Origin of the sequence: Amycolatopsis sp. WAC 04182, assembly GCF_003947465.1 — a bacterium.
In the GTDB taxonomy this organism is placed as follows: domain Bacteria; phylum Actinomycetota; class Actinomycetes; order Mycobacteriales; family Pseudonocardiaceae; genus Amycolatopsis.
Genome location: NZ_QHJJ01000002.1, coordinates 626,544 through 1,412,733 on the forward strand (window position 1 = coordinate 626,544; position 786,190 = coordinate 1,412,733).

Sequence of the window (786,190 nt, forward strand, 5' to 3'; positions counted from 1 at the left end):
CGGGAGCCTCCGCCAGCAACTCCGCCACGACGGGCCCGAGTTCGGCGGGTGACCACCGGGAACCCTTGTCCCGCACCGCGCCGTGCCGCCAGCCCTGCGCGATCGAGACGCGTCCGCCGTCGACCTCGAACACCCGGCCGGTGACCCCGGATGACTCCTCGCTGCCGAGCCACACCACCAGCGGCGACACGTTTTCCGGTGCCATCGCGTCGAAACCGTCCTCCGGTGCGGCCATGTCGTCGGCGAAGGCCACCTCGGTCATCCGGGTGCGGGCGGCCGGGGCGATCGCGTTCACGGTGACGCCGTAGCGCGCGAATTCGGTGGCGGCGACCAGCGTGAGCCCCAGGATCCCGGACTTCGCGGCCGCGTAGTTCCCCTGTCCGACACTGCCGAGCAGACCCGCGCCCGAGCTGGTGTTGATCACCCGCGCGGCCCGCGTCCGCCCCGCCTTCGCCTCGGCTCGCCAGTACTCGGCGGCGTGCCGCGTCGGCGCGAAATGGCCCTTCAGATGGACGCGGATGACCGCGTCCCATTCGTCTTCGCCGAGGTTGACCAGCATCCGGTCGCGCAGGAAACCCGCGTTGTTGACCAGGACGTCCAGCCCGCCGAAGCTCTCGACGGCCGTCCGCACCAGCGCGGCGGCGCCGTCCCACGAGGCGATGTCGTCGGTGTTCGCCACCGCCTTGCCGCCGAGCGCCTCGATCTCGTCGGCGACGTCCTGCGCGGGCCCGGCCGATCCTCCGCTTCCGTCGATCCCGGCGCCGAGGTCGTTCACCACCACCCGCGCGCCCTCGGCGGCGAACGCGAGCGCGTGCGCCCGTCCGATGCCACGACCGGCTCCGGTCACCACCACGATCCGGCCGTCGGCGATCCCGCTCACACCGGCTCCTTTCGTTCTTTCACCAGGGAATTGGAGGCGGCGAGGAAGGCAGGCACCTCTCCCCCGCCGTGCACGGTCAGGCAGGCGCCGCTGACGTAGGAAGCCAGCGAGGACGCCAGGAACACCGCGCAGGAACCGATCTCGTCCGGGTCGGCCAACCGTCCTAACGGGACGGTCGCGCCCACCGCCGCGATACCCGCCTCGTCGCCGTAGTGCAGATGCGAGTGCTCCGTCCGCACCATGCCGACGTCGAGCCCGTTGACCCGCACCTTCGGCGCCCACTCGACGGCGAGCGACGCGGTCAGGTTGTCGAGTCCCGCTTTCGCCGCGCCGTAGGACGCCGTCCCCGGCGACGGTCTCGTCGCGCTGACGCTGCTGATGTTCACGATGACGCCGCCGCTTTCCTGGCGCTGCATGATCGCGTTCGCCGCGCGGGCGACGGTCAACGGCGCCAGCAGGTTCAGCGCGACGATCTTTTCGTGGAACCGCGGCGACGCGTTCGCCGCCTCGGCGTACGGCGCGCCGCCCGCGTTGTTGACCACGACGTCGAGCCTGCCGTGCCGCCGGACGACCTCTTCGACGAGCGCGTCGACCTCTTTCGGGTCGCGGACGTCGCAGGAGATGAACGTCGACGCCTTGTCCCCGGCGCAGACCGGCCGCTCGGGCTCGGTGCGGGCACAGGTGACGACTTGGGCGCCCGCACGCAGAAAAGTCCTGGTGACACCGGCGCCGACGCCGCGGACACCGCCGGTCACCAGCACCACGGCGCCGTCGAGCCGGAGTTCGAGTGCCATGCCGGGCCTCCTTCACGTCGCTGTACCCGGGCCGGACGTCCTGCTAACGTACCAAGCAAGTGCTAGGTTTGGTAGCTGAGAAGGGTGCACGATGACCGTTTCCACCCACTCACCGGAGCCCGGCATCGCCGTGGTCACGGTCGACGCGCCCCCGGTGAACGCGCTGAGCGTGAAGGGCTGGTTCGCCCTCGCCTCCGCCGTCACCGACGCCGGGCGCGATCCGGCGACCCACGTGGTGGTGCTGCGCGCGGAGGGCCGCGGGTTCAACGCCGGGGTCGACATCAAGGAGATCCAGCGCGACCCGGGGTACGGCGCGCTGATCGGCGCGAACGAGGGCTGCGCGGCGGCGTTCTCCGCCGTCTACGACTGCGCCGTCCCGGTGATCGCCGCGGTGCAGGGCTTCTGTCTCGGTGGCGGGGTCGGCCTGGTCGGCAACGCGGACGTGGTGATCGCCAGCGAGGACGCGACCTTCGGGCTTCCGGAGGTCGATCGCGGCGCGCTCGGGGCGGCGACCCATCTCTCGCGGCTGGTCCCCCAGCATCTGATGCGCGCCTTGTACTACACGGCTTCGACGATCACCGCGGATCAGCTGCACCACCACGGTTCGGTCTACGCCGTGGTCTCGCGGGAGGAACTCGACGAGACCGCGCTCGGTGTCGCCCGGCAGATCGCGGCGAAGGACACCCGCGTGATCCGCGCCGCGAAACAGGCCATCAACGGCATCGACGTCCAGCCCGTGCACCGCAGCTACCGCTTCGAGCAGGGTTTCACCTTCGAACTCAACCTGGCGGGCGTCTCAGACGGCGCGCGTCAGGAGTTCTTGGACGGTAAGGGGAAGTGATGGCCGACAAGCGGATGACGCCGGACGAGATCGCCGCCGAACTGCGGGACGGCATGACGATCGGGATCGGCGGCTGGGGCTCGCGGCGCAAGCCCATGGCGCTGGTGCGCGCGATCCTGCGGTCGCCGGTGAAGGATCTCACCGTGGTCTCCTACGGTGGTCCGGACGTCGGGCTGCTGGCCTCGGCGGGCAAGATCAAGCATCTCGTCTTCGGCTTCGTCACGCTGGACTCGATCCCCTACGACCCGTGGTTCTCCCGGGCGCGGGAAGCCGGGTCGATCAGCGTCACGGAGTACGACGAAGGGGTGTTCGGGACCGGCCTTTCCGCTGCCGCGCAACGGCTTCCGTTCCTGCCGACGCGCGCGGGCCTCGGCTCCGGCGTCATGGACCTGAACCCGTCGCTGCGCACCGTCCGCTCGCCGTACGACGACGCCGAAGAGCTGCTGGCCGTGCCCGCGCTGAAGCTCGACGCGGCCTTCGTCCACCTCAACCGCGCCGACGCCCGGGGCAACGCGCAGTATCTCGGACCCGATCCGTACTTCGACGAACTGTTCGCCCTCGCCGCCGAAAAGTGTTACGTGTCCACGGAAAAGATCGTGGACACGGCTGAACTCGCCGAAGCGGGCCCGGTGCAGAGCCTGCTGCTGAGCCGGATGCTCGTCACCGGGGTGGCCGAAACACCGAACGGCGCGCATTTCACCACCGCCGTCCCGGACTACGGACGCGACGAACGTTTCCAGCGTCACTACGCCGAAGCGGCCAAAGATCTCGACGCGTGGCCGAAGTTCGTCGACAGGTTCCTGTCCGGGGACGAGGCACAGTACCAAAAGGCCGTCGCCGAATTCGGGGAGTCCGCATGAGTGACATCAGTCGTGCCGAAGTGGCCGTCGTGGCCTGCGCCGAATTGTTCCGCGGTGACGGCGAGATCGTGGTGAGCCCCATGGGTTTCATCCCGTCGCTGGGCGCCCGGCTCGCCAGGCTGACGTTCGAGCCGGACATCCTGCTGTCCGACGGCGAGGCGTACCTGATGACGCCCGACGCCGTCGTCGAAGGCTGGCAACCGTTCCGCAAGGTCCTCGACACCGTGGTCCCGCGCGGAAAACGGCATGTGGTGATGGGCGCCAACCAGATCGACGGCGAGGGCAACCAGAACATCTCGGCGATCGGCGACCATTCGCGCCCCAGGAAACAACTTCTCGGTCTACGCGGCGGGCCGGGCAACACGGCCAACCACCGCACGAGCTACTGGGTTCCTCGGCACGGCAAGCGGGTTTTCGTCGATCAGGTCGACGTCGTGTCCGGTGTCGGTTACGCCAGGGCACGCGAGGCGGGGCTGCGGCACCACGACGTCCACCGCGTCGTCACCAACCTCGGCGTCCTGGACTTCGGCGGCGAAGACCACGCGCCGAGGCTGCTTTCCGTGCATCCGGGGGTTTCCGTCGATGAGGTCGTCGAGGCGACGTCGTTTCCGCTGATCACCGAGGGGGTCACCGAGTCCCGGCTGCCGACGGAGTCCGAACTGCTCCTGATCCGCACCAGCCTGGATCCGAAGTCCTTGCGGGACAAGGAAGTCCCGTCGTGAAGACCGCGCTGACCGAACTCGCCGGGATCCGGCACCCGATCGTGCAGACCGGGATGGGCTGGGTCGCCGGACCGCGGCTGGTTTCCGCGACGGCGGAAGCGGGCGGCCTCGGCATCCTCGCCTCCGCCACGATGACCTATGACGAACTCGCGGCCGCCATCAAGGAGGTCAAGAGCCGCACGTCTCAGCCGTTCGGCGTCAACCTCCGCGCGGACGCCGAAGACGCCGCGCGCCGGGTCGAGCTGCTCATCACCGAGGAAGTCCGCGTCGCGTCCTTCGCGCTCGCGCCGAAGAAGGACATGATCGCGCGGCTCAAGGACAACGGCGTCCTCGTCGTCCCTTCGGTCGGTGCGGCCCGGCACGCGGAGAAGGTCGCGGGCTGGGGTGCCGACGCGGTCATCGTGCAGGGCGGCGAGGGCGGTGGGCACACCGGTGGGGTCGCGACGACGCTGTTGCTGCCCTCGGTGCTCGACGCGGTCGACATCCCGGTGGTCGCGGCCGGCGGCTTCTTCGACGGCCGGGGGCTGGCCGCCGCGCTCGCCTACGGGGCGGCAGGCGTCGCCATGGGCACCCGGTTCCTCCTGACGAGGGAAAGCACCGTCCCGGACGAGATCAAGCAGGCGTACCTCGCCCGGGACCTCAACGGCACCGTCGTCACCCGGAAGGTGGACGGGATGCCGCATCGCGTGCTCCGCACGGAACTGGTGGACGCGCTCGAATCCGCCGGTCCGGTGAGCGGCCTCGCCCGCGCCGCCCGCAACGCCGCGAAGTTCCGGAAACTGACCGGTCTGTCGTGGCGCTCGCTGGCCACCGAGGGGCTGCGGATGAAACGCGGCGGCGACCGGACGTGGTCGCAGGTCCTGATGGCCGCCAACACGCCGATGCTGTTGCGCGCCGGGCTGGTCGAGGGCGATCGGAGCGCCGGGGTGCTGGCGTCCGGGCAGGTCGTCGGCCTGCTCGGCGACCTGCCCGCGGTCGGCGACCTGATCGAGACGATCGTCGCCGACGCCACCGGCATCCTGCGGCGGCTGGCCTCGGAGTGAGGGTCCGGGCACGCTGTGCTTGACTTCGGCCATGATCTCGGAGAGTCGTTGTCCGGTCGAGGACGGTGAGCTGTACGTCCGCAGCACCGGCGAAGGGCCGCTTCTGCTCCTGATCGCGGGCGGGCTGGGCTCGGCGGACACCTTCCGGGCGATGACGAAGCTGCTCGCGGACGACTACACCGTCGTCACCTACGACCGGCGCGGGCACTTCCGCAGCACGGACACCAGCACCGGTCCGGTCAGCGTGCCGAAGCAGGCCGACGACGCCCACGCGGTGCTCCAGCACGTCGGGGGCGCCCCCGCGAGCGTGTTCGGCACCAGCGCGGGCGCCATGATCGGCCTCGACCTCGTCGCCCGTTACCCGGACGCGGCGACGGTGCTGGTCGCGCACGAACCGCCGGCCATCCAGCTGCTGCCCGACGCGCTCGGCTGGCTCGACGAGGCCAACGCCCAGGTCCGGCTCGCGCAGGCGGGTGACCTGATGGGGGCGTTCAAACGGTTCACCGACGGTATCGCCGGCGCCGCGCTGCCCGAACTGCGCGCGATCCGGCTGCCGAACGAGGAGGACTGGAAGCGGTTGTTCGGCCGCGAGCTGGCCGAGATCCTCGACTACCTTCCCGATCTGCGGGCCCTGCGACGGAGCAGGACCGAGATCGTCCCCGTCGCGGGTGTCGGCAGCCGAGGGCACTACCACTACCAGCCCGCGAAGATCCTCGCGCTCGAACTGGGGCTACCGTTCACGGAGGTGCCGGGCGCGCATCTGGCGCCGCAGCGGAACCCCGCCCAGTTCACCGAAGCGCTGCGGGATCTGCTCGAAGGCTGAGTCACGGCATCAGCGGCAGTTTCCCGACCAGCTTGTCGATCCGGTTGCGCGGGCCGACGATGCCGATGGCGCAGAAGTCCATCTCTTCAGTCGGGATCTCCTTCATCGTCGCGAGGAAATCGGTGTAGACCCGGATCTGCTGGGCGACGGCGGGCATGTCGGCGACGTGACAGCCCGGCGAGGCCGCGGCCTTGGTCCGGATCGCCCGGAGCTGCGCGGCGTCGGCCGCCAGTACCGAGCAGCCGATCCACGGCAGGCCCGAATAGTGCTCGCCGTTCGCGTCGACCGCTTCGTCCCCCAGGAGCCCGGTCACCGACTTCGCCGTGGCGACGGCGGTGCAGACGGCCGCGTTCGCCGCCCGGCCGGGCGGCAGCTCGCTGTTGACCACGATGACCCATTTCAACCGGGCCTGGCGGGTGGACGCGGCGAGGTCGATCTCCTCGGGGGCGAATCCGATGGCCGTACCGTACTCGGACATTCAGCTGATCTCCTGCTCACTTCAACGGATGAACAAGGCCAAGCTAGGAGGACATACGAGTACAGTCCACCGTGTTCGTACTTAATACGGCGAGAGGGCTCGGATGGCGCGATTGGACGAACTTGATAAGGCGATCCTGGCGCAATTGCAGTCGGACGCACGGAAGACCAACCGCGAAGTGGCCGCCGCGGTGGGCGTTTCGCCGACCACCGCGCTGGACCGCACCCGCGGGCTGCGGGAGCGGGGCGTGATCCGCGGCGCCCTGCTGGACGTGGACCTGCCGTCGATCGGCCGCGGGGTGCAGGCGCTCATCGCGGTGCGGGTGCGCCCGCCCTCACGGCGCAACATCGAAGGCTTCCGGAACTGGGTCAACGCGCTGCCCGACCTCGTCGGGCTCTACGTGACCACCGGGACCGAGGACTTCATCCTGCATGTCGCCGTGCCCGACAACGACAGCCTCTACGCCTTCGTGATCGACAAGCTGACCGAACGCCCCGAGGTCGCCGACGTGCGCACCTCCATGGTGTTCGAGCACAGCCGCCGCACGCGGATCACACCGGTGGACAGGTAGGCACTCAAAGCCTGTTGGCGGAGCTGCGACGTGCGCCGCGAAGGGGACCCAACGCGTGAACCCGCCCCGGCCGAAGGCCCCGCTATCGCGGTGGCAGGGCGCCTTTCCGCCGACGTGACAGGTTCGACCAGGTCACGCCCTGCCGACGCGATCGCGGACGCGGGTTCACCACGAGACACTCAGAGCCCGCGGATGACGCGGGCCGGGTTGCCCGCCGCGAACACCTTCGACGGCAGGTCACGCGTGACGACGCTGCCCGCACCCACCACCACGTCGTCCCCGATGGTCACTCCGGCGCACACGATGACGCCACCGCCGAACCAGACGTTGTCCCCGATGGTGATCGGCGCGGCCGACTCCCAGCGCTGCCGCCGCAGTTCGTGGTCCTCCATCGGATGCAGCGCGGTCAGCAGCTGGCAGCGCGGGCCGATCGAGCAGTCCGAGCCGATCTTGATCGGCGCGCAGTCGAGCAGGATGGCGTCGTAGTTGAGGAAACTGTTGGCGCCGATCTCGATCAGATAGCCGTAGTCGCACTGGAACCGCGGCATGATCCAGGAGCCCTCGCTGAGCTTTCCCAGCAGTTCGCGCAGAATCGTGTCCCGCTCACCGGTCTCCTCGGCGCCCGTGCCGTTGAACCGGTCGACGAGTGCCTGCGCGCGCCTGCGGTCCGCGACCAGTTCGGGGTCGTTGTCCCGGTACAGCTCGCCGCGCAGCATGCGGTCCTTGTGCTCACCCATGCCGCCAACCTACCGAAAAGCGTCCTGCCGGCGAGCCTCCCGAGGGAAGCCGCCGACAGGACGGGGTGAATGCTTGCGGAGCGTTCTTCAGTTGTGTCGATCGGTTTCCGGGTAGGGCCGGCCCGGCGGATGGGTGAGGTGTAGGGGGGACCCGCCGGGCCGGAGTATCTTCCTTTCTCTTCGCAGGTTCCTGCTTCCGCTTCAGGGCGTCATTCGCGGCACTTGCGGCCTTCGTTGACGCACTCGACGAGGCGATCCATGATCCGGTCGGACATCACGTTCGCGAAGTCGTCGTGGTCGGAGAAGGGATTGTGATCCTCCTCCGGGAAAGAGTCCACTTTGTACTGTCCGGCGACCTGGATCTGCCGCGGGATCTCGTAGGTCAGCGAGATGGTGAGCTCCGGGACCGCGGTCAGGCCGTTCCCGCATTCGCCGTTCTCGTCGGGGTACTTGATGTGGTCTCGATGGTTCTCGCTGTCGATGTTGTCGCCGTCGAGACAGCTCGGGAACGTGTGCACCCGCTTGACGTCACTGCCTTCGGGGCAGATCGGGTACTGCTTGATGAGCCTGTTCTCGAAGCCGGTGCAGGTCCAACTCTCCCGCGCGTTGGCGGGACCGTTCGTGGAGACCTTCGCGTCACCGTAAAGGATCCGGAGGAACTTCGGCATCTCCTTCACCTTCTCCCGGGCGTTGCCCTTGAAGGTGATGTCGACGACCGCGGGACGCTGGATCTCCCCGTCGTTGCCGGCGAGTTCGTTGTCCGCGTTCGGTTCGTCCAACTGAGCCTCGTCCTGCTGGTTCTGGTTCTGCTGGTTCTGGTCCTGCTGGTTCTGGTCGTTCCGTTGCCGGTTCCGGTCGCCCTGCCGCCGCTCTTGGCCCTGTTGCTCTTCGGCTTCCTCCGCGGTGTCGATCCGCACCACCGGCCAGAAGTACGTCGACTCGTCGCCGTTGCGGCAGGTGGTGCCGGCGCCCAGCAGGCTGTCGTTGTCCGAATCCGCGTTCGTGGAAAGGTTTCCGACGTAATCGTGCAGATGCTGGGCGCCGTTGCGGACACCCGGCTGCGCGATGAAGTTGTCGGGATTGAAATGCCCGTTCTCGTTCCGGCCGCAGTCGACGGTGAACGAACCGGTGGAGGCGTTCCGGCCCGGCTCCGGCTTGTCGACGTTCGGCCGGACCTGGGTGATGTCCACGAACTGCGACTTGTCCACCTCGTCCGCGGCGGCGCGTTCGGGGTCGCCGGTCGTGGTGGACACCACCAGACCACCGACCGCGATCGACAAGCCCAGCAACGCGGTCGCGATCTTGGTCCTGCGGGCGATCCGATGGCGCCCTTGATTTCGTGCCATTAGCTGCTCACCTCATTCTTTTCCGGGCACGCCGATCACTCGCACCCGGGCATGAGCCACGCATTTGTCGAATACGCCGATTACCGCATTCGTGGCGAACCCTTCTGTTCGCCCGCCGATTCAGATCCGGCTACTGGGGAATACGGCTTCAGCCGGAGGGCGGTTCAAAACGCGACCCGGCCGTTATCTTTCCGTTATAAGACTACCGGCGCACGATGGCCAGCACGGTGCCGTCCCGCTTGTGCACTTCGAAGCGTTCGATGTCGGCCTTCTGCAACGCCGTCGAACCGGTGATGACGAGCGGAGCCGGGGAACCGGGCACGCCGTACCCCTTGGCCGGCACGCTCCAGTTGTTGACGACGTAGGCCTCTCCGCCGTGGGAGTAGGCGAAAAGCTGGCAGGTCATCGGGCCGACGAGGCCGCGCAGTTCGAGTTCGACGGCGCTGCCCCACTCCTTCTCCTGCACCGTGACCTCGGCGGCGACCGCGTTGCCCGCCTCGGACCAGCCGAACGGGGCGGCGCCGCCGTCCGGGCCCGTCTCGCGTTCCCGCGACGACGACGGAGGCGGCACCACCGAGGTGACGACCGTGGGCGCGGCCTGCGTCATGACCGGCTCACGGTCAGTGAGCGAAAGAACGGTGAGCGGTCCGCCGACGACGAGCACGAGCACGGCGGCGGCCGTCGCGAGCCGGACGACCTTGCGGCGACGGCCCGCCTTGGCCGCGTCCGCGAGCAGCATCCGCAGCACTCGCGGGCCCGGCCCCTTCACGGGCGGGTCCGGCCAGCTCTTCTTGACCATGTCGAGAATGTCGGGCAGGTGGTACATCTCCACCAGCTCGACCTGACACTCGGGGCATTCCAGCAGATGTGCTTCGAACCGGGCGTGATCCTCCTCGCCGAGGACGCCGAGCACGTAGGCGGCGATGTCCGTGTGGACAGCTCCGGACACCTCGCTCACCCCCGCTCCTGCAACGCCCTGCGCAACGCGCGCACGGCGTGGTGGATCCGCGATTTCACCGTACCCGGCGGGACCCCTAGCGTCGCCGCGACCTCGTTCACGGTGCGGTCACGAAGATAGGTCTGCTGAACGGCCTCACGTTGTTCCGGGGAAAGATTGCGCAGGGCCTCGTAAACGATCATGGCCGCGAGCGTCTTCTCCGATTCGTCCGGCACTCCGATCGAATCCGACTCCAGTTCCTCCACCTCTTGAGGGCGGGCGCTCCGGCTCCGCCAGCCGTCGATGACGATGCGCCTGGCCACGGTGAACAGCCAGGCGCGCAGCATTTCCGGCTGCCGGTCGAGTTTGCCGGCGTTGCGCCATGCCTTGATGAGCGTCTCCTGGACCACGTCCTCGGCCCACTGGCGATCGTGGCCGGTCAGCTTCAGCACGAACGCCATCAGACTCGAGCCGAACTCCTGGTACAACGCCCTGACGAGGTCGTCATGCCCGTTCGACGCGGGTTCATGATCGACCATTGGCTGCAGTATCCGAGAGTGGCGTCCCACGCGGCACATCTTTGTGGGCCCGGGGGCGATAAGTCCAGTACCAAAACCGGCCGGGCCCGGTTCGCCGAGCACGGGAAAGTTTTTTGAACCGTTTCCCGCTCGTGACCGTATCCACTACCGAAGACCCCGACCCGGCGCTGTCCCCCGCATCGCCGAATCCACTGTGGATCATGACTGTCCATAGTGGACCTGAACCTGCCTGCACACCATCTCCCCGCGGCGATGGCGTTCTCCTCTGCCCCGACAGGAGGATTTCCGTGAACCCCGTGTCACGCTCGGTCATACCTCTGACGCTCACCTTGGCCGCGGTCGCGCTGACCTCGGCCTGCACCACCGGTACCGCGGGACCGAACGGCGCTCCCGGCGCGGCCTCCACCGCCGGTACCGGGCAGATCCCGGGAATGCCCGACCCCGGGGCCGAACCGGCTCCCGGTGTCACGGCGGCGATCCTGTTCGACCTCGGGCCGATCGTCACCGACACCAATGGCTTCACGCTTTACCGCTACGACAAGGACTCGGTCAGCCCGCCCAAATCGAATTGCGCCGAAACCTGTGCGCGGACCTGGATTCCCGCCAAGGCCGGCGGCGATCTCGTGGTCACCGGGATCGATCGTGCCCTGGTCGGCAGCGTGACCAGGGAAGACGGCACCGAGCAGGTCACGCTCGCGGGCTGGCCGCTCTACCGCAACGCCGACGACGCGATGCCCGGCAACACCGGCGGGCAAGGCGTTGACGACGCGTGGTTCCCCGCCAAACCGGACGGCACGAAAGTGCTGCTCACCGCGGACACCTGGCAGGCCGATGACCTCGGCATCTGACCTCCCCAGACCCGTCCGCCCGCTGCTCGTCCTGCTGATCGCGGCCGTGGTGAGCCTGTTCGGCCCGGCGGGCGACGCGCACGCCCAAGAACTCTCCGCGGCGGACAAGAACCTGATCGTCAACGTCAAACTGGCCGGACTGTGGGAAATGCCCGCCGGGATGTGGGCGCAGGAACGCGGGAAGAGCCGGCGGACCCGCGAAGTCGGCCGGACGCTGATGATCGACCACGGCAGGCTCGACACCGCGACGCACGCCATCGCCGACCGGTTCGGCATCGCCCTGCCGTCCGAGCCCTCGGATCAGCAGTCCGCGTGGCTCGGCGAGATGAAGGCCGCCCGGGACGACAGCGAGTTCGACCGGATCTTCGCCAACCGGCTCCGGTACGCGCACGGGATCCTGTTCCCCGTCATCGCCCAGGTCAGGGCCGCTACCCGCAACGACGTCGTCCGCGACTACGCCACCACGGCCAACCAGGCGGTGCTGCGGCATATGACCCTGCTGGAGAGCACCGGCGTCGTCGACCAGTCGCTGATGCCGGAAGCCCCGGTGCCGCAGTCGAATTCGGCCAACGCCGCGATGGACGTCGGCTTCGGCGACCTCGCGCTCGGCCTGCTGCTCGCGGTGGTGCTCGGCGGGGGGCTGTTCGTGGCCGTCCGGGCCCTGCGCAGCAAGAACACGCGGGCCCGCAACCGCGCGGCCGCCGCCGAACCGGATCCGGTTCCCAGTGCCCCAGGAGAGATCAATGTATGACCAGTGGTCCGAGGTGGTGATCGTGCTGACCCAGAAATCGGACACCGACCCCGGTATCAAGGGCATGGCGCAGACCTCAGCCCGGATCTCGTACGGCTTCATGTGCCTCACCCTGTGCTGGGGCGTGTTCACCGCGACCGGCTGGATCAAGTCGCTGACCGGGCGGAAGGCCTTGCGCAACTCGCATATGGTGCTCGGCATCCTGACGCTGTCGTTCGGCGTCGTGCACGCGATGTCGTTCCTGTTCCTGCCCGACGGTTTCACCCTGGCGCAGGTCACGATCCCGCTCCTGCCGGGCACCCTGGCGCGGCACGAACTCGGCGTCATCGGGCTCGAAGTGATGATCGCGGTCGCGCTGACCGGCGGGATCAGCCGGTTCAGCTCCTACCGGCGCTTTCTGTGGATCCACCGGCTCGCCTATCCGGCGGTCGCGATCACCGCGTTGCACGCGTTCTTCGGCGCCATGGCCAACGGGCATCTGGGCCTGCTGTGGTTCGGCGGGATCACGCTGCTGGTCCCCGCGGTGCTGCTGACCGCGCTGCGGTTCACGCCGACCCGGTACCTGGAACGGCTGGGCCTGGTCGAAGAACTGGTCTGACGACTTGGAGAACGAACAATGATCTTCGGAAGCATCCGGCGCGGCACCCGCGTCAGCGTCGACAACGAGCGGTGCGAGATCTTCGGCTTCTGCGAGATGGAGGCGCCGTCCACGTTCAAGATCGGGCCGGACGGCAAGCTCCGCATCCGCCGGATGGTCGACCGGGACGGGCTGGACCAGGCCATTTCCGCCGCCCGGCTCTGCCCGAAACAAGCCATCAGAGTCAAGGGAGAAGGAGCGTACGACGATGAGTGACGGAGATCGGATCGTCATCGTCGGCGCGGGCGTCGCCGGCCTCCGCTCGGCGGAACGGTTGCGGGAACTCGGGTTCGACGGCGAGATCGTGCTGGTCGGCGACGAGCCGCGGAAGCCGTACCACCGGCCGATGGTGTCGAAGGAACTCATCACCGGCGGGGTGAAACCGGTGGCCGCGAGCCTGGAGCCCTACGTCGATCTGGACGTCCACTGGCGCCTCGGCACCCGTGCGACCTGGCTCGACAGCAAGGAGCGCACCGTCCACCTGCCGGGTGGCGAATCCCTGTGGTACGACGGGTTGATCATCGCGACCGGCGTCTACCCCCGCCATCTTCCCGGATCGCCGCGCCACGACCCGCGGGTCCGCGTGCTGCGCACGGTGGAGGATTCACTGGCCGTCCGGCGGGCTTTGGGGAACAGCAACAAATCCGTCGTGGTGATCGGCAGCGGCCTGATCGGGAACGAGTTCGCCGCTTCGATGCGGTACATGGGCCGGGACGTCACGCTCATCGGCCACGCGAAGGCGCCTTTGCACCGCTTCGGGGAGCGGATCGCGTCGGCGCTCACCAAGGAACATCAGCACCATCGCGCCAAGCTCGCGATGAACACCGAGGTGCGGAACTGGATCAGCACCAAGGAGACGGTCGGGCTGCACCTGACCAACAACCAGTTCCTGGTGGCCAGTTGCGTGGTGCTCTCGATCGGCAGCGTGCCGGCCGTGGACTGGCTGCGCGGCTCGGAACTGACCATCGACGACGGCGTGCTGTGCGAATCGACCCTCTTCGCCGCCGGGGCGGAAGACGTCGTGGTCGCCGGCGACGTCGCGAAATGGCCGAACCTGCGGATCGACGAGACCCCGCGACGGGTCGAGCACTGGATGAACGGCGTCGAATCCGGGCGCGCGGCGGCGGAAAGCCTGATGCTGGGCCGGGACAACGCACGGCCGTACACGCCGCTCCCCCGCGCCTGGTCGTCCCTGTACGACGCGCGGTTGCAGACCGTCGGAATGCCTTCGCTGGGCAAGGACACGATCGAACTCTCCGACGGGGTCACCGGTTTCGTCCGCGACGGCAGGCTGATCGGCGCGGCGGGCTGGGACCGGCCGAAGGCGATGATCCACTGGACGGCCGAACTCGACCGGCGGCTGCCGGTGCCCGAGCCGGTGTTCCCCGCTCCCGCGGCTCCTTCGCTGACGACGCCGATCGGGGAGGACATCCTGGCCCCGTTCGAGCGAGACTTCCTGTCCGAAACCCCGACCGAGGCCGTTCCCGCGCCGGAAAGGATGCCCTGGGCTCGCGTTCCCGCCGGGTGACCCGGGATCGCGAACGGACCGGGGCCGCGCGCGGCGGCCGCGGTCCCCTCAGGTGGCGGTGGGTTGCCGGGCCTCCGCACCCACCGCCACCCCCTGGGGACGCCGGGAGGTACCGGGACCGACGGTGATTCGGGCTCCGCCGGGTACCGCCCTCCGGGCTCCCCGCTTCCGGTCGGGGCCCTTCCAGGCCTGACTCACCTGGGAGGGCCCCGATCCATGCGGTGGACACGGGCTCCCTCCCGCATCGCCTACGGGAAGACCCCTCGCGTCGAGCCACCCACGGCGGAACGCGTTGCGAAAGTGGCTTTCGCAACGTTGAAGGTTGCGAAAGTGGCTTTCGCAACACCGCTTTCCCGCGTGATCAGAAGCGCAACTCGCGTGTCCGGAAGCGCAACTCGCGTGCTTGGAGGCGCAACTCGCGCAGGCGGTCTCTCATCACGCGAGTTGCGTGTCTGATCACGCGAGTTGCGTCTTCAAGCACGCGAGATCCGGCTACTTACGAGGAAGGCGCCTTCACCACCTCGGTGTCCTCCGGCCCGACGACGCGCCCGTCCGAAGCCCGGATCTCCAGCTCCCGCAACGGAAGCCCGCCGTCGCGGTCCACCAGTTCCGACCGCGGCTCCCCCTCGGCGAAGAAGTGCGCCTCCCCCCATTGCCGCAGTGCGACGATCACCGGGAACAGGTCACGCCCCTTCGGCGTCAGGACGTACTCGCTGTACGTGCTCCCGTCCGAAGCCGGGACCAGGTCGAGCACGCCGTGTCCCACGAGCGCCCGCAGCCGCGCGGACAGGATGTTCTTCGCGACGCCGAGGCTGCGCTGGAACTCCCCGAAGCGGCGGACGCCGTCGAAGGCGTCGCGCACGATCAGGAGTGACCACCAGTCGCCGATCGTGTCGACCGAGCGCGCCACCGGGCACGAAGCTTCGTCGAACGTCGTCCGCTTCACCATGGTTGCATCTTACAACCGCAGTGCTCTACCGTCCCAGTGGTAGCAACTTGAAACCATCTGGAGGGTCAGTGCACCGCGGTGTCGTCCTGTTGTTCGCCGTGGCCGCCGGGACGGCCGTCGCCACGATCTACTTCGCCCAGCCGTTGCTCGTCACGATGGGCGCCGACCTCGGCATCGCCACGTCGACCGTCGGCGGCATCGTCACGCTCACCCAGCTCGGCTACGGTCTCGGCCTGTTCCTGCTGGTCCCGCTCGGTGACCTGCTCGACCGGCGGCGGCTCGTCACCGGCCAGCTGGTCCTGCTGGCGATCGCCGAACTCGTCGCCGCGACCGCCGCGAACGGTGTGGTGCTGTTCGCCGGGATGGCGGCGATCGGCGTGCTCGCGGTCGTCACGCAACTCCTGGTCGCGTTCGCCGCGTCGCTGGCGGAGCCCGCCGAACGCGGGCGCGTGGTCGGCCTCGTGACGACCGGCGTCGTCCTCGGGATCCTGCTCGCGCGCACGGTGTCCGGCACGCTGGCCGATCTCGCCGGCTGGCGCGCGGTGTACGTCGTGTCCGCGGGCGTGACCGTGCTGATCGCGATCGTGCTGTATCGCATTCTTCCCGCCACAACTGGGGGAACGACCATGAACTACGGGCGGCTGCTGCGTTCCACGTGGTCGCTTTTCGTCGAGGAGCCCGTCTTCCGGACGCGCGGCACGCTCGCGCTGCTGATCTTCGCCGCGTTCGGCACCTTGTGGAGTTCGGTCGCCTTGCCGCTCAGCGAGGACGGCCTGTCGCATACCGCCATCGGCGCGTTCGGGCTGGCCGGGGCCGCGGGCGCGCTGGCGGCGGCACCCGCCGGACGGCTCGCCGATCGCGGCCGCGCGCGATGGACGACCGGCCTGGCGCTGGGCCTGCTCGTCCTTTCCTGGATACCGCTGGGTTTCACCCGCTCGTCACTGTGGGCGCTGGCGGCGGGCGCGATCCTGCTCGACCTCGCCGTCCAGGCCGTGCACGTCACGAGCCAGACCCTGATCTACCCGTTGCGGCCGGACGCCGGCAGCAGGCTGATCGGCGGGTACATGATCTTCTACTCGGTCGGCAGCGGCCTGGGCGCCATCGGCTCGACCGCTGTCTACGCCGTCGCGGGCTGGACCGGCGTTTGCCTGCTGGGCGCGGGTTTCAGCGCATTGGCACTCGGCGTGTGGAGCGTCAAAGGCGCTCGATGATCGTGACGTTCGCCGTCCCGCCGCCCTCGCACATCGTCTGCAACCCGTAGCGCCCGCCCCGCCGCTCGAGTTCGTGAAGCAGCGTCGCGAACAGCTTCGTGCCGGTCGCCCCGATCGGATGACCGAGCGCGATCCCGCCGCCGTTGACGTTGACCCGGTCCGGATCGGCGCCCGTCTCCTCGATCCACGCCAGGACGACACTCGCGAACGCCTCGTTGACCTCGAACAGGTCGATGTCGTCGATGCTCAGCCCGGTCTTGCGCAGCGCGTGCGCGGTCGCCGGGATGGGCCCGGTCAGCATCCACACCGGATCGGCCGCCCGCACGGAAAGGTGATGGATCCTGGCGCGCGGGGTCAGGCCGTGTTCCTCGACGAACTTCTCCGACGCGATGAGTGTCGCGCTGGCGCCGTCCGAAATCTGGCTGGCCACGGCCGCGGTGATACGGGAACCCTCGCTCAGCGGTTTCAGCCCGGCCATCCGTTCCAAACTGGTGTCGCGCCTGGGCCCCTCGTCCAGGGCGGCACCGGCGAACGGCGCGGTCTCGGCGGCGAACCGGCCTTCGTCGATGGCCGCGATCGCCCGCTGATGACTGCGGAAGGCGTACTCCTCCATCGCCTCACGGGTCAGGTCCCAGTGTTCGGCGATCATGTCGGCACTGCGGAACTGCGAGACCTCGACACTGCCGTACCGCTCCTGCCAGCCCTTCGAGCCGGAGAAGGGATCATCGAAGCCGTACTCGCGCCCGGCCAGCATCGCCGCGCTGATCGGGATGGCGCTCATGTTCTGCACGCCGCCGGCGAGGACGAGGTCCATCGTGCCGGACAGCACCGCCTGCGCGGCGAAGTGCACCGCCTGCTGGCTCGAACCGCACTGCCGGTCGATCGTCACACCCGGCACGTGGTGCCCGAAGCCCGCCGCGAGCCACGCGGTGCGCGCGATGTTCCCGGACTGCGGCCCGAGCGTGTCGCAACAGCCGAGGATGACGTCGTCGACCAGGTCGGCATCGACCCTCGCGCGTTCGACGACGGCCTGGATCACATGGGCGCCGAGGTCGGCGGAGTGGACACCACTGAGCGCTCCCCCGCGTTTGCCGACGGGGGTCCGGACCGCGTCCAGGACATAAGCTTCAGCCACGCCGCCTCCTCTTGGTCGCGATACCGTCCAGCAGGATCCCGAGGTATTGCTGCGCGACGTCGTCCGCGCTCAGCGTGCCGCCGGGGTTGTACCAGCGCACCGCCACCCAGACGGTGTCGCGGATGAACCGGTAGGTCAGTTCGACGTCGAGGTCCTCGCGGAACACGCCCGCCGCGATGCCGTCGGTGAGGATCCCGTTCCACAGCTTGCGGAATTCGGTGTTGCGATCGTTGAGGTAGTCGAACCGCGGCAACTGCATCAGATGCTTCGCCTCGGACTGGTAGATCGCCACCTCGGCGGGCCGCCGGTGAATGGATTCGAACGACGCCACGACGACGGCCTCGAGTGTTTCCCTCGGGCCTTTCCCTTCCGCGACGATCTCGGCGTACGCACCGAAGAGTTCGTCGAGGAATCCGGTGAGGATCTCGTCGGCCATCGACTCCTTCGAGTCGAAATGGTGGTACAGGCTGCCGGAAAGGATGCCCGCCGCGTCCGCGATGTCCCGCACGGTGGTGGAGACGTAACCGCGCTCGGCGAACAGCTTCGCCGCCAGGGCGAGCAGTTCGGCGCGGCGGGACCCTGGACTGGCTTTCATCGGAACCTCACGCATGCTGGGAACTCACGGACACGACCTCGCCGGTGAGGTACGACGAGTACTCACTGGCGAGGAACACCATCACATTCGCCACTTCCCAGGGTTCCGCCGCCCTCCCCGACACCTCGCGCGCGGTGAGCTCGGTGAGCAGTTCCTCGCTGGTCACCTTGGCCAGGAACGGATGCATCGCCAGGCTCGGCGCGACGGCGTTGACCCGGATGCCGTGTTCGGCGACGTCGACGGCCGCGCATCGGGTGAGCGCCATGACTCCCGCCTTCGCGGCCGCGTAGTGGGCCTGCCCGGCCTGCGCGCGCCACCCGATCACCGACGCGTTGTTGACGATGACCCCGCCGTCGCCTTGCGCGATGAACCGGTTCACCGCGGCCCTCGTCGCACGGAAAGTGCCGTTGAGGGTCACGTCGATGACCCGCGCCCATTCCTCGTCGGCCATGTCCACAAGGGACTTGGTGCCGCCGAGCCCGGCATTGTTGATGAGCACGTCGACCCGGCCGTAGTGCTCGGCGGCTCCGTCGATGAGCGCTCGCACTTGATCCTCTTGTGTGACGTCACAGGGGATCGCGTGGACGTCGCCGAGTTCGGCCGCCTTCTCGCCGAGGCGCCGCTCGTGCCAGTCGCTGATCACGACGCGGGCGCCTTCCTCCAGCGCGCGTTTCGCCACCGCGGAACCGATCCCGGTGCCGGCCGCCGCCGTCACCACGACCACCTTGTCCCGCAGGAGGTTCGCCCCCTCGGGGTACTTCGGCACCGGGATCACGGTCGCACCTCCCTTGGCAGGCCGAGCACTCGCTCGGCGATGACGTTGCGCTGGATTTCGTTGGAGCCGCCGTAGATCGTGTCGGCCCGGGTGAACAGGTAGAGCCGTTGCCAGGGGTCGAGACCGTCTTCCGCGAGCATGCCGCGCGCGCCGCGAACCAGCATCGCCAGCTCACCCAGGTCGCGGTGCCAGTTCGCCCAGACCAGTTTGGACACTTCGGCCACACCCGGCGAAGAGTCACCGAGAGTGCGGATCGCCTGTGCCCGCATGACCTCCAAGCCGACCCAGGCGCGGTCGATCCGTTCGGCGATCACCGGATCGTCCGGCGCGATCCTGGTCAGTTCTTCGAGTTCCCGGCGGAAGCCGACCTGCTGCCCGAGCGTCGCGACCCCGCGCTCGAACGCGAGCGTGCCCATGGCCACCCGCCAGCCGTCGCCGGGTTCACCGACGACGAGATCCTTCGCCGTGCGGGCACCGTCGAAGAAGACTTCGTTGAACTCGGAAGTCCCGGTGAGTTGCCGGATCGGCCGGACCTCCACCCCGGGCTGCCGCATCGGGACGAGCAAATAGGACAGTCCTTTGTGGCGTTTCGAACCGGGTTCGGTGCGGGCGAGCACGAAACACCAGTCGGCCACATGCGCGAGCGACGTCCACACCTTCTGGCCGTTCAGCACCCACTCGTCGCCTTCAAGGGTCGCTGTGGTCGACACGGCGGCGAGGTCGGATCCGGCGCCGGGTTCGGAGTACCCCTGGCACCACAGTTCCTCGACGGCCACGATCGGTGGCAGAAAGCGCTTCTGTTGCTCCGGCGTGCCGAACGCGATGAGGGTCGGGCCGAGGAGTTCCTGCGCCAGGTGACTGACTCTCGCCGGCGCGCCCGCTCGCGCGTACTCCTCGTGGAAGACGACCTGCTGTTCCAGCGTCGCGCCCTGGCCGCCGTGCTCGACCGGCCAGCCGACGCAGGTCCAGCCCGCCGCGGCGAGCCGCCGTTCCCACTCCACGCGTTCGTCGAAGGCTTCGTGTTCCCGGCCGGGACCGCCCAAACCGCGCAGTTCCGGCGGCAGATTGTCCGCCAGCCAGGTGCGCACACGGTCACGGAAACCGTCCTGAGCCACGCCTGCCTCCTCTAGCCAAACCAGAGCCTGCTGCGTAGGCTACCCTACCAAGCACTTGCTAGGGAGGCTCGATGTCCGAAGGGACCATCCCGGCGGCGCTCGACAGGGCCGCGGAGCGCTTCGCCGCGCGGGAAGCGCTGGTCGACGGCGAAGTCCGGCTCACCTACGCCGAACTCGCCCGACGGGTGCGCCAGGCGGCGCGGTTCTTCGAGGGCCACGCACGCGTCGCGATCTGCTCCCCCAACACCTGGCACTGGGTCGTCGCCGGGCTCGGCGCGCTGTACGCCGGAGCGACGCTGATCCCGGTCAACACCCGCTTCACCGCCCGCGAGACCATCGACGTCCTCGAGCGCGCGAAGGTGTCCGCCCTGGCGATCACCGGCACGTTCCTCGGCACGGATCGGCTGGCGGAGCTCGGCTCTTCCCGCCCCGGCACCGTCTTGCGCATCCCTGTCGAAGGCGCCGAAGAGCCCGCCGACGGCGTCACGGAATGGGCGACCCTCGCCGGTCTCGACAGCGATTTCGTCAGTCCCGCGAAACCGGACGACGTCAGCGACATCCTCTTCACCTCCGGGACCACCGGCCGCAGCAAGGGCGCGATGAGCAGCCACCGGCAGGCGCTGAGTGTCGCCGACGCCTGGGGCGAGTGCGGTGGCCTGACCGAGGAAGACCGCTACCTGGTCATCAACCCGTTCTTCCACAGCTTCGGTTACAAGGCGGGGATCCTCGCGGCCATCCTGCGCGGTGCGACGATCCTGCCGCAGCGCACCTTCGACGTCCGGGAAACCCTGCGCATCGTCGAATCCGAGCGGATCACGGTACTTCCCGGCGCGCCGACGATCTATCAGGTCCTGCTGGACGCGCCCGAACGCGGGAACCACGACCTTTCCAGCCTCCGGCTCGCCGTCACCGGCGCCGCCACCGTGCCGGTCGCCTTGGTGGAGCGGATGCGGACAGAGCTGGGTTTCGACACCGTGCTCACCGCGTACGGCCTGACGGAAGCCGTGGTGGCCACAATGTCGCGCCCCGAGGACGACGCCGAACTGGTCGCGAACTTCTCGGGCCGTGCGACGGCGGGTTTCGAGGTGAAACTCGGCGAGCACGACGAAGTCCTGCTGCGCGGGCCGAACGTGATGCTCGGCTATCTCGATGACCCGGAAGCCACGGCGGAAGCCATCGACGCCGACGGCTGGTTGCACACCGGCGATGTCGGCGTGCTCAACGAGCGCGGCTACCTGCGGATCGTCGACCGGATCAAGGACATGTACGTCTGCAAGGGATTCAACGTGTACCCGGCCGAGATCGAGCAGGCGCTCGGCTGGCTGGACGGCGTGGCGGAATCCGCGGTGATCGGTGTGCCCGACGCGGTGTACGGCGAGGCGGGCAAGGCCTACATCCGGCTTCGCCCCGGCGCCAGACTGTCCACTGAGGACGTCCTGGCGCACTGCAAGAGCAATCTGGCCAACTACAAGATCCCTCGATTTGTCGACTTCGTGGCGGAGCTTCCGCGGAATCTGTCGGGGAAGGTGCTGAAACGCGTGTTGCGGGAGGAGAACGGATGACCGTCGAGTACGAGCGACGCGGGCCGGTGGCCGTCGTCACGATGAACCGGCCGGAGTACCGGAACGCGCAGAACTCGGCGATGACCTACGCGCTCGACGCGGCGTTCACCCGCGCCGTCGACGATCCCGAGGTCAAAGTGATCGTGCTGGCAGGCGCCGGGAAGCATTTCTCCGCCGGGCACGACATCGGGACGCCGGAGCGCGATGTGGACGTCTCCTTCGAGCGCAAGGCGGTCCTGTGGTGGGACCACGTCGGCGCCGAGGGCGGCGATCAGCGGTTCGCCCGTGAATCCGAGGTCTACCTCGGTATGTGCCGCAGGTGGCGCGAGATCCCGAAGCCGACCATCGCGAGCGTGCAGGGCGCGTGCATCGCGGGCGCGCTGATGCTGGCGTGGGTCTGCGACATGATCGTCGCCTCCGACGACGCGTTCTTCGCCGATCCCGTGGTGCGTATGGGAATTCCCGGTGTCGAGTACTTCGCGCACCCCTGGGTCCTCGGTCCGCGCGCGGCCAAGGAAGTGCTGTTCACCGGTGAGCGCTTCACGGCGCAGCAGGCCAAGGAATGGGGCATGCTGAACCGTGTCGTCCCGCGCGCCGCCCTCGAAACCGAGACGATGGCGCTGGCGGAGAAGATCGCGGTGATGCCGCGGATGGGGCTCGCGCTCGCCAAGAAGGCCGTGAACCAGGCGGAGGACCTGATGGGTCTCCGGTCCGGAATGGACTCCGTGTTCGGGCTGCACCACTTCGCGCATGCGCACAACGCCGAGGTTTCCGGTGGTGACTCGCTGGGCGGGCAGGACGCGCGCTCGATGCGGGACGCGAGTTCGCGATGAACCTGGACCTGGACGAGCAGACACTCGCCTTCCGTGACGAAGCCCGCGCCTGGCTGGCCGCGAACGTTCCCGCCGAGCCGCTGAAGTCGTTCGACACCGCCGAAGGATTCGCGCAGCACCGAGAGTGGGAAGCGAAGCTGGCCGACGCCCGATGGTCCGTCGTTTCATGGCCGCGCGAGTCCGGCGGGCGGGACGCGAGCCTCCTGGAGTGGGTGCTGTTCGAGGAGGAGTACTACGCGGCGGGAGCGCCGTTGCGGGTCAATCAGAACGGCATCTTCATGCTCGCGCCGACACTGTTCTCCCATGGCACGGAAGAGCAGCAGCGCCGCATCCTGCCGAAGATGGCGCGCTCCGAAGAGGTCTGGGCTCAGGCGTGGTCGGAACCCGAGGCGGGCAGCGACATCGCGGCGCTGCGGAGCACCGCGGCCCGCTGTGACGGCGGCTGGCGGGTCAGTGGGCAGAAGACGTGGAGCTCGCGGGCGACGTTCGCCGATCGCGCGTTCGGCCTGTTCCGCAGTGACCCGGACTCGGTGCGGCACAAGGGACTCACCTATCTGATGGTGGATCTGCGGGCCGAGGGCGTCACCGTCCGGCCGATCCCCCAGCTGGACGGCGAACCGGGGTTCGCCGAGATCTTCTTCGACGACGTCTTCGTCCCCGACGAAGACGTGATCGGCGCGCCGGGCGAGGGCTGGCGGGTCGCGATGACAACGGCGAACAACGAACGCGGCCTGTCCTTGCGCAGCCCCGGCCGGTTCCTCGCCGCGGCCGATCGGCTGGTCTCGCTCTGGCACGACGCCGGTCGGCCGGCGCACACCGCGGACCGGGTCGCCGACGCGTGGATCGGCGCGCGGGCCTATCAGCTGTACACCTTGGGCACGGTCACCCGCCTCGTGGACGGCGCCGAGCTCGGCCCGGAATCGAGTGTCAACAAGCTGTTCTGGTCTCACCTCGACGTCGCCTTGCACGAAACCGCGCTCGACATCCTCGGCCCGGACGCCGAACTGCGGGGCGGCTGGAGCGACGGCTGGCTGTTCTCCCTGGCCGGGCCGATCTACGGAGGGACCGACCAGATCCAGCGGTCCATCGTCGCCGAACGGCTGCTCGGCCTGCCGAAGGGGGCTCGATGAGGTTCGCACTCTCCGGCGAGCAGGAGCAGTTCTCCCGCAGCCTGCACGATCTTCTGTCCGGTGTGGACACCGACTCGGCCAACCGCTCCTGGGCGTCGGGCGATCCCGGGCCCGGCCTCAAGATCTGGCGGCGGCTGGCGGAGCTCGGCGTCACCGCGCTGTCGGTCCCCGAGAAGTACGACGGTCTCGGCGCGACGCCGGTGGATCTGGCCGTCGGCTTCGAACGGCTCGGCTATCACTGCGTTCCCGGGCCGTGGACCGACACCGTGGCCGTCCTGCCGTCCTTGCTCGACGACGAACTGCTGACGTCGGTCGCGTCCGGCGAGACGCTGGCGTCGGTGACTTTCGCGCCGCATGTGCCGTATGCCTTGGATTCCGACGTCGCGGACGCGCGGCTCGCCGTCGAGAACGGCAGGCTGCGCGCGTTCACCCCCGGCTCGCTTTTGTCCTCTGTGGACGGATCACGCCGGTTGTTCCCGCCCGTGGCCGGGGACGATCTCGGCACGGCGCTCGACGCGGCGCGCGCATTCGAACTGGGTTGTCTGGCCACAGCGGCACACCTCCTCGGCGCGGGACGATGGCTGCTCGACACGTCGGTCGCGTACGCCGCGCAGCGCAAGCAGTACGGCCGTGAGATCGGCGGGTACCAAGCGGTCAAACACCTGCTCGCCGATGTCGCGACCGGGCTCGCGCTGGCCGAACCGCTGTTGTTCGGCGCGGCCGTCACCCTGGACCGGCGCGACATCTCGGCAGCGAAGGTGGCGTGCGGCGATGCCGCGCATCTCGCCGCCCGGACCGGGCTGCAGGTGCACGGCGCGATCGGCTACACCGCGGAACACGCGCTCGGCCTGCGGCTGACCCGGGTCCGCGCGCTGGTCGGCGCCTGGGGGACGCCGCGGTTCCACCGAGAGCGGGTGCTGGCATGACGTTCACCGCAGAGCAGGACGCGCTGCGCGAAAGCGTGCGGAAACTGTTGGACCGGGAAGCGGATCCCTGGCCCGAACTGTGCGAGCAGATCGGTGTGGCGGCGTTGGCCGTTCCCGAACGGTTCGGCGGGCTCGGCGCCGGGACGGCGGAACTGCAGGTGGTCGCCGAAGAACTGGGCAGGGTCCTCGCCGACGTCCCGTTCCTCGGCTCGGCCGTGCTCGCCGTGCACGCCGTCCTGGCCACGGGCAACGACGAGGCTTGCGAACGCCTGCTCCCCCGGCTCGCCGAAGGTGTCGTCGGCGCGGTGGCCTGGACCGATGCCGATGGTTCCTGGAGCGAGCCTGCCTGCCGCGTCGTCGACTCCGCGGTGGAGGGCGAGGCGCACTACGTCCTCCACGGTGACGAGGCCGAGATCCTGCTGGTCGTGGCCGACGGCTCGCTGTACGAAGTCACCGACGCGCGGCGAGAGCGGACTCCGGCGATGGACGAAACCCGTCGGCTCGCTCGCTTGAGCTTCGAGGGTGCGCCCGCCCGGCAGATCGGCCCGGTCGACCTCGGCGCGCTGCGCGACGTCGCCTGCGCCGTCCTGGCCGCGGAACAGGCCGGGGCCGCGGCGCGGGCGTTGGAACTGACGGTGGAATACAGCAAGCAGCGGCACCAGTTCGGCAGGCCGATCGGCGGATTCCAGGCGTTGAAGCACCGGATGGCGGATCTCCACGTCCTGGTGGAGACCGCGCGCTCGGCGGCCTACGCGGCTCCGGAGTCGAGCAGGCTGGCCGCGGTGGCCAAGGTGCATTGCTCGGAGGCGCTGGCGACGGTGGCGGGTGAGATGATCCAGCTGCATGGCGGGATCGCGATCACCTGGGAGCATCCGGCGCACCGGTATTTCAAGCGGGCACATGGTGCGGCGCACCTGTTCGGCTCGCCCTCCGATCACCTCGGACGGGTGCGGCCACCCTTATCGTGAACCGGTGGAGTGCGCGATCTGTGCCAAGCACCGTGGCGAAGGCCCGCTGGTGGGGCCGGTCGTCTGGGCTGACGAGACGGTCGTCGTGTCGCATCGGCCAGGAGACTTCCCCGGGTATCTGTTCGTCGAGACCCGGCGACATGTGGCGGCGCTGGACGAGCTGACCTCGGACGAGGTCTCGGCGGTTTCGCGGGCGGCCTGGTGCGTGGCCCGGGGCCTGCGCGCGGAACTGGCTCCGGAGCACGTGTTCTCCGCCATCGCCGGCCGGAGTGTCGCGCATTTCCACCAGCACGTTTTCGTACGGCATCAGGAAACACCCGAGGAATTCGGGTGGCTGGACGGCTCTTCGTGGACGGGCGCGCCGGTCGTCGACATCGCGATGCTCTGCCGCCGCCTGGCGGGCTACTTCTGATCCAGGAACCGGGTGATGGCGCGGACGCGGTCACCGTCGAGGGTGAGGACCATCAGTCCGGCCGGTGTCTCACCGTGACGACAGACGAAGGCCGGCTGATTGTTGGCCCGCATCGGGGTCATGGTGAAACCCTCCACGGGAACGGCCATGGTGACGCGGAGGAAGCCCGCGATCGCTTCGAGACCGTGGTACTCGTGCGGTGCCGGCGGCATGGCGAGCCAGGCGTCGTCGGTGAGCAGGCTCAGGACGCCGTCGAGGTCGCCCGCGGTGAACGCGTCGGCGAATCGCCTGGTCAGCTCGCGTTCGCCGGGTGACGGCCGGTGCCCGGCGCTGTCGCGATGCTTGTCGAGGGAGGCGCGGGCGCGCTGAAGGATGCCCTTGACCGCCGTCTCGGTGGTGCCGAGCATGCTCGCGACCTCAGCGGCGGAGAAGCACAGGACGTCCCGCAGGACGAGCGCGGCGGCTTGTCTCGGCGGGAGGAGCTGGAGTCCGGTGATGAAGGCAAGTTCGACCGCCTCCCTGGTGCTGTAGCGCGCTTCGGGGCCGGGCTCGACGGCGGCGAGTTCGTCCGGATACGGCTGTAGCCAGGTCACTTCACCGCGGCGGCTCGGCTCAGGCGGGTCGAACGGCGGCACCGGCTCGGGCGGACGACGGCGGCCCGCGTCCCTCAGGGCGTTGAGGCAGCGGTTGGTGGCGATGCGGTACAGCCACGTGCGAAGCGACGAGCGGCCCTCGAAGCCGTCGAGGCCCTTCCAAGCGGCGAGGAGCGTCTCCTGGACGACGTCCTCGGCGTCGGTGAGGGAGCCGAGGATCCGGTAACAGTGCAGGTGGAGCTCATGCCGGTAGGTGTCGGCAAGCTCGCGGAACACCTGCTCGTCCGTGCCCATGAGCCGATCGTGTCACTTTCGCGGCGCACCGTTCCGTTCGGGGCGGGGTTGGTGTCTGACGGAGTGAAGATCGACGAAAGGAACCATCATGACTAGTCCCGCCTTGGATGTCGCGCTCTCCTACCACCGCGCGTGGACAGGCAAGGACTTCGAGAAGGCGATGACCTTCGTCGCCGACGACATCGTCTGCCACACACCCGGCGGGCGGCTTTCCGGCGCGGCGGCGTTTCGCGGATTCATGGGCCCGTTCACCGAGATCCTGACCGGCTCGAACCTGCTTTCGGCGTTCGGGGACGAGACGACCGCGTTGCTGATGTACGACACGGCGACCCTGCCGGTGGCGAGCGCGCCCGGGGCGGAGCTGCTGACGGTGCGCGAGGGGAAGATCGTGGAGCTGCGGATCGTGTTCGACCGGGCGCCGTTCGATGCGGCGCGGGAGGCTGCCGCGAAGGCTTAGAGACACCTCGTCGCCGCAGTCAGCTCGGTGGCGTGGGGATCTGGGCCGCGCACGCTCCGGGGCGCGTACCAGTCGCCGCACTGGTGGAAAGGCCGCTCGCGGCGGCGTGGGCAAGACCAGGCTCGCCATCGAGGCCGCGTCGAAGCTCCGGATGGGCGACGGCGCCTGGCTCGTCGAGCTGGCGGGCCTGGACAAGGTCGAGTGCCCGACGTGCCCGCCCTAGGATCTCGTCGCCGTCGGCCGGAACGCTGTCACAGTCGCTGGCCGATGCCTTGCGGGACAAGGAGACCCCGCTCGTCCTGGACAACTGTGAACAGGGCGCGTTGGTGCGCTACCCGTTGCGTGTCCGGGTAGTCGCGGGCGTGTCTGCGCTGTTCAGAAGGGTGGGGTGTCGTCCTCGGGTTGGGGTCGTGGAGTGGTTCGGGGGTGGTGGTGTAGGTGTGGCCGGTGGGGGTGGTGATGGTCATGCCGCCGTTGCCGGTGGGTTGGGTGGTCCAGCCGGGTTCTTCTTTGAGGAGGTTGTGGATTGTGCAGGCGGCGTGGCAGTTGTGGTGGTCGGTGTTGCCGTGGCGGGCCCAGGTGGTGATGTGGTCGATTTCGGAGAATTCGGCCGGGCGGTGGCAGCCGGGGTGGGTGCATTCGCGGTCGCGGGCTTTGATGAGGCGGGCGAGTGAGGCGGGGGATCGGTAGGTGCCGGGGCTGGCTTCCAGGAGCTGCCCGGTGGCGGGGTCGGTGATCAGCCGGGACCAGGTGGAGGCGGGGTCGGCGGCGATCTCGCGGGCGAGCCAGCCGGGAACGGGGCCGTAGCCGGCGAGGGTGGCGGGGTCTTCGCGGACACCGGCCAGGGTCAGCAAGTCGACATAGACATGGACGTGTGCCCGCGGTGTCCCGTGCCCGTCTTCGGCGAGCAGCCGTTCGGCGAAAATGTCCGCCCGGTGCTGATCCAATGTCCGGGACATGTCGGCCTTGCGGCGTTTCTTGGCCGCGTGGCTCAGCGACGCGTAGATCGAACTCGCGACTTCGGCGGGCAGCCAACCGGACAGCTTCGACATGGTCTCGTCCTCGTGTTCCAGCGAGACATGCCGTAACGCGCGTTTGGCCGCGGCGCGCTCCCGGTAGCCGTCGGGATCGAACTTCTGTACCGCGTGATCCACCGACTTCCGGATCGCCCCCGGATCACGCCCGGCGAGACGTTTCGCCATCCACGCGTCCACCTGTGCGGCGACGTCGTCGGAGACCTCGCGGGTCAGCTGGGACACCTTCGACGCCTTGTACAGGTCGATGTCACCGGTTTCCAGTGCTGCCAGCGTGTTCGGCAACCGCGCCACCAGCGCGCACGAGGTTTCGACCAGCAGGTACGCCTGATTGCGGGAGACCGAGAAGGCCAGCGCGACCTCCTCGGTCACCGATCTTCGCGAACCACCCACCCCAGCGAACCCCGCTATCGAACGCACCTGACGCCCCTGCGCACGACGAAGCACAACCTCCTCGCCATAAGCGGCATCCAGAAGACGAGCAGCTTTCGGGTTAAAAGCAAAAGAAGTGGTCATGACCAAGATCATACTCGAACAGGAGTTCGACCGCCACGAATGGAGCGGCGACCGGGCAAGAAACATCCGGAATTGTCTATCGCCGCTGAGCGAAGGCCGTCCGGAGCCGGACGCTCACTACCCACCGAGCCTGAACGGGCCACTCACGACCCCAAGGTAGGGCCAACCCCCGCACCAACCCACCGGCGCACCGCATTCACCCCGCCCCCGCCCCGAACCAGACTCACAACGGTGACCGCAAACCTCCGCACAGGCAGCGATTTCGCCCGTCTGTCCCGCCGCATCAGCGACGCGGGCCTCCTCGACCGCCGTCCCGGCTACTACGTCTTCCGCATCGGCCTGGTCGCCACCCTCTTCGTCTCCGGCTGGATCGCCTTCTTCGCGATCGGGGATTCCTGGTGGCAGCTGGGGATCGCCGTCTTCCAGGCGGTGATGTTCGGCCAGATCGCGTTGCTGTCGCACGATCTCGCGCACCGGCAGGTGTTCCGCACCCGCCGTCCGAGCGAGATCGCCGGCCGGATCGCGGGGAATCTCGGTGTCGGCATGAGTTACGGCTGGTGGATGGACAAGCACACCCGTCACCACGCCAACCCGAACCACGAGGACCTCGACCCCGACGTCGATCCGGACATCCTCGTGTGGTCGAAGGATCAGGCGCGGGCCAGCAAGGGTCTCCCCCGGTTCATCGGCCGCTACCAGGCGTTCCTGTTCTTCCCGCTGCTCACCCTCGAAGGCCTGAACCTGCACTTCTCCGGTATCCGCGCGGTTTTGAAGCCGGGCCTCCGGGCCCGCTGGCTCGAAGCGGCGTTGCTGCTGACGCATTTCGTGCTCTACTTCAGCGCGCTGCTCGTGGTCCTCTCCCCCGGCAAGGCGCTCGTCTTCTTCATCGTCCACAAAGCACTGTGGGGTGTCTACATGGGATCGATCTTCGCGCCCAACCACAAGGGGATGCCGATCCTGTCCGGCGACACCGAACTCGACTTCCTGCGCAAGCAGGTGCTCACGTCACGCAACGTCCGCGGCGGCAGGTTCGTCGACGTCGCGCTCGGCGGGCTCAACTACCAGATCGAGCACCATCTGTTCCCGAGTATGCCGTCGCCGCATCTTCGCCGCGCCCGGCCCATCGTCCAAGGATACTGCGCGGAAATCGGCGTCCCGTATCACGAGACGGGTCTCCTCGAGTCGTACGCACTCGCGTTGCGGAGCCTGCACGAAGCGGGTGAGCCGATCCGACTTTCGTCGGGTTCACCGGCTGGGACGCCTGCCGGACGCCGTTGACACTCCAGATACGGCTTCTTACTTTCAGTGCATGTCGCCCCCGAAGATCTTCCCCGGCGCCACCCTGCATCCAGAACCGTTCCCGCGGGCCCTGCGCGCGGCGATCACGGCCAGCGGGCTCCCGCTCGACCGGATCCGCCATCGTCTCGAACTCCGCGGCGTCTCCATCAGTGTGCCGACGCTGAGCCATTGGCAGTCCGGCAGACGGAGACCGGAACGCCCGGAATCGCTCCGGGCGCTCGCCGAACTCGAACAACTGTTGTCGTTGCCGCCGTTGGCCTTGCGCTCCTTGCTCGGCCCGCCCCGGCCACGCGGACGGAAAAGCTCGGTCCCGGCACAGCGCCGGGACCGAGCCGCTTCCGAGGGAACCTACCCGACGTAGAGCGTGCGGTTCGGGCTGCCAGTGCCGGGGTTGGTGACCTTCCCCGGCGTCGAAGCGCTGATCAGTGCCTGAGCGACCTGCGCCGCGGTGGCGCCGGTGTGCGACGAAAGGTAGAGCGCCGCGGCGCCCGCCACGTGCGGCGCGGCGAACGACGTGCCGTTACCGGTGTAGGTCGCGGTGTCGTTGTCCTTCCAGGCCGAGGTGATCGAGACGCCCGGCGCGAACAGGTCGACCACGGAACCGTAGTTGGAGAAGGAAGCGCGGCGGTCGGTGCGGTCCGCCGCGGCGACCGTCAAAGCTTCGGTGACCCGTGCGGGCGAAGTGTTGGCGGCGTTCACGTTGGAATTACCCGCTGCGATCGTCCAGGTGATCCCCGCCTTGATGGAGTTCCGCACCGCGGTGTCCAGCGCGGTCGACGCGCCACCGCCGAGGCTGGCGTTGGCCACGGCAGGCTTCTTGGCGTTCTTGGTGATCCAGTCGACGCCCGAGATCACGCCCGCGGTCGTGCCGCTTCCGTCGGAGCCGAGAACGCGCACCGGATACAGCGAAGCACCCTTGGCGACACCGTATTTCGCACCGGCGATCGTGCCCGCGACATGCGTGCCGTGACCATAGCCGTCGTCCGCGTTCGTGTCATTGTCGACGAAATCGTATCCCTGTTTCACCCGACCGCCGAAATCGCTGTGCGTGGCGCGGATTCCGGTGTCGAGAACGTAAACGTTCACATTCGACGCGGTGGCCGGGTAAGTGTACTTGTTGTCGAGCGGAAGATTGCGCTGATCGATGCGGTCGAGTCCCCACGACGGCGGATTCGTCTGCGTCGCCTCGGCGCGCAGCACCTTGTTCTGCTCCACGAAGGCGACCGCCGGGTCGGCCGCGAGACGCTTGGCCTGCCGCTCCCCCAGCGCCACCGAGAAACCGCTGACGCCCTGCGTGTACTGCCGTCCGATGGCGCCGCCGAACTTGCTTGCCAGCGAAGGCTTGTCGGCGGTGGAGCCGTCCTTGAGCACGACGATGTAGCTGTCGGCGATGGTTCCCTCCGCGCCGGCGCCGACGATCGCGCCCTCGGCCGCCTGGGCCGGCGTCACGCCTGCCAAGACCGTGACGACGGCGGCGGCCAACCCGATTCCGGTCAGTCTGCGAGAATTCACGTTGCTGTCCCCATTCCTTGGTGAGCTTCCGCGTAAAACGCTAAGCGGAAGCCGAAGGAAAGGACAGCTTTACATTTTTTCGTTTATCCAGTTATACGCTTTAAAGCCAATCGTCGGGACGCGGCCAGGGCATGAGCGCGGCGAGCGCGTCCGTCACCGGTTCGGTCACCGTGTACCGCCCGCGATGGAACAGCAGCGGCCGATCGTCGGACGGTTCCCCGAGCGCGGTGACCCTGCCGACGACGACGTAGTGGTCACCCGCCTCGTGCACGGCTTCGAGCGTGCAGTCGATCCACGTCAGAGCCCCCGTCAGCAGAGGGGATCCGGACGGGGCGGGGGTCCAGTCGACCGACGCGAACTTGTCCGCGCCCCGCGCGCCGAACACGGCGCTGACGTCCTGCTGGTCCTCGGCGAGCACGTTGACGGCGAACCGGCCGGACTCGGCGAGCACCGCCCACGTCCGGGAAGTCTTGGCAGGACAGAAGAGCACCAGCGGCGGATCCAGGGAAAGCGCCGCGAACGACTGGCACGCGAAGCCCACCGGCGCCGTGCCGTCGTGCCCGGTCACCACGGCGACGCCGGTGCAGAAGTGCCCGAGCACCGTGCGGAACCGCGCCGGATCGATGTCCGCGCCGAGGTCCGTCACCGGGGTCACGACTGCCCCGGCGGCCTGGCGCCGACTGAAAAGTCGTGTCCCCACAAGGAAACCGCCGTACTCTCTCGGGCGATCCAGCTCTCGTCGTCCACTTGACGTCCCTCGCAGCCGTATTCGACGTCGAAGCCGCCGGGGGTCTTCATGTAGAACGAGAGCATCAGATCGTTGACGTGCCGCCCGAGGGTCGCCGACATCGGCACCTTCCGGCGGATGGCCCGGTCGAGGCAGAGGCCGACGTCGTCGGTGTTCTCCACTTCGACCATGAGGTGCACGATGCCGCTGGGAGTCGGCATCGGGAGGAACGCGAGACTGTGGTGCCGCGGGTTGCAGCCGAAGAACCGCAGCCACGCCGGAGCGCCGTCGGCGGGCCTGCCGACCATCTGCGGCGGCAGTTTCATCGAGTCCCGCAACCGGAATCCGAGCACGTCACGGTAGAACCGCAAAGAAGCGTCATCGTCGTGTGTGGACAGTACGACGTGCCCGAGCCCTTGCTCACCGGTGACGAACTTGTGGCCGTACGGGCTCACCACACGACGGTGCTGCAACGCGACACCGTGGAACACTTCGAGCGTGTTGCCGGACGGGTCCTCAAAGGACACCAGGCCGTCGACCCGGCGATCGGCCAGCTGATCCGGCGTGCCTTCCTCGTACGGCACCGAGTGCGCGTCGAGCGAAGCCCGGATCTCGTCGAGTTCGCCGGCGTTGGCGACCTCCCAGCCCGCCACGGCGAGCCGGTCGTGCTCACCGGGGAAGATCACGAGCCGCGCCGGGAAATCGTCCATGCGCAGGTAGAGCGCTTCCGGGTTCGTGCCGGAGCCCTCGACCATGCCGAGGACCTTCAGCCCGTATTCGCGCCACGCGGCCATGTCGGTGGCTTCGATGCGGAGGTAGGCGAGCGAGCGGATACCCATCAGGAGGCTCCCAGGAAGTCGAGTGCCAGCCGGTTGAACTCGTCGAACTTCTCCAGCTGCGCCCAGTGGCCACAGCCGCCGAACACGTGCAGCTGGGCACGCGGGATCGTCTTGAGCGCGAGCAGGGCGCCGTCGAGCGGGTTGACCCGGTCTTCCCTGCCCCAGATGAGCAGCACGCGTTGGCGCAGGCGATGCGCCTCACGCCACAGCATGCCCTCTTCGTAGGTGTCGGGCTGGGCGAACGACTTGCCCATCGCCTTCATCGCCGCCAGTGACTCCGGCGCGCTCGCGGCGGCGAACCGCTCGTCGATCAGTTCGTCGGTGATCAGCGACTGGTCGTGCACCATGATGCGCAGGAAGGCTTCGAGTTTCTCGCGGCTCGGGCCCGGCGGGGCGCTGAACCGGCCCAGGTTCTTGATGCCCTCGGTCGGATCGGGCGCGAACAGGTTCACGCTCAGGCCGCCCGGTCCCATCAGGACGAGACGGCCGGCGCGTTTCGGATGGTTGAGCGCGAGCCGCACGGAAGTCCCGCCGCCGAGCGAGTTGCCGACGAAATGCGCCCGCTCGATGCCGAGTTCGTCCATGAGCCCGACCACGGCGTCCGCGCTGTGCCGGAAGTACTGCGGATGCTCGGTCGGCTTGTCCGACCGGCCGAAGCCGGGCTGGTCGATCGCCAGCGTCCGGTAGTTCTTGCCGAACACCGGCAGATTGCGCCCGAAGTTGCTCCACGCCGACGCGCCGGGACCGCCGCCGTGCAGCAGGATCACCGTCTCGGAATGTTCCGCGCCCGCCTCGTGGTAGTGCAGCTTGAGTCCATCTTGGACGGTGACGTACTTGCCTTCGGTCATCAGACCATCGCATTCTCGACGGGCAGCCCGAAGGCGCCGGTTCCGAACATGACGTAGGCGCGCTCGGCGTCGTTCGCCGCGTGCACCCGGCCGGCGTGGGCGTCGCGCCAGAACCGCTGGATCGGGGTTCCGGCCTGCAAGGCGCGGCCACCGGAGTTCTCGAAGAGCCGGTCGATCGCGAAGATCGCGCGTTCGGTGCCGCGGACCTGGTCACGGCGCACCCGCAGCCGGGTGGGGAACGGCAGCTTCTCCCCCTTGCACGCCAGCTGGTACAGCTCGTCGATGTTGTGCGTCAGCTGGAGCCAGGCCGCGTCGATCTCGCTCGCCGCCTCGGCGATCCGCACCTTGGCGAACGGGTCCTCTTTGGACTGTTCACCGGCGTACGCGGCGCGGACGCGCTTGCCCTGATACTCGACGTGCGCGTCGTAGGCGCCTTGCGCCATCCCGATGATCGGCGCGGTGATCGTGCTCGGATGCACCGAGCCGTAGGGAAGTTTGTACAGCGGCCCGGGGTTGATCTCCTGTCCGGGCGTCTTGCACTTCGACGTCGCGATGAAGCTCAGCGCGCGGTGCTTCGGCACGAAGACGTTGTTCACGATGATGTCGTTGGAGCCGGTGCCGCGCAGGCCCACGGTGTCCCAGACGTCCTCGATCGTGTAGTCGGAGATCGGCACCAGATAGGTGCAGAAGTCGACCGGCTTGCCGTCCTTGAACACCGGCCCGCCCAGCAGCACCCAGGTCGCGTGGTCGCAGCCGGAGGAGAAACTCCAGCGCCCGCTGAGCCGGTAACCGCCGTCGACGACGTCCGCCTTGCCCATCGGCGCGTACGACGACGAGATCCGGACGTCGCTGTCGTCACCCCAGACGTCCTGCTGCGCCTGCGCCTCGAACAGGCCGAGGTGCCACGGGTGGACGCCGAGGATGGAGGCGACCCAGCCGGTGGACCCGCACGCGCTCGCGACGAGTTTGACCGCGGTGTAGAAGCTCACCGGGTCGGCTTCGAGGCCACCGAACGTCTTCGGCTGCAGCAGTTTGAAGAACCCGGTCTCCTGCAGGGATTTGACGGACTCTTCGGGAACGCGCCTGGCGTCCTCCGCCTCCTGCGCCCGCTCCCGCAGGACCGGCAGCAGCTCCCGGATCCCCGCGATCACGTCCTGCGCGGCGTGCTCGCTCATATGCGTTCCCTCTCTCGTTCTCGGTGAACCGGGTCCAAGACTAGAACACGTTCTCGTTTTTGTCGACCGATCCCCGGTCGAGGGCACTGTGCAGTCCGGCACGCCGCCCGGAAAACACGCAGTCGGCCAGCGACAGACCGCTCACATAGGACCTAGAACAGATTCCCACCGCGGTCCTACCGGCCGCGTACAGCCCGCGGATCGGGGCGCCGGCGGCGGACCGCACCGCCCCGGTCTCCTCGTCCACGACCAGGCCGCCCAGCGTCAGCATCGGGCACGGATAGCCGAGATTCGGCTTGATCGAGACGTCGATCAGCGAATACGGCGCCCGATCCAGCGGCCGTGCGAACTCCGCGGGCTTGCCCGTCGGATCCGCGCCGGACCGCGCCGCCTCGACACTGGCCGCCAGCCCGCCGGGGTCGACTCCGGCCTTGCGCGCGACCTCGTCGAGCGAACCGGCGACGACCCGTTGCCGCAGCAGGTACCGCACCTGAAGTCCTTGGAACCACTGGCTTTGCCCGCGCGCGTCCCGCTGGACCTCCCGGACGATGGCGTCGTCGACCAGCAGCCAGCCACGCCCCTCGTGCCCGGTGATCATGCGTTCACCGACGGCCGCGCCGTACCGGGATTCGTCGATGATCCGGCCACCCGTCTTGTCCACGAGGAGACCCCCGAGGAACGCCGACGGCGGAGTGATGAACCGCCAGGCGGAGATCCGCCCGAGCTCCGCGGTGGCCCCGCCCGCTTCGACCCCCATCCGGATGCCGGAGCCGTCGTCGGCCGACGTCCCGAGCGCCAGCCCGCCGCGATACGCGGGCGCATGCTCGCGCACCATCTCGCGGTTCGCGATGAACCCACCGGCCGCGAGCACGACCCCGCGAGAGGCGGAAATCCGCAGCTCACGGCCATAGCGACGCTCGATCCGCTCCGCGCGCCGGTGCAGCGACTTCCGCATCGACGGAACGTAGATCCCCGGTTTCGCGGCATACGCCGACAGCCTCCGGTGCGCGGCCCGCACGCGAGCGGGAGCGTCCCGCAGGGTGGACACGACGACACCGGTCACGGTCCCGTCGGCGTCCACGATCAGGTTCCGCGCGGCGGTCTGCGGCAACACCTGGATCCCACGGCTGCGGACGGCTTCCATCAGGCGTTTCATCAGCAGTTTTCCCGACGTGCCGGGACCCTTGACGCGATGCCCGCGCGGCGCGGGCTTGGCGGCGTCACGAAAACCGCCCGCCGCCTCGCTGCCCGAGTAGTACAGATAGTGCTTGTCACTCGGGTATGACGTCTTGTACGGGCACAGACTGCCCTCGAAGGGCACGCCGTTGCCTTCCAGCCAGGAGATCATCTCCGTACTGCCCGCGCAGAAACGCCGCAGGGTCTCCTCGGAGACGACGTCACCGACCTCCAGCCGCAGGTAGTCGTACATCGCGTCGACACTGTCGTCGACGCCCGCGTCCCGCTGCTGCGCCGTCCCGCCGCCGGCGTAGACGACACCACCACTGACCGCGCTCGCGCCACCACCGGAGAACCGGTCCAGCACGAGCACCCGGGCACCGGCATCGGCGGCCTCGATCGCCGCACAGGCACCGGCCGCACCGAAACCCACGATCACCACATCCGCGACGAGGGAGTCCATGACCCCACCCTAGAACTAGAACACGTTCTCGTCTATGGTGACTGGAGCAGCGCGGATGCTGCTACATGCTTCCTACAACGTGTTTCAGGTGAGGGGCGTATGGAGTACGACGTGATCGTGGTCGGCAGTGGTGCCGCCGGGATGACCGCCGCACTGTCCGCAGCCCACCGGGGACTCGAGGTCCTGGTCGTGGAGAAGGCCGCCCACTTCGGCGGCTCGACGGCCCGCTCCGGCGGCGGCGTCTGGATTCCCGGCAACCACGCGCTGCGGGCGGCCGGGATCGAGGAACCCCCGGAGCGGGCGCGCGAGTACCTCGAAGCGATCGTCGGTGACGTCGTCCCCGCCGAACTCCGGTCGGCCTTCCTCGACCGCGGCCCCGAGGTCCTGTCCTTCGTCTGCGACAAGACACCGTTGCGCTTCCGCTGGGTCCGTGGCTACTCGGACTACCACCCGGAAGCCCCCGGCGGACGGCCGGGCGGACGCTCGGTCGAGCCGGCCGCGCTCGACGGCAACCTCCTCGGACCGGAGCTGGCGAACCTGGAGCCGCCGTACAGCGCTCCCCCGCTCGGCGCCCCGATCACCCAGGCGGACTACCGGTGGCTGAGCCTGCTCGCCCGGCATCCCCGCGGCATCCTCCGCGTGCTGAGTCTCGGCGGCCGCTGGCTCACGGGCCGGATCCGCCGTCAGCGGCTGCTTTCCATGGGGCAAGCGCTTGCGGCCGGCCTGCGTGAAGGTCTGCGCCGGGCGGATGTCCCCGTCTGGCTGAACACACCGCTGGTGGACCTCGAGAGCGAAGGCGACCGCGTGACCGGCGTCGTCGTCCGCCACGAGGGTGAGGACAAGCTGATCCGCGCGCGGCTCGGCGTCGTCCTCGGCGCGGGCGGGTTCGAGCGCAACGAAGAGATGCGGGTCAAGTACCAGCGCGCGCCCATCGGTACGGAGTGGACCGTCGGCGCCGCGGCCAACACCGGCGACGCCATCGACGCCGGGCTCAAACTCGGCGCGGCCGTCGACCTGATGGACGACGCCTGGTGGGGCCCGTCCATCCCGCTGACCGGCGGACCTTGGTTCGCGCTCGCCGAGCGGTCTCGGCCGGGCTGCCTGATGGTCAACGCACGCGGCGAACGCTTCGTCAACGAGTCGGCGCCCTACGTCGAGGCCGTGCACGCGATGTACGGCGAGGGTGACGGCCCCGGCGCGAACATCCCGACCTGGCTGGTGTTCGACCAGCGCAACCGCAACCGGTACATGTTCACCGGCCTCGGCCCGCGCCAGCCGCTGCCCGGCCGCTGGTTCAAAGCGGGCATCGCGGTCAAAGCGAGCACGATCGCGAAACTCGCCGAGCGGATCGAGGTCCCGGCCGACGCGCTGGAGGCCACCGTGCGGCGGTTCAACGGCTTCGCGAAAAGCGGCGTGGACGAGGACTTCCACCGCGGGCGCAGCGCGTACGACCACTACTACGGCGACCCGCGGAACAAACCCAACCCGAGCCTGGGCCCGCTGGACGTCGCGCCGTACTACGCGGTGAAGATCGTGCCCGGCGACCTGGGTACCAAGGGCGGTTTGCGGATCGACCCGCACGCGCGTGTCCTGCGCGAGGACGGGTCGGTGATCGACGGACTTTACGCGGCGGGCAACACGAGCGCGGCGGTGATGGGCCGCACCTACGCCGGCCCCGGCGCGACGATCGGCCCGGCGATGGTGTTCGGCTACCTTGCGGCCGAGCATCTCGCGCAGCAAGATCACACCAAAGCGGGAGGCAGCCGATGACGACGGAATCCGTACGGCAGATCGACGCGGGCGCGCCCCCTTCGCGGTTCGCGCGCGGCTGGCACTGTCTCGGCCTGGCCGAGCCGTTCCGCGACGGGAAGCCGCACGCCATCACGGCGTTCGGGACGAAACTGGTGGTCTTCGCCGATTCGTCCGGCAAGCTGAACGTGCTCGACGGGTACTGCCGCCACATGGGCGGCGACCTCACCCAGGGCGAGGTCAAGGGCGACGAGATCGCCTGCCCGTTCCACGACTGGCGCTGGAACGGCAACGGCAAATGCGTGTCGATCCCCTACGCCAAACGGGTTCCGCTGCGGGCGCGGACGAAGTCGTGGATCGTGCTGGAGGAGAACAAGCAACTGTTCGTCTGGCACGACCCGGAGGGCAACCCGCCGCCCGAGGACGTCGTCATCCCGCGGATCGAAGGCGTGTTCAACGGCGAGTGGAGCAACTGGACCTGGGACTCGGTGCTCATCGAGGGCTCCAACTGCCGCGAGATCATCGACAACATGGTCGACATGGCGCACTTCTTCTACATCCACTACGCCTTCCCGACCTACTTCAAGAACGTGTTCGAGGGACATGTCGCCACGCAGTACCTGAACACGAAGGGCCGCCCGGACAAGGGAATGGCGTCGAACTACGGCGGCGAGGAGAACCTGCTGCGGTCGGAGGCGTCGTACTTCGGGCCCTCGTACATGATCAACACGCTGCTCAACACGTACCAGGGTTTCGAGATCGAGAACGTGCTGATCAACTGCCACTACCCGGTCACCGAGAACTCGTTCGTGCTGCAGTGGGGCGTGAGCGTGAAGAAGTTCGAGGGCGTCTCGGACGAGCACGCGGACAAGATCGCCGGGAAGTTCGCCAAGGGCATCGGCGTCGGCTTCCTTCAGGACGTGGAGATCTGGCGCAACAAGACGCGGATCGACAACCCGTTGCTGTGCGAAGAGGACGGGCCGGTCTACCAGCTGCGCCGCTGGTACGACCAGTTCTATGTGGACGCCGCCGACGTCACCGAGGACATGACGCGCCGCTTCGAGTTCGAAGTGGACACCAGCCGCGCCAACGAGGTCTGGGCGGCGGAGGTGGCCGACAACCTGGCGCGGCAGCAGGCGGAAGAGGCCGGGGTGTGAAGCCCGAGACCGTCGAATTCCTCACCGCCGGGCTTCGGCCGCTGAGCTGCCGCGCGTGCGGGACCTGCGTGCTGGTCAAGAAGAACAGCGTCCAGCACACCAGCATCCAGTGGACGACCGACGCGTCCCGGAGCTGCCCGGTGTTCGCCGAACAGAAGGCTTCCGGCGCACAGACGGCGTTGCTCGACACCTGCGGCAATCTCAGCGAAAGCATCGACGCCGCGTTGAAGGACGGCCTGCTGGAGGTGCCCGAATGAGCGGTCCCGTCACCGTGACCGTGGCCGAGGTGATCACCGAGACGGCCGACGCGCGGTCGATCGTGTTCGAGATCCCGGCCGAGCACGCTTCGGTTTTCGCTTACGCCCCAGGGCAGTTCCTCACCGTCCGCGTCCCGAGCGAACGGACCGGCTCGGTGGCCCGCTGCTACTCGCTCTCCAGTGCGCCGCACGAAGGCCGGGTGCAGGTCACCGTCAAACGCACCGCCGACGGCTACGGGTCGAACTGGCTGTGCGACAACCTCCAGGCCGGTCAGGAGGTCCAGGTCCTGCCGCCGGCCGGGGTGTTCAGCCCCGCGTCGCTCGACGAGGACTTCCTCCTGCTCGCGGGCGGCAGCGGTATCACGCCGGTGATGTCGATCCTCAAGTCCGCGCTGGAGCACGGCACCGGCAAAGTGGTGCTGCTGTACGCCAATCGCGACGAACGTTCGGTGATCTTCGCGCGGGAGCTGGCGGACCTCGCCGCCCGGTACCAGGACCGGTTGGTCGTCGTGCACTGGCTGGAGAGCCTGCAAGGACTGCCGACGGAAGCGCATCTGCGCGCCCTGGTGGCGCCGTACGCCACGCACGAAGCGTTCATCTGCGGACCCGGCCCGTTCATGGACGCCGCGCGCACGGTGCTCAAGGAGCTCGGGCTGCCGCGCAAGCGGATCCACCTGGAGCGGTTTCTTTCCCTGGGCGGGAACCCGTTCGAGGTGGCCGAGCCCGTCGCCGTCGAAGAGGCCGAGACCCCGGCGTCGGTCGACGTCACCCTCGACGGGGAGACGAAGAAGCTCGCTTGGCCGCGCCGGACGAAACTGCTGGACCTGTTGCTGGAAAAGGGTTTCGACGCGCCGTACTCGTGCCGCGAGGGCCAGTGCAGCGCGTGCGCCTGCCGAGTCACCTCCGGTGAGGTGAAGATGCTGAACAACGAGGTCCTCGACGGCGACGACATCGCCGAAGGCATCGTGCTGGCGTGCCAGTCCTTGCCGCTGACCGACGAGGTCACCGTCACCTACGAGTAGGAGATACCGGTGGTTTCTCCAGGCAAGCCGCAGAGGCGAGGTCCGCTTCGCGCCCTCCGGCTTCCAACCAGACGACACACGCGAGTTCGCCCTCCAATCACGCGAGTTCCGCCTTCGATCACGCGAGTTACGCCCTGCCCCGAACAAACCCACAGCACCGTAGGAGTCCCTGTGCCCATCGATCCCTCGGTCGCGATCGGCGCCGACCTCGGCGAGGTGAGCTTCGCCTGGACCGCGTCGGACGTGCAGCTCTACCACCTGGCGCTGGGCGCGGGCGCGGACCCGACGAGCCCGCGCGAACTGCGCTACACCTACGAGGACGGCCTCCAGGTGCTGCCGACCTTCGCCACCGTGGCGGCGAACCTGCGTGTGTTCGAACCGCCCGCGGTCTCGTTCCCCGGCGTCGAGGTCGACCTCGGGAAAGTGTTGCACGGCAAGCAGGAGGTGATCGCGCACCGGCCGATCCCCACGTCGGGGAAGGCCGTGGCGCGCACGCGGATCGTCGACGTCTTCGACAAGGGCAAGGCGGCCGTGATCGTGAACGAGACGGTCGCCACCGACTCGGATGGCACTCCATTGTGGACGTTGCGGTCGAGTATCTTCGCCCGTGGAGAAGGGGGTTTCGGCGGCGAACGCGGCCCGTCCGACCGCGTCGAACTGCCGTCGCGGGAGCCGGACGCGGTCATCGACACCCCGACCTTGCCGCAGCAGGCGCTGCTCTACCGGCTCTGCGGGGACCGCAACCCCCTGCACGCCGATCCCGCGTTCGCCGCGGCGGCCGGGTTCGACAAGCCGATCCTGCACGGCCTGTGCACCTACGGCGTCATCGCGAAGGCCGTCACCGACGAATTCCTCGACGGCGACACCGCCCGTGTCGCGTCGTTCTCGGCCAAGTTCGCCGGCGTCGTCTTCCCCGGCGAGCCGCTGCGGACCCGGGTCTGGCGCGAGCCGGCCGGGCTGGTGATCACCACCTCGGCACCGGACCGGGACGAGGCGCCCGTCCTTTCCGACACTTTCTTGACCACGACAGACTGAATCCTCGTTCCCGCAGGTAGCGGCTCTGGCTAGACTCGGGCAGGTGCGCCCCTTGATCTCGGACCCGTATGCCGAACTCGGCCGGGACTACGCGCGATCGAGACGCCCGGATCCCCGCATCGCGGCCGCCGTCACCGCCGCTCTCGGCGACGCGCGCTCGGTGGTCAACGTCGGGGCCGGAGCCGGTTCCTACGAGCCGGAAGACCGCGACGTGGTGGCCGTCGAGCCGTCGCGGCGGATGATCGCGCAGCGTCCGTCCACCGCGGCCCCGGCCGTGCAGGCGTGCGCGGAAGGGCTGCCCTTCCCCGACCGTGCCTTCGATGCCGCCCTGGCGGTGCTGACCGTGCACCACTGGACGGACGTGGCCGCCGGGCTGGCCGAACTGCGGCGCGTGTCCCGCCGCCAGGTGATCGTGACCTGGGATCAGGCGGTGTTCGCGCGGTTCTGGCTGGTGCGGGACTACCTGCCCGAGATCGCCGAACACGAAAGCAGGCTGGCCTGTCTCGACCGGGTCGTCGAGGAACTGACCGAGGCCGGGCAGACGCCTTCGGTGGCTCCGCTGCCGGTGCCGTCGGACTGCGTCGACGGGTTCCTCGGCGCGTATTGGCGCAGGCCCGAGGCCTACCTGTCCGAGCGCGTGCGCGCGGGGATGTCCGGTGTGGCACTGCTGGACCAGAACGTCGTCGCGACGGCGGTCGAGCGGCTGCGCGCCGATCTCGCGGACGGGCACTGGCACCGGCATCACGTCGGCCTGCTCGGCCGGACGGAACTCGACCTGGGGTACCGGCTCGTCACCACGTGATTCAGCTAGGTGATTCAGTACACAGTGGACGCCTCCCGCGGCGTGGACGGCGGTCGACCCCGGGCGGCGGGGCATGGTATTCATGGCTTTCGTGACGGCAGGGGACGGGAGCGGCATGACGGCGGAGTACTTCGTGGTCCGTGGCCAGGTGGAGAAGGGCGATCAGCGGGGCAGGGAACTGGGCTTCCCGACCGCCAACATCGCGCTGCGCGACCAGGACGGCCAAGTCGGCGACGGAGTGTGGGCGGGCTGGGCCGAACGCGCCGACGGCACCCGGATCGCGGCGGCGGTGTCGGTCGGCAGGCGGCTGACCTACTACGGCGCGGACGGCTACCGGCTCGTCGAGGCGCATCTGCTGGACTTCAGCGGTGACCTCTACGGCGAGGTGCTGACCGTCTGGCTGGGCCACCACCTGCGCGAGCAGGAGGCGTACCCGTCGTCGGAGGCGCTGATCGTCGCGCTGAACAAGGACATCGCCAACGCCGCGAAGTGGGCCGCGGACAATCCGGCCGAGGGCCTGCCGGACGTGGGCACCGCCGAGGCGGGCGTCGTGCGCCGCGTCCCCCGCTCCTGAGCTGAAGGGGACTTTCACCGCGTAAGACGCAGTGAAAGCTCCCTTCACCGCGTGAGATGAGGGGAAAGTCCCCTTCAGCCGCTAGACGGCCGCGCCCAGCAGCATGTAGCCCATCCCCAGCCCCATGATCACCCGGCACACCCGCCGCGACAGCTGACCGGACTCCCCGGCACCCCGCGCCGCGAGCACCCCGGCGCGCACGGCGTCCGCCGCGAAATACGCGGCCACGGCACCGAAGATCAGCGAAAGCCACAGCGCCGAAGTGCCGCCGGGACCCGACATCACCAGCCACGGCCCGTGGGTGACGTCGTTGTGCGGCATGAACGTCACCATGAACAGCATCGCGGTGGCGGAGACGGCGTGGTGCCCGCACGAGGCGTGCCCGGACCGCCGCCCCTTCCACCACGAGACGGCGAACCAGCCCGCGGTCAGCGCCAGCATCGCCTGCCAGCCCGCCGCCGGGATCGGGCCGCCGATCGGGGACAGCATCGCGACCATGGCGACGACGAGCAGCAGTTCGGCCAGGTCGCCGTTGCGGACCGCCGCGCCCTGCCTGCCGTAGTCCAACCTGACGAGTCTCAGCACGCAGGGCAGGACGAGCGCGGCGAACACCGCGGTCAGGGTCCACGCGACGACGATTGGTCCAGACATGGCACCTCCCGGCCGGTAACCCTTTCACCGTGGCAGGTACCGCTCTAGTACACCATCGGGCATTGAGGTGATGTCAGCCCGCGGTCAGGACCAGTCCGCTCGTAGGTACGCCGGTGCCGGCGGTCACCAGCACCCGCGAAGCGCCGTCGACCTGGTTGACGGCGCTGCCCCGGAGCTGCCGGACACCCTCGGCGATCCCGTTCATCCCGTGGATGTAGGCCTCCCCCAGCTGCCCGCCGTGCGGGTTGAGCGGGAGCTTCCCGTCGAGTTCCAGGGTTCCGCCGCCGATGAAGTCCTTGGCTTCGCCCTTCCCACAGAAGCCGAGTTCTTCCAGCTGCATCAGGACATAAGGGGTGAAGTGGTCGTACAGCACGGCGAGGTCCATGTCGCCGGGCCCCAGCCCGGACTGCTCCCACAGCTGCCGTCCCACGACACCCATTTCGGGCAGCGCCGGGAGATCGTCGCGGTAGTAGCTGGTCATCACGTACTGGTCCGGCCCGCTCCCCTGCGCGGCCGCCGCGATCACGGCCGGCCGGTGCGGCAGGTCACGCGCCCGCTCGGCGCTGACGATCACCAGGGCGATCCCGCCGTCGCTCTCCTGGCAGCAGTCGAGCAGGTGCAACGGCTCGGCGACCCAGCGGGAGGCCTGATGATCTTCGAGCGTGATCGGCTTACCGTAGAACCACGCTTGGGGGTTGGTCGCCGCGCGGGCACGGTCGACGACGGCCACCCGGCCGAAGTCCTCGCTGGTCGCACCGTACTCGTGCATGTACCGCCGGGCGAGCATGGCGACGGTCGCGGCCGGCGTCGCGATCCCCATCGGGTAATGGAACGCGTTGTCGACGCCGGACGAGTTCACCTGCCCCGCCGCGGCCGAGGACACCTGCCCGAACCGCATCCCCGACCGTTCGTTGAACGCCCGGTACGCGACGACGACGTCCGCGACCCCGGTCGCGACGGCCATCGCGGCCTGCTGCACGGTCGCGGCCGCGGCCCCGCCGCCGTAGTGGATCCGGCTGAAGAACTTGAGCTCCGGGATGCCCAGTTCCCGCGCGACGGCGATCTCGCTGTTGCCGTCCATGGTGAACGACACCAGACCGTCCACATCGGATGGTGAGAGGCCGGCGTCCTTCAGCGCGCTCGACACCGCTTCCGCAGCCAGCCGGAGCTCGCTGCGCCCGGAATCCTTCGAGAACTCCGTGGCACCGATCCCGGCGATGGCCGCCCGTCCGGACAGGGTCATCACTCGCCTCCCAGCGTCAGCGCCACGGTGCCCACCACGTGCTCACCGAGACTGTCCACACCGGACACCGAGACCACCACGTCGTCGCCGTCCCGTTCCGTGACCCGTCCGGTGAAGGTCAGCGTGTCGTAGGCGTAACAGGGCACGCCGAGCCGGATCTTGATCGACCGCACGAACGCCTCCGGCCCCGCCCAGTCGGTGACGAACCGCTGCACCAGACCGGTGTCGGTGAGGATGTTGAGAAAGATGTCCTTGGACCCGCGCCGCACGGCGGCGTCGCGGTCGTGGTGGACGTCCTGGAAATCCCGGGTCGCCAGCGCGGTGCTCACCACGAACGTCGGGGTGGCCTCGATCGTCAGCGGCGGCAGCTCGGTGCCGACCGAACAGTCCTTCATCGCGCGACCCTCCAAGCGGGCAACGTCAGTTCCTCGTCGATCTTCACGAAGGCGGCCTCCACCGGGAGTCCGATGTGGACAGCCTCGGGATCGGCGTCGAGCAGCTCGCCCATCACCCGGACGCCTTCCTCCAGTTCGACGAGCGCGACCACGAACGGCAGCTCCTTGCCGGGGACCTTCGGATGGTGGTGCACCACGTAGCTGTAGACCGTGCCCCGTCCGCACGCGACGACGTAGTCCGGCTTCGCGTCGAGGTCGCCGTCCGGGGGCATCGGGCCGGGCGGATGCCGCAGGGTCTCGCCCCACCGCTGGATCCGCAGTTCCCCGTCACGCAGGCCCGCCCAGAAGAACTCGGTGTCCTTGCTGATCACCGGCCGCAGCACCGGGGCGGCCGCCTTGGCGGGCTCGGCGCCCGGCGGGCGGAACTTCAGCACCCGGAACACCATGTCCGCGACGGCCTCGTCACCGACGTACCAGGTGGTCTTCGTCGTCACGAACCAGCCTTCACCCAGCGCGGTGCGCTTCGGCCCGACGACACTTTCGAGTTTCGCGGTCGCTTCGACCCGCTCGCCGTGGCGGAGGTAGCGGAAGTAGTTCTGCTCGGAGTTCGTCGCGACGACCGAGGTGAACCCGGCTTCGTCGAGCACCTCCATCATCGCGCCGAGCGGATCGTCCGACGCCCTCGTCCAGTGCAGCCCGCCCATCGTCCACACCTGCGCCATCGCGGGCGGTGCGACAAGTCCCTTGTGGACACTCTTGGCGGCGAACTCCTCGTCGACGTACACGGGATTGCGGTCGCCGATGGCTTCGACCCAGTTGTTCACCATCGCCTGGTTGACCGCGTCGCGCGCGGCCCTCGGCGCGGATTCCCCGCGCGCGGCGATGCGTTCGGCGGCTTCCTGGATGCTCATCGCGGCACCCTCGGCAGTCCGAGCCCGGCGGTGGCGATCAGCTCGCGCTGGATCTCGTTGACGCCGCCGCCGAAGGTCAGCACCAGATTGCGTTTGGCCACCACGTCCAGCCACAGCGCCAGTTCCGCGGTTTCGGCGTCGGCCTGATCACCGTGTCGCGCCACGATCTCCTCCAGTCTCCTGGCCAGCCGCTGGATACGTTCGGAACCGAAGATCTTGGTGGCCGACGCGTCGGCCACCGCCACCGGCCCGGTCGCCGACGACGCGGCGACCTGCCAGTTCAGCAGTTCGTTGACCCGGGCGGTCGCCAACGTTTCCGCGAGTACGGCCCGGACGTCGGGCAGTTGGAGCAACGGCGTGCCGTCCGGCGCCTTCCTGGACGCCGCCCAGTCGCGGACGCGGTCGTGGAGACCGCCGATCCGCCCGGCGGGGCCGAGCATGACGCGTTCGTGGTTCAGCTGGGTGGTGATCAGCCGCCAGCCCTCGTTCTCCTTGCCCACCAGCATGTTCGCGGGGACGCGGACATCCGAGTAGTAGGTGGCGTTCACGTGGTGCGCGCCGTCGCAGGTGATGATCGGCGTCCACGAATAGCCCGGATCGCGGGTGTCCATGATGAGGATCGAGATTCCCTTGTGCTTCGGCGCGTCCGGCGCGGTCCGGACGGCCAGCCAGATGTAGTCGGCGTCGTGCCCACCCGTGGTGAAGATCTTCTGGCCATTGACGACGTACTCGTCCCCTTCGCGCACCGCTGTCGTGCGCAGCGCGGCGAGGTCCGTTCCCGCGTCGGGCTCGGTGTAGCCGATGGCGAAATGCACTTCACCGGCGAGGATCTTGGGCAGGAACAGGGATTTCTGTTCCTCGGTGCCGTAGGCCTGCAACGTGGGCCCGACGGTCTGCAAGGTCACCGACGGCAGCTGGACGTCGGCGCGGGCGGCCTCGTCGACGAAGAGGTGCTGCTCGATCTCGCCGAAACCCCGGCCGCCGTACTGTTCGGGCCAGCCGACGCCGAGCCGGCCGTCGCGGCCCATCCGCCGCACGATCTCGCGGTACACCGGGCCGTGCCGTTCCCGCAGCATCGCGCGCCGCTCGTCGGCACTCACGAGCCCGGCGAAGTACTTTCGCAGTTCGGAGCGCAACTCGTGTTGCGCCGCGGTCAGTTCGATCAGCATCGGTTCACCCCGCCACCAGTTCGCCCAGGCCGGCCAGCCGATGAGCGGCGCCGCCGAGCGTTCGTCCCAGATCCTTGACCGCCGACGAGAACCGGTGCAGTGGATACGTTTCGTCCACGCCGATCCCGCCGTGCAGGTGATGGCAGACGGCCAGCGCCGCGGGCGCCTCCTCCGCCAGCCAGTACGCCGCGATGTCGAGCTCCGCCTCGGCGTCGAGCCCCGCCGCGAGCCGCCAGACCGCCGACCGCGCGGCCAGCTGGACCGTCCGCGAGGCGACGTAGACGTCCGCGATCTGTTGCGCCACCGCCTGGAACGCCGCCAGGGGCCGCCCGAACTGCTCGCGTTCCCCGACGTGCTTGGTGGTCAGCGCGAGCGCGCCGGCGAGCAGCCCGTCGCCGAACGCCACGGCGCCCGCGAGCGCGAACCGGTGCAGCGTCGCGATCGACTCGCCGGGGCCGTGCCCGTTGAGGAGATCGGCGTCGGTGACGGTCACCGAATCGAGCGTCATCGTGTAGTCCGGTGTGCCGGAAGAGGTTCTCGTCGGCGTCAGCGTCACGCCGTCCGCGCGGGGATCGACCAGGAAGACGCCGGTGCCGCCCGGCAGCGAGGCGGGCGTCAGGATCCGGGTCGCCTCCGCCGCGAACGGCACGCCGATCTTGACGCCGCTCAGGCGCCAGTCCCCCGCCGATTCCGCGACGGTCGCGGGCCGGGTGGTGAACGGCGTGGAAGGCTCGTGCAGCGCGGCGGTGAGCACGGCTTCGCCCGCGGCGACCGGCGGAAGCAGCGCCGCGCGCTGATCCGGGCCACCGAGCGCGGTCACCGGCAGGACTCCGAACGCCAGCGACGCCAGCGCTGGCGTCGGCGAGGCGACGCGCCCGAGTTCGGTCAGCACCAAGGCGACTTCGGCGACGCCGAGCCCGTCACCGCCGAGCTCGGCGGGCAGCGCCAGCGCGAGCAGACCGGCGTCGGCGAGCGCGCGCCACGTTTCGCCGGGCTCACGCTCCTTGCCGAGGACACGCGCGGCCAGCGCGGTGACCTCGGTCTGCGTCTCGTCGAACTGGAAGTCCACACTGGCTCCTCACCGGGGCGAACGGGCACAATATTGAAACCTGTTCTAGTCTTAACCGGAAGGAGGCGTGACGGCAAGGGGTGAGGATCTAGGAGGTGGCTTTGAGCAGTTCCGCGAGCGCGTCGGGAAAGTGGTCGGCGAGCGGCCACAGGTCACCGGTGAGTTCGCGGGCGCCGAGCAGGCCGACGTCGACCCTGCCCGCGTTGGACAGCACGGTGACGTTGAGCCCGGCGCCGTGGAACACCGGGCCGAGCGGGTGGAGCCCGGTGATCCGGCAGCCCAGCAGGTACAGCGGCATCGGCGGCCCCGGCACGTTGGAGACCACCAGGTTGTGCACCACCGGATGCCGTTCGGCCAGGCGCAGCGCGGAATACGCGCGCACGGCGAGGCCGAACATGGTCGCCGCCGAGAACTGCGCCCAGTCCTGGAGCATGTCCGCGTCGATGGTGTGGTGGTGGTCCTTGGACAGCCGGTTGGATTCCGCGAGCATGAACAGCCGCGCGGCGGGATCGTCGAGATGGGTCGGCAACGACGCGAAGAACGCCGAGACCTTGTTGCTGCCGTGCTCGCGTTCGGTCCGGCCGTGCACCGACACCGGCACGGTCGCCACCAGCGGATCCTCCGGCAGTTCGCCCCGGTCTCGCAGGAACTGCCGCAGCGCGCCGGAAACCACGGCGAGGACGACGTCGTTGACGGTCACCCCGAAGGCGTCCTTGACCTGCTTGACGTCGTCGAGGTCGAGAGAGGCGTAGGCGACGCTGCGGTGCGCGGTGATCGTCCCGTTGAACGACGTGCGCGGCGCGGTGAACGGAACCGGCATTCCCTTGCCCTGCAAAGCTTTCCCCAGCCATCGCGGCACGAGTTCGAGCAGGTCGGGCAGCAGCTTCACCAGCTCGACCGGCCGTTTCGCGAACGACGTCAGCCCCGCGCCGAGCAGCGCCCGCCTGCCGGGAACCCGCGCGTTGGCGCGTTCGTCCGTCGCGATCTCCGGCGGCGGGGCGTCCGGATCGAGGCCGGCGAGGTAACCGATCAGGCTGGCGCCACCGACCCCGTCGACGCTGGCGTGGTGCATCTTCAGCAGGACCGCGATCCCGCCGTCGGCCAAGCCTTCGATGACGTACAACTGCCAGAGCGGCTGCGCGCGGTCCAGTCGTTGTCCCGCGATGTGGGCGGCGAGTTCGGCCAGTTCCCGGCGGTCCCCGGGGGCAGGTACGCCGATCCGGTGAACGTGGGCCTCCAGGTCGAAGTCCTCGTCCTCGACCCAGACCGGATGCGCCAGATTCCAGAGTGGATTGTGCAGTTTGCGCCGGAACGCCGGGATCAGCTCGACCCGTTCGGCCAGTTTCGCCTTGAAGCGGTCGAAATCGTAGCCGCCGGGCATGGTCGAACCGTCCAAGGTGAGCAGCCCGCATATGTGCAGGACCTGGGCCGGTGTCTCCAGATAGAGGAAACTCGCGTCCAGACCGCTCAATCTCTGCATGACAAGCACCTTAAGTGAACTTTGCAACCCGTTCTAGGCGGTCACCCGGCGGTAGGATCGGAGCCCATGCACCCGAGTTTCGTCGTCCGTCAGGCACTCCAGCTCGCGCTCACCGCGAACGCGCTGAAGCCGCCGCGAGGTGCGCGTACAGCGATTCCGGCGTTCTTCGCGGGCTGGCTCACCGGGGAACTCGCGCCGCATCTGCTCGCGCTCACCGCGGCCGACGCGGCGGCGCATGTCGCCCGGCACCGAGGCGGGTCGAGCAAGGCCGGGCTCGCCCTCGCGGCGGCGTCCGCGGCCGGGCTCGGAACCCTGATCGCGCAGTCCCAGCGGGCCCGCGACGAGATCGAGACGGCGCTCACCGAAGGCATCGGCAAGGCCTATACCGACGAACTCGAGCACCCGCCGAGCCCGACCGACCTCGCGACCCCGTGGGGCCAGCTGGCCATGCCGTTCCGCATGCGCGATCCCGATGTCCGGCGGACCCGCAACATCGCGTACGCGCCGGGCGGGAAACGGTTCCTGCTCGACGTCTACGCCCCGCGTGAACCGGTCACCGGCGCGCCGATCCTGCTGCAGGTGCACGGGGGCGCCTGGGTGATCGGCAACAAGGACCAGCAGGGCCTGCCGCTGATGCTGCACATGGCCAAACGCGGCTGGATCTGCATCGCGATCAACTACCCGCTCTCCCCCGCGGCCCGCTGGCCCGCGCATATCGTCGCGGCGAAACGCGCGCTGGCCTGGATCCGGGACAACGCCGAGTCCTACGGCGGCGACCCGTCGTTCGTCGCCGTCACCGGCGGCTCCGCGGGCGGGCATCTCGCCGCATTGCTGGCCCTGACCGCGAACGACCCGGCGTTGCAGCCCGGCTTCACCGAAGCCGACACGAGCGTCCAGGCGTGCGCCCCGCACTACGGCGTGTACGACTTCGCCGCGACCAGCGGACGCCGTTCCAGTCAGACCCGGCTGAAAACGCTGATCGCCCGGCACGTCTTCGAGGCCGACCGGGATCCGGTGAACTTCCTCGACGACTACATCGCGGCTTCACCGCTGGACCGGATCACCGAGGACGCGCCGCCGTTCTTCGTCATCCACGGCGTCCACGACTCGCTGGTGCCGGTGGGCGAGGCCCGCGAATTCGTGCGGCGCCTGCGGGACAAGTCCCAGCGGGAGGTCGCGTACGCGGAGATCTCCGGCGCGCAGCACGCCTTCGACGTCTTCCCCTCGATCCGCAGCGCCCACGTCGTCCGCGGGGTGGAACGGTTCCTGGAGTGGAGTTATCGCACCTGGCGGCGCGGGGCCGCAGGTCCGTGAAGGCCTCCTTGAGGGACTCTGGGTCCCTCAAGGAGGCCTTCACGTACTTCAAGCGACCAAGGCACCGGAAGGCGCCGATCAGGGCGGGTAGATCACGTCCGTCGGGCGCGCGGAGGACGGGCCGTCGACCCGCCAGCCCTCGCCGTCGCGTACGAAGCGGTACCACCGTTCGTCCCGGCCGTAGCGCAGCTGCAGGTCGCCTTGGGTGATCCGGTTCCGCCAGGTCTTCGGCGTTCCCGGCAGCCCCGATTCGGCGAGGTCCGCCCTGGCCTGCGCGAGCGGCGCCTGCCCGGGCCGCCAGGGCTCCCGCACCACCGCCATCCCACCCCGGCCCGCTTCGCGCCAGGCCTGTGCCCAGACGGCCAGATCCCGCTCCGGGACTCCCGCGGCCTCGGCGAGTTCGGCGACCACCTGCGGGTCGCTCGCCGCCGCACGACGCGCGAGGTCTTCCTCGAACGACAGCTCCGCCTCGCGCTCGGGACCCATGACCAGCAGTTCCCAGGCCCTCGCGGCGGCGTCGGCCGCCAGTTCGACGAACATCTCACCGCTCCAGCCGGTGCGGTGCGGCGGGTCGAGGTCGAGGACCGCGGGCGGCCCGACCGTGCCCGGGACGGCAGGCCGCGGCGGGAGCGCGGCGATCCGCCGGGTGTACGCGCGTTTCGGGTCCACTCCGGGCGCGGCGGGTGCACGCACCCGTTTGCCCGGCGCGCTCGCGGGGGCGCGGCGGGACCGCAGTTCCGCGAGCACGGCCTCCCTCGGCCTGCCGCGCAGCAGGAACAGCACGAACGGATCGGCGTCGACCTCGTCCGCGACCAGGTAGTACACCGCGGCGACGTGCTTGCACGGGTTCGCGCTGTCGGGACACGAGCACTTCGGGCGCAGATCTCCGGGACCCGGCAGCAGATCCGCGCCCGCGGCCCGTGCGTCTTCGGCCAGCTCACCGGGCAGCTCACCGTCGAGGAGGGCGGCGACGTGCCCGAGCCGGGAGCCGACCATCCCGAGCAGGCTCTCCCACTGCGGTCCGGTGAACGCCCGCATGTGGATGGTCACCCGGTACGGCACCGCCCGACTGCCCTGTACCCAGGCCGTCACCTCGCCCTCGCCGACCGCGAGCTTGCTGACGGTGCCCTTGCGCGCGTACGTCCGTCCGCGCGGCAACCGGTTCGGATCGAGTTTGGCGCGTTCCTCCAGGGCCTCGACCCACGCCTTGCCCCACCACGTGTTGCCGAAGGTGCGCCGTTTCCGTCCTGTCGCGCCGGGCATCAGGGCTCCCCGAGCCGGACGAGGTCGGCGAGTTCGTCGTCGGACAGTTCGGTGATCCAGTTCTCGCCCGCGCCGATGACCGCGTCGGCCAGCCCGCGTTTGGTCTCCAGCACCTTGGCGATGCGCTCCTCGAGCGTGCCCTCGGCGATCAGCCGGTGCACCTGGACCGGCCGGTCCTGCCCGATCCGGTACGCGCGGTCGGTGGCCTGGTCCTCGACCGCCGGGTTCCACCAGCGGTCGTAGTGGATCACGTGGGTGGCCTTGGTCAGGTTGAGCCCGACCCCGCCCGCCTTGAGCGAGAGCAGGAACACCGGAACCTCGCCCGCCTGGAACCGGGCGACCATGTCCTCCCGGGCCTGGGGCGTGCTCGACCCTGACAGCAGCATCGTCGGCAGCCCGCGTTCGGCCAGGCGTTTCTCCAGCAGGCGGCACAGCTGGACGTACTGGCTGAACACGAGCACGCTGTCGCCCTCGTCGAGGATGACGTCGAGCAGTTCCTCGAACGCGGCCAGCTTGCCGGACCGGCCGTGCAGCACGCCGGGTTCCTTGAGGTACTGCGCCGGGTGGTTGCAGATCTGCTTGAGCTCGGTGAGCAGTTTGAGCACCTGCCCGCGCCGCGCCACCCCGTCCAGCTCGCGGATCATCGCGAGATTCTCGCGGACCACGGCTTCGTACAGCGTCGTCTGCTCGGCGGTGAGCGGGACGAACCGGTCGGTCTCGGTCTTGCGCGGCAGCTCGGGGGCGATGTCCGGGTCGGTCTTCTTGCGGCGCAACAGGAACGGGCGCACGGTCGTGGCGAGACGCTCGGTGGCGGCGACGTCACGGTCGCGCTCGATCGGGCGGGCGACCTTGCGGCGGAACCCGTCGAGCGAGCCGAGCAGCCCCGGCGTCGTCCAGTCCACAATGGACCAGAGTTCGGTGAGCCGGTTCTCCATCGGGGTCCCGGTCAGCGCGACCTTCGCCGCGGCCGGGATCTTCCGCAGCTCCTTGGCGGTGACCGAAAGCGGATTCTTGACGTGCTGCGCCTCGTCGGCGGCGATCATCCCCCAGTCCACTTCGGACAGTGTTTCTCGATCCCGGCGGAGGACGCCGTACGTGGCGAGCACGACCTCGTCCGGCGCGACCTCGTCGAGATGCCGTCCGCCACCGTGGAACCGGCGTACCGGGATGTCCGGCGCGAACCGGGCGAACTCCCGTTCCCAGTTGCCCAGCAACGACGTCGGGCACAGGACGAGCGTGGGCCCCTCGCCGAGGGGGCGGCGATGCAGGTGCAGGGAGATGAGCTGGATCGTCTTGCCGAGCCCCATGTCGTCGGCGAGGCAGGCACCGAGACCGAGCCCGGTCATCGTCGCCAGCCAAGCCAGGCCCGCCTTCTGATAGGGCCGCAGGGTGGCCTTCAGGTCCGCTGGCTGCTCGATCGGTTCCGCGGCGCTTTCCCGGATTCGCTGGAGCAGCCCCGTCAGCGCCGACGGCGCGGTGAACTCGACCTTTTCACCGTCCAGCTCCAATTCGCCGGTGAGCGCCGCGGCCAGCGCCTCGGCCCCGGACAGCTTCTTCGCGCGGTGAGCACGCACCTTGGCGAGCAGGCGCGCGTCGACCTTGACCCATTTGCCCCGCAGCCGCACCAGCGGCCGCTTCGCCTCCGCGAGCGCGGTGACCTCGGCGTCGGTGAGGTCTTCGTCGCCGAGGCTCAGCCGCCAGCGGAACTGGAGCAGGCTCTTGAGCGTGAACTCGGGCCCGGTGACGCTGCCCGGGGCCTGCGTCGCGCTCGCCTTCGCCTTGAGTTCGCCCGCGAAGAGGTCCTTCGGCCACTGCACCTCGATGCCGGCGCCGCCCAGCGCCGCGTCCCCGTGGGTCAGCAGGTCGACGACCTCGTCGTACTCCAGCGTGAGCCCGGTCGGCGCGGCCGACTGGAGCATGCGGCCGAGCGGCGCCCATGCCCTGGCGCCCCGGCGGAGACCGAGCAGCAACTGCGTCTCGACCTGGTCGCCCATCCGTTCCAGTACCGCTTCGGGCGCGTCCCACAGCGTCGCCGCCTCGACGATCAGGCTCGGGTCGGCGGCGCTCCGTACGGCGAGGACGGCGGCGAACGTGGGCTCTTCTTCGGGGTTCTCGGGCTCGTGCACCTCCATGCGCAGGACGAGATGCGCGCCCTGGGCCTGCCGGGCGCTCAGCTCGGCCAGCCACGCGGCACCGTCCGGGCCGACCAGCGTCGGCTGGGCCGCGGCGAACGCCGGACCGCCCGCCGCGACGCTCGCGGCCGGCGTGCGGACCAGCACGTCCGCCGTGGCGTCCCAGAGCGCGCGGATCAACGACTCCGGCGAATGCAGCCGGATCCGCTTCAGGCCGGACAACGGCAGCGCGTGCGCCTCGGGAGGCAGCGCGGCGGCGAGCCCGCGCAGCATCTCCTCGTCGGCGACGTCCAGCGGCCCGACCCGCCACGAATCCACCCCGCCGGGTGAGGCCGCGGGCAGCAGCCTGCCGCGGGCGATGAGGTTCACCCCGGCTTCGGCGACGGCCGACCACGCGGCGATGGCCGGGCTCAGGTCGCCGTCCGCGGTGAGCAGCCGCGGAATCGCGCGTGACAACGGGACGAGTGCCGCGTCGACCTTCGTGCGCCGGAAGACCTTCCCCACCGGCAGCACGAGTTCGATCGCGGTGTCACCCGCTACGCCGTCTCCCCAGAGCGCCAGCACACCGTCCCGCGGGGGATCCGAGGGGACGAAGGTGGCCTGGGTTCCTGTGCCGAACTCCACGACCCGCACGTTAGAGCACGGGACCGACAGCTGTCGGGCGCCGGTGCCATGAAAGGTCCTTTCCTTGCCAATTTTGCGAGGAAGGGACCTTTCATGGCACGCCGGAGTGCCGTGACAGGAACTTTCAGGACCGAGGCAGCCCCAGCAACCGCTCGGCCGTCAGCGACAGCAGCACCTGCGTCGTGCCGCCCGCGATACTGAGGCACCGGGTCAGCAGGAACTCGTGCTGCGCGCGGTCACCGGCGACGAGCGCGTGCTCCCCCAAAGCTTCCAGCGCGAAGTCCGCCACCTCCTGCCGATGCCGCACACCCAGCAGTTTGCGCACACTCGACTCGGCGCCCGGATCCTGGCCGTCGAGCCGCCGCAGCGTCGCCCGCAGGTCCAGCATCGAACACGCGCTTCCGTCGGCGATCAGCGCGCCCAGCCGGTCGAGGTCGGCGTCGTCGCCCAAGGTGGCGAGCAGATTCTCGACGCCCTCCCCCACCGCCGACCCGCTCCCGAGGGCCACGCGCTCGTTCGCCAGCGTCGTCCGCGCGAGCCGCCAGCCGCCGTCGACCTCCCCGACCACCATCTCGTCCGGGACGAAGACGTCGTCGAGGAAGACCTCGTTGAAGACGGCGTCGCCGGTGATCTCGCGCAGCGGGCGCGTGCTGATCCCGTCCGCGGTCATGTCGACGAGGAAGTAGGTGATCCCCTGGTGTTTCGGCGCGTCCGGATCGGTGCGTGCCAGGCAGATCGCCCAATCGGCTTCGCGCGCGAGCGAGGTCCACACCTTCTGTCCGTTCAGCAGCCATCCGCCGTCGGCGCGCCGGGCCGTCGTGCGGAGCGACGCGAGATCGGAGCCGGCCTCGGGTTCGCTGAACAATTGGCACCAGGTGATCTCGCCCCGCAGCGTGGGCGCGGCGAACCGTTCGCGCTGGTCCTCCGAGCCGTGTTCCAGCAGGGTCGGGATCGCCCAGGCGCCGATCACCAGGTCGGGACGGCGGATGTGCGCGTCGGCGAGGGCCGCGTCGATCCGCAGTTGCTCGGCCGCGCCGGCGCCCCTGCCGTACGGCGCGGGCCAATGCGGGGCCAGCAGTCCCGAATCGGCCAGCGCGACGCGCTGCGCGGGCTCGGGCAAGGCGGCGATTTCGCTTACCAGGCCACGGAGTCCGGTGTCTTCGCCGACGTCGACGCTCAACGTCCGGCGGTCGCCGCGCAGGGCGAGTTCGGCGGCGCGACGGCGCCAGCGAGCGGAACCACCGAGCCACTGACGCAGTGCGACGGCACGGCGCAGATAGAAGTGCGCGTCATGCTCCCAGGTGAAGCCGATACCGCCGAGGACCTGGATGCAGTCCTTCGCGTTGGCCACGGCCGCGTCGAGTGCGTAGGCCGCCCCGGTCGCGGCCGCGAGGGCGTGCTGCGCCGGGTCTTCGGCCGCTCTGGCCGCGTCCCACGCGAGCGCGTCGGTGGCTTCGGCCCGGCACAGCATTTCCGCGCACAGATGCTTGATCGCCTGGAACGACCCGATGGGGCGGCCGAACTGTTCCCGCAGCTTCGCGTAGTCGACGGCGGTCCGAAGACACCATCGTGCGATCCCCGCGGCTTCCGCGGCGCCGAGTGTGGCGGCGTAGGAATCCACTGGCAGCGCCTCGAAAACCGCTTCGGCCCGCACCTTCGTGCACCGGACCCGGCCGACCGGCCGGGAGACGTCGAACGGCTCGCACTCCTCGATGTCCATTCCGGACGCGCCGGGCGGAATGAGCGCGGAGACGTCGCCGTCGGAGACCAGCGTCCACGCCGACGGGTGAACGTCGAGAGCCGGGCCCGACTGTCCTTCGACCGCCGAATCCGCGATCCGGAAACCGCCGCCGAGTACTACCGCCAGCCGTTCGGTCCCGTCCGCGAGACCCGGCAGGATCTCCTTGGCCGGCCGAGGATCCGTCCCGAGCAGCGCGCCGCCCAACACGGTCCCGAGGACCGGTCCGGGCACGAGCGCTTCGGCCGCTTCGGCGAGCCCCGCGGCCAGATCGGCCAGTGTGCCGCCGGCCCCGCCGACGTCTTCGGGAATCGCCACGCCGAACAGGCCGAGTTCCGCCAGCCCTGGTGGCGGCTCGGTGATCCGGCCCTTTCGGACGGCGTCGACGGGACGGGCGGCGGCCGCCCAAGCCCGGATCGACGCGGCCAGCGCCGCCTGTTCCTCGGTGAGCGCGATCGACACGGGTGAGACCTCCTGCTCGGACCTACCCGCGAGTGTAGAACGTGTTACAGTTTCTTGCCCAGTGGGTCACGTCTTGAACAGTTCGTCCGCTTAGGTACGCTACGTGAGGAAAGTGGAACAAGTTCCGACGAAGGGGGACGTGGCGATGCCAGGGAAGGCCAAGGCACCCACGAGCGCGAAAGCGCGAAGCGGCAATGGTCTCTCCGCGCTGGGCGGCGAGGAACTCGGCTCCGCGGCACAACGCGACCGGCGGCGCCGCATCATCGACGCGACCCTCACCCTCGCCGCGAAGGGCGGGTACGACGCGGTCCAGATGCGGGCGGTCGCCGAGAAGGCGGACGTCGCGCTCGGCACGCTGTACCGCTACTTCCCCTCGAAGATCCACCTGCTGGTTTCCGGGCTGGCCAGGGAATTCGAACGCGCGCAGGAGAAACTCGACCGCGCGGCGATCCCCGGCGAAACCCCGAGCGAGCGGCTGATGTTCGTCCTCGGCCGCAACACCCGGCTGATGCAGAGGGACCCGCACCTGACCGAGGCCATGGTCCGCGCGTTCATGTTCGCCGACACGACCGCCGCCGCCGAGGTCGAGCAGGTCGGGCGGCTGATGGAGAACATGTTCGCCAAGGCCATGGGCATCGAGGACCCGACCGAGGCCGACCGCGACATCTTCCACGTCATCGCCGACGTCTGGATGGCGAACCTGGTCGCCTGGGTGACGCGGCGCGCGTCGGCGGCCGACGTCGCGAACCGGCTGGAACTGTCGGTGCACCTGCTGCTGGACAAGAACGTCTGACGCGGCGCTTCCCCGTGCGATGAAGGGGCCTTTCATAGCAAATTTTGCTATGAAAGGCCCCTTCATCGCAGCGCCGACGGGCGTCAGGCGGTCAGCTTCGGCAGCACGTCCCGCCCGAAGGTCTCGATGAACTCGTCCTGGTTCCGGCCCACGTTGTGGATGTAGATCCGGTTGAACCCGGCGTCGACGTACTTCTGCAGCGCCGCGCGGTGCACGTCCGGGTCGGACGAGACGACCATGCGGCCCTCGAAGTCCTCACGCCGCACCAGTTTCGCCATCTGCGCGAAATCGAACGGCGAGCGGATGTCGGCCTTCGGGAACTTCATGCCGCCGTTGGGCCACTGGTCGAGCGCGTTGGCCCATGCCGTCTCGTCGTCCTCGGCCCACGACAGGTGCACCTGCAGCAGCTTCGGCATCGAGTCCGGGTCCTTGCCCGCCTTCCGTGCGCCGGTGCCGAAGTTGTCGAGGATCCCCGCCAGCTTCTCGATCGACGCGCCCGGCGTGATCAGCCCGTCTGCGAGTTCACCGGTCTTGCGTGAGGTGTACGGGCCCGCCGACGCGATGTAGATCGGCGGTGGCTCGTCCGGCAGCGTCCAGAGCCGGGTGGTGTGCAGTTTGAAGAACTCGCCGCTGTGCTTGACGTCCTTGCCGGTGAACAGCTTCCGGATGACCTCGAGCGCCTCGAACATCCGCCGTACGCGCTCGGGCGCTTCGGGCCAGTAACCGCCGATGATGTGCTCGTTGAGCGCTTCGCCGGAGCCGATGCCGAGCCAGGTCCGACCCGGGTAGGTCGCCTCCAGCGTCGCCGCGGCCTGCGCGACCATCGACGGGTGCAGCCGGAACGACGGGCAGGTCACGCCCGGCCCGAGGTCGCCGGTGGTGTTCTCCGCCAACGACGCGAGCACGCTCCACACGAACGACGCTTCACCCTGTTGAGGGACCCACGGCTGGAAGTGGTCGGCGGCCATCTGGCCGGAGAATCCGTGCTGTTCGGCCAGCGCCGCCAGCCGGATCGACTCACGCGGCGAGAACTGCTCCAGTGCCGCGGCCAAGCCGATTTGAACCTCAGTCACGCCTGCTGCCCCTTTCGAAAGCTTTCGGCGACCTTCGCGAACTGGTCGAGTCGTTCCAGTGTCGCCGCTTCGGGCTCGGTCGGCAGGAAGAGCGTCGCCTCGTCGACGCCGCCCTCGGCCAGCCTGCCCAGCGCGTCCTCTTCCGGCGTGGCGCCGAAGGCCGAGAACCGGATGTCGCTACGGCCCTGGTCCGCCAGCCACTGACGCGCCCGGCGAAGCTCCTCCGGCGGGGTGTGGGCGTGCGGCAGCCAGCCGTCGCCGTACTTGGCGATCCGCTCCATCGCCTTCTGCCCCGCGCCGCCGATGTAGATGGGCGGATGCGGCTTCTGCACCGGTTTCGGCCACGCGAAGATCGGGTCGAAGTCGATGTGCTCGCCGTGGAACTCGGCCTCGTCCTTCGTCCAGATCTCCTTCAGTGCCGCGAGTTGCTCGTCGACGAGCGCGCCCCGGGTGCGCGGATCGGTGCCGTGATTGCGCATTTCCTCCCGGTTCCACCCGACGCCGACGCCGAAGACGAACCGGCCTCGCGAGACCAGGTCCAGCGAAGCGACCTCTTTCGCCGTGTGGATGACGTCGCGCTGCTGCAGCAACGCGACGCCCGTACCCAGCTTCAGGTTCGAAGTCGCCCCGGCGGCCGCCGTCAGCGCGACGAACGGGTCCAAGGTCCGGTAATAGATCCGCGGCAGCTCGCCACCGCCCGGATACGGCGTTTCCCGGCTGACCGGGATATGCGAATGCTCCGCGATGTGGAGCGAGCTGAACCCGCGCTCTTCGACGGCCGCGGCGAGGACGTCCGGCCTGATGCCCTCATCGGTGATGAAGGTGGCGATTCCGATCTCCATGTTCAGCAACTACCCGGACACGCGCCGCGATATTCCCGGCCGCTAGACGTTGCGGCGGTACTGGCCCCCCACTTCGAAGAACGCCTCGGTGATCTGGCCGAGCGAGCACACCCGCGCCGCGTCCATCAGGACACCGAACAGGTTGCCGCCCCGGGTCGCGGCCTCGCGCAGCGTCTTGAGCGCGACCTGCGCCTCGGCGTGGTGCCGGCGCTGGAAATCCTCGAGCCGCTCCAGCTGCGAACGCTTTTCGTCCTCGGTCGCCCGCGCGAGTTCGACCTCGACGTCGTTCTCGCCGCCGTTCGGGTTGCGGAAGGTGTTGACGCCGATGATCGGCAGCGTGCCGTCGTGCTTCTGGCGTTCGTAGAGGATCGACTCGTCCTGGATCTTGCCGCGCTGGTAGCCGGTCTCCATCGCGCCCAGGACGCCGCCGCGCTCGGAGATCCGGTCGAACTCCAGCAACACGGCCTCTTCAACCAGATCGGTCAGCTCGTCGATGATGAACGAGCCCTGCAACGGGTTCTCGTTCTTCGACAGGCCCCATTCCTTGTTGATGATCATCTGGATGGCCATCGCGCGCCGCACCGAGCTTTCCGACGGCGTGGTGATCGCCTCGTCGAAAGCGTTGGTGTGCAAGGAGTTCGCGTTGTCATACAGCGCGCACAGCGCCTGCAGCGTGGTGCGGATGTCGTTGAAGCTCATCTCCTGCGCGTGCAGCGAACGGCCGGAGGTCTGCACGTGGTACTTGAGCTTCTGCGAGCGCTCGTTGGCGCCGTAGCGCTCCCGCATCGCGACCGCCCAGATCCGGCGCGCGACCCGGCCCAGCACCGAGTACTCGGCGTCCATGCCGTTGGAGAAGAAGAACGACAGGTTCGGGGCGAAGTCGTCGATGTCCATCCCGCGCGCGAGGTAGCTCTCGACGTAGGTGAAACCGTTCGACAGGGTGAACGCCAGCTGCGAGATCGGGTTCGCCCCGGCCTCGGCGATGTGATAGCCGGAGATCGACACCGAGTAGAAGTTCCGGACGCCGTGCTCGATGAACCATTCCTGGATGTCGGCCATCATGCGCAGGCTGAACTCGGTGGAGAAGATGCAGGTGTTCTGTCCCTGGTCCTCCTTGAGGATGTCCGCCTGCACGGTGCCGCGGACGTTGCGCAGCGCCCATTCGCGCAGTTCGGCGGCCTCGGCTTCGGACGGCTCGCGGCCGTGTTCGGCCTTGAACGCCGCCATCCGCTGGTCGATAGCGGTGTTGAGGAAGAACGCGAGGATCGTCGGCGCCGGCCCGTTGATCGTCATCGACACCGAGGTGCTGGGCGACGTCAGATCGAAGCCGTCGTAGAGCACCTCCATGTCCTCCAGCGTCGCGATGGAGACACCCGAGGTGCCGACCTTGCCGTAGATGTCCGGGCGGGTGTGCGGGTCGTGCCCGTACAGCGTCACGGAGTCGAAGGCGGTCGACAGACGCTTCGCCTCGGAGTCGGCCGAAAGGAGCTTGAACCGCTTGTTGGTCCGGAACGGGTCGCCCTCGCCGGCGAACATCCGCGCCGGGTCCTCGCCCTCGCGCTTGAACGGGAAAACCCCGGCGGTGTAAGGGAAGTACCCGGGAAGGTGCTCACGGCGCAGGAAGGACAGCAGCTCGCCGGATTCGGTGTAGCGCGGCAGCGCCACGCGCGGGATCCGGTTGCCGGAGAGCGTGTCGCGCCAGAGCTGGGTGCGCAGTTCCTTGTCGCGGATCTTCACGACCAGCTCGTCGGCGCGGTAGGACTCGGCGAGTTCCTGGAACCGGGCCAGCAGATTCGCCGACTCACCGTCCACATCGGACTCGGCGGCGGCGAGCAGGCCGTCGAGCGCGTCGGTGCTCGCGTCGACGGCGGCCAGCGCCTCCTTGGCGGCGGCGAGGTGCTCGCGTTTGCGCAGCGCGGCGACCTGCTGCTCGGTCTTGGCGTGGTAACCCCGGACGGTCTCGGAGATCTCCGCGAGATAGCGCGTCCGGTTGGCTGGGATGATCGTGCTGGCGTCGGTGGACACCTTGCCCTCAACCTTCGGGAGCACGCCGGCCGAGACGGTCAGGCCCCGTTCGGCGAGGGTGTCGCGCAAGTGCTGGTAGAGCGCGGTGACGCCGTCGTCGTTGAACTTCGCGGCGCTGGTGCCGTAGACCGGCATGTCCTCGGGCGAGGAGCTGAACGCCTCGCGGTTGCGCACCAGCTGGCGTGCGACGTCACGGCGGGCGTCTTCGGCGCCGCGGCGCTCGAACTTGTTGATCGCCACCGCGTCGGCGAAGTCGAGCATGTCGATCTTCTCCAGCTGCGACGCCGCGCCGAATTCCGGCGTCATGACGTACAGCGACTGGTCCACGTAGTCGACGATGCCGGCGTCACCCTGGCCGATACCGGGCGTCTCGACGATCACGAGGTCGAACCCGGCGGCCTTGCAGGCGAGGATGGACTCGGAGAGCCCGGTGGGGATCTCGCCGCTGGTGGTCCGCGTGGCGAGCGAGCGGAAGTAGACCGGGCTGCCGTCGAGGCAGTTCATCCGGATGCGGTCGCCGAGCAGCGCTCCCCCGCCCTTGCGGCGCGACGGGTCGACGGCGAGCACGGCGATGCGGAGCTTGTCCTCCTGGTCCAGCCGGAACCGGCGGATCAGTTCGTCGGTGAGCGACGACTTGCCGGAACCACCCGTCCCGGTGATGCCCAGGACCGGCACCGTCCGCGACTTGGCGGCTTCGGTGATCTTGGCGAGCGCGTCCTGCGGCAGCGCCTCGCGCTGAAGCTGCGTGATGACCCGGGACAGCGCGGGGATGTCACCCGACAGCAGTTTGTCCAGCGAGCCGGGCGACTGCGCGGACAGGTCCGTGTCGCAGGCCTTGATCATCAGGTTGATCATGCCGGGGAGGCCCATCTCGTAGCCGTCCTCCGGCGAGAAGATCCGCGCCACGCCCCGCGAGTGCAGCAGGTCGATCTCCTCGCGGACGATGACCCCGCCGCCGCCGCCGAACACCTTGATATGCCCCGCGCCGCGCTCGTTGAGCAGCTCGACCAGGTAGCTGAAGTACTCGACGTGCCCGCCCTGGTAGGCACTGATGGCCACGCCCTGGACGTCCTCGGCGATGGCCGCGGTGGCGACCTCGTCGACCGACCGGTTGTGCCCGAGGTGCACGACCTCCGCGCCCTGTGATTGCAGGATGCGCCGCATGATGTTGATGGACGCGTCGTGCCCGTCGAAGAGGCTCGACGCCGTCACGAAACGAACGGGGTTCACGGGCCGGTGCAGGTCGCTGCTCATCCCTCCAAAATACTTGGACTTCCTACTGTTTTAAACCCACCTACTCGCGTGATGGCGCTCTCACTCGTCCTTGACAGGTCGACGCACACCAGTATATTCAACCTTAGGGTTAAACAACCGATTGATTGAGCAGCGATGACCACTGATCAGCTCAGCGCCACGTTCGCCGCATTGGCGGACCCCACCCGGCGGGCGATCCTCGCCCGGCTGGCCACCGGCGAGGCCAGCGTCAACGAGCTGGCCGAACCCTTTCCGGTCAGCCTCCAAGCCATCTCCAAACATCTCAAGGTCCTCGAGCGCGCGGGCTTGATCAGCCGGAGCCGGACCGCGCAATGGCGGCCCTGCCGGCTGGAGGCCGCCCCGCTCGGCGACGTCTCCGAATGGGTCGAGCGGTACCGGCGCTTCTGGGAAGGCGGTTTCGACCGCATGGAAGAACACCTGGCGGAACTGAGGAAAGGCGAACGAAATGACTGAGACCGTCACCCTGCCGGAAGTCGTCTCGGCGGGCGAATGGCAGATCGCCCGAGACGCGTTGCTGGCCAAGGAAAAGGACCTCACCCGCGCGGCGGACGCGATCGCCGCCGAGCGGCGACGGCTGCCGATGGTCCGCTTCGACAGCACCTACGAGTTCGACGGGCCCCAGGGCCGGGTCACCCTCCTCGACCTGTTCGAGGGACGGCGGCAGCTGATCGTCTACCACTTCATGCTCGCCCCCGGACAGAAGGCGGGCTGCCCCGGCTGCTCGATGCTCGTGGACAACATCGGCCACCTCGCGCACCTGCACGCCCGCGACACCACGCTGTATGTGGTCGCTCCGGCGACACTGCCCGAAATCGAGCGGTACAAGGAGCGGATGGGCTGGACCGTCCCGTGGGTCTCGACCGTCGGTGACTTCAACCCGGACTGCGGCATCGACGGCGGGTTCGGCATCAGCGTCTTCCTGCGCGACGGCGACGACGTCTTCCGGACGTACTTCACCACCGGCCGCGGCGGGGACCAGCTGGTGGGGACGCTGCGATACCTGGACCTGACCCCGCTCGGGCGGCAGGAGGCCTGGGAGGAGTCCGGCCGCGGGACCGACGGCCCCGGGCACTGGTGGAAGCGGCACGACGAGTACTGATTCCGGAAGTCCGTGAAGGCCTCCCTGCCTACCCCCTGACGGTCAGGGCCCCGGCAAAGTCGCACGAACGCCGGCGGTGCCGTTCTTGATGATCCGAACTGGACATCCGGCGGGGCAGCTGCCAGCGGGTCCGAACGGGCAATGTCCGCAAAGGACACCAGAGGACGGATCGGTGTCCTTACGGTTTCGGACAGGGGTCGTGAGTGGTAAAGACGGTTCTAACCGCCCTTGCCACTCACGAGACGTGACCCACCAGACCCGCCGCATTTGCTCGCCCCGTAGTACGTGATGGCCCCCTTCCTGTACCTAGGCGCAAGGAAGGGGTCCTTCATGTACTGGGGGAAGCTGTGAAGGTCGAGTTTCCTCGGCTGAGCCGAGGGAAGGGGGCCTTCACGCGCGACCGCTGTGACTGCTGGGCCTGGTGGTGCTGAGGCTGAGGTGACGATCGCGTAGTCCGTGAAGGCCTCCTTCCCTACCTTCAGGGTAGGCAAGGAGGCCTTCACGGAACTTTTCGCGGAGCATGTCGAGAACCCCGCGACCGCTCCGACCCTTCGGTGTCCGGCGCCCGGAAAGCGGGCGCCACACCGGAGGGATCAAGCCATGCGCAAGCTCGTCTACGCCGTCCACACCTCGCTCGACGGCCGCATCGAAGGCCCGAACGGCGAGTTCGACTGGGCCGAGATGGGCCCCGAACTGTCCGGCCACTCCAAGGAGCTGGCCGACCGCTCCGACACCTTCGCCTACGGGCGACGGGTCTGGGACATGATGTCGGCGTACTGGCCGGAGGCCGAGACGGTCTCGGATCACCCGCACGACCTGGAGTACGCCCCGATCTGGCGCGAGACGCCGAAGATCGTGTTCTCCCGGACGCTGGACAAGGCCGGCTGGAACACCGAAGTGATCGGCGGTGACCTCGCCGGGCGGGTCACCGAACTCAAGCGCGAGCCCGGCAAGGACGTGCTGCTGATGGGCGGGGCCGAACTGGCCACCGCGCTCGCCGACCACGGCCTGATCGACGAGTTCCACGTCGTCGTGCACCCGGTGGTGCTCGGCGGCGGCAAGCAGGTGTTCGGGGGCGGAGTGCGCACGGACCTGCGGCTGACCGGCACCCGGACGATGGACGGGCGCGCGGTCCTGCTGACCTACGAAAAGAAGTGAATCCCTGGGCGGCAGCCCCTACGCTACCGCCGTCAGGTTCACCTCGCGTTGCTCGCGCGCAAGGCGATCCACTGCCGCATCGCGTACTCGACCAGCGTGATCAGCGTCTGCTTCGTCGACTCCCGCTCCCGGGCGTCACAACGGACGATCGGGATGTTGGGGTCGATCGACAGCGCTTCCCGCACGTCGTTGATGTCGTGCTCGAGGATGCCGTCGAAGGTGTTCACCCCGACGATATAGGGCAGGCCCCGGTCCTCGAAGAAGTCGATCGGCGCGAACGAGTCGGCCAGCCGCCGCGTGTCGGCCAGCACCACGGCGCCGATCGCGCCGCGGACGAGGTCGTCCCACATGAACCAGAACCGCTGCTGCCCGGGCGTGCCGAACAGGTAGAGGATCAGGTCCGCGTCCAGGGAGACCCGGCCGAAGTCCATCGCGACCGTGGTGGTCGATTTGTTGGGCGTCTGGTCGAGGTTGTCGATCCCCCGACTGGCGTCCGTCATCATCGCCTCGGTGGTGAGCGGGACGATCTCCGACACCGAACCGACGAAGGTCGTCTTACCCGCACCGAATCCACCCGCCACGACGATCTTCGCGGATGTCATGGTCGGGGGCGCGGTTTCCCGCGGTGCCTTAAAGCCGACGGAGTCCACTCAAAACCCTTTCCATCAACACCAGATGTGCCTCGGCGCCGTCATTGCCCGAAATCGTCTTGTGCACGCTGACCAGTCCCGCGTCCGCCGCGTCGCTGATCAGCACGCGTGCCACACCCAGCGGCACGCGCAGGGTCGCCGCGATCTCGGCGACCGAACGCGGGGTGCGGCACTCCTCGATGATCGAAACGCACTCGATCTGGTCCGCGGCGCTCGCGGGGAGGCTACCCGCGGCGACGTGGTCCTTGGTGGAGATGAGGGTCTCCAGCTCGAGAGCGTAGTTCGCCTTCGTCCGGCCCCCGGTGAGGGCATAGGGACGGACGATCGCCGTCTCTTCGAGCGGCGACGGCGCCTGCTCGAAGACGGCGGGCATGATGAACTCGCCGCTGGGCGGGCCCGGGTCGAAAAGACCACCTGGTCTCGGCCCGACGGCGCCTGCGCCGCTGTCGGGTGGAGAAGCAAGTGAGGTCACGCGGTCTCCTTGATCGGTCGGCTGCGGGACTGCCGATTCCCCGGTGGCGTGTGCTCCGCCCGCCTGGGAATCCTGAGGGTGCTTGTTCTTCTTGCGCTTCCGACGACCACGTCCCGAATCCAGGGTGAAGCCGTTCAGGACGTCGGCGAAGGTGCCGTCGTCCCGTGAACCGGCAGCATGGCCTGCCCCCGCGTGCGGAGGCTGGTGTTCACCCGTCCCCGGCGGTTCGCCGAAGGATCCGGACCCGGTGCTCATCGGGACATCATCCCACCGGTTCGCCGATCAGCGACCCACCGGCGCCCTGCAATTGCGCGCGAAGTTCCGGCGTGAGGATCTGGCCGACGCGATCGACGAGCATCGTCATCTCGTAGGCGACCTGTCCGATGTCGCAGTTGGGGGCGGCGAGGATGGCGAGGCAGGACCCGTCGCTGATGGACATCAGCACCATGATGCCGAGTTCCATCTCGACCACGGTCTCGTTGACCGCGCCCGCCTCGAAGCACCGCGCGGCGCCCTGGGTCAGGCTCACCAGGCCGGACGCGACGGCGGCCAGCTGGTCGGCCCGGTCCAGCGGGAGCCTGCTGGACGCGGTGAGCAGCAGGCCGTCAGCCGACACCACCACCGCGTGCGCCACTCCGGGTACCCGCTCGGCGAAGTCGTTCACCAGCCACCCGAACTGGTTCTGCTGGGGCTGGGCGGGGTTCGGCGAGGTCATTCACCCTCCAGGGTTTCGTGGTTGGCTTCGGTCGCCTGGGCCGTGCGGTGCCGTCCGCGCTGGATGCCCTGCTGGAAACTGCTCAGGCGACCGCGCACGTCGTGCGCGTCTCGCTGTGGTCGGGGGGTGACCGTCCCGGCGGGCGGTCCCGCGCTGCCCGGGAGCAGTTGCTCCCCGCGGCGGCGCCTGGGTAATCCTGCCGAAGTCATCCGCGAGGGCACGGACTGGGACACCGCTTGGGCCGCTTTCCAGCCTTCGTCGGAGCCGAAGTTCCAGGCGTCCGTCTGCTCGGTGGCGGCGACCGGTTCCGGTTCCGGGCTCGCTGCCTGCGGTTTCCTGCTCGGCAGCGCGGCGGGCGGGGCCGCCGGACGCTCGGCCGTCTCCGCTGTCTTCGCTGTCTTCGCGGACTCGGGAGCCTTCGACGGCTCGGGCGCCGCTGCCTGCTCGGTGGCCGTGGCCTTGTCCGTGGACCCAGCCTTCTCGGGCTTCGCGTCCGGCTGGGCGGTGGCGGGAGTGGCCTTGTCCGCCGCCTCCTTGCGTCCCCGTTTGACGCCCTGCTGGAAACTGCTCAGCCTGCCGCGCACGTTCGCCGGGTCGCGGACCGGCAGCTCCGACTTGGCGGCGGGTTCGGCGGCCGGGACCGACGACGCCGCGCTGCCCGGCAGGAGCTGCTCGCCCTTGCGGCGACGTGGCAACCCGGCCTCGGTGAACGTCGACGGAGCGTTCTGGGAGACCTCCTGCACCGTGCGGAAGGCCTTGTCGCTGGCGAAATCCCAGGTGCGGGCCTCCTGCTCGGCGGTCGGAGCGGGCTCGGCCGCCTTCTTCTCTTCGGGTTCCTTCGTCCCCGGCTTCTCCTTCTTGGCCGCGGGTTCGGCCGCGGACTTTTCCGGAGCGGGCGCGGGCGAACGGAACCACGCCGACAGCATCTCGTCGAAGATCGGCGTCGTCTCGGACGCGGTGGGCGGCGGTGCGGCCGCCGGGGCGGGCGGTGTGGCCGCCTGGCTCCACCATTCGCTCAGCGTGGTCCCGGCGGTGGTGTTCTTGGCCTCGAACAGTTCCTTGCCGCTGGGCAGATCGCCTTCCGGCTGGGCGGGCTTCTCCGCTTCCTCGGCGACCGGTTCGGGCTCGGCGGCGGGTTCCGGTTCGGGACGGCGGGGTTCCGGCGCGGGCGGCGTCGTCTCGTCCCGGGGAATCGGGCTGAACAGCGCCGTTCCCGAAATCTCCAGATCGGACGGGGGCCGCGAATCCTGGGGACCGTGCCCGTTGACGCCGGGCTTGGTGTGGCCGGCCAGGTCGTTCGCCGACGGCCACCGCTCCCCGCCCTGTGTGGGCACGCTCGGCATCGCGGGGCGGGAACCGTTCGTGGGCCGCTGACGGCGGGGCAGGCCGCCCGGCTGCTGCGGCGGCAGCGGCGCGAGGCGCTGCGTGATCGGGCCGGTGGCGGGGCCGGGGTCTCCGCCGGGCGGGACCATCACCAGGTCCGCCGGGACCGAGACGGTGGCGCGCACACCGACGATGTCCTTGCCGCCGTGCAGCGAGACACCGATGCGGTGCCTGCTGGCCAGCCGCCCGACCACGAACAGGCCCATCCGGCGCGAAGTGGTGAGGTCGACGTTGGGTGCCTCGGTGAGCCGGGCGTTGGCCTCGGCGACCTCGGCCTCGTTCATGCCGATGCCCTTGTCGAGGATGTCGATGCCGAACGAGCCGTCTTCGACCAGCCTGGTCGCGACCGTCACCTGGGTTTCCGGGGCGGAGAAGGCCGTGGCGTTGTCCAGCAGTTCGGCGATCAGGCGCATCAGATCGTTGGCCGCGTACCCGACCAGCCGCACCGGCGGCGGGTTCTGCACGGTGACCCGCTGGTACTGCTCGATCTCGGACACCGCCGCGCGCACCACGTCGGTGGCGGAGACCGGCTGCCCGGAGCGCCTTCCCGGCTCGGCGCCGGAGAGGACCATCAGGTTCTCGTTGTTGCGGCGCATGCGGGTGGCGAGGTGGTCCAGCTGGAACAGCGTGGCGAGCTGGTCGGCGTCCTCTTCGTCGCGCTCCAGCCGTTCGATCAGCTGCAGCTGCCGCTGCACGAGGCTCTGGCTGCGGCGGGAGAGGTTGACGAACACGTTGCTGTAGCCGGTCCGCATCGAGGCCTGCTCGGTGGCCAGGCGCAGTGCCTGGTGGTGCACCTTGTCGAAGGCCCTGGCGACCTCGCCGATCTCGTCGTCGCCGCCCACCGGGACCGGCCGCACGTCGGTGCCCTGCGAACGCCCCTCCTGGATGTTGCGGACCGCGTCGGGCAGTTGCTTCTCGGCGACGTCGAGGGCGCTGGCGCGCAACACCTTCAGCGAGCGCAGCAGCTGGCGCGTGATGAGGAAGACGACGGCGACGGCGAGCACCATCGCGCCGAACAGCAGGACCGCGAGCAGGCCCGCGCCGCTGCTGGCGTCGTCGACCAGTTCGGCCGACACCGCGCTCGTCTCGGCACCGAATTTGTTCGCGACCTCGCCGACCTTGCCGATCACCACGGTCGAGGCGTCGGTCCAACCCTGCGCGGACAGCGAGCGGAAGGCTTGCGCGGACGGGGTCCCCTGTTCGCCGAGGGCGGTTTTCGCGAGCCTGTCACGGTTTTCCATCGCCTGGTCGGTGACGGCGGCGCTGAACTCCTGGCGCTGCTGTTCCGAAGCGGCGGCACGGAAGTCGGTGAGGCGGTCGGCCAGCCGGAGTTCGGCGGTGCGCACCTGGTCGAGCTCGCTCGGCGCGAGACTCGACCGGGCGATGCCGAACGAGATCAGGGCCTGGCTCAACGACAGCTGTTCCTTCATCACGGCGAGGTCGTGCAAGGCCGTGGGGGTGCCGCCGAGGACGTCCTGGCCGGCGCCGGCCGCGAGCGCGGTGTCGAGGGCGAGCAGCGCGGTGGTGACGTCGGTGTACTCACCGATCGCCTGCACGGGGTCGAGCTGCCCGGAGGAGGCCCGCTGCCGGATGTCGGGCAGCCGGTCGAGCTGGGCGGCGGCCGCTTCCCGTGCCTGACGGAGCGACGGCTCGTTCTCCACCGCCCGGGTGGCGGCGGCGCCGTACAGAGGGATGGCGGTGTCGACGTCGGCACGGGCCGAGGCGAGCTCGAGGGTCCCGCCGACGGTGCCGGCGGTCAGCCCCGCGGCGGACTGGGTGCGTTCGCGGCCGAGGCCGTCGGCGAGGGTGCGGATCTGCCCGCTCAGCGCGACGAGCCGGTCCAGCCGCTGGTAGCCGTCGGACCGGCCGACCTGGCCGGCGATGGTGGCGATGCCCAGTGCGAGCGCGATGAGGATCGGCACCAGCGTCACGGCCGACAGCTTCACCGGCAGGCTCCAGTCCCGCCAGCGCACGAGCGTGCGCCAGCCGGTGGCCCACCGAGATGGCCGGGGAGTGCGTCCCAGCAGCTCCCCGACAGGCACTTGGCCTTCTCCTGCAACGGTCACGTAGGTGACTCCCTGTCCGGCGTCCTGGCACGGTCTGAGGCGGCCGTTCCCGCGAGGTACCTGCCTGCGGGGAACTCGGCCCCGGTCTGCCCGCGTGATCGATCGCGACGTGAGGGACCCCGGCCGGCGATCCGGGTGTACGGAGTGTCCCTGGGTACACCGGTCCGCTTCGGGAGGTCTTGCACCTGCACGTGCAGGTCGCAACCTGCGAAGTGCATGGTCGTCGAGATCAACTTTTCTTTGCCAATCGGTCACTGCGGGTCAGCCGGGCCAAAGAATCGTACACCAATCCGGGTGCCGTCAATTCTGTTCAGTACACGGGTGCTGACCAGCGAAAAGCGTACGCCCGAACGATCTACGGGGCCCGAAAACCGCCCGCGTGTCACAAACGAGGGAATTCCGGTTACGGCTTGCGCGGATACACAGGGTGCCCTAATCACCCGATCAGCCTACGTACGGTAGCCGCGTCGCCCGGTCGAACTACTTTCCGTGCCCCCAACGGGTGGGTCAAGCCCAAATATGTGCCCGATGTTGTGGCCTTGCCACCCACGCCGGTTCGATGTCGCCCGACATGGTGATTTCTTTCGAGGCTCCCGGTGAATCGGGGGATCTTCCCCGGTCCGGGATGGCGGGCACGGTATCGGAACCCGTCGTGCCCCGGTAGCGAAACTACGATCTGTCACCAAAACGAGGGACAGAGCGTGGTCATTGTCCATCGTTTGCCGCAGTGGGCCGTTCGGGCGACGACCGCGCGTGACAACTCGCCTCACTATGACGAGTGAGAAAGCCGGTTCATTCCGGCCGAAACGGTTTTCCGAAACACTAATACGAGGTAAAACCGAATACCGGCTCACGCCTTCGCGGAACCGGGGTCGCCTATTCAGAGCGGGTGAAGCCGTAGTTAGTATGTGCGCTCCCCGTACCGCGCCACGGATGCAAGCCCCGGAGGAACCCATGCCCGACGTCGCGCGTCCTTACGCGGCGAGCAACGCCCTGGAGGACACCGGGCAGATGCCCGCGCTGTTCGTCCGCGAGCGCCGGCCCGCTCCCCCGCCGCCGCGCGCCAGCGGCCCGGACTTCGACCGGATCCAGCACGGCAAGGAGTTCGTCGCGCTGCGCAAGACCTTCCGCCGGTTCGTGTTCCCGATGAGCCTGCTGTTCTTCACCTGGTACATGACGTTCGTGCTGCTGGCGGCCTACGCGCACGACTTCATGAGCAGGAAGGTGTGGGGCGAGGTCAACGTCGGCATGCTGCTCGGGCTCGGCCAGTTCGCCAGCACGATCCTGATCACGATCGCCTACCTGAAGTTCGCGAACAAGCGGCTCGACCCGAAGGTCGAGGCGCTGCGGGCCTCCGTCGGGGCGGGTGAGCGATGAGCATCCCCGACAACGACCCGGTGCTGAACATCGCGGTGTTCGCGCTCTTCGTCGCGATCACCCTGTACGTGGTGTACCGCGTCAGCACGCGCAACTCGTCCACTTCGGACTACTACGCGGCCGGAAGCGCCTTCACCGGGCGGCAGAACGGCATCGCACTTTCGGGTGACTTCCTCTCGGCCGCGTCGTTCCTCGGTATCGCCGGGGCGATCGCGATCCACGGCTACGACGGCTTCCTGTACTCGATCGGGTTCCTCGTCGCGTGGATGGTCGACCTGCTGCTGATCGCGGAGCTGCTGCGCAACACCGGCCGCTTCACCATGGGCGACGTGCTGAGCTTCCGGATGAAGCAGCGCCCGGTCCGTGCCGCGGCCGCGACGTCGACGCTGGTGATCTCCTTCTTCTACATGCTCGCGCAGATGGCGGGCGCCGGCGGCCTGGTGGCGCTGCTGCTCGACATCCACGGCGGTATCGGCCAGGCGCTGGTGATCGGCGTCGTCGGTGTCGTCATGGTGCTGTACGTGCTGGTCGGCGGGATGAAGGGCACCACATGGGTGCAGATCATCAAGGCGACCATCCTGCTGCTGACCGGCGCGCTGATCACCGTGTTCCTGTTCGGCAAGTTCGGTTTCAGCTTCTCGAACCTGCTTTCGGCCGCCGCCGACAACAGCCCGCTCGGTGACGAACTGCTGCAGCCCGGCGGTTCGTACGGCAAGAGCGAGGTCACGAAGCTCGACTTCGTCTCACTCGCACTGGCGCTGGTCCTCGGCGCCGCGGCGCTCCCGCACGTGCTGATGCGCTTCTACACGGTGCCGAACTCGCGCGAGGCGCGGCGCTCGGTGGTCTGGGCGACCGCCTGCATGACCCTCTTCTACCTCTGCACGCTGGTCATCGGCTTCGGCGCGGCCGCGCTGGTCGGCCCGGAGGCGATCAAGAACGCGCCCGGCGGGGAGAACTCGGCGGCGCCGCTGCTCGCGCTGAACATCGGCGGCACCGTCCTGCTCGGCGTCGTCTCGGCCGTGGCCTTCGCGACCATCCTCGCCGTCGTCGCCGGGCTGACGATCACCGCTTCGGCGTCCTTCGCGCACGACGTGTACGCGAACATCTTCAAGCGTGGCAAGGCGGAACCGGCCGCCGAAGTCCGGGTCGCCCGGCTGACCGCGGTCGCCGTCGGGGCGTTCGCGATCGTGGGCGGCATCCTGGCGAACGGGCAGAACATCGCGTTCCTGGTGGCGCTGGCGTTCGCCGTCGCGGCGTCGGCGAACCTCTCGACGCTGCTGTACTCGCTGTTCTGGAAACGCTTCAACACCACCGGCACGCTGTGGGGCATCTACGGCGGTCTGATCGCGAGCCTGGTGCTCGTGTTCTTCTCGCCGGTGATGTCCGGGGCGGCGGACTCGATCATCAAGAGCGTCGACTTCCACTGGTTCCCGCTGAAGAACCCGGGCCTGGTGTCGATCCCGTTCTCGTTCCTGTGCGGGTTCGTGGGCACCTTCGTCGGCCGCTCGAAGGCCGACCCGGTCAAGCACGCCGAGATGGAGGTGCGGTCCCTCACCGGGATCGGCTCCTGACGCGCGCGCCATGAAAGGTCCTTTCCTGGCAAATTTTGCCAGGAAAGGACCTTTCATGGCGTTCGGAGACCGTCCAGCACGATCGTGAGAAGCCGCTTCGTGTCCTCTTCCGAAGCCTTGCTCGCGGCCGAACCCAGGCCGTGCCCGAGCCGCAGGATGTCGACGCCCGCGACGTCGGGCCGGAGCACACCCTCGTCCTGAGCCGCCTTCACGATCGTGTCGGCCGCGGCCCGCAGGCGCGACTGGCACCAGGCGAAGACTTCGGAGCCCGCGTCGACGGACGCCTTCAGTGTCATCGCGAGCCCGTGCTTCTCGACCACGTAGATGACGTGCGTGGCCAGCCATGTCTCGAGCGCCTTGCCCGGCGGCAATTCGTCGAGCAGGTCGTACGCCTGCTGCGCCAGCCCGTCGATCTCGTCGCGGTAGACGGCCTCGATCAGTTTGTCGCGCGTCGGGAAGTGCCGGTACAACGTGCCCGCGCCGACACCGGCGCGTTTGGCGATGTCGTCGGCGGGCACGTCCACGCCGTCGGCGGTGAACGCCTCCTTCGCCACGGCCACGATGCGCTCGTAGTTGCGCCGCGCGTCCGCGCGCATGGGGCGGGCCGGATCGGCCGTGACCATCTGCACCTCCTCGGGCGACGAAAACGGAGACGTTCTCCGAATTCCCTTGCGTAAGCGGAGAGCGTCTCCATATCATCGCTCACGACCTCAAGTGGAGAGTCTCTCCGCTTCATCTCGTTACGTCTTCGGAGTATTCCTTGACCGAGCGAACCCTGCGTGCCGAGCCTAGGCCCGAAACGGCCGGGGCCCCGCCACCTCCCCACCGGCTGGTCCTCCCGATCATCCTGACCTGCCAGCTCATGCTCATCCTCGACGCGACGGTGATGAACGTCGCGCTCCCCCGCATCCAGTCCGAACTCGGCTTCACCGACACCGGCCTGTCCTGGGTGATGACCGCGTACAGCCTGGTCTTCGGCGGCTTGCTGCTCCTCGGCGGCCGGGCGGGCGACTTGTTCGGCCGCCGCCGGACATTCGTCGTCGGCACGGCCGTGTTCACCGCCGCCTCCCTGCTCGGCGGCCTGGCCGGTTCGGCGGAACTGCTGATCGCCGCCCGGGTCGCGCAGGGCGTCGGCGCCGCGCTCGCCGGGCCGAGCACGCTGGCACTGATCACCAGCACGTTCACCGAGGCCAAGGCCCGAGTGCGCGCGCTGGCGTTGTTCTCGGCGATGTCCAGCAGCGGTTTCGCGATCGGCCTGCTGCTCGGCGGGCTGCTCACCGAATGGATCTCGTGGCGCGCGGCGCTGTACATCAACGTCCCGTTCGGGCTCGCGATCGTGCTGCTCACCTCGCGGTATGTCGCCGATCCTCCACGACGGCGCGCCCGGCTCGACCTCCCCGGCGCGTTCACCGGCACCCTCGGCGTCGGCTCGCTCGTGTTCGCCTTCACCCACGCCGCTTCGCACGGCTGGGGCGACACGATCACCCTCGGCAGCCTCGCCGCCGGCCTGGCGCTGCTCGCCGCGTTCGTCACCATCGAGACGAGGGTGCGCGAACCGCTGATCCCCCTGCGCCTGTTCGCCGAACGCGACCGCGCCGCGGCCTACGTCAACTTCTTCCTCGGGCCGATGGCGATGATGTCGATGTTCTTCTTCCTGACCCAGTTCCTGCAGGACATCGCGGGTTTCGCCGCGCTGGAGACCGGCTTCGCGTTCCTGCCGATGGCGGTCTGCATGTTCCTGCTGAGCAGGCTGATCCCGAAGCTGCTCCCCCGGTTCGGGCCGAAACCGCTCGCGCTGACCGGGACCGCGCTGATGACCGGTGGGGTCGTCTGGCTGACCACGCTCACCACGGACAGCGGTTACTTCTCACATCTGCTCGGGCCGATGCTGCTGATGGGCGTGGGCGCGGGCCTGGCGTTCTCCCCGCTCAGCGTGATCATCATGGCGACGGTGCCCACCGACGACGCGGGTGCCGCGGGCGGCGCGCTGCAGACGTTGCAGCAGGTCGGGGCGACACTGGGGCTCGCGATCCTGATCACCGTGTTCGGCGCGGCGACGCGGACCCCGTCGGGAAGCCCAGCGGAGACCACGGTCGCCGGGATGACCGCGGCCTTCACCGCCGCGGCCGTCGTGACAGCGGTGTCCTTCCTGGTGGCGCTTACGTTCCGGCGGAGGGCTTAGACGGTGTCCGGCAAGTCTGTTCGCGGTCTCCGCGCCCAGGCGGCCCCTGACGGCACGGGCGGATGCGGCCGAGTACGACCCGGTACGAGGCCGACCCGCCCGCACCGCCAGGAACCACCTGGATCACGAAGCCCATCGAACGGGCTTACCGGACACCGCCTAAAGCTTGACGCCCGCCTGGACCTTGTGCGTGACCTTGCGCTCCATCACGAACGAGAAGAACGGGATGCAGCCGGCGATCAGCACGAGGAGGGTGCCCTTCATCGACCAGCGGGCCTTGATCGCGAGGTCGACCGCGAGCAGCAGATAGACCAGGTAGAGCCCACCGTGGACCATGGGGATCATCTTCACGAACTGGGGAAGTTCCACACGGAAGACGTACTGCAGCAGCATTTCGACGACCAGCCCGAGCAGGGCCACACCGGTGGCGTACGCCGCGACGCGGAACCGGATCAGCGGTCCGCCCAACGAGACCGGGCGGGCCGGGGCGGCGTCGTCAGTTCGGGTGGTCATAGGGTCTCGAACCTCTCTGGGGACTACTGGTCGCGGGCGTTGAGTTCGCGCAGGTACCTGTTGTACGCGGCGAGCTCGTCGTCCTCGGGGGGCGGTGGCGCCGGGGCACGCCGCTGCCGGGGCGCGGGCACCTCGGGGACGGCGGTCTCGGCCACCGTTTCCTGGGCGTCGGCCTCGGCGGCGCGACGGCGGAGCTTGCGGATCCGCCAGAACATGAAGGCGGGGAACAGCCCGAACAGCGGCCACTGCAGGACGTAGCCGAGGTTCTGGAACGTCCCGCTGGCCGAGGAGAACCGCTCCCACTGCCACCACGCGAGCCCGCAGCACAGCGCCAGGCTCACCAGGCAGACGCCGGCGATGCCGAGGCGGCGCAGGGTGACGGACGAAGCGGGCACATATCGACGCTAGCACTGGGGGCGTGGTGAAACATCGCCGACCTGGGCGCTCGGGACCTTGGTCCTACCTCCGGCCTCGTGAGTGGTAAGGACGGTTCTGCACCGACTGGGGCAACCAACTACAGTCGGCAGAGCGTCTACCAGCGAGGATACGGCCATGAGCGCACCAGCACCGAGGAAGCGGCGGAGGTTCAAGAAGCAGACCAGTGAGCGGCCGCCCGTCGTCCCGTTCGATCCCGTGGACGACGCGGCGGTCTGCTACTCGCGCGAGTCGCACTACACGGACGAGAGCACGTCCAACGTGGTCCAGCGCGACACCACGCACCGGTGGACGTCCGCCTACGACATTCCGGTAGTGGCGACCGTCGAGGACTTGCACGTGTCCGGCGACCTGGAACCGCATAAGCGGGCGGGGCTCAAGCAGTGGCTGTCCGACGCGCCACCGCAACCGTGGAAGACGCTCGTGGTGTCGAAGCTTGACCGGCTGGTACGGAACGTCATGGACGCCCTGAACTTGCTGGAGTGGCTGCGCGCACGCGGTAAGCGCTTGATCGCTATCGCCGAGGGCATCGATTCCAGTAATTCAATGGCGGAATTCATGATCACGCTGATTGCGGCATTTGCCCGCATGGAGCGTGAACGGATGCGCGAGCGGTTCCGCTCCGCGAAAGCGTCCCTGAAAGAACAGGGCCGGTGGAGCGGCGAGAGTCACCTGTACGGCACGATGCCGGTTGAATTGCCGGGCGGCGGTGGCTGGATTCTCGGTTTGGACCCGTACGCGGTCAAGATCCTGCATTCCCTATCCACACTCGTGCGGGCGGAAAAGAAGGGGCTCGCCGACCTGTGCAAGTGGCTGACAGAAAACAAAGTCGTCACCCCGCGAGACAGGCAAGCACAGTTGACGGCGGAACGGCGGGGAGAGGATCCCGCAACCATCGAACTCAAGGGCTATAAATGGCAGAGCGGCACATTGGCTGCCTTGCTGGTGAATCCGGAGCTTGTCGAACTCGGCATTTTCGAGCCAGCCGAACAGGCAGAGATAGCCGCAGTGCTGGACGAGAAATCGCGCCGCAAGGAACGCGGCAGCAACCGGCCGTACCCGTTCTCCGGTGTTCTGGTGTGCCCGGAGTGCTTTGAGCCGTTGTGGCACCGTATCGCGGGCGACACGCGGACCCGCGCGAACGGGACCCAGGTCAGCTATGAGTACCGGTACTGGCGGTGCCCGACGGCCAAACACGGCCCGTCCATCCGCGCGGAAGACGTGGAACCGTTCGCCGAGAAGTCTTTCTACGTGCTCTTTTCCATGGTTCCAGTCCGCGAACGCATCGTGATGCCGCCGAGCAATCACGCTAACGAAATCGCGAAGCTGGAACGGGAACATGCGCGGCTTATGTCGCGGGTAGCGCGAGCAGTGTCGACGAGTGACCGACAGCAGATCATGGAAGACGGAAACAAGATCCTCAAAGATATCGACACGCTTCGGGCGTTGCCGATTGATCCCGGGGGCGTGCAATGGGTCCCGACTGACCGGACTTGGCGGGAAGAACTGGAAACGCTGACGCCGGAAGAACGGCGCATTCGATGGCTTGACCTAGGTTTCGCGTTCGCGGCACAGAAACGACCCGATGGAAAACTAGTGATGGGGTGGCTTCTGCCGGAAGGATGGCAGGACGCCATGCCGGAACTAGCCGAATTCAAAGACAAGTACATCACTGAAAACGGAATCATCGATATCACGAACCTGGTCAGTTAGCTGCACTGCCCTGACAACAACGTTTAGCCGCCGGAACCGGCGGGTAGGCAACTGGCGGTAGCTGCCTGGTTTCAGCCCAAGAGACCGGGCGGCTACCGCCTTTCTCGTAGATCACGTGCATGGCCGGTATCCAATCACGAGATGACCTTGCCCGAGTTGCTGCCTGAGTGTCAGTTCGCCGAGTTGCGGACCGGGCGCGGCGGTGGGGGTGTCGTCCAAGATGGAGCCGAACGTCAGGTGGCACGCGTCCACGACGCTGGTGACGTTGTCCGGCTCGAACCGCACAGCGCTACCGGGAAGCGACAGGCGCGTGACGTAGTCGCGGGGGTTGGTGACCTCGGCGGCCAGCGCCAGGAACGCCCCCGGACAGTCCACAGCCCGCCGCGCAGTGGCGAACGCGTCCGCCGCCTGCGGGCTGAAATGAAAACAAAAGTCGGCGGCGGCACTGGTCCCGGATGCCGCCGCCTGTCGGCCGCCCGTGGCCTGATCGGACAGCCTGACGACCAAGTTCCACACCAGTGCGTTCGGAGTGCGCGGCAGAATCCGCGCGACCGCTTCCGCGTGCGCCGCGTTCAGTTCGTCCTGTGTCTGGCGGGTCTCTTCGGCCGCGTGCACGGCCAGCATGACCGAACCGGCCGTCACCATGGCCAGCCCGAGGGCCAGAGTCCCGAGCGTCTGCCAACGGCGGGTGCGGAGTCTCAGGTGGACGGCGGCGACCATCGCGGCGGCGAACAGGATCACCCCGGCGATCACGACCCACCACCACGGGTCCACATAGGTCAGCAGCCACACCGCGACCACGAGCAGCGGCACCGTCAGCCGCCACGCCAGCGGCACGCCGCGCCCGAGCAGCAGCATGACGACCATGCCGCCGACACCGCCGAACAACCAGGGCCACATCTGCCAGCCCGACAACCACCACGCCGCCAGCGCCAAGAACAGCGCCAGCCCGAGCGCCGGATATCTGACGCCCCGTTCAACGGCAGCGCGCCGCCGCTCACGAGCGGCGGCGCGTTCGCCTGCCTCTGCCATCCGATCGAACAATGATCCTCCACCCATCTAGTCAGGATGCGCCCGGATCACCCGGGACGCCACCTATCAGTGCTGGTCACCGCGCTGCGGGCGGGTGAGGGCGTCGTACACGGCGGTGATCCGCTCCGCCAGCTCCGCGAAGTCGGCACCCTCGACCAGCACCCACGCCGCACCCTCTGGCGTCGTCTTGAGCATCACGCGCCCCACGTCGGGCCGATGACCCGCCGTCGACCGTGCGGAGCCGTCTACGGCCCTCTCAGCGCTCCGGGCGGTGGTGCCCTGTCCGCAGTCGCGGGCTGAGTCCGCGTCTGGCTGGTCCGCGTTCTGCGGGCCGTCGGCGTGGTCACCGTCCGGTGTGTTCGGTCGGCCGCCTGCGGTGCCGTGTCCGTCCTCGGATTCGTCGGCGTCTTGGTCATGGTCGCTGCCTTTCGAGCGGGTGTCTGCGGTCGCTGGTCGGGGGGAGCGGGGGAAGGCCCTGGACGTGGTGCCGATTCCCCTGGTTTCGGGCGGTTTACGGGTCTTCGGTGGTGGCATTCCCCCGCCTCCCCCCGGGGTGTTCTCCCTGGTCAACCGAGGGATCTTGGGTGGGGGAGGCTAGGGGGAGAACTCCCCCGGTCCCTGGTGCTTCCCCCGTTGCCTCCCCGCTTGCCTGTCGGCGGGCGGCGGCCACGTCGTCGGCGTGGACGTACATGAGGCCGCGCACCTTGCGGAGCCGTTGCCCGTGATCGGTCAGCACTGCTTTCAGGTCGGCGAACGCCCACGGTTCGTACTCGTCCGCGTTGTACTCGGCAAGGCGGGTGAGCACGGTCTGTGTCCGCACCCGCTGTTCGTCGCCGAGCACGTGCGCGATGTCGGCGAGGTGATCCACCGGAGCCGCCTCAATCTCGATTCGCTCCGCTGTCTCCACCGACCGCCCGGCGTCCTCAATGGCCGCCATGGCACGGGCGATGACCGGTGTCACGTCGTCGGCCCCGTCCTCGAACGGGACGTAGAACGTCCGCACCAACTCGAAAACCTCATCGGTGATGCCGACCGCGACACAGGTTCCCCGGTCGGTGTTGATCCGCAGTTCGGTCGCACGGACACCGGCCGCGTACCGGCCCGAACCCAACAGCCCGTCATTGGCCACCTGATCGGCCACGGAGAACGCCACGCCGCAAGAGATGTTGCGCGTGATCTCTCGGGGAATGCTGTCCTTGGTGGGCGACTGCGTGGCCAACAGAAGAACGACGCCGTACTTCCGGCCACGTTTGATCAGCCGCACCGCCAGCTCCGCCGCCCGCTTCCCGAACTTGGGGTGCTGGAACAGTTCGTGACACTCATCGATCGCACACACCAGCGGGTGCAAGCCCAACGCGCGCTTGTCGGCAAGCTTGCGCGACACCTTCGGCGGCCGCCCGGGTTGTTCGCCGAGGACCTTGCCGCGTCGCTCCATTTCGGTCAGCAAGTCCGCCAGTGCTTGCGTCGCCGCCTCGGCCACGCTGTCGTCCATCCCCATCCGGTAGCGGGACAACCGAGGCTCGAACGGAGCGAAGTCCGGAGACTCGCCCATCACGAACACCCACAATTCGGCGGTCGGGTCCAGTGCCGCGCCGAGCATGAGCGTGCGCAGCGCCGAGGATTTCCCTTGCCCGGGGCGGCCTCCGATCAGCCAGTTGACCCCGAGCAACGGCGCGTTGATGACCAGCCCGCGTTGCGAAAGTCCGAACGGGACACCCTCGAAAAGGTCGACCTGTCCATCGTGGACCAGGGGCCAGTCGCCGGCGCCGCGGCCACCGAGAACGCCCTTGTCCGCGACCCACAGATCTAGGATTCCGTCCTCGGATCCCTTGGTGGGCCACGTTTCCAAAGCGGCGCGTCCGAGGTTCGCCGCCAACCTGGATCGGCGCGCGGCCACCATGTCGGCCGTGACACCCATCGGCAACCTGATCTGAGCGAACGTGCCGTCACCGTCCTTGCGGGCGGCCACCGTGTACACGAGTTCCCCGCCGTCGCGGTAGAACTTGTCCAGCGGCGCGATACCGAGATGCGCGAGTGCGCGGGAGATCATCCGTTCGTCAATCCACGAATCCGCGTCGTCACGGTCCGGCTGCACGAGCCACCCCGCGCCCGGAGTCCGGTCACGTCCCTCGAACGCCGCCGCGACCACCAGCACCAACGGCAACGCCCACAACACCACCGGCCCGAGGAACACCAGCACCGACCATGCCGCGTCGAGTCCGGTGTAGACCTCGGCGAGCCATGTCCACATGTCCGCCCGTTCCATGAACGCGGCCACCGCCCACAACACTGCCACCACCGGCGCGGCCACCCGCACCGTGATCACGAACCGCCGGACGGCGATACCGAGTTTCGCCCACCGGGCCGTCGCGTCCGAACGGATCAGCTCCTGTGCGGCGCGGCGTGCTTCGGCGTCGCCTGCCAGCCGTGCCCGCCGAGCGTCCGCCCGCAGGTCGGCATACGTGGCCCACTGCCAGAATTTCAGCAGCCACCGCCACATGCCGCGCGCCACGAACCAGATCAGCCGCACCACATCGCGCGGAGCCTGCCGCGCCCGGTAGGCGGCCAGCGACCGCGCCCGCACCATCGGCGCGGACTGCCACACCCGACGCAGCCACCGGCCGACACAGCGGCGCACCGTCCGCCGACGTGGCTGCGGCAACGTGTCGTCCACCAACTCGCCGTCAAGGATCGGCCCGACGTGTTCGACGGCGCGTGACCCGGCACGTTCCAGATCACTGGTCATGGCGCACCCCCTCGGCCACCTCGGCCGCCAGCGCGGCGGCCAGCCGGGACGACAGGCCACGCGAACACCCGGTGGCTTCCCGCACCCATGCCGGAGTGATCTCCACCTCCGCCGACCACGCCGCCCGCGCGTCGGCGAGATAGTCGGCGAACAGCTTCCGCCGCTCCGGCCGCGCCACCTCGGCCGTGGTCACGGTCGCGGCCGGTTCGTCCACGGCGGGTTCATGAACCTGCGTGCGGTTCATGGACGTGGAGACGGCGACGTGAACCGCGTCGGTGAGCTTGTCCCGCAGGTCGGTGACCGCCTCGGCGGCCACGAACACCACCACCGGGGGCACCGAGTGCAGCACCACCCCCGCAGGCGACCCGGCCGCCCACGATGACCACGTGTTCATGACATACGTCGCAGCCAGCGTGAGCCACTTCGCCGCACGCACCCACCGTCCCGTGTGGACCTGGTACCGCGCGGCGATCTGTTCGGCCCGCAGGATGGACAGCAGGACCAGGCACACCGTCGGGTCCAGCAGCCACGCCGTCAGCCACGGCAGCGAACCCACCTCGGCGCCAGCGGCGGCGAACCACTGAACGTTCGCCGTCGTGAACGCCAACCCGAGCATGATCCCGGACCAGCACAACCGGTCCACCTGACGGCGGACACGCTCCACCCGCCACGCGACCACGTCCGGGTGGGACTGCCAGCGCCGAACCTCGGCAGCGTCGGCCGCGTCCCGCGCCAACCGATCAGCGTTCGTGGTCATCGGCGACCACCACCCCGACGCCGCGTCGTACCGGTGTCCAGCGTGGTAACCGTCAGCGCCCGAGTCAGGACATGCGCCGCGATCAAGTCCGGCACCGCCAGCACCACCAACAGCAGCAGCGGACTACCCGGATGCGTGATCACCAGCCACTGAACGCCCACGAACGCGGCACCCGTGAACAGCACCCGCCCGGCAAGCGACACCACCCGAGCGCTAGCCCGTGCCGCGTCAGCCGCCGCACGAGCCTTGCGGGCACTGGCCCGCCAGACCGTGAACAGCAACACCAGGACACCAGCCCCGGCCAGAATCTGCGTCGTCGACAGAGAGACAGTCATCGTGCCTCACCACCCCGACGACGCACCCACACCGGAAACAGACCGCGTCGGTCCGTGTCCGGCAACGCGCCCCACACCCCGACCGTGTTCGCACCGGCCGTGCGCAAGTCGAGTTCCAAACACTCATCAACCACCGGGCATCCCGCGCACATCCGTGCCGCCGTCGCCCTGTCCGTCTCCCCCTCCGGGAAGTCACTCCGGTCGAACGCCCACAAACACAGGCCGTCCCTGGACACCACATCGGACAGCACGTCATCCGGCACAGCGGACAACCGGTCAAGCTGAGCAGCCATCTCCGTGTACTCGTCGTCAGTCATCGCGCACCGCCGCCAAGCACACGCCGCAACTCAGCAGCAGGAACAACCAGCCGGGAACGGCGACGCACCGCCCGCAGCGTGCCGACACGGATAGCGCGGCATATCTCGGACTCACCGACACCGAGAACCTGCGCAGCCTGACGGATCGAAAGAAACGCCGGAGAACCGGCGCTTCGCCTTGCGTTACTCATGATTGTTGATTCCTTACTCTTGGCTGCGACTCGCGGAATTGCGAGCCGCTGCCATCAAGTAAGGCGCCGACGTGGCATATCAACTACACTGACCTGAGAATAAGCTATTCTGAGCATGAATAGTCGCAGGTCAGAAACGGGTGACATGAACCTAGTATTCTGAAAAAGAATGCTAAGGTGGAAGTAGATTCTACGGCAGGATATTGCTCACGGGGTGCGCTTGACCTCGGCAAGTAGGTCGCGGAAGTCGCGGCCCGCTTCGTTGCCGTACGTGGCTAGCTCGTCTTCCAGTTCAGTCGAGACCATCAGCAGCGACGGCCGACTCTGGCGGTTGTTCTGGAGAGCCTGGATGCCTAGTTCGGCTGCTTCCTCGACATCACCACGCCTTGCGGCTATCACTGCAAGCGTCAACTCCGCTTCGGCAATGCGCATAGGAGACAGTTGAACTCCCTCAGGGTTGACGCCGCGCCGAATGACTTCCTCCGCGTTGCGCTGCGCAAGTTGGTCCTCGCCAACAATGCGGTAGGTGTCCATTGCGTAGAAGTCCCACTTATCAGGATCGACCACGAAATGATTGTCCGGCCTATCAGGGAAAGGAAGCCGGTCCAATAGGGCGCTACCCTTATCCAGTGCTTGGCGAACCTCTTCGGGCTTACCCATGCGCGCATAGGCTTTCGCCTGCTGCCCGTACAACTGGACCGCGACGGAGTGAGAGGGCGCCTCCAAAACCCCGGCTTCGGCGGCCGGAATCACGGCACGGTAATTGCCTGCCGTCAGGTGGAACCATGCGAGCATTTCGTGTGCCCATCCCACGATTCCCTGATCTCCGGCTTCTTTGCCCAACTCCATGGCCATGCGGCGTGTCGCCTCTGCGGCCCGAGCATCTCCCGTGTCGTACTCCAGGCAGCCGACAAGCAAGGCCAGTGTCCCAGCTTTGCTAAGCACGTCGCGATGCTGCGCAAGTGTTAGCCGATTTTCTAACAACTGAGTCATCTTGCCGAGCCACTCTTTACCCGCAACCATTAGCTCGCGGGCATCCGCATGCGGGTAATCGCAGCACAATTGCTCCACGGTGATACTAAGTGCGTCAATGGTTGAAGAGTCGATCGCCGATGCGCGCACGCGTCGTAATAGTTCGAGCGTGTCCATCCCCGTGTTGACAATTAAGAGTTCGTCACGGTCCCCGGGTGCGATTAGTTTGCTGGATTCTGCGCCAGGGGACGACGCAGCCCGAGGAACCACTAGCCGACTCTGTCCCGGGAAATCGAACCAGAGAAGATGTTGTGGCAGGTGCAGAATCTTTGCCCAGTTTCGAAGGTTTTTGAGGTTATACTCAGGCGGCCCATTTTCCTGCTTGCTTACTTGAGCCTGATTAAGTCCTAGCCAGCGCCCTAGCAACTCCTGATTGAGCGCCTTGCCGAATAGTTGCAGGTGGCGTGGATGATTCCGATAGGCTTTGAAGACTTTTCCAATGTGATGACTTGCGAAAGCCGCGCGGAACTCATCAGTCTCGAAGAATTCATTTCGCAACTGCGCAGGGGGTGTCCTGAGCTGGTCGCGCTGCTCCCTTAGGCACTTGCTGCACATTCGGGCCGTGTTGTCGGCAGCGAGCCGGGTCCCGCATTCCGGGCAGCTCCGTGAACCACCGGGTGTAGTCATGCGGTCCCCCTTGCCAAAGGTTCAAGCCGATCAACCTCTGACCAGCGTACCTAGCGACTTGGGTCACCACCACCGAGTGAAGGTCACACCCCTGCGAATGCCGCTCCGACCTGCGGATATGTCAGATCCAGCATGTGGCATGTCTGAGTTGATATAGACCCGGGCGTCGCGTCCCGTGACCGTAGGCCGAGCACCCCCTGCGGGGTCACAGGACCGGCTTCAATCGACCGACGGGTGACATGGACGACATGATTGTCACGGCATTGCTTTCTTCTGGCGTGGCCCGAGTCACGCGCGGAATGACCGCCTCAATCGCGCTCGTAGACGAAATACTGTCCATTGAGCACATCGATTCGGAAACAACCCTCTCGGTCGGCGAAGTCGAGTTTCACCGCAGCAAGCTTGGACCATTTCCCAACCATCAGTTGAGGATTAGCGTTCGCCCTTCTATCGGCCTGGCGGCGTTGAACTACACAGATCATGACGATGAACAAATGCCTATCGCGAACTCATTCAATCCTAGGCGCCCCCTGCCTAATGAGAACCTCATCTTCAATGGTTCAATCGGATCAGTATTCCCGCGATCGGCAGCAATTTCTATCGTCGACGCGCGTGGCGCGTTGATCGAATGGCTCGAAACAAGAAAACGCCCTACCTGCATTCAATGGCGGCCATACGACCAATACTAAATAACCTGCTACGGGAGCAGTCGTGAGCGACGAACTACGCCCGGGACATTTCGCCGGACTGTACATTAGCTGGCATCGAAGCCAGCACGACGGCTTAGACCACGCCGTGACGGATGAAGAAGTGAAACGCGGGCTTGATGTCGGGTCACGTGGGCAATATGAGTCGTTATGCGGGCATCTGCTTCTGGTTACATCGATGCTAGTTCCGCGCGGAACACCCTGCCGCAGGTGTCACGCATTCTTAAGAGCACGCGCAACCCTTCCGACAATTGAGCAGCGGATGCGACGCCCGGCGCGTCACCGAAAATCTTCAAATCATATCCCAATTCCCAGGTCTCCCGCTGGACGCCATCACGCCTTGAAGAGGAAAAAATGACTGCGCCACTACTCTTTGCCCGTCCTCGTCCTGGCAGCATGGGGGAATCGCGACGGCTAGTGCACCTATTTGGCGTTCTTCCCGAAGGTGTGCAACCTGAACGGATGGCCGCGTTATGCGGGGAAGAATTTGGGCCCGGAGTACTTCAATTGCTTGAGGCCCCGTGCGGCATGCCGTGCTTCGCATGCCTACAACTCACTACCGATAAGACACTCGGGGATGATTCCCCTCAGATTACCGCCTAGAAGTGAAGGTTGCTGACTCTCTCATGTTCAACTTCCCTTTTTCTGCGATCAGCCTGTGGCTACTTGGATTTATGTATTTCAGTCAGCATGCCTACGAACGCCTGTCGGAGTCGATGCCATGGCAATGGTTTCAGGGGCACACCAAAGGGCGAGCCATTGTCTTGTCGGTAGCCATTGGTATCGGCTGGCCCGCCGTCGTCATACTCAAGCAGTTCGAGGGGGTGCCTTTCGTCATGAAGGCTGCCGATTTCGTGACTCGTCCGTCTTTCAAGAGGTCGCAAGGTAATGGCGATGCCACAGGTAAATAGTGGACCTGAAACGTATTCCCCTATCGATCTGCCGGATATTGACAATGGGCGGCGTGTACCTCTTGGGATAATGATTTCGCGAGTCCGCCTCTGGCGCCGCTGGTCTCAGAATGAGGTTGCTCTTAAGGCGGACATGAGGCCGCAGACCATAAGTGAGATCGAGTTGGGCAAGAGAATGCCAAAGAGCGTTCCGAAGATCATGAAATTGGCGGACGCTCTGGAGATGCCGCGTGAGCAACTATTCAAATGGATAGTGAACGAGTTCGAATATCAAGATGCGCGGAGCGCTAAACGTCGTGAACAATGAAGCAGTAGCGGGTTTCCCGCGACGGTACGATGATGCACTGCGTGTCGCAAGGGAGAAAAGGCCGGAACTAAACGCCACTCTTAGTGAGTGGCTTGAGTTTCACAAGTACGTTGCCGAACTGTTTGCCGCTGTAGCCGAGTCTGATCCGTGGAACGCGCGCCGATGTCATTTTATCCGAGAGCGGCAAATTGCGTATGCGGACCATATTGCGAAAACAATCTCGGAACTGCCTGACGGTGAGGATCCACGGGTCGCATGGGAGCTGCGAAACACATAGGCCGCGCATATCCACTTTCATGCTTCCGTTAAAGTCACCGCTCCTGCCCTAGTCACGCGCGGGAACTAGCGGAATCCAAGGTGGGGAGCGGCGGTTCACGATCCAGGCTGCGATGAACCACCTGCGGTGAGCATGAGTGCCAGAGTCGAGCCGCCCACCCTTGAGGCGCGTAGGGGTGGGCGGCTCCTCGTACGTGAGGCCGCATCCGGCCTCAGGCGGTACAGTGTTGTTGGTTGACTCAGACGATGCCTAACCGTCCTTACCACTCACGAGCGGGCGGCAACGGCCTTCGCGTAGTCGTCCGCCAGCCCGAAGACCTTCTGCGCGTACTCGGTCGAGTTGTTGTACGACAGGATCCCCTGCCACCACCCCGAGGCGGCCGACATGTCCCGGTTGTTCACGCACAGGTAGCGCGCCGCGGCCAGCGTCGCGTCGTCGATCTGCTGCGGGTCGCCGAGGCCGTCGCGGTTGCCGTCGGCGGCGTACCGGCGCCAGGTGCTGGGGATGAACTGCATCGGGCCGACCGCGCGGTCGACGGCCGCGTCGCCGTCGAACTGGCCGCCGTCGGTGTCGCCGATCGCCTTCACGCCGGGCGATCCGTCGAGCGGGACGCCGATGATCGGCTTCGACGGCCGTCCGTCCTGGCCGAGGACGGCGCCGCCGTACTGGCCGTGGTTCGACTCGATCCGGCCGATGCCCGCCAGGGTCGCCCACGAGATCTTGCAGTTCGGCTGCATCTGGCGCATCGCCAGTTCGGCGTTGCCGTACGCGAGCAGTGCCCTGGCCGGGATGCCGGTGGCCTGCGCCGCCCGCTCGGTCCAAGCGGCCAGCGGGTCCTTGCCCGGCTTCGGCTGCGCCTGCTGAGGCGCGGTCTGCTGGGTGGCGCCGCCCGCGACGGTGGCGTTGACCGGGGCGACCGAACCGGGTTTGACGTCCGCCGCCTTGACCTGCAGGGCGGGGATCTCCATCGTCGTGGGGCTCGCGACCGGGGCGGACGCCTTGGTCACCAGCCAGATCCCGCCGCCGGCGAGGCCGAGCACGGCGAGCACGATCACGAGCCTGCCGAAGACGGCGGCGCCCACCCCGCGGCGTGGCGGAGCGGGCGTGGCCGGGTCGGCGACGAGCTCGTCGTTTTCCGGGGTGGTGCGCACGAAGCGGGTCCTCCAGCGTGGGCGGCGATCACGACCGATGCTCGAACAACGAGCCCGCGCAGGTTAGCGTTACGCGCTGGTCGAGATCGCCCCTGCCACGCCGGTTCACCCGCGCGTGCGAGAAGTTCTCATCAGGCGGACTTCTGCTGCCTCGCCAGCCGCGCCACGCACCAGGCCGGGGCGCTGCCGCGGCGGAGGTGCTGCAAAACGGTCATCGGGCCGAGACGGCGGCTCAGATCGGACGGGGCGAGCCCGGCCGCGCGGTAGTCGAGCGCACGCTGGTCGAGCGGGCTGATGCCGGCGTCCCACCAGGCCTCGGCCTCGGCGACGCCGCCGACCATCTGCCACCAGCCGGCGGCCGCGACGAGCAGGTCCTGCGGGACCTCCGGGAGACGACGGCGCATCGCGTCGAGGTAGCCGGGGTCGGCGGCCTCGACCGGCGCCCAGCGCGCCTGACCGGACTGCTGACGCTGGCCGGGGATTCCGGGAGCCTGTCGCGGCACATCGGCCAGCCACGCCGACGCGATGCGGTCGGCCTCCTGCTCCTCGGGGGTCTGCTCGCGCTCGGCGGCCCACTGCCGGATCAACGCATCGACTCCGGGATCTCCGGTCATCCCTGCCTCCTCATGATTCCCCGACTGACAAGTCCTGACTTACTTGCCCGGCTGAAAGTTCCGCTGCCCTGGGGCTTGCACCTGCGGAAACTCCTCGCCCAGGAGGCCGCTCCGGCGCCTGGAGGACCAACCGATCACGCAATGTGAGCACCGTAGGGGCGCGGAGGTCTTTTCCGCCAGAGCTTCCAGGGCACGAATTCGTCGACCAGCGGGTTTTCGGGGGCAATCCACCCGGATGGTCGAGTCATTCGACCGAAATCCGAAGCGGGTGACTCTGCGTGATAACAGCAGGTGGCTGCGCACGGTGATCACCGGCGCCACCAGGGGCACCGGTGATCGACGCGAGGGATCAGGAGAAGAGGCTCCGGACGAACGTGACGATGGCTTCGGCACCGGACCGGAGCCAGCCGAGCGCGGTGTGGACGGCGTCGGCGGATTGCGTCGGCCTGCTGATCAGAAAGAAGAGCACGAGCGCGACGACGGCGATGACAACGAATTTCTTCAAGCCGGGCGACATGGCTCCATCCCATCACACCGTAGTGTCCAGACGATGACTCCGCGCGCACTGCGGACTTTGTCACCACTTTAAGGAGAATCGGGCCCTGTTGCCCACCCGGATTTCCTCGAGGGAGCGATCGATGAGCGAAAACGTTCTCGTCCACCGGGACGGCCCGGTGACGACGGTCACGCTGAACCGCCCCGAGTCGCGCAACGCCGTGGACGGACCGACCGCGAGCGCCCTGGCGGACGCGTTCCGCGCGTTCGACTCCGACGAGGAGGCCGCGGTCGCCGTCCTCACCGGTTCGGGTGACGCCTTCTGCGCCGGAGCCGATCTGAAGGCCGTCGGCACCGGCCGCACCAACTCGCTCAGCCCGGCGGGCGACGGGCCGATGGGCCCGTCGCGGATGGCCCTGTCGAAGCCGGTGATCGCCGCGGTCCGCGGGCACGCCGTCGCGGGCGGTCTGGAACTGGCGCTGTGGTGCGATCTCCGGGTCGCCGACAGCACGGCCGTCTTCGGCGTGTTCTGCCGCCGCTGGGGGGTGCCGCTGATCGACGGCGGCACGGTGCGCCTCCCCCGGCTGATCGGGCATTCGCGGGCGATGGACCTGATCCTCACCGGCAGGCCGGTCGAGGCCGACGAGGCGCTCGCGATCGGGCTTGCGAACCGGGTCGTGCCGGACGGCGAGGCCCTGGCGGCCGCGCAAGCGCTGGCGCGCGAACTGGCCGCGTTCCCCCAGGCGTGTCTGCGGGCGGATCGCAAATCCGCGTACGGCCAGTACGGGCTCACCGAAGACGAGGCGATGCGCGCCGAGTTCTCGAACGCGCTGATCGGCGGCGGGCTCGCCGAGGAGGCCGTCGCGGGCGCGAGCCGGTTCAGTGACGGCGCGGGGCGTCACGGCAGTTTCGAGGGTGATCGGTCCTAAGGTCTGTCGGATGACAGAAACCGGAGTCGCGCTCAGACCGGTGTACGAAGACGACCTGCCGATGCTCGAAGCACTGACGAACGATCCGCGGGCCGCTGGCACGTTCGAGTGGCACGGCTGGCACGACCCGCACTTCCTGCGCCGCCGCTGGGCCGAGACCGGCATGCTCGCGGCGGACAACGGGATGCTGATGATCGAGCTCGACGGGCAGCGGCTCGGTTTCGTCTCCTGGCACAAGACCAGGACGGGCTCGACGTCGTACTGCTGGAACGCCGGGCTCGTGCTCATCCCCGAGGCACGCGGCCACGGCTACGGGACCGAAGCCCAGCGGCTACTGGTCCGCTATCTCTTCGCGCATACGCAGATGAACCGGGTCGAAGCGTCGACCGAGGCGGGCAACCTCGCCGAGCAGCGCTCCCTGACGAAGGCGGGTTTCACCCGGGAGGGTGTGCTGCGCGGTTACGGGTTCCGGGACGGGGCCTGGCGCGACCACATCCTCTATTCGATGCTGCGGTCCGATCTCAACGTGGGCTGAAAGCGTCCTTCACCGCGTGCGATGCGGTGAAGGACGCTTTCGCTGCGTCTCATGCGGGGAAAGTCCCCTTCAGCTCACGCGATCGCCCCGGCGGCCCGGAGCCGTTCGATCCCGGCGGCGTCCACGCCGAGTCCGGCGAGGACCTCGGCGGTGTCGCCGCCCTTGGGCCTCGGCGGTTCCGGCGTCTCGGCAGGCGTGCGGTCGAACCGCGGCGCCGGCGCGGGCTGCAGCATGCCGCCGACGTCGACGAACGTCTTGCGCGCGACGTTGTGCGGATGCGACGGCGCCTCCTTCGGGGAAAGCACCGCCGTCAGGCACGCGTCGGTGCCTTCGGCCTTCGCGACCAGTTCGTCCCGGGTGTGCTTCGCGACGGCTTCGGCGACGATCTTGCGCAGCTTCGGCCACTCGTTCTTGTCGACGTGGACCGGGGTCTCCTCGGGGTCGAGCCCGAGCACCTTCACCAGGTCGCCCCAGAACCGCATCTCGATCGCGCCGATGGCGACGTATTTGCCGTCGGCGGTCTCGTAGGTGTCGTAGAACGGCGCGCCGCCGTCGAGCATGTTCTCGCCGCGTCCACCGGACCACAGCCCGGAATCCAGCAGCCCGTGCAGGCTGGTGGTCAGCAGCGCCGCACCGTCCACCATGGACGCGTCGACCACCTGTCCCTTGCCGGACGTCTGGCGTTCGAACAGCGCCGCCAGCACGCCCATCGCGAGGAGGAGGCCCCCGCCGCCGAAGTCACCGACGAGGTTGAGCGGGACCACCGGCCGCTGCCCGGCGTGCCCGATGGGTTCGAGCGCGCCGGAGATGCCGATGTAGTTGATGTCGTGCCCGGCGACGGTCGCCAGCGGGCCGTCCTGGCCGTAGCCGGTCATCCGGCCGTAGACCAGCCGCGGATTGCGGGCGTGGACCTGTTCCGGCCCGATGCCCATCCGCTCGGCGACGCCGGGGCGGAAGCCCTCGATGAGCACGTCGGCGTCGTCGGCGAGTTTCAGCACCAGTTCGACCCCCTCGGGGGTCTTGGTGTTGATCCCGATCGACCGCCTGCCGCGCGCGAGCGGATCGTTCGGGAAGCCGATGACGTCGTTGCCCGGTGTCGCCCGGTCGATCCGGACGACCTCCGCGCCGAGATCGGCGAGGATCGTGCAGGCGAACGGCGCCGGGGCGAGCCCGGCCAGTTCGACGACCTTGAGCCCGCTGAGCGGGCCGGCCTTTTTCGCCACGTTCTTCCTTCCTACGCCAACGGTTTCTCTACAGCGTGCGAGAGATGATTTCCTTCATGATCTCGCTGGTACCGCCGAAGATGCGGGAGATCCGGATGTCCGCCCACGCGCGCGCGATCGGGTACTCGGTCATGTAGCCGTAGCCGCCGAAGAGCTGCAGGCAGTCGTCGACGACCTTGTTGACCCGCTCGGTGGTCCACAGCTTCGCCATCGCCGCGCCCTGCACGTCGAGTTCCTTGCGCAGGTGCCGTTCGATGCACTGGTCGAGGAACGCGCGGGACACCGCGGCCTCGGTCGCGGCCTCGGCGAGCTTGAACTTCGTGTTCTGGAAGTTGTAGACCGGGCGGCCGAAGGCCTGGCGGTCCTTGGTGTAGGCGATGGTCTGGTCGATCGCGGCCTCCATCCCGGCGACCGCGGTGACCGCGATGATCAGCCGTTCCTGCGGAAGCTGCTGCATCAGCTGGATGAAGCCGAGGCCTTCCTGGGCGCCGAGGAGGTTGGCGACGGGGACGCGGACGTCGTCGAAGTTCAGCTCCGCGGTGTCCTGCCCCTTGAGGCCGATCTTGTCGAGGACGCGGCCGCGGCTGAAGCCGGGCGTGTCGGTTTCGACGGCGATCAGCGAGACACCCTGCGCGCCTGCCTCCGGGTCGGTCTTCACCGCGACCACGACGAGATCGGCGTGGAAACCGTTGGTGATGAACGTCTTCGCACCGTTGATCACGTAGTGGTCGCCGTCGCGCACCGCGCGGGTCTTGATGTTCTGCAGGTCAGAACCGGTGCCGGGTTCGGTCATCGCGACCGCGCCGACCATCTCGCCCGAAGCGAACTTCGGCAGCCACGCCTTCTTCTGCTCTTCGTTCGCGTACTCGAGGATGTAGTGCGCGACGATTCCATTGTGGACGGTGACGCCCCACGCGCTGTCACCGGACCGGGCCTGCTCTTCGTAGAGCACGGCCTCGTGGGCGAACGTGCCGCCGCCACCGCCGTACTCCTCCGGGATGGACAGGGCCAGCAGGCCGACCTCGCCCGCCTTCGTCCACAGCTCGCGGTCGACCTTCTTCTCGGCCGCCCAGCGCTCCTGGTTCGGCACGAGTTCCTTCTGACAGAAGGTCCGGGCGAGGTCCCGGAGGTCTTCGAGCTCCGTCGTGCTCCACGAACTCTTCTGGATCTGCAAGGGCACGGCCAACGCCTCCTGATCGGACCTGGAAAACATGACGCTTAGGATGTAAGTTCCATTCGGAATGTACATCCGTACCGAGCTGCACGTAAAGGGGGCCGGATCCGGTGAGTGTGCTCGGCAGGACCCACCGCACCCAGGCCGAGCGGCGCGAGCAGACCCGCACCGCGCTGCTCGACGCCACCATCGACTGCCTGGTCGACCTCGGCTACGCGCGCACCTCGGTCCAGGAGATCTGTGCCCGCGCCGGCGTTTCGAAGGGCGCCGTGCAGCATCACTTCTCCGCGAAGGCCGAACTCATGGCGGCCGCCGTCGAACATCTGACGGAGAAGCTGCGGGGACGCCTGGCGGCGTCGATCACGGCGCTCCCCGGCGGCTCGTCGGGGGTCGCGGCGGCGATCGACCTGCTGTGGGAGGGCTACTCGGGCACGCTGTCCACGGCCGCCACGGAACTCTGGGTCGCGGCGCGCACCGACCCCGAACTCCGCGAAGCGATCCGCCCGGTCGACAAGGCTTTGGGCCGCTCGACACTGGAGCACGTCACCGCGGTCGCCGGGGATCTGCCGAAGGAACGCGCGGAGATCCTCTTCTGGCTGACCGTGAACCTCACGCGCGGGCTGGCGCTGGACGCCGAACTCGGTGGCGACCCGAAGCGACGGCGGCAATTGCTCGACGAATGGAAACGCGTCGCGGTGATGTTGTACGAGGACACCTCCGCCTAGCACGCGCGAAAGCACCTGACCAGAGCACAGCTGACACTTATCCCGTCGGCCGATCCGTGGTGGAATTCCTTGCTGGACAACAGAACCGGCGGAGGAGTCGACCATGAACGCGCCGCAGCAGCAGCCGTACCAACCGACTGGCCCGTTCGGCGCAGGGCAGCCCGCGCGACCGCCGTCGGATCTGCGGCTCCCCCGCCTTTTCGCCGCGATGATGGGGGTTTTCGCCGGCCTGCTGGTCCTTATCGCGACTTTTCTCCCGCAATCGACGTACGAGCAGGTTTCCGACGGCAAGACCGTGTCGAAATTCGCCGAGACCGGCTGGACGCGGACCTTCGACATCGAACCGTCGGCGGAGGAGAAGGAGTTCTACGACAAGACGCATGTCGCCCGCTACGGCATTCCGCTGTCGGCCGCCGCGTTGACCCTGTTCGCCGGGGCCGCGGTGGGTTTCGCCGCGTACCAGCGCACTTCGGGCTCGCCCGCCGCGACGACGTCGAGAACGCTGCTCATCGCGGGCGGGGCGGGAACCGCGGCCGGTGTCTGGATGCTCGGTATGGACATCTCGGCGAGCCTGAGCTTCGGACAGGACACGGGCCGGTTCGTCTCGCGTTATGGGACCGGGAGCGGATTCTGGATCCTGCTCGCCGGCGGGCTCGTGGCGTTGCTCACGATCGGGCTGGCGGTGGTGGCGAACCGGCGTGAACCGGCGCCGCCTCCTCAGGCCCCTTACCCGGCCACCTACCCGCCTTACGCTCCCGGCATCCCTCAGCAGCAGTATCCGCAGGCCCACGAGCCGCCGTCGCCCCCGACGCCGCCCGCGGGATCCGCGTTGCAGCAGCAGGACATCCTGCGCCCGTCCCCGGACAATCCGCCCCGACCCGGTAATATGTGAAACTGATTCATATCCGCGCTGGACAGTCTCCATACCGGCGGTATGCTGTACTCGTCGGTAACACCTGGGCTCTGCGTGGCGCCTTCCGGCTCCGCGCGGCATGGAACGGAGACGGCATGACGAGCACGACACCGGCGAGTGCGGGCCAGCACACCGAAGGACCGTCCACCATCGGAGGCGTTCCCGGCGCCCCCGCCATGGCGAAGGCGGAACGACTCGTGCGCCGGGTCGTGGGCGGGGCGGACTCGGCGCCGGTCCAGATGCGCGCGCCCTTCACCGGGCAGCCGATCGCGACCCTCCCCCAGGCCACCGACGCTGACGTCCGCGTGGTGTTCGACCAGGCGCGAGAGGCTCAGCGCGCGTGGGCCGAGCGGCCGGTCGAAGACCGCCAGCGCATCCTGATCCGCCTGCACGACCTGGTGCTGAAGCGGCAGGAGGAGGCGCTTGACCTCGTGCAGATCGAGGCGGGCAAGGCGCGGATGGACGCTTTCGACGAGGTCAGCGCCACCGCGCTCGTGGCCGCCTACTACGGCAAGCACAGCGCGAAGTTCCTGTCGCCGCGCCGCGCCGCCGGGCTGATCCCGGTGCTGACGAAGGTCGGCGAGATCCGGCACCCCAAGGGTGTCGTCGGGATCATCTCGCCGTGGAACTACCCCCTCGCGCTGACCGCGATGGACGTCCTGCCCGCGCTCGCGGCGGGGAACGCCGTCGTGCAGAAGCCGGACAACCAGACCGCGCTCTCGGCGCTGTGGCTGCAGGAGGTCGCCGAGGAAGCCGGGCTGCCCGCCGGTGTCTGGCAGATCGTGCTCGGCCGCGGCTCGCAGATCGGCGACGCACTCGTCGAGGAATCGGACTACCTGTGCTTCACCGGGTCCACGCCCACAGGTAAGGGTCTCGCCGCGAAGGTGGCGGAGCGGCTGACGAGCTACTCACTCGAACTCGGCGGCAAGAACCCGATGATCGTGCTGCCCGACGCGGACATCGCCAAGACCGCGACCGGTGCGGTGACCGCGTGCTTCTCCTCCGCCGGGCAGCTGTGCGTCTCGGTCGAACGCATCTACGTCCACGAGTCGATCCGCGAGGAGTTCACGCGCGCCTTCGTCGCCAAGACCGCCGCGCTGCGGCTCGGCGGCGCCCTGGACTACCAGGCGCAGATGGGCTCCCTGACCTCCGAGGCCCAGCTGGAGACGGTGTCGGCCCACGTCGAGGACGCCCGGTCGAAGGGCGCGAAAGTGCTCACCGGCGGCAAGGCCCGGCCCGATCTCGGCCCGCTGTTCTACGAGCCGACCGTGCTCACCGATGTCACCGAGGACGTCAAGCTGTTCGCCGAGGAGACCTTCGGGCCGGTCGTGTCGATCTACGGCTACACCGACGTCACCGACGCGATCGAGCGCGCCAACGACACGAAGTTCGGCCTGAACGCGAGCGTGTGGTCGCGTAACGGCCGCGCGGGCTGGGAGGTCGCGGCGCGGCTGAAGGCCGGAACCGTCAACGTCAACGAAGGCTTCGCGGCGACCTTCGGGACCGTCGGCCTGCCGATGGGCGGCATGAAGGAGTCCGGCGTCGGTCGGCGAAACGGTGCCGAAGGCCTGCTCAAGTACACCGAGGCCCAGGCGATCGCCTTGCAGCGCGGAATGCCGCTGCGCCCCGGCCGCGGAATCCCGCCGAAGCTCTGGGTGCGGGCCCTGAGCACGAGCCTGAAAGCGCTCCGCCGCCTCCCGCGCCGCTGACCCCGCATTTCGTCCTCTGAATGCGGTAGTTGCGCGTGCAAGGACCGCATTCAGAGGACTGAACTCGGCTAGGGAGAGGTCGGAGCGGCCAGCAGGCCCCGGTCGTAGGCGATCGCGACCGCCTCGGCCCGGCGGCTCGCGCCGAGTTTCGCCATCACGCGCGAAAGGTGGACGCTCACCGTCTTCTCGCTGATGTAGAGCTCTTCGCCGACCTGCCGGTTGGTCCGGCCGAGCGCGACGCGCTCCAGCACGTCGCGTTCGCGGTCGGTGAGCGGATCGACGACGTCACGACGCGGCGCCGCGACTTCGCCGGGAAGCTCGACGCGCGCCCGGTGACTGAGCTCCCGGACGGCTTCGCGCAGCGGGCAGGCGCCCAGCCGATCGGCCACCGCGTGCGCGGCCAGCAGCTCCGACGCGGCGAGCGCGGTGTCGCCGTCCGAAGCCAGCAGCGATTTCGCGTGCTGCAGGCGGCACATGGCCTGCTCGTACTCCGCGCCGTACCCGAAGGCCTCGACCGCCTTCGCCCACAGCGCCGGGTCTCCCGCGCCGCGCAGGCAACTGCCGAGCGCCTCCAGCCGGGCGAGCCACGCCAGCGCCTCAGGCCCCAGCGACACCGAACGCGGGATGCCGTGTTCGGCGCAGTGGCGGCCGTGCGCGAGCAGCTTCTCGCCCGATTCCACCGCGGCCTCGGCCGTCGCCAGATCACCGCGGATCCGCGCTTCGGCGGCCTGGGCGACGGCCGCCGTGAGTCCGTGCACGCTGATCCGGATCCCGCCGAGCACCGCGGGTTCGACCTCTTCGAGCCAGTCGATCAGGTCACGCGCCTGACGCACGGCGCCGGCATGGTCTCCCCGCCACGACGCGAGCTGGATCGCGGCGTCACCCGACGCGAGCGCGATCGAGTAGTCCGCGCTCCAGTGCTGCCGGAGGCTGGGGAGGATCTTGTCCGCGTCCGCGAACCGGCCCCTGCCGACGACGAACTGCGCCCAGATGCTCAGGAACCGCCCGGCGACGACACTCGAAACACCCCGGCCCGCGCGGCCTGCGTCGTCGTCTTCCGGCCAATCCCCGCTGACATACCGCAGTGTGAGGTGTTTGGTCCGCAGCTCGATGCCGAACGAGCTCCAGGTCAGGCCGGTCTCCTTGGCCCGCTTGATGCCCTTGGCGTAGTACTTCAGCGCGGAATGGATCTCGGCCCGGTCGTCGTAGCTCAGCCCGAGGAAGTGCAGAGCCCGTAGCTCGCCGTTGAGCGCGCCGGAATCCCTGGCCTTCCGCTCGGCCTCGCGCAGCCGCTCCCGCGCCTCCTCGACGTCGCCCGCCGAATCGGCCAGCGTCCCGAGCGAGACCAGCGCCGCCGCCTCCGCCCCGCCCGCGCCGACGGCCCTGGCGTCGGCGACCGCGGCCAGTGCGCACTGCAGCGCCTCGTCGTGCCGGTCGATCAGCCGCAGGATCCCGGCGCGGGTGGCGAGCACCCAGGCTCGCGCGGCACTCGCCTCGGTGTGCTCGACCAGCTTCCAAGCCTTGTCGATCGCCTCGACGACCTCGTCGATCGTGCCGTCGACCGAAAGCAGCGCCTCGGCGTGCCGTCGCCAGACCTTGGCGGCCCGCTCGTTGCCGGTGTCCGGGCCGAGTGCCTCGGTCGCGGACCGCGAATAGGCGACCGCGCGCTCCGGCTCCCCCGACGTGCTCGCGAAATACGACGCCTCGTGCAGGAGGCGGAGCTCGTCGACGTCCGACGGCCGGTCCGCCGCGGGCACGGCGTCCCAAATGGACAGTGCCTGCTCGACGTGCCGCAGCGCCGAACCGGGCGCGCCCAGCTTCTCCGCCTCGTCCATCGCGCGCAGCAACGCGGCCAGCGCGGTGACGAAATCCTTGCTCTCCATGCTGTGGTGCGCGAGCCGCGCGTCCTGGCCACGGCCTTGTGTGCGGTTGCGGATGCGTGCCGCGTACGCCGCGTGCATGCGCACCCGCTCCCCCGGCAACAGGTCGCCGTAGACCGCTTCCTGCAGCAACGCGTGGCGGAAGGTGTAGAAACCGTTCTCGATCACCAGTACGTGATGCTGCACGGCCTCGCGCAGCGCCTCGTCGAGTTCGAGTTCGTCCAGCCCGGAGATCTCGGCGAGCGCGGCGTGCGCCACCGCGTCCTTCGCGACCGAGACCACGCGCAGCACCCGGCGCGTGACCTGGGAAAGCTGTTCCACCCTGGCTAGGAGCACTTCGGCCAGCCCGGCGGGGAGCTCACGGCAGTCCTTCGCGGACGCGAGCAGCTCCTCGACGAAGAACGGATTGCCCTCGGACCGGGAGACGATGTCGGCGATCAGGTCCTGGCCGATCGGCTCGTCGGCCAGCGCCTCGACGAACGCGCGCGCGTCCTCGGCGCCGAACGGCTTGACCTCGACGCGTTCGACGGCGCCCAGCCGCACCACCTCGGACAGCACCGCCCGGAGCGGATGCCGCCGGTGGACGTCCTCCTCGCGATAGCTCGCCACCACCAGCAGCCGCTGGGTGCGCAGCCGCGTCAGCAGGAAGGACAGCAGGTTCCGGGTGGAGCCGTCGGCCCAGTGCAGGTCCTCCAGCAGGATCACCACGGGCCGGCGCTGCGCGATGACGGTCAGCACCCCCAGTACCGCGTCGAACAGCTGGAGCTGGCCGAGGTCCTGTTCGGGACCGAGCCGTTGCGTCGACACCCGTTCGCTCGCGGTGAGCTGACCGTCTTCGATGGCGGGGTAGTCCTCCGCCTGCTGCATCTGCGGGAGCAGCCTGCCCAGCGCCGGCCGGGCCCGGACCGCGGCGGTGACCGCGGGATCGGACGTCGTCGCCAGCGGCGCCAGCGCCTCGGCGAACGGAAGATAAGGAAGACCGCCCTCATGGACGTCGATACAGCGCCCGGTGAGCACCAGGGCGCCCGCGCCCGCGGCGTACTCGCCGAGCGCGGTCAGGAGACGGGTCTTGCCGACGCCGGCGTCACCGGAGAGCAGCACCGCGCCGGCCTCGCCCCGTTCTGCACGGGCGAAGGCGGCGCGGAGCTGCCGCATCTCCTGTGTGCGGGCGACGATCGGGATTCCGGAGCCAAGACGGGGCACGAGGTGCATTCTTGCCTACCGGGCCGACAACTTCGCCTGGGTTTTCGCCGAGAGCTTCATCGCACTCGACCTCTACCGGGTGATCTCGCCGCTACGGGCGGGCGCCTGCCGGGCCTCGCGGCGTTCCTGGGCGGGCACCCGGACCTCGGCGCGGTGCGCGCGGATCCGCCTGCCTGCCCGGCGGGCCCGGTCGACCCATACGCTGCGGCCCGCTCGCTGGAGCTCTTCGCGGCGGTACTCGACCTCGGCCAGTACCCCGGTGAGCAGAGCGTCGTTCGTGTTCATCTTTTCCCCTTAGGAACTCACTACCTGGTTTGGTAGTGATGAGATTCGTCCTGAGGGGTGCCTCGCGGCATCGGGTGATCACCTACACCCGGACGTGATTCGACCCCTTACGCCGGCCCATCCCCTGCTCGGGGGGCGTAAGGGGTCGAGTTCAGCGGCTCTAGTCGTGAGCGGGGCCACTCGTGCGCACGGCGCCGAGCAGCCCGCGCCAAGCCTGCGGCGAGAGGCGGAAGGCACCTCCCTCGGGGTCCTTGGAGTCGCGCAGCGCGGCACCGGAACCGGTGAAGGCGACCTCGACGCAGTCGTTGCCGCCCCCGCTGTGGCTGCTCTTGAACCACCGGGCCTGGGAAAGATCATCGTTGGGCGTCATGCTCCCCACTCCTTACTTCGTTTCCAGGGACTTCTCCGGAAGGGCCGCCTGTTCGGCGAACCTTCCGGCGGCCTCGGCGATCACCTCGACCGAGTCGTCCGGCTTCAACGCGGCGGCACGCAGATGGTCGAACATCAACGCGTATCGCCGGACGTCCGGGGGTTCCTCCAGGTAGAGCCCGCTGGAGGTGCTGTCGACGTAGACCACGTCGGTGTCGGCCAGTTCGGGGAAGCCCATGATGAGGAACGGACCCTCCATCCCGGGATGGGCCCCCGCGCCGAACGGCACGATCTGGACGGTCACGTTCGGCTGCGCCGCCATCGTGACCATCCGGTACAGCTGCTCCGCCATGACCTCGGGGCCGTCGACCACGCGATGCAGGACCGCTTCGTCGATGACGGCCCAGTACTCCGGGGGCGAGGGGTCGGTCAGCAGTTCCTGCCGCGCCATCCTCGCCGCCACCCGGCGCCTGATCTCGGCGTCCTCGGCGTCGGGCCGCATCGCCCTGATCACGGCCCTGGCGTATCGCTCGGTCTGCAACAGGCCCGGCACCAGCAGCGCCTGGAAGGCCCGCAGCGAACTCGCGTCCGCCTCCAACCCGACGAAGGTGCCGGTGAACACCTCGTTATACGCGTGCCACCAGCCGCGTTTGCGGGCTTCCCTGGCCAGCTGGACGAGCGCTTCCTGCTCGTCGCCCGCGATGCCGTACAGCTCGAGCATGTCGCGCGCGTCGCGCGGGGTGACGCCGACGTGTCCCGTCTCGATCCGGCTGACCTTCGACGCCGAGCATTCGAGCTTCTCGCTCACCTCGTCGATCGTGAGGTCGGCCGCCTCGCGCAACCGCCTCAACTCGCTCGCCAGCCGCCGGCGGCGCACGGTGGGTCCCTGACCCCTCGTCATCACGGCACCTCCACAAGCTGTCCGAGCACCAACGATCGCGACACGGCGAGGAGAACAGTGTTCAGCAACCTCGCACGAAGCACATCTAACCAGCCCGAGACACATTCGGTGAGATGGTCACACGACCATTTTCCGCCATGCCTCGATTTTCATCCTGCAATTTGCAGATTGCCGTTGTAGGTTGAGCATTGTGCAACGCGGTACGCCCGCCTTCACCGGCGGCAGCGGATCCGCTCGCGGCACGGGCGCGGGGCCGCGAGCTGCACCGATGGGCTTTCGGAAGGATACCCGTCGAAGCCGGATTCACCCCCGGTGCAGGGCCGGAGCCGTCCCCCGATCGGTTCCGGCCCTCCCTTTATGCCCGCACCCCATCGGTAATACTCTGGCTCCAGATGTTAATGCGTTTCGCCATTCCCTCTAAAGGGTGGACAAGACGCCATCAGCGATGCGGAACGTCACCGTTCACACCACCCGCAGAAGACCTTCCTGCACCACGGTGGCGATATGTGTTCCGTCCGCGGCGAAGAACCGGCCGGTCGCCAGCCCCCGCGCCCCCGACGCGGTCGGAGACGCGCTGTCGTAGAGGAACCACTCGTCGGCCCGGAACGGGCGGTGGAACCAGAGCGCGTGGTCGAGGCTCGCGCCGAGCACCTTGTCGAGATCCCAGTAGACGCCGTGGCGTGCGAGGACCGAGTCCAGAAGCGTCATGTCGGAGGCGTAGGTCAGCACGCAGACGTGCAGCAGCTGCTGGTCTGGGAGCTTGCCGTCGGCGCGCATCCAGACCTGGTTCCTGGCGGGCCGATCGCCCGACTTCCTGGTCACCCACGGCGGATCGTTGACGTAGCGCAGGTCGATCGGGCGCGGCCGGTCGAGATGGCCCATGAAGTAGCCCTCGGCCCGCTCCTGCAGCGTCGGGAGCGACTCGGGATCGGGGACGTCCGGCATGGTCTCGGCGTGTTCGATGCCGCCTTCGTCCTTCTGGAACGAGGCGGACAGGGAGAAGATCGCCTTGCCGTGCTGGATGCCCACGACACGGCGGGTGGTGAACGAGCGGCCGTCGCGGATGCGGTCGACCTCGTAGACGATCGGGACGCTCGGGTCGCCGCCGCGGATGAAGTACGCGTGCAGCGAGTGGACCTTCCGCTCCTCGGGGACCGTGCGGCCGGCGGCGACCAGCGCCTGCCCAGCGACCTGTCCGCCGAACACCCGCACCGGCGAATGGGCGGGCGAGACGCCGCGGAAGATGTTCTCCTCGATCTTCTCCAAGTCCAGCAGCGCGACCAGCCGGTCGAGCACGGGCTGACCGCCCACCCCGCCGGCGTTGTCGAAACCGGCCGCGGCTTCCCTGGCCATCTCAGTCATGTCCTGAACTTTAGGCCGTGCGGGTGCCCCGGGCCCGGGTGAGGCGGGACGTTTGTCGCGAAGGCCACCCTTCGGGACACCTGGGACGCTCGGGGCACGCCTACTGACGGGCTGAAGGGGCCCTTCGCCGCATGGCACGCGACGAAAGCTCCCTTCGTCTCGCGAGATGCGGGGAAAGTCCCCATCGCCCACCCCGAAGTCCGTGAAGGCCTCCTTCCCTACTCTGACGGTAGGGAAGGAGGCCTTCACGGACTTTCGCGTACTTCAGCCGACGTCAGGCGTGGTCGTCTTCGCCGAGGCGGTGCACCCGGATGAGGTTGGTCGAACCGACGGTCCCGGGCGGGGAGCCGGCCACGATGACCACCAGGTCACCCTTGGCGTACTTGCCCATTTCGAGCATCGCGTGGTCGACCTGCTGGATCATCTGGTCGGTGGAGCCGACCTTCGGCACGATCCGCGTCGTGGTGCCCCAGGTCATCGCGAGCTGGCTGCGGACGCTCTCCTCCGGCGTGAACGCCAGCAGCGGCAGCCGCGTGTGCAGCCGCGCGAGCCGCCGGACGGTGTCACCGGACTGGGTGAAGGCGACCAGGGCCTTCGCGTTCAGCCGCTCGCCGATGTCCCGCGCCGCGTAGGAGATGACGCCGCGCTTGGTACGCGGGACGTGCGACAGCGGCGGCACGACCGGCGAGTCGGTCTCGACGGCTTCGATGATCCGGCCCATGGTCTTGACCACGTCGATGGCGTAGCGGCCGACACTGGTCTCACCCGAGAGCATGAGCGCGTCCGCGCCGTCGAGCACCGCGTTGGCGACGTCCGAGGCCTCGGCGCGGGTCGGGCGAGAGCTGTTGATCATCGACTCGAGCATCTGCGTCGCGACGATGACCGGCTTCGCGTTCTCGCGGGCGATCTGGATGGTGCGCTTCTGCACCAGCGGGACCTGCTCCAGCGGAAGCTCCACGCCGAGGTCACCGCGGGCGATCATCACGGCGTCGAAGGCCAGCACGATGGCTTCGAGGTTGTAGACCGCTTCGGGCTTCTCGATCTTCGCGACGACCGGGAGGCGTCCCTTGCCGACGCGGTCCATCACCTGGTGGACCAGGTCGATGTCGGCGGGCGAGCGGACGAACGAGAGCGCGATGAAGTCCACGCCGAGTTCGAGCGCGAACTCGAGGTCTTCGATGTCCTTTTCGGACAGCGCCGGCACGGAGACGTCCATGCCCGGCAGGGAGACGCCCTTGTTGTTGCTGACGGGGCCGCCTTCGGTGACCTCGCAGACGACGTCCGGGCCCTCGACCTGCTTGACCACGAGGCCGACCTTGCCGTCGTCCACGAGGAGACGGTCGCCGGGCTTCGCGTCGTCGGCGAGTCCTTTGTAGGTGGTCGAGACGCGGTCGTGCGTGCCCGCGACGTCCTCGACGGTGATCCGCACGATGTCGCCGTTGTGCCACTCGACCGGCCCGCCCGCGAAGGTGCCGAGACGGATCTTCGGCCCCTGGAGGTCGGCGAGGATGCCCACCGCGCGGCCCGATTCGGCGGCGGCGGTGCGGATGAGGTCGTAGACCTGCTTGTGGTCGCTGTGCGTCCCGTGGCTGAAGTTCATCCTCGCGACGTCCATCCCGGCGTCGACGAGTTGCCGCATCTTCTCCGGCGTAGCGGTCGCGGGGCCAAGGGTACAAACGATCTTCGCGCGTCGGCTCACGTTCGCACAGCGTAGTCCCTCATCGCGGATACGTCTGTACCGATACCGAAAGTTCAAGAAAAGTGTCAGTTGACCTGGGCGAGGGGGCAACCGCCGATCAGGGTTCGGTGGTTATCGTCGCGGCTTCTCGCTCGGCCCGACCCGGTCCCGCGCCCACTCGTTGAACGCGCGGACCTGCCGCCACGCCTTACGCACCCGGTCGAGCGTGCCCCGTTCGTGCAGGACGTCGTCCGGCTCCCAGCCGCGGACGGCGTACACGGAGCGATACTTCAGCAGGTCGATGCGGGGATGGTCCTCGGTGAAGCCGCGCGGCTTCGATTTGAGCCTGTCCCCCTTGATCTCCCAGCCGGCCTTCTCCAGCTTCGTGAGGATCTTGGCCAGCTCGGCGCCGCGCAGTTCGGTGTCGACGGCCTTGCGGAAGCGGGCGAGCTGATCGGACTCGAAGTGGAAGCAGCCGCCGCCGACGCGAAGCCCGGCCGGGCCGACCTCGACGTAGTACGCGCCGCCGCCGCGGCCCTGTTCGATCACCGCGCCGCAGTGGGTCTTGTACGGCGTCTTGTCCTTGGCGAACCGGACGTCGCGGTACGGGCGGAAGACCTTGCCCTCGCCGAAACCGTCACCGAACTCCGGGACCAGTTCGGCGAGCAGCGCCTCCATCGGCGCGCGGACGTCGGCCTTGTAGGTGGCGAGGTTCGCGTCCCAATAGGACTTGGAGTTGTCCGCCTCGAGACCGTCGTAGAAGTCGATGGCGTACTCGCCGAAACCCTCGAAACCCATGCGGTGACGTTAATCCCCGCCACCGACAGAAGCGCGTGAAGGGGGCCTTCACGCGCTTCGTCGGAAACAGGCTTACTTGGCCAGAGCGGTGATCAGCTCGCCGTCGGCGGTGTCACCGGACAGCTCCCAGAAGAAGGCGCCGCCGAGACCCTGGTCCTTGGCGTAGGTGACCTTGCCGCCGATGGTCGCGGGGGTGTCGTAGCTCCACCAGTCGCTGCCGCATTTGGCATAGGCGGTGCCCGCGACGGTGCCGGTGGCCGGGCAGGTGTTCTTCAGGACCTTGTAGTCCTGGATGCCCGGCTCGGTGCCCGCCGCCGGTCCGGTCGCGGTGCCGCCCGGGGCCTCCTGGGTGACGCCGGTCCAGCCGCGACCGTAGAAACCGATGCCCAGCAGCAGTTTGTTCGCCGGGACACCCTTGCTCTTCAGCTTCTGGATCGCGGCGTCGGAGTGGAAGCCGGCGGTCGGGATGCCCTCGTAGCCGGTCAGCGGCGAATGCGGGGCGGTCGGGCCCTGCGCGGCCCAGGCGCCGAAGTAGTCGTAGGTCATGACGTTGTACCAGTCGAAGTACTGCGACGCGCCGCCGTAGTCCGCCGCGTCGATCTTGCCGCCGTCGGTACCGTCCGCGGTGATCGCGGCGGTGACCAGCTTCGAGCCGAATTTCTCCCGCAGGGCCTGCGCGAGGTTCTTGATCGCGGCCGGACCGCTGGTGTCACAGGAGAGCCCGCAGGCGTTCGGGTACTCCCAGTCGATGTCGATACCGTCGAAGACGCCGGCCCAGCGCGGGTCGTTGACCAGGTTGTAGCAGGACTCCGCGAACTTGGCGGGATCCTTCGCCGCCTCGCCGAAGCCACCGGACCAGGTCCAGCCGCCGAAGGACCACAGCACCTTCAGGTTCGGGTACTTGGCCTTGAGTTTCTTCAGCTGGTTGAAGTTCCCGCGCAGCGCGCCGTTGTCCCAGCTGTCGGCGACACCGTCCACACTGCCCGCGGCGTCGTAGAACTTGCTGGTCGCCGCCTCCGCGTCACCGATCGCGCAGCCACCGTTCGTCACGTTGCCGAACGAATAGTTGATATGCGTCAGCTTGCTCGCCGAACCCGACGTGTCGATGTTCTTCACGTGGTAGTTGCGCTGGTAAACGCCCCATTCGGCGAAGTACCCGAGCACCTTGCCGACCGAGGCCTCCGATGCTTCCGGTGCGGCTGCCGCCTGCTGCGCCGGTGCGGCGACGGCCAGCGCGCCGAGCGCGACGGCCGCGGCACCCGCGATCGCGGTGAACCTGGTCAAACGGGACATGCGTGCTCCCTTCACGGTCACCAGCGGTGACGAGAGGACTGCGGCGGGACACGCACAAGTTAAGTGGACTAGACCACACCGTCAATGGTTCAGACCAAGACTTTCGGATGGACATTTTCGAACATTCTTCGAGGTGAATATGCCGAAGGCTTCGCTGAGCTGGTCAAAGCCTCTTCAGTCGAGCTGTCCGGCCACAGAGGAACGAAGACAGTCAGTGAATCGGTAACGGCTCGAAAGCGACGCCGCGGTCCGCCGCGCGAGGCCGTCCGCCTCCAGCTCGCGCGGGTGCTGGGTCAGCACCGGTGCGGCCCTCCCGTTGGCATGCACCGAAAAGTAAGCGGTTGTCCCGGGCGATCCGGGGTGGTTGCCTTGCCGGACCGGAAGATCAGCGCCGCTGGGAGGACCCTACGTGACCGAGACGCCGACGTTGTACGAATGGGCGGGCGGGCTGACGGCCCTGCGACGGCTGACCACCGTCTTCTACGGCCACGTGCTGAAGGATCCGTTGCTGGAACCGGTCTTCCGCGACATGGATCCCGGCCACCCCGAGCACGTCGCGGTCTGGCTCGCCGAGGTCTTCGGCGGCCCGGAGACCTACAGCAGCGACCACGGCGGCCATCGGCACATGGTCGGGCGGCATCTCGGCCGCGCCATCACCGAAGAGCAGCGCCGCCGCTGGGTGAACCTGCTCTTCGACGCCGCCGACGAGGCCGGGCTGCCCGCCGATCCCGAGTTCCGCTCGGCGTTCGCCGCGTATGTCGAATGGGGCAGCAGGCTCGCGGTGATGTTCTCGCAACCTGGTCGCGAGGTGACCGTTCCCGAGCCCATGCCGAAATGGGGCTGGGGCAACCGGCCGCCCTGGCAGCCGCCGTCGGACTGAGGGCGTTCATAGTGGGGCGGTCGTGAAAGGAGGCCGCCGTGATCCGGGTGGACGGCCGGACCCTGCGCTGCGCGGACGTCGTGACCGCCGCGAGCACCGAGGGTCCGCTGGGCATTGACGTCTCGATCGCCGCGCTGCGCGGCGCGGAAAGCGCGTGGAAACTCGCCGAAGAGCTGAGCACGCGCCGCATCGTCTACGGCCGCACCACCGGCGTCGGCGCCAACAAGGAGGACCCGGTCGGCGAAGGCGAGTCGCCGGATCACGGGCTGCGGCTGCTGCGCAGTCACGCGGGCGGCAGCGGCGACGTCATGTCCCCCGGCCAGACCAGGGCGATGATGCTGATCCGGCTCAACCAGCTGCTGGCCGGGCGCTCGGGACTCAGCCCCGAACTGATCGGGGCGCTGGCCGCCGCCGTGCGGACCGGGGCGCTGCCACTGGTGCACCGGCTGGGCGCGATCGGCACCGGCGACCTCGCGCCGCTCGCGGAGACCGCGCTCGCCCTCACCGGCGAACGGCCGTGGCTGGCAGGCGGTGTGCCTCCGGTGCCCGTGCGGGCCGGTGACGCGCTCGCGTTCATGAGCAGCAACGCCGCGACGCTGGCCGAAGCGACCCTCGCGGCGATGCGGCTCGACACGCTGACGCGGGCGAGTCACGCTGTCGCGGCACTGACCTACATCGCGCTCGACGGGAATCCGGAGGCGTACGCGACTCCCGTCCACGAGGCGCGTCCGCACGCCGGACAGGTCGCGTGCGCGGCGGAGATGCGGCGGCTGCTCGGGATGGAGGGCACGCCCAAACCCGGCAGGCGGATCCAGGATCCGTTCGGGCTCCGCGCGTTCCCGCAGGTGCAGGGGCCCGCGCTGGACGCGATCCACTACCTGCGCGACGTGCTCGCGGTGGAGATCAACGCCAGCACCGAGAACCCGATGATCTCGACGGTGCACCAGGACGCCTACCACCACGCGCATTTCCACACCGCGTACGTCTCGACCGCGCTCGACCAGGTGCGCGCGACCGTCCATCAGGTCGCCGAGCTGTCGGTGGCCCGGCTGGGCGATCTGGTGGAGCCGGAGTTCACCGGGCTGCGGCCGTTCCTCGCGGCGGGGCCGTCGGGCAGTTCGGGCGTGATGATCCTGGAGTACGTCGCCCACGACGCGCTCACCGAACTGCGCCAGGCCGCGCTCCCGGCGACGCTCGGCACCGCCGTCGTCTCACGCGGGATCGAGGACCACGCGAGCTTCTCCACCCAGGCCGCGCGGGCGGCGACCGCGGCCGGGTCGGCGTACCAGCAGGTGCTGGCGTGCGAGCTGGTCGCGGCCGTGCGGGCACTGCGGATGCGCAAGGCCGATCTCGTGTCCCTGCCCGCGCGGGACGCCTACGAAGCCGCCGCGGCGGTCCTCGACCCCAGCGTCGAGGACCGGCCGCTCACCGAGGACATCGCCCGGGCCGTGTCGCTTTTGGACACCCTGGCGCTCGTCTGACCGCCCGCGGTCAGCAGCAGCAACCCCGCCGGGCGAGGGAATGGAGCCGGGCGCTCGTGACCGGCTCGGGCCGGTTCGCGGCGGCCTCGACGGCGTCGAGCATCCGACGCCGCTCCGCCCTGCCGAGGACCCGGCCGCGGGTGATCACCGTGTCGATCTTCGCGATGTTGCGGATGTCGGCGGCCGGGTTCGCGTCCAGCAGCACGAGATCCGCCTCCTTCCCCACCGTCACCGTGCCCGACGTCGCTTCCCTGCCCAGGAACCTCGCCGCGTCACCCGTGACGGTCTTCAACGCCTGCACCGGCGAAAGCCCGGCCTCGACCAGGAAGGCGAGTTCCTCGTGCAGCCCGCTGCCGGGGAAGGTGTACGGGTTGAGGCAGTCGGTGCCGCCGATGAGCCCGACGCCCGCTTCGTGCGCGACGCCGACCAGCCGCAGCGTCTCCTGGTGGTAGCGCTCCTGCAGGGCGATGTCCGACGGGGTCCGGGGCGCCAACCGTTCGATGCCCTTGGCCCAGCTCTCGCGCATGTCGGCGGGCACGTATTTCAGCCGCGGGTCGCGCTGGTGGGTTTCGGCGGGCTGCGTGACCACCCGGTTGATCGTCAGTGTCGGCGAATGCCAGGTGCCGTTGCGCCGCAACCTGCCGAAGTAGGCCTGCGCCCTGCCGCGGTCGTACGTGGTGACCGATTCGAACTCCAGCCGCCGCGCCAGGTCGAAGAAGGCACGCGGCGCCTCGGGGTCGTAAGGCGTCGCCGTCAACCTGTCGAGGATCTCGTCGCGCCGGGACGAGCAGTGGACCGACACCCCGAAGAAATGCTCGAGGCTGTGCTGGCCGAGGTCGCTCACTTCGAGGTGGGACAGCTTGTACGGCCAGTGCCCGGAGAACCGGATGCCCTGGGTGCGGGCTTCGTCCGCGAGCGCGCGCAGAGCGTCGGGGCCGAGGTAGGAGTACGTCTTGACGAATTCGGCGCCCGCCGCCTTCTCCGCGCGGACGACGGCCCGCGCTTCGGCCGCCGTCGACACCTGGAGCACCGGCGGCGCCAGCAGCGTCACCGGCCCGTCGACGATCCCGCTCGCCAGCACCATGCGCGGGCCGAGCAGCTCACCGCGTTCGATCTTGCCCTTCGTCTCGCGGTTCTCCGCGTACCCCCACATCTCGCGGACGCCCGTGACACCGTGGATCAGGTGCAGGGGCGGGACGACCTCTTCGAGATCCGCACCGTGGGAGTGCATGTCCCACAGTCCCGGAACGAGGTACTTGCCGCGGCCGTCGATCACCCGCGCGCCGCCGGTTTCCGGGACGTCGGCGGAGCCGCCCACCCAGGCGATCCGGTCACCGGCGAGCACGACCGAAACGCCGGGCCGCGGAGCCGAACCCGTGCCGTCGATCAGCGTGACGTCGGCGATGACGACGATCTCGCCCATGACGGCGGTGGCCGTGCCGGGCAGCAGCCCGGCGAACGCCACCCCGGTCCCGCCGGCGGCGAGCCACCTCAGGAACTCGCGCCTACTGGATCCCGCACCCGCCATGAGAACCGCCGTCCCTTTCACCTGGATCCCCAGAGGGCCGATTCAACTTGTCGCGACGGCGGCGCCGCAAGAAAAGGAAGGCCCCTTACCTGAACACAGCACAAAGTAAGGGGCCTTCTCCTGAAACAGGGCTCAGCCGAAGAAGACCTCGGCCTCTTCGTACCGCTCGACCGGGACGGTCTTCAGCTCGGCGGTCGCCTCGGAGAGCTTGACGCGGACGATGTCCGTGCCGCGCAGCGCCACCATCACGCCGAAGTCACCGTCGGCAACGGCGTCGACCGCGTTGAGCCCGAACCGGGTGGCGAGCACGCGGTCGTACGCCGTCGGGGTGCCGCCGCGCTGGACGTGCCCGAGCACGACCGCGCGGGACTCCTTGCCGGTGCGGGCGGCGATCTCGTCGGCCAGCCAGGTGCCGATGCCGCCGAGCCGGACGTGCCCGAAGGCGTCCTTCTCCCCGGTCAGCAGCTTCTCCTCGCCGCCCTCGGGCAGCGCGCCCTCGGCGACCACGATGATCGGCGCGTACTCCTTCTCGAACCGGCGCTCGACCCACGAGACGACCTGGTCGACGCTGAAGTGCCGCTCCGGCACCAGGATCACGCTCGCGCCGCCGGCGAGCCCGGAGTGCAGCGCGATCCAGCCCGCGTGCCTGCCCATGACCTCGACGACCAGCGCCCGGTGGTGCGACTCGGCCGTGGTGTGCAGCCGGTCGATGGCCTCGGTGGCGATCGAGACGGCCGTGTCGAAGCCGAAGGTGTAGTCGGTGGCGCCGAGGTCGTTGTCGATCGTCTTGGGCACCCCGACGACGCCGACACCGTCGTCCGTGAGCCGCTTCGCGACGCCGAGGGTGTCTTCGCCGCCGATCGCGATCAGCGCGTCGACCTGCTGCTCGGCGAGCACGGCCTTGATCTTGTCGACGCCGCCGTCGACCTTGTACGGGTTGGTCCGCGACGAACGCAGGATCGTGCCGCCGCGGGTCAGGATGTCCTCGACGTCGTTCAGGCCGAGCGGGCGGCTGTCCCCGGTGAGGGGACCGTTCCAGCCGTTGCGGAACCCGACGATGTCCCAGCCGTGCACCTCGATGCCCTTGCGCACCACAGCGCGGATCACCGCGTTGAGCCCCGGGCAGTCGCCACCGCCGGTCAGCACACCGACACGCATGAGAAGCCTCCGTCTTGTGTTCCGTAGAGATGACAGTCACATGTCCCGCCGCCAGCGTAGCGGGAGTTCTCTGGATCGGTGCAGGGCGGACCACCTCGGGAATCGGTCCACGCCCGGGATGTGCTAGCTTGGCCCCGTGCAGCGCTATTTCTGGTTTACGAAGCCGGCCCCGGGTGGGCACGGCCGCGTGAACCTGCGCTGACGTCCACCCCGAGCCGGAATCACACCGGCTCGGCGAGTTCCCGCGGGTCGGTATCCCTTTCGAAAGGAACCAGACCCGCGATGTCTCCCTCCGCTGACACCCTGATCGCCCTCGACGGGCACCGCACGGCGGCCATCAACCCGCTGCTGTCGCCCGCGATGCTGCGGCACGAACATCCGATGACGGCGGAAATCGCCGATACCGTCCTAGCCGGGCGGGCCTCGGCCGTCGACATCCTCGACGGCCGGGACGACCGGCTCCTCGTCGTCGTCGGGCCCTGCTCGGTGCACGACGCGGACGCCGCGCTCGACTACGCCCGCCGCCTCGCCGCCAAGGCCGAAGAACACCGCCGTGACCTGCACATCGTCATGCGGGTCTACTTCGAGAAGCCGCGGACCACGCTCGGCTGGAAGGGCCTCATCAACGACCCCGGGCTCGACGGGACGTACGAGGTCAACCACGGCCTCCGGATGGCGCGCAAACTGCTGCTGGACATCTCCGCGCTCGGCCTGCCGGTGGGCTGCGAATTCCTCGACCCGATCACCCCGCAGTTCATCTCCGACACCGTGACCTGGGGTTCCATCGGCGCGCGGACCGCGGCGAGCCAGGTGCACCGGCAGCTGTGCAGCGCGCTGTCGATGCCGGTCGGGATCAAGAACTCGACCGAGGGCGACGTCCAGGTCGCCGTCGACGCCACCCGCGCGGCCGGCGCCAGCCACGTCTTCGCGGGTATCAACCCCGACGGGCTCGCGGCGCTGATCACCACGGCCGGCAACGAGGACTGCCACGTGATCCTGCGCGGCAGCTCCGCCGGCCCGAACTACGACCCCGTGACGGTGGCCGACACGCTCGCACGGCTGGCGAAGTCGGGGCTGCCGGAACGCGTGATCATCGACGCGAGCCACGGCAACAGCGCGAAGGACCACGTGCGGCAGGCTTCGGTCGTCCGCGAACTCGCGGAGCGGATCGGTGCCGGTGAGCGGGGCATCGCGGGGCTGATGCTGGAAAGCTTCCTGGTGGAAGGGCGGCAGGACCTGACGCTGGGCTCGGCCGCTTCGCTCACGTACGGGCAGTCGATCACGGACGCGTGCCTCGGGTGGGAGACGACGGCGGAACTGCTGGACACGCTGGCGGAGGCGGTGGCCTCGCGGCGCTGAGTGCCCTCGGGAACGCTAGGAACGGTCCTTTCCTGGCAAATTTCGCAAGTAAAGGACCGTTCATTGCACGGCACGGGGGGTGGAGGGCTCGCGTCTTAAGCCGCGAAGGGCGCGTCAGGCCGACGCCGTGAAGGACTCTCGCCTGCCGCCAGGGCATGTGACCAGTGGCTGTGAAGGACTCCTTGAGGGACTCTGGGTCCCTCAAGGAGTCCTTCACGGCCAGAACCGTCAACTTCAGCCACGGCAGTCCCACCAGCCACAACGGCCGCGCGTGAAGGCCCCCTTCCCTCGGCTGAGCCGAGGGTCCCTGCAAAGTCACCTAACCGCTGGTGGGGTGGGTGGCGATTCGGGTTCTGATGACGGGTGGGGGCTCGTCACAGCGGCCGACACCTTCTCGCCTGTCCACAGGGACACTTTCCAGGTAACAGTGCCCGATTCGGGCGTTTTGCGAAGGGGTCGTGAGTGGCAATGATCGTTAGAACGATCATTACCACTCACGACCCCCCTCGAGAACCGTACATCTAGCCATCAATCGGACATTTAGCCGCTCGAAAGTGTCCCTTGTGGACACCCGGGGGCTTGACGCGTGCCTCGAGTAACTCACGACCCTGAACCGAACAGCGGTTATGCGACTTTGCCGGGACCCTGCGGCTGAGCCGAGGGAAGGGGCCTTCACGTAAGGGCCTACCGGTGCCAGTAGGACTCGATGATCTGCCACCGCTGGTAGTTGTGCCGCGCGTCCGCCAGCGCGTCGTGCTGGTCGTCCGGCGCCGCGGGGAGCTTCGGCTTGCCCGCGTCCTCCCAGCGTTGCCGCAGGTCACGCGTGAACCGCGGCAGCTGACGCGGCAGCGCGGGCATCGGCCCCCACAGCTGCGCCAGCGCGACGTGGTCGTAGGCGGCGAACCAGGCCCACAGTTCGATCCCGCCGGGCGGCTTGCCGAAGAACTCGAGCAGATCCGTGCGGATCTTCTCGCGGCTGCGCCACGCCGGGTCGGCGGGCGACGGGAGTTTCGGGAGCACGTTGTCGCGCACCCAGGGGCCGGCCTTGCCGGGATCGAAATCGGTCGAGACCGCGTAGAACTCGCGTCCTCTTTCGTCCACGACACCGATCGACACCAGATCGATGGTCACGCCGTCCTCAATGAATTCGGTGTCGTAGAAAAAGCGCACCGGAGAACCCTAGTGGGGCGTCAGCCGACCTTGGTGTCCGGGATACGGGCGACGTCCTGGGCGGACGGCTGCGCGGGCACCTTGGGGCGGAGCCCCGCCTCTTCGGCGGCGAGCAGTTCCTTCGCCTTGGCGGCGTAGATGTCGACGTACTCCTGGCCGGACAGCTCCATGAGCGCGTACATGATCTCGTCGGTGATGGACCGCTCGATGAAGCGGTCGCCGGCGAGGCCTTCGTAGCGCGAGAAGTCGAGCGGCTTGCCGAAGCGGATCTCGAGGCGGCGCGGCCACCACATCTTCGAGCCGATCGGGTTGACCTTGTCGGTGCCGATCATGGCAACCGGGACGACGACGCCGCCGGACTCGAGCGCGATCCGCGCGACGCCGGTCTTGCCCTTGTACAGGCGGCCGTCCGGGGAGCGGGTGCCTTCGGGGTAGATGCCGAGGAGGTGACCCTCGCGGACCAGCCGGGTCGCGGTGTCGAGCGCGGCCTGCGCGGCGTTGCCGCCGGAGCGGTCGATCGGGAACTGGCCGACGCCGGTGAAGAACCACTTCTTCAGCAGACCTTTGAAGCCTTTTTCGGTGAAGTACTCCGATTTGGCCGGGAAGGTCACCTTGCGCTTGACGCGCAGCGGCATGAAGAAGGAGTCCGCGACCGCGAGGTGGTTGCCCGCGAGGATCGCGCCGCCGTCGTCGGGGATGTTCTCCGCGCCGACGACTTTGGTGGGCCACAGCGCCTTGAGCAGTGGCCCGATAAACACGTGTTTCATGAGCCAGTACAGCACTGCGAAAACTCCTCCTAGCAGCTCAACCCCTGCGCCCGATGGTCAAGACTACGAATCGCGCACCCCGGGCACAACGAAGTCCACCCGGTTACCCGCACCCAGCGACGGATCTCACATCCGATCCGGCCTCATTCCGCCGGTGGCCGGGGGCCCACAAGCCGCTCCGGTCGTGCGAACATAGTAGACCTACCCAGCTCTCACGGAAGGCGATCGCATGGCCGTCCTCGCCGGCGCGGAACCGTTCGCTCACACCGGTTCGACCGAAGCAGGGTTCCTGCTGTGCCACGGATTCACCGGCACTCCCGCGAGCATGCGGCCCTGGGGAGACCATCTGGCCGAAGCCGGTTACACGGTGCGCTGCCCGCTGCTTCCCGGGCACGGCACCCGGTGGCAGGACATGAACCGGACAGGCTGGGAGGACTGGTACGGCGCGGTCCGTGAAGAGCTGCTGGCCCTCTTCGCGACCTGCGAAACGGTGTTCGTCGCCGGGATGTCGATGGGCGGGACGCTGACGCTGCGGCTCGCCGAGGAGTTCGGCGACCGGATCGCCGGCATCGTGCTGGTGAACCCGTCGGTCCTGACGCTGCGCTGGGACGCCAAGCTGCTGCCCGTCCTGTCGAGGATCCTGCCGTCGGTGCCGGGCGTGGCGAACGACATCGCGAAGCCCGGCGAGACGGAGCTGGCCTATTCGCGGACGCCCGTGCGCGCCGCGGCGAGCCTGGCGAAGCTGTGGAAGCTCACCCGCGCGGATCTGGGCAAGGTGACCCAGCCGGTGCTCCTGCTCCATTCGGCCGTCGACCACATCGTGGAGCCGGTCAACTCCCAGGTGATCCTCGACGGGATCGGCAGCGAGGACGTGACCGAGGTGGTGCTGGAGAACAGCTTCCACGTCGCCACGCAAGACCACGACGCGGGCCTGATCTTCACGCGTACGGTGGACTTCGCCCGGTCCGTGCGCCGGGCGGGACAGGTGGACGCCGGATGAGCAGAGGCAAGGACGGGCCGGAGGACGTCGACGCGACGTTCGCCGAGATCGTGGCCGACCTCCGTGCGGAGGGCGTCGGCCTTTTCCCGGACGAGGAACTGGAGAAACCGGCGGAAAAGCCCGCCGAGAAGACCCCGCGGCCCGAGCAGCCGGACGCCGAACCCGAACCGGGCTGGCGCGGGGGCGGCACCAGCTGGGACAAGACCCTCTTCGAGGACGACCCGGCCGGGCCGGGCGACGACGAGGGCCATTTCGTGCCGCCCGAGCCGCCTCCCCTGCCGCGTCCGCGCAAGGGCGCGTTCATCGTCCTGCTGTTCTTCGTGCTCGGCCTGCTGCTCCTGATCGCGCCCAACCTGATCGGCATGGGCACGCGGCTCGGCACCCCGCTCGGCATCCTCGCCCTCGCGACCGCGATCGCCCTGCTCCTGCTGCGGGTGCGCCAGGGGCCGCCGCCCGGCGCGGATCCGAACAACGGCGCCCAGGTCTGATCTGCCGGACAATTCGGAAGATGAAGATCGACTTCACTCCCTCGCGCCGGTCGACGGTCGGCGCGGAATGGGAACTCGCCCTCGTCGACCGGCGGACCGGTGAGCTCTCGTCGGTCGCGGAAGAGGTGCTCGACGCCGTCCGTCCCGGCGGCGAGGAGGAGCACCCGAAGATCAAGCAGGAGCTGCTGCTCAACACCATCGAGGTGATCAGCGGGATCTGCGACACGATCGCCGAGGTCAAAGCCGATCTGAACGACTCGCTGGACGTCGTGCACTCGGTGCTCGACCCGCTGGGCGTCGAACTGTTCTCGGCCGGGTCGCATCCGTTCTCGACGTGGTACCAGCAGAAGGTCACCGACAAGGAGCGCTACGCCAAGCTCATCGACCGCACCCAGTGGTGGGGACGGCAGATGCTGATCTACGGCGTCCACGTGCACGTCGGCGTCGACCACCGCGACAAGGCCCTGCCGATCCTGGACGCGCTGCTCAAGTACGCGCCGCATCTGCAAGCGCTTTCGGCGTCTTCGCCGTATTGGGGCGCCGAGGACACCGGGTACGCGTCGAACCGCGCGCTGATGTTCCAGCAGCTGCCGACGGCCGGGCTGCCGTTCCAGTTCCGGAAGTGGACGGAGCTGGAGAGCTACGTCGACGACATGTTCACCACGGGCGTGATCGACCACTTCTCCGAGATCCGCTGGGACATCCGGCCCGCGCCGCATTTCGGGACGATCGAAATGCGGGTGTGCGACGGGTTGCCGACGCTGGAGGAGGTCGGCGCGATCTCGGCGCTGACCCAATGCCTGGTCGACGACTTCAGCGCACGCCTCGACGACGGCGAGATCCTGCCGACGCTGCCGCCGTGGCACGTCCAGGAGAACAAGTGGCGCGCGGCGCGCTACGGCGTCGACGCGATCGTCATCCTCGACGCGGCGGGCAACGAGCGCCTGGTCACCGACGACACCTACGACCTGCTGAACCGGCTGGAACCGGTCGCCCGGCGCCTGGACTGCGCCGACGAACTGCGGTCGGTGGAGACGATCCTGACCTGCGGGCCCAGCTACCTGCGCCAGCGCGCGGTGGCGAAGCAGTACAACGGCAGCCTCCGCGCCGTCGTCGCTTCGCTCATCGCGGAGATGCGGGCCGGGAAGATCGCGCGCCCTTAGCCGAGGTGCCCCCAAAGGGTGCCGGGGCCGAAGGTCGAAGCGCCCAGTGCCTCGACGCGGGACCGCAGCTCTCGATCGGCGGTCACCACGACGACGTGGTCGTCCGGACCGGCCGCCCGGGCCTCCCGTGCGACGGCCACGATCCGGGAGTCCCCGTCGGACTCGGCGTCCACGACCTCGACCCCGGGTACCGGCGCGACTCCCCGCGCCTTGCCCTCGACGACCAGCACGATCTTCGGCCACCACGACCACTCGCCGCCGCCGGGGAGCGCCGGATCGGCGAGCCCGGTTCCGGCCAGGGCCGCGAGCTTGTCGCGCAACCGTTCCGCGGCGCCACGCCGGTCGCGCCACCAGCCGTCCGGCCGCGACCCGACGACGTTCGCGCCGTCGACCACCAGTACCAGCCTGCGATCCAAGTGTTCCCTCAATCCCGGCCACGCCGCCGCGAAATCCCGGTGCAGCCGGAAGTCCGCGACCTCGGCCGCCCGGACCCACCGCAGTTCGGCGCTCTCCGCGCTCGTCACCCTGGCCGAAAGCGGGCCGATCGGCGCGGCCAGGACCGTGGTGTAGCGCCAGTTCCCGTGGTCGACGTGCGCCGCCGCCAGTGCGCGGACCCGGCCGGGCGGGATGTCGGCCTCCTCCAGTGCCTCGCGGGTGGCCGCCTCACGCGGGCTCTCCCCCGCCTCGACGGCGCCCCCTGGCAGCGCCCAGGTGCGTCCATGATGGACCCACCAGGCCCGCCGCTGCAGCAGGACACCGCGCGCGGGATCGGACAGCAGCAGCCCGGCGGCGCCGTTCAGGCCCCAGTGAAGATGCCCGAAGTCGCATTTCACGAAGCCGTTGCCGTCTTGCCGGGTCACGGCTTCAGCCTGTCACACCGACCTCGGCGCCGGGAGCCTTCGCCGCGTCGACGGCGAGCGCGGCGGCGCCGACGATCGCCGAATCGTCGCCGTGGTGCGCGGCCCGGATCCGTGCCAGCGGGCGGTGCCCGGCGCCGGTGATCTTGTCCGCGTAGCGTTCGCGTGCCTCGTCGAGGAACAGCGGTGCCGATTCGGACACCCCGCCGCCGATCACGATGATCTCGGGATCGAAGACGTCGGCGACCAGTGCCAGTCCCTCGGCCAGCCACTTCGCCAGCTCGGTCATCGCGCGCTGGGCGATCGGGTCTCCGTCGCGGGCGGCACCGGCGACCCGGCGTCCGGTGACCGAGCCGGGGTCTCCCCTGGTCTCGCGCGCGAGCACGGTCGAGCGGCCGGGATGGCGCGCGAGCAGTTCCACCGCCGTCGCGGCCAGCGCCGTCCCGCTGCAGTACCGCTCCCAGCAGCCGTACTTCCCGCACGGGCAGGGCCTGCCGCCGGGGACGACGGTCAGGTGCCCGAGTTCCGGTGCGACGCCGTACGCGCCCCGGTAGATCTTGCCGTCGAGCAGCAGTCCCGCGCCGATCCCGGTGCCGAGCGCGATCAGCGCGGCGACATGAGCGCCGCGGGCGGCCCCGAAGCGGTACTCGCCGACCGCGGCGGCGTTCACGTCGTGTTCCAGGGTCACCGGCAGGCCGACCCGCTTTTCGATGCGCTCGGCGACCGGCGCGGCACGCCAGGACAGATGCGGCGCGAACATCACCGTCCGCCGGTCCTTCGCGACGAACCCGGCGACCGCGAGGCCGACGCCGGAGACGTCGTGCCGGTTGCGGAGGTCTTCGACGACGCCTGCGATGGCGTCTTCGAGCGCGTCCTCACCGCTGGGCGTCCCGACCCTGGCCGTGTCCATCAGCGAGCCGTGCTCGTCCACGACGCCGGCGCGCACACTCGTGCCCCCGACGTCCACCCCTACCGTCAGCAACTCAGTTCTCCCGGTCCGGCTGCCAAGCGTCGCGCCTGGTCACCGTGATGTGCTGGACCCGCGAAGCTCCCACCGGCGCATCTTCCCGCGCGGGCTCCTTCCGCGCAGGCTGGAACCCCGGCATGTGCACGCCCGCCTCGGGTTCCCACCGATCGGCGAGCACCGCCCGCAGCAGCGCGACGAGCTGAGCGGCCTGCTCCATCAGGCGCGCCACGAACTCGGGCCGCTCCCCGCGGACCAGCCCGACGACCGCGCAGAGCGGGCACCACCCGCCGGAATCGTGGTCGGTGCACCCGTGCCCGGCGGAGATCACTCCCTCCAGCCACGGCGCGGCGTGCTCGACGACCAGCTCGACCAGCAGGCGGATCTCCTCGACCAGGTCGAGCGGCGCCGATCCGGTGTTCTCGTTGTTCTCGCTCACCCGGGTCCCCGGTTCCCGGCCAGGCTCACGACCAGGCCGTGCGCGTCGGATTCCGCACCGGTGATCCGGCACGGGCGCAACATCTCCGGCAGCGCGATCAGCCGCCGGAAACCGTCCACGGTGACGGCGAGATCATCGTCCACTCTGGCCAGGTCCACTTCGGAGTCACGGTGCAGCGGCACCGCGATCCGCAGCTCGTAGCCGCTGTCCGATTCGGACACCCGCAAGAGCGGGGTGACACCCTTATCGTTGCCCGCCAAGGGATCCAAACCTTGGTAGAGCTCGTACGCGATTTCCTGAAGCGCCTCGAGCCCCACCGGCTCGACCGCGCGATGCTCGACGGGCTTCACCTGCTCCGGCCCGAAGCCCGCGTCGGCGAGCTCGGCGAGGACGGTGTTCTGCTGCGCGCGCCGGGTCCGCATCCACGAGGCCGCCGCGCCACGCCAGAACCCGGGCGCGGGCATCAGCCGGTTGACGATCAGGCCGTCGACCAGGATTCCGCGCAGGGCAAGGGAACTGAGGGTCCGGCGGGCTTCCGCGACGACGACGCGTTCCGGGGTCAGCACGAGCCGCACGGTCGTGGTGGCCGGATCGGTCAGCAGGGTGCGCAGCGACTCCAGATGCGCCCCGAGGCGCCGCACCGCGGCCGCCGTCCGCCGCGCGCCCGGTTTGAACATCCTGGACAGATAGCCGGAGACGGCTTCGGGCAAAGCCAGCAGGCGCAGCGTTTCCGCGGTCGGTCCACAGTCGACGACGACCGTCTCCCAGGGACCGTGCTCGGCGAGGCGCTGGACCTCGGTGAGGGCGAGGAGTTCGTCGACGCCGGGCACCACCGTGAGTTCTTCGGCGTCGAGCGAGTCGAGGCCCACTCCCGCGAGCGCGGCCTGCAATTCCTGCCGGAGTTCGCGCCAGGTGCTGTCGACGAGACCGCGGGTGTCGATCTGGGCGGCGTGTAAAAGCGTGTCCACTTCGGACGGTTCGCCGCCGAGGGCGCGGCCGAAGGCGTCACCGAGGGAATGCGCCGGGTCGGTCGAGACCACGAGCGTCTTCCTGCCCCGCCCGGCCAGTGCCGCCGCCGTCGCCGCGGCCAGCGTGGTCTTGCCGACACCCCCCTTGCCGGTGAACAGCAGGATCCGCATGCCTACCCTTCGACTCAGGATGCTTCAGCGCGCTTCTTGAGCTCCTTGAGCGCGGTGTCCATGACCATCTTCTCGGCCTTGCGGCGCAGCAGCCCGATCATCGGCAGCGCCAGCTCGACGGACAGCGTATACGTGACCTTGGTGCGGCCGGCGCCCAGCGCTTCGAGGGCGTAGCGGCCGTTCTGGGCCTTCTGCATCTGCCCCTTGACCAGGTGCCAGCTGACTCCGTGGCCGTCGGCGTCCCAGTCGTATTCGAGGGTGTAGACGTCCTTGATGGGCCCGGCGTCGAGGGTGAGTTTCACCTGCTTGGCGCGGCCGTTGTCATCCTCGGCGAGAACCTCGGTCTCCCGGACGGCCTTGGCCCATTCCGGGTACGCGGGGAAGTCGGCGATGACGGCCATGACCCGCGCGGGCTCGGCGTCGACCTCGATGGACTGCGTGGACTGCTCGGCCATGGTCCAAACTGTAGCCGCAGCCGAGGGTCACCAGCGCAGCACGTACGGCTGTGCCGTCTCTTTGAAGTGACCGACGTTACGGCATTCGGTCCTGCCGAGCCTCGTCCGCGGCGTCAGCGGCTGGTGGACGTGCCCGAAGACCGACCACCGCGGCCGCTGCTCGCGGATGAGCTCCACCAGCGCCGCCGACCCGATCTCGGACCGCCGCGCGATCACGTCGTAGGTCAGCTCCGGGATGGCGGGTGGGATGTGGCTGCACAGGACGTCCACGTTCTCCAGCCCGGCGACCGCGACGTCGTACTCCTCGCGGGTGCGCAGGTACGGCCGCCAGAAGCCGTTGCGGCGCGGGACCACGTTCGGCGGGAGCAGCGCGCCGCCGATGAACCCGAAGCGCAGCCCACCGAACTCGGCGACCTCGCCGTCGAGGACGGTGATGCCGTCGCCGGCGAACTCTGGCCACAGCGACGGGTCGTCGACGTTGCCGGGGGTCGCGAACGTCGGCGCGGTCAAAGCGCCGAACAGGACGGCGTACTGGTCCTGGATCGCCTCGCCGACCGCGGCGGCGGGATCGGCCAAAGTGGCCCACAACGATCGCGAGAAGGCAACGGTCTCATCACGAGTGCCCTCACGCCGCAGCCGCGCGAACTCGCCGACCTTCTCGGCGCCGAACAGCGCGCCCATGATGCCCTTGTCGTGCTCGCGGTAGTCGACGAAGTCCAGCAGGTCGCCCAGCACGATCAGCGCGTCGGCGCCGTCGCCCGCGCGTTTGAGCGCGTCGGCGTTGCCGTGCACGTCCGACACCACGTGAACCCGCATGCTCTCCCCTACTCGGCCCGGGGACCGACCCCGGGCTCGCGCCCGTCCTCGAGGACCTCTTTGAGCCCGAGCGCGATCGCCTTGGCGGCACGGGCCCTGCGATCGAACTCCCGCCGCAGGTCACGGGCCTGGAGCACGAGAGGCTCCCCGTCCGGACCGGCGGGAGTGGCACGCAGGAAGTAGTGCAGCAAAGTGCCGTCGAGCACCGGCTCGAGCCAGACCTCCATGGTACCGATCAAGGCACCGCGCACGGTCCAGCGCAGTCCTTGGTCGCCACGGTCGGTGTAGACCTCCAGGACGAGGTCCGGCCAGTAACGTGACCAAGATCGCGGATCGGCGAAAGCGGCGGCCACGGTGGAGGGCGGGACCACGAGGAAGGTCTCGTCGACGATGTCGAGAGCTGGCGGCGCCTGGTTCACAGCGGCAGAATGTCATGCCCTGGGTATGGCCGATTCGTCAGCATGGTCTTAAGGTGCACGGCACGCTAAGTTGACTGGCGGGTAACACCGGTCACACCACTTGCACGCGAACACGGAGGTTCCTCGTGCGCGAATACAGCGCCCCCGCCGCCAATCCGGTGACCGACGACGAGAATCTCGCCGACGTCGTCTGGGCGAACGCGGAGCGGTTCTCCGATGTCGTGAGTTTCCGCCGCCAGGTCGACGGTACCTGGTTGGACGTCACCGCCAAAGACTTCGCCGCCCAGGTTCTGGCCGTGGCCAAGGGAATGGCCGCGGCGGGCATCGCTCCGGGCGACCGGGTCGGGCTCATGTCCAAGACCCGCTACGAATGGACCCTGATCGACTTCGCGATCTGGGCCGCCGGCGCGGTCACCGTCCCGATCTACGACACGTCCTCGGCCGAGCAGGTCCACTGGATCCTCTCGGACTCGGCCGCGAAGGCCGTGTTCGTCGAGACCGACGACCACGTCGCGACCCTCGAATCCGTCAAGGGCCGCCTCGACACCCTCGAGCACACCTGGCAGATCGAGGCGGGCGCCGTCGACCGGCTCACCGAGCAGGGCGCCGCGCTGAGCGACGACGACCTGCACGAGCGCCGGCGCACGGTGAAGGCAGGCGACCTGGCCACGATCGTGTACACCTCGGGCACGACCGGCCGCCCCAAGGGCGTCGAGCTGACCCACCGGAACCTCCTCGCCGAGATCCGCGCCGACATCGCCGCGTTCCCGCAGCTGATGGAGCAGGGCAACTCGCTGCTGGTGTTCCTGCCGCTCGCGCACGTCCTCGCCCGCGCCATCGCGGTGACCGCGCTGAGCGCGCGGGTGACCCTCGGGCACACCTCGGACGTCAAGAACCTCGTCGCCGACCTCGGCACCTTCCGGCCGACGTTCGTCGTCGCCGTGCCGCGCGTGTTCGAGAAGGTCTACAACGGCGCGAAGCAGAAGGCGCACGGTGACGGCAAGGGCAAGATCTTCGACGCCGCCGAAGCCACCGCCGTCGCGTACAGCCAGGCCCAGGACACCGGCGGCGCCGGGCTGGGCCTCAAGATCAAGCACGCGCTGTTCGACAAGCTGGTGTTCAGCAAGCTGCGCGCGGCCCTCGGCGGCCGGTGCGTGGCCGCGGTGTCCGGCGGTGCCCCGCTCGGCGTGCGGCTCGCGCACTTCTTCCGCGGCATCGGGGTCCCGGTGTTCGAGGGCTACGGCCTGACCGAGACGTCCGCCGCGGCCTGCGTCGGCACCCAGGACGGATTCCGCGTCGGCACCGTGGGCCGCCCGGTCGCCGGCACCTCGGTGCGGATCGCCGAAGACGGCGAGATCCTGCTGAAGGGCGACGTCGTCTTCGGCGGCTACTTCAACAACGCCGAAGCGACCGCGGAAGCGCTCGAGGACGGCTGGTTCCACACCGGCGACCTCGGCGAGCTGGACCGCGACGGGTTCCTCAAGATCACCGGGCGCAAGAAGGAGATCATCGTGACCGCGGGCGGCAAGAACGTCGCCCCGTCCGGGCTCGAGGACACCATCAAGGCCAGCCCGCTGGTCAGCCAGGCGATGGTCGTCGGCGACCAGCGGCCGTTCATCGGCGCGCTGATCACCATCGACGAGGAGTACTTCCCGTCGTGGAAGTCGCAGCACGGCAAGCCCGCCGACGCCTCCGTGTCCGACCTGGCCGACGACGCCGAGCTGCGCGCCGAGATCCAGCAGGCCGTGGATCAGGCCAACAGCGCGGTGTCGCAGGCCGAGGCGATCAAGAAGTTCACGATCCTCTCGAACGACTTCACCGAGGCGGGCGGGGAGATCACGCCGAGCCTGAAGCTGAAGCGCAACATCGTGAACAAGAACTACGCGACCGACATCGAGGCCCTGTACAAGAAGTAGCTCGTGAGTACATGAAGGCCCCCTTCCTTGCGCCTAGGTACAGGAAGGGGGCCTTCCTGTACTGCGGCAGTGCCGTGGTGGGCGATCCGGCGCTGAGGCGACGTCGCGAAAGCCACTTTCGGGACATCAGACGTCGCGAAAGTGGCTTTCGCGACACGCTCCCGGCTGCACGACCACCTGCGGAGCGCCACCGCCGGCCCAACTGTCCACAAGGCCTCTCCCCGAGAAAGGGATACCCGGCCGGCCGTTTGATCATCCTTTGTGGACACGGCGAGGGCGGCAGCCCACGCGGTCAGCCGGCTAAACGCGAATGGTCGCGTCCCACTCGATGTGGTGCCGGTACAGCCAGTTCCGGTCCCGGTCGGACGTCGTCCCCGACGACACCGCCGCGCTGCCGGCCACCAGTTCCTCCACCCGCGCCCGCCGCAGTCGCTCGTAGGCCGCGAAAGCCGTTGGGGCGTCGGGAAGATCCCGCAGGCACTGGGCCAGGACGACGCTGTCCTCCAGCGCCATCGACGCCCCCTGCCCAGCGGCGGGAGAGGCCGCGTGCGCCGCGTCGCCCACGAGGACCATCGACTCGGTGAACCACACCGGCGTCGACGGGACGTCGTAGGAATGCCCGCCGAAGACTTCGTCCCCTGTGGACTGGATGATTTCCGCGGCAGGCAACGGTTCCCCGTCGAAGGCGGCGAAAGCGGCCGAGCACCATTCGGCCGGCGTCAGGCCGGAGCGCACACCTTCGGCCGTGGGAAGCCGCGCGAACCAGTACGTCACGCCGTCGGGCGTGCTCGTGTAGCCGAAGAAGGCGTGCAGGCTCTGAATCATCCGATAGAGGGACGGTGCCTGCGGGATGCTCGTGTCGGTCGTGTAGCCGTAGACGACGTCGAGGCCCGTCGAGCGCGGAGGCGGGCAGTCCGGGTCGATGATGGTCCGGACGACCGACCGCAGCCCGTCGGCGCCGATCAGGATGTCCCCCTCGGCGACGGACCCGTCCTCGAAGCGAGCGACTCCCGGCGATGCGGAAACCAGCCGTTTCCCGCGTTCGAAGGTGATCCCGCGTGAGATCGCTTCCTCTTGCAGCGCATGGTAAAGCGCCGCTCGCGTCATCGTGCGAGGCCCGGCGAGACCGTCGATGTCGAACGACCGCCGTTCGACGGTCCGCCCGTCCGGGGTCACGAGTTCCAGCCCCACCGCGCCGAAGGAGTTGTCGATCACCGGTGCCTCGGCGCCGATCGCGCGCAGGGCGTCCATGCCGTTGTGCATGATCGTCAGGAACGCGCCCGCGTCCTCGCCGCCGGACGGGTGCGCCTCGTGGAGGCTCGCTTCGATCCCGGCCCGCCGCAACGCCATCGCGGTCACCGTGCCCGAGACGCCGCCGCCGATGATCACAGCCTTCACCGCTGACCCCCTGTCGTGTCGCCGTCACCCGACCGTACCGGGAAACGGCGACACGACAGAGCGGTCAGCGGGGGTCACGCGCCGCCGCTGGCGACGATGTCGCCGTTGACCCCCTTGGGGAAGAACCCGCCTTCCTTCACCGGGCCGGGGTTCAGGTAGACGACGTTCAGCACCCGGTCGGCGCCGCGGCCGAAGCAGATGCCGTTGTTGTCGGCCGGCACGATGTTGGCCTGGTTGCCGAGCAGGATGCCCTGGTCGTCCTCGCCGGGGCCGTCGAGGGCGTCGCGGGCGTTGGAGATCTTGGCCGCCGCGTCACCGAGGCCCCGGTCGAACAGCGAGGTCCGGATGGTGGCGGCGTGGTAGGCCTCGGCGGCCAGGATGCCCGCGGCCGCGTCCAGGAACGTCTTGTTGGTGATCAGCGGCGCGGCGCCCTTGTAGGCCGTCACGCCGACGTCCTCGAACAGGAACGCCGCCAGCAGGAAGTTCTTCTCGTTGGCGAACGGGTCGAACTGCTGGTACTCGCTGATCAGCCCGGCCGCGCGGGCGGCGGCGGTGAAGCTGTCCTTGAGGTCGATCTCGGGCCGCGACACCGCGGCCTCGCCCAGCGCGCCGCGCAGGAACTTGACGTGCGCGACCTCGTCGCCCGCGATCTCCTTCGCGAACTGGTGCAGCGTCTTGTCGTGGAACATCACCTTCTTGCCGCCGACGACGCCACCCTGGGCGCCGACGCCGCCGGTGAGATCGTCCGGCAGCCCGCGGCCGTGGACGGCGAAGGAGTAGAACTCGGCTTCGAGGTACTCCAGGTTGAGCGCGAAGTTGAGCACGGCGGCGTCGCTGGGAGCTTCGGCGGCCTCACCGGCGGCAGCGGCCTCACCCGTCGCCGACGCGGACGAAGTGGCCTGAACCCCGAGATAGGTCGCGCCGACCACACCGAGCCCCGCCGCGCCCGCGGCCTTCAGGAACCGGCGGCGATCCGTGCGGTTCTCGGCGCTGCGCGAGATCAGGGTACGAACGAAGGGCTTTCCGAACACGAGTGGTTCCTCTCGTCTTTGCGGTGCACACCCACCCACTCGGACGTTCGGAACCACTCGTGGCCCGGATTGGAGAAGATCTCGGAATTATTTCTTCGTCGCCGCGGCAAGGCGGACGCAGACGGCGAGGCCGCGGATGGCCTCTTCGACTTCGGCCAGCTCAGGGTACGTCGGCGCGATGCGGATGACGGCGTCCTCGGGGTCGTCGCCGTACGGGTGGGTCGCGCCGGCCGGGGTCAGGGCGATGCCCGCCTCCTTGGCCAGCCGCACGACCTCCTTGGCGGTCCCGGACGGCACGGTCAGCGAGATGAAGTACCCGCCGGCCGGCTTGGTCCAGGACGCGAGGCCCGATTCGCCGAGTTCCTTGGTCAGGATCTCGTCGACGGCCGCGAACTTCGGCCCGATGAGCTCGGCGTGCTTGCGCATGTGCTCGCGGACGCCGTCCTCGTCGCGCAGGAACTGCGCGTGGCGGAGCTGGTTGACCTTGTCCGGGCCGATGGTCCGCTTGCCGATGAGGCCGGTCCACCAGGCCAGGTTCGCCTCGGAGGCGCCGAAGAAGCCGACGCCGCCACCCGCGTAGGTGACCTTCGAGGTGGAGCCGAAGACGAACACGCGGTCGGCGTTGCCCGCCTCGGTGGCCAGCGCGAGCAGGTCCGCCAGGTGCGCCTCTTCGTCGGTGAGGTGGTGCACGGCGTAGGCGTTGTCCCAGAAGATCCGGAAGTCCGGGGCGGCCGTGACCATCGTCGCCAGGCGGCGCACGGTGTCGTCGCTGTAGGTGACGCCGGTCGGGTTGCTGTACTTCGGCACGCACCAGATGCCCTTGATCGCGGCGTCCTCGGCGACGAGACGCTCGACGAAGCCCATGTCCGGGCCGGTTTCGGTCAGCGGCACCTGGATCAGCTCGATCCCGAAGCGCTCCGCCAGCGCGAAGTGACGGTCGTAGCCCGGCACGGGGCACAGGAACTTGACGCTCGGCTCGTCGGCCCAGCGGCGCTCGGCGCCGGGGAGCTTGCTGAGGAAGGCCTGCACGATCGAGTCGTGCATGAGCTCCAGGCTGGAGTTGCCCGCGGCGAGCAGCTGCTCGGCCGGGACCTGCAGCGGCCCGGCGAAGATGCGGCGGAGCTCGGGCAGGCCCTTGAGGCCGCCGTAGTTGCGGACGTCCGTGCCGTCTTCGGCCTTGCGCACGTCTCCGGGGAGGGCGAGCAGCCCGTCGGCGAGGTCCAGCTGGCGAGGGGACGGCTTGCCGCGGGTGATGTCCAGGGAGAGGCCACGGTCGACGAGGGCCGCGTAGTCGCGGCGGGCGCTCTCGACATCGACAGGTGCAGTGGTCATGCCTAACGCTAAACCCGGGGGCGTTCCGGTGTGAGACGAGGGTGGTCCTAGACCGGCGCGCACAAGATCCGATAACGGTTCCGGCGTGTTTTTCAGCATTCGTAACGAGTCCGAATCCCCTAGTGGCGCGTCCGTTGTTTCCCGCATTCTCGGTACCACGAGGAAAAGGGGAGTAAAATGGGAGCGAAGAACCTGGCCGCGGTGACGCTGATGGCAGCGGGCGCGCTGGCCGCGTGCGCGGTACCCCATCAGGGAACGGCGGCTCCGGCCGTCGCGGTGGTCGCTCCGCCGACCACGATCGTGCTCCAGGCACCTGCGGTCGCGGCCCCACCTCAGACGGTTTATGTCGCACCGCCGGAGACACGGACGGTCCATCCCGCACCGGCGGTTCCGGTGGCGCAAACGGTGATCGCCTACTACGCCGCGCTCAACGGGCGCGATTTCCTCACCGCGTGGAATCTCGGCGGGCGACGACTGGCGAAAGGCGGCGCTTATGCTTCCTACGTCAAGGGATTCGCGACGACTTCCTGGGCAGACCTCACCGTGACGGGCGTGAGCGGGAACACCGTGCACGTCCATCTTTCGGCTCGCCAGACCGACGGTTCGCTGCGTGCTTTTTCCGGTTCCTACACCGTTTCCGGCGGCGCGATCACCGGCGCGAACATGAAACGTGTCTCGTGATCACAGCGGAGTCAGCTGGGAGATCTTCCACCGGCCGTCGACGCGGTGCGCGGTGACCGAGAGCTGGGAGACCGTCGACTGCGGTGCGCCTCCCCCGGCGGTCATCGTCTGCTGGTCGAGGAACAGCAGCACTTCGGCCTCGTCCCCGCGCAAGGACCGGACGCCGAGCGACCGGACCGTCGTCGTCCGCACGAGCTTCTGGTCCTCGGCTCGTTTGCGGGCCGACGCGAACTGGTCCCGGTACTGGCCGGTCGCCTCGCCGGTCAGCACGTCGGCCGCGGCCCGCTCGGTGCGCGCGAGGTTGCTGTAGTCGTAGGAGAAGACGGCCTTCACCCCGGCGCCGACCTGGTCCGCGACCTCGGCCGTGGCGGCCTGGTCCACCAGCGCCGCGTTGCCGTCCGAGCCCAGCGAAGACGCTTCGAGCCCGAACCACACCGCGCAGCCGGTCGCCAGTGCGATGATCGCGATCAGGATCCGCGGGACGCGCCCGGTCATGATCCGGCCGCCTGTACCGCGCTGACCTTCCAGCCACCCTCGACGCGCTGGTAATCCACGGTCAGCCTGCTCACCTTGGGCGCGGCCGAGCCGCCGCCGGTGCTGACCCGCACGTCCAGCACGGCCATCAGCCGCGCCGTCCCGGCGGCGGCGTCGAGTTCGGTGACCGCGGCCTGCTTGAGCTCGGCGGTGGCGACGGTCTTGCTCGCGGTCGCCCGGTCGATCTGGATCTGCCGGTCGCCGGTGAGATCCTTGCCGAGCCGTCCCGTGGTGACGCCGAGCCAGCGGTCGACGTCCTGGGCGCCGCTGCGGTAGTCGATCGTGTTGAGCACTTCGAGCTGGCCGGACGCGGCGGCCAGGACGGCCTCGCGTTCCCGGCCCCTCGCCAGGCCGTCGTCCCGGGCGGCGCTCCACCACGACCAGCCGAACCACGCGGCCGCGAGGACCGCCAGCGCGGCGACGACGGAGAGGGCACGGGTGAGCACTACTTGCCGCCCAGCAACGCGCCGAGTCCACCGGGCGCGGATCCGGTGAGCAGGCTCAGCACACCCGGCAGCTGAGCGGATTCCGCCGCCTGCGGGGTCTGCTTCGGCCGCTCGGGAACCGCCGGCGGTTTCCCGGCGTACGGCGCGTTCTGCGAGCCTCGTACGCCGGTGGGGCTTCCCGGCGGCTCGGCGCAGTACGCCTGGGTGTTCACCGGCGCCTCGGTGGTGTCGTTGGCGGGACGCTGTTTCGTGCCCTCGTAGCCCTTGGTGCACGAGACCGGGTCGAAGAAGTTGAACACCACACCCAGGTGACCGGTGCCGTCCGGCGAGGTCGAGCGCGAGAACGCCGAGATGATCGGGTACGCGACAAGCAGTTCCTCGATCGCGTCGGTGCGGGCGGAGGTGATCTGGGCGGTCGTGAGCGTGTTCGCGAACAGCACCCCGAGGTCGGTCCCGGAGACCGCGAGCACGTCGCTGATCTGGCGGCTCAGCTTCGGAGCCTCGTCGATCACGCGCCGCAGGTCCGGGTCGGACGTCTTCAGCTGCGCGGCGATCGTCTTGAGCCCGCTGGAGAACTGGGTGATGTTGTCCGCCTGCCGTCGCTGCGTGTCCAGGACCGTCCGCGAGTTGGCGAGCAGGCCCTGGGTGTCGGGCAGGTACTGGGTCGCGGTCGCGGTGAGGGAACCGGTGCTGTTCAGCAGCTGCCGCAGATCCGGGCCCGCGTTCGCGAAGGCCTCGTAGGTCTCGTCGACGACGGTCTTCAACGATTCCGGTTTCACACTCGACACCAGTTTGTCCAAATTGGACAGCACGGTGTCCGGCGCCAGCGGGATCGAGGTCTTGTCCCGTTTGATGACCGATCCCTCGGCCAGGTACGGCCCGTTTTCGTGCATGGGCAGCAGATCGACGTACTGCTCCCCCACCGCCGACCGGTTCGCGACCGCGGCCTTGGTGTCCGCGGGGATCTTCGGCGCCCCCGAATCGATGTCGAGGCCGAGGTCGATGCCGTGTTCGGTGAGCGTCATCGACGCGACCTTGCCCACCGCGACACCGCGGTAGGAGACCTCGGCGTTGACGAAGATCCCGCCGGAGTCCACGAGCTGCGCGGTGACGAGGTAGCCGCGGGTGCCGAAGAGCCGGTCGAGTCCGGCGTACTTGCCGCCCGCGTAGACGACCGAAACCACCGCGATGACGACGAACGCCGCCAGCTGGATCCTGGTCTTGCGCGTGATCATCGGCCACCTCCGAGCAGCGGCCCGAGGATCCCGCCGAGCACGCCGCCCAGCACATCCCCTTGGGGCGTTTGGGGAGCCTGAGGGAGATCACCGGCGGGCAGCGGTAGCACCGGCGGCGCGGCACCGTTGTTGAACGGGATCGCGCCGGGGGTGCCCGTGCCCTGGGTACCGGGCAACTGGATGATCGGCTGCGACGAGTTGTTCATGTTCTCCAGGAACGTGTCCAGGTTCAGGTCGATCTTGGCTTCCACGTTCGCGTAGTCGCCCTTGATCACGTTGCCCGCGTAGTCCGGGAACGGGTACGTGAGCAGGATCCGCAGCGCCGTCGGCAGGTCCTGGCCCGCCTCGGTCAGCTTCTGCAACGTCGGCTGCAATGCGCGGAGGTTCGCGACCAGCGTGTCCTTGCTCGCCTTGATGGTCTCGGTCGCGACCCCGGACAGCGTGTTCAGCGACTGCAGCATGCCGACCAGCTGATCCCGTTGCTCGGTCACCACCTTGAGCCCCGGCGAGAGGTTGTCGAGCGCGTTCGTGAGGTTCTGCGTCTGGCCGACGAGGGTCTTGGACAGCTTGTCGAGGCCGTCGATGGCGCGCAGGATCTCGCCCTTGTGCCCGTCCAGTTCGGTGGCCAGTTTGTCCACTTGGGACAGCAGCGAGCGGACCTCGGCCTCGTTGCCGGTGAGCGCTTCGTTGAGTTCGTGGCTGATCTTCTGGATCTGCTCGACGCCGCCGCCGTTGAGCAGCAGGGAAAGCGCGCCGAGGACCTCTTCGACCTCGGGGTTGCGGTTCGTGCGGTCCAGCGGGATCTTCGCGCCCTCGGCGAGCGCTCCTTCGGGCTTCTCGGGGGCGTGCAGGTCGACGAACTTCTCCCCCAGCAGACTCGACTGCCGCAGCTCGGCACGAGCGTTCGCGGGCAGCGCGATGTCGCCGTTGACGACCATGCTCACCCACGCCGATCGTGTGTCCGCCGCGAGGTCGATCTTCTCGACTCGCCCGACCGGGACGTCGTTGACCTTCACGCTCGCCTGCGGCACCAGGTCGAGCACGTCGGAGAACTGTGCGGAGAGCCGGTACGGGTGGTCGCCGAGATCCGCGCCACCCGGCAAGGGCGTGTTGTACAGCCCCGAAAAACCGCCGTCACTGCAGCCGGCCAGTACGAGGACGCCCGCCATCACTCCCGCAATCTTCTGCCGTTGCCGCCTCATTTCGGGAGCCCCTTCGTCATGACGTCGACGAGCGGGAGCGGCAGCGGTGGCAGTTCGCCGCTCTGCAACGAGGCCAGCACCTGCGGGACCGACGGGAGTTTCAGCGTGCCGTCGAGGACCGGCGCGAGCTGTTTGCAGATATTGCCCAGCGCGTCCGGGATCGGTTTCGGCGTGCTCGCGCTGATCAGGCGGCACACGGTCAGGATCGGCGGATGCGTCAGCTCGTTCAGGTTGTCCCGCACCGCGATCGTGCCGGACGCCGCGTCGTAGGAGTTGATGAAGTTGGTGGCCCCGGTCGGCGCGATGTCGATCACCTCGGCGAGCGAGGCCCGCTGGTCCACGAGCACCTTCGTCAGCCCGGCCAGTTTGTCCACATTGGACGAGAGGAGATCCTTGTTCTCCGCGACGAACTTCTCGACGTCGCCCATCGCCGTCGCCAGGGAGTTCAGCGCGGCGCCCACGTCGGCGGAATCCGCGGCAAGGAAGCCGCTGACGTCCGCGGCCCGGCGGTAGAACTCGTTGAGCTGCTTGTCGCTTTCGGCCAGCGCGCCGGTGAAGGAGTTCAGGTTCTGCACCGTGGTGAACAGGTCGCCTTTGGAGCTGTCCAGCGTCTTGGCCAGTTCGGACAGCCGCGTCACCGTGGTGTTGAGGTTCTTGCCGTTGCCGTCGAGGTTCGCGGCCGCGGTGTCGAGCACGTCGGACAGCGCGCCGTTCTTGTTGGCGCCGTTGGGTCCCAGGCTGGTCGAGAGCTTGTCGAGACTTGTGTAGAGGTCGTCGAGTTCGGCCGGCGTCGCCGTCTTCTCCTTGGCGATCACCGTGTCCGACGCAATTTCGGGGCCGCTCTCGTACGCCGGGGTCAGCTGGACGTACCGGTCGCTGACCAGGCTCGGCGCGACGACGACGGCGCCCGCGTCGGCCGGGATCGGTGTGTCGCCGTCGATCCGCATGTCGACCCGGACCGCCTCACCCTGCGGCGTGACGCCGGTGATCTCCCCGACCTTCACCCCGAGCACCCGGACCGACGAACCCGCGTAGAGCCCGACCGTCTTCCCGAAGTAGGCGCTGATCCGCGTCCCGCCGGGTTCTTTGAACACCAGCCACAGTCCCGCGGTCAGGAGCAGCACGAGGACGCAGGCGGACGCGACCCAGTGGTAAAGCGTGCGTGCCTGAGTGCTCATCGTCCGCCCACCCCCTGGTTCGGTGCCGCGATCGGCGGGGTGCAGCCCTCCGGGTTCACCTGGAACGCGCCCGCGATGATCGTCGGCGGCAGCAGCCCGCACAGGTATCCCTCGAACCAGCGCCCGTTGCCGGTCGCGTTGGCGCCGACGCGGGCGAACGGCGCCATCAGCGCGAGACTGCGGCTGAGGTTGTCCTGGTTGCGCTGCAGGATGTCGGTGACCTTGCCGAGTTTCTCCAGTGTCGGCCTCAGCTGCTGCCGGTTGTCGGCGACGAGACCGGACAGCTGCGCCGAGACCTGTTGCGTGCCCTTGAGCAAGGTGCTGATCGCGTCCTTCCGGTTCTGCAGTTCGGCGAGCAGGAGATTGCCGTCGTCGAGGATCCGTTTCAGCTGGGCGTTGCGGTCGGACAGCGTCTTGGACACCTTGCTCGTGTTGGCCAGCAACGTCTTCAGGTCACCGTCGCGTGAGGACACCGTCTTGGACAAGGAGGACAGGCCGCTCAGCGCGTCCTTGAGGTACTGCGGGCTGTCCTTGAGCGCATCGGAAAGGACGGTGAAACTCGACGCCAGCTGCGCGGTGTCGATCTCGCCGACCGTGCCCGACAGCTCCTGGAACGCGTCCTGCAGCTCGAACGGCGTCCGCGTGCGGTCGAGCCCGATGGTGGTGTTCGGGTCCTGGTTCCCTTTGCCCTTCGGCGTGAGCGCGAGGAACTTCTCGCCGAGCAGCGTCTTGATCTCGATCGACGCGGCGGTCGCGTCGCCGACCCGGACGTCCTTGACCCGGAACTTCACCAGCACCTTCCTGCCCGCCAGCTCCACCGAGCTGACCTGGCCGACCTTGACGCCGGCGACCTGCACCTCGTTGTCCGGCGCCAGCCCGGCGGACTCGCCGAAGTACGCGGAGTACGTCGTCCCGCTGCCGAACAACGGGATCCGGTCGGAGAAGTACGTCGTCGCCGTGATCAGCACGATCAGGATGAGCGTCACACCGCCGACCGCGGCCTGGTTGCGTTCCTTGAGCGGCTTCACGGCCCGCACCTCTCCGGTCGCTGCGTGCCGGGCAGCGGCGTGATCGGCAGTTCGATGTTGAGCGACTTGATGCCGATGCTGCCGGAGATCCCGCACAGGTAGTAGTTGAACCAGCTGCCGTAGCTCAGCGTCCTGGTGAACTTCTGCAGGTTGCCCGGCAGCACCTGCAGGAGATGGTCGAGCAGCTGTTCCGAATCGCCGAGGTTCTGCGACAGCGCGCCGAGCTGCGCGACGTCGTCCTTGAGCGCGGGCCGCGCGTCGGCGAGCAGGCCGGTCGTGGCGACGGTGAGGTCGCCCAGCGCCTTGACCGCCTCCCCGATCGGCTGCCGCTGCTCGGCGAGCCCAGTGACCAGCCGCTGGGTCTGGTCGATCAGCTCGCCCAGCTCCGGCGACCGTTTCTCGACCGTGCCGAGCACGGCGTTGAGGTTCGCGATGACGTCACCGATGATCTTGTCCTTGCCCGCGATGGCCGACGTGACCGACGCGGTGTGCGCGAGCAGGCTGGTGATCGTGCCGCCCTCGCCTTGGAAGACCTGGATGATCTCGTAGGACAGTTTGTTGACGTCCTCGGGGTTCAGCGCGCGGAAGAGCGGTTTGAACCCGTTGAACAGCACGGTCAGGTTCAGCGCCGGTTTGGTGCGCTCGGGCGGGATGACCCCGCCGCGCGGCAACGACTTCTCGTCGCCGATGTCCGTGCCGAGCGAGAGATACCGCTGGCCGACCAGGTTGCGGTACTTGATCGTCGCGGTGACCGACGCGGGCAGCCGGTGCGAAGTCTGGACGTCGAAATGGACCTGGGCGAAGTTCTTCTCGCCCTCTTCCACCTCGATCTTGCCGACCTGGCCGACCTTCACGCCGACGATGCGGACGTCGTCGCCCTCCTTGAGCCCGGACGCGTCGGTGAACTTGGCCGTGTAGCCGGAGGTGTCGCCGAAGTTGGTGTTCGCGATGGTGGCGCCGAGGACCGCGGTGAGCAGCACGGTCACCACTGCGAAGACGAGGATCTTGACCAGATCCGGGACGAAGGACCTCATCGGGCTGCCCTCCCGCCTCGTGGGCTGAAGGACGCTTTCACCGCATCGGACGCGATGAAAGCTCCCTTCACCGCGTCACATGCGGTGAAGGGCCCCTTCAGCCCGGCCTCGCTCCGGGGGGTCGCCGCACCCACCACGGGCGTGTCGCGAAAGCCACTTTCGGGACACCTGACGTCCCGAAAGTGGCTTTCGCGACATACCCGAAGCGCGGCCTTCGCGGCCCCGGAACCCGAGTTCGGCACGGTCCTCATCGCAGCTCCACCTCCACCCCGCGGTACAGCGGCCCCACCAGCAGACTCCCCCAGTTCGGCACCTGATCCGGCGTCGTGCCCATGGCGGGCGACACGAGCAGGTCGATCAGCCGCTGTTCGTCCGGCGTGTTCACCACCGAACCCCCCGCGCTCCCACCGGAAGGCAGGGTGCCGTCGGGATCGCGCGGCGGCGCGGGCTTCGAGGACCCGTCGTCGATGGCGCCGTCCGGCGGGTACTGCGGCCAGCGGCCCGGCGGCGGCACCTCGGGGTAGCACCGCGGGCCGCGTTTGTCGTTGTACTTCGGCTCGTCGACACCGGGCAGGTACTTGCCCCGGCTCGGCGTGAACTCGATCGTCACCCGGCTGACCTCGGGATGCGCGGTGCCCTTGCCGAACGCGAGCTCCGCGCGCGGCACCGATCCGGCGAGCTGTTTGAGCAGGCACGGGTACTCCGGCGCGTACTTCGCGAGGACGTCCAAAGTGGGCTGCAGGTTGGTGGTGAGCCGGATCAGGTTGTCCTGGTTCACTTTCAGGAAGCTCGTCAGGTCGATCGAGGCCGCGGTCACCGTCGAGTACACGTCGGCGAGCCCGCGCTGGCTCTCGACCAAGGTCTTGCTCGTGGTGGTCAGATCCGCAAGCGCGGCCAGCAGATCCGGCGCGGCCTTGTCGTAGATGGCGGCGGCGTCGGCCAGACCGGTGATGTCGGCCTTGAGATCGGGCAGCGACGGGTTCACCTTGCCGAGGTAGTCCGAAAGCCCCGCCAGCGTCGAGCCGAGCTGTTTGCCCTGACCGTCCAAAGCGGACGCGACGGCGTTGAGCGTGCTGGCCATCTTCTCCGGCTGGACGGCCTGCAGCAACGGCATCACGTTGCCGAGCACGGTTTCCAGCTCGATCGCGCTGCTGCTGCGGTCCTGCGGGATGACGTCGCCCTCGGCGATGTGCCGTTCCGGCTTCTCCGGGATCTGCAGAGCGACATACCGTTCGCCGAACAGCGTCTTCGGCAGCAGCCGCGCGGACACGTTGGACGGGATGACCGACGTCTTGTCCGGCTGCAGCGCCAGCTCCATCGTCGCGCGATCGCCGTGCGCCTGGATCGCCCGGACCTCGCCGACGACCATTCCGCGCACCTTGACGTCCGCGCCCTCGCGCATCTGGTTGCCGATGCGGTCGGTCTCCAGGTTCACCAGGGTCACCGTGGTGAAGGCCTTCTGGTAGAAGGCGATGGTGGTGACGAAGAACAGCACGACCACCACGAGGAAGACCAGGCCCAGCACCTGATGCCGGAGCCGCCGCAGCAGAATCCGCCTGTTCACCCGGAAATCCTCACCGTCGTCGTGGCGCCCCAGATCGCGAGGCTGAGGAAGAAGTCGAGGACCGAGATCAGCACGATCGACGTCCGCACCGCGCGGCCGACCGCCACACCGACCCCGGCGGGCCCGCCGCTGGCGGTGTAGCCGTAGTAGCAATGCGACAGGATCACGAGCACGCTGAAGATGATCACCTTGAGGAACGACCAGAGCACGTCCTCGGGCGGCAGGAACAGCGTGAAGTAATGATCGTAGGTGCCCGCGGACTGGCCGTAGAGCCAGATGGTGATCTGCCGCGAGGCGAGATACGACGAAAGCAGGCCGACGGCGTAGAGCGGGATGACCGCGGTGACGCCGGCGATCACCCGTGTCGTCACCAGATACGGCAGGCTCGGCACGCCCATCACTTCGAGCGCGTCGATCTCCTCGGAGATCTTCATCGCGCCGAGTTGCGCGGTGAACCCGCAGCCGACGGTGGCCGAGAGCGCGAGCCCCGCCGAAAGCGGCGCGACCTCGCGGGTGTTGAAGTAGGCCGAGATGAACCCGGTGAGCGCGGCGGTGCCGAGCTGGTTCAGCGCGGAGTAGCCCTGCAGGCCGACGATGAGACCGGTGAACAGCGTCATCCCGATCATCACGCCGAGCGTCCCGCCGATCACCGCGAGCGCGCCGGTGCCGAAGCTGACCTCGGTCAGCAGGCGGAAGATCTCGCGGCCGTAGCGCCGGATCGTGCGCGGCGTCCAGGCCAGCGCGCGGAAGTAGAACGACAGCTGGCCGCCGAAGCCTTCCAGCATCGCGCCGGGACGCGCGATGATTTCGAGCGTCCGGTCCGAAACAGCGGGTTCGCCTGCCATGTCACATCGCCTTCGGCGGGACGATCCGCAGGTAGATCGCGGTCAGCACGACGTTGATCAGGAACAGCAGCAGGAACGTGATGACCACGGCCTGGTTCACCGCGTCGCCGACGCCCTTCGGCCCGCCCGCCGGGTTCAGCCCGCGGAACGCCGCGACCACGCCGGCGACGAAACCGTAGAGGAGCGCCTTGATCTCGCTGATCCACAGATCCGGCACCTGGGCGAGCGCGTTGAAGCTGGCGAGGTACGCACCGGGGGTGCCGCCCTGCATGACGACATTGAAGAAGTAGCCCCCGAGCACCCCGACGACGCTGACCAAACCGTTCAGCAGCACGGAAACCACGATCGCGGCGAGTACGCGGGGCACGATCAGGCGCTGGATCGGGTTGACCCCGAGGACTTCCATCGCGTCGATCTCTTCGCGGATCTTGCGGGCGCCGATGTCGGCGCAGACCGCGCTGCCGCCCGCGCCCGCCACCAGCAGCGCGGTGATCAGCGGGCTCGCCTGCTGCACGATCGCGAGCGCGCTGGCCGCGCCGGTGAACGACTGCGCGCCGATCTGCTGCGTCAGCGAGCCCAGCTGCAGGGCGATGACGGCGCCGAACGGGATCGCCACCAGCGCCGTCGGCAGGATGGTGACGCTGGCGAAGAACCAGCACTGCTGGATCCATTCGCGGAACTGGAACGGACGTTTGAAGATCGCGCGCAGGACTTCCCACGACAGGGTCGCGAGCCTGCCGACCTGTGTGAGCGCACCCGTACCGGGGACGGACACCGTCGCTCCCACAGAACCTCCCAGTCGCCTGCCCCGAGTCTTACTCCACCTGTCAACGCCCCATTGCGTTAGCGGTGTTCACTTTGCTCTCGGCACCTCCACGCTAGAACTTGAGTGCGTGCGTGGCCGTGGCACCGCCATCGGCGACGAACTCCGCGCCCGTGCTGTACGAACTTTCGTCACTGGCCAGGAACAGGACGAGTTTCGCGATGTCCTCCGGCTGCCCGACACGGCCCAAGGCGACCTTCTTGCCCACCCACGACATGTCGACTTTCTGCCCACCGGCGGCGGCCGCGACCATCGGGGTGTCGATCGCGCCGGGATGGACCGAATTGACCCGGATGTTCTTCGCGCCGAGTTCGAGCGCGGCGACCTTGGTCATCCCGCGGATCGCGAACTTGCTCGCGGTGTAGGCGACGAGGAACGGCATCCCGGCGAGCCCTTCGACTGAGGACACGTTGACGATGGAGCCGCCTCCGGCCCCGGTCATCGGTTCAACGACCGACCGCATCCCGAGAAACGCCCCGATCTGGTTGACCCGGATGACGCGTTCGTAGTCGGCGAGCGTGGTCTTGCCCAGTTCCGAGAAGTGCAGGATGCCCGCGTTGTTGACGAGTACCGTCGGCGGGCCGAACTCCGAGACGGTGCGCTCGATCGCGGCGTCCCATTCGGCCTCGTCGCCGACGTCGAGATGCTGGTAGACGGCGGATTCACCGAGCTCCGCGGCGAGTTTCTTGCCGTCGAGGTCGTTGATGTCGGCGATCACCACGCGCGCGCCCTCGGCGACGAACAGCCGCGCGGCCGCCTCGCCCTGCCCGCGGGCGCCGCCGGTGATCAGCGCTACCTTGCCGTCGAGCCTGCCCACTACATCATCTCCTCGGTCATGGCAGTGACATGATCTCGGACGCGGAGAACATGCGTTCCGGGTCTCGGTCGGCGAAATAGCCGCCCACGTTGGTCACGAGTTCCTCGCTGCTCCACGTGCCGTTGACGGTGTCGAAGCGCTGTTCCACCGACGGCGGCCGCATGAGCGCGACCATCCCGCCGTAGACGAGGAACACCTGGCCGTTGATCCGGTCGGCCTCGGGCGAGCAGAGGAAGGACACGAACGGCGCGACGTGGTCGACCGAAAGCGGGTCGACGCCGTCGGGCGCCTCGGCCCCGAAGACGGCTTCGGTCATCGCGGTACGAGCGCGCGGGCAGATCGCGTTGGCGCGGACGCCGTAGCGAGAGAGCCCGCGCGCGGTGGACACGGTGAGCGCGGCGATGCCCGCCTTGGCCGCACCGTAGTTCGGCTGGCCGGGGGCGCCGAGCAGGAACGACTCCGACGCGGTGTTGACCACCCTGCCGTACACCGGCGCGCCGTCCACTTTGGACTTGTCGCGCCAGTACGCCCCGGCGTTGCGGGAAAGCAGGAAGTGCCCGCGCAGATGGACACCGAGTACGGTGTCCCATTCCTCGTCGGACATCGAAAAGAGCATCCGGTCGCGCAGCACACCCGCGTTGTTGACCACGACGTGCAGGCCGCCGAAGTGGTCGACGGCGGCGGTGAGCAGGGCGTCCGCGGTCGAGGACTCAGACACGTCACCGGTGACCGCGACGGCCTTGCCGCCCTCGGCCTCGATCTCGTCAGCCACCACCTGCGCCGCGGCCGACACATCGTTGACCACCACCGAGGCTCCCGCCGCGGCCAGCGCCAGTGCCTCCGCCCGGCCGAGTCCCGCACCGGCTCCGGTGACGATGGCCGTCTTGCCGTCCAAGCTCACTCAAGGCCTCCTTGCCTCTCCGGACACACTAGAATCTGTTCTCGCAGCATGCAAGCCCCAAATAAACGGTGCTAACCACGGATGAGCAGGGCGTTTTTCGGGCAGCTCGCCACAGCTTGAGTAACACGTTCTACCTGATTCTGCGGAACTTCGGCCGACGCGAGGACCAGCTCCTCGTCGTCGTCGAGATCGAAGACCTCGGGCGCGAAGCCGACACAGATCGCGTTCGCCTCACAGAGCGAGCGATCGACGTCGATCTCCATATTCCCTCCTCGCCGCCATACCTGGTACAACTAGAACAGGTTCTACCTTACCGCCGCGAGCGGCCATGGCACCAGTAACGAGCACCGACGGCAGAGGTGACGGATGCGGATCGACTACACGCCGGAGCAGCGGGCACTGGCGGGCGAACTCCGGGAGTACTTCGCCGGGCTGATGACCCCGGAACGCCGCGAAGCCCTGGCCGGCGACGGCGGCGAGTATGGCGACGGCCTGGTGTACAAGGAAATCGTGCGGGACCTCGGCAGCTCGGGCTGGCTCGCGATCGGCTGGCCCCGCGAGTACGGCGGGCAGGCCCGGCCGATGCTCGACCAGCTCGTCTTCACCGACGAGGCGGCCGCGGCGGGAGTGCCCGTCCCGTTCCTCACGGTGAACACCGTCGGGCCGACCATCATGCGCTACGGCACCGAAGAACAGAAGGCGTTCTACCTGCCGAAGATCGCCGCCGGCGAGCTGCACTTCGCGATCGGCTACTCCGAGCCGGGCGCGGGCACCGACCTGGCGTCGCTGCGCACCCGCGCGGTCCGCGACGGGGACGACTACGTCATCAACGGCCAGAAGATGTGGACGAGCCTGATCGAGTACGCCGACTATGTCTGGCTGGCCGCCCGCACCGACCCCGACGCCCGGCGGCACAAGGGCCTGAGCATGCTGATCGTGCCGACCTCGGCCCCCGGCTTCTCGTGGACGAAGGTGCACACGGTCGCCGGGCCCGGAACGAGCGCGACCTACTACGACGACGTGCGCGTGCCGGTGACGTCCCGGGTCGCCGGGGAGAACGAGGGCTGGCCGCTCATCACGAACCAGCTCAACCACGAACGCGTCGCGCTGACCTCGGCCGCCCCGATCCAGACGTCGCTGCGCGAGGTGCGGAGCTGGGCACAGACCACGAAACTGCCCGACGGCTCCCGCGTCATCGACCAGCCGTGGGTACGGCTGCACCTGGCGCGGATCCACACCCACGCCGAGTACCTGAAGCTGCGGAACTGGCGGATCGCCTGGGCGGCCACGAGCAGCGAACTCGGCCCGGCGGAGGCGTCGGCGACGAAGGTCTTCGGCACGGAGTTCGCGACCGAGGCGTACCGGCTGATGATGGAGATCCTCGGCGCGGGCGCCGTCGTCCGCGAGGGCTCCCCCGGCGCCCAGTTGCGCGGCCGGATAGAACGGCTGCACCGCTCTTCGCTGATCCTCACCTTCGGCGGCGGGACCAACGAGATCCAGCGGGACATGATCGCCGCGACCGCCCTCGGCCTGCCCGTCACGCGCTAGGAGACATCGATGGACTTCACGCTCACCGAAGCGCAGCAGGATCTCGCTTCGCTCACGCGCCGGATCCTGACGGACAAGGTCACCCCCGACGTGCTGGGGCCACACGGTTCCGGCGGCTTCGACGCTCCACTGTGGACTTCGCTGGCGCAGGCCGGAGTGCTCGACGCCGCGCTGCCGCAGTCTGTCGGCGGTGGCGGGTTCGGGCTGCTGGAGCAGTGTTCCGTGCTGGCCGAGATCGGCCGCGCGGTCGCGCCCGTGCCCTATCTGACCTCAGTGGTCATGGGGGCCGCGGCGGTCGCGGAGTTCGGCGACGGCAGGCTGGCCGAGCGCTGGGTCGTCCCGGTCCTGCGCGGTGACCACGTCCTCGCGGTGGCGCTGCCGGACTACGGCGTGCCGTGCGGGTTCACCGCCGAGCCCGACGGCGACGGCTGGCGGCTGACCGGTGCCCAGACCGCGGTGGCGTCCGGCGCTTTCGCGCACGGATTCCTCGTCGAAGCCGCCATCGACGGCGGCCGCCAGGTGTTCCTGCTCGACCGGGACGTCGTGACGGTCTCGCCGCAGCGGACCGTCGACCACGCCGACGCGGCACTCGTCGAGCTGTCCGGCGCGAAGGCCGACACGTCCTTGGGCGACATCGGCGAATGGCTGCGGTTACGGGGCACGGTCGGCGTCTGCGCGCAGCAGCTCGGCGTGGTCGAACGGGCGCTGGAACTGACCGCGGCGTACGCGCGGGAGCGCAAGCAGTTCGGCCATCTCATCGGGAGTTTCCAGGCGGTGCGGCAGCGGCTCGCCGACGCCTACGTCGACGTCGAAGCCGTCCGGCTGACGTTGTGGCAGGCCGCCTGGCGGCTCAGCGAAGGGCTTCCGGCGGCCGAAGAGGTCGCGACGGCGAAGTTCTGGACGGCCGAAGCCGGGCATCGCGTCGCGCATACCGCCGTGCACGTCCACGGCGGGGTCGGCATCGACGTCGACCACACGCTGCATCGCTACTTCGTCGCGGCGAAACGGCTCGAGTTCACCCTGGGCGGGGCGACCGCGCAGCTGCGGGGACTCGGCGACCTGCTGGCCGCGGACCCGGCATGACCCCCACGGTCACGGAACTCCTGCTCGCGCGGGCGGAGGACCGCTCGACCGGCCTGCTCTTCGAAGACCGGCAATGGACCTGGGCCGAACACGTCCGGGCCTGCGCCGGGTACGCGGGCGCGCTCGCCGGGATCCTGCGGCCCGGCGGGCACTTCGGACTGCTGGCGGACAACGTTCCCGAATTCTCGTTCCTGCTCGGTGGCGCGGCGCTCTCGGGACACGTGCTGGTCGGCCTGAACCCCACGCGGCGGGGTGCGGCGCTGGCCCGCGACGTCGCCTTGGCCGACTGCGAGGTGGTGTTCGCCGAGGACAAGTACCTTCCGCTGCTGGACGACGCCGGTGTGCCGGTGCTGTCGCTGAGCGAACTGGAGCCGGCACAGAAGACTGCCGACCCCGTGGCCGCGAAGCCGGAAGACCTGCTCATGCTGATCTTCACCTCCGGCACCAGCGGTGACCCGAAGGCCGTCCGGTGCACGCACGGCAAGATCGCCTACCCCGGCGAGATGCTGGCCACCCGGTTCGGTCTGTCCACTGAGGACATCGTGTACGTGTCGATGCCGATGTTCCACTCCAACGCCATCATGGCGGGCTGGTCGGCCGGGCTCGCCGCGGGCGCGGGGATCGCGGTGCGGCGGCGGTTCTCGGCCTCCGGTTTCCTGCCGGACATCCGGAAGTTCGGGGCGACCTACGCCAACTACGTCGGCAAGCCGCTGTCCTATGTGCTCACCACCCCTGAGCGGGACGACGACGCCGACAACCCGCTGAAGCTGGTCTACGGCAACGAAGGCGCGGAAGCCGACCTCGCCGCCTTCGGCAAGCGCTTCGGTTGCCACGTGGTCGACGCGTTCGGTTCGACCGAGGGCGGAGTGAACTTCGGAAGGGACGCCACCACCCCGGCCGGTTCACTCGGCAGGCTGCTCGACGGCGTCGCCGTCCTCGACCCGGAGACGGGGAAACCCTGTCCCCCGGCGAAGTTCGACGAAGGCGGGAAGCTGCTCAACGCCGCCGAGGCGGTCGGCGAACTGGTCAACACCGGTGGTCCCGGCTTCTTCGCCGGTTACTACGGCGACCCGGCGGCCGAGGCCGAGCGGATGCGCGACGGGATGTACCACACCGGCGACCTGGCCTACCTCGACGCGGACGGCTACTGCTACTTCGCGGGACGGCTCGGCGACTGGCTGCGCGTCGACGGCGAGAACCTCGGCACCGCCCCGATCGAGCGCGCGCTCCTACGGCATCCCGCCGTCCGCGAGGCCGCCGTGTACGGGGTGCCGGATCCGCGGGTGGGCGACCAGGTGATGGCCGCACTGGTCTGCCGGTCGCCGATCGACGCCGGCGAGCTCGCCGCTTTCGTCGCCGCGCAAGGTGATCTGGGACCGAAGCAGTGGCCCCGGTTCGTGCGGGTGATCGAGGAACTGCCGCGGACCGCGACGCACAAGGTACTCAAGCGGGAACTGGCGGCCGACGGGACCTCGGGAGCCTGGGAGGTGCGGTACCGGGACTAGGCCGTGTCCTGTAAGTCTGTTCGATGGGCTTCGTGATCCAGGCGGCTCCTGGCGGTGCGGGCGGGCCGGCCTCGTACCGGGTCGTACTCGGCCGAGCCCGCCCGTGCCGCAGGGGCCGCCTGGGCGCGGAGACCGCGAACATGACTTGCAGGACACGGCCTAGGCGCGCTTGGCCACGCGGCCGAGCCGGAAACCCAAGGCCATCCGCGAGGTGGTGCCGAACCGGCCGTGCAGCTCGGACACGATCGTGCGCACGGTCCTGCTGCTCAGACCCAAGCGGTTGGCGACCTGATGGTCCGTGGCTCCCTCCACCAGCAGGTCCGCGACCTGCAACTGCCGTCCCTGGAGGCAGGCGTTCCGTCCGGACTCGCCGCCGAGCGGTCGCGACTCCGACCAGAGGACCTCGAAGAACTGACCGCAGGGACCGACGAGCGGAGGGCGCAGCACCAGCACACCCGCGTGCAGGCTCGCCTCGTCGAGCGGCACGACCGCGTACCGGGCGTCGAAGACCAGCATGTGCCGCAAGGCCCCGCCGTACACCCTGATTTCGGTCTGCCTGTCCTTTTCTCGGTGCCGCACCAAATCACCGCCCGCCAGCCGCGAGTCGACCACCAGCCGCCTGCGTCCCGGACTGAACAGCATCGACTCCAGCAGCGCCGGGTCGCAGGAACCCACCCTGCCGCCGTCGGAAAGAATTCCGGACACGAGTTTGGTGGTTTCACAAAACCGGTCGATACGCCTGAGCGTATCGCAGCGTCCGGACAGGACCTCCACGAATTCCAGTTGCCGAGTCAATTGGCCGACGGCCAGTCGGTTGTAGATCATCTGAGCATCATCACCGGCCCATCCGAATAGCCCATCCGACATCCCAGCGACCCATTCTCAAGAGCACCCGGATGCCGCGACAGGGCCATCCGGGGGATGCGATGACCACAATCGGGGATTATTTGATGGAAGCCGCTTCGGTGGGCCGATCAGCGGACAACTGACTCTCGACGAGCCGCCGGTACAGCGGACAGGACGCGGTGAGCTCGCCGTGCGTGCCGCTGCCGGCGACCTTGCCCCCGTCGAGCACCAGTATCCGATCGGCCCGGCGGACGGTGGCCAGCCGGTGCGCGATGATCAGCAGCGCGCATTCCCGTCCGGCCCGCTCCAGCGCCGTGGTCAGCGCGGTTTCGGTGATCTGGTCGAGGTGCGCACTCGGCTCGTCGAGAAGCAGCAGGTCGGGCCGGGTGAGCAGGGCACGGGCGATGGCGACCCGTTGCCGCTCGCCGCCGGAGAGCATGTTCCCGCGTTCACCGACCTGGGTGTCCAGCCCGTCGGGCAGACCGGCGACGAACTCGGCAAGGTCGACCATCTCCACCACCCGCGTGACTTCCTCCGCGTCGGCGTCCGGTGCCGCGTACACGAGATTTTCTCGCAGCGTGCCCTGCAGGATGGGCACGTTCTGGTCGACCAGCGCCAGCCGGGAACGGCAGTCGGAAAGTGACATTCCGGTAAGGTCGACGCCATTCAGCAGCACGGCACCGGAAAAGGGCTGATAAAAATTCTCGGCCAGCGAGAAAACTGTCGACTTTCCCGCTCCCGACTTTCCGACCATCGCCACGATCGTATGCGGTTCGACCCGGAACGAAACGCCGTCCAGCACCGTCCTTTTCCCGTAGGAGAATCGGACATCGCGAAATTCCAGCACCGGCGCGGACCGCCTGGGGAGTATCGGCGAGTGCGTCACCGTATCGCTTTCGACGGGCAAGAGAGAGGCCTCGTGCACCCTCTGCAGCGCGCCCATGCCGCGCTGGACGAGGCCGATTCCCTGAAGCAGGGAGATGAGCGGCACCACCAGATAGGTCGCGTACAGCAGAAACGCCACCAGCGCGCCCAGCGAGGTCGCGTTCGCCGCCACCCGCGCCCCGCCGACGAGCAGCACCAGCAGCAGCGAGCCGCGGATGGCCAGCTCGACGGCCGGGGTCATCACCGAGGTGAGCTTGGCCGCCTGCACCCCCGCGGCGAAGGCCGACTCAGCCCGCTCGCCGATCCGCCGCTCCTCCCGCGGTTCGGCCCGGTTGGCGCGCACCATCCGGATCGCGCCCAGCGCGCGTTCGAGATCCGCGGTCATCTCGCCGACGCCGCGCTGCGTCCGCTCGCCCGCGGTGCGGAGCCTGCCGAGCAACGCGACCACCACGACGGCGGCGACCGACACGGTCGCCGCCACCAGGCCGAACAGCACCGGGTCGAGCAGCAGCATCAGCACCGCCGTGCCGAGTCCGGTCAACCCGCCCGCGACGAGCTGGACTGACGCGGTCGACACCACGTCGCGCAGCACTGTGGTGTCGACACTGAGCCGGGACATCAGGTCGCCGAGCCGATGATCCTCGTAGGCGGGCATCCGCAGCCGCAGCAGGCGCGCGATCAGCCGTCTGCGCACGCTGAGCACCACCCGTTCACCCGACCGCTCCAGCATGAACAAGCCGAGCCCGTCCACGGCGGCCTGGACGAGGAAGAGCCCGGCTATACCCGCGATGAACCACCAGGAGAGCGGCCGCGTGCCCACCGAGTCGATCCCGTGCCGGACCAGCAACGGCTGGAGCATCCCCAGTCCGGACGCCGACACGGTGAGCACGATGGCCAGCGTCAGCACCCCACGGTGGCCCGCTGTCAGCCGCAGCAGTTCCCGGAAGCCCGCCCGATCGCTCATCGGGCCCGATCCGGCGGCCCGACCGCGACGAGCCGCGCGAAATACCCGGCGGAGACCCCTTCGCCGACGGGCTGCCCGTCCACCTCGACCCAGGCGTGCGCACCGAACGGCGGCCTTGCCCGGACGCCGACGCACCACGTCGGCCAAGTACCGCGCAGCCTGCACAGCAGCGTGACGGCCAGCGACCTGGGCAGGCAGCCTTTCGGGCCGAGGCAGGCCAGGCTGACCGCGAGCACCGCCTCCCTCGCGGCCTCCGCCTGCTCGGGGGTGGCGGGCCGGGCGCCCCGGCGGAGTACGCCGAAGACCGTCCGGATCCGGTGTGGCGGCAGCATCGCGATCAGCCTGGCCGCGGCGACCGCGAGCCGCGCGGTGAGCCGCCGCGCGAACGGCAGTGACCGTGGCCTGGCCAGGGCGCTCGGGGTGGTCACGGCGTCACCAGGCCCGCCGCGCGCAGCCCCTCCACCAGCGCGGTCACGTCCTGCTCGGCACGCTCACGCGAGACGTCGTACTCCTCGATGAGCGCGCCGGCCGCCTCTTCGCTGTCACCGCCTTCGAGCAGCGTCCGCACGACGATCCGGCCACTCGGGTTGAGCTGGAAATACCGGCCCTTGCGCTCGTCGAGCAGCACGGACCCATAGTCGGTGTCCACAATGGACACGTTGGGGCGGAAGGCGAGACTCATTTCTCCTCCAGGGAGGGCAAGGGCTTCGAGAGCGTGCGCAGCCAGACCTCGCAGCCGATGGTCGGATACAGGATGCCGTCGCGAAGCTCCGGCGTTTCGGGCCGCGATGCCAAGGCGCTCAACCGATTCCGGTCGACAAGGCCGAGTTCGGCAAGCCGCGAGTCCGCCCACAGTTCGCGCAGGTCGCCGCGGCTGGCCCGCAGCCCCGCCGCGGCGTCCATCGACGCCTGTGCCTTGCTGGTGCGGGCCAGGCATTCGCCGGGGACCAAGCCGCGCATGGCTTCGGTGAGCACCGGCTTGTACGCCCACGGCGTCACACGGTCGTCCGGCCTGATCGACAGGCAGGCCTCGATCACCCGGTCGTCGAGGAAGGGCGACTGGATCGGCAACCCGGCCCGCGCGCTCATCTGCTCCCATTGCCGGATGATCCGCGTGCAGGACAGGATCTGCTCCAGGTCCGCGTGCTCGCCCCGCGTCTCACCGAGCGGCTCCGCGGTCAACGCCGCGTCGCGGATCGCCACGCTCGCCAGCTCTTCCGCCTCCGGTGTCGCCCAGTCGAACAACCGGGGCGGCGTGCTCCAGCCCAGCGCGGCGGTCACCGGTGCGGTCTTCGCCGCACGGACGTCGGCCGCGGCGTCCGAGAGCCACCGGCGGTACGAACGGGAATCGCCGAGCGCGCGGGCCATGCCACCGAGCGGCCAGGTGAACAACGCGCGGAAACCCCGTAGCGCGCCCAGCGCGAACAACGGGCGACGCCGCAGAATCGAGTGATAGTGCGCTTCGGAGCACCAAGCGACGTGATCGCCGCCGATACCGGTCAGCCGGACCCGGCTGCCCTTGGCCGCCAGCGGCGCCAGATCGCTGAGCAGCCTGGCCCGGTCCATCATCCCGATGGTCGGCTCGTCGAGCGGATCGTCGATTTCGAGCAGGCCCGCATAGACCAGCGGAGACGCGGCGACGTCCCACACCACATGCTCGACGTCGGGCAGATGCGCCGCCGCGCGCTTCGCCCAGGAGAGGTCGTCGTCGGCCGGGTCCAGTCCCGGCCAAGTGCTCGCCACGATCTTCGCGTCGCCGCGGGCGGCGAGGAAGGTCACCGAGGTCGAATCCAGGCCACCGGAAAGGTCGCAGGCGACCACGCCACCGGCGGCCGTGCGCGCGTCCACCGCGGCGGTGAGCGCTTCCCGCACCAGCGGCACGCCTTCCGCGAGCGAGCGTTCCGGGCGCGGCGGATCCCACCACCGCACCGTGCGGGCGGCGAGGCCGTCCGGCGCCAGCATCAGCGCGCTGCCCGGCTCCACCCCGTGCACCCCGCGCCACATCGGCTTGTGCAGCAACGGATGCGGGACCGGGAACAGCAGCCGGACCGCGAGCATCCGCTCGTCGATGTCCGCGCCCGCCGCGTGGGCGAGGATGTCCGCGCGGTCGGCCGCGACCACCACGCCGCCGATCCTGGTGTGATGGACCAGCCGCAGCCCGGACGCGGTGCCCTGCACCCGGCAGTGCCCGTCCACCGAGGCCACCAGGTGGAAGCTGCCCGGCAGTTTCGCCGCCAGCGCGTCGAGCCCGCCCGGATCGCGCAGCCGCGCGGCCGCGATGGTCAGCTCCTTCTCGGTGACCGGGCAGCAGCCGATCACCGCCAGCCTGGTCCGCCCCGCCGAGGCCACGACGATCCCGTCATCCGGCCACCGGCCGGTCAGCCACGGCCGCCCCGACGCGTGGGCGAGCGTCCGGGACCCAGGTGCGTGCAACCGCGGGGCCACGGCGAGGGTGGCTTCGTGGTCGGGAAAGACCGCGAAGTACTCCTCGCCGTGACCCAGCGTGTCAACGATTCGACTCATCGACGCAGACGGTCAGCGCGTTCAGTTCTTGCTGAAGATCAGCCGGTCGTTGCCGTGCCTGGCGAGCAGGCCGGTGACCTCTTCGAACTCGCCGGCCTCGATCAGCATGGGGGTCTCGTATTCCTTCATGGCACTCACCTTTCGTCGGAATTTCCTTCGGTCCGGGCGTGCACGCGCCATCACCGAACGTAACAAGGGGTTCGCCGGTTCTACAGCGAACGAAGCTTCCGGAACAGGCAACTGCCACAAGCGGCATTCGAGCTGCGAAGTCAGCGAAACCCCATGGTCCGCCGGGATCGATCCCAGGGTCGGCACCGGTGATCTTCCCGATGTCCCGGCACCGGCCCGCTGCCTACGTTCGGTGCCATGAAACGAACTCCGCGCCGGATCGGCGTACTCGCCACCGCGCTCGCGCTCCCCGCCGTCCTCCTCGCGCCGTCCGCGTCGGCGGCGCCCGTCCGGTTGAGCCTTCCCGCGCCGACAGGTCCGTACGCCGTCGGCAGTACCGACCTCCATCTGATCGACCACTCCCGCCAGGACCCCTGGGTTCCCGGCGTGACAAGGGAATTGATGGTCACCGTGCGGTACCCGGCTTTGCCGAGCGGAAAGCCGAAAGCGCCGTACATGGCGCCGGGTGTCGCGAAAGTGGTGGCCGAAGGCGACGCCGTCAAGCTGGGCATGTCGGCGGAGCAACTCGACTACCGCTTCCCCACCCACACCCGGACCGGCGCGCCCGCGGTCGGCGGCAAGCGGCCCGTCGTGCTGTATTCGCCCGGCGGTACCTTGTCGCGTTCGCACGGCACCACACACCAGGAACAGCTCGCGAGCGAGGGTTACGTCGTCGTGGCCATCGACCACACCCACGAAGCGGAAGCGGTGGAGTTCCCCGATGGGCGCGTCGCGAAGAAAGCCCTGCCGCCATCAAGTATCGAGGTGTCGAAGCGCGTGATCGAGACCCGCGTCCGGGACACCAGGTTCGTCCTCGACTCGCTCGGCCTGAGCCAGGCCGGCATGTTCGGCCACTCCGCCGGCGGATTCACCGCGGGCGAGACCATGGTGACCGATCGGCGCGTCGTCGCCGGGGCGAACCTGGACGGCAGCATGGCCCACTCGCAATCGCAGCGGATCTTCGGCCGTGTCGCCGACGAGGGACTGGACCGGCCGTTCCTGCTGATGAGCGCCGGCAATCACAGCGCCGCGTCGGACGCGTCCTGGCAGGAGTTCCTCCGCAACCAGCGCGGCTGGACCCGCGAGGTGCGGCTGCCGGACGGCGAGCATTTCAGCTTCACCGACTACCAGTCGCTGTTGCCGCAGCTGGGTAACGCCCCGGCCGCGTTCGTCGGCACCGTCGATCCGGCGCGGAGCGTCGCCACGCAGCGCGCTCAGCTCTCGGCGTTCTTCGGCAAGACGCTGCGTCACCGAAGCAGCGACGTGACCAAGGTGTCCTTGAGCCAGGCTTCGTAGTCGTCGTGACTCCACCCGGCCTCGGCGACGAGGCTGGTGTGGACGCCGGCGCTCATCAAGGCCACGGCGATGTCCGCGGCCCTGGGCACCACAGCACGCCCGCTTTCGCGAACGCGGCCGACGACCATCTCGACGCCGAGCCGGTTACGCCGGGCGCCTTCCGCCTGTGTCGCGGCGATGTCCGGATCGACGGCGGCACCGGAGCCCAGCATCGTGACGATGTCGCCACAGCGTTCCCGGACCTGGCGGGCGACCGTGGCCAGCAGGCCGAGCAACGCGACCGGATCCTCGGTCCGCTGCGCCTCGGCGACGAGGTCGGGGATCCCGGCCTCGTCGTCGAGGAGATCGACGAGACCGCCGAGGACACCGGCCTTCGAGCCGAAGTGGGCGTAGATGGTCTGCGGGGACACCCCCGCTTCCTGGGCGATGAGGCGGATCGGTGTCCGCGCGTAGCCGCGCTCGGCGAAGAGGCCGCGGGCCGCCGTCAGGATCGTGCGCAGCGTCAGCGCCTCACGACGGTCGCGCAACCGGACGATGCCGGGAAGATCCGCGGGCATGTATGCTCCTCGAAAGTTGGAACGTTGTTCTAACCAATGGATCGATGTTCTGAAAGGATAGCGATGACCACCGAGGAGATCATCACCGCGCTGGAACGCGCCTGGAACGCGGGCGACGGCGAGGCGTGGGCCGCGAACTTCGCCGAGGACGCGGATTTCGTCGACGTCGTCGGCCGGATCCAGCGCGGCCGCGCGACGATCGCGCGCGAGAGCCAGAACATCTTCGACACCATCTACCGGGGCAGCACGCTGCGGATCCGCCAGGTGTCGAGCCGTCCGCTCGGGGGCGGGTTCGATCTCGTGCACACCGCGACCACGCTCACCATCCCCGCCGGTCCGCTGGCCGGGGAAGCGCGGGCGGTGCAGACGAAACTGGTCCGCGACGGGCGGATCGTCGCGTTCCACAACACGATCCGGGGCGAGATCGCGGCGTTCACCGGCCACGACGCGGACCTCGCGGCCCGCTCGCCCCAGGAGTGGGATTCCTGACCGGCGCCGTTACCGGCAGACTCACGCTGTGACGCGACTGAGGAAGCATTGGCTCTGGCCGCTCGTGATCAGCGTGCTCGCGCTCGGCGCCTTCGCCGGGCTCGGCCTGCTGACCCGGGCGGTGCTCGGCTCGCGAGGCAACCGAGCGCTGGCGGCCACCGGCGAGTTCGGCGTGTGGTCGATGCTGATCGGGGCGTCGGCGGTGCTGTTCGCGTTCCTGTTCGCGCATTCGGTCCCTCTGACGGCCTGGCGCCGTCTGGCCGGTGTCTCGCTGTGGAAACCGGCGGTGGCCTACGGGATCTTCGCGGTGGTCCTGTTCGCGTTCCAGTGGCGGACCGGCTCACCGATCGGGAACCTCAAGCCCACGACCGCGATCGGGGTGTCGCGGACCCTGCTCGCCCTCGGCCTGATCGCGGCGGCGCCCGCGGTCTTGGGCCTGTGGCTCAACCACACCCGGTTGCGCCGGATCTCGCGGGTGTTCGACGGCGAGAGCCGGGCGCAGGCTTCCGACGTGCTCGGCGAACTCCTCGACTGCAAGCGCGCCAACGGGACCTGTCTCACGGTGCTGGCGCTCATCGTGTCCACCGCGGTCGTCGACGCCGGCGCCCAGCGCCGGGCGTTCCTGGCCACAGGCACGCCGAAAGAGGCCTTTCCGCCGGAAAGCGTGCTCCTCTACGGCGCGCTGTTCACCGCGATCGCGCTCCTGCTCTACGTGCCGGTGTTCCTCGCGTGGAAGACCCGGTGCCTGCGGCTGGTCGACGAGATCTACCCGCTGCCGCCCGACGCGCGGCCCGGCGAGGACTGGGTCGCCGGACGCGCTCGCCTGACCCAGCTGCTCGGCACCGACACCACGGTGGGCAAGACCGTCACGGCGGCGTTCGGCATCCTCGCGCCGCTCGCGGTGAGCGTGCTCGCCGTGGTGCTCCCGGGCCTCAAGTAGGGGCGTTGATCGGCCGCAGCCGTCGCGGTCCTGTGTCGGGCCGGGACGGCGGCGGGCCCAGCACGATCCGCGCGTTGGCCACGAAGGCGCCGTCCGGCGAGGCCAGGATCGGGTCGAGCGTCATCGAGCGGACCTCGGGGTTGTCCTCGGCGAGCGCCGCGACGCGCAGCACGATGTCCTGGAGCGCCGCCAGATCCGCCGGTTCGTCGCCGCGGTATCCGGTCAGCAGCGGCGAAGTCCTCGGTTCGCGCAGCAGCGTGGCGGCGTCGACGTCGGTGAGCGGGACCGCGCGGTAGGCCCTGTCCCCCAGCAGCGTGCTGACCAGCCCGGAGAGACCGAACGACACGAGCGTGCCGAACGACGGATCGTCCTGCAGCCCGACCACGCACGAAATCCCCTTGGGCGCCATCCGCTGGACGTACACCTCGTCGTCCTGGGAGATCTCGCGCAGATCGGCGTACGCCCGGCGCACTCCGTCCACAGAGGACAGATCGAGCCGCACGCCCGCGAGGTCCGGCCTGCCGCGCAGCCGTTCGTCGACGGCCTTGAGGGTGACCGGGAAACCCAGCTCCTCGGCCGACTTCACCGCCTCGTCCGCGGACGACGCGACCCGGAACGGGACGACGTCGATGCCGTAGCAGCCCAGGAACCGGACCACGTCGTCGTCGGAGAGCAGCGTCGTCTTGCCTTCCTCGGCCGCCAGCAGTTCGCTGACGATCACCTGCGCCTGCTCGGCGTGCAGGCCAGCGGGCCGCACCAGGTTCCCCTGCGGGCGCTGCCGCCAAGCCGCGTAGCGGACGACTCGCGCGAGCGCGTTCACCGCGCGTTCCGGGCTGGGGTACGACGGGACCGAACCCCGCGTCGGCACGCCGTCCTCGGACAGCACGGCCAGTTCGTCCGGCACCCCCTCGACGGCGAGGAAGGTCGACACGATCGGCTTGTTCTTGTCCATCTCGACGACGGCCTCCCGCAGCGCGCGGGCGTAGGCCGTGCCCGGGATCGCGAGCGGCGGCACGAAGACCACGACGAGCGCGTCGGTCTCCGGGGAGTTGAGTGCTTCGCGCACGGCGGCGGCGAATTCCTCCGGGCTCGCCTGCGGCCCGACGTCGACCGGGTCCGCGGTCAGCCGGAGGCCGTGCGCCCGCGCGGTGTCGGCGGCGAGCAGCCCGATGGCACTGGAGTTGCCCACGATGGCGACCCGCGGCCCGGCGGGCAGCGGCTGGTGGGCGAAGACCAGCGCGGTGTCGAAGAGCTGCGCGAGCGTGTCGACGCGGACGACGCCCGCCTGCTCGAACAGGGCCTGGACGCTGGACTCGTCGACCTCCGCCGACGTCGCGGCGAGCTGCGGACGGACCGCGTGCCTGCCGGATTTCACCGCCACCACCGGTTTCGTCCGCGCCAGCCGGCGCGCGAGCCGCGCGAACTTGCGCGGGTTGCCGAACGATTCCAGGTACAGCAGGACGAGGTCGGTCGCCGGATCGGTCTCCCAGTACTGGAGCAGGTCGTTGCCGGAGACGTCGGCCCGGTTCCCCGCCGAGACGAACGTCGACAGCCCGAGACCACGCGCCTCGGCGTCGGCGAGGATCGCGGTGCCCAGCGCGCCGGACTGGCAGAAGAACCCGGTGCGGCCGCGCGCGGGCAGGCGGGGCGCCAGGGTGGCGTTGAGCCGGACCGAGGCGTCGGTGTTGAGCACGCCCAGCGCGTTCGGGCCGACGACCCGCATCCCGTGCGCCCTGGCCTCCCCGACCAGCCTCAGCTCGGCGTGCAGCCCGTGCGGACCGGCCTCGGCGAACCCGCCCGAGACGATCAGGAGGGTCTTGACCCCCTTGGCCAGCGCACCGTCCAAAACGGACTCGACGGCCTCGGCGGGCACGGCCACCAGCGCGAGATCGACGTCCTCGGGAATGTCCACGACGGACGGATAGGCGCGGACACCGCGGACGGACTTGTGCTCGGGGTTGACCGGGTAGACGGTGCCGGCGAAATCGGCGCTGAGGAGGTTGGTGAGGGCGACGTAGCCGATCTTCGTCGGATCGGTGGACGCGCCGATCACCGCGACCGACTTCGGGTGCAGCAGGTTGTGCACACTGCGCGCCTCGGCGGCCTGCTCCCGGGACCGGGCGACCGCGAGCGACTCCTCGGTCGGGTCGATGTCGAATTCCAGGTGCAGCACGCCTTCTTCGATCTCGCGGCTGACCTGGTAGCCCGCGTCACGGAACACACGGACCATCGCGGCGTTCTCGGCGAGCACCTCGGCGACGAAGCGGCGAAGCCCGGATTCCGAGGCGGCGGCGGCCAGATGCTCCAGCAGGATCGACCCGAGCCCGCGGCCCTGGTGGGCGTCGTCGACGACGAACGCGACCTCGGCCGACGGCCCGTGTTCGAGCCGTTCGTACCGGCCGACCGCGACGATGTCGTCACCGAGCAGCGCGACGAAGGCGACCCTGTCGTGGTGGTCGACGACGGAGAACCGTTCGAGGTCCCGCTGCGGGATCCGCGGATAGGCGCCGAAGTACCGGAAATACCGGGTGCGTTCGGACAGCCTGCCGTGGAAGGCGACGAGCCCGTCGGCGTCGCTGGGGATCACCGGGCGGAGGTGCACCGTGCCGCCGTCGGAGAGCAGGACGTCGGCCTCCCACTCGCGCGGGAAGTCGTAGGGATCGCGTTTCGTGTCCTCACTGGCCATGTCAGTCCCTCGGATCGTCCGGATCGAGGCCGTGCAGCGGGAAGATCGCGCGGCGGGTGTCACGGATGGCGATGTCGACCGGCTCGTCCTCTCCGTCTCCCCACGGGACGAACGCGGTCTCGCGGCCGTCGGACATGCCTGCCGGGATCTCGGCCTTCGGCGCCGCCCTGGAGATCGACGCGACCCAGTTCGGCGGCAACGACGTCGCCGGGTCGACGTCGCGGCCGAGCACGGTGGCGAGCAGATGGGTCCAGGAGCGCGGCACCACGCGGATCAGCTGGTAGCCACCGCCGCCCACGACGAGCCAGCGGCCACCTGCGTGCGCTTCGGACAGTTCACGCAGCCGCCGGTAGATGGCGCGATGCCCGTCGACCGACAGCGAGAGATCCGCCAGCGGGTCTTCCTCGTGCGAGTCGACGCCGCACTGGGTGACGAGGATCTGCGGCCGGAACTGCTCCAGCAGCGACGGCACCACCGCCTCGAACGCGCGCAGCCAGCCGCCGTCGCGGGTGCCGGGCGGCAGCGGGAGGTTGACCGCGGTGCCCTCGGCCCCGCCCTTGCCGATCTCCCCCGAGTAGCCCGTGCCCGGCCACAATGTGAAGGGGTGCTGGTGCAGGGAAACGGTCAGCACCCGGGGGTCGTCGTAGAACGCCGTCTGCACGCCGTCGCCGTGGTGCACGTCGGTGTCGACGTAGGCGACGCGGTCGAAACCGTGGTCGAGCAGCCACGAGATCGCCACCGAACAGTCGTTGTAGACGCAGAAACCGGACGCCTTGCCCGGCATCGCGTGGTGCAGCCCGCCGGCGATGTTGACCGCCCGGGTCGCCTCGCCCTCCGCGATCTTCCGCGCGGCCAGCAGCGTCGAGCCCACGACCAGCGCGGAAGCCTCGTGCATCCCGGTGAACACCGGGTTGTCCTCGGTGCCGAGCCCGTGCGCGAAGTCGGCACCGGTCATCGGCGCCTGCCGGACGGCCTCGATGTACTCGGCGAGGTGCACGCGGCGCAGCTCGTCTTCGCCCGCCGGGCCGGGGACGAGCAGGTCGACCCCGTCCAGCACGCCGAGTTCGGTGGCGAGCCGGATCGTCAGTTCGAGCCGCACCGGGTTGAACGGATGCTCGCCGCCGAGGTCGTAGCCCAGCAGCGAGGAGTCCCATACGACGGCCGGTGCTCGCATGGTCCGAACTCTAGTGCCCCGCGCCGGAAGGTGCGTCGTTCCGGACGCCCGCGGGTCAGCCGGGCAGATCCCCGGTGGCCACCGGGCGCTCCGGATCGCGGGACCAATGCGACCACGAACCCGCGTACAACGCCGCGGGCTCCGGGTGACCGGCGACCTCGAGCGCGAGCACGACGGACGAGGCGGTGACGCCCGATCCACAGTAGACACCGACCGGGGTCTCCGGGGCCACGCCGAGACCTTCGAACCGCTCGGCCAGCTCCGAGGCGTCGCGCCAGCGCCCGTCCTCCCCGAGATGCCCGGAGAAGGGCGCGTTGACCGCGCCGGGGATGTGCCCGGCGCGCGGGTCGATCGGCTCGGTCTCCCCCGCGTACCTCGGCCTCGCCCGCGCGTCGAAGAGCAAGCCCTCCCTGGCGAGCGTGGCCGCCTCGTCCGCGTCCAGCACCGGCATGCCACCGGGCTTCACGACGATGTCCCCCTCCTCGGGCGAAGGGACCTCGGCGGTGACCGGACGCTCCTCTTCGGTCCAGGCCGCGAACCCGCCGTCCAGCACGGCGACCTCGGCGTGCCCGGCCCAGCGCAGCAGCCACCACGCCCTGGCCGCGACCGAACCGTCGGCGTCGTCGTAGACCACGACCGGGTGACCGGCTCGGACCCCGGCCGCCCGGAGATGCCGCTGCAGCGTCTCCGGTTCGGGCAGCGGATGACGGCCGCCGTCACCCGGCTCCCCCGCGAGCGCCGTGTCGAGATCGACGTACACCGCGCCCGGGAGATGTGCCTCACGGTAGGAATCGGCGCCCGGCGGGCCGGTGAGCCGCCAGCGGACGTCGAGCACTACGGAGCGTGCCGATTCCGGCCCGGAGAGCCGCTCGGCGAGTTCGCTGGTGGTGATCATGGGGCGCATGGGTCCATCTTTCCGCCCCGCGCGCCTCCCTGCCCAGCTTGGGGGACTTTTCCCGCCTCGGTGCTTGTTCTCCCCACGCCTGCGTCGCTGTCAGTGCCAGCGACTACGATGAGCAACGCGGACGAAGGGGACAGCGTGAACGATCTCATCGACACCACAGAGATGTACTTGCGTACCATCTACGAGCTCGAAGAAGAAGGTGTCGTCCCGCTGCGGGCCCGGATCGCGGAGCGGCTGCAGCAGAGCGGCCCGACCGTGAGCCAGACCGTCGCCAGGATGGAGCGCGACGGACTGGTCGTGGTCGCGGACGACAGGCATCTGCAGCTGACCGAGCACGGTCGCGAACTCGCCATCGCGGTCATGCGCAAGCACCGGCTGGCCGAGCGCCTCCTGGTCGACGTCATCGGCCTGGAGTGGGAGCACGTCCACAACGAGGCCTGCCGCTGGGAACACGTGATGAGCGAGGCCGTCGAGCGCAAGCTGGTCAAGCTGCTCGACCACCCCACCACGTCTCCCTACGGCAACCCGATCCCGGGGCTCGACAAGCTCGGCGACGGCGAGCCCGCTCCGCCCGCCGAAGCCGACCTCGTGCGGCTCGACGAGTTCGCCCGCATGGGTGGCGGCGAGGTCGAGATCCGCCGGATCGCCGAGCACGTCCAGCTGGACGAGACGCTGATGACGGAGCTCAAGTCGGTCGGCATCGTGCCCGGCAGCCGGGTCAAGGTCGGCAAGACCGCGCCCGGCGGCACCATCGAGGTCACCGGCGGGAGCAACACCGCGCAGGTGCCCGTGTCAGCGCTGCACGCCGTGCTGGCGCAGGCCAGGTGAGCGCCGCGTCCGACGCCGCGGAGACCTTCCAGGCCCTCCACGGCCGGGCTCCGTCCGGGGTCTGGTCCGCGCCGGGCCGGGTGAACCTGATCGGTGAGCACACCGACTACAACGACGGTTTCGTGCTGCCGTTCGCCCTCCCGCACCGGCTCGCCGCCGCGGCGACGCCGCGCGAGGACGGTGTGCTGACCGTGGCCACCCTCGGCTCGGACGGCAGGGTCCAGGAGTCCGGCCCGCTGACCGTCGCCGACCTGCGGCCCGGCTCGGTCGAGGGGTGGGCCGCGTACCCGGCTGGGGTCGCGTGGGTGCTGCGCGACCAGGGCCTCGGCGGCGGCGCGGACGTGGCGATCGCGGGGAACGTGCCGTCGGGGGCGGGCTTGTCCTCCTCCCACGCGCTCGAATGCGCCGTCGCGCTCGCCCTGCTGGGGCTGGCGGGTACCACTCCGGGCACCGGCGGGGGTTCGCCGAGCCTGCACGAAGTGGCCCGTTGGGTGCAGCGTTCGGAGAACGACTTCGTCGGGGCGCCGACCGGCCTGCTCGACCAGACCGCTTCCCTGTGCTGCACGGAATCGAACGTGCTCTTCCTCGACGTCCGCTCCGGCGAGATGGAACAGGTGCCGTTCCCGCTGGAGGAATCCGGCGTCCGGATCCTGATCATGGACACCCGCACGAAGCATTCGCACGCCGAAGGCGGCTACGGCGAACGCCGCCGGGGCTGCGAGCGCGCCGCGGAACTGCTCGAAGTGAAGGCGCTGAGGGACATCGGCGTCGACGGGCTGGACGCCGCGCTCGAGAAGCTGCCGGAAGAACTCGTGCCGCTGGTACGCCACGTGGTGACGGAGAACCAGCGCGTCCTCGACACCGTGGACCTGCTGCGGGCGGGCCGCATCACCGAGATCGGTCCTCATCTGGACGCCTCGCATGCGAGCATGCGCGACGACTACCGGATCTCCACCCGTGAACTCGACCTCGCCGTCGATTCGGCCCGCGAAGCCGGGGCGCTCGGCGCGCGGATGACCGGCGGCGGTTTCGGCGGTTCGGCGATCGCACTGGTCCGCGAGTCCGATGTGGACACCGTCGGGCGAGCGGTGAAGGCCGCGTACGAAGCGGCGGATCTGCGCCACCCCAGGCTGTTCACCGCGGTGCCGTCGCGCGGCGCCGGCCGCGACGAGCTCTAGGCGCGAATCGGCCCCGCGGCGTGATTCGCGTGTCCGGGCACGGGACACGCGTGCTGGGACACGGAACTCCACCCGCACCCCGGGGCACGGCCGGTGCCCGGGGGCGAGGACACTGGGCCACGACCGCATCCGCAGCAGAAAGGCGCGAACGTGACCGACGAACCGACCAAGACCCTGAAGCTGATGGTGACGGGCGGAGCCGGTTATGTGGGCAGCGTCTGCGCGGCCCGCCTCATCGAGGCCGGGCACGACGTCACCGTGGTCGACGACCTCTCCACCGGGCACGCCGACGCGGTGCACCCGGACGCCACCTTCGTCGAGGGCGACGCCGCCGAGGTCGCTCGGCGACTGCTCGGCGACGGCTTCGACGGTGTCCTCCACTTCGCCGCCAAGTCGCTGGTCGGCGAGTCGATGACGGATCCGGCGAAGTACTGGGAAGGCAACGTCCTGACCTCGCTCCGCCTGCTCGAAGCGATGCGCGACCACGGCACGAAGCGGCTGGTGTTCTCCTCCACCGCGGCCACCTACGGCGAGCCCGAGTCCTCCCCCATCCCGGAGACGGCGCCGACGCAGCCGACCAACACCTACGGCGCGACGAAGCTGGCCATCGACCACGCGATCACCTCGTTCTCGCGCGCCCACGGCATCGCCGCCGTCAGCCTGCGCTACTTCAACGTCGCCGGCGCCTACGGCTCCTTCGGCGAGCGTCACACCACCGAAACCCATCTGATCCCCCTCGTGCTCCAGGTCGCCACCGGGGACCGCGAGCGGATCCAGATCTTCGGTGACGACTACCCGACCGCGGACGGCACCGCCATCCGCGACTACATCCACGTGGTCGACCTCGCCGACGCGCACCAGCTGGCCCTGCGTCACGCGGCCGAGGGCGAACACCGCATCTACAACCTCGGCAGCGGCACCGGTTTCTCGGTGCTCGAGGTGATCGAGGCGTGCCGCCGCACCACCGGCCACGAGATCCCCGCCGTGGTCGCTCCGCGCCGGGCAGGCGACCCGTCGGTGCTGGTGGCCTCCAGCGAGCGGGCCGGTGACGAACTCGGCTGGAAGCCCGAGCGCACCGACCTCGACGGGATCGTCGCCGACGCCTGGGCGTTCACGCGGTCCCGCCAGAACGCCTGAGGCCGATCTCGGGCGTTCCTTCGGCTCGCTGCCGCAGGACCACCCGGGCCACTTCGGACGGCTCCACCATCGTTTCCAGCGCCCTGGTCAGCAACTTCGTCAGCCCGTGTTCGGGGTCGGTTTCGCGAGCCCTGACCAGGGCGATCCCGGCGGTCGCCAGGTCGCCGCGGGCGTAGGCGGCGTGTGCCTTCAGCGCCAGCGCCTCGGCGGCTTCCGGTGCCGGAAGTTCCCTGGCCAGCGTGAGCCAGAGCTCCTCCGCCGTGCGGGCGAGTGGTGAATCCGCGGGAGCGGCGGTGAGCATGCAGGCACCGCGGACTTCGACCAGGGAAAGGGCCCAGGCCAGCCGGACGGCCTGGTCGTCGGTGATCGTCCGGTCGCCGGCGTCGGCGCGGGCGAGCGCGGCGTTCACCTCGGCGATAGCGGCCTGGACGAGATCTCCGCCTCGCCAGGGCGGCTCGGCCAACCTGGTCAGGAGATCGGCGCGCCGGGCGAGCGTCTCCGGCGCGACGGGATCGAAAAGGCGCTCGACCTCTTCCCGGCTCGCGTGCGTGACCTGCCCGGCGCCGGTGACGACCGCGGCGGCCACCGAGTCGCGCGGGTCCGGCAGGAGACCGCCGCAGGTCCTTTCCCGGTAGCAGCCCCAGCGCACGTCGGCGGCGATACGCGGCGCCCACACCGCATGCTTCAGCGAGATGCCGTACTCGGTCAGCGAAGCCTCCAGGCGTCGGATGAACCGGCGTCGCGGGGGCCGTCCCGCCTTGTTCGCGGCACCACCGCCGACCACCGCCACGGTGGCGCCGGTGTGGGCGGTCACGGCGAGCCTGACCGCCAGGTCACGCGCCTGGTCGAGTTCCAGGCCCGGCGGTGGCAGGTCCACGCGCATGACGAGGCCCTGCTGCTTGCGTCCCGGGCCGCGCAGGCCGAAGACGACGACGGAGTCCTCGGGGTGGAAGCCGAGGAGGTACGGGATCGCGGCGAGCAGGTCCGCCGGATCCGTCAGATCGACCTTGGTCCTGCCGGTCGGAGTGGATGTGGTCATTCCCCCACCCTGCGGCGGGAATGGGGCCGCCGGGTGGGGGCACGACATATCTGTGGACAGCCGGGACCGTTGTGGACAACCGCCGCGGGACCGAGCGCGGGACGCCGATCCTGTCGGTGGGGTGGTCTACTGTGCCGGTCCCGCGGGGTCAGCCGCAGTGTTCGAACGGGCTCTCGTAGGCGTTCGAGCCGACCGAGCCACCCCACTTGACGCAGGTCGCGGCGGCCGTCTTCTTCACCGGTCCGGCGTAGTAGGTGAAGCTGCCGGAATCGGTCACCCGAGCCGAACCCTGGACTTCGAGGAACGCCGACACCGGCGAAGCGGTGCCGAGCGAAACCGCCTTCAGCGTGGTGACGCAGTTGGCCTTGGTCGACGCGTTGTAGAGCAGGTACGCGGTACCGGAACCGTTCGCGAGCCCCTGCGAGTCGACGACCGAGAATCCGCTGCCGCACACCTCGGTGGCGTCGTACGGGTTGCCGCCACACGAGTTCTTGCTGGTGAAGTTGGTGTGGCCGTAGTACGGCACCGCGACCCCGTGCAGCACCGCCTTCTGCGCCACCCCGTTGAGCCGCTGTTCGAAGTGCAGGTGGGGGCCGGTCACCCCGCCGGTCGCCCCGGCCGTGCCGATCTGCTTGCCGAGGCTGACGGCCTGGCCGACCGAGACGGACTGGGTCGACAGGTGGGCGTACCGGGTACGCCAGCCGCCGCCGTGGTCGATCTCGACCCAGCGCCCGTAGCTCGTGCTGCCTTCGTTGGCGACCCGGGTGACGGTGCCGCCCGCCGACGCCAGCACCGGCATCCCGGTGATCCCCGACTTCTGGAAGTCGACCGAGTTCGCCGGGCTGTGCCCGCTGAACGTCGCCGCCGTGACCGTGACGCCGCATTTGAACGGGACCTGGAAGTTCGGGGCGGCCGACGCCTGCGTCGTACCGGCGAGGGTCAAGCCGAGCGCGGGGATGACGGCGGCCGCGGCGAGCACTGCGAAACGGCGCAACCTGGACATGGAGACCTCCATCAGGTGGGGAAGCCGGACGGCCGGAAGCAAAGCCGGGGGAAATACATTTTCCGTACAAGCCCGAGGTCGGGTCGGGGTTTTCCGGCAGCCGCGCGCCCGCATCGCGTGTCGCGAAAGCCACTTTCGGGACATCAGGTGTCGCGAAAGTGGCTTTCGCGACGCCTGCGAGGCCGTCGGTCAGGCGGGGCACACGGCAATGCCGTGCGTGTTCGTGTCGTCCGGGGTTTGGTTACCCACTGGATTCTGGCTGGGGTCGATGGCCGCGGCGTGACGTAGCGAAGGCCTCCTTCCCTACCGCCAGAGCAGGGAAGGAGGCCTTCGCGGAAGCAGGCTCGCTCAGCCGAAAGCGGCTCGCAGCGCGGGCTTGCCGCCCGCCACCGGCAGCACCAGCGAAGTGCGGTTCAGCTCGACCGAGACACCGGCGCCCGGCTTGGGCCGGAGCGTGTAGTCGTGGTCGCTGGAGGCCACCAGGAACTCGATCTTGTGCCCGGCCGCGAGCAGGTAGTCCTTCGCGACCAGTTCCACCTCGACCTTGTAGTTCTCGCCAGGGGTGATCGGGTCGGTGCGGGCGGGGTCGCGCCGGTTCTGCGGGTCGGTCCAGCCGCGGGTGATCACCTTCGCGGTCCCATCCGGAGCGCGGTCGAGGAGCACCGCGGTCACGTTCGCGGCCGGCTTGTCGAAGGACAGCGACAGGTCGGTCTTCACCGTTCCGGAAAGCCGAACGGGCTGCTTCGCCGCGGTGGTCGAGTACAGCAGCCGGTTGCCCGACGAGGTCGCGGCCGCGAGCTGTTCGATCGTCTTGCTCGCGTCGTCCGCCAGCGTCTCGACGGCGGCCTTGCCCGGAACGGGGTTGCGCGTGTCGAGCTTGCCCTTCGAAGAACCGCCGGGCCACGGGTAGAGCTTGACGTCCTGGGTGCCGGGCAGCGGCCACTCCGGCTCGTCCACCCACGACTTGTCCTCACGCTGGATGGTGGCCTTCGGCTCGCGCTCGATGCCGTTGTCCACGTCGTAGAGATAGTGCGACATCCACTTGTTCAGCGTGGTGAGCCAGACGTCGCGGCGGAGGCTGTACGGGTCGGCGTGCCCGGCCTGGTGCAGCCAGATCTTGTGCTCGACACCGCGCGCCTTGAGCATCTCGTACCAGCGGGTGCCCTGGTCGGTCTTGACGTTCCAGTCGCCGAAGCCGTGCACCACGAGCACCGAGGCCCGCACCTTGTTCACGTCGTTGCGGTAGTTCCGCGCGTCCCAGAAGGGGCTGTAGTCACCGGTCACGCGGTCCTGGTCGACCGCGATGCCGTCGATCAGCGGACGGCAGACGGCACGATCCTGTCGCGTGTGGACGTAGTCCGCGAGCACGTCCGCGTCCTCGCCCTGGAACCCGCCCGCCGCGACGACGGCGCCGTCGTTGCGGTAGTAGTCGTACCAGCTGGAGATCGCCGCGATCGGGACGATCGTCTCCAGTCCCTCGACGCCCGTGCTGGCCACGGCGTTGGGCAGCGTCCCGTTGTAGGACACGCCCATCATGCCGGTCTTGCCGGTGCTCCAGTCCGCGACCGCGGCCTTGCCCGCCGCGTCCCGTGCCGTCGCGCGGCCGTTCAGCCAGTCCACAATGGACTTCGCACCGATGGTCTCGTTGACGTCGCCGCTGCTCGGGCAGCCGGTGGACTGGCCGCTGCCGAGCGACTCCCCGTACACCACGGCGAAACCGCGGGCGGTGAAGTAGTCCTGGTAGCGCCAGCTGATCGGCGCCGGGTTCGGGCCGACGGTCTTCGTCGCGATCCGCGGGCCCGCCGGGGCGCGCTTCGCGCCGGGCACGTACAGCTCGACGTCGACGTTGTGGTTCGCGACGTCGTTGCCGCCCGCGTAGTACGGGCTGGCCTGGTAGACGACCGGGACCTTCATGCCCTGCTGCGTCGCGCGGGGCCGCACCACTTCCGCGTGCACGAGGTCGTCCTTGCCGTCACGGTCGCTGTCGACCGGCGCGGTGACCCAGACGTTCTCCCGGATGACGTCCGCCGGGTCGAACACGGGCTGGGCTTGGCCGTCCTTGAAGACCGGAGCCGGCGGCGCGTCGGCCTGGGCGGGCAACGCCGTCGCCGGAAGGACCAGGACGGCGGTGAACAGGGCAGCGAGCCTGGCGACTCTCACAGGACCCCCAATGGCGGGCGGGAAGGACCCAGCTGAGGTTTCCGGCCACCCGAACAGGTGTCAAGAGACTAACGTCGGAGGCATGCCGAGCACCTTGGAAGCACCGATCGTCGCCGTCACCGTCTACCCGCACCATGCCCGGATCACCAGGCGGGCTTCGGCTGCCCTCGACGGTGAAACGCGCTTCGCCTTCGCGGGCCTGCCGTGGAACCTGGACACCGACTCGGTCCGCGTCACCGGTTCCGGCCCGGCGGTCATCGCCGGGGTCGACGTCGCCGTCGAACGCCATCCCGCGCCCGCGGACGCCTCCCTGCGCGCGCTGACCGAGCAGCGGCACGCCGATCAGGCGGTGGTCGACGAGGTCGCGGACGCCGTCGCCGCGGAGACGGCGAAGGTCGATCTGCTGACCGGGCTGGCGACACGCAGCGGCAAGAGTTTCGCGAAGGCGCTCGCGGAGGGTATGGCGGAACCGCCCAGGGTCGCCGAAGTCACCGACGCGCTCGGCACGCAATTGGCCGAGGCGCTCGGGAAGCGCCGCGAACTCGGCATCCGCCTCGCCCGGCTCCGTGACGACCTCAAGGCGCTAGACCGCGAGATCGAGGCGAAACAGGGAACGTCCGAAGTGGACAGCGCGACGGTCACGGTCGAGCTGGAGAGCCGGGAGGACGGCGCGGAAATCGGCCTCGAACTGTCCTATGTGGTCGCGAACGCGAGCTGGGAGCCGGGCTACGACGTGCGCGTCCGCGGCGAGGACGTCTCGGTGACCTGGTACGGGCGGATCACCCAGCACACCGGCGAGGACTGGCCCGAATGCGAGCTGGCCCTCTCCACCGCGCGGCCGGCGAACACCGTGGAGGTGCCGGAACTCGATCCGTGGTTCCTTGACCGCGTGCGGGAGTACAAGCCGTCGATGGCTCGCATGCCGTACGGCAGCGCGTCGCCCGCGGGCGGCGGGATCCCGGAGTCGGTGGGCATGCCTGCTCCCGCCGCGCCCGCGATGGCGGCGCGGACCGCGTCCGTCGAACAGGGCACCACCGCGGTCACCTACCGGCCCGGCCGCCCGGTGGCGGTCCCCTCGGGAGCGCAGGGCCACCGCACGACGCTCGCGCAGCTGGAGCTGACCGCGAAACTGGGTTACGTCACCGCTCCGGTGGTGTCGCCGGAGGCGTTCCTGCGGGCGGCCGTGGTCAACACTTCGGAGCACACGCTGCGGCCGGGCAAGGCGTCGGTGTTCCACGAGACCGAGTTCGTCGGCACCACCCGGCTGGACGTCTGGGCGCCGGGTGAGGAACTCGAACTCGCCCTCGGCGTGGACGACCGGATCCGGGTCGAGCGGGAACTCGCGCACCGTACGGCGAGCAAGGCCACGCTGTCCGGGGTCCGCAAGCGGGAAGCCGCCTACACCACGACGATCGTCAACCACAGCCCACGCGAAGCGGTCGTGACCGTGCTGGACCAGGCGCCGGTCTCCCGGGACGACGCGATCACCGTCCGCGACGTGCGCACCGTGCCGGAGCCGGTGGAGCGGACCGAGCTGGGCGAGTACACCTGGCGGCTGACGCTCGCTCCGGGCGCGAAGAGCGTCGTGACGCTCGGATACCGGGTGGACGTCGCGAAGGGCGTCGAGCTGGCCGGCTGGCGGGAGTAGCCGAAGGGCCTACAACAGGCCACGCCTTCGTGCGGCGACGACGGCGTCGCGGCGGTGATTGACGCCGAGCTTCCGGTAGATGCCGCGAAGGTGGGTCTTGACCGTGTTCACCGAGACGTAGAGCGAATCGGCGATCTGCTCCGCGGTGCGCATGGACGGCAGCTCGGTGAGCAGTTCGAGCTCGCGTGAGGTCAGGGGGTCGACCGGTGCCCCCGGCCGGGCCGGTAACGCCTGCAGCACGGCGCTCGCGAACTCTTCGGTGCGCCCGAACCGTCCGGCGCCGCGCACGAGGAGCTCCCGGATGTCCTGTCCGGCGTCGTGGAACGGCCGCAGCGCCTGCAGGGGTGCCGCGAGGTCGAGCGCGTGGCCGACGGCGGTGTGCGCCCGGTTCTGTTCACCGGCCTGGTCGGCGAGAACCGCTTCCAGGAGCCAGCTTTCGATCAGGGTGTGCGCCACCAGCGTCCTGGTCTGCCGCTCGATGACCGGTCGCAGCCGTCGCCGCGCGGCGCCCGGCCTGCCGCGATGCAGGTGCACGAGGGTGCTCAGCAGCGCGTGCTCCGCGTAGGGCGCGAGCAGGTGCCGGTGCCGTTCCATCACGTCCATCGCCCAAGTGGGCTCTCCGACGCGAAGGGCCAGCCGTTGTTCGATCGGGGCGGTGCAGGCGACCAGCCACGGCGCGACCGGTTCGCCGGCGAGCCGTTTGCGGTGGCTCCGCAACGTTTCGACGACCGCGTGCGGATCGGCCGCGAGGCCGAATTCGACGGCGGCGCTGAGCGTCACCGTCAGCATTTCCACGGCCGGGTCCACGACGGCGGGTGAAAGCCGCGAAGCGAGCGCGGAGAACCGCCGGGCGCTCTCCTGGTCCAGCCGTTGGTAAGCCGCCAGGCCGAGAACGGTGTAGAGGAAGGCGGTCCGCGGAGTCTCGGTCCAGCCGTGGGACCGGGCCAGTTCGAGGGCGGCACCGGTGTGCACGGCCAGCCCGGCGAGATCACCCTGGACACAGGCGATCCCCGCGAGATGGATTTCGCAGTGGAGGCTGACGGCGTCGCGGCGCTCCAGGGTGGCCATCCGCAGCGCGCGTTCCAGATCCTCGGTGGCGCCCGGGACGTCGCCCAGCCACAAGGCGGCGGTCCCCCGCGTGGCCAGCGCCAGCAGGTCGAGGTCGGCGTCGCCGGTGTCACCCGCGCTCGTGGCGCGGAGTTCGGCGAGCGCCTCGTCCAGCTGCCCGCCGTATCGCGCGCGGTAGGCGACGGCCACGGCGTTCAACGCGCGCAACCGTCCGGAGCGCAGCGGCTGGGCCGAAGTGTCGATCCGGCCGAGGTACCGGTCCGCCGCGACGAGGTCGTGGTCGTCGAGGGACGCGATGGCGGCGACGAGCGCGACCTGCGGCCGGGCCAGGATATGTTCCGGCAACGCGCCGAGCAGCCTGTGCAGCCGCGGCCCGTGTCCTTTGAGGACGATCCGCAGCCCGAATCGCTGGACGTACCGGGTGATCAGCTCCTCGTCCTGCGCCGCGACACTGTGCTCGAAGGCCGTGAGCACGTCCCCGGAGTCCGTGAACCATTCTGCCGCCAGACGGTGGAGCCTGCGATAGGCCCGAGGATGGCGTCGGCTCAGCTCCGCGCGCAGGTACTCGCGCAGCAAAGGATGACAGCGGTAGCGACCTTCTTCACCGCCGTGCTGAGTGATCAGCGCGTTGGTGCGGGTGAGCGTGTACAGGATCTGGCCGGCGTGCTCCTGTCCGGTCAGCCGGGTGGCCAGCCCGTCGGTGATGTCGGGACACACCGACACGCTCAGCAGGAACTCGCGGACATAGGTGGGCTGCGGGCCGACGATCTCCCCGGACAGGTACTCGGCCAGCAGGCGGTCGTCGCCGGTGAAGGCGCGGATGGCCCCACCGGCGTCCGGTGCGGAGTCCAGCGCGAGCGTGAGGAACCGCAGTCCCGCCGCCCAGCCTTCCGTTCGTTCCCTGACCCGGTCCAGATCCGCCTTGGACAGCGCGAGGTTCTTCCTGGCGAGCAGCTGCCCCGTCTCCTCCTCGGTGAAGTTCAGCTGGTGCGCCGTGATCTCCCGCAGCCTGCCTTCGAGGCGGATCTGGGGCAGGATCAGCGGCGGCGGGAACCGGGTCGCGATGACGACCCGTACTCCGGACGGCAGATAGCGCAGGAGCAGGTTCACGTTCTTGACCGCGTCCGGCTCGGACAGCTCGTGCGCGTTGTCCAGCACCAGGATCACCGGCCGCCGAAGCCGCGCGCACGCGTCGACGAACGCGCCGACACCTTCGTGCGCGGAGGCGTCCCGCGCCAGTGCCGGTCCGGGGATCGCGCCGCGGTGCAACGCCTGGAGGATCGACGACCACCAGGAGAAGACCTTGTTGTCGTTGGCGTCCAAGGAAACCCAGGCCAGGTGTTCACCACCGGGATGATGGCGCGCCCGGCGCCGGAACCAGCTGCCGAGCAGCACGGTCTTCCCGGACCCGGCGGGCGCGTTGAGCAAGGTGACGCTGGGGACTTCGCCCGACGTCGCCTGATCGAGGACGTCCAGCAGCCGGTCCCGTTCGAGCACGTCGGCCGCGGGTGGCGGCGGCGCGAGTTTCGGCGCCGGTACCGCGACCGCTTCCACGTCGTGGATCTCCGGTGCCGTGCCCTCGACGCGGGTCATCGGCCGGCGCATGACATCGCCGCGCTGGAGAGAACATGCCAGGCGAAACCCAGAACGCGGGATGTCCCGCTGAAAACGAGGCCGATACCGGAAAGTACCGCTTCCCCCGATGACCGGCTTCCTGGTTGCGCCGAAAGGACCAGCACGAAGGTCAGTGCTGTCAGAACGAGTTTGGCTCTGGACCGACCACGCGGCTCAGTGCTCACCGATTGTCTCCCTTCGATTCCCCAGACGAGTGAGGGGACCGATCTTGCTCACCCCATGCGACGGTCACCTCCTCCTTGGCGGGTGAGACGAGTCACCACTGGTCGCGAAGAGTGGTCACCGAGGGGCTTTTCTCGCGTTGGGTGACGGAATCGAGGCGCCGTTTTCACCCTCTGAGAACGAAGAAGCCCGCGCGGCGGCGGCGCATTCTGGAGATCGCGGATCGAGAAGCCCGACTCTGTCCCAGGGCTCCGGCGGTGAGACCGCCGCGCGAGCGTTGTCCGTCGCCGGAGGGAACCGGTGGCGGGCAACGCGATTCTTGTGCCGGAACACCCTCTGACGGGAAGTACGGAATGACGGAATCGCTCACGGTCCTCCCGCTCGCGATCACCATGATGGCCGGGCCGCAATTCGTGTCGGCGCTGATCCTGATCACGACGGCGCGCGCGGTGCCGACCTCGCTCGCGTTCGTCGCGGGGGTGGGCACGGCCGTGACGGCGGGAACCGCGCTCACGACGTGGCTGGCCGGATTCCTGCCGCCCGATCCCCTGCTCTCCGGCTCGGACGGCTCCGTCTACACGCTGATCCAGTACGGGCTGGTCGCGCTTCTCCTGGGAATGGCGATCTGGAACTGGACGCACCGCGAGACCGCGGAACCGCCGAAATGGCTGAGAACGCTCATGTCGGCGGGGCCGCGGCGAGGATTCCGTACCGGATTCCTGCTCATCGCGTTCTTCCCTTCGGACGTCATCGTGATGTGCGTCGTCGGGCTCGACCTCGGCCGCGGCGGGGCGGGGTTCAGCGCGGCGATCCCGTTCCTCCTGACCACCACGCTGATCGCCGCCCTGCCGCTCTTGGCCTACCTCCTCTTCCGGCGGCGCGCCGCCCGGCTCATGCCCGCCGTCCGCGACTGGACGAACGACCACGGCTGGTTGCTGAACATCGTGGCGTGCCTCTTCTTCGTCGTGCTCATCCTGTTCTGACCCCGCCGGGGCGAACCCACCAGTGCGGTGACCCAGCTGCGCCCCGGGTCGTCGACCAGCACGGCCAGCGCCAGCAAGGTCGCCGGAACCGACAGCAACGTCCCGAGCGGTCCGAGCACCCAGGCCCAGAACACCAGCGCCACGAACGTCGCCGTCGCGGACAGGCCGACCGCGTTGCCGACATACCGCGGCTGGATCAGTGACTGCAGCACGAAATTGATCACGATGTAGACCACCACCACCGCCAGCATCGTCCGCCAGCCGCCGTCGAGGAGCGCGAGCGTGGCGGGCGGACCGAGGCCGAGCAGGAAACCGATCGTCGGGATGTAGTTGGTCACGAACGAAAGCAGACCCCACAACGCCGCGAGCGGAACTCCCAGCAAGACCAGGGCGAGGACGTCGATCGCCGCGACGATGAGCCCGAAGACCGTGGTCACCGCCAGGTACACCCGGACGCGACGGCCGAAGTCACGCAGTGCTTCGGCCGTCCGTACCCGTTCTCCCGCGATCCCGGCGATCCGGCCGTCGATGTCCGCCGTTTCCGCGCTGAGGAACAGCAACAGTCCCAGCAGGAAGACCAGGCTCGTGGTGACACCGGTCAGATCGGCGAGCAGGGAACCGGCGTAGGAAACCAGCTTGCCGGGATCGAGTGCCTGGAAGATGTCGCGCAACTGGCCCGGCCCGGCACCGAATTTCGCCAGCACTCCGGCGATTTCTTCGTACAGAGCCATGATCCGGTCGCCGTAGCGCGGCAGCAGCTGGCCGAGCTGGGCGATCGAAACGATCATCGCGAAGCAGAAGGCGATGAGGATCCCGTAAACGAACACCACGAGCGCCGCCGTCGCCGCCCAGCGCGGGAAGCCGAAGCGCCGCAGCCTGCCATGCGCGGGACTGAGCGTGATCACGATGACGAGCGCCAGCAACGTCGGCGCCGCCAGCCACGCGACCGCTTTGATCCCCGCGATGGCGACCACGATCGCGGCCGCGCCGAGCAGGACGACGAGCGCCCGCGGTGTCCGGGTCGCAGGCCGGTCGATCACCATGACTCGCGGTTCGGGACCGCGTCGCCATGGACGACGACCGCCCAGATGACCGTCACGCACAAGGCGATCACGAGCATCGACCACAGCGGATGAGCCGAGAGGAACACCAGATGGGTCACCGCGTTACCGGCCGCGAAGAGCACCGCGACCACCCTCGCCCAGATGGCTCCCGAGATGAGGAAGACACCGGAGACCGCCACCAGCGTGCCGCCCACCAGATGGGCCCACGCCCAGCCGGTCACGTCCAGGACGAGCGAGTATTCCGGGCCCGAGATGTAGTAGTCGCCCCGCACCAGTGCCACGATCCCGGCGATGACGTCGAACGCGCCGAGGATCAGCATGATCACGCTGGCGAAGACGATCCATCCGGCCCAGACCGGCCGTATCCCGGACCGGTCGGCGAGATCGGCGCCGGCACTCCACTGCCTGCTCATTTCGTCCCCGTTCCCGGCGCGTCGGCGGCGTGGAGTTCCGGTTCCAGCACGAAGCTTTCCCGCAGGGCTCCCTCCTGTTCGGGAGTCAGGTTCGTGAAGATCAGCTCCGGCGCTTCCTCACCGCCGAAGGCATCTCGCACCTTTTCGATGACCGCGCCCGAAGTGAGCAGGAACAGCGCCGACGTGCCCTCGGTGACCTCTCCCCTGATCTTCTTGATCAGGTCGTCGTCGATGCCGTAGTCCGAAGTGAGGCCGCCGAAGGCGCCCGCCGCGGCACCGAGCGCCGCGCCGAGCAGCGGCACCAGGAAGATCAGGCCGAACAGCAACCCCCAGAACGCGCCGCTCAGCGCGCCACGGCCGGCCAGGTTGCGCAGCTGCCGGAGCTTCGGTTTGGAGGCGCCGACCGGCCACGACACCGTCGCGGCGTCGTGTACCGAGATGAGCTGGTTCTTCGCCAGGCTCCGTACCGTCTCCACCGCGCGATCCGCGCCTTCGGCCGAGCGGAACGTCCAGATGGTCAACGTGTCCACGGCTCACCGTCCCTTCTGAAAAATGGGTGATCTGACGGTGGCCATCGGACAGCGGCGACCGGGGTGCGCACATCACCTGAGGCGGATGAGCGCCGGGACTTCGCCCTGGCCGGGAAGTCACCCGGCCAGGGTGACGCCCGGCTTCCCGGGAGCGGACGAGGGTGAGCGAAAACCCCCTTCCGGCAAGGAGCCGCCCGTGAACCACCACCAACCGCCGATCGCCGACCACGGGCTGATCGGCGATCTCCAGACCGCCGCGCTGGTGAGCACCGGCGGCGCGATCGACTGGTTCTGCTGCCCTCGGTTCGATTCCCCGAGCGTGTTCGGCGCGCTCCTGGATCCCCGCGGTGGCCACTGCCGGATCCGGCCCGTCCGGGAGCCGTACACGTCGCGTCAGTTCTATTTCCCCGGTACCGCCGTGCTGATCACCCGGTTCATGACCAGGCTGGGTACCGGCGAGGTCATCGATTTCATGCGCCCGGTGACCGGCGGGCGCACCGACGGCGGCCACCGGCTGATCCGGTTGGTCCGCTGCGTGCGCGGGACCGTCGAGTTCGCCATGGAGGTCGTCCCGCGCTTCGACTACGCGCGCAGTCCGCACACCACCACCGTCACCGAAGACGGCGTGCTGTTCGACAGCGAAGACTCCGCCCTGACCCTGCACGCGGTCCGGGAACCCGGCGATCCGCCACCGCTGCACGCCCATGTCATCGAAGGCGGCGTCTACGGCTCGGTCCTGCTGAAAACCGGGCAGGCCAGGGGTTTCGCGCTCGAGTCGGACGGCGGGGAGCCGCGCGCGATCCGGGTCGCCGAGATCGAGCAGGCCTTCGACGACACCGTCCGCTTCTGGCGGGACTGGCTGAACCATTCGACCTACCGGGGGCGCTGGCGGGAGATGGTCGACCGGTCCGCGATCACCCTCAAACTACTGACCTACGCGCCGACCGGGGCGATGGTCGCCGCGCCGACCACGAGCCTGCCGGAACAGATCGGCGGCGAACGGAACTGGGACTACCGCTACGCCTGGGTGCGGGACGCGTCCTTGTCGGTCTCGTCCTTGCTCGCTCTGGGGTTCACGGACGAAGCGGTCGCGTTCGCCCGCTGGCTCCGGGAGCGCCACCTGTGCGGCGACGGACGGCTGAAGATCATGTACCGCGTCGACGGGTCGTCGGATCTGCTGGAGGAATCCCTGGCGCACTGGTCCGGGTATCGCGGCTCGGTGCCGGTACGGATCGGCAATTCCGCGTCCGACCAGCTCCAGCTCGACGTCTACGGCGAACTGCTCGACACCGTGTACCAGGCGGACAAACGGGGCGCGGAGGTCGGGCACGAAGGCTGGAAGGCGCTCACCGATCTGCTCGATTGGCTCGCCGCGAACTGGGATCAGCCGGATGACGGCATCTGGGAGACGAGGGAAGGAAAGGCCGACTTCACCTACGGCAGGCTCATGAGCTGGGTCGCCTTCGATCGCGGTGTCCGCCTCGCGACGGCGCACGGGCTGCCCTGCGCGCTCGATTCCTGGCGGGACGAACGCGACCGGGTCTACGACCAGATCTGGGAGTACGGCTGGAGTTCGCTCAAGCAGGCCTTCGTCCAGCGATACGGCTCGGTCTCCCTCGACGCGTCGCTGCTCCGCATGGCCGACGTCGGGTTCATCACCCCGCACGATCCGAGCTGGCTGGCGACCCTGGCGGGTATCGAGAACGAGCTGGTGACCGACAGCCTCGTCTACCGTTACGACCCGAGCGCCTCACCTGACGGCCTGCGCGGGGACGAGGGCACCTTCTCGCTGTGCACGTTCGGCTACGTCACCGCGCTCGCCCGTGCCGGGTATCCGGAGAAGGCGCGGCTGGTGTTCGAAAAGATGCTGACGTACGCCAACCACGTCGGCCTGTACGCCGAAGAGATCGGCCCGAACGGCGAGCAGCTCGGCAACTTCCCGCAGGCTTTCACCCACCTCGGGCTCATCGACGCCGCGCTCACGCTCGACAGGGCCATCGGCTGAGCCGTACGCGCGAAGGGCCGTTCCCGAGCTCGGGAACGGCCCTTCGGCGGTTCAGCCCTGCGAGATGTACGCCTCCAGCTGTTCCTGGCTCTTCTCCAGCTGCTCCATCCGGGTCTTCACGACGTCGCCGATGCTCACGATCCCGGCGAGCCTGCCGTCCACCACGACCGGGACGTGCCGGATGCGGCGTTCGGTCATCAAGACCGAAAGCTGATCGACCGAGTCCTCGGGGGTGCAGCTCGCGACCATCTTCGTCATGATCGCGGACACCGATCCGTCGAGCAGCTGGGGCCCGCGCTCGTTGAGCCGGCGCACCACGTCCCGTTCGGAGACGATGCCGACGATGGCGCCTTCGGCGTCCACGACCACCAGCGCGCCGACGTTGTGCTCCGCCAGTCTCTCGAGCAGTTCGGTGACGTTCGTCTCCGGCGAGACGGTCGCGACGGCCGCCCCCTTGGTCCGCAACAGATCGGAAATCCGCATACGCGCTCCTCCCGGAAGGGTGACCTGAGTCACTCCAGGTTATGGCTTCACCGCCGTGCGCGAAAGTCCGGAGAGTCCGGTTCGATCCCGAGCCTGGTCGCGAGCGCGTCGTACGCCTGGATGATCCCGGTGCCGTACGGGTCGTCGCCGAGCGCGTCGAGTGTGCCCCGCCCGAGTGCCCACTGGGCCTTCGCGGACTCGTGATCACCGAGTTTGCGGTAGTCCTCGGCCAGGTTCAGGTGCAGCGACGGGTAGAAACCGCGCACGGCCAGCGTCGCGTGGTACTCCTTGGCGCGTTCGTCGGTGAGCGAATCGGCCGCCTCGAGCGCGCGCAGATCCCAGGCGAGTTCGTCGGCCGGGTCGTCGCGGACGTCGGCCATGTAGTGCGCGAGCGCGCACCGGTGCAGCGGATCGCCGTCCTCGCCGATCCGTTCCCACAGCGCCGCGAACTTCTCGCGCGCGCCGGCCCGGTCACCGGAGATGTGCAGCTGGAGGCCGGTGTTGATCTCGGCCATCACGTCGTCGATCATGTGACGTCCGAGGCCGGGGCCGCCCAGGTGTTGCACGCCGACGTCGTCTTCCCGGAGAAGCCGGCCTTCGCCCATTTCAGCTGGTTGCGACGACTGCCGTGGGTGTCGCTGTCGTCGGCGCGGCCGTAGTCGTCGAGGGCGGCGTTGGCCAGCGACCTGCTGATCGAGCCACGACCGGCGGCCGCCGCGAGGGCGAGCGCGCCGAAGCAGTTCGCCTGCAGTTCGATGCGGCGGACCAGTTCCTTGTCGGCGGGCGAGTTCTCCTCCGGCGACGACATCTTCTCCGTGGCCGCCGACAGGATCCCGCTGGAGCGCTGGACGTGATGCCCGTACTCGTGGGCCATCGTCGCGAGGTGACGGGACCGTTCGAGGCCCGCGTCGCCCAGCATCCACTGGGTCGGCGCGTAGATCGTGGTGTCGCCACCGCAGTAGTAGGCGACGGCCTCGTTCTCGCCCGGTGCCTTCCCGCAGGCGCTGGTCTCGGGCAGCGTCACCTGCACGGTCACCGTCAGCGCCGGTTCGTTCGCCTGGTCCAAGGCGGGTTTCCAGGCTTCGGCCAGACACGACACGAACGTCTTGTAGTACGTCTCCAGTTTGGCGGGCTCGCGGCTGATCGCGGGCAGACGGCAGGTGACGGCGCCGAGCGCGACCCCGTCCGCCAGCAGCGGGTTCGTCTCGAGTTCCCGCACCTCCTTGGGCGCGGGCTTCGCCTTCCCGGCCGGCGCCTTGGCCCCTTCCGAGGTGTACACGCCGGGCACCGGGAGGGCCCGGCCGTCGACCGTCCGCGGTCCGCCCGCCATCGCCATCCCGGTGGCGGTCAGCGCGGCGACGATGAGCAGACCGACCACGGCGTTCCCGGCGTTACGCGGGTTCTCCGGCCGAGACGGCGAAGGCGCGAACGGTCTGGATACCTCGTCGGTGCCGGTCATGGTGTCCCCCAAAAGTGCGAGTCCACAGCATACGGAGCAGAAGCGGGTCAGGCGAAGAACGGGCACCTGGTGGCGCGAGGGCCGCGGCCCCGGCGAGACTGTGGGTATGAGTGACGAGGACCCGTACCTGTGGCTGGAAGACGTGACCGGCGAAGAAGCGCTGGACTGGGTGCGAGCCCGCAACGCCGAGGCTCTGGCGGAACTGACAGGCGGCGAGCGGTTCGGCGGGATCCGTGACGAGGTCCGCGAGGTCCTCGACGCCGACGACCGGATCCCGTACATCCGTCGCCGCGGCGAATACCTGTACAACTTCTGGCAGGACTCGGCCAACCCCCGGGGCCTGTGGCGCCGCACCACCCTGGAGCAGTACCGGCTCGACACACCGGAGTGGGAACTGCTTCTCGACGTCGACGCCCTGGCCGAGGCCGAAGGCGAGAACTGGGTGTGGCAGGGCGCGGCCGTGCTCCGCCCGGGTTACGACCGCGCGCTGATCGAACTGTCGAGGGGCGGCGCTGACGCCACGGTCGTCCGCGAGTTCGACCTCGGCGAGCGCCGTTTCGCCGAAGACGGGTTCTTCGTGCCCGAGGCCAAGACCAGGATCGGCTGGATCGACCGCGACCGCGTCTACGTCGGCACCGATTTCGGTCCGGGGACGCTGACCGATTCGGGCTATCCGAGGCTGGCGAAGGAATGGCGGCGCGGCACCCCGCTCGAAGAGGCGACGGTGGTCTTCGAGGGCAAGGCGGACGACGTCTCGGTGTCGGCCCACCACGACCCGACCGAAGGCTGGGAGCGTGACTTCGTCTACCGGTCGATCGACTTCTACCGCACGGAAAGGTACGTCCGGACGGCCGTCGGCCTCGACCGCATCGAGGTCCCCGAAGACGCGCAGACGTCCTCGCACCGCGAGTGGCTGCTGATCCGGCTTCGCTCGGACTGGACCGTCGAAGGCACGACGTATCCCTCCGGCGCTCTGCTCGCCTGCGGGTTCGACGCGTTCATGGCGGGCGAACGCACTTTCACGACCCTGTTCACACCGGACGCGCACACGTCGCTGGAGTACTGGGTGTGGACGCACAACCACCTGCTGCTCTCGACCCTGTCCGACGTCCGCACGGAACTGCGCGTGCTCACGCCGTCCGACGGCTGGACCTCCCGGCCACTCGCCGGCGCCCCGGAACTGGGCACCGCGCAGATCACCGGCACCGACCCCGACGTCAGCGACGAGTACCTGCTCGATTCCAGCGGCTACACCCAGCCGTCGACGTTGAGCTACGGGCACGTCGGGGGTGAGGTCGAGGTCCTCAAGCGAGCTCCCGCGTTCTTCGACAGCGAGGGCATGACGGTCTCGCAGTACTTCGCGACCTCCGAAGACGGCACGAAGATCCCGTACTTCGTCGTACGCCCCTCCGACGCTGAAGGCGGGCCGACGCTGCTGACCGGCTACGGCGGCTTCGAGGTCTCACTGACCCCCGGCTACAGCGGCATCATCGGCCGCGGCTGGCTCTCGCGCGGCGGCACTTACGTCGTCGCGAACATCCGCGGCGGCGGCGAATACGGGCCCGACTGGCACACCTCGGTGACGAAAGCCAAGCGGTACAAGGTGTACGAGGACTTCTCCGCTGTAGCCGCCGATCTCGTCGAGCGCGGCATCAGCGAACCCGCGCGCCTCGGCATCCAGGGCGGCAGCAACGGCGGGCTGCTGATGGGAGTCATGCTGACGCGCTATCCGCACCTGTTCGGCGCGATCGTGAGCCAGGTGCCGCTGCTGGACATGAAGCGGTACCACAAGCTCCTGGCGGGCGCGTCGTGGATGGCCGAGTACGGCGACCCCGACGACCGGCGCGAATGGGATTTCATCGGGAAGTACTCGCCGTACCAGAACGTCCACGCCGGACGCGAGTACCCGCCGGTCCTGTTCGTCACCTCCACCAGGGACGACCGCGTGCATCCCGCGCACGCCCGCAAGATGGTCGCCCGGATGCTGGAGCAAGGGCACGACGTGCGGTACCACGAGAACATCGAGGGCGGGCACGGTGCGGCGGCCGACAACGAGCAACTGGCGTTCAAATGGGCGCTGATGCTCGAATTCCTGTGGGAGAAGCTCGCCTGACCCGCCGGGAAGGGGACTTTCCGGCGCGAAAGTCCCCTTCCCGAGCTCACTCCGCCACTTTCGCCAGCACCACCCCTCCGACGATCAGCGCCATCGCGGCGAACCGGCCGAAGCTGAGCGGGTCCTTGTGGATCACGACGCCGAACACGATCGCGCCCACCGCCCCGATGCCGGTGAAGACGGCGTACGCGGTTCCGACCGGGAGCGAGTTCATCGCCTTCGACAGCAGGTAGACCGCGGCGACGCCGAGCACGAAGCACAGCACGGTCGGCCAGAACCGGGTGAAGTTCTCCGTCGGCTTGATGCTCTGCGACCAGGCGACCTCGACGACTCCCGCCAGCAGCAGGATTCCCCAGCCCATCAGGCTTCCTTTCCGGCCGAAGCCAGCTTTTCGGCGCCGAGGAGCGCCTGTTCCCGCGACGCGATCCGCTCGGGGTCACGCGGGCTCAGCCGCGGGTCGACCAGGGCGTTCGTCAGTTCGGAGTTCAAGAACGTGACGTCGTGGACGTCGTAGTGCCCGGCGAAGAAGTCGCGCAGGTAGCGCTCGTGGTGGTCGACCGGCTCGCGCGGCGTGCCCGGCAGGTAGGTACCGCCACGCGCTCCCACGACCACGAAAGCCTTGCCCGCCAAGGACATCTTCGGAAACGTGACCTGGTCGATCCACAGCTTGAGCGTCGCGGGGATCGAGAAGTTGTACATCGGCGCCCCGATCAGCACGACGTCGGCGGCGAGCAATTCGGCCAGCAGCGGCTCGATGACCGCCCAGGCCTCGCGCTGCTCCGGCGTCTTCACCACCGAGGCGTAGCCGGCCGGGTCGGTGATCCCGGCCTGGAGGAGGGCGTCGCAGATCTCGGTCCAAGCCTGGCCGATCGGCGGCACCGGATCGGCGGCGACGTCGCGGTAGGTGTAGCCGGCGCCCGGGTTCGCGGCACGCCAGACCTCGGCGAACCGAGCACTCAGCTCGCGGGAGAACGACGCGCTGCGGGCACTGGAGTCGAGGTGGAGAAGGTGGCTCATCGGGACCTCCCGGACCAGGAAGTGGACACGGCATCCACTTGCTTCGCCGGGTACAAGTGGACGCCGCGTCCGGATATTCCCTAGGCTGCGGACATGCCGACGGAAGATCTGCTCGCGAACGGCCCGGGACGGGAACGCTCGGACGCCGCCCGCAACCGAGCGAAGATCCTGAAGGCCGCCGAAGAGCTCTTCGCGGCACGTCCGGCAGCCGACGTCACCATGGAGGACATCGCCCAAGCGGCCGGAGTCGGCCGCGCGACGCTCTACCGCCGCTATCCGGACCGCTCGGCGATCGCCGTCGCCCTGCTGGACGAGCACGAGCGGGAACTACAGGAGCGGCTGCTCACCGGCCCTCCCCCGCTGGGCCCCGGCGCGCCGCCCGCCGAACGGCTGGCCGCGTTCTACGCGGCGATGATCGGGCTGCTCGCCCGGCACGCCCATCTCGTCCTCGGTACCGAGGTCGGGCATTCGCGGTTCACCAGTGGGCCGTACAGGCTGTGGCGGACCCACGTCCGCCATCTCGCCGAACAGGCGAAAGCGAAGGATCCGGACGCGCTCGCGGACATCCTGCTGGCGCCGCTCGCCGCGGACGTCTTCCTCCACCAAACGGGCGAACTCGGCCTGAGCGCGGACCGAATCACCGACGCCCTGGCCGAGCAGGCCCGGCGAGCGCTCGCCTGATCAGCCGGCGAGGCCGTCGAGGACGAGCTTCATCACGGCCCGCCAGTGCTCACGCTGCGCGGCACGCTCTTCCGGGCCGGCGAGCCGCTCCTGATGGAAGACCACGACCGTCTTGCCCGGCCCGGCCGGCCTGAGCCCCACCTGCACCGTGCTCTCGTGATCCCAGTCCTTCGGACGCCAGGTGAGGCGGATCTTCTCCTGTTCGCGGTAGCCGCGAACCTCGCCGACGGTGCCCTCGGCCGTCTCGTACGGCGCGCCCTTCTCCGGCTCCAGCCGCACGTCGCCCAGCCAGGCCGCCAGGCCTGGACCCGAGAGGTACTCCCAAACCTGCTCCAGCGGATACGCCACCGTCTTGGACACGCCGATCTCCCAGCCCGCGTCCTTCGTCTTGCCGACCATCACGCCTCCGCCGTAACCGTCTTACCTGGTTTCCGAAACCGACTATAGTGGTTACATGACTCCGGGAACAAGACTGCTCGTCGACGCCCTGGGTGAGCGGTACCGGTTCGATCCGGGCAGCCTCAGCCTCGAACTCATGCTGACCGGCGGCCCTGGCCCGTACGAGCGCTACGAAATCGCGCACACTCCGTCCGCCCTCGCCGAGTGGTTCACCGGCTCCCGGCTGGCGCTGACCGCTCCCCTGACCGACGTCCGGATCCGGCCCGCCGAACTCACCGCGCTCAAAGAACTCCGGGACGCCCTCTATCGCGTCGCACCCGCCCTCGCCCGTGGCGAAACGCCGTCGGACGACGACGTCGCCCTGCTGAACGGCGGGACCGCGGAGACCCCGAGGCCGCTCGTCGACCCGAAGACACGACGGCTCGCCTGGGCGCCGCCCGTCACCGGGAAACAACTCCTCGGCGCCGTCGCCCGCGACGCCATCGGCCTCGTCGCGGGCGAGCGATCCGGCCGCGTCCGCGAATGTTCCGCCGACGACTGCTATCTGCTGTTCTTCGACACCTCCCGTTCGGGCAACCGTCGCTGGTGCTCGATGGAGCGCTGCGGCAACCGCGCCAAGATCCGGGCCTACCGGGCCCGCACCGAAACCGCGTGATCGCTAGGATTCCCCGCGATGCAGGGTGAGACGAAACTGGAACAGCGCGTCGTCGAGACGGCGGAAAAGCTGCTGGCCAAACGGAAATCGGTGACCGCGCTCGACATCCTGAGCGGAATCGGCTGGCTGCCGGAGAGCATGCTCAAAAGCTGGCAGCAGGGGCGGATCCCCGATCTGTCCACGGCCTTGCCGGTGAGCGCCGAGAAACTGGAGTTCGTTCTCGGCGCGCTTCACCGATGGACGAGGGAAAAGGCCCTCGAAAGCTCGGAGATCGAACATGTCGGCGCGACCCGCGACCGGGCGGTCCTCCGGGTGACTTCGGGCGAGCTGGCCGGTCTCGAACCGCTGTTCCGGACGCAGTGGCTCATGCCGGGACTGTCCGAAGCCAAACGTGCGCAAGTGCTCGCCCGGCAACAGAAGGCACCGGACCTCGTCGTCTCCGTGGCGTTGAAGGACTGGACGTGCGCCGACTGCGGCGGCACCGGCGATCTCCTGTTCATGGAGAACGAAAAGCCGCACTGCCTCGACTGCGCCGACCTCGGTCACCTGGTCTTCCTGCCCGCCGGCGACACCGCCCTGACCCGCCGGGCGAAGAAGGCGAGCCGGCTTTCCGCCGTGGTCGTCCGCTTCAACAGGTCACGGAAGCGCAGTGAGCGGCAAGGGCTCCTGGTCGAGGAAGCGGCACTGCGCAGCGCCGAGGACCAATGCCTCGCCGACGAGGACGTCCGGGAACGGCGCCGCGGCCGGGATCGCGAACGCCGCGCGCACGAGGACGTCGAGTTCACCGCCCGGTTCCACACCGCGATCACGGAGATGTTCCCCGGCTGCCCGCCGGAGCGGGCGCGCGCCATCGCCGAACACGCCGGCCGGCGAGGCAGTGGGCGGGTGGGCCGCTCGGCCGCCGGGCGGGAACTGGCCGAACGAGCGGTGTTCCTGGCCGTCGTCGCCTCGATCCGGCATCTGGACACCGAGTACGACGACCTCCTCATGGCGGGCGTGGAACGACAGACCGCCCGCGACCGCATCCGCACCACCATCGACGCGGTGCTCGAACGCTGGCGTTCCTGACCGCTGTCACGTTCCGGGCGCGGGCGTCACAACAATCCCTGACCACGAGCCCACTCGCCGAACTCGGCACCGGTGCAAGGCAATCGCATGCCTGTGTCCCGAACGGAGTCGATGAGGTTCCCAGCGGCGACCTCGGTCAACTTCCCAACCCGGCAGGCTCGCGCCAGAAGCCAGATCGTTCCGTGAACATCCAGACCGTACCGCCTGGCCACCCGGATCGCGGCCTGATCATCGGTTATCGCCGTACAGTCCTCCAGTTCCGCGACCGCGAAAACGCTCGCCTCGCCCCGGTCCCGTCCCGCTCGCCCGCCCCGATCCTTTCCGCCCACTTCACGAAACATTCGAGTTCGCGGATCGTGTCGAGCCGATGCACTCTGATCCATTCGAGTGCCAAAGCGTCCTGCAGGGCGGGATGAGCCGCCGAGCCAAGGCGCAGTTCCTCGATGACCACGTAGGTAGTACGACATTCATCGGAGATCAGCAGGTCCCGAAGGACGTCCAGCCGATCGGCGCGTGCGAAGTGGTTCAAGCACATCGCGTCGAGAACCAGCGGACGAGAAGCGGTCACGAGCCGCTACCCGTTTCGACCTCCGGCAGATCCTCGATCTTGACCTCTCCGTGCATGAGCTCGACGGCTCTCGCAGGCGTGACGAAGTGCTGCCGCAACGCCTCCATCACCGCGTGGGCGTAACTGGGAGGAACCCGTACCCCCTCGAGGTCGGGCTGCGGAACCCATCCGACGGCATCCCTGAGCTCCGCCCTCGTCGGTGCGTCGGAGAACCACTTCGTCACTCGGTCTCCGTCGAGCAGACCGACGTGGCCCGCCTGCCGCACGGTGAGCGACCACGACGTGCGGAAGACCGCGGACAGCTTGATCAGTTCACCACGCAGATCACTCTTCGCTACTTGCTCCAGCACTCCGGACGGGAGCAGGAACTCCGCCGCGAACGCGTCGATGACGCGTTCCCTGTCTTCACGAGAAGTCGATACGCCGAGATCGGTCGAGTACTCGTCCCCCAGCACCAAGTGCCCCAACTCATGAGCGGCGGTCGCCCGCCGCCTGCCAGGGTCGGCCAGCCTGCTGACCACGGACACGCCGAAATCCCCGTCCATCAGCGACGCCCCGTCGCCGGGGAGGTCCGACACCAGGACGTACTGCCCTGCTCGTTCGCACTCCGCCATCAGTGTCCGGATCGGCTCTTGCCTGAGACCATGCCTGTTCCTGAGCCACAACGCGGCCTCACGGGCACCCTGTGGGTCTGTGACGGTTCTGTCGTACACCGCCGCCTTGCCCGGCTTGAGGAGGCCGAGGGCGATGACTTGACGAAGATCATCCAGCCAAGCCATCAACTTGGCCTCCAGCCGGTAGGAATCCCTGGAGAGAGCGCTGTCCGTGTCATCGACAAGGCTGGTCCGCCGCGACAGCACGGCCGGCTGCTCGCGAAGGAAGTGCCCCATGGGCACCTTCAGCGCGGCAGCCAGCTTCGCCAGCTCGAGTGCGTCGATCTGGCGTCCCCCGGACTCGATCTTGGCGATCTTCGTGCGCTCCAAACCGACAGCGCTCGCCAAACCGGCTTGCGACATGCCGGCCGCCAACCGGCTCTCCCGGACGCGCTCGCCCACATCAGTCCATTCCACCTGACCAGTGTGGTGCGATTTTCGCACATTCGTCAAGTCGGAGACCTGCCACCTGCGAATCTGTCCCGAACCGATTGCCCTGGCCGCTGTCACATTCCGGGCACGGGCCTCGTCCAGGGTGCATGTTCACCGCATATCTCACCCTGGCCATCGTGACGATCTTGATCAAGGCCGGGATCGCCGCCGCCGACTTCGCGCGGATCCCGTTCGTTCTCAAGAACTCCGCCGAGGTCAACGTGCCCCAGTCCTGGATCCCGCCGCTGGCCTCGCTGAAGGCCGCGGGCGCGGCCGGGCTGCTGCTCGGCCTGCTCGGGATCCCCCTCATCGGGACCGCGGCGGCCGTCGGGCTCGTGCTGTTCTACCTCGGCGCCGTCATCACCCACGTGCGGGCCCGCGTTCTCTACAACATCGCCTTCCCCGCCGGTTTCTTCGCACTGGCGGTGGCGACCCTCGTCCTCGATCTCGCTCAGGCCAGGTAGGGACCGAAGTGTTCGCCGACGACGTCCGCGACCGCCTCGGCGTCTTCCGAACCGTCGACCCGCAGCACCCGGATGCCGAGTTCCTTCGCGGTACGAACGGCGTCCTCGGCGACCAGCCGATCACGCTCGATCCGGTTGCGCTGCGCGCGGTCGGGATCGCTGACCCGGTGCGCCACCGCGGCGGCCCGGGACAGCACGCGGAGCTGGTGCTCACGGAAGCCGTCGGTGGGCACCATCACGATCATCCGCCGGGGTGAATCCAGCAGCGGCGCGACCAGGTCCGGACGCAACCCCCAGCCCTCGGCGAGGATCGGGCGCCCGGAGACCAGCGCGCGCAGATCGTCCAGCGCCCATGCGAACCGCAGCGGAAAACCGGCGATCGTGTCGGTGGCCATCCGTTCGGGAGTGGTGTCCACCCAGACGGTCTCCGGGTCGGGATCGGCGGCGGGCAGTCCATTGAGGACGCGGTGAGCGACGCGACGATCCTGATGGGCGCGAGCGTCGTGGAAGTCGTAGTGGTAGACGGTGATGCCGTGGCGGCGCGCCAGCAGCCGGGAAACGGTGGACTTTCCCGCCCACTGGCCGCCGCAGATCCAGAGCGCTTGGCCGAGGGTGCCGAACGGGTCGTTGATTCCGCTGTCGTTGGTCACCGCGGCTCCTTGACGTCGACAGCGATCAGGGTTCCCTTCGTGAGTAGAACAAGCCTCGAAGGCACTTGCTCGCGAACGTCCCTGATCCGCTGGGTGATCCGGACACGCTCATTCACCCCTCCGGCCAAGTCGACCCGGAGCAATGACCCGCCCTCGTCGGCGATCGCGAACCCTCCGTCCACGGACGCGACCGAGGGGACGAACCGCCGGTCATGCTGAACCCTCCACCGCTCGGCGCCGTCCGACGGGTCGACCACCGTGTAACCACCACGCCGCTCGGCCAGCCACAGCAAACCTCCACACAGGTCCACGGCTCTGGGCATGAGATCGCGCTCGGCACGGACCACTGTCTCGGCTTTCGTCTCGGACAGGGTGATGCGTACGACCAAGCGATCACCGCACCGCACAAGGAATCCACCGTCGTCTTCCGCTCGAAACGCCGGACCGATGTCCGGCCCGACCAGTGGCTCCGGCAAGGACCACGCGGCGAGTTCCCGGCCGTCACCCCGATCGATCAAACGCACGGATTCGTGCCCCGGCTTCCCGACAAGAAACCCGGCCTCGGTCGCGGCAGGCAAGACGGTGCTGCCGTGTTCCCCCGCCTGCCAGCGCACAGCACCGGTGCGCAGGTCCAAAGCGGACAGTGACGTATAGCCGCGCCAGCCGCCCACCAGCACGAGTCCTTCGTCCACCACGACGTGACCGGGGAGCGAGCCCGGCTCCGCCTGCCAGACGGCTTCGCCGGTTTCGACGTCCAGGCAGAGAAGCCTGCTGATGGTCTGCGGGATCACCAGGCAATACGGCCCGTCGATCACGACGGCATACGGCCAAGTCCCCACCGGGACATCCCAGCGCACTGACCCGTCGGCAGGCTCGAAGCCGACCAATCGAGTGCTCCGCTCGTGCACGACGATATGACGCGCGGTGACCGCCATCGCGGACGGCGAGCCGGCTTGGTGCAGCGGCCGTTCCCAGCAGACCTTGAACACGAGACCAGTTCAGCAGCGGACCAGCCACCGCGCAACCAGGTCAGCCGGCCCCTGCTTCGGTGAACGACATCGGTCGTCCACCGAAGCAGGCATCACGATCAGCTGCAGCCGGAGGTGGCGCCGCATCCTTCGCAGGCGTAGCAAGAACCGGCGGGACGCATCTTGGTGCCGCAGGTCATGCAGAGCGGCGCGTCGGAGGCGGTGCCGAGGTTCAATTCGACCAGTTCCGCCGTCGAATGCGCCACCTTGGCCGGTTCCGCGGTCGAAGAGTCCACAGTGGACCGAAGGGCGTCGAGATCGACGTTCTCCGGGTCGGCGGCGGGTGCCGTGCCGTAGTTCGCCTCGACCTGCGCGGACCGTTCGTCGGCGGTGAAGATGCCGAGCTGCGAACGCTTTTCGTACGGCAGGTAGTCCAGCGCGAGCCTGCGGAACAGGTAGTCCATGACGCTGGTGGCGATGCGGATGTCCGGGTCGTCGGTCATGCCGGCGGGCTCGAAGCGCAGGTTGGAGAACTTCGAAACGTAGAACTCCAGCGGGATCCCGTGCTGCAGGCCGACGGAGATCGACATCGAGAACGCGTCCATCACGCCCGAGAGGGTCGATCCCTGCTTGCCGAGCTTCACGAAGATCTCGCCGAGGCCGTCGTCCGGGTACGAACCGGCGTGCAGGTAGCCCTCGGCGCCGCCGACGGTGAACGACACCGTCTGGCTCGGGCGCTTCTTCGGCAGGCGCTTGCGGACCGGCCGGTACTCGACGACCTTTTCGGCCTCGGGCTCGGCCTTCTCCTTCTTGCCGGTGGACAGCGGCTGGCCGACCTTGCAGTTGTCGCGGTAGATCGCGAGCGCCTTGAGGCCGTACTTCCAGCCCTGGAAGTAGATCTCCTCGACCTCTTCGACGGTCGCCGACTCCGGCATGTTGACCGTCTTGGAGATCGCGCCGGACAGGAACGGCTGCACCGCGGCCATCATCCGGACGTGCCCCATCGGTGCGATCGACCGCTCACCCACCGCGCAGTCGAACACCTCGTAGTGCTCCTGGCGCAGACCGGGAGCGTCGACGACGTGGCCGTGCTGGGCGATGTACTCGACGATCGCCTCGATCTGCTCGCCCTGGTAGCCGAGCGCGGCCAGGGCGCGCGGGACGGTCTGGTTGACGATCTGCATCGAACCGCCGCCGACCAGCTTTTTGAATTTGACCAGCGAGAAGTCCGGCTCGATGCCGGTCGTGTCGCAGTCCATCATGAAGCCGATGGTGCCGGTGGGAGCGAGCACCGAGGCCTGCGCGTTGCGCCAGCCGCCGGCCTCGCCCAGCTCGATGCCGCGCTTCCATTCCTGGGTCGCGAGCGCGCGGACCGCGGCGTCGTTCGAGTGGTAGGTCCGCACGAGTTCGTTGGCGGCGGCGTGCTTGCGCATGACCCGCTGGTGCGCCTCGGCGTTGCGAGCGTAACCCTCGTACGGCCCGACGACCGCGGCGAGTTCGGCGGAACGCCGGTACGAAACACCGGTCATCAGCGACGTGATCGCGGCGGCGAGCGCGCGGCCGCCGTCGGAGTCGTACGCGTGCCCGAGCGCCATCAGCAAGGCGCCGAGGTTCGCGTAGCCGATGCCCAGCTGGCGGAACTTACGGGTGGTGTCGCCGATCGCCTCGGTCGGGAAGTCGGCGAAGCAGATCGAGATGTCCATCGCGGTGATGACCAGCTCGACGGCCTTCGCGAACAGCGGCGCGTCGAACCCGCCGTCCTCGGTGGCGAACTTGAGCAGGTTCAGCGAGGCGAGGTTGCAGCTGGAGTTGTCCAGGTGCATGTACTCCGAGCACGGGTTGGACGCGGTGATCCGGCCCGATTCGGGGCAGGTGTGCCAGTCGTTGATCGTGTCGTCGTACTGCAGGCCGGGGTCGGCGCATTCCCAGGCGGCTTGCGCGATCGTGCGGAACAGCTTCTTGGCGTCGACCCGGTCGATGACCTCACCGGTCGTCCGGGACCGCAGGCCGAAGTCGCCCTCGGTCTCGACGGCCTGCATGAACTCGTCGGAGACGCGGACCGAGTTGTTCGCGTTCTGGTACTGGACGGACGCGATGTCCGAGCCGGAGAGGTCCATGTCGAACCCGGCGTCGCGGAGGACCTTGATCTTCTCCTCTTCGCGGGCCTTGGTCTGCACGAACTCCTCGACGTCCGGGTGGTCGACGTCGAGCACGACCATCTTCGCCGCGCGCCGGGTGGCGCCGCCGGACTTGATGGTGCCCGCGGAGGCGTCGGCGCCGCGCATGAAGGAGACCGGGCCGGACGCGGTGCCGCCGGAGGACAGCAGCTCACGCGAGGAACGGATACGGGAGAGGTTCAGGCCGGCGCCGGAGCCGCCCTTGAAGATCAGGCCTTCTTCGCGGTACCAGTTGAGGATCGACTCCATGGTGTCGTCGACCGCCAGGATGAAACACGCCGAGACCTGCTGCTTCGACGTCGTGCCGACGTTGAACCACACCGGCGAGTTGAAGCTGAACACCTGGTGCAGCAGCATCCAGGTCAGCTCGTGTTCGAAGACCTCGGCGTCGGCGGGGCTCGCGAAGTAGCCGTGTTCGCGACCGGCGTTCACGTAGGAGTGGACGACGCGGTCGATCAGCTGCTTGAGGCTCTGCTCGCGCTGGGGTGTGCCGACGGCGCCGCGGAAGTACTTGCTGGTGACGATGTTCGTCGCGTTGACCGACCAGAAGCCGGGGAACTCGACACCTCGTTGCTCGAAGTTGACCGTACCGTCGCGCCAGTTCGTCATCACGACGTCCCGGTTCTCCCAGGTGACCTGGTCGTACGGGTGGACGCCCTCGGTGGTGAAGACACGCCGCACGGTGAGCCCGCCGGGCTGTTTCTTCTTCCCGCTCGTCCGCGTTGTGGCCGGGTTACCTGTTCCCACGGTCTCGGTCATGGGTCTTTCCCTCACTCCCACGCGGGAGGCGGCATCAGCCGTCTTTCGCGTCTTGATCGCTCTCGTCCGGTGTGGCAGCCATGGCCTCACGAAGGTCCGAGATCTCCTTCTCGAAGTCCTCGACCGAGGAGAAGGAGCGGTAGACACTGGCGAACCGGAGATAGGCGACGCCGTCGAGTTCGCGCAGGGGGCCCAGGATCGCCAGGCCGACCTCGTGACTCGGGATCTCCGCCAGCCCTGCCGACCGGATCGATTCCTCGACCCGCTGCGCGAGCTGCTGCAGCGCGTCGTCGTCGACCGGCCTGCCCTGACAGGCGCGGCGCACCCCCCGGACCACCTTGTCCCGGCTGAACTGCTCGGTGACCCCGGATCGTTTGACGACGGCGAGCACCATCGTCTCCGAAGTGGTGAAGCGCCGGCCGCAAGCGGCGCACGAGCGCCTCCGCCGGATCGCCTGACCCTCATCCACCTCTCGGGAGTCGACGACCCGAGAGTCCGCATGCCGGCAGAACGGGCACCTCATCCGCCGATCACCTTCCCCTCCGCGCCGGCCCCGAAGGGACGCCCGTCCCGTCGCCACGCAACGACGAAAAGATCGACATGTGGATCGATCTGTGGACATCCGGTGGGTGAACACCGGCCAGCTGTGGACAACTGGTACCGAGTCTACCCCAAGCTATGGACCAACTACAGCCATGTAACTACTACATATAGCGGTGGAGACTAGAACGCAGGTGGGACACACGCAAGCTCAACGACCGGGCCGGTCAGACACGAATGAGGAGCTCACCCACGAGGGGTGAGAACGACATCAGGATCACCTCCCGCCTTCCGCGACCTCGGTCGCGACCGGCACCGTGAGCGGCAATCCGGGGACGAGAACGGCGTCTTCCAGGGAGTTGAGCTCCTTGATCTTGGCGACGACCGCGCCAGTGTCACTTCCTGGCGCGAAACGCGCCGCGAGATCGGACAGAGTCTCCCCCGCGGAAACGGACACCGTCGTGGTCCGTTCGGGCACCGCGGCGCCGGGAACACCGGCCAAGAACAGACCCAATCCGGTGATGACCCCGGCGACGAGCAAGGCCATCCCGACGAGCGACGGCCACCTGAGCGGGAGCCGCCGCGGCGCCGGGCACGCCGGGGAGCCGGTGGCGACACCGGGGCGGCGGCCCGCCACGACCCGCGCCCTGGTCGGCGGGCGCAAGGGCTCGGCACGCCCGCCCCGCACCACCCGCACGGGCCGGGTCACCCCTGCCGGAACGGACCTGGGGGAACTGGGCCGCACCAGTCCTCGATCGGCCAGAATCGACATCGGAACCTCCTCGCAACTCCTGCTGCGCTCGCGCCGGGCCGGGACCCGGCGATCAAGATCGAACAGGCGTTCTATCGAACGCCCGTGCGAATGTGTACCACCTCCCACCGACAAAAATCGAGCGACACGGCGTGTCCATCGAACAGATGTTTGAAATCGTCGTCCCGGCGGGCTAACGTCGTTGACCAGGGCGTCTGCTGTGCGGACGCCGCCGGTGCCGTGGGCGGGAAGATCGTCCGCCACCGGCGAAGACACGCGAAGTCGGTCCGGGCGACCGGACGTACTGGGAGGCGACGCAGAGATGAAGGAGCGATACGGTGGCTAAGGAGAGCAAGGCGGGGAACGCGCCTAGGCGCTCGGGCAAGGTGCGCGCCTTGCCCGAGGTCTACGAGGTGGACGAGACCCTGACCGTGCGACAGCAGCAGGTGCTCGACGTGATCAAACTGTGGGTGAGCCGGTTCGGCTACCCGCCGAGTGTGCGTGAGATCGGCGAGGCGGTCGGGCTGACCTCCACTTCGTCGGTGTCGCACCAGTTGCAGGCCCTGCAGCGCAAGGGTTATCTGCGACGCGACCCGAACCGCCCGCGTGCGGTGGGGGTGCTCGCCACGACGGACGACAACCCGATGGGCATCGACGTCGAGCAGCCCCAGTCGGCCGCGAAGGCCGCGTACGTGCCGCTCGTCGGCCGGATCGCCGCCGGTGGGCCGGTCCTGGCGGAGCAGGCGATCGAAGACGTCTTCCCGCTGCCGAGGGAGATCGTCGGCGAGGGTGAGCTCTTCCTGCTCAGCGTCACCGGTGACTCGATGGTCGACGCCGCCATCACCGATGGCGACTGGGTCGTCGTGCGCCAGCAGCCCACGGCCGATCCGGGCGAGATCGTGGCGGCGATGATCGACGGCGAGGCGACGGTCAAGACGTTCAAGCGCAAGGACGGCCACATCTGGCTGATGCCGCACAACGAGGCGTACGAGCCCATCCCGGGTGACGACGCCACGATCCTCGGCAAGGTCGTCGCCGTTCTTCGCAGGCTGTAGTCCGGAGCCGGAGCACGCCGGGATCCCGGGTCACCCGACCCGGGTCAGACTCGGCAAGCTTCGGCAGACCCTTCGCTTCCCGGTCAGGCTCGCCGCTTGCGCAGCCTGCCGACCAGGAGAAGGCCGCCGATCACGACGACCGCGGCGATCCCGACCTGCACGTAAGGGAAGTCGGACCCCTGGCCAGAGCCACCGGCCGCGGAGGTCCCGCCCGACGTGCTGCCCTCGGACTTCGCCGCGTCCACGGCGAGTGCGGCCGCGCCCTTCACCGCACGGATCTGCTCACCGACGCCCTCCCCGCCGGACAGCAGCGTCCCGTCCGGGTCGAAGGCGATCGCCTCGCCCTGCTTCTCGTTCGGCAGGGGCACACGCACAGGTTCGCGTTGCAGAGCGCTCTTCAGGTCTCCGTCGGTGACGGCGTAGAGGTAGGCATCCGTGTAGGTGCGCAACGCGACCACCGAGCCGTCGGCCATCGAGGCCGCGCCGGTCACCGTCATCGAGCCGATCGACCCGACCGGTCCGCCCGGCGTCGAAGTCTCCTTGATCTGCAGCGACCCGACGCTCTCTAGCGGAGTCGGGCCGGGGCTGGCGAGCGGCCCTGTCGGCCGGTACACCTTCGCGTCGCCGAAGACGTCCTTGGTGATCAGGTACGGCGTGCCCGAGCGATCCATGATCAGCGCTTCGACGTCGTGCTGCCCGTCGGGATAGGTGAGCCGGTGGAGCGTGGCCTTGCCCTGGGGGGTCAGCGAGATCAGCGCGACGGTGTCCCGCCGTTTGCGGTTGTCGCCGGTGTCGGAAAGCCAGAAGGTGCCGTCGGCGGTGCGGGCGAGATCCTCGGGGTCGTACGGGTCCGTCGCGGCCGAGATGACCTTCTGGACCTTGCAGTCGCGGCCGAGGACGAAGACCTGCGTCTTGGTTCCGCCGTCGTTGAGGGCGTACAGGTGCTCGCCGTCGGAGACCAGGCCGGAGAGTTCGCTGAGCCGGGAGTCGCTGTTCTTGCACACCGGCTGCGGCGCCGGGACCTCCTGCGCCAGGGCGGGAGCCGTCCCGCCGATGAACGCCGCCAGCACGACCGCGGTCGCGACAATCCCCCGCACATCCACCTCCGTACCGTGGAACCCCTGAAGCCCCACACTACGGAGACGTCCGGGGCGGCGCGCAGTTCGGTGCGGATGCCGAGATGAGGCGGAATGTCGCGAAGGCCACTTTCAGCCACCAACGTCTCGTGAGTGGTGAGGACGGTTCTTTAGAGGGGTAGGGCAAACGTGGCGTAGGGGCCCTTCGTGGGCTTCCGTCGTCCGTCGAGGGTGTCGCGAAAGCCACTTTCGGGACATCAGGCGTCGCGAAAGTGGCTTTCGCGCCACGGGCACCGGCGGCGAGGTGGCCAGCGCCGGTGAGTGGCCGGGGCGAAGGCTCCCTTCACCGCATCAGACGCAGCGAAGGGAGCCTTCACACCACCACCGACCACGACTCGTGAGTGGTGAGGACGGTTCTAACCCGAAACGCCACTCACGACCACCCCGACCCAGGCCTCACCGCCGCGCTAGCTCGCCCCTGCAGTACATGAAGGCCCCCTTCCTTGCGTCAGGCGCAAGGAAGGGGGCCTTCATGTACTGGGGAAGGTGTGAAGGTCGAGTTTCCTCGGCTGAGCCGAGGGAAGGGGTCCTTCACGCGCGACCGCTGTGACTGCTGGGCCTGGTGGTGTTGCTGCGGCTGAGGTGGCGACCACCTGGCCGCCACATTCAGTAGGTACCTAAGACACCGTTGGCCCTAACCGTCCTCACCACTCACGAGCCCGAACACCTACTTCACGTACTTGCTTACAGAGCCGAGTTCGTCTGGAAGTCGCTCAGCGCCGCGGCCAGTTCGGGCCTGCCGCGGACGACCAGGCGCGTTCCGGTCTCGACGTGCTCTTCCTCCAGCACCTCGCCGTCGGCGTGGGCACGGGAGACGAGCTCGCCCCGCGAATACGGGATCAGCACCTCGACCACGATTTCGGGCCTCGGCAGCCGCTCCGCGATCACCTCGGCCAGCTCCGTGATCCCGGTGCCGGTCCGCGCCGACACCTGCACCGAACCGGCCAGCTGGTGCCGCAACCGGGCCAGCGACACCTCGTCGGCGGCGTCGGCCTTGTTGATCACCAGCAGCTCCGGCGGGAGCGGCTCGGAACGGCGCTTCGTGATCTCGGCGAGCACTTCGCGTACCGCGTTGACCTGCTCTTCCGGCGTCGGGTCGGCACCGTCGACGACGTGGACCAGCAGGTCGGCACTGGCCGCCTCCTCCAGCGTCGAGCGGAACGCGTCCACCAGCTGGTGCGGCAGGTGCCGGACGAAACCGACGGTGTCGGTCAGCGTGTAGGTGCGGCCGTCGGAGGTCTGCGCCCGCCGGGTCGTCGGATCCAGCGTGGCGAACAGCGCGTCCTCGACCAGCACCCCGGCGCCGGTCAGCGCGTTGAGCAGGCTCGACTTGCCGGCGTTGGTGTAGCCGACGATCGCGACGCTCGGCACCTCGTTGGCCACCCGCCGACCGCGTTTGGTCTCGCGGATGGTGTCCATCGCGGCGATCTCGCGGCGCAGCTTCGACACGCGTTTGCTGATCCGCCGCCGGTCGGTTTCGAGCTTCGTCTCACCGGGACCACGCAGACCCACGCCACCGTTGGCGCCGCCCGCCCGGCCACCGGCCTGCCGGGACAGCGCCGCACCCCACCCGCGAAGCCGCGGGATCAGGTACTGCAGCTGGGCCAGCTCGACCTGCGCCTTGCCCTCCTTGGAGCGGGCGTGCTGCGCGAAGATGTCGAGGATCAGGGCGGTGCGGTCGATGACCTTCACCTTGACCTTCTCCTCCAGCTGGCGCAGCTGGCCGGGTGAGAGCTCACCGTCGCAGATCACCGTGTCGGCACCGGTGGCCGCCACGATCTCGCGCAGTTCCTTGACCTTGCCCGAGCCGATGTAGGTGGCGGGATCCGGGCGGATCCGCCGCTGCACCAGGCCTTCCAGCACCTCGGAGCCCGCCGTTTCGGCGAGCCGGGCGAGTTCGGCGAGCGAGGCCTCGGACTGGAGGGCGCTGCCCTCGGTCCACACACCGACCAGAACGACGCGCTCCAGGCGCAACTGCCGGTATTCGACCTCGGTGACATCCGCGAGTTCGGTGGACAGGCCCGCTACCCGGCGGAGCGAGGCGCGGTCCTCGAGCTCCAGTTCGCCGGTCGATGGGTCCATGTCGTCGTTCAGATCGTTGTGTGTCAGTTCCGTCATCGTGCCTCCATGGTCCCACGTTTCGGCGGCGGGACCGAATTCATTACCTGCTGGGATACTTCGACAGGTAGATGGCCGTGCGTTTCGCGTCCGGGTCGACCGGCCGCGAGATGAAGTCGTCGACGAGCTCCATCAGCCTTGTTTCGAACTCGGCGATCTGCTCGTCCGGTACCTGGACGACCATGCGCGTCTGCTGCACCTCGTCGAATCCCACGTCGGCGATCTCGGCCAGGTAGGCCTCGAAGATCGCCTGATCGATCCCCCTGTCGTGGGAATCAAGATGCCAGGACAACCCGGTCGAGCGATACGGAATTTCTTTCGCGCCGCGCGTGCCGCGTCTCGGCGGGAGCGCTTCGAGGAAGCCGGTGTCGACGAGCTTGCGCACGTGGTGCAGCGTCGTCGCGGGGTCGCGATCGAGCCGTTCGGCGAGTTCCTTGTTGGTCAGCGCCTCCGAGTACGTCAACCGGATGATGCGCAGCCTTATTCCGGAGGCCATGGCGGCGATCTCGGCCTCGGTGGCGGCACGTCGTGGAGTGGGCACGGGGACAGCCTAGAGCCGAAAGTGATTGACAGTTTCCAATCACTCACGCCAAGGTGGCGTCGTGCGCAGAGACTCCCTCTTCTTCCACGCCGACTTCCGGCGGCTCTGGGCCGGTGACACGGCCAGCCAGCTGGGCGCTTTCGCCGGCCACACGGTGATTCCCCTGCTCGCGGCCACCGTGCTGGCCGCGACGCCGTTCCAGATGGGACTGCTGACCGCGGCCGAGACCATCGCGTTCCTGATCATCGGGCTGCCGGCCGGGGTGTGGGTGGACCGCATGCGGCGGCGGGCGCTGATGCTGCGGGCCGACTTCGTCCGCGCCGCGCTGCTGCTCACCATTCCGCTCGCCTGGTGGACAGGCGTGCTGTCGCTGACGCAGCTGATCGTGGTCGCCACGCTCGTCGGCGTCGCGACGGTGTTCTTCGACGTCGCCTACCAGTCGTATCTGCCGTCGCTGGTCGGCCGGGAGCATCTGCTCGAAGGCAACGCGAAACTGCAGGCCAGCCAGTCGGTCGCGTTCCTGACCGGACCGGGTATCGGCGGCGGGCTCGTGCAGCTGGCGGGCGCGGCCAACGCCGTGCTGATGACCGGGGTGGGCTTCCTGACCTCCGCGCTGTGCCTGCTGCGGATCCGCACCGTCGAAGAGGTTCCCGAGCGGCAGGCCGACGCGAAGCTGCTCCCCCAGATCGTCGAAGGACTGCGGTTCGTGTTCACCGACGCGGCCCTGCGCTCGATCGTCGCCTGCACCGCGACGGCCAACCTGGCCAACGGCGCCTTCACCACAGTGCAGATCCTGTTCCTGAACCGGGAACTCGGCCTGTCACCGGCGATCGTCGGCGTCGTACTGGCGACCGGTGGCGTTGGCGGGATCATCGGGGCGATCCTGGCCGGGCGCATCACCCGGCGGATCGGGCAGGCCCGCTCGATCTGGTTCGTCCCCCTGCTGACCTGGCCGTTCCAGTTGCTGCTCCCGCTCGCCGCGCCGGGCTGGCGGATCGTGCTGTTCCCCGCGGCGCTGGCGATCGCGGGGTTCGGGATCATCGTCTACAACGTCGCGCAGGTGTCCTACCGGCAGGCCGTCTGCCCGGACCGGCTGCTCGGCCGCATGAACGCCAGCGTGCGCTTCGTGGTGTGGGGCATGCTGCCGCTGGGCGGGCTGGTCGGCGGTGTGCTGGGTGAGGCGATCGGGATCCGGGGAACGCTGTGGTTCGCCGCGGTCGGCGAGGCGGCCGCGGTGTTGTGGGTGGTCTTCTCGCCGATCCGGAAGCTTCGTGATCTGCCGCGCGAACCGCTCCCGGTGGGCTAGACGAGCCCCGCCCACCAGGTTTCGTCGAGTTCGCCGCGCGCGACGATCTCCGCCGGTCCGGTCAGGGTGGACCCACCGCGGCGTACCTCGACCACCACACGACCGCCGGGGATGTCGACGGTCGCCTCACCGGTGTCGGTTCCGGCGAGGTGCAGCGCGGCGGCGACCGCGGCGACCGTGCCGGTGCCGCAGGATCGCGTCTCGCCGACGCCGCGTTCGTGGACGCGCATCTTCAGCGCGTTGTCGCCCAGCAGGTTGATGAACTCGAGGTTCACGCCCTCCGGGAACACGTCGGAGTCGAAGTCGGGCTGGTCGCGCAGGTCGAGCACGTCGACGTCGTCCTCGACGACCGACACCAGGTGCGGGTTGCCGACGTTCACCGCGACCCCGGAGAACGGCTGCCCCGCGACCACGGTGACCGAAGTACCGGTGATCGTCGCCGGCCCCATCTGCACGGTCACCGATCCGTCCGCGTGCATCTGGACCGGCCGGTCCCCGGCGCGGGTGCCGATGACGAAGTCGCGCTCGGTCACGAGTCCGGAATCGACCAGGTGGCGGACGAAGACGCGGACGCCGTTGCCGCACATCTCCGCGATGGACCCGTCGGCGTTGCGGTAGTCCATGAACCATTCGCCGCCGGACTCGACACCCAATGCGGCCGAGCGCACGATCCGGAGCACACCGTCGGCGCCGAGACCACGCTGGCGGTCGCACAGCGCCGCCACGCGCGCTTCGGTCAGCTCGAGGCGGCCGTCGGGGTCGGGAAGCAGCACGAAATCGTTCTGTGTGCCGTGTCCCTTAAGGAATTCGATGCCGCCCATGGCCGCAAGATTACTGGGCCGTCACTTCGAGGACGCGCTCGGCCAGCCGCTCCGAACCGCCGTCGAACCACTGGATGCGTTTGTCCCGCCGGAACCAGGAACGTTGCCTTCGCACGAACCTGCGGGTGGCTTGCGCGGTGGCCTCGGACGCGGCTTGGAAGTCGCCGTCGCCGTCGAGCGCGGCGATCACCTGCTGGTAGCCCAGCGCCCTCGATGCGGTGAGCCCGTCGCGGAGTCCTTGACCCAGCAACGTCCGGACCTCGTCGACGAGTCCCGCTTCGAACATGAGCTCCACGCGGCGGTCGACGCGGGCGTCGAGTTCGGCCGGTTCGCGGTCGATGCCGATCAACACCGTGTCGTAGCGCGCGGGTCCCGGTTGCGGCAGGTTCGCCGAGAACGGTTCGCCGGTGATCTCGATGACCTCCAGCGCGCGCACGATCCGGCGGCTGTTGGTCGGCAGGATGACCGTGGCGGCCACGGGATCGAGTTCGGTGAGCCGGGCGTGCATCGCGGCGACACCGATCTCGTCGGCTTCGGCGGTCAGGCGGGCGCGCACGTCCGGATCGGTGCCCGGGAACTTGAGGTCGTCGAGCACGGCTTGGACGTAGAGACCCGATCCGCCGGTGAGGATCGGCACGCGGCCGGCGGCGAGGAGTTCTTCGACGCGCTGACGTGCGTCGCGCTGGTACGCGGCGACGGACGCCGTCTCGGTGACGTCGAGGACGTCCAGCAGGTGATGCGGCACGCCTCGCCGTTCTTCGAGGGTCGCCTTGGCCGTCCCGATGTCCATCCCGCGATACAGCTGCAACGCGTCCGCGTTGACCACCTCACCCCCGAGGGTGAGGGCCAGCTCGACCGCCAGGGCGGTCTTCCCGGTCGCCGTGGGCCCGACGACCGCGACCGGCCGGATCACGCGTGCTCCCAGACCGCGACGTGGTAGCCGACGCCGAACGGCGCGGCGGAGTAGAGGACCTCGGCGGTCCAGTCGCCGTCCGCCGCCAGTCCGGCGAGGACCTGCCAGGGCGCGCGGCCGCCCGCCCCGAGTTCGGCGGCCAGGGCCGGATCGACCGCGGCCAGCGCGCTCGTGTCGGCCTTGGCCAGCGCGTCGCGGATCCCGGCGTCGAAATCCCCCGCGCGCTCGTCCTCGCCGCCGGGGGAACGCGGGCCGTGCCGGCTCGAACCGTCGCCGAGGACGAGTATCGCGGCGGGTTCTCCCAGCGCGCGGGCGAACTGTTCGCACTGGTCGGAGGGGGTGGCGGGGTCGACGAGGTGGACTCGGACGGACGACGCGCCGCCTTGTTCACGCAGCCAGCCGGCCACGAGCGCGGGCAACGGCAGCTCCGTTTCGGGCGCTGTCACCCGGCTGAGTGAGACTCCGAGGTCGACGCCGAATCCACGGAAGGAGCCGCTCGCGTGTTCCGGCACCTCGGGCGCCCCCACGGCCGCGCCGACGACGACCCACTCCGGCGAAACGCTGGTCAAGCGCCTCGCGGCGGTGAGGCAGGCTTCGCGCAGCTCGGCGCACTCGTCCGCCGCTCCGGCGGCGAGTTCGGGGATGAGCAGCGGGGGTTGCGGGAGCACGGCGACACGGCGGATCACGGCCGCCGACGTTACCTTCCCCGCCCACGGGGACCCGCAACCGACCGACACCGAGGGTCCTCCGGAAGTAGGATCACTGCCCTCTGGTGGTTCATCCGGTTCCACGGTGGACGCTGAGCTGCTTGAATGCCGCAAGGGGTTGATGCCCCCGAAGCAAGACGGCAACGCATTACCCGGCCCCGCCGCTAGGCGGGGCGCCCGCGCCAGCGGGCGTACAGGCGATAAGGAGCCTGCGATGGCCCAGGAGAACACGTCCACCGGTACCCCGGCACCGCACCCGGTACCGCACGCGCTCGGTGGCGGGCACCCCGCACCCCCCGTGCCGCCCGCCGAGCCCAGCCCGTCCGCTTGGGGCAGGGTCGACGACGAAGGAACGGTCTACGTCACCACACCCGACGGCGAGCGCGCGGTCGGTGTCTGGCAGGCCGGGAGCCCGGACGAGGGTCTGCTCCACTACGCGCGCCGCTTCGACGACCTGCGCACCGAGGTCGAGCTGCTGGAAACCCGCCTGGAGTCCGGCGCGGGCGATCCGAAGCACGCGCTGGCGACGGCCACGCAGCTGCGTGACGGCCTCGCCGAAGCCGCCGTCGTCGGCGACATCGCCGCGCTGAGCGGCCGCATCGAACAGGTCATCTCCCACGCCGAGAAGGCGCTGGCCTCGGCCAAGCAGGAACGTGAGGAAGCCCGCGCGGCCGCCGTCGTCCGCAAGCAGGCCCTCGCCGACGAGGCCGAGAAACTCGCCGCCGAGTCGACCCAGTGGAAGGCCGCCGGCGACCGGCTGCGCGCCATCCTGGACGAGTGGAAGACCGTCAAGGGTGTCGACCGCAAGACCGACGACGAGCTGTGGAAGCGGTTCTCCAAGGCCCGCGAGGCGTTCAACCGGCGCCGCGGCTCGCATTTCGCCGAGCTCGACAAGCAGCGCGCGGGCGCCAAGCACCGCAAGGAAGAGCTGATCGCCGAGGCCGAGGCGCTCTCGGAGTCCGAGGACTGGGGCGAGACGGCGGGTCGCTACAAGGACCTGATGACCGAGTGGAAGGCCGCCGGCCGCGCCCCCAAGGACAGCGACGAGGCGCTCTGGCAGCGGTTCCGCGCCGCGCAGGACAAGTTCTTCGCCCGGCGGTCCGCGGTGTTCTCCGAGCGGGACGCGGAGTTCGCGACCAACGCGCAGCAGAAGGAAGAGCTGCTCGTCGAGGCCGAGAAGATCGACCCCGCCGCGAACCTCGAGGCGGCGAAGCAGCACATGCGGCGCATCCAGGACCAGTGGGACGAGATCGGCAAGGTCCCGCGCGAGCGCATCCGCGAGCTGGACGGGCGGCTGAAGGCCGTGCAGGACGCGATCAAGGCGGCCGAGGACAGCAAGTGGCGCCGGACCGACCCGGAGGCGCAGGCCAGGGCGGCGCAGTTCCGCGAGCGGGTCGAGCAGTTCGAGTCGCAGGCGGCGAAGGCCCGTGCGGCGGGCGACGAGCGGCGCGCGAAGAAGGCGGACGAGCAGGCCGCTCAGTGGCGTGAGTGGCTCGAGGCGGCGGAAGCGGCCATCGCGGACCGGTAGGCTCAATGCGCGTGAAGGCCCCCTTCCCTCGGCTGATGGAATCAGGCATGCGCGCGCCGGCGCGTCCGTTGAGGGCGGCGGTGGGGGCATGGATGGAGGAAGGGGGCCTTCACGCGCTTCACTCCACTGTGGAGGGACAGATCGCTCGTTCGCGCGTATTCGGGCGCTCTCCGCGCCCAACCGTGGTCGACTTCGATCATGAACCAGACACTGATTCCCCCAGTACGCCGGGCGTTCGCCGCCCTGGCGATCAGTTGTGCTCTGGTGGCCGGGCTCGCCCCGGCCGCGGCGGCGACCGGTTCCCCGGCACCGCTCCCCGCCTCCTCCGAAGCCGGCAAGAAGAAGGTCAAGCTCGACGCCTCGCTCAGCAAGAAACAGGCCAAGGTCAACGAAAAGGTCACCCTCAAAGGGACGCTGAAGGCTGAGGAAGGCGCCCGGTCCGACGGCACGGACAGCCTCGAAGCGATCATCGTGCAGCAGCTTCAAGGGAGTGTCTGGGTGAACATCGCCGACACGACCTGCCGGCCCAACTCGACGTTCTCCTTGAAGCTGAGTTTCTCCTTCAGCGCGGTGATCACGCTGCGGGCCTACCACCCGGAAACGACGCTTTACGCGAGCGCGTACACGTCCAGCAACCTCACCTTGCGGGTCGGCTAGCTGCGGGAGAAGGCGGCACGCATCCAGTAGACGGCCAGCGCGACGGTGGCGATCCAGGCGACGATCAGCCCGAAGCCCGGACCGCCACCGGCCGCGCCGGTCGCGTTCGAGGACTGCTGGGACCAGATCGCGAGCATGCCGTCGACGGAGGCGAACCAGCCGCCCGCGGCGCAGACCCAGGCCAGCCACCAGCGCCGGGTCACCAGCGTGACGGCGGAGACGAACACCCCGACCCCGGTGGAGGTGGCGGCGAACAGCTGCGGGATCCCGCCGCCCTTGCCGAGCAGCACCTCCCAGCCGGCGTACTCGCCGACCCAGGGCAGCAGCTGCGCGACCAGCAGCACGAACACCAGCACCGCGATGGAGAACCCGCGCCTGCCCAGTTCGATCGTCTTGGCCGCGCGTTCGCCGACTTCGTCGATCTCGGCGGCGAGCTCGTCGATCTTCGGTTCGGTCACAGTGCACACCCGCTCACCGGTTCCGGCGTGACGGCCGGGGCACCGAAGCCCGGCAGGCCCAGCGTCACGCCGTTGGTCTTCGGCCGGAGCCCGGCCTCGGAGTTGTCGCCCGCCTTGGTGCGGCGGTGCGACAGCAGGTCGCCGTCGGCGACGAGATGGTGCGGAGCGCCGTAGGTCACCACGGTCTCGACGACGTCACCGGGCCGCACCGAGCGCTCCACGAGCGGTCCCGTCGGCGTGAAGTGGACGAGCCTGCCGTCCCGCGCGCGGCCGCTCATGCGCTGCGTCTCGGTGTCCTTGCGGCCTTCGCCGGAGGCCACCAGCAGCTCGACCCGCCGCCCGACGATCTTCTTGTTCTCTTCCCAGGAGATGTCGTTCTGCAGCTTCACGAGCCGTTCGTAGCGCTCCTGCACGACCTCCTTCGGCAGCTGCCCGTCCATCTCGGCGGCGGGCGTGCCCGGCCGGATCGAGTACTGGAAGGTGAACGCGCTGGAGAACCGCGCCTGCGCGACGACGTCGAGCGTCGCCTGGAAGTCTTCCTCGGTCTCGCCGGGGAAGCCGACGATGATGTCGGTGGTGATCGCGGCGTCGGGCATCGATTCGCGCACGCGATCGAGGATCTTGAGGTAGCGCGCGGAACGGTAGGACCGCTTCATCTCGCGCAGCACCTTGTCCGAGCCGGACTGCAGCGGCATGTGGAGCTGGTGGCACACGTTCGGCGTCTCGGCCATCGCGTCGATGACGTCCTCGGTGAACGCCGCCGGATGCGGCGAGGTGAACCGGACGCGCTCGAGCCCGTCCACCGAACCGCAGGCGCGCAGCAGCTTCCCGAAGGCGAGCCGGTCGCCGAACTCGACGCCGTAGGAGTTCACGTTCTGGCCCAGCAGGGTCACTTCCAGCACGCCTTCGGCGACGAGCGCCTCGACCTCGGCGAGGATCTCGCCGGGGCGGCGGTCGCGTTCCTTGCCGCGCAGCGCCGGGACGATGCAGAAGGTGCAGGTGTTGTTGCAGCCGACCGAAATCGACACCCAGCCCGCGTACGCCGAATCGCGCTTCGCCGGGAGCGTCGAAGGGAAGGTCTCGAGCGATTCGAGGATCTCGACCTCGGCCTCGGCGTTGTGCCGCGCGCGCTCCAGCAGCGTCGGCAGCGAACCGATGTTGTGCGTGCCGAAGACGACGTCGACCCAGGGCGCGCGCTTGACGATCTCGCCGCGGTCCTTCTGGGCGAGGCAGCCGCCGACGGCGATCTGCATGTCCGGCTTCGCCGTCTTCTGCGGCCGCAGATGGCCGAGGGTGCCGTACAGCTTGTTGTCCGCGTTCTCCCGCACCGCGCAGGTGTTGAACACGATCAGGTCGGGTGTGGCCTCGCCGTCACCCGGAACGTAGCCGGCGTCCTCGAGCTGCCCGGCAAGACGTTCGGAGTCATGCACGTTCATCTGGCAGCCGAAGGTGCGGATCTGGTAAGTGCGCGCGCTCATCTCGCCTTCGAGGGTACGCGGGCGGGGTTCCATGGCACGATCGACCCTCATGAGGAGACCAGGGGTGCTGACGGTGGTGATCGCCGTGGTCTGTGCCCTGGTCGCCGGGTGCGGGCCCGATCTGTCCGGGACGAAGGTGCGGATCGCGGCGGGGCTCAACGGCGGCGTCTACGACAAACTGGCCGAGGCGCTGGCCGACGCGTGGGCCGCGCAACTGGACACCACGCGGCCCGTGATCCAGGAGACCCAGGGTTCGCCGGACAACATCGGCCGGGTGCGCGCGGGGAAGGCCGACGTCGCGTTCGTGGCCGCCGACGTGGCCGCCGACGACACCGCCGGGCTGGCCGCGCTGGCCCGCGTGCACGACGACTACCTGCACGTCATCGTCCGCGCCGACTCGGCGATCAAGTCGTTCGCGCAGTTGCGCGGGCACAAGGTCGCGATCGGTTCGCCGGATTCGGGTGTCGAGTTCCTGTCGAAGCAGCTGCTGAAGGCGGCGGGGCTGACCGGCGCGATCGACCGGCGCAATCTCGGCCTCCCCGAGGCCCTGCCCGCGCTGGAGAACCGGCAGATCGACGCGGTCATCTGGTCGGGTGGTCTCCCGACGCCGTCGATCACCGAGAAGGTGCACACGGTCGGCCTGCGGCTGCTCGACATCACCGATCTCGCGGACGCCCTGCGGGCCACCAGCCCGGTGTACCGGACGGCGACCATCCCGGTGACGGCCTACAACCTGCCGTCACCGGTGACCACGCTCGTGCTGCCGAACTTCCTGGTGGTGCCCACGTCGATGCGCGACGACGTCGCCGAGGCGCTCGTTCGCGGGCTGTTCGACGCGCGGGACCAGCTGGTCAAGGCGGCGGGCGCGGCGTTGTCGATCGACATCCATCCCGCCATCGAGACCTCTCCCCTGCCGCTGCATCCCGGCGCGCTGCGCTACTTCCGGTCGCTCAAGGACTGACGACCGGCAGGGTCACGGTCACTTCGAGGCCGCCGCCTTCGGGTGAACCGAGCCGCAGCGAACCGTCCGAGCGGGCCAGGATCTCGGTGACGATCGCCAGGCCGAGGCCGGATCCGGGCACGTTCTGATGCGCGGTGCTGCGCCAGAACCGGTCCGCGGCGCGGTCCAGCTCGTCTTCGCGCAGGCCGGGCCCGTGGTCGCGGACGGCGATGTCGACCTTCCCGTCCGCGGTGGTGACGTCCACCCGCACCTCGGTCCCCGGCTCGGTGAACTTGAGCGCGTTGTCCAGCAGCGCGTCGAGGACCACTTCGAGGCCGCGTGCGGGGGTGAGCACCCGCAGCCCGCCGCCCAGCCCGGTCGCCACCAGCGTGATGTCGCGCGCCGCGCCGACCACGGTCCAGTCGGCGACCCGGGCGCCCACCATCTCGTCGAGGCCGACCGGCACGAGTTCGCCGCCCGAGGCCTCGGCGCGGGCCAGCGAGAGGAGTTCGTCGAGGATCTGGTTGAGCCGTCGCGCGTCGACCACGGCGGCTTCGAGGTCGGCCGCGGCGAGGTCGTCGTCGACGTGGCCGTCGAGGTTGCCGAGCCGGATCTTCAACGCGGTCAACGGGTTCCGCAGCTGGTGGGAGGCGTCGGCGACGAACGCGCGCTGCGCCGACAACGCCTCGTCGACGCTGGCGGCCATCCGGTCGAAGGACCGTTCGAGCTGCCGCAGTTCCGGCGGCCCGCCGGTCTCCCCCACCCGTTTGACCTCGCGGCCGCTGACCACGGAGGCGACCAGTTCGCCGGTGGCGTCGTCGAGCCGCCGGACCGGGCGCAGGATCCAGCGCACCACCGGTACCGCGACCAGCAGCGCGAGCCCGAACGCCAGCACCGCGCCCGCCGCGATGAGCAGCCACCACCACAGCAGTTCGGTGCGGGCCTTGTCCGTCGAGGACACGGTGATCACCGCGCCCCGCACCTCGCCGTCGATGAGGATCGGCTCGGCCAGCACCAGCGGCTCGGTGTTCCACGGCATCAGCAGCTGGCCGGGCTCCGAACGCCGTCCCGCCAGCGCGTGCTGCAGATGGGAGGCGATGACGGGGTCCTTCAGGTCGATCCCGGGCGTCTCGCCCGGCCCCCTGGCGACGGATTCGCCGTCCTGGTCGACGATCGCCACCGGCACCCCGTAGACCTCGGTGTAGCGGCTGAGTTCGTCCTCGATCAGGTCCGGCCGGTTCTCCACCAGCGGGCGCTGGGCCAGCGACGCGAACCGGGAGGTGTCGGTGAGGCGGTCGAGGAAGAGGTCGAGCTGCACACTGGCCGCCACGCTGAGCGCGAGCGGGATGCCGAGGCCGAACACGAGCGCCGCGACCAGCGTCAGCACGATCGCCTGGAGGCGGACGCGCACCGGCTCAGCCCTCTTCGGCCGGACCGTAGGCGCCGCCGAGGCGGTACCCGACGCCGCGGACGGTCTCGATCAGCGCGGGCCTGCCCAGTTTGGTCCGCAGGGTGGCGACGTGGACGTCGAGCGACCGGCTCTCCGCGGGACCGCGATGCCCCCAGACCTCGTTCAGCACGTGATCACGGGCGCAGACCGCGCCGCGGGCGGTGACCACCAGCGCGAGCACCTGGAACTCCTTGCGGGACAACGAAACCGGCTGTCCGTCGACCTGCACCTCATGGCGCCCGATATCGACCGAGACATCACCCGCGCGGATGACGCCCGGCGGTTCGGGCGCGGCGGGCCGTTCCCCGCGGCGACGGCGCACGGCCTCGACGCGGGCGACCAGTTCGTCGACGTCGTAAGGCTTGACCAGATAGTCGTCGGCGCCGGACCGGAGCCCCTGGATCCGGTCGTCGACCTCGCCCCGCGCCGAAACGACGATCACCGCGACGTCGCTGACCGCGCGGATCCGGCGGCACAGGACTATCCCGTCGATGTCGGGGAGCCCGAGATCGAGCAGCACGACGTCGACCTCGTGCACCAGATCCAGCACCCCGGCGCCGGAGGCGAGGCGTTTGATCGTCAGGCCGCGCCGGGTCAGCGCGGGCGTAAGGGCACCCGCGACCCGGTCGTCGTCCTCCACCAGCAGTACCCGCACCCGTGTTTTCCCTTTCACGCCGTCACCGCCACCGCGACGACTTGAAGAACGACTCTATGGGGTGAGTCACCTCTCGCGCTGCCCGTACCGCTGGGCCGGTTGGCCCTGTGAGGGACCCACTGCACGCGGTAATGGTCACGATGCGTCACAGATCTGCTGTGACCCCGGTTACGGGACACCCCCGCCTTGTCTAGGCTGATCAGCGCCGGACGGCGGCGGATCGGGCCGTCCGGTGGCTTGAGAACGATACGGACTTGAAACCCTAAGTATTGGTCAAGCCGTCTTTACAAGCGGTCCGACGGGAGTAGGTTTCCGCCATCGCGTGGTGCCTGACCCCGCAGTCCCCTGCAAACGAACGCTCCTGGAGGCCAGATGACCGCGGAGGTGGCGGCGCCGATGATCAAGGCGGCCGCCGTGAACAAGTACTTCGGCGACCTGCACGTGCTCAAGGAGATCAACCTCGAGGTGCCGCGCGGGCAGGTCGTGGTCGTGCTCGGGCCGTCCGGGTCTGGCAAGTCGACGCTGTGCCGGGCGATCAACCGGCTGGAACCCATCAACTCCGGTGAGATCGCGGTGGACGGTGTTCCGCTGCCCGCCGAAGGAAAGGCGCTGGCCGCGCTGCGCGCCGACGTCGGCATGGTGTTCCAGTCGTTCAACCTGTTCGCGCACAAGACGATCCTCGAGAACGTCATGCTCGCGCCGATGAAGGTCCGCAAGGTCAACACGGCCGAGGCCCGCAAGACCGCGATGGACCTGCTCGAACGCGTCGGCATCGCCAACCAGGCCGGCAAGTACCCGGCGCAGCTTTCCGGCGGGCAGCAGCAGCGGGTGGCGATCGCCCGCGCGCTGGCCATGCGCCCCAAGGTGATGCTGTTCGACGAGCCGACCTCGGCGCTGGACCCGGAGATGGTCCAGGAGGTCCTCGACGTGATGACCACGCTCGCCAAGGACGGGATGACGATGCTCGTCGTCACCCACGAGATGGGCTTCGCGCGGCGCGCGGCGAACCGGGTGGTGTTCATGTCCGACGGCGAGATCGTCGAGGACTCCACCCCGGACGAGTTCTTCACCAAGCCGAAGACGGATCGCGCCAAGGATTTCCTCGGCAAGATCCTGACCCACTGAGGTCTTCCCCGCCGGCCGGTATCGGCTGGACAAGATTCGGAAGGAAACTGAGAACAATGCGGTTGAACCGAGTTCTGCGAATGAGCGCGGCCGTCGTGGCGGCCGGTCTCGCCCTCTCCGCCTGTGGCGGCGGCGGGTCGGACGCCGGCAGCGGCTCCAGCGGCGCCAAGAACGTGGTGGCGAAGGCCAAGAGCGACAAGAAGCTCGTCATCGGCATCAAGTTCGACCAGCCCGGTCTCGGCCAGAAGCAGGCCGACGGCACGTACGCCGGTTTCGACGTCGACGTGGCGAAGTACATCGCCAAGGAGCTCGGCGTCGAAGAGTCGGGGATCACGTGGAAGGAAGCGCAGTCCGCGCAGCGTGAGGACCTGATCAAGAAGGGTGAGGTCGACTTCATCGTCGCCACCTACTCGATCACCGACAAGCGCAAGAACGAGGTCTCCTTCGCGGGCCCGTACTTCATCGCCCACCAGGACCTCCTGGTGCGCGCGGACTCCACCGACATCACCGGCCCGGAGTCGCTGACCGGCAACAAGAAGCTCTGCTCGGTCAAGGGTTCGACCCCGGCGCAGAACGTCAAGGAGAAGTACGCCAAGGAAGTTCAGCTCGAAGAGCGCGGCAAGTACACCGACTGCGTCACCTCGCTGCTGAACAAGACCGTCGACGCGATGACCACCGACGACGTCATCCTGGGTGGCTACGCCGCGCAGCAGCCCGGCAAGCTGAAGCTGGTCGGCAAGGGCTTCACCGACGAGAAGTACGGTGTCGGCCTGAAGAAGGACGACGCCGAGAGCATCACCGCGATCAACAACGCGATCAAGAAGATGCAGCAGGACGGCGCGTGGAAGGCCGCTCTGGAGAAGAACGTCGGCCCGTCGGGCTACAAGATCCCCGAGCCCCCGGCCATCTCCTGACACCCGGCTCGCTGAGCCGCTGAACCAAAGGAATCGAACGGTGCGCCGTGTACCGCGGCGCACCGTTCCCATACCGAGGCTGGGTTGAGCACCTTGTTCGATTTCCTCGACAATCCCAATTACGACTTGCTCGGCGCCTTCTGGATGACGATCAAGCTCACCTTCTTCTCCGCGATCGGTTCCCTGATCTGGGGCACCATCCTGGTGGGGATGCGGGTGAGCCCCGTTCCGATCATGCGGGCGTTCGGCACCGCCTACGTCAACATCTTCCGGAACACCCCGCTGACGGTGATCATCGTCTTCACGTCGCTGGGACTGTCCTCCACACTGGGACTCAACCTGGCCTCGTCGGAGTCGACGACGTCGTTGGAGGACAACGCCTTCCGGCTCGCGATCCTCGGCTTCGTCGCCTACACCGCCACGTTCGTCTGTGAATCGCTGCGGTCGGGTATCAACACCGTCCCGGTCGGCCAGGCGGAAGCGGCCCGCGCGCTGGGGCTCGGCTTCGTCCAGGTGCTGACCCTGATCGTGCTGCCGCAGGCGTTCCGGTCGGTGATCGCACCGCTGGCGAACGTCATGATCGCGCTGCTGAAGAACACCACGGTCGCCTCGATCATCGGTGTCGCCGAGGCGTCGCTGCTGATGTCGGACATGATCGAGAACGAGTCCGACTCGCTGCTCCTGGTCTTCCTGGTCTTCGCCGTCGGTTTCGTCGTCCTGGTCCTCCCCCTCGGCCTGCTGCTGGGCTGGGTCGCCAAGAAGGTCGAGGTCAAGCGATGAGCGCGCAGACCGTCCTCTATGACATCCCCGGGCCGAAGGCGCGGGCACGGAACTGGCTCTACAGCGTCCTTTTCTTCCTCGTCCTGGCGTTGGTGCTCTATTACATCTACGTGGGCTTCGACGAGAAGAACCAGTGGGCCGGCGCACTGTGGGAGCCCTTCCTCAACGGCTCCACCTGGACCGAGTTCATCGTGCCCGGTCTGCTCAACACCCTGAAGGCCGCCGCGCTGTCGATCGTGATCGCGCTGCCGATCGGTGCGCTGCTGGGCATCGGCCGGTTGTCGGACCACAAGTGGATCCGGGTCCCGGTCGGCGCGGTCGTCGAGTTCTTCCGGGCGATCCCGGTGCTGCTGCTGATGGTCTTCGCCGCGGCGTTCTACGCGTTCTACACCGACATCGACGCCGAGATCCGCCCGCTGTTCGCCGCGGTGACGGGTCTGGTGCTCTACAACGGCTCGGTCATGGCCGAGGTGTTCCGTGCGGGCATCCTTTCGCTGCCCAAGGGCCAGGGTGAGGCCGCGTCCGCGCTGGGCATGCGCAAGACCCAGATCATGATGACCGTCCTGCTGCCGCAGGCGGTCACCCTGATGCTGCCCGCGCTGGTGAGCCAGCTGGTGGTCATCCTCAAGGACACCGCGCTGGCCGGTCAGCTGACCATCGGCTTCAACGAGCTGATCCGCAGTACCGGGCCGCTCACCGGTCTCTACGGCAACACGATCCCGACGCTGATCATCGTCGCGATCATCTTCATCGTGCTGAACCTGCTCCTGAGCTGGTTCGCGTCGTGGCTGGAGAACAAGCTGGCGCGGCGGAAGAAGGCTCCCAAGGGGGCCAAGCCGGTGCACGACGCACCCGCGTCCGTCGTCGATGCCACCGACTTCAACACCGGTCGGTCGCTGTAGCTCCGTAAGTACATGAAGGCCCCCTTCCTTGCGCCTACGTACAGGAAGGGGGCCTTCATGTATTTCGGGATAGGCCTCTTGGTCCTGTCGGGACGGTGACCTCGTCGGCTAACGTCGGCCGTATGGCGGACCAGGCCGCGACGCTGCTCGAAGCGCTGCCGGACCTGGCGGGCAGGTCGGTCCTGGTCGTCGGGTGCGGTGATGGCCGCTATCCCCGCCTGCTCCGAAGCAAGGGCGCTCGCCGCGTCGTCGGCGTCGACGCGGATCAGACGCTGATCGCGGCCGCGCAACGCGAAGAGGAACGCGACCCCGTCGGGATCTCCTACGAGGTCCACCAGTTCGCCCGGCTGCCCGTGATGGGTGCCTTCGACATCGTCCTGGCTTTCCTGGACTCTTCCGACCCTCTCGGCCGCGTCGCCGCGAGCCTGGTGACGGGCGGACTGCTCGTGGCCGTCGCCACGAACGGCATCGGCCTGGAAGAAGCGTTGCGGGACAACGGTTTCCAGGACATCGTCCTGCGCCGCCACGAAAGCGGCGACGTGCACAGCGCCCGCAAGATGGGCTGAGTCGCGCACCCTGGTGTCGAGCCAGGCTGGCCGGGGCTATGAATCCCGGCCGGTCGCCGGACCGTGCGCGTCTGGCGGTATGGGACACACGGACCCCACACCGCCGCACCGGTACGACGGAACAGGTTTCCCCGCCGTGCCGGGGCGTAGCGCGTGTGGGAGTCGAACCCACGTCACCGGGGTGAAAACCCGGTATCCCTTCCGCTGGACCAACGCGCCTTGGCCTGGAACACAGTCCGGCGCGCACCGCACACCGGACTGCTTCGTTCCAGAAATCAGGGTTCACCAAAGGAAAAGCCGCCCGGTTCGGTTTCCCGAGGGGCGGCTCCACGTACGCGACGTCCTGCTAGGACGACGGCGGGGAGCCGTGTTTCTCTTCCATACCAAGGGCCATGGCGTAACAAGGTCGCGTCATGTGTCCTCCTTGGTCGGTGTGCGGGTAAGTGTGCGACAGGCGAGTGAGCCGGGGCAACCGATTAAAGAGCCGTGACGTCGCCACGTGCGTCCCATCTGCACCAGCAGCCACACCAGCTGCGCGTGAAGGCCCCCTTCCCTCGGCTCAGCCGAGGAAACTCGACCTTCACACCTTCCCCAGTACATGAAGGCCCCCTTCCTTGCGCCTGGCGCAAGGAAGGGGCCTTCATGTACTTCAGGCGGGCGAAGGAGCGCCGGTACCGAGCCGGTCGGGTCTACTTGTCCCGCCGGAACAGCTTGTTCCCCAGCCACACGATGGGGTCGTACTTCCGGTCCGCGACGCGTTCCTTCATCGGGATCAGCGCGTTGTCGGTGATGTGGATGCCCTCCGGGCACACGTCCGAGCAGCACTTGGTGATGTTGCAGTACCCGAGCCCGTGCTCCTCCTGCGCCTCGTCACGCCGGTCGGCGACGTCGAGGGGGTGCATTTCGAGTTCGGCGATCCGCATCAGGTACCGGGGCCCGGCGAAGGCCTCCTTGTTCTCCTCGTGGTCGCGCACCACGTGGCAGGTGTTCTGGCACAGGAAGCACTCGATGCACTTGCGGAACTCCTGCGAGCGCTCGACGTCCACCTGCTGCATCCGGTACTCCCCCGGCTTGAGGTCCGGGGGCGGCGTGAACGACGGGATCTCGCGGGCCTTGGTGTAGTTGAACGACACATCGGTCACCAGGTCGCGGATCACCGGGAACGTCCGCATCGGGGTCACGGTGATGACCTCGTCCTCGGTGAAGGTCGACATCCGCGTCATGCACAGCAGCCGCGGTTTGCCGTTGATCTCCGCCGAGCACGAACCGCATTTGCCCGCCTTGCAGTTCCACCGCACCGCCAGATCCGAGGCCTGGGTGGCCTGCAACCGGTGGATGATGTCGAGGACGACCTCGCCCTCGTTGACCTCGACGCTGTAGTCCTTCAGCTCACCGGAGTCGGCGTCGCCGCGCCACACCCGGAAACTCGCCTTGTAGCTCATGCCGGGCTCCCGGGGTGCGAGGCCAGTTCTTCGTCGGTGTAGTACTTCCCCAGCTCGGAGAGTTCGAACAGTTCCAGCAGATCCTGCCGCAGCGGGATCTGCTCCTTGACCTCGATGCCGACTTCCGGCACCACCGGGTTGTCGCCCGGCGTGGCCGAGCAGACCAGGAGTTTGTTGCGCCACTGGGCGTCCATGCCCGGATGGTCGTCGCGGGTGTGCCCGCCCCGGCTCTCGGTCCGCAGCAGCGCGGCGCGCGCCACGCATTCGCTGACCATCAGCATGTTCCGCAGGTCGACGGCGAGATGCCAGCCGGGGTTGAACTGCCGGTGCCCTTCGACGGTGACCCGCTTGATCCGCTCGCGCAGTTCCCCGAGCTTCTCCAGCGCCCGCTCGATCTCCTCCGATTTCCGGATGATGCCGACGAGGTCGTTCATCGACTGCTGCAGTTCGGTGTGCAGGCTGTACGGGTTCTCCTCGACGCCGTCACCCGGCGGGTCGAACGGCGCGAGCGCCATCGCCGCGGCGGCGTCCACATCGGACTGACTGACCTTGGGGCGGTCCTTCAGGTCCGACACGTAGGACGCGGCACCGAGTCCCGCGCGGCGGCCGAAGACCAGCAGATCGGACAGCGAGTTGCCGCCGAGCCGGTTCGAACCGTGCATCCCGCCCGAGCACTCGCCCGCGGCGAACAGCCCGGGCACGCTCGACGAGGCGGTGTCCGGGTCGACCTCGATCCCGCCCATCACGTAATGACAGGTGGGGCCGACCTCCATCGGCTCCTTCGTGATGTCGACGTCGGCGAGTTCCTTGAACTGGTGGTACATCGACGGCAGCCGTTTGCGGATCTCCTCCGCGGGCAGCCTGCTGGCGATGTCGAGGAAGACCCCGCCATGCGGCGACCCCCGCCCCTCCTTGACCTCGGTGTTGATCGCGCGCGCGACCTCGTCCCGCGGCAGCAGGTCCGGGGTGCGGCGGTTCTTCTCCTGGTCGGTGTACCAGCGGTCGGCTTCTTCCTCGCTGTCCGCGTACTGCCCTTTGAACACGTCAGGGACGTAGGAGAACATGAACCGCTTGTCGTCGGTGTTCTTGAGGACCCCGCCGTCACCACGGACGCCTTCGGTGACCAGGATCCCCTTCACGCTCGGCGGCCAGACCATGCCGGTCGGGTGGAACTGGACGAACTCCATGTTGATGAGCGTCGCCCCGGCCCGCAGCGCCAGCGCGTGCCCGTCACCGGTGTACTCCCACGAGTTCGAGGTGACCTTGAACGATTTCCCGATGCCGCCGGTGGCCAGCACCACCGCCGGCGCCTCGAACAGGATGAACCGGCCGCTCTCGCGCCAGTACCCGAAGGCGCCCGAGATCCGGCCGTCGTCGGTCAGCAGTTCCGTGATCGTGCATTCGGCGAAGACCTTGATCCTCGCCTCGTAATCGCCGGTCTCCTTGAAGTCCTCTTGTTGCAGCGAAACGATTTTCTGCTGCATCGTGCGGATCAGTTCGAGCCCGGTGCGGTCGCCGACGTGCGCCAGCCGCGGGTACGTGTGCCCGCCGAAGTTGCGCTGGCTGATCCGGCCGTCGGCGGTGCGGTCGAACAGCGCGCCGTAGGTCTCCAGTTCCCAGACCCGGTCCGGCGCCTCCTTGGCGTGGAGTTCGGCCATCCGCCAGTTGTTGAGGAACTTCCCGCCGCGCATGGTGTCGCGGAAGTGCACCTGCCAGTTGTCGTTCGAGTTCGCGTTGCCCATCGACGCCGCGCAGCCGCCTTCGGCCATCACCGTATGCGCCTTGCCGAAGAGCGATTTGCACACCACCGCGACGCTGAAGCCGCGTTCGCGGGCTTCGATGACCGCGCGGAGACCGGCACCGCCGGCACCGATCACCACCACGTCGTAGTTGAGCCGTTCGACCTCGGTCATGAAAAGAGCCACCTCAAAGCTTGTCGCCGGGGACGGGAGATTCCCGCGCCGCTAGTTGATGAACCGCAGATCCGAAATGGCGCCGCTCGCCACGAGCATCACGTAGAGGTCGGTCAGCACCAGCGTGCCGAGCGTCGTCCACGCCAGCGCCATGTGGCGGGTGTTGAGCTTCGTGATCTGCGTCCAGATCCAGTAGCGGACCGGATGTTTCGAGAAGTGCTTGAGCCTGCCGCCGGTCACGTGACGGCACGAGTGGCACGACAACGTGTACGCCCACAACAGGATCACGTTGCCGGTCAGCACGATGTTGCCGAGCCCGAAACCGAATCCGCCGGTCTTGCCGTGGAAGGCGGTGATCGCGTCGTAGGTGTTGACCAGCGAGACGACCACGGCGACGTAGAAGAAGTAGCGGTGGGCGTTCTGGATGATCAGCGGCAGCCGCGTCTCACCGGTGTACTTCGCGTGCGGTTCGGCGACCGCGCAGGCGGGCGGTGAGAACCAGACCGCGCGGTAGTACGCCTTGCGGTAGTAGTAGCAGGTCAGCCGGAAGCCCAGCAGGAACGGCAGGACGAGGAAGCCGAGCGGGATGAAGCCCGGCAGTTCGCCGATCCAGGCCCCGAAATGCCGGGAGCCTTCGACGCAGGATTCCGAGACGCAGGGCGAATAGAACGGCGTCAGGTAGTGGTATTCGGGCACCCAATAGGCGGTGCGCACGAAGGACCTGATCGTCGCGTAGATGATGAAGGCGGAGAGGCCGAGGACGGTCAGCAGCGGGGACAGCCACCACCGGTCGGTGCGCAGCGTTTTTTCGGCGATCCGGGCCCGCGACGGTGCGCGGACCCCCGTACCCCGTCCGGCCTCGTTGCCGGCGGGGGCGCTCACCGCTGGTCGCGCTTGTAGCCGCCGACGCCTTCGTCATCGGCGCCCTGCCAGAGCGCCGGGTCGTAGGGCGTGTCGGGAACTTGGACCCGGTCGGCGGCCTTCGCCTGGGCGGGCACCGCGTTCGGGGTCGTGTCGAGGTCGGTCGCGTCGATGTCGAGGCGCTCGACGTCGTTCGCCAGGCGCCGTACCGCCGAGGCGTCGCCGTATCGGGACCGCAGCGCGCCGACGCACTGCCTCAACTGACCGATGGCTCGCCGAAGCTCGGCGATCTCTGTGGTGGACATCGGTACCTCCCGATGGTCGGTTCGGTTGGCCGCTTGAGCCTTCGAAGGCCAGCGATTCCTCGCCGTCTCGACTCTGCCGCGCGTTGTGCAATGTGACAAGTAGCACAGTGGAACCTAGTGACGTGACGGAGGTCACGCGAGTCGATCTTCTGTATCGATTTTGATCCGGGCTTTCCCCTGGGTTACTGTGGCCACTGTCACGACCCAGCGACGTCAGCGTTGCCGTCCCGCGGACCACCACGACCAGTGATCCGGAGCCGGACAATGAGCACCGCCCCGAACGTCCACCCCATCATCGCCGAAGTCACCGAACGCATCGCCGCCCGCAGCGCCGAAACCCGCGCCGCGCATCTCGAGCGCGTCGCCGCCTCCCACGAAGAAGGACCGATGCGGCGCGGCCTCGACTGCAGCAACCTCGCCCACGGCTTCGCCGCGATGGAAGGTGTCGACAAAGCGGCACTGCGCGCCGTGCGGGCGCCGGGCGTCGCGATCGTCTCGTCCTACAACGACATGCTTTCGGCGCACCAGCCGATGCAGGAGTACCCCGCGATGCTCAAGGGCTCGGTCCGCCAGGCGGGCGGGGTGGCGCAGTTCGCCGGTGGCGTGCCCGCGATGTGCGACGGCGTCACCCAGGGCCGTCCCGGGATGGAGCTGTCGCTGTTCAGCCGCGAGGTGATCGCGATGTCGACCGCGATCGCGCTCTCCCACGACATGTTCGACGCGGCGCTGCTGCTCGGCGTCTGCGACAAGATCGTTCCCGGACTGCTGATCGGGGCACTGTCCTTCGGGCATCTCCCGACGATCCTGGTGCCCGCCGGGCCGATGAACTCCGGCCTGCCGAACAAGGAGAAGGCGCGCGTGCGCCAGCTCTACGCCGAGGGCAAGGCGACCCGCGAAGACCTGCTGGACGCCGAAGCGGCTTCGTACCACTCGGCGGGAACGTGCACCTTCTACGGCACGGCCAACTCCAACCAGATGGTCGTCGAGGTGATGGGCCTGCACCTGCCGGGCGCCAGCTTCGTGCAGCCGAACTCGCCGCTGCGGAGGGCACTCACCGAAGAGGCCGGACGCCGCGTGGTGAAGCTTTCGCGCGGCGAGGAGTACACGCCGATCTCGCGCGTGATCGACGAGAAGGCCGTCGTCAACGGTGTCATCGCGCTGCTCGCCACGGGCGGATCGACCAACCACACGATGCACCTCGTCGCGATCGCCGCGGCCGCGGGCATCCAGCTGACCTGGGACGACTTCTCCGCTCTGTCGTCGGTGATCCCCCTGCTGGCGCGCGTGTACCCGAACGGCAGCGCCGACATCAACCACTTCCACGCCGCCGGAGGCATCCAGTTCCTGGTCGGCACCCTGCTCGACGCGGGCCTGCTGCACGAGGACGTCTTGACCGTCGCCGGGCAGGGCCTGCACCGCTACCGGCAGGAGCCGATCCTGTCCGAGGGCGAGCTCGTCTGGCGTGACGTCCCGACGCGCAGCCTCGACGAGGACGTGCTGCGTCCCGTGTGGCGGCCGTTCGCCGCCGACGGCGGGCTGCGGATGGTCGCGGGCAACCTCGGCCGCGCGGTGATCAAGGTGTCGGCGGTGGCGCCGGAGCACCGGATCGTCCAGGCCCCGGCGCGGGTGTTCACCGACCAGAAGTCCTTCAAGGACGCTTTCGAGGCGGGCGAGCTGGACCGCGACGTCGTCGTGGTCATCCGGCAGCAGGGCCCGCAGGCCAACGGGATGCCGGAGCTGCACGGCCTCACCCCGGCGCTGGGTGTGCTGATGGACCGCGGGCACCAGGTGGCGTTGCTCACCGACGGCCGGATGTCTGGCGCGTCCGGGAAGATCCCGGCCGCGATCCAGGTGACCCCGGAAGCCGCCGCGGGCGGCCCGATCGCGCGGATCGCCGACGGCGACGTCGTCCGCCTCGACGCCAGGGCCGGGACGCTCGACGTCCTCGTGGGTGACGAAGAACTCGCCCGCCGTGAACTGGTGGACTCCCCGCCTTCGGAGGCATCCTGGACCGGCACCGGCCGGGAGCTGTTCGCGGCGCTGCGCCGCGCGGTCGGCCCCGCCGATCAGGGCGCGAGCGTGTTCGGACCGCTCACGCCGGAACACTTCGGCGCTCCGGCGCACACGTTGACCCCTGTGGAGGTAACCCAGTGACCACCGGCGCCGACCTGCTCGGCCTGTCCCCCGTGATGCCCGTCGTCGTGCTCGACGACGCCGACGACGCCGTGCCCACCGCGCGGGCCCTGCTCGCGGGCGGGATCGGCGTGATCGAGCTGACCCTGCGCACCCCGGCGGCACTCGCCTCCATCGAGCGGATCGCCGCGGAGGTCCCGGAGATCGTCATCGGCGCCGGGACCGTCACCGCGCCCGAGCACGCGAAGCAGGCGGCCGCCGCCGGCGCGAAGTTCCTGGTGACCCCGGGCTGCACGGACGCCGTGCTGGATGCCGCGTTCGAGACCGGGCTCCCGTTCCTGCCGGGCGCGAGCACGGTGTCCGAGGCGATGCGGCTGGCCGAACGCGGGCTGACCGCGCTGAAGTTCTTCCCCGCCGAGGCCAGCGGCGGCGTGGCGTACCTGAAGTCGATCGGCGGGCCGCTGCCCGGGCTGAAGTTCTGCCCGACCGGCGGGATCACCGTGAAGACCGCGCCGGACTATCTCGCACTGTCCAATGTGGGCTGCATCGGCGGTTCGTGGCTGACGCCGAAGGACGCCTTGGCGGCCAAGGACTTCGGGAAGATCGAAGCGTTCGCGGCGGAGGCTTCGAAGCTCTGATCCGCGTTGTGAGGGCCACTCGTGCGACGGGTGGCCCTCACTGTTCTCAGAGCGGCAGCTGGTACTGGATGAAGCCCCGGTTGACCGCGACCTGGTCGTACAGGCGGCGCGCGGTGGCGTTGGATTCCTTGGTGTGCCAGTAGACCCGGGCGCAATCGCGGTCGCGCGCCCAGCCCGCGACGGCCTCGATCAACGCCCGCGCGACCCCCTTGCCCCGGGCTTCCGGCGCCGTGAACAGGTCTTGCAGGTAACAGACGTCGGTGAGCGCGGAAGTACTGGGATGCACCAGGAAATGCGTGATCCCGACGAGCTCGCCTCCCACATGGGCACCGAGCGCGTGCATCCGTTCCCCTGCCTGGAATTCGCGCCAGGCTCGGTCGTAGACCTCTTGGGGCGCAACACGTTCGTAGAAGGCGATGTACGCGCGGAACAGGTGTTCCCAGGCTTCGCGGTCTTCGGGCTCCAGTGGAGCGATGGTGATCATGTGGTCCTCTCAGTGATCACCCGAGCCTAGGGTTTCGCCACTGTGTCGCGAGTGGCCACTCACGCGGTAAACCGAGCTGCCACTCGCCGGTGGTGCGGCTTGGCGGGAAGGACGTTGCGAAAGTGGCTTTCGCAACAACTTCCCGCGTGCTCGCCGCCGGGCATCGTCTGCGGTGGCTCAGCTGACGGCTTGCTTCACCAGCGCGGCGATGCGTTCCTCCACCTCGGGGGTGACACCGGTCAGCGCGAAGGCCGTCGCCCACATCGCGCCGTCGTCCAGCCGAGCGGCGTCGTTGAAGCCGAGCGTCGCGTACCGCGTCTTGAACTTGGCAGCGGGTTGGAAGAAGCAGACGAGCTTTCCGTCCAGCGCGTAGGCTGGCTGGCCGTACCAGAGTTTCGGCGCGAGCATCGGGGCGTTCGCCTTCACGACGGCGTGGACCAGCTCGGCCAGCGCCCGGTCCTCGTCGGACATCTCGGCGATCTTCGCGACCACGTCCTGCTCGGCCGCCGCCGCTTTGTCGGCGGCCGAACCGCGGCGAGCCGCCTTCTTCATGTCCTGGGCGTGTTCCTTCATCGCGGCCTTCTCTTCGGCCGTGAATCCTTCGTACGTGGTGGTCATGGCGTTTTCTCCTAGGTATGCGGCGAGCGGGGGCATCCGGTAGTGGCACATCAGGACTGGGCGGCGAGAGCCGAGGTCTCCCAGACGAACCCGTCGAGGTCGGTGAAGGGTGCGGAGCCGCAGATCGCGATGCGGTGCGAACCGGTGCCCTCAGGGGACACGCCGGCGTCCTTGGCCAGGGCCTTGCGCTTGTACAGCGCCAGCTTCACGGGGCTCGAGCCGGATTCGAACTCGACGTACACGCGGCCGAAGCTCTTGCCCACGGCGAGGCCGTGCTCGACGTAGAACTTCTTGCTCGCGGCCACGTCGGCGACGCCCAGCAGCAACACGATGGCGTCGAACTCGCGGGCCGCCGGTCCGGTGTTCTTCTTCGCCGAGGTCGCGATCTTCCAGATCGCGCCGTCCGGGGCCTGCACGGTTCCGCCGTAACCCCACATCGACTTCGCGGCGGGCTTGATCACGGTCGCCCCGGCGGCGACGGCGGCGTCGATGAGCGCGTCGGCGTTGGCGGGCTGGGAAACCGTGAGGGACAAGGTGTAGCCGCGGAAGCCGGTGGACGGCTCCTGCGAAGCCCGCAGACGCAGCTCGGAGCCGAGCCCGAAGGCGGTGGTGTAGAAGCGTTCGGCGGCCTCGGTGTCGGCCACTTCGAGGGTGATGGCGTCGATGAAGTTCATGCCGGTAACGCTATTTCCGGGCGGGCCTCCGGCGCTTCTCGATTCCTGATCGGTCGTATCGGCGCTGGTCAGATGTGGTTCGTGAGTGACATTTCGGGCTCTGACCGTCCTCACCATTCACGAGAGTGACCCACCAGGCCACCGCCGCACTCGCTCGCCCCTGCAAGGTGTGAAGGTCGAGTTTCCTCGGCTGAGCCGAGGGAAGGGGGCCTTCACGGCGCCTGCGACCCACTGGCCGCCACCTTCAGTAGGTACCTAAGACCCGAAACGCCATTCACGACCGCCAGAACGCACAACACCGGCCGGCGGGCAAGCGGGGCCCGCACGGCCGGTGAGCGGCTCGGATGAGGAAGGTCAGTCGAGGGTGGCGTCGTCCAGCAGCGCCGACTCGGCGCCGAACTCGCGGAGTTCGTCGCGGATCACGGTGTAGGCCAGCCCCTGGGGATAGCCCTTGCGGGCGAGGAAGCCCAGCAGGCGGCGGATCGCCGTCTGCTCGTCGACGTTGCCCAAGGAGCGCATGCGCTTCCGTACCAGCTCTCGGGCGCGCTGCTCCTCTGCCTCTCGGTCCACCTCTTCGGCGGCCTGGACGGCGATATCCCCATCGATTCCTTTACGTTTGAGTTCGGCTACGAGGGCGTTCCGTCCCAGGCCCATGTTGGCATGGCGGGAACGAACCCACATCTCGGCGAACTCGGCGTCGTTGATGAGCCCTGCCTGGTCCAGCTTACCGAGCAGGGTCTCCGTCGTCTCCTCGTCGAAGCCCTTGCGCTTGAGGGCCTGACGCAGTTCCTCCGTGGAACGCGGGCGCGCGGCCAGGAGATCGAAGCAGATCTCCTTGGCCTTCTTCCTCCGCTCGTCCGGCGGCAGCTCCGCCGGATCCACTTTGGGCGCACGCATTCAGCTCTCACTCCAGTCGAAACGATCGATCGGCGGCTTCAACCCCTGGCGGGCTCCGGAACTCAGAAGTCGACCGGCGCGGGGGCGGCTTCGGCGTCGACGACGGCACCGATACCGAGCTTCTCCTTGATGCGCTTCTCGATCTCGTTGGCGATGTCCGGGTTCTCGAGCAGGAACTTGCGCGCGTTCTCCTTGCCCTGGCCCAGCTGGTCGCCCTCGTAGGTGTACCAGGCGCCGGACTTGCGCAGGATGCCCTGGTCGACACCCATGTCGATCAGCGAACCCTCGCGGGAGATGCCCTTCCCGTACAGGATGTCGAACTCGGCCTGCTTGAAGGGCGGCGCGACCTTGTTCTTCACGACCTTGACCCGGGTGCGGTTGCCGACGGGCTCGCCGCCGTCCTTCAGCGTCTCGATCCGGCGGACGTCCAGGCGGACCGACGCGTAGAACTTCAGCGCCTTACCACCGGTCGTGGTCTCCGGGGAGCCGAACATGACGCCGATCTTCTCGCGCAGCTGGTTGATGAAGATCGCGGTGGTGCCGGAATTGCTCATCGCACCGGTCATCTTCCGCAGCGCCTGGCTCATCAACCGGGCCTGGAGACCGACATGGCTGTCCCCCATCTCGCCCTCGATCTCGGCACGCGGCACGAGCGCGGCGACCGAGTCGATGACCAGGATGTCGAGCGCGCCGGAGCGGATCAGCATGTCCGCGATCTCGAGCGCCTGCTCACCGGTGTCCGGCTGGGAGACCAGCAGCGCGTCGGTGTCGACGCCGAGCTTCTGGGCGTAATCCGGGTCCAGCGCGTGCTCCGCGTCGATGAACGCGGCGATGCCGCCGTTCCGCTGCGCGTTGGCGACCGCGTGCAGCGCGACGGTGGTCTTACCGGAGGACTCCGGACCGTAGACCTCGATGACCCGGCCACGGGGCAGTCCACCGATCCCGAGCGCGACGTCGAGCGCGATGGCCCCGGTCGGGATGACCTCGATCGGCACACGGCCCTCTTCGCCCAGTCGCATGACCGAGCCCTTGCCGTACTGCTTGTCGATCTGGGCGAGGGCCAGTTCGAGCGCCTTGTCCTTGTCGGGTGCTGCTGGTGCCATGGAGTCCACCTCGTTGGTTGAGCCGGTAGGGCTTGTTTCAGTTCTGAGCTGTCGGGTCCGACGCTACGGGCGACCACCGACAATTCCAGGCCTCGCGCCCAAGCTGTGGATCGCTGACCCCGTTGTGGACAACACCCTAGACGAACGTGTGTTCGAGGCCGTGACCGACACGCCGTCGCGCTAGTGTTCTTGCCCCTTTGCCGAGGTCAACGTCGCTCCGGCGGGATCTCGAAGGCGTCGCAGACCGCTCGCCAGACGTCTTTGGCCGAGATTCCCGCGTCGAGGGCCTGTTCGACGGTCCGGCCCCCGAGTTCACCGAAGGAGTGATCCCTGGAGAGGGTTTCCGCACGTCCGGGGCCGAATTCATCGGCCATCAGCCGCCGGAAGACCGTGATACGCATCGGTCGGAGTCTAGCCCGGCGCCCGGCTGAAACGCGTGAAGGCCCCCTTCCCTCGGCTGAGCCGAGGGAAGGGGGCCTTCACGCGGAAACAGGGCCTATTCGCCCGGCTGGACGCTCTTTTCGAAGTAGTCGGCCAGCTCGCCCGGCGTCGGGTTCTGGCCTTCGGCCGGGACCTGGTAGATGAAGCCGACCAGCGGCCGGTCGGTCACGGTGAACACCAGCACGGCGGCGTTCCGCCCGGCGGCCGAGGAGTACTGGCCGTCCAGAGCGTTGCCCGCCCACTTGGCCTCGGTGCGGTCCCCGCCTGCCGCTTTGAGCAGTCCGTCGGTGTAGGCCTTGAGCTTGTCCGCGGAATCGCTCTGAAGGTAGGTCACCTGGGTCCCGGCGCGCCCCGGGGCAGAGCAGGTCGACGTCACGCCGAGATCCTCCGCCGGTTTCGCCGGCCCGTTGCCCATGCCGGGTTTGCAGTCGCCGGTGTCGGCGATCTTCCCGGCGAGCTGGCGCAGGCAGCCGGTGAGGCCCTTGTCGTCGGCCGCGCCGGGCACCTTGCATTCGTCGGCCGTGTAGGTCTCCACCGGGGAGGACGTCAGGAAGTACGTGAGCCCGGCGGCGAGCAGCACGACGACGGCCACGATGGCGCCGATGACGAGCGGCTTCTTCTTGCTCGCGGGCGCCTTGTCACCGGCGGTCTGGCCGGCCAGCGAGTACGTCGGGAAATTCGTCGGCGCGGGCTGCTGCACCTGCTGCGGGCCGCTGTTCGGGTAACCCGACTGGGGGAAACCACCGGACTGGCCGGGGCCGCCGCCCGAATACCCCGGGATCGACGCGACCTGCTGCGGCGGCGGCGCGTACGGGCCCGAAGCACCGGGCCCGACCTGATGCGCGCCGGTTCCCGCGGCGACCTGCCCTTCGACGCCCTGCGTACGCGAGCTGATGCCGTCGGAAGCGACGTGCTGGGCGCCGAGCGCGACCGCGGTCTCGGGCTGGTCCAGGCTGCCGGGGACGACGCCGAGCTTCTCCGCGATCAGGCTGCCGACCAGCGGGAGACGGCTCGAACCGCCGACGAGGTAGATACCGGCGAGCCGGTCCGGGGTCATCCCGGCCGAGCGCACCACCCGCGACATCAGCTCGACACTGCGCAGCATCGACGGCCGCACCAGCGCTTCGAGTTCCCCTCGCGTGACGAGGACGTCCTCGAACGGCTCCGGCATCGGGACCTCGGTCTGCGGGTGCCGCGAGAGGGCTTCCTTCGCCGCCTTCACGTCCTCCTGCAGCGCGCGCCGCGTACGACGGTCCGGAGTGGACTCCGGCCGCAGGACCCGCTGCCAGCGCTGGGGATCCTTGTGCGAGACCTCGCGGCCGACGTGCACCAGCAGCGCCTGGTCGACGTCGAGGCCACCGAGGTCGGGAAGGCCGTCTTCGGCGACGACGGTGAAGCCGCCGTTCGGGGTCGCGCCGACGATCGCGACGTCGAAGGTGCCGGCGCCGAGGTCGTACACGGCGAGCGCCTGACCGGGCGCGAGCGTCTTGCCGGGGAACGACGCGAAATGCGCGGCCGCGGCGACCGGCTCGGGGACGAGCACCAGGTTGCCGCCCATCCCGGCGAGCCGGGCGGCGGACAGCAGCACGTTGCGGCGGGTCGGGCCCCATTGCGCGGGGTGGGTGAGCCGGACCTCGTCGGGCAGGTCCCCGCCGAGCTGGCGGGTGGTCTCGTCGAGGACGCGGCGCAGGATCGCGGCCAGCACCTCGCTGACCGGGATGACGTCGGTGCCCAGCAGGAGCGTCTGCTCGTCGATGCGGCGTTTGGGGTTGGGCTCGAAGCGGGTCGGGTCGAGGCGGGCGCGGCGCTCGGCGTCGCGGCCGACCATGATCGTGCCCTCCTCGGTGGCGAACACCGCGGACGGCATGTTGGCCGAACCGTCGACCTCGACCACGCGCGGGGGCCTCCCGTGCGCCGAAAGGACGGCCACGGTGTTGGACGTCCCGAGGTCCACCGACAGGATCCGCACAGCTCATACCCCTTCACAGACGAACGGCGACCGCCCCAGTACCGATCCGGCCGCGCTGGCGGTGATGCTCCCATGAGCGAGGTCACCGCACGTGCGGAACCCGCCGAACTCGTCCCCGACCGGGTGCCTCGTCACAGGGCAGTGTGTCTGTTGGTGAACCCGCATCCGCGATCGACGTCGGCAGGGCGCAGCCTGGTCATCGTGGTGAAGCTGATCTCCTCGGGCGCCCTGCCACCGCGATAGCGGGGCCTTCGGCCGGGGCGGGTTCACGCGTTCGGTCCTGGTGGCAGGCCCGTCTCAGCTCCGCCGACCAGCCCTCGGAGCGAAACTGTCGGTGGTCCGGCGCAGTATGGAGGGCGTGGCACACGTACTCGACCTCTTCTCCCTCGCGACCAGGGACTGGTTCACCGGGGCCTTCGCCGCGCCCACCCGCGCGCAGGAAGGGGCCTGGCGTGCCGCGCACGCGGGGGAACACGCGCTGGTCGTGGCCCCCACGGGATCGGGCAAGACGTTGTCGGCCTTCCTCTGGGCGCTGGACAGGCTGTCGGTCGAGCCGCCGCCGTCCGAGCCTCGGAAACGCTGCCGCGTCCTCTACGTCTCTCCGCTGAAGGCGCTGGCGGTCGACGTCCAGCGCAACCTGCGGGCACCACTGGCGGGGATCTCGCAGGCGTCGCGGCGGCTCGGGCTGCCGGTCCCGGACATCGGCGTCGGCATGCGGACGGGCGACACCACCGCCGCCGAGCGCCGCTCGTTCGGCAAGACACCGCCGGACGTGCTGGTCACCACGCCGGAGTCGCTGTTCCTGATCCTCACCTCCTCCGCCCGCGATTCGCTGCGCGGCGTGGAGACGGTGATCATCGACGAGGTGCACGCGGTCGCGGGCGGCAAACGCGGCGCGCATCTCGCCTTGTCGCTGGAGCGGCTCGACGCCCTCTTGGAGAAGCCCGCCCAGCGGATCGGGCTGTCGGCGACCGTCCGGCCGATCGACGAGGTCGCCTCGTTCCTGGCGGGCGGCAGGCCGGTCACCGTCGTCCAGCCGAAGCTCGCGAAGACGATCGAGGTCCGCGTCGAGGTCCCGGTCGAGGACATGGCCGATCTCGACGGTCCTCGGGGGCCGAAGCAGAACGAAGACCTCGACGCGGGCCTCGCCCGGCTCCCCGGCTCGCTGGAGGACATCGACGGCGCGCCGCGGCGGCCGTCGATCTGGCCCGCGGTGGAGGAGCGCGTCCTCGAACTGATCCAGGCGCATCGGTCGACGATCGTGTTCGCCAACTCGCGGCGGCTCACCGAGCGGATGACGGCCCGGCTCAACGAACTCGTCGCGGAGCAGGCCGAGCTGGAGCCGGATCAGCGGTATCCGGCCGAGGCGATCGGCCAGTCCGGGCTCACCACCGGAGCGGCGCCGGTGATCGCGCGGGCGCACCACGGCTCGATGTCGCGCGAGCAGCGCACCCATGTGGAGGAGGAGCTCAAGTCCGGGCGGCTGGCGTGCGTCGTCGCGACGTCCTCCTTGGAGCTGGGCATCGACATGGGCGCCGTCGATCTCGTCGTGCAGATCGAGGCGCCGCCGACGGTCGCTTCGGGGCTGCAGCGGGTCGGCCGGGCCGGGCACCAGGTCGGCGCGGTGTCGAGCGGGGTGATGTTCCCGAAGTTCCGGGGCGACCTCGTCTCCTGCGCGGTGGTCGCGGAACGGATGGCGTCCGGGGCGATCGAGGCGGTGCGGTACCCGCGCAACCCGCTGGACGTGCTCGCGCAGCAGGTCGTGGCGATGGTGGCGCTCGAATCGTGGACCGTCGACGAGCTGGCCGCCCTCGCCCGCCGCGCGGCGCCGTTCGCGTCCCTGCCGGACGACGCGCTGCTGGCCGTGCTCGACATGCTCGCGGGCCGGTATCCCAGTGAGGAGTTCGGCGAGCTGCGCGCCCGGATCACCTGGGACCGGGTCACCGGCGAACTGCACGGCCGTCCGGGGTCGCAGCGGCTGGCGGTGACCTCGGGCGGCACGATCCCCGATCGCGGCCTGTTCACCGTGATGACGCCGGGTTCCGACGGCAAACCCGGGTCGCGCGTGGGCGAGCTCGACGAGGAGATGGTCTACGAGTCCCGCGTCGGGGACACGATCCTGCTCGGCACCTCCTCCTGGCGGGTCACCGACATCACCCACGACCGCGTGATCGTGGTCCCCGCGCCGGGCGAGCCCGCCCGGATGCCGTTCTGGAAGGGCGACGCCCCCGGCCGCCCGCTGGAACTGGGGCGGGCGCTGGGCGCGTTCGTCCGCGAACTGTCCACTTCGGAGCCGTCGGCGGCCAGGGAACGCGCCGCCGTCGCCGGGCTGGACGAGTACGCCTGCGACAACCTGCTGGCGTACCTGGAAGAGCAGAAGTCGGCCACACGGCATGTGCCCAACGACAAAACCGTGCTGCTGGAACGGTTTCGCGACGAGCTGGGTGACTGGCGGGTCATCCTGCATTCGCCGTTCGGCGCGCAGGTCAACGCGCCGTGGGCGCTCGCGATCGCGGCCCGCCTGCGGGAGAACCGCGGGGTCGACGCCCAGGTCGCGCATTCCGACGACGGCATCGTGCTGCGGCTGCCCGAGGCGCTGGACATGGACGGCGCCGAGGTCACCATCGGCGTCGAGGACGTCCTGCTCGATCCGGAGGAGGTCGAGCAGCTGATCGTCGCCGAGGTCGGCGGCTCGGCGCTGTTCGCCGCGCGGTTCCGGGAATGCGCGGCACGGTCGCTGCTGCTCCCCCGCCGGGATCCGCGCCGCCGCACCCCGCTGTGGCAGCAGCGGCAGCGCGCGTCCCAGCTGCTTTCGGTCGCGGCCAAGTACGAGCGGTTCCCTGTGGTGCTGGAGGCGATGCGGGAAGTCCTGCAGGACGTGTACGACGTCGGCGGGCTGCGCGAGCTGATGTCCGACGTCCGGTCGCGCAAGGTCAAGCTGGTCGAGGTCGAGACACCGTCGGCGTCGCCGTTCGCGCGCAGCCTGCTCTTCGGTTACGTCGGGATGTTCCTGTACGAGACCGACGCCCCGCTCGCGGAACGGCGCGCGGCCGCGCTGGCGCTGGATTCGACGCTGCTGGCCGAATTGCTCGGCACCGAGGCGATCCGGGAGTTGCTGGACGCCGAGGTCGTCGCCGAAGTCGAGCGCTCCCTGCAACGCCTCGATCCGGACAGGCACGCCCGCAACGCCGAAGACGCCGCGGATCTGTTGCGGTTCCTCGGCGATCTCTCGATCGAGGAGGCCGCCGCGCGCGGCATCCAGCGGGAATGGCTGGAGGAACTGGAGGCCGCGCGGCGGGTGATCCGGGTCCGCATCGGCGGCGGTGAACGCTTCATCGCCATCGAGGACGCCGGCCGGGTACGGGACGCGCTGGGCACCGCTCTGCCGGTCGGGGTACCGGAGGCGTTCACCGAACCGGTCGAAGATCCCGTCGGCGACCTGTTGTCGCGCTATTCGCGCAGCCGCGGCCCGTTCAGCGCCCGGCAGGCGGCCGAGCGGTTCGGCCTCGGGACGGCCGTGGTCACCGGCGTCCTGGACAGGCTGACCGCGCAGGGCAGGCTGGTCCGGGGCGAGCTGAGCCCCGTCGGGCATCCGGAGACCCACGGCGTCGGGATGGAGTACTGCGACGCTTCGGTGCTGCGCAGGCTCCGGAGGGCGTCGCTGGCCCGGCTGCGGGCCGAGGTCGAACCGGTCGAACCGGCCGCGCTGGGGCGGTTCCTGCCGTCGTGGCACGGCATCGGCGCGCGTGTGCGGTCGGCGCCGACGGCCGACGACGTGCTGTCCGTGGTCGAGCAACTGGCCGGTGCCCCGCTCCCGGCGAGCGCGGTCGAATCGCTGATCCTGCCGAGCAGACTGCCCGGCTACACCCCGTCGCTGCTGGACGAACTCACCACGGCGGGCGAGGTCACCTGGTGCGGCTGCGGTTCCCTGTCCGGCGGGGACGGCTGGCTGGCGCTCGCGCCCACGGACGTCGCCGATCTGCTGTTGCCGGATCTCGACGACGATCTGCCCTCCGGCCCGCTCCACGAAGCCATTCTGTCCACTTTGGAGGGTGGGGCGCAGTTCTTCCGCCAGCTCGTGGACCGGGCGTCGCCGTTGGTCGAAACCCCGCCCAACGACGGTGAAGTCGTCGCCGCGCTGTGGGATCTCGTGTGGGCAGGTCTGGTCACCGGGGACACGCTGGGGCCGCTGCGGGCGCAGGTCTCCGGTTCCGGCGCTGCGCACAAGCCACGGCGGCAGGCTCCTCGCGGCCGGTACGCGCGGCTCCGGGCCGGCCGTCCGGCGATGCCTTCGCGCACCGGGCCGCCGACGGTCGCCGGGCGCTGGGCACTGACCCCGGGACGTGAAGCGGATCCGACCAGGCGCGCGCTGGCGCGGACGGAGGCCTTCCTGGAACGGCACGGCGTCCTCACCCGCGGCGCCCTCGACACCGAGCGCGTGACGGGCGGTTTTTCGGGGATCTACAAGGTTTTGCGCGGCATGGAGGACTCGGGGCAGGTCGTCCGGGGGTATGTGGTCGAGGGGCTCGGCGCGGCGCAATTCGCGGCGAAGGGCGCCGTCGACAGGCTGCGCGCGCAGTCCGGGAACCAGCGCACCACCGCGGAAGGCGCCGTCGTCCTCGCCGCCGCCGACCCGGCTCAGCCCTACGGCGCCGCGTTGCCTTGGCCTGCCGCGACGGGCGACACGAAACACCGTCCGGCAAGGAAAGCCGGTGCGCTCGCGGTGCTCGTGGACGGTGTGCCGGCGATGTACGTCGAACGCGGCGGCCGGTCGCTGCTGAGTTTCACCGAGGACCAGGACAGGTTGCGCTCGGCCGCGCGGGCGCTGTCCACGGCGGTGCGCGAAGGCTGGCTGGGGCAGCTCGCGGTGCAGAAGGCCGACGGCGAGGTGGCGCTCACCTCGGAGCTTTCGGCCGTCCTCCAGGAGGCGGGTTTCCGGGCGACTCCCAAGGGGCTGCGCCTGCGGGCCTAGAATCACCGCTCAGACCTGCGGAGAAGGACGTTCGACCATGGTGATGCGCGACCTGCGCTATTTCGGGGATCCCGTGCTCAAGACCGTATGCGACCCGGTCACGACATTCGACAAGAAGATCGAGTCGCTGGTGACCGATCTGATGGACGGGGTGAAACCGGCCGGGCGCGCGGGTCTCGCCGCGCCGCAGATCGGGGTCGGGCTGCGAGTGTTCAGCTACGACGTCGGCGGCCTGAGCGGGTACGTGATCAACCCCGAGATCGTCGAGCTGTCCGAAGAGACACACGAGATCGGTGAAGGCTGTCTGTCCGTGCCGGAGCTGTGGTTCCCGGTCGTCCGCGCGAAGCACGCCGTGGTGCGCGGTGTCGACCTGCGCAACGAGCCGATCGAGGTCGAAGGCGTCGACGTGCTCGCCCAGTGTCTGCAGCACGAGACCGACCACCTCGACGGCAAGCTCTACCTGGAACGGCTCACCCCCGAGCGCAAGAAGCGCGCCCTGGGCGAGGCCCGCGGCAAAGACTGGTTCTGGAACCGCTGACCACTCCCGCGTTTAGTCCTCTGAATGCGGTGGTTGGTAGCCCGAACTAACGCATTCAGAGGACTAAACGCGGGGGTCGGGGAGCCGGAAGCGCAGGGTGCCGGGGTCGCCGGGGGCGCGTTCGGGGCGGAGCCCCACGCGGGTGGCGGTGCGGTGGAGGGAGTCGTCGCCGGGCAGGCAGACGGCGGTGAGTTCACGCTCCCCCTTGGCCATGGCGAGGGTGGCGAGCCTGGACAGCAAAGCCGTGCCGATGCCCTGGCGCTGCCAGGAATCCTCGACCAGGAGCGAGACTTCGGCCGCGCCGCCGTCGGCGGACGGGATCAGCTGGCCGAGACCGATCACGTCCCGGCCGCAGACCGCGAGCAGGCTGATCCCGCGCGGCGGCATCAGGAGCCGGTGCAGCCAGCGACGCGGCACGGCACGCATTCCGGTGTGATAGCGGTGGAAGAGCGTCGTCATCGAGCATCTCTGGTGCAGCGCGGACACCGCTTCCGCGTCACCGGGGACGCCCTTGCGCAGGACGATCGCGGCGCCGTCGGCCCGGTCGAGCACGATCGGACCGGTCACGTTGTCGCGGACGGCGGTGCTCAGGCCGATCAGCGCGACGGCACGGCTCAGTTCCAGCTCGACGAACGGCGACCACCGGCGGCGCGCGACGAACGCGGTGCCGTCCCCCGCCGGGAACACCGCGCGGTGCCCGCCTTCCGTGCGGGCCGGGTTCGCCTCGATCGACGGGACCTTCGTGACGACGTCGGCCGCGAGGACCCCTCGGAGCACTTCCGCGAGTCCGCGGGGCTCCTCGACGGCCCTCGTGGCCGCGGTGAGCGTCGCGGTGGCCGGGTCGACCAGTTCGGCCAGATCCGCGTCGACGACCGCGGAGCATTCGCATCCTTCGTCGCGGATCGCGTCGACGAGCAGTTGGCGCGGCAGACCGGTGGCCGGCCGCAGAACGATCTCGTCGAGCACGCCGCCCGGGACCGGGAGCACCGACAGCGCGAGGATGTTGCATTCGAGGTCGGCGAGCCGGATCGCGATCCTGGCCAGGGTGCCGGGCCGGTCGTCCACGCGGATCCGGACACGCCAGGCCGACGCGGCCGCGGTCTCTACGCCGGGATGGACCAGGGTGGGCCGGACTCGATAGGTCTCCATGACTCCACGGTCCCGGCCGGTTGTTGCCTGCCCACGGCGCGGGTGTTTCGCTCAGGTCAGCGTTCGACGCCACCGCGCAACCCCGGCGAAACACTCAGCGTGGCGAAAGCACGCTGAACTCGTTGCCCTCCGGATCCACCATGGCTTCGCCACGCTCCCCTGACGCGCCCAGCTCCCGCAGGCGCCGGACCTCGGCCGCCCGGCTCTTGCCCCGCCGTGGCGCGATCTCGAACCGCAGCCGGTTCCTGTGCCGCTTCTGCTCTTTCGTGGCGAGGAACTCGACCCAGGGGCCGCGGCCGTCCGGTGGCCGCAGGCCGACGATCGTCTCTTCCCGGACGCCGATCTCCCAGCCGAGCGCGGCCGCCCAGAACCGCGCCAGCCGCTCCGGGTCGAGGGCGTCGGTGACGACCGAAGCGATCGCGCCGGTGCCCTCGTACTGCTCGCGCGGCTCGAGGACGCAGAACTCGTTGCCCTCGGGGTCCGCGAGCACCACCCACGGCACCCGTTTCTCCTCCGGCGGGCCCTGGCCGATGTCGATGTGCCGTGCGCCGAGGGACAACGCACGGTCCACCAACTCGGCCTGGTGTTCGGGCGAACGGCTCGCCAGATCCAGGTGCAGCCGGTTCTTGCCCCGTTTCGGGCCCGCCTCGGAACGGAACGCCGGTTGGAACGGGGCGTCCCAGCTGAACAGCCCTTCCCAGAAACCCGCCAGATCCCTGGGAAGGGCCGAGTCGAAGACCAGGTTCACCAGCTGTACCGCCACACCGGTGAATCTAGACGGCACCACCGACACTTCTGACCGGTTTGGCTTCCCCACCGACCGGTCATCGGGTCGCGAGCCGCAGAAGGGCCCAGAGTTGTCCCGCCATGTCCTGGTCTCCGCTGACCGTCACCGCCGTCGGACCCGCCCGGCCCCAGAGCCAGCGGTAGATCTTGTCCGGCTTCCCGGTGATCAGGTCGTCCGCGCGCTGGGCCTCCTCGGCCGAGCACCGCCAGGCGACCGTTTCCGTCGGCCCCGCCCTGGCGATCCAGGTGTGGCCCGCGGTGCGCACGCCGACCGAGCCGGTCTTGGTGCCGGACAGTCCCAGCAACGGCAGCCGCTGGCCGAACCACAGCACCAGCGCCTCGTCGATCCCGTCGAGTGCCACGTCTTCGGGGATCTCCGACACTTCCCGGCCCGCCGCGCTCTCCGCGTCGATTCGGTGGATCGTCGTCTCGTGCGCCGTCCGCCGCCGCCAGAACCCGTAGCTGCGGTCCGCGGGCCACCAGGTCGGCGCCAGTTCGTCCGGATCGTGCGCGGACAGTTCGGCGACGAGTTCGTCCCGGCCCTCGCGGAAGTACTCCTCCAGGCTCTGTCCCGGCCCCGGTTTGCGCTGCCAGTGCTCGGGACGCCGCCCGTCGGTGATCCAGCGGCGAGTGACCCGGTACACGCTTCCGACGTGCCTGAGGACCTCGCCGAGCGTCCAGCCCGGGCAGGTCGGGACCGGCGCGTCGGCGGACGCGGTATGCGCCACCTGGGCCATCAACTCGGTTTCGGCGCCGATCACCTCCAGGAACCTGCCCTGGTCGATCATGGCCTGCCCGGCCATCGGGCACCCCCTCTCCGTGGTGACTCTGTCGAATTAGGTGAACCCGCGTCGGCAGGGCGCGACCTGGTCTTTCAAGTCACGAACGTGGTGAAGGCGTTTTCCGGACAAAACCACAGCTCCGCCGACAGGCCGCTAAGCCACATGCGCCGAATCACCCATCGGCAGCCCGTGCACCACCCGTCGCACCAGTTCCAGGAACACCGTGGCGGCGCGGGTCAGCTCGTCCGCCAGTTCGACGGTGACCTTGCCGGTGATACCCGCCTGCGCGGCGGCCCGCGTCGCCGAATTGGCCGCGAAGAACGCCGCCCATTCCTTCAGCTCGGGTGCGACGGAGTCGAGCAGCACCCAGCCGCTCGCCGGCCGGGCACGGCCCCGGTGCGGACGGCCGCGGGCCTCCAGTACCGCCGCCGCACCCCGCAGCGCGGCGAGATACGCCCCGATGAACCGCTCCGCGGGAGCACTCTCCCGCTCTGCTTCGGCGAGACCCCGCCTCGCCTGCGCGTACAAGGAGACCGCCGCGGGTGGTGCCGGCGGGCGCAACGACATCGGCAGGGCGGGCTGCGCGGTGCCCCCCGGCCTCTCGACTTCGTCGGGGGACACGACCGAAACGGACATGACGACCCTCCTCCTGTACGTGAGCGCCTGCCGATGCCCGGCGCCGAGGCGCTTCCCCCGCCCCCGCGCCGGGCACCTACCGGTGCGCGCTCACCGAATGTCGAACGTCTGTTCGAACAAGTCCAATGTAACCCCGAAGTGCCCCATTCCTCAACCCCGTACCGGGGTGATCGCCGCATGTGGTGCGGGACACGGCATCGGCCACGTGATCTCATAGGCGTATGAGCACCATCGACCGGTCCGGTCATCCCTCGGTGGCCAAGGTCGCGGCCGCGCTCGCCGAGGCGGGCCAGCACGCCGCCGCCGACGGGATCCGGATCCTCCCCGCCGAAGTCCGCACGGCCGCGCAGGCCGCCGAAGCGCTCGGTGTCGAGGTCGGCGCGATCGCGAACAGCCTCGTCTTCCGCAGCCGCACCGGCGACACGGAAACGGCCCTGCTCGCCTTGACCTCGGGCGCGCACCGCGCCGACACCGCGCTGCTGGCCTCGCTGACCGGAGCCGACGAGATCGGCAAGGCGGACGCGGAGTTCGTCCGCGCGCACACCGGGCAGCCGATCGGCGGCGTCGCCCCGGTCGGTCACCCGAAGGCGTTGACCACCCTCGTCGACACCGCGTTAAGCGCGCACGAGGTCGTCTGGGCCGCCGCCGGGCATCCGAAGTCGGTGTACCCCACGACGTTCGACGGCCTCGTCGCGCTGACCGGGGGCACTCCCGCGGACGTCGCGGGCGACGGGCAGGATGGGCGCCCGTGACCGCGATGTCCTCGGAATGCACCCGTTACGTCCAGCTGTCCGCGGACGAGTTCCGCGCCCGGCTCCCCGAGGCGCTGACCATCTACGTCAACGCCATGCGCTACCCCGAAGGCACGGCGGAGCAACGCGCCCCGATGTGGCTCACGCACGCGCTGCGCGAAGGCTGGCGCTGCATGGCCGCGCTCGACGCGGACGGCGTCCTGCTCGGGCTCGCCTACGGCTACAAGGGCCGCGGCGGCCAGTGGTGGCACGAACAGGTCCGCCACGGCCTGACCCGGCGCGAGGGCCAGGCCGCCGCCGAGCACTGGATGTCCGACTACTTCGAGCTCACCGAGATCCACGTCAGCCCCGAAAGCCAGGGGAAGCGGATCGGCGAGGACCTCCTGCGACGGCTGCTCGACGGCGTGCCCAGCGCCCACGTCCTCCTTTCCACGCCGGAAGGCACCAGCCGGGCCTGGAACCTGTACCGGCGGGTCGGCTTCGTCGACGTGCTGCGGGACTACCACTTCGCCGGGGATCCGCGGCCGTTCGCGATCCTCGGCCGGACGCTGCCGCTCTAGGGTTTCGAGTAGGCGACGGTGAGCGCGGCGATGAGCACCACCGCGCCGCACCAGCCCACGGCGCCGAGCCGTTCCCCGAGCAGCACCATGGACAGCAGCGCGGCGGTCAACGGTTCGAGCAGGGCGGACAACGCCGCCAGTACGGGATGCGCGCTTTCGAGACCGCGGAAGTACGCGGCATACGCCAGCGCCGTCGGCACGACACCGAAGTAGACGACGAGCGCGAGCACGTCGGCCTGAACCGGCACCGCCATCCCGAACCACAGCGCCGCCGGGGCGAGTGCGGCGCCGCCGATCAGGCAGCCGAAAGCCGTGGTGGGCAAGGGATCGAGGCCTTCGACGCGGGTCGCGGTCACCAGCGTCAGCGCGGCGAATCCGGCCGCGGCGAGCAGGGCGAACAGCACCCCCGCGACGTCGGCCTCCTGTCCGGGCGTCCACTGCAGCAGCGCGAGCCCGACGAGGGAGCCTGCCACGGACACCGCCGTCCACGCCCCGGGCAGGCGGCGGGTCCTGACGGCCGTCGCGACGGCGAGCAGGACGGGTGCGCTGCCGATGGTGGTCATCGTCGCGACGCTCACGGAACTCAGCGAGACCGCGGCGAAGTAGCTGGTCTGGAAGAGGGCGAACAACCCGCCGACCGCCAGGAGGCGACGGCGGACCTGCGGAGTCCGGGGAAGACCGCGAAGCCCTCCGGTGAGCCAGAGATAGCCGGTGGCGATCACGCCGCCGATGAGCAGCCGGTACGCGGCGACGCTCAGGGGATGGAGGCCCGCGCGGGACGCGAGCAGGGATCCGGCGAGGCCGCCGGTCCCCCAGAGGATTCCGGCGAGGACGAGCGCGGCCGACGATCGGGCGCGCGCGGGTACGGCAACGGACATGGGGAAACGCTCCTGCGTCTGTGTCTGTCGGAAAGGACGTCGACGACGCGGGGTGCTTCAGTGCAGCACGGATCGGCCGGGCGGCTGGAACGCCGCGCGGCCGGAGACACCCCGCTCAGGAAGCGGGGGGTGGGGTGACGAGAAAGATCCGGTGCACGGGAGGGAACGTATCAAGGCGGGCAAGTGGATAAAGCTGAAGGACGCTTTCCCCGCATGTGATGCGAGGAAAGCGTCCTTCGCCTCGTCTTATGCGGGGAAAGCGTCCTTCGGCTCAGTCCAGCGCGGCCAGCATCTCCCGCAGCGTGTCCAGCCCCATCCCGCCGAGCGCCAGCGCCCGCGTGTGGAACTGCTTGATGTCGAACGCGTCGCCCTGCCGCGCGCGGGCCTCGTCGCGGGCGGTGAGCCAGAGGCGTTCGCCGAGCTTGTACGACGGCGCCTGCCCCGGCCAGCCCAGGTAGCGGTCGATCTCGTCGTGCACGTGGGCCGGGTCGGTGACGGTCCGGGTGAGCATGAACTCCAGGCCCAGCTCGGGCGTCCAGCGCTCGCCCTCGTGGAAGCCGGTGCCCGCCGGGATCTCCAGTTCCAGGTGCATGCCGATGTCGACGATCACCCGCGCGGCGCGGAACAGCTGCTCGGACAGCATGCCGAACAGCTCACCGTCGTCGGCGAGGAATCCGAGGTCCTCCATCAGCCGCTCGGAGTACAGCGCCCAGCCCTCGGCGTGCCCGGAGGTGAACGCCAGCAGCCGCTGGTACTTGTTCAGCGACTCCGACTGGTCGACCGCGGTCGCGATCTGCAGGTGGTGCCCCGGCGCGCCCTCGTGGTAGACGGTGCTGACCTCGCGCCAGGTGGTGAACTCGTCCCGGCCCTGCGGCAGCGACCACCACATGCGGCCGGGGCGGGAGAAGTCCTCGCTCGGGCCGGTGTAGTACGCGCCGACGGTGCCGCCGGGCGGGGCGATCTTGCACTCCAGCGCCATCACCCGGTCGGAGATGTCGAAGTGCTTGCCGCGCAACGACTTCAGCGCGTTGTCGGACAGGTTCTGCATCCAGGCCTGGAATTCCGCCCGGCCGCGCACGACGTACTTGGGGTCGGTGTCGAGGGCGGCGGCCGCCTCGGCGAGGGTCGCGCCGGGTTTGATCCGGCCGGCGACCTCGCGCATCTCCGTCTCGATGCGGGTGAACTCGGCCCAGCCCCAGGCGTAGGCCTCGTCCAGGTCGAAGGTGGCTCCGGTGAACAACCGGGACCACAGCCGGTAGACCTCGGCGCCGACGGCGTCCTTGACCGGCGCCAGCGGGGCGAGTTCGGCGCGGAGGAAACCGGCGAACTCCGCGTACGCCTCCTGCGCGGCGTGGGCGGCCTGCCCGAGTTCCGCGCGCAGCTTCTCGTCGACGTCCTTCGCCCCCGCGGCCAGCGTCTCGAAGAAACCGTCGTCGTCCTTCAACCCCGCCCAGGTTTCGGCCTGTTCGGCGACCTTGCCGACCTGCCGCAACGCCGACACCCGGCCCGCGTTCGCGGCCGCGAGCAGCGCGGCACGGAGACCGTCGAGCGCTTCGGGCACCTTCGCCATCCGGGCGGCGATCGTCGCCCAGTCCTCCGCGGTGTCGGTGGGCATGAAGTCGAAGACCATGCGCAGTTCCTGCACGGGGCTTTCGATCACATTCAGCGCCGCGATGTCGAGACCCGCCTCGTGGATCTCCAGCTGCAGCCCGATCCGCTCGGTGAACACCGCCTTGGCCGCGCGCTCGCCGTCGTCGGCGGGTTCGGCCGCTTCGATGTCGGCCAGCGCGCGGGCGGCGATGGCGGCCCGCGCCGCGTGCCCGGCGGGCGAGTAGTCGGTCAGCTGGTCGTCGTATCCGGAGATGCCGTACGTCGTCGCGGCGACCGGGTCGGCCGCGGCGTAGTCCTCGACGTACTGGTCACAGATCTGGTGCACACTTCGCGCGGTTGAAGCCATGACCGGCACGCTACCGGGACGACGGGCGACTTCGGTACGGAGTTACGCGCGGGCCGGGACCAGCCCGAGCCTGCTGACCACCTCACGCGTGGCCTTGGACCGGTTGAACGTGTAGAAGTGCAGGTCGGGGACGCCTTCGGCGATGAGCCGCTCGCACAGTTCGGTCACCACGTCGATACCCTCCGCGCGGAAGGCCTTCGGGTCGTCGGCCAGCGGCTCGAGCCGGTCCAGCAGCCGCCGCGGCGCGGTGGGCGCGCCGGACAGCTTGATCGACGTGCGCAGTGTCCGCAGCGTGGTCAGCGGCATGATGCCGGGGATGACCAGCGCCTCGCAGCCGGTGGCGGCCACCCGGTCGCGCAGGCGGAGGAAGTCCTCCGGCTCGAAGAACAGCTGCGCGATCGCGAAATCCGCGCCGGCGCGGAGCTTGCGCACGAGGTACTCGGTGTCGGCTTCGAGGTTCGCCGACCGCGGGTGGCCGTACGGGAAGGCCGAGACGCCGACGCAGAAGTCGCCGAGCGAACGCACCAGCTCGACGAGTTCCTCGGCGTAGTTGAGCCCCTCGGGATGCGGGACCCAGTCGCCGTAGACGTCGCCCGGCGGGTCGCCCCGCAGCGCGAGGATGTTCCGCACGCCGACGGCGGCGTACCAGCCGATGACGTTGCGCAGTTCCGCGACGGAGTGGTTCACGGCGGTGAGGTGCGCCATCGGCACCAGCGTGGTTTCGGTGGCGACGCGGGCGATGCTGCGGATCGTGCCGTCCCGGCTGGAGCCGCCGGCGCCGTAGGTGATCGACATGTAGGCCGGGTCCAGCGGCTCGAGTTCCCGGATCGATTTCCACAGGACGGCCTCGTCGGCCGCGTCGCGGGGCGGGAAGAACTCGATGGAGAACACGGGTCCATCACCCTGCAACCGCTCGACCACCGAAGTCATTCCGCCATTTTAGGGGGGAATGTCCGCTGGCTGGGAGCCCCCTCTCAGGCTATGGGCGTGCGACTTCAGCCACGTACGAGCGGTTGCCGAGTGGAGCGGGGCTGGGGAGACTCGATGGCGAGCACAGGGAGCCGCCATGAGCGCCGAAACCGACACCAGCTGGGATGAGGACGTCCGCGTCGCGGTCTACCGCGCGTTCGCCGAGCACGGGAGGCCGCCGACGGCCCCGGAACTGGCCGACGCCGCCCACGGCTCGCTCGCGGTGGCGAAACAGGCGCTGCACCGGCTCGCGGAGCAGCGGCATCTCGTGCTCGACGAACGCGAGCACGTCGTGCTGGCGCATCCGTTCGCGGCGATCCCGCTCGGGTTCTCCGTGATGGGCTCGAACACGCTGTGGTGGGGCGGCTGCGCGTGGGACGCGTTCGCGATCCCGCATCTGGTCAAGGCCGAACCCGAGGTGCTGGTGTCCACGCGCTGCCGAGGCTGCGGCGAGCCGCACGCCCTGCTGGTGAACGACCGCACCCCGCCGAAGGGTGAGCTGGTCGCGCACTTCCTGGTGCCGGTGGCGCGGATGTGGGACGACGTCGTGTACACCTGCGGCAACCAGCGCCTGTTCTGCGGCGAGTCCTGTGTGGACGGATGGCTGACGGAAACGGGGCAGGACAAGGGTTACGTCATGGATCTGGCGACGCTGTGGCGGCTCGCGGCCGGCTGGTACGAGGGCAGGCTCGAGCACGGGTACCTCCGCCGGGAGCCGGCCGCCGCGGCCGAGTACTTCAAGCAGGCGGGGCTGAGCGGACCGTTCTGGAGCTAGACCAGGAACCGGAGCATCGCGGCGACGACGACCCCGCAGAGGATCGCGGCGAGCACCGGCACACGCAGCACGTAGGTCACCGCGATCGCGGCAAGGCCGGCGCAGAGCGTCCAGTCGAGCCCGGACCAGGCCGGTCCGGCCACGTCCGTGAGCACGAGACCGGCCAGCAACGCGGGCGCGAGCAGCGCGATCACGCCCGCGAGCCGTGGCGGGAGCGTCCGGTCGCCGAGCAGGACCGGGCCCGCCGCCTTGAACCCGATGCTGACCAGCGCGACGAGGACGATGGCGAGCCAGAGCGTCATCGCCGCGCCCCCAGTCCGAGCAGCGCGGCGGCGGAGGCGCCGATCAGCGCGAGCCCGACCGGGACGAACAGCACCAGGATCCCCGCCAGGCAGGCGGCGAGGGCCGCGGTCAGGGCCGCCTGGCGCGAGCGGCGCAGTTCGTCGATGAGCAGGACCAGGAAGAAACCCGGGAACACGACGTCGAGCCCGAACCGCGAGACGACGTCCGGTGGTGGCGCGGCCAGAACGCCCAGCACCGTCCCCAGCACCCAGGCGGGCAGCTGGACGAGCGTGCAGCCGATGAGCTTCTCGCGGTCGAAGCGCCCTTCGCCGAGGTGGGCGGCCACCCAGGAACCGTCGACGACGGCCTGGCCTTCCCACGCGCGCCGCAGCCGCCCGCCGCGCAGGTCCGCGGCGACGGCGGCGCCCATCGGCAGGAACCGGGCGTTGATCAGGGCCGCGGCGCCCACCGCGACGGCGAGGTTGCCGCCGCCCGCGAGCGCGGTGGCCATCGCGAACTGGGCCGAGCCGGAGAACACGAGGATCGACGCGACGATCGGGGCGGCGATCCCCCAGCCCAGCGTCTGGCTGTACGCGCCGAAGGTGACACCGAGGACGAAGGTCGCGACACCCAGCCCGAGCCCGACGCGGGCGCCGGCCAGATAGTTCCGCCGGAGCGTTGTCATGCTCTGAGCCTAACAAGCTAAACTGAGTTTGACCATTAGGAGGATCCGTGGACGGCCACTGGGACGGGTACGACAGCATCGGCGGGAGCGTGCCGTTGGACCTGGTCAACACCGTTTCCTGGCGGCGCGATCCGGCCCGGCGGGAAGACCGGCTTTCGACTCCGGAACGGCTGTCCGAGTGGGTCGTCCTGGTCGGCGCGGGCGCCGAGCGCCTGGAGATCTCCGAGGCCGTCCTGGGGACGGTGAAGTCGTTCCGCGAGACGCTGTATCGCGTACTCGTGTCGGATCCGCCGGACGTCACGGCCCTGCGAAAACCCCTGATCGAGGCGTATCGGCACGCCTCACTCCCGCCGTCCTTGCCACTGCGATGGGAGGTGCCGCTGGAGAACGGCGACGCGCTGCCGCACTTCCTCGCGCTGGCGGCCGAAGACCTGCTCCGGGCCGGGGAACTGGAGCGGATCCGGGAATGCGAAGGGCCGGGCTGCGGCTGGGTCTTCACCGACCACACGCGCAACCGGTCGCGGCGCTGGTGCAGTTCGTCGGACTGCGGCAACCGGGCACGGGCGAAACGGCACTACGACAAGAGCCGCGGCTGACGTCTCGTTCGCCACATTCCACGGCACCCGACTGGGTCATGGGGACGCGCTTCCCGGAGGATGTGCTCATGGACACGTCCGCCTACGACGCCGATCTGCCCGCCCACGTCGAGCGGGCGCTGGCCGGATTCCTCGAGCGCGCCGGTGCCGAGATCCGCCGTACCGAACCGGTCGTCGGGGTCGGGATCGACGCGCTGGCCGGGTTCGTCCTCGGCGGCGGCAAACGCCTGCGCCCGACGTTCGCCTGGTGGGGCTGGCGCGGCGCGGGCGGCGATCCGGCCGGGCCGGACGTCGAAGGCGTGCTCCAGGCGGTGGCGAGCCTGGAGCTGATCCAGGCGTGCGCGCTGATCCACGACGACCTCATCGACTCCTCCGATTCACGCCGCGGTTCCCCGACGGTGCACATCGCGGGCGCCAAACTGCACGCCGACAGCGGCTGGCTCGGTTCGCCGAGCACGTTCGGGCTCGCGACCGCCGTCCTGGTCGGCGACCTCGCGCTGGCCTGGGCCGACGACATGTTCGGTGAGGCCCCGCTCCCGCCCGCGGCCCTCGCGGCGGCACGGCCGGCTTGGCGCGCGATGCGCACCGAGGTGCTCGCAGGCCAGTACCTCGACGTCCGCACCCAGGCCACCGGCGACGCCTCCCCGGAGGCGGCGCTGCACATCTGCAAGCTCAAGACGGCCGCGTACACCGTCCAGCGCCCGCTGCACCTCGGTGCCGCGCTCGGCGGCGCCGACGACGCCCTGATCGCGACGCTGCGCGAGTTCGGCGACGAGGTCGGCGTGGCGTTCCAGCTGCGGGACGACCTGCTCGGCGTGTTCGGCGACCCGTCGGTCACCGGCAAGCCCGCGGGCGACGACCTGCGTGAGGGCAAGCGGACGCTGCTGGTCGCGCTGGGTCTCCAGCGCGCGGCCGAGCAGGGCAAGGACGCGGCGGCGAAGGTCATCTCCGACGCCATCGGCGACGCCCACCTGTCCGAAGACGCCGTCGAGACCGTGCGCGAGGCGCTGCAGGACGTCGGCGCCGTCGACGCGGTGGAACGCCGCATCGACGAGCTCACCGACTCCGCGATGGCGGCGCTGGACCGCGCTCACCTGGCCGAACCCGCTCCCGCCGCGCTGACCGGGCTGGTCGTCAAGGCGACCCAGCGGACGTACTGATGCGCACTGTCACCGGTCCGAGTGACCACGTGGTGGTGATCGGTGGCGGGCTCGCCGGGCTGTCGGCGACGCTGCACCTGCTCGGCGCCGGCCGCCGGGTGACGCTGCTGGAGCAGGACAAGAGCCCGGGAGGCCGGGCCGGTCAGGCGGATTTCGGCGGCAACACCGTCGACACCGGCGCCAGCGTGCTGACCATGCCGGAACTGCTCGACGAGGCCTTTTCCGCGGTCGGCGAATCCCTGGCGGACAACCTCACGCTGACCCGGCTCGACCCGGCCTACCGCGCGCGGTTCGCCGACGGCAGCACGATCGCCGTGCACACCGAGGCGGCGGCGATGGAGGCCGAGATCCACGCGGCCGCGGGCCCGGCCGAAGCCGACGGCTACCGCAGGCTCCGCCGCTGGCTGACCGAGCTGTACGCGGTCCAGAAGGACCACTTCATCGGCGCGAACTTCGATTCCCCGTTCGATCTCGTCCGCCCGGAATTGGCGAAATTGGCCGCACTGGGCGGTTTCGGCCGTCTCGGCCCCAAGATCGACGGTTTCCTGCGCGACGACCGCGTGCGCCGTCTGTTCTCCTTCCAGGCGCTCTACGCGGGCCTCGATCCGGCGCGCGCGATCGGCGCGTACGGCGTCATCTCCTACATGGACACCGTCGGCGGGGTCTACTACCCGTCGGGCGGGATGGGCGAGATCGCGCGAACCATGGCTGCCGCGGCCGAACGCGCCGGCGCGGAGCTGCGCTTCGGCACGGAAGCCGCTTGGCTGGAAAGGGTTTCCTCGCGGGTGCGCGCGGTGCGGACCCGTACGGGTGAGCGGATTCCTTGCGACACCGTGGTTCTGGCGACCGAACTCGGCACCGCGTACCGGTTGCTCGGCGCCCGCCCCCGGCGGCCGCTGCCGCTGCGGTACTCGCCGTCGGCCGTCGTCCTGCACGGGCACGCGCCGGAATCCTGGCCGGATCTGGGCCACCACACCATCTTCTTCGGCCACGCCTGGGAGAAGACGTTCTCGGAGATCATCCGCGAGGGCAAGCTGATGAGCGACCCGTCGCTGCTGGTGACCCGGCCGACCGCGACCGAACCGGGCCTCGCCCCCGGCGGCGGCCAGGTGATCTCGGTGCTGGCCCCGGCGCCGAACCTGCGCCGCGGCAAGATCGACTGGCGCCGGGTCGGGCCCGCCTACCGCACGGAACTGGTGCGCACACTGGAAAAGCGCGGCCTCACCGGGTTCGCGGACGCCTTCTCCGTGGACGAGACGATCACTCCGGAAGGCTGGGCGGAGCGCGGGCTCACCGCGGGTACGCCGTTCTCGCTCGCGCACACCTTCGCCCAGACCGGCCCGTTCCGGCCGGGGAACCTCATGCGGGCGGCGGAAAACGTCGTACTGGCGGGCTGCGGGACCACGCCGGGCGTCGGAATCCCGCCGGTGGTGATCTCGGGCAGGCTCGCGGCGGGAAGGGTCACGGGCCGATGAACGAACTCGACGCCGCGGGGATCACCGAGCCGTCGTTGCGGGCCGCGTACACCGAATGCCGCCGCATCAACGCGCATTACGGCCGCACGTTCTTCCTCGCGACCCGGCTGCTTCCGGCACGGACGCGTCCGTTCGCGCACGCGCTGTACGGTTTCGCGCGGATGGCGGACGAAGTGGTCGACAACCCCGCGCCCGGCACCGATCCCGCCGTCGCGCTGGACGAGGTCGCCGTCATGGTCGCGCGGGTCTTCGACGGCGGCACGCCCGCCGATCCGGTGCTGACCGCGCTCGCCGACACCGTGCGGCGTCACGACCTGGACCGGGAGCTGTTCGACGCGTTCCTGCGGTCCATGGCGATGGACCTCAAGATCACCGAGTACGCGACCTACGCCGCTCTCCGGGAGTACATCCACGGTTCGGCCGAGGTGATCGGCCTGCAGATGCTGCCCGTCTTCGGCACCGTCGTCCCGGTCGCCGAAGCCGTGCCGGGCGCCGCCGCGCTGGGTGAGGCGTTCCAGCTGACCAACTTCCTGCGCGATGTCGGCGAGGACCTCGACCGGGGACGGCTGTACCTGCCGACCGAGGAGCTGGCCGCGTTCGGCGTCGACCGCGAACTGCTCGCATGGTCCCGTGCCCGCGGCCTGCCCGACCGGCGGGTGCGGCGCGCGCTCGCCGTCGCGGTGGCGCGCAACCGGGCGGTGTACCGCCGCGCCGAAGCGGGCATTCCGTTGCTGCGCCCGGAATCCCGAGACTGCGTGCGGACCGCGCTCGTGCTCTACGAAGGCATTCTGGACGAAATCGCGGCCCTCGGTTACGACGTGCTGAACACTCGCGCGGTCGTCCCGCGCCGCCGTCGGCTGAACGTCGCGCTGCCGAGGATGTTGGCGAGCGCGTGGAGCAACTCCAGGCTTAGGCTGCGAACATGACCTCTGCCGCGAACAAGAAGATCAGGATCGGCGTCCAGTTGCAGCCGCAGCACGCCGAGTACAAGGCGATCCGCCGGGCCGCTTCGGAGGCCGAAGACCTCGGCGTGGACATCGTCTTCAACTGGGACCATTTCTACCCGCTCTACGGTGAGCCCGAGGGCCTGCACTACGAGTGCTGGACCATGCTGGGCGCCTGGGCGGAGTCCACGTCGCGGGTCGAGATCGGCGCGCTGGTGACGTGCAACAGCTACCGCAATCCCGAGCTGCTGGCCGACATGGCCCGCACCGTCGACAACATCTCCGACGGACGGCTGATCCTCGGCATCGGCTCCGGCTGGTTCGAGAAGGACTACGACGAGTACGGTTACGAGTTCGGCACCGCGGGCGGGCGGCTCGACAACCTGGCCGAGGCGCTCCCGCGGATCGAGAGCAGGCTCGGCAAGCTGAACCCGCAGCCGGTCCGGGACATCCCGGTGCTGATCGGCGGCGGCGGCGAGAAGAAGACGCTGCGCCTCGTCGCGAAGCACGCCGACATCTGGCACGGCTTCGGCGACCCGGAGGTCGTGGAGCGCAAGGTCAAGATCCTCGACCAGCACTGCGCCGACGTCGGCCGCGACCCGAAGGAGATCGAGCGTTCGGTCGCCGTCGAGGGCGAGCCCGAGGAGCTGGGCCCGAAGCTGCTGGAGCTGGGTGTCTCGCTGTTCACCGTGGCGACCGGCGGGCCGGACTACAACCTGGACAAGCTGCGGTCCTGGATCGCTTGGCGGGACAAGCAGCAGTCCTGACCTCTCACCCGTGCCATGAAAGGTCCTTTCCTTGCAAATTTTGCAAGGAAAGGACCTTTCATGGCGTTCGGGACCGATCGCGACGGTGAGCCGCGACCCTCTCCCGGGTGGCGCACCGCGTCGAGCAGTACCGCCGCGGACTCCCGCCACCCAGGTGCGCGAACGGCTTCCCACAGCCCGAAGCCGCACACAACCCACCCGGCGGCGCCTGACGGTCCGCCAGCAACACCGCCAGCGCCAGCGCGGACGAAGTCACCAGCCACGCGCCCCACGGCCCGTCGTCGTCGGCGTCCACGTGAAGGTGCCAGCCGAACCCGTCGGCATGATCGGTCAGCCGCGGCGGATGCGCGTAGCGAGCCAGCAGCCGGTTGAGCACTCCGGCCGCCTCCGCGACATCCCGCGCCGCGAAGACGTCGCGCAGTTCCGCGGCCGCCTCCCGCAACGAAGCCACGTCCGACGGCTTCAACTCGACAGAGGTTTCGCCGTGCGCTTCCAGCACCGCACGAACCGACGCGACCGAGGGTTCCGGCGCGAGCAGAACCTCCAGTAGATCCACCGCCCGCTGCGCCGCCGACCGAGCCGAGCGGCCGGGCAGGAAATCCCGCTGCGCTGAAGTCATAGCCCACTGTAACGTCTTGCCAATGAGAGGCCGTTACAGACTCGCCGCCTATTTGACCGGCGCGACGGTCGCCAGGACCGGGGACGAACTGTCCGGACCGGCGTTGCTCCTGCTCGGCATGAGCGTCGACGGTTCGGCCGCCACCGGATCCGCGCTGCTCGCGGGCCTGACGATCTCCGCGGCGGCGGGCGGGCCGCTGCTCGGCGCCCTGCTCGACCGCAGCCCCCGGCCGGGACGGCTGCTGGCGTGGGCACTGCTGGCCTACGCGGGCGGGCTCGGCGCGGTGCTCGCGCTGGTCGAACTCCCCGCGGCGATCGCGGTGGCCGTCGCGGCCGGGCTGCTCAACCCCGCCTTGGCCGGCGGGTGGACGGCGCAGTTGCCGAATGTCCGCGGCACGACACCGCTGGCGAGGGCGAGCACCCTGGACGCGATGACCTTCACCGCCGCGAGCCTCGCCGGGCCGGGACTCGCCGGTCTCGTGGCCGCCTACGCCGGAGCACCGGCGGCGGTCGCCGTCGCGATCACGCTGGTCGCGGCGGCCTTCCCCGCCGCATGGTCACTTCCGGCCGCCGAAGCGAAGCCCACGAGACCGATCCGCCGTCAACTCGCCGACGGATTCGCCGTCCTTTTCCGCAATCGCGCCCTGCTGCGGGCCACCGCGACGTCGACGGTGTCCTTCGTCGGCATCGGGGTCGCCATCGTCTGCTATCCATTGCTCGGCGCCCAACGGCTGGGGAACACGGGCTTCGGCGCGCTGCTGCTCACCGTGCTGGCCGCCGCGTCACTGGTCGCGAACGCGATGCTGACCCGCAGGCCACCACCGCCGGATCGCACCGTGCTCGCCAGCACCGTCCTGCTGGGCGCGAGCTTCCTGCTCGCGGCGTCCGGGCAAGACGTGGCGACCCTGCTGGCCGCCGCCGTGCTCGCCGGACTCGCCGAAGGGCCGCAGCTTTCGGCGCTTTTCGCCATCCGGCATCGCGAAGCGCCCGCGCGAGTGCGGGCTCAGGTATTCACGACGGCCGCGAGCGTGAAAATCACCGGACTCGCGGCGGGTGCCGCGCTCGCGGGGCCGCTGAGCGCACTCTCCGTAACCGCCGCGCTGAGCGCCGCGGCGGGTTGCCAACTGCTCGCGGCCGCGACGTATGTGCTGGTCGGAGCTAGAACGCCATCGCCTGCGCGCGTCGCTTGACCTCGGTGCCGTGGCTGGTGCGGAGCGCGTTGACCGGGGTGGAACCCGGCAGGGTCTCGTCCGCGGCGAAGAGCCAGCGCAGCATCTCCGTCCGGCTGAAACCCGAGTCCGCGAGCACGGTGATGGTGCCCGCCAGGCCCTTGACCACGCCGTCCTTGACCAGGAACGCGGCCGGGACGTACAGCTCGCCCTTCCGCCGGACGGCGATCAGATGGCCGTCGCGCAGCATCTGGCGGACCTTGTTGGCCGAGACGTTCAGCGCGGTAGCGACCTCCGGCACCGGGAGAACGGCCACATCTGCATCGAGAACGTCGTCGGCGACGGGAATACCACTCACAGGTGACACTGTGCCACATTCCGTCTCCCGCTCCGTTAGTACGCATGGGTGACGACCCGGACCGTGACGGAAAGTGCCCGCCCGGTCACGTATACCGCCGATTCGACGAAATGGCGGGAATCGTGATCCCCGGGGAGCCAGGTCCCGTACACCAGAACATGGGTACTTCCGTACGATCCATAGCCGTGACACGCACGGATCCCACTCTGGTGGGCACTCTGCTCGAGGGCCGCTACCGGGTGGACAAGCTGCTCGCACGCGGTGGGATGTCGTCGGTGTACCGCGGCGTCGACACCCGCCTGGACCGCCAGGTCGCCATCAAGATCATGGACCCGCGGTTCGCCGACGACAGGTCTTTCGTCGAGCGTTTCGAGCGGGAGGCCAGGTCGGCGGCCCGGCTGCATCATCCCCACGTGGTGGCGGTGCACGACCAGGGGTTCGACACCCCCGGCGGCGAGGAGTCCGGCCGCGCGTTCCTGGTCATGGAACTCGTCGACGGCGGGACCCTGCGTGAGCTGCTCGCCGAACGCGGTCCACTGGACGTCGCGCTCGCGCTGAGCATCACCGAACCGGTGCTCTCCGCGCTGGCCGCGGCGCACGCCGCCGGCCTGGTGCACCGCGACGTCAAACCGGAGAACGTGCTCATCGGCCGCGGCGGCACGGCGCTTTCGGGCGGCGTGGTCAAGGTGGCCGACTTCGGCCTCGTCCGCGCGATCGCCAGCGCGGGCACCACGAGTTCGAGCGTCATCCTCGGCACCGTCGCCTACGTCTCGCCCGAGCAGGTCGCGACCGGCGCGACCACCTCGCGCGGCGACGTCTACTCGGCCGGGATCCTGCTGTACGAAATGCTCACCGGACGCCCGCCGTACACCGGCGACACCGCGCTCTCGGTGGCGTACCGGCACGTCAACGACGACGTCCCGCGCCCGAGCGAGCTGCGGCCGGGCATCCCGCCGCTACTCGACGAGCTGATCCTGCGCGCCACGCGCCGCGACCCCGAGCAGCGTCCGGCCGACGCCGCGGCGTTCCTCGCCGAGCTGAACCATCTGCGCACCGTCCTGGGTGTCCCGGCCGTCCCCGTGCCCGTGCCGCTGCCCGCCGACGCCGACCGGGAGACCGACGCCGAGCGCACCACCCCCGGCATCCCCGCCGTCCCGGCGGCGAACCCGGCCATGGCGACGACGGTGCTGACCCCGGTCGCCGAGGCGACCATGCCGGTCACCGGCCCACGCGGAACGCAGGCACTGCACCGTGAGCCGCCGATCCCCGCCGCTCAGCCACCCCGCACGCCTCCCCCGCGGCCACGGCCGGCCGCCGACGACGAGCAGCCGGGATCGCGCAAGCGTCTCTACGTCATGATCGCCGCCGCGGTGCTGGTGCTCGGCGGCCTGATCGGCGCGTTCGCCTTCATCCTCAACGACACCGGGCCGAATTCGTCGTCGGTACCGAAACTGGCGGGGATGAACCAGGCCGCCGCCGGGGACGCGCTCCGCTCGGCGAAGCTGACCCCGGCCTACACCGAGGAGTACAGCGACACCGCCGCCCAGCACACGGTGATCCGGTCCGACCCCGCGGCGGGCACGTCGCTCGCGCCGGGCGCCACGGTCAACGTCGTGCTGTCGAAGGGCCGCCCGATCGTGCCGGACATCCAGGCCGGGACGAGCCCGCAGGACGCGGAGACGGCGATCAAGGCCGCGCAGCTGACCCCGGTCCAGGGCGAGCAGGAGTACAGCGACGTCGCCAAGAACAAGGTGATCCGCGTCGACCCGAGCCCCGGTTCGCAGCTGAACATCGGCGGGCAGGTCACGATCATCCTGTCGAAGGGTCCCGAGCCGCTGCCGCCGGTCCCGGACGTCACCGGGCAGACCAAGGACGCCGCGTTCCAGATCCTGCAGCAGGCGGGCTTCCAGCCGTTCCAGGCGGGCGAGGAGTTCTCCGACCAGTTCGCCGCAGGTCAGGTGATCCGCACCGACCCGAAGGGCGGCGGCAAGGCGAGCAACCGCCGTATCGGGGTGTTCGTTTCGAACGCCGTCGAAGTACCGAACGTGACGTTCAAGCGCATGGAGGAGGCGTTCCAGATCCTGCGACAGGCGGGACTGGAGCCCGACCGTCAGGGACGCGGAAACGGCAACGGGAACGGCGGCGGAAACGGTGGTTTCGACTTCGTCCTGGAGCAGGATCCGAAGCCGGGCACCAAGGTGCCGAAGGGCACGAAAGTGAAGCTCAAGGGCTTCGGGTGACGCGAAAGGTGCGGTGAAACCGTTCAGTACCGGCGTGGTCATCGGATACCGTGAAGCGCATGGTGGTCGTTGACGGCGTGAGCGGCAGGTCGGACAGGTTCACCCCGCGTTCTGCCGCGCCCGGTCCACGATGAGCTTCTTCACGGACGCTCCGCGCAACCGCCCCCTGTTCCCGGTGCCGGAACAGGAACTGTTCGGCTACAACGGCCGCCCCTGGGTGGAGCCGCCGCACGAGTACATCGTCCCGGCGATCCTGCCCTGGTCGATGCCGCTGGGCCGCGCCGAGCGGACCATCGTGGCGCTGCGCGGTATCGAGGTGTGGCCGGAGTCGGTGTCCTTCCAGCTGTCGGTGTACTCGCGGGATCTGCTGCTGGACGAACCCGGCGAAGGCCTGATCGACCATCGCCGGGTCCCGGACTACAACGCGCTGCTGGTCGGAGTGCTCTTCCCCGACGGCAGGCGCGCCAGTTCGGAGACCATCTCCGTGCCGTCGGCCACCAAACCGGATCAGCCGGTGCTGCGCGCGCAGGGGCTGGGCGGCTCGGCGTTCCACGTCGACCACGAGATCTTCCTGTGGCCGCTGCCGCCCGACGGGCCGCTGGAGCTCATCGTCCAGTGGCTCGACCGCGACATCGAGGAGAGCCGCACCTCGCTCGACGGCACCGCGATCCGCGACGCCGCAAAGGAGGCGGGCGAGATCTGGCCCGGCCTGCCGGCGCGGGAGTCGCACGGGCTGCCGGTCCGCCGGGTCGGGGCGCAGGCGATGATCACCCCGGCCTGGCCCCGCGAATCGCAGGCCCCGCCGCCCTTGCCCCAACCGCCTTTGCCCCAGCCGCCTTTGCCCCAGCCGTCCTCGCCGCGCGCCGAGGCTCCCGCCCAGCAGCGGCGTGGCGCGCCGCTGCCGACCCGCCTCCCCCGCCGGGCCCGGTAACTCGTAACTCAAGAGTTACGCCTTCAATCACGCGAGTTACGCCTTCAATCACGTGAGTTGCGGGTTCAGCGGAACGCTTCGACGTTCGCCACCGCCCACTCCGCGTAGGTGACGCCGGGCCGCCCGGTGAGTTCCTGGACGACGCCCGTCGGCTTGTCGGGGTTTTCGGTGAAGTACGCGAAGCCGTCGAGAAGCCATTCGGCGATCTCCGCCGGGATCCCGGCGGCGGCCCACTGCTTGTTCGCCTCTTCCCGGGTCAGCTCCTGGAAGATCACCTCTTCACCGAGCGCGGCCGAGATGGCGGCGACCTGTTCGCGCTGGCTGATCGCCTCCGGGCCGCTGAGCGTGTGCTTCTTGCCGACGTGCCCCTCGGTCAGGATGACGTGCGCCGCGACGGCGGCGATGTCCGCGAGGTCGATCGGCGTCATCCGCGACTCGGGGTAGGCCTCGCGGACCACGCGCTCGGCCTTGATCGTCTCGGCCCAGCCGAGGGTGTTGTTCATGAACGCGCCCGGCCGCAGGAACGTCCAGTCGAAGCCCCCCTCCTGGACGGCCTTCTCGATGATCGCGTAGTCCACGCCGCTCGAGTTGTCCGCCGGATCGTCGGCGTTGCTGCCCGACAACGCCACCACCCGGCGCACTCCGGCCTCCTTCGCCAGCTTCACGAAGTCGCCCACCTTGGCCGCGAGCGGCGCCAGGTACACGGTCTCGATGCCTTTCAAGGCCTCCGGCAAGGTCTCCGGCTTGCCCAGGTACCCCTTGGCGACCTCCACCTGTGCGGGCAACGCCGCCTTCGCCGGGTTGACGGTCAGCGCCCGCACCGGCGCCCCGGCCTCCACCAGCTCGTCGACCAGCAGCCTGCCGACGCTTCCGGTCGCACCGGTCACCAGGATCGTCACGATTCCCCACTCCTTTTCGTACGCCCTACGGGATAATCTTAACCGTACCCCATACGAGAATGTAGAATCCAGCTTCACGGCCGAGTGGAGTGTGGATGGACTTCGAGCGCAGCCTCGAACTGTTGTGGCGTGACCGCGGCGAAGCCCGGCAGCCGACCAGGGGGCGGAAGCCGAAACTGACCCTCGACCAGGTGATCGCCACCGCCGTCGCGCTCGCCGACGGTGCCGGCGAGGCGACCGTGTCGATGAGCCAGATCGCCAAGGAACTCGGCGCCGGCACGATGACGCTCTACACCTACGTCCCCGGCAAGACGGAACTGCTCGACCTCATGGTCGACTCGGTGCTCGCCGAACGGGACCTCCCCGGCCCCGGCGATCCGCGGCCGGACGGCTGGCGCGAGCAGGTGCGGCTCTACGCCGACCGAACCCTGGCGGTGTTCCGCGCGCATCCGTGGCTGCGCTCGACGTCGATGGTGCGGCCGGTGCTCGGCCCCGGGCTGATGGCGGGCCAGGAGTACGTGATCGCGGCGGTGTCGGACATCGGGCTGGAGCCGCGCAAGGCGGCCGCGGCGGCGAACAGCATCGAGATCTACGTGCAGGCGAACGCGACGCTGTTCGCCGAGACCGCGCTGGTCGAGCAGGAGACCGGGCAGTCGACCGACGCCTGGTGGGGGCAGCGTTCGGTGTTCTGGGAGAAGTACTTCGACGTGGAACGCCATCCGGCGATGACGCGGATCTGGGAAAGCGGCGGTTACGACGCGGACACCTGCGAGGCCGCCGACGAGACCTTCGCGTTCGGCCTGGAACGCCTGCTGGACGGCATCGAAGCCCTCGTCACCCGCTGACTCTCACCGCGTTCGTCCTCTGAATGCGGTAGTTCGCATGACCAACTACCGCATTCAGAGGACGAAACGCGAGTTGGACGCGGGCAGGAGAACTTCGGCTCGGCTTCACGTGTCCCCAATGCCACATTGGGGACATCCACGCTCGGCCCGGTCGTGCCCAGAGTCCGCGTTCGGCACCTGCTTGCGCAGCGTCCCACTTCAGTCCTCTGAATGCGGTAGTTCGCACAACCAACTATCGCATTCAGAGGACTAAACGCGTCAGGAGACGGTCGGCAGATCTGGTGCCGAGACGTCGAAGACCTTGCCCTCGCGGGTGAGCAACGCGGCCAGGACCTTCGCCTTGCGTTCGGTGTCGGCCGAGGTCCCCCACCGCACGGTCTTCCCGTCGGCCAACGCGAACTCGACGCTGCCCGGGGTCTTCGCCGTCGCGGTGGTGACCTGCTTGAGCAGCTGCTGAGGGATCACGCCGAGGACGCCGGTCACCGCGCGGGTCACCGGGTCGTCGGCCGACACCGACGGCAGCTTCAGCTCGGGCAGCCCGGCGGGCCGCTCCTTGACGGTCTTGAACACCACTCCCCCGCCGTCGACGAGGTGCACGCCGTCGCCGCCGGGCCCGCTGTCGAAGAACGCGATCGCGGTGCGTTCGGTCACGGTGATCTCGAGGGTGCTCGGCCAGGACCGCGAAACGTCGACGGTCGCGATACCGGGCATCTGCGCCACCCGATCGCGGATCTCGTCGGTGTCCACGCGCAGCATCGGCTTCTGGTCCGGCACCGCCGCCGCGGCGCGGACCTGGTCCGCGGGCACCGAACTCGCCCCGACGACCTCGACCTGCCGCACGCCCAGCATCGAGCTGAACCACAGCAGGTAGACAAGGGCCACGGCGGTCAGCACCGAGAGCAGCGCGACCCAGCGGCGCCGCATCTCCTTGTGCCTGGCGGGCCGGGCGGTGCGGCGGCGGTCGTAGACGGACCGCCTGCCGCGCCGAGCCTTCGCTTGCTGAGCCCGCTGAGTGCGTTCGGTGCGCGGACGCCGACCGGGTTCGGCCGGGCGGCGGCGTTCCCCGGTCCGCGGCATGGCTACCCCGCCCGCCGGTCCAGTTCGGCCAGGATCTCCGGGCCGAGCTGCGTGACGTCGCCGGCGCCCATGGTCACCAGCAGGTCGCCGGGTTTGACCAGATCCGCCGCGAGCTTCGCCGCGACGTCGAACGCGGGCTGGTAGTGCACGGGGACACCGGAGATCTGGTCGGCGATGAGCGCGCCGCTCACCCCGGGCTCCGGCTTCTCCCGCGCCCCGAAGACGTCCAGCACGACGACCTCGTCGGCGAGCGACAGCGCGGCCGCGAACTCCTTCGAGAACGTCTTCGTGCGCGAGTACAGATGCGGCTGGAAGACCACGATGACCCGGCCCGAGCCCGCGGCCGTCCGCACCGCGCGCAGCTGCGCGTCGACCTCGGTCGGGTGGTGCGCGTAGTCGTCGTACACGCGGACGTCGCCCGAACGGCCCTTGAACTCGAACCGCCGCCGGACGCCGCCGAACGCGGCGAGCCCTTCGGCCAGTCCTTCGACGGGCGCGCCCAGCTCGATCCCGGCCAGCAGCGCGGCGATCGCGTTCAGCGCCATGTGCTCGCCCGGCACCGCGACCCGCAGGACGATTTCCTCGCCCCGCAAGGAGATCCGGACGACGCCGCCGTCGGGTGCCGGCGCGTAGTCCAGCACCTTGGCGTCCTCGGCACCGGTGACCGAACGCCCGTAGCGACGGACGCGGATGCCCTGCTCCGCCGCCCGCGCGCCCAGCTTCTCGGCACCCTCGTCGTCACCGCAGACGATGAGCAGCCCGCCCGGCACGATCCGGCCGAGGAAGTCGGTGAACACCGAGACGTACGCCTCGGCCGTGCCGTGGTGGTCCAGGTGGTCCGGCTCGACGTTGGTCACCACGGCGACCGACGGCGAGTAGGCCAGGAACGATCCGTCGCTCTCGTCGGCCTCGGCGACGAAGATCCCGCCCTCGCCGTGGTGCGCGTTGGCGCCCGACTCGTTGAGGTCACCGCCGATGGCGAACGACGGGTCGAGACGGCACTGCTGCAGCGCGACGGTCAGCATCGACGTCGTCGACGTCTTGCCGTGCGTCCCGGCGATGCAGGCGACGCGGTGCCCCTCCATCAGCCCGGCCAGCGCCTCGGCGCGGTGCAGCACGGTGATCCCGCGTTCCCGCGCGGCCACCAGTTCCGGGTTGTCGTCCTTGATCGCGGTCGACACGATCACCGAGGACGGGCCTTCGGGGAACGCGTCGAGGTTCTCGGCGCGCTGGCCGACGGCGATCTCGGCGCCCTGGGCACGCAGCGAAAGGAACGCGCGCGACTCCTTGGCGTCGGATCCGGAGACCTGGGCGCCGCGGGCCAGCAGGATCCGCGCGACGCCGCTCATCCCGGCACCGCCGATCCCGATCAGATGGGCACGCGTGAGCGTGTCGGGGAGTTGATCAGGCACCTGCGGCCTCCAGCACGATCTTGGCAAGGGTCTCGTCGGCCTCGCGGTGGCCGAGACCGACCGCGGCCGCACTCATCTTCGCGACCCTGTCGGCGTCGGACACCAGCGGGATCACCAGCTCCGCGACCTTGGCGGGGGTGAGGTCGGCGTCGTCGACCAGCAGCCCGGCACCGGCCGCGACCGCGGGCCGGGCGTTGACCGCCTGTTCGCCGTTGCCGTAGGGCAGCGGGACGAACACCGCGGGCAGGCCGACGGCGGACACCTCGGCGACGGTCATCGCGCCGGAGCGGCACAGCACCGCGTCGGCGGCGGCGTAGGCCAGGTCCATCCGCTCCAGGTACGGCACCGGGACGTACGCGGGCCGCCCGGGGAACTCCTGGACGACCAGCGTGTTCTTCGGTCCGTGGGCGTGCAGGACGCCGACACCGGCGTCCGCGAACTCCTTGGCGGCGCCCGAAACGGCGCCGTTGATCGACACCGCACCCTGCGAACCGCCGAAGACCAGCAGCGTCGGCGCGTCGGGGTCGAGCCCGAAATGCTCACGGGCTTCGGCGCGCAGCGCGGCCCTGTCGAGCGACGTGATGGAGCGACGCAGCGGGATGCCGATGACCTCCGCCTTCGCCAGCGGCGTCCCCGGGACGGCGACCGCGACGCGGACGGCGAACCGCGCGCCGACCTTGTTCGCCAGGCCCGGCTTCTCGTTGGCCTCGTGCACGACGATCGGCTTCCGGCCGCGCGCGGCGAGGTACGCCGGGAGCGCGACATATCCGCCGAAGCCGACGACGACGTCCGCGCCGACCCGGTCCAGGACCTCGCGGGTGCGCTTGACCGCGTCGCGGACCTTCAGCGGCATCTTCAGCAGTTCGGGTGTCGGTTTGCGGGGCATCGGCACCGGCGGGATCAGCTCCAGCGGGTAGCCCCGCGCCGGGACGAGCTTGTTCTCCAGCCCGCGCTCGGTCCCGAGCGCGATGACCTTCGCGTCGGGGCGCAGGCGCATCACCGCGTCGGCGAGGGCGAGTGCTGGTTCGATATGCCCTGCGGTACCACCGCCGGCGACCACGACCACCGGCGCTTTGCCGGCGACCTCGCCTGAAGCGCCACCTCTGACGGGGTTGTTCACCTATGACCTCTCCGGTTTGCGGTACCCCGTTTCGCGGTACCGCGGTTCGCCGCCGTTCGCGCGGCCGTCCTCCTGCCGGGTTCCCGTACCGAACGGCGCCGCTCCTGTGCGGGCGAAGGCCTCGCCGTCCTCGGCGCGGGCCTCGCCGCCTTGGCGGCGCCTCCCCTGGCCGCGGTGCCCTTGCGTTTGGCGGGCGGGCGGTACGGCTCGGGCGCGGGAAGCCTCAGCAGGCGTCCGAATTTACCCGGCCCCTGCGAGCGCAGTGCGGCCACCGCCTCCGGTTCGTGCCGGGCGGCGTTGGCGAGGATCCCCATGATGAGCATGGTGATCACCAGCGACGTGCCGCCGTAGGAGATCAACGGCAGCGTGACCCCGGTGACCGGCAGCAGGCCGACCACGTAGCCGATGTTGATCCCCGCCTGCGCGACCAGGAAGACGGTCAGCGTGCCGGACACGATGCGGATCCACGGGTCGAGGTTGCGGGTGGCGATCCGCAGGCCCACGACGGCGACCCCGGCGAACAGCCCGAGCACCACCGAGCAGCCGATGAAGCCGAGTTCCTCGCCGATCAGGGCGAAGATGAAGTCGTTCTGCACGTTGGGCAGGTAGCCCCAGTTGGACTGGCCCTGGCCGAGGCCCTTGCCGAACATCCCGCCGTCGGCGAGCGCGAGTTTCGCCTGGTTGGCCTGGAAACCGTCCGCGCTGGTGTCCGGGTCGCCGGAGACGAACGACATGACCCGCGCCAGCCGGTACGGGGCGATGATCGCCAGCACCAGGATCCCGGCGAGGCCACCCGCGAGGATGACCCCGAACAGTCGTTTCGGCGCGCCCGCGAACCACAGCAGGGCCATCAGCACGACCGCGAGGGTGATCGTGCCGCCGAGGTCGGGCTGCATCATGACCAGCGCGAACATCAGCAGCGCGATCGGCACGACCGGGACGAGCAGATGCCGCCACTGGTTGATGATGTTGTACTTGATCACCAGGATGTGCGCGCCCCAGAAGGCCAGCGCGACCTTCGCCGCCTCGACCGGCTGGAAGGCGAACCCGCCGAGCCGGAACCAGCCCTGCGAGCCGTTGACCTCGGAGCCGAGCGGGGTCAGCACCAGTACGAGCAGCCCGAGGCAGACCACCGTCGCCGTCGCCGACAGCCTCCGGACGCGTTCCAGCGGGACCCGCAGTCCGACCCAGAACACCACCGCGCCGATCGCGACGAACATGAGGTGCTTGCTGAACTGGGCGTACACGCCGGTGCCGGTCTTGGGGTTGTACGAAGCGACCGACGACGCGGACAGCACCATCACGATGCCGATCACGGTCAGCACGCCGGTGAGCGCCAGGACCAGGTGGAACGAAGCGAGCGGCCGCGAAAGCCAGGCCGTCAGCGCGGTGCGGAAGACGACGAACGGGCTTTCCTTGCGTTCGCGGCGCTTGCGTGGTGCTGTCTCGCGCTTTCTTTCCTCAACCGCCGTCACTGGTCGCCCCCGCACCGTCGCGCAGGACACGGACAGCGCTGGCGAACGCGTCGCCGCGTGCGCCGTAGCTCGAGTACATGTCCAACGACGCCGCGGCGGGGGCCAGCAGCACCACATCTCCAGGGCGCGCCAGGGCTCGGGCCGCCTTCACCGCCGCAGTCATGGTGTCATCGTCACCCGAAGGGAGGCTGTTCACCGGGACATCCGGCGCGTGTCGCGCGACGGCGGCGGCGATCACGGGTGAATCGACGCCGAACAGGACGACGCCGCGCAGCCGCCCGGCGATCGAGCCGACGAGTTCGTCCACGGAAGCGCCCTTGAGCTGGCCACCGGCGATCCAGACGACGTTCAGATGGGCGCGCAGCGAACCGCTCGCCGCGTGCGGGTTGGTCGCCTTGGAGTCGTTGATGTACCGGACGCCGTCGATCTCGCCGATCTCCTCGGCCCGGTGCGGGGCCGGCCGGTACTCGCGCAGGCCCTTGGCGACGTCCTCGCCGGTGACGCCGTACGCCCTGGCCAGCGCGGCCGCGGCGAGCGCGTTCGAGACGTTGTGCGGGCCGGCGGGACGCACGTCGGCCAGGGTGCCGAGTTCGTCGGCGCTGGTCGCCGGGTCGGCGACGAAGGCGCGGTCGACCAGCAGGTCTTCCACGATCCCGAGTTCGCCGGGGCGCGGGGTGTCCATCCCGAAGGCGACGCGGCGGGCGTCCGCGGGCGCGTGCTCGTCGGCGAGCCGGGCGGACCACGGCTCGTGAAGGTTGTGCACCACGTTCCGGGAGTGGGTGTGGACCCGTCCCTTCGCGGCCGCGTACTCCTCCATCGAGCCGTGCCAGTCGAGGTGGTCCTCGGCCAGGTTCAGCACCACCGAGGCGAGCGGGGCCAGCGTCGACGACCAGTGCAGCTGGAAACTCGACAGTTCCACGGCGAGCACCTCGTGCCCGGCCCGCACCGCGTCGAGTACCGCGAAACCGACGTTCCCGCAGGCCACGGCGTCGACCCCGGCGGACCGCAGGATCGACTCCAGCATCCCGACCGTGGTGGTCTTGCCGTTGGTCCCGGTGATCGCGAGCCACACCGGCGGCTTGTCGCGCAGCTGCCCGACGCGCCACGCCAGCTCGACGTCGCCGATCACCTCGATCCCCGCCGCGGCCGCCGCCACCAGCAGCGGCGACGTCGGCTTCCAGCCGGGGCTGGTCACGACCAGCTCGACACCTTCGGGTGGCTCCGTCAGGCCGGGCACCAGTTCGGCGCCGAGGCCTTCGAGTTCCGCCAGCCGTCCGGCGTTGCCGTCGGTGACGGTGATCCGTGCGCCCAGGTCCGCCAGGACGGGGACGATGGACTTGCCGGTGACCCCGGCTCCGGCGACGAGGACGTGACGCCCGGCGAGCTCCACTTGCTAACCCCCGAGGCCGAGCTGCTCGCTGTAGAACAGGCCGAGACCGAACATGCAGCAGACGGCCGAAAGCAGCCAGAACCGGATGATGACCGTGGTCTCCGCCCAGCCCGCGAGTTCGAAGTGGTGATGGAACGGGGCCATCCGGAACAGCCGCCGCCTGGTCGTGCGGAACACCGCGATCTGCGCGACCACCGAGATCATCTCGACCATGAACAGACCGCCGATGACGATGGCGAGCAGTTCGGTGCGGGTGGTCATCGACAGACCGGCGACGAGACCACCGAGGGCCAGCGAACCGGTGTCGCCCATGAAGATCTTCGCCGGGGCCGCGTTCCACCAGAGGAACCCGACGCAGGCGCCGGTCGCCGCGGCGGCCACCACGGCCAGGTCCAGCGGGTCACGGACGTCGTAGCAGGCGGCCTGCGGGGTGACCGCGCACGAGAGGCGGGTCTGCCAGAAGGCGATGACGACGTAGGTCGCCAGCACCATCGCCGCGGTGCCGCCGGCGAGGCCGTCGAGACCGTCGGTGAAGTTCACCGCGTTCGACCAGCCCGAGATGACGATGTAGCAGAAGATCACGAAGAACACCGACGGGAAGGTGATCAGCGCGAGGTCCCGCACGTAGGACAGGCTCTCCGAGGCGGGCGTCAGGCCTTCGCCGTTGGGGAACCGCAGCGCCAGAACCGCGAAGACGATCGTGACCACCAGCTGGCCGACCAGTTTCGCGGTCTTGTTCAGCCCGAGGTTGCGCTGCTTGCGGATCTTGATGAAGTCGTCGAGGAACCCGACGAGCCCGAGGCCCACCGCCAGGAAGAGGACCAGCAGCCCCGAGGCGGACGGGCCGCCGGTGCCGTTGCCCCCGCTGAGCGAGCTGATCAGATGCGCCACGAAATACCCGACGACCATCGCGACGATGATCGCGACACCACCCATCGTCGGGGTACCGCGTTTGGATTTGTGTCCCTGCGGTCCTTCCTCCCGGATCTCCTGGCCGAAGCCCTGCCGGGAGAACACCCGGATCAGATAGGGAGTGAGGAGGATGGAGACCAGCAGGCCCGCCGCGGCCGCGATCAGGATGCTGATCACGCGTCACCACCGTTCGAGCGTTCTTGAGAGGGGGAAGGGGCTACTACAGGGGAGGCGAGCACGGCGTCGGCCACCCGCCACAGCGCGGCGGCCTTGGAAGCCTTCACCAGCACCACGTCCCCCGCGCGGAGCTGATCATGCAGCAGGGCGATGGCGGCCTCGACGTCGGGTACCAGTACCGACTCCTCGCCCCAGGAACCCTCCTGCTGCGCGCCCTGATGGGTCGCCGCGGCCGCCTGGCCGATGACGACGAGCTTGTCGATGTTGAGCCGGACGACGAGCCTGCCGATGCCGTCGTGGGCCTCGACCGAGTTCTCGCCGAGGTCGCCCATCACGCCGAGCACGGCCCAGGAGCGGCGGTTCGCGCTCATCGACGCGAGCGCCTTGAGCGCGGCCCGCATCGACTCGGGGCTGGCGTTGAACGAGTCGTTGAGCACCGTGACGCCGTCGGCCCGGGTGGTGACCTCCATCCGGCGTTCCGAGCGCCGTTCGAGGTTCGACAGGCGGGCCGCGACCTCCTCGACCGTCGAGCCCATCTCCAGTGCCACGGCGGCCGCGCTGAGCGCGTTCCCGACGTGGTGCTCGCCGTAGAGCGGCAGATTCACCGGCGCTTCGCCGTCCGGGGTGACCAGGCGGAACGACGCGCGCGCTTCACCGTCGAGGGTGATGTCGACGGCGCGGACCTGCGCGGACTCGCTCTCGCCGACGAACACGACGCGCGCCTTGGTCCGGCTCGCCATCGCGGCGACGTACGGGTCGTCGAGGTTGAGGACCGCGATACCGCCGTCCTCCGCGCTCGGCAGCGCCTCGACGAGTTCACCCTTGCCCTTGGCGATGCCCTCGCGGGAGCCGAACTCGCCGACGTGGGCGGTGCCGACGTTGAGCACGACGCCGATCCGGGGCGGCGCGATGGCCGCCAGCTCGGCGATGTGGCCGGGCCCGCGGGCGGAGAGCTCCAGGACGAGCTGCCGGGTCGTGTCGTCGGCCCGCAGCGCCGTCCAGGGGTGGCCCAGTTCGTTGTTGAACGATCCCGGGGGCGCCACCGTCGGGCCGAGTGGCTCCAGGAGCTGGGCGATGATGTCCTTGGTGGAGGTCTTGCCCGACGAGCCGGTGACCCCGACGACGGTCAGGTGGTCGCCGGAAAGCTTCCGGATCACGTGCCGGGCGAGTTTGGCGAGCGCGGCCAGCACCGCGGCGCCCGCTCCATCCTTGTCCGAGACCAGCGCGAACGCCCGCTCGTGGGCCACCCCGGCGTCCAGCGGCGGCACGATCACGGCGGGCGCGTCGACCTCGCGGGCCGCGAGCACCGCGACTGCGCCCGCTTCGACGGCCTGCGCGGCGAAGTCGTGGCCGTCGACCTTCGCCCCGGGCAGCGCGATGAACAGACCGCCGGGAGTGAGCTCACGGGTGTCGAATTCGACGCTTCCGGTGACCTCGACGGTCCCGTCGGTCCGATGCAGCCTGCCGCCGACGATGGCGGCGATCTCGGCCAGGCTGAGCACGATCACTCTGTCTCCAGACGTCTGCGGATGGCGGAGGCCAGCTCTTCCCGGTCGGAGAACGGGTGCACGACACCCTGGACCTCCTGGCCGGTCTCGTGGCCCTTGCCCGCGATGAGCACGATGTCGCCGGGCTGGGCGAGTTCGACCGCGCGGATGATGGCTTCCCGGCGGTCGGCGATCTCGAGGATCTCGCCGCCCAGTGCCGGGCCGGCGTTGCGGGCACCGGCCAGCATCGCCGCCCGGATCGCGGCCGGATCCTCCGAACGCGGGTTGTCGTCGGTCACGATCAGGACCTCGCTGCGCCGGACCGCCGCCTCGCCCATCACCGGGCGCTTGGCGGTGTCGCGGTCCCCGCCGCAGCCGAGGACGGTGATGATCCGGCCCTCGGTGCGGGCACGCAGCGCGTCGAGCCCCTGCGCGACCGCGGCGGGCTTGTGCGCGTAGTCGACGACGGCCGTGAACGGCTGGCCGAGGTAGACCCGCTCCATCCGGCCCGGCACCTCGACCGAGGCGAGCCCGGCGACGATGGCGTCGAGCGGGACACCGGCGGTGTGGAGGATCGCGGCCGCGAGCACGGCGTTCGCCACGTTGAACTCGCCCGGCAGCGGGATCTTCGCCGAAGCGGTGAGGCCTTCGGGACCGTGGAGGGTGAAGGTCTGCTCCCCCGCCGGGGTGGGGGTCAGGTCGGTGGCGCGCCACAGCGCGTCCGTGCCCGGCTCGGTGGACACGGTCACCGTGTGCGGGGTGAGGAGTGCCTGGCCCCAGGCGCTGTCGGCGACGACCACCTCGGCGGTGGACCGGCCGTCGAAAAGCAGCGACTTGGCGGCGAAGTACTCCTCCATGTCCTTGTGGAAGTCCAGGTGGTCCTGGGAGAGGTTCGTGAAGGCGCCGACCGCGAAGCGCGTGCCGTTGACCCGGCCGAGCGACAGCGCGTGGCTGGAGACCTCCATCGGGACGTGCGTGACGCCGCGTTCCACCATCACCGCGAGGAGCGCCTGCAGATCCGGCGCCTCGGGGGTGGTGAACCCGCTGGCCAGCCGCTCCCCCGCGATCCGGGTCTCGACCGTGCCGATCAGCCCGGTGGTGAGCCCGGCCGCCTTGAGCCCGGCGTCGACCAGATACGACGTCGTGGTCTTGCCCGACGTCCCGGTGATGCCGAGGACGGACAGCTCCAGCGACGGCTCGCCGTAGATCCAGGCGGCGATCTCGCCGAGGGCGGCACGCGGGTCCGGGTGCACCAGGATCGGCACGCCGGCGTCGCGGAGCACCGGGCGCTCGGCTCCGGCCTCGTCGGTGAGCACGGCGGCCGCGCCGGCGGCGATGGCCTGGTCGCTGAAGTCCGCGCCGTGGGCGCGGGCGCCGGGAAGCGCGGCGAAGAGGTCACCGGGGAGGACGTGCTGCGCGCGCAGCGTGCTGCCCGTGACGGTCAGCTCGGCCGCGGACGGATAGTCGTCGCCGCCGACCACGAGCCGGGCGCCCGCCCTGGCGAGCAGCGTGCCCAGCGGCATCGGCTCGATCCTGGCCGGGCGAGGGGGTGCGGCGACGGCCTTGACCGGGCTGTCCGGGACCTGGGCAGCCGTCGCGCCGGACCCGCTTTCGACGGCGGGACCGCTGCGGGGATCTGAAGTAGGCACCGACACAGCCAAGGAGGTTACCGGCGCGGCATTCGGGTGACTGAAGCGGTGCGGTGTGTGCACGCGACGATCACTCGCGTGGTATTGGGTTTCGTGAGCTCTCCTTGGCACGCAAGGGCTTCCGACTGTCGCTTGAGGACAGCGAGCGCGGCCGGGGGCCGAAGGGGCCTTTCCCCGCGTCTTACGCGGCGAAGGACGCTTTCCTCGCATGACACGCGGGGAAAGCGTCCTTCAGCGGCGTCAGGAGAGCACCAGCGGCACCTGCGGCGACGGGCCGTCCGAGAGCGGGATCTGGAACCGCTGCGCCAGGTACGCGGCCACCGAGTGGAACAGCGGCGCGGCCGAGAGCCCTTGCTGCAGGGTGGCGTCCGGGGCGTCGAGCCGGATGCCGACCACGAAGCGCGGGTTGTCGGCGGGCAGGATCCCGGCGAAGGTGATGTTGTACAGGTGGTTGCTGTACGTCTTCGTCTGCGGGTCGACCTGCTGGCCGGTGCCCGTCTTCCCCGAGATCTGGTAGCCCTCCAGCGCCGCCTTCGGCCCGGTGCCGCTCTGCTGCCCGCGACCCTTCTGCGTCACGGCGCGCATCATGTCGCGGACGGTCTTCGCCGCCTGAGGGCTGATGACCTGGACGGTCTTGGGCGCCGGTTCGGGCACGAGTGTCCCGTCCGGATTGACCTTCGCTTTGACCACCCGGGGTTCCACGCGCAGCCCGTCGTTCGCGATGGCCTGGTACATCCCGGCCATCTGCACGACGGTCATCGAAAGCCCCTGCCCGATCGGCAGGTTCCCGAAGGTCGTGGCCGACCACTGGTTGCGCGGCGGCACGACGCCCGGGCTCTCACCGGGGAGGCCGAGCCCCGTGCGCTGGCCGAGACCGAACTTCTTGAGCAGGTCCGCGTACCGGTCCTCGCCGAGTTTCTGCGCCAGCAACAGGGTGCCGACGTTCGACGACTTCGCGAAGATGCCAGTGGTGGTGAACTGCTGGGTGCCGTGGTGCCAGGCGTCCTTGACGATCTTGTCCGCGACCTGCAGCGAACCCGGCACCGGCAGGGACGCCTCCGGCGTGGTGATGCCCGCGTCGATCGCGCCCGCGGCGGTGACGATCTTGTTCACCGAACCGGGTTCGAACGGCGTGGTCACCGCGCGGTTGTTCAGGTTCTCCGTCTCACTGCGCGAAGCCGGGTCGTTGAGGTTGACGGTCTTGTCGTTGGCCAGCGCGTAGACCTCGCCGGTCTTGGAGTCCAGGATGACCGCCTGGCCGCCCTTGGCCTTCGACTTGGCGACGTAGTCGCTCAGCTGCCGCTGCAGTTCGTACTGCAGGTCGGTGTCGATCGTGAGCTGCAGGTCCGAACCGGGGACGGCGTTCTGGATGTCCCGCTCGGTGCCGGGGATGACAAGGTTGTCGTTGCCGTTACGGGTGTTGACGATCTTGCGGCCCGGCGTTCCGGCGAGGTCGTTGTCCCGCGAGGCTTCGAGACCGTAGCCACCGTGCAGGTTGTGCTTGGAGACGTCCTTGTCGTCGGTGCGCCAGTTCGCGTAGCCGACGATGTTGGCGCCGACCGAATCACCGGGGTATTCGCGCTTCGAGCGCTTCTCGACGCTGATCCACGGGTACTCCTTGACGATCGCCTCGGCGACCGAAGGTTCGATGTCGTGGACCAGGTACGTGAACCCGTCGGGCTTGTGGAACTTGTCCAGCAGTTCCTTCTCGGTGATCACCCCGGGCAGTTTGGCCGCGATCAGCTTCGCCGCGCCCGCCACCTCGGACTCGAAGTTCTTGCCCTTGGTGGGGTTCTTCGCGGCGAAGTCGTCCATCGTCTTGTGGAGCCAGTTCAGGCTCACGGCGAGTGTCCGCACCTCGACGCTGAACGCGATCTTCGTGCCGTTGCGGTCCAGGATGGACCCACGCTGCGCGGGACTTTCGATCACCGACGTCCGCTGCCGTTCCGCGGCCTCGGAGAGTGCGCCGGCCTCGAACCACTGCACCTGCACCAGTTTGAGGCCGGCGAGCACCATCACGACGATCAGGAGGATCCGGACGCCGGTGAACCGGCTCCGGTTTCCGCCGTTGCCCCGGCGGGCGGTGGCACGACGGGTCCCGGCGGCGTACGTCCTGCGCGCGCTCCCCGCCGACCGGGCCCTGGACTGCGCCGGGCGGCCGGGCGACATCACTGACCTCCCTGCGCCGGGGCCGCGTTCTCCTGCGGAACCGCGGGCTGGTCACCCTCGTACGGCGTGCCCTGCTGCGTTCCCTCGGCGGGCGGCGGCGCCGTCGACTCGGGCGAGGCGGCGGGCGCTTCGGCTTCGGCCTTCTTCGGCTCACCGACCACAGTGGACTGTCCGTCCGGGCCGACCACGATATGCGCGGGATCGCCGCCGGGCACCATGCCCAGTTCCCTGGCCTTGGGCGCCAGCGAAGCGGGCGACTCGGCCTTCGCGACTTCGCGCTGCAGCCGCTCCTTCGCCTCGGCGAGCCCGGCGTTGGTCGTGCGGAGTTGTTCGAGCCGGTACGAATCGGCGATGGCCTGCGTGGTCAGCCACAGCGTGCACGCCACGCCGACGGCCAGCAGGCCCATCATCATCAGCACGAACGACGCCCGCGAACGCGGCCAGCGCAGCGTGAACTTCTTCGCCGGCTCTTCCTTGCCCGCACCGCCTTCGGCGTCGGGACGGTTGCGCTTCTGGTCCCGCTGCAGCAGGTCGGCGCGCTGGGCGCGGCGGGCGTAGGCGCGTTCGGCCGCCGACGTGCGGCCGCGGGAGGCACGGGTGGACGTCGTGGATTCGGTGGTGCCGGGCGCCTCGTCGACCGTGGTGGTCGCGCGGGCACGCCGTCCGGGCGCCGGTGTCCGGCGGCCGCGGGACTTCGCGGGAGCGGTCATCGTGCTCGGTCTCCGATCCGTTCGGCGGCTCGCAGCCGCACGGAGGCGGCCCGCGTGTTCAGTTCGGTCTCCGCCTCGCCGGCCTTCTCGGCCCCTCTGGTGAGCAGTTTCAGTTCCGGGCCGTGGCCCGGCAGTTCCACCGGAAGCCCTTCCGGCGTCCGGGATTTCGCCAGTTCCGCGAAGGCCTGCTTGACCAGCCGGTCTTCGAGGGACTGATAGGACTCCACGACGATGCGGCCGCCGACGGCGAGCGAGGACAACGCCCGCGGCATCGCCCGCCGCAGCACCTCCAGCTCGCCGTTGACCTCGATCCGCAACGCCTGGAACGTGCGCTTCGCCGGATGCCCGCCGGTGCGCCTGCTCGCCGCGGGGACCGCGTCGTACAGCAGTTCCACCAGCCGCCCGCTGCGCGTGAAGGGTTCCTTCTCTCGTTCCGCCACAACGGCTTTGACGATCCGCTGGGCGAAGCGTTCCTCGCCGTAGTCACGCAGGATCCGGATCAGCTCGCCGGGCGCGTAGGTGTTGAGCACGTCGGCCGCGGTGAACCCGGTGGTCGGGTCCATCCGCATGTCGAGCGGGGAATCCTTGGAGTAGGCGAAACCACGCTCGGCCCGGTCGAGCTGCATCGAGGAGACGCCGAGGTCGAACAGGATCCCGTCCACTCTGGACAGTCCGAGCCCCTGCAGCGCGGACGGCATCTCGTCGTAGACGGCGTGCACGAAGTCGACACGATCACCGTGCCGCGCAAGCCGTTTCGCGGAGAGTTCCAGCGCGTTGGGGTCGCGGTCGAGGGCGACCAGGCGCAGCAGCGGGAACGCGGTGAGCAGCGCGTCGGAATGACCGCCGAGTCCGACGGTCGCGTCGACCAGCACGGCCTCGCGGTCGGAGAAGACCGGCGCGAACAGCTCGACGATGCGGTCCAGCAGCACCGGTACGTGCTCGTGTTCGTCTGCCATGTCTTCCCCCCTTTCCTGTAGTGCCGGGGAAGATGCCGGATGCCGTCAGGTCCCTGTCCGCCCGCCTGCTGACCTGGTACCGGGGAAGGTGTACCAGGGCCACTGAGCGGACAGAGGCCTCACGGCATCCGTGTGGACGGTTCCCGGCGTGTCCGAAGCGTGAACCCGCGCCCCCCGACGGCGTGGGTGCTTCCTCGGCCACGTCTAGAAGACGCCCGGCAGAACTTCCTCTCGAGCCTTCGCGTAGCTGTCCTCGTGTTCGTCCAGGTAGCCCTGCCACGCTTGGGCGTCCCAGATCTCCAGCCTGGTGATCGCCCCGATCACCACGCACTCCTTGTTCAGCCCGGCATAGCGTCGGAGCTCGGACGCGATCGCGATACGTCCTTGCCCGTCCGGGCGTTGTTCGTCCGTCCCGGCGAAGAGATAACGCTGGTAGGCCCGGACCGCCTCGTTCGTGAACGGGGCGTCGGCGACCTTCCTCGCCATCTGCTCGAACTCCGCCCGGGGGAAGACGAAGAGACAGTGATCCTGTCCCTTGGTGACCATCAGCCCACCGGCGAGCGCGTCGCGGAACTTCGCGGGCAGCGTGAGCCGCCCTTTGTCGTCCAGTTTCGGGGTGTGGGTGCCGAGGAACACCGGCTCCACCTCCCTACCGCTCCCGGCTGCGAACAACCGGGCTCGGCCACGGGGCTCCCTTCTGCCCCACTGCGCACCACCGTACCCCACTTTTCACCACAGTCAACGCGTCAAAAGCCGCGACCACTCCGTCGTGTCAGACGTTTTCGCTGGTCAGCCAGGTGGGGCCAGGTGGGGGCTCGGTGGGGGACGGTGGCCAAGATCCCCCTGGGCGGGTATCGAAGCAACCTCATCCATGCCTGACACGTCCGGATATCGGCAGCCGGAACCCTGCTGTGGGGCGAAGTGGGGGTGAAAGTGGGGAATCCGGTGGGGCGCGGTGGGGACGGCCGAGGACACAGTGGAGGGTGACGACGTCGGGTCATCCCATGACATGTCGACAAAGGACCCTCGATGTCATACCGGTCCCGTCGCGGGCGCGTTCGGCCTCCAAGGCGCGCGCCCCGTGTCGCGAAAGCCACTTTCGGGACATCAGACGTCCTGAAAGTGGCTTTCGCGACACGGGTCACCGGCGGGCGTGCGAGGTGGGCGGGTCAGTGCTCAGTGGTCTTCGTCCAGCAGCGAAGCCAGCCGCGCGGCCAGCCGGGGACCGTCCACAGGGGACACGTTCACCCACGCCTGCCCGCCGCGGCCCTCGGTCCGCGCCGCGCAGTACGCGCCGACGTCGGTGTCGAACCAGGTCAGCCCACCCGCCCGGTGCGCCCGCCCGTCGCGGTCGCGGGTCCGCACGGTGAACTGGCCCGCGCTGTAGACGGGCCGCGCCTGAATCGCGAGCACCTCGCGCAGCTGATTGTCCGAAGCCGGCGATCGCCCGCCGTCGCCGAACACCGGATCCTCCAGGTCGTCGCCGAAACGCGCCGCGGGGAGGCTGATCCCGTAGCCGGGGCCGGGCCGCATCTCGGGCAGGACGTCGACGATCGCGGCGAACACCTCGCCGTCGGTGATCCCGGACAGCGCGATGGTCTGTTCCGGCTGCGTGGCCAGCACACCGTGCCGTCCGCGCGCGGCCGCGACCGCGCGGAACGGGGTTTCGGCGGTCATGTCGGCCAGCGCCTCGCATTCGACGTAGACCTCTGCGCGCGCGAGCAGGTCCAGCCTCGCTTCCAGCGCGGCGTCGAGCCGGTCGCCGTCGTAAAGGCCTCGTTCGGCGAGGTTTTCGTAGACCGCGCCGCGGATCTCGGCGCGTTCCGCTTCCGTGGCACCGACGCTGCGGACGGACAGCGGCCAAGGCGGGGCCGCGTGGCCGAGGTCGGACCAGAGGACGTCGAACGCCGACGCGGAAACGCGGATCAAGACCGCCCCAGCTCGGGCGGCTTCCCGAAGGAGACCTGCGGGGTCAGCGAATGCAGGGACGCGTCGCGGGTGTTCATGACGTCGACGGCCTTGCGCCGGGCCTCCTCGGCCTCCGCGTGCTTGGCCTCCATCTCGTCGGCGAGCGCGGCGAGGAGCGCGAGGTTCCCGCCTGCCGCGGCGCCGCGGATCATCGCGCCGGGGTCGTAGTCCACCGGCGGCGGCATGTCGGCACGGGCCCGCGCCGCCGCTTCGGCCTGTCCGGAGACGGCCTTCCCGAGCGCGGACGAGATGTCCGCGGACCAGGTCAGCCAGCCGGACGCGGTGGCCAGCACGCCGCGGAGCGCGTCGCCCGCTTCACCGCGCCAGTTCTCTTCGCTGCTGCCGACCAGCCCGGCCAGCTCGGACGTCGCGTCGTGCATGCGCCGCGCGAGCGCGTCCCAGGCGGCGCCGATCCCGCCGGCCGCCTCGGGGTCGTTGCCCGCTTCGACTTCGGCGGCCAGCGCTTCGTGGCTGTAGGCCTCGTACCGCGTGGCCGCGACCGGGACCTCGCGGCCCGGCGTCTCTCCTTCAGGCACGGCAGTCCTCCTCAGTATCCGGTGGTGAACCCGCGACCGCGATCACGTCGACAGGGCGCTACCTGATCAGACCTCTCACGTTCGTGAGTCGAGGCGCCCTGCCACCGCGATAGCGGGGCCTCCGGCCGGGCGGGTTCACGCGTTTCGTCCATACCCGAGTTCGTCCTCCGCTCCGCTGACAGGCCCTAAGGCAGTTTGGGTTCGGCCAGTCCCGCCACCTTCACCGCGCGCTCGCAGGCGAGCGGGGTGTCGGTGAAGTTCGTGTTGCTCACGTCGATCTGGACGCTCGCCTTCTCCCCCATGCCGAGCAGGACCGCGCAGGTCCCGTCGGCGGCCTTCTTGTCGGCGACCTTGAGCGCGTCCCGGCCGCCGACCTTGGTCTTGGTGGCGGTCTTGCGCGCGACCTCGAGATCCTTCAGGCCGTTGCGCTCGTCCACGGTGATGGTGACGCCGAAGGTCGCGGGCACCGTCCAGTCGCACGCGCGGGCGCCGTTGATCTCCTTCGCGACGCCGAGCACAGTGATCCCGGCCGTCGACCGGTCCTGCGGATCGAGCAGCGCGCAGGGATCCAGGACCGCCGGCGGGACCGTGCCCACGACGGAAGCGCCGCTGCGTACCGTCTCCACGCTCGGAGCCGGCGCCTGGCCCGCGGCCCCTTGCCCGCAGGCGGACACTGAGAGGACGACGAGGACGCCGAGCGCGACAAGGCGGGAGCTCATGGGATCAGCCGCCGACACAGTCCACGTCCGCCGCCGCTTGTTCATCCTGTCGGGTGTACTTCGCCAGCGCCTTCTCGATCCGGTTCTTGAGCGCCTCGAGTTCCTTGCCGAACGCGGTGAGCGCCTCGACCGCGGAGCCTTCGGCGCCGATCCCGTACTGCGCCATGAACTTGCCGACCTCGTCCGCGTATCCCCCGCCGAGGGGAACCGTGCGGCCGAGCACCTTGGCCTCGCGGACCATCTGGCCGACCACGTCTTGCAGGGCGGAGATCTTCACATGGGCGTCGGCGGCCAGCTCCGGCGCGACCGCGAATCCGCTCAAGTCGAACCGCGGTTTGGCGGTTCTCACTTCGCTCATATGCGATTACGCCTCTCCGTAGTCGAGCGACCTCGCACCGGAGCATACGACAAAACAAGGGGTCAGCGGGAGCACCCGAAAACGCGCTCACCTCACCCGATCGAGGTAAGGTCTCTGGTTGCACAGAGTCATCGACTGGGGTTGGCGGGGTTCCCCCCACGAGTTCGCCCGAGTTTGACACACTTCGTGGGAGGCTGACCGCTGCCCGGGGGACTGAACGGTCCGGCAGAGGACCCAGCGGAAATCCAGCCACGCGGCATCAGGAGGTCGAGTGACGTCGAGAATCCAGTCTGCGACGCCCGGCGAACACCAGGGCGAGCAGGCAACCGGGCAAGCGCCGTACCCCACGGACGCCGGCTCGGTCAGCGGCCGGCAGAACGGCCGTGAAAACCCAGCGTCGCTGGACGAACTGCACGAGACCGCGCGGCGGATCGCCGCCAACGTGGAGCGGGTACTGGTCGGCAAACCCGACGTCATCCGCATCGCGCTCGTGACCCTGCTCGCCGAAGGCCACCTCCTCGTCGAAGACGTCCCCGGGGTGGGCAAGACCTCGCTGGCGAAGGCGCTGGCCCGCTCGATCGACTGCACCGTCAGCCGGATCCAGTTCACCCCCGACCTGTTGCCCAGCGACGTCACCGGGGTGTCCATCTACAACCGGCAGAGCGGCGAGTTCGAGTTCCGCCCCGGCCCGGTGTTCGCGAACATCGTGGTCGGCGACGAGATCAACCGCGCCTCGCCGAAGACGCAGTCGGCCCTGCTCGAATGCATGGAAGAGCACCAGGTCACCGTCGACACCTCGACCTACCACCTCGAAGAGCCGTTCATGGTGATCGCCACCCAGAACCCCATCGAGATGGAGGGCACCTACGCGCTGCCCGAGGCCCAGCGGGACCGGTTCACCGCGCGGGTGTCCATCGGCTATCCCGACCAGCAGGCCGAACTGGCCATGGTCGACGAGCACGCCGGGCACAACCCGCTGGCCGATCTCGAGCCCGTCTCCGACCGCGAGTCGGTGCAGCGGCTGATCGAGACGGTGCGGTCGGTGCACATGTCGCCGGAGATCCGCCGCTACGCCGTCGACCTGGTGTCCGCGACCCGTCAGGTGCCGGAGATCCGTCTCGGCGCCTCGCCGCGGGCGACCCTGCAACTGGTCCGCGCGGCCCGCGCGCAGGCCGCGCTCTCGGGCCGCGAGTTCGTCGTCCCGGACGACCTGCACACGGTCGCGGTCCCGGTGCTGGCGCACCGCATGGTGCTCACCACGGAGGCGCACGCCGCTCGCCGTTCGGCCACCGACGTGGTCCGCGCGATCCTGCACCGCGTCCCCGTACCGCAGGGCTCGAACCACCGCTGAGTAAGTCCATCCATGCCCCCGCCCCCACCCTCAGCGGACGAGCTTCGCTCGGCAGATTGGATCCAGCGGCCATGCTGCGTGCTCTCTCCGGCCTGACCACACGCGGCCGCTGTCTCCTCGCCGCCGGCGTCGCCGCGGCGGCTTGCTCGTTCGTGCTCAACGAACGGGATCTGCTGCGGGTCGCGGTGTTCGTCGTCGCCCTGCCGCTGCTGGTCGCCTTCTTCATCTCGGCGACCCGGCTGCGGCTGGGCGCGGCCCGCTCGCTGCGCCCGGAACGGGTCGCGGTCGGTTCGCCGGGCGAGGTCCAGCTCGAACTCTGGCGCGACGGCAGGCTTCCGGCGGGCGAGGTGCTGCTCGAAGACGGCGTGCCCTACGCGCTGGGTTCGCGGCCGCGGTTCGTCGTCGAACGCCTTCCCCATGACCGCCGGGTCGCGCTGCGCTACCCGCTGCAGCCGGTGCTGCGCGGGATCCAGCAGGTCGGTCCGCTGCGGGCGACGATCACCGACCCGTTCGGGCTGTGCGAGTTCGAACGTGAGCTGATCGGGCACTCCCGGCTGGTCGTCGTGCCGAAGGTGGCCGGCCTGTGGGGGCTGCCCAGCGGCGCCGGGATCGGCGCCGGCGACGACGGCAGCATCCGCCTGCACGCCGGACAGGGCGAATCGGACGTGATCGTCCGGCAGTACCGGCAGGGCGACGACCTGCGGAAGGTCCACTGGCGTTCGACCGCCCGCCGCGACGAGATCATGGTCCGCGTCGAGGAGCGGCCGTGGCGCGGCGGCACCACGGTGCTGCTGGACCACCGCGCGGCGGCGCACCACGGCACCGGCCCCGCGGCGAGCCTCGAATGGGCCGTCTCGTTCGCCGCTTCCGTGTCGCTGCACCTGCGCCGCTCCGGTCACCGGGTCCGGCTGATCACCGAACACGGCCAGACCCTGGCCGACACCCCCGGCGAGGGTGGCGAGCACTACGACAACGTCGTGCTCGACGTCCTCGCCGCGCTCCAGCCCGCGCACCAGCGCGACATCACCCTCGGCCACGACCCGGCCGAGGGACAGGAACTCATCGCGGTGCTCGGCACCGTCAGCAACGAATCCGTGCACGAGCTGTCCCGGTACCGCCCGCGCGGGATCCGGAGCCTCGCCGTGCTGCTCGACACCCCCGGCTGGTCGTCCGGCGTCAACCGGCCCGAAAACCGGGCCGCCGCCACCGAAGAATCGGTGGCGCTGCTGCGAGCCGCGGGCTGGGGCGTCGTCGTCGCCGGCCCCGGCTCGCCGATGCCGCAGGTCTGGGCCGAGCTCTGCCAGACGGCAACCCGCCGGGGCACGCTGATCGGAGGCGGCCTGTGACCGCGACCGCGCCACCCCGGCCGCACACCCCCCGTCCGCGGCCGTCCGCCCCGCCCCCGGTCTGGACGAGCAGTGTGCTCGCACCGGTCGCCGCCGGGCTCGCCACGCTGTTCGCCTCGACCTCGCTCACCGGCGTCGTCGCCGGCTGGGCGTGGTTCGGCTACCTGCTGGTCGCCGTCGTGCTGATCGCCTCGACCGGGCTCGCCCTGCGCTCGTTGCGCGCGCCGACCATCGTCGTCGGCTTGGCCCAGCTGCTCGTGCTGTTGCTGCTGATCACCGGGGCGTTCACCACCAGCGGGATCCTGAAGATCTTCCCCGGCCCGGACGCGTTCGGGGAACTGCGCGGCGTGCTGGCCGCGGCGGCCGAGCAGATCCGCGTCGGCCTGCCGCCGATCGAGGGCACCCCGCCGATCCTCTGCCTGATCACCATCGCGATCGGCCTGGTCGCGGTCCTGGTCGACACGCTGGCCGTGGCCGCCGCCGCGCCCGCCGCGACCGGCCTCGTCCTGCTGTGCGTGTACGCCGTCCCGGCCGCGCTGGCCGAGGACATGCTGCCGTGGTGGACGTTCTTGCTCGGCGCGGCCGCGTTCGCCGCCCTGCTCGCCGTCGACGGCAACCACCGGCATCGCCGCTGGCGCAACCGGGACGCGCCCGGGCTGGGCAACTCCGCGAGCACGTTGTCGGCCCCCGTCGGCGTGGTGGCCGCCGCGATCGCGATGGGCCTGGTGATCGGCACGGCCGTCACCGGCATCGGCACGGTCGGCAGCCTTCCCGGCGGGACCGGCTCCGGCCGCGCCGGCGCCGGCGGATTCGGCGTCGAGCCGTTCACGCAGCTGCGCGGCCTGCTCGACCAGGGCGAGAACGTGGAGCTGTTCAAGGTCTACGGGATGGGCGCGGACAAGCGGCTGCTGCGCGCGTTCACCCTCGACACGTACACGCCGAACAAGGGCTGGGGGCTCGCGCAGAACGGCCGCGCCCAGCAGGGTGTGCAGGCCAACAAGGGCCTCCCGCCCGCTCCGGGCGACGACGGTTCCGGTCCCGCGCGGGAGATCCGGATCGAACCGACGAACTGGGTCGACAACTGGCTGCCCGTCTACGGCGCGCCGAGGGCGCTCGACGGACTGGCCGACAACTGGCTGTACGACCCGGTCGGCGGCGCCGTGTTCACCACGACCAAGCAGAACGCGCCCGCCTACACCGAGAGCGCGTCCCTCCAGATCCCGACGAAGGACGAACTCCGGCGCGACGACGCCCGCCTGGCCGAAGTGCCGCCGCAGTTCACCCAGATCGACCGCGTCGATCCCCGCGTGGTCGCGAAGGCCAAGCAGCTGACGGAAAACGAGTCCAACAACTTCGACAAGGCGCAGGCGCTCTGGTCGTTCTTCACCGCGCAGAACGGCTTCGTCTACGACACCAAAACCGCGGACGCGACCGACTCCGACGCGCTCGCCGACTTCATCCTCAACGGCAAACGCGGGTTCTGCGAGCAGTACGCGTCGGCGATGGCCGTGATGCTGCGGTCGGTCGGCATCCCGTCGCGGGTCGCCATCGGCTTCTCCGCCGGGACCCCGAAGGGCGACTACGTCTCGATCACCTCCGAGGACGCGCACGCGTGGGTCGAGGTCTACTTCGAGACGAAGGGCTGGGTCAGCTTCGACCCGACCCCGCTGCTCGACGGCCGCGCGGTCGTCCCGCCGTACCTGCAGAACGACACCAACAGCTCCACGGCCAACGACACCCAGGAAGTGCCGAGCGCACCCGCGTCGAGCGCACCCGCCACCGGCACGCCCCGCGACCCCGGCGCCGACCTCGGCGCGGACGGCGGCACGGGCCAGCAGGAGGAAGAGCCGCTGTGGCCCGCGATCCTCTCCGGGATCCTCGGTGGGCTGGCCGCGGCGCTGACCGTGGTGACGATCGTGCGGATGCGCTTGAGGTACCGGACGCTGATGCGCTCGTCCTCGTCCTCGTCCCCGGACTCGCCCGCACCGGAGCACGGGTTCCTGGACAACCAGAACGTGACGAACTGGCTGCCGCTGATCGTGATCGGGCTGTGGGTGGCGGCGTTCGCGTTCCTGGCGGCGTGGGTGTCGTGGTGGTTCGCGCTGGCACTGGTGATCGTCCTCGGCGGGCTCGGCACGCCGACGACGATCCGGGAGATCAAACGACGGCTGCGGCTGCAGAAGATCGCGACCCGCTCCCCCGCCGCGGCCGACGCGGCGTGGCGCGAACTGATGGACGAATGCGCGGACCGCGGTCTGCCGCTCTCCGACGGCGACACGGTGCGCGTGGCGGGCCGGAAGGTCGTCGAGAAGCACCGGCTGGACGAAGAGGGCCGCACCGGATTGCGGACGGTCATCGGCGTCGTGGAGCGGTCCTGGTACTCGGACCAGCCCGCGGACGACCAGGCGCTGGGCCCGGCCTTCGACGAGGTTCGCAAGAGTCTGAAGCGGAACGCGCCGATGTCGTGGAAGGGCCGCCTGTTCCCGCGGTCGCTGCGGCGAGGCAAGTAGCCCTCGGCCAGCGCTCGGTCCCTGGTCAGGGATTCTGGAGGTGTGTCGCGAAAGCCACTTTCGGGACATCAGACGTCTCGAAAGTGGCTTTCGCGACCTGATCGCCAGGGCGGTACCCGGGCCCGGTCACGGCCGGGGTTGCGAAAGCCACTTTCGCAACGTTGAAGGTTGCGAAAGTGGCTTTCGCAACCCCGGGCGAAGCCACTCACGACGACCCTGACCGACGCTTTCTGTCGCCTTCGTTGGTTTGAAGCACGTGAAGGGGCCCTTGCTTGCGTCTAGCGCAGTGAAGGGGTCCTTCATGTACTTGGAAAAGAGGCCTTCGCGCGCCATCGTGGTGACTGGTGGGGTTACTGGGGCCATAGGCGTGCGTTCCGAGTCCCGCGATCAGCGAAGCCCGGAAGCCAGTACGTACCTAGCCCGCCTTTGCCCGACCCCCGAAACGCCACTCACGACCAACCCGCGCCATGCGGTACGGGCGTCCGCGCGCTGGAGGCAGGACAAACGCGAACATGCCGACAAGGCATCGCCCCGTCGGCATGTTCGCGTTTGTGGGAGCTACTGCTCCTCGAAGCGCTGGCGGAAGCGCTCTTCCATGCGCTGGGTGAACGAGCTTCGGCGCGGGGACGCCTTGCCGCCACCTCCGCCGGCCCCCGGGCCACCGCTGTCCTTGCCGCCTTCCGTTTCGGCTCCTTGCCGAATCGATGTGACGGCCATCATGACTCCGAAGAACATCACGAGGAACCCGAGCACGCTGATCACGGGGATCTCGGCGACCCGGATGTTGACCACCACGCCGAGCACCAACAGTGCGACGCCCACTACGAACAGGGCGATGCCCTGCAAACGCCGTCGGCGGGCGGGGCGGCGCAACCGGGTGCCTCGCACCGTGGATGCGAACTTGGGGTCCTCGGCATAGAGCTCGCGCTCGATCTGATCGAGCAGCCGCTGCTCATGCTCGGAGAGTGGCATCTTTCCTCCTCCGGCACAGCTGTCGCGGGCGCCGGGCCGCGCAACGTCATGGACCCAACAGACAACCCCAGGCGGGGTGTCTCTGTCCAGGATACGAGCCCCGCGCTCGTCCGACTACCCGATCCCGTATCCAGAAGGGATCGAATTGGGCGAAACCACCCGGCTCGGCTCTCTCGAAGACGGCCGAGCAGGCGATGTCACTGGTCACGGGGGGTCAGCAGTGACGCGGGCCGCACCGCGGCGGCGCCGAACTTCGACCTCGCGACGTCGGCGGCGACTTCCGCATCCCGCCAACGGGGTTCGGGTGCTGCGAAAAGCAGCTGCTCTCCATCACTCTCCGTGTCCAAACCCTCGACCCTTACCCCGATCAGGCGAACTGCGCCCGTCGGCGCGTGCTCGGTGAGGAGTTCGACGGCGGTGCGGTGGATGTCGCGGGCCACATCCACCCCGACGGCGGTTGTCCTCGCGCGGGTGATCGTCTTGAAGTCCGCGAACCGGACCTTGATCGACACCGTCCGCCCGCGCAGCCCCCGGCGGCGCAGGGTGGCGGCGACGCGTTCCGACAGCCGGAGCAGTTCCAGCCCGAGCGCCGCGCGGTCGTGGAGATCCACGTCGAAGGTCACTTCGGCACCGATCGACTTGTCCGGCGACTCCGGGACCACCTTGCGCTCGTCGTGCCCGTTCGCGAGCGCGTACAGATGCTCCCCCAGCGCCCGCCCGAGCGACCGCCTCAGCCTGGACAGCGGAGCGGCCGCGACGTCGGCGACGGTGTCGAGGCCCTGCTGCCGCAGCTGTTCCTCGGTGCGCTTGCCGACGCCCCACAGCGCCGACACGGGCAGCGGACGCAGGAACTCGAGCGTCTCGGCCGACGGCACGACGACCATGCCGTCCGGTTTCGCCATCCCGGACGCCAGCTTGGCGACGAACTTGACCTTCGCGACGCCGACCGAGCAGCTGATCCCGAAGTCGGCGGCCACCCGTTCCCGGATCCAGGCGCCGAGCCGCGCGGGCGACGAGTCCAGCCGCTTGAGGGCCCCGCTGACGTCCAGGAACGCCTCGTCCAGGCTCAGCGGCTCCACCAGTGGCGTCAGTTCGCGGAAGATCCCCATGACGCCCTGGGACACCTCGCCGTAGAGCCCCGGCGTCGGCGTGATGCAGATCAGCTGGGGGCAGAGCCGCTTGGCGGTCGAGAACGGCATGGCCGACCGGACGCCGAACTCGCGCGCCGCGTAGCTCGCCGCCGCGACGACGGACCTCGGCCCGCCACCGGACACGACCACCGGCTTGCCGGCCAGCTCCGGGCGCGTCCGCAGTTCACAGGACACGAAGAAGGCGTCCATGTCGACGTGCAGCAGGCCGCAGCCGGTGTCGTCGGGCCAGGTGGTGGCGCCGGTCGTCACGCGGTAGCGGGCCATCCCGCCGGGCAGTTCAGCGTTTCTCCCCACACCCGGACGTTAGCCCGGACCACCGACAGTCTCGTGAGTGGTAAGGCCGGTTAGAACCGTCTTTACCACTCACGAGGAGGTCAGGCCGGGCGGTGGGCCAGGACGTGCAGCCTGCTGGAGATGTCCCGCAGCGGCGGAACCGACGCCGCCGCCAGCTCGAACTCGGCCAGGTCCTCTTCCCGCACCCCACCGGGCACGAAGTCCGCCACGACACCGTCGCCCTGCAGCGACGTCACCTCGAGCCCGACCGCGATCAGCTGGGCGCGGAGGCCCTCCGCGTCGAAGCGCCGCAGCACGGTCTCCCGGCCGCCGCCGAGGACGCCGCTGTCGGCCGCGAGGAGTTCCCGTGCCTCGCCGAGCCGCCCGGCCAGCGCGCGCTGCAGGATCGCCGCGTGCCGGTTCGCGACCAGCACCGAGACCGCTCCGCCGGGTTTGACCGCGGCGGCCAGCGCGGTGAGCACGAGCGCCGGGTCGTCGACGACTTCGAGCAGCCCGTGCGCGAGCACGAGGTCGGCCGAGCCCGCCGCGACGTGGGCGCCGAGCGCGTCGGAGTCGTCGGCGATCACCGTGATGCTGCCGGAGACGCCCTCCTCCTCGGCGCGGCGGCGCAGGGTCGCCAGCGCGTTGGGGTTCGGCTCGACCACGGTCACCAGGCAGCCCGCCGAGGCCAGCGGCACCGCCCAGCCGCCGCTGCCGCCGCCGACGTCGACGACGTGCGGCTGTTGTGCGCCTCGCGCCCGTGCGGCCCGGAGTTCTGCTTCGAGAACCCGGCGAACCGCCCCCGATCCCCGCGTGGCCACGGTGTCCGTCTTCATAAACGCACAGGGTAATGCCCGCCTTCGCCGGCCCGCCGGGCGTAGTCCGATGCGGTGTTCGACACCTTGCCAAGGAGCCACCCCGCCGACTGCCCGTAGGCTGTATCGAGTGCACACGGTCGCTGTTCTCAGCCTGAAGGGTGGCGTCGGTAAAACGACGGTCGCCCTCGGTGTCGCGTCCGCCGCGCTGCGTAGGGGCGCCCGGACTCTCGTGGCCGACCTCGACCCGCAAGGCAACGCCACCACCTCGCTGGACCCGCCCTTCACCGACCGCACGCTGGCCGACGTCCTGGAGACGCCGGTGCGTTCGGTGCTCGAACGCGCGATCGCGCCCAGCGTGTGGAGCGACCGGATCGACGTCCTCGTCGGCGCCGAAGAGCTCGAGATGCTCAACGAACCGGACGCCGACAGCCGCCGCTTGGAGAACCTCTCCCGCGCGCTCGACGAACTGCACACGAACCCGCTGCGCGAGGAACCCTACGAACTGGTGATCCTCGACTGCCCGCCGTCGCTCGGCAGGCTGACCCGCTCCGCGCTGGTGGCCGCGGACAGCGCCCTGATCGTCACCGAGCCGACGATGTACGCCGTGTCCGGCGCGCGCCGCGCGCTCGAAGCGATCGAGAAGATCCGCGAGGAGCAGAACCCGGGGCTGCGGCCGATCGGCGTCGTGGTCAACAAGCTCCGCGTGCGCTCCTACGAGCACCAGTTCCGCGTGGCCGAGCTGCGGGAGAACTTCGGCCCGCTGGTGATGCCGACCGCCATCCCGGACCGGCTCGCGGTGCAGCAGGCCCAGGGCGCGTGCAGCCCGATCCACGAGTGGCACTCCCCTGGCGCGCAGGAGATCGCGCTCACCTTCAACATGGTGCTCGCGAAGGTCCTGCGCTCGAGCCGGGCCGGGCGTCACCGTGTCCGCGGCGACGAAGAGCCCGAGACCACCGAAGCCCCCGCCAAGCTGAGCGACACCGGCACGGGCTGACGTCCGATGCCCGAAGGCGACACCGTCTTCCTCGCCGGCAAGGTCCTCGACAAGGCACTGGCCGGGAAGACCCTGCTGCGAGGCGAGTTCAGGGTCCCGCAGCTGGCCACGACGGATCTCGCCGGGCGGGACGTGCTCGGCGTCGGCACGGTCGGCAAGCATCTGCTGACGCGGTTCTCCGGCGATCTCACCCTCCACAGCCATCTGCGCATGGACGGCAAGTGGGACGTCTACCGGGCGGGCGCGCGCTGGCGCAATCCGGCCCATCAGGCGAGGGTCATCCTCGCCACCGAGGATCTGCAGGCGATCGGCTTCCGCGTGCACGACCTCGAACTCGTGCCCACGGACGAAGAACACCGCCTCGTCGGGCACCTCGGCCCCGATCTGCTCGATCCACGATGGACGGACGAACTCGCGGAGCGGGCCGCCGCCGCGCTGGCCGCGGACCCGGATCGCGAACTCGGCGACGCCCTGCTGGACCAGCGGATCATGGCGGGGATCGGGAACCTGTACAAGGTGGAGATCTGCTTCCTGCTCAAGGTCTCCCCCTGGACACCGGTGTCCGAAGTGGACACTGCCAAGGCGGTCGCGCTCGGCCGGAAGCTGCTGGTGGCCAACGCCTGGCGCCATGAGCAGATCACCACCGGGGACCCGCGCCGCGGCAGGCGCCAGTGGGTCTACGAGCGGACGAGGCAGGGCTGCTTCCGCTGTGGCGGCAAGGTGGAGGTGCTCCAGCAGGGCACCGGACACCAGCAGCGCCCGACCTGGTTCTGCCCGAATTGCCAACCCGGACCCCGCCCGGACCGGTAGGCTGGCCCCGTGACGCTGTTCAAGCTCCCGCTCTACGGGGCCGACACCGAACGCGGCGACCTCGCTCCCTGAGCCGCCCGCTCCTCCGCACGTCACCCTTCACTTCTTCATCCCAGGGAGCTTTGTCATGCCCGGAATCCTCACGGGCACGGCGCTGCGCGCGTTCGTGCACGCCCTGCCCAAGGTCGAACTCCACGTCCACCTCGTCGGTTCGGCGAGCCTGCCCACGGTGCTGGAACTGGCCCGCCGCCGCCCGTCCGCGGGTGTTCCGACGGAGCCGGCGGCGCTCGCCGAGTTCTTCACCTTCCGCGATTTCCCGCATTTCCTCCGCAACTACCTGGCGGTGACGTCGCTGGTGCGCGACGCCCGCGACATCCACACCCTCGTCACCGGGCTGGCGGCGGATCTGGCCGCGCAGAACGCGCGCTACGCGGAAGTGACCGTGACGCCGTACAACCACGTCCGCGACGGGATGTCGACGGACGATCTCCTCACCGGCCTCGCGACCGGGCGGGCGGCGGCACGGGCGGACCACGGCGTGGAACTGGCCTGGTGCTTCGACATTCCCGGCGAGAAAGGGGTCGTCGCCGGCCGGGAGACGGTGGTGTTCGCGCTCCGCGAACGCCCCGAAGGTCTGGTGTCCTTCGGGCTCGGTGGCCCCGAGGTCGGCGTCGGCCGCGCGCAGTTCGCCCCCTTCTTCACCGCGGCGAGGGAGGCGGGGCTGCACAGCGTCCCGCACGCGGGCGAGACCACTGGGCCGGCCACCGTCTGGTCGGCGGTGCACGATCTCGGCGCCGAGCGGATCGGGCACGGCATCGGCGCGCACACCGATCCGGCGCTCCTGGAATACCTTGCCGTGCAACGGATTCCGTTGGAGGTGTGCCCCACGTCGAACGTGCGGACCGGGCAGTGCGCGTCGATCGCGGCACATCCCGTGCGACGGCTGCTCGATCACGGCGTGCCGGTCACGCTCAACACCGACGACCCGCCGATGTTCGGCGCGACCCTCGACGGCGAGTACGTGGCGGTGGCCGAAACCCTGGAGCTGACGGCGGCCGAAATCGCCCTGTTCGCGAAGAACGCGGTGGAAGCCGCTTTTCTGCCCTCGGCGGACAAGAAGGCCCTGACGGCGGAGATCGAAGAAATCTTGTTGCAGGACCCCGAACTCCTCGCATAGTTTGGCGGTACACGAGAGAGGAGGTGGTCCAAAGTTGTATTCCAACAGGACTCGTGAGGTGGCTGTCCGCTAGCGGACCCCACGCGTAGGACTTCAGAGCAGCGATACAACGCAAGTTGGAGCCACCTTCGGCTCGTCGTCTCTGCTTCGCGTGATGCCTGATAGCGAATACCAGGCAGTCACCGGGCCCCCGAGGTTCCCGAGCACCGGTCCGGCTCGGGCCCGGCCGCCGATTCCGGCGTCCGGGAGCCGCCTCGGGGGTACCCCTGTTTCCGGGTGTGCCACCCGCCGCTCCGAAAGACCGTCCGCCGCGGTTCCGCCCCCAGGAACCCTGTCGACTGGATAGCCTGACGCCATGCTGAGGCCCGATTTCCCGATCATCACCCAGCGCCTGACCCTCCGCGCCTTCACCCCGGCGGATCTCGACGAACTCAACTCCTTCCAGTCCCGCGCCGACGTCGCCCGCTACCTCTACTGGGGCCCGCGCAGCCGGGCCGAATCCGCCGCCGCGCTCGCCAAACGGGTGCACAGCAGCAGCCTGTCGAAGGAAGGCCAGTTCCTCGCGGTGGCCGCGGAACTGACCGAGACCGGGCAGCTGATCGGCGATCTGAACCTCGAATACCTCAGCAGCGAGAACCGCCAGGGCGAGATCGGCTTCGTCTTCCATCCCGATCACCACGGGAAGGGGCTCGCCGCGGAGGCCGCCGTCGAACTGCTCCGGCTCGGTTTCGAGGACCTCGGACTGCACCGGATCATCGGCCGCTGTGACGGCCGCAACACCTCGTCCGCCGCGCTGATGGAACGCCTCGGCATGAAGAAGGAAGCGCATCTGCGGCAGAACGAGATCGTGAAGGGCGAGTGGTGTGACGAACTCGTCTTCGCGATGCTCGAAGACGAGTGGAAGGCGAGCCGCTAGGCCGTGTCACCGCAGATTTTCTCGCAGAGGTCCCAGATCTCGCCACGAGTGGTTTCGTCCAGGACGGCCTCGGGCCAAGGAGCACGGACGGCCTTGCTGGTGAAATAGGCACCGGTGACGTCTCGGACCTCGGGGCTGGAGGCGAGATGAACGCTCGACTTCGTCGCTTTGAGCACCGCGCGATGGCCGTAGAGGACGGGCATGACCAGCCGGAGCAGCGGCACGATCGGGCGGGCCAGTGGCGGGTAGGTATCGGCGGTGAGGCCCTTGTTCATCGAGGTGTAGGCATGGCCGGGATACGCGACGTTCAGCGTTACGCCGGTCCCTTCGAGCCGCTTCGCGAAGGTATGGCTCATCGCCATCTGCGCCAGCTTGGTCTGGTTGTAGAACGACAGTCCCACATACGATTTCTCTCCCTGCAGGTTGTCGAGATCGATCCGTCCGCGCGGGATACCCCCCGTGATGTTGATGACGCGAGCCGCCTCCGACCGCTTCAAAGCGGGCAGTAGCCGATGCGTCAGGCTGAACGGCGCCACGACGTTGACCGCGAAGGCGGTTTCGATCCCGTCCTCGGTCAGTTCACGCCGGGGCCTGGCCGTCCCGGCGTTGTTGATCAGCACGTCCAGGCGGTCCACCAGGCCGGTGACCTGTTCGGCGAGCCCGCGTACGTCACGGAGCCGGGACAGGTCCGCGGTGATCGCATCGACCTTCGTGTGCCCGCTCGATCGGCGTAGTTCCTTCGCGGCCTCCTCGGCTCGTGTCTTGTCGCGGCCGACGAGGATCACCCGGGCCCCGAGCGAGGCAAGCCGCCTCGCGCTTTCCTTGCCGATGCCGCCGGTACTCCCGGTCACGAGCACCGTCTTTCCGTCCATCGTCCGCATGCGGCCTCCAAAGCTGTCACTCGGTGTCAGAATAGACACTACATGACGCAAAGTAGACTGCGGTGCATGCCGGAAGGACTACGCGAACGAACACGCCGCGCGGTGCGGGCCGAACTCGCCGACGTGGCCATCGACCTGTTCGCCCGCCAAGGCTTCGAAGAGACGACCGTCGACGAGATCGCCCGCGCGGCGGGGCTGACCAAACGCAGCTTCTTTCGCTACTTCCCCACGAAGGAAGACGCCGTCTTCGACAGCATCGACGTCACCGGCGAGAACGTGGTCGCCGCCCTCGGCGCTCGCCCCGCCGAGGAGGATCCGTGGACCTCTCTCCAGCACGTCCTCCGGCACTGGCAGGAGGAGATCCACGCGAGTGAACGAACGCTGGCGACCCACCGGCTCATCGAAGCGACTCCGGCGCTCGGCGGACGGCTGCATCAGCGCCGGACCGAATGGCGGAGGCGGGTGAGCGACGCACTCCATGACCGGCCGGGTGCCGGTCTGGACGCGTTCACCGCGGACCTGCTCACGAACGCCGCCACGGCCGTACTCGACGCCGTGTCGGCCGAATGGCTGCGATCCGGGGGCACGGCGGACCGCGTCACCCTGCTGGAACGGGGATTCTCCCTGGCCAGGGTCCGGCTCGGCGACTGACTCCGGAACCCCACCAGGCATGATGGGGCCGTGCTCTTCGACAAGATCGTCCGCCCCGCTCTCTACCGGGTCTCCGGCAGCGACCCTGAAACCGTGCACGAACGCACCATCGGCACGCTCGCCAGACTGAGCCGGGTCTCCCCCGCGCTCGCCGCGCTCGGCCGTGTCTACCGGACGGACGATCCGGTCACCTTCCTCGGGCTCCGCTTCCCGAACCGGGTCGGCCTCGCCGCCGGGATGGACAAGAACGGCCGCGCCCTGCACGCCTGGCCCGCGCTCGGCTTCGGGTTCGTCGAGGTCGGCACGGTCACCCGGCATCCGCAGCCGGGCAACGACAAGCCGCGGCTGTTCACCCTCGCCCAGACCGACGCGGTGATCAACCGGATGGGCTTCAACAACGAAGGCGCGGAGGCGCTCGCCGCGCGCCTCGCCGCGACGGGGAAACCTCCCGTGCCGCTCGGCGTCAGCATCGGCAAGTCCAAGGTGACCCCGCTCGACGAGGCCGTCGAGGACTACCGGTTCTCGCTGCGGGCGCTGTACCCGTACGCCGACTACTTCGCGATCAACGTCAGTTCCCCGAACACGCCGGGGCTGCGGGCGTTGCAGGACAAGTCCGCGCTGGCCGAGCTGCTCGCCGAGCTGCGGAAGACCTCGGCCGAGCTCGCCGGGGCCGCGAAGCCGACCCCGGTGCTGGTGAAGGTCGCCCCCGACCTCACCGACGAAGCGCTCGCGGAACTGCTGGAGGTCTGCCTCGAACACGGCGTCGCCGGGCTGATCGCGACCAACACGACGCTGTCGCGCGAAGGGATCGCCCCGCCGGAGGCCGCCGTCGGCGAGCAGGCGGGCGGGCTGTCCGGCCGCCCGCTCACCGCGCGCTCGGTCGAGGTGGTGCGGTTCGTGCACGACGAGACCGGCGGCAAGCTTCCGATCATCGGCGTCGGCGGGATCTTCGACGCCGGCGCCGCCGCCCGGATGCTCGACGCCGGCGCCGGCCTGATCCAGCTCTACACCGGTTTCGCCCTGCACGGTCCCGGTCTGGTCAAGCGGGTCGCCCGAGGTCTCGCGGCCCGGCCGTACTGACGAACCTGAGGTAGGCGCGCCAGCACTGGTACCTCGTCAACTCCGTCGCCGTCGCCGTGGCGGCCTGGTCGCACAGGACCGCCAGCGGCGTTTCCCCGTTCTCCAGCCGGATCCGGCCCAGGACGAACGGGGCGGGCAGCGTGGCCGCGAAGGCACCGAGCGCGGCGGGCGAGAGCCGCCAGCGTTCACCCGAAAGCATCGTGTGCTCGCCCGTGGCGCTCACCGGCACCACCCCCGGCTGGGGCGGATCGGTGGGCAGCAACAGCATCCGGTAGCCCTCGGCGGTCTGGACCAGGCCGGTGAACCGGGCCCCCGCGGCGACCAGGCTTCCGTTCAACGGCTGCCCGCGCAGCTGCGCGCCGAACACCACGAGATCCGCACCCGGCGCGGGATAAGGGAAATCGGCCTGTTCGTCGGTGAGCACGGCGGCGAGGTCGATGGCGACCTGGTCGTCGAACGGCCGCACCACCACCGAAACCCCGTACGGCCCCAGATCCGACGGCGACGACGGCACCGTGACCGCGGCGAGGTCGAGCAGGTTGACGAACGCCGTGAACCGCTCCAGCCGTTTCGCGACACCGTCCGGATCGGACAGTGCCTCGGCGACCGAGGGATGATCCGCGACCGTCGGAAGGACGAGCGCGTCGTACTCCGACAGCATCCGGAGCGCGAGCATCCCGGCTTCGGCGACGCGCTGCCTGTCGGCGGTGAAGCCGTCGTCGTGGATCAACCCGCCCACCGTCAGCAGCGCCGAGACCTCCACCGTCTCCACCCGTGCGCCGGACGCGCGCAGCGCCGAAACCGCGCCGAGGAAGGAGGACCGGGATTGCAGGGAAAGGCCGGTGAGCGTGTCGGAGCCCGGGATCGCCACCCGCGGCCGGTCGCCCGCGGACAGCCGGACGTCCGGGGGCCAGTCGCGGGCGAGCGGGTCGATCCCGTCGGGACCGGTCATCAGTCCCAGCGCGCGCTGTCCCAACGTGAGACTGCGGGCGAAGAGGGCGATCCCGCCGCACGGCGCGGCGCCGGTCTTCGGCACGAGGCCCAGCGTCGGCTTCAACCCGACGATCCCGTTGAGGGACGCGGGAATCCGGCCCGCCCCGGCCGTGTCCGTGCCGACCGCCAGGTCCACGAGGCCGAGCGCGACGGCGACGGCCGCGCCGCTGCTCGCGCTCCCGGAGACCCGCTCGGTGTTGAGCGCGGCGCTCACGGCGCCGTACGGGCTGTGGGTGTGCTCGAGGTCGCTGCCGAACCGGTCGCAGTTGGTCTTGCCGATCACGACCGCCCCGGCCGCGGTCAGCCGGGACACGGAGGTGGCGCCGACGCAGCAGACGTCCTCCCCCGCCGTGGGAAGGCCGGCGACGTCGATGACGTCGGCGACCGCCGCCAGCGTTCCTGCGAGCGGCAGGTCCGCGCCCGCGCGGAGACGCTCGTCCACCGCCTTCGCGTCCACGAGGGCGTCTTCCAGGGGACGCAAGCTGATCCAGACGTCGGGCCGGTCGACCTCGGAGATCCGGTCGTAGGCGGCTATGACGCGCTGATACGCACTGGGAGGAGGAGCGGGGGTCGGTTCTGGTTCCGGGGGGAGCGTCGTCACTGGGCGTCCTTTCCTCGGTGGGGACGAGAAAGACCACTGCGCGAGATCCACTGTGTCCGGTCCGCCACCCTGGGACGCCCGCTCACGCGGGCTGGGTTCAGGCCCGAGCTGGGAAGAGCACTGCGTGCATGTGAGAAACGTTAGGCATCGCGGGTCGCCGTCACCAGCGGATTCGGGTTACGCGAGCGTTTCGGTACCACACAGTGAGCGAGTCGTTACGCAATGGAGTATTAGCGACGACGAATGAGACGATGGTCCAGGAAAGCGCCTGCTCAGACGCTACCCGATCGCGTAACTCGCGTGCTCGAACGCGTAACTCGCGTGATTGAGGGCGTAACTCAGGAGAGTTCGCGCAGGGCCATGGCCAGCCCGGCGAGCTTGTCGGTCGCGTCGGACAGCGACTCCTTGGACGACGTCATGCCGTCCGAGCTCGCGGCGACGGTGTGCCCGGCGGCCGCGACGAGACCGCCGTAGCCGTCTAGACCGTCGTCGAGCTGCTCGCGCAGTTGCTTGACGGCGGCGTCGAGGGCGCCGCGTTCCCGCTCGGGCGCGGCGTCACGGCCGCGTTCGATGGCCTGGATCCGGCCCGCCAGCCCGCGCAGGGCCTGCGCCGCCTCGGCCGCGGTGGTGCGCGCGTCCGCGACGGCGATCTCCGAGACCGGCATGGTGCCGAGCGACGTCGGCTGCGAAAGCTGGCGAAGCAGCTCCGCCAGCGAAGCCTCGCTCTCGACGAGGCGCTCCATCGGCTCACGCGCCACGGACCGCGCCGGAGGCAGCGGAGGCGGAGCGGCCGGCGCGGCGGGCAGCACGGTGCGGTTGAGCTCCCGCAGTCGCAGCCCCGACTTGACCCCGAAGGTGCCGAAGATGATGGCGAACGCGCCGCCCGCGATGGCCTGGAGGACGTCGGCCTGGCCGTCCTTCAGCAGGCCGGTGCCCGCGACGACGGCGAACAGTCCACAAAGGAAGGTGAGGAGGATCCAGAACGTCAGCGCGCGTGAGGTCCGGCGCTTGCGTCGCTCCAGTTTGGCGGCGGGTTCGTTCCAGCGCGCCCATTTGGCCTTCGCGTCGGCGACGACCGGGATCTGGCCCGCGGCCATCGACGTCAGCTGCTGCGAGATCTTCGGCATGGGAGGCATCGCGGGCATCTGCGGGCGCGGCTTGGGCGGCGCCGGCCGAGCGGGCCGCGAAGAAGAACCCTGCTCGGAGGGCGGGATGTAGCGCTGCAGCTTCTCCTGCGCGCGCTGGGCGTAGTCGGGCAGCTTTTCGATGTGCTTCTCAAGCTTGGCGGTGAACTCCCCGAAGTCCTTGCGCCTGCCCTGGCCCATTGCCCTCTCCCCTGTCTTCGGGTGAGACCGGTCCCGCACCCGCGGGGGTGCGGGACCGGCTCTAGGTGGTGTGTCAGGCGGGGTTCTTGCCCTGTTCGGCCTGAACCCGTGCCTGGATCTCACGCTGGATGTCCGCGGAGCTCGCCGACTTCGGCGCCGCGGCGGCGGTCTTGCCGTCGGTCACCTGAGCGACGGAGTCACCCTTCATGGACGCGCGGATCTGCTCCAGCCGCGAGTGCCCCGCGAGCTGGGTCGTGGAGGCCTGGACCTCCATCATCCGGCCCTGGACGGAGTTCTGTGCGAGTTCGGCCGAGCCCAGCGCGGTGGTGTAGCGCTTCTCGATCTTGTCGCGAACGTCTTCCAGTGACGGGGTGTTGCCCGGCGCGGCCAGCTGGCTCATCTGGTTCAGCGAAGCGGAGACCTGCTCCTGCATCTTCGCCTGCTCCAGCTGCGAGAGCAGCTTGGTGCGCTCGGCCAGCTTCTGCTGCAGCATGGTCGCGTTGCGCTCGACGGCCTTCTTCGCCTGCTCCGCAGCCTGGAGCGACTGGTCGTGCAGGGTCTTGAGGTCCTCGATGCTCTGCTCGGCGGTGACGAGCTGCGCGGCGAAGCTCTCCGCCGCGTTCTCGAACTCGGTCGCCTTCTGCTCGTCGCCCTTGGCACGCGCCTCGTCGGCGAGCACCAGCGCCTGGCGGGTCGAAGCCTGCAGCTTCTCCACGTCGCCGAGCTGGCGGTTCAGCTTCATCTCCAGCTGACGCTGGTTACCGATCACCGAGGCGGCCTGCTGGGTCAGCGCCTGGTGGTTGCGCTGCGCCTCCTCGATGGCCTGCTGGATCTGTACCTTCGGGTCGGCGTGCTCGTCGATCTTCGACGAGAACGCCGCCATCATGTACTTCCAGAACTTCACGAACGGGTTGGCCATCTCCTCCGCCTGCCTTCTCGCATCCCACGGGCTGTTACCTCGAGGTGGGGCGTCCCCTCTGTGATGTTGCAACGTCCCGACCCCGGCGTTGAGTTCCATCGTGTCAGGTCGGCGTCCCGCGTTCCAGGCGACCCCGACGGAATTCAGGGATCCCCCTGACTGTGATGTCCACGACCTTTCGGGTTCACCGGCCGGTGACGGTGGGTGAAGACGGCCCGCGTCAGCGGCCCAGCGGGGTCTCCTTGTCCATGCGTGACAACTTCTCGGGGTTGCGCACGGCGTAGAGACCGGTGACGAGCCCGTCCTCCACCCGCAGCGCGACGACGGTGTCGACCTCGACACCGAGCCGGAGGATCAGCGCGGGATGGCCGTTGACCTGCGCGGTCCGCATCGTCGCCGTGTCGTCGCGGACCGGGCGGCTCGCGGCCAGCAGCGGCGCGACCAGGGCGGCTCCGACCACGGGTTCCAGCGCGGCTTGCACGACTCCGCCGCCGTCGCCGAGGAAGACGACGTCCGGGGCGAGGACGTCGAGCAGTCCTTGCAGGTCACCCGTCCGGACCGCGCGGTGGAACGCGTCGAGCACGTCCTTGGTCTCGCCGGGCGACGCGGCACCACGCGGCCTCCGCGCGGCGACGTGCGCCCGCGCCCGGTGGGCGATCTGGTGGACCGCGGCCGGGGTCTTGCCGACGGCTTCGGCGATCTCCGCGTAGGGCACGTCGAAGACCTCCCGCAGCACGAACACCGCGCGTTCGGTCGGCGTGAGGGTCTCGAGCACCAGCAGCATGGCCATCGAGACGCTGTCGGCCAGTTCGACGTCGTCGGCCACGTCGGGGCTGGTCAGCAGGGGTTCGGGCAACCACGGACCGACGTAGGACTCCTTGCGGCGGCCGAGCGTGCGCAGCCTCCCGAGCGCCTGCCTGGTGGTGATGCGGACCAGGTACGCCCGAGGGTTCTCCACGGTGCCGAGGTCGACGCCCGACCAGCGCAGCCACGTCTCCTGGAGGACGTCTTCGGCGTCAGCGGCCGAGCCGAGCATCTCGTAGGCGACGGTGAACAGCAGGTTCCGGTGGGCGACGAACGCCTCCGTGGCGGTGTCGGACATGGACGGCTCCTGTTCTCGGCGACGGTGTCCCCACCAGACGCCGCGTCCCCTCGATTCCTGACACGTCGGCGCCGTGGCGCACGTCACGGTCCGGTGCTGTCAGCGTGGCCGGGCCGCCGGCATCTGGTGGTCGTCCGGTTCGGCACACGACCATAAAAGAGGACGAGAGCATGGATTCCCGTTTCGACCTGAATGGCAACGAGCTGGGCGCCAAGCTCGGCAAGCGCTTCGCCAACGTCAGTGTGGCCATCAAGGGATCGACCCTGCCGAAGGTCACCCAGGAGCTGGTGTCGCTGCGGGCCAGCCAGCTCAACGGCTGCGGGTTCTGCGTCGACGCCCACGCCAAGGACCTGGCGGCCGCCGGCGAACCCGCGGTCCGCGTCAACCTGGTCGCCGCCTGGCGCGAATCCACGGTGTTCACCGAGGCCGAGCAGGCCGCGCTGGCGCTCGCGGAGGAGGGCACCAGGCTCGCCGACGCGCATCAGGGTGTCTCCGACGAGACCTGGGACCGGGTGCGGAAGCACTACGACGACGACCAGATCGCCGCGCTGATCTACCTGGTCGCGATGATCAACGCCGCCAACCGGCTCCTCGTCGTCACGCACACCAAGGGCGGTTCCTACCAGGCGGGCACGTTCGACAACGCCGCGAACTGACGGGAAAGGCCCCAGGCGGACTGCCTGGGGCCTTTCCCGTTCACAACCTTGCTAGGCGGCGACCATCTTCGGTGCGGAGATCGTCGTCCGCAGTGCGGGGCTCATCCGCGGCGGCGGCGAGATCCGCAGGTCGGCCAGGTCGTTGCCGATCAGCTCGGACACCAGACGGCCACCTTCGAGGCCCGCTTCGGCACCTTCCCGCTCCGGAGCGCGCCGCTTGCCCGCTTCGACCTTCTCGTCCACCGGGGCGACCTCGACGTTGTCCATCGCCGAGACGTCCGCCGCGACCTTGTGCAGGAGTTCGCCCAGCGGAAGGTCCAGGGCCTCGCAAATGGACGCCAGCAGCTCGCTGGACGCCTCCTTCTGCCCGCGCTCGACCTCGGACAGGTAACCGAGGCTCACCCTGGCGGCGCGGGAGATGTCCCGCAGCGTTCGACGCTGGTTCGTGCGGGCGTGTCGGAGCCGGTCGCCGATCGCCTCGCGCAACAGCACGGTCATCACGCGCCTCCCTTCCAGGACTGACTACCCCCTACGTTACCCAGAGCGGTGCCCTGGGCGCAGGTGTTGACACGGCAATACGCCAAGGGCGAACGCGGCGATCATGCGAGATGTTCCCCCAGCAGGGCGAACGCGCCCGAGACCGCACCGGCCCTGACCGAGGCTCGATCGCCGCTCAAGTCCAGCGTGCGGACGGTGAGCACCCCCGGACCCGCGAGGCCGACGTGGACGGTTCCCGGCTCGACGCCGTCCTGCCCGTCCGGGCCCGCGACGCCGGTCAGACCCAGTCCCCAGGTGGCGCCGCACCGGTCTTTCGCGCCGGCGGCCAACTGCGCCGCGACCTCGGGATGCACGGCGCCGTGCGCGGCGAGGAGGTCTTCGTCGACCCCGGCCAGCTTCGCCTTGAGGTCGGTGGCGTAGACCACCAGTCCACCTCGGACGGCGGCACTCGAACCGGGGACCTCGGTCAGTGCCGCGCAGACGAGTCCGGCGGTCAGCGACTCGGCCGTCGCCACCGTCTCCCCGCGCTCGATCAGGTGAGTGATCAAGGTCTCAGCTTTCATGCGCCGGCGGCACGCCTTCCGGCGGCGCGCAGCCGCACCGCGCGCACGACGTAGTCGAGCCCGGTCACGACCGTCAGCACGAGCGCGAGCCCCATCAGCACCCAGCGCACCGGCTCGGCGGACGCGGGCAGGGGCAGCAGGTACGCGGTGATGGCCGCGATCTGCGCGAGCGTCTTGGCCTTGCCGCCCCGGCTGGCCGGGATGACCCCGTGCCGGATCACCCAGAAGCGCAGCAGCGTCACGCCGATCTCGCGGATCGCGATGACGATGGTGACCCACCAGCCCAGTTCGCCGAGCACGCTCAGCCCGATCAGCGCGGCGCCGATCAGCGCCTTGTCCGCGATCGGGTCGGCGATCTTGCCGAAGTCGGTGATCAGCCCGTACTTGCGCGCGACCCAGCCGTCGACCTGGTCGGTGAACGACGCGATCGCGAACAGCGCGGTGGCGATCGCGCGCCAGAAGGTGTCCGCCCCGTCGCCGGTGAACAGCGCCAGCACGAACAGCGGCACCAGCACCAGCCGCGACATCGTGAGCAGGTTCGCCAGGTTCAGCGTCGGGACCGGGGTGGCCTCGGGGACCCTGGCGTGCTCACCGCCCGTCCCCTCACCGGCCCCGGCGTCGCTCGGGGCGGCATTCACCGGTCGGCCTCGGGCGGCGCGGGCCGCACGATCAGGTCGACACCCTCGGAGTCGACGACCTCGCAGCGCACGAAGTCACCCACCGCCAGCGGAGGCAGGTCTTCGGTCTCGATCAGGACGCATTCGCCGTCGACCTCGGGGGCCTGGTGCGCGGCGCGGCCGATCGGGTCCTCGCCGTCCTCGGCCTGCTCGATCAGGACGTCGACGAAGTCGCCGATCCGGTCCTCGGCGCGCTGCGAGGTCAGCTCCTCGACCAGCGCGGAGATCCGCGCGACCCGCTCGGCCACCACGGATTCGTCGAGTTTGCCGTCGAAGGTCTCGGCCTCGGTGCCGTCCTCGTCCGAGTACCCGAAGACACCCACCGCGTCCAGCCGCGCGCCGTTCAGGAAGCGCTCCAGCTCGGCGAGGTCTTCTTCGGTCTCGCCGGGGAAGCCGACGATGACGTTGGTGCGGATGCCGGCGTTGGGCGAGTGCTCCCGGATCTGGTCGCACAGCGTGAGGAAGGAGTCCGTGGACCCGAAGCGGCGCATGCGGCGCAGCACGGTCTCGCTGGAGTGTTGGAAGGAGAGGTCGAAGTAGTCGGCGACACCCGGCGTGGTCGCGATGGCCTTGACCAGGCCGGGACGGGTCTCGGCGGGCTGCAGGTACGAGACGCGGACGCGCTCGATCCCGGGCACCGCGGCCAGGCGCGGGACCAGCAGCTCCAGCGCGCGGGCGCCGTCACGGCCGAAGTCCTTGCCGTAGGAGGTGGAGTTCTCCGAGACGAGGAAGACCTCCTTGACGCCGTTATCCGCGAGCCACATCGCCTCGGCGACGATCTCGTCCGGCTGCCGGGACACGAAGGACCCGCGGAACGACGGGATCGCGCAGAACGAGCAGCGGCGGTCGCAGCCGGACGCGATCTTCAGCGCGGCCACCGGGGAGGTGTCGAGCCTGGTCCGCAGCACGCGCGGGCCCCAGCCGTGCTGCGCGTGCCCCGGCACCTCGACGGACTCGGCGGCCGTCGGACGCTGGACCGGGCTGATCGGCAGCAGCTTGCGGCGGTCGGACGGGGTGTGGGACTCGACCTTGCGGCCGGCCACGACGTCGTCCAGACGCTCCGCGAGGTCGGCGTAGTGGTCGAAGCCCAGGACCGCGTCGGCCTCGGGCAGGCTCTCGGCCAGCTCGTTGCCGTAGCGCTCGGCCATGCAGCCGACGGCGACGACCTTCTTGCCGGTGTCGGACGCCGCGAGCAGCGTGTCGACCGAGTCCTTCTTGGCGGACTCGACGAAGCCGCAGGTGTTGACGACCACGACGTCGGAGTCCTCGGGCTCGGCGGCGAGCTCCCAGCCGCCCGCCGCCAGCCGTCCGGCGAGTTCCTCGGAATCGACCTCGTTGCGGGCGCAACCGAGGGTCAACAAGGAAACGCGACGGGTGGCGACAGGATCAGTGGTGGGAGAAGGCACGTGCCTTAGGGTAGCTGGCCTGTTCGCGGGGTCGGCGATCGCTCGCTCGGGCGAGCCCTCGACCGGCCGGGGCGCCGGGGATGGCTTAATGGTGGACGTGCCCTCAGACCCTCTCTCGCACCGCCGCCCCACCGTCCGCCGGGCAAGGATCGCGGACGTCCGCAAGATCAAGGCGCTGGTCGACTCCGACGCCGGGACGGTGCTGTTGGAGAAGGAACTCGTCACCCTCTACGAGAGTGTCCAGGAGTTCTGGGTGGTCGAAGACGGTGACGACGTGCTCGGCTGCGGCGCGCTGCACGTGCTGTGGGAGGACATCGCCGAGCTGCGCACCATCGCCGTCGACAAGGACTCCCGTGGCCGCGGCATCGGGCACGCGCTGGTGGCGCAGCTGATCGGCTTCGCCCGCGAGATCGGGCTGAAGCGGCTGTTCGTGCTGACCTTCGAGACCCACTTCTTCGCCGGTCACGGGTTCGTCGAGATCGACGGCACCCCGGTGACCCAGGAGGTGTACGAGGAGATGCGGCGTTCGGCCGACCCGGGCGTCGCGGAGTTCCTCGACCTGCCGTACGTGAAGCCCAACACCTTGGGCAACAGCCGGATGCTGCTGGAGCTTTAGCTGAAGGGGACTTTCCCCGCATCGGATGCAGTGAAGGGCGCTTTCACCGCATCGGATGCGGCGATGGTCCCCTTCAGCCCTTCTTGGCGTGGCGGGCGACCCGGACCCGGTTGCCGCACAGCGACGGCGTGCACCAGACCCGCCTGCTGTTGGCCGCCACGAACAGCATCGAGCAGTCGTGCGCGCCGCAGCGCCGCAGCTGAGCGGCACGCGGCCCGGACACGAGGTCGATCGCCGCGACCGCGACGGCGGCCAGCGCGATGTCGCCGCCGTCCTCGCCGTGCCAGGAAGTCTTCGCGCCTTCGGCCGTCAGCCGCGGGCTGGTGGGCACGGTGGCCGCGGCCGCGTTGACCCGCTCGACCGCCCACGCCTCGGGCTCCCGCGCGGCCACTGTCGCCTCCAGCAGTTCACGCACCGCTGAACGCAGGCGCCTCGTCTGCTCGGCCGACGGCGCCCGGGCACCTTCGGGCAGAGCTTGAGTCGCCCAGAACTTCGCGTGACCGTCGTCGAGCAGGTCGACCGGCGGGGAGACGGCCAGCATCACGGTGTCGGCAAGGTTCACCGCGAGATCGTCACCGGGAAGCGAGTCGAGATCGAGCATGCCTTGACACTATCAGGTACTAATGGTTCGAGACAGTTTTACCCATTAGGGAGTGTTCATGGCGACCATCCGGCACCGTTCCGTCAAACTCGGCGACGTCGAGGTCTTCTATCGCGAAGCAGGCGACCCCGAAGCACCCGTGCTGCTCCTGCTGCACGGCTTCCCGACGTCCTCGCACCAGTTCGTGCGGCTGATGCGCCGTATCGGCGGCCGGTGGCGGCTCATCGCGCCGGACCTGCCCGGATTCGGGCAGACCGTCACACCCGAGGGCTTCACGTTCACCTTCGACCGGCTCGCGGAAGTGGTCGGCGAGTTCGTGGACGCGCTGGAACTGCGGCGATACGCGCTCTACGTCTTCGATTTCGGCGCCCCGGCGGGGCTGCGGCTGGCCGTCTCGCGGCCGTCCGAGGTCACGGCGCTCATCACGCAGAACGGCAACGCCTACGTCGAAGGGCTCGGCCCGGCGATGCCGGACTTCGCTTCCCTGACGGACGAAACCGAGGCGCGGCGCGGGTTCGCGGAGATCCTCCAGCCGGAGCAGATCAAGGGGCAGTACACCGAGGGCGCCCGCGCTCCGGAGACCATCGATCCTTCGAGCTACCTGCTGGACCAGTACTTCCTCGGCCTTCCCGGCCGCGTGGAGGCGATGCAGGATCTGCTGTGGGACTACCGGAACAACCCGCCCGTGTACCCGAAGTTCCAGGCGTGGCTGCGGGAAGCCCAGCCGCCCGTACTCGCCGTATGGGGCCGCAACGACCCGTTCTTCGTCCCTGCGGGCGCCGAAGCGTTCCGGAATGATGTTCCCTCGGCGGAGGTTCACCTCTTCGACACCGGGCATTTCGCGCTGGAGGAGGACCTCGAACCGATCAGCGAGCTGATCGACCGCTTCCTCGCGGACCATCTCTGAAAGGCGGCTCATGGACACCTCGGTCACCGACCACCTGCTCAGCACGACGCGCGCGGTCCGCCGCAAGCTCGACCTGGACCGGCCGGTGGAACCCGAGGTGCTCGAAGAGTGCCTGCGGCTCGCGCTCCAGGCGCCCACGCCGGGCAACCAGCAGGCGTGGCGATGGCTCGTGGTGCGGGATCAGGGAGTGAAGGACCGGCTGTCCGGGCTGTTCCGGCGGGTCGGGAAGGCGTACCTGGAGGCGAACGCGGCCGCCCTGGGCGAAGCGATCACCGAGCCCTCGGTGGCGCGGGCGTTCGCGTCGGGGCAGCACCTGATCGACGTGATCGACCGGGTGCCCGTATTCGTCATCCCGTGCCTGACCGGCAGGCCCAGCGGGGACAACGCGGCCGACGCCGCCTTCTACGGCGGGATCTTCCCGGCGGTGTGGAACTTCCAGCTGGCGCTGCGGTCGCGCGGCCTCGGCTCGACGCTCACGACGTACCACCTGACCCACGAGGCGGAGGCGGCCGAAATCCTCGGCATCCCCGCCGATGTCACGCAGGTCGGGCTGCTGCCGGTCGCCTACACGACCGTGCCGGACTTCAAGCCCGCGTCGCGCGTGCCGCTGTCGGAAGTCGCGTACCTCGACGGCTGGGGCAACGCGCTTTAAGCCTTGGACACCCGCAGGGTGACCTGGTCGCCCCCCGAACTCACGGCGACCAGGTCCACCCGGCAGGCGGCGAACTCGACGGACTGCCTGCCACCCCGTCCGGTGGAGGCGACTTCCGCCGTCGTCCGCTCACCGCGTCCCGGTTCGGCCAGGGCCAGCTCGATCACGGCCTCCCCTTCCCAGACGCAGACCATTCCCGCGGCGCAGCGGGAATCGGACACCAGGCGAGCGAAGCGGATACTGACGTCCTTCGAGGCGACCTCGGCCGTCTCACCGGCCTTGAGGTCGACGGTCTCCCCCAGCTCGACGGCGCCTTGAGCAGGCTGCTGTACCGGCGCGGGCCGGACCGCCGGGGGCCTGCTCGCGGCGGGTTCTTCGCGCGCGGCGGAGCTACCGGCTCCGCACGCGAGGCCGATCAGGGCGCAGAGGACGACGAGCAGCTTCTTGAGGTCCACGTGTTCTGGACGTAGCGGAGGCTCCGGTCCGTTGCATCGGTCCTCGAAAAGCCTCGTGAGACCAGAGTTCTTGCCCGCCCGAGTACATGAAGGCCCCCTTCCTTGCGTCTAGCGCACTGAAGGGGGCCTTCATGTACTTCACGGACCGGGCCTGAAGCAGCATCCAGGGGTCGGTTCAGTCGTCGGAGACGTCGCCGCCGTTCGCGTCCCCGCCACCGCGGATCATGAACAGCACCGACTCCAGTTCCTCCGGCTTGATCAGCACGTCCCGCGCCTTCGAGCCCTCCGAAGGCCCGACGACGCCACGGCTTTCCAGCAGGTCCATCAGGCGCCCGGCCTTGGCGAAGCCGACCCGCAGCTTCCGCTGCAGCATCGACGTCGAGCCGAACTGCGAGGTGACGATCAGTTCGGCGGCCTGCAGCAGCACGTCGAGGTCGTCGCCGATGTCGGAGTCGATTTCCTTCTTCTCGCCGGCCTTCGCCGCGGTGACGCCGTCCTGGTAGTCCGGCTGCGCCTGCTCCTTGGCGAAGTTCACCACCGCGGAGATCTCTTCGTCGCCGACGAAGGCACCCTGGATGCGGACCGGTTTCCCGGCACCCATCGGCAGGTACAGCGCGTCACCCATACCGATGAGCTTCTCCGCGCCCGGCTGGTCGAGGATGACCCGCGAGTCGGTGAGCGACGAGGTCGCGAACGCCAGCCGCGACGGCACGTTCGTCTTGATCAGGCCGGTCACGACGTCGACCGACGGGCGCTGGGTCGCCAGCACCAGGTGGATACCGGCGGCACGCGCCTTCTGGGTGATCCGGACGATCGCGTCCTCGACGTCGCGCGGGGCGGTCATCATCAGGTCGGCGAGCTCGTCGACGATCGCCATGATGTACGGGTACGGCTGGTAGACACGCTCGCTGCCGGGCGGCGCGGTGATCTCGCCCGAGCGCACCTTCTTGTTGTAGTCGTCGATGTGCCGGACCTTGTTGACCTGCATGTCCTGGTAGCGCTGCTCCATCTCCTCCACCAGCCAGGCCAGCGCCGCGGCGGCCTTCTTCGGCTGGGTGATGATGGGCGTGATCAGGTGCGGGATGCCCTCGTACGGGGTCAGCTCGACCATTTTCGGGTCGATCAGGATCATCCGGCATTCGTCCGGCGTCGCCCGCGCGAGCAGCGACACCAGCATCGAGTTCACGAAGCTCGACTTACCGGAACCGGTGGACCCCGCCACCAGCAGGTGCGGCATCTTCGTCAGGTTGGCGGTGACGAAATGGCCCTCGATGTCCTTGCCGAGCCCGATGACCATCGGGTGGTTGTCCTTGACCGTCGACGGCGCGCGCAGCACGTCGCCGAGGCGCACCATCTCGCGGTCGGAGTTCGGCACCTCGATGCCGACCGCGGATTTGCCGGGGATCGGCGCGAGCAACCGGACGTTGTCGGTCGCCACCGCGTAGGCGATGTTCTTGGTCAGCGCGGTGATCTTCTCGACCTTCACACCGGGGCCGAGTTCGACCTCGTACCGGGTGACCGTCGGGCCCCGCGTGAAGCCGGTGACCTGCGCGTCGACGTTGAACTGCTCCAGCACGCCGGTGATCGCCTCGATCATGGCGTCGTTGGCCTTGCTGCGGGACTTCGGCGCGTCGCCGAGCTTCAGCAGGTCCGGCGGCGGGAGCTTGTAGTCACCCTCGACGGTCCTCGTCACCGCCAGCGGCGCCTCGGCCTTCTTCGGCTTCTTCTCTTCGACGGGCTTGGGCGCGGGCTTCGGCGGGCGCAGCGGCGTCGGCGTCTCGGCCAGCGCGGCCTCGATGTCGAGCTGCTCGCCCTCGTGGTCGGCCGAGGCCTGGCGGCGGCGCGACGGCTTCCGCAGACGGACCGACTTCGGATCGGCTTCGGTGACGGCGTCGCGTTCGTCGTGGATGGCCTTGCGCTCGGCCTCTGCCTCTTCGATCTCTTCGGGGTCGAGACCCCAGTTCCGCAGGCGGTGCGGGATCTCCCGGACCGGCGTCCCGGTGAACACGAGCGTGCCGAACAGCAGCGCCAGCACCAGCAGCGGTACCGCGACCCACGTGGTGACGCCCATGGTCAGCAGGCCGCCGGAGAACGCGCCGATCACCCCGCCGGCGTACATCCGGCCGTCGTTGGTCTCGGGCAGCGCGGTGAAGATGTGCAGCAGGCCGAGCACGGACAGGATGACCAGCAGGGTGCCGATGACCATCCTCGGCCGGGCTTCCGGCATCGGTTCCGACCGCATCAGCGCGACGGCGACGACGGTGAGCACCAGCGGGAGCGTCACGGCTCCGGCGCCCAGCAGCGAGCGCGTGCCGACCTCCACCCAGCCGCCGATCGGGCCCGCGGCCCGCCACCAGACGCCGAACGCGATGACCAGCGCCAGCGCGATCAGCCCCAGCGCGAGACCGTCGCGACGGTGTTCGGGTTCGAGTTCACGGCCTCGGCCGACCGTCCGCGCCAGGGTGCCGAGACCCTTCGCGAGCAGGTTCCAGGTGCCGCGCACGCCCTTGGCGAACGTGCCGGACGATTTCTTCCGCGGTGCCGGACGCCGTGGAGCGGGCTTCCTCGCAGCCGTTGACCTGGGCTTCGCCGGGGTACGCGGCTTTCGCGCCGGCCCCTTGCTGCCGCCGCTTCGCGCCGTACTCCGTTTCCTGGTCGTCGACCCGCTAGCCATGTCTCCACGGTAACCGCCTCGACCCTCCAGCCCCGGCTGCCACTCGGAGCACATCGGAGAACATTCGTCTCAGGTCACAGCTTGAGCGGCCATCCGGGTGAAAAGCGGTTCATGACATGCTCTGCCCCATGTTCGCGCTGCATCAGGATGAGAATTCGGCTCGCCGCGCCCCGGCCATCTGGCGCACGATGCTGAACATCGACCGGGGGCTGGTCAACTTCGTCGGCAAACTCACCGTCACCGGCGGGGTTTCGGCCGAACTGCGCCGCAAGCCCTTGCTCATGACGGCCAACCACATCGGCGTGTTCGACGCGTTCGTGCTGATGGCGGCCTGCAAGCGGATCGGCATCAACCCGCGGTTCATGCTGGCGGGCGGCATCCTCGACGCGCCGGTCATCGGCCCGGCGCTGCGGGTCAGCGGCCATCTGCGGGTCGACCGCAAACAGGCGTCGACGGCCATCGGCCAGTTCACCGAAGCCACCGAAGCGCTCCGGACCACCCGCGACCCGCTGATCGTCTACCCCGAGGGCCGGATCAGCCACGACCCCGGCCTGTGGCCGGAGCGGGGCAAGACCGGGGCGGCACGGCTCGCGCTGGCCGCCGGGGTGCCGGTGATCCCGATCAGCCAGTGGGGCGCGCACGAAGCCGTGTACTGGGGCACGGAGACCGTCAACGGGCCCGCTGACCTGGTGCCGCTCGCGAAGTCCGGGCTGAGCGCACCCATGCGGCGGCCGCGGTTCAAGGTGCACTTCGGCGATCCGGTGGATCTGTCGGAGGTCGAGCCGGAGCGGCCGGGCGCCGGGGTCCGCGCGCACGCCAAGATCATGCAGGCGATCACCGACGGCCTGGTCCCGCTGCGCCGCGACGAACTCGACAAGCCGCGCTTCCACGACCCGACGCGGCCGACCGACACCGTCAGTCCGTGGAAGAAGTACTGAGTTCCGGATCCTGAGACGGGTGCCCGCGTTCGCCTAGGGTCGGCGGACGTGAGCACCCGCATCCTCGTCGTCTACTACAGCGCGACCGGCAACACCGCGAAATTGGCATCGGCGCTGGCCGGCGGTGCCCGTGAGGCCGAAGCCGACGTCCGCGTCCGCACGGTCCCCGAAACCGCCCCGCCCGGTGCGGTGGCGAGCAATCCGCGCTGGCAGGCGTGGGTGGAGGCGGGGCCGCACCACGAGACGGCGACGCTGGAAGACCTGGAGTGGGCCGACGGGTTCGCGGCCGGGAGCCCGACCCGGTTCGGCGGCCCCGCCGCCCAGCTGAAGTCCTTTTTGGACAGCACCGGCGGCCTGTGGGCCAAGGGAAAGCTGGTGAACAAGGTCGCGACGTCGTTCACCACCGCGTCCACCGCGCACGGCGGCCTCGAAGCGACCGTGCTGGCGACGAACAACATCTTCTATCACTGGGGCGCCATCGTCCTGCCGCTCGGCTACACCGACCCGCGGCTGCTCGAATCGGGCAATCCGTACGGCGGCTCGTTCGTCTCGCGCAAATCCGCCGAACCGGACGAACTCGCGCTGGACGCCCTTCGTCTCCAGGGGCGGCGCCTCGCCACCGTTTCGCGCTACGTCGCCGACGGTCTTTTCAAGGACGGGTGAAGGGAACCGCGAGTTCGTCTGCCGCGTCGTAGGGTGGTCACACAGCGTCACGCTACGGGGAGGAAGCGGGATGGCCGGCGGGTACGAAGTGGCCTTGGAGGCGATCGGCGCGGCGTCGAGCGCGGCGAAACGGGCTTCGGACGACGTCGGGAAGGTGGACCTCGCGGCCACCCTCGCCGACGTCGCGGCGGGTATGCCGGGTGGCGTATCCGGTGAAGCGGCCCGCCTGCTCGCGGACGCCTGGGGTCGCGCGGTGCCCGGCTGGGCCGCCAACACGGCGGACTACTCCGCACGACTCGACGCGGCGGCCGTCCGCTATCGCTCGAACGAGCTCGCGACGTCACGAGAACTCCCCGTCTGATGCTCACCTGGGGAGACGTGCGCCGATGGGATCCGGCCGCGATCGGCCGCGTCGCCGACGCGCTCAACGACGGCTGCACCAAGATCATCGCCGCGAACGACGACGTGGAAGCCATGGCCCGCTTCACGGGCTGGACCGGCGACGCGGCCACCGCCGCCGCGACGCGGGGTGCGTCGCTGACCTCCACCCTGGAGCGGCTCGTCGCCGAGGCGTCCGCGGTCCGGCGAGGCGCTCACGAAGTACAGATCGCGCTGGACCGGATCGTCGCGTTCGTGCGGGAGACCGACGAACTGGCGCACCGGAACGGCCTGACCATCGCCGCCGGCGGCGAGATCTCCGTCGGCGTCCCGCAGCCTGACCAGGCTCGCGTGATGGCGGAGCTGGCCGACAGGATCGAACAGGGCCTGCGCCGCGCGGCCGACGTCGACGCCGATTTCGCCGAGATCCTGCGTCGCGCCCTTCGTGGCGAGATCACCGAACAGGGTGGCAGCACGCTCGCCCAAGCGGCGGACGCCGGAGCCGCGCAGAGCGGCCTGTCGATCATCGGTCCACCAGAGAACGGCACCCCCGGCGACAACAAGGCTTGGTGGGCGAGCCTGTCGGACACGGCGAAAGTCGCTTTGCTGCAAGGAAATCCGGGGCTCATCGGCAATCTCGACGGTGTCCCGGCGGCCGACCGCGACGCCGCCAACCGCGCCGTCCTCGCCCGCGAGATCGAGCGGCTGCAGGGCGATCCCAAACTCAAGGGCCTGGAAGCCATCCAACAGCGGCTGGACCGGTCGGATCCGCAGGCGTTCCTGCTGGGACTGGACACCGGCGGCGACGGCAAGGCGATCGTTTCCGCCGGGAATCCCGACACCGCCGCGAACGTGGCGACGTACGTGCCGGGGACGGGCTCGGAACTGGCGAAGATCGGCGGCGATCTCAACCGGTCGGACAAGATGTGGGCCGCGGCGACCACCTCGGGCTCGCCGTCGACCGCCGTGATCACCTGGCTCGGCTACGACGCGCCGAACGAGATCACCGACGCCGCGAGCGACAAGTACGCCGACGGTGGCAAGGCGGCCCTCGACCAGTTCCAGGACGGGCTACGGGAAACACACCAAGGACCGCCTTCGCACAACACGGTGCTGGGACACAGCTACGGCACCACCGTCGTCGGGCACGCGGCCGGTGACGGCGGCCTCGCCGCGGACGAACTCGTCTTCGTGGCGAGCCCCGGCGTCGGCGCGCACGACGTGAGCGAACTGCATCTCGACGGCGTGAATCAGGACGAGATCGGCAAGCACGTCCACGCGACGGTGGCCGAACACGACATGATCAACCTGGCGAACGTCGAAATCGCCGGCTACGACCCGATCCTCGGCCAGGACCCGACCGACGCGGACTTCGGCGGACAGGTGTTCACGTCGGCGCCGGGTACGGACGGGTGGGGCGGGTACAGCACGGAGGCGCACAGCGAATACTGGGAAGACAACAACCCGTCGCTGAACAATCTCGGTCAGATCATCGCCGGGAAACCGACGACGTGAACCGGTCCCTCATATTCATCCTCGCCTCGCTGATGTTCTCGGCGGCCTGTTCCCCTGGAGGTGGGGACGACATGGAATCGACGATCACCGAACAGCAGGCTCGCGACAAGGTCGAGCAGTACATCAAAGGCGCACTGTCGGCATTGCCGGCCGGTGCCGCATTGAAGCCGTTCACGCGGAACCGTTCGGAATGCACGGACCCCACCGACAAAGGACCGCTGGGCCGGTTCGAGATCTCCGCGACCTACGAGATTGTCGGCCTGGACTCCGCGCGGTTCGCCGAGCATTTCACCGCGATCACCCAGTGGTGGGAATCGCACGCCTTCAAGATCCTCACCGACGCCCGGCCGACGGATCAGTATGTCTTCGCCCGCAACACCGGCGATGCCTTCGACATGTCGATCAAGGCGAACGACCTCGGCAAGTTCTATGTCGGGGCGACGTCACCCTGCGTCTGGCCGAACGGCACGCCCGAACCCCAGGCCCTCGAAGCCACCGAACCCGAGGAACCGGTCGCCGCTCCCCCGGAACCGGAGCCGGTCCGCAAACCGCGCCGGGCTCCCGTCGACGACGAGGACTTCGCCCAGACGAACTGGACCGACGGCGGCACGTCCTTCTGACATCAGCCCGCCTGAAGTCCGTGAAGGCCTCCTTGAGGGACCCAGAGTCCCTCAAGGAGGCCTTCACGGACAGCCGTCCCGCCCGAGCCCAGCCGCTGGGAAAACGGGTCGACCCGCGGTCACCCGGCCTCTACCCTCCGGCCGTGACCGCCGAACTCGCCGCCGCCCCCGCCCCGCACGTCGCGCGTCGCGGCCGGGGCATCACGCTGATCCTGCTCGCTGCGCTCTTCTTCGGGACCTCGGGTGTGCTGGGCAAACCGGCGATGCAGGCCGGGTTGTCGCCGGAGCAGGTCGCGGCGATCCGCATCGGGCTGTCGGCGATCGTGCTGCTCGCGCTCGTCGCCGTCTTCCGGCCGAGGCTCCTCAAAGTCACGAAGAACGAGTGGCCGCTGCTCCTCGCGTACGGCTCGCTCGGTGTCGCGGGCGTCCAGCTCATGTACTTCCTGGCGGCGGGCCGGATCCCGGTCGGGATCGCGATCCTGCTCGAGTTCACCTCTCCGGTGCTGATCGCGCTGTGGGTGCGGTTCGTGCGCCGGGTGCGGCTGCCGAGGGTGATGTGGGCGGGGATCGCGCTGGCGATGACGGGGCTCATGCTGGTCGCGCAGGTCTGGGAGGGGCTCAGCCTGGACGTCCTCGGGTTGCTCGCCGGGCTGGGCGCGGCCGTTTGTTCGGCGGGCTATTTCCTCTTGGGCGAGCGTGGCGTCGCGGACCGCGATCCGCTCGGCATGGTCACCTGGGGGATGACGATCGGCGCGGTCCTGGTGTGCGCGGTCGCGCCGCCGTGGACGATTCCGTGGGGCGTCCTCGGCACCCCGGCGACGTTCGGGCCGTGGGAGCCGCCGGTGTGGTCGTTGCTGATCGCGCTGGTGCTGATCGCGACCGTCCTCGCCTACGCGACGGGCATGGCGGCGCTGCGGCATCTCCCGGCGTCGGTGGCGAGCGTCGTCGGGCTGGTGGAGCCGTTGATCGCCGCCACCGCGGCCTGGCTGCTGCTGGGCGAGGCGCTCAGCTGGATCCAAGCCGCCGGCGCGGTAGTGCTGCTGACCGGCGCGTACATCGTCCAGCTGAATTCGAACGTCGTCCAGACGGACTCAACCCTGCTGGAAGCCCCGTAGGTCGCTGATCTCCTGCTGCTGCGAACGCGAGGTCGTCGCGGCGAGATCGCGGGCGTCGGGGTTGCGGCCGTGCTGGGTTTCGGTGTCGGCGATGCGGACGCCCGCTTCGCGCTGGCGCAGCAACCGCGCGGCGAACTGGCGGTCGAAGTCCTTTCCGGACAGTCCGGCCAGTGCCGCCATGTCGCCCGGGCTGATGTACCCGTCGCGCTGGATGTGTTCGAGGTTCGGGTCGTCCGGCGCGGGCTGACCCCACGCCTCGATGAGCCCGGACAGCCGCGCGATCTCCGGTTCGTGCGTGTCGATGACCCGCTTCGCGAGCGCCTTCAGCTGCTCGTTCGCCGCGCGGGTTTCCGCCAGGGAAGCCAGATCCACGCCCTGCTGGTGGTGCGCGAGGGCTTGCCGCGCGAACGCGACGTCGGCGTCGTTGAACGGAACGGCGGCCTGCTGCGCCACCGGTGAAGACCCGGGAGGCGCCGTCTGCGACTGGGGTGCCTCGTCCGAGCAGCCCGCGAGCGCGACGGCGGCCAGGGCGACGGCGGGCAGGAACCGGAGGACGGCGTGCGGCATCGAAGAGCTCCTCGGAACGCGCGGTGGAGGTGCCTAGGTTGGCAGAGTCCACATCGGCCTGTTCACCGGGGGTTGCGCAAACACTTTTCCTCCCGGGCCCGCGGTGCGACAATCCCGCGATCCGTCGTCACTCCGACAGGGGGTCACCGCGAATGGGCGCAGAAACCACGACCGAACGGGCGGGGCTGCGCCCGGAACTGCGGCAACGCCACGTCCGGATGATCGCGCTCGGCGGCATCATCGGCGCGAGCCTGTTCATCGGCAGCGGCGCGGTGATCCACACCGTCGGCCCGGCGGCCGTCCTCTCCTACGCCATCGGCGGCCTGATCGTCGTGCTGGTGATGCGGATGCTGGGCGAGATGGCGACGGCCGCGCCGTCACAGGGGTCCTTCATGGAATACGCGCGGACCTCGCTGGGCGGCTGGGCGGGCTTCACCGTCGGCTGGCTGTACTGGTACTTCTGGGTCGGCGTGGTCGCGTTCGAGGCGGTCGCCGGGGCGAAGATCCTGCAGACGTGGATTCCCGTTGTGCCGCAATGGATCTTCTCGCTCGTGCTGATGCTGCTGCTGACCGCGACCAACCTCGCTTCGGCCCGCTCGTTCGGGGAGACGGAGTTCTGGCTCGCGTCGGTCAAGATCGCCACGATCGTGGTGTTCCTCGTGGTGGGCATCCTGTTCGTGCTCGGGGCCTGGCCAGGCGGATCGTTCTCGGTCGGCAACATCGCGCAGGACGGTTTCCTGGCCAACGGCCCGTTCTCGGTGGTACACGGGGTGGTGATCGTGATCTTCTCCTACTTCGGCGCGGAGATCGTCACCATCGCCGCCGCGGAATCGCGAGAACCCGAGACGGCCGTGCGCAAGGCGACCTCGTCGATCGTCTGGCGGGTCATCGTGTTCTACGTCGGCTCCGTGACGCTGCTGGTGATGATCACCGGCTGGCGTGACATCCCGACCACGACGAGCCCGTTCGCCGCCGCGTTCGGCCGGTTCGGCATCCCCGCCGCCGAGACCGTGGTCAGCGCGGTGGTGCTGACGGCCGTGCTGTCGGTGCTGAATTCGGGCCTGTACACCGCTTCTCGCATGCTGTTCGCGTTGCGCGGCAACGGCTGGGCGCCGAAGTGGATCGCGGACACGAACCGGCGCGGCGTGCCGTGGAAGGCGATCCTGGTGTCCACTTCGGTCGGTTACGTGGCCGTGGTGATGAACTTCGTGTCCCCGGACAAGATCTTCTACTTCATCATCAACTCCGCCGGGGCGGTCGCGTTGTTCGTCTACGCGATCATCGCCGGCTCACAGCTCCGGATGCGGCGGCGCCTGGAGGCCGAAGCGCCGGAACGGCTGAAGCTGCGCATGTGGGGCTACCCGTGGCTGAGCTGGCTCACCCTCGCCGGGACGCTGGCCGTGGTCGCCTCGATGCTGTTCGTCGACGCGGACACGCGGGCACAGCTGTACCTGAGCCTGATCAGCCTGGCGGTGATCCTCGGCGTCTACTTCATCCAGCGCCGGCGATCCGGCCCAGAGCGCCGTAAAACACCTCTCCGATCTTCGCGGGATCACGGCTGAGAAAGGCCTGGCCGCCGGCGGGCGCGACGAGCTGACGGAGTTCGGTCTCGTCGGCCTCCGGCCCGATCCCGATGGCGATCAACGGCACCGGGCGGTCCCGGTCGCTCAGCTTTCCCAGCTCCGCCACCAGGTTCTCGCGACTGATACCGCCGGGATCGGTGTTGCGGCCGTCGGTCATCACGATGACGAGGTTCAGCTTCCCCCGCTCCCATTCCTCATGCGCCAGCCGGTAGACGTCGAGGACGCTGTCGTAGAGCCCGGTCTGCCCGTCCGGCACGGCGCGGACGGCGCGCAACCGGTCGACGGCGGCCAGCTGCTGACGGATCGGCGCCATCGGCAGGATCTCCCGGTAATCCCGCTCACCGTCCACTTTGGTCGCGAAGGCCAGAAAACGGACCTGTGACGTGGATTTGAACAGGTGCAAGGCGTTCTCCGCCGCCTCAAGTGTGACCCGCAGCCGGGACTTGCCGGTTCCCGGGACCGGCGCGCTCATCGAACCGGACACGTCGATCAACACCTGGACCCGGGCGCTCGCGTTCACCCCGGCCCACTGGCTGAGCGCCTTGGCGACCTCCTCGGCGGCCGGGATCTCGGCGCTGCGCTGTCCCTGTGCCTCGACGCGTTGATCGGTTTCCGTGAGCCGCAACGCTTGCCCGCCGGGGGCGCGCAAGTCGGATCGCGGACCTGTCGCGGCTCCGTACAGCAGGGTGCGTTTCAGTTCCGCGACGGCCTTGCCCTGCTGCGGGGTCGCTCCCGCGAGCTCGACGAACGGGTAGTCGAGCGCTGGAGCGTCGGGTGAGTACACGGCCACCAGCGCGGTTTCGCCTTCGAGAAGCCCGGAGTTGTGCCGCAGCACCGCGTTCTCCGCCGCGGGGTACGCCGTCGCGCCGGATGTGGTGGCGGAGAACTTCCGGAGCAGAGCCACGTACGCGGCGGCGGGATCCGAAGCGCCCTTCGTGACTTCGCGCAGTGCGAGCAGCGCGGACACCCCGGCGGGATCATGTACCGGATCCGGCATTCCCGCGGCGACTCCGGCACCGTCGAGCACTTCCGGCCAGGTCAGCGACTTGCGGGGCCAGCCGAGCGACCGCGCGACCGGCTCCGCGACCGCGAGCACCACCGGCGAACTGGCGATCGACGGCCCGGAGGCGGGAGCACCTTCGGCCCGCCCGAGGAACAGCGTCGAGGACGGGATCCAGGCTTGGGGCTTGGGCGCGGTTCCGGACAGCTCTTCCGGCAGTTGGCCGGATTCCCTGGGCTGCACGTCGAAAGCGACGCAGGCGAGAGCGAGGGTCCGGGCGGCCTCGGTGACCGCGGGCGCGATGTCGGGTGACGCGGCGACGACCACCCGCACGGGCTCGCAGGCGGGTTCGGACCTCTCCATGGCCACCGCGACCCACGTGGCCGCGCCGAGCACGGCCGCCAGCGCGAGCGCCAGCAACGGGAGCAGTATCCGTCTTCGGGTCCGGGTGGTGGCGTGGCGTCCCATGGACTCTCCCGGTCTCCCGGCATGGGGTTCGAGGAGCGTCCGAGGGTACGCCGCGAGCACCCCTAGGGGAAGGCTGCGACTTTCGGCGGAGAAAGACCCCACCGAGGCGGGAGGTGCCCCGACACGGGTCGCGGAACACTTGCCCGGTAAGGAAAGCACTCGAAATCGGGGGAATTCGTGATGAACCGGCCCACTCGTGCGGAACAGCGCAAAGCCCGCAACGCCCTCTTCGGCCAGGCGATCACGGTCGCCTTCGCCCTGCTGCTCGCGGCCGCCACTCGCGCGTGAAGGCCCCCTTCCCTCGGCTGATGGAATTCAGGCATGCGCGCGCCAGCGCGTCCGTTGAGGGCGGCGGCGGGGGCATGGATGGAGGAAGGGGGCCTTCACGCGCGTTCGGGGCTAGACGGGGATGACCGTCGGCACGATCATCGGACGGCGCCGGTAGGTGTCGGCGACCCAGCGGCCGACGACGCGGCGCACGGCCTGCGCGATGCGGTGCGTGTCGGTGATGCCCTCGGCCTCGGTCCTCGCGAGTTCCATCTCCACCATCGGGAGCACGGCGTCGAGCGCCTTCGGGTCGTCGGAGAACCCGCGTCCGGACACCGTCGGGCGCGTCACCGCGCGGCCGGTGCTGGTGTCGACGGCGACCGTGATGGCGATGAAGCCGCCTTCGCCGAGCACGAGCCGGTCGGACAAGGTCGACTCGCCGACGTCGCCGACCGAGAGGCCGTCGACGTACACGTGCCCGACCTCGACGCGGCCGGTCCGCGTGGCCTTGCCGTCGACGAGGTCGACCACGACGCCGTCCTCGGCGATGACCACGTTCTCCGGCGCGACGCCGGTGCGGACGGCCAGTTCGCCGTTGGCGCGCAGGTGCTTCCACTCGCCGTGCACCGGCATGACGTTGCTGGGGCGCACCGCGTTGTACAGGTACAGCAGCTCGCCCGCCGACGCGTGCCCGGACACGTGCACCTTGGCGTTGCCCTGGTGCACGACGTTCGCGCCCAGCCGGGTGAGGCCGTTGACGACGCCGAAGACGGCGGTCTCGTTGCCCGGGATCATCGAGCTGGCCAGCACGACGGTGTCGCCGGCGCGGATCGAGATCTGCCGGTGCTCGCCGCGCGCCATCCGCGACAGCGCCGACAGCGGCTCGCCCTGCGAACCGGTCGACACGAACAGCACCTTGCTCTCGGGCAGGTCGCCCGCCTGGTCGAGGTTGACCAGCAGGCCGTCGGGCACGTTCAGCAGCCCGAGGTCGGCGGCGATGCCCATGTTCCGGACCATCGACCGGCCGACGAAGGCGACCCGGCGGCCATGCCGGACGGCGGCGTCGAGCACCTGCTGGACGCGGTGCACGTGGCTCGCGAAACAGGCGACGATGACACGCTGGCCGACCTTGCGGACGACGTCGTCGAGCACCGGGCCGATGTCGCGTTCCGGCATGACGAAGCCGGGCACCTCGGCGTTGGTCGAGTCGACGCAGAACAGGTCCACGCCCTCGTCGCCGAGCCGGGAGAACCCGGCGAGGTCGGTCAGCCTGCCGTCGAGCGGGAGCTGGTCGAGCTTGATGTCACCGGTGTGCAGCACGACACCCGCGGGCGTGCGGATGGCCACCGCGAGCGCGTCCGGGATCGAGTGGTTGACCGCGAAGAACTCGAGGTCGAACTCGCCGACCTTGCGTCGCTCGCCCTCGCGGACCTCGATCAGGTTCGGCCGCTGCCGGTGCTCCTTGGCCTTGGCCGCGAGCAGCGCGTTCGTGAACCGGGAGCCGTAGATCTTCAGGTCCGGGACCAGCCGCAGCAGGAACGGGACGGCGCCGATGTGGTCCTCGTGCCCGTGGGTGAGGACGAGGCCGTCAATGTCCTCGAGGCGGTCTTCGATCGCGCGGAAGTCGGGCAGGATCAGGTCGACGCCGGGCTGGTCGTCTTCGGGGAAGAGCACCCCGCAGTCGACGATCAGCAGACGGCCGCCGAACTCGAAGACGGTCATGTTGCGGCCGACTTCGCCGATCCCGCCGAGCGCGACCACGCGCAAGGCGCCTTCGGGCAGCGCGGGCGGTGGGGTGGTCGGTCCTGGTCCGGTTGGCAATGAACTCACCGAGGCATGGTCCCTACGCTGGTATGTGAGGTCGGCGCCGTGTAGGCCGCCGCTGAATCTGCTTGTGCCACTCGTGCACCATGCCAGTCACTGGCGGCGCTTTCCCCGAGCGGCACGCCTCCCTGGGCGAGATCCGCGGAAATCGCCTGGAGCTGCTCGTCGTTCGCGGCCACGATGGGCAGCCGCGGGTCACCGATGTCGAATCCGCGCAGCCGCAGGGCCGCCTTCGAGAACGCCACCCCGCCGACCCGGGACATCGCCCGCAGGACCGGCAGCATGCCGCGGTGGTTGGTGCGCGCGGTGGAGGTGTCGCCGGACTCGTAGGCGTCCATCATGCCGCGGATGCGGCCCGCCACGACGTGCCCGATCACGCTGACCACGCCGGTGCCGCCGACGGAGACCCACGGGAGGTTGAGGCCGTCGTCACCGGAGTAGTAGGCGAGCTGGGTGTTCGCGATGACCTCGGAGCCGGCGATCAGGTCGCCCTTGGCGTCCTTGACCGCGAGGATGCGCGGGTGCTCGGCCAGCCGCAGCAGCGTGTCGACCTCGATGGGGACGATCGAGCGCGGCGGGATGTCGTAGAGCATCACCGGCAGCTCGGTGGCGTCGGCGACCGTGGTGAAGTGCGCGTAGAGCCCGGCCTGGCTGGGCCGCGAGTAGTACGGCGTGACGACGAGGATGCCGTGCGCGCCCGCCGCTTCGGCCTGCTTCGCCTGCTCGATGCTGTGCGCGGTGTTGTTCGTGCCCGCCCCGGCGACGATCGTCGCGCGGTCGCCGACGGCTTCGACGACGGCGCGGACCAGCTCGGCCTTCTCGGCGTCGGTCGTGGTGGGGCTCTCCCCGGTCGTGCCGTTCACGACGAGACCGTCGTTGCCCAGTTCCACGAGGTGTTCGGCCAGCTCCTGCGCCCGCTTCAGGTCCAGCGCGCCGTCGGCGTCGAAGGGGGTGGCCATCGCGGTGAGCACGCGCCCGAACGGTCTTCCCGGCGCTGCGGTTGGTGGAGTGGACATGCTGAGAAGGTACCTCCTGCGAGCGCCGAACCCCTTGCCGACGTGGTCGTTCCCGAGAATGCGGGAGATTTTCCGCGACGAAGGCGAACTCGGCGCAAACTCTCTGTGAGCTATTTGACCTTGGTCGTGATCTGCGCGGGGATCTGGCTGCCGTCGGTCTTGGCGAGCAGGCAGAAGTAGCCGCGCGAGTAGCTCCGGTCGTCCTCGTTGGGCGGCCGGTTCCATTCGGCTTCGGTCGGCACGACGGCCCGCCAGGTCAGCGAGGCCCGCTGTACCCCGGGCACGACGTTCGAATTGAAGGTCGCCGAGCACAGCGACTCGGCGATCCGGTTGACCGCGTCCGCGCCGGGATACACCGCGACCTGGGCGTCGTCGTCCGAATAGGACTGGACTTCGAGCAGGCTGCCCTTGGCGAAGACCTCCAGCAGGTGGTCCTTGCCGCAACTGATGCCGTCGTTCAGGTTGACGCCCTCTTTGAGCGGCACGTTGTAGCAGTCACCGGAGGAACCGAGCTTGATCTGCCCGTTGATGCCGTAGGTCAGGGTGGGCTGGGCCTGGTTGTTCCCCGCCGGCGCGGCCATCCAGCGGCCGAGGAAGATCCCGCCGACCAGCGCGCCGATCACGGCGACCGCGGCCAGGCTCAGCCACAGCGGGCGCAGATTGCGCTTCGCGGGGGCCGGGGCGAGCCGGGTCATCGGCTGGCCGGACTGCGGCATCATCGCGGTGCCGCCCGAGGGCGGCGTCGGCTGGGCCTGCACGCCCTGCGCGGCCGCCAGCAGGCTGCGCACCTGGTCGTACGACATCCGCGCCTCGGGTTTGGTGACCAGCAGGCCGAGGATCGCGGCGGCCAGCGGGCCCTGGACCCTGGTCAGGTACGGGGCCTCGGTCATGATCGCGTGCAGCGTCGCGGCGGTGGTCGACCGTTCGAACGCGACGATGCCCTCCGCGGCGAAGAACAGCGTCGTGCCCAGCGACCAGAGGTCGGATTCGGGCATCGCGTCCCGGCCCTCGACCCGTTCCGGCGCCATGAACGCGGGCGAGCCGACGATCATGCCGCTGGTGGTCAGGCGCGGGTCGTCGGCGGCGTGCGCGATGCCGAAGTCGGTGAGCTTCACCCGCCCGTCCGCCGCGACCATGATGTTCGCGGGTTTGACGTCGCGGTGCACGATCCCGGCGGCGTGCGCGGCCCGCAGCGCGGACAGCACCCGCTCCCCCACCAGCGCGATCTGCTGGGCTGGCAGCGGACCGTGATCGCGCACCAGGTCGGCCAGCGTCGGCGCCTCGACCAGCTCCATCACGATGTAGGTCGCGCCGTTCTCGGTGACGACGTCGTACACGGTGACCACGGCCGGGTCGTTGAGACGACCGGCGGAGCGGACCTCGCGCAGCATCCGCTCCGTCAGCACCGAGGCGTCCTCGGGCGCGTTCGGGAACTTCAGCTCCTTGATCGCCACCTGACGGCCGATCACCTGGTCCTGTGCGCGCCAGACGATGCCCATCCCGCCGCGGCCGAGCTCGCCCAGCAGGGCGTATCGGCCGGCGACGATCCGCGCGCCGGCGGCCTGATGCGTCTGCTGGGGCGGCCCGTACGGACGGGTCTGTTCGTCGGTCAAGGTTCGGTGCTCCTTCGGTTCGCGCAGGATGCTAACTCGGACCCGTTCGCGCTCCGAAAGGTTCCTTCGCCGAGCTCGTGGATCAGACCGTGACCTCGTGCCCGGCTTCCCGGAGCGCCTTCACCGCGCGTTCCAGCTCGGGAGCCCGGACCAGCACGTGGTCGGTGTCGAAAGTGGACATCGAGAACAGCGCCACCCCGGCGGCGGCCAGCTCGCTGGACAGCGCCGCGATGATGCCGGTCAGCGTGAAGGCCAGCGGCCCGCGCACCGACAACAGCCGCCAGCCGTCCTCGACGGTGGCCCCGGCGGGTGCGAGACCGGCCGGGCAGATCACCGACAGCTCCTCCGGCGTCCGCGTGATCGAGATCAGCACGGGCTCGCCGGGGTCGAGCAGGTTCGCCGGCACCGGCGCGTCCGGGGCGAGGCGGGCGACCGCGTACTCGCCGGGCCGGACGTCGATCGCGAGGCGTCGCATCAGCCCTCGAGGACCTTCGGGCTGGACGCGACCTCGGTGCCGTCGGGCAGCGCGGAAATGGTGAAGTCCGCGAACACGTTGCTCGAAGCCTTCTGCAGCTCACGCAGGCACTCGATGGCCAGGGCGCGGATCTCGACGTCGGCGTGCTCGGTGGCGCGCATCGCGATGAAGTGCCGCCAGGCGCGGTAGTTGCCGGTGACCACGATGCGGGTCTCGGTCGCGTTCGGCAGCACGGCGCGGGCGGCCTGGCGGGCCTGCTTGCGGCGCAGGGTGGCGCTCGGCACGTCGGCGAACTTCTCCTCCAGGCCGGCGAGCAGCTCGGTGTAGGCGTCGACGGCGGCCTGCGAGGCGGCGAGGAACTTGGCGTGCAGCTCCGGGTCCTGCGCGATGACGTCGGGCTCGACGAACGCGGCGTCGCGCTCCGGCACGTAGCGCTGCGAAAGCTGCGAGTAGGAGAAGTGCCGGTGGCGGATCAGCTCGTGCGTCAGCGAGCGGGAGATCCCGGTGATGTAGAAGCTGACGGATCCGTGCTCCAGCACCGAAAGGTGGCCGACGTCGATGATGTGCTCGAGGTAGCCGGCGTTGGTGGCCGTCTTCGGGTTCGGCTTCTTCCAGGACTGGTAGCAGGCCCGGCCCGCGAATTCGGCCAGCGCCTCACCACCGTCGGCATCGGTCGACCACGGTACGTCCGACGGCGGGAAGAACTCCGTCTTCGCGATCAGTTGAACCTTGGGTGACACGGTCTCGGCCACGTTCGCACTCCTTTACGACCCCTGCTCCACGACTCCGGGCAGCGTAACCGCAACCCGGTTTGACGCCGGGGCGACATCACGGTGACGTCATGGCCTCCTTGACTGACATCAGAAGTGACGTCATAGTGGTGTCATGGATCTGACGCCGTACATCACAAGCCTTCGCGAGGACCTCGCGAACACGGCTTCGGCCGGCGACGAGCAGACTCGGCGCGCTGCCGCGCTGCTGTCGTCGGCGCTGGAGCCCGCCGCCCGCCTGACCATCATGAACGCCCTCGCCGACCTGGCCGCCGAAGTGACTTCGGCGCTGCCGGGGCACGTCGTCGACGTCCGGCTCGACGGCCGCGACGTGCGCGTCGTCGTCACCGGCTCCGCCGAGGGCTCCGAGCAGTCCGCGCCCCGCCAAGAGGCGCCGCGGGAGGCCCCGCGCGCGCCCAAGGTGGACACGGGCGACATCACCCGCATCACGCTGCGCCTGTTCGAGCAGGTCAAAGGCCAGGCCGAAGCCGCGGCCGCCGCTCAGGGCGTCTCGCTGAACACGTTCGTCTCGCAAGCCGTCCAGGGGGCGCTGGGCAAGAGCGGCAGCGAGCACTGGCACTACAAGCAGAAGCCGGGCGGCGGTGCCGGTTCACACCTGCACGGCTGGGTCCAGGGCTGAGGGGGACGGAAATGAGCGAGGAAAACACTCCCGCGGGTGAAGAGACCGTGCGGGTCGAGGACTTCGAGGCCGAGGGCCCGATCGAGGTCGACGTGAGCGTGGGCATCGGCCGGGTGACCATCGAACTGACCGGCGAGAGCGGCGTCCACGCCGAGGTCCGCCGGGACGGCGGCGAACAGCAGCCGTGGGTGGACGGGATGACGAGCCTGCTCAGCTGGGTCGGCGAACGCTTCGGCGACCAGCTCGGCGGTTCACCGGCGGGTTCGGTTGGCGACGCCGTGGCGCAGACGCGGATCGAGAAGGTCGGCAACCGGCTGGTCGTCCAGGCGCCGAAGGCCTGGCAGCTGAAGAACGTCCCGCTCGCCGTGACCGTCCGGGCGCCCGCCGGTTCGCATCTGGAGGTGCGGGCCGGGGCGGCCGACGTCACGGTCACCGGCTCCGCCGGGCGGGCCGACCTCCTGACCGGCGCCGGAAAGATCGGTCTCGAACGGGCCGACGGTTCGGCGATCGTCCGCACCGGCACCGGCGACATCAAACTCGGGCCGACCCTGTCCGGGCTTCAGCTGCGCACCGGCAGCGGCTCGGTCGAGGCTGCCTCGGTGAGCGGTTCGGCCACGCTCGCGACCGGCACGGGAGACGTCTGGCTCGGCGAGGTCGCGGGCGAAGTCCTGGCGCGTACCGGCAGCGGCTCCCTCTCGGTGGCGGACGCCGCCTCCGGGACGCTGGAGCTGACCACCGGATCGGGTGAAGTCCGGGTCGGGATCCGCGGCGGCGTCCAGGCGGAGATCGATCTTTCGTCGACGACCGGTTCGGTGTCGAGCGAACTGGAGGTCGCGGAGACCGCGCCTTCGGAGGTTTCGCTGAAGGTGCGGGCGCGCACCGGTACCGGCGACGCGGTGGTGACCAGCGCGGCCAGCTGAGCCGCGGGCCGCAGGGGGATCGAGGGACCTTTGCTCTCACTTTCCACGGGGGTGGGAGCGAAGGTCCCTCGCTCGTTTCACCGCCCCCTGCCGACCAGTGCCGTCCGTAAGTTGAGTGTTGCGAAAGCCACTTTCGCAACACTCAACGTTGCGAACGTGGCTTTCGCAACCGCAGTGGGGGCGCAGCGAGCCTTCACCGCCTTGATGACCGCCACGTTCCTGCACCAGCAGTCACAGCAGCCGCGTGTGACGGACAGTCAAGACCAAAGGTGTCTTAGGCGCGGTGGCGGTTTCGCGTGATCAGACGGACGACACCCGTGTTGGGATGGACGACACACGTGATTGGACGGACGACTCGCGGCGAAACCCGGCCGCGGTCGTGTCGTCCATCCAGTCACGCGTGTCGTCCGTCTGATCACGCGTGTCGTCCGTTCAGTCACGTGACATCCCGGCGCGAGCGGATCAGCGCACGAGGCGCGAAAGCACCGGCGCAAGGTCGCCCCGCTCCCCCACCACGACCCCGTCCAGCCCCTGCCATTCCGCCATCAGCCGCAACTCGCCCGCCAGCTCGCTCGCGACCCGCGCGACATCCACCCCGGGCTCGGCGAAAGCGCCTTGAACGCGAAGCACTCCGGCGGCCCGATCGCACTTGAGGTCCACCCGGCCGACGAGTTCGCCGTCGAGCAGGAACGGGAACACGTAGTACCCGTAGATCCGCTTCGGCTCGGGCACGTAGATCTCGATGCGGTAGAAGAAGTCGAAGATGCGCTCGGTGCGGGCACGTTCCCAGATCAGCGGGTCGAACGGCGACAGCAATGCCCGGCCGGTGACGCGGCGAGGCGCCTTCGCCGCGACGTGCCGGTACGCCGGGGCGGGCCATCCGTCCACGGTCACCGGTTCGAGCACACCCTCCTCGACCAGTTCGGCCACCGCCCGTTTGCTGACGTCAGGGCCGAGCCGGTAGTAGTCCCGCAGATCCGGTTCGGTGCCGATGCCCAGCGCGACGGCCGCGCGCGTGATCAGTTCGCGGGCGCCTTCCTCCGGGCTCACGGTGAGCGAAAGGATCTCCGGCGGGACGACGCGTTCGGTCAGGTCGTAAAGCCGCTCGAACGACCGGCGCGTGCCGGTGGTCAGCTGCCCCATGCCGAAGAGCCACTCGCAGGCCTTCTTGACCTCGGACCGCTCCCACCACGAGCCGGGTTTGGTACCGCCCGACTCACTCTCCAGCACACGCTCGATACCGCCCGCGCCGATCGGTCCGTGTTCCTTCACCACGGTGAGGATGTTGTCCACCAGCTGCGGCGTCTGCTCCAGCACTCGCGCGTAGTTCGTCCACCAGCCCATGCGTTTCGCCCCGGACCGCAGGAGCGGCCAGTCCGTGATCGGCAGCAGACTCGCCTCGTGGGCCCAGGTTTCGACCAGCAGCCGGGGTTTGCGCGCGGAGTGGGACCAGGCCGCGTCGTCCACCAGCGCGGGCTCGTACGCGCCGAGCCGGGAGAACAGCGGCATGTAGTGCGCGCGGACCGCGACGTTCACCGAATCCAGTTGCAGCAACTGGATTCGCGACAGCACGCGTTGCAGATGCCGCCTGGTCACCGCTCCGCCCGGACGTGCCTCGGCGAACCCCTGTGCGGCCAGCGCGATCCGGCGCGCGACCGGCCCGCTGATGGTCGTAGTGCTCATCGTCCGCATGCTGCCATCCACCACCGACAGTTTTCCGCGACACCGCTAATCTGCGCAGCATGGCCACCGCCGCAGTCCGCCCAGCAGTCGTGTCCGACGCCCCTGAAATCGCGCGCATCCAACGCGACACCTGGCGAAGCGCCTACACGGAGTTGCTCGGCGAAGCGGCTGTCGCCGGGCTCGAGGACGTGGAACTCGAGAAGACCTGGGCCGAAACGATCGAGTACCCGGGCACGCGGGTCTTCGTCGCCACCGAAGGCGAGTTCACCGTCGGTTTCTGTGTCGCCGGCCGCGCTCCGGAGAGCGAGGTGTCCACCGCGGACGGAGCACTGCCTGACGACGCTTCGACGACGGCGCTCATCGCCTCGCTGCTGGTCGAACCGCGCTGGGGACGGCGCGGGCACGCGGGACGGCTGCTGGCGAACGCGTCCGCCTGGCTGCGCGAGGACGGCGCCACGCGCGGGATCAGCTGGGTCGCCCAGACCGATCACGCGTCACTGGGCTTCTTCCGCCGCGCGGGCTGGTCGCCCGACGGGACCGTCCGCATCCTCGACACCGGAAGCACGAACGTGCGCGAAGTCCGGCTCACCGGCGGTCTCGACCTCGAACTCGCTCCCTGACTTCGCGAACACGACCCAGCGCATCACCGAGTACATGAAGACGCCTTCGCAGGCCCCGGCGATGAGCCGGGAGAGGCGGTAGTCGACGCCCAGCGCGGCCAGCCCGGCGCCGACGCCGAGCAGGAACGCCACGTAGTTGACGACGATCGCGATGACGTAGAGCACCGCCTGCCTGCCGACGGGCGCGTGCGAGCGGAAGTTCATGCTGCGGTTCAGCACGAAGCTCAGTCCGAACGCCGTCGCGTAGGCGAGCGTGATCGCCAGCCACACCGGCAGGCCGAGCCAGCTCCGGAGCAGCATCAGCAGGATCAGGTCGACCCCGAAGGTGAACCCGTTGATGAGCGCGAAACCGAGGAAACTCGGCGCCACCAGCCGGGAAAGCCCGAAGGGGAGGCGCCGCACCACGGCCGCGCAGAAGTCGGCGAAGCGATCCGCGAAACCCTTGCCGCGGACCGCGTCGTGCACGTCGGCCACGGCTCCAGCATGGCAGCGGCAGGTGGCCGCGAGCCGACGAACAGGTGATCTTCTGGTGCGGCCCGGAAGCCGGGAACGGGGGCTGGCCCCAGTGCGTCCTGGTTTTCAGCTGATAGCTTGGAGAGAACGAAGATAACGGGGAGGCAACGATGGTGGGCTGGTTGCTCCTGTCGTTCGGCGTCGCCTTCGGTTCCGCGATCCTCCCCGTCGTCAGCATCGAGATGTTCCTCATCGGCCTGTGCGCGAGCCAGCCGACGATGCCGTGGCTGCTGCTCGGCGCCATCGTCGCGGCCGGGCAGGTGGGCGGGAAAACGCTCTACTACCTCGCCGCGAAGGGCACGATCAAACTTCCGAAACCGCTGCACGACCGCCTGCACCGGGAGCGGCCGCCCACCCCGCGCCGGGAAAGATGGCGGGTGCGCACCAAGAAGATGCGTGCCCGGCTCGACGCACTGCGCGAACGGTGCCACCGGCATCCGCATTGGATGGCGGGCACGTACGGGGTGAGCTCGGTCGTCGGCCTGCCGCCGTACATGGCCACGAGCGTCCTCGCGGGGCTGGTGCGGATGCCGCTGGCGACGTTCCTGGCCACCGGTTTCCTGGGCCGCTGGCTGCGGTTCAGCCTGCTGGCCGCCTCCCCCGCCCTGTTCGCGGGCTGGTTCCACTACTGAGCGCCGATATTGTGATGCGCTCCATGGCGGCCGCGCCCTAGGGTTTCCGCCCATGCCGACGTCATCCGCGTATCCGCCGTTGAACGTGCAGGTGCACACACCCCGGTTGTCCTTGCTGGGAGCGACGGACGAACTCCTGGAGCGGCTGATCCCGACGGTCCGCAAGGGCGTGGTCACCGAACCCCCGTGGCCCTTCGACGATCCGGCCTCGCTCTACGCGGACGGCCCGGAGCGCGAATGGCGCTGGCTACGCGGGATCTGGCTGGGCCGCGGCCGGGTGACCGAGAGCCAGTGGCGGCTGTACTTCGTCGTGGTCGTCGACGGCGAGCCGGTGGGCGTGCAGGATCTGATCGGCGTCGACTTCGCCACGTTCGGCACGGTCACCACGTTCTCCTGGCTCGACCCGGACCTGCGCGGCCGCGGCCTCGGCAAGGAGATGCGGCAGGCCGTGCTGCAGCTGGCCTTCGAGGGGCTCGGAGCTCGCGAGTCGTCCAGCGACGCCTTCTTCGACAACCACGCCTCGAACCGCGTCTCCCAGGCCCTGGGTTACGTGCCGAACGGCCTCACCTGGGACACGCGGCGCGGCGAACCCGCGCGGATCAAGCAATGGCTGCTGACCCGCGAGCAGTGGGCCGAACGGCGACGGGACGACATCGAACTGGTCGCCGTCCGCGAATGCCTGCCCGTCCTCGGGATCGAGCCCGCGCATTCAGAGGGCTAAGTGCGGGAAGCGGCTTCGAGTTCGACGGCGCGCCGCATGGTGGCGCGGGCCCGCTTCCGGTCGCCGGCGATCTCGTACGCGTACGCCAGCCGGTACCAGACGCGCCAGTTCTCCTGGTCCGCCTCGACTTCGGCGCGGCGTTCGTCGAACCAGGCGTCGGCGGCGTCGCGATCCACCCGGCCCGAAGGCCGCCGGGGCAGGTCGGAGACGTCGGGCAGGCCGCCCTCCTCGTCCAGCCGCCGTGAGAGCCGCTGGATCTGGACGCCGGAACGCCAGGTGGTCACGATGATCCAGATCCCGAGCAGCGGCAGCAGCAGGACTCCGACGCCGAAGAGCACCGGCACCGTCTCCCCGGTGCGCACCAGCGCGATGCCCCGGCCCGCCAGCAGGACGACGTAGATGGCGAGCGCCGCCGTCATCACCAGCGCGAAGTTGCGGGCCCTCACAGGTCGAGGATGTTCTCGAGACCGACCGTGAGGCCGGGCCGCGTGAGCACCGAACGCACGCCGAGCAGCACACCCGGCATGAACGACGTGCGGTGCAGGGAATCGTGCCGGATGGTCAGGGTCTCCCCCTCGCCGCCGAACAGGATCTCCTCGTGCGCCACCAGTCCGGGCAGCCGGACCGAGTGCACGCGGACGTCGTCGACCAGCGCGCCGCGGGCACCGTCCACTTCGGACGTCGTCGCGTCTTCGCCCGGCGCGAGACCGGCTTCCGCGCGGGCCTCGCCGATCAGCCGAGCGGTGTGCGCGGCGGTACCGGACGGCGCGTCGGCCTTGCGGTTGTGGTGCAGCTCGATGACCTCGGCCGAGTTGTAGAACCGCGCCGCCTGCTGGGCGAACCGCATCGCCAGCACCGCGCCGAGCGCGAAGTTGGGCGCGATCAGCACGCCGAGCGACGGGTCGGCCGCCAGCCACGAACGCAGCTTCTCCAGCCGCTCTCCGCTGAACCCGGTGGTGCCGACCACGGCATGGATCCCATTGCCGGTCAGGAACTCCAGGTTGTCCATCACCGCGTCGGGATGGGTGAAGTCGACGACGACCTGAGCCTGCTTGAGCGCCGAGAAGTCGTCACCGGCGTCGAGCGCGGCGACGAGCTCCATGTCGTCGGCGCCGTTGACGGCGTTGACCACTTCCTGGCCCATCCGGCCGCGTGCGCCCAGCACACCGACGCGAATTCCAGCGGTCATGATGCGATCACCTCGTGCAGGTCGTCCGGAAGGTCGTCGGCGTGAGCGTACGGCCCGACCACCGCCGCCGCCGACACGCCACCAGGGCGGTGCAGCAGAGTGCGAGCAAGCGCACAGACCTCTTCGGTGGTGACGGCGTCGATCCGCGCCACCGTGTCGTCGACGCCGAGATAGCGGCCGTAGTTCAGTTCGTTCTTGCCGATCCGCGACATCCGCGACGAGGTGTCCTCGAGGCCGAGCACGAGCCCGCCCCGCAACTGCCCCTTCGCCCGCGCGACCTCGGCTTCGCTCAGCCCGTCCTTGCCGACGAGTTCGAGCACCTCGCGGATCACCCCGGCGACCTCGCCGAGCTTCTCCGGCTGGCAGCCCGCGTACACGGCCATGTGCCCGGTGTCGGCGTAGCTCGCGACGGACGAGTACACCTGGTACGCCAGCCCGCGCTTCTCCCGGACTTCCTGGAAAAGGCGCGAACTCATCCCGCCGCCGAGCGCGGCGTTGAGCACCGACTGCGCGAACCGGCGGTCGTCGTGCCGCGACAGCGAACGCAGACCGAGCATCACGTGTGCCTGCTCGGTGTCGTCGGTGTGCAGCGCGAGTTTCGGCGCCATCGCGATCCGCGCGCGTCCGCCGCGCGGCGGCACGGGCATCGCCGTCCCGGTCAACCGGTTCCGCAAAGCCTTGCGCACCAAGCGAAGCACCTGGGTGTGCTCGATGTTCCCGGCGACCGCGAGCACCATCCGCGGCAGGGTGTAGCGGCGCCGGTAGAACCCGCGCAACGCCGAAGCGGACATCTCCACGATGGACTTCTCGCTGCCCAGCACGGGGCGGCCCAGCGCGTGGCTGCCCAGGATCGCGCCGACGAAGGTCTCGTGCAGAAGGTCTTCGGGATCGTCGTCACGCATCGAGATCTCTTCGAGCACGACACTGCGCTCGGTCTCGACGTCCTTGTCCGTGCACAGCGCCTCGAACACGACGTCGGTGACGAGGTCCATCGCGAGCGGCAGATCCTCGTCGAGCACCTGCGCGTAGTAGCAGGTGTGCTCCTTCGCGGTGAACGCGTTGAACTCCCCGCCGACCGCGTCGATCTCCTCGGCGATCTGGGTGGCGTCCCGGTTCGTGGTGCCCTTGAACAGCAGGTGTTCGAGGTAGTGCGCCGCGCCCTCGACCGAAGACGGCTCGTCCCGCGACCCGACCCCGACCCACAGCCCGACCGTCGCCGACCGGGAGGCGGGAACGTGCTCGGTGATGACCCGGAGGCCACCGGCCAGCACACTGCGCTTGACCACCGCACCGTCCGAAGTGGACTCCAGCGTGCGGGTGCTGCCGACGGGCTGTTCGTGCCCGGGAACCTGACGAGCCAACGGATTCCTTACTCACATGTCAGGAAAGGGTCGTTCAGGACGAAAAATGTCCTGAACGACCCTTTCCTGACGTTTCACATCGGTCCAGCCAGGATTACTGGGCGTCGGCCTTCGGGGCCTCGGCCTTGTCGCCTTCGGCGGCCTTGGCGTCCTTCGAGTCCGCCGTGTCCTCTTCCTGGACCACGATCAGGCTGATCTTGCCGCGGTTGTCGATGTCGGCGATCTCGACGCGGAGCTTGTCGCCCACGTTGACCACGTCCTCGACCTTGGCGATCCGCTTGCCGTTGCCCAGCTTCGAGATGTGCACCAGGCCGTCCTTGCCCGGCAGCAGCGAGACGAACGCGCCGAACGCGGCCGTCTTCACCACGGTGCCGAGGAAGCGCTCGCCGACCTTGGGCAGCTGCGGGTTGGCGATGGCGTTGATCTTGTCGATCGCCGCCTCCGCCGACGGGCCGTCGGCCGCGCCCACGTAGATCGTGCCGTCGTCCTCGATGGAGATGTCGGCGCCGGTCTCCTCGGTGATCGAGTTGATCATCTTGCCCTTCGGGCCGATGACCTCGCCGATCTTGTCCACCGGGATCTTCACGCTGGTGACGCGCGGGGCGAACGGGCTCATCTCGTCCGGGCCGTCGATCGCCTCGGCGATGACCTCCAGGATGGTGAGGCGAGCGTCCTTCGCCTGCTTCAGCGCGGCCGCGAGGACCTCCGACGGGATGCCGTCGAGCTTCGTGTCCAGCTGCAGCGCGGTGATGATGTCCTTGGTGCCGGCGACCTTGAAGTCCATGTCGCCCATGGCGTCCTCGGCACCGAGGATGTCGGTCAGCGCGACGTAGCGGGTCTCGCCGTCGACCTCGTCGGAGATGAGGCCCATGGCGATGCCGGCGACCGGCGCCTTCAGCGGGACACCCGCGTTCAGCAGCGCCATGGTCGAGGCGCAGACCGAGCCCATCGAGGTGGAGCCGTTGGAGCCCAGCGCCTCGGAGACCTGGCGGATCGCGTACGGGAACTCGTCACGCTTCGGCAGGACCGGGACCAGGGCGCGCTCGGCGAGCATGCCGTGGCCGATCTCGCGCCGCTTCGGCGAACCGACGCGGCCGGTCTCGCCGGTGGAGAACGGCGGGAAGTTGTAGTGGTGCAGGTACCGCTTCGTGGTCTCCGGGGAGAGCGAGTCGATCTGCTGCTCCATGCGGAGCATGTTCAGCGTGGTGACGCCCAGGATCTGGGTCTCACCGCGCTCGAACAGCGCGGAACCGTGCGCCCGCGGGATCACGGCGACCTCGGCGGCGAGCGACCGGATGTCGGTCAGGCCGCGGCCGTCCATGCGGATCTTGTCCGTGAGGACGCGCTTGCGCATGATCTTCTTCGACAGGGCCTTGAACGCCGCGCCGATCTCCTTCTCGCGGCCCTGGAAGGCTTCGCCCTCGCCGAGGCCGACCTTCTCCAGCACCGCGGCCTTGACCTGGTCGGTCGCGTTGTCACGGTCCTGCTTGCCCGCGATGGTCAGGGCGTTCGCGAGGTCGTCGGTCGCGATGGCGGCGACGGCGTCGAAAGCGTCCTGCTCGTAGGCGAGGAAGACCGGGAACTCACCGGTCGGCTTGGCGGCCAGCTCGGCCAGCTGCTGCTGGGCCTCGCACAGCACCTTGATGAACGGCTTCGCGGCCTCGAGGCCCTCGGCGACGGCGATCTCGTCCGGCGCCTTGCCGCCGCCGGCGATCAGGTCGAGGGTCTTCTCGGTGCCCTCGGCCTCGACCATCATGATGGCGACGTCGTCACCGACGATGCGGCCGGCGACCACCATGTTGAAGGTGGCGTCCTCGAGCTGCTTCCAGGTCGGGAACGCGACCCACTGGCCCTCGATCAGCGCGACGCGGACGCCGCCGACCGGACCGGAGAACGGCAGACCAGCGATCTGGGTCGAGGCCGAGGCCGCGTTGATCGCGAGCACGTCGTACGGGTCGTCCGGGTTGAGGCTCTGGACGGTGATGACGACCTGGATCTCGTTGCGGAGACCGTCGGCGAACGACGGGCGCAGCGGCCGGTCGATCAGGCGGCAGGTCAGGATCGCGTCGGTCGACGGGCGACCCTCGCGACGGAAGAACGCGCCGGGGATGCGTCCGGCGGCGTACATCCGCTCCTCGACGTCCACGGTCAGCGGGAAGAAGTCGAAGTGGTCCTTCGGGTGCTTCGACGCGGTGGTCGCCGACAGCAGCATGGTCTCTTCGTCGAGGTACGCGACGACGGAGCCGGCGGCCTGACGGGCCAGGCGGCCGGTCTCGAAGCGAACGGTGCGAGTGCCGAAACGGCCGTTGTCGATCACGGCTTCGGTTTCGTGCACGGTGACTCCGGTGGAGTCGGTCATAGGGTGTATCTCCTCTTTTGATCCTCTGTAACGGCGCGAGTCTCCCACCCTGGGACCTGTTTCGCCTGCGGACGCTCGAGGAGTGAGGCCGGTCTTCGATCGAAGCCCCCGGGCCGTTGCCCGGGAACCACTACCGAGGACCGGCGGACGGTACCTCGTGCGCGCTCGCGCCCTGCTCTATTGAATAAGTCGAGCTTCTTAGACCGAGGGGGAGCGACCGATGTGGTCACTCCCCCTCGGGTTCAAGCTATCGGCGGAGGCCGAGACGCTGGATCAGCGCACGGTAACGCTCGATGTCCACCTTCATCACGTAGTTCAGCAGCCGGCGGCGGCGGCCGACCAGCAGCAGAAGCCCGCGACGGGAGTGGTGGTCGTGCTTGTGAGCCTTGAGGTGCTCGGTGAGGCCGACGATGCGCTTGGTCAGCAGCGCGACCTGGGCCTCGGGGGATCCGGTGTCCGAGTCGTGCACGCCGTACTCGGCAAGGATCGACTTCTTCTCTTCGGTGGACAAAGCCACAGTGGTGCTCCTAGATATCTGTGCCGTGCGGCCCGGACGATGTCTTCACGCCGGGTGAGACGGTCACGGCCGCCACGGACTGCAGCCGGACCCGATCGTCAAGGCTACCAGCCTCGTGATCAGCGGCTTCAGGCGCGGGCGTGGTCCAACGCGTACGACCGGATCACCCGGTAGCGCGACGGCCCTCGCTCACGGTCACTGCTCATCAGAACGGCCTCGGTCGCCGTCCAAGTCTCACTGGTGAACCCGGCCAGCCGCTCCTCCCACGCGCTCGCGGCTCGCGGCCGGTCGCGGGGGAAGCGGGCCAGTGTCAGGTGGGCCACGTACGGCCTGCCTTCACTCTCCGCGCCGGCCTCGACGGCCAGCTCGTGGAGCCCGGTTCCGGACACACTCAACCACAGCACCCCGGGGAATGTCGCGGCCTTTTCCAGCCGGAGATCGATCGGGCCCGCGCCGTCCAGCCGGCGGGCGAGCCAGTCGCCTCGTTCCGCCGGGTCGTCCCGGCCGTAGAAACCGAGGGTGATATGCCAGTCTTCGCGCGCTGACCAGCGGAAATCGTCTTCTTCGGGCGTGCCGAGCGCCGCGGCGATCCCGTCGAGGACCGCGTCCGGCGGGATCAACGCACTGAAGAGCGTCATGGGCACGGAACTCACGTGATCAGACTGGTGATTCACGTGATTGGAGGCGTAACTCATGAGTTACGCCTCCAATCACGCGAGTTCCGCCGTCAATCACGCGAGTTCCGCCATCAAGAACCGTTCCTCGCGGCCCGGCGCAGCAGGTCCGCCAGGGACGGGAAGTCTTCGTCGAGCAGCTTCGCGGCTTCGGTGAGGTCTTCGTCCTCGCCGATGTCCCGCAGTGCCACGAGCACACCCTGGTCGTCGGCGACGGCACCGACCGGGATGCTGTCCCGGCCCACCGTCGGCCGCGAATCACGGACGTCTTCCAGTGCCTCCTGCATGGCCTTGCGGTCCCCCGCGGCGACCGCCGGGACCAGGACCTTGCGCTCCAGCATGATCATCTTGGCGAGGACGACCGGGTTCCCGATCTTCGCGCGGCGCCCGCTCATCACCTGGCTGAGCATGGGCGCGCTGATGCCGAGGACCTCGGCGAGGAAGGCCTGGGAGATGTCGAAGGCGACGACCAGTCTCCGCACGCGATCGCCGAGCGGCTCCCCGTACCACTCTTTCTGCAGCGCGATGTTCCGCTGGACGATCTTGTGGTCCTCCACCTTGGTCCGCTCCCCTTAACCCCATCGAACGCCATGCGCGGTCCGTGACATCTTGCCACCGGAACGCACGTGAGCGGGTGTGTTTGTCGATTGTCATCCGGCGAGGCCGGAACCGGTCAGGCCTGCCCGCCGAGCAGTTCCCTGGTACGGGCGACGTCCTCGTCGATCTGCGCCACCAGCCCCTCCGACGTCGGGAAACGGACCTGATCCCGCAGCTTGGTGACGAAATCGAGCGCGACGTGCTGCCCGTAGAAATCCTCGTCGATGTCGAGGACGAAGGCCTCGACGGTGCGTTCCCGCCCCGAGAAGGTCGGGTTGGTGCCGACCGACACGGCGGCACGCAGCCGTCGGCCGGAATCCGACGAACGGGTGAACCAGGCGCTGTAGACCCCGTCGGCGGGCACCGCCGCGAACCGCGGCGTCGACAGGTTCGCCGTCGGATACCCGAGATCGTGCCCCCGGCCGTCGCCCCGGACGACGATGCCCTCCAGCCGGTGCGGCCTGCCGAGCGCTTCGGACGCGGCGACGACGTCTCCGGCGTCGATGCACGAGCGGACGTAGGTCGAGGAGAAGGTGATGTCGTTGTCCGCCTGCTCCTGGGCGAGCAGCCCCTGCAGCTCCGCGCCCTGCGCCACGAAACCGAACCGCTTCCCCAGCGTGCGGAGGAGTTCGACGTCACCGGCCGCCTTGGCGCCGAAGGTGAAGTTCTCCCCCACGATCACCGCGGCCGCGTGCAGCTTGTCCACCAGCACCTCGTGCACGAACTCGTGCGCCGTCAGCCGCGACAGTTCCAGCGTGAACGGCAGCACGCAGAAGACGTCCACGCCCAGGCCTTCGACCAGTTCCGCCTTGCGGCGCAACGTGGTCAGCTGCGCCGGATGACTGCCCGGCCGGATCACCTCCGACGGATGCGGATCGAAGGTCAGCACCACACTCGGCACGCCGCGTTCGGCGGCGGCGCGGACCGTCCTCGAAATCAGCTCCTGATGACCGCGGTGCACGCCGTCGAAGACGCCGATCGTCACCACACACCGTCCCCAGCTCCCGGGGAGGTCACCCAAACCACGCCAACGCTGCACTTCTAGCCCCGTCTCCTCAGGCCCAGCTCCGACACCACCCTAGGCGGGCAGCAACACGACCACCGACCGGGCCAGTTCGCCTTCGTCCGCGGCGAGCGCGAGCACCCGGCCGTCCGGTCCGAACATCCCGTACGTGCCCTCGATCCCGGCCGCGGGCACCCTCTGTCCATATCGGACCGCCTGCGCCATGCGGACGTCCAGATCGCGGCGCGGGAACGCGGCGGCGACGGCGGCGTCGAGGTCCAGCGACAGCTCCGGCTTCTCTTCGAGCTGGTCGAGGGTGCGGGCCTTGGCGAGGGTGAACGGCCCGACCGTGGTGCGCCGCAACGCGAGCAGATGCCCGCCGACGCCGAGCCCGGCGCCGAGATCGCGGGCCAGCGCCCGGACGTAGGTCCCCGACGAACATTCGACGACGGCGTCGAGTTCGATCCGGCCCGCCTCGCGGCGGGTGGCGAGCAGGTCGAAGCGGTGCACGGTGACCGGACGCGGCGGAATGACGACCTCTTCGCCGGCGCGGACCCGGGCGTACGCGCGTTTGCCGTCGATCTTGACCGCGCTGACCGCGCTCGGCACCTGCTGGATGTCGCCGGTCAGCGCGGCGATCCCGGCGGCGATCGCTTCGTCGGTGATCTTCTCGACGACATCCGGGGCGGCTTCGGCGATCGGCTCGCCCTCGGCGTCGTCGGTCGTGGTGGACAGTCCCAAGGAGAGGGTCGCGAGGTAGGTCTTGCGGTCCAGTGCCAAGTGGCCCAGGAGTTTCGTCGCGCGTTCGATGCCGAGCACGAGGACGCCGGTGGCCATCGGGTCGAGGGTGCCGGCATGTCCGACTTTGCGGGTGCCCATGAAGCGCCGCGCCCTGGCGACGACGTCGTGGGAGGTCATCCCCGACGGCTTGTCGACGATGACGAGACCGGGCGGCGGAGCGGGACGTTTCTTGGCTTGAGCCTGATTGGGGCGCGACACGGGCCGAACCCTATCTTTCGGGCCTTCGCCTAGGACGAGACGGGCAGTGGCGCCTCGGCGTCCCAGCGGCGGCGCCGGATCTGCACCGGGATCTCCTCGCCGCGGGCCTCGGCCTCGAACAGCACGGCACGGGTGCGCCGCCACCACACGAGCATCCGGAAGGTGCCGAACGCGAGCACCGCGATCACGGACAGCAGCGCCAGGCGGAACGTGCCGCCCGTCCACTCCAGCAGCACGCCGACCGCGAGCGCCGAGATCGTCGTGGCCACGAACCCGCCGACGTTCACCACCCCGGTCGCGGTGCCGACGCGCGCGAGCGGGTTGTAGTCCCGCGCCAGCGCGAACCCGATCATCGACGCCGGGCCGCCCAGGGAAAGGAACGCGAACACGGGGACCAGGACCGCGACGGGGATCGTGCCGCCCCAGCCGAGCAGGACCGCCCACATCACCGCGGCGCCGCCGATGTACCCGCCGACGAGCGGCATCCGCAGCGACGGGCGCCGTCCGATCAGCCCGCCGATCACCGGTCCGCCGAGCATCGAGCCGAACACGAACACGATCAGCAGCGAACTCGCGGTGGACTTCGGATAACCCTGCCCCTGCACGAGGAACGGGACACCCCACAGCATGGTCAGCACGTTGGGGGCGAACATCGTGCTGAAGTGGACCCAGAAACCCAGCCGGGTGCCAGGGGTGCGCCACGCGGCGGCGACCTGGCGGCCCAGCAGCTTCGGGTGCACCCGTTCGCGCACGGGCGCCGGCTCGCCGGGCGGGGAGTCCTTGACGCGCAGGGCGACGACGGCGGCGTACAGCGCGGTCACCAGGCCGACGGCGAGGAACGTCGGGGTCCACCCGGGACCGTCGAGCAGCAGGCCGAGCGGGACCGTCGCGGCGAGGTTGCCGACGTAACCGATGGCCCCGGTCAGCGCGGCGAGCAGGGCGTACTGGCGGCCGGGGAAATGCGCGGCGATCAGCCGCATGATGCTCACGAAGGTCAGCGCGTCGCCGAAGCCGACGACGGCGCGGGCGACCAGGCCGAGCGGGTACGAATCCGCGACCGCGAGCAGGATCTGGCCGAGGCCGAGGAAGAACACGGCGCCGGTGAGCACGCGGCGCGGGCCGTAGCGGTCGACGAGGACGCCGGTGGGGATCTGCATCGCGGCGTAGACGCCGACCTGCAGGACGGTGAACGTGCCGAGCGCGGCCGCGCCGACGCCGAAGCGGTCGGCGGCCTGGAGCCCGGCGACACCGAACGAGGTGCGGTGGAAGACGGCGAGAAGGTAGACGGTGACGGCGGCGAACCAGATGAACCAGGACCGGCGGGTGGCTCGGCCTGTCACAGTGTTCCTCCTCAAGCAGGGTTTCGGGCGTGGAGACGCCCGCACTGCCGCCTCATATAGTTGTAGCGCCTAAGCAACGACGAAACATAGCCGTTACCCGGGTGCTTTTCGCCACACGCCTCCCGCATCGAGAGGACTAAACGCGGACGGCGCCCTCGACGGCCCACCGCCCCGAGCGCCACCGCACCAGCAGGGTCGCCAGCCGCAGCAGCATGAACAGCGAGAGCCCGGTCCAGATCCCGGCCAGCCCCCAGCCGAACGCGAGCGACAGCCAGACCAGCGGCAGGAATCCCAGCGCCGCGCTCAGCAGGGTCGCGTTGCGCAGGAAGGCGGCGTCGCCCGCGCCGAGCAGGACGCCGTCCAGCGCGAAGACCACCCCGGCGATCGGTTGCAGCGCGACGAAGAACCACCACGCGTGCGGGATCTGGCCGAGCACGGCCGCGTCTGAGGTGAACACCTGCGGCAGCACCCCGGCCACCGACGCGAACACGACGCCGAGAAAGCAGCCGAACACCAGGCCGTAGCCGGTGATCTGGCGCGACAGCCCGCGAGCCCGGTTGCTCGCGCCCGCGCCGAGGGCGGCCCCCACGAGCGACTGCGCGGCGATCGCGAGCGAGTCCAGCACCAGCGCGAGGAAGGTCCACAGCTGCAGCACGACCTGGTGCGCGCCGACGGCCTCGGTGGACGTCCGCGCGGCGACCGCGGCGGCGGAGACGAAACACGCCTGGAAGGCGAGGCTGCGGAGCACCAGGTCCCGGCCGAGGCCGAGCTGGGCGCGCATCACCTTCGGCTCCGGGCGCAGCGGGACCCGTTCCCGCACCAGGGCCGCGATGAACAGCGAAGCCGAGATCACCTGCGCGACGACGTTCGCGATCGCCGACCCTTCCAGCCCCCAGTCCGCGCCGTACACCAGCACCGGGCACAGCACGGCGGAGATCCCGTTGCCCGCCAGCACATAGCGCAACGGTTTCGCGGAATCCTGGACGCCGCGCATCCAGCCGTTGCCCGCCATCGTGATCAGGATGAACGGCGTCCCGAACAGCGCGATCCGCAGCCAGGAGACGGCGGCGTCGGTGATCGCGGCGTCGCCGGAAAGGACGCGGGCGATCGGCGCCGCCAGCAGTTGCCCCGCGACGATCACGACCAGCCCGACGATCACCGCCAGCCAGGTCGCCTGGACACCTTCGCGGACAGCGTCGCCGCGACGACCCGCGCCGTGCAGCCGCGCGGTCCGCGACGTGGTGCCGTACGAAAGGAACGTCAGCTGGCTCGAAACCTGCGACAGCACGACACCGCCGACGGCGAGCCCGGCCAGCGGCAACGCGCCGAGGTGGCCGACGACGGCCGTGTCCACCAGGACGTACAGCGGTTCGGCGGCGAGGACGCCGAGCGCGGGCACGGCGAGGCCGAGCACGCGTTTCGGCGGGACGCGCTCGTCGGGTTCGGAGGAGGCTTCAGGCACCAACGCAGACTAGACGTCTGGTACGACAGTCCCAGTCGCCGGGAAACCCGCCATGTCGGTCAGCGGAGGAACGGTTCGTAGCGCCGTTGCCGGCGCAGCGATTCGATCTGCCGCGTGGTGTCGAGCGAGACACTGACGAGGAAGACGAGGACCACCTGCAGCGTCACCCCGGCGACGAGCAGCGCCGGGCCTCCGTCCAGCAGGGCCAGACCGGCGGCCGGGATCAGCGCGACCACCCCCGAGCAGAGCGCTCCGAACGCGAGGATCCGGCGGTTCACGTAGTCGAGGTACTCGGCGGTCCAGTCCCCCGGCCGGATCCCGGGGACGAAACCGCCCACCCGCACCAGTTCGCCCGCCACCTTGGTCATGTCCTGCGCCGCGGCCGCCCGCATGAAGGCGAAGAGGCAGACGAGGACGAAGTAGACCGCGAGCCACCGGGGATCTGCCAGATCGAGGTAATACACCAGGACCGACAGCAAGACCGCGGCGACGACGGCCGGACTGTTGGCTTGGGGGAAGCGAAGGGGAACGTAGGTCGGTGTCCCGCCGAAAGCGCGCCTCCCGATCATCCGCTTGGCGTACTGCACCGGGACACGGCGCTGCCCCTGCGCGAGGACGATCGTGAGCACCGTGATCGACAGCGTCACCACGGTCGTCACCGCGATCGCGGCCCAGCCCGTCTTTTCGTACAGGCGCAGGAACTCCGCGGGCAGCACCGCCAGGACCTGCGCGAGCAGCAGGATCCGGACGCCGTTGCCGAAGCCGCGATCGGTGATCACCTCGGTCAGCCGCAGGACCAGCGCGGCACCCGCGGTCAGGCACGCGACCGTCACGGCTCCGTCCAGGACGTCCTGCCCACCGAACACGACCACGCCGACGGCTCCCAATAGACCGAGCAAGACGACGAGCCGCCGCTGGTACCGCTTCAGCACCCGCGCGCCGGCTTCACCTTCGGCGCGGAGCGCGGCCAGCCGCGGGATCAGGACGATCAGTCCCCGCAGGAGTCGCGGGGCGGCCAGGCACGGCAGGACACCGAACGCGAACACCGGCAGGGTGGCCAGGCCGCCGCCGGTGAGGAGGTCGAGGATCCAGCGCAGCGGGTGATCGGTTTCCGGCGCGCGGACGGTCACGTGAGGGGTGGGCAGGGTCTGGCCCAGCCGGAACAGCGCGATCACGCCCAGCGTGACCAGGATCCGGCGGCGGAGGGAGGCTCGCTCGTTCATCGTGGCTCACGTTAGGAACCACCGATGAAATTACGATGACACCGTCACAAAAGCGGCGCCCTCGACAGTGCTTCCCGCAGCCTGCCGAGCACCTCGTCCGCCGTCCCCTCCGCGGTGCACCCGGCCGCCTGGCGATGTCCGCCGCCACCCAGCTCCCCTGCGGCCGCCGAGACGTCGACGCCGCCCGCCGAGCGGAGCGACACCGTCCATCGCTGCCGCGGCCCCGTCGGTTCGGCTTCCTTGAGCACCACGGCGACGCCGGCCTCGCGAGTGGACCGGACGACGTCGACGACCGCTTCGACCTCCTCGGCGCGGACGGAGCGCGCGGCGTCGAGGGTCACCACGGCGTGCGCCAGACCGAAACCGCGTGCCTCGTCCGGTTCGAGCCGGGCACCCGCGAGGACGTTCGAAAGCATCGGCAACCACGCGAACGGGTGATCGTCGACGATCTCGCGGACCACCTTGTCCGGGTCGACACCGGCTTCGAGCAGCTTCGCGGCCATCAGATGGGTCGACGGCCGTGCCCGGCGGAACCCGCTCGTGTCGGTGACGAGCCCCGCGTACAGGCAGCGCGCGATCGGCTCGTCGAGCTCGGTGCCGAGTTCGGCCAGCAACGCGAAAACGAGGACGGCCGTGGCTTCGGCGGTGTCGTCGACGACGTGGTGCGTGCCGTAGAAGACGTTGGACGCGTGGTGGTCGATCACCAGGACGTCGCCGCCCGCCGCGCGGACGGCGTCCACCCGCGGCGCGAGTTTCCCGAGCCTGCCCGGAGTGGGCGTGTCCAGCGCGACCAGCAGTTGCTCACTCTCCGGCAGCTCGCTCGCGGGGACGTAAAGCCCGCCGACGTCCAGGCTCCGCAGCGTCTCGGGCATCTCCTCGGGCTCGCCGACCGAGACACGGACCTTGACGCCGCCGCGCAGCTGGAGGGCCCGGCCCAGCGCCAGCGCGCTGCCGAGCGCGTCGGCGTCCGGGCGGACATGGCCGAGCAGGGTCACGTCGTTCGCGCGCGCCAGCAGGGCGGCGGCTTCCTTCAGGTTCGGCACTGGAGTCGCTGTCACAAGCAGTCAAGCTACGCTCTACCGGATGTCCGAGTACGCGATCCTGGTCTACCCGTCCGCCAACCGGGTCTACACCGACTCCACTCCGGCCCTGCTGCGCGCGGAGCTGGCGGTGTTCGGTCTGTCCGCCTTGGAGACCGAGATCTCCGAGATCGGCGAGACGGAACTCGGCGGCGTCGGCTACCTCACCTTCACCACGCCCGCCCCGCTGAGCGAACGCGATCTCGCGCTCCTGTCGAACCTTTCCGCGCTGTACGCGCTGTTCGAACTCGGCGACGGCGTCCTGAAGCCGGTGACGATCAGCCCGCTCGCGAACTTCGACTCGGATCTGCTGACCATCCAGAAGTACCCGGGCAAGACGAACGAGTTGTTCACCAAACTGCTCGTCAACGTCACCCTGATGTCGACGGCGGACCCGGCCGCGATGCTGGACAAGCCGCTGCACCTGCTCGACCCGCTCTGCGGCCGCGGCACCACGCTGAACCAGGCGATGATGTACGGCTTCGACGCGACCGGCCTCGATGTCGACGGCAAGGATTTCGACTCCTACGAACTGTTCGTCAAGACCTGGCTGAAGCAGAAGCGGATCAAGCACAGCGCCGAAGCCGGCCAGGTGCGTCGGAACAAGGTCCGCCTCGGCAGACGGCTCGACATCGGCTTCGGGATCACCAAGGAGCAGTACAAGGCGGGTGACGTCCGCAAGCTGAGCTACCTCAACTGCGACACGCTCACCACCGACGAACTGCTGCGGCCGAACTCGGTGGACCTCATCGTCACCGACGCCCCGTACGGCGTGCAGCACGGCAGCCACCGCACCCAGGACGCGTCGCTCGCGCGCAGCCCGCGCGACCTGCTCGCGGCCGCGGTCCCGGTGTGGACGCGGGTGCTGCGGCCCGGCGGCGCGCTCGGCATCTCCTGGAACACCAACGTCGCGCCCCGCGAGGAACTCGCCGCGATCCTGGACAAGGCCGGGCTGGACGTCCGCGAGGACGGCCCGTTCGCGGAGTTCGCGCACCGGGTGGACCAGGCGATCGTGCGGGACCTGATCGTCGCGGCGAAACCGGCCTGAACTCCCGCATCTCTGAACTCCCGCATCTATTGAGGGGTAAGGCAACGGTGGCGTGGTCGGTGCCGGGGGTCGTGAGTGGCGTTTCGGGTTATTGAGGGGTAAGTCAAACGTGGCGTGGACGAACCCCTGCCGCGCAGGCCGTCTTCGCCGACTTCGCAATGAGATGGCCACCCTGGACAGCAGAGTCCCGGGCCGACCTACCGCCCGACCCGTCGCGAAGTGTCCATAAAGGACACGTCTAGCCGACTACGCGCCCGATTAGTGTAACTATGTCCGGTTCTCGCGGAGGTCGTGAGTGAAAAAGAGCGTTAGAACGACCATTGCCACTCACGACCCCCACGCAAAGCGCCTAAATCGGACACGAATGCCTGAATTGGCTCCTTTGTGGACAGTTGTGGTACGTCAGGCCCCGCGAGTGAGCCATCGGCTGGGAAACACGCCAGGTTCGCCTTACCCCTCTATAGAACCCGAATCGCCACTCACGACCCCCAGCGGGATCAGACGATGCGTTCCCCCACGAACTTCAGCACGTCCGGCATGATCTCGCGCCAGTAGTCGTCGTTGTGGGCGCCGGGGGTCATCTTCGCGACGGCGGGGTCCAGCGCCTTGATGAGTTTGCGGTCGGCGCGGGCGAAGGGATCCGAGTTCCCGCACCACACCCCGGTCGATTCGGGGGAAAGGTCGCCGGTGTGCAGCAGCGGCTCGTGCGATTCCCATTGCGCGCGATCCGCGAAGACCTTGCGGGACTTGGCATCGGGCCAGCTCACGAACAACGCCGCGCTCGCGACGGCGACGGCTTTGAGGTTCTTGTGGTCGCGGGCATAGCGCAGCGCGCCGAACCCGCCCATCGAGATCCCGAACATCGCCGACAGCGGCCGCAGCTGGCGCTGGGCGAGCCAGCCGGGCAGTTCGTCCGACAGCATCCGCTGCGGGTCGTCGGCCTTGCCGACGTCCACCCAGTAGTTGTCACCGTCGACGGCGGCGACCGCGAACCCGGGCCGCCCGGCCGCGACGGCCTGGTTCAGCGCGTCCTGCACGCCGAGGTTCAGAAAAGTCCGCGCGTCGGCGCCGCGCCCGTGGAGAGCGACGCAGACCGGCAGCCCGACCCGGGACACCCCGTCCGGCGCGATGATGACGAGGTTGACGTCGCGGTTCCGCGCCGCGGACCGCATCTTCTGCACCGTGACCGCTTCGGTGAGCGGCGTCGGGGTGCTCGGCGGGGCCACCGGCGGCGGCCCCAGCAAGGGCGGTTTCTCGGCACCGCAAGCGGAAACCAGTGCCGAGCCACCGAGAGCCGCGGCTCCCAGCAGCAGGCCACGCCGGCTCACGGCGTGGCCCACTCCCTCAGCTACGGGTCTCCCCATCGGCGAACTCATCGTCTTCGGCCTCTTCCCGCGGCGGCTTGTACGGGTCGGCTTCACCGGCGTGCTGCGCCCCGGTCGCCCGCCTGGCGACCTCCGCGTCGGCTTCCCTTGCCTTCGCGAGGAGGTCTTCGATGCGCTTGGCGTCCTCAGGAATGCTGTCGGCCACGAAGGCCAGCGTCGGAGTGTAGCGAACACCCGTGCCCTGGCCGACCTTCGTGCGCAGGACACCGCGGGCGGATTCGAGCGCCGCCGCGGCACCGGCGTGGTCGGGCGTGGACTCCAGGTTCTCGCCGAGCACCGTGTAGTAGACCGTGGCGTCGTGCAGATCCGCCGTGATCTTCGTGTCGGTGATCGTCACGTGGTCGAGCCGCGGATCCTTGATGTCGTGCTCGATCGCGTGCGCGACGATCTGTGAGATCCGCTTGGCGAGCTTACGAGCCCGAGCGGGGTCGGCCATGGGATTCGTCTCCTCGAAAGATCTTCATTCAGTCATCCGGGCCGAGCAGCCGGCGGTGGGCGGAGAGCAGGTCGAACTCCGGCCTTGCGGCCACGAGGCGCTCACACGAGTCGAGCACGTCACGAACCTGCTCGCCACTCACCGCGACCACGGCCACACCGATCAGCGTGCGCCGGTGCAGGTCTTGATGGCCCGCTTCGGCGACGGAGACGTCGAAACGCCTGCGCACCTCGGCCAGCACCGGCTTGATCACGGATCGCTTCTGCTTGAGCGAGTGGACGTCGCCCAGCAGGATGTCGAGCTCAAGAGCTCCTACGAACATGGGGGGGTTCTGGGTTGGTTCGAAGGTGAAGCGGCGCTCCCCCGCCCAGATGCGAGGGAGCGCCGCTTTGTCACTTACGCACGCGGCTTTTCGCGCTGCTCGTAGGTCTCGATGATGTCGCCGACCTTGAGGTCGCTGTACGACCCCAGCGTCAGACCACACTCGTAACCGTCGCGAACCTCGACCACGTCGTCCTTGAACCGCCGCAGCGAGCTGATCGGCAGGTTCTCGGCGATGACGGTCGCGTCGCGGAGCAGGCGGGCCCGCGCGTTGCGGCGGATCTCACCCGAGATGACGAGACAACCGGCGATGGTGCCGATCTTCGACGACTTGAAGACGTCGCGGATCTCCGCCTTGCCGAGCTCGACCTCTTCGTACTCCGGCTTGAGCATGCCCTTCAGAGCCTGCTCGATCTCCTCGATCGCCTGGTAGATGACCGTGTAGTACCGGACGTCGACGCCTTCGCGGGTGGCCCGCTCGGTCGCCTTGCCCTGCGCACGGACGTTGAAGCCCAGGACGATCGCGTCGGACGCGGTCGCCAGGTCGATGTCGGACTCGGTGACGCCACCGACACCGCGGTGCACGACGTTGAGTTCGACGTCGTCGCCGACCTCGAGCTGCACCAGCGAGGCTTCGAGGGCCTCGACGGTACCGGAGTTGTCACCCTTGATGATCAGGTTGAGGCTGTTCGTCTCCTTCAAGGCGGAGTCGAGGTCCTCGAGGCTGACCCGCTTGCGGCGCGACGCGTTGAGGGCGTTGCGCGTCCGGGCGGAGCGGCGCTCGGCGATCTGCCGGGCGACGCGGTCCTCGTCGACCACCAGGAAGGTGTCGCCCGCACCCGGCACCGAGGTGAACCCGATGACCTGGACGGGACGCGACGGGTACGCCTCGGTGACGTCGACGTTGTGCTCGTCGACCATCCGGCGGACGCGGCCGTAGGCGTCACCCGCCACGACCGAGTCACCGACGCGCAGCGTGCCTCGCTGGACCAGCACCGTGGCCACCGGACCGCGGCCGCGGTCGAGGTGGGCCTCGATCGCGACACCCTGGGCCTCCATGTCCGGGTTGGCCCGGAGGTCCAGCGCGGCGTCGGCGGTCAGCAGGATCGCCTCGAGCAGGCCGTCGATGTTGATGTTCTGCCGCGCGGAGATCTCGACGAACATCGTGTCGCCGCCGTACTCCTCGGCGACCAGGCCGTACTCGGTCAGCTGCTGCCGGATCTTGTCCGGGTTCGCGCCTTCCTTGTCGATCTTGTTGATCGCGACCACGATCGGCGCCTTGGCGGCCTGCGCGTGGTTGATCGCCTCGACCGTCTGCGGCATCACACCGTCGTCGGCCGCCACCACGATCACCGCGATGTCGGTCGAGTTGGCACCACGGGCACGCATGGCGGTGAACGCCTCGTGACCCGGGGTGTCGATGAAGGTGATCAGACGCGGGTTGCCTTCGAGCTCGGTCTCGATCTGGTAGGCGCCGATGTGCTGGGTGATGCCACCGGCTTCACCTTCGCGCACCTTCGTCTTGCGGATCGTGTCGAGCAGGCGGGTCTTACCGTGGTCGACGTGACCCATGATGGTCACGACCGGCGGACGGACCTGCAGATCCTCTTCCTCACCCGCGTCTTCGCCGTAGGTGATGTCGAAGGTCTCGAGCAGCTCCCGGTCCTCTTCCTCGGGACTGACGACCTGAACGTTGTAGTTCATTTCGCCGCCGAGCAGTTCCAGGATGTCGTCGGACACCGACTGCGTCGCGGTGACCATCTCACCGAGGTGGAAGAGCACCTGCACCAGCGAAGCCGGGTTGGCGTCGATCTTCTCGGCGAAGTCGGTCAGCGAGGCACCACGCGGCAGGCGGATCGTCTCGCCCTGCCCCTTGGGCAGACGGACACCACCGACGCTGGGCGCCTGCATGTTGTCCATGTACTCCTGGCGCTTCTGCCGCTTCGACTTGCGGCCCTTGCGCGAGGGGCCACCGGGACGCCCGAAGGCACCCGCGGTACCGCCACGGCCGCCAGGACCGCCACGACCGCCGCCGCCACGGAAACCGCCGCCACCGGCCGGGGCACCGCCGCCGCCACCGGGGCCACCGCCACCGGGACGGAAACCGCCGCCACCGCCGCCGCCGGGACGGAAACCGCCACCGCCGCCGCCACCACCGGGACCGCCGCGGAAGCCTCCGCCGCCGCCACCGGGACCACCACGAGCGCCGCCGCCGGGGCCACCACGGGCTCCGCCACCGGGACCACCGCGGCCGGCACCGGGACCACCGGCCGGACGGGCCGGACGGCCCGGCATCATGCCGGGGTTCGGGCGCGGGGGCATGTTGCCCGGGCTCGGCCGGTTACCACCGGGAGCGCCGCCACCGGGACGGGGAGCCGGACGGTCGCCGCCCTGGCCACCACCGGGACGCGGAGGACGGTTGTCGCCGCCCTGCTGGCCGCCACCGGGACGGGGGCCGGACGGACGCGGGGCCGGGGAACCGGAACCCACACCGAACGGGTTGTTGCCGACGCGCGGGGTGCGCGGGCCGGGCTTCGGGCCGCCGGGCTTGGGGCCCTGCGGCTTCGGCGGCACGACCGAACCCTGCGACGGCGTCTGGGACGCCGGCGGGGTGGCCGGGGCCGCCGGGGTTTCCTTGGGCTCGGACTGCTTCGGCTCTGCCGGAGCGGCCTTCGCCGCCGGAGCGACCTCTTCCTTGGGCGCCGGCGGCCGGGGGCCGGGGCGCGGACCCGGGCGGACGCCCGGAGTGGAAGGACGGGACGACTGCTGGGCCGGGGCTGACGTTTCCGGCGCTGCCGGAGCGGACGCCGCGGGGGCGGCCGGGGCCTCGGACTTCGCCGCGGGCGCGGGCTGAGCGGGCTTCGCGGCCGGAGCCGGGGAAGCGGGCTTCGCGGGCGGCGCGGGCGAAGGACGCGGGCCGGGGGTCGGAACCGGCTTCTTCTTGCCGTCCTTGGACGGGTACGCGTCACGGAGACGACGGGCGACCGGCGCCTCGACGGTGGACGACGCGGACTTCACGAACTCGCCCTGTTCCTTCAACTTGGCGAGAACTTCCTTGCTGGTGATGCCGAGCTCTTTCGCGAGCTCATGTACTCGGGCCTTGCCTGGCACAGCTCTCCTCATCTGGGGAGGCCGGCGGCAGACCCGCAGACCTCGTCCTATTGTCGCGCGTTCATTGATTCAGCTTCACGGCTGACTCATGACGGGTCGACCTGCTTCCTGATTCCATCCGGCACCGGGGATGTCCCGGCGCCCTTTAGCCTTCGGCGTGCCGCTCCAGGCGTTCGTGGACACCCTGGGCGTCGAGCGACCCTGGAACACGTAGTGCCCGGGGGAACGCCCTGCGCCGCTCGGCCTTGGCCAGACAGTCCGGCACGGGGTGCAACCAAGCACCCCGGCCCGGCAACCGCCGACGTTCGTCGACGATCAGCCGCCCGTCCGCCGCGACCACTCGCAGCAACTCGCCGATCAAGGCCCGCTTACGGCAACCCACACACGTGCGGACCGGGGTTTCCCGGTCATGCTGGGGGTCGGTTCCCGGCCGCGGGCTCTGAACCACTCGTAAGTCTAGCGCTTCGACCTTCACTCAGCCGAACCGGTTGCCGCGGCGGGCCGCGCCTGCCCGGCGTGTGCTTCGTCACCCTGCTCAGGGGCGGCGTCACTGCGGATGTCGATCCGCCAGCCGGTGAGCCGGGCGGCGAGGCGGGCGTTCTGCCCTTCCTTGCCGATCGCGAGCGAAAGCTGGTAGTCCGGGACGACGACCCGAGCGGTCTTGGCCCGCTCGTCGACGACCTGTACGGACACAACCTTCGCGGGCGACAGCGCATTCCCGACGAACTTCGCCGGGTCCTCGGAGAAGTCGATGATGTCGATCTTCTCGCCGGCCAGTTCGCTCATCACGTTGCGCACGCGCGCGCCGACCGGGCCGATGCAGGCGCCCTTGGCGTTGACGCCGGGCACCGTCGACCGGACCGCGATCTTGGTCCGGTGTCCCGGCTCCCGCGCGACGGCGGCGATCTCGACCGTGCCGTCGGCGATTTCGGGGACCTCGAGGGCGAACAGCTTGTGCACCAGCTTCGGGTGCGAACGGGACAGCGTGATCTGCGGGCCGCGGTTGCCGCGCGAGACGGTCACGACGTAGGCCTTGATCCGGTCGCCGTGCTCGTAGGTCTCACCGGGCACCTGCTCGATCGCGGGCAGCACGCCTTCGATGTCGCCGACCTGGATGACGACCATGCCGCGGGCGTTGGCCCTGGCGTCACGCTGCACCACGCCGGCGACGATCTCGTTCTCCTTGGCGGAGAACTCGCCGAACGTCTTCTCGTGCTCGGCGTCACGCAGCCGCTGCAGGATGACCTGCCGCGCGGTGGTCGCCGCGATCCGGCCGAAGCCCTCGGGGGTGTCGTCCCACTCCTCGTCGGTCTGGCCGTCCGGGGTGAGGGTGTGCGCGAGGACGCGGACCAGCCCGCTCTTGCGGTCGATGTCGATCCTGGCGTGCGGCTGGTGGCCCTCGGTGTGCTTGTACGCGGTGAGAAGCGCGGTTTCGATCGCTTCGATCACCGTCTCGAAGGGGATGTCCTTGTCCCGTTCGATCGCGCGCAGCGCGGCGATGTCGACGTTCACTTCGGCTCCTCCTTCGGCTCCGTGGTGGCGGCGTTCAGGGCCGACGCATCGTTTTCCAACAGTTTCAGGTCCTCGGCAGGTGGTTGCTTGAACTCGATCTCGATGACCGCCTTGGTCACCGAGGCGTAGGGGACGTCCCGGATCTCACCGTCCACGAGCACTCGCGCGGATTTCTCCCCCGCGTGCCCCACGCGGCCGATGAACGCCGCGCCCTCGGCGGGCGTGACCTTGACGAGGCGGAACTTCGCGCGCCGCCAGTGGCGTGGCAAGGTCAGCGGCCGGTCGAGACCCGGCGAAGTGACTTCGAGCGTGTACGCGCTGGCGATCACGTGCTCGTTCTCGTCGAGCGCGGCGGAGACGGCGCGGCTGACGCTCGCCACCTCGTCCAGCCCGACGCCGTCGTCACCGTCGACGACGACCTTGACCAGCTGGCGGCGGCCTGCCTGCTGGACCTCGAAGGAATCGAGGTCGAAACCCGCGGCCGTGACGGCTTCGGCCACGATGGGCTCCAGCCTGCTGGCGAGGTCGTTGGGCACGGTGGAGCGCTCCTGTTCGGCTGTGGGCGACCCGGCGGCGTGGATCCGGGTTCGGTAGTGGTCCAGCTTATCCGGTCACCCCCGCGTGACGCGCGAGCGGCGGCCCCGTCCGGGGTACTGGCAGGATGGGGCGGCGTGACCGGAAGATCGACAGAGCCGAGCCGTCGCACTTTCCTGCGGATGGGAGCGCTGGCCGCGCTGGCCGTGCCGCTGGCGTCCGCCTGCTCCCCCGGCTTCGACGAAAGCCCCGACCCGCTGGGCCCGTTGCTGCGCGCGGCGGAGGCAGACGCGGCCGGCGCGAAGGCGCTGGGCGCCGAGGGCGAAGAGGTCGCCACCGCGCGGGCCGCGCACGCGGCCGCGCTCAAGACCGAGGTGGACCGGCTCAACCGGCCGAAGCCGGAGCAGTCCGGTCCCGCCGAGAACCCGCCGTCGTCGGTGGACGGCCTCAAGGAACGACTGGCCCAGGCCCGTAAGCAGGCCGAGGGCCTCGTGCCTTCGCTGCCCCGCTACCGCGCCGGGATGGTCGCCTCGATCGCGGCGGGCTGCGCGGCGCTGCAGCAGAGTTCGGAGAAGCTCGGCCGCGGCGACGACGCCGGAGCGGTCGAGGTGCCCGCCGGAGTGCAGCTCGGCGGGGAGACGGCGGAGGCCGTCCAGCAGGCGCTGGCCGCCGAACACGCGGCGATCTGGGTGTACGGGCTGGTCAGCGCGTACCTGCCGGCCGCCTTCACCGGCGCGGTGGCCCGGGGCACGGCCGAGCACGTCAAACGACGGGACGTCTGCGAGCGGATGCTGTCCGCGGCGGGTCAGGCGCCCACCGGTCCGGAGGCCGCGTACGTGCCGCCGAGGCCGGTGACCGAGGCGAACTCGGCGATGGAACTGGTGGCCACGGCCGAGGCGGACGCGACTTCGGCCTGGCTCGGCGTGATCGACCGGACGGACGACGCGGCGTTGCGGACGACGGCGCTGAACGCGCTGATCGGGTCGGCGCGGCGGGGGACGGCGTGGCGGGCGGAGTTCGGCGCGAAGCCGGTGGCGATCGCCATGCCGGGCCAGTCGGCCTGAGCTGAAGGGGACTTTCCCCGCATGTGACGCGACGAAAGCGTCCTTCACCGCGTGAGATGCGGTGAAGGACGCTTTCAGCCCACGGGTCAGCGGCGCAGGTCGCCCGAGAGCCGCAGCGCGTCGGTCGCGATCCGCTCGATCAGCTGCTTGTCGGTCTGCTTGTTGTAGAAACCGGCCAGCACGATGGCGACCTCCGGCCCGGTGACGTGGGAGTCGTAGGCCGCGTCCTGCCCGGAGATCTTCGGGGCGCCCTGCGCCTTGAAGGTCCCGTCGCGCACCAGGTCGGACACGTTGCCCGTGCCGTCCTTGTCGGTGAGCGCCTTGAGCTGGGTCGCGGTGACCTCGCCGGGCATGGTGACCAGGACGACCGACACCAGCGCCTTCTTCCCGCCGGTCTCGGTCGTGTACAGCGCCCGCGAGAGGCGCGTGCACGGCGTCTCGGTGAAGAACTTCTTGGTGTCGCCGTAGGCCTTGCTCGCGCAGTCGGTGGTCACCTGCGGCCCCTCGACCAGCGTGTACTGGAACTGGCCGCTCTTCGACGGCGGGTCCGCGACGGGGGTGGGTTCCGGCTCGTGCCGGATCAGCCACCAGAGCAGGGCGGACACGACCGCGATGGCGACCAGTCCGGCGCCCTTCAGCGCCAGGCCCTTGGTGTCCCTCGGCGGATTCGGCGCGGACGGCGGCCCGCCCGGCCCTGCCGGTCGCACCGGCTGAAGCCGGGCCGTTTCCGTCGGTCCCGGGGTAAATTGCGCACCAACCACGGGAACATACGGTAGTTCACGCCGCTCCGGCGGTTCACCTGAACGTGCTTATCACCCGTTCGACGTCGTCAGCCGTGTTGTACAGATGGAAGCCGAATCGCTGCCTTCCGGCCCGGGTACCGGCCACGATGCCCGCTTCCTCCACCCGGCGGGCGTCGGCGTCGAGCGAGACGATCGCGCTCCCCTGACCGGGTGAGCCGAGCGCTTCGAGGAGCGAGTCGGCGAGCCCCACGCAGTGCGCGCGGACGGCGGCGAGGTCCAGGGATGCGAGGTACTCCAGCGAGGCCGCGGCGCCGACGAACGCGAGCCAGGCCGGGGACAGGTCGAGCGAGCGGGTGCCCTCGGCGAGCCGTAGCGGGAGGCCGTAGACGGTCTGCCAGCGATCCTCCCCGGCGTACCAGTTCGCGGCGACCGGCACCGCCCGCTCCAGCACCCGCGGATGCGCGGCCAGCCACGCCGCCCCGCGCGGCGCGAGCAGCCATTTGTATCCGGCGGCGACCACCCAGTCGGCCCAGCCGAGGTCCAGCGGCTGCCAGCCGGCGGCCTGGGTGGCGTCGAGCAGGACCGCGGCGCCCGCCGCCTCGGCCGCGGCCCGGAGCGCGCCGAGATCGACCTGGGCACCGTCGGCCGACTGGACGACGCTGACCGCGACGAGGTCGTGCCCCTCGACGCGGGCGGTCAGCTCGGCCAACGGGACTTCGGTGACCTTCACCCCGCGGTGCGCCTGGGCCGCGAACGGGAAGGTGACGCTCGTGAAGTCGTTCGCGGCGGCCAGCACGCCGGCGCCGTCGGGCAGGCCTGCGGCCACGTTCGCGATCAGCTGCGAGACGGACGCCCCGATCGCGACCCGCTCCGCCGGAACCCCGATCAGCGCGCCGAATCCCGCCCTGGTCCGGGCGACGGGCTCGTCGAAGTCCGCCGGACGGGCTTCGCCGCGGCGCCACCGCTCGACCGCCTCAGCGACGGCGTCGGCCACGTGCGACGGCGGGATGCCGATACTGGGCGTGTTCAGATAACCGGGCGGGGCGGCGAATTCGGCTCCGAAGGTCTGCATGCTCCCGAGATTAATGAGATTCCGGGAGCAGGGCGGCGACGTCGGCGTACGACGGCGGGGTCAGCGGGAGTTCACCGCCGTCGCGAACGGCCTCCACCGTGCGCAGCGTGGCGGCCAGCGCCATCCGGTACGGCAGCGACCCGAGACTGACCCGGGCGACGCCGAGTTCGGCCGCTCGCGCGACGGTGACCTTGCCGGGCAGGAACAACAGGTTCACCGGCACCCCGACGGCCTTCACCAGCCGCTCGACGTCCGCGGGCTCGGCGAGCCCCGGCACGAACACCCCGTCGGCGCCCGCGTCCACATAGGACAGAGAGCGGTCGATCGTGGTACCGATGTCGGGCTCCCCCAGCCAATGCGTGTCCGTCCGCGCGTTGACGAAGAGACCGGGAGCGCGTTCCTTCGCCGCCGCGATCTTGGCCGCGTGCCGCACGGGATCGCCCAGCGCGTCTTCGAGGTTGATGCCCGCGACACCGGCTTCGGCGAGCTCCGCCGCCAGCGCGCCGACCTCGCCCGGATCGTCGCTGAACCCGTCGGCGAGGTCGACGCTGATCAGCGCGTCCAACCCGGTGAGCCGCCGCGCCAACCGGACGGTGGCGTCCTTCGAGGACGGGGCACCGTCCGGCTCGCCCTCGGCGGCCGAGACCCCGAGACTGGTCGTGCCGAGCGCCGGGAAGCCTTGCGCGGCAAGGAAGGCGGCCGTGCCGAACTCCCAGACGTTCGGCAGGAGCAGCGGGGAACCGGGAACGTGCAGTGCGGCGAATGCGGTCATGGCACGACGGTAACCAGTGGACGCTTCGGCGACGACCGAAGCGTTGAGTGGCGCCTCCGCCGACGTTGCGAAAGCCACTTTCGCAACGTTGAGGGTTGCGAAAGTGGCTTTCGCAACACCGGCGCCAGCGGACGGCCCCGTCAGCCCCGTTCCAGGAAGGGCGTCAGCAGCTCCGGCACCGACTCCTCCGCGAAAAGCAGCCCCTGCTCCTCCCCCGCGTCGTACACCGAGTACGCCCCGCCGCCGGCCGCCGTGGTCGCGACGACGGTCAGCAATCCCTTGCGCCGCTGGAAGATCGACTGTTTCACCGTCCACCCGATCACGCCTTCGCGTTCCAGCGCGAACGTGCTCCGCCGCACGGTCCCGTGCCGTCCGACGAGGTACCGCCCGGTGATCCCGTGCCCTAGGTTGCGATAAGCGTCCAGCGCCAGCAGCACCGACACCGGCAGCAGCACGACACCGAGCGCGGCGCCGATCACCAGCAGGACGTCGGTCAGCAGGAAGCCGAGCAGCGCGAAGATCGCCAGCAGGACCACCACCGAACCGACCCACCAGCGCAGCAGCCGTCCCCGCGCGGCGCGGGGATGCCCGGTGAGCCGGACGGCTTCGGTCGGCGAGACCGGTTCGCGCAGGACCGCCGCGGCGACCCGGTTGGCCGTCGCGACGGGCGCGGCGGGCAGGAGGGTGTGGTAGTCGGTCTTGTCCTTGTCGTCGCTTTGCCGCATGCCGGTGGCGATCGCGTCGACGCGCGCCGCGCCGGAGATCCGGTTCCCGAGCGGCTCGACGAGGTCGATGCCGCGCATCCGGCGCTCCTCGATCGAGATCGAGCGCGTGGTGAACAGGCCACGGCGCACCCGCAGGGTGCCACCGGGTTCGCGATCGAGCCGGAAGTTCCACCACATCTCGATCCACAGGCCCAGCGCGCCGACCAGCCCGACGACCATCGCGATCGCCAGCAGGATCAGGATCGCCACCACCAGCGGGATACCGCGGAACAGGCCGATCACCCAGTCGATCAGGCCTTGCTGCAGTCCCGCCCATTCGGAGACCTGCATCAGGCCGCCGCCAGCGGCCAGCCCCAGTGTCGGCGTGAGGAACGACATGGGCGCGTAGCGGATCCAACTCCGGTCCAGTTCGGCGAGCGGCGCGTCCTCGTCGGCCTCCGTGGTTTCCGCGCGACGCAGCAGGTCCGCGCGCAGCCGTTCGGCTTCGGCGCGTGCGACGGGGTTGAGCTTGATCCGGCCCTGCCCGCCCGACTCGTGCGAGCCGGTGCCGATGGTCACCACCGCGACACCGAACAGCCGGTGCAACGGGTTCGCCGTCAGATCGACGTTGCGGATCCGTTCCCGCTGAAGGGATTTCCGTGACCGGAAGACCAGGGTGAACGCCGTCTCCAGCCGGTCCGGCGTGACCCGGTAGCGCACGCCCTTCCAATAGAAGAGGTCCGCCAGCACGCCACCGCCGACGAGCACCACCCCACCGGCGACGACCCAGACGAGCGCGACCCAGAATCTCGCGCCGCCGCCCACGATCGCCGCCGTGGTCGGGATCGCGGCGCCGACGGCCGCGCCCGTCATGGTCACCGCGGTGACGGCGAGCGTCCGCTTGTCGAGCGTGTTCCAGCCTTCGAACTCGCCCGAGGTCATGTCGCGTCCCCCGGCGTCGCCTGCGTCGTTTCGGTGAGCTGCTCCGCCAGGCTCGCGGCCAGCTCGTGGTCGAGCCCGCGGATCTTGACCGCGCCCCGCGCCGACGCCGTGGTGACCGTGACGGTCGCGAGCTTGAACAGCTGCTGCAGCGGACCGCGCAGGGTGTCCACGGTCTGGATCCGCGACATCGGCGCGACGCGCCACTCCTGCCAGAAGAACCCGGAGCGGGCATACACCGCCGTCTCCGTGACCTCCCAGCGATGCACCTTGAACCACCACAGCGGCATCGCGATCACCCAGATCAGCCCCGCCACCGCGAACACCGCCGCCGGTGTCAGCAGCCAGAAGCGCGCGGGCGCGATGAGCAGCCCGAGCACCACCAGCACCAGCACCGGCGCACCCCAGAAAAGCGTTCCCTGCAGCCGCCACCAGCCCACGACCCGCTGATCCAGCGCGTTCCGCGGCGGCCTCAACCGCACCTTCCCCCGTTCGGCTTCCACCGAAATCACCCCCGACGAGCGTTTACAATGCGATCGCATCGTAATAGCGTCGGACAGTAGTGGCAATGCGATCGCATGGCAAACATCGGGAACGGGCGGTGAAGGTGCCGAAGCAGGTGGATCACGCCGCGCGGCGAGCGGAGATCGCCGAGGCGCTGACGAGACTGACGGCCACGCGCGGCCTCGAAGGAGTCAGCCTCCGGCACGTCGCCGCCGAAGCGGGCATGTCGATGGGTTTGGTGCAGCATTACTTCAAGACCAAGGACGAGATGCTGTTGTTCGCCGTCGAACGCCGCTCACAGGTCTACGAGGCGCGTATCAAGGCCCAGCTGGAGGCCGGCGAACTGCCGTCGACACCGAAGGCCATCATCCGCGCGATCATGGTCGAGATCCTGCCGCTCGACGAGCGCGGGCGAGGCGACTGGCTGATGGGCGTCGCGTTCTTCATCCGCGCGATCTCCGACCCGTCGTTCGCGGCCGCGTTCACCGACGGCGTCCCCCAGCTGTTCGAACTGTTCGCCATCCTGATCCGGCAGGGACAGGAAGCGGGCGATGTCGACAAGTCGGCCGACCCGATGCACGAATCCGCGGTCCTCTGGGCACTCGCCGATTCCCAGGGCACCAACATCGTGATGAAGCACCGCACTCCGGACGAGGCGCTGTCCACTGTGGACTATTACCTCGACCGGCTGTTCGGTCAGGCGGTGAGCTGACCGTCGTAGTTCTTGCGCGCGTCGAGCACTTCGCCCATGTGGACGCGAGCCCACTTGTCGAGCATCTCGAGCGGTTCGGCGAGGTTGCGGCCGAGCGCGGTCAGCTCGTACTCGACGTGCGGAGGGATCTCCGGGTACGCGGTGCGCGTCAGGATGCCGTCGCGGACGAGGCTGCGCAGCGTCTGGGTGAGGACCTTCTGCGAGATGCCGCGCACGCGTTTGCCGATCTCGGTGAACCGGAGCGGGCCGTCGCCGAGCACGCCGACGATCAGCACGGTCCACTGATCACCGATGCGGTCGAGCAACGCGCGGGTGGGGCAGTCGGGGTCGTACGGGTTTCCGAGCACGTGACCTCCTCACTCTCCCCGGGAGAGTAACACGCCTAGTGAGAGGGAGTGGGCTGCATCAGCGCCTCGAACAGCAGGATCAGATGACGGCGGCCGCGCTCCCAGCGCGCCTCCAGTTCGGTCTGGTCGCGGGTCGCCCAGCTGGCGATGAGGATGCCGCGGACGACGTCCATCGCCGTGTACACCGCGTGCAGGAACTCGGGATGCGCCGAATGGTCCGGCAGCAGCGCCTTGCCGAACTCGACCAGGCTGCTCGTCGCGATCGGCTCGACCACCGCCATCTGGGCGCGCAGTTCCGCGTCGGTCCGCGACGCCACCCACAGCTCCACCGTCGCCGAGAAGACCGGCCCCTGGTGCATCTCCCACAGCAGCTGCAACGCGTCCCCGACCGGGTCCGCCGACGCCTTGAGCCGGTCGATCTCCGCCATCGCGACCTCGGCGCGTTTGGCCGCGAGATGCCGGATCGCGGAGGTGACGAGGTCGGTCTTGGTCGGGAAATGGTGCACCTGCGCGCCGCGGGTCACGCCGGCGCGATCCGCGACGCGGGTGGTCGTGGTCCCCGCGTAGCCGTATTCGACGAGACAGTCGATCGTCGCGTCGAGCAGCCGGACGCGCATCGCGGCGCTGCGTTCCTCCTGCGTGCGTCGTGGGGCTGCCATGCGCCTACTTTATGGTGCGCCGCGCGAGGCGCGCGCCACGAGGCTCTCGACCATGCGCCCGAGGAAGTGGCCGAGGAACCGGCGATAGAACCAGCCGGTGCCCGGGATCTTGGCGGTGAACGTGGAATGCCAGTGGATCGCGGTGCCGTTCCGCTCCGGGGTGAGGTCGACGTAGGCGCGGTAGTCGCGCAGCGGGAGCCCCTTCTTCAGGGCGTAGCCGAAGCGCTTGCCGGGTTCGAGCGCGATGACCTCTTCGCAGCTGTGGACGCCGTTGGTGCTGAAGACGCCGATGGCGCCGAGACCGTTCTCGTCCCCCTTCCGGAGCAGGCGGAACGCGCCCATGGGTGACCAGTCGGGCCAACGCTCGCGGTCTTCGAGGAGGGCGTAGACGGCTTCGGGGCTCGCGCTCGTGTGGCCGTGGACGGAAATGCGCTGGATCTTCGCCATACGTGCTCCTTCACTCTCGCATTCAGAGGACTAAACGCGCCCGGCGACCGGCACCGAGAGCGAAGTCCCGCCCAGCTCGAAGGTCACCCGGGCACCGAGCGCGGGCAACGCCGGGTCGAACATGTCGCCGTCGGTCCCGCCCAGGACGAGCGCCAGCCGGTGCCCCGCCGGGACGACGTGGTCGAGGCTGCTCAACCGGAAGGTCATCGTGTACGCCTTTCCGGGCACAAGCGGTTCGCCCCGCCACAGTGAGCGGTGGTGGCCGAGGTCCGCCCAGCCCGTCGCCACGATCCGTTTGTCCACAGTGGTCAGATCGGCGACGGTGTCGAGGAAACAGCCGGTGTCCGCGGCGGTGCCCGCGCCCCAGCAGGACCGGGTCTCCCGGTTCTTGATGCCGAGCGCGGGGAACTTCGTGTACCGGACGGTCGACGGGCCGTAGTCCACCAGCACCGCACCGAGCCGCGCGCTCGGTTTGTCGGAACGGGCGGTCACCGTCACGGTGGCGGTCCCGGCGACGCGCGTGTCCGTCCGCACCGGTTCACCCGCGAAGACGAGCCGCTCCGGGCTGGGTTCCAACGGGTTCTCCACCCACTTCGACGCGCCGCGCGCCGGATCGTCGGTCACCGCGGCGGAACCTGACGAAGGCCGGCTCTCCAGCCCGCCCGACACCGTGGGCCACAGGGTGCGCGACCGCGAGACAGGGGGCCAGCGGCGTTCGTCCGTCCAACGATCCGGGGTGTGCTCGATCCGGATCGCGGGTTCGGTCTCGACGCCGTTGCGGACGCCGAGCAGCCACCGGTCGAACCAGCGGTGCAGGGTCTTCACGAACAGCGACCGGTCGAGGTCGAACGGGTCGACGTGCGCCGCCTGGTGCAGCCACGCCTTGCGCGGCACGCCGTAGGAGTTCAGCGCCTCCCACCACGGCCCGAACTGGATCGGGTTGACGTTCACGTCCTGGAAGCCCATCGACGCGAAAACGCTCGCGCGCACCTTTCCGGTCTTCGCGACGTAATCCAGCTCGCGCCAGTACTCGTTGTAGTTCCCGTCCGTCCCCGCGCGCCGGGCGTTCTCCTCGTCGAACGGGAGGCATAGCTTCTCGGCACGCTCGTTGTAGAAACCGGGGCGGCCCGCCCAGCCGAAATGGGCACCGTGCGAGTTGTGGACCTCGTAGTACGAGGCGACCCCGGCGATCGGCACGATGGTCTTCAGTCCCTCGATCCCGGACGCGGCCATCCCGATCGCCGTCGCCCCGTCCTGCGACTTCCCGATCGCGCCGACCGACCCGTTCGCCCACTCCGCCCGCACGCGCTCGGGCCCGAACGGCGTGCGGAAAGCCTGAGCGCGCCCGTTGAGCCAGTTCACGACGCCCTTGCCCGACGCGACGTCGTCGAAGCACCCGGAAGAGCGATTCGTGCCCCCGACGTCGACCAGCACGACCGCGTACCCGCGCGGGACGAAGTAGTTGTCGTAGAAGAGGGGGAACTGCGACGGCGTGCCGTCGGGAAGGTACGTCTTCGGCTGGCGCTCGTTGCCGCGCCCGACCTTCTCGAAGTACGGGCTGACGTCCATGATCACCGGAACGCGTTGCCCACGCGTGGCCGGTTCGGCCGGACGGATGATGTCGGCGGCGACCCGGTCGGTCCGCCCGTCGCGGTCGAGGTCCTGGCCGGTCTCCACCCAGGCGGTCTCCCGGATGGCCTTCTCGTAGGAGAACACCGGCTCGCTGACGCCGTCGCGAAGGACGAACGCCGATGACGCCGTGGCGGGCGCGGCGGTCAGCAGCAGTGCCGCCGCCACGGTGATGGTCAAGCTCTTGAGCCCCATCGTCCGAGTATCGCTTACAAAACCCGAACATTTCCCCCACATTCCTCGTATCCGGCCGCGCGACGCTCTTCGCATGCTGAAACACACCATCGCCGCCTGCCTGACCGCGGCAGGCCTCGTCACCCTCGCCCCCGCGGCCTCGGCCCAGGCACCGATCACCTTGAGCCCCGAAGAGTCGCAGCAGCTGTGCGCCGAATGGCTGCCCCAGCTCACCCAGCGCACCACAAAACTCACCGAACGCATCAACGGTGGCCCCGAGGTCCGCGGTTCGGTGGCGAACCTCAAGGCCAGGGCCGAGGGTCAGCGCAAGAAGGGCCACAACGACATCGCCGACAGGCTCCAGAAGCGCGCCGACAAACGCAACGGCAGGCTTCCCGAACTCACCGCGGCGAAGCAGAAGCTCGACGCGTTCGCGGCCGCGCACTGCAAGGCGGGCAAGTGAAACGTCTCCTGGCCGCCGGTTTGACCGCGCTCGCGCTCTTCGGCGCGGCCGGGTGCACCGATGACGAGCCCGCTTCGAGCCCCGCGCCGGGTGAGCTGAGCGACGTCCGGCACACCCTCGACTCGATCGAGCAGGACATGGCAGGCGACCCTGCCCCGTGACAGGATCGGCCGGTGACGACACAACCGGGACGCGGGCTGGTGCTGGTCGTCGAGGACGACCCCGCGATCGCCGAACTCGCATCGCTGTACCTGCGGCGGGACGGGTTCGGCGTGCACGTGGAGGCGGACGGCGGCGCGGCACTGGGCACGATCCGGCGGCTGCGCCCGGTCGCGGTCGTGCTCGACATCGGACTGTCCGGAATGGACGGTATCGAGATCTGCCGGACGCTGCGCGCGGACGGCGACTGGACGCCGGTGCTCTTCGTGACCGCGCGCGACGACGAGCTGGACCGCTTGCTGGGCTTGGAAATCGGCGCCGACGACTACCTGACGAAACCGTTCAGCCCGCGTGAACTCTCGGCAAGGGTCCGGACCGTCCTGCGCCGCGCCGCCGGAGCACCTTCGCCCGCCGAGACCTACACGGCGGGCGGCGTGCGCATCGACGTCACCCAGCGGCGTGCCTGGGCCGCCGACACCGAGATCGCGCTGACGTCGACCGAGTTCGACCTGCTCACCCATCTGGTGCGGCGGCCCGGCCAGGTGTTCAGCCGCGAGCAGTTGCTCAGTTCCGTCTGGGGCTACGCGGCGTCGGCGGGCACGCGGACCGTCGACGTCCACATCGCCCAGCTGCGCGGGAAACTGGGCGAGCACAGTCCGATCAGGACGGTCCGCGGGATCGGCTACGCGGCGGACGCCGGATGAACCGGACCTCGCTCGCGTTGCGGATCACCGTGGTGTGCCTCGCGGTCGCCGCGATCACGGCGGTGGTCGCCGGGCTGGTCGCGGCCCGGCTCATCCGCACCACCGGCAGCGACGTGCTCCGGCAGTCGCTTTCGGCGCAGGCCGACGTGGTCGCGAGCCAGCTCGACGAGACCGGCATCGGCAACCGGCTCCGCGTCGGAAAGGCCGCGGAAGTCGTTCGGGGACAAGGGATCGACGTCGTCGTCCGCCGTCCGAACGGGACGATCGACGGCGACGGGACGGTCGCGGCGATCGCCGCCGCCAAAACGGGATTCACCCGCTCGGGCACAGTGGTCGCCGACGGCGGGCAGTATCTCGTCGAAGTCCGCGCGGTGGGCGCGAGAGGTGCCGCGTTCGCGCTGGTCCAGTCGACGGAGATCGGCGAGGCGCGCGGCAGGACGTTGGTGCGCAACACCGTGCTCGCGCTCGGCGCCGGGCTGGCGGTCGCCGCGATCGCCGGGCTGCTGCTGAGCCGGATGCTGTCGCGGCCGCTGCGCCGGGCCGCTTCGGTGGCGAACGGGATGCGCTCCGGGCGCCGTGACCTGCGCGTTCCGGTCGAAGGGCCGTCCGAGGTCGCGGACGTGGCGAAATCGGTCAACGAACTGGCCGACGCCCTGCAGTACAGCGAGGCACGGCAGCGCGAGTTCCTGCTTTCGGTGTCGCACGAACTGCGGACGCCGCTGACCGCCGTCACCGGATTCGCCGAGGCGATCGGGGACGGCGTGGCCGAGGGCGAGGACGCGCGCCGCGCCGGGCGGACCATCCATCGCGAGGCAGAACGGCTGGAACGCCTGGTCAGCGACCTGCTCGAACTGGCACGGCTCGGCGCCGACGAGTTCCGCCTCGACCTGACGCGCCTCGATCTCGCGGCGCTGGTCGACGAATGCGCGGACGTCTGGCGGCTCCGCTGCGCGCGGCAGGACGTCACGCTGCTGGTCGAGCGGCCCGCCGGTGAGGTCCCGGTCGCCGCCGATCCGCGACGGCTCCGCCAGGTCGTCGACGGGCTGGCCGAGAACGCCCTGCGCGTGACCCCGGCGGGCGCGCCGATCGTGTTCTCCCTGGTGGCGGCCGACGGGCAGGCCCGGCTGGCGGTGCGGGACGGCGGGCCCGGCCTGGCGCCGGAGGACTATCCGGTCGCGTTCGAGCGCGGGGTGCTGAACCAGCGGTACCGCGACCGCCGCCCGGTCGGTTCGGGGATCGGGCTCGCGCTGGCGCACGGGCTGGTCACCCGCATGGGCGGGACGCTGACGGCGGGCCCGGCGCCCGAAGGCGGGGCCGCGTTCACCGTGGGTCTGCGGTTAGGCTGAGCACGTGGAGATGTTGCACCTGCGGTATTTCGTGGCCGTCGCCGAGGAACTGAACTTCTCCCAGGCGGCCCGCAGACTGCATATGGCCGCCTCCCCGCTGAGCCAGCGCATCAAGGATCTCGAACACGAACTGGGACACCAGTTGTTCGACCGCAGCACGCATCACGTCACGCTCACCGCCGCGGGCGCCGCGCTGCTGCCGATCGCGCGGGACGTCCTCGACCAGGTCAACGCGATCCCCTGGCGGTTGCAGGAGGCGGTGAAACCCCGGCGCAGCACCGTGTTCATCGGTATCCCCGCCGGCGTGCACCCGGCACTGCGGGAACGGGTCAAACGCCTCGAAGAACGCTGCCGCGACCGCTTCGAACTCAAGCGCTGGCCGGGCACGACACCCGATCTGGTCGCCGCGGTGCACGAGGGCAAACTGGCGTTGTCGCTGGTCAGGATGCCGGTCACGGATCCCGCGCTGGAGATCGTCCCGGTGCAGGTGGAGCGGCTCGGCGCCGTCGTCCCGGCCGATCGGTTCGACGGGCGGGAGACCGTCACCATCGCCGAATTGAGCGATCTGTCCTATATCCCGTCCGCTTCGGAAAGCATTCCGGCCTATTCGGACGATATGGACCACACCTTGTCGAAGGCGGGCATCAAGAAAAGGCTCAAAGTCGGCGGAACCGAATATTCGGGCATTTCCGAACTGGTGGCGAACGGTTCGTCGTTCTCGATCACGATGCTGGATCCGGCGAGCCCGATGCATCTGTTCCTGGTCGACGGCGCCACCATCCTCCCGTTCTCGGATTTCCGGCCCCAGCTGGAGACGGCGCTGGTCTGGCGACGCGACCGCGCCGAGGAGGGCGACCTCGCCGGGCTGGTCGACGCGGTCCGCGAGATCTTCGCCGAACCGATTTCAACCTGACGAGCCGGCGGAGACAGTGTTGCGAAAGCCACTTTCGCAACACTGAAGGTTGCGAAAGTGGCTTTCGCAACGCCTTCCAGCGACGCCCTGGACGGGTAGACGCACCGTACGGGTTCCCCGATGTAGCGAACAGGACAGAACGACACGGTGCCCTACTCCAAATAACCGCACACGCGCCATTCGCGACCACGATCCCCAACCCAAAACCGAACCACACAATAAATGGTATGACCACCGCGGTCATACCATTCTTCGTTTCTTGATCATTCCCTTTCCCGCTATTCGCGCCTAACTTCGGTTGTAGAGCGAACAACGGCGAAGGGAAGCAAATGACTCAGACCGCCACCGGCCCACTGGACGGCGTTCGCGTGATCGACCTCTCGACGGTGGTCATGGGCCCGTACGCCGCGCAGATCCTGGGCGATCTCGGCGCCGACGTGATCAAGATCGAGTCCCCGGCCGACACCGTGCGGGTGGGCAAGTTCCGCACGACACCGGGGATGACGCCGCTCAACCTGAACGTGAATCGCAACAAGCGCAGCGTCGCCCTCAACCTCAAGGACGAAGAGGAGCGCGAGCAGGCGCTCAAGCTGATCGACACCGCCGACGTGCTGATCACCAACATGCGCCCCGGCGCGCTGAGCAGGCTCGGCATGAACCACGCCGATCTCGCCGCGCGCAATCCCGGCCTGATCTACGCCCACGCGCAAGGGTTCCGCGGCGACTCCGACCGCGCGGGGCACGCCGCCTACGACGAGACCGTGCAGGCGTCGTCCGGGCTGGTCGACGTCGCGAACCGCGCACTGGGCAAGCCGGTCTACCTGCCGACGATCATCGGCGACAAGGTCTCCTCCCTGACCATCGCCTACACCGTGCTCGCCGCGCTGGTGCACCGCGACCGGACCGGCGAGGGCCAGCGGGTCGAGATCCCGATGACCGACACGCTGATCGCGTTCAACCTCGTCGAGCATCTCGCCGGGCACGTCTTCGAGCCCGCGGAGGGCCCGACCGGCTTCGGCCCGTCGCTGAACCCCGGCCACCAGGCGGTGCACACCAAGGACGGCATGGCCTGCGTGATCCCGTACAACCCGCGGAACTTCCGCGACTTCTTCCACGCCGCCGGGCGGCCGGAACTGGCCGAGGACCCGCGCGTCAACGGCGACGCGATCGACGGCGCCGACCACGAGGCGCTGGCCGCGATGATCGCCGAATGCGCCCCGGCGCTGACCACCGAGGAGTGGACCGAGGTCTGCGCGAAGCACAGCATCCCGATGGCCCCCGTCCTCGAACTCGACAACGCGCAGGACGACGAATACGTCCGCGACGGCCACCTGCTCGACGTCGTCGAGCACCCGAGCGAGGGCTCGATCCGCACCATCGGCATCCCGGTGAAGTTCTCCGCGACCCCCGGTTCCGTCCGGCGCCTGGCTCCCCTGCCCGGACAGGACACCGAAGAGGTCCTGCGCGAACTCGCCACCACTCGCTGAGGAAGAAACCATGAGCACCACTGAAGTCAGGACCGAGAGGGTCGGCGGCACGCTGCTGATCACGATCGACCGGCCATCGGCCCGCAACGCGGTGAACGCCGCCGTCGCCGCCGGTCTGGCCGAAGCACTCGACCTGCTGGAGACCGATCCCGCGCTGCGGGCCGGGGTCCTGACCGGCGCGGACGGGTCGTTCAGCGCCGGAATGGACCTCAAGGCGGCACTGAAAGGCGAGTCGCCCGAGATCCCCGGCCGCGGGTTCGGCGGACTGACCGAGGCCGAGCTGGCGAAGCCCCTGATCGCGGCCGTCGAAGGCTGGGCGATGGGCGGCGGCTTCGAACTGGCGCTGGGCTGCGATCTGATCGTCGCCGCCGAAGACGCCAAGTTCGGGCTGCCCGAGGTGAAACGCGGGCTGATCGCCGCCGGTGGTGGCGTGATCCGGCTGCCGAAGCGGATCCCGCACCACCTGGCGATGGAATTCCTGCTCACCGGCGAGCCCATCAGCGCCGAACGCGCCGGAAACCTCGGTCTCGTGAACCGGGTCGTCCCGAGCGGTGAGGCCGCCGCGGTCGCCCTGCAACTGGCCGACCAGATCGCCGCCAACGCTCCCCTGGCGCTGGCCCTGGTCAAGAAGATCGTCCGCGCGGCGGACGGCGTCCCCGACGCGCAAGCGTTTGCCACCCAGCGTGCGGAGCTTCCGGCGCTGATGAAGTCGGCCGACGTCCGAGAGGGCATGCGGGCCTTCACCGAACGCCGCGCTCCACAGTGGACAGGTGAGTGAGATGAAGCAGCAAGAAGTCCTCCGGCATGTGACCACGCCGCTCACGAATCCGGCGTACGCGCCGGTGGTCCCTCGGTTCACGAACCGCGAGTACCTGAACATCGTCTACCGCACCGACGCCGACGCCCTGCGCGCCGTCGTGCCGGAGCCACTGGAGATCGGCGAGCCGCTGGTGCGGTTCGAGGTGATGAAGATGGGCGACGTCAGCGGTTACGGGCCCTACACCGAGTCCGGGCAGGCGATCCCGGTGAGTTTCGAGGGCGAGCGTGGCGAGTACCTGCACGCGATGTACCTCGACAACTTCCCGGCCACCGCGTCCGGCCGCGAGATCAGCGCCTATCCGAAGACCATCGGCTCGCCGAGCCTGTTCGCCGAGAACGGCGCGCTCGTCGGGACGCTCGACTACGGCAGCCAGCGCGTCGCGACCGCGACCATGGGCTACAAGCACCACCGGCTGGACCTCCGCGAGGCCGAAGCCCAGATCACCGTGCCGACGTTCATGCTCAAGACCATCCCGGACTACGACGGTTCGCCCCGGGTCTTCGAACTGGTCCGCACCGAGATCACCGACGTGGTCATCAAGGAAGCGTGGACCGGGCCGGCGCGGCTGCAACTGTTCCAGCACGTGCTGGCCCCGCTCGCCGATCTCCCGGTGCTGGAGGTCGTTTCGGCGAGCCACCTCCTCACCGACCTGACACTCGCCCCGGTCAAGCCGGTCTTCGACTACTTGAAGGGAGCTCGGTCATGACTTTTCGCACCGCCGCGGTGATCGGCGCGGGCACCATCGGCCTGTCGTGGACGGCGTTGTTCGCCGCGCACGAGCTGGAGGTCCGGGTCTCGGATCCGCGGCCGGATCTCGCCGACGCCGTCGCCGACGCGCTGGAGACGTTCGCCCCGCATCTCGGCCGGGACGTCGCGGACCTCTCCCGTCACGTCCACCTCGCCGCCGACGTCTCCAAAGCCGTCCGGAACGCGGATGTCGTGCAGGAGAACGGACCTGAGAGCGTCGAGTTCAAAAAGGACCTGTTCGCGACGCTGGTCCGCGAGGCGCCGTCGCACGCGCTGCTGCTCAGCTCGTCTTCGGCGATCCCCTCGACGGCGTTCGCTTCGGAGCTGGACGACGCGTCGCGGGTCCTGATCGGCCACCCGTTCAACCCGCCGCACCTGATCCCGCTGGTCGAGGTCGTCCCCGGTGAGCGCACCAGCGCCGAGTCGGTCGAGCGAGCCGTCGAGTTCTACCGGTTCGTCGGCCGGACCCCGGTGGTGGAACGCAAGGAGATCCCCGGCTTCGTCGGCAACCGGCTGCAGAACGCGCTGAGCCGCGAGGCGATCTACCTGGTGGAACAGGGTGTCGTGTCCCCGTCCGAACTGGACGCGGTGATGACGAACTCGCTCGGCATCCGCTGGTCCACCGTCGGGCCGTTCCTCGGCTCGCATCTGGGCGGCGGCCCCGGCGGCTACCGGCACATGGCCGAACACATCGGCAAGTCGATGAAGCAGATGTGGGCGGGCCTCGGCCGGCCCTCGCAGAACCCCGAAGAACAGGAACGGCTCATCGAAGCCGTGGAATCCGCTTACGGCTCCTCCACGTACTCGGAACTCGCCGAGGCGCGCGACCGCAAGCAGCTCGCGGTGCTGTCCGCTTTGGACAGTGCCAGGGAGGAGAACTGACATGACCGCCGACTTCTACGACTACGAGGACCTGCTGCCGGAAGAGGAGCGCAAGCTCCTGCTCAAGACGCGCGACTTCATGCGCGCCGAGGTCAAGCCGCTGGTGAACGAGTACTGGGCCAAGGGCGAGTTCCCGCACGAACTCGTCGGCAAGTTCCGCGAACTCGGCGTCGCCGGGCTGCCCTACGAGGGCTACGGCGAGCACCTTCCGGCCACCAGCCACCTGCTCAGCGGCATGATGGCGATGGAGATGACCCGCACGGACCCGTCGGTGGCCACCTTCTTCGGTGTCCACAACGGACTCGCCATGTACAGCATCTACTCGGGCGGCGACCAGGAACAGCGCGACCGCTGGCTCCCGTCGATGGCGGCGATGGACAAGATCGGCGCCTTCGCGATGACCGAGCCGCTCGGCGGATCCGACGTCGCGGGCGGCATGCGCACCACGGCGCGCCGTGAGGGCGACACCTGGATCCTCAACGGTGCCAAGAAGTGGATCGGCAACGCGACCTTCGCGGATCTGGTCATCGTGTGGGCCCGCGACGAGGAAGACAACCACGTCAAGGGTTTCGTGGTCGAGAAGGACTCGCCCGGGTTCGTGCCGGTCAAGATCGAGAACAAGTTCGCGTTCCGGATCGTGGAGAACGCCGAGATCACGCTGACCGACGTGCGGGTGCCGGAGGCCAACCGGCTGCAGGGCATCGACTCGTTCCGCGACGTCGCCGAGATCCTGCGCGCGACCCGCGGCGGCGTGGCCTGGCAGGCGCTGGGTGTGATGATCGGCGCCTACGAGCTGGCACTGGACTACGCCAAGGAGCGCCAGCAGTTCGGCCGTCCGATCGCGCGGTTCCAGCTGGTGCAGGACCTGCTGGTGAAGAGCCTCGGCAACATCACCGCGTCGTGGGGCATGCTGGTGCAGCTGGCCAGGCTGCAGGACGCCGGGATCTTCAAGGACGAACACTCGTCGCTGGCGAAGGCCTTCGTGACCTCGCGGATGCGGGAGGTCGTCGCCTGGGGGCGCGAGATCTTCGGCGGCAACGGGATCGTGCTGGACAACGACATCATGCGGTTCTTCACCGATGCCGAGGCGATCTACTCGTTCGAAGGCACCCGGGAGATGAACACGCTGATCGTCGGCAAGGCGATCACCGGCCAGAGCGCCTTCGTGTAAGCCGCGCGCTTTGCGGATGAAGGCCCCTTTCTTCGGAGAGGGGCCTTCAATCGCGTCTAGCGGTACTTGTCGCCGCAAGTCTTTTGGCTGCCGGAAGAGAAGCCGTCACGGAAGGCGGCGACCCTGGCGAAACCGGCCGGGAGTGTCCGGCCCCGGACGTCCGCCGCGATCAGGCTGTTCCGCGTCAGCATCTCGGCGATCGCCTCGTCGAGGTCGCCCGGTGACAACGTGAGGGCCCCGCCGTCCACGATGGTCGACGCCCAGAAACCGGTGAGGCAGGCGGTGCGCTGTGCGGCCACCGGACCGTCGAGCTGGAACCCGCCCTCCTGCTGGACCGCGAGCGTGTAGCGCGAGGCGACCTCCGCGAACGCCGCGAAGTCACCGATGCCGCCCTGCCTCCCCCGGCGCGGCGGTGTCCCGATGCGGACGAGGCCGTCGAGGTCGAGGTTGATCTGGTTGGACTCCGAGCAGTAAGAAGCGAGCGCGTCCTCCGCCGTCACCCCGCAGGCCGCTCCGGTGGTGAGCGTCGGCGGGGTGGCCGCGAGCCGGAAAGCCTGCCGCAGACTGGTGGTGAGGTCGGCGAGTGCCTGTCGGTCATCGAGGCGAACATTCTCCGCCGAGGCCGTACCGACTCCGCCTTGTGTGCACCGGCCTTCGATCTCGCGCTCGTCGATCTTGGCGCACCGGGCGGGCCCGTCCGTGAAGCCGAATTGGAACGCGGACACCCGATCGAACGCGTTGCCGTGCGCGCCGTCGTCGTCGAAAGCCACGCCGGCGGAGTCCCGGATCTGGAACAGCGCCGTGAGCACCTCGTTGAGCCCGCGGCCGGTGGACACCTGGAACATCGGCGACCGGCCCTCGGCGACCCAGCGGAAGTACGCGCCGGTGTAGCAGTCGGCCTGCTGCTCCTTGACGATCGACGGGCTCGCGGCAGGCAGCCCCAGCCGGAACTGGACGGCGTGGCCGATCTCGTGAGCGAGCACGGCCATGACCGCCGCCGGACCGATGGAGTCGTTCAGCATCGGCAGCAATTCCCCGCGATCCCACGCGACGACGTCCTGCCCCGAGCAGTAGAAGGCGTTCACCAGACCGGCCGTCGAGGCGCCGCAGATCTCACGGCCGCGACCCGCCGAATCGTAGGAGACGAGCGTGGCCAACGGCCGGAACTCGCGGTCGAAGGTCGCGGGCAGATGCTCGCGCCAATACCGCTGGACGTCGGCCACGGCGTTGGCCGCCAGCCTGTCGATCTCACCGCCGTCACCACCGTCGACCGGGAGACCGGCGTCGAGGACGCCGGGTTTCAGGCCACTGGGGCCGTCGGTGATCTCGAGCCCGGCGACCCGGGTGGGATCCACCGGTTGCGCCACGCCGCCCACAGTCGCGGCGCAACCGACGAGGCAGAGGGAGAGGCTCACCAGGATCGTCCAGCGCTTCATCACACCATCCCCGTCTCCGCGACTTGCCCGACTCCAGGGACACGGACGGCGGCGCGACACGGTTCAAAAGAATCTTGGGATGTTCACGGACGACTCTTAGGGTAATTGTCGTTTCGCGATTGAATCACTCTTCAGTGTTGTTTGTGCGGTTCGTTTGTTGCTTAAAATTACGAACATTTGTTTGATTTGTTCGGGTATTCTTGAGGGGTGTCCGAGACTTTCCTTCCCGAGTTGCCGCAGGAGTTGTGGCGTGCTGGCAAGCTGGAGCTTGCCCATGGCGTGCAGCAGTCCTTGCAGGTGATTCGGATGGCGACCGCCGGACTGGGGCGGTTCCTGGCGGAGATCGAGTCTCGGGGCGTCAAGGACTTGTACGGGTATGGCCGTACGGATAAGTGGTTCGCCGATATCGCGGGGTTGTCGGTCGGTGAGGCACGTGCGGTGGTGAACCGGGCCATCGCGTTGAACCCGACCCGGGCTTTGGACGGCACCGAGGTTCCCGCCACGCTGCCCGCCACCGCCGCTGTCGCCGCCGAAGGCTTGGTCGGGAGTGAGCGGATCGATCAGATCCTGGAGTTCTTGAAGAGACTCCCGGCCGACACCTCGGCTGAGGATCGGGCGAATGCCGAGAAGATTCTCGCCACCCTCGCCCGCGACGCCGGTCCCCGGCAACTCGCGGACGCTGAAGCGAACCTCCTCGCCTTGCTCGACCCCGACGGTAGCGAACCCAAGGATCCTGAACCCAAGGAACCGCGCCGGGAAATCACCCTGGAGCGCCGGAAAGATGGGTTCTGGAAGCTGACCGGTCTGCTCGATGACGAGACCGGTGCCCGCACCGCCGCCGCCCTGGAGGCGTATGCCCAGCCGCGGCCGGTCGACGAGTTCGGCCAGGCGGATCTGCGGATGAAATGCGAACGCCTGGGTGACGCGTGGGTCGACATCCTCGACCTCGCCATCGCCTGCCCGGACCAGCCCGGCACCAGCGGCTACCGCACTCTCGTGAACGTCACCATCGGACTCGAGGAACTCAAGTCGGGTCTCGGCACCGCGTGCCTGGATTTCGTCGGGACGATGACCGCCCGCGAAGCCCGCCTCGCCGCCTGCGACTGCCTCATGCTGCCGGTCGTGATGAGCGCTGCGGGCGAGCCCTTGGACGTGGGGCGGCTCCGACGGTTCGTGACCCCGGGCCAACGCCGGGCGTTGAACATCCGCGATGGTGGCTGCGCCTTCCCGGGCTGTCATCGGACACCCAAGAACTGTCACGCCCACCACATTCATCACTGGGCAGACGGCGGCCCCACGGATCTCCGGAATCTCGTGCTGCTATGCGGGTTTCACCATCGGCTGATCCACCACGGCGACTGGGAAGTCCGGATGGCCGCCGACGGCCTACCGGAGTTCATCCCACCTCAATACCGAGATCCACTCCGAAAACCTCGCCGCAACACCCTGCACTACCGCTGACCCCCGAGGAGCCCGCCAGCCACACCGGCGACGGGCCCCTCGGCATGCCTACGCCCCGGAAGGCCGGCGCCGGAGACACCGCGGCCGCCCACCCGCTCGCCACTCGCAACACCCTCCACCACCGGCGCCTCGCATGCCCATAGATCGGACCATCCTCTCCACGAACACGTGCGTCAGATCAGGTCCAGCGACGAGCTGAGCACCAAGGCCGTCCCCGCCACCTTGCGGCACTGTCGGCTCACAGGCCAAGCCCTAATCAAGCAGGGCGGCCCGGTGCGCCAGCACGGCGGCCTGGACGCGATTGGTACACCCGAGCTTGGCGAGGATACGGCTGACGTGGGTCTTCACCGTGGCCTCGCTGAGATGGAACTCGGCCGCGATGTCCAGGTTGGACAGACCGCGGGCGACCGCGACGAGCACCTCGCGTTCTTTGCCGGTCAAGACCTCGAGCCGCTGTTCGGCGTCGGCCCGCGGCCCGGCGGCGGGTTCGCCTTCGGTGAACCGGGTGAGCAGACGGCGGGTGATCTTGGGGGAGAGCATCGCGTCGCCGCGAGCGGCAGACCGGACCGCGGCGAGCATGTCGCCGGCGGTGGCGTCCTTGAGCAGAAAGCCGACGGCTCCGGCGCGCAGCGCGGCTTCGACGTACTCGTCGAGGTCGAACGTGGTCAGGACCACGACCTTCGGCGGATCAGCCAGCCCCTGAAGTCGGCGAGCGGCGTCGAGGCCGTCGGCGCGGGGCATCCGGATGTCCAGCAGGACGACGTCGGGCCGGGTGGATCGGGCCAAGCTCACCGCTTCCGCACCATCTGCCGCCTCACCTGTGACGGTGACGTCGTCGGCGGACTCCATGATCGTGCGCAGCATCGAACGCACCATCCACTCGTCATCGGCGATGAGAACGCGAATCACCGGCCAGGCTCCCCTGCGAGCGGAACGACGGCCTCGACGAGGAAACCACCGTCGAAGGTGTGCTCGGCGGTCAGTTCACCCCCGACGAGACGGATCCGTTCGGCGATACCGAGCAAGCCGTGCCCGCCACCGGGCAGTCCGTCTCCCCGCTCGGACGCGACACCGGCCCGATTGAGCACGGTGAGCCGGAGCAGGCCGGTTTCGCGCAGCACGCGAACCTGAGTCTCGGGGTTCCCTGCATGCTTGCGGACGTTGGTGAGTGCTTCCTGGACCACCCGATACACCGCGTGCTGGACCAGCGCGGGTGCCGGCGCTCCGGTGTCCACCTCGAGGACGACCGGCACCCCCAGCGCGCGGGTCTGGTCCACCAGGTCGACGAGGTCGGCCAAACCCGGCTGCGGGGCCAGCGGCGCCGCGCTGCTTGCCCTCAGCACGGACACCACGGAGCGCAGTTCGTCCAGTGCGGCACGCCCAATCGTCCCTATCCGCCCGGCGACCTCGGTGGCGTCACGGCCGTTGGTGGCTTCGAGAGCCGTCGCGTGCAACACCATGAGGGAAACCCGGTGGGTGACGACGTCGTGCATGTCGCGGGCGATCTGGGCACGTTCGTCGCTGCGAGCCTGCCGAACTCTCAGATCTCGTTCTTCTTCTGCTTGTTCGACCCGTTCACGCATTTCGGAGATCAGCTCGCGCCGGGTGCCGACGTAGAGGCCGAGCAGCGCCGGCGCCACGCAGACGGCAATGCCCTGCGGAAGGCTCGCGTCCCAACCGCCCAGCCGCCAGATCGGCAGGCCGACCACGATCAGTGTGCCGAGTGTGCTGACGGCGGTGAGCCGCCAGGAACGGGTGCGTTCGGCGACCGTGTACTGGGCGAGCACGACCGCGAAGATCCCGGACAGCGCCACCCAGCCCGCCAGTGCGACCCCGGCGAACAACCACGGATGGTCCCGCCGGAACCAGGCCGCGGCAGCCACCACCACCACGGCCGGGAGCCAGAACCACAACGGCGGGTGCCAGCGGAAGTAGCCGTAGATGAGACCCGCGGCCGCGAACGGAGTCGTCGCCGCTCCGCAACCGACAGCCAGCACGCCGTCGATCACCCGTGCAGGCAGGGAGACCAGAGGCTTGTCCACGGGGTGCACACCGATCAACCTAATCCGATCGCCGTCCGCGGGCATCAGGGGAAAGTTGTAGACAGCGGGAGCGGATATCCCTCCATCGACGCGCGATTCGCGTCGTCATGCCGATGCAGCAGGCATGGGGGTGCCACGACGCTTCGTTCATGACGAAAACCGACTCTCCGGCCTGGCGCACGATGACGCCGAGGGCACGCCCGCGGTGGTGGCAGCTAGGTTTCGCCGCGTTCGCGGTGGTCGCGATCCTGGTCCTGTTCCCGGGCGAAAACGCCGTTCTGCCGTCGATCCGCACGATGGGGGTGATCGGCTACGCGGTGGCCGCCGCCGTATCCCTCGGATGCGCCGCGACCTTGCCGAAGCCGGGCGCACGAAAACTGCTCATCGGCTTCCACTTGGCGTTCGTGCCGCTGCAGTTCCTGTTCGCCTTCCCGAACCCGGTGCCGAACATCGGGATGGGGCTGTCGGTGGTGATACTGGTCGGGCTACGGCCTCGGTTCCCGAGGCTTTCACCGCGGTCCAGGAAGATCTGGCTCATCCTGCACATCGGTGTCAGCGTGGGCTGGCTGGGTCTTTCGCTGGGGATGCTCACACTCGCGCTCACCGGGCTACTCGCCGGAACCCACGTCGAGCGGCACGGCGCCTACGAAATCTTCCACCTCTTCGACCTCGTGATCGTGATCCCCAGTGTGGTGCTGACGATCGTCACCGGCCTCGTGCTCTCGCTCGGCACACCTTGGGGTTTGGTCGAACACCGGTGGGTACTGACTAAGTTCCTGATCTCCCTGAGTATCCCGGCCGCGGCCGCGGTGGAAAGCAGGTGGGTCACCGAGCTGGTCGCACGTACCGAAGACCCGGCGGCCCGGCCGGGCGCGCTCGGTGTCGCGCTCGTGATCACCGTAGGCGGCTTCGCGATCTCGCTGTGGGCTGCCACCATTCTGTCCGTCCTGAAACCGTGGGGCAGGACCCGATGGGGTCGTGACCGCGATTCGGCGCCCGCCATCGCGGTCACCGTCGCCGACCGGCGACAGGTCGCGGACGACACCGTCGCACTGACCCTGGCGCCAGTGGGCGACCATGACCTGCCGGCTTGGGAGCCTGGTGCGCACGTCGACCTGATCCTGCCGTCGGGCTTGATCCGTCAGTACTCCTTGTGCGGCGACCCCGCCGAGACGCGCGACTACCGGCTCACCGTGCTGCGCGATGCCGCTGGCCGCGGCGGTTCCGGTGAAGTACACGCCCTTCGGACCGGCACCCAGGTGAAGATCCGCGGGCCCCGTAACCACTTCCCGATCGTCGACGCTCCGGCGTACCTGTTGGTCGCCGGTGGCATCGGGATCACTCCTTTCCTGCCGATGCTCCCCCGCCTCACCGCCGCCGGATCGCCATGGCGGCTGATCTACAGAGGACGATCGCTCGACCATATGGCCTACGCCGAGCAGCTCGCGGCGGCCCATCCCACCCGGGTCTCGCTGTACCCCGCCGTCACCTGCCGTCGTCCGGATCTCGCCGAACCGGTGCGAGGGCTGCCCGCCGGAGCCGCGGTCTACTGTTGCGGCCCCGCGGAACTGGTCGAAGCGATGACCGAGGTCATGGCGAAGGAATGTCCACAAGGGACGCTTCATGTCGAGAGATTCGCCGCCACGGCCCGCACAAGGGAAGGCCGCCCGTTCGTCGCGGAACTGCGGCGCAGCGGGCGGACCGTGCGGGTGCCCGCGAACGGCACCCTGCTGGCCGCCATCCACGAAATCGACCCCGCCGTGCCCGCGTCCTGCGTGAACGGCGTGTGCGGCAGCTGTCGAACGACGGTGCTCGCCGGCGTCCCTGACCATCGCGACGACGTGTTGCAACCCCACGAGCGAGACCGCACCGACGTGATCTACCCGTGCGTCTCACGAGCGACCGGCGGCAAGCTCGTGCTCGATCTCTGACCGCTCAGTTCACACAGCCCGCCATCGCGGACGGCGTGGAGGACGAAGGCGGCGCGGCGACCGAAGACGTGGCCGCGACCGGCTTGATCCCGATGCCGCCGGCCGGCTCCCCCACCGCGGCGACGCTCGTCGAGTTCAGCGCGGCCTTCACGAACGCCTGCACCTCGGCCGGATCCACCTTCACCGCGTCGCCGTCCGACGGCGTCGGCAGGGACAGGCTCTGGACCGGGATCGTCTGGAACTTCAGTGCCCCGGAACTCATCCCCCGCAACTGCTGCGCGAAGCTGAGCACGTCCCAGCCGCGGTCGAGCACCACCGAACCCTGGATCGCGCCGATCAGCGCGCTCAGCCTGGAGGGATCGGTGAACGTCCCGGCGTCCAGGACGGTCTTGGCCATGCTCGAAAGAAACGCCTGCTGCCGCGCGATGCGGTCGAGGTCGCTGGGCAGCCCGTGCCGCTGCCGCACGAAGGCGAGCGCCTGCGGCCCGGAAAGCAGCTGTTTGCCCGCCGGGAACGACGCCCCGGAGAACTTGTCCTGCACCGCTTCGTTGAGGCAGACCTCGACCCCGCCGACGGCTTCGCTCAGTGCGGAGAACCCGGCGAGGTTGACCGCCGCGTAGTGGTTGATCGACAGCCCGGTGAACCGCTCGATCGTCTGGATGGTGAGCTTGGCGCCCGCCTCGTTGGCCTTGACCTCGAGCTGCGCGCCGGAGAGGCCCTGCGCGCGCAGCGAGTTCATCGCGGCGTTCTTGCCGCGGCTGTACGCCGAATTGATCTTGTGCTTGCCGAGCCCGCCCGCGATGTCCACATAGGAATCGCGCGGGATCGAGATGGCCGTCGCACGCGCTCCGCCCGCCGGGATGTGGACCACGATCATGGTGTCGGTGGTGTCGCCGCCGTCGTCGCTGTCTCCGGCGTGCAACGCGTCGAGGACGTTCTGCGGCAACGGGTTCCCGTTCGTGTCGGTGCGGGAGTCGATTCCGACGAGCAGGATGTTCTGCGCCACCCTCAGTGGTTCGCCCGCCGGGCCGGCGGGCATCTGGGCGGAGGGCGCGATGACGTCGGCCGTGACGATCGCTTCGTCCAAACGGCTCAACTGCGTCCATGCGAAACCCGTGACACCCAGTACGGCCGTCGACACCAGGCCCAGTGCGACGCGGCCGCCGATCCGCCGTCCTCGCGACGTGAGCAGCACGACTTCTCCCCGCTTCCGTGAATGATCCCCCGCATTCGAGGATCACCGCGTTAGCTGGGAATTACCTGAGAAACGTGTCATAACCGGGTCTTAAAGCCCGTTCGGACGAGCCGGAGTGATCAAGCGGACAGCCGGCCGCGACACCGAGTACCGGGCCGACCGCGCAGCGCTCACCTACCGGGGCATCCGGCGCCAGATCGCGCGCGGCACCACGCGCATCACCGAGAACACCAGCCTCAGAAGTCCCGGCACCCACACGGTTCCCCGGCGCGTGCGGAGCGCGGCGACCGTCGCGTCGGCGACCTGGTCCGGGGTGCTGGAGAACGGGGCCGGCGACATCCCCTCGGTCATCCGCCCGATGACGAATCCCGGCCGGACGAGGAGAAGGTGCACGCCGGTGCCGTGCAAGGCGTCGGCCAGGCCGCTCGCGAAACCGTCGAGGCCCGCTTTCGCCGATCCGTAGACGTAGTTCGCCCGCCGGACCCGCACCCCGGCGACCGACGAGAAGACCACGAGGCTTCCACTTCCTTGCTCACGAAGCACATTGGCCACATGCGTCAGCACACTCACATGAGCCACATAGTCCGTGTGGACGATCGCGACGGCGTGGGCGGCGTCCGCTTCGGCGCGCGCCTGGTCGCCGAGGATCCCGAAAGCGGTGACGACGACATCGAGCGGCCCGTGGTCCGCGACGACCTTCTCCAGGAACGGTCCGTGTCCGGCGAGGTCGTCGGCGTCGAACTCGACGGCTTCGACGGTTTCCGCTCCCGCGGCCAGCAGACGCCGGGACTCCGCCTCGAGGTCCGCACTCCGTCGCGCGGCGAGCACGATCCGGCGCGCCCCGCCCTTGGCGAGCCGTTCCGCGACCGCGAGGCCGATCTCGCTGCGTCCGCCCAGTACCAGCACCGTTCCGCTCACCCGCCGCAGTCTGCCAGGCGGCTCGGCGCCTTCCGCCAGTGGCACGCTTCACAGACTGCAATTTTGCAGTATCTGCACCTTCGGGCGTATCGTGGTGCTCATGCCCGAACCCGTCAAAGGTCTCCGCGAGCGCAAGCGACTGGAAACCCACCGCGCGCTCGCGACCACCGCCGTCCGGCTCGTCGCCGAACGTGGTCTGGACCAGGTGACGGTCGAGGACATCAGCGCGGCGGCGGGGGTTTCCCCGCGCACCTTCTTCAACTACTTCGCGTCCAAAGAGGACGCTGTCGTCATCGCCCACGCCGACACCGCCGAGCGGACCCAGCGCACCATCGACAAGTTCCTTGCCACACCGGCGGAAGTCAGCACTCCGCGCGCTTTCGTCGACGCAATGAAGGAAGACTTCGCCCAGGTCGACGAGAACCGCGAAGAGTGGCTCGGCCGCATGAAGGCCATCCAGGAGAACGCCACCCTGCATTCGCGCGCGGTGGCCATGAACCACGACAACATCGCACCGCTGATCGAGGCGATCGCGCGCCGTACCGGCGTGGACCCCAAGGCCGATCTGTACCCGGCGCTGCTGCTGTCCACGCTCGGCGGCGCGGTGAACGCCGTGCTCATGCTCTGGTACCAGCACGACGGCCGGGTGTCCGCGCTCGACCTGCTGGACGACGCCGTCGAGACGCTTCTCGCCGGGCTCCCGGAGCCCGGCGGCCGCGCGCGCTGACGCGCCCGGCACCACAGAACACGAAGGGGGACGACCATGTCCGTATCCATGACCGAACCACGAGAACCGGAGGCCCCGGCGGGCTCGATGGGCCGCAAACAGGTCCTCGAAGCGATGTCGGGGCTGATGATGGGCATGTTCGTCGCCATCCTCGCCTCGACCGTGGTCGCGAACGCGTTGCCGCGGATCGTCTCCGAACTCGGCGGCTCGCAGGCCTCCTACACCTGGGTGGTCACCACCGAACTGCTCGCGATGACCGCGACGGTTCCGCTCTGGGGCAAACTTTCCGACCTGTACAACAAGAAACTGCTGATCCAGCTCTCGCTCGGCCTGTTCGTGGTCGGCTCGCTGGTCGCCGGGTTCGCGGGCAACATCGAGGTCCTGATCGGCAGCCGGGTCGCGCAGGGCATCGGCGCCGGCGGCCTCACCGCGCTCGCGCAGGTGATCATGGCCGCCATCGTCTCCCCGCGGGAACTCGGGAAGTACTCGGGCATCTTCGGTGCCGTGTTCGCCGTCGGGACCATCGCGGGCCCGCTGATCGGCGGCGTCATGGTGGACACCTCGTGGCTCGGCTGGCGCTGGTGCTTCTTCCTCGGTGTCCCGTTCGCGATCGCGGCGATCCTGCTGCTGCAGCGCACCTTGAACCTGCCGACGATCAAACGTGACGTGAAGGTCGACTACCTCGGCGCGTTCCTGATCATGGCCGGGGTCTCGACGCTGCTGGTCTGGTCCTCGCTGGCCGGGCACCAGTTCGCGTGGGGCTCCTGGTGGACGGTCGGCCTGGTGACCGCCGGCGTGGTCATCCTCGCCCTCGCCGTCTACGTCGAGTCGAAGGTGGCCGAGCCGATCCTGCCGCTGGGCCTGTTCCGCAACCACACGGTCGCCCTGACCACCCTGGCGAGCTTCCTCGTCGGTGTCGCGATGTTCGGCGGCACGGTGTTCCTGTCGCAGTACTTCCAGCTCTCGCTCGGCAAGTCGCCGACGGTGGCCGGGCTGCTGAGCCTGCCGATGATCTTCGGCATCCTCGTGTCCTCCACGGTCTCCGGCCAGCTGATCAGCCGGACCGGCAAGTGGAAGAGCCACCTGCTGCTCGGCGCGGCGCTGATGACCGCGGGCCTGGGCTTGCTGGGCACCATCGACGCGAAGTCGAACCTCGTCGTCCTCGGTGCGTACATGGTGCTGCTGGGTGTCGGTGTCGGCATGCTGATGCAGAACCTGGTCCTGGTGTCCCAGAACGACGTCGACGCGCACGACCTCGGCACGGCGACCTCCACGCTGTCGTTCTTCCGCAGCCTCGGTGGTTCCATCGGGGTGAGCGCACTGGGCGCGGTGCTCGCGAACCGGGTCCTCGCGCTGATGAGCGAGAAGCTCGGGCCGCTGCCCGGCGGCGGCGAAGGCGGCGCGGTGCCGAACATCGCCACGTTGCCCGAACCGGTCGCGAACGTCGTCCGCGAGGCCTACGGGGAGGCCACCAGCGAGTTGTTCCTGATCAGCGCACCGATCGCGTTGCTGGTCGTCGTCGCCGTCGCCTTCCTCAAGCACAAGCCGCTCAAGACCCAGTCGGGCAACGAGCGGCTGGCCGAGGAGACCGCCGCCGCCTGACCGCCATGACAGAGGGGCCCGGTTCACCGAACCGGGCCCCTCTTTTTCGCGCGCACGAAGAACACGGCGGAAATTCGACAACGCGGACAAACGTTTTCAGGCGGCACTGCCGACGCGAAGCACGTGGCGCCGCTCGCTGCCGGTCAGCCCGCCGAAAACTCCATGGGCCAGCCCGTTTTCCACGGCGTAGGCCAGGCAGGCCGAAATGACCGGGCACCGTGCGCAGACGGCCTTCGCCCTGGCCACTTGCCGTGCGCCGGGGCCGGTTTCGGTGACCGGGAAGAACAGTTCGGGATCCTCACCGCGGCAAGCGGCCTCACTCAGGTCACCCGCCATCCTCATTTCCATTTTCCTATCACCTCCTTTTTCTCGATTTTCCCGTCCTCGTCAAACGACTTCCGGGTATCCGGCCTCGTACGCCACGCAAACATCACCTTGACCGAATCGTTACACTCAGCGGCCCGCTCACTGCACCTGTCCTGTGAGGGCATGCGCGTCAGGCGGCTGAGAGCGGTGAGTGCGGGTGAAGGGCCACGACGGGTTCGACGAGTTCTTCCACGCCGAATTTCCGCTGCTCACCGGCTTTCTGTGCAAGGCGGGCTTCGCGTTGGATCCGGCGCGGGACGCCGCCGCGGAAGCGATGCTCAACCTCTACGAGGGCTGGCCGGGCATCACGCAGCCGAAGGCCTGGGTCCGCCGCGTCGGGCATCGGCGGGCGAAGGAACAGACAGCGGTCCGAGCCGACTGGGCGTTCGACGACGCCGGCCGGGAGGACAAACTCAGCGTCCTCGCCGACGAGGCGTCCTCCGTCCTGACGATGCTGGGGAAACTGCCGAAACGTCAGCAACTCGGCATGGCATGGGCGCTGGACGGCTATACATCGCGGGAGATCGCCGGCGTGCTCGGCATCGCGGACGAGGCGGTCGGCGCGACCCTTCGCCACGCGCGCGGCCGTCTGGCGGAGCACGATCCCGACTTCGTCGACCGTCTGGACAACGCGAACAGCGCCTTCATCGACGCGCTGAGGGTGGGTCTCGACGTCGACGACACCCTGTCCCGGATCAAGAACCGCGCGATGATCAGAGAACTCGCGCTGGTGGCGCCGGGCGCCCCGGCCGAGTCGGAACCCGAACAGGTGACGCCGTCGCGCTGGTACACCCTCGACGAACCCGTCGCGGCCGCCGGACGAGGTGACCGCCGGGCCCTGGACCAGCTGCTGGCCACCATCCGCCCGCTCGTGATCCGGTACTGCCGGTCGCGGATCGGCAGGCAGGAACGGACCTACGCCTCGGCCGACGACGTCGCGCAGGAGGTCTGCGTGGCGATCCTCCGCGCGCTGCCGACCTACCGCGAACGAGGGCGGCCGTTCCTCGCCTTCGTCTACGGCATCGCCCACCACAAGGTCGCCGACGCCCGCCGCGCCGCCGCCCGCAACCGCACCGAACCCGTCGCCGAAGTCCCCGACGGGGTCTCGGAATCCGCGGGCCCGGAACAACACGCGCTGCACAACGAACTGAGCGACCGGATGGGCGAACTGCTGCGGATCCTGCCGGACAAACAGCGGGAGATCGTCGTGTTGCGAATCGTCGTCGGCCTGTCCGCGGAGGAGACCGCCGGCGTGGTCGGCTCGACGGCGGGGGCCGTGCGAGTGGCGCAACACCGGGCTTTGACGCGATTGCGGAAAATCCTCACGGATGCTTGATCGTTACCTGTTTTTCGTAACATCCGGCCGCTCCGATTCGCGCGAAAATCGCGAACGCCGGGACGTAACACGGGAATACGTCACGCCGATCTCCACGCGAAGACATGCGAAAGGATCATCGTGACCACTCCCTCGCCGTACCCCTATCAGGCGCCTCCCGTCGCCACGCCTCCACGTAACGGATTGGGCACCGCGGGGTTCGTTCTCGGCCTCGTCGGCCTGTTGTTCTCCCCGATCCCGTTCGTCGGCGTCATCGCCTGGCCGCTCGTCATCGTCGGGCTCATCCTCGCCGGAATCGGTTTTTCCCGCGCGAAAAGCGGCGTCGCGACCAACAAGGGCCTCGCTCTCACCGGCATCATTCTGTCCGCGGTGGGCTTGGTCATCTGCATTCTCTGGACCGTCGTGTTCAGCAAGGCCGTCGTCGACGCGGCGAATTCGCTTCCGACGGCGCCGATTTCCGCGCCCGGTGTCCCGCCGGGCAACGAAGCGGGAACGTCCGCGCCGGAACAGCCCGCCAAACAGCAGGCCACCGAGCGCACGGTGGTCTACCGGGTGACCGGGACCGGTGGGGCCAAGGCGGGCACCATCACCTACACGACCGACGGGATGACCACCAGCAACCAGGAAGCCAACGTCAAGCTCCCGTGGGAGAAGACGATCAAGCTGCCTGCCGGTGAGGCTCTGCAGATGGTCAGCATCCTGGCGCAAGGCAGCGGCAAGGGCTCGATCAAGGTCACCATCGAGGTCGACGGCAAGGTCATCAAGGAAGCCAGCGCCGAGGAGTACGGCATCGCGCACGCGAACGAGAACATCGGCTCGCTCGGCAACTGAGCGGATCAGGCATCCGGTCGCCGTCCGTCGAGCACGAGGCCGCCCGGTTACGCGGCGTCGGTTAGCCGGGGTTCACGGGCGGCAGCGTTCCGCGGTCGCCGCGGCCGTCTTCAGCTCCGGGACCCCCAGGATGGCCGCGACCGGGTCGAGCGCTCCGTGCGTGTCCTTCTGGGCGGAGATGAGCCCGTCGACCGCACGTCCTTGCGCGGCGGTGTCGTTCTTTCCGGCCGCGTCCAGGTCCGCCTTCGCTTTCACGGTCTTGTCGCGCGCCGAGGTGTACTTCGCGAGGAACTCCTGCTTCGCCGCGTCTCCCGCGGGAACCGGCGCGGCGGGCAACGCGCCGAGGCCGTCGGCCGTCTTGGCCAGAATCGCCGCGTAGTGCCCGAGCTGGTCGCTCGTACTCTTCTTGATGGCCTCCACCGTCTCGCCACTCGCCGACGGCATCTTGTTGTTGCCTTCGATGAAATCCTTGACCGCGCCGCAGAACCCGTTCATCCAGGCCACCGCCGCGGCCGAATCCACCGCGGACGGCGAAGGCGCCGCCTGCTGGGCCGCCGGCGCCGGGTCCGGCGCGCAGCCGGCCACCACCGTCGCGGCCAGTACGATTCCCACCGCGGCCGATCGCTTGTAGGCAGCACACATGTCCGTTTCCCCTCCCCACCGGCCGGTGTTCCCGTCGGCGCGAGGACTTTGACATGGCGGAACGCGCGCCGTCTGCGTCATCTGACGCAGAACGACGCCCGCGCTCGAACTCGTAACGTTCGGGACGCGGCGTAACAAGGCGCGGACAGGGGACGAGTACCGCATTACCCCCGTTCGCATCGAGGGCACCCAGCCGAAGAGGTAGCACCATGGCCATCAAGATCATCGCGACGCGGCTCGAAGGTGGGAAGTTCCACGAGAACATCACGAAACTGCGGTGGGTCAACCCCGGCAACGGCGAGAACGGGGAGAGCCCCGTTTCGGCGATCGTGGCGTGGATCGAGGACGACGACGGGAAAGCCTATGTCGACGAGGGGATCCGCCGGGTGGCCGTGGAGATCATCAAGCCGACCTTCGGCCCGGAGTTCCTCCGCACGCGCGCGGACGGGATCTGGAAGAACAATCTGCTGGAGCTTCCCCGCTTCTGAGACCCGGTAATCCCGGTGACGCGGGCACGAGCGCTCTGTTAGCTTGGGCGAGCACTCCCGGTGCGCAGGTAACGGTTACTTCCTCTTTCACAGGTCACTTCCGTCACCGATCATTTCTCGGGAGCCACGACTTCGGATGTGCCCGGTGCGCAGGAGACGGCTACTTCACCGTATTCCAAGGGTTGCGGGTTCGAGCCCCGTCCGGCAGCCATGCTGCCGGTAGCTCAATCGGTAGAGCATTGGACAAGCACCGTCACCGACTTTTTCTCGGGCCACATCCGGAGTCGAAGCTCCCCTCGAACGAAACGAGGGTCGAGGTGTCGAAGTTCAACACCGCCGGCACCCGCCCGGCGACCGGTTCACCGATCGCCGGTGAGCGGAGCCCTGGCGGCGTCACCCACGAAGGCGGGGACGGCTACCGGCGGGACACCAAGTCCGAGCTGTTCCTGCTCGCCGTCACCACCATGGTCGGCGAGAACACCTTCTACGAGACGAGCGACGAGCGCGACACGCGTTACGCCGACCTCGTCCGGAAGGCCGCGCTCGCCGATCCGGAGTGGACAGCGCGTTTCCTGCGCTGGCTCCGCACGGAAGCGAACATGCGTACCGCCGCGATCGTCGGAGCCGCCGAATACGTCCAGGCCCGGCTCGCCGTCGCGACGGACGGCCAGTCGTCCGTCGCCACCACCGCGAACCGCGCCGTCGTCGACTCCGTGCTCCAGCGCGCCGACGAGCCCGGCGAACTGCTCGCGTACTGGACCTCCCTGTACGGCAGGAAGATCCCGAAGCCGGTCAAGCGTGGCGTCGCCGACGCGGCCGTCCGGCTCTTCCACGAAAAGTCGTTCCTCAAGTGGGATTCCGACGCGCGCGCCTTCCGGTTCGCCGACGTCCTCGGCCTGGCCCACCCGGACCCGAAGGACGCGGTGCAGGACGCTCTGTTCGAGCACATCGTCGACGTCCGGTTCAACCCCGGTCGGGAGATCCCCGCCGAATTGGCGGTCCTCGGCTTCCGCGCGGAGCTCATGGCGTGGGACGCGGAAAAGCGACGGGATCTGTTCCGTGGCTCCGAACTCGACACCGCGCGGTCGATGCTTCGGCGGGCGGGCATGACGTGGGAGTCCCTGGCCGGCTGGCTCCAGGGGCCCATGGACGCGCGAGCCTGGGAAGCCATGATCCCGTCCATGGGCTACATGGCGCTCCTGCGGAACCTCCGGAACTTCGACCAGGCAGGCGTGTCCGACGAGATCGCCGAGCAGGTCGCGGCGCGACTGGCCGATCCGGACCAGGTGGCGAAGTCACGCCAGTTCCCGATGAGGTTCCTCTCCGCGTATCGGGCGGCTCCGTCGCTTCGCTGGTCGTACGCGCTGGAGAAGGCGATCTCCGAGTCACTGGCGAACGTGCCCCGCCTCGACGGGCGAACGCTGATCCTCGTCGACACCTCGGGGTCGATGAACGCCGGTTTCAGCAAGGACGGCACGCTGATGCGCTGGGACGCGGCCGCGATCTTCGGGATCGCGCTCGGGGCCCGCTGCGAGAGGGCAGATGTCGTGTCGTTCTCGAACGGCTACTTCGGTGGCGCCAGCTCGATGACCTTCGACGTGCGCGGCGGTGAGTCGCTGCTGCGTGCGCTCGACCGGTGGAAGAACGGCGGCTACTTCATCGGCGGCGGCACCGACACCGTCGGCGCGATCCAGCGCCACCTGCGTCCGGAGCACGACCGGCTCGTGATCCTGACCGACGAGCAGCACTCGACGGGCAACGTCGACCAGGCGGTGCCGAAGGACACGGCGCTGTACACGTGGAACCTCGCGGGTTACCAGCACGGCCACTCGACGTCCGGCCACGGGAACCGGCACACCTTCGGCGGCCTGACCGACCAGGCCTTCCGGATGATTCCGCTCCTCGAAGCGGGCCGGGACGCAGACTGGCCGTTCTGACCGCCGAGCTCACGAACCCGGGACTACTGACCTGGATGGTCGTGCGGGTCGGACAGCAGTTCGTTGATGCGCCGGAGAACGTCCAGCTGCGCGCTGTTGTAGAGCTCCCTCAGAGCCTTGCCGACGGCCTGCTCGACGTAGCGCGCACTGTGCCGGGTGCCGGCGTTCGTGATCTTCACTTCAGGATGCTTCGCGTTCAGCGTGCGTGCGTAAGGGACCATGTCCCGGGCCACCGAACCGTCCGGCGACCGGGTCGGTGACGGGCTCACGCAGCATGTCCGCCCAGGCCCGCATGGTCCCCGCTCCGAGGACCCGGGTCAGCACGACGATCAACGAGCGGTCGGCGTGCGACATCCTCGCCACGACGTCGGGGGCCGCGAAGCCGGGTGGCAGTTCGGCCGGCGTCGGCTGCCGCAGGATGACGTGGAGTTCGGCGCGAGCGCGTTGGAGACGTTCGATGGTGGCCGCGAGTTCGGTGTCGAGGGCACGCAGGGCCTCCACAGGCGGGTCGCCGGTGTCCTCCATGGTCGCGATCTGGGACAGCGAGAAGCCGAGGTTCGTCAGGCGTTTGATGCGCAGTATCCGAACAAGGTGAGCCACCCCGTACTGCTTGTAGCCGTTGGCACGCCGCTCTGGTTCCGCCACCAGCCCGATGTCGTGGTAGTGGCGAACCGCTCGCAGTGTGGTGCCGGCGAGTTGATCGATCTCACGGGTGCTGGTTCTACTTCGGGTATTCCGGTTACTTCACCTTGCACGATGACAATGGCTGGACCTACGGGAAATCGGAAACCTGGCTGGTCGCTCAAGCCGCCGCAGCTCTTCGCTGACACCTGGCCGCCGGCGGGTCGGGCGGACTCCCTCGATTTCGTGAAGGCCGGTCAGGCGGGGTTGGGCAGCGGCATGCCGGGCAGGCTTTGGCTCTCCGGGACCACGCCGTCGACCAGGTAGGCGTCGACGACCTTGTCCACGGCCGGGTTGCCGTACCCGTAGACGCCGTGGTCACCTTCGCCGGCGACGGTCAGCAGCCGGGAGTTCTCGAACCCGGCGTGTGCGTTCCGGGCGCCCTCGATGGGCGTGGCCGGGTCGTTCACCGACTGGACCATCACCACCGGCGGAACTCCCTTGCCGTTCACCGTGGGCAGCGGACGGGGCTGCCCCTCCCAGAAGATGCAGTTCTGGAGGAACATCCAGAACCCGCCGGCCAGCAGCTTGCCCTGGTCGAGGAATTTCTGCGACCTGCGGATCACCGACTCCCGGTCGCCGGGCGTGGGGCTGTCGTTGCACCGGACGGCGGTCAGCACGGCGAGCAGGGCGTCATTCGGGTCCGGCTCGGCCGGCGCGGCGGCGATCGCCGCCCTGGCCTGCGCCTTGGCCTGCTCCGGCGCGTCGTCCCGGGTAAGCGTCCTGAGCTGGACCAGGAAGTCGGCCAGGGCCGGGAAGGCCTGCTTGCTCTTGAGCAGGCCGACAAAGCGGCTGTCCAGGTCGACCGGGCCGACCTTCACACCGTCGACCTCGACCGGATTGCGCGTCAGCGCGTACCGGACCTGCTCGAAGGTCTGCCGGACCTGTTCACCGGTGACACCGAGCCCGTAGCGGTCGCCGTGGGCAGCGGCCCACGGCAGAAAGTCCTGCCGCCAGCGGCGTTCGTAACCGATGGGCTGCCGGTCGAACGACGCCGCCCAGGTGGCAGTGAAGTCGACCGACGAGTCCAGCACGAACCGGCCGACACGGTCGGGGAACCGCTGGGCGTAGTGCGCGCCGAGCCAGGTGCCCGCCGAGTAACCGATCCAGTTGATCTTCTCCCGGCCGAGCAGTACCCGCAGCAGGTCCAGGTCCTTGGTGTTGTGGAAGGTGTCGACGAACCTGCCGAGTTCACCGGAAGCCCGCTCGCAGGTCTTCGTGGTCAGCTCCACCGTGTCCAGGAGCAGGTCCAGATTGCGCGGGTCGCGGTCGCGCGGGTCGTGAACGGTACCTTGGCCCGTTCCGCCACACGAGATGTTCGTACTCCGGCCGGTGCCGCGGGTGTCGATGCCGATGATCTCCTGGTGTTCACGCAGCTTGGCCTGCTCGCGCAGCGAGGCGGGGAACGAGCGGCCCGGCCCGCCTGGGCCGCCCGGGTTGGTGAGCACCGATGCCGTCGTCTTCCCGGTGGATTTCAGCCTGCTGATCGCGATCGTCACGTCCAGCCGGTCGTCCGGGCGGTCCCAGTCGCGCGGGGACGCGAACGTCGCGCACTCAAGGATCTTCGCTGTCTCCGGTTTATCCGGCACATCCTCGGGGGTGCACTCGCGCCACGCCAGGCCCTGTCCGGTGTAGCGCGCCGGAATGCTGGTCGTGTTCACCGTGCCGGGGTTCGCCAGCGCGGGGGTCGTCCCCGCGAGCAGGCCACCCACGGTCGCGGGAATCACCACGGCGAACCACAATTTCCTGTCCATAAACCGCCCCTAGGTTCAAACAGCCCGATCGACTACGTCACGAGGAGTAGTTGAACCCATGCCCCTGGGGCATACTCAAGGAGCTCAGTAAGGATCCCGCTCGTTGTCAGACGGACGAGAGCCTCGATCAGAGCGGCCGACGGCCAACGGTGAGGCCGATGGCGGGTCGGAGGTGGCGCAGCGGCCGTCAGAATCGGGATTCGAGGGTCCTTTGAGGACAGTCACGACGGCGCGGCTAGCTTTTCTCGTCCTCGGCCGACAACAGGCCCTCCTTCTCGGCTCGGGCCACGACCTTCTTCACGAAGTCGAGGGAACCGCAGTCCTGGTCGAGCAACGCGTTGCGGCGTGTGGCCCAGGCCGTCCCGAGCTCCTGCCGCACCTCCTCGCTCACGTCGGTGCGTGCCGGGTTGAGAATCGTCTGTTCCTCCTCGCCGATGTGGTGCATCAGCGCCTCGGCGAGCTTCTCGACCGCGTCATCGAACTTCTGTGTATCGGTCCCTTTGCACTCCAGCAAGTCCAGCAGTGCCCGATTGCCCTCGGCATGCTCTTCCTCACCGTGTTCCTGCTCGTGCTTGTCGATCGCGTCCTTACGTCGCAGCACCGGGTAGACCTCGTCCTCCTCGGCCTCGCCGTGCGCGATCAACGCCGCCGACAGCGCGGCCCGGGCCGCACCGCGGTCCGCGGTCGCGTCCCGCAGATCACGTAGCAGCTGCTCGAACAACCGGTGATCATCCAAAATCAGGTCTACGACATCACCGGCGACGGGGCGGGGGATCTTCAAGGCAGTCATCTCATGATGATTCCCTCACGCCGCCCGCCGGGCAACACGACTCACGCGCGGCCGACACTTCTCACCGTTACGGGAGGTCAAAGCGCCGTCGCGAGGCCGGCACAGAACGGGCTTCCACCGATCCCTGAGCGACCATCATGCCGAGTACGCCCCGCGCTACCTCGAGTTCACCGGTCAAGGGCGAAATCGTGGATATCACCGACCTTCTGCTCGAGAACGCGCTTGTCGAACTGGGGAAACAAAGGAACTCAGGGCACTTCCCCAACTATCCGAACACCGGAGCAAAAGGAGCCCAATCGCGATTAACGCCAAGGTGAAATTGCCACCGAAGGACCAACAACCCTGCAGGTGGGCAACGATTTGACGTGGCGGGCCGGGTCGGGCCCGAACCGACGGACAAGGGATTATGAGCCCGCAGCTCCGGCATGCCAGCCAGTTTCGTCGAATGCTAATTCTGCCGGTATGCACAGGTCAATGCCAGTTTGAGCTCGGGCAGAGTGGCGCTGTGTGTCAGCCTGTATCGGGCTCTAAGTGGGCACCGGAGCCCAATCGGAGACGACGTGCCGCCCATTCGGCAGCACCTTTGCCGCCAACAGGACCACCATGCACTCCCTGTTCATCGGCGCGGCATCCCCTCCCGCATCGCCGGCCCCAGCCACCGCCAATGATAAGACACTCCCGTCACCCTGCACCGCTTCCGCGCCGTCATGGCCTTCGCACCCACCCACATCCTGGGTGGTCACAACGGCGACGCCGTCACCAGCACCAAGCCACTACCAGCGGTGACGCCAAGTTCACGAACTGCAGCTGGAGCACGAAGCAGATGGAGGAACTTTCGCCATCGGACCGCCGTACGGACGATGGGACCAGCACTTTTTCGCTGTGGCGAAAAAGCTTGGCGAGGACGAACCAACACGGCCTACCGTCATCGGAGCGTCGAGGAGTTCACTGGCAGCTCCGGAACTTCTCTCTGGCGCGATAGAAATTCCTTTCCTATCAGGAGGTATCGCATGACCACGCTGAAGTTCACTCTTGCCCGTCTCACCGGCCGCACCACGATGGCCGGTTTCTACCGGTACTGAGCCGACAGGTAGTTCTCGTACCACGGTAGTCGAGTGCGGTGGGCGCCCACCGCACTCGACGCGAACACTCGATTGTCGCCGCATTCGAAGGGGAGATCGTAATGCTTCCGCCAGGACCCAAGGGAAAGCTGCTGAGCGGAAATATTTCCGCTTACGAGAAAGACCGGCTCGGTTTCATCGTCGAATCCAGCCGTGAGTTCGGCGACGTCTGGATGTTCGACCGGCGCATCGCCGTCGCGGCGGCCCCGGGAGCGGCCGACGAGGTCTACCGCCGGACGTACCGGGATTTCGTGCCGGACCGGAATTTTCTCCACCGCAGGCAGAAAGAAGACCCCAAGCTCCAGGAGCAGTGGGCGCATTCCCGGGCGTCTCGGATGCGTGGCATGCGGCCCAAGGCGTTGCAGGCCAAGGTTCCGATCCTGGCCGGCGCCATCACCGAGCACCTCGATACGTGGGCGGCGGACGGCACGCTGGACGTCGTGCCGGACATGCGCAAACTGACCTCACAGCTGGGAGCGCGACTCTGTTTCGGGCAAACCGACGCCGCGATCGTGGCGGGCGGCGAGCAGGATCTGTTCTGGGCGCTGCTGCCCGTCATCGCCAGCCCGGTGGATGTACCACCGTGGGTGCCGACCCGGCGCAACCGCAAGGTGGCCGCAGCCAACCGAGAACTCGAACGGCGGATCCAGACGGTGATCGATCGGCGCCGCGCCGAGCAACGGTCGGCCGAGGACGATCTGCTCAGCATCGTGATGACGCCCACCGGACGGTCCGGTCAGCTGGACGACCAGCTGATCTGCGAGACGCTCATCGCCACAATGTTGGCCGCCCAGGGGGCGCCGGCTCCGGGCATGGCGTGGATCTTCCATCTCCTGGCCGAGTATCCCGGCGTTCAGGACCAAGTGGCGGCCGAAGCGCTACGCGTACTGCCGGATGGTCCGGACATTCGGTGGGAGCAGTCGGGGAAACTGACGTTCACGGAGCAGGTTGTCAAAGAGGTACTGCGGCTGTGGCCGCCCAACTGGCTGTCCGGACGGCAGGTGGTGCGACGCACGATGGTCGGGAAGTACGACCTGCTGCCCGGCATGATGATGATGGTCGCCCCGTATGTCATCCACCGCGATTCGCGCTGGTTCAGCGATCCCGAGACGTTCAAGCCGGACCGCTGGAAGAAGGGCGGGGAGACCGAAGACCTGCCGGAGTGCGCGTACGCACCGTTCGGGGCCGGACCGCTGATCTGCATGGGCCTGGCCTGGAGCATGATCGAGATGACCTTGCTGACGGCCATGGTCGTGCGCAGGTTCCGCATCAACGCGGTCCCCGGATGTGTCGTCACGCCGGATGCCAGCAGGGAGATCACCCCGAGCGGGCTGCGGCTTCGGTTCACCGAGCGCAAGGGCTCCCTTGGCACAGGGCCGTCCGCCCGGCAGGTTCAGGCAGCCGAGTGACACGCGGGCCGACGTACGGCGACGTGCTGCGCAATGGCGAGTTCCGCGCGTTGTTCGTCGCACACGTCGTGTCGATCGCCGGAGACATCCTCAGCAAGGTGGCGGTGGCGGTACTGGTCTACGACCGTACCGGCTCCCCGTTGCTGACCGCGGCCGCGACCGCAGCGGGCTTCCTGCCCAACGTATTGGCCATCACGACGTTCGCGGCCATCGTCGACTCCCTGCCGCCCCGGCGGGTCATGATCCTCGGCGATTGCGCGCGTGCGTGCTGTGTCGTGCCGATGATCCTGCCGGGCATGCCGACAGTGATGTTGCTCGTGTTGGTATTCTGCTCGGGCACGGTGGCCGCGGTCTTCCGGGGCGCACGCCAGTCGGTCCTGCCTGATCTGCTCGGGCCGGAGGGCTATGTCATCGGACGCTCCCTGATGTCGATCACCGTCCAGGTCGGCCAGGTGGCGGGATTCGGTTTCGGTGGGCTCCTGCTTCTGGCGGTCACACCACGCACCGCGCTGGCGATCGATGTCGCCACCTTCGCGTTGTCCGCCGTCGTCGTCGCGCTGGGAATGAAGTCACGACCGGCTATGTCGGTGGAGCGTCCGAACGGGACGGTCAGGCGGACTTGGAGGGGCAACAGAGTCATCCTCGCTCGCCCGAGGCTGCGCCGGTTGCTGGCTCTGCAGTGGGTTCCCGTTGCCTGCGCGATGAGTCCGGGGGCGCTCGCCGCGCCCTACGCCGAGCACCTGGGTGCCGGGACCGTGGCGGTGGGGTTGCTGATGGGCGCACCGGCGTGCGGCATGGTTCCCGGTGACATCCTGGTCGGACGATTCCTGAGCTCACGCCGGAGACAGCGGCTGGTCCCGTGGCTGACCGTCGGCATGTGTCTTCCCCTGTGCGTGCTGGTCGTGGATCCGCCGCTCCCGGTCGTCCTCGCCGCGCTCGTCGTCGCCGGGGCGGCGAGCGCCTACACGATCGCCGCGGACCAGGTGTACGTAGAGAACCTGCCCGAAGGGTTGCGCGGGCACGGAATGATTCTTGCGGGGGCTGGGCTCATGCTGATTCAAGGAGTCGCCATAGGGCTGATCGGTATGGCCGCGCAGATCGTCGAACCGCAGATCGCCGCCGCGGTCGCCGGGCTGCTGGGTTGTGTCGGCGGTCTGGCCGCGCTTCGTGGGCGGCCGTATCTGTCCGAAAGCGCCGGGCCCGCGTCCACGGCGCCGCGGCTGAGAGGAGCCGACCGGTGAAGGCCGCCTACAACTTCGTGACCAATGTGGACGGATTCACACCGCAGAATCTCGTCCACATGTGTCTCGACTACTTCGATCAAGAGTCCCGCGGATACGACGATTTCGACGCCGGAACGACGAAACGCCGGCTCTACTGCGACGCGATCGACCGTCTGGTGATCGAGCGGCTCGCGCGGCTGGAGTCACCGTGCCGGGTGGTGAGTTTCGGATGCGGCACCGGTCGGCGCGAGGTGAAGATCGCCGCCGCACTCGCGACCCCGGCCGAGCTGACCGGCATCGAGAACGCCCCGGGGATGATGGCTCGTGCGGCGCAGCGTGGGATCCGGACGGCGCCGTCCCTGGACGCCCTCGATGATTCGCCGCCGGACAGGATGAGCGCCGCGCTGTGCCTGTGGTCGTTCGGGCACCTGCCGACCGTCGAGCTGCGACTCGCCACCTTGAGCGGACTGTTCCGGCTGCTGCGAGACGATGGTGTGCTGCTACTGGACGTGTTCAACCTCCATGACCGGCACGAGTGGGGAACACACCTCCTCGACGCAGGACTCGGCGAGCGGCGCGACGTCATCTACGGGAAGGCGGGCCGGCGGGCCACAGCGTACGTCCACTATTTCTCCCTGGGAGAGATATCGGTCCTCGCGGAGAGGGCTGGATTCGTAGTCGAAACGGTGCGCGCCGTCGGGTACGGGCAACACCCGGGCCGGCTCGACGTGCCATGGGACGAGGGAAGCCTGTTCCTCGTCTGCCGGAAGCCCCGGCAGTCCACCGAAAGAAAGGCGCCGCCTGTCAGCACACCGGAGCAAACGGAGACATAACGGAGCCCAGTCGCGATTAACGCCGAGGCGAAATTGCCGCCGAAGGGCCACCATTCCCACAGGTCGGCAGCGGTATCGATGTGGTGGGCCGGGTCGGGCTCGAACCGACGGCCAAGGGATTATGAGTCCCCTGCTCTAACCAACTGAGCTACCGGCCCCAACGGTGCCCTGACACCTCCGCGGGAGCCGTCCCCGCCCGAACAGCGGGTTTGCGAACGCACAGAAGTCCCAGTTCGCTCCAAGTTATCACAGCGCTCACCTGCCACGATCGCCTAGGCCGATCAGCTGGTTTCCGGCGCCGGACAGAGCCGACTCGTCTAGGTTGCAGGGACCAGCGCCGGGCGGCACGCCGCCCGGGCCCATCGGGCAGGGAGGCGCTCGTGGCGAATCCGGTCGCCATCGCGCTCGGTGTCGTGGCCGTCCTCAGCGTGGTGGTGTTACTGAGGGCGAGCATCCGGGTACTGCGACGAGCCGGCCTCCGCGTCGACGCGATCCTCTCCGACGAGCTGGACGACCGGCCGCCGCAGCGGTAGCCGATTAACGGTCCTCTTTGGACAGTCAGGTGCCCGGCGGCGGGAACAACCTCGACGTGGTCGGCTGCGAGATCGGACCTCCGTAGGCCGCGAAGCTGAACCACTGTCCCGGAGTGTTCGCCGAGACGACCACCACCGCCGGGTCCGCGCCCAGCGCGTGCTGCACGGTGCACATCCCGGCGCCGTCGAGCGCGGCCTTCTCCCTCGTTCTCATGTTCGTCCTCACTGGGGCCGGGCGGCCCGACAGCTTGGGTCGGCGGGCGCGCCGCGATCGTTACGCCACGCCGAGCCGCCGCAGCGCCGGTCGCCACCGGTTCCCGCCGGTGGCCAGCCCCAGCGCCACCAGGCCCGCGCAGTACTTGCTCACCGACTGCTCCCGGATCCGCAGTTTCGCCAGCGCATCGGTGACGCTGTTGCGCTCGGACGCCGACTTCACCTCCAGCAACACCAGATCACCTCCGGCAGTGAGGCTTCGCGACCCCGAACGCCAGACGAGTGACGTGTCGCAGGTGATCCGTGCGTCGGCGGTGACGAGGGTGGTCCGCCGGTAGTCGGTGATCAGCGCGGGAGTCAGCGGGCGGGGTGCCGGCCGGCCGTAGGCGGCGGTGAGGGCGTCGTCGAGGAACGTCAGCGCGGGCGCGGTCAGGCCGTGCGCCGCCTCGGCCGGGTGCGGACGGCGGACCTTGACCGTCTCGTCGCGCCGCCCGCTCACCTTGAGCTCGCAGTAGGTGTCGGCCGAGTCGGTGTAGGTCCGGGTGCGGATCTTGAACCGGCGACGCCGATCCTGCCGGTGCGCCCGGAAGATCGCGAGATCCGGGGTGTCGAAGTACGTCGACGAGTAGCCGAACACGCGTCGGCCGTCGATCTCCAGACAACGCAGCGACGCTCTCAGCGCCTCGGTGACGGCCAGGAAGTCGTTGAGCGGCAGGACGTACTTGCGGTCCGTCCGGCTCATCAGCCCGCTCGTGGCGACGACTTCGGCCAGTGACAGCGAAGGGAGGCTTTTCGCCACCGCCGCGACGGTGGCCGTTCCGCGCCCGCTCACCGCTGCCCCGCCGGGGCGCCGTGGACGACGGCGGCGGCGTCCGGGCGGAACCGGACGTCGACGACGGTCACCTCGCGGACATAGTCCACTTCGGACACACTGTGCCGCACGACCGTTCCGCCGAGCCGCGCCCGCAGTTCCATCAGCATCGTCTGCTCGTCGGGGTACACGGTGTCGAGCACGACCGTGCGCCGCTGCGGGCCGCGTGTGCGCGACGGGTGGTCCGCGACGTACATGACGGCGAGCAGCAGAACGTTGAAGACCGCGACGATCCGCCAGTCCGCGGACGGCAGCCCGTTCACCAGCCCCAGCACCAGCGCGACGAAGTAGTACGCGACCTCCTGCTGGCTGATCGAATCGGACCGCAGCCGGATGATCGACAGCACCCCGAACAGGCCGAGGCCGAGCGCGCTCGCGGTCGACACGGAAAGCAGCACGGCGACCGAGACGCAGACGCCGACGTTCAGCGCGAGATAGGCGCAGGCGAGGTCACCACGATGGTGACGGCGGGCGTAGATACCGTACGCCAGAATTACCGCTGCGACGAGATCGACGGCGAGATGAAGCAGTGTCGTGGTCATGAAAACCACTGTGGCGGAAGAAGAAGAGACCGCTGTGAGAGCCGGATGAGAACCGTCTCATCCGGACTCACCGAGCCGATAACCCATGCCTCGCACGGTTTCGATCCGCTCGGCGCCGATCTTCCCGCGCAGGTAACGGATGTAGACGTCCACCACGTTCGATCCGGGGTCGAAGTCGAAACCCCAGACCCCGCCGAGCAACTGCTCACGCGACAGCACCTGGCCGCGGTTCCGCAGCAACGTCTCCAGCAGCGCGAACTCGCGGGCGGTGAGGTCCTTCTCCTCCCCCGCCACCGAAACCTTCCGCGTGCGCAGGTCGAGCGACAGGTCCCCGGCGCGCAGCACCGCCGGCTCGGCTTCGGGATTTCCTCGTAGCCGCAAGCGGATCCGGGCCAGTAGTTCTTCGAACGCGAACGGTTTGGCCAGATAGTCGTCGGCGCCGCCGGACAGCCCGGCGACGCGGTCGACGACGCTGTCCCGCGCGGTCAGGATGATCACCGGCACCGTCCGGCCCGCCGCCCGCAGGGCCCGCAGCAGATCCGAGCCGTCGAGGTCCGGGAGACCGAGGTCGAGGACGACCAGGTCGTGCGCGCCGGTGAGCGCCTCGGTCAGCCCTTCGGAGCCGGTCTTGACCCAGCGGGTCGCGAAACCCTGCGCCCGCAGGCCTTTCTCCACGAACGCGCCGATCCGGGCGGAATCCTCCACCACCAGCACACTGGTCACCGATCTGCACCTTCCGCGACGGGGATCTCCATGGTGAACCGCGCGCCTTCGCCGGGCACGGTGTCGAGCAGGACACGGCCACCGTGCGCTTCGGCGATCGCGGCGACGATCGCCAGGCCCAGCCCGGCGCCGTCGTCGCCGTTCGAGTTGCTGCCGCGTTTGAACCGCTCGAAGATCCGGCTTCTCGAATCCGGCGGGACCCCCTCGCCGGTGTCCCGGACCCAGAGCCGCGCCGTCGTCGCGGTCACCTCGGAGCCGAGGGCGATCTCCTGACCCGGCGAGGTGTGCCGGACGGCGTTGGAGACCAGTTGCAGCAACGCCTGCGCGAGCCGCTGGCCGTCCGCCCGGACCTTCACCTCGGCGACCGCGTCGAGCCGCCAGACGCGGTCGGCCAGCGGCCGGGATTTGGCGAGCGTCTCGACGGTGAGGTCGGCGAGGTCGGTGTCGCCGGGCGTGAGGAAGCCGGGATTACCGGACTTCGCGAGGACCAGCAGGTCGTCCACGATCCGTTGCATACGCCCGAGTTCGTCGAGGACGAGATGCCGGGTGGCGGCGTTCTCCTCGGGATCTTCACCCATCAGCTCGATATGGCCGCGGACGATCGTGATCGGGGTGCGCAGTTCGTGCCCGGCGTCGTCGATGAACTCGCGCTGCCCGGCGAAGGCGCTTTCGAGCCGGTCCAGCATCGTGTTGAAGGTGCGCCCGAGCGCGGCGACGTCGTCCGAGCCGCGGACCTCGATCCGGCGCGAAAGATCGGTCTCGCCGATCTGTTCGGCGGCCAGCCGGACCTCCCGCACCGGCGCGAGGATGCGGCCGGCGACCAGCCAGCCGATCAGCCCGGCCAGTACGAGCGCGGCCCCGGACATCGCGGCCATCACGCCGACGACGTCGTTGATCTCGCCGGCGGCGTGGTCGACGAACTCGACGATCACCAGCACGCCGCGGCCCGGCGAGCCCTCGATGGTCACCGGGACGACGCCGTACCGCGCGGAACCGACCGCGGTGGTGACCGTGCCGTACGCCGGGCTCGTCGCCCGGGACAGTTCCGCGACGAACTTCGGGTCGGTGTCGAGCCGGACCGGCGGCTCGATCGCGCTCCGTCTCGACGCGGCGCCGTCGCTGATCGAGAAGAACGTCTCGTACTTCTCGGGCAGGTTCCGTTCCAGGTGACGTCCGAGGACCGCCTCGACGGTGGCGGGCTGCCCGGCCGGGCGGGCGTCGGGCGAGGCCAGGAAGGCCCTGAGCTTGCCGGTCTCGTGCGCGATCTCGTTGTCGAGGCGCTGGTCGAGCTGGTTGTGCAGGACGGTGCGGGTGGCCAGCAGTGATCCGGCGAGCGCGAGCAACACGACCAGCAGGACCCACGCGAGGATCCGGGCGCGGGCGCTCACCTGGCCTGCTCAGTCGTCGAGGTCGAAGTGGTCATCGGCGTCATCAGGGTCATCATCGAGGTCGTCGTCGTGCCCGGCCAGCCGGGGCGGGACGACGGCGGGCGGGGCACCCGCTTCACCCGGCCCGGTGGCGGCCTGCCCGGCCGGGGCGACCACCGCCGGGCCGAGGTCGGGCGGCGAGGCCGCGGTGGCCGCGATGACGGCGAACGTGCCGGTGGCCGCCACCACGACGGCGGCGACCCCGGCCAGGACGATCATTCGGACTCGCATACCACCCAGGCTGCCCGGCGCGGGTGAGTCACCGATGAGGGCTCGATGAGAACTTTCTCATCCGCGGGCTCACCGGTGCGCGTGCGGATACTCCGGCGAGCGGTGCTGGAAGGCCAGGATGTCGGGATTCCGGATCGTGCCTTCGCTGATCTCGACCGCCCGGTCGAGCGTCGGGTCGGCGGCCCACGCGGAGCGCCCCGCCAGCACCTGTTCCAGATGCGGCAGCAGGGCACCGCTGATCTCCCAGGTGGCCGAGTCCCAGAGGTAGGACGGGCTGTGGTCGACGGCGTAGTAGGTGACGCCGCGGACCTGGAAGGTCGGCTCCGTGAACGTCGTCGGCTTGGCCCAGCTGAAACCCATTGCCTCGTCGCAGGAAACGTCGACGACGAGGCTGCCGTGCCGGAACACGTCGAGGTCTTCCTCCACGAGGAACGTCAACGGCGCCTTCGGGTCCTGCAGTACACAGTTGACGACGACGTCGTGCCCGGCGAGGAACTCCGCCAGCGGCACGCGGCCGTCCTCGGTGATCGCGTGACTGCGGCGGAGGTCCGCCGGGCCCTTCAGATCGTGGTCGAGATGCACGATGTTCGCCGAGTGGATCGGCGACCCGACCGCGGTGACGCCGCGATGGGTGAGGACGTGCACGTCGTGGATCCCGTGCGCGTTCAACGCCGTCACCGAACCACGCGCCGTGGCACCGAAGCCGATCACGACGGCGCGGAGACGGCGGCCGTAGTCGCCCGTCGAGCCGATCAGCTGAAGCGCGTGCAGCACCGAGGAATAGCCGGCCAATTCGTTGTTCTTGTGGAAGACGTGCAGACCGAAAGAACCGTCACGGCGCCAATGGTTCATCGCTTCGAAAGCGATGAGGGTCAGCTTCCGGTCGATGGCCAGCTGCGTGAGCTTGTCGTCCTGGACGCAGTGCGGCCAGCCCCAAAGGGTCTGTCCGGGCCGGAGTTCGGCCAGGTCCTCCGCGAGCGGTTTGGCGAGGAGGATGACGTCGCAGTCCGCGATCAGTCGTTCACGGGAACGCATCCCCCCGACCAGGGGCGCGAGTTCGTCGTCCGGGATGCCGAAGCGTTCGCCGTAGCCGTTTTCGAGAAAAATCGACTTTCGGAGACCAGGGTCGATCCGCTCGAGATGGCGCGGATGGATCGGAAGCCGCCACTCGTTTTCTTTTCGCGAGTGACAAATTACGCCGAGAGTGAGTTGGTCCACTTGGGGCCCCTTAAATAGACCTTCAGTCTAAACGCAGAGGCGTGGCGTAGACTCGGGGTGTCCGAGAGCATCTCGTGCGCAGGCGTTCGAGTCCGCGTCGTCCTCGGCCCCCATCCGGCCGCTCGGCCCGGGACGGAGCACCGCCATGACGACGGTCTCGCACAGGAACACCGTTGCCCCTCCGGAACATGTCGCCCGCCTGCGCCTGAAGCCCAAAGCGTTCGCGACCGGTCACGTCGACGGCGCGTGGTGGCCCGCCTCCCGTGACCTCGCCGCGGAACTGCCGTTCCTGCTGGTGGTTCTGGCCGTCCAGCTGGACCACGTCGAGCGGGTGACCTACAACCTCACGGCCTGGCCGTCCACTCCCCCGCGGCTCGTCGTCGAGAGCGGAAAGGTCCGGCTCGAAGGGTTCAACTCCCAACACCCCGCCACTGTGACGGTGATCGGCACCGCGGGCAGGCGGCGGCTGACCCTGCTGGTCGTCCCGCCGGAGACCGAACCGGATCTCGCGCACCGCCTGCTGATGACCGCGGCGCACCGGGACAGCGTCGACGACATCGAGACGCTGCTCACCGGCGAATGACGACGAGCGTCATTTGAACGCCGCCGCGTTCCGCGCCGCCCAGTCGGCGAAGGTGCGCCCCGGTCGCCCGAGCACCTTTTCGACGTCGGGGCTGACCCGCCGCTCTTCCTCCGTCGGCTTGCCGAGGATCGAGAGCGTGGCCTCCACGACCACCGGCGGCATGAACTCCGACATCGCGGCGCGGGCCTCGTCTTCGCTCAGTTCGGCGAACCGCAGCGATTCGCCGACCGCGTCGCCGAGATCCGCCGCCTGCCGCCGGGGCGAGATCGGCTCGGGTCCGGTGAGCACGTAGGTCCGGCCGTGGTGGCCGGGTTCGGCCAGCACGGCCGCCGCGACGTCGGCGATGTCCGCCGGGTCGATGACGGGCAGCGCGACGTCGCCGAACGGCGCGGCGACGACCCGATCGGCCCGGATCGCCGGTGCCCACTGGAAAGCGTTGGACGCGAAGCCTCCCGGCTGCAGGATCGTCCACTTCGGACTCGTGGCCTTGACGGCCTCCTCGAACGCGGGCGCGTGCCGCCCGGTCGCGACCCCCTGGGAGGACAGGAGAACGATCTCGGCTTCCCCGGCGGCCGCGACGACCTCCGCGACATCTCCGCCCGCAGCCAGGAATTCTCCCGACGTCAGAAGGAAAGCCCGGTCCGCTCCGGCGAAGACCTCCTTCAGTCCTTCGGTACGGGCGAGATCGGCCCGCACGGTCCGCACGCCGTCCGGCACGTCCGACGGCGAGATCCGGCGCGACACCGCCGTCACTTCTTCTCCTGCGGTGACAAGGTTTTCCACCAGCAGCCGTCCTACGTTCCCGGTCGCTCCGGTCACCACGATCATGGTCACTCCTCGGTTCGCGTTTCGTTGACGCGACCGAAGCTACCTTCGCGGGGATAGTAGGTACCTAGAGGAAAGTAATGGGTTCGTGAGCGCGATCACAACTTCGAAGCCGCGTACGGCCGCTTAGGGTCGGGCACATGCCCGAAACCGCACTCGGCCCGCTGCGCGTCCTCGACTTCTCGCGGGTGCTCGCCGGCCCGTTCGCCACCATGCTGCTGGCCGACCTCGGCGCGACGGTGATCAAGGTCGAGCGGCCGGGCACCGGCGACGACACCCGCAGCTGGGGACCGCCCTACGACGCGTCCGGTCAGGCGACGTACTTCCAGTCGGTGAACCGGAACAAGACGAGCGTGGCGCTGGACCTCGGCGACCCGGACGATCTCGCCAAGGCCCGGGCGCTCGCGCTGGAGGCCGACGTCGTGGTCGAGAACTTCCGGCCCGGCGTGATGGAGCGGCTCGGCCTCGGCCCGGAGGTCCTGCTGGCGGCGAATCCCGGCCTCGTCCTGTGCTCCGTCACGGGTTTCGGTTCCGGCGGCGGCGCCGCGCTGCCCGGTTACGACCTGCTCATCCAGGCCGTCGGCGGGCTGATGAGCATCACCGGCGACCCGGCGGGCGAGCCGCAGAAGGTCGGTGTCGCGCTCGTCGACGTCCTCGCCGGGCTGTTCGCGAGCGTCGGCATCCTCGCCGCGTTGCGCCATCGCGACCGGACCGGGCAGGGACAGCGGGTCGAGATCGACCTGCTGTCCAGCCTGCTCGCGGCGCTGGTCAACCAGGGCAGCGCCTACACCTCCGGCGGGACGGTCCCGGCACGGATGGGCAACCGGCATCCCAGCATCGCGCCCTACGAACTCGTCCCCTGCGCCGATCACGAACTCGCGCTCGCCGTCGGCAACGACCGGCAGTTCGCGGCGTTGTGCGAGGTCATCGGGCTGCCGGAGCTCGCGGGCGACACCCGGTACGCGACCAATCCCGCACGGGTCGAGCACCGGGCCGAACTCCGCGCGCTGCTCGAAGAGCACCTCGGGAGGCGTCCGGCGGCCGGGTGGGCGGCGGAGTTGAGCGCGGCTGGCGTGCCCGCGGGGGAGGTCAACGACATCGCGGGCGCGTTCGCGCTGGCCGAACGGCTCGGCCTGAACCCGACGGTGGATCTCCCGCGGCCCGACGGCACCTCGGTGCGGCTGACCCGCAACCCGATCGGGCTGTCGGCGACGCCTGCGCGCTACGAGACCGCGCCGCCGGACGACCCCGGGCAGCTCACCCTTCCGTTGCCCGGCTGGAGCTGACGGCGAGCCGTCAGCGGACTGTCAGCGCTTCGTCAACACCGGCCGCGAAGCTCCTGCCATGACGAACAGGACAGTCCTCATCTCCGGCGCCAGCATCGCCGGGCCCGCCCTCGCCTTCTGGCTCTCCCGCCAGGGCTACGCGGTCACCGTCGTCGAGCGGTCGCGGGAACTCCGCGGCGGCGGACAGGCGGTCGACTTCAAGGGCGCCACCCACCGTTTCGTGCTGGAGCGGATGGGCATCCTCGAGGAGATCCGCAGGCACCAGACCGGCGGGCTCGACCAGACCATCGTCGACGCCGAGGGGCGGCCGCTCGCCGTCCTGCCCGGCGAGTTCACCGGCGGCGACGTCGAGATCCGCCGCGGCGACCTGGCCCGGATCCTCTACGAACGCACCGAGAGGGACTGCGAGTACGTCTTCGGCGATTCCATCGCTTCGCTGACCGAGACGACCGACGGCGTCGACGTCACCTTCGAGCGCGGTGCCCCGAGGCGCTTCGACCTCGTCTTCGGCGCGGACGGCATCCACTCCACCGTGCGACGGCTGGCGTTCGGTCCGGAAGCCGACTACGTGGAACACCTCGGTCACTACTACGCCCTGGTCGAAAGCGACGAGGCCGACGGCGGCCCGGCGGTGATGTACAACGAGCCCGGCCGCATGGCGGCGACCGGCGGGCCGAAGGCGAACGCGTTCTTCGTGTTCGCCTCCCCCGAACTCGCCTACGACCGGTACGACATCGGGCAGCAGAAGGACATCCTGACCGACGCGTTCGCGGGCGGCGGCTGGCGGCTGCCGGAACTGCTGGAGATGGTGAAGCGCTCGGACGACGTCTACCTGGATTCGATCGCCCGGGTCAAGATGGACGGCTACTCCACCGGACGCGTCGCGCTCCTCGGTGACGCGGCCTACGGCAACACCCTCGGCGGTTTCGGCACCGGGCTCGCGGTCGTGGCCGCGTACGTCATCGCGGGCGAGCTCGCCGCGGCGAACGGCGACCATGAGCAGGCCTTCCGCCGGTACGACGAAAAGTTCCGCGGCTACGCCAAGGTGGCCCGCAACGCGAACGCCGGCCCGTTCCTCGCGCCGCCGACGAACCTGCGGATCAAGCTGCGTGACCAGATGTTCCGGCGGCGGCTTCTGCTGCGCTCGATGCTGTGGGTGACCGACAAACTGGCCACCGACATCACCCTCGACGACTACCCCGCGCTCGCCCGTCAGAGCTGATTCAGAGCGGCGGCGCGGCACCGTGGCCGCGTCCGTCCCCGGCTCCGTGCTCGGCGACCTGGAGCAGCAGTCCCGCCGCGACCCGCACGATCTCCCGTTCGGCGGGGGTCAGTGCTTCGACAAGGGCCTGGGCCAGCCAGCGGTTGCCGTCCCGCACATGCTCACGCAGGGCTTCGCGGCCGAGATCGGTGATCGCGATCCGCTGAGCCCGCCGGTCATGCTCGTCGGGGCGCCTCGCCACGCGGCCTTCCCCTTCGAGCGCGTTCAGCACCCTGGTCAGCGACTGCGGCTGGAGACCTTCGATCGCGGCGAGCGCGCTGACGGTCAGCGGCCCGCTGTGCCGCAGGTTCGCCAGCACCGAAGCGGCCAGCCTGCTCAGGCTCCGGTCTTCGCCGGGCTGCTCGGCCCGGAGACGGGACGACAACCGCGAAACGGCCCAGCGCACCGATTCGGCGGTCTGCGTGGCTTCACTCACAGTACGACGCTAACACTTGGCTCTTTTTCGAGAAACAGAGGCCATATGCGTCGATAAGCAAGCGTACGCTTCATAGATGACTCCGAGTCCGTGGCGCGTGTTCTGGGGTCTGCTGGAACACGATCTGCTCATCACCCGGAAGCAGCTCGGCGGGGTGCTGGCGCAGGTGCTCATGCAACCCCTCCTGATGCTCCTGGTGTTCGGGAAGGTCCTCGGCGCGCTCGGCTACACCCCGCCCGGCTACGCGCGGCTGCTCCTGCCCGGCCTCGTCGCGCTGAACGCCTTCTTCGCCGCCGCCCAGAACGCGTCCTTCCCGCTCGCCATGGAATTCGCCACCCGCACGATCGAGAACCGGCTGCGGGCGCCCGTACCGCTCGCCTGGATCGTCGTCGAGCGGATCTTCGCGGCGGCGTCGCGGGGGCTGGTCACGGCCGTTCTCATGGTCCCGGTCGGCGCGCTCGTCCTCGGTGAGCTGTCCTGGCGGGCCTCCGGGCTCCCGGCGGCACTGGGGTACACCGTGTTCGGCGCGCTGGCGGGCGGCGCGGCCGGGGTGACGATCGGCTCACTCGTCTCCCCCGCCCGGATCGGCATCACCTTCTCACTCGTGATGCCGCCGCTGCTGTTCACCGGCTCCGCCCAGTTCCCCTTCCCGGAACTCGCCGCGGTCCCCTGGTTCCGGGCGTTGTGCGCGCTGAACCCGATGACCTACGTCAGCGAAGGCCTGCGTGGTGCGCTGACGCCGCAGATCGCTCATCTGCCCGGGTGGCTCTGCGCGCTGGCGCTGTCCTTGGCGCTGGTCGTGTTCATTCCCGCGGGTCTCTGGGCGTTCCGCCGTCGGGCGATCACCTGACTTCGGCGTGCGCCCACCGCGGTGCCGTGGTCGGCTGGACGAAGTTTCCCGCGTGACGTTTCCGGGGAAGCCGTGTCTTACCCGGTGAGGTGAAGGGAGCTTCGGCATGACGGCGCTGCACAGGTGCGCTCGATGACGACTTCGGAGAGAACCGAACCGCTCGCGGCCGGCGAAACCGTGCTGGACGACGCGACGCTGGTCGCGCGCGCCCGCGACGGCGAGATCCGCGCGTACGAGCAGCTCGTCCTGCGGTTCCAGGGGCCGATGTACCGGCTGGCGCTGCGGATGCTCGGGAACAAAGGGGACGCCGAGGACGTCGTCCAGGAGGTGTTCCTCGTCGCCTGGCGACGGCTCGACCAGTTGCAGGAGGACGCGGCGTTCGTCGGCTGGCTCTACCGGATGACGACGAACCGGTGCCTGAACGTGATCCGCGCCAGGAAGCCGGTGGCCGACGTCGAGCTGGACCAGCAGGAGTCCGCCGGTTCGGCGGGGCGGCCGGATCGCGCGGCGGAGACGAGCGCGCAGATGACGGCATTGACCGGGGCCTTGGACGAGCTGACCGCCGAGCAACGGGCCTGCTGGCTGTTGCGCGAGGTCCACGGGCGCTCCTACGAGGAGATCGCGAAGGCGATCGGGGCGACCACCACCGCGGTGCGCGGACGCATCGCGCGAGCACGAGCACAGTTGGCGGAGGTGATGGCGCCATGGCGATGAACCACGCGACCCGCGACTACCTGCTGCCGTGCGGCCGTGATGTGGAACAGATCTGGGACCGGCTCGACGAGGTCGACGCCGGCCGGGCGGACACGCACGAACTCGACTGCCCGCACTGCCGGGCGACCCGCGAGAGCCTCCGGGTGCTGCGCGGGCTGACCAGGGAACTGGCCGAAGACGACGCCGAGCCGTCGCCGGATCTCACCAGCCGGATCATGTCCGCGATCCGCGCCGAGGTGCGGCGCCGGGACCTGGTGCCGCTGGCCAGCCCGGAACCGGGTGACGTGCAGGTGAGCGATCAGGCGGTCGCGGCGGTGCTGCGGTTCGCCGCGGACTCCGTCGACGGTGTCCGCGCGCGGCGCTGCCGGGTCCACCGGTCGGGCGAAGACACCGACGCGCTGGCCGTGGACGTGGAGCTGAGCCTGGCGATCGCGCATGATTTCGACGGTGACTCGCTGGACCTGGTCCGCGAGCGGGTCACGGCGGCGGCCGGCGCCAGGGTGGGTCTCCGGCTGGCCCGGCTCGATCTGGTGGTGGAGGACATCTATGACGCGTGAGCAGGCCCCGGCCAGACCACTGGTCGAGACGGTGATCTCCCCGCCGGTGATCGCGGCCGTCGCCGCGCACGCCGCGGCCCGGGTCCCCGGCGTGGTCCGCCTGGAACCCGGGTTGCGCGGGCTGGCAGGCTCGCTGACCCGGATCGCGCGGCAGCGCATCAAGGGCCTCGATCCGGCGCCGACGGAAGGCGTCCGCGCGTTCGTCGAGCACGATCCGCCGGACGTCCGGGTGGAGATCGACCTCTCCCTCTCCGGGCTGGACCAGGCCGCGGCGACGGCGCAGGCGGTGCAGCGTGCCGTCGGCAAGGCGGTCACCGAGGCGACCGGGCTCACCCCGTCGGCCGTCTCGGTGTCCATTTTGGACATCGAAATCCGTGGAGGACTGTTGTGACCGCACGTTCCGAACTGACCGCGTCGCTGCTGAGCAAGCTCCGTGAGGTGCCGGGGCTCCGCGCGGCGACACCGTCCACCACGGCCGCCGCCTCGGCGGTGCCCTGGGACCTCGACGTGATGGCCGTCGACATCTCCGAGAACGTCGTCGAGCTCCGCGTGGTCGCGCTGGAGGTGCCGATCCCGCCGCTCACGGAGGCCGCCGGGGCCGCCTTGCGCGCGGTGCTCACCGGAACCCCGTGGGAGAACGCGAGCCTGCGGATCGTCGTGACCGACGTGGACGCCGCCGCGCTCGTTCCCTGACACGAAGATCGCGGTGGCCACGCCCGGAAGCGTGACCACCGCGATCAGGGGGTGGGGACCTAGTTCTTGGTGGTGCCCGGGGTCAGCACCTTGTCGATGACGAAGACGGTGGCGTTCTTGGTGGGGATGTTGCCGCACAGCACCTTCGCGCCGTTGACGGTCATGTTCTCGCCCGAGCCCTCGATCTTGACCGGGCCGCCCGCGGTGTTCAGGCTCTCCACGGATTTGGCGGACTCCAGGCCCTTGGCGTCGTAACGCTTGCCGACGACGTGGTACTGCAGGATCGGGGCCAGCTGGTCCGGTTTGCCCGCCAGCTCGGTGAACTTGGCGTCACCCAGCGCCTGGAAGGCCGGGTCCGCCGGGGCGAACACGGTGATGGCCTGCTGGCTGTTGAGCGTGTCGACCAGGTTGGTGGCCTTCACCGCGGCGACCAGCTTGGTCAGCAGCGGGTTGGTCGACGCGGCGCTGGCCACCGGCTGCGGGCCCATCGAGTCCAGCGAACCGGGCTCGTTGCCCTGCGGCAGCTGCGAACAGGCCGGGCCGAACACGTCGGCGTTGGTGGTGACGCCGTCACCGGAGGCGGCGCTGGACATCGGGGCCGACATCGACGAGGACGGGGCGGGCGCGGGGGCACTGCTGGAGCTGCCGGACGAAGCGCTGTCGTTGCTGCTGCAGGCGGCCAGTGCCAGCGCGGTGACCGCGGTGAAACCGATTCCTGCGACGCGAAGCTTGCTCACGGAAAATCACTCCATTTGTTTTTCGGACTCTTACCGGGTATTCGGACCTGCCGTGAAATCGGATTGCCCCTCTTTCGAGTGACGCCGATCACCGTGCGGTGAAACTGAGGACATGCCAGCCCGTCGCACCGTCCGGAACGGTTCCCGCGCGGGCGTCGGTCTGGGTGTAGCCGGATTTGTCGACAGCCCGGACGGTGACCTGATGACTTCCGGCCGGGACTTCGAATTCGGTCCACCACATCCGCCAGGTGTTGACGCCCACCTCGCGGGAAAGCATTGCGGGCCGCCAGTTCCCGTTCGCGCCGAGCCGGACTTCGACCCGCTCGACACCGGTGTGCTGTGCCCACGCAACGCCCGAGACGCGGACCTTTCCCGCGGGCACCGTTTCGAATCCTTTCGGACTGTCGATCCTGGACTGCGTTTTGATCGGGGCCTGTTCACCCCAGCCGCGGTCGAGCCAGTACGCGCGGCGCGCTTTCCAAGTGGTGATCTCCAGGTCTTGGACCCATTTCGTCGCCGAAACATAGCCATAGAGACCCGGGATGACCATTCGCGCGGGAAAACCGTGTTCGACGGGGAGCGGTTCGCCGTTCATCCCGATCGCCAGCATCGCGCCCCGCTCCGGGTCGAGCGCGGCCACGACCGGGCTGCCCGCCGTCCAGCCGTCGACACTGGTGGAGAAGATCTGCTCCGCACCGGGCAGGACTTCGGCCTCCCGCAGCAACTCCCCGAGATCGACGCCGATGAAGTTCGCCGTGGACACGTAGGTCCCGCCGACCTCGTTGGACACACAGGTCATGGTGATGGTGCGCTCGATCAGCGGCCGGGCGCGGATGTCGGCGTAGCTGAACCGTTTTTCGTTGCGCACCATGCCATGCAGCCGAAGACTCCAGTCCTCGGCGCGGACCTGCGGCACCGACAGCGCGGTGTCGACGCGGTAGAAGTCACGGTTCGAGGTGAGGAACGTCGGCGTGCCCAGCTTGGCGAAATCCGCGTCGGCCGGGATCGGCGGCGCCGGCTTCGCGGGAACGAGCCGTCCGATCGCCGTCCGGGAAGACTCCGCGTCCCGAGTACCGGCGAGGAGCTGCCCTCCGGCGCCTGCCGCACCCGCGGCGACGACGGCACCGGCTCCGGCCAGCAGCACCGACCTGCGGGACGGGGCGGCGCCGGAAGGCTCGTCCTCGGCCCGCGACCTGGCCGAGGCCAGGCGATGCAACCAGAGGAAGACGCCGACCCCGGCGATCAGGCTGGCCAGCGGCGCGAGCAGCGCGACCGTCGAGAGGTCGGGGCGCTGCGACACGGCGAGCCCGCCCAGCAGACCGAAGGCGGCGATCAGCACGACCCCCGGAACGGGTGACCGGCGCGAGACGATCCCCGCCGCGGCGGCGGCGAGCACCAGCACGACGGCCATCCCGCCGAGCAGGACGAGCTTGTCGTAGACGCCGAACGTCCGGACCGCGAAGTCCTTCAGCTCCACCGGCGTCAGATCGATCGCCCCGTTGCCGACCGCGAGGTACGGCGAGGCGTTGGCGCTGATGAATCCGGCCACCAGATGCCCGGCCGCCAGCGCCGCGGCGAGGGCCACGACACCGATCAGCGCCGCCCCGAAGAGAGGGAGGCGTGGTTCCCGGTCGGCCCGCGAAGTCTTCATGCCAGGTATTCGGCGCGGCCGGGCATGCGGACTGGTTTTCCTTTTCCCACAAGGGAAAGGCCGATTTCACACAGGGCCTCGCCCAGTATTCGTGACGGATCCCTTCGCGGACAGGTCACGAATAGGACACGGCCCGAGGCGTAACTCGCGTGACTGGAGACCGCACTCGCGAGTTACGCCTCTGATCACGCGAGTTACGCCTGCAATCACGCGAGTCACGCCACCCACCCGAGTTGCCCTGCTCACCCCGGCTTGCATGGTCATACACACCTATGCATATACTTCCATCATGTCCAAGGTACTCACCTCTCTGCCTGTCGGCGAACGCGTCGGGATCGCCTTCTCCGGCGGCCTCGACACCTCGGTAGCGGTCGCGTGGATGCGCGAGAAGGGTGCAGTGCCGTGCACCTACACCGCTGACATCGGCCAATACGACGAACCCGACATCGCGTCCGTCCCGGGCCGGGCGAAGGCCTACGGCGCCGAGATCGCGCGCGCCGTCGACTGCAAGGCCGCGCTGGTCGAGGAAGGGCTCGCGGCGCTGGCCTGCGGCGCCTTCCACATCCGCAACGGCGGCCGCACCTACTTCAACACCACCCCGCTCGGCCGCGCGGTCACCGGCACGCTGCTGGTGCGCGCGATGCTCGAGGACGACGTCCAGATCTGGGGCGACGGGTCCACCTTCAAGGGCAACGACATCGAGCGGTTCTACCGCTACGGGCTGCTCGCGAACCCGTCCCTGCGGATCTACAAGCCGTGGCTGGACGCCGCGTTCGTCAGCGAACTCGGCGGCCGCAAGGAGATGTCCGAGTGGCTGCAGGCGCACGGCCTGCCGTACCGGGACAGCACCGAGAAGGCCTACTCCACCGACGCGAACATCTGGGGCGCGACGCACGAGGCCAAGTCGCTGGAGCACCTCGACACCGGCATCGAGATCGTGAACCCGATCATGGGCGTCCGGTTCTGGGACCCCGAGGTCGAGATCGCGCCGGAGGACGTCACGATCGGCTTCGAGCAGGGCCGCCCGGTGACGATCAACGGCAAGGAGTTCGCCACCGCGGTCGACCTGGTCCTGGAGGCCAACGCGATCGGCGGGCGGCACGGGCTCGGCATGTCCGACCAGATCGAGAACCGGATCATCGAGGCCAAGAGCCGCGGTATCTACGAGGCGCCGGGCATGGCGCTGCTGCACGCGGCGTACGAGCGGCTCGTCAACGCGATCCACAACGAGGACACCCTCGCCAGCTACCACAACGAAGGCCGTCGTCTCGGCAGGCTCATGTACGAAGGCCGCTGGCTGGACCCGCAGGCGATGATGCTGCGCGAATCGCTGCAGCGGTGGGTGGGCGCGGCCGTCACCGGCGAGGTCACCCTGCGGCTGCGGCGCGGTGAGGACTACTCGATCCTCGACACCACCGGCCCGTTCTTCAGCTACCACCCGGACAAGCTGTCCATGGAGCGCACCGAGGACTCGGCGTTCGGCCCGGTGGACCGGATCGGCCAGCTCACCATGCGGAACCTCGACATCGCGGACTCGCGCGCCAAACTCGAGCAGTACGCCGGTCTCGGCATGGTCGGCGGCGGGCACCCGACGCTGATCGGCGCCGCGCAGGCCGCGTCGACCGGTCTGATCGGGGCCATGGACGCGGGCGGCGCGCAGGCGATCGCTTCGCGCGGCAAGGCCTCGGGCGAGGACGAACTGCTGGACCACGCCGCGATCGAATCCGGCACGGACTGACCCGGACGAACGGGACGCGAAAGCGCCGGGCGCGCGGCATCGAAGCCGTTCGCCCGGCGCTGTTCTGTATCCGGTCAGCCGCCGAGCTTCGACCGCCGTTCCGTCAGCTCGTCGACCAGGCGGGTGATCTCGACCTGTCCGATCGCTTGGGCCAGCACGGCGACCGACGCGATGCTCTCGATCCGGTACTGGACCGGCACGCCGCCGGAGGCGCGCGACCGCGCTTCGGCATCCGCCTTCTTCTCCGCTTCGACGGACGAGAAGACGCTCCCGGCCCCGCCGTTGACACAGCTGATCGAAGCCGAGCCGTTCAACGGCAGGCTGGCGCTTTCCCGGCAACTGCCCGCCGCGCGGCCGCCGATGGTCACGTTCGCGGTCATCGTGGCGTTGACCTGGCCGCTGACCTTCCCGCCGCTGCTCGCCGAGGCGGAGTTGGACACGTTCGCCGTCACCGTGCAGCCCGACGAGCTGCACGCGACCGTGGCCGCGCCGTTCATGTCGAACCGCACACTGGTGTCGACGGCACCGGACAGCTTCTTGGTGTTCGTCGTCAGGTCTTCGTAGACGGCGTCGGTCTCCTGCGGCGACAAAGCGTCCACATCGGACTCACCGAGGCCGGCGCCGGACGGGATCGGCGGCCGTGACTCCGAGCCGGGCATGGACGGTATCCCGCCGGGCATCTTCACGGAGTAGCGGAGAAGGCGGTGCGGCGCCTCTTTCGAGACGTACAGGTCACCCGCCGGCGTGCTCGCCTTGAGCGCCGGGACGTCCCGGACGGTCTCGTTCTGGTCCGCGGGGATCTCGTCCGCCCGGTCCAGCGCCGCGCGCAGCCGGGCGGCGAGTTTCTCCGGGGATTCGAACTGCTGCAGAGCCGGGCCGAACAGCGCGTCCTCGCCGGTGATCCACCGGTCCTTGAGCTCGTCGGTCCCGCCCGCGTCCGCCATCGCCCCGGGCAGCATGCCGTCCGGCGCCTTGAAATAGACCTTGCCGCCGACGACCAGGATGTCGATCTTCTTGCCCCGGAAGGACATCGTGCCGGACGTCTCGCCGTGCGCGGTGGTCTTGACGTCCGTTTGGATCATCCCGCCGACTCCGGAGGTGCTGTTCCGGACGGCGGGTGCCGAGGAGAGCCCGGCGAGCGCCTGTTCGAAGGGTTCACGGTCCCCTTTCGACGGCCACAGGAGCCAGGTCGTCAAACCCGCGAGGAGCACCAGCACCAGTCCGGCGATCCCGCCGAACAGCAGCCACCGGGGTTTCCGGGCGGGCGGCCCCGGTACCGGTTGCGGGACCCAGCCCTGCGGCGGCGGCCACTGCGCGCCTCCGGGTGGGAATGATTGCTCCACGTCGCCCTCCATCACTGTTTCCATCGGACGACCTCACGCTAGGGAGGGATGATGAAAACTTGATGAAACGCGATCAGGTGCACCGGGAGGCCCCCTGCCGCGCCGGGCGGACGCGGCAGGGGAAGCCGGTTCACCCCTTGCGCGCGAACGAGATCCGGTGCAGTCCGCCGGGCTGTTCGTCGGCCAGGTACAGCTCGCCGTTCTGGTCGGTGCCGAACGTGGTGGCGTCGAGCGGGAACTCGCCGATCCGGGCGCTTTCGTAGGTGCCGTCGGTCTTCTTGCGGACGGCCCAGGCCGTCCCCTGGCAGAAGTCGGTGGCGAGGTAGGTCCCGCCCGCCAGCGCCGCGTACTTCTTGCCGCGGTAGACGTGTCCGCCGATCACCGCGCAGCCCTCCGCGCCGGAGATGTAGTGGAAGACCGGATCGGTGTAGGTCGCGCCGTCCTTGCAGCGCGTCTCGTCGAACACGACCGGCCCTTCCTTGCAGGACCAGCCGAAGTTCGCGCCGCCCTTGCCCTTGGCGAGGTGGTCGACCTCCTCGAACCGTCCCTGGCCGACGTCGCCGATCCACAGCGAACCGTCCGCCGGGTCGAAGGAGAACCGCCACGGATTGCGGAGCCCGTACGACCAGATCTCCGGACGCGCGCCCGCGACGCCGACGAACGGATTGCCCGCCGGGACGCAGTATTTCAGCGGGCGGCACGCGCGGTTGACGTCGATCCGCAGGATCTTGCCCAGCAACGTGTCCAGGCGCTGCCCACTGGCCAGCGGATCGCCGCCTCCGCCGCCGTCACCGATCCCCCAGTACAGATACCCGTCCGGGCCGAACGCCAGCTGGCCGCCGTTGTGGTTGGGGAATTCGGAATGCGGCTGGGTGATCAGCTCGGTCAGCTCGCCGGTGTCCAGCCGGACCCGGGACAGCGTCACCGCGCTGTCGGTCTTGCGGGTGTACGCGACGTAGGCCCGCCGGTCCTTGGCGATCGCCAGCCCGAGCAGCCCGCGCTCGACGTCCGCGCCGTTCACCTTGTCGCTGATGTCCAGAACCGGCTTGGCGGCGAGCCCGGTCCGGGGATGGTAGGCCCGGACGACGCCTCTCTTCTCCACGATGAGGATCCGGCCACTGCCGTCGTCGAGCGCCGTGATCGCGGTCGGATTGACCAGCCCGGACGCGACCTTGGTCGCCGTGGCGGTCAGCTCGCCGAGCGGAACACCCCGCGCTTCCAGGGTTTCCGCACTGCTCGCGACCGGGAGCAGTGCGCCCGCCAAGGCGAGCCCGGCCACCAGGGACAACCCCCGGCGGAGGTGCCGTCGCGTCATGAGGGACTCCAATCGCCAGTGAATGGTCTGGTCCAATTCAACAGCGATCGGAGGAGCGGCGGTACCTCCATCCGCAAGCTTTCCGTCGGTTTCTTTCCCCCCGAAGTGACTACGCCGAAGCGCTCGAATTTTCACGAAGCAAGCCCGGAATGGACATCATGCGCCCGCGAGTTGTCGGCGACACGCCGACGCGGCACACCACGTCCGAGTGGAATTACTCGGTCGGCGGTGTGGGATCAGGCGTTCGTGCCCTTGGCTGGAAGGTCGGAATGAAGCTTGGACCGCGAGGGTTCTCGCATCGGATGACGATCGAGCTGTGCGGGGCGGCGATGATCTGATGACCGGGGAAGACGACAGCGCCGGGGAACATACCGACGCCGGTTCGCTGCATGCCGAACTCGTCCGCCGCTACAACGACGGTGAGACGATCGAAAACCTGGCGCAACTCCACGCGCTGAGCTACCGCAAGGTCCGAACCGTCCTGCTGGCCGCCGGCGTCACGCTCCGGCCGCCGAAAATCCCGCTCCCGCCCACGCCGCCGGGGCTCGTCAACGCGTATCTGGCGGGGCGGAGCATCCGCCAACTGGCGGCCATCCACGGTATGAGCTACGACCAGACCCGCCGGATCCTGCTAGCGGAAGGTGTCGTCCTTCGCCCGCGGGGTCGGCAGTAGCCACAGGTGCCGAACGCCTGCCGAAGCCTGGTTCTCCGGGCGGGCGTCGCCATGCCCGGAGAACCAGGGTCCTACTTACAGCGCATGACGTCGACCGTCACGCAAAGTACACAATCCAAATGTAACGCTCGATCACCGTCGCACGGTTCCTCTCATCTGAAAAACAGGTATAAGGTGAGCCGGATGAGGTCACGTCTTTAAGTTCGCTAGGCACTCTTTCACATTCCGAGCGGGTTCCGGCCGACGTCTCCGAAGGGGGACTGACGGAAGAGTACCGATGCCGAGAATGGGCGTGAAAGCGCCCCATCACACTTCCACGCAGGTGACGGTAGCGACACGTCACACGAACGCCTGAACTGCGGTTTCTCTCTGCGACGATGCAAGTCGGCAAGCGTCGAATGCCACCGAAGCGATCCGCGAGCGAACAGCATCCCGCCCGGCGATACCCCCCACCTGAAACTACTCCCGAGTAGCCGCAAGCTCGGCCGAATTCGCGAAACTTCTTCAGCTCGAACGAGTGCGCGGCCTGTCCTCAATCAACCCTGAGTGGCATGACCGAAGAGCCATTCACTCTTTCTGATGACTACTCGCCAGTACGACGGTGAGTAGTCAGGAGCGATGGTCGCGGACGATCCGCAGATGCGGCGGAGGCATCGCCACGGTGTCCCCGTCACCTTTACGAGCCGCCGGGACGAGCGGTCCGTTCGCGTCCAGTTCGGCCAACAGCGCCTCTATCGCGTTCGCCTTCGCCAGCCGAGCCCGCCCGCGGTAGAGCTCCGCGGCCTCCTGCCACAGCTCCCGCGCGTCCTCGGGGTCGCCGTGCTCGCAGAGGACAGCGGCCAGCGCGGATAGCGCCCGGGCTCGCCCCGTCGCGTGCCGGGTCCTATTCGCCAAAGCAACCGCCAGATGCGCGTGCCGCAGGGCCGCCCGCGCGTCACCTTCCGCATGCCGAAGCTGAGCGAGCACCGTGTTGAGCTTCATGACCGTCGGAAGATCCTGACTCGCCTCGACCAACGCCTGCCCAGCGGCGCACTCCACAGACGCTTCGGCGAGCCTGCCGAGGCGGACCAGCAACTCACCGAGGGCGGCGTGTGCCCGCAACAGTTCAGTGGCATCGCCGACGTCGCGCCGATGCCTCAAGGCCTCCCGGTACAGAGCGAGCGCTTCCTCTTCGTGACCGCCCATCTCGAGCAGCGCGTCGGCGAAGCGGTGCTCCGCCCTGGCGCACAACACCGGCTCGCCCAGCGCACGAACGGACGGAAGCACCTTCCGGTACCTTTCGACCGCTTCAGCCGCGCGACCGGCATGGAAATGCACTCGGGCCAGGTTCAGCCTGACCGTCACCCCGCCGATCGCGATCCCATGGGAGTCGACCAGTTCGAGCGCTCGCAGCAGGCACTGCTCAGCGGCGTCGTCGGCACCGCTGAGCATGTGCACCACCGCCAGGTCGTTCAGGCACGAAGCCAATGAGCCCGTGTCGCCTTGTGCCGTCGCGGCGCGGACGGCGATGGTGAGCCCTTCGATCGCGTCGGGGTATCTCCCCTGCAAGATGAAGAACTCCGAGGCCATCGCGGGCAGGAGATACGAAATACCGTTGAGAACGCCTTCCGACGCCGCGCTGATCGCCATGATCGACGCTCGTTCCCGCAACACCCACTGCCGTGCTTCGGCGACGTTCCGGAATCCGGGCGTGGGCGCCGCCCGCACCATCGGAGGCAGGTTCAGCAGCTCTTTGTGCGGGAACTGCAAGCGATACGCGTCGATGACCACGCGCAGATAGAACTCGAACATCTTCCTCCGCGCGAGGTCCACATCGGGCAAACGCGCGGCCAGGGACGCGGCGTACAGATGCAGAAGGTCGTGCACGCGATAGCGGTCGAGGTCGGCGGGGTGCTCGATCAGGTGCGCGGCGACCAGTATGTCGAGCGAGCGCCGCACCTCCGACTCCGGGCGCCCGTCCGCCGCGGCGATCACCGCGGTGGTCATCTCGGCGCTCGGATGCAGGCCGATCAGGGCGAACACACGCTGCTCGGCAGGCTCGAGGTCGTGATACGAAAGGGCGAAGGCGGACCTCAGGCTCATCCCCGGCCAGTCGCCCTCGTCGCCGAGGTCCAGCAACAGTTCGGCGTCACGCAACTGGCTCGCCAAGGTCCGCATCCGGGTGCCTGCCCGGGAGATGGCGCGTTCGGCCACCAGGGTCAGCGCCAACGGGTTTCCCCGGCACAGCCGCACCAGCTCTTCGACGCCCTCCACGTCCTCGCGGGCCCGAGGACCGATCCGCCGGGTCAGCATGGACGACGCATACGGGTCGCCGAGAGCGCCGACCGTGATCACCGGCGGAGTCAGCTTCGCCGACAAGGACTTCAGGCGCCACCGCGAAACGATCAGCACCGTGCACGACGAGAGGACACCCAGCAGTGGCGCGACCTGATCGGAGCTACGCACGTTGTCGAGGATCACGAGCATCGAGCGCCGGGCGAGCAACGCCGACAGTTTCGCGGCGCGGGCGATCGGATTGACCACTTGGTCGACCGGGAAATCCAGCAACGACAAGAGCGTGTCGACTATTTCGCCGGCGTCGGCCTTCGCTGCTTGGCTGTCCCCGCGAAGATCCAGCATGACCGCGCCATGCCGGTACCGTCGTTCCGCACGATGGGCCCACTTGGCCGCCAAGGTCGTCTTCCCGACCCCGGGTCCTCCGGTCACCACCACCGCGGCACGTTTCGGCGCTCCGGCGGAATCGGTCGTGTAAGCGTCGAGCAGCGCGATCAGATCGGCTCTTCCCGCGACATCGTCGACGTCCGGCGGCAAATGCCGGATCACCTGCTCGTTTTGCCCGGCGGAATCGAGCGGGGCCGGTTTGCGCCGGGAAATCACCCGATCCGGCCGGATCAGCACCTTGTCGTTGACCGCCCGCAGTTCTTCCGCGGCCCTTGTCTCCCCCGCTTCACGGTAACGGGTATACGTCGCCCGAAAGAAGTCGGCGGCTTCGGCGGGTTGATCCGCTTCAGCCAGCGCTCGAATTCGCAATTTCTCGAAGCTCAGTTCCCTCGGATGCGCCTGTTCGAGTTCAGCCAGTTTCCGCACCGCGGCGTCGGCTTGTCCGATCGCCAAGTACTCCGCCACGACGAACGCATTGGCGGGGATCCACTCACTACGTTCCCATAAGGCGCGCCATCCGTCGGCACGCTCGGTCCGGAGATCGGCCAAGGCTTCGTCCCGGCACAACCGGACCGCCGAAAGCGCTTCGACCAGCGCGCGGTCGTGCTGACCGAGTCCACGGAACCGGCGGGCCCTGTCCATCATGGCCTGGAAGCCGAAGTGATCGATCAGCGCCGGCTCGATCTCCAGCAGGCAACCGCCTTTACTCACACTCACGTTCGCGGGCACGGATTTTTCGTGGAACGCCCGGCGCAGCTTGGTCGCGCTCTGGTGAAGCGTCGAGTGGGCATCCTGTGGCGCCCCCTCATGTTCTTCCCATACCCAGTCCACGACGACATCCAGTGACAATCGACGGTTCGGCGCCGTCAGCAACGCGGTCAGCACCTGCCTCGGCCGAGGACCCGCCCAGTTCACATCCACATTCCCGTGCATTAGCAAGGCCGTCTGCCCGAGAATTCCGAAAGCGATTTCCACGAGTGCGCCCCTTCCCCATGGCGAACCCGGGTTCGCCACCCCTGTCCCGCCGGATCATTTTTCCACCAGCCCGCGCATAAGGCCAGGTCATCGGGTTAATTGTCAAACTTCGGCGATCACCGTTGATCATCTGTCAATGAACTGACAACCGGCCGAAGCCGTTTTCTCCACGATCACTCCCATGCTGACTGCGGATACCGGAGTTCGAGCGAGGGGAATTTCATGACCGAGTCATCGTGGGTCCACAGTCCGGTGGCCAGTGCCGATCAGCACTGGGCGACACGCAAGGGCGGCAAATCCGTGCTGGTGATGATCCCGCACATCGTCGCCGGGAACCGGCTCCTCGATCTGCTCCCGCTCTTCGAGGCCGACCACCGTGTCCAGTCGACGTTCACCGTCCCGGAGTGGGAATCGTGGCGCGCCACTCACGACTTCGTGGAGGCCCAAGGCGGAATAGTCCTGCCTTGGGCGCAGGCCAAGCGCGAGGAATACGACCTCGTCCTCGCCGCGAGCCAGCGCGGGATCGACGAGGTCGCCGGGCCGGTGATGCTGGTCCCGCACGGTGGCGGATTCGGCCAGTACCGGCCGTGGCGGCCTCCGGGCTCCGGCCCCGGCTGGAGTCCGCAGGTCGGGCTCGACGCGGGCCAGCTGATGCGGGAAGGACGGGTGCGCGCCGACTCGATCGTGCTCGTGCACGACCGCGAATCGGAACTCCTCTCCGAGGTCTGTCCCCCTGCGGTGCCGACGGCCGTTGTCGCGGGAGACATCGCACTGGATCGGCTCGTCGCCAGCCTGCCCTTTCGCGAGCACTACCGGAGAGGTCTCGGCGTGACCGACGACCGGCGGCTGGTGGTCGTCACCTCGACCTGGTCCGAACGGTCGGCCTTCGGACGCCATCACGACCTGTTCGAACGGGTTCTCGCCGAACTTCCCCCCGAAGACTTCCGGGTGCTCGGCGTCCTTCATCCCCAGATCTGGTCGCACCACAGCCTTTGGCAGATTCGCAGCTGGCTGGCCGACAGTCTGCGGTCCGGGCTCGAGCTTTTGCGTCCCGACGGGAGCTGGCGGGCCGCGTTGATCGCCGCCGATCACGTCATCGGCGACTACGGCTCCGTGACCGGTTACGCGGCAGCCATCGGCAAGCCGGTGCTCTTGGCCGTGGACGGCACCGAGCCGTTGCTGCCGGGCACGCCCAGCGCGGTCATCGCCGAGCACGCGCCCCGCTGGATACCCGGCAGCACTCTTCTCCCCCTGCTGCGCGAGGCGGAGTCCACCGGCGTGACCGAGCGCGTCCGCGGCTTGTTGTCGTCGCGACCGGGCCGCGCCGGAGCGATCCTGCGCACCGAGATGTACCGGCTTCTCGGTTTGCCCGAACCCACCAGAGCGGTCCCGATGTCCCCCGTGCCGATGGCGGAGGTGCTGCCATGCTGGCCTCTGTAGCGCGACTGCGCGTCACTCGCTCGCCGCACGCCGATCACTACCGCGTCGACGCGGCCGGAAGCTCGTTCCTCCTGGCGGGGACCGATGGCGGGACTCGCGCTTCGCTCGTCGACGTGCGATACCACTCCGAAGCGCGTCACGTCGCGAGCGCGCGTGCCGTGATCGCGAGCGATTTCGACCGGTTACCCGGTCTCACGATCGTCGCCGTCACCTGTTCACCCGGGCACTGCGTTCTCGGCGACCGCACGGGCGACGTGGCCGTCGTCCGGTGCGTGGCCGCCGATCTGGCGGGAGCGGGAGCCTATCTCTGGCTACTCGCTCGCCGCAGGCTCCGGTCGCTGCGGTCGATCACGGCCGGCGCCCAGCATCTCCAGCCGGGACCTCGCCTCCTCGAACCGCAGGCCTCCGATCGGACGGCACAGTTCCAGCGCCTCGGTCAGCCGGGCCTCGGCGGCGCCGAAATCACCCTCGATCTCAGCGACCTCGGCGCGAGCCAGCAGCACATCGGCCTGATAGACCGCGGAACCTGACTCGTCGAGCACCGCGGCGGCGCGTTCGAGCTCGCGTTTCGCCGCGGTGATCTCGCCCGCTCGCGCGTCGATCCGCGCCAGCGACAGGGTGGCCTCGGCCTCGCCCTTCACATCGCCGATCTCCTTGAACAGCTCTTGCCCGAGGCGCAGGTGCCGGGCGGAGTCGGCGGTCCGGCCCGCCTGCAGCAACGCCTCGCCGATCCGCCGGTGCCGCTGGGCGACGCCACGGTCGATCCCGAGTTCCCCTTCGATCACGAGGCTTTCGCCGAAGAACCCGACCGCCCGCTCGAAGTCGCCACGACCTTGCGCCGCCATGCCCAGCTGATCCAGGGCCACGGACTCGTTGTGGCGGCTTCCGGCTCCCCTCGCCAGTTCCACGGCCCGTGAGCATTCGACTTCAGCGGCTTCGAACCGGCCGAGGTCCAGATGGGCACGACCCAGTTGGCATCGCAACCGAGCTTCGGCGATCGCGTCCGCACACCGGTGTGCCGCGGCGATACCGACTTCGTGCGTCCGGATCCAAAGCTGATAGTGCTTGCGGTAGAGAAAGAGCTCCCACAGGGCTTCGCACAGTTGCCACGTCAGTTCGTCGTGCCGCAGCGCGAAGGTCTCGTCGATCAGCTCGACTATGTCCGCGAGGCGTTCGTCCAACCAGGCGAGGGCTTCGGCGCCGGTGGCGAACAACGCCGGCGAATCCTCGTACCGGGCGCGCACGGTACTGACCCGCCAGCGCATCGGGATCACCACCATGTTCGCCCGCGTCATCCGGTGCAGGTACCAGTCCGCGATCCGCGGAACGACTTCGAGCCGTTCGTCGTCGGGCAACGCCCGTGCGTGCAACCGCACCAGATCGTGGAAGCGATAGCCGTCCTCGCGGATCTCCTCGATCAGGCTGGCGTCCGCCAGCTCTTGGAGTCCGTGCGCGGCCTCGGCGTCGGAAACCCGCAGCGCGGCGGCCGCCGCTCCCACTTCGACCGTCAGGCCGGGGTACTCACTGACCAGCCGGTAGAGCCTGGCCGCATGCGGCGACAACGCCGAATACGACGAATCGAAAGTGGCCGTCAACGACGCCTCCCCCACCGGCGACAGCTTCGTCAAACGCAGGCGTTCGTCACGGAGCTCCGCCACCATCCTGGCCACCGGCCACTTCGGCCGCGACGCCAACCGCGCACCGGCCACCCGGAGCGCGATCGGCAGGCGGCCGCACAGGGCCGCCAGTGTCGTCACGTCCGGAAGTTCGCCGGCGACCCTCGACTCGCCCACCGAACGCGTCAACAGCTCGACGGCGTGTTTCTCCGGCAGGGGCGCCATGTCGACGAACCGGGCGCCCTCGGCGTGCAGGCCGTCCAGCCTCAGCCGGCTGGTGACCACCACGACACAGCCCGACGAAGCCGGGATCAGCGGCCGCACCTGGGCGGCCGAGATCGCGTTGTCCACCACCAGCAGCAGTCGCATCCCCGCGGTGGTGGTCCGGAACAACGCCGCTTGTTCGGCCAGTTCGACCGGAACCCGCTCCGGAGGGACCCCGAGCGCCCGCAAGAACGCTCCGAGCGCGTCTTCGGGCGGCACGGCCGTCTCGGGCGAGAACCCGCGCAGATCCGCATACAGCTGCCCTGACGGGAAGCGGGCGGCGTTCCGGACCGCCCAGGTGACCGCGAGGGCGGTCTTGCCCACCCCGCCAGGGCCGACCACCACCGTCACCGCGGGCGACCGGTCGACCGAGTCGTCCTCCCGACCGGCCGCCGCGGAGTCGAGCGCTTCGAGTTCGGCGGTCCTGCTGGTGAAATGCGCGGGGACAGGCGGCAACTGCCGGGGAATCGGGGCGCCGTCATCTCCCATGACCGCACCCCGACCGGTGGCCATTCGAGCACGAAGTGCGCAGGCGCGATTTTTCACTTTCGAGAACAGAGTTCCACGACGAAAAAAGTCGCGGGTCACGTGCCAAAGATCGCATGCTCGTGTCTCCCCACACGGCCATATTCTTTTATCCGCGCAATTACCGGACACGGATCCTCGTCGTGCCACACTGCCACGTCCGCCCCGGGAATCCCCGAACCTCCCTGTCTACCTCGCCGAGCAGGTTCCCTCCCGGCAGGGCCAGGACATCTACCCGAAAGAACCAAGGTGGGTACCCACCCCGAACCCGTGATGCACCTGAATGCAGGAGAATCGGGATACCTCGCCACATACTGTGACCTCCGACACTCCATCCGACGGCGACCCTTCCACGCTTGCGGACAAGCGAAAAAACGAGACAACGGAAAGAAGATCCGCCGGCAAAGAAAAAGGGTACCGGAATCGATTCGGCAAGCCGCTCCCCGACCTGCCGGACAATTCCTTTTCGAGCGACTCCCCGCCGATCGCCCACGTCTCCGGCAGAGCCTGGACCGCACGTGGCGGGCCGTGGAGCCCACGCGCGGCAGGCCACCCACTCGCCCAAGATCGTTTTCCCGCCGTTCACCCTTCCCAGTGGGCAATTCGGACATCAGCCATACCCCTGAGTAGCCACTTGTGAGACCTCTGTATGCTCCGCTCTCGCTCGATGGGATTAGTTATCCCCCGATCGGGCGAGCCGTTGCGGTCGGGGCCTGTGGTCGCATGCGGCGCTGGCATTCGTGGTCCGTATCCCGATAGGAGACACATGCACGGCAGGTCAGTTCTGGTACGCGGCGGGATCGCGGTGGCCACCGCGGCCGTCGCGCTGACGATGGCCGCTCCGGCCGCCCTCGCCGACGACGGCGCGGCGCGGGGCCGGGTCGTCCAAAAAGAGGGCAACGGCGGGTTCGGCGTCAACTTCGAGAGTGGCAAGCCCGCCGACACGGTGCTGTTCACGCTGAAGCTGTCGGACGGCAGCAAGCTCAAGATGTACTGCGTGCAGGTCGAGGTCGGCATGCGCACCGATCAGGACATGATCGAGCGTCCGTGGAACAAGTACCCGGACACCCAGTCGCCGTTCAACAAGAACAGCGCGAAGCTCAACTGGGTGCTGCACCACGGCTACCCGGCGGCGTCGGTCAAGGCGCTCGAAGGCACGCTCGGCAAGGGCGACGTCAAGCTCAACGGCGGCCTCTCCGTCAAGGAGGCCATCACCGCGACGCAGGCCGCGGTGTGGCACTTCAGTGACGGCAAGGACCTCAAGCGCGCCAACCCGATTTCGGGTGGGGCGGCGGAGGACTCCGCCGACGTGCTGGCCCTTTACGACTACCTCGTCGGCAAGGACAACGTCGGCATCGGCCAGCAGCCGAAGCCGACCCTGAACATCGGCCCGGCGAAGGCCGAGGGCGCCACCGGTACCCGGATCGGCCCGTTCAGCGTCGCCACGAGCGGTGACATCACCGAGCTGACGAGCAAGCTGCCCGAGGGCGTCAAGGTCACCGACGCCGACGGCAAGGCGATCAAGGCCGCCGACGTCAAGGACGGCACCAAGGTCTACGTCGACGTCCCCAAGGACGCCAAGGACGGCTCCGGCTCGTTCTCGCTGAAGGTCAGCGGCCACCTCGACACCGGCCGCCTGTTCGTGGGCGAGAACTACGACAAGGTGCCCGCCCAGTCCCTGATCGTCGCGGAGTCCGAGAAGACCTCGGTCGTCGCGAACGCGACCGCGAGCTGGAAGCAGGGCGGCGCGCCCGTCACCGAAACCCCGGCCCCCACCACCCCCGGTGGCGCCGAATCGGGTGGCGGCGACGAGCTGGCCAACACCGGTGCTTCCGCGACCATGCCGCTGATCATCGGTGGCGCGCTCCTCGGCGCGGGTGTGCTGATGGTGCTGCTGGTGCGCCGTCGCCGTAGCGAGGCGTAAGAACCGAACGAAGAGCGGGGCCGGTCCTTTGTGGACCGGCCCCGCTTTCGCGTTCACCGGTCGTAGTGCGTGCCCGGCGTATGCCCGAAGGCGCGGCGGAAGACGTCGATGAACGCGCTGGTGGACGACCAGCCGCAGGCATGCGCCACCGCGGTCACCGGGGTGTCCTCGGCCAAGAGGACCAGAGCGCGGTAGAGCCGCAGCTGGGTGCGCCATTGCGGGAAGGTCATGCCGAGGTCGGCTTTGAAGAGCCGCGCCAGGGTGCGATCACTCGCCCCCACCAGCGCGCCGAGCGCGGCCAGCGTCCGGTTGCCGGCCGGATCTGCGCTGAGGATCTCGCACAGTGCGCGCAGCCGCGGGTCGGCGGGCGTCGGCAGGTGCAGAGGTTGCTGCGGCGAGACGCGAAGCCGATCGAGCAGGACCGCGCGCAGCCGCCGTCGTTCCGGGGTGTCGTCGTGCGGCGGATCGGTGTAGGCGCGGATGAGTTCGCGCAGGAGCGGGCCGACGGCCAGCACGCTCGGTTCGTTCAGCCGCAACGGGTTCACGGTGGCGGGCAGGCCGACGAGACGGAGTTCGAGGGCGCCGTGCGCCTGATGGGCGTGCACGGTCCCGGCGGGTACCCAGACGGCCCTCGTGGCGGGTGCGACCCAGGAGCCCCTGTCGGTGGTGATGGCCAGTACGCCGCGAGCGGCGTAGGCGACCTGGTGATCGTCGTGGCGGTGCGCGTCGATCGTCATGCCGGAGGCCAGGGACCGGACCTGGGTCGGCGCCGCGGGCAGGTGGCGGATTTCCGTCATTGATTGTCAATTTATCGGAAGCGCGACACGGACGCCGCGACGAGCATGGCGAGGTGTCGAAGAACAAAGCGATCGTCCTGCTGTCGGCCGGACACGCGTGCGTGGACGTGTACCAAGGTTCGGTCGCCGCACTGGTGCCGTTCTTCGCCGCCGAGCGCGCCTACGGCTACGCGGCGGTGTCCGGCATCGTGCTCGCCGCTTCGTTGCTGTCGTCGGTGGCGCAGCCGTTGTTCGGCGCGCTGACCGACCGGTGGGCGATGCCGTGGCTGCTGCCGTCCGCCACGCTCCTCGGCGGGCTCGGCGTCGCCCTCGGCGGACTGGTCGACTCTTACGCGTTGACGCTGGCTTTCGTCGCCGTGTCGGGAATCGGGGTGGCCGCCTACCACCCCGAGGCCGCACGGGTCGCGAGGATCGCCGGCGGTGGCAGGCATACGGCCATGGGCTGGTTCTCCCTAGGCGGCAACATCGGCTTCGCTGCCGCACCCGTACTCGTCGCCGCAGTCATGTCCCTCGGCGGGCTGCGGATGTCTCCACTGCTCGTCGTGCCGGCGCTGGCCGGCTCCGTGCTGTGTCTGCCCGTGCTGCGCGCGCTCGCCAGGACCGCCCGCGCCGGCGGCTCGTCGACGGAGGTGACGGGGGTCGACGACTGGAGATCGTTCACGACGCTGTCGGCCGCCGTCGTCTTCCGCTCGATCGTGTTCGTCGGGCTGAGCACGTTCGTCTCGCTCTACGCCCAGGAGCGGGTCGGGGGCGGCACGACGACGGGCAGCGTCGCGTTGTTCCTGCTCTACCTCGGCGGCGCCGCCGGCACGCTGCTGGGCAGCAGGCTGGCCGGTCGCCGGGACCGCGTCACCGTGGTGCGCCGGTCGTATCTGGCCACCGTCGGCGCGGTCGCGGGGGTCGTGTTCGTACCGGGCCCGGCGTTCTTCCCCTTCGTCCTGCTGGCCGCGGTGGGCCTGTACATCCCGTTCTCCCTGCAGATCACGCTCGCCCAGGACTACCTCCCCAGGCGCGTGGGCACCGCCAGTGGCGTCACCCTCGGCCTGACGGTCAGCATCGGCGGTCTCGCGAGCCCCGTCATCGGAGCGGTCGCCGACCACACTTCCTTGCGGACGGCCCTGCTGCCGTTGATCGCCCTGCCGCTTTTGTGCTGGATCACAACGCGGACCCTGTCGGAGCCGTGCTCCGTCCAAAGGGGAACGGAAGAAATGTCAGCATCACGCAATTAATCATGTACGGCCCTGTACACCATCGGTTACCGGCTGGTAGGTTCCGAGCATCCAAACGTGATCCACTTCATGATTCAAAGGGGAGTCATGACCCGAAAGCCCGCTCGTCTGCTGGCCGTCGCGATCGCCCTCATCGTCGGTTTCGCCGCCGCGCCCGCCGCCTCCGCCGCCCCCGCCACCGATCCGTTCTACAGCTACGACGGCAGTGAACCGTTGTCGTCGTACAGCCCCGGGACCGTGCTGAAGACCCGGACGCTCAATTACCACGTCATCGGCATTTCCACGCCGCTCAAGGTGACCCAGTTGCTGTACCGGTCCACCGACGCGCAGGGGAAGCCGTCCGCCAATGTCACTTCGGTGCTGCGCAGTCTCACCGGCGACAGCACGAAAGCCGTTTCGTACCAATCGTTCTACGATTCGCTCAATCCCGAGCACGGCCCGTCGAGGGCGATCGCCGGTGACGTCTCGCTCGGCGGCCTGATCGCCAACGCGGAGTCGCTGTTCATCGCACCAGCGTTGCTGCTGGGCTACAACGTCGTCATTCCCGACACCGAAGGCCAGCAGGCGAACTTCGCCGCCGGGCCGGAATACGGGACGAACACCCTGGATTCGATCCGGGCCGCGACGCGGGCTCCGGGAACGGGAATGAACGACAAGACCCGGTTCGGTCTCATCGGGTATTCGGGCGGCGCCATCGCGACGGGCTGGGCCGCCGCGCTCGCACCGGATTACGCGCCCGAGGTCAACAAGAACCTCGTCGGTTTCACCGAAGGCGGAGTGCTCGTCAAGCCGTCGCACAATCTCAAGTACGTCAACGGCAGCGTCGCGTGGACCGGGGTCATTCCGATGGCGCTGATCGGTGTCTCGCGGTCCTTCGGCATCGATCTCAAGCCGTACGCGAATTCTTACGGCCTCCAGGTTCTCAAGGACATGGAAAAGGCGTCGATCGTCGACGCGCTCGGCCGGTATCCCGGGCTGACGTGGGAGAAATTCGTCAAGCCCGAGTATGTCAACCCGAACAAGGTGCTGCCGTACGTCGAGGCCGTCAACAAGATCAACCTCGGCTCCGCGCCGACGCCCACCGTGCCCGGCTTCATCGCGCAGGGCAACAACGGTGTCGTGGAAGGTACTTTCGGCAATCCCCCGGGCATCGGGACCGGCGACGGGGTGATGGTCGCCGGTGACGTGCGGTCGCTCGCTCGGCAGTACTGCGACACCGGCAACAAGTCGATCAAGTACGACCAGTACAACACGTTGAGCCACGTCGGGGCGGCCGTCGCCTGGGCGCCGCAGGCCATCGGCTGGCTCAACGACCGGTTCGCGGGCAAGGCCGCGCCGTCCAGCTGCGGGAAGATCGCGCCCGGCAACTCCCTTGCCCCGGAGGTGCCGGTCAGCTGATCCCGCGTGTCCGTGAAGGTCTCCTTTCCTACCCTGACAGTGGGGAAGGAGGCCTTCACGGACCACTGGTCCACGCCGCCGAGCCGGTACGGTGCCGCACGTGACCGAGCACCGCAAGCTGCCGAAGGGGCCCCACAACCTCAGCCGTGACGAGGTCGCCGGGACCCAGCGCGCGCGGCTGATCGACGCGGTTCTGGAGAACACCGGCAAGCGCGGCTACGTCGCCACCACCGTCGGCCACATCACCGCCACGGCGGGCGTGTCCCGGACCTCGTTCTACGAACAGTTCACCGGCAAACAGGACGCGTTCCTCGCCGCCTATCGCGAGATCACCACCGAGTTCATCACGCAGGGCGTCGCCGCGGGCGCCGAGGCCGCGACGCCGCTGGACGCCGTCGCCGCCTGCTGCGACTTCCTCGTCGACTACGTGCACCGGCGTCCCATCGCCGTCCGTGCCGTCCTGCTGGAGATCTACGCGCTCGGCGACGCGGGCCTCGAAGCACGGGAGAACACCTTGCGTGCCGGGGAAGCCGTCTTCGACCGGACGGCGAGATGGCTGCGTGCCACCGATCCCGCGCTGCCGTCACCGCCGCCGTTCACCGCGCGCACGGTCGTCGCCGCCACCATCGAACTGATCACGCAAGCCATCTGGATCGGCACCGAAGAGGCGTACGGCCAGGCTCGCGAAGCCGTCCGCTACACCTGGCTGCTCGGCTTGTTCGGGCACCGGAGCGTCGACGCCTAGCGGGCTTCGGCCGGAGGTCTCAGCACTGTCGGATGTGTCGCGAAAGCCACTTTCGGGACGTCTGGTGTCCCGAAAGTGGCTTTCGCGACATGAGTACCGGGGCGCCGGCTTCGAGCAGAACACGCCCTAGCGGGCGAGGCGCCGCCGTTCGAACTCGACGATCAGTTTCGGGTACCGGCGCGGGAGCAGCCGGACGAGCCGGTCGACGAGTTTCGCGTCGTTCCCGACGAGCACCCGCGGCTTTCCGGCCTCGACTCCGTCGACGATGATGCGGGCGGCCTGGTCGGCCGGCATCTTCAGCAGCTTTTCGTTGTACACCCGGACGCGTTCCCGCTGTTCGGCGGTGGGCTCGATCCCGCGGGCCTCGGCTTCCTTCAACGCCGCCGAGGCGATGCCGGTCTTGATCCCGCCGGGATGGACGACCGTCACCCGCACCGGATGCCCGGCCGCGATCATCTCGGTGCGCAGCGCCTCGGTGAAGCCGCGGACGCCGAACTTGCTGGCGCAGTAGGCACTGAGCGTCGGCTGGGCCATGAAACCGTTAAGGCTGGAGACGTTGACGACCTGGCCGTCGCCGGAGTCGATCAGATGCGGCAGAAAAGCCTTGGTGCCGTTGATGACGCCGAAGAGGTTGACCGCGAGCGTGCGGTCGTACAGCTCCCAGTCCGCGTCGAGGACGGTCTGCCCGCCGCCGGCGATCCCCGCGTTGTTGTAGATCTGGTGCACCACACCGAACTGCCCGGCGACGGCGGTCGCGTACTCCAGCACGGCTGCCCGATTGCTGACGTCCAGCGTGGCGCCCTGCACTTCCGCGCCCAAGGCCTTGACCTCGGCGACGGTATCGGCCAGCCCGGTTTCGTCCACATCGGACACCGCGAGCCGGGCTCCGCGCCGCGCGAGTTCCAGGGCCAGCTGACGGCCGATGCCGGAACCGGCACCGGTGACGACGGCGACCTTGCCGCGAACGCCGCTCATCGGGTCTCCCCCGCCGGGTCGAGGGCCAGTTCGGCGGTGAGCTCGACGAGCCGCTCGACCAGATCCGGGGCGATGTGGTGCCCCATTCCGGGGATTTCGACGTAGCGGGCACCCCTGATGGCCTTGGCTGTCGCCCGCCCGCCGCTGTGGTGGACCATGCGGTCGGTGTCGCCGTGGACCACGACCGTCGGGCAGGTGATGCGGGCGAGTTCGGCGGTGCGGTCGCCGCTGGCCTGGATGGCGCCGATCTGGCGGGCGATGCCGCTGCGGGCGCGCCGTCCCCCGGCCCGTTCCCACAAGCCCTCGGCCCAGGCCGTTTCGACGTCCTTGTCCAGCGGGAACGTGGCCGAGCCGAGGTGCCCCATCAGCGACAGGTGTCCGGTCACGGATTCCTCGACCGTCTGGGCGGGCCGCCTCGCCATGCGCACCAGCGTCGACTTCGCGGGCTGCCCGACGCGGCGATGCCCGGTGGTGGAGAAGATCGACGTCAGCGAAAGGACACGGCCGGGGTTCCGGACGGCGACGGTCTGCGCGATCATGCCGCCCATCGACATACCGACCAGATGCGCCTGCTCGACGCCCAGGTGGTCCAGCAGGCCGACGGTGTCCGCCGCCATGTCGCCCAGGTCGTAGGCATCCGGCAGCGGCCGGGCCAGCAGTTGCCTGAGCTTGCCGGGATTCGGCGCCTTGACGCGATCCGAGCAGCCCGCGTCGCGGTTGTCGAACCGGATGACGCGGAAACCGCGGCCGGTGAACCCCTCGATCATCGGCCGCGGCCACGACGTGAGATCCAGGCCGAGGCCGGCGATCAGCACCAGCGGCACACCGTCGGCCGGGCCGTCTTCGCGGTAACAGATCTTCGGGCCGCCGGGCAGGTCGGCGAAACTGTCGGTCACGAGCTCACCGCTTCTCGGACGTCGGCGTGGGAGAAGTGCAGTTCGGGATCGGTGATGTCGTCCGCGCGCAGCAGCTTGATGTCCGAGTGGTAGCTCATCGACGTCAGCCACGGCATGCGGTCACCCTGACGCGGGAGCTGGTCGAGCGCTCGCTGGACGTATCCGGCGGCGAAGTCGAGGAACGGCTTCGTCGGCATGTCCGGGTCGGCGACGACGGGACGGCAGACGTCATAGCCATGGGCGTCCATATGCGCCAGCAGACGGCAGAAATGCTCGCACAGCAGGCCGATCTTGAGGGTCCAGGACGAGTTCGTGTAGCCGATCGCGAACGCGGCGTTCGGCACGTCCGAAAGCATCATTCCCTTGTACGCAACGGTTTCCGGCAGGATCACCGGTTTGCCGTCGACGCTGAGCTTCGCCCCGCCGAACACCTGGAGGTTCAGGCCGGTGGCCGTGACGATGATGTCCGCTTCCAGCTCACGCCCGGATTCGAGCAGGATCCCCTTCTCGGTGAAGGTCGCGATCTTGTCGGTGACGACGTCGGCCTGCCCCTTGCGGATGGCGGCGAACAGGTCTCCGCCGGGCACGGCGCACAGCCGCTGGTCCCACGGGTCGTACGGCGGGTTGAAGTGCTCGTCGACCGGATAGCCCGGGGGAAGCTGCTTCTTGTTGACGTAGCGGATGAGCCCGCGCGCGGTCTTCGGGAACTTCTGGCAGAACTGCCAGACCGCCAGTCCCTTGCGGATGTTCTTGCGGCGGGTGAGCGCGTACGCCCGCTCGTCGCCGAGGATCTTGCGCAGGCCGTTGGCGATCTTGTCCTCGCGCGGCACCGGCATGACATAGGTCGGGGTGCGCTGCAGCATCGTCACGTGCGCCGCGGTGCCCGCCATCGCCGGGATCAGGGTGACCGCGGTGGCGCCGCTGCCGATCACGACGACACGCTTGCCCGCGTAGTCGAGATCCTCGGGCCAGTGCTGCGGGTGCACGATCGTGCCGGCGAACCGGTCCCTGCCCTCGAAACGCGGGGTGAAGCCCTCGTCGTAGCGGTAGTAGCCGCCCGCGTTGAACAGCCAGCCCGCGCTGAGGCTGGTGCGCTCGCCGGTGTCGGTCCGCTCGATCTCGAGCAGCCAGCGGGACTCGTCGCTCGACCACGCGGCCGAGAGCAGCTTGTGGTGATAGCGGATGGCGGGTTCGAGGCCGTTCTCGGCGACCGCCTCGCGCAGGTACGACAGGATCCGGGGCGCGTCGGCGATGGACTGCTTGTCCCGCCACGGCTTGAACTCGTAGCCGAAGGTGTGGAGATCGGAGTCCGACCGGATGCCCGGGTAGCGGAACAGGTCCCAGGTGCCGCCGGAGGTGCCGCGCGCCTCCAGGATGGCGAACGTCTTGCCCGGGTTCTCGGTCTTCAGGTAGCGCGCGGCCCCGATCCCGGAAATCCCGGCACCGATGATGACCACGTCGAGGTGCTCGACGGGTGTGCTCGTCGTCATGCGGTACTCCAGCCTCGTCTCGATTGCCTCCACGATGCGGGGCAGGCGGGGAATTGCGCTAGCGCTATCTGCACCATCATGATGTATGGATGGTGCAAAGTGCCGCATCGCCGTGGCCGACCCTCTCCCCCGAGGCGCGTGACCTCTTCCGGAGGGGCGCGGAGATCGTGCTGCATCCGCGTGCCGAATGGATCGAAGAACTGCACGAGGCCTCGCTCGGCGGGGGCAGCATGCGCGCGGTCGCGGAGGACCCCGTGCTCACCGAGGGGACCAAACGCGCCAATCTGGCGAATCTGCTGCACTGGGCGGCCGCCAACGTGCAGCGCCCCGGGGAACGGGTCTCCGCCAACCTGAACCAGGAAGTGCTCGACGGCGCCCGCGACATGGTGCGCCGCGGCTTCGACTCCGGCGGTCTCGACGCCTACCGGCGGGCGCAGGGGGTGGCTTGGCGCCGGTGGATCGAGATCTGTTTCGACCTCACGTCGGATCCGGTCCTGCTCCGCGAACTGCTGGACGTCTCGTCGCTGTCGATCACCACGTTCATCGAGGACACCGTCGCGGCCGTGTCCGAACGGATGGCCGTCGAGCGCTCGGAACTGACTCGCGGCGCCCACGCCGAACGCCGGGCCACGGTCACGCTGCTGCTGGAAGGCGCGCCCATCAGCCGCTCGCGGGCCGAAGCCCAGCTCGGCTACCCGCTCGCCGGACCGCATACGGCCGCGATCGTCTGGAGCGGCTCGGCGACACCGTCGTCCCAGCAGCTCGAGACCGCCGCGGAGACGCTCATGCGGGCGAGCGGCGCTTCACACCGGCTGACCGTCGTCGCCAGCGCTGCCGCCCTGTGGGTCTGGCTGCCCGGCCGGACCCCGCCGCGCGCGGACCGGCTCGCCGAAGACCTCGCGCCGCATCCCGACGTCCGGGTCGCGCTGGGACGGCCCGGCAGCGGGATCGACGGGTTCCGCCGCAGCCATCTGGACGCCGCCGCCACCCAGCGGATGCTCGCCCGGCTCACCTCGCCGCAACAGATCGCGCGGTACCAGGACATCCAGCTGCTCGCCCTGCTCACCGGCGATCCCGCGCAGGCTGGCGAATTCATCGCCGACACCCTCGGCGAACTGCGGCACGCCGACGCCGAGACCCGGGAGACCGTGCGGGCCTACGTGCACGAACTGGGCAACACGACACGGACCGCGGAACGGCTCTACACCCACCGGAACACCGTCGTCCGCCGGCTGGCGCGGGCCGACGAGCTGCTCCCCCGGCCGTTGGCGGAGAACGCGGTGGACGTGGCCGTCGCGTTGGAAACGTTGCGGTGGCTGGGAAGCGGCGCTTGAGGCAGTTCACCCGAGAGTGCTCACGGACCAGGGCGGCGAGACCGTACCGTCAGGCGTCACTCCGTACTTGCGCAGTTGCAGGCGACCCCTGCGGTCGTTCATCTTCGCGTAGAGCGTTTCGATGCTTCCCCACGCTTCGGTATGCCCATGCACCAAGGCGATGAGGTAGTGATCCAAGGCGTCGGTGTAGCGGGCTTCACGACGCAGCTGATCGGCGAGACACACGCGAGACTTCACGTCACCGGCGCTGATGCCTCTTTCGAGGAGGGCGATCCCCTGCTCCCGGTGTTCTTTTCGGTCCAGGAGCGACATCGCGACCGAGGCGACGGCCGCCGTGTCGGAGTTCGCGAGCTGTTTCTCGAGTTCCGCCATCGCCTTCTCGAAGTCCCCTTCGACCGCCAGCGCGAGAACATGGTTACGGGCGTAACGCGGATCAGCGGCGTCACATTTTTCGAGAAGACGTTTGGCGTCGTAGGAACGGTGAAGGTCCAACTGCACCTCGACGGCGCGCATACGCGCGGGTGCGTACCCCTCGGCCACCGCGGTCGTGAAGGCGTCCACCGCGGCGGTCAGTTTCTTGCCCCGCACCGCGACCGACCCGAGGCTTCTCTCGAACAGGCGCGTGTCGGTCTCCGCTTCCACCCGATCGGCCGCGACCAGTCCTTCGGCGACCCAGCAGAAGGCCTGCCCCTTGCCCGCGTTGGTTTGCCGCGAGTAGCTGCTCACCACGTGGGCGATGGCCCCTTCGTGGAGCAGGAAGTCACTGAGCGGAACGAGAATGTCCGGAGTCGCAAGGTCGACGGTTTTGACGTACCACTCGAAGGCCTCCTTGTAGCAACCTGCCCGGCACAGCGCGTTGGCCAGATCTTCAGGCCGCGGTGCCCGTTCGAACCGCTGGGCGCGGCGAAAGAACCCGATGGCCTCGGCCGTCCACCCCGCGGCCGCCGACACCTCCGCGGCTTTCGCCAAGGCGGATTCGTCGCCCTCGTCGATGGCTTGCTGATAACACTCGAGCGCGCGCCTTATCAGCCCCTTGGCGGCGAGAACGTCACCGACCGCGGTGAACGCTTCGGGGCTCCCCTTCGCCGAGGCGTTCGCGGCGTGCGTCATCGCCACATCGAAGAAGCCTGCCAAGGTGTTGATCCGCGCGGCGGACGCCAGCGCACCCGGAGCCTCGCAGTCGACCGCCGTCTCACTCCAGTCCAGTGCGTCCTCCAGGAGATTGTGCGCAACCAGGATCTCCGCGCCGAGCAGGTACGCGTGATGCTTGCCCGCGACACCCAGGCCCTCCAAGGTGTCCAGCGCGTACTTGATCTCCTGGTGATCCGTGAGCATGTCCGCGGCGGCTCGCAGGATCTCCGGGCTGTTGTGGTTGTCCAGGGACATCAGCCATTCCACCGCCGACGGCACACCGGTGGTGACGGCCAGCATGTCGGCGGCCACGGCGGCGGCCGTACCGTCGCCGTGCTGCGCGAGGTCGCCGTAAAGGCGCAGTGCGTCCTTCCGCCGCCCCAGATCGTTGTACGCCATGGCCGTCAAAGTGGTCGCACGCTTGTGACGCCGCTCGACCAACCTCGCGAGACAGTCGACGACCTCCTCCGGCCGTCCGGCCGACAGCAGCATTTCGGCCGCGGCGATCTTCGCCTCGTGGTCGGAATCGAAGCGGGCATACTGTTCGAGCGCTTCGTCGATACGACCGGCACGGTGAAGCAGCCCCGCCAGATCGAGCCGTGCCCTTTCATCCCCCTTTTCCGCTGCCCGGAGATAGAAGCGGGCCGCTTGTTGGAGGAGGCCCCGCCTTTCGCACTCCTGGGCCATCGCGGAAAGGCTCGCGGGATCCGCGTGGCGGACCAGGACGTCCCAGAGCCGCTTGTCCGGCAGACGCGGCCGGGCGATGTCGGCCACTTGCCTGCGTTCGAGGTGGTCGTCGAACCGATAGGAACGCCGGCCACCTTCCGCCGACGGTTCTCGCTCGACCAGTACGCTCCGCCCGCCGTTTCCCCGACGGGTCAGCTCGGCGATCGCGTCGGAGAACCACCGGTCGCCGAGGCCACTACGCGCCCCCGAAGACAGATGCAGAGCCGATCCCGCCTCGAGAAGGTCGTGCGGCAGCCACGGACCGTGCGCGGCGATCAGCGCGTCGACCGCACAGTCGAGGATCGCCCGCTCGCCGGCGCCTGCCGTGTCGTAGCGCTCCTGAAGATCAGGGACATCGACGAGATACTGGATCACGCGTCGCGCTTCGGCACGCGAAACCGCTTCGGCCAGCCGCGGATCGGCACCCGACAGTGCCCTGTCTTCCTCCGCGCCGCTGAACGTGTCGGGCACGACGACGCTGCTGCCCGCCAGGAGCAGGCGGACATGGGGAAAGAGATCCTTTCCCTCCGAGGGCTGCGCCGTCAGCAGCCGCCAGTACTTGGTACGCAGCGTCGTGATGATCAGCACCGGCCCGCGCTCGGCATCGTGAAGCAGTTCCCGGAGGACCTTCGCGATCTTGTTGCCCACGCCGGCGCCGGATTCCTTGAAATAGCGCTCGGCCTTGGGAAGCCAGATGACCGTTCGCGGCCCGACCTTTCCGAGCGAGTCCAGCAACTCGCGCGGATCACTGGGGCTGATACTCGGCATCAACCACCAGCCGGCCATCCAGGGGTCCGGCTCCCCGGGCCGTGTCCATCGGATCGCTTCCCAAGCGGAGCGCTTCTTGCCCGCCGTCGATTCGCTGATGAGGGTGACGATCCCGCTCACGCCTCCGACGACCGGCGCCACCTTCGTGCGAAGGAGTTCGTCATGGTCACGCTGAACGTACGCGGTGTCGTCCGGCAAGCCCGCGATGTTCCGGATCGTGCCCCGCACCGGAAGGATCTCCAACCGGCTCGGAACGCAGTCGGCCAAGGAGACACCCATGGTGGCCTCGGGCACGCGGTCCAGCCTGCCCAGGTTGAGCACGTCCACCAGTTCATCCGCCTCTTTCACCGCTCGGTCCGTTCGGGTTGCACGGCAGCAAGTCACCACCCCTCGGGGGACTCGCGCCTGCCTTCGACCGTGGCGGAAGCCGTCTGAACCAGCCAGGCGTTTCAGTGGCCCTTCGCCCAGCGGTCGATACGGCCGAGCAGCGGTGTGAGCGACTTCGTTAGCGCTTACAGCCCGGTTTCACCCGATCGATTCGGCTCGTCCGGCCACAGTGGAAGGTCCAGGTTCCGCAGCATGGCGCGCTGTTCGGCGGTCAGTTCACCCTCGACCGTGATGGTGAACGGGGGCGGTTCCTTGCGGGAGCGCAAAAAGTTGCCCCAAGCGATCCCCAGGTTCGCCAGCCCGGTCAGGGAGCCGACGGACATGCAGATGACCTCGAAGACCCCCATCTCCCCCGTGCTCCGGGATCCCGCGAGGCTGATCGTCGCGGACCGGGTCACGTCGGCGTCCTCGCGGAGCCAGCTGTAGAACTCGGTCAGCGCTTGTTCGTCGCCTGCGGCGTTGATCGTCAGTTCCACGGGACCTCCCTCGAAGTGCTGTCCCTACCAGTCGCGGCCCCGGCCCGGGGCGTAACAAGAATCCGCGCCGCCGGGCGAAACCTCTAGATTGAAGGCATGGTTTCCATCGCCGAGAAGGCCACCCGGCTGCAGGACTTGCACGCCGCCCCCGAACTGCTGCTCGTCGTCAACGTCTGGGACGCGATCACCGCGAAGGTCGTCGCCGAAACGCCTGGTACGCAGGCCCTCGCCACCCCGAGTCACGGGATCGCCGCCGCCCGTGGCTACCCCGACGGCGAGGTGATCCCCCGCGACGAGATGATCGCCGAGGTCGCCCTGATCGTCCGGGTGGCGGGCGATCTGCCGGTCACCGCGGACCTGGAAGCCGGTTACGGCGACCCGGGCGGCACGGTCGCCCGCGCGATCGAGGCGGGCGCGGTCGGCTGCAACCTCGAAGACCAGATGAAACCGCTGGACGAGTCGGTCAAGGCCGTCGAGGCCGCGGTCGCCGCCGCCCAGTCCGCCGGGATCGATTTCGTGCTCAACGCCCGCACCGACGCCTTCCTCCGGGCGGGCGACCGTGACCCCGAGGAGGTGCTGGCCGACGCGATCGCCCGGGGCCGCGCGTACCTGGACGCCGGCGCGTCGAACGTCTTCGTGCCCGGCAAGCTCGACGAGACCCAGGTCGGCAGGCTGGTCGAGGCGCTGGGCGAGCGCAAGGTGAACCTGATCGGCGTCCCGGGCTCGATCCCGCTGGCCACCGCCCAGAAGCTCGGCGTCTCCCGGGTGTCCTACGGGCCCTTCAGCCAGAACGTCGCGCTCACCGCGCTGGCGAAGCTCGCCGAGGACGTCTACGCCGGCGGCGGGCTGCCCGCCGACATGCGCAAGCTGAACTGAGCGAGGCGGGGCCCGTCCCAGTAGGGTCCCACGCATGGTGCGCGGAGTCGGCCGGACGGAAGGGATCCTGCTGGCCGGCTCCGTCCTCGCCGTGCTCGTGGTGACCGGCGTCCAGGCCAGGTCCCCCGGCACCTGGCTGATGGAAGTCGTCTGGGTGCTGATCGGGCTGCCGCTGGTGGTGGTCCTGCGCAAACGTTTTCCCTTGACCCGCTTGCTGTGCTGGCTGCTGGTGCTGCACGCGATCGTGCTGTGTTACGGCGGGCAGTACACCTACGCGGAGACCCCGGCCGGGGAATGGGTGCAGGGTTGGCTCGGCACTCAGCGGAACAACTACGACCGGTTCGCCCACGTCGTCCAGGGTTTCGTCCCGGCCATCGCGGTGCGCGAGGTGCTGCTGCGCCGGACCCCGCTGCGACCCGGTGCCTGGGTCGCGTTCCTGACCGTCTGCGTCTGCGTGACGATCGCCGCCGGTTTCGAGTTCGTGGAATGGTTCAGCGCGATGGTCGCCGGTGCGGGCGCGGACGATTTCCTGGGCACCCAAGGAGACGTCTGGGACACGCAGTGGGACATGTTCCTCTGCCTGTGCGGCGCCGTGCTTTCCCTGCTGATCTGGCGCAGGCTGCACGATCGGCAACTCCGGGATGATCGCGCGGGTTAGAGTGCTCGCGTGATCGGGGGAACGGCATGACGCCGCGTGTCGGTGAGGACTTCGGGGGATTCCGGATCGACGGGATCCTCGGCCGCGGCGGGATGGGCGTGGTCTATCGCGCGTGGCAGCACCGCATGCGGCGGCCGGTGGCGCTGAAGGTCCTGCCGCCCCACTACGCCGAAGACCCGGTGTACCGCGAACGCTTCGGCCGTGAGGCGGCGGCGCTGGCCAGGCTCGATTCGCCGCATGTCGTCGCGGTGTACGACCACGGCGAGGTGGACGGCTGCCTTTACTTGGCGATGCAGCTGGTCGACGGGCCCGATCTGGCCAAGGTGCTCGAAACCGGGCCGATGGACCCGGACCGGGCGCTGGCGGTGGTGGACCAGGTGGTCTCCGCGCTCGGTGACGCGCACGCGATCGGCGTCGTGCACCGTGACGTCAAAGCGGCCAACGTCCTGCTCCGGCCTCGCGCGGCGCACCACGACGAGGACTTCGCCTATCTGTGCGACTTCGGCATCGCGCGGTCGGCCGAGATCGACCGCGGCGCGGAGACGAGCGGCGTGATCGGCACCGTCGGCTACATGGCGCCCGAACGTCTTCGCGGCGAACCCGCCACCGCCGCTTCGGACGTCTACGCGGTGGGCTGCCTGCTGTGGGTGACGCTGACCGGGGAGCTGCCTTACAACGGCAGCCAGCCCGAGGTGATCGTGGCGCACGACAGGGCACCGATCCCGCAGCTGGTGGTCGGCGATCCGCGTACCGTCGCGGTCAACGATCTGCTGAAGTCGTTGCTGGCCAAGGACTTCCGTGACCGTCCGACGGTGCGTGAAGTACGCGACCGGATCCGGGCCATCCGCGCCGAGGCGCTGCCCGCCGGTGTCGTCGTCGAGCCGCCTCGCCGCCGCCGAACCGGTTTGGTGGCGGGTCTGGTGGCCGGTACCGCGCTGGTGATCGCGATCGTGCTCGCGGCGGTCTTCCTGATGTCGCCCGGGCTGCCCGCCGCCGACCGGATCGGCCGCAGCACGCCGTCCGGGCTCACCTGCGCGCCGGTGGCGGCGGCCGACGAGGGGGTCCGCGCGCAGGTCGTCTGCCAGACCGGCGGGGAAACCGGCGAGCTCCGGATCGCCGCCCTCGACGACACCGACGCGGCCACCGCCTACCTGCGCACCGGCGCGGGGACGGATCCGGCCGGGCTCACCACCGGCAAATGCCCCGCCGACCTGCCCGCCAAGCAGTCGTGGTCGCGCGACGGGCACCGCGGCACGCTCGTGTGCACGGTGCTCGGCACGACGACGCGGTACGCCTGGACCGACGACGAGCACGCCACCGTGTCGGTGCTCGACGGCCGCCTCGGCACGCCTTATCCCGCCGACCTGCGCGCGGTCGAGGACTTCTTCGCGGCGATCCGGTTCGGCTGAGTCAGCGCGAGCCGCGCTGCCAGCGTTCCAGCAGCGCCTCCGGCGAAGAGCCCGGTGCGCCGAAGAACCAGCCGTAGATCAGTTTCGCGTCGTCGTCGAAGTAGATGGCCGGGCTGCGGTCGTCCGCCGTGACGAATCGGATGAGCTGGCCGACTACCGGGCCGCCGAGGCGGTTCCAGGTCCGCACCTCGACGGTCCCGGGCACCACACCGCCGTTCGCCGAATTCTCCGAACGCAGTTTGATCAGCGCGTCGTGGTCGGACGCCGAACTGAACACCAGCATCGCGCCGTCGGCCAGCGGGCATTTGACCGTCTCGGCCGTGCCGGTCGTGGCGGGGACCGCCTGGCACTTCGCGGACTGCTCGTTGAGCACGTGCGCCTGCGCGAATTCCCACAGCGCGCCGGAGGAGAACGCGGCCCCCGGCACCTCCGGGCGTTCGAGCACCCCGAACTGGCGCGCGTCGTAGAACTCCACCAGCGCGGGAAGCCCGGTCTTCCGCGCCGTCAGGGTCGCGCTGACCGGACGCGGACTGTCGACGTCCCAGTAGACCGTCGATTCCCCGGAAGGGAGTTCCCGCATCGCGAAGGCCGCGCCCTGACCGGCATTGCCCGCCGAACGGACCGCTCCGGCGGCGCTCGCGAGCGCCCTGGACTCGCTGAGCCTGCCCGGCACGTCGTAGGTGACCAAGGTGAGGGCGTACAGCCCGGCGTCGCAGCCGACCCGTTCCGTCTCACCGGGCTTCGCGGGCTGCTGCGCGCACCGGACCGCGCCGTCGAGCAAGCGGGCGCCGAGCGCTCGGTAGCGGCCGGCGACCTGGTCGAGCGCGTAGCGGTCCGGCGGTGGCGCCGCGGGCTTTTCCTTGCCCTGGAAGAAGAGCACCACTCCGGTCGCGATCGCGGCCACCAGCAGCACCGCCCCGCCGACGAGCCACTTCCTGCGGGCGCGTGAGGGAAGTGCTCGTGTCGTGGGGTTCTGACGGCCACCCCAGGCGAGCCGGTTCTCCGCGCGGGTGGGGTTCAGCGGTGGCCCGGTCTGTTCGGGATCGCGCAACGCGGCCACGAGCGCGTCGATTTCGGCCGGGGTGAAGGCGTTTCCGGACTGCTCCAAAGCGGACCGGAGCGCCACCGGGTCGGTCAGCGCGTGGCGCCCGAAGCGGCGGACGACTTCGGCGAGCCGGGGATCCTGGTCGTCCATCACGCGTCCGGATCCGCCCAGAACTTGCGAAGCACCTGCTGATCGTCGGTGCCCGCCTGCATGTAGACGGCGACGCCGGTGGCGTCCTCGTCGAAGTAGAGCCGCGCGTAGCCGTTTTCCGGCTCCAGGAAACGGATCCGGGTGCCGTCGCCGGTACGCGGGGTGCCCACCGGGATACCCGCGCGGATACCCGGCTGTCCCGGCACGTACTCCCAGCGCAGCGTCCGGATCGATCCCGGCCGCGCGCCGTCGTTGTCGGTCTGCAGCACCTTGCGCAGATTGGTGAGCTGGCCGGGGAAGAACAGCACGCGGAAGCTGGCGATGATGCCGGAACCCAGCTCGCAGTTGACGGTTTCCCGGACACTCACGATGGATTTCGCCGCCTCGCAGCGGACGTCCGGATGATCGAGGTACGGCTTCGCCGCGGCCAGCAGCTTCGGATCCTTGAAGGCCGCGGCAGCTTCCTCGGGAACCGGCGCCGGGGAGGATTCACGCTGGGGCGCCGAGCCCATCGGCATCGTGGTGGTCTCGGACCATGACGCCGGCACCGTCGGCGGCTCGGCGACACGCTTCGGTTCGTCGCCGCCGACCAGCACGAGGTTCGCGACGGTCACGAGGACGACCGCCGCCGCGACGGCACCGCCGATCACGGCGAACCCTTTGGCGCGCTTCGGCTTTTCCCCGGTCAGGGCGGCGGTCGGCTCGTCGGTGGAGGCGTCCCTCGGGAGATAGCCGAGTGCCGTGCCCAGTTGCGCGCACGCCCATTTCGCACCGTCGCCGCCGCCGCAAGCCTCTACCGCGGCCCGGTGAGCCGCCGCGGGGCTGCCCCCGTCTTCGAGCACGGAGCGCATCCGCTGGGCCGCGCCCGCCCCCGCCGCCGCGGCGAGCGCGTTGATCTCGGCGTCGGGAGGCGGGTCGGGAAGACTGCGCAGGGCGCCGGTGAGGACGATCGGGTCGGACAGCGCGTCGCGCCCGTGCCGGTCCACCACGTCTTCGAGTGCGGTCAATGTGGTCATGGCGGTCAGTTAAGCCCATCCCGCTTCAAGCTCGCTTCAAGTCGACGGGGGAACCTGGAATGATCGTCCCGTGACGGTGGAGGTGCGGCTGCTGGGACCGGTGGAGCTGGTCGTCGACGGCGTGCCCGCCACTCCTGGTGGCCTGCGGCCGCGCGCGGTGCTCGCCGTGCTCGCCGCGTCCGGGGAGGCGCCGGTGAACGCGGGCAGGCTGGCGGAGGCGATCTACTCCGACACCGGCAAACCCGCGTCCCGCGCCACCGTGCAGGTCCACGTGCACAATCTGCGGCAGAACCTGGGTCCGCACGGGGGTTCCCTGCTCCACGGCCCGGCGGGTTACCGGCTTCTCGGCGTCCGCGCCGACATCCGCGAGGCGGAGGACGCGATCGGCCGGGCGAGAGCCGCCGAACGGGCACGCGACACCGGCGGTGCCGCGGCGGGATACCGGCGGGCGCTCGAAGTGTGGCGGGGTCCGTTCTGCGCCGACCTGCCGGATCACGCCGCCTTCGACCCCGCGCGCGGCCTTTACGCGGAGATGCGCTGGGAGGCACTGGAGGCGCGGATCGCCGCGGATCTGCGCGCGGGCGACGTTCCCGGCCTGGTGCGGGAACTGGAGGACCTGGTCTCCGAGCATCCGCTGCGGGAACGTTTCTGGGGTCAGCTGATGGTCGCGCTCTACCAGGAAGGACGCCAGGCCGAGGCGCTCGACCGGTTCCGGCAGGCGCGGCGGGTGCTGGCCGAGGAGGCGGGCGTTGATCCGGGGCCGGCGTTGCGGGAGCTGGAACGCGCGGTGCTGGCCCACGCCGGGACGGCGACGCTGCTGCGGGTGGCCGCCCCTGGCGCCGCCGGGGGCGGGCGGCCGACGCTGACCTGGGTCGACGGTGCGGGGCGGGCGCGCCTGCGGGAACTGCCCGCGCTGGGGCGGCTGGCGATCGGCCGGGACGCGGGTGCCGACGTCGCGCTCCGGCACGACGGCGCTGTTTCCCGCGCCCACGCCGAGATCACCGTCGGTGAGGGCGGCACCGTCCTGGCGGATCTCGGTTCGCGCAACGGGACCTTCCACAACGGCGAGCGGATCGCGGGGCCGGTCCCGCTCGCCCCCGGCGACGTCGTACGCTGCGGCGACACGGTACTGGCGGTGACGAGCGGCGGCGCGGCGGTCAGCCCGGTGGACGGGACCACCAGGTAGAACGATTCTTCACGAATCGCCCGGTACCGTTCAACGAATCGCCTGTAATGCAGGTAACCAAGCAACGATCTCCTGTTCTGCGTGTTCGGAGCGGCAGATACGGTCCTCGGCATGACTCTGCGAGCCGCGGCGGTGCGGCGGAAACCGGTCGCCGATCTGATCGCCGACAGTGAGCACGGCACGCTGAAGCGATCCCTCGGCCTCGGGCAGCTGACCATGCTCAGCATCGGCGCGACCCTGGGCAGCGGGATCTTCGTCGTGCTCGGCGAAGCGGTCCCCGTGGCGGGCCCCGCCGTCGTGCTGTCGTTCGTGCTCGCCGGCATCACCGCACTGTTCTCGGCGCTCTCCTACGCCGAACTCGCCGGAATGATCCCGGTGTCCGGTTCGTCCTACTCCTACGCGTACGCCACGCTCGGCGAACTGGTCGCCTGGGTCTGTGGCTGGTGCCTGGTGCTCGAGTACGGCGTCTCCGTGGCGTCGGTGGCCGTCGGCTGGGGGCAGTACCTCAACGAACTGCTGCGGCTGACGTTCGGTTTCGCCATCCCCGACGCGTTCAGCCAGCCACCGGGCTCGGGCGGGATCGTCAACGTCCCCGCCATCGTCGTCGTGCTGCTCGCCATGTTCCTGTTGCTGTCCGGCGCGAAGGAGAGCGCGCGGGCCAACGCGATCATGGTCGTGATCAAGGTCGGCACGCTGGTGCTGTTCTGCGCGATCGCGTTCTCCGCGGTGCGGGCGGCGAACTTCACCCCGTTCCTGCCGCTCGGGCTGGCCGGGCTGAGCGCCGGTGCCGCGAAGCTCTTCTTCTCCTACATCGGTTTCGACGCGGCCTCGACCGCGGGCGAGGAGGCGAAGAACCCGCAGCGGGACCTGCCGAGGGCGATCCTGCTCTCGCTCGCGATCGTCACCGTGCTGTACTGCCTTGTCGCCGTCGCCGCGGTCGGCGCCCTGCCGTGGCAGGACTTCGACGGCCAGGAGGCCGCGCTCTCGCACGTGCTCGGCGCCGTGTCCGACAATCCGCTGTGGGCCGGACTGCTCGCCGTCGGCGCGATCGTGGCGATCTCCAGCGTCGTGCTGACCGTCCTCTACGGACAGACGCGCATCCTGTTCTCGATGTCCCGCGACGGCCTTGTCCCCGCCTCCCTGTCCAAAGTGGACCCGAAGACCGGCACGCCGAGGATCAACACCCTGGTGGTCTCCGGCTTCGTCGCGACGCTGGCCGCGTTCATCCCGCTCGGGAAACTGGCCGACGCCACCAGTATCGGCACGCTGTTCGCCTTCGGGCTGGTGAACGTCGCCGTCCTGCTGCTGCGAAAGCGGCAACCGGAGGCGCCGCGCTCGTTCCGCGTGCCGTTCTCCCCCGTCACGCCGATCCTCGGCGTGCTGTGCTGCGGCTACATGATGCTCAGCCTCGACGGCGCGACCTGGATCGTGTTCGCCGGCTGGATGGCGCTCGGCCTGCTCATCTACTTCGGTTACAGCATGCGCCGATCCCGGCTGGCCGCGGATTCGCCCGTTCGCCGCCATAATTCCTAGCCTGTACAGCCGTAGTACGGGCCGGATCATTGAATGACGGTGATCGGTAGGGGACACTTCCGTCCGACCCACGGAAAACCCTACCGTGAACCGAGGTCCTTATGCGCCGATATGGCATTACCGTGCTGACCGCGTGCCTCGCCCTGTCCCTCACCTCATTCCCCGCCTCCGCTCAAGAGACGGCAACGCCCCGTGCCCCCTTCTGTTATGAAGAACCCGTACAACCGAAGGCCGATGTAAGTGACATAAAGGCCGGTTTCCAGTCCACGAAGTGGTTGCAGACGATCCAAGCCGTGTACAAGCGGCGCTGGCCGAGCGGCGAAGCCCTCGCGATCGCCCAGGCCAAGGACAAGTACTTCAGCCAGTTCGTCAACAAGACCAGCTTCAACGCGCTCGCCGAGTCCCTGATGGTGGCGATCCACGAAGAGACCCACATGTGGGATCTGGATCCGTCGAGAACATCGTGGGACGTGTATGTCTCGGCGTGGATCGACGCTTCCCGCAAGGCTATGAAGGTCCCGATCCACGGCGGATTCCCCCGTCGCGAAATCCTGCCGCTGATCACGGACAGTCTCACGCGTTCGATGGACGACATCTACCTCCGGGACCAGCAGCAGGGGTCGTACCGGATGCAAGGGGTCATCGCGGAACTCAACGCCGGGCTCATGGGATTGCCCGCCGCGACCGTCGTCGCCGAGTACATCCAGGGCGTGGGCGCGAGCAATTCGCGGGACATCGCGGCCACGAACATGCGCTACCTTCAGCTCTATCTGCGCGTCGCCAAGACGAAACATCCCGATTACTGGGCCAAGATCAAGGCACAGCCCGAATTGCGCGACTTCGTGCTCATCGAATTCCTCCGGACCGCCTATTGGCTGGATCAATCCGCGCCCCACGCCGCGAAACTCGGCAGTGCGGACGTCGCCAAGATCGTCGCCAAGAACTACGCACCGGAGAACGTCGCGATCATCGAGGAGTTCACCGGAGCCAAGGTGAACACGGGTTCGGCCAGGAACTGCACGCTCTGACGCCGCACGGCTCGCCGGTGACGGACGCCGTGTCCGTCACCGGCGAGCCGCCCCGTCACGGCACGAACACCGGCTGGTCCAGCGCCCACAGCCAGGATCCGTCCGGCTGACGGCGGGCGACCTCAATGGTCGCCTCCCCCGTGGTCAGCGTGGACGCCGTGAGCGCCAGGTCACCTCCCACCAGCGCCGGATGCTGCCTGCCCGGCAGGAGTTCCGGCGCGGCCGCGACGAACTCCTCGTACACCTTGCGGATCTCCGCGTGCCCCTTCGCGATGTTGCCCGGCGGGAACGCCAGTACGGCGTCCGGTTCGTACAACGCCACCAGTCCGTCGACATCGCCCGCGTTGCCCCGCTCGATGAAGAACTTGCTCAGATCGTTCGGCTCGGTGGCCACAGTCCTGCTTGTCATGGGGATGAGCCTCGCAGCGAATCACGACATCCTGTGTCGTGTATTCCGCTAGAGTTCCGGCCATGCGCGCCGACCGGCTGGTCTCACTGGTGTTGCTGTTGCGGCACCGCGGCCGCCTGTCCGCGACCACGCTCGCGCGCGAGCTGGAGGTCTCCACCCGCACCGTGTTGCGCGACATCGAGGCGTTGTCGGCGGCGGGTGTCCCGGTGTACGCCGAACGCGGCAGGCACGGCGGTTTCGGGCTGCTGCCCGGTTTCCGGACCGAACTCACCGGGCTGAACCACGACGAGGCGCTCGCGTTGCTGATCGCCGGATCGCGGCGCGGCGCGCAGGCGTTCGGCCTCGGCTCGGCGCTGGCAGCGGCCATGCTCAAGGTGGTCGACGCGTTGCCGGAAGGTCAGCGGGACACCGCGGCGGGCGCGGCCCGGCGCCTGCTCATCGACCCGGAGACCGACCTGCTCTCGCGCCGGGTGGCCGCCGAAGAGGTACCGGACGCCGTCGTCTCCGAGGTCCGGCGCGCGGTGTTCGCGGGGCACAAGCTGCGCATCCACTACGCGGCCGAGGGCCGGGCGGCGCGGTGGCGCACGGTGGATCCGATCGGCCTGGTCACCGTCCGGGATCGGGGGTATCTGCTGGCCACGAGGTCCGGCGAGGACCGCACCTACCGGCTGTCCCGGGTGCGGGCCGCCGAGGAGCTCCCCGAACCGGCGCAACGCCCGGACCGGGTGGACCTGGACCGGACCTGGCAGGAACGCAGCACGCGGTTCCGCAGCGGCGGGGACCAGGTCGCCGTGTCGGTGCTGGTGAATCCGGTGCGGCGGGACGAACTGGCGGGCACCGCGCTGGCCGTGCTCACGGAAGAAGCCGCCGAGGACGGCCGTCTGCGCATGGAGGTGACCTTCCAGGACGCGCGTCACGCCGAATGGGCGTTGTGGCAACTCGCCACGGACGCGGAAGCCGTTGCCCCTCCTTGGTTGCGCGCTTCCCTGCGTGACCGGGCCGAGGCGATCACCGCCCGCTATGCCGATGAGACCAAAGTCAAGTCGAACCGGCGGGCCGGGACGGGATAATCCGGCCATGACGAACGCCGCCCTGGGAACGGCAGCCACGACTTTCAAGGCATTGCTGAAGGGTTACCGCGTCCGAGCCGGCCTCACGCAGGAGGAACTCGCCGAGGGGTCCGGGGTGAGCGTCCGAGCCATCAGCGACATGGAGCGCGGGATCGCCAAGAGCCCGCAACGCCGGACGATCGAAGCGCTCGCCGCGCCGCTGTCGTTGACCGACGAAGAGCTGACCGGCCTGCAGAAGGTCGCGCGGCAGGGCCGCGCCCCCGCGCCCGCGCCCGCCGGGATCACCGGCGCGCACCTGATCGGCATCCTCCCGGCGGACGTCGACGACCTCACTGGCCGCGAAAGCGATCTCGACGCGTTGCGCGCCCTTTCCGCGGATCTGGGCGGCCGCCGCAGGTCCGGGCGGGTCGCGATCCTGAGCGGACCTCCCGGGACCGGCAAGACCACCCTCGCGGTCCGCGTGGCGCACAACCTCGCCGAGGAGTTCCCCGGCGGCAGGCTTTTCCTGAAACTGCGCGGGATGTCCGCCGAGCAGGCGAGCCCGGCGGACGTGCTGCATCTGATCCTGCGCTCGCTGGGCGTCGACGCCGTCCGCATCCCGGCCGATCAGGAGGACCGGGTGAGCCTGTGCCGTTCGCTCCTGCAGGACCGGGCCACCCTGATCGTCCTGGACGACGCTGCCGACGAAGCCCAGGTCCGCCCGCTGCTGGTCGGCGGGCCGCGGTGTCTCACCCTGGTCACCAGCCGTCAGATGCTGGTGGGCTTGGAGGGCGCGAGCAGGCTCGCTCTCGACGTGTTCGGCGAGGACGACGCGGTCGCCCTGCTGTCGACCATCATCGGGGCGGACAGGGTCGCGCGGGAGCCGCGGGAGGCGCTCGAACTGGTCGCTCTGTGCGGGCGGCTGCCGCTGGCGCTGCGGATCGCGGGCAACCGGCTGGCGAGCCGCCCGACCTGGCCGCTGGCACGCCTGGTGGATCAGCTCCGGGATCGCGGCAAACGGCTGACGACGCTGACCGCCGGCGATCTCGACGTGCGCAGCGTCTTCGAACTGTCGTACCGCCAGCTCAGCCCGAACGCCGCGGCGGTGTTCCGGCGGCTGTCGCTCGTCCCGGCCGCGGACTTCTCGGTGGGGGCCGCGAGAACGCTCATCGAAGCGGCCGACGAGGACGACGCCGCCGTCTTCCTGGAGGAACTGACCGACGCGAGTCTGCTGCAGACGTCGCAGGAGAACGGCCGGTACCAGTTCCACGACCTCCTGCGGGTCTTCGCGACCGAACGGCTGGCCCGCGAGGAGTCCCCCGACGTCGTCGAAGCGGCGGAAAACCGGCTGGCCGATTGGCTGGTGCGCACCGCGACGGCGGCGGGCCGCTACTTCCACCCGACCGACGGAGTCAGCCCGCTCCCGGCCGCGACGCCGTCGTTCGGCGACCACTCCGGAGCGGGCAGGTGGCTCGAGGTCGAATTGAAGAACTGGCACGCCGCCGTCACAAGCGTCGCCGCGCGCGGCGACCACCGGCCGGTGCTGGACCTGGCCGAATCCATGCACTGGTATTCGGAGATCGGCGGGACCGCGAGTACCTGGTACGACGTGTTCCAACTCGCCGTGAACGCGGCCATCGCGCTCGGCAGCGACCGGGAGGAGGCGGTCCACCGGAACTATCTGTCCTGGGTGCAGGCCTCGCTGTGCGATCAGGCGGAAGAGGCCGTCCGGACGGCCCGGCTGGCCTGGGACGCCGCGGAGAAGGCGGGCGACCGGCGCGAACAGGGCTGGGCGCGGGTGTACCTGACGAGCGCGAACGCCCGCGAGACGTCGCCTGAACTCTTCGACGAGGCCGTGCGCCTGTTCGAGGAGGCGGACTATCCGCTCGGGGTCCATGTGGCGCGGACGATGCGGGCCTCGTACCGGTACCGGGAGGGCCGGTTCGCCGAGGCCGCCGAAGAGTTCGACGCCTGCGTCCGCTATTTCGCGCCCGAACCCGGCGGCTCGCGCACTCCGGTGGACGACACCAACTACGCGTACGTGCTGCTGCGTTCGGCCCAGAACCTGGCCGCGCTCGACTCGGCCGATCGGGCACTCACCCAATGCGAGACGGCGCTCGGACTGTTCCGTCGTCACGGCGCGGCCATGGGCCAGGCCCGCGCGCTCCAGGAGACCGGGCGGTTCATGCGGCGCCAGGGCGACCACGCGAACGCGCGCCGCCGGTTGTCCGAAGCCGGGGAACTCTACGAACGTATCGGCCTGACGCAGGCTCAGATCGACACGCTCGACGAAAGGGCGGCGCTGTCCGAGGAGATGGGCGACCCGGCGTCGGCCCACGCGGACCGGGAACGCGCGCGGGGCCTCCGTGACCGGCTCGGACGGTCCGAAGTGGTCAGACCGAACTACGGTTCCTAGCTGACGCTGTTCCTGGCTGACGTTGTTCCTGGCTGACGCTGTTCCGCTCGCACGCCGAGGCCGGCTCGGGATGGGGGGGGCGCCGGCCGGCCTCGACGTGCGCGGGAACGTCGCGGACGACGTTGGTCCAGGTGCGGGGTCCGGCGGCCGACACCCCAGCCTGGGTCTCGTTGTCCAGGACCGGTGTGCCGGGGGGGGTTCCGGTTCGAAGCCCGATGGCCGTGTCCGAGTGCCATCGGCTTCGCGTCGCCGCTGGACAACTGGACCAAACCTAAGCCGGTAGGACCTCCGGGTCCATGCAGCCTTACCGGCAGAACGGGCCGTCGATTTCTGCCGGTTGGGCTTTGGCAAGGCGCTCGGTTGACCCGAGGGTGAGCAAACCGTGGCAGGCAGTGAATGGGTTCCTTTCTCGACTGTCCACAGGGGACACTTTCGAGAGTGGCCATGCCCGATTCAGGCGTTTTGTGAAGGGTCGTGAGCGATAAGGACGGTTAGAACCACACTTACCACTCACGACCCCAGCCAAAACCGTACCTATGAACATGAAACAGACATCCGCCGGTCATCTGGCGTCCTTTGTGGGCACTGACCGCACCAAGAGCGACACCGGCCGGCATTTATGCGACTTTGCCGAGCCCCCGACGCTCGGGGCATGACGAGGGGCCCGTCGCCGGTGTGGCTGGCGGGCTCCTCGGTGGTCAGCGGTGGTGCAGGGTGTTGCGGCGGGGTTGTCGGAGCGGATCTCGGTATTGCGGCGGGATGAACTCCGGTAACCCATCGGCGGCCATGAGGACTTCCCAGTCGCCGTGGTGGATCAGGCGGTGATGAAACCCGCATACCAGCACCAGATTCCGGAGATCCGTCGGGCCGCCGTCCGCCCAGTGATGAATGTGATGGGCGTGACAGTTCTTCGGCTTCCGATGACAGCCCGGGAACGCGCAGCCACCGTCGCGGATGTTCAATGCACGTCGCTGGCCGGGGGTGACGAACCGTCGCAGCCGCCCCACATCCAAGGGCTCGCCCGCCGCGCTCATCACGACCGGCAGCATGAGGCAGTCGCAGGCGGCCAGGCGGGCTTCCCGGGCCGTCATCGTCCCAACGAAATCCAAGCAGGCGGTCCCCAGACCCGACTTGAGTTCGTCGAGTCCGATGGTGACATGCAGCAAGGTCCGGTAGCCGCTGGTACCGGGCTGATCCGGGCACGCGATCGCCAGCTCCAGGATGTCGACCCACGCATCACCCAGGCGCTCGCACTTCATCCGCAAATCCGCCTGCCCGAACTCGTCCACCGGCCGCGGCTGGGCATAGGCCTCCAACGCGGCGGCGGTGCGGGCCCCGGTCTCGTCATCGAGCAGACCGGTCAGCTTCCAGAACCCGTCCTTACGCCGCTCCAGCGTGATCTCCCGGCGCGGCTCCTTCGGTTCCGGGTCTTTCGGGCTCGTTCCCATCCGGGTCCAGCAACCCAAGCAGATTCGCTTCAGCGTCCGCGAGCTGCCGGGGACCGGCGTCCCGGGCAAGGGTCGCGAGAATCTTCTCCGCATTCGCCCGATCCTCAGCGGAGGTGTCGGCCGGGAGTCTCTTCAAGAACTCCAGGATCTGATCGATCCGCTCATCCCCGACCAACCCCTCCGCCGCCACCGCGGCAGCAACCGGTGCCACAGCAGGAACCTCGGTGCCATCCAAAGCACGCGTCGGGTTCAACGCGATCGCCCGCTTCACCACCGGACCAGCTTCACCACGCGACAACCCCGCCACATCCGCAAACCACGCAGCAGTAGACCCATACCCGTACAAGTCCTTGACACCCCGAGACTCGATCTCCGCCAAAAACCGCCCCAAACCGGCGGTTGCCATCCGAATCACCTGCAAGGACTGCTGCACGCCATGCGCAAGCTCCAGCTTGCCAGCACGCCACAACTCCTGCGGCAACTCAGGAAGGAAAGTCTCGGACACCCCCCAAGAATACCGCAAATACCCGAACACGTGTTCGTAATTTTAAGCAACAAGCGAACCGCGCGAACAACACTGAAGGGTGATTTGACGTGAAACGACGACTACCCTGAAGCACTTAGTCGACTAATTGCGAGGAGAATCGCCGAACCGCAGCCCATGCCTGCCAGGTGCGGCACTGCCGCTGTACTCCTTGAGATCGGCGACCAGCCCGGCCACCTCGGGCACGTTCTCGAACCGGCGCCGATGCACATCGGCGATCTTCCCGCCGATCTCCGGATCCGGGTCGTCGGTGATGCCGTAGGACACGAACGCGTCGATGAGCGGCAGTCCGGCCCGGTCCATTTCCAGATGCGCCGGGTGATTCATGTACTCCTCGTATGCCTCGATGTCTTCGAGCACCGTGACGGCGCCGTAGTCGAATTCGCCGCCGAAATCAGGGCCGACGACTCGCGCTTTGATCGCGGGAATGGCGTGGATGTGCTTCCCCATCCGCGCCAGCCCGGCGGTCTTTTCCTCTTCGGAAACGTCTGCCTTGAGCGTGAATCGGATGCAGTGGTAGATCATCGGGCTTCCCTTTCACGCGGACAGGAAATCGGCGGCATGGTCGCGGGCGAAGTCGGTGACGTCGCGCGCGGGTTTTCCGGTCAGGTCGGCGACGGCCGTGTGCACTTCGGCGGCTTCGCCCCTGGCGTAGTGCGCGTAGTCCTCGATGAGGCCTTCGACCTGCCACGGCGGGAGCAAACCGCTCAACGCCGCGGCGAACTGCTCGGCGGACGTGTCGTGGAAGGTGACGTTCCGCCCCATGGCGGTCGAGAGCGCCTGGGCGATCTCGCCGTGGGTCACCGCACGCGGTCCGGTCAGCGTGTAGGTCCGGCCGGAGTGCCCCGTACCGGTCAGCACGGCCGCGGCGGCGTCCGCGATGTCCCTGGTGTCGATGGCGCTGACGGCGGCGTCGCCGATGGGCGCGGCGAAGAAACCGTGCGCGATGGTGCCGGCGAAGGCGAGCAGCGCCTGCAAGTAGAGGTTGGGACGCAGCACGGTGTACTCGATCCCGAGCGATCGGACGTGCGCCTCGACTTCGGCGTGCCAGCGCAGGAACCGCACCGGCGAGTCTGCGCGCGCCGCGTACTGCGAGAGCAGCACGAGCCGGCTCACACCGGCGTCCCGGGCGAGGTCGGCGAACCGGATCTGGAGCGAGGCGGCGTCGGGAGCGGAAGGACTGTTGAGGAAGGCCGCGTCGACGCCTTTCAGCGCCGCGCCGACCGCTTCCGGGTCACGCAGGTCGGCGACGACGGTCTCGGCGCCGGGAACGGAACGGCCGGGGTCCCGGGTCATCGCGCGGACGGCGACGCCGCGGGCTCGCAAGGCGGGGATCAGGTCGGATCCGATGGTCCCGGTCGCACCGGTCACCACTACAGTGTCCATTGTGGAGTGTCCTTTCCAGACAGAGTTCAGTTACGGGTTTTGACTGCGGAGACGAGTGACACCGCGAGGGCGATGACGACGAGCGCGGCTTCGCCGAGGAACGCGGTCGTGAACGAGATGTCCCCGTGTGTCCCCGCGGCACCGATGGCGATTCCGGCGAGCGCGGCCAGCCCGACCGCGCCACCCAGTTGCTGCGCGGCGTTCACCAGGCCGCTGAGCAGACCTGATTCACCGTCCGCGCTGTCGCGGATCGCCATCGCGGTGGCGTTGACCGCACCCAGCCCGAGCCCGGCACCGATCAGCAGGAACGCGCCCAGCAGGCTGACGGAGAAGCCGCTGGTCGTCGGATCCCCTGCCAGCCAAAGGAATCCCGCGAGCAGGACGGCGAGGGCGGACGGCAGCGCGCGGGCGAGCCCGATCCGTTTCGCCAGTATCGGCGCGAGCACACTGCCCACGATGATCATGACGGCGAGCGGGAGCTGGGCCATGCCGGTCGCCAGCGGGCTCATCCCGAGCACGTCCTGCTGGTACTGCGGCAGGAAGAAGAACAGGCTGGTCAGGGTTCCGCCGATCAGCACCATCACCAGGTTCGCGGTGACCACCGGCTTCCGGCGGAACACGCCCAGCGGAACCAGAGGACGCGAGGAACGCCGCTCGACGAACACGAACGCCGTCAACGAAACAAGCCCCACCACGAGACCGACGACCGTGCCGGGCGCCGTCCATCCGGTGTCCGACGCCGAGACCATCCCCAGCGCGAGCCCGGAGATCCCGAGGGTGATCGTGACGGCGCCCAGCGCGTCGAACCGGCCCGGCCTGCCGGGCACCGGCGGCACGGCACGCCACACGACGATCGCCCCGACGGCGCCGAACGGCACCGGGGTCACGAACACCGCCTGCCAGCCGAGCAGTTCGGTCAGCGTTCCGCCGAGGAAGACGCCGACGAGACTGCCCGCTCCCGCGACCGCGCCCCAGATCCCCATCGCGCGGGTGCGTTCCGCCGGGGACGAGTAGAGGCCGAGGACGAGCGACAGCGCGGCGGGCATCAGGAGTGCCGCCCCGATTCCCTGCCCGATCCGCCCGGCGATCAGCAGCCCACCACCGGTGGCCAGCGCGCAGAAGGCCGACGCCGCGAGGTAGACGGCCATTCCGGCGAGGAACACCTTCCTGGCCCCGAGCACATCGGCGAGACGGCCGCCGAGCAGCAGCAGACCCGCGAACGTCACCAGGTAGCTGTCCACGACCACCGTGAGTTCGGCGGCGGTGAGCGCCAGGCCCTGCCGGATCGTGGATCCCGCGAGGTTCACCATGGCGGCGTCGAGGATGACCAGGAACATGGCGCTCGCGAGGCCGAGCATCGCCACCCCGCGCGAAATCCGTTTCGTCGCTCGTACTGTCATGCCGCCACGATCGCGCGGGCACCCGTCCGTTCGCGTCGGTGACCATCACCTACTTCGCCTCGCTAGGGTTCGGACCATGCCCACGACGTCCCCCCGTTCGCTCGTCGGCAGACGAGCCGAGATCGATCGCCTCCTCGCCCTGGTCCACGCGGCGGGCCGGGGCGAGGGCGGGGTGCTCGTCCTTCGTGGCGAGCCGGGTATCGGCAAGAGCGCGCTGCTGGAGCACGTCGAACGGGCGACGGCGGAGGAGTTCCAGCTCATCCGCGCGTCCGGGTCGGAATTCGAGGGTGAACTGCTGTTCGCGGCACTGCATCAACTGTGCGTCCCGGCGCTGGCGCACCTCGACACGCTGTCGGCTCCCTACCGCGAATCCCTCCTCGTCGCTTTCGGGCTTGCCGACGGCGCGCCGGACCCGTTCCGGGTCGGTCTCGCCGCGCTCGAACTCCTGGCGACCGCCGCGGGGACGCGTCCGATGCTGTGCGTGATCGACGACGCGCACTGGCTGGACACCGCGTCGACGAGGGCGCTGACGTTCCTGGCGAGGCGGATCGCGGCCGAACCGATCGCGATGGTGTTCGCCGCGCGTGACCAGGATCCGGTTCGCGGGCTGGACGACCTGCCGGGACTGACAGTCGGCGGCTTGAGCGATACGCACGCGCGTGCCCTGCTGGCCGGGGAAAAGACCGTGACGCTGGACGAACGCGTGCGCGATCGCCTGCTCGCCGAGGCGCGCGGCAACCCGCTCGCGCTCATCGAACTGCCGAAGGCGGGCGGTTTCGCCCCGCCGGCGCCGTCGCCGATCGCGAGCCGGATCGAGCGGAGTTTCCGGGCCAGGATGGCGGAACTGCCCGGGGGCGCGCGGCGCCTGCTGACTCTCGCGAGCGCCGATCCCACCGGCGATCCCGGTCTGCTGTGGGCGGCCGCGAAGCGGTTGGACATCGACGTGCCCGCCGCGAGCGCCGCGGCCGAGGCCTCCGGGCTGATCCGGTTCGATACGCGGGCGCGCTTCTGCCATCCGCTGGCCCGCTCCGCCGCGTACCGCGCGGCCGAACCGGAGCAGCGCCACACGGCCCATCGAGCACTGGCCGAAGTCACCGACCCGGAAACCGCAGGAGACCGCCGGGCCTGGCACCGGGCCCAGGCCACCTCCGGGCCGGACGAACAGGTCGCGGCGGAACTGGAATTGTCGGCGTCGCGCGCGCAGGCACGCGGAGGTGTGGCGGCCGCCGCCGCGTTCCTCGAACGCGCGGCGGCGCTCTCGCTCGACCCTGCCAAGCAGACCGAGCGCACCCTCGCGGCCGCGCGGACCACGCTGGAGGCGGGCGCGACCGACGCGGCGGCGGAGCTGCTGGCCAGCGTCGACACCGAGACCTTGGCCGTCCCCCAGCACGCCTCGGTCGATCTGCTGCGCGGGCGGATCGCCTTCGTCCAAGGCGCGGAGGGGGCGATCCGCGGGCCGGAACTCATCCTGCGGGCGGCCGAGCGGCTCGCCGCCGTCGATCCGGAGCGGTCACGCGAGTCCTTCGTCGCGGCCTTGGAGATGGGGCTCGTGGTCGGCCGGGCCGCGGGAGTGCTGGACCGGGTTCTCGACGCGGCCCGCTCGGCGCCGCCGGCGTCGGGACCGCCGGATCTCCTCGACGCGCTGGTGCGGTTGACCACGGAAGGACACCATGCCGGTGTGCCGGCGCTTCGCCGGGTTCTCACCGGCGACGACGCGGGCTGGACCAGGACACCGGCCTTGGCCACCGTGCTCGCGGGCGAACTGTGGGACATCGACCTGCACGCGACGATCGTCGACTGGCTGGTGCGGACCGGACGGGACACGGGATCGCCGATGACCATCCGGCTCGGCCTGTCCCAGGTGGCGCTGCACGCGGTGCTCACCGGGAACTTCGGGCGGGCGATGGCCGCGATCGCGGAAGAGGAGGCGATCGCGGACGCCGTCGGCGATCCGCCACAGCTGTACCCGCGCGTGCATTTGGCGGCGATGCGCGGCCGCCGCCGGGAAGTGCTCGACCTGTTCGCCGAAGCGACGACTCGCGGCAACGGACAGCTGACCGCGAACGCCCATTGGGCGACGGCCGTGCTGTACAACGGGCTCGCCGAATACCCGGCGGCGCTGGACGCGGCGACCCGGGCCGTGGCGAGCGGCGACCTTTTTCTCACCGGTATCGCGCTGCCCGAACTCGTGGAAGCCGCCGTGCGGTGCGGCGAGGACGCCGTCGCCCGGTCGGCGCTGGACTCCTTGGCAGCCCGCACAGAACCCGCGGGAACCACCTTCGCCCTCGGCATCGCGGCGAGCGCGCGGGCCATGGTCAGCGACGCGGAACCCGACCACCTGGAAGCACTCCGGTATCTGGCGGACGACCCGCTCGCGGTGCACCTCGCGCGGGCGCGGCTGCGGTACGGCGAGTGGCTGCGCCGCGCGGGCCGCCGACGCGAGGCGCGTGAACACCTGCGCACCGCGCACGACCAGCTGTCGGAGATCGGGCTGGAGGCGTTCACCCGGCGGGCCGCCGACGAACTGCGCGCGACCGGGGAGGTCGCGCGCAGCCGTTCCGGGCGTTCCTACGACCACCTGACCATGCAGGAGACGCATATCGCGCGCCAGGTCGCGGCGGGCGCGACCTCGAAGGAGGTGGCCACCCGCCTGTTCCTCAGTCCCCGCACGGTGGACGCCCACCTCCGCAACATCTTCCGCAAGCTGAACATCACTTCGCGCAGGCAATTGCGGGACATGCCCGATCTCCACGACACGGACCCCGGTTCTTGACCGTCCCGTTCACGGCTCAGACCGGGATGTCGCCCGGTGTCCCCCACTGGGTGGTGAACAGGCCGAGGCCGTACCAGGTCCCGTTCGACGGCCGCCACACCACGAAGTCCGCCCGCGGGTCGCCGCCGAAATTGCCCGCCATGGGCACGTCACCGGCGACGCCCCATTGCTGGGTCGCGATACCGAGCACGTACCAGGTGCCGTTACCCGGCCGCCACACCGCGAAATCGGAGCGGCCGTCCGCATTGAAATCGCCTGCCACCGGAATATCGCCCGCGACACCCCATTGCTGGGTCGCGATTCCCCGCACGTACCAGACGCCGTCGCTCGGGCGCCAAACGGTGAAGTCGGTGCGCCCGTCGGCGTTGAAATCGCCGGAGACCGGAACGTCACCGGCGACGCCCCATTGCACCGTGGCGATACCGAGCACGTACCAGGTGCCATTACTCGGCCGCCACACCGCGAAATCGGAGCGGCCGTCACCATTGAAATCGCCGGTCAGGGGAACGTCCCCGGACACGCCCCACTGCTGGGTCACCACCGCGCCGGTGCTGCTCTGGATGATGTACCAAATTCCGTTGCTCGGCCGCCACACGGCGAAGTCGGCCCGATGGTCGCCGTCGTAGTCCGCGGCCACCGGCACGTCGCCCGAGACACCCCACTGCTGGGTCACGACACTGCCGTTGCTGCTGCGGATCACGTACCAGACACCGTTACCCGGACGCCAAACCGCCTTGTCGGCGAACCCGTCGCCGTCGAAATCCGCGGCGGGCTTCTGAGACGATGGCGAGGCGGCGACACCGATTTCGTCCGCACTCGCGGCCGGAGGCATTACGAGCAGACCCGCGAGCAGACCCGCCAATGCCGTAGCCAGCCGAATGGATCTTCGCATTTTGCCGGAACCTCTTTCCGTTCGATGGACGTACTCTTCCCAGTCCGCGCTTTTTGACCGAAGATACGGACCGGGGTAGTTCCAGCCTGACACCGACGGCATGGCCTTGTCAGCAAGGATTCCGTCCAGCGGACCGCGCGAGGGGATTTCAGTGGATACCAAGAGAAGACCGAGAAGCGTCCTCGAAGGCGCCTTCACCCTATTGGATGCTTTGGTACGACATCAAGGTGAAGCGGGATTGACCCAGCTGGCCAATTCCTGTTCGCTGCCGAAATCGACGGCATACCGATTACTCGAGCAATTGACCGCACTGGAGGTTGTCCAGCGCAGCGAAAACCGCTATCGCGTCGGCGCGCAGGCATTCCGGCTCGGCCAATCGTGGCAGCCCTATCCGCGGCTGCTGGAACTCGCGCGCGGCGAACTCCGGCGCCTGGCCGCGGCCACCCGGGCCAGTTCGGTGCTCGCCGTCCCCTGCGACGGCCGGATCCTGATCGCCGCCGCCAGCCTCACCCGGCCGGAGGACGGCGTCCTTCTCCGGCCCGGATCGACCGTGCCCCAGCGCACCGGCCGCTTCTGCCCCACGTGGCAAGCGGAACACGAACTCGTCGCCGTCGAAGCGTCCGTCAGGCTGCCGACCGGCCGGACGGTCGGCTCGATCGCGACCGTGCTCACGCTGCCGCGGTCGGCCGTCACGATGTCCGACACCGTCGCCCGCGCCGCCCGCACCCTGGGCGCGGCACTGGCGGGCTGAGCGTCGTGCGCGGTCTCGCGCCACGGTCCCGTCGTGACACCTGCCGATGCCCGCGAAGCCCTCCTGTTCCACTCCGGCGCGCACCCGGATGTGGAGAACCACCACGAGGTCATGGCCGTGTTGCGGGCTCACCGAACAGCTTCAGGCCGGCCCGGTGCCGAGTGAGGTCGTTTCCGCCGTGGTCGGGATCTGTCACTTCGGGCGGGCCTGGGGCGTCGCGCCCGACGGCATGCTCCGCGGGAACGGCCTGATCGACGACGAGCGCGCGAACGCCTGAGAGGAGGTCAGCAGGCCTTGACGACGACCGAGTGCGCCTTGCCGCCGAGGTCGAGGACCCTCACGTTCCGGTTACCGGCTGGCACGCGGACCTGGTAGGCGCCGGGGTAGACCGGGTAGCCGAAGTAGCTGCCCGCCGGGGCCGCACCGGTGCCCGCGATCATCGAGCCGTCGGTGCGGTGGATCGTGGTGGAGACGGCGCTGCCGCAAGTGTTGTAGATGTAGATCTTGCCCTTGGTCGCGGCGGAGGCGGAGCCCGCGCCGAGGACCGAAAGGGCCAGGCCCGCGGTGGCCAGAACGGCGAAAGCGCGCCGGGTGGTCGTCATGGTGCTCCTCAGGATGTGCCGGGGTATCGGCCACAAGATATCCGCGGACGCGTCCGCGGACTGCCGGTCGAACGGACCACACCACCGGGGAAACGAGCTCAGCGCTTCAGTGCCACCTTGCCGATGGCCGCGGTGGCCAGCGCGGTCACGCCGTCCTTGACCGGCGCGCCGTCGGTCTGGTTGGTGTAGTCGACGTGGTACACGACATTGCGGTACCGCGCCGTGACCGCCACCGAGTGGCCGCGTTTTCCCTGCTCTACGAGCAAAGCCTCGTCTGCGTCCGTCACGTTCACCGCGACCCCGTTGCGGACCCGGCGTTTCAGGTGTTCGGTCGCGGCGTCCACTCCGGACTTCGTGCGGGTGGCGCGGTAGACGTAGCTGGTGACGATCACGTGCGCCGCCCGGACCTTGTCCTTGATGAAGGTGTCGGTGTTGTTCCAGACGCACTGCCCCTGCTCCAGGGAGTCCGACGTCGTGTTGCCCGAACCCGCCTTGAAATCCGTCCGGCCGGGAATGTAGCGGGCCACCTCGCTCTTGTCGAAGACGGCACAACCGATCGGTGCCTTCGCCAGATCCTGTGAGGCGTCCACGCGCGGTCGTGCGTCGGAGTCGTCTTCCCGGACGAAGAACCAGTACCCGCCGAAAGCCAGCCCCAGCACCATGACCGTGCCCAGCGCCAGCAGCACGATCAGCAGCCCGGTCTTCTTCTTGCGAGGCGGCTGTGGGTGGTACTGCCACCCCGGTCGCGGCACGGGATAGGTCCCTGGCGGGCCGGGCTGGCTCATCGAACTCCCTCGGGCGTCTTCCTGGAAGCGGTGCCGCGGGCATCCGGTCCCCTCGATACCGGATGCCCGCGGCGCCCCCTGCTCCGGTGACGCTAGACCGAGCGCGGCTCCCGGGATGTCCGGTGAACGCCCTACATCGAGGCCTCGTTGAGCTCGGCTAGCGTGATGACACCGTCGTCGAGCGCGCGGGTGACGAGCTGGCTCTTGGTGCGGGCGTCGCGTCCGACTCCCGCGTACTTCACGCGCACCCGGGCGATATGCGTGTCGACGGTCTTGACGGTGATGTGGAGTTTCGCGGCGACGAGTTCCTTGGAGGAGGCGGCGAACCATGCCCGCAGTACCTCGATTTCCCGCGGGGACAGGCGAGGCCTGCCCGGGGAGTCGTCCGCGGCGAGCGCGCCGGACAGCGACGGCGCCGTGTACGCCTGCCCTCCGGCCACGGCCCTGATGGCGGGTACGAGGTGCTCCGGTCCCTCCCGTTTGGTCAGATACGCGAGCGCGCCGAGATCGATGCACTTGATCGCGGTGGCGTTGTCCGCGTGCTGGGAGTACACGACCACGCGGCGTCCGCTCTCGACCAGGCGGCGGAGTTCGCCGAAGCCCGGTTTGCGGGGCACCAGCTCGAGATCGAAGATCACCACGTCCGCGTCCGCGCCGGGGCCGGTCCACACGTCGGCGAGGCGCTCTCCCGCGTCGACGAGACCGATCGGCGGATCCGCCTGTTCACACCAGTACCGCACCCCCGCCGCGATCGCCGCGTGATCGTCCACGATCACCGCCGTGATCAGCTCTCCATCGGCTGCCACCGGGCCTCCATCCACACTGTTCCGTCACCGTCGAAGATCTCGATCCGCACATCCGGGGTGCCCGGCGTGGCCGCGATCGGCTCGGCGCAGTCCGCGACCACGTTGACCGACACCAGCCCGGGGCTGCCGACCACGGTGACCCGCGCCCAGGATCCGGCCGTCGCCAAGGCGGTGAGCGCGGCGTCGGTGAGGTCGCGCCGGACCGCCACGGGCGGCACGGGCCAGTGGCCACGCACGTCCAGGTCGACCTCGACACCTTTGCGGTCGGCGATGTCCGCGCAGTGCCTCAGCTCGTGCAGCAGCGGGTTCTCCACCACGTCGGTTTCGGCGAAGAGCCGCCGCATCCGCGCCGCTTCGATCGCGCATCCTCGCTGTACCAAGGGATCCGAGGACGCGAGGGAACCGTCCGCCAGTCCTGTCAGCAACGGCACGGTCGTATCGGCGAGCTCGGCGAGCCGCTGCTTGCGACGACTGTGCGCGCCGTCCGCGACCGCTTCCGCGGTGCGCAAGCGTTCCAGTTCCCGCGTGGCCTCGGCCGCCCGGGCGCCGATCCGGCCGAGGACGGCCGCGACCACGGCGACACACAGCGGAAGGCCGATCACCGTCACCGAACCGGTGACGAACCGGGCCAGCACGTTCCGGCTCACGTCCTGGAACAGCAGCAGGTTCGCCAAGGCGAGCGACTCGTGTGCCAGCAGGAAGGCCAGCATCGTCCGCAAAGGACGGTCGAGCAGGACGACGACGCCGACCCAGTTGGCCGCGCCGAACAACCAGTCCACCGTGGTCGCCGTCTTGCCGTCCGGCAGGGTCAGGTACGCCAGTGCGGACGCGGCCAGCACGACGGCGACGGCAGGCCACCGCGCCACGCCCCACGGCCGCCGCCGGACGACCAGCACCAGTTCGACGGCCAGCACCGCGGTCAGCGCGGCCAGCGCGGCGAACTGGACGGCGGGCAGTTCGTGGGATTTCAAGCCCCGCATCAGATTGCTCAAGCCGAGGACGTCCACGGTCAGGATCGCGACGAGCAAGACGGCGATCCGAAGCCCGCGCCTCAACTGCTCCTGGGTCGCTTCGCCGCCGCTCATGCCGGCCATTCCAGCCGGACCGTCGTGCCGACACCTTCGGCGGAAGTGATCGTCGCCGTGCCACCGACCCGGTCCATCCTGCCGTGCACGGATTCCCGCAGCCCGCGTCGCGCCATCGCCCGGTCCTCGACGGCGAATCCCTTGCCCTCATCGGAAATCTCGACCGAGAGCGCTTGGGCGTCGCCGCGCAGCCGGACTCTTCCCCGGTCCGTCCCGGCATGGCGGCGCACGTTGTTGAGCGCCTCCCGGACGGCTCCGGCGATCGCACCGGCCACATCGGACGGAAGCGACAGCCGCGGTGGTACGTCGAGCTCGACGGTCAGGTGGCCGGTGCCGAGGTCCGCGCGGAGCAGTTCGACGAGGTCGGCCTCCGGCGCGGTCCGCCCGTCGTCGAGGCGCGCGTCGTCGAGGAAACGCAGCCGGGCAAGATCGCGGTGTGCCTGCGGGGCCAGCCAATCCGCGTCCGGGGGCACCTGCCCGAGGCCGACCATCAGCAGGGTGGTGGCCGCGGTGTCGTGCAGCGAGTTCGCGAACTCACGTTCCTCGGCCCGGACGGCTGCCGCCACGGCGGCTTCCCTGCGCACCCGCTCGGCCTCGGCCGCCATCCGATCGGCGCGCTCCGCGGCGCGGGTGACGAGCACCCAGGCCGCCCTGGACATCGCGGCCATCGCCAGCACCCACACCTGCGACACGCTCAGGGCGAGCCCGGCCGCGGCGAAGACGACGAGCATCCCGCCACCGGCGATCAGCGCCGCGAGGGCACCGGTCAGCGGCGGAGTGTGCCACTGCCAGGTGACGCACGCGAAGACGACCAGGAGCCGGAGCCAGCCCGTGTTGCCGTCCGCCTCGGCGTCGGTCCAGAAGACGGTGAGGCACAAGCCCAGCAGCACCGCCACGTCCACGGCGATCGGGGCCCGCGACCACCATCCCCGCGCACAGGTCCAGACCACGGCCGCGGCGACCACCACCGCCGTGGCCGCGAACTCGGCGGGCGAACTTCTGAGCAGGCCGATCGCCGCGATGGGCGGCAAGGTCGCGATCCGCACGACGACGGCATAGCGGTGCCCGAAACCGGTCAGCAGCCGCCCGGCCTCCCCCGCCACCCGTTACCTCGCCCACCGTCGAACCCGGCATACCTCGCGCGGGTGACCATACCGGCCGCCGACGTCGGGTTGTGCCGATTCCGGGGGTCCGGGGCCATGACTCCTCCCCGGTGAATTTCCACCGCCACCGCGCCACGGAACGGCGATCTCCACCGGGCCCCGATATCGTCGAGATCACGTTCAGAAGGAGGAAGCCATGGCCGAAACGACCATCGAGCCCAGCCCCGAGCTCCGGGCACTCGACCGGCTGGTCGGCACCTGGAAGGTGACCGGCGGAGCCGAGGGCACCGTGCGGTACGAATGGATGCCAGGCGGATTCTTCCTGCTGCAGCACGTCGAGCTCAGCCAGTTCGAAGAGCGGATCACCGGGCTGGAGGTCATCGGCAACCTGCGCCCGTTCGGCGAACCTCCCGGCGAGGACGTGGTCTCCCGGTTCTACGACTCGGCCGGGAACACCCTCGACTACGCCTACGAACTCACCGGCGACACCTTGACCATCTGGGCCGGAGAGAAAGGCAGCCCCGCCTATTTCCAGGGCACCTTCGACGCCGAGGGCACCTCCATGACCGGCGACTGGGTTTACCCGGACGGAGGCGGCTACACCTCCACCATGACCCGGATCTGATTTCGCACACCGATCAGGCTCGGCTCACAGGAGACTGACGCCATGCGAAAACTGACCTTCGGCATGAACGTGACCCTGGACGGCTACATCGCCGCCCCCGGCGACGACCTCGGCTGGAGTGGGGGTGACGGACCGGATTCGTCGCCGAACGACGAGTTGTTCGGGTGGTGGTCCGACCGGGTGGCCGCGACGGGCCTGTCGCTCTACGGGCGCAAGCTGTGGGAGGCGATGAGTCCCCACTGGCCGACCGCCGACCAGCGGCCCGGCGCCACCGCGGCGGAGATCGAGTACGCCCGCCGCTGGCGGGACATGCCGAAGGTGGTGTTCTCCTCGACGATCGGCACGGTCGATTGGAACACCCGGCTGGTCACCGGCGACGCGGTCACCGAGATCACCCGGCTCAAGGCCGAGGACGGCGGCCCGATGGACATCGGCGGCGCGACGCTCGCCGGGGCTGCCATGCGGGCAGGGCTGATCGACGAATACGTGCTGGTCACCGTGCCGGTCCTGGTGGGCGGCGGCACGCCGTTCTTCACCGCGCTGGACAGCTGGGTGCGGCTGAACCTCGTGGAGACGCGGACGTTTCCCGGCGGCGTGCTGCTGACCCGATACGAGACGAGGCGCCACACGTTATGAGACGACCCGCGCGCCCAGGCCGGCGCATGCTGGGCTCCGACGAGCTGACGTCGACGGTCGAAGGAGCGCCATGTCTCGCTGGGGCAGGAAAGTCGTATCCGCGCTGGTTTCGGTGGTGGCGGCCGTGGGGTTGACGACCGTCGCGGCGTCGCCCGCGGCAGCCGACACGGTCACTGCCAGGTACTACGCCTACTTGGGGACCGGGGGCCTGTGGTACATCGATCCGCAGTTGACCGTCACGGCCCCGGCCACGGCGAAGGTCGGCGCGACCGAGTCGATCGAGGCGAGTTTCAGCATGTTGTGGCCGCCCCGGTTCAACGAGGTTCCGGCCAACGAGCTCGGCAACGCCTGGATGTCGCTCCAGCTGGAAGGTGCCGAAAGCAAGACGTTGTCCGTCCGCAAGATGACGCATCCCAGGCTGGTGCCGGGTGAGTGGGTGACCTTTTCCGGTAGCGCCGAGTATCCGTACGGCACTGCGGGAACCGTGACCTTCCGACCAGCCTGTTTTTCTCTGAACTCGAGCATCGTCTTCTGCCCGGTCGGCGGCCAAAGCGTGCCGATCGCGGACACCACACAGGTTTCCTAGCAGCCGTTCGCACCGGTGGTCCGGACACGAAAAAGCCCAGGCCTCGTGGCCTGGGCTTTCGTGAAGGAACTCTGTGCTCCCCCGCTTGGACTCGAACCAAGAACCCTCCGGTTAACAGCCGAATGCTCTGCCAGTTGAGCTACAGGGGATTGTGCTCCGTACCGGCCGGATCGCTCCGACCGATGAGAGAACTTTAGCCCATGGCCCCGGCGGCCGCGCACCCACCCCCCACTTTGGGGATCACCTCGTCAAGCTCGCGTTTTGAGGGACAATGACAGCTGGAGCAAGATCGAACGGAGGCGTGGACTCGGATGAAGATGTTCCTGCTGGGCGCGGCCGCGGGCTACGTACTGGGCGCGAAGGCCGGCCGGGGGCGGTACGAGCAGATCGTGCGGACCTACCGCAAGATCGCTGACCACCCCATGGTGCAGGGCGCCGCCGGGGTCGCTCGCGCCAAGGTCGGTGAGCGGTTCGGGCGGTCTCAGCGCTGACCGTGCCCGAGACGGACCGAAGGGCCCTTCGCCGGCGGCGGAGGGCCCTTTTCACGGCACGACGGCGACCACGAAGACGCGCCGGAACTCGAACCAGGTGGTCCCGTCGGGGCGCGGCGGGTACGCCTCGTCCAGTTTCCGGGCGATCTGAGCGCGGAAGTGGTCCCAGTCCTCGCCCGGCAAGGCGTCCTTGACCGGCCGCAGCGAGGTGCCGGTGATCCATTCGAGCACGGCGTCCTCCCCGGTCAGCCGCTGCAGATACGTCGTCTCCCAGGCGTCGACGGCGCATCCCTCGTCGGCCAGCAGGGTTCCGTAGCCGAGCGGGCTGTCGACGGCCTCGTTCTCCCGCAGGACGACGTCGGCGAGGCGCGGGGCCCACTCCTCGGTCCGCGCGAGGGCGCGGACGAGGGCGTGCGACGGGGCATCGAAGTTGCCGGGGACCTGGAACGCGAGCGTCGCCCCGGACGGCAGGAGCCCCACCCAGCGGCGGAGCAGGTCACGGTGCTCCGGGACCCACTGGAGCACGGCGTTCGAGACGACCACGTCGGTGTCCGGTTCGGGCACCCAATCGTTGACGTCGAGCACTCGCGCGTCGACACCTCGCGAGCGGGCGGCTTCGACCATTTCGGGTGAGCTGTCGCTCGCTTCGATGATCGCGCCGGGCCAGCGTTCCGCCAGGCCGGCGGTCAGGTTTCCGGGCCCGCAGCCGAGGTCGGCGACCCGGCGGGGCCCGACGGCGGGGATCCGCGCCACCAGGTCGTGGAACGGCCTGGCCCGCAGGTCGGCGTAGTCGAGGTACTTGACCGGATCCCACATGGCGCCTCCCAGCGATACAGTACGAGTGTACTGCTAGGCCAGCTTCCTGGCCGCTTCCTCGGCGATCGCCTTGACGACGTCGACGTCGGTGCCCGGATCGGGGCGCACCTGCAGCACCGTGCCGTCCTGACCGGGGACCTTGCGCTCGACGAACCACGCTCCGCCGGTCTCGAGGTCCTTGCGGTGCCGTCCCCGGACCGAGCCGTCGACCCGCTGCCGTACCAGGATCGGGACCTTTCCGGGCCTGGGCAGCCGGAACCGGACGGGGGTCTTGTCGGCCAGGAGCACGGCGTTCCCCGCCGTCCCGGTCTCCTCGGATTCGGTCAGGGTCAGCACCCCGTCGGACCACGCCGCCTTGCCGACCAGATGCCAGCCGACCCGGCGCGGCCCCGGGATCCACAGTCCGAGCGCCGTGACCAGCAAATATCCGCCGCCCTCGACCGCCGCGCCGCCGACGACGTGTTCGCCGTCGTCGAGCGTTCCGTCGAAATCCGCCGGGACACGGTCACCCAGCAGGTGACGCAGCCAGCCCATGCTCAGTCCAATCCGCCGATGGCCTGTTCCTTCAGCGCCTTCCGGTACTGCTCGAGCGCGACGAGGTCGCCGAACAGGGCGCGGTAGTCGTCCGGCGCCTCGACCGGGGAAAGCCGCTGGAGCTTCGACTTGATCTCGTTGATCTGGCGGCCGACGAGGCTCTCCTGCACCGCCGCGAGTTGCGCGGAGATGTAGCGCGAGTCGACCTCACCCTTGGCGCGCAACGGTTCCACCGAAAGCTCGCTGAGCACTCGCCGCACCGTGCCCTGCGGGCAGTGCGGGGCGGCGGCGTCGAGCAGGGCGGGCCCGGTCAGCCCGGAACCCGCTCCCCCGGCGGCCAGCAACGCCTTGTGGATGGTGACGTAAACCGGATGGGTGAAAGCGTCTTCGGGGAGCGCGTCGTACTCGGCCCCGGCGAGCATCGGCTGCTGCAGCGCCGCTTTGAGCGCTTCACGCTGCGCGATGAACCGCGGGTCGCCGGGAGCGGGCCTGGGCAGGTCCTCTTCGGCCGCGGCCGCCGCCGAAGAGGGAGCGGGCCGCCGGACCTCGACGGTGGCGGAGCGTTTCGCCGCCGCACCCGCGCTGCCGCGCACCCGGTTCACCACCTGGGCCGCGTCCTGCCAGCCGACCCACCACGCGAGTTTCGACGCGTAGCCGTCGCGGCTGGCGCGGTCCCTGATCCCCGCGACCATCGGGACGGTCTTCTGCAGCGCCGCCACCTGACCGTCGACCGAGTCGAGGTCGAACGCCTTGAGCATGCTCTTGATCGCGAATTCGAACAGCGGGATCCGCCGCGCGACCAGGTCGCGCACCGCGGCGTCGCCCTTGGCGAGCCGCAGCTCGCAGGGGTCCATGCCGTCGGGGGCGACCGCGATGTAAGTCTGCCCCGCGAAGGTCTGATCGCCCTCGAACGCCTTCAGCGCCGCCTTCTGGCCCGCTTCGTCACCGTCGAAGGTGAAGATCACCTCGCCGCGGAAGGCGTCGTCGTCCATCATCAGCCGCCGGAGGACCTTCATGTGGTCCTCGCCGAACGCCGTCCCCGACGACGCGACGGCCGTCGGGACACCGGCGGCGTGCATCGCCATCACGTCGGTGTAGCCCTCGACGACGACGACCTGGTGCCGCTTCGCGATCTCGCGTTTGGCCAGGTCGAGGCCGAACATCACCTGCGACTTCTTGTAGATCGGCGATTCCGCCGTGTTCAGGTACTTCGCCGAGACGCGGTCGTCGTCGTACAGGCGCCGCGCGCCGAACCCGACCACCTCGTTGCCGACGTCGCGGATCGGCCAGAGCAGCCGCCGGTTGAACCGGTCCATCGGCCCGCGCTGCCCCTCCTTGGCCAGCCCGGCCGTGAGCAGTTCCTTGACCTCGAACCCGCGGTTGAGCAGATGCTTCGTGAGCTTGTCCCAGCCCGCCGGCGCGTACCCGCAGCCGAACGTCTGCGCGGCGGCCGCGTCGAAACCGCGTTCGGACAGGAAGTCCCGCGCCGCCCGCGCGTCCGGGGTGAGCAACTGCTCGGCGTAGAACTCCTGCGCCGCGCGGTGCGCCTCGATCAGCCGGGCGCGGGTGCCGCGATCACGCTGGACGCTTCCGCCGCCGCCTTCGTAGGTCAGCCGGAACCCCACGCGATCCGCGAGGCGCTCGACGGCTTCCACGAACGAGATCAGGTCCATCTTCTGGATGAACTTGATCACGTCACCGCCTTCGCCACAGCCGAAGCAGTGGAAGGTGCCGTGGGTGGGGCGCACATTGAACGACGGGGTCTTCTCGTTGTGGAACGGGCAAAGCCCTTTCAGGCTGCCGCCGCCGGCGTTGCGGAGGGCCACGTAGTCGCCGATGACCTCGTCGATCCGGTTGCGCTCGCGCACCTCCGCGATGTCGCTCTCCCGAATCCGTCCTGCCACGCTCATCACTCTAGTTCCCGCTCTCCGGGCGCTGTGCGGCACACTCGGGGAATGAGCACCGCCCTGGACGAACTCGCCGGGAATTTCGCCGCGCTGCGCCCCCATCTGGTGTCGGTCGCCTACCGGCTGACCGGCACGCTGTCCGACGCCGAGGACGCGGTCCAAGAGTCGTGGCTGCGCCTGAGCGGCCTGGACGAACGACGCCGCTCGGCCATCGAAGACCACAAAGGCTGGCTGACCACCGTCGTCAGCCGGATCTGCCTCGACCGGCTGCGCTCCGCGGTGGTGCGCCGCGAACGGTACGTCGGCGAATGGCTGCCCGAACCCGTCCTCGGCCCCCTGGGCACGCCGTCGTCGGAGGATCCGCTGAGCGTCGCCGTCCGCGACGACGGGATGCGCATGGCGGCGATGGTCGTCCTCGACCGGCTGACGCCGGAACAGCGCGTCGCGTTCGTCCTGCACGACGCGTTTTCGGTGCCGTTCGGGGAGATCGCCGAGATCCTGGGCTGCACGCCGGAAGCCGCGCGCCAGCACGGTTCCCGCGGCCGCCGCGCGGTCGCCGACGCCGATCCGCCGCCCCGGACGGCGCTCGCCGAGCAGCAGCAGATCATCGAGAAGTTCATGACCGCGATGCTCACCGGCGACATCCAGGCCGTGGCCGAGGTCCTGCATCCCGACGTCGTCCTCGTCGGCGACGGCGGCGGCAAGGCGCGCACGGCGGTGCACACGGTCGCCGGATTCGACAAGGTCACCCGGCTGTTCCAGGGCCTCATGCGCATGTACGACCCGGCGGGCATCGAACAGGCGAGGCCCGCGCTGGTCAACGGCGACCTCGGGCTTTACATCCCGCCGCAGGCGGCCTCGGCCGGGTACCGGGCGCTCGACGAGCACGTCGACGCGTTCGTCATCCGCGACGGGAAGATCGTCGCGATCTACGACATGGCGAACCCGGACAAGCTCACCACCGCGCGGGCCCGCGTCGGCCCCTGACCGCGTTTAGTCCTCTGAATGCGCCCTGGGCGCATTCAGAGGACTAAACGCGGGAGTTTCAGGGAAGCGGGATCTTGCAGGCGTCGCCCGAGGTGAAGCCCTGCGCGGTGATGTCGAGCGCGCTGTTCATCCGGGCACGCATGTTCTCGAGGCCGATCTGGTAGGTCAGCTCGATGACGCCCTTGCGGCCGAACTCGCGTTCCAGCTCGGCGACGTGGGCGTCGGTGACGGTCACCGGGCTCGCGGTCATCGCGTCGGCGTACGCGAGCGCGAGCCGTTCCTGGTCGGTGAAGGCGGGCGACTTCGCGTAGTCGTCGATGTTCTTCAGCCGTTCGATGTCGAGGCCCTCGTGCAGTTGCAGCATGGTCCCGAAGTCGATGCACCACGAGCAGCCGAGCTGGGTCGCGACGCGGTACACGGCAAGCTCGCGCACGTTCGACGGCAGCGTCTTGCTGGCCTTCTCCGCCATCATCTCGTGCATGCCGTTCGCCCGGAGCAGCGCCGGGTGGTGCGCGTAGACGGCCATCGGCTCGGGCACGGCGCCGAAGCGCTTGCCGGCGAACTTGTAGAACAGCTTCAGCAGGAAGCCTGCTTCGGCGGTCTTCACGGCGGGAATACGCGGCATGGTGTCCTCCTCGTGCGGTTGCGATCACCGAATGGACGAGACGGCCCGCTCGGATGTGACGGTAACGCCGGTGACGCGCGCCACGCGACCGGAAGCGGCTCGATTTAGCCTTTTCGCCGGAACCCCGAGTCGATCATCGAAGGTAGGCTGGTGAGTCGGCCCTTTCCCCTCCCCGAGGAGGATCGATGCTCGCCGTCGAGGATCCCGCCACCGGACAACGGATCACGGCCGTCCCCGACTGCGGGCCCGCCGAAGTCGACAAAGCGGTACGCGCCGCCGCCGAGGCATGGACTGCTTGGCACGTCTCGGATCGGCACGCGGCGCTGACGTCGTGCGCGGTCGTGGTCGAGGAGGCCGCGCCCGTGCTGGCCCCGGTGCTCTCCGAGGAGCAGGGGAAACCGCTTCACGAGGCCGAAGCCGAGTTCGCCGGGGCGGCGTCGCGGTTCCGGTACTTCGCCGGGCTGCGGCCCGGACCGCGAGCCGACGCCGACGGACCGGTCGCCGCGATCACGTCGTCGAACTTCCCCGTGCAGTCGGCCGTCGCGAAACTCGCGCCGGCGTTCGCCGCCGGGAACACGGTGGTGCTCAAGCCGTCGCCGCGCACCCCGCTCACCACGCTGCACCTCGGCCGGATGCTGGCGCAGGTCCTGCCGCCGGGCGTGCTGACCGTGCTCACCGGACACGACCCCCTCGGCGAGCACCTGGTCGCCCATCCCGGGATCCGGCGGGTCGACTTCACCGGATCGGCCGGCACCGGGAAACGACTGGCCGCCGCGTCCGTGCCGGAATGGCGGCGGCTGACCCTGGAACTGGGCGGCAACGATCCCGCGATCGTCCTCCCCGGCACGGATCCGGCCGCCATCGCGGAACGGCTCTTCTGGAGCGCCTTCGCCAACTGCGGCCAGATCGGCGTGGCGGTCGAGCGGGTCTACGCCGTCGGATCCGTCCACGACGGCATCGTCGAGGCGCTGGCGGCCGTGGCGGCGCGGGTCGTGGTCGGCGACGGACGGATCCCCGGGACCCAGCTCGGCCCGGTGAACAACCGGCCGCGGTACGACCGTGTCACCGGTCTCACCGACGAGGCGCGGGCGGACGGCGCGCGGATCGTGACCGGCGGGCCGCTCGACGGGCCCGGGTACTTCTTCGCCCCGGCGATCCTCGCCGACGCGCACGACGGCATGCGAGTCGTGTCCGAGGAACAGTTCGGCCCGGTGCTGCCGGTCGTCCGATGCTCCACAGTGGACGAAGCGGTCGGGCTGGCGAACGCCACGGCGGGCGGCTTGTGCGGTTCGGTGTGGGGCGCGGACGAGGAGTACGCCGCCGAAGTCGCGGCACGGCTCGGCAGCGGCACGGTCCGGGTCAACGCGCATCTGGCGATGTCCGTCGACGGGCCGTTCGCGGGCTCGCGGTGGGCCGCCCTCAGGGAGTGATCGTCCGGACGTCCCACACCCAGACGCCGTCGACGAACTCGGCGGGCTTCCGCAGCAGCAAGTCCACCGTGGCCCGGAAGGCGTCCTGATGTTCGCGCGGGATCAGGACGAGCACGTCGGCGTTCCAGTACCGCAGATCCTCCAGCGCCTGCACCCGCTGCGACTCGGTGATCGTCGCCGGCACGCCGGTCTGCTTGATCTGGTCGAAGATGACCGACGTCGGCCGCTGGATGGCGCCGTAGCGGCCGCGTTTGTCGTCGGGACCGCTCGGCCCGACGAAGTAGCCCTCCGGCATCGAATAGCCGAGGCCCGCGTCGATCTGCCAGTGCAGTGGTTCGGATTCGCCGGAACTCGGCAACGGCACGGGCACCACGGTCCCGCCGGGCGCGACGTAGCTCCGCCAGGTGCCGTCGGCGAGGAACCGCGGTGTCGGCGGCCGGTCCTTCACGATCAGCTGTGTCGGCGCGATCGGCAGCAGGACCGCGACGACGACGCCGATCCACAGCAGCCGCAACGGGAATCGCCGCTCCCCCGGCACTTCGGGGAGTTTCGAGGCGACCGCGTAGACGCGTTCGGTCGCCAGTGCCAGCAGAGCGCCGATCAGCGGGATGCAGCCCATCGCGAGCCGCGATTCCAGCAGCGACTCGAACAGCGGCAGTTCCGAGAAGAGCTTCCACGGTCCCGGGATCCCGGTTTCCTCGTGCACCACGATGATCTGCACACCGAGCGAGAGCCAGGCCATCACGAACATCGAGATCGCCAGCGCCCGCGCGAACACCTCGCGCCACAGCCACACGGTGATGACCACCATCAGCACGATCAGCGGCCAGCCGAAGAAGGCGTTCTCCTCGGTGCGGTTCATCGACACGTCCGCGGCGGCCTGCGGCTGCCCGGCGACCGACTGCGTCGCGAACCGGGTGAACGCGGCCGTGTCGTTCCCGACCGGGCCGTGCTCGATCGCCTGATAGCTCTGCGGACCGAAGAACTGCCACCACAGCGGGAAAGCGCACAGCACGAGCGCCACGAGGACTCCGATGCCGACGCCGATCCCCAGCGGTTTCGCCATCGGCGGGAACTCGCGGTGGTTCGTCGCGAAGTAGGCGATGGCGAAGATCGCGAACGCCATCGCGAAGATCAGCAGCGGTTCCTCGCCGAGGAAGATCTGGTACGCCGCCAGCAGGCCGAGGAAGATCCCGTTGCGGACGGGGCGTTCGCCGCGGGCGATCTTGAAGACCAGCAGCGCGATGAACGGCAGGACGAACCACGCGACGAAGTTCGGGTGCGCGTTGCCGTGCGAGATCATCGGCGGGGCGAAGCCGACGAACGCGCCGCCGATGGCCGCGCCGACCCGGTGGGTGACCAGATGGCGCGAGAAGACCCAGTACCAGGCCGCCGCGGTGCCGGCGAGACCGCCGGTGAGCGCGATGGCCCAGGTGACCGTCGGGCCGAAGGTGAGCGTGACCGGCGAAAGCGGGATGCCGATGCCGAGCATGGCCGTGTTGGCCATCAGGTTCACGCCGAGCGGATGGTTCTGGAAATGCGTGCTGAGCGGATTCCTCAGGTGCAGCACGTTGTCCGCGGTGACGGAGAAGAACCACTCCCACAGGTTCTGGTCCGACGCGCTGTTCCAGAGATAGCCCTCTTTGAGGTCGAGCCAGAGCCCGTTGTAGAGCAGGAAGGCGAACAGCAGGAAACCGCCCATGATGGCGGCGTCGGCGGCGGCGAACCGGCGGGGTCTCGTGGGAGTCTTCCCGGCCTCCACCTCCGCCGCCTCAGCCTGGAAAAGACTCACTGACCATCCTCACGGCTCGACAACGCGGGCGAGAAAGTAGATCACACCCGTCGAGGCATGCCTGACGAGCAGAAGGAAGGGACGGTCGACGGCGACTTCCAGGGGTTCGTCGACGATGAGCGACGTCAGCCGCATCAGCACCGCCGTCGCGGCGGCGCCTTCGAGGCCTTGCTCGTCGATGCGGAGCACGGACTGGTGCAGGACCTCGGACACTTCGAGCCGGTCGTCGTCGGCGAGCCCGGTGAGGTCGGCGTCGGCGGTGAACATCGTCCGCACCCCGAGATCCCGGAGTTTCGCCGTCAGCGGGCTGTCGACGTCGAGGTCGAGTTTCGGCAGTGACAGGGCGATGGTCTTGGACCGCGTGTTCTCCAGCAGCCGCGCCAGCTTGCCCGCGTCGAGTCCGGTGTCGTCGAGATCGCCGTCCGGCAGCAGGACGATCGCCTCCACCCCGCCCTCCGCGCCGAGGCGGACGACCTGCCAGCCGTCCTCGTGGGTGTGGTCGAGCTGCTTTTCGAGCCACATCGTCGGCACCGTACGGGTGCCGGACGGCGCGTGGAAGTCCGCGGGCGCGGTGTTGTCACTCGAGAACGGGTTGGTCCAGGCGGTTTTGAGATACAGGGCGTTGACGATCGCGGCGACGGTGTCGGGCGCGACGGTCCCCGGCTTCAGCAGTTCGGGGATCAGCTCGCGGGTGGCCTGGGCGACGTCGGCGTTGATCAGCCGCCGCGCGGCCTCCGGATCGTCGCCGAACGGGGCGCTCTCGACCTTGCCGCCCGGCCAGGTGGCGAGTTCGGCGCGGAAGGAATCCTCGAGCGGGAGCCCGTCCCAGGCCCAGAGCGTGTTCGCGACCGCGAGTTCCGGGCCGTCGTCGAGCAGTGACGAGGCCTTGCCCAGCAGGTCGGCCAGCTCGTCCGGGTCGCCGAGCAGGGCGATCAGCTCTTCTCTGGTCTTTCCCTTGGCGGCCTGCGTCACCAGGCCGAGCGCGCTCGCGATCGAGTACGGCGAGAAGCACGCGTTCTCCGTGCGGCTCGCCAGCACCCGATAGAGGTCCAGACCAAACCGGAGGTGGCTTTCGACAGCGCCCATGCCGCAGACCGTACCGTGGACGGGCCCGCCCGTCTCCTGTCCGAAAGTTCCGCCTTGTCCGAGGGGCGGCGCCGAGGTGGCATGTCGCGAAAGCCACTTTCGGGACACCAGACGTCGCGAAAGTGGCTTTCGCGACATGTTCGGCCAGGCGAGATGAGCAGGCGGCCCGTGAGTAGCTCAGCCGTGCCGGCCCGTATGCCAGGCGTGCCACGCGTACGCCTGCGCGTCCGTGAGCGACGCCACCTGGTCGACGACCACGCGCAGGCGGGCCGCGTCGTCCGAGGCGGCCTCCCACGCGGGCAGGAACAGGCCGTCCAGCGCGTCGGGCGCGCGGCGGCACAGCGCGACGACCAGTTCGGCGAGCATCTGGCGCTGGCCGTCCTGCATCGCGAGACGCCGCTTGTCGCTCATCACGTACCGCAGCGCGAGCGCCTTGAGCAACGCGACCTCGGCCGCGACCTGCTCCGGAATGACCAGCTTCGCGGCGTAGCGGCTCAGCGGCCCTTCGCCGTACACCTCCCGTGTCGCGCCGACGACCGCCGTCGCGAACCGGCCGACCAGTTCGCTCGTCAGCCGTTTCAACGCGACCTGCGCCTTGAGCGATCCGTCGGGCCCCGGTTCGCTGAGCTCGGCGACCACCGGCAGGTCGAGCAGTTCCTTCGCCGCACCCTCCAAAGTGGACTGCGACTGCCGCGAGAACCTTCGCGCCGCCTCGGCCACCGCCGCGCGTTCCTCCGCGTCGGCCAATACCCGCAACGAGATCCGGCCCGCCAGGACCCCGTCTTCGACGTCGTGCACGGAATACGCGACGTCGTCGGACCAGTCCATGATCTGGGCTTCCAGGCAGGTGCGGCGCTCCGGCGCGCCGGCCCGGACCCACGCGAACACCTCGGCGTCGTCGGCGTAGACGCCGTATTTCGGATTGTCTTCTTCCCGTCGCCACGGGTACTTCGTCGAGGCGTCGAGACAGGCGCGGGTGAGGTTCAGCCCGCCGACGACCCCGCCTTCGAGCAGGACCTTGGGCTCCAGCCTGGTCAGGATCCGCAGCGTCTGCGCGTTGCCCTCGAAACCACCGCACGGCTGCGCGACCTCGTTCAGCGCGCGCTCGCCGTTGTGCCCGAACGGCGGATGCCCGATGTCGTGCGCGAGGCCGGCGGTGTCCACCAGATCCGGATCCGCGCCCAGCTCGTCCGCGATGCCCCTGCCGATCTGGGCGACCTCGAGCGAATGCGTCAGCCGCGTGCGAGGCACACCGCTGACCTCGGCCCCTTCACCCGGGCCGACCACCTGGGTCTTGCCCGCCAGCCGGCGCAGAGCGGCCGAGTGCAGCACTCGGGCGCGATCACGGGCGAAGGCGCTCCGCCCGTCCGCGGCGCCTTCCAACGCCGCGCCCTTGGGCCGCTCGGGCAGCAGGCGCGCCCTGTCGGCCTCGGTGTAGGTGTCCACTCGACCAGACTAAACGTGCTCACCGACACTTATCGGGCGTCAGACCTCGCCGGTACCGAACAGACTGTCCGCCGGCGACTTCGTGAGGCGGTAGTACAGCAGCGCGCCGGTCTCGCGGACGATGTAGCGCGCCTGCGTCTCGCGGGTCTGCACGATCGGGCCGCGATGGGTGGGCGACGTCCAGGTGTCGAGCCCGAGGTCGTCGGCCATCACCCGGGCGCGGAAGGAGTGCCACGGGTCGCTAACCAGCACCGCGGTCTTCCAACCCCGTTTCTGCACCTGCTCGGCGACGGCGCGGAGGCTCCGCAGGGTGTCGCTGCCCTCACCGACCGGCAGCGTCGCCGACGGGGGCACGCCGCGTTTGCGCAGCCACTGCGCGCCCGCGTGCGCCTCGGTGTAGTTGTCGTCCGCCTTCTTGCCGCCCGCGGTGACGATCACCTTCGCCACGCCCTGGTCGTACAGCGTCTTCGCCTTGGCCAACCGGGCCTGGAAGATCTCCGACGGCCTGCCGTTGTACTGGGCCGCGCCGAGCACCACGATGACGTCGGCCCGGTCGCGCACGTCCTCCCGCGCGACCTGCCAGACCCGGAACGCCGTTCCGCCGATCACCGCGACGACGACCAGCAGGAACCCCGCCACGATCCGGCGCACCCAGTTCGCGCGAGTCGGCTTCGTCCGTTCGGCGGTACTCACGCGGGTGATTCTCGCAGAGCGGGCAGTCGATCTCAGAGCCAGCCGTGCTCTTCCGCGAGCCGCACCGCCTCGGCCCGGGTCCTCGCCCCGGTCTTGCCCATCGCGGCCGAAAGATGGTTGCGCACGGTGCCTTCGGAAAGGTGCAGGGCACGGGCGATGTCGGCCACCGTGCTGCCGTCCTTCGCGGCACGGAGGACGTCGTGTTCGCGCCCGGTGAGCGGGCTCGCGCCGGTGGCGAGCGATTCGGCGGCGAGCGCGGGATCGACCACCCGGAGCCCGCCGTGGACCCTGCGGACGGCGTCCACGAGCTGCTCCGGCGGGGCGTCCTTGACGACGAATCCCGCGGCGCCCGCGGCCATCGCCCGCGAGAGATAACCGGGCCTGCCGAAGGTGGTGCAGATGATGATCCGGCACAGCGGAAGCGCGCCGTGCAGTTCGGCGGCGGCTTCGAGACCGTCCTTGCCCGGCATCTGGACGTCGAGCAGCGCGACGTCCGGGGCGGTCTCCTTCGCCCGCTGGAGCACTTCGTCGCCCGAGCCGACCTGGGCGACCACCTCGATGTCGGCTTCGAGGCCGAGCACGGTGGCCAACGCCCCGCGCACCATCGCCTGGTCGTCGGCGAGCAGGACCCGGATCACGCGCAGCCTCCAGCGGGTTCGGAGAGTGGCGCGAGCGCGCCGCTCCGCAAGGCGGACTCGGGTACCTCCGCCCGGACGAGCCATCCTCCCGCAGATGGCGTGGTGGCGGTCAAGGTCCCGCCGACCGCGTCCAGCCGTTCGGCGAGCCCGCGCAGGCCGTTCCCCGCGGCCGCGTCGCCGCCTTCACCGTCGTCCTCGACTTCCAGCCAGGTCTTGCCGAAGCGGACTTTCACCCGCTTCGCCCCGGAATGCCGGATCACGTTGGTGACCGCTTCCCGCAGCACGTAGCCGAAAGTGCGCTGCAGGGCGGGATCGACGTTGTCCACCGCGTGCGGCAGATCCGGGTCGATCTCGGCCGCCCGCAACGCCGCCCGCGCCCCGGCGACCTCCGCCGACAGCGACACCTCGCGGTACTCGGAGACGGTGGCCCGGATGTCCGAGAGCGCGCTGCGGGTCAGCCCCTCGACCTCGCGGATCTCCTGCAGCGCGCGGGAGTCGTCCTTGCCGCTCTCCAGGATCCGGCGGGCGAGCCCGGCCTTGACCGTGATGGTGGTGAGACTGTGGCCGAGGATGTCGTGCAGATCCCGCGCCAGGCGCTCGCGTTCGCCCGCCACCGCGAGTGTCGCGATCTCCCGGTTGGCCTCCTCCAGTTTCCGCACCGCACGGGCCAGGTTCGCCATGAAGAACATCGCCGCCGTGATCGCCGCGACCGCCACCAGGTCACCGAAATCGTCCTTCCCGGCGACCAGGTGGACGGCCAGCACCAGCAGCAGGGCGCCGCCGTCCAGGATCACCGCCCACGCGGGCGGCAGCGTGAAGGCCAGCACCACCGTCGCGTAGATCAGGATGTACGGGTTGTTGTCGTGCAGGAAGACCAGGATGAGGCCGAGGAGCAGCATCACCACCGAGAAGACGTAGCTCGTCTTCCGCTTGGCAGGTCGCAGGGCGAGCGGGAACAGCAGATAACAGGCGCCGTAGGCGAGCAGGAAACCGGCGATCACCAGCTCTTCCACGGTGATCCCGTCGGTGGTCAGCTCGACCACCGTGGGAATGAAACTCGGCAGGATGAAGGCGAGCCCGAGCACTGCCCACTTCACCGGATGAGGCCCACTGCCGGTCCGCGGCGGCATGTCCGCCCACCAGTTCTCCCGGCTGTTCAAGCCCGTCTCGACCCTGCCCGGGTAGTCGTTCACCGGTTCACCCTTTTCTCAGACCCGCGCACTGTCCTTACGGTAACGCCTGATCACGAGCGCCCCGAGGACCGCGGTCCACGCCGCCAGCACGCCGAGCGCGGCCGGGAGGCTCACCGTGAGCTGGTCGGTGACGACCGGGCGGACCAGCTGGATCAGCCAGTACGTCGGCGTCACCTGGGCGATGTCGGCCATCCACGACGGCATCCCGTCGATGGGGATCCACAGGCCGCCGAGGAAGCCCATCCCCATCATGACGATCATGTTCAGCGGCTGCATCGACTCCGGCGTGCCGAACTGGCCCAGCAGCAGGCCGAGCAGCACCAGCGGGATCGCGCCGAGCCAGATACCCGCCACGAGCCGCAGCCAGCCGGCGGCATCGAGGTGGACGCCTTGGAAGAGGACGCCGACCAGCGGGACGACGAGCAGCGACGGAAGGGCGACGAGCATCGCCGAGAGCGCCTTGCCGCCGAGGTAACCGGCTCCGGTCAGCGGGGTCAGCCGCAGCTGGCGCTGCCAGCCGGTGGACCGCTCGATGGCGAGCTTCGCGCCGCTCGTCATCGCGGCGGAGAAGGCCCCGAAGGCCATCATGTTGACCATGATCACGCCGGCGAAGTTCCCGTTTCCGGCGGCGAAAACGTTGGTCTGCAACAGGAACATCAGCACCGGGAAGGCGACGGCGAAGAGCACGAACCTGGTCGATCGGAAGGTGCGGACGATCTCGGTCTTGAGGTAGGTCGGGTTCATCGGACGGCTTCCTCGCTGGTGGTCAGGGACAGGAACGCGCCTTCGAGGCCGACGGCGCTGATCTCGATGTCGTGCGCTCCGGGCACGTGGGTCAGCAGCGCCCGTAGCGTCGCGTCGGAATCGGAACTGGAGATCGCCACGCGGCCGGCGCGGAGTTCGCACCCGGTGACCGCGGGCAGCGCCGCGATCACCGGCTCCGCCGCGGCGGGCACCACCGCGCGGATCGTGCGTCCCCCGGCCAGCGCACGGACCTGCGCGACCGAACCGTCCGCGACGATCCGCCCCGACCGCATCAGCACGACACGGTCGGCGAATTCTTCGGCCTCTTCGAGATAGTGGGTCGCGAACAGGACCGTGCGGCCCGAGTTCGTGTACTCGTACATGGACTTCCAGAACTCGCGGCGCGTGCCGACGTCCATCGCGGCGGTCGGCTCGTCGAGGATCAGCAGATCGGGGTCGCTCACGAGCGCGACGGCGAACCGCACGCGCTGCTTCTGCCCACCGGAAAGCTTGGTGGAGCGCCGGTTCGCGATGTCCTCGATCCCGGCGCGGCGCAACGCCTCGCGCACGGGCATCGGCTCGCGGTGCAGCGCCGCGACCATGCCGACGGTCTCGGCGACCGTGAGATCCTCGACGAGCGCGCCGCCCTGCAGCATCGCGCCGATCATCCCGTCGCCGACGGCGTCCCCCGGCTCACGCCCGAAGACGGTCACGGAGCCGCTGTCGGGCACGCTCAGGCCCAGGATCATGTCGACCGTGGTGGATTTGCCCGCGCCGTTGGGGCCGAGGAGCGCGACCACCTCGCCCGGCGCGATCGTCAGGTCCACGCCGTCGACGGCGCGGACGTCGCCATAGTGCTTACGCAGGCCGGAAAGCCGGACCGCCGCCCCCGCGGTGATGTCTTGTTCTCGCATGCCTCAAGCCTGTCGCGAGCGGGCGGCCTGGGCGTGGGCCGCGCGTCACGACCTGAGGGTGACACTTGTCAGGGGTGGGGTCTCGGCGCCGGTGGCGACGTTGCGAAAGCCACTTTCGCAACGTTGAAGGTTGCGAAAGTGGCTTTCGCAACGTCGGCGAAGCCGGGCGGTTCGGCGCGCTCAAAGGGACGCCATGCGAAAGCAAGTACATGAAGGCCCCCTTCACTGCGCCTAACGCAATGAAGGGGGCCTTCACGTACTTCCGAGGGCGTCAGGCGCCGATCAGACGCCCCGCCAGATAAGACTCCAGCTTGTCGATCGCGACCCGCTCCTGCGCCATGGTGTCGCGCTCCCGCACGGTCACCGCGTGGTCGTTGAGCGAATCGAAGTCGACGGTGACGCAGTACGGCGTCCCGATCTCGTCCTGGCGCCGGTAACGTCGGCCGATCGCGCCGGCGTCGTCGAAGTCGACGTTCCAGTGCTTGCGCAGCGCCGCGGCGACGTCGCGCGCCTTCGGCGTGAGGTCGGCGTTGCGCGACAACGGGAGGACGGCGACCTTGAACGGCGCGAGCCGGTAGTCCAGCTTGAGCACCGCGCGGGTGTCGGTGCTGCCCTTGGCGTTCGGCACCTCTTCCTCGTGGTAGGCGTCGACGAGGAACGCCATCATCGACCGGCCGACCCCGGCCGCGGGCTCGATGACGAACGGGCGGAACCGCTGCTTCGTGGCCTGGTCGAAGAACGACAGGTCGACGCCGGAGTGGTTCGAGTGCGTCGTGAGGTCGAAGTCGGTGCGGTTCGCGATGCCTTCGAGCTCGCCCCATTCCTGGCCCGCGTTGAACGCGAAGCGGTACTCGATGTCGACGGTGCGCTTCGAGTAGTGGGAGAGCTTTTCCTTCGGGTGCTCGTAGAGGCGGAGGTTGTCCGCCTTGATCCCGAGGTCCTTGTACCACTCGGTGCGCGCGTCGATCCAGTACTGGTGCCAGGTCTCGTCCTCGCCCGGCTCGACGAAGAACTCCATCTCCATCTGCTCGAACTCGCGCGTGCGGAAGATGAAGTTGCCCGGCGTGATCTCGTTCCGGAACGACTTGCCGATCTGGCCGATGCCGAACGGCGGCTTCTTGCGCGCCGCGGTCTGCACGTTGAGGAAGTTGATGAAGATGCCCTGCGCGGTCTCCGGGCGGAGGTAGTGCACGCCTTCCTCGGACTCGACCGGGCCGAGGTAGGTCTTGAGCATCATGTTGAAGTCACGCGGCGCGGTGTACTGCCCGCGGGTGCCGCAGTTCGGGCACGGCACCTCGGACAGGTCGTCCTCGGACACCTCCTTGCCCGAGCGGGCGGAGAAGTCCTCGGCCAGCTGGTCGGCGCGGAAACGCTTGTGGCAGGACAGACATTCGATCAGCGGGTCGGTGAAGACGTCGAGGTGACCCGACGCGACCCACACCTGGCGCGGCAGGATCACCGAGGAGTCGAGGCCGACGACGTCGTCGCGGCTCTGCACGACGGTCTTCCACCACTGGCGCTTGATGTTGTCCTTGAGTTCGACACCGAGGGGCCCGTAGTCCCACGCCGACTTGGTACCGCCGTAGATCTCTCCACACGGGAAAACGAAGCCTCGACGCTTGCACAGGCTGACGACGGTCTCAATGGTGTTGGCGGGCACTCCACGCTCCGAAGCATGCGGGGACGGGTATGGACTAGAAGGACAAGACTAACCGCCCGTCCCCGCACGACCTCCGGCGAGGTCGGACCGCTCAGGGCCCGCTGACCAAGGAGGCGGTGACGATGCGGTTGTCCTCGTAACCGTCGGTCCCGCCGACGTACTCGCCGCCGCAGGTGACCAGCACCAGCCGGTGCGGCCCGTCCGGCCCGAACAGCTTCTCCGCCTGCTCGGCCAGCTTCGTCTTGTGCACGGTGACGACTTCGCCGATCTTGTAGACCCATTTGCCGCCGTCGGTGTCGACGACGTCGACCTGCTGGCCGGTCTTGAGCCGCCACAATTCGTCGAACGGGCCCTTCTTGCCCTTCCAGTTCACATGCCCGGAAAGCAGGGACGCGCCCTGGTCGGCGCCCAGTTTCGCGCCCCACCAGGTGGCTTCGTCGAGGCCCTCGGGGATGGGGAGGGTCCCGTCCGCGGTCAGTTCCTTGCGGATCAGTTTCGCCGTGCCGCCGCCGGGGAGCCTGACCGTGCCGGGCGCCTGTCCCGGGTCGGCCGGAGCCTGCGCGGTCTCTCCCGTGGACGTGTTCGCCTGGTCCTGGGCGGCCGCGACGACGGGATCACTCTTTCCAGTGAACCCAAGCCCGGTGAAAACCAGTACCGCGACCACGGCCGCCACCACGAAGATCGCGGCGCCGGCGAGGATCAGCCCCAGGCCGGGGCGCTTCTTCGGCCGCTCCTCGCTCGCCGCGTTGTCGTCGAACTGTCCCACCATCGGGTATTACTCCTTGCTCGCGTCAAGCCGCCGGAGCGGCCGGTGTCGCTAGACACGCGACGCGAGCCGAAAGAGGTTGCACCGATTTCAGGCGGGCGGCCCGGAAACGGGGGTCGCGACGATGACCCGGTTGTCCCGGTAGCCGTCCGTTCCCCCGAGGTAGTCGCCGCCGCAGGTGACCAGCACCAGCCGGTGCGGCCCGCTCTGCGCGAACAGCTTCGCCGCCTGCGCGGGCAGGTCGTTCTTGTGCACGGTGACGGCCTCGCGCACGCGATAGACCCAGATGCCGCCCGCCGCGTCGCTGACGGCCACCTCTTGGCCTTCACGCATCCGCCACAGCTCGTCGAACGGCCCTTTGACGCCGCCCCAGTTGACGTGCCCGGAGATCAGCGACGTACCCGCTTCGGCGCCGAGCCGCGCACCCCACCACGCCGCGTCGCCGAGTCCGCGCGGGATCGGGAGGACGCCGTGGGAGGTGACCTCAGAGCGGACGAGTTTCGCCGATCCGCCTTCGGGCAGGCGGACGGTGCCGGGCCGTTGCCCTCGTTTCGAACTGTCGGCGGGCAACGCCAAGGGAGCGCCGTCCTCACCAGGCATGACCGCGGGTTCCGCGACCGGGACGGCCGCCGGTTCCGGCGGGATCCAAGTCAGGACGATCACGCCCGCTGAGATGGCGAGCGCGGTGACCACGGCGGACAGTCCCGCCAGCCAGGACCGCACGGGGCCGCTACTTCTCCCGCACCGGCACGGGCTTGCGACGGCGGAGCAGCACCATGGCCGCGGCGCCGATCACGATGCCGCCGCCCAGCAGCCCGAGCCCGACCACGGTCCGCGTCGAGTCCGCGGTCTGCGGCGGGATACCGCCCGCGGGCACCGTCCCCGGCACCGCGGGCTGCGCGGGCGCCGCGCCCGGTCCCGTACCGCCGGCGGGCTTCGCCACGAAGTTCCTCGGGATCCCGCAGCTCACGCCGCCGAGCACGATCGTCGTGCGGGCCTCGCGCAGATCCTTGCCCTCCTCGTCGCGCACGTGCGTGACGATGTCCACCTTCCAGCCCGCGACCGCGGTCACGTCACCGGCGCGCCAGCCGTCCTGCCGGATGAGCTGGTCGAAGGCGGTCACGCGCGTCACGGTCAGGTCGGAGGTCGTCTTGTCCTTGCTGAGGCTCTCGTTCTTGACCATCGACGGCGGGCCGAGCTTGAGGCCCTTGACGTCGATACCCGAAGCGCCGGACGGCTTCAGGTCACCGTTCTGGTCCCGCACCCAGATCTTGCCCACGCTCGTCGACGACGTCGCCTTGCTCGGCGAGGAGCAGTCGACGGAGCTCTTCGCGCCTTCGAGAACCAGCACGGTGTTGTCGATCGGCTTCGCGCCGCCGCGCCCGTTGTCGATCAGGGCGTAGTTGCTCTCCGCGACCGCCGTCGGGACCGTGGTCTGCTGCAGCGCGGCGATCACGTTGTGGTCGCGGCTGGCGATCCCGGCCGGGAACGGGCTCGGCGCGCCGTAGCGGCCGAGGTTGATGCTCCACTTGTCACCGAGGGTGCTCTGCTCGCCGGCGTCACGCGGGACGACGGTGCGGTCCGGGGAGAGTTTCGACTGGCCGGGGGTCAACGGCGAACGCTGGGTCTCGGTGATCAGCGATCCCGGGTTCCCGATGCGCACCGACGCCACGTTCGCGAACGACACGGGGCCGGTCTTCTCATCGACGGCCTGCGTCGTCTGCGCCGAGGCGAGCCCCGGAACCGACGCCAAAGCGAAGGCCGCCGTCGCGGCCGCCAGCTTCGTCACGAAACGAGTCATGTCTCCCCACTGCCTCTCCGGGCTTTCCGAGCGCGGTCGTCAGCGAGAAGCGACGAAACGCTCCGCGACAACCTTGCACCGTTGGCGACGACATGCGAAGTGGAATGGTCATTTCTTCGCGAAGTCACCCGAATGGAGCAGTAGTGCCGCCGCCGAGTGGTCGCCCGGTCGGCGAACAGACCGCCCGGGGGCGGGAACACTAAGATGGACAGGACTGTTACTGGCAATGACTTCGAAAATCATGATGGACATGGAGGCGGCGATGGCTACGGTGACCCCGGACTCGGCCGCCCCTGGTCTCACGGAAGACCCCGGACCGCATTCGTCGGCCCGGCCCCCCGCCGAGCCCGCCGTGTCGGCCTCGCCCGCCGTCCTCGCGGACGCCGGCGACCTGCTCCGGGCACTCGCCGCCCCCGTGCGCATCGCCATCGTGCTGCAGCTGCGTAACGCGGACCGGTGCGTCCACGAACTGGTGGACACGCTCGATGTCGCGCAGCCGCTGATCAGCCAGCACCTGCGGGTGCTGAAGACCGCGGGTGTCGTACAGGGTGAGCGACGCGGCCGTGAGGTGGTGTACCGGCTGGTCGACGATCACCTTGCGCATATCGTGGTGGACGCCGTAGCCCACGTTCAGGAGGGGAAGTGAGCATGAGTCCGACGACGGCCAACAGTTCCGCGCCGGTGCCGGGACGCCGGTCGACGAAACAGCGGGCCGCCGTGGTCGAGCTGCTCAAGGAGATCGACGACTTCCGTTCCGCCCAGGAACTGCACGACGAGCTGCGCAAACGCGGCGACGGGATCGGGCTCACCACCGTGTACCGGACGCTGCAGTCGCTCTCGGAGGCGGGCGAGATCGACGTCCTGCGCACCGACACCGGCGAGGCCATCTACCGGCGCTGCTCGTCGCACCACCATCATCACCTGGTGTGCCGGATCTGCGGCAGCACCGTCGAGGTCGAGGGACCGGCCGTGGAGCGGTGGGCCGAGAAGATCGCCTCGGAGCACGGCTTCTCCGACATCAGCCACACCGTGGAGATCGTCGGGACCTGCTCCAACCACTGACGCCCGCGCCATGAACGGTCAGTACTCGTAGGGGTCCTTCGGCGCCGGCACCTGCCGCACCGAGGTGAGCGTGAAGTCCGGCATGTAGCTGTTCTCCCGCACCGCGGTGCCCGGCACGACCGTCCCGGTGACCTCCAGCCAGGTGTCGTTGCCGAATCCCGACACGCCTTCGCCCACCATCCGCACCGTGATCGGGAAGGCGTCGGCGGCGCAGCAGCCGATCACCATCCTGGCCAGCATCGTGTTGCCCTCGTTGTGCACCACGAACCCGGACAGCCGCACCGTCCGCCCGTTCAGGCTCCCGCTCTTGTCCCAGCCCGCCCGGCTGACGAACTCGTTGACCTCCAGCGGGACCACGTCCCCGGCGGGCAGGGGCGGGAAGGCGGCCGCGTTGCTCGCCGAAGCGCTTTGCGGCGCCCTGGCCTCGGTGCGCGTCACCGAATCGGCGCCCAGCGCGGGCGGTGCGACCAGGAACACGGCCAGCACCGGCACCATCAGCAGCCAGGCCGACCGGGTGTTGTGGTCGTGCGCGTGGACGTCCCCGGACACGACGGCGGCGGCCCGCGCGGCCAGCAGGTCCCGGATGATCGCGACCGCGCCCAGCGCGACCATCACCGCGCCGCCGGCAATGATCCACGGCTGCTGCGCGGGTTTGACGTACCGCAGGTAGTCGCCGTTGATCGTGATCTTGAGCAGCGCCCCGCCGAGGAGGATCAGCAGGATGTTCTGGGTCTCGCGTTTCACACGCCACCTCCGAGGATCAGCGTGCCCGAGACGACCGCGCAGCTGAGCGCGACGACGAACGTCACGGGCGCGAACCGCAGCGCGAACGATTTGCCGAAGGTGCCGGTCTGCAGCGCGAACAGCTTCACGTCGATCGCGGGCCCGACCACCAGGAACACCAGTTTCGGCAGCAGCGGCATCGCGGTCAGCGACGCGGCGACGAAGGCGTCGGCCTCACTGCACAGCGCCAGCACGACGGCGAGCACGGCCATCACCAGCACCCCGAGCACGATCTGCTCCCCCAGCACCCCGAACCACTTGGCGGGTACCAGGACGTTCATCGCGGCGGCGATCATCGCGCCGAGCACGAGGAAACCGCCCGCCTCGACCAGGTCGCCCCGCGCGGTCTCGGCGAAGGTCTTCCAGCGCGAACCGTGCTGGACCTCGGGAAGACGCCGCAGAGCGCGCTCCGCGATCCAGTCGAGCTTGCCCCACTTCGCCCACAGCCAGCCCATCACCATCGCCGTGGCGAGCGAACCGGCGAACCGGGCGAACACCATCTCCGGGTTCCCGGGGAACGCCACCGCGGTGGCGACCAGCACCACCGGGTTCACCGCGGGCGCGGCCAGCAGGAACGTCAGCGCGGCCGCGGGCGCGACACCCTGGCCGATCAGCCGCCGCGCGACGGGCACCGACGCGCACTCACAACCCGGCAGGGCGACCCCGGCCAGCCCGGCGACACCGACGGCCGCACCGGCCCGGCGAGGGAGCACCTTCTCCAGCACCCGCGCGGGCACGAACGCCGCGATCGCGCCGCTGATCAGGACCCCGAGCACCAGGAACGGCAACGCCTGCACGCAGACCGCGACGAACACCGTCGAGCCGGTCCGCAGCGCGGGCACGTCGAACACCTGCTGGAGCCAGCTCTGCCCGAGGATCGCGATCAGCAGGATCGCGCAGAGCACCTCGATCGAGGTGATCTTGAACCGCCGGGCGGGCTTCCGCTCCGGGGCGCTCCTGGAAATGGTTTCCATGCGCGCGATGATGCCAGGTGACCCTGCGTTCCGGCGGTCACTCCCCGGGAGCGGTCCCCAGCAGGTCCGAACGCAGCTGCGACGCCGTCGAGACGACCAGCATGAGCAGCGTTCCGAGCGGCGACGGATCCATGCCCTCCGCCGGGAACGCGTACCTCAGCGTGATGTCGATGCCCTTCTCCGAGCGCACGACACCGAGCGTCCCGAACAGGCCCTGCCCGGCCCGTTCCGCCGCCGAGGCCGCGATCGCCGGGTCGTCCGGCAGGTCCCAGGCGACGACGCAGGTCAGGCTCAGCACGGTCAGCCCTTCGGCCAGCCGGGTCGCCTGGATGACGCACGGGACGTCCGCGTGCGAGAAGGTCAGCGCGCCGTCGTCGTCGACGTGGACTTCGAGATAGCGCTCGAGGGCCTCCCGGGCGGAGGTGAGCAGGGCCGCCGTGTCCGCCGCCTCGGTGGTCATGAGGTTCCTTCCGAAGCCTTGTCGATGGCCCCGCCGAAGCGGCGGTCCCGTTTCGCGAACTCGAGGCAGGCCCGCCACAGGTGGGTGCGGTCGAAGTCCGGGAAGAGCGTGTCCTGGTAGACCATCTCGGCGTAGGCCGACTGCCAGAGCAGGAAGTTCGACGTGCGCTGCTCCCCCGACGGCCGCAGGAACAGGTCCACGTCCGGCATGTCGGGCTGGTACAGGTACTTCCCGATGGTCTTCTCGGTGACCTTGTCCGGGTTCAGCTTCCCGTCGGCGACGTCCTGGGCGATCCGCCGCATGGCGTCACCCAGCTCGGCACGGCCGCCGTAGTTGACGCACATGGTCATGTTCAGTGCCGTGTTGTGCTTGGTCTTCTCCTCGGCGACCTGCAGTTCCTTGATGACGCTCGCCCACAGCTTGGGGCGGCGGCCCGCCCAGCGGATGCGGACGCCGATCGAACCGAGGTAGTCGACCTGGCGGCGGATGGTGTCGCGGTTGAAGCCCATCAGGAACCGGACCTCCTCCGGGCTCCGCTTCCAGTTCTCGGTGGAGAACGCGTACACCGACAGCCATTTGACGCCCAGCTCCACAGCACCGCTGGCGACGTCGATCATCACCGCTTCGCCGCGTTTGTGGCCTTCGATCCGCGGCAGTCCCCGCTGGTTGGCCCAGCGGCCGTTGCCGTCCATCACCAGCGCCACATGCTTCGGGAGGAGTTCCTTGGGGATCTCCGGCGGCCGGGCACCGGACGGATGCGGCTCCGGCGCGCGAAGTTCGAATTGTGACGCCTTGTTCTCGCGTCCCCTGCGCAGCACCTTCGAGCCTCCCGATCGAGCGAACCTGTGCCTGCGACCCTACTGCGCCTGCGTGCTGGTCTCCCGCGCACGCCTCTCCACCAGCGGCAGTGACCGCAGCTGGCGCTCCAGATGCCACTGCAGATGGGCCGCGACCAGGCCGGACGCGTCCCGCCGCGGCACCGGCTGCGAAGCCTCGGCCACCGGCCACTCGCCGTGCAGCAGCGCCGCGAGCAGGGTCAGCACCTCCGGGGAGGGATGGACGCAGCCGGGGACCCGGCAATCCGGGCACATCGAGCCGCCTGCGGACACGCTGAACGCCTTGTGCGGCCCCGGCAGGCCGCAGCGGGCGCATTCGGTGATCGCGGGCGCCCAACCTGCGTACGCCATGGCCCGCAGGAAGAAGGCGTCGAGGATGAGGGAACTGTCCCGTTCCCCGCCCGCGAGCGCGCGAAGGGCTCCGACGACGAGCATGTAGAGCTTGAGCACCGGCTCGCCCTCTTCGGCGGACAACCGGTCCGCCGTCTCGGCGATGGCGCTCGCCGCGGTGTAGCGCTGGTAATCGGCCACCAGGGGCAGCGCGAAGGCGTCGACCGTCTCGACCTGGGTGATCACGTCGAGGGAGCGGCCGGTGTAGAACTGGACGTCGACGTGCCCGAACGGCTCCAATCGGGCCCCGAAGCGCGATGACGTCCGACGCACGCCCTTCGCGACCGCACGGACCTTGCCGTGCCGCCGCGTGAGCAGGGTGACGATCCGGTCGGCCTCACCCAGCTTGTGCGTCCGCAACACCACTCCGGTGTCGCGATAGAGGTTCACCACCCCGACATCGTCCCACCCGGGACCGACATCGGGGTGGTGCGCCCCGGAATCAGCAGTAGCGGCCGTAGCAGCTCGGCACGGACGCGGCCGCGACGATCGAGATGATGATCATCACGATGGCGAACACGCAGCCGAGGCCGCCGATGATCGACGCGATCATGCACATCGTCCGCGTCGACCGCGACGCGTCCGCGGCGGCGGCGTAGTTGCCCTGCATCTTGTAGGTGTTGACCTCGTTGGACTTCATGATCGCGAAGATCGCGATGATCCAGCAGAGGAAGATGCAGCCGATCGCCCAGCCCTTGTAGTCCTTGATGGCGTTGATGTCGCCACCGCCGCCCGGCATTCCGCCCGGAGCGCCGTAAGGGGAAGGCTGGCCGTACGGGGCGGGCTGACCGTAGGGAGCGGGCATGCCACCGGAGGGCGGCCCATAGCCAGGCTGCTGCTGTCCGTAGGGCTGCTGCTGGCCGTAGGGGTTGGTCATGAAAGTGGTCCTCGTTGTTCTTTCGGCTACGGGTCGGGCTAGATGCTCGCGGCGACCAGGACGATCCAGAGAATGGAGAACAGGCAGCCGACCCCGCCGATGATCGAGGCGATCATGCACATGGTCTTCGTCGACTTCGACGCGTCCATGGCGGCGGCGTAGTTGCCCTGCATCTTGTAGGTGTTGACCTCGTTGGACTTCATGATCGCGAAGATCGCGATGATCCAGCAGAGGAAGATGCACCCGATGGCCCAGCCCTTGTAGTCCGGGATCGAGTTGATGTCGCCGCCACCGGGCATACCGCCGGGCATACCGCCCGGAGCGCCGTAGGGGGCGGGCTGACCGTACGGCGCGGGCTGGCCATACGGAGCCGGCTGGCCGTACGGCATCGGGTTCGCGCCGGAAGGCTGGCCGTACGGCGCGGGCGTGGCGCCGGACGGGGGTCCGTATCCGGGCTGAGGCTGCTGGCCATAGGGCTGCTGGCCGGGGCCGGGCTGCTGGCCGTACGGGTTCGTCATCGGGTTCCCCACTTGTGTCGTGCTTCCCGACGGGTGGATCCCGCCGGTCGTTCCTTACTGCTGCGGTGTTCCGGGCCCGTTCGGCCCATCCGCTCCGGGCAGCTGCTGCCTCAGCTGTTCCGGGGTGATCTTCTGCGTCGGTTCGGCTTCGTCGAACCCGGACGGCGCCTGCTGAGGCTGCCCCGGGCGAAGGACCTGAGTCGGCTCGGCCTCGCCCAGGGCCGGTCCCGGCTGGGACTCCGGGGACGGCGCCGCGGTTCCCTGCGGCCGGCCGAACGGCTGGGACGGCTGCTGCCCGAACGGCTGCGGCTGCTGAGGCTGCTGCGGCGCGCCGAACGGCTGCTGCTGCGGCTGCTGGCCGAACGGCGAGGGCGGCGCGGGGAACGACGGCGAAGCCGGCTGCGGCGGCTCGGGGAATCCCGGCGTCTGGCCGAAGGGCGCCGACGCGGGCGCGGCGGCGGCTTCACCCGGCACGACGACGGTGCTGAGGATCTTGTCGGCGAACGTCTGCTTCTTCTCGTCCCACAGCGGCCAGAGGTAACCGAGACCGCAGACCCAGCCGTCCAGGTTGTGGCACAGGTCCCGGACGAAGGCCATCAGCGGGCCGATCGGCTGCCCGTCGCTTTCGCGGACGAGCTTGATCTTGAGGATCTTCTTGCCGAGCGACTGGCCGGTGGTGCCCATCTTGATCCACCGGTTGTAGACGGTCCAGGCGAACCCGGCGAGATAACCGAGACCGGCGATGAACAGGCCGACCGTGCGCAGGCCCGTCGCCGAAATGATCGCGCCGATGATCGGGAGCACGACGATCGGGCCGAAGTCGATGAGCGTCGCGCCCGCGCGCTGGCCCCAGTGGGCATAGTCGGTCTGGGGGCCGAACTGAGCGGCCTGGCCGAACGGCGAGGGCTGCCCTTGCTGCCCGAAGGGGGAAGGCTGCCCCGGCTGCTGGCCGAACGGGGACTGCGGCTGCGCGCCGAACGGCTGCGACTGCTGCTGTCCGAAGGGCGAAGACTGGCCACTTTGCTGCGGCTGCTGAGGCTGTTGCCCGAACGGCGAAGGCTGGCTCTGCTGCTGCCCGAACGGCGAGGGCTGTTCTCCCGACGGCTGCTGTCCGAACGGCTGCTGCGGCTGCGGTGACTGCTGGCCGTCCCCCGGCGGGGGCCCGGACCCGGGCGGCGGCTGCTGTCCCGGCGGCTGCTGGCCGTAGGGAGTGGTCATCGAAATCCCCTCGCTGGTTCCTCGCCCCTGGCGCACGGGGCCTCGTGCGGCGACCCGGGCTGAATGTACGGCATGGGTACACGCCGAGCAGACCGGTGCGCGGGAGCGTACTCGGTACCACCGACGATCCGGGCCTCGGCCCGGCACTCACACGGAGAGCGAGGTGAACGGGGCGAAGGGCAGGTTACGGATGACGAACCAGACGACGAACACGACACCGAACGCGAGCGGCGTCCAGCGCCAGTGCAGCCAGCTGTTCACCGCGCGGCCACGGAGTCTTCCGACCGCCCAGGCGACGGTGCTCCAGACGAGCAGCAGAACGACCACAAAGGACACCGCGTTGTAGTGCAGCGCGGCGGGGATGTCCCCGTGCAGCGCGCTGTAGACCATGCGCATGCCGCCACAGCCCGGACAGGCGATACCGAGCAGGGTCTTGGTGGGACAGACCGGAAGCGGCCCGCCCGGAGTGGTGGGATCACCCAGCCAGAGGACGACGCAGCCGAGCCCCGCGCCGGCGGCGATGGCCAGGGGTGGCCCCAGCGCGCGGGCCTTCGCCTTGAACCCGCGCGCCGGGAATCCCGTGTAGACGGACGACGTCACGGCGTGAAGCTTCCCGCCGACGCGCCGATGATGACCATCACCACGATGAAGATGATGTACAGCAGGAAAAGAACGCCGGTGGAGATCGCTCCCCACATGGACCACTTCTTCGCGTCGTCGGCGGCTTTCTGGGCTTCGGCGTGGAAGCCCTGCGACCACAACGTCTGCACCTGGCTCGACTTCACGATCGCCACGATACCCAGCGGCAAGCAGCACAACACCGTGCAGAGAATGGCCCACACCAGGTTGTTGTCCGGCGGCGGGCCGTAGTTCGGCATGCCGCCGTAATACGGCTGCTGCGGCGGTGGCCCGCCCGGAGGCGGGTAGTTCGGGTACTGGTCGGTCATGAGGTCTCCCCCTCGATCGCCTCGATCAGCGGTAGGTGTTCGGGTCGACCGAGGTCGCGAAGACGCCGAGGACGACGAAGAACACGACGTAGAGGATGGCGAGCACGACACCGACGATCGCGGCGATGATCGACCACTTCTTGGCCGCGTCGGCCGCTTCCTGCGCCGCGGCGGGCTGGCCCTGCGCCCAGAGGGTGTTCACCTGGTTCGCCTTGACGATGGCGACGATACCGAAGGGCAGGCAGCACAGGATCGTGGTGAGGATCGCCCACACCAGGTTGTTGTTGGGCGGCGGGCCGGGGTTGTTGAAGCCTCCACCGCCCTGAGGGTCGCCGGAGTAGTTGGGCAGGCCCTGGTTGTCGGTCATTTACCGCTTTCCCTTCACGAATGAGATGTCGAACTGCGACCCGGGCGCGCCGCCCGATCAGCGATCACCGGAGTCAAGGGTTGAGACTCTAAGGTCACCCGTCCGGTTCCACACCATCAACCGGTCTCCGCGACCGAATCGAGACATTCCGTTCAGTCAGAAGCCCAGCCGTCGCAACTGACGGGGGTCGCGCTGCCACTCTTTGGCGACCTTGATGTGCAGGTCGAGGTAGACCTTCGAGCCGAGGAGCCCCTCGATCTGCTGCCGGGCGCGGGCGCCGACGTCCTTGAGCCGCTCACCCTTGTGCCCGAGGATGATGCCCTTCTGGCTCGGTCGTTCCACATAAAGGAACGCGTGCACGTCGATCATGTCGTCCCTGCCCTCGTGGGGCAGCATTTCCTCGACGGTGACGGCGATCGAATGCGGGAGTTCGTCCCGGACACCCTCCAGCGCGGCCTCGCGGATCAGCTCGGCGACGAGGGTCTGCTCGGGCTCGTCGGTGAGTTCGCCGCCCGGGTACAGCTGCGGGCCTTCGGGAAGGTGCCGCACCAGCAGGTCCGAGAGCGCGCCGACCTGGAAACCGTCCACAGCGGACACCGGGATCAGCTCGGCGAACTCCATGACCTCCTGCAGGGCGAGCAACTGCTCGGCGACCTGTTCGGGCTTCACGAGATCCGTCTTGGTGACAACACCGACGACGGGGGTCCGCTTGGCGATCTTCTTCAGTTCGGCGGCGATGAACCGGTCACCGGGACCGACTTTTTCGTTGGCGGGCACGCAAAGCCCGACGACGTCCACTTCGGACCATGTCGAGTGGACGATGTCGTTGAGCCGCTCGCCGAGCAGGGTCCTCGGCCGGTGCAGCCCCGGCGTGTCGATGAGCACCAGCTGGGCGTCGTCGCGGTGGACGATGCCGCGGATGGCGTGGCGGGTGGTCTGCGGTTTGCTGGAGGTGATCGCCACCTTGCTGCCGACGAGCGCGTTGGTCAGCGTCGACTTGCCGGCGTTGGGCCGTCCGACGAAACAGGCGAACCCGGAACGATGCGGCTCGGCCATCAGTTGAGCACCTTGCCGCTGGGATCCGCGAGATGGACCGGGGCGTCTTCGGAGATGTCCCGCACCGCCTGCAGCGAGGCGCCGTTCAGGAGGGCGTCACCGCTGACGACGACGGCGGCCTCGATTCCTTCGGCTCCGCTCGAAACGGCGGCGGCGACGGCGGCCTGCAGCGCGGTGAGCTTGAACGACGGCTGGTCGACCGTGCTCGCCGCGTAGGTGCGGCCGTCGGTGTCGCGGAGTGCGGCGCCCTCGGCGGCCTGGGTGCGGGCTCGCGCGGACCTGGCCAGGGTCACCAGCTTCTGGTCTTCGGCGTCCAGCTCAGGCATGTTCGACACTCCTGTCACTTTCATCGGGCTGCGGGACCCGGGTCCGGCGCCTGCCCTGGGCAGGGTCGGTCACCGCGTCCGCGTCGGCGGGGTGGACGACCACCGTGGTGATCCGCATCCGCCCGCGCCGGTCCTTACCGCCTTCGGCGAACAGCCGAAGTCCGGCGACCTCGGCTTCGGCCCCCGGCAGCGGGACCCTACCCAGTCGCTCGGCGAGCAGCCCGCCCACGGTCTCCACGTCGTGGTCTTCGAGGTCGATCCCGAACAGTTCGCCCAGGTCGTCGATCGAGAGCCGGGACGAGACGCGGACCGCGCCGTTTTCGAGTTCTTCGACCTCGGGACGTTCGTCGGTGTCGGATTCGTCGGTGATCTCGCCGACGATCTCCTCGAGGATGTCCTCGATGGTGAGCAGGCCGGCGGTGCCGCCGTACTCGTCGACGGCGATCGCCATGTGGTTGTGGGAGACCTGCATCTCCTTGAGCAGGTCGTCGAGCCGCTTCGAGTCCGGCACGAAGCTCGCCGGGTTCATCAGCTCCTCGACCTGACGCTGCGAGCCGCCCTCGGCCATGTACGCGGGCATGAGGTCCTTGATGTTGACCACGCCCACCACGTCGTCGACGGAGTCGCCGATCACCGGCAGCCGGGTGAACCCGGTCCGCAAAGCCAGCGCGAGCGCCTGGCGGACGGTCTTGTCGTGCTCGATCCAGACGATCTCCGTCCGCGGCACCATGACCTCGCGCGCGACGGTGTCACCGAGCTCGAACACCGAGTGGATCATCTCGCGTTCGGATTCCTCGACGACGCCGCGTTCCTGGGCGAGGTCGACCAGCTCACGCAGCTCGACTTCGGAGGTGAACGGGCCTTCGCGGAAGCCGCGGCCGGGGGTGATGGCGTTACCGAGGACGATCAGCAGCCTGCTGAGCGGGCCGAGGATCGAGCCGAGGACGCGGACGGGACCCGCGACGACCAGGCCGATCCGGTACGGGTGCTGGCGGCCGAGGGTGCGCGGGCCGACGCCGATGAGCACGTAGCTCACCACGACCATCACGCCGGCGGCGACGACCACGGCGAGCCACAGCGGCCGGATCCAGCCCAGGACGTCCACGGTGACCAGCACGGTGGCGGTCAGCTCGCAGGTCATCCGCAGCAGCAGGATCAGGTTGATGTGACGGCGGCGTTCGGCGATGACCAGCGAAAGCTGGCGCGCGCCGGGACGCCCGAGCCGGACGAGACCGTCGGCGCGGGCCTTGGAGACCGTGCTGACCGCCGCGTCGGCGGCCGCGAACACCCCGGCGAGCAGGATCAGCGCGATGGCGATGACCAGCAGGGCCGCGGGACTACCCATTCCGGCGCCGCCTAGGCCGGCGGTTCGTCGGCGGGCACGGCGTCGAGGCCGGCGGTCCCGAGGAGCCTGTCGTCCGCGGACCGCTGCGCGTCGCGCTTGTTGAGCGCGGCCACGGCCGCCTGGAACTCGCCGAGGATCCGCTTCTGCAGGCCGAACATCTCGCGTTCCTCGGCCGGTTCGGCGTGGTCGTAGCCGAGCAGGTGCAGCACGCCGTGCGTGGTGAGCAGATGCAGCTCGTCGATCAACGAGTGACCCGCCGTCTTGGCCTGGTCCTTCGCGAACGCCGGGCACAGCACGATGTCGCCGAGCAACGCGGGCGAGGCGTCCGGCGCGTCGGGGCGGCGCGACGAGTCGAGCTCGTCCATCGGGAAGGCCATCACGTCGGTGGGACCGGGCAGGTCCATCCACCGCTCGTGCAGGTCCTCCATCACCTCGAGGGTGACGAGCAGGATGGACAGCTCCGCGAGCGGGCTGACCTCCATCTTGTCGAGCGCGAAGCGGGCCGCCGACACGATCGAGGTCTCGTCGACGTTCACGCCCGATTCATTGGCGATCTCGATGCTCATGAACGACGCTGACCCTTCCAGCCGTTGCTCTTGTCCTGGCTGTCCTGCAGCGCCTGCCACTTCTCGTACGCGTCGACGATGTCGCCGACGAGCTTGTGCCGCACCACGTCCTGGCTGGTGAGCTGGGCGAAGTGCAGGTCCTCGACACCTTCGAGGATGTCGCGGACCACCCGCAGGCCGCTCTTCTGGCCGGTGGGGAGGTCGACCTGCGTGACGTCGCCGGTGACGACGATCTTGGCGCCGAACCCGAGCCGGGTGAGGAACATCTTCATCTGTTCCGGCGTGGTGTTCTGCGCTTCGTCGAGGATGATGAAGGCGTCGTTGAGCGTGCGGCCGCGCATGTACGCCAGCGGCGCGATCTCGATGGTGCCCGCCTGCATCAGCCGCGGGATCGACTCGGGCTCGACCATGTCGTGCAGCGCGTCGTAGAGCGGGCGCAGGTACGGGTCGATCTTCTCGTTGAGCGTGCCCGGCAGGTAGCCGAGGCGCTCACCGGCTTCGACCGCCGGACGGGTCAGCACGATGCGCGTGACCTGCTTCGCCTGCAGTGCCTGGACGGCCTTCGCCATGGCGAGGTACGTCTTGCCGGTACCGGCGGGGCCGATGCCGAAGACGATCGTGTGCTTGTCGATGGCGTCGACGTAGCGCTTCTGGTTGAGCGTCTTGGGCCGGATCGTCTTGCCGCGCCGGGAGATGATGTTCATGCTCAGCACTTCGGCCGGTGACTCGTGGTCACCGGTGGAGAGCATGCCGACGGTGCGGCGGACGGTGGCCGGGTCGACCTGCTGGCCGCGGCCGGCGAGCGTCACGAGTTCGGCGAAGACACGCTCCGCGAAGGCGACGTCGGCGGGGGCGCCGGTCAGGGTGACCTCGTTGCCCCGGACGTGGACGTCGGCGGCGAGGAGTTCCTCGGCGACGCGGAGGTTCTCGTCCCTCGAGCCGAGCAGGCTGAGCGCGGCGGCGTCGGGGATGGGGAATCGGGACTGGGCCGCCTCGGTGATCGCGGCCTCGTCGGTCTTCGTCGGGATGACGTCCGCGGGAACGTCGGGTCGGGCGGCTTCACCCGGTACGGTTCCGGCCACGTGGCCTCGGGCCTACTTCCTGCGCTTACGCTGCGATTTTCAACGACAGTGACAAGTTCGATGTTACTGGTTGCGGGTGTCGGCACGCAGTCCGGTTTCCGGAGGGCGCGCGCCTCAGCGTCCGAAATGCCCCAGCTGCTCGCCGCCGAGCACGTGCGCGTGCACGTGGAAGACGGTCTGCCCGGCGTCACCGTCGGTGTTGAACACCACCCGGTACCCGGACTCGGCGATCCCCTCGATCTCCGCCACCTTACGGGCGGTGAGCGCGACATCGGCGAGAAGTTGCGGGTCGCCGGAAGCCAGCTCGGCCAGATTGCGATACCGCTTCTTCGGCACCACGAGCACATGCACCCGAGCCTGCGGCGCTATGTCCCGAAACGCATACGTCGTCTCGTCCTCGTACACCTTCTCGGACGGGATCTCCCCCGCGATGATCCGCTCGAACAACGTCTCCGCGTCACTCATCCCCCCACCCTATCCCCCATCCGCCGCAGCCTGACGCACGCGCTCAAAGACGCATCTCACGTGACCAGAGGCGTATCTCGCGTGCTCGAAGACGTAACTCGCGTGATCAGAGGCGCATCTCGCGACTCACGCCTTTGCTGCTCCGCCCGCCGACCCCGCCGCGGCGCGAATTCGGGGCGGAGCCTGCGAAGGCCGGAAATGAAGACGCCGCGGCGCGGTGGACCCTGGGGGTCGGCCCACCGCCGCCGCGGCTCCGCCGGACCGAGGGGGGAGGTGCCCGGCGGGGATTCACGCGCGCGACTGGGCTTCATCCCCAGTGGCGCGCCGAAACCGTGTGTTGCGCGTCAGTTAACGAGAGTAACGGCTGTTTGCGTGATCGCGCCATAACTCGCCGCAAATTAGTGGGGTGTTTTTTCACTTCCAGCGTTCTGTGAGAACCCCTAGCGCGCCGAGGGCCACGGCGGCGGCGGTGGAAGTGCGCAAAACGGTGGGGCCCAACCGAATGGCGGTCGCGCCGGCGTCGGTGAGGGTACTCAGTTCTTCGTCGGTGATGCCGCCTTCGGGACCGACGACGAGGAGGATGTCGCCTTGTGCCGGGAGTTCGATCTCGGTGAGGCGGGTGGTGATACCGGATTCGAGGACCAGTGCGCGGGAAACGGTCTGGGCGAGTTCGGCGAGTTCGCCGGTGGTGACGGGTTCGGCGACTTCGGGGACGTGGGCGCGGCGGGCCTGTTTGGCGGCGGCGCGGGCGGTGGTGCGCCAGCGGGTGAGGGCTTTGTCGCCGCGGGTTCCCTCTTCCCAGCGGGCGACGCTGCGCGCGGCACGCCACGGGACGATGGCGTCGGCGCCGGCCTCGGTGGCGAGTTCGACGGCGAGTTCGCCGCGGTCGCCCTTCGCGAGCGCCTGGGCGACGATGACACGCAGGGCGGGCGGTTCCTCGGTCCAGTGTTCTTCGATGGCGAGGGTGAGCGCCGCGTCGCGGCCCGCCTGGACGGCTTCGACGACGCAGCGCGCCATGCCGCCTTCGCCGTCGGAGAGCACGAGACGTTCGCCGACGCGCAGGCGGCGGACGGTGGCGGCGTGCCGGGCTTCCTCACCGTCGAGCGTGGTGCGCCCGGAGCCGGGCAGCGCGGCGGTGAGGAAGACCGGCAGTGTCGTCTCGGGCACGGGTTACCGGTGGTTCTTGGTGCGCAGCTTGGAGAACAGCCCGCCGGGCTTGGAGCCGTTCGAGGCGAGCGACGGTACGTCCTCGCCGCGCTGCTGGGCGAGTTCGACGAGGAGGTCGCGCTGGGCGTCGTCGAGTTTGGTCGGCACGACGACGTCGATGTGGACGTGCAGGTCGCCGCGGCCGTCGACGCGGCCGGAGGACCGCAGCCGCGGCATGCCCTTGGCGGTGAGCACGAGCTCGGTGGCGGGCTGGGTGCCCGGTTCGATGTCGAGTTCGTAGTCGCCGTCGATGAGCGTCTCGATGGGCACCGTGGCGCCGAGGGCGGCGGTGGTCATCGGGATGCGGAAGTTGCAGTGCAGGTCGTTGCCCTGGCGGACGAACACCTCGTGCGGCGCCTCGTCGATTTCGACGTACAGGTCGCCCGCGGGGCCGCCGCCGGGGCCGACCTCGCCCTGGCCGGAGAGGCGGATGCGCATGCCGTCGCCGACGCCCGGCGGGATCTTGGCGGTGACGTTGCGGCGGGCGCGGACCCGGCCGTCGCCGCCGCACTGGCGGCAGGGGTCGGGGATGACCTCGCCGAAGCCGCGGCAGACCGGGCACGGACGGGCCGTGACGACCTGGCCGAGGAAGGACCGCTGCACGGACTGGACCTCGCCCGCGCCGCCGCAGGTGTCGCAGGTCTTGGTGCCGGTGCCTTCGGCCGCGCCGGCGCCGCGGCACAGGTCGCAGACGATGGCGGTGTCGACGGTGATCTCGCGGTCGACGCCGGTGGCGCATTCCTCGAGGGTGAGGCCGAGGCGGATGAGTGCGTCGGAGCCGGGCTGCACGCGGCTGCGCGGGCCACGGCCGCGGCCGCCGCCACCTCCGGCGGCGCCGAAGAAGGCGTCCATGATGTCGCCGAGGCCGCCGAAGCCCGAGAACGGGTCTCCCCCGCCGCCGCGGGCGCCGCCGTCCATCGGGTCGCCGCCGAGGTCGACGACCTTGCGCTTCTGCGGATCGGACAGCACCTCGTACGCGGTGGTCACCTCGCCGAAGCGGTGCTGAGCGTCTTCCGACGGGTTGACGTCGGGGTGCAGTTCACGGGCCAGTTTGCGGTACGCGCGCTTGATCTCCTGATCCGTCGCGTTCTTCGCAACCCCGAGAATGCCGTAATAGTCCCTCGCCACCGTCTTCGCCTTCTCCTTCTGACTTCGACCTCACCGCCGCGTTCAGCGACCGGCGAGGATCTGCCCCACGTAGTTCGCCACCGCGCGCACCGCGGCGATGGTGTTCGGGTAGTCCATCCTGGTCGGCCCGACGACGCCCATCCCGCCCAGCAGCATGTCGTCCATCCCGTAGCCGATGGACACCACCGAGGTGCTGCGCATCTGCTCGTCCTCATTTTCCTCACCGATGCGCACGCTGATCGCACCGGGGTTGCGGGCGGCCGCCAGCAGCTTGAGCACGATGACCTGCTCCTCGAGCGCCTCCAGCACCTGCCGCAGCGATCCGGGGAAGTCCGAGACGTTGCGGGTGAGGTTGGCCGTGCCGCCGAGCACCAGCCGCTCTTCTGGGTGCTCGACCAGCGATTCCACCAGCACGGTACAGACGCGGGTCAGGTTGTCGCGCAGCTCACCCGGCGACTTCTCGGGCAGTTCGGCGACCGACGCCGCGGCGTCGGTGAGACGGCGGCCCGCCAGCGCCCCGTTGAGCACCGTGCGCAGCCTGGCGACGTTCTCCTCGGTGATGACGTCCCCGAGGTCGACGGTGCGCTGGTCGACGCGGCCGGAATCGGTGATCAGCACCAGCATCAGCCGCGCGGGGGTGAGCGGCACCACTTCGAGGTGGCGGACGGCGGAGTTGGTCATCATCGGGTATTGGATGACCGCGACCTGCCTGGTCAGCTGCGCGAGCAGCCGGACGGAGCGGCGCAGGACGTCGTCGACGTCGGTGCCGCTGTCGAGGAAGGCCGTGATGGCCCGGCGTTCGGCCGCGCTGAGCGGTTTGACCTCGGCGATCCGGTCGACGAACAGGCGGTATCCCTTGTCGGTGGGGATCCGGCCCGCGCTGGTGTGGGGCTGTGTGATGTAGCCCTCTTCCTCCAGCGCCGCCATGTCGTTGCGCACCGTGGCGCTCGACACCCCGAGGTTGTGTCTGTCGACGATCGCCTTGGACCCGACGGGCTCCTGGTTGGAGACGTAATCGGCGACGATCGCACGCAGCACTTCGAATCGGCGTTCTTCCGCGTTGGCCACCCGCACCTCCCTCGGCTCGTCCTCACAACGAGTTTACGGAAGGCGAAGTGCCCGGGGAGCCACCGGACTTCTTTGGGGCCGTCAGCCGCGCCCGCGAAGGGAGCGCCGGCGGGGCTCCACGGGCCTTCGGATCACTTTCACCGACCCCCACCAGGCGAAACCCGTGACGCGCAGCACCGGCGCGCCCGGCGCCGGCCGCCGTCGCCCCGTCCTGCGGCCGGTGCCGAAGCCGCCCATCAGGCCGATGCCCCGGACATCGAGGGCGAAATCCTCGGGCACGACGATCTTGACCCCGCCCATGACTGCCACCGCCCTGATCGTGCAAGATCCGGCCGCGATCCTGGCCTGCCGCAGATCGAGGCGCACGCTGCCCCAGAACGCACGGCTGACATGGTTCGACGGCAGCGGTCCGGCGAACCGCCGCGTGGTGGCGGACATGACGGCGAACGAGCGCCGTCCACCTTGCTCCTCGTCGCCGTCGTGGGACAGCGCGAGCGGGCCGCCGGAGGAAAGATCCGCGACGACGGGTTCGAATTCCGCGAAAGTCCTGGCCGCGTAGACGGCGTCCAGCCTCGTTTCCAGTTCGGCGGCGGTGATCCGTCCCGCCCCCATGGCTTCGCACAACAGTCGCGCGACGTTTTCGCGATCGGAATCGGCCACTCGCATCGCCGACCGCTTCGATTCCGGCATGACGGCGATGCTAACCGGAATCGGCGATCTCTCCGGCGATTCCCGGCGACCGGACGAAAAGCCATGACCGCCATGAGCTGATTCGGTTTCGCCGCACTGCCGGTGATGACAAAACCATTTCCGCCGACTGCGCGGGCCCGGGAAGGCTTCCATCCAAGCATTTCTTCCACCGGGCCCCCCTCGACATGGGCGACGTGACCAGTGGGCGCTGGCGCGTGCGCGCACGACGCGAAGGGGACTTTCCCCGCGCACGATGCGGGGAAAGCTCCCTTCACACCGGCCCGTCCGTTCCTCCAGGGCCCGAAGTCCGTGAAGGCCTCCTTCCCTCGGCTCAGCCGAAGAAACTCGACCTTCACACCTTCCCAAGTACATGAAGGCCCCCTTCCTTGCGCCTGGCGTAAGGAAGGGGGCCTTCATGTACTCAGCGAGAGCGCTGCCCGTGAAGTCCGTCAGCTGTTGCGCGGGAACCCGAGGTTCACCCCGCCCTGCGACGGGTCCGGCCACCGCGACGTGACGACCTTCGTCCGCGTGAAGAAGTGGAACCCCTCCGGCCCGTACGCGTGGCTGTCGCCGAACAGCGAGTCCTTCCACCCGCCGAACGAGTAGTAGCCGACCGGCACCGGGATCGGCACGTTCACGCCGACCATCCCGACCTCGACCTCGTTCTGGAACCGCCGCGCGGCCCGCCCGTCGTTGGTGAAGATCGCGGTGCCGTTGCCGTAGGGGTTGCCGTTGATCAGTTCCAGCGCCGCGTCGTACCCCTCGGCCCGCGCGACCGCCAGCACCGGCCCGAAGATCTCGTCGGTGTAGATCGACATCTCCGGCGTGACGTGGTCGAACAGGGTCGGGCCGAGCCAGAAGCCGCCGTCCTCGCCGTCGACCTCGACGCCGCGGCCGTCGACGACGAGCCGGGCGCCCGCGTCGACCCCCGCCCCGACGTAGGACTCGACGCGTTCGTGATGGGCGGCCGTGACGAGCGGCCCCATCTCGGAGGTGGGCCGCATGCCGTCGCCGACGCGCAGCCGCTTGATCCGCTCGGCGATCTTCGCGACCAGTTCGTCGCCGACCGGGTCGACCGCGACCACGACCGACACCGCCATGCACCGCTCCCCCGCCGAGCCGAAGCCCGCCGAGACGGCCGCGTCGGCGGCGAGGTCGAGGTCCGCGTCGGGGAGCACGACCATGTGGTTCTTCGCGCCGCCGAGCGCCTGCACGCGTTTCCCGTGCCTGGTCCCGGTTTCGTAGACGTACTTCGCGATCGGCGTCGATCCGACGAACGAGATCGCCTTGACGTCGCGGTGTTCCAGCAGCCCGTCGACGGCCACCTTGTCGCCGTGCAGGACGTTGAGGACGCCGTCGGGCAGGCCCGCTTCGGCGAACAGTTCCGCGATGAACACGGCCGCGGACGGGTCCTTCTCGCTCGGCTTGAGCACGACGGTGTTGCCGCAGGCGAGCGCGTTCGGGACGAACCACAGCGGGACCATCGCCGGGAAGTTGAACGGCGAGATCACGCCGACCACGCCCAGCGGCTGCGAGATCGAGTAGACGTCGACGCCGGTGGAGGCGTTCTCGCTGAACCCGCCCTTGAGCAGCTGCGCGGCGCCGCACGCGTACTCGACGTTCTCGATCGCGCGCGCGACTTCGCCCGCCGCGTCGGATTCGACCTTGCCGTGCTCGCTCGTGACGATCTTCGCCAGCTCGTGACGCCGCGCCGAAAGCAGCTCACGGAAGGCGAACAGCACCCGCGTCCGCCCGGCCAGCGACGTACCGCGCCAGCCCGGCAGCGCCTGGGACGCGGCCGCGACGGCGGCGTCGACGTCGTCCTGCGCGGCGAAGGCGACCTTCGCCCGCACCTGGCCGGTGGCCGGATCGAACACGTCCCCGGATCGGTCGCTCACGCCTTCGCACGGTTTGCCGTCTATCCAATGGGTGATGCGGTCGGTCACGGGTTCCGCCCTTCTGATCGCCGGGTGCCTGCCCGGTCGAGTCTGGGCGCGTGCGCCACACCGACGCCATCGGCAACGTGTACGGACTCCCGGTCCCGGCCGTACAGTCTGTCTCCAGCGTTGCCGAACCAGGTGGGAGGCCGATGTACCCGACCGTCGCCGAGGTGCTCGCGCTGCCGGTGCTGCGTGAGGGCAGGCCCCATGTGGTGGCGGGGGCGGCGGGGCTGGACGCGCCGGTCCGCTGGGCACACGTCGCCGAGGTCGCGGACATCGCCCCGTTGCTGCGCGGCGGGGAACTCGTGCTCACCACCGGGGTCGCGCTGCCCGACGACGGCGCCGCGCTCGCCAGGTACGTCGCCGATCTGGCCGGGGTCGGAGTGGCCGGGATCGTCGTCGAACTGGTCCGGCATTGGAGCGAGAAGCTGCCGCCCGCGCTGGTCGACGCCGCGGACCGGCACGGTGTCCCGCTGATCACCCTTTCGCGCGAGACGCGCTTCGTGTCGGTCACCGAGGCGGTGAACGGGCTGATCGTCGACGCCCAGGTCGACGAACTCCGCGCGGCGGAGCGGGTCCACGAGACCTTCACCGCGCTGACGGTCGCGGGCGCCGAGCCGGGCGACATCCTGCGCGAGGTCGCGAGGCTCACCGAACATCCCGTCGTGCTGGAGACGCTCGCGCACGAAGTCCTCGCCTACGACACGGCGGGGACCGAACCCGGCGAACTGCTGCCCGGCTGGCCGTCCCGGTCGCGGCCGGTGCAGGTCGGCGAGCGGACCGGGTACCACCCGGGCGCGGGCTGGCTGATCACCGTGGTCGGCGCGCGCGGGCACGACTGGGGGCGGCTGGTCGTCGTCTGCGGGGATCCGCCGCCGCACCGGCACGTCGTGGTCGCCGAACGCGCGGCGTCCGCGCTCGCGGTGCACCGGCTGGTCGCCAAGGACACCGACTCCCTCGAACGCCAGGCGCACCGCGCGATCCTGACCGAACTGCTGGCGAACCCGGTGCCGCCCGCCGAACTGACCGCGCGGGCCTCGGCGCTGGGTGTCCCGCTGACGGGACGGCTGCTCGTCGGGGTCTCCGTGCGGCCGCGGATCACCGTGACCGCCAAGACCGCGCAGTCGACTCCGGTGCTGCTGCGGGAACTCGCCGAGGCGACCGTGCTCGCCGCCCGGCACGCCAAGGTGTCCGCGCTGGTGGCCACCGACGACACACAGGTGCGCGCGCTGCTCGCGCTGTCGCCCGAGGCCGGGGTCGACGCGGTGCTGAAGCGGCTGGCGACCGACGTCCACGAGGCTCGCGCCGGTGCGCCCGCCGTGGTCGCGGTCGGGACGACGGGTGGCGGGCCCGCCGACGCGCGCCGGACGCTCGTCGAAGCCGCGCAGGTGGCCGCCGCGGCGCTCACCGAGAACGTCGAACGGGTGGTCCACCGGCTCGACGACGTCCGGTTGCGCGGGCTGCTGCATCTGCTGGCGGGCGACGAACGGATCACCGCGTTCGCCGCGCGGGAGCTCGGCCCGCTGCTGAACCGGGACGCCGCGCAGGGCAGCAGACTCGTCCAGGCGTTGAGGCATTACTGCGAGCACGGTGGCAACAAGTCGGCGGCGGCCTCCGCCGCGCACACCTCTCGCACCGCCTACTACCAGCAGCTGGCCAGGATCGAGCAGGTCCTCGGGGTACGGCTCGAAGATCCGGAGTCGATGCTCTCGCTTTATGTCGCTTTGCTCGCCCACGACATCCGAAAAGCGGACGACCACACGTCCGAGTGAGCAAATCTCACCCGAGCGTGGAACACAGTGACCGGGTCACGTCAGCCGATAGGGTTGATATGGCTTTCTTCGAACCGATCGGCGCCTGCGTGCTCGCGCTGGCCTGTATGGCCCCCGCGCAACCCGCCGAATCCACGTTTCAGCTGACCAGCCACGACACCAGAGGCAGGGTCGGCACCGTCTCGCTCACCTGCGAACCCACCGGGGGCTCGCACCCGGGACGCGGCGGCGCCTGCGCCAAACTGTCCGAAGTGGACGGGGAGTTCGACCGGCTCCGCCCGGAACCGCGGGCCTGCACCTTGGAATACGCCCCGGTGGACGTCTCCGCGGTCGGCAAGTGGCGCGGCGAACCGGTCACCTACCGCACCTCGTACGCCAACCGTTGCGTCGCCGACGCCGAGTCGGCAGGCGTCTTCACCTTCTGACCGCTCCCAGGGAGTTGCGAAAGCCACTTTCGCAACACAGCCGCGCCGGGCCTCCCCCTCGGTGGCCCGGCGGCGCCGTTCACCGCGGCCTTGATCGCCCTCACCCCCACGAGGGCGATCAAGGCCGTGGTGTGACGACTCAAGAACGGGGCAGGTACCGGCACCCGATCCCGTCCTTCGCGGCAACGGGGGTCTGACGCGCGAGGGACCGGCTCAGGTTCCATTCGCGCCAATCATCTTCCGAAATTCCCTTGAGGACCGGCCTGAGCACGCAGGACCGCAGCGGCTCCGGAAGCCGGTCGACCGACGGCACGACGTCGGCGGAAAACCTTGAGAGGTAACCGGTGTCGAGCGTCTTGCCGTGCGCGAGCCGGTCGATGTTGCGGTCGGCGATGAACCGTTCCGGATCGAGGACGGCCAGCCCGAGCAGCGCCGCGACGGCGGCTCCGATGGCCGCGCGCGGCAGCCAGGCCGACCGCAGCGGGATCAGGGATACGAGCACCAGCACGAAGATCAGCCCGATCCAGAGTTCGCAGACCTCGACCAGCAGCCGCAGCACGGTGAACCCGTACGCCTGCTGATATGTCCACATGCGACTCAACGCCGACGCGACCAGCACCAGGCTGAGCACGCTCAACGCGCCGAGCAGCCCGCGCTGCCAGGCACGGTCGGCCGCCGACGACTTCGGCGCCCACCGCAGCGCGGCGGCGACCAGCAGCAGGGTCAGCACGGTGATGGCGGAGAGCTGCCAGAACCCGCTCCTGGCGTATTCGGCCGCGGTCAGGCCGCTCGTGGCCAGCAGGTATTCGGTGCCGCCGAACAACACGACCAGGCGGACCACGACGAAACTGGTGAACAGCGCGACCAGCACCCCCAGCGGCAACGTCCATTCGAGCCGGTGCGCCAGGCGTTTGCGCGGCGCGTCGTCGTCCGCCGGCAGTGGGGGCGCCGCCAGCAGGTAACACGCCCCGGTCACGGCGAAGGCGGCCACGACGAAGAAGAATCCCCAGCGCACGAACGTTCCCGGGTTCAGTTCGGGGATCACCGCGTCGACGACGTTCGCGAACGCGGCGTCCGCGCCCCGCAGCAGCGGCACGAACACCAGCAGCAGCAAGGCGCTGGTCAAGACCGGCACCAGGAACCTCGGCCTCGCGTGGCCTTCCTGTTTCTTGCCGAGCTTCGCGAGCCCGCGCCCGATCCACGGGAGCGAAAGCAGCGCTTCGATCGGGACCGCGAAGACGTCGTAGATGATCGTGTTCACCGTGCGTTTCCCGACCACGGCCAGGGATCCGGCGACGAGGGCGGCCAGCACGCACAACACGTTCAGCCACACCGACGCGCGGACCATGCCGACCGCGAGCAGTCCCAGCGCGGCCGCCGCCCATACCGCGTTGACCAGGCGGAAATGCGGTTCGGCGTCGCCGCGGGCGCGTTTGTCGGCGAAGTAGACGGCCACCGCGAAGGCGAGCCCGGCCACGAACCAGCCCGCTCCGGGCTCGTCCGGCATGGCGAAGGCGGCGATCAGCCCGGCCGCGGCCGCCGCGGGCAGGACGGAGCCGGGCAACGGGACGATCGCCGACTTGGGCGGCACGCGGGGCCGCATCAGCACCGGGATCGGCGGCGCGGGCGGCAACGTGGCGGTCACCGAAGGGGGCGACGCGTGCGCCTGCCGGTCTTCTTGGTCTTCGCTCATCGAATCCTCCAGTTTGCGAAAGCACATATCGAGGTGCGAGGGGGCTGAAGGGCCCCTTCACCTCATCTCATGCGGTGAAGGACGCTTTCGCCCCATCACATGCGGGGAAAGTCCCCTTCAGCCCCTACGGAACGGGGATCACGACGCGGATGACACAGCCCGGCCGCTGCTCGGGCGTGACGACGGCGATGCTGCCGTCGTGGAGGTCGACCACCCACCGTGCGATCGCGAGCCCCAGGCCGGTGCCCCCGCCGCCGGCCCGCTCGCCGCGGGTGAACCGCTCGAACACGCTGTCCCGCTCCCCCGGCGGGATCCCGGGGCCTTCGTCCTCGACCTCGATGACGACGTCGGCCTCGCGGGCCTGCGCCCGCACCCGGACCTCTCCCCCGGCCGGGCCGTGCCGGACGGCGTTGTCGAGCAGGTTGACCACGACCTGGTAGAGCCGGCCGCGGTCGGCGACGGCCGTCGCGCCGGGCGGCTGGACGTCGACGGCGAACCGCACGCCACGGCCGGTCGCGGAAGCGGTCACCCCGGCTTCGGCGGCGACCTCCTCCAGCAGCAGTTCGAGGTCGAACTCCTCCAGCTGCAACGGGAACGCGCCCGCGTCGATCCGCGAAAGATCGAGCAGTTCCGAGACGAGCCTGCCGAGCCGTTCCGTCTGCTGCAGCGCGGTCTTCAACGTCGCCGGATCGGGTTTGGCGACGCCATCGACGAGGTTCTCCAGCACCCCGTTCAGCGCGGTGATCGGCGTGCGGAGTTCGTGGGAGACGTTCGCGATCAGCTCGCGGCGGCGCTGATCCGAGGCGTCGAGGTCGGCGGCCATCTGATTGAAGGCGTGGGACAGCTCCCCGACCTCGTCGCGAGCGGTCGCGCGGACCCGCCGGGTGTAGTCGCCCTTGGCCATCGCGCGGGCGGCGGCGGTCATCTCGCGCAGCGGCCTGGTCATCCCGTGCGCCAGGATCTGCGAGGTGACCACGGCGAGCACCATCGCGGCGATCGTGGTCCGCGGCGGCAGCCAGCCGATCTGCCAGTTGAAGAAGGCGAACGCGATACCGCCCGAGGACACCAGCAGGATCGCGAGCTTGAGCTTGATGGACCGCACCGGGTCGAGCGGTCTCGGGAGCGCGTCGACGATCCGGCCGAGCAGCGGGCGGAGCTTCACGATCCCACCTCCAGGGCGTAGCCGACGCCGTGCACGGTGCGGATGAGATCCGCGCCCAGTTTCCGGCGCAGCGCCTTGATGTGGCTGTCGACCGCGCGGGTACCCGAACCGGTGCCCGCGACGTCCCAGTCCCAGACCTCGCTCAGCAGGCGTTCCCTCGGCTGCACCGCCCTCGGGCGCTTCGCGAAGTGGACGAGGAGGTCGAACTCGATCGGCGTCAGCTGGGCCTGGTTGCCCGCGCGGGTGACGCGCCGCTGGTCGACGTCGATTTCGAGGTCGCCGAGGACGATCTTCGTACCGGCGTCGCTCACGTCGGTCCTGGCCGCTCGTTCGACGCGCCGCAGCAGCGCGTGCACCCGCGCCGAGAGCACCCGCATGGAGAACGGCTTGGTGAGGTAGTCGTCCGCGCCGACGCCGAGACCGATCAGCATGTCCGTCTCGTCCGACCGGGCGGTCAGCATCAGCACCGGGACCGGGCGGCGGGCCTGGATCCGGCGGCAGACCTCGAGCCCGTCGAACCCCGGCAGCATCACGTCGAGCACCACCAGGTCCGGCTCGCGCTCGGCGTCGGTCTCGACGCCGGACGGGCCGTCGTGCGCCAGGTCCACGGTGAATCCCTCGGCCCGCAGCCGCGCGGCGATGCTCTCGGCGATGGTCACGTCGTCCTCGACGACCAGCACCCGGCGTCCTCCCAGTTCCATGGGGATGACTGTAAGCACCGGCCGTGGAGACCATCCGGGTGAGCTGTGGAGATCCTGTGGAGATGTTTCGGCCGGTTTGCCGGATTACTACGTCCGTGTGTGTGACGCAGGTCATGCACCGCGAGCCCTCGAGCGCAATCGACAGTCTGCGCTCCGACGCCCTCAACAGTGAACAGTCTGCCAGTCCCACCCGCGCGGCGCGGGCGAGCACGATTCCGCAATGGAGCCGACGGCACGCGGTACGCAGCACGTGCATCCTGATGGCCGGGTGGAACTCGGCGAGGTCGAGTCCTTGAAGGACAGCCGCTTCTACAACGAAGAACTCGCCCCGGTCCCGGTCGAAAAGCGGACCTGGACCACGTACACCTACTTCGCGCTGTGGATGGGCATGGCGCACAACATCCCCTCCTACGCGCTCGCGGCTTCGCTGATCGCGCTCGGGATGAACTGGGTTCAGGCTCTGCTCACGATCACGATCGGCAACCTGATCGTGCTGATCCCGATGCTGCTCAACAGCCACGCCGGGACGAAGTACGGCATCCCGTTCCCGGTGTTCGCCCGCGCCTTCTTCGGGATGCGCGGCGCGAATCTGGCGGCGCTGCTGCGGGCGTTCATCGCGTGCGGCTGGTTCGGCATCCAGACCTGGGTCGGCGGCGAGGCGATCTACATCATCGTCGGCAGGCTCGCGGGCCCCGGCTGGAAGAACTCCGCCGTCGTCCTCGGCCAGCACTGGACGCTCTGGCTTTCGTTCGCGGTGTTCTGGCTGGTGCAGATGCTCATCATCTGGCGCGGCATGGAAGCGGTCCGGAAGTTCGAGAACTGGACGGCGCCGCTGGTGTCGGTCGGCTTCCTGATCCTGCTGGGCTACGTGCTGGTCAAGGCGGGCGGCTTCGGCCCGATCCTGGCCGAGCCCGGGAAACTCGGCTGGGGGCCGGACTTCTGGAAGGTGTTCGCCCCGTCGCTGATGGCGATGATCGCGTTCTGGTCGACGCTTTCACTGAACATGCCGGACTTCACCCGCTTCGGCGGCAGCCAGGGCAAACAGGTCCGCGGCCAGATCCTCGGCCTGCCGACCACGATGACGTTCATCGCGATCGTGGCCATCCTGACCACCTCGGGCGGCAGTGTCCTCTACGGCGAGCAGATCTGGGACCCGGCGAAACTGGCCGACCGGTTCGATTCCCCGGTCGTCGTGGTGGTCGCGCTGATCGCGCTGGTGCTGGCGACGGTGTCGGCGAACCTCGCGGCGAACGTGGTCAGCCCGTCCTACGACTTCTCCAACGCTTTCCCGAAGAAGATCACCTTCGCCGTCGGCGGACTGATCACCGGCATCATCGGCATCCTCATCCAGCCGTGGCGCCTCTACTCCGACCCGAACATCTACATCTTCGCCTGGCTCGGTTTCTACGGCGGTCTGCTCGGCGCGGTCGCCGGAGTGCTCGTCGCCGGCTACTGGGTGGTCAACCGCACGCGCCTCAACCTGCGGGATCTCTACACCGAACGCGGCGTCTACTGGTTCAACGGCGGCTGGAACTGGCGGGCGCTGGTCGCGACGCTGGTCGGTGCCGTGCTCGCGGTCGGCGGCGCGTACGGCGGGCCGTTCCCCGAAGACGGCCTGATCCCGCTGCTGAAACCGCTCTACGACTACAACTGGGTCGTCGGCCTGGCAGGCGCTTTCGTCGTCTACCTGCTGCTGTCCCTGTCCGAACGCAAGCGCACCACCTATATCGAGGAGGACGCAAGTGAGCGACCTGGTCCGAGCCGGATTGATCCAGCAGCGGTGGACGGGTGACAAGGAGTCGATGATCAGAGGCGCGGTCGAAGCCATCGGCAAGGCCGCTTCGCAGGGCGCGCAGGTCGTCTGCCTGCAGGAGTTGTTCTACGGCCCGTATTTCTGCCAGGTGCAGGACACCGACTACTACTCCTACACCGAAGGCATCCCCGACGGGCCGACGACGAAGCTCATGCAGGAGGTCGCCGAACGCCACGGTGTCGTGCTGGTCGTCCCGATGTACGAGGTCGAGCAGCCCGGCGTGTACTACAACACCGCCGCGGTGATCGACGCCGACGGCACCTACCTCGGCAAGCACCGCAAGAACCACATCCCGCAGGTCAAGGGCTTCTGGGAGAAGTTCTACTTCCGGCCCGGGAACCTGGGCTACCCGGTGTTCGACACCGCCGTCGGCCGCATCGGCGTCTACATCTGTTACGAGCGGCACTTCCCGGAGGGCTGGCGCGCGCTGGGCCTGGCGGGCGCGAAGATCGTGTTCAACCCGTCAGCGACCAGCCGGGGCCTGTCGGAGTACCTGTGGCGACTGGAGCAGCCCGCGGCCGCCGTCGCGAACGAGTACTACGTCGGCACGATCAACCGCGTCGGCGTGGAACCCTTGGGCGACAACGACTTCTACGGCCAGTCGTATTTCGCGGATCCCCGCGGCCAGCTCGTCGGCGACGCCGCGTCCGACACCGAAGAGGAGATCGTCGTCCGCGACCTCGACATGGCGAAACTGACCGAAGTCCGGGATCTCTGGGCCTTCTACCGAGACCGGCGTCCCGACAGCTACGGACCCCTCGCGGAGGCGTGATGACCACCCTCATCAGCGGCGGGCAGGTGCTGTCCACGGCGGGCGCTTCGGCGGCGGACGTCCTCGTCGACGGCGAGACGATCTCGGCCGTCGGCGCCCCCGGAACGCTGGGGCCCGCCGACTCGGTCATCGACGCCACCGGGAAGTACGTGCTGCCCGGCGGGATCGACGCGCACACCCATATGGAGATGCCGTTCGGCGGAACGCATTCCGTCGACACCTTCGGCACCGGGACGACGGCGGCGGCGTGGGGCGGCACGACCACGATCATCGATTTCGCCGTCCAGGCCAAGGGCACCTCCCTGCTGTCCACTATGGACAAATGGCACGAGAAGGCCGACGGCAACTGCGCCATCGACTACGGCTTCCACATGATCGTCTCCGACGTCAACGATTCGTCGTTGAAGGAGATGCAGGCCTGCGTCGACGGCGGGGTCGGCAGTTTCAAGATGTTCATGGCGTATCCGGGGGTGTTCTACTCCACGGACGGCGAGATCCTGCTGGCGATGCAGAAGGCGCGCGAGATCGGCGCGACGATCATGATGCACGCGGAGAACGGCATCGCGATCGACCAGCTGGCCGCGCAGGCGTTCGACGCCGGGAAGATCGACCCGGTGCAGCACGGGCTCACCCGGCCACCTGAGCTGGAGGGCGAGGCGACCTCGCGCGCGATCCAGCTGGCCAAGGTGACCGGGGCGCCGCTGTACATCGTGCACCTCTCGGCGTCGCAGGCGCTGGCCGCGGTCGCGGAAGCGCGCGACAACGGGCAGAACGTCTTCGCGGAGACCTGTCCTCAGTATCTCTATCTGTCCATTGAGGACCTGGCGAAACCGGATTTCGAGGGCTCCAAGTACGTCGCCTCTCCCCCGTTGCGCGAGAAGTCGCATCAGGCCGATCTGTGGCGAGGGCTGCGGACCAACGATCTCTCGGTGGTGTCCACGGATCACTGTCCCTTCTGTTTCAAGGACCAGAAGGAACTCGGCCGCGGCGACTTCCGTGCGATCCCCAACGGGATCCCCGGCGTCGAGCACCGGATGGACCTGCTGCATCAGGGTGTCGTGGCGGGCGAGCTCACCCTCGGCCGTTGGGTCGAGACCTGCTCGACCACCCCGGCGCGGATGTTCGGGCTGTACCCGCGCAAGGGTGTCATCGCGGCGGGTTCGGACGCGGACATCGTCGTCTACGACCCGAAAGCGACGCAGACCTTGTCGGTCGAGACGCACCACATGAACGTGGACTACTCGGCCTACGAAGGGATGGAAATCACCGGCAAGGTCGAGACGGTGCTCTCGCGCGGCCGCGTGGTCGTGTCGCCGTCCGGCTTCTCGGGCAGTACGACGCACGGGAAATTCCTCTCGCGCGACCTGAACCAGTATCTGAACTGAGGCGGTGGCCGTGGACTTCGGGATTGTGCTCCAGACCGACCCGCCCGCACGCGACCTCGTGCGGCTGATGAAGGCCGCCGAGGACCAGGGTTTCCGCTACGGCTGGACGTTCGACTCGTGCGTGCTGTGGCAGGAACCGTTCGTCATCTACTCGCAGATCCTCGCGGCGACGTCGTCGATGATCGTGGGCCCGATGGTGACCAGCCCGGCCACCCGGGACTGGTCGGTGATGGCGTCGACCTTCGCCACGCTCAACGACATGTACGGCAACCGGACGGTCTGCGGGATCGGCCGCGGCGACTCGGCGCACCGGGTGGTCGGCATGCCACCGTCCACTTTGGCCACCGTGCGCGACTGCATGCACGTGGTCAAGGAACTCGCCGAAGGCCGCGAAGTCCTGTTGCGGGACAAGCCGGTGCAGATCCCGTGGATCCGCAACGGCAGACTCGAAATGTGGATGGCGGGATACGGGCCGAAGGCGCTGAAGACGGTCGGCGAGCACGCCGACGGCTTCATCCTCCAGTGCGCCGATCCCGCGATCGCCCGGTGGACCATCGGCTCGGTCCGGGAGGCGGCGCGCGCGGCGGGTCGGGATCCAGCGGGGATCACGATCTGCCTCGCGGCCCCGGCGTACGTCGGCGACGACCTGGCGCACCAGCGGGAACAGTTGCGCTGGTTCGGCGGGATGGTCGGCAACCACGTCGCGGATCTCGTGGCGCGGTACGGCGATTCCGGGCCGGTGCCGCACGAACTGACCGACTACATCCGCGAGCGGCAGGGCTACGACTACTCGCACCACGGGCGGGCGGGCAATCCGTCGACCGATTTCGTCCCCGACGAGATCGTGGACCGGTTCTGCCTCCTCGGGCCGTCTTCGGCGCACGTGGAACGTCTGGAGGAGCTGGCTTCGCTCGGTGTCGACCAGTTCTCGCTGTACCTGATGCACGACCAGCGCGAGGAGACCCTGAAGCGCTACGGCTCGGAGGTCATCAACCGCTGACGACGACCCGCATTTCGTCCTCTGAATGCGTTCTCACCGCATTCAGAGGACGAAATGCGTGGGGGTCAGCCGAACCAGGCGGCGAGTGCCTCGCGCAGGCCGTCCGCGTCGTCGCCCGCCCAGGCGACGTAGCCGTCGGGACGGATCAGGAGGACGTCGGCGGGCCGGTCCTCGGCCTTCGCGGTGTGGACGTCCACGCGCCCCTGTGCGAGTTCACGGAGGTCCGGTCGCCCGGCGAGATCCAGCAGGACCGGCCGCGCCGGGCGCAGCAGTTCGGCGACGCTGGTCGCGCCCTCGTCGGTCTCCAGCGCCAGATCCGGGACGAACGTACCGGCGAGCGCGTGCCCGGAGCCCGGCATCGGGTAACGCGTGTCGGTCCCGGCGACGTGGGAGGCCAGCCGTCGCGCCGCCTGCTCGTCGTCCAGCAGTTCCTGGAAGACCGCGCGGAGCGCTTCGGCGGCTTCGTCGTGCCCGCGCCGCAACGCGACCTGCGCCCGGGACTGCAGGAGCGCACGCGCACCGGCGGCGTGCCGTTCCGCGTGATAGGTGTCCAGCAGTCCTTCCGGCGCCCGGCCTTGGACCTCGGCGGCCAGCTTCCACGCCAGGTTGACCGAGTCGGACATGCCGACGTTGATCGCCGTGCCGGTGGACGGCAACAGGTGGGCCGCGTCGCCCGCCAGCAGGATCCGCCCCTCGCGGTAACGCTCCGCCTGGCGGGCGGAGAACTGGTAGCGCGAGAGCCGGACCGGGTCGCCCAGCGGCACGTCCCCGCCGAGCACCCGCCGGATGCTGTCCCCGAGTTCCGCGAGGGTCATCGGCACGTCGTCGTCGACCTCGCCGGGATCGTCCTCGGTGGTCTGGATGAACAGGATCCCCGGTGTCAGCGAACCGAGCGCGAACACACCGGCGTCGGTACGGGTGAAGCCCGCCTTGATCCGGCCCAGTTCCGGCGTCTCGATGTCGTCGTTCTCGTGGACGGTCAGGCCGTCGGGGATCTTGACCTGTCCGATCCGGTTGACCTCGGGATAGGTGGTGCCGGGAAAGCCGATCCCGGCCATCGAGCGGACCGGGCTGCGCCCGCCGTCGCAGCCCACCAGGTACGGGGCGGTGACCTCGTACGCTCCGTCCGGTCCGCGTACCTCGGCGGTCACCGACTCGTCGTCCTGGCGCAGGCCGACGACTTCGTGCCCGCGACGCACTTCCGTGCCGAGCTCGATGGCGTGCTCCTCCAGCAGCCGCTCCAACGACTGCTGCCGTACCGAAAGCGCCTTCAGTGGCGGCTCCTCGAATCGGGTGAGGTCGACGTGCACCCCACCGAACGGGAAACGATGCGGCGGGACGGGGTCGGTGACGAGTCCCCGCACCCGCTCCAGCAGGCCGCGATAGTGCAGCAGGTCCAGGATCTGCCCGCTGAGGCCGTGGGCCTTCGGAGTCTTCCCCTGTTCCGGCCGCCGTTCCAGGACCAGCGGGCGCGCACCGGCCAGCCGCAGTTCGGCGGCCAGCATCAGACCGGTCGGGCCGGCACCCACGATGATCACGTCGACGTCCGTCAAAACTTCACTCCTGTTCGGCCTGTTCTCGCTACGGCCGAGGATTCTGCGGCACCACCGGGGTCTTGCCGCAAGCCCCGCGGTGCGCTATATGTTGAACATGGAGGGGCGTACCCCACCATTTTTCCGGGTGCGAGCACCAGGGAACGTGCGCCCGCGAGGCGAGACGCTGGCCGGGTGACCAGATTCCGCATCGCCACTGTGCTCACTCTCACCGCACTCGCCGCCGTCACGATCACGCCCGCGGTCTCGGCCGCGCCGAAGGGTCTCGCCTGGGGTCCCTGCCCATCCGGGTCGCCACCGGGTTACGACTGCGCCGAGATCGAGGTCCCGTTGTCCTATCAGGACCCGGGCGGACCTCGGATCACCATCGCGCTCGGCCGCCTCCCCGCGACGGACCAGAAGCACAAACGCGGCACCCTCTTCACCAACCCCGGCGGCCCGGGGAATCAGGGTCGCTTCAGCAGATTCCAGACCCCGTCCCTGCACCGGCAGTTCGACATCGTCGGCTTCGACCCCCGCGGCATCGGCGCCAGCACACCGGTGCGCTGCTTCGCCGGCGAGGAGGAAACCGAGCCGCTCAAACGGGTTCTGGGGAACTTCCCGATCACCGCGGAGCAGGAGACCCGGCATTTCGCCGACGTCCGCGAGGTCGCCGCCTCCTGCGGCCGCAACGCCGGGCCGCTACTGGGGCACCTGTCGACCGCGAACGTCGCCAGGGACCTCGACAGGATGCGCCAAGCCGTCGGCGAGCCCCGCCTGCGCTACTACGGGCTTTCCTACGGCACCTACGTCGGCGAGGTGTACGCCAACCTGTTCCCGCATCGGGTCGGCGCGCTGGCACTGGACGCCGTCAACGATCCGATCGCCTGGTCCACCGGACACCGCCCGGAGGACGCGAACGTCCCGTTCAGCACCAGGCTCGGCGGCTTCCGGGACGCGGACCGCGCGCTGCAGGCGTTCCTCGACGCGTGCGCGGCCGACACGCGGTGCGCGTTCCGCGAGCCGGGGAAGGATCTGCGGGCCAAATACGACGCCCTCCTCGACCGGCTCGAAGCCACCCCGGGGCCGATCACCTATCAGGAGGTCATCCGGCGTACCCACAACGCGCTGACCGACGAAGCCCGCTCCCCCGCGCTGGCGGAATTCCTTCAGTCCGCGACGAAACCCGTTGCGGCGAAGGCCATCCCGACACCGTTCGATTCCGCGATGGGTGGCGGCGGGACGATCTGCGCGGACACCGCGAACCCGCGCGATCCGGCCGCGTGGCCTCGCGCGGCCCGCGCGGCCGACCGGGAAAGCCGCGGTTTCGGTTCGTACGACACGTACCTCTCCCTGCCGTGCGCCTTCTGGCCCGCCTCCGATCCGGCGCGGTACACGGGACCGTGGAACCGGCCGACCACGCCGATCCTGTTGCTGGCCAACGGAAAGGGTGACCCGGAAACGCCGTACGCCGGGGCGAAGCGGGCCGAACGCATCCTCGGCAACGCGCGGCTCCTCACGCTGGACGCCTGGGGGCACGGCGCGCTGAACCGCAGTGCCTGTGTCGACGCGGCCGTCGACGCCTATCTGTCCCACGGACGCCTTCCGGCGCGCGGCACCGTGTGCGCCCCGGATCACGCGCCGTTCGACGCGAGGTAAGACCGGGCGATGGGCTTTCCCTCAGTCGACCAAGGCCTGATACACCAGGTTCCTCAATTCGACGCGGATCGGGTAGGTCGACGACGGCAGCAACTGGGTGAAGAACAGAACCGTGATGTCCTCGTCCGGATCGACCCAGAACGCGGTGCTCGCCGCGCCGCCCCAGGCGAATTCCCCGGCGCTGGCGAGGGTTTTGGCCTTCACCGGGTCGTCGAGCACCGAAAAGCCCAGCCCGAAGCCGAAACCGTCGTACGGTGCTTCGGAGAACCCGGTCCGTCCGCAGGTCTCCAGGTCCACACCGCCGGGCAGGTGGTTGGTCGCCATGAGCCGCACCGTGCGCGGGCCGAGCAGCCGGACGCCGTCGAGTTCGCCGCCGCGCACCAGCATCTGGGCGAACCGGTGGAAGTCACCCGCCGTGGAGACCAGCCCTCCGCCGCCCGAGAAGCACGAGGGCGCGACGCGGCCGACGTTGCCCAGCTCGTCGTGACGGAACGGCTCCTTGGTGACCGGATGCGGCACGTAGAGCGCCGCCAGCCGATCGAGATCGCCGGCTGCGGCCTGGAACCCCGTCTCGTGCATGCCGAGCGGGGTGAAGATCCGCTCGGCGAAGAAGACGTCGAGCGGCTGACCGGAGACGACCTCGATGAGCCTGCCGAGGATGTCCGTCGCGACCGAGTAGTTCCATTCCGAACCCGGCTGGAACAGCAACGGCAGCCGCGCGATCGCCTCGGAGACACCCGCCAGATCGAGCCCGGGCGCGGTGCCGAGGTCGAACCCCGCCTCACGGTAGAGCGCGTCGACCGGATGCGTGCGGTGGAATCCGTAGGTCAGGCCCGCGGTGTGGGTGAGCAGATGCCAGAGGCGGATCGGTTCGGCCGCGGGCACGGTCGCCGGTTTCACCGACGAGCCCCCGGCGAAGACCCGCGGTTCCGAGAACTCCGGCAGCCAGCGGGAGATCGGGTCCTTGAGGTCGATGAGCCCCGCTTCGACGAGCATCATCGCGGCGACCGAGGTGACCGGCTTGGTCATCGAGTAGACGCGCCAGATCGTGTCGGTCTCGACCGGCAGCCCGGCCTCGATGTCACGCTGCCCGTTCGACGCGAGATGCGCGACCTTCCCGTTCCTGGTCACCACGGCCAGATACCCGGGGAGCCGCTTTCGCTCCAGATACCCGTCGAAGTGCTTGTCGATCCGGCGCAGCCGCTCCGCGTCGAAACCCACCTCGGCCGGGTCGACGTCCACCTTCAGCTCGATCATGCGACCGAGGCTACGCGTTCCGCTCGGCCTGTTTCTCCAGTCGCCACGCCTCGTCGGTCTTCCCGATCCGCCAGTATCCGGAGATCGACAGCAGGTCACGCCGCATGCCCCGGTCGTCCAGCAGATGACGCCGCAGGTCCCGGACGAATCCCGCCTCGCCGTGGACGAACGCCTGCACGACACCTTCACGCCAGTCGAGCGCGCGGACGGCGGCCGCGAGGTCGTCGCCCCGGCTCCGGTGCAGCCAGGTGATCCGCGCGTCGCCCTTGGTGGTCAACGACTGCTCTTCAGCGGCGTCCTCCACGAGGATGAACGCGTGCACGGGCACACCCGCCGGCATCGCCTCGAGCGAAGCGGCGATCGCGGGCAAGGCACTCTCGTCCCCGGCGAGCAGATGCCAATCGGCCTCCTCACCCGGCGCGTACGCCCCACCGGGTCCGGAAATAAGCAGTTCGTCGCCCGGTTTCGCGGCGGCGGCCCACGGCCCGGCGACGCCCTCGTCACCGTGGTGGACGAAGTCGAGCACCAGCTCGCCGAGGTTCGGGTCGAAGGCCCGGACGGTGTACGAGCGCATCCGCGGCCACTGCTCGCGTGGCAGCTCTTCGCGGACGCGGGCCAGGTCGAACGGTTCGGGATAGGTGACGCCGGGCACCCGGAAGTGCACCTTGACGTAGGCGTCGGTGAATTCGTTGGGCTGGAAGGAGGCGATCCCTTCGCCCCCGGCGACGATCCGGACCATGTGCGGGGTGATCCGCTCGGTGCGCAGCACCCGCAGCCGGGTCGCCGACACCGCTCTCCGCGCCTCGGCCATGCACACTTCCTTTCCTGGGTTAGGTGAACCTAACCGAGCGTACGCCTCTCGCCGCCGGGCGGGGCGAGGTCTCCCAGCATCCGATCAAAGCCGTCTCGGACCCGTTCCGCGAATCCGACGAAGAACCGGTTCGCCAACGGAACCGCCCAGCGGCTCCAGGTGGCGACGTCGTACTCACCGCGATACCACCAGCCACCCTGCTGGGCGAGGAAATGACGCTCGGTATCGATCTCGGAGCCGGGGTTGTACGGCCGCGCCCGCAGTGTGTCCGCGAGCCGGGTGAAGACCTCGGCGACCGGCGCTGGGGCCACCCCGGACACCTCGACCAGGAGCTTCACGAAGCCCTCGCGGCCGGATCGCTCACCCGGGTGTTCTGGAACGACGCGACGCGCCAGCCATCTGGCTCCTCCACGAGGACGTAGGTCAGCGTCGACTCGCGGCCCGGCTCCGGTTTGCCGTCCGACAGCGACGACCCGCCGGCGGACACGACGATCGCGACGTCCGGCCGGAGGAACCGGACCTTGGGCTCGCCACCGCCCGCCACCAGCTTCGATCCCTTGAGCGGCCCCTCGAACAGGGACCGGTGCGCGCTTTCGATCATCGCGCGGCCGGGCATGTTCATCCCGAAGAAGGTCACGTAATCGGCGTCTTCGGTGAAGAGCGACGCGTACGCGGCCGCGTCGCCGTCGCCCCACGCATCGGCGAGCTTGCCCAGCACGGCCAGGACTTCGGCCTGTCGTTCGGTCATGGTTTCCTCCAGTTAGACGAACGGTGTTCGTTTGACGAACACCGTTCTACAGGCGAACGGCGTTCGCGTCAAGTAGAGTTCCCGGCGAACCCCGGATCAGGAGGCGAACGAAGTGAGCAGGCCCCGGCGTCGCGCCGAGAAACCCGTGCTGTCCCAGGAGCTCGTGGTGAAGACGGCACTGGACCTCCTCGCCGCCGAGGGGTTGGAGGCGGTGAGCATGCGGCGGGTGGCCCAGGCGCTGGAGACCGGCCCGGCGTCGCTCTACGCCCATGTCGCGAACAAGGAAGAGCTCCACGAGCTGATGGTCGACCACGTCCTCGCCTTCGGCCCGTTCCCGGAGCCCGATCCGCGGCGATGGGTCGAACAGGCGAAAGAGCTGCTGCGCGACAACGTGCGCGCGCTGACGTCGGTCCCCGGGATCGCCAAGATCGCGTGGGCCATCCCCGTCCCGGTCGGCGCGAACGCCCTGCAGCAGGCCGAAGCGATGCTCTCGGTGCTGCGCGCGGGCGGCCTCGACCTCAAGCGGGCCCTGTTCGCCGCCGACGCGTTATGGCTCTACGCCAAGGCTTTCGCGTACGAAGGCGCCGGCTGGCAACACGGCGACATCGACCTGGCCGACCAGGAGGAACGCGGCAAGCGAATGGTCGAGTACATGGCGTCGTTCCCGCCCGGCGCCTTTCCGAACCTGCTGGCTTCGGGTGAGTACTTCACCGCGGAGACCGCGCAGGAACGCTTCGAGTTCGCCATCGATCTCTTCTTGCGCGGCTTGGCCTCCACCGCCCCGTGATCCGACGCAGCGGCCGGACAAGCTCAGAGCAGCGCCACCGCGGCCGCGTACTGCGGCACCAGATGCGCCCCCAGCGAAGCTTTCATCTCCGACATCTTCTTCCCGAACACCACCCGCGGCCGCCCGGTTTCCACCGCCCACCGCACCGTTTCACCGTAGAAGTGGAAGTACAGGTCGGGCCGCCCGCCGAGTTCCAGCGGCAGTGCCGCCCAGTGCCGGGCGATCGGCAGCGTCGGGTGGTCGAGAAGGGTCGCGACGGCGATCGCCCGGCCCGTGGCCGTCTCGCGGTACTCGATGACGTGCACGTCCGGCTGCCGCAGGAGGGCGCCCACGTACCCCACGAACGCCGGGAGCGGCACGATCGGCACATCGTGGTGTTTGGATTCGTTGTGCCGCAAGAGTTCAGCGATCTCGACCGGATCGGCCTCGGCACCCGGCCGCACGCGCACCCCGATCGACGGGTCGGCATCGAAGGTCCGGAAGATCTTGCGCAGGTTCTGTTTGCGTTTCCTGGCCAGCGAGTACATCCAGTCGTCCCGGCTCGAGAACGGCGAGACGTCGAGGACCGCCACGTCCTCGGTCCGGCGCACCATCTTCAGCCTGCCGCGGACACTGTCCACACCGGACTCACCGACCTGGCGTACCAGCAGTGCACGCAGGCCGAGGCCGAGTTCCGCGCGCATGGCCGGGACGAACGAGTCCAGCAGCAGGCCGACGCCGCCGTCGTCGTCCGCGCCGTCGAACCACCAGCCCGGCATCGCCCCTGAGCCGGGGGAACGGACGTCGAGCCCGCCGATTCGTCCGCGTCCCCTCGGGCGGGCGAACCGGTGCCGCCGGGTGAGTCCGGTGACCCAAGCGGAGCTGACCACGCCACGTGGTTCCCCGTCTTCGAGCAGGACCGTGACCGGCTGCTCGGTGCGCGCCGCCCACGCCTGGGTGGTGAGCACCTCCCAGCTCCAGTCCGCGCGCAGACCGGCCTTGGCCCGCAACGGTTTCCAGTAGGCGGGCTCCGGATCACGCCGGGGGTCCAGCACTTCGATCACCATCGCGTCACCGGTCTCGGCACGATGACCCCGAGCAGCGGGACCGGCTGGAAACCGAGGGTCGCCTTGAGATCGGTCAGCCCCCGCCCCATCGACAGGGACTTCCGGTTGCCTTCGACCATGTAGCGCACATTCCGGACGACGGCCTCGAAGTAGAGGTGCTTCGGCCGTCCCTCTTCCGGGGCCAGCGCGGCCCAATGCTGGTGCAGCGGCGCGACCGGGTGATCGAGCACGTTGGTGAACGCGAGCAGCCTGCCCTCGCCGTCGTGGTAGGTCGAGGTGATCACGTCGGGTCTGCGCACGAGTTCGCCGAGGTATTCGGCGGTGACCGGACCGCGCCGGTCGAACTTCACCGGCCCCATCCGCGCACGGTGCTCCCGCAACAGGGTGGCCAGTTCGAGGGCGTCGAGGTCGGTGCGGGCGGCCTCGGTGCGAATGATCACGTCCGGGTCGGCGGCGATCTTCTTCGACTGGCTGCGCAGGCTCAGCCGCCTGCTGCGGCGCAGGGACGCCAGCCACCCGTCGACGTCGACGAACCTGTTCTCCAGGACCGACGTCGGCATCGTGTCGCGCACGGGCCTGCCCCGTCCGGTCAGCATGTCGAGCGTTTCCGGCTCGACGGTCCGGTAAAGGACGCCGAGACAACCGGGCCCGGTGTAGCGGCCGACGGCGCGCTCGAACCGGCGCATGATCTCGCGCCGGTCGGCGGCGTCGGCACCGTCCACGAACAGCCACGGCGGGTATCCGGAAAGCCACGCGTGCTGCACCTCGACCCAGCGCGGCCCGAGCCTCGCCAAGCCGCGCACGGCGCCGGGGCGGTCCGGCGAGACCGGGGCGCACAGCATCGCCAGTACCGCGGCGACGATCTCGCCTCCGTCACTGATCACCGTGAGCACGGTGGGGCTGCGGGAAAAGCGCGACTCCACCCGCAGCAACCCGTAGTCCCACGGAACCGGGGCCTGCTGCGCGGCGAGGAATCCCGCCCAGCCCTCGGGTTCCGGATCGGTCCGCGGGTCGAGCACCCGCACGTCCCAGGTCATCGGCCCAGCACCGGTCTCGGCACGGCGACCGACACCAGGGACCTGGTGCCGAAGCCGAGCGGGGTCTTGTTCTCGAGCATCGCCCGGCCGGCGGTCAGCTCGGGGCGCCGATACGTGATCATGTGCTCCACAGCCCTGGCGTAGAAGTCGACATAGAGCCCTTTCCGTCCGCCGCCCGCGCTCGGCAGCGCGGCCCACTGGTGCAGCGCGCAGCCGTCTTCGGCGTCGAACACCGTGCCGAATCCCAGCAGCCGCCCGGATCCGTCGCGGTAGGTACGAGTGATGACGTCCGGACGGCGGACGAGCGCGTCCAGATAGGACGGGGCGATCGGGCTGCGCGTGTCCATGTGCAGCCCACCGAACCGCGACCGCTGTCCCCCGGCCCAGGCGCGGTCGTCCTGCCTGGACCGGTGGGCGTTGAGCATGACGGCGAGTTCGTGGCAGTCCAGGTCCCGGCGGGACGGCGCCGCCTCGGTGCACAGGTCCCCGTCTTCACGCAGTTCGTGCAGCGTCTTCCGGGCCCCGTCGTCGAGCGCCCGTTCCCATTCGTCCACAGTGGAGTACTCGTTGGCCAGCACAGCGGCCGGGTCGATCTCGCGAGACATCCGGCCGCGGCCGTCCAGCGCCGGGAGGAGTTCCGGGTTCATCGCGCGGTAGATCAGGCCCAGCAGTCCCGGGCCGAGGTGGGCGCACAGTGCTCGCTCGAACCGGCGGACCAGTTCACGCCGCTCGGCCTCGTCCAGCCGCTCGTCGAGCACCCCGGCGGGATACCCGCTGAGCTGCCAGAGGTAGGCCTCCGCCCAGCGCGGGCGGAACCGTCCACCCAGGACGGACAGCGGCGCGAAGTCACCCGCCCGCCAGCTCCGGCACACCATCACGGTGAACGCGCCGACGATCGTCCCGTTCCGGCGGAGCACCGCGAGCACCGCCGGGTTCTTCGCCATCCAGGCTTCCCGGCGCAGGACCTCGTACTCCCACACCGGCCACAGCCTCGCCCGCCGCAGGAAAGCACTCCAGCCCTCGGGTTCGGCCGCGCTTCTCGGATCGAGCACCTCGACCTCGAACGCGGTGCTCCGTGCCGCCACCTTCGTCGTCGCCGTCACGTGAGCACGACCGGTGTCCCGTGTCGCGGGCACGGCGCGATCTCACCACGGACGCCGCCCGCCGGGAGCACGTCCACGAACCGCGGGGAATCCTGGCGCAGCAGCGTGAACGCGAGACCGCCCGTCGTCGGGCGCGCGTAGACGCGAGGCCAGTCGAGGTGCCACCGGCCGCATTCCTCGATCGCGCCCAGGTAGCCCAGCGCCGGATCGTGGAGCACCCCGTACGGGCCGGAGTCCATTGTGTCCAGCTCTCGTCGCGGTACGGATTCGACCCGGTACGCACGGTCGTCGGGCAACGCCGCCGCGAAGACGGCGAGCTGCTTGTCGTCACCGATCGCGAGCACGCGACGACCGCGGCGGAGCTCGGCCGACAGTTCCGCCAGCGCACTCGGCGCCGGCACGTCGGGATCCACCACGCAGCAACGAACTCCACGCGGCAGGTCCACCGGCGCACGCACCTCGTCCCCGCCGAGCACGACCACCAGTGCGTCCCCGGTCACCGCACGTGCCTTGCGCAGCACGGGACCCAGCCCGCGGCTCGGCTCGATCCGTTGCGTGCCACCGGCGAGCGGTACCAGGTCGACGATCTTGTGCACGGCCTCGGCCAGCGGCGCCGCGCCGGCGTTCGTCCCGGTGCGACCGGGCACCAGCACGGGATCCGTCCTGCCATCGAGTGCCCAGCGCTCGCGGTAGAACGGCACCGTCGCGAAGGCCGACCGCACCGACCGCCGATAGGCGGCCCGCCAGGCAGCACTCACCCCCACTGTCCACATGGCGCGCAAGCTTGCGTCATCGACGCCGGTTTGGGAATACCCCGCGCCTGGTTCATCCGGTTTCCGGCCGACTTCCCACCTTTTCGACTGAGCTGAAAGGACGAACTTTCGGTATGTGCTGGCGGGAACAAAGCGAGTCTGCCTATAACACGGGAACTTTCGAGCAGGCACGACCTGCCTGCCGCCTGGGGCCAAGGGGACTCATGAACCGTGAAATCACGACGAGTGACGCTGCGAACACGATAGCGCACTCACCGCAGGGATTCGACAGATGAGCTGGTCGATACCCGGACCTGTGCAGAGTGGACTCACCGTAGTCGTCCCGTGCTTCAACGAAGTCGACAACGTCGAGCCCTCCTATCAGGAGATCGTCGCCGAGTTGGGAAATCTCCCCCTCGAACTGCTCTATGTGGACGATGGGAGTACCGACGGGACGCTGGACGTCATCCGCGCGCTCGCGCACACCGACCCCCGGGTGCGGTACGTGTCCTTCACCCGGAACTTCGGTTTCGAAGCGGCCTTTTCCGCCGGCTATCGCTACGCGGGGAAACCCTGGCTCCTGCACATCGACGCCGACCAGCAGTTTCCGGCTTCCGAAGCGGGGAAATTGATCACCGCGGCCGAGGCGGGCAACGACGCCGTTTTCGGTGTCCGCACCAATAGGCAAGACCCCTTACTAAGGCGCTGGGGCACCGCCGCCTTCCATTTCCTCGGCCGTCGCGTGCTGCGCATCGAAATCCCTCCCGGCGCGACGGCGTTCCGCCTGGTGCGCACGGAGCTCGCGCGCAAGATCGTCGATCTCCGGCTGGGCACCCCGTACTTCCTCGCCACCGTGCCGAGGCTGACCAGCCGCTACACCACCGTCCAGGTGGCACACCGGGCCCGTGAACGCGGCGAGTCCAAGGTCGGCTTCGGTTTCCTTTCCTCGCACGCCATCGAGTTGTTCGTCGGCTTCACCCGGCGGCTGACGACGGTGGCTTCGGGCACGGCGATGCTGACCGCCGGTGTCTCGGTACTCGCCGGGATCGCGGCCGCCACCGGGCTCCTCGGCTTGACCGCCGCGTCGGCGCTGACGTTCGTCCTGTTCTCCGTGTTGCTCACGGTGCTCGCGTTGACCGTCCGCTACCTGGTCGTGGTCGGCGCGGGACAGCCGCGGCCACGGCAGTTCTACATCAGGGAAGCCAACTTCCCGGTCGACGAGGACGACCGGCTCTACGCCTCGGCCATGGCCGAGATCCATCCTGGGGAAAGGCAAGCGGGAGTGAAGAAAACCGAAGACACGGCGGCCGCGCGGAGCCTGGTGATCCTGGGCGGTGCCGACGGTTCGGTCAGCACGTACCACCGGGCGCGGGATCTGGGTTTCCGCACCATCTGCGTGGACGTCCGCGCGAGCGCGCCCGCCGTGGCGCTGGCCGACGAGTTCGTCCAGGTCAGCGTCCGCGCGCCGGAGCAGATCGCGGCGGCACTCGAAGGACGGGACGACATCGCCGGGGTGCTCTGTCCCGCCAGCGACGTCGGGTTGCCCGCGCTCGCTTGGCTCACCCGCCACTGGGGCCTGCCGGACCCGTTGCCCGAGGCCGCCGTCGCCGCTTCGGTCGACAAGTCCGTCTTCCGCGAACTCTGCGACCGGCTACGCCTGCCGACCTACCGCAGTGTCGGCGGGAAGCCGGGGCCGGATCTCGCGCTCGCCGCACAGCAGCTGCGGTTCCCCACGCTGGTGAAACCGGTCGACTCGTCCGGCAGCCGCGGTGTCGTCTCGTGTGCGAGCCCCGGCGGTCTGACCACGGCTTTCTCCGACTCGCTCGCGTTCTCACCGTCCGGAAAGCTGGTCGTCGAGGAACATCTCGACGGCTCGCACTACACGATCGAAGCGCTCGTGGTCGACGGCCGGATCGTGTTCCACGCGGTCACCCGCCGCACGCTGACCCCGCCGCCGTTCTTCGTGACGGCGTCCCACCTGCTGCCCGCCGGGCTGCCGCCGGTGGTCGACCGCGCGCTGCCGGTGATGCTGACCGCGCTGTGCGGGGAACTCGGCTACCGCACCGGACCGCTCACGCTCGACGCGGTTTTGGGCCGGGACGGGAAGTTCTACCTGATCGAGATGGGCGCCCGGATGGGCGGGAACGGCCTGGCCGAGGCGATCGAGCACAGCACCGGCGTCGATCTGATCGCCGCCGGGATCGCCGCCGCGACCGGTGGTGAGGTCGTGCTCTCGCCGCGCGACCCGCGACCGACGCTCATCCACATCCTCGCCTCCGACCGCGGCGGCCGGATCGTGCGCATCGAAGGCGTCGACGAGGTCCGCGCCATGCCCGCGGTCCACAACCTGGAACTGTTCGCGGAGCAGGACTCCTACGTCAAACCGTACGAGCAGGCCGGCTACAAGATGGGGTACGCCGTGCTTTCGGCGCCGACCGTGCCCGAGGTGCTCGCGGCGGAGGACGAGTTGCGTGGCACGCTGAAGTTCCTGCTCGACGAGCAGGGGATGGCGGTACCGCTCCCTTGACCGGAACCTCGCTCACCGGTGCCGCGTCGATCACGGCGCCGAAGCCGTCGATGGTGCTCCGGCTGCTCGCCGGGCGCGGCGTCTTCCGGCTGGCGATCCAGGCGATGGGCCTGGTGCTGGTCACCGCGTGGGGTGCGCACGACTACGGCCGGTTCGCCACCGCGCTGGGGCTGATGACCTGGCTCAACTTCGTGCCGTCGGCGGCGGAGAAGTCGGCGTTGAAATGCCTGCCCCGGCTGCGGATGACGCGGGACGCGGTCGCGGCGCTGGCCGTCCGCGTCGCCGTCGTCCCGGTACTGGCGGTCCTGGCGGCGATGGCGGTCGCGCTGATCGTCGCGCCGGACTCGGACGCCGCGCTGTACCTGACGGCCGCGGGCTGGTCGATCTCCGGTGGCCTGCTGATGACGGTCTCCGGCCTGCACCGCTTCACCGGCCGGTCCACTTTGGACGCCCTGGCGTTCACCGCGGGCGCGCTGGTGGTCGGCGCGGTGACGGTGGGCACCTGGTTCGTCCGCTGGTCGCCGTTGACGCACCTCGGCCTGCTGCTGGCCGGGATCCTGCTCATCCTCGGCTTCTCCGCGGCACTGCTGCCGAGGAAGTGGCTGCGGGTACGGAGGATCGAGGGACACCGGCTCCTGCCCGCCTTCGGCCGGACCACCGTGCTGCTCGGGATGACCGAGGTGCTCGACGTCCTCGCGACGTCGACGGTGTTCGGGGTGCTGGCGCTGGCGGGGCGAACCGTCGACAGTGGACCGTTCTACGTCGCCTTGCTGGCCAGCAGCGCGTTCTGCTCGCTGCTGTTCTATCAGCTCCGGGTGCACCAGCCGTCGATTTCGGCGCGGCTGCGCGGAAGCGGGGCGGCGGCGGGCCGGGCCCGCGCGGTCGAACTGCTGAAGCTGGTCGAACGGGGCTCGCTCGCGTTCCTCGTCCTGGTGGGCATCGCCCTCGTGATCCCGGCGGCCCGCGCGGTGCTGACCGCTGAAGACACCGTCGGCGCGTACGTGGTCCTCGGTGTCTTCGTCCTGGTCGAAACGGTGCTGTTCGCCGTCCGGCTCTACGCGGGCTTCCTGATCGAGAACACCAACAGCAAGGTCCTCACGCTCACCGCGTCGGCGTCGATCGCCGGTCTGGTCGCCACCCCGCTGGCCGCCGCCGCGCTCGTCCCGGCGATGGGACCGGTCGGCGGGTTCGCCGCCCTCGTCTTCGCGATCGGCGCGCGGTCGACCGTCCTCCGGCGGTTGCTGCGCCGCCACCACCCCGAACTCTGAACGTCGCACTGGAGAAGGAAATGTACGTACTGGGAATCAGCAGGGTCCACGACTCGGCGGCCGCGCTCGTGCGCGACGGCGAGATCATCGCGTTCGCCGAAGAAGAACGCTTCACCCGGAAGAAGCACGACGGGGACTTCCCCGCGGAGGCGATCAAGTTCTGCCTGGAGCGCGGCGGGATCACCCTCGCCGACGTCGACCACGTCGCCTACTACTGGCAGCGCTGGCGCGAAGGCATCCACGCGGCGAAGGTGTTCGCGAAGTACTTCCCGGCGACACTGGAGGTGTTCCGCAACCAGAACGGCGACGAGGGCGGCTCCTCGGCGGGAATGGTGGAGACGTTCAAGACCGGTGGCGGCAAAGGCGTCGACGACTACCACGTCGGCGGCGCGGTGCTCGCGCACATCAAGCGGTCCTTCACCCTCGAACGCGATGTGAAGGAGGCCGTGGGCTGGACCGGCCCGACGAAGTTCAAGACGCATCTGGTCGACCACCACAAGGCGCACGCCGCCAGCGGGTACTTCATCTCGCCGTGGGAAGAGTCGGCGGTGCTCACCTTCGACGGGATCGGCAGCGACGGCACCGCGACCTATCTGGGACACGGCAAGGGAAACCGGATCATCGACATCCGGCGGATCAAGTTCCCGCACTCGCTCGGCGCGATGTACGCCGGTGTCACCGGCTATCTCGGCTTCTACCCCACCCGTGACGAAGGCAAGATCATGGGGCTGGCTCCGCTCGGCGACGACACCTACGTCGACGCGTTCAAACAGCTGATCCACCTCGACGACGACGGCGGATACGAGCTCGACCTGAGCTTCTTCGGCCACCACCGCACCGGCAAGCACGTGATGTCGAAGAAGTTCACCGACCTGTTCGGCCCGGCGCGGCCCAAGACCAGGGTCACCGCGGAGAACCCGGTGCCGCAGCACTACTGCGACGTCGCCTACGCGTTGCAGGTCACCTTGGAGGAGGCCGGGCTGCACATCGCGCGCTGGCTGCAGCGGGAAACCGGATCGCGCCGGCTGTGCGTCGCGGGCGGTGTCGCGCTGAACAGCGTGATGAACGGGCGGATCCTGCTGGAAACGCCGTTCGAGGACTTCTTCGCCCAGCCCGCGGCCGCCGACGACGGCTGCGCGCTCGGTTCGGCGCTGGAGGTGTCGGTCGGCAAATACGGCAAGCCGCGTCCTCGTGACGGCTACACCTACACCGGCCCGGACTACACCGAGGCGGAGATGGAACTGGCGCTGCAGGACGCCGGGGTCCGCTACACCAAGGTCGACGACATCGCCGCGCACACGGCGAAGAAGATCTCCGAGGGCAAGATCATCGGCTGGGTGCAGGGCCGGATGGAATGCGGGCCGCGCGCGCTCGGCAACCGCTCGCTGGTCGCCGACCCGCGCGATCCCGATTCCAAGACGCGGATGAACGAGAAGGTCAAGCACCGCGAGGCGTTCCGGCCGTTCGCGCCGTCGTGCCTGGCGGAACGCGCGGGCGACTGGTTCGTCAGCGACTACCCGTCGCCGGTCATGCTGCTGGTGTTCGATGTCCTGCCGGACAAACGCGACGAGGTCCCGGCCATCACCCACGTCGACGGGACGGCCCGCGTGCAGACGGTGACCGAGTCGGACAACCCGCTGTACTACCGGATGATCAGCGAGTTCGAGAAGCTCACCGGGGTGCCGATGGTGGTCAACACCTCGTTCAACGACAACAACGAACCGATCGTCGCCAGCCCGGCCGACGCGGTGGCCTGCTACCTGAAGACCGACGTCGACGCGCTCGCCCTCGGGCCGTTCTGGGCAGAGAAGGACGACCTGTGACCGCGACGCTTCCCGACACCGACGGCTGGATTCCCGCGCTCTACCGGCGGCGGAAATGGCTGTGGCTGGTACCCGCCGTCCCGGCCGTGGTGACCACGCTGCTGATCATGGTGATCCTGCCGCCGGACCAGACGCTGGACAACGTCGTCGACTGGGCCTTCAAACTGTGCCCGTTCGTGTTCGCGGTCGCCACCGTGGCGCTCTTCCCGCGGACCAAAGGGGGTCCGGCGCTGATCGTGCTCGCAGTGTTCCTCTACATGTCCTATTTGGACACCGAGCTGATCATGCGGATCCAGGCGTTCGCCAGGAACGCCGCCACCGACGAGAACGCCTTCCAGCCGGTGTACCAGTTCGAACTGTTCATCGTGACGTTCATCGTCCTGTTCGGGCTGATGGCGTACCGGCTGGGCGGCGGCCGGACGGCGAACGTGCTCAAGACCGGGATCGCGGCGATCCTCGTGGTGATCTCGGGCGCGAACGACCTGACGTTCTGGGCGCTCAACGACGTCTGGGCGGCCGGGACGAAACCGACCGAGCTGAAGTGGGCGTCGCATATGATCGTGTTCCTCGGCGGCCCGCCGAGCGTTCCGGTCGCGGTGATGTTCATGCTGGTGCACCTGGTGCTGGCGGCGATCGTGGTGGCGCTGCCGGTGGGCCGGTGGGTGGACCGGGCACTGGGGCTCAGGTGAGCCTGCGCACCAGACCGTCGGCCAGCAACCGCCCGCGGTCGGTCAGCACCGCGCGTCCCTGACCGTCCAAAGCGGACTGATCCAGCAACCCTTCGGCGGCGGCGGCGCGGGCTTCGGCCCGGCCGTCGTCGTCGAGGGCGTCGAGCGGCAGCCCTTCGGACAGCCGGAGTTCCAGCATCACGCGTTCCAGATGCCGATCCTCGTCGGTCAGCAGTTCGCGGCCCGCGGCGGGCGATTCCCCGGCCGCGAGGGACGCGGCGTAGCGGGCCGGGTGTTTGACGTTCCACCAGCGGACGCCGCCGACGTGGCTGTGCGCGCCGGGCCCGGCGCCCCACCAGTCGCCGCCGCGCCAGTAGCCGATGTTGTGCCGGCAGCGGGCGTCCTCCGAGGTCGCCCAGTTGGACACCTCGTACCAGCGCAACCCCGCCGAGGCGAGGACGCGGTCGATCATCTCGTAGTCGGCGGCCAGCACGTCGTCGTCCGGCGCGGGCAGTTCGCCGCGGCGGATACGGCGGGCGAGCGCGGTGCCCTCTTCGACGATCAGCGCGTACGCCGAGACGTGGTCGACCCCGGCGGCCAGCACCGCGTCCAGCGAAGCCTGGAGATCTTCGGTCCGCTCCCCCGGCGTGCCGTAGATGACGTCGAGGTTGACGTGCTCGAACCCGGCGGCGCGGGCCTCCTCGGCGGCCGCGACCGGGCGGCCCGGGGTGTGCACGCGGTCGAGGATCTTCAGCACGTGCTGTGCGGCCGACTGCATCCCGAGCGAGATCCGGTTGTACCCGGCGTCACGGATGCCCGCGAAGAACTCGGGCGAGGTGGACTCGGGGTTGGACTCCGTCGTCACCTCGGCGTCCGGCGCGAGCCCGAAGGTGTCACGGACAGCGTCGAGAACGCTTCGGAGCCCGTCGGCACCGAGCAGGGACGGGGTGCCGCCGCCGACGAAGACGGTGTCGACCGCGGGCGGCTTTCCCAGTACGCGCGCGGCGAGGTCGAACTCGCGCTTGAGGCCTTCGAGCCAGGACTGCGGCGACGAACCGCTGTCCAGTTCTCCGGCGGTGTAGGTGTTGAAGTCGCAGTAGCCGCAGCGAGTCGCGCAGAAGGGGACGTGCACGTAGACACCGAACGGTCGCGTGCCGAGCCCTTCCAGCGCGCTCTCGGGGAGCGCGGACTCGACGGGCGTGGTGGTTTCGGGCAGCAACGCGGGCACACCCCAGTGTCCCCCACGCCGTGAAGGCCTCCTTCCCCGGGGAAAGAGGCCTTCACGAGACGTGCCGTAGCGGTACTAGGCCAACCCGTTCGCGGCCAGCCATTCCGGCGACGGCGGGATCACCTCGATGATGTCGATCAGGAAGCCGTTCAGGTCCTCGATGTAGAAGTGCCGCTGGCCGAACTCCTCGTCCACGAGTTCGGTGACGATCTTGACCCCCTCCTGGCGCAGCCGCTCGTATTCGGCCGCCGCGTCGTCGACCATGAAGCCGACCATGGAGCCGGCCGCTTCCTGCGCCCGCCACGGCTCCGGCGTGGCCTTGTGACCACGCTTGGCGAAGCTCATCTCGTAGCCGGGGACGCCGACGTTGAGGCTGGAGAACCAGTCGAGCTCGATCGTCACCGTCAACTGCATGTGCCGCTTCCACCAGGCGGTGGTCTCGGCGATGTCGTCGACGAGCACACAGGCACCGAAACCGCTGAGTTGCATCTGGTGTTTCCTCCCAGTTCTAAACCACTTGATGCGTAGTACTATAGGCATAGTGGTTTGACTGAGGCAAGGAGAATGTTCCGATGCGACAGAATCCAGAGCGCCGGACCGCGCTCACCGACGCCGCGATCACCGTCCTCGCCCGCGAAGGCGCACGCGGCCTCACCTACCGCGCCGTGGACGTCGAAGCGGACGTCCCGCCGGGGACCACGTCCAACTACTTCCGCAACCGGGACCAGCTGCTCGGCGAGGTCGGCGTCCGCGTGCACGAGCGGCTGTCGGCCCCGGCGGACGTGATGGCGAACCCGCAGGCGGAGTCGCCCTCCCACGACCGGGTCGGCGTCCTGCTCGGCGAGCTCATGGGGCGGCTGACCGCCCACCGCGAGCCCTACCTCGCCCTCCTCGAACTCCGGCTCGAAGCCACCCGTCGCCCGGATCTTTCGGCCGAGCTGACCAAGACCATCCGCGAGGGCATCGACATGAGCGTCGACTGGCATATCGCGGCGGGCATGCCGGGCGGGCGCCCCGAGGTCCTGCTGATGTACCTCGCACTGACCGGGCTCACCGTCGAACGGCTGACCCTGCCGGAGGTACTCGCGGACGTCACCGACGAAGAGGTCATCCGGATCATCGTGGACCGCGTTCTCCCGTCGTGAGGAGCGCGCGTTCTGCGTCACAATGCCCGGCCGCGAACCCGGACTTGACCTTCCGGACAGGCCCTTGACCAGCCAAAACAACTGAATTCGGGCGACGTTCCCAGCATTCGGACCGGCCTGGACCACATAGTGGGCGCGTGGCACGCTGAATCAATGACCCGCGCCGGAATCACCCTCGTGGCACGCCGCCACGTGGATCTCCGTCGTGTGGCGAGCGCGCTCTGTGCGACGAACCGCTGACTCCCCGCCACCACCACGATCTGCCGGAGGACTCCCATGTCGTCGCCCACGCGCGAGACCCCTGCCCGTACGCCCCGGGTGAAACAGAAACGGGGTGAGGGACAATGGGCTTTGGGGTATCGCGAACCCCTGAACCCCAACGAGCGGTCCAAAAAGGACGACAACCCGCTCAACGTCCGTGCGCGGATCGAGAACATCTACGCCCGCGGCGGCTTCGATTCGATCGACCCGGGTGACCTCCGCGGCCGGTTCCGCTGGTTCGGTCTCTACACCCAGCGCAAGCCGGGGATCGACGGCGGCCGCACCGCGACGCTGGAACCCGAAGAGCTCGACGACCGCTACTTCATGCTGCGGGTGCGGCTCGACGGCGGAGCGCTGACCACCGACCAGCTCGCCGTGCTCGCCGAGATCTCGCAGACCCACGCGCGCGACACCGCCGACATCACCGACCGGCAGAACATCCAGTACCACTGGATCCAGATCGAAGACGTCCCGACGATCTGGGCGAAGCTCGAAAAGGCCGGGATGACCACGCTGGAGGCGTGCGGCGACAGCCCGCGCGTGATCCTCGGCTCCCCCGTCGCGGGTATCGCCGCCGACGAGATCATCGACGGCACCCCCGCGATCGACGAGATCAAACGCCGCTACATCGGTGACCCGCGCTACTCGAACCTGCCGCGCAAGTTCAAGACCGCGGTCTCCGGGCAGCAGGACGTCGCGCACGAGATCAACGACGTCGCCTTCGTCGGCGTGAACCACCCCGAACACGGCCCCGGCTTCGACGTCTGGGTCGGCGGCGGCCTGTCCACCAACCCGATGATCGGGCAGCGGCTGGGCGCCTGGGTCTCGCTCGACGAGGTCCCCGACGTGTGGGAAGGCGTGATCAGCGTCTTCCGCGACTACGGCTACCGGCGGCTCCGCGCCCGCGCCCGGATCAAGTTCCTGGTGAAGGACTGGGGCGCCGCGAAATTCCGCCAGGTACTGGAAGACGAGTACCTCGAGCGCAAGCTGACCGACGGCCCGGCGCCCGAGGTGCCCGCCGCCCAGATCGACCACGTCGGCGTGCACCCGCAGATCGACGGGAAGTTCTACGTCGGCGCCGCGCCGGTCGCGGGCCGCGTGTCCGGCGCCATCCTGCTGGCCGTCGCGAAGGCCGCCGAGCGGGCCGGGTCGAACCGTGTCCGCCTGACGCCGCACCAGAAACTCGTGGTCCTCGACGTCCCCGAGGCCGAGGTGAACGGGCTGAAGAGCGAGCTGGCCGAGCTCGGCTTGGAGACCGAGCCGTCGCCTTGGCGCCGTGGGGTCATGGCGTGCACCGGCCTGGAATTCTGCAAACTCGCGATCGTCGAGACCAAGGCCCGCGCGATCGAACTGGTCACCGAACTGGAAAAACGCCTCGCCGACATCCAGGCCGAGATCGAGAACCCGGTGACCGTGCACCTCAACGGCTGCCCCAACTCGTGCGCCCGCGTCCAGACCGCCGACATCGGGCTCAAGGGCCAGATCGTCACCGACGAGGACGGCAAGCAGGTCGAGGGCTTCCAGGTGCACCTCGGCGGCGGGCTCGGCCTGGACGCCGGTTTCGGCCGGAAACTGCGCGGGCACAAGGTGACCGCGTCGGAGCTGACCGCGTACGTCGAACGGATCGTGCGGGCGTACATCGCCGGCCGCGAACCCGGCGAGCGGTTCGCCCAGTGGGTCCTGCGGGCCGACGAGAGCGTCTTGCAATGACCGAACGCGCGACCCCGTACTACTGCCCTTTCTGTGGCGATGAAGACCTGCGGCCCGAGGAGGGCGGCTCGTGGCTGTGCTCGGGCTGCCGCCGGGTCTTCACCGTGAAGTTCCTCGGACTGTCCTTTCCGGAGGTGTCGCAAGGATGACCGCCACTGCCGACTACAAGACGCTCGCCGAACGGGCTTCGAAGGAGCTCGCGGAAGCGACCGCGACCGAAGCCCTGCGCTGGACCGCGGAGACCTTCGGCGACGACTTCATCGTCGCCTCGAACATGCAGGACGCCGTCCTCATCGATCTGGCCACCCAGGTCAAACCCGACGTCGACGTGCTGTTCCTGCAGACCGGCTACCACTTCCCGGAGACCATCGGCACCCGTGACGCGGTGCAGGCGGTGTACCCGGGCGTGCGGATCGTCAACGCCGAGGCCGCGCAGAGCGTCGCCGAACAGGACGCCGAGTACGGCCCGAAGCTGCACGAGCGCGATCCGAACCAGTGCTGCCACCTGCGCAAGGTCGTGCCGCTGCGTGACACGCTCGCGAAGTACTCGGCGTGGGTGACCGGCGTCCGCCGCGTCGACGCGCCGACCCGCGCGAACACCCCCATCGTCACCTGGGACGACCGCAACGGACTGGTGAAGATCAACCCGATCGCGCCGTGGTCCGACGACGAGTTCAGGGACTACATCGACGAGCACGGGATCCTCGAGAACCCGTTGGTGTCCATCGGTTATCTGTCGATCGGCTGCGCGCCGTGCACCGCCAAGGTCGCTCCGGGCCAGGACCCGCGCAGCGGCCGGTGGGCCGGGCAGGGCAAGACCGAATGCGGCCTCCACGGGTGAGAAGGGACGACATGACCACGCTCGAACCAGTCGCCGCCGCGGCACAGGACAACCTGGCGGCCTTGGAATCCGAGGCCATCCACATCTTCCGCGAGGTGGCGGGCGAGTTCGACCGGCCGGTGATCCTGTTCTCCGGCGGCAAGGACTCGACACTCCTGCTGCACCTGGCGATCAAGGCGTTCTGGCCCGCTCCGGTGCCGTTCCCGCTGCTGCACGTGGACACCGGGCACAACTTCGACGAGGTCATCGACTTCCGCGACCGCGTCGTCGAGCAGCACGGGCTGCGGCTGGTGGTGGCGAAGGTCCAGGACTGGATCGACGACGGCAGGCTCGAAGAGCGCGCCGACGGCATGCGCAATCCGTTGCAGACCACGCCGCTGCTCGACACGATCGCCGAGAACAAGTTCGACGCGGTCTTCGGTGGCGGGCGCCGTGACGAGGAGCGCGCTCGTGCCAAGGAACGGATCTTCAGTCTGCGCAACGCTTTCGGCCAGTGGGAGCCGCGACGCCAGCGCCCCGAACTGTGGAACCTCTACAACGGCCGTCACCGCCCCGGCGAGCAGGTCCGCGTCTTCCCGCTGTCCAACTGGACCGAGGCGGACGTCTGGAACTACATCGCGCGGGAGAAGGTCGAGTTGCCGTCGATCTACTACGCGCACCGGCGCGAGGTCTACCAGCGCGACGGCATGTGGCTGGCCGAAGGCCCGTGGGGCGGGCCGAGGCCGGACGAGGTCGTCAAGGAACTGACCGTGCGCTACCGGACCGTCGGCGACGGTTCGTGCACGGGCGCCATCGAATCGACCGCCGCCACGGTGGACGAGGTCATCGCCGAGGTCTCGGCCTCCCGGCTCACCGAACGCGGCGCCACCCGCGCCGACGACCGGATGTCGGAGGCGGCGATGGAAGACCGCAAGCGGGAAGGGTACTTCTGATGTCCAGCCTCCTCAGGCTCGCGACCGCGGGCAGCGTGGACGACGGGAAGTCGACCCTGGTCGGGCGGCTCCTGTACGACACCAAATCCGTCCTCGCCGACCAGCTGGACGCGGTCACCCGCGCCAGCGTCGACAAAGGACTGTCCACTCCGGACCTCTCCCTGCTCGTGGACGGCCTGCGCTCGGAACGCGAGCAGGGCATCACGATCGACGTGGCGTACCGGTACTTCGCGACGCCCAGGCGCAGTTTCGTGCTCGCGGACACACCGGGCCACGTGCAGTACACCCGGAACACGGTGACCGGGGCGTCCACCGCGCAACTGGCCGTGCTGCTGGTCGACGCGCGCAAGGGCGTCATCGAGCAGACCCGCCGTCACGCCGCGGTGCTCGCGCTGCTGGGCGTCCCGAACCTGGTGCTGGCGGTCAACAAGATCGACCTCGTCGGCTACGACGAAGCGACGTTCACCGTCATCGCCGAGGAGTTCGCCGAGCACGCCGCGTCACTGGGCTACGAACGGGGTTCCGTGCTCGCGGTGCCGGTTTCGGCGCTCGTGGGCGACAACGTGGCGGAGAAGTCGGACAAGACCCCGTGGTACTCCGGCCCGACACTGCTGGAGCACCTGGAAACCGTGCCGGTGGCGCCGGATCCGCACGATTCGGCGTTCCGCTTCCCGGTGCAGTACGTGATCCGGCCGCGCACGGCCGACCACCCCGACTACCGCGGGTACGCGGGGCAGATCGCGGCGGGCACGGTCCGGCCGGGCGACGAGATCGTCGTGCTCCCGCAAGGAATCCGCAGCCGGGTGGAGGCCATCGACACCGCCGACGGGCCGCTCGCCGAAGCCGGCGCCGGTACCTCGGTGACCCTGTTGCTCACGGACGACGTCGACATCTCGCGAGGTGACCTGATCGCCGCCGCCGACCGGCAGCCGACGGTGACCGACGAGATCACCGCGACCCTGTGCTGGCTCTCGGCCAAGGCGCTCAAGCCGGGCGCGCGGGTGCTGGTGAAGCACGGGACGCGGACGGTGCAGGCACTCGTCGGCGAACTCCACGCGCGGTTCGACGAGCAGACCTTGTCCAGTGTGGACGATCCGGGCACGTTGGAACTCAACGACATCGGCCGGGTCACGCTCCGGCTGGCCGAGGAGATCGGCGTCGACGACTACGGCGTCAGCCCGCGGACGGGCGCTTTCCTGGTCATCGACCCGAAGGACGGCGATACACTGGCCGCCGGACTCGTCGGCGAAAGGTTCGCATGACCCCACCCCTCCTGGCCGTCGCCCACGGCAGCCGCGATCCGCGGTCCGCCGCGACCATCCGCGCCCTGCTCGACGTCTCCCGCGGGCTGGCACCGGATCTCGACATCCGCGAGTCCTTTTTGGACCTTTCGGAGCCGCTGCTCACCGACGCCCTGCGCGGCCTCTACGCCGAGGGACATCGCGAGGTCGTCGTGGTGCCCCTGCTGCTCGGCGTGGCGTACCACGCCCGGGTCGACCTGCCCGCGCTCGTCGCCGAGGTGACCGCGGACTGCCCGGGTCTCGACGTGCGGGTTTCCGGGGTGCTGGGCATCGACCCGCTCATCGAGACGGTCGCATTGGACCGGCTCGCCGAGGCGGGCGCCGACCTGGACGATCCCAAGCTCGGGGTCCTGCTGGCCGGCGTCGGTTCGTCGAACGTCGCCGCCAACGACGCGGTCGCCGGGATCACCACCCGCTGGCACCTGCGTCGCGGATTGCTCGCGACCCCCGCCTTCGCCAGCGCCGCGCAGCCGGACGTGCCCGCCGCCATCGCGCGGCTGCGGCTCAACGGCGCACAACGGCTCGCGGTCGCGGGCTGGTTCCTCGCGCCCGGGCTACTGCCGGACCGGATCGCGCGGCTGGCCAGGGAAGCCGACCCGTCGGTGATCGTCGCCGGGCCGCTGGGGCCGGATCCGCGGATCGCCGGGCTCGTCCTGGACCGCTACGACGTCGCCGCCGCCCGGCTCGCCGCCTGAGCATTCCTCGGCACAGTCGTTCATCGGCACAGTAGAGCGCCCGCCTCCCGTTCGGGCGCTTGATACCGATTTTCGGAGGGTCTCGTTCCCAGTTCCGTCACGCCTCGCGTATGGGAACGGAGATTTCTTGACGAGTTACTTAACTTGCCGGTAACTCTCTAAACGCTGCGCAGCTCCCTCTCTCCCCATCGAACCCCCAGGTAGGTGGAACATGAAGGCTGCCCTCCGTGCCCTGGTCTGTGCCTCGGCCGTGCTCGTCCCGCTCGTCGGTCTCGCCGCACCGGCTTCCGCGGCGACCACCGTCGTCTTCGACTGCGAGGCGAAACCGCCGCTCGTCGGCAACAAGTACCTCAAACTGAACCAGGACGCCGACGTCACCGCTCCGGCCACGGTCGCCCCCGGCGCCGCGCTCGACGTCGTCATCGACCCGGCGCCGAACACCGTCCCGGCCGAGGTCAGCGGCTACCAGGTCAAGAACATCAAGGACTTCTCCCTGAAGATCCCGATCCCGGCGAACTCGACCTGGGTGGGCGCCGACCTCGCCGGCGGCTCCGGCATCGGCTCGACCCCGCCGAAGATCACCGTCTCCGGCAGCGTCGCGACGCTGAGCTTCCCCGGCCCGATCGCGGGCGGCTCGACGTTCGAACTGCCGACCGTGACCGCGCACCTGACCGCGGGTTCTTCCGGCACCATCGAGACGAAACTGGGCGGTTCCAGCTACAGCGACCCGGGGCTGACGTTCACCGCCGTGGTCAGCGCCGGCTTCGACGTCTCCGCCCCGACCGCCTGTTTCCCGAACCCGAGCCCGACCTTCACCACGACGACGATCGGCTGACCCGTGCCTGCGCCACCATCCTGCGATGGTGGCGCAGGCCACTGCCCGGCCCGACTTCGCCCATGCGAAGGTGGGGCATGGCTGACGAACTGGTGCACTACGACGTGGTGGGCGGCACCGCCACGATCACCTTGGACTCCCCGCACAACCGCAACGCGCTCTCCGCCCAGCTGCGGCGTGAACTGAGCGAGTCACTGGACAAGGCACAGGCGGACGACGCGGTGCGAGTCATCGTGCTCACCCACACCGGTCCGGTGTTCTGCGCGGGCATGGATCTCAAGGAGGCCCGCGGCGCCGGTGCGGGCGCCCAGGGCGTCAACGAGTTCCCGAAGATCCTCGAGCAGCTGTGGACCAGCCCCAAACCCGTCGTGGCGAGGCTCGCGGGCCCCGCGCGGGCAGGCGGTATCGGCATGGTGGCCGCGACCGACATCGCCGTCGCCGTGCCCGAAGCGACCTTCGCCTTCTCCGAGGTGCGGATCGGCGTCGTGCCCGCCGTCATCTCGCTCACCGTGCTGCCGCGGCTCAACGCCCGCGCCGCGCACGAGCTCTTCCTGACCGGTGACACCTTCGACGCGAAGCGCGCCGTCGAGATCGGCCTGCTGAACTCCACCGTTCCCGCCGACGAACTCGACGACGAGGTCGCCCGCTACGTCAAGGCGCTCGCCCTCGGCGGGCCGAAAGCGCTCGCGGCCACGAAGGAACTGCTCAGCAAGCCGCGTCCGGCGACACCGTCCGAAGGCTTCGAGGCCATGAACAAGCTGTCCGCCGGGTTCTTCGCGAGCGAAGAAGGCCAGGAGGGCATCACGGCCTTCGCGCAGAAGCGCAAGCCGAACTGGGTCCCGGAGGCCTAATCGGGCAAGACGACGGTGAGGCGCCGGGAGTCCTTCCGGTCACCGGAAGGCCCCAGCGCCCGCTGCGCGTCGGAAAGCACGCTGCGAACGGCCAGGTACGCCTTGGGATCGCGCTCCCGGAGACCCGAGGAACCGGACCAGATCAGCACGTGCTCGCCGGCCGGGAGCCACGACAGGTCGGTGAGGCAGTCGTAGAGCGCGTCGAGGTTCTTCCCGAAGTAATCGGGGAACGACAACGCCTCCGCGATCGCGTCGAGCGTCGTGTCCTTGTCGACCGTCCGCACGCCGTCGATCAGATGCGGGTACGCGCCGCGGGCGAACGCCTTGTCCGCCGCTTCCTTGCCCGCGCTCATCGGCTGGGATCCACTACGACGAAGGACTTGTAGTGGTCCTCGGTGTAGTACAGCTCCTTGCCGCTACCGGTCACCAGCCGCCTGGCCCCGCGATCAGGGCTGCCCGGCGTCTTGACCGTGTACTCCCGGTAGTAGCCGGAACCCTTGGCGGGCAGGACCTTCTCCCGGTTCTGGAAGGTGACGTCGTCGTTGCGCGGGTACGGGTACGGCCCGCCCGCCTGGATGAGCTTCCAGGTGTCGGACGCCTGCGAGGGAAGCCCGGTGAGCGGTTTGACCGGGAGACCGGACTCCGCGCCCGCGACCTTGCCCTTCGCCTGGCTCGCCGCGGCGTCGCCCGACGGCGCGGCCGAAGCGGACGAACTCGCCGGAGCGCTCTTCGTGTCGTCACCGCTGATGCCGTCCTTGACGAACCAGCCTGCGAGCACCAGCACGATCAGGCCGATCAGGGCGGCGGTGATCCGCCTACGGTTGAACATGGTGTGCCAGCTTAGGACGGCCGGTCGGAGTCGTTCGCATCGCGGGCCGTGCCGAAGATCCGGGCGACCTTGCCGAACACCGAGTCGAGCACCCAGGCCGCGACCAGGCACAGCGGTACGACGACCGCCATGACCAGCACGAACTGCACGGGAAACGGGGCCTGCGCGAGCCACAGCTCGACGCCGTCCCACCAGTCTGCAAGCCCGTTGAACACGATGTGAGCCTACGCTCGCAGGCACTGCCCCCGCCGGTCAGGCCAGGTAGGTTGCTGACATGTTCGCCGTCTACGCATCCGAACCCAACGCCGAAAAGCCGCTGGACTCGCTCGTGATCGGCAAGCGACCCGAGCCCGACGTGCCCGAAGGCTGGGTGCGGGTCCACGTCAAGGCCGCCAGCCTCAACATGCACGACCTGTGGACGCTGCGCGGCGTCGGCATCAAACCCGAGCAGTTCCCGATGATCCTGGGCTGCGACGGCGCGGGCACTCTCGACGACGGCACCGAGGTCGTCGTCCACTCGGTGATCAACGCCCCTGGCTGGCAGGGCGACGACACTCTCGACCCGAAGCGCACCTTGCTGACCGAGAAGCACCAAGGCACCTTCGCCGAGCAGGTCGTGGTTCCGGCGCGCAACGTCGTGCCGAAGCCGTCGAGCCTGACCTTCGCGGAAGCGGCGACCATGGGCACGGCGTGGCTGACCGCGTACCGGATGCTGTTCGTGAAGTCCGGGCTGCGACCGGGACAGACGATGCTCGTGCAGGGCGCCTCCGGCGGCGTCTCGACCGCCCTCGTCCAGCTCGGGCGTGCGGCCGGATTCCGGGTCTGGGTGACCGGGCGTAGCGAGGAAAAGCGTGCGCTGGCCGAGAGCCTGGGCGCACATCAGACCTTTGAGTCCGGCGCGCGGCTGCCGGAGCGGGTCGACGCCGTCTTCGAAACCGTCGGGAAGGCGACCTGGTCGCACTCGGTGAAGTCGCTCAAACCGGGCGGGATCATCGTCGTTTCGGGCTCGACCAGCGGACCGGATGCTCACGCGGAGTTGCAGCGCGTGTTCTTTCTGCAACTGCGTATCGCGGGTTCGACCATGGGGACCAGGGACGAACTGAACGATCTCCTCGCCTACCTGGAACTCACGGGGGTCCGGCCGCAGATCGGCGCCGAGCTGCCGCTCACCGAAGCCGAAACCGGGTTTAAGAACATGCTCGACGGGGAAACTTCCGGCAAGGTGGTCTTCACCCATTCATCGGAGGGGTGAGCTCTCTCTTTCGCCGGAGCGAAGCGCGCACATAAGCGCACGCCCGCGCGTTCCGCCCAGGTCAAGCAGTCATTTCGCAGTCTTGTCAAGTGTCAAGAACGTTATGACTCGGGGAGCTTTTCACGACCAAAGTTCGACCAAAATCCGACCTCTCGCGGTTAGCCTTGAAGGATGACCGCATCGCAGCGGCCCGAACCGGCGGACCCCGGGGGCCGGACCAGCACCGACGCCGACCCGATCCGCGTCTCGTTCCGGCGCTACGCCGGTGTCCGCACCAGAGTGCTCGAAGTCGGGCCGCAGCCGGTGGAGTCCACCGACCGCGCACCCCGCCGGGTGCTCGGCAAGCGGGCCACCGCGCGCGGACAGGTCAAGCCGACGGCGCCGAGGCTGGTGCTGCTGCACGGCTATTGCGACAGCGCCGACACCTGGCGCCCGGTTCTGGAGTTGCTCGCGGCCGCCGGTGTTCCGGCGGTCGCGGTCGATCTGCCCGGATTCGGTGACGCTCAGCCCTTGCGGCCGGGCCCGATGCTCCCGCAGCTGGACGCGTTCACCGCGGCCGTGGTCAAGGAACAGGCCGTACTCGGCACGGTGGTGCTCGCCGGCAACTCGCTCGGCGGCACGATGAGCCTCCGGGCCGCCGAGAACCACCGGCTGCCGGTCGCGGGCGTGGTGTCGATCGCCGCGCCCGGTTTCGTGGACAGCTGGCTCATCCGCACCGTGGCCCGGTACCCGCTGCCGCTCCGCATGTACTCGGCCCTGCCGCTGCCGATCCCCGGTTTCCTCGTGCGCGCCGTCGCCGAGCAGGTCGTCCCCCGCCTGCTGTACGCCGATTCCTCCGCCGCGGACGCCGACCAGGTCCGCCGGTTCACCTCGCTCTTCCCGGACTACCGGTCCACGACCACCCGGCTCGACCAGGCGAGGCAACTCGTCGAGGAGCTGGCGAACGCGTATCGGCTGGAGGAGATCCGCGTTCCGCTCCTGGTGGTCGTCTGCGGCAAGGACAAGCTGGTCAGCGCCGCCTCCGGGCGCCAGCTGCACGCGCTGGTCCCGCACAGCAGGCTGATGGTGCGCGAGGACTGGGGCCACTGCCCGCAACTGGACGACCCCGTCGAGATCTCCGAGTTGCTGACCTACTTCTCGGCCGGCGCGTCCAGGCCGTCGAAGATCGCCGCTCGCGTGGCCGCCGAAGTGAGCGAGGACACCGTCGCCGGATAGGTGCGATGTCCGGTCTCCCGCTACGGTGCCCTTCGGACTGTGACCCAGTTCGAAAGTCACAACCTGTTGGGAGACGACGATGTCCGCACCGCGCAGCCTGGGCTCGGGATCCGGGATTTTCCGCCGTAAACCGATCGATCAGATCGAAGAACTCAGTGGGGGCGGAGGTCTCCAACGCACGCTCGGCCTGCGGCAGCTGACCGCGATCGGCGTCGGCGGCATCATCGGCGCGGGGATCTTCTCCCTGGCCGGCGCGGTCGCGAACAAGACGGCCGGACCCGCCGTGCTCATCTCGTTCCTCATCGCGGGTATCGCCAGCGCCGCCGCCGCGTTCTCCTACGCCGAGTTCGCAGGGTTGATCCCCCGCGCCGGGTCGGCCTACACCTACGGCTACACCGTGCTGGGCGAGATCGTCGGCTGGTTCATCGGCTGGGACCTGCTGCTGGAGTACACCGCGATCGTGGCGGTGGTCGCGATCGGCATCTCCGGCTACTTCAACGAACTCCTGGGCTATCTCAACATCGAACTCCCGACGTGGATGCTGGGCGCTCCAGGCACCGAAAAGGCCGGGGTCGAACCGGGGTCCTACAAGATCAACCTGTTCGCCGTGCTGCTGTGCCTGCTGATCGCCTTCATCCTCAACCAGGGCATGAAGAACGCGGCCCGGTTCGAAACGCTGCTGGTCTATCTGAAGGTCGGCCTGGTCCTGCTGGTCATCGTTGTCGGCGTCTTCCACATCAACACCGACAACTACTCGAACTTCTTCCCGTTCGGCCTCAGCGGCGCCTTCACCGGCGCGGCGACCGTGTTCTTCGCGGTCTTCGGATACGACGCCATGTCCACTGCGGCCGAGGAATCGACCGACTCCCAGAAGCACATGCCGAAGGCGATCATCTACTCGCTCGCCATCTCGATGGTGCTCTACGTGCTGGCCTGCCTGGTCCTGACCGGGATGGTCAACTACAAGGACATCGACAGCGAGGCCGCCTTCTCCAGCGCCTTCGACGGCCTGGGCATGAAGTGGCTCGGCCTGATCATCGCCGTCGGCGCGATCATCGGGATCACCACCGTGCTGTTCACCTTCCTCATGGGCGCGAGCCGGGTCGGCTACTCGATGAGCCGCGACGGCCTGCTGCCCAAGTGGTTCGGCAAGACCCACCCGGTGCGCAAGGTGCCGAGCCGGATGACCTGGGTGCTCGGCATCGCGTCGGCGGTCATCGCCGGGCTGCTGCCCATCGGTGAGGCCGCGGAACTGACGAACATCGGCATCCTGCTCGCGTTCGTCGTCGTCTGCATCGCGGTGATCGTGCTGCGCTACAAGCAGCCCGACCTGCCCCGCACGTTCAAGACGCCGGGTATGCCGATCGTGCCGATCATCGGCGTCGTCTTCTCGATCTGGCTGATCACGTTCCTGAACCCGGAGACCTGGCTGCGGTTCGCGGCCTGGTTCGGCGTCGGCCTGATCATCTACTTCGCCTACAGCCGCCGTCACTCCGCGATGAACGCGGACAACGGCGACGCGAAGCAGGTCAGCGGAGACGACTCAAACGCGTAGCGGCTTCGCGGGCTTCGGTCTGGAGGCGTTCGACGATCGACGCCGCCGGGCCGGAGCCCGCGAGTTCGTAGGTCTGCCCCGCGTAGAGGGACATGATCTCGGGGTCGCCCGCCTTGCCCGCCGCCGCACGGATCGGTTTGGTCAGGTTGTTGACCTCCGGATACGCCGACGGCGCCGTCGCCGAGAAATCCGCGACCACGCGGTTGACCAGCGACCGGGCGGGACGTCCGCTGAACGCCCTGGTGAACGCCGTCGGCCTTCCTCCGTCCGCGAGCGCCTGCCGGTGCGCGGGCTGCGTCCCGGCCTCGTCCGCCCGCAGGAAAGCGGTGCCCAGTTGTGCCGCGACGGCCCCCGCCGCCAGCACCGCCGCGATATCGGCGCCGTGCACGAGGCCGCCCGTCGCGACAAGCGGCAAAGCCGTCCGCGCCGAGACCAGGCGAAGCAGGCTGAGGACGCCGTACTGCGCGCCGCCACCTTCGGCTCCCGGCTCGTCAGCGAAGAGCCCTCGATGTGCTCCGGCCTCGAATCCCTGGACCACGAGGGCGTCCGCGCCGACGGCCACGGCCTGATCGGCTTCCGCCGGGCCGGTCACGGTGACCACCACGCTGCTCCCGTTGGCGTGCAAGCGTTCGACGTCCTCGGGTGAAGGTGTCCCGAAGGTGAACGAAACGACCGGCACCTTCCGCTCCAGGACGACGTCGAGCTTCGCGGCATAGGCGTCGTCGTCCCAGCGTGGCTCGCCGGGCTCGACACCGTGGCGTTCGGCCTCGGCGCGCCAGCGCTCGATGTGCGCGCCGAGGTCCGCCTCGGCGGCGCCGCCCGGGACGAAGAGGTTCACGCCGAACGGCTCGCCGGTCAGCTCGGCCGTCTTCGCGATCCGGTCTGAGAGGGTATCGGCGCTCAGATAGCCCCCGGCCAGGAAGCCGAATCCTCCCGCCGCGGTCACCGCGGCCACGAGCTCGGGAGTGGTCGGCCCGCCCGCCATCGGGGCCGCGATCACGGGAAAACGCAGATCTTCGAACACGTTTCCGACGATAGTCCCCTCGTGGCGACACGGAATGTGACGTTCGAGTCACTCCAAGGTTCCCCCTTGGTGGTCTAGACCTTTAACGCCGAAAATGCGACGATCGGACCGCGCGTGACGTGCGTCACGCCCCTGTCCCCTGGAGGCATCCGGTGAAGACCTTGAAAGCGCGGTTGGGCCGCGCCTTCGTCGGGGTGGCGCTGCTCGCCGGCGCCACCACCGCAGCCGCCCCCGTCGCCGACGCGGCCACCCCGCCACTGCAGGCGATCGTCCCGGTCCCGGTCTCGGTCCGAGCGGTCACCGGTTCCGACCACACCCTGACCGCGAACACCAAGATCTACACCCAGGCCGGTTCGGCACCGGCCAAGGCCGTCGGTGACTACCTCGCCGGGATCTTCCGCGCCTCCACCGGCTTCCCCCTGCCCGTCTCCGACGCGCCACCGGGCACCCCGGCCGACGGGATCTCACTCCTGCTGTCCGGAGCCGACTCCCGTGTCGGCGACCAGGGCTACCAGCTCAACTCGACATCCGCTTCTGTCGTCCTGCGCGCGACGACCGCGCAAGGTCTCTTCGGCGGCGTACAGACGCTGCGACAACTGCTGCCAGGCAAGATCGAAAGCACCACGGTCCAGCAGGGTCCGTGGACGATCCCGGGTGCCGACATCCTGGACTATCCGCGATTCGGCTACCGAGGCGCGATGCTCGACGTCGCCCGGCATTTCCATCCGGTCGCCACCGTCAAGCGGTACATCGACCAGCTGGCGCAGTACAAGATCAACAACCTGCACCTGCACCTCGCCGACGACCAGGGCTGGCGCATCCAGATCGACAGCTGGCCGCGACTGACCACCTACGGCGGCAGCACCCAGGTCGGCGGTGGCGCCGGCGGCTACTACACCAAGGCGCAGTACACGGAGATCGTGAACTACGCGGCCTCGCGGTTCATCACGGTCATCCCGGAGATCGACATGCCCGGGCACACCAACGCCGCACTGGCCTCCTATGCCGAGCTGAACTGCAACAACACCGCTCCCCCGCTGCGCACCGACACCGCAGTCGGCTACAGCTCGCTCTGCATCTCGAAGGAGATCACCTACACCTTCGTCAACGACGTCATCCGCGAGGTCGCCGCGCTGACGCCCGGGCCGTACTTCCATCTCGGCGGCGACGAGGCCCAGGCCACCAGCGACGCGGACTACCGCACGTTCATGAACCGGGTGCTGCCGATGGTGGCCGCCGCGGGCAAACAGGTCGTCGGCTGGCACGAGATCGGCAAGGCCACCCTGCCGGCCACGGCGACTCCGCAGTTCTGGGGCACGACGACGTCCAGCACGGAGGTCTCGAACGCCGTCGCCCGCGGCAGCAAGGTGATCCTGTCGCCGGCCAACAAGGCCTACCTGGACATGAAGTACAACTCCAGCACCCCGATCGGGCTCTCGTGGGCCGGCTACATCGAGGTCCAGGACGCCTACAACTGGAACCCGGGCGCCTACCTGTCCGGTGTGCCCGAATCCGCCGTCCGCGGCGTCGAATCGCCGCTGTGGACCGAAACCGTGGTCACTCCGGCGAACATCGACTACCTCGCCTTCCCCCGGCTCCCCGCGCACGCCGAACTCGGCTGGTCACCGTGGTCGACCCACGATTGGAACACCTTCCGAGTACGCCTCGGCGCTCAAGCCCCGCGGTGGCAGGCCCAGGGCCTCGACTACTACAAGTCGAGCCAGGTGCCTTGGGAAACCGGATCCGGAAACCCGGGCACCTGCTCGCTTCCGGCCTGGGACCGCGCTTCGGTCTACACCGGTGGAGCGACCGTTTCCCACAACGGGCACAAGTGGACGGCGCAGTGGTGGACGCAAGGTGAGGAACCCGGCGCAGGCGGCCAATGGGGTGTCTGGCGCGACAACGGCACCTGCTGACCCCTCCGGCGGTCCGCTCGGCCCTCCTCCCGGGGCCGGGCGGGCTACGGTGGTCCCATGGCCGCAGACCTCGAACTCGTCCGCACACTTTCCTTGCGCGAAAACGGACTCGCGACCGTTTCGACGGTCCGCGCGGACGGCACCGTCCACTCCTCGGTGGTCAACGCCGGCGTTTTCGAAGACCCGGTCACCAAGGCACCGGGTGTCGCCTTCGTGGCGATGGGCGGAGTAAAGAAACTCGACCTGTTCCGCCGGGCGGGCCACGCCACGGTCACCTTCCGGCGCGGCTGGGAGTGGGCGGCGGTCCAGGGAAACACGCACCTGATCGGACCGGACGACCCGGATCCGGCTTTCGACCCGGCCGGCCTTCCCCGGTTGCTGCGCGAGGTCTTCATCGCGGCGACGGGGACCCATGACGACTGGGACGAGTACGACCGCGTGATGGCCGCCGAACGCCGGGTCGCCGTCTTCGTCACGGCGAACCGCATCAGCGGGAATCGCTGACGCGAAAAAGGGCCGCCCGGATGGTGATCCGGGCGGCCCTTTTCGTCTGCCGTCACTGCTTCTTCTTGCCTGAGTCCTCTGTGGACAGAGCGGCGACGAAGGCCTCCTGCGGGACCTCGACCCGGCCGACGGTCTTCATCCGCTTCTTGCCTTCCTTCTGCTTTTCCAGCAGCTTGCGCTTACGCGAGATGTCACCGCCGTAGCACTTCGCGAGCACGTCCTTGCGGATCGCGCGAATGGTCTCGCGGGCGATGATGCGGGCGCCGATGGCGGCCTGGATCGGCACCTCGAAGTTCTGCCGTGGGATCAGCTCGCGAAGCCGGTTCACCATGCGGTTGCCGTAGTTGTAGGCGTCGTCCTTGTGCACGATCGCGGAGAACGCGTCGACGCCCTCGCCCTGAAGCAGGATGTCCACCTTGACCAGGTCCGCCGCCTGCGCGCCGGCCTCTTCGTAGTCCAGTGACGCGTAACCGCGCGTCCGCGACTTCAGCGTGTCGAAGAAGTCGAAGATGATCTCGCCCAGCGGCAGGTTGTACCGCAGTTCGACCCGGTCCTCGGACAGGTAGTCCATGCCGAGCAGCGTGCCGCGCTTGTTCTGGCACAGCTCCATGATCGTGCCGATGAACTCCGACGGCGCCAGGATGCTCACCTTGCTGACCGGTTCGAGCACCTTGTCGATCTTGTTCCCGGTCGGCCAGTCCGACGGGTTGGTGACGTGGATCTCCTTGCCGTCGTCCAGCACCACGTCGTAGACCACGTTCGGCGCCGTGGAGATCAGGTCGAGGCCGAACTCGCGCTCCAGCCGGTCGCGGGTGATCTCCAGGTGCAGCAGGCCGAGGAAGCCGCAGCGGAAGCCGAAGCCGAGCGCCACCGACGTCTCGGGCTCGTAGTCCAGCGCGGCGTCGTTGAGCTGGAGCTTGTCCAAGGCCTCGCGCAGGTCCGGATAGTCCGAACCGTCCACCGGGTACAGGCCGGAGTAGACCATCGGCTTCGGCTCGCGGTAGCCGGCGAGCGGCTCCTTCGCGCCCTGGCGTTCGGAGGTGACGGTGTCACCGACCTTCGACTGCCGGACGTCCTTCACCCCGGTGATGAGGTAGCCCACCTCACCGACCCCCAGTCCCTTGCTGGCCTTGGGCTCCGGCGAGATGATCCCGACCTCGAGGAGTTCGTGGGTGGCGCCGGTGGACATCATCTTGATCCGCTCGCGCGGCGTGATCTTGCCGTCGACGACCCTGATGTAGGTCACGACGCCCCGGTAGGTGTCGTACACCGAGTCGAAGATCATCGCCCGTGCCGGGGCGTCGGCGTCACCCTGCGGCGCGGGCACCTGCTTCACCACCGCGTCGAGCAGGTCACCGACACCGACACCGGTCTTGGCGGACACGCGCAGCACGTCCGAGGGCTCGCAGCCGATGATGTGCGCGATCTCGGCGGCGTACTTGTCCGGATCCGCCGACGGCAGGTCGATCTTGTTGAGCACCGGGATGATCTGGAGGTTGTTCTCCAGCGCGAGGTACAGGTTGGCGAGCGTCTGCGCCTCGATCCCCTGCGCGGCGTCGACCAGCAGCACGGCGCCTTCACACGCCTCGAGCGCGCGAGAGACCTCGTAGGTGAAGTCGACGTGGCCAGGGGTGTCGATCATGTGCAGGACGTGGTCCTGCCCGTCGACCTTCCAGGGCAGGCGCACGTTCTGCGCCTTGATGGTGATGCCGCGTTCCCGCTCGATGTCCATTCGATCGAGGTACTGAGCCCGCATGGCCCGTTCCTCGACCACGCCGGTGAGCTGCAGCATCCGGTCGGCCAGGGTCGACTTGCCGTGGTCGATGTGCGCGATGATGCAGAAGTTCCGGATGAGCTCCGGGGGCGTGAAGGTCGTGTCGGCGAACGTCGTCAACGGGTTTCCTCGCGAAGGTCGGGGTGTGCCACCTCTATGGTCCCATGCCGCTCCGGGTGCGAGTGGGGGTCATCCCCGATGCGGCCCGTGATGAGCTGTGGTGCCCTCGAAGTATGAGTACTTCACTCTCCCAGATACTCGACCGAACGTTCGGCCATCCCCGGGGACTGCTCGGCCGGTTCGGCGGCCGGGCGATGGCGCACGGCAACGCCGCCACCGAGCTTCGCGTCGTCGAGCTGGCGTCGATCGAGTCCGGCGAAACCGCCCTGGTCGTGGGCCCTGGCCCGGGCATCGGTCTCCAAGCCACGGCCGCGCGCGCGGCCCGCGCCATCGGCGTCGACCCCTCCCAGGAGATGCTCGCTCGCTCGCGCCGCCGCTGCGGCGACGAGGTGGAGCTACGGCACGGCACCGCGGACTCCACAGGCCAGCCGGACGAGAGCGTCGACGTGGTCCTGAGCGTCAACAACGTGCAGTTGTGGGAGGACCGGGAGGCCGGGTTCGCCGAACTGTTCCGCGTGTTGCGGCCCGGCGGGCGGCTGCTGCTGTCGTCGCACGAGAAGTGGCTGCCGGTGTCCCGGCACGAGCTGGCCGACGAAGTGGCCGCCGCCGGCTTCACCGATCTGCAGACCTGGACGTGGGATCCGCCGGGCTTCGGCGCCTCGCTCGCCGCTCAGCTGCGCGCGATCAAGCCTTCGGCCTAGCGCGGATCAGTGCGCAACGGGTGCTCACGCGGCACCTCGACCAGCACGATCCTGGTGCCGTCCGGGTCGGCGATCCACGCTTCGTCCAGACCCCAGGGTTCACGTCGTGCCCCACGGACGGGCTCCAGACCCTTCTCCGCGAGTTCCTCGAGAGCCGCGGGCAGATCCCGGACCTGGAGCCAGAAGGCGACGTCCGGGGTCGGGCCGGTCTTCCCGGTTCCGACGATCTCGATCGACCCGTTCCCCGCGAAGAACACCGTCCCGCCGGGGAACTCCTTGTCGATGGCCAGGCCCAGGGTGTCCCGATAGAACGCCGTCGACACGTCGAGGTCCTTCGGGTGGATCAGCACCCTGCTGCTCAGCACGTCCATGGCTCAATCCCTACCGGATGGGTTCAGGCCATCGCAATCGCGGTGATCCCCGCCAGCACCACCATCGACCCGGCCAGCCTGCGGACGGCGTTCGCCTCGCCCAGGACCAGCCAGGCGGCGAGGCCACCCAGGACGATGCTCAGCTCCCTCGCCGGTGCGACGAGGCTCACCGGAGCGATCTGGAGGGCGTAGAGCACCAACAGGTAGGCGATCGGCGAGAGCACGCCGACGACGAGCACCTCACGCTTGTGTTCGCGCCAGAGCCACGAGACCTCTTCGCGGTCCTTCAGCGCGTACGGCGTCATGAGGAGGCTTTGCACGATCGCGCCGGTTCCGAAGTAGACGATCGGCGGGACCCCGAGGCCCGTGACCGAATGGGCGTCCCACAGTGTGTAGGCGGCGATCGTGAGACCGGTCAGCAGTCCGTACACCAGGCCTTTGCGGCGAGCGACACGATCGGCGGCGTCGGCGTGCGCCGGTGCCCGCCCGGTGCCGATCACCAGCACCCCGGCGACCACGAGGAACGCGCCCACCAGACCGAGCACTCCTGGCCGCTCGCCGAGCAGGACCACGGCCGCGAGCACCGAGATCAGCGGCCCGGTACCGCGGGCGACGGGATAGACGACCGAAAGGTCGCCGACGGCGTAGCCCCGCTGAAGGACGATCCCGTAGGTGACGTGGAACACCGCCGTGACCACCGCGGCGAACAACCAGGTCCACTGTGGACGTTGCTGCTCCACGACCAGCGAGACGGCCATGACAGGGACGAGCAGGATCGCGGAGAGGCTGTAGTAAGCCCAGACGAACCGGGCTCCGCCTCGACGGATCCGCTTGGCCGCGAGATTCCAGCCCGCGTGGATGACGGCGGCGATGACGACGAAGGACAGGGCGGTGGCGTTCACGGCGGACCTTTCACGTTTTCCGCGCACGCGGAAAACACCGGTCCTCCAGGCTTTTGTCCCGTCAGATGAACGGCGGCGCTTCCGGCCCCGCCGATGGTGCCGCTCGGACCTGTCCCGTCTGCCCTGATTGTGTGTTTCGCTGAGCGGGCAGGCGGCGGAACCCTAGGCACTACGCTTCGCACCGTACCTCAAGCACCCGTCCCGAGGTGGCCGCGAGCCGGCCCCGGACGGCTGTTAAGCTTGCCCTTCACCGTCGTGTGGCATTCCGTCATGGAGGAAACCCGCGCGCTCTCACGAGCAGCAGGGCCGGTCACAGCGCGGCGGTGAAACCACCGAGAGATTCAAGAGGAGCGCCCCCGTGGCCAACATCAAGTCGCAGATCAAGCGCATCACCACCAACGAGAAGGCGCGTCAGCGCAACCAGGCGATCCGGTCCTCGGTGAAGACCGCGATCCGCAAGTTCCGCGAGGCCGCCGACGCCGGCGACAAGGCCAAGGCCCTGGAGCTGCAGAAGGACGCGGCCAAGAAGCTGGACAAGGCCGTGACCAAGGGCGTTCTCCACGCCAACCAGGCCGCCAACAAGAAGTCCGCGCTGGCGAAGCGCGCGAACTCTCTCTGATCGGCTTCGAAGGGCCCCGGCGACGCGAGTCGCCGGGGCCCTTCGCCGTTTCAGCGGCTTGTGCCGTGGGCGTCGACGACCTCCAGGACGGCACGCTCCAGCGCGTACTCCGGGTTGGCCGCGACCCCCTTGACCTCGGCGTTGAGCCGGGCGACCACCCGCATCGCGGTGGCGAGCCCGTCCTGGCCCCAGCCGCGGGCCTGCCCTTGTGCCTTGCGCACCTTCCACGGCGGCATCCCCAGCTCACCCGCCATCTGGTTCGGGTTCCCGCGACCGGCCCCGGAGACCCGCGCGATCGTCCGGACGGCGTCGGCTAGGGCGTCCGCGACCAGCACGTGCGGCACGCCCAGCTGCATCGCCCAGCGCAACGACTCCAGCGCGGCGGCCTTGTCACCGGCGACGGCCTTCTCCGCGACGGCGAACCCGTTCACGTCGGCGCGGCCCCGGTGGTAGCGCCGGACCGCCTGCTCGTCGACCGTTCCGCCGGCGTCCGCGACCAGCTGGGTCGCGGCCGACGACAGTTCACGCAGATCCGAGCCGACCGCGTCGATCAGCGCGAGCACGGCCGCGCCGTCGATCTTCCCGCCGACGCGGCGGACCTCGTTGCGGACAAAGGATTCCCGCTCAGCGGCTTTGGTCAGTTTCGGGCATTCGACGACCTCCGCACCGGCCTTCTTCAAGGCGGCGGGGAGCCCCTTCGCGGCCTTGCTCCGGCCACCTCCGCTGTGCACGACGACGAGCACGATGCCGTCGGCGGGCGCCTTGACGTAGGCCATCACCCCGTCCGCGAGCTCCTGCGAGATGTCGTGCGCGGATTCGAGGACGATGACCCTGCCCTCGGCGAACAGCGAGGGGCTGACCATCTCCGCGAGTGCCGGGACTGTGAGGTCCGACACCCGGATCCGGGTGAGATCCGCCGTCGGGTCGGCCGCCTTGGCCGCGTCCGAGGCGCTGCGGACCGCTCGTTCGATCAGCAGCTCTTCCTCACCGAGAACCAGGACCAGCGGCGATGGGGCGGAAGCTTGCGTCGTCACGGTGACGATCCTCCCACTCCTCCTCTCGTGTGCTTTGTCCGGTGATGTGTAGCGGGCACTGTGGCCCCACGTGAGCCTCATGTCGTACGGTGTTGGCGAGGCGACGCGATCACACGCGTGCCGACAATCGAATACCGCTCATCCAGAGGGGCAGAGGGAACGGCCCGATGAAGCCCCGGCAACCGGCGTCAGCCTGTCATTCCGCGATCGCGGGATAGCTGACGAACACGGTGCCAATTCCGGCCCGCCATGGCGGGGCAGATGAGGAAAGGAACCTCGCGATGACCGCAACCCTCGGCACGACCTCCACCACCAAGACCCCGGATCTCGGACCGGCCGTCGAACTGGTGTCGAAGGAAGAGGGACACCGGCAGCCGCTCGCCCCCGAATTCGTTTCCGCCGAGGACTTCTCGCCGCTCGAAGTCGCCTACGACTTCGGCCGCGTGCGCCGCGAGGACATCGAAGCCGGACCGAAGAACATCTGGCGCTACAAGAAACTCCTTCCCGTTCCCTCGAACGTCGAAGAGATCCCCAACACCGAACCCGGCGCCACCCGCCTCATCCAGGCCGACAGGCTCGCGAAGGCCTTGGGCGTCAAGAAGGTCTGGGTCAAGGACGACACCGGCAACCCCACGCACTCGTTCAAGGACCGCGTGGTCGCCGTCGCTTTGGCCGCCGCCCGCGAGTTCGGGTTCGACGTGCTCGCCTGTCCCTCGACCGGCAACCTGGCCAACGCCGTCGCCGCCGCGGCGGCCCGGGCAGGCTGGCGGTCGGTCGTGCTGATCCCGAAGACCCTGGAACGCGCCAAGATCCTCACCACCGCCGTGTACGACGGTGACCTGATCGCGGTCGACGGCAACTACGACGACGTGAACCGGCTCGCCACCCAGCTCGCCGCCGAGCAGGAGAGCTGGGCGTTCGTCAACGTGAACGTCCGGCCCTACTACTCGGAAGGCTCCAAGACGCTGGCCTTCGAGGTCGCCGAACAGCTCGGCTGGCGGCTTCCCTCCCAGATCGTGGTGCCGATCGCCTCCGGTTCGCAGCTCACCAAGGTGGACAAGGGTTTCCGCGAGTTCGGGCAGCTCGGCCTCGTCGACGAGACGCCGTACAAGGTGTTCGGCGCGCAGGCCACCGGCTGCTCCCCCGTCTCGGCGGCCTTCCGTGCGGGGCACGACGTCGTCCAGCCGGTCAAGCCGGACACGATCGCCCGGTCGCTGGCGATCGGGAACCCGGCCGACGGCCCCTACGTCCTCGACGTGGTCAACCGCACTGGTGGCGCGATCGAAGACGTCAGCGACGAAGAGGTCGTCGAAGGCATCCGGCTGCTCGCCCGCACCGAGGGCATCTTCACCGAGACCGCCGGCGGCGTCACGGTCGCGACGGCCAAGAAGCTCATCAAGACCGGCAAGCTCGACCCGGACGAGGAGATCGTCCTGCTGATCACCGGTGACGGCCTCAAGACCCTCGACGCCGTCGAGGACAAGATCGGCCCCAAGGCCACCGTCAGCGCCTCGGCCGACGCGGTCCGCGAGGCTCTGGGCATCTGAGTTCCCGGCGGCCCGTCTCAAGAACGAGGCGGGCCGCGGGGCTCACCCCGGCGTACCAGGGCGAGACCTCGCGCGTCGGCGAGGACCGCGGTGTCGCCGTCCGTGTCGGTCCTGGCGACCGACGCGCCAACGGCCACCAGATTGTCCAAAGTGGACTTATTTGGATGCCCATAGGTGTTCCCGGCGCCGACGCTCACCAACGCCGCCCGCGGCGCGACGGCGTTGAGGAAATCCGGTGCCGTGTAACGGCTTCCGTGGTGCGGGACCTTCAGGACCTCGGCACGCAGTTCGGCGCCCTCGGCCATCAGGTCGGCCTGCGCGGCGAGCTCGATGTCGCCCGTCAGCAGCACTCGGCCCGCAGGAGTCCCGGCACGCAGGACGACGGAACCGTTGTTGATCACCGTGCCGTCCTGTTCGCGGGCCGATCGGCTGGTGACGTACCGCGGACCCAGTACGTCCAGTGACAACCCCGGCCAGTCCAGCCGTTGCCCGATCTCCAGCTCCAGCAAGGGAATCCCGCGGCGCGCGGTCTCGTCCGCGACCTGCTGCCACGCCCAGGCGGGAGCCCGGCCGGGGCCGACGGCGACCGCCCCGACCGATCTGCCCTCGAAGACGGATTCGAGGCCGCCGATGTGGTCGGCGTGCAGATGACTCAGCACGATCAGCGGCACCCGGTCGACGCCGAGCCTGCTCAGGCATTCGTCGACCGGCCCCGGTTCCGGCCCGGTGTCGACCAGGACCGCCCGTCCTTGCTCGCCCGTGGCGAGGACGACGGCATCACCCTGCCCGACGTCGCAGGCGACGGCACTCCACGACGCCGGCGGCCACGCCGGAGCCAGCACCCGCACCGGTACGAAGACGAGCAGCCCGGCGGCCAACGCGACCGCAAGGAGGATCCTGGCGTGCCGCAGCCGGATGGCGGCGAGCAGGACGACAAGCAGTCCGGCTGCCAGAAGCCCGCCCCACCAGCCATCCGGCCAGTCCATGACCGCTCCCGGTGCACGGGCGCCGTGGCGGGCCACGGTGATGAGCCAGCTCGCCTCGGGTTCGGTCAGGCGGACCAGCAGCCTTCCCGCCGACGGCCACCAAGGGCCGACGACAGTGGCGAGCACGCCGAACACGGTGGCCGGGGCGACCACCGGCGCGGCGAGCACGTTGGTCACCACCGAGACGAGACTGACCGATCCCGCCATGCCCGCGATGACCGGGGTCGTCACCACGAACGCGGCCAACGGGATGGTCAGCCCCTCGGCGTAGCCGGCCGGGACACCGCGTCCGACCAGCCATTCCGCCCACCTCGGCGCCAGCAGTACCAGACCGGCCGTGGCCAGCACCGAAAGCGCGAACCCGAAGTCGACGGCCATCGCGGGGTCGGCCACGACGAGCCCCGCCACCGCGAACGCCAGCGCGGGCAGCGCCGAACCCCGGCGCCCCAGTGCCAGCGCCAGCAGCCCGACCGCCCCCATCACCCCGGCGCGGAGCACGCTGGGCGCGGGCCCGGCGAGGACCACGAACCCGGCGAGCCCCGCGGCGGCCGCGGCGGCGGAAGTCCGCGGCCCGACCCGGAGCACCCTCAGCAGGAGAAGGATCGAGCCGCAGACGATCGCCACGTTCCCACCGCTCACGGCCATCAGGTGGGACATGCCGGAATCCGTGAACTCGCGTTCGACCCTCGGGGACAGTGTGCTCGTGTCCCCCACGACCAGCCCGGGCACGAGACCGGCCTGCTCCTCCGGGAGGACGGCACACAGCTCCCGGAGCCCGGCGCGCAGCGATTCCGCGGCTCGCTGCCACCAAGGCGCCGGCCCGAGGGCCGACGGCGGGCCCCGCACCGAGAGGACCGCGACCGTCAGTTCGGCCCCCTTCGACGGCGCGAGCCGCCCTGAGGCGGTGACCTGCTGCCCGGGCAATAGGTCCGTCCACCCCTCGGCAGGAGCGAGCAGGAGGATCCGGCCGGACGAATCCACCACCCGCTCACCCGTCACCGCGGTGTCCACCGTCGCGGCGATGACCACCAGGCGGGTGCCTGCCCGGCGATCGGCGTATCCGGCACCGCGGACCGGACGTGGCCGTTCGGTGACCACCACCCTCGCGGCGACGTCACTCCCCCGTGCGGCGGCGGCACGGAGGTCGTCATGCTCGGCGGCCCGGATCCGCAGCGCCACCGGACCGGCGGTGAGCACGCCGAGGACCGCCAGAGCACCCAGGCCCGCCACCCACCGGGACGCCGTCCGGCGGGCACGGACACCGGCGGCGATCGCGAGCACCACGGCGGCCGCACCGCAGAGCATCGTGATCCACCAGCCGCCCAGCAGCCCGGAAAGAGTGCCGAGCCAGGCAGTCGCCGCGGCCGGTATCAGCCGCAGGTCCTGCCCTCGCCACGACGCGGTGTCCACTTCGGACGGATCGGCGGACGGGTTCATCCGACGGACACCAATTCCCGGACCTTCTTGAACTTGCTTTCGCCGATCCCTTCTACGTCACGGAGTTGCTCGACCGTGGTGAACCCGCCGTGCCCGGACCGCCAGTCGACGATGCGTTTCGCCATCACTTCGCCGACCCCGGGCAGGGTGTCGAGTTGCTCGGCCGTGGCCGAGTTCAGGTCGAGCTTCCCCGGCGGTGCCGCCGTCCCGGCCGCGGCCGGGACGGCGATGCCGACGGCCACCTGCTCGCCGTCGGTGAGCCGCCGGGCCAGATTCACTCCGGTCAGATCCGTTCCGGGCTGTGCCCCACCGGCCGCCGAGAGGGCATCGGCGACCCGTGCGCCCGGAGGAACCGTGACCAGGCCGGGTTTGAGGACCCGGCCGACGACGCTGATCACCAGGGGCGCCTTGCCCGCCGCGGCGGGGACGTCTCCGGCGGCCTTCGCCGACGGCAGGGGCGGCGGGGTCTCCGCCCCCGGCCGGTGTCCGAACAAGGCGATCGCGCCGGTCACGATCACGGCCACCGCGATCAGCACGGCCACCACGGCGAGCCACCGCCGGTTCACCGGAATCCCGTCCGCCGTGAACCGGGCGGGCACCCAGCGGCGGACGAGCCTGCCCGCGGGCGGGCCCTGGGTGGGCGACGACAGCTGCGCTGTCAGCCACGCCAGCCTGGCGTTGACGGAGGGTCCCGATGGACGGGCGGTTTGGTCGAACACGTGAACGACGCTACGGAGCGGGAGGGACGGGCGGCAGTGGTGAATCCCGATGCTGTGGACAAGTGGGGTGTTGTGGACAACCCGGCCCCGGCCGAGACCGGATCACCGGTTTCCGTCGGCGTCTTATGGGACGATGGACGGTTTCCTCAACCCGCTCGCTGGATCACGACACCGAGCACGCCGGGGCCGGTGTGGGCCCCGATGACGGCGCCGATCTCCGAGACCACGCACCCGTCCGGGCAGTTGATGGACTCCTCGAGCCGGTTGGCCAGCTCGACGGCACGCTCGGGTGAAGCGAGATGGTGGACGGCGATGTCGGCGAGCCCGCCTTCCGCCGCTTTCACGGCGAGTTCGACCAGCCGCGCCACCGCGCGATTCATCGTCCGCACCTTCTCCAACGGCTGGATCCGGCCTTCGGACATGTGGAGCACCGGTTTCACCGCGAGCGCCGTGCCGAGCAGGGCGGCCGCCGGGCCGATCCGCCCGCCGCGGCGCAGGTATTCGAGGGTTTCGACGGCGAACAGGGTCTCCGAGCGGCCCACCGCGTCGACCGCGGCGGCCTCCACCTCGGCGGGGTCTGCCCCGTCCGCGGCGGCACTCGCCGCGCGCAGAGTGGCGAAGCCGAGCCCCATCGCGGTGCTGCGCGAATCGACCACGCGCACCTTGTCCGGTCCGACCTCCTGGGCCGCGAGCACCGCGGCCTCCCAGGTCCCGGACAACTCCCGGGACAGGTGCACCGACACGACGGCGTCCGCGCCCTCGGCCAGCGCCGCCCGGAACTCCTTGACGAATTCGGCGGGTGTCGGCCGGGACGTCGTCACCAGTCTGCGTTTGCCGAGTGCCTCGGCCAGCGCGGCGGGGCCCATTTCGACGCCGTCGAGGAAGACGACACCGTCCACGAGGACGTGCAGCGGGACCACCCGGATCCCGTTCCGTTCGGCGAAGCCTTCCGGCAGGTGGGCGGTGGAATCCGTGACTACGGCGACCGACACGGCAGTCAGCCTACGTTGCCGCGGGGCGGAGCACCGGGGCCATCAGGCTGGCCATTTCCGCGCCGACGGCGGCGTGTCCCTCCCACCCCCAGTGCATCCCGTCCGGATTGCCGCGCCCGCTCAGCACGTGGTCACCGACGACGGCTTCGAGATCCAGCAGCGGCACGTCCGCGCGCCGCCCCCAGGCGGCGAGGGCCGCGGCGGCACCGGCGCGAGCGGTGTGGACGCGGCCGTACGAGTCGGATCGGTGCACGGAGGGCAGCATGCCGAAGATCGGCAGCTCCGGTCGCAGCGTGCGCAGAGCTCCGACAGCGGTGTCGAGATACTGGACGGTGAGCTTCGACGGCAAGACCACCGGACGTCCTCGGAGAGCGATCGCGAGCCGCGGCTGAGCGGCCAGATACGCCTTGCGCACCACGCGCCGCAGCGGGTCGGGCCGCAGATAGCGGAGACCGGTGCGCAGGTAGGTGGGCAGCGGCGAGGGCAGGGTGTCCATGCTCCCGACGGCCAGCACGACGGCGTCGACGTGATGGAGATCGGCCCAGACACGCGGATCACCGATCAACGACCACCAGGCGTCACGGGCGGTCCAGCCGAATCCGGCGACGAGGTCCGCGTCGCCGCCGAGTGCTTCGGCGGCGATGTTGGGCCACAGACGCGCGTCGTCGGCGGCGTGCGGGCCGTCCGGGCCGTGGAAGCTGAGGGAATCGCCGAACACCAGCAGGCGCGGGCCCATGGATCAGCCGGTGATGCCCGCGTTGTAGGCGGCCAGGCGCCAGTCGCCGTCACGCCTGGTCAGCTCGACCCAATGACAGTTCGCGATCCCGCCCAGCGACGGCCAGGACGCGACCGGCAGGCCGAGCAGTTTCGCGGTCAGCGCGATGATCAGGCCGCCGTGCGTGGCCAGCAGAACCGCGTCGCCGACGTCGGAATTGGGCTGGTCGAGGTCCGCGACGACCTCCATCGCGCGTTCGGCGACGTCGACCCGCGACTCACCGCCGGGCGGTGCCCAGGTGGCGTCGACGCGCCAGCGTGCGCGTTCCCCGGGGTACGTCTCGTCGACCTGCTGGCCGGTGAAGCCCTGCCATTCACCCAGATGGGTTTCCCGGAGACGCTTGTCGATCCGCAGCGGGACGCCGATGGCCTCGGTGAGCACGGTGGCCGTGTCGGTCGCGCGGCGCAGATCCGAGGCGATCACCAGATCCGGTGAGAACCGGGCGAGCGCGGGCACGGCGAACCTGGCCTGGTTCCAGCCGACCGGGGTCAACGCGGAGTCCAGATGCCCCTGCATCCGGCCCGCCGCGTTGTAGTCGGTCTCGCCGTGGCGCCAGAGCACCAGCCGCCGCGGGCTCACGAGGCGCCTTGCGCGTCGGCGGGGTCCTCCTCGGCTGGGTCCTGATGATCCGGCACTGCCAGACCGGCGACCTCGATCCGCGGGCAGTCCTTCCAGAGCCGCTCGAGACCGTAGAAGGAGCGTTCCTCCTGGTGCTGAACGTGGATGACGACGTCGACGTAGTCCAGCAGGACCCAGCGGCCCTCGCGGGCGCCCTCACGGCGGACGGGCTTGTGCCCGCCGAGCCGGAGCTGCTCCTCGACGTTGTCGACGATGGCGCCGACCTGGCGCTCGTTGGGCGCGGACGCGATGACGAAGGCGTCGGTGATCACCAGCTGGTCGGACACGTCCAGCACGACCACGTCGCTCGCCTTCTTGTCCGCCGCCGCATGGGCGGCCGCTACGGCCAGCTCTCGTGCCTCGGACGTGGCTGTCACAGTTCTCCTCAAACAGATGGCTTTACTCTCGGGTGCGCCCGACGAGAGTACCCGGTCAGGCACCCCGGTCTTTCCGATAGAGGTCCTTTTTGGCGATGTAGCGCACCACACCGTCGGGGACGAGGTACCAGACGGGTTCCCCGCCTTCGACGCGCTCGCGGCACGCGGTGGACGAGATCGCCATCGCGGTCACCTCGACCAGGCTCACCTTCCCACTCGGCAGATGCTGCGAATTGAGGCGGTAACCGGGCCTGGTGACGCCGATGAAATGCGCCAGGTCGAACAGCTCGTCGGCGTTGCGCCAGGTGAGGATCTGTTCGAGCGCGTCCGCGCCGGTGATGAAGAACAGCTGGTCGTCCGGATACTCGGCACGCAGGTCGCGCAGCGTGTCGACGGTGTAGGTCTGCCCGACGCGGTCGATGTCGACGCGGCTGACCGAGAACACCGGGTTGGACGCCGTCGCGATCACCGTCATCAGGTAGCGGTCCTCGGCGCGGGTGACCACCCTGTCGGACTTCTGCCACGGCTGACCGGTGGGCACGAAGATGACCTCGTCGAGCGCGAACCGCGCCTGGACCTCACTGGCCGCGACGAGGTGCCCGTGGTGAATGGGGTCGAACGTGCCGCCCATGACCCCGATCCTGCGTGGTGACATGGGTCGTGAGCCTATACAGCGCCCGAGGCTCCACGCTCGGGTCGCCGGACCCACCGACCGGTGGTGATCTGGATCACATTACAGTCCGTTCCATGGATGAACGGTCCGTTCACGACATGCCGATCGCGACTTCGTCGGTGGCATGGGGTAGAGGTGGGGACGTGGACACATCGACTCTCCGGGATCGCGCCGAGACCCTCCTCCAGTCGTTGGCGGGCGAAGGCGCCCGCCTGCGTGACGACCAGTGGACGGCCATCGAGGCGCTGGTCGCGCACAGCCGTCGCGCGCTCGTCGTGCAGCGCACCGGCTGGGGGAAGTCCGCGGTGTACTTCCTGGCCACCGCGTTGCTGCGGGAGCGCGGCAACGGCCCGACGGTGATCATCTCGCCGCTGCTCGCGCTGATGCGCAACCAGATCTCCGCGGCGGCGAGGGCGGGTATCCACGCGGTGACGATGAACTCCGCGAACCCGCAGGAGTGGGATCAGGTCCAGGCGGCGATCGCGGCCGGTGAGGTGGATGTCCTCCTGGTCAGCCCGGAGCGGCTCAACAACCCGGACTTCCGCGACACCGTCCTCCCCAAGCTGACCGCGACAGCCGGCCTGCTCGTGGTCGACGAGGCGCACTGCATCTCGGACTGGGGCCACGACTTCCGTCCGGACTACCGACGGCTGCGCACACTGCTGAAGGACCTGCCCGACGGCGTCCCGGTACTCGCCACCACCGCGACCGCGAACGACCGCGTGGCGACCGACGTCGCCGAGCAGCTCGGCATCGGCAACGGGGGCGACACCCTCGTCCTGCGCGGCAGCCTGGACCGCGAAAGCCTGCATCTGTCGGTGGCCAAGCTGCCGACGTCGCAGGCCCGGCTCGCCTGGCTGGCCGAACACCTGGCGGAGTTGCCGGGCTCCGGGATCATCTACACGCTCACCGTCGCCGCCGCGCACGACGTCGCGGGGTTGCTGACCGAGCGCGGCTACCCGGTCGCCGCCTACACCGGGAAGACCGACCCGGCCGACCGGCAGGCGGCCGAAGACGACCTGCTGAACAACAACGTCAAGGCGCTGGTGGCCACCTCGGCACTGGGCATGGGATTCGACAAGCCGGACCTGGGCTTCGTGGTCCATCTCGGCGCCCCGTCCTCGCCGATCGCGTACTACCAGCAGGTCGGCCGTGCCGGGCGCGGCGTCGACCGCGCCGAAGTGATCCTGTTGCCGGGCCACGAGGACAAGGACATCTGGGCGTACTTCGGTTCGCTGGCGTTCCCGGACGAACTCCGGGTGACCCAGGTGCTGAACGCGCTGGCATACGCGGACCGTCCACTCTCGACACCGGCGCTCGAACCGTTCGTCGAGCTTTCCCGTTCCCGGCTGGAGATGGTCCTGAAGGTGCTGGACGTCGACGGCGCCGTCCGCCGGGTGAAGGGCGGCTGGGAAGGCACCGGCGAAGAGTGGCGCTACGACAAGGAACGCTACGCGCGAGTAAGCGCGGCGCGGACCAACGAACAGAACGCCATGCTGGCGTACCTGGAGACCGCCGGCTGCCGCATGGAGTTCCTGCGGAAACAGCTGGACGATCCCGAAGCCACACCCTGCGGACGTTGTGACAACTGCACCGGAAAGCATTGGGACACCACGATTTCCGACGACGTCGTCGACGCCACCCGGCAACGGCTGCGCCGCCCCGGCGTCGAGGTCGCGCCGCGGAAGATGTGGCCGACCGGGATGGCCGGGCTGGACGTCCCGCTCTCCGGGCGGCTGCCGGCGGGCGAGCAGGCCGAAACCGGCCAGGTCGTCGGCCGGGTGACCGACGTCGGATGGGGCACGCGGCTGCGCGAACTCGTCGGCCCGTCCGCGGCGGACACCGAACTACCCGACGCCGTCTTCCAAGCCTGTATCGAAGTACTCAAAGGCTGGCAGTGGACGGAGCGCCCCGTGGCAGTGGTGGAAGTGCCCTCCGCCACGCGACCTCAGCTCGTCCACAGCCTGGCGACGAAGCTGGCCTCGATCGGACGCCTGGAGTACCTGGGCGCTGTCGCCTCGGCGGGGCCGCCCCCACGTCAGGCGAACAGCGCGCAACGACTGGCCGATCTGTGGAAACGTCTCAGCCTCCCCGAGGACCTGTCGGCGCGAGTGGCCGCGGCCGAAGGCCCGATCCTCCTGGTCGACGACCTCATCGACACCGGATGGACGATGACGCTGTCCGCGCGTCTGCTCCGCCAGGCCGGAGCCCGTGCGGTGCTGCCGTTCGCTCTCGCCAGCACCTCGTAACCGGGAAGCCCGATCCCGACATTCGACAGGTTCTTTCCCGCGCGGGAACTTTCTGGCAAGGTTCCGTCCACGCGCGAGTACGGAGGTGCCGATGGCGGACTCAACGACGGAGCGGCTGGGACATCGGCTCCCGGTGAAGAAGTTGTTCGCCGCCAGTGTCGGCAACGCGCTGGAATGGTTCGACTGGACCATCTACGCGACCTTCAGCATCTACTTCGCCAGTGAGTTCTTCCCGAAGGGCAACGAAGCACTGGCGTTGATCAACACCTTCGCCACCTACGCGTTGGCGTTCTTCTTCCGCCCGCTCGGCGGGATGTTGCTCGGCCGGTTCGCCGACGTCAGGGGCCGGAAGCCGGCGATGATCCTGACCATCGTGCTGATGGCGGGCGGTTCGGTGGCCATCGGTCTCCTGCCGACGTTCGACCAGGTCGGCTGGCTGGCCCCGATCCTGTTGCTGCTGGCCAGGGTGGCGCAAGGACTGTCGCTCGGCGGCGAGGTCTCCAACGCTTCGGCGTACCTCGGCGAGATCGCGCCGCCCAGCCGCCGCGGCCGGTACTCCGCCTTCTTCTACATCTCGACCGGTTCCGCCGTCCTGCTCGCCTCGATCCTCGGATTCGTGCTCGCGCGGACGATGTCCAAGGCGGATCTGACCGCGTACGGCTGGCGGATCCCGTTCCTGCTCGGCGGCGTCCTCGGCATCATCGGCCTGTGGCTCCGGCGCAGTCTCGCCGAGACCGAGATCTTCGAGGAGAAGAAGTCAACGGCGCGCCGGGTCGAACGGCCGCTGCGCACCACCCTCCGCGAGCACCCGCGGGCCGTCGTGCAGCTCGTGGGCTTCTCGATGCTGTCGACCCTTTGCTACTACACGTTCTTCAGCGCGCTGACCTCCTTCGCGGTCAAGACCCGCAAGGCCGACGACGTCGACGTGTTCCTCGCGTTGTCGATCGCGACGGCTTTGTTCGTCGCGCTTCAATACCCGATGGGTGCCTTGTCGGATCGCTTCGGCCGCAAGCCACAGCTGCTCGTCTGGGCGGCGGCGACAGCCGTCCTCATCGTCCCGCTGTCCACTTTGGTCCGGCCGGGGCTGCCGGGCCTGATGGTCGTGTTCTGCGTCGGGCTCTGCCTGTACACGGCGATGACGTCGATCGCGCCCGCGATCATGAGCGAGCTGTTCCCCACCGAACTGCGCGGTCTCGGCATCGGCGCCTGGTACAACCTGACCGTCGCGTTGTTCGGCGGGACCGCTCCCCTGGTGCTCACCGCCTTGTCCGACGCGGGGTTGTCGACGCTGTTCTTCTGGTACGTGGCCGCCGGAGCGGTGGTCGCGTTCTTCGTCATCCGCACCTTGCCGGAGACCAAGGGCAGCGACCTGCGCTGAAAACTCCGTCGCCGGTGACGGGGCGAGGTGGCTACCCTCGCGCTCCTACGACGAGCGCGAAGGAGGGACACCGTGTTGTTCGGCGATGTAAGCGAGGAATTGGCGCGACGCGTGGTGGATGCCCTTCGCCACGTCACCGACTTCGAACCTCCGTCCGCGCTGGTGCGGGTCTCCGCCCAGGCCGGCGTCGACTACCAGTGCGATCTCGCGATGAGTCTGGGCAAGCGGCTCGGCAGGCCACCGAAGGAGATCGCCGCCGGCATCGTGGCGCGGCTCGACGTCGCCGACCTCACCGAACCACCCGAGGTCGCGGGTCCGGGCTTCCTGAACTTCACGCTGCGCTCGTCCTGGCTGGCAGAGCGGACGACGGCGCTCAACGGTGACCCACGCCTGGGTGTCGCGGTGACGCCACGGCCGCGGCGGATCGCCATCGACTACAGCAGTCCGAACGTGGCGAAGGAAATGCACGCCGGGCACCTCCGGTCGACCGTCATCGGTGACGCGATCACACGGCTCGCGCGGTTCGCCGGGCACGAGGTCATCCCGCACAACCATCTCGGCGACTGGGGTACGCCGTTCGGCATGCTGATCGAGCATCTGCTCGACGAGCGCCCGTCGGGTCCGTACACGATCGGCGATCTCAACGGCTTTTACCGGGCCGCCCGGACGAAGTTCGAAAGCGACGACGACTTCGCGGGCCGGTCACGGAACCGTGTGGTGCTCTTGCAAAGCGGTGACGACGAGACTTTGTCGCTGTGGCGGCGCCTGGTCGACGAGTCGACACGGCATTTCACTCAGGTCTACGAACTCCTCGGCATCGACCTGACCGGTCAGGACATCTACGGCGAGAGCTTCTACAACCCGTTTCTCGCCGACGTCGTGGACGATCTGACCGCCGCCGGGCTGACCGAGATCAGCGATGGCGCGATCTGCGTCTTTCCCGACGGTTTCCGCAACCGGGAAGGCGATCCGCTGCCGCTCATCGTGCGGAAGCGGGACGGTGGATACGGCTACGCGGCCACCGATCTCGCGACCTTGCGGTACTGGACGGAGCAACGCGATGTCACGGACCTGCTCTATGTCGTCGGTGCGCCGCAAGCGCAGCACTTCGCGATGGTGTTCGCCGTGTGTCGGGCCGCCGGGTGGCTCCGCGACGCGCATCGGGCGGAGCACATCGGGTTCGGTTCGGTGCTCGGTGAAGACGGCCGTGCCATGAAGACCCGGGCGGGCGAGTCGGTCCGGCTTTCCGACCTGCTCACCGAGGCGGTCTCCCACGCCGCCGAAGTGATCGACGGCCGGGGCGACCTCTCCCCCGACGTGCGGGAAGAGGTCGCCAAGGCGATCGGGATCGGCGCGCTCAAGTACGCCGACCTCTCCGGCGATCGCGAGCGTGACTACGTCTTCTCCTGGGACCGGATGCTCTCCAAGACCGGGAACACGTCGGTCTACCTCCAGTACGCCAACGCGCGGATCCGTTCCGTACTGGCGAAGGCGGACCAGGACCTCACCGGCGTGCGGATCCTGCTCGGCCATCCCGAGGAACGGGCGCTGGCACTCGCGCTGGCCCGCTTCCCCGAGGCGGTCGGCGCGGCGACCGCCGGGCATCTCCCCCACAAGCTGTGCACCTACCTGTACGAAACCGCCGTCGTGTTCTCGCGGTTCTACGAACAGTGCCCGGTGCTGGGCGCGGAAGGTGCCGGTGTCCGCGACTCTCGGCTGCTGCTGGCCGAGCTCACCTCGAAGACGCTGACGCTGGGTTTGTCCCTGCTCGGCATCTCCACCCCTGCCCGGCTATGAGTCGCCGTGGTCGCTGAAGACCTTGCGCTTCAACGGAGGGACCGCTTGGAAGAAGCGGAACATCCCTCGTGCCATCGTGCGGCCCGTCCGGTTCTCCGACACGAACTGCCGGGCGCTGCGTTCCGAGTCGCGCACCGCCGCGAAACCGTAGTCCCGCATCCGCTGCTCGTAGTCGGCGACCGCGGAGCGCACCGCGCCGGTCTTCCGTGCTTCGACGAGGTTGCGGCACAACAGTTGCGCGTCCCGGAGGGCGGTGTTCGCCCCGATGCCGCGGAACGGGGTCATGCTGTGGATCGCGTCGCCGATCAGGGTGACGTTGCTCGTCGGCCAGGGAGCGACGGGCTTCGACGTGAAGATCGGCAGCCGCGACACCGACCCTTCAGGTGAGCCGGCGACCAGTTCCTTGAACGCGGGAGCCCAGCCGTCGATCAGGTCCAGCACCAGGGAGCGCAGAGCCGACCCGGTCAAGGACGACAGGTCGTCCGGATAGCGCCGGCTGTCCGCCGCGAACGCCCACATGACGTAACTCGAGGTGTTGTCGAACAGGACAGGGTCGTATTCGGCGGTCTCATCGTCGACCGACGAGGCGCCGCTCAGCTCGTGTGGCGCGCTGAACAGGCCCGCGCCGGTGCGTGGCATCACCATGCTCGGGCCGTCGGTGAGCCGGGACGGCAAACGCTTACGGGTCTCGCCGGTCAAGGGATGCTTGCCCGCGATCGCGATGATCCCGGTGTCGACGCGGTCGGCTTCGGGCAAGAACTGTTCGCGCACCCGGGAATTGGCCCCGTCGGCGCCGACGACGAGGTCGGCCTCGACGCTGCTGCCGTCGGCGAACTCGCAGACGACCACCTCGCCCTCACGCCGGTAGCCGACGAACTCCTTGCCGTGGTGCAGAACTCCGTCGAGCCCGTCGGACAGCACCTGATGGAGGCTGATCCGGCTGACCGAGTGGTGGTTCGACGCGGGATCCGGGCTCGACGTCAGCTCGCTGTCGATCACCATCAGGTCCCGCAACTGCTCGGTGACGAAGGTGAACGGTCCGCTCGTGGTGCCCGTGGTGTCCAAAAAGCGTTGCCAGAGCTCAGGCGGCAGGCATTCGTGCAGTGCGGCCGAACCGTGTGGATTGATGTGCACGCGATAGCCCTGCAGGCGTTCGGTCCGCGTGCGGCTGCGCTCGTGGACGGACACGTCGATCCCCGCCTTGCGCAGCCCCTGCGCCAAGCAGAGCCCGCCCGTTCCGCCGCCGATGATCGCGATTCTCGTGGTCACGGGTTTCTCCTCTCTCCGCCGACAACTATCAACCAGACGGATAATAAAGTCAACCATACGTTTGAAAGAGTCAGCGGCTAAGCTGAACCCATGTCCGAAGCCGCCCCACGCAGCCCTCGCCGCGCCCCCGTCGAACGCCAGCGCGATCCCGAGCGCACGAAGAAACAGCTCTTGGAGGCGGCGAAGGACGAGTTCGGCGCGAAGGGGTACGCCGCGGCACGCGTCAGCGAGATCGCCGCGAAAGCGGGCGTGAACAAGCAGCTGATCTCGTACTACTTCGGCGGCAAGGAAGGGCTGTACAACGCGCTGACCGCGACGATGTACGACGACTACGCCGCGGCCTCCGACCACGACAAGCCGTTCGCGGAGGTCGTCCGGTACTTCGTCCGATCGGGGGTCCGGGATCACGCTCTCGCCAAGCTGTTCGTCTGGGAGAACCTGACCGACGGCGCTCCCGACGCGGTGGGCGTCGAGGGCCAGCGCGGATTCCTCCAGCGGCAGGTGGAGTACGTCCGGGCCCGGCAGGCCGCGGGCGACTTCCCCGCCGACCTCGACCCGGCCTTCCTGCTGGTGATCTTCATGGCCGCGTCCAGCGCCGCGCTGACGCTGCCTCGCGTCGTACGGGCCGTCTCGGGCCAGGACCCCGCGTCGTCCGAGTTCGCCGAGGCCTACGGCGAACAACTGGCACGACTCGTCGGTCACCTCGCCGATCCTGGGAAGCGGTAGCAAAGGTCCCCCGCTGCCGCTTGAACCTTTCGGGCCCCCGCCGGACTAGAGAGGGCACGAGGAAGAGGGGGTGGCCGGTGGGACAAGCGAGAGACGCCGACTTCAGCGAGTACTTCGCTGCCCGTGTGCAGCGGTTCCGGCGGCTGGCGTTCGGCATGTGCGGCGACTGGCACGGCGCCGAGGATCTGGTGCAGGCCACGTTCGTCCAGTTGTACCGGCGTTGGCGGCGGGTGCGGCCGGACACGGTCGACGCCTACGCGCGGCGGATCCTGCTCAACCTGTTCCTCGGCCGGAAGCGAAAACACCGCCGGGAGCTGGTGACGTCGACGCCTCCGGACCGGGCCGCGCCCCCGGGCTACGACAGCCACGATCGGATCGATCTCGAGCGGGTGCTCAGCGGCCTGACGCCGCGTCAGCGCGCGATGGTCGTTCTCCGCTTCCTCGAAGACCTCTCGGTCGCCGAAGTGGCGTCGCTGCTCGGCGTCGCCGAAGGCACCGTAAAGAGCCAGACCGCCCGGGGGATCGAAGCACTGCGCGCCGTCCTGCCCTCCCCGACGAGCAAGGAGTAGTCATGGAAGACCAGGACGTCCGCTCCGCGCTGAAGGAGTACGTGACCGAAGCGGAGCCACCCGTCGGGCTCACCGGCGACGGCGTGCTCGCCGCGGGCCGCCGGTCACGACGGCGCCGCCTGACGACGGTGGTCGCGGCGGTCGCCTTGGCCGTGGCGGGTTTTCCGGCGGGAACCGCGATCATCGCGCTTCCCGATCGGGACGACCCGGCCGCGGCTTCACCCTGCGGCGCGAAATCGCCTGAGGAAACGACTGAAGCGGTGAAGGCCCGGCTCACTTGCGTGCTCGAGGCGGCGGTCCGGGCCCGGGTCACGCTCGGCTCGGACACCCCGTTCGAGCTGAAAGCCATCCCGATCGGCCAGGGGAACGGCTACCACCTGGTGTATCCGGTTCGCGACGGATCGCTGTCCGTGACCGTGCTGCCCAACAACGGAACGCTGCTCTCCACGGGGATGGCCTGCCGCGGGCTGGATCCGGCCCCGGCCACCTGCTCGGCGAGCCTGATCGACGGAGGGACCTTGGTCGAGACGACGACCAAAGAGAACGACGGTCACCTCACCTACGGGGCGGCCTACCAAATCGAGACGGCGATCGTGGAGGTCTCCACCGACGGCGGCGACAACGCGCGGCCGCCCCTGAGCGAGGCCCAGGTCCGCGAAATCGCTCTGACCCCGGGCCTGGTGCCCTAGCGGCGCAGCGGGACGAGGTCGTCCGCGTGGACGACCTCACGGCGTTGTTCCGCGGGGAGGTCGTGGCTGGAACGGCCGATGAGGTCGGGCAGTTCGCCCGCGTCGAAGGCCACGACCCCGCGCGCCACGGTCCGCTGCCGAAGATCGACCAGGTCGACGACGTCGCCCGCCTGGAAGTCACCGTCGACGCCGGTGATCCCGGCGGCCAGCAGCGAACGGCGGCGGCGGACGACGGCCGCGACCGCGCCGTCGTCGAGGTGCAGTTTCCCGGACGCGCCCGCGGCGTAGCCCAGCCAGAACCGGCGGGCCGACAGCCGGGAGTCGGCGGCGGCGAAGGCCGTCCCGACCTCGGCGGTGGTGAGGGCGCGCGCTGCCTCGGAAGCCGCGGCGAGCAGGACCGGGATCCCGGCGCCGGCGGCGGTGCGGGCAGCGGCGAGCTTCGAGACCATGCCGCCGGTGCCGAGCCCGGAGCTCGACATGCCGACGGTAATGCCGTCCACATCGGACTCCCCGGCGACTTCGGCGATCTTGCGGGTCGCGCCGTCACGGGGATCCCCGTCGTACAGACCGTCCACATCGGACAGCAGGACGAGCGCGTCGGCGCCGATCAGATGGGCAACCAGCGCCGCCAGCCGGTCGTTGTCGCCGAAGCGGATCTCTTCGGTGGCCACGGTGTCGTTCTCGTTGACCACGGGAACGGCACCGAGGGCCAGCAGCCGGGTGAACGTGTTCTGCGCGTTGCGGTAGTGCGCACGACGCACGACGTCGTCCGACGTCAGCAGAACCTGGCCCACCGTAAGGGAGAACCGGCCGAACGACTCGGCGTAGGCATGGGCCAGCGCGAGCTGGCCGACGCTGGCCGCGGCCTGCTGGGTGGCGAGGTCACGCGGCCGTTTGCCGAGCGAGAGCGGCGCGAGTCCCGCGCCGATCGCCCCCGAGGACACCAGCACGATCTGCGTGCCGCGGGAGACCCGCTCGGCGATCGCGTCCACCAGTGCGTCCAGCCTGGCCACGTCGAGGCCGTCGCCGGCGGTGGTCAGCGCGGAGGAACCGACCTTGACGACCACGCGCTTCGCGCCGGCGATCGCCACCCGGGTTGAGCTCACTCGTCGTCCATCTCGTCTTCGTCTTCGACGCCGTCCGGACCGTCGCGGCGGATCCGGCGGGCTTCCTTGCGCTCGGCGGCACCGATCCGGCTGGTGTTCTCCAGCCGTACGTCCGTGCCCCGGCCCGACAGGTGCACCGCGACCCCGGCCGGGGTCGACGGCTCCCATTCGAACTGGACGTCGCCGATGGTTACGGGGCTGCCGGGTACGGCGCCCTTGCGAGCCAGCGCCTCCTCGACGCCGAGCCGCTGCAACCGGTCCGCGAGGTAGCCGACGGCCTCGTCGTTGCCGAAGCTCGTCTGGCGGATCCACCGCTCGGGACGGACACCCCGGACGATGAAGGCGCCTTCCTCCTCAGGGTCGTGCTCGACGGTGAAGCCCGCGTCGTCGACGGCCATCGGGCGCAGCACGACCTTCGCCGGCTCCGGGGCGGGCTGGTCGGCGCGGTACTTCTCGACCACGGCGGCGAGCGCGTAGGTCAATTCCTTGAGTCCCTGTCGCGTCGCCGTGGAGATCTCGAACACACTGAGTCCGCGGGCTTCCAGGTCGGGGCGCACGAACTCCGCGAGTTCGGCGGCCTCCGGGACGTCGATCTTGTTGAGCACCACCACGCGGGGCCGGTCGGCGAGGTCGCCGCCGAGACTCGGCGTGTAGCGGGCGAGTTCCTCTTCGAGGGCGTCCATATCGGACAGAGGGTCGCGTCCGGGCTCCAAGGTCGCGCAGTCGATGACGTGCACCAGCACCGCGCAGCGTTCGATGTGACGCAGGAAGTCGAGGCCGAGGCCCTTGCCCTCGCTCGCGCCGGGGATCAGCCCCGGGACGTCGGCCATGGTGAACACGGTCGAACCGGCGGTGATCACGCCCAGGTTCGGCACCAGCGTGGTGAACGGGTAGTCGGCGATCTTCGGCTTGGCTGCCGACAGCACCGAGATCAGCGACGATTTGCCCGCGGACGGGAAGCCGAGGAGACCGACGTCGGCGACCGAGCGCAGCTCCAGGACGAGGTCACGGGACTCCCCCGGCTCGCCCAGCAGCGCGAATCCGGGCGCCCGGCGGGCCTTGGAGGCCAGCGCGGCGTTGCCGAGACCACCGCGGCCGCCCTGCGCGGCGACGAAGGTGGTGCCGGGGCCGACCAGGTCGGCCAGGATCTCGCCGTCCTCGGTCATCACGACGGTGCCGGACGGGACGCGCATCTCCAGCGTCTCCCCCGCCGCACCGGCGCGGTTGCCGCCCTGGCCCAGCTTGCCGTTGCCGGCACGGGCGTGCGGGCGGAAGTGGAAGTCGAGCAGCGTGTGGACGTTGGGATCGACGACCAGCAGCACGTCGCCGCCGTTGCCGCCGTTGCCGCCGTCCGGGCCGCCGAGGGGCTTGAACTTTTCGCGGTGCACCGAGGCGCAGCCGTTCCCACCGTCACCGGCGGCCAGATGGATCACCGCTCGGTCCACGAACCGGGACGCCATGACTTGCCTCTATTCACTCGCGAAAGAAAAGGGGGATATATAGAACAAACGAGGGGTGGGCCCGGATATTCCGGCCCCACCCCTCGTCAGAGGTTCTAGCTCGAAGCCGAAATTCAGGCTTCGGACGGCACGATGTTGACCGTCTTGCGGCCACGCTTCTCGCCGAACTGGACCGCACCGGCGGCCAGCGCGAACAGCGTGTCGTCGCCGCCACGGCCGACGTTCACGCCGGGGTGGAACTTGGTGCCACGCTGGCGGATCAAGATCTCGCCCGCGTTGACTTCCTGGCCGCCGTAGCGCTTGACGCCCAGTCGCTGCGCGTTCGAATCGCGACCGTTGCGGGAGCTGGACGCACCCTTCTTGTGAGCCATGGCTCAATCCTCTTTCTGACGAAGATCCGGAGAAGTCCTACTTGGAGATGCCGGTGACCTCGACGCGGGTCAGCTTCTGCCGGTGACCCTGGCGCTTGTGGTAGCCGGTCTTGTTCTTGAACTTGTGGATCCGGATCTTCGGACCCTTGGTCTGCTCGACGACCTTGCCGGTGACCGAGACCTTCGCCAGCGCGTCGGCGTCCGTGGTGACGTCGCCACCGTCCACAAAAAGGACTGCGGGGAAGGTGTGCTCGGTACCCGGCTCGCCTTCGAGCTTCTCGACCTCGACGACGTCGCCGACGGCCACCTTGTACTGCTTGCCGCCAGTCTTGACGATCGCGTACGCCGACACGGAAGTCTCCTGCTTACTCGACAACGGGTGGGGGCTTGCGTGACCCGGCCCATCAAGAAGTCTTGGTGGGCAGATTCTGCGCAAGGTGCCCGCCGCTAAGTGGCGGGCCGCTCTATAGGTTACGTGGGGCTCCCCGGTGCGATCACACCGGGGTGCCTCACGGTGTTCACTAGCTCTTTTCCGACGCCTTGACCGGCGGACCGGCAGGCCGCGAGGCCGCCCGCCGCGGACGACGGCGGGTCGTGGAACGCACGGCCGGGGCCGGGACGTCCACCTCGGGCTCGGTCTCCTCCTTGGCCGCCGGGGCCTCGGGTTCGGAAACCTCTTCCGTCACAACGGTCTCAGCGGTCACCGGAACCTCGGGTGCCTCGGGCTCCGGGCCGGATTCCGCGACGACGGCGATCTCTTCTTCACGCACGGCCGGGGCCTCGTCGTCCGAGGTCGTCACCGGCTCACCGGCGAGTTCGGTCGCCGGTGCTTCGGTGACCTGCTCCGGAACCGGCTCGGAAGCCGCCTCGGCCGCCTGTTCGACCGTCGCGTCGGCGACGGGCTCCGAAACCGCCGTCACCGGCTCAGCGGGCTCCTCAGCCGCCTGCGGGGCGTGGCCGTTGAGCGCGGCGCCCTCGACGTTCTCGGTGGCCTCGTGCGAGTGCTCGCCCTTGGCCGCCTTGGTGGCGTTGGCCACGGCCTGGACCGCCGAAACCACCGATTCGCGCTGAGCGGGCGCCGGCGGCGCCTCGACCTTGGCCGCGGCGGGCTCGTTCTGGCCCTGGTCCTCGCCCTTGCCCCGGCCGCGGGACCGGCGGGAGCCCTGCTCCTTGCCGCCACCGCCACCGCCGCCGCCGTGGTTGTGCCCGTTGCCGCCGCCACCGGTGCGCTGCGGCTCGGTCGAGACGACCACGCCGCGGCCCTTGCAGTGCTCACACGGCGTCGAGAACGCCTCGAGCAGCCCGGTGCCGATCTTCTTGCGGGTCATCTGCACCAGGCCGAGTGAGGTGACCTCGGCGACCTGGTGACGCGTGCGGTCGCGGCCGAGGCATTCGGTCAGCCGGCGCAGCACGAGCTCACGGTTGGATTCGAGCACCATGTCGATGAAGTCGATGACGATGATGCCGCCGATGTCCCGGAGCCGGAGCTGGCGGACGATCTCCTCCGCCGACTCCAGGTTGTTCCTGGTCACCGTCTCTTCGAGGTTGCCACCCGATCCGGTGAACTTGCCGGTGTTGACGTCGATGACCGTCATCGCTTCGGTGCGGTCGATGACGAGGTAACCGCCCGAGGGCAGCCAGACCTTGCGGTCCAGCGCCTTGGTGATCTGCTCGTCGATCCGGTGGTCGGCGAAGGCCGAACCGGTGCCCGTGTACCGCTTGACGCGATCCGCCAGGTCCGGCGCCACGTGCTGGACGTAGTTGTAGATGGTGTCCCAGGCCTTGTCGCCCTGGATCTCCAGCTTGGCGAAGTCCTCGGTGAACAGGTCGCGCACGACCTTGACCAGCAGGTCCGGCTCTTCGTAGAGCATGACCGGCGCGCTGTTCTTCTTGCCGCCGTTGCCCGCTTCGGCCTTCTCCTTGATGACGTCCCACTGCGCCTTGAGGCGGCGGACGTCGCGGTCCAGCTCCTCCTCGCTGATGCCTTCGGACGCGGTGCGGATGATCACACCGGCGTCCTCGGGGACGATGCGCTTGAGGATGTCCTTCAGACGGCGGCGCTCGTTCTCCGGGAGCTTCCGGGAGATGCCGGTGGCGCCGCCCGCGGGCACGTAGACCAGGAAGCGGCCCGGCAGCGAGATCTGTGTGGTCAGCCGGGCGCCCTTGTGCCCGACCGGGTCCTTGGTGACCTGGACCAGCACGGAGTCGCCGGTGGAGAGCGCCTGCTCGATCTTGCGGGCCTTGCCCTCGAGACCGGCGGCGTCCCAGTCGACCTCACCGGCGTACAGCACGGCGTTGCGGCCGCGGCCGATGTCGATGAAGGCGGCCTCCATCGACGGCAGCACGTTCTGCACGCGGCCGAGGTACACGTTGCCGACGATCGAACCGGTGCCCGACGAGGTCACGAAGTGCTCGCACAGGACGCCGTCCTCGAGCACGCCGATCTGCGTGGAGTCACCCTTCTCGGCGACGACCATGGTGCGCTCGACCGACTCGCGGCGGGCGAGGAACTCGGCCTCGGACAGGATCGGCGCCCGACGGCGGCCGGCCTCGCGGCCGTCCCGGCGGCGCTGGCGCTTGGCCTCGAGCCGGGTCGACCCGCGCACGCTGCGGACCTCGTCCCTGGCGGGACGCTCGGTCTCGGCGGCCTTGGCCTGGCGCACGTGGACGACCGTGTTGGGCGGGTCGTCGCTGGTGGTCTCGGCGTTGTCGTCGTCCCCGCCCTTGCGACGGCGGCGACGGCGGCGACGCTTGCTGCCACCGTCCGAATCGCCGTCGTTGTCCGAATCGGCCTCGGTGGACGCCTCTTCGGCGGTCTCGCCCGCGGCCTCTTCGGTCTCGGCGGCCTTGTCCTTCGCGCGCTGCTGACGGTTACGCGGGGCTTCGGGCTGCTCGTCTTCGTTCTCGGACTCGGCCGAGTCCGAGCTCTCGTCGCCGCCCTTGCCCCGGCCGCGACCACGACGTCCACGACGACGGCGGCGACGGCCGTTGGCGTCGTCACCGTCCTCGTCGGTGCCGTGACCTTCGGCCTGCTCGGTCTGGGTCTCGTCCTCGTCGGAGGCGGTTTCGTCGGTCTGGGTGAAGGCCGGCTCCGGCTTGCGGGCGGGCTTCGCCGCGACGGGCTCCGGCGGCAGGAACACCGGTGACGGCGCGGCGAACACCGGGACGTGCACGGCGGCCTTCGCGGGCCTGGTCGACGGCTGCGGCGGCTCCGGCGTCACCGGGGCGGCGAGCGCGGGCGGGACACGCCGCGAAGGGGCCTCCACCTGCGGAGCGGGCTCCGGCTCGGCCTCGGGCTTCACCTCGGCCTTGACCTCGGGCTCGGGAGCCGGGGTCTCGGCGACGGGTGTCGTTTCGGGCTCGTCTCCGCCGGCGAGGGCTTCGGCGAGCTTGTGCGCCACCTCACGGGTGACGCTGGACTGCGCGCTCCGGACGGTTTCGCCGAGCTCACCGAGCTTGGCCATCAGTTCACGGCTGTTGGATCCCAGCAGCTTCGCCAGCGCGTGCACCCGGATCCGGGGAGGCAGTTCGCCCAGCCGGCCTGCGGTGGGTGTGGCGGTATTCCCGCCGGTGACGGCGGGTGTGTCCGCGTTCGACATATATCTCCTCCGCCCCCGGGCGCGTCGGCTGGCTCTCACCGGCTCGACGCGGCCGCGCAGGGGCCCCTTTCTGTTCGTTCCGCCGTGGTGGTCACCAGCAGCGGGAATCCTTGCCCGGCACCGCGACGGCGCCGGGGTTGTCCGGGCGCCGCGTACGGCTGAAGGTCTGCTCGGCGGAGCGCTGGCCACGTTCGCGACATCGGGCCGCCCGCCACGTCGTCGAGCCGCATACAGCGGCGACGCGTGTGGAGGATGTGCAGCACACCACCGGGCCACGAGACCGCGAGCGCCACCTCTCACGTGTGCCCGTCGGCCAGCGGCCACCGCGAGTATCCCACACACCGGCCCCACTCCGGTGTACTCGGTGCCACAGAGCCTGCTCCCGGGCGCGCCGCGGGCACCGGCCGAGCGAACTTCGCGGAAGAGCTTGTCGACCCGGCCGAGGGTGGCTAGCGTGCCGCTCGGGGGGTATCGAAGCCCAGGCGGCGGTGGCCCCCGTAGTCCTCATGTTCTCCGGTGGGAGGTCCGGTGTCCCTGCTGGGGCTGTCCCTGCGAGCGGCCGTGTGCGCCTTGGTGGCGCTCTGCGGCTCGGTCGCCGCTGTGGCGACGGCGGAGGCCGAGCCCTCGTGTCATCCCCAGGGACGGGCGCTGCGTTACGTCGTCGCCTTCGACAAGGGCACTTCCGAGTCCGAGGCCAGGGCCGCCATCGCCGACGGCTGCGGCAGCACGACGACCTACTATCCGCAGATCGCGGTGGCCGTGGCGACCTCCGCCGACCATGCCTTCGCCGGCCTGGTCCGGCCCGCCGCCGCGTTCAGCGCGCAGGCGGAACGGCTGGCGGTGCAGCGGGCCAACGGCACGTCACCGGCCAGGTCCGCACCCGCTCGCGCCGAACTCCAGCCGACGGATCCGGCGAAGGTCCCCTCGGCCGACCGCACCGGCGAGCAATGGGACATGCGCGCGATCGGCGCCGACAGGGCCCGCGTGATCGAGCCCGGCGACCGGGACGTCGTCGTCGGCGTCCTCGACTCCGGCGTCGACCCCGCCCATCCCGAACTGGCGAGCGCACTCGACCCCGAGAAGTCCGCGGGCTGCCTGACCGGCGTGCCCGACCGCAACTGGGCCGCGACGACGTCGGTGCACGGCACCCACGTCGCGGGGATCATCGCCGCGGCCGACGACGGCAAAGGCGTCACCGGGGTGGCGCCCGGCGTCCGGATCGCCTCGGTGAAGGTGATCGACGACCGCGGGTACGCCGACCCCGAAGCCGCCGTCTGCGGGCTGATGTGGGCCGCCTCACAGGGCATGGCGGTGACGAACAGCAGCTACTTCGTCGATCCGTGGTCGCTCTCGTGCGCCCACAACGACGAACGGGGCGTGGTCAACGAGGTCATGGCCCGCGCCGTCGAGTACGCGACCTCGGCGGGCACCCTCAGCATCGCGGCGGCGACCAACGAGGCCGCCGAGCTGGTGCCGTCACCGCGCTCGGGCGCCCGGTCCGGCTCCGACGGCTGCCAGGCGCTGCCCGCGGGCCTGCGTGACGTCGTCGCGGTGTCGTCCGTGAGCGAAGAGCGGGTCAAGGCCGGATACAGCTCGTACGGGCTGGGCGTGATCGACGTGACCGCTCCCGGCGGCGAGGCCGGGCAGTGCGTGCTCTCGACCGTTCCCGGCGGGTACGCGCCGCTGTGCGGGACGTCGATGGCGGCGCCGCACGTCGCCGGTGTCGCGGCGTTGCTCGCTTCGAAACACCCCGGCTACAGCGCCCGTCAGCTGAGGCGGACGCTGGACGCCCAGGCCACCCCGATCGCGTGTCCGGCCGACTACGACCTGACCGGTGACGGCTCGCAGGACGCGTACTGCACCGGCTACGCGGGGTTCAACGGCTTCTACGGGCACGGGATGGTCGACGCGCTGGCCGCGGTGGCACCCCGGCGGACCGGCGCGAACCCGGCCCGCTGACCGGTCAGCGCAGCAGGAGCTTGCCGAACCGCTTCGAGGACGCGTAGATCCCGACCGCCGCCAGCGCCACCAGATACGCCACGTTCCCGGCCATGCTCCACGACAGGACGCCTGCCGAGAGGCCGCGCATCAGCTCGATCCCGTGGTACAGCGGGAAGACCTGCACGATCCACTGGATCCCCGCCGGGTACACCGACAGCGGGTAGAACGTCGTGGAGAACAGGAACAGCGGCATCAGCACGAGGTTGATGTAGTCGAACTGCGACACCGACCGCAGGAAGGTCACCAGCACGATGCCGACGGCCGAGAACGCCATCGCGATCAGCAGCGCCGCCGGGATCATCAGCAGGGCCCACCACGACCCGGGCAGCCCCATCACGGTCATCACGCCGAGGAAGGTCGCCGAGTAGATCCCGCCGCGCAGCACCGACCAGCCGACCTCGCCGAGCGCGATGTCCAGCGGCCCGATCGGGGTGGCGAGCATGGCGTCGTACAGCTTGGCGTATTTCAGCTTGAAGAACAGGTTGTACGTCGAGTCGAGGATCGCGCCGTTCATCGCCGACGCCGCGAGCAGGCCGGGCGCGACGAAGGCGACGTAGCTCATCGCCTGCCCGCCGGGCCCGACGACCTCGCCGACCAGCTTGCCGAAGCCGAGCTGGAAGGCCATCAGGTAGAACAGCGGCTCGAAGACGCCGGACACGAACAGCATCCAGGCGTGCGAGTACGTCAGGAAGGTGCGCTCCAGCACCGCCGTCGACCGGCCGCTGTACAGCGCGGACGGCAGGATGCGCAGCAGCACCCCACGCCGCGGGGCTTCGGTGAGGACCGCCATTTCAGACCACCAGCCGTCGGTAGAAGTACTTGTGCGCCAGCGCCCAGCCCACCCCGGCCAGCACGACCAGCAAGGCGAGGTGGCCCAGCGTGGCGAGCGGGCCGACGGTGCCGAGACTGACCGCCCTGGCCGCCTCGTTGCCGTGCCACAGCGGGGAGATCCAGGCGATCCACATCAGCGGGGCCGGCAGTTCGGTGATGGGGAAGAACGTGCCGGAGAACAACGTCATCGGGATCAGGACGAACCGGAACACCAGGCCGAACCGGGTGCCTTCGTCGTAGGTGGTCGCGGCCAGCGCCATCACCGGGGTGCCGCACGCGATCCCGGTGAGCGTCCCGATCAGGATGACGGCGAGTACGCCGAAGCTCGTCCAGGAGCCGAAGAGCGCCGCGATGACCGCGTAGATCGTGCCGGCCAGGGTCAACCGCAGGCTCACCCACATGATCTGGCTGCCGAGCACCTGCCCCGGCGTGATCGGGGTGGCGGTGACGGCGATGTAGTCCTGCTGCCACTTGAACCCCGAAAGCACCGGGTAACTCGACTCCCCCACCGCCAGCTGCGCGGCGCCCGCCACGAGCAGCGCGGGGGCGACGTACTCCAGATACGAGAACCCGCCCGTGGCCGCACCGGCTTGGACCTGCGAACCGAACCCGAGGCCCATCGCGGCCAGGAAGAGCACCGGCTGCAGGCCCGTCGAGTACAAAGTGGACACCCAGTACCGGCGATACCACATCCAATGGCCCTCGACCCGCAGCCAGGCTCCCGCCCAGCGCGAGACCACGCGGCCCGTCGACGCCTTCGTCTGCGCTGTGGTCATCAGTCCACCAGCGTCCGGCCGGTGAGACGAAGGAAGACGTCCTCCAGTGAACTGCGGCGGACCAGGCTCGACAGCGGACGCAGCCCGCGCGCGTGCGCCTGCTCGAGGGTGGCCTCACCGGTCATCGTGTAGAGCAGGACACGGTCCGGCAGCACCTCGACGCGTTCGGCGAGACCCTCGATCTGCTTCGCGGCCGACTCCTGCTCGCCGTTCGGGAAGCGCAGCTCCACGACCTCGCGGGTGGAGTACCGGCTGATCAGGTCCGCGGGCGAGCCTTCGGCGGCGATCCGGCCGTTGTCCATCACGACCAGCCTGTCGCAGAGCTGCTCCGCCTCGTCCATGTAGTGCGTGGTGATGATGAGCGTGGTCCCGCCCGCCTTGAGCCGGAACAGCCTGTCCCACAACAGGTGACGGGCCTGCGGGTCGAGCCCCGTGGTCGGCTCGTCGAGCAGGAGCAGCTCCGGGTCGTTGACCAGGGACCGCGCGATGGTCAGCCGCCGCTTCATCCCGCCGGAGAGCGAATCGACCTCCGCGTTCGCGCGGTCGGTGAGCTGGGCGAACTCCATCAGCTCCTCGGCCTTGCTCCGCACGTGCGACCGGGACAGCCCGAAGTAGCGGCCGTAGATCTGCAGGTTCTGCCGGACGGTGAGCTCGGTGTCCAGGTTGTCCTGCTGCGGCACCACCCCCAGCCGGGCGCGGATCTTCGGCCCTTCGACGTCCGGATCCATGCCGAGGACCCGCAGGTCGCCGTCGGTGCGCGGGGAGACGCTCGCGATCATCCGCATGGTGGAGGACTTGCCCGCGCCGTTGGGCCCGAGGAAGCCGAACGCCTCCCCCGGGCGGACCTCGACGTCGATCCCGCGGACGGCCTCGAAATCGCCGAACCGCTTGACCAACGCCTTCGCCTGCACCATCGCCGGTTCGTGCTCTGAGTCACCCACGGTAGGCACCCTAGGACCTGCCACCGACAAAACTCGACCGGTTTATCCGGCCCCTTGTCGGCCGTTGCCCGCTCGTCGATACTCACCGTCCATGAGTCTCAAGCCCAGAATCGCCCTGTTGTCCGTTTTCGTCAGCGCCGGGCTCCTGGTGGCGCCTGCCGCCCAAGCGGCCGAGACCGGTGCGGCCACTGTGGACCCGCGGCCGTCCACCACCAAGCTGGCCTTCGAACTGCACAAGCTGGCGGCGCTCAGCCACGGCAAGATCCGCGTGGACAGGATCGGCCGCAGCAACGAGGGCCGACCGGTGTGGGCGGCCAGGGTCGGCCACGGCAAGACGCGGATCCAGTACGTCACCCAGCAGCACGGCGACGAGCCGCTCGGCACCCCCGCCGCGCTCGAATTCCTGCGCAAGGTCGGGGTCGGGCACAGCCCGTGGGCGCAGAAGCTGCTGTCGAAGGTGACCGTCGACATCGTCGTGCGCGCCAACCCCGACGGGCACGAGCGCGACTGGCGCTACAACTACGACCCCGACGCCACTCCCGAATACGGTGAGAAGGGCAAGGGGTACGACATCAACCGCTACCACGACCCGGCCGTGGCGCCGAAGGACAACCCGGCCACCGAAGCCGGCCTGATCCAGCGGCGGAACGCGTCGTTCAAGCCGGACATCATGGTCGACTACCACATGCAGGGCCGTTACCAGGACGCCGACGGCAGGGAGATCACCGCTTCCACGCTGTGGCCGACGAATCCGGGCGTGAAACCGTCCGATGTGGACTTCGCGAAGCAGATCGCGGTCGTGGTGCAGCGGTCGATCGACGCCAACGGCGGCTATGTCTCGCAGTACCCCGGCGGTTCGTACCAGGGCATCGCGCGCAACGGCTACGGGCTGCTCGGCAACGGCAGCGTGCTGATCGAACTGAGCCTCATCCCGGAACGCGAGCAGCAGCAGATCCAGGACGCGCTCGCCTCGATGCTCGCGATCGCGCAGTCCGCGGCCGACGGTTCGGTGCGGAAGGTGGACCCGGCCGACGCCGAGGCGATCCCGCCGCGGGGTCCGGCGCTGCCGGGCACGGTCGAAGAGGCGCACGAAGCCGCCTGACGCGTGGGCTGAAGGGGCCCTTCACCGCATGCGATGCGGTGAAGGGCCCTTTCGTTGCGTCTGACGCGGTGAAGGACGCTTTCAGCCCACTAGCGGACGGTGACCGAGAGGCTCTTCGTCACCCCGTTGACGGTGACCGACAGGTTCGCCGTCCCGGGCCGCAGCGCGGTCAGCACCCCGGTCGCCGGATCGAACGACGCGACGTCCCACGGCATCGCGGGCAGGAACCCGCCGGCGACATGCGTACCCCAGCCGCCCTTCCAGTCCGCGCTGACCGGATACGAAACCGGCACCTGGCGCGCTCCCTGCGTCACCACGGCCCGGATGTCCGCCTTCTCCCCGCGTGCCAGCGAAGAGGGCCCGGACAGCATCAGCGCGTCGACGTTCGGTCGCGTCTCGAACCGCACCGGCTGCGCCTTGTCCCCGGGTTCGAACCGGACCATCGTCCAGCCGACGAACCCGCCGTCACCCGGCGCCGCGGCGGGCGACTTCCCGGAGTTGCCGTTCACCAGATACGGCACGCCGTCGACCCGGGAGAGAGTGAAAACGCCCGCGTGCGAAGCGATCGCGGCCACCTGTTTCCCGGATTCGCGTTCGAAGGCGGTCAGCCAGCCGGTCAGCATGGCGGCTTCCTTGCGGTCGGCCAGCTGTGAGTTCCCGGCGGGGCTGGGGTCCTTGACCGGATGGTGCATCGCGACGACCACGCCGCGGATCCGCCTGTCCGCCTTCGCGCCGTCCAGCGCCTCGCGCAGCATCCGGATCTGGTCGAACCCGCCCGCGCGCAGCGAACCGCGCGAGGAATCCATCAGCACCAGCCTGATCCCGGCGACGTCGGCGACGCGATGGGTCGCCCCGAACGCCGCCTGGAACTCCGTGAGCCCGTGCCCGCCGTCGGCTTCGTGGTTGCCCGGCACGTAGTACCACGGCGCCTTGCCGACGAGTTCCTCGTCGATGACCGACTTCGCCAGCACGAAATCGGCGGCCGTGCCGCGGTCGACGAAGTCGCCGTTGATCAGCACGAGATCCGGTTTCGCCGCCACCGCCTCGCGCAGCGCGCGCCGGGCCTGGGCGACCAGCGGGCCGTCGGGCTGGTCGGCGGTGAACTGCGCGTCGCTGACCACGGCGATCCGCAGGCCGCCGGTCGCGGCGCCGTCGGTGATCAGCGCCGGGTCACGCGGTGCCGGATCGGCGGGGACGGCGGCCGCGGGCGCGACCTCGAAGGTGAGGTCGTCGAAGACCAACCGTCCCTCGTACTGCTGAGCCGGGACGTTCTCGACGGCGTAGAACTTCGTCAGCCGCTGCCCGTCGGGAAGCCCGGCCGGGATGGCCGCGCGAACGTAGCGCCAGCCCGACCAATCGACGCTCAGCGACAGATCCACGACGGACGGGACGTTGGCGGCGTCACGGAGTTCCGCCCTCAGCCAGGCGCCCTTCGCGTCGCCGTTGACCCACAGGCCGACACGCTGGGTGCCGGGCGGCAACGCGACCGATGCCGCCGAGTTGACGTAGGCCGCACGCGTGGCGTTGGTCCCGTTCAGCCGGTAGTCCAGCGCGAGACCGCGTCCGCCGTCACGACCCGGGGCCTCGGAAAGCGCGGCGCCGACGACGGCGGGGAAGACACTGGCGGTCCAGCCGGCCGGGCCGTCCAACGGTGCCGCCACCCGGGATTCCGTGCCGACGGACGCCGCCAGATGCGTCACCTTCCCGCCGGCGGTGGCGGTGATCGCCGAAGCACCCGAGGCCTTCAGCGCGGTGACCGCGAATCCGTCCCCGGACGGCTCGATCTTCACCACCGCGGGGTCGTAGTCGAGTTTGACGTCGTCGGGCTCGATCCACGTGCCGTAACCGTCGGCGTCGTAGCCGAACACCTTGAACGTGCTCTTCGCGCCTTCGCCGGACAACGCGACCTGCTCGGTGCTCGTGCCGAGGCGGACCGGTGAACCGAGAACGTTCAGCGTCGTCTTGCCCCTGACGCCGCCGCGTTTCGCGTAGACGTCGACGTCCGCGGGCGCGTCCGGCCGGAGCCGGTCGGCGTGCGCGGTGAACACGCCGTCGGTCACGGTGCCGCGGAAGGGATTGGTACTGAGCCACTGAACCTTGCCGTCGACGGCGGCGCCGGTCTCGTCGTGACCGCCGGCGGCGAGTTTCCGCGTCAGCCCGGAGAGCACGCGCGTCGCGTCGGCGGTGTCCTGCGCGGGACGGGGCGCGAATCCGGTCAGGCGTCCGCTTCCCGGCGTGGTCGCGACGCCGATCCCGTTGGGCACCAGGCGTTCCCCGCCGTCCGACGGCGAATTGCGGATCAGCGGCGCCTTCTCGCCCTCCTCGCGGGCGAGCATGGTCGACGAGCCGCCGCCGTCGAGGTTGAGGGCGTCGTCCGCGCCGAGCGACTTCATGTGCCGGGCGAGTTCCAGTTCCGTCATGCCGCGGCTGTCCGCCTGGCGGCCGTCGACCGTCGCCAGCCACATCTTCGCGCCGTCGGCCGAGAACCCGACCGCGGTCCGCGGGTGCATCGCGACGTTGTCGACCGGCTGGATCGCGCCGTCGCGCAGCAGGACCTTGTTGCCGCCGATCGCGACGGACAGCTTGCCCGCGTCGCTCTTCGGCGCGTACGTGACTCCCACCCGGTCACCGGTCTTCAAGGCGGACAACGTGTCCACGCCACCATCACGGGCGAGCAGGACCGTCGCACCGGCCGCGATCGGGCCGTCGGCGGGCTGCGGCCGCACCTGAGTGACGACGCCGTCGGAGACCTCGACCTCGATGACGCGCTGGGCGCCCGCGACCGAGGTCCGCCGCGAGGACGCGCCCCACAACGGGGTGTAGACGCCGATCGCGTCACCGCTCAGCACGGGGCTGTTGAAGTTCGACGCGGGCACGACCCGGCCGTCGGGCAAGGTGACCGACGCGTCGAGGAACACCTCCGCGAGCCGGGCCTTGCCTTCCTCGGTGATCGACGCGGTCAGGTTGTGGCCCCGCGCGGGCGCCGTCTGGAGCTTCCCTGCGTCGATGCCGACGCCGATCGGCGCTCCGCTGGCGTTGATGTCGAAGAAATCCCCGTTGACCCCGGCGACCGCACCGGACCTGGTGACCTGCTGCGAAAGCGGTGTCCGCGCGGAAACGGTGCCAGGGCTGAGGTACGTCGGCTTGAGGGTCTTGCTGGTGAGGTCTACGGCGAGGGTGTCGCCGCGGATCCAGCCCGCCGGGTCGTAGCGGTCGAACTCGGTGAGGCTCAGCCCCGGTGCCACGCGCGAAGTCGCGCTGGTGGTGACGAGGCCGTCGTCGGGCGCGGCCACGGCGTACGCGGACGGCCCCTCCTTCGCCGAGGACGCCGCGGGCGCGGCTTCGATGGGCGCCGGACCGAGTGGAGCGGCCAAGGGATCGGCGTGCGCCGGTGCGGCGACGAACAATCCGGGCAGCAGGGCAGCGAGCAGCAATAAGCGTGAATTTCTCACGAGATACCCCACGATCGAGTGACAGGCAGCACCGCTCAGCACAGCGGACGCGGACCGCCAGGAGAAGACCCCGAGGTGAACGTGAACCGAACGGCGTAGGGCGCGAAGGTCAGGGCGTGAGCGGCCCGGCGAGGAAGGTCTTCGCCGCCGTGGCGTCACCGGTGATTTCGATGCCTGCCCCGTCGAGCTCGATCCGTTGCCACAGCAGGAGATCCAGCGCTTCCGCGGGCCCTTCGACGACGGCGCCGACCGCTTCGGCGGGGTCCGCCTGCCGCGAGCCGGGGACGTCGGTTTCGCCCGGCAGTGTGATCAACCAGGCGTGTCCGGTGTCGGAGGTCTTCAGCAGCACCGGAACGGTGACCACCGGCGGGGTGTGCCAGCGTTTCACCTTCGGCAGCATGCCGAGGAGGACCTCGTCCACGCCGTCGGCGGCGAGGGACGGATCCAGGGTGTATTCGGTCCCTGCCGCGCGGTGCGCGTCGAGCAGGTGCACCGCGGTCTCGTGGACCTGGCGGCGGAACCAGAAGTCCTTGGTCTTGGCGGCGGCGGTGAAGTTCCAGGCGCCGTCGTGCGGGGAGGCTTCGCGCAACGCCTCGATGAGTTCGTCCGCGCTTTCGCGGTACCAGGCGACGAGGTCCCCGCCCGGTTCGGCTTCGAGGTCCTGCGTCGCCGGGTTTCCGGTGCGCACGATCTCCGCGGCCCAGCGGTGGACGTTGCCGAGATGGACGACCAGGTCACGCAGGCGCCAGTCCCCGCAGCACGGCACGGGCGCGGCGTGGTCCCCGGTGCTCACGACCCGCGCGAAACCGGCGGTGAGTTCCCGCAGGCGCTCCAGGTACTCGTCCGGCGTCATCGGCAAACCCCCGGGTCCGTGGACGGCGCGGCGATCCCGCGCCGCCCACGAGTGTGTCAGACCTCGGGGAACCAGAGCTTGAGCTCGCGCTCGGCCGACTCCGGGGAGTCCGAACCGTGCACCAGGTTGTACTGGGTCTCCAGCGCGAAGTCGCCGCGCAGGGTACCCGGGGTGGCCTTCTCGACCGGGTCGGTGCCGCCGGCGAGCTGACGGAACGCGGCGATGGCGCGCGGGCCCTCGACGGCGATCGCGACCAGCGGGCCCGAGGTGATGAACTCGAGGAGGTCGCCGAAGAACGGGCGCTCCTTGTGCTCGGCGTAGTGCTCCTCGGCGACCGAGCGCTCGACGGTGCGCAGTTCGAGGGCGGCGAGCTTCAGGCCCTTGCGCTCGATGCGAGCGATGACCTCGCCGACGAGGCCGCGCGCGACGCCATCGGGCTTGACGAGGACCAGCGTGCGTTCAGTCACGGCGGTATTTCTCCTTGGGTGGGATTCGTGCTATTCGCCCGGAGCCTACTGGGTGCTTCGCCGCTCACTTCACTTCGGACCAGGGAATGGCCTCGATACGTTCGAGGTGCTCCTCGCCCCACTCCCCGAGCGCGGCCATCGCGGTGTTGAGGGATTCCCCGAATGCGGTCAGCGAGTACTCCACCTTGGGCGGAACCTGGTGGTACACCTCGCGATGCAGCAGTCCGGTGGTCTCCATCTCGCGCAGTTGCAGGATCAGCACCCGCTCGCTGATGCCGGGCACCGCGCGCCGCAGCTCCCCGAAACGCAGCGGCCCGTCCTGGAGCGCGAACAGGATGAGGCCTTTCCATTTGCCGCCCATGACGGCGATCGCGGCGTCGAGGCCGCAGGTGAACGTGCGGTTCTTGATCATTGTTCACATACCTTTTTGTCAGTACCCGGTAAAATAGTAGGTACTTGATCCAATGTACGCGACCGCCCAGCATGGAGTCATCTCGAAGATTTCCTTTGACTGGAGCGAAAATGCCAAAGACGCCGGTGACCGTCGTGGGCCTCGGTTCGATGGGCTCGGCCCTGGCGGACGCCTTCCTCGCGGCCGGGCATCCGACCACCGTGTGGAACAGGACGGCCTCGAAGGCCGACCCCCTTGTCGCACGGGGAGCGACCCTGGCCGCGACGGCCGGGGACGCGGTGCGGGCGAGCCCGTTGACCATCGCCTGCCTGACGACTTACGAAGACACGCGCGCGGCCTTGGAGCCCGCCTCCCTGGCCGGACGTGCTCTGGTCACGCTGAACAGCGGCTCACCGGCGGGAGCGCGCCGGATGGCCGAATGGGCGAAGGAGCACGGCGCGCGCTACCTCGACGGTGCGATCAAGAACGTGCCGTCGGCCGTGGGAGCGCCGGACACGCTGCTGTACTACGGCGGCGACAAGGCCGTCTTCGACGAACACCTGGACACGTTGCGGGTGCTGGGCGGCGACACCGTCCACCTCGGTGAGGACACCGACCTCGCGGCGCTGTACGAAACGGCCGTCGGCGGCACCCTGCTGCCCGCGCTGGTCGGGTTCTTCCAGGGTGCCGCCGCGCTGCGGTCGCGCGGGCTCGAAGCCGCCACGCTCCTGCCGTACGCCACCAAGTGGTTCGAGATGATCATCTCGGTGCTTCCGATGTACGCCAAGGAAATCGACAGCGGCGACTACTCGGATCCCGCGGCCTCGGTGGACGTCTTCCACGCCGGCGCCGCCGCCGACCTCGAACTGGCCGAGGAAGGCGTCGACGTCGGCTGGCAGTCACCGATGCACGACCTCGTGCGGCGGGCCGCCGAGGCCGGGCACGGCGACCGCAGCATCGCGGTCCTGACGGAACTGCTCAGCGTTGGGGCTGAAGGGTCTTCGACCACAGAGAAGCGCCCGTAGCGTCTCTCAGGTCGACCGTCAGCACGCCGCTCCGTCCGTCGATGTTCACCTCGCCGAAGTGCTGGAAACCGTCGGCGGGCGAGGTGTTCGCCGCGGGCGGGGCGTGCACGAACACCGCTTCCGGCCCGAAGGTCGGGTCGAGCTTGTTCGGGCCGAACGCGCCGGCGTTGAGCGGGCCGGACACGAACTCCCAGAACGGGTCGAAATCGGTGAAGGAAGCGCGATCCGGCGAGTAGTGGTGCGCCGCGGTGTAGTGCACGTCGGCGGTCAGCCAGACGACGTTGCGCACCCGGCGCCGCGAGATCTCCCGCAGCACCCAGGCGAGTTCGGTCTCGCGGCCGCCGGGCGCGCCGGGCAGGCCGTTGGCGACGCCCTCGATGGCCTTGCCGTCCGGGACGGTGAGGCCGATCGGGAGGTCGGCCTGGATGATCTTCCACGTGGCGGTGCTGCGGTCGAGCGCGTCGACGAGCCAGCGGGCCTGACGGTCGCCGAGGATCCGGCCGGGCTTGGTCTGGTCCGAAGTGTTGGCGTCCTTATAGGTCCGCATGTCGAGCACGAAGACCTCGGCGCGCGAACCGTGCCGGAAGTTGCGGTAGACACGGCCGTCGACGGCCTGGCGCCGGTCGATCGGGTGCCATTCGTGGAACGCCTGGAACGCGCGGGCGGCGAGCACGTCGACACGCTTCTCGGTGTATTCGGGGCGGTCGTCGAGGATCTCCCCGGGATACCAGTTGTTCACGACTTCGTGGTCGTCCCACTGGACATAGGCGGGCACGTTCGCGGTGAAACGCTTGAGGTTCTCGTCGAGGAGGTTGTAGGCGAACTGGCCGCGGTACTCGTCGAGCGTCTCGGCGACCTTCGCCTTCTCCGGGGTGACGATGTTGCGCCACACGCGCCCGCCGGGCAGCGCGACGGTCTCGGTGAGCGGCCCGTCGGCGTAGACCGTGTCTCCACAGTGGAGGAACAGATCGGGACGGCGATCGGCCATCGCGCGGTAGATCGTCATCCCGCCGAGTTCGGGGTTGATGCCCCAGTTCTGCCCGGCGACGTCGCCGGACCACAGCAGCCGGACGTCCGAGCGGCCGACCGGGGCGGTGGTGAAGCGGCCGGTGACGGCCTCGCTGCGAGCGCGGCCGTCGAGGTCTTCGGCGGTGACGCGGTAGTGGACCTCGGTCCCCGGCATGAGGCCGGCGACGCGGACCTTGCCGGTGCCGCCGGTCTCGGGGCTCATCACCGGGCCGAGGACGCGGCGCGCGTGCCGGAACGACGGATCCCTGGAAACCTCCACGATCAGCCGCGAAGGCCGGTCGGCGCGCGACCAGACGATGCCGGAACCGGTGGTGACGTCGCCGGACTGGACACCGTGGGTGAGCACCGGACGGTCACGGCGGAGCAGCGGGACGGGATTCGCGATCGCGCTCGCGGTTCCGGGGAGGAGCAGGCCGCCCGCGACGGCTCCGGCGCCGGTGAGACCGGCTTTGAGCAGCGTGCGGCGGTTGTGGTGGGAAGCGGTCATGGCGCGGTTCTATCCCGCGGCCACGGCCGGTGGGCCAACGGCGGTTGACCTGGTGATGAACGAACGGACGGTAGCCGGCTCAACCGTTCGGTCGATGCCTCCCCGTGTCGGCGCCGGTACTTTCGATCACGGGGATGGTCGATCCGGATGGGGGAACGATGCGAAGATTCCAGCGTGGGCTCGTGCTGCTCACGGCCGCTTTGGCGATAGCGAGCCTGACGACGGGGGTTTCGTCCGCGGACGAGCTCGGCCGGTCGCGGGCGGTGATCAGGTACACCGAGTACGGCATCCCGCATATCGCGGCGAAGAACTTCGACGGCCTCGGCTACGGCTACGGGTTCGCCGCGGCCAAGGACAACATCTGCGAACTCGCGAACACCTATCTGACGGTGTCCGCGCGGCGCTCCGCGTACTTCGGCGCCGGCGGTCAGGGCAATCCGGCGATGAGCGAGGCGGAGAACAACCTCGACAGCGACCTGCACTTTCAGCGGATCAACGACTCCGGGGTGATCGAGCGGCTACTCGCACGGCCCGCGCCGCACGGCCCGCGGACCGAGGTGCGGGAGCTGGCGTCCGGATACGTCGAGGGGTACAACGCGTACCTGAAGCAGACCGGCGTCCAGCGGATCACCGATCCGGTGTGCCGCGGCGCGGACTGGGTCCGGCCGATCACCGAACTCGACTTCTACCGGCACTTCTACGCCGTCTCCTCGGTGGGCGGGCAGGGCCTGCTCGCGGCCGACCTCGTCCGTACGCAGCCTCCGTCCACAAAGGACGCTCCGGCCGCGGGGCCGGAGTCGGCGCCGAAGATCGCCGACGGCCTCCGCGAGACGATGAAGACCGGAGAGCTCGGCAGCAACGGCATCGCCGTCGGCGGCGACGGAACGAAGTCCGGCGGTGGCCTGCTGCTCGGGAACCCGCACTATCCATGGCAGGGCGGGCGCCGGTTCTGGCAGTCGCAGCTGACCATTCCCGGCCGGTTCGACGTCGCGGGCGGGAGCCTGCTGGGGCTCCCGTTGCCGCAGATCGGCCACAACGCCGACGTCGCGTGGACGCATACGGTGTCGACGGCGATCACGTTCGGCCTCTTCGAAGTACCGCTGGCCCCCGGCGACCCGACGACGTACCTCGTCGACGGGAAACCGGAGAAGATGACCGCGCACGAGGTGAAGGTGGAAGTCCGGGAGCCGGACGGCGAGCGGCGGCAGGTCGCCCGCACCTTCTACAGAACACGGTACGGCCAGGTCCTCGGTTCGGCGTTCGGCGTGCCCACGCCGTGGACGACGAAGTCCGCGCACGCGCTGCGGGACGGGAACGCCGGAAACCTGCGCGGCCTCAACACCTGGTTCGAGCTGGCCGGATCACGCGGCACCACGGACGTCGCCAACGCCCTCGCGCGCACCCAAGGCGTCCCGTGGGTCAACACCATCGCCACGGACAGGTCGGGCAACGCGCTGTACAGCGACATCCAGGTCGTGCCGCACGTCACCGACGAGCGGGCGGTGACATGCGGGACCCCGCTGGGCCGGGCGCTCTTCCCCGGCACCGGACTCTCCACTTTGGATGGTTCGAAGTCGTCGTGCGACTGGGGTTCCGACCCGGGCTCCTTGGAACCGGGCCTGTTCGCGCCGTCCCGGCTGCCGTTGCAGCAACGACGTGACTACGAACTCAACGCCAACGACAGCGCCTGGCTCTCCAACGCCCACGCGCCCATCGCACCGCTCCCCCGGATCGTCGGCTCGACCGGGACCCAGCGGTCGGACCGCACGCGGGAAGCGTTGATCGCCACCGAAGAAGGCTTGTCGGGCAAGGGATTCACGCCGTCGTCGATGAAGGACATGCTGTACCGCGGCCGAAGCCGCACCGCGGAACTCGCCGCCGCGGACACGGCGAAGATGTGCGCGGCCTTCCCAGAAGGACAGGCTCCGTCCACGTCGGGCCCGGTGCCCGTCGGCACCGCCTGCACGACACTGGCGTCCTGGGACCGCACGTTCCGGCTCGACAGCCGCGGCGCGCTCTTCTTCGAGCGGTTCGTGGACCGGATCGGCGGGCTGCGGGGCATCTGGCAGGTCCCGTTCGACCCGAAGCAGCCGGTCATCACGCCGAACACCCTCGCGACCGGGAATCCCGACGTGCAGAAGGCCTTCGGTGACACGCTCGCGGAATTCCGCGCCAACGGCATCCCGGTCGACGGCAGGCTCGCCGACCACCAGACGGTGACCCGGGCCGGACAACGGATCCCGATCCACGGCGGACCGGGCGACCTCGGCGTGCTGAACGTGATCACGGCGCTGTGGGATCCGGCCAAGGGCAACCACGAGGTCGTCCACGGATCCAGCTACGTCCAGGTGGTCGGGTTCGACGGAAAGGCCTGCCCGGACGTCTCGACGATCATGACGTACTCGCAGTCGACCGACGTCACGTCACCGCATTTCGCCGACCAAACGCGGCTGTACTCGCGGGGTGGCTGGGTGCGGGGACGGTTCTGCGCCGCGGACATCGCGAGGTCACCGGAGCTGAAGGTGGTGCGACTGCGCTGACCGCGTGATCGAAGGCGTAACTCGCGTGATCAGAGCCCGCACTCGCGTGATCGGGGACGTAACTCGCGTGTCTGGAGCCACCACACCCGAGTGCGGTGTCCAGACACGTGAGTCACGCCTCTGATCACGTGAGTCACGCCTCTGATCACGTGAGTCACGCCTCTGATCACGTGAGTCACGCCTCTGATCACGCGAGTGACGCCTTAGCTCCGAACCCGGAGGAGCTACTGCGGTTGCTGCTGCTGACTGGGCAGGGTCCCGGCCGCCATCCGCCGCGCGACGTCGCGGCGCAGCCACAGCAGCCACAGCCAGATCCCGAGGAAGATCACCCCGAGGATGGCCACGGCGGGCAGCGCGACGAAGAAGGCGATCAGCGCGACCTGCAGCACCAGCACCGCGGGCACCGCCCAGGGCTTCTTCAAGAAACCGCAGAGCACGATCAGCGCGACCGCGATGACGATCACCGACCAGCCGGTGAGCGAACCGACGCCGCCGCCGAGTTTCGCCACCACCGGCAGCGCGAGCGCGACGGTGATGCCCTCCATGATCAGGGAGCCGGCCATCACACCGCGGAAGGACTTCATCGGGTCCTTGGCCGGCGGCTTCGGGGTTTCGTCGGTCACGCCGGCTCCTTACCGAACAGGGTCCTCGCCTCGCCCGCGGTGACGACCGAGCCGGTGACCAGCACACCGCCGCCCGCCAGGGGCTCCTCGGGGTCGTCGCTCTGCTCGACGAGGCCGATGGCGGTCTCGATCGCGGCGTCCAGGCTGGGCTCGGCCACGACACGGTCTTCGCCGAAGATCGAGATGGCGATGTCGTTGAGCTCGTCGAGCGGCATCGCGCGCGGCGACGAGTTCTTGGTGATGACGATCTCGGAGACGACGGGTTCGAGGGCGTCCAGGATGCCGCGGGCGTCCTTCTCCGCCATCACGCCGACCACGGCGGCGAGACGGCGGAAGGCGAACTCTTCGGCGACGGTGGTCGCGAGTGCCTTGGCGCCGTGCGGGTTGTGGGCGGCGTCGAGCAGCACGGTCGGTGCGGCGCGGACGCGCTCCAGCCTGCCGGGGGTCTCGACCTCGGCGAAGGCCTCGCGGACGGCTTCGATGACCAGTTGCTTGTCCTTGCCCGCGCCGAAGAACGCTTCGACGGCGGCCAGCGCGAGCGCGGCGTTGGCGGCCTGGTGCGCGCCGTGCAGCGGCAGGAAGACCTCGTCGTAGACCCCGCCGAGGCCCTGCAGTTTCAGCATCTGACCGCCGACGGCGATCTCGCGTTCCAGCACACCGAACTCGCTGCCCGCGCGGGCGACGCTCGCGTCGACCTCGACGGCGCGTTCCAGCAGGATCTTCTGCACTTCGGGGTCCTGCTCGGCGATGACCGCGACGCTGCCGGGCTTGATGATCCCGGCCTTCTCCACCGCGGCTTTGGCAGGCGAGCCGCCGAAGTACTCGACGTGGTCGACACCGATCGGGGTGATGACGGCGACGTCGCCGTCCACGACGTTGGTGGCGTCCCAGGAACCGCCGAGCCCGGTTTCGACGACCGCGGCTTCGACGGGCGCGTCGGCGAAGGCCGCGAACGCCATGCCGGTGAGCACCTCGAACTTGCTCATCGGCACCGCGTCGGGCCCGCCCGCGTTGTCCACCATGGTCACGTACGGCGCGACGTCGCGATACAGATCGACGTACGCGGCGGCGGAGATGGGGGCGCCGTCGAGCGCGATCCGCTCGGTGACCAGTTGCAGGTGCGGGCTCGTGTACCGGCCGACGCGCAGGCCCATCCGGGTCAGCAACGCGTCGATCATCCGGACGGTCGAGCCCTTGCCGTTGGTCCCGGCGACGTGCAGCACCGGGTAGCCGCGGTGCGGTTCACCCATGAGGTTGACCAGGGCCGCGATCCGGGCGAGGGACGGCTCGATCTTGGTCTCGGGCCAGCGCTGGTTCAGCTCGGCCTCGACGGCGAGCAGTTCACGGCGCGCCTGCTGCCCGTTGGGGTCGGCCGGGGCGAAGTCGTCGCCCTGGTCGTCCAGTTCGTGCAGCTCCACGTCCTCCGGGGCGACGAGGTCCGGCACCGGGCCGAGCGCGAGGTTGTCCCCCAGCTGCCCGATTCCGCCGATCCCGCCGCCGGCTCCGCCACCCGCCTGGTACGCGGCGTCGGGTGCGTCCAGATCCGGGTCGGTGTCGTCGGACGGATCGTGGGCGCGTGCCCCCAATTCGTCGACACCGGCGAAACTGTCCAGATCTGCCAGGTCCGGGGATTCCCTGAAATCTTCGGAATCCCGGCCGTCACCTCGCGGCACGAACTCTCCTCTTACCCTTGCTGCCTGTCGGACCGAGTCTACGTGCGGCTTTTCCTGGCACTCTCGACGCATGGGGTTCAACCACAACGACCACTACCACCCGCTGCTGCTCGACCAGCTGCCTCCCGGTCCCGGCGTGGCGCTGGACGTGGGCTGCGGCAGCGGGCGGTTCGCGCGGCGGCTCGCGGCGACCGGGATGCACGTCGAGGCGATCGACCGGTCCGGCCCGATGATCGAGCTCGCCGGTGCCGCCGGTTCGCCGGGGCCGGGCACGATCTCGTACCGGCAGGCCGACGTGGCCACCGAAAAGCTGCCGGAGGAGGCGTACGACTTCATCTCCTGCCTCGCGTCGCTCCACCATGTGCCGTTCGACACGGTCACGAAGTTGCGGGACGCGCTGGTCCCGGGCGGTGTGCTGGCCGTGCTCGGCCTCGGCAGGCCCAGCACGTTCGCCGATTACGCGCGGGCCCTCGTGGCCTCTCCGGTCAACGCCGTGGCCAGGGCGGTCGTGTACGCGGGCGAGCGGCTCAACGGCGGGGCCGATCCGCTGCCGACGGCGCCGATCGTGGAGACCTACCCGCCGATGAACCGGATCCGGCGCGACGCGGACAGGCTGCTGCCCGGGAGCAAGGTCCGGAACCTGCTCTTCTACCGCTATCTCCTCGTCTACCGCAGGCCGGAAGACGATCACCCGATGTGACACCCCAAGCGGGTGAAACCGGCGCCCGACCACCCGATCGGCGGGCCCGACCCGGCCGGATCCGGTTCATTTTTGAGAGGCCATCCAGTCCGGAGATCGGGGTCCTCATGCGCTTCAGACGCGTCCTGTTCGCGGCCGTCTCGACCGTCGTCCTGCTGATCGCCTCCACCACGGCGGCCACCGCCGCCACGCGGTCCTACCGGAATTACGTCGCGCTGGGTGATTCCTACACCTCCGGACCGCTCATCCCGCTCCCCCGCCTCGACCCGCTCTTCTGCGGCAAGTCGACGCAGAACTACCCGTCGATCCTCGCCTCGGCGCTGCGTGTCCGCTCCTTCACCGACATCAGCTGCGGCGGCGCCGACACCACCGACATGACGCAGCGGCAGAACGTGACCCTCGGCAGCAACCCGCCTCAGTTCAACGCCCTGCGCGCGAACACCGACCTGGTCACGGTCGGGATCGGCGGCAACGACTACGGCGTCTTCGGCACGCTCGTCGGCACTTGCCCGTCACTGCGCGCGAGCGATCCCACGGGGAATCCGTGCCAGGACCGGTTCACCGTCGGCGGTGTCGACACCATCAAGGCCAAGATCGCCGACACCGGCAAGAACGTCGAAAAGGTGCTGGCCGGGATCCACGCCCGCTCGCCGCGCGCCGACGTGCTCGTCGTCGGCTACCCGCGGATCGCGCCGGAACGCGGCTACTGCCCGAAGATCCTGCCCTTCGCCGAGGGCGACTACGCCTGGCTCAACGACGTCGAGAAGGCGTTGAACTCGGCGATCGAGAAGGCCGTCGCCGCCGACGGCAAGTCGACCTTCGTGGACACGTTCGGTCCGTCCGCCGGGCACGACGCCTGCGCGCCGAACGGGGCCGCGTGGATCAACGGGCAGCACACGAAACTGCTCGCCGCGGCTGCCTATCACCCCTATCGCACCGGGATGGTGGGGGTGGCCGGAGTGGTCCTCCGTCACCTCCGCTGAGCCACCCCACGCGCAATGAAGGGGCCTTTCATCGCAAAATTTGCGATGAAAGGCCCCTTCATTGCAGTCGTCAGGAGGCGGGCAGCGTCGCCAACCGGGCGTTGATGCGCTCGATGTCGGCCACCGCGGTCTCCTTGCGGGCCCGGATCTTGCCGATCACCGGCTCCGGCGCCTTGTCGATGAAGGCCTGGTTGCCGAGCTTGGCCTCGGCCTGCGCCAGTTCCTTCTCCGCCGCGCCGAGGTCCTTCTGCAGGCGCTTGCGCTCGGCGGCGACGTCGATCGTGCCGGACAGGTCCAGTTCGACGGTGACGACACCGGCCGACAGGCCGACCTCGAGCGACGCGCTCGGCGCGAAGCCGTCTTCGGGCTGCGTGAGCCGGACCAGCGCGCGGATCGGCTCGTCGTGTCCGGTGATCTCGGCGAACCCGTCGCCGGACAGCCGCGCGGCCACCTTCTGGCTGGGCTTGAGGCCCTGGTCCGCGCGGAACCGGCGGACCTCGGTGACCAGCTTCTGCACGTCCGCGATCCGCTTGTCCGCCACGGCGTCGGCGTACGAGGCGTCGGCCACCGGCCACGGGGCGATCACCAGCGATTCGCGGCCGGTCAGCGCCGTCCACAGCTTCTCGGTGATGAACGGGATGAACGGGTGCAGCAGCTTCAGCACCGTGTCGAACACGTGCCCCAGCACCGCGCGCGTCGCCGTCACGCGGGCCTCGTCGCCCTGGAAGACCTGGACCTTCGACAGCTCCAGGTACCAGTCGCACAGCTCCGTCCAGGTGAACTGGTAGAGCGTGTCGGTGGCCTTCGCGAACTGGTAGTCCGCCAGGTAGCCGGTCACCTCGTCGACGACGCTGCCGAGCCTGCCGAGGATCCAGCGGTCGGCCTCGGTGAGCTCGGCGGCCGGGGGCAGCGGGGCGTTCGCGTCCGCGCCGTTCATCATCGCGAACTTGGTGGCGTTCCAGAGCTTCGTGGTGAAGTTCCGGGACCCGGCGACCCATTCTTCGCCGATCGGCACGTCGGTGCCCGGGTTGGCGCCCCGCGTGAGGGTGAAACGCAACGCGTCGGTGCCGTAGCGGTCCATCCACTCGATGGGGTCGACACCGTTGCCCGCGGTCTTCGACATCTTCTTGCCGAACTGGTCGCGGACCATGCCGTGCAGCGCGATGGTCTTGAACGGCGCCTCGCCGGTGGCGTAGAGGCCGAACATCATCATCCGCACGACCCAGAAGAACAGGATGTCGTAGCCGGTGACCAGCACCGACGTCGGATAGAACTTGTTCAGGTCCGGCGTCTTCTCCGGCCAGCCGAGGGTGGAGAACGGCCACAGGCCCGACGAGAACCAGGTGTCGAGGACGTCGGGGTCCTGGGTCCAGCCCTCACCCGAAGGCGGCTCCTCGTCCGGTCCGACGCAGACGACCTCGTCGTTCGGGCCATACCAGACCGGGATGCGGTGGCCCCACCACAGCTGACGCGAGATGCACCAGTCGTGCAGGTTGTCGACCCAGTCGAAGTAGCGCTTCTCCATCTCCGGCGGGTGGACGTTCACCCGGCCGTCGCGCACCGCGTCGCCGGCGGCCTTCGCGAGCGGGCCGACCTTGACGAACCACTGCAGCGAAAGCCGCGGCTCGATCGGCTCCTTGGACCGCTCGGAGTGCCCGACGCTGTGCAGGTACGGACGCTTCTCCGCGACGATGCGGCCCTGCTCGCGCAGCTTCTCCCGCACCGCGACACGGGCTTCGAAGCGGTCCATGCCGTCGAACTCGGTGCCGGTGCCGTCGATGCGGCCCTGCTCGTCCATGATCGTGATCATCGGCAGGTCGTGCCGCTGGCCGATCTCGAAGTCGTTCGGGTCGTGCGCGGGGGTCACCTTGACCGCACCGGTGCCGAACTCCGGGTCCACGTGCTTGTCCGCGACGATCGGGATCTTGCGCCCGGTCAGCGGCAACTCGACCTCGGTGCCGATGAGGTGCGTGTAGCGCTCGTCGTCCGGGTGGACCGCGACGGCGGTGTCGCCGAGCATCGTCTCCATCCGGGTGGTGGCCACGACGATCGCGTTCTCGCCGTCGCCGTAGCGCATCGAGACGAGTTCGCCTTCGACCTCTTCGTGCTTCACCTCGGCGTCGGACAGCACCGACCGCAGCTCCGGCGACCAGTTGACCAGCCGCTCGGCGCGGTAGATCAGGCCGTCGTCGTAGAGCTTCTTGAAGATCGTGTTGACGGCCTTGGACAGGCCGTCGTCCATGGTGAACCGCTCACGGGTCCAGTCGACGCCCTCGCCGAGGCGCTTCATCTGGGCGAGGATCTTGCCGCCGTGCTCGTTCTTCCACTGCCAGACGCGCTCCACGAAGGCCTCACGGCCGAGTTCGCGGCGGCTGGTGCCCTCGGCGCGGAGCTGCTTCTCGACCAGCGCGTGGACCGCGATGCTCGCGTGGTCCATGCCCGGCAGGTACAGCGTCTCGTCGCCGAGCATGCGGTGGTAGCGGGTGATGGCGTCGATCAGGGTGTGCTCGAACGCGTGCCCGATGTGCAGCGAACCGGTCACGTTCGGGGGCGGGATGACTACCGTGAACGGCGGCTTGTCCGACGTGGGGTCGGCCGTGAAGTAGCCGGCGTCTACCCAACGCTGGTAGAGCGAGGCTTCTTCGTCGGCCGGGTTCCAGGTACCCGGAAGGTCGGTCTGCTGCTGCTGGGCGTTCTCGGTCACAGTTGACAAGTCTACGAACCCCCTCTAACGAGTTCCTCACCGGCCGTAACGCCCGCCGTTCCCAGCCGATGAGGGGATGTCGTGACGCACTGGGGAGGGGCGGGCTCTTGGAAGACCGGCGGTTGGAGACGCATCCGGATCTGATGGATCCGGACTGGCGCAAGCACGCGGAAGTGGACGCCTGGCTCGGCGCGAAGAAGGACATCAAGAAGCGGCGGAAGCAGGCGTCGCGCCGCGGTTTCCGGGTGTCCGGCGGTCCCGTCCTGGTCCTGGCGTTGATCGTGCTCGTGGTCGCGGCGGTCGTCGTGCACCGGGTACAGGGACGCGGCGTCAACGACGTCCCCGGCTTCGGGCAGCCGCCGAAGGCCGCTCCGGTGTCCGGCGGGGTCGACCTGAACCGGCCTTATGACCGCACCCCCGCCGCGTACTGGCGCGAAGGCATCGCGGGGATCGTCGTGCCGCCGGGGAAGGCCGTCGGCGATTTCACCGCCGAGGAGGTCGATGCGGCGTACCGGACCGTGACGCAGGCCGTCACGGCCGCCCGGCTGGGTTCTAGGGCGCTGCAGCACGCGGACGGCTCGGAGCTGCTCCGGTTGCTGGCCCCGAACGAGCGCGTCCGGCTCGAACCGGCGCTCACCAGCGCGCTCACCGTCGAAAAAGGCAAGTACCTGACCCTCGTCGGCCCGAACCGCCTGCTGCAGGTGCTTCCGCGCATGACCGGCTTCCTCACGGCGAAACCCGGCGACAAGGGCGAGCTGGTCGTCCACGCGAGCTACACGACCGCCTACGCCTTCGACGCGCATCCGGGCGAGGCCCGGTCGCCGTCGGACATCGTCCCGTTCGTCCGCGACGAACAGGACTACGTGATCCGCAAGGCGCCGCCGTTCGAAAAGGCCGACGCCGGGCTCAGTTTCGGCGAAGGCGCGGGCTACCACTCGCACATGGCGTGCGACGCGATCAAGACCGGCATCCTCGCGCCCCAGTACGCTGACAAGAGCAAACCCGTCGACGGCGCGATCGCGGTCGACGAAGCCGACACGTACGACCCGACGAAACCCCTGCCCTCGACGGGCAACTGCGAGTAGCCGAACCCGGGGGAAGAGGACGAGATGGACGAAGAGGACCGGCGGATCGAGACCCACCCGGACCTGGTCGACCCGAACTGGCAGAAGCACGCCGAGCTGGACGCCTGGCTGGGTGCGAAGAAGGAGCTCAAGAAGAAGCGCCGCAAGGAGCGCAAGGCGGCCTCCGGTGGCGGCTACTCCGCTCCGGGGACGAGCCGGTGGCCGGGCGTGGCCGCGCTCGTCGGCCTGATCGTGCTGGTCGTGGCCGCGGTGACGGTGAACGCGGTGCAGGAACGCGGCGTCAACGAGACACCCTGGTTCCCGCTGGACGACACGCAGATCGCCCGGCTCGTCACCGACGCCTGACCCCTCGGTCGCGCGCGGGAGCGGCAAGGCGCACGATGGGGTCATGACCCGCGAAGCACCCGCGAACGACGTTGACGAGACACAGCTCGAGGTCGGGAAACCGAAGAGCTGGGCGGCCGGGATCCCCGGGGTCGCCGTCTCCCTGATGCGCGGCATGGAACAGATGGGCGCCGCGCGCACGGTGAAGACGCTGCGCCTGCTGAACCAGCGCGACGGCTTCGACTGCCCAGGTTGCGCCTGGCCGGAGCCGCGCGAGGTCGACGGTGAGCACCGCAAACTCGCCGAGTTCTGCGAGAACGGCGCGAAGGCCGTCGCCGAGGAGGCGACGAAGCGCCGCGTCGGCCGCGAGTTCTTCGCCGCGCACTCGATTCAAGAACTGGCCGAGAAGACGGACTACTGGCTCGGCCAGCAGGGCCGCATCACCGAGCCGTTCGTGCTGCGCGAAGGCGCGACGCATTACGAGCCGATCTCCTGGGACGACGCGTTCACGCTGGTCGCGGACGAGCTTCGCGCGCTGCGGGATCCGAACGAGGCGATCTTCTACACCTCCGGCCGCACCAGCAACGAGGCCGCGTTCCTCTACCAGCTGCTCGTGCGCTCCTACGGCACCAACAACCTTCCCGACTGCTCCAACATGTGCCACGAGTCGTCCGGCGCGGCGCTCGCGGCCACGACCGGGATCGGCAAGGGTTCGGTGTCGCTCGCCGACATCCACAAGGCGGACCTGATCGTGGTGGTCGGCCAGAACCCGGGCACCAACCACCCGCGCATGCTGTCCGCGCTGGAGGAGGCCAAGGGCAACGGCGCGAAGATCATGGCGGTCAACCCGCTGCCCGAAGCCGGGCTGATGCGGTTCAAGAACCCGCAGAACGTCCGCGGTGTGGTCGGCAAGGGCACCCCGCTGGCCGACGAGTTCGCGCAGATCCGGCTCGGCGGCGACCTCGCGCTGTTCCAGGCGATCGGTCATCTGCTGCTGAAGTGGGAAGAGGAGACTCCCGGCACGATCGTCGACCGCGCGTTCGTCGAGTCGTCCACCGAGGGGTTCGAGGACTACTCGAAACATCTGCGGGAGATCGACTGGACCGAGGTCGGCGCCGCGACCGGGCTGCCGCGAGAGCAGATCGAGCGGCTGGCGCGGATGATCGCGACGTCGAAGCGGACCATCTACTGCTGGGCGATGGGCCTGACCCAGCACAAGCACGCGGTGCAGACGATCTCCGAGATCGCGAACCTGGCGCTGGTGCGCGGCATGATCGGCGAACCGGGTGCGGGCCTGTGCCCGGTGCGCGGGCACTCCAACGTGCAGGGCGACCGGACGATGGGCATCTGGGAGAAGATGCCGGAGTCCTTTATGGACAGTCTCGACGCGGAGTTCGGCATCAAGGTGCCGCGGGAGCACGGCCACGACACCGTCGCCGCGATCCGCGCGATGCGGGACGGCAAGGGCAAGGTCTTCTTCGCCGTCGGCGGCAACTTCGCCTCCGCCACCCCGGACACGGAGCTGACCGAGAAGGCGCTCAAGTCGTGCTCGCTGACCGCGCACGTGTCGACGAAGCTCAACCGCTCGCACGTCGTCCCCGGCCGGACCGCGCTGATCCTGCCCACCCTCGGCCGCACGGAACGCGACGTCCAGGCGGGCGGCGAACAGTTCGTCACCGTCGAAGACTCGATGTCGCAGGTGCACACCTCACGCGGCAGGCTGGCCCCGGCCAGTGAGCACCTGCTCTCCGAGGTCGCCATCGTCTGTCATCTCGCGGAGGCCCTGTTCGGTGCCGGGCACGCCGTGCCGTGGCGGGACTTCCACGCCGACTACGACCTCATCCGCGACCGGATCGCCCGCGTCGTCCCCGGCTGCCACGACTACAACGCCCGGGTGCGCGAGCCCGACGGGTTCGTCCTGCCGCACGCGCCGCGCGATTCCCGGCAGTTCAACGGGACCGCCAACGGCAAGGCGAACTTCACCGTCTCCGAACTCGAGTATCCCGAGGTGCCCGAAGGCAGGCTGCTGCTGCAGACGATGCGCAGCCACGACCAGTACAACACCACGATCTACGGCCTTTCCGACCGTTACCGCGGGATCGAGGACGCGCGGCGCGTGGTGCTGGTGAACCCCGACGACCTGGTCTCGCTCGGGCTCGCCGACGGCGCGATGGTCGACCTGGTCTCGGAATGGCGGGACGGCGACCGCCGGGCCCCGCGGTTCCGGGTGGTCTCCTATCCGACGGCGAAGGGCTGCGCGGCCGCGTACTTCCCCGAGGCGAACGCGTTGGTGCCGCTGGATTCGGTGGCGGACAAGTCGAACACCCCGGTGTCGAAGGCGATCGTGGTGCGGCTGGAGCCGGCGACCGCACCTTAGGCTGCCCGGTCGGCGGTGTCGGCCGGGCTCGGCAGGGGTCCACCGTGAAGTGACCGACCCACTTCGCGGAAAGGCCTTGCCATGTCACGAAGATCGACTCTGCGCTGCTTCGCCGCCCTGGCCTCGCTCCTGCTCGTCGCGGTACTGCCCGGCGCGGCCACCGCCGCTCCGGGCGCACCACCGCCGCTGCCCTTCGTCTCCCAGCTGGACCTGTCCTGCTACCGGACCGAGGGCTACAAACCGCCGCCGACCGAGCTCACCCTCAGGCATCTCAACCCCGTCCTCGCGAAACTGCCGTCGGAGACGGTCAAGCTGGGGGAACGTCAGCAGCTCTGCGTGCCGGTCGCGAAGAACGGCGCCGTCCCGCCGCCGGGGATCCTCGACTACGTCCGCTGGGTGGATCTGTCCTGCTACCGGATCGAAGGCCGCTCGGTGGACTTCCCGCTGACGCTGAGCCACCTGAACCCCGTCGTGCGGAAGCTGGGGATCCAGGACTCGCACGTGACCATGTTGTCGCCGGAGCAGTTGTGCGTCCCGGTCGCGAAGAACGGGAAGCTGCCGCCGCCGGAGATCCTGTCGTTCGTGCGGCACATCGATCTCGAGTGCTACGCGCTACGCGTCCTCGGGATCCCCACCATCCCGTTCCCGCTGACGCTGGGCCACCTCAACCCGGTGCTGGCCGACCGGCCGAAGGTGGACGTCAAGGTCGGCAACGCGCGGCAGTTGTGCGTCCCGGTGGCCAAACGCGGTGACGAGATCCCGCCGGAGGTGCTCGGCACCGTCCAGTGGCTGGATCTGGCGAAGGCGGACGTCAGCACCGCCCCGAGCGTCGTCGGGCCGGTCACGCTGAAACTGACCCACCTGAACCCGGTGCTGGCGCGGCTTCCCGGCGAAGAGGTCGCCATCACCGAACCGGTCCAGCTGGGCCTTCCGGTGGCCAAGAACGGCAAGGTCCCACCGGGCTGAGGATCAGTCGATGCAGCCGGCGGTGTCCGGGGTGATCGGCTGGTCGCCCTGGGCGGGCGCTCCTCCGCCCGCGGACACGCCCGGTCCTTTGTAGACCTGACCGAGGACGACCTCGATCTGGCCCGCGGCGACCGAATCGGCTTTCTGGACGTCCAGTCCACCGAGCAGTTTCGCGATCTCCGCCGCGGGCCCGGCCGCGTCGCTGTACCGGACGACCGAGGTACGCCGCCCGGCTTCGGCCTTCGTGTCGCCCTTGCCGAATCCCTTCCCCGCCAACAGGTCCGAGACGCGGGCGGCGAGGCCGTCCTTGCCGCTCGCGTTGACGACGTCGACCTTGGGGCCGGCGGGCGCCTGCGGTGTCGTGGGCTGGGCGCCGATCAGCGAGGCGGCGAACGCGCGCACCTGGGCGGGGTCCACCTGCACCGCGGTCCAGGTCGGGTGCCGGGGGTCGTAGCGGTAGTCGGGGTTGACCACCGGGATCGTCTCGAAGGCGATGCCACCGCCGGAGACCCCGCGCATCTGCCGGACGAAGTCGAGCAGATCCCACGAACCGTCGAGGACGACCGAGCGCTTCACGGCGTCGATCAGATCGGACACCCGCGCCGGGTTGGCGAGGGTTCCGCCGGACAGCACCTTCTGCGCCAGTCCGGCGAGGAACACCTGTTGACGGCGCACGCGGTCGAGGTCGCTGCGGGGCAGGTTCTTGCGCTGGCGGACGAAGGCGAGCGCGTCGGCACCCTGGATCGTCTGCCGTCCGGCCGGGAAGTCCGCGCCCGAATCCCGGTCCTTGGTGGCCTTGTTCAGGCACACCTCGACCCCGCCGACGGCCTTGCTGATCTCGTAGAAGCTCAGCAGGTTGACCTCGGCGAAGTGATCGATCTTGACGCCGCTGAGCTCCTCGACCGCTTTCAGGGTCGCCTTCCGCGCGGCGGTGATCGCCTGCTTGTTGATCTCGGCCTTGTCGGTCTTGCCCGCCGCGCGCTGCTCGTTCGCCGAGGCGAACTTGGTTCGGCCGAAGATCTCGTTGATCTTGCTCTTGTCCTTCGTGCCCGGCTGCGCGACCCACGAGTCACGCGGGATCGAGAAGGCCTTCACGGCCTGCTGCCCGTTGGGGATGCGGAGCACGATGAGCGTGTCGGTCAGGTCGTCGCCGTTCGCCCCGGCCCGCAGTTCGCGCAGGATCTCCGGCGGTAGCGGCCGGTCCTGGTTGTCGGTCCGCGCGTCGCGACCGACCAGGAGGATGTCCAGCGAGCCATCGGCGGGCTGTTCTCCCGGGTCCGGCGCCTCGATCACGTCTTCACGGGTGACGCCTTCGAGCGACTCCAGCGTCGTGTATCCGTACGCGGTCCCGCCGAACACCGCCACCGCCAGCGCGGCGACCAGGACCTTCCCCAGCTTGTGCACGATCTTTAGACGCGCGGGAGGCCGTCAGTGCTGCATAGGTGATCCAGTTCACATGCGCAGATGCGACGCGCCGTTCAGGTCGAGGATCGCGCCGGACGCCCACGTGGCCTCGGCGGAAGCGAGGTAGACCACCGCCGCCGCGACCTCCTCCGCCGTGCCGACCCGGCCGAACGGGCTCTCCCCGCTCGCGCCTTCGACCTTCGCCGCGACCCGGTCCGTCGCGGTGAAACCGGGCGCGACCGAGGTCACCGCGATCCCGTGCGGGGCGAGGGCGACGGCGAGCGACTGCCCGAGCGAGTGCAGCGCGGCCTTGCTCGCGCCGTACGCCGGGAACTCGGGCTCGCCCTTGAAGGCGCCCCGCGAACCGATGTTGACCACGCGGCCTGCCGCGCCGCGCTCGATCATGTGCCGGGTCACGCAGTAGGTCACGTTCGCGGTGCCGAGCACGTTGACGTCGAGCATCCGCCGCCAGACGCGCTGCCAGTCCGCATAGGACACTTCCGCGAGGGAATGCGCGACCGCCGCGGACGGGGCGAGGGCGGCGTTGTTCACCAGGACGTCGACGCCGCCCACCAGCGCTTCGGCCTCGTCGGCGACCCGCTGCGCCACCTCGGGATCCGACAGGTCGCCCTGGATCAGCCCGTGCCCGGAACCGGGCAAGTCGCCGAGTGTCCGCTCGGCGTCCTCCCGCTTCGAGGCGTAGTGGACGGCGACTCGGTCGCCCTTTTCCGCGAAGGCCCGCGCGATCGCCCGGCCGATACCGCGCGACGCCCCGGTCACCAAAACTCCCACGGCCAGACCCTAGCCGGTGTTCCGCAGGCCCGCATTCCAGTGTCCACAAAGGACGCTTTCTGAGCCGCAGGGCGAAGGTGCCCGAAAGCGTCGGCACAGGTGGTCGTGAGTGCCGCGCCGAGACAACACAGGACACAGTTGGCTGCTCAGTCGGTGCCCCCAATGTCACATTGGGGACACCGGAAGCCACTCACGAGAGGGGTGGGTGCCGCTCGAAGCCCGCGCCCACGATCGATCCCCACCCGGCCGGCCACCCATCCCACCGACGTTGCGAAAGCCACTTTCACAACCTTCAGCGTTGCGAAAGTGGCTTTCGCAACACTCCACCTTTGCCTTACCCCTCAGACGAACCCGAAACGCCACTCACGACCCTGGCGACCGGAGGCGAAGGCGCCTTTCACTGCATCAGACGCGGCGAAGGGAGTCTTCAGCCCACGGCCTAGCCGCCGAAGAGCTGGACGACCTTCCGGAACAGTTCGTAGACGCCGTAGGCGAACGGGAGCGCGACCCACAGCCAGGCGAAGACCATCAGCCCGGTGCGGCGGCGAACGGGAGCTTGTTCGGTCATCGGGCCTCACTCCTCGCGGGCTCGCCGGACGACGCCGGCTCGTGGTACTTCGGGTTGACCGGGCGCACCAGTTCGTTGGCGACGAACCCGACGACCAGCAGGCCGATCATGATGAACAGCGACGTCGTGTAGAGGTCGGGGCCGACCTTGCCCGCCGCCTTCTGGCTGTCGGAGATGGCGTTGACGATGAGCGGCCCGAGCACGCCCGCCATCGACCACGCGGTCAGCAGCCTGCCGTGAATCGCGCCCACCTGGTAGGTGCCGAAGAGATCCTTCAGGTACGCGGGCACGGTCGCGAAGCCACCGCCGTAGAACGACAGGATCAGCATGGCGCACAGGACGAACACGAGCTTCGACGCGTTGGTGGTCAGCGCGATCACCAGGTACAGCAGGGCGCCGACACCGAGGTACAGGCGGTAGATGTTCTTGCGCCCCACCAGGTCCGAAGTGGACGACCAGACGAACCGGCCGAGCATGTTGGTCAGCGAGAGCAACGCGACGAACCCGGCGGCCGCGGCGGTGCCGACCGGTGTCGAGGTCTCGCGGAAGAAGTCCGCGATCATCGGCGACGCCTTCTCCAGGATGCCGATGCCCGCGGTCACGTTGAAGCACAGGACCACCCAGAGCAGCCAGAACTGCGGCGTCTTGATGGCGTTGCGCGCCGACACGTTCGCGGTGGTGATCATCGCGGTGCCGTGGTCGGTCTTCGGTTCCCAGCCCGCGGGCTTCCAGCCGTCGGCGGGCACCCGGACCAGCAGGATGCCGAGGGTCATGAAGACCGCGTAGACCAGGCCGTGCACGAGGAAGGCCGTCGCGACGGTCCCGATCGACCACGGCGCCGCGCCCAGCATCTGCGAAGACCACGGGGAGGCGATCAGCGCGCCGCCGCCGAAGCCCATGATCGCGATCCCGGTGGCCATCCCCGGCCGGTCCGGGAACCATTTGATCAGCGTCGACACCGGCGAGATGTAGCCGATGCCGAGCCCGATGCCGCCGATCCCGCCCCAGCCGAGGACGACGAGCCAGTACTGCGACGTCGCCACGCCGAGCGCGGAAAGCAGGAAGCCCGAGCTGAAACAGACCATCGAGACGAACATCGCCCAGCGCGGCCCGTTGCGTTCGACCAGCGTCCCGCCGAACGCCGCCGACAGCCCGAGCATCACTATGCCGAGCTGGAACGGCAGGGCGCTCTCCGTACCGCTGAGCCCGAGGGTCTTCTCCAGCGGCGGTTTGAACACGCTCCACGCGTACGCCTGACCGATCGACAGGTGGACGGCCAGCGCGGCGGGCGGCACCAGCCAGCGGCTCCAGCCCGGTGCTGCGACGATGCGGGAACGGTCCAGGAAGCCGACAGCCATCCGGCGCCTCCGTACTCTGAGGATGTGCACTGGGAATGTATTACTTAATTCCCGACGTTGCAGTACTCAGGTGTTGAATGTTTCGGCGTCGAATAATCGGTCGGAAGGGTGGACCACACGTGGGCAGGGTGACGGTGCGGCGTCCGGTGCGGAAGATCTCCGCGACGAAGGACGTGCGGCGGCCCGACGCGCTCGCGGCCGAAGAACCGCTGGAGATCCGCGTCGGCGGCAAGGCACTCGCGGTCACCATGCGGACACCCGGCAACGACGTGGAACTGGCGCACGGGTTCCTGCTGTCGGAGGGCGTGCTCACCTCACGCGAGGACGTCGCGGTCGCGCGGTACTGCGACGGCGTCGACGACCAGGGCCGCAACACCTACAACGTCCTGGACATCGCACTGGCCGAAGGGGTGGCTCCGCCGGAGACGGGTGTCGAGCGGAACTTCTACACCACGTCCTCGTGCGGCGTCTGCGGCAAGGCCGCGCTCGACGCAGTGAAACTGAAAAGCCGGTTTTCTCCGGAGAAGTCCGAGTTCGCGGTGAGCACCGCCGTACTGTCGAAGCTCCCGGACACGCTCCGCGCCCACCAGAAGGTGTTCTCCAGCACCGGCGGGCTGCACGCGGCCGCCCTGTTCGACGGCGACGGGAACCTCGCCGTCGTCCGCGAAGACGTCGGCAGGCACAACGCCGTCGACAAGGTCCTCGGCTGGGCGCTGCAGGAGGGCCGGATCCCGGCGGCGGACGTCGGCCTGTTGGTGTCCGGCCGCGCCTCGTTCGAACTGGTGCAGAAGGCCGCCATGGCCGGGATCGGCCTGCTGGCGGCGGTTTCCGCACCGTCGTCGCTGGCCGCGGAACTGGCCGACGAGAACGGCATGACCCTCATCGGTTTCCTGCGCGGCGACAGCATGAACCTCTACAGCGGCGAACAGCGGGTGCTCGGCCTCGGGAGCTGAAGGACGCTTTCACCGCGTCTCACGAGACGAAAGCGTCCTTCACCGCGTGGCATGCGGTGAAGGACGCTTTCAACCCTCAGGCGCCCACCCAGTTGCCGTGGAAACCGTTCGGCACCCGGTCCGGCAGGTGCACGGCGCCGACGGTCTCCAGCGTCCCCGCGTCCAAAATGGTCAGATCGCTCTTCTGCGTCGCGGCGTCGTAGACGAAGCCCATCAGCACACCCTCGTCCTCTCCCGCGTCCATAGAGGACGGAACGAAGACGAACTCCCCCACCTGACTGCCCGCACCGAATTCCCTCGACGCGACCGACCGGTTCCACAGATCGTGCTTCAGCAGCGCACCCGAGGACGCCGACCCGTCCCTTGTGGACACTGAATAGCCGAAGCGGTGCCGCCGCCCGACCAGGCGCTCGTCGACGCGCGGGAACTCCTGCCCTTGGTCGTCGAGGCGTTCTTCGACGACCTTGCCGACGGTCAGGTCGATGGTCCAGCGGTCCAGGGTCGGCGGCCCCTCGGCCGGCCCGAGCAGTTCCGTGTCGAACATCTTCGGGTGCCGGACGACGTCCAGCACGATGTCGTCGCCGTCGTCGTAGGCGTTCATCGGGTGGAAGACGTAGCACGGCTCGATCTCGAACCAGCGGACGTCGCCGTTGCCGCCCTCCCGCGGCATGACCCCGATCCGCGCCGGGTACTTCGGGTTCCAGCGGTACGGCAGGCCCGCGTTGCCCGAGATCCGCTGACGCAGTTTCGCGCCGAAGGGATCCGGCACCTTCACCTTGCCCACCAACGCGGACATCACGAGCCGCGCGGGCGTGCGCAGGATCGACGGCACGGACGCGGTGACGGCCTGGTCGCTGTCGAAGGTGACCGGGAGGTCGTAGAACACGACGTGCTTCTCGGTCAGGGAGAAGTCGTGCATCATCGGCGAACCGGTGACCTCGACGTCGACCGTGCGGCGCGCCCGGCCTTGGGCATCGATCACCGAGTACTGGACCTTGTTGCCCGAGCCGAAGAAGTACGACACGGCGTGCAGTTCGCCGGTCTCCGGATCACGCTTCGGATGGGCGGTGTAGCCGCCGGGAAGGGTGCCGTCGAAGTCGCAGGCACCGACGGTGTCGAGCTCGTCGGTCAGCTCGAAGCTGGTCGCGCCGCCCTCGATCAGCGCCAGGGTCTTGCCCGCGTGGCCGATCACGTTCGTGTTGGCCCCCAGGCCGGCGGCCGCACCGCCTTCCCAGCGCTCGCCCAGCTCCCCGGACAGGCGCGGGTTGCGCACCCAGCGGTTGCGGTACCACTCGGCGCGGCCGTCCCGCAGCCGGACGCCGTGCACCATGCCGTCGCCCATGAACCAGTGGTAGGTCGCCGGGTCCACTTCGGACAGCGGGTTCGGCCCGTTCCGCAGATAGCGCCCGTCGAGGTACTCCGGGATGTGCCCGGTGACGGGCAGTTCGGTGATCGTGTGCTCACGGCTGACCGGGGCGAAGTTGCCCTCGAGGAACTTGTTGCCCATCACTGGCCCCCTACCGGCGGAATAACGATGTTATGCACTCATTTATAACAGGGTTATGGGACACTGGCAAGCATGGCATCGAAACCCTCCGCCGCCGAGGTCAAGGCCAAGCTGATCGAGGCGGCGATCCGATTGCTCTCCGACGGCGGCCCCGAGGCGCTCCAGGCCCGCAAGCTGGCGGCTGAAATCGGCGCCTCGACCATGGCCGTGTACACCCACTTCGGCGGGATGGGCGCCTTGGTGAACGAGGTCGCCCGCGAAGGCTTCCGGCGGCTGTCGGCGAATTTGGGCGAAGTCGAAGAAACCGACGACCCGGTCGCCGACATCCTCACCCTGGCGCTGGCGTACCGGCGGACCGTGGTGGAAAACCCGCAGCTCTACGCGGTGACCTTCGGGCAGAGCCAGCCCAGCGGGCAGAAGGCCGCCCTGGGCGACATGACCAAAGAGGAGACCCGCCAGAACGCCAGCGAAGAGGGCATCGAGGCGTTCGGCTACCTCGTCCGCGCCGCGAAGCGGGTGATCGACGCCGGCCGGTTCCGTCCCACCCCGGAATTCGAAGTCGCCGCCCAGCTCTGGAGCGCCGTGCACGGCTACATCACGCTGGAGGTCGCCGGTCACTTCGGCGACGGCGAGAATGGTGTGGACCACATCCTGATTCCCCTGGCCACCGCCCTGGGCGTGGGTCTCGGCGACACTTACGAGGCCGCGACGCGGTCCGCGCGGATCTCGATCGAGGCCTGGCGCGCGAAAGAGGGAAACATCGGCACCTGATCCGGCGATACCCCGGTCACAGGTCGGTGAATCGTGCAACCTTCGAGCGGAAACGCACGTCTGACCTGGTGGAAGCTCACGGGGGAACGGGGATCGGTGAACGAGGACGACCAGGGGCACACGACGCTGCCGGGGGTGGACGGCGCCCGCCGGTGGCTGAGCCGTCGTTCCGTGCTGATCGCCGGCGCCTCCGGTCTCGGAGTCGCCGGGCTCGCGGCCGGAACGGCCACCGGAGCCCTCCCGTTCAGCGAAGCGCTCCAGCGGGCTCTCGGCGTCGCGTCGCCGACGCCGGCCACCCAGCTGGGCAAGCCCCGCGTCGAACGCGTCTACTCCGAAGCCCGCGGCCGCGAGGTCGATCTGGTGCTCATGCTGCCGACCAAGGCCCCGCCCAAGGGCCTGCCGATGTCACTGATGCTGCACGGTCTCCACGGCACCGCACGCCACGCGGCTCCGACCGGGCTGCTCAAGCAGCTCAGCAGCGACGTCGCCCGCAAGGCGGTGCCGGCGTTCGGGTTCGTCGCCGTCGACGGCGGTGACCACTACTGGCACGAGAACCAGCCCGGCGACAACCCGATGGCGATGCTGCTCGAAGAGGTCCCCCGCTGGCTGACCGCCCGCGGCCTCGGCGGCCGGGACGGGCAGCCGTTCGCCGCCACCGGGCTTTCGATGGGCGGCTTCGGCGCGCTGCTGTACACCCGGCGCCGTCTGGAACGCCGTCGTCCGCCCGCCGCGGTCGCGGCGCTCGCGCCCGCGCTGATCACGTCGTGGGCCGAGATGAGCAAACGGCGCGCGTTCCGTGACGCCGCCGACTGGGGCTCGCTGGATCCGTTGCGCCACATCGATGTCACCAAGAGCGTGCCGACCGGGATCTGGTGCGGAACCGAAGACCCGTTCATCGGCGGGGTGCGGAAGTTCATCTCCGAAGCGCGGCCCCTGGTCGCGCACACCGCGCGTGGCAAACACGGAGACACCTTCAACCGCACGGTCGTGCCGAGCCTGATCGCGTTCCTCGGCAAGCACGTCCCGAAGAACGCCTGAATTCAGACGCGGAAGTAGATCCTGGTCACGGTCGACCCCGGTCTGAGGTACTGCCGGACCAGGTCGGCGACCTGGTTCACCAGCACCAGGCCACGGCCGCCGAGCTGTCCCGGCGAAGCGGGACGGCGGCCGGCCAGCGGATCGCTCAAGGTGCCTTCGTCGATGACCTCGCAGAGCACGTGGCCCTCGTCCCGCCAGACCCGGACGACACCGTTGCCCGAACCGTGCAGCACGCTGTTGGCGGACAGTTCCGCCACGGCGAGCACGAGATCCTCCACCCGGTCCTGGGCCAGCCCGCTCTCTTCGGCCCGCGTCTGCGCGAACCGGCGCACCGCGGAGAGCCTGCCGAGGTCGAAGCGGAACGCGTCGGCCGACCGCGGCTCGGGCAGCGGCAGGTTGTACTTCTCGACGACCGCGTCGGGCGCGTAGCCCGCGCTCGGGCGATCGCCGTCGGCACCGGCGAGGATCGGATGGGTCCGCTCGGCGTCGGCGAGGACGTCGTCTCCGAGCCGGGTCCGGTCGTACGGGCACAGGATGCTGAGGTCGCGGTCCCCGAAGGCGAAGTTGATCAACGCTTCGTGCTGCGCGCACGCCGGGTACTCGACGGCCGAGCGGCCCGCCCAGATCGGCTCGCCGATGATCCGGACCGGCCCCGGCCGGTTGTCCGCGAACGCGAGCAGCACACCGGGAAGGATGCGGCCCGGATTCCGGCCCGCTTCGCTCATGTCGATGAGTTCGACCTCCGCGGCGGAATCCCCCAAGGCCGCTTCGATCAGGGTCAGATTCCGGCCCGGCACGGCCACCGCGACGGGCTCGTCGTGCTTCAAGCCCTCCAGGATGTACGGGATCGTACCGTCCAGGTACTCGGAGTCACCGGAGTAGAGCAAGCCCACATGGGTGAAGGGGCCCGCGGTGACTGTCACGGACTCGTCTTACCCCGTTCGGGCGTTTCTGAAACCCCGCTAACGGAGGGAAGTTCGCAAAAAGATGCCCGGCCGATCAGCCGAGCCAGCGTCCCGCCATCGAGATCAGCCAGAATCCGGCGAGCGTCGCAGCGGTGAACAGTCCGGTCCAGGCGACGAGGGACTGATTCGCTTCCGCGCTTCGCGCCGCCTTGATCCGGATGAGCGCGTACGCGGAAACGGCGAAGAACGGCAACGGGATCAGCGGCAGCGGCGACAGGCGGACGACCCCGGCCACCAGGCAGGTCGCCACCAGTACGCCCAGCGCGATCGTCAGCGCGCGCGGGATCCACGGATGCCCGCGGTAGGCCCCGACGACGATGCGTTCGGTGAGCTCGACGAGCCCCCTGACCTCGCGTGGACTCGCGGCTGCCAGCTCGGGAGCCTCGTTCTCGTCCTTCGTGGAAGTCAAGGGCACCACCGCATCCTATCCCGGACCGGTCACCGGCCGGACCGGGCCGGAGAAACCGATGCCCCGGCCGGAAGGATCCGGCCGGGGCATCGGTGACGAAGAGGCGTTCTCTAGGCGGACTTCTCGCCGCGCTCGCTGCTGCGACGGCGTGACGGCTGACGCGCCACGATCGTCGGGTTCACGTTCTCGCGGACGGTCTGCTCGGTGATGACGACCTTCGCGACGTCGTCGCGGCTGGGGATGTCGTACATGACCGGCTGCAGGACCTCTTCCATGATCGCGCGCAGGCCGCGGGCGCCGGTGCCGCGGAGCACGGCCTGGTCGGCGATGGCCTCGAGCGCGGTCTTGGTGAACTCCAGCTCGACGTTGTCCATCTCGAAGAGCTTCTTGTACTGCTTCACCAGCGCGTTGCGCGGCGTGGTCAGGATGCTGACCAGCGAGTCCTTGTCGAGGTGGGTCACCGTCGCGACGACCGGGAGACGCCCGATGAACTCCGGGATCAACCCGAACTTGATCAGGTCCTCCGGCATGGTGTCGGAGAAGATGTCGCTCTCGTCGATCTCGGCCTTGGTGCGGATCTCCGCGCCGAAACCGAGGCCGCGCTTGCCGACCCGCTCGTTGATGATCTTCTCCAGCCCGGCGAACGCGCCGGCCACGATGAACAGCACGTTCGTCGTGTCGATCTGGATGAACTCCTGGTGCGGGTGCTTACGGCCGCCCTGCGGCGGCACCGAAGCGGTGGTGCCCTCGAGGATCTTCAGCAGCGCCTGCTGCACGCCCTCACCGGACACGTCGCGGGTGATCGACGGGTTCTCCGACTTCCGGGCGATCTTGTCGACCTCGTCGATGTAGATGATGCCCGTCTCGGCCCGCTTGACGTCGTAGTCCGCCGCCTGGATCAGCTTGAGCAGGATGTTCTCGACGTCCTCGCCCACGTACCCGGCTTCGGTGAGCGCCGTGGCGTCCGCGATCGCGAACGGGACGTTCAGCATCTTCGCCAGGGTCTGGGCCAAATAGGTCTTGCCGCACCCCGTCGGCCCCAGCATCAGGATGTTGGACTTCGCCAGTTCGACGGTCTCGTCCTTGGAATCCTTCGGCCCGGCCTTGTCGTCGGACTGCACGCGCTTGTAGTGGTTGTACACCGCAACGGCCAGCGAACGCTTCGCGTCGTCCTGGCCGATGATGTACTGCTCGAGGAACTCGTGGATCTCGGCGGGTTTGGGCAGCTCGTCGAGCTTGACCTCACCGGCCTCGGCCAGTTCCTCTTCGATGATCTCGTTGCAGAGATCGATGCACTCATCGCAGATGTAGACCCCGGGGCCGGCAATGAGCTTCTTCACCTGCTTTTGGCTCTTGCCGCAGAAAGAACATTTCAGCAGGTCGCCGCCGTCACCGATCCGTGCCATGGCCGTTGACCTCGTCCCCTCCGGCGCGATGTACGCGCCTGACTGTCTTACCGCCCCGGTCACGGATGACCGCTCGGAGCCTCACACACTGCCACTGACGGTACCCGCCCGATGCCGTCGGCGGGAGAACCAACGCCACATCTGAGCACGCCAGAAGCTGACCATAGACCAGGGATCCGGTGCGTGTCGTCTCCCGACACGCACCGGTCCCTCCCGCGATCAGCTGCTCGAAGCCTTGCGGTACTCGAGCACCTCGTCGACGATCCCGTACGCCTTGGCCTCGTCGGCCGTCAGGATCTTGTCGCGCTCGATGTCCTTCTTGACCTCGTCGGCGTCCTTGTTGGTGTGCTTCGCCAGGATGACCTCCATCTGGCGCCGCACCCGCTGGATCTCGTTGGCCTGGATCTCCAGGTCCGACACCTGGCCGTACGTGCCCTCGGTGGCGGGCTGGTGGATCAGCACGCGCGAGTTCGGCAGGGTGAACCGCTTGCCGGGGGTGCCGGCGGCCAGCAGCACCGCGGCGGCCGAGGCGGCCTGGCCGATGCACATGGTGACGATGTCGGGGCGGACGTACTGCATCGTGTCGTAGATCGCCATCAGCGCGGTGAACGAGCCACCGGGCGAGTTGATCAGGATCATGATGTCGCGGTCCGGGTCCTCGTGCTCGAGGTGCAGCAGCTGGACCATGACGTCGTTCGCCGACGCGTCGTCGATCTGCACGCCGAGCATGATCTGACGCTCTTCGTACAGCTTGTTGTACGGGTTCGATTCCTTGATGCCGTAGCTCGTGCGCTCGACGTACGAGGGCAGGACGTACCGCGACTGCGGCAGCTGGAGCCGCGACTGCATCCCAGGCGCCTGCGACCCGATCGGAAGCTGGAAGTTGCTCATTGAAAATTCTCCTGTGTGCCGGAGCGGATCAGCTGTTGGGAAGCGGGTTCTCGCGCGTGAGGACCTGGTCCACGAAGCCGTAGTCCTTCGCCTCCTGCGCGGTGAACCAGCGGTCGCGGTCACCGTCCTTGACGATCTGCTCGACGGTCTGGCCGGTCTGCTCGGCCGTGATCTTGGCCAGCTCCTGCTTCCACTTGCCGAACACCTCGGCTTGGATGGCGATGTCGGAGGCCGTGCCGCCGACACCCGCCGAGGGCTGGTGCATGAGGATGCGCGCGTGCTGCAGCGCGTACCGCTTGCCGGGCGTGCCGGAGGAGAGCAGGAACTGCCCCATCGACGCGGCCAGGCCCATCGCGTAGGTCGCGACGTCCGGGCGGATCAGCTGCATGGTGTCGTAGATCGCGAAACCCGCGGTGACCGAGCCACCGGGCGAGTTGATGTAGAAGCGGATGTCCGACTCGGAGTCGTCTGCGTCGAGCAGCAACAACTGGGCGGTGATCCGGTTGGCGACCTCGTCGTTGACCTCGGAGCCGAGGACGACGATGCGCTCCTGGAGCAACCGCTCGAAGACCGAGTCGGTGAGGTTGAGCCCTGCGGTACCGGTCCGCGCCTGGGGCGTGTGCTGCGTCACGTCATGCCTGCCTTTTCGCCGACGGCGGCGGGTGGAACGTTCGCCGCCGCGTATGTCCAGATGCTTGAGGATCTTGCAACCGACCCTAACGAACTTGGGCGGTGCAGAATGCCTGACACCGCCCAAGTTCGCTTACAGCTTTACGGTCCGTTCCGAGCGGACCGGATATTCCCTACTCGGCCGCAGTCTTCGCGGGTTCCTCGGTGACCTGCGTCTCCTCGGCTGCGGGGCCGAAGAGCTCTTCGAGGTCGACCGTGGCGCCGGAGGCGTCGGTCACGGTGGTCTTGCGGACCACCGAGGCCAGCGCCTTGCCGCGGCGGACGTCGGCGTAGATCGCGGTCAGCTGACCGGACTGCTGCGCCCGCTGGACGTACTCGTCCGGGCTGACGCCGAAGCGCTGCGCCTGGTAGATGATGCGCTCGGTGAGCTCGCCGTCGTTGACCGACGTCTGCTCGGCGTCGGCGATGCTGTCCAGCAGCAGCTGCGTGCGGACCGCCTTCTCCGACTCCTCGCGGACCTCGGTGTCGAACTCCTCGATCGTGCGGCCTTCGGCCTCGAGCGCCTTCGCGAACTGCGCCTCGTCGTGGTCGAAGGGGTGGATCGCATCGTGCTTGCGGTTCTCGATCTCGGCCTCGAGGACCTTCTCCGGGATCGCGACCTCGGTGCGCTCGAGCAGTTCCTCGAGGACCTTGTCGCGGGCCTGGACGCCCTGCTGCATCTTCTTGACGCGGCCGAGCCGCTCGCGAAGGTCGGCCTTCAGCTCGTCGATCGTGTCGAACTCGCTCGCCATCTGGGCGAACTCGTCGTCCGCCTCGGGCAGCTCGCGCTGCTTGATGGTCTGCACGGTGACGGTGACGTCGGCGTCCTTGCCGGTGTGCTCGCCGGCGACCAGCTTCGTGGTGAAGGTCTTGGTCTCGCCCGCGTTCGCGCCGATGATCGCCTCGTCGATGCCGTCGACGAGCTGGCCGGAGCCGATCTCGTAGGACAGGCCGGTGGTCGAGGCCTCCTCGACCTCCTGTCCGTCGACGGTGGCCGCGAGGTCGATCGAGACGAAGTCGCCGTTCTCGGCCGGGCGGTCGACACCGGTGAGCGTGCCGAACCGGGCGCGCAGCTCGTCGAGCTGCTCGTCGACCTCCGCGTCGGTCAGTTCGACGTCGTCGACGCTGACCGAGAAGCCTTCGAGGTCGGGCAGCGAGATCTCCGGGCGGATGTCGACTTCGGCGGTGAACTCGAGGACCTCACGGTCCTCCAGCTTGGTCACCTCGAACTCGGGCTGGCCCAGCGTGCGGACCTCGCCCGCGCGCACGGCTTCCATGTACTTGGCCGGAATGACCTCGTTGACGACCTCGTCGAGCACCGGGGCTCGCCCGATCCGGCTTTCCAGCACGCGAGCCGGCGCCTTGCCCGGGCGGAAGCCGGGGATGCGCACCTGCTGGGCGATCTTGCGGTAGGCGCGGTCGAAGTTCGGCTTGAGCTCGTCGAACGGCACCTCGACATTGATCTTGACTCGCGTCGGGCTGAGCTGCTCGACGGTGCTCTTCAACGTATTCTCCTCGAGCGGTAAACGATGTGTTTGAGCATCCGCATGTCTTCGACGGCGGATGTGCCCTGGTCACCTTGCAGACCGGGCCGTCCGAGTCTAGGCCGTGTCGCTCACCGGCCCGGGCCCGGGGCCACCAGCCCGCCCTCGCCCGCCGGTCGCGGGTTTCGAACAACGTCGGACCAACCGGCTTCCGACCACCCGATCGGACCAGTTTTCGGTTCTTCTCTGTTACGAACCGGCCCTTTCCTGGACACGGATGCGTGCCACGCTTCACCATCGGGCGCCATGACGAGGCGTTTCGGCGATCGGATGAAGTTTACAAACCAATACTAATTGTCTACGGTGTGACAGCTTGTCCCGGTAGCATCGACCGAGGGGAACGATCGATGACCGTCGCCGTAACCCGGTCCGAGGACACGGGGGAATCACCCGAGAGAAGACCGAGACGCGGTGTGCCCAACCCCCGTCTCCCGCTGCCGGTGGTCTCGATTCCGACAGTGCTGTTGTTCGTCGGCGGCGTCATGGTCTGGACGGGCGCCACCTGGCTGGTCGTCAACGAGGCCGCGCCGCTCTGGGTGACCATTCCCCTGCACGCGCTCGTCACCTTCACCATGTTCACCGTGCTGCACGAGTCGACGCACCACGCGGCCGGACAGCTCACCTGGGTCAACGAACTGCTCGGCAGGATCGCGATGCCGTTCGTTGCGGCCTACGGCTCCTTCCCCCTGGTGCGCTACATCCATCTGGAGCACCACCGCAACACCAACGAGGACGCCCACACCGATCCCGACGCCTGGACCGCGCACGGCCCCTGGTGGCAGTTGCCGCTGCGCTGGCTGACCATCGACTTCTGGTACGCCCGCTTCTACGTGGCACGGCAGCGCACGCGTCCGCCGTCGGAGCGGGCCGAGACCGGGGCTGTCCTCACACTGAGCCTCGCCGCGTTCGCCTGGCTGACCGTGAGCGGCCACGGCTGGGAACTGCTGATGGTCTACCTGATCCCGCAACGTGTCGGGCTGGCCGTGCTGGCCTGGTGGTTCGACTGGCTGCCGCATCACGACCTCGGCGCGCAGCGGCAGAACCGGTTCGGTGCCACGCGCGTCCGCGTCGGGCTCGAATGGCTGATGACGCCGATCATGCTGTGCCAGAACTACCACCTGGTGCACCATCTCCACCCGGCGATCCCGTTCTACCGGTACCTGCGCACGTGGAAGGACAACCGCGACGCGTACCTCGCGAGGGACGTGCCGATCGCGACGCCGTGGGGCCGCGAGCTGACGTCGTCGGAGTATCGCGAATGGCGTCAGCTCACCGGCTCGTTCGACGAGGAACCGCCCGCACCGCAGCCCCGGCAGCCGAGCCGGTTCCATTCGCTGCGGGTCGCCGAGGTCCGGCCGCTGTGCGAAGGGGCCGTCACCGTGACGTTCGACGTGCCGGACCGGCTGCGGGAGACCTTCCGGTTCAGCCCCGGCCAGCACCTGGTCATCCGCGCCGAGGTCGACGGGGAAGAGGTGCGGCGCGCCTACTCGATCTGCTCGACGCCGGACTCGGGTGTCCTGCGGATCGCGATCAAGCATCAGCTCGGCGGCGCGTTCTCGACATTCGCCACCACGGAACTCGCGGCGGGCGACGCACTGGACGTCCTGCCGCCGGCCGGGGAGTTCACGCTGACCCCGGCGCGGGGCCGCGCCGGGCGGTACGTCGCGCTCGCCGCGGGCAGCGGGATCACGCCGATCCTCTCGATCCTGACCGCGACCTTGCAGGACGAGCCGAACAGCAAGGCGACCCTGCTCTACATCAACACCTCCGGTGCCAGCACGATGTTCGCCGACGAACTCGGCGCCCTCGCCACACGGCTGGGCGGGCGGCTGCACGTCGTGCACTACCGCACCGACGAACGCGACCCCGATCTGCGCACGCACCGGCTCGAAAGGCCGTTCGACATCGTCGGCGAGGCGCTCGCCATCTCGCACGAGCGCTACCAGCGCGGCCGCCTCGACGACACCCGTCTCCGCGCGCTGCTGCAGGCGCGGCTGCACCCGGCGAAGGTCGACGAGTGGTTCCTGTGCGGCCCGCGCGACCTCGTCGACATGGCCCGCCGGACCCTCGCGGACCGGGACGTCCCCGACGAGAACGTCCACTTCGAACTGTTCCAGGGCGCGCTGCCCGTCCGGCCCTCGCGGCGGCCGGGCCCGACGCTGACGGTGACCGCGGGCGGCAAGACCGCCGAAATCCCCGCGACGGTGGGCGAAACCGTGCTCAGCGCCGCGCTCCGGCACGGCGTCGACGCGCCGTACGCGTGCGTCGGCGGGGCCTGCGGCACCTGCCGGGCGACCGTGGTGCGGGGCAGCGCGCGGATGGACGTGCACTACGCGCTCGGGGACGACGAGGTCGCGGCGGGCCGGATCCTGACCTGCCGGGCGGTGGCCACTTCGCCCGAGCTGGGCGTCGACTACGACCGCTGACGCGGCCCCGCGGCCTTCACACCTTCCCTAGTACATGAAGGGGTCCTTCATTGCGCCTAGCGCTGTGAAGGGGGCCTTCATGTACTTCCGACAGGCAAAAGGCACGCCCCAGGCACACAGCGGGCTCACAGGCGGGACACAACGCGCGCATACGACCGCGGCGCACCCTCGGGTCATGGCAACCGGCTCGGCCCCGACCACCGGCCCGCGCCGATGGACCCGGCCCGGGCGGCTTTCCCTGCGCGCCAAGCTGACCGGCTCGATGGTGCTGCTGCTCACCTTCGTCTGCCTGGTGATCGGCGTCGCCAGCGAGATCGCCCTTCGGTCGTTTCTCACCCGCCAGATCGACGACCAGCTCTCGGCCGCCTCGGCCCGCGCCCACGACTTCGCGAGCCGTCCACCGGAGGACGGCTTCGGCCCCGACCCACTCAACGCGCCGGGCCAGGCCTCCGGGACGCTCAGCGTGCGCCTGTCCGGCGACCGGGTGTTGTACGCGGGAATCCTTACCGTGCAAGGACTTCCCCAGGGCCTGTCGGCCGAGCAGGAGTCCGGCCTGTTCCTGATCCCGGCGGACCGCCCGCCGCTGACGCTGGCGCTCGGCGGTCTTGGCGACTACCGCGTGCAGGCCGTCTCGATCCCGGGCGGCGTGGTCGTCACCGGGCTCCCGCTCGCGCCGATGCAGGACACCTTGACCACCGTCCGGTGGATCCTGTCCGGGGTCGCGGCGGCGGGGGTCGCCGGCGCCGGATTCCTCGGCGCGTTCGCGGTCCGGCGCACGCTGCGGCCGCTCGACCGGGTCGCCGCGACCGCGGGCCGGGTGTCGGCCATGCGGCTCGACCGCGGTCAGGTCGCGCTTTCCGTGCGGGTGCCCGAGATCGACACCGATCCGCGCACCGAGGTCGGCCAGGTCGGTTCGGCGCTGAACCTCATGCTCGGGCATATCGCGCGGGCGCTGGAAGCACGGCACGCCAGCGAAACCCGGGTCCGCCGGTTCGTCGCCGACGCGAGCCACGAGCTCCGCACCCCGCTCGCGGCGATCAGCGGGTACGCCGAACTCGCCGGCCGCGGCAGTGCGCTGGCGCCGCCGGAGGTCGCCCGCTCGATGTCCCGGATCCAGTCCGAGGCCGCGCGGATGACCACCTTGGTCGAGGACCTGCTCCTGCTGGCGAGACTCGACGCGGGACGGCCACTCGGAGCGGGCGACGTCGACCTCACCCGGCTGGCCGCGGACGCGGTCGGCGACGCGTATGTCGCCGGCCCGGAGCACCGCTGGGAACTGCGGCTCCCGCCGGTCCCCGTGCTCGTCCGCGGCGACGTCCAGCGCCTGCACCAGGTGCTGGCGAACCTGCTGTCCAACGCGCGCACGCACACTCCGCCGGGCACCACGGTGATCACCGCGCTGACCCGCTCGTCCAGCGGGGCTGCGGTGCTCACCGTCACCGACGACGGCCCCGGTATCGCCCCCGAACTCCTGCCGAGCGTGTTCGAACGGTTCGCCCGCGGCGACTCCTCCCGGTCCCGGACCGCGGGCAGTACCGGGCTCGGGATGGCGATCGCGTCGGCCATCGTCGTGGCCCATCACGGCTCGATCGAGGTGCACAGCCGTCCGGGGCGCACGGAGTTCGCCGTCCGCCTGCCGGTGATCGGATCCTCACAGCGGGTGCACAGCTTCGGCACAACCACGCCCCAGGTCGGCCCCCGACGCTGAGGCCATGACCCTCCTCGCCTCCCGCGACGAAGCCGATCGAACCGCTCCCCCCGCCCGAGGCGCACCGGCCGATCCGCGCTGGGTCCGGCCGTCCGTGGCCACGCTCCTGCTCGCGACCGCCGTCCTCTATCTCTGGAACCTCGGGGAATCCGGCTGGGCCAACGCTTTCTACTCCGCGGCCGCGCAGGCCGGATCGGTGAGCTGGAAGGCGTTGTTCTTCGGTTCCAGCGACGCGGCGAACGCGATCACGGTCGACAAGACACCGGCCGCGCTGTGGGTGATGAGCCTTTCCGCTCGCCTGTTCGGCGTCGGTTCGTGGAGCGTCCTGGTACCTCAGGCGCTGATGGGCGTCGGTTCGGTGGCGTTGCTGTTCGCCGCGGTGCGCCGGACTTCCGGTCCGGCCGCGGGTCTGCTGGCGGGCACGGTCCTCGCGCTCACCCCGGCCGCCGCGCTGATGTTCCGGTTCAACAATCCCGACGCGCTGCTCGTCCTGCTCCTGACCGCGGGCGCCTACTGCGTCGTCCGCGCGCTGGAGAAGGCGAGCCCGCGCTGGCTGGCGCTGGCCGGGGTCGCCGTCGGTTTCGGTTTCCTCGCCAAGATGCTGCAGGCGTTCCTGGTGCTGCCCGCGTTCGGGCTCGCCTACCTGATCGCCGCGCCGACGTCGGTGGGCCGCCGCCTGCTGCACCTCATCGGAGCGTTGGGCGCGACCCTCCTGTCGGCCGGTTGGTATCTCGCCGTCGTCGCGTCGTGGCCCGCCGCCGACCGGCCGTACATCGGCGGCTCGCAGGAGAACAGCCTGTGGGAACTGGCTTTCGGCTACAACGGGCTCGGTCGCATCACCGGCGACGAGGTCGGCAGTGTCGGCGGAAACCCCAACGGCGGCTGGGGCGGCACGGGCTGGGACCGGTTGTTCGGCAGTGAGATGGCCGGCGGGATCGCGTGGCTGCTTCCGGCCGCCGTCGTCGCGCTGGCCGCCGGGCTGTGGTTCACCCGCCACGCCCCGCGCACCGATCGCGGACGCGCGGCGCTGATCGTCTGGGGTGGCTGGTTCCTGGTGACCGCCATGGTGTTCAGCTACATGGGCGGAATCATCCACGCGTACTACACGATCGCGCTCGCCCCGGCGGTCGCCGCGCTCGTCGGCATCGCGAGCACGCAGTTGTGGCGCGCACGGGGGAATCCGGCTGCCGCGGGTACGTTGAGCGCCGGGATCGGCTTGACCGCGTTGACGGCGTACCTCCTGCTGTCACGGCAACCCGAATGGCTTCCCGGGCTGTCGATCGCGATCCTCGTGGCCGGTCTCCTGTGCGCGTTCCTGGCGTTCTTCGTCTCACGCTTGCCCGACGTGGCAAGACGCCTGGTCACCGTCGGCGCACTCGTCACCGTTCTCGCGGGCACCGGTGCGTACACGGTCGCGACGGCCGCGACCCCGCATTCCGGCGCACTTCCTTCCGCCGGGCCGGAAATCGACCGCGGCGGGCTGCGGATGGGCGGCGGCGGGCTGCTCGGGACGAGCCTGCCCGGTGACGACCTCGCCGCCCTGATCCGCCAGGACAGTGCGAAGTACACGTGGGCGGCGGCCACCGTGGGCTCCAACAACGCGGCGGGCTATCAGCTCGGCAGCGGCGCTCCGGTGATGGCCGTCGGCGGCTTCAACGGCACAGACCCGGCTCCCACGCTGGAGCGGTTCCAGGAGTACGTCCGAAATGGACAGATCCACTACTTCCTCGGCGAAGGCATGATGATGCGCGGGGAGACCGGCAGCGACGCCGCCGAGCGGATCGCCGGCTGGGTCGCGGAAACCTATCGGCCGGCCACTGTGGACGGTGTCACCGTCTACGACCTGACCCGGTGAATCCCGTGACAGGACACAGCGACAGCACAGCTCGGACACAAGGCGACCTCAGCGCGACGACCGAGATTGACACCATGACCACCGCGACCCTCTCCGGCGCCGACAGCGGCCGCCGCCCCGCCATCGCCCCGGACGGCTCCCCCGTCCTCGACGTCGTCGTCCCCGTCTACAACGAGGAAACCGACCTCGAACCCTGTGTCCGGCGGCTGCACGCGCATCTCGTGGAGCAGTTCCCGTACCCGTTCCGGATCACCGTCGCGGACAACGCCAGCACCGACGGCACCCTGCGGGTCGCCGAACGGCTGAGCCGAGAATTCGACGACGTCGAAGTCCGCCACCTCGAAGAAAAAGGCCGCGGCCGCGCGCTCCGCTCGGTATGGTCCACTTCGGACGCTCCGGTACTCGCGTACATGGACGTCGACCTCTCGACCGACCTGGCCGCACTCGGACCGCTCGTCGCGCCACTGCTGTCCGGCCACTCCGACCTCGCCATCGGCAGCAGGCTCGCCCGCGGCGCGAGGGTGGTGCGCGGGCCGAAGCGGGAGTTCATTTCCCGCTGCTACAACCTGATCCTGCGCGGCACGCTGGCGGCGAGGTTCAGCGACGCGCAATGCGGTTTCAAGGCCATCCGCGCCGATGTCGCCGAACGGCTGCTCCCCCACATCCAGGACACCGGCTGGTTCTTCGACACCGAACTGCTCGTCTTGGCGCAGAAGGCCGGGCTGCGGATCCACGAGGTCCCGGTGGACTGGGTGGACGACCCGGACTCGTCGGTGAACATCATCGCCACCGCGACCGCCGATCTCAAAGGGATCGCGCGGCTGACCAAGGCGACCATGACCGGGCAGATCCCGATCAGCGGACTTCGCGAGCAGCTGGGCCGCGCGCCGATCCAGGTGCGAGCGCCGGGCGTGGCACCGAGCCTGGTGCGGCAGCTGGTGCGGTTCGCCGCCGTCGGTGTCGCCAGCACCATCGCGTACCTCGTGCTTTTCCTGCTGCTGCGGACGTTCACCGGCGCGCAGGCGGCGAACCTCGTCGCGTTGCTGGTGACGGCGATCGGCAACACCGCGCTCAACCGGCGCCTCACCTTCGGCATCCGCGGCCGGGAAGGCGCCGGGCTGCACCAGTTCCAGGGCCTCATCGTGTTCGGCCTCGGGCTCGCGCTCACCAGTGGCGCGCTGGCGCTGCTGCACACGATGACGGCGCCCGGCCTGCCGCTGGAGATCACCGCGCTCGTGCTCGCGAACCTCGCGGCCACCGTCCTGCGTTTCCTGCTGCTGCGCGGCTGGGTGTTCCGCCGCCGCCCCGCCACCGAGAGGGAGAGCTGACCCATGACCACCGCACTCGTTTCCCGCGCGGAACCCGGCCACGCCGGGGAAGACGCCACGAAACCGCCCGGCCGATGGGTCCGGCCCGCCGTCTTCGGGCTGCTCGCCGCCACCGCGCTGCTGTACTTCTGGAACCTGACCGCCTCCGGCTACGGCAACTCGTTCTACGCAGCGGCGGTCCAATCCGGCACACAGGACTGGAAAGCGTGGCTGTTCGGGTCGCTCGACGCCGGGAACGTGCTCACCGTCGACAAACCCCCGGCCGCGCTCTGGGCGACGACGGCGTTCGCCCGGGTCTTCGGTTTCTCCAGTTTCACCGTGCTGGCCCCGCAAGCACTGATGGGAGTCGCCTCCGTCGGCCTCCTGTACCTGACGGTGAAGCGGACCTCCGGCCCCGTCGCCGGTCTGTTCGCCGGGGCGGCGTTCGCGGTCACGCCGGTCGCCGCGCTCATGTTCAAGTTCAACAACCCCGACGCGCTGCTGACGCTGCTGCTGGTCGCCGGCGGGTACTGCACGATCCGCGCGATCGAAAAGGCGAGCCCGCGCTGGCTGGCCTTCGCCGGCGTCGCCGTCGGGTTCGGCTTCCTCACCAAGATGATGCAGGCCTTCCTGGTGCTGCCCGCGTTCGGCCTCGCCTACCTGATCGCGGCGCCGACCACACTGGGCAAACGCTTGCTTCACCTGTTCGGCGCGGTGATCGCCGTGGTCGTCTCCGCCGGCTGGTTCATCGCGCTGGTCGATCTGTGGCCGACCGAGTCCCGGCCGTACATCGGCGGTTCGGACGGCGACAGCCTGCTCGAACTGGCGCTGGGCTACAACGGCCTCGGCCGGATCTTCGGCATGGGCGGCGGCGTGATGGTCGGCGGTCCTGGCGGGGTCGTGAGCGGCTCGGCCGGCGGGAACGTCGGCTTCGGCGGCGAGAGCGGCGTGACCCGGATGTTCGGCGCGAGCTTCGGCGGCGAGGTGTCGTGGCTGCTGCCCGCGGCGCTGATCGGGCTGGTCGCGGGCCTGTGGTTCACCAGGCGGGCCGCCGGTACCGACCGGACGAGGGCCGCGCTGATCCTGTGGGGTGGCTGGATGCTCGTCACCTCGCTGGTGTTCAGCTTCATGAGCGGGATCGTGCACCCGTACTACGCCGTCGCGCTGGCACCGTCGATCGCCGCCGTCGTGGCGATCTCCGGGACCTCGCTGTGGCGCGGCCGGGCGCATCTCGCGCCACGCGTGTTCCTGTCGCTGATGATCGCGGCCGGCGCCGTCTGGTCGTACATCCTCCTGGACCGCAACGTCGACTGGCTGCCGGCGCTGCGCTGGACCATCGCCGGGCTCGGCCTGGTGACCGCGACCATCGTGCTGGTGGGTGTCCCGCCGATGCGGAAAGTCGTCACCGTCGTCGCGACGGCCGCGGTGCTGACCGTCGGCCTCGGCACCACCGCGTTCAGCGTCGAAACCGCTTCGCAGGCGCATTCCGGCTCGATCCCGATCTCCGGCCCGGCCGTGGACGACTCCCCCGGGATGGGCAGGGGAATGGAGGAACCCACATCGGCGGAGATCGGCGCTGTTCTCGCCGCGACCACGACGAAATGGGCGGCCGCGACGTCCAGTTCGCAAGCGGCGGCGAGCCTGGAACTCGCGAGCGGGAAGTCGGTGATCGGCATCGGCGGCTGGAGCGGCTCGGACCCGGCTCCGACGCTGGCGGAATTCCGGCAGTACGTGGCGAACGGTGACATCACCTACTACGTCGAAGGCGGCCGGGGCGGCGGTCCCGGTGGCGGCTCGAACGAAATCGCCGAATGGGTCGCCGGGAACTTCACCGCCACCACGGTCGGCGAGCAGACGGTGTACCGCCTGCTCCCCTGAAAAATACGTCGACAAACGTTGGGGCGCACGGGAATCCTGGACCGCGTGAATCGGCCGTACCGCTGGGATCTCGTGCGCCCCGACCAGCTCGGGACGCTACTGGAGCGCGCCGAAAAGCCATCGCTGTGGTTTCTGGACGAGCTGATCGAATGCGCCGCGAAGGTGATCGCCCGCGCCGGCGACGCGGATCTGTACTTCGTCGGGCGTTCCGCGGACAGCGTGTACGACCTCCTGAGCGGAACCCCTTGGCGGGAAAGGATCCACCAGCTGCCGCTGTCGTTCGCAGGCACCTGGGACGGCCTGACGGAGTCCGATGTGGACACTCTTCGCGGGTATCTCGCCTCGGCGGGCCTGAGCCCGCACGACCTGGCGCGCGGGCGGCCGAAGGTGTTCGTCGACCTCGTCTACACAGGACAGACGTTCACCGGGCTCTACGGGCTGCTGCGGACGTGGATCGACGACGAACGCGAGGCCTGGAGCATCATCCGCGGGCGGCTCCGGTTCCTCGGGATCACCATCCGCGAGGACACGAGCCCGTCGGCGTTCCGCTGGCAGCGGCAGTTCACCTGGCCCGCCGACCTGCCGTCGCACGCCGTGCGGAACATCTCGCTCGACGAGCCGGTCTGGCTCTACTTCGGGAACACCCAGCCCAAGCTCACGGCGTCGTTCCCGCGGCCGCGCTGGTCGGACGAGAACGGCCGCGCGCCGGAGCATTCGGAGAAGCGGCTGCGGGGACTGGCCGAGGCGGTCGCGATCGTCGAGGCGGGGCGCTCGAAGGCCGGGCGGGACCTGCTGGTGCGGCATCTGCGGAAGGAACCGGCGATGGCGGAGAGCTGGCTGCGGACGCTGATCACGCGGTTGCGCTGACCGCCAAGGCGTAACTCGCGTGCTTGAAGGCGTGACTCGCGTGATCGGAGGCGTAACTCGCGTGTGACGCCTCCAAGCACGCGAGTTACGTCTCTGATCACGTGAGTTACGCCTCCGGGCACGCGAGCGGGTCGACAGCCGCCCGACACCGAACCCTCAGGTCGCCCACAGGAAACAGGCGGATCCTGGAAGTGGGCAGGGAATCACCCAGGGGTGAGGAGAAGACCATGAGGGAGCTTCCGCACTGGCACACGGCGAGCGCACAGGGCCCGCGCGAGCACAACGCGGACGCCGTCGCGGCGTACGCGGCCCCGGACGGCCGGGGGATCGTGTTCGCACTGGCCGATGGAGTCGGAGATCACCCGAACGCGGCACGCGCGGCGCGGACGGCGGCTTCGGCGGCGGCCAGGACACCGGTCGAGCAGGGGCCGGTCGGGGCCGTTCTCGCTGCTCAGCGGGCCGTGCTCGCCCTCGGCGAGGCCGGCGACTGCGTCCTCGTCGTCGCCGTGCGGACCGGCGAGGGGTATGGCATCGCGTGGGTCGGAGACGCACGGGCGTACGCTTGGGACGGTTACACCGTGCGGCAGGTGACGAAGGACCATACGCTCGCGCAGTACTTCCGCGACCACGGACAACCCGTGACACCGCGGATGGAACACGTCGTCACCACCAGCGTCCGCACGGCCGGTGCGCACGAGATCGGCACGGCCACCGTCACGACCGGCGGGCTTCTGCTCACCAGCGACGGTGTGCACAAGACGCTCAGCGGGCCGACCATGCTCGACATCCTCGCGATGCCGGACAGGGCGGCCACCGAGCTGGTGCGGACGGCGATCTCGCTCGGTGGCTCCGACAACGCCACCGCGCTCGTGGTGGATCCGCCCGGCGCGGAGGTCACCACGGAAAAGTTTCGCGTCGCGGCCTGAACCGGGCGGTCAGGCCGCGACGCGATCCCGTTCGAACTGCCGCCGCGCGCAGCCGCCATCACCGGAACAGGCGGTCCCGGCAGGCCGGGCACCGTTCGTGCCGCGCGGTCCGCCCGGAGAGGTCCCTGCCGTAGAAGGGAAAGCACGGCGCACCGCAGACGGCGAGGTAGATCCGCCCGCACCGCAGCGGCCGCTCGCCGACATGGTGGGCCACGGCCAGCGCCCGGTGGTGCGCGCCCGCTTCGGGTAGCCAGCCGTTGTCGGGCAGCTTCGCGAGCACCTCGGCGTTGACGTCTTCCGAGCGACGCAGCAGGGCCGTGCCCAGGTCGGTGAGCCGTTCGCCGAGATCACGGAGGACGTCGGCACGCGGCACGTCGTCTTCCACCATCCGGGTGACGAAGCTGATGTCGGTGCTCAGGGAGCCGTGGAGGTCCCGGAGCCGGTCGAGCAGGCGGTGATCCATGCCCTTCCATTAGGGAGTTGCGCGCGGGAAAGGAAAGACTCAGGACGCGTAGGTGATCCGCCCGTCCATGACCGTGGCGGTGACGGGGATGCCGCGCAGCCCGGCCGGGGACAGCCGCGCCGGATCCACCGCGGTGACGACCAGATCCGCGACGTCCCCGACGGCCACCCCGGTCCGGCCACCGGACGACGCCGCGAGCGCGGCCTCCAGCGGCATGGCCTGCTCGGGATGCCACGGCGGACGCTCGTCGTCGGTGCGGCTGACCGCCGACGCGATCGCGTCCCACGGGTCCAGCGGCGCGACCGGCGCGTCCGAGCCGAACTCCAGCGTCACCCCGGAGCGGTGCAAGGCGCCGTACGGGAAGGCCCGATCGGTCCAGCCGTGCCAGTGCCGGTCGGCGACGTCGCGGTCGTCCGGCTGATGGGCGGGCTGCACACTCGCCACGACATCCAGCTCGGCGAACCGCGCGACGTCCTCGGCGCACAGCAGCTGCGCGTGCTCGATGCGGCCCGCGCAGCCGACGTTCGCGAAGGCGTCGAGCGCGATCTTGTTGGCGTGGTCGCCGATCGCGTGCACCGCGGGCGAAAGGCCGTGCCGGGACGCCTTGCGCATCAACGGTTCGAGCTCCTCGGGCGGCAGTTCGAGCAGCCCGTGGGAGTCGGTTCCGGCATAGTGACCCACGCAGTAGGCGGTGCGCGTGTTCAGCGAACCGTCGACGAACAGCTTGAACGGGCCGACCGTGAGCAGTCCGCCGCTGTCCTCCAGGACGTCCCCGGACCGATGGCCGCGTTCGATGGCGGTGTCGAGCAGGTACTTCGCGATCACGCAGGAAACCCGGACCGGCAGGGGTTTCCGTGCCTGCCGTCGCCGCCAGTCGGTGACCGTGTCGGCGTATTCGTAGTCGACGATCCGGGTGACGCCGCGGGCGGCCGCCGCGTCGAGGGCGTCGGCCACCCAGCCGTCGACGACGTCCTCGGGCGCGATCGGGAGTTCGGCCGTCGCGCTCATGCAGTCGTTTTCCAGCAGCACCCCGGTCGGATGCTCGCGGCCGATGAGCTTCAGCGCGGCCGGGCTGAGCCACAACGTGTGGAGGTCGGCGCTGAACAGCGCGACCGGATGACCGGGCAGCGCCTTCTGCAGCAGATCCTTGTGCGGGGCGTCGGGCCAGAGCCCGTCGCGGAACCCGGCGCCGAGCACGAGCTCGCCGGGCGGCGCGGGATTCGCCAGCAGATGTGCCAGTACGAGCTCGACCGTGTGCGCGGCGGAAGTCGCCTCCCCCAGCGGGATCCGGCGGCGCGCGGCCGACCACTGGGCGGTGTGCACGTGCGCGTCGACCAGGCCGGGCAGCAGGGTGCCGCCGTGCCCGTCCAGGATCTCCGACGCCTCACCCGCCTGCCCCGGCCCCGCGATGGCCGCGATCCGGCCGCCCTCGATCCGCACGTCCGACAGGGAACCCGCCAAGCCGACCCGGACCCGGCGCAACAGAAGATCGTCCACGCCCTCACCTTGCCAGCCGGTGCCGCGATTCGGCACCTGCTTGCGGGGATCAGGAGCGGGCGAAGGTGAGCTTTCCGAGCGCGGCGACCAAGGGCGCGAGTTCGGGGAGTTCTTCGGCCGCGGCGAGGGCCTCGGTGAGGACGGTGTCGTGCGTCGGCCGCGCGGCCGCCAGCAGTTCGTGCCCGGCAGGCGTGACCTCCGTGTAGATCCCGCGCCGGTCGTCCGGGCACAGGTACCGCTGCAGCAGTCCCCGGTCCTCCAGCCGCGACACCAGCCGGGTCGTCGCCGACTGGCTGAGCACGACGGCGTTCGACAGCTGGTTCATCCGCAGGTGGAAACCGTCCTGACGGGCGAGCACGTCCAGCACGGTGTACTCGCTGACGGACAGCGAGTGCTCCTGTGCCAGCGCGCGCTCCAGCGCGTCCTCGATCCGCGCGTGCAGTGCGGCCAGGGTCCGCCAGCCCTGCGCGCGTGCCTCCACGGCGTCGTCGGCCAGTGACACGGTTCACCTCTTCCCCGGTTGCCCGAGCTTCGTTGCGTGCTGCATCATCAAGCGTGTGCAATATACGGCGCGTGCAACTATTTCGGACGCCTGTAGTTGCCAACGCCAGACAACACCACTCTACGGGAAGAAGTGAGCCTCCAATGCCTGCCGCTCTGCTCGCACTGGCGATCAGTGCCTTCGGTATCGGCACCACCGAGTTCGTGATCATGGGCCTGCTGCCCGAGGTCGCGGGCGACTTCGGCGTCTCGATCCCCTCCGCCGGACTGCTGATCTCCGGATACGCGCTGGGCGTCGTGGTCGGCGCCCCGCTGCTGACCGCGCTCGCGTCGCGGGTGCCGCGCAAGACGGTCCTGGTCGGCCTGATGGTCCTGTTCATCGCGGGCAACGTCGTTTCCGCACTGGCCCCGACCTACGGCCTGCTGATGACCGGCCGCGTGGTCGCCGCGCTGTCGCACGGCGCGTTCTTCGGCGTCGGCGCGGTCGTCGCCGCCTCGCTGGTCGCGCCGACCAAGCAGGCGGGCGCCATCGCGATGATGTTCACCGGGCTGACCGTCGCCAACGTCCTCGGCGTCCCCGCCGGGACCGCGCTCGGGCAGGCACTGGGCTGGCGTTCGACGTTCTGGGCGGTCAGCGCGCTCGGCGTGATCGGCCTGATCGGGATCCTCGCGCTGGTTCCCGCGCAGGCGACGACGAAGAGTGCCGGGCTGCGCAGCGAACTCGCCGTGTTCCGTCGCCCGCAGGTATGGCTCGCGCTGGCGATGACCGCGCTCGGCTTCGCCGGGGTGTTCGCGTCCTTCACCTACATCGCCCCGATGATGACCGAGGTCGCCGGCTTCTCCCCCGGCGCGGTGACCTGGCTGCTGGTGCTGTTCGGCGGCGGCCTGTTCGTCGGCAACCTGCTCGGCGGCAAGGCGGCCGACCGGTCGCTGATGCCCAGCCTGTACGTCATCCTCGCCGTGCTCGCGGCCGTGCTGGTCGTGTTCGTCTTCACCGCGCATTCCCAGCTCCCCGCCGCGATCACCATCGCGGTCTTCGGCGCCGCCGGTTTCGCGACCGTCGCGCCGCTGCAGGCCCGTGTCATGAACAAGGCCGAAGGCGCGCCGGCGCTGGCTTCGGCGGCCAACATCGCCGCGTTCAACCTCGGCAACGCCGGGGGCGCGTGGCTCGGCGGCAAGGCCATCGACGCCGGTCTCGGCTACACCGCGCCCAACTGGATCGGCGCCGCGCTCGCGCTCGCCGGACTGCTGGTCGCGGTCATCTCGGGCATGCTCGACCACGGGCGGCGAAAGGCTCGTCGCGCCGAACTGGCCCCCGCCGCCTGACCCGCAAGTACCCACGAAAGGAACGCAAGTGACCGACATTCCCACCGTCGAGCTCACCAACGGGGTGGAGATGCCGCAGCTCGGGTTCGGCGTCTTCCAGGTGCCGGACGAGGAGACCACCGCCGCGGTCAAGGCCGCGCTGGACGCGGGCTACCGCAGCATCGACACCGCCGCCATCTACGGCAACGAAGCGGGCGTCGGCAAGGCGCTCGCCGAGTCCGGGATCGCCCGTGACGAGCTGTTCATCACCACCAAACTGTGGAACAGCGAACAGGGCTACGACGCCACGCTGAAGGCGTTCGACGCCAGCATGGCCAAGCTGGGTCTCGAGCAGCTGGACCTCTATCTCATCCACTGGCCGACGCCGGAGCGCGATCTCTACCGCGACACGTGGAAGGCCTTCGAGAAGCTCTACGCCGACGGCCGGGTACGCGCGATCGGCGTGTCCAACTTCCAGCCCGCGCACCTCGAACGGCTTCTCGACGCGGGCTCGGTGACCCCGGCGGTCAACCAGGTCGAGGTGCACCCGTACCTGCAGCAGGCCGCGGTGCGCGAATTCGACGCGAAACACGGCATCGCGACCGAGGCGTGGAGCCCGCTGGCCAAGGGCGGCGACCTGCTGAGCGAGGGCGCGATCACCGCACTGGCTTCGAAACACGGCCGCACGCCGGCGCAGATCGTCCTGCGGTGGCACCTGCAGCTGGGCAACGTCGTCATCCCGAAGTCCGTGACCCCGTCGCGGATCAAGGAGAACCTCGACGTCTTCGGGTTCACGCTGTCGGAGGAGGACATCGCTTCGCTGTCCGTGCTGGACCGCGGTGAGCGGACCGGGCCGGATCCCGACACCTTCAACGTCGCCTGAGCTCGATCCACTGTCCGTGAAGGCCTCCTTGAGGGACCCAGGGTCCCTCAAGGAGGCCTTCACGGACTTCGCAGGTCGCGGGCGTAGCTCGTTGTTCCGGCACGAGCCCGCTGTGTAGCCGGTTACTATTCGGCCGCACAGACGGCACTTGTGCGAAAAGAGGTAACCGGACGATGCAGGCCCGAGGACGCGCCGTCCTCGCGACACTTCTGCTCGTGGCGTTCCCAGTGGTGGTCGTCGCGGTGGGTGTCGCCAGTGTGGTGGCGGGCCTGCGGATCCAGGGCAAGATCGGCACCTACGTCATGCTCGGCGGGCTCGCGATCATGATCGCGCTCGGCTTCGGGCTGGTGAGCGCGCTGCGGGCCCGGCGACCCCCGATCGAGGGGCCGCGGCTGGATCGCGAAGCGCATCCCGCGCTGTGGGAGATGATCGACGACCTCGCCGCCCAGGTGAAGACGCGGCCGCCGGACGAGATCGTGCTGATCGGCGAGATCAACGCCGCGGTCAGCGAGGACGCCCGGTTCCTCGGTCTGCGTCCGGGCCGCCGCACGATGCTGATCGGGCTGCCGCTGCTGGCCGCGCTGAGCGTGAGCGAGCTGCGCGCGGTGCTCGCGCACGAACTCGGCCACTACAGCGGCGGCCACACCCGCCTGCTCGCGTTGACCTACCGCGGCACCCAGACACTCGCCTTCACCGTCGACAGACTGGACGGTGGCCCGGCCAGGGCCTTGCTCTCCGCGTACTCGAAGCTGTACCTCCTGGTCGCGCGGTCGGCGAACCGGCGGCAGGAACTGCAGGCCGACGAGGCGTCCGTGCTCGCGGCGGGCAGCCGGACGGCGGCCGCGGCGCTGCGGAAGATCGCGACGCTGAGCCCGCTGTGGAAGGACTACTCCGAGCGTTATCTCTCGCTCGGCGCGGCGGCGCGGCGCACTCCCGCCGTTCTGCTGGGGTTCCGGTCGTACCTCAACCACCCCGTCCAGCGCGACTGGGTGACCGAGTACGCCGACGACATCATCGACGGCGAAGAGCTGTCGAAGTACGACAGCCATCCGCCCACGAAGCGGCGGATCGCCGCGCTGGCGGGCGTGCCGGACAACCCGGTGAAGCCGGACGCGCGACCGGGCTGGTCGCTCCTGGGCGCGCCGAAGATCGACGTGCCCGCGGCGGAGCTGGACGTGCTGGTCCGCGACGTCGGGCCGCGCGCGGACTGGGACGAGGTCGTCAAACGCGCGGGCCGCGCGTCGGTGGCGGAGGGCGCGCGAATGCTGACCTCCGCCGGGCTCGAGAGCAGGCTGGCGCCGCGCGGCACGATCGGCGAGGTCGTGCGGGTGCTGCGCGACGGAGACGCCGACGCGCTCGCCAAACCCCTGCGGGCACCGTCGCGCGAGGAGGGTCTCGAACTGCTCACCGAGCTGTTCGCCGACACCGTCACCGCCGCGATGATCGACAACGGCGTCGCCGCGCACCGCCTGAACTGGGGCGGCGGCTGGGAACTGTGCCTCGGCGACGGCGAGCCGTTCGACGTCGCCGAACTGGTCGGCCCGGCGGTGCGGAGCCCGCGCGCGGTCGACGAACTGGTCCACAACCTGCAACTGCTGAGCGTGCCCGCCGGGTACTTCTGCAAGCAGGAACCCCAGCCGGAACCGGATCCCGCCGAAGCACGGATGCTCGGCATGTTCACCGCGCTCAAGGCCAAGCGGAAGCTCTACGACCTGATCGTCTGCGACACCGAAGTGGTGCTGCTGCCGATGGCGCGTTCGGTGCTGATCCGGCGCGGCCTCGCCGGCCTGATCGGGGCGCGCGGCGTGTCGGACCGCAAGCGGATCCGGAAGCTGCGCGAGCGCGGCCTCGACGATCTGCGCGCCGAACCGGGCGCCCGGCGGATCCCGTTCACGGACATCGTCGCGGGCGGTTTCCCCCGCCGGAAGCTCACCACGTACCTGACGCTGGAGCTGTCCGACGGCGAGACGCTGGAACTGGCCTTCACCGGCAACACCGAGGACTTCGGGACCGCGCACGACGAACTGACGGCGTTCTTCAGCTCGCTGAAGGTGCTCTAGGGCTTGATCCCCACGCCGCCGAGGCTCAGGTGGTTCAGCTCGGTCAGCGGAGCGAGCCGCGGGCCTTCCGGCCACCATTCGTGCAGGTGGACGACGCCGGGTTCGAGGATGTCCAGCCCGTCGAACAGCGACTCGATCTCGTCTCGGCCGCGGTGCACGGTGCGGTTCCCGGTGCCGGCCATGAGGTCGTCGAGTTTTCGGGCGAGCGCGCCGCGAGCGCCCTCGCCGGGGGTGAAGTCGTGGGTGATCAGCACGTAGGAGCCGGGGGCAATCGCGTCGACGTAGCCGCGGACGACGGCCTGTGCCTGGCCGAGGTCTTCGATGTGGTGCAGCACCGAGTTCAGGATCACCGCGACCGGGCGGTCGAACTCGATGTGCTCGGCGACGACCGGATCGGCGAGGGTCTGCCCGGGATCGGTCAGATCCGCGCCGCTCACGTGGACCAGGAGATCCTCCAGCAACGCCAGCCCGTGTGCCTGGACGACCGGGTCGTGGTCGACGTACACGACCAGCGCGTCCGGGTTGTACCGCTGCGCCGCCTGATGGGTGTTCTCCGAGGTGGGCAGGCCGGAACCCAGGTCGAGGAACTGGTCGATGCCGCGGGCGCCGGCGAGGAAGCGGACCACCCGGTTCGCCCAGGAGCGGAACTCCTTGGCCATGGCGGCGGCGTCGGGGGCCACGGCGAGCAGGTCTTCGACCGCCTGCCTGTCGACCTCGTAATGGTCGTGCCCGCCGAGAAGGACGTCCTTCATCCGGGCGAGGTTGGGCTTGCTGTAGTCGAGGGGAAGCGGGCGCCTCGGCACAGACCGGACCTCGTCCGAAGTCATGGACACGTTCCACCCTTCAGCCGCGCACGGGCCGCGCGAACGCGCCCACGGCTCCCTCGACATCGACGGACCGTACACAGATTACGACATGGCGTGCATCCAAGTGAACCTCCCCAAGGGCCTTGGCTACCTGCGACGATCACCCGAAGACGATCTCGCGCCAGGTGACTCCGCCATCCGTGGTGCGGTACACGGCGGACCCGCCTTCGGCATCGGGCAGGCCGTCCACGACCACCCCGACCCGCTCGTCCGGGAAGTCCAGGTCGTTGAGGCAGACACCGCGGCCGCTGAGCACGGTCGTCGTCCAGGTCGTTCCGCCGTCGGCGGTGCTGTGCAGGAATCCGGTGCCGCCGCCTTCCGCCGCGACGGTCGCCGCCGCGGGCGAAGCCGCGCTGAAACTCTGGTTGATCCCGAGGGTGGGCGCCTGCGCCGTCCCGGTGAAGTGGCCGCCGAGCTTCGGCGCGCGCCACAGCCGACGGACGGTCGCCCCCGGCTGCGGCGTCCCCGGTCCCCCGCTGCACAGCGCCAGCACCTGCCCTCGCCGGACTCCGCTCAGCGAAGCCGAGCTGTCCGCCGGACAAGGCGGTGGCGCGGCCGCGAAGGTCAGGCCGTCCGGCGACGTCCAGTACTTCCGGACGCGGTGGTCCGCCCCCATCGAGACCTGGATCCCGCCGCTGGTGGCGATGTCGCCGTACGTCGAGGATCCGGTGACGGTGAATCCCGGGACCGGCAGGAGGAGCCGCGTTCCGGAGATCCCGGCGTACAGCGTCGTCGTCGACGGGGTGCCGAATCCGGTGACCATCGCGAACACCCGCGGTCCTGATTCGGCGATCTTCGAAATATAGAAGGGTTCCCGCACCCCGGCGAGCCGGACCTCGGACCACTTGGCGCCGCCGTCGCGGCTGGCGAGCAGCCGGGTGCCGTCGGAGAGGAACGCGTCTCGCTCGTCGATCACCGTGAGTTTGACCTGATTGTGGTTGTCCGGCAACGAGATCGGCGGTTCGCCGACGCGGCGCCACCGCTTCCCGCCATCGTTCGTCGACAGCAGGGACGCGCACCATCCCGGTTTCCCGCAAGGGGAAAAGCCGAGGACGAAGCCGCGCAGCGGCCCGGTCCAGCTCGTCGAAGCGGGGGCGAATCCCTGGGGCACAGCCGAATCGGCGGCGGCGGGCGGAGTGAAGACGGCCAGGGCGGTCAGTGCGGTGGCGGCGAGCGCGGCCCACCGGTTCGGCTTCATGACCACGAGACGTCCGGCCCCCGCCCGGGTTGCCCGCCGTTCGGGGTGAACCCCCAGATCATCTCCGGTACGCTCGCAGACCTTGTTTCGCCCGGGGCCGGACCGGGTATACGGCGTTCGGCCGGTGAGACGGAGGTAGCACCGATGGACGACGCGGCTTCGCGTGCTGGCGGTGATGAGGAGGACCCCGGGACCACTCAGCGCCGGTTCAGCCTGAACGTCCACGACCCGGACCATCTGCCGCGCAAACTCGCCGGCCGGTACGAGGTCGGGGAGCTGCTCGGCCGCGGCGCGACCGCACGCGTCTTCCGCGCCTGGGACCTGCGCGAAGGCCGCGAGGTTGCACTGAAACTGTTTCACGCGGACACGATGGTCAGGGACGAGCGCCGCCGGGAGCAGGAGATCCAGACCCTCAGCTCGGTCCGCCATCCCGGGCTCGTCCCGCTGTACGACGCGGGCTCCGACGACGGCTACACCTACCTCACGATGCGCCTGGTCGAAGGCCCGAACCTGGCCCAGCGCCTGCGGTCCGGCCCGCTCCCCCAGGACGAGGTCGTCGAGCTGGCCGCCCGGCTGACCGACGCGCTCGCCCACGTCCACGCGCACGGCATCACCCACCGTGACCTGAAACCGGCGAACATCCTGATCGCCGACGATGGCCCGCTGATCGGCGACTTCGGCGTGGCGCACGCCTTCGACGCGACGAGGGTGACCGAAACCGGCGGCGTCGTCGGCACGGCGGCGTACATGGCGCCCGAACAGGTCCGCGGCGAGAACGTCGGCCCGCCCGCCGACGTCTATTCGCTCGGCCTCGTCCTGCTGGAATGCCTGTCCGGCGAGCGGGAGTACACCGGGACGCCGGTCGAGGCCGCGGTCGGGCGGCTGCACCGGCCGCCCCGGATCCCCGGCGGGCTGTCGGTGACCATGACGACGTTGTTGCGCGGCATGACCGCGCGCAAACCGTCGCAGCGCCCGACGGCGGCGGCGATCTCGCGGATCCTGCTGGAGGATTCCACCGGGACGAAGGTCGTCCATCTCGCACCGGCCACCCGCAAACGGGCGGCGGTGGTCGCCGCCATCAGCGCGCCCGCCGCCGCGATCACCATCGGTGTCCTGCTGGCGGCCAACCAGACCGGGGCGAACCCGCCCACAAGGCCGGACGGGATCCTTCCCCCGGCGGTGACCGGCTCGTCCGGCCCGGTGGCGGGCCAAGGCGCGCAATCCTCCGAGGCCGTCGAGGTGCCCACCCACGGCGCGAAGGCGAGCAACGGCACCGTCGTGGTCACCGAAGCGGTCCCGGCGTCCGGCGCGGATCCGACCGGCACCACCGAAAGCACCGAGGCCACCTCGGCACCGAGGGACACGACCGCCGCCGGCGACCGGCAGAGCACCTCGGGCAAGCCGAGCAAGACCCGGCCCGGCCCGCCGACGAAGAGCAGCAGGCCCGGGCCGCCCGGCTGAGCGACCCGCGCAGCACGGTGTCCACTGTGGACGATGATGGGAGACGGCGATGACCTACATCAACGACCCGCGAGAGCCGCAGGAAGAGATCGTCGAACAGACACCCGCCAGGATCCGCGTCGTGCGCGTCGTCAACGCCCTCGTCCACGCGGTGTGCTGGATCTTCGCGCTCGTGCTGATCGTGCACATCCTGCTGGTGTTCGGCGAAGCCAATCCGGGGAACGGGTTCGCGCAGCTGATCGACCAGTGGTCGCGCGCCGTCTCGCTCGGACTGCGGAACCTGTTCACCCCGGACGGCCTCAAACTCCGCACCCTGTTCAACGACGGTCTCGCCGCGCTGCTGTGGCTGATCATCGGCGGCGTGGTGACCGACCTGGTCTCGCGGATCGGCCTCCCCGGCCCGAAACGGGTCTGGTACCGGCGCCCGCTCAGTTGAGCGAGCCCGGTTCCCCCTGCGGGGCGTCACCCGCCTGGGCCTGCTCGGCCTGGGCGTCGGCGACTTCCGGGGCGGCCGTGGCCTCCGCGGGCCGCGGGTGTTCCGGCTCGTGCTCGGTGTCGAAATGCTCACGGCACCAACGGCCGTAGCGTCTGGCATGCACGGTCATCGCGGCACCTCCTTCCCCGCCACCCACGATCCCTCAGTTCTGTGACGCGCGCCACTCGTTTACCCGGCGAATCCGGCAACGATCGCGGCGCAGAACGCGGGCAGGTCGTCCGGATTGCGGCTCGAGACCAGGTTGCCGTCGGTGACGACCTCCTGGTCGACGACGGTTCCGCCGGCGTTGCGGATGTCGGTGCGCACGCTGGGGTACGACGTGAGCGTGCGGCCGCGGACGACGTCGGCCTCGACCAGCGTCCACGGCCCGTGACAGATCACCCCGACGGGTTTGCCACTGTTCACGAAGTCGCGCACGAAGCGGACCGCGTTCTCGTCCGCGCGCAGATTGTCCGGATTCATCGTGCCGCCGGGCAGCACGAGCGCGTCGAAGTCGTCGACCGTGACGTCCTTGACCACCCGGTCCACGGTGAACTTGTCCGCCTTGTCGATGTCGCCGTTCATGGCCTGGATCTCGCCGGGCTCCAGCGAGACGACTTCGGCCGTCGCCCCGGCGTCGGTGACCGCCTTGCGCGGTTCGACCAGTTCGACCTGTTCCACGCCGTCCGCGGCGAGGATGGCCACGCGGCGTCCGTTCAGCGATGTCGCCATCGGATTTCCCTCCTGAGGTCGTCGTCCGCTCTCGGACTACCCCGGACCGCGCCCCCCGAACCATGGGCATGAACCCGCCTCGCGGCGGGTATCAGCCCCCATGCGACTTCGGCGAGCGGACCTCGGGTCCCCCGGTATCCGGAGGCGGCGCAGAGGTCGTGGTTTCGGCTACCTGACCCCGGACGGCGAGCCGCTGAAGGACCGGGAAACGATCGAGCGGATCACCGCGCTGGCGATCCCGCCCGCGTGGCGGCGCGTGTGGATCTCCCCGGACGAGAACACGCACATCCAGGCGGTCGGGATCGACGACGCCGGGCGGAAGCAGTACCTCTACCACCCCGAATGGCGACGGGCGAGGGACGAGGAGAAACACGAGCGTGTCCTCGCGCTGGCGCGAAAGCTGCCCAAGCTGCGCGAAACGGTCCGAGAGGACCTCGACTCCCGTGGTCTGAAACGGGAACGCGTGCTCGCCGGCGCCCTGCGGATGATCGACCTCGGGGTCTTCCGCACCGGCGGCGAGAGCTACGCCGACGAACACGGCACCCACGGGGTGGCGACGTTGCTGTGCGAGCACGTCGAACTCCGCGGCGAATGCCTGGTGTGCGACTATCCCGCGAAGCACGGAATCCAGCGGAAGGTCCGGCTGCGGGACGAGTCACTGGCGCGGCTGGTCCGGTCCCTCCGTCGGGTGAGGGGCGGCGATGTGCGCCTGCTCGCCTACCGCAATGGTGACGGCTGGCACGAGGTGAAGGCCGACGACATCAACGACCGGCTCCGGGAAATCGTCGGCGACGGTTTCACCGCCAAGGATCTGCGCACCTGGAACGCCACCGTCCTGGCCGCGTCCGCCTTCGCGGACACGGAAAAGCCCGCCAGCGAACGAGGGTTGAAGCGGGTCGAGAAGGCGGTGATGACGGAAGTCGCCGAAGGGCTCGGGAACACACCGGCCGTGGCGCGACGGTCCTATGTGGACCCGCGGGTGGTCGAGGCGTACCGGCGGGACCGGACCGTCGAACGCGCGGTACGGCGAGCCGCGAAAGCGGCCGATCCCGATGAAGCCCGCGACATCGTGGAGCGGGCGGTGGTGCGGCTACTGAACGGGTCGTGAGGCTTCGATGGCGAGGACGGCGATGTCGTCGTGTGTCCCGCTGCCGAGCCATTCCCGCACCGCGGAACGGATCCGGGCGACGACCTCGCGGCCGGACAGCCCCCGGCACCCGGCCAGCAGGTCGCGCAGCCGTTCGTCCCCGAACAGGTCCGACGGCCGCTCGTGGTGCCGCGCTTCGGTGATCCCGTCGGTGTAGAGCAGGCAGACGTCGCCCTCGGCCAGCCGGATGGCCGTCTCGGCGAACCGGGCCTGCGGGGAGATCCCGACCAGTGTGCCGGGCAGGGTGATCTCGTCGACCCCGCCGCGGCGGCGCACCACCAGCGGCGCCGGATGCCCGCCGGAGGCCAAGGTGACGCCGAGATCGTCTTCGCCCGCCAGCACCGAACCGAGCACCAGCGTGGCGAACCGGCCGCTGCCGCCGGTGATGAGCAGGGAGTTCAGCAGGCTCAGCAACGTCGTGTTGTCGTGCTCGACGAGGTCGAGCGCGGCGAGGGTCTGCCGGACGCGGCCGGTGAGCGCGGCCGCCTCGGCACCCTTGCCGCAGACGTCACCGAGGACGAACATCGCGCTGCCGTCCTCGCGCGGCAGGACGTCGTAGAAATCGCCGCCGACGTCGAGCAGCCCGCTCGACGGCTCGTACCAGACGTCGAACTTCACGCCGTGCACGTCCGGCGGCGGTGTCGGGCGCAGCGTGGTCTCCAGACCGCGCGTGGCCTCTTCCTGGCGGGCGTAGCGATGCGCGTTCGCCAGTGCCGTCCCGGCCGCGCGGGCGAACTCGGTCACCGCTCGCGGGTGGTCCTCGCCGAACGCGGGCGCGCCGCGCCTGCCGAGCACCACCGCGCCGGTGACCCCGGCTCCGCCGTCGAAGCCCAGTGAGACCACGGTCACCGACGAATGGACGGCGAGCCGTTCCGCGACGATCGCGGGCAGGGTCGCGATCTCCTCTTCCGGAACCGCCTTGGCCTCGAGTTCGTCCGTGGAGGCGAAGGTGCCGGCGAGCACCGGCGCCAGTTGGGCGGGGACGCGCCTGATCCGGCCGTGCCCGTGGGTGGTGCGGTGATCGCAGCTCCACCACTCCCACCGGCCGCGAGTGGTCGGCAGCAGCACGAAGACGCAGTCGGCGAGTTCGGCCGCGGCGACCTCGGCGATCACCTTCGCCGTCCCGTGCCTGCCCCGCGCGGAGGCCAGGCGGGGAGCCGAAGCGGCGAGGAAGCCGTCCACGCGCGGGCCGTCGGCCGCGACCGCCGAGGTCACCGTCCAGGCGTGCCAGCCGCCGGGCAACGTCCGGATCCGCGCCGGGAACCGGCGGCCGGTGTGCTCGACATGCCCGACTTCCGGACCTTCCGCGGTCAGCACCGGGCGGCCGCCGCCGAACAGCTCACGGGCGGCGGGATTCGACCAGCGCAGCGCGCCGCCGACGTCCTGCACGAGCACCGCGTCACGGACGTCTTCGAGCAGCTCACGCCAGAACCGCCCGGATTCGGGCAGGGCTCCCTCGCTCGTCGGTGGCGACGACTCCGAGGGGAGCGACGTCGAGGCCGGGGCGGGCCGTGACACCATTCCCGGACCTCCTCCTGCCTTGCGGGTAGCGCAGTGTGAGCGGGCGGACTGGCTCGAAGTGTAGGTCGAATCATGGCACGCTGATGCGACGACCATGGCTTGGCATGCGTGGTGGAGAGGGTCGACACAGATGACACAGCACTCCCAAAGGGACCGGATCCCCGTGGAAGGTGGTGGCGGCCAGGTGGACGAAGCGACCCTGGAACGCCTGCTCGCGGCGGCTCGTGACCTCGGGGACGGCAACTTCCGGCGGCGGCTCGTGGCGCACGGGGACGGGCTCGCGGCCCAGCTCGCGGGCGCCTTCAACGACATCGCCGAACGGAACCAGCGACTGGTGACCGAACTCCTGCGCGTCCGCGAGGCGGTCGGCAAGGAAGGCAGGCTGACCGAGCGGGTGGCGGCCGAGATCGGCCCCGGCGGCTGGGCCACCGCGGTCGACGTCGTCAACGGGCTGATCGAGGACGTGAGCAGGCCCACGGCCGAGCTCAACCGCGTCCTCGGGGCGGTCGCCGAGGGCGATCTGTCCGAGCCGATGCCCCTGGAAGTCGGCGGGCGGCCGCTGCAGGGTCAGTTCGCCGAGGTCGCGAAGACGGTCAACGGCCTGATCAAGCAGCTTTCGCGGTTCGCGACCGAGGTCACCAGAGTGGCCCGCGAGATCGCCACCGAGGGACGGCTCGGCGGCCAGGCCGAGGTCCCGGGCGTGGCGGGCACCTGGCGTGATCTCACCGACAACGTCAACGTCATGGCCAGCAACCTGACCGACCAGGTCCGCAACATCGCCCAGGTGACCACCGCGGTGGCGCGGGGCGACCTGACCCAGAAGATCAACGTCGACGCGCGCGGCGAGATCCTGGAGCTCAAGAACACCGTCAACATCATGGTCGACCAGCTCTCGGCGTTCGCCGACGAAGTGACCCGGGTGTCCCGCGAGGTCGGCAGCGAAGGCCGTCTCGGCGGTCAGGCGCAGGTGCCCGGCGCGGCGGGCACGTGGCGCGACCTCACCGACTCGGTGAACCTGATGGCGGACAACCTGACCGACCAGGTCCGCAACATCGCCCAGGTGGCCACCGCGGTCGCCCAGGGCGACCTCTCGCAGAAGATCAACGTCGACGCCAAGGGCGAGATCCTCGAACTCAAGAACACGCTGAACACGATGGTCGACCAGCTGTCGTCGTTCGCGGACGAGGTCACGCGGGTGGCGCGCGAGGTCGGCAGCGAAGGCCGTCTCGGCGGCCAGGCGACCGTGCCGGGCGTGGCGGGCACCTGGCGCGGGCTCACCGACTCGGTGAACCAGATGGCGGACAACCTGACCGACCAGGTCCGCAACATCGCCCAGGTCACCACGGCGGTGGCGAAGGGCGACCTGACGCAGAAGATCACGGTCGACGCGCGCGGCGAGATCCTCGAACTGAAGACGACCGTCAACACGATGGTCGACCAGCTCTCGTCGTTCGCCGACGAGGTCACGCGTGTCGCCCGCGAGGTCGGCACGGAAGGTCAGCTCGGCGGTCAGGCGCAGGTGCCGGGTGTCGCCGGGACGTGGCGCGACCTCACCGGGTCGGTCAACTTCATGGCGAACAACCTCACCGCGCAGGTCCGGAACATCGCCCAGGTGGCGACGGCGGTGGCGAAGGGCGACCTCTCGCAGAAGATCGCCGTCGACGCCAAGGGCGAGATCCTCGAACTCAAGAACACGTTGAACACGATGGTGGATCAGCTGTCCGCGTTCGCCGACGAGGTCACCCGCGTCGCCCGCGAGGTCGGCAGCGACGGGCGGCTCGGCGGCCAGGCTCAGGTGCCCGGCGTGGCCGGGACCTGGAAGGACCTGACCGACAACGTCAACTTCATGGCGAAGAACCTGACCGACCAGGTCCGGAACATCGCCCAGGTCACCACCGCCGTCGCGAAGGGCGACCTGACGCAGAAGATCATCGTCGACGCGCGCGGCGAGATCCTGGAGCTCAAGAACACCGTCAACATCATGGTCGACCAGCTCTCGGCCTTCGCCGACGAAGTCACCCGGGTGTCCCGCGAGGTCGGCACGGAGGGCAAGCTCGGCGGCCAGGCGCAGGTGCGCGGCGTCGCCGGGACCTGGAAGGACCTCACCGACAACGTCAACGTCATGGCCACCAACCTCACCGACCAGGTGCGGAGCATCGCGACGGTGACCACGGCGGTCGCGAACGGCGACCTGTCGAAGAAGATCTCGATCGACGCGCAGGGCGAGGTCGCGGTCCTCGCCGAGACGATCAACAGCATGGTCGAGACGCTGCGCGCGTTCGCCGACGAGGTCACCCGCGTCGCCCGCGAGGTGGGTACGGAAGGCATCCTCGGCGGCCAGGCCCGCGTGCCGAACGTGGCGGGCACGTGGAAGGCGTTGACGGACAACGTGAACGTCATGGCCGACAACCTGACCGGCCAGGTGCGGAGCATCGCGACGGTGACCACCGCGGTGGCGCAGGGCGATCTGTCGAAGAAGATCGACATCGACGCGCGCGGCGAGATCCTCGAACTCAAGACCACCATCAACACGATGGTCGACCAGCTCTCGGCCTTCGCCTCCGAAGTCACCCGCGTCGCCCGCGAGGTCGGCACGGACGGCACGCTCGGCGGCCAGGCGGAGGTGCCCGGTGTCGCGGGCACGTGGTCGCGGCTGACCGAAAGCGTGAACCAGCTGGCCGGGAACCTGACCACCCAGGTGCGGGCGATCGCGCAGGTGGCCACCGCGGTGACCGCCGGCGATCTGACCCGGCACATCACCGTCGACGCGTCCGGGGAGGTGGCCGAACTCAAGGACAACATCAACCAGATGATCGCGAACCTGAAGGAGACCACCCGGGCGAACCGCGAGCAGGACTGGCTCAAGACCAACCTGGCCAGGCTGTCCGCGCTCATGCAGGGGCACCGGGACCTCGCGTCCGTGGCGTCGCTGATCCTGTCCGAACTGACCCCGCTCGTGTCCGCGCAGCAGGGCGCGTTCTTCCTCGCCCGCGAAGACGAGCAGGAAGAGGTGGTCCTGGAGAGCATCGCCACCTACGGGCTGGCGAAATCCCAGACGGGGCTGCGGTTCTCCCCCGGCGAGTCGCTCATCGGGCAGGCCGCCGTCGACCGCCGCACGATACTGGTCCACGAGGCCCCGCCGGAGTACGCGCTCATCTCCTCGGGACTGGGTTCGGCCGCGCCGGTCAACGTGATCGTGCTGCCGGTGCTGTTCCAGGGCGAGGTCCTCGGGGTGCTGGAACTGGCGACCATCAACGCCTTCAGCACCGTCCACATCGACCTGCTGGAGCAGCTGAAGGAGACCATCGCGGTCAACGTCAGCACCATCCAGTCCAACTCGCGCACCGAGGCGCTGCTGACCGAATCCCAGCGCCTGGCACAGGAACTGCGCGCCCGGTCCGAGCAGTTGCAGGCGCAGCAACGGGAACTGCGCCGCTCCAACACGGACCTCGCGGAGAAGGCGGCACTGCTGGCCCAGCAGAACCGCGACATCGAGGTCAAGAACAGCGAGATCGAGCAGGCGCGGCAGGAACTCGAAGAGCGCGCCGGCCAGTTGACCATGGCGTCGCAGTACAAGTCCGAGTTCATGGCGAACATGTCGCACGAACTGCGGACGCCGCTCAACAGCGCGCTGATCCTCGCGAAACTCCTGTCGGAGAACCCGGACGGGAACCTGTCGGAGAAGCAGGTCCAGTTCGCGCGGACGATCTACTCGGCGGGCAGCGACCTGCAACAGCTGATCAACGACATCCTCGACATGGCCAAGGTCGAGGCCGGTCACCTGGACCTGCAGATGTCCGACGTCACGCTGCCCGAACTGGTCGAGTACGTCGAATCGATCTGCCGTCCGCTCACTTCGGACAAGGGCCTGGAGTTCGCCGTCCTCATCGACCCGCCGGTGCCGTCGTCGATCCACACCGACGAACACCGTTTGCAGCAGGTGCTGCGGAACCTGCTGTCCAACGCGGCGAAGTTCACCGACGAGGGCGGCGTGCGCCTGCACATCCGGATGGCCGATCAGGGCGAGGTCGAAGCCGACTCGCTCCGCAACGCCCCCGGCGTCCTCGCGTTCGCCGTCGAGGACACCGGGATCGGGATCGCGCCGGACAAACTCGCGATCATCTTCGACGCGTTCCGCCAGGCCGACGGCACCACCAGCCGCAAGTACGGCGGCACCGGGCTGGGCCTGTCGATCAGCCAGCAGCTGACGGAACTGCTCGGCGGCGAACTGCGCGTCCGCAGCGAACCCGGCAAGGGCAGCACGTTCACGCTGTATCTGCCGGTGAGCGCCGCGAACCTGGTCGTCCCGACCACCGCCGCGGCCGGCGGGGTCCCGCTGATCATGGCGGTGCCCCAAGTGACCCCCTCCGCGCCGTCACAGCGGTTCCACGGCGAGAAGATCCTCATCGTCGACGACGACCTCCGGAACGTCTTCGCGCTGGCCGCCGTGCTGGAACGCAACGGCCTGGAGGTCATCTACGCCGAGACCGGCGTCGCGGGCATCCGGGCGCTGGAACGCCACGAGGACACCGCGCTCGTCCTGATGGACGTGATGATGCCCGAACTGGACGGCAACGCCACGATCACCGCGATCCGCGCCGAGGCCGCGCACGAAGACCTGCCGGTGATCGCCGTCACGGCGAAGGCGACCGCGGAGGACAAGGCACGGACGCTCGCTTCGGGCGCGGACGACTACGTCACCAAGCCCGTCGACACGGACAAGCTGCTGGACCTGATCGCCGCACACCTCGAGGCGGATGCCGCGTCCAGTGGCCTCTCGCAGGCCGTGGCGCCGTCGGACTCCTCGGACGTCGGCGCGGACTGAGCCCTCGAACCCCTCCGACCGCATGCCCTGAAGGCCTCCTTTGAGACGTTGAACGTCTCAAAGGAGGCCTTCGGGGCATCTCTGTGCGGCTCCGACAACGAAAGAACCCGCAGGCCAGGCGCCTGCGGGTTCGGATGTGGAGCTGTGGAGCGGGTGACGGGAATCGAACCCGCGTAGCTAGTTTGGAAGACTAGGGCTCTACCATTGAGCTACACCCGCGTGCCCCCGGAGTACCGGGTGCGAAAACAGCTTAGCGTGACCCGCTAGGCTGTGCGCACACCCCCCGGGAGATCGGGGAAGTCACGGGATGTGGCGCAGCTTGGTAGCGCATCCGCTTTGGGAGCGGAGGGTCGCAGGTTCAAATCCTGTCATCCCGACTCAAGGTCTTTGACCTGCGAGTTCACCGGCGTTTCGGCTTGGCCGTGCGATGGGCCTGTTCAAGGTCAGCGGCCGACCCCTCCGCTTTAATGGCGATCATGGAGATCCGCCACGCCCTCAGCACCGACGCTCCCGCCGTGACCGCCCTCCTCACCGAGCTGGGTTACCCGGACAACGACGTTGAGGACGTGCGCGGCCGCCTCGAACGGTGGGCCCGCCATCCCGAGGGGGCCGCGTTCGTCGCCGAGGCGGACGGCACGGTGGTCGGTGTCGTCGCGGTGGTCGCGATCCCGCTTCTCGAGCGGCCGGGTTCCGGTGGGCGAATCGTGGCCCTGGTGGTGGACGAGACCCGGCGCGGTTCGGGCATCGGACGCGAGTTGGTCGCGGCGGCCGAAGCGGAGGCGCTGCGTTTGGGCTGCGACACCATGGAGGTCACCAGTTCCCGCCATCGGACGGCCGCGCACGCCTTCTACCGCGCGCGGGGCTACGAGGACCGCTGCGAACACAGCGCACGATTCCTCCGAAGGCTGAGCACTCCCGGATGCTGAGAGCCCTAGGCCCACCGGCACCCGCTTGCGAACATCTGCACCGTGACCGGCAGGCGGAGCGCCAGTGCCAGCGCGGTGCTCCGCGTGGTGCTCCGCGTGGTGCTGGACGAAGGGGCGATCGCGCGCAGCACCATCGCGCGCCGCACCGGACTGAGCGCCGCGGCCGTCACGGGGCATGTGGCGGAGCTGATGCGCCGCGGCTTCCTCATCGAGCTGCCCGAGGTCGCCGGCGCGGTCGGCAGGCCGTTCGTGCCGGTGGACCTCGACACGGAACGGTTCGTGGTGTGCGGGGCGCATGTCGCGGTCGAGCATCTCACCGTCGGGTTGCTGGATCTGCGCGGGAAAGTGCTGGCGCAGCAGGAAGCCCCGCATCACGGAGCCGAACCCGCCGTGCAGGTCGCGCAGATCGCGGAGCTGCTCGACGACCTCCTCATCGGACACGCGCCGGATCGGACGCCACTCGGGTTGGGAGTGGCGACCGGCGGCTGGGTCGACGAGGCGTCCGGGACGGTGGTGGAGCACGGTCTGCTCGGCTGGAGCGGGGTCCCGTTGCGCGCTCTGCTCACCGAGGTCACCGGTCTCGACGTCCGTGTCGACGGGCATTCGCGGGCGCTCATCCACGCCGAACGCCTGCTGGGACAACCGAGAGCACGCCGCAGTGTCGTGCAGTTGTTCACGGGCAACGTGGTCGACGCCGCCTTCGCCACCGGTGACACCGTCCATCATGGACCGCGGTCGGCGGCGGGCGCGGTCGCGCATTTGCGGGTCGACGACAGCGAGGAGCCTTGCCGCTGTGGACGAACCGGCTGTCTCGAAGCCACCGTTTCCGAGCGCACGATAGCGCGCAGAGCCGCCGAGGCGGGGCTCGTCGAAGAACCGATTTTCGCCGACGTGCTCCATTTGGCGGCATCGGGGAACAAAAGCGCCGTCACCCTTTTTCACGAGCGCGCGCGAATTGTCGGGCAGGCCGCCGCGTTACTCTTCGACGTCCTCAATCCGGAAATCCTCATCGTGCTCGACCAGAGTGTACGCGACGTCGAAGGCTGCCTTTCCACGATCCGGGACGAGGTCGCCCAGCGGTCTTGGATCTGCCAGGACGCCACCAAAAACGTTGTGGCATCAAGCTTTCCAGGCACCGAGCTGGCGACCGCGGGCGGAGCGGTCATGCTGAACGCCCTCTACGAGGATCCGCTTTTCACGAACCTTGCCAACGCCTCCTGAGTTACTTCACTAAATCGCAAAATTGACGCTGCCGGCCGGGCCTGCGAAGAATCTTCTTCGACGACGCATACCCGAACGAAAGAGCCCACCGTGAAGAAACCAGTGCCCTTGATCGCCGCGCTCCTCGCCGGATTGGCGCTGTCGGGCTGCGGCGCCTCCGCGACTCCGGCGGGCGTGGCCGGGCAGCCCGAGAAACTCGAACTCCGCTACCAGGGATCGGCGAACAACGTCACGTTCCCCGAACTCGCCGAGGATCTCGGGTACTTCGGCCCGGTCAAGCTCAAATGGGTCGGCAACACGATCAGCGGACCGCAGGACATCCAGTCCGCCGCGACCGACCAGACCGACTTCGGCGGCGCCTTCACCGGCGCGGTCGCCAAACTCGTCGACGCCGGCGCGCCGATCAAGGCCGTCGTCAACTACTACGGCTCCGACGAGAAGACCTTTTTGGGCTTCTACGTCAAGGAAGACAGCCCGATCCGCACCCCGCGCGACCTCATCGGCAAGAAGGTCGGCGTCAACACCGTCGGCGCGAACCTGGAGGCCGCCCTCGACACCTGGCTCAAGCGCAGCGGCCTCTCCGACGCGGAGATCGACCAGGTGCAACTGGTCGTCCTGCCGCCGATCAACACCGAACAGGCCTTGCGCAACGGCCAGATCGACGTCGCCGCGCTCAACGGCGTCCTTCAGGATCGCGCCGTCGCCGGGGGCGGCGTGCGCCCCATCGTGAAGGACGTCGAAGCGTTCGGCCCCTACAACGGCGGGCCGTACGTGCTGCGGACCGACTTCATCAAGAAATACCCGGAGACCACGAAGACCTTCGTCACCGGCGTGGCCAAGGCGATCGAATGGGCGCGCACCACACCTCGCGACGAGGTCATCGCCCGGTTCACCAAGATCATCCAGAACCGCGGCCGCAACGAGAACACCGACACGCTCAAGTACTGGAAGAGCACCGGCGTCACCAAGGGCGGGCTGATCTCGGACCACGACTACACGCTCTGGACGGACTGGCTCAAGCAGTCCGGGTTCATCAAGAAGGACCAGGTCGACCTCAAGAAGATCTACACCAACGAGTTCAACCCGTACCGCGAAGGCGGTGGCGCGTGACCGCCAAGATCAGCCTCCGCTCGGTCACCAAGACCTTCGACACGCTGACCGCGCTGGACGACGTCTCCCTCGACATCGAGGACGGCACGTTCCTCTCGCTGGTCGGGCCGAGCGGTTCCGGCAAGTCCACGCTGCTCGATCTGCTCGGCGGGCTCGCGAAACCCACCTCCGGTGAGGTCCTGATCGACGGGAAACCCGTAACCGGACCGGGTTTGGATCGCGGGGTCGTGTTCCAGCAGTACGCGCTGTTCCCCTGGCGCACCGCACGCGCCAACGTCGAGTTCGGCCTCGAAGGCGGCACGCTGACCAAACGGCAGCGCGCGGACAGGGCAAGGGAATTCCTCGACCTGGTCGGGCTTTCCGGTTTCGAGGAGCATCTCCCCCACCAGCTTTCCGGTGGGATGAAGCAACGCGTCGCGATCGCGAGAAGCCTCGCCTACGACCCGGACGTGCTGCTGATGGACGAGCCGTACGCCGCGCTGGACTCCCAGACCCGCGAACTGCTGCAGGAGGAACTGCGGCGGATCTGGCAGCGCACCGGCAAGACCATCGTCTTCATCACCCACAGCATCGAAGAAGCCGTCTACCTGGGACAGAAGGTCGCGGTGCTCACGTCGCGGCCGGGCAGGCTCAAGGACGTCGTCGACATCGACCTCGGCGACCGCTCGAACGACGACCTGCGCTCGGCGCCCGCGTTCGTGGCCCATCGCCACCGCCTGTGGGAACTCCTGCACGACGAGATCCGGAGGGCCGCCTGATGACCGCCACCCTCGAGGCGTCGACAGTCCACACAGGACCGAAGGCGGCCGCGAAACCCCGCAAGAAGAAGAACCGGCTCAGTAAGGCCTTTCGCAGTTCGGCGGCGATCCTGCTCTTCCTCGCCGTCTGGGAGTTCGCTCCCCAATACCTTCTCGACGAAAGCACGAGGACCTTCCTTCCGCCGCTGTCGGAAGACCTCGCCGCGCTCTGGGAGCTGATCCTCAACGGGCAGCTGGCCGACCATCTCCTGGCGAGCCTCGGCCGGTCCGCCGCCGGATTCGTGATCGCGGTGGCCGTTTCGGTGCCGCTCGGCCTGCTGATCGCCTGGTACCGGCCGCTCGCGGAGTTCCTGAACCCCTTGCTGGAGCTGGCCCGCAACACCGCCGCGCTGGCCCTGCTGCCGGTGTTCACCCTCCTGCTCGGCATCGGCGAGGTGTCCAAGATCGCGCTGATCGTCTACGCCTGCGTCTGGCCGGTGCTGCTCAACACGATCGCAGGGGTGAACACCGTGGATCCCTTGCTGGTCAAGGCCGCGCGCTCGCTCGGACTGTCGAGCCCGAGCCTGTTCCGGAAGGTGATCCTGCCGTCTGCGGTGCCGACCATCTTCACCGGTATCCGGATGGCGGCGGCGTACTCGATCCTCATCCTGATCGCCGCCGAAATGGTCGGCGCCAAGGCCGGGCTCGGCTATCTGATCAACAACTCGCAGGTCAACTTCCAGATCCAGCAGATGTACGCCGCGATCATCACGGTTTCGGTGCTGGGCCTGGCCATCAACGCGGGCTTCGTCGCACTGGAGCGGCGGTTCTCCACCTGGCGTGTCAAGGAGAAGGCGTGAAGCACTTACACCTCAACGCGTTCGTGATGCCGAACGGTCATCACGAGGCGGCCTGGCGGCATCCGAGCACGGATCCGCGCCGCGCCGCGACACTGAAACACTACGTCGACATCGCCCGCACGGCGGAGCGCGGCAAGCTGGATTCGCTGTTCCTCGCCGACGGCGTCGCCTTGTGGGGCAACGTCCGCTACAACTCGCACACCCTGTTCGAGCCGCTGACGCTGCTTTCGGCGCTGGCCGGGGCCACCGAACACATCGGCCTGATCGCCACCGCGTCGACGACCTACAACGAGCCGTACCACCTGGCGCGGAAGTTCGCGTCGCTCGACCATCTCAGCGGCGGCCGCGCGGGCTGGAACATCGTGACGTCGGCGGGTGAGGACGAGGCCCGCAACTTCAACCGCGACGCCCGGCCGTCGCACGCGCTGCGCTACGAACGCGCCACCGAATTCGTCGAAGTCGCCAAAAAGCTTTGGGACAGCTGGGACGACGAAGCGGCCGTCATCGACAAGGCGACCGGGGTCTACGCCGACACCGACCGGATCCGGCCGATCGACCACGACGGCCCGCATTTCCAGGTGCGCGGGCCGCTGAACATCCCGCGTCCGGTGCAGGGGCATCCGTTGCTGGTCCAAGCGGGTTCCTCGGAGACGGGCAAGGAGTACGCGGCCAGGTTCGCCGAGGCGGTGTTCACCGCGCAGCAGACTTTCGCCGAGGGCAAGGCTTTCTACGACGACGTCAAGGGCAGGCTCGCGAAGTACGGCCGCTCGCCGGAGGAGATCAAGATCCTGCCGGGGATCAGCCCGATCCTGGGCCGCACCGAGGCCGAGGCGAAGGAACGAGAGGCCGAACTCAACGCCCTCATCACGCCCGCGTATGGCGTGCGGCAGCTGTCGACCATGCTCGACCACGACCTGACGCCGTATCCGCTCGACGGTCCGCTGCCCGACGTCGGCACGTTCACCGAAGGCGCGCAGAGCCGGTTCGAGCTGGTCACCGGTCTGGCGCGGCGCGAGAACCTGACGATCCGCCAGCTCATCGAGCGGCTCGCGGGCGGCCGCGGGCACCGTGTGTTCGCCGGCACCGCCGCGCAGGTGGCCGACCAGTTGGAGCACTGGTTCACCGAAGGCGCCGCGGACGGCTTCAACGTCATGCCGCCCACGCTTCCGGGCGGCCTGGAGGACTTCGTCGACCTCGTCGTCCCGGAACTCCAGCGGCGCGGGTTGTTCCGCACCGAGTACACCGCCACGACCTTGCGCGGCCACTACGGCCTCGCCCGCCCCGTCACCCGCACCCGAGTAAAGGAGCACGCCGCATGACCGCCCTCAACACCCAGGTCGAGGTTCGCAAGATCACCGGCAGGATCGGCGCGCAGGTCGTCGGCGTGGACCCGGCGAAGGACCTCGACGCCGCGACCGTCGCGTTCGTCACCGAGGCCCTGCACGAGCACAAGGCCCTCGTCTTCCGCGACGTCGACCTCGATGACGCGGGCCAGCAGCGGTTCGCCGAGCACTTCGGCGAGCTGACCAAGGCACATCCGACCGTCCCGTCGGTGGACGGCGAGCCCGCCATCCTGCCGGTCGACAGCGAGCAGGGCCGGGCGAACCAGTGGCACACCGACGTCACCTTCGTGCACAACCCGCCGAAGGCCAGCACGCTGCGCAGCCTGGTCGTCCCTCCATACGGTGGTGAAACGCTGATCGCGAACTCGGCAGCGGCCTACCGGGACCTGCCGGAGCCGCTCCGGGCGTTCGCGGACACGCTGCGCGCCGAGCACACCAACGACTACGACTACGCGAAGGCGCCGGAAACCCTCGACGAGGCGGAGCGGGAACGCCGGAAGGTGTTCGTCTCGCAGAAGTTCCGCACGGTCCACCCGGTGGTGCGGGTGCATCCGGTGACCGGGGAGCGCGGGCTGTACATCGGCGGGTTCGCGCAGCGGATCGTCGGGCTGTCCAAGGGCGAGTCGCGGGACATCCTGCGGCTGCTGCAGTCCTACGTGACGCGGCCGGAGAACGTCGTGCGGGTGAGCTGGGAGCCGAACCAGCTGGTGCTGTTCGACAACCGCATCACCCAGCACTACGCCGTCGACAACTACGACGACCTGCCCCGCCGCCTGCACCGGGTGACCGTGGCGGGCGACGTCCCGGTGGGCATCGACGGGGTGCCGAGCGAATCCCTCGAAGGCGACGCTTCGCACTACTCCCCCGTCGCCTGACGGCTCGTATGGGGTAAGACTGGCGTCGTGAAGGACGATTGTCAGGTGGAAGCGCTCCTGCGGGAGCTGGCCCCGCAGGTCATCGGGTTGCTGGTGCGCAAGCATGGGCAGTTCGACGCCTGTGAGGACGCCGTCCAGGAAGCCCTGCTCTCGGCCGCGCAGCAATGGCCGGAGCAGGGCATCCCGGACAGTCCGAAATCCTGGCTCGCGACGGTCGCCTCCCGGCGGCTGGTGGACGAGTGGCGCAGCGAGAGCGCGCGACGGCGGCGCGAGGAGAACGACGCGCTGATGGCCCCCGCTCCAGCCGCTGTGTCCGATTCGGACGACACGCTCACCGTTCTTTTCCTGTGCTGCCACCCATCCCTGTCCCCGCCGTCGCAACTCGCGCTCACCCTGCGCGCCGTCGGCGGCCTGACCACGGGCGAGATCGCGAACGCCTTCCTCGTCCCGGAATCGACGCTGGCCCAGCGGATCAGCCGGGCGAAACAGACCATCAAGAAGGCGGGCGCCGAGTTCGTCCTGCCGCCCGCCGGGGAGCTGACCGAACGGCTCCGGGTCGTCCTCCAGGTCCTGTACCTGATCTTCAACGAGGGCTACACGACCAGCGGCGGCCCCGACTTGCACCGCGCCGACCTGACCGCCGAGGCGATCCGGCTGACCAGGCTGCTCCGGCGGCTCATGCCGGACGAGGACGAGGTCACCGGCCTGCTCGCGCTCATGCTGCTGACCGACGCCCGCCGCGCCGCCCGCGCCGGTGAGGACGGCTCGCTCGTCCCCCTCGCCGAGCAGGACCGCTCGCGCTGGAACGCGGAAATGATCGCCGAAGGCGTGTCGCTGGTCAGCGAGGCCTTGGCGGCGGGCCCGGTCGGGCCGTACCAGGTGCAGGCCGCGATCGCCGCCGTCCACAGTGAGGCGCCCACCGCGGCCGACACGGACTGGTCGCAGATCCTCGCGCTCTACGACGTGCTCGAGAAGGTATCGCCCGGCCCGGTCGTCACGCTCAACCGCGCCGTCGCGGTCGCCGAGGTCAACGGGCCGGAAGCGGGCCTCGAACTGCTGGCCACGCTCGACGACGACAGCCGGATGAGCCAGACCCACCGGCTCGATTCCGTCCGCGGGCACCTGCTGGAGCTGGCCGGGGACACCGGCGCCGCGCGCGAGGCCTATCTCCGGGCCGCGGGCAAAACCGCGAGCGAACCCGAGAAGCAGTACCTGACGCGGCGCGCGGAGCGGCTCGGCTAAGCCGTGTCCTCGGCCTTTCGGGCCGTGGCCATGGCACGCTCGGTTTCCCAGAACGCGCGCATCGACACGATCAGCCCGTCTTCGCGCACCCGGTAGACGAACACGCCGTCGGTGTCGACGCGGTAGCCGCCGGGCAGATACGTCGTGATCGTGCCGACGTTCGCGACCTCGTCACCGGCCGCGTGCGAGTCGCGGATCGTGAACCGGAAGCGCTCGACGTTCGCGATCGTCTTGTCCCAGAAGGCACTGATGCCGTCCTGCCCGTGATGGCCTTTGCCTTCCTCGTCGAACATCGAGGGACCGATGGGGTCTTCGACCACGGCGTCTCCGGCGAAGAGCGCGAGCCAGGCGGCCTTGTCCCCGGCGGTGACGGCGGTCATCGAGCGGAACGCGGCCTGGCGCGCGGGCGGCTGCTCAGTGGCCGGATCCCAGCAGACGTCGACACCCATGGTTCAGTCTCCGATCTTCGCGATGATCTCGTCGCCGAACTTCTTGATGGAATCCAGCTTCGGGCCGACTTCGGCGTCGAAACCGAGGCCGTCGAACACCCACGGCATGGTGATGATGTCGGTGACGCCGATGTCGCCCTGCTCGCGGTAGCCGTCGAGACCGAACTTGTCGATGCAGACGGCCTGGTACTCGAAGGGATCGCCGTCACGGCCCTGGTCGGCCAGCAGCCCGCGCAGTTTGGCGATCGTGTCGCGGAGGTCGTCGAACTTCATCATCGCCGACGACCAGCCGTCGGCGACGCGCGCGGCCCGGCGCAGCGCGACGTCGGTGTGCCCGCCGATGTAGAACGGCACCCGCGACGGCGGCGTCGGGCTCATCCGGAGCTTGTCGAAGTCGAAGAACTCGCCGTGGAATTCGACCATCCCGCCGTCGAGGATCAGGCGCAGCACCTCGATGGCCTCGTCCACGCGTTTGCCGCGCTTTTCGTACGGCGCGCCGCACCAGCGGAACTCCTCCGGCGACCAGCCGACGCCGAGCCCGAGCCCGAAGCGGCCACCGGTCAGCGCCGCGACCGAGTTGACCTGGCGCGCGAGGAGGACGGGATTGCGGGAGCCCAGTTTGAGCACGGAGGTGTAGAAGGTGAGCCGTTCGGTGACCGCGCCCATCGACGCCGCCGCGATCAGCGGATCGGCCCAGGGCGTCTCCTCGGTCCAGAAGCGGCTGCCGTCGGGCGTGTACGGATAGTCGGCCGAGACCGTTTCGGAATAGAACAGGGAATCCGGGAGCGCGATCGAGGAGAAACCCGCTTCTTCGGCCGCGCGGGCGAGCTCGCCCAGCTGATCGAGCGGGTTCATCGCGATCGACAGGGTGAACTTCATGGAGCCGAACTATAACGTGTTCTAGTTTCTCCCGCCAGTGCGCGCGGGAACCACCGGCGGGCCCGCCGCGTTGATCGGAGCAAAGGCCGAACGATTCCTGGAGTGAACCCATGGGCACCGCGATCTTCCTGATCGTGCTCCTCGTCGTCGTGGTCGGCGGCGGCATCTACTTCGCGAAAGCCCAGGCGGCGGCCAAGAAGCGCCAGCTGGACGACGCGAAGGCCGACGCACGGCGCCTCGTCGAGCGGCTCGGCGGTCAGGTCATGAACCTCACCGGCACGGACACCGCCTCCCAGCAGGCGATGGCGGACGCGTCCGAACGTTTCACCGCGGCGGGCTCCCAGATGGAGCAGGCACAGACCGTCGAACAGGCCCGGCTGGTGCGCGAGACCGCCATCGAAGGGCTCTACTACGTCCGCGCGGCCCGCCTCGCGATGGGCATGGACCCCGGTCCGGAACTGCCCGGCAGCGAAGAGCGCGATCGGGCGGGCAAGGTCACCGAGTACCGCTCGGTCGACGTCGAGGGCGAGCACTACGAGGCTTCGCCGGACCCGAGCCAGCGGACGCCGCACTACTACCCCGGCGGCCGCGTGGCGGGCCGTCCGGTGCCGCAGGGCTGGTACAGCGAGCCGTGGTGGAAGCCCGCGCTCGTCGCCGGCGCGTGGGGTCTCGGTTCGATGCTGCTGTTCAGCGCGATGTTCTCCGGCATGGCGGGTATCGCGAGCGCGTCGGCCTGGGAATCGGGCTATGACGCGGGCCAGGAGGACGCCGGCGCCGGTGATGCCGGCGGCGACGCGGGCGGGGACGCAGGCGGAGATGCCGGCGGGTTCGACGGCGGCGGCTTCGATGGGGGCGGCTTCGACGGCGGAGGCTTCGACTTCTAGCGCCGCTGTGGCGCTCCCGGGCGTGCAATGAAGGGGCCTTTCATAGCAAATTTTGCTATGAAAGGCCCCTTCATTGCATCCGGCACCGAGGCTCGTCAGGCGGGCTGGCAGCTTGGGCGGGGGTCGCGAGTGGCGATGTCACATGATCGACTGGACGACACGCGTGCTCCGGCGGACGACACGCGTGCCTAGATGGACGACACGCGCACTGGGACTCTCTTCCTTGTGCCCGGCTGAAGTCCACTTAGGTACCTGACCCACCCCTGGTTCTAATCCGAATCACCTCACGACCAGCGTGACTCCCGGCTTGGCGCGGAGGCATCCTTCGAGGCGCCTGCACTCGCCGAGACGGGGCCCATAGATGTCGCGAAAGCCACTTTCGAGACGTCAGACGTCCCGAAAGTGGCTTTCGCGACGCATCACAGGGCCCTTCACCCGGCTCGTCAGGCGGCCTGGCAGGTCGGGCACCAGAAGAGGTTCCGCGCCGCCAGATCGCTCCGCAGCACCGCCGTCCCGCACACGAGACAAGGCATCCCCTCGCGCCGGTAGACGTAGACCTCGCCCCCGTGCCGGTCCTGCCGCGGCGCGCGGCCCGTGACCTCGGGCAGGTGTTCCGGCGCGACCGTGTCGATCCGTCCCACCCGGACACCGTGCCGCATGAGCGTCACAAGATCCGCCCACATGTCGTCCCACAGCCCGCGGTCGAGCGCGCGGCCGGGGACGAGCGGGGCGACACCGTGCCGGAACAGGACTTCGGCGCGATACACGTTGCCGACGCCCGCCAGCACCGACTGGTCCATCAGCAGTGCCGCGATCGACGTCTTCGATCGCGAGATCCGCTCCCACGCCTTGTCCGGCTTCGCGTCACGGCGCAGTGGATCCGGGCCCAGCCGCGCCTTGATCGCGTCGACCTGGGGTCCGTCCAGGAGTTCACACCGGGTCGGGCCGCGCAGGTCGGCGAAATGTGTCGGACCGGCCAGTCGCATCCGCACCTGCCCCACCGGTTCCAGCGCGGGCAGCGGCACGTCGGAAAACGTGCCGTAGAGGCCGAGGTGGACGTGCACCGTCCCGTGTGGACCGTAGTCGTGGAACAGGTGTTTCCCGTACGCCTCGGCCTTCACCAGCATCCGGCCGTCCAAACGGGACGCTTCGGCGGCGAAGCGCCCTTGCGGGCTGCTCACCTCGACCGGGTGACCGGCGAACCGGCGTTTGTGCAGACGTGCCAGGCGATGGAGCGTATGCCCCTCGGGCATGTCAGTGCTCGGGCAGCGGCGGCGGCCAGCCGGTGTTCTCGTAGTCCAGGATCTGCTGGACGCGGCGGCCGTGGCGCTCGTCCGGGCTCGGCGGGGTCGCGAGGAACGCCTCGACGATCTCCGTGGCCTCTTCGGTGGTGTGCATCCGCGCGCCGACGCCGATCAGCTGGGCGTGGTTGTGCTCGCGGGTGAGCTTCGCGGTCTCGACGCTCCACGCGAGGCCGGCGCGGGCGCCCTTCACCTTGTTGGCCGCGATCTGCTCGCCGTTGCCGGAGCCGCCGACGACGATGCCGAGGCTGCCCTCGTCCGCGACGACACGGCGGGCCGCCTCGATGCAGAAAGCGGGGTAGTCGTCGGCCGCGTCGTAGACGAAGGGGCCGACGTCCTCGACGTCGTGGCCCTGCTCCTTGAGGTGGGCCACGAGGTGGTTCTTCAGTTCGAAACCGGCATGGTCGGAGCCAAGGTAAACACGCACAGCGCGGAGTCTGCCATCACGTTCCGCGGCGAGCATGCTGTGGGGGTGGACATCGGACTCGAATGGGGAAGCGAGGGCGTCGCCGCCCTGGGTGCGGACTGCGCCGTACTCGTCATCGTCGACGTGCTTTCCTTCTGCACCACAACGGATCTCGTGCTCGGCAACGGCGGCCGGGTGCTGCCGGTCCGCTGGCGCGATCAGCGCCGTGGGGAGGCCGCGAAAGCGCAAGGCGCCATCCTCGCGGGTGAAAAACACTGGTCCTTGCGACCTTCGTCTGTGACGGAAATCCCTTCCGGCACACTTCTCGCGCTCCCCTCCCCCAATGGCGCCACGCTCTGCGACGCGGCCGCCACGACCGGTGCCGTCGTCCTGGCGGGATGCCTGCGCAACGCGACCGCCGTCGCCGCCCGCGCGGCGGAGCTGGCGAACGGGCGCCCGATCGGTGTCGTCCCGGCCGGGGAACGCTGGGGTATCGACATCCGCTCCGAAACCAAGACGTTCGGACCGCTCAGGCCGTGTGTCGAGGACCAGCTCGGCGCGGGGGCGATCGTCGCGGCGCTGGACGGCTACGGCCGCCTGTCGGCCGAAGCCCGTCTCGCGGCCGTCGCGGCAAAAGCGATCGACATCGCCGAAGCACTGACAGAGTGTTCTTCAGGACGCGAGCTCGCCGCGGCCGGACACGCGAACGACGTGGAACTCGCCGCGATGCGAGACACCAGCGGCACGGTTCCGGTGCTGCGCAACGGAATTCTGGAGGATTCGTGACTTGGCTCGAACTCGCGGACGGCGTGTACGCCCGCCGTTACGAGGAGCTGGACCTGACCGTCGGCCTCGTCGTGGGCAGTGAGCGCTGCCTGGTCGTCGACGTCCGCGGCGACGTCGACCAGGGCGCCGAACTGGCCGCGGCGGTACGGGAGATCACGCCGCTGCCGTGGTCGGTCGTCTACACCCACGCCCATTTCGACCACGCCTTCGGCACGACGGCGTTCCTGCCGTGCGACGTCTGGGCGCACGAAGGGTGCGTGGCCGAGCTGACCACCTACGGCGAAGGCGCGCGGGACAAGTGGATCCAGCACTATCTCGGCGAAAACCGGCCCGAGATGGCGGAGGCACTGAAGCGCACCGAGATCACCCTGCCGGACAAGCCAGTCACCGACAGCGCCGAGATCGACCTCGGCGGCCGCACCGTCGTGCTGCGCTTCCTCGGCCGGGCGCACACCGATCACGACCTGTTCGTGCACGTGCCCGACGCGGGAGTCGTCTACGCGGGCGACGCCGTCGAGAACGCCGAAGCGGGCTTCAGCGCGTTCTCGTTCAACGACGGCAGTTTCGTGGCCGAATGGCCCGGCGTGATGGACGCGATCCTCGCGCTGGAGCCGAAGATCATCGTGGCCGGGCACGGGGACCCCGTCGACACCGCGTTCATCGAGAAGCACCGCGACGGGCTGCGCGAACTCGTCGCGCTCAAGACCCGGATCGCGGCGGGAGACCTCACGACGGACGAAGCCGTCGCGAGGTCGTCCTACCCCGACGATGTCACCAGGGCCGCACTGGCGACGCCTTAGTCGAAGTTCAGCTCACCGGACCGGGTGCGCTTCAGCTCGAAGAAGTCCGGGTAGCTCGCCAGCGCGCGGGCGCCGTCGAAGACCTTGACGGCGTCCTCGCCGCGCGGGATCGAGCTGAGCACCGGGCCGAAGAAGGCGACGCCGTCGATGTGGATGGTCGGGGTGCCGACGTCCATTCCGACCGGATTCATACCTTCGTAGTGACTCTTTTTCAGCGCTTCGTCGTACTCGGCCGACTCCGCGGCCTCGGCCAGCTCGGCCGGCGCGCCGATGGCTTCGAGGGTCTCCTTGATGACCTTCGGGATGTCCTTGTCGCCCTGGTTGTGGTGGCGCGTGCCGAACTCCGTGTAGAAGTCGCGCAGCGCCTCCTCGCCGTTCTTCTGCGCCAGCGCGGTGGCGACGCGGACCGGGCCCCAGCCGCGCTCCAAGAGCTCCTTGTACTGCTCAGGCAGGTCCTCGCGGCCGCTGTTGAGCTCGGACAGGCTCATGATCCGGAACCTCAGGTCGAGGTCGCGGTGCTTCTCCACTTCGAGGATCCAGCGCGAGCTGATCCAGGCGAAGGGGCAGATCGGATCGAAGTAGAAGTCGACCTTGGTCTTCTCGGACGGGGCGGTCATCAGGTTCTCCCAGTGCCATCGTCTTGGGGTGGGCCGGTGCGCACACCGGTGCTACACAGCGAGCCAACATCGCGGCCGTCGGCGTTGTTCCCGTCGTCAGCACGGGCCTCGACATGATTGGATGCCTGTAGTTGGAAACCAAAACCGATACCGATGACCAGAGGTGCCAGTGCCCGCCCCCAACCTGACCCGAGACCAAGCCAAGCTGCGCGCGGAGCTGCTCGACGTCGAGTCCTACGACATCGAGCTGGATCTGACCGACGGCCGCGGCGGTCCCGGTGAAAAGACCTTCACGTCGAAGACGACGATCAAGTTCGCCAGCGCCAGAAGCGGCGAAGCGTCGTGGGTCGACATCGTCGCCGAGGGGATCGAGTCGGCCGTCCTCAACGGGACGGAACTCGACGTCAGCGGGTACGTCGAGGACAAGGGCGTCGAGCTGCCCGCGCTCGCCGAGTCGAACGAGCTCGTCGTGGACGCGGTCTGCCGCTACATGAACACCGGCGAGGGCCTGCACCGGTTCGTCGACCCGGTCGACGACGGCGTCTACCTCTACACGCAGTTCGAGACCGCGGACGCGAAGCGTATGTTCGCCTGCTTCGACCAGCCCGACCTCAAGTCGGTGTACCGGCTCACCGTGCTCGCGCCGAAGGACTGGAAGGTCATTTCGAACGCGCTGGTCGAGTCGGCCGAGGAGACCCCGGATGGGGCCGTCCGCACCGTGTTCAAGGTGTCCGAGCGGATCTCGACCTACCTGGTCGCGCTGATCGCGGGCCCGTACAGCGAGTGGCGCGACGAATTCACCGACGAGCACCGCACCATCCCGCTGGGGATCTACTGCCGCGCCTCGCTCGCCGAGCACATGGACGCGGACAAGCTCTTCACCGAGACCAAGCAGGGTTTCGCCTTCTACCACGAGAAGTTCGCCACCCCGTACCCGTTCTCCAAGTACGACCAGCTGTTCGTGCCGGAGTTCAACGCGGGCGCGATGGAGAACGCCGGCGCGGTCACCTTCCTGGAGGACTACGTCTTCCGCAGCCGCGTCACCCGCTACGCCTACGAGCGCCGCGCCGAGACGCTGCTGCACGAGATGGCGCACATGTGGTTCGGCGACCTGGTCACCATGCGCTGGTGGGACGACCTGTGGCTGAACGAGTCGTTCGCGACCTTCGCGAGCGTGCTGGCCCAGGCCGAGGCCACCGAGTACAAGAACGCGTGGACCAGCTTCGCGAACATCGAGAAGTCGTGGGCGTACCGGCAGGACCAGCTGCCCTCGACGCATCCGATCGCCGCGGACATCGTCGACCTGCACGCGGTCGAGGTGAACTTCGACGGCATCACCTACGCCAAGGGCGCGAGCGTGCTCAAGCAGCTCGTCGCCTACGTCGGGCTCGAGTACTTCCTCGAAGGCCTCAAGGTCTACTTCGGCAAGCACGCCTGGGGCAACGCGACCCTGGCGGACCTGCTGGGCGCGCTGGAAGAGGCCTCGGGCCGCGACCTGTCGTGGTGGAGCGCGCAGTGGCTGGAGACCACCGGTCTCAACTCGCTGAGCCCGCGCTACGAGGTCGGCGCCGACGGCACGTACACCTCGTTCGCCGTCACCCAGACCGGTGCCAAGCCGGGTGCCGGCGAGCTGCGGACGCACCGGGTCGCGGTCGGCGTCTACGACGAGGACGAGAACGGCAAGATCGTGCGCAAGCACCGCGTCGAACTCGACGTCGACGGCGAGCGCACCGAGGTGCCGGGGCTGGTCGGTCTCCCGGCGGGCAAGCTCGTGCTGGTCAACGACGACGACCTGACCTACTGCACGATGCGGCTCGACCCGGCGTCGCTGACCACGCTGATCGACCGCATCGCCGACATCACCGACCCGCTGCCCCGCACGCTGTGCTGGTCGGCGGCGTGGGAGATGACGCGCGAGGCCGAGCTCAAGGCCCGCGACTTCGTCACCCTGGTGCAGCGCGGCGTGCACACCGAGACCGAAGTCGGTGTGGTGCAGCGGCTGCTGCTGCAGGCGCAGACGGCGCTGAACTCGTACGCGAACCCGGCGTGGGCGGCGGACAAGGGCTGGCCGGAGTTCTCTTCGCGGCTGCTGGAGCTGGCGCAGGGCGCCGAGGCCGGTTCGGACCACCAGCTGGCGTTCGTGAACTCGCTCGCCGGCTGCGTGCTCGACGACAAGACGCTGGCGATCATCGCGGGCTGGCTCGACGGCACGGCTCCGCTCGAGGGCCTGACCGTCGACACCGACCTGCGCTGGCGCCTGCTGCACGCGCTGGTCGCGCACGGCAAGGCGGAGAACCCCGAGATCGACGCGGAACTCACCAAGGACGACACCGCCGCCGGACGGCGTCAGGCGGAGCGTTCGCGGGCGCTGCGGCCGACCGAGGACGCGAAGGCCGACGCGTGGCAGCGGGCCGTGTACGACGACGAGCTGCCGAACGCGGTCAGCGACTCGCTCATCACCGGTTTCTCCCACCCGGGCCAGAAGCACCTGCTCGGCGGCTACGTGACGCGCTACTTCGAGGTCATCGACGAGGTGTGGCAGCGGCGCTCCAGCGAGCGGGCGCAGCCGACCGTCGTCGGGCTGTACCCGTCGTGGGCCGTCGAGCCGTCGACGGTGGAGGCGTCGGACGCGTGGCTGGCCGGGGAGCACCCGGCGGCGCTGCGCCGTCTCGTGTCGGAAGGCCGGGCCGGGATCGTGCGGGCGCTGGCCGCCCGTGAGTTCGACTCGCAGGCCGGGGTCTAGAAAGAGCTGAAGGGGCCCTTCACCGCATGCGATGCGGTGAAGGGCCCCTTTGCTGCGTCTTATGCGGGGAAAGTCCCCTTCAGCTCCGTCAGTGCTGCGGAGCGCCCGCCTGGTCGCTCAGCATGCGGAGGGCGTTCACGAGGCCACCGATGAGGTCGCCCTCCTTGAAGGAGGCGACCATGCTCGCCACGGCGAGCTTCGCGCCGCGGTCGGGCAGCCGGTACCGGGCCTGCGAGCCCGTCACGATCTCGATGACGCGCTGGCCGGGCGACACGGCGACGATCACGCCGTCGGCCGGGTTGTCGGTCGAGCTCAGCAGGCCTTCGGCGGTGACGCGGGTGTCCTCGCCGAGGTCACCGAGGTACACGCTGAAGTCCAGGCCGGTCTCACGGCTGGCCAGCGTCAGCGCCTCGTCCAGCCGGGCAAGCTGCTGGGTCGTGAATGGGCTGTTCGGACCAGCCGGTTCGTACATCTTGGCGGCGGAAATCCGGCCGCTGGACGTAACGGCGGCGCCGTAACCGGGCTCTTCGTCAACAGCGGTGGACGAATGGGTCAGTTCACCAGTTGCCACGAGCGCCTCCCGTCACCGAAGCTCCGTCCGCCGCACCGACGGCGGTCGCGCCGCCCGCGTGCGAATGCCTGGCGCCGACACCGTCGGGGTTGGCGCTCCACCACATGGCCGGGTACTCCCACGGCTGCCCCGGCCGGTACCGGGCGACGCCCGCGCCCTTCGACCGCAGCGTGGCCACCCCGCAAAGCGCGTAGATGGCCAAGGGGATCACCGCGAAGACCAGGATCGTCTCGACAAGGTTCACGCGCGTGAGCGTATCCGATGGCGTGTGACCACACCCGCTCGCACGGCATCTACCGCTCGTCGCCCGGAGGGCTCCGTCCGCCGCTTGCCGCGAAAGCGCTCCCACGTTGGGGCGAAGCCCTCAAGGCCGAAAGGTTGCAACTCAACGTACGGGCGGCCGCACCCGGCGCTGTCGTCTTGTCGCGGCCTTGAAATCCTCGTAGCTTTTTCACCTGTACGGGCCTTGCGCCCAGCTCCCCCACCCCAGCAGGTAACGCACCGGTCGCAGGAGGATATGTCATGCAGAGCACCCAGACACCCGGCCAGGCGATCATCGACGACATTTCGTCACTCTTCGAAATTGAATTCGTGCCCGGTACGCGTGTGACGGCGGGCACACGGGTTACGCGCGGTACTCGTGTCACTCGCGGTACGCGGGTCACCGCCGGCACCCGGGTGACCCGTGGCACCCGCGTCACGCGAGGCACCCGCGTCACCGCCGGAACCCGCGTCACGCGTGGCACCCGGGTCACTCGCGGCACCCGCGTGACCGCTGGAACCCGCGTCACCTGTGGCACGCGTGTCACCCGGGGCACCCGCGTCACCCGTGGCACCCGCGTCACCTGCCAGAACGACTTCTCGCTCGCCGCCTGAGTTCGAGCACGACCGGTCAAGTAGGGGACGGCGTACTCGTAACGAGCTTCACCACGGCATCATCGGCCCGCCCCGGCCGCCGCGAGGCAGCCGGGGCGCCGACGTGTTCAGAGGCCCGGTCAGGATGCGATCAGGCCGCGGTTCCCAGGTACGGCCGCCACAACGGGTCGGCCTCCTTCGAATGCGCGAGCAACCGCCAGTGCGGCCCGTGCGGGGCCCTCGGCACGACGCGCAGGCGCCAGCCGATCTCGGAAAGCAGCTTGTCCGCCTTCCGGTGGTTGCACTTGGCGCAGCAGGCCACGCAGTTCGTCCAGCTGTGGGGGCCACCACGACTGCGCGGGACGACGTGGTCGATCGTCTCGGCCCGCCCTCCGCAGTAGGCGCAGCGGTACCGATCGCGGTGCATCAGCCCGGCCCGGGTCAGCGGCACCTGCGCGCGGTAGGGCACGCGCACGTAGGTGCTCAGGCGGATCACCGAAGGCACGGGCAGCGAGACCGTGGCGGCGTGCAGTTCGAGACCCGCCGGGTCGCCGTGCACCACCTCGGCTTTGCCGCACATCACGAGGACCACCGCCCGCCGCAACGGCAGCGCCGTGAGCGGTTCGAACGTGGCGTTCAACAGCAATACCCGTCTGCGGCCCCACGAATTCGTGGTGGGTGCCGCCGTGGTCGACGGGTCCCGCCCTCTACGCTGTCCGGGCGGGCGGGCAACACCCCCTGGCCGCGTTCCCGGCCCGCCCGGTGGAGCCCCGTGCGAGGGGGCCCCTCCCGGATGGGCGCGCAACACGACCTCCGGCGCCTGTCCGGCCAAGGCTTGGCTCGGGACGCCGAGGGGGATGGGTTGTCGGTCTGGCACTCGACCACCTCCACCGGTGCAGGCATAGTCGACCACAGATCAGCCCCAAAGTGCACGTGTGTTACTGGACGTGTCACATGCGCGCGACCCGGCGGCCACTTGAAGTTGGGTGTCCCGCCTCCGCCGGGGCCGAGCGGCGTGACCGATCCCCGCCGAGTACGAAAGGACATTTCCTCTCCGTGAACCTGCTGCCCACCGAACCCCCGGCCTGTACCCGCGAGGCCGGCAGCCTGTGCTACCAGGTGTTCCAGGTCACAAAGAACGAATGGCTCTCCGCCTCCGCGGGCTGGCTTCTGACGAAGCCGCTCAGGATCCTGATGATCGTCGCCGTGGCGTTCCTGCTGCGGTACCTGGTGCGACGCCTGATCAACCGCGTGACGCGGATGCCCGGCGGCGGCTCCTCGAAGAAGCTGCCCGCCCTGTTGAGACCGCTGCGGGAGAGGGCTCCCGAGGTGCTCGGGTCCGCGGTGATGGAACGGCGCCGTCAGCGCGCCGCCACCATCGGCTCGGTGCTCAAGTCGATGGCGACGTTCCTGATCTACGGCCTCGCGTTCATCCTGGTACTGGGCGAACTGGGCATCGACCTGGCGCCGATCATCGCTTCGGCGGGCATCGTCGGTGTCGCGCTCGGTTTCGGCGCGCAGAACCTGGTCAAGGACTTCCTGTCCGGCATGTTCATGATGATCGAGGACCAGTACGGCGTCGGTGACGTCGTCGACGTCGGCGAGGCGTCCGGCACCGTCGAGGCCGTCGGCCTCCGGATCACCACCTTGCGTGACATCAACGGCACCGTCTGGTACGTCCGCAACGGCGAGGTGCTGCGGGTCGGCAACTCGAGCCAGGGCTTCGCGGTCGCCGTCGTCGACGTCCCGCTCAGCTACTCCGCCGACGTCGAGAAGGCCACCGAACTGATGGCCGAGAAGGCGAAGACGCTCCTGGAGAGCGAGGGGCTCGCACCGAACGTGCTGGAGCCGCCGGAGATGCTCGGTGTGGAGACCGTCACCCCCGAGAGCATCAAGCTCCGCCTGACGGTGAAGGTCCGGCCGGGCAAGCAGTGGGCCGTGCAGCGCGCGCTGCGGGCGCATCTGCTCGCCGCGTTCGACGAAGCCGGCTTCGAGCCACCTCTGGGGCGCTTTATGTCCTCCGGCCCCGCCCCGCAGTAGGACAAGGGCAGAATGGAGCTGTGTCCGTGACCGAACCTGACCCCACCACCTTGTACGAAGCGATCGGCGGCGAACCCGTCTTCACCCGGATCGTCGCTCGGTTCTACGCCGAAGTGGCGGTCGACGAGGTGCTTCGCCCGCTGTACCCCGAGGAGGACCTCGGCCCGGCCGAGGAGCGTTTCCGGCTGTTCCTCATGCAGTACTGGGGCGGCCCGCACACCTACTCGGACCAGCGCGGTCACCCTCGGCTGCGGATGCGGCACGCTCCGTTCAAAATCGGCCCGATCGAACGCGACGCCTGGCTGCGCTGCATCAAGATCGCGGTCGACGAGGAGAACATCGAGGAGCCCTACCGCTCACAGCTGTGGGCGTACCTGGAGATGGCCGCCAACAGCATGATGAACAGCTTCGTGTGATGGAACGCGACGTGGCTTGGTGGGCCCAGGCGGTCTTCTACCAGGTCTACGTACGCTCGTTCGCCGATTCGGACGGGGACGGCGTCGGTGACCTCGAAGGCATCCGCGGCAAGCTCGGGTACCTGGAGCTGCTCGGGGTCGACGCGCTGTGGCTGACGCCGTTCTACCGGTCCCCCATGGCCGACCACGGCTACGACATCGCCGACCCGCGCGACGTCGACCCGATGTTCGGCACCCTCGGCGATTTCGACGTCCTGCTGACCGAGGCGCACAAACGCGGCATCAAGGTCACCGTCGACGTCGTCCCCAACCACACCAGCAACACCCACGCCTGGTTCAAATCGGCGATGGCGGCGCCGCCGGGCAGCCCGGAACGGGATCGCTACATCTTCCGTGACGGGCTCGGCCCGCGCGGCGACCAGCCGCCGAACAACTGGGTCAGCGCGTTCGGCGGCCCGGCGTGGACGCGCGTCCCGGACGGCCAGTGGTACCTGCACCTGTTCTCGCCGCAGCAGCCTGATCTGAACTGGACCAACCACGAGGTCGCCGCCGATCTGGAACGGACCCTGCGGTTCTGGCTGGACCACGGCGTGGACGGTTTCCGCGTCGACGTCGCGCACGGCATGGCGAAACCGCCCGGCCTGCCGGACATGGATCCGCGGGTGAACGCGCTCGGGCCGAGCGAGTTCTACGATCCGCGGTTCGACAACGACCGCGTCCACGAGATCCACCAGATGATCCGCAAGGTGCTCGACGAGTACCCGGGCACCATGGCCGTCGGCGAGATCTGGGTGACCGACGAGGAACGTCTCGCGCGCTACCTGCGGCCCGACGAGCTGCACCTGGCGTTCAACTTCCGGCTCGTGCTCACGCATTTCGACGCGGACGCGTTGCGGACGGCCATCGAGCGGTCGCTGGCGGTGCCGAAGTCCGCCGGCGCGCCCGCCACCTGGACGTTGAGCAACCACGACGTCTGGCGGCAGGTCAGCCGGTACGGCGACGGGGAACGCGGCGTCCGGCGCGCGCGGGCGATGGCGCTCGTCGAGCTCGCGCTGCCCGGGGCGGTCTATCTGTACAACGGCGAAGAACTGGGGCTCGGCAACGTCGACCTCCCGCCGGAAGCGCTCGCGGACCCGCGGGCCAAGACCTCCGGCGCCGAGTTCGGCCGGGACGCGTCACGCGTGCCGCTGCCGTGGGAAGGCGACCTGCCGCCGTTCGGGTTCTCGCGCAATCCGCGCACGTGGCTGCCGATGCCCGCTTCGTGGGCGTCGGTGACCGTGGAAGCGCAGCTGGAGGATCCGGCGTCGACGCTGTCGCTGTACCGGCGGGCGATCGAGATCCGTAAGTCGCACAAGGCTTTCCGCGGCGACGACCTCGAATGGTACGGCGCGCCCGCGGGGTGTTTCGCGTTCCGGCGGCGCGGCGGCGGGCTGGTGTGCGCGCTGAACACGTCGGCGAGCCCGATCGCGCTGCCGCCGGGTGAGGTGCTGCTGTCGAGCGTTCCGCTGGTGAACGGGAAACTGCCGCCGGACGCGGCCGCCTGGCTCGTGTGATCCCGGTCGGGAGATCAGACGAGCCAGTGCGACTCAGTTCACCACGATGTAATAGTCGCGGCTGCCCTCCGACCGGGTGCCGTCCGCGGTCCGGCTGTAGGCCTTGACGGAGTACCAACCCGAAGCGGCAGGTGTGAAGGTGAAGCTCGCCGTGCCGTCGGCCGCGGCCGGGACCACCGTCGGCTTGCTCCAGTCCTCGTCGAAGTAGTAGGTGTACTCGACAACACCCGGCGTACGAGGGGTCAGGGTGAAGACGCCGGAGATGCCGGGACCACCACTGCCCTGGGAGTCCGGGTAGTCGGTGCTCGCCACCAGCGGGGCGTCACTGGCCGTGTAAGGCCTGTTGGCGATGCCGGACTTCAATCCCGCGCCGCTCGTGCTCCACACGTAAAGCCGGTGAAACCCCTTGCTCGCCGTGACGACGTTCGCCGTCGTGGTGGCGCCTGCCGAGGCCGCGACGGTGGTCTCGGGCCCGTCGTCGATCCGGTACGTGTAGGAGACGACGTCGGCCATACCGGGCGTGAACTGGAACTCGGCGGGCAAGCCGACGCCGGTTTCCCTCGGTCCCCTGATCGAGGGCTCTGTCGACTTCACAGAGAAGTGGTGGACGTGCTGAGGCGACCGGTTGCCCGCGCTGTCGACGCTAGCAACGTAGAGATCGTTCGGGCCGGAAGTCTGCGGGATGTAGGAAACGGTCGCCGTCCCGCCAGGGTGGTCGGCCGCCACGAAAGTGCCGGCCGGATCGGTGTTCCCGTAATAGAACCCGATGACCGCGTCATCACCGTTGGCGTTGAAGGTGAACGAACCCGGCATTCCGGCGCCGGGGTGCCAGGCACCGTCGTCCGGGTACTCGGCCGATGTCACCGTGGGCTCGGCGATCAGGGATGTGGCGCTCGCCTGGGCCGGTGCGGCGCTGAATGCCACCACCCCGATGGCCAGGAGCGCGGTGAATCTACGACGAAGCTTCATCTCGAAAACCCCCAGATAGATCATGCTGTCAGCGACAGCTAAGCACAGATCCATCCGGGCACAGACGCAATAAACGGGCCGTTCCTTGCGAAATTCACAAGGAACGGCCCGTTCATAGCGCTACCGGACTACTTGTTGAAGCCCGGGTGCAGCTTGTACTGCGTCTGGGCGTTGAACTCGTTCTGCCGGACGAGCTTCGCCGGGAAGGTCCGCCAGTCGTTGAGGGCCAGGACGTCCAGGCCCTTCACGATGTCGGACGAGTAGATGTGGCCGTTGTACCAGTACGCCGACCACGTCCCACCGCCGACGAGCTTCTCGTTCGAGAGCGGGCCACGCTCCCAGAACGCGATCTCCTTCGGGTTCTTCGCGTCGGTGAAGTCCCACACCGAGACGCCGCCCTGGTACCAGGACTGGACCATGATGTCCTTGCCCTGCACGGGGATCAGCGAACCGTTGTGCGCCACACAGTTCTCGGTCTCGGACTGGAGACGCGGGATCTTGTAGTAGCTGACGAACTCCAGCTTGCGGTCGTCGCCGCGGCCGGTGATCTGGTAGATGCCGTTGGCGCCGCGGGTGGAGCCGAACTTCTCCAGGCAGGTCGCCATCCCACCGCCGCCGAGCTCGTCGGTGAAGACGATCTTGGTGGCGTCGTTGTTGAAGGTGGCGCTGTGCCAGAACGCGAAGTTCACGTTGTCCTGCACGCGGTGGATGACCCGCGGCTTGAGCCGGTCGGAGATGTCGAGCAGGACGCCGTCACCCATGCAGGCACCGGCCATCAGGTCCTTCTCCGGCAGCGCCGTCAGGTCGTGGCAGCCGGTGGTCGGCGAGCGGCGGGTGCCGTCGGGGTTGGTGCCGCCGGGGTTGCCGCCGCCGTCCTCCGCCGGGAACAGCACCGGCGTCGCGACGAGCGAAGCCTTCGCCGGGTCCTTCACTGGGACCTTGATGATCGACAGCTTGTCGTGCGGCGGCTGGCAGTCGGGCAGGTTGGCCGCCGGCGCGTACGACGAGACGTAGATGTAGACGTCCTTGCCGCGCTTGTCCGGCACCAGGGTGTTGGTGTGCGAACCGCAGTCCGTCTCGATCGCCGCGACGTACTTGGGCGCCGCGAGGTTCGAGATGTCGAAGATCTTGATGCCCTCCCACGACGTCTTGTCCGAGGCGGGCTTCGAGACGCTGGTGCACGAGTTGTCGCTGCGCGACGCGTCGGTCGAGAGGAAGAGCAGGTCACCGGAGACCGACACGTCGTTCTGCCCGCCGGGGCACAGGACCTGGCTGACGATCTTCGGGCGGTACGGGTTGCGGACGTCGAAGACGTTGAAACCGTCGTAGGTGCCGACGATCGCGTGTCCCTTGGTGAACGCGATGTCGGTGCCGGTCGAGTCCTTGGTGAACGGTCCCTGCTGCGGGACGTTCGCGATCGACCGGAGGTTGGGGCTGTGGACGATCTCGTCCACGCCCGGAATCGCGGTCGCCGACGGTTCGGCGATGACGGCCGGCGCGGCGAGCGCGCTGGAGGCCCCGAGGGCGGCGACTGCGGCCGCCGACACGAAGACCCTGGTCAAGCGGCGTTTCAGCCCAGGCTGCAGCACGATATGGCTCTCCTTCCACCCAGCTTTACGCGCACCTTATTCCTTATTTAGGCTCAACAGATACCGACCAACGGAGGAACTCCCGGGATGAGAAAAAGTTTGACATCGGCCCTGGTCGCCGCTGCTTTCGTAGTCTCGGGCTGCACCGGCGACGAAACCCCGGCGCAACCGGCCCAAAGTGCTCCGGTGATCGTGCCCGGGAAGCCCGGAGAGCAGGCGGGCACCGGCACCCCCGGCCCGGTGAACCGCGATCAGCCCAACGAGGCCGACGTCGAGTACATGACGATGATGATCCCCCACCACCAGCAGGCGAAGGTGATGACCGACCTGGTGCCGGGCAAGACCGCGAACGAGCAGATCCGGGCGATCGCCGGGCGGATCTCGGTCGCGCAGGACGGCGAGGTCACGATGATGAAGACCTGGCTGTCCGACCGCGGCAAGCCGGTGCCGGGCGACGGGCACGCGGGCCACGGTGGGCACGGTGGCGGGCACGATCACGCGCTCATGCCGGGCATGGCGACCGAGGCCCAGCTGGCGGATCTGCGCGCGGCGAACGGGGTGGCGTTCGAAAAGCTGTTCCTCGACCTGATGATCGCGCACCACCAGGGCGCGCTGACCATGGCCGAAACCCAGCTCGGCAAGGGCGTGGAGATCAAGGCGCAGGAGATGGCGCAGGAGGTCATCACCGGCCAGTCCGCCGAGATCGAGCGCATGAAGACCATGTTGTCTGCCATGCGCTGACGCAAACATTTCGCAGGGCAGAACCGCGAACACGTCACTCTGAGCCCGAAAGTGCCCTGCAAAACGTTTCCGTGGCCTTCGGCCAAAGAGGGCGCATGGCGTGAAGTCTCCGTCGGGCGCAGAGCGCCCTTGGGGAGACGCGCTCGAAGCTCTAGGCGTCGCCGGAGGAGCCCATATCGAAACCGGTGTCGTCGGAGTCGTCGAGAGTGCCCGAGACGATCCAGGTCGCCAGCGCGGCGGCCTGGACGTAGGGCGCCGCCTTCGCCGCGGCCCGGCCGGCGGATTTGGCGCGCCCCCACTTCTCCGGGCGTTCGGCGCGTTCCGGCGCCTCCTCACCCGGCGGGCGCTCGGTCCGCCACGGGGTCTCCTCCGGCCGGACCTCGGCGAGGAAGTCCGCGGTCGGGTCCTCCCCGTCCTTGCCGGCGTCCTTGTCGCTCATGGGGACAGCCTGACACCGCGGGCGGCGGGAAGCCACCCGCGGCGTGAAGCGTAAGGACTCTGTCAGAACAGCAGCGGCAGGAGCGCGTGACGGCGCTTGAGCACCGCGCCGTACCGCGCGTCGATGCGCATCCACGAATCCGTCGCGGTCACCCGGACGACGTCGCCGTCGATCGACGAGTCCACGAAACCCATCCCCGACAACGCGAACAGGCACCGCATCTGGACCTTGATCTCCTGCTCGTTGCCCGAAACGGTGAGCACCGTCTGGTCCATCAGCGAGGCGGGCGGGTTGCCGTGCGGGCCGACGTTGTCGCGGGCCAGTGTGACGCCCCGATCGGCCAGCTCCGAGATCACCGTCGCCGGCAGTTCGTCCACCAGCTGCCAGCGGCCGGGGGCGGGCAGCTCGGAATGCCACATCAGGTCACGGGCCGGGCCCGGATCCATCCGCTCACCGCCGGCGACGGTCAGCGCGGCGAGCAGCTCGTTCCCGGACACGGTGACGTCCGACGGCGTGATGTCGCCGGCGACCGCCCTGGTGGCGAGGACCTCGAACGGGGTCGTGCTCCACGCCTCGACGACACCGTCACCGCGCTGCCGCAACCGCACCAGCGTGTTCTGGTCGAGCCGGACCGCCCTGGCCACGAACGCGCCGAGCGTTTCGCGGTCACCCGCGTCCGGGATGACGAGTTCAGGCATCCGCGAACCCCTTCTCCAGGAAGGCACGTTCGTCCTCGGTCAGCCGCCGGGGCCGTTCCGACGCGGTGTCGAACGGCGCGAGCACCGTCTCGGCGGTGACCGCGACCTTGTCGGCCTCGGCCGGGCCGGCGTGCACCCGGTAACCGAGGGTGAAGCTGGCGTGCTTCAAGTCCTTCAACGAGATCTCCACCCGGATGTCCTGATCGGACACCACGATCGGCGAACGGTAATGGACGGCCAGCTTCACCACCACGATGCCCTTGGGCAGTTCGGTGAGCCCCGCGCGGACGGCGTCCCCGAACAGCAGGGGGATCCGTGCCTCTTCGAGCAGGGTCACCAGATTCGCGTGGTTGACGTGCCCGTAGACGTCCATATCCGACCAGCGCGGCCGGATCAGGGAAATGTAGCTCACTACCTCACCGTGCTCCGGATCTGCCTCGCCGCCACCGACAGTGTCGCCAGGTCGAGCTTGCCGGACTGGCTGATCTCGTCCAGCGCGACGCGGGCCCGCTGCAACCGCGAAGCGTTCGTCTTCTCCCAGTGGGCGATCTTCTCGTCCGGGTCGGTGCCCGAATCGCTGTGCCGCAAGGCGTCCAGCGTGATCGTCCGCAAGGAACCGTAGACGTCGTCCCGCAGCGCCAGCCGCGCGAGCGCGTGCCAGCGGTTGCCGCGTTCGAGACCGCTGATCGACGTCAGCATCTTGTCGATGCCGAGGTGATCGGAAAGCGCGTAGTACAGGCCCGCGGTCTCCGCCGGGGTGTGGACCGCGTCGATCCCCACCTGCTGCTCGGCCAGCTCCGCGACGTCGGTGACGTCGAGCAGGCCGTAGGTGTGCAGCAGCAGCGCCACCCGTCCGGCGAGTTCCGCCGGGACACCCTTCTCGATCAGCCGCTCGGTGTTCGCGTCCACCGAAGCGCACTCGACACCGCGAAGCAGTTCGTGCGCCCGCGGGGCCAGCTCGCCGACGACGCGGCCGAACCGGTTGATCTCGGCGAGCGGGGCCAGCGGCTGCGGCCGGTTGGTGAGGAACCAGCGGGCGGCCCGATCGAGCAGCCTGCGGGTCTCCAGCATCATCTCGTCCGCGACCTCGGTCGGCACGACATTGTCCAGCGCGTCGATCTGGGCCCACAGCGACGGCAGGTCGTACACGTGGGTGACCACGGCGTACGCGCGGACGGCGTCGGTCGCGGTCGCGTTCATCTCCTCCATCAGGCGGAAGACGTACGAGATCCCGGCGCCGTCGACGACCTCGTTGGCCACCATCGTCGTGATGATCTCGCGCTTCAGCGGGTGCTGGAAGATCGCGTCGCCGAAGCGCTCCCGAAGCGGCTTCGGGAAGTACTCGGGCAGACGACGCGAGAACACCTCGGAGTCCGGCAGCTCGCTCGCCAGCAGCTCGTCCTTCAGGTCGAGCTTGACGTGCGCGAGCAGCGTCGCCAGCTCCGGCGAGGTGAGGCCTTCGCCCGCCTTCTCCAGCGCGCGGAACTCCGCCGAACTCGGCAGCGCTTCGAGCTTGCGGTCGAAAGCGCCCTTCGCGACCAGCGCCGCGACGAGCCGCTGGTGCACCGAGACCATCGGGCCGGCGTGCGCCCGGCTGACCCCGAGCACGGCGTTCTGCCGGTAGTTGTCGGCCAGCACCAGCTCGCCGACCTCGTCGGTCATCTGCTCCAGCAGTTCGTTGCGCTGCTCGGCGTCCAGCGATCCGGTCGAGATCAGGTGGTCCAGCAGGATCTTGATGTTGACCTCGTGGTCGGAGCAGTCGACGCCGGCCGAGTTGTCGAGCGCGTCGGTGTTGATCTTGCCGCCCGCGCGGGCGAACTCGATCCGGCCGAGCTGTGTCAGGCCCAGGTTCCCGCCCTCGCCGACGACCTTGACGCGAAGCTGGTTCCCGTTGACGCGCAGGGCGTCGTTGGCCTTGTCGCCCGCGTCCGCGTGGGACTCGTTCTCGGCCTTGACGTAGGTGCCGATGCCGCCGTTCCACAGCAGCTCGACCGGGGCCAGCAGGATCGCCTGCATGAGGTCGTTCGGCGCCAGCTTCGTGACGTCCTCGCCGAGGCCGAGCGCCTCGCGGACCTGCGGGCTGATCGGGATCGTCTTCGCCGAGCGCGAGTAGACCCCGCCGCCCTCGCTGATCAGCGAGCGGTCGTAGTCCTCCCACGACGACCGCGGCAGGTCGAACAGCCTGCGCCGCTCGGCGAACGAGGTCGCCGAATCCGGGTTCGGGTCGAGGAAGATGTGCATGTGGTTGAAGGCGGCCACGAGCCGGATGTGCTCCGAGAGCAGCATGCCGTTGCCGAAGACGTCACCCATCATGTCGCCGATGCCGACGACGGTGAAGTCCTCGGTCTGGGTGTCCTTGCCCAGCTCGCGGAAGTTGCGCTTGACGCTCTCCCAAGCGCCCTTCGCGGTGATGCCCATGGCCTTGTGGTCGTACCCGACCGAGCCACCGGACGCGAAGGCGTCGCCGAGCCAGAACCCGTAGTTCGCCGAGACCTCGTTCGCGATGTCGGAGAACTTCGCGGTCCCCTTGTCCGCCGCGACCACGAGGTAGCTGTCGTCGCCGTCGTGGCGGACCACCCGCGGCGCCGGGACGGTCTTGCCCTCGACCCGGTTGTCGGTCACGTCCAGCAGGCCGGAGATGAACATCCGGTAGCAGGCGATGCCCTCGTTCAGCTGGGCGTCGCGGTCCAGACCCGGGTCACCGGTCGCCGTCGGCGGGCGCTTCACGACGAAGCCGCCCTTCGCGCCGACAGGCACGATGACCGCGTTCTTGACCGCCTGCGCCTTGACCAGGCCGAGGATCTCTGTGCGGAAGTCCTCCCGGCGGTCGGACCACCGCAGGCCACCGCGCGCGACGTCGCCGAAGCGCAGGTGCACACCCTCGATCCGGGGCGAGTACACGAAGATCTCGTACTTCGGCCGCGGCTCGGGCAGCTCGGGCACCGCGCTCGGGTCGAGCTTGAGCGCGAGGTACTGGCGGGAGTTCCCGTCCTCGTCGGTGACGTGGTAGTTCGTGCGCAGCGTGGCGAGGATGACCGACATCAGCCGTCGCAGGATGCGGTCCTCGTCGAGGCTCGTCACCTCGTCGACCAGCTTGCCGATCTCGGTGGTGAGCTGGTCGGCCTGGGACGCACGGGCCTCGTCGCCGAGCGCGAGATCGAAGCGGGTCTCGAACAGCCGCACCAGCGCGGTGGCGATGTCGGTGTGGGCGAGGACGGTGTTCTCGATGTACTCCTGCGAGAACGGGATCTTCGTCTGGCGCAGGTACCGCGAATAGGCCCGCAGGATGGCCGCCTGGCGCCAGGTGAGCCCGGCGCGCAGGACGAGGCCGTTGAAGCCGTCGACCTCGCAGTCGCCGCGCCAGGCGGCGTGGAAGGCGTCCTGGAAACGGGTGCGGAGGTCGCTGTCCGCGTGGTCGAGGACCTGCGGGTCGATCCGCAGGCCGAAGTCGTAGATCCACGACCGGCCGCCGTCCTCGCGGCGCAGTTCGTACGGCCGTTCGTCGACGACCTCGACGCCCATCCGCTGCAGGACCGGGAGCACCTGGGAGAGGGTGACGCCCTCGCCGCGCAGGTACAGCTTGAAGCGCCGTTCCCCCGCCTCCGCGTCTGCGGGCAGGTAGAACGACATCGACAGGTCGCCCTCGTCGGTCAGCGACTCCAGGGCACGGAGGTCCGCGAGCGCTTCGAGCGCGGTGAAGTCCTCCTTGTAGCCCTCGGGGAACACCGCGGCGAACCGCTGCCCCTGCTCACCGGCGGACTCCTCGCCCACCAGGCCGATCGCGGCGCCGCTGTCCCCGACACGCCCGCGGCGCTCGGCGAGGATCGCCTCGACCATCCGGTCGTCCCAGCTGCGCACGGCTTCGTTGAGCCGTTCCTGGATGCGCAGGGTGTCCGGTTCGGACCGCTGCGACGGATCGGTGTGCACGATGAAGTGCACCTGCGCGAGCACGGTCTCGCCGATACGCGCGCTGTACTCCAGTTGCGTGCCTTCGAGTTCTTCGAGCAGGACCTCCTGCATCGCGAGCCGCGAACGGGTCGTGTAGCGGTCACGCGGGAGGTACACGAGGCAGGAGTAGAAACGGCCGTACGGGTCACGGCGCAGGAACAGGCGCAGCCGTCTGCGATCCGAAAGCGTGATCGCGCCCGTCGTCGTCGAGTACAGCGAGTCGGTGTCGGCCGAGAACAGGTCCGCGCGCGGCCAGTTCTGCAGCACTTCGAGCATCCGCTGGCCGGAGAAGGACTCCATCGGGAAGCCCGCGCGGTGGATGACCTCGCGGACCCGGTTGCAGACCACCGGGATGTCGAGGACGTTCTCGTGCAGCGCGGTGGTGGTGAACATGCCGAGGAACCGGTGCTCGCCGGTGACGTTCCCGTTGCCGTCGAAGGTTTTCACGCCGACGTAGTACGGATACACCGGACGGTGCACCGTGGACGGCGCACTCGCCTGGGTCAGCACCAGCAGCGTCGGCGCGAGCGCGGACGCCGCCGTGTCCGGACCGGCGGTGAGGCTGCGCGCGGCCAGGCTGTCCTGGCGCAGCACGCCCAGCCCGGTGGCGAGCACCGCGCGCAGGGCAGGTTCGTCGCTGTCCGGGTGGGGGTTGTCGATCAGCTCGTAGCGGCGGTAACCGAGGAAGGTGAAGTGGCCGTCGGCGAGCCAGCGCAGCAGCCGGGCACCCTCCGCGACCTCGTGCGGCGAGAGCTGGGGCGGATTCGCGTCCAGCTCGTCGGCGAGGCGGCGCGCCTGTTCCGCCATCTTGTCGGTGTCCTCGACGACCTCGCGGACATCACCCAGCACCGACGACAGCCGGTTGTCCAGCTCGCGGGCGCGGTTCGGGTCCGTCACCAGGTCGATCTCGATGTACATCCACGACTCGGCCGCCGAATTCGCCGGCGGCTCCGCCGGGTCGGCGTCCGGGTGGACCTCCAGCAGCTCACCGGTCAGATCCCGGCTCACCACGACGATCGGGTGCACGATGCGCTGCACCTGCACCCCGTCGCGCGCGAACTCGGCCGCGACGGAATCCACCAGGTACGGCATGTCGTCCGTGACGACCTGCACGACGGTCGCCTCACGCGTCCAGCCGTCTTCGGGGCCCGTCGGGTTCAGCAACCGCACCGCGGGACGGCCGGGCATCCGGTCCTTCGCGAGCTGCAGATGCGAACGGACGGCGCCGACGAGGTCGACCGGGTCGTCACCGAGAATCTCTTCGGCCGGGATGTGCCGGTAGTACAGGCGGATCAGGTCGCCGATCTCCGGGGCGTATGCCGCGGCGGCGTCGATCAGGTCGTCCCGGATCTGCTCCGGGTTCGCCGACCGGCGCCGGGCGCCATCCTCGGTGCCGACATCTTTTCCGGGCAGGGACGAGACTCCCGTCGAGCTCATTTGAGGCAACTCTCCACTGTAGCGAGATTGACACCGCGACCGGCACGACTCTGTACTGGCCCAGACCCAACCTACAGCTCCGGACAGTCGGCTCCACAAGGCCGGGTCCTTCCCGGCCGTCGAAGATTTCCCTGCTCAGATACCGGAATCGCCGTGATCGGTTCAGCTACTGGCGGGTCACATCGGCGGTCTGTCCGGACGTCGCCGCGCCCTGCCGCACCGGGGTGACCAGCACCCATTGCCGCGCGGTGCCGGTTCGGGCGATCTCGCCCGGCCGACTGAATCGTTCAAGTCGATCACGGCTCCCACCGAGGTGGGAGCAAGGGACCTTTGCTACCGCCCGGGGTCAGTCGCTGCCGTTGGCGCGGTGCCGGTCGTGGCCGTTGACGGGACGCTTTCCCGAGTCCTGGGAGCCGAGCTGCTTCACGAGGGCGGCGGCGCTGGCGGTGCCCGCCTGGTGCTCCGCGAGCGCGCGGGCGAGCAGGTCGGCGAGACCGGCGTCCGGCGGCGGCTCGTCCTCGGCGATCGCGCGGGCGTAGCTCTCCGGGAACGGCGTGATCGGACGCCAGGAGCCGGTGTCGGTCAGCGGGTCCAACGCCGGCGGCATCCGCAACCGCGGCAGCCACGGATCCGCGACCTCTTCCTTCGCGCCCGGGCGAGGGCCTTCCCCTGCCCCGCTTCCCGGCGACGGCGCCGGGTCCTCCCGAGGCGGCGGCGCGAGCGGGACTGCGGGCTCGCTGTACTCGACCGGAGGTTGCTCCCGGCGGGCACGGCCAGTGTCGGCGCGTTCTTCGGCGACGGGTTCGGGGTGCACGGGATCCGCGGCGGCGTCCGCGCGACGACGGCCACCGCCCTGCCCGCCCGTGCTCGAGATCCCGAGCCGGTCCAGTACCGATTTCGCCGCCACGGAACCGTGTTCGGCGTCGTGCCTGGTCTTGCGCGAGACCGGCGCCGAGGACCGGCGCGCCCGCTCTTCGGCGGCCCACTCGTCGCTCTCCCACAACGGCGCGGCGGTGCCCGGCGGCCGGGTCTCCGCCGCCACGCGCGGCCGTGGTTCGGCGGCGGGCTCGGGAGCGAGAAGCAGTTCCGGCAGGACGGGTTCCGGCGCCGCGACGGGCATCGGCTCCTCGGCCCGGCGCCGCGTGACCGGAGCCGGGGTTTCCGGCCGGGCGATCGCCGGTTCGGGAGCGACGGTCTCGCGACCCGCGGGCTCCTCCTGACGGCGACGGCGCACGGGTTCCGGTTCCGGGCGCGACACCGGCTCGGGGCGCGAGACCGGTTCTGGCCGCGGCGCGGGCTCCGGCTTCGGCGGCGGCATCAGTTTCGGCGCGACGGGTTCGGCCTTGGGCTCGAACCTGATCGACGGCTTGACCTTCTTCGGCACCCGACGGCGCCAGTCGCTGTCGGACGCCACCGCTTCCTTGGCGGGCTCGGGGCGAGCCGGTGGTTTCAGCACCGGCGTTTCGCTCTTTTCTGCGACCGGAGCCGCGACCGGAGCCACGGGAGGCTCCACCGGGCGTTCCACGGCGGGGCGCGGAGGCTCGACCGGCTTGTGCCGCGCCGGCGCGGGTTCCGCATGCCTGCTCTGCCGCGCGGGCTGCGAGGGCTCACGGCGAACCGGCGGCTCGGCCGCGGCCCGCTTCGGGGGCGCGGCGTCGATCGCCGGGATCACCGCGGTCACTTCGGCCGGTTCCGGCGCGGGAACGGGGGCCACGGCGGCGGACGGCCGCGCGGCGACGGCCCTCAGGACGTCGTCGAGGTCGACGGCGGCGTTCTCGGCCGCGCCGAATTCGCCGACCAGGACGTTGCACGCCTGCCTGCGCGCACGGGCGTGCAGATGCTCGGCGGCGCGCGAACGGTGCAGGCAGCCGATGGCCTCCTCGGGCCGGCCGAGCCGTTCCTCGATCTGCGCGAGTTCCAGCCACAGCCGTGCCGTGACGGCGTGCAGGTTGTGGTCCTCGGCCCCCGCGACCGCCTCACGGACGAGCATTCCCGCGGCTTCACCGGATCCCGCGGGCAGCAGGACACGAGTGGCCACCGCCAGCCGCAGCCACGCGGCCGGCGCGATCCCGGCGGCCCGGACGGGCGCGGCGAGGATCGGCTGCGCGACCTCCAGCGCCATCTCCGTGTCGCCCCGGTCCAGCAACGTGCAGGCGAGTTGCAGGATCAGCCTGATCCGGACGAGACCTCCGTCGTCGTCGGGATTCCCGAGCTTTTCGAGCATGCCGAGCCCGGTCCGCGCGGCGTCGGCGGCCGCCGTCAGGTCACCGTGCCGCCGTCGGTGCGCCGACACCCCGACCCGCAGCAGCGCGCGGATCAGCAACTGGGAATCCGCCGTCATCGAGCCGTCGCCGAGCACGAGCTTGTCCGCCTCGGCGAGCACCCGGTCCAGTTCCGCCTTGCGGCCGAACTGCGCCAGGCAGCCCACCAGGTGACACAACGCCTCCGCCCGGTGCGACGCCGAAACCGCCGGATCGGCCAGCAACGGACGCAGTACCGCCAGGCCCGTCAGCGGGATGCCCACGCTGCGCGCGCAGACCGCCAGGTCGATCCTCAGCCGGGCGGCGATGTCGCCGTAGCCCGCGTGTTCCGCGGCGCGCAGGGCGGCCACGGCCCGGCCGACCGTCCGGGGACGGCCACCGAGCCGAACCCGGGCGCTCACCACCAGGCTCTCCGCGCGGATCCACTGCTCGTCGGCACCGGCGGCCTCGGCGAGCGCGGCCGCGCGCTCCCCGAGGACCAGTGCGAGCTCGGGCGCCCTCAGGTGCAGGGCGTCCGCGCGTTCGATCAACCTGCCGACAGCGGACAGGGTTCCCCCGGTGGCAGCCGTCCGCCCACCCACCATGGTGGTGGGCGAGCCCGGCCGTTGGCGCTTGCTGGCTTCCACGGGGAACCCCCGGCCCTCAGTCGCGGGTCAGCTTGCGATGGGTGACGCGGTGCGGACGAGCCGCCTCGGCACCGAGACGTTCGACCTTGTTCTTCTCGTAGCCCTCGAAGTTACCTTCGAACCAGAACCATTGCGAGGGGTTCTCGTCCGTGCCTTCCCAGGCGAGGATGTGCGTCGCGACCCGGTCGAGGAACCACCGGTCGTGCGAGATGACCACGGCGCAGCCGGGGAACTGCTCGAGAGCGTTCTCCAGCGAGCCCAGGGTCTCGACGTCCAGGTCGTTCGTCGGCTCGTCGAGCAGGATCAGGTTCCCGCCCTGCTTGAGGGTCAGCGCCAGGTTCAGCCGGTTGCGCTCGCCACCGGAGAGCACGCCCGCCGGCTTCTGCTGGTCCGGCCCCTTGAAACCGAACGCGCTGACGTAGGCACGCGAGGGCATTTCGGTCTGCCCGACGTGGATGTAGTCCAGCTTGTCCGAAACCACCTCCCATACCGTCTTCTTCGGGTCGATCCCGCCGCGGTTCTGGTCCACATAGGACAGTTTGACCGTCTCGCCGATCTTGACCCGGCCGTCGTCCGGCTCTTCGAGCCCGACGATCGTCTTGAACAGGGTCGTCTTACCGACACCGTTCGGCCCGATCACGCCGACGATGCCGTTGCGCGGCAGATCGAACGACAGCCCGTCGATCAGCACGCGGTCGTCGAAACCCTTGCGCAGCTTCTCGACCTCGACGACCACGCTGCCCAGCCGGGGCCCCGGCGGGATCTGGATCTCTTCGAAGTCGAGCTTGCGGTGCTTGTCCGCCTCCGCGGCCATCTCCTCGTAGCGGTCGAGCCGGGACCGCGACTTGGTCTGGCGCGCCTTGGCGTTGGACCGGACCCATTCGAGCTCGGACTTCAGCCGCTTGGCGAGCTTGGCGTCCTTCTTGCCCTGGACCTCGAGGCGCTCGCGCTTCTTCTCCAGGTACGTCGAGTAGTTGCCCTCGTAGCCGACGACGCGGCCGCGGTCGAGCTCCATGATCCACTCGGCGACGTTGTCCAGGAAGTACCGGTCGTGGGTGACGGCGAGGACGGCGCCGGCGTAGTTCGCCAGGAACTGTTCCAGCCACAGCACGCTTTCGGCGTCCAAATGGTTGGTGGGCTCGTCGAGGAGCAGCAGGTCGGGCGCGGACAGGAGCAGCTTGCACAGCGCGACCCGGCGACGCTCACCACCGGAGAGGTGGGTGACCGGCTCGTCCGGCGGCGGGCAGCGGAGCGCGTCCATGGCCTGCTCGACCGTGGAGTCGATCTCCCACGCGTCGGCGTGGTCGAGCTCCTCCTGGAGCTTGCCCATCTCCTCCATCAGCTCGTCGCTGTAGTCGGTCGCCATGAGCTCGGCGACCTCGTTGAAGCGGTTGAGCTTGACCTTGATGTCGCCAAGGCCCTCTTCGACGTTTTCGCGGACGGTCTTTTCCTCGTTGAGCTCCGGCTCCTGCATGAGGATGCCGACGCTGGCGCCAGGCTGGAGGAAGGCTTCGCCGTTGCTGGCCTGCTCGATCCCCGCCATGATCTTCAGAACGGTGGACTTACCCGCGCCGTTCGGCCCCACCACGCCGATCTTGGCGCCGGGGTAGAACGCGGTGCTGACGTCGTCGAGGATGACCTTGTCCCCAACGGTCTTGCGCACCTTCTTCATGGTGTAGATGAACTCGGCCATGCAAACGATCGTAGAGCGAGGCGATCGCGGCCTTGACGGCGGTCACCACCGAGCTACCGACAGTCAGCCCGATATCACTGAGTGAGCATCGGAACCTCACCCCACGGGCGCCTCCTCCAGCGCGGTGACCATGGGATTCCCGACGGGCGGCGCTACCGGCGGGATCGCTCTCGGCCGGTCGCGTCCCAACCGGTGGATCTCGGCCGAGCAACGCGCCAGGTTGGGCCCGATGGAGAAGGCCTCAAGCTCAGGTAGACCCAGAGGCGCCGGGATCTCCTCCGCGGTCTCGGCACCGCGCAGCCGCCCGGCCACGATCACCGGGTCGCCCTTGCTCAGGCAGGAGAACGCCGCCATCGCCAGCTTGCGCCAGCAGGTGACCTTGACCGCGAGCTGCCGCCCCTCGCCCCACTCCCCTCTTTCCTTGTCGTACCGGCGTTCGACACTCCGCAGGCCGAACGACACGACGTCGTGCCCGTGCACCCGCTCCGGATGGTGGACCGGTTCGCTGGTCAGGTTGCCGATCATGGTCACCCACGTTTCGCCCATCGCCATCACACTCGCCCTTCTCCTCGTTCCGGGACCTTCCCGGCGTTTCCCTTGACCACAGATTGCCTCGGACTCGAGGGCGGAAAGGGACGAAAACCGGATCTGTGGACAACTCCGGGCGATGGGGGCTTCCTGTGGACAACTCGGGCTGGACGACGGCCGCGGCCGCGGAGCTGTGGTAGGAGACCTACCGGTCCGGCGTCAGGTCGTACGTCATGAAATCGAGGATCAGCCGATCGCCTTGGACTTCGACGAAGAGCGAGAGCGGTGGCGGCGGTTTCCGCAGGTACGCGATCGCGGACTCGGTGAAGCGGACCTTGCCGTCGCCGAGCAGGGTGATGCCCGCGGGTTCCTCGAGGGTGCCGAGCCATTCGGCGTGCCCCGGATCCACCACGGCGGTGTAGGTCTTCGCGACGCCGCCCGAAGACCGTTCGACGGCCCGCAGGATGTCGCTGTACCGAGCGTGGTCGAGCACGGCGCGGACGGCTTCGTCGCACGTCGTCAACCCGAGGGCCACCTGGGCGCTGCCGAAGTAGTCGCCTTGCGGCACCCGCGCGTAGGCGAGCCACACCCCTCCGGCCTTCCCGATGACATGGCCGACCGGCAAGCCGCCCGGCGCCCCGTCGTCGACGCACACGTACACGATCTTTTCGCGACCGTCATGTTCCGTTTTGAGAAAGAGGTTCCGTTGCTCCAGAAGCTTGCGGACGGCTGCTCCGACGTCTGCCACTGCGCTCTCCCCACGCTGGTGAACCTGCCACTGAATCCCAGGTTCCCACCGTGGCGGGCGCCGCGGCCCGGTTGTCCTGTTGCGGCCAACGGCGCTACGAGCCGGAATTCGGCCCCCGCCCCTGATCGGCGAGTTTCTTCAGCATCGCGTTGTAGGCGTTCAGATCCGCGTCCCCGGAGGCCTCCTCGCGGCGGTCCCGGCGCCGCGCCTCCCGCTCGTCCTGCCGCGCCCACTGCACCAGCAGCGCGACGAGCACCAGCAGCACCGGCAGCTCACCGGACGCCCACGCGATCCCGCCGCCGAGCCGCTGGTCGGTGAGGAGGTCGGTGACCCACGGCAGTTTCAGCCCGCGGTAGAAGTCCTGCCCGAGCACGGTCTGCATGCTCATCAGCGCGATCCCGAAGAACGCGTGGAACGGCATGGCCGCGAACATCATCCCCAGCCGTCCGAGCGGCGGGAGCCGTCGCGGCGCCGGGTCGACCCCGATCACCGGCCAGTAGAAGACGTACCCGGCGAGCAGGAAGTGCGCGTTCATCGCCAGATGCGCCCAGTGGTAGTTCAGCGCCGAATCGAACAGGCCAGAGAAGTACAGGCCGTAGAAGGAACCGACGAACAGCAGCAGCGCGACGATCGGATGCGTCAGGAACCGCGAAAGCGGCGAGTGCACGAAGGCGAGCAGCCATTCACGCGGTCCGGGCGGGGCGTCCTTGCCCGCCGTGGGCAGCGCGCGCAGCGCGAGCGTCACGGGCCCGCCGAGCACGAACAGCACCGGCGCCACCATGGACAGCAACATGTGGTTGCCCATGTGCACGCTGAACATCGCGGGCGCGTACCGGCCGATCCCGGACGACGTCGCGATCAGCAGCACGAAACAACCGCCGAGCCACGCGACCGTCCGGCCGGTGGCCCAGGTGTCGCCGCGGCGCCGCAGCCGCCGGACCCCGGCGAGGTACAGCCCGGCGAGAACGAGCGCGAGAGTGCCGTAGACGAGGTCGAACCGCCAGTCGGTGAGCAGCCGGAAGACCGTCGGCGGACCGTAGAGGTCGTACCCGATCAGCAGTTCCGTGGTCGACGGCTGGGTCAGCGATTCCTGCGGCGGCGGTGTCTTCGCGAGCCCGGTGGCGATGCCGATCGTGACGAACATGATCAGCACCTCGACCGCGGCGAGCCGCAGCAGCTGACCGCCGCCCGCGCCGTTCACCAGCCCGGCGACCCCCTTCTGCCGCTGCTGGTGACCGAAGACGCCGAGCAGCAGCAACGCGACGACCTTTGCGACCACCAGCAGGCCGTAGTCGGTGGTGAACAGGTCGGCGATCCTGATCCGCACCAGCGCGTTCACGATTCCGGAGACCGCCATCACGATCCAGCACACCAGCGCCAGCTTCGAAAACCGCGTCGCGGCGAGCTTGAGGTTCTGGCCGCGGCGCCAGCCGAGCGCCAGCAGCGCCACCAGACCGCCGACCCACAACGCCGCGGCGACCAGGTGGTACAGCAGGCTGTTGGTCGCCATGTCGTGCGAGCCGCCGCTCGCGGAATGCCCGGTGACCGCGACCGGGACCAGGCCGCCGACGGACAGGAAGAAGACCACCGTCGTCCAGCCCCAGGTCAGCGCGAGACGGCAGCCGAGCGCGACCAGCAACGCGATCAACGCGGTGAACAGCCAGGCCTTCGGCTGCTCGATGGCGTCGACGAGATCGACCAGCACCTGCGGCGAGAGCACCTCGGTGAACGGGCGGCCCGCGCCGTCGGCCGCGGAGAAGAAGATCGACGCGGCGGCCGCGAAGAACCAGACCCACGCCGCGGCGCCGGCGACGCGGATGGCCGCGTAACCGTCGGCCGCGAGCGTGCCGGATTTCTGCGGCGGGACGAGGAACGCGGCGAGCAGCAGCGAACCCACGCACAGCACCGAAGCCGCCTCGGCCAGCACCCGGACGACGGTGATGCCGTAGCGGGTCACCAGGCCCGGGTCCGGGAGTCCGGCGATGACGTAACCGGCGCCACCGGTCAGCGCGACCAGGCCGACGGCCACCACCGCGGCCAGGAGCGCCCCGATCGACACCAGCGGCAGGACACCGGCCTTCCGCGCGGGTGGGGCCGGTTTCGTCTCGGGGTCTGAAGGCACGTCACGAGGGTATGCCGGACGCGCAACCGGCAAGATGGCGGCGTGCGGATCATCCTGCTGAGGCACGCCGAGTCGCTCGGCAACGTCGACGAGCTCGCCTACACCCGGATCCCCGACCACGCCCTGCCGCTGACCGACGCCGGTCGTGAGCAGGCGAAGCTGGCGGGCCCGGAGATCGCGGAGGTCCTCGGCGGGCAGCGGACGGCGGTCTACGTCAGCCCGTATCTGCGGACGCGGGAAACGTTGCGGCTGCTGGACATCGGGGAGGTCTGCGAGCGGATCGTGCCGGAACCGAGGCTGCGGGAACAGGACTGGGGCAACCTCCAGGACCCGCTGGAGCAGGAGGTCCAGAAACTCCGGCGCCACGAGTTCGGCCACTTCTTCTACCGGCTTCCGTTCGGCGAGTCCGGGGCGGACGTCGACGACCGGGTCGCGGCGTTCCTCAGCGAGCTGGCGGCGTGCGGCGAAGATCACCCCGAAACCGTGCTGGTCGTCTCACACGGGCTCACCATCCGTTTGCTGTGCCGACGGCTCTTCGGCTGGAGCATCGAGCTCTTCGAGTCCCTGTCCAACCCGAAGACCTGCGAATTCCGCGTCGTGGAGCGGGTGGACGGCAAGTGGACGCTGGACCGTCCGTTCCGCCAATGGCGCGACTCACCCGACGGGGAGACTCAGGACTGAGGGAGCGAGGAGCACCACCCTCGTTCCCAGTCCCGGGCTGGATTCGATCCGCGCGAATCCGCCGATCTCCGCCATCCGCGCGATGATCGAGTTCTCGAGGCCGAAGCCGCGCCTGCGCGCGCCGACGTCGAAACCGGCGCCGTGATCACGCACCGTCAAGGAGACTCCGCCACCGATCTCTTCGATGCTCACGACGGCGCGCCTGGTCCCGGAGTGCTTCACCACGTTGCGCAGGGCTTCCCTGGCGGAGTCGTGCAGCGCCAGGGAAGCCTCCTCCGAAAGCTCCGGCGCGGCGTCGTCCTGAACGACGACCTCGACGCGCAGGCCCTCCGCGGCCATCTCGGCGGCGAGCAGCCGCAGGCGCTGGTGCAGCCCGATCCCTGCGGCGGATTCGTGTTCGAGGCTGATCCGGATGCGCATCGCCTGGGCGCGAGCGGTCCGGCGGACGCGGTCGAGGCTGGCCGCCGGGTCGAGTTCGTCGGCGGGCGCGGGGATCGCGAACGACTCCATCACCTGCAGGACGGTGTCGTGGACGTCGCGGCGGTGCCGTTCGCGTTCCGCCGCCCTGCCCTGCTGCTCCCCGAACCCGACCGCGAACCGCATCGACGCGCCGACCAGGCCGGCGACCGCGAGCGACACCACCAGCGCGGTTCCGAGCGTGAGGAGGAGACCGAGCGAGGAAGCCGGGTCCAGCAGGGTGTGTGTCAGCACCGCGGCGCCGACGGCCAGCGCCCCGGCCGTCGCGCCGCGCAGCAGGGTCCAGACCATCACCGTGCCCATCAGATGGGTCCAGGTGATCGACGTGATCGCGGTGTCCTGCGCGAACGGCGCGGCCCCGAGGACGAAGAGCACGGCGAACACGCTGTCCACCAACGGAACCAGCCTCGCCCCGGCCGCGGACCAGCGGAAGATCCAGACGGCCGCGACGACGTTGGGCACCAGATGCAGCGCCACGAACGTCCACAGCAGCGACGACCCCAGGCCCGCCACCCACAGCGCCTGCACCAGCATGGCCAGCCGGAACGCCACCGGGACCAGGACCAGCCAGGGCATCGTGGTCCGCACCAGTCGCGCCGGGATACCTCCGCCACCCCCGAGCATCAGCACCCTCCCGGATTAGCCTCACTGAAACAGCGACCGAAGCGCATTCATCTCAGTTTACCGGGATGTCAACGGGCGACGGGTTCGGCGACCTCCTCCCGTTTCCGCGCCCGCGCCGCCGCCACCGCGGACGGCACGATCAGCGCGGCGGTCAGCCCGACGAACAGGAACGACACCGAAAGCGACGTCACCTGCGCGATCCCGCCGATCAGCGGTGGCCCCGCGAGGAAGCCGGTGTAGGCGATCGCCGTGACGAAGGCCAGTTCGCGCTCACCTCCGGTTCCGTCGGCGCGTTTGCCGGACGCGCCCGCGAGGCTCAACGCGATCGGGAAGGCCGCGGCGAGCCCGGCCCCCGCCAGCGCGAAGCCGACGAATCCGAACACCGGGACGTGGGCCAGCGCGGCGAGCACGAGCCCCGCCGCGGCGATCCCGGCACCCACGGCCAGCGCGCGTGTCGCGCCGAAACGGTTCTGAAGCCAGGCGCCCGCGAGCCTGGCGAGCGCCATGGCCAGGGCGAACCCCGAGTACGCGAAGGCGGCGGCGCCGTCGCCGACCCCGTGCACGGACGTCATCAGCAGGGCGGACCAGTCCGAACTCGCCCCCTCCGCGATCGCCGAGAACAGCGCGATGGCGGCGAGGAGCCAGAGGACGGGACGTTTGATCGGCGCCACTCGCGGCTTCTCGACGGGTTCGGTGTGCACGGGCCGCGCGCCGGGCACGGCGGCGATGACGAAGGCGAGCACCACCAGGGCGGCCAGCGCGGCGACCGTCAGATGCCTCCCCGGCGACCACTGGTGCGACGCGGCGAACCCGGCGGCGACGGAGCCCGCCAGCGCGCCGAAGCTGAATCCGGCGTGCAAGATCGGCATGATCGCGCGTCCGGACCCGCGCTCCACCTCGACTCCGGCGACGTTCATCGCCACGTCGAGCGCGCCGACGCTCGCCCCGAGGACGAACAACGCCCCGGCGAGCAGGGCGACCGACGTCGAGAAGCCGATCATCGGCAACGCCGCGCAGGCGACGACCGTGCTGCCCGCGACCACCGCGCGGGCGCCGTACCGCTCGATCAGCCGCCCCGAAACCGACGCCGCGATCAGCATGCCGACGCTGGCGCCCAGCAGGGCCAGCCCGAACACCCCCGGAGACGCGTCCACCCTTTCCGACAACGCCGGTGTCCGCGGCGCCCAGGAGCCGAGCGCGGCCCCGTTGAGCGCGAACACGACGAAAACGGCCGTACGGTCACGCATAGACCCCAGTCTCCTTTCGATTCCCCTTCCCCCAGAATGACTTAAGCGCTTCAGAAAGTCCACCGGCCCCTGCCGGGACTAGACTGCCGCGGTGACCAGCACCCGACGGCGAAGGCCGACGTTGGACGATGTCGCCGACGCCGTCGGAGTGTCGCGCGCGACCGTCTCCAACGCCTACAACCGGCCCGATCAGCTGTCCGCCCAGCTGCGGGAAGAGGTGCTTCGCGCGGCAAAGAAGATCGGGTACGCGGGACCGAACCCGACCGCCCGCAGTCTCGCCACCAGCCGCACCGGCGCGATCGCCGTCCTGCTCGACACGAACCTTTCGACGGCGTTCTCGGATCCCGCGCTGTCGGTCACCCTCGACGCGCTCTCGACCGTCGTCGATCCCGAGGGCCACGCCCTGCTGCTGCTTCCCGGCGACGGCGAGAGCGGCGGGCCGCGCGCGGAGCGGATCCTGACCGCGCAGGCCGACATCGCGGTGGCGTATTCGCTGGCCGACGGCGCGCCGGCGCTGACCGCGGTCCGGGACCGGGGCCTGCCGCTGGTGGTCATCGACCAGCCCCATATCCGCGGTTCGGCGAGGATCGGCGTCGCGGACCGGGCCGGCGCGGCCGCCGCCGCCCGGCATCTGGTGGAGCTCGGGCACCGCCGGATCGGGATCTTCTCGGCGCAGTGCCTCTCGGCGCCGCGCGGGGGCGAACTGAGCGTGGCCGAGGCCGGGAACAGCCGGTTCCACGACAACCGCGAACGGATGGCCGGCTACCTGGAGACGCTGGCCGAGGCGGGGATCCCGGCGGCGGACGTGCCGATCTGGGAGGCGTCCGGGCTGTCGGTCGAAGGAGCCCTCCCGAGCGCTTTCGGCCTGCTGGACCGGCGACCACGGCCGACGGCGCTGCTGTGCATGTCGGATCTCCTGGCACTGGCGGCGATTTCGGCCGCCAGGCAGCTCGGCCTGTCGGTCCCGGGCGACCTTTCGGTCGTGGGCTACGACGACGTCCCGCCCGCCCGGTGGTCCGAACCACCGCTGACGACGGTCCGGCAGGACCTCTCCGCCAAGGGACGGGCGGCCGGCGAACTGGTGCTGGGCCTGCTGCGCGGGGAGAAGGTCCCCGCGCCGGCCGAGGTACCCGCCGAACTGGTCGTCCGGGACTCCACCGCGCCCGCGTAGCACCCGCTTTCGGCACGCGCAAGGCGGCCCCGGCGATATGTGGACAACTCGCCCCGATCGAGCGGCGCACTACTACTTATCCACAGAAGTAGAAATGCGGGCAGACAAACCCTTCCCCGCGCGCCATCGTGGAATCACACATTCACCGACGGCGGTCGAGCCGCCGATTCACGGGGGAGAACCACCATGCAACGACGTTTGACGAACCTGCGCGCCCGCCTCCCGCACGTGCTCCTGCTGGCCGTGTTCGGCCTGCTGACCAGCACCGGAGTCGCGAGCGCCACCACGGCGCCGCCCGAACCCGCCTGCCAGAAGGGCGAGTTCTGCGTCTGGGGCGAAGATTCGTACGGCGGCGCGGTGCACAAATTCGACCTGCGCACCTCCAATCCCGACGAATGCATTCCCTTACCCGAAGGCTTCGACGGGCATTCGTTCGTCAACCGGCTGAGCCGGGACGTGACGATTTACCAGAGCGAGGAATGCACCACAGAGGGAGATTTCATCACCTATCCGGGTGGCGGCACCTACGTGCCCCAGGGACCGTTCGTGATCCGCGCCCTCAAGATCTGGGACTGACCACCCCGGCGGTTCGCGCCGGTCGCTCGCGAAAGAGTCGACTCGCGACCTGCGCGAACCCAGGGGCCGCTCCCCCGAAGCGGCCCCGGCCCGTGAGCGCGTCACCCCGCGTCGTGACGCGCTCACGGGCGTTCCAAAAAAGGGTGGGCTCGACCTGAAACGATCTGGCGGTGTCGAACGATCGACAGGTTGGCGACGGCTAAGCTGCCGATGCTGGGCGACACCCAACGTCGCCGACGTCGGCCCTCGTAGCTCAGCTGGATAGAGCAAGAGCCTTCTAATCTCTAGGTCGCAGGTTCAAGTCCTGCCGGGGGCACGCCGCCAGAGGGAAACCCCTGGTCACGCAAGTGGCCAGGGGCCCCTCAGCTCTACGACGTCGAGTACGTCGATGACGTAGCGCCGCCGGTCGTGGGCGCGGTCCTTCGGAAGGGCGTTCCGGACGGTCTCTTGGCGCAGTTCTGACCGATCAACCCGGCTCCGGTGACCCGGATCACGGTGTCGTGGATCCAGCTGATTCCCTGGTCAAAGTCCGCCGAGGAGTGCCAGTCCAGCGGCAGTAATTCACCGGTGTGGCTTCAGAGGCTCCCTTCCTCGGAAGCTTCGGGTGCCAGAGCGGCCAGCTGCCGTGCGACACCCTCCACCGTCGGAGCGGTGAACAACGTCCGCAGCGGCAGGACGACGTCGTACCGCTTGCGCACCGTTTCCAGCATCCGGGTCGCGCGCAGGCTGTCCCCGCCGAGGGTGAAGAAGTTCTGCCGCCGTCCGACGGTCTCCACCGCCAGCAGTTCCCGCCACAGCGCGGCCACCGCGAGCTCCCACTCCCCCCGCGGTGGCTCCATGACCTCGACGCGTGCCGGGGCCGCCAGCGCGGCGACCGCCACCCGGTCGAGCTTCCCGTTGGCGCTCAACGGGATCCGGTCCACGGTCACGAGCCGCTCCGGGACCATGTGCGCGGGAAGCCTGGTCGCGACGTCGGTGAGCGTACTGTCCACATCGGACGCTCCGGTGATCACCGCGACCAGCCGCCGGTCCGCTCCCGTGCCGTGGACGGCGGCGGCGGCCTGCGTGACGTGCGGGGCCTCGAGCAGCGCCACCTCGACCTCACCCAGCTCGATCCGGTAGCCGCGGATCTTCACCTGCTGGTCCCGCCGTCCCAGGAACTCCAGGGTGCCGTCCGGCCAGTACCGCCCGAGGTCACCGGTCCGGTACCAGCGTCCGCCGTCGAACTCGACGAACCGGTCGGCGGTCAGGTCCGGAGCGCCGCGGTAGCCGCGGGCGACCCCGGCGCCGCCAATCCACAACTCGCCGGGCACCCAGTCCGGGCAGTCCCGGCCGAGGTCGTCGACCACCCGGAAGGCCTGATTGCGCAACGGTTTCCCGTACGGGATGGAGCGCCACGCCAGGTCCAACCCGGTCACCTCGGTGAAGTTCGACCAGATCGACGCCTCGGTCGCCCCGCCGAGCGCGACGAACCGGAGGTCACCTGCCCGCTCGGGGAGGTCGAGGCCGACCCAGTCACCGGAGACGAGCACGAGCCGAAGCGAAGGCACGGAAGGAGCCACGACCAGCAACATGTCCAGGAGCGCGGGCACGGTGTTCCAGATCGTCACCCCGTGCCGGGTCACCAGTTCCTGCCAGCGCCGTGCGTCACGGCGGTCGTCCTCGTCGATCGTGACGAGAGCGCCGCCGGCCGACAGCAGGCCGAAGATGTCGTACACCGAGAGGTCGAAGTCCAGCGCGGACACCGCGAGCACCCGGTCGTCCGGGCCGACCTCGAACCGTGCGTTGATGTCGTCGATGGTGTTCATCGCCGCCCGATGGGTGATTTCGACGCCCTTCGGCTCGCCGGTCGAGCCGGACGTGAAGATCACGTACGCCAGCTCGTCGGGATCGGGATTCACCGCGGCGGGAAGCGGAGAGCAGGACATCGCGGTACTCGGCAGGACGGCGACGGCGGTACCTGCCCGGGACGTGTCATCGGTGATCGCCAGCCGGGCACCGGCCAGTTTCAGGATGCGGTTACGCCTCGCGGCCGGCTGGTCGACGCCGATCGGCACGTACGCGCAGCCCGCGGCGAGCACCCCGAGCACGGCGACCACCTGGTCCGGCCCCTTCGGCAGGACGACCGCGATCCGGTCGCCGGGTTCCGCTCCCTGGGCGATCAACGCGGACGCCATCCGCAGCGACCGCTCGGCGAGTTCGCCGTACGTCATGCTGCCCACGACGGCGACCCTGCCGGGGTCCGCCGCGGCCAGCCGGAAGAAGTCGGCGTGCAGGGCGCGCTCCGGCAGCGGGCCTTCGGTGGCGTTGACCTCCGCCCGGACGGACGCCTGCGCGGCGGGCAGCAGATCGGCCACCGGGGCACGCCAATCCTCGGTCGCCACCAGGTCGACCAGCTTGAGGTACGCCTCGAACATCGCGTCGAGCAGTCCCGGCGGGAACAAGTCGTCGACGGCGTCCCAGTTGATCGCGATCCCGCCGTCGACCTCGGTGACCTGGTGGTCGAGCCACACCTGCGGCGTCTGCGAGACACCCCAGACCTGCTCGGCGAACAAACCGTCGCCGTCGGCCGAGGCGAAGCCGAGTGCGCTGGTGAACACCACCGGCATGACGACCTCGGGATCGCCCGACGCCCTCGCGAGTTCCCGGCGCAGATGCACGGCCGAAACGTCGCGGTGGTCCAGCGCCGCCCACAACTCCTCCTGCGCACGGCGGACGCGATCCAGCCAGCCGTCGCCGGGCCGGGGCCGGTAGCCGACGAGCAGCAGCGACGTGAAATCGCCCATCACCCGGCCGATATCCGGATGCACCTCCCGGCGGTCGAACAGCGTGAGGTTCAGGGTGAGGTCGGGGCTGGCGCTCCATCGGCCGATCACCTCGGAGAACGCGCTGAGCAGCACCGCCGACGGGGTCACCCCGTGCTCACGAGCCAGATCGGTGATCCTCGTCCACCGGGCGGCCTCGATGACGGCGGCACGGCGGCTGAAGCGGGGGACACCGACCTCGGCCGGTTCCTTGGCGAGCGGCAACTGTGGCGCGGGCGGCAAGGTCGGCAGCTGCTCACTCCAGTACCTTTCCGCCTCCTCCGACGGCGGCGGGGTGGAGAGCACGTAGTCGCGGAACGAGACCTCCACCGGCGGCAGCTCGGCGTCCGGGTTCTCGTACAGGGCGGCGAGTTCGGCGTAGAAGGTGAGGATGCTCAACGCGTCGAGCACCAGGTTGTCCATACCGACCGCGAGCCGCGTCCGGGTGCCCTGCCGCACCCCGCGAAGCGAGAAGAGCGGCCAGGACGACGGGTCGAACACCTGGTGCGACATGGACTCCCGCAGTGTTTCGGGGGTCTCGTCGGTCACCTCCACCGGAAGCCAAGGCACTTCCGGCAGGATCCGCTGGTCGCCCTGCTCGTCGAAGACCGCCCGCAGCATCTCGTGCCGCCGGATCAGCTTGTTCAGCGCGACTTCCAACCGCGACACGTCGAGGGCTTCGACGTCGTACTCGCGATAGAAGTGACAGCCGGTCCCGCCGAGCGTGAACCCGCTGTCCCGGCCGAGCCAGTACGCGCGTTGCACCGGCGTCGGCGGGAACGGCTCGTGCCGGTTCTCCGGGTCGGCCACCAGCACCCCGGAATCCACAATGGACTGGTCGAGTTCGAGCGCGGCCGCGAACGCCGCCAGCGTCGGGGCGCCGAACAGCGCGCTCAGCGAGACACCGGTCAGACCGTCGGACCGGAGCCTGCCGATCAGGCGGGTGGCCAGCAGCGAATCCCCGCCCAGCGCGAAGAAGTCGTGCTCGCGGCCGACCTCGGGCACCCGCAGGATCTCGGCCCACGCGGCGGCGACCAGGTGTTCGACCTCCCCCTCCGGAGCCGTGACGACTCGCTCGTCACGGTGGCCCGTCAGCGTCCGGCGCAGAGCGGCGCGGTCGATTTTCCCGTTGGCCGTCAGCGGTAGCGCGTCCAGCGCGACGACGACGTCGGGCATCATCGGCGCGGGCAGCCGTTGTGCGAGGAAGTCCGTGAGCCCTTCCGCCGAACCGACCAGGGCGACGGCCAGCCGCCGGTCCTCGGTCACCACCGCGACGGCTTGGGAGACCTCCGGATGTTCGGTCGCCGCGGCTTCGATCTCCCCCGGTTCGATCCGGTGCCCACGAAGCTTGACCTGGTGATCCGCCCGGCCGAGGAAGTCCAGCGTGCCGTCCGGCAGGTACCGGGCGAGGTCGCCCGTGCGATACCAACGCGTGCCGTCGACTTCGACGAACCGGTCCGCCGTCCGCTCGAGATCGCCGCGGTAGCCGAGGGCGACGCCTGCGCCGCCGATCCACAACTCACCGGGGACCCAGTCCGGCCGGTCCCGGCCAAGGCCGTCCACCACGCGGCAGACGACGTTGCCCAGCGGTGTCCCGTACGGCACACAAGTCCATTGTGGATCCACGGTGGCGACTTCGAAGACCGTCGAGTGGATCGCGGTCTCCGTCGTGCCGCCGAGGCCGGCGAACCGGCAGCCCGGTGCGCGGGCGGCGAGCCTGCCGGGAAGGTCCGTGGTGACGCGGTCCCCGCCGAGCAGCACCACGCGCAGCGGCAGTTCGTCGGTCACCAGCATCAGCATGTCCAGCAGCGCGGGAACGCAGTTGAGCACGGTCGCGTGGTGCCGGCCGGCCAGGTCCGCCCACACGGTCGCGTCCCGGCGCCCGGTGTCCCGCGGGCAGATCACCGCGCCACCCACCGACAGCGGGCCGAAGATGTCGTACACGGAGAGGTCGAATTCCAGCGCGGACAACGCCAGCGTCCGGTCTTCCGCGCCGATTCCGAAGCGGGCGTTGAGGTCGTCGACCGTGTTCGCGGCGGCGCCGTGCGAGATCTCGACGCCCTTGGGTTCCCCGGTCGAACCGGAGGTGTAGATGACGTACGCGAGTCCCGCGCCGAACTCGGGCCTCGCCAAGGGGTCCCCGGACGGCGGGAGCGTGTCCAGCACGAACCGGACACCCGCCGACGAGAGGATGCGTTCGCGGCGCGCGGGCGGTTGGTCGACGCCGATCGGCACGTAGGCGCAGCCCGCGGCGAGCACCCCGAGCACCGCGACGACCTGCTCCGGCCCCTTGGGCAGGGACACCGCCACGAGGTCGCCGGACTCGACGCCCCGCGAGCGCAGATATCCCGCGACCTTCAGCGCCCGCGCCGCGAGCTCGCCGTAACTCAGGACGCCGTCGATCTCCCAGAGCACCGCTGTCGCCTCGGGATTCGCTTCGGCCAGCGAGAAGAACGGCTCGTGCAGCGCGTGCGGAGGCCGGTGGACCGCGGTGTCGTTGGCGACCGCGCGTACCTCGGTCTGGGACCGCGGCAGCAACGGCGGCACCGGCTCCGACCAGGCCTCGGAACCGGCGAGCAGCCGGTCGAGCAACCGGCCGTAGGCGGCGAACATCGCTTGGGGCACCCCGGGGACGAACGCGTCCTCGCGAACGTCCCAGTTCATCAGCAGCCCACCGTCGAGTTCGGTGACCTGCGCGTCCAACCAGACCTGCGGGCCCTGCGAGATGATCCAGACGGCGTCGCCGAAACACTCGCGGACCTCGCGGGAGAACAACTCCCCCAGTCCGAGCGCGCTCGTGTAGACCACCGGCGCCAGCATCTGTTCCCCGTGCGCGCGGGAGAGGTCGCGCAGCACCTCGACGCCCGAGTACCCGGTGTAGGCGACATCGGTGTGGAACCGGTCCTGCAGGCGCCGCGCGCGTTCGGCGAAGGTGCCCGGAACGCTCCCGTCCCATTCGAGCAGGACCGACGACGTGAAGTCGCCGACGAGGGCGTCGACGTCCGCGTGCAGCGGATCGCGGTCGAACAGCGGCAGGTTGAGCAGGAACGCGGGCTCGGCGCTCCACGCGGTCAGTGTCTCGGCGAAGACCGCGGCCAACGCCATCGCGGTGGTCAGGCCGTGACGGCGAGCGCCGTTCTCCAGCGTCCGGACGTCGTCCGCGGTGAGCTTCCGGTGGTGCCGGGTCACCCGGGCGGCCTCGCCGAGTTGCCCGGCGACCGGCAACCGCGGGGCGCCCGGCAGACTCGCCAGCCGGTCCTGCCAGTACGCCGCCCCGGCTCCGGCCCGGCGGCGTTCGGCCAGATAGCGCGGATAGCTGTAGTCCAGCGGCGGCAACGGTTCACCCTGGTAGGCCCGGGCCAGATCGGCCAGCAGGACCCGCAGGCTCAGCGCGTCGGCCGCGACCATGTCGAGGTTGACGTGCGTCCGAGTGCGCCCGCCGGGAAGCAGCGACAGCTGGACGTCGAAGACCTCGCCCGCGCCGATGTCCATCTGACGGTGGGAAAGCCGATCCCGCAGAGCGTCCGAACCGGACAGGTCTGCGGCCTCGCGGAAGTCGTGGACCCGCAACCCCGGCCACCCGCCCGGCTCGGCGATGCGCTGGGTGCCGTCGTCGTTGATCACCACGCGCAGCATCCCGTGCCTCGCGAGCACGGCGCGCACCGCCGGTTCCAGTCGCTCCGGCCGGACGCCGACGCCGTCGAACTCGTGGTAGAAGTGCGCCGCCACACCGCCGAGCCGCTGCCCCGGTTCGCGGCCGACCCAGTAGGCGTGCTGCATCAGCGCGAGCGGGAAGGTACCCGACTCGTCCACTGTGGACTGCGGTGCCGGTTCGGGTTCGGGAGTCCCGTCGGCGAGGAGTTTCTCCCACGCCGAGAGGGTCGGCGTGGTCACCAGATCGGCGAACTTGACGTTCGCCCCGGCCTTCCGCCAGTTTCCGGCCAGCCGCATCATCGTGATCGAGTCCATGCCCAGCTCGATCAGATTGTCGTCGGCGCCGATCTCGTCCAGTTCGAGCAGTTCGGCGACATGCCCGTGCAGATCTTCGACAGACAAGGAGAAGTCCTTTCTCACCAGGTGACGAGCATGCTCAGCGGCCCGCGGAAGAACGTCGCGGTCTTCCATTCGATCTCGCCGGCCTGCCGGAGCCCGGGCAGCCGGGTCAGCAGGGCCCGCAGGGCTTCCTGCAGTTCGACGCGGCCGAGCGGCGCGCCGACGCAGTGGTGGATCCCGTAGCCGAACGCCAGATGACCCTGGGCGTTCCGATCCAGGTCGAGCGCTTCCGGTTCTCCGAACCGCGTGGCGTCCCGGTTGGCCGATCCGATCGACACGAGCACCGGTTCTCCCCGGCGTACCAGCGTTTCCCCGACTTCGACATCCTCGGACGGGTAGTGCGCGAACATGGCGCTCGACGCCAGCGGCACGAACCTCAGCAGCTCCTCCACCGCGTTCGGGATCAGCTGCGGTTCGGCGCGCAGACGCGCGAGCTGCGCCGGATTCCGGAGCAGGACATGGAGGAAGTTCGGGATCTGCGACGCCGTCGCCTCGTACCCGGCGACGAGCAGCGCGACGCAAAGGAGTACGAGGTCCTTTTCGGACAGTTCGTCGTCGGCGTCGCACGCCTCGACCAGAGCCGAGATCAGGTCCTCGGCCGGCTCGTCCCGGCGCGCCGCGATGAGCCGCGAGAAATAGCCTGCCAGCTCACCGAGGTTGCGTTGCACCTCCTCCGGTGCGAGGTCGGTGGCGAGGAGCGCGTCGTTCCACAGCCGGAACCGTTCGTGGTCGCGCGAAGGCACTCCGAGCATCTCGCAGATCACCGAAATCGGGATGGGCAGGGAGAAGTCCTTGACCAGATCGGCGGGCGCGCCGACGTCCACCATCAAATCGATCAGCTCGTTCGCCAGCCGCCGGACATGCGGCCGCAGCCGTTCGACCCGTTGGGGCGTGAAGGTCTTCACCGCCAGCCCGCGGATCCGCGTCAGTTCCGGCGGGTCCATGGTCACGATCCCGCCGGGGATCCGGGACAGCGCACGCGGCGCGTCACGCCGGTGGGCCTCCGCCCGGCTGAAGCGACGGTCGGCGAGGACCTGTTTGGCCTCCTCGTACCGGGTCACCAGCCAGGCGGGTTCGCCGAGCGGCAGCTTCACCCTGGTCAGACCGGGACGGTGGCGGGCGTCGTCGTAGCCGTCCGCGAGTTCGAGCCCGGTGAAGGAGTTGAAGGGATATTCGAACACCGTCATGAGCGGACCTCCGGTCCGAGCGCGCCGCGATCGACCTTGCCGAGACCGGTCCGCGGGAAGGACTCCACGACGCGGACCTTGTCGGGGATCTTGAACGCGGCCACACCGAGCCCGGTGAGATGTGCGACGAGGTCACGCCTGGTCGGCGGTGGGCCTTTCGGGATCACGAAGGCGCAGGTGCGTTCGCCCATCACCTCGTCGGGGACGCCGACGATCGCGACGTCGTGCACGCCGGGATGGGTCAGCAGCAGGTTTTCGACCTCCTCGACCGGGACCTTGTCGCCGCCGCGGTTGATCACGTCCTTGCCGCGTCCTTCGACGACGAGTTCACCGCCGGGCAACCGCCGGACGAGATCGCCGGAGCGATAGAAGCCGTCCGCGGTGAACGACTTCTTGTTGTGCTCCCCGGCCCGGTAGTAGCCGCGGATCGTGTACGGCCCCCGGACCAGCAACTCCCCGACCTCGCCGTCGGCGACCGGATTCCCGTCCCGATCGACCACGAGGACCTCGTCGTCCGGGCTGAGCGGACGCCCCTGGGTGCCGGTGATCAGCTCGTCGGGATCGTCGAGACCGGTGTAGTTGAGCAGCCCTTCGGCCATCCCGTACACCTGCTGGAGCGCGCAGCCCAGGCCAGGACGGACCCGGCGCGCGGCCTCGTCCTTGAGCCGGGCGCCGCCCGCCTGCACCAGCCGCAGGCTGCTCAGATCCGCGTGGCTCTCTTCCGCCGCGTCCAGCCAGACCAGGACCAGCGGCGGCACCAGCGCGGTGGCGGTGATCTTCTCGCGTTCGATCAGGCCGAACGCCGTCTCGGGGTCGGCCGACGTCGTCATCGTGACCGTGCCTCCCGCCCAGAGCGTGCCGAGCACACCGGGGCAGGCGAAGGCGAAGTTGTGGGCGGCGGGCAGCGCGGCGAGATATCGGGTCTCGCCGTCGAATCCGGCCGCTTCGGCACTGGCCCGCAGGTTGTAGTGGTAGTCGTCGTGGGTCCGCGGGATCAGCTTCGGCAGCCCGGTGGTCCCGCCGGAGAGCAGCAGGACCGCCACCTCACCGGGGTCCGGCTCGGGAATGTCCACAGTGGCCTCTTGGGCCAGCTCCCGGAACGGCGTGAACTCCTGCGCCTCCCCGACGATGACCACGTGCTCGACCCCGGTCAGCTTCCGCGCGAGCTCGCGGTGGTCGAAGCCGCCGTGGACGTCCGGCGCGACATACGCGACCGCTTCGGAGAGTTCGGCCAGGTGCGTGATCTCGGTTTCCCGGTGCGGGGGCAGAGCCAGCACCGGGACGGCCCCGACCCGGAACAGGCCGAAGACCAGCGCCACGAACTCGGCGAGGTTCGGCAGGTGGACCAGGACCCGGTCGCCCCGGCCGATTCCCCTGGCCTGAAGCCCGGCGGCCACGCTGCCGGACCAGTCGGCCAACTGCCGATAGGTCCACACGCGGTCGCCGTCGACCAGCGCGACCCGGTCCGGCCATTTCGCGGCGCCGTCGGTGAGGATCGTGCCGAGCGGGCGGCCCTGCCAGTACCCCTTGGCGCGGTAGCGGTCGGCGAATTCCGCGGGCCAGCCGGTGAAACCTTCCATGAGGGCGGTCCTTTCAGCGAGGTGGGGCCGGCTTGCGTGCGGCGAACACCCGATGGCCCAGTGGTTCGAGCGGGTGACCGGCGGCGGGCAGACCGTCCGCGCGGAGCAGGCCGGCGCGGTCGAGGACGGCGTTCCACTGCGGCAGCGTCAGGAAGCTGGCGCGGTTCCCGGCGCGGTCGTCGGCGGCGTCGGCCATCAGGAACGCCTGCGACGTCAGGATCCAGAACTCTTCGACGGTCGGTTCGGTGAGCAGCAGCCAGCCGCCGGGGACCAGGAGTTCGGTCAGCCGGGCGACGGACGCGTCGGTGTCCTGCGCCGCGTTGAGCACTCCGCCGCCGATGACGAGGTCGAACGACTCCGGGGAAAACCCCTGGTCCGCGATCGGGAGATCGATGTCGAACCGTCCGAAGTGGACACGTGGGTCTCCGCCCAGCCGCTCTTTCGCCTGGTCCAGGAAGTACGCCGAAACGTCGGTGTACAGGTACTCGGCGTCGGCCAGCGCCGGGAGCACGTGGTCGGTGGTGGCGCCGGTGCCCGCACCGACCTCGAGGATCCGCACCCGCCGTCCGGCGGCGATCCCGGCGGCCAGCGCGCTGACCGCGTGGTGCTGGTAGCGGCCGGTCACGTTCTCGCGGTAGAGCGCCGCGGCGAGGTCGGTCCGGCCCTGGGGGAACAGGAGGTTCACCGCCTGCTCGCGGCCGGCCAGCAGCTCGGGCAGCTTCCGCGCGTTGGCGATGGCGTAGTCGATGGTGCCCGCCGATCCGACCGTGTCCAGCCAAGCCCGCCGCGCCCGTTGCCAGGCCTTCTCCAGCGCCTCGTCCGAGTACTCGGCCGGATCCGGCACGGGGCGGTGGTCGGCGGTCAGCAGGCCCTCGGCCTTCAGGACGTCGAGCCAGCGTTCGAGCAGCCGCCGATGCCCGGGGGTGATGGCGAGGATGTCGTCCTCCGCACGACCCAGCACCGGGCGGAGCACGTTGACCATCGACAGCAACGCCGTCCGCCCGAGCCCTTCGACGGCCTCGACCGCCGCGGGGAGGTCGATGTGCGCCAGTGCCCGGTCAGCGGCGGCTCCCGCCGCGGCGACGTCGACCCGCGCCTCCACCGCGGTGTGCCGGACGACCTCGACACCGAACGCGTCCCGCACCGCTTCCGTCTCCGCGTCGGTGAGCCATCCGGAGCTCTCGATCCGGCGCAGCCGCGGCAGATCCGCGAGCAGCGCGGCCGGATGCTCCGGGAGCCGCCGGAGCGTCGAGGCGGGCAGCACGGCGTGTTCGGCACCCGTCCGTTCGAGGTGCGCGAGCACCTTCGCGGGACTCCACTCGGCCGGGATCTCGTCGGTGGCCACGGCGACGAACAGGCGTTGACCCGCGACCGCGAGCGGGGAGTCCGGTTCGGGCAGGACCGAGCGCAGGGTGAACCCGGCCGCCGCGAGTTCGGCCCGCCAGCCGGGTTCGTCGAGGAACGGCGAGCCCGCCCGGCGATCCGCCGTCCCTGGCCGCGCCTTCCCGTCCGGAGCGGAAAGCAGGAAGGCCATGGACGTCAGGAGGGCGTGGTTCTCGTGGCTGGACTCGGTGAACACCAGCTTTCCGCCGGGTTCGAGCAGGCCGCGGATCCGCCGCAGGGTCCGGCCGAGATGCGCGGCGTTGTGCACCGCGTTCCCAGCGAACACCGCGGCCGCGGCCGTGATCCCCTGCTCGCCGAAGTCCTGGTCCATGTCGAGCACCGCGGTGACGAACCCTTCGCGGTCGCGGTAGCGCTCGGCCGCGGCGACGGTGAAGACGCGGGACACGTCGGTGAACAGGTACTTCCCCGTCACGGCGGGAAGAATCGTCGCGGTCGCGAGACCTTCGCCGCCGCCGATCTCGAGGACGTCACGGGTGCCGCCGAGTACATGCGCGGCGGCCGCGTTGAGGAACCGGGTGAACACGTTGTCCTGGTAGGCGGCGAGCTCCGCGGCGCCGAACAGGTCCGGCAGCGTCACCCGGTCGGCCAGCAGATCCCGCAGCCTTCCCAGCGTGACCCGGTGGAGCGCGGCCATCGCGGGTGGGAAACCCAGCGCGGCATAGGCTTTCTCGAACTCGGGGCCGGGTTCGACGGCTTCGGGGGTGACGTCTTCGGCCGACAACGCCGCACGCCATCGTTCGGCGAGCCATTCGTGCCGGGGCGCCGGAACGCACGACGGCAGGGCGGCGGCCATCGCCCGCAGGCTGATCTCCTCGATCACCCGCAACGCCTTGGGGATGTCTTCGCCGTTCACAGCACACCCTCCTCTTCCAGCACGAGACGGCTCAGCGGCCGGTCGAAGAGGGCGACGTCGGCGACGCCCAGGCCGGTCAGACCGTCCACAAGGGACTTCGGACTGAGGACGTCACCCGCGAAATAGGAGCCTGGCGGGATTTCGCCGCGTTCGACCGCGGACACGGCCAGCGCGACGACGGCACCGGTCACCGCGCCGTTTCCCTTCGCGCGGAGCACAGCGGTGCGGCCGTCGGCTTCGGCGATCAGCACGACCCGCGGCTCCCGTCCGGCGAGGTCGAGGCGGCTCGCCCGGCACAGGTCCGCCACCGCTTCTTCGCGGCCGAGCCCGTGGACCCGGTCGAAGGCCCGGCCGACGTGCTCGCCGGACAGCACCGTGTACCAGTCGCCACGGGCGATCCGGAGCGCTCGCGCGAGCCGTTCGGACTCGGGCGTGAGGTACGGCAACAGGTTCACCGGCTCCGGGAAGAACGGGAGCGTGACCCCGGACTCGCGGGTCGACGCCTTCGAACGCCGTCCGCCCCGCCAGGCAGCCAGCGCCTCGCCGTGACCGGCGGCGGCCGCGTGCAGGTAGTCCTCGGCGGCGCAGCGGCTGAACAGATCCGACACGCCGAGCCAGACCTTGAGGTCGTGGACTTCGGCGTCACGGGCCAGCCACCGGGGCAGGATCGCGGTGAGCCCGGGCTGGAGACCGGCGGACAGTAACGCCGTCCGTCCATTATGGACTTCCACGGGGTCGTCCCCGGACGCGTCGACGTAGTGCGCCCCCGCCCGGCGGGCGGCTTCGGCGACCCTGTCCCCCACGGCGTGCGCGGGTCCGGCGCAGTTGACCAGCACCTCGCAGCCGGCGGCGAACCGATCCAGCGAGGCCGGGTCCCGGAAGTCCGCGACGGCGGAGCCGCCCGCGCGCACCGGGCCGATCCCGAGCCGCTCCAGGAAGCCGGCCGCGTGACGGCCGACGTCGCCGGTCGCCCCCAGGACCCCGATCACGCGCCACCCACCAGACGCCAGCCCCGCGCTTCCCGGCGTTCCCGCCAGAAATCCAGGTACCGGCCGCCCGCCGCCAGCAGTTCTTCATGTGTCCCGGATTCGGCGATCTCTCCCCCGTCGAGCACGAGGATCTGGTCGGCCGCCATCACCGTGGGCAGCTTGTGCGCGATGACCAGCAACGTCGACCGGTCCTTCAGCGACCGCAGCGCGTTCTGGACGAACCGCTCGTTCTCCGGGTCGAGCGCCGCGGTCGCCTCGTCGAGCAGCACGATCGGCGCGGCCTTGAGCAGTGCCCTGGCGATCGAGACCCGCTGGCGCTCACCACCGGACAACGAGGTGCCGCCCTCGCCGACCTTGCTCTGCCAGCCGCCGGGCAGCCGTTCGACGATCTCGTCGACCCCGGCCAGCCTCGCCGCCTCGCGCACGTCCTCGTCGGAAGCGTCCGGCCTGCCGAGCCGGATGTTGGCCTCCAGGGTGTCGTCGAAGAGGTAGACGTCCTGCATCACCACCGACAGCTGCGCCATGAGATCCACAGTGGACAGATCGCGGACGTCCGCGCCGCCGACCGAGACCACGCCTTCGTCGACGTCGAAGAACCGCATGACCAGTCGCGTGATGGTGGTCTTGCCCGAACCGGAGGCGCCGACGATCGCGGTCATCGTGCCCGGCGGGATCCGCAGCGACACGTCGCGCAGTACCGGTTCGCCCGGCCGGTAGCCGAAAGTGACCCCGTCCAGCGCGATCTCACCGGGTACCGGTCCCGGCTTCGATTCGGCCGGTTCCGCCAACGGTTTCTCGTCGAAGATCGCGGCGAGGCGGCGCAGGTCGTTGGCCGCCATGCGCAGCATCCCGCTCTGCCCGGCCAGTTCGCCGAGCGGGCCGGTGAACCTCGCCGCGAGCGCGAGCAGCGCCACCAGCACCACCGGATCGATGGACCCGCTCGCGGCGAGCGAGACCCCGACCGCGATCAACGCGGCGAACGCCAGTTGCGCGGCGAGACCGCTCGCGAGCAGCCGGGGCGCGGTCCTGGCGAGCATGCCGCCCCATTCCTTGCGCTGTGTTTCGATGGCGTCGTCGAGCGGCGCGTAGCCGTCGGTCGTCCGGCCGAAGGCCCGCAACGCCTGCTGGGTGCGGGCGAATTCCACGACCCGGCTGCTGGCCACGCTGCTCGCCGCGTCGGTCCGCTCCTCGGACCGGCCGACCGAGGACGCCGCCCAGCGATGGACGAGGTACAGCACCGGCGCGCACAGGACCGTGGCCACGGCCAGGCGCCAGTCGAAGAAGAACATCGTGATCGCGACGGTCGCCGGCGTGAGGGTCCCGGTGGCGACGGGGGTGAGCAGATGCGCGGTGACGCTGGTGACCATCAGCGTGCCGCCGGTGGCACTGCGGGAAAGCCTGCCGACCTTCTCCGAGGAGAACCAGCCGAGCGGAAGGCTCGCGACGTGGTCGCCGAGCCGGGTGTGCAGGCTGGTCAGCGTGACCAGCGACAGCGCGAATCCCTTCATCGCCTGCTGGTAGTGCGCGACGCAGGCGAGGACGACGATCACCGCGGTCACCAGCAGCGGGCTCCACGCGTCACCGGGTGTCCCACCCAGCAGCGCCCGCAGCACCGGGACGAGCGACGCCATCGCGAGCCCTTGCAGCACGGCGTATCCGGCCAGCCACACGAAATAGACACGGAGCGATCGGCGGTGTTCGGGCCCCATGATCGCCAGCAGATCCCTGATCATCGGACGCCCTCCTCGGCACCGGCGTGCGCGTGCCACATGCGGGCGTAGCGCCCGTCTTCGGCCAGTAGTTCTTCGTGGGTGCCGGATTCGGCGATCTTCCCGCCGTCGAGCACCGCGATCCGGTCGGCTCCGGCGATGGTGGCCAGCCGGTGCGCGATCACCAGTACCGTGCGGCCGCGGGCGAGGGTGGACAGCGCCTGCTGGATCCGTGCTTCGGATTCCGCGTCGGCGTAGGCGGTCGCCTCGTCGAGGACGAGCACCGGGGTGTCGGCGAGCAGGGCGCGCGCGATCGAGATCCGCTGTGCCTCGCCACCGGAGAAGACCGCGTCCTCCCCGACGACCGACTCGTAACCCCTTGGCAGCGCGAGGATCCGGTCGTGGATCCGCGCGGCGTCCGCGGCGGCTTCGACTTCGGCGTCCGTCGCTTGTGGACGGCCGAGGCGCAGGTTGTCGGCGACGGTGCCGTGCAGCAGCTGGACGTCCTGCAGCACGAATCCGACCTTGCGGTACAGCACCTCCGGCGCGATCCGCCGGACGTCGACCCCGCCGAGCTTCACCGCTCCGCCGGTGACGTCGTAGAACCGGGGCACCAGTTTCGCCAGCGTCGACTTCCCCGCTCCCGAACTGCCGACCAGCGCGGTCACCGTGCCGGGACGGCAGACCAGGCTGACGTCGGCCAGCACGGTCCCGCCCTCGTCGTAGCCGAACGAAACGCGGTCGAACTCGACCAGATGCCCCTGCGGCTCCTCGGGTTCCGCCGCGACCGGCAGCACCGGGGTGGCCAGCAGCGCCGTGATCCGTTCCGCGGCGGCCTCCGCCTTGCGCTGCGCGGTGAATCCGCTGTTGAGGGTGAGCAAGGTGGACGGGATGATCATCGCCACCAGCACTTCGGCGAGGACGTCGACCGGGCTCACCCAGCCCTGGGAGACGAACCAGGTCCCGCCGGCCAGGCTCACCAGCGCGATCACCGGCGCGGAAAGGGCCAGCGACGTCAGCGCTTCGAGTTTGAGGATCGGCCGGACCCAGCCGGCGTACCGCTCGCCGTAGTCCACGACGGCCTGCCGGTAGCCGCGGTGCGCCCGTCCCGCCTGGCCGAACGCCTTGACCACGGTGATCCCGTGCACGAACTCGACGATCGCGGCGCTCACCTTCGCGAATCCCGAGTCGAGTTGCCGCATCTTGTCGGCGAACCCGCGCATCATCGAGACATAGGCGAACAGGTAGATGGGCAAGGTGACGATCGCCAGGAGCGCGAGCCGCCAGTCCAGCCAGGCGAGGTACGCGATCCCGCCGAGCGGCAGCACGATCGCGCCGGTCGTCTCGACGTCGTGATGCGCCAGGAGGTGGTGCATTTCCTCGACGTCGTCCTGCGCGGCCTTGCGTACCCGGCCCGACGTGACATCGGTGTACCAGCCGAGCGGGACCGCGCCGAGCCGGTCCACCATGCGGCGGCGCAGGATCGCCTGTAGCCGCGCGTCCGCGACATGGGTCAGCCCCAGCGCGAGCATGTTCAGCAGGGCCCCCGTGATCAGCGCGGCCACGATGACGACCGCGACCGTGGTGAGCCTGCCGGTGTCGAGCGGGCCGTCCTCCAGCAGCACTCGCCCGAACTCGGCGAGCCCGGCGAACGGGACGAGGGTGGTCAGTGACCCGGCGGCGCCGACGATCACGCCGAGCCGGGTCAACCCGGCGACGGGTTCGCGCAGTTCCTTCAGTGGGGTCACGCGGTCACTCCCGGGGTGAGGGCGGCACCGAGGTGGGCGACGACGACGTCGACGTTCGGCGGTTCGATGACGCTGAAGTGGTTGCCGGGGACGTCGACCACGGTGAACTCGCCGAGGCAGGTCCGCTCCCAGAACGGCGCCGCGAGATGCCCGACCCCGGCGGTGACGCCGAACGACTGCTGTTCGCTCGCCCGCAGGAAGGTCATGTCGCCGACGTACGGCTCGGGGTCGTACCGGGCCGCGCGCATGCTGTGACGGCAGACCCGGAACAGCGCGGGGACCAGTTCGGGGTCGACCGGGATCCCGGCCTGCTTCGAGGCCGCTTCGGCGTACTGCGCGAGCCGGGTCTCCTGGTCCACTTCGTGCCGCCGTCGGACGGCGGCCGCGACCGCTTCCAGGCCGGGGTCGCCCGTCAGCGCGCCCATCGCCCCGGCGGGGACGTTCCGGTCGTGGTCGGTCATGAGTTTCTCGATCGCCCGGTAGACGTCCGCACTGTCCACTTCGGAGCCGAAGACGGCGGCGACCGGATCGAGGTTGAGGTTCGGCACGAAGATCGCCTCGAAGGCCAGCTCTTCCCCGGTCTCCAGGAACATCGGGATGCTGTCGACGAGGGTGAGGTCGTCGACCGGCACGCCGCGTTCCAGCAGCCGCCGGGCGACCTCGGTGGCGAGCAGCCCGCCGAGGCAGTAGCCGATCAGCTGGAACCGGGTGTGCCCGGCGGCGAGCAGGCGGTCGGCGTAGTCGTCGGCGACCCGGCCGATCAGCCGTTTCGGGTCGATCTCGCAGTAGGCCTCCTGGTCGGCGACGGCGACGCCGATCACCGGCCCGAGTTCCTGCGCCGCCAAGGCCTTCCCGAGTGACTGGAAGTAGTCGAGGGTGCCGAGCGCCGCGTGGAACAACACTCGCGCCGGACCTTCCTCCCCGCCACCGAAGGAAACCAGGAGCGCGTTGCCCTGCTTGTCGTGGTCCTCCACCGGGGTGGACAGCGGTTGTGCGCGCAAGGCTCCGGCCAGTGCGGAAACCGTCGGCTCGTTGAGCATTTGACGCAGCAGCGTGTCGTAGGTGAACGGACCGGCCTCCGGGATCTCTTCGCGCAGCCGCCCCGCGACCCGGGCGAGGACGAGCGAATCGGCGCCGCGGTCGTAGAAGTTGTCGTCGCGGCCGATCCGCGGCAGGCCGAGCGCTCCCGCCCACAACGCGGTGAGTCTGCCCTCCAGTTCGTCCGGCGGGCCGTCCTCGGCGGCGAGGTCGTCGTCGGCGACGGACGGCCGCCAGCCCGCCAGGGTTTTGCGATCGACCTTGCCGTTCCCGGTGAGCGGCAGTTCGTCGACGACCTGGACGTGCGCGGGGACCATATGCGCGGGGAGGCGTTCGGCGAGGAACGCGGTGAGACCGTCCGCGGTGACGTGGCGCCGGTCGGTCTTGACCCGGGTCGCGAACAGCCGCATCCCCTGCGCCGCTTGGGGATGGCCGTCGGCGGGGAGGACGACGCCGGCGTCGACCAGGCCGAGCCAGTCCTCAGTGGACAGAAGCGGGGTCGCGCCGGTCCGGTGGTCACCGCCTACGGGTTCCATCATGAAACCCTGGGTCAGCAGGATATGCGGATGTTCCGCGGTCGGTTCGGTGAACACGAGCCAGCCGCCGGGTGCCAGCAGTTCGGTCGCCGCGGCGATGGCGGCGCTCGGGTCTCGCGTGCTGTTCAGCACTCCCGCACAGAGGACGACGTCGAACGAGTTCGGTGCGTAGCCCTGCGGCCGGAAGTCCTGGTCGAGGTCGAACAGGCCGAAGCGGGCGCGAGGGAACTCCTCGCAGGCGGGAGTGAGGAAGAACGGCGTGAGATCGGTGAAGAGGTAGTCGACGTCGAAACCTTCGAGCATCGGCAGGACCGCCGACGTCGTCGCGCCGGTGCCCGCGCCCACCTCCAGCACCCGCAACGGCCGGTCGCCCGCCGCCGCGAGCCGGTTCAGCAGCGCGGCGGCGCCGTGGTTGAGGTAGCGGGTGATCGTGTCGTCGCGGTAGATGGCCCGCGCGGTGTCCAGCCGTCCCTCGGGGAACAGGAGCTCGAACGGGTTCTGGTCGCCGTCCAGCAGGGCGTGGATGTGCTCGACGTGGAGTTCGTGGTAACGCACGAATTCAGTGGTCGCGAGCCCCCGCTCGACCCGCCGCCAGGCTTCGGCGACCAGGTCCGGAGTGGCGTCGGCGACCCGGGTGTAGCGGCCGTCGAAGGCGAGTTTTCCGGCGTCGGTGAGGAGAACGAGCCAGCGCCGCACCAGCCAGTGGTGCTGCTCGTGGATCCTCGACGCTTCCAGCACGCCGTCGGCGTCCTGTGGCTGCTCGAACGCACCGCGTTCGGTCAACGCGGCGAGCATGGACAGCAGCGCGGCTTCGTGCAGATTCTCGACGTGTTCGGTGACTTGGCCTTCATCGATGCCGTCGACTTGGCGGGCGGCGAACTTGCGGACGGTTTCGGCCAGTCGTGGCGGGACTTCGTCCTTTTCGGACCGCCGGGCGGGCTCGGCGAAACCGAGCAGCGCGCGCTCGCCGTGTCGCTCGCCGGTGAGCACGACCGCGGCCGCCCCGACGTCCTCGTGTGCCAGCAACGCGGCTTCGACCTCGCCGAGTTCGATCCGGTGACCACGCAGTTTGACCTGATCGTCCTCGCGGCCCAGGAATTCGATCTCACCGCCGGGCAGATACCGGCCGAGGTCGCCGGTGCGGTACAGGCGGATCCCCTCATGGGTGAAGAACCTCGACGCGGTCAGTTCTTCGTCGCCGAAGTACCCGAGAGCGAGTCCGTCCCCAGTGATGTACAGGTCTCCCGGAGTCCACACAGGACAGTCTTGATAAGACTCGTCGAGGATACGGAAGCCCTGGTTGGCCAGCGGTTTCCCGTACGGGATGCTCACCCACTCCGGATCGACTCGAGTGATGGGATGGCAGATGGACCAGATCGCCGCTTCGGTGGCACCACCGAGGCTGACCAGTTCGACGTCCGACTGCTTCGCGATCTGCGCGGGCAACGTGACCGGGATCCAGTCCCCGGACAGCAGCGCCAGGCGCAGGCTCGGAATCGCCACCGGCTCGGACTCGAGATAATTCGCCAGCATCTGGAGCTGGGCGGGCACCGAGTTCCACACGGTGACGTCGTGGTCGGCGACCAGCCGCGCCCAGTGCGACGGGTCGCCGGGCCGTCCCGCGTCCGGCAGGACGAGACTCGCGCCGACCGAAAGCGGGCCGAAGATGTCGTACACCGACAGGTCGAACCCGAGGTGCGCGAGCCCGAGCACGCGATCCTCTCCGGTGAGGCCGAAGCGGCGGACGATGTCCTCGATGGTGTTCAGCGCCGCGCGATGCGTGATCATCACGCCCTTCGGCTCGCCCGTCGAACCGGACGTGTAGATCACGTACGCCAGCGTGTCCGGCTCACCCGGCGTCGCGACGGGGATCGAGCCAGCCGGTTCGAGCGTGTCGACATCGATGACCTCGACGCCGTCCGGACGTCCGACCCAGGACTGGCTGAGCGCGACACGGACCCCGGCCGACGCAAGGACCTTTTCGCGGCGCAGCGCGGGCTGCGTCGTGTCCACTGGCAGGTACGCGCCGCCGGCCAGCAGCACGCCGAGTACGGCCGCGATCTGCTCCGGCCCCTTGTCCATCAGCACGGCGACGCGACCGAGTTCCTTGCCGCGCAACGCTTCCGCGACCGCTCCCGCTCGGCGGGCCAGTTCCCCGTAGGTCAGGGTCCCGGCGGGCCCGGTGACCGCGACCGCGTCGGGATCGCGGGCGGCGCGGGCGAAGAAGTCCTCGTGCAGCAGCGTGTCGGGCAGCGGCGCGGCCGTGTCGTTCACCGCGGCGCGTTCGGCGATCTGCCACTCCGGCAGCGGGACCGGGGCGGTGCTCTCCCAGGCGTCACCGCCCGCGGCCAGCCCGCGCAGGCGGGTTTCGAAAGCGGTGAACATGTCAGCGACCAGCCCGTCCGGGAAGATCCCCTGCCGGACGTCCCAGCTGACCGAGAGCCCACCCGCGTCGTCGGTCACCTGGCAGTCCAGGAACACCTGCGGCGTCTGGGTGATGCCGTAACCCGCCTGACGGTCGCCCGATCCGAGCCCGATACCGCTGGTGAACACGACCGGCATCAGCGCGGCCTCCCGGCCGCGGCGGCGGGCGATCTCCCGCACCACCTCGACGCCGGAGAACAGCCGGTGGTCCAGGTCGGTGAACAGCTGTCCGGCGAGCCCGCGGGCGCGTTCGTGGAACGCCTGCCCCGCCTGGTCTTCCACCGCCAGCAGGGTCACGGAGGTGAAGTCGCCGACGAGCTTTCCGACCTGCGGATGCGATGGCCGCCGGTTGAGCAGCGTCAGGTTCAGCCCGAACCGAGGGCGTCGTGACCAGCGGCGGAGCACGTCCGTGTAGGCGGCGAGGACGACGTTCGACGGCGTGAGACCGTACTGTTTCGCCCGCTCGCACAACGCCGTCCAGTCCGCGGCGTCGAGCCGGGTGTGCCGCCGCTCGAACCGGACCGGACCGGTGCCGTCCTCCGGTTTCCGGGGTAGGTCCGGCGCGGCGGGCAGGTCGTCGACGCGTGCCAGCCAGTAGTCGCGATCGCGCCGATACTGATCGGTGTCGCGCAGGGCGCGGTCGGCCAGCAGGTGGTCGCGGAAGGTGATCTCGAGCGACGGGAGATCCGCGTGCGGGTCGGCGAGGAGCGTGTCGAGTTCACTGAGGAGGATCCCGGCGCTCGCCCAGTCCGCGATCAGCGAGTCCATCGAAATATGCAGCGTGCCGGGGGTGACGTGCAGGTCGAAGAGCGGCCAGCGCGTGGTCTCGTAGACGCGGTGCCCCAGTTCCGCGCGGACCGCGAGCGGATCGTCCGAGTGCCCGACGCGGAATCGCGGCACCTCGGGCAGGACGTGCTGGTAACCGTCGGGCTCGACGACCGCCCGGAGCATGTCGTGCCGGGTGATGAGGACGTTCCACGCGTCCTCGACCAGTTCGGGGTCCAGGCCGGGATAGGCGACTTCGAGATAGCCGTGGCACGCGACTCCGCCGTACCCGAACGGATCCTGCCTCCCCAGGAGGTACGCGGTCTGGACGTCGGTGAGCGGGAACGGCTCGTGGCGGGCTTCCTCGTCGTGGACGACGGCCTTCTCGTCTTCCTCCAGCAGGGCGAGGATCGTGGCCTTGTTCGCCTTGAGGGTCGCCTTGTGCGCGTCGGTCAGGACGCCGCGCGGGGCGCGGAACTTCAGCTGCCCCGACTCGGCCCACAACCGGACGCCCAAGACACGCAGCTCGTCGATGATCTGCTCGGTCATACCAGCGAAGCTCCTTGTTCGGTTCTGGACGGATCGGTCAGCAGGCCGGCGATCACGCGGTCCGGGTCGCTGCCTTCGGGCACCAGTTCGGCGGTCGGCGCGGTGAGCACGGTGCGGCCCGCGTGCAGCACCGTCACCCGGTCCGACGCGGACGCCGCGACTCCCGCGTCGTGGGTGATCAGGACGACCGCGAGTCCGCGTCGCGCGCGAAGTTCGTTCAGCAGGGCGAGAACCTCCGCCTGGGTGGCGGCGTCGAGTGCGGAGGTGACTTCATCGCAGATGAGGACTTCCGGGTCGGCGGCCAAGGCCCTGGCGAGCGCGACGCGTTGTCTCTGCCCACCGGACAGCTCTCCGGGGAGCCTTGGGGCCATCGTGGAGTCGAGGCCGACCGCTTCGAGCAGTTCGGCGACTTTCTCGTCCTGTTCCTCGCGGGACTTGATTCCCCGCAGCAGCCGCATCGGGCGGGTGAGCGCGGTGCGGACGGTCTGGCGCGGGTGCAGGGCCTCGGCCGGGTTCTGGGCGACGAGGGCGACGGCGGCCCTTTCCTTCGTGTCGCGGTCGCGGACGTCGGGTTTGAGCGGGTCGCCTTGGCGGGTGACGGTTCCGGCGTCCGGGCGGTGGAGTCCGGCGAGACAGCGGGCGAGGGTGCTCTTGCCCGCTCCGGAGACACCGAGGACGGCGAGACATTCGCCCCGGCCGACGCTGAGGCCCACCTCGGTGAGGACCGGGGCTCCCCGGTAGCCCGCGGTGAGCTTCTCGGCCCGCAGTACCTCGCTTCCGCGTGCCATGAACGGTCCGTTCCTGGCAAATTTCGCAAGGAACGGTCCGTTCATTGCGTCGGCGGGAGCGGAAAGGCGGCCGCCGTCGAGCACCACCGCCCGGTCGACCAGATCCCGCACCGCCGCCAGGTCGTGCGTGATCCACAGCAGTGAGACTCCTTCCTCCCGCAGCCGCCTGATCTCGGCGAGCACCTCCGCCTTGGCCAGGAGATCGAGGGCGGTCGTCGGTTCGTCCAGCACCAGCAGCCGCGGCGCGCGCGCCAGCGCGACGGCCAGCGCGACGCGTTGCTGCTGCCCGCCGGAAAGCTGGTGCGGGTAACGGCGCGCGAGGCTCGCGGGCAGGGCGACGCGGTCGAGCAGGGCGTCGACGAACTCGCGGGGCACCCGCCGCCCGGCGGCGGTCCGCAGGGTCGACGCGACCCGCGCGTACGGGTTCAGCAGCGAACCCGGGTCCTGCCCCAAATAGCCGACCGGCCCGCTGACCTCGACCGTTCCGCCGGTCCGGCGGACGCCGGGCCGCTGGTGCCCGAGCACCGCCAGCGCCAGGGAGGTCTTGCCCGCGCCCGACGGCCCGGCCAGCGCGACGGCCTCGCCCTCGCCGATCGTCAGGTCGACGCCGTCGAGGATCGCGGTGTCCCCGGCCAAAAGCCGGAGATCGGAGATACGCACCACGCTCATGTCAGTCGCTCCGCGGTCCGGTTGGCGGCCACGGCGAGGATCGCGATCCCGGCGACCGGGACGAGCAGCGCCCACGGTTGCAGCGCCGCGCCCGGCAGGGCTTCCACGATGAGCAGCCCCCAGTCCGAGTCCGAGGTGCCGAGCCCGAGGAAACCCGCCGCCGCGACGAGGTACACGGCCGTGACGAACCGGAGGCCGAGGTCGGCGGCGAGCGGCCCCGCCACCAGCGGCAGGATTTCGCGCCCCAGCAGCCAGGGCCACCGCTCGCCCCTGGCGATCGCGGCTTCGACGTGCGCGCGGCCGCGGACCTGTTCGGCGGCCGCCCGCGCCACCCGCGCCGACAGCGGGATGCTCGCCAGCGCGACCGCGAGGACCAGGCCCGCGCGGTTCGGCACGGCGGCCAGCACCAGCAGCGACACCAGGATCGGCGGGATGGCGGCGAGGGTGTCGAGCGGCCGCATGAGCACCGGCTCCACCCAGCGACGGCGGGCCAGCGTGGTGAACAGGCCGAGCGCGGCGCCGAGGCCCGCGCCCGCGAACGCGGACACGAGACTGGTCAGCAGCAGGGGCCTGCCGCCGTGGAGCACGCGGGAAAGGACGTCGCGGCCGAGGTGGTCGGTGCCGAAGATCCCGCCGGTCCCCGGCGGCGAGTAGGGCGGGGCGACCGGCGCGGTCGCGGAATGCGGCGCGAGCTCGGGTCCGAAAAGGACGATGCCGAGCAGCAGGACCCCCGCCGCGATCAGGACCCGGCGGATCATCGCGCGCCTCCCGTGCGCAGGCGCGGGGTCAGCAGGACGACGGCGAGGTCGGCGAGCAGCAACGCCAGCAGCATCAGCGCGCCGAGGACGAGCACGACGGCCTGCACCACCGGCAGATCACCGGTCTGTACCGAGGACACGAGCAGTTCACCGATTCCGGGGTAGCCGAACACCTTTTCCACCAGCACCGCGCCGCCGACGAGCGCGACACCGGTGACGAGCCAGACCTGGACCGCGACCGGCAGCACGGCGGGGACGACGAGCCGGCGCGCCAGCACCGGCCAGCGCACCCCGTTGAGCCGCAGGAACTCCGCCTGCGGCCCCGCAAGCGTTTGCGTCGCCGCGCCTCGGATGACGCGGACCGCGTAGGCGGAGCCGACCAGCACCAGGCTGGCCACCGGGAGGACGAGCACTTCGGGATGGGCGAGCGGGTTCGCGCCCGCGGGCAGCAGGGACACCGCGGGGAACCACCGCAGCGTCACCGCGAACAGCAGCACCAGCCCGCCCGCGACGACGAACTCCGGCACGGACGCCATCAGCAGCGCCCCCGCCGAGATCGTCTTGTCCGCGACCCGGCCGCGCCGCCAAGCCGCCCACAGTCCGAGCCCCAGCGAAAGCGGGGCCAGCAGCAGCACGGCCAGCCCGGCGAGCAACGCGGAGTTGCCGACGCGGTCCGAAAGCATCTCGGTCACCGGACGGCCGCTCACCGAGACACCGAGATTTCCGCTGAACAGGCCCGAGACCCACTCGGCGTAGCGCACCGGAAGCGGCCGGTCGAGACCGAGCCGAGCACGCAGCGCGGCGGCCTGCTCGGGGGTCGCGGAGATCCCGAGCCTGCTTGTGACCGGGTCGCCGGGCAGGAGGTCCACCCCGGCGTACACCAGGATCGACAACGCCGCCAGCATGCCGAGGCGGGTCAGGAGTTTGCGCGCGAAAGCCGTCACGCCATGCCGGCCTTCCCGAGGTACGGGTACTTGGCCTGATCCCGCACGGTGATCCCGGCGACGGCTTTGCGCGCGAGGCTCAACACGTCGGCCTGGCCCCAGACGATGGTGTTGCCGCGATCGAACATCACGTCCTGCACCTCGGCCCAGGCCTTGGCGCGCGTGCCCTCGTCCGTGCTGGCGATCGCGGTGCCGAACGCCGCCTTGAACCGCTCGTCCGGGAATGCCAGCCCGGGGAACCCGGCGAGCCTGCCGTACATCACCGCGAGCGGGACGGCGCCGCTGGAGAACGCCACCCCGTGCGCGGCGGCCACCGCTTCGGGCCGGAAGAACTCGGCGGGGCCGACGATCTGCGGCTTCACCACGAGGCCGATCGCCTTCAGCTGCTCGGCGAGCAACTGGGTGGAGGCGTTGTACCCGATCTCGTACTCCGCCGTCCGGATGGTCACTTCCGCGCCTTCGGCTCCCGCCTCGCGAACGAGTCCCCGCGCCTTGTCCAGGTCACGGGCGAGCGGTTCCTTGGTGGCGAAGTACTTCGCGCCGGCGCAGAGCAGATCGTTGCCCACGGCGCCGTAGCCGAGCAAGACGGTGTCGACCAGCGCCTGCCGGTCGATCGCCAGCCGGACGGCCTTGCGGACGCGGGGATCGTCGAACGGTTTCAGCGCCGGGTTGAGCACGAAACCGAAGGCGGTGCGATGGTCGTCCCCGGCCGTCCGGATTTCGAGATCACCGCTCGCGACCCCGGTTTTGGCCGTGGTGAAGGGAATGTCCCCGGCGAAGTCGGCCTGCCCGGTGACGACGGTGTTCACCTTCGCCTGCGGATCGGTGAGGCTGAGCAGGACGAGTTCGTCGGCGGGCGCGGGGCCGCCCCAGTACCCGTCGAACCTGGCGAGGCGGGCTTCGCGGCCGGCCTCGAACGCCGTCACCCGGTAGGCGCCGGTGCCGACGGTCGTCGCCGCGGTGAACGAGGTCGCGCCGTCCTTGACGATCTTCGCCGGGAAGGCGGCCAGGAACAGGGCGGGGTCGCCGAGTGCCTGCTTGGTGGGCACTTCCAGGGTCAAGGCGTCCCGGACCCGTACCGCCGCCGAGTCCACAAAGGACCCCAGCTGGCTCGGATACGCCCGCTCCGGCGCGTTCATGTAGCGGAAGCTGTACGCGACGTCCTGCGCGGTGAACGCCGTCCCGTCGTGCCAGCGGACGTCACCGCGCAGGCGCAGCACGAACGAACGGCCGTCCGGGGCGGGTTCGGCCGCCAACGCGAGCCCCGGCACGACCTCGGCCTTGTCCAAAGTGAACAGGGAATCGAAGAGGACGTCGTGGCGGACGAAGTCGATCGGCGATCCGCCGGTGTACGGGTCGAGGCTCTCCCCCGCGCCACCACCGGTGAACACGGCCTTCAGCACGCCGCCCCGCCTCGCGGCCGAGGCCCCCGCCCCGGCGACCGGCGCGCTCACCGGACCGGACGTACCGCAGGCGGCCAGCAGGAAGCCTGTTCCGGCGACTCCGGCCGTCCGGAACAGGTCGCGGCGAGTGAAGGGCATGGTCGTACTCCTGTGTTTTTCGGGTGGGTCAGCGGATTTCGGCGCCGTGCAGCAAAGCGGGATCAAGCGGCCCGGAGAGGCCTTCGAGTTCGATCGCACGCACTCGGGTGACGACGCCTTCGGTGACGGCGAAGACCGGGTCGTCGCCGGTGATCCGATCGAAAGCGGGCCGATCGGCCGCGGCGACGTCGATCAGGACGGTCCGCAGGCTCTTCGCGCCGTTCGGATGCTCGACCTTCGGCGGATATTGGGGCGGGTCGTAGGGACTCACCAGGAACGGCAGCCGATCCCGGCGGGGGTAGGCGAACTGGAACCGGGTCTGTGCGCCGTCCGGTTTGGTGCGGGTCCAGCGCACCGCCCGGCCCGCGGCGATTCCCTCCGCCCGCAAGGCTTTCAGCGGTCCGGTGAGGTCCGGCTCGTCGATCAGCACGGCGACGTCGCAGAATCCTTCGTTCGCGAGTGCCCACCGGGTCATCCGCACCCCGGAACCGCGCCCGAAGGCGAATTCGATCGGCCACTTCAGCCGGTGCGCTCCCGGCGGGGTGGTCAGCAGTTCGACGATCGGGCCGTCCTCGAACCAGATGTGCGCGTGCTTGGCCTTCTCCTCCGCGCTGGCGTAGTCGACGACGAACCCCAGCTCACGGAAGTCGCGGACGGCCTGGTGCAGATCGTCGACCTTCAGCAGCACGTGACTGCAACGGGCCATCATCACTCCTTTGTGGACAGTGTGGCCAGGGCGGACAGCGGGAGCTCTTGCGGGACACCGGGATCGATCAGCTCGGGCAGCCCGATCGCCGCGGTGAGATCGCGCCAGGCCGTCGAGACGCCGAGCGCCCATTGCCCGGACGCGGCACGGCGCGACGGTTCGCCGACGTCCCGGACCAGTTCCCGCAGGCTCTCGGCGACGGCGTCCGGCCAAAGATCGGCGAAAACGTCGTGGTAGGTGCCGGGTTCCTCGTCTCCCAGCGGAACGGTGGTCGTGACGCCGAGGCGTTCGGTCCCGGGCCCGGCCATCACCAGCCGTCCGGTCTCGTCGCGTCCGGCGTGCAATCTCGGGTTCCACAGGACGGGTCCGTGCGTGTCGGCGAGGGTGAGCACACCGCCCTCGCCGCCGAGCGAGATCCGGTGCAGCAGGAAGGAATGGTTGTCCGCGTCGTCCGGGTCGACCTGGTTCTGCACGCGCAGGGTCACCGGGACGCCGCCGACGACGGCGTGCAGCGTCCGGAACGGTTGCGGCGCGGCGAATCCGGCGAACGGGAACGGCTGGACCTCGCCGAACGCCCACGGCCGCAACCCGCCCGCGGCCCGGCCGAGGATGTCGAGCAGCGGATAGGCGACCTGACTGTTGCAGGCCGCGTCGATGAACGCGATCTCCTGCCGTTCGCGCAACGCCCGTGCCGCGGCCAGGAACCGCCGCACGGGGCGCAACCTCGGGTACAGGGTGTTGACCGAGTACGCGGTGCCACCGGCACGGGCGGTCCGCAGGCAGTCGGCGATCTCCTCGGCGTGCACCGGATGTTCTTGCAGCACCGGGATTCCGCGACGCAGGAAGGTCCGCGCCAGTTCCGATCCCGCTCCGCCGAGTGCCCCGGAACGGACGACGACACAGACGATGTCGACGTCCGGGACCTCGTCCGGCGAGGTGTACAACGGCACCCCGTACCGGCGCGCGCAGTCGGCGGAGTACGCGCTCCCGCTCGCGAGAATGCCCGCCAGCTCGAAGGATTCCGGGTCGGATCGGACGGCGTCGAGGTAGATCCGGCCGAACGCGGTCCCCGCCACCACGACCTTTCGCGGGGTCACGGCAGCGCCGCCGGCGTGAGCGCGGGCACCAGGAATCGCGAGACACTGCGCAGCTTCTCGCAGGTCTCCTCGAATTCCCGGTCCGGAGTGGACTGCTCGACGATTCCGGCGCCCGCCCGCAACCAGGTGCGGCCCTCGTAGCGGAACACGCTGCGCAGTACCAAAGCCGCGTCGAGGGAACCGTCCGCGTCGGCGGTCAGGACGGCACCGCTGTAGAGCCCGCGCGGGCCGGATTCCAGGCGCCCGATGGCTTCGCACGCCGCCGCCTTCGGGATCCCGGAGGCCGTGACGGCCGGGAACAACACGGTCAGCGCGTCCCAGGCGGTCTTGCCGGGCGCCAGCACCCCGGCCACGTCCGAGCCGAGATGCTGGACGCTGCCGCGTTCGCGGACCGACATGAACTCGCTGACCCCGACCGAATCCGGGACGCACACCTCGTCCAGTTCGGCCGCGGCGAGCCGCACCGAGATGGCGTGCTCGAACACTTCCTTGGCGTCACGGTAAAGCTCTTCACGGCGGAGGACGTCGAGCGCGTCACCGTCGAGTGCCCTGGTCCCGGCCAGCGGCTGGGTCCGGACGCGGCCGTCCGGGGTGACCCGCGCGACGATCTCCGGGCTGAACCCGGCCATCTCCCAGCCGCCGAGCCGCAGCAGGTAGGACCGCGCGGGATCGTTGCCGCGCCGCCCCGCGAGATAGGTCGCCGCGAGGTCGAGTTCGCCGTCGACCGGGACCGCCCGGGAGAGGATCACCTTGTCGGGCTCGCCCGCGCGGATGGCACCGACGGCGGCGGCGACCATGGCGCGATACGCGGCCGCGTCGTGGTCGAGGTCGACCACGACCCGCTCGTCTTCCGCCTGCCCAGGTGCGACGGCGACGGCCAGCCGCTCCGCCAGTTCGTCCACTTCGGACTCACTGGTGGCGCGAAGCAGCGCGCTCGTACCGTCGAGCCGGATCTCCTTGCGCGGGATCATCAGGCAGGCGAGCGGTCCGGCGACCGAGGCGGTTCCGTGCAGGACGTGCGCCAGTTCGAAGGCCGCCCAGCCGTAGGCTCGCCAGCCCGCGATCCCGGCCGCGGCGAGCGCCTCGCCCACGACGTCGAGCGGCTTTCCGGTGAACTCGGCTTCGCGGTCTTCGGTGATCAGCCGCGCGCCGCCGGCGTGGAGTTCGACCCTCGCCAATTCGTCTTCGCCCCAGGACACCGTCCCCCGGTTCTCGTAGCCGACCTGGGTACCGGACCGGTCACGCGCCAGCGCGGCGAGCGTGGTGACGGCGTCGGCGGCGAACGGGATCCGCCGTTCGGCATAGCGATATCGCGACAACACGGAACTCCTTGTCCGGACAAGAGGTCAGGCCGTGGCAGGGGTGGCGCAGGCCTCGACCAGGAGAGCCAGCACGGCCTTCTCCTGCGGTATCAGGTAAAAGTGGCCACCGGGCAGGACGTGCGCGGCGAACGTCTCGTTCGTCGTGCACTCGGCCCAGAGCCCGGCGCGACGGACGTCGACGTCGGCGTCCTCGTCGCCCATCACCACGGTGAGCGGGCAGGACGGCTCACGTCCGGGCAGCCTGCGGTACTTCTCCGCGAGCCGGAAGTCGGCGCGGATGGCGGGCAGGAAGACCGACCGGGCGTCCTCGCTCGCCAGCAGCGCGGGATCCGTTCCCCCGAGCCGGACCAGTTCGCCGACCAAGTCGTCGTCGGACAGCAGATGTTTCGCCCCGCCCGGCTCGTCCCCCGGCGCGCGGCGCCCGGACACGATCAGCTGCGCGGGCGGCACGCCGCGGCGGGTGAGTTCCCTGGCGACCTCATAGGCGACGAGCGCGCCGAGGCTGTGTCCGAAAAGGACGGTCGGCTTGCCGCCGTCCGGTTCGAGCGCGCCGGCGATCGCGTCGACCAGCACCGGCATCGACGTCAGCGGCGGTTCGGCCAGCCGGTCCGCGCGACCGGGATACCGCACGGCGGCGACGTCGATCTCCGTCGGCAGCTTCGTGCTCCACGGCGCGAAGAACGCGGCCGAGCCGCCGGCGTGCGGGAAACACACCAGCCGGGCACCGGCCCGCGACCCCGGTCTCCACCGGTGCAGCCAGACATCGCCCGTTCTCGCACTTTCTCCCCCAGACATCGCGTTCCTCCCTTACCCCCAGTGACGCTTCCCCTCAACCCCATCCCACGTTAGAGTAACGATAACGGTTTTCATAGTCGGATGAGTGAGATTCGTCAGTGATCCGCGACGCGATCAGTTAAGGTAGCCTTACCTAACTCGAAAGGGAGCCCGTGCGCAAGACCATGGCGCCACTACTGCTCGCGGTACTGGTCGTTTTCTCTGCACAGCAACTGATCACCCCGATCCTGGCGCCGCTTTCGCGGCGGCTGGACCTCACGGAAAGCCAGCTGGGACTGGTCATCACCACGGCCGCGGTCGCGCTGACCATCGCCAGCACGCTCTGGGGCCGGGCGCTGGATCGCATCGGCGTCCGCAAGGTGCTGCTGGCCGGTTTGGTGCTGGCCACGCTCGGATTGACCGGTTTCGCCGTGGCTTCGGCGCTCGGCCTCGCGGAGGTCCTGTCGTCGTCCTCGGTGCTCGCCGTGATGCTCGCGACCCGGAGCCTGTTGTTCGGCGCGGGGATCGCGGCGCTTCCGGTCGCGGCGCTCGCGGCGGCCGCCGCGGCGACGTCCGACGAAGCCGACCGGACGAAGGCCGTCGGCCTGGTCGGGGCGGTACAAGGGATCTCGCTCGTCCTCGGCCCCGCTTTGGGCGGCGCGCTCGCCGTCGTCTCGTTGACGCTGCCGCTCTACCTGGCCCCGGCGTTGACGGCGTTGCTCGCGATCTGGGTGTTCGCGACGGCGAGCCGCACCCCGCACGTCCGCCCCGACGGGCCGCGCGCGGCCGGGGTGAAGCCGTGGGAAGCGCGGCTGTGGCCGTTCTTCGCGATCGGCTTCCTGCTCTACCTGTCACTCGGGCTGGTGCAGGTGATCACCGGATTCCTCATCGCGGACCGGCTGCATCTCGCGCCGGAAGAGACTGCGGGTTCCGTCGGCGTCGCGCTGTTCGCGGCGGGCCTCGTCCTCGTGGCCGTGCAGGGCGCCGTGGTCCCGAAACTCGCCTGGCCTTCCGTACGGCTGATGCGCGTCGGCGCGCCGATCGCCGTCGCCGGGCTGCTCCTGCTCGCGATCGCGGGTCAGCTCTGGTCGATCACCGCCGCGTTCGCCGTGCTCGCGCTCGGCCTCGGCCTGGCACTCCCCGGTTTCGCCGCCGCGCCGACCCTGATGGTCGGGCCGGAGCAGCAGGGTTCCGTCGCCGGCCTGGTCAACGCGACGACCGGGGCGACGTTCATCGTCGGACCGCTGCTCGGCACGGCACTCTACGAAGCCGAACCCGTCGTGCCGATCTTCGCGGCCGCCGGCGCGGCGGGAGGCGCTCTGCTGCTGGCGCTGTTCTCGCCGGCGGCGCGGCGGCTGGGGTCGCGGGACGAGGTCGCCGCCGCGAACTAGCCTCTTTCCCGGCGAAGCGGCCCAACCACCTCGCCGGGCGCTATAGGTTGTCCGCATGCACGTGCCGCCGCAGCGCGAATCGCTTCCCACCGACGGTCCTCCCTGGTGGCTCGTCATCGGACCCGGGTTCGCCGCGCTCATCGGACTGTTCCTGCTCACCGTGATCTACCGGTTCGACGGTGAGTCCCCCTTGGGGATCGATCTGGGCATGTCGAGCCAGTCCCTGCTGCTGAACGGTCTCGTCGCGTACGTCGTCGCGGCCGCGATCGCGTTCCCGGCGGGGCTGGTGCTCGGCGCGCGCTTCCCGACGTCGGTGACCATGCCCGCGCTCGCCTTGATGTTCCTCGGCGTGCTGCTGGTCGCCTTCGTTCCCGGCAGCGGTCTGCTCCTGGTCGGACGGGTGCTCACCGGACTCGGCGCGGGCGCCGTCCTCGGCGTGACCGTCGCGCTGATCCGGCGGCTCCGCACCGGTCGCGGCGCCGCGACCGGAGTGGCTGCGGGCCTCGGCGTCCTCGCCTTGGTGGCCGCACCGGTGCTCGGCGGGTTGCTCTCGGAAGCCACCGGCTTTCGCGTGGTGTTCGTGGTGGCCGCGTTGTTCGTGCTCGTCGCGCTCGTCGTCGCCGGGGTCATCGGCATCGTCACGCTGGCCAAGCCGAAACACGCCTGACCTTCAGTCGCCGAGCCCCCGCAACGCCGCGAGCACTTCGTCCGGCACGGCGAGAAGGGCTTCGACCTCCGACACCTTCGCGGCCACGCGCCGGTGCGTCGCCCGGCCGCGGGCGCTGAGGTGGACGAGGACGCGGCGCCGGTCGGCGGCGTCGACCTCGCGGTAGGCCTGCGCGGTGGTCACCAGTTTGTCGACCACCCTGGTCAGCGTCGGGGCGGTGGCGAGCGTCCGGTCGGCGAGGTCGGCCATGGCGAGACCGCCCTTGCCGCTCAGCGTGTCCAGCACCAGCCATTGGTCCAGGGTGAGACCTTCCTTGGCGAGCACCTGCTCCACCCTGGCGGCGACGGCGCGGGCGGCGCGGGTGAGCGAGCCGGTGAGCGACGTTCCGGCGGTCGTGACGCCGCGTGTCCCCATATCCCGTCCCCTTGCCAAAACCGGACACCCTCGCGATACTTCCAGGTGAAAGCACTTTGACCTTACCGGGCCACCGCACGGAGCGCCATGCCCCCACGCCTCGCCACCCGGCCCCGCGACGACACCTGGCGTGTGGCCATGGTGGTCCCGTTGCAGGGGCCGGCCGGGCTGTTCGGCCCGTCGTGCGAGGCGATCACGGAACTGGCCGTCCACGAACTCAACGAATCCGGCGGCATCCTCGGGAGGCAGGTCGAGGCCGAGGTGGTCGACGGTGGCGGCACTCCCGCGCGAGTGGCCGAGGAAGTGCGGCGCCTGGTCGGCAGCGGACGGGTCGACGCGGTCAGCGGCTGGCACATCTCGTCGATCCGGCACGCGCTCGCGCCGGTCGTGGCGGACAGGGTGCCGTACGTGTACACCTCGCTCTACGAAGGCGGCGAGCGCCGCTCCGGCATCTTCTGCACGGGCGAGACGCCGCGCTGCCAGATCGAGCCCGCCCTGCGCTGGCTGCGCGATCATCTCGGCGCCCGGCGCTGGTTCGTCGTCGGCGACGACTACGTGTGGCCGCACCGGTCGACCCGCGCGATCCGCCAGTACGCCAAGGATCTCGATCTGCGCATCACCGGGGAGGCGTTCGTCGGGCTGGGCACGGGCGATATGTCCACAGTGGTCCGTCAGGTCGAACAGTCCACAAGCGACGGTGTGCTCATGTTGCTGGTCGGGCAGGACGCGGTGCGCTTCAACCGGGCCTTCGCCGCGCACGGGCTCAGCGACCGGCTGCTCCGGTTCAGCCCGCTGATGGAGGAGAACATGCTCCTCGCGAGCGGCGCGCACGCCACCGGCAACCTCTACGTCTCCGCCGCCTACTTCCGCTCGATGGTCACCGCCGACGCGATGGACCTCCTCGGCCGCTACGTCGACCGCAACGGCCCAGGCGCCCCGGCCTTGAACAACGCCGCCGAATCCTGTTACGAGGGGCTGCACACGCTGGCCGAACTCGTCGGCAGGGCGGGCACGTCGGAGCTTCCCGCGCTCAACGCCGCGATCGACGGCGTCGCTTATCACGGACCGCGCGGCACGATCGAATTCCGCGGACGGCAGGCCGATCAGCACGTCCATCTCGCGGTGGCCGACGGCTACGACTTCGAAGTCCTCACCCGGCTCTGAAAGCCACCCTCTTGACTCACTCCCGCACACCACATACTTTCATTTGAAATTATTCCAGGTGACGCACGTTCCACGGAGGTGAACATGGGCAACGTGGGCCTGCTCTACGTCGGCGCCGCCTTGATGATCAACGGCCTGATGTTGCTCGGCCGGGTACCGCCGCGTTCGGCGGCGGTGCTGAACCTGTTCGTCGGCGCGCTGCAGTGCGTCACCCCGACCGTGCTGATCGTCCAGGCGAACGGGAATCCGGACGCGATCCTCGCCGCGTCCGGGCTGTACCTGTTCGGGTTCACCTACCTGTACGTCGGCATCGCGAACCTCGCGGGGCTGGCACCCGAAGGCATCGGCTGGTTCTCGCTCTTCGTGGCGGGCGCCGCCGTGGTGTACGCGGGAATCGCCTTCTGGCACGACGACGACCCGGTGTTCGGCGTCATCTGGCTGTCCTGGGCGCTGCTGTGGGCCCTGTTCTTCTTGGTGCTCGGCCTCGGGAAAGAACAGCTGACCCGATTCACCGGCTGGACCGTCCTGCTGCTCAGCCAGCCGACCTGCACGGTGCCCGCCTTCCTCGGCCTCACCGGCGCCTACCGCAGCGACGGCGGCACCGCGCTGCTGGCGGCCGCGATCGCGGTGGCGCTCGTCGCGGCGGCCGGTTCCCTCGACGTCCTGAAAAACCGTTCGGAGAAAAGGAGTCTTCATGCGACACGGTGATATTTCCGCCAGCCCGGACACGGTCGGTGTCGCGGTGGTCAACTACAAGATGCCGCGGCTGCACACCAAGGCCGAAGTCCTCGACAACGCCCGCAAGATCGCCGAAATGGTGGTGGGCATGAAATCCGGGCTGCCCGGTATGGATCTCGTGGTGTTCCCCGAGTACTCGACGCAGGGCATCATGTACGACCCGAAGGAGATGTACGAGACCGCGGCGACGATCCCCGGCGAAGAGACCGAGATCTTCGCGGCCGCGTGCCGGGAAGCCCAGACCTGGGGCGTCTTCTCGATCACGGGTGAGCGGCACGAGGACCACCCGAACAAGCCTCCGTACAACACGCTCGTGCTCATCAACGACCGCGGCGAGATCGTCCAGAAGTACCGCAAGATCCTGCCGTGGTGCCCGATCGAAGGCTGGTATCCGGGCGAAGAGACCTACGTCAGCGACGGCCCGAAGGGCATGAAGATCTCGCTGATCATCTGCGACGACGGGAACTACCCGGAGATCTGGCGCGACTGCGCGATGAAGGGCGCCGAGCTGATCGTGCGCTGCCAGGGCTATATGTACCCGGCCAAGGAACAGCAGGTCCTGATGGCCAAGGCGATGGCGTGGGCCAACAACTGTTACGTGGCCGTCGCGAACGCCGCCGGTTTCGACGGCGTGTACTCGTACTTCGGCCATTCCGCGATCATCGGCTTCGACGGCCGCACGCTCGGCGAGACCGGCGAAGAGGAATACGGGATCCAGTACGCGCAGCTGTCGGTTTCGGCGATCCGCGACGCGCGCACCTACGACCAGTCGCAGAACCACATCTTCAAGCTGCTGCACCGCGGCTACACGGGCGTGCAGGACGCGGACGAAGGCGACAAGGGCGTGGCCGAGTGCCCGTTCGACTTCTACAAGCTCTGGGTCACCGACGCCAAGAAAGCGCAGGAAAAGGTCGAGTCGATCACCCGCGACACCATCACTCCACGGCACCCCTGACGAGGACAGTGCGCCCTAGACTCGGCGCCATGGACAGGATCGACAGCGGCAGCCGGACGATCGCCGCCCCGCCCGAGACCGTCTACCAGGCGCTCCTGGACCGGGAGTCGCTCGAAACCTGGCTGCCGCCCGAGGGGATGCGCGGCCGGATCGAGCACTGGGATCCGCGTCCCGGCGGCGGCTTCCGCATGATCCTCACCTACCTCGACGCGTCCGCCGCGCCCGGCAAAGCGTCGGACGCGACGGACGTGGTCGAGGTCGGGTTCGCCGAGCTGGTGCCCGCGGAACGCGTGGTGCACAAGGCCGTCTTCGAGTCCGGAGACCCGGCGTTCGCGGGCACCATGACGATGACCTGGCGCCTGGCCGCCGCGGGTGACGGCACCGAGGTGACCGTCACCGCGACGGACGTGCCGCCCGGCATCGGCCAGGCCGATCACGAGGCCGGGATCGCCTCTTCACTGGCCAACCTGGCTTCCTTCGCCGAAACGCGCTGACGGCCGGACGCGATCACGAGCGCCGCGAGGACGGCCATCACCAGCGGCACGACCAGCGCCGCCCGGAAACCGCCGAGCGCGGCCTCTCGCGAACCGTCGCCGAGCGCGGCGACGTTGACGGCGGTCACCGCGGACAGCCCGAGCGCCGCACCGAACTGGAACGCCGTGTACAGCAGCCCGCCCGCGAGGCCCTGTTCGTCCTCGGCGATCCCGTCGGTGGCGACGATCGTCAGCGGACCGTAGGCGAGCGCGAACCCGAGGCCCAGGATGATCATCGACGGGAACATCGCCGCGTACGTCCAGTCCAGGCCCAGCGGCAGGAAGAGCGCGTACGCCACGGCTGCGAGCACGAGTCCGCCGAAGATCAGCCGGGTGTTGCCGAACCTCGCCACCAGCCGCGGGGTCAGCGTCGGCGCGAGGATCGCGTCGATCCCGACGGCCAGCAGCGCCAGGCTCGTCTCCAACGTCGACCAGCCCCGGAGTTCCTGCAGGTACAGCGTGACGAGGAACTGGAACCCGAAGAACGAACCGGCGAACAGCAGCGCGCTGACGTTCGCCCGGACCAACGGCCCCGACCTCAGGATGCCCAGCCGCACCAGCGGCGCGGGCGAGCGGCGTTCGACGGCCACGAAGACCACCAGCGCCGCCACTCCCCCGGCGAACGACGCGAGGGTCCAGCCCCAGCCCCGTCCGGGGTGTTCCAGCCGGACGACCGCGTAGGCGATCAGCAACATCGCCGCGGTCACGGTGAGCGCACCGGGAAAGTCCAGGCGACGCGGCACGCGCTTCTCACCGACCGGTTCCTTGATGAGCCACAACGCGGCGAGCAGGATGACGGCCGACAGGATCACCGGCGTGAAGAACACCCAGCGCCAGTCGATCCTGGTCAGCAGACCGCCGATGACCAGGCCGAGCGAGAAGCCGCCCGCCCCGGTGCCGGCGTAGAACAACAGCGCCTTGTTGCGTTTCGGGCCTTCCTCGAAGCTCGTGGTGATGATGGACAGCCCGGCCGGGGTCATGAAGGCCGCGGCGACGCCGGTGACGAACCGGGCGAGCAGCAGCATCCAGCCTTCGGTGGCGAACCCGCCCAATCCGGAGAAGACGAGGAACACCACCAGCCAGGCGAGGAACATGCGCCGGCGGCCGTACATGTCGGCGGCTCGCCCGCCCAGCAGCATGAACCCGCCGTAGCCGAGCACGTAGGCGCTCACGACGCCGCTCAGCATCGCCGTCGACAGCCCGAGTTCGGCCCGGATGGACGGCAGCGCCACGTTCAGCATCGCGACGTCGATGCCCTCCAGGAAGATGGCGCCGCACAGCACCAGGAGCACGCCCCAGGCCCGCCCGCCCATCCGGTCGGCGCGCGGCGGCGTTCGTGTGTCGATCAAGATCCGCTCTCCCTCAGTGAACGGGAACCGACGGTTACTCATCAGCCGGTCGGTTCCCTCTTGTAACCAAGGGGATCTTCCGTCACTATCGATGACCATGGAAGAAGGCACTTTGAACTCACCCAGTCGTTGTGAACTCACCGAGGAGGACTACGAGGCCTTCCAGTGGGACACGCGCGAGGACTGCGAGGTCCGCCAGATCCTCGACCGGGTGGCGGACAAGTGGTCGCTACTGGTGATCGCGCTGCTCGACCGGAACACGCTGCGGTTCACCGAGCTCAAGTACAAGATCGACGGCATCAGCCAGCGCATGCTCACCACCACGCTGCGGCATCTGGAACGCGACGGGCTGGTGAGCCGGACCGTCTACCCGGTCGTGCCGCCGCGCGTCGAGTACGCGCTGACACCGCTGGGCATGACGCTGCACCAGACCATCCAGTCGCTGGTCACCTGGACCGAGGACCACCAGAGCGAGATCGCCCTCGCGCGCGCCCGGTACGACAAACGCGTCACCGTTTAGGGAGCCGCATGGCCAGACTGTCCGGAGGGGATCCGTCACTGCTGCGGCGGCTCAACGCCATCGCCGTCCTGCGGGCGCTGTACGCGGCCGAGGAGCTCACCCTCGCGGAACTGGTCAAGGCGAGCGAGGTCTCCCGTCCCACGGTCGAGGAGATCGCCGCCGACCTCGGCGAACAGGGTCTGGTCGAGGAGGTCCCGCTTCCGCCCGGCGCGCCGCGGCGGGTGGGAAGACCCGCCAAGCGGTACCGCTTCCGCCACGAGTCCGGGCACGTCGCGGGCCTCGAGATCGGCCCGCATCAGGCGTTGTGCCTGGTCGCCGACCTGCGGGGCGAGGTCGTCGGGCGGGCGAAGGCCCGGCTCACCCCGGATTCGGCCGCCGCGGACCGTCTCGGCACCGCGCGCCGGGTGCTCGCCGCGGCCGTCGAAGGCCACGTCAACCTGCGGGTGCTCGGTATCGGCACCACCGGGGTGGTGTCCGGCGGCAAGGTCCTCCGCGACGACCGGCTTCCCGGCTGGACCGGCGTCGACCTGCCCGCGGAGTTCGGCGGCTGCCCGGTGCTGGCCGGAAACGACACCCGGCTCGCGACACTGGCCGAACACTGGCGCGGCGCCGCGCGCGGGGTCGACGACGTCGTCTACGTGCGGGCCGGGCGCACCGTCTCGCTGGGCCTGTTGCTCAGCGGGAAGCTGCACGCGGGCCACCACGGCGCGGCGGGCGAGATCGGCGCCCTGCGGCCCGCCGGCGGGTTCGTCGAGCTGGTCGCCGCGACCGTGCTCGCCGTCGACCCGCGGCTGGTGGTGATCGGCGGCCCCGAAGATTCGCTGGCGACGACGCTGCGCGCCGAACTGGCCCGGCTGTGCCTGTTCCCGGTGCGCGTCGAGACGTCGGCGCTCGGCGAAGACTCGGTGGCGCTCGGCGCGGTCCGGCTGGCGCTCAGCCGGGTGGAACGCGACCTGTTCAGCGTCGCGGATGTCGCCTGAGCAGGCCGATCACCACGATCAGCACGGCCACCGCGCCACTGGTGAACAGCTGCGTCCGCGCGTCGGCGTCCGTCCACATGAGCATGAGCACGCCCGCCATCGCGATCAGCGCGACCCAGCTGAGCCACGGGAAACCCCACATCCGCACCGGCAGATCCGCGGCCGTGCCGTCGCGGTCGGCGGCCCGGCGCAGCTTGAGCTGGGAGATCGCGATGAAGATCCAGACCAGCAGGATGTTCGCGCCGATGGCGTTCAGCAGGAACGGCAGCACATGTTCGGGGGCCAGGAAGTTCAGCAGTACGGCCACGAAACCGAAGGCCACCGACGCGAGCACCGCAGTCCGCGGGACGCCCGCGGACGACAGCTTCAGCATCGCGCGCGGCGCTTCACCGCGGTCGGCCAGGGAGAACACCATCCGTGAGGCGCCGTAGAGGTTCGCGTTCAGCGCCGAGAGCAACGACGTCAGCACGACGAAACTCATCAGGAGCGCGGCCGACGGCACCCCGATCCGCTCCAGGATGGTCACGAACGGGCTGGTGTTGGCCGAAGCGGTCTCCCACGGCAGCAACAGCACCATCAGCGCCACGGAACCGACGTAGAACAGCAGCAGCCGCACGATGACCGTGCGGGTGGTGCGCCGGATCGAATCCGCCGGGTCGTCGGACTCCGCCGCGGCGATGGTGACCAGTTCCATGCCGCCGAAGGAGAACGCGACCGCGAGCAGACCGGTCAGCACGCCTTGGAGGCCGTTGGGCAGGAAACCGCCGTGCCCGGTGAGGTTGTCGAGGCCGACCGGCGACGTGCCCGGCAGGATCCCGAACACCGCCAGCGTGCCGAGGACGAGGAAGCCGACCACGGCGGTCACCTTGATCGCGCCGAACCAGAACTCGAACTCCCCGAACGAGCGCACGGCGAACAGGTTCACCACGGTCAGCACGGCCATGAACAACAGCACCCAGGTCCACTGTGGAATCTGCGGCAGCAGGCCGTTCGCGATCCCGGCCGCCGCGGTGGCCTCGGCCGCGACCACGACCACCAGCAGCGACCAGTACAGCCAGCCGACGGTGAACCCGGCCCAGCGACCGAGCGCCTTCTCCGCGTACACCGAGAACGAACCGCTGCTCGGCTCGGCGGCGGCCATCTCGCCCAGCATGCGCATCACGAGCACCATGAGCAGACCCGCGACCACGTACGACAGCAGGATGCCGGGGCCCGCGGTCTTGATCCCCGCGCCGGTACCGACGAACAGCCCGGCGCCGATCGCGCCGCTGATGGCCAGCATGGTGACGTGCCGCCGCCGGAACCCGGTCCCGAGCGACCGGGTTTCGATCGCGGTCACGGGTTCGGCGGGACCTGGTTCGGGCATGGCGGATCCATTCGTCTGCGGTGTACTGAGAAGCTCAACCGCGGGACAACTCTTCCAGCCGCTCGTGGAGCCGGTCGACGTGGTCCTCGCTTTCGGGCTTCATCAGCACGCTACGCAGGATCCGCGCGCCGTCCGCATCCGCGTCGACCCCGGTGTGACGCAGACCGAACTGCGGCTCGCTCACCCGCAGCGTGCTGAGGAACACCGGTTCCCGCGCCGCGGCCATGCCGTTGCGCAGGATCCGCGCGCTCGCCTGGTCGATGGTCGACAGCGAAAGCGGTTCCGTGCGCGGGAAGTAGGTGACGATGTCGAGTTCCGGTGGCTGGTACAGGTCGAACCGCTCGGAGTCCTCCAGCAGCTTCGCCCACCGCAACGCCGCGCGCCGCCCGGCCGCGAGCACCCGGCCCAGCCCGTCGGGGGTGGGCGGCAGCAGCCGGAAGGTGAGCCACAACGCGGCGGCGGCCGCACCCGCCCGGGAGCATTCGAGGCTGATCTCGCCGAGATGCAGGTCTTCCGAGGTGAAGTAGGTGTACGGCGAATCGTGCAGGTAGAACCGGCCCGCCGCGGGATCCTTGAACAGCACCGCGCCGCAACCGTAGGGCTGGAGGCCGTGCTTGTGCGGGTCGATGACGATCGAGTCGGCATCGGCGATGGCGCGCCACGGGGCTTCGGGCAGCCCCTCCGGACCGTCCAAACCGGACAGAAGCCGGAAGAACCCACCGTAGGCGGCGTCGACGTGCACCCGGACGCCGTAGCGTTCGCGCAGCGCCAGCGCCTCGTGGACCGGCTCCACCGTGCCGAGCGCGGTCGTGCCGGCGGTGAGCACCACGGTACCGATCTTCCCGGTGCGCAAGAGTTCTTCGAGCGCGTCGAGATCCATCGCGCCGCGCGCGTCGACGGGCACCGTATGCCCCTCGACGCCGAGCACGCCGCACATCCGGCCGTGCGTGTAGTGCGCCTCGGCGCTGTACGCGATCCCCTTGCCCGGATGCGTTTCCCGCGCGACGAACAGGGCCTCGAGATTGGCGACCGTGCCGCTGGTGGTCAGATGCCCCAGATGCTCCGTGTAGCCGAACATCGTGGCCAGCTGCCGGACGACCTCGCGTTCCATCTCGGCGGTCGCGGGGCCGCCGTCGAGCGCGTGGTTGTTGGGGTTGACCAGCATCGCGGCCAGGTAGCCGACCACCGCGGCCGGATGCGGCGGTTTGAGCATCTGGCCGGCGTAGGACGGGTGGAAGAACGGGTAGTTGTCCTTCAACCGCTCGGTGAGCTCTTCGAACGCGGCCTCGAACCGCCCGTCGGAGATCTCCAGCGACGGATGCGGCCGGAAGGAGCCGAATGTCTCCGCCCACGCCTCGTTCGACGTCAACGCCTGACCGAGCCAGTACCGGAAGTCCATCAAGCGCGCCCTTCGCTTCGTTCGGCTCCAAAAAACGTAGGAGTCGGCGGAGGTCTCGCGCAACCGTCTTCGGTAGGGGTCAGATCTTGCGGGTACGCCGCTCTTCGCCCTTCTCCTCCAACTGCCGGACGATCTCCCGCAGCGAAGCGGCCAGTTCGGTGCAGTCCGCGGGGCTGAGCCGTGCGGTGACGAACGCTTCCTCCTGGTTGAACTCCGGGAAGAGCTCCCGCATCAGCCGTTCCCCTTCCGGGGTCAGCGCCAGCAGCACCAAACGTCCGTCGACCGGATGTCTGCGCCGGGTGACCAGTCCGTGCGCCTCCAGGGTCTTCATGACCCCGGTGAGCGTCCCCTTGGTGATCCCGGACTCCGCGGCGACGTGCCTGGTTTCCTTCTCGCCGAAGATCCACACCACCCACAGCACCACGAACGCGGTCCAGGTGAGACCCGCGGTGCGCAGGACCGAATTCTCGAAATGCAGCCGGACGGCGGTCGCGGCGCGGTGGAGATTGGCCACCGCCTCCATCCGCTCCCACAGCAGCGGGATCCCGCCCAGCTTGGCCCGGACGGCGTTCTCGGTCTCGGCCAGTGTGTGATACCCGGTCAACAGCCACATCCTCACCGGCCCCGGAGGTACCAGCCGATGGGCACGCACCCCCGCGCACCCGCTCCGCAGATCGTATGCGGAACGGGCGGGAGTCCACAGTGGTCTTTCGGAGGCTAGGCCGCGGACGCCAGCGGCTCCAGGAGATCTTGTCCTGTTTCGGACAATTCGGCGGGTACCCGGCTGCCGGGAACGCCCCCGGCGGGCATCCGGATCAGCCCGGCGTGGGCGAGGCGGTGGGCCGTGCTCTGGTCGCTGCACGGCAGGCCGTCGACATAGAGATCCGGCTCCAGGCTGATGGTGATCTCAGCCCTGCCCTGAGCCACCGCTCGCAGCATGGCCAGGGCCCGGCATGACAGGCCTTCGGGGTCTTTCGCTCTCTCGTTCATTCGGGGTCACTCCTCTGACCTGGGAGTTTCCCGTCCAGCACGGTTCAAACATGACGACGGTCACCGTGGGGGAACGGCCGCGCGATGCTCGGCGATGTCGCCGAACAGATCGCCCAGCTCCTCGACGCGCTCGAGCACCTGCTCGGCGGTGAACAGCAGGTCCTCGGCCTTGCGGCAGGCTTCGACCTCCTCCCAGGTCACCGGCGTGGAGACGGTCGGGATGGCGCGGCCGCGCAGCGAGTACGGCGCGATGGTGGTCTTGGCGGTGTTGTTCTGGCTCCAGTCGATGAACACGCGCCCGGGGCGGATGGCCTTCGTCATCCTCGCGACCACGGTTTCCGGTGAGCGGCGCGCGAGTTCCTCCGCGACGGCCTTGGCGTACTCGGAGGTGCGTTCGTCGGACCGCGTGCGCACCGGGCAATACAGCTGCATTCCCTTGTTGCCGCTCGTCTTCGCGTACACCGTGAGCCCGTCTCCGACGAGCAGGTCGCTGAGGGTCTCGGCCACCCGGCAGCAGTCGACGACGTCCGCGGGCGGCCCGGGATCGAGATCGAACACCAGCAGATCGGGCGACTTCCGCGCGCCGCGCGGGCCGACCGTCCACTGTGGAATGTGCAGTTCCAGTGCGGCGAGATTGGCCGCCCACATCAAGGTCGGCAGGTCGCCGACGACCGGGTAGTCGAGCGTCTCGTCCCCGCCCCGGCGGCCGCGGTTGGTGAGCCGCGCCGTGCGCACCCAGTCGGGAGCGTGCCGGGAAACGTTCTTCTCGTAGAACGGTTCGCCGTCGACACCGTCGGGGAACCGGCGGAACGTGGCGGCGCGGTCGCGCAGATGGGGGAGCATGACGGGGGCTATCCGGCGGTAGTAGTCGAGGACCTCGCGTTTGGTGAAACCGTGCGCGGGGTAGAGCACCTTGTCCAGATTGGACAGGCCCAGCCGCCGCCCCTCGACCTCGACCGTTATCCGCTCCTCAGGCACCCTTCGACGATAGATCACCGGCGGGGTTTCCGGGGTACCGTGAGGCATGAGCACCGTGCCGGACGCGATCGCCCCGATGCTGGCGACCGACGGCGACCTGCCCACCGGCGGATGGGGCTACGAATACAAATGGGACGGCTACCGCTGCTGCCTGCGTGTCGCGCGGGACGGCGAGACGCGCCTGACCAGCCGCCGCGGCCTCGACGTCACGGCGACGTACCCGGATGTGACCGCCGAAGCGCTCAACGGCCGTGAAGCCGTCCTCGACGGCGAGATCGTCGTCCTCGACGACCAGGGACGGCCCAGCTTCCCGCTACTGCAAACGCGGCATCTGCGTACTCCGGACGCGTCGCTGCTGGAACGCAGCCCCGTGCACTTCTTCGCCTTCGACGTGCTGTTCCTCGATGGCGACACCCTGCTCGACGAGCCGTACGAGGCCCGGCGCGAGGTGCTGACGTCGTTGGGCGCCGGCGGCCGCATCGCCATCCCGCCGGGCTACACCGACGGCGACATCTCCCCCGATCAGCTGCTCGAAGTCGTCCGGCAACACGGGCTCGAAGGGCTGATCGCGAAGAAGCTCGACAGCCGCTACCACCCCGGCAAGCGGACACGGCAATGGGTCAAACGGGCGCTGTGGCACACCCGGGAGGTCGTGATCGGCGGCTGGCGCCCCGGCGACGGACGGCGCTCGGGGACACTCGGCGCGTTGTTGCTGGGCGCGCACGACGAATCCGGCGGCCTCCGGTACATCGGCGACGTCGGGACCGGCTTCAGCGACAAGGTCCTCGAAGACCTGCACGCCCGGCTCACCCCGCTGGAACGGAAGAAGCCACCGTTCACTTCGGAGGTCCCCCGCGACCGGGCACGGCGGGTGCACTGGGTCGAGCCCGAGCTCGTCGGGGAGGTCGTCCACCGGAACTGGACGCCGGACGGCCGTCTGCGGCACACGACCTGGCGAGGACTGCGGGCGGACAAGACCCCCGAGGACGTCACGATGCCGGAGTCGGCAGCCGATCCAGGATGAGCAGGGCCGCGCGTTCGACCTGACGACGACGGCGTTCGTCGGCGACGTCCTGGATGCTGAACGCCCAGTGCGCCTCGAACAGGCATGCCAACGCGTAGACCGTGCCCGCGACGTCGTCGGGGGAAGCACCGGGGCAGTGCGCGGCCAGCGTCGCCTCCAGTTCGGGCAGCCAAAGCCCGGTCCACAGCTCGCGCAGACGACGGCGCACCTCCACGTCACGCGCGCTCAAGGCCACCAGCTCGGTCCACACGACCAGATCCTCGTGAGACCGGTACGCCCCCGGCGCGAAGAGGGACAGCACCCGCTCACGAAGCGGCAGGCCGGGATCGCGGCGGAAGATCTCCGCTCCCAAGGCGCTGACGGCGTGCTCGATGAAGGCACCGAGCAACTCGTCCCGGGAGCCGAAGTAGTGCAACACCAGCGTGCGCTGCATCCCCGCTGCTTCGGCCACCTTCGCGAAGGTCACGCCCGCCAGCCCTTCACGCACCACCACTTCGGCGGTGGCTCGCAGGATCTCCGGGACCCGCTCACCGGCCTTGCTCGGCCTCCCGATTTGATTTACTGTCATGACAGTAAATATATCAAACGGGGGTGGTCGGCATGCGCGTTCTCGCGCTCGGAGGCGGCGGCGAGATGGGAGCGGCCGCGGCGGAGATCCTGGCCGCGGACGACTCGGTGACCGGGGTGGTGATCGCCGACCGGAACCTGTCACGCGCCACCGCGGTCGCGGATTCCTTGGGCGCCAAGGTGTCCGCCCGGCAGACGGACGCCACGGACCAAGCCGGGCTGGTCGCCCTGATGAGGCGGCATGACCTGGTCGTCACCACGGTGGGCCCGTTCTTCCGGTACGGCGAGCCGATCCTGAGGGCCGCCATCGACGCGGGCCGCGACTACGTCGACATCTGCGACGATCCGGAACCGACGTTGCGCATGCTCGAACTCGACGGGCGGGCCAAGGCCGCGGGGATCTGCGCCCTGATCGGGACCGGCGCCAGCCCCGGCGTCTCGAACATGCTCGCCGTCCGCGCGGCACGGGAACTGGACACCGTCGAAACCCTCGTCACCGGCTGGAACATCGCCGCGGCCCAACCGGAGACGTCGCGCGCCGGACCGGGACCCGGCGCGGCGGTCGTGCACATGATGGAGCAGATCAGCGGCACCATCCCTGTCCTGCGCGAAGGGCGGCTGGTGAACCGCCCGGCACTGGAGAAGCTGAGCTGGCACCACCCCGGGCTGGGCGTCCTGACCGGACGCACCGTCGGACATCCCGAGGCCGTGACCCTGCATCGAGCCTTCCCCACGCTGCGTTCCAGCACCAACGTCTGCGTCGGGGACAAGACGGCGCTCAGGCCGCTCGCGGGGCTGCGGCGCCTCATCGACGCCGGCGCGCTGAACCCCGAACGCGCCGCCGGCCTGCTCGAACGAGCCGAGAAGCTGTTGCCTTCGGGGACGAGCGGCATCTTCAGACGAGGCACTCCGCCTCCCCTGTTCGCCGTGGCCACAGGCCTTCGCGAGGGCCGTCCCGGGGTGGCGGCCACGATCCTGGCCAACACCCCGGGATTCACCATGGCCGCGGCCACCGGCGTCCCGCTCGCCGTGGCGGCGCTGCTCGTCCCCGCCGCCCGCCGTCCCGGCGTGCACACCCAGGAAACCCTCATCGACGCGGACGACTTCTTCGCCGCGCTGGCCCCGCACTGCCTCGGGAACCCGCCGGCCGGGCGCATGACCGCCACCACGACGAGTTGGGCGTCCGAACAGGAGAACAAGCGGGCCTTCGAGACCTCCCCGCTGACCGCGCTGATGAACTGAGCTCCCGTGTCCCTGACGTGTCAGCGCCGTGGCGGTCCGGTGTCAGGACGGTCGGTGATCGTTGTTCTCACCACGAAAGATCACCACCACCAAGGAGTTCGAGATGTCCGTCTTCCCCACCCCGCAGCCGATCACCGCCACGCTGACCATCGCCGGCGCCCGAGTGCGCATCGCCGCGAGCGACCGCCCGGACACGGTGGTGCTGGTCGAGCCGATCGACGCCGCGAGCAAGTCGGACGCGAAGGTCGCCGCGAACACCAAGGTCGGCTTCGACGACGGGAAACTGTCGATCGAGACGAAGAAGGCGGGCGGCAAGGACGGCTCGGTCGCGATCACCGTCGAGGTGCCCACCGGTTCCCAGCTGGTGCTGAACGCGGCTTGGTCGGACGTGAGCGCCGAGGGGCAGTTCGGCGACTGCTCGCTGGAAATGTCGTCGGGCCGGGTCCTGATCGACCGCGTCACGGCGGTGCGCGGCGACCTCGCGGCCGGTGAGGTCGTGATCGGGCACGTCGCCGGGACCGTGGACGTCGAAGGCGGCTCGGCCGGAGTGCGGATCAGCGAGGCCGGCGGCGTCGTCAAGTACTCGGGTTCGACCGGAAAGGTCTGGATCGGGCACGCCCGGTCCGACGTCGACCTCGCCGGTTCGAGCGGCAGTTTCGACATCGACCGCGCCGACGGCGACGTCGTCGCCCAGGCCGCCAACTGCCCGATCCGCATCGGACGGCTGGCGCACGGTTCCGCCGAGCTGGCGAACGCGTCCGGCGGCATCGAAGTCGGCGTCGAAGCGGACGCCGCGTCGGTGGATGCCAAGAGCACCAAGGGATCCGTGCGCAACTCCGTCGCCGACGGCGAGGGCGGTGTCAAGGTCCACGCGCGCACGCGGCTGGACGACATCGTCATCCACCGCGCCGCGTGAGCCTCGGGCTGGGGTGGTGGTCGCAATTAGTCGGCTAATTGCGACCACCGCCGCGTTCGTGTTGGCTTGCTCCCGGCCGGGTGCAGCCGCCAGAACACGCTGACACCAGCGGTTGCGAGGATTCGCGACATCGAGTGTCTCGGTTGCCGAATGCGGACGTCTTTTGGCTTCTCTTCGCTCGCTTCGCACCCTTCGCGCACTTAAAGCTCCTTCGCGGCTGCCATTTTTTGGCAATTTCCTTTGTTGGGCCGTTTGGGCTAGTGCAGGTGTTCGATTCCGGGTACCTTCGAGGTCGTGGCCAGCGAATACATCTCCCCGACGACACCCACCGAGTGGTGGCGCGTCGACACCGCGACGCTGCATGCCCGCAAACAGGAATTGGAAGTCATCAAGCGCCAAGCGGATGCGGAGCAGAACGCGATACTCGCGGAAATCAATTCCCGCGGGATTCGTGGATGCAGCGGACATTCAACACTGGCGGCACTGATCTTCGAGGACTTCCTCGTGTCGGACAAGGAAGCCAGTGACCGCGCCGACCGGGTGCTGGCGTTGCATCCTGGTCCGGCCATCGGCGGGGACCCCGAGCCGCCTCTTGCGCCTCTCACGGCCGAGGCTGCGGCGGAGGGCGCGATCGGGGGTTCGCAGATCGACGCCATCATCAAGACTCTCGCGCGCATCCCCTCCACCGTTCCCGAGGAAGACGTGCGGGCCGGGGAGAAGATCCTGGTCGAACTGGCACGTCGCGCGGGGCCACGGCAGATCGCCCACGCCGGACGCCGCCTCCTGGACAAGCTCGACCCCGACGGCAAAGAACCCCGCAACGAAGACCCCAAAGACGCGCGCCCGGAGCTGCGGTTCGTCAAACACCGCGACGGCACCCTCGGCCTCAAAGCCCGACTCGACCTCGAAACCTACGCCCGCCTCAAATCCGACCTCGACCCGATGGCCAAACCGCACAAAGCCATCGACGGGGTCCGGGACTCCCGCAGCCAGGACGAACGCTACGGAGACGCCTTCACCGACTACGTCCGGTTGAAGACCACCAGCCGCAACCTGCCCGGCCAAGCCGGGGAAGCGACCCACATCCTGGTCACCATGTCCTACGACGACCTGATCAGCGACATCGGCGAAGCCCACCTGGACCTCGTCGGGCCGATCAGCGCCACCGACGCCCGCATCCTCGCCTGCGACGCCCGCGTCCGGCCGGGCGTTCTCGGCACCGCCGGAGAACCCCTGGACATCGGCCGCTCCAAACGGACCGTGTCCCTCGCCCAGAAGTACGCATTGACCCTCCGCGATAGCGGCTGCGCCTTTCCTGGCTGCGACATGCCCGTCCCCCGCTGCACCGCCCACCACATTGTCTTCTGGCGGCACCACGGCGAAACGAAGATCGACAACCTCGTGCTGCTATGTACCCGGCATCACCGGCTGATCCACCGCAGTGAATGGAAAGTCCAGATCGCCCAAGACGGCCTGCCGGAGTTCACCCCACCCACCTACCTCGACCCCACCGGCACACCGAGGCGGAACACCATGCACCTCAGGACATAGGCCGAACCCTGCGCAAAACCGTCTAAGCTCGACGACAACTCACCCCGGAGGCGGCTTGCCCTCGGCCGATGGCCGACGGGTCCGTTTCGGCGCGCTTTTCCGATCGGACGGCCATAACCGGTTGGCCACCAAAGGAATCGCGGCGGTCCGCAGCGCGGGGATCGGTCGCATACTGCCCGTTCGCCGAAGATCCCGTGTACCGCAACACTCCCCTGATCGCCGAACTCGCCGAACAAGGCACCACCATGCCGGACGCCTACCGGACCATGCTCGACGAAAACCAACGCCGGATCACCGACGTCTTCATTCAGCTGACTGACGCACCGCCCGGCCCGCTCGCGGTGCACTGCAACGCGGGCCGCGACCGGACGGGTGTGCTCGTGGCGCTCGCGCTGAGCGTCGCGGACGTACCGCCCGCTTCGATCGCCGAGGATTACGCGCTCACGGATGGTTGCAGCGGTGCCACGATCCTCCGACGCTGACTCATCTGAACGACCGTCACGGAGGCGTGCACACGTACCTGTTGAAGGGCGGAGCGAGCCATGCCCAGCCCAGACAGGTGCGCAACCGTCTGCTTTCGTGAGAGCCAGGGCAAAAGCCCCCACCGCCCTCAGACCGCGAACCGCTCCAACGCCGCCAGCTTCCACGCCAGCTTCACGTCACTCGAGCGATGTCCCGAGTCGTCGTCGATCAGCAACTCCGCTCCGGGCCAGGCGCGGGCGAGTTCCCAAGCCGTGTCCACCGGGCAGCTCAGATCCCGGCGGCCGTGGATCAGCACGCCGGGAATGTCCCGCAACAGGCCGGCGTCGCGGATCAGCTCGCCGGGTTCCAGCCAGCCCGCGTGGGAGTAGTAGTGCGTGACGAGGCGCGCGAACGCGAGTTCCCATTCGCCGATCGGACCATTGTGGACGGTCGCGCCGGGTTCCAGTGACAGCACGGTGTCCTCCCAGACGCACCAGGAGCGGGCGGCCTCGGTCCGCACCCGGGCGTCGGGGTCTTCCATGAGCCGCGCGTAGGCGGCGACCAGGTCGCCGGTGAGATCACCGCGGAAACGCGCCCATTCTTCGGGGAAGAACCTGCCGACGCCGTGATACAGCCAGTCGATCTCGGACGGCCGTGTCGTGCTGATGGAGCTGACGACGATCTCGGTGACCCGCTCCGGGAACCGCTCGGCGTAGGCGAGCGCGAGCGTCGTGCCCCACGAACCTCCGGTGACGAGCCAGCGGTCGATACCCAGATGTTTCCGCAGCCGTTCCATGTCGGCGACGAGATGATCCGTCGTGTTGTGCCGCGGGTCGGTCGCCGGGTCGCTCGCGTGCGGGGTGCTGCGGCCGCAGCCGCGCTGATCGAACAGCACCGCACGGTAGCGGGCCGGGTCGAACATCCGCCGCATGCCCGGCGTACAGCCCTGCCCGGGGCCGCCGTGCAGCATGACAGCCGGCTTTCCGGCCGGATTTCCGCAGGTCTCCCAGTAGACGGAGTTGCCGTCACCTACATCGAGCAGTCCGCTGTCGTACGGCTCGGCCGGTGGATACAGATCGATCATGAACCAAGGCTAGACCGTCAGTGAGGCCACGAAACACTTTCGCCGCAACGAAGTTCAGCACACCGGCCCTTTCCTCGACGCGCCGGAGGGGGCAGATTCAGTGACACCGGCGAAAACCACGGAACGGGGAACCATGTTCACCCTTGGTGTGGAAGAGGAGTTCGTCCTGCTCGACCCGGTGGACGGCTCGGTCGCGTTGCGCGCCCCCGCACTCCTCGACAGCCTCGCCCCCGGACCGGACGTCACCGGTGAGCTGATGCGGTTCCAGATCGAGACCGCGACCGGCGTCTGCCATGGCCTGGACGAGGTGCGCTCGGAACTGACACGGCTGCGGCAGATCGTCGCGACGGCGGCGCGGGACGACGGGTGCCTGATGGTGGCGACGGGAATCCCGCCCGGCGACCTGCGGGGAGACACGCTCACGCCCGAACCCCGGTACCGGCGGATGGCACAGGCGTTCCCGGACCTGATCCGCGAGGCGGGGACCTGCGCCTGCCATGTGCACGTCGGTGTCCCGTCGCGGGACCTCGGCGCGCGGGTTCTCGCCGGGCTGCGGCCGTGGCTCGCGCCGTTGCTGGCGCTCAGTGCCAACTCCCCGGTCGAAAACGGCGTCGATTCCGGCTGGTCGAGCAGGCGCTTCCCGCTCTGGGACCGGTGGCCGACGGCGCGACCACCCGACGAGTGGTCCGGCGCGGCCGCGTACGACCGGAGCATCGTGGAGGCCGTGCGGACCGGCGCCGCCCTCGACGCGGCGGGGGTGTACTTCTACGCCCGCCTCTCCCCGCGGTATCCCACGGTCGAGGTGCGGATCGCCGACGTCTGCCTGTCGGTCGACGACGCGGTGCTGCTCGCCGCGCTGGTGCGCGGTCTGGTCGCGACCTGCGCGGCGACGACGAGGCCGCCGCGTGCCCGCAGTACCCGGATCGGCACGGCGTTGACGGCGGCCGCGCGCCGGGGACTGGACGGGCCGGGCGTCGACGTCTTCACCGGCAGGGAGGCCGATCAACGCGATCTGCTCGGCGAGCTCGTCGAGTTCGTCCGGCCGGCACTCAGGGCCGCGGGCGACGAGGAGGACGTCGAGCGCGGGTTGGACGCGCTGTCCGGCCACGGCACCGGCGCGACCCGGCAACGCCGGTTGCTCGCGGAAGCGGCCTCCCCCGGCGAGTTCGCCGCGGAGCTCGCGCACGCCACGATGACTGTCCCGGCCAGGTGAGTCGGCCCCGCGTCACAGCCAGCCGGACTCCCTGGCGATCCGCACCGCGTCGACCCGGTTGCGGGCGCTGAGCTTCGAAACGATCGTCGTCAGGTAGTTCCGCACGGTACCGGCGGACAGGAACAGCTCGGCGGCGATCTCGGTCGGGTCGGAGCCGACCGACGCCAGCCGGAGCACCTCGATCTCGCGGGTGGTGAGCGGGCAATCCTCGCTGTCCCAGGCGGCGAGCGCCAGATCGCCGTCGACCACTCGCCGCCCGGCGGCGACCCCGCGGACAGCGTTCGCGAGCCTGTCGGCGGGCGCGTCCTTGCGGAGGAAGCCGTTGACCTTCGCGGCCAACGCCCGTCGCAGCGTGCCGGGGCTGCCGAGCGAAGTGAGGATCAGCGTGCGGACCCCGGGAAGCCGCTCGTGCAGCTCGGCGGCCGCGGTGAGCCCGTCCTTGCCCGGCAGGTCGATGTCGATGAGCGCGACGTCGGGGCGCGCGGACTGGGCGAGCGGGAGGATCTCGTCGCCGCTCGCGCATTCGGCGACGACCTCGATGTCGGGTTCCAGGCCGAGCAGCGCGACCAGGGCCCCCCGGACAATATGCATGTCCTCGGCCACCAGGACCTTGATCATCGACCCCATCTGCCTTTCCACCCGCGTCTCTCCCCCGAGCCGACGATACTATCCTCACACACCCGTTCCGCGAAATGGAAACCGGCCCTTGACCGCCGAGGGGGTGCGCGGTCGAGGGCCGGTTCTGTGTTGTCGCGGGAATACGTTCTTCGCACCACGCCAACACGGTCGGGGTGGTTCCGACGTGAATGCGCTACCAGGAATTCTGCGCCCGCCCGCCGCGGGGATCCAGTGCGCGCACCATTGCCGGACCGTGGTTTTCGCATGGTCCCGTCGTGGTGACGGCGACCGTGAAATTTTCATGTCGCCGCACACAGCAATTCATATCGGGCGATGAATCAAGCACTTCAGGAGTAGCGGTGGCGAACAGTAGTGTCGAAACCGCAAACATCCCAGAAATCCTCGAGCGAAAGGACGGCACAATGGATGACACTGTCCGGCGAGCCGTGGAGCGAGCCATTGGGGCCATGCACGAGAAACTGGGCGAAGAGCTCACTATCGACGACATCGCCCGGGCCGCGACCTTCAGTAAATTCCATTTCAGCAGGGTGTTCCAGCAGGCCACCGGCGTCTCTCCCGGCCGGTTCCTGTCCGCGCTGCGCCTCGACGAGGCCAAACGCCTGCTGCTGACGACTTCGATCTCGGTCGCCGACATCAGCCACCGCGTGGGCTACAACGGTGTCGGCACCTTCAGCACGCGGTTCAGCAACCGCGTGGGCCTGTCTCCCTCCGCGTACCGCCGGCAGGGTGGCTTCCAGCACCGCCTGGCGGGCGAACCCCTTCCCGGCGCGAAGCCGGCGATCGTCCGCGGTTTCGTGTCCGCGCCGCCGGAGATCTCGCCCGGTCTCGTGTTCGTCGGTCTCTTCCCGACCCGCATTCCCGAGGGCGCGCCCGTGCGGCACACGGTCATCGACGTCCCCGGCCCCTATCAGCTGACCGACGTCCCGGAAGGTACCTGGCACCTCGTCGCGCACTGCGTGACCGGGCCGCTCACGCGCCGCGGCACCGGGCTCACCGGGCACCACGGGCCGATCACCGTGGAGCCGGGTGTCACCGCGCGGCTGGCGGACCTGCGGGTGCGCCCCAAGCGCCTGTTCGACCCGCCGGTCCTGCTCGCGCTGCCCGATCTGCGGCACCGGCCGGAGCCGGTCAGGCGGGCGGCCTGACCCTCACCCGAGTGTCAGGAAAGGGTCGTTCAAGACGGGAAACGTCTTGAACGACCCTTTCCTGGCATCCGCGGGGCCTCAGGCGGACAGGCGGGCCGCCGAAGGGGCGAGACCGTCCCGGATGTTCTGCCGCCACAGCTCGTACGCGGGTGTCCCGTCCGCGGCGTCCTCGGTGACCTCGGTCGAGTCGGCCAGGTCGACGGCCTCCTCGATGCTCAGCCCGGCGAGCGTCCGCGCGGCGCGGTGGGTGTGCTGCGGGACGAACGACGAGAACGTCCTCGCCTTCACCGCGAACACGACGCCGAGACCGAGCTCGTCCTGGTGCTCCCCCGCCGACTCGCGCAGCCTCGCCAGCCCGGGCTCGTCGCAGCCGCCCGCGAAGGTCGAGGCCAGCCCGACGCCGCTCCACAGGTCCGGACGGCGTCCGGCGGGGAAGCGGTCCACCGCCTCGGCGACCTTCACCGGATCGCCTCCGTTGATGAACCACAACGCCCGCCCGATGCCCTGGTCACAGGCGCGCGGGAAGTAGGCGGGGGCGCCTGCCCACGGGTACGGCTTGGGGACGAACTGTTCGCCGACCCACTTGTCCGTGTCGAAGTAGGCACGGTCGAAGGCGTATCCGTCGACGGCCAGCCAGCTCATCGTCGGGTGGAACGGGACGCCGTCCAGGTCCGGCAGCACCTTCTTCCACAGCGGCCGGGGCAGCCGGGCCATCGCGAACCCGATGCCGATGTAGGTCAGGAACACGTGCGGGAGCCCGGGACCGCTCATCAGCTCGGCCGTGCGGTCCTTCCGCCCGCCGGGCATGACGTCGAGGATGGTGAACGCCATCGCCGCGCCCTCGTAGGCGAACCCGCGCATCTCCGGCTCGACCATGTCCAGCCGCCGTTCGGCCTCCCACAACGCCGGCGCGTCGATCCCCCATTCGAAGCCGCACACCACCGACTGCGGGATCGACTCCAGCCGGGCGGTCGCCGGAGTCGGCGGCACCCCGAATCCTCGCCCCTCGAAGCCGACCGAAGCCAGCGAAGGCGCGAACAACACCTTGCGCAGAGCACCCAGCAATGAGCTCATCACATACGTCCTTTGTGGATAGTGGCGAATTCGCGCGCGAAACCGGCTCGTGCCGAGGACACCACGCCGTGCTCTCCACCCGCTCGACGCCCGATCGAGATCGGCGCCGGTACCGCCGAACAGGCCATCCCCCGGCTTCCGGAAAGGGGCGGATTCACCCGTTCGCCGGGCGAATTCACCGGAATGGAAAGTACTCAACAGGGAATGAAATGCACCCCGGACACGCTTTTTACCCACCCCTTACATGACGGTGAGTAATCGATCGCTCGCAGTTTCACCACCCTCGAAGTCGCCGCATCGTCGCAGCTCACCAGGACTTGATCAAGCCGAAGCGACCCCCGGAAAAAGCGCAACCTTGTATCGTGCGAATCAGATTCACTCTTACGGGTTTGCTGGGTACACTGAGAGTTACCGCGTTTCTGGGGAAGAGGAGGTCGGAGTGATCCGAGTCCTGTTGGCCGAGGACATGCACATGGTCCGCGGTGCCTTGGTCGCCCTGCTGAACCTCGAACGCGACATCGAGGTCGTCGCGGAGGTCGGTTCCGGCGACAAGATCCTTCCGATGGCGGCGGAGTACCTGCCGGACGTCGCGATCATCGACATCGATCTACCGGCCAAAGACGGGCTCACGGCCGCTTCCGAGCTCTGCCAGCAACTTCCGAGTGTCCGCACCCTGATCCTCACGTCGCTCGGCCGTCCGGGCACCGTGCGCCGCGCGCTCGACGCGAAGGTCAACGGCTTCCTGCTCAAGGACGCGCCCGCCGACAAACTCGCCAACGCCGTCCGCTCGGTCGCCACCGGCCGCCGGGTCATCGACAGCGAACTCGCTTTGTCCGCATGGGAAACCGAGGACTGTCCGCTGACCCCACGGGAGGTGGAGATCCTCCGCCTCGCCGCGAACGGGCGCACGGTCGCCGACATCGCGGCGGAGCTGTTCCTGTCACCGGGAACGGTCCGGAACTATCTCGCCACGGTGGTCACGAAACTCAACGCCCGCAACCGGGTGGACGCCATCCGCATCGCCGCCGATTCGGACTGGCTCTGACCGAGTTCGCGTCTTCTCTTTTGCGACAACCTGTTCAGCACTCGAAGTCGTGACGATCGCATGCGGGGCAAAGAAAAAATCACGCCTCGCAGTGTGTTTCCGGCACTGTTCCGAAGGTTCCGCCTCTGTCACCGTCATTGAGGGGGAGTCCGGAGGGGCAGGGGATGTACGCGATGACGATCGAACCGGGTGACACGGCCGCCTCGGCCGGTGCGCCGCACACGGTGCGCGCGCGGCTCCTCGGCCCGCTCGAACTGCACATCGGCGACGTCGATCGCGCGCCCAGCACCCCGAAACTCCTGCAACTGCTGGCGATGCTGCTCATCCGCCCCGGCAGGACGGTCCACGTCGACTCCCTCGTCCACGAGCTGTGGAACGATGCCCCGCCGCGCAGCGTCCGCCGGACCCTGCACACCTACGTCCACCACCTCCGCCGTCACCTCGATCCCGGCGGAACCGGCGATCTGCTGGTCACCAGCCCGCCGGGATACCGGCTCGAGATCGACGCGGGCGTGGTCGACGTGTGGGAGTTCCAGCGGCTCCAGCGCCTCGGCCGCGAACTGCTCGAAGAAGGCGACGACGCGGCGGCCGCGCACGCGTTCCGTACCGCACTGGACCTGTGGTCCGGTCCCCCGCTGGCGAACATCCACTGTGGACCGACCTTGGCCGCCTACACCGTCTATCTGCTGGAGCACCGGCGCGAAGCCCGTGACCTGTGGATCGACGCCGAGATCCGCGCCGGCAGGCACCGGGAGATGCTCGGCGTGCTGCGGTCGCTGACCACCGCGGACCCGTTCGACGAAACCCTGCACGCCCACCTGATCCGCGCACTGGGGCTCAGCGGACGACGCAGTGACGCCCTGGCGTCCTACGAATGGCTGCGCACCAGGCTCGAGGACGAACTGGGGGTGAAACCCAGCGCCGAACTGCGAGAGCTGCACCGCGAACTGCTTTCCGAGGGACACCCGGTCCGCTGACCGAGCACCACCGCCACCACCTGATCAAGGACTATGAGGAGTCAAGCATGACCGCTCGCACCTATGGCCAGTTCTGCGGCCTCGCCCGCGCCCTCGAGATCATCGGGGAACGCTGGTCCCTGCTCGTGATCCGTGACCTGGTACTCGGCCCGAAACGCTTCGACGAGCTACAACACGGCCTGCCGAAGATCCCGATGAGCATCCTGTCGACCCGGCTCAACGAGCTGGAGCGGCACGGTGTCGTCCAGCGCCGGGTGCTCTCGCAGCTCGACGCCGGGGTGGTCTACGAGCTGACCGAATACGGCAACGACCTCGACCAGATCGTGCTGCAGCTGGGCCTGTGGGGCGCCCGTTCGCTCGGCGACCCGACGGCGGACGACCTGTTCACCCTCGACTCGGCCGTCCTGTCGCTGTACACCACGTTCCAGCCGGACGCGGCCCGCGGCGTCCACTGCGCGTTCGAGATGCACTACGGCGGCGAGATGGTCATCCACGCGGTGGTCGAGGACGGCGCGCTGACCGCGGGCGAGGGCCCGCACCCGGACCCGGACCTCGTCATCGAGCCGCGCGGCCCGGTCATGCTGAAGCTGCTGAACGGCGAGATGGACGCCGCGAGCGCGCTCACCAGCGGCGCCGTGGCCGTCAAGGGCGACCCGGACAAGCTGGAGCTGTTCACCCGCATGTTCCACATCCCCTCGGCGCCGACGAAGACCGAAGGGCTCGTCACGCACTGAGGACGGTCCGGCGGCGGGATCGGGACGCCGGTCCCGCCGTTCCTATTCGAACCGTGAGGTGTCGCCGGCGCCCCGCCGCACGATCTCCGGTTCCCCCGACGAGAAATCGATGACCGTGGTGGGTTCGACCCCGCATTCACCGGAGTCGATCACCGCGTCCACCACGTGCTCCAGCCGTTCCTTGATGTCCCAGCCCTGGGTCATCGGCTCCTCCTGGTCGGGCAGCAGCAGCGTGCTCGACAGCAGCGGTTCGCCGAGTTCGCCCAGCAGCGCCTGGGTGACCACGTGGTCCGGGATGCGCACGCCGACGGTCTTCTTCTTGGCGTGCAGCAGCCGGCGCGGAACCTCCTTGGTGGCCGGGAGGATGAACGTGTAGCTGCCGGGTGTGGACGCCTTGACCGCGCGGAAGACCGCGTTGTCCACGTGCACGAACTGGCCCAGCTGAGCGAAATCCTGGCACACCAGGGTGAAATGGTGGCGGTCGTCCAGCTTGCGGATGCTCCGGATGCGGTCGATGCCCTGCCGGTTCCCCAGCTGGCAGCCGAGCGCGAAGCAGGAGTCCGTCGGATACGCGATGAGCCCGTCTTCGCGCAGGATGTCGACGACCTGTCCGATCGCGCGCCGTTGCGGATTTTCCGGATGTACGTCGAAATACCTGGCCATGCGCAGAGCTTAAGGCCACCGGGCCGCGCCCGCCGCGAGAGGCCGCCCGGCGCCGCGTACACAGTGGATCTCCCCGGCGCCCTTCCCCGGCTCCGGCGTCTTCCATCGTGGCATGTTCCGCGACGAACCAGGTGGTGCGAACAGCCCACACCCGTGCGGGTGACCGGCCGAATTTCCCTGTCCCCAGCAGGGAAAGCGTCTCCCTGTTCGCCGTTCTTCCTTTGTCCGAAGGAAGCAACCCGGGTAACGAACATGCGTTATGATCCGAATCATAGCGATGGAAGGCCGTATCGCGGCCCGGGCCGTCGCGAGGGGGGAACGCGACCAGATCGAGCCGTCTTCTGTTATCACTGGGGTGCCTGTGCCGGACCAGCTCGCTGTGACCGCCGAACCTCTGGGAACCGCCGGCATCGACCGGCGGCCCCGCCGGGCGCTGTTCCTCGCCGGGCTGATCATCACCGTCGTCTTCGTCAACTCCTGTCTCGTCGGTCTCCTCGGGGTTCTGCTCCAGCCGGGCATGGACTTCTGGCACGGGCTGCTCGCGGTGCTGTACGTCGGCCCGGTGCTGGCGATCCAGCTGCTGTACTTCAGCCGTCCGGCGGTCCGCCTGGATACCAGGCGCGCGAAGGCGATGCTGGCGATCCAGGCCTGCCTCGCCTACTTGCCGACCCTGCACTTCGACGCGGCCCTGACCTCGCTGACCACCCTCGCGGCGGGCAGCGCGCTGCTGCTGTTCCGGCCGCGGACGGGGTGGACGGTGTTCGCCGTGCTCATGGCGGCCACGACCTGGATCCTGTGGACGTACGACGCCACCTGGCACGGAGCGGTGCTCGACAGCCTCACCGCGATCCTCTACGCCCTGGTCGTGTACCTGCTGACCTGGCTCGCGCGGCTGGTGACCGAACTACACCAGGCCAGGACCGAGCTGGCCAGGCGCGCGGTGGCCGAACAGCGGCTGGCCTTCGCGAGGGACCTGCACGACCTGCTCGGGCTCAGCCTGTCAGCGGTCGCGCTCAAGGGCGAGCTGGTGCTCCGGCTGCTGCGCAAGTCCCTGGACGGGGCGCGTGCGGAACTCGGCGAGATCACCGGGATCGCCCAGCGGACGCTGTCCGACGTGCGGTCGGTGGCCAGGGGTTACCGGGAGCTGTCGCTCGAGAAGGAGTCCCGGACCGCGGTGTCGCTGCTCTCGGCGTCCAACGTCGCCGTGCGGGCCGACCTCGAGCCCGTCGAGCTGCCGGTGAAGCTGCGCACCCTGCTGGCGAAGGTGCTGCGGGAGGGGATCACGAACGTGCTCCGCTACACCGGCGTCGAGCACTGCGAGATCTCCGTGCGCGAGCGCGAGGGCCGGGTCGTGCTGGAGATCGTCCACGACGGGACGGCGCACGAGGACCTCCCGGAAGAAACGGCGGAGAGCCTGCGCGAGGTGACCGAGGAGGTCGCCGGGCATGGCGGGGAGCTGAGGGCCGGCTCCGACGCGGCGGGCCGGTGGCGGCTGCATGCCGAGCTCCCGGTGCCCGACCAGGTCGAGCCCGCCGAGACGGTGCTGGCCGAGGCACCCGGCCATTGGTCCCGGATCGACGCCAGGAACGTCCAGTGGACGCTGACGGTGATCTTCGTCCTCTTCGGTATCTCGGCGATGACCCGGGCCTTCATGCTGACCGACGACATCTGGTCCATCGCGCTCATCGCCGGGTACCTCACCGCGTCGATCACGCTGCAGCTGTCGTATTTCGCCCGGCCGAACGTCCGGCTGCGCTCGCGGCAGAGCTACGCGCTGTTGTTCGTCCAGGGCTGTCTGATCTTCCTGCCGCTGATCCCGCTCGGGAACGCCTGGGTGAGCATGCCCAGCCTCTTCGCCGGCACCGCGCTGCTGGTGTTGCCGCCGCTGGCGGGCTGGACGGCCTTCGCCCTGACGGCCGCGGGCGTGGTGTGGATCCGGCTCGCGGCGGGTGCCGACTTCCTCGGCGGCTTCTACACCTTCGCGTCCATGCTGAACACGGGGCTGATGGTCTTCGGGCTCATCTGGCTGATCCGGCTGGTGACGGAACTGGGTGAGACCAGGAAACGCCTCGCCGAGGTCGCGGTCGCGGAGGAACGGCTGCGGTTCGCCCGCGACCTGCACGACCTGCTGGGGATGAGCCTGTCGGCGATCGCGCTGAAGAGCGAGCTGACCGGCCGGATCATGGACATCGACATCGACCGGGCCTCCGACGAGCTGCTGGAGATCCTCGGGCTGACCCGGCAGGCACTGACCGACGTCCGCTCGGTGGCCAGCGGCTACCGGGAACTGTCACTGGACCAGGAGTCCCGCTCGGCGCAGGCGGTGCTGACCGCCGCCGACGTCCAGGTCCGGCTGGAGGTCGAACACGAGGACCTGCCGCCGACGGTGCGGACGGTGCTGGCCGTGGTGCTGCGCGAGGGCGTGACGAACGTGTTGCGGCACAGCAAGGTCGAACGCTGTGAGATCGCCGTGCGGCGGACCGGCGACGGGGTCGCGCTCGACATCGTCAACGACGGCGTCCAGAACGGGCAGCCGCCGGACCAGGATCGGCCGAAGCGGGTCGAGGCCCCGGGCAGCGGGATCACCAACATGTCCGACCGGGTCGCCGGGCTCGGCGGGGAACTGACCGCCGGCGTCGAACCCGACGGCCGGTTCCGGTTGCGTGCGGTGGTGCCGGTCTAGATCCAGCCGGATTCCCTGGCGATCCGGATCGCGTCGACCCGGTTGCGCGCGTTGAGTTTCGCGACGATCGAGGTCAGGTAGTTGCGCACGGTCCCGGTGGAGAGAAACGCTTTCGCCGCGACCTCCAGCGTGTCGCGGCCTTCGGCGGTCAGCCGCAGGACGTCGATCTCCCGCGGCGTCAGCGGACATTCCACGGTGTCCCAGGCGGCGAGGGCGAGGTCACCGTCGACCATGCGCCTCCCTGCCGCCACCCCGCGCACGGCGTTGGCCAGTTTCTCCGCGGGCGCGTCCTTCAGCAGGAATCCGTTCACCTTGGCCGCCAGCGCCCGGCGGAGCGTGCCCGGCCTGCCGAGGCTGGTCAGGATGAGGGTTCTGACCTCGGGTAGCTGCTCGTGGATCTCGGTGGCCGCGGTGAGCCCGTCCTTACCGGGAAGGTCGATGTCGATGATCGCGACCTGGGTCCGCGAACTCCGCGCGGCGGCCAGGATCTCGTCGCCGGACGCCACTTCGGACACCACTTCGATGTCGGGCTCCAACCGCAGCAACGCCACGAGGGCCCCTCTGACGATGTGCATGTCTTCGGCCACGAGAACTCTGATCACCACTACGCCGCCCCCTTCGTGCGCACCCCCACGACCCAACATAAACACGCCGGTACGGAACGCGTTCCACCGTTCGAGTGATGCGCCCGATCCGTCCGTTTGGCGGCGCTACGCCGAATGAATCGCACGCTACGAATTCCGCGCCTCGCTCGGTGGCTTTCCGTCATCGTGCCGTGGCTCCACACACGAAACCGGCCGCCGCTCGCTTTCGGGACGCGAACGACGGCCGGAGAGTGCTGTCCTCAGCTGGCCTCGGCCAGCGGCGGAGCTGTGGTGCAGACGGTGGTGAAGCAGTTGAAAACCTTGCCGGACGGCTGGTTGCTCCAGTTGTCGAACCGGTCGATCACCAGCTCGACCTGGCGCTCGGCGGAAGCGGTGTCGATCCCCCGTACGGCGAAGAGCGAGCGGACGTTGTCGGTCACAGCGTTCTTCATCGAAAGGCTCCCAGGCTGGTCGGGTTTCTCGTTCACTGAGGAAATCGTGCCTGAGCGCCCGGTTCACAACCAGTGTCGTGCATCATCGCGGGAATGTGCTTTTTGCCTACTCCGGAAGCTTCTTCCGACTGCGCCATTCCCGCGATCAATACCATCGAATGGAGTAATACACACCGTCGCCGGCAACGGAATGCAGTGGAACGATTCCCCTGCGGGACCGTCACCGAGGGTCACGGGAATACCCCGAACAGACCAATCGATACGTCCACTGTGGACAGCGGATCAGGAGCCGAGCAGGGTCGCCAGGCCGGCGTATCCGCCCTCTTTCAGGCGCACGCCGGACGTCTTCGCGTACGCGGCGTCGGCGCGGATCCCGAGTCCCTCGACCATCCGGTTCATGAAGTTGAACAGGGCGCACACGAGCACCGCGTCGTGCAGCGCGGCCTCGTCCCAGCCCGCCGCGAAGACGGCTTCAGCGTCCTCTTCGGTCACCTGGGACGGCGTACGCGTCAGCTTGCCCACATAGGCCAGCACGGGCTTCATGCGCTCGTCCACCGGCGCGGAGCCGAGATCGTCCAGCGCGGCGGCCAGAAGTCCTTCCGGCACACCGAAAGCCTCCGCGGTGACGGTGTGGACCCCGTGGCAGTACCCGCAGTCGTTGACGCCGGAGACGTAGGCCGCGATCAGCTCCCGCTCCCCCGCGCCGAACGCCGACGGCGCCCGCATGATCAGCTCGTGCAGGTCCAGCAGCTTCGCCGCCGGAGCGGGAAACCGCTGGAACACCTGCAGCAACGTGGCGTCAGTCGGCAAAGACCCGAGATAGGACATCTTCTGCGCTCCCCTGTTCCGGCGACCGCCTGGTCGAGGCGGACTGGGCCGCGTCGTCGATGTCGTCGCGCCGCAGCCAGCAGGCCGCGAGGCAGGACACCGATGCCGGTCCCAGCCCGGTCACCGTGGCGGTGACCCGCGCGGTCGCGTGTTCCCATTCTCGGCGCAGGGAACCCGCCGACGTCGTCTCCGGACCTGCTTCGATCAGCGGGCGGACCGCGCGCCAGCGGCGGATCCCGGCCTCCACCAACGCTTCGGTGCTCAGGTCGAGCGCGTCGTGCCGGGCCTGGTCCACGGCGAGGGCGACCAGCGCGGGCTCGTCGGCGAGCCGGGCGAGCCCGACGCCGGCGAGCAGGCGTCCGGCGTCCAGTCCCATCAGGATCACCCCGGCCTCGGTCGAGGGAGCGTCGTCGATCGACGGCAGGGTGAAGCGGGAGTCGTAGGGCTCAGACACGGGCGACGTCCTTCGTGGCCGTCCGCAGCGGGAGGTCCCGGCGCAGGTTCTCGGCGACGGTGGCCGCGACCCGCGCGGTGGCGACGCGGTGACCGTCGATGTTGCGGGCGGCGGGCCCCAGCGCCATCCCCGCGGCCGCGCCGACGGCGAAGACCCGGGGCGCGCCGAGGTAGGCGAAGGTGCGTTCGTCCAGTTGCGGCCAGCCGCCGCGGTCGAGGACGGCCTCGCCGGGCATCAGGCCGTCCCCGATCGACGGCGCGGTGCCGAGCGCCAGTACGGCGTGGTCCACGGACACCCGCGAACCGTCTTCGAGCTGGAGGCCGACGCCGGGCGTCACCTTCGTGATCGCCCTGCCGCGATGCACGATCAGCCGTCCTTCGGCTTCGGCCGCTTCGAGCATCGGGCGGAACTCGAACATGATCGACGCGCGCCGGAACCGGCCCATCAGTTCGAGCCGGTCGGACCAGCTCACCCCATCGAAGCGAGCGCGGCCTTCCGGCCGGAAGAACGACGAGTTGACGTCGGCGCACTGGTAGCGTTCGCCCGCTTCACGGACCACCCAGTGCATCTCGCGGCCCTGGGCGAGCCCGTTGGAGATCAGGTGCGCGGCGGTGAGGCCCGCGCCGACGACGGCGAGGCGCCGTCCGTCGCCGGGAACGGGTTCGTCCCAGTAGCTCACGCCGCGCGGCGGATGACCGCCGCCCCACCAGGTGTCCGGGGCGGACCGGCGCTCCTCGCCGAGGCACAGCACGACATGGCGCGCGGCGACGGAGAACCGGTCGGCGCGCACGGTGACGGAATCAGTGGTCGGCAGGACCTCGCGGACCGAACCGCGCCAGGTCCGTTCGGTGACGTGGTGACTCGCCGCGAGATGACGGCAGTAGGCCTCGAAGACGTCGACGGGGACCACCGAGCGGTGCCCGGCCTGCGCCATGCGGATCTCCCGGCGTTCCACCGGCGTGAGCACCGACCAGTGCAGCCGGGCGAAGTCCAGGAGTTCGCAGTCGCGGTAACCCTCGACGCCGGGGTGGTGTTCGTACGGCGACCGCAGCACGCGCTGGCCGAGCAGATCGATGCGGTCGAAGAACCGGCCGCAGGGACGGCCGTCGCGGTCGACGACGACGAGGTCGCGGACTCCGTGGTGCCACAACGCGGAAGCGACCGCGAGCCCGGCCGGGCCCGCCCCGACGATGACCACGTCGGCGGCGGGCGGCGGTTCGGCGGTGGCCGCCGCCCGGGCGCCGGGAAGCATCGGCCACTCACGCCCGCGCGGCGATTCGAGGAGATGGGGTTCCGGGACGAAGGTGATCACCGGCGTACTCAGCCGATCACGGTCACCGGGACGATCAGCTCGATCACGGGACGCTGCTTCATCCCGTTGCTGATCATTTCGTCCAGTGTCTGCCGGGACTGCTCGGCGGTGTCCGTCGCGATCGGGCTGTAGCGGGAGTACGAGTAAGTCGGCTTCCGCCCGCCCGCGTCGAGCGAGTACACCTTGAGCACCGCTTCGCCGGGCCGGACTTCACCGTCGTAGAAGGTGAGGCGGCGCTGATCCGGCGTCATGAAGGATTTCGAGAACTGGCGGGAAAGGACGAGCGTCTCGGCGTCGTTGACGAAGGTGGAGTCCTCGTCGGTGACGACCTGCATCGCGACCCAGGTCTTGTCGGTCAGGTTGGTCTCGGACTTGATCACCTGCCAGCGGCCCGGTTCCGGGAGATTGACACTGACCGAGATGTCGTGTTCGGTGGTGTCGATCGCCCCGGAGATCATCAGCACCCGCCGCCGGACGTCGGCGACTCCGGCCATCTGAATGTCACGTGCGCGTACCCGAGTGGAAACATCCAATCCCGGGAATTCAGGTGATGACATCTTTCACGCCTCCAAGACCTTGATATCGCAATTCAGGCTTCGACGTAATATCCCCAGCCGCAAACACCGGAAGAATTTCACGCCCAACTGGACGATGTCAAGATGAGGAACACATGATCCACTGCCGCCCGGACTGGTCCGTTCGGCGGTACCGGGGTCAGGATTCGTCGGATTCCTCAGCCCAGGCCGCCGCGGGTGTGCCCTGCTCCAGCGCCCCGATGTAGACGATCTCGAACGAGGAATCGGCCCGATCGATCCCGATACGGAGGACGAGGTCGTGTTTCACCAGAAAGAGGAACTGATGCGGTTCCCGATTGTCTCCGAAAATGTCGTAGATGAGGAAGGCGGAACCGTCCGCCACCGCGAAAAGCGCTTCGTAGACGACATTGCGGTCGGCCTGCGGAGCATTGATCGCCCATTCTTCCAACACCTGCAAACCCGACGTGAGCTGGAGGCGCATAGCCATCCGGAGGCCTCCTCGTGGTCTGGCGGGTTCGCGGGCGAAACCTCATCGTCGCGCGCGCGATACCCGGCGGTCTTCTTCGTCCGTGCTGGGGTACTAGTTGTAACCGAGGATGATGTGCTCGGCCGGGAAATCGTTTTCACCGGACTGCCTCGGCTCCGGGATGGTCACCGCCGCGCCGGCCTCCGCGGCCGCGCGCGGGTCGAAATCATCGGTCACGACCCAAATTCGCACCTGTGCCGTCATGACGTTCCTCCCGGCCTTCGATGAACGACTCACTTGACAACCAAGGATGGACCCGTCCGATCGTGACGCGCTCGAGGACGGTCGGAGGTCTCGGTGAGCAAAGGAAAAGTCGCCGCCGGAGGGCCGCCGGTAGTGCCCTTGAGGTACCTCGACACCCAGGGAGCGCACCATGACCGAACGTCTCGACCCGTACGAGATCTACGCCGACGACGAAGTCGACGTCGATTTGCTGGGCCTGTCGTGGCCAGACCCGGCGGTCCCCGAGCAGCGGGATCGGCAATGAGCGCCGCGGCGCGGCAGCGGACCTGTGCGGCCTGCGGCGGGCCGTTCGCGCCTGGGGAGCGAACGGATCTGGAGGCCGTGCTCGACGGAGGGATCCTCTACGTCGCGGTGCACGCCGGCCACAGTACGTATCCGCCGCCGCGGGAGACCGAGGCCGCGCGGCGTCTCGCGTGAGTACGCGCGAGTCCGGGGAGCATCACGGACTCGCGCGTTTTCTAGCGCAGCGTCGAAGTGCGCCAGGTCTCCGGGGCGCGAGGCGACCAGGCGGAGCGGGACGGCACGACGGCCGGGGGCGCGGCGAAGGCCAACGCGGTGAAGACGGCAACGAGTGCCGCCAGTTCGGCGTCTTCCGGGTCTCCGCGCAGGACCCGGAAGACCGGCGCACTGTCCATTCCGGACGGTGACATGGTTCCCCCGTTCAGATCGGGTGGTTGCCGTGTTTGCGCTGGGGCGCCGCCTTCCGCTTGTCCTGCAGCATGTCCAGCGCCCTGGCGACGGCGGACCGGGTGTCCGCGGGGTCGATGATGTCGTCGACCAGCCCGCGTTCGGCCGAGTACTGCGGGTTCATGAACTCTTCGGTGTATTCGGCGACCAGGCGTGCGCGCAACGCGTCCGGATCGGACGCGGCGGCGAGATCCTTGCGGAACAGCACGTTGACCGCGCCCTCGGCGCCCATCACGGCGATCTGGTTGGTCGGCCACGCCAGCGAGAGGTCGGTCCCGATGGACCGCGAGTCCATCACGATGTACGCGCCGCCGTACGCCTTGCGCAGGATGACCTGGACGCGCGGCACGGTCGCCTCGCAGTAGGCGTGCAGCAGCTGGGCCCCGTGCCGGATGATCCCCGAGTGTTCCTGCTCGACCCCCGGCAGGAAGCCGGGGACGTCCACGAGCGTCACCAGCGGGATGCTGAACGCGTCGCAGAACCGCACGAACCGCGCCGCCTTCTGCGACGCCGGGCCGTCGAGCACGCCGGCGAACACCACCGGCTGGTTGCCGACCAGGCCGACCACCCGCCCGTCGATCCGCGCGAGCGCGCACAGCACGTTCCCCGCCCATCGCTCGTGCAGTTCGAAGAACTCGCCGTCGTCGGCCAGTTCCGCGAACACGTCGCGCATGTCGTACGGCTTGTTCGGCTCCACCGGGACGAGCTCGGCGAACCTGGGCCGCCGGTCCTTGCCCGCGTCCCGCGACGGCTCGCGGGGCGCGGACTCCAGGTAGTTCGACGGCAGCAGCGAGACCAGGTAGCGGACGTCGGCGAGGCAGCTCTCCTCGTCGTCGTGCACCACGGTCGCCACGCCGGACGACGCGCCGTGCACGTCCGCGCCCCCCAGTTCGTCGTGGCTGACCCGTTCCCCGGTCACGGTCTCGACGACGTCCGGCCCGGTCAGGTACATGCGGGCGGTGTCGCGCACCATGAAGACGAAATCCGCGAGCGCGGGCGAATACGCCGCCCCGCCCGCGCACGGCCCCAGCACCACGCTGATCTGCGGGATGACGCCGGACGCCTCGACCTGGCGGCGGAAGATTCCGCCGTAGCCGTCGAGCGCCATGACGCCTTCCTGGATCCGCGCTCCCCCGCTGTCGTTGAGCCCGATCAGCGGCGAGCCGGTGGCGATCGCCAGATCGATCACCTTGTGGATCTTCGCCGCGTGCGCCTCGCCGAGCGAACCGCCGAAGACGGTGAAGTCCTGCGCGTAGACGAACACCCGCCGTCCGTCGATGGTGCCCGAGCCGGCGATGACGCCGTCGGTGTACGGCCGGTTCTCCGCCAGCCCGAGCCCGCTCGCCTGATGCCGCCGGTACAGCTCGACCTCGGTGAAGGAATCCTCGTCCAGCAGCAGATCCAGCCGTTCCCGCGCGGTGTGCTTGCCGAGCGAGTGCTGCCGGCGGACGCCGTCGAGCCGTCCGTCGACGATGTGCTCACGCAGCTCGTCGCGCTGGGCGCGCAGCAACGGCATCGTCGGCTGCGGCGGGTGAACCGGTTCGGCGCCGCGGGCGAGGGGGATCACCTGCCCGTCGCCCGCCCTCGGGACCCGGGGACGCCGCCGCCGGTCCTCCGGCAGCGGCACCACCTCGGAGGCCTCCGTGCGCTGAGCGCCCGGATCACCCTGCAGGGTCACGCCGCCTCCCGCATACGGGCGTCACGCTCGAGTTCGTCGAGTTCGATCTCGCGCACGATGTCGCGCCAGCACACCCCCCGTCCGAGCCGGGGCATCGTGGTCACCACCGGCGGCCGCTCGGGCGTACGCGCCGGGGAGGGCGTCTCGTCCGATCGGTCTGCGGTGGCGGATTCGTTGATGGTCATGACCTTTCCTCTCTTCCGATGGTGACCACTTAGGCCGATGCCCGGATCCGGCCGTCGATCTGGTGGTAGCCGCCGCTGTAGAAGACCAGCGAGTCCTGCGCGGTGCCGCGGCTGGAGGCGACCACCTTGCCGAGGAAGATCGAGTGGTCACCGCCTTCGTAGACTTCGGCCAGCTCGCATTCCAGCCACGCCAGCGCGCCGTCGAGCAGCGGGGCGCCGGTCTGCGGACCGGCCGTCCAGTCCACCGAGTCGAACTGGGCGAGCCCGGCGGGACGGCGCCAGTCGGCGAAGTACTTCGCCAGTTCCTTCTGATCCGACGCCAGCACCGTGACCGCGTACGAACCCGCCGTCACGATCGCCTCGTGCATCCGGGCCGCGCGGGAAACGCAGCACAGCACCATCGGCGGCTCCAGCGACACGGAGGTGACGGCGTTGGCGGTCATCCCGTGGGCCCGTTCGCCCCCGGCGGTCAGCACGGTGACCCCGGTGGCGAACTGGCCCATCACCTCCCGCAACCCGGCCTGCGCGGACAACCGGCGGCGGGCGGCGGGCGACGGCAGGCGTTTCAGCACGGGCCGCGAAGGCTCGTCCAGCGTGCCCACTTCATTCCCCCTTGCCGTCGACCGCGTACGGGGCCAGCGCCTCACGCAGCTGCTCGGGCACCCTGCTGGGCACCGTGGCCGTGTTCGGGCCGCGCATGCAGGCGATCCGCTGCCGTCCGCGGGCCACCAGCCGCTCGCCCTCGTCGGTGAGGTGGACGTAGTCGAAGGCGAACTGGACCTGCGTCTGGGTCAGCTCCTCCAGCCGCAGCCGGATGGACAGCTCGTCGAACGCGGTGATCTCCGCGAAGAACTCGCACTCCACCTTGAGCGTGAAGAGCTTGAGGTCGGCGCGGACCTCTTCGAGTACCGCGGGCGCCTTCTCCTTCAGGAACATTTCACGGCACCGGCCCTGCCAGCGCACGTAGTTCACGTAGTAGACGTTGCCCACCAGGTTGGTCTCTTCGAACCCGACGGTATGCAGGATCTCGTAGTAGTCGGCCATGTCAGTTCTCCTCTCCCTGGAGCACCGCGAAGACGACGGGATCGGTCCGGTCGTTGACGGTCGTCACCCAGGTGGCGATGCGGGCGGCGCCGTGGGAAAGCACCGCCCAGCCGTCCGGGTCGACCCGGTGCACGGTGAGCGCCTGTGTCATGTCCCCGGTCTTGCGCACGCATTCCAGCGCGCTCCAGACCCTGGTGTGCGCGACCGAAAGCGGCTCGCGGGCGTCCGCGGCGAGCAGTTCGCCCACCGACAGCAGATCCTCACCGAGCAGCCCGGCCCAGTCCTCGGGCGTCCGCTCGATCGCGGTTTCGACGTCGCACGCGATCCGGCCGCTGCCCGCGATCGCGAGGGTGAGGTCGGAGCTGTGCGACGCGCTCACCTCGACCCCGTCGGCTTCCGGTTTCCCGTCCGGGCGGTAGCGGATCTCGAGCGGGGAATCGACGGCGCGGCCGGCGGCCAGCGCCGTCTGTGCCCGACGTTCCGGCGTGGTCTCCACCGAAACGCCCACCGGGTCCGGTTCGACGACGATCGCGCGGGACGAGCCGAGCAGCCGTTCCACGGAACGCTCCAAATAGGACCCGAGCATCGACGGGACCCAAGGTCCTTCGCCGTCACGCTTGCGGACCGCGCGCAGCTTCAGCCCTTCCCAGCGCTCGACCAGCTTCCCGTCGGGGTTGCGGACGTCGAGGTCGTAGAGGTAGCTGTCGCCGTCCTGCGAACGCTCACGGGCGTCGAGGAGCACGTACTCCGGGTCCTGCTCGCCGGGTTCGGCGAGGTACAGCCGCTCGATCCCTTGCGGCAGCAGGGTCGCGTCCGGGACACAGCACTGGATCGCGTGCATCATCGCGTCGCGGGTGCCCGGGTCGGCCAGCAGCTTCTCCTGCGGGAGGAACGGCGCGAACCAGTCGACCTCGGCGCCGGTCGCGATCTCCGCGACCGCGTGCCGCGCGCTGGCCCGCCGGTAGCCGGTGACCCGCTGGAATCGCTTGCCCTGGAACAGGACCGTGCCGTACAGCTCGGTCGTCGGGTCGACCGGGACGGGCGGCAGCGCGACGTCGCGGACGACGGTCTCGCCGAGCGGATCCGGCCGGGAGAACCGCAGCCGGGCCCGGAAGTGGTCGGCGCTGAACCCGGTCTCCCCGCTGCGCAGCACCACGTCCACCGTTTCGGCGTCCCTGGCCAGCGCGGCGAGCCGGATCGTGGTCGACCCGCCCGGCGAGACGATGATCGGGCGCAGGAACTCGACGTCGGAGAACACCGGCGCCGGCAGCGTTTCCGCGCCGAGAGCGGCTTTGGCGACCTGGGTCATCGCCTCCATGCCGATCACCGCCGGGAACAGCAGCTGACCGTCGAGCAGGTGGTCGGCCAGATACGGGTCGCTGCCCGCGGACAGGTCGGCCTCGGTGATCAGCTCGACACCGGGGTAGTGCACGACGGCCCGGTCGACGAAGCGGGTCAGCGGCAGTTCGCGCTTCTCCACCGGCAGGGTGACCAGGCCCGCGGTCCGGCCGCAGACGACCAGCACCGACGGGGCGGCCGGGTCGCCGACGACCTGGCGGAGGATCTCGATGCCCTCCTCGGTCGGGATGGGGGTGATGCCGTCGCGCATCAGAGCGCTGACGACACCGAGCTTTTCGCCCATGCCCGTCCCCGACCAGACCGACCATTCGAGGGCGATCGCCTTGGCCTGGGGGTGCTCCTGGCCGAAGCGCACGGTCAGTTCGGTCATCCAGTCGTTGGCCGTGGCGTAGTGCGCCTCACCGCGCAGGCCCGCCCGTCCGATGATGCTGCCGAAGGTCACCAGCAGCTTGATCTTGTCCTTGTCGACGGCGTCGAGGACGGCGTTGAGGCCGCCGATCTTCGGGGCCAGCGTCTTGCGGAAGCTCTCCTCGGTCAAGGAGAACAGCGCGGCGGGTTCGTTGCGGCCCGCGCCGTGCAGCACCGCGGTGACCGGGCCGAACTCGGCCTGCACGCGGCCGATCGCGTCGGCCACCTGCCGGGCGTCGGTGACGTCGGCGCGTTCGTAGCGGTAGGTGATGCCCGCCGCCGCCATCCGGCCGAGGTTCTCCGACAGTTCGGCGTCGTCGGCCGGGTCGCTCCGGCCGAGCAGCGCCAGTTTCGCGCCGGAGTCCTTGGCCAGCGCCAAGGCGCTCTCGGCGGTGATGCCCTTGCCGCCACCGGTGACGAGCAGGACGTCTTCGATCCCCAGCGGGGTCCCTTCGGCCTCGGCCGGGGTCAGGGCGGCGAGCTTCGGCACCGTGCGGATCCCGGCGGCGTCGTAGCGGACCTCGCTGAAGTCGTTGGTCGCGGCCACTTCGGCGACCACGGTGGACACCGCGGCTTCGACGGCCTCGGGGTCGACCGGGTCGACGTCGGCGAGATCGACGATCGTGGTGCGGGCCGACGGGTCCTCCAGCCGCAGCGTCTTCGCCAGGCCGGAGGCACCGAGGCCGTGCTGCACCACGACGAACCGCGTGCCGTTGGGCGCGGCCAGCACCGCGCGGCCCGCGTCGAGGAACAGGCCGACGTCGCCGGCATCGCTGTCCGCGTTCAGGCAGAGGAGGACACCGTCGCCGACACCCGAGGTGGCCAATGCCGCGCGCAGCGGCTCCGCCAGCGGATGGCCGTCCGGGGCGAACGCCGACCACTCGGCGGTGGACAGACCCGGCGTGAGATCGGGCGACGGCTTCGGCGCGACGACGTACTCGACCCCGAACGGCCGGACCCACGGTCCGACGCCGGCGACCTCGGCCTGGTTGCTGTCGGCGGGTTTGGCGGTCTGGGCGAGTTCGTCGATCATCTCGGCGAGTTCGCCGAGACAGACGGTCGCGAAGTTCGGCATGCCCTCCAGCGCGGGGCGGCCGAGCGCCCGGGTCACGTCGTTGACGAGCTGGCCGACCGTGATCGACGAAAGGTGCAGGTCGTCGAGCGGATGCGTGTCGGCGGTGACCGCTTCGAGCGGCAGTTCGACCCGCTCGGAAGCGAGTTTGCGCAGCAGGTCGAGGGTGCTGCTGCCCCCGCTTTCCGAAGCCGTTCCGGCCGGGGCCTCGGCGGGCGCGGCGGGGTCGGCGACCCGGTCGCGGGTCAGGTCGGCACCGATGGACGGCGCGGCCTCGCACGGGCTGGCGAGGAACGAGAACTTCCCGTCCACCGGCAGGGTCCGCACGATCCGGCCGTCGAACAGCGCCGAGGTCTCCAGCGCGGCGCCGAACGCGAACGCGGCGCCCGCGACCTTCAGCAGCGCGGCCAGTTTCGGGCTGTCGGTGTCGATCGCGAGCACCGGCGTACCGGGCGCGATCTCGCCGAACAGACCGGTGAGCACGTGACCGGGGCCGACCTCGATCACCAGGTCGCTGCGCTCGGCGACCTTCGCGGCCGCCTCACGGAAGCGGACCGGCAGGACCACCTGGTCCCGCAGCAGATCGCGCAGGTCCTCGGCGGCGTGCAGGACGTCACCGGTCACCGTCGAGACGACGGGCCGGTCGAGCCTGGCGAAGTCGAACGCGGCGAGTTCCTCGGTCATCGCCTCGGCGGCCGGGACGACCGCCGGCGAATGGAACGCGTGCGAGACATTGATGCGAGTGGCGGTGACACCCTCCGCGCGGGCACGGGCGACCACGCGGTCGATCGCGTCCGCCGGTCCGGAAAGGACGGTCTGCTCGGGCGCATTGTAGCCCGCGATGACGACCTCTTCGCCCTCGGCGAACCGCTCGGCGACCCCCGGCCCGGCGGCGATCCCCGCCATGGCACCGTTGCCGTCGCTCGCGGTCGCCATCACCTTGCCGCGGATCTTGGCCAGCTTGAGGACTTCGCGTTCGGTGAGCGCGCCACCCCAGTGCAGGGCGGTGAGTTCGCCGAGGCTGTGGCCGGCGACCGTCTGCGCCTCGATGCCGAGGCTCTTCAGGACGCGGAGCCCGGCGAGCGAACCAGTGACGATCCGCGGTTGCGCGACCTCTGTGGCGACCTGGTCGGCGCCGGTCGAAAGGCCCGCCGCGCGGTAGATGTCGTCGGCGTGCGCGAAACGCTTGCGCAGCGCGCCGACCGTGCCGCGCCCGGAACCCTGGCCGGGGAACAGGAAACCGATCTTCGGGTTCTTCGCGCGAGAGCCCGCGAAGATGCCGTCGCCGGTGGAGAAGACCTCCGGCTCCCCCTCGCCGAGAAGGTCGAGCAGCTTGGCCAGCTTGCGCTCGGCGTCCTCGGGATTGGTCGCGACGATCGCCGCGCGGACCGGTTTCCCGGACAGCTCCGCGGAAAGCGTGGCCGCGAGGTCGCCGAGCTCCGCCAGCGAGAGCTTCGGCACGACTTCCAGCAGACCGGTCAGCCTGCCGCGCAGCGAAGCAGCGTCGTCGGCGTCGAGGAGCAGCAGTTCGCTGTCCTGCCGTCCGGCGACCAGCGAGCGGGTCCGCTCGTCGAGTTCCTTGCGCCGGGCCGCGCCCGGCGCCTCGGTGACGGTGACGTGCGAGTTGATGCCACCGAAGCCCATCGCCGAGACACCCGCGCGGACCGGGTGGTCCGCGGGCCAGAGGGTGGCCTCGGCCGGGACGTACATCCGCGCGGAGTCGCCGACCAGCGACTCGTGCGGCTCGAAGTGGCCGGTCGCGGGCGGGATGACCTGGTGGTAGACCGCCAGCGTCGCCTTGATCAGCCCGGCGACCCCGGCCGCGGCCTTGGTGTGGCCGATGTTGCCCTTGATCGTGCTCAGCGCGGCGCGGTCGGCGAGCGGGTCGGCGTCGCGGCGGGCGGTGGAGAGCGCCTCGATCTCGGTGGCGTCGCCCAGCGCGGTCCCGGTGCCGTGACCCTCGAAGTAGGAAACGGTCTCGACGCCGTAGCCCGCCTTGTCGTAGGCCCGCTTGAGCGCGAGACGGTGGCCCGACGCCTCGGGGCGGGTGATGCCGCCCTTGCCGTCGGAGGAGACGCCCCAGCCGCCGATGCTGGCGTAGATCCGCTTGCCCTGCGCGATCGCGTCCTCCTCGCGCATCAGCACGAGCATGCCGGAGCCCTCACCGGGCCAGAACCCGTTGGAATCGGCGTCGTAGACCTTCATCTCCCGCTTGGCGAGCGCGCCGGTCTTGGCGAAACCGATCACCTCGAACGGGTCGATCGACAAGTCGACACCGCCCGCGATGGCGACGTCGAGGTCGCCCTCGGAAAGCGCGTTCGCCGCCGTGACCACGGAAAGCAGCGACGACGAGCAGGCGCCGTCCACGGTGAACCCGCCGCCGCCGAAGTCGAAGAAGTTGCAGACGCGGCCGGCGATCGTGTTCGCCAGCCCGCCCGCGAGCGAGTCCTCGTCGATCTCCGGGAACGGGGCCTTGTACTGCGCCTCGAGATCGTGGAGGAACGCGGCGGTGTCCCCCTCGGCCCAGCCGCGCTCGGCGAGCGCGGCCGCGATGGTGCGGCGCACGTACGGCCAGCGCAGCCGCATGATGTTGGCGCGCGAGAACTCACCGGTGAGGCTGTTGCCGATGACCACGCCGGTGGCGGCCCGCGGCAACCCCTCGCCCTCGGGGAACCCCGCGTCCGCCAGTGCCTGCGCGGCGACGTCGAGCGCCAGCCAGTGCGTGGTGTCGGTCGAACGGAACGTGCTGCCCGCGACCTTGTACTTGATCCGGTCGAATTCCCAGTCGCGGAGGACCGCGGCCTTCTGGGCGTAGAAACGGTCCGGCGCCTTGGGGTCGGGCGAGTAGTAGTCCTCGCGGTTCATCCGCTCGTCGGGCAGTCTCCGGAACGCCCTGCGGCCGGCGAGGACGTTCTCCCACAGTTCTTCCGGGGAACCGGCGTCCGGGTATCGGAGACCGATACCGACAATCGAAATCCGCTCAACGCTCATGCCACCGCACTCCCCTAGCTCTCAAGACTCAAGTCACGGAATCCGGTCCCGGCGCCGGGCTCTGTCCCCAGAACCGCGGCCGCCGTCCGTTCGCGCAGTCCGGTCAAGCATGAACCGGCGGCGGGCGCGAAGTCTTCTCTCTGGTTGTTGACCGGATCGGTCATCCGGCTCGGCGAAGGGTCGCGGACGTCGCGAAAGCCACTTTCGGGACATCTGACGTCCTGAAAGTGGCTTTCGCGACATGCCCGACAGCGCCCGCGCTAACCCCGAAGCGGCGCAACCGAAACAGCACGGGCGGCGGCAGCGAAACTCGCCCACCCCACCAACTCGACCAACTCTCGATCCCCCAGCCCCGCGGCAGCGACCAGAGCATCGTCGACCTGATAAGGCGCCCTCGCGACCACCAAGGCCAACCGGACCGAGGGATCGTCGAAGACGTCCACCCAAGACCGGCTCAGCCCAGGCGGCGTACCGTCCCAAGTGGACAGTTCCCGCTCCACGACCTCCCGAACCGCAGATGGCACCGCAAGGGCGCCGAAAGCCGCCGCGGCACGGGAGAACGCGTCGACGATCACCGGATTGCCCGCAGCCCAGCCGAAATCACCCGAGCCCGGAGGCAGCAGGTCCAACGACTCTCCCGGTGGAGCGCCCTCCACCGGACGAAGGAACCGCCCCAGCACCGCTTTGGCCTTGGCACGCGCCGAATCCGGCACGGACGAAGGCAACGGCGACGGCCCGAGGAACACGCTCACCACCCGGTTCAGGTAGTGGAACGCGAACGCGACCGCGGTCAGCTCCGCACGAGCACCCGACGAAAGGGTCCCCGCGCGAGGGTCTGCCACGGGCCGGCCCGAAGCGATCGCCGACGCCTCCGAAGAGCGCCCCAGCGAGTCCAGCGCCATCCCGTGGACCTCGACGCAGTACGGACACGAGTTCTCTCGCGACACCAGCGTCGCGACGATTTCGCGGTCCGCCCGGCTCGTTTCTCCCTTCGCCACCAGCGATTCCCGCAGCATCACCCAGCTCGCCGCGAGCACCGCCGGCGACGGCGAATGCAGCGCCACCGGCGGCGCCAGCATGCCGAAATCGCGTTCCAGCCGACCGTAGACGTCGCGCACGAGCCCGGTCGCCCGGCCGAACGGGACCGGCCGGACGTACCGGACTTCGCGCAACGCCCTCCGCAGCGCCAACCTCACCAGCGCGGGTGCCATGATCAGTTCCCGGCGACCAGCGACAGCTTGCTGACGGCGCGCCGCCCGGTGATGGAGCCGTCCGGGGCGGGAGCGCCGTAGGTGACGTCGACGCCGCGTGCCTGGAGCGCCCGCACGATACCCGGCACCGAACGCTCGGCCAGCGCCGCGATCGTCATCGCCGGGTTCACCGTCAGCGCGCCCGGCACGGAGGCGCTGTCGGTCACGAAGATCCCGGGGTGGTCGCGGAGTTCGTGGTTCGGGTGCAGCGCCGAGGTCTTCGGGTCGTCGCCGATCCGGCACGACGCCAGCGGGTGCACGGTGTACGCGCCGACGACGTCGTTCGTCCACGGCGACACCTTCGCCAGGCCGTCCTTCTCGAGGATCTCCTTGCACTCCGCGTCGGCCAGCGCCCAGCCGTGCCGGGTGTTCGGCGTCGGGTCGTACTTCAGCGGACCACGGCCGAGCATCTGCTGCGAGATGCGGTAGGCGTTGCCGGTGGGCGGCGGCGCGCCGAAGACGCCCTCGTTGTCGTCCTCGGTCATCAGGAAGATGGTCAGCCAGGAGGCCCACTTCTTGAGGATCTCCTTCTTCTGCGCCCCGAACCAACGCGGTTCGTCGCCGTCGGGCACCTGCGCCAGGATCGTGCCGAGCCCCGGCGGGAAGTACAGCTGCTCCAGCGAGTACCGCTCGTACTCCGGCAGCGAACCGTCGAGCTTGTCCCAGTTCGCCACGGTCGGGCCCTTGCCGATGTGGTTGGCCTCGTAGACCTTACCGTCCTCACGGGACAGACCGAGCACCTCGCGGACCCGCTCCTCGTTGATGATCGCGGTGTTGAGCCGCTCACCGTTGCCCGAGAAGTAGCGGCCGACCCCGTGCGGCATGGTGCCCAGCGCCGCCTCCGAACGCTGCAGGATCACCGGGGTCGCGCCGGCGCCCGCGGCGATGATGACGATCTTCGCGTCGATCGTCCCGCTGCCCGGCTGGAGCCGGTAGTCCTCGTCGTCCACGATGTTGAAGTGCACGCGGTAGTCGCCGTCGTCGATCCGCTCGATCCGCTGGACCTCGTGCAGCGGCCGGATCTTCGCGCCGTGCGCGAGCGCGGCGGGCAGGTAGTTGGTCAGCAGCGAGCGTTTCGCGTCGAACCGGCAGCCCGCCATCATGAAGTTGCAGTTCACGCAGCGGTCGTTGTCCACCGCCACCGGCGCCGGGTTGGCGGTCCGGCCGGAGTGGTCGCAGAACGCCGCCCACAGCCCGCCCGCGTACGAGACGTCGTTCCAGTCCTGTTTGGACACCGGAAGCGATTCCGAAACCCGGTCGTACCAAGGCTCCAGCGAATCCCGCGTGATCGCCGACGGCCACATGCGGCGGCCGATACTGCCGTGGCGCTCGAACACGAACTTCGGCGCACGCGGCATCGCGGCGAAGTACACCACGCTGCCACCGCCGACGCAGTTCCCGCCGAGCACGCTCATCCCGTCGCCGACGACGAAATCGAAGGCCCGGGTGTAGGACGATCCGAGCAGATAGTCGTGCTCGAAATCCTTCGTCTCCAGCCAGGGTCCGCGTTCCAGCACGGTGACCTTCGCCCCGCCCGCGGCCAAGTGGTAGGCGGGGATGGAGCCACCGAACCCGCTGCCGACGATGACGACGTCGGTCTTGTCGTAGGCAGTCATGCGGGGCTCCCGGAAGGCGTCGTGTCAGGGTGGAGCCGCGCCAGCTCGCGGCGATAGGAGAACTTCGGGAACCGCCACAGCCCGTCTTCGTCCGGCGCGGTGTACCCCATCGCCAGCAGACCGGGGTGTCCCTCGGCGATGGCTTCGGCGGTGTGCTTGTGCGCGGCGCTGTCGAAGGACATGTTGCAGAACAAGGCGAGGCTCACCCAGCCGTCCTTCTCCGGATGCCCGGGCGCGGTCAGCGACCGCACGAGCGCGGTCCTGTCGGCGAAGGACAGCGCGACGAACGGCGGCAGCGACTCGTCGAGGGTGAGGTCGTGCTCCTTGGCGTAGCCCTTCGCGTGGTCGTTGAGGGACTGCGCCAGATACGGCAGCCCGACGGTCACCCCGGTCGCGTCGGTGTGCAGCAGTTCGAGCGCGCCCGCGACGACCGCGCCCGGCCCTTCCGCCGCGCCGGCGATCGCGTGGTCGCCGGGGAACCGCTTCTCCCCCGGCAGGATCGTGTCCGCGTAGGCCTCCAAAGTGGACACCTTGACCTGTTCGTCCGAATCCACGGAACCTACCTCCTGTTCCTGGTGTGCACGGTCATCGGCAGCCCGCCCCGCACCCGGAGCGACAGCATCGCCTCGGGCACCACGTCGTAGCCGGGGAGCTTCCTGAGTTCGAAGTCGCGCAGGACCATCGTCAGCACGAAGACGGCCTCCATCACGCCGAGGCTGTTGCCGATGCAGAACCGCGGCCCGGCGCCGAACGGGATGTAGGCGTAGCGGGGCCGCCCGCTCGGCCGGTCCGGATCGAACCGCTCCGGGTCGAACTTCTCCGGCTCCGGCCAGAACTCCGGATGCCGGTGCAGCGTGTAGGGCACGACGACGACGTCGGATCCGGCGGGGATGTGGTATCCGCCGATCTCGTCGTCGGCCTGCGCCACCCGCGGCAGCAGCCACACCGGCGGGTACAGCCGCATGACCTCTTCGACCACCCTCGCCGTGTACGGCAGCCGGTGCAGGTCGTCGTGTGTCGGCAACTGGTCGCCCAGTACCGCGTCGGCCTCGGCACGCAGTTTCGCCGCGATCTCGGGATGTTCGTCGAGCAGGTGGAACGCCCAGCCCAGCGTGCTCGCCGTCGTCTCGTGGCCGGCCAGCAGCAGCGTGATCAGCTCGTCCCGCATCTGCTCGCGGGACCCGTCGGTGGCGATGAGGCGTGAGAGCACGTCCTCGCCGTTCTCGACGGGGTTGGCCAGCCGCTGCGCGACGAGTTCGTCGGCGATACGGCGGAGGTCGGCCCGCGATTCCCGGAACCGCAGCTGCTTCTTCAACGGGGCCCACTGCGGGACCATGCTCAGCGTCACCGCTTCGAACATCGCCTGGTCCTGCACGGCTTCGAACGAATGCCCCAGCGAGCTGAATCCGCCGAGGTCCGCGTCGAGCAGGGTCTTGCCGAGCACGCCGAGCGTCAGCCCGGTCATCTCGTGCAGGATCTCCACCGGTCCTTCGGTGTCCCGCAAGCGTTTCACGAGCCCTTCGACCTCGTTCGCGACGACCGAGGCCTGCCGTGCGATCCGCTTGGGCTGGAACACCGGCTGGATGGTCCGGCGCTGCTTCTTCCAGACGTCGCCGTCACTGGTGAGCAGCCCGTCGCCGAGCGCCCGCCTCGCCTCCTGGAGGCCGATTCCCTTGTGGTAGTTGGCCGCGTTGTCCGCGAGCACGTGTTTCGCCAGGTCGGGGTGGTTCACCAGGTACATCGTCTTCGGACCGATCGCGATCCGGACGACGTCCCCGTGCGCCTCCGCCGAGTCCGACATGAGCGCCAGCCGGTCGGTGAAGAGCTTCTTCAGCAGACCGAAGGTCGCCCGGCGCGGCGGGCCGGGCGGCGCGAGACGCGCCGCCCGGCTGGTTTCCGCACCGTGGGTCATGCCGCCACGGCCCCGGTTTCCGTCTCCGGCTTCTCGGCCGGCTTCGGCAGGGACGTGACCTCGGCCGACTTCGCCTGCTCGGCCTCCCACTTTTCTCCTGCCTTCTTGGAGAAGTGCAGGCCCCACAGGAACGCGCCGCGGATGAGGCAGACCAGCGCGGTGGCGAGGAACAGGCCGTAGGCCACGTGCACGACCATGAAGAACCCGTACGCCAGCGCCACGCCCGAACCGAACAGGACCTGCGACGCGGGCTTCGACGGGGTCGTGCCCGGGTCGGTGACCATGTAGTTCGTGTAGAGCACGAACGCCACACCGGTCATCATCCCCAGCGCGCCGGGGATCGCGGTGTCGAACAGCAGACCACGGATGATCGCCTGGAGCGCGAAGGTGATCAGCCAGGCGCCGATCAGCCACATCCGCTGCGTCAGCATCGCGTTGAGGACGGTGCCCGACACGATGATGATGCCGACGATCAGCCAGCCGACCCACGAGTCGACCTGCTCGGTGAAGTGATACGGCGGCGCGATGCTCGCCCAGGGGAACACCAGCAGGATGATCGTGATGCCGAAGTTCGACGGGTTCATGTAGTGCCGCAACCGGCCGCGCACCGGGGCCTGCAGGACCCACTTGGCGCCGACGGCGACCACGACACCGAACATCATGACCAGTACCTGGTCGTTGACGTAGGTGAGCATGTTCAGCGCGAGACCGGTGATGTGCGCCGGGAACAGGAACTCCACGAGCCCCTTGAACCCGTTGCCGCGGAAGCGGACGCCCCGGCCCTGTGTCCGGGCGCCGATGATCTCCAGCAGGATTTCCGTGGCGTACGCCGTGGCCAGCGCGATGAACGGATAGGTGTAGGGCTGCTCGAAACCGAGCACGGTGTAGCCGATGATGTTGAAGACGGTGATCGAGATCGCGAACCGGCGAAGGGCCGTGATCGTCTTGTTGCTCTTCGGTGCCGTGAGTGTCTGCTCAGCCATGACGGTCATTTCTCCTTAGCCTGAGCGCCGAGCTGGAAGGTGTGGCTGCCCGGGGTCAGCTGGACCTCCTGGGTGCGGATGGTCCCGGTCAGGTCGCGCCACTGCAGGCAGACCTTCACCGGCCCGGTGACCTTGCCGAGTCCGATCTGGATCTCGTGGCTGCGCTTGCCGGAGTGGCCGCTGCCGCCGTCGACCCGGTCCATGTACTTCTTGCCGTCGGGGGTGATGACGGTGACCTGCGCGCCGATCGCCGCGGTACCCGCCGCCTTGAGCGGACCGTCCGCCGAAGCCTTGTCGTGCACCAGCTTCAGGTTCAGGTAGGACCCGGCGTCGGGGCTGACGTTGCGGTAGAAGATCGGCTGCTCCCACTGGCGGGCCACGGCGAAGTCGAGCTTGCCGTCACCGTCGGCGTCGCCGGTGGCGATACCGCGGGTGGGCACCGGGACCGCAAGACCGAGGCGCGGGGCCAGGTCGGTGTAGCGGCCGTCGGGGCTCTTGGCCCAGAAGTGCAGGGTGTGGTCGCCACCGACGTCGTCACCGGCGACCATGTTCGGCCAGAAGGACGGGTGCTTCAGCAGTTCGTCGTTCGAGGTCGCCAGTTCCTGCAGCTGCGGCCAACGGTTGACGTCGCCCTTGACGAACCCGGTCGCCTGCGTGATCACCGATTCGCCGCTGTTGTTGTAGTCGGCGATCTTGACGTCCCAGCCCCAGCCGGACCACGCGGTGCCCGCCTGTGCGCTGCGGTCGACCCACGGCGCCTCGCCGCCCTGCAGACGGCCGCGCAGATCCGCGGTGTCCTTGGCGGTGTTCATGAACTGGAAGTGGCTTTCCTCGATCCCCCAAGACGTCGTGATGTTGCTGACGTACAGGTCGTAGAGACCGTCGTGGTCGAGGTCGGCGAAGTCGACGCCCATGCCCTTGAAGGAGTCGTTGCCGAGCACCTTGGACTTCGGGTCGTTGGGCCCGCGGACGCCCTTCACCTCGGCGAACTCGACGTGACCGGGGCGGGACTTGTTGTACAGCAGGCGGTCGTGACCGAAGTCGTTGCCGATGTAGAGCTCCGGCAGGTTGTCCCCGTCGACGTCGGTCGCGCTGGCCGCGAGCGACCAGCCGCCCTGGGCGTCGGCCGGGATGGCCTTGTCGTCGAGGGCGAACGACGCGGTCGGCTTCGCGCCCTGGGTGGCGCCGGTGAACCGCAGGATGTACTTGCCGCCCGCGTTGTCCGCGTGCGACATCGACTTGTTCATCTCGACCCCGCCCTGCACGCGGTCGTCCAGGACCGCGCTGTCGGGGAAGTAGTTGCCGATGAAGATGTCCTGGTGGCCGTCGCCGTCGAAGTCACCGACCGAGGCGGCGTTGGTGTTCCACAGTGGACCGGAGTACTCGCCGTTCTTGGAGTTGTTGCCCGGCACCAGTTCCACCGGCTCGTAGGCCTTCGGCTCCAGCTTCGTGGCGCCCGGCTTCGAGAGGAACAGGATCGGGGTGCGGCCCCAGTAGTAGGCCAGCAGGTCGACCCGGCCGTCCTCGTTGTAGTCCGCGGGCACGCAGCCCATGGGCGCGATGTACTTGCCCATCGGCAGCGGCGCCGCGTCCAGCGCGAACGGCGCGTAGCGGTCACCGCCCTTGCCCGGCGTCGGGGTGACGACGACCTGGTCGCTGCGCGGGTCGACGAAGCACAGGTCGTTCGCGAGCTTGTCGCCGTCGAGGTCGTTGACCGCGATCGCGGCGCCGACCGACGAGATCCAGGCCCGGATGTGCTCGTAGTCCTTGTTCACCGTCCGGATCGACTGGCTCTTCGCCGCCTCCGGCAAGGCGATCGTCAGTGGTTCGAACGCGTACTTCGAGGCCATCGTGTCGGCCTCGGCGGTCGAGACCGTGGGCAGCTGCGCCACCACGAACAGACCCGCCATCAGCAACAAGGCCACGATGCCCGCAAGCTGCTTGCGGAGCCAGCCCAAGGTCGCGGTCATTTCCCTGCACCTCCAGAAAGAATCGCTTCGGCGATGCGCTGTCGCCAGGTTTCGAATGCCGGGAGTTCGCCGTCGACCACGGTCGCGGGGCGCACCTCCTGGGTGATGGCCGCGGCCCGCTCGGCCGGCAGCCCGCAGATCGCCTGCGTGGCGACCTCGGTCTCGGGGATCAGCAGCCCGGCGCGGACGCGGGCCTCGGCGGCGAAAGCGCTGCCCTGGGCGAGATTCCCGCGGTGCTCACCGGCGAACTCGGCCAGCTTCAGCAGTTCGTCGGACGTGACGCCGCACGCGTAGGTCGAGGCGAGCCCGACCCCGGCGTAAAGGTCTCCGTGGCGACGCTCCGGGAAGCGCGCGATCGCGTCGGCGACCAGATCGACGTCGGTACCGCAGATGAACCACAGCGCCCGCCCGATGCCCTGGTCGATCGCGCGCAGCGAGTACCCGTCGTTGCCGGGCGGCCAGGAGAAGCCGGGGTCCTGGAACTGCCCGTCGATGTACTTCGCCGTCTTGAAGTACGCCTGGTGGAAGCCGTACCCGTCGAGCACCAGCCAGCGCAGCAACGGGTCGAAGTCCTCGGCGGAGGGCCAGCGGAAGCGCGGCAGCCGCGCCATCGCCCAGCCGACGCCGACGTAGATGATGTAGTCGTGCTTCTCACCGGGCCCGTCGAGGAACTCCGCGATGTGCCGTCGTCCACCGCCCGGCAGCCCGTCCAGCATTCCGTAACCCATTCCCGCGCCTTCGTAGGCGAAGCCGCGGTATTTCACCGGAATACGTTCGAGCCATTCTTCCGCCTGCTCGGCGGAACGCGCTTCGACCGCGTGCGCGTAGCCGAGCAGGAATTTCTCACCGACGGTCTCCAGCAATTCTTGAGCGGCCGGGCTCTTCTTGTGGAAACCGCGCTTGTCCAGTGACGTCTCGGAGACGTCCGGCGTGATCATGCGGCGTCTGATCGTGCGCCAACCATTGCCCAACGCACTCTCCCCCTAACGGGTGGATTCGAATTCCGGATCGCTTAAAGCGTCACATGCGTGGTGATAGCCCAGCTACTCCACGGTTGCGTCCGCGTTCTCCCGGTTTGCGAGACCGGGAGAACGCGGGAACGACTTTCGGTCAGGCCACCGCGCGCAGGTACCCTGGCGACGGCGCGACCATCCGGTTCCCCGCCGACGACGGACCGCCGGCGAGGGTGATCGCCATCGGCGCGTCGGTCGGCAGCGGGGCGCGCATCGGCATCCGGAGGTGGACCATGCCGTACCGGGTGATGTCGACGCGGCCGGGCAGCGTCCCCATGGAGAACGAGGACGCCGCGGTCCCGGCGGCGTGTTCGGCCACCCCGATGACGGTCCACCGGCCCTCGGGGACGTTCTGGATTTCGATGTCCGCCGACAGGACGTTCGCCCTGCCCCCGAAGGCGACCGGGCCACACTGCGGGATCGACTCGGCGAACAGTCCGATGAGGACGGTCGCCGGACCGGCCCCGCGCGGGGTCTCGACCCGCACGCTGATCGTGCCGGTACCGGTTCGCATCGTCGGGCTGCCCATTCCGGCGCTGTGCAACGCTTCCAGGGTCGGAAGCCGCTGGAAGTGCGGGGCCATCGCCACGAGCAGCTCGCCGACCTCGGGATCGCGGTACTGGGTCGGGGTCATCCCGACCGCACGGGTGAAGCGGCTCGTGAACGTGCCGACACTGCTGTAGCCGACGCTGCACACGATGTCCGACACCGTCAGCGATGTCGTCAGCAGCAGTCGTTTCGCTTCGAAGAGCCGGATCGCGGTGAGATACCGGCCGGGGGTGACACCGGTCGCCTTCGCGAAGATCCGCGAGAAGTGGAACGGGCTGACGAAGACTTCCTGTGCCAGGTCGCTCAAGGTGATCGGGTCGAAATACCTCGCGTGCATGGCGGAGATGGCCTGCAGGACCGCGGGTTGCAAGGGGGACGCCGGCTCAGGGTGCCGACCGGGTTCGGTGACGCCTTTCTCGTTCGCCGCCGTGGCGACTGTTCGTAGCTGCATCAGACCAACCTCGGATTCGCTGTCGCTTTTCTCTGTACGCCAGCTAACGCGTCGGCGATTTCAGCGGGCTCGACAAGCGATCGAGATGGGTCCTGCGGCGTTCTCGGAACGTGCGCTATCGGCGGGCGGGCGGAGAAAGCGCACGAACTGAGACACTCGTGCCCCGGCAGGGTGACGCCCTCACACGGCCTCAAACCGGGAAATCGAGCACGCATTCCCCGACGCCGACCTCGGCGGGCCAGTCGAGTTTGAGGGCGCGGTCGACGCGGTCGCCGGCGTCCACCGGGACGGCGTGCGCGGCCAGTCCCATGGCGCGGGCGACGAGGTAGAGCGTCTGCTGCAGCGCACCGACATGCGCCAGCGTCGTGGCGTACGCGCCACCACCGAGCACCGACGCCATCCGCGGCATCCGCGCGGTGACGGTGATCAGCGCCGAGGGCCACCGATGGTTGCCGCCGCCGATCATCGCGATGTCGAGCATCTCGTCGAGATCGGCCGCGTCGTCGTTGACCAGGTCGAGCCGATGGCCGAGCGGGTCGTAGTGGTAGATCCCGCGGTCCAGCCCCGAACAGCGGTTCACCGACACGTAGAGCTCGAGTTCGTACAGGCAGGCGACGCTGAAGTACGGCCGTTGCGAGGCACTGTGCGCGGGCCCGTTCGGCAGATGCGCGGGCCCGATCGACCGGATCCGCGCGCCGCGGTACAGGAACTCGCCGATCTGCTCGGCCGACAGCACGCTCTCGGTGAACTCGGGGCAGCTGTGGTCGTTCTCCAGCAACGCCGTCAGCGTCGGATCGGTCTCGGCGCGGTCGGCCAGATCCGGCCGGAACAGCGAATAGCTAGGGCCTTCGCCGGTGGGGGCCTTGACCACCGGCGGATTCCCGAGCCCGGCGATATCGGCCGGGCCGCCGGGCCGCCAGGTCCGGCTCGTGGTGTGGAACGACAGTTCGTCCGGGGACCACACGCCCAGTTCGGGATCGTCGTCCTCGGCGAACCTGCCGTTCTCCCCGGCGGCCTGGACGACGCCCGCGGCGACCAGATAGGACACGATCCCGCCGACCACGCCGCGATCGATCCCGGTCGTGGCCACGATCTCCCCGACCGACTTCGCCGTCGCGAGGGTCGCCGCGACGTGCACCGCCCACGGCTGGGACAGCACGACACGGTAGCGCGCGGACGGCGACTCCAGGCCCATCCCGTCGGCGTCGGACCGCAGGGAACTGAAGCGGGACAACCGGATCGGGCGGCCGGCGGGGATCTCCACCGGTGCGAACACCGGCGCGAGCACGACCGGGATCACCGACAGCAGCGGGCCGCGGCCGTCGGCGAGACCGAGTGAGCGCACCACGGAACCGCCGAGTTCCTTGAGCACCTGCCGCAGCGCGTCGGCGCCCTCGGCCGTCCAGCTCAGTTCGCCTTCGAGATCGGGCTCCCGTTCGACGGGCTCCCACGAAGAGGTCACGTTCGCCAGCGAAACCGGCCCCAAGGCCATACGCCGCAACGATTCCCGCACCAGTGGTTCCGCGTGCGGGAATTCGTGCTCGCCCCAGCGCGTGACGACCACCAGTGAGCCGTCCTCACTGATTTCGACAAGGCTGTCGTCGGTGAGCGACCACAGGGGGATCGTTTCGGCCACACCGCCGGGGGGATCTGTCGTCAACTGATGCTCCAGCTTGATCTACAAGAACATGGGGAAGGGATTCAGCCGCTCGTAGGGAGTCGGTTCGGCGAGCCTGCCCAGGCGCACCGGCACGTCGAACAGCCGTCCGGGAGCGAAGCGGCTCCAGAACGGACGCAGCCCCGGAACGACCACCCGGACCACCGGGAGGTCGATGTCGGGCCGCGTCTGGTCCAGCACCATCGTCTCCATTCCCAGCACGGAAAGCCTGCGTACCAAGCACTCCACGTCGTCACGGACGTCGGGACGCCGGACGAACTTGAAGTCCGCGGCCCGTTTCGCCGACCGGCCGGGCGCCGGCAGCAGATACGGCTGGTTCGCGACCGTCGCGTACCGGAGCCACCGCGCCGCGTCGGGATCGTCGAGCTCGACGTCGTTCGCGAGCACCGCCGGGATCAGCTGGTTGAGCTCGCTGACCGCCCGCCGCAGCGCCGTCCTGGGGTCCAGGTGGGCGCCGAAGCCCATCATGACGTTTTCGCGCGGCCCGACGATACTCCTGGACAGCGCGACCATCACCGGAACACCGAGGTCCGCCGTCAGGTCGAGGACCCACAGTTCCCGGCCCGCCCGCGCGTACTGGCCGACCATCTCCTCGGCCCACGGGTCGTCGAACGAGGCGATGTCCACTCCAGGAACGGGAAGCCGGTTGTACCACCACAGCGCGACGGCGTCGCGTTCGACGAGTTCGAGCAGTCCCTGCAGGATCGCGTCCTCGATGCTGCTTCCGGCCGCGCAGCCGTTGGAATCCGCGCGCATCCCGGTGAGCCCGCACTCCCACGGCACCCCGTAATAGAGGTACGCGGTCGGCATCAGCTTCCGGCGCTGCTGCGAGAGCGACCACAGGGGTGTCCAGTCGATGGCGGCTTCGGCGTCGAACCGTTCCGGCACGTACTGGAAGTTGGAGTGGGCGGCGTTCCACTCGACGCGGCTGTCGTATTGGCGCTCGTCGAAGAGCATGCACGAGTTCGGGTGGACGGCGTCCTCGCCGAGCGCGCGGAAGGTGTCGCGGATCCGGAGTTCGTCGCCCTGGTAGTTCGCCGAGAACCGCTCGATCGCCTCGCACAGCGCGCCGACCTCGGCGTCGATCGGGCTCGCCCCCTTGCCGCCGTTCTCCCCGCGCAGCCCGGCCTGCAACCCCGCCTCACCGCGCACGCGGCGGGCGACGTTCCCCCCGGAGTGGTACGCGTTCACGAACGCAGGCGCCCGCGGGTCGCGGGAGATCTCCTTGACGATCCCGGTGACCGGGCTGACCAGGTGCCCGTAGCGGTCGAGCACCTCGACCGGGGTGAGGGTCCGGTGCCCGCCACCGCCCGACGTCGCCTTCTTGGCCTCCCGCAGCACCACCGGCTCGGCCGTCCGCGCGGCGACGATCCCTTCGTCACCGCATTCGGGGCACTGGGGACGGCGCCGCAGTTCGTGCAGGCGCCCCTGCAGGTCGAGGGTGTCCAGGATCCACACGGCCTGCTGCCCCGGATAGCGGTGTCCCGCCAGCCATTTGGACGCTTCGAGGGAGATCAGATGCGACGCGGCCGCGGTCAGCGGCGGCACGGCGGGCATCGGGAACGACGCGGGGCCGTCGTGCCCGAGGACCTCCTGCACGCAGGCCTCGGCGTGCCGGTGCCCCCACAACCGGTTCGTCAGGCAGTGCCAGCAGCCGGACCGGCCGGGCTGCATGATCGGGCCGATCCACACCTGCGAACCCGACGGCCGGGCCAGCAGCCACGGTCGCCCGGTGCGCCGGTGCTCGGCGTCGATCTCCGCCAGGCGCGGGTCGAGGTAGTCGTCGCACAGCACGATGGCCAGTTCGGAAGCCGTGCCGACCACTTCGATCCCGCTCGCGGCCAGCCCGCTGGCCACCTGCGAGGTGTCGATGCCACTGCCGATCGCGGTCAGGCTCGCCGTCGCCGGCTTCTGACGGCCGGCCACCGCGGAGGCGTCGAGACCGCAGGCGTCCCAGTACGCGAGCGCGCGTTCGTCGCCGCTGATCTCGTCCGGGACGTGAACGGTGACCAGACCGGCCTCGACCAGCCGGGCCAGCACACCGGTGACCTGTTCGGCGCTCATCCCGTCCGGGCGGGCGGACAGCAGCCCGTCGAGGTCACGGGTGCCGTCGAGCAGGGCCGCCACCGACGCGACCTGCGCGCCGCGCATCGCGATGACCCCTTGTTCCGAAAACAGATAGGCACCGTTCCCCGCGCGGACCTCCACGCGCAGATGCCGTTTGAACCCCAGGCCACCGCTGATCGAGCCGGACGTGGACGATGCCTCGCGCATGTTGACCCCCAGAAGGTCGGTTCGATTCTCGAATCCTGCTCGGCTGCCTTTGCCCCGGCCAGTGCGCGATTCATGTGTCGGACATGAAAAACCCACGTTCTTCCGGGACGCACGCACGCGGAAGCTGGTGGACGGCTCACTGGCCCGCGACGGGCCGCTCTGCCACTGTCGAAGTACTGGGAATCAGGTCTCGACGCGTATCGAGCTGGAGGGCGCTTGCGATGTACACCGGATCACGAGTAGCGGACACGCACCACGGCTCGGCACCCAACCCGATTCCGGTCCCGCCCGCAAGTCCTGTCCGTTTCACCCTCCTCGGCCCGCTCGAACTCGTGCGGGACGGGATCGACTACGCGCCGACGACGCCGAAGCTGCTCCAGGTGCTCGCCATGCTGGTGATGAGCCCGGGGAAGATCGTGCCCATCGACGCGATCGTGCAGGAGCTGTGGGCCGACGACCCGCCGCGCAGCGTCCGCACCACCATGCACACCTACGTCTACCAGCTGCGCAAGTGCATCGAGGAGAACGAGCTCGCCCCGTACGGTGAGACCATGCTGGCGACGAAACCGCCGGGGTACGTGTTCCGGATCGCCCCCGAGCAGGTGGACGTCTTCGAGTTCCAGGAGCTGCAGCAGCGGGGCCGGGAACTGCAACTGCGGGGTGAGCACATCGAAGCGGCGAAAGCCTTCCGCTCCGCGCTCGCCCTGTGGTCGGGGCCGCCGCTCGCGAACGTCCACTGTGGACCGGTGTTGTCGGCGTACTCGGTCGACCTCGTCGAACAGCGGCGCAGCACCCTGCACCTGCGGATCGAGGCGGACATCGCGGCCGGGATGCGGCACGAGCTGATCGGCGAACTGCGTTCCCTGGTCGCCGCGAATCCGCTGGACGAGGCCCTGCACGGGCAGCTGATCCGCGTGCTCGGCCGCAGCGGGCGGCGTTCCGACGCGCTCGCCACGTACCGTCAGGTGCGGGCTCGGCTCAACTACGAACTGGGCGTCGAGCCCTGTGACGAACTGCAGGTACTGCACCACGGCCTGCTTTCCGAGGGTGAACCCGCGTGAACAGCATTCCCGGCACGGAAACGAAAGTGAGGATCGACGGATGAGCATTCGTACCTATGGACAGTTCTGCGGTCTGGCCAGGGCGCTGGAGATCATCGGCGAACGCTGGTCGCTGCTGATCGTCCGTGACCTCGTCCTCGGCCCGAAGCGGTTCACCGAGTTGCAGGCGGGCCTGCCCAAGATCCCGCCGAGCACGTTGTCCGCGCGGCTCAACGAACTCGAGCAGTCCGGGGTGCTCCGCCGCCGCCTGCTCCCCCAGCTCGACGCCGCGGTGGTCTACGAACTCACCGAGTACGGCAGCGAACTCGACCAGATCGTACTGGACCTCGGCCTCTGGGGCGCGCGGTCGCTCGGGCAGCCGTCCGCCGACGACGTCTTCACCCTGGACTCGGCGATCCTCTCGCTGTACACGACCTTCCGGAGCGAAAAGGCCAAGGGCGTCCAGGTCACCTACGAACTGCGTTACCCGGGCGAGATGATCCTGCACGCGATCGTCGAGGACGGCGCGCTCAAGGTCGCGGAGGGCGCGCACCCCGGCGCCGACGCCGTCATCGAACCGCTGGGCCCGTTCATCAAGGACCTGCTGACCGGCGACCTCACCGCCGCCGACGCGACGCGGACCGGCAAGATCCGCCTCGAAGGCGCCTTCGAATACCTCGAACTGTTCGCGGAATTGTTCCACATCCCCGCGGCTCCGAAAGTGACCGAAGGAATCGTCGTCCGCTGAGCCATCCGGCGTAAGACCGCAGGTCGGATCAGCAATCCGGAGTAACGGAAACCTCCGGATCGCGGGCTATCGTCGAGATCCGTCACCGGTCGGTCCTTCGTCTTAGGAGCCCTGCATGGCCACACTTGATTCGCGTCCGGGTCTGTTCGCCGCGCTCAACGGGAAATACCACCGCGCGGCGCTCCTCTCCTTCGCGGTGGTCGTGGTGGCCCACTGGGCGGAACACCTGGTGCAGGCGTTCCAGATCTACGCCCTCGGCTGGAAGACCCCGGACGCGCGCGGCGTGCTCGGGATCCCCTTCCCGGCACTGATCAGCTCCGAATGGCTGCACTACGGGTACGCCATCGTCATGCTGGTCTTCCTGTTCGCCCTGCGCAAAGGTTTCGCCGGCCGTTCGCGGCAGTGGTGGAACCTGGCGCTCGGCCTGCAGTTCTGGCACCACATCGAACATCTGCTCCTGCTGATCCAGGCGCAGACCGGCTGGCGCCTCGGCGGCGGCACCGCGCCGAGCAGCATCATCCAGCTGTTCATCCCGCGGGTGGAACTGCACCTGTTCTACAACACGATCGTCACCATCCCGATGATCATCGCGATGCTCGTGCACCGGAAGGCCCCCGCCGCCGAGCGGGAGCTGACCGGGTGCACGTGCTCGCCCGAAAGCCGGCGTGAGCTGGCGACCGCGGCGTCGTGACCAGGAGGCTCTTCGCGCTACTGGCGGTGCTGGTGGCGTGGTTCGGGGTCGCGGTGCTCACCGCGGCCCCGGCCTCGGCCCACGTCGAGCTCCTTTCTTCGAACCCCGCCGACGGCGCCCGGCTCACGTCGGCCCCCGACCGGGTCTCGATCACCCTGTCGGAGAACATCGGCATCCAGCCGAACTCGATCAAGGTCGTCGACCAGCAGGGCACCGACGTGGTGTCCGGCCCGGTGTTCCAGCCGGGCGAAGTCGCCGAAGAGGTCGCCGTCGCGCTCGAGCCCGACCTTCCGGACGGCAGCTATCTCGTCGAGTACGCCTTCGTCTCGGCCGACTCACATCCGGTCCGCGGCACGATCGCCTTCGTGATCGGCACCGGTCCCCTGATCACGTCGGCGGGCGCGGTGTCCGCCTCCACCGGGACCGATCCGGTGACCGACGCGCTGTTCACCACCTTCCGCTGGGGCTCCTTCGGCGGTGTCGCGTTGCTGGGCGGGCTGGTGTTCCTGCTGGTCTGCCGCCCCGAGGGCCGCACCGATCCGTCGGCGCGGAAGCTGATCACAGCGGGTCTGTGGCTCTCGGGAGTCACTGCCGTGGCCGGCTTCCTGCTGCAAGGTCCGTACGTCGCGGGCCGCGGGGTGGGTGCGCTCTTCGACCCGGCGATGATCGAGGCGACCCTGCGGGTGGCGTACGGGAAGCTCCTGCTCCTGCGCCTGGCCGCGATCGTCGCGCTCGCCGTGATCGTGCGACGGCTGCTCACCGGTGACCTGCCGGAGCGGCTGCGCTCGCGCTACGAGAACCTCGGCATCGCCGCCGGGTTCATCGTGATGCTCAGCTTCTCCGCGACCGGGCATGCCGTGGCCGACAAGATCATGTTCCTCTCGGTCAGCGCCGACCTGGCGCATTTCGGCGCGATGGCCGTGTGGGTCGGCGGGCTGATCCAGCTGGCCGTGCTCCTGCGCGGCAGGTATTCGGCGTCCGAGGCCGAGCCGGCGCTGGCGCGGTTCCACCCGATCGCCACCCGGTCGATCGTGATCATGGTGGTCAGCGGCGCCTACCTGGGCTTCCGGCTCGTGCCGTCGGTGGAGGCGCTGTGGACGTCGGCCTACGGCATCGTCTTCCTGCTGAAGCTGACCGGATTCGCCGCGTTGCTGTGGGTGGCGAACCTGAGCCGCAACGCCGTGCGGCGCGGGATCTCCGGGCGCGGCGGCACCGGCGTGGTGACCGCCGACCTGCGGAAACTGCGGATCAGCGTCGGGGTCGAGGTGCTGATCGTGGCCGTGGTGCTCGCGCTGGCCGCGGCGCTGTCCTCGATGTCCCCGACCGGCTGATCACCGCTCGATCTCCTCTTCCGGCGGGGCGAACGGCCCCCAGGTGAAGGCCCGGAGCCACGGCTCTGGATCGCCGAGCCAGTCCATGGCGGCGATCTGGGCCGGGCTCCGGCGCCCGGCGAGCGATCGGTAAAGATCCACAGGCGCGCCCGAGAGCACCGCGGCGACCGGTTCGGTACCGGCGATCCAGGTCGCGCCCTCGGTCTCGATCCGCATCCCGGGCAGCCCGTGCCTGCCCAGCGAGTCGCCGAGGCCGCGGACGAGCACTTCGAATCCCCGCAGCCAGGCGGCGTGCGCCCCGGGAGGCGGAGCGCCGAGCGCGTACCGGAGATCGAGTTCGTGGGTGAAGGCGTCCATCACCAGGATGTCGCCGCGGCCCTTCCCGTCGCCGTCGGCGGCGAGGAGGGCGTCGGCTTCGGGACCGCGTTCGAGCCAGAGCTTCAGCACCTCGGGGGCCGACGCAGTCTCCGGCACCGGGCAGGCCTCACCACCGAACCGGGTGATCACCCGATCGCAGATCTCGGCCAGATGCGCGATCAGCTCCCGCACGGTCCACTGTGGACACGCTGGGACGACCCGCTCGGCGGCGCCCGCGTGGTCGGCGAGCAAGATCGCGAAGTTCTCTCTGACCTGCCGATACCCTTCGGCCGCTGTCGCCGTATTCCAGCCAGGGACCCGAATTCGGCTGCTCGTCACGCGGCCACCTCCAGTAGGGGTAAGCGATGGTCGTCCATTCTCCCATCGCTTCGGAGCTTCACCCTTCTCCCCGCTTGCGCGTACCGTTCAACGCAAAGACCACCCACCCGTGGCGCGTGTCGCCACGGCTTCAGGCACACTGGTCGGGGAAAGCCCCGTGTGGCAAGAGAAAGCGCCCAATGGCGACACATCGACCACTGTGGAGGTGACCAATGGAGATGCCCGGCTTCGATCTGGCGTGGCGTGGTTTCAATCGCGCTCAGGTCCGGGAATTCGTTCGCGAGGTGGAAGCCGAACTACGACGAGTGGAAGCCGAACGCGATGAAGCGCTCCGCCGCGGAGACGCGCTCGCCGCCGAGCTCACCGCCGCACGCGAGGACAATCGAGAATTGAAGGCCACGGTCGACCGGATCAGCCGTGTGCCGATCGCGCCGGACGCGTTGCAGGAGCGCTCGCGCCGCATGCTCGAACTCACCCGCGAAGAGGCCGAAGACATCACCGCGCGTGCCGCCGAAGAGGCCGCCAAGGCCGAGGCGGAACGGAAGCGGATCGCCGACGACTTCGAACGCGCCATGACGCTGCGCCGCGCGGAAGCGATGCGCGCACTCGCCGCACGGGATGAAGCCGCGCAGGCCCGGGCGCGAAAACTGCTCGACGACGCCGCAGAAGAGAGCGAGCGCCTGGTCGCCGAAGCGCGACAGAAGGCCGATGTGGCCCTCCGCCTGCGCGATGACGTGCTGAAACAGCTGGTCGGCTGCCGCGAACTGCTCACCGAGGCCGGCTCGGTACTGGCCGTGCCCGACTCGCCGAAACCGGAAGTGCCCGTTCAGCGCCGGAGCAGGCCCGAAGCCCGCACCGGCACCGAAGCGGCCGCGACCTAGGCGGGGTCGCCCGAAGAGAAGACCACCGGCCGGATCTCCATCGCGTTGATATGTGCGTCCGGGATCTGGCCCGCGATCTCGATCGCGCGCTCCTTGCTGTCGCATTCGACCAGGTAGAAGCCGGCCAGGTACTCCTTCGACTCCGCGAACGGGCCGTCGGTGACCACCGGGACACCGTCACGCACCCGCACCACCGTGCTCTCCTTCGGCTCCCCCAGCGCCTGCGTCCCCAGCAGTTCGCCGCTCTCGGTGAGCTTCTTCATGAAAGGGTCGATGCGGGCGACCACCTCGTTGCGCTCTTCCTCGGGGAGAGCGTCCCAGGCGGTGGGGTTCATGGTGATCATGATCATGTACTTCATCGGTGTTCCTCCTGGTCGTCCGGCCGATCCCCGGCCACTCACGCAGGGGTCGGAGCCGCCGGATCGTCCTCGACATCCTGGCACCCGGAAATTCGCTTCGCCCGGGCACATACGTGGGGAGGGTATAGTGATCGGTGACAGGGAACGACGAGAGAACGGGTGCGGAATGACGGGCTACGGCACCGAGCGGGAGGCCTATCTCAAGCGCCTGCGCCGGATCGAAGGACAGATCCGCGGCTTGCAGCGGATGGTCGAGGAGGACAAGTACTGCATCGACATCCTGACGCAGGTGTCCGCGGCCACGAAGGCGCTGCAGTCGTTCTCCCTCGAACTGCTGGACGAGCACCTCGCCACCTGCGTGGTCCACGCGGCCGCCGCGGGCGGTGAAGAGGCCGACCTCAAGGTGAGGGAGGCGTCCGACGCCATCGCCCGGCTGGTCCGGTCCTGATCAGGCGTTCCCGCGGAACCGGCGTAACCGCAGGCTGTTGGTGACGACGAACACCGAGGAGAACGCCATCGCGGCCCCCGCGATCATCGGGTTGAGCAGGCCGAGCGCGGCCAGCGGCAGCGCGGCGACGTTGTAGGCGAACGCCCAGAACAGGTTGCCCTTGATCGTGCCGAGCGTGCGGCGCGAAAGCCGGATGGCGTCCGCGGCCGCGCGCAGGTCGCCGCGTACCAGGGTCAGGTCACCGGCCTCGATCGCGGCGTCCGTCCCGGTCCCCATCGAGAGACCGAGGTCGGCCTGCGCGAGCGCGGCCGCGTCGTTGACGCCGTCGCCGACCATGGCGACCACGCGCCCTTCGGCTTGCAGCCGTTTGACGACGTCGACCTTGTCGGCGGGCAGGACCTCCGCGATCACCTCGTCGATCCCCACCTCGGCGGCGACGGCCTTCGCGGAACCGGTGTTGTCGCCGGTCAGCAGGACCGGGCGGAGTCCGAGCGCTTTCAGTTCCGCCACGGCCTTGGCCGAAGTCGGCTTGACCGTGTCGGCTACGACGACCACACCGCGCGTCTCACCGTCCCAGGCGACGACGACCGCGGTGGCGCCACGATCCTCGGCGGCCGCCCTGACCTGGGAATACTCGTCGCCGACGGCGATGCCGTGCCGGTCGAGGAGCGCAGTCCGCCCGGCCAGGACGGTCTTGCCCTCGACTTCACCGAAGACACCCAGGCCCTCCACGTTGCGGAACCCGTCGACCGCCGGCAGTTCGCCCAGCCGCTCTTCGGCGGCCGCGACGATCGCGCGGGCGATCGGATGCTCGGAAGCGTGCTCGACCGCCGCGGCCAGCCGCAGCACCTCGGTCTCATCGGCCCCGAAGAGGTCGGTGAGGCTCATCTTCCCGGCGGTCACCGTTCCGGTCTTGTCCAGGACCACGGTGTCGACCGCACGAGTGGACTCGAGCACTTCGGGTCCCTTGATGAGGATGCCCAGCTGCGCGCCGCGACCGGTGCCGACCAGCAGCGCCGTCGGCGTGGCGAGGCCGAGCGCGCACGGGCAGGCGATGATGAGGACAGCGACGGCGGCGGTGAAGGCGGCGTCGGCTCCGCTGCCGGCCCCGAGCCAGAAGCCGAGCGTGCCGACCGCGAGCGCGATCACCACCGGGACGAACACGGCCGACACCCGGTCGGCGAGCCGCTGGACCCGCGCCTTGCCGTTCTGCGCGTCTTCGACCAGCCGTGCCATCTGCGCGAGCTGTGTGTCGGCGCCGATCCGGGTGGCGCGGACGACGAGCCGTCCGCCGGCGTTGACCGTCCCACCGACGACGGTGTCCCCGGCGCCGACCTCCACCGGGACCGCTTCACCCGTCAGCATGCTCAGGTCGACGGCGGATCCCCCGTCGATCACGACACCGTCGGTGGCGATCTTCTCCCCCGGCCGCACGACGAACTCGTCGCCCGTCTTCAGCTCGCCGATCGGGACGCGGCTCTCCGTACCGTTCTTGAGGACCGCGACGTCCTTCGCGCCGAGTTCGAGCAGCGCCCGCAGCGCGGCGCCGGAGCGACGCTTGGACCGGGCCTCGAAGTACCGGCCGGCCAGGAGGAACGTCGTCACCCCGGCGGCGACTTCGAGGTAGAGGTTGCCCGCACCGGATCCGCGCTGCATCGTCAGCTCGAAGCCGTGCCGCATGCCGGGTACCCCGGCGGTGCCGAACAGCAGGGCGTACAGCGACCAGAGCGTGGCGGCGACGACGCCGAGTGAGATCAGGGTGTCCATGGTGGCGGCGCCATGGCGGAGGTTCGTCCAGGCCGGGCGGTGGAACGGCCACGCGCCCCAGGTGACGACCGGCGCGGCCAGCGCCAGCGAGACCCACTGCCAGTAGGTGAACTGCCAGGCCGGGACCATCGCCAGCACGATCACCGGCACGGCGAGCACGGCCGAGACGACGAGACGCGTACGAAGCGCGTCGGTCTGGTCTTCGTCTTCGTCGGGCTTGGGTGGCTGGGCCGTGTAGCCGGCCGACTCGACGACGCCGACGAGTTCTTCGACCGAGAGCGCGGCGGGGAAGTCGACCTGCGCCTTCTCGGTGGCGTAATTGACCGTGGCGGAGACGCCGTCGACCTTGTTCAGTTTGCGTTCGACCCGCGCGGCGCAGGACGCGCAGGTCATCCCGCCGATGGCCAGTTCGACCCGCTGGGATGTCCCGACGCTCACGGCGTACCTCCCGGGTGGTGCCCGTGGTGCTCGCTGGTCGGAGCCGGCGCGGGCGGTTCGTCCGGCGGCCCGACGGCGGAACCGATCGCCCAGGCGACGGCGAACACCGCGACCAGGGCCGCGGCGAACGCCGACACCTTGACGGCGGTGCTCACGAGACGAGCTGGTAACCGGCCTCGGTGACGGCCGCGTCGACGGCTTGGACGTCCAGGGGCGCCTCGCTCGTGACGGTGACCTTGCCGCTGGCGACGTCCACGTTCACGGCGCTGACGCCCGCGATCCCGCTGACCTCCTCGGTGACGGAGGAAGCACAGTGCCCGCAGGACATGCCCTTGACGGTGTAGGTGGTTTCGGCCATCGGTACGAACTCCTCTACAGGACAGGTGGAGCGATCACTTCCTTTATACCCCGTGGGGGTAGGGGTTTGCACAGAGGGTGCGGGCACACTGCGCAAATGAGGAAGATCTCCGCCATCGGCATCGGCGCCGGCGACCCGGACCACCTGACCGTCCAGGCCATCCGGCGGCTGAACGAGACCGATGCGTTCTTCGTCCTCGACAAGGGCTCGGAGAAGCAGGACCTGACGGCGCTGCGCCAGGAGATCCTCGACCGCTTCGTCGAGCAGCCCGGCTACCGCGTCGTCCGGGCACCGGACCCCGAACGCGACCGTACTCCGGACGACTACCGGAAGGCCGTCGCCGACTGGCACCGCCTCCGGACCGACGTCTACGAGAACATGATCGCTTCCCTGGGTCCCGACGAGCGGGGCGCGTTCCTCGTCTGGGGCGATCCCGCACTCTACGACTCGACCCTCACGTTGCTGGACGCCGTGCTGGCCAGGGGCAACGTCGAGTTCGAGTACGACGTCATCCCCGGGGTCAGCAGTGTGGCCGCGCTGACCTCCCGGCACCGGACCACGATGAACCAGATCGGCCGCCCGGTACAGATCACGACCGGCCGCCGTCTCGAGGCCGGCTGGCCCGCGGACGTCGACGACGTCTTCGTGATGCTGGACGCGAACTGCACCTTCTCGCAGTACGTCGACACGGGCCTGGAGATCTACTGGGGCGCGTACCTCGGGACCCCCGACGAGCTCCTGCTCTCCGGTCCCCTGACCGCCGATCTCGCCGCGGAGATCCGCTCCGTCCGCGCCTCCGCCCGCTCCCGCAAGGGCTGGATCATGGACATCTACCACCTACGACGCCCAATCCGCCCCTAGCTCGCTTACCCCTTCGCGTGCTCCACGCCGTCATTCGCGTGTCCAGGGGCGTCATTCGCGTGATGGGGCGCGTCATTCGCGTGATCCCGTGAGTGACGCCTCTGATCACGTGTGTGACGCGCTCGGTCACGTGAGTCGCGTGCTCGGTCACGGGTGTGGCGGGTTTTGGGTATGAAAAAAAGGCCCAGGTCGGGAGAACTCTGGGTTCTCGACCGACCTGGGCCTTTTATCTTCAATGTTAGTCCGGCGGTGTCCTACTCTCCCACAACCCTTCGGTTGCAGTACCATCGGCGCTGTCAGGCTTAGCTTCCGGGTTCGGAATGGGACCGGGCGTTTCCCTGACGCTATAACCACCGAAACACTA

The 786,190-nt window shown here is 69.4% G+C and carries 732 protein-coding genes, 6 tRNA genes, 1 rRNA gene, 6 pseudogenes and 1 riboswitch (1 of these 746 running past the window's edge); of the genes and pseudogenes, 295 read left to right on the top strand and 450 right to left on the bottom strand.

From position 1 onward, the window contains the following. Together DMH01_RS10110 and DMH01_RS10115 are read right to left on the bottom strand one after the other, a co-directional pair. A protein-coding gene (locus DMH01_RS10110) for an SDR family oxidoreductase (RefSeq protein ID WP_125675367.1) crosses the window boundary here: on the bottom strand, positions 1-880 show its 5' portion. The gene continues 26 nt to the left of window position 1, outside the view; the window shows 880 of its 906 coding nt (coding positions 1-880); it begins with the start codon at positions 878-880; its stop codon lies beyond the left edge, outside the window. After that, a complete protein-coding gene (locus DMH01_RS10115) occupies positions 877-1,674 on the bottom strand; it encodes an SDR family oxidoreductase (protein WP_125675369.1) in 798 nt (265 codons plus the stop codon). Before DMH01_RS10115 ends, DMH01_RS10110 begins: the two co-directional genes overlap by 4 nt. Before the next feature lie 91 nt (positions 1,675-1,765). On the opposite strand from DMH01_RS10115, the gene DMH01_RS10120 reads away from it, so the two are divergent. The 5 genes from DMH01_RS10120 to DMH01_RS10140 are packed head-to-tail and all read left to right on the top strand — an operon-like array spanning position 1,766 to position 5,963. Then, positions 1,766-2,515 carry an enoyl-CoA hydratase family protein gene (locus DMH01_RS10120; protein ID WP_125675371.1) on the top strand — a complete coding sequence of 250 codons (750 nt, stop codon included), beginning with the start codon at positions 1,766-1,768 and terminating at the stop codon, positions 2,513-2,515. Beyond that, the gene (locus tag DMH01_RS10125; protein ID WP_125675373.1) at positions 2,515-3,375 is read left to right on the top strand and encodes a CoA transferase subunit A; all 861 of its coding nucleotides are present in this window, start codon (positions 2,515-2,517) and stop codon (positions 3,373-3,375) included. The genes DMH01_RS10120 and DMH01_RS10125 overlap by 1 nt, the downstream gene beginning before the upstream one ends. Next, entirely contained in the window at positions 3,372-4,097 is a 726-nt protein-coding gene (locus DMH01_RS10130) for a CoA-transferase subunit beta (RefSeq protein WP_125675375.1), read from the top strand. The genes DMH01_RS10125 and DMH01_RS10130 overlap by 4 nt, the downstream gene beginning before the upstream one ends. Further along, positions 4,094-5,140: a nitronate monooxygenase family protein gene (locus DMH01_RS10135; protein WP_125675377.1), complete on the top strand. Its 1,047-nt coding sequence runs from the start codon at positions 4,094-4,096 to the stop codon at positions 5,138-5,140. The genes DMH01_RS10130 and DMH01_RS10135 overlap by 4 nt, the downstream gene beginning before the upstream one ends. A 31-nt stretch (positions 5,141-5,171) precedes the next feature. Beyond that, positions 5,172-5,963, top strand: coding sequence for an alpha/beta fold hydrolase (locus tag DMH01_RS10140; RefSeq protein WP_125675379.1), 792 nt, complete (start codon positions 5,172-5,174; stop codon positions 5,961-5,963). Position 5,964: 1 nt separating this feature from the next. Here the strand turns inward: DMH01_RS10140 and DMH01_RS10145 are convergent, their stop codons facing one another. Beyond that, positions 5,965-6,441 (bottom strand): DUF2000 domain-containing protein, encoded by a 477-nt coding sequence (locus tag DMH01_RS10145; RefSeq protein WP_125675381.1) that lies wholly within the window; start codon positions 6,439-6,441, stop codon positions 5,965-5,967. A gap of 103 nt (positions 6,442-6,544) precedes the next feature. On the opposite strand from DMH01_RS10145, the gene DMH01_RS10150 reads away from it, so the two are divergent. After that, positions 6,545-7,012 carry an Lrp/AsnC family transcriptional regulator gene (locus DMH01_RS10150; protein WP_199745424.1) on the top strand — a complete coding sequence of 156 codons (468 nt, stop codon included), beginning with the start codon at positions 6,545-6,547 and terminating at the stop codon, positions 7,010-7,012. A gap of 179 nt (positions 7,013-7,191) precedes the next feature. On the opposite strand, the gene DMH01_RS10155 is transcribed toward DMH01_RS10150, so the two are convergent. The 4 genes from DMH01_RS10155 to DMH01_RS10170 form a co-directional block, all read right to left on the bottom strand. Then, on the bottom strand, positions 7,192-7,749 hold the full coding sequence (locus DMH01_RS10155; protein ID WP_125675385.1) for a sugar O-acetyltransferase: 558 nt from the start codon (positions 7,747-7,749) through the stop codon (positions 7,192-7,194). A gap of 209 nt (positions 7,750-7,958) precedes the next feature. Beyond that, positions 7,959-9,095 carry a DUF1996 domain-containing protein gene (locus DMH01_RS10160; protein ID WP_125675387.1) on the bottom strand — a complete coding sequence of 379 codons (1,137 nt, stop codon included), beginning with the start codon at positions 9,093-9,095 and terminating at the stop codon, positions 7,959-7,961. Between the two features lie 202 nt (positions 9,096-9,297). Next, a complete protein-coding gene (locus DMH01_RS10165) occupies positions 9,298-10,053 on the bottom strand; it encodes an anti-sigma factor (protein WP_125675389.1) in 756 nt (251 codons plus the stop codon). Next, the gene (locus DMH01_RS10170) at positions 10,050-10,571 is read right to left on the bottom strand and encodes a sigma-70 family RNA polymerase sigma factor (protein WP_233621466.1); all 522 of its coding nucleotides are present in this window, start codon (positions 10,569-10,571) and stop codon (positions 10,050-10,052) included. The genes DMH01_RS10165 and DMH01_RS10170 overlap by 4 nt, the downstream gene beginning before the upstream one ends. Before the next feature lie 287 nt (positions 10,572-10,858). Between DMH01_RS10170 and DMH01_RS10175 the strand changes: the two genes are divergently transcribed. From DMH01_RS10175 to DMH01_RS10195, 5 genes are read left to right on the top strand one after another with little or no spacing between them, the layout of a single operon-like run. Continuing rightward, positions 10,859-11,419 carry a hypothetical protein gene (locus DMH01_RS10175; protein WP_125675392.1) on the top strand — a complete coding sequence of 187 codons (561 nt, stop codon included), beginning with the start codon at positions 10,859-10,861 and terminating at the stop codon, positions 11,417-11,419. After that, complete coding sequence (locus DMH01_RS10180; protein ID WP_125675394.1) at positions 11,403-12,170, top strand: DUF4142 domain-containing protein; 768 nt, start codon at positions 11,403-11,405, stop codon at positions 12,168-12,170. The genes DMH01_RS10175 and DMH01_RS10180 overlap by 17 nt, the downstream gene beginning before the upstream one ends. Beyond that, on the top strand, positions 12,163-12,768 hold the full coding sequence (locus DMH01_RS10185) for a ferric reductase-like transmembrane domain-containing protein (RefSeq protein ID WP_125675396.1): 606 nt from the start codon (positions 12,163-12,165) through the stop codon (positions 12,766-12,768). Before DMH01_RS10180 ends, DMH01_RS10185 begins: the two co-directional genes overlap by 8 nt. Before the next feature lie 18 nt (positions 12,769-12,786). Further along, entirely contained in the window at positions 12,787-13,023 is a 237-nt protein-coding gene (locus DMH01_RS10190) for a ferredoxin (protein ID WP_007033644.1), read from the top strand. Then, entirely contained in the window at positions 13,016-14,335 is a 1,320-nt protein-coding gene (locus DMH01_RS10195; protein ID WP_125675398.1) for an NAD(P)/FAD-dependent oxidoreductase, read from the top strand. Before DMH01_RS10190 ends, DMH01_RS10195 begins: the two co-directional genes overlap by 8 nt. A 496-nt stretch (positions 14,336-14,831) precedes the next feature. On the opposite strand, the gene DMH01_RS10200 is transcribed toward DMH01_RS10195, so the two are convergent. Beyond that, on the bottom strand, positions 14,832-15,284 hold the full coding sequence (locus DMH01_RS10200) for a helix-turn-helix domain-containing protein (protein ID WP_125675400.1): 453 nt from the start codon (positions 15,282-15,284) through the stop codon (positions 14,832-14,834). Positions 15,285-15,352: 68 nt separating this feature from the next. Here DMH01_RS10200 and DMH01_RS10205 point away from each other — a divergent pair, with 68 nt between their 5' ends. Continuing rightward, positions 15,353-16,495, top strand: coding sequence for an MFS transporter (locus DMH01_RS10205; protein ID WP_125675402.1), 1,143 nt, complete (start codon positions 15,353-15,355; stop codon positions 16,493-16,495). Here DMH01_RS10205 and DMH01_RS10210 read toward each other — a convergent pair. The 4 genes from DMH01_RS10210 to DMH01_RS10225 are packed head-to-tail and all read right to left on the bottom strand — an operon-like array spanning position 16,479 to position 20,115. Beyond that, the gene (locus DMH01_RS10210; RefSeq protein WP_125675404.1) at positions 16,479-17,630 is read right to left on the bottom strand and encodes an acetyl-CoA C-acetyltransferase; all 1,152 of its coding nucleotides are present in this window, start codon (positions 17,628-17,630) and stop codon (positions 16,479-16,481) included. The genes DMH01_RS10205 and DMH01_RS10210 overlap by 17 nt on opposite strands. After that, positions 17,623-18,225 carry a TetR/AcrR family transcriptional regulator gene (locus DMH01_RS10215; protein WP_034317213.1) on the bottom strand — a complete coding sequence of 201 codons (603 nt, stop codon included), beginning with the start codon at positions 18,223-18,225 and terminating at the stop codon, positions 17,623-17,625. The genes DMH01_RS10210 and DMH01_RS10215 overlap by 8 nt, the downstream gene beginning before the upstream one ends. A 7-nt stretch (positions 18,226-18,232) precedes the next feature. Beyond that, positions 18,233-19,000, bottom strand: coding sequence for an SDR family oxidoreductase (locus DMH01_RS10220; protein WP_125675406.1), 768 nt, complete (start codon positions 18,998-19,000; stop codon positions 18,233-18,235). After that, entirely contained in the window at positions 18,997-20,115 is a 1,119-nt protein-coding gene (locus DMH01_RS10225; RefSeq protein ID WP_125675408.1) for an acyl-CoA dehydrogenase family protein, read from the bottom strand. Before DMH01_RS10225 ends, DMH01_RS10220 begins: the two co-directional genes overlap by 4 nt. Positions 20,116-20,186: 71 nt before the next feature. On the opposite strand from DMH01_RS10225, the gene DMH01_RS10230 reads away from it, so the two are divergent. Genes DMH01_RS10230 through DMH01_RS10255 form a run of 6 tightly spaced genes read left to right on the top strand, consistent with a single transcriptional unit; the run spans position 20,187 to position 25,946 of the window. Then, positions 20,187-21,677, top strand: coding sequence for a FadD3 family acyl-CoA ligase (locus DMH01_RS10230; protein ID WP_125675410.1), 1,491 nt, complete (start codon positions 20,187-20,189; stop codon positions 21,675-21,677). Beyond that, positions 21,674-22,510: an enoyl-CoA hydratase gene (locus DMH01_RS10235; RefSeq protein ID WP_125675412.1), complete on the top strand. Its 837-nt coding sequence runs from the start codon at positions 21,674-21,676 to the stop codon at positions 22,508-22,510. Before DMH01_RS10230 ends, DMH01_RS10235 begins: the two co-directional genes overlap by 4 nt. Further along, on the top strand, positions 22,507-23,640 hold the full coding sequence (locus DMH01_RS10240) for an acyl-CoA dehydrogenase family protein (RefSeq protein ID WP_125675414.1): 1,134 nt from the start codon (positions 22,507-22,509) through the stop codon (positions 23,638-23,640). The genes DMH01_RS10235 and DMH01_RS10240 overlap by 4 nt, the downstream gene beginning before the upstream one ends. Next, positions 23,637-24,566: an acyl-CoA dehydrogenase family protein gene (locus tag DMH01_RS10245; protein ID WP_125675415.1), complete on the top strand. Its 930-nt coding sequence runs from the start codon at positions 23,637-23,639 to the stop codon at positions 24,564-24,566. Before DMH01_RS10240 ends, DMH01_RS10245 begins: the two co-directional genes overlap by 4 nt. Further along, complete coding sequence (locus tag DMH01_RS10250) at positions 24,563-25,534, top strand: acyl-CoA dehydrogenase family protein (RefSeq protein ID WP_125675417.1); 972 nt, start codon at positions 24,563-24,565, stop codon at positions 25,532-25,534. The genes DMH01_RS10245 and DMH01_RS10250 overlap by 4 nt, the downstream gene beginning before the upstream one ends. A gap of 4 nt (positions 25,535-25,538) precedes the next feature. Then, entirely contained in the window at positions 25,539-25,946 is a 408-nt protein-coding gene (locus DMH01_RS10255; protein ID WP_125675419.1) for an HIT family protein, read from the top strand. Here DMH01_RS10255 and DMH01_RS10260 read toward each other — a convergent pair. Next, positions 25,937-26,833, bottom strand: coding sequence for an RNA polymerase subunit sigma-70 (locus DMH01_RS10260; protein ID WP_125675421.1), 897 nt, complete (start codon positions 26,831-26,833; stop codon positions 25,937-25,939). The two genes, DMH01_RS10255 and DMH01_RS10260, sit on opposite strands and share 10 nt — an antisense overlap. A gap of 88 nt (positions 26,834-26,921) precedes the next feature. Between DMH01_RS10260 and DMH01_RS10265 the strand changes: the two genes are divergently transcribed. Then, positions 26,922-27,290, top strand: a complete 369-nt coding sequence (locus DMH01_RS10265) for a nuclear transport factor 2 family protein (RefSeq protein ID WP_125675423.1) — start codon at positions 26,922-26,924, stop codon at positions 27,288-27,290. Positions 27,291-27,541: 251 nt separating this feature from the next. Here the strand turns inward: DMH01_RS10265 and DMH01_RS10270 are convergent, their stop codons facing one another. Continuing rightward, complete coding sequence (locus DMH01_RS10270) at positions 27,542-28,696, bottom strand: DUF222 domain-containing protein (RefSeq protein WP_370323361.1); 1,155 nt, start codon at positions 28,694-28,696, stop codon at positions 27,542-27,544. 375 nt (positions 28,697-29,071) lie between these two features. Between DMH01_RS10270 and DMH01_RS10275 the strand changes: the two genes are divergently transcribed. Then, a complete protein-coding gene (locus DMH01_RS10275) occupies positions 29,072-30,118 on the top strand; it encodes an acyl-CoA desaturase (protein ID WP_125675427.1) in 1,047 nt (348 codons plus the stop codon). Positions 30,119-30,149: 31 nt separating this feature from the next. Continuing rightward, complete coding sequence (locus DMH01_RS10280; protein WP_125675429.1) at positions 30,150-30,500, top strand: transcriptional regulator; 351 nt, start codon at positions 30,150-30,152, stop codon at positions 30,498-30,500. On the opposite strand, the gene DMH01_RS10285 is transcribed toward DMH01_RS10280, so the two are convergent. The 6 genes from DMH01_RS10285 to DMH01_RS10310 form a co-directional block, all read right to left on the bottom strand. Next, positions 30,488-31,651: a S8 family peptidase gene (locus DMH01_RS10285; RefSeq protein ID WP_370323362.1), complete on the bottom strand. Its 1,164-nt coding sequence runs from the start codon at positions 31,649-31,651 to the stop codon at positions 30,488-30,490. The genes DMH01_RS10280 and DMH01_RS10285 overlap by 13 nt on opposite strands. 100 nt (positions 31,652-31,751) lie before the next feature. Further along, on the bottom strand, positions 31,752-32,306 hold the full coding sequence (gene hsaB, locus DMH01_RS10290; protein ID WP_125675430.1) for a 3-hydroxy-9,10-secoandrosta-1,3,5(10)-triene-9,17-dione monooxygenase reductase subunit: 555 nt from the start codon (positions 32,304-32,306) through the stop codon (positions 31,752-31,754). Continuing rightward, the gene (hsaC, locus tag DMH01_RS10295) at positions 32,303-33,217 is read right to left on the bottom strand and encodes an iron-dependent extradiol dioxygenase HsaC (RefSeq protein WP_125675432.1); all 915 of its coding nucleotides are present in this window, start codon (positions 33,215-33,217) and stop codon (positions 32,303-32,305) included. Before hsaC ends, hsaB begins: the two co-directional genes overlap by 4 nt. Continuing rightward, positions 33,217-34,065 carry a 4,5:9,10-diseco-3-hydroxy-5,9,17-trioxoandrosta-1(10),2-diene-4-oate hydrolase gene (hsaD, locus tag DMH01_RS10300; RefSeq protein ID WP_125675434.1) on the bottom strand — a complete coding sequence of 283 codons (849 nt, stop codon included), beginning with the start codon at positions 34,063-34,065 and terminating at the stop codon, positions 33,217-33,219. Before hsaD ends, hsaC begins: the two co-directional genes overlap by 1 nt. Beyond that, positions 34,065-35,240 carry a 3-hydroxy-9,10-secoandrosta-1,3,5(10)-triene-9,17-dione monooxygenase oxygenase subunit gene (gene hsaA / locus DMH01_RS10305; protein WP_125675436.1) on the bottom strand — a complete coding sequence of 392 codons (1,176 nt, stop codon included), beginning with the start codon at positions 35,238-35,240 and terminating at the stop codon, positions 34,065-34,067. The genes hsaD and hsaA overlap by 1 nt, the downstream gene beginning before the upstream one ends. A gap of 40 nt (positions 35,241-35,280) precedes the next feature. Then, positions 35,281-36,879, bottom strand: a complete 1,599-nt coding sequence (locus DMH01_RS10310) for an FAD-binding protein (protein WP_125675438.1) — start codon at positions 36,877-36,879, stop codon at positions 35,281-35,283. A 99-nt stretch (positions 36,880-36,978) separates the two neighbouring features. Between DMH01_RS10310 and kstD the strand changes: the two genes are divergently transcribed. From kstD to DMH01_RS10345, 7 genes are all read left to right on the top strand, one after another. Beyond that, positions 36,979-38,649, top strand: a complete 1,671-nt coding sequence (gene kstD / locus DMH01_RS10315) for a 3-oxosteroid 1-dehydrogenase (protein WP_125675440.1) — start codon at positions 36,979-36,981, stop codon at positions 38,647-38,649. Beyond that, positions 38,646-39,785, top strand: a complete 1,140-nt coding sequence (locus DMH01_RS10320) for a Rieske 2Fe-2S domain-containing protein (protein ID WP_125675442.1) — start codon at positions 38,646-38,648, stop codon at positions 39,783-39,785. The genes kstD and DMH01_RS10320 overlap by 4 nt, the downstream gene beginning before the upstream one ends. Then, entirely contained in the window at positions 39,782-40,042 is a 261-nt protein-coding gene (locus tag DMH01_RS10325; RefSeq protein ID WP_125675444.1) for a hypothetical protein, read from the top strand. The genes DMH01_RS10320 and DMH01_RS10325 overlap by 4 nt, the downstream gene beginning before the upstream one ends. Next, positions 40,039-41,064 carry a ferredoxin--NADP reductase gene (locus DMH01_RS10330; protein ID WP_125675446.1) on the top strand — a complete coding sequence of 342 codons (1,026 nt, stop codon included), beginning with the start codon at positions 40,039-40,041 and terminating at the stop codon, positions 41,062-41,064. The genes DMH01_RS10325 and DMH01_RS10330 overlap by 4 nt, the downstream gene beginning before the upstream one ends. 171 nt (positions 41,065-41,235) lie before the next feature. After that, positions 41,236-42,099: a MaoC/PaaZ C-terminal domain-containing protein gene (locus tag DMH01_RS10335; protein WP_125675448.1), complete on the top strand. Its 864-nt coding sequence runs from the start codon at positions 41,236-41,238 to the stop codon at positions 42,097-42,099. A 52-nt stretch (positions 42,100-42,151) separates the two neighbouring features. Then, on the top strand, positions 42,152-42,901 hold the full coding sequence (locus DMH01_RS10340; protein WP_125676669.1) for a class I SAM-dependent methyltransferase: 750 nt from the start codon (positions 42,152-42,154) through the stop codon (positions 42,899-42,901). 115 nt (positions 42,902-43,016) lie between these two features. After that, positions 43,017-43,475, top strand: coding sequence for a riboflavin kinase (locus DMH01_RS10345; RefSeq protein WP_125676671.1), 459 nt, complete (start codon positions 43,017-43,019; stop codon positions 43,473-43,475). 81 nt (positions 43,476-43,556) lie between these two features. Here DMH01_RS10345 and DMH01_RS10350 read toward each other — a convergent pair whose 3' ends face one another. From DMH01_RS10350 to DMH01_RS10380, 7 genes are all read right to left on the bottom strand, one after another. After that, a complete protein-coding gene (locus tag DMH01_RS10350) occupies positions 43,557-44,126 on the bottom strand; it encodes a DUF5134 domain-containing protein (RefSeq protein ID WP_125675450.1) in 570 nt (189 codons plus the stop codon). A gap of 73 nt (positions 44,127-44,199) precedes the next feature. Then, on the bottom strand, positions 44,200-45,369 hold the full coding sequence (locus DMH01_RS10355; protein ID WP_125675452.1) for a lipid-transfer protein: 1,170 nt from the start codon (positions 45,367-45,369) through the stop codon (positions 44,200-44,202). Then, positions 45,369-45,764 (bottom strand): MaoC family dehydratase, encoded by a 396-nt coding sequence (locus tag DMH01_RS10360; RefSeq protein ID WP_125675454.1) that lies wholly within the window; start codon positions 45,762-45,764, stop codon positions 45,369-45,371. The genes DMH01_RS10355 and DMH01_RS10360 overlap by 1 nt, the downstream gene beginning before the upstream one ends. Beyond that, positions 45,761-46,675 carry a bifunctional MaoC family dehydratase N-terminal/OB-fold nucleic acid binding domain-containing protein gene (locus DMH01_RS10365; protein ID WP_125675456.1) on the bottom strand — a complete coding sequence of 305 codons (915 nt, stop codon included), beginning with the start codon at positions 46,673-46,675 and terminating at the stop codon, positions 45,761-45,763. Before DMH01_RS10365 ends, DMH01_RS10360 begins: the two co-directional genes overlap by 4 nt. After that, positions 46,672-47,844, bottom strand: coding sequence for an acyl-CoA dehydrogenase family protein (locus tag DMH01_RS10370; protein ID WP_125675458.1), 1,173 nt, complete (start codon positions 47,842-47,844; stop codon positions 46,672-46,674). Before DMH01_RS10370 ends, DMH01_RS10365 begins: the two co-directional genes overlap by 4 nt. Before the next feature lie 4 nt (positions 47,845-47,848). After that, complete coding sequence (locus tag DMH01_RS10375) at positions 47,849-48,913, bottom strand: acyl-CoA dehydrogenase family protein (RefSeq protein ID WP_125675460.1); 1,065 nt, start codon at positions 48,911-48,913, stop codon at positions 47,849-47,851. An 88-nt stretch (positions 48,914-49,001) separates the two neighbouring features. Further along, positions 49,002-50,393, bottom strand: a complete 1,392-nt coding sequence (locus DMH01_RS10380) for a wax ester/triacylglycerol synthase family O-acyltransferase (protein WP_125675461.1) — start codon at positions 50,391-50,393, stop codon at positions 49,002-49,004. Between the two features lie 66 nt (positions 50,394-50,459). Here DMH01_RS10380 and DMH01_RS10385 point away from each other — a divergent pair, with 66 nt between their 5' ends. Beyond that, on the top strand, positions 50,460-51,707 hold the full coding sequence (locus DMH01_RS10385; protein WP_125675463.1) for an alpha/beta hydrolase: 1,248 nt from the start codon (positions 50,460-50,462) through the stop codon (positions 51,705-51,707). Positions 51,708-51,785: 78 nt separating this feature from the next. Here the strand turns inward: DMH01_RS10385 and DMH01_RS10390 are convergent, their stop codons facing one another. From DMH01_RS10390 to DMH01_RS10400, 3 genes are all read right to left on the bottom strand, one after another. After that, a complete protein-coding gene (locus DMH01_RS10390; RefSeq protein WP_125675465.1) occupies positions 51,786-52,970 on the bottom strand; it encodes an SWIM zinc finger family protein in 1,185 nt (394 codons plus the stop codon). Then, a complete protein-coding gene (locus tag DMH01_RS10395) occupies positions 52,970-55,735 on the bottom strand; it encodes a DEAD/DEAH box helicase (RefSeq protein WP_199745425.1) in 2,766 nt (921 codons plus the stop codon). The genes DMH01_RS10390 and DMH01_RS10395 overlap by 1 nt, the downstream gene beginning before the upstream one ends. A 115-nt stretch (positions 55,736-55,850) precedes the next feature. Further along, positions 55,851-57,926, bottom strand: coding sequence for an acyl-CoA dehydrogenase (locus DMH01_RS10400; RefSeq protein ID WP_125675469.1), 2,076 nt, complete (start codon positions 57,924-57,926; stop codon positions 55,851-55,853). Positions 57,927-58,071: 145 nt separating this feature from the next. Here DMH01_RS10400 and kstR point away from each other — a divergent pair, with 145 nt between their 5' ends. After that, positions 58,072-58,719 (top strand): cholesterol catabolism transcriptional regulator KstR, encoded by a 648-nt coding sequence (gene kstR / locus DMH01_RS10405; RefSeq protein ID WP_034322562.1) that lies wholly within the window; start codon positions 58,072-58,074, stop codon positions 58,717-58,719. Positions 58,720-58,802: 83 nt separating this feature from the next. Here kstR and DMH01_RS10410 read toward each other — a convergent pair whose 3' ends face one another. From DMH01_RS10410 to icmF, 3 genes are read right to left on the bottom strand one after another with little or no spacing between them, the layout of a single operon-like run. Next, positions 58,803-59,792 carry a TIGR03557 family F420-dependent LLM class oxidoreductase gene (locus DMH01_RS10410; RefSeq protein ID WP_007033688.1) on the bottom strand — a complete coding sequence of 330 codons (990 nt, stop codon included), beginning with the start codon at positions 59,790-59,792 and terminating at the stop codon, positions 58,803-58,805. Continuing rightward, positions 59,789-60,634 carry an LLM class F420-dependent oxidoreductase gene (locus tag DMH01_RS10415; protein ID WP_125675471.1) on the bottom strand — a complete coding sequence of 282 codons (846 nt, stop codon included), beginning with the start codon at positions 60,632-60,634 and terminating at the stop codon, positions 59,789-59,791. Before DMH01_RS10415 ends, DMH01_RS10410 begins: the two co-directional genes overlap by 4 nt. Positions 60,635-60,676: 42 nt before the next feature. Then, the gene (icmF, locus tag DMH01_RS10420; protein WP_125675473.1) at positions 60,677-63,913 is read right to left on the bottom strand and encodes a fused isobutyryl-CoA mutase/GTPase IcmF; all 3,237 of its coding nucleotides are present in this window, start codon (positions 63,911-63,913) and stop codon (positions 60,677-60,679) included. A 135-nt stretch (positions 63,914-64,048) separates the two neighbouring features. On the opposite strand from icmF, the gene DMH01_RS10425 reads away from it, so the two are divergent. The 3 genes from DMH01_RS10425 to DMH01_RS10435 all read left to right on the top strand — a co-directional run bounded on the left by DMH01_RS10425 (position 64,049) and on the right by DMH01_RS10435 (position 66,191). Continuing rightward, complete coding sequence (locus tag DMH01_RS10425) at positions 64,049-64,387, top strand: helix-turn-helix transcriptional regulator (RefSeq protein WP_125675475.1); 339 nt, start codon at positions 64,049-64,051, stop codon at positions 64,385-64,387. Then, on the top strand, positions 64,380-65,033 hold the full coding sequence (locus DMH01_RS10430) for a DUF899 domain-containing protein (RefSeq protein ID WP_125675477.1): 654 nt from the start codon (positions 64,380-64,382) through the stop codon (positions 65,031-65,033). Before DMH01_RS10425 ends, DMH01_RS10430 begins: the two co-directional genes overlap by 8 nt. Before the next feature lie 600 nt (positions 65,034-65,633). Further along, positions 65,634-66,191 (top strand): dihydrofolate reductase family protein, encoded by a 558-nt coding sequence (locus DMH01_RS10435; protein ID WP_125675479.1) that lies wholly within the window; start codon positions 65,634-65,636, stop codon positions 66,189-66,191. 38 nt (positions 66,192-66,229) lie between these two features. Here DMH01_RS10435 and DMH01_RS10440 read toward each other — a convergent pair whose 3' ends face one another. The 4 genes from DMH01_RS10440 to DMH01_RS10455 are packed head-to-tail and all read right to left on the bottom strand — an operon-like array spanning position 66,230 to position 71,453. Continuing rightward, complete coding sequence (locus DMH01_RS10440) at positions 66,230-66,793, bottom strand: ATP/GTP-binding protein (protein WP_007033694.1); 564 nt, start codon at positions 66,791-66,793, stop codon at positions 66,230-66,232. Between the two features lie 28 nt (positions 66,794-66,821). Continuing rightward, positions 66,822-67,568 (bottom strand): DUF742 domain-containing protein, encoded by a 747-nt coding sequence (locus tag DMH01_RS42945; protein WP_199745426.1) that lies wholly within the window; start codon positions 67,566-67,568, stop codon positions 66,822-66,824. Between the two features lie 7 nt (positions 67,569-67,575). After that, positions 67,576-68,028 (bottom strand): roadblock/LC7 domain-containing protein, encoded by a 453-nt coding sequence (locus DMH01_RS10450; RefSeq protein ID WP_005166055.1) that lies wholly within the window; start codon positions 68,026-68,028, stop codon positions 67,576-67,578. Next, positions 68,025-71,453 (bottom strand): nitrate- and nitrite sensing domain-containing protein, encoded by a 3,429-nt coding sequence (locus tag DMH01_RS10455; RefSeq protein WP_125675481.1) that lies wholly within the window; start codon positions 71,451-71,453, stop codon positions 68,025-68,027. The genes DMH01_RS10450 and DMH01_RS10455 overlap by 4 nt, the downstream gene beginning before the upstream one ends. A gap of 978 nt (positions 71,454-72,431) precedes the next feature. Here DMH01_RS10455 and DMH01_RS10460 point away from each other — a divergent pair. Beyond that, positions 72,432-72,854, top strand: coding sequence for a DUF485 domain-containing protein (locus tag DMH01_RS10460; RefSeq protein ID WP_125675483.1), 423 nt, complete (start codon positions 72,432-72,434; stop codon positions 72,852-72,854). Beyond that, entirely contained in the window at positions 72,851-74,425 is a 1,575-nt protein-coding gene (locus DMH01_RS10465) for a cation acetate symporter (protein WP_125675484.1), read from the top strand. Before DMH01_RS10460 ends, DMH01_RS10465 begins: the two co-directional genes overlap by 4 nt. A gap of 53 nt (positions 74,426-74,478) precedes the next feature. On the opposite strand, the gene DMH01_RS10470 is transcribed toward DMH01_RS10465, so the two are convergent. Continuing rightward, positions 74,479-75,048 (bottom strand): TetR/AcrR family transcriptional regulator, encoded by a 570-nt coding sequence (locus DMH01_RS10470; protein WP_125675486.1) that lies wholly within the window; start codon positions 75,046-75,048, stop codon positions 74,479-74,481. A 137-nt stretch (positions 75,049-75,185) separates the two neighbouring features. Between DMH01_RS10470 and DMH01_RS10475 the strand changes: the two genes are divergently transcribed. Then, positions 75,186-76,607 (top strand): MFS transporter, encoded by a 1,422-nt coding sequence (locus DMH01_RS10475; protein WP_125675488.1) that lies wholly within the window; start codon positions 75,186-75,188, stop codon positions 76,605-76,607. Between the two features lie 159 nt (positions 76,608-76,766). On the opposite strand, the gene DMH01_RS10480 is transcribed toward DMH01_RS10475, so the two are convergent. Beyond that, the gene (locus DMH01_RS10480; RefSeq protein ID WP_125675490.1) at positions 76,767-77,120 is read right to left on the bottom strand and encodes a DUF3817 domain-containing protein; all 354 of its coding nucleotides are present in this window, start codon (positions 77,118-77,120) and stop codon (positions 76,767-76,769) included. Between the two features lie 23 nt (positions 77,121-77,143). After that, a complete protein-coding gene (locus tag DMH01_RS10485; RefSeq protein ID WP_199745427.1) occupies positions 77,144-77,515 on the bottom strand; it encodes a hypothetical protein in 372 nt (123 codons plus the stop codon). A 157-nt stretch (positions 77,516-77,672) separates the two neighbouring features. Here DMH01_RS10485 and DMH01_RS10490 point away from each other — a divergent pair, with 157 nt between their 5' ends. After that, a complete protein-coding gene (locus DMH01_RS10490) occupies positions 77,673-79,268 on the top strand; it encodes a recombinase family protein (RefSeq protein WP_125675492.1) in 1,596 nt (531 codons plus the stop codon). A gap of 111 nt (positions 79,269-79,379) precedes the next feature. Here the strand turns inward: DMH01_RS10490 and DMH01_RS10495 are convergent, their stop codons facing one another. From DMH01_RS10495 to DMH01_RS10525, 8 genes are all read right to left on the bottom strand, one after another. Next, entirely contained in the window at positions 79,380-80,300 is a 921-nt protein-coding gene (locus DMH01_RS10495; protein ID WP_125675494.1) for a hypothetical protein, read from the bottom strand. 66 nt (positions 80,301-80,366) lie between these two features. Continuing rightward, entirely contained in the window at positions 80,367-80,495 is a 129-nt protein-coding gene (locus DMH01_RS43530) for a hypothetical protein (RefSeq protein ID WP_255432026.1), read from the bottom strand. 316 nt (positions 80,496-80,811) lie between these two features. Then, positions 80,812-83,046: an FtsK/SpoIIIE domain-containing protein gene (locus DMH01_RS10500; RefSeq protein WP_125675496.1), complete on the bottom strand. Its 2,235-nt coding sequence runs from the start codon at positions 83,044-83,046 to the stop codon at positions 80,812-80,814. Then, positions 83,036-83,803 carry a hypothetical protein gene (locus DMH01_RS10505; protein ID WP_125675498.1) on the bottom strand — a complete coding sequence of 256 codons (768 nt, stop codon included), beginning with the start codon at positions 83,801-83,803 and terminating at the stop codon, positions 83,036-83,038. The genes DMH01_RS10500 and DMH01_RS10505 overlap by 11 nt, the downstream gene beginning before the upstream one ends. Next, positions 83,800-84,138, bottom strand: coding sequence for a hypothetical protein (locus DMH01_RS10510; protein ID WP_125675500.1), 339 nt, complete (start codon positions 84,136-84,138; stop codon positions 83,800-83,802). Before DMH01_RS10510 ends, DMH01_RS10505 begins: the two co-directional genes overlap by 4 nt. Beyond that, positions 84,135-84,455: a WhiB family transcriptional regulator gene (locus DMH01_RS10515; RefSeq protein WP_125675502.1), complete on the bottom strand. Its 321-nt coding sequence runs from the start codon at positions 84,453-84,455 to the stop codon at positions 84,135-84,137. The genes DMH01_RS10510 and DMH01_RS10515 overlap by 4 nt, the downstream gene beginning before the upstream one ends. Next, positions 84,452-84,646: a helix-turn-helix domain-containing protein gene (locus DMH01_RS43240; RefSeq protein ID WP_125675504.1), complete on the bottom strand. Its 195-nt coding sequence runs from the start codon at positions 84,644-84,646 to the stop codon at positions 84,452-84,454. The genes DMH01_RS10515 and DMH01_RS43240 overlap by 4 nt, the downstream gene beginning before the upstream one ends. 207 nt (positions 84,647-84,853) lie before the next feature. Beyond that, complete coding sequence (locus DMH01_RS10525; protein ID WP_125675506.1) at positions 84,854-86,176, bottom strand: hypothetical protein; 1,323 nt, start codon at positions 86,174-86,176, stop codon at positions 84,854-84,856. 368 nt (positions 86,177-86,544) lie between these two features. Between DMH01_RS10525 and DMH01_RS10530 the strand changes: the two genes are divergently transcribed. The 4 genes from DMH01_RS10530 to DMH01_RS43675 all read left to right on the top strand — a co-directional run bounded on the left by DMH01_RS10530 (position 86,545) and on the right by DMH01_RS43675 (position 88,507). Then, a complete protein-coding gene (locus DMH01_RS10530; RefSeq protein ID WP_125675508.1) occupies positions 86,545-86,994 on the top strand; it encodes an Imm1 family immunity protein in 450 nt (149 codons plus the stop codon). 623 nt (positions 86,995-87,617) lie between these two features. Beyond that, positions 87,618-87,923 carry a hypothetical protein gene (locus DMH01_RS10540; RefSeq protein ID WP_125675512.1) on the top strand — a complete coding sequence of 102 codons (306 nt, stop codon included), beginning with the start codon at positions 87,618-87,620 and terminating at the stop codon, positions 87,921-87,923. Positions 87,924-87,993: 70 nt separating this feature from the next. Next, positions 87,994-88,230: a helix-turn-helix transcriptional regulator gene (locus DMH01_RS43670; protein WP_370323369.1), complete on the top strand. Its 237-nt coding sequence runs from the start codon at positions 87,994-87,996 to the stop codon at positions 88,228-88,230. Beyond that, a complete protein-coding gene (locus tag DMH01_RS43675) occupies positions 88,199-88,507 on the top strand; it encodes an AMED_5909 family protein (protein ID WP_370323363.1) in 309 nt (102 codons plus the stop codon). The genes DMH01_RS43670 and DMH01_RS43675 overlap by 32 nt, the downstream gene beginning before the upstream one ends. A 266-nt stretch (positions 88,508-88,773) precedes the next feature. On the opposite strand, the gene DMH01_RS10550 is transcribed toward DMH01_RS43675, so the two are convergent. The 3 genes from DMH01_RS10550 to DMH01_RS42950 all read right to left on the bottom strand — a co-directional run bounded on the left by DMH01_RS10550 (position 88,774) and on the right by DMH01_RS42950 (position 90,777). Beyond that, positions 88,774-89,658 (bottom strand): lytic transglycosylase domain-containing protein, encoded by an 885-nt coding sequence (locus DMH01_RS10550; RefSeq protein WP_125675516.1) that lies wholly within the window; start codon positions 89,656-89,658, stop codon positions 88,774-88,776. A 131-nt stretch (positions 89,659-89,789) separates the two neighbouring features. Then, on the bottom strand, positions 89,790-90,272 hold the full coding sequence (locus DMH01_RS10555; protein ID WP_007033703.1) for a hypothetical protein: 483 nt from the start codon (positions 90,270-90,272) through the stop codon (positions 89,790-89,792). Between the two features lie 349 nt (positions 90,273-90,621). Next, a complete protein-coding gene (locus DMH01_RS42950; protein WP_162182762.1) occupies positions 90,622-90,777 on the bottom strand; it encodes a hypothetical protein in 156 nt (51 codons plus the stop codon). 133 nt (positions 90,778-90,910) lie between these two features. On the opposite strand from DMH01_RS42950, the gene DMH01_RS10560 reads away from it, so the two are divergent. Next, positions 90,911-91,696 (top strand): crotonase/enoyl-CoA hydratase family protein, encoded by a 786-nt coding sequence (locus DMH01_RS10560; protein ID WP_125675518.1) that lies wholly within the window; start codon positions 90,911-90,913, stop codon positions 91,694-91,696. 10 nt (positions 91,697-91,706) lie between these two features. After that, positions 91,707-92,231: a GNAT family N-acetyltransferase gene (locus tag DMH01_RS10565; RefSeq protein WP_125675520.1), complete on the top strand. Its 525-nt coding sequence runs from the start codon at positions 91,707-91,709 to the stop codon at positions 92,229-92,231. A 74-nt stretch (positions 92,232-92,305) separates the two neighbouring features. Here DMH01_RS10565 and DMH01_RS10570 read toward each other — a convergent pair whose 3' ends face one another. Both DMH01_RS10570 and DMH01_RS10575 read right to left on the bottom strand, forming a co-directional pair. After that, positions 92,306-93,454, bottom strand: a complete 1,149-nt coding sequence (locus DMH01_RS10570) for a CaiB/BaiF CoA-transferase family protein (RefSeq protein WP_125675522.1) — start codon at positions 93,452-93,454, stop codon at positions 92,306-92,308. Between the two features lie 28 nt (positions 93,455-93,482). Continuing rightward, positions 93,483-94,634 (bottom strand): acyl-CoA dehydrogenase family protein, encoded by a 1,152-nt coding sequence (locus DMH01_RS10575; RefSeq protein ID WP_125676677.1) that lies wholly within the window; start codon positions 94,632-94,634, stop codon positions 93,483-93,485. 104 nt (positions 94,635-94,738) lie between these two features. Here DMH01_RS10575 and DMH01_RS10580 point away from each other — a divergent pair, with 104 nt between their 5' ends. From DMH01_RS10580 to DMH01_RS10590, 3 genes are all read left to right on the top strand, one after another. Beyond that, positions 94,739-95,353 (top strand): TetR/AcrR family transcriptional regulator, encoded by a 615-nt coding sequence (locus DMH01_RS10580; protein WP_199745428.1) that lies wholly within the window; start codon positions 94,739-94,741, stop codon positions 95,351-95,353. Between the two features lie 103 nt (positions 95,354-95,456). Further along, the gene (locus DMH01_RS10585) at positions 95,457-96,245 is read left to right on the top strand and encodes a hypothetical protein (protein WP_125675524.1); all 789 of its coding nucleotides are present in this window, start codon (positions 95,457-95,459) and stop codon (positions 96,243-96,245) included. 116 nt (positions 96,246-96,361) lie between these two features. Continuing rightward, positions 96,362-97,975 carry a succinic semialdehyde dehydrogenase gene (locus DMH01_RS10590; protein ID WP_125675525.1) on the top strand — a complete coding sequence of 538 codons (1,614 nt, stop codon included), beginning with the start codon at positions 96,362-96,364 and terminating at the stop codon, positions 97,973-97,975. Between the two features lie 68 nt (positions 97,976-98,043). On the opposite strand, the gene DMH01_RS10595 is transcribed toward DMH01_RS10590, so the two are convergent. The 8 genes from DMH01_RS10595 to DMH01_RS10630 form a co-directional block, all read right to left on the bottom strand. Further along, positions 98,044-101,067, bottom strand: coding sequence for a helix-turn-helix transcriptional regulator (locus DMH01_RS10595; protein WP_125675527.1), 3,024 nt, complete (start codon positions 101,065-101,067; stop codon positions 98,044-98,046). 63 nt (positions 101,068-101,130) lie between these two features. Further along, complete coding sequence (locus DMH01_RS10600) at positions 101,131-101,343, bottom strand: hypothetical protein (protein WP_125675529.1); 213 nt, start codon at positions 101,341-101,343, stop codon at positions 101,131-101,133. Between the two features lie 160 nt (positions 101,344-101,503). After that, the gene (locus DMH01_RS10605) at positions 101,504-101,713 is read right to left on the bottom strand and encodes a DUF397 domain-containing protein (RefSeq protein ID WP_125675531.1); all 210 of its coding nucleotides are present in this window, start codon (positions 101,711-101,713) and stop codon (positions 101,504-101,506) included. Positions 101,714-101,725: 12 nt separating this feature from the next. Next, positions 101,726-102,613 (bottom strand): helix-turn-helix transcriptional regulator, encoded by an 888-nt coding sequence (locus DMH01_RS10610; protein ID WP_125675533.1) that lies wholly within the window; start codon positions 102,611-102,613, stop codon positions 101,726-101,728. A 462-nt stretch (positions 102,614-103,075) separates the two neighbouring features. Further along, on the bottom strand, positions 103,076-103,975 hold the full coding sequence (gene tesB / locus DMH01_RS10615; protein WP_125675534.1) for an acyl-CoA thioesterase II: 900 nt from the start codon (positions 103,973-103,975) through the stop codon (positions 103,076-103,078). A 274-nt stretch (positions 103,976-104,249) separates the two neighbouring features. Further along, entirely contained in the window at positions 104,250-105,674 is a 1,425-nt protein-coding gene (gene pyk / locus DMH01_RS10620; RefSeq protein WP_007033718.1) for a pyruvate kinase, read from the bottom strand. 111 nt (positions 105,675-105,785) lie between these two features. Further along, positions 105,786-106,451: a DUF2461 domain-containing protein gene (locus DMH01_RS10625; RefSeq protein WP_125675536.1), complete on the bottom strand. Its 666-nt coding sequence runs from the start codon at positions 106,449-106,451 to the stop codon at positions 105,786-105,788. 72 nt (positions 106,452-106,523) lie between these two features. Then, positions 106,524-107,744, bottom strand: a complete 1,221-nt coding sequence (locus DMH01_RS10630) for a glycoside hydrolase family 18 protein (RefSeq protein WP_125675538.1) — start codon at positions 107,742-107,744, stop codon at positions 106,524-106,526. A gap of 409 nt (positions 107,745-108,153) precedes the next feature. Between DMH01_RS10630 and DMH01_RS10635 the strand changes: the two genes are divergently transcribed. After that, positions 108,154-108,624, top strand: a complete 471-nt coding sequence (locus DMH01_RS10635; RefSeq protein ID WP_125675540.1) for a group II truncated hemoglobin — start codon at positions 108,154-108,156, stop codon at positions 108,622-108,624. A 38-nt stretch (positions 108,625-108,662) separates the two neighbouring features. After that, complete coding sequence (locus tag DMH01_RS10640; protein WP_125675542.1) at positions 108,663-110,105, top strand: aromatic amino acid ammonia-lyase; 1,443 nt, start codon at positions 108,663-108,665, stop codon at positions 110,103-110,105. 10 nt (positions 110,106-110,115) lie between these two features. Here DMH01_RS10640 and DMH01_RS10645 read toward each other — a convergent pair whose 3' ends face one another. Together DMH01_RS10645 and DMH01_RS10650 are read right to left on the bottom strand one after the other, a co-directional pair. Further along, the gene (locus DMH01_RS10645; RefSeq protein WP_125675544.1) at positions 110,116-111,633 is read right to left on the bottom strand and encodes an amidohydrolase family protein; all 1,518 of its coding nucleotides are present in this window, start codon (positions 111,631-111,633) and stop codon (positions 110,116-110,118) included. Positions 111,634-111,765: 132 nt separating this feature from the next. Next, complete coding sequence (locus DMH01_RS10650; protein ID WP_034322513.1) at positions 111,766-112,791, bottom strand: 6-phosphofructokinase; 1,026 nt, start codon at positions 112,789-112,791, stop codon at positions 111,766-111,768. Between the two features lie 282 nt (positions 112,792-113,073). Here DMH01_RS10650 and DMH01_RS10655 point away from each other — a divergent pair, with 282 nt between their 5' ends. Further along, entirely contained in the window at positions 113,074-114,150 is a 1,077-nt protein-coding gene (locus DMH01_RS10655; protein ID WP_125675546.1) for a 3-deoxy-7-phosphoheptulonate synthase, read from the top strand. 684 nt (positions 114,151-114,834) lie between these two features. Here the strand turns inward: DMH01_RS10655 and DMH01_RS10660 are convergent. Together DMH01_RS10660 and DMH01_RS10665 are read right to left on the bottom strand one after the other, a co-directional pair. Then, positions 114,835-115,320 (bottom strand): polyadenylate-specific 3'-exoribonuclease AS, encoded by a 486-nt coding sequence (locus DMH01_RS10660; protein WP_061984256.1) that lies wholly within the window; start codon positions 115,318-115,320, stop codon positions 114,835-114,837. Between the two features lie 20 nt (positions 115,321-115,340). Beyond that, on the bottom strand, positions 115,341-116,102 hold the full coding sequence (locus DMH01_RS10665) for a 1-acyl-sn-glycerol-3-phosphate acyltransferase (protein ID WP_007033728.1): 762 nt from the start codon (positions 116,100-116,102) through the stop codon (positions 115,341-115,343). A 214-nt stretch (positions 116,103-116,316) separates the two neighbouring features. On the opposite strand from DMH01_RS10665, the gene DMH01_RS10670 reads away from it, so the two are divergent. From DMH01_RS10670 to DMH01_RS10680, 3 genes are read left to right on the top strand one after another with little or no spacing between them, the layout of a single operon-like run. Continuing rightward, positions 116,317-117,087, top strand: a complete 771-nt coding sequence (locus tag DMH01_RS10670) for a carboxylesterase (RefSeq protein ID WP_125675548.1) — start codon at positions 116,317-116,319, stop codon at positions 117,085-117,087. After that, a complete protein-coding gene (locus DMH01_RS10675; protein WP_125675550.1) occupies positions 117,084-117,575 on the top strand; it encodes a hypothetical protein in 492 nt (163 codons plus the stop codon). Before DMH01_RS10670 ends, DMH01_RS10675 begins: the two co-directional genes overlap by 4 nt. Positions 117,576-117,595: 20 nt before the next feature. Beyond that, positions 117,596-118,738, top strand: a complete 1,143-nt coding sequence (locus tag DMH01_RS10680) for a glutamate--cysteine ligase (protein WP_125675552.1) — start codon at positions 117,596-117,598, stop codon at positions 118,736-118,738. On the opposite strand, the gene DMH01_RS10685 is transcribed toward DMH01_RS10680, so the two are convergent. Genes DMH01_RS10685 through DMH01_RS10715 form a run of 7 tightly spaced genes read right to left on the bottom strand, consistent with a single transcriptional unit; the run spans position 118,735 to position 123,827 of the window. Beyond that, positions 118,735-119,598: an NUDIX domain-containing protein gene (locus DMH01_RS10685; RefSeq protein ID WP_125675554.1), complete on the bottom strand. Its 864-nt coding sequence runs from the start codon at positions 119,596-119,598 to the stop codon at positions 118,735-118,737. The genes DMH01_RS10680 and DMH01_RS10685 overlap by 4 nt on opposite strands. Before the next feature lie 4 nt (positions 119,599-119,602). Next, the gene (locus tag DMH01_RS10690) at positions 119,603-120,562 is read right to left on the bottom strand and encodes an ROK family protein (RefSeq protein WP_039923619.1); all 960 of its coding nucleotides are present in this window, start codon (positions 120,560-120,562) and stop codon (positions 119,603-119,605) included. Positions 120,563-120,578: 16 nt separating this feature from the next. Continuing rightward, entirely contained in the window at positions 120,579-120,998 is a 420-nt protein-coding gene (locus DMH01_RS10695; RefSeq protein WP_125675556.1) for a hypothetical protein, read from the bottom strand. Beyond that, positions 120,995-122,137, bottom strand: coding sequence for an ArsA family ATPase (locus DMH01_RS10700; RefSeq protein WP_125675558.1), 1,143 nt, complete (start codon positions 122,135-122,137; stop codon positions 120,995-120,997). Before DMH01_RS10700 ends, DMH01_RS10695 begins: the two co-directional genes overlap by 4 nt. Positions 122,138-122,151: 14 nt before the next feature. Further along, positions 122,152-122,592 carry an SRPBCC family protein gene (locus DMH01_RS10705; protein WP_125675560.1) on the bottom strand — a complete coding sequence of 147 codons (441 nt, stop codon included), beginning with the start codon at positions 122,590-122,592 and terminating at the stop codon, positions 122,152-122,154. A gap of 27 nt (positions 122,593-122,619) precedes the next feature. Beyond that, positions 122,620-123,408: a metallophosphoesterase gene (locus DMH01_RS10710; RefSeq protein WP_125675562.1), complete on the bottom strand. Its 789-nt coding sequence runs from the start codon at positions 123,406-123,408 to the stop codon at positions 122,620-122,622. A gap of 8 nt (positions 123,409-123,416) precedes the next feature. Beyond that, a complete protein-coding gene (locus DMH01_RS10715; protein WP_125675564.1) occupies positions 123,417-123,827 on the bottom strand; it encodes a polyketide cyclase / dehydrase and lipid transport in 411 nt (136 codons plus the stop codon). Positions 123,828-123,952: 125 nt separating this feature from the next. On the opposite strand from DMH01_RS10715, the gene DMH01_RS10720 reads away from it, so the two are divergent. Next, entirely contained in the window at positions 123,953-125,743 is a 1,791-nt protein-coding gene (locus tag DMH01_RS10720) for a long-chain fatty acid--CoA ligase (protein WP_125675566.1), read from the top strand. A gap of 300 nt (positions 125,744-126,043) precedes the next feature. On the opposite strand, the gene DMH01_RS10725 is transcribed toward DMH01_RS10720, so the two are convergent. The 3 genes from DMH01_RS10725 to DMH01_RS10735 form a co-directional block, all read right to left on the bottom strand. Then, positions 126,044-127,141 (bottom strand): NAD(P)/FAD-dependent oxidoreductase, encoded by a 1,098-nt coding sequence (locus DMH01_RS10725; protein ID WP_125675568.1) that lies wholly within the window; start codon positions 127,139-127,141, stop codon positions 126,044-126,046. 74 nt (positions 127,142-127,215) lie between these two features. Continuing rightward, positions 127,216-128,172, bottom strand: coding sequence for a ferritin-like domain-containing protein (locus DMH01_RS10730; protein ID WP_125675570.1), 957 nt, complete (start codon positions 128,170-128,172; stop codon positions 127,216-127,218). 87 nt (positions 128,173-128,259) lie between these two features. Then, entirely contained in the window at positions 128,260-129,504 is a 1,245-nt protein-coding gene (locus DMH01_RS10735) for an aminotransferase class I/II-fold pyridoxal phosphate-dependent enzyme (RefSeq protein WP_125675572.1), read from the bottom strand. Positions 129,505-129,681: 177 nt separating this feature from the next. Between DMH01_RS10735 and DMH01_RS10740 the strand changes: the two genes are divergently transcribed. Further along, a complete protein-coding gene (locus tag DMH01_RS10740; protein WP_125675574.1) occupies positions 129,682-130,185 on the top strand; it encodes a hypothetical protein in 504 nt (167 codons plus the stop codon). Here the strand turns inward: DMH01_RS10740 and DMH01_RS10745 are convergent, their stop codons facing one another. The 13 genes from DMH01_RS10745 to DMH01_RS10805 form a co-directional block, all read right to left on the bottom strand. Then, complete coding sequence (locus DMH01_RS10745; protein ID WP_125675575.1) at positions 130,186-130,680, bottom strand: hypothetical protein; 495 nt, start codon at positions 130,678-130,680, stop codon at positions 130,186-130,188. It lies immediately after the preceding gene. Further along, positions 130,677-131,165, bottom strand: coding sequence for a hypothetical protein (locus tag DMH01_RS10750; RefSeq protein WP_125675577.1), 489 nt, complete (start codon positions 131,163-131,165; stop codon positions 130,677-130,679). Before DMH01_RS10750 ends, DMH01_RS10745 begins: the two co-directional genes overlap by 4 nt. Next, positions 131,165-132,400, bottom strand: a complete 1,236-nt coding sequence (locus DMH01_RS10755) for an MCE family protein (RefSeq protein ID WP_034322594.1) — start codon at positions 132,398-132,400, stop codon at positions 131,165-131,167. Before DMH01_RS10755 ends, DMH01_RS10750 begins: the two co-directional genes overlap by 1 nt. After that, positions 132,397-133,602, bottom strand: a complete 1,206-nt coding sequence (locus DMH01_RS10760; RefSeq protein WP_125675579.1) for an MCE family protein — start codon at positions 133,600-133,602, stop codon at positions 132,397-132,399. The genes DMH01_RS10755 and DMH01_RS10760 overlap by 4 nt, the downstream gene beginning before the upstream one ends. Next, positions 133,599-134,780, bottom strand: coding sequence for an MCE family protein (locus tag DMH01_RS10765; RefSeq protein ID WP_125675581.1), 1,182 nt, complete (start codon positions 134,778-134,780; stop codon positions 133,599-133,601). Before DMH01_RS10765 ends, DMH01_RS10760 begins: the two co-directional genes overlap by 4 nt. Beyond that, positions 134,777-135,808, bottom strand: coding sequence for an MCE family protein (locus DMH01_RS10770; RefSeq protein ID WP_199745429.1), 1,032 nt, complete (start codon positions 135,806-135,808; stop codon positions 134,777-134,779). The genes DMH01_RS10765 and DMH01_RS10770 overlap by 4 nt, the downstream gene beginning before the upstream one ends. Continuing rightward, a complete protein-coding gene (locus tag DMH01_RS10775; RefSeq protein WP_125675585.1) occupies positions 135,805-136,842 on the bottom strand; it encodes an MCE family protein in 1,038 nt (345 codons plus the stop codon). The genes DMH01_RS10770 and DMH01_RS10775 overlap by 4 nt, the downstream gene beginning before the upstream one ends. A gap of 247 nt (positions 136,843-137,089) precedes the next feature. Next, entirely contained in the window at positions 137,090-138,406 is a 1,317-nt protein-coding gene (locus DMH01_RS10780) for an MCE family protein (RefSeq protein WP_125675587.1), read from the bottom strand. Then, on the bottom strand, positions 138,403-139,251 hold the full coding sequence (locus DMH01_RS10785) for an ABC transporter permease (protein ID WP_034322613.1): 849 nt from the start codon (positions 139,249-139,251) through the stop codon (positions 138,403-138,405). The genes DMH01_RS10780 and DMH01_RS10785 overlap by 4 nt, the downstream gene beginning before the upstream one ends. A 1-nt stretch (position 139,252) precedes the next feature. Continuing rightward, positions 139,253-140,038 carry an ABC transporter permease gene (locus DMH01_RS10790; RefSeq protein ID WP_125675589.1) on the bottom strand — a complete coding sequence of 262 codons (786 nt, stop codon included), beginning with the start codon at positions 140,036-140,038 and terminating at the stop codon, positions 139,253-139,255. 91 nt (positions 140,039-140,129) lie between these two features. After that, positions 140,130-140,891, bottom strand: a complete 762-nt coding sequence (locus DMH01_RS10795; protein WP_125675591.1) for a glucose 1-dehydrogenase — start codon at positions 140,889-140,891, stop codon at positions 140,130-140,132. Between the two features lie 16 nt (positions 140,892-140,907). Then, positions 140,908-141,792, bottom strand: a complete 885-nt coding sequence (locus DMH01_RS10800; RefSeq protein ID WP_125675592.1) for a 3-oxoacyl-ACP reductase — start codon at positions 141,790-141,792, stop codon at positions 140,908-140,910. A 71-nt stretch (positions 141,793-141,863) separates the two neighbouring features. Further along, the gene (locus DMH01_RS10805; RefSeq protein ID WP_007033756.1) at positions 141,864-142,055 is read right to left on the bottom strand and encodes a ferredoxin; all 192 of its coding nucleotides are present in this window, start codon (positions 142,053-142,055) and stop codon (positions 141,864-141,866) included. Positions 142,056-142,158: 103 nt separating this feature from the next. Between DMH01_RS10805 and DMH01_RS10810 the strand changes: the two genes are divergently transcribed. The 3 genes from DMH01_RS10810 to DMH01_RS10820 are packed head-to-tail and all read left to right on the top strand — an operon-like array spanning position 142,159 to position 145,928. Further along, the gene (locus DMH01_RS10810) at positions 142,159-143,340 is read left to right on the top strand and encodes an acyl-CoA dehydrogenase family protein (protein WP_125675594.1); all 1,182 of its coding nucleotides are present in this window, start codon (positions 142,159-142,161) and stop codon (positions 143,338-143,340) included. 9 nt (positions 143,341-143,349) lie between these two features. Next, complete coding sequence (locus DMH01_RS10815) at positions 143,350-144,423, top strand: acyl-CoA dehydrogenase family protein (RefSeq protein ID WP_125675596.1); 1,074 nt, start codon at positions 143,350-143,352, stop codon at positions 144,421-144,423. After that, positions 144,420-145,928 (top strand): long-chain-fatty-acid--CoA ligase, encoded by a 1,509-nt coding sequence (locus DMH01_RS10820; RefSeq protein WP_125675598.1) that lies wholly within the window; start codon positions 144,420-144,422, stop codon positions 145,926-145,928. Before DMH01_RS10815 ends, DMH01_RS10820 begins: the two co-directional genes overlap by 4 nt. Before the next feature lie 159 nt (positions 145,929-146,087). Here the strand turns inward: DMH01_RS10820 and DMH01_RS10825 are convergent, their stop codons facing one another. From DMH01_RS10825 to DMH01_RS10850, 6 genes are all read right to left on the bottom strand, one after another. After that, positions 146,088-146,753 (bottom strand): helix-turn-helix transcriptional regulator, encoded by a 666-nt coding sequence (locus DMH01_RS10825; RefSeq protein WP_158633203.1) that lies wholly within the window; start codon positions 146,751-146,753, stop codon positions 146,088-146,090. 118 nt (positions 146,754-146,871) lie between these two features. Continuing rightward, positions 146,872-148,623 (bottom strand): ABC transporter ATP-binding protein, encoded by a 1,752-nt coding sequence (locus tag DMH01_RS10830; RefSeq protein WP_125675602.1) that lies wholly within the window; start codon positions 148,621-148,623, stop codon positions 146,872-146,874. After that, on the bottom strand, positions 148,620-149,051 hold the full coding sequence (locus DMH01_RS10835) for a lasso peptide biosynthesis B2 protein (protein WP_125675604.1): 432 nt from the start codon (positions 149,049-149,051) through the stop codon (positions 148,620-148,622). The genes DMH01_RS10830 and DMH01_RS10835 overlap by 4 nt, the downstream gene beginning before the upstream one ends. After that, positions 149,048-149,305, bottom strand: coding sequence for a lasso peptide biosynthesis PqqD family chaperone (locus DMH01_RS10840; RefSeq protein ID WP_034322637.1), 258 nt, complete (start codon positions 149,303-149,305; stop codon positions 149,048-149,050). Before DMH01_RS10840 ends, DMH01_RS10835 begins: the two co-directional genes overlap by 4 nt. Further along, positions 149,302-151,146, bottom strand: coding sequence for a lasso peptide isopeptide bond-forming cyclase (locus DMH01_RS10845; RefSeq protein ID WP_125675606.1), 1,845 nt, complete (start codon positions 151,144-151,146; stop codon positions 149,302-149,304). Before DMH01_RS10845 ends, DMH01_RS10840 begins: the two co-directional genes overlap by 4 nt. A gap of 21 nt (positions 151,147-151,167) precedes the next feature. Beyond that, the gene (locus DMH01_RS10850; RefSeq protein ID WP_125675608.1) at positions 151,168-151,275 is read right to left on the bottom strand and encodes a keywimysin-related RiPP; all 108 of its coding nucleotides are present in this window, start codon (positions 151,273-151,275) and stop codon (positions 151,168-151,170) included. 237 nt (positions 151,276-151,512) lie between these two features. Here DMH01_RS10850 and DMH01_RS10855 point away from each other — a divergent pair, with 237 nt between their 5' ends. Continuing rightward, on the top strand, positions 151,513-152,610 hold the full coding sequence (locus tag DMH01_RS10855; RefSeq protein WP_125675610.1) for an alpha/beta hydrolase: 1,098 nt from the start codon (positions 151,513-151,515) through the stop codon (positions 152,608-152,610). On the opposite strand, the gene DMH01_RS10860 is transcribed toward DMH01_RS10855, so the two are convergent. Beyond that, the gene (locus DMH01_RS10860; protein ID WP_125675612.1) at positions 152,562-153,167 is read right to left on the bottom strand and encodes a TetR/AcrR family transcriptional regulator; all 606 of its coding nucleotides are present in this window, start codon (positions 153,165-153,167) and stop codon (positions 152,562-152,564) included. The genes DMH01_RS10855 and DMH01_RS10860 overlap by 49 nt on opposite strands. Before the next feature lie 63 nt (positions 153,168-153,230). Between DMH01_RS10860 and DMH01_RS10865 the strand changes: the two genes are divergently transcribed. Both DMH01_RS10865 and DMH01_RS10870 read left to right on the top strand, forming a co-directional pair. Beyond that, positions 153,231-153,656, top strand: coding sequence for an SgcJ/EcaC family oxidoreductase (locus DMH01_RS10865; RefSeq protein ID WP_125675615.1), 426 nt, complete (start codon positions 153,231-153,233; stop codon positions 153,654-153,656). A gap of 28 nt (positions 153,657-153,684) precedes the next feature. After that, positions 153,685-154,596 (top strand): hypothetical protein, encoded by a 912-nt coding sequence (locus DMH01_RS10870; RefSeq protein ID WP_125675617.1) that lies wholly within the window; start codon positions 153,685-153,687, stop codon positions 154,594-154,596. Here DMH01_RS10870 and DMH01_RS10875 read toward each other — a convergent pair. From DMH01_RS10875 to DMH01_RS10885, 3 genes are read right to left on the bottom strand one after another with little or no spacing between them, the layout of a single operon-like run. After that, positions 154,589-157,282 carry a bifunctional GNAT family N-acetyltransferase/acetate--CoA ligase family protein gene (locus tag DMH01_RS10875; RefSeq protein ID WP_125675619.1) on the bottom strand — a complete coding sequence of 898 codons (2,694 nt, stop codon included), beginning with the start codon at positions 157,280-157,282 and terminating at the stop codon, positions 154,589-154,591. The two genes, DMH01_RS10870 and DMH01_RS10875, sit on opposite strands and share 8 nt — an antisense overlap. A 1-nt stretch (position 157,283) precedes the next feature. Beyond that, positions 157,284-158,456 (bottom strand): acetoin utilization protein AcuC, encoded by a 1,173-nt coding sequence (locus DMH01_RS10880; protein ID WP_125675621.1) that lies wholly within the window; start codon positions 158,454-158,456, stop codon positions 157,284-157,286. 55 nt (positions 158,457-158,511) lie between these two features. Continuing rightward, positions 158,512-159,360, bottom strand: a complete 849-nt coding sequence (locus tag DMH01_RS10885; protein WP_125675623.1) for a sulfurtransferase — start codon at positions 159,358-159,360, stop codon at positions 158,512-158,514. A gap of 108 nt (positions 159,361-159,468) precedes the next feature. Here DMH01_RS10885 and DMH01_RS10890 point away from each other — a divergent pair, with 108 nt between their 5' ends. The 3 genes from DMH01_RS10890 (at position 159,469) to galE (ending at position 162,503) form a co-directional block, all read left to right on the top strand. Next, positions 159,469-160,188, top strand: coding sequence for a metal-dependent transcriptional regulator (locus tag DMH01_RS10890; RefSeq protein WP_125675625.1), 720 nt, complete (start codon positions 159,469-159,471; stop codon positions 160,186-160,188). Next, the gene (gene galK / locus DMH01_RS10895) at positions 160,185-161,366 is read left to right on the top strand and encodes a galactokinase (RefSeq protein ID WP_125675627.1); all 1,182 of its coding nucleotides are present in this window, start codon (positions 160,185-160,187) and stop codon (positions 161,364-161,366) included. Before DMH01_RS10890 ends, galK begins: the two co-directional genes overlap by 4 nt. A gap of 183 nt (positions 161,367-161,549) precedes the next feature. After that, positions 161,550-162,503: a UDP-glucose 4-epimerase GalE gene (galE, locus tag DMH01_RS10900; protein ID WP_125676681.1), complete on the top strand. Its 954-nt coding sequence runs from the start codon at positions 161,550-161,552 to the stop codon at positions 162,501-162,503. Here galE and DMH01_RS10905 read toward each other — a convergent pair. The 3 genes from DMH01_RS10905 to DMH01_RS10915 all read right to left on the bottom strand — a co-directional run bounded on the left by DMH01_RS10905 (position 162,478) and on the right by DMH01_RS10915 (position 166,705). Continuing rightward, a complete protein-coding gene (locus DMH01_RS10905; RefSeq protein ID WP_125675629.1) occupies positions 162,478-163,542 on the bottom strand; it encodes a DUF4192 domain-containing protein in 1,065 nt (354 codons plus the stop codon). The two genes, galE and DMH01_RS10905, sit on opposite strands and share 26 nt — an antisense overlap. 148 nt (positions 163,543-163,690) lie before the next feature. Continuing rightward, complete coding sequence (locus DMH01_RS10910) at positions 163,691-164,545, bottom strand: M23 family metallopeptidase (protein ID WP_125675631.1); 855 nt, start codon at positions 164,543-164,545, stop codon at positions 163,691-163,693. A 348-nt stretch (positions 164,546-164,893) separates the two neighbouring features. Next, positions 164,894-166,705, bottom strand: coding sequence for a Xaa-Pro dipeptidyl-peptidase (locus DMH01_RS10915; RefSeq protein ID WP_125675633.1), 1,812 nt, complete (start codon positions 166,703-166,705; stop codon positions 164,894-164,896). A gap of 82 nt (positions 166,706-166,787) precedes the next feature. On the opposite strand from DMH01_RS10915, the gene DMH01_RS10920 reads away from it, so the two are divergent. Continuing rightward, entirely contained in the window at positions 166,788-168,353 is a 1,566-nt protein-coding gene (locus DMH01_RS10920; protein ID WP_125675635.1) for a DUF4139 domain-containing protein, read from the top strand. 9 nt (positions 168,354-168,362) lie between these two features. On the opposite strand, the gene DMH01_RS10925 is transcribed toward DMH01_RS10920, so the two are convergent. Further along, positions 168,363-171,014 carry a LuxR C-terminal-related transcriptional regulator gene (locus DMH01_RS10925; protein WP_125675637.1) on the bottom strand — a complete coding sequence of 884 codons (2,652 nt, stop codon included), beginning with the start codon at positions 171,012-171,014 and terminating at the stop codon, positions 168,363-168,365. 557 nt (positions 171,015-171,571) lie between these two features. Here DMH01_RS10925 and DMH01_RS10930 point away from each other — a divergent pair. After that, positions 171,572-172,201, top strand: coding sequence for a GAP family protein (locus DMH01_RS10930; RefSeq protein WP_125675639.1), 630 nt, complete (start codon positions 171,572-171,574; stop codon positions 172,199-172,201). 116 nt (positions 172,202-172,317) lie between these two features. On the opposite strand, the pseudogene DMH01_RS43245 reads toward DMH01_RS10930, so the two are convergent. The 3 genes and pseudogenes from DMH01_RS43245 to DMH01_RS10945 all read right to left on the bottom strand — a co-directional run. After that, positions 172,318-173,244: pseudogene (locus DMH01_RS43245) on the bottom strand (AI-2E family transporter); the annotation flags it as partial. After that, complete coding sequence (locus DMH01_RS10940; protein ID WP_125675643.1) at positions 173,238-173,678, bottom strand: hypothetical protein; 441 nt, start codon at positions 173,676-173,678, stop codon at positions 173,238-173,240. The pseudogene DMH01_RS43245 and the gene DMH01_RS10940, both read right to left, overlap by 7 nt. Then, the gene (locus DMH01_RS10945; RefSeq protein WP_125675645.1) at positions 173,675-174,208 is read right to left on the bottom strand and encodes a DUF1269 domain-containing protein; all 534 of its coding nucleotides are present in this window, start codon (positions 174,206-174,208) and stop codon (positions 173,675-173,677) included. Before DMH01_RS10945 ends, DMH01_RS10940 begins: the two co-directional genes overlap by 4 nt. A gap of 196 nt (positions 174,209-174,404) precedes the next feature. Here DMH01_RS10945 and DMH01_RS10950 point away from each other — a divergent pair, with 196 nt between their 5' ends. Next, positions 174,405-176,213, top strand: coding sequence for a glycoside hydrolase family 15 protein (locus DMH01_RS10950; protein ID WP_233621467.1), 1,809 nt, complete (start codon positions 174,405-174,407; stop codon positions 176,211-176,213). A gap of 51 nt (positions 176,214-176,264) precedes the next feature. On the opposite strand, the gene DMH01_RS10955 is transcribed toward DMH01_RS10950, so the two are convergent. From DMH01_RS10955 to DMH01_RS10965, 3 genes are read right to left on the bottom strand one after another with little or no spacing between them, the layout of a single operon-like run. After that, a complete protein-coding gene (locus tag DMH01_RS10955) occupies positions 176,265-176,696 on the bottom strand; it encodes a CBS domain-containing protein (protein WP_034322689.1) in 432 nt (143 codons plus the stop codon). Between the two features lie 47 nt (positions 176,697-176,743). Next, positions 176,744-177,226, bottom strand: coding sequence for a hypothetical protein (locus DMH01_RS10960; protein WP_125675649.1), 483 nt, complete (start codon positions 177,224-177,226; stop codon positions 176,744-176,746). Beyond that, positions 177,223-178,155 (bottom strand): neutral zinc metallopeptidase, encoded by a 933-nt coding sequence (locus DMH01_RS10965; protein ID WP_125675651.1) that lies wholly within the window; start codon positions 178,153-178,155, stop codon positions 177,223-177,225. Before DMH01_RS10965 ends, DMH01_RS10960 begins: the two co-directional genes overlap by 4 nt. A 106-nt stretch (positions 178,156-178,261) precedes the next feature. Here DMH01_RS10965 and DMH01_RS10970 point away from each other — a divergent pair, with 106 nt between their 5' ends. Further along, the gene (locus DMH01_RS10970; protein WP_125675653.1) at positions 178,262-180,268 is read left to right on the top strand and encodes a prolyl oligopeptidase family protein; all 2,007 of its coding nucleotides are present in this window, start codon (positions 178,262-178,264) and stop codon (positions 180,266-180,268) included. 46 nt (positions 180,269-180,314) lie between these two features. On the opposite strand, the gene DMH01_RS10975 is transcribed toward DMH01_RS10970, so the two are convergent. Both DMH01_RS10975 and DMH01_RS10980 read right to left on the bottom strand, forming a co-directional pair. Next, on the bottom strand, positions 180,315-180,629 hold the full coding sequence (locus DMH01_RS10975) for a multidrug efflux SMR transporter (RefSeq protein WP_125675655.1): 315 nt from the start codon (positions 180,627-180,629) through the stop codon (positions 180,315-180,317). After that, complete coding sequence (locus DMH01_RS10980) at positions 180,629-181,285, bottom strand: FMN-dependent NADH-azoreductase (protein WP_125675657.1); 657 nt, start codon at positions 181,283-181,285, stop codon at positions 180,629-180,631. The genes DMH01_RS10975 and DMH01_RS10980 overlap by 1 nt, the downstream gene beginning before the upstream one ends. 93 nt (positions 181,286-181,378) lie before the next feature. On the opposite strand from DMH01_RS10980, the gene DMH01_RS10985 reads away from it, so the two are divergent. Further along, the gene (locus DMH01_RS10985) at positions 181,379-181,966 is read left to right on the top strand and encodes a TetR/AcrR family transcriptional regulator (protein ID WP_125675659.1); all 588 of its coding nucleotides are present in this window, start codon (positions 181,379-181,381) and stop codon (positions 181,964-181,966) included. On the opposite strand, the gene DMH01_RS10990 is transcribed toward DMH01_RS10985, so the two are convergent. Next, positions 181,967-182,365, bottom strand: a complete 399-nt coding sequence (locus DMH01_RS10990) for an SRPBCC domain-containing protein (RefSeq protein ID WP_125675661.1) — start codon at positions 182,363-182,365, stop codon at positions 181,967-181,969. A 55-nt stretch (positions 182,366-182,420) separates the two neighbouring features. On the opposite strand from DMH01_RS10990, the gene DMH01_RS10995 reads away from it, so the two are divergent. Next, complete coding sequence (locus tag DMH01_RS10995) at positions 182,421-183,020, top strand: CGNR zinc finger domain-containing protein (RefSeq protein WP_125675663.1); 600 nt, start codon at positions 182,421-182,423, stop codon at positions 183,018-183,020. Positions 183,021-183,038: 18 nt separating this feature from the next. After that, complete coding sequence (locus DMH01_RS11000; RefSeq protein ID WP_125675665.1) at positions 183,039-184,088, top strand: DUF2293 domain-containing protein; 1,050 nt, start codon at positions 183,039-183,041, stop codon at positions 184,086-184,088. Positions 184,089-184,652: 564 nt separating this feature from the next. On the opposite strand, the gene DMH01_RS11005 is transcribed toward DMH01_RS11000, so the two are convergent. Then, positions 184,653-185,726 (bottom strand): XRE family transcriptional regulator, encoded by a 1,074-nt coding sequence (locus DMH01_RS11005; RefSeq protein ID WP_199745432.1) that lies wholly within the window; start codon positions 185,724-185,726, stop codon positions 184,653-184,655. A 122-nt stretch (positions 185,727-185,848) separates the two neighbouring features. Here DMH01_RS11005 and DMH01_RS11010 point away from each other — a divergent pair, with 122 nt between their 5' ends. Further along, complete coding sequence (locus tag DMH01_RS11010; protein WP_125675667.1) at positions 185,849-186,205, top strand: DoxX family protein; 357 nt, start codon at positions 185,849-185,851, stop codon at positions 186,203-186,205. Here the strand turns inward: DMH01_RS11010 and DMH01_RS11015 are convergent. From DMH01_RS11015 to DMH01_RS43250, 5 genes are all read right to left on the bottom strand, one after another. Further along, the gene (locus DMH01_RS11015; RefSeq protein WP_125675669.1) at positions 186,193-186,855 is read right to left on the bottom strand and encodes a hypothetical protein; all 663 of its coding nucleotides are present in this window, start codon (positions 186,853-186,855) and stop codon (positions 186,193-186,195) included. The genes DMH01_RS11010 and DMH01_RS11015 overlap by 13 nt on opposite strands. Then, complete coding sequence (locus DMH01_RS11020; RefSeq protein WP_125675671.1) at positions 186,852-187,844, bottom strand: PQQ-binding-like beta-propeller repeat protein; 993 nt, start codon at positions 187,842-187,844, stop codon at positions 186,852-186,854. Before DMH01_RS11020 ends, DMH01_RS11015 begins: the two co-directional genes overlap by 4 nt. Positions 187,845-187,942: 98 nt before the next feature. Then, the gene (locus DMH01_RS11025; RefSeq protein ID WP_125675673.1) at positions 187,943-190,759 is read right to left on the bottom strand and encodes a vitamin B12-dependent ribonucleotide reductase; all 2,817 of its coding nucleotides are present in this window, start codon (positions 190,757-190,759) and stop codon (positions 187,943-187,945) included. 34 nt (positions 190,760-190,793) lie between these two features. Further along, positions 190,794-191,282: a transcriptional regulator NrdR gene (gene nrdR, locus DMH01_RS11030; RefSeq protein ID WP_034311932.1), complete on the bottom strand. Its 489-nt coding sequence runs from the start codon at positions 191,280-191,282 to the stop codon at positions 190,794-190,796. Positions 191,283-191,576: 294 nt separating this feature from the next. After that, on the bottom strand, positions 191,577-192,071 hold the full coding sequence (locus DMH01_RS43250) for a LysM peptidoglycan-binding domain-containing protein (protein WP_233621468.1): 495 nt from the start codon (positions 192,069-192,071) through the stop codon (positions 191,577-191,579). Positions 192,072-192,388: 317 nt separating this feature from the next. Here DMH01_RS43250 and lexA point away from each other — a divergent pair, with 317 nt between their 5' ends. Beyond that, complete coding sequence (gene lexA / locus DMH01_RS11040; protein ID WP_034311936.1) at positions 192,389-193,105, top strand: transcriptional repressor LexA; 717 nt, start codon at positions 192,389-192,391, stop codon at positions 193,103-193,105. A gap of 83 nt (positions 193,106-193,188) precedes the next feature. On the opposite strand, the gene DMH01_RS11045 is transcribed toward lexA, so the two are convergent. The 3 genes from DMH01_RS11045 to DMH01_RS11055 all read right to left on the bottom strand — a co-directional run bounded on the left by DMH01_RS11045 (position 193,189) and on the right by DMH01_RS11055 (position 196,900). Further along, complete coding sequence (locus tag DMH01_RS11045; protein WP_125675676.1) at positions 193,189-194,202, bottom strand: hypothetical protein; 1,014 nt, start codon at positions 194,200-194,202, stop codon at positions 193,189-193,191. Between the two features lie 723 nt (positions 194,203-194,925). Beyond that, the gene (hflX, locus tag DMH01_RS11050) at positions 194,926-196,359 is read right to left on the bottom strand and encodes a GTPase HflX (RefSeq protein ID WP_125675678.1); all 1,434 of its coding nucleotides are present in this window, start codon (positions 196,357-196,359) and stop codon (positions 194,926-194,928) included. A 43-nt stretch (positions 196,360-196,402) separates the two neighbouring features. Beyond that, on the bottom strand, positions 196,403-196,900 hold the full coding sequence (locus DMH01_RS11055; RefSeq protein WP_007029269.1) for a transcriptional regulator: 498 nt from the start codon (positions 196,898-196,900) through the stop codon (positions 196,403-196,405). Positions 196,901-196,961: 61 nt separating this feature from the next. Here DMH01_RS11055 and DMH01_RS11060 point away from each other — a divergent pair, with 61 nt between their 5' ends. Continuing rightward, a complete protein-coding gene (locus tag DMH01_RS11060; protein ID WP_125675680.1) occupies positions 196,962-198,206 on the top strand; it encodes an MFS transporter in 1,245 nt (414 codons plus the stop codon). Here DMH01_RS11060 and dapF read toward each other — a convergent pair. Genes dapF through DMH01_RS11075 form a run of 3 tightly spaced genes read right to left on the bottom strand, consistent with a single transcriptional unit; the run spans position 198,203 to position 200,626 of the window. Then, a complete protein-coding gene (gene dapF, locus DMH01_RS11065) occupies positions 198,203-199,027 on the bottom strand; it encodes a diaminopimelate epimerase (RefSeq protein WP_125675682.1) in 825 nt (274 codons plus the stop codon). The two genes, DMH01_RS11060 and dapF, sit on opposite strands and share 4 nt — an antisense overlap. A 10-nt stretch (positions 199,028-199,037) precedes the next feature. Then, the gene (gene miaA, locus DMH01_RS11070) at positions 199,038-199,940 is read right to left on the bottom strand and encodes a tRNA (adenosine(37)-N6)-dimethylallyltransferase MiaA (RefSeq protein ID WP_199745433.1); all 903 of its coding nucleotides are present in this window, start codon (positions 199,938-199,940) and stop codon (positions 199,038-199,040) included. Continuing rightward, the gene (locus DMH01_RS11075; protein ID WP_125675684.1) at positions 199,937-200,626 is read right to left on the bottom strand and encodes a class III extradiol dioxygenase subunit B-like domain-containing protein; all 690 of its coding nucleotides are present in this window, start codon (positions 200,624-200,626) and stop codon (positions 199,937-199,939) included. Before DMH01_RS11075 ends, miaA begins: the two co-directional genes overlap by 4 nt. Before the next feature lie 235 nt (positions 200,627-200,861). Between DMH01_RS11075 and DMH01_RS11080 the strand changes: the two genes are divergently transcribed. Together DMH01_RS11080 and DMH01_RS11085 are read left to right on the top strand one after the other, a co-directional pair. Next, on the top strand, positions 200,862-202,175 hold the full coding sequence (locus DMH01_RS11080; protein WP_125675686.1) for a DUF349 domain-containing protein: 1,314 nt from the start codon (positions 200,862-200,864) through the stop codon (positions 202,173-202,175). A gap of 198 nt (positions 202,176-202,373) precedes the next feature. After that, the gene (locus tag DMH01_RS11085) at positions 202,374-202,832 is read left to right on the top strand and encodes a hypothetical protein (protein WP_125675688.1); all 459 of its coding nucleotides are present in this window, start codon (positions 202,374-202,376) and stop codon (positions 202,830-202,832) included. Here the strand turns inward: DMH01_RS11085 and DMH01_RS11090 are convergent. Next, on the bottom strand, positions 202,829-203,290 hold the full coding sequence (locus DMH01_RS11090) for a hypothetical protein (protein ID WP_125675690.1): 462 nt from the start codon (positions 203,288-203,290) through the stop codon (positions 202,829-202,831). The two genes, DMH01_RS11085 and DMH01_RS11090, sit on opposite strands and share 4 nt — an antisense overlap. Next, positions 203,287-204,801 (bottom strand): tRNA (N6-isopentenyl adenosine(37)-C2)-methylthiotransferase MiaB, encoded by a 1,515-nt coding sequence (miaB, locus tag DMH01_RS11095; RefSeq protein ID WP_199745434.1) that lies wholly within the window; start codon positions 204,799-204,801, stop codon positions 203,287-203,289. The genes DMH01_RS11090 and miaB overlap by 4 nt, the downstream gene beginning before the upstream one ends. 16 nt (positions 204,802-204,817) lie before the next feature. On the opposite strand from miaB, the gene DMH01_RS11100 reads away from it, so the two are divergent. Further along, positions 204,818-205,729 (top strand): TAXI family TRAP transporter solute-binding subunit, encoded by a 912-nt coding sequence (locus tag DMH01_RS11100; RefSeq protein WP_125675695.1) that lies wholly within the window; start codon positions 204,818-204,820, stop codon positions 205,727-205,729. Here the strand turns inward: DMH01_RS11100 and DMH01_RS11105 are convergent. Together DMH01_RS11105 and DMH01_RS11110 are read right to left on the bottom strand one after the other, a co-directional pair. Then, positions 205,719-207,119 (bottom strand): HAMP domain-containing sensor histidine kinase, encoded by a 1,401-nt coding sequence (locus DMH01_RS11105; RefSeq protein ID WP_125675697.1) that lies wholly within the window; start codon positions 207,117-207,119, stop codon positions 205,719-205,721. The genes DMH01_RS11100 and DMH01_RS11105 overlap by 11 nt on opposite strands. A gap of 4 nt (positions 207,120-207,123) precedes the next feature. After that, complete coding sequence (locus DMH01_RS11110) at positions 207,124-207,813, bottom strand: response regulator transcription factor (RefSeq protein ID WP_185927233.1); 690 nt, start codon at positions 207,811-207,813, stop codon at positions 207,124-207,126. Between the two features lie 396 nt (positions 207,814-208,209). On the opposite strand from DMH01_RS11110, the gene DMH01_RS11115 reads away from it, so the two are divergent. From DMH01_RS11115 to DMH01_RS11135, 5 genes are all read left to right on the top strand, one after another. Continuing rightward, on the top strand, positions 208,210-208,938 hold the full coding sequence (locus DMH01_RS11115; protein WP_199745481.1) for an amino acid ABC transporter ATP-binding protein: 729 nt from the start codon (positions 208,210-208,212) through the stop codon (positions 208,936-208,938). A 56-nt stretch (positions 208,939-208,994) separates the two neighbouring features. Beyond that, positions 208,995-209,852, top strand: coding sequence for a glutamate ABC transporter substrate-binding protein (locus DMH01_RS11120; RefSeq protein ID WP_199745435.1), 858 nt, complete (start codon positions 208,995-208,997; stop codon positions 209,850-209,852). Positions 209,853-209,936: 84 nt separating this feature from the next. Next, positions 209,937-210,632: an amino acid ABC transporter permease gene (locus DMH01_RS11125; protein ID WP_206743472.1), complete on the top strand. Its 696-nt coding sequence runs from the start codon at positions 209,937-209,939 to the stop codon at positions 210,630-210,632. Beyond that, complete coding sequence (locus tag DMH01_RS11130; RefSeq protein ID WP_125675703.1) at positions 210,629-211,534, top strand: amino acid ABC transporter permease; 906 nt, start codon at positions 210,629-210,631, stop codon at positions 211,532-211,534. The genes DMH01_RS11125 and DMH01_RS11130 overlap by 4 nt, the downstream gene beginning before the upstream one ends. Before the next feature lie 122 nt (positions 211,535-211,656). Then, on the top strand, positions 211,657-212,100 hold the full coding sequence (locus DMH01_RS11135) for a class I SAM-dependent methyltransferase (protein ID WP_125675705.1): 444 nt from the start codon (positions 211,657-211,659) through the stop codon (positions 212,098-212,100). 147 nt (positions 212,101-212,247) lie between these two features. Here DMH01_RS11135 and DMH01_RS11140 read toward each other — a convergent pair. From DMH01_RS11140 to DMH01_RS11160, 5 genes are all read right to left on the bottom strand, one after another. Continuing rightward, a tRNA-Glu gene (locus tag DMH01_RS11140) sits at positions 212,248-212,319 on the bottom strand. 470 nt (positions 212,320-212,789) lie between these two features. Next, a complete protein-coding gene (locus DMH01_RS11145) occupies positions 212,790-213,542 on the bottom strand; it encodes a succinate dehydrogenase/fumarate reductase iron-sulfur subunit (RefSeq protein WP_125675707.1) in 753 nt (250 codons plus the stop codon). Beyond that, entirely contained in the window at positions 213,539-215,455 is a 1,917-nt protein-coding gene (locus tag DMH01_RS11150) for a fumarate reductase/succinate dehydrogenase flavoprotein subunit (RefSeq protein WP_125675709.1), read from the bottom strand. Before DMH01_RS11150 ends, DMH01_RS11145 begins: the two co-directional genes overlap by 4 nt. A 51-nt stretch (positions 215,456-215,506) precedes the next feature. Further along, the gene (locus tag DMH01_RS11155) at positions 215,507-216,337 is read right to left on the bottom strand and encodes a hypothetical protein (protein ID WP_125675711.1); all 831 of its coding nucleotides are present in this window, start codon (positions 216,335-216,337) and stop codon (positions 215,507-215,509) included. Next, positions 216,334-216,621 (bottom strand): hypothetical protein, encoded by a 288-nt coding sequence (locus DMH01_RS11160; RefSeq protein ID WP_016332714.1) that lies wholly within the window; start codon positions 216,619-216,621, stop codon positions 216,334-216,336. The genes DMH01_RS11155 and DMH01_RS11160 overlap by 4 nt, the downstream gene beginning before the upstream one ends. Before the next feature lie 264 nt (positions 216,622-216,885). On the opposite strand from DMH01_RS11160, the gene edd reads away from it, so the two are divergent. Continuing rightward, positions 216,886-218,775 (top strand): phosphogluconate dehydratase, encoded by a 1,890-nt coding sequence (gene edd, locus DMH01_RS11165; protein WP_125675713.1) that lies wholly within the window; start codon positions 216,886-216,888, stop codon positions 218,773-218,775. Next, positions 218,772-219,392, top strand: coding sequence for a bifunctional 4-hydroxy-2-oxoglutarate aldolase/2-dehydro-3-deoxy-phosphogluconate aldolase (eda, locus tag DMH01_RS11170; RefSeq protein ID WP_125675715.1), 621 nt, complete (start codon positions 218,772-218,774; stop codon positions 219,390-219,392). Before edd ends, eda begins: the two co-directional genes overlap by 4 nt. Before the next feature lie 46 nt (positions 219,393-219,438). Here the strand turns inward: eda and DMH01_RS11175 are convergent, their stop codons facing one another. The 7 genes from DMH01_RS11175 to DMH01_RS11205 all read right to left on the bottom strand — a co-directional run bounded on the left by DMH01_RS11175 (position 219,439) and on the right by DMH01_RS11205 (position 225,578). After that, positions 219,439-219,876: a GNAT family N-acetyltransferase gene (locus DMH01_RS11175; protein ID WP_125675717.1), complete on the bottom strand. Its 438-nt coding sequence runs from the start codon at positions 219,874-219,876 to the stop codon at positions 219,439-219,441. A gap of 177 nt (positions 219,877-220,053) precedes the next feature. Beyond that, entirely contained in the window at positions 220,054-220,494 is a 441-nt protein-coding gene (locus DMH01_RS11180; protein ID WP_125675719.1) for an iron chaperone, read from the bottom strand. Positions 220,495-220,544: 50 nt separating this feature from the next. Beyond that, complete coding sequence (locus DMH01_RS11185; RefSeq protein ID WP_125675720.1) at positions 220,545-221,168, bottom strand: glyoxalase; 624 nt, start codon at positions 221,166-221,168, stop codon at positions 220,545-220,547. A 354-nt stretch (positions 221,169-221,522) separates the two neighbouring features. Next, positions 221,523-222,050 (bottom strand): regulatory protein RecX, encoded by a 528-nt coding sequence (locus DMH01_RS11190; protein WP_125676691.1) that lies wholly within the window; start codon positions 222,048-222,050, stop codon positions 221,523-221,525. A gap of 77 nt (positions 222,051-222,127) precedes the next feature. Next, entirely contained in the window at positions 222,128-223,168 is a 1,041-nt protein-coding gene (gene recA / locus DMH01_RS11195; RefSeq protein ID WP_125675722.1) for a recombinase RecA, read from the bottom strand. A 206-nt stretch (positions 223,169-223,374) separates the two neighbouring features. Then, positions 223,375-223,569 carry a DUF3046 domain-containing protein gene (locus DMH01_RS11200; protein WP_034311995.1) on the bottom strand — a complete coding sequence of 65 codons (195 nt, stop codon included), beginning with the start codon at positions 223,567-223,569 and terminating at the stop codon, positions 223,375-223,377. A gap of 95 nt (positions 223,570-223,664) precedes the next feature. Continuing rightward, positions 223,665-225,578 carry an Hsp70 family protein gene (locus DMH01_RS11205; RefSeq protein WP_125675724.1) on the bottom strand — a complete coding sequence of 638 codons (1,914 nt, stop codon included), beginning with the start codon at positions 225,576-225,578 and terminating at the stop codon, positions 223,665-223,667. Positions 225,579-225,927: 349 nt separating this feature from the next. Between DMH01_RS11205 and DMH01_RS11210 the strand changes: the two genes are divergently transcribed. Then, a complete protein-coding gene (locus DMH01_RS11210) occupies positions 225,928-230,550 on the top strand; it encodes an ATP-dependent helicase (protein ID WP_199745482.1) in 4,623 nt (1,540 codons plus the stop codon). Between the two features lie 37 nt (positions 230,551-230,587). Then, positions 230,588-231,088, top strand: coding sequence for a peptide deformylase (gene def, locus DMH01_RS11215; RefSeq protein WP_125675729.1), 501 nt, complete (start codon positions 230,588-230,590; stop codon positions 231,086-231,088). 63 nt (positions 231,089-231,151) lie between these two features. On the opposite strand, the gene DMH01_RS11220 is transcribed toward def, so the two are convergent. The 4 genes from DMH01_RS11220 to DMH01_RS11235 form a co-directional block, all read right to left on the bottom strand. Beyond that, positions 231,152-232,237, bottom strand: a complete 1,086-nt coding sequence (locus tag DMH01_RS11220; protein ID WP_125675731.1) for a GNAT family N-acetyltransferase — start codon at positions 232,235-232,237, stop codon at positions 231,152-231,154. A gap of 94 nt (positions 232,238-232,331) precedes the next feature. Then, complete coding sequence (locus DMH01_RS11225) at positions 232,332-233,000, bottom strand: VOC family protein (protein ID WP_125675733.1); 669 nt, start codon at positions 232,998-233,000, stop codon at positions 232,332-232,334. Between the two features lie 61 nt (positions 233,001-233,061). Further along, positions 233,062-233,826, bottom strand: coding sequence for a maleylpyruvate isomerase family mycothiol-dependent enzyme (locus tag DMH01_RS11230; protein WP_125675735.1), 765 nt, complete (start codon positions 233,824-233,826; stop codon positions 233,062-233,064). Between the two features lie 132 nt (positions 233,827-233,958). Beyond that, positions 233,959-234,441, bottom strand: coding sequence for an SAV_6107 family HEPN domain-containing protein (locus DMH01_RS11235; protein ID WP_125675737.1), 483 nt, complete (start codon positions 234,439-234,441; stop codon positions 233,959-233,961). A 221-nt stretch (positions 234,442-234,662) separates the two neighbouring features. Between DMH01_RS11235 and DMH01_RS11240 the strand changes: the two genes are divergently transcribed. Beyond that, the gene (locus DMH01_RS11240; protein WP_125675739.1) at positions 234,663-235,193 is read left to right on the top strand and encodes a YbaK/EbsC family protein; all 531 of its coding nucleotides are present in this window, start codon (positions 234,663-234,665) and stop codon (positions 235,191-235,193) included. Continuing rightward, complete coding sequence (locus DMH01_RS11245) at positions 235,190-235,753, top strand: N-acetyltransferase (protein WP_016332697.1); 564 nt, start codon at positions 235,190-235,192, stop codon at positions 235,751-235,753. The genes DMH01_RS11240 and DMH01_RS11245 overlap by 4 nt, the downstream gene beginning before the upstream one ends. Here DMH01_RS11245 and DMH01_RS11250 read toward each other — a convergent pair. The 3 genes from DMH01_RS11250 to metF all read right to left on the bottom strand — a co-directional run bounded on the left by DMH01_RS11250 (position 235,750) and on the right by metF (position 239,518). Then, entirely contained in the window at positions 235,750-236,631 is an 882-nt protein-coding gene (locus DMH01_RS11250; RefSeq protein ID WP_125675741.1) for a DMT family transporter, read from the bottom strand. The genes DMH01_RS11245 and DMH01_RS11250 overlap by 4 nt on opposite strands. Positions 236,632-236,902: 271 nt before the next feature. Continuing rightward, on the bottom strand, positions 236,903-238,588 hold the full coding sequence (locus DMH01_RS11255) for a DUF885 domain-containing protein (protein ID WP_199745436.1): 1,686 nt from the start codon (positions 238,586-238,588) through the stop codon (positions 236,903-236,905). Positions 238,589-238,630: 42 nt separating this feature from the next. Beyond that, positions 238,631-239,518 (bottom strand): methylenetetrahydrofolate reductase [NAD(P)H], encoded by an 888-nt coding sequence (gene metF / locus DMH01_RS11260; RefSeq protein ID WP_125675745.1) that lies wholly within the window; start codon positions 239,516-239,518, stop codon positions 238,631-238,633. Between the two features lie 136 nt (positions 239,519-239,654). On the opposite strand from metF, the gene merB reads away from it, so the two are divergent. Further along, a complete protein-coding gene (merB, locus tag DMH01_RS11265) occupies positions 239,655-240,332 on the top strand; it encodes an organomercurial lyase (protein ID WP_125675747.1) in 678 nt (225 codons plus the stop codon). On the opposite strand, the gene DMH01_RS11270 is transcribed toward merB, so the two are convergent. Together DMH01_RS11270 and DMH01_RS11275 are read right to left on the bottom strand one after the other, a co-directional pair. Continuing rightward, positions 240,329-240,634, bottom strand: a complete 306-nt coding sequence (locus DMH01_RS11270; protein ID WP_125675749.1) for an AzlD domain-containing protein — start codon at positions 240,632-240,634, stop codon at positions 240,329-240,331. The two genes, merB and DMH01_RS11270, sit on opposite strands and share 4 nt — an antisense overlap. Beyond that, positions 240,631-241,299 (bottom strand): AzlC family ABC transporter permease, encoded by a 669-nt coding sequence (locus DMH01_RS11275; protein ID WP_125675751.1) that lies wholly within the window; start codon positions 241,297-241,299, stop codon positions 240,631-240,633. Before DMH01_RS11275 ends, DMH01_RS11270 begins: the two co-directional genes overlap by 4 nt. Positions 241,300-241,346: 47 nt before the next feature. Here DMH01_RS11275 and DMH01_RS11280 point away from each other — a divergent pair, with 47 nt between their 5' ends. The 5 genes from DMH01_RS11280 to DMH01_RS11300 all read left to right on the top strand — a co-directional run bounded on the left by DMH01_RS11280 (position 241,347) and on the right by DMH01_RS11300 (position 246,241). Continuing rightward, positions 241,347-241,895: a CGNR zinc finger domain-containing protein gene (locus DMH01_RS11280; RefSeq protein ID WP_125675753.1), complete on the top strand. Its 549-nt coding sequence runs from the start codon at positions 241,347-241,349 to the stop codon at positions 241,893-241,895. Positions 241,896-241,963: 68 nt separating this feature from the next. Next, positions 241,964-243,055 carry a polyprenyl synthetase family protein gene (locus DMH01_RS11285; protein ID WP_125675755.1) on the top strand — a complete coding sequence of 364 codons (1,092 nt, stop codon included), beginning with the start codon at positions 241,964-241,966 and terminating at the stop codon, positions 243,053-243,055. Further along, positions 243,055-244,530 carry a phytoene desaturase family protein gene (gene crtI / locus DMH01_RS11290; RefSeq protein ID WP_125675757.1) on the top strand — a complete coding sequence of 492 codons (1,476 nt, stop codon included), beginning with the start codon at positions 243,055-243,057 and terminating at the stop codon, positions 244,528-244,530. The genes DMH01_RS11285 and crtI overlap by 1 nt, the downstream gene beginning before the upstream one ends. Next, positions 244,527-245,456, top strand: coding sequence for a phytoene/squalene synthase family protein (locus DMH01_RS11295; protein ID WP_125675759.1), 930 nt, complete (start codon positions 244,527-244,529; stop codon positions 245,454-245,456). Before crtI ends, DMH01_RS11295 begins: the two co-directional genes overlap by 4 nt. Next, positions 245,453-246,241, top strand: a complete 789-nt coding sequence (locus tag DMH01_RS11300) for an LLM class F420-dependent oxidoreductase (RefSeq protein ID WP_125675761.1) — start codon at positions 245,453-245,455, stop codon at positions 246,239-246,241. The genes DMH01_RS11295 and DMH01_RS11300 overlap by 4 nt, the downstream gene beginning before the upstream one ends. 58 nt (positions 246,242-246,299) lie before the next feature. Here the strand turns inward: DMH01_RS11300 and DMH01_RS11305 are convergent, their stop codons facing one another. After that, positions 246,300-246,860 carry a CGNR zinc finger domain-containing protein gene (locus DMH01_RS11305; protein WP_125675763.1) on the bottom strand — a complete coding sequence of 187 codons (561 nt, stop codon included), beginning with the start codon at positions 246,858-246,860 and terminating at the stop codon, positions 246,300-246,302. Positions 246,861-246,882: 22 nt separating this feature from the next. Between DMH01_RS11305 and DMH01_RS11310 the strand changes: the two genes are divergently transcribed. After that, positions 246,883-248,049 (top strand): MFS transporter, encoded by a 1,167-nt coding sequence (locus DMH01_RS11310; protein WP_125675765.1) that lies wholly within the window; start codon positions 246,883-246,885, stop codon positions 248,047-248,049. Here DMH01_RS11310 and DMH01_RS11315 read toward each other — a convergent pair. Continuing rightward, the gene (locus tag DMH01_RS11315; protein WP_125675767.1) at positions 248,018-248,386 is read right to left on the bottom strand and encodes an Rv2175c family DNA-binding protein; all 369 of its coding nucleotides are present in this window, start codon (positions 248,384-248,386) and stop codon (positions 248,018-248,020) included. The two genes, DMH01_RS11310 and DMH01_RS11315, sit on opposite strands and share 32 nt — an antisense overlap. A 185-nt stretch (positions 248,387-248,571) precedes the next feature. Here DMH01_RS11315 and DMH01_RS11320 point away from each other — a divergent pair, with 185 nt between their 5' ends. Further along, complete coding sequence (locus tag DMH01_RS11320) at positions 248,572-250,626, top strand: PASTA domain-containing protein (RefSeq protein ID WP_125675769.1); 2,055 nt, start codon at positions 248,572-248,574, stop codon at positions 250,624-250,626. A gap of 130 nt (positions 250,627-250,756) precedes the next feature. Next, positions 250,757-251,557 (top strand): hypothetical protein, encoded by an 801-nt coding sequence (locus DMH01_RS11325; protein WP_125675771.1) that lies wholly within the window; start codon positions 250,757-250,759, stop codon positions 251,555-251,557. Between the two features lie 65 nt (positions 251,558-251,622). Here DMH01_RS11325 and DMH01_RS11330 read toward each other — a convergent pair whose 3' ends face one another. Further along, entirely contained in the window at positions 251,623-252,456 is an 834-nt protein-coding gene (locus DMH01_RS11330; RefSeq protein ID WP_125675773.1) for an NAD(P)H-binding protein, read from the bottom strand. Between the two features lie 95 nt (positions 252,457-252,551). Between DMH01_RS11330 and DMH01_RS11335 the strand changes: the two genes are divergently transcribed. After that, positions 252,552-253,301: a TetR/AcrR family transcriptional regulator gene (locus DMH01_RS11335; protein WP_125675775.1), complete on the top strand. Its 750-nt coding sequence runs from the start codon at positions 252,552-252,554 to the stop codon at positions 253,299-253,301. 258 nt (positions 253,302-253,559) lie between these two features. Here DMH01_RS11335 and DMH01_RS11340 read toward each other — a convergent pair whose 3' ends face one another. From DMH01_RS11340 to DMH01_RS11415, 16 genes are all read right to left on the bottom strand, one after another. Continuing rightward, entirely contained in the window at positions 253,560-254,378 is an 819-nt protein-coding gene (locus DMH01_RS11340; RefSeq protein ID WP_125675777.1) for a cell division protein FtsQ/DivIB, read from the bottom strand. 2 nt (positions 254,379-254,380) lie between these two features. Continuing rightward, positions 254,381-255,790, bottom strand: a complete 1,410-nt coding sequence (gene murC, locus DMH01_RS11345; RefSeq protein ID WP_125675779.1) for a UDP-N-acetylmuramate--L-alanine ligase — start codon at positions 255,788-255,790, stop codon at positions 254,381-254,383. Beyond that, a complete protein-coding gene (murG, locus tag DMH01_RS11350; protein ID WP_125675781.1) occupies positions 255,783-256,910 on the bottom strand; it encodes an undecaprenyldiphospho-muramoylpentapeptide beta-N-acetylglucosaminyltransferase in 1,128 nt (375 codons plus the stop codon). The genes murC and murG overlap by 8 nt, the downstream gene beginning before the upstream one ends. Next, positions 256,907-258,385, bottom strand: a complete 1,479-nt coding sequence (gene ftsW / locus DMH01_RS11355) for a putative lipid II flippase FtsW (protein WP_125675783.1) — start codon at positions 258,383-258,385, stop codon at positions 256,907-256,909. The genes murG and ftsW overlap by 4 nt, the downstream gene beginning before the upstream one ends. After that, entirely contained in the window at positions 258,372-259,775 is a 1,404-nt protein-coding gene (gene murD / locus DMH01_RS11360; RefSeq protein ID WP_125675786.1) for a UDP-N-acetylmuramoyl-L-alanine--D-glutamate ligase, read from the bottom strand. The genes ftsW and murD overlap by 14 nt, the downstream gene beginning before the upstream one ends. Before the next feature lie 3 nt (positions 259,776-259,778). Further along, on the bottom strand, positions 259,779-260,864 hold the full coding sequence (gene mraY / locus DMH01_RS11365; protein WP_125675788.1) for a phospho-N-acetylmuramoyl-pentapeptide-transferase: 1,086 nt from the start codon (positions 260,862-260,864) through the stop codon (positions 259,779-259,781). After that, the gene (gene murF / locus DMH01_RS11370) at positions 260,861-262,372 is read right to left on the bottom strand and encodes a UDP-N-acetylmuramoyl-tripeptide--D-alanyl-D-alanine ligase (RefSeq protein ID WP_125675790.1); all 1,512 of its coding nucleotides are present in this window, start codon (positions 262,370-262,372) and stop codon (positions 260,861-260,863) included. Before murF ends, mraY begins: the two co-directional genes overlap by 4 nt. Next, positions 262,369-263,874 carry a UDP-N-acetylmuramoyl-L-alanyl-D-glutamate--2,6-diaminopimelate ligase gene (locus DMH01_RS11375; protein WP_125676693.1) on the bottom strand — a complete coding sequence of 502 codons (1,506 nt, stop codon included), beginning with the start codon at positions 263,872-263,874 and terminating at the stop codon, positions 262,369-262,371. The genes murF and DMH01_RS11375 overlap by 4 nt, the downstream gene beginning before the upstream one ends. A gap of 366 nt (positions 263,875-264,240) precedes the next feature. Beyond that, entirely contained in the window at positions 264,241-266,169 is a 1,929-nt protein-coding gene (locus DMH01_RS11380) for a penicillin-binding protein 2 (protein WP_125675792.1), read from the bottom strand. Beyond that, entirely contained in the window at positions 266,169-266,879 is a 711-nt protein-coding gene (locus DMH01_RS11385; RefSeq protein WP_125675794.1) for a hypothetical protein, read from the bottom strand. Before DMH01_RS11385 ends, DMH01_RS11380 begins: the two co-directional genes overlap by 1 nt. Then, positions 266,876-267,835, bottom strand: coding sequence for a 16S rRNA (cytosine(1402)-N(4))-methyltransferase RsmH (gene rsmH / locus DMH01_RS11390; protein WP_034312074.1), 960 nt, complete (start codon positions 267,833-267,835; stop codon positions 266,876-266,878). Before rsmH ends, DMH01_RS11385 begins: the two co-directional genes overlap by 4 nt. A 204-nt stretch (positions 267,836-268,039) precedes the next feature. Next, on the bottom strand, positions 268,040-268,471 hold the full coding sequence (gene mraZ, locus DMH01_RS11395; RefSeq protein WP_005156436.1) for a division/cell wall cluster transcriptional repressor MraZ: 432 nt from the start codon (positions 268,469-268,471) through the stop codon (positions 268,040-268,042). Between the two features lie 540 nt (positions 268,472-269,011). Next, complete coding sequence (locus DMH01_RS11400; RefSeq protein WP_125675796.1) at positions 269,012-269,764, bottom strand: ESX secretion-associated protein EspG; 753 nt, start codon at positions 269,762-269,764, stop codon at positions 269,012-269,014. Next, positions 269,761-270,339 (bottom strand): PPE domain-containing protein, encoded by a 579-nt coding sequence (locus tag DMH01_RS11405; protein WP_125675798.1) that lies wholly within the window; start codon positions 270,337-270,339, stop codon positions 269,761-269,763. The genes DMH01_RS11400 and DMH01_RS11405 overlap by 4 nt, the downstream gene beginning before the upstream one ends. 185 nt (positions 270,340-270,524) lie before the next feature. Then, complete coding sequence (locus DMH01_RS11410; protein WP_125675800.1) at positions 270,525-271,058, bottom strand: DUF3558 domain-containing protein; 534 nt, start codon at positions 271,056-271,058, stop codon at positions 270,525-270,527. Positions 271,059-271,062: 4 nt separating this feature from the next. Beyond that, a complete protein-coding gene (locus DMH01_RS11415) occupies positions 271,063-271,416 on the bottom strand; it encodes a hypothetical protein (RefSeq protein WP_125675802.1) in 354 nt (117 codons plus the stop codon). 271 nt (positions 271,417-271,687) lie between these two features. Here DMH01_RS11415 and DMH01_RS11420 point away from each other — a divergent pair, with 271 nt between their 5' ends. The 3 genes from DMH01_RS11420 to DMH01_RS11430 all read left to right on the top strand — a co-directional run bounded on the left by DMH01_RS11420 (position 271,688) and on the right by DMH01_RS11430 (position 276,623). After that, positions 271,688-272,767 (top strand): MoxR family ATPase, encoded by a 1,080-nt coding sequence (locus DMH01_RS11420; protein WP_199745437.1) that lies wholly within the window; start codon positions 271,688-271,690, stop codon positions 272,765-272,767. 71 nt (positions 272,768-272,838) lie between these two features. Continuing rightward, a complete protein-coding gene (locus tag DMH01_RS11425; RefSeq protein WP_125675804.1) occupies positions 272,839-274,113 on the top strand; it encodes a DUF58 domain-containing protein in 1,275 nt (424 codons plus the stop codon). Next, positions 274,110-276,623: a DUF3488 and transglutaminase-like domain-containing protein gene (locus tag DMH01_RS11430; RefSeq protein WP_125675806.1), complete on the top strand. Its 2,514-nt coding sequence runs from the start codon at positions 274,110-274,112 to the stop codon at positions 276,621-276,623. The genes DMH01_RS11425 and DMH01_RS11430 overlap by 4 nt, the downstream gene beginning before the upstream one ends. Before the next feature lie 558 nt (positions 276,624-277,181). Here the strand turns inward: DMH01_RS11430 and DMH01_RS11435 are convergent. From DMH01_RS11435 to DMH01_RS11445, 3 genes are all read right to left on the bottom strand, one after another. After that, entirely contained in the window at positions 277,182-277,595 is a 414-nt protein-coding gene (locus tag DMH01_RS11435) for a DUF3040 domain-containing protein (RefSeq protein WP_125675808.1), read from the bottom strand. A gap of 197 nt (positions 277,596-277,792) precedes the next feature. Beyond that, on the bottom strand, positions 277,793-279,010 hold the full coding sequence (gene dinB / locus DMH01_RS11440) for a DNA polymerase IV (RefSeq protein WP_125676697.1): 1,218 nt from the start codon (positions 279,008-279,010) through the stop codon (positions 277,793-277,795). Between the two features lie 110 nt (positions 279,011-279,120). Continuing rightward, on the bottom strand, positions 279,121-279,855 hold the full coding sequence (locus DMH01_RS11445) for a methyltransferase domain-containing protein (RefSeq protein ID WP_125675810.1): 735 nt from the start codon (positions 279,853-279,855) through the stop codon (positions 279,121-279,123). A gap of 109 nt (positions 279,856-279,964) precedes the next feature. On the opposite strand from DMH01_RS11445, the gene DMH01_RS11450 reads away from it, so the two are divergent. From DMH01_RS11450 to DMH01_RS11465, 4 genes are all read left to right on the top strand, one after another. After that, a complete protein-coding gene (locus DMH01_RS11450) occupies positions 279,965-280,831 on the top strand; it encodes a ParA family protein (protein WP_125675812.1) in 867 nt (288 codons plus the stop codon). 6 nt (positions 280,832-280,837) lie between these two features. Then, positions 280,838-281,641 (top strand): DNA-formamidopyrimidine glycosylase family protein, encoded by an 804-nt coding sequence (locus DMH01_RS11455; protein WP_125675814.1) that lies wholly within the window; start codon positions 280,838-280,840, stop codon positions 281,639-281,641. A gap of 127 nt (positions 281,642-281,768) precedes the next feature. Further along, positions 281,769-282,818, top strand: a complete 1,050-nt coding sequence (gene add / locus DMH01_RS11460; RefSeq protein WP_125675816.1) for an adenosine deaminase — start codon at positions 281,769-281,771, stop codon at positions 282,816-282,818. Between the two features lie 355 nt (positions 282,819-283,173). Next, positions 283,174-283,734, top strand: coding sequence for a GNAT family N-acetyltransferase (locus DMH01_RS11465; protein WP_125675818.1), 561 nt, complete (start codon positions 283,174-283,176; stop codon positions 283,732-283,734). On the opposite strand, the gene DMH01_RS11470 is transcribed toward DMH01_RS11465, so the two are convergent. Then, positions 283,731-284,615, bottom strand: coding sequence for an SDR family NAD(P)-dependent oxidoreductase (locus DMH01_RS11470; RefSeq protein WP_233621469.1), 885 nt, complete (start codon positions 284,613-284,615; stop codon positions 283,731-283,733). The genes DMH01_RS11465 and DMH01_RS11470 overlap by 4 nt on opposite strands. 66 nt (positions 284,616-284,681) lie before the next feature. Here DMH01_RS11470 and DMH01_RS11475 point away from each other — a divergent pair, with 66 nt between their 5' ends. Next, positions 284,682-285,266: a TetR family transcriptional regulator gene (locus tag DMH01_RS11475; RefSeq protein ID WP_233621470.1), complete on the top strand. Its 585-nt coding sequence runs from the start codon at positions 284,682-284,684 to the stop codon at positions 285,264-285,266. A gap of 30 nt (positions 285,267-285,296) precedes the next feature. Continuing rightward, on the top strand, positions 285,297-286,346 hold the full coding sequence (locus DMH01_RS11480) for a quinone-dependent dihydroorotate dehydrogenase (RefSeq protein ID WP_125675820.1): 1,050 nt from the start codon (positions 285,297-285,299) through the stop codon (positions 286,344-286,346). Here the strand turns inward: DMH01_RS11480 and DMH01_RS11485 are convergent. The 4 genes from DMH01_RS11485 to DMH01_RS11500 all read right to left on the bottom strand — a co-directional run bounded on the left by DMH01_RS11485 (position 286,306) and on the right by DMH01_RS11500 (position 291,286). Further along, a complete protein-coding gene (locus DMH01_RS11485) occupies positions 286,306-287,940 on the bottom strand; it encodes an amidase family protein (RefSeq protein WP_125675822.1) in 1,635 nt (544 codons plus the stop codon). The two genes, DMH01_RS11480 and DMH01_RS11485, sit on opposite strands and share 41 nt — an antisense overlap. Before the next feature lie 338 nt (positions 287,941-288,278). Then, positions 288,279-289,265, bottom strand: a complete 987-nt coding sequence (locus DMH01_RS11490) for a hypothetical protein (RefSeq protein ID WP_125675824.1) — start codon at positions 289,263-289,265, stop codon at positions 288,279-288,281. A 73-nt stretch (positions 289,266-289,338) separates the two neighbouring features. After that, positions 289,339-290,184 carry a PspA/IM30 family protein gene (locus DMH01_RS11495; protein ID WP_125675827.1) on the bottom strand — a complete coding sequence of 282 codons (846 nt, stop codon included), beginning with the start codon at positions 290,182-290,184 and terminating at the stop codon, positions 289,339-289,341. Positions 290,185-290,404: 220 nt separating this feature from the next. Continuing rightward, complete coding sequence (locus DMH01_RS11500) at positions 290,405-291,286, bottom strand: RNA polymerase sigma-70 factor (protein ID WP_125675829.1); 882 nt, start codon at positions 291,284-291,286, stop codon at positions 290,405-290,407. Positions 291,287-291,456: 170 nt separating this feature from the next. Here DMH01_RS11500 and DMH01_RS11505 point away from each other — a divergent pair, with 170 nt between their 5' ends. Beyond that, positions 291,457-291,942 carry a carboxymuconolactone decarboxylase family protein gene (locus tag DMH01_RS11505; RefSeq protein ID WP_125675831.1) on the top strand — a complete coding sequence of 162 codons (486 nt, stop codon included), beginning with the start codon at positions 291,457-291,459 and terminating at the stop codon, positions 291,940-291,942. Between the two features lie 51 nt (positions 291,943-291,993). Here the strand turns inward: DMH01_RS11505 and DMH01_RS11510 are convergent, their stop codons facing one another. From DMH01_RS11510 to rimO, 4 genes are all read right to left on the bottom strand, one after another. Beyond that, positions 291,994-292,440: a helix-turn-helix domain-containing protein gene (locus DMH01_RS11510; RefSeq protein ID WP_199745438.1), complete on the bottom strand. Its 447-nt coding sequence runs from the start codon at positions 292,438-292,440 to the stop codon at positions 291,994-291,996. A gap of 101 nt (positions 292,441-292,541) precedes the next feature. Beyond that, a complete protein-coding gene (locus DMH01_RS11515) occupies positions 292,542-293,003 on the bottom strand; it encodes a CinA family protein (protein WP_125675835.1) in 462 nt (153 codons plus the stop codon). Then, positions 293,000-293,641, bottom strand: a complete 642-nt coding sequence (gene pgsA / locus DMH01_RS11520; RefSeq protein WP_125675837.1) for a CDP-diacylglycerol--glycerol-3-phosphate 3-phosphatidyltransferase — start codon at positions 293,639-293,641, stop codon at positions 293,000-293,002. The genes DMH01_RS11515 and pgsA overlap by 4 nt, the downstream gene beginning before the upstream one ends. Next, positions 293,638-295,086, bottom strand: coding sequence for a 30S ribosomal protein S12 methylthiotransferase RimO (gene rimO / locus DMH01_RS11525; protein WP_125675839.1), 1,449 nt, complete (start codon positions 295,084-295,086; stop codon positions 293,638-293,640). The genes pgsA and rimO overlap by 4 nt, the downstream gene beginning before the upstream one ends. Positions 295,087-295,174: 88 nt before the next feature. Here rimO and DMH01_RS11530 point away from each other — a divergent pair, with 88 nt between their 5' ends. After that, positions 295,175-295,702: an amino-acid N-acetyltransferase gene (locus tag DMH01_RS11530; protein ID WP_199745439.1), complete on the top strand. Its 528-nt coding sequence runs from the start codon at positions 295,175-295,177 to the stop codon at positions 295,700-295,702. A 73-nt stretch (positions 295,703-295,775) separates the two neighbouring features. Here the strand turns inward: DMH01_RS11530 and DMH01_RS11535 are convergent, their stop codons facing one another. Further along, complete coding sequence (locus DMH01_RS11535; RefSeq protein WP_125675843.1) at positions 295,776-296,303, bottom strand: ABATE domain-containing protein; 528 nt, start codon at positions 296,301-296,303, stop codon at positions 295,776-295,778. A gap of 58 nt (positions 296,304-296,361) precedes the next feature. Here DMH01_RS11535 and DMH01_RS11540 point away from each other — a divergent pair, with 58 nt between their 5' ends. Both DMH01_RS11540 and DMH01_RS11545 read left to right on the top strand, forming a co-directional pair. Beyond that, positions 296,362-297,210, top strand: a complete 849-nt coding sequence (locus DMH01_RS11540) for an alpha/beta fold hydrolase (protein WP_125675845.1) — start codon at positions 296,362-296,364, stop codon at positions 297,208-297,210. Between the two features lie 10 nt (positions 297,211-297,220). Next, the gene (locus tag DMH01_RS11545) at positions 297,221-297,862 is read left to right on the top strand and encodes a nitroreductase family protein (protein WP_125675847.1); all 642 of its coding nucleotides are present in this window, start codon (positions 297,221-297,223) and stop codon (positions 297,860-297,862) included. Here DMH01_RS11545 and DMH01_RS11550 read toward each other — a convergent pair. Both DMH01_RS11550 and DMH01_RS11555 read right to left on the bottom strand, forming a co-directional pair. Next, a complete protein-coding gene (locus DMH01_RS11550) occupies positions 297,859-298,317 on the bottom strand; it encodes a hypothetical protein (RefSeq protein WP_125675849.1) in 459 nt (152 codons plus the stop codon). The two genes, DMH01_RS11545 and DMH01_RS11550, sit on opposite strands and share 4 nt — an antisense overlap. 175 nt (positions 298,318-298,492) lie before the next feature. Further along, entirely contained in the window at positions 298,493-300,820 is a 2,328-nt protein-coding gene (locus DMH01_RS11555; protein WP_370323365.1) for a DNA translocase FtsK 4TM domain-containing protein, read from the bottom strand. A 299-nt stretch (positions 300,821-301,119) separates the two neighbouring features. Here DMH01_RS11555 and DMH01_RS11560 point away from each other — a divergent pair, with 299 nt between their 5' ends. The 6 genes from DMH01_RS11560 (at position 301,120) to DMH01_RS11585 (ending at position 306,220) form a co-directional block, all read left to right on the top strand. Next, complete coding sequence (locus DMH01_RS11560) at positions 301,120-301,929, top strand: 1-acyl-sn-glycerol-3-phosphate acyltransferase (RefSeq protein WP_199745440.1); 810 nt, start codon at positions 301,120-301,122, stop codon at positions 301,927-301,929. A gap of 48 nt (positions 301,930-301,977) precedes the next feature. Beyond that, positions 301,978-302,592 carry an NAD(P)H:quinone oxidoreductase gene (gene wrbA / locus DMH01_RS11565; RefSeq protein ID WP_125675855.1) on the top strand — a complete coding sequence of 205 codons (615 nt, stop codon included), beginning with the start codon at positions 301,978-301,980 and terminating at the stop codon, positions 302,590-302,592. 70 nt (positions 302,593-302,662) lie between these two features. Then, positions 302,663-302,953 carry a hypothetical protein gene (locus DMH01_RS11570; protein ID WP_125675857.1) on the top strand — a complete coding sequence of 97 codons (291 nt, stop codon included), beginning with the start codon at positions 302,663-302,665 and terminating at the stop codon, positions 302,951-302,953. Continuing rightward, positions 302,953-304,485, top strand: a complete 1,533-nt coding sequence (locus DMH01_RS11575; protein WP_125675859.1) for an alpha/beta hydrolase — start codon at positions 302,953-302,955, stop codon at positions 304,483-304,485. Before DMH01_RS11570 ends, DMH01_RS11575 begins: the two co-directional genes overlap by 1 nt. 71 nt (positions 304,486-304,556) lie before the next feature. Next, positions 304,557-305,105, top strand: coding sequence for a hypothetical protein (locus DMH01_RS11580; protein WP_125675861.1), 549 nt, complete (start codon positions 304,557-304,559; stop codon positions 305,103-305,105). Between the two features lie 143 nt (positions 305,106-305,248). Next, positions 305,249-306,220, top strand: a complete 972-nt coding sequence (locus tag DMH01_RS11585) for a DMT family transporter (protein ID WP_125675863.1) — start codon at positions 305,249-305,251, stop codon at positions 306,218-306,220. On the opposite strand, the gene DMH01_RS11590 is transcribed toward DMH01_RS11585, so the two are convergent. Further along, positions 306,197-306,787 (bottom strand): DUF305 domain-containing protein, encoded by a 591-nt coding sequence (locus DMH01_RS11590; RefSeq protein ID WP_125675865.1) that lies wholly within the window; start codon positions 306,785-306,787, stop codon positions 306,197-306,199. The genes DMH01_RS11585 and DMH01_RS11590 overlap by 24 nt on opposite strands. A gap of 152 nt (positions 306,788-306,939) precedes the next feature. On the opposite strand from DMH01_RS11590, the gene DMH01_RS11595 reads away from it, so the two are divergent. Beyond that, positions 306,940-308,349, top strand: coding sequence for an amino acid permease (locus tag DMH01_RS11595; RefSeq protein WP_125675867.1), 1,410 nt, complete (start codon positions 306,940-306,942; stop codon positions 308,347-308,349). On the opposite strand, the gene DMH01_RS11600 is transcribed toward DMH01_RS11595, so the two are convergent. From DMH01_RS11600 to thyX, 6 genes are all read right to left on the bottom strand, one after another. Beyond that, the gene (locus tag DMH01_RS11600) at positions 308,279-309,838 is read right to left on the bottom strand and encodes a VWA domain-containing protein (protein WP_125675869.1); all 1,560 of its coding nucleotides are present in this window, start codon (positions 309,836-309,838) and stop codon (positions 308,279-308,281) included. The two genes, DMH01_RS11595 and DMH01_RS11600, sit on opposite strands and share 71 nt — an antisense overlap. Before the next feature lie 399 nt (positions 309,839-310,237). Beyond that, positions 310,238-311,935, bottom strand: coding sequence for a ribonuclease J (locus DMH01_RS11605; RefSeq protein WP_185927423.1), 1,698 nt, complete (start codon positions 311,933-311,935; stop codon positions 310,238-310,240). Next, complete coding sequence (gene dapA / locus DMH01_RS11610; protein ID WP_034312161.1) at positions 311,932-312,945, bottom strand: 4-hydroxy-tetrahydrodipicolinate synthase; 1,014 nt, start codon at positions 312,943-312,945, stop codon at positions 311,932-311,934. The genes DMH01_RS11605 and dapA overlap by 4 nt, the downstream gene beginning before the upstream one ends. 110 nt (positions 312,946-313,055) lie before the next feature. Further along, positions 313,056-314,558 carry a serine/threonine-protein kinase gene (locus DMH01_RS11615; RefSeq protein ID WP_125675871.1) on the bottom strand — a complete coding sequence of 501 codons (1,503 nt, stop codon included), beginning with the start codon at positions 314,556-314,558 and terminating at the stop codon, positions 313,056-313,058. 82 nt (positions 314,559-314,640) lie between these two features. Beyond that, positions 314,641-315,033, bottom strand: a complete 393-nt coding sequence (locus tag DMH01_RS11620) for an ACT domain-containing protein (protein ID WP_125675873.1) — start codon at positions 315,031-315,033, stop codon at positions 314,641-314,643. Further along, positions 315,033-315,785, bottom strand: a complete 753-nt coding sequence (thyX, locus tag DMH01_RS11625; protein WP_007029376.1) for an FAD-dependent thymidylate synthase — start codon at positions 315,783-315,785, stop codon at positions 315,033-315,035. The genes DMH01_RS11620 and thyX overlap by 1 nt, the downstream gene beginning before the upstream one ends. A gap of 133 nt (positions 315,786-315,918) precedes the next feature. Here thyX and DMH01_RS11630 point away from each other — a divergent pair, with 133 nt between their 5' ends. Further along, positions 315,919-316,443, top strand: a complete 525-nt coding sequence (locus DMH01_RS11630) for a toxin-antitoxin system HicB family antitoxin (protein WP_034312170.1) — start codon at positions 315,919-315,921, stop codon at positions 316,441-316,443. A gap of 11 nt (positions 316,444-316,454) precedes the next feature. Next, positions 316,455-317,363: a DUF4097 family beta strand repeat-containing protein gene (locus DMH01_RS11635; protein WP_125675875.1), complete on the top strand. Its 909-nt coding sequence runs from the start codon at positions 316,455-316,457 to the stop codon at positions 317,361-317,363. Between the two features lie 462 nt (positions 317,364-317,825). Here DMH01_RS11635 and DMH01_RS11640 read toward each other — a convergent pair whose 3' ends face one another. After that, entirely contained in the window at positions 317,826-319,046 is a 1,221-nt protein-coding gene (locus DMH01_RS11640) for a winged helix-turn-helix domain-containing protein (RefSeq protein ID WP_125675877.1), read from the bottom strand. 59 nt (positions 319,047-319,105) lie between these two features. On the opposite strand from DMH01_RS11640, the gene DMH01_RS11645 reads away from it, so the two are divergent. Next, entirely contained in the window at positions 319,106-319,666 is a 561-nt protein-coding gene (locus DMH01_RS11645; RefSeq protein WP_233621471.1) for a GNAT family N-acetyltransferase, read from the top strand. Between the two features lie 66 nt (positions 319,667-319,732). Here the strand turns inward: DMH01_RS11645 and DMH01_RS43255 are convergent. After that, positions 319,733-319,966, bottom strand: a pseudogene (locus tag DMH01_RS43255) (GtrA family protein); the annotation flags it as partial. A 323-nt stretch (positions 319,967-320,289) separates the two neighbouring features. Here DMH01_RS43255 and DMH01_RS11655 point away from each other — a divergent pair. Both DMH01_RS11655 and DMH01_RS11660 read left to right on the top strand, forming a co-directional pair. Next, a complete protein-coding gene (locus DMH01_RS11655; protein ID WP_199745441.1) occupies positions 320,290-320,811 on the top strand; it encodes a YqaA family protein in 522 nt (173 codons plus the stop codon). 52 nt (positions 320,812-320,863) lie between these two features. Next, positions 320,864-321,532, top strand: coding sequence for a GNAT family N-acetyltransferase (locus tag DMH01_RS11660; protein WP_125675881.1), 669 nt, complete (start codon positions 320,864-320,866; stop codon positions 321,530-321,532). On the opposite strand, the gene DMH01_RS11665 is transcribed toward DMH01_RS11660, so the two are convergent. The 13 genes from DMH01_RS11665 to DMH01_RS11725 form a co-directional block, all read right to left on the bottom strand. Then, on the bottom strand, positions 321,529-321,978 hold the full coding sequence (locus DMH01_RS11665) for a tetratricopeptide repeat protein (RefSeq protein WP_125675883.1): 450 nt from the start codon (positions 321,976-321,978) through the stop codon (positions 321,529-321,531). The two genes, DMH01_RS11660 and DMH01_RS11665, sit on opposite strands and share 4 nt — an antisense overlap. After that, positions 321,975-322,721, bottom strand: a complete 747-nt coding sequence (dapB, locus tag DMH01_RS11670) for a 4-hydroxy-tetrahydrodipicolinate reductase (RefSeq protein ID WP_125675885.1) — start codon at positions 322,719-322,721, stop codon at positions 321,975-321,977. The genes DMH01_RS11665 and dapB overlap by 4 nt, the downstream gene beginning before the upstream one ends. Continuing rightward, entirely contained in the window at positions 322,718-324,082 is a 1,365-nt protein-coding gene (locus DMH01_RS11675) for a pitrilysin family protein (RefSeq protein ID WP_125675887.1), read from the bottom strand. Before DMH01_RS11675 ends, dapB begins: the two co-directional genes overlap by 4 nt. 94 nt (positions 324,083-324,176) lie before the next feature. Then, positions 324,177-326,441 (bottom strand): polyribonucleotide nucleotidyltransferase, encoded by a 2,265-nt coding sequence (locus DMH01_RS11680; RefSeq protein WP_125675889.1) that lies wholly within the window; start codon positions 326,439-326,441, stop codon positions 324,177-324,179. Positions 326,442-326,688: 247 nt separating this feature from the next. Continuing rightward, positions 326,689-326,958: a 30S ribosomal protein S15 gene (rpsO, locus tag DMH01_RS11685; protein WP_003084034.1), complete on the bottom strand. Its 270-nt coding sequence runs from the start codon at positions 326,956-326,958 to the stop codon at positions 326,689-326,691. Between the two features lie 128 nt (positions 326,959-327,086). Further along, positions 327,087-327,596 carry an RNA 2',3'-cyclic phosphodiesterase gene (thpR, locus tag DMH01_RS11690; RefSeq protein WP_125676704.1) on the bottom strand — a complete coding sequence of 170 codons (510 nt, stop codon included), beginning with the start codon at positions 327,594-327,596 and terminating at the stop codon, positions 327,087-327,089. Between the two features lie 110 nt (positions 327,597-327,706). Continuing rightward, entirely contained in the window at positions 327,707-328,189 is a 483-nt protein-coding gene (locus DMH01_RS11695; RefSeq protein WP_125675891.1) for a helix-turn-helix transcriptional regulator, read from the bottom strand. Between the two features lie 116 nt (positions 328,190-328,305). Next, a complete protein-coding gene (locus DMH01_RS11700; protein ID WP_125675893.1) occupies positions 328,306-329,268 on the bottom strand; it encodes a bifunctional riboflavin kinase/FAD synthetase in 963 nt (320 codons plus the stop codon). A 39-nt stretch (positions 329,269-329,307) separates the two neighbouring features. Then, entirely contained in the window at positions 329,308-330,231 is a 924-nt protein-coding gene (gene truB, locus DMH01_RS11705; RefSeq protein WP_125675895.1) for a tRNA pseudouridine(55) synthase TruB, read from the bottom strand. A 29-nt stretch (positions 330,232-330,260) separates the two neighbouring features. After that, entirely contained in the window at positions 330,261-331,571 is a 1,311-nt protein-coding gene (locus DMH01_RS11710; protein WP_125675897.1) for a nitrate/nitrite transporter, read from the bottom strand. A gap of 136 nt (positions 331,572-331,707) precedes the next feature. Further along, a complete protein-coding gene (locus DMH01_RS11715) occupies positions 331,708-333,033 on the bottom strand; it encodes an MATE family efflux transporter (RefSeq protein WP_125675899.1) in 1,326 nt (441 codons plus the stop codon). 59 nt (positions 333,034-333,092) lie between these two features. Next, positions 333,093-334,256: a preprotein translocase subunit SecY gene (locus tag DMH01_RS11720; RefSeq protein WP_125675901.1), complete on the bottom strand. Its 1,164-nt coding sequence runs from the start codon at positions 334,254-334,256 to the stop codon at positions 333,093-333,095. 44 nt (positions 334,257-334,300) lie between these two features. Then, positions 334,301-335,299 (bottom strand): bifunctional oligoribonuclease/PAP phosphatase NrnA, encoded by a 999-nt coding sequence (locus DMH01_RS11725; RefSeq protein ID WP_125676708.1) that lies wholly within the window; start codon positions 335,297-335,299, stop codon positions 334,301-334,303. Between the two features lie 40 nt (positions 335,300-335,339). On the opposite strand from DMH01_RS11725, the gene DMH01_RS11730 reads away from it, so the two are divergent. Beyond that, a complete protein-coding gene (locus DMH01_RS11730; RefSeq protein WP_199745443.1) occupies positions 335,340-336,383 on the top strand; it encodes a TRM11 family methyltransferase in 1,044 nt (347 codons plus the stop codon). Positions 336,384-336,880: 497 nt separating this feature from the next. Here DMH01_RS11730 and DMH01_RS11735 read toward each other — a convergent pair whose 3' ends face one another. From DMH01_RS11735 to rimP, 7 genes are all read right to left on the bottom strand, one after another. Continuing rightward, positions 336,881-337,747, bottom strand: coding sequence for an alpha/beta hydrolase-fold protein (locus tag DMH01_RS11735; protein ID WP_199745444.1), 867 nt, complete (start codon positions 337,745-337,747; stop codon positions 336,881-336,883). Continuing rightward, positions 337,728-338,204, bottom strand: coding sequence for a 30S ribosome-binding factor RbfA (rbfA, locus tag DMH01_RS11740; RefSeq protein ID WP_125675905.1), 477 nt, complete (start codon positions 338,202-338,204; stop codon positions 337,728-337,730). The genes DMH01_RS11735 and rbfA overlap by 20 nt, the downstream gene beginning before the upstream one ends. Before the next feature lie 28 nt (positions 338,205-338,232). After that, complete coding sequence (locus tag DMH01_RS11745) at positions 338,233-338,526, bottom strand: DUF503 domain-containing protein (RefSeq protein WP_125675907.1); 294 nt, start codon at positions 338,524-338,526, stop codon at positions 338,233-338,235. A 74-nt stretch (positions 338,527-338,600) separates the two neighbouring features. Further along, positions 338,601-341,636, bottom strand: coding sequence for a translation initiation factor IF-2 (infB, locus tag DMH01_RS11750; protein ID WP_125675909.1), 3,036 nt, complete (start codon positions 341,634-341,636; stop codon positions 338,601-338,603). 145 nt (positions 341,637-341,781) lie between these two features. Beyond that, positions 341,782-342,084: a YlxR family protein gene (locus DMH01_RS11755; RefSeq protein ID WP_125675911.1), complete on the bottom strand. Its 303-nt coding sequence runs from the start codon at positions 342,082-342,084 to the stop codon at positions 341,782-341,784. Positions 342,085-342,107: 23 nt separating this feature from the next. Then, positions 342,108-343,148, bottom strand: a complete 1,041-nt coding sequence (nusA, locus tag DMH01_RS11760; RefSeq protein WP_034312226.1) for a transcription termination factor NusA — start codon at positions 343,146-343,148, stop codon at positions 342,108-342,110. After that, complete coding sequence (gene rimP, locus DMH01_RS11765; protein WP_125675913.1) at positions 343,145-343,684, bottom strand: ribosome maturation factor RimP; 540 nt, start codon at positions 343,682-343,684, stop codon at positions 343,145-343,147. Before rimP ends, nusA begins: the two co-directional genes overlap by 4 nt. A gap of 135 nt (positions 343,685-343,819) precedes the next feature. Here rimP and DMH01_RS11770 point away from each other — a divergent pair, with 135 nt between their 5' ends. Beyond that, on the top strand, positions 343,820-344,746 hold the full coding sequence (locus tag DMH01_RS11770; protein ID WP_125675915.1) for a ferritin-like domain-containing protein: 927 nt from the start codon (positions 343,820-343,822) through the stop codon (positions 344,744-344,746). Positions 344,747-344,832: 86 nt separating this feature from the next. Here DMH01_RS11770 and DMH01_RS11775 read toward each other — a convergent pair whose 3' ends face one another. From DMH01_RS11775 to DMH01_RS11795, 5 genes are all read right to left on the bottom strand, one after another. After that, positions 344,833-345,453, bottom strand: a complete 621-nt coding sequence (locus DMH01_RS11775) for a hypothetical protein (RefSeq protein WP_125675917.1) — start codon at positions 345,451-345,453, stop codon at positions 344,833-344,835. Between the two features lie 88 nt (positions 345,454-345,541). Then, positions 345,542-346,561, bottom strand: a complete 1,020-nt coding sequence (locus DMH01_RS11780) for an aminotransferase class V-fold PLP-dependent enzyme (RefSeq protein ID WP_125675919.1) — start codon at positions 346,559-346,561, stop codon at positions 345,542-345,544. A 10-nt stretch (positions 346,562-346,571) separates the two neighbouring features. Next, the gene (locus tag DMH01_RS11785) at positions 346,572-347,333 is read right to left on the bottom strand and encodes an isocitrate lyase/phosphoenolpyruvate mutase family protein (RefSeq protein ID WP_125675921.1); all 762 of its coding nucleotides are present in this window, start codon (positions 347,331-347,333) and stop codon (positions 346,572-346,574) included. Between the two features lie 140 nt (positions 347,334-347,473). Next, entirely contained in the window at positions 347,474-348,979 is a 1,506-nt protein-coding gene (locus tag DMH01_RS11790; protein WP_125675923.1) for a PH domain-containing protein, read from the bottom strand. Continuing rightward, a complete protein-coding gene (locus tag DMH01_RS11795) occupies positions 348,976-349,518 on the bottom strand; it encodes a PH domain-containing protein (RefSeq protein ID WP_125675925.1) in 543 nt (180 codons plus the stop codon). Before DMH01_RS11795 ends, DMH01_RS11790 begins: the two co-directional genes overlap by 4 nt. A 26-nt stretch (positions 349,519-349,544) precedes the next feature. Here DMH01_RS11795 and DMH01_RS11800 point away from each other — a divergent pair, with 26 nt between their 5' ends. After that, entirely contained in the window at positions 349,545-350,192 is a 648-nt protein-coding gene (locus DMH01_RS11800; RefSeq protein WP_125675927.1) for a TetR/AcrR family transcriptional regulator, read from the top strand. Here the strand turns inward: DMH01_RS11800 and DMH01_RS11805 are convergent. Genes DMH01_RS11805 through DMH01_RS11820 form a run of 4 tightly spaced genes read right to left on the bottom strand, consistent with a single transcriptional unit; the run spans position 350,177 to position 353,469 of the window. Continuing rightward, positions 350,177-350,539, bottom strand: coding sequence for a helix-turn-helix domain-containing protein (locus DMH01_RS11805; protein ID WP_016332590.1), 363 nt, complete (start codon positions 350,537-350,539; stop codon positions 350,177-350,179). The genes DMH01_RS11800 and DMH01_RS11805 overlap by 16 nt on opposite strands. A 35-nt stretch (positions 350,540-350,574) precedes the next feature. Then, positions 350,575-351,156 (bottom strand): TetR/AcrR family transcriptional regulator, encoded by a 582-nt coding sequence (locus DMH01_RS11810; protein WP_125676710.1) that lies wholly within the window; start codon positions 351,154-351,156, stop codon positions 350,575-350,577. 51 nt (positions 351,157-351,207) lie between these two features. Continuing rightward, positions 351,208-351,645 carry an SRPBCC family protein gene (locus tag DMH01_RS11815; protein ID WP_125675929.1) on the bottom strand — a complete coding sequence of 146 codons (438 nt, stop codon included), beginning with the start codon at positions 351,643-351,645 and terminating at the stop codon, positions 351,208-351,210. Between the two features lie 30 nt (positions 351,646-351,675). Beyond that, on the bottom strand, positions 351,676-353,469 hold the full coding sequence (locus DMH01_RS11820) for a CocE/NonD family hydrolase (RefSeq protein WP_125675931.1): 1,794 nt from the start codon (positions 353,467-353,469) through the stop codon (positions 351,676-351,678). A 73-nt stretch (positions 353,470-353,542) separates the two neighbouring features. Between DMH01_RS11820 and DMH01_RS11825 the strand changes: the two genes are divergently transcribed. From DMH01_RS11825 to DMH01_RS11865, 10 genes are all read left to right on the top strand, one after another. Next, positions 353,543-353,911: a hypothetical protein gene (locus tag DMH01_RS11825; RefSeq protein WP_125675933.1), complete on the top strand. Its 369-nt coding sequence runs from the start codon at positions 353,543-353,545 to the stop codon at positions 353,909-353,911. Next, positions 353,908-354,072 carry a hypothetical protein gene (locus DMH01_RS42955; RefSeq protein WP_199745445.1) on the top strand — a complete coding sequence of 55 codons (165 nt, stop codon included), beginning with the start codon at positions 353,908-353,910 and terminating at the stop codon, positions 354,070-354,072. Before DMH01_RS11825 ends, DMH01_RS42955 begins: the two co-directional genes overlap by 4 nt. Before the next feature lie 12 nt (positions 354,073-354,084). Then, positions 354,085-354,774, top strand: coding sequence for a response regulator transcription factor (locus DMH01_RS11830; protein ID WP_125675935.1), 690 nt, complete (start codon positions 354,085-354,087; stop codon positions 354,772-354,774). Then, on the top strand, positions 354,771-356,120 hold the full coding sequence (locus DMH01_RS11835; protein WP_125675937.1) for a HAMP domain-containing sensor histidine kinase: 1,350 nt from the start codon (positions 354,771-354,773) through the stop codon (positions 356,118-356,120). Before DMH01_RS11830 ends, DMH01_RS11835 begins: the two co-directional genes overlap by 4 nt. A gap of 4 nt (positions 356,121-356,124) precedes the next feature. Continuing rightward, entirely contained in the window at positions 356,125-357,033 is a 909-nt protein-coding gene (locus DMH01_RS11840) for a LysR family transcriptional regulator (protein ID WP_125675939.1), read from the top strand. 329 nt (positions 357,034-357,362) lie between these two features. Next, on the top strand, positions 357,363-358,520 hold the full coding sequence (locus tag DMH01_RS11845; RefSeq protein ID WP_125675941.1) for a CaiB/BaiF CoA-transferase family protein: 1,158 nt from the start codon (positions 357,363-357,365) through the stop codon (positions 358,518-358,520). A gap of 10 nt (positions 358,521-358,530) precedes the next feature. Next, the gene (locus DMH01_RS11850; protein ID WP_125675943.1) at positions 358,531-359,298 is read left to right on the top strand and encodes a crotonase/enoyl-CoA hydratase family protein; all 768 of its coding nucleotides are present in this window, start codon (positions 358,531-358,533) and stop codon (positions 359,296-359,298) included. A 1-nt stretch (position 359,299) separates the two neighbouring features. After that, positions 359,300-360,046: an acetoacetate decarboxylase gene (locus DMH01_RS11855; protein WP_125675945.1), complete on the top strand. Its 747-nt coding sequence runs from the start codon at positions 359,300-359,302 to the stop codon at positions 360,044-360,046. Beyond that, positions 360,043-360,969 (top strand): 3-hydroxyacyl-CoA dehydrogenase NAD-binding domain-containing protein, encoded by a 927-nt coding sequence (locus tag DMH01_RS11860; RefSeq protein ID WP_125675947.1) that lies wholly within the window; start codon positions 360,043-360,045, stop codon positions 360,967-360,969. Before DMH01_RS11855 ends, DMH01_RS11860 begins: the two co-directional genes overlap by 4 nt. Before the next feature lies 1 nt (position 360,970). Then, positions 360,971-362,140: an acyl-CoA dehydrogenase family protein gene (locus DMH01_RS11865; protein WP_125675949.1), complete on the top strand. Its 1,170-nt coding sequence runs from the start codon at positions 360,971-360,973 to the stop codon at positions 362,138-362,140. A gap of 56 nt (positions 362,141-362,196) precedes the next feature. On the opposite strand, the gene DMH01_RS11870 is transcribed toward DMH01_RS11865, so the two are convergent. Continuing rightward, positions 362,197-363,576 (bottom strand): neutral zinc metallopeptidase, encoded by a 1,380-nt coding sequence (locus DMH01_RS11870; protein WP_199745446.1) that lies wholly within the window; start codon positions 363,574-363,576, stop codon positions 362,197-362,199. Positions 363,577-363,783: 207 nt separating this feature from the next. Here DMH01_RS11870 and DMH01_RS11875 point away from each other — a divergent pair, with 207 nt between their 5' ends. Further along, positions 363,784-365,037, top strand: a complete 1,254-nt coding sequence (locus DMH01_RS11875) for an HNH endonuclease signature motif containing protein (RefSeq protein ID WP_125675951.1) — start codon at positions 363,784-363,786, stop codon at positions 365,035-365,037. A 252-nt stretch (positions 365,038-365,289) separates the two neighbouring features. Here the strand turns inward: DMH01_RS11875 and DMH01_RS11880 are convergent, their stop codons facing one another. Together DMH01_RS11880 and DMH01_RS11885 are read right to left on the bottom strand one after the other, a co-directional pair. Further along, a complete protein-coding gene (locus tag DMH01_RS11880; RefSeq protein WP_125675953.1) occupies positions 365,290-365,946 on the bottom strand; it encodes a response regulator transcription factor in 657 nt (218 codons plus the stop codon). Then, the gene (locus DMH01_RS11885; protein WP_233621473.1) at positions 365,943-367,079 is read right to left on the bottom strand and encodes a sensor histidine kinase; all 1,137 of its coding nucleotides are present in this window, start codon (positions 367,077-367,079) and stop codon (positions 365,943-365,945) included. Before DMH01_RS11885 ends, DMH01_RS11880 begins: the two co-directional genes overlap by 4 nt. A gap of 149 nt (positions 367,080-367,228) precedes the next feature. Here DMH01_RS11885 and DMH01_RS11890 point away from each other — a divergent pair, with 149 nt between their 5' ends. Next, a complete protein-coding gene (locus DMH01_RS11890; protein ID WP_233621474.1) occupies positions 367,229-369,010 on the top strand; it encodes a PDR/VanB family oxidoreductase in 1,782 nt (593 codons plus the stop codon). A gap of 4 nt (positions 369,011-369,014) precedes the next feature. Here DMH01_RS11890 and DMH01_RS11895 read toward each other — a convergent pair whose 3' ends face one another. Together DMH01_RS11895 and DMH01_RS11900 are read right to left on the bottom strand one after the other, a co-directional pair. Then, positions 369,015-370,205 carry an LCP family protein gene (locus DMH01_RS11895; RefSeq protein WP_125675955.1) on the bottom strand — a complete coding sequence of 397 codons (1,191 nt, stop codon included), beginning with the start codon at positions 370,203-370,205 and terminating at the stop codon, positions 369,015-369,017. Positions 370,206-370,379: 174 nt separating this feature from the next. Further along, on the bottom strand, positions 370,380-371,123 hold the full coding sequence (locus DMH01_RS11900; protein ID WP_125676719.1) for an SDR family NAD(P)-dependent oxidoreductase: 744 nt from the start codon (positions 371,121-371,123) through the stop codon (positions 370,380-370,382). 100 nt (positions 371,124-371,223) lie between these two features. Between DMH01_RS11900 and DMH01_RS11905 the strand changes: the two genes are divergently transcribed. Together DMH01_RS11905 and DMH01_RS11910 are read left to right on the top strand one after the other, a co-directional pair. Then, positions 371,224-371,850 (top strand): TetR/AcrR family transcriptional regulator, encoded by a 627-nt coding sequence (locus DMH01_RS11905; protein ID WP_125675957.1) that lies wholly within the window; start codon positions 371,224-371,226, stop codon positions 371,848-371,850. Between the two features lie 36 nt (positions 371,851-371,886). Further along, entirely contained in the window at positions 371,887-373,452 is a 1,566-nt protein-coding gene (locus DMH01_RS11910) for an MDR family MFS transporter (protein ID WP_199745447.1), read from the top strand. A 96-nt stretch (positions 373,453-373,548) separates the two neighbouring features. On the opposite strand, the gene DMH01_RS11915 is transcribed toward DMH01_RS11910, so the two are convergent. Further along, positions 373,549-373,800, bottom strand: coding sequence for a WhiB family transcriptional regulator (locus DMH01_RS11915; RefSeq protein ID WP_125675959.1), 252 nt, complete (start codon positions 373,798-373,800; stop codon positions 373,549-373,551). Positions 373,801-373,975: 175 nt separating this feature from the next. On the opposite strand from DMH01_RS11915, the gene shbA reads away from it, so the two are divergent. Together shbA and DMH01_RS11925 are read left to right on the top strand one after the other, a co-directional pair. Further along, positions 373,976-375,154, top strand: coding sequence for an RNA polymerase sigma factor ShbA (gene shbA / locus DMH01_RS43610; protein ID WP_305016639.1), 1,179 nt, complete (start codon positions 373,976-373,978; stop codon positions 375,152-375,154). A gap of 120 nt (positions 375,155-375,274) precedes the next feature. Then, the gene (locus DMH01_RS11925) at positions 375,275-375,985 is read left to right on the top strand and encodes a DUF4190 domain-containing protein (protein ID WP_158633204.1); all 711 of its coding nucleotides are present in this window, start codon (positions 375,275-375,277) and stop codon (positions 375,983-375,985) included. A gap of 72 nt (positions 375,986-376,057) precedes the next feature. On the opposite strand, the gene DMH01_RS11930 is transcribed toward DMH01_RS11925, so the two are convergent. Next, complete coding sequence (locus DMH01_RS11930; RefSeq protein ID WP_233621476.1) at positions 376,058-376,597, bottom strand: hypothetical protein; 540 nt, start codon at positions 376,595-376,597, stop codon at positions 376,058-376,060. A gap of 239 nt (positions 376,598-376,836) precedes the next feature. On the opposite strand from DMH01_RS11930, the gene DMH01_RS11935 reads away from it, so the two are divergent. Beyond that, entirely contained in the window at positions 376,837-377,115 is a 279-nt protein-coding gene (locus DMH01_RS11935) for a DUF3892 domain-containing protein (RefSeq protein ID WP_125675965.1), read from the top strand. A gap of 317 nt (positions 377,116-377,432) precedes the next feature. After that, on the top strand, positions 377,433-379,052 hold the full coding sequence (locus tag DMH01_RS11940) for a TROVE domain-containing protein (protein WP_125675967.1): 1,620 nt from the start codon (positions 377,433-377,435) through the stop codon (positions 379,050-379,052). A gap of 23 nt (positions 379,053-379,075) precedes the next feature. On the opposite strand, the gene DMH01_RS43260 is transcribed toward DMH01_RS11940, so the two are convergent. The 4 genes from DMH01_RS43260 to DMH01_RS11960 all read right to left on the bottom strand — a co-directional run bounded on the left by DMH01_RS43260 (position 379,076) and on the right by DMH01_RS11960 (position 382,277). Then, positions 379,076-379,231: a hypothetical protein gene (locus DMH01_RS43260; protein WP_233621477.1), complete on the bottom strand. Its 156-nt coding sequence runs from the start codon at positions 379,229-379,231 to the stop codon at positions 379,076-379,078. A 1-nt stretch (position 379,232) separates the two neighbouring features. Continuing rightward, positions 379,233-379,757: a MerR family transcriptional regulator gene (locus DMH01_RS11945; RefSeq protein ID WP_370323370.1), complete on the bottom strand. Its 525-nt coding sequence runs from the start codon at positions 379,755-379,757 to the stop codon at positions 379,233-379,235. Positions 379,758-379,930: 173 nt separating this feature from the next. Further along, on the bottom strand, positions 379,931-381,487 hold the full coding sequence (locus DMH01_RS11955) for an alpha/beta hydrolase (RefSeq protein ID WP_125675969.1): 1,557 nt from the start codon (positions 381,485-381,487) through the stop codon (positions 379,931-379,933). Positions 381,488-381,722: 235 nt separating this feature from the next. Then, positions 381,723-382,277, bottom strand: a complete 555-nt coding sequence (locus DMH01_RS11960) for a hemerythrin domain-containing protein (RefSeq protein ID WP_125675971.1) — start codon at positions 382,275-382,277, stop codon at positions 381,723-381,725. A gap of 1,120 nt (positions 382,278-383,397) precedes the next feature. Between DMH01_RS11960 and DMH01_RS11965 the strand changes: the two genes are divergently transcribed. From DMH01_RS11965 to DMH01_RS11975, 3 genes are read left to right on the top strand one after another with little or no spacing between them, the layout of a single operon-like run. After that, positions 383,398-384,807, top strand: a complete 1,410-nt coding sequence (locus DMH01_RS11965) for a cytochrome P450 (RefSeq protein WP_125675973.1) — start codon at positions 383,398-383,400, stop codon at positions 384,805-384,807. Next, positions 384,804-386,048 (top strand): MFS transporter, encoded by a 1,245-nt coding sequence (locus tag DMH01_RS11970; protein ID WP_158633205.1) that lies wholly within the window; start codon positions 384,804-384,806, stop codon positions 386,046-386,048. The genes DMH01_RS11965 and DMH01_RS11970 overlap by 4 nt, the downstream gene beginning before the upstream one ends. Continuing rightward, complete coding sequence (locus DMH01_RS11975; protein ID WP_125675977.1) at positions 386,045-386,863, top strand: methyltransferase domain-containing protein; 819 nt, start codon at positions 386,045-386,047, stop codon at positions 386,861-386,863. The genes DMH01_RS11970 and DMH01_RS11975 overlap by 4 nt, the downstream gene beginning before the upstream one ends. An 81-nt stretch (positions 386,864-386,944) precedes the next feature. On the opposite strand, the gene DMH01_RS11980 is transcribed toward DMH01_RS11975, so the two are convergent. Next, positions 386,945-387,021: transfer RNA gene (locus tag DMH01_RS11980), tRNA-Ile, on the bottom strand. A 222-nt stretch (positions 387,022-387,243) separates the two neighbouring features. Between DMH01_RS11980 and DMH01_RS42960 the strand changes: the two genes are divergently transcribed. Beyond that, positions 387,244-387,396, top strand: a complete 153-nt coding sequence (locus DMH01_RS42960) for a hypothetical protein (RefSeq protein ID WP_199745448.1) — start codon at positions 387,244-387,246, stop codon at positions 387,394-387,396. Between the two features lie 25 nt (positions 387,397-387,421). On the opposite strand, the gene DMH01_RS11985 is transcribed toward DMH01_RS42960, so the two are convergent. The 7 genes from DMH01_RS11985 to DMH01_RS12015 form a co-directional block, all read right to left on the bottom strand. Then, complete coding sequence (locus DMH01_RS11985; protein ID WP_125675979.1) at positions 387,422-387,610, bottom strand: hypothetical protein; 189 nt, start codon at positions 387,608-387,610, stop codon at positions 387,422-387,424. Positions 387,611-387,670: 60 nt separating this feature from the next. After that, complete coding sequence (locus DMH01_RS11990) at positions 387,671-388,408, bottom strand: polyphosphate polymerase domain-containing protein (protein ID WP_233621478.1); 738 nt, start codon at positions 388,406-388,408, stop codon at positions 387,671-387,673. A gap of 29 nt (positions 388,409-388,437) precedes the next feature. Further along, positions 388,438-389,022 (bottom strand): DUF4956 domain-containing protein, encoded by a 585-nt coding sequence (locus DMH01_RS11995; protein WP_125675983.1) that lies wholly within the window; start codon positions 389,020-389,022, stop codon positions 388,438-388,440. Positions 389,023-389,079: 57 nt separating this feature from the next. Next, positions 389,080-389,745: a response regulator transcription factor gene (locus DMH01_RS12000; RefSeq protein WP_034321764.1), complete on the bottom strand. Its 666-nt coding sequence runs from the start codon at positions 389,743-389,745 to the stop codon at positions 389,080-389,082. Continuing rightward, positions 389,742-391,133 (bottom strand): cell wall metabolism sensor histidine kinase WalK, encoded by a 1,392-nt coding sequence (locus tag DMH01_RS12005; RefSeq protein ID WP_125675985.1) that lies wholly within the window; start codon positions 391,131-391,133, stop codon positions 389,742-389,744. The genes DMH01_RS12000 and DMH01_RS12005 overlap by 4 nt, the downstream gene beginning before the upstream one ends. A 9-nt stretch (positions 391,134-391,142) precedes the next feature. Further along, a complete protein-coding gene (locus tag DMH01_RS12010; protein WP_125675987.1) occupies positions 391,143-391,403 on the bottom strand; it encodes a hypothetical protein in 261 nt (86 codons plus the stop codon). Between the two features lie 69 nt (positions 391,404-391,472). After that, a complete protein-coding gene (locus DMH01_RS12015; RefSeq protein ID WP_125675989.1) occupies positions 391,473-392,621 on the bottom strand; it encodes a N(5)-(carboxyethyl)ornithine synthase in 1,149 nt (382 codons plus the stop codon). Positions 392,622-392,766: 145 nt separating this feature from the next. Between DMH01_RS12015 and DMH01_RS12020 the strand changes: the two genes are divergently transcribed. Next, positions 392,767-393,204, top strand: a complete 438-nt coding sequence (locus DMH01_RS12020) for a DUF5994 family protein (RefSeq protein ID WP_125675991.1) — start codon at positions 392,767-392,769, stop codon at positions 393,202-393,204. A gap of 9 nt (positions 393,205-393,213) precedes the next feature. On the opposite strand, the gene DMH01_RS12025 is transcribed toward DMH01_RS12020, so the two are convergent. After that, positions 393,214-394,032: an NAD(P)H-binding protein gene (locus DMH01_RS12025; protein WP_125675993.1), complete on the bottom strand. Its 819-nt coding sequence runs from the start codon at positions 394,030-394,032 to the stop codon at positions 393,214-393,216. Positions 394,033-394,169: 137 nt separating this feature from the next. Here DMH01_RS12025 and DMH01_RS12030 point away from each other — a divergent pair, with 137 nt between their 5' ends. Together DMH01_RS12030 and DMH01_RS12035 are read left to right on the top strand one after the other, a co-directional pair. Next, complete coding sequence (locus DMH01_RS12030) at positions 394,170-395,315, top strand: CaiB/BaiF CoA-transferase family protein (RefSeq protein WP_125675995.1); 1,146 nt, start codon at positions 394,170-394,172, stop codon at positions 395,313-395,315. A gap of 58 nt (positions 395,316-395,373) precedes the next feature. Then, positions 395,374-396,537, top strand: a complete 1,164-nt coding sequence (locus DMH01_RS12035; RefSeq protein WP_125675997.1) for an FAD-dependent monooxygenase — start codon at positions 395,374-395,376, stop codon at positions 396,535-396,537. A 1-nt stretch (position 396,538) separates the two neighbouring features. Here the strand turns inward: DMH01_RS12035 and DMH01_RS12040 are convergent, their stop codons facing one another. After that, entirely contained in the window at positions 396,539-397,012 is a 474-nt protein-coding gene (locus tag DMH01_RS12040; protein ID WP_125675999.1) for a MarR family winged helix-turn-helix transcriptional regulator, read from the bottom strand. A gap of 76 nt (positions 397,013-397,088) precedes the next feature. Here DMH01_RS12040 and DMH01_RS12045 point away from each other — a divergent pair, with 76 nt between their 5' ends. The 5 genes from DMH01_RS12045 (at position 397,089) to DMH01_RS12065 (ending at position 399,826) form a co-directional block, all read left to right on the top strand. Further along, the gene (locus DMH01_RS12045) at positions 397,089-397,862 is read left to right on the top strand and encodes an ABC transporter permease (RefSeq protein WP_125676001.1); all 774 of its coding nucleotides are present in this window, start codon (positions 397,089-397,091) and stop codon (positions 397,860-397,862) included. A 132-nt stretch (positions 397,863-397,994) separates the two neighbouring features. Next, positions 397,995-398,576: an RNA polymerase sigma factor gene (locus DMH01_RS12050; RefSeq protein ID WP_125676003.1), complete on the top strand. Its 582-nt coding sequence runs from the start codon at positions 397,995-397,997 to the stop codon at positions 398,574-398,576. Next, complete coding sequence (locus DMH01_RS12055) at positions 398,567-399,133, top strand: Asp23/Gls24 family envelope stress response protein (protein WP_125676005.1); 567 nt, start codon at positions 398,567-398,569, stop codon at positions 399,131-399,133. Before DMH01_RS12050 ends, DMH01_RS12055 begins: the two co-directional genes overlap by 10 nt. Next, on the top strand, positions 399,123-399,524 hold the full coding sequence (locus tag DMH01_RS12060) for an Asp23/Gls24 family envelope stress response protein (RefSeq protein ID WP_125676007.1): 402 nt from the start codon (positions 399,123-399,125) through the stop codon (positions 399,522-399,524). The genes DMH01_RS12055 and DMH01_RS12060 overlap by 11 nt, the downstream gene beginning before the upstream one ends. Next, entirely contained in the window at positions 399,521-399,826 is a 306-nt protein-coding gene (locus DMH01_RS12065) for a hypothetical protein (RefSeq protein WP_125676010.1), read from the top strand. The genes DMH01_RS12060 and DMH01_RS12065 overlap by 4 nt, the downstream gene beginning before the upstream one ends. Before the next feature lie 59 nt (positions 399,827-399,885). On the opposite strand, the gene DMH01_RS12070 is transcribed toward DMH01_RS12065, so the two are convergent. Beyond that, positions 399,886-400,563 carry a fasciclin domain-containing protein gene (locus tag DMH01_RS12070; protein WP_125676012.1) on the bottom strand — a complete coding sequence of 226 codons (678 nt, stop codon included), beginning with the start codon at positions 400,561-400,563 and terminating at the stop codon, positions 399,886-399,888. 88 nt (positions 400,564-400,651) lie between these two features. After that, positions 400,652-402,214: a molybdopterin-dependent oxidoreductase gene (locus DMH01_RS12075; protein WP_199745449.1), complete on the bottom strand. Its 1,563-nt coding sequence runs from the start codon at positions 402,212-402,214 to the stop codon at positions 400,652-400,654. 289 nt (positions 402,215-402,503) lie between these two features. On the opposite strand from DMH01_RS12075, the gene argG reads away from it, so the two are divergent. Beyond that, positions 402,504-403,952, top strand: a complete 1,449-nt coding sequence (gene argG, locus DMH01_RS12080) for an argininosuccinate synthase (RefSeq protein ID WP_034321733.1) — start codon at positions 402,504-402,506, stop codon at positions 403,950-403,952. A gap of 74 nt (positions 403,953-404,026) precedes the next feature. On the opposite strand, the gene DMH01_RS12085 is transcribed toward argG, so the two are convergent. Then, positions 404,027-405,295 (bottom strand): SON protein, encoded by a 1,269-nt coding sequence (locus DMH01_RS12085; RefSeq protein WP_233621479.1) that lies wholly within the window; start codon positions 405,293-405,295, stop codon positions 404,027-404,029. 130 nt (positions 405,296-405,425) lie between these two features. Continuing rightward, entirely contained in the window at positions 405,426-406,610 is a 1,185-nt protein-coding gene (locus DMH01_RS12090) for a sorbosone dehydrogenase family protein (protein ID WP_125676014.1), read from the bottom strand. 337 nt (positions 406,611-406,947) lie between these two features. On the opposite strand from DMH01_RS12090, the gene DMH01_RS12095 reads away from it, so the two are divergent. Then, positions 406,948-407,283, top strand: coding sequence for a hypothetical protein (locus tag DMH01_RS12095; RefSeq protein WP_125676016.1), 336 nt, complete (start codon positions 406,948-406,950; stop codon positions 407,281-407,283). A gap of 609 nt (positions 407,284-407,892) precedes the next feature. Here the strand turns inward: DMH01_RS12095 and DMH01_RS12100 are convergent. Next, a complete protein-coding gene (locus DMH01_RS12100) occupies positions 407,893-410,919 on the bottom strand; it encodes a tetratricopeptide repeat protein (RefSeq protein WP_125676018.1) in 3,027 nt (1,008 codons plus the stop codon). A gap of 222 nt (positions 410,920-411,141) precedes the next feature. On the opposite strand from DMH01_RS12100, the gene DMH01_RS12105 reads away from it, so the two are divergent. Continuing rightward, complete coding sequence (locus DMH01_RS12105; RefSeq protein WP_125676020.1) at positions 411,142-412,359, top strand: hypothetical protein; 1,218 nt, start codon at positions 411,142-411,144, stop codon at positions 412,357-412,359. Between the two features lie 311 nt (positions 412,360-412,670). On the opposite strand, the gene DMH01_RS12110 is transcribed toward DMH01_RS12105, so the two are convergent. After that, positions 412,671-414,728, bottom strand: a complete 2,058-nt coding sequence (locus DMH01_RS12110) for a tetratricopeptide repeat protein (RefSeq protein ID WP_158633206.1) — start codon at positions 414,726-414,728, stop codon at positions 412,671-412,673. An 802-nt stretch (positions 414,729-415,530) separates the two neighbouring features. Here DMH01_RS12110 and DMH01_RS12115 point away from each other — a divergent pair. Beyond that, the gene (locus DMH01_RS12115; protein WP_125676024.1) at positions 415,531-416,688 is read left to right on the top strand and encodes a thioester domain-containing protein; all 1,158 of its coding nucleotides are present in this window, start codon (positions 415,531-415,533) and stop codon (positions 416,686-416,688) included. A 53-nt stretch (positions 416,689-416,741) separates the two neighbouring features. On the opposite strand, the gene DMH01_RS12120 is transcribed toward DMH01_RS12115, so the two are convergent. After that, positions 416,742-417,485 (bottom strand): helix-turn-helix transcriptional regulator, encoded by a 744-nt coding sequence (locus DMH01_RS12120; RefSeq protein WP_125676026.1) that lies wholly within the window; start codon positions 417,483-417,485, stop codon positions 416,742-416,744. A gap of 53 nt (positions 417,486-417,538) precedes the next feature. On the opposite strand from DMH01_RS12120, the gene DMH01_RS12125 reads away from it, so the two are divergent. The 3 genes from DMH01_RS12125 to DMH01_RS12135 all read left to right on the top strand — a co-directional run bounded on the left by DMH01_RS12125 (position 417,539) and on the right by DMH01_RS12135 (position 420,857). Next, on the top strand, positions 417,539-418,714 hold the full coding sequence (locus DMH01_RS12125; protein ID WP_125676028.1) for an MFS transporter: 1,176 nt from the start codon (positions 417,539-417,541) through the stop codon (positions 418,712-418,714). A gap of 87 nt (positions 418,715-418,801) precedes the next feature. After that, positions 418,802-420,112 (top strand): lipase family protein, encoded by a 1,311-nt coding sequence (locus DMH01_RS12130; RefSeq protein ID WP_125676030.1) that lies wholly within the window; start codon positions 418,802-418,804, stop codon positions 420,110-420,112. A 100-nt stretch (positions 420,113-420,212) separates the two neighbouring features. After that, entirely contained in the window at positions 420,213-420,857 is a 645-nt protein-coding gene (locus DMH01_RS12135; protein WP_233621480.1) for a TetR/AcrR family transcriptional regulator, read from the top strand. A gap of 126 nt (positions 420,858-420,983) precedes the next feature. Here DMH01_RS12135 and DMH01_RS12140 read toward each other — a convergent pair whose 3' ends face one another. From DMH01_RS12140 to DMH01_RS12150, 3 genes are read right to left on the bottom strand one after another with little or no spacing between them, the layout of a single operon-like run. After that, a complete protein-coding gene (locus DMH01_RS12140) occupies positions 420,984-421,832 on the bottom strand; it encodes an SDR family oxidoreductase (RefSeq protein WP_125676034.1) in 849 nt (282 codons plus the stop codon). Then, positions 421,829-422,728: an alpha/beta fold hydrolase gene (locus DMH01_RS12145; RefSeq protein ID WP_125676036.1), complete on the bottom strand. Its 900-nt coding sequence runs from the start codon at positions 422,726-422,728 to the stop codon at positions 421,829-421,831. The genes DMH01_RS12140 and DMH01_RS12145 overlap by 4 nt, the downstream gene beginning before the upstream one ends. Continuing rightward, positions 422,725-424,218 (bottom strand): NAD(P)/FAD-dependent oxidoreductase, encoded by a 1,494-nt coding sequence (locus DMH01_RS12150; protein WP_125676038.1) that lies wholly within the window; start codon positions 424,216-424,218, stop codon positions 422,725-422,727. Before DMH01_RS12150 ends, DMH01_RS12145 begins: the two co-directional genes overlap by 4 nt. An 89-nt stretch (positions 424,219-424,307) precedes the next feature. Between DMH01_RS12150 and DMH01_RS12155 the strand changes: the two genes are divergently transcribed. Next, the gene (locus tag DMH01_RS12155) at positions 424,308-425,552 is read left to right on the top strand and encodes a CdaR family transcriptional regulator (protein ID WP_125676040.1); all 1,245 of its coding nucleotides are present in this window, start codon (positions 424,308-424,310) and stop codon (positions 425,550-425,552) included. Between the two features lie 6 nt (positions 425,553-425,558). On the opposite strand, the gene DMH01_RS12160 is transcribed toward DMH01_RS12155, so the two are convergent. Beyond that, positions 425,559-428,525 carry a hypothetical protein gene (locus DMH01_RS12160; protein ID WP_125676042.1) on the bottom strand — a complete coding sequence of 989 codons (2,967 nt, stop codon included), beginning with the start codon at positions 428,523-428,525 and terminating at the stop codon, positions 425,559-425,561. Between the two features lie 164 nt (positions 428,526-428,689). Beyond that, a complete protein-coding gene (locus DMH01_RS12165; protein WP_125676044.1) occupies positions 428,690-429,040 on the bottom strand; it encodes a hypothetical protein in 351 nt (116 codons plus the stop codon). Between the two features lie 96 nt (positions 429,041-429,136). Between DMH01_RS12165 and DMH01_RS12170 the strand changes: the two genes are divergently transcribed. From DMH01_RS12170 to DMH01_RS12180, 3 genes are read left to right on the top strand one after another with little or no spacing between them, the layout of a single operon-like run. Beyond that, entirely contained in the window at positions 429,137-429,916 is a 780-nt protein-coding gene (locus tag DMH01_RS12170) for an isocitrate lyase/phosphoenolpyruvate mutase family protein (RefSeq protein WP_125676046.1), read from the top strand. A gap of 34 nt (positions 429,917-429,950) precedes the next feature. Next, the gene (locus DMH01_RS12175; protein ID WP_125676048.1) at positions 429,951-430,574 is read left to right on the top strand and encodes a DUF2238 domain-containing protein; all 624 of its coding nucleotides are present in this window, start codon (positions 429,951-429,953) and stop codon (positions 430,572-430,574) included. A 26-nt stretch (positions 430,575-430,600) separates the two neighbouring features. Continuing rightward, the gene (locus DMH01_RS12180) at positions 430,601-431,983 is read left to right on the top strand and encodes a serine/threonine-protein kinase (protein WP_125676050.1); all 1,383 of its coding nucleotides are present in this window, start codon (positions 430,601-430,603) and stop codon (positions 431,981-431,983) included. Between the two features lies 1 nt (position 431,984). On the opposite strand, the gene DMH01_RS12185 is transcribed toward DMH01_RS12180, so the two are convergent. Both DMH01_RS12185 and DMH01_RS12190 read right to left on the bottom strand, forming a co-directional pair. Next, entirely contained in the window at positions 431,985-433,178 is a 1,194-nt protein-coding gene (locus tag DMH01_RS12185; RefSeq protein ID WP_125676052.1) for a hypothetical protein, read from the bottom strand. Next, entirely contained in the window at positions 433,178-434,194 is a 1,017-nt protein-coding gene (locus DMH01_RS12190) for a hypothetical protein (protein ID WP_125676054.1), read from the bottom strand. The genes DMH01_RS12185 and DMH01_RS12190 overlap by 1 nt, the downstream gene beginning before the upstream one ends. A 70-nt stretch (positions 434,195-434,264) precedes the next feature. On the opposite strand from DMH01_RS12190, the gene DMH01_RS12195 reads away from it, so the two are divergent. From DMH01_RS12195 to DMH01_RS12205, 3 genes are all read left to right on the top strand, one after another. Then, on the top strand, positions 434,265-435,380 hold the full coding sequence (locus DMH01_RS12195; protein ID WP_125676056.1) for a BTAD domain-containing putative transcriptional regulator: 1,116 nt from the start codon (positions 434,265-434,267) through the stop codon (positions 435,378-435,380). 111 nt (positions 435,381-435,491) lie between these two features. After that, the gene (locus DMH01_RS12200; RefSeq protein WP_125676058.1) at positions 435,492-436,913 is read left to right on the top strand and encodes an amino acid permease; all 1,422 of its coding nucleotides are present in this window, start codon (positions 435,492-435,494) and stop codon (positions 436,911-436,913) included. 293 nt (positions 436,914-437,206) lie between these two features. After that, complete coding sequence (locus DMH01_RS12205) at positions 437,207-437,941, top strand: hypothetical protein (protein WP_125676060.1); 735 nt, start codon at positions 437,207-437,209, stop codon at positions 437,939-437,941. Positions 437,942-437,996: 55 nt separating this feature from the next. On the opposite strand, the gene DMH01_RS12210 is transcribed toward DMH01_RS12205, so the two are convergent. After that, on the bottom strand, positions 437,997-438,335 hold the full coding sequence (locus DMH01_RS12210) for a nuclear transport factor 2 family protein (RefSeq protein ID WP_125676728.1): 339 nt from the start codon (positions 438,333-438,335) through the stop codon (positions 437,997-437,999). 77 nt (positions 438,336-438,412) lie between these two features. Between DMH01_RS12210 and DMH01_RS12215 the strand changes: the two genes are divergently transcribed. Together DMH01_RS12215 and DMH01_RS12220 are read left to right on the top strand one after the other, a co-directional pair. Then, a complete protein-coding gene (locus tag DMH01_RS12215) occupies positions 438,413-439,420 on the top strand; it encodes a YafY family protein (protein WP_125676062.1) in 1,008 nt (335 codons plus the stop codon). Between the two features lie 7 nt (positions 439,421-439,427). Further along, positions 439,428-441,815, top strand: a complete 2,388-nt coding sequence (locus tag DMH01_RS12220) for an NB-ARC domain-containing protein (protein WP_125676064.1) — start codon at positions 439,428-439,430, stop codon at positions 441,813-441,815. A 698-nt stretch (positions 441,816-442,513) separates the two neighbouring features. Here DMH01_RS12220 and DMH01_RS12225 read toward each other — a convergent pair. The 4 genes and pseudogenes from DMH01_RS12225 to DMH01_RS12240 all read right to left on the bottom strand — a co-directional run bounded on the left by DMH01_RS12225 (position 442,514) and on the right by DMH01_RS12240 (position 446,593). Then, a pseudogene (locus DMH01_RS12225) lies at positions 442,514-443,768 on the bottom strand (DUF222 domain-containing protein). A 123-nt stretch (positions 443,769-443,891) separates the two neighbouring features. Then, a complete protein-coding gene (locus tag DMH01_RS12230; protein WP_125676066.1) occupies positions 443,892-444,332 on the bottom strand; it encodes a Dabb family protein in 441 nt (146 codons plus the stop codon). Positions 444,333-444,344: 12 nt separating this feature from the next. Further along, positions 444,345-445,193, bottom strand: a complete 849-nt coding sequence (locus tag DMH01_RS12235; RefSeq protein WP_125676068.1) for an SDR family oxidoreductase — start codon at positions 445,191-445,193, stop codon at positions 444,345-444,347. A gap of 26 nt (positions 445,194-445,219) precedes the next feature. Continuing rightward, positions 445,220-446,593: an MFS transporter gene (locus DMH01_RS12240; RefSeq protein ID WP_233621482.1), complete on the bottom strand. Its 1,374-nt coding sequence runs from the start codon at positions 446,591-446,593 to the stop codon at positions 445,220-445,222. A gap of 76 nt (positions 446,594-446,669) precedes the next feature. On the opposite strand from DMH01_RS12240, the gene DMH01_RS12245 reads away from it, so the two are divergent. After that, a complete protein-coding gene (locus tag DMH01_RS12245; RefSeq protein WP_125676070.1) occupies positions 446,670-449,366 on the top strand; it encodes an AAA family ATPase in 2,697 nt (898 codons plus the stop codon). Between the two features lie 16 nt (positions 449,367-449,382). Here DMH01_RS12245 and DMH01_RS12250 read toward each other — a convergent pair whose 3' ends face one another. After that, positions 449,383-450,258, bottom strand: coding sequence for an FG-GAP-like repeat-containing protein (locus DMH01_RS12250; RefSeq protein ID WP_125676072.1), 876 nt, complete (start codon positions 450,256-450,258; stop codon positions 449,383-449,385). A 100-nt stretch (positions 450,259-450,358) separates the two neighbouring features. Between DMH01_RS12250 and DMH01_RS12255 the strand changes: the two genes are divergently transcribed. Further along, a complete protein-coding gene (locus tag DMH01_RS12255; protein WP_255432035.1) occupies positions 450,359-451,009 on the top strand; it encodes a helix-turn-helix domain-containing protein in 651 nt (216 codons plus the stop codon). A gap of 154 nt (positions 451,010-451,163) precedes the next feature. Then, entirely contained in the window at positions 451,164-451,286 is a 123-nt protein-coding gene (locus DMH01_RS43535; protein WP_255432037.1) for a hypothetical protein, read from the top strand. Between the two features lie 7 nt (positions 451,287-451,293). On the opposite strand, the gene DMH01_RS12260 is transcribed toward DMH01_RS43535, so the two are convergent. From DMH01_RS12260 to DMH01_RS12280, 5 genes are all read right to left on the bottom strand, one after another. Next, positions 451,294-451,611: a hypothetical protein gene (locus tag DMH01_RS12260; protein WP_125676076.1), complete on the bottom strand. Its 318-nt coding sequence runs from the start codon at positions 451,609-451,611 to the stop codon at positions 451,294-451,296. 98 nt (positions 451,612-451,709) lie between these two features. Next, positions 451,710-452,396 carry a hypothetical protein gene (locus tag DMH01_RS12265; protein ID WP_125676078.1) on the bottom strand — a complete coding sequence of 229 codons (687 nt, stop codon included), beginning with the start codon at positions 452,394-452,396 and terminating at the stop codon, positions 451,710-451,712. A 131-nt stretch (positions 452,397-452,527) separates the two neighbouring features. Further along, complete coding sequence (locus DMH01_RS12270; protein WP_233621484.1) at positions 452,528-453,202, bottom strand: response regulator transcription factor; 675 nt, start codon at positions 453,200-453,202, stop codon at positions 452,528-452,530. Next, a complete protein-coding gene (locus tag DMH01_RS12275) occupies positions 453,181-454,287 on the bottom strand; it encodes a hypothetical protein (protein ID WP_125676080.1) in 1,107 nt (368 codons plus the stop codon). Before DMH01_RS12275 ends, DMH01_RS12270 begins: the two co-directional genes overlap by 22 nt. Beyond that, entirely contained in the window at positions 454,284-455,390 is a 1,107-nt protein-coding gene (locus tag DMH01_RS12280) for a sensor histidine kinase (protein ID WP_125676082.1), read from the bottom strand. Before DMH01_RS12280 ends, DMH01_RS12275 begins: the two co-directional genes overlap by 4 nt. A 196-nt stretch (positions 455,391-455,586) precedes the next feature. Here DMH01_RS12280 and DMH01_RS12285 point away from each other — a divergent pair, with 196 nt between their 5' ends. From DMH01_RS12285 to DMH01_RS12295, 3 genes are all read left to right on the top strand, one after another. Then, positions 455,587-456,015, top strand: a complete 429-nt coding sequence (locus tag DMH01_RS12285) for a hypothetical protein (protein ID WP_125676084.1) — start codon at positions 455,587-455,589, stop codon at positions 456,013-456,015. Positions 456,016-456,057: 42 nt separating this feature from the next. Next, the gene (locus tag DMH01_RS12290; RefSeq protein ID WP_125676086.1) at positions 456,058-456,651 is read left to right on the top strand and encodes a dihydrofolate reductase family protein; all 594 of its coding nucleotides are present in this window, start codon (positions 456,058-456,060) and stop codon (positions 456,649-456,651) included. A 70-nt stretch (positions 456,652-456,721) separates the two neighbouring features. Then, entirely contained in the window at positions 456,722-457,237 is a 516-nt protein-coding gene (locus DMH01_RS12295) for a hypothetical protein (protein ID WP_125676088.1), read from the top strand. Between the two features lie 76 nt (positions 457,238-457,313). On the opposite strand, the gene DMH01_RS12300 is transcribed toward DMH01_RS12295, so the two are convergent. Next, positions 457,314-457,386: transfer RNA gene (locus DMH01_RS12300), tRNA-Asn, on the bottom strand. Between the two features lie 162 nt (positions 457,387-457,548). On the opposite strand from DMH01_RS12300, the gene DMH01_RS12305 reads away from it, so the two are divergent. Next, complete coding sequence (locus DMH01_RS12305; protein ID WP_034316429.1) at positions 457,549-457,728, top strand: hypothetical protein; 180 nt, start codon at positions 457,549-457,551, stop codon at positions 457,726-457,728. A gap of 51 nt (positions 457,729-457,779) precedes the next feature. Here the strand turns inward: DMH01_RS12305 and DMH01_RS12310 are convergent, their stop codons facing one another. From DMH01_RS12310 to dnaG, 3 genes are read right to left on the bottom strand one after another with little or no spacing between them, the layout of a single operon-like run. After that, a complete protein-coding gene (locus DMH01_RS12310) occupies positions 457,780-458,544 on the bottom strand; it encodes a trans-aconitate 2-methyltransferase (RefSeq protein WP_125676090.1) in 765 nt (254 codons plus the stop codon). A 33-nt stretch (positions 458,545-458,577) separates the two neighbouring features. Further along, a complete protein-coding gene (locus DMH01_RS12315) occupies positions 458,578-459,078 on the bottom strand; it encodes a hypothetical protein (RefSeq protein ID WP_125676092.1) in 501 nt (166 codons plus the stop codon). A 2-nt stretch (positions 459,079-459,080) separates the two neighbouring features. After that, positions 459,081-460,988, bottom strand: coding sequence for a DNA primase (gene dnaG / locus DMH01_RS12320; RefSeq protein WP_199745451.1), 1,908 nt, complete (start codon positions 460,986-460,988; stop codon positions 459,081-459,083). Between the two features lie 45 nt (positions 460,989-461,033). Here dnaG and DMH01_RS12325 point away from each other — a divergent pair, with 45 nt between their 5' ends. Then, positions 461,034-461,972, top strand: a complete 939-nt coding sequence (locus DMH01_RS12325; protein WP_125676095.1) for a sigma-70 family RNA polymerase sigma factor — start codon at positions 461,034-461,036, stop codon at positions 461,970-461,972. A 58-nt stretch (positions 461,973-462,030) separates the two neighbouring features. Here the strand turns inward: DMH01_RS12325 and DMH01_RS12330 are convergent, their stop codons facing one another. Continuing rightward, entirely contained in the window at positions 462,031-462,597 is a 567-nt protein-coding gene (locus DMH01_RS12330) for a carboxymuconolactone decarboxylase family protein (protein ID WP_125676097.1), read from the bottom strand. A gap of 185 nt (positions 462,598-462,782) precedes the next feature. On the opposite strand from DMH01_RS12330, the gene DMH01_RS12335 reads away from it, so the two are divergent. Further along, positions 462,783-464,027, top strand: a complete 1,245-nt coding sequence (locus tag DMH01_RS12335; RefSeq protein WP_125676099.1) for an aldehyde dehydrogenase family protein — start codon at positions 462,783-462,785, stop codon at positions 464,025-464,027. Here DMH01_RS12335 and DMH01_RS12340 read toward each other — a convergent pair. The 12 genes from DMH01_RS12340 to DMH01_RS12400 all read right to left on the bottom strand — a co-directional run bounded on the left by DMH01_RS12340 (position 464,017) and on the right by DMH01_RS12400 (position 476,760). Next, complete coding sequence (locus DMH01_RS12340; protein WP_125676101.1) at positions 464,017-465,819, bottom strand: glycosyl transferase; 1,803 nt, start codon at positions 465,817-465,819, stop codon at positions 464,017-464,019. The genes DMH01_RS12335 and DMH01_RS12340 overlap by 11 nt on opposite strands. 9 nt (positions 465,820-465,828) lie before the next feature. Next, complete coding sequence (locus DMH01_RS12345) at positions 465,829-466,905, bottom strand: serpin family protein (protein ID WP_125676103.1); 1,077 nt, start codon at positions 466,903-466,905, stop codon at positions 465,829-465,831. Positions 466,906-467,082: 177 nt separating this feature from the next. Next, positions 467,083-468,351: a deoxyguanosinetriphosphate triphosphohydrolase gene (locus DMH01_RS12350; RefSeq protein WP_125676104.1), complete on the bottom strand. Its 1,269-nt coding sequence runs from the start codon at positions 468,349-468,351 to the stop codon at positions 467,083-467,085. Between the two features lie 39 nt (positions 468,352-468,390). Further along, positions 468,391-469,044 carry a YdcF family protein gene (locus DMH01_RS12355; RefSeq protein ID WP_125676106.1) on the bottom strand — a complete coding sequence of 218 codons (654 nt, stop codon included), beginning with the start codon at positions 469,042-469,044 and terminating at the stop codon, positions 468,391-468,393. A gap of 32 nt (positions 469,045-469,076) precedes the next feature. Then, a complete protein-coding gene (locus DMH01_RS12360) occupies positions 469,077-469,682 on the bottom strand; it encodes a response regulator transcription factor (protein ID WP_125676108.1) in 606 nt (201 codons plus the stop codon). Next, on the bottom strand, positions 469,679-470,875 hold the full coding sequence (locus DMH01_RS12365; RefSeq protein ID WP_125676110.1) for a sensor histidine kinase: 1,197 nt from the start codon (positions 470,873-470,875) through the stop codon (positions 469,679-469,681). The genes DMH01_RS12360 and DMH01_RS12365 overlap by 4 nt, the downstream gene beginning before the upstream one ends. Positions 470,876-470,890: 15 nt before the next feature. Continuing rightward, on the bottom strand, positions 470,891-471,619 hold the full coding sequence (locus DMH01_RS12370; protein ID WP_125676112.1) for an ABC transporter permease: 729 nt from the start codon (positions 471,617-471,619) through the stop codon (positions 470,891-470,893). Next, positions 471,616-472,533 carry an ABC transporter ATP-binding protein gene (locus DMH01_RS12375; RefSeq protein ID WP_199745452.1) on the bottom strand — a complete coding sequence of 306 codons (918 nt, stop codon included), beginning with the start codon at positions 472,531-472,533 and terminating at the stop codon, positions 471,616-471,618. Before DMH01_RS12375 ends, DMH01_RS12370 begins: the two co-directional genes overlap by 4 nt. Positions 472,534-472,804: 271 nt before the next feature. Beyond that, on the bottom strand, positions 472,805-474,193 hold the full coding sequence (locus DMH01_RS12385; protein ID WP_034316415.1) for a glycine--tRNA ligase: 1,389 nt from the start codon (positions 474,191-474,193) through the stop codon (positions 472,805-472,807). A gap of 91 nt (positions 474,194-474,284) precedes the next feature. Then, a complete protein-coding gene (locus DMH01_RS12390) occupies positions 474,285-474,962 on the bottom strand; it encodes a class F sortase (RefSeq protein WP_125676116.1) in 678 nt (225 codons plus the stop codon). A gap of 87 nt (positions 474,963-475,049) precedes the next feature. Then, the gene (locus tag DMH01_RS12395; RefSeq protein ID WP_125676118.1) at positions 475,050-475,682 is read right to left on the bottom strand and encodes a class F sortase; all 633 of its coding nucleotides are present in this window, start codon (positions 475,680-475,682) and stop codon (positions 475,050-475,052) included. Positions 475,683-475,689: 7 nt separating this feature from the next. After that, positions 475,690-476,760 carry a hypothetical protein gene (locus tag DMH01_RS12400; protein WP_125676120.1) on the bottom strand — a complete coding sequence of 357 codons (1,071 nt, stop codon included), beginning with the start codon at positions 476,758-476,760 and terminating at the stop codon, positions 475,690-475,692. Positions 476,761-477,022: 262 nt separating this feature from the next. Here DMH01_RS12400 and DMH01_RS12405 point away from each other — a divergent pair, with 262 nt between their 5' ends. Next, positions 477,023-477,406 (top strand): helix-turn-helix transcriptional regulator, encoded by a 384-nt coding sequence (locus DMH01_RS12405; RefSeq protein ID WP_125676122.1) that lies wholly within the window; start codon positions 477,023-477,025, stop codon positions 477,404-477,406. Between the two features lie 2 nt (positions 477,407-477,408). Next, complete coding sequence (locus tag DMH01_RS12410) at positions 477,409-477,822, top strand: Fur family transcriptional regulator (RefSeq protein ID WP_034316411.1); 414 nt, start codon at positions 477,409-477,411, stop codon at positions 477,820-477,822. An 18-nt stretch (positions 477,823-477,840) separates the two neighbouring features. On the opposite strand, the gene DMH01_RS12415 is transcribed toward DMH01_RS12410, so the two are convergent. The 22 genes from DMH01_RS12415 to DMH01_RS12520 form a co-directional block, all read right to left on the bottom strand. After that, a complete protein-coding gene (locus DMH01_RS12415) occupies positions 477,841-478,566 on the bottom strand; it encodes a TIGR03943 family protein (protein ID WP_125676123.1) in 726 nt (241 codons plus the stop codon). After that, on the bottom strand, positions 478,563-479,579 hold the full coding sequence (locus tag DMH01_RS12420; protein ID WP_125676125.1) for a permease: 1,017 nt from the start codon (positions 479,577-479,579) through the stop codon (positions 478,563-478,565). The genes DMH01_RS12415 and DMH01_RS12420 overlap by 4 nt, the downstream gene beginning before the upstream one ends. Before the next feature lie 37 nt (positions 479,580-479,616). Beyond that, positions 479,617-480,039, bottom strand: a complete 423-nt coding sequence (locus tag DMH01_RS12425; RefSeq protein WP_005158775.1) for a hypothetical protein — start codon at positions 480,037-480,039, stop codon at positions 479,617-479,619. Then, positions 480,036-480,857, bottom strand: a complete 822-nt coding sequence (locus tag DMH01_RS12430; protein ID WP_034316407.1) for an isoprenyl transferase — start codon at positions 480,855-480,857, stop codon at positions 480,036-480,038. The genes DMH01_RS12425 and DMH01_RS12430 overlap by 4 nt, the downstream gene beginning before the upstream one ends. A 39-nt stretch (positions 480,858-480,896) precedes the next feature. After that, the gene (gene recO, locus DMH01_RS12435; RefSeq protein ID WP_125676128.1) at positions 480,897-481,658 is read right to left on the bottom strand and encodes a DNA repair protein RecO; all 762 of its coding nucleotides are present in this window, start codon (positions 481,656-481,658) and stop codon (positions 480,897-480,899) included. A 49-nt stretch (positions 481,659-481,707) separates the two neighbouring features. Next, on the bottom strand, positions 481,708-482,142 hold the full coding sequence (locus DMH01_RS12440) for a CD225/dispanin family protein (protein ID WP_125676130.1): 435 nt from the start codon (positions 482,140-482,142) through the stop codon (positions 481,708-481,710). Positions 482,143-482,180: 38 nt separating this feature from the next. Beyond that, on the bottom strand, positions 482,181-482,660 hold the full coding sequence (locus DMH01_RS12445; RefSeq protein ID WP_199745454.1) for a CD225/dispanin family protein: 480 nt from the start codon (positions 482,658-482,660) through the stop codon (positions 482,181-482,183). Between the two features lie 54 nt (positions 482,661-482,714). Continuing rightward, positions 482,715-483,878, bottom strand: coding sequence for an RDD family protein (locus tag DMH01_RS12450; RefSeq protein ID WP_125676134.1), 1,164 nt, complete (start codon positions 483,876-483,878; stop codon positions 482,715-482,717). Between the two features lie 147 nt (positions 483,879-484,025). Continuing rightward, complete coding sequence (locus DMH01_RS12455) at positions 484,026-484,478, bottom strand: DUF2752 domain-containing protein (protein ID WP_125676136.1); 453 nt, start codon at positions 484,476-484,478, stop codon at positions 484,026-484,028. Continuing rightward, positions 484,475-484,825 (bottom strand): CD225/dispanin family protein, encoded by a 351-nt coding sequence (locus DMH01_RS12460; RefSeq protein WP_125676138.1) that lies wholly within the window; start codon positions 484,823-484,825, stop codon positions 484,475-484,477. The genes DMH01_RS12455 and DMH01_RS12460 overlap by 4 nt, the downstream gene beginning before the upstream one ends. 25 nt (positions 484,826-484,850) lie before the next feature. Beyond that, positions 484,851-485,192, bottom strand: coding sequence for a CD225/dispanin family protein (locus tag DMH01_RS12465; RefSeq protein WP_034316401.1), 342 nt, complete (start codon positions 485,190-485,192; stop codon positions 484,851-484,853). A 156-nt stretch (positions 485,193-485,348) separates the two neighbouring features. Next, positions 485,349-486,248 carry a GTPase Era gene (gene era, locus DMH01_RS12470; RefSeq protein ID WP_125676140.1) on the bottom strand — a complete coding sequence of 300 codons (900 nt, stop codon included), beginning with the start codon at positions 486,246-486,248 and terminating at the stop codon, positions 485,349-485,351. Further along, a complete protein-coding gene (locus DMH01_RS12475) occupies positions 486,248-486,574 on the bottom strand; it encodes a cytidine deaminase (RefSeq protein ID WP_125676142.1) in 327 nt (108 codons plus the stop codon). Before DMH01_RS12475 ends, era begins: the two co-directional genes overlap by 1 nt. Continuing rightward, positions 486,567-487,919: a hemolysin family protein gene (locus DMH01_RS12480; protein ID WP_125676144.1), complete on the bottom strand. Its 1,353-nt coding sequence runs from the start codon at positions 487,917-487,919 to the stop codon at positions 486,567-486,569. Before DMH01_RS12480 ends, DMH01_RS12475 begins: the two co-directional genes overlap by 8 nt. Positions 487,920-487,930: 11 nt before the next feature. Next, the gene (ybeY, locus tag DMH01_RS12485; protein ID WP_125676146.1) at positions 487,931-488,485 is read right to left on the bottom strand and encodes an rRNA maturation RNase YbeY; all 555 of its coding nucleotides are present in this window, start codon (positions 488,483-488,485) and stop codon (positions 487,931-487,933) included. Next, positions 488,482-489,567, bottom strand: a complete 1,086-nt coding sequence (locus tag DMH01_RS12490; protein ID WP_125676148.1) for a PhoH family protein — start codon at positions 489,565-489,567, stop codon at positions 488,482-488,484. The genes ybeY and DMH01_RS12490 overlap by 4 nt, the downstream gene beginning before the upstream one ends. Before the next feature lie 114 nt (positions 489,568-489,681). Then, the gene (locus tag DMH01_RS12495) at positions 489,682-490,032 is read right to left on the bottom strand and encodes a histidine triad nucleotide-binding protein (RefSeq protein ID WP_125676149.1); all 351 of its coding nucleotides are present in this window, start codon (positions 490,030-490,032) and stop codon (positions 489,682-489,684) included. 414 nt (positions 490,033-490,446) lie between these two features. Further along, positions 490,447-491,199, bottom strand: a complete 753-nt coding sequence (locus tag DMH01_RS12500) for a 16S rRNA (uracil(1498)-N(3))-methyltransferase (protein WP_125676151.1) — start codon at positions 491,197-491,199, stop codon at positions 490,447-490,449. Between the two features lie 3 nt (positions 491,200-491,202). Beyond that, the gene (gene dnaJ / locus DMH01_RS12505; RefSeq protein WP_125676153.1) at positions 491,203-492,366 is read right to left on the bottom strand and encodes a molecular chaperone DnaJ; all 1,164 of its coding nucleotides are present in this window, start codon (positions 492,364-492,366) and stop codon (positions 491,203-491,205) included. A gap of 42 nt (positions 492,367-492,408) precedes the next feature. Next, positions 492,409-493,434, bottom strand: coding sequence for a heat-inducible transcriptional repressor HrcA (hrcA, locus tag DMH01_RS12510; RefSeq protein ID WP_125676155.1), 1,026 nt, complete (start codon positions 493,432-493,434; stop codon positions 492,409-492,411). An 81-nt stretch (positions 493,435-493,515) separates the two neighbouring features. After that, complete coding sequence (locus tag DMH01_RS12515) at positions 493,516-494,124, bottom strand: DUF1707 domain-containing protein (RefSeq protein ID WP_233621485.1); 609 nt, start codon at positions 494,122-494,124, stop codon at positions 493,516-493,518. A 449-nt stretch (positions 494,125-494,573) separates the two neighbouring features. Beyond that, positions 494,574-496,070 carry a CoA-acylating methylmalonate-semialdehyde dehydrogenase gene (locus DMH01_RS12520; protein WP_125676157.1) on the bottom strand — a complete coding sequence of 499 codons (1,497 nt, stop codon included), beginning with the start codon at positions 496,068-496,070 and terminating at the stop codon, positions 494,574-494,576. A gap of 143 nt (positions 496,071-496,213) precedes the next feature. Between DMH01_RS12520 and DMH01_RS12525 the strand changes: the two genes are divergently transcribed. Beyond that, positions 496,214-497,836 (top strand): PucR family transcriptional regulator, encoded by a 1,623-nt coding sequence (locus tag DMH01_RS12525; RefSeq protein ID WP_125676159.1) that lies wholly within the window; start codon positions 496,214-496,216, stop codon positions 497,834-497,836. A gap of 59 nt (positions 497,837-497,895) precedes the next feature. After that, positions 497,896-498,261, top strand: coding sequence for an SSI family serine proteinase inhibitor (locus DMH01_RS12530; protein ID WP_125676161.1), 366 nt, complete (start codon positions 497,896-497,898; stop codon positions 498,259-498,261). Between the two features lie 139 nt (positions 498,262-498,400). Here DMH01_RS12530 and DMH01_RS12535 read toward each other — a convergent pair whose 3' ends face one another. From DMH01_RS12535 to DMH01_RS12545, 3 genes are all read right to left on the bottom strand, one after another. After that, positions 498,401-499,954, bottom strand: coding sequence for a DUF4153 domain-containing protein (locus DMH01_RS12535; protein WP_125676163.1), 1,554 nt, complete (start codon positions 499,952-499,954; stop codon positions 498,401-498,403). 124 nt (positions 499,955-500,078) lie between these two features. Next, complete coding sequence (locus tag DMH01_RS12540) at positions 500,079-501,116, bottom strand: HAMP domain-containing sensor histidine kinase (RefSeq protein WP_125676165.1); 1,038 nt, start codon at positions 501,114-501,116, stop codon at positions 500,079-500,081. Next, a complete protein-coding gene (locus tag DMH01_RS12545) occupies positions 501,113-501,796 on the bottom strand; it encodes a response regulator transcription factor (protein WP_255432048.1) in 684 nt (227 codons plus the stop codon). The genes DMH01_RS12540 and DMH01_RS12545 overlap by 4 nt, the downstream gene beginning before the upstream one ends. A 241-nt stretch (positions 501,797-502,037) precedes the next feature. Between DMH01_RS12545 and DMH01_RS12550 the strand changes: the two genes are divergently transcribed. The 4 genes from DMH01_RS12550 to DMH01_RS12565 are packed head-to-tail and all read left to right on the top strand — an operon-like array spanning position 502,038 to position 506,787. After that, on the top strand, positions 502,038-503,609 hold the full coding sequence (locus DMH01_RS12550) for an NCS1 family nucleobase:cation symporter-1 (RefSeq protein WP_125676166.1): 1,572 nt from the start codon (positions 502,038-502,040) through the stop codon (positions 503,607-503,609). Then, complete coding sequence (locus DMH01_RS12555) at positions 503,560-504,402, top strand: nitrilase-related carbon-nitrogen hydrolase (protein WP_125676168.1); 843 nt, start codon at positions 503,560-503,562, stop codon at positions 504,400-504,402. Before DMH01_RS12550 ends, DMH01_RS12555 begins: the two co-directional genes overlap by 50 nt. After that, complete coding sequence (gene hydA / locus DMH01_RS12560; RefSeq protein WP_125676170.1) at positions 504,402-505,787, top strand: dihydropyrimidinase; 1,386 nt, start codon at positions 504,402-504,404, stop codon at positions 505,785-505,787. Before DMH01_RS12555 ends, hydA begins: the two co-directional genes overlap by 1 nt. Positions 505,788-505,797: 10 nt before the next feature. After that, positions 505,798-506,787 carry a TIGR03842 family LLM class F420-dependent oxidoreductase gene (locus DMH01_RS12565; RefSeq protein WP_063274641.1) on the top strand — a complete coding sequence of 330 codons (990 nt, stop codon included), beginning with the start codon at positions 505,798-505,800 and terminating at the stop codon, positions 506,785-506,787. A gap of 65 nt (positions 506,788-506,852) precedes the next feature. Here the strand turns inward: DMH01_RS12565 and DMH01_RS12570 are convergent, their stop codons facing one another. Beyond that, a complete protein-coding gene (locus DMH01_RS12570; protein ID WP_125676172.1) occupies positions 506,853-508,340 on the bottom strand; it encodes an FAD-dependent monooxygenase in 1,488 nt (495 codons plus the stop codon). A gap of 174 nt (positions 508,341-508,514) precedes the next feature. Between DMH01_RS12570 and DMH01_RS12575 the strand changes: the two genes are divergently transcribed. Then, complete coding sequence (locus DMH01_RS12575) at positions 508,515-509,978, top strand: alpha/beta hydrolase (protein ID WP_125676174.1); 1,464 nt, start codon at positions 508,515-508,517, stop codon at positions 509,976-509,978. 21 nt (positions 509,979-509,999) lie between these two features. On the opposite strand, the gene DMH01_RS12580 is transcribed toward DMH01_RS12575, so the two are convergent. Genes DMH01_RS12580 through DMH01_RS12595 form a run of 4 tightly spaced genes read right to left on the bottom strand, consistent with a single transcriptional unit; the run spans position 510,000 to position 512,794 of the window. Continuing rightward, the gene (locus DMH01_RS12580) at positions 510,000-511,235 is read right to left on the bottom strand and encodes a serine hydrolase (RefSeq protein ID WP_125676176.1); all 1,236 of its coding nucleotides are present in this window, start codon (positions 511,233-511,235) and stop codon (positions 510,000-510,002) included. 10 nt (positions 511,236-511,245) lie between these two features. Beyond that, on the bottom strand, positions 511,246-512,046 hold the full coding sequence (locus tag DMH01_RS12585) for a siderophore-interacting protein (RefSeq protein WP_199745456.1): 801 nt from the start codon (positions 512,044-512,046) through the stop codon (positions 511,246-511,248). Between the two features lie 29 nt (positions 512,047-512,075). Next, the gene (locus tag DMH01_RS12590; protein WP_233621486.1) at positions 512,076-512,384 is read right to left on the bottom strand and encodes a hypothetical protein; all 309 of its coding nucleotides are present in this window, start codon (positions 512,382-512,384) and stop codon (positions 512,076-512,078) included. Continuing rightward, positions 512,381-512,794, bottom strand: a complete 414-nt coding sequence (locus tag DMH01_RS12595) for an SgcJ/EcaC family oxidoreductase (protein WP_125676178.1) — start codon at positions 512,792-512,794, stop codon at positions 512,381-512,383. Before DMH01_RS12595 ends, DMH01_RS12590 begins: the two co-directional genes overlap by 4 nt. Before the next feature lie 112 nt (positions 512,795-512,906). On the opposite strand from DMH01_RS12595, the gene DMH01_RS12600 reads away from it, so the two are divergent. Continuing rightward, entirely contained in the window at positions 512,907-513,581 is a 675-nt protein-coding gene (locus tag DMH01_RS12600) for a TetR/AcrR family transcriptional regulator (RefSeq protein ID WP_125676180.1), read from the top strand. 23 nt (positions 513,582-513,604) lie between these two features. Here the strand turns inward: DMH01_RS12600 and DMH01_RS12605 are convergent, their stop codons facing one another. The 4 genes from DMH01_RS12605 to DMH01_RS12620 are packed head-to-tail and all read right to left on the bottom strand — an operon-like array spanning position 513,605 to position 517,489. Next, positions 513,605-514,627: a GNAT family N-acetyltransferase gene (locus tag DMH01_RS12605; protein WP_125676182.1), complete on the bottom strand. Its 1,023-nt coding sequence runs from the start codon at positions 514,625-514,627 to the stop codon at positions 513,605-513,607. Further along, complete coding sequence (locus DMH01_RS12610; protein WP_125676184.1) at positions 514,621-515,664, bottom strand: GNAT family N-acetyltransferase; 1,044 nt, start codon at positions 515,662-515,664, stop codon at positions 514,621-514,623. Before DMH01_RS12610 ends, DMH01_RS12605 begins: the two co-directional genes overlap by 7 nt. After that, positions 515,661-516,767: a hypothetical protein gene (locus DMH01_RS12615; protein WP_125676186.1), complete on the bottom strand. Its 1,107-nt coding sequence runs from the start codon at positions 516,765-516,767 to the stop codon at positions 515,661-515,663. The genes DMH01_RS12610 and DMH01_RS12615 overlap by 4 nt, the downstream gene beginning before the upstream one ends. Continuing rightward, positions 516,764-517,489, bottom strand: a complete 726-nt coding sequence (locus tag DMH01_RS12620) for a hypothetical protein (RefSeq protein ID WP_125676743.1) — start codon at positions 517,487-517,489, stop codon at positions 516,764-516,766. Before DMH01_RS12620 ends, DMH01_RS12615 begins: the two co-directional genes overlap by 4 nt. A gap of 322 nt (positions 517,490-517,811) precedes the next feature. On the opposite strand from DMH01_RS12620, the pseudogene DMH01_RS43680 reads away from it, so the two are divergent. The 5 genes and pseudogenes from DMH01_RS43680 to DMH01_RS12640 form a co-directional block, all read left to right on the top strand. Next, positions 517,812-518,762 (top strand): annotated as a pseudogene (locus DMH01_RS43680) (glycosyltransferase family 2 protein); the annotation flags it as partial. Positions 518,763-519,149: 387 nt separating this feature from the next. Further along, positions 519,150-520,046 (top strand): annotated as a pseudogene (locus DMH01_RS43270) (ATP-grasp domain-containing protein); the annotation flags it as partial. Further along, positions 520,043-521,314 (top strand): hypothetical protein, encoded by a 1,272-nt coding sequence (locus tag DMH01_RS12630; RefSeq protein WP_125676190.1) that lies wholly within the window; start codon positions 520,043-520,045, stop codon positions 521,312-521,314. The pseudogene DMH01_RS43270 and the gene DMH01_RS12630, both read left to right, overlap by 4 nt. A 20-nt stretch (positions 521,315-521,334) precedes the next feature. Next, positions 521,335-523,137 carry a carbamoyltransferase C-terminal domain-containing protein gene (locus DMH01_RS12635; RefSeq protein WP_125676192.1) on the top strand — a complete coding sequence of 601 codons (1,803 nt, stop codon included), beginning with the start codon at positions 521,335-521,337 and terminating at the stop codon, positions 523,135-523,137. Further along, positions 523,134-523,826 (top strand): hypothetical protein, encoded by a 693-nt coding sequence (locus DMH01_RS12640; RefSeq protein WP_125676193.1) that lies wholly within the window; start codon positions 523,134-523,136, stop codon positions 523,824-523,826. Before DMH01_RS12635 ends, DMH01_RS12640 begins: the two co-directional genes overlap by 4 nt. Here the strand turns inward: DMH01_RS12640 and hemW are convergent. After that, the gene (hemW, locus tag DMH01_RS12645) at positions 523,819-525,033 is read right to left on the bottom strand and encodes a radical SAM family heme chaperone HemW (RefSeq protein ID WP_125676195.1); all 1,215 of its coding nucleotides are present in this window, start codon (positions 525,031-525,033) and stop codon (positions 523,819-523,821) included. The two genes, DMH01_RS12640 and hemW, sit on opposite strands and share 8 nt — an antisense overlap. Positions 525,034-525,108: 75 nt before the next feature. Next, positions 525,109-525,522 (bottom strand): VOC family protein, encoded by a 414-nt coding sequence (locus tag DMH01_RS12650; protein WP_125676197.1) that lies wholly within the window; start codon positions 525,520-525,522, stop codon positions 525,109-525,111. 83 nt (positions 525,523-525,605) lie between these two features. On the opposite strand from DMH01_RS12650, the gene DMH01_RS12655 reads away from it, so the two are divergent. From DMH01_RS12655 to DMH01_RS12695, 10 genes are all read left to right on the top strand, one after another. Further along, entirely contained in the window at positions 525,606-526,178 is a 573-nt protein-coding gene (locus DMH01_RS12655; protein WP_125676199.1) for a TetR/AcrR family transcriptional regulator, read from the top strand. Positions 526,179-526,331: 153 nt separating this feature from the next. Continuing rightward, a complete protein-coding gene (locus DMH01_RS43685; protein WP_360907593.1) occupies positions 526,332-526,418 on the top strand; it encodes a putative leader peptide in 87 nt (28 codons plus the stop codon). Positions 526,419-526,454: 36 nt separating this feature from the next. Next, the gene (locus tag DMH01_RS12660) at positions 526,455-528,149 is read left to right on the top strand and encodes a nitrite/sulfite reductase (RefSeq protein ID WP_125676201.1); all 1,695 of its coding nucleotides are present in this window, start codon (positions 526,455-526,457) and stop codon (positions 528,147-528,149) included. Continuing rightward, on the top strand, positions 528,146-528,298 hold the full coding sequence (locus DMH01_RS12665) for a hypothetical protein (RefSeq protein WP_034316341.1): 153 nt from the start codon (positions 528,146-528,148) through the stop codon (positions 528,296-528,298). Before DMH01_RS12660 ends, DMH01_RS12665 begins: the two co-directional genes overlap by 4 nt. Next, positions 528,295-528,990, top strand: coding sequence for a phosphoadenylyl-sulfate reductase (locus tag DMH01_RS12670; protein ID WP_125676203.1), 696 nt, complete (start codon positions 528,295-528,297; stop codon positions 528,988-528,990). The genes DMH01_RS12665 and DMH01_RS12670 overlap by 4 nt, the downstream gene beginning before the upstream one ends. A gap of 11 nt (positions 528,991-529,001) precedes the next feature. After that, positions 529,002-529,922, top strand: a complete 921-nt coding sequence (gene cysD, locus DMH01_RS12675; protein WP_034316337.1) for a sulfate adenylyltransferase subunit CysD — start codon at positions 529,002-529,004, stop codon at positions 529,920-529,922. Continuing rightward, positions 529,922-531,184: a sulfate adenylyltransferase subunit 1 gene (locus tag DMH01_RS12680; RefSeq protein WP_125676205.1), complete on the top strand. Its 1,263-nt coding sequence runs from the start codon at positions 529,922-529,924 to the stop codon at positions 531,182-531,184. The genes cysD and DMH01_RS12680 overlap by 1 nt, the downstream gene beginning before the upstream one ends. After that, positions 531,181-531,918 (top strand): sirohydrochlorin chelatase, encoded by a 738-nt coding sequence (locus DMH01_RS12685; RefSeq protein WP_125676207.1) that lies wholly within the window; start codon positions 531,181-531,183, stop codon positions 531,916-531,918. The genes DMH01_RS12680 and DMH01_RS12685 overlap by 4 nt, the downstream gene beginning before the upstream one ends. Positions 531,919-532,129: 211 nt before the next feature. Continuing rightward, on the top strand, positions 532,130-532,753 hold the full coding sequence (locus DMH01_RS12690; protein WP_125676209.1) for a cyclase: 624 nt from the start codon (positions 532,130-532,132) through the stop codon (positions 532,751-532,753). Between the two features lie 77 nt (positions 532,754-532,830). Continuing rightward, positions 532,831-533,604 carry an enoyl-CoA hydratase family protein gene (locus DMH01_RS12695; protein ID WP_125676211.1) on the top strand — a complete coding sequence of 258 codons (774 nt, stop codon included), beginning with the start codon at positions 532,831-532,833 and terminating at the stop codon, positions 533,602-533,604. Here DMH01_RS12695 and DMH01_RS12700 read toward each other — a convergent pair. Genes DMH01_RS12700 through DMH01_RS12710 form a run of 3 tightly spaced genes read right to left on the bottom strand, consistent with a single transcriptional unit; the run spans position 533,601 to position 534,648 of the window. Continuing rightward, positions 533,601-533,957, bottom strand: a complete 357-nt coding sequence (locus DMH01_RS12700; protein WP_125676213.1) for a barstar family protein — start codon at positions 533,955-533,957, stop codon at positions 533,601-533,603. The genes DMH01_RS12695 and DMH01_RS12700 overlap by 4 nt on opposite strands. Beyond that, positions 533,954-534,433 (bottom strand): ribonuclease domain-containing protein, encoded by a 480-nt coding sequence (locus tag DMH01_RS12705; RefSeq protein ID WP_125676214.1) that lies wholly within the window; start codon positions 534,431-534,433, stop codon positions 533,954-533,956. The genes DMH01_RS12700 and DMH01_RS12705 overlap by 4 nt, the downstream gene beginning before the upstream one ends. An 11-nt stretch (positions 534,434-534,444) precedes the next feature. Continuing rightward, positions 534,445-534,648 (bottom strand): hypothetical protein, encoded by a 204-nt coding sequence (locus DMH01_RS12710; protein ID WP_125676216.1) that lies wholly within the window; start codon positions 534,646-534,648, stop codon positions 534,445-534,447. Positions 534,649-534,707: 59 nt separating this feature from the next. Between DMH01_RS12710 and DMH01_RS12715 the strand changes: the two genes are divergently transcribed. From DMH01_RS12715 to DMH01_RS12725, 3 genes are all read left to right on the top strand, one after another. Next, a complete protein-coding gene (locus DMH01_RS12715) occupies positions 534,708-535,685 on the top strand; it encodes a zinc-binding dehydrogenase (RefSeq protein WP_125676218.1) in 978 nt (325 codons plus the stop codon). A gap of 171 nt (positions 535,686-535,856) precedes the next feature. Beyond that, positions 535,857-536,900 (top strand): alpha/beta hydrolase, encoded by a 1,044-nt coding sequence (locus tag DMH01_RS12720; RefSeq protein ID WP_125676220.1) that lies wholly within the window; start codon positions 535,857-535,859, stop codon positions 536,898-536,900. A gap of 79 nt (positions 536,901-536,979) precedes the next feature. Next, complete coding sequence (locus DMH01_RS12725) at positions 536,980-538,455, top strand: amino acid permease (RefSeq protein WP_125676222.1); 1,476 nt, start codon at positions 536,980-536,982, stop codon at positions 538,453-538,455. On the opposite strand, the gene DMH01_RS12730 is transcribed toward DMH01_RS12725, so the two are convergent. After that, on the bottom strand, positions 538,430-539,479 hold the full coding sequence (locus tag DMH01_RS12730; RefSeq protein ID WP_125676224.1) for a nitronate monooxygenase: 1,050 nt from the start codon (positions 539,477-539,479) through the stop codon (positions 538,430-538,432). The two genes, DMH01_RS12725 and DMH01_RS12730, sit on opposite strands and share 26 nt — an antisense overlap. Before the next feature lie 152 nt (positions 539,480-539,631). Here DMH01_RS12730 and DMH01_RS12735 point away from each other — a divergent pair, with 152 nt between their 5' ends. Beyond that, complete coding sequence (locus tag DMH01_RS12735; protein ID WP_199745457.1) at positions 539,632-541,395, top strand: family 20 glycosylhydrolase; 1,764 nt, start codon at positions 539,632-539,634, stop codon at positions 541,393-541,395. A gap of 57 nt (positions 541,396-541,452) precedes the next feature. Beyond that, positions 541,453-541,899, top strand: a complete 447-nt coding sequence (locus DMH01_RS12740; protein WP_125676226.1) for a pyridoxamine 5'-phosphate oxidase — start codon at positions 541,453-541,455, stop codon at positions 541,897-541,899. Positions 541,900-541,951: 52 nt separating this feature from the next. On the opposite strand, the gene lepA is transcribed toward DMH01_RS12740, so the two are convergent. Then, positions 541,952-543,793: a translation elongation factor 4 gene (lepA, locus tag DMH01_RS12745; RefSeq protein ID WP_034316306.1), complete on the bottom strand. Its 1,842-nt coding sequence runs from the start codon at positions 543,791-543,793 to the stop codon at positions 541,952-541,954. A gap of 113 nt (positions 543,794-543,906) precedes the next feature. Between lepA and DMH01_RS12750 the strand changes: the two genes are divergently transcribed. Next, positions 543,907-544,494: a class I SAM-dependent methyltransferase gene (locus DMH01_RS12750; protein WP_125676228.1), complete on the top strand. Its 588-nt coding sequence runs from the start codon at positions 543,907-543,909 to the stop codon at positions 544,492-544,494. On the opposite strand, the gene DMH01_RS12755 is transcribed toward DMH01_RS12750, so the two are convergent. Both DMH01_RS12755 and DMH01_RS12760 read right to left on the bottom strand, forming a co-directional pair. After that, entirely contained in the window at positions 544,491-544,865 is a 375-nt protein-coding gene (locus tag DMH01_RS12755; protein ID WP_125676229.1) for a VOC family protein, read from the bottom strand. The two genes, DMH01_RS12750 and DMH01_RS12755, sit on opposite strands and share 4 nt — an antisense overlap. 23 nt (positions 544,866-544,888) lie before the next feature. Then, positions 544,889-545,767, bottom strand: coding sequence for an EamA family transporter (locus DMH01_RS12760; RefSeq protein WP_199745458.1), 879 nt, complete (start codon positions 545,765-545,767; stop codon positions 544,889-544,891). A 358-nt stretch (positions 545,768-546,125) separates the two neighbouring features. On the opposite strand from DMH01_RS12760, the gene rpsT reads away from it, so the two are divergent. After that, on the top strand, positions 546,126-546,386 hold the full coding sequence (gene rpsT / locus DMH01_RS12765) for a 30S ribosomal protein S20 (RefSeq protein ID WP_007034798.1): 261 nt from the start codon (positions 546,126-546,128) through the stop codon (positions 546,384-546,386). Between the two features lie 50 nt (positions 546,387-546,436). On the opposite strand, the gene holA is transcribed toward rpsT, so the two are convergent. Beyond that, the gene (gene holA, locus DMH01_RS12770) at positions 546,437-547,420 is read right to left on the bottom strand and encodes a DNA polymerase III subunit delta (RefSeq protein ID WP_125676234.1); all 984 of its coding nucleotides are present in this window, start codon (positions 547,418-547,420) and stop codon (positions 546,437-546,439) included. Between the two features lie 135 nt (positions 547,421-547,555). Next, positions 547,556-547,688: riboswitch (SAM riboswitch) on the top strand. A gap of 13 nt (positions 547,689-547,701) precedes the next feature. Between holA and thrC the strand changes: the two genes are divergently transcribed. Next, a complete protein-coding gene (gene thrC, locus DMH01_RS12775; RefSeq protein WP_125676236.1) occupies positions 547,702-548,967 on the top strand; it encodes a threonine synthase in 1,266 nt (421 codons plus the stop codon). Positions 548,968-548,984: 17 nt separating this feature from the next. On the opposite strand, the gene DMH01_RS12780 is transcribed toward thrC, so the two are convergent. From DMH01_RS12780 to nadD, 7 genes are all read right to left on the bottom strand, one after another. Beyond that, complete coding sequence (locus DMH01_RS12780; protein WP_125676238.1) at positions 548,985-551,390, bottom strand: ComEC/Rec2 family competence protein; 2,406 nt, start codon at positions 551,388-551,390, stop codon at positions 548,985-548,987. Beyond that, the gene (locus DMH01_RS12785; protein WP_125676240.1) at positions 551,387-552,109 is read right to left on the bottom strand and encodes a ComEA family DNA-binding protein; all 723 of its coding nucleotides are present in this window, start codon (positions 552,107-552,109) and stop codon (positions 551,387-551,389) included. Before DMH01_RS12785 ends, DMH01_RS12780 begins: the two co-directional genes overlap by 4 nt. 146 nt (positions 552,110-552,255) lie before the next feature. Beyond that, the gene (locus tag DMH01_RS12790) at positions 552,256-553,101 is read right to left on the bottom strand and encodes a DegV family protein (protein ID WP_125676242.1); all 846 of its coding nucleotides are present in this window, start codon (positions 553,099-553,101) and stop codon (positions 552,256-552,258) included. 10 nt (positions 553,102-553,111) lie between these two features. Continuing rightward, positions 553,112-553,837 carry a diglucosylglycerate octanoyltransferase gene (gene octT / locus DMH01_RS12795; RefSeq protein ID WP_125676244.1) on the bottom strand — a complete coding sequence of 242 codons (726 nt, stop codon included), beginning with the start codon at positions 553,835-553,837 and terminating at the stop codon, positions 553,112-553,114. A gap of 3 nt (positions 553,838-553,840) precedes the next feature. Further along, on the bottom strand, positions 553,841-554,455 hold the full coding sequence (locus tag DMH01_RS12800; protein WP_125676246.1) for a histidine phosphatase family protein: 615 nt from the start codon (positions 554,453-554,455) through the stop codon (positions 553,841-553,843). Further along, entirely contained in the window at positions 554,452-554,871 is a 420-nt protein-coding gene (gene rsfS / locus DMH01_RS12805) for a ribosome silencing factor (RefSeq protein WP_125676248.1), read from the bottom strand. The genes DMH01_RS12800 and rsfS overlap by 4 nt, the downstream gene beginning before the upstream one ends. A gap of 55 nt (positions 554,872-554,926) precedes the next feature. Beyond that, entirely contained in the window at positions 554,927-555,526 is a 600-nt protein-coding gene (gene nadD / locus DMH01_RS12810) for a nicotinate-nucleotide adenylyltransferase (RefSeq protein ID WP_091597568.1), read from the bottom strand. A gap of 161 nt (positions 555,527-555,687) precedes the next feature. Here nadD and DMH01_RS12815 point away from each other — a divergent pair, with 161 nt between their 5' ends. The 3 genes from DMH01_RS12815 to argS all read left to right on the top strand — a co-directional run bounded on the left by DMH01_RS12815 (position 555,688) and on the right by argS (position 560,968). Further along, entirely contained in the window at positions 555,688-557,793 is a 2,106-nt protein-coding gene (locus tag DMH01_RS12815) for an ATP-dependent DNA helicase RecQ (RefSeq protein WP_125676250.1), read from the top strand. Positions 557,794-557,884: 91 nt separating this feature from the next. Further along, entirely contained in the window at positions 557,885-559,171 is a 1,287-nt protein-coding gene (locus DMH01_RS12820; RefSeq protein WP_125676252.1) for an MFS transporter, read from the top strand. Between the two features lie 72 nt (positions 559,172-559,243). Continuing rightward, positions 559,244-560,968: an arginine--tRNA ligase gene (argS, locus tag DMH01_RS12825; RefSeq protein ID WP_125676254.1), complete on the top strand. Its 1,725-nt coding sequence runs from the start codon at positions 559,244-559,246 to the stop codon at positions 560,966-560,968. Here argS and DMH01_RS12830 read toward each other — a convergent pair. After that, a complete protein-coding gene (locus DMH01_RS12830; protein ID WP_125676255.1) occupies positions 560,963-562,237 on the bottom strand; it encodes an NAD(P)/FAD-dependent oxidoreductase in 1,275 nt (424 codons plus the stop codon). The genes argS and DMH01_RS12830 overlap by 6 nt on opposite strands. A gap of 90 nt (positions 562,238-562,327) precedes the next feature. Between DMH01_RS12830 and DMH01_RS12835 the strand changes: the two genes are divergently transcribed. The 3 genes from DMH01_RS12835 to DMH01_RS12845 all read left to right on the top strand — a co-directional run bounded on the left by DMH01_RS12835 (position 562,328) and on the right by DMH01_RS12845 (position 564,221). Further along, the gene (locus DMH01_RS12835) at positions 562,328-562,963 is read left to right on the top strand and encodes a TetR/AcrR family transcriptional regulator (protein ID WP_125676257.1); all 636 of its coding nucleotides are present in this window, start codon (positions 562,328-562,330) and stop codon (positions 562,961-562,963) included. A 77-nt stretch (positions 562,964-563,040) separates the two neighbouring features. Then, positions 563,041-563,532 carry a SigE family RNA polymerase sigma factor gene (locus DMH01_RS12840; protein ID WP_125676259.1) on the top strand — a complete coding sequence of 164 codons (492 nt, stop codon included), beginning with the start codon at positions 563,041-563,043 and terminating at the stop codon, positions 563,530-563,532. A gap of 2 nt (positions 563,533-563,534) precedes the next feature. Then, positions 563,535-564,221, top strand: coding sequence for a hypothetical protein (locus DMH01_RS12845; protein ID WP_125676261.1), 687 nt, complete (start codon positions 563,535-563,537; stop codon positions 564,219-564,221). Here DMH01_RS12845 and proB read toward each other — a convergent pair. From proB to DMH01_RS12870, 5 genes are all read right to left on the bottom strand, one after another. Then, entirely contained in the window at positions 564,218-565,327 is a 1,110-nt protein-coding gene (gene proB, locus DMH01_RS12850; protein WP_125676263.1) for a glutamate 5-kinase, read from the bottom strand. The genes DMH01_RS12845 and proB overlap by 4 nt on opposite strands. Then, entirely contained in the window at positions 565,324-566,787 is a 1,464-nt protein-coding gene (obgE, locus tag DMH01_RS12855; protein WP_125676265.1) for a GTPase ObgE, read from the bottom strand. Before obgE ends, proB begins: the two co-directional genes overlap by 4 nt. A gap of 113 nt (positions 566,788-566,900) precedes the next feature. Continuing rightward, the gene (gene rpmA / locus DMH01_RS12860) at positions 566,901-567,158 is read right to left on the bottom strand and encodes a 50S ribosomal protein L27 (protein WP_003067129.1); all 258 of its coding nucleotides are present in this window, start codon (positions 567,156-567,158) and stop codon (positions 566,901-566,903) included. 37 nt (positions 567,159-567,195) lie between these two features. Further along, positions 567,196-567,510 carry a 50S ribosomal protein L21 gene (gene rplU, locus DMH01_RS12865; RefSeq protein ID WP_005158538.1) on the bottom strand — a complete coding sequence of 105 codons (315 nt, stop codon included), beginning with the start codon at positions 567,508-567,510 and terminating at the stop codon, positions 567,196-567,198. A 169-nt stretch (positions 567,511-567,679) separates the two neighbouring features. Then, positions 567,680-570,757 carry a translation initiation factor IF-2 N-terminal domain-containing protein gene (locus DMH01_RS12870; protein ID WP_125676267.1) on the bottom strand — a complete coding sequence of 1,026 codons (3,078 nt, stop codon included), beginning with the start codon at positions 570,755-570,757 and terminating at the stop codon, positions 567,680-567,682. A gap of 528 nt (positions 570,758-571,285) precedes the next feature. Between DMH01_RS12870 and DMH01_RS12875 the strand changes: the two genes are divergently transcribed. Next, positions 571,286-572,716, top strand: a complete 1,431-nt coding sequence (locus tag DMH01_RS12875; RefSeq protein ID WP_125676269.1) for a S8 family serine peptidase — start codon at positions 571,286-571,288, stop codon at positions 572,714-572,716. A 4-nt stretch (positions 572,717-572,720) separates the two neighbouring features. Here the strand turns inward: DMH01_RS12875 and DMH01_RS12880 are convergent, their stop codons facing one another. Genes DMH01_RS12880 through DMH01_RS12890 form a run of 3 tightly spaced genes read right to left on the bottom strand, consistent with a single transcriptional unit; the run spans position 572,721 to position 575,279 of the window. Next, the gene (locus DMH01_RS12880) at positions 572,721-573,548 is read right to left on the bottom strand and encodes an ABC transporter permease (RefSeq protein WP_125676270.1); all 828 of its coding nucleotides are present in this window, start codon (positions 573,546-573,548) and stop codon (positions 572,721-572,723) included. A gap of 1 nt (position 573,549) precedes the next feature. Continuing rightward, on the bottom strand, positions 573,550-574,365 hold the full coding sequence (locus DMH01_RS12885) for an ABC transporter permease (protein WP_125676272.1): 816 nt from the start codon (positions 574,363-574,365) through the stop codon (positions 573,550-573,552). Beyond that, positions 574,365-575,279, bottom strand: coding sequence for an ABC transporter ATP-binding protein (locus DMH01_RS12890; RefSeq protein WP_125676747.1), 915 nt, complete (start codon positions 575,277-575,279; stop codon positions 574,365-574,367). Before DMH01_RS12890 ends, DMH01_RS12885 begins: the two co-directional genes overlap by 1 nt. Before the next feature lie 118 nt (positions 575,280-575,397). On the opposite strand from DMH01_RS12890, the gene DMH01_RS12895 reads away from it, so the two are divergent. Then, positions 575,398-576,408: a M14 family zinc carboxypeptidase gene (locus DMH01_RS12895; RefSeq protein WP_125676274.1), complete on the top strand. Its 1,011-nt coding sequence runs from the start codon at positions 575,398-575,400 to the stop codon at positions 576,406-576,408. A gap of 89 nt (positions 576,409-576,497) precedes the next feature. Here DMH01_RS12895 and DMH01_RS12900 read toward each other — a convergent pair whose 3' ends face one another. The 4 genes from DMH01_RS12900 to DMH01_RS12915 all read right to left on the bottom strand — a co-directional run bounded on the left by DMH01_RS12900 (position 576,498) and on the right by DMH01_RS12915 (position 581,592). Then, the gene (locus tag DMH01_RS12900; protein ID WP_125676749.1) at positions 576,498-579,842 is read right to left on the bottom strand and encodes a phosphodiester glycosidase family protein; all 3,345 of its coding nucleotides are present in this window, start codon (positions 579,840-579,842) and stop codon (positions 576,498-576,500) included. A gap of 127 nt (positions 579,843-579,969) precedes the next feature. Further along, complete coding sequence (locus DMH01_RS12905; protein ID WP_125676276.1) at positions 579,970-580,713, bottom strand: maleylpyruvate isomerase family mycothiol-dependent enzyme; 744 nt, start codon at positions 580,711-580,713, stop codon at positions 579,970-579,972. A 56-nt stretch (positions 580,714-580,769) separates the two neighbouring features. Further along, a complete protein-coding gene (gene ndk / locus DMH01_RS12910) occupies positions 580,770-581,180 on the bottom strand; it encodes a nucleoside-diphosphate kinase (RefSeq protein WP_005158515.1) in 411 nt (136 codons plus the stop codon). Between the two features lie 64 nt (positions 581,181-581,244). Then, on the bottom strand, positions 581,245-581,592 hold the full coding sequence (locus tag DMH01_RS12915) for a helix-turn-helix domain-containing protein (protein WP_125676278.1): 348 nt from the start codon (positions 581,590-581,592) through the stop codon (positions 581,245-581,247). 110 nt (positions 581,593-581,702) lie between these two features. Between DMH01_RS12915 and DMH01_RS12920 the strand changes: the two genes are divergently transcribed. Further along, the gene (locus DMH01_RS12920; protein ID WP_125676280.1) at positions 581,703-582,596 is read left to right on the top strand and encodes an NAD(P)-dependent oxidoreductase; all 894 of its coding nucleotides are present in this window, start codon (positions 581,703-581,705) and stop codon (positions 582,594-582,596) included. Here DMH01_RS12920 and DMH01_RS12925 read toward each other — a convergent pair. Further along, positions 582,550-584,112 carry an alkaline phosphatase gene (locus DMH01_RS12925; RefSeq protein ID WP_125676282.1) on the bottom strand — a complete coding sequence of 521 codons (1,563 nt, stop codon included), beginning with the start codon at positions 584,110-584,112 and terminating at the stop codon, positions 582,550-582,552. The genes DMH01_RS12920 and DMH01_RS12925 overlap by 47 nt on opposite strands. Positions 584,113-584,270: 158 nt before the next feature. On the opposite strand from DMH01_RS12925, the gene DMH01_RS12930 reads away from it, so the two are divergent. Then, positions 584,271-586,652: a penicillin acylase family protein gene (locus tag DMH01_RS12930; protein ID WP_125676284.1), complete on the top strand. Its 2,382-nt coding sequence runs from the start codon at positions 584,271-584,273 to the stop codon at positions 586,650-586,652. Positions 586,653-586,876: 224 nt separating this feature from the next. Here DMH01_RS12930 and DMH01_RS12935 read toward each other — a convergent pair whose 3' ends face one another. After that, positions 586,877-587,275: a DUF4233 domain-containing protein gene (locus tag DMH01_RS12935; protein ID WP_034316250.1), complete on the bottom strand. Its 399-nt coding sequence runs from the start codon at positions 587,273-587,275 to the stop codon at positions 586,877-586,879. Further along, complete coding sequence (locus tag DMH01_RS12940; protein ID WP_125676286.1) at positions 587,272-588,948, bottom strand: folylpolyglutamate synthase/dihydrofolate synthase family protein; 1,677 nt, start codon at positions 588,946-588,948, stop codon at positions 587,272-587,274. Before DMH01_RS12940 ends, DMH01_RS12935 begins: the two co-directional genes overlap by 4 nt. 70 nt (positions 588,949-589,018) lie before the next feature. Between DMH01_RS12940 and DMH01_RS12945 the strand changes: the two genes are divergently transcribed. Together DMH01_RS12945 and DMH01_RS12950 are read left to right on the top strand one after the other, a co-directional pair. After that, complete coding sequence (locus DMH01_RS12945; RefSeq protein ID WP_125676288.1) at positions 589,019-589,648, top strand: bifunctional 2-polyprenyl-6-hydroxyphenol methylase/3-demethylubiquinol 3-O-methyltransferase UbiG; 630 nt, start codon at positions 589,019-589,021, stop codon at positions 589,646-589,648. Between the two features lie 107 nt (positions 589,649-589,755). Continuing rightward, positions 589,756-590,631 (top strand): SGNH/GDSL hydrolase family protein, encoded by an 876-nt coding sequence (locus DMH01_RS12950; RefSeq protein ID WP_125676290.1) that lies wholly within the window; start codon positions 589,756-589,758, stop codon positions 590,629-590,631. Between the two features lie 70 nt (positions 590,632-590,701). Here the strand turns inward: DMH01_RS12950 and DMH01_RS12955 are convergent, their stop codons facing one another. After that, on the bottom strand, positions 590,702-593,335 hold the full coding sequence (locus tag DMH01_RS12955) for a valine--tRNA ligase (RefSeq protein ID WP_125676292.1): 2,634 nt from the start codon (positions 593,333-593,335) through the stop codon (positions 590,702-590,704). Between the two features lie 107 nt (positions 593,336-593,442). Here DMH01_RS12955 and DMH01_RS12960 point away from each other — a divergent pair, with 107 nt between their 5' ends. The 4 genes from DMH01_RS12960 (at position 593,443) to DMH01_RS12975 (ending at position 598,087) form a co-directional block, all read left to right on the top strand. Further along, positions 593,443-594,420: a hypothetical protein gene (locus DMH01_RS12960; RefSeq protein ID WP_233621487.1), complete on the top strand. Its 978-nt coding sequence runs from the start codon at positions 593,443-593,445 to the stop codon at positions 594,418-594,420. Positions 594,421-594,444: 24 nt separating this feature from the next. Then, entirely contained in the window at positions 594,445-594,765 is a 321-nt protein-coding gene (locus tag DMH01_RS12965; RefSeq protein ID WP_125676294.1) for a hypothetical protein, read from the top strand. Between the two features lie 43 nt (positions 594,766-594,808). Beyond that, positions 594,809-597,121, top strand: coding sequence for an FdhF/YdeP family oxidoreductase (locus DMH01_RS12970; RefSeq protein ID WP_125676296.1), 2,313 nt, complete (start codon positions 594,809-594,811; stop codon positions 597,119-597,121). Between the two features lie 81 nt (positions 597,122-597,202). Next, positions 597,203-598,087, top strand: a complete 885-nt coding sequence (locus tag DMH01_RS12975) for a hypothetical protein (RefSeq protein ID WP_125676297.1) — start codon at positions 597,203-597,205, stop codon at positions 598,085-598,087. Positions 598,088-598,090: 3 nt separating this feature from the next. Here DMH01_RS12975 and DMH01_RS12980 read toward each other — a convergent pair whose 3' ends face one another. From DMH01_RS12980 to DMH01_RS12995, 4 genes are all read right to left on the bottom strand, one after another. Beyond that, positions 598,091-599,491 carry an LCP family protein gene (locus DMH01_RS12980; RefSeq protein ID WP_125676299.1) on the bottom strand — a complete coding sequence of 467 codons (1,401 nt, stop codon included), beginning with the start codon at positions 599,489-599,491 and terminating at the stop codon, positions 598,091-598,093. Positions 599,492-599,539: 48 nt separating this feature from the next. Next, positions 599,540-600,283 carry an SDR family NAD(P)-dependent oxidoreductase gene (locus DMH01_RS12985; protein WP_199745459.1) on the bottom strand — a complete coding sequence of 248 codons (744 nt, stop codon included), beginning with the start codon at positions 600,281-600,283 and terminating at the stop codon, positions 599,540-599,542. Positions 600,284-600,722: 439 nt separating this feature from the next. Further along, the gene (locus tag DMH01_RS43540) at positions 600,723-600,851 is read right to left on the bottom strand and encodes a hypothetical protein (RefSeq protein ID WP_255432039.1); all 129 of its coding nucleotides are present in this window, start codon (positions 600,849-600,851) and stop codon (positions 600,723-600,725) included. Further along, positions 600,848-602,209, bottom strand: a complete 1,362-nt coding sequence (locus DMH01_RS12995) for an OFA family MFS transporter (protein WP_125676303.1) — start codon at positions 602,207-602,209, stop codon at positions 600,848-600,850. The genes DMH01_RS43540 and DMH01_RS12995 overlap by 4 nt, the downstream gene beginning before the upstream one ends. A 119-nt stretch (positions 602,210-602,328) precedes the next feature. Here DMH01_RS12995 and fdhD point away from each other — a divergent pair, with 119 nt between their 5' ends. After that, positions 602,329-603,162, top strand: a complete 834-nt coding sequence (gene fdhD, locus DMH01_RS13000; protein ID WP_125676304.1) for a formate dehydrogenase accessory sulfurtransferase FdhD — start codon at positions 602,329-602,331, stop codon at positions 603,160-603,162. Between the two features lie 76 nt (positions 603,163-603,238). On the opposite strand, the gene DMH01_RS13005 is transcribed toward fdhD, so the two are convergent. After that, entirely contained in the window at positions 603,239-604,669 is a 1,431-nt protein-coding gene (locus DMH01_RS13005) for a carotenoid oxygenase family protein (protein WP_125676306.1), read from the bottom strand. Between the two features lie 72 nt (positions 604,670-604,741). Here DMH01_RS13005 and DMH01_RS13010 point away from each other — a divergent pair, with 72 nt between their 5' ends. Beyond that, positions 604,742-605,440 carry a TetR/AcrR family transcriptional regulator gene (locus tag DMH01_RS13010; RefSeq protein ID WP_125676308.1) on the top strand — a complete coding sequence of 233 codons (699 nt, stop codon included), beginning with the start codon at positions 604,742-604,744 and terminating at the stop codon, positions 605,438-605,440. 96 nt (positions 605,441-605,536) lie between these two features. After that, complete coding sequence (locus tag DMH01_RS13015; protein WP_125676310.1) at positions 605,537-606,478, top strand: alpha/beta hydrolase family protein; 942 nt, start codon at positions 605,537-605,539, stop codon at positions 606,476-606,478. Between the two features lie 2 nt (positions 606,479-606,480). On the opposite strand, the gene DMH01_RS13020 is transcribed toward DMH01_RS13015, so the two are convergent. The 6 genes from DMH01_RS13020 to tig all read right to left on the bottom strand — a co-directional run bounded on the left by DMH01_RS13020 (position 606,481) and on the right by tig (position 612,323). Then, positions 606,481-607,401 (bottom strand): sensor histidine kinase, encoded by a 921-nt coding sequence (locus tag DMH01_RS13020; protein WP_305016641.1) that lies wholly within the window; start codon positions 607,399-607,401, stop codon positions 606,481-606,483. Positions 607,402-607,477: 76 nt separating this feature from the next. Then, positions 607,478-607,858 (bottom strand): hypothetical protein, encoded by a 381-nt coding sequence (locus DMH01_RS13025; protein WP_233621488.1) that lies wholly within the window; start codon positions 607,856-607,858, stop codon positions 607,478-607,480. 104 nt (positions 607,859-607,962) lie between these two features. Beyond that, a complete protein-coding gene (gene clpX / locus DMH01_RS13030) occupies positions 607,963-609,258 on the bottom strand; it encodes an ATP-dependent Clp protease ATP-binding subunit ClpX (RefSeq protein ID WP_016332355.1) in 1,296 nt (431 codons plus the stop codon). A 219-nt stretch (positions 609,259-609,477) separates the two neighbouring features. Next, positions 609,478-610,149, bottom strand: a complete 672-nt coding sequence (locus DMH01_RS13035; protein ID WP_016332354.1) for an ATP-dependent Clp protease proteolytic subunit — start codon at positions 610,147-610,149, stop codon at positions 609,478-609,480. A 28-nt stretch (positions 610,150-610,177) separates the two neighbouring features. Next, entirely contained in the window at positions 610,178-610,780 is a 603-nt protein-coding gene (locus DMH01_RS13040; RefSeq protein WP_125676314.1) for a ClpP family protease, read from the bottom strand. A 172-nt stretch (positions 610,781-610,952) separates the two neighbouring features. Then, on the bottom strand, positions 610,953-612,323 hold the full coding sequence (gene tig, locus DMH01_RS13045; protein WP_125676316.1) for a trigger factor: 1,371 nt from the start codon (positions 612,321-612,323) through the stop codon (positions 610,953-610,955). 452 nt (positions 612,324-612,775) lie between these two features. On the opposite strand from tig, the gene DMH01_RS13050 reads away from it, so the two are divergent. The 7 genes from DMH01_RS13050 to DMH01_RS13080 all read left to right on the top strand — a co-directional run bounded on the left by DMH01_RS13050 (position 612,776) and on the right by DMH01_RS13080 (position 623,329). Continuing rightward, on the top strand, positions 612,776-614,788 hold the full coding sequence (locus tag DMH01_RS13050) for a fatty acid desaturase (RefSeq protein ID WP_125676318.1): 2,013 nt from the start codon (positions 612,776-612,778) through the stop codon (positions 614,786-614,788). Positions 614,789-614,963: 175 nt separating this feature from the next. Next, positions 614,964-616,496: a cell wall metabolism sensor histidine kinase WalK gene (locus tag DMH01_RS13055; protein WP_125676320.1), complete on the top strand. Its 1,533-nt coding sequence runs from the start codon at positions 614,964-614,966 to the stop codon at positions 616,494-616,496. Positions 616,497-616,500: 4 nt separating this feature from the next. Further along, a complete protein-coding gene (locus DMH01_RS13060) occupies positions 616,501-618,351 on the top strand; it encodes a glycosyltransferase family 39 protein (RefSeq protein WP_199745460.1) in 1,851 nt (616 codons plus the stop codon). 74 nt (positions 618,352-618,425) lie between these two features. Next, positions 618,426-619,679 carry a bifunctional glycosyltransferase family 2/GtrA family protein gene (locus DMH01_RS13065; RefSeq protein ID WP_125676322.1) on the top strand — a complete coding sequence of 418 codons (1,254 nt, stop codon included), beginning with the start codon at positions 618,426-618,428 and terminating at the stop codon, positions 619,677-619,679. 3 nt (positions 619,680-619,682) lie between these two features. After that, positions 619,683-621,536 carry a glycosyltransferase family 39 protein gene (locus DMH01_RS13070; protein WP_125676324.1) on the top strand — a complete coding sequence of 618 codons (1,854 nt, stop codon included), beginning with the start codon at positions 619,683-619,685 and terminating at the stop codon, positions 621,534-621,536. Between the two features lie 45 nt (positions 621,537-621,581). Then, positions 621,582-622,403, top strand: a complete 822-nt coding sequence (locus tag DMH01_RS13075) for a hypothetical protein (protein ID WP_233621489.1) — start codon at positions 621,582-621,584, stop codon at positions 622,401-622,403. 227 nt (positions 622,404-622,630) lie between these two features. After that, entirely contained in the window at positions 622,631-623,329 is a 699-nt protein-coding gene (locus DMH01_RS13080) for a PP2C family serine/threonine-protein phosphatase (RefSeq protein ID WP_125676328.1), read from the top strand. A gap of 58 nt (positions 623,330-623,387) precedes the next feature. Here DMH01_RS13080 and DMH01_RS13085 read toward each other — a convergent pair whose 3' ends face one another. Genes DMH01_RS13085 through DMH01_RS13095 form a run of 3 tightly spaced genes read right to left on the bottom strand, consistent with a single transcriptional unit; the run spans position 623,388 to position 625,791 of the window. After that, positions 623,388-623,792: a hypothetical protein gene (locus tag DMH01_RS13085; protein WP_125676330.1), complete on the bottom strand. Its 405-nt coding sequence runs from the start codon at positions 623,790-623,792 to the stop codon at positions 623,388-623,390. Between the two features lie 39 nt (positions 623,793-623,831). Further along, a complete protein-coding gene (locus DMH01_RS13090; protein WP_125676331.1) occupies positions 623,832-625,289 on the bottom strand; it encodes an amidohydrolase in 1,458 nt (485 codons plus the stop codon). A gap of 49 nt (positions 625,290-625,338) precedes the next feature. Beyond that, a complete protein-coding gene (locus tag DMH01_RS13095; protein ID WP_125676333.1) occupies positions 625,339-625,791 on the bottom strand; it encodes a MarR family winged helix-turn-helix transcriptional regulator in 453 nt (150 codons plus the stop codon). Positions 625,792-625,934: 143 nt separating this feature from the next. Here DMH01_RS13095 and DMH01_RS13100 point away from each other — a divergent pair, with 143 nt between their 5' ends. From DMH01_RS13100 to DMH01_RS13110, 3 genes are all read left to right on the top strand, one after another. Then, on the top strand, positions 625,935-627,116 hold the full coding sequence (locus tag DMH01_RS13100) for an MFS transporter (RefSeq protein WP_125676335.1): 1,182 nt from the start codon (positions 625,935-625,937) through the stop codon (positions 627,114-627,116). Between the two features lie 28 nt (positions 627,117-627,144). After that, positions 627,145-627,978 carry an aldo/keto reductase gene (locus DMH01_RS13105; protein ID WP_125676337.1) on the top strand — a complete coding sequence of 278 codons (834 nt, stop codon included), beginning with the start codon at positions 627,145-627,147 and terminating at the stop codon, positions 627,976-627,978. A gap of 215 nt (positions 627,979-628,193) precedes the next feature. Beyond that, on the top strand, positions 628,194-630,038 hold the full coding sequence (locus DMH01_RS13110) for a M48 family metallopeptidase (RefSeq protein ID WP_233621490.1): 1,845 nt from the start codon (positions 628,194-628,196) through the stop codon (positions 630,036-630,038). Here the strand turns inward: DMH01_RS13110 and DMH01_RS13115 are convergent. Both DMH01_RS13115 and DMH01_RS13120 read right to left on the bottom strand, forming a co-directional pair. Beyond that, positions 630,035-630,865 (bottom strand): SAM-dependent methyltransferase, encoded by an 831-nt coding sequence (locus DMH01_RS13115; RefSeq protein ID WP_125676759.1) that lies wholly within the window; start codon positions 630,863-630,865, stop codon positions 630,035-630,037. The two genes, DMH01_RS13110 and DMH01_RS13115, sit on opposite strands and share 4 nt — an antisense overlap. A gap of 139 nt (positions 630,866-631,004) precedes the next feature. After that, the gene (locus DMH01_RS13120) at positions 631,005-632,102 is read right to left on the bottom strand and encodes a hypothetical protein (RefSeq protein ID WP_125676341.1); all 1,098 of its coding nucleotides are present in this window, start codon (positions 632,100-632,102) and stop codon (positions 631,005-631,007) included. A gap of 144 nt (positions 632,103-632,246) precedes the next feature. Between DMH01_RS13120 and DMH01_RS13125 the strand changes: the two genes are divergently transcribed. Continuing rightward, the gene (locus tag DMH01_RS13125) at positions 632,247-633,563 is read left to right on the top strand and encodes a serine/threonine-protein kinase (protein ID WP_125676343.1); all 1,317 of its coding nucleotides are present in this window, start codon (positions 632,247-632,249) and stop codon (positions 633,561-633,563) included. Between the two features lie 49 nt (positions 633,564-633,612). Then, complete coding sequence (locus DMH01_RS13130) at positions 633,613-633,999, top strand: hypothetical protein (RefSeq protein WP_125676345.1); 387 nt, start codon at positions 633,613-633,615, stop codon at positions 633,997-633,999. Here the strand turns inward: DMH01_RS13130 and DMH01_RS42965 are convergent. Further along, positions 633,992-634,168 (bottom strand): hypothetical protein, encoded by a 177-nt coding sequence (locus DMH01_RS42965; RefSeq protein WP_199745461.1) that lies wholly within the window; start codon positions 634,166-634,168, stop codon positions 633,992-633,994. The two genes, DMH01_RS13130 and DMH01_RS42965, sit on opposite strands and share 8 nt — an antisense overlap. A 59-nt stretch (positions 634,169-634,227) precedes the next feature. Further along, the gene (locus DMH01_RS13135; RefSeq protein ID WP_125676347.1) at positions 634,228-634,770 is read right to left on the bottom strand and encodes a type 1 glutamine amidotransferase domain-containing protein; all 543 of its coding nucleotides are present in this window, start codon (positions 634,768-634,770) and stop codon (positions 634,228-634,230) included. A gap of 100 nt (positions 634,771-634,870) precedes the next feature. Here DMH01_RS13135 and DMH01_RS13140 point away from each other — a divergent pair, with 100 nt between their 5' ends. Further along, positions 634,871-635,878 (top strand): DNA topoisomerase IB, encoded by a 1,008-nt coding sequence (locus DMH01_RS13140; protein WP_199745462.1) that lies wholly within the window; start codon positions 634,871-634,873, stop codon positions 635,876-635,878. Here the strand turns inward: DMH01_RS13140 and DMH01_RS13145 are convergent. Beyond that, the gene (locus tag DMH01_RS13145) at positions 635,861-637,438 is read right to left on the bottom strand and encodes a SpoIIE family protein phosphatase (protein ID WP_125676349.1); all 1,578 of its coding nucleotides are present in this window, start codon (positions 637,436-637,438) and stop codon (positions 635,861-635,863) included. The genes DMH01_RS13140 and DMH01_RS13145 overlap by 18 nt on opposite strands. Before the next feature lie 130 nt (positions 637,439-637,568). On the opposite strand from DMH01_RS13145, the gene DMH01_RS13150 reads away from it, so the two are divergent. Continuing rightward, entirely contained in the window at positions 637,569-642,263 is a 4,695-nt protein-coding gene (locus tag DMH01_RS13150; protein ID WP_370323366.1) for a HAMP domain-containing protein, read from the top strand. A 145-nt stretch (positions 642,264-642,408) separates the two neighbouring features. Here the strand turns inward: DMH01_RS13150 and DMH01_RS13155 are convergent. Next, positions 642,409-642,482, bottom strand: a tRNA-Gly gene (locus DMH01_RS13155). 84 nt (positions 642,483-642,566) lie between these two features. On the opposite strand from DMH01_RS13155, the gene DMH01_RS13160 reads away from it, so the two are divergent. The 9 genes from DMH01_RS13160 (at position 642,567) to DMH01_RS13200 (ending at position 650,577) form a co-directional block, all read left to right on the top strand. Further along, positions 642,567-642,640, top strand: a tRNA-Pro gene (locus DMH01_RS13160). A 99-nt stretch (positions 642,641-642,739) separates the two neighbouring features. Then, positions 642,740-643,189, top strand: coding sequence for a GNAT family N-acetyltransferase (locus tag DMH01_RS13165; protein ID WP_125676353.1), 450 nt, complete (start codon positions 642,740-642,742; stop codon positions 643,187-643,189). Between the two features lie 42 nt (positions 643,190-643,231). Beyond that, entirely contained in the window at positions 643,232-644,410 is a 1,179-nt protein-coding gene (locus DMH01_RS13170) for an ROK family protein (RefSeq protein WP_125676355.1), read from the top strand. A 90-nt stretch (positions 644,411-644,500) separates the two neighbouring features. Further along, positions 644,501-645,520, top strand: coding sequence for an ABC transporter substrate-binding protein (locus DMH01_RS13175; RefSeq protein ID WP_125676357.1), 1,020 nt, complete (start codon positions 644,501-644,503; stop codon positions 645,518-645,520). Next, positions 645,517-646,278, top strand: coding sequence for an ABC transporter ATP-binding protein (locus DMH01_RS13180; RefSeq protein WP_125676359.1), 762 nt, complete (start codon positions 645,517-645,519; stop codon positions 646,276-646,278). The genes DMH01_RS13175 and DMH01_RS13180 overlap by 4 nt, the downstream gene beginning before the upstream one ends. Further along, a complete protein-coding gene (locus tag DMH01_RS13185; RefSeq protein WP_125676361.1) occupies positions 646,278-647,117 on the top strand; it encodes an ABC transporter permease in 840 nt (279 codons plus the stop codon). Before DMH01_RS13180 ends, DMH01_RS13185 begins: the two co-directional genes overlap by 1 nt. Beyond that, the gene (locus DMH01_RS13190) at positions 647,114-648,436 is read left to right on the top strand and encodes an LLM class flavin-dependent oxidoreductase (RefSeq protein WP_255432040.1); all 1,323 of its coding nucleotides are present in this window, start codon (positions 647,114-647,116) and stop codon (positions 648,434-648,436) included. The genes DMH01_RS13185 and DMH01_RS13190 overlap by 4 nt, the downstream gene beginning before the upstream one ends. Beyond that, the gene (locus DMH01_RS13195; protein WP_125676363.1) at positions 648,433-649,335 is read left to right on the top strand and encodes a TauD/TfdA family dioxygenase; all 903 of its coding nucleotides are present in this window, start codon (positions 648,433-648,435) and stop codon (positions 649,333-649,335) included. Before DMH01_RS13190 ends, DMH01_RS13195 begins: the two co-directional genes overlap by 4 nt. Before the next feature lie 27 nt (positions 649,336-649,362). Next, on the top strand, positions 649,363-650,577 hold the full coding sequence (locus tag DMH01_RS13200) for an RNA polymerase sigma factor (RefSeq protein WP_125676365.1): 1,215 nt from the start codon (positions 649,363-649,365) through the stop codon (positions 650,575-650,577). Here DMH01_RS13200 and DMH01_RS13205 read toward each other — a convergent pair. Continuing rightward, positions 650,574-651,026 (bottom strand): nuclear transport factor 2 family protein, encoded by a 453-nt coding sequence (locus DMH01_RS13205; protein WP_125676367.1) that lies wholly within the window; start codon positions 651,024-651,026, stop codon positions 650,574-650,576. The two genes, DMH01_RS13200 and DMH01_RS13205, sit on opposite strands and share 4 nt — an antisense overlap. 3 nt (positions 651,027-651,029) lie before the next feature. Next, complete coding sequence (locus DMH01_RS13210; protein WP_125676369.1) at positions 651,030-651,905, bottom strand: TIGR03619 family F420-dependent LLM class oxidoreductase; 876 nt, start codon at positions 651,903-651,905, stop codon at positions 651,030-651,032. Positions 651,906-652,015: 110 nt separating this feature from the next. On the opposite strand from DMH01_RS13210, the gene DMH01_RS13215 reads away from it, so the two are divergent. Then, positions 652,016-652,789 carry a hypothetical protein gene (locus DMH01_RS13215; RefSeq protein WP_125676371.1) on the top strand — a complete coding sequence of 258 codons (774 nt, stop codon included), beginning with the start codon at positions 652,016-652,018 and terminating at the stop codon, positions 652,787-652,789. Positions 652,790-653,232: 443 nt separating this feature from the next. On the opposite strand, the gene DMH01_RS13220 is transcribed toward DMH01_RS13215, so the two are convergent. Together DMH01_RS13220 and DMH01_RS13225 are read right to left on the bottom strand one after the other, a co-directional pair. Next, positions 653,233-654,042, bottom strand: a complete 810-nt coding sequence (locus DMH01_RS13220; RefSeq protein WP_125676373.1) for an Fpg/Nei family DNA glycosylase — start codon at positions 654,040-654,042, stop codon at positions 653,233-653,235. Position 654,043: 1 nt separating this feature from the next. Then, positions 654,044-654,517, bottom strand: coding sequence for a ribose-5-phosphate isomerase (locus DMH01_RS13225; protein WP_007034718.1), 474 nt, complete (start codon positions 654,515-654,517; stop codon positions 654,044-654,046). Positions 654,518-654,562: 45 nt separating this feature from the next. On the opposite strand from DMH01_RS13225, the gene DMH01_RS13230 reads away from it, so the two are divergent. Both DMH01_RS13230 and DMH01_RS13235 read left to right on the top strand, forming a co-directional pair. Next, positions 654,563-655,282 carry a 2-phosphosulfolactate phosphatase gene (locus DMH01_RS13230; protein ID WP_233621491.1) on the top strand — a complete coding sequence of 240 codons (720 nt, stop codon included), beginning with the start codon at positions 654,563-654,565 and terminating at the stop codon, positions 655,280-655,282. After that, the gene (locus DMH01_RS13235; protein ID WP_125676377.1) at positions 655,279-656,082 is read left to right on the top strand and encodes an MBL fold metallo-hydrolase; all 804 of its coding nucleotides are present in this window, start codon (positions 655,279-655,281) and stop codon (positions 656,080-656,082) included. Before DMH01_RS13230 ends, DMH01_RS13235 begins: the two co-directional genes overlap by 4 nt. Here the strand turns inward: DMH01_RS13235 and DMH01_RS13240 are convergent. Beyond that, on the bottom strand, positions 656,079-656,699 hold the full coding sequence (locus tag DMH01_RS13240) for a disulfide bond formation protein DsbA (protein WP_125676379.1): 621 nt from the start codon (positions 656,697-656,699) through the stop codon (positions 656,079-656,081). The genes DMH01_RS13235 and DMH01_RS13240 overlap by 4 nt on opposite strands. Positions 656,700-656,868: 169 nt before the next feature. Between DMH01_RS13240 and pepN the strand changes: the two genes are divergently transcribed. After that, a complete protein-coding gene (gene pepN, locus DMH01_RS13245) occupies positions 656,869-659,442 on the top strand; it encodes an aminopeptidase N (RefSeq protein ID WP_125676381.1) in 2,574 nt (857 codons plus the stop codon). 88 nt (positions 659,443-659,530) lie between these two features. Here the strand turns inward: pepN and DMH01_RS13250 are convergent, their stop codons facing one another. Both DMH01_RS13250 and DMH01_RS13255 read right to left on the bottom strand, forming a co-directional pair. After that, positions 659,531-660,013 carry a DUF5130 family protein gene (locus tag DMH01_RS13250; RefSeq protein ID WP_125676383.1) on the bottom strand — a complete coding sequence of 161 codons (483 nt, stop codon included), beginning with the start codon at positions 660,011-660,013 and terminating at the stop codon, positions 659,531-659,533. Continuing rightward, positions 660,000-660,257, bottom strand: coding sequence for a hypothetical protein (locus DMH01_RS13255; protein ID WP_125676385.1), 258 nt, complete (start codon positions 660,255-660,257; stop codon positions 660,000-660,002). The genes DMH01_RS13250 and DMH01_RS13255 overlap by 14 nt, the downstream gene beginning before the upstream one ends. 278 nt (positions 660,258-660,535) lie before the next feature. On the opposite strand from DMH01_RS13255, the gene DMH01_RS13260 reads away from it, so the two are divergent. Beyond that, a complete protein-coding gene (locus DMH01_RS13260) occupies positions 660,536-660,889 on the top strand; it encodes a hypothetical protein (RefSeq protein WP_125676387.1) in 354 nt (117 codons plus the stop codon). Between the two features lie 130 nt (positions 660,890-661,019). Here the strand turns inward: DMH01_RS13260 and DMH01_RS13265 are convergent, their stop codons facing one another. After that, positions 661,020-661,514, bottom strand: coding sequence for an HNH endonuclease (locus DMH01_RS13265; protein WP_007034711.1), 495 nt, complete (start codon positions 661,512-661,514; stop codon positions 661,020-661,022). Between the two features lie 410 nt (positions 661,515-661,924). Between DMH01_RS13265 and DMH01_RS13270 the strand changes: the two genes are divergently transcribed. The 3 genes from DMH01_RS13270 to DMH01_RS13280 are packed head-to-tail and all read left to right on the top strand — an operon-like array spanning position 661,925 to position 664,877. Further along, positions 661,925-662,908: a mechanosensitive ion channel family protein gene (locus DMH01_RS13270; protein ID WP_125676389.1), complete on the top strand. Its 984-nt coding sequence runs from the start codon at positions 661,925-661,927 to the stop codon at positions 662,906-662,908. A 20-nt stretch (positions 662,909-662,928) separates the two neighbouring features. Beyond that, positions 662,929-663,324, top strand: coding sequence for a globin (locus DMH01_RS13275; RefSeq protein ID WP_125676391.1), 396 nt, complete (start codon positions 662,929-662,931; stop codon positions 663,322-663,324). Beyond that, positions 663,324-664,877, top strand: a complete 1,554-nt coding sequence (locus DMH01_RS13280) for a glycoside hydrolase family 13 protein (RefSeq protein ID WP_125676393.1) — start codon at positions 663,324-663,326, stop codon at positions 664,875-664,877. The genes DMH01_RS13275 and DMH01_RS13280 overlap by 1 nt, the downstream gene beginning before the upstream one ends. Positions 664,878-664,910: 33 nt before the next feature. On the opposite strand, the gene DMH01_RS13285 is transcribed toward DMH01_RS13280, so the two are convergent. After that, positions 664,911-665,846, bottom strand: coding sequence for a hypothetical protein (locus tag DMH01_RS13285; protein WP_125676765.1), 936 nt, complete (start codon positions 665,844-665,846; stop codon positions 664,911-664,913). Between the two features lie 128 nt (positions 665,847-665,974). Continuing rightward, positions 665,975-667,435, bottom strand: coding sequence for an LVIVD repeat-containing protein (locus tag DMH01_RS13290; protein ID WP_125676394.1), 1,461 nt, complete (start codon positions 667,433-667,435; stop codon positions 665,975-665,977). Between the two features lie 87 nt (positions 667,436-667,522). On the opposite strand from DMH01_RS13290, the gene DMH01_RS13295 reads away from it, so the two are divergent. Continuing rightward, positions 667,523-668,176, top strand: coding sequence for a DUF305 domain-containing protein (locus tag DMH01_RS13295; protein ID WP_125676396.1), 654 nt, complete (start codon positions 667,523-667,525; stop codon positions 668,174-668,176). A gap of 151 nt (positions 668,177-668,327) precedes the next feature. Here DMH01_RS13295 and DMH01_RS13300 read toward each other — a convergent pair whose 3' ends face one another. The 9 genes from DMH01_RS13300 to DMH01_RS13345 form a co-directional block, all read right to left on the bottom strand. After that, complete coding sequence (locus DMH01_RS13300) at positions 668,328-668,615, bottom strand: hypothetical protein (RefSeq protein ID WP_125676398.1); 288 nt, start codon at positions 668,613-668,615, stop codon at positions 668,328-668,330. Between the two features lie 62 nt (positions 668,616-668,677). Continuing rightward, positions 668,678-669,313 carry a hypothetical protein gene (locus tag DMH01_RS13305; protein ID WP_125676400.1) on the bottom strand — a complete coding sequence of 212 codons (636 nt, stop codon included), beginning with the start codon at positions 669,311-669,313 and terminating at the stop codon, positions 668,678-668,680. Next, on the bottom strand, positions 669,306-669,725 hold the full coding sequence (locus DMH01_RS13310) for a thioesterase family protein (protein ID WP_125676402.1): 420 nt from the start codon (positions 669,723-669,725) through the stop codon (positions 669,306-669,308). Before DMH01_RS13310 ends, DMH01_RS13305 begins: the two co-directional genes overlap by 8 nt. After that, a complete protein-coding gene (locus tag DMH01_RS13315) occupies positions 669,725-674,698 on the bottom strand; it encodes an NAD-glutamate dehydrogenase (RefSeq protein ID WP_125676404.1) in 4,974 nt (1,657 codons plus the stop codon). The genes DMH01_RS13310 and DMH01_RS13315 overlap by 1 nt, the downstream gene beginning before the upstream one ends. A 346-nt stretch (positions 674,699-675,044) precedes the next feature. Continuing rightward, positions 675,045-677,585 (bottom strand): hypothetical protein, encoded by a 2,541-nt coding sequence (locus DMH01_RS13325; protein ID WP_125676408.1) that lies wholly within the window; start codon positions 677,583-677,585, stop codon positions 675,045-675,047. A gap of 16 nt (positions 677,586-677,601) precedes the next feature. Then, positions 677,602-679,278 carry an energy-dependent translational throttle protein EttA gene (gene ettA / locus DMH01_RS13330; protein WP_125676410.1) on the bottom strand — a complete coding sequence of 559 codons (1,677 nt, stop codon included), beginning with the start codon at positions 679,276-679,278 and terminating at the stop codon, positions 677,602-677,604. 96 nt (positions 679,279-679,374) lie between these two features. Next, positions 679,375-679,824, bottom strand: a complete 450-nt coding sequence (locus tag DMH01_RS13335; protein ID WP_233621493.1) for a single-stranded DNA-binding protein — start codon at positions 679,822-679,824, stop codon at positions 679,375-679,377. A 187-nt stretch (positions 679,825-680,011) separates the two neighbouring features. After that, positions 680,012-680,554: a hypothetical protein gene (locus DMH01_RS13340; RefSeq protein WP_125676414.1), complete on the bottom strand. Its 543-nt coding sequence runs from the start codon at positions 680,552-680,554 to the stop codon at positions 680,012-680,014. Between the two features lie 94 nt (positions 680,555-680,648). Beyond that, positions 680,649-682,676 carry a cytochrome c oxidase assembly protein gene (locus DMH01_RS13345; protein WP_125676416.1) on the bottom strand — a complete coding sequence of 676 codons (2,028 nt, stop codon included), beginning with the start codon at positions 682,674-682,676 and terminating at the stop codon, positions 680,649-680,651. 42 nt (positions 682,677-682,718) lie between these two features. Between DMH01_RS13345 and DMH01_RS13350 the strand changes: the two genes are divergently transcribed. Then, positions 682,719-683,357 (top strand): histidine phosphatase family protein, encoded by a 639-nt coding sequence (locus DMH01_RS13350; RefSeq protein WP_125676418.1) that lies wholly within the window; start codon positions 682,719-682,721, stop codon positions 683,355-683,357. Here DMH01_RS13350 and DMH01_RS13355 read toward each other — a convergent pair. After that, positions 683,331-684,464 (bottom strand): sensor histidine kinase, encoded by a 1,134-nt coding sequence (locus DMH01_RS13355; RefSeq protein WP_125676420.1) that lies wholly within the window; start codon positions 684,462-684,464, stop codon positions 683,331-683,333. The two genes, DMH01_RS13350 and DMH01_RS13355, sit on opposite strands and share 27 nt — an antisense overlap. Before the next feature lie 62 nt (positions 684,465-684,526). After that, a complete protein-coding gene (locus DMH01_RS13360) occupies positions 684,527-685,705 on the bottom strand; it encodes an MFS transporter (RefSeq protein ID WP_125676422.1) in 1,179 nt (392 codons plus the stop codon). 121 nt (positions 685,706-685,826) lie between these two features. Here DMH01_RS13360 and DMH01_RS13365 point away from each other — a divergent pair, with 121 nt between their 5' ends. The 3 genes from DMH01_RS13365 to DMH01_RS13375 all read left to right on the top strand — a co-directional run bounded on the left by DMH01_RS13365 (position 685,827) and on the right by DMH01_RS13375 (position 687,768). Continuing rightward, positions 685,827-686,876 carry a LacI family DNA-binding transcriptional regulator gene (locus DMH01_RS13365; protein WP_125676767.1) on the top strand — a complete coding sequence of 350 codons (1,050 nt, stop codon included), beginning with the start codon at positions 685,827-685,829 and terminating at the stop codon, positions 686,874-686,876. A 186-nt stretch (positions 686,877-687,062) separates the two neighbouring features. Then, positions 687,063-687,452 carry a peptidase inhibitor family I36 protein gene (locus DMH01_RS13370; RefSeq protein ID WP_125676424.1) on the top strand — a complete coding sequence of 130 codons (390 nt, stop codon included), beginning with the start codon at positions 687,063-687,065 and terminating at the stop codon, positions 687,450-687,452. A 242-nt stretch (positions 687,453-687,694) separates the two neighbouring features. After that, positions 687,695-687,768: transfer RNA gene (locus DMH01_RS13375), tRNA-Arg, on the top strand. 259 nt (positions 687,769-688,027) lie between these two features. Here DMH01_RS13375 and DMH01_RS13380 read toward each other — a convergent pair. From DMH01_RS13380 to DMH01_RS13455, 16 genes are read right to left on the bottom strand one after another with little or no spacing between them, the layout of a single operon-like run. Then, complete coding sequence (locus tag DMH01_RS13380; RefSeq protein WP_233621494.1) at positions 688,028-694,312, bottom strand: non-ribosomal peptide synthetase; 6,285 nt, start codon at positions 694,310-694,312, stop codon at positions 688,028-688,030. 14 nt (positions 694,313-694,326) lie between these two features. Next, positions 694,327-695,496 carry a cytochrome P450 gene (locus DMH01_RS13385; protein ID WP_125676428.1) on the bottom strand — a complete coding sequence of 390 codons (1,170 nt, stop codon included), beginning with the start codon at positions 695,494-695,496 and terminating at the stop codon, positions 694,327-694,329. After that, positions 695,493-697,076, bottom strand: a complete 1,584-nt coding sequence (locus tag DMH01_RS13390; protein WP_125676430.1) for a (2,3-dihydroxybenzoyl)adenylate synthase — start codon at positions 697,074-697,076, stop codon at positions 695,493-695,495. The genes DMH01_RS13385 and DMH01_RS13390 overlap by 4 nt, the downstream gene beginning before the upstream one ends. A gap of 13 nt (positions 697,077-697,089) precedes the next feature. Beyond that, complete coding sequence (locus tag DMH01_RS13395) at positions 697,090-699,333, bottom strand: class I SAM-dependent methyltransferase (RefSeq protein ID WP_125676432.1); 2,244 nt, start codon at positions 699,331-699,333, stop codon at positions 697,090-697,092. After that, positions 699,330-700,322, bottom strand: coding sequence for a hypothetical protein (locus DMH01_RS13400; protein WP_125676434.1), 993 nt, complete (start codon positions 700,320-700,322; stop codon positions 699,330-699,332). Before DMH01_RS13400 ends, DMH01_RS13395 begins: the two co-directional genes overlap by 4 nt. Next, positions 700,319-702,055 carry an ABC transporter ATP-binding protein gene (locus DMH01_RS13405; protein WP_125676436.1) on the bottom strand — a complete coding sequence of 579 codons (1,737 nt, stop codon included), beginning with the start codon at positions 702,053-702,055 and terminating at the stop codon, positions 700,319-700,321. The genes DMH01_RS13400 and DMH01_RS13405 overlap by 4 nt, the downstream gene beginning before the upstream one ends. Beyond that, on the bottom strand, positions 702,052-703,779 hold the full coding sequence (locus DMH01_RS13410; protein WP_125676438.1) for an ABC transporter ATP-binding protein: 1,728 nt from the start codon (positions 703,777-703,779) through the stop codon (positions 702,052-702,054). The genes DMH01_RS13405 and DMH01_RS13410 overlap by 4 nt, the downstream gene beginning before the upstream one ends. Next, positions 703,776-709,091, bottom strand: coding sequence for a non-ribosomal peptide synthetase (locus tag DMH01_RS13415; RefSeq protein WP_125676440.1), 5,316 nt, complete (start codon positions 709,089-709,091; stop codon positions 703,776-703,778). Before DMH01_RS13415 ends, DMH01_RS13410 begins: the two co-directional genes overlap by 4 nt. Continuing rightward, complete coding sequence (locus DMH01_RS13420) at positions 709,088-710,548, bottom strand: ABC transporter ATP-binding protein (protein WP_125676457.1); 1,461 nt, start codon at positions 710,546-710,548, stop codon at positions 709,088-709,090. The genes DMH01_RS13415 and DMH01_RS13420 overlap by 4 nt, the downstream gene beginning before the upstream one ends. Next, positions 710,545-711,306, bottom strand: a complete 762-nt coding sequence (locus DMH01_RS13425) for an ABC transporter permease (protein ID WP_125676460.1) — start codon at positions 711,304-711,306, stop codon at positions 710,545-710,547. The genes DMH01_RS13420 and DMH01_RS13425 overlap by 4 nt, the downstream gene beginning before the upstream one ends. After that, entirely contained in the window at positions 711,303-712,250 is a 948-nt protein-coding gene (locus DMH01_RS13430; protein ID WP_233621495.1) for an ABC transporter permease, read from the bottom strand. The genes DMH01_RS13425 and DMH01_RS13430 overlap by 4 nt, the downstream gene beginning before the upstream one ends. Next, on the bottom strand, positions 712,247-713,791 hold the full coding sequence (locus DMH01_RS13435) for an ABC transporter substrate-binding protein (RefSeq protein ID WP_125676462.1): 1,545 nt from the start codon (positions 713,789-713,791) through the stop codon (positions 712,247-712,249). The genes DMH01_RS13430 and DMH01_RS13435 overlap by 4 nt, the downstream gene beginning before the upstream one ends. A 28-nt stretch (positions 713,792-713,819) precedes the next feature. Further along, positions 713,820-714,497 carry a VOC family protein gene (locus DMH01_RS13440; RefSeq protein ID WP_199745463.1) on the bottom strand — a complete coding sequence of 226 codons (678 nt, stop codon included), beginning with the start codon at positions 714,495-714,497 and terminating at the stop codon, positions 713,820-713,822. Between the two features lie 2 nt (positions 714,498-714,499). Beyond that, complete coding sequence (locus DMH01_RS13445; protein ID WP_125676466.1) at positions 714,500-715,594, bottom strand: Gfo/Idh/MocA family oxidoreductase; 1,095 nt, start codon at positions 715,592-715,594, stop codon at positions 714,500-714,502. Further along, positions 715,591-716,916: a salicylate synthase gene (locus tag DMH01_RS13450; protein WP_233621496.1), complete on the bottom strand. Its 1,326-nt coding sequence runs from the start codon at positions 716,914-716,916 to the stop codon at positions 715,591-715,593. The genes DMH01_RS13445 and DMH01_RS13450 overlap by 4 nt, the downstream gene beginning before the upstream one ends. Positions 716,917-716,940: 24 nt before the next feature. Further along, complete coding sequence (locus DMH01_RS13455) at positions 716,941-717,711, bottom strand: thioesterase II family protein (RefSeq protein WP_125676468.1); 771 nt, start codon at positions 717,709-717,711, stop codon at positions 716,941-716,943. 152 nt (positions 717,712-717,863) lie between these two features. Here DMH01_RS13455 and DMH01_RS13460 point away from each other — a divergent pair, with 152 nt between their 5' ends. Then, the gene (locus DMH01_RS13460; protein WP_125676470.1) at positions 717,864-719,081 is read left to right on the top strand and encodes an MFS transporter; all 1,218 of its coding nucleotides are present in this window, start codon (positions 717,864-717,866) and stop codon (positions 719,079-719,081) included. 55 nt (positions 719,082-719,136) lie between these two features. Next, on the top strand, positions 719,137-719,748 hold the full coding sequence (locus DMH01_RS13465) for an MFS transporter (RefSeq protein ID WP_125676472.1): 612 nt from the start codon (positions 719,137-719,139) through the stop codon (positions 719,746-719,748). Between the two features lie 3 nt (positions 719,749-719,751). Here DMH01_RS13465 and DMH01_RS13470 read toward each other — a convergent pair whose 3' ends face one another. Next, the gene (locus tag DMH01_RS13470) at positions 719,752-720,162 is read right to left on the bottom strand and encodes a MarR family transcriptional regulator (protein ID WP_125676474.1); all 411 of its coding nucleotides are present in this window, start codon (positions 720,160-720,162) and stop codon (positions 719,752-719,754) included. Positions 720,163-720,249: 87 nt separating this feature from the next. On the opposite strand from DMH01_RS13470, the gene DMH01_RS13475 reads away from it, so the two are divergent. The 4 genes from DMH01_RS13475 to DMH01_RS13490 all read left to right on the top strand — a co-directional run bounded on the left by DMH01_RS13475 (position 720,250) and on the right by DMH01_RS13490 (position 723,513). Then, complete coding sequence (locus DMH01_RS13475; protein WP_255432042.1) at positions 720,250-721,326, top strand: substrate-binding domain-containing protein; 1,077 nt, start codon at positions 720,250-720,252, stop codon at positions 721,324-721,326. Between the two features lie 84 nt (positions 721,327-721,410). Then, positions 721,411-722,034 (top strand): AmiS/UreI family transporter, encoded by a 624-nt coding sequence (locus DMH01_RS13480; protein ID WP_125676476.1) that lies wholly within the window; start codon positions 721,411-721,413, stop codon positions 722,032-722,034. Further along, a complete protein-coding gene (locus tag DMH01_RS13485) occupies positions 722,021-723,019 on the top strand; it encodes an aliphatic amidase (RefSeq protein ID WP_125676477.1) in 999 nt (332 codons plus the stop codon). The genes DMH01_RS13480 and DMH01_RS13485 overlap by 14 nt, the downstream gene beginning before the upstream one ends. Positions 723,020-723,048: 29 nt before the next feature. Further along, on the top strand, positions 723,049-723,513 hold the full coding sequence (locus DMH01_RS13490; RefSeq protein WP_125676479.1) for an SRPBCC family protein: 465 nt from the start codon (positions 723,049-723,051) through the stop codon (positions 723,511-723,513). On the opposite strand, the gene DMH01_RS13495 is transcribed toward DMH01_RS13490, so the two are convergent. Beyond that, positions 723,453-724,865 carry an MFS transporter gene (locus DMH01_RS13495; protein WP_125676775.1) on the bottom strand — a complete coding sequence of 471 codons (1,413 nt, stop codon included), beginning with the start codon at positions 724,863-724,865 and terminating at the stop codon, positions 723,453-723,455. The genes DMH01_RS13490 and DMH01_RS13495 overlap by 61 nt on opposite strands. 127 nt (positions 724,866-724,992) lie before the next feature. On the opposite strand from DMH01_RS13495, the gene DMH01_RS13500 reads away from it, so the two are divergent. Beyond that, on the top strand, positions 724,993-725,421 hold the full coding sequence (locus DMH01_RS13500; RefSeq protein WP_125676481.1) for a helix-turn-helix domain-containing protein: 429 nt from the start codon (positions 724,993-724,995) through the stop codon (positions 725,419-725,421). An 8-nt stretch (positions 725,422-725,429) separates the two neighbouring features. Further along, on the top strand, positions 725,430-726,401 hold the full coding sequence (locus DMH01_RS13505; RefSeq protein ID WP_125676483.1) for an ROK family transcriptional regulator: 972 nt from the start codon (positions 725,430-725,432) through the stop codon (positions 726,399-726,401). Here DMH01_RS13505 and DMH01_RS13510 read toward each other — a convergent pair. From DMH01_RS13510 to ligD (DMH01_RS13530), 5 genes are all read right to left on the bottom strand, one after another. After that, positions 726,379-727,767, bottom strand: a complete 1,389-nt coding sequence (locus tag DMH01_RS13510) for an amino acid permease (protein ID WP_125676485.1) — start codon at positions 727,765-727,767, stop codon at positions 726,379-726,381. The two genes, DMH01_RS13505 and DMH01_RS13510, sit on opposite strands and share 23 nt — an antisense overlap. A 34-nt stretch (positions 727,768-727,801) precedes the next feature. Then, the gene (locus tag DMH01_RS13515; protein WP_125676488.1) at positions 727,802-729,166 is read right to left on the bottom strand and encodes an aminotransferase class V-fold PLP-dependent enzyme; all 1,365 of its coding nucleotides are present in this window, start codon (positions 729,164-729,166) and stop codon (positions 727,802-727,804) included. Positions 729,167-729,245: 79 nt separating this feature from the next. Then, positions 729,246-729,779, bottom strand: coding sequence for a MarR family winged helix-turn-helix transcriptional regulator (locus DMH01_RS13520; protein ID WP_125676777.1), 534 nt, complete (start codon positions 729,777-729,779; stop codon positions 729,246-729,248). A 104-nt stretch (positions 729,780-729,883) separates the two neighbouring features. Continuing rightward, a complete protein-coding gene (locus DMH01_RS13525; RefSeq protein WP_125676490.1) occupies positions 729,884-730,156 on the bottom strand; it encodes a hypothetical protein in 273 nt (90 codons plus the stop codon). 60 nt (positions 730,157-730,216) lie between these two features. After that, the gene (gene ligD, locus DMH01_RS13530) at positions 730,217-731,134 is read right to left on the bottom strand and encodes a non-homologous end-joining DNA ligase (protein ID WP_125676492.1); all 918 of its coding nucleotides are present in this window, start codon (positions 731,132-731,134) and stop codon (positions 730,217-730,219) included. A 46-nt stretch (positions 731,135-731,180) separates the two neighbouring features. Between ligD (DMH01_RS13530) and ligD (DMH01_RS13535) the strand changes: the two genes are divergently transcribed. After that, entirely contained in the window at positions 731,181-732,158 is a 978-nt protein-coding gene (gene ligD, locus DMH01_RS13535; RefSeq protein WP_125676493.1) for a non-homologous end-joining DNA ligase, read from the top strand. Here ligD (DMH01_RS13535) and DMH01_RS13540 read toward each other — a convergent pair. Then, the gene (locus DMH01_RS13540; protein ID WP_125676495.1) at positions 732,124-732,726 is read right to left on the bottom strand and encodes a TetR/AcrR family transcriptional regulator; all 603 of its coding nucleotides are present in this window, start codon (positions 732,724-732,726) and stop codon (positions 732,124-732,126) included. The two genes, ligD (DMH01_RS13535) and DMH01_RS13540, sit on opposite strands and share 35 nt — an antisense overlap. 32 nt (positions 732,727-732,758) lie before the next feature. Here DMH01_RS13540 and DMH01_RS13545 point away from each other — a divergent pair, with 32 nt between their 5' ends. From DMH01_RS13545 to DMH01_RS13560, 4 genes and pseudogenes are all read left to right on the top strand, one after another. Then, on the top strand, positions 732,759-733,967 hold the full coding sequence (locus DMH01_RS13545; RefSeq protein WP_125676497.1) for a saccharopine dehydrogenase family protein: 1,209 nt from the start codon (positions 732,759-732,761) through the stop codon (positions 733,965-733,967). 103 nt (positions 733,968-734,070) lie between these two features. Next, a complete protein-coding gene (locus DMH01_RS13550; RefSeq protein WP_125676499.1) occupies positions 734,071-734,883 on the top strand; it encodes a DUF4097 family beta strand repeat-containing protein in 813 nt (270 codons plus the stop codon). A 294-nt stretch (positions 734,884-735,177) separates the two neighbouring features. After that, entirely contained in the window at positions 735,178-736,434 is a 1,257-nt protein-coding gene (locus tag DMH01_RS13555) for an HNH endonuclease signature motif containing protein (RefSeq protein ID WP_125676501.1), read from the top strand. Beyond that, positions 736,325-736,916 (top strand): annotated as a pseudogene (locus tag DMH01_RS13560) (tyrosine-protein phosphatase). Before DMH01_RS13555 ends, DMH01_RS13560 begins: the two are co-directional and overlap by 110 nt. A gap of 128 nt (positions 736,917-737,044) precedes the next feature. On the opposite strand, the gene pip reads toward DMH01_RS13560, so the two are convergent. After that, positions 737,045-737,980 (bottom strand): prolyl aminopeptidase, encoded by a 936-nt coding sequence (gene pip / locus DMH01_RS13565; RefSeq protein ID WP_125676503.1) that lies wholly within the window; start codon positions 737,978-737,980, stop codon positions 737,045-737,047. Positions 737,981-738,113: 133 nt separating this feature from the next. Between pip and DMH01_RS13570 the strand changes: the two genes are divergently transcribed. After that, positions 738,114-739,193: a glutamate--cysteine ligase gene (locus DMH01_RS13570; RefSeq protein WP_125676504.1), complete on the top strand. Its 1,080-nt coding sequence runs from the start codon at positions 738,114-738,116 to the stop codon at positions 739,191-739,193. A gap of 12 nt (positions 739,194-739,205) precedes the next feature. On the opposite strand, the gene DMH01_RS13575 is transcribed toward DMH01_RS13570, so the two are convergent. After that, positions 739,206-739,811, bottom strand: coding sequence for a DNA-binding response regulator (locus tag DMH01_RS13575; protein ID WP_125676779.1), 606 nt, complete (start codon positions 739,809-739,811; stop codon positions 739,206-739,208). Between the two features lie 467 nt (positions 739,812-740,278). On the opposite strand from DMH01_RS13575, the gene DMH01_RS13580 reads away from it, so the two are divergent. Further along, entirely contained in the window at positions 740,279-740,977 is a 699-nt protein-coding gene (locus tag DMH01_RS13580; protein WP_125676781.1) for a helix-turn-helix domain-containing protein, read from the top strand. 78 nt (positions 740,978-741,055) lie between these two features. On the opposite strand, the gene DMH01_RS13585 is transcribed toward DMH01_RS13580, so the two are convergent. Beyond that, positions 741,056-742,051 carry a DUF1702 family protein gene (locus DMH01_RS13585; protein WP_199745465.1) on the bottom strand — a complete coding sequence of 332 codons (996 nt, stop codon included), beginning with the start codon at positions 742,049-742,051 and terminating at the stop codon, positions 741,056-741,058. 439 nt (positions 742,052-742,490) lie between these two features. Here DMH01_RS13585 and DMH01_RS13590 point away from each other — a divergent pair, with 439 nt between their 5' ends. The 3 genes from DMH01_RS13590 (at position 742,491) to DMH01_RS13600 (ending at position 744,807) form a co-directional block, all read left to right on the top strand. Then, positions 742,491-743,096, top strand: a complete 606-nt coding sequence (locus DMH01_RS13590) for a DNA-binding response regulator (protein ID WP_125676508.1) — start codon at positions 742,491-742,493, stop codon at positions 743,094-743,096. Positions 743,097-743,260: 164 nt separating this feature from the next. Further along, on the top strand, positions 743,261-744,073 hold the full coding sequence (locus tag DMH01_RS13595; RefSeq protein ID WP_125676510.1) for an AfsR/SARP family transcriptional regulator: 813 nt from the start codon (positions 743,261-743,263) through the stop codon (positions 744,071-744,073). A 47-nt stretch (positions 744,074-744,120) separates the two neighbouring features. Further along, positions 744,121-744,807: a winged helix-turn-helix transcriptional regulator gene (locus DMH01_RS13600; protein WP_125676512.1), complete on the top strand. Its 687-nt coding sequence runs from the start codon at positions 744,121-744,123 to the stop codon at positions 744,805-744,807. A gap of 42 nt (positions 744,808-744,849) precedes the next feature. Here DMH01_RS13600 and DMH01_RS13605 read toward each other — a convergent pair whose 3' ends face one another. Next, a complete protein-coding gene (locus tag DMH01_RS13605; RefSeq protein WP_034313787.1) occupies positions 744,850-745,470 on the bottom strand; it encodes an L-threonylcarbamoyladenylate synthase in 621 nt (206 codons plus the stop codon). A 361-nt stretch (positions 745,471-745,831) separates the two neighbouring features. Between DMH01_RS13605 and DMH01_RS13610 the strand changes: the two genes are divergently transcribed. Then, positions 745,832-748,153, top strand: a complete 2,322-nt coding sequence (locus tag DMH01_RS13610) for a sensor histidine kinase (RefSeq protein ID WP_125676783.1) — start codon at positions 745,832-745,834, stop codon at positions 748,151-748,153. Here the strand turns inward: DMH01_RS13610 and DMH01_RS13615 are convergent. The 8 genes from DMH01_RS13615 to DMH01_RS42970 form a co-directional block, all read right to left on the bottom strand. Further along, a complete protein-coding gene (locus DMH01_RS13615) occupies positions 748,150-748,758 on the bottom strand; it encodes a DNA-binding response regulator (RefSeq protein WP_233621497.1) in 609 nt (202 codons plus the stop codon). The genes DMH01_RS13610 and DMH01_RS13615 overlap by 4 nt on opposite strands. 239 nt (positions 748,759-748,997) lie before the next feature. Beyond that, positions 748,998-749,189, bottom strand: a complete 192-nt coding sequence (locus DMH01_RS13620) for a hypothetical protein (RefSeq protein WP_125676514.1) — start codon at positions 749,187-749,189, stop codon at positions 748,998-749,000. 282 nt (positions 749,190-749,471) lie between these two features. Then, a complete protein-coding gene (locus DMH01_RS13625; protein WP_125676516.1) occupies positions 749,472-750,017 on the bottom strand; it encodes a carboxymuconolactone decarboxylase family protein in 546 nt (181 codons plus the stop codon). Further along, positions 749,989-750,471, bottom strand: coding sequence for a DUF6187 family protein (locus DMH01_RS13630; protein WP_125676518.1), 483 nt, complete (start codon positions 750,469-750,471; stop codon positions 749,989-749,991). The genes DMH01_RS13625 and DMH01_RS13630 overlap by 29 nt, the downstream gene beginning before the upstream one ends. Next, entirely contained in the window at positions 750,464-751,783 is a 1,320-nt protein-coding gene (locus tag DMH01_RS13635) for an FAD-dependent oxidoreductase (RefSeq protein ID WP_125676520.1), read from the bottom strand. The genes DMH01_RS13630 and DMH01_RS13635 overlap by 8 nt, the downstream gene beginning before the upstream one ends. Before the next feature lie 8 nt (positions 751,784-751,791). Beyond that, positions 751,792-752,277 carry a DUF6423 family protein gene (locus DMH01_RS13640; RefSeq protein WP_034313773.1) on the bottom strand — a complete coding sequence of 162 codons (486 nt, stop codon included), beginning with the start codon at positions 752,275-752,277 and terminating at the stop codon, positions 751,792-751,794. 220 nt (positions 752,278-752,497) lie between these two features. Further along, a complete protein-coding gene (locus DMH01_RS13645; protein ID WP_125676522.1) occupies positions 752,498-752,806 on the bottom strand; it encodes a DUF6235 family protein in 309 nt (102 codons plus the stop codon). A 93-nt stretch (positions 752,807-752,899) separates the two neighbouring features. Next, the gene (locus DMH01_RS42970; RefSeq protein ID WP_199745467.1) at positions 752,900-753,049 is read right to left on the bottom strand and encodes a hypothetical protein; all 150 of its coding nucleotides are present in this window, start codon (positions 753,047-753,049) and stop codon (positions 752,900-752,902) included. A 279-nt stretch (positions 753,050-753,328) separates the two neighbouring features. Here DMH01_RS42970 and DMH01_RS42975 point away from each other — a divergent pair, with 279 nt between their 5' ends. Beyond that, positions 753,329-753,505, top strand: coding sequence for a hypothetical protein (locus DMH01_RS42975; RefSeq protein ID WP_199745468.1), 177 nt, complete (start codon positions 753,329-753,331; stop codon positions 753,503-753,505). Between the two features lie 41 nt (positions 753,506-753,546). Here DMH01_RS42975 and DMH01_RS13650 read toward each other — a convergent pair whose 3' ends face one another. The 16 genes from DMH01_RS13650 to DMH01_RS13725 all read right to left on the bottom strand — a co-directional run bounded on the left by DMH01_RS13650 (position 753,547) and on the right by DMH01_RS13725 (position 776,208). After that, positions 753,547-753,738, bottom strand: a complete 192-nt coding sequence (locus DMH01_RS13650; protein ID WP_125676523.1) for an acyl-CoA carboxylase subunit epsilon — start codon at positions 753,736-753,738, stop codon at positions 753,547-753,549. 11 nt (positions 753,739-753,749) lie between these two features. Then, positions 753,750-755,453 carry an acyl-CoA carboxylase subunit beta gene (locus tag DMH01_RS13655; RefSeq protein WP_125676525.1) on the bottom strand — a complete coding sequence of 568 codons (1,704 nt, stop codon included), beginning with the start codon at positions 755,451-755,453 and terminating at the stop codon, positions 753,750-753,752. Beyond that, complete coding sequence (locus DMH01_RS13660) at positions 755,450-755,638, bottom strand: DUF6222 family protein (RefSeq protein WP_125676527.1); 189 nt, start codon at positions 755,636-755,638, stop codon at positions 755,450-755,452. The genes DMH01_RS13655 and DMH01_RS13660 overlap by 4 nt, the downstream gene beginning before the upstream one ends. Positions 755,639-755,667: 29 nt before the next feature. Then, the gene (locus DMH01_RS13665) at positions 755,668-756,240 is read right to left on the bottom strand and encodes a flavin reductase family protein (protein ID WP_125676529.1); all 573 of its coding nucleotides are present in this window, start codon (positions 756,238-756,240) and stop codon (positions 755,668-755,670) included. A gap of 1 nt (position 756,241) precedes the next feature. Beyond that, complete coding sequence (locus DMH01_RS13670) at positions 756,242-756,682, bottom strand: thioesterase family protein (protein ID WP_034313761.1); 441 nt, start codon at positions 756,680-756,682, stop codon at positions 756,242-756,244. Position 756,683: 1 nt separating this feature from the next. Continuing rightward, complete coding sequence (locus DMH01_RS13675) at positions 756,684-762,512, bottom strand: type I polyketide synthase (protein WP_125676531.1); 5,829 nt, start codon at positions 762,510-762,512, stop codon at positions 756,684-756,686. A gap of 260 nt (positions 762,513-762,772) precedes the next feature. Then, positions 762,773-763,723, bottom strand: coding sequence for a carboxymuconolactone decarboxylase family protein (locus tag DMH01_RS13680; RefSeq protein ID WP_125676533.1), 951 nt, complete (start codon positions 763,721-763,723; stop codon positions 762,773-762,775). A gap of 2 nt (positions 763,724-763,725) precedes the next feature. Beyond that, entirely contained in the window at positions 763,726-765,378 is a 1,653-nt protein-coding gene (locus DMH01_RS13685) for a GMC family oxidoreductase N-terminal domain-containing protein (RefSeq protein ID WP_125676535.1), read from the bottom strand. Continuing rightward, positions 765,375-765,932 (bottom strand): DUF5987 family protein, encoded by a 558-nt coding sequence (locus DMH01_RS13690; RefSeq protein WP_125676537.1) that lies wholly within the window; start codon positions 765,930-765,932, stop codon positions 765,375-765,377. Before DMH01_RS13690 ends, DMH01_RS13685 begins: the two co-directional genes overlap by 4 nt. A 5-nt stretch (positions 765,933-765,937) precedes the next feature. Beyond that, positions 765,938-767,290, bottom strand: a complete 1,353-nt coding sequence (locus DMH01_RS13695) for a cytochrome P450 (protein WP_125676539.1) — start codon at positions 767,288-767,290, stop codon at positions 765,938-765,940. Continuing rightward, positions 767,287-768,282 (bottom strand): enediyne biosynthesis protein, encoded by a 996-nt coding sequence (locus DMH01_RS13700; protein ID WP_199745469.1) that lies wholly within the window; start codon positions 768,280-768,282, stop codon positions 767,287-767,289. The genes DMH01_RS13695 and DMH01_RS13700 overlap by 4 nt, the downstream gene beginning before the upstream one ends. Further along, entirely contained in the window at positions 768,279-770,243 is a 1,965-nt protein-coding gene (locus tag DMH01_RS13705; RefSeq protein ID WP_125676543.1) for a CRTAC1 family protein, read from the bottom strand. The genes DMH01_RS13700 and DMH01_RS13705 overlap by 4 nt, the downstream gene beginning before the upstream one ends. Continuing rightward, positions 770,240-771,193 carry a DUF1702 family protein gene (locus DMH01_RS13710; RefSeq protein WP_255432049.1) on the bottom strand — a complete coding sequence of 318 codons (954 nt, stop codon included), beginning with the start codon at positions 771,191-771,193 and terminating at the stop codon, positions 770,240-770,242. The genes DMH01_RS13705 and DMH01_RS13710 overlap by 4 nt, the downstream gene beginning before the upstream one ends. 160 nt (positions 771,194-771,353) lie before the next feature. Further along, on the bottom strand, positions 771,354-772,256 hold the full coding sequence (locus DMH01_RS13715) for an AraC family transcriptional regulator (RefSeq protein WP_125676547.1): 903 nt from the start codon (positions 772,254-772,256) through the stop codon (positions 771,354-771,356). A 190-nt stretch (positions 772,257-772,446) separates the two neighbouring features. Further along, on the bottom strand, positions 772,447-773,892 hold the full coding sequence (locus DMH01_RS13720; RefSeq protein WP_125676787.1) for a SagB family peptide dehydrogenase: 1,446 nt from the start codon (positions 773,890-773,892) through the stop codon (positions 772,447-772,449). 42 nt (positions 773,893-773,934) lie between these two features. Beyond that, entirely contained in the window at positions 773,935-776,208 is a 2,274-nt protein-coding gene (locus DMH01_RS13725) for a TOMM precursor leader peptide-binding protein (RefSeq protein ID WP_125676549.1), read from the bottom strand. A 221-nt stretch (positions 776,209-776,429) separates the two neighbouring features. Between DMH01_RS13725 and DMH01_RS13730 the strand changes: the two genes are divergently transcribed. From DMH01_RS13730 to DMH01_RS13745, 4 genes are all read left to right on the top strand, one after another. Beyond that, the gene (locus tag DMH01_RS13730; RefSeq protein ID WP_199745470.1) at positions 776,430-777,269 is read left to right on the top strand and encodes an AfsR/SARP family transcriptional regulator; all 840 of its coding nucleotides are present in this window, start codon (positions 776,430-776,432) and stop codon (positions 777,267-777,269) included. A 40-nt stretch (positions 777,270-777,309) separates the two neighbouring features. After that, positions 777,310-777,996, top strand: coding sequence for a helix-turn-helix domain-containing protein (locus DMH01_RS13735; RefSeq protein WP_034313734.1), 687 nt, complete (start codon positions 777,310-777,312; stop codon positions 777,994-777,996). A gap of 115 nt (positions 777,997-778,111) precedes the next feature. Next, a complete protein-coding gene (locus tag DMH01_RS13740) occupies positions 778,112-778,687 on the top strand; it encodes a hypothetical protein (RefSeq protein ID WP_125676551.1) in 576 nt (191 codons plus the stop codon). Continuing rightward, positions 778,684-780,018: a copper resistance CopC/CopD family protein gene (locus DMH01_RS13745; RefSeq protein ID WP_125676553.1), complete on the top strand. Its 1,335-nt coding sequence runs from the start codon at positions 778,684-778,686 to the stop codon at positions 780,016-780,018. Before DMH01_RS13740 ends, DMH01_RS13745 begins: the two co-directional genes overlap by 4 nt. Here DMH01_RS13745 and DMH01_RS13750 read toward each other — a convergent pair whose 3' ends face one another. Continuing rightward, on the bottom strand, positions 780,019-780,714 hold the full coding sequence (locus DMH01_RS13750; RefSeq protein ID WP_125676555.1) for a maleylpyruvate isomerase family mycothiol-dependent enzyme: 696 nt from the start codon (positions 780,712-780,714) through the stop codon (positions 780,019-780,021). Positions 780,715-780,926: 212 nt separating this feature from the next. Here DMH01_RS13750 and DMH01_RS13755 point away from each other — a divergent pair, with 212 nt between their 5' ends. Beyond that, positions 780,927-781,595 carry a M protein gene (locus tag DMH01_RS13755; protein ID WP_125676557.1) on the top strand — a complete coding sequence of 223 codons (669 nt, stop codon included), beginning with the start codon at positions 780,927-780,929 and terminating at the stop codon, positions 781,593-781,595. Here DMH01_RS13755 and DMH01_RS13760 read toward each other — a convergent pair. Next, positions 781,592-781,954, bottom strand: a complete 363-nt coding sequence (locus tag DMH01_RS13760; RefSeq protein WP_125676559.1) for a YciI family protein — start codon at positions 781,952-781,954, stop codon at positions 781,592-781,594. The two genes, DMH01_RS13755 and DMH01_RS13760, sit on opposite strands and share 4 nt — an antisense overlap. Positions 781,955-782,120: 166 nt before the next feature. On the opposite strand from DMH01_RS13760, the gene DMH01_RS13765 reads away from it, so the two are divergent. Continuing rightward, the gene (locus tag DMH01_RS13765; protein ID WP_007034631.1) at positions 782,121-782,402 is read left to right on the top strand and encodes a metal-sensitive transcriptional regulator; all 282 of its coding nucleotides are present in this window, start codon (positions 782,121-782,123) and stop codon (positions 782,400-782,402) included. Here the strand turns inward: DMH01_RS13765 and DMH01_RS13770 are convergent, their stop codons facing one another. From DMH01_RS13770 to DMH01_RS13775, 3 genes are read right to left on the bottom strand one after another with little or no spacing between them, the layout of a single operon-like run. Next, positions 782,403-784,562, bottom strand: coding sequence for a cation-translocating P-type ATPase (locus DMH01_RS13770; RefSeq protein WP_233621510.1), 2,160 nt, complete (start codon positions 784,560-784,562; stop codon positions 782,403-782,405). 41 nt (positions 784,563-784,603) lie between these two features. Then, positions 784,604-784,762, bottom strand: a complete 159-nt coding sequence (locus tag DMH01_RS42980) for a hypothetical protein (RefSeq protein ID WP_199745471.1) — start codon at positions 784,760-784,762, stop codon at positions 784,604-784,606. Further along, positions 784,759-784,965, bottom strand: coding sequence for a heavy-metal-associated domain-containing protein (locus DMH01_RS13775; RefSeq protein WP_016332212.1), 207 nt, complete (start codon positions 784,963-784,965; stop codon positions 784,759-784,761). Before DMH01_RS13775 ends, DMH01_RS42980 begins: the two co-directional genes overlap by 4 nt. Before the next feature lie 96 nt (positions 784,966-785,061). On the opposite strand from DMH01_RS13775, the gene cobF reads away from it, so the two are divergent. Further along, a complete protein-coding gene (gene cobF / locus DMH01_RS13780; protein WP_125676562.1) occupies positions 785,062-785,826 on the top strand; it encodes a precorrin-6A synthase (deacetylating) in 765 nt (254 codons plus the stop codon). Positions 785,827-786,067: 241 nt separating this feature from the next. Here cobF and rrf read toward each other — a convergent pair. Next, positions 786,068-786,184 (bottom strand): 5S ribosomal RNA (gene rrf, locus DMH01_RS13785). Positions 786,185-786,190: the final 6 nt, after the last annotated feature.

Excerpts from the sequence above, each read along its gene's own strand:
- DMH01_RS12255 (WP_255432035.1), top strand. The coding sequence starts at position 450,359 with ATGGCCTTGTCAGCAAGGATTCCGTCCAGCGGACCGCGCGAGGGGATT.
- nadD (WP_091597568.1), bottom strand. The coding sequence starts at position 555,526 with ATGTCACCACGCAGGATCGGGGTCATGGGCGGCACGTTCGACCCCATT.
- DMH01_RS43675 (WP_370323363.1), top strand. The coding sequence starts at position 88,199 with ATGCGCGGAGCGCTAAACGTCGTGAACAATGAAGCAGTAGCGGGTTTC.
- DMH01_RS10515 (WP_125675502.1), bottom strand. The coding sequence starts at position 84,455 with ATGACTGACGACGAGTACACGGAGATGGCTGCTCAGCTTGACCGGTTG.
- DMH01_RS10145 (WP_125675381.1), bottom strand. The coding sequence starts at position 6,441 with ATGTCCGAGTACGGTACGGCCATCGGATTCGCCCCCGAGGAGATCGAC.
- DMH01_RS13755 (WP_125676557.1), top strand. The coding sequence starts at position 780,927 with ATGGAGATGCCCGGCTTCGATCTGGCGTGGCGTGGTTTCAATCGCGCT.
- DMH01_RS10380 (WP_125675461.1), bottom strand. The coding sequence starts at position 50,393 with ATGCAGAGATTGAGCGGTCTGGACGCGAGTTTCCTCTATCTGGAGACA.
- DMH01_RS13550 (WP_125676499.1), top strand. The coding sequence starts at position 734,071 with ATGTCCGTCTTCCCCACCCCGCAGCCGATCACCGCCACGCTGACCATC.
- DMH01_RS13140 (WP_199745462.1), top strand. The coding sequence starts at position 634,871 with ATGCGACTTCGGCGAGCGGACCTCGGGTCCCCCGGTATCCGGAGGCGG.
- DMH01_RS10830 (WP_125675602.1), bottom strand. The coding sequence starts at position 148,623 with ATGAGCGATCGGGCGGGCTTCCGGGAACTGCTGCGGCTGACAGCGGGC.
- DMH01_RS10850 (WP_125675608.1), bottom strand. The coding sequence starts at position 151,275 with ATGAAGGAATACGAGACCCCCATGCTGATCGAGGCCGGCGAGTTCGAA.
- DMH01_RS11385 (WP_125675794.1), bottom strand. The coding sequence starts at position 266,879 with ATGACCGCTCCCGCGAAGTCCCGCGGCCGCCGGACACCGGCGCCCGGA.
- DMH01_RS11640 (WP_125675877.1), bottom strand. The coding sequence starts at position 319,046 with ATGAGCACTACGACCATCAGCGGGCCGGTCGCGCGCCGGATCGCGCTG.
- DMH01_RS13010 (WP_125676308.1), top strand. The coding sequence starts at position 604,742 with ATGGCATCGAAACCCTCCGCCGCCGAGGTCAAGGCCAAGCTGATCGAG.
- DMH01_RS12690 (WP_125676209.1), top strand. The coding sequence starts at position 532,130 with ATGAAGGCTGCCCTCCGTGCCCTGGTCTGTGCCTCGGCCGTGCTCGTC.
- DMH01_RS10645 (WP_125675544.1), bottom strand. The coding sequence starts at position 111,633 with ATGGCGGGTGCGGGATCCAGTAGGCGCGAGTTCCTGAGGTGGCTCGCC.
- DMH01_RS13185 (WP_125676361.1), top strand. The coding sequence starts at position 646,278 with ATGACCGCCACCCTCGAGGCGTCGACAGTCCACACAGGACCGAAGGCG.
- DMH01_RS13620 (WP_125676514.1), bottom strand. The coding sequence starts at position 749,189 with ATGAAGAACGCTGTGACCGACAACGTCCGCTCGCTCTTCGCCGTACGG.
- DMH01_RS12025 (WP_125675993.1), bottom strand. The coding sequence starts at position 394,032 with ATGATCGTGGTGACCGGAGCGACCGGGAACGTAGGACGGCTGCTGGTG.
- DMH01_RS10495 (WP_125675494.1), bottom strand. The coding sequence starts at position 80,300 with ATGGCAGAGGCAGGCGAACGCGCCGCCGCTCGTGAGCGGCGGCGCGCT.
- DMH01_RS11620 (WP_125675873.1), bottom strand. The coding sequence starts at position 315,033 with ATGCGACGCCTCGCGATCGACGTCCGGCCCGGCGAGTACGCGGTCGCC.
- DMH01_RS11435 (WP_125675808.1), bottom strand. The coding sequence starts at position 277,595 with ATGCCACTCTCCGAGCATGAGCAGCGGCTGCTCGATCAGATCGAGCGC.
- DMH01_RS11250 (WP_125675741.1), bottom strand. The coding sequence starts at position 236,631 with ATGTCCGTTGCCGTACCCGCGCGCGCCCGATCGTCGGCCGCGCTCGTC.
- DMH01_RS10560 (WP_125675518.1), top strand. The coding sequence starts at position 90,911 with ATGAGCGAAAACGTTCTCGTCCACCGGGACGGCCCGGTGACGACGGTC.
- DMH01_RS10150 (WP_199745424.1), top strand. The coding sequence starts at position 6,545 with ATGGCGCGATTGGACGAACTTGATAAGGCGATCCTGGCGCAATTGCAG.
- DMH01_RS12180 (WP_125676050.1), top strand. The coding sequence starts at position 430,601 with ATGACGCCGCGTGTCGGTGAGGACTTCGGGGGATTCCGGATCGACGGG.
- DMH01_RS10890 (WP_125675625.1), top strand. The coding sequence starts at position 159,469 with ATGAGCAACGCGGACGAAGGGGACAGCGTGAACGATCTCATCGACACC.
- DMH01_RS10170 (WP_233621466.1), bottom strand. The coding sequence starts at position 10,571 with ATGGTCGATCATGAACCCGCGTCGAACGGGCATGACGACCTCGTCAGG.
- icmF (WP_125675473.1), bottom strand. The coding sequence starts at position 63,913 with ATGAGCAGCGACCTGCACCGGCCCGTGAACCCCGTTCGTTTCGTGACG.
- DMH01_RS13135 (WP_125676347.1), bottom strand. The coding sequence starts at position 634,770 with ATGGCGACATCGCTGAACGGACGCCGCGTGGCCATCCTCGCCGCGGAC.
- DMH01_RS12695 (WP_125676211.1), top strand. The coding sequence starts at position 532,831 with ATGGCTGACGAACTGGTGCACTACGACGTGGTGGGCGGCACCGCCACG.
- DMH01_RS13305 (WP_125676400.1), bottom strand. The coding sequence starts at position 669,313 with ATGCCTGAACTCGTCATCCCGGACGCGGGTGACCGCGAAACGCTCGGC.
- DMH01_RS10280 (WP_125675429.1), top strand. The coding sequence starts at position 30,150 with ATGTCGCCCCCGAAGATCTTCCCCGGCGCCACCCTGCATCCAGAACCG.
- DMH01_RS13165 (WP_125676353.1), top strand. The coding sequence starts at position 642,740 with ATGGAGATCCGCCACGCCCTCAGCACCGACGCTCCCGCCGTGACCGCC.
- DMH01_RS12405 (WP_125676122.1), top strand. The coding sequence starts at position 477,023 with ATGGCTACGGTGACCCCGGACTCGGCCGCCCCTGGTCTCACGGAAGAC.
- DMH01_RS13220 (WP_125676373.1), bottom strand. The coding sequence starts at position 654,042 with ATGCCCGAGGGGCATACGCTCCATCGCCTGGCACGTCTGCACAAACGC.
- DMH01_RS10650 (WP_034322513.1), bottom strand. The coding sequence starts at position 112,791 with ATGCGTGTCGGTGTGCTGACCGGCGGTGGCGACTGCCCGGGGCTCAAC.
- DMH01_RS13465 (WP_125676472.1), top strand. The coding sequence starts at position 719,137 with ATGCACGTGCCGCCGCAGCGCGAATCGCTTCCCACCGACGGTCCTCCC.
- DMH01_RS12425 (WP_005158775.1), bottom strand. The coding sequence starts at position 480,039 with ATGACCACCGAGGCGGCGGACACGGCGGCCCTGCTCACCTCCGCCCGG.
- DMH01_RS11235 (WP_125675737.1), bottom strand. The coding sequence starts at position 234,441 with ATGTCCGTTTCGGTCGTGTCCCCCGACGAAGTCGAGAGGCCGGGGGGC.
- DMH01_RS10930 (WP_125675639.1), top strand. The coding sequence starts at position 171,572 with ATGACGGAATCGCTCACGGTCCTCCCGCTCGCGATCACCATGATGGCC.
- DMH01_RS13145 (WP_125676349.1), bottom strand. The coding sequence starts at position 637,438 with ATGGTGTCACGGCCCGCCCCGGCCTCGACGTCGCTCCCCTCGGAGTCG.
- DMH01_RS43685 (WP_360907593.1), top strand. The coding sequence starts at position 526,332 with ATGACCCGCGCCGGAATCACCCTCGTGGCACGCCGCCACGTGGATCTC.
- DMH01_RS13725 (WP_125676549.1), bottom strand. The coding sequence starts at position 776,208 with ATGCGCGAGGCATCGTCCACGTCCGGCTCGATCAGCGGTGGCCTGGGG.
- DMH01_RS10755 (WP_034322594.1), bottom strand. The coding sequence starts at position 132,400 with ATGATCACGCGCAAGACCAGGATCCAGCTGGCGGCGTTCGTCGTCATC.
- DMH01_RS10955 (WP_034322689.1), bottom strand. The coding sequence starts at position 176,696 with ATGCGGATTTCCGATCTGTTGCGGACCAAGGGGGCGGCCGTCGCGACC.
- DMH01_RS10355 (WP_125675452.1), bottom strand. The coding sequence starts at position 45,369 with ATGACCCTGTCCGGACGGGCGGCCATCGCCGGGATCGGTGCCACGGAG.
- DMH01_RS43240 (WP_125675504.1), bottom strand. The coding sequence starts at position 84,646 with ATGAGTAACGCAAGGCGAAGCGCCGGTTCTCCGGCGTTTCTTTCGATC.
- DMH01_RS10760 (WP_125675579.1), bottom strand. The coding sequence starts at position 133,602 with ATGAGGCGGCAACGGCAGAAGATTGCGGGAGTGATGGCGGGCGTCCTC.
- DMH01_RS13495 (WP_125676775.1), bottom strand. The coding sequence starts at position 724,865 with ATGGGCGGGCGGGCCTGGGGCGTGCTCCTGGTGCTGTGCGGCGCCATC.
- DMH01_RS12325 (WP_125676095.1), top strand. The coding sequence starts at position 461,034 with ATGAGCACCGCCCTGGACGAACTCGCCGGGAATTTCGCCGCGCTGCGC.
- DMH01_RS12515 (WP_233621485.1), bottom strand. The coding sequence starts at position 494,124 with ATGCCGGAATCGAAGCGGTCGGCGATGCGAGTGGCCGATTCCGATCGC.
- DMH01_RS11595 (WP_125675867.1), top strand. The coding sequence starts at position 306,940 with ATGGGCGCAGAAACCACGACCGAACGGGCGGGGCTGCGCCCGGAACTG.
- DMH01_RS10705 (WP_125675560.1), bottom strand. The coding sequence starts at position 122,592 with ATGGCCGAGCAGTCCACGCAGTCCATCGAGGTCGACGCCGAGCCCGCG.
- DMH01_RS12480 (WP_125676144.1), bottom strand. The coding sequence starts at position 487,919 with ATGGGTAGTCCCGCGGCCCTGCTGGTCATCGCCATCGCGCTGATCCTG.
- DMH01_RS11085 (WP_125675688.1), top strand. The coding sequence starts at position 202,374 with ATGAACCAGACACTGATTCCCCCAGTACGCCGGGCGTTCGCCGCCCTG.
- DMH01_RS12905 (WP_125676276.1), bottom strand. The coding sequence starts at position 580,713 with ATGACGCCGGACGAGTACCTGGAGCGCCTGCGGGAACTCACCGCCGGT.
- DMH01_RS12035 (WP_125675997.1), top strand. The coding sequence starts at position 395,374 with ATGACGAACAGGACAGTCCTCATCTCCGGCGCCAGCATCGCCGGGCCC.
- DMH01_RS10360 (WP_125675454.1), bottom strand. The coding sequence starts at position 45,764 with ATGAAGGACTGTTCGGTCGGCACCGAGCTGCCGCCGCTGACGATCGAG.
- DMH01_RS13240 (WP_125676379.1), bottom strand. The coding sequence starts at position 656,699 with ATGACCGCCCCGTCCGAGAAGACCAAGGTCGACTTCTACTTCGATCCG.
- DMH01_RS13100 (WP_125676335.1), top strand. The coding sequence starts at position 625,935 with ATGCCTGCCGCTCTGCTCGCACTGGCGATCAGTGCCTTCGGTATCGGC.
- DMH01_RS11325 (WP_125675771.1), top strand. The coding sequence starts at position 250,757 with ATGAGCTTCTTCACGGACGCTCCGCGCAACCGCCCCCTGTTCCCGGTG.
- DMH01_RS10180 (WP_125675394.1), top strand. The coding sequence starts at position 11,403 with ATGACCTCGGCATCTGACCTCCCCAGACCCGTCCGCCCGCTGCTCGTC.
- DMH01_RS13455 (WP_125676468.1), bottom strand. The coding sequence starts at position 717,711 with ATGTCTGGGGGAGAAAGTGCGAGAACGGGCGATGTCTGGCTGCACCGG.
- DMH01_RS10510 (WP_125675500.1), bottom strand. The coding sequence starts at position 84,138 with ATGACTGTCTCTCTGTCGACGACGCAGATTCTGGCCGGGGCTGGTGTC.
- DMH01_RS11985 (WP_125675979.1), bottom strand. The coding sequence starts at position 387,610 with ATGAGAACGAGGGAGAAGGCCGCGCTCGACGGCGCCGGGATGTGCACC.
- DMH01_RS12445 (WP_199745454.1), bottom strand. The coding sequence starts at position 482,660 with ATGACGAACCCGTACGGCCAGCAGCCCGGCCCCGGCCAGCAGCCCTAT.
- DMH01_RS10370 (WP_125675458.1), bottom strand. The coding sequence starts at position 47,844 with ATGCTGATCGAACTGACCGCGGCGCAACACGAGTTGCGCTCCGAACTG.
- DMH01_RS10590 (WP_125675525.1), top strand. The coding sequence starts at position 96,362 with ATGACGAGCACGACACCGGCGAGTGCGGGCCAGCACACCGAAGGACCG.
- DMH01_RS10440 (WP_007033694.1), bottom strand. The coding sequence starts at position 66,793 with ATGACATCCGCGAAGATCGTCGTGGCGGGTGGATTCGGTGCGGGTAAG.
- ettA (WP_125676410.1), bottom strand. The coding sequence starts at position 679,278 with ATGGCCGAGTTCATCTACACCATGAAGAAGGTGCGCAAGACCGTTGGG.
- DMH01_RS42970 (WP_199745467.1), bottom strand. The coding sequence starts at position 753,049 with ATGACGGCACAGGTGCGAATTTGGGTCGTGACCGATGATTTCGACCCG.
- DMH01_RS13675 (WP_125676531.1), bottom strand. The coding sequence starts at position 762,512 with ATGAGCGTTGAGCGGATTTCGATTGTCGGTATCGGTCTCCGATACCCG.
- DMH01_RS10940 (WP_125675643.1), bottom strand. The coding sequence starts at position 173,678 with ATGAGCAGGCAGTGGAGTGCCGGCGCCGATCTCGCCGACCGGTCCGGG.
- DMH01_RS10745 (WP_125675575.1), bottom strand. The coding sequence starts at position 130,680 with ATGACCGGGCGCGTCCCGCGGATCCTGATCGCGATCATCGCACTGGCG.
- DMH01_RS11490 (WP_125675824.1), bottom strand. The coding sequence starts at position 289,265 with ATGGGCCAGGGCAGGCGCAAGGACTTCGGGGAGTTCACCGCCAAGCTT.
- DMH01_RS10460 (WP_125675483.1), top strand. The coding sequence starts at position 72,432 with ATGCCCGACGTCGCGCGTCCTTACGCGGCGAGCAACGCCCTGGAGGAC.
- DMH01_RS12755 (WP_125676229.1), bottom strand. The coding sequence starts at position 544,865 with ATGGACGTGCTGAGCAGCAGGGTGCTGATCCACCCGAAGGACCTCGAC.
- DMH01_RS10860 (WP_125675612.1), bottom strand. The coding sequence starts at position 153,167 with ATGCCCGCGGATCTTCCCGGCATCGTCCGGTTGCGCGACCGTCGTGAG.
- DMH01_RS12310 (WP_125676090.1), bottom strand. The coding sequence starts at position 458,544 with ATGTGGGATCCGGTCAAGTACCTCGACTACGCCGACCTGCGGGCCAGG.
- DMH01_RS13215 (WP_125676371.1), top strand. The coding sequence starts at position 652,016 with ATGGGCACCGCGATCTTCCTGATCGTGCTCCTCGTCGTCGTGGTCGGC.
- DMH01_RS43540 (WP_255432039.1), bottom strand. The coding sequence starts at position 600,851 with ATGACCGAACAAGCTCCCGTTCGCCGCCGCACCGGGCTGATGGTCTTC.
- DMH01_RS12260 (WP_125676076.1), bottom strand. The coding sequence starts at position 451,611 with ATGACGACCACCCGGCGCGCTTTCGCCGTTCTGGCCACCGCGGGCCTG.
- DMH01_RS12315 (WP_125676092.1), bottom strand. The coding sequence starts at position 459,078 with ATGGGCTGGCTGCGTCACCTGCTGGGTGACCGTGTCCCGGCGGATTTC.
- DMH01_RS10140 (WP_125675379.1), top strand. The coding sequence starts at position 5,172 with ATGATCTCGGAGAGTCGTTGTCCGGTCGAGGACGGTGAGCTGTACGTC.
- DMH01_RS10130 (WP_125675375.1), top strand. The coding sequence starts at position 3,372 with ATGAGTGACATCAGTCGTGCCGAAGTGGCCGTCGTGGCCTGCGCCGAA.
- hflX (WP_125675678.1), bottom strand. The coding sequence starts at position 196,359 with ATGACGGAACTGACACACAACGATCTGAACGACGACATGGACCCATCG.
- DMH01_RS13360 (WP_125676422.1), bottom strand. The coding sequence starts at position 685,705 with ATGCGTGACCGTACGGCCGTTTTCGTCGTGTTCGCGCTCAACGGGGCC.
- DMH01_RS12535 (WP_125676163.1), bottom strand. The coding sequence starts at position 499,954 with ATGAGCGAAGACCAAGAAGACCGGCAGGCGCACGCGTCGCCCCCTTCG.
- DMH01_RS11995 (WP_125675983.1), bottom strand. The coding sequence starts at position 389,022 with ATGACCACGACACTGCTTCATCTCGCCGTCGATCTCGTCGCAGCGGTA.
- DMH01_RS11860 (WP_125675947.1), top strand. The coding sequence starts at position 360,043 with ATGACTTTTCGCACCGCCGCGGTGATCGGCGCGGGCACCATCGGCCTG.
- DMH01_RS13715 (WP_125676547.1), bottom strand. The coding sequence starts at position 772,256 with ATGCAGCTACGAACAGTCGCCACGGCGGCGAACGAGAAAGGCGTCACC.
- DMH01_RS11635 (WP_125675875.1), top strand. The coding sequence starts at position 316,455 with ATGAGCGAGGAAAACACTCCCGCGGGTGAAGAGACCGTGCGGGTCGAG.
- DMH01_RS11495 (WP_125675827.1), bottom strand. The coding sequence starts at position 290,184 with ATGGCCAACCCGTTCGTGAAGTTCTGGAAGTACATGATGGCGGCGTTC.
- DMH01_RS10775 (WP_125675585.1), bottom strand. The coding sequence starts at position 136,842 with ATGAGGTCCTTCGTCCCGGATCTGGTCAAGATCCTCGTCTTCGCAGTG.
- DMH01_RS12155 (WP_125676040.1), top strand. The coding sequence starts at position 424,308 with ATGGTGCAAAGTGCCGCATCGCCGTGGCCGACCCTCTCCCCCGAGGCG.
- DMH01_RS11590 (WP_125675865.1), bottom strand. The coding sequence starts at position 306,787 with ATGCCGCACGCCGTCCTCCGGTTCCTGCCCGCCGTCGCCCTGGCCGCC.
- DMH01_RS12105 (WP_125676020.1), top strand. The coding sequence starts at position 411,142 with ATGACCGAGTCATCGTGGGTCCACAGTCCGGTGGCCAGTGCCGATCAG.
- kstR (WP_034322562.1), top strand. The coding sequence starts at position 58,072 with ATGCCAGGGAAGGCCAAGGCACCCACGAGCGCGAAAGCGCGAAGCGGC.
- def (WP_125675729.1), top strand. The coding sequence starts at position 230,588 with ATGGTGATGCGCGACCTGCGCTATTTCGGGGATCCCGTGCTCAAGACC.
- DMH01_RS12530 (WP_125676161.1), top strand. The coding sequence starts at position 497,896 with ATGGCTTTCTTCGAACCGATCGGCGCCTGCGTGCTCGCGCTGGCCTGT.
- DMH01_RS10710 (WP_125675562.1), bottom strand. The coding sequence starts at position 123,408 with ATGCGGGTTCACGTGGTGTCGGACGTGCACGGCAACGCCGACGCGCTC.
- DMH01_RS10500 (WP_125675496.1), bottom strand. The coding sequence starts at position 83,046 with ATGACCAGTGATCTGGAACGTGCCGGGTCACGCGCCGTCGAACACGTC.
- DMH01_RS12150 (WP_125676038.1), bottom strand. The coding sequence starts at position 424,218 with ATGACGACGAGCACACCCGTCGAGCACCTCGACGTGGTCATCATCGGT.
- DMH01_RS11720 (WP_125675901.1), bottom strand. The coding sequence starts at position 334,256 with ATGAACGAGCGAGCCTCCCTCCGCCGCCGGATCCTGGTCACGCTGGGC.
- DMH01_RS11915 (WP_125675959.1), bottom strand. The coding sequence starts at position 373,800 with ATGGAAATGAGGATGGCGGGTGACCTGAGTGAGGCCGCTTGCCGCGGT.
- DMH01_RS13315 (WP_125676404.1), bottom strand. The coding sequence starts at position 674,698 with ATGAGCTCGACGGGAGTCTCGTCCCTGCCCGGAAAAGATGTCGGCACC.
- DMH01_RS10905 (WP_125675629.1), bottom strand. The coding sequence starts at position 163,542 with ATGACCACATCCACTCCGACCGGCAGGACCAAGGTCGATCTGACGGAT.
- DMH01_RS10785 (WP_034322613.1), bottom strand. The coding sequence starts at position 139,251 with ATGGCAGGCGAACCCGCTGTTTCGGACCGGACGCTCGAAATCATCGCG.
- DMH01_RS10810 (WP_125675594.1), top strand. The coding sequence starts at position 142,159 with ATGCGGATCGACTACACGCCGGAGCAGCGGGCACTGGCGGGCGAACTC.
- DMH01_RS13660 (WP_125676527.1), bottom strand. The coding sequence starts at position 755,638 with ATGACCATCAACGAATCCGCCACCGCAGACCGATCGGACGAGACGCCC.
- DMH01_RS12420 (WP_125676125.1), bottom strand. The coding sequence starts at position 479,579 with ATGGAAACCATTTCCAGGAGCGCCCCGGAGCGGAAGCCCGCCCGGCGG.
- DMH01_RS10910 (WP_125675631.1), bottom strand. The coding sequence starts at position 164,545 with ATGTCCAGGTTGCGCCGTTTCGCAGTGCTCGCCGCGGCCGCCGTCATC.
- DMH01_RS13335 (WP_233621493.1), bottom strand. The coding sequence starts at position 679,824 with ATGGGCGAAACGTGGGTGACCATGATCGGCAACCTGACCAGCGAACCG.
- DMH01_RS13775 (WP_016332212.1), bottom strand. The coding sequence starts at position 784,965 with ATGGCCGAAACCACCTACACCGTCAAGGGCATGTCCTGCGGGCACTGT.
- DMH01_RS13570 (WP_125676504.1), top strand. The coding sequence starts at position 738,114 with ATGTTCACCCTTGGTGTGGAAGAGGAGTTCGTCCTGCTCGACCCGGTG.
- DMH01_RS10190 (WP_007033644.1), top strand. The coding sequence starts at position 12,787 with ATGATCTTCGGAAGCATCCGGCGCGGCACCCGCGTCAGCGTCGACAAC.
- DMH01_RS11575 (WP_125675859.1), top strand. The coding sequence starts at position 302,953 with ATGCTCACCTGGGGAGACGTGCGCCGATGGGATCCGGCCGCGATCGGC.
- DMH01_RS11810 (WP_125676710.1), bottom strand. The coding sequence starts at position 351,156 with ATGCGCGTCCGGCTGCTCGACGCGACGATCGACTGTCTCGTCGAATAC.
- DMH01_RS11305 (WP_125675763.1), bottom strand. The coding sequence starts at position 246,860 with ATGACTTCAGCGCAGCGGGATTTCCTGCCCGGCCGCTCGGCTCGGTCG.
- DMH01_RS10465 (WP_125675484.1), top strand. The coding sequence starts at position 72,851 with ATGAGCATCCCCGACAACGACCCGGTGCTGAACATCGCGGTGTTCGCG.
- DMH01_RS11960 (WP_125675971.1), bottom strand. The coding sequence starts at position 382,277 with ATGACTGCCTTGAAGATCCCCCGCCCCGTCGCCGGTGATGTCGTAGAC.
- DMH01_RS10985 (WP_125675659.1), top strand. The coding sequence starts at position 181,379 with ATGCCGACGGAAGATCTGCTCGCGAACGGCCCGGGACGGGAACGCTCG.
- DMH01_RS12750 (WP_125676228.1), top strand. The coding sequence starts at position 543,907 with ATGAGTACTTCACTCTCCCAGATACTCGACCGAACGTTCGGCCATCCC.
- DMH01_RS10115 (WP_125675369.1), bottom strand. The coding sequence starts at position 1,674 with ATGGCACTCGAACTCCGGCTCGACGGCGCCGTGGTGCTGGTGACCGGC.
- DMH01_RS12130 (WP_125676030.1), top strand. The coding sequence starts at position 418,802 with ATGACCCGAAAGCCCGCTCGTCTGCTGGCCGTCGCGATCGCCCTCATC.
- DMH01_RS13085 (WP_125676330.1), bottom strand. The coding sequence starts at position 623,792 with ATGGATCACCGCCTGCTCGACCGGCTCCGGGACCTCCACGGCTCCCTG.
- DMH01_RS11185 (WP_125675720.1), bottom strand. The coding sequence starts at position 221,168 with ATGAACTTCATCGACGCCATCACCCTCGAAGTGGCCGACACCGAGGCC.
- DMH01_RS12885 (WP_125676272.1), bottom strand. The coding sequence starts at position 574,365 with ATGACCACAGCGCAGACGAAGGCGTCGACGGGCCGCGTGGTCTCGCGC.
- metF (WP_125675745.1), bottom strand. The coding sequence starts at position 239,518 with ATGACTTCGGTGGTCGAGCGGTTGCAGGGTGATGGACCCGTGTTCTCC.
- DMH01_RS10365 (WP_125675456.1), bottom strand. The coding sequence starts at position 46,675 with ATGAGCATCCAGGAAGCCGCCGAACGCATCGCCGCGCGCGGGGAATCC.
- DMH01_RS13595 (WP_125676510.1), top strand. The coding sequence starts at position 743,261 with ATGTACGCGATGACGATCGAACCGGGTGACACGGCCGCCTCGGCCGGT.
- DMH01_RS12915 (WP_125676278.1), bottom strand. The coding sequence starts at position 581,592 with ATGATCAAGAACCGCACGTTCACCTGCGGCCTCGACGCCGCGATCGCC.
- DMH01_RS12895 (WP_125676274.1), top strand. The coding sequence starts at position 575,398 with ATGAGTCTCAAGCCCAGAATCGCCCTGTTGTCCGTTTTCGTCAGCGCC.
- DMH01_RS11545 (WP_125675847.1), top strand. The coding sequence starts at position 297,221 with ATGGACACCTCGGTCACCGACCACCTGCTCAGCACGACGCGCGCGGTC.
- DMH01_RS12410 (WP_034316411.1), top strand. The coding sequence starts at position 477,409 with ATGAGTCCGACGACGGCCAACAGTTCCGCGCCGGTGCCGGGACGCCGG.
- merB (WP_125675747.1), top strand. The coding sequence starts at position 239,655 with ATGAGCGCCGAAACCGACACCAGCTGGGATGAGGACGTCCGCGTCGCG.
- DMH01_RS10530 (WP_125675508.1), top strand. The coding sequence starts at position 86,545 with ATGGACGACATGATTGTCACGGCATTGCTTTCTTCTGGCGTGGCCCGA.
- DMH01_RS10185 (WP_125675396.1), top strand. The coding sequence starts at position 12,163 with ATGTATGACCAGTGGTCCGAGGTGGTGATCGTGCTGACCCAGAAATCG.
- DMH01_RS12245 (WP_125676070.1), top strand. The coding sequence starts at position 446,670 with ATGCCCACGACGTCCCCCCGTTCGCTCGTCGGCAGACGAGCCGAGATC.
- DMH01_RS12700 (WP_125676213.1), bottom strand. The coding sequence starts at position 533,957 with ATGAGCGCGGGCAAGGAAGCGGCGGACAAGGCGTTCGCCCGCGGCGCG.
- DMH01_RS12185 (WP_125676052.1), bottom strand. The coding sequence starts at position 433,178 with ATGGACGACCAGGATCCCCGGCTCGCCGAAGTCGTCCGCCGCTTCGGG.
- DMH01_RS11255 (WP_199745436.1), bottom strand. The coding sequence starts at position 238,588 with ATGGCTTCAACCGCGCGAAGTGTGCACCAGATCTGTGACCAGTACGTC.
- DMH01_RS11425 (WP_125675804.1), top strand. The coding sequence starts at position 272,839 with ATGCTGCGTGCTCTCTCCGGCCTGACCACACGCGGCCGCTGTCTCCTC.
- dapB (WP_125675885.1), bottom strand. The coding sequence starts at position 322,721 with ATGACCGCTGGAATTCGCGTCGGTGTGCTGGGCGCACGCGGCCGGATG.
- obgE (WP_125676265.1), bottom strand. The coding sequence starts at position 566,787 with ATGGCGTCCCGGTTCGTGGACCGAGCGGTGATCCATCTGGCCGCCGGT.
- DMH01_RS12920 (WP_125676280.1), top strand. The coding sequence starts at position 581,703 with ATGCCAAAGACGCCGGTGACCGTCGTGGGCCTCGGTTCGATGGGCTCG.
- DMH01_RS13540 (WP_125676495.1), bottom strand. The coding sequence starts at position 732,726 with ATGACAGTAAATCAAATCGGGAGGCCGAGCAAGGCCGGTGAGCGGGTC.
- DMH01_RS10805 (WP_007033756.1), bottom strand. The coding sequence starts at position 142,055 with ATGGAGATCGACGTCGATCGCTCGCTCTGTGAGGCGAACGCGATCTGT.
- DMH01_RS12275 (WP_125676080.1), bottom strand. The coding sequence starts at position 454,287 with ATGAGCGGCGGCGAAGCGACCCAGGAGCAGTTGAGGCGCGGGCTTCGG.
- DMH01_RS12440 (WP_125676130.1), bottom strand. The coding sequence starts at position 482,142 with ATGACCAACCCCTACGGCCAGCAGCAGCCCTACGGACAGCAGCAGCCT.
- DMH01_RS12010 (WP_125675987.1), bottom strand. The coding sequence starts at position 391,403 with ATGCGAGTCCGAATGATCGTCCTGGCCGGGGTCGCCGCCGTCGTGGTG.
- DMH01_RS11150 (WP_125675709.1), bottom strand. The coding sequence starts at position 215,455 with ATGACCGAGGTCGAACGGCTCAACTACGACGTGGTGGTGATCGGTGCC.
- DMH01_RS11680 (WP_125675889.1), bottom strand. The coding sequence starts at position 326,441 with ATGACCGACTCCACCGGAGTCACCGTGCACGAAACCGAAGCCGTGATC.
- DMH01_RS12220 (WP_125676064.1), top strand. The coding sequence starts at position 439,428 with ATGACGAACGCCGCCCTGGGAACGGCAGCCACGACTTTCAAGGCATTG.
- DMH01_RS13515 (WP_125676488.1), bottom strand. The coding sequence starts at position 729,166 with ATGGACTTCCGGTACTGGCTCGGTCAGGCGTTGACGTCGAACGAGGCG.
- DMH01_RS13760 (WP_125676559.1), bottom strand. The coding sequence starts at position 781,954 with ATGAAGTACATGATCATGATCACCATGAACCCCACCGCCTGGGACGCT.
- DMH01_RS12635 (WP_125676192.1), top strand. The coding sequence starts at position 521,335 with ATGTACGTACTGGGAATCAGCAGGGTCCACGACTCGGCGGCCGCGCTC.
- DMH01_RS13700 (WP_199745469.1), bottom strand. The coding sequence starts at position 768,282 with ATGACCGTCATGGCTGAGCAGACACTCACGGCACCGAAGAGCAACAAG.
- DMH01_RS12820 (WP_125676252.1), top strand. The coding sequence starts at position 557,885 with ATGGCGGACTCAACGACGGAGCGGCTGGGACATCGGCTCCCGGTGAAG.
- DMH01_RS11855 (WP_125675945.1), top strand. The coding sequence starts at position 359,300 with ATGAAGCAGCAAGAAGTCCTCCGGCATGTGACCACGCCGCTCACGAAT.
- DMH01_RS12950 (WP_125676290.1), top strand. The coding sequence starts at position 589,756 with ATGCGCTTCAGACGCGTCCTGTTCGCGGCCGTCTCGACCGTCGTCCTG.
- DMH01_RS11505 (WP_125675831.1), top strand. The coding sequence starts at position 291,457 with ATGGATTCCCGTTTCGACCTGAATGGCAACGAGCTGGGCGCCAAGCTC.
- DMH01_RS10120 (WP_125675371.1), top strand. The coding sequence starts at position 1,766 with ATGACCGTTTCCACCCACTCACCGGAGCCCGGCATCGCCGTGGTCACG.
- DMH01_RS10845 (WP_125675606.1), bottom strand. The coding sequence starts at position 151,146 with ATGAGTCGAATCGTTGACACGCTGGGTCACGGCGAGGAGTACTTCGCG.
- DMH01_RS10480 (WP_125675490.1), bottom strand. The coding sequence starts at position 77,120 with ATGACCACCCGAACTGACGACGCCGCCCCGGCCCGCCCGGTCTCGTTG.
- DMH01_RS12845 (WP_125676261.1), top strand. The coding sequence starts at position 563,535 with ATGGAAGACCAGGACGTCCGCTCCGCGCTGAAGGAGTACGTGACCGAA.
- DMH01_RS11160 (WP_016332714.1), bottom strand. The coding sequence starts at position 216,621 with ATGTCCACCACAGAGATCGCCGAGCTTCGGCGAGCCATCGGTCAGTTG.
- DMH01_RS10345 (WP_125676671.1), top strand. The coding sequence starts at position 43,017 with ATGACGGCGGAGTACTTCGTGGTCCGTGGCCAGGTGGAGAAGGGCGAT.
- DMH01_RS11300 (WP_125675761.1), top strand. The coding sequence starts at position 245,453 with ATGACCTCTGCCGCGAACAAGAAGATCAGGATCGGCGTCCAGTTGCAG.
- DMH01_RS10385 (WP_125675463.1), top strand. The coding sequence starts at position 50,460 with ATGCACCCGAGTTTCGTCGTCCGTCAGGCACTCCAGCTCGCGCTCACC.
- DMH01_RS13370 (WP_125676424.1), top strand. The coding sequence starts at position 687,063 with ATGCAACGACGTTTGACGAACCTGCGCGCCCGCCTCCCGCACGTGCTC.
- DMH01_RS13520 (WP_125676777.1), bottom strand. The coding sequence starts at position 729,779 with ATGTGGCTGTTGACCGGGTATCACACACTGGCCGAGACCGAGAACGCC.
- DMH01_RS11540 (WP_125675845.1), top strand. The coding sequence starts at position 296,362 with ATGGCGACCATCCGGCACCGTTCCGTCAAACTCGGCGACGTCGAGGTC.
- DMH01_RS10605 (WP_125675531.1), bottom strand. The coding sequence starts at position 101,713 with ATGACGCCCAACGATGATCTTTCCCAGGCCCGGTGGTTCAAGAGCAGC.
- DMH01_RS12045 (WP_125676001.1), top strand. The coding sequence starts at position 397,089 with ATGACTCCGAGTCCGTGGCGCGTGTTCTGGGGTCTGCTGGAACACGAT.
- DMH01_RS43250 (WP_233621468.1), bottom strand. The coding sequence starts at position 192,071 with ATGTCGATTCTGGCCGATCGAGGACTGGTGCGGCCCAGTTCCCCCAGG.
- DMH01_RS43530 (WP_255432026.1), bottom strand. The coding sequence starts at position 80,495 with ATGCTCAAGACGACGCCAGAGGGTGCGGCGTGGGTGCTGGTCGAGGGT.
- DMH01_RS10920 (WP_125675635.1), top strand. The coding sequence starts at position 166,788 with ATGCCGAGCACCTTGGAAGCACCGATCGTCGCCGTCACCGTCTACCCG.
- DMH01_RS13480 (WP_125676476.1), top strand. The coding sequence starts at position 721,411 with ATGGGCAACGTGGGCCTGCTCTACGTCGGCGCCGCCTTGATGATCAAC.
- DMH01_RS11865 (WP_125675949.1), top strand. The coding sequence starts at position 360,971 with ATGACCGCCGACTTCTACGACTACGAGGACCTGCTGCCGGAAGAGGAG.
- DMH01_RS13300 (WP_125676398.1), bottom strand. The coding sequence starts at position 668,615 with ATGAGCGACAAGGACGCCGGCAAGGACGGGGAGGACCCGACCGCGGAC.
- DMH01_RS12655 (WP_125676199.1), top strand. The coding sequence starts at position 525,606 with ATGCGACAGAATCCAGAGCGCCGGACCGCGCTCACCGACGCCGCGATC.
- DMH01_RS13525 (WP_125676490.1), bottom strand. The coding sequence starts at position 730,156 with ATGAACGAGAGAGCGAAAGACCCCGAAGGCCTGTCATGCCGGGCCCTG.
- DMH01_RS13505 (WP_125676483.1), top strand. The coding sequence starts at position 725,430 with ATGGCCAGACTGTCCGGAGGGGATCCGTCACTGCTGCGGCGGCTCAAC.
- DMH01_RS10630 (WP_125675538.1), bottom strand. The coding sequence starts at position 107,744 with ATGTCCCGTTTGACCAGGTTCACCGCGATCGCGGGTGCCGCGGCCGTC.
- DMH01_RS13205 (WP_125676367.1), bottom strand. The coding sequence starts at position 651,026 with ATGGGTGTCGACGTCTGCTGGGATCCGGCCACTGAGCAGCCGCCCGCG.
- DMH01_RS12390 (WP_125676116.1), bottom strand. The coding sequence starts at position 474,962 with ATGGTGGGACAGTTCGACGACAACGCGGCGAGCGAGGAGCGGCCGAAG.
- dinB (WP_125676697.1), bottom strand. The coding sequence starts at position 279,010 with ATGGCCCGCTACCGCGTGACGACCGGCGCCACCACCTGGCCCGACGAC.
- DMH01_RS12550 (WP_125676166.1), top strand. The coding sequence starts at position 502,038 with ATGGAGCCGACGGCACGCGGTACGCAGCACGTGCATCCTGATGGCCGG.
- DMH01_RS13295 (WP_125676396.1), top strand. The coding sequence starts at position 667,523 with ATGAGAAAAAGTTTGACATCGGCCCTGGTCGCCGCTGCTTTCGTAGTC.
- DMH01_RS11745 (WP_125675907.1), bottom strand. The coding sequence starts at position 338,526 with ATGTTCGTAGGAGCTCTTGAGCTCGACATCCTGCTGGGCGACGTCCAC.
- dapA (WP_034312161.1), bottom strand. The coding sequence starts at position 312,945 with ATGTCCACTCCACCAACCGCAGCGCCGGGAAGACCGTTCGGGCGCGTG.
- DMH01_RS10230 (WP_125675410.1), top strand. The coding sequence starts at position 20,187 with ATGTCCGAAGGGACCATCCCGGCGGCGCTCGACAGGGCCGCGGAGCGC.
- add (WP_125675816.1), top strand. The coding sequence starts at position 281,769 with ATGCCCGGAATCCTCACGGGCACGGCGCTGCGCGCGTTCGTGCACGCC.
- DMH01_RS12525 (WP_125676159.1), top strand. The coding sequence starts at position 496,214 with ATGTACCCGACCGTCGCCGAGGTGCTCGCGCTGCCGGTGCTGCGTGAG.
- DMH01_RS11890 (WP_233621474.1), top strand. The coding sequence starts at position 367,229 with ATGACGAAAACCGACTCTCCGGCCTGGCGCACGATGACGCCGAGGGCA.
- DMH01_RS11220 (WP_125675731.1), bottom strand. The coding sequence starts at position 232,237 with ATGGAGACCTATCGAGTCCGGCCCACCCTGGTCCATCCCGGCGTAGAG.
- DMH01_RS13685 (WP_125676535.1), bottom strand. The coding sequence starts at position 765,378 with ATGACTGCCTACGACAAGACCGACGTCGTCATCGTCGGCAGCGGGTTC.
- DMH01_RS10195 (WP_125675398.1), top strand. The coding sequence starts at position 13,016 with ATGAGTGACGGAGATCGGATCGTCATCGTCGGCGCGGGCGTCGCCGGC.
- DMH01_RS10825 (WP_158633203.1), bottom strand. The coding sequence starts at position 146,753 with ATGATCTACAACCGACTGGCCGTCGGCCAATTGACTCGGCAACTGGAA.
- tesB (WP_125675534.1), bottom strand. The coding sequence starts at position 103,975 with ATGACTGAGATGGCCAGGGAAGCCGCGGCCGGTTTCGACAACGCCGGC.
- DMH01_RS12930 (WP_125676284.1), top strand. The coding sequence starts at position 584,271 with ATGCGAAGATTCCAGCGTGGGCTCGTGCTGCTCACGGCCGCTTTGGCG.
- DMH01_RS12110 (WP_158633206.1), bottom strand. The coding sequence starts at position 414,728 with ATGGGAGATGACGGCGCCCCGATTCCCCGGCAGTTGCCGCCTGTCCCC.
- DMH01_RS10655 (WP_125675546.1), top strand. The coding sequence starts at position 113,074 with ATGTCTCCCTCCGCTGACACCCTGATCGCCCTCGACGGGCACCGCACG.
- DMH01_RS10875 (WP_125675619.1), bottom strand. The coding sequence starts at position 157,282 with ATGGCCAGTGAGGACACGAAACGCGATCCCTACGACTTCCCGCGCGAG.
- DMH01_RS11500 (WP_125675829.1), bottom strand. The coding sequence starts at position 291,286 with ATGTCCGACACCGCCACGGAGGCGTTCGTCGCCCACCGGAACCTGCTG.
- DMH01_RS11180 (WP_125675719.1), bottom strand. The coding sequence starts at position 220,494 with ATGACCACCACGTACGAAGGATTCACGGCCGAAGAGAAGGCCGCGATG.
- DMH01_RS12665 (WP_034316341.1), top strand. The coding sequence starts at position 528,146 with ATGACCGAACGCGCGACCCCGTACTACTGCCCTTTCTGTGGCGATGAA.
- DMH01_RS13695 (WP_125676539.1), bottom strand. The coding sequence starts at position 767,290 with ATGACCCACGGTGCGGAAACCAGCCGGGCGGCGCGTCTCGCGCCGCCC.
- DMH01_RS10975 (WP_125675655.1), bottom strand. The coding sequence starts at position 180,629 with ATGGGCTGGGGAATCCTGCTGCTGGCGGGAGTCGTCGAGGTCGCCTGG.
- DMH01_RS11025 (WP_125675673.1), bottom strand. The coding sequence starts at position 190,759 with ATGACCGAGACCGTGGGAACAGGTAACCCGGCCACAACGCGGACGAGC.
- dnaG (WP_199745451.1), bottom strand. The coding sequence starts at position 460,988 with ATGAGCGTGGCAGGACGGATTCGGGAGAGCGACATCGCGGAGGTGCGC.
- DMH01_RS10925 (WP_125675637.1), bottom strand. The coding sequence starts at position 171,014 with ATGACCCGCGTCGAGGGCACGGCACCGGAGATCCACGACGTGGAAGCG.
- DMH01_RS11415 (WP_125675802.1), bottom strand. The coding sequence starts at position 271,416 with ATGAGCGAAGTGAGAACCGCCAAACCGCGGTTCGACTTGAGCGGATTC.
- DMH01_RS10555 (WP_007033703.1), bottom strand. The coding sequence starts at position 90,272 with ATGACCGGAGATCCCGGAGTCGATGCGTTGATCCGGCAGTGGGCCGCC.
- DMH01_RS11660 (WP_125675881.1), top strand. The coding sequence starts at position 320,864 with ATGCCGACGTCATCCGCGTATCCGCCGTTGAACGTGCAGGTGCACACA.
- DMH01_RS12880 (WP_125676270.1), bottom strand. The coding sequence starts at position 573,548 with ATGGCGGTCCTCACCGAAGCCCCGCGGCGTGGGGTGCTGCTGCGCATC.
- DMH01_RS10470 (WP_125675486.1), bottom strand. The coding sequence starts at position 75,048 with ATGGTCACGGCCGATCCGGCCCGCCCCATGCGCGCGGACGCGCGGCGC.
- DMH01_RS12870 (WP_125676267.1), bottom strand. The coding sequence starts at position 570,757 with ATGTCGAACGCGGACACACCCGCCGTCACCGGCGGGAATACCGCCACA.
- DMH01_RS11530 (WP_199745439.1), top strand. The coding sequence starts at position 295,175 with ATGGTGGACGTGCCCTCAGACCCTCTCTCGCACCGCCGCCCCACCGTC.
- thrC (WP_125676236.1), top strand. The coding sequence starts at position 547,702 with ATGACCGCAACCCTCGGCACGACCTCCACCACCAAGACCCCGGATCTC.
- DMH01_RS13120 (WP_125676341.1), bottom strand. The coding sequence starts at position 632,102 with ATGAAGCCGAACCGGTGGGCCGCGCTCGCCGCCACCGCACTGACCGCC.
- DMH01_RS11310 (WP_125675765.1), top strand. The coding sequence starts at position 246,883 with ATGAGAGGCCGTTACAGACTCGCCGCCTATTTGACCGGCGCGACGGTC.
- DMH01_RS12670 (WP_125676203.1), top strand. The coding sequence starts at position 528,295 with ATGACCGCCACTGCCGACTACAAGACGCTCGCCGAACGGGCTTCGAAG.
- DMH01_RS10610 (WP_125675533.1), bottom strand. The coding sequence starts at position 102,613 with ATGACGAGGGGTCAGGGACCCACCGTGCGCCGCCGGCGGCTGGCGAGC.
- DMH01_RS13385 (WP_125676428.1), bottom strand. The coding sequence starts at position 695,496 with ATGACGGTGTTCGAATATCCCTTCAACTCCTTCACCGGGCTCGAACTC.
- DMH01_RS12370 (WP_125676112.1), bottom strand. The coding sequence starts at position 471,619 with ATGAACCCGACCTACCTCAAGACCGAGATCGTCCGCACCTTCCGATCG.
- DMH01_RS13475 (WP_255432042.1), top strand. The coding sequence starts at position 720,250 with ATGCCCCCACGCCTCGCCACCCGGCCCCGCGACGACACCTGGCGTGTG.
- DMH01_RS11800 (WP_125675927.1), top strand. The coding sequence starts at position 349,545 with ATGCGATCGCATGGCAAACATCGGGAACGGGCGGTGAAGGTGCCGAAG.
- DMH01_RS10990 (WP_125675661.1), bottom strand. The coding sequence starts at position 182,365 with ATGGTCGGCAAGACGAAGGACGCGGGCTGGGAGATCGGCGTGTCCAAG.
- rsmH (WP_034312074.1), bottom strand. The coding sequence starts at position 267,835 with ATGGCAGACGAACACGAGCACGTACCGGTGCTGCTGGACCGCATCGTC.
- DMH01_RS12725 (WP_125676222.1), top strand. The coding sequence starts at position 536,980 with ATGTCCGCACCGCGCAGCCTGGGCTCGGGATCCGGGATTTTCCGCCGT.
- DMH01_RS13060 (WP_199745460.1), top strand. The coding sequence starts at position 616,501 with ATGACCCTCCTCGCCTCCCGCGACGAAGCCGATCGAACCGCTCCCCCC.
- DMH01_RS12290 (WP_125676086.1), top strand. The coding sequence starts at position 456,058 with ATGCGAAAACTGACCTTCGGCATGAACGTGACCCTGGACGGCTACATC.
- octT (WP_125676244.1), bottom strand. The coding sequence starts at position 553,837 with ATGGGCCCGCGCCTGCTGGTGTTCGGCGATTCCCTCAGCTTCCACGGC.
- DMH01_RS42965 (WP_199745461.1), bottom strand. The coding sequence starts at position 634,168 with ATGACCGTGCATGCCAGACGCTACGGCCGTTGGTGCCGTGAGCATTTC.
- DMH01_RS12975 (WP_125676297.1), top strand. The coding sequence starts at position 597,203 with ATGTCACGAAGATCGACTCTGCGCTGCTTCGCCGCCCTGGCCTCGCTC.
- DMH01_RS11825 (WP_125675933.1), top strand. The coding sequence starts at position 353,543 with ATGCTGAAACACACCATCGCCGCCTGCCTGACCGCGGCAGGCCTCGTC.
- DMH01_RS11380 (WP_125675792.1), bottom strand. The coding sequence starts at position 266,169 with ATGTCGCCCGGCCGCCCGGCGCAGTCCAGGGCCCGGTCGGCGGGGAGC.
- DMH01_RS11230 (WP_125675735.1), bottom strand. The coding sequence starts at position 233,826 with ATGGCCGGGCAGGCCATGATCGACCAGGGCAGGTTCCTGGAGGTGATC.
- DMH01_RS12720 (WP_125676220.1), top strand. The coding sequence starts at position 535,857 with ATGACCGCATCGCAGCGGCCCGAACCGGCGGACCCCGGGGGCCGGACC.
- DMH01_RS12400 (WP_125676120.1), bottom strand. The coding sequence starts at position 476,760 with ATGACTCGTTTCGTGACGAAGCTGGCGGCCGCGACGGCGGCCTTCGCT.
- DMH01_RS10215 (WP_034317213.1), bottom strand. The coding sequence starts at position 18,225 with ATGAAAGCCAGTCCAGGGTCCCGCCGCGCCGAACTGCTCGCCCTGGCG.
- DMH01_RS10320 (WP_125675442.1), top strand. The coding sequence starts at position 38,646 with ATGACGACGGAATCCGTACGGCAGATCGACGCGGGCGCGCCCCCTTCG.
- DMH01_RS10200 (WP_125675400.1), bottom strand. The coding sequence starts at position 15,284 with ATGGTGAAGCGGACGACGTTCGACGAAGCTTCGTGCCCGGTGGCGCGC.
- DMH01_RS13055 (WP_125676320.1), top strand. The coding sequence starts at position 614,964 with ATGGCAACCGGCTCGGCCCCGACCACCGGCCCGCGCCGATGGACCCGG.
- DMH01_RS11285 (WP_125675755.1), top strand. The coding sequence starts at position 241,964 with ATGGACACGTCCGCCTACGACGCCGATCTGCCCGCCCACGTCGAGCGG.
- DMH01_RS11080 (WP_125675686.1), top strand. The coding sequence starts at position 200,862 with ATGGCCCAGGAGAACACGTCCACCGGTACCCCGGCACCGCACCCGGTA.
- DMH01_RS11815 (WP_125675929.1), bottom strand. The coding sequence starts at position 351,645 with ATGGCGAAGATCCAGCGCATTTCCGTCCACGGCCACACGAGCGCGAGC.
- DMH01_RS11175 (WP_125675717.1), bottom strand. The coding sequence starts at position 219,876 with ATGATCACCATCGCTCCACTGGAGCCCGAAGACCGCGAAGCCTGGGAA.
- DMH01_RS10865 (WP_125675615.1), top strand. The coding sequence starts at position 153,231 with ATGACCACCGAGGAGATCATCACCGCGCTGGAACGCGCCTGGAACGCG.
- hsaA (WP_125675436.1), bottom strand. The coding sequence starts at position 35,240 with ATGAGCGAGCACGCCGCGCAGGACGTGATCGCGGGGATCCGGGAGCTG.
- DMH01_RS11515 (WP_125675835.1), bottom strand. The coding sequence starts at position 293,003 with ATGAAAGCTGAGACCTTGATCACTCACCTGATCGAGCGCGGGGAGACG.
- DMH01_RS10625 (WP_125675536.1), bottom strand. The coding sequence starts at position 106,451 with ATGGGTTTCGAGGGTTTCGGCGAGTACGCCATCGACTTCTACGACGGT.
- ligD (WP_125676493.1), top strand. The coding sequence starts at position 731,181 with ATGAGCACCGTGCCGGACGCGATCGCCCCGATGCTGGCGACCGACGGC.
- DMH01_RS11210 (WP_199745482.1), top strand. The coding sequence starts at position 225,928 with ATGGAGGGCGTGGCACACGTACTCGACCTCTTCTCCCTCGCGACCAGG.
- DMH01_RS12685 (WP_125676207.1), top strand. The coding sequence starts at position 531,181 with ATGACCCCACCCCTCCTGGCCGTCGCCCACGGCAGCCGCGATCCGCGG.
- DMH01_RS11780 (WP_125675919.1), bottom strand. The coding sequence starts at position 346,561 with ATGCAGACCTTCGGAGCCGAATTCGCCGCCCCGCCCGGTTATCTGAAC.
- DMH01_RS13500 (WP_125676481.1), top strand. The coding sequence starts at position 724,993 with ATGACCATGGAAGAAGGCACTTTGAACTCACCCAGTCGTTGTGAACTC.
- DMH01_RS11275 (WP_125675751.1), bottom strand. The coding sequence starts at position 241,299 with ATGACAACGCTCCGGCGGAACTATCTGGCCGGCGCCCGCGTCGGGCTC.
- DMH01_RS11470 (WP_233621469.1), bottom strand. The coding sequence starts at position 284,615 with ATGCGGACGATGGACGGAAAGACGGTGCTCGTGACCGGGAGTACCGGC.
- DMH01_RS13115 (WP_125676759.1), bottom strand. The coding sequence starts at position 630,865 with ATGACTTCGGACGAGGTCCGGTCTGTGCCGAGGCGCCCGCTTCCCCTC.
- DMH01_RS13260 (WP_125676387.1), top strand. The coding sequence starts at position 660,536 with ATGCAGAGCACCCAGACACCCGGCCAGGCGATCATCGACGACATTTCG.
- DMH01_RS12835 (WP_125676257.1), top strand. The coding sequence starts at position 562,328 with ATGTCCGAAGCCGCCCCACGCAGCCCTCGCCGCGCCCCCGTCGAACGC.
- DMH01_RS11570 (WP_125675857.1), top strand. The coding sequence starts at position 302,663 with ATGGCCGGCGGGTACGAAGTGGCCTTGGAGGCGATCGGCGCGGCGTCG.
- DMH01_RS11445 (WP_125675810.1), bottom strand. The coding sequence starts at position 279,855 with ATGAAGACGGACACCGTGGCCACGCGGGGATCGGGGGCGGTTCGCCGG.
- DMH01_RS13125 (WP_125676343.1), top strand. The coding sequence starts at position 632,247 with ATGGACGACGCGGCTTCGCGTGCTGGCGGTGATGAGGAGGACCCCGGG.
- dapF (WP_125675682.1), bottom strand. The coding sequence starts at position 199,027 with ATGGGCGGCATCGAATTCCTTAAGGGACACGGCACACAGAACGATTTC.
- DMH01_RS11630 (WP_034312170.1), top strand. The coding sequence starts at position 315,919 with ATGGATCTGACGCCGTACATCACAAGCCTTCGCGAGGACCTCGCGAAC.
- DMH01_RS10250 (WP_125675417.1), top strand. The coding sequence starts at position 24,563 with ATGACGTTCACCGCAGAGCAGGACGCGCTGCGCGAAAGCGTGCGGAAA.
- DMH01_RS12055 (WP_125676005.1), top strand. The coding sequence starts at position 398,567 with ATGGCGATGAACCACGCGACCCGCGACTACCTGCTGCCGTGCGGCCGT.
- argG (WP_034321733.1), top strand. The coding sequence starts at position 402,504 with ATGTCCAAGGTACTCACCTCTCTGCCTGTCGGCGAACGCGTCGGGATC.
- DMH01_RS13575 (WP_125676779.1), bottom strand. The coding sequence starts at position 739,811 with ATGATCAAGGTCCTGGTGGCCGAGGACATGCATATTGTCCGGGGGGCC.
- DMH01_RS13150 (WP_370323366.1), top strand. The coding sequence starts at position 637,569 with ATGACACAGCACTCCCAAAGGGACCGGATCCCCGTGGAAGGTGGTGGC.
- DMH01_RS10585 (WP_125675524.1), top strand. The coding sequence starts at position 95,457 with ATGAACGCGCCGCAGCAGCAGCCGTACCAACCGACTGGCCCGTTCGGC.
- DMH01_RS11375 (WP_125676693.1), bottom strand. The coding sequence starts at position 263,874 with ATGCCGCTGGGCACGCTGCTCGCCAGGGCGGGCGCCCGGCTCGTGGTC.
- rpmA (WP_003067129.1), bottom strand. The coding sequence starts at position 567,158 with ATGGCTCACAAGAAGGGTGCGTCCAGCTCCCGCAACGGTCGCGATTCG.
- DMH01_RS12475 (WP_125676142.1), bottom strand. The coding sequence starts at position 486,574 with ATGCCTGAGCTGGACGCCGAAGACCAGAAGCTGGTGACCCTGGCCAGG.
- DMH01_RS13080 (WP_125676328.1), top strand. The coding sequence starts at position 622,631 with ATGAGGGAGCTTCCGCACTGGCACACGGCGAGCGCACAGGGCCCGCGC.
- DMH01_RS13705 (WP_125676543.1), bottom strand. The coding sequence starts at position 770,243 with ATGACCGCGACCTTGGGCTGGCTCCGCAAGCAGCTTGCGGGCATCGTG.
- DMH01_RS10885 (WP_125675623.1), bottom strand. The coding sequence starts at position 159,360 with ATGCGCCCCATGATCACCACCAGCGAACTCGCCGAGCGGCTCTCCGGG.
- DMH01_RS11475 (WP_233621470.1), top strand. The coding sequence starts at position 284,682 with ATGCCGGAAGGACTACGCGAACGAACACGCCGCGCGGTGCGGGCCGAA.
- DMH01_RS10155 (WP_125675385.1), bottom strand. The coding sequence starts at position 7,749 with ATGGGTGAGCACAAGGACCGCATGCTGCGCGGCGAGCTGTACCGGGAC.
- DMH01_RS10260 (WP_125675421.1), bottom strand. The coding sequence starts at position 26,833 with ATGGGCACGGACGAGCAGGTGTTCCGCGAGCTTGCCGACACCTACCGG.
- DMH01_RS11115 (WP_199745481.1), top strand. The coding sequence starts at position 208,210 with ATGATCAAGGCGGCCGCCGTGAACAAGTACTTCGGCGACCTGCACGTG.
- DMH01_RS12925 (WP_125676282.1), bottom strand. The coding sequence starts at position 584,112 with ATGACCGCTTCCCACCACAACCGCCGCACGCTGCTCAAAGCCGGTCTC.
- DMH01_RS12375 (WP_199745452.1), bottom strand. The coding sequence starts at position 472,533 with ATGCGAGAACAAGACATCACCGCGGGGGCGGCGGTCCGGCTTTCCGGC.
- DMH01_RS10490 (WP_125675492.1), top strand. The coding sequence starts at position 77,673 with ATGAGCGCACCAGCACCGAGGAAGCGGCGGAGGTTCAAGAAGCAGACC.
- DMH01_RS12090 (WP_125676014.1), bottom strand. The coding sequence starts at position 406,610 with ATGACGCGACGGCACCTCCGCCGGGGGTTGTCCCTGGTGGCCGGGCTC.
- DMH01_RS11845 (WP_125675941.1), top strand. The coding sequence starts at position 357,363 with ATGACTCAGACCGCCACCGGCCCACTGGACGGCGTTCGCGTGATCGAC.
- DMH01_RS13545 (WP_125676497.1), top strand. The coding sequence starts at position 732,759 with ATGCGCGTTCTCGCGCTCGGAGGCGGCGGCGAGATGGGAGCGGCCGCG.
- DMH01_RS13130 (WP_125676345.1), top strand. The coding sequence starts at position 633,613 with ATGACCTACATCAACGACCCGCGAGAGCCGCAGGAAGAGATCGTCGAA.
- DMH01_RS13510 (WP_125676485.1), bottom strand. The coding sequence starts at position 727,767 with ATGCCCGAACCAGGTCCCGCCGAACCCGTGACCGCGATCGAAACCCGG.
- crtI (WP_125675757.1), top strand. The coding sequence starts at position 243,055 with ATGCGCACTGTCACCGGTCCGAGTGACCACGTGGTGGTGATCGGTGGC.
- DMH01_RS10815 (WP_125675596.1), top strand. The coding sequence starts at position 143,350 with ATGGACTTCACGCTCACCGAAGCGCAGCAGGATCTCGCTTCGCTCACG.
- DMH01_RS10265 (WP_125675423.1), top strand. The coding sequence starts at position 26,922 with ATGACTAGTCCCGCCTTGGATGTCGCGCTCTCCTACCACCGCGCGTGG.
- DMH01_RS13490 (WP_125676479.1), top strand. The coding sequence starts at position 723,049 with ATGGACAGGATCGACAGCGGCAGCCGGACGATCGCCGCCCCGCCCGAG.
- DMH01_RS11790 (WP_125675923.1), bottom strand. The coding sequence starts at position 348,979 with ATGACCTCGGGCGAGTTCGAAGGCTGGAACACGCTCGACAAGCGGACG.
- DMH01_RS12780 (WP_125676238.1), bottom strand. The coding sequence starts at position 551,390 with ATGAACCCGTCCGCCGATCCGTCCGAAGTGGACACCGCGTCGTGGCGA.
- DMH01_RS12610 (WP_125676184.1), bottom strand. The coding sequence starts at position 515,664 with ATGACCTGGGACGTGCGGGTGCTCGACCCGCGGACCGATCCGGAACCC.
- DMH01_RS10980 (WP_125675657.1), bottom strand. The coding sequence starts at position 181,285 with ATGAGCCACCTTCTCCACCTCGACTCCAGTGCCCGCAGCGCGTCGTTC.
- hydA (WP_125676170.1), top strand. The coding sequence starts at position 504,402 with ATGACCACCCTCATCAGCGGCGGGCAGGTGCTGTCCACGGCGGGCGCT.
- DMH01_RS10245 (WP_125675415.1), top strand. The coding sequence starts at position 23,637 with ATGAGGTTCGCACTCTCCGGCGAGCAGGAGCAGTTCTCCCGCAGCCTG.
- nrdR (WP_034311932.1), bottom strand. The coding sequence starts at position 191,282 with ATGAGGTGCCCGTTCTGCCGGCATGCGGACTCTCGGGTCGTCGACTCC.
- DMH01_RS11240 (WP_125675739.1), top strand. The coding sequence starts at position 234,663 with ATGAGCACCATCGACCGGTCCGGTCATCCCTCGGTGGCCAAGGTCGCG.
- DMH01_RS10600 (WP_125675529.1), bottom strand. The coding sequence starts at position 101,343 with ATGAACACGAACGACGCTCTGCTCACCGGGGTACTGGCCGAGGTCGAG.
- DMH01_RS11120 (WP_199745435.1), top strand. The coding sequence starts at position 208,995 with ATGCGGTTGAACCGAGTTCTGCGAATGAGCGCGGCCGTCGTGGCGGCC.
- DMH01_RS12450 (WP_125676134.1), bottom strand. The coding sequence starts at position 483,878 with ATGACCACTCCCTACGGCCAGCAGCCGCCGGGACAGCAGCCGCCGCCC.
- cysD (WP_034316337.1), top strand. The coding sequence starts at position 529,002 with ATGACCACGCTCGAACCAGTCGCCGCCGCGGCACAGGACAACCTGGCG.
- DMH01_RS10310 (WP_125675438.1), bottom strand. The coding sequence starts at position 36,879 with ATGGACTCCCTCGTCGCGGATGTGGTGATCGTGGGTTTCGGTGCGGCC.
- DMH01_RS11100 (WP_125675695.1), top strand. The coding sequence starts at position 204,818 with ATGAGGAGACCAGGGGTGCTGACGGTGGTGATCGCCGTGGTCTGTGCC.
- DMH01_RS12020 (WP_125675991.1), top strand. The coding sequence starts at position 392,767 with ATGACGACGGTCTCGCACAGGAACACCGTTGCCCCTCCGGAACATGTC.
- DMH01_RS11145 (WP_125675707.1), bottom strand. The coding sequence starts at position 213,542 with ATGAGCTACAAGGCGAGTTTCCGGGTGTGGCGCGGCGACGCCGACTCC.
- DMH01_RS13680 (WP_125676533.1), bottom strand. The coding sequence starts at position 763,723 with ATGGCACCCGCGCTGGTGAGGTTGGCGCTGCGGAGGGCGTTGCGCGAA.
- rbfA (WP_125675905.1), bottom strand. The coding sequence starts at position 338,204 with ATGGCCGACCCCGCTCGGGCTCGTAAGCTCGCCAAGCGGATCTCACAG.
- DMH01_RS11935 (WP_125675965.1), top strand. The coding sequence starts at position 376,837 with ATGGCCATCAAGATCATCGCGACGCGGCTCGAAGGTGGGAAGTTCCAC.
- DMH01_RS11835 (WP_125675937.1), top strand. The coding sequence starts at position 354,771 with ATGAACCGGACCTCGCTCGCGTTGCGGATCACCGTGGTGTGCCTCGCG.
- DMH01_RS12050 (WP_125676003.1), top strand. The coding sequence starts at position 397,995 with ATGACGACTTCGGAGAGAACCGAACCGCTCGCGGCCGGCGAAACCGTG.
- DMH01_RS11820 (WP_125675931.1), bottom strand. The coding sequence starts at position 353,469 with ATGGGGCTCAAGAGCTTGACCATCACCGTGGCGGCGGCACTGCTGCTG.
- hsaC (WP_125675432.1), bottom strand. The coding sequence starts at position 33,217 with ATGGGTATCCGCTCGCTCGCCTACCTCCGCATCGAAGCCACCGACATG.
- DMH01_RS13435 (WP_125676462.1), bottom strand. The coding sequence starts at position 713,791 with ATGCCCTTCACTCGCCGCGACCTGTTCCGGACGGCCGGAGTCGCCGGA.
- DMH01_RS10855 (WP_125675610.1), top strand. The coding sequence starts at position 151,513 with ATGAAACGAACTCCGCGCCGGATCGGCGTACTCGCCACCGCGCTCGCG.
- DMH01_RS12995 (WP_125676303.1), bottom strand. The coding sequence starts at position 602,209 with ATGGCTGTCGGCTTCCTGGACCGTTCCCGCATCGTCGCAGCACCGGGC.
- DMH01_RS11910 (WP_199745447.1), top strand. The coding sequence starts at position 371,887 with ATGTCCGTATCCATGACCGAACCACGAGAACCGGAGGCCCCGGCGGGC.
- DMH01_RS13625 (WP_125676516.1), bottom strand. The coding sequence starts at position 750,017 with ATGTCCTATCTCGGGTCTTTGCCGACTGACGCCACGTTGCTGCAGGTG.
- DMH01_RS10430 (WP_125675477.1), top strand. The coding sequence starts at position 64,380 with ATGACTGAGACCGTCACCCTGCCGGAAGTCGTCTCGGCGGGCGAATGG.
- cobF (WP_125676562.1), top strand. The coding sequence starts at position 785,062 with ATGAGGAAGATCTCCGCCATCGGCATCGGCGCCGGCGACCCGGACCAC.
- ybeY (WP_125676146.1), bottom strand. The coding sequence starts at position 488,485 with ATGAGCATCGAGATCGCCAATGAATCGGGCGTGAACGTCGACGAGACC.
- DMH01_RS13645 (WP_125676522.1), bottom strand. The coding sequence starts at position 752,806 with ATGGCTATGCGCCTCCAGCTCACGTCGGGTTTGCAGGTGTTGGAAGAA.
- DMH01_RS11580 (WP_125675861.1), top strand. The coding sequence starts at position 304,557 with ATGGAATCGACGATCACCGAACAGCAGGCTCGCGACAAGGTCGAGCAG.
- DMH01_RS10675 (WP_125675550.1), top strand. The coding sequence starts at position 117,084 with ATGAGCAGAGGCAAGGACGGGCCGGAGGACGTCGACGCGACGTTCGCC.
- DMH01_RS10350 (WP_125675450.1), bottom strand. The coding sequence starts at position 44,126 with ATGTCTGGACCAATCGTCGTCGCGTGGACCCTGACCGCGGTGTTCGCC.
- DMH01_RS10125 (WP_125675373.1), top strand. The coding sequence starts at position 2,515 with ATGGCCGACAAGCGGATGACGCCGGACGAGATCGCCGCCGAACTGCGG.
- edd (WP_125675713.1), top strand. The coding sequence starts at position 216,886 with ATGAGCACCGCCCCGAACGTCCACCCCATCATCGCCGAAGTCACCGAA.
- DMH01_RS13070 (WP_125676324.1), top strand. The coding sequence starts at position 619,683 with ATGACCACCGCACTCGTTTCCCGCGCGGAACCCGGCCACGCCGGGGAA.
- DMH01_RS13280 (WP_125676393.1), top strand. The coding sequence starts at position 663,324 with ATGGAACGCGACGTGGCTTGGTGGGCCCAGGCGGTCTTCTACCAGGTC.
- DMH01_RS12595 (WP_125676178.1), bottom strand. The coding sequence starts at position 512,794 with ATGACCGAACGACAGGCCGAAGTCCTGGCCGTGCTGGGCAAGCTCGCC.
- DMH01_RS10840 (WP_034322637.1), bottom strand. The coding sequence starts at position 149,305 with ATGAGTCTCGCCTTCCGCCCCAACGTGTCCATTGTGGACACCGACTAT.
- thpR (WP_125676704.1), bottom strand. The coding sequence starts at position 327,596 with ATGACGCTCTTCAGTGCGTTGATCCCGCCGGACGCGGTCCTCGACGGG.
- DMH01_RS12215 (WP_125676062.1), top strand. The coding sequence starts at position 438,413 with ATGCGCGCCGACCGGCTGGTCTCACTGGTGTTGCTGTTGCGGCACCGC.
- DMH01_RS10735 (WP_125675572.1), bottom strand. The coding sequence starts at position 129,504 with ATGACCACTGCACCTGTCGATGTCGAGAGCGCCCGCCGCGACTACGCG.
- DMH01_RS12970 (WP_125676296.1), top strand. The coding sequence starts at position 594,809 with ATGACCCGCGAAGCACCCGCGAACGACGTTGACGAGACACAGCTCGAG.
- DMH01_RS10670 (WP_125675548.1), top strand. The coding sequence starts at position 116,317 with ATGGCCGTCCTCGCCGGCGCGGAACCGTTCGCTCACACCGGTTCGACC.
- DMH01_RS12460 (WP_125676138.1), bottom strand. The coding sequence starts at position 484,825 with ATGACCGACCAGTACCCGAACTACCCGCCTCCGGGCGGGCCACCGCCG.
- DMH01_RS12240 (WP_233621482.1), bottom strand. The coding sequence starts at position 446,593 with ATGACAGTACGAGCGACGAAACGGATTTCGCGCGGGGTGGCGATGCTC.
- DMH01_RS12115 (WP_125676024.1), top strand. The coding sequence starts at position 415,531 with ATGCACGGCAGGTCAGTTCTGGTACGCGGCGGGATCGCGGTGGCCACC.
- miaB (WP_199745434.1), bottom strand. The coding sequence starts at position 204,801 with ATGGAACCCCGCCCGCGTACCCTCGAAGGCGAGATGAGCGCGCGCACT.
- DMH01_RS12650 (WP_125676197.1), bottom strand. The coding sequence starts at position 525,522 with ATGCAACTCAGCGGTTTCGGTGCCTGTGTGCTCGTCGACGACATCGCC.
- DMH01_RS12715 (WP_125676218.1), top strand. The coding sequence starts at position 534,708 with ATGTTCGCCGTCTACGCATCCGAACCCAACGCCGAAAAGCCGCTGGAC.
- recA (WP_125675722.1), bottom strand. The coding sequence starts at position 223,168 with ATGGCACCAGCAGCACCCGACAAGGACAAGGCGCTCGAACTGGCCCTC.
- DMH01_RS10820 (WP_125675598.1), top strand. The coding sequence starts at position 144,420 with ATGACCCCCACGGTCACGGAACTCCTGCTCGCGCGGGCGGAGGACCGC.
- DMH01_RS13485 (WP_125676477.1), top strand. The coding sequence starts at position 722,021 with ATGCGACACGGTGATATTTCCGCCAGCCCGGACACGGTCGGTGTCGCG.
- galE (WP_125676681.1), top strand. The coding sequence starts at position 161,550 with ATGGTGACGGGCGGAGCCGGTTATGTGGGCAGCGTCTGCGCGGCCCGC.
- DMH01_RS11955 (WP_125675969.1), bottom strand. The coding sequence starts at position 381,487 with ATGGACAGGAAATTGTGGTTCGCCGTGGTGATTCCCGCGACCGTGGGT.
- DMH01_RS12580 (WP_125676176.1), bottom strand. The coding sequence starts at position 511,235 with ATGATCGAGCTGAAGGTGGACGTCGACCCGGCCGAGGTGGGTTTCGAC.
- DMH01_RS12495 (WP_125676149.1), bottom strand. The coding sequence starts at position 490,032 with ATGAGTGACGCGGAGACGTTGTTCGAGCGGATCATCGCGGGGGAGATC.
- DMH01_RS10160 (WP_125675387.1), bottom strand. The coding sequence starts at position 9,095 with ATGGCACGAAATCAAGGGCGCCATCGGATCGCCCGCAGGACCAAGATC.
- DMH01_RS13585 (WP_199745465.1), bottom strand. The coding sequence starts at position 742,051 with ATGAGCTCATTGCTGGGTGCTCTGCGCAAGGTGTTGTTCGCGCCTTCG.
- DMH01_RS11200 (WP_034311995.1), bottom strand. The coding sequence starts at position 223,569 with ATGCGTATCACGGTCTTCCGGCGGCTGATGGCCGATGAATTCGGCCCC.
- DMH01_RS10450 (WP_005166055.1), bottom strand. The coding sequence starts at position 68,028 with ATGACCTCGCCGAACCCCGCCCAGCCCCAGCAGAACCAGTTCGGGTGG.
- DMH01_RS12605 (WP_125676182.1), bottom strand. The coding sequence starts at position 514,627 with ATGGTGATCGAAGTGCTGGACCCCCGGCGTGATCCGGAGCCCGCCTAC.
- DMH01_RS11795 (WP_125675925.1), bottom strand. The coding sequence starts at position 349,518 with ATGCGATCGCATTGTAAACGCTCGTCGGGGGTGATTTCGGTGGAAGCC.
- DMH01_RS12965 (WP_125676294.1), top strand. The coding sequence starts at position 594,445 with ATGGACGAAGAGGACCGGCGGATCGAGACCCACCCGGACCTGGTCGAC.
- DMH01_RS11010 (WP_125675667.1), top strand. The coding sequence starts at position 185,849 with ATGTTCACCGCATATCTCACCCTGGCCATCGTGACGATCTTGATCAAG.
- DMH01_RS12200 (WP_125676058.1), top strand. The coding sequence starts at position 435,492 with ATGACTCTGCGAGCCGCGGCGGTGCGGCGGAAACCGGTCGCCGATCTG.
- DMH01_RS11785 (WP_125675921.1), bottom strand. The coding sequence starts at position 347,333 with ATGACCGCATTCGCCGCACTGCACGTTCCCGGTTCCCCGCTGCTCCTG.
- DMH01_RS10880 (WP_125675621.1), bottom strand. The coding sequence starts at position 158,456 with ATGCGAGCACCGGCCGTCGTATGGGACTCCTCGCTGCTGGGCTACGAC.
- DMH01_RS11535 (WP_125675843.1), bottom strand. The coding sequence starts at position 296,303 with ATGCTCGATCTCGACTCGCTTCCCGGTGACGATCTCGCGGTGAACCTT.
- DMH01_RS11000 (WP_125675665.1), top strand. The coding sequence starts at position 183,039 with ATGCAGGGTGAGACGAAACTGGAACAGCGCGTCGTCGAGACGGCGGAA.
- DMH01_RS11335 (WP_125675775.1), top strand. The coding sequence starts at position 252,552 with ATGGACTTCGAGCGCAGCCTCGAACTGTTGTGGCGTGACCGCGGCGAA.
- DMH01_RS12175 (WP_125676048.1), top strand. The coding sequence starts at position 429,951 with ATGGTGCGCGGAGTCGGCCGGACGGAAGGGATCCTGCTGGCCGGCTCC.
- DMH01_RS13470 (WP_125676474.1), bottom strand. The coding sequence starts at position 720,162 with ATGGGGACACGCGGCGTCACGACCGCCGGAACGTCGCTCACCGGCTCG.
- DMH01_RS10235 (WP_125675412.1), top strand. The coding sequence starts at position 21,674 with ATGACCGTCGAGTACGAGCGACGCGGGCCGGTGGCCGTCGTCACGATG.
- DMH01_RS12335 (WP_125676099.1), top strand. The coding sequence starts at position 462,783 with ATGCTCGCCGTCGAGGATCCCGCCACCGGACAACGGATCACGGCCGTC.
- DMH01_RS12285 (WP_125676084.1), top strand. The coding sequence starts at position 455,587 with ATGGCCGAAACGACCATCGAGCCCAGCCCCGAGCTCCGGGCACTCGAC.
- DMH01_RS13405 (WP_125676436.1), bottom strand. The coding sequence starts at position 702,055 with ATGATCAGGGATCTGCTGGCGATCATGGGGCCCGAACACCGCCGATCG.
- DMH01_RS13770 (WP_233621510.1), bottom strand. The coding sequence starts at position 784,562 with ATGACCTGCGCGTCCTGCGCCGCGCGGGTCGAACGCAAACTGAACAAG.
- DMH01_RS12250 (WP_125676072.1), bottom strand. The coding sequence starts at position 450,258 with ATGCGAAGATCCATTCGGCTGGCTACGGCATTGGCGGGTCTGCTCGCG.
- DMH01_RS13580 (WP_125676781.1), top strand. The coding sequence starts at position 740,279 with ATGCACGAGAAACTGGGCGAAGAGCTCACTATCGACGACATCGCCCGG.
- DMH01_RS10435 (WP_125675479.1), top strand. The coding sequence starts at position 65,634 with ATGCGCAAGCTCGTCTACGCCGTCCACACCTCGCTCGACGGCCGCATC.
- DMH01_RS13420 (WP_125676457.1), bottom strand. The coding sequence starts at position 710,548 with ATGAGCGTGGTGCGTATCTCCGATCTCCGGCTTTTGGCCGGGGACACC.
- DMH01_RS11655 (WP_199745441.1), top strand. The coding sequence starts at position 320,290 with ATGGTGGGCTGGTTGCTCCTGTCGTTCGGCGTCGCCTTCGGTTCCGCG.
- DMH01_RS10960 (WP_125675649.1), bottom strand. The coding sequence starts at position 177,226 with ATGATCGACGACGTGATGGCCGAGATCAACACCGGCCTCCAGCTGCAC.
- DMH01_RS12585 (WP_199745456.1), bottom strand. The coding sequence starts at position 512,046 with ATGGCCGAGGCGCGGAGAGCGGTGTCGGCGACCCGGCTGCGGGTGCTG.
- DMH01_RS13730 (WP_199745470.1), top strand. The coding sequence starts at position 776,430 with ATGTACACCGGATCACGAGTAGCGGACACGCACCACGGCTCGGCACCC.
- DMH01_RS12890 (WP_125676747.1), bottom strand. The coding sequence starts at position 575,279 with ATGGTGCAGGCGAAGGCGTTGGTCAAGCGGTTCGGCGATTTCGAGGCC.
- DMH01_RS13600 (WP_125676512.1), top strand. The coding sequence starts at position 744,121 with ATGACCGCTCGCACCTATGGCCAGTTCTGCGGCCTCGCCCGCGCCCTC.
- DMH01_RS13210 (WP_125676369.1), bottom strand. The coding sequence starts at position 651,905 with ATGAAGTTCACCCTGTCGATCGCGATGAACCCGCTCGATCAGCTGGGC.
- DMH01_RS12465 (WP_034316401.1), bottom strand. The coding sequence starts at position 485,192 with ATGACCGACAACCAGGGCCTGCCCAACTACTCCGGCGACCCTCAGGGC.
- DMH01_RS12170 (WP_125676046.1), top strand. The coding sequence starts at position 429,137 with ATGGTTTCCATCGCCGAGAAGGCCACCCGGCTGCAGGACTTGCACGCC.
- pip (WP_125676503.1), bottom strand. The coding sequence starts at position 737,980 with ATGATCGATCTGTATCCACCGGCCGAGCCGTACGACAGCGGACTGCTC.
- DMH01_RS11410 (WP_125675800.1), bottom strand. The coding sequence starts at position 271,058 with ATGAGCTCCCGCCTTGTCGCGCTCGGCGTCCTCGTCGTCCTCTCAGTG.
- DMH01_RS12230 (WP_125676066.1), bottom strand. The coding sequence starts at position 444,332 with ATGATCTACCACTGCATCCGATTCACGCTCAAGGCAGACGTTTCCGAA.
- DMH01_RS12190 (WP_125676054.1), bottom strand. The coding sequence starts at position 434,194 with ATGACCACATTGACCGCACTCGAAGACGTGGTGGACCGGCACGGGCGC.
- DMH01_RS42975 (WP_199745468.1), top strand. The coding sequence starts at position 753,329 with ATGAGCGCCGCGGCGCGGCAGCGGACCTGTGCGGCCTGCGGCGGGCCG.
- DMH01_RS10330 (WP_125675446.1), top strand. The coding sequence starts at position 40,039 with ATGAGCGGTCCCGTCACCGTGACCGTGGCCGAGGTGATCACCGAGACG.
- DMH01_RS10995 (WP_125675663.1), top strand. The coding sequence starts at position 182,421 with ATGACTCCGGGAACAAGACTGCTCGTCGACGCCCTGGGTGAGCGGTAC.
- DMH01_RS10425 (WP_125675475.1), top strand. The coding sequence starts at position 64,049 with ATGACCACTGATCAGCTCAGCGCCACGTTCGCCGCATTGGCGGACCCC.
- DMH01_RS10565 (WP_125675520.1), top strand. The coding sequence starts at position 91,707 with ATGACAGAAACCGGAGTCGCGCTCAGACCGGTGTACGAAGACGACCTG.
- DMH01_RS12305 (WP_034316429.1), top strand. The coding sequence starts at position 457,549 with ATGAAGATGTTCCTGCTGGGCGCGGCCGCGGGCTACGTACTGGGCGCG.
- DMH01_RS12140 (WP_125676034.1), bottom strand. The coding sequence starts at position 421,832 with ATGAGCGGCGTTCGCGGCAAGGTCGCCGTCGTCACCGGTGCCGGTTCC.
- DMH01_RS11905 (WP_125675957.1), top strand. The coding sequence starts at position 371,224 with ATGCCCGAACCCGTCAAAGGTCTCCGCGAGCGCAAGCGACTGGAAACC.
- DMH01_RS10415 (WP_125675471.1), bottom strand. The coding sequence starts at position 60,634 with ATGGAGATCGGAATCGCCACCTTCATCACCGATGAGGGCATCAGGCCG.
- DMH01_RS13650 (WP_125676523.1), bottom strand. The coding sequence starts at position 753,738 with ATGTCACCGTCCGGAATGGACAGTGCGCCGGTCTTCCGGGTCCTGCGC.
- DMH01_RS13765 (WP_007034631.1), top strand. The coding sequence starts at position 782,121 with ATGACGGGCTACGGCACCGAGCGGGAGGCCTATCTCAAGCGCCTGCGC.
- DMH01_RS12030 (WP_125675995.1), top strand. The coding sequence starts at position 394,170 with ATGCCCGAAACCGCACTCGGCCCGCTGCGCGTCCTCGACTTCTCGCGG.
- DMH01_RS13390 (WP_125676430.1), bottom strand. The coding sequence starts at position 697,076 with ATGGAAGGTTTCACCGGCTGGCCCGCGGAATTCGCCGACCGCTACCGC.
- DMH01_RS11730 (WP_199745443.1), top strand. The coding sequence starts at position 335,340 with ATGTCCGAGTACGCGATCCTGGTCTACCCGTCCGCCAACCGGGTCTAC.
- DMH01_RS10740 (WP_125675574.1), top strand. The coding sequence starts at position 129,682 with ATGGGAGCGAAGAACCTGGCCGCGGTGACGCTGATGGCAGCGGGCGCG.
- clpX (WP_016332355.1), bottom strand. The coding sequence starts at position 609,258 with ATGGCACGGATCGGTGACGGCGGCGACCTGCTGAAATGTTCTTTCTGC.
- DMH01_RS11735 (WP_199745444.1), bottom strand. The coding sequence starts at position 337,747 with ATGGGGAGACCCGTAGCTGAGGGAGTGGGCCACGCCGTGAGCCGGCGT.
- DMH01_RS12120 (WP_125676026.1), bottom strand. The coding sequence starts at position 417,485 with ATGACGGAAATCCGCCACCTGCCCGCGGCGCCGACCCAGGTCCGGTCC.
- DMH01_RS11130 (WP_125675703.1), top strand. The coding sequence starts at position 210,629 with ATGAGCGCGCAGACCGTCCTCTATGACATCCCCGGGCCGAAGGCGCGG.
- DMH01_RS12235 (WP_125676068.1), bottom strand. The coding sequence starts at position 445,193 with ATGGACACTGTAGTGGTGACCGGTGCGACCGGGACCATCGGATCCGAC.
- DMH01_RS10700 (WP_125675558.1), bottom strand. The coding sequence starts at position 122,137 with ATGCGGATCCTGCTGTTCACCGGCAAGGGGGGTGTCGGCAAGACCACG.
- DMH01_RS12330 (WP_125676097.1), bottom strand. The coding sequence starts at position 462,597 with ATGCCGCGTATTCCCGCCGTGAAGACCGCCGAAGCAGGCTTCCTGCTG.
- DMH01_RS13065 (WP_125676322.1), top strand. The coding sequence starts at position 618,426 with ATGACCACCGCGACCCTCTCCGGCGCCGACAGCGGCCGCCGCCCCGCC.
- DMH01_RS12660 (WP_125676201.1), top strand. The coding sequence starts at position 526,455 with ATGTCGTCGCCCACGCGCGAGACCCCTGCCCGTACGCCCCGGGTGAAA.
- DMH01_RS43670 (WP_370323369.1), top strand. The coding sequence starts at position 87,994 with ATGATTTCGCGAGTCCGCCTCTGGCGCCGCTGGTCTCAGAATGAGGTT.
- DMH01_RS12075 (WP_199745449.1), bottom strand. The coding sequence starts at position 402,214 with ATGAAGACTTCGCGGGCCGACCGGGAACCACGCCTCCCTCTCTTCGGG.
- DMH01_RS11270 (WP_125675749.1), bottom strand. The coding sequence starts at position 240,634 with ATGACGCTCTGGCTCGCCATCGTCCTCGTCGCGCTGGTCAGCATCGGG.
- hsaD (WP_125675434.1), bottom strand. The coding sequence starts at position 34,065 with ATGACCGAAGGCAAGTACGTCACCGTCCAAGATGGACTCAAGCTGCAC.
- DMH01_RS13195 (WP_125676363.1), top strand. The coding sequence starts at position 648,433 with ATGACCGCCCTCAACACCCAGGTCGAGGTTCGCAAGATCACCGGCAGG.
- DMH01_RS11560 (WP_199745440.1), top strand. The coding sequence starts at position 301,120 with ATGTTCGCGCTGCATCAGGATGAGAATTCGGCTCGCCGCGCCCCGGCC.
- DMH01_RS12680 (WP_125676205.1), top strand. The coding sequence starts at position 529,922 with ATGTCCAGCCTCCTCAGGCTCGCGACCGCGGGCAGCGTGGACGACGGG.
- DMH01_RS12295 (WP_125676088.1), top strand. The coding sequence starts at position 456,722 with ATGTCTCGCTGGGGCAGGAAAGTCGTATCCGCGCTGGTTTCGGTGGTG.
- DMH01_RS42945 (WP_199745426.1), bottom strand. The coding sequence starts at position 67,568 with ATGAGCACCGGGTCCGGATCCTTCGGCGAACCGCCGGGGACGGGTGAA.
- DMH01_RS11870 (WP_199745446.1), bottom strand. The coding sequence starts at position 363,576 with ATGAAGCGCTGGACGATCCTGGTGAGCCTCTCCCTCTGCCTCGTCGGT.
- DMH01_RS11455 (WP_125675814.1), top strand. The coding sequence starts at position 280,838 with ATGCCCGAAGGCGACACCGTCTTCCTCGCCGGCAAGGTCCTCGACAAG.
- DMH01_RS10970 (WP_125675653.1), top strand. The coding sequence starts at position 178,262 with ATGAGTGACGAGGACCCGTACCTGTGGCTGGAAGACGTGACCGGCGAA.
- DMH01_RS11510 (WP_199745438.1), bottom strand. The coding sequence starts at position 292,440 with ATGACCGTGCTGTTGCGCGAGGCGATCGGCGACCGGCTCCGACACGCC.
- DMH01_RS10680 (WP_125675552.1), top strand. The coding sequence starts at position 117,596 with ATGAAGATCGACTTCACTCCCTCGCGCCGGTCGACGGTCGGCGCGGAA.
- DMH01_RS13605 (WP_034313787.1), bottom strand. The coding sequence starts at position 745,470 with ATGGCCAGGTATTTCGACGTACATCCGGAAAATCCGCAACGGCGCGCG.
- DMH01_RS11135 (WP_125675705.1), top strand. The coding sequence starts at position 211,657 with ATGGCGGACCAGGCCGCGACGCTGCTCGAAGCGCTGCCGGACCTGGCG.
- DMH01_RS13035 (WP_016332354.1), bottom strand. The coding sequence starts at position 610,149 with ATGAGCAACTTCCAGCTTCCGATCGGGTCGCAGGCGCCTGGGATGCAG.
- DMH01_RS10595 (WP_125675527.1), bottom strand. The coding sequence starts at position 101,067 with ATGCACCTCGTGCCCCGTCTTGGCTCCGGAATCCCGATCGTCGCCCGC.
- DMH01_RS10965 (WP_125675651.1), bottom strand. The coding sequence starts at position 178,155 with ATGACCGGCACCGACGAGGTATCCAGACCGTTCGCGCCTTCGCCGTCT.
- DMH01_RS10240 (WP_125675414.1), top strand. The coding sequence starts at position 22,507 with ATGAACCTGGACCTGGACGAGCAGACACTCGCCTTCCGTGACGAAGCC.
- DMH01_RS12060 (WP_125676007.1), top strand. The coding sequence starts at position 399,123 with ATGACGCGTGAGCAGGCCCCGGCCAGACCACTGGTCGAGACGGTGATC.
- DMH01_RS13415 (WP_125676440.1), bottom strand. The coding sequence starts at position 709,091 with ATGACCGAGCAGATCATCGACGAGCTGCGTGTCTTGGGCGTCCGGTTG.
- DMH01_RS13740 (WP_125676551.1), top strand. The coding sequence starts at position 778,112 with ATGGCCACACTTGATTCGCGTCCGGGTCTGTTCGCCGCGCTCAACGGG.
- DMH01_RS11600 (WP_125675869.1), bottom strand. The coding sequence starts at position 309,838 with ATGGGACGCCACGCCACCACCCGGACCCGAAGACGGATACTGCTCCCG.
- kstD (WP_125675440.1), top strand. The coding sequence starts at position 36,979 with ATGGAGTACGACGTGATCGTGGTCGGCAGTGGTGCCGCCGGGATGACC.
- DMH01_RS13440 (WP_199745463.1), bottom strand. The coding sequence starts at position 714,497 with ATGGCCCGTTGCAGTCACGTGCTGCTGAAGGTCGACGATCTGCACCAG.
- DMH01_RS11645 (WP_233621471.1), top strand. The coding sequence starts at position 319,106 with ATGGCCACCGCCGCAGTCCGCCCAGCAGTCGTGTCCGACGCCCCTGAA.
- DMH01_RS10765 (WP_125675581.1), bottom strand. The coding sequence starts at position 134,780 with ATGAGCACTCAGGCACGCACGCTTTACCACTGGGTCGCGTCCGCCTGC.
- DMH01_RS12705 (WP_125676214.1), bottom strand. The coding sequence starts at position 534,433 with ATGTTCAACCGTAGGCGGATCACCGCCGCCCTGATCGGCCTGATCGTG.
- DMH01_RS10390 (WP_125675465.1), bottom strand. The coding sequence starts at position 52,970 with ATGCCCGGCGCGACAGGACGGAAACGGCGCACCTTCGGCAACACGTGG.
- DMH01_RS12740 (WP_125676226.1), top strand. The coding sequence starts at position 541,453 with ATGGCCGCAGACCTCGAACTCGTCCGCACACTTTCCTTGCGCGAAAAC.
- DMH01_RS11295 (WP_125675759.1), top strand. The coding sequence starts at position 244,527 with ATGAACGAACTCGACGCCGCGGGGATCACCGAGCCGTCGTTGCGGGCC.
- DMH01_RS12345 (WP_125676103.1), bottom strand. The coding sequence starts at position 466,905 with ATGGGCGCTGTCGAAAGCCACCTCCGGTTTGGTCTGGACCTCTATCGG.
- DMH01_RS11465 (WP_125675818.1), top strand. The coding sequence starts at position 283,174 with ATGCTGAGGCCCGATTTCCCGATCATCACCCAGCGCCTGACCCTCCGC.
- DMH01_RS13285 (WP_125676765.1), bottom strand. The coding sequence starts at position 665,846 with ATGAAGCTTCGTCGTAGATTCACCGCGCTCCTGGCCATCGGGGTGGTG.
- DMH01_RS11850 (WP_125675943.1), top strand. The coding sequence starts at position 358,531 with ATGAGCACCACTGAAGTCAGGACCGAGAGGGTCGGCGGCACGCTGCTG.
- DMH01_RS13005 (WP_125676306.1), bottom strand. The coding sequence starts at position 604,669 with ATGGGCAACAAGTTCCTCGAGGGCAACTTCGCCCCGGTCAGCCGTGAG.
- DMH01_RS12095 (WP_125676016.1), top strand. The coding sequence starts at position 406,948 with ATGACCGGGGAAGACGACAGCGCCGGGGAACATACCGACGCCGGTTCG.
- DMH01_RS10505 (WP_125675498.1), bottom strand. The coding sequence starts at position 83,803 with ATGACCACGAACGCTGATCGGTTGGCGCGGGACGCGGCCGACGCTGCC.
- DMH01_RS13640 (WP_034313773.1), bottom strand. The coding sequence starts at position 752,277 with ATGGCCGGAGTCGCCGACGTCCGGCGGCGGGTGCTGATGATCTCCGGG.
- DMH01_RS11340 (WP_125675777.1), bottom strand. The coding sequence starts at position 254,378 with ATGCCGCGGACCGGGGAACGCCGCCGCCCGGCCGAACCCGGTCGGCGT.
- DMH01_RS12265 (WP_125676078.1), bottom strand. The coding sequence starts at position 452,396 with ATGAGCCAGCCCGGCCCGCCAGGGACCTATCCCGTGCCGCGACCGGGG.
- DMH01_RS13670 (WP_034313761.1), bottom strand. The coding sequence starts at position 756,682 with ATGGCCGACTACTACGAGATCCTGCATACCGTCGGGTTCGAAGAGACC.
- DMH01_RS12945 (WP_125676288.1), top strand. The coding sequence starts at position 589,019 with ATGGGGTTCAACCACAACGACCACTACCACCCGCTGCTGCTCGACCAG.
- DMH01_RS13735 (WP_034313734.1), top strand. The coding sequence starts at position 777,310 with ATGAGCATTCGTACCTATGGACAGTTCTGCGGTCTGGCCAGGGCGCTG.
- DMH01_RS13425 (WP_125676460.1), bottom strand. The coding sequence starts at position 711,306 with ATGATCCGCCGGGTCCTGATCGCGGCGGGGGTCCTGCTGCTCGGCATC.
- era (WP_125676140.1), bottom strand. The coding sequence starts at position 486,248 with ATGGCCGAGCCGCATCGTTCCGGGTTCGCCTGTTTCGTCGGACGGCCC.